This is a genomic window from Aurantibacter sp. UH7 (assembly GCF_056839165.1).
This window is the reverse complement of record NZ_CM166388.1, coordinates 2,638,187-3,560,932: the sequence shown is the minus strand read 5'-3', so window position 1 is coordinate 3,560,932 and position 922,746 is coordinate 2,638,187. Positions and strand designations below refer to the sequence as shown.

General features: G+C 34.1%; 799 protein-coding genes, 7 tRNA genes, 1 other RNA gene, 2 pseudogenes and 1 riboswitch (2 of these 810 only partly in view). Of the genes and pseudogenes, 337 read left to right on the top strand and 472 right to left on the bottom strand.

Going from position 1 to position 922,746, the window contains the following annotated elements:
• From thrS to rplT, 4 genes are all read left to right on the top strand, one after another.
• A protein-coding gene (gene thrS / locus UH7x_RS15130) for a threonine--tRNA ligase (protein WP_482360757.1) crosses the window boundary here: on the top strand, positions 1–1,764 show its 3' portion. 174 nt of this gene lie to the left of the window's left edge; only the last 1,764 of its 1,938 coding nucleotides appear in the window; the start codon falls outside the window, past its left edge; the stop codon is at positions 1,762–1,764.
• Positions 1,765–1,863: 99 nt separating this feature from the next.
• Positions 1,864–2,346, top strand: a complete 483-nt coding sequence (infC, locus tag UH7x_RS15125) for a translation initiation factor IF-3 (protein ID WP_482363617.1) — start codon at positions 1,864–1,866, stop codon at positions 2,344–2,346.
• A gap of 96 nt (positions 2,347–2,442) precedes the next feature.
• Positions 2,443–2,640, top strand: a complete 198-nt coding sequence (gene rpmI, locus UH7x_RS15120; protein WP_482360756.1) for a 50S ribosomal protein L35 — start codon at positions 2,443–2,445, stop codon at positions 2,638–2,640.
• A 92-nt stretch (positions 2,641–2,732) separates the two neighbouring features.
• Positions 2,733–3,077: a 50S ribosomal protein L20 gene (gene rplT / locus UH7x_RS15115; RefSeq protein WP_482360755.1), complete on the top strand. Its 345-nt coding sequence runs from the start codon at positions 2,733–2,735 to the stop codon at positions 3,075–3,077.
• A 52-nt stretch (positions 3,078–3,129) separates the two neighbouring features.
• Here the strand turns inward: rplT and UH7x_RS15110 are convergent, their stop codons facing one another.
• From UH7x_RS15110 to UH7x_RS15095, 4 genes are read right to left on the bottom strand one after another with little or no spacing between them, the layout of a single operon-like run.
• Positions 3,130–3,402 carry an EF-hand domain-containing protein gene (locus tag UH7x_RS15110; protein WP_482360754.1) on the bottom strand — a complete coding sequence of 91 codons (273 nt, stop codon included), beginning with the start codon at positions 3,400–3,402 and terminating at the stop codon, positions 3,130–3,132.
• A gap of 34 nt (positions 3,403–3,436) precedes the next feature.
• A complete protein-coding gene (locus UH7x_RS15105; RefSeq protein WP_482360753.1) occupies positions 3,437–3,859 on the bottom strand; it encodes a secondary thiamine-phosphate synthase enzyme YjbQ in 423 nt (140 codons plus the stop codon).
• A 49-nt stretch (positions 3,860–3,908) separates the two neighbouring features.
• Positions 3,909–6,602 (bottom strand): carboxypeptidase-like regulatory domain-containing protein, encoded by a 2,694-nt coding sequence (locus UH7x_RS15100; RefSeq protein ID WP_482360752.1) that lies wholly within the window; start codon positions 6,600–6,602, stop codon positions 3,909–3,911.
• A 38-nt stretch (positions 6,603–6,640) separates the two neighbouring features.
• Positions 6,641–7,537, bottom strand: coding sequence for a GLPGLI family protein (locus UH7x_RS15095; protein ID WP_482360751.1), 897 nt, complete (start codon positions 7,535–7,537; stop codon positions 6,641–6,643).
• A gap of 219 nt (positions 7,538–7,756) precedes the next feature.
• On the opposite strand from UH7x_RS15095, the gene UH7x_RS15090 reads away from it, so the two are divergent.
• On the top strand, positions 7,757–8,554 hold the full coding sequence (locus UH7x_RS15090) for an HAD family hydrolase (RefSeq protein ID WP_482360750.1): 798 nt from the start codon (positions 7,757–7,759) through the stop codon (positions 8,552–8,554).
• On the opposite strand, the gene UH7x_RS15085 is transcribed toward UH7x_RS15090, so the two are convergent.
• From UH7x_RS15085 to tgt, 6 genes are all read right to left on the bottom strand, one after another.
• On the bottom strand, positions 8,551–9,810 hold the full coding sequence (locus UH7x_RS15085) for an asparagine synthetase B (RefSeq protein ID WP_482360749.1): 1,260 nt from the start codon (positions 9,808–9,810) through the stop codon (positions 8,551–8,553). The two genes, UH7x_RS15090 and UH7x_RS15085, sit on opposite strands and share 4 nt — an antisense overlap.
• A gap of 121 nt (positions 9,811–9,931) precedes the next feature.
• Positions 9,932–11,476 carry a replicative DNA helicase gene (dnaB, locus tag UH7x_RS15080; protein ID WP_482360748.1) on the bottom strand — a complete coding sequence of 515 codons (1,545 nt, stop codon included), beginning with the start codon at positions 11,474–11,476 and terminating at the stop codon, positions 9,932–9,934.
• A gap of 156 nt (positions 11,477–11,632) precedes the next feature.
• The gene (locus UH7x_RS15075; RefSeq protein WP_482360747.1) at positions 11,633–12,586 is read right to left on the bottom strand and encodes an acetyl-CoA carboxylase carboxyltransferase subunit alpha; all 954 of its coding nucleotides are present in this window, start codon (positions 12,584–12,586) and stop codon (positions 11,633–11,635) included.
• A gap of 46 nt (positions 12,587–12,632) precedes the next feature.
• Positions 12,633–13,538 carry a DMT family transporter gene (locus tag UH7x_RS15070; RefSeq protein ID WP_482360746.1) on the bottom strand — a complete coding sequence of 302 codons (906 nt, stop codon included), beginning with the start codon at positions 13,536–13,538 and terminating at the stop codon, positions 12,633–12,635.
• Positions 13,539–13,541: 3 nt separating this feature from the next.
• Positions 13,542–14,621 carry an LptF/LptG family permease gene (locus tag UH7x_RS15065; RefSeq protein ID WP_482360745.1) on the bottom strand — a complete coding sequence of 360 codons (1,080 nt, stop codon included), beginning with the start codon at positions 14,619–14,621 and terminating at the stop codon, positions 13,542–13,544.
• 1 nt (position 14,622) lies between these two features.
• A complete protein-coding gene (gene tgt, locus UH7x_RS15060) occupies positions 14,623–15,753 on the bottom strand; it encodes a tRNA guanosine(34) transglycosylase Tgt (protein WP_482360744.1) in 1,131 nt (376 codons plus the stop codon).
• Between the two features lie 157 nt (positions 15,754–15,910).
• Between tgt and UH7x_RS15055 the strand changes: the two genes are divergently transcribed.
• The 3 genes from UH7x_RS15055 to UH7x_RS15045 all read left to right on the top strand — a co-directional run bounded on the left by UH7x_RS15055 (position 15,911) and on the right by UH7x_RS15045 (position 18,524).
• Complete coding sequence (locus UH7x_RS15055) at positions 15,911–16,756, top strand: transketolase (protein WP_482360743.1); 846 nt, start codon at positions 15,911–15,913, stop codon at positions 16,754–16,756.
• Positions 16,757–16,833: 77 nt separating this feature from the next.
• The gene (locus UH7x_RS15050; protein ID WP_482360742.1) at positions 16,834–17,787 is read left to right on the top strand and encodes a transketolase family protein; all 954 of its coding nucleotides are present in this window, start codon (positions 16,834–16,836) and stop codon (positions 17,785–17,787) included.
• A gap of 140 nt (positions 17,788–17,927) precedes the next feature.
• Positions 17,928–18,524: an outer membrane beta-barrel protein gene (locus UH7x_RS15045; protein ID WP_482360741.1), complete on the top strand. Its 597-nt coding sequence runs from the start codon at positions 17,928–17,930 to the stop codon at positions 18,522–18,524.
• Positions 18,525–18,597: 73 nt separating this feature from the next.
• Here the strand turns inward: UH7x_RS15045 and UH7x_RS15040 are convergent, their stop codons facing one another.
• Entirely contained in the window at positions 18,598–19,527 is a 930-nt protein-coding gene (locus tag UH7x_RS15040; RefSeq protein ID WP_482360740.1) for an FKBP-type peptidyl-prolyl cis-trans isomerase, read from the bottom strand.
• A gap of 78 nt (positions 19,528–19,605) precedes the next feature.
• On the opposite strand from UH7x_RS15040, the gene UH7x_RS15035 reads away from it, so the two are divergent.
• A complete protein-coding gene (locus UH7x_RS15035) occupies positions 19,606–19,992 on the top strand; it encodes an RNA-binding S4 domain-containing protein (RefSeq protein ID WP_482360739.1) in 387 nt (128 codons plus the stop codon).
• A 36-nt stretch (positions 19,993–20,028) separates the two neighbouring features.
• The gene (locus tag UH7x_RS15030) at positions 20,029–20,526 is read left to right on the top strand and encodes a phosphoribosyltransferase family protein (protein ID WP_482360738.1); all 498 of its coding nucleotides are present in this window, start codon (positions 20,029–20,031) and stop codon (positions 20,524–20,526) included.
• On the opposite strand, the gene UH7x_RS15025 is transcribed toward UH7x_RS15030, so the two are convergent.
• Positions 20,518–21,033 (bottom strand): shikimate kinase, encoded by a 516-nt coding sequence (locus UH7x_RS15025; RefSeq protein ID WP_482360737.1) that lies wholly within the window; start codon positions 21,031–21,033, stop codon positions 20,518–20,520. The two genes, UH7x_RS15030 and UH7x_RS15025, sit on opposite strands and share 9 nt — an antisense overlap.
• A 227-nt stretch (positions 21,034–21,260) precedes the next feature.
• Here UH7x_RS15025 and UH7x_RS15020 point away from each other — a divergent pair.
• Positions 21,261–21,336, top strand: a tRNA-Lys gene (locus UH7x_RS15020).
• Positions 21,337–21,496: 160 nt separating this feature from the next.
• On the opposite strand, the gene UH7x_RS15015 is transcribed toward UH7x_RS15020, so the two are convergent.
• From UH7x_RS15015 to UH7x_RS15000, 4 genes are all read right to left on the bottom strand, one after another.
• A complete protein-coding gene (locus UH7x_RS15015) occupies positions 21,497–21,790 on the bottom strand; it encodes a hypothetical protein (protein ID WP_482360736.1) in 294 nt (97 codons plus the stop codon).
• A 10-nt stretch (positions 21,791–21,800) separates the two neighbouring features.
• Positions 21,801–22,676, bottom strand: coding sequence for a universal stress protein (locus UH7x_RS15010; protein ID WP_482360735.1), 876 nt, complete (start codon positions 22,674–22,676; stop codon positions 21,801–21,803).
• 129 nt (positions 22,677–22,805) lie between these two features.
• Positions 22,806–23,342 (bottom strand): carboxymuconolactone decarboxylase family protein, encoded by a 537-nt coding sequence (locus UH7x_RS15005; RefSeq protein ID WP_482360734.1) that lies wholly within the window; start codon positions 23,340–23,342, stop codon positions 22,806–22,808.
• A 245-nt stretch (positions 23,343–23,587) separates the two neighbouring features.
• Complete coding sequence (locus UH7x_RS15000; RefSeq protein WP_482360733.1) at positions 23,588–24,244, bottom strand: WG repeat-containing protein; 657 nt, start codon at positions 24,242–24,244, stop codon at positions 23,588–23,590.
• 478 nt (positions 24,245–24,722) lie between these two features.
• On the opposite strand from UH7x_RS15000, the gene UH7x_RS14995 reads away from it, so the two are divergent.
• From UH7x_RS14995 to UH7x_RS14980, 4 genes are all read left to right on the top strand, one after another.
• A complete protein-coding gene (locus tag UH7x_RS14995; protein WP_482360732.1) occupies positions 24,723–27,866 on the top strand; it encodes a PKD domain-containing protein in 3,144 nt (1,047 codons plus the stop codon).
• Positions 27,867–28,059: 193 nt separating this feature from the next.
• On the top strand, positions 28,060–28,548 hold the full coding sequence (locus UH7x_RS14990; protein ID WP_482360731.1) for a P-loop nucleotide/nucleoside kinase family protein: 489 nt from the start codon (positions 28,060–28,062) through the stop codon (positions 28,546–28,548).
• Positions 28,538–29,554, top strand: coding sequence for a hypothetical protein (locus tag UH7x_RS14985; RefSeq protein ID WP_482360730.1), 1,017 nt, complete (start codon positions 28,538–28,540; stop codon positions 29,552–29,554). Before UH7x_RS14990 ends, UH7x_RS14985 begins: the two co-directional genes overlap by 11 nt.
• A 147-nt stretch (positions 29,555–29,701) precedes the next feature.
• The gene (locus UH7x_RS14980; protein ID WP_482360729.1) at positions 29,702–30,742 is read left to right on the top strand and encodes a peptidoglycan bridge formation glycyltransferase FemA/FemB family protein; all 1,041 of its coding nucleotides are present in this window, start codon (positions 29,702–29,704) and stop codon (positions 30,740–30,742) included.
• A gap of 63 nt (positions 30,743–30,805) precedes the next feature.
• On the opposite strand, the gene UH7x_RS14975 is transcribed toward UH7x_RS14980, so the two are convergent.
• The 7 genes from UH7x_RS14975 to UH7x_RS14945 all read right to left on the bottom strand — a co-directional run bounded on the left by UH7x_RS14975 (position 30,806) and on the right by UH7x_RS14945 (position 39,424).
• Positions 30,806–32,509 (bottom strand): carbamoyltransferase family protein, encoded by a 1,704-nt coding sequence (locus tag UH7x_RS14975; RefSeq protein ID WP_482360728.1) that lies wholly within the window; start codon positions 32,507–32,509, stop codon positions 30,806–30,808.
• Between the two features lie 183 nt (positions 32,510–32,692).
• A complete protein-coding gene (gene ppsA, locus UH7x_RS14970; protein WP_482360727.1) occupies positions 32,693–35,101 on the bottom strand; it encodes a phosphoenolpyruvate synthase in 2,409 nt (802 codons plus the stop codon).
• Positions 35,102–35,147: 46 nt separating this feature from the next.
• Positions 35,148–35,609, bottom strand: coding sequence for a pyridoxamine 5'-phosphate oxidase family protein (locus UH7x_RS14965; RefSeq protein WP_482360726.1), 462 nt, complete (start codon positions 35,607–35,609; stop codon positions 35,148–35,150).
• Between the two features lie 305 nt (positions 35,610–35,914).
• Positions 35,915–36,766, bottom strand: coding sequence for a universal stress protein (locus UH7x_RS14960; RefSeq protein WP_482360725.1), 852 nt, complete (start codon positions 36,764–36,766; stop codon positions 35,915–35,917).
• Between the two features lie 142 nt (positions 36,767–36,908).
• Positions 36,909–37,877 (bottom strand): MlaD family protein, encoded by a 969-nt coding sequence (locus tag UH7x_RS14955; protein WP_482360724.1) that lies wholly within the window; start codon positions 37,875–37,877, stop codon positions 36,909–36,911.
• Positions 37,878–37,880: 3 nt separating this feature from the next.
• On the bottom strand, positions 37,881–38,666 hold the full coding sequence (locus UH7x_RS14950) for an ABC transporter ATP-binding protein (protein WP_482360723.1): 786 nt from the start codon (positions 38,664–38,666) through the stop codon (positions 37,881–37,883).
• Complete coding sequence (locus UH7x_RS14945; protein ID WP_482360722.1) at positions 38,663–39,424, bottom strand: MlaE family ABC transporter permease; 762 nt, start codon at positions 39,422–39,424, stop codon at positions 38,663–38,665. The genes UH7x_RS14950 and UH7x_RS14945 overlap by 4 nt, the downstream gene beginning before the upstream one ends.
• A 303-nt stretch (positions 39,425–39,727) precedes the next feature.
• Between UH7x_RS14945 and UH7x_RS14940 the strand changes: the two genes are divergently transcribed.
• The 13 genes from UH7x_RS14940 (at position 39,728) to UH7x_RS14880 (ending at position 50,950) form a co-directional block, all read left to right on the top strand.
• Positions 39,728–40,237 carry a ferritin gene (locus UH7x_RS14940; RefSeq protein WP_482360721.1) on the top strand — a complete coding sequence of 170 codons (510 nt, stop codon included), beginning with the start codon at positions 39,728–39,730 and terminating at the stop codon, positions 40,235–40,237.
• A 56-nt stretch (positions 40,238–40,293) separates the two neighbouring features.
• Entirely contained in the window at positions 40,294–41,112 is an 819-nt protein-coding gene (locus UH7x_RS14935) for a DUF1269 domain-containing protein (RefSeq protein WP_482360720.1), read from the top strand.
• A 35-nt stretch (positions 41,113–41,147) separates the two neighbouring features.
• Positions 41,148–41,858, top strand: a complete 711-nt coding sequence (locus UH7x_RS14930) for a 2,3-bisphosphoglycerate-dependent phosphoglycerate mutase (protein WP_482360719.1) — start codon at positions 41,148–41,150, stop codon at positions 41,856–41,858.
• A gap of 50 nt (positions 41,859–41,908) precedes the next feature.
• Positions 41,909–42,370 carry a hypothetical protein gene (locus UH7x_RS14925; protein ID WP_482360718.1) on the top strand — a complete coding sequence of 154 codons (462 nt, stop codon included), beginning with the start codon at positions 41,909–41,911 and terminating at the stop codon, positions 42,368–42,370.
• Positions 42,371–42,390: 20 nt separating this feature from the next.
• A complete protein-coding gene (locus UH7x_RS14920) occupies positions 42,391–42,966 on the top strand; it encodes an HdeD family acid-resistance protein (protein ID WP_482360717.1) in 576 nt (191 codons plus the stop codon).
• 5 nt (positions 42,967–42,971) lie between these two features.
• Positions 42,972–43,607, top strand: a complete 636-nt coding sequence (locus tag UH7x_RS14915) for a DUF2238 domain-containing protein (protein ID WP_482360716.1) — start codon at positions 42,972–42,974, stop codon at positions 43,605–43,607.
• 233 nt (positions 43,608–43,840) lie between these two features.
• On the top strand, positions 43,841–43,930 hold the full coding sequence (locus UH7x_RS14910) for a hypothetical protein (protein WP_482363616.1): 90 nt from the start codon (positions 43,841–43,843) through the stop codon (positions 43,928–43,930).
• Positions 43,931–44,095: 165 nt separating this feature from the next.
• Complete coding sequence (locus UH7x_RS14905; RefSeq protein ID WP_482360715.1) at positions 44,096–44,251, top strand: hypothetical protein; 156 nt, start codon at positions 44,096–44,098, stop codon at positions 44,249–44,251.
• Positions 44,252–44,573: 322 nt separating this feature from the next.
• On the top strand, positions 44,574–45,227 hold the full coding sequence (locus tag UH7x_RS14900; protein ID WP_482360714.1) for a BON domain-containing protein: 654 nt from the start codon (positions 44,574–44,576) through the stop codon (positions 45,225–45,227).
• 270 nt (positions 45,228–45,497) lie between these two features.
• Positions 45,498–46,166: a BON domain-containing protein gene (locus tag UH7x_RS14895; protein WP_482360713.1), complete on the top strand. Its 669-nt coding sequence runs from the start codon at positions 45,498–45,500 to the stop codon at positions 46,164–46,166.
• An 83-nt stretch (positions 46,167–46,249) separates the two neighbouring features.
• Entirely contained in the window at positions 46,250–47,146 is an 897-nt protein-coding gene (locus UH7x_RS14890; RefSeq protein ID WP_482360712.1) for a 3-hydroxyacyl-CoA dehydrogenase, read from the top strand.
• A 376-nt stretch (positions 47,147–47,522) separates the two neighbouring features.
• Positions 47,523–50,027, top strand: a complete 2,505-nt coding sequence (locus tag UH7x_RS14885) for a cation-translocating P-type ATPase (RefSeq protein ID WP_482360711.1) — start codon at positions 47,523–47,525, stop codon at positions 50,025–50,027.
• Between the two features lie 158 nt (positions 50,028–50,185).
• The gene (locus UH7x_RS14880; RefSeq protein ID WP_482360710.1) at positions 50,186–50,950 is read left to right on the top strand and encodes an exodeoxyribonuclease III; all 765 of its coding nucleotides are present in this window, start codon (positions 50,186–50,188) and stop codon (positions 50,948–50,950) included.
• A gap of 120 nt (positions 50,951–51,070) precedes the next feature.
• On the opposite strand, the gene UH7x_RS14875 is transcribed toward UH7x_RS14880, so the two are convergent.
• The 3 genes from UH7x_RS14875 to UH7x_RS14865 all read right to left on the bottom strand — a co-directional run bounded on the left by UH7x_RS14875 (position 51,071) and on the right by UH7x_RS14865 (position 52,641).
• Positions 51,071–51,433 (bottom strand): hypothetical protein, encoded by a 363-nt coding sequence (locus tag UH7x_RS14875; RefSeq protein ID WP_482360709.1) that lies wholly within the window; start codon positions 51,431–51,433, stop codon positions 51,071–51,073.
• Positions 51,434–51,502: 69 nt separating this feature from the next.
• On the bottom strand, positions 51,503–51,910 hold the full coding sequence (locus tag UH7x_RS14870) for a hypothetical protein (RefSeq protein ID WP_482360708.1): 408 nt from the start codon (positions 51,908–51,910) through the stop codon (positions 51,503–51,505).
• 254 nt (positions 51,911–52,164) lie between these two features.
• On the bottom strand, positions 52,165–52,641 hold the full coding sequence (locus tag UH7x_RS14865; protein WP_482360707.1) for a hypothetical protein: 477 nt from the start codon (positions 52,639–52,641) through the stop codon (positions 52,165–52,167).
• 181 nt (positions 52,642–52,822) lie between these two features.
• On the opposite strand from UH7x_RS14865, the gene UH7x_RS14860 reads away from it, so the two are divergent.
• Entirely contained in the window at positions 52,823–53,152 is a 330-nt protein-coding gene (locus tag UH7x_RS14860) for a YtxH domain-containing protein (protein ID WP_482360706.1), read from the top strand.
• Positions 53,153–53,507: 355 nt separating this feature from the next.
• Positions 53,508–53,744 (top strand): DUF6327 family protein, encoded by a 237-nt coding sequence (locus UH7x_RS14855; protein WP_482360705.1) that lies wholly within the window; start codon positions 53,508–53,510, stop codon positions 53,742–53,744.
• Between the two features lie 15 nt (positions 53,745–53,759).
• Here UH7x_RS14855 and UH7x_RS14850 read toward each other — a convergent pair whose 3' ends face one another.
• The 4 genes from UH7x_RS14850 to UH7x_RS14835 all read right to left on the bottom strand — a co-directional run bounded on the left by UH7x_RS14850 (position 53,760) and on the right by UH7x_RS14835 (position 59,431).
• Complete coding sequence (locus UH7x_RS14850) at positions 53,760–54,830, bottom strand: response regulator (RefSeq protein ID WP_482360704.1); 1,071 nt, start codon at positions 54,828–54,830, stop codon at positions 53,760–53,762.
• On the bottom strand, positions 54,808–57,654 hold the full coding sequence (locus tag UH7x_RS14845) for a PAS domain-containing sensor histidine kinase (RefSeq protein WP_482360703.1): 2,847 nt from the start codon (positions 57,652–57,654) through the stop codon (positions 54,808–54,810). The genes UH7x_RS14850 and UH7x_RS14845 overlap by 23 nt, the downstream gene beginning before the upstream one ends.
• Before the next feature lie 86 nt (positions 57,655–57,740).
• Positions 57,741–58,787, bottom strand: a complete 1,047-nt coding sequence (locus UH7x_RS14840) for a mechanosensitive ion channel family protein (RefSeq protein ID WP_482360702.1) — start codon at positions 58,785–58,787, stop codon at positions 57,741–57,743.
• Between the two features lie 209 nt (positions 58,788–58,996).
• A complete protein-coding gene (locus UH7x_RS14835) occupies positions 58,997–59,431 on the bottom strand; it encodes an Hsp20/alpha crystallin family protein (protein ID WP_482360701.1) in 435 nt (144 codons plus the stop codon).
• Positions 59,432–59,820: 389 nt separating this feature from the next.
• On the opposite strand from UH7x_RS14835, the gene UH7x_RS14830 reads away from it, so the two are divergent.
• Positions 59,821–60,420 (top strand): porin family protein, encoded by a 600-nt coding sequence (locus tag UH7x_RS14830; protein ID WP_482360700.1) that lies wholly within the window; start codon positions 59,821–59,823, stop codon positions 60,418–60,420.
• A gap of 68 nt (positions 60,421–60,488) precedes the next feature.
• Here the strand turns inward: UH7x_RS14830 and UH7x_RS14825 are convergent, their stop codons facing one another.
• The 3 genes from UH7x_RS14825 to UH7x_RS14815 form a co-directional block, all read right to left on the bottom strand.
• Positions 60,489–61,643 (bottom strand): efflux RND transporter periplasmic adaptor subunit, encoded by a 1,155-nt coding sequence (locus tag UH7x_RS14825; protein ID WP_482360699.1) that lies wholly within the window; start codon positions 61,641–61,643, stop codon positions 60,489–60,491.
• 10 nt (positions 61,644–61,653) lie between these two features.
• Complete coding sequence (locus UH7x_RS14820) at positions 61,654–65,985, bottom strand: CusA/CzcA family heavy metal efflux RND transporter (RefSeq protein WP_482360698.1); 4,332 nt, start codon at positions 65,983–65,985, stop codon at positions 61,654–61,656.
• A 75-nt stretch (positions 65,986–66,060) separates the two neighbouring features.
• Positions 66,061–66,459, bottom strand: coding sequence for a hypothetical protein (locus UH7x_RS14815; RefSeq protein ID WP_482360697.1), 399 nt, complete (start codon positions 66,457–66,459; stop codon positions 66,061–66,063).
• A gap of 442 nt (positions 66,460–66,901) precedes the next feature.
• Here UH7x_RS14815 and UH7x_RS14810 point away from each other — a divergent pair, with 442 nt between their 5' ends.
• From UH7x_RS14810 to UH7x_RS14790, 5 genes and pseudogenes are all read left to right on the top strand, one after another.
• Positions 66,902–69,055 carry a DUF7133 domain-containing protein gene (locus UH7x_RS14810; RefSeq protein WP_482360696.1) on the top strand — a complete coding sequence of 718 codons (2,154 nt, stop codon included), beginning with the start codon at positions 66,902–66,904 and terminating at the stop codon, positions 69,053–69,055.
• 375 nt (positions 69,056–69,430) lie between these two features.
• Positions 69,431–70,621 carry a cytochrome-c peroxidase gene (locus UH7x_RS14805; RefSeq protein ID WP_482360695.1) on the top strand — a complete coding sequence of 397 codons (1,191 nt, stop codon included), beginning with the start codon at positions 69,431–69,433 and terminating at the stop codon, positions 70,619–70,621.
• A gap of 15 nt (positions 70,622–70,636) precedes the next feature.
• Entirely contained in the window at positions 70,637–72,139 is a 1,503-nt protein-coding gene (locus UH7x_RS14800; protein ID WP_482360694.1) for a parallel beta-helix domain-containing protein, read from the top strand.
• Positions 72,140–72,222: 83 nt separating this feature from the next.
• Positions 72,223–73,587 carry an aldehyde dehydrogenase gene (locus UH7x_RS14795; RefSeq protein ID WP_482360693.1) on the top strand — a complete coding sequence of 455 codons (1,365 nt, stop codon included), beginning with the start codon at positions 72,223–72,225 and terminating at the stop codon, positions 73,585–73,587.
• Between the two features lie 142 nt (positions 73,588–73,729).
• Positions 73,730–74,016: pseudogene (locus UH7x_RS14790) on the top strand (GIY-YIG nuclease family protein).
• A gap of 126 nt (positions 74,017–74,142) precedes the next feature.
• Here the strand turns inward: UH7x_RS14790 and UH7x_RS14785 are convergent.
• From UH7x_RS14785 to UH7x_RS14750, 8 genes are all read right to left on the bottom strand, one after another.
• On the bottom strand, positions 74,143–75,453 hold the full coding sequence (locus tag UH7x_RS14785) for a TRAP transporter large permease (RefSeq protein ID WP_482360692.1): 1,311 nt from the start codon (positions 75,451–75,453) through the stop codon (positions 74,143–74,145).
• A gap of 2 nt (positions 75,454–75,455) precedes the next feature.
• Positions 75,456–75,926, bottom strand: coding sequence for a TRAP transporter small permease (locus tag UH7x_RS14780; RefSeq protein WP_482360691.1), 471 nt, complete (start codon positions 75,924–75,926; stop codon positions 75,456–75,458).
• Complete coding sequence (locus tag UH7x_RS14775) at positions 75,926–76,930, bottom strand: TRAP transporter substrate-binding protein (protein WP_482360690.1); 1,005 nt, start codon at positions 76,928–76,930, stop codon at positions 75,926–75,928. The genes UH7x_RS14780 and UH7x_RS14775 overlap by 1 nt, the downstream gene beginning before the upstream one ends.
• Before the next feature lie 3 nt (positions 76,931–76,933).
• Entirely contained in the window at positions 76,934–77,605 is a 672-nt protein-coding gene (locus tag UH7x_RS14770; protein WP_482360689.1) for a bifunctional 4-hydroxy-2-oxoglutarate aldolase/2-dehydro-3-deoxy-phosphogluconate aldolase, read from the bottom strand.
• An 18-nt stretch (positions 77,606–77,623) separates the two neighbouring features.
• Positions 77,624–78,799: a mannonate dehydratase gene (gene uxuA / locus UH7x_RS14765; RefSeq protein WP_482363615.1), complete on the bottom strand. Its 1,176-nt coding sequence runs from the start codon at positions 78,797–78,799 to the stop codon at positions 77,624–77,626.
• A gap of 24 nt (positions 78,800–78,823) precedes the next feature.
• Entirely contained in the window at positions 78,824–79,645 is an 822-nt protein-coding gene (locus UH7x_RS14760; protein WP_482360688.1) for an SDR family oxidoreductase, read from the bottom strand.
• 276 nt (positions 79,646–79,921) lie between these two features.
• Positions 79,922–81,271 carry a sensor histidine kinase gene (locus UH7x_RS14755; RefSeq protein WP_482360687.1) on the bottom strand — a complete coding sequence of 450 codons (1,350 nt, stop codon included), beginning with the start codon at positions 81,269–81,271 and terminating at the stop codon, positions 79,922–79,924.
• 53 nt (positions 81,272–81,324) lie between these two features.
• Positions 81,325–82,686, bottom strand: coding sequence for a sigma-54-dependent transcriptional regulator (locus UH7x_RS14750; RefSeq protein WP_482360686.1), 1,362 nt, complete (start codon positions 82,684–82,686; stop codon positions 81,325–81,327).
• Between the two features lie 283 nt (positions 82,687–82,969).
• On the opposite strand from UH7x_RS14750, the gene UH7x_RS14745 reads away from it, so the two are divergent.
• The 14 genes from UH7x_RS14745 (at position 82,970) to UH7x_RS14680 (ending at position 112,446) form a co-directional block, all read left to right on the top strand.
• On the top strand, positions 82,970–84,316 hold the full coding sequence (locus tag UH7x_RS14745; RefSeq protein ID WP_482360685.1) for a TolC family protein: 1,347 nt from the start codon (positions 82,970–82,972) through the stop codon (positions 84,314–84,316).
• 43 nt (positions 84,317–84,359) lie between these two features.
• Positions 84,360–85,610, top strand: a complete 1,251-nt coding sequence (locus tag UH7x_RS14740; RefSeq protein WP_482360684.1) for an efflux RND transporter periplasmic adaptor subunit — start codon at positions 84,360–84,362, stop codon at positions 85,608–85,610.
• Between the two features lie 61 nt (positions 85,611–85,671).
• Complete coding sequence (locus tag UH7x_RS14735) at positions 85,672–86,367, top strand: ABC transporter ATP-binding protein (protein WP_348146920.1); 696 nt, start codon at positions 85,672–85,674, stop codon at positions 86,365–86,367.
• A gap of 97 nt (positions 86,368–86,464) precedes the next feature.
• Positions 86,465–88,894: an ABC transporter permease gene (locus UH7x_RS14730; protein ID WP_482360683.1), complete on the top strand. Its 2,430-nt coding sequence runs from the start codon at positions 86,465–86,467 to the stop codon at positions 88,892–88,894.
• Positions 88,895–88,933: 39 nt separating this feature from the next.
• On the top strand, positions 88,934–91,366 hold the full coding sequence (locus UH7x_RS14725) for an FtsX-like permease family protein (protein WP_482360682.1): 2,433 nt from the start codon (positions 88,934–88,936) through the stop codon (positions 91,364–91,366).
• Positions 91,367–91,476: 110 nt separating this feature from the next.
• The gene (locus tag UH7x_RS14720; protein ID WP_482360681.1) at positions 91,477–93,894 is read left to right on the top strand and encodes an ABC transporter permease; all 2,418 of its coding nucleotides are present in this window, start codon (positions 91,477–91,479) and stop codon (positions 93,892–93,894) included.
• Between the two features lie 223 nt (positions 93,895–94,117).
• A complete protein-coding gene (locus UH7x_RS14715) occupies positions 94,118–96,514 on the top strand; it encodes an ABC transporter permease (RefSeq protein WP_482360680.1) in 2,397 nt (798 codons plus the stop codon).
• An 8-nt stretch (positions 96,515–96,522) separates the two neighbouring features.
• Positions 96,523–98,910, top strand: coding sequence for an ABC transporter permease (locus tag UH7x_RS14710; protein ID WP_482360679.1), 2,388 nt, complete (start codon positions 96,523–96,525; stop codon positions 98,908–98,910).
• Positions 98,911–98,936: 26 nt separating this feature from the next.
• On the top strand, positions 98,937–101,420 hold the full coding sequence (locus UH7x_RS14705) for an ABC transporter permease (RefSeq protein WP_482360678.1): 2,484 nt from the start codon (positions 98,937–98,939) through the stop codon (positions 101,418–101,420).
• A 223-nt stretch (positions 101,421–101,643) separates the two neighbouring features.
• A complete protein-coding gene (locus UH7x_RS14700; protein ID WP_482360677.1) occupies positions 101,644–104,070 on the top strand; it encodes an ABC transporter permease in 2,427 nt (808 codons plus the stop codon).
• A gap of 65 nt (positions 104,071–104,135) precedes the next feature.
• On the top strand, positions 104,136–106,487 hold the full coding sequence (locus UH7x_RS14695) for an ABC transporter permease (protein WP_482360676.1): 2,352 nt from the start codon (positions 104,136–104,138) through the stop codon (positions 106,485–106,487).
• Positions 106,488–106,538: 51 nt separating this feature from the next.
• Positions 106,539–107,201: an ABC transporter ATP-binding protein gene (locus UH7x_RS14690; RefSeq protein ID WP_482360675.1), complete on the top strand. Its 663-nt coding sequence runs from the start codon at positions 106,539–106,541 to the stop codon at positions 107,199–107,201.
• Between the two features lie 470 nt (positions 107,202–107,671).
• A complete protein-coding gene (locus UH7x_RS14685; protein ID WP_482360674.1) occupies positions 107,672–110,776 on the top strand; it encodes a SusC/RagA family TonB-linked outer membrane protein in 3,105 nt (1,034 codons plus the stop codon).
• A 35-nt stretch (positions 110,777–110,811) separates the two neighbouring features.
• Positions 110,812–112,446, top strand: a complete 1,635-nt coding sequence (locus UH7x_RS14680; RefSeq protein WP_482360673.1) for a RagB/SusD family nutrient uptake outer membrane protein — start codon at positions 110,812–110,814, stop codon at positions 112,444–112,446.
• A gap of 223 nt (positions 112,447–112,669) precedes the next feature.
• Here UH7x_RS14680 and UH7x_RS14675 read toward each other — a convergent pair whose 3' ends face one another.
• The 4 genes from UH7x_RS14675 to UH7x_RS14660 all read right to left on the bottom strand — a co-directional run bounded on the left by UH7x_RS14675 (position 112,670) and on the right by UH7x_RS14660 (position 116,888).
• Positions 112,670–113,701, bottom strand: a complete 1,032-nt coding sequence (locus UH7x_RS14675; protein ID WP_482360672.1) for a substrate-binding domain-containing protein — start codon at positions 113,699–113,701, stop codon at positions 112,670–112,672.
• Positions 113,702–113,782: 81 nt separating this feature from the next.
• Positions 113,783–114,391, bottom strand: coding sequence for a 3-keto-disaccharide hydrolase (locus tag UH7x_RS14670; RefSeq protein ID WP_482360671.1), 609 nt, complete (start codon positions 114,389–114,391; stop codon positions 113,783–113,785).
• 19 nt (positions 114,392–114,410) lie between these two features.
• Complete coding sequence (locus UH7x_RS14665) at positions 114,411–115,499, bottom strand: DUF6807 domain-containing protein (RefSeq protein ID WP_482360670.1); 1,089 nt, start codon at positions 115,497–115,499, stop codon at positions 114,411–114,413.
• A 12-nt stretch (positions 115,500–115,511) separates the two neighbouring features.
• Positions 115,512–116,888, bottom strand: a complete 1,377-nt coding sequence (locus UH7x_RS14660; protein ID WP_482360669.1) for a 3-keto-disaccharide hydrolase — start codon at positions 116,886–116,888, stop codon at positions 115,512–115,514.
• Positions 116,889–117,133: 245 nt separating this feature from the next.
• On the opposite strand from UH7x_RS14660, the gene uxaC reads away from it, so the two are divergent.
• Together uxaC and UH7x_RS14650 are read left to right on the top strand one after the other, a co-directional pair.
• Complete coding sequence (uxaC, locus tag UH7x_RS14655) at positions 117,134–118,522, top strand: glucuronate isomerase (protein ID WP_482360668.1); 1,389 nt, start codon at positions 117,134–117,136, stop codon at positions 118,520–118,522.
• A gap of 47 nt (positions 118,523–118,569) precedes the next feature.
• A tRNA-Leu gene (locus UH7x_RS14650) sits at positions 118,570–118,653 on the top strand.
• Positions 118,654–119,529: 876 nt separating this feature from the next.
• Here the strand turns inward: UH7x_RS14650 and UH7x_RS14645 are convergent.
• The 5 genes from UH7x_RS14645 to UH7x_RS14625 form a co-directional block, all read right to left on the bottom strand.
• Positions 119,530–120,087 carry a TlpA family protein disulfide reductase gene (locus tag UH7x_RS14645; RefSeq protein WP_482360667.1) on the bottom strand — a complete coding sequence of 186 codons (558 nt, stop codon included), beginning with the start codon at positions 120,085–120,087 and terminating at the stop codon, positions 119,530–119,532.
• Positions 120,088–120,161: 74 nt separating this feature from the next.
• Positions 120,162–122,435, bottom strand: coding sequence for an aconitate hydratase (locus tag UH7x_RS14640; RefSeq protein WP_482360666.1), 2,274 nt, complete (start codon positions 122,433–122,435; stop codon positions 120,162–120,164).
• Between the two features lie 157 nt (positions 122,436–122,592).
• Positions 122,593–123,546: an AAA family ATPase gene (locus UH7x_RS14635; RefSeq protein ID WP_482360665.1), complete on the bottom strand. Its 954-nt coding sequence runs from the start codon at positions 123,544–123,546 to the stop codon at positions 122,593–122,595.
• A 2-nt stretch (positions 123,547–123,548) separates the two neighbouring features.
• Positions 123,549–125,009, bottom strand: coding sequence for a peptidylprolyl isomerase (locus UH7x_RS14630; protein ID WP_482360664.1), 1,461 nt, complete (start codon positions 125,007–125,009; stop codon positions 123,549–123,551).
• Entirely contained in the window at positions 124,993–125,880 is an 888-nt protein-coding gene (locus tag UH7x_RS14625; RefSeq protein WP_482360663.1) for a peptidyl-prolyl cis-trans isomerase, read from the bottom strand. The genes UH7x_RS14630 and UH7x_RS14625 overlap by 17 nt, the downstream gene beginning before the upstream one ends.
• Positions 125,881–126,050: 170 nt before the next feature.
• On the opposite strand from UH7x_RS14625, the gene UH7x_RS14620 reads away from it, so the two are divergent.
• The 7 genes from UH7x_RS14620 (at position 126,051) to UH7x_RS14590 (ending at position 132,862) form a co-directional block, all read left to right on the top strand.
• The gene (locus tag UH7x_RS14620; RefSeq protein WP_482363614.1) at positions 126,051–126,251 is read left to right on the top strand and encodes a hypothetical protein; all 201 of its coding nucleotides are present in this window, start codon (positions 126,051–126,053) and stop codon (positions 126,249–126,251) included.
• 2 nt (positions 126,252–126,253) lie between these two features.
• Positions 126,254–127,411: a serine hydrolase gene (locus UH7x_RS14615; RefSeq protein WP_482360662.1), complete on the top strand. Its 1,158-nt coding sequence runs from the start codon at positions 126,254–126,256 to the stop codon at positions 127,409–127,411.
• 54 nt (positions 127,412–127,465) lie between these two features.
• Positions 127,466–127,840, top strand: coding sequence for a VOC family protein (locus UH7x_RS14610; RefSeq protein WP_482360661.1), 375 nt, complete (start codon positions 127,466–127,468; stop codon positions 127,838–127,840).
• Positions 127,841–127,962: 122 nt separating this feature from the next.
• Complete coding sequence (gene rluF, locus UH7x_RS14605) at positions 127,963–128,697, top strand: 23S rRNA pseudouridine(2604) synthase RluF (protein ID WP_482360660.1); 735 nt, start codon at positions 127,963–127,965, stop codon at positions 128,695–128,697.
• A gap of 222 nt (positions 128,698–128,919) precedes the next feature.
• The gene (locus UH7x_RS14600) at positions 128,920–130,194 is read left to right on the top strand and encodes a carboxypeptidase-like regulatory domain-containing protein (protein WP_482363613.1); all 1,275 of its coding nucleotides are present in this window, start codon (positions 128,920–128,922) and stop codon (positions 130,192–130,194) included.
• 408 nt (positions 130,195–130,602) lie between these two features.
• Positions 130,603–131,766: a type III secretion system chaperone family protein gene (locus tag UH7x_RS14595; protein ID WP_482360659.1), complete on the top strand. Its 1,164-nt coding sequence runs from the start codon at positions 130,603–130,605 to the stop codon at positions 131,764–131,766.
• 25 nt (positions 131,767–131,791) lie between these two features.
• Entirely contained in the window at positions 131,792–132,862 is a 1,071-nt protein-coding gene (locus UH7x_RS14590) for a trypsin-like peptidase domain-containing protein (protein WP_482360658.1), read from the top strand.
• Positions 132,863–132,936: 74 nt separating this feature from the next.
• Here the strand turns inward: UH7x_RS14590 and UH7x_RS14585 are convergent, their stop codons facing one another.
• The gene (locus tag UH7x_RS14585) at positions 132,937–135,129 is read right to left on the bottom strand and encodes a RecQ family ATP-dependent DNA helicase (protein ID WP_482360657.1); all 2,193 of its coding nucleotides are present in this window, start codon (positions 135,127–135,129) and stop codon (positions 132,937–132,939) included.
• Between the two features lie 241 nt (positions 135,130–135,370).
• Here UH7x_RS14585 and UH7x_RS14580 point away from each other — a divergent pair, with 241 nt between their 5' ends.
• The 3 genes from UH7x_RS14580 (at position 135,371) to lptB (ending at position 138,044) form a co-directional block, all read left to right on the top strand.
• Positions 135,371–136,336, top strand: a complete 966-nt coding sequence (locus UH7x_RS14580; protein ID WP_482360656.1) for a KpsF/GutQ family sugar-phosphate isomerase — start codon at positions 135,371–135,373, stop codon at positions 136,334–136,336.
• The gene (gene tatC, locus UH7x_RS14575; protein WP_482360655.1) at positions 136,336–137,190 is read left to right on the top strand and encodes a twin-arginine translocase subunit TatC; all 855 of its coding nucleotides are present in this window, start codon (positions 136,336–136,338) and stop codon (positions 137,188–137,190) included. The genes UH7x_RS14580 and tatC overlap by 1 nt, the downstream gene beginning before the upstream one ends.
• Positions 137,191–137,303: 113 nt before the next feature.
• On the top strand, positions 137,304–138,044 hold the full coding sequence (gene lptB, locus UH7x_RS14570) for an LPS export ABC transporter ATP-binding protein (RefSeq protein WP_482360654.1): 741 nt from the start codon (positions 137,304–137,306) through the stop codon (positions 138,042–138,044).
• A gap of 13 nt (positions 138,045–138,057) precedes the next feature.
• Here lptB and UH7x_RS14565 read toward each other — a convergent pair whose 3' ends face one another.
• A complete protein-coding gene (locus UH7x_RS14565; protein WP_482360653.1) occupies positions 138,058–138,399 on the bottom strand; it encodes a DUF1801 domain-containing protein in 342 nt (113 codons plus the stop codon).
• 166 nt (positions 138,400–138,565) lie between these two features.
• Entirely contained in the window at positions 138,566–139,291 is a 726-nt protein-coding gene (locus tag UH7x_RS14560) for a CDP-alcohol phosphatidyltransferase family protein (protein ID WP_482360652.1), read from the bottom strand.
• Between the two features lie 99 nt (positions 139,292–139,390).
• On the opposite strand from UH7x_RS14560, the gene UH7x_RS14555 reads away from it, so the two are divergent.
• The 10 genes from UH7x_RS14555 to UH7x_RS14510 all read left to right on the top strand — a co-directional run bounded on the left by UH7x_RS14555 (position 139,391) and on the right by UH7x_RS14510 (position 153,066).
• Entirely contained in the window at positions 139,391–140,560 is a 1,170-nt protein-coding gene (locus UH7x_RS14555; protein WP_482360651.1) for a lipoprotein N-acyltransferase Lnb domain-containing protein, read from the top strand.
• A gap of 5 nt (positions 140,561–140,565) precedes the next feature.
• A complete protein-coding gene (locus UH7x_RS14550) occupies positions 140,566–142,446 on the top strand; it encodes an ABC-F family ATP-binding cassette domain-containing protein (protein ID WP_482360650.1) in 1,881 nt (626 codons plus the stop codon).
• Between the two features lie 8 nt (positions 142,447–142,454).
• A complete protein-coding gene (locus tag UH7x_RS14545) occupies positions 142,455–142,952 on the top strand; it encodes a hypothetical protein (RefSeq protein ID WP_482360649.1) in 498 nt (165 codons plus the stop codon).
• A 205-nt stretch (positions 142,953–143,157) separates the two neighbouring features.
• On the top strand, positions 143,158–143,733 hold the full coding sequence (locus UH7x_RS14540) for a cob(I)yrinic acid a,c-diamide adenosyltransferase (protein WP_482360648.1): 576 nt from the start codon (positions 143,158–143,160) through the stop codon (positions 143,731–143,733).
• A 135-nt stretch (positions 143,734–143,868) separates the two neighbouring features.
• Complete coding sequence (locus UH7x_RS14535) at positions 143,869–144,093, top strand: DUF2795 domain-containing protein (protein WP_013994285.1); 225 nt, start codon at positions 143,869–143,871, stop codon at positions 144,091–144,093.
• A gap of 183 nt (positions 144,094–144,276) precedes the next feature.
• Positions 144,277–147,642, top strand: a complete 3,366-nt coding sequence (secA, locus tag UH7x_RS14530) for a preprotein translocase subunit SecA (protein WP_482360647.1) — start codon at positions 144,277–144,279, stop codon at positions 147,640–147,642.
• Positions 147,643–147,734: 92 nt separating this feature from the next.
• On the top strand, positions 147,735–149,132 hold the full coding sequence (locus tag UH7x_RS14525; RefSeq protein WP_482360646.1) for a Gfo/Idh/MocA family oxidoreductase: 1,398 nt from the start codon (positions 147,735–147,737) through the stop codon (positions 149,130–149,132).
• Positions 149,129–150,088 carry a DUF1593 domain-containing protein gene (locus tag UH7x_RS14520; protein ID WP_482360645.1) on the top strand — a complete coding sequence of 320 codons (960 nt, stop codon included), beginning with the start codon at positions 149,129–149,131 and terminating at the stop codon, positions 150,086–150,088. The genes UH7x_RS14525 and UH7x_RS14520 overlap by 4 nt, the downstream gene beginning before the upstream one ends.
• 147 nt (positions 150,089–150,235) lie before the next feature.
• A complete protein-coding gene (locus UH7x_RS14515) occupies positions 150,236–151,453 on the top strand; it encodes a sensor histidine kinase (RefSeq protein WP_482360644.1) in 1,218 nt (405 codons plus the stop codon).
• A 1,028-nt stretch (positions 151,454–152,481) separates the two neighbouring features.
• A complete protein-coding gene (locus UH7x_RS14510; protein WP_482360643.1) occupies positions 152,482–153,066 on the top strand; it encodes a hypothetical protein in 585 nt (194 codons plus the stop codon).
• A 67-nt stretch (positions 153,067–153,133) separates the two neighbouring features.
• Here UH7x_RS14510 and UH7x_RS14505 read toward each other — a convergent pair whose 3' ends face one another.
• The 4 genes from UH7x_RS14505 to UH7x_RS14490 form a co-directional block, all read right to left on the bottom strand.
• Positions 153,134–153,373, bottom strand: a complete 240-nt coding sequence (locus UH7x_RS14505; protein ID WP_482360642.1) for a hypothetical protein — start codon at positions 153,371–153,373, stop codon at positions 153,134–153,136.
• Positions 153,374–153,580: 207 nt separating this feature from the next.
• Positions 153,581–154,381 (bottom strand): PepSY-associated TM helix domain-containing protein, encoded by an 801-nt coding sequence (locus tag UH7x_RS14500; RefSeq protein ID WP_482360641.1) that lies wholly within the window; start codon positions 154,379–154,381, stop codon positions 153,581–153,583.
• Positions 154,378–154,671, bottom strand: coding sequence for a PepSY domain-containing protein (locus tag UH7x_RS14495; protein ID WP_482360640.1), 294 nt, complete (start codon positions 154,669–154,671; stop codon positions 154,378–154,380). Before UH7x_RS14495 ends, UH7x_RS14500 begins: the two co-directional genes overlap by 4 nt.
• A gap of 135 nt (positions 154,672–154,806) precedes the next feature.
• The gene (locus UH7x_RS14490; protein WP_482360639.1) at positions 154,807–155,046 is read right to left on the bottom strand and encodes a hypothetical protein; all 240 of its coding nucleotides are present in this window, start codon (positions 155,044–155,046) and stop codon (positions 154,807–154,809) included.
• Between the two features lie 279 nt (positions 155,047–155,325).
• Between UH7x_RS14490 and UH7x_RS14485 the strand changes: the two genes are divergently transcribed.
• Entirely contained in the window at positions 155,326–155,736 is a 411-nt protein-coding gene (locus tag UH7x_RS14485) for a VOC family protein (RefSeq protein WP_482360638.1), read from the top strand.
• Here UH7x_RS14485 and UH7x_RS14480 read toward each other — a convergent pair whose 3' ends face one another.
• The 4 genes from UH7x_RS14480 to UH7x_RS14465 form a co-directional block, all read right to left on the bottom strand.
• Entirely contained in the window at positions 155,737–155,976 is a 240-nt protein-coding gene (locus tag UH7x_RS14480) for a hypothetical protein (protein ID WP_482360637.1), read from the bottom strand.
• 213 nt (positions 155,977–156,189) lie between these two features.
• A complete protein-coding gene (locus UH7x_RS14475) occupies positions 156,190–157,143 on the bottom strand; it encodes an aldo/keto reductase (RefSeq protein WP_482360636.1) in 954 nt (317 codons plus the stop codon).
• Positions 157,144–157,175: 32 nt separating this feature from the next.
• Complete coding sequence (locus tag UH7x_RS14470; RefSeq protein WP_482360635.1) at positions 157,176–159,731, bottom strand: ABC transporter permease; 2,556 nt, start codon at positions 159,729–159,731, stop codon at positions 157,176–157,178.
• The gene (locus UH7x_RS14465; protein WP_482360634.1) at positions 159,728–160,417 is read right to left on the bottom strand and encodes an ABC transporter ATP-binding protein; all 690 of its coding nucleotides are present in this window, start codon (positions 160,415–160,417) and stop codon (positions 159,728–159,730) included. Before UH7x_RS14465 ends, UH7x_RS14470 begins: the two co-directional genes overlap by 4 nt.
• A 74-nt stretch (positions 160,418–160,491) precedes the next feature.
• Here UH7x_RS14465 and UH7x_RS14460 point away from each other — a divergent pair, with 74 nt between their 5' ends.
• The 5 genes from UH7x_RS14460 to UH7x_RS14440 all read left to right on the top strand — a co-directional run bounded on the left by UH7x_RS14460 (position 160,492) and on the right by UH7x_RS14440 (position 166,190).
• Positions 160,492–161,181 carry an arylesterase gene (locus UH7x_RS14460; protein WP_482360633.1) on the top strand — a complete coding sequence of 230 codons (690 nt, stop codon included), beginning with the start codon at positions 160,492–160,494 and terminating at the stop codon, positions 161,179–161,181.
• Positions 161,182–161,551: 370 nt separating this feature from the next.
• Positions 161,552–162,838 carry an invasin domain 3-containing protein gene (locus UH7x_RS14455; protein ID WP_482360632.1) on the top strand — a complete coding sequence of 429 codons (1,287 nt, stop codon included), beginning with the start codon at positions 161,552–161,554 and terminating at the stop codon, positions 162,836–162,838.
• Positions 162,839–162,946: 108 nt separating this feature from the next.
• Positions 162,947–163,633, top strand: coding sequence for a peptide-methionine (S)-S-oxide reductase MsrA (gene msrA, locus UH7x_RS14450; RefSeq protein ID WP_482360631.1), 687 nt, complete (start codon positions 162,947–162,949; stop codon positions 163,631–163,633).
• Positions 163,634–163,736: 103 nt separating this feature from the next.
• Entirely contained in the window at positions 163,737–165,065 is a 1,329-nt protein-coding gene (locus UH7x_RS14445) for a Gfo/Idh/MocA family protein (RefSeq protein ID WP_482360630.1), read from the top strand.
• A gap of 3 nt (positions 165,066–165,068) precedes the next feature.
• Positions 165,069–166,190, top strand: a complete 1,122-nt coding sequence (locus UH7x_RS14440) for a Gfo/Idh/MocA family protein (RefSeq protein WP_482360629.1) — start codon at positions 165,069–165,071, stop codon at positions 166,188–166,190.
• Between the two features lie 7 nt (positions 166,191–166,197).
• On the opposite strand, the gene UH7x_RS14435 is transcribed toward UH7x_RS14440, so the two are convergent.
• The 3 genes from UH7x_RS14435 to UH7x_RS14425 are packed head-to-tail and all read right to left on the bottom strand — an operon-like array spanning position 166,198 to position 168,728.
• Positions 166,198–167,646 (bottom strand): hypothetical protein, encoded by a 1,449-nt coding sequence (locus UH7x_RS14435; protein WP_482360628.1) that lies wholly within the window; start codon positions 167,644–167,646, stop codon positions 166,198–166,200.
• Positions 167,624–168,202, bottom strand: coding sequence for a hypothetical protein (locus UH7x_RS14430; RefSeq protein ID WP_482360627.1), 579 nt, complete (start codon positions 168,200–168,202; stop codon positions 167,624–167,626). The genes UH7x_RS14435 and UH7x_RS14430 overlap by 23 nt, the downstream gene beginning before the upstream one ends.
• Before the next feature lie 4 nt (positions 168,203–168,206).
• Positions 168,207–168,728 carry an RNA polymerase sigma factor gene (locus UH7x_RS14425; RefSeq protein ID WP_482360626.1) on the bottom strand — a complete coding sequence of 174 codons (522 nt, stop codon included), beginning with the start codon at positions 168,726–168,728 and terminating at the stop codon, positions 168,207–168,209.
• 108 nt (positions 168,729–168,836) lie between these two features.
• Between UH7x_RS14425 and UH7x_RS14420 the strand changes: the two genes are divergently transcribed.
• Positions 168,837–169,742, top strand: coding sequence for an aldose epimerase family protein (locus UH7x_RS14420; protein WP_482360625.1), 906 nt, complete (start codon positions 168,837–168,839; stop codon positions 169,740–169,742).
• A gap of 49 nt (positions 169,743–169,791) precedes the next feature.
• Here UH7x_RS14420 and UH7x_RS14415 read toward each other — a convergent pair whose 3' ends face one another.
• Positions 169,792–170,217, bottom strand: coding sequence for an Ohr family peroxiredoxin (locus tag UH7x_RS14415; protein ID WP_482360624.1), 426 nt, complete (start codon positions 170,215–170,217; stop codon positions 169,792–169,794).
• A gap of 148 nt (positions 170,218–170,365) precedes the next feature.
• Between UH7x_RS14415 and UH7x_RS14410 the strand changes: the two genes are divergently transcribed.
• A complete protein-coding gene (locus UH7x_RS14410) occupies positions 170,366–170,923 on the top strand; it encodes a DUF2911 domain-containing protein (protein WP_482360623.1) in 558 nt (185 codons plus the stop codon).
• A gap of 2 nt (positions 170,924–170,925) precedes the next feature.
• Complete coding sequence (gene meaB, locus UH7x_RS14405; protein ID WP_482360622.1) at positions 170,926–171,972, top strand: methylmalonyl Co-A mutase-associated GTPase MeaB; 1,047 nt, start codon at positions 170,926–170,928, stop codon at positions 171,970–171,972.
• Positions 171,973–172,025: 53 nt separating this feature from the next.
• Here the strand turns inward: meaB and UH7x_RS14400 are convergent, their stop codons facing one another.
• Genes UH7x_RS14400 through UH7x_RS14390 form a run of 3 tightly spaced genes read right to left on the bottom strand, consistent with a single transcriptional unit; the run spans position 172,026 to position 174,248 of the window.
• Positions 172,026–172,598: a phosphatase PAP2 family protein gene (locus UH7x_RS14400; RefSeq protein ID WP_482360621.1), complete on the bottom strand. Its 573-nt coding sequence runs from the start codon at positions 172,596–172,598 to the stop codon at positions 172,026–172,028.
• An 8-nt stretch (positions 172,599–172,606) separates the two neighbouring features.
• On the bottom strand, positions 172,607–172,834 hold the full coding sequence (locus tag UH7x_RS14395) for a hypothetical protein (protein WP_482360620.1): 228 nt from the start codon (positions 172,832–172,834) through the stop codon (positions 172,607–172,609).
• 49 nt (positions 172,835–172,883) lie between these two features.
• The gene (locus UH7x_RS14390) at positions 172,884–174,248 is read right to left on the bottom strand and encodes an MATE family efflux transporter (protein ID WP_482360619.1); all 1,365 of its coding nucleotides are present in this window, start codon (positions 174,246–174,248) and stop codon (positions 172,884–172,886) included.
• A gap of 227 nt (positions 174,249–174,475) precedes the next feature.
• Between UH7x_RS14390 and UH7x_RS14385 the strand changes: the two genes are divergently transcribed.
• Both UH7x_RS14385 and UH7x_RS14380 read left to right on the top strand, forming a co-directional pair.
• A complete protein-coding gene (locus UH7x_RS14385; protein WP_482360618.1) occupies positions 174,476–175,759 on the top strand; it encodes an ATP-binding protein in 1,284 nt (427 codons plus the stop codon).
• Between the two features lie 9 nt (positions 175,760–175,768).
• Positions 175,769–176,167 (top strand): response regulator, encoded by a 399-nt coding sequence (locus UH7x_RS14380; protein ID WP_482360617.1) that lies wholly within the window; start codon positions 175,769–175,771, stop codon positions 176,165–176,167.
• Here the strand turns inward: UH7x_RS14380 and mazG are convergent.
• Positions 176,164–176,940, bottom strand: coding sequence for a nucleoside triphosphate pyrophosphohydrolase (gene mazG, locus UH7x_RS14375; RefSeq protein WP_482360616.1), 777 nt, complete (start codon positions 176,938–176,940; stop codon positions 176,164–176,166). The genes UH7x_RS14380 and mazG overlap by 4 nt on opposite strands.
• A gap of 124 nt (positions 176,941–177,064) precedes the next feature.
• Between mazG and UH7x_RS14370 the strand changes: the two genes are divergently transcribed.
• The 5 genes from UH7x_RS14370 to UH7x_RS14350 all read left to right on the top strand — a co-directional run bounded on the left by UH7x_RS14370 (position 177,065) and on the right by UH7x_RS14350 (position 181,384).
• On the top strand, positions 177,065–178,096 hold the full coding sequence (locus UH7x_RS14370; protein ID WP_482360615.1) for a DUF3500 domain-containing protein: 1,032 nt from the start codon (positions 177,065–177,067) through the stop codon (positions 178,094–178,096).
• Positions 178,097–178,107: 11 nt separating this feature from the next.
• Positions 178,108–179,079 (top strand): aldo/keto reductase, encoded by a 972-nt coding sequence (locus UH7x_RS14365; RefSeq protein WP_482360614.1) that lies wholly within the window; start codon positions 178,108–178,110, stop codon positions 179,077–179,079.
• 8 nt (positions 179,080–179,087) lie between these two features.
• On the top strand, positions 179,088–179,918 hold the full coding sequence (locus UH7x_RS14360) for a sugar phosphate isomerase/epimerase family protein (RefSeq protein ID WP_482360613.1): 831 nt from the start codon (positions 179,088–179,090) through the stop codon (positions 179,916–179,918).
• 9 nt (positions 179,919–179,927) lie between these two features.
• Positions 179,928–180,815 carry an SMP-30/gluconolactonase/LRE family protein gene (locus tag UH7x_RS14355; protein WP_482360612.1) on the top strand — a complete coding sequence of 296 codons (888 nt, stop codon included), beginning with the start codon at positions 179,928–179,930 and terminating at the stop codon, positions 180,813–180,815.
• 110 nt (positions 180,816–180,925) lie between these two features.
• Entirely contained in the window at positions 180,926–181,384 is a 459-nt protein-coding gene (locus UH7x_RS14350; RefSeq protein ID WP_482360611.1) for a DUF1569 domain-containing protein, read from the top strand.
• 84 nt (positions 181,385–181,468) lie between these two features.
• On the opposite strand, the gene UH7x_RS14345 is transcribed toward UH7x_RS14350, so the two are convergent.
• A complete protein-coding gene (locus UH7x_RS14345) occupies positions 181,469–181,801 on the bottom strand; it encodes a DUF2853 family protein (RefSeq protein WP_482360610.1) in 333 nt (110 codons plus the stop codon).
• 280 nt (positions 181,802–182,081) lie between these two features.
• Between UH7x_RS14345 and UH7x_RS14340 the strand changes: the two genes are divergently transcribed.
• From UH7x_RS14340 to UH7x_RS14330, 3 genes are all read left to right on the top strand, one after another.
• On the top strand, positions 182,082–182,807 hold the full coding sequence (locus tag UH7x_RS14340) for an MIP/aquaporin family protein (protein WP_482360609.1): 726 nt from the start codon (positions 182,082–182,084) through the stop codon (positions 182,805–182,807).
• Between the two features lie 69 nt (positions 182,808–182,876).
• Positions 182,877–183,521, top strand: coding sequence for a GDSL-type esterase/lipase family protein (locus UH7x_RS14335; protein WP_482360608.1), 645 nt, complete (start codon positions 182,877–182,879; stop codon positions 183,519–183,521).
• A 30-nt stretch (positions 183,522–183,551) separates the two neighbouring features.
• Positions 183,552–185,168, top strand: a complete 1,617-nt coding sequence (locus UH7x_RS14330) for a family 20 glycosylhydrolase (RefSeq protein WP_482360607.1) — start codon at positions 183,552–183,554, stop codon at positions 185,166–185,168.
• A gap of 80 nt (positions 185,169–185,248) precedes the next feature.
• Here the strand turns inward: UH7x_RS14330 and UH7x_RS14325 are convergent, their stop codons facing one another.
• The 3 genes from UH7x_RS14325 to ruvX all read right to left on the bottom strand — a co-directional run bounded on the left by UH7x_RS14325 (position 185,249) and on the right by ruvX (position 186,752).
• Positions 185,249–185,671, bottom strand: coding sequence for a DUF5606 family protein (locus UH7x_RS14325; protein ID WP_482360606.1), 423 nt, complete (start codon positions 185,669–185,671; stop codon positions 185,249–185,251).
• Between the two features lie 79 nt (positions 185,672–185,750).
• Positions 185,751–186,341 carry a peptide deformylase gene (gene def / locus UH7x_RS14320; RefSeq protein ID WP_482360605.1) on the bottom strand — a complete coding sequence of 197 codons (591 nt, stop codon included), beginning with the start codon at positions 186,339–186,341 and terminating at the stop codon, positions 185,751–185,753.
• Positions 186,342–186,752, bottom strand: coding sequence for a Holliday junction resolvase RuvX (gene ruvX, locus UH7x_RS14315; protein ID WP_482363612.1), 411 nt, complete (start codon positions 186,750–186,752; stop codon positions 186,342–186,344).
• Between the two features lie 233 nt (positions 186,753–186,985).
• Between ruvX and UH7x_RS14310 the strand changes: the two genes are divergently transcribed.
• Both UH7x_RS14310 and UH7x_RS14305 read left to right on the top strand, forming a co-directional pair.
• Complete coding sequence (locus tag UH7x_RS14310; RefSeq protein WP_482363611.1) at positions 186,986–187,801, top strand: 2,3,4,5-tetrahydropyridine-2,6-dicarboxylate N-succinyltransferase; 816 nt, start codon at positions 186,986–186,988, stop codon at positions 187,799–187,801.
• Positions 187,802–187,818: 17 nt separating this feature from the next.
• The gene (locus UH7x_RS14305) at positions 187,819–188,874 is read left to right on the top strand and encodes a glycosyltransferase family 9 protein (RefSeq protein ID WP_482360604.1); all 1,056 of its coding nucleotides are present in this window, start codon (positions 187,819–187,821) and stop codon (positions 188,872–188,874) included.
• Positions 188,875–188,932: 58 nt separating this feature from the next.
• Here UH7x_RS14305 and UH7x_RS14300 read toward each other — a convergent pair whose 3' ends face one another.
• Positions 188,933–189,598 (bottom strand): class I SAM-dependent methyltransferase, encoded by a 666-nt coding sequence (locus UH7x_RS14300; protein WP_482360603.1) that lies wholly within the window; start codon positions 189,596–189,598, stop codon positions 188,933–188,935.
• Positions 189,599–189,740: 142 nt separating this feature from the next.
• Here UH7x_RS14300 and UH7x_RS14295 point away from each other — a divergent pair, with 142 nt between their 5' ends.
• The 11 genes from UH7x_RS14295 to UH7x_RS14245 all read left to right on the top strand — a co-directional run bounded on the left by UH7x_RS14295 (position 189,741) and on the right by UH7x_RS14245 (position 206,854).
• Entirely contained in the window at positions 189,741–191,633 is a 1,893-nt protein-coding gene (locus UH7x_RS14295) for a glycosyltransferase (protein WP_482360602.1), read from the top strand.
• A gap of 122 nt (positions 191,634–191,755) precedes the next feature.
• The gene (locus tag UH7x_RS14290; protein ID WP_482360601.1) at positions 191,756–192,565 is read left to right on the top strand and encodes a glycosyltransferase family 2 protein; all 810 of its coding nucleotides are present in this window, start codon (positions 191,756–191,758) and stop codon (positions 192,563–192,565) included.
• A 115-nt stretch (positions 192,566–192,680) separates the two neighbouring features.
• On the top strand, positions 192,681–193,613 hold the full coding sequence (locus UH7x_RS14285; protein ID WP_482360600.1) for a glycosyltransferase family 2 protein: 933 nt from the start codon (positions 192,681–192,683) through the stop codon (positions 193,611–193,613).
• Positions 193,613–194,173, top strand: coding sequence for an L-threonylcarbamoyladenylate synthase (locus UH7x_RS14280; protein WP_482360599.1), 561 nt, complete (start codon positions 193,613–193,615; stop codon positions 194,171–194,173). The genes UH7x_RS14285 and UH7x_RS14280 overlap by 1 nt, the downstream gene beginning before the upstream one ends.
• 57 nt (positions 194,174–194,230) lie before the next feature.
• Entirely contained in the window at positions 194,231–195,652 is a 1,422-nt protein-coding gene (locus UH7x_RS14275) for a CCA tRNA nucleotidyltransferase (protein ID WP_482360598.1), read from the top strand.
• A gap of 588 nt (positions 195,653–196,240) precedes the next feature.
• Complete coding sequence (locus UH7x_RS14270; protein ID WP_482360597.1) at positions 196,241–201,100, top strand: T9SS type B sorting domain-containing protein; 4,860 nt, start codon at positions 196,241–196,243, stop codon at positions 201,098–201,100.
• Between the two features lie 34 nt (positions 201,101–201,134).
• On the top strand, positions 201,135–202,064 hold the full coding sequence (locus tag UH7x_RS14265) for a PorP/SprF family type IX secretion system membrane protein (protein ID WP_482360596.1): 930 nt from the start codon (positions 201,135–201,137) through the stop codon (positions 202,062–202,064).
• An 11-nt stretch (positions 202,065–202,075) separates the two neighbouring features.
• Positions 202,076–204,016: an OmpA family protein gene (locus tag UH7x_RS14260; RefSeq protein WP_482360595.1), complete on the top strand. Its 1,941-nt coding sequence runs from the start codon at positions 202,076–202,078 to the stop codon at positions 204,014–204,016.
• 156 nt (positions 204,017–204,172) lie between these two features.
• Positions 204,173–205,207 (top strand): COX15/CtaA family protein, encoded by a 1,035-nt coding sequence (locus tag UH7x_RS14255; RefSeq protein WP_482360594.1) that lies wholly within the window; start codon positions 204,173–204,175, stop codon positions 205,205–205,207.
• Between the two features lie 27 nt (positions 205,208–205,234).
• Positions 205,235–205,747, top strand: coding sequence for an IS1096 element passenger TnpR family protein (locus UH7x_RS14250; protein WP_482360593.1), 513 nt, complete (start codon positions 205,235–205,237; stop codon positions 205,745–205,747).
• 51 nt (positions 205,748–205,798) lie between these two features.
• Positions 205,799–206,854 carry a nucleoid-associated protein gene (locus tag UH7x_RS14245; protein ID WP_482360592.1) on the top strand — a complete coding sequence of 352 codons (1,056 nt, stop codon included), beginning with the start codon at positions 205,799–205,801 and terminating at the stop codon, positions 206,852–206,854.
• Between the two features lie 36 nt (positions 206,855–206,890).
• Here UH7x_RS14245 and UH7x_RS14240 read toward each other — a convergent pair whose 3' ends face one another.
• Positions 206,891–207,430, bottom strand: coding sequence for a hypothetical protein (locus UH7x_RS14240; protein WP_482360591.1), 540 nt, complete (start codon positions 207,428–207,430; stop codon positions 206,891–206,893).
• 57 nt (positions 207,431–207,487) lie between these two features.
• Positions 207,488–208,570 carry a hypothetical protein gene (locus UH7x_RS14235; RefSeq protein ID WP_482360590.1) on the bottom strand — a complete coding sequence of 361 codons (1,083 nt, stop codon included), beginning with the start codon at positions 208,568–208,570 and terminating at the stop codon, positions 207,488–207,490.
• Between the two features lie 76 nt (positions 208,571–208,646).
• On the opposite strand from UH7x_RS14235, the gene UH7x_RS14230 reads away from it, so the two are divergent.
• The 8 genes from UH7x_RS14230 to uvrB all read left to right on the top strand — a co-directional run bounded on the left by UH7x_RS14230 (position 208,647) and on the right by uvrB (position 223,204).
• Positions 208,647–209,549 carry an ABC transporter ATP-binding protein gene (locus tag UH7x_RS14230; RefSeq protein WP_482360589.1) on the top strand — a complete coding sequence of 301 codons (903 nt, stop codon included), beginning with the start codon at positions 208,647–208,649 and terminating at the stop codon, positions 209,547–209,549.
• A gap of 6 nt (positions 209,550–209,555) precedes the next feature.
• Entirely contained in the window at positions 209,556–210,389 is an 834-nt protein-coding gene (locus UH7x_RS14225) for an ABC transporter permease (protein WP_482360588.1), read from the top strand.
• A gap of 6 nt (positions 210,390–210,395) precedes the next feature.
• Positions 210,396–213,146, top strand: a complete 2,751-nt coding sequence (locus UH7x_RS14220; RefSeq protein ID WP_482360587.1) for a T9SS type B sorting domain-containing protein — start codon at positions 210,396–210,398, stop codon at positions 213,144–213,146.
• 23 nt (positions 213,147–213,169) lie between these two features.
• Positions 213,170–214,618, top strand: coding sequence for a T9SS type B sorting domain-containing protein (locus tag UH7x_RS14215; RefSeq protein ID WP_482360586.1), 1,449 nt, complete (start codon positions 213,170–213,172; stop codon positions 214,616–214,618).
• A 19-nt stretch (positions 214,619–214,637) separates the two neighbouring features.
• Positions 214,638–216,092: a T9SS type B sorting domain-containing protein gene (locus UH7x_RS14210; protein ID WP_482360585.1), complete on the top strand. Its 1,455-nt coding sequence runs from the start codon at positions 214,638–214,640 to the stop codon at positions 216,090–216,092.
• A 121-nt stretch (positions 216,093–216,213) separates the two neighbouring features.
• The gene (locus UH7x_RS14205) at positions 216,214–218,592 is read left to right on the top strand and encodes a T9SS type B sorting domain-containing protein (RefSeq protein WP_482360584.1); all 2,379 of its coding nucleotides are present in this window, start codon (positions 216,214–216,216) and stop codon (positions 218,590–218,592) included.
• Positions 218,593–219,030: 438 nt separating this feature from the next.
• On the top strand, positions 219,031–221,160 hold the full coding sequence (locus tag UH7x_RS14200; RefSeq protein WP_482360583.1) for a T9SS type B sorting domain-containing protein: 2,130 nt from the start codon (positions 219,031–219,033) through the stop codon (positions 221,158–221,160).
• Between the two features lie 58 nt (positions 221,161–221,218).
• Positions 221,219–223,204, top strand: a complete 1,986-nt coding sequence (gene uvrB / locus UH7x_RS14195; RefSeq protein ID WP_482360582.1) for an excinuclease ABC subunit UvrB — start codon at positions 221,219–221,221, stop codon at positions 223,202–223,204.
• A 234-nt stretch (positions 223,205–223,438) separates the two neighbouring features.
• Here the strand turns inward: uvrB and UH7x_RS14190 are convergent, their stop codons facing one another.
• Both UH7x_RS14190 and UH7x_RS14185 read right to left on the bottom strand, forming a co-directional pair.
• Positions 223,439–223,864, bottom strand: coding sequence for an Hsp20/alpha crystallin family protein (locus tag UH7x_RS14190; RefSeq protein WP_482360581.1), 426 nt, complete (start codon positions 223,862–223,864; stop codon positions 223,439–223,441).
• Between the two features lie 133 nt (positions 223,865–223,997).
• A complete protein-coding gene (locus tag UH7x_RS14185; protein ID WP_482360580.1) occupies positions 223,998–224,399 on the bottom strand; it encodes a TerB family tellurite resistance protein in 402 nt (133 codons plus the stop codon).
• Between the two features lie 131 nt (positions 224,400–224,530).
• Between UH7x_RS14185 and UH7x_RS14180 the strand changes: the two genes are divergently transcribed.
• Positions 224,531–224,890: a DUF1456 family protein gene (locus tag UH7x_RS14180; protein ID WP_482360579.1), complete on the top strand. Its 360-nt coding sequence runs from the start codon at positions 224,531–224,533 to the stop codon at positions 224,888–224,890.
• Between the two features lie 51 nt (positions 224,891–224,941).
• Here the strand turns inward: UH7x_RS14180 and UH7x_RS14175 are convergent, their stop codons facing one another.
• From UH7x_RS14175 to UH7x_RS14165, 3 genes are all read right to left on the bottom strand, one after another.
• Positions 224,942–225,277, bottom strand: coding sequence for a hypothetical protein (locus UH7x_RS14175; RefSeq protein ID WP_482360578.1), 336 nt, complete (start codon positions 225,275–225,277; stop codon positions 224,942–224,944).
• 308 nt (positions 225,278–225,585) lie between these two features.
• The gene (gene sucC / locus UH7x_RS14170; RefSeq protein ID WP_482360577.1) at positions 225,586–226,779 is read right to left on the bottom strand and encodes an ADP-forming succinate--CoA ligase subunit beta; all 1,194 of its coding nucleotides are present in this window, start codon (positions 226,777–226,779) and stop codon (positions 225,586–225,588) included.
• Between the two features lie 94 nt (positions 226,780–226,873).
• Entirely contained in the window at positions 226,874–227,506 is a 633-nt protein-coding gene (locus UH7x_RS14165) for an LON peptidase substrate-binding domain-containing protein (protein WP_482360576.1), read from the bottom strand.
• A gap of 167 nt (positions 227,507–227,673) precedes the next feature.
• On the opposite strand from UH7x_RS14165, the gene lysA reads away from it, so the two are divergent.
• Together lysA and UH7x_RS14155 are read left to right on the top strand one after the other, a co-directional pair.
• The gene (gene lysA, locus UH7x_RS14160; protein ID WP_482360575.1) at positions 227,674–228,912 is read left to right on the top strand and encodes a diaminopimelate decarboxylase; all 1,239 of its coding nucleotides are present in this window, start codon (positions 227,674–227,676) and stop codon (positions 228,910–228,912) included.
• Between the two features lie 192 nt (positions 228,913–229,104).
• Entirely contained in the window at positions 229,105–229,635 is a 531-nt protein-coding gene (locus tag UH7x_RS14155; RefSeq protein WP_482360574.1) for a thioredoxin family protein, read from the top strand.
• A 989-nt stretch (positions 229,636–230,624) separates the two neighbouring features.
• On the opposite strand, the gene UH7x_RS14150 is transcribed toward UH7x_RS14155, so the two are convergent.
• From UH7x_RS14150 to UH7x_RS14115, 8 genes are all read right to left on the bottom strand, one after another.
• Positions 230,625–231,269 carry a class I SAM-dependent methyltransferase gene (locus UH7x_RS14150; RefSeq protein ID WP_482360573.1) on the bottom strand — a complete coding sequence of 215 codons (645 nt, stop codon included), beginning with the start codon at positions 231,267–231,269 and terminating at the stop codon, positions 230,625–230,627.
• 110 nt (positions 231,270–231,379) lie between these two features.
• Positions 231,380–232,930, bottom strand: a complete 1,551-nt coding sequence (locus tag UH7x_RS14145; RefSeq protein ID WP_482360572.1) for a hypothetical protein — start codon at positions 232,928–232,930, stop codon at positions 231,380–231,382.
• A 49-nt stretch (positions 232,931–232,979) separates the two neighbouring features.
• Positions 232,980–234,452: an IMP dehydrogenase gene (guaB, locus tag UH7x_RS14140; protein WP_482360571.1), complete on the bottom strand. Its 1,473-nt coding sequence runs from the start codon at positions 234,450–234,452 to the stop codon at positions 232,980–232,982.
• A gap of 74 nt (positions 234,453–234,526) precedes the next feature.
• A complete protein-coding gene (locus tag UH7x_RS14135; RefSeq protein ID WP_482360570.1) occupies positions 234,527–235,018 on the bottom strand; it encodes a hypothetical protein in 492 nt (163 codons plus the stop codon).
• Positions 235,018–235,554, bottom strand: coding sequence for an FMN-binding protein (locus tag UH7x_RS14130; protein WP_482360569.1), 537 nt, complete (start codon positions 235,552–235,554; stop codon positions 235,018–235,020). Before UH7x_RS14130 ends, UH7x_RS14135 begins: the two co-directional genes overlap by 1 nt.
• A 93-nt stretch (positions 235,555–235,647) precedes the next feature.
• Positions 235,648–236,826: a hypothetical protein gene (locus tag UH7x_RS14125; RefSeq protein ID WP_482360568.1), complete on the bottom strand. Its 1,179-nt coding sequence runs from the start codon at positions 236,824–236,826 to the stop codon at positions 235,648–235,650.
• A gap of 173 nt (positions 236,827–236,999) precedes the next feature.
• Complete coding sequence (locus UH7x_RS14120; protein WP_482360567.1) at positions 237,000–238,787, bottom strand: ribonucleoside-diphosphate reductase subunit alpha; 1,788 nt, start codon at positions 238,785–238,787, stop codon at positions 237,000–237,002.
• Positions 238,788–240,062, bottom strand: a complete 1,275-nt coding sequence (locus tag UH7x_RS14115) for a ribonucleotide-diphosphate reductase subunit beta (protein WP_482360566.1) — start codon at positions 240,060–240,062, stop codon at positions 238,788–238,790.
• 504 nt (positions 240,063–240,566) lie between these two features.
• Between UH7x_RS14115 and UH7x_RS14110 the strand changes: the two genes are divergently transcribed.
• Entirely contained in the window at positions 240,567–241,076 is a 510-nt protein-coding gene (locus UH7x_RS14110) for a DinB family protein (protein WP_482360565.1), read from the top strand.
• Between the two features lie 239 nt (positions 241,077–241,315).
• Here UH7x_RS14110 and UH7x_RS14105 read toward each other — a convergent pair whose 3' ends face one another.
• The 4 genes from UH7x_RS14105 to UH7x_RS14090 all read right to left on the bottom strand — a co-directional run bounded on the left by UH7x_RS14105 (position 241,316) and on the right by UH7x_RS14090 (position 245,873).
• Positions 241,316–241,822 carry a ferritin gene (locus UH7x_RS14105; RefSeq protein WP_482360564.1) on the bottom strand — a complete coding sequence of 169 codons (507 nt, stop codon included), beginning with the start codon at positions 241,820–241,822 and terminating at the stop codon, positions 241,316–241,318.
• Positions 241,823–241,887: 65 nt separating this feature from the next.
• The gene (locus UH7x_RS14100) at positions 241,888–242,229 is read right to left on the bottom strand and encodes a hypothetical protein (RefSeq protein WP_482360563.1); all 342 of its coding nucleotides are present in this window, start codon (positions 242,227–242,229) and stop codon (positions 241,888–241,890) included.
• An 84-nt stretch (positions 242,230–242,313) separates the two neighbouring features.
• Positions 242,314–243,735, bottom strand: coding sequence for an HmuY family protein (locus UH7x_RS14095; RefSeq protein ID WP_482360562.1), 1,422 nt, complete (start codon positions 243,733–243,735; stop codon positions 242,314–242,316).
• 11 nt (positions 243,736–243,746) lie between these two features.
• Entirely contained in the window at positions 243,747–245,873 is a 2,127-nt protein-coding gene (locus UH7x_RS14090; RefSeq protein ID WP_482360561.1) for a TonB-dependent receptor plug domain-containing protein, read from the bottom strand.
• A 120-nt stretch (positions 245,874–245,993) separates the two neighbouring features.
• Here UH7x_RS14090 and UH7x_RS14085 point away from each other — a divergent pair, with 120 nt between their 5' ends.
• The 3 genes from UH7x_RS14085 to UH7x_RS14075 are packed head-to-tail and all read left to right on the top strand — an operon-like array spanning position 245,994 to position 247,822.
• Positions 245,994–246,920 carry a DUF6607 family protein gene (locus UH7x_RS14085; RefSeq protein WP_482360560.1) on the top strand — a complete coding sequence of 309 codons (927 nt, stop codon included), beginning with the start codon at positions 245,994–245,996 and terminating at the stop codon, positions 246,918–246,920.
• On the top strand, positions 246,904–247,464 hold the full coding sequence (locus UH7x_RS14080; protein WP_482360559.1) for an FMN-binding protein: 561 nt from the start codon (positions 246,904–246,906) through the stop codon (positions 247,462–247,464). The genes UH7x_RS14085 and UH7x_RS14080 overlap by 17 nt, the downstream gene beginning before the upstream one ends.
• 1 nt (position 247,465) lies before the next feature.
• Complete coding sequence (locus UH7x_RS14075; RefSeq protein ID WP_482360558.1) at positions 247,466–247,822, top strand: hypothetical protein; 357 nt, start codon at positions 247,466–247,468, stop codon at positions 247,820–247,822.
• A 1-nt stretch (position 247,823) separates the two neighbouring features.
• Here UH7x_RS14075 and UH7x_RS14070 read toward each other — a convergent pair whose 3' ends face one another.
• From UH7x_RS14070 to UH7x_RS14060, 3 genes are all read right to left on the bottom strand, one after another.
• Positions 247,824–248,999 (bottom strand): FG-GAP repeat domain-containing protein, encoded by a 1,176-nt coding sequence (locus tag UH7x_RS14070; RefSeq protein WP_482360557.1) that lies wholly within the window; start codon positions 248,997–248,999, stop codon positions 247,824–247,826.
• Positions 249,000–249,182: 183 nt separating this feature from the next.
• Positions 249,183–250,052 (bottom strand): hydroxymethylglutaryl-CoA lyase, encoded by an 870-nt coding sequence (locus UH7x_RS14065; protein WP_482360556.1) that lies wholly within the window; start codon positions 250,050–250,052, stop codon positions 249,183–249,185.
• A 56-nt stretch (positions 250,053–250,108) separates the two neighbouring features.
• Positions 250,109–250,732 carry a LysE family translocator gene (locus UH7x_RS14060; RefSeq protein WP_482360555.1) on the bottom strand — a complete coding sequence of 208 codons (624 nt, stop codon included), beginning with the start codon at positions 250,730–250,732 and terminating at the stop codon, positions 250,109–250,111.
• A gap of 80 nt (positions 250,733–250,812) precedes the next feature.
• On the opposite strand from UH7x_RS14060, the gene UH7x_RS14055 reads away from it, so the two are divergent.
• Positions 250,813–251,244 carry a Dabb family protein gene (locus UH7x_RS14055; RefSeq protein WP_482360554.1) on the top strand — a complete coding sequence of 144 codons (432 nt, stop codon included), beginning with the start codon at positions 250,813–250,815 and terminating at the stop codon, positions 251,242–251,244.
• Positions 251,245–251,277: 33 nt separating this feature from the next.
• On the opposite strand, the gene UH7x_RS14050 is transcribed toward UH7x_RS14055, so the two are convergent.
• On the bottom strand, positions 251,278–252,315 hold the full coding sequence (locus tag UH7x_RS14050) for a quinone-dependent dihydroorotate dehydrogenase (RefSeq protein WP_482360553.1): 1,038 nt from the start codon (positions 252,313–252,315) through the stop codon (positions 251,278–251,280).
• Between the two features lie 73 nt (positions 252,316–252,388).
• Positions 252,389–252,841, bottom strand: coding sequence for a hypothetical protein (locus tag UH7x_RS14045; RefSeq protein ID WP_482360552.1), 453 nt, complete (start codon positions 252,839–252,841; stop codon positions 252,389–252,391).
• Positions 252,842–252,908: 67 nt separating this feature from the next.
• On the opposite strand from UH7x_RS14045, the gene pepT reads away from it, so the two are divergent.
• Both pepT and UH7x_RS14035 read left to right on the top strand, forming a co-directional pair.
• A complete protein-coding gene (pepT, locus tag UH7x_RS14040) occupies positions 252,909–254,141 on the top strand; it encodes a peptidase T (RefSeq protein ID WP_482360551.1) in 1,233 nt (410 codons plus the stop codon).
• A gap of 11 nt (positions 254,142–254,152) precedes the next feature.
• A complete protein-coding gene (locus tag UH7x_RS14035; RefSeq protein WP_482360550.1) occupies positions 254,153–254,749 on the top strand; it encodes a YdeI/OmpD-associated family protein in 597 nt (198 codons plus the stop codon).
• Positions 254,750–254,871: 122 nt separating this feature from the next.
• On the opposite strand, the gene UH7x_RS14030 is transcribed toward UH7x_RS14035, so the two are convergent.
• The 5 genes from UH7x_RS14030 to nusB all read right to left on the bottom strand — a co-directional run bounded on the left by UH7x_RS14030 (position 254,872) and on the right by nusB (position 259,852).
• On the bottom strand, positions 254,872–255,855 hold the full coding sequence (locus tag UH7x_RS14030) for a metallophosphoesterase family protein (RefSeq protein ID WP_482360549.1): 984 nt from the start codon (positions 255,853–255,855) through the stop codon (positions 254,872–254,874).
• Between the two features lie 510 nt (positions 255,856–256,365).
• Entirely contained in the window at positions 256,366–257,715 is a 1,350-nt protein-coding gene (locus tag UH7x_RS14025) for a Gfo/Idh/MocA family protein (protein ID WP_482360548.1), read from the bottom strand.
• A gap of 296 nt (positions 257,716–258,011) precedes the next feature.
• The gene (gene yajC / locus UH7x_RS14020) at positions 258,012–258,305 is read right to left on the bottom strand and encodes a preprotein translocase subunit YajC (RefSeq protein WP_482360547.1); all 294 of its coding nucleotides are present in this window, start codon (positions 258,303–258,305) and stop codon (positions 258,012–258,014) included.
• A 26-nt stretch (positions 258,306–258,331) separates the two neighbouring features.
• Positions 258,332–258,805 (bottom strand): DUF1573 domain-containing protein, encoded by a 474-nt coding sequence (locus tag UH7x_RS14015; protein ID WP_482360546.1) that lies wholly within the window; start codon positions 258,803–258,805, stop codon positions 258,332–258,334.
• A 99-nt stretch (positions 258,806–258,904) separates the two neighbouring features.
• Entirely contained in the window at positions 258,905–259,852 is a 948-nt protein-coding gene (gene nusB / locus UH7x_RS14010; RefSeq protein ID WP_482360545.1) for a transcription antitermination factor NusB, read from the bottom strand.
• Positions 259,853–260,021: 169 nt separating this feature from the next.
• Between nusB and UH7x_RS14005 the strand changes: the two genes are divergently transcribed.
• Positions 260,022–261,773: an ABC transporter ATP-binding protein gene (locus UH7x_RS14005; protein ID WP_482360544.1), complete on the top strand. Its 1,752-nt coding sequence runs from the start codon at positions 260,022–260,024 to the stop codon at positions 261,771–261,773.
• A gap of 68 nt (positions 261,774–261,841) precedes the next feature.
• Entirely contained in the window at positions 261,842–262,231 is a 390-nt protein-coding gene (locus UH7x_RS14000; RefSeq protein WP_482360543.1) for a PUR family DNA/RNA-binding protein, read from the top strand.
• Positions 262,232–262,305: 74 nt separating this feature from the next.
• On the opposite strand, the gene UH7x_RS13995 is transcribed toward UH7x_RS14000, so the two are convergent.
• Positions 262,306–263,334, bottom strand: a complete 1,029-nt coding sequence (locus UH7x_RS13995) for a lysophospholipid acyltransferase family protein (protein WP_482363610.1) — start codon at positions 263,332–263,334, stop codon at positions 262,306–262,308.
• A gap of 8 nt (positions 263,335–263,342) precedes the next feature.
• The gene (locus UH7x_RS13990; protein ID WP_482360542.1) at positions 263,343–264,263 is read right to left on the bottom strand and encodes a bile acid:sodium symporter family protein; all 921 of its coding nucleotides are present in this window, start codon (positions 264,261–264,263) and stop codon (positions 263,343–263,345) included.
• A gap of 467 nt (positions 264,264–264,730) precedes the next feature.
• Between UH7x_RS13990 and UH7x_RS13985 the strand changes: the two genes are divergently transcribed.
• Together UH7x_RS13985 and UH7x_RS13980 are read left to right on the top strand one after the other, a co-directional pair.
• Positions 264,731–265,291 carry a thioredoxin family protein gene (locus UH7x_RS13985; protein ID WP_482360541.1) on the top strand — a complete coding sequence of 187 codons (561 nt, stop codon included), beginning with the start codon at positions 264,731–264,733 and terminating at the stop codon, positions 265,289–265,291.
• A gap of 10 nt (positions 265,292–265,301) precedes the next feature.
• Entirely contained in the window at positions 265,302–265,622 is a 321-nt protein-coding gene (locus UH7x_RS13980; RefSeq protein WP_482360540.1) for a cupin domain-containing protein, read from the top strand.
• Positions 265,623–265,631: 9 nt separating this feature from the next.
• Here the strand turns inward: UH7x_RS13980 and UH7x_RS13975 are convergent, their stop codons facing one another.
• Positions 265,632–266,177, bottom strand: coding sequence for a YfiT family bacillithiol transferase (locus tag UH7x_RS13975; protein ID WP_482360539.1), 546 nt, complete (start codon positions 266,175–266,177; stop codon positions 265,632–265,634).
• 119 nt (positions 266,178–266,296) lie between these two features.
• On the opposite strand from UH7x_RS13975, the gene UH7x_RS13970 reads away from it, so the two are divergent.
• Positions 266,297–266,935 (top strand): peroxiredoxin, encoded by a 639-nt coding sequence (locus tag UH7x_RS13970; RefSeq protein ID WP_482360538.1) that lies wholly within the window; start codon positions 266,297–266,299, stop codon positions 266,933–266,935.
• 209 nt (positions 266,936–267,144) lie between these two features.
• Positions 267,145–267,339 carry a cold-shock protein gene (locus UH7x_RS13965; RefSeq protein ID WP_013994176.1) on the top strand — a complete coding sequence of 65 codons (195 nt, stop codon included), beginning with the start codon at positions 267,145–267,147 and terminating at the stop codon, positions 267,337–267,339.
• Between the two features lie 458 nt (positions 267,340–267,797).
• Here the strand turns inward: UH7x_RS13965 and UH7x_RS13960 are convergent, their stop codons facing one another.
• From UH7x_RS13960 to UH7x_RS13950, 3 genes are all read right to left on the bottom strand, one after another.
• Positions 267,798–268,733: a peptidylprolyl isomerase gene (locus tag UH7x_RS13960; protein WP_482360537.1), complete on the bottom strand. Its 936-nt coding sequence runs from the start codon at positions 268,731–268,733 to the stop codon at positions 267,798–267,800.
• A gap of 61 nt (positions 268,734–268,794) precedes the next feature.
• Positions 268,795–270,189, bottom strand: a complete 1,395-nt coding sequence (locus UH7x_RS13955; RefSeq protein WP_482360536.1) for a M20/M25/M40 family metallo-hydrolase — start codon at positions 270,187–270,189, stop codon at positions 268,795–268,797.
• Complete coding sequence (locus UH7x_RS13950) at positions 270,189–271,070, bottom strand: PPK2 family polyphosphate kinase (protein ID WP_482360535.1); 882 nt, start codon at positions 271,068–271,070, stop codon at positions 270,189–270,191. Before UH7x_RS13950 ends, UH7x_RS13955 begins: the two co-directional genes overlap by 1 nt.
• A 197-nt stretch (positions 271,071–271,267) precedes the next feature.
• Between UH7x_RS13950 and UH7x_RS13945 the strand changes: the two genes are divergently transcribed.
• Entirely contained in the window at positions 271,268–271,963 is a 696-nt protein-coding gene (locus UH7x_RS13945) for a hypothetical protein (protein ID WP_482360534.1), read from the top strand.
• A 1-nt stretch (position 271,964) separates the two neighbouring features.
• Here UH7x_RS13945 and UH7x_RS13940 read toward each other — a convergent pair whose 3' ends face one another.
• The 10 genes from UH7x_RS13940 to UH7x_RS13895 all read right to left on the bottom strand — a co-directional run bounded on the left by UH7x_RS13940 (position 271,965) and on the right by UH7x_RS13895 (position 281,499).
• Positions 271,965–273,128 (bottom strand): sigma-54-dependent transcriptional regulator, encoded by a 1,164-nt coding sequence (locus tag UH7x_RS13940; RefSeq protein WP_482360533.1) that lies wholly within the window; start codon positions 273,126–273,128, stop codon positions 271,965–271,967.
• An 11-nt stretch (positions 273,129–273,139) separates the two neighbouring features.
• Complete coding sequence (locus tag UH7x_RS13935) at positions 273,140–274,033, bottom strand: DUF6268 family outer membrane beta-barrel protein (protein ID WP_482360532.1); 894 nt, start codon at positions 274,031–274,033, stop codon at positions 273,140–273,142.
• Between the two features lie 29 nt (positions 274,034–274,062).
• The gene (locus tag UH7x_RS13930) at positions 274,063–274,908 is read right to left on the bottom strand and encodes a mechanosensitive ion channel family protein (protein ID WP_482360531.1); all 846 of its coding nucleotides are present in this window, start codon (positions 274,906–274,908) and stop codon (positions 274,063–274,065) included.
• A gap of 1 nt (position 274,909) precedes the next feature.
• Positions 274,910–276,250 (bottom strand): ABC transporter permease, encoded by a 1,341-nt coding sequence (locus UH7x_RS13925; protein ID WP_482360530.1) that lies wholly within the window; start codon positions 276,248–276,250, stop codon positions 274,910–274,912.
• Positions 276,243–277,178 carry an ABC transporter ATP-binding protein gene (locus UH7x_RS13920; protein ID WP_482360529.1) on the bottom strand — a complete coding sequence of 312 codons (936 nt, stop codon included), beginning with the start codon at positions 277,176–277,178 and terminating at the stop codon, positions 276,243–276,245. The genes UH7x_RS13925 and UH7x_RS13920 overlap by 8 nt, the downstream gene beginning before the upstream one ends.
• 244 nt (positions 277,179–277,422) lie before the next feature.
• Complete coding sequence (dnaJ, locus tag UH7x_RS13915) at positions 277,423–278,553, bottom strand: molecular chaperone DnaJ (protein ID WP_482360528.1); 1,131 nt, start codon at positions 278,551–278,553, stop codon at positions 277,423–277,425.
• A 33-nt stretch (positions 278,554–278,586) separates the two neighbouring features.
• Positions 278,587–279,135: a nucleotide exchange factor GrpE gene (locus UH7x_RS13910; protein WP_482360527.1), complete on the bottom strand. Its 549-nt coding sequence runs from the start codon at positions 279,133–279,135 to the stop codon at positions 278,587–278,589.
• Positions 279,136–279,296: 161 nt separating this feature from the next.
• Positions 279,297–280,244: a TIGR01777 family oxidoreductase gene (locus UH7x_RS13905; protein ID WP_482360526.1), complete on the bottom strand. Its 948-nt coding sequence runs from the start codon at positions 280,242–280,244 to the stop codon at positions 279,297–279,299.
• A gap of 78 nt (positions 280,245–280,322) precedes the next feature.
• Positions 280,323–280,988, bottom strand: a complete 666-nt coding sequence (mnmC2, locus tag UH7x_RS13900) for a tRNA (5-methylaminomethyl-2-thiouridine)(34)-methyltransferase MnmC2 (protein ID WP_482360525.1) — start codon at positions 280,986–280,988, stop codon at positions 280,323–280,325.
• Positions 280,989–280,995: 7 nt separating this feature from the next.
• The gene (locus UH7x_RS13895) at positions 280,996–281,499 is read right to left on the bottom strand and encodes a DUF4920 domain-containing protein (protein WP_482360524.1); all 504 of its coding nucleotides are present in this window, start codon (positions 281,497–281,499) and stop codon (positions 280,996–280,998) included.
• Positions 281,500–281,605: 106 nt separating this feature from the next.
• Between UH7x_RS13895 and UH7x_RS13890 the strand changes: the two genes are divergently transcribed.
• Entirely contained in the window at positions 281,606–282,676 is a 1,071-nt protein-coding gene (locus UH7x_RS13890) for a branched-chain amino acid aminotransferase (protein WP_482360523.1), read from the top strand.
• A 222-nt stretch (positions 282,677–282,898) separates the two neighbouring features.
• Positions 282,899–283,258, top strand: a complete 360-nt coding sequence (locus tag UH7x_RS13885) for a CoA-binding protein (protein ID WP_482360522.1) — start codon at positions 282,899–282,901, stop codon at positions 283,256–283,258.
• Positions 283,259–283,359: 101 nt separating this feature from the next.
• Here the strand turns inward: UH7x_RS13885 and UH7x_RS13880 are convergent, their stop codons facing one another.
• Positions 283,360–284,829, bottom strand: a complete 1,470-nt coding sequence (locus UH7x_RS13880) for a sodium:solute symporter (protein WP_482360521.1) — start codon at positions 284,827–284,829, stop codon at positions 283,360–283,362.
• An 86-nt stretch (positions 284,830–284,915) separates the two neighbouring features.
• On the opposite strand from UH7x_RS13880, the gene recR reads away from it, so the two are divergent.
• From recR to UH7x_RS13810, 14 genes are all read left to right on the top strand, one after another.
• Positions 284,916–285,536, top strand: coding sequence for a recombination mediator RecR (gene recR / locus UH7x_RS13875; RefSeq protein WP_482360520.1), 621 nt, complete (start codon positions 284,916–284,918; stop codon positions 285,534–285,536).
• 93 nt (positions 285,537–285,629) lie between these two features.
• The gene (locus tag UH7x_RS13870) at positions 285,630–287,048 is read left to right on the top strand and encodes a dihydrolipoamide acetyltransferase family protein (RefSeq protein WP_482360519.1); all 1,419 of its coding nucleotides are present in this window, start codon (positions 285,630–285,632) and stop codon (positions 287,046–287,048) included.
• Positions 287,049–287,214: 166 nt separating this feature from the next.
• Positions 287,215–288,465, top strand: coding sequence for a DUF481 domain-containing protein (locus UH7x_RS13865; RefSeq protein ID WP_482360518.1), 1,251 nt, complete (start codon positions 287,215–287,217; stop codon positions 288,463–288,465).
• Between the two features lie 101 nt (positions 288,466–288,566).
• Positions 288,567–289,289, top strand: coding sequence for a class I SAM-dependent methyltransferase (locus UH7x_RS13860; protein WP_482360517.1), 723 nt, complete (start codon positions 288,567–288,569; stop codon positions 289,287–289,289).
• An 80-nt stretch (positions 289,290–289,369) separates the two neighbouring features.
• Entirely contained in the window at positions 289,370–290,146 is a 777-nt protein-coding gene (locus tag UH7x_RS13855) for an exonuclease domain-containing protein (protein WP_482360516.1), read from the top strand.
• Positions 290,147–291,058, top strand: coding sequence for a carboxypeptidase-like regulatory domain-containing protein (locus tag UH7x_RS13850; RefSeq protein WP_482360515.1), 912 nt, complete (start codon positions 290,147–290,149; stop codon positions 291,056–291,058). It abuts the gene before it with no gap.
• Positions 291,059–291,094: 36 nt separating this feature from the next.
• Positions 291,095–291,706, top strand: coding sequence for a fumarylacetoacetate hydrolase family protein (locus UH7x_RS13845; RefSeq protein ID WP_482360514.1), 612 nt, complete (start codon positions 291,095–291,097; stop codon positions 291,704–291,706).
• Positions 291,706–292,044: an Hpt domain-containing protein gene (locus UH7x_RS13840; RefSeq protein ID WP_482360513.1), complete on the top strand. Its 339-nt coding sequence runs from the start codon at positions 291,706–291,708 to the stop codon at positions 292,042–292,044. The genes UH7x_RS13845 and UH7x_RS13840 overlap by 1 nt, the downstream gene beginning before the upstream one ends.
• A gap of 3 nt (positions 292,045–292,047) precedes the next feature.
• A complete protein-coding gene (locus tag UH7x_RS13835) occupies positions 292,048–293,295 on the top strand; it encodes a competence/damage-inducible protein A (protein WP_482360512.1) in 1,248 nt (415 codons plus the stop codon).
• Positions 293,296–293,362: 67 nt separating this feature from the next.
• Positions 293,363–293,599 carry a 50S ribosomal protein L28 gene (rpmB, locus tag UH7x_RS13830; protein ID WP_482360511.1) on the top strand — a complete coding sequence of 79 codons (237 nt, stop codon included), beginning with the start codon at positions 293,363–293,365 and terminating at the stop codon, positions 293,597–293,599.
• Between the two features lie 21 nt (positions 293,600–293,620).
• Positions 293,621–293,803, top strand: a complete 183-nt coding sequence (gene rpmG / locus UH7x_RS13825; RefSeq protein ID WP_153757163.1) for a 50S ribosomal protein L33 — start codon at positions 293,621–293,623, stop codon at positions 293,801–293,803.
• Positions 293,804–293,848: 45 nt separating this feature from the next.
• Positions 293,849–294,001: a DUF4295 domain-containing protein gene (locus tag UH7x_RS13820; protein ID WP_482360510.1), complete on the top strand. Its 153-nt coding sequence runs from the start codon at positions 293,849–293,851 to the stop codon at positions 293,999–294,001.
• 166 nt (positions 294,002–294,167) lie between these two features.
• Positions 294,168–295,124: a signal recognition particle-docking protein FtsY gene (gene ftsY, locus UH7x_RS13815; RefSeq protein WP_482360509.1), complete on the top strand. Its 957-nt coding sequence runs from the start codon at positions 294,168–294,170 to the stop codon at positions 295,122–295,124.
• A gap of 13 nt (positions 295,125–295,137) precedes the next feature.
• On the top strand, positions 295,138–295,482 hold the full coding sequence (locus tag UH7x_RS13810; protein WP_482360508.1) for a hypothetical protein: 345 nt from the start codon (positions 295,138–295,140) through the stop codon (positions 295,480–295,482).
• A gap of 55 nt (positions 295,483–295,537) precedes the next feature.
• On the opposite strand, the gene UH7x_RS13805 is transcribed toward UH7x_RS13810, so the two are convergent.
• A complete protein-coding gene (locus UH7x_RS13805; RefSeq protein ID WP_482360507.1) occupies positions 295,538–296,629 on the bottom strand; it encodes a serine hydrolase domain-containing protein in 1,092 nt (363 codons plus the stop codon).
• Positions 296,630–296,775: 146 nt separating this feature from the next.
• On the opposite strand from UH7x_RS13805, the gene rimO reads away from it, so the two are divergent.
• Positions 296,776–298,080: a 30S ribosomal protein S12 methylthiotransferase RimO gene (rimO, locus tag UH7x_RS13800; RefSeq protein WP_482360506.1), complete on the top strand. Its 1,305-nt coding sequence runs from the start codon at positions 296,776–296,778 to the stop codon at positions 298,078–298,080.
• 134 nt (positions 298,081–298,214) lie between these two features.
• Positions 298,215–299,213: an SMP-30/gluconolactonase/LRE family protein gene (locus UH7x_RS13795; RefSeq protein ID WP_482360505.1), complete on the top strand. Its 999-nt coding sequence runs from the start codon at positions 298,215–298,217 to the stop codon at positions 299,211–299,213.
• 18 nt (positions 299,214–299,231) lie between these two features.
• Here UH7x_RS13795 and UH7x_RS13790 read toward each other — a convergent pair whose 3' ends face one another.
• The 3 genes from UH7x_RS13790 to UH7x_RS13780 form a co-directional block, all read right to left on the bottom strand.
• Complete coding sequence (locus UH7x_RS13790) at positions 299,232–302,192, bottom strand: PVC-type heme-binding CxxCH protein (RefSeq protein WP_482360504.1); 2,961 nt, start codon at positions 302,190–302,192, stop codon at positions 299,232–299,234.
• Positions 302,192–302,983, bottom strand: a complete 792-nt coding sequence (locus tag UH7x_RS13785) for a polysaccharide deacetylase family protein (RefSeq protein WP_482360503.1) — start codon at positions 302,981–302,983, stop codon at positions 302,192–302,194. Before UH7x_RS13785 ends, UH7x_RS13790 begins: the two co-directional genes overlap by 1 nt.
• A 254-nt stretch (positions 302,984–303,237) precedes the next feature.
• Positions 303,238–303,570: a single-stranded DNA-binding protein gene (locus UH7x_RS13780; RefSeq protein ID WP_153757171.1), complete on the bottom strand. Its 333-nt coding sequence runs from the start codon at positions 303,568–303,570 to the stop codon at positions 303,238–303,240.
• A gap of 230 nt (positions 303,571–303,800) precedes the next feature.
• Here UH7x_RS13780 and UH7x_RS13775 point away from each other — a divergent pair, with 230 nt between their 5' ends.
• The 4 genes from UH7x_RS13775 to UH7x_RS13760 all read left to right on the top strand — a co-directional run bounded on the left by UH7x_RS13775 (position 303,801) and on the right by UH7x_RS13760 (position 307,218).
• Positions 303,801–305,006, top strand: a complete 1,206-nt coding sequence (locus tag UH7x_RS13775; RefSeq protein ID WP_482360502.1) for an FG-GAP repeat domain-containing protein — start codon at positions 303,801–303,803, stop codon at positions 305,004–305,006.
• Positions 305,007–305,117: 111 nt separating this feature from the next.
• Positions 305,118–306,422: an MFS transporter gene (locus tag UH7x_RS13770; protein WP_482363609.1), complete on the top strand. Its 1,305-nt coding sequence runs from the start codon at positions 305,118–305,120 to the stop codon at positions 306,420–306,422.
• A gap of 93 nt (positions 306,423–306,515) precedes the next feature.
• Positions 306,516–306,935 carry a DUF1801 domain-containing protein gene (locus tag UH7x_RS13765; protein WP_482360501.1) on the top strand — a complete coding sequence of 140 codons (420 nt, stop codon included), beginning with the start codon at positions 306,516–306,518 and terminating at the stop codon, positions 306,933–306,935.
• 55 nt (positions 306,936–306,990) lie between these two features.
• The gene (locus tag UH7x_RS13760; protein WP_482360500.1) at positions 306,991–307,218 is read left to right on the top strand and encodes a DUF1059 domain-containing protein; all 228 of its coding nucleotides are present in this window, start codon (positions 306,991–306,993) and stop codon (positions 307,216–307,218) included.
• A gap of 16 nt (positions 307,219–307,234) precedes the next feature.
• Here the strand turns inward: UH7x_RS13760 and UH7x_RS13755 are convergent, their stop codons facing one another.
• Complete coding sequence (locus UH7x_RS13755; protein ID WP_482360499.1) at positions 307,235–307,621, bottom strand: pyrophosphohydrolase domain-containing protein; 387 nt, start codon at positions 307,619–307,621, stop codon at positions 307,235–307,237.
• A 351-nt stretch (positions 307,622–307,972) separates the two neighbouring features.
• Here UH7x_RS13755 and UH7x_RS13750 point away from each other — a divergent pair, with 351 nt between their 5' ends.
• From UH7x_RS13750 to UH7x_RS13730, 5 genes are all read left to right on the top strand, one after another.
• Positions 307,973–308,143 (top strand): hypothetical protein, encoded by a 171-nt coding sequence (locus UH7x_RS13750; protein ID WP_482360498.1) that lies wholly within the window; start codon positions 307,973–307,975, stop codon positions 308,141–308,143.
• Positions 308,144–308,236: 93 nt separating this feature from the next.
• A complete protein-coding gene (gene crcB / locus UH7x_RS13745) occupies positions 308,237–308,608 on the top strand; it encodes a fluoride efflux transporter CrcB (RefSeq protein WP_482360497.1) in 372 nt (123 codons plus the stop codon).
• A 322-nt stretch (positions 308,609–308,930) separates the two neighbouring features.
• Complete coding sequence (locus UH7x_RS13740) at positions 308,931–309,269, top strand: P-II family nitrogen regulator (RefSeq protein ID WP_482360496.1); 339 nt, start codon at positions 308,931–308,933, stop codon at positions 309,267–309,269.
• A 28-nt stretch (positions 309,270–309,297) separates the two neighbouring features.
• Positions 309,298–310,530 (top strand): ammonium transporter, encoded by a 1,233-nt coding sequence (locus tag UH7x_RS13735; RefSeq protein WP_482360495.1) that lies wholly within the window; start codon positions 309,298–309,300, stop codon positions 310,528–310,530.
• A gap of 146 nt (positions 310,531–310,676) precedes the next feature.
• On the top strand, positions 310,677–311,762 hold the full coding sequence (locus UH7x_RS13730) for an outer membrane beta-barrel protein (protein ID WP_482360494.1): 1,086 nt from the start codon (positions 310,677–310,679) through the stop codon (positions 311,760–311,762).
• Between the two features lie 72 nt (positions 311,763–311,834).
• On the opposite strand, the gene UH7x_RS13725 is transcribed toward UH7x_RS13730, so the two are convergent.
• The 4 genes from UH7x_RS13725 to UH7x_RS13710 all read right to left on the bottom strand — a co-directional run bounded on the left by UH7x_RS13725 (position 311,835) and on the right by UH7x_RS13710 (position 315,455).
• Positions 311,835–312,497: a DUF1684 domain-containing protein gene (locus UH7x_RS13725; protein WP_482360493.1), complete on the bottom strand. Its 663-nt coding sequence runs from the start codon at positions 312,495–312,497 to the stop codon at positions 311,835–311,837.
• A 113-nt stretch (positions 312,498–312,610) separates the two neighbouring features.
• Positions 312,611–314,023, bottom strand: a complete 1,413-nt coding sequence (locus tag UH7x_RS13720; protein WP_482360492.1) for an alpha/beta hydrolase — start codon at positions 314,021–314,023, stop codon at positions 312,611–312,613.
• A 90-nt stretch (positions 314,024–314,113) separates the two neighbouring features.
• Positions 314,114–314,941 (bottom strand): mechanosensitive ion channel family protein, encoded by an 828-nt coding sequence (locus tag UH7x_RS13715; protein WP_482360491.1) that lies wholly within the window; start codon positions 314,939–314,941, stop codon positions 314,114–314,116.
• Between the two features lie 67 nt (positions 314,942–315,008).
• Entirely contained in the window at positions 315,009–315,455 is a 447-nt protein-coding gene (locus UH7x_RS13710) for an Lrp/AsnC family transcriptional regulator (RefSeq protein WP_482360490.1), read from the bottom strand.
• Between the two features lie 219 nt (positions 315,456–315,674).
• Here UH7x_RS13710 and UH7x_RS13705 point away from each other — a divergent pair, with 219 nt between their 5' ends.
• The 3 genes from UH7x_RS13705 to UH7x_RS13695 all read left to right on the top strand — a co-directional run bounded on the left by UH7x_RS13705 (position 315,675) and on the right by UH7x_RS13695 (position 317,660).
• On the top strand, positions 315,675–315,974 hold the full coding sequence (locus tag UH7x_RS13705; RefSeq protein WP_482360489.1) for a hypothetical protein: 300 nt from the start codon (positions 315,675–315,677) through the stop codon (positions 315,972–315,974).
• A 98-nt stretch (positions 315,975–316,072) separates the two neighbouring features.
• On the top strand, positions 316,073–316,921 hold the full coding sequence (gene purU / locus UH7x_RS13700) for a formyltetrahydrofolate deformylase (protein WP_482360488.1): 849 nt from the start codon (positions 316,073–316,075) through the stop codon (positions 316,919–316,921).
• Positions 316,922–316,955: 34 nt separating this feature from the next.
• On the top strand, positions 316,956–317,660 hold the full coding sequence (locus UH7x_RS13695; protein WP_482360487.1) for a DUF4197 domain-containing protein: 705 nt from the start codon (positions 316,956–316,958) through the stop codon (positions 317,658–317,660).
• Between the two features lie 238 nt (positions 317,661–317,898).
• Here the strand turns inward: UH7x_RS13695 and UH7x_RS13690 are convergent, their stop codons facing one another.
• Positions 317,899–318,681 carry an alpha/beta fold hydrolase gene (locus UH7x_RS13690; RefSeq protein ID WP_482360486.1) on the bottom strand — a complete coding sequence of 261 codons (783 nt, stop codon included), beginning with the start codon at positions 318,679–318,681 and terminating at the stop codon, positions 317,899–317,901.
• Between the two features lie 173 nt (positions 318,682–318,854).
• Here UH7x_RS13690 and UH7x_RS13685 point away from each other — a divergent pair, with 173 nt between their 5' ends.
• Positions 318,855–319,091 carry a group II intron reverse transcriptase/maturase gene (locus UH7x_RS13685; RefSeq protein ID WP_482363608.1) on the top strand — a complete coding sequence of 79 codons (237 nt, stop codon included), beginning with the start codon at positions 318,855–318,857 and terminating at the stop codon, positions 319,089–319,091.
• Between the two features lies 1 nt (position 319,092).
• Here UH7x_RS13685 and pyrF read toward each other — a convergent pair whose 3' ends face one another.
• The 14 genes from pyrF to UH7x_RS13615 all read right to left on the bottom strand — a co-directional run bounded on the left by pyrF (position 319,093) and on the right by UH7x_RS13615 (position 335,091).
• Positions 319,093–319,917, bottom strand: coding sequence for an orotidine-5'-phosphate decarboxylase (gene pyrF / locus UH7x_RS13680; RefSeq protein WP_482360485.1), 825 nt, complete (start codon positions 319,915–319,917; stop codon positions 319,093–319,095).
• A 43-nt stretch (positions 319,918–319,960) separates the two neighbouring features.
• A complete protein-coding gene (gene prfA / locus UH7x_RS13675; RefSeq protein WP_482360484.1) occupies positions 319,961–321,037 on the bottom strand; it encodes a peptide chain release factor 1 in 1,077 nt (358 codons plus the stop codon).
• A gap of 201 nt (positions 321,038–321,238) precedes the next feature.
• The gene (locus UH7x_RS13670; protein WP_482363607.1) at positions 321,239–322,213 is read right to left on the bottom strand and encodes an FAD:protein FMN transferase; all 975 of its coding nucleotides are present in this window, start codon (positions 322,211–322,213) and stop codon (positions 321,239–321,241) included.
• A gap of 17 nt (positions 322,214–322,230) precedes the next feature.
• Positions 322,231–322,671 (bottom strand): thioredoxin family protein, encoded by a 441-nt coding sequence (locus tag UH7x_RS13665; RefSeq protein ID WP_482360483.1) that lies wholly within the window; start codon positions 322,669–322,671, stop codon positions 322,231–322,233.
• A gap of 30 nt (positions 322,672–322,701) precedes the next feature.
• Positions 322,702–323,148: a QcrA and Rieske domain-containing protein gene (locus tag UH7x_RS13660; RefSeq protein WP_482360482.1), complete on the bottom strand. Its 447-nt coding sequence runs from the start codon at positions 323,146–323,148 to the stop codon at positions 322,702–322,704.
• 51 nt (positions 323,149–323,199) lie between these two features.
• Positions 323,200–324,378, bottom strand: a complete 1,179-nt coding sequence (locus UH7x_RS13655) for an AIR synthase related protein (RefSeq protein ID WP_482360481.1) — start codon at positions 324,376–324,378, stop codon at positions 323,200–323,202.
• A 169-nt stretch (positions 324,379–324,547) separates the two neighbouring features.
• Complete coding sequence (locus UH7x_RS13650) at positions 324,548–326,068, bottom strand: carboxypeptidase-like regulatory domain-containing protein (RefSeq protein ID WP_482360480.1); 1,521 nt, start codon at positions 326,066–326,068, stop codon at positions 324,548–324,550.
• 21 nt (positions 326,069–326,089) lie between these two features.
• Positions 326,090–327,556 carry a CsgG/HfaB family protein gene (locus UH7x_RS13645; protein WP_482360479.1) on the bottom strand — a complete coding sequence of 489 codons (1,467 nt, stop codon included), beginning with the start codon at positions 327,554–327,556 and terminating at the stop codon, positions 326,090–326,092.
• Positions 327,557–327,570: 14 nt separating this feature from the next.
• A complete protein-coding gene (locus UH7x_RS13640) occupies positions 327,571–327,966 on the bottom strand; it encodes a curli assembly protein CsgF (RefSeq protein ID WP_482360478.1) in 396 nt (131 codons plus the stop codon).
• Between the two features lie 10 nt (positions 327,967–327,976).
• Positions 327,977–328,735: a CsgE family curli-type amyloid fiber assembly protein gene (locus tag UH7x_RS13635; protein WP_482360477.1), complete on the bottom strand. Its 759-nt coding sequence runs from the start codon at positions 328,733–328,735 to the stop codon at positions 327,977–327,979.
• Positions 328,736–328,751: 16 nt separating this feature from the next.
• Positions 328,752–329,270, bottom strand: a complete 519-nt coding sequence (locus tag UH7x_RS13630) for a hypothetical protein (protein WP_482360476.1) — start codon at positions 329,268–329,270, stop codon at positions 328,752–328,754.
• Between the two features lie 210 nt (positions 329,271–329,480).
• Positions 329,481–331,394 (bottom strand): hypothetical protein, encoded by a 1,914-nt coding sequence (locus UH7x_RS13625; protein ID WP_482360475.1) that lies wholly within the window; start codon positions 331,392–331,394, stop codon positions 329,481–329,483.
• A 579-nt stretch (positions 331,395–331,973) separates the two neighbouring features.
• Positions 331,974–332,807 carry a transporter gene (locus tag UH7x_RS13620; protein ID WP_482360474.1) on the bottom strand — a complete coding sequence of 278 codons (834 nt, stop codon included), beginning with the start codon at positions 332,805–332,807 and terminating at the stop codon, positions 331,974–331,976.
• 97 nt (positions 332,808–332,904) lie between these two features.
• Positions 332,905–335,091: a glutamine synthetase III family protein gene (locus UH7x_RS13615; RefSeq protein WP_482360473.1), complete on the bottom strand. Its 2,187-nt coding sequence runs from the start codon at positions 335,089–335,091 to the stop codon at positions 332,905–332,907.
• Positions 335,092–335,300: 209 nt separating this feature from the next.
• Here UH7x_RS13615 and UH7x_RS13610 point away from each other — a divergent pair, with 209 nt between their 5' ends.
• Positions 335,301–336,323: a glutamine synthetase beta-grasp domain-containing protein gene (locus UH7x_RS13610; RefSeq protein WP_482360472.1), complete on the top strand. Its 1,023-nt coding sequence runs from the start codon at positions 335,301–335,303 to the stop codon at positions 336,321–336,323.
• Between the two features lie 151 nt (positions 336,324–336,474).
• Here UH7x_RS13610 and UH7x_RS13605 read toward each other — a convergent pair whose 3' ends face one another.
• Positions 336,475–337,413 carry a calcium/sodium antiporter gene (locus tag UH7x_RS13605; protein WP_482360471.1) on the bottom strand — a complete coding sequence of 313 codons (939 nt, stop codon included), beginning with the start codon at positions 337,411–337,413 and terminating at the stop codon, positions 336,475–336,477.
• Positions 337,414–338,033: 620 nt separating this feature from the next.
• Here UH7x_RS13605 and UH7x_RS13600 point away from each other — a divergent pair.
• Positions 338,034–338,186: an SsrA-binding protein gene (locus tag UH7x_RS13600; protein ID WP_482360470.1), complete on the top strand. Its 153-nt coding sequence runs from the start codon at positions 338,034–338,036 to the stop codon at positions 338,184–338,186.
• On the opposite strand, the gene UH7x_RS13595 is transcribed toward UH7x_RS13600, so the two are convergent.
• Positions 338,183–338,695, bottom strand: coding sequence for an adenine phosphoribosyltransferase (locus tag UH7x_RS13595; protein WP_482360469.1), 513 nt, complete (start codon positions 338,693–338,695; stop codon positions 338,183–338,185). The genes UH7x_RS13600 and UH7x_RS13595 overlap by 4 nt on opposite strands.
• 72 nt (positions 338,696–338,767) lie before the next feature.
• On the opposite strand from UH7x_RS13595, the gene UH7x_RS13590 reads away from it, so the two are divergent.
• Positions 338,768–338,841 (top strand) — tRNA-Arg (locus tag UH7x_RS13590).
• A gap of 234 nt (positions 338,842–339,075) precedes the next feature.
• Positions 339,076–340,335 carry a site-specific integrase gene (locus UH7x_RS13585; RefSeq protein WP_482360468.1) on the top strand — a complete coding sequence of 420 codons (1,260 nt, stop codon included), beginning with the start codon at positions 339,076–339,078 and terminating at the stop codon, positions 340,333–340,335.
• Positions 340,336–340,387: 52 nt separating this feature from the next.
• Here the strand turns inward: UH7x_RS13585 and UH7x_RS13580 are convergent, their stop codons facing one another.
• Genes UH7x_RS13580 through UH7x_RS13555 form a run of 6 tightly spaced genes read right to left on the bottom strand, consistent with a single transcriptional unit; the run spans position 340,388 to position 346,611 of the window.
• A complete protein-coding gene (locus tag UH7x_RS13580; protein ID WP_482360467.1) occupies positions 340,388–341,176 on the bottom strand; it encodes a DUF4138 domain-containing protein in 789 nt (262 codons plus the stop codon).
• Positions 341,173–342,102, bottom strand: a complete 930-nt coding sequence (traM, locus tag UH7x_RS13575) for a conjugative transposon protein TraM (RefSeq protein WP_482360466.1) — start codon at positions 342,100–342,102, stop codon at positions 341,173–341,175. The genes UH7x_RS13580 and traM overlap by 4 nt, the downstream gene beginning before the upstream one ends.
• Before the next feature lie 12 nt (positions 342,103–342,114).
• Positions 342,115–342,744 carry a conjugal transfer protein TraK gene (locus tag UH7x_RS13570; RefSeq protein ID WP_482360465.1) on the bottom strand — a complete coding sequence of 210 codons (630 nt, stop codon included), beginning with the start codon at positions 342,742–342,744 and terminating at the stop codon, positions 342,115–342,117.
• Between the two features lie 6 nt (positions 342,745–342,750).
• On the bottom strand, positions 342,751–343,590 hold the full coding sequence (locus UH7x_RS13565) for a hypothetical protein (RefSeq protein ID WP_482360464.1): 840 nt from the start codon (positions 343,588–343,590) through the stop codon (positions 342,751–342,753).
• The gene (locus UH7x_RS13560) at positions 343,590–344,171 is read right to left on the bottom strand and encodes a TrbJ/VirB5 family protein (RefSeq protein WP_482360463.1); all 582 of its coding nucleotides are present in this window, start codon (positions 344,169–344,171) and stop codon (positions 343,590–343,592) included. Before UH7x_RS13560 ends, UH7x_RS13565 begins: the two co-directional genes overlap by 1 nt.
• A gap of 34 nt (positions 344,172–344,205) precedes the next feature.
• Entirely contained in the window at positions 344,206–346,611 is a 2,406-nt protein-coding gene (locus UH7x_RS13555) for a TraG family conjugative transposon ATPase (protein ID WP_482360462.1), read from the bottom strand.
• A 113-nt stretch (positions 346,612–346,724) separates the two neighbouring features.
• On the opposite strand from UH7x_RS13555, the gene UH7x_RS13550 reads away from it, so the two are divergent.
• Positions 346,725–346,865 carry a hypothetical protein gene (locus UH7x_RS13550; RefSeq protein WP_482360461.1) on the top strand — a complete coding sequence of 47 codons (141 nt, stop codon included), beginning with the start codon at positions 346,725–346,727 and terminating at the stop codon, positions 346,863–346,865.
• 18 nt (positions 346,866–346,883) lie between these two features.
• On the opposite strand, the gene UH7x_RS13545 is transcribed toward UH7x_RS13550, so the two are convergent.
• Positions 346,884–347,171 carry a hypothetical protein gene (locus UH7x_RS13545; protein ID WP_344926955.1) on the bottom strand — a complete coding sequence of 96 codons (288 nt, stop codon included), beginning with the start codon at positions 347,169–347,171 and terminating at the stop codon, positions 346,884–346,886.
• A 177-nt stretch (positions 347,172–347,348) separates the two neighbouring features.
• On the opposite strand from UH7x_RS13545, the gene UH7x_RS13540 reads away from it, so the two are divergent.
• Positions 347,349–347,996, top strand: coding sequence for an N-acetylmuramoyl-L-alanine amidase family protein (locus UH7x_RS13540; RefSeq protein WP_482360460.1), 648 nt, complete (start codon positions 347,349–347,351; stop codon positions 347,994–347,996).
• 90 nt (positions 347,997–348,086) lie between these two features.
• Here the strand turns inward: UH7x_RS13540 and UH7x_RS13535 are convergent, their stop codons facing one another.
• The 14 genes from UH7x_RS13535 to UH7x_RS13470 all read right to left on the bottom strand — a co-directional run bounded on the left by UH7x_RS13535 (position 348,087) and on the right by UH7x_RS13470 (position 361,909).
• Positions 348,087–351,842, bottom strand: coding sequence for an nSTAND3 domain-containing NTPase (locus tag UH7x_RS13535; RefSeq protein ID WP_482360459.1), 3,756 nt, complete (start codon positions 351,840–351,842; stop codon positions 348,087–348,089).
• An 8-nt stretch (positions 351,843–351,850) separates the two neighbouring features.
• Positions 351,851–352,816, bottom strand: coding sequence for a hypothetical protein (locus tag UH7x_RS13530; RefSeq protein ID WP_482360458.1), 966 nt, complete (start codon positions 352,814–352,816; stop codon positions 351,851–351,853).
• Complete coding sequence (locus UH7x_RS13525) at positions 352,813–353,991, bottom strand: toll/interleukin-1 receptor domain-containing protein (RefSeq protein ID WP_482360457.1); 1,179 nt, start codon at positions 353,989–353,991, stop codon at positions 352,813–352,815. Before UH7x_RS13525 ends, UH7x_RS13530 begins: the two co-directional genes overlap by 4 nt.
• Positions 353,988–354,770, bottom strand: a complete 783-nt coding sequence (locus tag UH7x_RS13520) for a TIR domain-containing protein (RefSeq protein WP_482360456.1) — start codon at positions 354,768–354,770, stop codon at positions 353,988–353,990. Before UH7x_RS13520 ends, UH7x_RS13525 begins: the two co-directional genes overlap by 4 nt.
• A gap of 17 nt (positions 354,771–354,787) precedes the next feature.
• Complete coding sequence (locus UH7x_RS13515) at positions 354,788–355,336, bottom strand: toll/interleukin-1 receptor domain-containing protein (RefSeq protein WP_482360455.1); 549 nt, start codon at positions 355,334–355,336, stop codon at positions 354,788–354,790.
• Positions 355,337–355,338: 2 nt separating this feature from the next.
• A complete protein-coding gene (locus UH7x_RS13510) occupies positions 355,339–355,875 on the bottom strand; it encodes a TIR domain-containing protein (protein ID WP_482360454.1) in 537 nt (178 codons plus the stop codon).
• A 145-nt stretch (positions 355,876–356,020) separates the two neighbouring features.
• Positions 356,021–356,683: a P-loop NTPase family protein gene (locus UH7x_RS13505; protein ID WP_482360453.1), complete on the bottom strand. Its 663-nt coding sequence runs from the start codon at positions 356,681–356,683 to the stop codon at positions 356,021–356,023.
• Complete coding sequence (locus UH7x_RS13500; RefSeq protein WP_482360452.1) at positions 356,680–357,057, bottom strand: hypothetical protein; 378 nt, start codon at positions 357,055–357,057, stop codon at positions 356,680–356,682. Before UH7x_RS13500 ends, UH7x_RS13505 begins: the two co-directional genes overlap by 4 nt.
• Before the next feature lie 168 nt (positions 357,058–357,225).
• On the bottom strand, positions 357,226–357,504 hold the full coding sequence (locus tag UH7x_RS13495) for a helix-turn-helix domain-containing protein (protein ID WP_482360451.1): 279 nt from the start codon (positions 357,502–357,504) through the stop codon (positions 357,226–357,228).
• 287 nt (positions 357,505–357,791) lie between these two features.
• On the bottom strand, positions 357,792–358,538 hold the full coding sequence (locus UH7x_RS13490; RefSeq protein ID WP_482360450.1) for an amidohydrolase family protein: 747 nt from the start codon (positions 358,536–358,538) through the stop codon (positions 357,792–357,794).
• Positions 358,539–358,555: 17 nt separating this feature from the next.
• Positions 358,556–359,392, bottom strand: a complete 837-nt coding sequence (gene blaOXA, locus UH7x_RS13485) for a class D beta-lactamase (RefSeq protein WP_482360449.1) — start codon at positions 359,390–359,392, stop codon at positions 358,556–358,558.
• 28 nt (positions 359,393–359,420) lie between these two features.
• Positions 359,421–360,236: an RteC domain-containing protein gene (locus UH7x_RS13480; RefSeq protein WP_482360448.1), complete on the bottom strand. Its 816-nt coding sequence runs from the start codon at positions 360,234–360,236 to the stop codon at positions 359,421–359,423.
• Positions 360,237–360,329: 93 nt separating this feature from the next.
• Complete coding sequence (locus UH7x_RS13475) at positions 360,330–360,911, bottom strand: LOG family protein (RefSeq protein ID WP_482360447.1); 582 nt, start codon at positions 360,909–360,911, stop codon at positions 360,330–360,332.
• Between the two features lie 65 nt (positions 360,912–360,976).
• Positions 360,977–361,909, bottom strand: a complete 933-nt coding sequence (locus tag UH7x_RS13470; RefSeq protein ID WP_482360446.1) for a nitrilase family protein — start codon at positions 361,907–361,909, stop codon at positions 360,977–360,979.
• Positions 361,910–362,058: 149 nt separating this feature from the next.
• Here UH7x_RS13470 and UH7x_RS13465 point away from each other — a divergent pair, with 149 nt between their 5' ends.
• The 10 genes from UH7x_RS13465 (at position 362,059) to UH7x_RS13420 (ending at position 371,820) form a co-directional block, all read left to right on the top strand.
• Entirely contained in the window at positions 362,059–362,490 is a 432-nt protein-coding gene (locus UH7x_RS13465; RefSeq protein ID WP_482360445.1) for a MarR family winged helix-turn-helix transcriptional regulator, read from the top strand.
• A gap of 50 nt (positions 362,491–362,540) precedes the next feature.
• Entirely contained in the window at positions 362,541–363,890 is a 1,350-nt protein-coding gene (locus UH7x_RS13460; protein ID WP_482360444.1) for a TolC family protein, read from the top strand.
• Positions 363,891–363,897: 7 nt separating this feature from the next.
• On the top strand, positions 363,898–364,932 hold the full coding sequence (locus tag UH7x_RS13455) for an HlyD family secretion protein (protein ID WP_482360443.1): 1,035 nt from the start codon (positions 363,898–363,900) through the stop codon (positions 364,930–364,932).
• Between the two features lie 6 nt (positions 364,933–364,938).
• Positions 364,939–366,561 carry a DHA2 family efflux MFS transporter permease subunit gene (locus UH7x_RS13450; protein ID WP_482360442.1) on the top strand — a complete coding sequence of 541 codons (1,623 nt, stop codon included), beginning with the start codon at positions 364,939–364,941 and terminating at the stop codon, positions 366,559–366,561.
• Entirely contained in the window at positions 366,561–367,652 is a 1,092-nt protein-coding gene (locus UH7x_RS13445) for an alkene reductase (RefSeq protein ID WP_482360441.1), read from the top strand. Before UH7x_RS13450 ends, UH7x_RS13445 begins: the two co-directional genes overlap by 1 nt.
• 356 nt (positions 367,653–368,008) lie before the next feature.
• Positions 368,009–368,398 (top strand): DUF983 domain-containing protein, encoded by a 390-nt coding sequence (locus tag UH7x_RS13440; protein WP_482360440.1) that lies wholly within the window; start codon positions 368,009–368,011, stop codon positions 368,396–368,398.
• A 26-nt stretch (positions 368,399–368,424) separates the two neighbouring features.
• Entirely contained in the window at positions 368,425–368,880 is a 456-nt protein-coding gene (locus UH7x_RS13435; RefSeq protein ID WP_482360439.1) for a DinB family protein, read from the top strand.
• A gap of 74 nt (positions 368,881–368,954) precedes the next feature.
• The gene (locus UH7x_RS13430) at positions 368,955–370,037 is read left to right on the top strand and encodes an adenylate/guanylate cyclase domain-containing protein (protein WP_482360438.1); all 1,083 of its coding nucleotides are present in this window, start codon (positions 368,955–368,957) and stop codon (positions 370,035–370,037) included.
• 40 nt (positions 370,038–370,077) lie between these two features.
• Positions 370,078–371,463, top strand: coding sequence for a hypothetical protein (locus UH7x_RS13425; RefSeq protein WP_482360437.1), 1,386 nt, complete (start codon positions 370,078–370,080; stop codon positions 371,461–371,463).
• Between the two features lie 60 nt (positions 371,464–371,523).
• Complete coding sequence (locus tag UH7x_RS13420; RefSeq protein ID WP_482360436.1) at positions 371,524–371,820, top strand: hypothetical protein; 297 nt, start codon at positions 371,524–371,526, stop codon at positions 371,818–371,820.
• A gap of 2 nt (positions 371,821–371,822) precedes the next feature.
• Here the strand turns inward: UH7x_RS13420 and UH7x_RS13415 are convergent, their stop codons facing one another.
• The 7 genes from UH7x_RS13415 to UH7x_RS13385 all read right to left on the bottom strand — a co-directional run bounded on the left by UH7x_RS13415 (position 371,823) and on the right by UH7x_RS13385 (position 379,697).
• A complete protein-coding gene (locus tag UH7x_RS13415; RefSeq protein ID WP_482360435.1) occupies positions 371,823–372,215 on the bottom strand; it encodes a cupin domain-containing protein in 393 nt (130 codons plus the stop codon).
• Between the two features lie 351 nt (positions 372,216–372,566).
• Positions 372,567–373,481 carry a DUF6268 family outer membrane beta-barrel protein gene (locus UH7x_RS13410; protein WP_482360434.1) on the bottom strand — a complete coding sequence of 305 codons (915 nt, stop codon included), beginning with the start codon at positions 373,479–373,481 and terminating at the stop codon, positions 372,567–372,569.
• Positions 373,482–374,143: 662 nt separating this feature from the next.
• The gene (locus UH7x_RS13405; protein WP_482360433.1) at positions 374,144–374,737 is read right to left on the bottom strand and encodes a Crp/Fnr family transcriptional regulator; all 594 of its coding nucleotides are present in this window, start codon (positions 374,735–374,737) and stop codon (positions 374,144–374,146) included.
• Positions 374,738–374,748: 11 nt separating this feature from the next.
• Positions 374,749–377,130 (bottom strand): TonB-dependent receptor, encoded by a 2,382-nt coding sequence (locus UH7x_RS13400; protein WP_482360432.1) that lies wholly within the window; start codon positions 377,128–377,130, stop codon positions 374,749–374,751.
• 158 nt (positions 377,131–377,288) lie between these two features.
• Positions 377,289–377,798: a DUF6653 family protein gene (locus UH7x_RS13395; RefSeq protein WP_482360431.1), complete on the bottom strand. Its 510-nt coding sequence runs from the start codon at positions 377,796–377,798 to the stop codon at positions 377,289–377,291.
• Between the two features lie 11 nt (positions 377,799–377,809).
• Positions 377,810–379,057: a beta-ketoacyl-ACP synthase II gene (gene fabF / locus UH7x_RS13390; protein WP_482360430.1), complete on the bottom strand. Its 1,248-nt coding sequence runs from the start codon at positions 379,055–379,057 to the stop codon at positions 377,810–377,812.
• 49 nt (positions 379,058–379,106) lie between these two features.
• Entirely contained in the window at positions 379,107–379,697 is a 591-nt protein-coding gene (locus UH7x_RS13385; RefSeq protein ID WP_482360429.1) for a TetR/AcrR family transcriptional regulator, read from the bottom strand.
• Between the two features lie 357 nt (positions 379,698–380,054).
• Between UH7x_RS13385 and UH7x_RS13380 the strand changes: the two genes are divergently transcribed.
• From UH7x_RS13380 to UH7x_RS13365, 4 genes are all read left to right on the top strand, one after another.
• Positions 380,055–381,179 (top strand): helix-turn-helix domain-containing protein, encoded by a 1,125-nt coding sequence (locus UH7x_RS13380; RefSeq protein ID WP_482360428.1) that lies wholly within the window; start codon positions 380,055–380,057, stop codon positions 381,177–381,179.
• A 124-nt stretch (positions 381,180–381,303) separates the two neighbouring features.
• Complete coding sequence (locus tag UH7x_RS13375) at positions 381,304–381,897, top strand: hypothetical protein (protein ID WP_482360427.1); 594 nt, start codon at positions 381,304–381,306, stop codon at positions 381,895–381,897.
• A gap of 286 nt (positions 381,898–382,183) precedes the next feature.
• Positions 382,184–383,299: an alpha/beta hydrolase gene (locus UH7x_RS13370; RefSeq protein WP_482360426.1), complete on the top strand. Its 1,116-nt coding sequence runs from the start codon at positions 382,184–382,186 to the stop codon at positions 383,297–383,299.
• Between the two features lie 54 nt (positions 383,300–383,353).
• Positions 383,354–384,280, top strand: coding sequence for a polysaccharide deacetylase family protein (locus tag UH7x_RS13365; protein ID WP_482360425.1), 927 nt, complete (start codon positions 383,354–383,356; stop codon positions 384,278–384,280).
• 78 nt (positions 384,281–384,358) lie between these two features.
• Here UH7x_RS13365 and UH7x_RS13360 read toward each other — a convergent pair whose 3' ends face one another.
• From UH7x_RS13360 to UH7x_RS13350, 3 genes are read right to left on the bottom strand one after another with little or no spacing between them, the layout of a single operon-like run.
• A complete protein-coding gene (locus UH7x_RS13360; protein WP_482360424.1) occupies positions 384,359–385,798 on the bottom strand; it encodes a type IV secretory system conjugative DNA transfer family protein in 1,440 nt (479 codons plus the stop codon).
• Complete coding sequence (gene mobB / locus UH7x_RS13355; RefSeq protein ID WP_482363606.1) at positions 385,795–386,823, bottom strand: MobB family relaxase; 1,029 nt, start codon at positions 386,821–386,823, stop codon at positions 385,795–385,797. The genes UH7x_RS13360 and mobB overlap by 4 nt, the downstream gene beginning before the upstream one ends.
• Positions 386,824–386,842: 19 nt before the next feature.
• Entirely contained in the window at positions 386,843–387,226 is a 384-nt protein-coding gene (locus UH7x_RS13350) for a BfmA/BtgA family mobilization protein (protein WP_482360423.1), read from the bottom strand.
• Positions 387,227–387,740: 514 nt separating this feature from the next.
• Between UH7x_RS13350 and UH7x_RS13345 the strand changes: the two genes are divergently transcribed.
• Together UH7x_RS13345 and UH7x_RS13340 are read left to right on the top strand one after the other, a co-directional pair.
• Positions 387,741–388,277: a Crp/Fnr family transcriptional regulator gene (locus UH7x_RS13345; RefSeq protein ID WP_482360422.1), complete on the top strand. Its 537-nt coding sequence runs from the start codon at positions 387,741–387,743 to the stop codon at positions 388,275–388,277.
• A 168-nt stretch (positions 388,278–388,445) separates the two neighbouring features.
• Entirely contained in the window at positions 388,446–388,751 is a 306-nt protein-coding gene (locus tag UH7x_RS13340; protein WP_482360421.1) for a hypothetical protein, read from the top strand.
• Positions 388,752–388,858: 107 nt separating this feature from the next.
• On the opposite strand, the gene UH7x_RS13335 is transcribed toward UH7x_RS13340, so the two are convergent.
• The 20 genes from UH7x_RS13335 to UH7x_RS13240 form a co-directional block, all read right to left on the bottom strand.
• A complete protein-coding gene (locus tag UH7x_RS13335) occupies positions 388,859–389,056 on the bottom strand; it encodes a hypothetical protein (protein ID WP_482360420.1) in 198 nt (65 codons plus the stop codon).
• 3 nt (positions 389,057–389,059) lie between these two features.
• On the bottom strand, positions 389,060–389,509 hold the full coding sequence (locus tag UH7x_RS13330; protein ID WP_482360419.1) for a JAB domain-containing protein: 450 nt from the start codon (positions 389,507–389,509) through the stop codon (positions 389,060–389,062).
• A 76-nt stretch (positions 389,510–389,585) separates the two neighbouring features.
• The gene (locus tag UH7x_RS13325) at positions 389,586–389,921 is read right to left on the bottom strand and encodes a single-stranded DNA-binding protein (RefSeq protein WP_482360418.1); all 336 of its coding nucleotides are present in this window, start codon (positions 389,919–389,921) and stop codon (positions 389,586–389,588) included.
• A gap of 676 nt (positions 389,922–390,597) precedes the next feature.
• Positions 390,598–391,236: a hexitol phosphatase HxpB gene (gene hxpB / locus UH7x_RS13320; protein ID WP_482360417.1), complete on the bottom strand. Its 639-nt coding sequence runs from the start codon at positions 391,234–391,236 to the stop codon at positions 390,598–390,600.
• 22 nt (positions 391,237–391,258) lie between these two features.
• Positions 391,259–391,906, bottom strand: coding sequence for a thiaminase II (gene tenA / locus UH7x_RS13315; RefSeq protein ID WP_482360416.1), 648 nt, complete (start codon positions 391,904–391,906; stop codon positions 391,259–391,261).
• A complete protein-coding gene (gene thiD / locus UH7x_RS13310) occupies positions 391,890–392,726 on the bottom strand; it encodes a bifunctional hydroxymethylpyrimidine kinase/phosphomethylpyrimidine kinase (protein WP_482360415.1) in 837 nt (278 codons plus the stop codon). Before thiD ends, tenA begins: the two co-directional genes overlap by 17 nt.
• Positions 392,723–393,361 (bottom strand): thiamine phosphate synthase, encoded by a 639-nt coding sequence (gene thiE / locus UH7x_RS13305; protein ID WP_482360414.1) that lies wholly within the window; start codon positions 393,359–393,361, stop codon positions 392,723–392,725. The genes thiD and thiE overlap by 4 nt, the downstream gene beginning before the upstream one ends.
• Positions 393,358–394,155 carry a hydroxyethylthiazole kinase gene (thiM, locus tag UH7x_RS13300; RefSeq protein ID WP_482360413.1) on the bottom strand — a complete coding sequence of 266 codons (798 nt, stop codon included), beginning with the start codon at positions 394,153–394,155 and terminating at the stop codon, positions 393,358–393,360. The genes thiE and thiM overlap by 4 nt, the downstream gene beginning before the upstream one ends.
• Positions 394,156–394,229: 74 nt before the next feature.
• Positions 394,230–394,322: riboswitch (TPP riboswitch) on the bottom strand.
• A 604-nt stretch (positions 394,323–394,926) separates the two neighbouring features.
• A complete protein-coding gene (locus UH7x_RS13295) occupies positions 394,927–395,838 on the bottom strand; it encodes a DMT family transporter (RefSeq protein ID WP_482360412.1) in 912 nt (303 codons plus the stop codon).
• A gap of 5 nt (positions 395,839–395,843) precedes the next feature.
• Positions 395,844–396,476: a LysE family translocator gene (locus UH7x_RS13290; RefSeq protein WP_482360411.1), complete on the bottom strand. Its 633-nt coding sequence runs from the start codon at positions 396,474–396,476 to the stop codon at positions 395,844–395,846.
• A 190-nt stretch (positions 396,477–396,666) separates the two neighbouring features.
• Positions 396,667–397,776: an adenylate/guanylate cyclase domain-containing protein gene (locus tag UH7x_RS13285; RefSeq protein ID WP_482360410.1), complete on the bottom strand. Its 1,110-nt coding sequence runs from the start codon at positions 397,774–397,776 to the stop codon at positions 396,667–396,669.
• A gap of 71 nt (positions 397,777–397,847) precedes the next feature.
• Complete coding sequence (locus UH7x_RS13280; protein ID WP_482360409.1) at positions 397,848–398,966, bottom strand: ABC transporter permease; 1,119 nt, start codon at positions 398,964–398,966, stop codon at positions 397,848–397,850.
• Entirely contained in the window at positions 398,966–400,078 is a 1,113-nt protein-coding gene (locus tag UH7x_RS13275) for an ABC transporter permease (protein ID WP_482360408.1), read from the bottom strand. The genes UH7x_RS13280 and UH7x_RS13275 overlap by 1 nt, the downstream gene beginning before the upstream one ends.
• Positions 400,078–400,803 carry an ABC transporter ATP-binding protein gene (locus tag UH7x_RS13270; protein ID WP_482360407.1) on the bottom strand — a complete coding sequence of 242 codons (726 nt, stop codon included), beginning with the start codon at positions 400,801–400,803 and terminating at the stop codon, positions 400,078–400,080. The genes UH7x_RS13275 and UH7x_RS13270 overlap by 1 nt, the downstream gene beginning before the upstream one ends.
• 5 nt (positions 400,804–400,808) lie before the next feature.
• Positions 400,809–401,720 (bottom strand): ABC transporter ATP-binding protein, encoded by a 912-nt coding sequence (locus UH7x_RS13265; protein WP_482360406.1) that lies wholly within the window; start codon positions 401,718–401,720, stop codon positions 400,809–400,811.
• Positions 401,720–402,628 carry an HlyD family secretion protein gene (locus UH7x_RS13260; protein ID WP_482360405.1) on the bottom strand — a complete coding sequence of 303 codons (909 nt, stop codon included), beginning with the start codon at positions 402,626–402,628 and terminating at the stop codon, positions 401,720–401,722. The genes UH7x_RS13265 and UH7x_RS13260 overlap by 1 nt, the downstream gene beginning before the upstream one ends.
• A gap of 4 nt (positions 402,629–402,632) precedes the next feature.
• Positions 402,633–403,907: a TolC family protein gene (locus UH7x_RS13255; protein WP_482360404.1), complete on the bottom strand. Its 1,275-nt coding sequence runs from the start codon at positions 403,905–403,907 to the stop codon at positions 402,633–402,635.
• Between the two features lies 1 nt (position 403,908).
• Complete coding sequence (locus UH7x_RS13250) at positions 403,909–404,520, bottom strand: TetR/AcrR family transcriptional regulator (RefSeq protein WP_482360403.1); 612 nt, start codon at positions 404,518–404,520, stop codon at positions 403,909–403,911.
• Positions 404,521–404,729: 209 nt separating this feature from the next.
• Positions 404,730–405,095 (bottom strand): DUF4180 domain-containing protein, encoded by a 366-nt coding sequence (locus UH7x_RS13245; protein WP_482360402.1) that lies wholly within the window; start codon positions 405,093–405,095, stop codon positions 404,730–404,732.
• Between the two features lie 301 nt (positions 405,096–405,396).
• On the bottom strand, positions 405,397–406,992 hold the full coding sequence (locus UH7x_RS13240; RefSeq protein WP_482360401.1) for a leucine-rich repeat domain-containing protein: 1,596 nt from the start codon (positions 406,990–406,992) through the stop codon (positions 405,397–405,399).
• Positions 406,993–407,284: 292 nt separating this feature from the next.
• Between UH7x_RS13240 and UH7x_RS13235 the strand changes: the two genes are divergently transcribed.
• Positions 407,285–408,013: an alpha/beta fold hydrolase gene (locus UH7x_RS13235; protein WP_482360400.1), complete on the top strand. Its 729-nt coding sequence runs from the start codon at positions 407,285–407,287 to the stop codon at positions 408,011–408,013.
• A gap of 1,577 nt (positions 408,014–409,590) precedes the next feature.
• Here UH7x_RS13235 and UH7x_RS13230 read toward each other — a convergent pair.
• The 8 genes from UH7x_RS13230 to UH7x_RS13195 all read right to left on the bottom strand — a co-directional run bounded on the left by UH7x_RS13230 (position 409,591) and on the right by UH7x_RS13195 (position 415,970).
• A complete protein-coding gene (locus UH7x_RS13230) occupies positions 409,591–409,719 on the bottom strand; it encodes a hypothetical protein (RefSeq protein WP_482360399.1) in 129 nt (42 codons plus the stop codon).
• A 338-nt stretch (positions 409,720–410,057) separates the two neighbouring features.
• Positions 410,058–410,477, bottom strand: coding sequence for a hypothetical protein (locus UH7x_RS13225; protein ID WP_482360398.1), 420 nt, complete (start codon positions 410,475–410,477; stop codon positions 410,058–410,060).
• A gap of 14 nt (positions 410,478–410,491) precedes the next feature.
• The gene (locus tag UH7x_RS13220) at positions 410,492–411,073 is read right to left on the bottom strand and encodes a DUF4386 domain-containing protein (protein ID WP_482360397.1); all 582 of its coding nucleotides are present in this window, start codon (positions 411,071–411,073) and stop codon (positions 410,492–410,494) included.
• A gap of 9 nt (positions 411,074–411,082) precedes the next feature.
• Entirely contained in the window at positions 411,083–411,646 is a 564-nt protein-coding gene (locus UH7x_RS13215; protein WP_482360396.1) for a DinB family protein, read from the bottom strand.
• Positions 411,647–411,881: 235 nt separating this feature from the next.
• Positions 411,882–412,673: an alpha/beta fold hydrolase gene (locus UH7x_RS13210; protein WP_482360395.1), complete on the bottom strand. Its 792-nt coding sequence runs from the start codon at positions 412,671–412,673 to the stop codon at positions 411,882–411,884.
• Between the two features lie 97 nt (positions 412,674–412,770).
• Positions 412,771–413,475: a DUF6090 family protein gene (locus UH7x_RS13205; RefSeq protein ID WP_482360394.1), complete on the bottom strand. Its 705-nt coding sequence runs from the start codon at positions 413,473–413,475 to the stop codon at positions 412,771–412,773.
• A gap of 27 nt (positions 413,476–413,502) precedes the next feature.
• Entirely contained in the window at positions 413,503–414,693 is a 1,191-nt protein-coding gene (locus UH7x_RS13200; protein WP_482360393.1) for an acyltransferase family protein, read from the bottom strand.
• Between the two features lie 122 nt (positions 414,694–414,815).
• Positions 414,816–415,970, bottom strand: a complete 1,155-nt coding sequence (locus UH7x_RS13195) for a helix-turn-helix domain-containing protein (protein ID WP_482360392.1) — start codon at positions 415,968–415,970, stop codon at positions 414,816–414,818.
• Between the two features lie 533 nt (positions 415,971–416,503).
• Between UH7x_RS13195 and UH7x_RS13190 the strand changes: the two genes are divergently transcribed.
• From UH7x_RS13190 to UH7x_RS13100, 19 genes are all read left to right on the top strand, one after another.
• Positions 416,504–417,085: a MiaE family protein gene (locus UH7x_RS13190; RefSeq protein WP_482360391.1), complete on the top strand. Its 582-nt coding sequence runs from the start codon at positions 416,504–416,506 to the stop codon at positions 417,083–417,085.
• 439 nt (positions 417,086–417,524) lie between these two features.
• A complete protein-coding gene (locus tag UH7x_RS13185) occupies positions 417,525–418,886 on the top strand; it encodes an undecaprenyl-phosphate glucose phosphotransferase (RefSeq protein ID WP_482360390.1) in 1,362 nt (453 codons plus the stop codon).
• 45 nt (positions 418,887–418,931) lie between these two features.
• Positions 418,932–419,405, top strand: coding sequence for a UpxY family transcription antiterminator (locus UH7x_RS13180; RefSeq protein WP_482360389.1), 474 nt, complete (start codon positions 418,932–418,934; stop codon positions 419,403–419,405).
• A gap of 541 nt (positions 419,406–419,946) precedes the next feature.
• Entirely contained in the window at positions 419,947–420,720 is a 774-nt protein-coding gene (locus UH7x_RS13175; RefSeq protein WP_482360388.1) for a polysaccharide biosynthesis/export family protein, read from the top strand.
• A 12-nt stretch (positions 420,721–420,732) separates the two neighbouring features.
• Positions 420,733–423,033, top strand: a complete 2,301-nt coding sequence (locus UH7x_RS13170; protein WP_482360387.1) for a GumC family protein — start codon at positions 420,733–420,735, stop codon at positions 423,031–423,033.
• A 67-nt stretch (positions 423,034–423,100) separates the two neighbouring features.
• Positions 423,101–424,399: an MATE family efflux transporter gene (locus UH7x_RS13165; RefSeq protein WP_482360386.1), complete on the top strand. Its 1,299-nt coding sequence runs from the start codon at positions 423,101–423,103 to the stop codon at positions 424,397–424,399.
• Between the two features lie 148 nt (positions 424,400–424,547).
• Positions 424,548–424,982 (top strand): acyltransferase, encoded by a 435-nt coding sequence (locus tag UH7x_RS13160; RefSeq protein WP_482360385.1) that lies wholly within the window; start codon positions 424,548–424,550, stop codon positions 424,980–424,982.
• A 41-nt stretch (positions 424,983–425,023) separates the two neighbouring features.
• Complete coding sequence (locus UH7x_RS13155; protein ID WP_482360384.1) at positions 425,024–425,962, top strand: glycosyltransferase family 2 protein; 939 nt, start codon at positions 425,024–425,026, stop codon at positions 425,960–425,962.
• Positions 425,963–426,160: 198 nt separating this feature from the next.
• A complete protein-coding gene (locus UH7x_RS13150; RefSeq protein ID WP_482360383.1) occupies positions 426,161–427,825 on the top strand; it encodes a carbamoyltransferase family protein in 1,665 nt (554 codons plus the stop codon).
• Positions 427,826–427,877: 52 nt separating this feature from the next.
• A complete protein-coding gene (locus UH7x_RS13145; RefSeq protein WP_482360382.1) occupies positions 427,878–428,987 on the top strand; it encodes a glycosyltransferase family protein in 1,110 nt (369 codons plus the stop codon).
• Positions 428,988–429,037: 50 nt separating this feature from the next.
• Positions 429,038–430,060 (top strand): glycosyltransferase family 4 protein, encoded by a 1,023-nt coding sequence (locus UH7x_RS13140; RefSeq protein WP_482360381.1) that lies wholly within the window; start codon positions 429,038–429,040, stop codon positions 430,058–430,060.
• A gap of 68 nt (positions 430,061–430,128) precedes the next feature.
• Positions 430,129–431,373, top strand: a complete 1,245-nt coding sequence (locus UH7x_RS13135; protein ID WP_482360380.1) for a glycosyltransferase family 4 protein — start codon at positions 430,129–430,131, stop codon at positions 431,371–431,373.
• Positions 431,374–431,438: 65 nt separating this feature from the next.
• Complete coding sequence (locus UH7x_RS13130) at positions 431,439–433,016, top strand: GMC oxidoreductase (RefSeq protein WP_482360379.1); 1,578 nt, start codon at positions 431,439–431,441, stop codon at positions 433,014–433,016.
• Positions 433,017–433,035: 19 nt separating this feature from the next.
• Positions 433,036–434,202, top strand: a complete 1,167-nt coding sequence (locus UH7x_RS13125) for a glycosyltransferase (RefSeq protein ID WP_482360378.1) — start codon at positions 433,036–433,038, stop codon at positions 434,200–434,202.
• Between the two features lie 37 nt (positions 434,203–434,239).
• Positions 434,240–435,559, top strand: coding sequence for a hypothetical protein (locus tag UH7x_RS13120; RefSeq protein ID WP_482360377.1), 1,320 nt, complete (start codon positions 434,240–434,242; stop codon positions 435,557–435,559).
• A 42-nt stretch (positions 435,560–435,601) separates the two neighbouring features.
• Positions 435,602–436,765 (top strand): glycosyltransferase, encoded by a 1,164-nt coding sequence (locus UH7x_RS13115; protein WP_482360376.1) that lies wholly within the window; start codon positions 435,602–435,604, stop codon positions 436,763–436,765.
• 2 nt (positions 436,766–436,767) lie between these two features.
• Complete coding sequence (locus UH7x_RS13110; protein ID WP_482360375.1) at positions 436,768–437,976, top strand: glycosyltransferase; 1,209 nt, start codon at positions 436,768–436,770, stop codon at positions 437,974–437,976.
• A gap of 4 nt (positions 437,977–437,980) precedes the next feature.
• Entirely contained in the window at positions 437,981–438,553 is a 573-nt protein-coding gene (locus tag UH7x_RS13105; protein ID WP_482360374.1) for a WcaF family extracellular polysaccharide biosynthesis acetyltransferase, read from the top strand.
• A gap of 74 nt (positions 438,554–438,627) precedes the next feature.
• Complete coding sequence (locus UH7x_RS13100; RefSeq protein ID WP_482360373.1) at positions 438,628–439,872, top strand: WcaI family glycosyltransferase; 1,245 nt, start codon at positions 438,628–438,630, stop codon at positions 439,870–439,872.
• A 51-nt stretch (positions 439,873–439,923) separates the two neighbouring features.
• Here the strand turns inward: UH7x_RS13100 and UH7x_RS13095 are convergent, their stop codons facing one another.
• Genes UH7x_RS13095 through UH7x_RS13085 form a run of 3 tightly spaced genes read right to left on the bottom strand, consistent with a single transcriptional unit; the run spans position 439,924 to position 443,524 of the window.
• Positions 439,924–442,275 (bottom strand): FlgD immunoglobulin-like domain containing protein, encoded by a 2,352-nt coding sequence (locus tag UH7x_RS13095; protein ID WP_482360372.1) that lies wholly within the window; start codon positions 442,273–442,275, stop codon positions 439,924–439,926.
• Positions 442,272–443,003, bottom strand: a complete 732-nt coding sequence (locus tag UH7x_RS13090; protein ID WP_482360371.1) for a hypothetical protein — start codon at positions 443,001–443,003, stop codon at positions 442,272–442,274. Before UH7x_RS13090 ends, UH7x_RS13095 begins: the two co-directional genes overlap by 4 nt.
• Before the next feature lie 5 nt (positions 443,004–443,008).
• Positions 443,009–443,524, bottom strand: a complete 516-nt coding sequence (locus UH7x_RS13085; RefSeq protein WP_482360370.1) for a T9SS type A sorting domain-containing protein — start codon at positions 443,522–443,524, stop codon at positions 443,009–443,011.
• Between the two features lie 473 nt (positions 443,525–443,997).
• Here UH7x_RS13085 and UH7x_RS13080 point away from each other — a divergent pair, with 473 nt between their 5' ends.
• Positions 443,998–445,239, top strand: a complete 1,242-nt coding sequence (locus tag UH7x_RS13080) for a WcaI family glycosyltransferase (protein ID WP_482360369.1) — start codon at positions 443,998–444,000, stop codon at positions 445,237–445,239.
• Positions 445,240–445,242: 3 nt separating this feature from the next.
• Here UH7x_RS13080 and UH7x_RS13075 read toward each other — a convergent pair whose 3' ends face one another.
• A complete protein-coding gene (locus tag UH7x_RS13075; RefSeq protein ID WP_482360368.1) occupies positions 445,243–446,304 on the bottom strand; it encodes a carbohydrate-binding family 9-like protein in 1,062 nt (353 codons plus the stop codon).
• A gap of 85 nt (positions 446,305–446,389) precedes the next feature.
• Here UH7x_RS13075 and UH7x_RS13070 point away from each other — a divergent pair, with 85 nt between their 5' ends.
• Both UH7x_RS13070 and UH7x_RS13065 read left to right on the top strand, forming a co-directional pair.
• Complete coding sequence (locus tag UH7x_RS13070) at positions 446,390–446,947, top strand: YeeE/YedE family protein (RefSeq protein ID WP_482360367.1); 558 nt, start codon at positions 446,390–446,392, stop codon at positions 446,945–446,947.
• A gap of 2 nt (positions 446,948–446,949) precedes the next feature.
• A complete protein-coding gene (locus UH7x_RS13065) occupies positions 446,950–447,363 on the top strand; it encodes a DUF6691 family protein (protein ID WP_482360366.1) in 414 nt (137 codons plus the stop codon).
• Between the two features lie 41 nt (positions 447,364–447,404).
• On the opposite strand, the gene UH7x_RS13060 is transcribed toward UH7x_RS13065, so the two are convergent.
• The 6 genes from UH7x_RS13060 to UH7x_RS13035 form a co-directional block, all read right to left on the bottom strand.
• Positions 447,405–449,498: a glycoside hydrolase family 16 protein gene (locus UH7x_RS13060; protein WP_482360365.1), complete on the bottom strand. Its 2,094-nt coding sequence runs from the start codon at positions 449,496–449,498 to the stop codon at positions 447,405–447,407.
• A gap of 149 nt (positions 449,499–449,647) precedes the next feature.
• Positions 449,648–449,923: an ATP-dependent Clp protease adaptor ClpS gene (locus tag UH7x_RS13055; RefSeq protein WP_482360364.1), complete on the bottom strand. Its 276-nt coding sequence runs from the start codon at positions 449,921–449,923 to the stop codon at positions 449,648–449,650.
• A 94-nt stretch (positions 449,924–450,017) separates the two neighbouring features.
• Positions 450,018–450,860, bottom strand: coding sequence for a 50S ribosomal protein L11 methyltransferase (gene prmA / locus UH7x_RS13050; protein WP_482360363.1), 843 nt, complete (start codon positions 450,858–450,860; stop codon positions 450,018–450,020).
• Between the two features lie 87 nt (positions 450,861–450,947).
• The gene (gene tpiA, locus UH7x_RS13045) at positions 450,948–451,697 is read right to left on the bottom strand and encodes a triose-phosphate isomerase (RefSeq protein ID WP_482360362.1); all 750 of its coding nucleotides are present in this window, start codon (positions 451,695–451,697) and stop codon (positions 450,948–450,950) included.
• A 66-nt stretch (positions 451,698–451,763) separates the two neighbouring features.
• Positions 451,764–452,861 (bottom strand): BT_3928 family protein, encoded by a 1,098-nt coding sequence (locus tag UH7x_RS13040; RefSeq protein WP_482360361.1) that lies wholly within the window; start codon positions 452,859–452,861, stop codon positions 451,764–451,766.
• Positions 452,858–453,409 carry a DUF1599 domain-containing protein gene (locus UH7x_RS13035; RefSeq protein WP_482360360.1) on the bottom strand — a complete coding sequence of 184 codons (552 nt, stop codon included), beginning with the start codon at positions 453,407–453,409 and terminating at the stop codon, positions 452,858–452,860. Before UH7x_RS13035 ends, UH7x_RS13040 begins: the two co-directional genes overlap by 4 nt.
• A gap of 105 nt (positions 453,410–453,514) precedes the next feature.
• Between UH7x_RS13035 and folP the strand changes: the two genes are divergently transcribed.
• The 3 genes from folP to UH7x_RS13020 are packed head-to-tail and all read left to right on the top strand — an operon-like array spanning position 453,515 to position 455,947.
• On the top strand, positions 453,515–454,348 hold the full coding sequence (gene folP / locus UH7x_RS13030; protein WP_482363605.1) for a dihydropteroate synthase: 834 nt from the start codon (positions 453,515–453,517) through the stop codon (positions 454,346–454,348).
• A 36-nt stretch (positions 454,349–454,384) separates the two neighbouring features.
• Complete coding sequence (locus UH7x_RS13025; protein WP_482360359.1) at positions 454,385–455,173, top strand: diadenylate cyclase; 789 nt, start codon at positions 454,385–454,387, stop codon at positions 455,171–455,173.
• Positions 455,174–455,182: 9 nt separating this feature from the next.
• Positions 455,183–455,947: a DUF3667 domain-containing protein gene (locus tag UH7x_RS13020; protein WP_482360358.1), complete on the top strand. Its 765-nt coding sequence runs from the start codon at positions 455,183–455,185 to the stop codon at positions 455,945–455,947.
• Positions 455,948–455,952: 5 nt separating this feature from the next.
• On the opposite strand, the gene UH7x_RS13015 is transcribed toward UH7x_RS13020, so the two are convergent.
• Together UH7x_RS13015 and truA are read right to left on the bottom strand one after the other, a co-directional pair.
• Positions 455,953–457,722 carry an ABC transporter ATP-binding protein gene (locus UH7x_RS13015; protein ID WP_482360357.1) on the bottom strand — a complete coding sequence of 590 codons (1,770 nt, stop codon included), beginning with the start codon at positions 457,720–457,722 and terminating at the stop codon, positions 455,953–455,955.
• Positions 457,723–457,728: 6 nt separating this feature from the next.
• Complete coding sequence (truA, locus tag UH7x_RS13010) at positions 457,729–458,475, bottom strand: tRNA pseudouridine(38-40) synthase TruA (protein WP_482360356.1); 747 nt, start codon at positions 458,473–458,475, stop codon at positions 457,729–457,731.
• Between the two features lie 50 nt (positions 458,476–458,525).
• Between truA and UH7x_RS13005 the strand changes: the two genes are divergently transcribed.
• Positions 458,526–459,023: a metallophosphoesterase family protein gene (locus UH7x_RS13005; RefSeq protein WP_482360355.1), complete on the top strand. Its 498-nt coding sequence runs from the start codon at positions 458,526–458,528 to the stop codon at positions 459,021–459,023.
• A 78-nt stretch (positions 459,024–459,101) separates the two neighbouring features.
• On the opposite strand, the gene UH7x_RS13000 is transcribed toward UH7x_RS13005, so the two are convergent.
• Both UH7x_RS13000 and UH7x_RS12995 read right to left on the bottom strand, forming a co-directional pair.
• Entirely contained in the window at positions 459,102–460,151 is a 1,050-nt protein-coding gene (locus UH7x_RS13000; protein ID WP_482360354.1) for a DUF6340 family protein, read from the bottom strand.
• Positions 460,152–460,318: 167 nt separating this feature from the next.
• Positions 460,319–460,729, bottom strand: a complete 411-nt coding sequence (locus UH7x_RS12995; protein ID WP_482360353.1) for a DUF4293 domain-containing protein — start codon at positions 460,727–460,729, stop codon at positions 460,319–460,321.
• A gap of 192 nt (positions 460,730–460,921) precedes the next feature.
• Between UH7x_RS12995 and rho the strand changes: the two genes are divergently transcribed.
• The 3 genes from rho (at position 460,922) to UH7x_RS12980 (ending at position 464,170) form a co-directional block, all read left to right on the top strand.
• Positions 460,922–462,538, top strand: a complete 1,617-nt coding sequence (rho, locus tag UH7x_RS12990) for a transcription termination factor Rho (RefSeq protein ID WP_482360352.1) — start codon at positions 460,922–460,924, stop codon at positions 462,536–462,538.
• Positions 462,539–462,718: 180 nt separating this feature from the next.
• Positions 462,719–463,471, top strand: a complete 753-nt coding sequence (locus UH7x_RS12985) for a hypothetical protein (protein WP_482360351.1) — start codon at positions 462,719–462,721, stop codon at positions 463,469–463,471.
• 12 nt (positions 463,472–463,483) lie between these two features.
• Positions 463,484–464,170, top strand: coding sequence for a hypothetical protein (locus tag UH7x_RS12980; RefSeq protein ID WP_482360350.1), 687 nt, complete (start codon positions 463,484–463,486; stop codon positions 464,168–464,170).
• 63 nt (positions 464,171–464,233) lie between these two features.
• Here UH7x_RS12980 and rpsT read toward each other — a convergent pair whose 3' ends face one another.
• The 3 genes from rpsT to proS form a co-directional block, all read right to left on the bottom strand.
• Positions 464,234–464,485 (bottom strand): 30S ribosomal protein S20, encoded by a 252-nt coding sequence (rpsT, locus tag UH7x_RS12975; protein ID WP_348153578.1) that lies wholly within the window; start codon positions 464,483–464,485, stop codon positions 464,234–464,236.
• Positions 464,486–464,526: 41 nt separating this feature from the next.
• Positions 464,527–464,598: transfer RNA gene (locus UH7x_RS12970), tRNA-Glu, on the bottom strand.
• Positions 464,599–464,666: 68 nt separating this feature from the next.
• Positions 464,667–466,142 carry a proline--tRNA ligase gene (proS, locus tag UH7x_RS12965; RefSeq protein WP_482360349.1) on the bottom strand — a complete coding sequence of 492 codons (1,476 nt, stop codon included), beginning with the start codon at positions 466,140–466,142 and terminating at the stop codon, positions 464,667–464,669.
• Between the two features lie 94 nt (positions 466,143–466,236).
• On the opposite strand from proS, the gene UH7x_RS12960 reads away from it, so the two are divergent.
• Together UH7x_RS12960 and UH7x_RS12955 are read left to right on the top strand one after the other, a co-directional pair.
• A complete protein-coding gene (locus tag UH7x_RS12960) occupies positions 466,237–467,460 on the top strand; it encodes a hypothetical protein (RefSeq protein ID WP_482360348.1) in 1,224 nt (407 codons plus the stop codon).
• 43 nt (positions 467,461–467,503) lie between these two features.
• Positions 467,504–469,006 carry an OmpP1/FadL family transporter gene (locus UH7x_RS12955; RefSeq protein ID WP_482360347.1) on the top strand — a complete coding sequence of 501 codons (1,503 nt, stop codon included), beginning with the start codon at positions 467,504–467,506 and terminating at the stop codon, positions 469,004–469,006.
• A gap of 52 nt (positions 469,007–469,058) precedes the next feature.
• Here the strand turns inward: UH7x_RS12955 and UH7x_RS12950 are convergent, their stop codons facing one another.
• Positions 469,059–470,456 (bottom strand): T9SS type B sorting domain-containing protein, encoded by a 1,398-nt coding sequence (locus UH7x_RS12950; protein WP_482360346.1) that lies wholly within the window; start codon positions 470,454–470,456, stop codon positions 469,059–469,061.
• 559 nt (positions 470,457–471,015) lie between these two features.
• On the opposite strand from UH7x_RS12950, the gene folE reads away from it, so the two are divergent.
• The 7 genes from folE to UH7x_RS12915 all read left to right on the top strand — a co-directional run bounded on the left by folE (position 471,016) and on the right by UH7x_RS12915 (position 476,425).
• Complete coding sequence (gene folE / locus UH7x_RS12945; RefSeq protein ID WP_482360345.1) at positions 471,016–471,696, top strand: GTP cyclohydrolase I FolE; 681 nt, start codon at positions 471,016–471,018, stop codon at positions 471,694–471,696.
• Between the two features lie 16 nt (positions 471,697–471,712).
• Positions 471,713–473,194, top strand: coding sequence for a cysteine--tRNA ligase (gene cysS, locus UH7x_RS12940; RefSeq protein WP_482360344.1), 1,482 nt, complete (start codon positions 471,713–471,715; stop codon positions 473,192–473,194).
• 78 nt (positions 473,195–473,272) lie between these two features.
• Positions 473,273–473,494 (top strand): membrane protein insertion efficiency factor YidD, encoded by a 222-nt coding sequence (yidD, locus tag UH7x_RS12935; RefSeq protein ID WP_482360343.1) that lies wholly within the window; start codon positions 473,273–473,275, stop codon positions 473,492–473,494.
• 90 nt (positions 473,495–473,584) lie between these two features.
• On the top strand, positions 473,585–474,520 hold the full coding sequence (lgt, locus tag UH7x_RS12930; protein ID WP_482360342.1) for a prolipoprotein diacylglyceryl transferase: 936 nt from the start codon (positions 473,585–473,587) through the stop codon (positions 474,518–474,520).
• An 11-nt stretch (positions 474,521–474,531) separates the two neighbouring features.
• Complete coding sequence (locus UH7x_RS12925) at positions 474,532–475,032, top strand: DUF192 domain-containing protein (protein ID WP_482360341.1); 501 nt, start codon at positions 474,532–474,534, stop codon at positions 475,030–475,032.
• Between the two features lie 3 nt (positions 475,033–475,035).
• A complete protein-coding gene (locus UH7x_RS12920; protein WP_482360340.1) occupies positions 475,036–475,911 on the top strand; it encodes an alpha/beta hydrolase family protein in 876 nt (291 codons plus the stop codon).
• On the top strand, positions 475,904–476,425 hold the full coding sequence (locus tag UH7x_RS12915; protein WP_482360339.1) for a GNAT family N-acetyltransferase: 522 nt from the start codon (positions 475,904–475,906) through the stop codon (positions 476,423–476,425). Before UH7x_RS12920 ends, UH7x_RS12915 begins: the two co-directional genes overlap by 8 nt.
• 91 nt (positions 476,426–476,516) lie before the next feature.
• Here UH7x_RS12915 and UH7x_RS12910 read toward each other — a convergent pair whose 3' ends face one another.
• Positions 476,517–477,044 carry a sigma-70 family RNA polymerase sigma factor gene (locus tag UH7x_RS12910; protein WP_482360338.1) on the bottom strand — a complete coding sequence of 176 codons (528 nt, stop codon included), beginning with the start codon at positions 477,042–477,044 and terminating at the stop codon, positions 476,517–476,519.
• Positions 477,045–477,312: 268 nt separating this feature from the next.
• On the bottom strand, positions 477,313–478,221 hold the full coding sequence (locus UH7x_RS12905) for an NAD(P)/FAD-dependent oxidoreductase (RefSeq protein WP_482360337.1): 909 nt from the start codon (positions 478,219–478,221) through the stop codon (positions 477,313–477,315).
• A 110-nt stretch (positions 478,222–478,331) separates the two neighbouring features.
• Here UH7x_RS12905 and UH7x_RS12900 point away from each other — a divergent pair, with 110 nt between their 5' ends.
• Positions 478,332–478,706, top strand: a complete 375-nt coding sequence (locus UH7x_RS12900) for a Fur family transcriptional regulator (RefSeq protein ID WP_482360336.1) — start codon at positions 478,332–478,334, stop codon at positions 478,704–478,706.
• 31 nt (positions 478,707–478,737) lie between these two features.
• Here UH7x_RS12900 and UH7x_RS12895 read toward each other — a convergent pair whose 3' ends face one another.
• The 6 genes from UH7x_RS12895 to UH7x_RS12870 form a co-directional block, all read right to left on the bottom strand.
• Complete coding sequence (locus UH7x_RS12895) at positions 478,738–479,460, bottom strand: formylglycine-generating enzyme family protein (protein ID WP_482360335.1); 723 nt, start codon at positions 479,458–479,460, stop codon at positions 478,738–478,740.
• An 18-nt stretch (positions 479,461–479,478) separates the two neighbouring features.
• Complete coding sequence (locus UH7x_RS12890) at positions 479,479–480,702, bottom strand: hypothetical protein (protein WP_482360334.1); 1,224 nt, start codon at positions 480,700–480,702, stop codon at positions 479,479–479,481.
• A 226-nt stretch (positions 480,703–480,928) separates the two neighbouring features.
• On the bottom strand, positions 480,929–481,702 hold the full coding sequence (locus UH7x_RS12885; RefSeq protein WP_482360333.1) for a GDSL-type esterase/lipase family protein: 774 nt from the start codon (positions 481,700–481,702) through the stop codon (positions 480,929–480,931).
• A 144-nt stretch (positions 481,703–481,846) separates the two neighbouring features.
• Positions 481,847–483,223, bottom strand: coding sequence for an NAD(P)(+) transhydrogenase (Re/Si-specific) subunit beta (locus UH7x_RS12880; RefSeq protein ID WP_482360332.1), 1,377 nt, complete (start codon positions 483,221–483,223; stop codon positions 481,847–481,849).
• Positions 483,224–483,230: 7 nt separating this feature from the next.
• Positions 483,231–483,551, bottom strand: a complete 321-nt coding sequence (locus tag UH7x_RS12875; RefSeq protein ID WP_482360331.1) for an NAD(P) transhydrogenase subunit alpha part 2 — start codon at positions 483,549–483,551, stop codon at positions 483,231–483,233.
• Between the two features lie 3 nt (positions 483,552–483,554).
• The gene (locus UH7x_RS12870; RefSeq protein WP_482360330.1) at positions 483,555–484,649 is read right to left on the bottom strand and encodes an NAD(P) transhydrogenase subunit alpha; all 1,095 of its coding nucleotides are present in this window, start codon (positions 484,647–484,649) and stop codon (positions 483,555–483,557) included.
• Positions 484,650–484,834: 185 nt separating this feature from the next.
• On the opposite strand from UH7x_RS12870, the gene UH7x_RS12865 reads away from it, so the two are divergent.
• Complete coding sequence (locus tag UH7x_RS12865) at positions 484,835–486,079, top strand: ABC transporter ATP-binding protein (RefSeq protein WP_482360329.1); 1,245 nt, start codon at positions 484,835–484,837, stop codon at positions 486,077–486,079.
• A gap of 35 nt (positions 486,080–486,114) precedes the next feature.
• Here the strand turns inward: UH7x_RS12865 and secDF are convergent, their stop codons facing one another.
• From secDF to mdh, 3 genes are all read right to left on the bottom strand, one after another.
• Positions 486,115–489,096: a protein translocase subunit SecDF gene (gene secDF, locus UH7x_RS12860; RefSeq protein ID WP_482360328.1), complete on the bottom strand. Its 2,982-nt coding sequence runs from the start codon at positions 489,094–489,096 to the stop codon at positions 486,115–486,117.
• Between the two features lie 205 nt (positions 489,097–489,301).
• Positions 489,302–489,925: a hypothetical protein gene (locus UH7x_RS12855; RefSeq protein ID WP_482360327.1), complete on the bottom strand. Its 624-nt coding sequence runs from the start codon at positions 489,923–489,925 to the stop codon at positions 489,302–489,304.
• A 140-nt stretch (positions 489,926–490,065) separates the two neighbouring features.
• Positions 490,066–490,992, bottom strand: coding sequence for a malate dehydrogenase (gene mdh / locus UH7x_RS12850; protein ID WP_482360326.1), 927 nt, complete (start codon positions 490,990–490,992; stop codon positions 490,066–490,068).
• Positions 490,993–491,246: 254 nt separating this feature from the next.
• Between mdh and UH7x_RS12845 the strand changes: the two genes are divergently transcribed.
• Together UH7x_RS12845 and UH7x_RS12840 are read left to right on the top strand one after the other, a co-directional pair.
• Entirely contained in the window at positions 491,247–491,615 is a 369-nt protein-coding gene (locus UH7x_RS12845) for a hypothetical protein (protein ID WP_482360325.1), read from the top strand.
• Between the two features lie 571 nt (positions 491,616–492,186).
• The gene (locus UH7x_RS12840; RefSeq protein WP_482360324.1) at positions 492,187–492,555 is read left to right on the top strand and encodes a hypothetical protein; all 369 of its coding nucleotides are present in this window, start codon (positions 492,187–492,189) and stop codon (positions 492,553–492,555) included.
• A gap of 155 nt (positions 492,556–492,710) precedes the next feature.
• On the opposite strand, the gene gyrB is transcribed toward UH7x_RS12840, so the two are convergent.
• Positions 492,711–494,639 carry a DNA topoisomerase (ATP-hydrolyzing) subunit B gene (gyrB, locus tag UH7x_RS12835; RefSeq protein WP_482363604.1) on the bottom strand — a complete coding sequence of 643 codons (1,929 nt, stop codon included), beginning with the start codon at positions 494,637–494,639 and terminating at the stop codon, positions 492,711–492,713.
• Between the two features lie 313 nt (positions 494,640–494,952).
• Entirely contained in the window at positions 494,953–496,623 is a 1,671-nt protein-coding gene (gene asnB, locus UH7x_RS12830; protein WP_482360323.1) for an asparagine synthase B, read from the bottom strand.
• Positions 496,624–496,885: 262 nt separating this feature from the next.
• Between asnB and UH7x_RS12825 the strand changes: the two genes are divergently transcribed.
• Entirely contained in the window at positions 496,886–497,425 is a 540-nt protein-coding gene (locus UH7x_RS12825) for a DUF2911 domain-containing protein (RefSeq protein ID WP_482360322.1), read from the top strand.
• Between the two features lie 97 nt (positions 497,426–497,522).
• Here the strand turns inward: UH7x_RS12825 and UH7x_RS12820 are convergent, their stop codons facing one another.
• Positions 497,523–497,924, bottom strand: a complete 402-nt coding sequence (locus UH7x_RS12820) for a hypothetical protein (RefSeq protein WP_482360321.1) — start codon at positions 497,922–497,924, stop codon at positions 497,523–497,525.
• A 141-nt stretch (positions 497,925–498,065) separates the two neighbouring features.
• Here UH7x_RS12820 and UH7x_RS12815 point away from each other — a divergent pair, with 141 nt between their 5' ends.
• Positions 498,066–498,845, top strand: a complete 780-nt coding sequence (locus tag UH7x_RS12815; RefSeq protein ID WP_482360320.1) for an NIPSNAP family protein — start codon at positions 498,066–498,068, stop codon at positions 498,843–498,845.
• A 22-nt stretch (positions 498,846–498,867) separates the two neighbouring features.
• Here UH7x_RS12815 and UH7x_RS12810 read toward each other — a convergent pair whose 3' ends face one another.
• The 4 genes from UH7x_RS12810 to UH7x_RS12795 form a co-directional block, all read right to left on the bottom strand.
• Entirely contained in the window at positions 498,868–499,989 is a 1,122-nt protein-coding gene (locus UH7x_RS12810; RefSeq protein ID WP_482360319.1) for an OmpA family protein, read from the bottom strand.
• Between the two features lie 125 nt (positions 499,990–500,114).
• A complete protein-coding gene (locus UH7x_RS12805) occupies positions 500,115–501,539 on the bottom strand; it encodes a hypothetical protein (protein WP_482360318.1) in 1,425 nt (474 codons plus the stop codon).
• Positions 501,540–501,659: 120 nt separating this feature from the next.
• On the bottom strand, positions 501,660–503,438 hold the full coding sequence (locus UH7x_RS12800; protein WP_482360317.1) for a TonB-dependent receptor: 1,779 nt from the start codon (positions 503,436–503,438) through the stop codon (positions 501,660–501,662).
• Positions 503,439–503,444: 6 nt separating this feature from the next.
• Positions 503,445–506,468, bottom strand: coding sequence for a tetratricopeptide repeat protein (locus UH7x_RS12795; RefSeq protein ID WP_482360316.1), 3,024 nt, complete (start codon positions 506,466–506,468; stop codon positions 503,445–503,447).
• 268 nt (positions 506,469–506,736) lie between these two features.
• On the opposite strand from UH7x_RS12795, the gene UH7x_RS12790 reads away from it, so the two are divergent.
• Positions 506,737–507,420 carry a cell division ATP-binding protein FtsE gene (locus UH7x_RS12790; RefSeq protein ID WP_482360315.1) on the top strand — a complete coding sequence of 228 codons (684 nt, stop codon included), beginning with the start codon at positions 506,737–506,739 and terminating at the stop codon, positions 507,418–507,420.
• 42 nt (positions 507,421–507,462) lie between these two features.
• Here UH7x_RS12790 and UH7x_RS12785 read toward each other — a convergent pair whose 3' ends face one another.
• From UH7x_RS12785 to UH7x_RS12775, 3 genes are all read right to left on the bottom strand, one after another.
• On the bottom strand, positions 507,463–509,721 hold the full coding sequence (locus UH7x_RS12785) for a xanthine dehydrogenase family protein molybdopterin-binding subunit (protein ID WP_482360314.1): 2,259 nt from the start codon (positions 509,719–509,721) through the stop codon (positions 507,463–507,465).
• A 10-nt stretch (positions 509,722–509,731) separates the two neighbouring features.
• Complete coding sequence (locus tag UH7x_RS12780; RefSeq protein ID WP_482360313.1) at positions 509,732–510,199, bottom strand: (2Fe-2S)-binding protein; 468 nt, start codon at positions 510,197–510,199, stop codon at positions 509,732–509,734.
• Between the two features lie 99 nt (positions 510,200–510,298).
• On the bottom strand, positions 510,299–510,793 hold the full coding sequence (locus UH7x_RS12775) for a cupin domain-containing protein (protein ID WP_482360312.1): 495 nt from the start codon (positions 510,791–510,793) through the stop codon (positions 510,299–510,301).
• A 180-nt stretch (positions 510,794–510,973) separates the two neighbouring features.
• Between UH7x_RS12775 and UH7x_RS12770 the strand changes: the two genes are divergently transcribed.
• Both UH7x_RS12770 and UH7x_RS12765 read left to right on the top strand, forming a co-directional pair.
• Positions 510,974–511,807: a helix-turn-helix domain-containing protein gene (locus UH7x_RS12770; RefSeq protein WP_482360311.1), complete on the top strand. Its 834-nt coding sequence runs from the start codon at positions 510,974–510,976 to the stop codon at positions 511,805–511,807.
• A 66-nt stretch (positions 511,808–511,873) separates the two neighbouring features.
• The gene (locus UH7x_RS12765) at positions 511,874–512,020 is read left to right on the top strand and encodes a hypothetical protein (RefSeq protein WP_482360310.1); all 147 of its coding nucleotides are present in this window, start codon (positions 511,874–511,876) and stop codon (positions 512,018–512,020) included.
• Positions 512,021–512,236: 216 nt separating this feature from the next.
• Here the strand turns inward: UH7x_RS12765 and UH7x_RS12760 are convergent.
• The 3 genes and pseudogenes from UH7x_RS12760 to UH7x_RS12750 all read right to left on the bottom strand — a co-directional run bounded on the left by UH7x_RS12760 (position 512,237) and on the right by UH7x_RS12750 (position 516,383).
• Positions 512,237–512,761 (bottom strand): annotated as a pseudogene (locus UH7x_RS12760) (SDR family NAD(P)-dependent oxidoreductase).
• Between the two features lie 56 nt (positions 512,762–512,817).
• Positions 512,818–513,924, bottom strand: a complete 1,107-nt coding sequence (locus tag UH7x_RS12755) for an acyltransferase family protein (RefSeq protein ID WP_482360309.1) — start codon at positions 513,922–513,924, stop codon at positions 512,818–512,820.
• A gap of 77 nt (positions 513,925–514,001) precedes the next feature.
• The gene (locus UH7x_RS12750) at positions 514,002–516,383 is read right to left on the bottom strand and encodes a TonB-dependent receptor (RefSeq protein ID WP_482360308.1); all 2,382 of its coding nucleotides are present in this window, start codon (positions 516,381–516,383) and stop codon (positions 514,002–514,004) included.
• A gap of 187 nt (positions 516,384–516,570) precedes the next feature.
• Here UH7x_RS12750 and UH7x_RS12745 point away from each other — a divergent pair, with 187 nt between their 5' ends.
• The 3 genes from UH7x_RS12745 to UH7x_RS12735 are packed head-to-tail and all read left to right on the top strand — an operon-like array spanning position 516,571 to position 519,202.
• A complete protein-coding gene (locus UH7x_RS12745; protein WP_482360307.1) occupies positions 516,571–517,593 on the top strand; it encodes a sensor histidine kinase in 1,023 nt (340 codons plus the stop codon).
• 1 nt (position 517,594) lies between these two features.
• A complete protein-coding gene (locus UH7x_RS12740; protein ID WP_482360306.1) occupies positions 517,595–518,299 on the top strand; it encodes a LytR/AlgR family response regulator transcription factor in 705 nt (234 codons plus the stop codon).
• 18 nt (positions 518,300–518,317) lie between these two features.
• Positions 518,318–519,202, top strand: coding sequence for a dienelactone hydrolase family protein (locus UH7x_RS12735; RefSeq protein WP_482360305.1), 885 nt, complete (start codon positions 518,318–518,320; stop codon positions 519,200–519,202).
• 20 nt (positions 519,203–519,222) lie between these two features.
• On the opposite strand, the gene UH7x_RS12730 is transcribed toward UH7x_RS12735, so the two are convergent.
• From UH7x_RS12730 to UH7x_RS12715, 4 genes are all read right to left on the bottom strand, one after another.
• On the bottom strand, positions 519,223–520,554 hold the full coding sequence (locus tag UH7x_RS12730; RefSeq protein WP_482360304.1) for an HTTM domain-containing protein: 1,332 nt from the start codon (positions 520,552–520,554) through the stop codon (positions 519,223–519,225).
• Positions 520,547–521,656 carry an imelysin family protein gene (locus UH7x_RS12725; protein ID WP_482360303.1) on the bottom strand — a complete coding sequence of 370 codons (1,110 nt, stop codon included), beginning with the start codon at positions 521,654–521,656 and terminating at the stop codon, positions 520,547–520,549. The genes UH7x_RS12730 and UH7x_RS12725 overlap by 8 nt, the downstream gene beginning before the upstream one ends.
• 52 nt (positions 521,657–521,708) lie before the next feature.
• Complete coding sequence (locus UH7x_RS12720; protein WP_482360302.1) at positions 521,709–523,103, bottom strand: di-heme oxidoreductase family protein; 1,395 nt, start codon at positions 523,101–523,103, stop codon at positions 521,709–521,711.
• 92 nt (positions 523,104–523,195) lie between these two features.
• Entirely contained in the window at positions 523,196–524,386 is a 1,191-nt protein-coding gene (locus UH7x_RS12715) for an imelysin family protein (protein WP_482360301.1), read from the bottom strand.
• 249 nt (positions 524,387–524,635) lie between these two features.
• On the opposite strand from UH7x_RS12715, the gene UH7x_RS12710 reads away from it, so the two are divergent.
• The 3 genes from UH7x_RS12710 to ppgK all read left to right on the top strand — a co-directional run bounded on the left by UH7x_RS12710 (position 524,636) and on the right by ppgK (position 527,641).
• Complete coding sequence (locus tag UH7x_RS12710) at positions 524,636–525,328, top strand: hypothetical protein (RefSeq protein WP_482360300.1); 693 nt, start codon at positions 524,636–524,638, stop codon at positions 525,326–525,328.
• 76 nt (positions 525,329–525,404) lie between these two features.
• Positions 525,405–526,820 carry a sulfatase gene (locus UH7x_RS12705; protein ID WP_482360299.1) on the top strand — a complete coding sequence of 472 codons (1,416 nt, stop codon included), beginning with the start codon at positions 525,405–525,407 and terminating at the stop codon, positions 526,818–526,820.
• 71 nt (positions 526,821–526,891) lie between these two features.
• On the top strand, positions 526,892–527,641 hold the full coding sequence (gene ppgK / locus UH7x_RS12700) for a polyphosphate--glucose phosphotransferase (protein WP_482360298.1): 750 nt from the start codon (positions 526,892–526,894) through the stop codon (positions 527,639–527,641).
• A 115-nt stretch (positions 527,642–527,756) separates the two neighbouring features.
• On the opposite strand, the gene UH7x_RS12695 is transcribed toward ppgK, so the two are convergent.
• Together UH7x_RS12695 and typA are read right to left on the bottom strand one after the other, a co-directional pair.
• Positions 527,757–528,659 carry a hypothetical protein gene (locus UH7x_RS12695; RefSeq protein ID WP_482360297.1) on the bottom strand — a complete coding sequence of 301 codons (903 nt, stop codon included), beginning with the start codon at positions 528,657–528,659 and terminating at the stop codon, positions 527,757–527,759.
• A 97-nt stretch (positions 528,660–528,756) separates the two neighbouring features.
• Entirely contained in the window at positions 528,757–530,556 is a 1,800-nt protein-coding gene (gene typA / locus UH7x_RS12690; protein ID WP_482360296.1) for a translational GTPase TypA, read from the bottom strand.
• 209 nt (positions 530,557–530,765) lie between these two features.
• On the opposite strand from typA, the gene UH7x_RS12685 reads away from it, so the two are divergent.
• Positions 530,766–531,707, top strand: a complete 942-nt coding sequence (locus UH7x_RS12685; protein ID WP_482360295.1) for a hypothetical protein — start codon at positions 530,766–530,768, stop codon at positions 531,705–531,707.
• Positions 531,708–531,712: 5 nt separating this feature from the next.
• On the opposite strand, the gene UH7x_RS12680 is transcribed toward UH7x_RS12685, so the two are convergent.
• On the bottom strand, positions 531,713–532,297 hold the full coding sequence (locus tag UH7x_RS12680; protein ID WP_482360294.1) for a hypothetical protein: 585 nt from the start codon (positions 532,295–532,297) through the stop codon (positions 531,713–531,715).
• Between the two features lie 154 nt (positions 532,298–532,451).
• Positions 532,452–533,009, bottom strand: a complete 558-nt coding sequence (locus UH7x_RS12675) for a hypothetical protein (protein ID WP_482360293.1) — start codon at positions 533,007–533,009, stop codon at positions 532,452–532,454.
• A 133-nt stretch (positions 533,010–533,142) separates the two neighbouring features.
• On the opposite strand from UH7x_RS12675, the gene kdsA reads away from it, so the two are divergent.
• Complete coding sequence (gene kdsA, locus UH7x_RS12670; protein ID WP_482360292.1) at positions 533,143–533,964, top strand: 3-deoxy-8-phosphooctulonate synthase; 822 nt, start codon at positions 533,143–533,145, stop codon at positions 533,962–533,964.
• Positions 533,964–535,571 carry a sulfatase family protein gene (locus UH7x_RS12665; protein WP_482360291.1) on the top strand — a complete coding sequence of 536 codons (1,608 nt, stop codon included), beginning with the start codon at positions 533,964–533,966 and terminating at the stop codon, positions 535,569–535,571. The genes kdsA and UH7x_RS12665 overlap by 1 nt, the downstream gene beginning before the upstream one ends.
• Before the next feature lie 20 nt (positions 535,572–535,591).
• Here UH7x_RS12665 and UH7x_RS12660 read toward each other — a convergent pair whose 3' ends face one another.
• Positions 535,592–536,338 carry a GNAT family N-acetyltransferase gene (locus tag UH7x_RS12660; RefSeq protein WP_482360290.1) on the bottom strand — a complete coding sequence of 249 codons (747 nt, stop codon included), beginning with the start codon at positions 536,336–536,338 and terminating at the stop codon, positions 535,592–535,594.
• Between the two features lie 125 nt (positions 536,339–536,463).
• Positions 536,464–536,823, bottom strand: coding sequence for a DUF1801 domain-containing protein (locus UH7x_RS12655; protein ID WP_482360289.1), 360 nt, complete (start codon positions 536,821–536,823; stop codon positions 536,464–536,466).
• A 91-nt stretch (positions 536,824–536,914) separates the two neighbouring features.
• On the opposite strand from UH7x_RS12655, the gene UH7x_RS12650 reads away from it, so the two are divergent.
• Positions 536,915–538,033: an Sb-PDE family phosphodiesterase gene (locus tag UH7x_RS12650; RefSeq protein WP_482360288.1), complete on the top strand. Its 1,119-nt coding sequence runs from the start codon at positions 536,915–536,917 to the stop codon at positions 538,031–538,033.
• Between the two features lie 26 nt (positions 538,034–538,059).
• On the opposite strand, the gene UH7x_RS12645 is transcribed toward UH7x_RS12650, so the two are convergent.
• On the bottom strand, positions 538,060–539,271 hold the full coding sequence (locus tag UH7x_RS12645) for an NAD(P)-dependent oxidoreductase (RefSeq protein WP_482360287.1): 1,212 nt from the start codon (positions 539,269–539,271) through the stop codon (positions 538,060–538,062).
• A gap of 247 nt (positions 539,272–539,518) precedes the next feature.
• Between UH7x_RS12645 and ssrA the strand changes: the two genes are divergently transcribed.
• From ssrA to UH7x_RS12610, 7 genes are all read left to right on the top strand, one after another.
• Positions 539,519–539,916, top strand: a transfer-messenger RNA (tmRNA) gene (gene ssrA, locus UH7x_RS12640).
• 255 nt (positions 539,917–540,171) lie between these two features.
• The gene (locus tag UH7x_RS12635) at positions 540,172–542,331 is read left to right on the top strand and encodes a PVC-type heme-binding CxxCH protein (RefSeq protein ID WP_482360286.1); all 2,160 of its coding nucleotides are present in this window, start codon (positions 540,172–540,174) and stop codon (positions 542,329–542,331) included.
• 91 nt (positions 542,332–542,422) lie between these two features.
• Positions 542,423–542,794, top strand: a complete 372-nt coding sequence (locus UH7x_RS12630; protein WP_482360285.1) for a high-potential iron-sulfur protein — start codon at positions 542,423–542,425, stop codon at positions 542,792–542,794.
• A 61-nt stretch (positions 542,795–542,855) separates the two neighbouring features.
• Positions 542,856–543,821 (top strand): amidohydrolase family protein, encoded by a 966-nt coding sequence (locus UH7x_RS12625; protein ID WP_482360284.1) that lies wholly within the window; start codon positions 542,856–542,858, stop codon positions 543,819–543,821.
• Between the two features lie 171 nt (positions 543,822–543,992).
• The gene (locus UH7x_RS12620) at positions 543,993–544,157 is read left to right on the top strand and encodes a Lacal_2735 family protein (RefSeq protein ID WP_482360283.1); all 165 of its coding nucleotides are present in this window, start codon (positions 543,993–543,995) and stop codon (positions 544,155–544,157) included.
• Between the two features lie 136 nt (positions 544,158–544,293).
• A complete protein-coding gene (locus tag UH7x_RS12615; RefSeq protein WP_482360282.1) occupies positions 544,294–544,575 on the top strand; it encodes a DUF2452 domain-containing protein in 282 nt (93 codons plus the stop codon).
• A gap of 6 nt (positions 544,576–544,581) precedes the next feature.
• Positions 544,582–544,869, top strand: coding sequence for a TIGR03643 family protein (locus UH7x_RS12610; RefSeq protein ID WP_482360281.1), 288 nt, complete (start codon positions 544,582–544,584; stop codon positions 544,867–544,869).
• Between the two features lie 6 nt (positions 544,870–544,875).
• Here the strand turns inward: UH7x_RS12610 and UH7x_RS12605 are convergent, their stop codons facing one another.
• The 15 genes from UH7x_RS12605 to UH7x_RS12535 all read right to left on the bottom strand — a co-directional run bounded on the left by UH7x_RS12605 (position 544,876) and on the right by UH7x_RS12535 (position 568,308).
• A complete protein-coding gene (locus tag UH7x_RS12605) occupies positions 544,876–546,759 on the bottom strand; it encodes a cytochrome-c peroxidase (protein WP_482360280.1) in 1,884 nt (627 codons plus the stop codon).
• A gap of 81 nt (positions 546,760–546,840) precedes the next feature.
• Positions 546,841–548,529: a metallophosphoesterase gene (locus tag UH7x_RS12600; RefSeq protein WP_482360279.1), complete on the bottom strand. Its 1,689-nt coding sequence runs from the start codon at positions 548,527–548,529 to the stop codon at positions 546,841–546,843.
• 5 nt (positions 548,530–548,534) lie between these two features.
• Entirely contained in the window at positions 548,535–549,311 is a 777-nt protein-coding gene (locus UH7x_RS12595; protein WP_482360278.1) for a tetratricopeptide repeat protein, read from the bottom strand.
• Positions 549,312–549,514: 203 nt separating this feature from the next.
• Positions 549,515–549,658 carry a hypothetical protein gene (locus tag UH7x_RS12590; protein WP_482360277.1) on the bottom strand — a complete coding sequence of 48 codons (144 nt, stop codon included), beginning with the start codon at positions 549,656–549,658 and terminating at the stop codon, positions 549,515–549,517.
• 67 nt (positions 549,659–549,725) lie between these two features.
• Entirely contained in the window at positions 549,726–551,168 is a 1,443-nt protein-coding gene (locus UH7x_RS12585) for a carbon starvation CstA family protein (RefSeq protein WP_482360276.1), read from the bottom strand.
• Positions 551,169–551,179: 11 nt separating this feature from the next.
• The gene (locus UH7x_RS12580; RefSeq protein WP_482360275.1) at positions 551,180–552,847 is read right to left on the bottom strand and encodes an FAD-dependent oxidoreductase; all 1,668 of its coding nucleotides are present in this window, start codon (positions 552,845–552,847) and stop codon (positions 551,180–551,182) included.
• A gap of 67 nt (positions 552,848–552,914) precedes the next feature.
• Positions 552,915–554,387, bottom strand: a complete 1,473-nt coding sequence (locus tag UH7x_RS12575; protein ID WP_482360274.1) for a sulfatase family protein — start codon at positions 554,385–554,387, stop codon at positions 552,915–552,917.
• Positions 554,388–554,506: 119 nt separating this feature from the next.
• Positions 554,507–556,192, bottom strand: coding sequence for an FAD-dependent oxidoreductase (locus UH7x_RS12570; RefSeq protein ID WP_482360273.1), 1,686 nt, complete (start codon positions 556,190–556,192; stop codon positions 554,507–554,509).
• Between the two features lie 18 nt (positions 556,193–556,210).
• Positions 556,211–557,824: an arylsulfatase gene (locus UH7x_RS12565; RefSeq protein ID WP_482360272.1), complete on the bottom strand. Its 1,614-nt coding sequence runs from the start codon at positions 557,822–557,824 to the stop codon at positions 556,211–556,213.
• Between the two features lie 95 nt (positions 557,825–557,919).
• Positions 557,920–559,371, bottom strand: a complete 1,452-nt coding sequence (locus tag UH7x_RS12560) for a RagB/SusD family nutrient uptake outer membrane protein (protein ID WP_482360271.1) — start codon at positions 559,369–559,371, stop codon at positions 557,920–557,922.
• A gap of 16 nt (positions 559,372–559,387) precedes the next feature.
• Positions 559,388–562,687, bottom strand: coding sequence for a TonB-dependent receptor (locus UH7x_RS12555; RefSeq protein WP_482360270.1), 3,300 nt, complete (start codon positions 562,685–562,687; stop codon positions 559,388–559,390).
• A gap of 151 nt (positions 562,688–562,838) precedes the next feature.
• The gene (locus UH7x_RS12550; protein ID WP_482360269.1) at positions 562,839–563,969 is read right to left on the bottom strand and encodes a FecR family protein; all 1,131 of its coding nucleotides are present in this window, start codon (positions 563,967–563,969) and stop codon (positions 562,839–562,841) included.
• Positions 563,970–564,227: 258 nt separating this feature from the next.
• Complete coding sequence (locus tag UH7x_RS12545) at positions 564,228–564,803, bottom strand: RNA polymerase sigma-70 factor (RefSeq protein ID WP_482360268.1); 576 nt, start codon at positions 564,801–564,803, stop codon at positions 564,228–564,230.
• A 241-nt stretch (positions 564,804–565,044) separates the two neighbouring features.
• Complete coding sequence (locus UH7x_RS12540) at positions 565,045–567,414, bottom strand: right-handed parallel beta-helix repeat-containing protein (protein ID WP_482360267.1); 2,370 nt, start codon at positions 567,412–567,414, stop codon at positions 565,045–565,047.
• A gap of 159 nt (positions 567,415–567,573) precedes the next feature.
• A complete protein-coding gene (locus UH7x_RS12535; RefSeq protein ID WP_482360266.1) occupies positions 567,574–568,308 on the bottom strand; it encodes a DUF2490 domain-containing protein in 735 nt (244 codons plus the stop codon).
• A gap of 226 nt (positions 568,309–568,534) precedes the next feature.
• Here UH7x_RS12535 and UH7x_RS12530 point away from each other — a divergent pair, with 226 nt between their 5' ends.
• The 5 genes from UH7x_RS12530 (at position 568,535) to UH7x_RS12510 (ending at position 575,405) form a co-directional block, all read left to right on the top strand.
• On the top strand, positions 568,535–569,314 hold the full coding sequence (locus UH7x_RS12530; protein WP_482360265.1) for a universal stress protein: 780 nt from the start codon (positions 568,535–568,537) through the stop codon (positions 569,312–569,314).
• Positions 569,315–569,334: 20 nt separating this feature from the next.
• Positions 569,335–571,170, top strand: coding sequence for an SLC13 family permease (locus tag UH7x_RS12525; RefSeq protein WP_482360264.1), 1,836 nt, complete (start codon positions 569,335–569,337; stop codon positions 571,168–571,170).
• A gap of 24 nt (positions 571,171–571,194) precedes the next feature.
• Entirely contained in the window at positions 571,195–572,826 is a 1,632-nt protein-coding gene (pckA, locus tag UH7x_RS12520; RefSeq protein ID WP_482360263.1) for a phosphoenolpyruvate carboxykinase (ATP), read from the top strand.
• Between the two features lie 190 nt (positions 572,827–573,016).
• Complete coding sequence (locus UH7x_RS12515) at positions 573,017–574,336, top strand: ATP-dependent 6-phosphofructokinase (protein ID WP_482360262.1); 1,320 nt, start codon at positions 573,017–573,019, stop codon at positions 574,334–574,336.
• Between the two features lie 199 nt (positions 574,337–574,535).
• A complete protein-coding gene (locus UH7x_RS12510) occupies positions 574,536–575,405 on the top strand; it encodes a DUF808 domain-containing protein (protein WP_482360261.1) in 870 nt (289 codons plus the stop codon).
• 34 nt (positions 575,406–575,439) lie between these two features.
• Here UH7x_RS12510 and UH7x_RS12505 read toward each other — a convergent pair whose 3' ends face one another.
• The 7 genes from UH7x_RS12505 to UH7x_RS12475 all read right to left on the bottom strand — a co-directional run bounded on the left by UH7x_RS12505 (position 575,440) and on the right by UH7x_RS12475 (position 583,480).
• Positions 575,440–577,434, bottom strand: coding sequence for a beta-galactosidase (locus UH7x_RS12505; RefSeq protein ID WP_482360260.1), 1,995 nt, complete (start codon positions 577,432–577,434; stop codon positions 575,440–575,442).
• A gap of 301 nt (positions 577,435–577,735) precedes the next feature.
• Entirely contained in the window at positions 577,736–578,713 is a 978-nt protein-coding gene (locus UH7x_RS12500; RefSeq protein WP_482360259.1) for an NAD(P)-dependent alcohol dehydrogenase, read from the bottom strand.
• A 110-nt stretch (positions 578,714–578,823) separates the two neighbouring features.
• The gene (locus UH7x_RS12495) at positions 578,824–579,861 is read right to left on the bottom strand and encodes a serine hydrolase domain-containing protein (protein ID WP_482360258.1); all 1,038 of its coding nucleotides are present in this window, start codon (positions 579,859–579,861) and stop codon (positions 578,824–578,826) included.
• Positions 579,862–579,912: 51 nt separating this feature from the next.
• On the bottom strand, positions 579,913–580,785 hold the full coding sequence (locus tag UH7x_RS12490; protein ID WP_482360257.1) for an alpha/beta fold hydrolase: 873 nt from the start codon (positions 580,783–580,785) through the stop codon (positions 579,913–579,915).
• A 42-nt stretch (positions 580,786–580,827) separates the two neighbouring features.
• A complete protein-coding gene (locus UH7x_RS12485; RefSeq protein WP_482360256.1) occupies positions 580,828–581,610 on the bottom strand; it encodes a CPBP family intramembrane glutamic endopeptidase in 783 nt (260 codons plus the stop codon).
• Positions 581,611–581,707: 97 nt separating this feature from the next.
• On the bottom strand, positions 581,708–582,802 hold the full coding sequence (locus tag UH7x_RS12480; protein WP_482360255.1) for an acyltransferase family protein: 1,095 nt from the start codon (positions 582,800–582,802) through the stop codon (positions 581,708–581,710).
• Between the two features lie 78 nt (positions 582,803–582,880).
• Positions 582,881–583,480, bottom strand: a complete 600-nt coding sequence (locus UH7x_RS12475) for an ankyrin repeat domain-containing protein (protein WP_482360254.1) — start codon at positions 583,478–583,480, stop codon at positions 582,881–582,883.
• A gap of 233 nt (positions 583,481–583,713) precedes the next feature.
• Between UH7x_RS12475 and UH7x_RS12470 the strand changes: the two genes are divergently transcribed.
• A complete protein-coding gene (locus UH7x_RS12470; RefSeq protein WP_482360253.1) occupies positions 583,714–585,762 on the top strand; it encodes a helix-turn-helix domain-containing protein in 2,049 nt (682 codons plus the stop codon).
• A 38-nt stretch (positions 585,763–585,800) separates the two neighbouring features.
• On the opposite strand, the gene UH7x_RS12465 is transcribed toward UH7x_RS12470, so the two are convergent.
• Positions 585,801–588,137 (bottom strand): adenylate/guanylate cyclase domain-containing protein, encoded by a 2,337-nt coding sequence (locus tag UH7x_RS12465; protein ID WP_482360252.1) that lies wholly within the window; start codon positions 588,135–588,137, stop codon positions 585,801–585,803.
• A 436-nt stretch (positions 588,138–588,573) separates the two neighbouring features.
• On the opposite strand from UH7x_RS12465, the gene UH7x_RS12460 reads away from it, so the two are divergent.
• Both UH7x_RS12460 and UH7x_RS12455 read left to right on the top strand, forming a co-directional pair.
• Entirely contained in the window at positions 588,574–588,795 is a 222-nt protein-coding gene (locus UH7x_RS12460) for a hypothetical protein (protein WP_153757364.1), read from the top strand.
• A 226-nt stretch (positions 588,796–589,021) separates the two neighbouring features.
• The gene (locus UH7x_RS12455) at positions 589,022–589,201 is read left to right on the top strand and encodes a hypothetical protein (protein ID WP_482360251.1); all 180 of its coding nucleotides are present in this window, start codon (positions 589,022–589,024) and stop codon (positions 589,199–589,201) included.
• Between the two features lie 415 nt (positions 589,202–589,616).
• Here UH7x_RS12455 and UH7x_RS12450 read toward each other — a convergent pair whose 3' ends face one another.
• The 6 genes from UH7x_RS12450 to UH7x_RS12425 form a co-directional block, all read right to left on the bottom strand.
• Positions 589,617–589,952, bottom strand: coding sequence for an L-rhamnose mutarotase (locus UH7x_RS12450; RefSeq protein WP_482360250.1), 336 nt, complete (start codon positions 589,950–589,952; stop codon positions 589,617–589,619).
• Positions 589,953–589,971: 19 nt separating this feature from the next.
• Complete coding sequence (locus tag UH7x_RS12445; RefSeq protein ID WP_482360249.1) at positions 589,972–592,095, bottom strand: alpha-L-fucosidase; 2,124 nt, start codon at positions 592,093–592,095, stop codon at positions 589,972–589,974.
• Positions 592,096–592,111: 16 nt separating this feature from the next.
• Positions 592,112–594,256: an alpha-galactosidase gene (locus UH7x_RS12440; RefSeq protein ID WP_482360248.1), complete on the bottom strand. Its 2,145-nt coding sequence runs from the start codon at positions 594,254–594,256 to the stop codon at positions 592,112–592,114.
• Positions 594,256–595,839: a sulfatase gene (locus UH7x_RS12435; RefSeq protein ID WP_482360247.1), complete on the bottom strand. Its 1,584-nt coding sequence runs from the start codon at positions 595,837–595,839 to the stop codon at positions 594,256–594,258. Before UH7x_RS12435 ends, UH7x_RS12440 begins: the two co-directional genes overlap by 1 nt.
• A 54-nt stretch (positions 595,840–595,893) precedes the next feature.
• Positions 595,894–597,291 (bottom strand): sialate O-acetylesterase, encoded by a 1,398-nt coding sequence (locus UH7x_RS12430; protein ID WP_482360246.1) that lies wholly within the window; start codon positions 597,289–597,291, stop codon positions 595,894–595,896.
• 69 nt (positions 597,292–597,360) lie between these two features.
• On the bottom strand, positions 597,361–598,989 hold the full coding sequence (locus UH7x_RS12425; protein ID WP_482360245.1) for a sulfatase family protein: 1,629 nt from the start codon (positions 598,987–598,989) through the stop codon (positions 597,361–597,363).
• 104 nt (positions 598,990–599,093) lie between these two features.
• On the opposite strand from UH7x_RS12425, the gene UH7x_RS12420 reads away from it, so the two are divergent.
• On the top strand, positions 599,094–600,476 hold the full coding sequence (locus tag UH7x_RS12420) for an exonuclease domain-containing protein (RefSeq protein ID WP_482360244.1): 1,383 nt from the start codon (positions 599,094–599,096) through the stop codon (positions 600,474–600,476).
• A 69-nt stretch (positions 600,477–600,545) separates the two neighbouring features.
• Here the strand turns inward: UH7x_RS12420 and UH7x_RS12415 are convergent, their stop codons facing one another.
• The 8 genes from UH7x_RS12415 to UH7x_RS12380 form a co-directional block, all read right to left on the bottom strand.
• Positions 600,546–601,952 carry an MBL fold metallo-hydrolase gene (locus UH7x_RS12415; RefSeq protein ID WP_482360243.1) on the bottom strand — a complete coding sequence of 469 codons (1,407 nt, stop codon included), beginning with the start codon at positions 601,950–601,952 and terminating at the stop codon, positions 600,546–600,548.
• A gap of 64 nt (positions 601,953–602,016) precedes the next feature.
• Positions 602,017–603,741, bottom strand: a complete 1,725-nt coding sequence (locus tag UH7x_RS12410) for a SulP family inorganic anion transporter (protein WP_482360242.1) — start codon at positions 603,739–603,741, stop codon at positions 602,017–602,019.
• An 835-nt stretch (positions 603,742–604,576) separates the two neighbouring features.
• Positions 604,577–605,026 (bottom strand): GNAT family N-acetyltransferase, encoded by a 450-nt coding sequence (locus UH7x_RS12405; protein ID WP_482360241.1) that lies wholly within the window; start codon positions 605,024–605,026, stop codon positions 604,577–604,579.
• A 147-nt stretch (positions 605,027–605,173) separates the two neighbouring features.
• Positions 605,174–605,953: an aldose epimerase family protein gene (locus UH7x_RS12400; protein ID WP_482360240.1), complete on the bottom strand. Its 780-nt coding sequence runs from the start codon at positions 605,951–605,953 to the stop codon at positions 605,174–605,176.
• Positions 605,954–605,959: 6 nt separating this feature from the next.
• Positions 605,960–607,150, bottom strand: coding sequence for a cytochrome-c peroxidase (locus tag UH7x_RS12395; RefSeq protein ID WP_482360239.1), 1,191 nt, complete (start codon positions 607,148–607,150; stop codon positions 605,960–605,962).
• A gap of 78 nt (positions 607,151–607,228) precedes the next feature.
• Positions 607,229–608,650 carry a CotH kinase family protein gene (locus tag UH7x_RS12390; protein ID WP_482360238.1) on the bottom strand — a complete coding sequence of 474 codons (1,422 nt, stop codon included), beginning with the start codon at positions 608,648–608,650 and terminating at the stop codon, positions 607,229–607,231.
• Positions 608,651–608,681: 31 nt separating this feature from the next.
• Positions 608,682–609,662, bottom strand: coding sequence for a PLP-dependent cysteine synthase family protein (locus UH7x_RS12385; RefSeq protein WP_482360237.1), 981 nt, complete (start codon positions 609,660–609,662; stop codon positions 608,682–608,684).
• A 41-nt stretch (positions 609,663–609,703) separates the two neighbouring features.
• Positions 609,704–610,942, bottom strand: coding sequence for an ABC transporter permease (locus UH7x_RS12380; RefSeq protein WP_482360236.1), 1,239 nt, complete (start codon positions 610,940–610,942; stop codon positions 609,704–609,706).
• Between the two features lie 3 nt (positions 610,943–610,945).
• Between UH7x_RS12380 and UH7x_RS12375 the strand changes: the two genes are divergently transcribed.
• Complete coding sequence (locus tag UH7x_RS12375) at positions 610,946–612,193, top strand: exo-beta-N-acetylmuramidase NamZ family protein (RefSeq protein WP_482360235.1); 1,248 nt, start codon at positions 610,946–610,948, stop codon at positions 612,191–612,193.
• Positions 612,194–612,209: 16 nt separating this feature from the next.
• Here the strand turns inward: UH7x_RS12375 and UH7x_RS12370 are convergent, their stop codons facing one another.
• The 3 genes from UH7x_RS12370 to UH7x_RS12360 are packed head-to-tail and all read right to left on the bottom strand — an operon-like array spanning position 612,210 to position 614,098.
• The gene (locus UH7x_RS12370) at positions 612,210–613,049 is read right to left on the bottom strand and encodes a sterol desaturase family protein (RefSeq protein WP_482360234.1); all 840 of its coding nucleotides are present in this window, start codon (positions 613,047–613,049) and stop codon (positions 612,210–612,212) included.
• A gap of 37 nt (positions 613,050–613,086) precedes the next feature.
• The gene (locus UH7x_RS12365; RefSeq protein ID WP_482360233.1) at positions 613,087–613,581 is read right to left on the bottom strand and encodes a YkgJ family cysteine cluster protein; all 495 of its coding nucleotides are present in this window, start codon (positions 613,579–613,581) and stop codon (positions 613,087–613,089) included.
• A complete protein-coding gene (locus tag UH7x_RS12360; RefSeq protein ID WP_482360232.1) occupies positions 613,574–614,098 on the bottom strand; it encodes a DUF2059 domain-containing protein in 525 nt (174 codons plus the stop codon). Before UH7x_RS12360 ends, UH7x_RS12365 begins: the two co-directional genes overlap by 8 nt.
• A 50-nt stretch (positions 614,099–614,148) precedes the next feature.
• Here UH7x_RS12360 and UH7x_RS12355 point away from each other — a divergent pair, with 50 nt between their 5' ends.
• Positions 614,149–614,877, top strand: coding sequence for a class I SAM-dependent methyltransferase (locus UH7x_RS12355; RefSeq protein ID WP_482360231.1), 729 nt, complete (start codon positions 614,149–614,151; stop codon positions 614,875–614,877).
• A gap of 37 nt (positions 614,878–614,914) precedes the next feature.
• On the top strand, positions 614,915–615,793 hold the full coding sequence (locus UH7x_RS12350) for a hypothetical protein (RefSeq protein WP_482360230.1): 879 nt from the start codon (positions 614,915–614,917) through the stop codon (positions 615,791–615,793).
• Between the two features lie 23 nt (positions 615,794–615,816).
• Here the strand turns inward: UH7x_RS12350 and UH7x_RS12345 are convergent, their stop codons facing one another.
• A complete protein-coding gene (locus tag UH7x_RS12345; protein WP_482360229.1) occupies positions 615,817–616,449 on the bottom strand; it encodes a 7-carboxy-7-deazaguanine synthase QueE in 633 nt (210 codons plus the stop codon).
• A 166-nt stretch (positions 616,450–616,615) separates the two neighbouring features.
• On the opposite strand from UH7x_RS12345, the gene UH7x_RS12340 reads away from it, so the two are divergent.
• Positions 616,616–618,118, top strand: coding sequence for a helicase HerA-like domain-containing protein (locus UH7x_RS12340; RefSeq protein WP_482360228.1), 1,503 nt, complete (start codon positions 616,616–616,618; stop codon positions 618,116–618,118).
• A 35-nt stretch (positions 618,119–618,153) separates the two neighbouring features.
• Positions 618,154–618,708, top strand: a complete 555-nt coding sequence (locus UH7x_RS12335) for a hypothetical protein (RefSeq protein ID WP_482360227.1) — start codon at positions 618,154–618,156, stop codon at positions 618,706–618,708.
• A gap of 11 nt (positions 618,709–618,719) precedes the next feature.
• Here the strand turns inward: UH7x_RS12335 and UH7x_RS12330 are convergent, their stop codons facing one another.
• A complete protein-coding gene (locus UH7x_RS12330; RefSeq protein WP_482360226.1) occupies positions 618,720–619,181 on the bottom strand; it encodes a winged helix-turn-helix transcriptional regulator in 462 nt (153 codons plus the stop codon).
• Positions 619,182–619,243: 62 nt separating this feature from the next.
• Here UH7x_RS12330 and UH7x_RS12325 point away from each other — a divergent pair, with 62 nt between their 5' ends.
• Complete coding sequence (locus UH7x_RS12325) at positions 619,244–620,083, top strand: alpha/beta fold hydrolase (protein WP_482360225.1); 840 nt, start codon at positions 619,244–619,246, stop codon at positions 620,081–620,083.
• Positions 620,084–620,117: 34 nt separating this feature from the next.
• Positions 620,118–620,543: a VOC family protein gene (locus UH7x_RS12320; protein ID WP_482360224.1), complete on the top strand. Its 426-nt coding sequence runs from the start codon at positions 620,118–620,120 to the stop codon at positions 620,541–620,543.
• Positions 620,544–620,576: 33 nt separating this feature from the next.
• Here UH7x_RS12320 and UH7x_RS12315 read toward each other — a convergent pair whose 3' ends face one another.
• From UH7x_RS12315 to UH7x_RS12285, 7 genes are all read right to left on the bottom strand, one after another.
• Positions 620,577–621,677: a Gfo/Idh/MocA family protein gene (locus UH7x_RS12315; protein WP_482360223.1), complete on the bottom strand. Its 1,101-nt coding sequence runs from the start codon at positions 621,675–621,677 to the stop codon at positions 620,577–620,579.
• A 20-nt stretch (positions 621,678–621,697) separates the two neighbouring features.
• Complete coding sequence (locus UH7x_RS12310; RefSeq protein WP_482360222.1) at positions 621,698–622,750, bottom strand: glycoside hydrolase family 43 protein; 1,053 nt, start codon at positions 622,748–622,750, stop codon at positions 621,698–621,700.
• A gap of 13 nt (positions 622,751–622,763) precedes the next feature.
• Positions 622,764–623,615 (bottom strand): alpha/beta hydrolase, encoded by an 852-nt coding sequence (locus UH7x_RS12305; RefSeq protein WP_482360221.1) that lies wholly within the window; start codon positions 623,613–623,615, stop codon positions 622,764–622,766.
• A gap of 105 nt (positions 623,616–623,720) precedes the next feature.
• The gene (locus tag UH7x_RS12300; protein WP_482360220.1) at positions 623,721–624,092 is read right to left on the bottom strand and encodes a VOC family protein; all 372 of its coding nucleotides are present in this window, start codon (positions 624,090–624,092) and stop codon (positions 623,721–623,723) included.
• 112 nt (positions 624,093–624,204) lie between these two features.
• Positions 624,205–625,677 (bottom strand): vanadium-dependent haloperoxidase, encoded by a 1,473-nt coding sequence (locus tag UH7x_RS12295; RefSeq protein WP_482360219.1) that lies wholly within the window; start codon positions 625,675–625,677, stop codon positions 624,205–624,207.
• 240 nt (positions 625,678–625,917) lie between these two features.
• On the bottom strand, positions 625,918–626,349 hold the full coding sequence (locus UH7x_RS12290; RefSeq protein WP_482360218.1) for a putative quinol monooxygenase: 432 nt from the start codon (positions 626,347–626,349) through the stop codon (positions 625,918–625,920).
• Between the two features lie 24 nt (positions 626,350–626,373).
• Entirely contained in the window at positions 626,374–627,102 is a 729-nt protein-coding gene (locus UH7x_RS12285) for an SDR family oxidoreductase (protein ID WP_482360217.1), read from the bottom strand.
• A 195-nt stretch (positions 627,103–627,297) separates the two neighbouring features.
• Between UH7x_RS12285 and UH7x_RS12280 the strand changes: the two genes are divergently transcribed.
• From UH7x_RS12280 to UH7x_RS12245, 8 genes are all read left to right on the top strand, one after another.
• Complete coding sequence (locus tag UH7x_RS12280; RefSeq protein WP_482360216.1) at positions 627,298–627,861, top strand: TetR/AcrR family transcriptional regulator; 564 nt, start codon at positions 627,298–627,300, stop codon at positions 627,859–627,861.
• A 54-nt stretch (positions 627,862–627,915) separates the two neighbouring features.
• Positions 627,916–628,479, top strand: a complete 564-nt coding sequence (locus UH7x_RS12275; RefSeq protein ID WP_482360215.1) for a carboxymuconolactone decarboxylase family protein — start codon at positions 627,916–627,918, stop codon at positions 628,477–628,479.
• Positions 628,480–628,566: 87 nt separating this feature from the next.
• A complete protein-coding gene (locus tag UH7x_RS12270; RefSeq protein WP_482360214.1) occupies positions 628,567–628,875 on the top strand; it encodes an EthD family reductase in 309 nt (102 codons plus the stop codon).
• A 10-nt stretch (positions 628,876–628,885) separates the two neighbouring features.
• Positions 628,886–629,530, top strand: a complete 645-nt coding sequence (locus UH7x_RS12265) for a DsbA family oxidoreductase (protein ID WP_482360213.1) — start codon at positions 628,886–628,888, stop codon at positions 629,528–629,530.
• Between the two features lie 5 nt (positions 629,531–629,535).
• Positions 629,536–629,955 carry a hypothetical protein gene (locus tag UH7x_RS12260; RefSeq protein WP_482360212.1) on the top strand — a complete coding sequence of 140 codons (420 nt, stop codon included), beginning with the start codon at positions 629,536–629,538 and terminating at the stop codon, positions 629,953–629,955.
• 33 nt (positions 629,956–629,988) lie between these two features.
• A complete protein-coding gene (locus UH7x_RS12255; protein ID WP_482360211.1) occupies positions 629,989–630,339 on the top strand; it encodes a DoxX family protein in 351 nt (116 codons plus the stop codon).
• 23 nt (positions 630,340–630,362) lie between these two features.
• Positions 630,363–631,067 (top strand): haloacid dehalogenase type II, encoded by a 705-nt coding sequence (locus UH7x_RS12250; protein WP_482360210.1) that lies wholly within the window; start codon positions 630,363–630,365, stop codon positions 631,065–631,067.
• 146 nt (positions 631,068–631,213) lie between these two features.
• A complete protein-coding gene (locus tag UH7x_RS12245) occupies positions 631,214–631,351 on the top strand; it encodes a hypothetical protein (protein WP_482360209.1) in 138 nt (45 codons plus the stop codon).
• 82 nt (positions 631,352–631,433) lie between these two features.
• Here UH7x_RS12245 and UH7x_RS12240 read toward each other — a convergent pair whose 3' ends face one another.
• The 4 genes from UH7x_RS12240 to UH7x_RS12225 all read right to left on the bottom strand — a co-directional run bounded on the left by UH7x_RS12240 (position 631,434) and on the right by UH7x_RS12225 (position 636,116).
• Positions 631,434–632,315 (bottom strand): bifunctional 5,10-methylenetetrahydrofolate dehydrogenase/5,10-methenyltetrahydrofolate cyclohydrolase, encoded by an 882-nt coding sequence (locus tag UH7x_RS12240; RefSeq protein ID WP_482360208.1) that lies wholly within the window; start codon positions 632,313–632,315, stop codon positions 631,434–631,436.
• 74 nt (positions 632,316–632,389) lie between these two features.
• The gene (ffh, locus tag UH7x_RS12235) at positions 632,390–633,727 is read right to left on the bottom strand and encodes a signal recognition particle protein (protein WP_482360207.1); all 1,338 of its coding nucleotides are present in this window, start codon (positions 633,725–633,727) and stop codon (positions 632,390–632,392) included.
• Between the two features lie 134 nt (positions 633,728–633,861).
• On the bottom strand, positions 633,862–634,320 hold the full coding sequence (locus UH7x_RS12230; RefSeq protein WP_482360206.1) for a hypothetical protein: 459 nt from the start codon (positions 634,318–634,320) through the stop codon (positions 633,862–633,864).
• Positions 634,321–634,355: 35 nt separating this feature from the next.
• Positions 634,356–636,116: a hypothetical protein gene (locus UH7x_RS12225; RefSeq protein ID WP_482360205.1), complete on the bottom strand. Its 1,761-nt coding sequence runs from the start codon at positions 636,114–636,116 to the stop codon at positions 634,356–634,358.
• A gap of 44 nt (positions 636,117–636,160) precedes the next feature.
• On the opposite strand from UH7x_RS12225, the gene UH7x_RS12220 reads away from it, so the two are divergent.
• The 3 genes from UH7x_RS12220 (at position 636,161) to UH7x_RS12210 (ending at position 640,281) form a co-directional block, all read left to right on the top strand.
• Complete coding sequence (locus UH7x_RS12220) at positions 636,161–636,733, top strand: RNA polymerase sigma factor (RefSeq protein WP_482360204.1); 573 nt, start codon at positions 636,161–636,163, stop codon at positions 636,731–636,733.
• 118 nt (positions 636,734–636,851) lie between these two features.
• Positions 636,852–637,766, top strand: a complete 915-nt coding sequence (locus tag UH7x_RS12215; protein ID WP_482360203.1) for a FecR family protein — start codon at positions 636,852–636,854, stop codon at positions 637,764–637,766.
• Entirely contained in the window at positions 637,747–640,281 is a 2,535-nt protein-coding gene (locus UH7x_RS12210) for a TonB-dependent receptor (protein WP_482360202.1), read from the top strand. The genes UH7x_RS12215 and UH7x_RS12210 overlap by 20 nt, the downstream gene beginning before the upstream one ends.
• Here the strand turns inward: UH7x_RS12210 and UH7x_RS12205 are convergent.
• From UH7x_RS12205 to argS, 3 genes are all read right to left on the bottom strand, one after another.
• Complete coding sequence (locus UH7x_RS12205; RefSeq protein ID WP_482360201.1) at positions 640,265–641,089, bottom strand: zinc-dependent peptidase; 825 nt, start codon at positions 641,087–641,089, stop codon at positions 640,265–640,267. The two genes, UH7x_RS12210 and UH7x_RS12205, sit on opposite strands and share 17 nt — an antisense overlap.
• 58 nt (positions 641,090–641,147) lie before the next feature.
• A complete protein-coding gene (locus tag UH7x_RS12200; RefSeq protein WP_482360200.1) occupies positions 641,148–642,776 on the bottom strand; it encodes an FAD-dependent oxidoreductase in 1,629 nt (542 codons plus the stop codon).
• A 138-nt stretch (positions 642,777–642,914) separates the two neighbouring features.
• Entirely contained in the window at positions 642,915–644,702 is a 1,788-nt protein-coding gene (argS, locus tag UH7x_RS12195) for an arginine--tRNA ligase (protein WP_482360199.1), read from the bottom strand.
• A 114-nt stretch (positions 644,703–644,816) separates the two neighbouring features.
• Between argS and UH7x_RS12190 the strand changes: the two genes are divergently transcribed.
• A complete protein-coding gene (locus UH7x_RS12190; protein ID WP_482360198.1) occupies positions 644,817–645,242 on the top strand; it encodes a hypothetical protein in 426 nt (141 codons plus the stop codon).
• The gene (locus UH7x_RS12185; RefSeq protein WP_482360197.1) at positions 645,239–646,681 is read left to right on the top strand and encodes an SDR family oxidoreductase; all 1,443 of its coding nucleotides are present in this window, start codon (positions 645,239–645,241) and stop codon (positions 646,679–646,681) included. The genes UH7x_RS12190 and UH7x_RS12185 overlap by 4 nt, the downstream gene beginning before the upstream one ends.
• Here the strand turns inward: UH7x_RS12185 and ctlX are convergent.
• The 38 genes from ctlX to rpsL all read right to left on the bottom strand — a co-directional run bounded on the left by ctlX (position 646,678) and on the right by rpsL (position 671,707).
• Complete coding sequence (gene ctlX / locus UH7x_RS12180; RefSeq protein ID WP_482360196.1) at positions 646,678–647,613, bottom strand: citrulline utilization hydrolase CtlX; 936 nt, start codon at positions 647,611–647,613, stop codon at positions 646,678–646,680. The two genes, UH7x_RS12185 and ctlX, sit on opposite strands and share 4 nt — an antisense overlap.
• 8 nt (positions 647,614–647,621) lie before the next feature.
• Positions 647,622–648,533 (bottom strand): dimethylarginine dimethylaminohydrolase family protein, encoded by a 912-nt coding sequence (locus UH7x_RS12175; protein WP_482360195.1) that lies wholly within the window; start codon positions 648,531–648,533, stop codon positions 647,622–647,624.
• 91 nt (positions 648,534–648,624) lie between these two features.
• Positions 648,625–649,911 carry a citrate synthase gene (locus UH7x_RS12170; protein WP_482360194.1) on the bottom strand — a complete coding sequence of 429 codons (1,287 nt, stop codon included), beginning with the start codon at positions 649,909–649,911 and terminating at the stop codon, positions 648,625–648,627.
• A 136-nt stretch (positions 649,912–650,047) separates the two neighbouring features.
• Positions 650,048–651,592, bottom strand: a complete 1,545-nt coding sequence (locus UH7x_RS12165; RefSeq protein WP_482360193.1) for a glycogen synthase — start codon at positions 651,590–651,592, stop codon at positions 650,048–650,050.
• 143 nt (positions 651,593–651,735) lie between these two features.
• The gene (gene eno, locus UH7x_RS12160) at positions 651,736–653,028 is read right to left on the bottom strand and encodes a phosphopyruvate hydratase (protein ID WP_482360192.1); all 1,293 of its coding nucleotides are present in this window, start codon (positions 653,026–653,028) and stop codon (positions 651,736–651,738) included.
• A 103-nt stretch (positions 653,029–653,131) separates the two neighbouring features.
• Positions 653,132–654,256 (bottom strand): glutamine-hydrolyzing carbamoyl-phosphate synthase small subunit, encoded by a 1,125-nt coding sequence (gene carA / locus UH7x_RS12155; RefSeq protein ID WP_482360191.1) that lies wholly within the window; start codon positions 654,254–654,256, stop codon positions 653,132–653,134.
• Positions 654,257–654,413: 157 nt separating this feature from the next.
• Positions 654,414–654,914: a 50S ribosomal protein L17 gene (gene rplQ / locus UH7x_RS12150; RefSeq protein WP_482360190.1), complete on the bottom strand. Its 501-nt coding sequence runs from the start codon at positions 654,912–654,914 to the stop codon at positions 654,414–654,416.
• A 59-nt stretch (positions 654,915–654,973) separates the two neighbouring features.
• Positions 654,974–655,966 (bottom strand): DNA-directed RNA polymerase subunit alpha, encoded by a 993-nt coding sequence (locus tag UH7x_RS12145; protein ID WP_153757419.1) that lies wholly within the window; start codon positions 655,964–655,966, stop codon positions 654,974–654,976.
• Positions 655,967–655,987: 21 nt separating this feature from the next.
• On the bottom strand, positions 655,988–656,593 hold the full coding sequence (rpsD, locus tag UH7x_RS12140) for a 30S ribosomal protein S4 (RefSeq protein WP_482360189.1): 606 nt from the start codon (positions 656,591–656,593) through the stop codon (positions 655,988–655,990).
• 91 nt (positions 656,594–656,684) lie between these two features.
• Positions 656,685–657,077: a 30S ribosomal protein S11 gene (rpsK, locus tag UH7x_RS12135; RefSeq protein WP_348148234.1), complete on the bottom strand. Its 393-nt coding sequence runs from the start codon at positions 657,075–657,077 to the stop codon at positions 656,685–656,687.
• 96 nt (positions 657,078–657,173) lie between these two features.
• Positions 657,174–657,548, bottom strand: coding sequence for a 30S ribosomal protein S13 (rpsM, locus tag UH7x_RS12130; RefSeq protein ID WP_482360188.1), 375 nt, complete (start codon positions 657,546–657,548; stop codon positions 657,174–657,176).
• A 2-nt stretch (positions 657,549–657,550) separates the two neighbouring features.
• Positions 657,551–657,667, bottom strand: a complete 117-nt coding sequence (gene ykgO / locus UH7x_RS12125; RefSeq protein WP_013621733.1) for a type B 50S ribosomal protein L36 — start codon at positions 657,665–657,667, stop codon at positions 657,551–657,553.
• Between the two features lie 12 nt (positions 657,668–657,679).
• The gene (gene infA / locus UH7x_RS12120) at positions 657,680–657,895 is read right to left on the bottom strand and encodes a translation initiation factor IF-1 (RefSeq protein ID WP_013305172.1); all 216 of its coding nucleotides are present in this window, start codon (positions 657,893–657,895) and stop codon (positions 657,680–657,682) included.
• A 7-nt stretch (positions 657,896–657,902) separates the two neighbouring features.
• A complete protein-coding gene (gene secY, locus UH7x_RS12115) occupies positions 657,903–659,249 on the bottom strand; it encodes a preprotein translocase subunit SecY (RefSeq protein ID WP_482360187.1) in 1,347 nt (448 codons plus the stop codon).
• 13 nt (positions 659,250–659,262) lie between these two features.
• On the bottom strand, positions 659,263–659,715 hold the full coding sequence (gene rplO / locus UH7x_RS12110; protein ID WP_482360186.1) for a 50S ribosomal protein L15: 453 nt from the start codon (positions 659,713–659,715) through the stop codon (positions 659,263–659,265).
• 13 nt (positions 659,716–659,728) lie between these two features.
• Positions 659,729–659,908, bottom strand: a complete 180-nt coding sequence (gene rpmD, locus UH7x_RS12105; RefSeq protein WP_482360185.1) for a 50S ribosomal protein L30 — start codon at positions 659,906–659,908, stop codon at positions 659,729–659,731.
• A gap of 89 nt (positions 659,909–659,997) precedes the next feature.
• Entirely contained in the window at positions 659,998–660,522 is a 525-nt protein-coding gene (gene rpsE / locus UH7x_RS12100; RefSeq protein WP_348148245.1) for a 30S ribosomal protein S5, read from the bottom strand.
• 7 nt (positions 660,523–660,529) lie between these two features.
• Entirely contained in the window at positions 660,530–660,886 is a 357-nt protein-coding gene (rplR, locus tag UH7x_RS12095; RefSeq protein WP_482360184.1) for a 50S ribosomal protein L18, read from the bottom strand.
• A 12-nt stretch (positions 660,887–660,898) separates the two neighbouring features.
• Positions 660,899–661,441 carry a 50S ribosomal protein L6 gene (rplF, locus tag UH7x_RS12090; RefSeq protein ID WP_482360183.1) on the bottom strand — a complete coding sequence of 181 codons (543 nt, stop codon included), beginning with the start codon at positions 661,439–661,441 and terminating at the stop codon, positions 660,899–660,901.
• Positions 661,442–661,461: 20 nt separating this feature from the next.
• Positions 661,462–661,860: a 30S ribosomal protein S8 gene (gene rpsH, locus UH7x_RS12085; protein WP_482360182.1), complete on the bottom strand. Its 399-nt coding sequence runs from the start codon at positions 661,858–661,860 to the stop codon at positions 661,462–661,464.
• Between the two features lie 66 nt (positions 661,861–661,926).
• The gene (gene rpsN, locus UH7x_RS12080) at positions 661,927–662,196 is read right to left on the bottom strand and encodes a 30S ribosomal protein S14 (protein WP_482360181.1); all 270 of its coding nucleotides are present in this window, start codon (positions 662,194–662,196) and stop codon (positions 661,927–661,929) included.
• 1 nt (position 662,197) lies between these two features.
• Positions 662,198–662,749 (bottom strand): 50S ribosomal protein L5, encoded by a 552-nt coding sequence (gene rplE, locus UH7x_RS12075; protein WP_482360180.1) that lies wholly within the window; start codon positions 662,747–662,749, stop codon positions 662,198–662,200.
• A gap of 2 nt (positions 662,750–662,751) precedes the next feature.
• A complete protein-coding gene (gene rplX, locus UH7x_RS12070; RefSeq protein WP_482360179.1) occupies positions 662,752–663,060 on the bottom strand; it encodes a 50S ribosomal protein L24 in 309 nt (102 codons plus the stop codon).
• Positions 663,061–663,072: 12 nt separating this feature from the next.
• The gene (gene rplN / locus UH7x_RS12065) at positions 663,073–663,441 is read right to left on the bottom strand and encodes a 50S ribosomal protein L14 (RefSeq protein WP_013993867.1); all 369 of its coding nucleotides are present in this window, start codon (positions 663,439–663,441) and stop codon (positions 663,073–663,075) included.
• A gap of 2 nt (positions 663,442–663,443) precedes the next feature.
• Positions 663,444–663,701 carry a 30S ribosomal protein S17 gene (gene rpsQ, locus UH7x_RS12060; protein WP_153757432.1) on the bottom strand — a complete coding sequence of 86 codons (258 nt, stop codon included), beginning with the start codon at positions 663,699–663,701 and terminating at the stop codon, positions 663,444–663,446.
• A gap of 13 nt (positions 663,702–663,714) precedes the next feature.
• Positions 663,715–663,906 (bottom strand): 50S ribosomal protein L29, encoded by a 192-nt coding sequence (gene rpmC, locus UH7x_RS12055; RefSeq protein WP_153757433.1) that lies wholly within the window; start codon positions 663,904–663,906, stop codon positions 663,715–663,717.
• Between the two features lie 12 nt (positions 663,907–663,918).
• A complete protein-coding gene (gene rplP / locus UH7x_RS12050) occupies positions 663,919–664,344 on the bottom strand; it encodes a 50S ribosomal protein L16 (RefSeq protein WP_482360178.1) in 426 nt (141 codons plus the stop codon).
• Between the two features lie 19 nt (positions 664,345–664,363).
• Positions 664,364–665,086, bottom strand: coding sequence for a 30S ribosomal protein S3 (gene rpsC, locus UH7x_RS12045; RefSeq protein WP_153757435.1), 723 nt, complete (start codon positions 665,084–665,086; stop codon positions 664,364–664,366).
• 1 nt (position 665,087) lies between these two features.
• The gene (gene rplV / locus UH7x_RS12040; RefSeq protein ID WP_482360177.1) at positions 665,088–665,495 is read right to left on the bottom strand and encodes a 50S ribosomal protein L22; all 408 of its coding nucleotides are present in this window, start codon (positions 665,493–665,495) and stop codon (positions 665,088–665,090) included.
• Positions 665,496–665,498: 3 nt separating this feature from the next.
• Complete coding sequence (gene rpsS / locus UH7x_RS12035; protein ID WP_348151101.1) at positions 665,499–665,777, bottom strand: 30S ribosomal protein S19; 279 nt, start codon at positions 665,775–665,777, stop codon at positions 665,499–665,501.
• Positions 665,778–665,789: 12 nt separating this feature from the next.
• Positions 665,790–666,614: a 50S ribosomal protein L2 gene (gene rplB / locus UH7x_RS12030; RefSeq protein ID WP_482360176.1), complete on the bottom strand. Its 825-nt coding sequence runs from the start codon at positions 666,612–666,614 to the stop codon at positions 665,790–665,792.
• A gap of 9 nt (positions 666,615–666,623) precedes the next feature.
• The gene (rplW, locus tag UH7x_RS12025; RefSeq protein ID WP_348151107.1) at positions 666,624–666,914 is read right to left on the bottom strand and encodes a 50S ribosomal protein L23; all 291 of its coding nucleotides are present in this window, start codon (positions 666,912–666,914) and stop codon (positions 666,624–666,626) included.
• A gap of 6 nt (positions 666,915–666,920) precedes the next feature.
• The gene (gene rplD / locus UH7x_RS12020) at positions 666,921–667,550 is read right to left on the bottom strand and encodes a 50S ribosomal protein L4 (RefSeq protein WP_482360175.1); all 630 of its coding nucleotides are present in this window, start codon (positions 667,548–667,550) and stop codon (positions 666,921–666,923) included.
• Positions 667,550–668,167, bottom strand: a complete 618-nt coding sequence (rplC, locus tag UH7x_RS12015; RefSeq protein ID WP_482360174.1) for a 50S ribosomal protein L3 — start codon at positions 668,165–668,167, stop codon at positions 667,550–667,552. The genes rplD and rplC overlap by 1 nt, the downstream gene beginning before the upstream one ends.
• A gap of 186 nt (positions 668,168–668,353) precedes the next feature.
• Positions 668,354–668,659, bottom strand: a complete 306-nt coding sequence (rpsJ, locus tag UH7x_RS12010) for a 30S ribosomal protein S10 (RefSeq protein ID WP_008613600.1) — start codon at positions 668,657–668,659, stop codon at positions 668,354–668,356.
• 10 nt (positions 668,660–668,669) lie between these two features.
• Positions 668,670–670,802, bottom strand: coding sequence for an elongation factor G (gene fusA, locus UH7x_RS12005; RefSeq protein ID WP_482360173.1), 2,133 nt, complete (start codon positions 670,800–670,802; stop codon positions 668,670–668,672).
• Positions 670,803–670,808: 6 nt separating this feature from the next.
• On the bottom strand, positions 670,809–671,285 hold the full coding sequence (gene rpsG / locus UH7x_RS12000) for a 30S ribosomal protein S7 (protein ID WP_153757443.1): 477 nt from the start codon (positions 671,283–671,285) through the stop codon (positions 670,809–670,811).
• A 47-nt stretch (positions 671,286–671,332) separates the two neighbouring features.
• Entirely contained in the window at positions 671,333–671,707 is a 375-nt protein-coding gene (gene rpsL, locus UH7x_RS11995; protein ID WP_153757444.1) for a 30S ribosomal protein S12, read from the bottom strand.
• A gap of 403 nt (positions 671,708–672,110) precedes the next feature.
• Between rpsL and UH7x_RS11990 the strand changes: the two genes are divergently transcribed.
• The 4 genes from UH7x_RS11990 (at position 672,111) to UH7x_RS11975 (ending at position 678,853) form a co-directional block, all read left to right on the top strand.
• Complete coding sequence (locus tag UH7x_RS11990; RefSeq protein ID WP_482360172.1) at positions 672,111–675,386, top strand: SusC/RagA family TonB-linked outer membrane protein; 3,276 nt, start codon at positions 672,111–672,113, stop codon at positions 675,384–675,386.
• Between the two features lie 10 nt (positions 675,387–675,396).
• Positions 675,397–676,833, top strand: a complete 1,437-nt coding sequence (locus UH7x_RS11985; protein WP_482360171.1) for a SusD/RagB family nutrient-binding outer membrane lipoprotein — start codon at positions 675,397–675,399, stop codon at positions 676,831–676,833.
• A 144-nt stretch (positions 676,834–676,977) separates the two neighbouring features.
• On the top strand, positions 676,978–678,003 hold the full coding sequence (locus UH7x_RS11980; protein WP_482360170.1) for a DUF3179 domain-containing (seleno)protein: 1,026 nt from the start codon (positions 676,978–676,980) through the stop codon (positions 678,001–678,003).
• Between the two features lie 25 nt (positions 678,004–678,028).
• A complete protein-coding gene (locus tag UH7x_RS11975) occupies positions 678,029–678,853 on the top strand; it encodes a dienelactone hydrolase family protein (RefSeq protein ID WP_482360169.1) in 825 nt (274 codons plus the stop codon).
• A gap of 7 nt (positions 678,854–678,860) precedes the next feature.
• Here UH7x_RS11975 and UH7x_RS11970 read toward each other — a convergent pair whose 3' ends face one another.
• The gene (locus UH7x_RS11970) at positions 678,861–681,611 is read right to left on the bottom strand and encodes a T9SS type B sorting domain-containing protein (RefSeq protein WP_482360168.1); all 2,751 of its coding nucleotides are present in this window, start codon (positions 681,609–681,611) and stop codon (positions 678,861–678,863) included.
• A gap of 313 nt (positions 681,612–681,924) precedes the next feature.
• On the opposite strand from UH7x_RS11970, the gene rlmB reads away from it, so the two are divergent.
• Complete coding sequence (gene rlmB, locus UH7x_RS11965; RefSeq protein WP_482360167.1) at positions 681,925–682,662, top strand: 23S rRNA (guanosine(2251)-2'-O)-methyltransferase RlmB; 738 nt, start codon at positions 681,925–681,927, stop codon at positions 682,660–682,662.
• Between the two features lie 46 nt (positions 682,663–682,708).
• Here the strand turns inward: rlmB and UH7x_RS11960 are convergent, their stop codons facing one another.
• Positions 682,709–683,458, bottom strand: a complete 750-nt coding sequence (locus UH7x_RS11960) for a rhomboid family intramembrane serine protease (protein ID WP_482360166.1) — start codon at positions 683,456–683,458, stop codon at positions 682,709–682,711.
• Positions 683,459–683,593: 135 nt separating this feature from the next.
• Between UH7x_RS11960 and UH7x_RS11955 the strand changes: the two genes are divergently transcribed.
• Positions 683,594–684,871 carry a replication-associated recombination protein A gene (locus UH7x_RS11955; RefSeq protein ID WP_482360165.1) on the top strand — a complete coding sequence of 426 codons (1,278 nt, stop codon included), beginning with the start codon at positions 683,594–683,596 and terminating at the stop codon, positions 684,869–684,871.
• On the opposite strand, the gene UH7x_RS11950 is transcribed toward UH7x_RS11955, so the two are convergent.
• The 7 genes from UH7x_RS11950 to UH7x_RS11920 all read right to left on the bottom strand — a co-directional run bounded on the left by UH7x_RS11950 (position 684,868) and on the right by UH7x_RS11920 (position 692,107).
• Entirely contained in the window at positions 684,868–685,767 is a 900-nt protein-coding gene (locus tag UH7x_RS11950; RefSeq protein ID WP_482360164.1) for a hypothetical protein, read from the bottom strand. The two genes, UH7x_RS11955 and UH7x_RS11950, sit on opposite strands and share 4 nt — an antisense overlap.
• Positions 685,768–685,882: 115 nt before the next feature.
• The gene (locus UH7x_RS11945; protein WP_482360163.1) at positions 685,883–687,310 is read right to left on the bottom strand and encodes a DUF5723 family protein; all 1,428 of its coding nucleotides are present in this window, start codon (positions 687,308–687,310) and stop codon (positions 685,883–685,885) included.
• Positions 687,307–687,858, bottom strand: a complete 552-nt coding sequence (locus UH7x_RS11940; RefSeq protein ID WP_482360162.1) for a hypothetical protein — start codon at positions 687,856–687,858, stop codon at positions 687,307–687,309. The genes UH7x_RS11945 and UH7x_RS11940 overlap by 4 nt, the downstream gene beginning before the upstream one ends.
• Before the next feature lie 55 nt (positions 687,859–687,913).
• Positions 687,914–688,603 carry a YjjG family noncanonical pyrimidine nucleotidase gene (locus UH7x_RS11935; RefSeq protein ID WP_482360161.1) on the bottom strand — a complete coding sequence of 230 codons (690 nt, stop codon included), beginning with the start codon at positions 688,601–688,603 and terminating at the stop codon, positions 687,914–687,916.
• The gene (locus UH7x_RS11930; protein WP_482360160.1) at positions 688,596–689,888 is read right to left on the bottom strand and encodes a polysaccharide deacetylase family protein; all 1,293 of its coding nucleotides are present in this window, start codon (positions 689,886–689,888) and stop codon (positions 688,596–688,598) included. The genes UH7x_RS11935 and UH7x_RS11930 overlap by 8 nt, the downstream gene beginning before the upstream one ends.
• A gap of 86 nt (positions 689,889–689,974) precedes the next feature.
• Positions 689,975–690,673 (bottom strand): RadC family protein, encoded by a 699-nt coding sequence (gene radC, locus UH7x_RS11925; RefSeq protein ID WP_482360159.1) that lies wholly within the window; start codon positions 690,671–690,673, stop codon positions 689,975–689,977.
• A gap of 75 nt (positions 690,674–690,748) precedes the next feature.
• Entirely contained in the window at positions 690,749–692,107 is a 1,359-nt protein-coding gene (locus UH7x_RS11920) for a UDP-N-acetylmuramate--L-alanine ligase (RefSeq protein WP_482360158.1), read from the bottom strand.
• Positions 692,108–692,360: 253 nt separating this feature from the next.
• On the opposite strand from UH7x_RS11920, the gene UH7x_RS11915 reads away from it, so the two are divergent.
• The 8 genes from UH7x_RS11915 to UH7x_RS11880 all read left to right on the top strand — a co-directional run bounded on the left by UH7x_RS11915 (position 692,361) and on the right by UH7x_RS11880 (position 707,193).
• Entirely contained in the window at positions 692,361–694,616 is a 2,256-nt protein-coding gene (locus tag UH7x_RS11915) for an Ig-like domain-containing protein (protein ID WP_482360157.1), read from the top strand.
• Between the two features lie 27 nt (positions 694,617–694,643).
• Positions 694,644–695,582, top strand: coding sequence for a PorP/SprF family type IX secretion system membrane protein (locus tag UH7x_RS11910; RefSeq protein ID WP_482360156.1), 939 nt, complete (start codon positions 694,644–694,646; stop codon positions 695,580–695,582).
• Positions 695,583–695,592: 10 nt separating this feature from the next.
• Positions 695,593–697,722 carry an OmpA family protein gene (locus UH7x_RS11905; protein WP_482360155.1) on the top strand — a complete coding sequence of 710 codons (2,130 nt, stop codon included), beginning with the start codon at positions 695,593–695,595 and terminating at the stop codon, positions 697,720–697,722.
• A gap of 152 nt (positions 697,723–697,874) precedes the next feature.
• Positions 697,875–698,660: an SDR family oxidoreductase gene (locus UH7x_RS11900; protein ID WP_482360154.1), complete on the top strand. Its 786-nt coding sequence runs from the start codon at positions 697,875–697,877 to the stop codon at positions 698,658–698,660.
• A gap of 158 nt (positions 698,661–698,818) precedes the next feature.
• Positions 698,819–704,887 (top strand): alpha-2-macroglobulin family protein, encoded by a 6,069-nt coding sequence (locus UH7x_RS11895; protein WP_482360153.1) that lies wholly within the window; start codon positions 698,819–698,821, stop codon positions 704,885–704,887.
• Between the two features lie 108 nt (positions 704,888–704,995).
• Entirely contained in the window at positions 704,996–705,724 is a 729-nt protein-coding gene (locus tag UH7x_RS11890) for a carboxypeptidase-like regulatory domain-containing protein (RefSeq protein ID WP_482360152.1), read from the top strand.
• The gene (locus UH7x_RS11885; protein WP_482360151.1) at positions 705,721–706,734 is read left to right on the top strand and encodes a transglutaminase domain-containing protein; all 1,014 of its coding nucleotides are present in this window, start codon (positions 705,721–705,723) and stop codon (positions 706,732–706,734) included. The genes UH7x_RS11890 and UH7x_RS11885 overlap by 4 nt, the downstream gene beginning before the upstream one ends.
• 81 nt (positions 706,735–706,815) lie before the next feature.
• Positions 706,816–707,193, top strand: a complete 378-nt coding sequence (locus UH7x_RS11880) for a DoxX family membrane protein (protein WP_482360150.1) — start codon at positions 706,816–706,818, stop codon at positions 707,191–707,193.
• 28 nt (positions 707,194–707,221) lie between these two features.
• On the opposite strand, the gene UH7x_RS11875 is transcribed toward UH7x_RS11880, so the two are convergent.
• Together UH7x_RS11875 and obgE are read right to left on the bottom strand one after the other, a co-directional pair.
• Positions 707,222–707,698, bottom strand: a complete 477-nt coding sequence (locus tag UH7x_RS11875) for a DUF4136 domain-containing protein (protein ID WP_482360149.1) — start codon at positions 707,696–707,698, stop codon at positions 707,222–707,224.
• Positions 707,699–707,802: 104 nt separating this feature from the next.
• Positions 707,803–708,813: a GTPase ObgE gene (gene obgE / locus UH7x_RS11870; RefSeq protein ID WP_482360148.1), complete on the bottom strand. Its 1,011-nt coding sequence runs from the start codon at positions 708,811–708,813 to the stop codon at positions 707,803–707,805.
• Between the two features lie 226 nt (positions 708,814–709,039).
• On the opposite strand from obgE, the gene UH7x_RS11865 reads away from it, so the two are divergent.
• A complete protein-coding gene (locus UH7x_RS11865) occupies positions 709,040–709,615 on the top strand; it encodes a hypothetical protein (protein ID WP_482360147.1) in 576 nt (191 codons plus the stop codon).
• A gap of 74 nt (positions 709,616–709,689) precedes the next feature.
• Here UH7x_RS11865 and UH7x_RS11860 read toward each other — a convergent pair whose 3' ends face one another.
• Positions 709,690–710,796 (bottom strand): adenylate kinase, encoded by a 1,107-nt coding sequence (locus UH7x_RS11860; RefSeq protein WP_482360146.1) that lies wholly within the window; start codon positions 710,794–710,796, stop codon positions 709,690–709,692.
• A 165-nt stretch (positions 710,797–710,961) separates the two neighbouring features.
• Between UH7x_RS11860 and UH7x_RS11855 the strand changes: the two genes are divergently transcribed.
• From UH7x_RS11855 to UH7x_RS11835, 5 genes are all read left to right on the top strand, one after another.
• Complete coding sequence (locus UH7x_RS11855) at positions 710,962–712,116, top strand: 5-(carboxyamino)imidazole ribonucleotide synthase (RefSeq protein WP_482360145.1); 1,155 nt, start codon at positions 710,962–710,964, stop codon at positions 712,114–712,116.
• Position 712,117: 1 nt separating this feature from the next.
• On the top strand, positions 712,118–712,606 hold the full coding sequence (gene purE, locus UH7x_RS11850; protein WP_482360144.1) for a 5-(carboxyamino)imidazole ribonucleotide mutase: 489 nt from the start codon (positions 712,118–712,120) through the stop codon (positions 712,604–712,606).
• A gap of 73 nt (positions 712,607–712,679) precedes the next feature.
• Positions 712,680–714,695 carry a M3 family metallopeptidase gene (locus tag UH7x_RS11845; RefSeq protein ID WP_482360143.1) on the top strand — a complete coding sequence of 672 codons (2,016 nt, stop codon included), beginning with the start codon at positions 712,680–712,682 and terminating at the stop codon, positions 714,693–714,695.
• 377 nt (positions 714,696–715,072) lie between these two features.
• A complete protein-coding gene (locus tag UH7x_RS11840) occupies positions 715,073–719,995 on the top strand; it encodes a PAS domain-containing sensor histidine kinase (RefSeq protein WP_482360142.1) in 4,923 nt (1,640 codons plus the stop codon).
• A gap of 5 nt (positions 719,996–720,000) precedes the next feature.
• Positions 720,001–720,414 (top strand): response regulator, encoded by a 414-nt coding sequence (locus UH7x_RS11835; RefSeq protein WP_482360141.1) that lies wholly within the window; start codon positions 720,001–720,003, stop codon positions 720,412–720,414.
• 35 nt (positions 720,415–720,449) lie between these two features.
• Here the strand turns inward: UH7x_RS11835 and UH7x_RS11830 are convergent, their stop codons facing one another.
• The gene (locus tag UH7x_RS11830; RefSeq protein ID WP_482360140.1) at positions 720,450–720,803 is read right to left on the bottom strand and encodes a rhodanese-like domain-containing protein; all 354 of its coding nucleotides are present in this window, start codon (positions 720,801–720,803) and stop codon (positions 720,450–720,452) included.
• A gap of 117 nt (positions 720,804–720,920) precedes the next feature.
• On the opposite strand from UH7x_RS11830, the gene UH7x_RS11825 reads away from it, so the two are divergent.
• Positions 720,921–721,481: a sigma-70 family RNA polymerase sigma factor gene (locus UH7x_RS11825; RefSeq protein ID WP_482363603.1), complete on the top strand. Its 561-nt coding sequence runs from the start codon at positions 720,921–720,923 to the stop codon at positions 721,479–721,481.
• Positions 721,478–721,705, top strand: a complete 228-nt coding sequence (locus UH7x_RS11820) for a hypothetical protein (RefSeq protein WP_482360139.1) — start codon at positions 721,478–721,480, stop codon at positions 721,703–721,705. Before UH7x_RS11825 ends, UH7x_RS11820 begins: the two co-directional genes overlap by 4 nt.
• Here the strand turns inward: UH7x_RS11820 and UH7x_RS11815 are convergent.
• Positions 721,702–722,526, bottom strand: a complete 825-nt coding sequence (locus UH7x_RS11815) for a UbiA prenyltransferase family protein (protein WP_482360138.1) — start codon at positions 722,524–722,526, stop codon at positions 721,702–721,704. The two genes, UH7x_RS11820 and UH7x_RS11815, sit on opposite strands and share 4 nt — an antisense overlap.
• A 131-nt stretch (positions 722,527–722,657) precedes the next feature.
• Here UH7x_RS11815 and gcvP point away from each other — a divergent pair, with 131 nt between their 5' ends.
• The 4 genes from gcvP to UH7x_RS11795 all read left to right on the top strand — a co-directional run bounded on the left by gcvP (position 722,658) and on the right by UH7x_RS11795 (position 728,179).
• Positions 722,658–725,498: an aminomethyl-transferring glycine dehydrogenase gene (gcvP, locus tag UH7x_RS11810; RefSeq protein ID WP_482360137.1), complete on the top strand. Its 2,841-nt coding sequence runs from the start codon at positions 722,658–722,660 to the stop codon at positions 725,496–725,498.
• Positions 725,499–725,670: 172 nt separating this feature from the next.
• Positions 725,671–726,729 carry a 3-oxoacyl-ACP synthase III family protein gene (locus tag UH7x_RS11805; protein WP_482360136.1) on the top strand — a complete coding sequence of 353 codons (1,059 nt, stop codon included), beginning with the start codon at positions 725,671–725,673 and terminating at the stop codon, positions 726,727–726,729.
• 13 nt (positions 726,730–726,742) lie between these two features.
• Positions 726,743–727,267 carry a methyltransferase gene (locus UH7x_RS11800; protein WP_482360135.1) on the top strand — a complete coding sequence of 175 codons (525 nt, stop codon included), beginning with the start codon at positions 726,743–726,745 and terminating at the stop codon, positions 727,265–727,267.
• Between the two features lie 60 nt (positions 727,268–727,327).
• Positions 727,328–728,179: a glycosyltransferase family 2 protein gene (locus UH7x_RS11795; protein ID WP_482360134.1), complete on the top strand. Its 852-nt coding sequence runs from the start codon at positions 727,328–727,330 to the stop codon at positions 728,177–728,179.
• Positions 728,180–728,230: 51 nt separating this feature from the next.
• Here the strand turns inward: UH7x_RS11795 and UH7x_RS11790 are convergent, their stop codons facing one another.
• The 7 genes from UH7x_RS11790 to UH7x_RS11760 form a co-directional block, all read right to left on the bottom strand.
• Positions 728,231–728,740, bottom strand: coding sequence for an OmpH/Skp family outer membrane protein (locus tag UH7x_RS11790; protein ID WP_482360133.1), 510 nt, complete (start codon positions 728,738–728,740; stop codon positions 728,231–728,233).
• A gap of 49 nt (positions 728,741–728,789) precedes the next feature.
• Positions 728,790–729,632 (bottom strand): OmpH/Skp family outer membrane protein, encoded by an 843-nt coding sequence (locus UH7x_RS11785; protein ID WP_482360132.1) that lies wholly within the window; start codon positions 729,630–729,632, stop codon positions 728,790–728,792.
• 108 nt (positions 729,633–729,740) lie between these two features.
• Positions 729,741–732,392, bottom strand: a complete 2,652-nt coding sequence (locus tag UH7x_RS11780) for a BamA/OMP85 family outer membrane protein (protein ID WP_482360131.1) — start codon at positions 732,390–732,392, stop codon at positions 729,741–729,743.
• Positions 732,364–733,104: an isoprenyl transferase gene (locus UH7x_RS11775; protein ID WP_482360130.1), complete on the bottom strand. Its 741-nt coding sequence runs from the start codon at positions 733,102–733,104 to the stop codon at positions 732,364–732,366. The genes UH7x_RS11780 and UH7x_RS11775 overlap by 29 nt, the downstream gene beginning before the upstream one ends.
• 14 nt (positions 733,105–733,118) lie before the next feature.
• The gene (gene porG / locus UH7x_RS11770) at positions 733,119–733,817 is read right to left on the bottom strand and encodes a type IX secretion system protein PorG (RefSeq protein ID WP_482360129.1); all 699 of its coding nucleotides are present in this window, start codon (positions 733,815–733,817) and stop codon (positions 733,119–733,121) included.
• 112 nt (positions 733,818–733,929) lie between these two features.
• Positions 733,930–734,811 carry an NAD kinase gene (locus UH7x_RS11765; protein ID WP_482360128.1) on the bottom strand — a complete coding sequence of 294 codons (882 nt, stop codon included), beginning with the start codon at positions 734,809–734,811 and terminating at the stop codon, positions 733,930–733,932.
• A gap of 11 nt (positions 734,812–734,822) precedes the next feature.
• Positions 734,823–735,479, bottom strand: a complete 657-nt coding sequence (locus tag UH7x_RS11760) for a CBS domain-containing protein (RefSeq protein ID WP_482360127.1) — start codon at positions 735,477–735,479, stop codon at positions 734,823–734,825.
• A gap of 92 nt (positions 735,480–735,571) precedes the next feature.
• On the opposite strand from UH7x_RS11760, the gene UH7x_RS11755 reads away from it, so the two are divergent.
• From UH7x_RS11755 to clpX, 6 genes are all read left to right on the top strand, one after another.
• Positions 735,572–736,285, top strand: coding sequence for a pyridoxine 5'-phosphate synthase (locus UH7x_RS11755; protein ID WP_482360126.1), 714 nt, complete (start codon positions 735,572–735,574; stop codon positions 736,283–736,285).
• Positions 736,285–737,055: an alpha/beta fold hydrolase gene (locus tag UH7x_RS11750; RefSeq protein ID WP_482360125.1), complete on the top strand. Its 771-nt coding sequence runs from the start codon at positions 736,285–736,287 to the stop codon at positions 737,053–737,055. Before UH7x_RS11755 ends, UH7x_RS11750 begins: the two co-directional genes overlap by 1 nt.
• Positions 737,056–737,095: 40 nt before the next feature.
• Positions 737,096–737,446 (top strand): phage holin family protein, encoded by a 351-nt coding sequence (locus UH7x_RS11745; RefSeq protein WP_482360124.1) that lies wholly within the window; start codon positions 737,096–737,098, stop codon positions 737,444–737,446.
• A gap of 104 nt (positions 737,447–737,550) precedes the next feature.
• Positions 737,551–738,876, top strand: coding sequence for a trigger factor (gene tig, locus UH7x_RS11740; RefSeq protein WP_482363602.1), 1,326 nt, complete (start codon positions 737,551–737,553; stop codon positions 738,874–738,876).
• Between the two features lie 150 nt (positions 738,877–739,026).
• Positions 739,027–739,707 (top strand): ATP-dependent Clp endopeptidase proteolytic subunit ClpP, encoded by a 681-nt coding sequence (gene clpP / locus UH7x_RS11735; RefSeq protein ID WP_482360123.1) that lies wholly within the window; start codon positions 739,027–739,029, stop codon positions 739,705–739,707.
• 16 nt (positions 739,708–739,723) lie between these two features.
• Positions 739,724–740,959, top strand: coding sequence for an ATP-dependent Clp protease ATP-binding subunit ClpX (gene clpX / locus UH7x_RS11730; RefSeq protein WP_482360122.1), 1,236 nt, complete (start codon positions 739,724–739,726; stop codon positions 740,957–740,959).
• A gap of 81 nt (positions 740,960–741,040) precedes the next feature.
• Here the strand turns inward: clpX and UH7x_RS11725 are convergent, their stop codons facing one another.
• Both UH7x_RS11725 and UH7x_RS11720 read right to left on the bottom strand, forming a co-directional pair.
• Positions 741,041–741,598: a dienelactone hydrolase family protein gene (locus tag UH7x_RS11725; protein WP_482360121.1), complete on the bottom strand. Its 558-nt coding sequence runs from the start codon at positions 741,596–741,598 to the stop codon at positions 741,041–741,043.
• Positions 741,599–741,754: 156 nt separating this feature from the next.
• The gene (locus UH7x_RS11720; protein WP_482360120.1) at positions 741,755–743,269 is read right to left on the bottom strand and encodes a GH3 auxin-responsive promoter family protein; all 1,515 of its coding nucleotides are present in this window, start codon (positions 743,267–743,269) and stop codon (positions 741,755–741,757) included.
• A gap of 66 nt (positions 743,270–743,335) precedes the next feature.
• On the opposite strand from UH7x_RS11720, the gene UH7x_RS11715 reads away from it, so the two are divergent.
• Positions 743,336–744,130: a DUF2797 domain-containing protein gene (locus UH7x_RS11715; RefSeq protein ID WP_482360119.1), complete on the top strand. Its 795-nt coding sequence runs from the start codon at positions 743,336–743,338 to the stop codon at positions 744,128–744,130.
• Here the strand turns inward: UH7x_RS11715 and UH7x_RS11710 are convergent.
• The 3 genes from UH7x_RS11710 to sppA all read right to left on the bottom strand — a co-directional run bounded on the left by UH7x_RS11710 (position 744,123) and on the right by sppA (position 749,477).
• Positions 744,123–746,837 (bottom strand): AsmA family protein, encoded by a 2,715-nt coding sequence (locus UH7x_RS11710; protein WP_482360118.1) that lies wholly within the window; start codon positions 746,835–746,837, stop codon positions 744,123–744,125. The two genes, UH7x_RS11715 and UH7x_RS11710, sit on opposite strands and share 8 nt — an antisense overlap.
• A gap of 149 nt (positions 746,838–746,986) precedes the next feature.
• Complete coding sequence (locus UH7x_RS11705; RefSeq protein WP_482363601.1) at positions 746,987–747,697, bottom strand: queuosine precursor transporter; 711 nt, start codon at positions 747,695–747,697, stop codon at positions 746,987–746,989.
• A 19-nt stretch (positions 747,698–747,716) separates the two neighbouring features.
• Positions 747,717–749,477: a signal peptide peptidase SppA gene (gene sppA, locus UH7x_RS11700; RefSeq protein WP_482360117.1), complete on the bottom strand. Its 1,761-nt coding sequence runs from the start codon at positions 749,475–749,477 to the stop codon at positions 747,717–747,719.
• A 69-nt stretch (positions 749,478–749,546) separates the two neighbouring features.
• Between sppA and folK the strand changes: the two genes are divergently transcribed.
• A complete protein-coding gene (gene folK / locus UH7x_RS11695) occupies positions 749,547–750,692 on the top strand; it encodes a 2-amino-4-hydroxy-6-hydroxymethyldihydropteridine diphosphokinase (protein ID WP_482360116.1) in 1,146 nt (381 codons plus the stop codon).
• Here the strand turns inward: folK and UH7x_RS11690 are convergent.
• Positions 750,689–751,219, bottom strand: coding sequence for an RNA methyltransferase (locus UH7x_RS11690; RefSeq protein ID WP_482360115.1), 531 nt, complete (start codon positions 751,217–751,219; stop codon positions 750,689–750,691). The two genes, folK and UH7x_RS11690, sit on opposite strands and share 4 nt — an antisense overlap.
• Before the next feature lie 182 nt (positions 751,220–751,401).
• Between UH7x_RS11690 and mutS the strand changes: the two genes are divergently transcribed.
• From mutS to UH7x_RS11675, 3 genes are all read left to right on the top strand, one after another.
• A complete protein-coding gene (gene mutS / locus UH7x_RS11685) occupies positions 751,402–753,984 on the top strand; it encodes a DNA mismatch repair protein MutS (protein ID WP_482363600.1) in 2,583 nt (860 codons plus the stop codon).
• A 135-nt stretch (positions 753,985–754,119) separates the two neighbouring features.
• A tRNA-Gly gene (locus UH7x_RS11680) sits at positions 754,120–754,191 on the top strand.
• A gap of 57 nt (positions 754,192–754,248) precedes the next feature.
• Positions 754,249–754,333 (top strand) — tRNA-Leu (locus UH7x_RS11675).
• 53 nt (positions 754,334–754,386) lie between these two features.
• Here UH7x_RS11675 and UH7x_RS11670 read toward each other — a convergent pair.
• A complete protein-coding gene (locus UH7x_RS11670) occupies positions 754,387–755,829 on the bottom strand; it encodes a sulfatase-like hydrolase/transferase (RefSeq protein WP_482360114.1) in 1,443 nt (480 codons plus the stop codon).
• 445 nt (positions 755,830–756,274) lie between these two features.
• Here UH7x_RS11670 and UH7x_RS11665 point away from each other — a divergent pair, with 445 nt between their 5' ends.
• Positions 756,275–757,594: an MGH1-like glycoside hydrolase domain-containing protein gene (locus UH7x_RS11665; RefSeq protein ID WP_482360113.1), complete on the top strand. Its 1,320-nt coding sequence runs from the start codon at positions 756,275–756,277 to the stop codon at positions 757,592–757,594.
• Positions 757,595–757,752: 158 nt separating this feature from the next.
• On the opposite strand, the gene UH7x_RS11660 is transcribed toward UH7x_RS11665, so the two are convergent.
• From UH7x_RS11660 to UH7x_RS11545, 24 genes are all read right to left on the bottom strand, one after another.
• Positions 757,753–758,676, bottom strand: coding sequence for a PorP/SprF family type IX secretion system membrane protein (locus tag UH7x_RS11660; protein WP_482360112.1), 924 nt, complete (start codon positions 758,674–758,676; stop codon positions 757,753–757,755).
• A gap of 79 nt (positions 758,677–758,755) precedes the next feature.
• Positions 758,756–763,180: a BspA family leucine-rich repeat surface protein gene (locus UH7x_RS11655; protein WP_482360111.1), complete on the bottom strand. Its 4,425-nt coding sequence runs from the start codon at positions 763,178–763,180 to the stop codon at positions 758,756–758,758.
• Between the two features lie 496 nt (positions 763,181–763,676).
• Entirely contained in the window at positions 763,677–764,828 is a 1,152-nt protein-coding gene (locus tag UH7x_RS11650) for a helix-turn-helix domain-containing protein (protein WP_482360110.1), read from the bottom strand.
• A gap of 319 nt (positions 764,829–765,147) precedes the next feature.
• Entirely contained in the window at positions 765,148–766,875 is a 1,728-nt protein-coding gene (locus UH7x_RS11645) for a sulfatase family protein (protein WP_482360109.1), read from the bottom strand.
• A gap of 248 nt (positions 766,876–767,123) precedes the next feature.
• Entirely contained in the window at positions 767,124–767,693 is a 570-nt protein-coding gene (locus UH7x_RS11640; protein WP_482360108.1) for a peroxiredoxin-like family protein, read from the bottom strand.
• Positions 767,694–767,888: 195 nt separating this feature from the next.
• Complete coding sequence (locus tag UH7x_RS11635) at positions 767,889–768,083, bottom strand: YgaP family membrane protein (RefSeq protein ID WP_482360107.1); 195 nt, start codon at positions 768,081–768,083, stop codon at positions 767,889–767,891.
• Positions 768,084–768,100: 17 nt separating this feature from the next.
• Entirely contained in the window at positions 768,101–768,406 is a 306-nt protein-coding gene (locus UH7x_RS11630) for a hypothetical protein (RefSeq protein WP_482360106.1), read from the bottom strand.
• A 10-nt stretch (positions 768,407–768,416) separates the two neighbouring features.
• Entirely contained in the window at positions 768,417–771,650 is a 3,234-nt protein-coding gene (locus UH7x_RS11625) for an efflux RND transporter permease subunit (RefSeq protein WP_482360105.1), read from the bottom strand.
• A 105-nt stretch (positions 771,651–771,755) separates the two neighbouring features.
• The gene (locus tag UH7x_RS11620; RefSeq protein ID WP_482360104.1) at positions 771,756–772,838 is read right to left on the bottom strand and encodes an efflux RND transporter periplasmic adaptor subunit; all 1,083 of its coding nucleotides are present in this window, start codon (positions 772,836–772,838) and stop codon (positions 771,756–771,758) included.
• 95 nt (positions 772,839–772,933) lie between these two features.
• Positions 772,934–774,235 (bottom strand): TolC family protein, encoded by a 1,302-nt coding sequence (locus UH7x_RS11615; protein ID WP_482360103.1) that lies wholly within the window; start codon positions 774,233–774,235, stop codon positions 772,934–772,936.
• Positions 774,236–774,461: 226 nt separating this feature from the next.
• Positions 774,462–774,602, bottom strand: coding sequence for a hypothetical protein (locus tag UH7x_RS11610; RefSeq protein ID WP_482360102.1), 141 nt, complete (start codon positions 774,600–774,602; stop codon positions 774,462–774,464).
• Between the two features lie 54 nt (positions 774,603–774,656).
• Complete coding sequence (locus UH7x_RS11605) at positions 774,657–776,111, bottom strand: NAD(P)/FAD-dependent oxidoreductase (RefSeq protein WP_482360101.1); 1,455 nt, start codon at positions 776,109–776,111, stop codon at positions 774,657–774,659.
• A 158-nt stretch (positions 776,112–776,269) separates the two neighbouring features.
• Positions 776,270–776,938 carry a hypothetical protein gene (locus UH7x_RS11600; RefSeq protein ID WP_482360100.1) on the bottom strand — a complete coding sequence of 223 codons (669 nt, stop codon included), beginning with the start codon at positions 776,936–776,938 and terminating at the stop codon, positions 776,270–776,272.
• A 228-nt stretch (positions 776,939–777,166) separates the two neighbouring features.
• Positions 777,167–777,904 (bottom strand): LOG family protein, encoded by a 738-nt coding sequence (locus UH7x_RS11595; RefSeq protein WP_482360099.1) that lies wholly within the window; start codon positions 777,902–777,904, stop codon positions 777,167–777,169.
• Positions 777,904–779,025, bottom strand: a complete 1,122-nt coding sequence (locus UH7x_RS11590) for an ABC transporter permease (protein WP_482360098.1) — start codon at positions 779,023–779,025, stop codon at positions 777,904–777,906. The genes UH7x_RS11595 and UH7x_RS11590 overlap by 1 nt, the downstream gene beginning before the upstream one ends.
• Positions 779,025–780,131, bottom strand: a complete 1,107-nt coding sequence (locus UH7x_RS11585) for an ABC transporter permease (protein ID WP_482360097.1) — start codon at positions 780,129–780,131, stop codon at positions 779,025–779,027. The genes UH7x_RS11590 and UH7x_RS11585 overlap by 1 nt, the downstream gene beginning before the upstream one ends.
• A gap of 9 nt (positions 780,132–780,140) precedes the next feature.
• Positions 780,141–780,875, bottom strand: coding sequence for an ABC transporter ATP-binding protein (locus tag UH7x_RS11580; protein ID WP_482360096.1), 735 nt, complete (start codon positions 780,873–780,875; stop codon positions 780,141–780,143).
• The gene (locus tag UH7x_RS11575) at positions 780,872–781,774 is read right to left on the bottom strand and encodes an ABC transporter ATP-binding protein (protein WP_482360095.1); all 903 of its coding nucleotides are present in this window, start codon (positions 781,772–781,774) and stop codon (positions 780,872–780,874) included. The genes UH7x_RS11580 and UH7x_RS11575 overlap by 4 nt, the downstream gene beginning before the upstream one ends.
• A gap of 2 nt (positions 781,775–781,776) precedes the next feature.
• Positions 781,777–782,679 carry an HlyD family secretion protein gene (locus UH7x_RS11570; RefSeq protein WP_482360094.1) on the bottom strand — a complete coding sequence of 301 codons (903 nt, stop codon included), beginning with the start codon at positions 782,677–782,679 and terminating at the stop codon, positions 781,777–781,779.
• Between the two features lie 18 nt (positions 782,680–782,697).
• Positions 782,698–783,972, bottom strand: coding sequence for a TolC family protein (locus tag UH7x_RS11565; protein ID WP_482360093.1), 1,275 nt, complete (start codon positions 783,970–783,972; stop codon positions 782,698–782,700).
• Between the two features lie 62 nt (positions 783,973–784,034).
• A complete protein-coding gene (locus UH7x_RS11560; protein WP_482360092.1) occupies positions 784,035–784,646 on the bottom strand; it encodes a TetR/AcrR family transcriptional regulator in 612 nt (203 codons plus the stop codon).
• A gap of 471 nt (positions 784,647–785,117) precedes the next feature.
• Positions 785,118–785,414, bottom strand: coding sequence for a hypothetical protein (locus UH7x_RS11555; RefSeq protein WP_482360091.1), 297 nt, complete (start codon positions 785,412–785,414; stop codon positions 785,118–785,120).
• A 17-nt stretch (positions 785,415–785,431) separates the two neighbouring features.
• Positions 785,432–786,508, bottom strand: a complete 1,077-nt coding sequence (gene cydB, locus UH7x_RS11550) for a cytochrome d ubiquinol oxidase subunit II (RefSeq protein WP_482360090.1) — start codon at positions 786,506–786,508, stop codon at positions 785,432–785,434.
• Between the two features lie 2 nt (positions 786,509–786,510).
• Positions 786,511–787,842, bottom strand: coding sequence for a cytochrome ubiquinol oxidase subunit I (locus UH7x_RS11545; protein ID WP_482360089.1), 1,332 nt, complete (start codon positions 787,840–787,842; stop codon positions 786,511–786,513).
• Positions 787,843–787,996: 154 nt separating this feature from the next.
• On the opposite strand from UH7x_RS11545, the gene UH7x_RS11540 reads away from it, so the two are divergent.
• On the top strand, positions 787,997–788,374 hold the full coding sequence (locus UH7x_RS11540) for a hypothetical protein (RefSeq protein ID WP_482360088.1): 378 nt from the start codon (positions 787,997–787,999) through the stop codon (positions 788,372–788,374).
• An 84-nt stretch (positions 788,375–788,458) separates the two neighbouring features.
• The gene (locus tag UH7x_RS11535; RefSeq protein ID WP_482360087.1) at positions 788,459–790,756 is read left to right on the top strand and encodes a TonB-dependent receptor domain-containing protein; all 2,298 of its coding nucleotides are present in this window, start codon (positions 788,459–788,461) and stop codon (positions 790,754–790,756) included.
• Positions 790,757–790,786: 30 nt separating this feature from the next.
• Here the strand turns inward: UH7x_RS11535 and UH7x_RS11530 are convergent, their stop codons facing one another.
• The 13 genes from UH7x_RS11530 to UH7x_RS11470 form a co-directional block, all read right to left on the bottom strand.
• Positions 790,787–791,380, bottom strand: coding sequence for a class I SAM-dependent methyltransferase (locus tag UH7x_RS11530; RefSeq protein ID WP_482360086.1), 594 nt, complete (start codon positions 791,378–791,380; stop codon positions 790,787–790,789).
• A 38-nt stretch (positions 791,381–791,418) separates the two neighbouring features.
• On the bottom strand, positions 791,419–792,729 hold the full coding sequence (locus tag UH7x_RS11525) for an NAD(P)/FAD-dependent oxidoreductase (RefSeq protein ID WP_482360085.1): 1,311 nt from the start codon (positions 792,727–792,729) through the stop codon (positions 791,419–791,421).
• A gap of 183 nt (positions 792,730–792,912) precedes the next feature.
• The gene (locus UH7x_RS11520) at positions 792,913–793,908 is read right to left on the bottom strand and encodes a c-type heme family protein (RefSeq protein WP_482360084.1); all 996 of its coding nucleotides are present in this window, start codon (positions 793,906–793,908) and stop codon (positions 792,913–792,915) included.
• Positions 793,908–794,177 (bottom strand): heavy-metal-associated domain-containing protein, encoded by a 270-nt coding sequence (locus UH7x_RS11515; RefSeq protein WP_482360083.1) that lies wholly within the window; start codon positions 794,175–794,177, stop codon positions 793,908–793,910. The genes UH7x_RS11520 and UH7x_RS11515 overlap by 1 nt, the downstream gene beginning before the upstream one ends.
• 107 nt (positions 794,178–794,284) lie before the next feature.
• Entirely contained in the window at positions 794,285–794,629 is a 345-nt protein-coding gene (locus UH7x_RS11510; protein ID WP_482360082.1) for a rhodanese-like domain-containing protein, read from the bottom strand.
• Positions 794,630–794,720: 91 nt separating this feature from the next.
• Entirely contained in the window at positions 794,721–795,380 is a 660-nt protein-coding gene (locus UH7x_RS11505) for a peroxiredoxin (protein ID WP_482360081.1), read from the bottom strand.
• Positions 795,381–795,516: 136 nt separating this feature from the next.
• Entirely contained in the window at positions 795,517–796,926 is a 1,410-nt protein-coding gene (locus tag UH7x_RS11500) for an MBL fold metallo-hydrolase (protein ID WP_482360080.1), read from the bottom strand.
• 131 nt (positions 796,927–797,057) lie between these two features.
• Positions 797,058–798,473, bottom strand: coding sequence for an MBL fold metallo-hydrolase (locus UH7x_RS11495; RefSeq protein ID WP_482360079.1), 1,416 nt, complete (start codon positions 798,471–798,473; stop codon positions 797,058–797,060).
• 66 nt (positions 798,474–798,539) lie between these two features.
• Complete coding sequence (locus UH7x_RS11490; protein WP_482360078.1) at positions 798,540–800,276, bottom strand: SulP family inorganic anion transporter; 1,737 nt, start codon at positions 800,274–800,276, stop codon at positions 798,540–798,542.
• A 69-nt stretch (positions 800,277–800,345) separates the two neighbouring features.
• Entirely contained in the window at positions 800,346–800,978 is a 633-nt protein-coding gene (locus UH7x_RS11485) for a Crp/Fnr family transcriptional regulator (RefSeq protein WP_482360077.1), read from the bottom strand.
• Between the two features lie 7 nt (positions 800,979–800,985).
• Entirely contained in the window at positions 800,986–801,396 is a 411-nt protein-coding gene (locus UH7x_RS11480) for a DUF983 domain-containing protein (protein WP_482360076.1), read from the bottom strand.
• A gap of 114 nt (positions 801,397–801,510) precedes the next feature.
• Complete coding sequence (locus UH7x_RS11475) at positions 801,511–802,380, bottom strand: DMT family transporter (RefSeq protein ID WP_482360075.1); 870 nt, start codon at positions 802,378–802,380, stop codon at positions 801,511–801,513.
• A 311-nt stretch (positions 802,381–802,691) separates the two neighbouring features.
• Entirely contained in the window at positions 802,692–824,783 is a 22,092-nt protein-coding gene (locus UH7x_RS11470; protein ID WP_482360074.1) for a PKD domain-containing protein, read from the bottom strand.
• Between the two features lie 644 nt (positions 824,784–825,427).
• Between UH7x_RS11470 and UH7x_RS11465 the strand changes: the two genes are divergently transcribed.
• From UH7x_RS11465 to UH7x_RS11455, 3 genes are all read left to right on the top strand, one after another.
• Positions 825,428–826,063: a SanA/YdcF family protein gene (locus UH7x_RS11465; RefSeq protein ID WP_482360073.1), complete on the top strand. Its 636-nt coding sequence runs from the start codon at positions 825,428–825,430 to the stop codon at positions 826,061–826,063.
• 37 nt (positions 826,064–826,100) lie between these two features.
• Positions 826,101–827,354, top strand: a complete 1,254-nt coding sequence (locus tag UH7x_RS11460; RefSeq protein ID WP_482360072.1) for an NRAMP family divalent metal transporter — start codon at positions 826,101–826,103, stop codon at positions 827,352–827,354.
• Positions 827,355–827,558: 204 nt separating this feature from the next.
• Positions 827,559–828,896: a hypothetical protein gene (locus UH7x_RS11455; RefSeq protein WP_482360071.1), complete on the top strand. Its 1,338-nt coding sequence runs from the start codon at positions 827,559–827,561 to the stop codon at positions 828,894–828,896.
• A 54-nt stretch (positions 828,897–828,950) separates the two neighbouring features.
• Here UH7x_RS11455 and UH7x_RS11450 read toward each other — a convergent pair whose 3' ends face one another.
• The 7 genes from UH7x_RS11450 to UH7x_RS11420 form a co-directional block, all read right to left on the bottom strand.
• On the bottom strand, positions 828,951–830,891 hold the full coding sequence (locus UH7x_RS11450; RefSeq protein WP_482360070.1) for an OmpA family protein: 1,941 nt from the start codon (positions 830,889–830,891) through the stop codon (positions 828,951–828,953).
• A gap of 13 nt (positions 830,892–830,904) precedes the next feature.
• Positions 830,905–831,900 (bottom strand): PorP/SprF family type IX secretion system membrane protein, encoded by a 996-nt coding sequence (locus UH7x_RS11445; protein WP_482360069.1) that lies wholly within the window; start codon positions 831,898–831,900, stop codon positions 830,905–830,907.
• Positions 831,901–831,910: 10 nt separating this feature from the next.
• A complete protein-coding gene (locus UH7x_RS11440) occupies positions 831,911–835,570 on the bottom strand; it encodes a T9SS type B sorting domain-containing protein (RefSeq protein ID WP_482360068.1) in 3,660 nt (1,219 codons plus the stop codon).
• Positions 835,571–835,816: 246 nt separating this feature from the next.
• A complete protein-coding gene (gene fabD, locus UH7x_RS11435) occupies positions 835,817–836,701 on the bottom strand; it encodes an ACP S-malonyltransferase (RefSeq protein WP_482360067.1) in 885 nt (294 codons plus the stop codon).
• 38 nt (positions 836,702–836,739) lie between these two features.
• Positions 836,740–837,249, bottom strand: a complete 510-nt coding sequence (locus tag UH7x_RS11430; protein WP_482360066.1) for a gamma carbonic anhydrase family protein — start codon at positions 837,247–837,249, stop codon at positions 836,740–836,742.
• Positions 837,250–837,267: 18 nt separating this feature from the next.
• Positions 837,268–837,996: a LytR/AlgR family response regulator transcription factor gene (locus UH7x_RS11425; RefSeq protein ID WP_482360065.1), complete on the bottom strand. Its 729-nt coding sequence runs from the start codon at positions 837,994–837,996 to the stop codon at positions 837,268–837,270.
• Positions 837,996–840,200 carry a histidine kinase gene (locus UH7x_RS11420; protein WP_482360064.1) on the bottom strand — a complete coding sequence of 735 codons (2,205 nt, stop codon included), beginning with the start codon at positions 840,198–840,200 and terminating at the stop codon, positions 837,996–837,998. The genes UH7x_RS11425 and UH7x_RS11420 overlap by 1 nt, the downstream gene beginning before the upstream one ends.
• A 208-nt stretch (positions 840,201–840,408) precedes the next feature.
• Between UH7x_RS11420 and UH7x_RS11415 the strand changes: the two genes are divergently transcribed.
• A complete protein-coding gene (locus UH7x_RS11415; RefSeq protein WP_482360063.1) occupies positions 840,409–841,587 on the top strand; it encodes a vWA domain-containing protein in 1,179 nt (392 codons plus the stop codon).
• Between the two features lie 88 nt (positions 841,588–841,675).
• Here UH7x_RS11415 and UH7x_RS11410 read toward each other — a convergent pair whose 3' ends face one another.
• Positions 841,676–842,686: a PorP/SprF family type IX secretion system membrane protein gene (locus UH7x_RS11410; protein WP_482360062.1), complete on the bottom strand. Its 1,011-nt coding sequence runs from the start codon at positions 842,684–842,686 to the stop codon at positions 841,676–841,678.
• 282 nt (positions 842,687–842,968) lie between these two features.
• Here UH7x_RS11410 and UH7x_RS11405 point away from each other — a divergent pair, with 282 nt between their 5' ends.
• The 3 genes from UH7x_RS11405 (at position 842,969) to UH7x_RS11395 (ending at position 845,308) form a co-directional block, all read left to right on the top strand.
• Entirely contained in the window at positions 842,969–843,871 is a 903-nt protein-coding gene (locus UH7x_RS11405) for a NifU family protein (RefSeq protein ID WP_482360061.1), read from the top strand.
• A 69-nt stretch (positions 843,872–843,940) separates the two neighbouring features.
• Positions 843,941–844,141: a dodecin family protein gene (locus UH7x_RS11400; protein ID WP_482360060.1), complete on the top strand. Its 201-nt coding sequence runs from the start codon at positions 843,941–843,943 to the stop codon at positions 844,139–844,141.
• Positions 844,142–844,486: 345 nt separating this feature from the next.
• A complete protein-coding gene (locus tag UH7x_RS11395; protein WP_482360059.1) occupies positions 844,487–845,308 on the top strand; it encodes a mechanosensitive ion channel family protein in 822 nt (273 codons plus the stop codon).
• Here the strand turns inward: UH7x_RS11395 and tsaB are convergent.
• From tsaB to ruvB, 29 genes are all read right to left on the bottom strand, one after another.
• The gene (gene tsaB, locus UH7x_RS11390; RefSeq protein ID WP_482360058.1) at positions 845,305–845,985 is read right to left on the bottom strand and encodes a tRNA (adenosine(37)-N6)-threonylcarbamoyltransferase complex dimerization subunit type 1 TsaB; all 681 of its coding nucleotides are present in this window, start codon (positions 845,983–845,985) and stop codon (positions 845,305–845,307) included. The genes UH7x_RS11395 and tsaB overlap by 4 nt on opposite strands.
• An 81-nt stretch (positions 845,986–846,066) precedes the next feature.
• On the bottom strand, positions 846,067–847,416 hold the full coding sequence (locus tag UH7x_RS11385) for a TolC family protein (RefSeq protein WP_482360057.1): 1,350 nt from the start codon (positions 847,414–847,416) through the stop codon (positions 846,067–846,069).
• A 31-nt stretch (positions 847,417–847,447) separates the two neighbouring features.
• On the bottom strand, positions 847,448–848,566 hold the full coding sequence (locus UH7x_RS11380; RefSeq protein ID WP_482360056.1) for an efflux RND transporter periplasmic adaptor subunit: 1,119 nt from the start codon (positions 848,564–848,566) through the stop codon (positions 847,448–847,450).
• A gap of 18 nt (positions 848,567–848,584) precedes the next feature.
• Complete coding sequence (locus tag UH7x_RS11375; RefSeq protein WP_482360055.1) at positions 848,585–849,841, bottom strand: ABC transporter permease; 1,257 nt, start codon at positions 849,839–849,841, stop codon at positions 848,585–848,587.
• Position 849,842: 1 nt separating this feature from the next.
• Complete coding sequence (locus tag UH7x_RS11370; protein ID WP_482360054.1) at positions 849,843–851,072, bottom strand: ABC transporter permease; 1,230 nt, start codon at positions 851,070–851,072, stop codon at positions 849,843–849,845.
• The gene (locus UH7x_RS11365) at positions 851,065–851,766 is read right to left on the bottom strand and encodes an ABC transporter ATP-binding protein (protein WP_482360053.1); all 702 of its coding nucleotides are present in this window, start codon (positions 851,764–851,766) and stop codon (positions 851,065–851,067) included. The genes UH7x_RS11370 and UH7x_RS11365 overlap by 8 nt, the downstream gene beginning before the upstream one ends.
• Positions 851,767–851,865: 99 nt before the next feature.
• Positions 851,866–852,978: an efflux RND transporter periplasmic adaptor subunit gene (locus UH7x_RS11360; protein WP_482360052.1), complete on the bottom strand. Its 1,113-nt coding sequence runs from the start codon at positions 852,976–852,978 to the stop codon at positions 851,866–851,868.
• A 30-nt stretch (positions 852,979–853,008) separates the two neighbouring features.
• Complete coding sequence (locus UH7x_RS11355) at positions 853,009–854,265, bottom strand: ABC transporter permease (protein WP_482360051.1); 1,257 nt, start codon at positions 854,263–854,265, stop codon at positions 853,009–853,011.
• A 9-nt stretch (positions 854,266–854,274) separates the two neighbouring features.
• Entirely contained in the window at positions 854,275–855,522 is a 1,248-nt protein-coding gene (locus UH7x_RS11350; RefSeq protein ID WP_482360050.1) for an ABC transporter permease, read from the bottom strand.
• Positions 855,523–855,637: 115 nt separating this feature from the next.
• Positions 855,638–855,820 carry a hypothetical protein gene (locus tag UH7x_RS11345; protein WP_482363599.1) on the bottom strand — a complete coding sequence of 61 codons (183 nt, stop codon included), beginning with the start codon at positions 855,818–855,820 and terminating at the stop codon, positions 855,638–855,640.
• Between the two features lie 106 nt (positions 855,821–855,926).
• On the bottom strand, positions 855,927–856,457 hold the full coding sequence (locus UH7x_RS11340; RefSeq protein WP_482360049.1) for a DUF420 domain-containing protein: 531 nt from the start codon (positions 856,455–856,457) through the stop codon (positions 855,927–855,929).
• 1 nt (position 856,458) lies between these two features.
• Entirely contained in the window at positions 856,459–857,187 is a 729-nt protein-coding gene (locus tag UH7x_RS11335; RefSeq protein ID WP_482360048.1) for an SCO family protein, read from the bottom strand.
• Complete coding sequence (locus tag UH7x_RS11330) at positions 857,184–857,816, bottom strand: hypothetical protein (RefSeq protein ID WP_482360047.1); 633 nt, start codon at positions 857,814–857,816, stop codon at positions 857,184–857,186. The genes UH7x_RS11335 and UH7x_RS11330 overlap by 4 nt, the downstream gene beginning before the upstream one ends.
• Positions 857,817–857,903: 87 nt before the next feature.
• The gene (locus UH7x_RS11325; RefSeq protein WP_482360046.1) at positions 857,904–858,287 is read right to left on the bottom strand and encodes a cytochrome C oxidase subunit IV family protein; all 384 of its coding nucleotides are present in this window, start codon (positions 858,285–858,287) and stop codon (positions 857,904–857,906) included.
• A gap of 50 nt (positions 858,288–858,337) precedes the next feature.
• Positions 858,338–859,324 carry a cytochrome c oxidase subunit 3 gene (locus tag UH7x_RS11320; protein WP_482360045.1) on the bottom strand — a complete coding sequence of 329 codons (987 nt, stop codon included), beginning with the start codon at positions 859,322–859,324 and terminating at the stop codon, positions 858,338–858,340.
• Positions 859,325–859,541: 217 nt separating this feature from the next.
• On the bottom strand, positions 859,542–860,129 hold the full coding sequence (locus UH7x_RS11315) for a cytochrome c oxidase subunit 3 (protein WP_482360044.1): 588 nt from the start codon (positions 860,127–860,129) through the stop codon (positions 859,542–859,544).
• 10 nt (positions 860,130–860,139) lie between these two features.
• Positions 860,140–861,051, bottom strand: a complete 912-nt coding sequence (gene cyoE, locus UH7x_RS11310) for a heme o synthase (RefSeq protein ID WP_482360043.1) — start codon at positions 861,049–861,051, stop codon at positions 860,140–860,142.
• 196 nt (positions 861,052–861,247) lie between these two features.
• Positions 861,248–861,952 carry an energy transducer TonB gene (locus UH7x_RS11305; protein WP_482360042.1) on the bottom strand — a complete coding sequence of 235 codons (705 nt, stop codon included), beginning with the start codon at positions 861,950–861,952 and terminating at the stop codon, positions 861,248–861,250.
• A gap of 68 nt (positions 861,953–862,020) precedes the next feature.
• Positions 862,021–862,437: a VanZ family protein gene (locus UH7x_RS11300; RefSeq protein WP_482360041.1), complete on the bottom strand. Its 417-nt coding sequence runs from the start codon at positions 862,435–862,437 to the stop codon at positions 862,021–862,023.
• The gene (gene gcvH, locus UH7x_RS11295; protein ID WP_482360040.1) at positions 862,430–862,810 is read right to left on the bottom strand and encodes a glycine cleavage system protein GcvH; all 381 of its coding nucleotides are present in this window, start codon (positions 862,808–862,810) and stop codon (positions 862,430–862,432) included. Before gcvH ends, UH7x_RS11300 begins: the two co-directional genes overlap by 8 nt.
• 142 nt (positions 862,811–862,952) lie before the next feature.
• The gene (sov, locus tag UH7x_RS11290; RefSeq protein ID WP_482360039.1) at positions 862,953–870,116 is read right to left on the bottom strand and encodes a T9SS outer membrane translocon Sov/SprA; all 7,164 of its coding nucleotides are present in this window, start codon (positions 870,114–870,116) and stop codon (positions 862,953–862,955) included.
• Positions 870,117–870,121: 5 nt separating this feature from the next.
• Positions 870,122–870,703 carry a Holliday junction branch migration protein RuvA gene (gene ruvA, locus UH7x_RS11285; RefSeq protein ID WP_482360038.1) on the bottom strand — a complete coding sequence of 194 codons (582 nt, stop codon included), beginning with the start codon at positions 870,701–870,703 and terminating at the stop codon, positions 870,122–870,124.
• 82 nt (positions 870,704–870,785) lie between these two features.
• Positions 870,786–873,083, bottom strand: a complete 2,298-nt coding sequence (locus UH7x_RS11280; RefSeq protein ID WP_482360037.1) for an NADP-dependent malic enzyme — start codon at positions 873,081–873,083, stop codon at positions 870,786–870,788.
• Between the two features lie 136 nt (positions 873,084–873,219).
• A complete protein-coding gene (locus tag UH7x_RS11275) occupies positions 873,220–874,533 on the bottom strand; it encodes an MFS transporter (protein ID WP_482360036.1) in 1,314 nt (437 codons plus the stop codon).
• 102 nt (positions 874,534–874,635) lie between these two features.
• Entirely contained in the window at positions 874,636–876,099 is a 1,464-nt protein-coding gene (gtfA, locus tag UH7x_RS11270) for a sucrose phosphorylase (protein ID WP_482360035.1), read from the bottom strand.
• Between the two features lie 165 nt (positions 876,100–876,264).
• Positions 876,265–877,185 carry a tRNA epoxyqueuosine(34) reductase QueG gene (queG, locus tag UH7x_RS11265; protein WP_482360034.1) on the bottom strand — a complete coding sequence of 307 codons (921 nt, stop codon included), beginning with the start codon at positions 877,183–877,185 and terminating at the stop codon, positions 876,265–876,267.
• Positions 877,186–877,268: 83 nt separating this feature from the next.
• Positions 877,269–877,802, bottom strand: coding sequence for a dihydrofolate reductase family protein (locus UH7x_RS11260; protein ID WP_482360033.1), 534 nt, complete (start codon positions 877,800–877,802; stop codon positions 877,269–877,271).
• A gap of 81 nt (positions 877,803–877,883) precedes the next feature.
• Entirely contained in the window at positions 877,884–879,209 is a 1,326-nt protein-coding gene (locus UH7x_RS11255; RefSeq protein ID WP_482360032.1) for a cytochrome P450, read from the bottom strand.
• Positions 879,209–880,231: a Holliday junction branch migration DNA helicase RuvB gene (gene ruvB / locus UH7x_RS11250; protein ID WP_482360031.1), complete on the bottom strand. Its 1,023-nt coding sequence runs from the start codon at positions 880,229–880,231 to the stop codon at positions 879,209–879,211. The genes UH7x_RS11255 and ruvB overlap by 1 nt, the downstream gene beginning before the upstream one ends.
• 88 nt (positions 880,232–880,319) lie before the next feature.
• Between ruvB and UH7x_RS11245 the strand changes: the two genes are divergently transcribed.
• On the top strand, positions 880,320–882,584 hold the full coding sequence (locus tag UH7x_RS11245) for an acyl-CoA dehydrogenase family protein (RefSeq protein WP_482360030.1): 2,265 nt from the start codon (positions 880,320–880,322) through the stop codon (positions 882,582–882,584).
• A gap of 18 nt (positions 882,585–882,602) precedes the next feature.
• On the opposite strand, the gene UH7x_RS11240 is transcribed toward UH7x_RS11245, so the two are convergent.
• The 9 genes from UH7x_RS11240 to UH7x_RS11200 all read right to left on the bottom strand — a co-directional run bounded on the left by UH7x_RS11240 (position 882,603) and on the right by UH7x_RS11200 (position 895,241).
• On the bottom strand, positions 882,603–883,427 hold the full coding sequence (locus UH7x_RS11240; protein WP_482360029.1) for a GIN domain-containing protein: 825 nt from the start codon (positions 883,425–883,427) through the stop codon (positions 882,603–882,605).
• 126 nt (positions 883,428–883,553) lie between these two features.
• Entirely contained in the window at positions 883,554–885,377 is a 1,824-nt protein-coding gene (locus UH7x_RS11235; protein WP_482360028.1) for a cytochrome c oxidase subunit I, read from the bottom strand.
• Positions 885,378–885,411: 34 nt separating this feature from the next.
• Entirely contained in the window at positions 885,412–886,470 is a 1,059-nt protein-coding gene (locus UH7x_RS11230; RefSeq protein ID WP_482360027.1) for a cytochrome c oxidase subunit II, read from the bottom strand.
• A gap of 25 nt (positions 886,471–886,495) precedes the next feature.
• Positions 886,496–887,812, bottom strand: coding sequence for a quinol:cytochrome C oxidoreductase (locus UH7x_RS11225; RefSeq protein ID WP_482360026.1), 1,317 nt, complete (start codon positions 887,810–887,812; stop codon positions 886,496–886,498).
• Between the two features lie 18 nt (positions 887,813–887,830).
• Positions 887,831–888,391 (bottom strand): c-type cytochrome, encoded by a 561-nt coding sequence (locus UH7x_RS11220; protein ID WP_482360025.1) that lies wholly within the window; start codon positions 888,389–888,391, stop codon positions 887,831–887,833.
• Position 888,392: 1 nt separating this feature from the next.
• On the bottom strand, positions 888,393–888,923 hold the full coding sequence (locus tag UH7x_RS11215; RefSeq protein WP_482360024.1) for a DUF3341 domain-containing protein: 531 nt from the start codon (positions 888,921–888,923) through the stop codon (positions 888,393–888,395).
• Between the two features lie 2 nt (positions 888,924–888,925).
• Positions 888,926–890,677 (bottom strand): NrfD/PsrC family molybdoenzyme membrane anchor subunit, encoded by a 1,752-nt coding sequence (gene nrfD, locus UH7x_RS11210; protein ID WP_482360023.1) that lies wholly within the window; start codon positions 890,675–890,677, stop codon positions 888,926–888,928.
• A 34-nt stretch (positions 890,678–890,711) separates the two neighbouring features.
• Positions 890,712–893,873, bottom strand: coding sequence for a TAT-variant-translocated molybdopterin oxidoreductase (locus UH7x_RS11205; protein ID WP_482360022.1), 3,162 nt, complete (start codon positions 893,871–893,873; stop codon positions 890,712–890,714).
• Between the two features lie 33 nt (positions 893,874–893,906).
• Positions 893,907–895,241, bottom strand: coding sequence for a cytochrome c3 family protein (locus UH7x_RS11200; RefSeq protein ID WP_482360021.1), 1,335 nt, complete (start codon positions 895,239–895,241; stop codon positions 893,907–893,909).
• 240 nt (positions 895,242–895,481) lie between these two features.
• Here UH7x_RS11200 and UH7x_RS11195 point away from each other — a divergent pair, with 240 nt between their 5' ends.
• Positions 895,482–895,853 (top strand): SPOR domain-containing protein, encoded by a 372-nt coding sequence (locus UH7x_RS11195; RefSeq protein WP_482360020.1) that lies wholly within the window; start codon positions 895,482–895,484, stop codon positions 895,851–895,853.
• Between the two features lie 38 nt (positions 895,854–895,891).
• Here the strand turns inward: UH7x_RS11195 and infB are convergent, their stop codons facing one another.
• Genes infB through rimP form a run of 3 tightly spaced genes read right to left on the bottom strand, consistent with a single transcriptional unit; the run spans position 895,892 to position 900,434 of the window.
• A complete protein-coding gene (gene infB / locus UH7x_RS11190; protein WP_482360019.1) occupies positions 895,892–898,687 on the bottom strand; it encodes a translation initiation factor IF-2 in 2,796 nt (931 codons plus the stop codon).
• A gap of 40 nt (positions 898,688–898,727) precedes the next feature.
• On the bottom strand, positions 898,728–899,960 hold the full coding sequence (gene nusA / locus UH7x_RS11185) for a transcription termination factor NusA (RefSeq protein WP_482360018.1): 1,233 nt from the start codon (positions 899,958–899,960) through the stop codon (positions 898,728–898,730).
• Positions 899,961–899,972: 12 nt separating this feature from the next.
• Positions 899,973–900,434 (bottom strand): ribosome assembly cofactor RimP, encoded by a 462-nt coding sequence (rimP, locus tag UH7x_RS11180; RefSeq protein WP_482360017.1) that lies wholly within the window; start codon positions 900,432–900,434, stop codon positions 899,973–899,975.
• Positions 900,435–900,661: 227 nt separating this feature from the next.
• Here rimP and UH7x_RS11175 point away from each other — a divergent pair, with 227 nt between their 5' ends.
• A complete protein-coding gene (locus UH7x_RS11175; RefSeq protein WP_482360016.1) occupies positions 900,662–902,029 on the top strand; it encodes a cation:proton antiporter domain-containing protein in 1,368 nt (455 codons plus the stop codon).
• 50 nt (positions 902,030–902,079) lie between these two features.
• On the opposite strand, the gene UH7x_RS11170 is transcribed toward UH7x_RS11175, so the two are convergent.
• Positions 902,080–902,151 (bottom strand) — tRNA-Gln (locus UH7x_RS11170).
• Positions 902,152–902,341: 190 nt separating this feature from the next.
• On the opposite strand from UH7x_RS11170, the gene UH7x_RS11165 reads away from it, so the two are divergent.
• Complete coding sequence (locus UH7x_RS11165; RefSeq protein ID WP_482360015.1) at positions 902,342–905,692, top strand: glycosyltransferase family 117 protein; 3,351 nt, start codon at positions 902,342–902,344, stop codon at positions 905,690–905,692.
• A 268-nt stretch (positions 905,693–905,960) separates the two neighbouring features.
• Here the strand turns inward: UH7x_RS11165 and UH7x_RS11160 are convergent, their stop codons facing one another.
• From UH7x_RS11160 to UH7x_RS11150, 3 genes are all read right to left on the bottom strand, one after another.
• Positions 905,961–906,257 (bottom strand): thioredoxin domain-containing protein, encoded by a 297-nt coding sequence (locus UH7x_RS11160; protein ID WP_153757627.1) that lies wholly within the window; start codon positions 906,255–906,257, stop codon positions 905,961–905,963.
• A gap of 93 nt (positions 906,258–906,350) precedes the next feature.
• Positions 906,351–907,580: a metallophosphoesterase gene (locus tag UH7x_RS11155; protein ID WP_482360014.1), complete on the bottom strand. Its 1,230-nt coding sequence runs from the start codon at positions 907,578–907,580 to the stop codon at positions 906,351–906,353.
• 57 nt (positions 907,581–907,637) lie between these two features.
• Positions 907,638–908,357 (bottom strand): copper homeostasis protein CutC, encoded by a 720-nt coding sequence (locus tag UH7x_RS11150; protein ID WP_482360013.1) that lies wholly within the window; start codon positions 908,355–908,357, stop codon positions 907,638–907,640.
• Positions 908,358–908,400: 43 nt separating this feature from the next.
• Between UH7x_RS11150 and UH7x_RS11145 the strand changes: the two genes are divergently transcribed.
• From UH7x_RS11145 to UH7x_RS11135, 3 genes are all read left to right on the top strand, one after another.
• Entirely contained in the window at positions 908,401–909,396 is a 996-nt protein-coding gene (locus tag UH7x_RS11145) for a glycosylasparaginase (protein ID WP_482360012.1), read from the top strand.
• A gap of 16 nt (positions 909,397–909,412) precedes the next feature.
• A complete protein-coding gene (gene polA, locus UH7x_RS11140; protein ID WP_482360011.1) occupies positions 909,413–912,247 on the top strand; it encodes a DNA polymerase I in 2,835 nt (944 codons plus the stop codon).
• A 126-nt stretch (positions 912,248–912,373) separates the two neighbouring features.
• On the top strand, positions 912,374–912,703 hold the full coding sequence (locus UH7x_RS11135) for a T9SS type A sorting domain-containing protein (protein WP_482360010.1): 330 nt from the start codon (positions 912,374–912,376) through the stop codon (positions 912,701–912,703).
• A 49-nt stretch (positions 912,704–912,752) separates the two neighbouring features.
• Here the strand turns inward: UH7x_RS11135 and UH7x_RS11130 are convergent, their stop codons facing one another.
• Entirely contained in the window at positions 912,753–913,259 is a 507-nt protein-coding gene (locus tag UH7x_RS11130) for a hypothetical protein (RefSeq protein ID WP_482360009.1), read from the bottom strand.
• A gap of 487 nt (positions 913,260–913,746) precedes the next feature.
• Between UH7x_RS11130 and rplM the strand changes: the two genes are divergently transcribed.
• The 4 genes from rplM to tsf all read left to right on the top strand — a co-directional run bounded on the left by rplM (position 913,747) and on the right by tsf (position 916,994).
• Positions 913,747–914,202 (top strand): 50S ribosomal protein L13, encoded by a 456-nt coding sequence (gene rplM / locus UH7x_RS11125; RefSeq protein ID WP_482360008.1) that lies wholly within the window; start codon positions 913,747–913,749, stop codon positions 914,200–914,202.
• On the top strand, positions 914,203–914,589 hold the full coding sequence (gene rpsI / locus UH7x_RS11120; RefSeq protein ID WP_482360007.1) for a 30S ribosomal protein S9: 387 nt from the start codon (positions 914,203–914,205) through the stop codon (positions 914,587–914,589).
• Between the two features lie 277 nt (positions 914,590–914,866).
• Positions 914,867–915,967 carry a 30S ribosomal protein S2 gene (gene rpsB, locus UH7x_RS11115; protein WP_482360006.1) on the top strand — a complete coding sequence of 367 codons (1,101 nt, stop codon included), beginning with the start codon at positions 914,867–914,869 and terminating at the stop codon, positions 915,965–915,967.
• Positions 915,968–916,025: 58 nt separating this feature from the next.
• Entirely contained in the window at positions 916,026–916,994 is a 969-nt protein-coding gene (tsf, locus tag UH7x_RS11110) for a translation elongation factor Ts (RefSeq protein WP_482360005.1), read from the top strand.
• Positions 916,995–917,152: 158 nt separating this feature from the next.
• On the opposite strand, the gene UH7x_RS11105 is transcribed toward tsf, so the two are convergent.
• The gene (locus tag UH7x_RS11105) at positions 917,153–919,024 is read right to left on the bottom strand and encodes a M61 family metallopeptidase (RefSeq protein ID WP_482360004.1); all 1,872 of its coding nucleotides are present in this window, start codon (positions 919,022–919,024) and stop codon (positions 917,153–917,155) included.
• Between the two features lie 236 nt (positions 919,025–919,260).
• Between UH7x_RS11105 and pyrH the strand changes: the two genes are divergently transcribed.
• From pyrH to UH7x_RS11090, 3 genes are all read left to right on the top strand, one after another.
• Positions 919,261–919,968: a UMP kinase gene (pyrH, locus tag UH7x_RS11100; RefSeq protein WP_482360003.1), complete on the top strand. Its 708-nt coding sequence runs from the start codon at positions 919,261–919,263 to the stop codon at positions 919,966–919,968.
• Positions 919,969–920,023: 55 nt separating this feature from the next.
• Positions 920,024–920,578 carry a ribosome recycling factor gene (gene frr, locus UH7x_RS11095; RefSeq protein ID WP_482360002.1) on the top strand — a complete coding sequence of 185 codons (555 nt, stop codon included), beginning with the start codon at positions 920,024–920,026 and terminating at the stop codon, positions 920,576–920,578.
• A gap of 176 nt (positions 920,579–920,754) precedes the next feature.
• Positions 920,755–922,746 carry the 5' portion of an efflux RND transporter permease subunit gene (locus UH7x_RS11090; RefSeq protein WP_482360001.1) on the top strand. Its footprint extends 411 nt past the window's final position, so only the first 1,992 of its 2,403 coding nucleotides appear in the window; its start codon is at positions 920,755–920,757; the stop codon falls past the right edge of the window.

Here is a 922,746-nt window from a genome sequence, read left to right as displayed (position 1 = left end):
CTTTATACCTGGAGTTCTAATGAAGGTAAGAAAGCTTTTTGGCACTCATCTGCACATATTTTAGCTCAGGCTTTAGAAGAACTTTATCCAAATGTAAAATTATGGGTAGGCCCGGCTATAGAAAATGGATTTTATTACGATGTAGACCTTGGTGATGAAACACTTTCTGAAAAAGATTTTAAGTCCATAGAGGATAAAATGTTGCAGATTGCTCGCGAAAAACATGATTTTAAAATGCGCGAAGTAAGCAAACAAGAAGCATTGTCTTACTATGCTGGGAAAAACCAATATAAGGTTGATTTAATAAGTAACCTTGAAGATGGTACTATTACATTTTGTGACCATAGTACTTTTACTGATTTATGTAGAGGTGGACATATTCCTAATACCGGAATTGTTAAGGCTGTTAAAATTTTAAGTGTTGCTGGAGCCTATTACAAAGGCGATGAGAATGAAAAACAGTTAACTCGTGTTTATGGCATTTCTTTTCCTAAACAAAAAGAGCTTACCGAATACCTTCACCTTCTTGAAGAGGCCAAAAAGCGAGATCATAGAAAACTAGGAAAAGAATTAGAACTTTTTACTTTTTCGCAGAAAGTAGGTCAAGGTTTACCACTTTGGCTACCTAAGGGAGCAGCTTTGAGAGAAAGATTAGAGGATTTCTTAAAAAAAGCTCAGAAAAAGGCAGGATATGAAATGGTGGTTACACCTCATATAGGCCAAAAAGAACTTTACGTTACATCAGGTCATTATGCGAAATATGGTGAAGATAGTTTTCAGCCAATAAAAACTCCGAAAATGGATGAGGAATTTTTGTTGAAACCTATGAATTGCCCTCACCACTGTGAAGTATATAATTTCAAACCCCATTCCTATAAAGATTTACCTAAAAGATTTGCTGAATTTGGCACCGTTTATAGATATGAGCAAAGTGGTGAATTACATGGTTTAACTAGAGTTCGTGGGTTTACTCAAGATGATGCGCATATTTTTTGTACCGCAGATCAATTAGACCAAGAATTTAAAAATGTAATTGATTTATCACTTTATGTTTTAGGTTCATTAGGTTTTGAAAACTTTACTGCTCAAGTGTCAATTAGAGATTTAAATACCCCAGAAAAATATATTGGATCTGTTGAAAATTGGGAAAAAGCGGAAAATGCGATAATAAATGCGGCTAAAGAGAAAGGCCTGGATTATGTTATTGAAACTGGCGAAGCTGCCTTTTATGGCCCTAAATTAGATTTTATGGTGAAAGATGCACTAGGTCGAAAATGGCAATTAGGTACAATTCAAGTGGATTACAACCTACCTGAACGCTTCGATTTAACATACAAAGGGTCTGATAATGAATTACATAGGCCTGTAATGATACATCGTGCACCTTTTGGAAGTATGGAGCGTTTTATCGCTCTTTTACTAGAACATACAGGTGGTAATTTCCCGCTGTGGTTAATCCCTGAACAAGCAATTGTTCTGCCTGTAAGTGAGAAACATGAAAAATATGCCGAAAAAGTTTTAAAATCCTTAGAAAATAGCGAAATTCGCGCCCTCATAGATAGTAGAAATGAGACCGTTGGTAAAAAAATTCGGGAAGCCGAAATGCAAAAGGTTCCATTTATGCTAATCGTCGGGGAGAATGAAGAGGCTGAAAATACTATATCTGTGCGAAAACACGGAGGTGAAGATTTAGGCTCCATAACACTTAACGAGTTTGAGGACTTGGTAACTAGCGAAATAAATAGTACCTTAAAGTCGTTTTAAATTAAGTTTAACTAAAAAGTATAAGTCATAGCAATACGTAGGAGATTTAGGCCCCAACCTAGGCGGGAAAATAAAAACCCGCATAACATTAATGAGAAAATATTGTCACCAGAAGTTCGCTTGGTAGGTGACAATGTAGAAGTAGGCGTTTACCCTATTCGCAAAGCCCTTGACCTTTCAATAGAAATGGAATTGGACTTAGTTGAGATTTCGCCTAAGGCGAAGCCTCCTGTTTGTAAGATAATTGATTACAAAAAATTTCTTTACGAACAGAAGAAACGCGAAAAGGTGATGAAGGCTAAAGCTAGTAAAGTAGTGGTCAAAGAAATTCGGTTTGGTCCGAATACTGACGATCATGATTACGAGTTTAAAAAGAAACATGCTGAGAAGTTCTTAAAAGATGGTGCTAAATTAAAAGCATATGTCTTTTTCAAAGGACGATCAATAGTTTATAAAGATCAAGGTGAAATTTTGTTATTACGTCTGGCTTCAGAATTAGAAGAGCTTGGAAAAGTAGAGCAAATGCCGAAGTTAGAAGGTAAGAGAATGACAATGTTCATTGCACCTAAAACAAAGAAATAAGACGAACTTAGTTCGTACTACAATATACTAAACGCTGCTTACTTTGGTGAGCAGCGTTTAGCATGATAAGTGAGATTAATAATTAAATAGGAGAAAATGCCTAAACAGAAAACAAAATCTAGTGCCAAAAAGCGTTTTAAGCTAACAGGTTCTGGTAAAATTAAAAGAAAGCACGCCTTTAAGAGTCACATTTTGACAAAGAAATCTAAAAAGCGTAAGCTTGCGTTAACACACTCCGCACTTGTGCACGATTCAGATGTTAACAGTATTAAAGAACAATTACGTTTAAAGTAATTTTTCGAACCGGTAAATAAATATAAACCCTGGAGTTGGGCAATTAAAAGTGTACATTTAAATGTACCGCCTACTACAAAAAATTAAAAATTATGCCAAGATCAGTAAATGCAGTAGCTTCAAGAGCCAGAAGAAAAAAGGTAATGAAGCAAGCCAAAGGTTATTTCGGAAGACGTAAAAACGTATGGACGGTAGCCAAAAACGCAGTAGAAAAAGCAATGCTTTATGCTTACCGCGATAGAAGAAATAAAAAACGTACTTTCCGTGCTTTATGGATTACTCGTATTAATGCGGGTGCCAGATTACATGGAATGTCTTACTCACAATTTATGGGAAAAGTAAAAGCTAACGGAATTGAATTGAACAGAAAAGTTCTTGCCGATTTAGCTATGAATCACCCAGAAGCCTTTAAGGCAGTTGTAGAAAAAGTAAAATAAATACAAATTATCTCACTTATAAGAAAGGCTCTGTAAATACAGAGCCTTTTTTTTATGCAACATCTATTTTATCAATAGCAGATTTAAATTCTTGCCAATCAATTAATTCATCACCTGTATTATCATAGCCTTCAATAAGTTTTGAACCTACTAAACCGCGTATAAATCCATTTATTTCTGCTTCTTTTAATAATTGTACTATCTCACCTTTTTTCAATTTACCATCACTATCGGCATCAAAAAAAGCAAAAGCCTCTTCAGAAGTGTCAAATTTATTTGTAATTAAAATTTGTATTTTATTTAAAATCGATTCCTTTGTTGCCATTTTGTTGTTTATTATTTTGATTAAGATTAAGAATTTATAAGCCGAATGCTGATATAACTATGTTCCGACCGGAAGCATTATCTCTATGCTCACACAAATAAATTCCTTGCCAAATGCCTAAATTTAATTTACCATTGGTAATCGGTATTTGAACAGAAGCTCCCATTAGCGATGATTTTATATGCGCCGGCATATCATCAGAACCCTCATAGTTATGTAAGTAATAGGGCGCATTTTCTGGAACCATAACATTCATATGACTTTCAAAGTCTGCTCGCACTGTGGAATCCGCATTTTCATTTATTGTTAAACTTGCAGAAGTATGTTTTATAAAAACTTGGAACATTCCTAAACTAATACCCTTTAATTCTGGGAGTTCTTTTAAAACTAGGTGCGTAATTAAATGAAAACCTCGCTTATATGCCGGTAGTCTTATTTCATTTTGATAAAATTTCATATTGAAAAATTACAAAATATATTCTGCTACAGAAAGGGAATGTATAAATCTAAAGGTTGTATTTAACTTTTAACATAACATACCTGGGCTGAACAACATAGCTAGATGTGCTAAAAAACAACTCGTTAAAACTATCTTGGTTAAGTTCATTCGTATTTAAAAGATTAGTAAGCTCTATTGCATACTCCCACTTGCTATCCTTTTTTTGATACGTTAAACTAGAATTTAAAAATGCATATTCATTATCAACAGTATCAGCTTTATCTTGATAATGGTAATAATTAAAATCTGCTAAAAATATAAAACTCTTCAAAAAAGCAGCATCAAACTCTGCATAAGGTGTATTAGTATAAAATGTAGAAGCCACTCCCCCATTACCATAGTCGTTTATGGCATATTTATATCCTATTTCTAAATTCGGTGCATTTTTAAAACTACTTCCTAGTGAGGCTCTATAATTCTGAGTAAATGATTCAGAAATTCTAGCATCACTATTTACAATATTGTTTAATTTAGAATACGATAGGGCCGCCCTTGTGCTCACTTTTATCTTACCAAAAGTTCGTTGAAAATTACCGCTACCACTCAATATTTCATCTTCAAGATTGGAATTAATTGTACTTCCTACTTGATTAATTCCTGTTATAGTACTATTATTTTTGAAGGCATCCACACGTTTGTTGTAGGTGATATTTGCAAAAATATTTTGCATACTAAACATATTAAAGCTGTAAAAATTTAAAGACAAATTGTGAAACAAAGCACTTTCTAAATCTCTATTTCCTTGATATAAAGAGTTGTAATTGTTGAAAATATAAGCACTTGCGAATTTATCTATATCAGAAAATTGCCGTGTTACATTATAATTAAATCGTAAATTCTCGGATTGTTTAAATTGATAATTTATAAATAAATCCGGCACAATATTTACCATATCGTCAGTAATTTCGGTACCCAATTGTGTATTGATAGCTTTATAACTATGAGCCAATATACCAGGGTTTATTGTAAACTTTCCAGCTATAACTTTGTAGTGTACTCCAGCGTATACATCAGAAAATGTATAATCAACATCATTCACCAAATCGGTATCCGAAAAGGCCAATTCTGAAGTATCATTTAATATCTGAAATATGGAAGAATTAAATTGTTGATTGCTTTGAGTAGTTCCTAAGGTAAAATTTAGATTACTCTTTGGACCTGTTATATAATAGTAATCCCCTTTTAAAACCAATAAATTGGTTTTAATTTTACGATTTTGATTTATATTAAATGCTGATACCGATGTATCTAAAGGCAATACACTTGTAAAAGGCTGAATTTCACGAATAGCATTATAAAATGGATCCTCGTTTTGATATAAATATTCGGCTTCTAACGCTAAAATATTCTTCTCATCAACCGTATAATAGAAGTTTGCATTTTGCTTTATGCTCGAAGGCGTTTGCTCTTTATTCTGAAATATTTGATCCGTAACATCTGCAACGGATAGTGTATTTACGTCTTCGTCTTCGTCAGAAAACTTTGCCAAAATATCATATTCTGCATGTAATTTTTCATTGGGATTATATCCCGCACTAAGCTTTAACAAACCTAAACTAGATGTTTGATTAGTATTTGTTGTTGTAACTTCATTCTGGTTTGTGCTGATAAACGTCCTGCTCGTTAGCGTTTCTAAAGTAGTGTTGTTATATGAATAGATTGCGAAACCACTTAAATCTAAAGAAGGACTCGGTGCATAACTAAAACTTACTGCTCCAAACTTAGAACTAATTTCTTCCGCTTTATTATTTTGCAGTTGAGACAGCCCTAAGCCACCATCCCCTACAGAAAAATTAGTGCCAGTATTCCCCGTTCTACTTCTAAAACCTCCTGTAAAATTTCGATAATCGCGAGAAGTAAATGGAAGCTCTCCTATATTATTAAAATCGGTAAGTATATTAATGCTATATTTTGGACTGTAATAAAAAAGCTTAGGGTGTGCTAAGTATCGTTCATCTAATCCGACACCACCCGTTATTTCACCAAACCAAAAACGTTCTTTCCCTTCCTTTAATTTAATATTTAGGGCTACATTATCTTGATTATTGGTAACTCCTTTAAGTTGAGAAACATCATTAAAATTTCGTAAAACCTCTACCTTATCTAATGCGTTAGCCGGAATATTTTTTGCAGCAAGTTTAGAGTCACCATCGAAAAAATCTTTCCCGTTAACCATAACTTTAGAGACAGTTTTACCCTCTACTTCTATCTCACCATCATCATTAATCTCCACTCCCGGTAAATTCTTTAAAACATCTTCTAGTTTTTTCTCGGTTCCTGTTGAAAAAGCATCCGTATCATAAACAATAGTATCTCCTTTTATTGTAACTGGCATTTCGTAAACTACCTCAACCTCATCTAAACTTTCAGTTTGTTCAAATAAAACAACATTGCGCTGTAAATCAGCTCCACCTACTTCAAGTAATAATTCCTTTGGTTGAAACCCCAAAAAACTAAACTTTAAGTTATAACTTGAATTCTCTTTTACATTAATTTTGTACTCACCATTCTGATTGGTAATTCCAAAACCATCAAGTCCTTTAGTTTCAGAATTTACAGCCACCACATTAGCCATTTCCAATGCAGTTCCAAGACTATCTTTAACAGTGCCTGTTATTGTTATATTTTGAGCCGAAGCAAGTGTATATAGAGCTAAAAACACAGGCAACACCAAGATTCTTAATCGATGAATATTTCTCATTTAAATTGAAATTATAAATTCTGGATAATATTGAATACTCAATTTCCGCGCCCACCTGGTCTACCACCACGATTACCTCCTCTAAATCGCTCAGACATTTCATCCATTTTCTTTAACAGTAGCGCATCATAATCAGATTGGTTTATTTCCTTGCCCTTTTTTGGTGCTGTAATAGCCGTTTTATCATCTGAGTTAAGAACTATTTTTGTACAAAGAATAGCTGTTTTTTCAGAGGTAACTTCTAAAATAAGTCCTGGTAACCCCCAATACTCTCCTGGCCCATTACTAATGGGTATTTCTGGCGTAAACCAAGCGGTAATTATTTCCTCCTTAGCTTCGACAGCATTTAATATATTGTCGTCTGACTTTTCTGCTTTATCCGTTCCTCTTTCCTTATTTCGTTCCCTATCTCGTTCTTTTCTTCTTTTTTCAAACTGACTTTCAATACTTGCAGTATCTTTCGCAATTACTGTGGTTGCCTGATAACATGTGTAATTGCCAATTTTTTTCGTTTCTGTACCCATTACCCAATTAAAGGTCGGAAGTTCATCTTTTATCAAAAACATCTTCCCAAACATTTCAGCTTCTTTGGCATAGGTTTTATCTTGAATGCTCTTATATAACTTGCCATCTCCAGCCGAACCAAAACGAAACCGCCCGCCACGACCACCACCATCTGTGCTAGGAGTTTCTAGTACTTCTTCTTTAATATATGTCGCAGTAGATTTATCGAAAGTAAGTTCAAAAGTTTTCTCTGAAGCTTTTTTCATACGCTCCATAATTCGCTTTCGCTGTGCTTCAGGCATATCTGGTGGACCTCTGAATTCACCTAATGAAGTTTTAGTTTGATATATTGCTTTTCCCTGAAAATCTTGTGCATGTGTAGTTGTAACAATAAGCAGAACAGTGAGTATTGAAAGTATAAGTTTTCTCATTTCTAATGGAAGTTTATATTTAATTATTAGACCTTCAGGAACTCATTTGGTTTAATGCTACTCCCATTCTTTTTTGTTAATATTTAATTAAAGTCAGTTTTTTAGTATTTAAATCTTTAAAAAGAAGAACAACCTTCACATTCCTTAAAACATTATATCTGATACAGTACTACTTTTAAAGCTTTATAAAATACCTTTGCAACTTTAAAAATACATTGTATGGATTTATCGAAAGTAAAGTTGGTTGTTACGGATATGGATGGCACCTTATTGAATTCTAATCACGAAGTTAGCGACCGATTCTTTGAACTTTACCAGGGCCTTAAGCAAAAGGACATTCTTTTTATTGCGGCAAGCGGAAGGCAATACAATAGCATCGTAGACAAACTGTACTCTATAAAAAATGAGATTATTGTTATTGCAGAAAATGGCGGTTTCGCAATGAAGAATAACATCGAGATTTTGTCAACTCCTATGACTAATACTTCCAAAAATAAAATTCTTAAAGTTTTAGAAAACGTCCCCAATGTACATCCCGTACTATGCAGTAAAACCAGTGCATATCTAACAAATTCATCTCCTGAATTTGTTAACAAACTAAAGGAGTATTACACCGAATTCACCATTTTAGAAGACCTAAAAGAACATGATGGTGAGATAATTAAAATCGCAATTTATCATTTCGAAAGCTCCGAAAAACATATTTATCCATCTGTAAAACATTTAGAAGGTGCTTTAAAAGTAAAGGTGTCTGGCGAAAATTGGGTCGATATTTCTAGTCCAAATGCTAATAAAGGTTTTGCATTGGATTTAATTCAAAAGCAATACAATATTACGCCAGCTGAAACAATGGTTTTTGGAGATTTTAATAACGATCTTGAAATGTTGGCGCTAGCAGACTTCAGTTTTGCTATGGAAAATGCACATCCGAATGTTAAAAAAGCGGCTAATTATGCTACCAGCAATAATGATGATTTTGGTGTTGAACGCATTTTGGAGAAATTACTAAAAGCCTAGGTCTTCTGTTTTTTCTTACGCGCTGCTGGAAACAAAACGTTATTTAGAATAAGTCGATATCCTGGTGATGTTGGATGCAGTTCTAACTCTGTTTTGGGATCCCCTACTCTATGTTGGTAATCTTCTGGATCGTGTCCACCATAAAATGTAAAAAAGCCCTTTCCTTTTATACCATGAATATAACGCGCTTCACCGTTTAATTTATTTTCTCCTAAAACCAAAACTGTGGGCTTTACTTCATCTCTTGTAAAAGCTGTTGTTTGGCCCATAAATGCTTTTACCAATGATGTGTGATTTTGACATAGCATGGTAGGTACCGGATCCCACTTTGCTGAGAAATCCATCAATGTAAAATAATCAGATTCTTTTGGAATACCTCCTCTTTTGGATGTCATATCTATACTCGAGAATTCATATTTAACAGGATTTCGTTCTAAAGTAAAATTGGTGAATGCAAAAGTATTCGTAAAATCAAGCTTACTTTGGTAATTTGCATCTGAGGGGTCACCGTCAAACATTGGTTCACAAATATCAACTCCTGCTGCAGCTAATGCAATATCAAAACTATCTGTTGCAGAACACATTGCAAACATAAAACCGCCACCTATAACATAATTCCTAATCTTTAATGCCACGGCTCTCTTTTCCTCGGAAACCTTTTCATAGCCTAATTCTTTTGCAAGTTTCTCAGCATTTTGCTTGCCCTCAATATACCAAGGAGCAGCTCTATAGGCACCGTAAAACTTACCGTATTGCCCTGTAAAATCTTCATGATGCAGATGTAACCAATCGTAAATAGCTAGATTATCATCTAAAACTTCTTTGTCATATATAGTCTCATAAGGAATCTCTGCATAAGTCAAAACCATGGTAACGGCATCATCCCAAGGTTGATTACCATCAGGAGAATACACAGCTATTTTTGGTGCTTTCTCTAATATAACAGCCTCTTTATTTTGTGAAGGACTTGCAATTTCATTTAAAATATTTTGAGCCTGTCCATCAGAAATTATTTCGAAAGAAACGCCCCTAATTTTACATTCTTTTCGAATGTTATCTCCATCTGGCAATAAGAAAGAACCACCTCTATAATTTAATAACCATTGTACCTTTTGTTGTTTGGTTAATACCCAATAGGTTATACCGTATGCTTTTAGATGGTCTTTTTGACTTTCAGCATCCATTGGAATTAAAATATTGGATGCCATTACATTTGTAGTAACAAGTAAAACAAAAACGAAAAGTAATTTCTTCATAGACTAAAAAACAAAATAGAAATTGTTTCTACCATAAAGTTACAACTAATGTTTTAAAGCCTTAAAAACGATAAGATAATCTAAGATAGTTTTAACTAGAAAAATATTCGATTTTGTAGTTTTAAAAAGGAACCTCGCCTACATCTTCGTCAGGTCCATCATTCATACTGCTTCCAAAAACATCATCAGCCGACGGAAGTTGTCTCGCATTAAAAGGGTTTTCATCGCCATCATTCATTTTAGATTGAAACTCAAAAGGTGAATCAAAATCATCGAGGTTATCGAATTTACCGAGGTTACCAATAAACTTCAAACGTATATTTTCTAAACCACCATTACGATGTTTGGCAACAATAAACTCCGCCTGACCTTGCGTTGGTGTACGTTCTTCATCATCCCACTCATCAATTTTGTAGTATTCTGGTCTATAAATAAAAGATACAATATCTGCATCTTGTTCAATCGCACCAGATTCCCTAAGGTCAGAAAGCAAAGGTCTTTTACTACCCCCACGTGTCTCCACAGCACGCGATAACTGCGATAAAGCAATTACAGGGACATTCAATTCTTTAGCTAAGGCTTTTAAGTTCCTCGAAATTGTAGAAATTTCTTGTTCACGGTTACCGCCATGGCTACCACCCGCTGTCATTAATTGTAAGTAATCAATAATTATCAATTTAATACCATGTTGCGAAGCCAAACGTCGTGCTTTCGCTCTAAGGTCAAAAATTGATAATGATGGTGTGTCATCAATAAATAATGGCGCTTTTTCTAAAGATTTTACCTTTACATTTAATTGCTCCCACTCATGTTTCTCTAATTTACCAGTTCTTAGTTTTTCTGAAGACAAACCTGTTTCTGATGAAATTAAACGTGTTATTAATTGTACAGATGACATCTCGCAAGAGAAAAATGCAACAGGAATATTATTGTTAACAGCCATGTTACGAGCCATGGAAAGTGTTAATGCTGTTTTACCCATACCAGGTCGAGCAGCAACAATAATTAAATCACTTGGCTGCCAACCAGAAGTTAACTTATCTACTTTATCAAAACCTGTAGGTATACCACTTAAACCTTCCTTATTTGCAATCTCCTCAATACGTTTCTTAGCTTGTATTACCAAGTTTTGAGCAGTTTCAGCTGGTTGCTTTAAGTTACCTTGAGTAACATCGTATAACTTAGATTCTGCATTATCTAATAAATCAAAAACATCGGTGCTTTCATCATAAGCTTCCTGAATAATTTCGTTAGATATTTTTATCAGTTGTCTTTGAATATATTTCTGTAGAATTATACGCGCATGAAACTCTATATGCGCTGAAGAAGCTACTTTCTGCGTTAGTTTTATTAGATAAAAATCCCCTCCAGAAACATCTAGAAGCCCATCTTTCTTTAACTGACTAGAAACCGTTAATAAGTCGACAGGTTGCGATTCTTGAAATAATTTAAAGATTGCTTCAAAGATATGGCTATGTGCTTCTTTATAAAAAGCATCTTTATGTAGGATATCTATTACTTCATCTACCCCTTTCTTATCAATCATCATAGCACCTAACACAACCTCCTCTAAATCAACTGATTGAGGTGGTATTTTACCTCTTTCGAGGCTTATGATTGTAGACTTGTCAATCTTACGACCGATAAGGGGGTTTGTTTTCTCCATAGTTGCGAAAGTATAGAATTAACCTTTAGTTAACTTTTAGTCTTGTTAACCATTGATCAACATTTCGTTGTTAATAAGTTAGTATTTTATGTTGATATCCAAAAAAAAACCGAAGAAAAAATTCTTCGGTTTTTTTAAGCTTGATAGATTCGAAGATTAGCCGTTAAAAACGCCCATCTCACTGTACTTTTTCATTCGTTGGTCAACCAGCTCTTTTGGTGATAACTTTTTTAAGACTTCAAAAGTTGATGTAATTTTATTTTTCACCGTATCAAAAGTTTTTTCACGATTGCTATGTGCGCCACCTACTGGCTCTTTAATAATCTCATCGATTACTTTAAGTTTTTTACTATCGTTAGCCGTAAGTTTAAGTGCCTCTGCTGCCTGTTCTTTATACTCCCAACTTCTCCATAATATAGAAGAACAATTCTCAGGAGAGATAACAGAATACCATGCATTCTCTAACATTAATATTCTATCACCAACACCAATTCCTAACGCGCCACCAGAAGCTCCTTCACCAATTACAATACAAATAATAGGCACTTTTAGGCGTGTCATTTCTAAAATGTTTCTTGCAATTGCTTCTCCTTGTCCGCGTTCTTCAGCTTCTATACCAGGATAAGCACCAGGTGTATCAATGAAAGCAACTACAGGTACACCAAATTTTTCAGCAGAACGCATTAATCGTAAAGCTTTTCTATATCCTTCAGGATTGGCCATACCGAAATTTCGGTATTGTCTGGTCTTTGTGTTATACCCTTTTTGTTGACCAATAAACATAAAACTTTGATCGCCAATTTTACCAAGACCACCAATCATCGCTTTGTCATCTTTAACAGTACGGTCGCCAAACATTTCTAAAAATGAGTCCCCACAAATAGCATTAATATAATCTAAAGTGTAAGGTCTGTTTGGGTGTCTAGATAATTGAACCCTTTGCCAAGCCGTTAGATTCTTGTAAATATCTTTACGGGTATCATGTAGCTTTTTTTCTATCTGCTTGCAAGTCTCAGTAACATCAACGTCACTTTCTTCGCCAATAATTGCGCATTTCTCTAACTGCTCTTCAAGTTCCTTAATTGGTAACTCAAAATCCAAATATTCCATATTGCTTTAATCGGTTTGTTCGTGATGACAAAGATAGAATTTTAGTTTAATTGACCTTGCCGCTCTTAATCTTTATATTATTTCGATTCTTAAGTACGCCATTTACTACTATAATACCTAAAATAATTATCGCTCCTATATAAAATGTAGGACGCATATGCTCGCTTTCGCCAAATATAATTAAAGCTAAAATAATACCATAAACAGGTTCTAGATTAAGGCTTAATAGAATTGTATACGGACTTATAAAACGCATTGTTTTAACTAATGCGATAAAAGCATAAGCTGTACAAACGGAAGCTAAAATCACCAAATATACAGCATCATTAAAAGATACATTAAAGAAATTAGATGTAAAACTACCATCGTAAAAAAGGTAGCATGTTAAAAACAAGGTTCCTATTCCCATCTCATAAAAACCAATGATTGAAGGTTTTTGTTCTTGAATTAATTTACCATTAATCATCGTAAAAATCACATTCAAAAAAGAAGACAACAATCCCATTAAAATACCTTGGTAATATTGGGTCTCCATATTAAATATGATATAAAGTCCCATAATTATAATTAATCCGAATACTACTTCATACCAAATAATTTTTCGTCTATACCATAAAGGTTCTATTAAAGAACCTAAAAAGGCACCGGTAGACATTGTAATAAGTGCAATGGATATATTGGATATTTTAATCGCTTCAAAAAAAGTTACCCAATGTAAACTTAGGGCTATACCTGCTAAAAGTAATGTTGGTATTCTATTCTTATTTACCTTGAATTTGATTTTACTTAAAAAAATAAAAATACTCACAAATATTGTTGCCAGTAACATTCGGTACCAAACTAAAGGGAGTGCATCTATAGAAATTAATTTTCCTAAAATTGCTGTAAAACCAAAAATGAAAATTAAGAGGTGTAATTGTACGAAGTATTTTGCTTTGGAGCCAGTCTGCATAAATTATCGTTTCGCTCTTTGTAGCAAATAGAAAGCAAGAATTCCAAAGAAAGCATTTGGAACGACAACAGCTACAATGGGCGCAAGCCCCGATTGTTCGGCCAGCGTCCCAAAAACCCGATCGAAGAATATAAATATAAAAGCCACAAAAATACCAAAGGCTAAATTTATTCCCATACCACCACGTCGTTTAACAGATGAAACCGCAACTGCAATTACGGTTAGAATAAAAGCGGAGATTGGCAACGCCCATCGTTTGTACTTCACCAATACATATCTGTTAATATTTGATGCTCCTTTTTCTCTTTGATCTTTAATAAACTTATTTAGTTCAACAAGGTTCTTAGTTTCGGCAACATATGAAACTGGTGTAAGGTCATTAATCTTAAATGGGAAAATGGTATCCAATCTTCTTTTAGATTCTAAAATTTCGACACCATCAACTATAGTTCGTTGTTTAAATGATGTTAGTCGGTATACACTATCTTTTTCTACCCATCTAATATTGGCGGCCGCCATTTTAAATTTTAAATTATTTTCTTCATCAAAGCGTTCAAATGTAAAATTATAACCAATTTGCCTAGCTGGGTCAAAACTACTTACGTAGATAAAATCACTCTTATTCAGTTGATTAAAAATGTTGTCAGTGACTCTGTCTGCACCACCTCGCTTTAGATATTTATATTTAAATTCATTAAAACCAAGACTGGCTTTAGGTACTAAATACATACTCATTACAAACATTAGCGAAGCTACAATAGAAGCTCCCATTAAGTACGGTCTTAAGAACCTGCCATAAGAAACACCTGAACTAAGAATAGCCACAATTTCTGTATTGGATGCTAATTTAGAAGTAAAGAAAATTATAGAAAGAAATAAGAATATTGGTAATAATTGACTACCTATATATATAGTAAAGTTTCCGAAGTACTCAATAATCTCATTTAACGGTGCTTCATTATCTTGCATTTTACCAATTTGCTCGGCTAAATGCGCCATAATACTAATTGGAATGAATAGCAAAATCATCACCGCAAAGGTGAGTAAGTAACGTTTTAATATGTACTTATCAAGAATTGTCAAATTAGAGTCGTTTGTCCATTTGTTTGACCATTTTGTTTTTCCATTCGGCAAAATCTCCCACTAAAATATGTTTTCTAGCTTCACGAACCAACCACATATAAAATCCTAGGTTGTGAACGGTTGCTATTTGCCCTCCTAAATATTCATTGGCGGCAAACAAATGTCGTAAATATGCTTTGGAATAATCTGTATCTACATATGTAATGCCCATTTCATCAATAGGAGAAAAATCATCTTCCCACTTTTTGTTCTTTATATTGATGGTTCCATGTGCGGTAAACAACATTCCGTTACGCGCATTTCTTGTTGGCATAACACAATCGAACATATCTATTCCCAACGCAATATTTTCTAATATATTTATAGGCGTACCTACACCCATCAAATATCTCGGCTTATCTTCAGGTAAAATTTCGCAAACAACTTCAGTCATTGCATACATTTCATCCGCTGGCTCCCCTACTGACAATCCGCCAATGGCGTTACCTTCTGCTCCAGCATTTGCAATATACTCCGCAGATTGTCTACGTAAGTCTTTATAAGTTGAGCCCTGAACTATTGGAAAAAATGTTTGCTCATAATCATATTCAAAAGGTGTCTTTTGTAAATGATTTATACAACGATCCAACCACCTATGGGTCATATGCATCGAGCGCTTAGCATAATTATAATCGCATGGATAAGGTGTACACTCATCAAAAGCCATAATAATATCAGCACCAATAACACGCTGAATTTCCATAACATTTTCTGGAGTGAATGTGTGTAAAGAACCATCAATATGTGATTTAAACTTTACACCTTCTTCCTTTATCTTTCTATTGGCTGAAAGCGAATATACTTGATAGCCACCACTATCTGTTAGAATATTTCGGTCCCAACCCATAAATTTATGCAAGCCTCCAGCTTGTTTAATAATATCAATTTTGGGTCTGAGAAATAAATGATAGGTATTACCCAATATAATATCAGGATTAATATCTTCACGTAATTCACGTTGGTGTACCCCTTTAACAGTAGCTACTGTGCCAACCGGCATAAAAATTGGAGTTTCAATTTTTCCGTGGTCTGTAATAAGAGTTGTAGCTCTCGCTTTACTCTTTGGATCTGTATGTTCTAAAGTAAATTTCAAAAGTTCAGTTTCAATCGGCAAAGATAATCAACTGTACTGCACAAAATCCTTAAGAAAAAAATAAAGTTATTTTCGAAAATAACTGTTAATAAATTGCATTTTTCATGGGGTGTAACCACTAAAGATTACCTATTTTTGATGTCGAAAAAATATTGAAATGGCAGCAGTGCAAGAATTACAAGATTTAGTAGTGCAAGTAAGAAGAGATATTCTTCGGATGGTACATAAGGTAAATTCAGGTCATCCTGGGGGTTCATTAGGTTGTACAGAGTTTATGGTGGCGCTCTACAATGAAGTTATGGAGCTTAAAGAAGGTTTTGATATGGATGGAATAGGCGAAGACCTTTTCTTTTTATCAAACGGACATATATCACCCGTTTTTTACAGTGTATTGGCTAGAAGAGGATATTTTCCTGTAGAAGAACTTAGCACATTTAGATTGATAAATTCTAGACTGCAAGGGCACCCAACTACGCACGAAGGATTGCCTGGCGTACGTATTGCATCTGGATCATTAGGTCAGGGTATGTCTGTTGCTATCGGTGCTGCTCAAGCTAAAAAGCTGAACAACGATTCAAATTTGGTGTATAGTCTACATGGTGATGGAGAATTGCAAGAAGGTCAGAACTGGGAAGCAATTATGTATGCCGCAGGAAAAAAGGTAGATAATCTTATCGCTACTATCGACTTAAACGGCCAACAAATAGACGGCTCTACGGACGATGTATTGCCAATGGGAGATATAAGAGCAAAGTTTGAAGCTTTTGGTTGGGATGTTTTAGATATAGAAGAAGGAAACAATTTAGAAGCAATTCTAAAAGGTATGCAAGAAGCAAAAAGTAGAACTGGTAAAGGAAAACCAGTTTGTGTGTTATTACATACAATAATGGGTAATGGTGTAGATTTTATGATGTACACGCATGCCTGGCATGGTAAAGCACCTAGCGATGAACAGTTAGAAAATGCTTTAGGCCAAAACCCAGCTACCTTAGGAGACTATTAGGCCTAAGTCCAAAAGCTGTAATTAAAAAGATTAAGATTAAAAGATTCTTGTTTACACAAGAATGAAACAAAACTATAATGACAAAATACGTAGACCAAGGCAAAAACGACACAAGAAGCGGATATGGTGCAGCTATGACCGAATTAGGAAGAACGAACCCTAATGTGGTGGCTCTTTGTGCCGATTTGGTAGGATCATTAAAAATTCAACCTTTTATTGATGAAAACCCAGAGCGTTTTTTTCAAATCGGAATTGCTGAAGCTAATATGATGGGAATTGCGGCCGGACTTACTATCGGTGGGAAAATACCATTTACAGGTACTTTTGCAAATTTCTCTACAGGTCGAGTTTATGACCAAATACGTCAATCGATTGCTTATTCGGGTAAAAATGTGAAAATCTGTGCATCACATGCAGGTATAACTTTAGGTGAAGATGGTGCTACACACCAGATTCTTGAAGATATCGGAATGATGAAAATGTTACCAGGCATGGTGGTTATTAATCCTTGTGATTTTAACCAAACAAAAGCAGCTACTTTAGCAATTGCTGAATACGAAGGGCCTGTGTATTTGAGATTTGGTAGACCAAAAGTTGCCAATTTTACTCCTGTAGATCAAAAATTTGAAATCGGTAAAGCACTCATGCTAAGCGAAGGTAGCGATGTTACAATTATTGCTACAGGTCATTTAGTATGGGAATCTTTAATTGCTGCGGAAAACTTAGAGAAACAAGGAATTTCTGCGGAGGTAATTAACATCCATACTATTAAACCACTCGATAAAGAAGCCGTGTTAAAGTCTGTTAAAAAAACTGGTTGTGTTGTTACTGCCGAAGAACATAATTATCTGGGAGGCCTTGGAGAAAGTATTGCAAGAGTGCTTGCTACTCAGCATCCTACACCGCAAGAATTTGTTGCTACACAAGATACTTTTGGTGAAAGTGGTACTCCTGCGCAACTTATGGAGAAATATGGTCTCAACAATAAAGCAATTGAGAAAGCCGTTTTAAAAGTATTGAAAAGAAAATAACAATGGTATCGTTTTTGATACTGTTGTAGTATTAAAAACGAGATCATTATGCAATGGGCTAATTAGAAGTTTTTAAATCTAAGCTTATTTTTGGCGAGTTACATTTGACCGTTTTAAGTGGAACATTAAAAATGGAACAAATGAAAGTACTACGAACAACCCTACTAGTAGCTGTTTTTGCGTTTTTAAGCACAACAGTATTTGCACAAAGCGGTTCTGGATTTGGAATTACTGGTGGCCTTAATTATGGCGGCAATGGTAATTACTTTGAATCTGCAGAAGCAGCCGCGAAAGACCCAGACAAGAATATTGGATACCATGTAGGTGTCTTTGGTAAAATTGGAAACCGATTCTTTTTTAGACCTGAATTAGTGTATACCAAAACACAATCTGATTACGGCGATGAGGCATTAGACATCACTAGATTGGATGCACCCATGTTAGTTGGCGTAAAAGTTATTGGCCCGTTAAATGTTTTTGCTGGTCCTGCTTTTCAATACATCTTAGATTCAGAATTTGAAGGTATTAGTATCGAAGAAATTGATAGTGACTTCAGTGTTGGTCTACAAATTGGCGCCGGAGTAAATCTTGGAAAATTAGGTATAGACCTTCGGTACGAACGAGGTTTTAGTGAAAATGAAGCTAAATTCATCAATACAAATATTGCTGCATTACCGAATAGTCGCGTAGACACACGACCCGACCAATTGGTTCTAAGTGCATCAATTAAATTCTAAAGTTTTACCCCATAAAAAAAGCCCTCATAAATTTAAATTATGTGGGCTTTTTTTATGTTCTATTTTCAATAGCCTAACTATCAGCATCTAGATAGTCTGGTGTACCATCACCATCAGTATCAGGATATGGCTTAATAATATTACCATTTTCATCTGAAATCTCTTCTAAAGTAGAATCACCATCTCCATCGTCATCTGCATCATTATAATTAGCAATAAAAAAGGAAACTTCTAAATCAGCATCAGTGTTGTCATTATTTAAGTTACCATCACCATCCAAATCTTCTTCAATGTTGGGTATTCCATCTTCATCAGAATCTGTATCAGGTAAAAATGACAATAAATCAATTTTAAATATTAACGGACTATATGAAGGAATTAACGCAGACGTTGAAGAACTATAGTATCCTAATGCAGATGGCATAATAACCATTCCAATACCATAATCTTCATAACTAACGGTACCATCTCCATTTTCTATCGGTCCTGTACCAGATTTTAATTTAGTAACCCCATTACCAAAACCGCGAACAACTCCCGAAAGGTTAAATACTGTAGGTGTAGTACCTGAATCGAAAACAGTGTTATCTAACAACGAACCCTCATAGGTTACAAATGCGTTATCTCCAATAGTAGGATTCTCTCCTACCCCTTCTCTAGCAACTAAAAAATACAATGTATGATCAATTAAACCTTCTTCTTCAGTAACTTCTACAGCTATGGTTGTAGTTTCTACAAAATCGGCTAAAGGTGTTTTGGATGCATTATCACCCACAATTGTATCAATTACTATTTTATAATTAAAATCCTCAGTCGGATTAGCAAATTCTTCATAATTATAAAAATGAGTATTTAAATATGCTTGTATGGCTGCTTCATCGGTAACAATGGTTTCAGACAGGGTTTGCACAGGTATAGTAGTAACTGTCTCGTCGTCGTCATTATTACAGGATACTATGCTTATTAATAGTATTAAAAGATAAAAGATTCTTTTCAATTGCATGCTTTTCTTTTTTACAGGGCGCAAGATACAATTTTCCACTATTTTCGTTGAACCCTTAACAAAGAATTGTAACAACTTATGCGCATTGATAAATACTTATGGTGTACTCGCTATTTTAAAACGCGAAATCAAGCTACTGAGGCCTGTAAAAAAGGACATATAAAAATCAAAGGGCAGATTGTAAAACCTGCACGAGAAGTGTATCCTATGGATGAAGTTATTGTTCGCAAAAATCAAATTGACTATCAATTGGTAGTTGTAGACATTCCAAAAAGTCGTGTTGGTGCCAAATTGGTTGATATCTATCGAAAAGACACTACCCCTATAGAAGCATTTGAGCATGCAGAACTTTTAAGACATGCTAAGGAACATTATCGTAAACAAGGAGCCGGTAGACCCACTAAAAAAGATCGTAGAGATATAGACAACTATACCAATACAGAAGATGAAAACAGTGAAGAATAAACTGGCTTTGATTATATTTGAATAGATTTTTTGAATATGGACAATCAGATTCTTTCGCATCAGCAAATTCAGCATAAGGTAAAACGTATTGCCTATCAAATTTATGAGGCTAATGTTGAGGAAAAGACAATTATTATAGCTGGTATAGAAGGTGGTGGACTTAAACTAGCTCAGAAATTGGGTGCTATACTTAAAAAAATTACTGAAGCTGAAATAATCATCTGTAAAGTATCTATGGATAAAAAGAATCCGCTTAAAAGTGGGGTTCAGACATCTATTTCCGAAGATGAATATATAAACAAGTCGGTGGTAATTGTTGACGATGTACTTAATTCAGGTACTACGCTCATTTATGGCGTCCATCATTTTTTAGAAACACCCTTACGCCAATTAAAAACAGCTGTTCTTGTAAATAGAAATCATAAAAAATACCCTGTAAAGGCCGACTACAAAGGCATCTCTCTATCTACTTCTTTACATGTACATGTACATGTAAGATTTGAAGCTAAGAATGATAGTGTTTATTTAGATTAGTATTTCCTCAATTTCAAATACTATTTCTTGAACTAATTTAGCATCGCATTCAATGGTGTAATTCGCTTTTTGATAAAACATACTTCGCTCAAAAAGATGTTTCCCTACAAATTCTGGCAAATCATCATCCGGAATATTCTTTATCAACGGGCGTTCACTTTTTTCTTTCTGAAGTCTTTGTGCTAAACCAATTACAGATACTTTTAAATAAATAACATTCTCGGTTAATGCTAATATATCTTCCATATTATTGCCATAACATGGCGTACCACCACCTAACGACAAAATAACGTCATCACCTGTTTCTAACGCTTTAACAACATATTCCGATTCTTTTTTTCGAAAATAGATCTCTCCTTTTTTTTTAAACAACTGTGGAATAGTCATTTCTTCTTTTTCTTCTATAAATGTGTCAAGATCTAGAAAAGTAAACTTCAACTTTTCTGCCAATTGCTTACCAACAGTACTCTTACCACTGCCCATATATCCAAGTAAGACGATTTTCATGTTCTCAATTTTTCGTAAAAATGAATTATTTTATATTGATATCAAAGTAAAGTGGACTCAAATTATTTTAAGTTTTATTGCCTTATAAATACTGCTATAACAGGCACTTACAACTATTATCAAAATCTATTGATTATTTTTTCTAAATAAAGTTTCATTAATTAATTAATGATCTTATATTTGCAGCCGCTAATCGAGGAAACTTAGTTAGTTATTTTTGACAATATGACCTGGTAGCTCAGTTGGTAGAGCATCTCCCTTTTAAGGAGAGGGTCCTGGGTTCGAGCCCCAGCCAGGTCACCATTCGAAACCAAAACCTTGTTAATCTTATGATTAGCAAGGTTTTTTTTTGCACGTTATTTTGACTTTCATCTTAAGTATAATTGAAGACGTCAACTATGCTACTATTCTTAATTCTTCTTTGGATTCATGCACAACAATTCGTGTTATAATCGTAAAAAGATTAAGGCTGTAGCAAAAAATCGGGACAGAACAAAGGCAGAATGAAAAACACGAACAAAAAGAACATGAAGGCCCATAGTGCTCCCATTAAAAGCGGATACAATAAAATACCTCCCTTTGCTTTCGGGTTCAACGAATGTGCAATCAAGCCATGTATGCCCATACTCAAAAAAGTAAAAATAAACCCTGCTGTTACTATCAAGAATAACTTTGAATGCGTCTCTTTAATGGAATACAGATAAATACCCAATCCTAATGCAAATGCTATTACGATACTATAAATTCTTCTAGCCATAATTAATGTATTAAAGTGCTGCTTTAAAATAAAAGAGTTGATGGTTGGCTCCCCTAAAACTTAAGAGTGGAATCCTACCGTATGATTCCATCTTTTTTACAAGATCTCGATGGAACCATTTTTTTAAGATGCTTTTGTGTTCTCTTTCCAACATAACCATCAAATCTGCATTCATATCTCCCAGATAGATTCTAAGAGCGTCAAAAACATTCTCTGTGAATATTAGCTCAAATTCCATTTTCTTATAAGTAACTTTCTCATGCAGCATCCCTTTGAACCATTCCATTTGCATCTCTCCCTTGTATTCTTCTTTGGTGGAGATATGAACGACTTTTATTTCTGCATCTAATTGCTCGGCTATTTCTGCTAATTTTCGAATAGCGTATACATCCTCTTCCTCAAAATCGGTAGCGTAAACGATAGTTTTAATCAGCATATGGCTGGCGTCCGAAGGAACCGACAAAATAGGGCAAGGAGCTTTCTCGATGAGATGTTTGGTCGTGCTTCCCATTAGCATTTCGCGAAGTGCACTTCCACCTTTCATTCCAATAACGATTAAATAGGCATGCCATTCGTCTGCTACCGAGATAATTCCTTTTACAACGGACTTGTTCTCAATAGCTTCCAATTGTATGTTCGGAGCTTTCCAAACTTTACTCAAATGCTCTTCGCAGAAACGCTCTAATTTCGCTCGATGCGATTTAAAGGCACTTTCCTCCAAATGTGGAAAGGGTTCATCAAGCCCTTCCGTTCCTAAAACGGTAGGGTAATCGAACACATGGGTAATTACTAAACGTGTTTCCATCTGTTCTGACATCTTGTAGGCATACTTTAATGCTGCTACAGAATTTTCTGAATAATCGGTGGCATATAGAATTGTTTTCACTTGAATGTGATTTTAAATTTATTTATCAAAGCTATAACTCATATAAGAAAAAACAAATGACCTAAGTCATACTAGTATTAAATCTATCCTGAAATTGGATTTATTAAACACCTTTAAAAGCATGTATTTTTATTTATGCTCCTTCATCACTACTAAAGAGTCGGTTTCACGCTCTATGCTTTTATCAAGTCTTTTGTTCGACAAACCGATTAAGCTTCTTAAAAACCCATGAACAAGTGCAATCGGTATTAATAGAATACCCACTATCAACATTCCTAATTCATAGCATAAGGAACTATCTTTGTAAGGTTTTCCTTTAAGTCTAGATTGGAACGCACTATATGGAATTCCGTACATATTGCCTACAATCATAATTTGTACAGCGGAGAGCATAATACGTGCCTCTTTTTCACCATATTCCATTACTATGGAATCGTAAGCATATTTCTTAGGATACCCCCTTGAGTCAGCAAAATGTTGAGCGAACATAATCGCTTTTGCTTCTTCAGGCTTGATAAATTCCGCTCCTCCGCTTAAAAAACTACTTATTTCTTCACCACTCATACCTTGCTGCAAGGCCATTTTTGTATGTTGGTATGAGCAGACTGGGCAGCCATTTACTTCGGTTACGGCTAATTGTAAGCGCCTCAAAAAATCAGCGTCCACCAATTTATTTTTATGGTTCTTGATTAACGTTGTAACTGCTATGGGAAGGTAAATAAAGGCACGGTACATTTCCCATAAACTGAACTTATTTTTAAATTCACTCCTTGCGCTTATCGCTTCAGATATACTAAAATCCGCTTTCATAAATAGTCATTTTAGTTTCATTTCCATCCTTAGTTTTCATGTAGGATTCTTTAAGGTGAAAATCTGTAGAAACGAAAAATAAACTTCGATTTCACTTTTTATTATTGCAGTTTTGGTTTAATAATTTTCCAATGTTGATTCTTATCTTTAATTGCCAACAAGGAGTCTGAAATCATTTTAGCTTCCAATTCAGGTAGCTTAAATAATTTTTTTGACATTACAATATTATTACGTTCCTGGATAGGCCATAGAAGCTCCCCTGAAGTATTAACGATTACTTCGGTAAAAGCATAATCATAAATATTAAGTTGAAACGGGTTTTTTCCGCGCAGCGATTTACTTTCATAAATACCGATAGCAATACCATTATTAAAATGGCTAACATTTATAAATTCAGGCTCAATAGCAACCTTGCCTGACGTATCAATAAATCCATATTTCGGAATTCCTTCATCATTATATCCTTTAATAATGCAAAGGCCATCGCTAAATTTAGGATATGTAAGACTTTCTATTCCCAAACTTGATTTATTAGCTTCTTTGTTCCAAACTAAGTCATCTCTAAACCCTATAACCAATATACCCGTGGCATCAATAAACCCCCATTGATTTCCTTTTCTAACAGCCGCTAGTCCTTCGTGAAATGGAGCCACTTCATTGAGATCGTCAATTATCGGTTTATTTAACTCATCTAAAGATTGACCGAAACTAAAAAGAGATACTGTCATACATAATGTAATAATATAAAATCGTTTCATTTTAATAAGTTTTATTGTTCAAAAATAAAGGTACATCTTACCTTCTTTTTGAATAATGACATAGGTCATATCTATGGTTTTCTAAAATTATTTTGTTCCTAATTTTTAGTGTATACTTACCAAATCTTTTTACTACTATGATTAAACTAACTTTTTAAACAATTTCGGCAATAGAACAAAAAAAGTAGTGTTCATAAGATCAATCTCCAGTTTACAATTGTAATTCCCACACCTTGGCAAACTGTTATTTAATTTATTAAGATAATTTAAATTTCTTGCATGTTTTTTTGGTAATTATTATATACGGATAATAACAAAATAAACAAGGAAGGCCGTAAAATCTAATCGAATTTTCATCGTAAATATTTAATAATCTTTAATAAATAGACCCGAATTATAATTAGATTAAAATGACTAAAATCATATTTTGGAATAAACCCTAGAGTTACATTTGGTAAAAATAACTACCATTATGGCGATGAAAAATAAGATTAAAAGATTACATCTTTTTTTGATTTGCATAACTTCGTTATTACTTTTAAGTACTACACCTTACTTTTTCGGATCCGGTTTAAATGCACCCGAAGCTATCGGGAAATATTTAGATGGGGCTTTCCCAGAAGTACAAGCTACACAACACCCTTATAAGGTAGCATTTGATCAATTGAAATTTGATAATCCCATAACTCTCAACACAATCCCTAACCTAAACAAAATTATATTAGGGCAACTTGATGGCAAAATATTTTGGTTCGACAATGATAAAAATACAAAGACAAAGAATCTATTATTGGATATTTCTAATGAAGTAGGAATGGTGTCAGATGGGGGGTTTTTGGGTTTGACTATACATCCTAATTTTGGCAATAATGGCAACAATTTCTTCTATATATATTATGCAACAAAAGATAGTGAAGGCAATGATTTTCCAGATTCTTATACTACTCAAAATTGTGATTCAGAAGAATATTGGGGTAACTTTTTAAAACTAGAAAGGTTTGAGGTAGACCCGCAAACTTTGACTTTTAAAACTGGGTCAAGGGTAGAATTAATAAAAATACGTATGTATGGTACTAGCCATAGAGGTGGTGGCCTAAATTTTGGTGATGATGGATTTCTATACCTTAGTATGGGAGATCAAACAGCGTGGAAAAAGGCACAAGATATTGTAAACAATATTGACGGCGGTGTTTTACGAATAGATGTTGATAAAGACCCTACAAAAAGTCATAAACCAATTCGAACAATACCTGAAGACCTTGGGTTTTCTGATGAGGTTACAGGAAAAGAATATTGGATTCCTAATGACAACCCTTTCCCTAGCCCAGAGGGCTTAAATTTTGAAGAATATTATGGTCTTGGTTTGAGAAACCCGCATCGAATGACCAAAGATATGGCAACAGGTATTTTTTATTTAGGAGATGTTGGGCTTAATACTCATGAAGAAATTAATGTACTATCTAAAGGAAAAAATTATGGATGGCCAGTTTATGAAGGTGATATTTCTGGACCGCGTAACTGTTTAACTGAGCTGTATAATAATATGCCCCATGAAAAAGCTCTTACTGTTTTCAAATCGGAAGATGCCAACTCCATTATTGGTGGATATGTTTATAGAGGTACCGATATTCCCACACTTTATGGCAAATATATATGTGCCGATTATGGATCTGGAGAAGAGATTTGGTCCGTAGATACGGTAACTGGTGATTATACACTTTTAGGAAATTTTTTACCAAAAAACGTTATTTCCTTTGGACAGAATAAAGATGGTGAAATCTATATTTTAAAGTTAGGAAACAATGTAAATATATATCAATTAAGTACACCTAAAATAAGTTATGAGAACATTCCACAAAAGCTGTCCGAAACAGGTGCTTTTGAAAATCTATCTACACTTCAAGCATCTAGTGGTATGATACCATACGAATTGATTGAATCTTTTTGGTCAGATGGAGCTTTGAAAAAAAGATGGATGGCTATACCGAATGATGGCACCCATGACACAACAGATGAAATGATTGATTTTTCAGAAAATGAAGAGTGGAAATTTCCAGATGGCACCGTCCTAATTAAACATTTCGACCTTCAGGTCGACGACAATAACCCGAACAAAACAAAAAAAATAGAAACCCGTTTTTCGATAAAAGGTAACGATGGGAATTTTTATTTCCTAACCTATAATTGGAATGACGCTGAAACCGATGCCATATTACAAAAAGTCGGTATTGATGAACCAGTTGCTATTACAGCTGTAAATGGTGATACTCGCTATCAAAACTGGCGTTACCCATCAAATTCAGAATGCATTACCTGCCATAACAATGCTTCTAAAGACGGTTTAGGTCTTAGAACAAGATATCTTAATTCCGAGTATACATATGACAAAACTAATAAAAGAGCAAATCAATTAGTAACACTTAGTCATTTAGGCATATTAAACCAAACCATTTTAGACAGTGACACTTCAGGGTTTCTTACCTACAAGGCTTTGGATGATTCCAATGCAAGTCTTGACGCAAAGGCGAGATCTTATCTTGACTTAAACTGTGCATATTGCCATAGACCGGGTACAGGTAACAGAGCTGATTTTGATTTACGTTTGATTAATAACCTTGAGGAAACAGGACTTTTAATAGCTGGTAATATTGTATCTGTTGGTATCGAAGGTGAAGAAATACTTGTACCCGGTAATGCATCAAAATCCATATTATATCACAGATTCAACAATCGAGACAAAAGTATTATGATGCCTCCATTGGCAAAAGATGTAATTGATGATAAGGGTGTCACCTTAATAAAGGAATGGATCAATCAAATGTATGTGCCAATAAATTTACCTCCAGATGCAGTAGTTTTAGCTACTCCAATTACAGACAATCCATTCGCAATTAATTTTACTGCAAGCAACTCTACCGATGATCAAGGAATAGTAAGCTATCTCTGGGATTTCGGAGATGGGAACAGTTCAACTGAAACAAACCTAACATATACTTATGCGGAGCCAGGCACATATTTAATAGAACTTAAAGTAATAGATAGTGAAGGCCTTTTCAATATTAATAGAACAAACATAACTATTAACAAACCGAATGAATCACCAGTTGCCATTGCTTTAGCACAAACTATTACCAACGACCCACTTACTATAGATTTTACTGGACAAGGTTCAACTGATGATTATGGTATAACAGGTTATTTCTGGGATTTTGGAGATGGTAACAGCTCTAATGAAATTAACCCTACTCATACTTTTGAGGCCGCTGGTTCTTATAGTATTGAACTCGCCGTTATGGACGCTGATGGGCTAACACATTCTTCAACCGTATCAATCACAATAGATGAAGTTTCTAAGCCAATGGTGGTTATACTCCAAGAAAACCCTTCTAAAGAAGGAAAAGCAAATATTCAATTGTTAAACAAACCTGTAGATTTAAATGTAGAATCAATTTTCTTACATGATATTACGGGAAGATTAATAGCAACTATTGAAACACCAGAACCATCGGCTACTGACACGTATAGCTTTGCAATTTCTACGCTGCGAAATGAACTTTATTTTATAACTACTAAGCTTAACCAAGGAGACCCAATAGTATTAAAATTGTTGGTGAATAATTAAAATATTTTAGATTGAATCTGAAATATAATTTTGAATATTAAACGCTACAATATCTATTAAATCGAGTTCCTTTTCAAGGCGTTTTTTTAACAATTTTTGCCTTTTTGCAGATTTATAAAAACTGTTATTTTTTGTGTTTTTTTCATTCTGAATATTATTAGAGTTTTAATGCCCGTAAAAAAATAAGTAATAAATGATAACTATTGTTATAGGTCTTCCAGGTTCGGGTAAAAGCTATTTCGCAGAAAGACTAGCCAAAATGATTAATGCCGAATATGTAAATAGTGACCAAATAAGAAGATCCTTGTTTCTGAAACGCATCTATTCCGATTCAGAAAAACTTAAGGTCTATAAAGTCATGCTACAAAAAATGCATTCAGCCATTGTTAAAAAAAAGAATTTGTTGCTAGATGCTACTTTTTATAAAAAAGAAATTCGTGAACTGTTTACTAAGAATACTAAAGAAAAAATATATGTTATCGAAGTTTGGGCCAAAGAACGTTTAATCAAAGAACGATTAAAGAAAAACAGACCTTTTAGTGAAGCAGACTTTGAAGTATACCAATTAATCAAGCAAAAATGGGAACCTCTTGATGATGAATATTTACGGTTAGAATCTACCAATGAAAACATAAAAGACATGTTACAAAAAGCTATTCAATATCTTACGGATGAGAAGTGAAGAAATCGACATTTTATTTTCCCAAGGGATATTCCCAGAGCAAGCCCATCCTCAGAAACTGGTCGAAACTCATATTTCATGGGTAATTTTATGTGACCAATTTGTCTACAAAATCAAAAAACCTATCAAATATTCTTTTCTTGATTTTTCGACAATAGCATTGCGTAAACATTTTTGCGAAAGAGAATTAGAATTGAATAAACGATTTTCTAAAGATATATATCAGGCAGTATTACCAATAAATAAATTTCAAGGGAATTATTCCATTGATGGAAAAGCGGGATTGCTAATCGATTATGCCTTAAAAATGCGAAAATTAGACCCAAAGAAACAAATGGACGTATTGCTTTTACAAAATAAAGTAAGCAAATTAGACATCAAACATTTAGCACAAAACATAGCGAATTTCCACCAAATAGCAACCCCTACCTATAATAAAAAATATATTGATTTAAACGAAAAATTCAAAGATCTAGCTTTAGAAAAAGAATTTCTTTCAGAAAACCTTAATCCGGAAAGTGCTCGACGTATAGACCATGCTTTATTGACATCGAATACCTTTCTAAATAAAAACAAAAAATTGCTTATTGAAAGGTTAGGCAATGGATTTTTTAGGGATTGCCATGGCGACCTACATACCCGAAATATTTTCTTATTACCTAAACCGCAACTCTTCGACTGTATTGAATTTAATGATGATTTCCGCCAGATTGATGTGCTAAATGAGGTAGCTTTTCTTTGTATGGATTTAGATGCATTGGGCAGAAAAGGTTTATCAGATTTATTTATAGAATATTACAACCGTATTTTTCCTACAATGAAAAAAAACATCGAGTACGATCTTTTTATTTATTATAAAAGTTACCGTGCTAATGTACGGGCAAAAGTGAACAGTCTACGGGCAAAAAACGCATCAAATAGTGTTACTAAAAGTAAAGCCCTAGTTGAGACGGAGAAATATATTTCGTTGATGGACACCTATATAAAAATACTTGATAAGAACTAGTATAAATACCTTCAAATGCCTAGTGTTTTTATTCTCTAAGCGTACTTATTTAATTATGATACCGTGCATGATATATGTCATTTTTAATCAATGCATATTCATATAGCTTTGTTTTAATCGAAGTATTGTATATCCAAATCTAAATTGATGATTGATATTATCGAATCTAAAAGCGAATGGTGTGCCCTATTGGAGCAACTAGACTTTGTAGACTTCTATCACACCTATGATTATCATCAATTAGATAATAATAAAGGGGATAGACCTATACTGATAAAATATACGGAAGATAATATTATAATAGCTTTTCCTTTATTAATAAGAAAAATTGAAGGCACGTCTTACTATGATGCGACATCTGTATATGGTTATCCCGGACCGATATCAAAAAATTTAAACAATCAATTTGATAATACTCTTTTTCTTAAGCAACTTAAAACATTAATGAATGAAAATAATATTATATCTATTTTCACGAGACTTAACCCCTTTATATCCAACCAAAATGTCTGTCTTAAAAATGTAGGCAAAATATTAACTCTGGGCAATGTCGTAAATATAAATCTTACCGCAGATTTAGAAGACCAATATCAACAATATCAAAAAAGGTTGAAGACCTATATAAACAAATCTAAACGACTTTGCAGTGTTAAAAAAGTATCTACAAAAGAAGATTTAAACACCTTTATTACCATTTATCATGAAACTATGCAACGTGTACATGCAAAACCAGGATATTTCTTTTCTAAAAAGTACTTCGAAGGTTTAATGAATAGTAAAGAATTTAAAACTGAAATTTTGTTAGCCATAGATAATGAATCTGGTGAAGTGGTTGCTGGTGTATTATTCATAAAAAAAGGTGAGATTGTTCAATATCATTTATCAGGTGCAAAAAAAGAATTTATGCATTTGAACGCGGTGAAATTACTTATAGACACAATTAGAATTCAAGCATATAAAGAGAACTACAAATATTTAAACCTTGGTGGAGGAGTTGGTAGCGAGGAAGATTCATTATTTCGTTTTAAGAATAGTTTTTCTAAAGATTTGAAGCCTTTTCAAGTTTGGAATTTTATTGCTAACGAAAGTGTTTATGATATTTTAGTTAACGAAAGACAAAAAAGACCTTGTGCAGCGCTACATAATAATTGTACTATTTATTTTCCGTGCTATCGCTGCGCTGTTTAAATTAATTCAATCTTTGTAGTAACATCTAAAATACCTTTAAAAAGAATAATATTAAAGATATTTCTAATGCAAAGCAGTATTCTTTTTCAATAAATAATTACCAATTACTAAACAATCTAATCCAGTTGAATAAAAACAACGAAGCGCATCTTTAGGTGATTCTACAACCGGTTCTCCTTGAATGTTGAAACTTGTATTTAATACAACAGGAATTCCTGTAATTTTTCCTAATTTTTGAATCACTTCATGGTACCTAGGGTGTAATTCTTTATTTACTGTTTGTAACCTCGCACTGCCATCAACATGTGTTATGGCGGGAATTAAATGTTGCTTATCTTCCAAAACATTACAAACTTTAAGCATAAAAGGAGCTTCTACTTCAAGGTCGAAAAAGTCTTTATATGCTTCAACTAGAGATGAGGGCGCAAAGGGTCTATATGCCTCCCTAAACTTTACTTCAGCATTAATTTTATCCTTCATTTGTGGAAAGGCAGGATTGGCCAAAATACTTCTACTGCCTAGAGCCCTCGGACCAATTTCCATGGCACCTTGAAACCATCCAATAATATTACCTTCGGCTAACAAATTTGCTGCTTTTTGGCAAATATCTTCCACATATTCAGCTTCCAGTTTAGCACCGTCTATAGCCTTCTTTATTTCCTCATTGGTATAACTTGTACCCACATACGGATTATCATGCACATAATTACGTTTATTTCCTAAAATACCATTGTACAAGTAATACGCGGCTCCTATGGCAGTGCCATTATCTCCCGCTGCAGGCATTATATAGACATCCTCGAAAGGACTTTCCCTTACAATTCTTCCATTTACAACGCTATTTAAAGAAACACCACCAGAAAGCACCAAATATTTGGCCTTCGTTTTTTTGTAGAGAAATTCACATATTTCCAAAATTCGCTCTTCTAAGACTTTTTGGAAAGCTGCTGCTACGTCCATATGATGTTGCTCAAAATCTTCTTCATGAATACGCGGATTACCAAAGGTTTTATAAAATTTATCTGAGCATCTTTTACCAACTATGTTTTGATAATTAAAATAGCTCAAGTCTATCTTAATTTTCCCATTTTCATCTACGGTAACAAGTTCTCTTACTTCTTTAATGAATGTATTTGGATTACCCATAGGGGCTAAACCCATTGTCTTTCCTTCATCGTAATTTGGTCTAAACCCACAAAATTCGGTTACAGCCTCATAAAAAGAACCTAGGGAATGGGGAAAGTAACTTTGCTCATAACAAGTAACAGTATTACCTTCTCCATATCCAAGCCAAGAAGTTGCCCATTCACCTGAACCATCGATGCCTAACAAAGCCGCATCCTTGTATGGAGAAACAAAAAATGAACCAGCCACATGTGTAAGATGATGTTCAATAAAATGAACTTCTGGACCCTCCTCTTTCGAATTATATTGTTGTTTGTACCAAATCCAAAAACGACGCTGCTTAGCATACGCACTTACTAAGTAATGGCCTACAAAAGGCATGAAACTACCGAGGTGTTTGAAGAGGTAAACTAATTTCTGCCACCAATTGGTTGTTGGTTTTATGGAAACAGCAATATGGTCAATTTCTTTAATTGATATATCAGCCAACTTTAAACAACGTTCAATGGCCAATTTAGGAAAAGCTTGTGTATGTTTATCTCGATTTAATCGCTCTTCTTCAATTGCAGCTATTAATTTACCATCTTTTATGATGCAAGCTGTAGAATCATGAAAGTAATAGTTTAGGCCTAGTATAATCATTAGTAATTATGTTGAGTATAAGGAAAAAAATAATTTATCAAATATAAGTTTATTATAGTTTGAGTAAATCACATAGCACGAGAAGAATATCTTGTCTCTCACTTTATTATATAGGCAGTGCACCACAATTAAATAAAGAATATTTAATGTAGACGATATGCAATTTTACAATTCGAATTAACTTCAATTGCCACTCTCCGCCATTCCGAAAGTCACAAAACTTTCTTCAGCTTTATTGATGTTATCAATACCCTGTAATAGTGCATCGGGGTTGAAGGAAATTGAATTGATGCCTTCTTCCACCAGAAACTGTGCAAATTGAGGATAATCGCTAGGTGCCTGTCCGCATAGTCCAATCTTTGTGTTTGTTTTGCGTGCCGAAGCAATGGCCAGGGCAATCATTTTTTTGACCCCAGGATCATTAATATCAAAAATTTCACTTAACAGTTCAGAATCTCTATCCACGCCTAATGTTAATTGGGTTAAGTCATTGGAACCGATAGAAAAACCATCAAAAAATTCGGCGAACTCTTCCGCTAAAATTACATTGTTCGGTATTTCAGTCATCATATACAATTGCAGTCCATTTTGTCCACGTTTCAATCCATAACTTTCCATAAGACCCACAACTTTCTTAGCTTCTTTTAAAGTACGACAAAATGGAATCATAAGCTTCACATTTTCCAAACCCATGTCTTCCCTAACCATTTTCATTGTTTTGCATTCCAGTTCAAATGCGTCTTGATACTTAGGGTGATAATACCGTGATGTTCCTCTGAAACCAATCATAGGATTTGACTCTACCGGCTCGAATTCTGTGCCTCCTATTAGGTTGGCATACTCATTAGATTTGAAATCGCTCATGCGCACAATCACGTCTTTAGGATAAAAAGCTGCAGCTATGGTAGCAACACCTTCTGCTAATTTATGAATGAAATAATCAGATTTATCAGGATAGTGATGAGTCAGTTTTTCAATTTTATTTTTGACGGATACATTTTTTAAAGTATTAAAATGCTTTAGAGCCATGGGATGTATCTGAATAGAATTGTTTATCACAAACTCCAAACGCATTAATCCAATACCAGCAGCAGGATAAAATGAAAATTTAAAAGCCTGATCAGGATCTGCCAAAATTAACATGGGTTGCGTATGGGGTTTTCTAAGTGATTTTACATCTATTTCTTTCTCGTCCCATTCTAAATGACCTTCGTAAACAATGCCAGTATTACCTTCGGCACAAGATATTGTAATTTCTTCTCCGTCGGTGATTCGTTTGGTAGCGTTGATACTTCCCACGATAGCAGCCACACCTACTTCACGGGCAACTATAGCAGCATGGCTAGTGCGCCCGCCTTGGTCCGTAATAATACCAGCAGCTTTTTTAAGGATAGGATCCCAATCCGGATTTGTCTTTTCAGTAACTAGAATTTCGCCTTTTTGTAATTTATCTGATTCTTGCGGATTATGCAAAACTCTGGCTCTACCAGTGGCTATTTTATTTCCTAGACCTATTCCCGTGGTAATTACTTTTCCTTTTCTTTTTAGCTTGTAGGTTACAATTTTCAACTTATCCTCTATATTGCTTTGTACTGTTTCAGGGCGTGCTTGCACAATGAAAAGCTCATTGGTCTGCCCATCTTTGGCCCATTCTAGGTCCATAGGTCGACCGTAGTGCTTTTCAATAATCAAAGACCACTGAGCAAGTTTTACAACCTCTTCATCACTCAATACATATTGCTCTTGCTTTTCTACAGGAGTATCCAGATTTACGATACCGCTACCCAAAGTATCATAAATCATAGTTTTTTCTTTACTTCCCATTTTTCTGGAGATAATTGGTTGTTTTACTCCAGTTTCTAAGCTCGGTTTAAAAACATAGAATTCGTCTGGGTTTATACTACCCTGCACGATATTTTCGCCAAGACCCCATACCCCAGAAACTAAAACCACTTTGTCAAAACCAGTATTTGGGTCAAGCGTAAAGTTTACACCGGAACAGGCTAAATCGGAGCGCACCATTAATTGAACACCAATAGATAGTGCCACCTTAGTATGATCAAAACCATTATCCTCTCTATATTTTATAGCCCTATCGGTAAACAACGAAGCATAGCATTTATGACAGGCAGTAATTAAATCATCCGTTCCCTTAACATTTAAATAGGTTTCTTGTTGACCAGCAAAACTAGCATTCGGTAAGTCTTCGGCGGTAGCGCTGCTGCGTACAGCAAGAGAAAGGTCTCCTTTATATTTTTCAGCTAAAGCATTATATCCTTCGATTATCGCCTTTTTAATTGCAGTCGGAAACGAGGCCTTAATAATGATATTCCGTGCTTTTGCACCCACAGTACGTAGGTTAGAAAATTCTTTTTTATCTAATTTCGCAAGCTCCTCAAAAAGTTTGTCCTTAATATTAGTTTGTTCTAAAAAATGCCAATATGCCGAAGCAGTGGTCGCAAATCCATCCGGCACTTGTACGCCTTTTGAAGTTAACTTTTGAAACATTTCACCTAATGAAGCATTTTTACCCCCAACTGTAGGTACATCATTAATGTCTATTTCGTTAAAGTGTTTAATGTAATTTTTCATTTTTGATATTTTTAAACAACAAGTCTTTTATAGAAGCATCACAACCTTACTCTTCTCTATATTTTCCGGTTATTTCAATTATGTTAATCCGATAAACTATAGGAGAAGCTCCTTTAGCATCAAGTTTGCTTGAAAATTCATTAATAAACTTAAGTTCTTTCTCTTCTATGTTATTTATAACCCCACGTACTCCTTTTGAAAATTTATGAAGTAGATTTTTTGCATCACTACCACTTAACTCTTCAAATTCGCCATGTACTAAAATTGATTTCCACTTGCTAACCGATTTTATTTCTTCAACCTGTAAAGACACAGAAGGTTTTTTGCGCATAGAGGTGATTTTATGACCTTCCAAAGAATAACTAATAATGCTATTATTATCTTCATTATAGAAGTAATAAGTTATGGGTATTACAAAAGGCTCTTCTTCTGCTATATAAGCTAGGCGCCCTATATAATTGTTTCGAAGTATTTCTTTACAATCTTGTGGTTCTAAATCTTTTATCATGATATCATTTATAAAAAATTATTTAATTTCTCTCACTATCAATGTCTAACTAAATTTGTTTTCATTCTAAGCCTATACTGCCATAAAAGATAGTACTGGAGTAGCATCATCTGAAAAATAATAAAGCGGACATAGTAAAATTATGCGATTACATCAACTTGAAGTATGACACAAATCAGTTTACTGATATAATTTTGTGCAATGAAATAATTTTAGAATAATCAAAAGCAAATAGTGTTTTTCATTAATCTAAAATTGGTGTTTTGCAATAGTATTTACCTTTAAATAAAGTACTTTCAAATCAATCAGGCATGAACTTTATTTTTATGATAACAAAGCAGTGGTACTTTTACATCGCTATTCATTCGTTTGACAAGGTCTTGATGTCTCAATTTTTTGATAATCCCATTGCCTTCTCGTTCCAACATGGCAACCATATCTGGTTCGATTTCGTCGATATATTTTTGTAAGGTTGTAAATACATCCTCTCCAAAACGCAATTCGGACTTTATGTTCTTGTAGTCTATCTTTTGGTGCAATAGATCCTTGAACCATTCCATTTGATTTTTATTGGCATCTGTTTCTACTGATGTCACATGTACCAAATGAAGGTCTGCTTCAAAAGGTTGGACAAGTTTTACTATTTTTTCGATGGTAAAAATATCATCACTTTCAAAGTCTGTTGCATAGACCATTTTTTTAATTCCTCGAAAATCTGCATCTACGGGCACAGCCAATACTGGGCAAGGCGCTTCTTTAATTAGAGAATTAGTATTGCTGCCCAAAAGCACTTCTTGAATAGGACTTCCGCCCTTTTTACCTACAATAATAAAATCGACTTTTGACTCCTTTGCATTTTTAATGATAATATCAGAGACAGGCTTGCCCTCATCAATTTTCCATGTGATTTTCAAAGGTTCCTGCTCGTTCTGTAAATGTTCGTTGCAGAAAGCAATTAGTTTGCTACGATATTCACTAAACAAACGTATTTCTTTATGTGAATAGGAATATGAAACAGTGCCCGCGAGTGCAATTGGCAATTCAAATACATGTAATGCTATTAATTCGCAATTAAATTCTTTGCGCAACGCATATGCAAAATGTAATGCTGCTACAGAATTTTCTGAAAAATCGGTAGCATAAATAATAGTCTTCATTATATTAAATTTTTAAATCTTACATAAATCTAATGAAAGTGAAGAATGTTTTAAATGACGTTTATCAGTATGTACTAAAATGTTTGATAATTCTTGTTTTTTAGAATAAGTTTCTTGATATACGATTCGGTTTATACTTCTGCTACTTTTCCTGTTCTTTCTCCTTTTTCTTAAAATATCCCCGAGTTAAAAAATTATGTTTTAAAGCCTCCATATTTTCATTAAATCGTTCAACACCTTGATCAACATTTTTCATAGTATTTTGTAATCGTTTAACTAAAGTCGTGTCTGTTGCCAAATAATTAATAGCACCATTACCTTCTTTAATATTACCAACAACATAATTTAAATCTTTAACCATTTTTTCAATTTCCATAGATGAAATTTCCAAATGAGAAATTACGTTACGCATTTTTTTTCCGGATATGGAATCGCTTAATAAAGTACCAACCACACTTTCATTTGAATCGAATTGTTTCACTAATTTATTTAATTCAAGCATTGCTTCATTCGCTTCACTACTTGCGTATTTTAAATTTACAAGAGACTTTTGCAAATCATTGGCCATTAAAGTATCATTCAGTAACCTTCCCAAAATACCTTTGCCATTATTAAGTGAAGACGTTACTTTTAATAAATCTTTAGTAAGCAAAGCAGCATTTTCATTAGTTACGTTTAGTGTACTCATCATATCTGCAGTTGCAATTTTACGTAACGAATTAATATTGTCTCCAGGTTTTACCAGGGGTGCATTTTCACTTCCGGGAACTATATTAATAATCATACTACCTACCAAACCATCGGAGCCAATAGCGGCAATAGCATTATTTTTTATGTGGTTTCGCATGTTATCTTGAATAATCATCAAAACCAGAATAGTAGTATCATTTTCCATTTCTATATCTCCCACTGTGCCCACATTAATACCCGAATAGCGCACGTTGTTCCCTTTTTTAAGCCCATTCACATTTTTAAAGGTGGTGTTCAAAGTAAAAGTTTTACTAAACAAATTTTGTTGATTTCCAATCAAATAAGCTGCAACCAATAAAAGAACCGTTCCCGTTACGACAAATATTCCAAGTCTTATTTTTTGTGATGTTGTTCGTTCCATAATTTATTTTTTAAAAAATGCGTCGACTTTGGGGTCAGTTGATTTTATAAGTTCTTGATAGGTGCCTTCAATATAATTAGTACCATCGACCAGTAATATCATCCGATCTGAAATGACACGGGCGCAGTCTACATCATGAGTAATAATTAAAGATGAAGTACCGTATTGTTTTTGTATGTTCCCCATTAGTTCTATTATTTCTTTAGAAGTAATTGGATCCAAACCACTAGTAGGTTCATCATATAAAATTATTTTTGGTTTTAAAATCAATGTTCGAGCTAATGCAATTCTACGCTTCATTCCCCCCGAAAGTTCGTTTGGCATTAAATCAATGGTATTTTCAAGTCCGACACTTTCCAGTGCCTTAAGCACCAAAGGTGTTGTATCAGTAATCTTACCTAGTTTTTCTTTATGCCGCCGCATTGGAAATTCCAAATTCTCACGTACGGTCATTGAATCGTATAGCGCACTACCTTGAAATAAAAAACCTATTTCTGATCGTAGAGCATCTAAAGTTTCTCGGTTTAGGGTTTTGATTTCTTTTCCCATAACCGCTATATAACCACTATCAGGTTGTATTAAACCTACCAAACATTTAATCATGACTGATTTACCAGAACCTGATTTCCCCATTACCACCAAATTCTCTCCTTTATAAAGTTTCATGTTGAAACCATTGAGCACATGATTATTGCCAAAGCTTTTATTTAGATTTTTGATTTCTAATATTACCTCTCTGGCATTAGATTTCTGTTCTTCCGTGGTTATGTTCTTTTTAGCTTCTATCATAACTCATAAAATATATCTGATATAAAAACAGCGATAAAATCGATGACAAATAATAGCATTGATGCAAAAACAACTGCTGTATTTGCTGCTACACCAACACCAGCCGTTCCTTTTTTACTATAATAACCTTTAAAACAACCGACAAGACCTATAGCAAAACCAAAGAAAAAAGATTTAATAGTTGCTGGGATCAAATCGCTATAGGACAACGCTTCAAAAACTGTATTGAAATAAAGTTGGAATGCTACATCCCCTTTGAAATATTCGACCAACGCGGAGCCATACAATGCAACTGCATCACCCAAAACAACCAATAGCGGAAGCATTAAAGTAGCCGCTAGAATTCGGGTCACTACCAAATATTTAAAAGGGTTGGTGCCAGAGACCTCCATTGCATCAATTTGTTCTGTAACCCTCATAGAACCCAGTTCTGCGCCAATACCTGAAGCAATTCTACCTGCACAGACTAATGCTGTTATAACTGGTCCCAGTTCACGTACAATTGAAATCCCAATCATATTCGGCATCCAAGATTCCGCTCCAAACTGTATCATAGTGGGCCGAGATTGTAAATCCATAACAAGTCCAATAATAAAACCGGTTACCATAACCAGTAGTAAAGACCTATTGCCCAATTGATAACATTGTCTCAAAAGTTCTTTGTACTCAAAAGGTGGTTTAATTGATTCTTTAAAAAAACGTGCAGCAAAAAAAGAAAGCTCCCCGATTTCGATAAAGAATGTTTTGACCTTATCCATTATTTGTAATGAAATTACCATAGTACGCATACTGCTTTCACCAAAAATAGAGTATTGCCTATTTTCTAATTATGACCTATATCATAATTAACCAAGAGTTTTCCAATAAATAAATTGATGCATTATACCTTATATCCTTTTTGATTTAAATAAGAAGGTTGTCCGATGTGAACAAGCAAAATTTAATTTTTCAATCATTTTTCGTTCTACTGACTTAGGTCAGGGTTTACTCAAAAGTCTACCCATAATTTTGAAAACCCAATAACCATTTAAGTGTTTAACGGAAAAAATAAAGTCAGAAAAATGAAAACACAATCAGAATTTTTAAGCGAATCCATGGTCAAATTACTCAACTACCGAGTAGAACAGGAAGAATATTCTTCAAGATTATATCTAGCCATGTCCATGTGGTTAGATGATAAGGGGTATACAGGCGCTGCAAAACTATTTAAAGAATATAGCGACGAAGAACTTATACATGCCGAAAAGGCAGAAGTAATGTTGTCCGCCAACGGCATACAGCCAACTACACCTGCTTTGGATAAACCAAAACAAGAATTTATTAGCTTACCTGATGTGATACTTTCAGCAATGGCCCATGAAAAAGAAATAACTGAACAATGTTATGCTCTTACCAAAGCTGCACACGACGAAGAAAATTATATGGTTGTAGAATTAGGATTATGGTATTCAAAGGAACAAGCAGAGGAGTTAAGTAAAGTACAATATTTAATAGATAGATTAGAAGCGTTTGGTGAAGACCCAAGCATGCTTCGAAAACTCGATGAAGAAATGTATGAATTGGCCAGCTAAATGGTTCAAATTATAATTAAATAAATAATCATTAATAACATTTAAACATTAAAAAAATGGCAAATATTATAGTCGTTTCTTTTAAGGAAGAAACAAAAGCAATAGAAGCTTTGCACAAAATTAAAGAATTAGACTTTTATGGAGATATCACGCTCTATGAGCATATGATGATTCGAAAAAAAGAGAATGATCAATTCGAAGTATTAGACGACACCACAGACGGTGCAGGTTGGATCACCTTTACAGGAATGGCACTAGGCGGACTTGTAGGAGCTCTGGCAGGTCCAATAGGTTTGATTATCGGTTTGTATAGTGGTACTGCAGTAGGTGCCCTTATAGATATTAGTCGTTATGATTTCGAAGATGATTTTATTCACAAGGTCAATAATAAAATGAAGACCGGAACTATAGCTTTAATCGCAGAAGTAAGTGAAGATAGTTCGATCTTTATTGATAACTATTTAAAACCTTTTGATGCTGAAATTATTAGAACCGAAGCAGGAGTGGAATTTGATAATTATATAGATGAACAAGTAGATGAGCTTGAAGAGGAAATTGAAGATGAACGTGAAAAGCTTTCTAAAGCGACCGCAGAAGAGAAGAAAAAAATTAATTCTAAAATTGCTAATCTAAAAGCAAAGCGAAAAGCTAGAATGAACGAGTTAGAAGAAAAAAGGAAATCTACTATAAAGCACATTACTGATGATACTCATGCTCGAATTAAAAAATTAGAAATGCGCCTTAAAGGTTATGAAAATTCTATTACTGATTCATATCGCAAGGCTAGAAAAAATAGGCTTAAAAAGCGAATCAAAAAAGAAGAGGAGAAATTGTACCAATTACATAATGCCTTGGGTGAAGATATTATTGATTAAATCAAAAAGCTAATTCAGCTTAAAAAATAACAGCTATGGGTAAGTTAATATTAGTAAGACACGGTAAGAGTATTTGGAATATGAAAAACATCTTTACTGGATGGACTGATGTTGAACTTGCCCCAGAAGGAATAAAAGAAGCCCAACAAGCCGGCCAGCTTGTTAAAGATCAGAATATTGTTGTTGACATTTGCTTTACTTCCTATTTAAAAAGAGCTATTAAAACAGCAACAATTATGCTCGAAACTGCCGATATGACCTATATAGATATTATCAAAAGTTGGAAGTTAAACGAGCGAAATTATGGAGATTGGCAGGGCAAAAATAAAGATGATGTAAAAACCGAAGTTGGTGATGAACTTTTTTGGAAAGTTAGGAGGGGGTTCAAAACGCCCCCACCTAGCCTATCCTTTGATGATAAAAGACATCCAAGATATGATTCTAAATACATTAACATTGCGATAGAAAAGCTGCCTTCTGGTGAATCTTTAGCAGACACAAAACAGCGAACAGTGCAATATTATTTTGAGAATATCGTACCCGAATTGGTTAATGACAAGACCGTACTGGTATGTGCCCACGGCAATTCTCTCCGAGCACTAATAGGACAAATTGAAAATATATCTGAATCAGAAATTCCAACAGTAGAAGTAAAAACAGGAATTCCAAAAGTATATGAGTTTGATACAATAATGAATCTAAAAAACAAATACTTGTTAACTCAAAAAAGTGAAGTGTTAATTTAAAAATTATAAATATGAAAACTAAAATTTTAAATCTTGCCTTAATAGCAATTATGGCAGGAACAATAGCTATAAGTTGCGGAGAAGCCTCTAAAAAAGATATGAAGGCCGCTAAAGAAGACACAAAAGAGGTCGGCAAAGACTTGCATGAAGCGGGTAAAGATGCCCAGGCCGAAGTAAAGACTGCCGTTAAAGCCAACTGGGAAAACTTTAAATCGGAAGCAGATATCGCTATTACAGAAACAGAAAATGACATTAAGGATTTACGTGCAAAGATTAGCAAAACTGCCAAAAATGAACGTGAAAAATTGAATTCGGATTTAGACATTCTTGAAGAGAAGAATGAAGCATTAAAACAAAAGCTGGAACAGCGAGGAGAAGATTTTAAGCAAGATATCATTGAGTTTAATGATGATGCTAAAGAAAAAGAACAAAGTTTCGAACGTGAATTTAATCATGATATGGACGAACTTGGTACTGCACTTAAAGATATTTTCAAGAACAACATAGAATAATAATTTAAAAATAAGAAACTATGGCAACTACAATTTTAAGTTCGGCACAAAGTGCCGTCAAGAACTGGTGGATTTCAATTTTAGTGGGCATCCTGTATATTTTTGCGGGTGTTTGGGTAATTCGAACACCTTTGGAAAGTTATGTTTCGCTAAGTATAATTTTTAGTGTGTTTATATTTGTCTCTGGTATATTTCAAATTGCCTTTTCTGTTTCTAGCAGAAAGGAAATGAAAGGTTGGGGATGGTATTTAGCAGGAGGTATTTTAGATCTAATTATCGGTATGTTACTCATGATGCACCCACTGATGACCATGGCTATTCTTCCTTTATATGTTGGCTTCTGGTTATTATTTCAAAGTATTTTATCCATTGGATTATCTATTCAGCTAAAATCTGCCGGAACGCCACGTTGGGGCATGCTATTATTTTGGAGTATTGTAACCTTGTTATTTTCCTTTTTGTTATTAGCAAATCCATTTTTTGCAGGTCTAAGTATTGTTTTTATGACCGCTTTTGCTTTTATTACAGCTGGCGTATTTAGAGTATTTTTGGGTATTGATCTTAAAAGAATGGGTAAAACCTTTCAAAACCTATAGCTTAAATGAAAATAAAAAGCAGCGAAAAAAAAAGAGAGAAAAATTGGTTGGTATTTTTTATCCTCTTGTTTATCACTGTTTGGGTAAACTCATTAATCGGTACGACCGATATGGCCAATTGGCTGATTGAAAATACCTTGACAGTCATTTCGCTGCTCTTTTTAATTTTGACTTTTAAGAAATACAGATTCAGCAACTTCAGCTATTTATTAATCTGTATTTTTTTATGCCTACATGTTTATGGTTCAAAATATACTTATGCCGATAATACCTTTGGTTTCTGGTTGCAGGATATTCTAAATTCTCCTCGAAACCAGTATGATAGGTTGGTGCATTTTAGCTTCGGTTTTTTGCTTTACTACCCTATGCAGGAATGTTTTTTAAAATGGCTCAAGTACCCAAAACATATTGCTTTTTTTTTACCGATTAGCGCTACACTTTCGGTTAGCTGTATCTATGAAATTATTGAATGGCTGGTTGCCGATATATTCTTTGTAGAACAAGGTATATCCTATTTGGGAACACAAGGCGATATTTGGGATGCTCAAAAAGACATGGCTATAGCATTTCTGGGAGTAGTTCTAGCTGCTTCCATATGGCATCTAGTGCGCCAATATAAAAGGTCATTTATTTCCAGTTAAAACGTTTAGAAGTATTTGAAATTCGCTTTTCCATTTCCATCTTAGGTTCTAAAATCATAGAAGATTCCGTTATATTTTTTAAAATTAATACAGTCTCCTGATTTAGGTCAGGGTTAACCTGTTCAAACCAAAATACCTTTGTACAATAAATATTAAAACTTATAAAAATGAAAATACCTAACATTGGAATTTTAGCAGAAAACAGACAAGATATCACAAATTAGTTAGCAAAAATATTAGCAGATGAATTTGTACTCTATTCAAAAACTCTAAACTTCCATTGGAACATAGAAGGCCCTGATTTTCATTCTGTACACTTTTAACTAGAGACGTTGTATGAAGAGCAACAAGTGGTAGTTTATACCATAGTAGAAAAAATACAGGCATTAGGGCATTATGTTCCTGCAACATTAATGGATTATTCTTAATTAACACATCTAACAGAAAAAACAAAAGGCAAAAATGATAGCCAGAGCATATTTGCAGAATTGCTAGAAGACCATGAAAGCATTATAATCTTTATACGAGAAGAAATTACACCTATTGCCGACAAATGGAGGGCTGAAGGTATCAGCGATTATATTACAGGACTTATGGAACAACATGAAAAAACTGCTTGGATGTTAAGATCACACTTAAAGTAATTATAAAATCCGAGTGAAATATGAATCATATTTCACCTCTATATATATTTTGGTTGGTTGAAAACAGGTAACAGTAGAATAAATTGTTACCTGTTTTTTATTATTGAATTTGAAGATTGGCTAAGCAGTTTGATTCTAATTTTCTTTTATTCCTTCCTATATGAAAGAACTGATAAAAGAATAAGTTTAAGTCGCCATTTAAAAACAAATTCCATGTTAAATTTTCCTAAAAAAACAGCCCCCTGACCTGTATCAGTATTATCCCTTTACGCCCCCTATATCTTTGATATATTATTAATTGTTTAATTTAAATCATAATATTATGAGAACAGATTTAAGTATTAAAGAAGATGTATTGGAAGAACTACTATGGAAACCAAACATAGATGAAAGCGAAATTGGTGTCGTTGTTAACAATGGTATTGTAACTCTTACTGGTACAGTAGACAGCTACTTAAAAAAGATGGAAGCTGAAAAAGCTGCTAAAAGTGTAGCTGGAGTGAAAGCTGTAGCAGAAGAAATTGTGGTGAAATACGGATCCTCATCTCACAAGTCTGATACGGAAATCGCAACTGCAGCAGTAAGCGCTCTAAAATGGAATATTTCTGTACCGCTAGACAAAGTTAAAGTTAAGGTCGAAGATGGGTGGATTTATTTAACAGGTGAAGTAATGTGGGCTTTTCAAAGAGATGCAGCAAAAAGAGCTGTGGAGCATTTAAAAGATGTAAAATACGTTGTAAATAATATCACATTAAAAAACACTGTAGATGCTGGTGATATTAAAACTAAAATAAAAAAAGCGTTTGAACGCTCTGCTGATATTGATGCAAAAAACATTACTGTAAAAACCGATGGTCATACGGTAAAGCTGACTGGTAGAGTGCATTCTTTAAAAGAAAAAGAAGATGCTAGAAAAACAGCATATTACTCACCAGGAGTTTGGACTGTTGAAAATGATTTAGTTGTTGAATACTAATATTTTTTCTAGAACTTCATAAGAATCGATGCCCGCTTCTTGTAAAAAATTGCCCTAATCTAAAACTATGGATTAGGGCAATTTTTTTTTAATTTATTAATAAGCACTACTAAATTATATTATCCTGATTTATATCAGTTATAGTTTACTTCTGCTATAATAAATTTACAATGCTTGTTCCTATTAAATAATTTCAGATTACGGCATATAGTAAAATGTAATTGCTATTTGACAACACAAGCTTGGAAATTAATATAATAATTGAAGATTATGAAAACAGATTTAGAACTAAAAGAAGATGTATTAGCAGAACTCAATTGGCTACCCCAAATAGATGAAAGTAAAATTGGTGTTGATGTAAACGAAGGCATTGTTATATTGACAGGTATGGTGAGTGATTATTCAAAAAAAAGCTTAATTGATAAAGCTGTAAAAAGTATAGCAGGAGTAATTGGTATTGCGGAAGATATAAAGGTTAAACGTACAGAAAGAAATAAACATTCAAATGAAGAAATTGAAAAAAGAATCTTTCATATTTTAGACTGGACCGATTCAATACCTCATGAAAATATTACTATTCAAGTTAAAGATGGTCTAGTCTTCCTAAAGGGCACATTGGAATGGGAGTATCAAAAAGAAGCTACCAAAAGAATAATTGAAAATCTAGAAGGTGTAGAAGAGGTCGTCAGCTCAATACAATTACACCCAAAAACTACACCAGACAATGTTGTACAGCTCATTGAAGATGCATTTGAACGCTCTGCCGATATTGATGCCAATAATATAAAGGTTTCCATAGACGGCTATACCGCCACCTTAACAGGTACAGTAAAATCTCTCAAAGAAAAAGACGATGCAAAAAGAGCAGTTTATGCTGCTCCAGGTATTTCTGAAGTGAAAAATGAATTAAAAGTGGAATACTATCCTATTTATATGTGATTATTAAAGCTAAACGTATAAAGTAATTAGATTTTTACAGGTTGATATTAAATATGACTAAAGAACATATATAAAACACAAAAATGAATTATAAAAATATTACCATCGCTGGAAGTGGTGTTTTGGGCTACCAAATTGCATTTCAAAGTGCCTTTTATGGATTTCACGTAACAGTTTATGACATTAACGATGACGTTTTAAAAAAAGCTAAAACAAAATTCAACTCTATGAGTGACGCCTTTAAGAAAGATTTAAATGCTTCACAGCAGCAACTAGATAAAACGTATCAAAACCTAAGTTATACCTCAGATTTATCTATTGCAGTTAAAGATGCTGATTTATTAATTGAGGCCATACCCGAAAATCCAACTATAAAAATTGATTTTTATAAAAAATTGGCAAAAGTAGCACCACAAAAAACAATTTTTGCTACCAACTCTTCCACCTTATTGCCAAGTGATTTTGCAGAAGTTACAGGACGACCATCTAAATTTATAGCATTACATTTTGCCAATACCATTTGGATTCATAACACCGCAGAAATTATGGGTCATGCCACTACAGACCCAATAGTTTTTAAAGATGTAGTAGCGTTTGCTAAAGCCATTGGCATGTTGGCATTGCCATTACATAAAGAGCAACCAGGTTACATTCTAAATTCATTATTGGTGCCATTGCTAAGTGCAGCTACTGACTTATTAGTTAATGAAGTTGCAGACCATGAAACCATTGACAAAACTTGGATAAAAGCTACAGGAGCGCCTATAGGCCCTTTTGGAATTCTTGATGTTGTTGGTATTACAACCGCGTATAATATTGATAAAATAGCAGCAGAGAAAACCAATGACGAACTAAAAATAAGGACAGTAAAATACTTAAAAGAAAATTATATAGCTAAAAACAAGTTGGGAGTTTCTACAGGAGAGGGGTTTTATAAATATCCTAATCCTGCTTATAATAATCCAAATTTTTTAAAATAGATTGTTGTGACTTTAAGCTATTTGAAAAATAGCAAACTAGTTTTTAAAGCTTGTTTAAACTTAGATAAGCGTAGTTTATTCTCCCATAAACTATCAACGATAAAAAACAAAACTAGAGATTAAAAATGACCTTTGTCAAAATAGGCATTACAACTGAATCTAAATGTCACCTAGATAAACGTAGTGATTAAGAATTATAAGAAATCATAAAAAGAAAAATTAGAAAAAGCACCGAAGGTTTTTTGATTAGTATAAGCCAATTATCAGTTTTTTGAATGGTGTTGTGTGGTATTAGTACGGGACAAATACAAGCTTTATCGCTAACTTTAGATTAAATTGACGTTATTATTAACCCAAACACAACCCCTTCGCTATAATGCCTATAGAAAATTTCAATATTAAGGGTTTAACTTCTGAAGAGGTCTTGGAAGCTAGAACAGCTTATGGAAAGAACGTCATAGATGGTAAGAAAGCTTTCGGCCTTATTGATGGTCTTTTAGGTATTATAAAAGAACCAATGGTAATACTTCTATTGGTTGCATCTGTCATTTATTTTATTAATGGTGACGCAGATGACGGTATTTTTCTTGTGGCAGCTATTATTATAATTTCTACCATTTCATTATATCAAGATGGAAGGAGTCGCAATGCACTTGAGAAACTTCAAAACTTCACACAACCCAAATGTAAAGTCATTCGCAATGGTGAAGTTGTCGAAATCAAAAGCGAAGAAGTCGTTATAGGCGATAGCCTAATGGTTGAGGAAGGCATAACTATTTCCGCAGATGGAAAAATTGTGCATTCAAATGACTTTTCGGTAAATGAATCAATACTTACAGGTGAATCACTTTCCGTTTATAAAGATTCTGAAAAAGAAGATTTTAGAATCTTTAAAGGAACCACTGTAGTTAGTGGACTCGCCATCGCCACCGTTACTGCAATTGGAAACGAGACTCGACTGGGAAAAATAGGGAAGAGTCTAGATGACATACAAGAGGATAAGACCCCATTAGAGCGCCAAATAAACAATTTTGTTACGAAAATGGTTATCGCTGGTGCAATCGTTTTTATTCTTATTTGGGGTATTAATTTTTATAACTCCCATAATGTTTTAGACAGTTTATTAAAGGCACTTACACTTGCAATGTCTATTCTCCCAGAAGAAATTCCAGTTGCTTTCACCACTTTTATTGCACTGGGTTCGTATAGACTGATGAAAAAAGGGGTAATAGTAAAACAAATAAAAACTGTCGAGACCTTGGGTAGTGCCACTGTTATCTGTTCTGATAAAACTGGAACAATAACAGAAAACAAAATGTCGCTTACAAAAGTTTTTACTTTTGCCACCAAAAAAATAGTTGATACAAAGCTTATATTGGGTGAAGCCGATAAAGATTTGATACGATTGGCAATGTGGGCGAGCGAACCCATTCCTTTTGATCCGATGGAAATTGCGTTGCATGAAGCATATAAAAAGAATACTTTAAAAGACGAGCGGCCTCAATATAAAATGATACATGAATATCCCTTGGGAGGTAAACCCCCCATGATGACCCATCTATTCGAAAATAATCAAGGGAAACGAATCATTTCGGCAAAAGGTGCCCCTGAAGCGCTTATCGCAGTATCTAATCTATCAGAAAACGAAAAGCAACATATTAATAAAGCTATAGAAGAACTTACTAGAGAGGGCTATCGGGTATTAGGTGTTGGAGAAGCTCATTTTAAAGGCGTCAATTATCCAAAAAAACAACAAGATTTTAAGTTCGACTTTAAGGGTATCATTGCTTTTTATGACCCGCCTAAAAGGAATATCAAATCAGTTTTCGATACGTTTTATAAAGCTGGAATAAAAGTCAAAATTGTTACTGGTGATAATGCTGCAACTACAACTGCAATTGCGAAAGAAATTGGTTTTCGAGGCTATGATAAAAGTATTTCAGGTGATGAACTAATGGCGCTAAGTGAAACTGAACTTAAAGATAGGGTGCAAACAACTAACGTTTTTACGCGAATGTTTCCCGAGGCAAAATTAAAAATTATAAATGCTCTTAAAGCAAATCAAGAAATCGTTGCAATGACCGGAGATGGAGTAAACGATGCACCCGCACTTAAAGCTTCGCATATCGGTATTGCTATGGGAAAAAAAGGAACGGAAATTGCCAAAGAAGCAGCTTCATTAATATTATTAAAAGACGATTTATCAGGAATGGTTGATGCAGTAGCCATGGGCAGGCGTATTTATACCAATTTAAAAAAGGCCATACAATATATTATTTCAATACATATTCCCATTATCCTTACAGTATCTATTCCACTAATCTTAGGGTGGGCTTTTCCGAATATCTTTTCACCTTTACATATTATCTTTTTAGAATTAATTATGGGACCTACTTGTAGTATTATCTACGAAAACGAACCTATGGAGAAGGATACAATGACTCAAAAGCCACGTCCTTTAAGTACCACTTTTTTTAATTGGAAAGAATTAACAACAAGTGTAATTCAAGGTTTAGTAATTACTATAGGCACATTAGCCGTTTATCAATATGCAGTGTATAATAATTTTGATGAAGAGACTACCCGTACAATGGTTTTTTTAACACTGGTTTCCGCCAATATATTTCTCACACTTGTAAACCGATCATTTCATTATTCTATATTAACCACTTTAAAATACAAGAACAACTTAGTGCCATTGATAATTTTAGTTACCGTAGTGTTAACTGCATTAATGCTTTTTGTACCAGTATTAAGTAAATTTTTCGATTTTAAAACCTTGGATATTTTTCAAATTCTAGTTGCAACTGGAATGGGTTTTTTATCCGTAATTTGGTTCGAACTCGTTAAATGGAAGAAACGTAGCCGAGACAAAACATAACAATTTCTTTATGTAGTGCTATTAATGTATTTAAATCGGAAACATCCTAAATGAAAAAAACTGGTGCTTCGTTGCTTTCACATGTATTATTCGTGCCTTAATTCTTTATTAATATATTGACCTCAAATTACTTTTAGATATTAATTAAAGTTTTACTTATGAACATAATTTCTTGGAATGTAAATGGCATACGTGCAATTGTAAAAAAGGATTTTTTTGATTCTATCGAAAAATTGAATCCTGATATTCTTTGTCTGCAGGAAACCAAAGCACAGGTTGATGAAACAGAAAAAGCACTGGACTCCTTAATAGGTTACCACGAACATTACAATTCAGCTGACAAAAAAGGGTATTCTGGAACAGGCATTTTAAGTAAGCCGAAACCTTTACGAATTCAAATGGATATGGGAATTGATGAACATGACACAGAAGGAAGGATAATATGTTCGGAATATGAAAAGTTCTATCTTATAAATGTTTATGTTCCTAATTCAGGACAAAAGCTAGACCGACTTGATTATCGTCAAAAATGGGATGCTGATTTTCTGAAATACATTCAGAATCTTGAACAAAAAAAACCGGTAATAGTCTGTGGCGATCTTAATGTGGCCCACCGAGCTATTGACTTAAAAAATGACAAATCAAATTACAATAAAACAGCTGGTTATACACAAGTAGAAATCGATGGATTGGATAATATTTTAAATGCAGGTTTTGTTGATTCATGGCGAAAACTGCATCCAGATGATGTAGCATATACCTATTGGAGTTACCGCTTTAAGGCTCGCGAACGTAACACAGGTTGGCGTATCGATTATTTTCTTGTTAGTGAAGTGTTAATGAAAAAAGTGAAAGCGGTTACTATTTATTCAGACGTTCTCGGTTCTGACCATTGCCCTATTGGAATAGAAATAGATATTTAGCTCAAGCTATTTAGCTAGAAGATAAAAAAACAGAACAGTTTTATTTGTAAACATAGCCTAATTCAACCTAGTTCTCTAGATTAAAAACTAGGTTGAATTAGGCTAATATTTTATTGTCCTTTATATGATATATGCGTTATCTAAAAATTTCTCTAATACTTTTCGTTGCCATTTACCCACAGCTGAAAGGTTTGATTCTGCATTCATAAGCACAAGCCCATATCCCAAACGAGAGAGCTTGCAATCATTAATGACCTGAGTATTCAAACAGCTAAATACTGGTTTAAAATGTTTTTTGATGTCCATTCCCGAAGACCTAGCAATAGTCATAGCCTTTACAACAGCATTACTAATTTGTTTTGGTGACAGCCCCTGATTCAAAAGGTCACTAGCGAAATAACGCATTTGCAGACTGTAATAGAAATCCATAAAATTATCGATACTATTGGGTCTATCTGTATTGGTGAAAATTGCTATTTCCATAATTCTATTTTTATTACTGCTAATCTTCTCGCATCTCCAAAATTCAATAACTGGAAAAATTCTTAGTGATCAAAGTTTTTTTGCATAGTTAAAAACCATTTTTTTGAATTCACGAAAATTACTAGTGAAAGTATCTAAACGTTGCTTTAATAACTTGTGTTTATCTCTATAATCCGAATCTGACAATCCCTTTTCACCTTCCTCTAAACGAGACAATTCTCTTTCATGTTCCAAAATATCATTTGCTAAATCGTCAAAAAGTTCGACATGTACTTCATCTAAATTATTCAATATTTTTCCATAGGCTGATTGCGCTGCATCATCCGAATTTTTCTTCTTTAATAAGTCGACAAAAAATCTAGTTTCATCTTTATAAAAAGCAATATCGCTTAACCATTCTTTGCTTTCAAAATGCAGTTCATTTAGCCCCGCTCCTATTAATACTTCTTTTTTTTGATTTTTTGAAATTGTGTTCATAACTATGAATTTTAAATTATTATATCTATTCTTTTTCCTTTAAGCTCTTTAATTTTTGAAATAATTCCTCATTATCTTTTGAAAGCTTTTATGGCTATTCGACATTCAATTGAATCAACAAATCACCAACGGAAGTATGTTTACTATATTTGGTTTTTCCTTTCACCCTTCTGTATTTATTTAATATCAAATTTGCGTTTTAACATATAAAAAAGCTATGACCTAAGTCAGGGTTCATAAATTCTTTTAAAAATTTACTTTTTCAACCTATTAAGTATATCTTCCAGCTTTTCTATTTCTAAATAATCACCTCTAGCCAAAAGCAAATACTCGCCATTATTAAGTTTTTTAACATAGGTATTTGTTCTTGCTTCGCTAATACCCATACCTCTTAAGATACCATATGGTCCGCCTGACAAAGCGCCCAATTTTTTATCTCCTACTTGCTGTAAAAACATTGGAACTAAAAATCCTGTAACGAAAACACGACCTACATCAGGATTATAAAAAGAATCCAATTCATATTTTTCACCAAATAACGACTCAAAGAAAGTTGCTAAGTAATTTCTTTTATTAACAACGCCTTTTGTACTGTCAGCATATTTCTCTACAAAATTGCCTAGAACAGATACCTTTATTTTTTCCATACTATTTTTACGAATCATTTTAACAGCTTTCTCAAGTGTAGAAAAATGATTATAAGACTTTAATAGAACTTGCTTAGTTTCCATTTTTGGGACATTCATTCAATACATAATTCAGAGATTCCACTTGCATGGATTGTAATGTTCTCTATATGCTAAATTAGTATCATAGATTTTTTGACATCCTGACTTAAGTCATGATGTTAAAATAAATTCAGCATTACATTTGTTTACGTATTAATTATTCATTTAAAACACAATAGAAATCATGACAAATAATAGCGGAAACATTTTATTAGCGTTAGTAACAGGAGCAGCAATTGGAGCGGTATTTGGAATTTTATATGCCCCTGATAAGGGTTCAGAAACTCGACACAAAATTAAAGACACAACCTTAGATGCCAAGCATGATCTTTCGGAACGCATTTCACATGCAAAAGAAGAACTTACTAAAACAGCAAATGATAAAAAAGAAGAATTCGAGCAAAAATTAGACGATACTATTAATAATATGAGCTATAAAGCAGACGATATAATCGCTTCATTAGAACATAAACTACAAGAATTAAAAAAGAAGAATATCCAATTACAAAAATAGATTTAGATGGTTTTTGAAACTTTAAAAAAAGGCCTCATAGATGCTGATGCTGATATGAGGTCTTATATAGACACTAGTGAAGATTACTATAAGCTTAAGATTTTTAAGGTAATAGTTAAATCTATAACCAGCATAGCACAAGTATTTTTAATAGCATTTTTTTTAATGCTAGCGCTGTTTCTTCTTTCATTCGGAATATCAATTGCTTTGAATAAAGCTTTAAATAGCTACTATATCGGTTTTATAATAGTCGGACTGTTTTACTTAATTACTGTCGTTCTATGTTATGTTTTTAGAGATTACCTACATAAACCCGTAATCCGAAATTTTTCGAAGCACTATTTTAATTGAAATCATGAAAAAAAAATATAGTTCTTTTACAGAAATAGATAAACATTTAAAGATTTTACAACTTCAAAGAGAAATTTATAAAGAAAGTTTTAAGCTTGATTTGAAGAATGCAAAAACTAATTTTATACCTACTCAATTACTAAGCGGTAATAATTTAAACATAAAACAACTGTTGATAGACTTTGCCCTAAAAAAAGGACTGGAGGGTTTAAATAGGTTTAAACACAAAGACCGTAAATAGTAATATTTATATTTTTCAACCAAAATCTGCAACAAAACGCAATTGTTTCTTATCTTTTAATATTATTCTACGTGACTCACCTAATTGAATAATTCCCTCATCCTTAAAATTAGAAAGAGCCCTAATCGCTGTTTCTGTTGCCGTACCAATAAGTCCTGCAAAATCTTCTCTTGAAACACTTAAACCACAATCTAAATTATCTTTGATTAGACCTTTATCATATAAATTTAGAAGTGCTGCGGCCGCTCTTTTACGAACAGAATCAAATGCCATACCCATCATCTGGTTTTGTAGATGTACCATGTCATTCGATATGATATTAATAAATTTGTGGGATACGTCTTTGTTACCGAATAATAAATGTGTGAAATCTTCTTTTGGAATGCTACAAATTTCAGTCTTTTCAAGTGCAACAGCAGTTTCTGTATATACGCCCAATGGACTTAATATAGAAAGCTGTCCGATAAAATCGCCCGCATTGAACATACCACTAACATACTCTTTTCCATTTTCTGCATATTTATAGGTCTTAACTACTCCACTTTGAATAAAAAACAAATTATGAGCAGCATTACCCTCAGAATAAATTTCATCTTTTACTTTATAAGAGACTACTTCTCTATCTTTTGAAAGATCTTCAAGATTTTGATATTGACCGGCTTCTTTTATAAAAGCATTTAAACCATCAACATTTCTTGAGAATTCTTTACGCAAAAAATCATGCTTTGTTATTCTAACCTGTATGGCTTCTAACAGTTCATTTGCTTCAAAAGGTTTAGTGAGATAATCATCAGCTCCCAAGCACATTCCTTTTCTTAAATCAGATTTTTCAGATTTAGCAGTTAGAAAAATAAATGGAATACCAGCCGTTTTATGGTTTTTATTTAAACGTTTAAACACCCCATATCCATCAACTTCTGGCATCATAATATCACAGAGGATAAGGTCTGGTAAAAATTCTTCCACCATTTTTATACCTATCTGACCATTTTCAGCTGTGATTACCTCAAAATTTTCTAACTCCAATATTTCGGCGGTCATTTCACGCACATCTCGGTTATCTTCAATTAATACTATTTTTTTCATTTTCGTTCAGATTTAAGGGTAAGTCAACTATAAACGTGGCGCCCTCATTTACAAAGCTTTTAAAACTGATGACACCTCCCATTAACTCGGTATATTGTTTAACAATATTCAATCCTAGGCCTGTGCCATCGATATTTAAACTATTCTTAGCGCGATAAAATCGTTGAAATAAATTTGCATGTTCATCTACCGGAATTCCAATTCCATTATCGGTTACCTTAATAAATAATCGAGAATTACGGGTACTAATCTCATATTCGATAATAGTATTCTCACCAGAATATTTAATCGCATTTGATAATAAGTTATGTGTTATATGCTGTAATAATTTGGGGTCAAGAACCACTAAAATATCATCTCGATTATGTATAAACCGAATGACTTGCCCCTTCTTTTTAATTCCATCAAATTCGTCTATTACAGCCCTAGAAAAAGCAACCAAATCTATAGGTGTGGGTTGCGCTATTACCTTGCCTTCTTCGAGTTTGCTTAACGATAGAAAATCATTTAATATAACTACCAAACCTTTAACACTTGATTTTATTCGTTCTATATACTTAATCCGTTTAACTTCCTGTCCAACTTCATTTTGCCTTTCAATTAGATTTGCTGAAGAAAGTATAGTGCTTAATGGAGTTCTAAACTCATGTGAAGCCATTGAAACAAACCGCGATTTTAATTCACTTAATTCTCTTTCTCTTTTTAATGAGTTTAAGATTTTAAGCTCTGATTGTTTTTGTAGCGTAATATTATTATACACTAATAAAACTTGTTCTGTTTTGTTATCACCGTTGGAAATGGGAGTCGTATTGACCAGAAAACACCTGTCTAAAAATTCTAATTCGAAAGTGCAGTGTTCACCTTTTAATGTTCTGTGAATATATTTTAAAGTTTCTACTCTAACATCGTAAGAAATCATACTAAAATCATCTAATCTAGGCCTTAACTTCGCAAGACCTTTAAAACCTAAATCTTCCAATTCTTCACCAGCTAAAAATTCGACACGACTATCAGAATCGATAACGGCCACAAAGCCTCTAGGGAAATTTTGAGAAATATTTTCAATTAAAAATTTTCTTTTTAAGGCTTTTTCTTCTGCTATATTAGTTTCTTGTATTTGATCTTCAAGCGATAGGTTTGACTCTGTCAGTTTTTGAACCATATTTCTAAGTTCAGTGGTACGCTCCTCTACTCTGTTTTCTAATTTATTAGCATAAATACGTAATTTCTCGTCACTTGCTTTTAGTTTTTCTTGCGCTCGTTTCTGCTCTGTTATATCGTGAGTTATTCCAATAACACGAATTGATTCTCCTCTTGAGTTTTTGAAAATGTTTGCTTTTTCATAAAGCCAATGAATTGTTTTATCAGAATGTAATATTCTAAATTCTAAAGTATAGCTAGTATCATTTTTTAAAGCTTTTTTAACCTCAAATTCTACTTGTTCTTTATCTTCAAAATACACTTTTTCAAGAAATGAATGATAAGTACCATTCGACCTTTTATCTTCTAAATCTAATAGTCCAATTTGATATTCATCTCTCACGATTTGATTAGTTAGTAAATTCCAATCCCAAGAACCAAATTCTCCAGTTTCTAAACTAAGTCGTAGTCTTTGTTCGTTTTCTTTAATACTTTTTTCGACTTCTTTATTTGCGGTGATATCTCTTATTATTGTCAAAAAGTTACCTTCATCAGTCTCAATGACCCTAGATTCTAAGTGCCTCAACTTATTTTTAATGAGAAGTGAATACTCAACTATTTGGGTCTTTTTTGTTTTGTGACAATTGACAAATCCCTTGCGTATAGATTCACAAACATCTTTAGGAAGAATAGCATCAATGTTTCGACCAATATGTTGAGAATAAGGGGCGGCAAGTTGAAAATCATCTGGTGCGTGCATTTCAAGATGATTGCCATGTTTATCATAAACTATCATTAAGTCTGGTAATGCCCGTAACATGGCTCTAGTCTTAGCTTCATTACTTATAATATGCCGTTCTGATTCTCTTTTTTCTGTAATATTTCTGGCAATAGTCAATATTCCATGGCTATTCAAATGTACTACCCGCGCTTCAAAAAACTGTTCACCTTCTTTATCCTTTGTATCATACTCTACGACTTGTAGTTGCCCACTTTCAATAGCTCGTTCTTGAGCTTTCTTAATTACGGCAAAAACATTCGGCGGTAGTATCTCTTTCATATTCTTGCCGATTAATTTTTCGGGTGGAATAAACAATTGTTTAGAATCAACTGCATAACAGTCTAAATAAACCCCGTCTAAATCTTGAATGAAAATCATATCTGGCATTGCTTCTAATAGTGCCTTATTTCTAGCTTCATTCTCAAACGATAATCGGTCTGTTTCTTTCTCCTTAGTAATATCCCGTATGAACCCTTCGAAAGCTAGAAGCCTATTATTTCCATCATAAATTCCTTGCCCTTTTTCCTCTAAAACTCTAATTGTTCCATCTTTATGTTTGATGCGGTATTCAATAGTAAATTCTTCTTTATTGATAATGGCCTTTTGAATTTCAGCTTTTATAGCGCTGAGATCTTCTGTTAGCATAATATTAGGCAGTGAAACGCACCCTTCAATAAATTCGTTTCTTGTATAACCAGTTATTCGAAAACAAACCTTACTTATATATTCTAAAGACCAATTACTATCGTTCTTTCTACGATATGCAATACCTGGCATATTATCTATTAATTCATTTAAATCAAGATGACTTTGGTGCAAAGCAGCTTTCTGTTCTTGTTCATTAACCAGATTTTTCGAATATTTATTAGATAAAAATTCGCTGTCCTTACCAAGATTATTCATATTCAATATTTAGTTAGGCTTTGTTTCCTATTAAAACTTAAGAACTATAATTTAAAATTGACCTATACAGTGGTCTTTGAAAATGGCTATAATCCCATATTTCTATATTTTGGTAGGGAATCTTTATGAAATTGCTGAATATAGTTTATTAGGTTTTCGCGAACATGGCATCTCAGGTTCCATACATCAGAAGCGTTTTTTGCACTGAAGGTAGCCCGGAGCTCCATTGTCTTTGCATCTATATTTGTAACTAACAAATTAACTTCTTTATGATCCCATAACTCATTTTCATCCAATACTTCGTACAACTTTGCACGCATTTCGGGAACAGGAAAAATATAGTCAACATAAAAAAATACTGTGCCAATAATCTCTTTAGATTTAAAACTCCAATTAATAAATGAATTTTCATTGAAATAACTTAGCGGTAATACTAATCTTCTCCAATCCCAAAGCTTAATTATTACATAGGTTAGTGTAATGTCTTCCACCGTTCCAAACTCGCCCTCAATTACTACTTCATCGTCTATTTTTATTGGCTGCGTAAAGGCAATTTGAAAACCTGTAATCAAATTAGCGATTGATTTTTGCGCAGCTACCCCTACAATAATACCAATAACTCCAGCAGATGTTAAAATAGTAGTACCCAGCTTTTTAACCATAGGTATATTCCACAGTATAGCTGCGATGGCTAGGGTAATTATTACTACAAATGTGATGCTTTTAATAAAACGCAATTGGGTAAGAACCTTTCTATCTTTTGCCTTATTTACACCGCTAACTGAAAATCTTTCTTTTATCACTTCTTCCAATGCATTCATTAGTGAAATTAAAATCCAAGCAATGTTTATGATAATAAGTGCCTCTACCACCTTATGCCAAAAAGTAGTTGCCTCAAAATATCTGAGTGAACCATACATGAATAAAACAGGTAGGAAAAATTTTGTAGGTAATTTTAATTGTTTTAACAACTGCTCTTTTAAAACTGTTGGTCTTTTAGCTTGTAAAATTTTGAGCAGAATAAATAAAAGCCACTGTAATAGGAGACCCAACAGTAAACAAACTGCAAACGTAATAAGATAAGTAGACCATGGTCCTAAGTTAAAGAGGTCTATATTTAAATTGAAGTGCACGAATATTTTTTTTTAAAAGTATTACGTGTTTTGTTTAGTAATTATGACCAAAATCATATTTACCAAAAAATTAAGATAATCTTTCGAGTTAGGTTATTGCAGAAAATATAATTTTAGAAAATACAAGAAAAAACGCCCCCAATCTACCCCTGTCAACTTGGACGCATTCAGGGTTTAGAACGAGGGCATTTAAAGGTTAGCGCTCTAATTTAGGAAATTTCAATCACCTTTGGTTGATGCTTTTTAGTCTCTTCTTTTTTCTCAAGATTGAAACTTAATACACCGTCTTTGTACGTTGCTTTAATCTCCTCTTCTTTTACACCTTCTGGTAAACGTAAAGATTTTTGAAAAGAATTATAACTAAACTCCTTACGGGTATAATTCTCTTCCTCTTCTTCTTTTGAACTTGAATGCTCTGCAGAAATGTTCAAACATCCTTGGTCGATGTTAACTTCAAAATCCTTTTTAGCAAAACCCGGAGCTGCAAGTTCTACCTCGTAGGCATCATCAGTTTCTTTAATGTTCAAAGCAGGTTCATTCATTTTTTTACGCAACAACTTATTGTTGAAAAAATCATCGTTGTCGAAAAATTCAGAGGTAATTAAATTACCCCATGGCCGTCCTGTAAATTTTACTAGTGACATAGTTTTATAATTTTAGGTTAAACAATATTTTGGATAAAATTACATACTGAAAGAGGTAATAAGCCTGACATAGATCAGGGTAGTGAATTATTTATTTAATATAAGTGATAATTAATTTTTTGTTAATCAGAATGCCTATGATAGTCAATCTATCATTAAATAAATTCTAGATAATTATTAAGTATACACCTTTAATATGCAGCGCATCTTTGACTATATTTAAATAAGCACCAGCCAGGTCAAAATAACCTCTAGATAGTTAAAACTATTTGAAGGTTTTTTTATACTTCTAATTCATTTAAAATATATCATTCAAATTACTTGTAGTATTGTGTCTCTCAAACCATAGTTTTCTATCTTTGACCATTGAAACTAAACACTTATTTAAAATGAAAAAAAGACTTTATTTAGCACTTGCCATTTTCAGTTTTGCGCTTATAAACTTGCAAGCACAAGACGGACGAAATAGTTCATCAGGAATGAGATTCGGAGGTAAGGCAGGCATTAACATGGCCACACTTGGCGGTACAACATCGTATTCTTCCTATTCAGTGAAACCCGGATTACATCTTGGAGCAGTATTAGAAATACCGTTTGATGATAATATTTTAATACAACCCGAGTTTTTAATCTCACAACAAGGTAGTGGTGGCTATTTAAATGATAATTTAAATTTATGGTACGCTTCTGTTCCGCTTATGGCTAAATATAATGTTTGGGACGCACTATTTATTGAGGCCGGCCCTCAAATAAGCGTTTTATTTGCGGAAAATACGAATGAAGCTTATTTGGATGACAATTTAACTGTGCAACAAAATCCTAATTTTGATACAAACACCCTAGATATTGGCATAGGTCTAGGGGCTGGTTATGAATTAAATGATAATTTATATTTCCAAGCAAGATTAAATATCGGATTCATAAATGCTATTAAAGATGTGAATTCAAAAAATAGAGTTTTTCAAATTTCTGCAATTTACTTTTTATAAAATTTAATACAATCATAAAAAAGAGGCTGCCAAAATTTGCAGCCTCTTTTTTATCCAAATGAATTTAATTAATGATCATGAGCACCTACTTCACCCAATAATTCAAAAGCTCCTTTAGTTAGAAATTGTGTATTAGGTTTAAACTGATCCAGGTTTCCGATTGCTATATAATTATTCGAAGTTGAATTTATCATAACTTCGTGCTGTGTAAAATAATAGTTGCCGGCTTCTTTTCTATCTAATACCAGAACATAGTTTTCATCATTAATTTCTTTTACAGCTTCTGCAGGCAAAGCATTTACGTTAGTAGTGTCTGTCAGCAATACTGCTTCAACAAACATTCCTGTTAAAAAATCCTGACTTTGATCTTCATCTATATGGCCATGTACTTTTATAGTTCTATTTTCTTCTATTGCGGTACCAACTAAATGTACTTCGGCTGTAAAATTCAATTCAGATGCTTCGGGAATTTTAAATTCAATAACCTGACCTTTTTTTACATTCAAAATGTCTTTTTCAAAAACAGACAGTTCAAGATGCATATGATCATTATCAATAATTTCCATAATTGTAGTAGCAGGTGAAACATAAGACCCCTTCGATACATTAACTTTTGTTACACTACCCGAAATTGGTGCGTAAATTGTAGCCACTGAACTAAACGCTCCATTTAAGACATTACTTGTTGAAATATTCAGCATTGCCAATTGTTTGGCCAATCCCTTATGCTTAGCTACTGACACTTTGTACTCGCTTTCGGCCTTAAGAAAATTCTTTTGCGAAGTGATATTTTCTTTCTTCATTATACTTTGGCGTTCATATTCCGCCTTTAGATAAGTGAGTTGTTCATGTATTTCTAAATATTCTTGTTGTAAGCTAACAAATTCAGGATTTTCTATAGTAACCAACACTTGACCTTTGCGCACCTTGTCTCCTATTAGTAACGGTGTTTTTTTTATGTAGCCACCCATAGTTGCATTCACCTCTGCACGGTTCTCAGGTGGCACATCTATCATTCCGTTTACTGTTATACCAGAAGAAAACACCCTCCATTTTAGGCTATCTAAAACCATATTAGCTTGATTGAATTGGGCTTCTGATACAATTATAAAATCGCTATGATCCGCCTCATTAGAAGTTACTTTTTTCGATTCAGTTTTATTTCCACAACTGATTATTACAAAACAAATATTCAGTAAGAGTAATTTATATATCGTTTTCATAATTATATCATTATAGTGTTAGGTAATTAAGTGTTATAACTGTGGTGTTAAATTGTTGTAGTTTTTCAAAATAATCGAGCTCCATTTCGTAAACACTTTCTAAACTTTGCAAGTATTGGTAAAAATCTATTTCTCCATTATTAAAACTACCATTCGCCGTTTTTAAAATCTCATTCGAAAGTGCTTTCCCTTCGTTTTCATAATACTCCAAAGATTCATTTAATTGCTCCATTTCAGTTTTAAGCAAATGTTTTTTTGCTTTCAGTTGAATCTTGTATTCATTGAAGTCTGCCGTAGCTGATTTTTCTGCAATGTTTGCCGCTTTAATTCTTGATGATTGTCCGCTAAAAAGCAAAGGTATTTTTATGCCAAATTGATAACCATATAAACTTTCTTTCAACTGAGAATTAGTCCCTTGAAAATATTCAAAACCTAGGTCTGGCATTAGCTTCTGCCTTTCAAAACGTTTTTCAACTTCATGTAAGGAAATCTTATTCTGATAATAATTTATTTCAGGACTTTCATTTAAATCAACATCAATTAAACTAACTTTTAATTGCAACTCATCAGCAATTAATAGACTATCGTTCGTCTGAATTATCTTCATCAAATTAGTATGCGATTTAACTAAATCACTTTCTATTTGGTTGTATTTTAAGTGGATTTGCTTTTGTTTTGAAGCAGCTGTAATTTTCTCTAAGTAATTAGTTTCACCTAACTCAAAACGCCTTGCAGCTATTTTAGAAAAGCTGGTATACAAACTATCTAATTTTTGATAACTCATTGCCTTTTCTCTTGCAATTTGATAGTCGTAATAAGCCAAATGCACTAACTTCTCAAGGCTCTTTTTTTCAATATCAAATGAACTACTTGTTAAGTCGAATCGAGCTTTATTAATTTTTCTCTTTGCAAAATAAACTGTTGGAAAACTAAAGTCTTGCTGAATTCCAAAAACCTTTAATGGAAGATTATTTGTCGCTAAATTACTTTCATTATAATTATAATACACTTCAGTTTTGTCAAAATCAAAAGCACTATTAATAAAAGCATCCGATTGTTCTACTAGCAAACTACTTGACCTTAACCCAGCATTATTTTCAATTGATAATGAAACCAACGCCTCTAAATTCTTTGATTGCTCTTGTGCATTCATCGGTACAGAAATTAATACTAAAAAGAGCATCACCCCGCCGAGAGTAACTTTACTTTTATTCTTCTTTTTATCTTTCTCAGAATTTAAATACGCATATAAAACGGGTAATACAACTAGCGTTAAAATAGTTGCTGATATTAGTCCACCAATAACTACGGTCGCCAGCGGTCGCTGTACTTCGGCACCTGCATTAGTTGAAATCGCCATTGGTAAAAAGCCTAATGCTGCCGCAGATGCAGTCAGCAAAACAGCTCTTAAACGGTCTTTGGCCCCTTGAATAATTAGCGCCTCAATACTATCAAATGTTTGATTTTTTAGTTCTTTAAAATGCTCTATTAAAACAATTCCATTTAACACCGCAATACCAAAAAGGGCTATAAATCCAACTCCTGCAGATATACTAAAAGGTAAATCTCGCAGCCATAACAATAATACCCCACCAACCGCAGCTAAGGGAATAGCAGTATAAATCATTAATGCTTCTTTCACCGATTTAAATGCAAAATAAAGAAGTATAAATATTAAAACTAATGCAATAGGTACTGCAATTAACAAACGAGACTTGGCGCTCTGTAAATTTTCAAACTGACCACCATAAGTAATAGAATAACCAACCGGTAATTTTACGTTTGCATTTATTAATTGTTGAATATCATCTACTACCGATTGTAAATCTCGATTTCTTACATTTATACCAACAACAATCCTACGTCTAGTATCATCTCTAGATATTTTTGCCGCACCTTTTTTATAAGTTATACTAGCTAACTCACTTAAAGGTATTTTTCCTCCTTGAGGTAAATCGACATATAAGTTCTTAAGATTGTCAATATCTTTTCGTTTTTCTTTGTTTAAACGCACTACTAAATCGAACCGTTTCTCTCCTTCAAAAACATTTCCTACCGTTTTCCCAGCAAACCCCATAGAAATCATATCATTTAAATCTTGAATATTTAAACCGAAGCGTGCAATTTTCGCACGGTTGTAATTCACATTCATTTCAGGTAATCCAGCTATTTTCTCCACAGAGATATCGGCCGCTCCTGCTACATTTTTAATAAGCTCGCCAATTTCATTTCCTTTTTTAGCCAAAACATCCAAGTTCTCACCAAATATTTTAATTGCAATGTCTGCACGTACACCAGTTATTAGTTCATTAAATCGCATTTCTATAGGCTGGGTAAATTCTACTTCCATACCTGGGATTATAGTAAGAGCCTCTTTAAATTTATCTGCCAGTTCATCTTTTGTAGCAGCTGATGTCCATTCACTTTTAGGTGCTAACACAATAATAACATCACTTTCTTCCATAGACATGGGGTCTGTAGGTACTTCTGCTGCTCCTATTCTTGTAACTACTTGCTTAACTTCTGGGAATTTCTTTAAAAGAATTTTTTCGATTTCCGTGGTAGTTGCAATCGTTTTACTCAATGAAGTACCTGTTTTTAATACTGGTTGAATTACAAAATCACCTTCATCTAATGTGGGAACAAATTCGCTTCCCATGGTCGTATATATATAAATCGCAATCGCTAAAATTACCATTGCAAGACTTATTACAATCTTTTTACTTTCTAATGCCCATTTAATTATTGGTTCATATTTGCTTACAAACCATTCCATTAGCCGAACAGAAATATTTTTTTTAGTCTTATTAGTGGGTTTCAGAAATAAAGAAGCTGCTACTGGCACATAAGTAAAACAGAGTATCATCGCGCCAATTAGCGCAAAACTAAAAGTTAAGGCCATTGGTTTAAACATCTTCCCTTCAACGCCACTTAAAGAAAGTATTGGTATAAAAACTATTAAGATTATTAGTTGACCAAAAATTGCTGAGTTCATCATTTTTGTTGCACCATCAAAAGTTATTTTATCCTTTACTTCTTGCTGTGCCACATGACTAATTGTTAAAATTTCATCTTTTTTCCTTGTTATTTCAAATGCTATAAACTCTACTATGATTACCGCTCCATCGATAATAATTCCAAAATCAATAGCACCCAAACTCATTAAATTAGCATCCACACCAAAAATATACATTAAAGAAAGTGCAAAAAGCAAACACAACGGAATTACAGAAGCAACTACAAGGCCTGATCTAAAATTACCTAAGAGCAATACCACAACAAAAATGACTATTAAACAACCTAATATAAGGTTCTCTGCAACTGTAAAAGTAGTCTTAGCTATGAGTTCACTTCGTTCTAAAAAAGCATTTATGAATACTCCTTCTGGTAAAGATTTAGAAATTTCTGAAACTCTATCTTTAACTGCCTCAATTACTTTTTTAGAATTGGCATCCTTCAACATCATTACTTGCCCTAGTACTTTTTCTCCTTCCCCATTACCCGTAATTGCACCAAATCTAATGGCACTGCCAAAACCTACATCGGCAACATCTTTTATATAAATTGGAATACCCCCATCGTTTTTAACCACTATGTTTTTTATATCATCCAGAGATTCAACTAGCCCCTGACCTCGAATGAAATAAGCTTGATTCACTTTCTCAATATATCCACCTCCCGTTACACTATTATTCATTTCCAAGGCAGTAAAGACTTCATGGGCAGAAATGTTCATCGCAGTTAGCTTTTCGCTATTAATCGCAACTTCATATTGCTTTAATAAACCACCCCAAGTATTAACTTCCACCACCCCAGGAATGCCAGAAAGTTGTCGCTTTACTACCCAATCTTGTATGGTACGTAATTCTTCAGCTGAATACTTGTCTTTAAATTCTGGCTTTACGTCCAATATATATTGATAAATCTCTCCCAAGCCCGTGGTTATTGGACCCATTTCTGGAGACCCAAAGCCTTCTGGAATTTTCTCGGATGCAGACTTAATTTTTTCAGCAATTAGCTGTCGGGGTAAAAAAGTGCCCATTTCGTCTTCAAAAACTATGGTGACAACAGAGAGTCCAAATTTAGAAACGGAGCGAATTTCAATAACTCCAGGCAAATTTGCCATTTCTAGCTCCACAGGATACGTGATAAACTTCTCCATGTCTTGCGTAGACAAATTGCGCGAGGTAGTGATAACTTGCACCTGGTTATTGGTGACATCAGGTACCGCACCAATCGGAATTTGGGATAAGGAATACAAGCCAAATCCGATTATGAAACAGGTAAATAGTAGAACAACAAATTTGTTCTTTATACTAAAATTAATAAGGAATGATAACATATCTTCATAATATAATCAACATAATAAACTCTTAATCAATGACTTGATTAAGGACCTAATAAAAAAAAGATTGTACTATGATTGCCGAGGCGGTTGTAGTAACCCTTTAATCTCAAATGAGGATGAGGGTTCTTGGTAATGAAAATTAGCCGTTGCTATTTCGGTAAAATTCATTGTATTTGTTAATGTCACTACATAATTAAGTGTAAATGCAGAAATAGAAGAAAGATGGCAATGATGTTTAAAAGGAAGGTTTTCATGATCCTTCTTCTCTTCTTGATGTTCAATTTCATGAGCTGCTTTTAATTCGCCATAATGTTTAGAGATAAAAACAAATACATTATCGCCATACTGTTCACTATGAAACTGAGCGTGCTCAATAAATTCATCAATCTGTACGATGTCATCAAAATGCAAACCAAAACTTTGCAGTATAATAACTATAGATACCGATATGGAAAGTAATTTACTCACGTTCACAAAGTTACTAAAATATAACATTGCATATAAAACTTCACTAAATTTTAATTTAATTACTTGTATTTGGTGGCTTGTTTGTAAGTTTATTAGGTTAGAAGATTAACCAATTTACTACGTATTGTTAATGATTAAAACATGTTAACCATAATTAGTTAATTTAAACTAAAAAATGCCTTAAAAAGTTATTTTCATTCTATTTTTGAGGATGTAAGTAGCTTCACAATATTAGTATGGTTTTATACCCATTCTATATTAATTTTAGATATTCGTGTTTGCTGATAACTTAAGAAATATTAAATTAATGATTCATAGTTTTCCCGTGTCAAATTTTCGACTTTCCATTTTAAAATATCGAATATTAACTTTTTTACTTTTATCATTTGTAATTGTTATAACGTCTTGTACTAACAATTCTTTTGAAGAACCAAATGTAAGTTTGGAGAACTATCAAATAGAAGAAGGTTTTAATTTACAAGTAATAGCATCTGAGCCTTTTTTAGAGGCGCCAGTTGCGATGGATTTTGATAATTCTGGTCGAATATGGGCGGTGGAGTTAAAAGGCTACATGCCAAACCTTGAAGGTACTGGAGACCATTTGCCAAGTGGTAGTATTACTATTTTGGAAGATTTAGATAATGATGGTGTTACGGATCATTCAAAAGTGTTTATAGACAGCCTTGTTTTACCACGAGCAATTGCTCATGTTTATGACGGATTACTTTATGCAGTGCCACCAAATCTATGGTTCGTTGATATTAAAGATGATAAACCTGAAAATAGAATTTTAGTGGATTCCCTTTACTCTGAAGGTGGAAATGTAGAACATCAACCTAACGGATTGATGATGCATACGGATAATTGGATCTATAGTGCTAAATCTAATTATAGATATCAACGTAAAAACGGAAAATGGTTAAAAGAGTCTACTACTTTGCGCGGCCAATGGGGAATTACTAAGGACAATTTTGGAAGATTATATTACAACAACAATTCTACACAATTAATTGGCGATTATGTTTTACCGAATACGGTAATCCAAAATGAATTTTTTAAACCTAAAGCAGCTTTAAACCATTCACTAACTCCCAATCAAAGAATTTATCCCTTACATCCAACTTCTGTGAATAGAGGATACCAAAAGGGTATTTTAGATAAAGACAGTATCCTAATAAATGTTACCTCTGCATGTGGCCCCCTTATTTATAGAGGTGGCCTATTTGGAGATGCTTATAATGAAAATGCTTTTGTTCCTGTTCCTGAAGGGAATCTTATAAAACGACTTAAACTTTCTTTTGACTCGTTAAAAACAACAGCTACGCCAGTATGGGAGAACAAAGAATTTATAGCCTCTACTGATGAAGGGTTTCGTCCGGTTAACATGTTTAACGGCCCAGATGGTAATATGTATATTGTTGATATGCATAGAGGTATTATTCAAGACAAGGCTTTTTTAACACCTTATCTTCATGATCATATGGCTGCTAAGAAATTGGACACCATAGTAGGCATGGGTCGTATATTAAAAGTTACAAGCAAAAACAATCCTACCAAAAAAACAAAATCGATTAATGAATTATCAATATCAGAATTAGTTGACTTATTAGAAGGTTCAAATGGGTGGTTGCGTGATAGATCTCAACAATTATTAGTATTAAAAAACCAAAAAGAAGCTATTCCTCTTTTAGAAAAATTACTGAAGAATAATGAAAATTCAATAGCACAAATACACGCCATGTATACTTTGGTAGGTATGGATGCACTAGATTTTAATTCTTTAAATAGAATACTTAACGCTAATAACGATAGTTCAGTCATTAGCCATGCCTTAGTTTTAGCCGAGAATTATGCAGCTGTAGATGATGTCAATACTATGATTAAAACGGTTGATGCATTACGTCAAAAAAATGACCCAGAAATTGATTTATACATTGCATTAACTATTGGAAAATGGATTCAGTTTGATGAAGAACAATTATTTTCAACCCTTTTAGATTTAACAAATGAATATGAAGAAAATGCTATTTATCAAGAAGCTATTGTAAGTAGTTTAGGTACTACTGAAAGTAAATTTTTAGCCTATTCTAAAACGAATAAAATTAATGATTCTTCAGCCTTAATTAACTTATTAAATGGCACTTTAAACAATATTAGTAATAAGAAAAAGAATTCTATTTACACGAATACTTCTGTAGGAACTGATGCTAGAACTGCCGGTTATAAAATATTTAGAAATTACTGTGCTACTTGTCATGGTGTTGATGGGGAAGGCATTGACGGTCTTGCACCTCCATTAAAAAACTCAGAATATGTTACCGAGTCTTCTAAAAAATTAGCATTAATTATTCTTCATGGCTTGGCTGGTCCAATACATGTAAATGGCAAATTATACGAACTTAATAATACAATGCCTGGTTTAGCCAATAACCGTGACTTTACAGATAAAGATATTCGGAATATTATTAGTTATATGAATAATGCCTTCCCTAGTACATCTAAAAGAATAAAGGTTGAAGACATAAAAGAACTTCGAAATCAAAAACCAGAAAACGGAGTTTTTAGCGAGAAAGAATTGCTAGAAATTCAAAATTAAAATCGAAACTATAAATTTCCAGTGTTTTAATATTCCAATCATTTCCACTTTTTGATTAGCCACTTTATACTGTCTTAAGTAAAAGGCGATTTCTTATGGATAATAATCGACTGAGATTTTAATTGAAAATTAATACTTTCTGAATCTTATTTGGTCTAGTATGGAGCACATTAATCTATTAGTATGATGTTATTATACCCTTTCACTACACTATTAGAAAACCATTAGGAAATACAGTTGTTTAGCACAAAACTTTTGATCTTGCTGTGCTCCAACTCATTAAATATATTTCTGACCACTTATAGATATTATTGGTAACTTATAAAATAAAATAAGTGTCTTGTTTGCACCAATAAATATGTACTAAAAACATTAATGAGTAAAAAGAACCTCATTTTAAAATCTAGTATTTCAGGGCTTCTAGCAGCTTTACTGATGGTGTTTTTTACGTCTAATAATAAAACAGAAACTTACGAAGTACTATCAAAACTTAATAGCAATTGCCCCCCAGGTTTTAAAAAAAATGTAAATAATGAATGTATTGCTCAGAATTTATATATGCAATACAATTCTCCAAATAACAAAGGTGTCGGAGGATTACAAACTGGACTACCAGAAATACGAGATGGATTTACACCACAAGAAATTGATTTAGGGCGTTACTTATTTTTTGACCCTATTCTTTCTGGTGACGGCACTATGTCTTGTGCCACTTGTCATAATCCAGCTAAAGGGTTTAGTGATGGGCAAAAAACGAGCACAGGAAATAACAACCAAAAATTAAAGCGCGCAGCGCCCTCATTATGGAATGTAGCCTATTTGAAAAAATTATTTTGGGATGGCAGAGCAACTACCTTAGAAGAACAAATGCAAGAGCCTTTATTTTCTAATATTGAAATGAATAATACTCCTGAAAACCTCTTACAGACCCTAAATTCTATAGCTGGATATAGGTCTTTATTTGCAGAGGCTTTTCCTAATCGGTATAAAAATACCAACATCACGCTTTATGAAATTTACAAATCGATTGCGGCTTTTCAATCTTCATTAATTTCTTTAAATAGCAAATACGACCGCTATGCACATGGTTATCATCAAGCATTAAACGACAATGAAATAGAAGGTATGAATGTTTTTCGATCATTTGTTGCAAGATGTGCAGAGTGCCACACTCCCCCATTATTCACTAACCAACAATTTGCTGTTATTGGCTCTCCTGAACCTGACGGAATTCGGTTAGATTCCGGTGCGCAAATTCCATTTAAAGACAGCACGTTAAGAGGAGCTTTTAAAGTTCCCAGCTTGCGGAATATAGAAAAAACCGCACCATATATGCATTCAGGTAATTTCGCAACACTAAGAGAGACTGTCGAATTTTATACACAAGGTCGCGGACATGCCGTGCCCAAAAACGAAAATCTAATTATTCATTGGCATATTTGGGAACCCAATTTAAGTTCGTATGAATTAGATCGGCTTGTAGATTTTCTAAAAACGCTAACAGACGAAACTTTTACCCCTAAAATTCCTGATGAATTACCATCAGGCCTTCAACCTTCCGTTTAATTAATATTATAAAAAATGAAATCAACAGTTTTAAAATTTATCGGAGCAATTGTCTTATTAGCGATTGGTATCTTTTTAGGTAAATCATTTTTCTCCTCACCCTCAGTAGCTACCGTTCCTATACCATCAAGAATGACCTATAGAAATACAGGTATTTCAAATGATACCACACAAGTAACAAAATCTAAAACTTTTAGCGGGGTAATTATAGAGGTGAAAAAAGGTAATTCTATTCAAGAAGCTGTAATAAAAGCGAACCCTGGTGATTTAATAAGAGTTTACCCTGGTAACTATTCCGAAAATGTATTCATTGATAAAGATGATATTAGTTTACAAGGTGTGGTAATCAATGGCGAGTGGCCCACCTTAGACGGAAAAAAAGAAATCAACGATGCTTTTCTATATTCAGGAAACGGAATTTTAATTGAAAATTTTAAAATTATTAATTACAAAGGCAACGCTATAATGGGTCAAGCTGGAAATAATTTTATCATAAGAAATAACTGGATAATTGATACTGGCGTCTATGGTATTTTTCCGCAGTATGGTAAAAATGGTTTAATAGAACATAATGTTTTAAGCCTAATAGCTGATGCTGCAATTTATGTAGGTATGTGTGATAATGTAGATGTTCGGCATAATGAAGTATTTGATAATGTTGCTGGTATCGAAATTGAAAATTCAAGACATTGCCTGGTTGAAAATAATTATGCACATAACAATACCGGTGGTCTACTAGCTTTTGTAACGCCAGGACTACCAATAAAAACAACCTTTGATGTAATTTTAAGAAATAATTTTGTGGTAAATAATAATCACGAAAACTTTGGAGCACCAGGTTCAACTGTTGCTGGTATTCCAGCTGGAACTGGTATTTTAATTATGGCCGCTGATGATGTAATAGTCGAAAATAATATTATCACCGGAAATAATAATACAGGCATCACTATTGTTGATTTGGCAACTGGTGACCCTAAAGCAAATGACCCCAATTCAGAAGGAAACCCAGACCGCGTAACTATTCTTGATAATATTATGTTCAATAATGGCAATGACCCTACCGGGGAAATAAAAACCATAATGCTGAGTCAACTAGATTCTAAAGGACCTGATATTTTTGCTTATGGTGGAGGAACAGGAAGTACTATTAGAGACAAAAATAAGTATAGAACTTTTGGTTTGGGAGATTATGGAATTTCACAAATTACTGACACAAAAGATATACCGACTATGATGACCCCCGAACCGGTGCCACCAAGATCTGTTTCTAAAGAAGAACTTGGTGAACTAACTTATTATGGTGTTTGTGCTGGTTGCCATGCTTTTGGAACTAGACTTATAGGGCCTCCTACAGAAATTATACAAGCTATACATAATGATAACCCACAAGGAATAGTTGACTATATTACAAAGCCAAAGAACCTTCGCGAGGATTACCCCGAAATGCCTCCGCAAGATTATTTATCAGATGACGCCAAAATGGCCGTAGCAGAATATATTTTGTCAGTGAAACATTAATCAAAAAATATTATTTGCTTTAGATACAACAACTATCTTTAGCTAAAACAGTGCTAATTTTAATTTAAAGTGTTTTTAAGTCAATGGAAATATTACAGAAACAACGTGATTTTTTTGCAACACAGAAAACCAAAAATGTTGCCTATCGCAAAAAAACTTTGAAACTTTTACAGAAGGAAATTATCTCTCGTGAAGATGATATTGCGGCAGCTATTTACAAAGATTTTAAAAAACCAAAATTTGAAACATTTGCTGCTGAAACTCAATTCGTGTTAGCAGAATTAAAAATGCTAATTCGTAAAATTAACTATTGGGCAAGTCCAGAAAGAAAGTCCGCCACATTAATGAATTGGCCTTCTTCTGATTGGATTTATAAAGAACCATATGGAACTGTTCTTATTATTGCACCGTGGAATTATCCATTTCAATTAGCCTTTGCTCCACTTATTAGTGCAATAGCCGCAGGGAATACAGTGGTTGTAAAACCTTCTGAAGCCACTCCAAATACATCTACTATTATTGCGGAAATTATAAATGCTGTTTTTGAACCAGAATATGTATCCGTAGTTGAAGGTGGAGTTGAAACTTCGCAAAAACTTTTAAATGAACAATGGGACTATATTTTTTTTACAGGAAGTTCTAGGGTTGGAAAGATTGTTTACCAAAGTGCTTCTAAACATTTAACGCCTGTTACTCTAGAATTGGGTGGGAAAAACCCAACCATTATAGATGACTCTGCCGCCATTAATTTAGCTGCTAAACGTATTGTTTGGGGTAAGTTTTTAAATGCTGGACAAACATGTATTGCTACTGATTATATTTTAGTGCATAAAAGTGTAAAAGAAAAACTGATTGCTGCATTAAAACAAAATATAACAAAATGCTATGGTGAGAATATTGAAGATTCTCCCGATTATGCGCGCACTGTAAATCAAGCACATTTTAATGGTTTGAAAGAAATGTTAGAAGGTCAGGAAATAATATTTGGAGGAGATTATAATGATGAAGATAACTTCCTCGCTCCTACACTAATTAATGAACCTAAACTCGATAGTAAATTAATGCTAGGCGAAATCTTCGGACCTATTCTTCCTATAATCGCATACGAAACAGAGAATGATATTGCTAAACATATTATGAATTATGGGAAGCCGTTGGCAACCTATGTATTTTCGAAAAGGAAGAAGTTTCAAGAGAAAATATTGAAAACATACAGTTTTGGCGGTGGGGCTATCAATGATACTGTAATTCAAATAACAAACGAAAAGTTGCCATTTGGAGGAGTTGGTGCTAGTGGAATTGGTGCTTATCACGGTAGAATGTCTTTTGATCTATTCTCTCACCAAAAGGCAATCATTAAAAAAGCTAATTGGTTTGATGCTCCGTTGCGTTACCCCCCTTACAAGCTACCTATGAACATAGTAAAGAAAATTAAGCATTTGTTCTAGCAAAAAAAGTTCTCGATACTATTTTATTTGTTCGCTGTACTGCAAAATAAAATCACTCGAACTAACTAAATAAAAGCCTTCTAGTTATTTCGAGTGAATTTGAGGAACGAGAATTTGTATCGAGAAGTTAGTAACTTTAGATATAAAAATATTCTATGTTTATATTCTTAAATGTTCGGATAATACATTTTATACAGGAATAACTTCTAATCTTAGCAAGAGATTCGAATCACACCAGAATGGTGTTATAAAGGAAGCTATACAAGCTCTAGAAGACAAGTTGAATTAAAATTTTATTGTGAGTTTACCAATGTAAATATGGCAATTGAAAAAGAAAAGCAAATAAAAAAGTAGTCAAAAGCAAAGAAGTTATCGTTGATAGCCGGAGATTTTGAAAACCTACCTAATCTAGCGAAAAAGAAATTCTAAATAAGTTCTCGATACTATTTTATTTGTTCGTTACACTTCAAAATAAAATCACTCGAACTGACTAAAAATGTGAATCAAAGTCACTTCGAGTGGCCGCTTCTTCAGTGGTTGTATCGAGAAGAAAAATTAATCAATCAATCCAAAAGTTCTAGGCAACCAAAGTGATACTTCCGGGAAATATGTGATAATCATCAGTACCAACACCATTACTCCTAATAAAGGCAATAATGGTTTGATAACCTTAGTGACCGGCACCTTGGCCACACCACTACCCACAAAGAGTAACGTACCAACGGGTGGGGTACATACTCCTATACATAAATTCAATACGATTATCATTCCAAATTGTACGGGATGCATCCCTAACGCCATCGCTACAGGTAAAAATATTGGAGTGAAAATTAATACTGCTGGAGTCATATCCATAAATGTACCCACCAATAACAGTATAACATTAATCATCAGAAAGATAAGTATTGGATTACTTACATTATCTAAGATTGCCGAGGTCAACATTTGCGGAATTCCTTCAAATGAAAATAACCATGACATCGCCATTGAAGTAGCTATTAAAAACATTACAATGGCTGTTGTTCGTGCACTGCGCAACAACAAAGGTTTAAAATCGCTAAACTTTAACTCTCTATTTATAAAACCTAATAGCATAGCATAAACTACTGCAATTGCTGCTGCTTCGGTAGCTGTAAATACTCCTACTACTATTCCACCTACTACGATTACCAATAGTGTTAAACTTAATAGTGCTCTTCTAAAATCTAAAAACAATTGCTTAAAACTTACTCTTGCTGCCCTTGGTAGTCCTTTTTTTATTGCATAGATGTACACCATTATCATCAGTGCCAGACCTACCAATAATCCGGGTAAATAACCTGCAATAAAAAGTGCTGCTACCGATGCGGTACCTCCACTGGCTAACGCAAATATGATAAGTACATTACTCGGTGGAATTAATAAACCGGTAGTTGATGAGCTTATATTTACCGCTGCACTAAATTCTCTCGGGTAGCCTTCGCTCTCCATCTTTTCGGTTAACGTACTTCCGATGGCCGATGCGGCGGCTACGGCCGATCCAGAAATCGCTCCAAAGAGCATCGCCGCTATAATATTTACAAAAGCCAATCCGCCGGGTAAACTCCCTATTAGCGATTTTGCAAAATCGATGAGGCGCTTTGCAATACCTCCTGTATTCATTAATTCTCCTGCCAATATGAAAAATGGTATCGCCAGTAATGCAAAGTTATCAATACCCGTAGTCATTCGTTGGGCTGCTGTAGTTGTAGCTGGTAAGAATGCAATGTTCAATACCAAAGTTAGTGTTGTTGATATTCCGATAGCATACGCTACAGGTACCCCATAAGCTAACAAACCAATAAAACTTAGAAAAAGAACAAGTATGCTTATAGTCTCTATGCTCATATTTAAAAGTTTAGTTTTTTGATATTATAAATTGAAAAAAATAAAATCATCATCCCTGAAATTGGTACTATCGCATACACAAATCCTAAAGGCACTTGTAATGCTGAGGATACCTGACCTAAAGTTAAAGTAGTGTACACCAAATTTCCTCCGCCTATTATCATGATGATCAAAGCAAAAATTGCCATTAAAATCTGAATGATTTTCTTGCGCTTGTTTCGCTTTTCTTCGGTGAGTTTAGAAAGTAGAAAATCCATAGATAGGTGACCTTCTTTTTGACCGTTGATATAAGCTGCTCCCAATACCGTTAACCAGATTAACGAAAAACGAGCGAACTCTTCGGTAAATGAACTCGACTGGCCCACTACATAACGTGAAACTACTTGCCAAACTACATCTACTACCAGTAACCCGAAGATTACTACCAATAGGTTTTCTATTATTTTGTTTAACAACTGATAGGCTTTCTCCATTAGTTGGAATTTATTTTATCTATGATTGGTTTTAGTCTTGGGTCTTTCATCAAACTCTCCATTACTGGTTTTGATTTTTCTACAAAAGGAGCCTTATCCGGATAGATAAACTCTACTCCTGCCTCTTTCAACATTTTCATGTTTTCTTCTACCGTCTCTGCCCAGTATTGCTTCTGTTTTACTACACTTTCTTTTGCTGCGGCTTCTAACCATCCTTTTTCTTGGTCTGATAATAAATCCCAAAACTTTGTCCCTATTATCACCACATCGGGTACCATGGTATGTTCATCAAAAATGTAATATTTACACACTTCAAAATGATTGGAACTTACAAAAGATGGAATGTTATTCTCTGCACCATCAACAACGTTTTGTTGCAATGCCGTATACAATTCTCCAAATGACATGGGTGTGGCTGAGGCACCCAACGAATTTGCCATGTTTACAGACATCTGATCGTTCTGTACTCTTACTTTTAATCCATCTAAATCTTCAGGGGAATGTACTGGCCTATCCTTGGTATAAAAACTTCGTGCTCCTGCATCGTAAAAACAAATTCCTCGTAACAAATATTCTGTGCCGCCTTCTAACAACTGCTTGCCTACTTCCCCTTCTAAATTGTTAAACAAATGTTCACTATCTCGAAATAAATAAGGTATTACAGCTATCTGATATTCTGGCGCGAAATTAGACAAGGCCGATGCACTTACCTTGGTCATTGCAATACTGCCAATTTGTAATAGCTCTAAAGCCTCGCGCTCTGACCCCAACTGTCCATCTGGGAATATCTTTATCTGTAACTTACCTTCAGACTTCGCATTTAACGATTCTTGCATTGCCACAATCCCCTTATGTACCGGATGAGATGTAGGTAACGAATGAGCGAAATAAAGTATCTTCTGATTCCCAACAGTAGCGCAGGATTGTATAGTCATAATTATGGTTGCAATAACCAAAAGAGACCATAGCTTTCTAAAATTATATTGCTTTAATAACTTAATCACGAATTATTTATTTTGAAGACTTTTGATTAACGTAAGTGTATTTCTAACTGTTTCCTCAAGCTTTTTAAAATCACCTGAAGCAAGTACATCCTTACTAATTAGTTGTGACCCCATTCCAACACAAGTTACTCCGGCATCAAACCAACCTTTTAAGTTCGATTCTTCTGTCGAAACTCCTCCCGTAGGCATCACACTTGTCCATGGTTGTGGTCCTTTAATTGCTTTTACAAAACCTGGTCCATATGTTGAACCTGGAAATAACTTCACAATTTCACACCCTAATTCTTCAGCATTATTTATTTCTGTAAGTGATCCACAACCCGGTGACCACAATACTTTTCTTCGGTTACATACTTTGGCTATATCTTCTCTTAAAGAAGGAGTAACAATAAAGTTTGCACCCATTTGCATATAAAAAGATGCAGCACCAGCATCCGTAATAGAACCAACACCCATTATCATTCCTGGGAGTTCTTTTACTGCATATTTATTTAATTCGAGAAATACTTCGAAAGCAAAATCTCCTCTAGCCGTAAATTCTAAAAGTCGAGCTCCTCCATCATAACATGCTTTAAGTACTTTCTTTCCGAGTTCAATATCGGGGTGGTAGAACAATGGCACCATGCCCGTTTCCTTCATCACCCTTGCTACTTCTATTCTTGAATATTGCGCCATTATTAAACTATTTTTTCCTTAAAGTGAATTATAAATTCCATGTTCCAATCCCCTTAATTCTGCCAAGCCTCTTAACCTTCCAATACCAGAATAACCTGGATTGGTTTTCTTTTTAAGATCATCTAACATTTGATGTCCATGATCAGGTCGCATTGGAATTGAAGCATCTGATCGTCCTTCTGCAACTCTTCGTTTCTGCTCAATTAAGACCGCTTTAATCACGCCAAACATATCTACATCTCCTTCCAAATGATTGGCTTCATAGAAGTTTCCTTGTGCGTCACGTTTTGTACTTCTTAAATGTAAAAAGTGTACTCGATCGGCAAATCTTTTTACTATTTGTACTAGGTTATTATCTGCTCGTACTCCTAAAGATCCTGTACAAAATGTAATACCATTGGAGATATTTGGAACTTGCTCAAAAAGATATGCGTAATCCTCTTCGGTACTTACCACTCTTGGCAATCCTAAGATAGGATATGGTGGGTCATCTGGGTGAATGCACATCAACACTTCATTTTCAGAAGCTATTGGCACTATTTCTTTTAAAAACGAGACTAAATTTTCTCTTAACTGTTGTGCATCAATTTCTGAATATGTATCTAATATTTGTTGAAATTGATCCAGTGTATAACCTTCTTCGGCTCCTGGTAAACCTGCTATAATATTATTAACTAAAACTTTTTTATCAGCGTCAGTCAACGCTTCGAAATACGCTTTTGCTTCTTGTTTTTGTGCATCTGTGTAATCATTTTCTGCACCTGGTCTTTTTAAAAGATGTAACTCAAAAGCTGCAAATGCAATTACTTCAAAAAGTAATGCTTTTGAACCGTCCTCAACTTCAAAATCTAATGAAGTTCTCGTCCAATCTAAAACGGGCATAAAATTATAACAAACAATATTAATTCCGCAACTCGCCAAATTTTGAATACTGGTTTTATAGGTTTCAATATACTTCTGAAAATCTCCTGAACGTGTTTTGATGTTCTCGTGTACAGGAATACTTTCAACAACACTCCATTCCAATCCGGCTGCTTCAATAATGCTTTTACGTTCTTTAATTGCCTCAACAGTCCATACTTCCCCATTCGGAATTTGATGTAATGCAGAAACAACACCTGTAGCTCCAGCTTGTACAATATCATTTAAAGAGACTGGGTCATTAGGACCATACCATCTCCAAGTTTGTTGCATTTTCATTTTGATCTTCCTATTAATTTATACTCCGCTAAATGCACTAAATCCTCCATCAATTGGTACAATTGTACCGGTAACAAAAGACGCCGCGTCACTCATTAACCAGTGAATAGCACCATTTAATTCATCAGCATCACCAAAACGTTTCATTGGTGTATTCGCAATAATAGTATTCCCTCTATCGGTATAACTACCATCCTCATTTGTTAATAAAGCACGATTTTGATTCCCAATAAAAAACCCTGGAGCAATTGCATTTACCCGAACACTACCTTCAAATTTAATAGCCATTTCTGTAGCCATCCATTTGGTGAAAATATCAATGGCCGCTTTAGATGCTGAATATCCCACTACTCTAGTTACTGCTTGTGTAGCCGTCATTGAAGAAATATTGATAATACTTCCCGAACGTTGATCGGCCATTACTTTACCAAAAACCATAGATGGTAATACAGAACCATTTAGATTTAATTCTGAAACTTTCTTAAAATCGTCCATTTTAAGGTCGAAAATAGTTTGATCTACACCAATTGTTGCTCCAGGCATATTTCCACCGGCCGCATTTATAAGTACATCAATCTGACCCCATTTAGCAAGAATTTCTGTTTTGGCTTTTTCTAAGTGCTCTTGATCTAAAACACTACCAGAAATACCAATTACATCTGCCCCTATTTCTTTTAATTCACTAACTCTTTTAGTTACGCTTTCTGGAAACAAATCGAGAATTACAATTTTTGCGCCTTGTGTTAATAAGTAAGAAGCCATGCTGCCTCCTAAGGCACCTGCCCCACCTGTAACAACAATCACTTTTCCAGAAATATCAAATAAGTTAGTTTTTTTCATTCTATATATTTTAGTATATCACTTTATTATTTAATCACCTTTTACAAACGTTACTACAGACATTTATAGTTGTAAATTGTTATATCGATGCTATTAGCTTAGCTAAACAGAGTGTTATTTGCATATTAATTAAAAAACATCAATTTATTAAATGATGTAATTCTCGTTAACGTTAACGCAAATATAGAATTCTTTTCCACATTCGGAAATAAAACTGGGCTTTTCTGCGAAAAATATTATGTATAAATCAACATTTTAATAAAATAAAAGAAAGCCTTAAAATACTAACAAAAATGAAGTCTGCTTATTTGGAATAGAGTGCGCCTTAATGGTTCCCCCATGTAAATGCATAATCTGTTTGGACAAACTTAGTCCAATGCCTGTACCTGTATCTTTTGTTGTGAAAAACGGCACAAAAATCTCATCAATTAAATCTTCTGATATACCCGGTCCGTTATCTAATACTTGAATATACTTCTCACCACTTGTCGCTAGTGCTGCTATTATTTTTATTTTACCATTTTCTTGTCCTTTTAACGATTGTAATGCATTCTTAGTAAGATTTATCAATATTTGAGAAATCTGCTTTTCATCTATATAAAGTTCCAAATCCAATGGATTTACTATTATTTCAAATTTCACGCGATGGTCACCATTTTCTTGATCCATTAATACTTTCACCTTATCCAATAGCCGATCTGCTTTTATTAGACCTTTATCAGGTTTTGGCATACTAAGTATACTTCTGTACGACTGAACAAATTCCATTAAATCACTACCCTGCTCCCGAATAACTTCCAACCCTTTTGCTGTATTCTGAATGTGACTTTCCTCAATATCGTTAATAGTTAAAAGTCCCTTATTAGTTTTATAATACTTTAAAATAGATTCCGAAATTGAGGTTATCGGTGTGATTGTATTCATTATTTCATGGGTTAAAACCCGAATAAGTTTCACCCAAGAATCCGTTTCTTTTTCATCTAATTCCTTATCTATATCTTGAACAACGACCAGTAATAAGTCTTGATTTTCAAAAATAATTGAAGTGGACTTTAATGCCAATTGCTTTCGCTCACGTTCGTTGGTTATTTGGACTAATTTTCTTTCAAATGGTTTTAATTCTTCGAAGAGTTCGTACAAATTCTGATCCACTTTAGACAATTGTTTAATGTGGTTTAAAGGCGAATGGTTAAATAACTTTTCAATTGTAGCATTAGCGAAAAATATATGACCTTTATCATTTATTGTTAAAATACCAATATCCGCTTGCTTAATAATTTCTTGATAATACTGTTCTTGAGCCTGTTTTTTAATATGAATTTCTTGAATCATTTCATTCAACATATTTAGGCTATGATTCAATTCTTCAAGAGATTTCACACTTAATTTCTCGGGAAATCGCAAAGTAAAATCCTCGTTTTTTATGGCATCAAAAAAATAGGCAATCTTTCTATTGGTCTGATTTACATAATGTATTAATGATGTGGTTAGTACAATCAAGAATATTAAAAACAGTATTGCCAAAATGTACTTTTTTCCAAAAAAGAAAAACCCCACACCTAGCCCAGCTACTGCTATCAATATAATACGAACTACTAACTGGAAATAAATACTTCTACTTACCATTTTCAATATTCAAATTAAACTATTAAAACAAGAAATATTTTCAACTTTTGGTATCACTTAATTTTCTTCATTTTATTGTAGAGTGTCTGTCTAGAAATACCTAATTGCTCAGCAGCCGCACTATAATTACCGTCATTTTTTGCAAGTGCATTCATTATCATTTGCGCTTCCATCTCTTCTAACGTTTTTAATCCTATTTCTGAAGTTAGATTGGATTTTACACTCAACAAAAAGTCCTCTGATTTTAACACATTTCCTTCTGAAAGTATAACAGCTCTTTCAACCGTATGCAATAGTTCGCGAACATTCCCTGGCCATGGATACGATAATAACTTTTCTTGCGCATCTTGATTTATTCGAAGTCCTTGCTTACCATATTTTGCAGCAAACTTCTTCAAATAAAAATCAGCTAAAACTAAAATATCGTTATCACGTTCTCGAAGCGCTGGTACTTCAACAGAAATGGTATTGATTCTATACAATAAATCTTCTCTAAAAAGTCCGTCTGCAACCATTTTATCCAAATTCTCATTGGTAGCACAAACTAATCTAATATCCACAGAAATCGCCTTATTAGAACCAACACGAACCACCTTCTTATTCTGTATGGCAGACAATAATTTAGCTTGGGTCTGTAGCGATAAATTTCCTATTTCATCTAAAAATAAAGTGCCACCATTTGCTGCCTCAAATTTACCGGCACGGTCTTCTTTCGCATCTGTAAAAGAACCTTTAGTATGACCAAATAACTCACTCTCAAATAAATTTTCTGATATAGACCCCATATCAACCGCAATAAAGACTTCATTCTTTCGCATTGACAAATTATGTAACTCCCTGGCAATTAATTCTTTTCCAGTTCCATTTTCACCAGTAACCAAAACATTAACATCCGTTTTTGCAACCTTACTTACTAATTTAAGAACCGCATTTAAAGCTCTTGAGTTGCCAATTATATAATTCTTATTCTGGTTGATTACTTGCTTAAGGTTATCTTCTTTTTGCTTTAATTGTTTTATCTCTTTACGTGATTTCCGTAACTCAAAAGCAGATTTTACTGTTGCTAAAAGCTTATCATTATTCCAGGGTTTTAGTACAAAATCTGAAGCTCCTTCTTTAAGGGCTTTTACAGCTAAATCTACCGCACCGTAGGCGGTCATCATAATTACAGATATTTGAGGTGCTCTTTTTCTAATCTCTCGCAACCAATACAATCCTTCGTTACCTGAATTTACACCCGCCGAAAAATTCATATCCAATAATACAATATCAAAATCAGTTAAATTTTTAAAAGAAGGTAACTGATTGGGATTCGAAATAGTTTCCACTGTTTTATATTCAAACTGTAGCAAAATCTCAAGTGCACTGAGTACACTTTTATTATCATCTACAACCAAAATTTTAGCCTCTATCATAATTCACGTTTGTATTTGAAAGTCACCCCAAAAAACATTCCATATAAATTGAAAGGACAACAATCTCTCAATTAACTACTATACCTACAAGGATTATTGCTTTTTTAAAACTACAATTAGTAATTTACTTTTTTTACAATGTGTCCAATTATTTTACAATAGCTGTCAAACTATTTTACAACATTTACATTGAACAAATACAGAATTTATTGTAAATTACTGATTATCAGTAGTATAACTTTTTGGCACAAGAGTAGCATACACTTTGGCATACTAATATATTATGAATCCGAAATTTTCAATATTTATTCTCTTTTTACTGCTTTTAAGCACACCAGTTTCTGCTCAAGAAAAATGGACCTTAGCCAACTGCGTGGAATATGCATTGCAACACAATTTATCTATAAAAGATTTTAATTATACAGAGCAATCTGGTAAAGAAACATACAGACAATCTATTCGAGATTTGTTACCAAATGTAAATGCTTCTTCTAGTTACGCTATTAACTTTGGTAGAAGTACCGACCCATTTACCAATGATGTGGTAACATCGGATTTCTTTTCTAACAACTACTCTTTAGAATCTACAATTGACATTTTCCAAGGTTTTCAAAAATTGAATTCTATTAAAGCTTCTAAGTTTTTATATAAGGCTACACAACAAGAGGCTTTACAGCAAAAATATTTACTGGCTTTTAGAATAATGCAAGCATTTTATGATATTCAATTTTATGAAGGTCTGGTTGCTATAGCTAATGAACAATTAAACGTATCGCAAACGAACTTTAATTTAGTAGAGAAACAAATAGAACTAGGACTTAAAGCTGGTGCCGACCATTATGAAGCACAGTCGCTTTTACTTACAGACAAACTTAACCTTAAACAAAGTGAGAATCAATTGAAGGCAGCCAAATTACTATTGATTCAAGAAATGAATTTAGAAAATGTTGGTGATATTAATATTCTAACATCAATAGCGAGGCAAGAAAGTGAAACATTTATTTATGAAACAAAATCAGATTCTGTTTATGCCATGGCTCGAGAATTTATTCCATTGATAAAGGCTCAAGAGTTACGAGCAAAGGCGGCTAAAAAACAAGTAGCAGTAGCTCGTGGCAGGCTTTATCCTTCATTAACTTTATTCGCGGGTACTGGCACCGGGTATTTTGAAACAACAAGAGATACAATAGGTAATACTCTACCCTTTCGTGAACAATTTAGAGATAACACTTCTAGATATGTTGGTATAAATTTAAGTGTGCCCATTAGCAATGGTTGGTATGCGAGATCTCGCGTAAAACAAGCAAAAATTGAACATTTAAGAAATGAGAATAATTTAAAAATACAAGAACAAGAGTTGTTTAAAACCATTCAACAATTGGTGCAAGAATACGATGCCTTACTGGTTGAAGTTAATTTAAGTACAAAAAAAATGGAGGCACAAAGTTTAGCTTTTACTATAGCTCAAAAACGATATGAAAAAGGAATGATAAATGGTATTGAACTGTTTACCGCAAAAAATCTTTTTGCTAGTGCACAAAACGAAAATTTACAAGTTAAACTAAAATCAGAAATCAATAAAAGCACTTTAGATTTTTATAAAGGATTACCTGTTTTTGATATCAATTAATAAAAAATAAAAGCTGACAACAGTCAACGAACAAAAAAATAAAATGGACATACAATTAGAAAAGAAAAAAGGATTACGCCCAAAACACTACGGTTATATTGCCCTTGGATTACTAGTGCTTTTTGTTGGGTATCAACTAATATTTTCGACATCAGTTTCTACGTTTAGAACCGAAAAAGATAAGTTATCTATTGGCGATGTAACTCAAGGAAAATTTGATGATTACATAACTATTAATGGTAATGTAGCACCTATAGCAACTATTTATATGGATGCTTATGAAGGTGGCCGTGTAGAAGAAAAATTAATAGAAGAAGGTGCCATGGTTAAAAAAGGAGATATTATTTTAAAGCTTGATAACATTAACTTGTATGAACAAATTTTGCAAAGTGAAAGCGGATTAGCTCTAAAACAAAACGATTTGCGATCTACCAAATTAACGTTTGATTCAAGACAAGTTGAAGGTAGAAAATCTTTAGCAACTGCGAGTACTGAGTTACAACGATTGAAGAGAAACTTTGAACAAAACCAAGCACTTTTTGAAGAAGAATTAATATCAAAGGAAGAATATCAATTGTCAAAAGAGAATTATGAATTATCTCAAAAGCAATACGAAATTGTAAAAGTACAGACTGAGAATGATAATCAAGTTCGAAGTAAGTCACTACCTGTTTTAGAAGCAGATTTAAATCGGATGCAGAAAACTTTAGGCATGGTTTATCAAAGACTAGATCACCTCAACGTTCGTGCCCCAGCCGATGGACAATTAGGTTTTCTCGATGCTGAAATTGGTCAGAATATAACACAAGGACAGCGAATAGGGCAAGTGAATGTACTTACTGATTATAAAATTGAAGCGAGTATCGATGAACATTATATCGATCGGGTACAGCGTGATTTAATAGCAACAATTGAAAGAAATGGAACTGAATTTCCACTTCGTGTTCGCAAAGTGTATCCTGAAGTTAGAAATGGAAAATTTAAAGTTGATTTAGTTTTTACTGCTGATAAACCTGAAACCATTAGAACCGGACAGAGTTACAATATTAAATTACAATTAGGAGAATCTAGTGATGCATTACTACTTCCTAAAGGAAGCTTTTTTCAAAGCACTGGCGGCCAATGGATTTTTGTGGTTACCACAGATGGCGATGAAGCTCTAAAAAGAAATATACGAATTGGAAAACAGAACTCAAGATATTACGAAGTATTAGAAGGTTTACAAGCGGGTGAAAAAGTAATTACAAGTAATTATGATTCATTCGGTGAAGCCGAAAAAATAGTTTTAAAATAAAACTGTCACTAACTTAAAAAACGAAAGTCTTTAATAACAACAATCAATTACAAATCAAGATATGATACAGATACAAAACTTAAAGAAAAGCTTTAGAACTGAGGAGGTAGAAACCTTGGCACTAAACAATGTGAACTTCAAAGTTGACGATGGCGAGTTTGCTGCAATTATGGGGCCATCCGGTTGTGGTAAATCCACTTTATTAAACATCATTGGTATGTTAGACAACCCTACCGAAGGCAGTTATAAATTTGCAGGACATGAAGTAGGCGGACTAAAAGAACGCCAACGTACCGAATTGCGAAAAGGAAACTTAGGATTCGTTTTTCAAAGTTTTAACCTCATCGATGAACTTACTGTTTTCGAAAATGTAGAGCTTCCATTAATCTATTTAAAAATGGGCAAAAGTGAACGACGTGAAAAGGTTATGAAAGTACTTGAGCGTATGAAAATTGCACATAGAGAAAAACATTTTCCGCATCAATTATCTGGTGGTCAGCAACAACGTGTTGCTATCGCCAGAGCTGTTGTTACAAATCCAAAATTAATTCTTGCAGATGAACCAACAGGTAATTTAGATTCTAAAAATGGAATTGAAGTTATGAACCTATTGACCGAATTAAATCAAGAAGGTACAACCATAGTGATGGTTACACACTCTGATCGCGACTCGCATTACGCGCACAGAGTAATCAATTTATTCGATGGACAAGTAGTTACCGAAAATCAAAATAGAGCTATTGGCGCAACCATTTAAAAATAAATTTTCGAATTTATAGGAGTTTATTCATCAATCAATCATCGTCCCTTAATCACGGACAATTAGTGTTTTCATCAATCAAAAAACGAGAATTATGTTAAAGAATAACATCAAAATAGCTTGGCGGAATTTATCCAAGAATAAGCAACAAACCATTATTAACCTGTTGGGATTAACATTAGGTACGGTTAGTTGCCTTACTATTTTACTTTATGTTTTTGCACAGTTTGGTTTTGATGTTCACTTCACTGATGCGGAATCTATTTATAGAGTAGAAACTATAATTGAACGTGATGGGCAAGAAAGTTTTAATTCTGCTACCACTTCACCTCCCATTGCTTTTGCCATGAAAGAAGATTTTGGCGAAGTAGAAGAAGTTACCAGAATTGTACTTACTGATGTTTTCTACAGCAATTTAATAAGAGCATCTGAAAGTAAAGATGCTTTTTATGAGCCTAGAAGTTACATGGCAGATTCAACATTTTTTAAAATGTTTGATTATAAATTTATAGAAGGCAATAGTAAAACTGCACTTAACGGACCGAATGCTTTGGTACTTTCATCGCAATTGGCAAATAAAATGTATGGCAATTATGATGTATTGGATAAAACGGTGGTTTGGGGTACCGGTGAAGACGCACAAATACTAACCGTAAAAGGAGTTTTTGATGAGAAATCTGACAAAACTCACCTTAACCCAAATTACATTGTGAGCATGAGTACGCCAGGTATGGGAACATTTGTACAAACCTTTGACGATTTTGCTACCAACAATTTTGTATACAGTTACGTAAAGCTTTCTAATAATAGTAATGCGGCCAATTTGCAAAGTAAGCTACCTGAATTTATTCAAAAAAGAGGAAGTAAAAATCTTAGCGATGCTGGCATGGACAACAAGATACTTACACTTAAAAAAGTGACAGATATTCACTTATATTCCGACGGTCGTAAGAACCAAATAGATAGTGTTTCAAATATTAAATACTTATACTTTCTATTAACCCTTGCCTTTTTCATACAACTTGTTGCTTGTATTAATTTCATAAACCTAAGTACCGCAAGAGCCAGTAAACGCGCTAAAGAAATTGGTGTTCGAAAAGTAGTGGGTGCTGGCAAAAATGCCCTAATGCGACAGTTCTTAGGGGAATCACTTTTATTATCATTATTTGCAATGCTAATAAGTATACCAATTGCTATCTTTTTGCTGTCCTTCGTTAATGATCTCACTCAAGAATCTTTGAGTTATCTTGATATATTAAATTGGGAAATTGGTTTCATTTTATTGGGATTAGGAATTTTTACGGGACTTGTTGCCGGGATTTATCCTGCAATTATTTTATCATCAATAAAACCAGTAAAAGCACTAAAAGGTGCTAATTTATTAAACTCCGGAAATGGTAATTTTAGAAAAGGATTGGTGGTTTTTCAGTTTGTGGTATCAATAGGTTTAGTTGCAACAGTTATTGTTATTACACAACAATTCCAATATACCCAGAGTAAAAATTTAGGCTTTCAAAAAAATAATTTATTAGCCTTACGGATAGGTACCAATGAAGCTTCAAGTAAATTTGAATCTATAAAATCTGCTTTTTTAAATGTCCCAGGCGTACTTAATGTATCTAGCGGAAACTATGCGCCGTCAGAAATTGTATTAGCGGATAACGGACTATATCTTCCTGGGGGTAGCAGAGAGAAAAATACAATAGTAAAACGTAATGGTGTTAGCGATGGATATTTTAAAACTATGGGTATTCCCTTTTTAGAGGGAAGAGATTTCCGTGAAGGAGATACCACCAACCAAATTATTGTAAATGAAGCTACTATTAATGCTTTTAATATTAAAAGAGAAGAAGCGATAAATTCAAAACTTGTACAAAGTTTTGGAGATGAAACTTTTGAAATGGAAATTATTGGCCTCGTATCCGATTTTCATTATGCCACTTTAAAAGATGCAATTGAACCCTTGTTTCTGCATAAAGAAAATGAACCCAACTGGTTATTTATAAAAACTGAAAGTGAAAATTATGACCAGCTGCTTTCTAGTTTAGAAAATAAATGGAATGCCGTTGTGAATAACGTTCCGTTTGATTACAGGTTCGTTGACAAAGAGGTTGAGAAATTGTATGATGAAGAAAAAAGATTGGGGCAAATATCTGTGGTCTTTACCCTACTAGCAATATTAATAAGTTGCCTCGGACTCTTTGGTCTTATTTCTTATGTTGCTGAACAAAAGAAAAAGGAAATTGGCATACGAAAAGTATTAGGTGCTAGTATAAATTCTGTAGTTCAATTACTTACTAAAGATTTTATAAAACTAGTTTGCATTGCATTTTTAATTGCAACTCCAATTGCCTATTTCTTTATAGAACGATGGCTTGAAGATTTCACCTATCGTATCGATATTCAATGGTGGGTATTTGCGTTGGCAGGTGGCTTTGCCATAGTTATCACATTGCTTACTGTAGGATTTCAATCATTAAAATCAGCTTTGGTAAACCCTGTAAAAAGCCTACGCACAGAATGAAATAAAAACATCAATCAAATCAATCAAAAAACGAGAATCATGTTTAAAAACTATATAAAAATCGCTTGGAGGAGTTTAAAAAAACAGCCCTTTTTTACCTTCTTAAATACCTTTGGACTTGCAGTTGGAATGGCAGGAGGTTTGCTTATTTCGTTATACATATATGATGAATTTAGTTTCGATAAAATGTTTGCAGATGCAGATAGAATTTATCGTGTAAATGCTGACATAAAGTTTGGCGGTGAAATTTCAAATTCTGCAGAAGTATCTGCTCCAATGGCAGAAGCAATTCTAAACGACATTTCGCAAGTTGAGATGACCACGCGAATTCGCAATCGCGGTGGTGCCTTAATTCGTAAAAGTAATGCAACTGCCAATACTAAGGAAGCTAGAATTGCATTTGCCGATGCCAGTATATTTGAAATGTTTGATATAGAATTCCTTTCTGGTGACCCTAAAACCGCACTAAAAAATCCCAATACTTTAGTGATGACCCGCTCAGCGGCAGAAAAACATTTTGGAATAAACAATGCACTTAATCAAACACTTTTACTAAATAATGAAAACACCTATACGGTAACAGGAATTATCGAAGACCTGCCTAAAAATTCATTTTTAAGAGAGCATACCATTTTTATGGCTATGGCTGGTCATGAAGATGCGCAAGAAGGTGAATGGGGAAGTCACAATTACTACACCTATATAAAATTATTACCTACTGCGTCCATAGAAGATGTAACTCCTATTATTCAAGATATGGTGGGTAAATATTTAATTCCGTGGATACAACATATTTACCCAGGAATGACTCAAGAAGACTTTGAAGCTTCAGGTAATTATCTCATATATAGCACAATTCCATTCTTAGATATACATCTACATTCTAATAGAGATACTGAACTAAGTGCTAACAGTAGCATGGAAAATGTATACATTCTCTCTTTTATTGGCATTTTCTTGATTGTATTAGCCAGTGTTAATTTTATGAATTTATCCACAGCACACTCCTTAAAAAGAGCGAAGGAAGTTGGAGTTCGAAAAACATTAGGCTCAAATAAAGGTGACTTAATAAAACAATTTCTTACCGAATCTGGACTCATATCATTCATATCATTACTGTTAGCAATTGTAATTGCATTAATTGCATTGCCATTTTTTAATGAGCTATCTGGAAGGTTAATAACATTACCTTTTAGCAATCCTTTTTTCTGGCTTATATTAGTGGTAGCTACACTTTTACTTGGCCTGCTTTCTGGTAGTTACCCTGCATTTTTCATGTCGAAATTTATGCCTGTAAAAGTTTTAAAGGGTTCTGGCACAACAGGAATTGGCGGAGGGAAAGTTAGAAACTCCCTTGTTATTTTTCAATTTGCTATTTCAGTTTTTTTAATTGTAAGCACCTTAGTCGTATTCCAGCAATTGCAATTTATTCAAAGTAAAGATGTAGGATTTGCAAAAGATCAAATTTTAGTAGTTGACGATGTGTATACCTTAGACAACAAAAGGCATGCTTTTAAAGCAGAAGTTGAAAAACTTTCACAGGTTAAAACTTCAACCTTAAGTAGCTACCTTCCTACTCCTTCTTCAAGAAATAATACAACCTTCTTTAAAGATGGCTCTCCCAACCAAGAAGATGCCTTAAACATGCAAACATGGGCCGTTGATCACGATTACATGTCAACGCTAGATATTGACATAATTGCGGGAAGAGATTTTGATCCTACAATTCCAACCGATTCAACAGCCATATTATTGAATGAATCAGCTATTAAAATTTTAGGGTTATCGCCTGAAGAAGCATTAGGAATTCGACTTTCGCGCGATGCCGGCGTAGAAAATCCATTTTTTTATAAGGTAATTGGTGTTGTTAAGAATTTTCATTTTGAATCACTTCGCGAAAACGTTGGTGCATTAAGTCTTTATATAGGTGACTTCTCTAGCATGCTATCCATAAAAATAAACGAAGCAGATATGGCAAGTGCCATTAGTGGCATTGAAACTTCATGGAATAAAATAGCACCAGGACAACCTTTTAATTATTTCTTTTTGGATGAGTCTTTCAATAATACCTATGAATCCGAACGACGGCTCGGTAGCATATTCATGGTATTTACAATTCTATCAATTTTTATTGCTTGCTTAGGTCTTTTTGGATTGGCTGCCTTTAATGCCGAGAAACGAACCAAAGAAATCGGAGTTCGAAAAGTATTGGGAGCGACTGTCGGCCAAATTTCATATCGCCTTACTATGGACTTTCTAAAATTGGTGGCGATTGGTATTTGTATTTCACTACCATTAGGTTGGTATGCCATGAACAAATGGCTCGAGGATTTTTCATATCGAATACATATTGGCTGGGAGATTTTTGCTATTGCAGCATTATTAGCAATTGTAGTGGCAGTGGTTACCGTTAGTTTTCAAAGCATAAAAGCAGCTATAGTTAACCCCGTAAAGAGTTTACGGTCTGAATAATTAGCAATTAGCAATTAGCAATTAGCAATTAGCAATTAGCAATTAGCAAAAAATTACAAAATGAAAAACGAATAACTGACAACGAGCAACGAACAACTAAAATAAGAAGCATGTTTAAAAACTATTTTAAAATCGCCTGGCGAAATATCAAAAAAGATAGACTTTTCACTATCATTAAAGTTGGAGGTTTTTCACTGGGTATAGCTGCATGTCTTCTAATTACTTTGTTTATACAAAATGAAGTTAGCTATGATGAACATTACGCTAAAAAACACCAACTCTATAGAGTAATTATGCAAGGGCAGATGAATGGTGAAACCTTAAAGAGCACACATTTTCAATTGCCTTTTGCAGCTACTTTAGAATCCGATTTTCCAGAAATTATTAAGGCAGGTAAAATAAATACCATTGAAATTTTTGGTGCTGGTAAACACGGCATTCGTCTAGAAAATGAAGTGCAGAATAATTTTGAAGATGGGTTTATTCTCGCAGACCAAGAAGCATTCGATATTCTAGAAATAGAATTGATTGAAGGTACTACAGAAACTGCCCTTACTGCTCCAAAAAGTGTTGTCATATCAAAAACCAAGGCTGATAAATATTTTCAAAATAAAAAAGCAATTGGGAAAACTATTATTTTAGATAATGAAACCGCTACCCCTTATGTAGTTACCGGTGTCATGAAAGATATACCAACAAATTCACACTTACAGTTCGACTTTATATTACCTATTGAGGATAAAAATGCGAGTTGGACCAATACAAATTACTTTACTTATGTTTTGCTCGACCCTAAAGCGAATGTGCCGCAGTTGGAAAATAAAATGGTCTCAATTCTTGAAAATTACATAATCCCGGCACAACTAGAACGTGGGCGCGCACCTGATTTTATTGAAGTTCTTAAAACTATTGAATATAAGTTACAGCCCATATCAGATATTCATTTGCATTCCGATTTGAAAATGCAAGACGGACTAAAACATGGTGACATCCGATTTGTTTGGTTATTCGCAGCTATCGCTGGGTTTGTTCTATTATTGGCTGTTATAAATTTCATTAATCTATCTACGGCAAAATCTGCAAATAGAGCAAAAGAAGTTGGACTAAGAAAAACTATTGGTGCTTATAAAAGTAATCTAGTGTATCAATTTCTTACAGAATCAATACTTTTTAGCCTTTTTTCATTTTTACTAGGTACGCTTTTGGCTTGGTCACTACTTCCCACTTTTAACACCATCGCTTCAAAAACAATCGTCATGCCTTGGACAGAAATTTGGTTTATTCCAACGCTATTAATTTCATCATTAGTTGTTGGTGCTTTAGCTGGATTATATCCCGCATTTTACTTGTCTGCTTTTAAACCAGTGAATGTCTTAAAGGGAAGTTTAAGTCTTGGTGGAAAAAGTGGCAAACTACGCAGTGGCTTGGTAGTATTTCAATTTACAACTTCGGTCATACTAATTATTGGAACCTTGATTATTTACCAACAAATGGATTTTATCCTTAAAAAAGAACTAGGCTATAACAAAGAACAAGTGGTTATTTTAGAAGGTACCAAAATTCTAGGGAAAAGCTCTGATGCATTTAAAGAACAGTTATTGCAATTACCACAAGTAAAAAACGTAACAACTACTAATTACTTGCCCATAGATGGCGGTAGTAGAAATGGTAATACATTTCGATTAGCAAATCAGGGTAACGAAAGTAGAGGTGTTTCTGCCCAAATTTGGAAAGTAGATTATGATTATATCAAAACCTTGGGTATTACACTTAAAGAAGGACGAGACTTTTCTAAAGAATATGCCACGGATGCCACTACCTCAATTATTGTTAATTCTAAAATGGTTGAAGAGCTTGGGCTTACCCAACCTATAGGTGAAGAAATTAATAACAATGATCGAACATTTACTATTACAGGAGTTATAGATAACTTTCATTTTAAATCTTTAAAGGAGGATATTTCATCGTTATCGCTAGTAATTGGAAATGATATTGGAGCTATGACTATAAAACTTGAAAAGGGAAATATTAATGAAGCATTAACCTCTATTACCACTATTTGGGATAAAAACATTCCCAACCAATCTATGAATCATAACTTTTTAGATCAGGAGTTTACACAAATGCATGACGATGTACAGCGGATGGGGCAACTCTTTAACAGCTTTGCACTCTTTGCAATTTTTGTAGCTTGTTTGGGTCTCTTTGCACTTTCTGCATTTATGGTTGAACAGCGAAAAAAAGAAATAAGTATTCGCTTGGTTTTAGGTGCTCCATTTAAAAGTATTTATCAACTACTAACGCTAGATTTTATGAAGTTGATTCTAATTTCCATCGCAATAGCAATTCCAATAGGGTGGTATTTAATGAACCGTTGGTTACAAGACTTTGCTTATCATATTACTATTGGGTGGCAAATATTTTTATTGGCGGGTTTCATTGCGTTAACTATTGCTTTATTTACTATAAGTTATCAGTCCGTCAGTGCAGCATTAATACAACCATTAAAAAGTCTAAGAAAAGAATAACAAACATTTTCTTAGCTTTAACTATCGGATAATTATAACACTGTAACAGTTTGTAAATAAAATAGTCTTTGTAAATATATTGTACAGGTACTGTCAAAATATTTTACACTATTAAAATTAAACTCCCCCTTAACACCTTGTTAAACAAACACATAGCACTATGGCATGAAATTAGTCCATAATTAAATAGTATTCATCATCATCAATCAAAAAACGAACAATCATGCTTAAGAACTATTTAAAAATTGCCTGGCGAAATCTCTGGAAAAATAAAGGTTATTCCGTTATAAATATTGGAGGTCTTGCTTTGGGAATGGCCGTAACTTTAATAATTGGTCTTTGGATTGAAGATGAATTAACGCACAATGATTACTTCAGCAATCATAATCAAATTGCTCAGGTTTTTCAATCGCAAACCTTTAACGGAGAAGTTAATACGAACCCGGCGATACCACGACCATTAGAAATGGTTCTCCGAGAAGGTTATCAAGATAATTTCAAACATTTGGTGATGTCGTCTTGGAATATTTCTAGGTATCTGGGATATAAAGAAAAAAGCATTTCTAAGGTTGGTAATTATATGCAACGCCCAGCACCAGAAATGCTAGATCTTAAAATTATAAAAGGTGAAAAGGATGGTTTGCGAGATATCAATTCCGTAATGCTTTCACAATCTGTTGCAAATGCTCTCTTTGGAAATGAAGATCCAATTGGCAAATCGGTAGAAGTAAATAATCAATATGATGTTGCCGTAACAGCTGTTTATGAAGATATTCCTAGCAATAATTCTTTTCATGATTTAGAATTTATTATGCCTTGGGATAAATTATTAGCCACTCAAGAATGGATGAAAAATGCAGTTGACCAATGGGGAAATAATTCGTTTCAGATGTTTGTCCAAATCGAGGACAATACTACCATGGATGGCATTACACAAACAATATTAAATGTAAAGAAAGAAGCGGATAAAGATAATGCGGAATTCAATCCGCAAATTTTTCTATTACCAATGAATGATTGGTATTTACGCAACAATTTTGAAAACGGCAAGCAGACTGGTGGTCGAATTAAATACGTGTGGCTTTTCGGAATTATTGGTGCTTTTGTATTGCTTTTGGCTTGCATCAACTTTATGAATTTGAGTACTGCACGTTCCGAGAAACGATCAAAAGAAGTGGGTATTCGCAAATCCATCGGTTCGCAAAGAAATCAATTAATCTATCAGTTTTTAATTGAATCTTTTTTAGTGGTCTTATTTGCTTTTTTTATTGCAGTGATCATCGTTTTAATTTCCATGGATGGCTTTAATGATTTATCTAAGAAAGTAATTAGTTTTCCATGGGACAATAGTATTTTCTGGTTGATTTCAATTGTATTTATACTCTTAACTGCATTGGCTGCTGGAAGCTATCCTGCATTATATTTATCATCGTTTAAACCCGTTGATGTTTTAAAGGGAACCTTTAAAGCTGGAAAATATGCAGGCTTACCACGTAAGATTTTAGTGGTTGTTCAATTTACAGTTTCCGTTGCCTTTATTATCGGGACCGTAATTGTGATGCAACAAATTAATCATGCTAAAAATAGACCCGTAGGATATGACAAAGAAGGTTTAGTTCAGATTCCTACCCTAAGTAACGATTTTGCCGGAAAGTATGATTTAATGCGCGATGAATTTTTAAAGTCAAATGCTATCATAGAAATGTCCGCATCTAGTAGCCCTACAACTCAAATATGGTCGAACAGAAGTGGCTTTATTTGGGATGGAAAACCAGAAGGATTTCAAGAAGATCTTGCGTGGACAGAAGTCACGCATGAATATGCGAAATCATTGAATATGAAAATTATTGAAGGAAGAGATTTCTCCAGAGAGTTTGCATCTGACTCCAATGCCGTATTACTCAATGAAACTGCAGTAAAATATATGGGCATAAAAAACCCAGTTGGTAAATTTTTAAGAGATGATGACGAAGAAGATCCAAATCCACCTTTAAAAATAATAGGCGTTGTGCAGGATATGATAACACAGTCCCCTTATCAACCTGTAAAACAAGGCGTATACGTTTATGCAAAAAATGGATCTAGTTATTACAACCTACGGTTAAACCCTCAGCAAAGTGCTACCCAAAATATTTCTACAATCGAAAACGTATTTAAACAACATTTTCCAGACTTGCCTTTTGAGTATGACTTTATTGATGATGAATATGGTGACAAGTTTGCAGCCGAAGAACGAATTGGAACATTATCTGGTGTTTTTACAGCCTTAGCTATTTTAATTAGTTGTCTTGGTTTATTTGGACTAACATCTTTTGTGGCAGAGCAACGTACTAAAGAAATAGGAGTACGAAAAGTATTAGGCGCCTCTGTTTTTAATGTTTGGAATATGCTTTCAAAAGACTTTTTAAAATTGGTAATTATATCCTGTTTTATAGCAATTCCTATTTCTTATTATGTGATGAATGGATGGCTACAAGACTACCCCTATCATGTGTTATTGGAATGGTGGATATTTGCCTTAGCAGTTATCGGTGCAATGGCAATAACCATACTTACTGTAAGTTTCCAAGCAATTAAAGCTGCCAATGCAAACCCTGTAAAAAGTTTGAGAACGGAATAAAAAATATTATGCTCTTAAAATACGCCTTAAGAAACATCAAAAAAAGACCCGTTTTAAACGGAATAAAAATTGTTGGACTATCGCTGGGCTTATGTGGAATTTTATTTATCGCGCTTTTTATAAAAAATGAACTGACTTACGATAAACAATTTACAAAAGCAGAAAACATATATCGATTAACGGTTACTAGTCGAGCATTTTTAGAGAATAATCATTTTGCTCGTTTTTTTTCGTCACAGGATTTACCTGTAATAACAGAAGCAATTCCTGAAGTTGAAGATTTCTTGCGTATGGCTCCCATTCGCGGAAAGCTGATAAAACATGACGAGCAATTTTATAGTATTGATCAAGGCTTTTTGGTTGATGATACTTTTTTTAAACTTTTTGATATTCCATTATTAAAAGGGACTGTAAATACTGTTTTTCAAAATACAAATTCTGCTGTTGTATCCAGATCACTGGCTGAAAATATTTTTGGCAGTATTAATCCTATCGGAAAAGTAATCTCCTTACCAAAAGGGCATTTTAATTCAAAAAAAGAAGATTTTCAAATAACAGGTGTAATGGAAGACTCTAAGCAGCAAAGTCACCTACATCCTGATATTCTATTTATGCCAGGGAAAGATAAAATTCAAGGTTGGGCTTACCAATATTTACTTTTTAAAGAAAATGCTAATCACAATTTAGTAGAACGTAAATTGTCTCTAGCACTAACAGAATTATTTACAGATGAAAATGCAATAAGTAATTCTGAGGTGAAAGCATACTTGATGAATATAAGAGATATTCATTTGCAGTCTGATTTATTTCGTGAAATGGAACCAAATAGTTCCATGACTAATATTTGGATTTTAGTTATTGCAGGTATTATTCTTTTATTAATAGCACTAAGCAACTTTGCAAGTTTAAATATAGGAATGATGGGTTATCTATCTACCTTTTTAGCGATGAACCAAATACTAGGTTCTTCCAAACGCTTTATTATTAGCTACTTTTTAATTGAAAGTATATTGATTGTAATGTTTTCTATAATCGTAACACTTGTTTTAATGTACCCCGTGAATACGTTGATTTATGAAAATTATCAACTTAACCTCTTAGAAAACAATGAGTTTTTTATTGTATTGACTATTGTAACCGTAGCCTTATTAATGATTGTTGCAGGTTTACAACCAGTACTTAAAAAGCGTTTTGAGAAAGCATCACTGCAAAAAAGATTGCAAAATGAAAGGAAGACAAAAGTGCATAAAGCCTTACTTATAACCCAGTTTAGTCTCGCTATCGTTTTACTGATTATGGTGGTAGTTATTTCTGAACAGACAAATTTTGCAATGGACAAGGCTATGGGAGCTAAAGAAAACATAATTTGCTTGCCTTTGGTGCATTCCGAAATTCAAAAAGATTTTGGACTCTTTAAATCGGAGTTGCTAAAAGAAAGTAGTATTTCATCAGTCTCGGCTATGATGGACACACCCGGAAGTGAAACTCATGACATGTTTTCTTATACCCTCCAAGATACGCCTGAATCTGAACCTGGCACTAATGCAATTGGAGTCTTTGCAGCTGACTATTCTTTTGCAGAAGTATTTGGACTCTCCTTTTTAGGAGGTAAAAATTTTACCGATTCTAATATTGATGAACCTGGCAATGGAGAATACGTAATCAATGAAAGTGCGTTACATCAATTGGGTTTTCAGGATCCACAGGCTATTATTAACAAGCAATTTTCTTTACTTTCTCCTGTACCGGGGGTAACGCTTCCTGATGGGAAAATTATTGGCGTAGTTCAAGATTTTCATTTGTCAGGATTACAAAATAAAGTAGAACCACTTGTGCTTTTTAAAAGAGATAATAGTTGGTTAAATAGCATCGTAATTTCTTATAGTGCTACATCTAAAAGGGAAGCTCTTTTAAGTATAAAAAATAATTGGAGCAACCTATTTCCGGAGTACCCCATAGATTATATTGAAGTAGATTCAATTTATAAAAATGTATATAAAATGGAACTCCTTCAGAAAAGATTAATTTTATTATTTGCCCTTATATCCATATTTGTGTGTACGATGGGAGTATTAGGTCTAGCGCTTATGATTACCCAGAGCAGGTATAAAGAGATAGGAATCCGAAAAGTTAATGGCGCTAGTAGAACCGAAATTTTAGCATTGCTTAATCGTGACTTTATTAAATGGCTAGTGGTATCATTTATTGTAGCTATACCACTTGCATATTTCGCCGTAAATAAATGGTTGGAGGGTTTTGCTTATAAAATTACCCTAAGCCCTTGGATGTTTCTATTTTCTGGAGGAGTAGTTATTTTAATGACACTCTTAACCGTTAGCTGGCAAAGTTATCGAGCAGCAACAATAAACCCCGTAAAAAGCCTACGAACAGAATGAAAAACTAGTAACCAAATACATACGATATGTTCAGAAATCATCTAAAAATCGCGTTACGATTCTTTTTAAAGAACAAGCTTTTTACTGCAATAAATGTCTTTGGACTTTCAATAGGTATTACTGCCTTTATTTTACTGATGCGATATATTGCTTTTGAAAAAAGCTATGACGATTTTATTACAGGTGTCGATGATTTGTACCGAGTAACCTTAACTACTAATTTGGGTGATAATGGTTTTGTAACCTCCGCTACAAACCACCCTACTGTTGGAGCTGCAATGTTAGCAGATTTTCCAGAAGTGGAAAGTTTTGCTAGATTGGCAGACAAACCAATGGCACTTGGAGGTTCGGTTAATCTGTCCTATACTAATGCTCTTGGTGATGAGATAAAGACTGATGCTAAAGATGATCATATCTATTTTGCCAACAATTCTATTATAGATCTTTTTAATATTCAATTCATCCAAGGGGATCCTGCAACAGCACTAGATGAAACGAATTCATTAATCATTACCGAGAAAATAGCACATCGTTTTTTCGGGAACGAAGACCCTATTGGGAAGCTGTTAGAGATTAATGACAATTTTGCACTAAAGGTATCTGGTGTATTTAAGGAACGACCTCAAAATACACACCTACCCATGGGTATGATTATCTCCTATAACATTTTTGGCAAAGAGGGAGATTTTGCAAATAGTTGGGTATGGCCAGAATTTTACAATTATGTTAAACTAAAGCCTGGAGTAAATCCGAATGCTATCAATTCTAAGTTTCCAGATTTTGTGAAAAAATATTTGGGCGATATTATGAATGAGCATGGTTTTGAAGCTAGATTCGCGTTACAGCCTGTAAAAGACATCCATCTAAAATCTAATTTATTAAAAGAAATTTCTGCTAATGGTAGTGCGAACACCCTATACTTTTTACTTTTAGTTGCCGGTTTTATTATTGCAATTGCCATGATAAATTTTATCAATTTATCGACTGCAAAATCCTTGGAACGTGCCAAAGAAGTTGGTCTTAAAAAAGTGGTTGGCGCCCACAGATCTGTGTTGATAAATCAATTTTTATTTGAATCGCTTATCATCAATTTCTTCGCCATCTTAATTTCATTTGTTCTTATCAATCTTATACTCTCACCTTTTAATTCTTTAATAGGAATTGAAGTTTTAAATTTTGGCATGTGGGGCCAATGGCAAGTTTGGTTAGCCATGATAGGTATCTTTTTAATGGGCGGAATTTTAGCTGGCCTCTACCCTGCTTTTGTATTATCACGTTTTGAACCCATTGAAGTATTACGCGGACAATTTCATAAAACCTCAAAGGGTAATGCATTGCAAAAAGGCTTAGTAATTGCCCAATTTTCAATTTCTATTGCTCTAATTGCTGGTACCTATATCGTATACAATCAATTCTCTTTTATGCAAAACCAAGACCTTGGTTTCAACTCTAATCAAAATTTAGTCCTTGGTGCACCAACTTATAAAGATTCTACCTCCTTTCATAAAATTGAAACATTTAAAAGGGAATTAATTCAAGATCCAAAAATTAACAACGTAGCACTATCCGATGAAGTGCCAGGTAGCGCTATTGTAAAAGGCAATACTATACGACAAGTTCATGAACCTTTAGAACAAGGGGTTAACGGAAATTTTGTGATTATAGATGAAGACTTTATTAAAACATATGAAATCAACCTTTTGGCCGGTAGAGATTTTGTAAAAGAAGATGCAACCGCTATGTATTCGCGTACTGGACCTGTGGCAACAGGGCACCGCGTACTTATTAATCGTTCCGCAGCAAAATCATTAGGTTTTAGTGAGCCTGAAAATGCTATTAACCAAAAAATGATTTTTAAGTATGGTCCAGTAGATCGGATATCAGAAATTATAGGTGTTGTTGAAGATCACCATCAACAATCATTACAAAAAGCATATGACCCTATTGTCTTTATGAGTTTTGAAGGCTTCGGAGCGTCTTATGTTACAGTTAACATTGCTAGCGGAAATGTTCGCGAGACTTCAAATCAAATTGAACAAAAATTCAAAGAGTTCTTTCCAGATGATGTTTACAATTCATTTTTTATTAATGATTATTTCAATCGACAGTACCAAGCCGATTCCAAATTTGGTACTATCTGCTTAATATTTTCCATACTAGCGATTTTTATTGCGGCATTAGGTCTATTTGGATTGGGCTCGCATATGGCAGTGCAAAAAACCAAAGAAATTAGCGTTCGTAAAGTTATGGGTGCAAGTGTTGTACAAGCGCTTTCCATAATTCCTAAAAAACTATTGAGATTGGTACTAATATCAGGACTGATTGCTTTGCCGATTATATACCTAATCACCAATAGCTGGTTAGACAATTACGCCTTTAAAATTGATTTAAATGTTTGGATGTTTCTAATGCCCTTACTTATTGTATTAGTTGTTGCTGCAATTGCAATACTATCGCAATCGTTAAAATCGGCTTTAATAAATCCGGCAGAAGCGTTACGAAATGAATAATTTAAGACTTAGAGATAATTAAAAAATTATGTAAAATTATTGTACACTATCTGTCAATATTTTTTACAGCCATGTGTGTTTACTCTACAATCAATTAGACTAACACAATGATTTACAGAATCTTAAATTCTTGGCATGAATATCGTTTCATATAAATTGAAATGCTTACTTACTAAAATTTATCATATACATTTTAGTATCAGAACACTATTAAAAATACAATATGTATAGCCTATTCTTAAAAATTGCGACTCGGTATTTACTCAAGAATAAGCTGTATTCGTTTATCAATATTTTCGGACTCGCGATTGGTGTCGCTTCGTTCATTTTAATAATGCTGTATGTAAACTACGAAAATAGCTACGACAAATTCGAAGGTTCTGAAAATGTACATCGTGTGTATATGGATTATTTGGAGGGTGACACTTTTATTGCCGGAGATGCACAAACTTATAACCTTTCTGGTCCTACACTAAAAAGAGAATTTCCTGAGATACAGGAGTATGTTCGCCTTTTTTATCTTGAAAAGGCAACCTTCGTATTGGGAGATAGGATTTTCGAACAGCCCACAGGTTCTATGGCTGATGCTTCTTATTTTGATATCTTTAATTACCCCTTACTTGATGGTAATAAAAAAACTGCATTAGTCGGTCCTGATAAAATTGTACTCTCAGAATGTCTGGCTAAAAAGTTATTTGGGAATGAAAACCCGATGCAAAAAACATTATCAGTTTTTTGGGATGGTCAAGAAGCTGTGTTGACCGTAACCGGCGTAATGGAAGATATTCCTCAGAATACACATTTTAGAAACAACTATCTTATTTCTTATGAAACCGAGAAGACATGGGGTGTTTTTGGAGAAAACCAAATAGCCCTTAACTTCAACATGAACAATTACTACACCTATATTAAGGTCGATAAGAATACTGATATAGATCTTTTAAGAGAAAAAGTCATAAATAACGATGCTGATGGTGATGAGGAAGAAAGGCATAATATTGAAGCATTAGAAGATATTCATTTGTATTCCGATAAGCCTTACGAAGTAACTGCGAACGGAAGCGTTACCCGTATAAAATTTTTATCGGCCATCGCCTTCATTATTTTAATTCTTTCATGGCTAAACTATATTAACTTATCGACTACAAAATCTTTAGAAAGAGCAAAAGAAACAGGAATTAGAAAAGTCGTAGGGGCGCATCGTTCACAACTGATAGTTCAATCTTTAATAGAATCAATTTTACTCAATGGTATTGCGATAATTATTGCTATCATCTTCACTTTGATACTCCTGCCAATTTACAATAGTATTACTGAGAAAGCACTTGTACTAAGCCTTGTAAATTTATCGGAAATTGGACCTATTTTAGGTTTTATTCTTTTAGGAATGCTGCTCGCCGGGCTTTATCCAGCATTACTATTAAGTGGGTATTCCCCATCCAAAGCGCTTAAAGGCGAAGTAAAGACTTCTACAAATGGTGTTGCAATTCGAAAAGGTTTAATTATCACTCAATTTTTAGCAACCATAATTCTACTTATCGGCACTTTTATAGTTACCAAGCAGATTAATTTCTTAAAAGACCAACCTATTGGGGCTAATTTAAATCAAATTATAGCTTTAAAAGGGGAGGTAGTAACTGATAAATCTGATTCGCTTTTAATCAACGATTTCAAAGTGTTATCATCAGAGTTAAAAGAACTGCCATTCGTAGAAAAAATGTCGATAGCACAAACGTATCCTGGTGATAGTTTTGATAACCTTTCTTCAACAAGAGGAATTGTTCTTCCGAATGGAATTACAAACGAAAATAAAATATTTTACACCTACCATGTACAACCTGATTATTTTGATTTGGTAGATATTTCTTTTGTAGCCGGCCAAACTTTTTTACCCTCAACTAATGGCAGTAGTCGCCAAGTTGTGGTCAATGAAACTTTTATTAAGGAAATGAAATTAGCATCAGCTGAAGAGGTAATCGGTAAAACATTAGAATTTTGGGGAAATAACGAATGGACAATAACAGGAGTCATTAAAGACTATCACCATTTTGGACTAAAAGATAAAGTACAACCAATGTTAATACGACATCAAAAAGAGGTAAACAACCTTTTAGTTAAACTTGATGCCTCTGCTGTTACAGCAACCGGGTTTACAACTGCGATTGAGCAGATTCAAGAAAAGTGGAATCGTATTTTTCCAAAAAGCACCTTTAATTTCACCTTCTTAGATAAGAAATTCGAAAAGCAATATAAAGCGGACAAAACCTTTGGTCAAGCTTTTCAAATATTTACAATTCTTGCAATACTCATTGCTGCAATGGGACTATTCGGATTAACTTCCTATACCTGCATCCAAAGAAAAAAAGAAATCGGAATACGAAAAGTAAATGGTGCTACTATTGGTCAAATTCTGTCCCTCCTAAATAAAGATTTTATTAAATGGGTAGCTATAGCGTTTATAATGGCCGTCCCAATTTCATGGTTTGCAATGGGTAAATGGTTAGAAGGCTTCGCTTATAAAACCACTATGAGTTGGTGGATATTTGTATTGGCAGGTGTAATTGCATTAACAATTGCAATGATTACGGTTAGTTGGCAAAGTTTAAATGCCGCAGTTGCAAACCCTATTGATTCACTTAAAGATGAATAAAGCACCATAGACCCAATAGGGTAATGCCAACTAAAGTTAGAAAAACTTAAAAATATAAAAATTTCATGCTGAAAAGTCACTTTAAAATTGCACTTAGAAACCTTGGTAAAAGAAAGAGTTTTGCAATAATTAATATTGTGGGACTTTCATTAGGTCTTTGGTGTACCTTATTAATTGGTTTATGGATTGTTGATGAATTTGACAAAGATTCTTTCCATAAAAATGGAGATAGAATTAGCCTTGTAATGAGCACTTTTGTTTCTGAAGATGGTATTGGTGATTCATGGAATGGTACTGGGTACCCGGTGGGTGAAGCGCTATCTGAAAATATCCCTGAAATTGAAATGGTTGTACGTAAGGCTGGTCCGCGTGATGCGGTTACTAGTGTGGGAGAAAAAACTATAAGCACAAAGGTAGTTGGTGCAGATGTTGATTTTTTTAAATTGTTTTCTTTTCCGTTGCTTAAAGGAAGTTCTGAAACCTGTCTAGAAAGTTTAAAAAATGTAGTGCTATCAGAAGAGAAAGCAAAACTCCTTTTTCCGAACGAAAACGCCATTGGTAAAACGGTAAACTTAATGTTAGGTGAAACCGAAGAACCTTTCTTAGTTTCTGCAATATTCAGTCCCCTACCCCAACAATCTACTATCCAATTTGATGCTGTTGTGCCGCTTGATAATTTTTTACCAATGAACAATAAAAGTTGGGGGAATACTTGGGTACAAACTTATATTTTAAGTGATAAAAATGTAAGCCTTAATGAGCTCAGTCAAAAAATAAAAAATATTCCAGAAAAAGTTGGTGGCGATACCTACAGAACGCTATCCTTACAATCAATAGAAGACCGCTACCTTTATTCTAAGTTTGAAAATGGTGTTGCTACTGGCGGTCGTATTGATACTGTAATTCTCTTTGGTATCATCGCTATTTTCACTTTGCTCATCGCATGTTTTAATTTTATAAACTTAACAACAGCATGGGCTATAAAACGATCCAAAGAAGTTGGTATTAAAAAAGTGTTGGGTGCTGGTAAAGCTTCTTTATTAGGTCAGTTCTTTGTAGAGTCTGTTGTACTAGTTTTATTTTCAGTTCTTGTAGCCGTAATCCTTGCTTATTTGTCAATGCCGCTTTTTAATTCAATCACAGAAAAGACACTTTCTTTAGACCTTTCTGACCCTAGTTTTTACGGCATTTTAGGTATCATAGCACTTGCTACAGTTCTGCTTTCCGGTATCTACCCTGCCTATTCTACAGCCTCATTGAAAAGCACAAATGCCCTACATCAGAAATTACAAGGTAACAACGGTGAAAATGTATTGCGCAAAGGCCTGGTTATTTTTCAATTCGTTTTATGTATGGTAATGATTACAGGTACGCTTGTAGTGTATCTACAACTCGACTTTATTCAGAACAAAAACTTAGGCCTCGATAAAGAGAATATTATTTATATGCCTATGGACGGGCAAACATACTTACAATCAAAAGCAATAAAAGCTGAACTCGCTAAGTTCGCAGGTATAAAAAGTGTAAGCGCAGGAAGCAATATTGATATGGAAGGAGCAACAGGAGACCCCACATGGGAAGGTCGTGTTGCTGGTGATGGCTCAAAATCTTTCACTATAATTAATTTTGATTTTGGACTTTTAGAAATGCTAAATATTAACCTTGTCGAAGGTCGTAGTTTTTCAAAAGAATTTGCAACTGACACCCTTAATTATATAGTAAACGAGGCTGCTGTAAAATTAATGGAGATTGATAACCCCGTTGGTAAAAAAATGAGTTTTTGGGGTGATGAAGGTAAAATAATTGGTGTTGTAAAGGATTTCAATTTCAACTCCTTACATAATCCCATTTCCCCAATGATACTAAGAAGCCAACCTAGTTATTCGTGGTTGTTTTATGTAAAAACCACTCCCGGTAATGCACAAGATGCTATTGCCTATATGCAGAAAGTACATGAGCAGTTTAGTGCCTTGCCTTTCTCGTATCATTTTTTAGACGAAGCCATAGAAAATGGATATAAAGAAGAACAAAAAATACAGCAACTGTCAAGTATTTTTGCGACACTCGCCATTATCATTTCTTGTTTGGGGCTATTCGGACTAGCCATGTTTATGGCCAATCAGCGTATAAAAGAAATTGCAGTGCGCAAAATATTAGGGGCGAATGCATCTGGCTTATTCAAGTTGTTATCTAAGGACTTTATAAAATTAGTAGGCTTTGCATTACTAGTTGCTGTTCCTATTTCATGGTTTGTAATGAATAATTGGATTCAAACTTTTGCTTTTCATATCACCATAAAATGGTGGATTTTTGCTTTGAGTGGTGGATTTTTATTGCTTATCTCACTGCTAACTGTGAGTTATCAAACCTTAAAAGTGGCAAATACAAATCCATCTAAAAGTTTACGAACGGAATAAAATAGGATTTAAGAAAAAACAAACAATCGACAACACATTAAATAAAAAACTATGCTTTTACAGTTAAACAACATATTCAAATGGGTACAACAAGGCGGACAACGTGTTTTCCTTTTAAAAGATATTAACCTTGAAGTTGAAGAAGGTGAATTTATTTCTATTATGGGGCCATCTGGTTCAGGTAAATCTACTTTACTTAATGTAATTGGTATGCTTGACAATTTTAATGAGGGTGAATACGAATTTCTAGATGAGCCCGTACATCAACTAAAAGAAAAGCATCGTGCTAATCTTTATAAGCAATATATAGGATTCGTCTTTCAGGCCTATCATTTAATAGATGAATTAACCGTATATGAAAATTTAGAAATGCCCCTGCTTTATAAAAAGCATTCTGGCTCGGAGCGAAAAGCTATGGTTGCCGATATGTTAGACCGCTTTAATATTGTTGGTAAAAAAGATTTATTCCCAAGTCAGCTAAGTGGTGGTCAACAACAACTTGTTGGAGTTGCAAGAGCTCTTATATCAAAACCTAAATTAATTCTAGCCGATGAGCCTACTGGCAATTTAAATTCACAACAAGGGTTTGAAATCATGGAGCTATTTAAAGAATTAAATAACGAGGGGGTAACTATTATTCAAGTTACCCATTCTGAAAAGAACGCCCAATACGGAAAACGCATTCTCAATTTACTCGATGGAAGAAAAATATAACTTAGAACTGTTAGGTTTAATTATAGAAAAAATACAAAATCATAGTTTTTATTAAAAACTCAAATAAAAAGATTGAAATTATAAATCAGTAATTTTTTCCCTCACTTTTTTAGCACTTTCTGTTATTTTTTAACTTTTTTTGATATTAACATTTTTTTATGACTCAATGATCTCCTATCTTCGGTAACGTTAACGGTAGAATCGTGTACGTTAACGAGTGATTTAGTTTTCATTTTATAAGATTAAAAACATCGATTCAACTGAAAATGAGATCATAACATTTAGATGAAACATTTATTAACCCTCAAACAAATTAAAATGATAAACCCAAAAAGAGAATCGTAATTAAAACCAAAATTAGGTAAGATTTATGGCTTCCTAATTCAACTATTTAAAGTTGTTGATTTCTTTGTCAACTGAAGAAATCAACAAATATTTTTTTGAAACAACTCACTTAACAATTATTAAATATGAAAAAATTATTTCTGAAAAAGCAATTGCTTATGGCAAGATGTTTTTCACTTTTATTCATATGCTGTATTGTAGGCATTAACTCAGCCTACGCAGATATAGGAATAAATACAAACGTTTCTTCGATAGAAGAATTACAATCGACAATTACAGGTAATGTAACCGATGAGAACAACGCTCCGTTACCTGGTGCAAGTATTGTAGTTAAAGGTACAACTACCGGTGCAGTAACCGATTTTGATGGGAACTACTCGATTAGTGCCAGCGCTGATGCAGTATTACTCATTAGTTATGTTGGTTATCAAACCGCTCAAGTTTCTGTTAATGGAAAGTCAGTAGTGAATATAGGCCTAGAGGTTGATGCAAGTCAACTGGATGAAGTAGTAGTGGTTGGTTATGGTACCCAGAAAAAAGGTGAAGTAACTGGTTCTATTGCTACAATTGGTGCTTCAGCTATTGAAAAAATTGCAACATCTAGTAGTGTTGACGCAATTAAAGGACAAGTTGCTGGTGTGGATATTCAAGCAAATGGCGGTAGACCTGGTGAAAATTCTACAGTACGTATTCGTGGTAGACGTTCTATCTCTGCATCTAACGATCCACTATACGTAATTGACGGAATTCCACAAATTAGTGGTACTGCTTCTGTTGCAGATATTAACCCACAGGATATTGAATCTATGAACGTGTTAAAAGATGCTGCCGCTACGGCCATTTACGGTTCTAGAGGTTCTAATGGTGTTATCTTAATTACCACTAAAAGAGGTCGTGTTGGTGATACACAAGTAAAATATAGTTCTCATTACGGAGTGACTTCTGCTTCTCGTTTAGTAGATATGATGAACGGTGCAGAATTTGCTAATTTAAAACGTGAATCTAGAAGAAGAGGTGCAAATGATGGAGATCCAAATTGGAATGGAACAATTCCCGGGGATGACATTGTTTTTGATGATCCAATAGAATTAGAGTCTTTAGCATTGGGTCGTTCTACGGATTATTTAGATTTAGTACTTAATAATGGTTGGCAAACTAACCACCAAGTAAGTGTAAGTGGAGGTTCTGAAAAAACTAATTTTAATAGTTCAGTTGGTTATTTTAACGAACAAGGTATTATTAGTAATATGGACTTTGAACGATTTACTGGTAGATTAAACTTAGATCATAAGATCAATGACATCTTTAAAGTAGGTATGTCATTTACAATTTCGCATTCAGTTCAAAATTACGGATCAAACGCAGTAATGGGAGAATCACTATCAAACAACCCATTAGGTGTTCCTTATGACGATGCTGGTGACCCAATATTTTTACCTACAAATGATGGTATTCGTACCAACCCATTAAGTGAATTGGTTGATGGTGCATTTGCAGATGAACGTAAAGTGACTCGGATTTTTGCTCCGGTTTATTTGAATATTAATATTGCGAAAGGATTAAAATGGACTACTAATTTTGGTCCAGATATTCGGTACTATAGACGAGGAGAATTCAGAGGGAGTCTTACAAATGATAACAGAGGCGGACCAGGTGATGCTGAAATTGAAAACATTCAGAACTTTGGATACACGTTGGAAAATATTTTAAATTACAACACATCAATTAAAGACAAGCATAATTTAGGTGTTACTTTACTTCAAAGTATTCAAAGTTCTAGAGAAGAACGTTCTAAATCGGAAGTTTCTAATCTACCCTATGAAGAACAACAATTCTATAATTTAGGAACTGCATCTGTAAAAGGGCCTATCACTTCAAGATTAGAAGAGTCTACTTTGGCTTCTTTTATGGGAAGAGTAAACTATGATTTTGATGGTAAGTATTTATTTCAAGCTTCATTAAGAGCAGATGGGTCTTCAAGATTGGCAGAAGGGTCTCAATGGGATTATTTCCCAGGTGTATCTGCTGGTTGGAGAGTTTCTCAAGAAGATTTTTTAGTTGATTCCAACTTTGTTTCCGATTTAAAACTAAGAGTATCTTATGGTGAGGTAGGTAACCAAGCAATTGACCCATATAAAACACAGGGTGCTTTAGGTTCTTCCGATTACGCGTATGGCGAAGAAACAGCTTTAGGTTTCTACTTAAGAGATATTCCTAATGATGCTTTAAAATGGGAAGTTTCTAAAACCATTGATTATGGTTTAGACTATGGATTCTTAAACAATAGAATATCAGGTTCTTTAGATTACTTTTCAACTAAAACAAGTGATTTATTGTTAAGCGCGGGTATTCCATCTACTTCAGGTTATGAAAGTGCCTTACTAAATGTAGGTAATACGGCTACGCAGGGTATTGAATTCAGTATTAATGGTGATGTTGTTCAAACGGATAATTTTAATTGGAATGTTGGTTTCAACATTGCTGGTTACAATGAAGAAATCGTTGAATTAAACCAATTAGATGAAAATGGAAACCCAACAGACGATATTGGTAATAGATGGTTTATTGGTGAGCCTTTGAATGTTTTCTATGATTATGAAAAAATAGGAATTTATCAAACAGACGAAGCTGCCTTAGCTGCAAGTGCAGAAAGCAAGGTGCCTGGTGAAATAAAGTTACAAGATCAGAATGGAGATGGTGTAATTACAGATGAGGATAGAATTATTTTAGGTACAGATACTCCAGATTATTACGGGGGTATTACAAATACCTTTAACTATAAAGGATGGGATTTAAGTTTCTTTTTCTATTTCCGTCAAGGACAAATGATTCGTTCTCGATTTCATGATAGTAACAATGGTCTATTTGGAAGATATAACAATTTAGATGTTGATTATTGGACACCTGATAATCCAACTAATGCATATCCAAGACCAAATCAGAATCAAGAAAGTCCAACGAATGCTTCTACACTTTCTTATTTTGATGGCAGTTATATAAAACTTAGAAACATGCAACTGGGGTATAATTTTCCAAAAAAGTTAACTGAAAAATTGAATATTTCTAATTTACGACTATATGTAGCTGGTCAGAACCTATGGTTCATTTCGGACTACGAAACATTTGACCCAGAAGTATCTGAAGAGGATGATGATGGTGGTAATGGAGTATCCAGTAGTACCGTACCGAGTACCAAAATGTTCTCTGTTGGTCTTAATGTTACTTTTTAAAAAATAGGTTTGTTGAACAAGATAAAATTATAATTATGAACATAAAAAAATATACATTCTTGCTGTTGGCACTGCTATTTATTACGCAGTCTTGTGAGAAATTTTTAGAAGAAGAATTGGTTTCTGATGTTTCATCAGGCACCTATTTCACAACTGCAGCTGGTTTAGAAGATGCAGTAGATGCAACCTATGCTTGGTTAAAAGGTTTTTATGGACCAGAAAGAGGATTTACAATGACTGTTTTTGGAACTGATATTTTCACCAATGGATCAGATGGTAGTCATAAACGTGTAAATCTCTATGATGGCTCTTTTAACGCAACCGAAGGTTATGTAATTGAATCATGGAGAGATTGGTACAGAGGTATCAATCAAGCCAATGCCGTTATAAACCGATCTGCGGAAGTAGAAATGGATGAGGCCACTAAAACCTTACGATTAGCGGAAGTACGTTGGCTACGAGCTTTCTATTATTTTGATATTATTAGAACCTATGGTGATGCTCATTTAACCTTAGAAGAAACAGTTGGTGTAGAAACTGAAGCCAACAAGACTTCTGTGGCTGAAATTTATACGCAAGCTATCGTACCAGATTTAGAATTTGCAATTGCTAATCTACCTGCCGAAGCAGAACAATATGGTAGAGCTACCAAAGCAGCTGCAGAATTTTTATTGGGTAAAGCACTTTTAAGACGTAGTTATACTTCGTATGCGGCGGCTGATGACGCCTCTAGAGCTGAAACACTTTTTAGTAATGTTATTAATAACTATGGTTTTGCATTATTACCTAATTATGGTGATTTGTGGGATATAACCAATCAAGAAAACTCAGAGATTGTTTGGAACCTTACAATTTCTAAGGCAGCGGTTGATGATGGAACGGATGACGAAGGCCATAGAGGTCACTTGTATTTCTTATTTGAATATGATAAGGAAAGAGGAATGTCTAGAGATATTGCAAATGGTAGACCATGGAAGCGTTTTAGACCAACACCGTTTTTATTAGGCCTATGGGATCGAACTATTGACACTCGTTATGACCAAGGATTTAAACATGTTTGGTATGCAAATAACGAAGTAAGTGATGATCGTGGTAATTTAATTGTTGGTGATACCGCCGTTTATATACCTGGACCAGGTCTAGAAAATGATTGGACACAACCACTTAAGGATGCTTCTCCTTATTTAGTCTATACTAGCGAGGATTATACAGAACGTATTTTTCCTTCAGTTAACAAGTGGATTGATGATACCAGACCGGATCGTCAAAAAACTCAAGGACAACGTGATGTTGTGCTTATGCGATTAGCAGATGCTTATTTATTTAGAGCTGAAGCGCGACTAAAACAAAGTAATACTACCGATGCTGCAACCGACATTAATATGGTAAGATCAAGAGCAGCAGTACCAGGACAAGAAGCTGCTATGCAGATTACTGCTGCCGATGTTACTTTAGATTTTCTATTAGATGAACGTGCTAGAGAAATGTATGGTGAGCACGCCCGTTGGTGGGATCTTACAAGAACTGGAAAATTGGTGGAACGTGTGAGATTACACAATCCGCAAGCTGCACCGAATATTCAAGATTATCATAATTTGAGACCAATAGGTCAAGATCAAATTGACAGAACTCTTGGGGGTTACCCACAAAACCCGGGTTATCCTCAATAAACAATCATTTGTTTGAGTTAGTTTTTTTAACCCTCTCAGGTATTTATACTTGAGAGGGTTTTTCTTTATTTATGCCGTGTACAAAAAGTGATAATACCTAGCGTTAAGGAACATGAATATATTTTCATGTCTCGTGTGTGTTTAAAAAGCAAATATTCGAAACTAGTATTAAAAGGAAGTAATTGGGTAATTTAAATTAGGAAGGAATTAAAAATATCATCGTCTAGTTTTCAGGAACATTCTCCTTAACAACTATTTCAATAGGAATATCAATATTTAATTCAGCCGTTTCTCCCTTTGCCAAAAAATTAAACAATCCTTTTATGGCTGCATAACCTTGATACCTGGGTTGTTGATGAATTAAGAAATTAATCTTTTCCTTTTTTAAATATTTTAAATTAGACTTGTTCACATCGAAACCTACTATGGAAGTATCGGTAACATTATATTTATCGAAAATTTCTGGCAGTAAATGCGACTTAGAATTAGTAACAAAAACTCCTTTAGGCCCTTTAAAATTAAACCATTCTTTCATTTCTTCGGTGACTTCAAAATCATCAGTCATAGAATAGTTAATAGTTTTTATAGGCACATCTATTTTACGCTTTTTAAAAAAATCTCGAAAACCTGACTCTCTTTGCTCATTATTGGCATGAATACCACGATCATTTAGCATATTAACAACAAAATATTGGCCTTCCATACCAACTAATCCATGTAATAATCTTCCAGCTACCATTCCAGCCTTATGAGAATCTTGACGTATAAAATTAGCTGGACTATCTAATTCTAATTTTGTATCAATAAATACTAATGGTATTTTCTTTACACCTGCCTGTTTTAATAATGCATTGCTTTCCTTTCTAAAAAAAGGTACCGTTACAATTGCATCATAATCATCAAGTAGAATCTTATCCGCAAGATTTTTAAAGGTTGTAGAGTCCAAAAATAAAAAGTTATCTACGACTACACCTAGTTCACTTAATTCATTTATAGCTTTAGTAATTCCTTTCTTAGGGAGTTTCCAATAATTCCAATTGTGCTTCGCTTCAGGAATTAGTACAGCAATTTTCAGTTTACGTAAAGAGGCAAGTTTTAACCGACTAGCGTATGTATTTCTAGTATAGCCAGTCTCCTTGATAATCTTCAGAACTTTCTCTTCAGTTTCTTTAGATACACCAGGTCTGTTATGCAAAACCCGATCAACAGTACCTATTGAAACATTTGCAAGTTTGGCTATTCTTTTAATTCCCATACTCCTGTAGGGTTAAATTTCTATCGGTTTAGGCAAAAATAGTATACTTTATCGCTAAGTATACTATTTTGCCTTATAAATTTATTCGATGATTACTGATGTTATATTTTTAAATTGAATACTCATATCTCTATTTGGATGTAACTGTAGGCCTATTGGTCCTTCAAGATTTGCGTCCTTTAATGTATATGTCATTACTTTTTCACCATTTAGCCAAGCCGTATACGTATTACCAACAACCATCGCTTTCATAGTATTCCAATCATCCATTTTCAGTAACTCCTTTACCCCTTCTGCCTCTACTGGGTAACTTAGTTTTGGAATATAAGGCGAGCCCGTCATATCTCTTTTTAAAGATCCAGATTCTCCTATTTGGATCTGAGCATTTTTTTCATCAGAGCCGCGCATAAAAATACCCGAATCTACTGTTCCATGTCCAAATTTGAAATCTAATTGTACAATAAAATCCTTGTAACTATTTTTTGACCATAATATTGAACCGGTCTTTTTAGAATCGCTTTTTGCCCAAAGACTTCCATCTTTAACTGACCAAAACACATTGTTATCTGGCAGCACCCAATGACTTAAATCTTTACCATCAAAAAGATTTTCTTCTTTAGGTTCACTTTCTTGTGCAAGAATATTGATACTAATTAATAATGCAAAAACAAAAGTTAAAATATGTTTCATATATAAATATTTATTAATATTAATTATTAAAATCTGAGAATGACTTATCTATACTCTCCTTTGAAAGTTCCGTGCCACTATGAATTAAAATGCGATAATTAAAAGTAGTAGATTCACCTTTTGCTAATTTGAATTTTAAGACTTCTTTACCTTCAGAAAAAACTTCTTGCCCTAAAGGATTCGCAGCAAAAAGACCATAATCACGAGCATGCCAATAGGTAGGATAACCAACATTTTTCTTATTATCAATTATAGTAACCGATACATTATCGCCATCTATATTGCTTTCTAACTTTACCCATTTGTTACGTGTTCCCCAAACATCATTTCCAGTAAGACCTTCACTTGCAAAATAATTTCCATTAACGCCTTCATTGTTTAAGGCTTTAACTTCTGTAAGATTTCCCTCAGCATCTGTATATACTGCAGGCTTATCAGTTGGCATTTCTAATTCACGAGTAACGCGAATTGCTATCATCCCTTCTTTATTATCATCGAAAGAAACATCTTCTAATGCTTTTAAAGTGGAAGAACGATCTATGATTCTTGTATCTCCATCTTCAGAAAATTTAAATTCAGTTATCTCTTCTAACAAATCTACATCTTTAGGTGAGCGCCACAGCGCTCTTATTTTTAAAACACCAGAATCGTCATTACTTTCCAAAATTTCTTGATGAATAATACTTCCGTATTTTCCTTTTTCTGCCTCCGGAATTGCATAAGAATTATTCCAAAAATCCAACCCATTAACATCTCCATAATTAAACCACAATCCTGCGTGATGCGGATGATCTACACGTTCGTTTGGTCTAGGTGCATACGGAAAACCCCTAGTAACTGTTTTACCACTTTTCGTGATTACAGGATAAAGTATCGGCTTTGGTGTTTGTCCATCATATACATAACTAGTAAACAAATCACCATCTATTTTTACATTTACTTTCTTTTTGGAATCGTCCTTAACAAAACTCACTTTTGAGGATTCTTGCATAACTTCAGTAGCTTCTTCTGCTCCTTCATTATTATTTTCTTTTTTCTCTTTACACGAGATTACCAGAAACGAAATTGCAAAACATTTAACTAAAATATTATTTGAAACTTTCAACATTACTTATTTTTTTTAAAATTCTCTAATTTTTATATTCTTGAAAGAAACCTCATCACCATGATCTTGAATTAAAATCAAACCTTCAGGAATACGTCCAAAATTTTCCCATTTCTCATACTTGCTTTTTTCTACAAGCATTTTAAACATTTGACTAAAACGGTCGAACTCAACTACTTTAGTTTGATTTAACCAATGTTCAACGTGGCCACCTCTAACAACAATACGTGCATTGTTCCAGTTACCAATTCCTTTAAAATTCTTACCACGAGAACTATCAGTATTTTCTGCTCGGATTAAATCATAAAGTGAACCTACAGTTCTGTTACCGTTATGTCCTTTTTTTGCATCAGGATGTACTTTATCATCAAGCACTTGAAATTCTAATCCTATTGCCGAACCTTCTCCTTTATTTAATTCAGAATCTACAAAATACTTTATACCGCTATTTGCTCCAGTAGTCATTTTAAAATCCACACTTAATTCAAAGTCACTATAAGCATCAGTGGTAACAATATCACCACCATTTCTAGACTCTGCTCCTCCTGAAGAAAGCACAGTAAGAATTCCATCTTTCATTACCCAGCCTTTTTCTGGAAACTTAGTCAGCTTCGCTCCTCTCCAACCATTTGTTGTTTTACCATCCCAAAGAAAACGCCATCCTTTTCTCTTTTCACTTTCAGTAAGTTGGTTATCTATATAACTAAATTCAGGAACATCTGAATCAACACTTTTTCTCGAGTTTTCAAGGTCTGTGGTTTTAATCTTAATGTTTTTCCATTTTACAATCTTACCTTCTAAATCTTTATGTTTACCTATACCATGTACCTGAAAAGCTATAATTCCTTCAGCAGTTGTATCGTCAACTAAATTCGCACACTGTATATCATTAACCCAAGTACGTATTTTATTGCCTATAGCTTCAATGCGATAATGATTCCATTGCCCAGGAACAAATGCTTGTTGTCCTTTAGGATTTCTAGAAAGTGGATATAACCAACCGTTTCTTGCTTCATCATATATACCTCCAGCCCATTTTCTAGCACTTGTTTCTATCTCACATTGATAACCATGAACACGTCCATTATTTATATCAGGAGAACTTATACTTCTAAATTGAACACCTGAATTGAGACCATTTTCTACAAAGACATCAAACTCTAAAATAAAATCTGAATATTTCTTTTTAGTGGCCATAAAACTATTTGGAGTACCCATTATTGAGGTTCCAATTAATTCTTGATTCTTAATTTTATAGGGTGCATTACCATTCAATTGTTCAAAGTTTTTTAGGTCTTTTCCGTTGAATAACATTTCCCAATTGTCCTGAGCAGAGCTAGAAAATCCGATTAGTAGTGCAAAAACCAACTTTAATGTTGCATTTTTAATCATAAGTACTTCTATTTTAATGAGTTAATTGATATTTTAATAAGTTAAAGTGTAAAATAAGTTAATCAAAAAAAAACTTCGTTAACGTTAACGAATGTAAAAAATATTTTTAACTTGTACCCACATTATTCCAGTTTATTTAAATCGTACTAGCGAAGACAAAACTAAGACTAGACTCTCACTAATATAATTGAACATCACAATTATATGTAGATTGTTTTTACCAAAAACCTTTAAACACGACCAATTTGATACACGACAACTTTATTTTAGAGAACAAGTATTCTGAAGAACTCTATCACGACTTTGCAAAAAAAATGCCCATAATAGATTATCACAATCATCTTTCACCAGAATTGTTGGCAAAAAATCATGCTTTTGAAAATATCACACAAGCTTGGATTGATGGAGATCATTATAAATGGCGTGCAATGCGCACCTTAGGAATTAATGAAAAATACATTACTGGAACTGCCTCTGATGCTGAAAAGTTCGAAAAATGGTCATATGCGGTTCCATACACTATGAGAAACCCCTTGTATCATTGGACGCATTTAGAACTATCTCGTTATTTTGGTATTAATGATTTGTTATCACCAAAGAGTTCTAGTAAAATTTTTCAACAAACTCAAGAAAAATTAAGCACTCCCGATTTTACTGCTCGTGGACTAATTACCAAAATGAATGTGGAATTGCTATGTACTACAGAAGATCCTATAGACAAGCTTGAACATCACCAAAGTCTTTTTAAGAGTGATTTCACCACTAAAGTGTCTACTGCGTTCAGACCTGATAAATCGATCATTATTCAAAACGATGGTTATAACGATTACATAGATAGCCTAGGGCAGGTTGCTGATGTTGATATTACAACATATAACGATTTATGTACTGCTTTAAAAAGTCGCATTGCGTATTTTCATGAGAATGGATGCAGACTATGTGATCATGGTTTAAATCAACTATTTAAAGTAGACTATACCGAAGCTGAAGTTGCTGCTATTTTTAAAAAGAAACGAGAGGGTAATGAAGTTACCTTTGAAGAAGCAAAGAAATTTCAAATGGCTTTATTGCAATTTCTTTCTGAACTTTATCATGAACATGGTTGGGTGCAACAATTTCACTTAGGAGCCTTAAGAAACAACAACAGTAGAATGCACAAAATTTTGGGTCCTGATACTGGGTGGGATTCTATGGGAGATTTTAAACAAGCAGAAGGTCTTTCTTCATTCTTTGACCGTTTGGATGCCAAAGACAAGTTAACAAAGACTATAATTTACAATCTAAACCCTACGGATAATGAGGTTATGGCTACCATGATTGGAAATTATAACGATGGTAGTGTAAAAGGCAAAGTACAATGGGGATCTGGCTGGTGGTTTCTTGATCAGAAGGACGGTATGATTGACCAAATGAATGTACTTTCTAATATGGGAATATTGAGCACTTTTGTTGGTATGCTTACAGATTCTAGAAGCTTTTTATCATTTCCGAGACATGAATATTTTAGAAGAATCTTATGCAACCTCTTCGGCAAGGAAATAGAAAGTGGTGAATTGCCGAATGACATGGAATGGATTGGCAAAATTGTACAAGACATCTGCTATAATAATGCCAAAGAATATTTCAATTTCTAAAGTATAAATCAAAAAGGATATTATATTTGCCTTCTCTATCAAATAATGCGCACGTGGCGGAATTGGTAGACGCGCCAGCTTGAGGGGCTGGTGGCCACTAGGCCGTGGAAGTTCGAGTCTTCTCGTGCGCACAAAAGACCACTTGAAAAGGTGGTCTTTTTTATGCTTTAATTTGAATCAAAATAAATATGTAGGCCGTGGAGTTCCCCCGACGCTTCGGGGTTCTCGTGCGCACAAAAGACCACTTGAAAAGGTGGTCTTTTTTATGCTCTAATTTTAAATAAAATAAATGTGTAGGCCGTGGAGTTCCCCCGACGCTTCGGGGTTCTCGTGCGCACAAAAGACCACTTGAAAAGGTGGTCTTTTTTATGCTCTAATTTTAAATAAAATAAATGTGTAGGCCGTGGAGTTCCCCCGACGCTTCGGGGTTCTCGTGCGCACAAAAGACCACTTGAAAAGGTGGTCTTTTTTATGCTCTAATTTTAAATAAAATAAATGTGTAGGCCGTGGAGTTCCCCCGACGCTTCGGGGTTCTCGTGCGCACAAAAGACCACTTGAAAAGGTGGTCTTTTTTATGCTCTTATTTTAAGCAAAATAAATGTGTAGGCCGTGGAGTTCCCCCGACGCTTCGGGGTTCTCGTGCGCACAAAAGACCACTTGAAAAGGTGGTCTTTTTTATGCTCTAATTTTAAATAAAATAAATGTGTAGGCCGTGGAGTTCCCCGGACGCTTCGGGGTTCTCCTGCGCACAAAAGACCACTTGAAAAGGTGGTCTTTTTTATGCTCTAATTTTAAATAAAATAAATATATAGGCCGTGAAGTTACCCCGACGCTTCGGGGTTCTCGTGCGCACAAAAGACCACTTGAAAAGGTGGTCTTTTTTATGCTTTAATTTGAATCAAAATAAATATGTAGGTCATGGAGTTCCCCCGACGCTTCGAGGTTCTTCTGCGAACATATAAAAATAGTTAAAGTTAAAAGCTTGTAGTGACACTTAAAATAGTATACTACTTTGCTAAAAGGGAATTTATTAAGTCGAAGACTTTACTATTGTCCCAGTCTGCGATGGCAGTTTGATGAATTACTATATTACCTTCTTTGTCGAGTAGATAACTGCCTGAAGGCTTTAACAATTTAATAGGACTAGGTTCGTCTATTATTTGATGCGTAATTGGGAACGTATACCCCTTTTTAGCTATAAATTCAGCTGGTACAGATTGCTCTTCATCTGTAATAATATAAAAGTCAACTTGACCTTTGTATCGATTATAAAGCATTTGAATATCATCTAACTGAGCGCGAGAAGGCAAATGCCAAGTCGCCCAGAAATTAATAAATACAACTTTACCCGAAGATTTATTGAAATTAATCATATTCCAATCGGCATCTTTTAACTGCCAATTGTAGTTATCAATTTTACCTTGTTTCTCGGAACTTATAATTGTTGGCGAAGTAGCGAACCATTTATTTAATAGCTCCTTGCTAAAATCACCTAAAGGAGTTACAAAGAAGGATAATATTAGGCCTATCAATAGAACATTTAATACTGTCTTTTTCTTTATCATTAAAATTGGAGGATTTCCTCAAAACTAAAAAACTCCTGATTAATATCAGGAGTTTTTTTTAATATTTATAAGAATTATACTGCGTTCTCACGTTTTATAACATTAAGAGCAGAACCTTCTCGGTACCATTCGATTTGCGCATCGTTGTAGGTATGATTTGCTATAATCGTATCAGTGCTACCATCGGCATGAGTAACCTCAAGAGTTAATGGTTTTCCTGGTGCAAAATCTGCTATATCAACGAAATCGAAAGTATCATCTTCTTGAATTAAATCATAATCACTTTCAGTAGCAAAAGTCAAACCGAGCATACCTTGCTTTTTTAAGTTTGTCTCATGAATACGAGCAAAAGATTTAACTAATACTGCTGCAACTCCTAAATGTCTTGGTTCCATTGCTGCATGTTCACGAGATGAACCTTCACCATAGTTGTGATCACCAACAACAATAGTCTTGATTCCCGCTGCCTTATAAGCACGTTGTGTATCTGGCACGCCACCATACTCACCATCAATTTGACTTTTTACAAAATTGGTTTTTTGGTTGTATGCATTTACAGCACCAATCAAACAGTTGTTCGAAATGTTATCTAAATGTCCTCTAAAACGCAACCATGGTCCAGCCATAGAAATGTGATCCGTCGTACATTTACCAAATGCTTTTATCAATAACTTAACACCTTTTAACTCTGAATCTTTAATAGGTGTAAACGGTTCTAATAATTGGAGACGTTCTGAAGTCTCAGAAACAACCACCTCAACACCTGAACCATCCTCATCTGGAGCTAAAAAACCAGCGTCTTCTACTTCAAAACCTTTTGGAGGCAATTCCCATCCTGTTGGTTCATCAAATTTAACCTCTTCACCGTTCTCATTTATTAAAGTATCGGTCATCGGATTAAAGTCTAAACGACCTGCAACGGCAATTGCAGCCGTCAATTCTGGTGAAGCAACAAAAGCGTGCGTATTTGGATTACCATCAGCTCTTTTTGCAAAGTTTCTATTAAACGAATGAACAATACTATTTTTAGGCGCATTTTTTGGATCACTGTAACGTGCCCATTGCCCGATACATGGTCCACATGCATTGGTAAATATTTTAGCGTCTAATTTTTCGAAAACTCCTAAAATACCATCGCGCTCAGCTGTATAACGTACTTGTTCTGAACCAGGATTAATTCCTAATTCAGCTTTCATCTTTATTCCTTTATCAAGCGCTTGCTGTGCAATTGATGACGCACGAGACAAATCTTCATAAGAAGAGTTTGTACAAGAACCTATTAACCCCCACTCTACTTGTAATGGCCATTCATTAGCAGTAGCTTTCTCTGTCATATCCGAACCGGCAGCCGTTGATAAATCTGGCGTAAACGGACCATTCAATAATGGAGTTAACTTAGAAAGGTCAATATCTATAATTTGATCAAAATAATTTTCTGGGTTTTCATAAACTTCAGCATCCGCAGTTAAATATTCTTTAACTCCATTTGCTGCATCTGCTACATCTGCTCTATCTGTTGCACGTAAATAGCGCTCCATAGACTCATCATAACCAAAGGTAGAAGTGGTCGCACCTATTTCAGCACCCATATTACAAATAGTGCCTTTACCTGTACACGAAAGTGATTTGGCTCCAGAACCAAAATATTCTACAATTGCTCCAGTACCACCTTTTGCTGTAAGTATTTCAGCAACTTTTAGAATTACATCTTTAGGGGCTGTCCAACCTGATATTGTACCTGTTAAACGAACACCAATTAGTTTAGGGAATTTCAATTCCCATGCCATTCCTGCCATTACATCAACAGCATCAGCTCCTCCTACTCCAATTGCTACCATTCCTAATCCGCCTGCATTAACAGTATGTGAATCGGTACCAATCATCATTCCTCCAGGAAAAGCATAATTCTCTAGCACCACTTGGTGTATAATACCAGCTCCTGGTTTCCAAAATCCAATTCCATATTTATTAGAAACTGATTCTAAAAAATCGAAAACTTCAGCACTAGTACTGTTGGCCATTTTTAAATCTGCTGCAGCTCCGCTTTTCGCTTGAATCAAGTGATCGCAATGAACTGTTGTTGGAACAGCCACCTTAGGTTTACCAGCTTGCATAAATTGCAACAAAGCCATTTGTGCAGTCGCATCTTGACAGGCAATTCGATCGGGCGCAAAATCAACGTAATCCTTACCTCTAGTGAAGGCCTTTGTAGGGTTACCGTCCCATAAATGAGAGTATAAAATCTTTTCTGAAAGGGTTAAAGGTTTGCCAACGATTTCGCGAGCTTTATCAACGCGCTCCGCCATATTAGCATACACCCCTTTAATCATGTCGATATCGAATGCCATTATCTTGTTATTTTGAAATTGAGTAATTCTGTAAATTTAAGAAAATCTACAAGGTTTGAGAAATTTTTAGCTATTGTAAATTTCAGTTTGCAATAAACGGAAAAAATAGAATAAAATTCTATGAATTCTATTTTTTAGCAAAGAAATATTATCAAACTTACATTAATTTATTAATAATATTCTCCTCAGATATACCTTCCGCCTCTGCTTTGTAATTTTTAATTATTCTATGTCTTAGAATACCATGAGCTACAGCTTGAACATCTTCAATATCTGGTGAAAATTTACCAGATATGGCAGCATGAGCTTTGGCCGCTAAAATTAAATTTTGTGAAGCTCGTGGTCCTGCACCCCAATCGAGATACTGCTTTACAAAATCTGAAGCACCTTCTTCTTTTGGGCGAGTAGCACTAGCCAATGAAACGGCATAGTCAATAACATTATCAGGCACAGGAATTCTACGCACTAATTGTTGTACTTGGATAATTTCTTCAGCATTAAAGAGTGCATTCACCTCTGTTGACAAATCTGTTGTAGTATTCTTTACAACCTGTATTTCTTCAGATTTAGAAGGATATTTTAATTCAATTGCAAACATAAAACGATCTAATTGAGCTTCTGGAAGCGGATACGTTCCTTCTTGTTCAATAGGGTTTTGAGTTGCTAAAACGAAATAAGGTAAATCTAATTGATGCCGTTGGCCTGCAATTGTCACAGAGCGTTCTTGCATGGCTTCTAAAAGTGCAGCCTGCGTTTTTGGTGGTGTACGATTAATTTCATCCGCCAAAATAATATTAGCAAATACTGGTCCTTTAATAAATTTAAAGTTTCGATTCTGATCCAGTACCTCACTACCTAAAATATCACTTGGCATTAAATCTGGCGTAAACTGAATTCTTTTAAAATTTAAGCCTAAGGTTTTGGCTATAGTATTTACCATTAAGGTTTTTGCTAAACCCGGCACACCTATTAATAACGAGTGGCCTCCTGTATAAATAGATAATAGAATTTGATCGACAACCTTATCCTGGCCAACTATAACTTTTGCAATCTCTTGCTTGAGTGATACATGTTTCTTAACCAAGTTTTGAACCGCAGTTACATCTGACATGCTTACTCTGCTTTTAGCCAATTATTCTCAAACTCACACTCTCTGCTTGTACCATTAACACTTATGTAAGTGTCTTCAATATGCTCATCCATCCATTTTTTAATGGCCTCGTATTGTTTTTCAGTTTTTGCTAATTGTTGAATTTTCATGTAATCTTTAGAAAAATCAGCAGTATGCTCATCATATCTATTAGTTACCTGCAACAATTTTAATTTGGATGCACCTCCTCTTGGATCTTTTTCCAAAATAGGATAAGAAACTTCATTATCCTTTAAGTTTCGCACCTGATTATATAAAGCTGGATCCATTTTGGTAAGCTCGAAACGAGAGCTAAAATCTTGTGGATTTCTTAAAAGTCCACCATCAAACTTGGTTTCCTTCTCATCAGAAAAATTCCGTGCAGCTTGGGCAAATGTATACTTACCTTCGTTAATGTGTTTTCTTATTGTATCTAGCTCTTCTTTTGCCTTGTCCATGGCTTCTTGCGATATCTCTGGTTGCATTATAATATGCCTTACATCACGTTCTTGCCCCCTAATCTTCTCAACAAGTACTATATGAAATCCAAACTGGGTTTCAAAAGGTTCAGAAATTTCACCTTCTCTTAAACTAAAAACTACATCTTTAAAATCTTTATCATAACCAGACTCTTTCGTAATAACTCCGAGAAGACCACCACTTGATTTAGAAGGACCTTGAGAGTATAAAATAGCCTTTACGTTAAAGCTGGCATCATTATCTTCAATATCTTCCTTTATGGTATTTAGTTTATCAATAACACGTTGCTTATCTTCTTTAGTAGCTTCAGGTTGCTTAACAATTTGAGATATTTCCATCTCAGCACCAAATACTGGACGTTCATCTTCAGGTATTTTATTAAAAAACTGACGTACCTCTTCTGGAGTAATCTCTATGCCCTCAACAATGCTCTGTTGCATTTTACCTGAAAGCATTTGAAGCTTATTTATTTTTTGAATTTCTTGACGCAAACTAGCTTCATCTTCTTTTCTATAAAACTTCAGCACCTTTTCCATTGACCCAATTTGTTGCACTAAACCCTGTAATTGACGATCACTCTGAGAAGCAACTTCATCATCAGAAACTAATAAGCTATCTTGTACAGCTTGGTGTGCGTACAAACGGTCTTCCATCAATTTACCTAAAAGCCCACATTTTGTAATGTCGGCCGTAGATACGCCTTGTGTTTTAAGATCAATTAATGCTTTTTCTACATCAGACTCCAATATAACGTAATCGCCAATTACTGCCGATATACCATCTATTTTAGTGCGTTTGTATGGTTTAGATTTAACTTCTGCGGTATTTATTGCAGCTGAGTCCGTTGCAATTGTAACAATATCAGTTGTAGTTTCAGGTATACTGTCATTTGTTTCTTGTGCTACAATCAACCCTGTTGAAAGTATAGTAAATGCCATTAATATATACTTATTCACTTTTCCCATAAATTTCAAATTCTTTATCCTTAATAGCCTCATCAATGATTTCGGTGTTAAGTTTTCTAGCATACTCTAGTTTGCGTCTATTTAATAGAACCTGCCTTAAGGTAGGCTCAACATAAGATAGCGGTGCCACATCATTTACATTGCGAACCTCTAAAATCATTGCCAAATATAGCCCCTTTGCGTCCTCCAGTTCGAAAAATTGTGATTTATTTAGGTATTTATTCTCGTTGTCATGATTCAATGGTGGTATCTCCTTAATCACTTTTGAAGCACTTATCCATAGTGAATCGTTAAAATTCATTTTGCTAAACTGTACCGCAATCGAATCTAAATAAATTCTATCTTTTGCATCAAAACTCTTTAAACTACTGCTAACTTTCTTTTTATTTAAAAACTGTTTTGGTAACTGAATAAATCTCAATTTAACAATACGCTCTTTTAGTTTGTAATTTTCTTTCTCCTTTTCATAAAAGCTTCGTAACTGATTTCGGGTTATTGTAGAGTCCGTACCTTTCCAAACCAAGGCATCTTTATATGCCCTAGTATACAGATCAGCTTTATAATCATTTACAAGGGCATCAAACTCCGATAACTTCTCTTCTGAAAGATTGATTCTAGCCTTGTCTAATAATAGTTGTTTTGCAGCCCAATTATTTATAAAGTTAGATACTATGGTAGCACTATCTTGATCGGAAAGATTTTTACCAAGAAGTGGTGCAACATCTTCAACATATAAATAGTTCTGACCAACACGTGCCAAAACGCCACCTGCTTCTTTATTTTTTAGTCCACACGCTGAGGGAAACACTAATAGTAGGCCAAAAAACAATACTAAAAATGTAATTCTTATATAAGCCACTTTAATTTGCATTCCGCAAAAATAACAAATACATTTTGGCGAACAACCAATATTATGCTACTTAAAAGAATTTTAGTGCCTTAACTCGTTGTTTTAAAAGACTTATTTATTACATTGATTGCTTATAAACACAGATAAATAAACATTTGAAAAAGATTAAACTCATTTGGGATTTTAGAGGTATGGTCGCTTTGAAGACTGCAGAACACCATGAAATTCATTTAAAAGATTATATAACTGCTAAAAAATTAAAACTGAATATATCTGGTTTTCAACAATTAAATGACATGCACAGTATTGCATTTATGGTCGTTGAAGAAAAAGATATGTTGACAGTTCGCGATGCCTTAAAACCGCATCGTGGTGAAATATACACCGAGTAAGGATGAGATCTAAACTACACTCAACAATTATATTAATTCTATTTTCTGCAATAGTTCTGATAAGCTATTCTTGCAAAGAAAAAGTTGTAATTACTGACCCCTTAAGTTTTGTATTAAAATCTAAAAATGAGAATATAAAAAGAGTACTGGATAGTATTGAACAATACGAAGTTCAAATTTTGTTCACCCAAATTGAACACAAAAATGATAGTGTAATATTTAAAGATTATAGTTTCCAAGTTGATAGTCTTAATTATTTCTATCCTGCAAGTACAGTGAAATTTCCAGCAGTAGTGGCTACGCTAGAGAAACTAAATGAAAATGATTCCATAGATAGAAATACGCGATTTTATGTGGAGGGCGATTCTATTATAACCACATTTACTGAGGCTATAACTGAAATTTTTGCTGTTAGTAATAATGCAGCAAACAACAGACTAATCGAATATTTAGGGCAAGAAGACCTCAACAGAAGAATGAGAAGACGCGGTGTATCTCCTATTCGAATTTCACATCGCTTAGGCTCCCATTCAGACGATGCTGCCACGACACCCCTGGTATTGTACTTAAACGATAGTACCACAATCAATTACAAAGGAACCATTAACGCTTTTCCTAAAGAATTATCGCTAAACAAAATAAATAAGGGGATTGGTTTTATTAAAGATGACTCCCTAATTATGGAATCATTCGATTTTAGTTTAAAGAACTACTATCCAATTCAATCGCAACATGCATTATTAAAGCGAATAATATTTCCTGAAAATTTCAACATAAATCAACTTTTTAATTTAACTGAAATACAACGTGATTTTTTACTAGATGTCATGCATAAATTACCGAGAGAAGTTGGTTACGACCCTTCTACTTTTGTTGATGGCTATGGGAAGTTCTTCATGTATGGCGATTCCAAAGAAAGTATTCCTGATTATATAAATATTTACAATAAAATAGGCGGCGCTTACGGCACTTTAACCGATTGCGCCTATATTTTAGATTCTAAAAACAACATCGAATTCATGCTTACCGCAACCATTCACACAAATAAAAATAAAATATTTAATGATAATGAGTATGAATATGACACCATAGGATTGCCTTTTCTAGCCGAAATCGGAAGACAGTTTTATGCCTATGAGTTAAATAGAAAAATACGCTAATTTTCAATTTACTTAATGATATACTAAACCAATTAAGTCTATAAAATTCGTAAGATGATAAATTACAAGTCCAAAAGTATTCGTTCTTTCATAGGTGCAAAAAACTACGCCTTGTCCAGAGAATTCTATCGTGATCTTGGTTTTAAAGAAATTATAGTGAGTCACAATATGTGCCTTTTTAGAATAAATGAGGAACTAAGTTTTTATCTTCAAGATGCCTATGTTAAAGATTGGATAAATAATACAATGCTTTTCTTGGAAGTAGAAGATGTAGAAAAGTGTAAAACAGATTTATTAGCTAGAAGCCTAACTGATAAATACAGTACAGTACGTTTTTCTGAAATTAAAAATGAAGTTTGGGGCAAAGAACTTTTCATGCACGACCCATCTGGTGTTTTATGGCACTTCGGCGAATTCTACCCAAAATAATTCTCAAACAAAAAATTCTACTTAGCATACTATTATATCAATAGAATGTAGTCTGACAATTCATAATCTGAAATTCGTTTATCTATCTTTGCCATTCATCAAGAACTGATACGTCAACTTTTATGAGTGAACCCAAACTAACCCGAATTAACAAATACCTTAGCGAGGTTGGTTATTGTTCGAGACGCGCGGCAGATAAATTAATTGATCAAGGTCGCGTCACAATTAATGGAAAAGTGCCAGAAATGGGAACCAAGATTTCTGATGGTGATGAGGTACATGTTGATGGCGAGTTAATTTCAGAACCAACTGAAAAGCCTGTATATATTGCTTTTAACAAACCTATTGGAATTGTTTGCACCACCGATACCCGAGTTGAAAAGGACAACATTATTGATTTTATTAATTATCCGAAACGTATTTTCCCTATTGGCAGGCTTGACAAGCCCAGCGAAGGACTCATTTTTTTAACTAATGATGGTGATATTGTAAACAAGATTTTAAGAGCTAGAAATCATCATGAAAAAGAATACATTGTTCAGGTTGACAAACCTGTAAACGAACATTTTCTGCGCAAAATGAGGAGTGGCGTTCCAATTTTAGATACAGTTACGCGAAAATGTGAAGTTAAAAAAATTGATAATAACACTTTCAAAATCATATTAACACAAGGTCTTAATAGGCAAATTAGACGAATGTGTGAATTTTTAGATTACCGCGTTAAGAAATTACAACGCGTGCGCATTATGAATGTTAAATTAGATATTCCTGTTGGTAAATACCGTGATCTTACTAAAGCTGAACTAGATGAAATTAAAAGTTTAGTTTCCGATTCTCATAAAACACACGATGCATAATTAAAAGGGCTTTCAAGTTTTTTAACCCCAACAATCTACTCTACGAGATATATTCAGTTGAAATTTAACAGTAATTCATCCTAATATTCACTAACTTAGAGACATAGGCAATATTTTCACTACTAAAATGAGATTTTTATTGCCCAAAAATTTAAATCATAAATGATGGAACATTTTCAAAAAAAAATAGTGTTCAAAAAATCAATATTTAGCACAATTTTAATGGTTACAGTGCTATTGATTCTTGGTGGTTTAAACACCTATGCCTTTCAATCAGGGATAGAAAAAGACGATACATCTTTCAAAGAATATAAGGGTAAAGTTTTAGATGAGAGTACTAAAAAGCCTTTAGTATTTGCAACTTTAGCACTAGAAAATACTAACATTAGTACTATAAGTAATACCGAAGGTGAATTTTCTCTTAAAATACCTTTAGCGGTAAAGAATGGCAACATATTGGTATCCTTTTTAGGATATGGATCTAAAACAATTCCGCTTACCCAATTAAAAGTAGATGGAAATAAGATATTTCTTGGCGTAACTATTACAAAACTTTCTGAAGTAAATATTGCAGTACCAAAAGATGCAGAAAAATTAGTTAGAGAAACGTTCATTAGAAAAGGTGAAAATTATTTTGATGACCCAACACTGATGACAGCTTTTTACAGAGAAACGATTAAAAAACGTAAAAAGAATGTATCATTATCCGAAGCAGTGGTCAACATTTACAAAACCCCATATACTACTAAAAAACGGGATGCAGTGCAACTGTACAAGGCTCGAAAAAGTACTGATTACGACAAATTAGATACCGTTGCACTCAAATTACAGGGAGGGCCTTTTAATGCCTTGTTTGTTGATTTAATGAAATACCCTGATTATATTTTTGCAGAAGAGTCAATCGCTAATTATAATTATTCGTTTGATGGGTCTACGCGTGTAAATGGTAAGTTAATTTATATTGTAAATTTTATGCAAAGAGAGGATCTTACTAATCCATTGTATCAAGGTAAATTATATATAGATGCGGAGCGCAAAATTCTCACAAGCGCTATTTACACCTTAAATATTACTGATAAAGATGAAGCTTCACGGATGTTTGTTCGTAGAAAACCTAGAAACGCTAAAGTATGGCCAACTGAAGTGGCATATCGCGTAGACTATCGCGAAAAAAACAACAAATGGTATTACGGATATAGTAATGTATTATTAGAATTTAAAATTGATTGGGATAAAAAACTTTTCAATTCAGTATATAGTATGACCTGTGAAATGGCGGTTACCGATTGGAAAAAGAACGAAAATGATGAATTCCCTAAAATGAAAGACCGAATTAAATCGTCCATTATATTAAGTGATGAGGCTATTGGCTTTGCTGATCCAGATTTTTGGGGTGCCCACAATATTATTGAGCCTGAAAAATCTATTGAGACTGCTATCAAAAAGATAAAAAGACAACTTAAAAGAGCGAAACCAAGTGGAGGTACAGGACAATAAGTACTTCTTATACCCTTATTTACCTTATATAGAATACTGAGTTTATTTAATCCAAGGTTCAAACTACATTACTTATTCTAATTTCGAGCATTGCTGATATTAGTACAAATCTTCTTGTTTTAGCATCATGAAGATTATCTACATTAATAAAATATTTCTTCTTAAAAACATTTCTTGCTTCCCTTACCCCTGCAAAACATTACATATACTATAATTTTTTAACTTATTCGACGAACGACACTCTAGTATCCCAGAATTAAAAAATAAATGAAGTCCTCTCCCGTTGTTGTATAGCATTTTATTATACCCGAGCTAAATATTTATATAAACTGAAGGATAAAAAATTCTCTAATAATAGTAAGTATTCAAGCTTAACCAAATCGAACTACAAACCATAAATATCTTCTTATGAAAAACGTACTACCCAGATTTCAAAGGCCAATTCAAGGCATTAATGAGCCCAAAACTGACGTCTCTCATTGGGACAAAGCGATGGATGCGTATGAGGCAAAAGATTTTAGGAATGCTTTACTAGAAACAATAAACTATATAAATCCTGAAATATTAGCAAATAAAGATACTAGCGATACTGTAAACATTGCTCAAGGTCAAGGTTCTGCGGAGATTCTAGTAACAATTAGTGAAGATAAATTCGTGGTAAAAGCTCCATTTTTAAGGGTTACCGAAAACACAAATAAGGTTGCATTATACCGTAAAATTGCTGAAGTAAACTTTCATCCATTAACACTAACACAAATTCAACTGAGCAACAAAGAATTATGGTTTGAATATGAAATGCCTATCGCATTAAGTCAGCCTAATAAAGTTTATGATATACTTCGTGAAATTTGTGTTTATGCAGATGATTATGATGATGAATTCGTAGACAAATACAAAGCTGCCTTTTATAAGGAAGCCAATGTACAACCATTAGCCGGTAGCGAAGTAGATCAAGTATGGCAGCAAATTTCAAACATAGTAGAAGATTACAAGAATTATAGTGATTTCTTTAAAGAGAAAAGATTAGATGCTTTTCAATGGGATATCACTGTAATATCGATTCTTAAATTAGTAAACATGCCTTATGTCCATGGTAACTTAAGAACCAAACTTCAAGAGTATGTTAATAACATGTTCAATGGTCAAATAGACTTTCAATATCGAATTGATAAAGGCAAGAAGTTCATGCAAGAACTTTGTGAGAAATCTAAAGAAGAGTTTTTGAATGATATTTATCATGCAGATTCATTTATCTCCTTAAAATGGAGAAGCTCAACTCAAATTTTGCAAGATGAAGTTAAAAATTGGGAAAACACCGTAAATAAATATCTTAAGGATAACGACAATTTTGCACTTTCCTATTTCCTTCAATACAACTACCAATACTTACTTTATAATTATAATTTAGAAGAGAATCAAAAGAATGCTATTTATGATGTGCTTGAAAGCGTTTCAGGATTAGAACCACATGTAGCAGTTCCTAAATTACTAGAAACTTACAACGGCTTATTATTAGGTAAGACAAACATGAAATCTGGTAAAAAAGGTTTATTCTCAAAACTGTTCGGATAAAATAATTATTGTAAAAAGAAAAAACATGGAAAATATTCAAAAATCTATATTTAAAATAATTACTGCTTCTGGTACAGGTAGTGGTTTCACAGTTAGTGGTAATAACTTTGTTATTACAAACTACCATGTAGTTGCCGGTAACAAAGTAGTAGCAGTAGAGGATCATAAAAAAGATAGACATGTAGCAAATGTGGTAATGGTTAATCCTGAGGTTGATCTTGCATTTTTACATATTGATGGTTTCGAGAACAGCTTTGATGATTTAACGCTAGAGGCCGATATTGCTATTGATAATATGAGCAAGACCTACATTCATGGTTTCCCATTTGGAATGCCATATACTGTTACCGAAGGTATTGTATCAGCCGTAAATCAACCGATGGGATCAAGAGCTTATTTGCAAACCGATGCAGCTGTAAACCCAGGAAATTCCGGCGGCCCGATGTTAAATGAAGCAGGCAATCTCGTTGGTGTTACAACTTCGAAATTTACAAATGCTGATAATGTTGGTTTCGGTATAAAGCATACCGACTTAATAAAAGAATTAACCGATTTCACTTATGCTGATAATGCATATCGATTAAAATGTAATAGTTGCGATACGTACTCAGATAAAGAATCTGAATTCTGCGCAAACTGTGGCAATGACGTTGATATTACTGTTTTCGAAGAATTTGAAAAAGGTCACTTTGCAAATTTTGTAGAAGAATCTTTGACTGAATTGGGAATGAACCCGGTTCTCGGTAGAGCGGGTAAAGACTTTTGGGAGTTTCATCAAGGTAGCGCACTAATTCGAATTTTCGTTTACAGACGAGATTATCTTGTTGCTACATCCCCATTAAATAATTTACCAAAACAAAATCTTGAGCAATTAATGGAGTACCTATTGCAAAGAAATGTTGACCCTTACTATTTAGGAGTTAGCGATAACAAAATTTACATTTCTTATCGTGTACACCTTTCAGATATCTTTACTGATGGTGCCGATATTGTAAAAGAAAATCTTAAGAACTTAGCACTAAAAGCTGATGATTTAGACAATTTCTTTATGGATACCTACGGTTGCGAAATGGCTATTGAGGCTAAGGAGGTATAGCCTAAAAAAAATTAATAAAAAATCCCTGAACAAAAATTTATGTTCGGGGATTTTACTTTTATAGATTTAACAAATTAATTCGCTACTTCACTAATGAATTTTAAACGATACAGCCGTAGCTCTTCATCCTCATAGTCGCCATCAAATTCTTCCATAGCTTCATCTAAGTCATCAGATTCAGCTTCTAAAAAATAATCATGAATTTCTTCTTGCTGATCTTCATCTAATACCTCATCAACCCAATAGTTTAAATTAAGTTTTGTGCCACTAAAGACAATTTGCTCCATCTCTTTAATCAGCTCAGGAATTTCTAATCCTTTAGCAGAAGCTATATCATTTAAAGGCAATTTGCGGTCAACATTCTGAATAATGTACAACTTAAGTGCCGAATTAGCACCAGTACTTTTTACAACTAAATCATCTGGTCGCAATATGTCATTTTCCTCAACGTAATCTGCAATTAACTTCACGAATGGTTTGCCATACTTTCTAGCCTTACCCTCACCTACTCCATATATATTTAAAAGTTCTTCTGTTGAAATAGGGTATTTTAAAGCCATGTCATCTAAAGACGGATCCTGAAATACAACAAAAGGAGGAACGCCTAATTTATCTGCTTGTGCTTTTCGCAATGATTTTAATTGTTTCAACAATTTCTCATCTGTTACACCGCCACTTTTTTCAACACCTACAATATCTTTAGTATCAGTTTCTTCATAGGCATGGTCATGCGTCATCATAAATGATTCGGGGTGCTCTAAAAACTTTCTTCCTAAATCAGTAACATGCAAAATACCGTATTGCTCAATTTCCTTCTTCAATAATTTAGCTACAAGTACTTGACGTATAAGCGCCATCCAAAAGCCTTTATCTTTGTCTGCACCTGAACCAAATACCTCTTTCTCGTTAGCTTTATGCGAAGTTATTAAGGCATTTACATTACCTAAAAGCGTATTTACAACCTCTTTAGATTTAAACTTTTCATTAGTTTCTTGAACGGCCGTAATTAATTGTACGACTTCATTTTTAGCTTCTTGAGTTGGCTTTGGATTCCTAGCATTATCATCCATATTAGCACCATCACCATTAACAGCATCAAATTCTTCCCCAAAATAATGTAGCATAAACTGTCTGCGAGACATCGAAGTCTCGGCATAAGCTACCACCTCTTGCAATAACGCATTACCAATTTCTTGCTCCGCAACAGGTTTGTTAGACATAAATTTTTCTAACTTTTCAATATCCTTATAAGCATAAAACGCCAAACAATGCCCCTCACCATCATCTCTACCTGCTCTACCCGTTTCTTGGTAATAACTTTCTATACTCTTTGGAATATCATGATGAATAACAAAACGAACATCAGGCTTGTCTATACCCATGCCAAATGCAATGGTTGCTACTACCACATCTACATCTTGCATCAAGAACATATCTTGATACTTTGATCTTGTTTTTGCATCAAAACCTGCATGATAAGGAACAGCACTAACTCCATTTACTTGAAGTACTTGCGCCAATTCTTCTACACGCTTTCTGCTTAAACAATAAACAATACCAGATTTACCAGCATTCTTTTTTACAAAACGAATAATATCTGAATCTACCTGTGATGTTTTCGGCCGCACTTCATAATAAAGATTTGGCCTATTAAAGGAAGCCTTAAAAACTTTAGCATCCGTAATACCAAGGTTTTTAATTATATCTTCTTGTACTTTCGGAGTTGCAGTAGCCGTTAAACCAATAATTGGAATATTTTCTCCTAAGCGACTTACTATCGACCTTAAATTTCTATACTCAGGTCTAAAATCATGACCCCATTCAGAAATACAATGGGCTTCATCTACGGCAACAAATGATAGTTTTACAGACTGTAGAAATTCAACATTCTCGTCTTTTGTTAAAGATTCTGGTGCTACATATAATAATTTAGTAATACCGTTTACAATGTCTTCTTTAACCTGCTTTACTTCTGTTTTGTTGAGTGAAGAGTTTAGAACATGGGCAATACCAAACTCAGAAGATATACCACGAATGGCATCTACTTGGTTTTTCATTAATGCTATTAAAGGCGAAACAACAATAGCCGTGCCTTCATGCATTAAAGCTGGTAATTGGTAACAGAGTGATTTTCCGCCACCTGTAGGCATAATAACAAAGGTGTTATTACCTTGTACAATGTTTTGGATTACGCTTTCTTGTAGTCCTTTAAACTTATTGAAGCCAAAGAACTTTTTTAATGGTGAATGTATATCGATTTCCTTCAAAACGGGGTTTTATTTTTACAATTTAGTAATAAAATTCTTACGAATTGGAAAATATAGTTTGAGAGGTTTTGTATCATTTTATTACAGCTAGTGCGAAGACAATCAGTTGGTTATAACAATTATCTTGGTATACGCATAGAATACTTAATTTTGCATTCTTATAAATATAAAACATTCTTTTAAAAATGTTCGCATATTTTTATAGTTTTATTAATTCGCGAATCGAACACAATTAAAATACTTGAGTAATTCAAAACAAATTTTAAGCCTAGCTAAGAAAACGATTTTAGAAGAATCGGCAGCAATTCAAAACCTATCTACCCTACTAGACGAGGATTTTACAAATATTGTAGAATGTATAATTTCATCTAACGGTCGTGTTATTGTAACTGGAATAGGCAAAAGTGCAATTGTTGCAAATAAAATTGTAGCAACTTTAAATTCTACCGGTACGCCAGCAATTTTTATGCATGCCGCAGATGCCATACATGGTGATCTTGGCACCATACAAAAAGATGATGTAGTAATATGTATATCCAATAGTGGAAATACTCCGGAAATTAAAATGCTTATACCACTTATCAAACGTGCCAATAATAAATTGGTTGCTATGACAGGAAAGAAAGATTCCTTTCTAGGCAATCATGCAGATTTTGTACTCAACACTTTTGTTGAAAAAGAAGCTTGTCCTAATAATTTAGCACCAACCACAAGTACCACAGCACAAATGGTAATGGGAGATGCCTTGGCAATATGTTTATTAGATTTAAAAGGATTTAATAGCCAAGATTTTGCCAAATACCATCCTGGTGGAGCACTTGGTAAAAAATTATACTTAAGGGTAGCTGATATTTCTGAAAAAAATCTAAAACCGCAAATAGCTCATGATGCAGACATTAGGGAGGTTATTGTTGAAATTTCTGAAAAAATGCTCGGTGCCGCAGCAGTAATAAAAGAGAATAAAGTTGTGGGAATAATTACAGATGGCGATATTAGACGAATGCTAAATAACTATGAAAACATAAATGGTTTGAAAGCAAAAGATATAATGACGAAAAAACCAAAAACTATCTCGGCAGACGCCTTAGCTGTTAAGGCATTAAAAGTGATGCAAGAAAAAGGAATCTCACAATTATTGGCTGTAGATGGTGAAAAATATTCAGGGGTTGTACATTTGCACAACCTAATCCACGAAGGCATCATATAATGGCAAAAAAGAATACAAAATCTCCAGATGAAATGTCATTTTTAGACCATCTAGAGGAATTAAGATGGCACCTTATACGCTCTACTTTAGCTATAGTAATTATCGCATGTATTGCATTATTACTAAGCGACTTCATCTTCGACATTATTATTTTTGGGCCTAAAAGCATGGATTTCCCAACCTACAGATTCTTTTGTAAAGTAGGTACATTCTTGGGTATTGACTCTAATTTTTGTGCTGATGAATTGCCAATTATTATTCAAAGTCGTGAAATGTCAGGACAGTTTTCTGCTTTCATATGGACATCAATTTGGGCAGGATTCATTTTAGGTTTTCCATATATACTTTATGAGATGTGGAAATTTATTAGTCCTGGACTGCATCCGAACGAGAGAAAACATTCTAGAGGATTCATTCTTAGTGCTTCTCTTCTATTTTTTAGTGGTGCTTTGTTTGGCTATTATTTAGTTGCACCTCTTTCAATTAATTATCTTGCAACATTTACCGTAAGCTCAGAGGTAACTAATAACATTGATTTATCCTCTTTTATTGGAACGGTTAGAACTTCGGTGATTGCTTGTGGTTTAATTTTTGAACTTCCAATTATTGTTTATTTTTTAACTAAAGTAGGATTAGTTACCCCTGAGATATTAAAAAAATATCGAAAAATATCGTTGGTTGTCGTTTTAATTCTTGCTGCTGTTGTTACTCCTCCAGATGTTGTTAGTCAGATTTTGGTAGCACTACCAATTTTGCTTTTATATCAAGTAAGTATTTTTATCTCTAAGCGAGTTTTAAAAAGACAAGCAAAGCAAGAAGCTAAATTAAAAGCGCAACGTGCCAAAAAAAGTTAAAAAATAAGGCATTTTCTTTCAACTGTGATTATATGTTTTAGATTTGAAAAAGAATTCATAAGGCTTATTTAAGACAATACTTCTTAATTATTAAATTGTACTTGGTACATCAAATGAAGCTAAGAGCAGAAAATATCATGAAAACCTATAGCGGCCGTCGGGTTGTTAAAGGTATTTCCTTGGAAGTTAATCAGGGTGAAATTGTTGGATTATTAGGTCCTAATGGCGCTGGAAAGACTACTTCTTTTTATATGATTGTTGGCTTAATTAAACCGAATGGTGGTAAAATATTCTTAGATGACATGGATATCACCAATTTTGCAATGTATAAACGTGCGCAAAACGGTATTGGGTATTTAGCACAAGAAGCTTCTGTATTCCGAAAGTTGAGTATAGAAAAAAACATTTTAAGTGTTTTACAGTTAACCAAAATGAGCAAAAAAGAACAGCTCATGAAAATGGAAGCCTTAATTGAAGAATTTAGTCTTGGCCATATTCGAAAGAGTCGTGGTGATTTGCTTTCTGGTGGCGAACGCCGTAGAACAGAGATAGCAAGAGCGCTAGCCACTGATCCTAAATTTATTTTGTTAGATGAACCTTTCGCTGGTGTTGACCCTGTGGCTGTTGAAGACATTCAAACTATTGTTGCTCACTTGAAAGACAAGAACATTGGCATTCTCATTACTGATCATAACGTACAAGAAACCCTTGCCATTACTGAACGTTCTTATCTTATGTTTGAGGGTGGTATTTTAAAATCTGGGGTGCCAGAAGACCTCGCTGCAGATGAAATGGTGCGAAAAGTGTACTTAGGTAAAAACTTTGAACTACGTAAAAAGAAAGTTACTCCTTAATAAAGTTCGGATTTTAAGACTTTGAAGCTTGCTTTATCATTTTGTAAAGCACAGGTGGATTTAATTTAGAACCGTCTTCTATTTTTATATGACGCATCTCTTTACCAGTTCCTTCAAGTAAATTGTTAGGATCATCAATATTCTCAAACTCAAAAAAGCCTAAGTTAACATGCTTTTTATTGAACTGTAGATAACAAAAATCCTTTTCCGTTGCATAAACGGGACGACTCCATTTAAAGTTCTCTGCTACTTCGGGATTAGCTTTACCTATTAACTCCCTCAGCGTACTTAGCATCTCTTTTTGTTCTCTTGAAGCACCAGCAATATAATCGGTAACTTCTTTAATTTTATTCATAGCATTAACATTGTAAGCATTAAAGCTACGAAAATTAGCGCAACTAGGCTAATTAACACCGTATTTTGGAGGTTTAAGAAACTCTATCAAAACATATTATTTGGATAAATTTCCAACTTTTACCTATTCCTAACAGTCAACATGTTTGCTATTAACATATTAGCAATTATGCTTTCATATTCGATATAACCGAACTTAAAATGTAAAAAATAATAATTAATGGTACCGCTATAAACTTCATTGTAACCAAAAGTACAATGCTAATTATTATAAAAATATACCGCAATGCATTTTCTTTAAAGCCCCATTTTTTAAATTTCAATGCAAATAATTCAATATTCGAATTTAATAGATACGCACTTAAGATGGTTAGCGCTAGCAAAAACCATTCATTAAGAATAATGTCATTTAAAAATTCGTTGTTATGATATATCATAATTAATGGTAACGAAATAATTAACAATGCATTTGCCGGTGTTGGCAATCCAACAAAACTATCTTGTTGATTTTCATCAATATTAAATTTGGCTAAACGGTATGCCGAACCCATAGTTATAAGAAAACCGAAAAAAGGTAATATTGAAATTTCTAAATTTTGCATTTGTGTCGTAACATTCCACCCTCCAGTTTCAGACATCAGCAATAACTGATACATTACAATACCTGGCACTAAGCCGCTAGTTATCATATCCGCAAGCGAATCTAACTGTACTCCCAATTCGCTTCTAACATCCAAAATTCTCGCTGCTAATCCATCGAAGAAATCAAAGAAAATACCTAATAAAACAAAAACTGCAGCAACCTCAAGCTGATTCTTAACTGCAAAAACAGTGGCAACACATCCACAAAAAACATTAAGTAGTGTAATAAAATTAGGAATATGTCTTTTCATTTGTCAAATGATTTTGGTAAAAATAATACAAATTACATTGCTTTTGTCTAGTGCCATATTTTATTCGGATATTTGCGCCTAGACCCAGATAAAATAGTAATGCGGAGATTTTTTCTACTTATTTTTCTATTAATTTTCGTATCCAATGCATATTCGCAACAGGTACAACTATCTCCCACCTCTAAAATTAGTGTACTTACTTGTGGTCCTGGAGATATACTTTACACTGCCTTCGGCCATAGCGCTTTTAGAATAGAAGATCAGGCTCAAAATATCGATGTTGTCTATAATTATGGTGTTTTTGATGCCAGAGGAATGGAATTCTATTATGAATTCTCTCAAGGCAGAATGGACTATTTATTGGCACGTAGTTATTTTTTAGATTTTCTATATGAATATAAATTAGAAAATAGATGGGTAAAAGAACAAGTTCTAAATCTTAATTTGAAACAGCGTAATGAGCTATTTCAGTTTTTAGAGAACAATGCCAGGCCAGAAAATCGAGTATATAAATATGATTATTTACTTAATAATTGCGCAACTAAAATATGGGATGTTCAAAAAAATGTTTTTGGAGACCAACTTATTTTTGATACCGATTATATTGATACCACGTACACCTTTAGGACTTTAATGCAGCAGAATTTGAAAACTAATACTTGGGGTCAATTTGGCATTGACCTAGCTTTAGGTTCGGCAATAGATAGAAAAGCCACCCCGCAAGAACATATGTTTTTACCAGAATATGTTAGTAAACAACTGGCTAAATCAAAACTGGGTCAACAACCTCTAAGCCTTAACGAAACAGAAATAGTAGCTTCTATTAAACAAGAATCAAATAGCAACTTTTTTCTTTCGCCACTTTTCTGTTTTCTTTTGTTTCTTATTATAACGGCCTTAATAACCTCAAAAGATTATAAGAAAAATAAACGCAGTCGTTGGTTTGATTTTATCTTATTCTTTATAACTGGTTTACATGGCTTACTTATTTTCTATTTATGGTTTTTAACAGATCATATTTGGACTGTCTACAACTATAACATCCTTTGGTTGTTTCCTTTAAATACATTTGTAGCATTCTTTTTACTTAAGAAAACGCCACCTTTATGGATTAATAAATACTTAGTTCTGGTGGTAGTACTTATACTAATAACATGTTTGTTATGGTTATTTAAAGTACAATCGTTCTCTGTTTTAATCATCCCAATACAGCTTTTATTAATCATACGTTATCTGTTTTTATACAACAGATTTTCTTCTAAACAATAAACCAAATGAATCTTGCCACAATAGAACGTATTAAAAAATCATATGGTGAATTGGTCTTATTTGAAGACTTATCTTTCGGTATAAATAAAGATCAAAAAATTGCCTTGATTGCCAAAAATGGTACGGGCAAAACTTCTATTTTAAAAATTTTAGCGGGATTAGATACAGCCGATGCTGGACAGGTGAATTTTAGAAAAGATATTAGAGTCTCTTTTCTCCAACAAGAGCCAGACCTTGACCCCAACTTAACTGTTGAACAAACTATTTTCGCTTCAGATAATGAAGTATTAAAGGTTATTGAACGTTATGAAAAGGCGCTGAAAAACCCAGAAAATGAAGACCTATACCAAGCAGCATTTGAAGACATGGAGCGCTACCAAGCTTGGGATTTTGAAACTTTATATAAGCAGATTTTATTTAAATTAAAGCTAGATGATTTATCTGCGAAAGTTGGAAAACTATCCGGCGGACAAAAGAAAAGGTTAGCGCTGGCCAATGCTCTAATAAATAAGCCAGACCTATTAATTCTAGATGAGCCTACCAACCACCTAGATCTTGAAATGATTGAATGGTTAGAAGAATATTTTGCTAAAGAAAACTTGTCGCTATTTATGGTTACGCACGACCGTTATTTCCTAGAACGTGTCTGTAATGAAATATTAGAATTAGATAACGGGCAGTTATATTCGTATAAAGGAAATTACAGCTACTACCTCGAAAAAAAGGAAGCGCGCATAGAACAAGAAGATGTTGAATTGCATAAATCTAAGCGACTTTTCAAAAAGGAACTAGATTGGATGCGCCGCCAACCAAAAGCACGAACCACAAAATCTAAATCGCGTATTGATGATTTTTCAGAAATAAAAGCACGTGCAAGTAAAAGACGAGATGACCATGAAGTTCAGTTAGAGATAAACATGGACAGAATGGGAAACAAAATATTGGAATTACATAAAATTTCAAAATCCTATCCTGGAAAAACTATTCTGAATCAATTTGAATACAACTTTCAAAGAAAAGATCGTATTGGGATTATTGGAAAAAATGGAACAGGGAAATCGACTTTCCTTAATTTAATTACGGGTATTGATAAGCCAGATGCTGGAAAAATTGTTACTGGCGATACTTTAAAATTTGGCTACTATACTCAAAGTGGAATTGAAATAAAAGAAGGCCAAAAAGTAATTGATGTAATTAAAGAATTTGGCGATTATATTCCGCTTAAAAAAGGAAGGCAAATTTCTGCGCAACAACTTTTAGAACGCTTTCTTTTTGATAGAAAAAAACAATATGATTTTGTTTCCAAACTAAGTGGTGGCGAGAGAAAACGACTGTATTTATGTACGGTTCTTATTCAAAATCCAAATTTTCTAATATTAGATGAACCTACGAACGACTTAGACATTGTTACCCTAAACATTCTCGAAAATTTCTTATTAGATTTTCCCGGTTGTTTAATTGTAGTATCGCATGATCGTTATTTTATGGATAAAATTGTGGATCATTTATTTGTTTTTAAAGGTGAAGGTGAAATCTTAGATTTTCCTGGTAATTACTCCGATTATCGCGATTATGAAACCAGTTTAGTCTTAGCAGAAAGAGCAAAAAAAGACGCAGACAAACAAGATGCAAAAACAAAAAAATCTTGGAAAAACGACGGCCAAAACAACAAACTCACATATACGCAACAAAAAGAGTATAATAAGCTGGAAAAAGAGATTCAACAACTTGAAGAACAAAAGGAAAAAATTCAACTGCGCTTTTCAACCGAATCTTTAGAGGGCGATGAAATAGACACACTTTCAATGCAATTAAAACAGGCAATTGATTCTATTGAAAGAAAAACAGAACGCTGGTTCGAGCTTTCTGCAATTGTGGAAGGATAAAATTGAAAATGTCTAAATTTCTAAAACATCTAAAATTTCTCTCATCAGCCACTAACCATCATGGGGTGCACTCCCCTTTTGTTTTTAATTATATTACAAAATGTTTATATCTTAATAAAATTTATAAAAAATCTAAAACACTTGATGTTCTACTGAAGAGCATTACATATTTCGATTATAAATCTTTGCAGATTATCGATAATAAAATGGTGACAGCTCTGATAAACGAAAAGTTTGTAGATTGTACATTCAATGAAAATTCGATTGACCTAATTTATACAGATATTGTTACTCCTGAATTAGTAAACTTGTTTTTTTCTAAAGAAAAAACACATAATAATTCAATGCTCTTAATTAATGATATTAATAAAAACAAAGAATCAATACTGCAATGGCATCAAATTATCAAGTCTGAAGCAGCAACAGTAACAATAGATTTCTTTTATTGCGGAGTTGTATTTTTAAGAAAAGAACAAGTAAAAGAACATTTTAAGATTCGACTGTAAACAAGTAATTTTAAATCATGGACAAATCAATATATATCATAGCAGGAGTTCTATTTGCGATTTATCTTATTATTTCAATGCGTAATAGAAGTCGGTCGAGACAACGAAAGTCTAAAAAATTCATGGAAGGCAATACCAGAAAAGAGAGAAAAAAACAATAATTAAAACTGTATTAGATTTTAGTATTTAAACTTGAATATTAATTATGAAAATATATACTAAAACTGGTGACAAAGGAGAAACATCATTGTATGGTGGAACTCGTGTTTCAAAACATCACCTCAGAATTGATGCTCTAGGCAGTGTTGATGAGCTAAATTCCTGGGTTGGTTTATTAAAAGACCAAGAAATTAACGATTCTAGCAAAGAATTACTTTTACTAATACAGCACAAACTTTTTACTTTAGGTGCCATTTTGGCAACTGACCCGGAAAAAGCTATCTTAAAATCTGGAAAAGAACGCCTGAATATTAATAAAATTAATACAACGGATATTAGTCTGTTAGAAGATGAAATTGATCATATGAATAAAATGCTTCCGGAAATGACACATTTTATTTTACCAGGAGGGCACACAACTATTTCATACTGCCATATTGCACGTACAGTTTGTAGGCGTGCAGAGCGATCTGCTTCAATACTAAATGAACAGCAGGCCATTGAAATTAATGTACTTGCCTATTTAAATAGATTATCGGACTACTTATTCGTGTTGGCACGGAAATTGACATTAGATTTAAACGTGGATGAAATAAAATGGATGCCTGCTAAAAACGGCTAATAAATCCGTAATTTATCCGTTATCAAATTATTAAGGTTGAAATAATTGCTTATTCTGAAGAAAATAAGTCCAAAAAGCTTGGCAGTGTCAGTAATAAAATTATTTTTGCAAAAAATTAAAAATCAAACTACTGCGATGTATTGGACATTAGAATTAGCATCTTATTTAAGTGATGCACCTTGGCCGGCCACAAAAGATGAACTAATAGATTACTCTATTAGAACAGGAGCACCTCTAGAAGTTGTAGAAAATCTACAATCAATGGAAGAAGAAGGTGGCGAAATTTATGAATCTATAGAAGAGATTTGGCCCGACTACCCAACGGAAGAAGACTACCTCTGGAACGAGGATGAATATTAAAATATAGACCTAAATGTGTCTTAAAAGTCTCTTCGGAGGCTTTTTTTTTATGTAATTTTGTCAGCAATTGAAGATCTTTTCTAAGAAAATCATAACTGGAATACCTTTTGCTTTACTGTTGACAATAATTTTCAGAAGCATTCCTAAGGTTTTCAGGTGATTCAGAAATAACAAATACCGATTATGAGTTTACTCAATTCTATATTAAAAACGTTCGTTGGCGATAAGTCTAAGAAAGATGTCAAAGAACTACAACCACTACTCAATAAAATTAAATCTTTCGAACAAGCTCTTGAAGCCCTGAGCATTGACGAACTTCGAGCGAAGACTGAAGAGTTTAAATCTAAAATAAGAGATAGTTATTCGAAAGAAACAAGTAAAATTGAAGCCCTTCAAGCAGAAGTTCAAGCATCAAATGATATTGATAAAAATGAAGATATCTATGCGGAAATTGATAAGCTAAAAGATGAAATATATACTATTTCAGAAAAGACCTTAAACGATATTCTACCAGAAGCTTTTGGCGTTGTTAAAGAAACGGCGAAACGCTTTGTCGCTAATAAAACCTTAACTGTTGAGGCTAGCGAAAGAGATAGAGAATTATCGGGCTCCAAAGAATATGTGTCCTTAGATGGTGATAATGCTATTTGGCAAAATTCATGGAACGCCGCAGGTAAAGAAGTTACTTGGGATATGGTGCATTACGATGTACAGCTCATCGGAGGTATTGCTATGCACCAAGGAAAAATTGCTGAAATGCATACTGGTGAAGGTAAAACCTTAGTGGCAACATTACCACTTTATTTAAATGCCTTGACAGGAAATGGAACGCATTTAGTTACCGTTAATGATTATTTAGCGAAGCGAGATAGTGCATGGATGGCTCCTATATTTGAATTTCATGGACTAACGGTGGACTGTATTGATTATCATAAACCAAACTCGGACGGCAGACGCGCCGCATATAATGCTGACATCACTTACGGTACCAATAATGAATTCGGTTTTGATTACCTACGTGACAATATGGCTCATACACCAAAAGATTTGGTGCAAAGACCACACAATTTCGCAATTGTAGATGAGGTGGATTCAGTTTTAGTTGATGATGCTCGTACGCCTTTAATTATCTCTGGTCCTGTACCAGAAGGTGAGCGTCATGAATTTAACGAGTTGAAACCAAAAATTGCCGATATAGTTCAAAAACAAAGACAGTATTTAACAGGTGTTCTTGCTGAAGCTAAAAAGAAAATTGCTGAAGGCGACACCAAAGAAGGTGGTTTTCTTTTACTTCGTGTGCATAGAGGTTTACCTAAGAATAAGGCACTTATAAAGTATTTAAGTGAAGAAGGTATAAAACAGTTATTACAAAAAACTGAAAATTACTACATGCAAGATAACAACCGCGAAATGCCGATTGTTGATGAAGAATTGTTATTTGTAATTGAAGAGAAAAACAATCAAATTGAATTAACCGATAAAGGAATTGAACATATATCTGGTAGCAGTGACAATAAAGATTTCTTTATTATGCCCGATATTGGTGGTGAAATCGCTAAAATCGAAAATCAAAATCTTGATATTGAAGAGGAAGCTGAATTAAAAGATAAATTATTCAAAGAATTTGGCGTTAAAAGCGAACGTATTCATACCATGCGTCAATTATTAAAGGCCTATACCTTATTCGAAAAAGATGTTGAATATGTGGTTATGGAAAATAAGGTGATGATAGTTGATGAGCAAACCGGTCGTATTATGGATGGCCGTCGCTACTCAGACGGACTTCACCAAGCTATTGAAGCAAAAGAAAATGTAAAAATTGAGGCGCTAACTCAAACATTTGCAACTGTTACATTACAGAACTATTTTAGAATGTATCGCAAACTGTCAGGTATGACGGGTACTGCGATTACTGAAGCTGGAGAATTTTGGGAAATCTATAAGTTAGATGTAATGGAGATTCCTACCAATAGACCCATTGCCCGTGACGATAGACACGATTTAATTTATAAGACAAAGCGTGAAAAATACAATGCAATAATTGATGAAGTCACTAAACTGTCTCAACAAGGGCGACCTGTATTAATAGGTACAACATCGGTTGAAATTTCCGAACTACTTTCTCGTATGTTACATATTAGAAAAGTGGAGCACAATGTATTGAATGCAAAATTACATAAGAAAGAAGCAGATGTTGTCGCAGAAGCAGGTAACGCAGGTATTGTTACTATTGCTACGAACATGGCAGGTAGAGGTACCGATATTAAATTATCACAGCAGGTAAAAGATGCTGGCGGATTGGCAATTGTAGGTACAGAAAGGCATGACTCTAGACGTGTTGATAGGCAGTTAAGAGGTCGTTCTGGTCGACAAGGTGATCCGGGTAGTTCGCAATTCTATGTTTCATTAGAAGATAATCTAATGCGATTATTTGGCTCGGAACGCGTAGCTAAAATGATGGATAAAATGGGGCTTGAAGATGGTGAAGTTATTCAGCATTCAATGATGACCAAGTCTATTGAACGTGCACAGAAAAAAGTAGAAGAGAATAACTTTGGGGTTCGTAAGCGTTTACTTGAATATGATGATGTTATGAATGCTCAACGTGAAGTTGTGTATAAAAGAAGACGACATGCATTACAAGGTGAACGTTTAAAAGTAGATATTGCTAATATGGTTTATGATACCTGTGAGGTAATTGCAGAGACCAATAAAAATGCAAATGACTTTAAGAATTTTGAGTTTGAATTAATCAAATTTTTCTCAATAACTTCTCCGGTTTCTGAAGCTGATTTTTCAAAAATGAGCTTTCAAGAATTGGCAAATGCCATTTATAAGACAGCATACGACCATTATCAGGTTAAAATTGAACGAAATGCTGCCACTGCTTTTCCTGTTATTAAAAAAGTATATGAAGATAGTGCCAACAAGTTTGAACGTATAGTTGTTCCATTTACTGATGGTATTAAAACATTAAATGTTGTTACAAATCTTCAAGATGCATATGACAGTAATGGTAAACAATTGGTAACCGATTTTGAGAAGAATATTACGTTAGCAATAATTGATGATTCGTGGAAAACACACCTTCGCAAAATGGATGAATTAAAACAGTCTGTTCAATTGGCGGTACATGAACAAAAAGACCCTTTATTGATTTACAAATTTGAAGCTTTTGAATTGTTTAAATCAATGATTGAAAAGGTAAACAAAGAAGTTGTTTCTTTCTTGTTTAAAGGTGAGTTGCCTAGTGGTAATCCTAACGAAATTCAAGAGGCTCGTCAAACGCAAAGACCTAAGGAAAATATACAAACTTCGAAAGAAGATATTCCTAATAGTGATGAATTAGCTGCTTTAAATAGAGCAGCGGGTCAAAGCCAAGGTCAACGACAACAGGTTACAGAAACGATTGTACGAGATACTCGTAAAATTGGTAGAAACGAACGCGTTACTATTAAGAATATAATGTCTGGAGAAAGTAAAACGTTAAAATACAAACAGGCCGAGGTCTTAATAAGCAAAGGTGAATGGGTATTAACCGATGACTAAAATATTTCAAAACAAAAAAAAGGCGATTTAATTAATCGCCTTTTTTTTGTTCAAAATTCAATATATTTAAGTGAAACTTAAAATAATTGAAAATGACAAACTCCCGTAGAAAATTTATAACCTCAATTAGTATGTTGGCAGCTAGTTCTGCTATACCAATACATGCCTTTGACTTTGGAAAAAACAAAAAACTAAAGGTAGTATTAGTAGGCACTGGTGTTAGAGGTTCTAGTTTCTGGGGAAAAAGACTGGTTGATGAATATTCTGATATTCTAGAATTCGTAGGCTTGTGTGATATTAATCCTGGTCGGCTAGAATATGCTAAAGGCTATATAGGAGTGAAATGTAAAACGTTTACCGATTTTGAAGACATGGTTAACAAATCAAAACCAGATCTTATTATAGTAACTACTAAAGATTCTAGCCACCACGAGTTTATTATAAAAGGATTAGAAATGGGTTGCGACGTACTCACTGAAAAACCCTTAACAACGGATGAAATTAAGTGTCAGGCAATTTTAGATGCCGAGAAGAAATCTCACAAAAAACTAATTGTAGGATTCAATTACCGTTGGAACCCGTACGTAACCAAAGTAAAAGAGTTACTGCAAAACAATAGTATAGGCAAATTAACCTCTGTAGATTTTCATTGGTATTTAAACACTTATCATGGGGCATCTTATTTTCGACGTTGGCACGGCTTAAAAGAACACGGAGGATCACTTTGGGTGCATAAATCTACGCATCATTTTGATTTGTTAAATTGGTGGATAGATTCTGATCCAGAGGAGGTATTCGCTTACGGTGATTTAGAACATTACGGAAAAAACGGACCTTTTAGAGGAGATAATTGCAGAACATGCAACCATAAAAAAGACTGTAATTATTACTGGGACATTACCCAAGACAAGCGTGCTATGGACCTATATGTAAATAACGAAGAACATGATGGGTATATACGTGACAATTGTCTTTTTAGGAAAGAAATTGATATCTATGATAAAATGTCTGCCCAAGTAAAATACAAGAATAATACAGTGCTTAACTATTCACTAACCACCTACTCTCCTATCGAAGGCTGGCGTGTTGCATTTAATGGCACAGAAGGGCGTATAGAGGCATGGTTAGATATTCCGTATACAAAAGCAACTGTAGTCGATCAAGAGGCCTTACATAAAGCTGAAATGGACCAATCGAATAAAGAATTGTTTGATTTAGAGCCTATAATTGTACATAAACTCTGGAAGGACTATGAAACTGTAGATGTTAAAACCACCAAAGCCGGCCATGGCGGTGGTGACAAAAAACTGCAAGATTCAATGTTTAAAAATTCAGAAGGAGAAGATCCATACCAAAGACCTGCAGGTATACGTGATGGGGCTATGTCTGTTTTAATTGGCATTGCGGCCCGACGAAGCATCGAAAATGGTAAACCTATAAGTATCGGAGATCTTACCGACCTTGTACCACAAGAGAAACGGAAAGTATGAAGAAAAATTTAGTAGTATTTTTTATTTGCTTCATCTTTTCAGTCTCGAATATAATTGGACAATCGGAACTACCAAGAATTATTGTAAGCACAGACATTGGTGGTGATGATCCAGATGACTTTCAATCACTAGTACATTTATTAGTTTATGCTGATAAATTTGATATTGAAGGTTTAATAAGTTCTCCTCCGAGTTCAGGTAGAAAGAAAGATATTCTTGAAGCCATTAGAGCCTATGAAAAAGATTATGAGCAACTTAAAAAGCATTCATCAAATTATATTGAACCTGAAATTCTCAGAAATCGCACAAAACAAGGAGCTTTAGAGCCACAAGTAGAAGAGATTCCGCAAGATGTATCTGAAGGGGCTAACTATATTATCGAAAAGGCTATGGAAGATGAAACAAGCCCACTTTGGATTCTAGTCTGGGGCTCAATTACAGATGTTGCACAAGCTGTACATCACAACCCAGAGATTAAAAAGAAAATACGTGTTTATTCTATAGGATCTTGGAACACTTGGCAAGATCCAAAAGCAAGAGAGTATCTTTTTAATAATCATAGTGATTTATGGTGGATTGAAAATGACCACACTTTTAGGGGGATGTACCAAGGCGGATATCAGGAAAATGAATACGGTAATATTTCATTTGTATCAAGTTTTATAAAAAATTATGGTGCCTTAGGGCAACTTTTTTATCAACAGAAAAAAGATATAAAAATGGGAGACACTCCTTCGGTTCTATATTTTTTATCTGGTAATATTGATGACCCAACAGATTCTAGCTGGGGTGGTGCATTTATTAAAAGTTCTCATGGAGATAATTATTGGGTGGATAATCCCATCGATTCACTTAAAACTTCAAAACATATTGGTGCGAAAACCGTAAGTATACATAGAAAAATGTACCTCGATGATTGGAGAAAAAGGATGGCTTTTCTAACTAAAAACCCTTAGAAAGTACTTGTTAATCAATATAATTAAGTGTGATAAGTCTTGAAAATAATAGAAAACATAGTTAGTTTTACTTATTCAAACATCCCATTAAATGATAACTAGCGTATTTCTCTGACTACTATTATCCAAAAGGAAAACATTTCTACTATGGAAGAAAAAGATATAATCAGGCACGATCGCCTTGCAAATCAAGCCAGATTAGTTAAACGGGTTTGTTATTTTACCTCGTTTTTTGCACTTGTTTTCGGTACGCTTTGTTTTTATGCACTTAATATTACCGAAGTTATTCCATATATATTTTGGACATTCGGTGTTATAAACCTGATAAATATAATTTTATATCAATATCATAAAAACTTAGTACTCACCTATAATATTGTGTCAATTATGACACTTGCTGGAGCCATAATAATTACCTTATACAGTGGGGGTATTAACAGTCCTTTTATTTTTGTTTTAGCCCTTATAGTGGTAGCAGGCTATGTTTCAACAAAATCGTATGGTAGCCTTTATTTAAACCTGAATTTACTAATAATCTTATTAATTTATTCCCAGAGCATTACCGATTTTAGTTTTTCAACAAACGTAATACCAGAACAATCAAGGGATTTGTTTGCACTAGTTAGTGTTTTGTTTTCTGTATATCTAATAGGTGGGGTATTTGGTAAAAACTTACTTCGTGCACACCACAATCTCTATAAGAGTAAAGAAGAAATAGAAAAGCGAATTCATGAAAAAGAGACTCTTCTAAAAGAAATACACCATAGAGTAAAAAATAATTTACAAACAGTATCCAGCCTATTGAGTCTGCAATCGAGAAATCTAGAAGACCCAAATATGAAAAGTTTAATTAAGAGTAGTCAAAACCGCGTTATTTCAATGGCTATGGTTCATGAAATGCTGTATATGCGTGATGATTTATCGAAAATTGAATACAAATCATACGTAAAAGAACTCAGCGAATATTTAATTCGCTCATTAAAAGGCTCTGAGAATAATGTGAAATTGAAGTTGAATATTGAAGATGTAAAATTAGGTATCGATACTGCTATTCCATTGGGATTGTTGATTAACGAAGCTATTACCAACGCCCTAAAATATGGCATTAAAGATGATTTAGAAGGTGAAATTAATATTGAACTGAAGAAAGAAAGCTTAGAAGATTTTGTTTTAAATATAGGTGATGATGGAGTTGGCATGCCTGAGGAGGTAACCTATAAAAACACAAAATCACTTGGTTTAAAACTAATTAACAATCTTACTCGGCAATTAAGAGGTACAATTACTCGAGATCTTTCTAAAAAAGGCACAAATTATATTATTAGATTTAGAGATGTTGGTCAAAATTTGCACTCTGTTGCCTAAGAACAAATTTTTACCAAAAAAAACTCTGCTTTTTTAGAAAGCAGAGTTTTTTTTTACTTGTTGTTATTCTCGTTTATTTTTTAACTCGAACTTTGATAGGACGCATTTGACGTTTCTTTTTAAAAGAAATTGCTATCGTTCCTAAAACTAAAGCTATTGTAGTAATAAGTGCTATTAGTATCATTATCATATTTTAGATTAGTGCTTCACCCCCATTCTGGACGGCCCAGCCAATTTTTTAGATTCAATTATTATGCCAACTTTGAACAATTTCCTCTTAGGCTAAAAACCAAAGCTTTTTTAATTCTTGTGTTCTTAAACCTATACAACCTTACAAGGTCCGATTTATTGTTGTTTATTATCTTAATCTTTTCACAATTGTTATCACTAAAAGTGCTATAATCCAAAAGAATGCCCACTTTACTATGTTGAATTTTACTTTCATGGATTTCCTTTTTTTGGGTCAATGCCAAAACACCAACCAAGATTATAAGAATTAAAGTTAAAATTACCTTCATGATTAAGTTTTAATATCTGAAACTTAGAACTATATAAATATAACTTTGATATTCGATTTACTTACTTAAAAAACGTTCAAAGCCTTTTAATATCGGTAATTAGAGAAATGTTAGTTGAAATGTGATGTATTATCGATATTTCCAATTCAACTACTCTCTATAAAACGTCTTTTAAGACATTTCGACGAAGACTTTTAACCTAAATATGGTCGTTTATCCTTATTATTTGCAGATTTTCGAATAGATATTGTAATGCGTATATTTTGTGCCTAATTTGTAGTAGACCACTTCTTACCTAGACCTCCCTTTTTATAGAGCCCAATCCTCCGATGGGCGAAATTTAAGTGTTGCTTTTTGATTATCATTTCAACTAGTATGAACTAGACATTTTCGTAAAATGAACTAGTAAAATGCAATAGTGCAACAGAAAAAATATATGCTCATGCTCTGGTATTACAGGATATTGAAAGACATAAACAACATATAAACACAACCATTAACTACACTTAAATGAGCAAAGTGCCTATTCCTGAAATAGTAACAAAAAAGAAAAGTGGAACAGAAAAGTTTCAATTTAATAATGAAATACTAAATATTAGCCTGTCAAAATTTTGGAGTTGGAATCAATCTAACTTAATTGAAAACAGAACTAGAGGTCTTTTAGCTGAATTTATAGTCAAAAATGCACTCGAGTTAAAATCTGATTACCGCATTGAATTTGCAAACTTTGACTTAATAACAACACAAGGCCTTAAAATTGAAATAATTTCGGCTGCCTATATACAAAGCTGGTCACAGCAAAAGCACTCCGAAATTAAATTCGGAATTGCACCAACCATAGGAAATAAAGAAAACCCCAATTTTGATGGTAAGAAAAGACGATGGTCTGATTATTATATATTCTGTGTTTTAAATAACAAAGATCAAAACACGATTAATCCATTAGATTTGAGCCAATGGACGTTCTATGTTCTAAAAACAGAGGTGCTGAATATATTCAAACAAGATCAAAAAACTATTGGGTTGAACTCACTTCTAGAGTTAAGACCCATAAAATGCGATTATTTTGGACTTAAAAAAGTAGTTAAACCTTAAGAATTAACGAATTCTTGAGAAGTCTTTTAAATTGCTATAAGCTTAAAAAGATGAGTAAGATTAATTATTAAGCTTTTTTACTTTTGTTTCTTTTAGTAGTAAAAGATAAAGCCTTCTTAACTCTACTGTTTGTTCTTCTGTATAAACGAGCTACTTCAGTGTTCTTTTCAGCAGTAACTTCCTTTACTGTAGTTTCTGTAGTAATTGTCATTTCAACTGTGTCGATATTAACTTCTTCTGTTGCAGTTTGTGCTTGTGCAGCTACTCCGATAAAAAGAACAAAAATTAAAGTTGCGATAGTTTTCATGACTGTTTGCTTTATATATATAAAACCCACAGACCCCATTTTACGGGGGATTGGTTCGTTCAACGAGAACAAATACTCGTTAACTAACAAAAACTCTGTTTAACTGTAAAAAAGCCTCGATAACGGTAATCAACCCCTAAAACACCTTATCGAAAGAAGTTGTTTTTAATCGGAATTAAATCAATATAAAATGAAGAAAAACAATAATTAATAGGGAAATTTGCGCTTGCTAAACCAAATTACAAACCCTGTTATAGGCAAAGAGGCCATAACTAATGAAGTTAGACAAACCAGAAAACGACCGAAGAATCCGCCTATATTACCCAAATGAATATCATAAGCAAGTCCGTTTATCATTTTAAAGGCACTAGACTCGTTATATAAGCCATTTTCAAATCTTCCTGGAATTAACTGTCCTGTATATTGATCGAAATAATAATTATTTGTTCGATGAATTCTACGCAGAACATCGGATAATGCAACTGTAATAGGGTCTGAAGCTTCATGCGGATAAATAATTCGTATTGATGTATTCTGATTATTATCTAGAAAGCTATAGGCCAGGCTATCTACTTTTAAAGCTAGATCATGCTTATTCGAAATACCATTTACATTCGATTCTGGAGAAGTATATAAAATGTCATTATCTGCGGTAGTCTTCTTTATTATGTTTCGAAGGGGTTCAAATCCCCAAAAGACCCCTGTAAGTATTATACAGACTCCAACCCAAGAGGCATAGAACCCAAGAACATTGTGTAAATCAAAATAAAACTTTAAGGACTTTGACTTCCATTTAATTATAAAATGATTCTTTCTCTTAAACTTCTTATTTGGCCACCACAATATTATGCCGGTAATTACCATAATTAGTGCTAGAAGTGTGACCCAATGAACTATTGTTTTTCCAAAATCGCCCAAAAGCAGGTTCCTGTGCAGTAATTTCAATTTATTTAGTCCGCCCTGCTTCATATCCTGTAAATGAATAAGTTCACCCGTATATGGGTTCATAAAGGCATAATAATAAGTTCCGGGGACATATAAGAGTACGTTTGCTGTCCTTGACTTCCCTTGGAAGAGTACCCCTCGAAAATCTCCATCAGGAAATTCTTTAGACTAATGTCTTTCAAAGTCGAGACTTTAACGAAAGTCTGATTTTTAGGGCTTACTTTTTGCTTATAAATAATAGCAGCTATTTCTGGCACCCAAGTATATATAGCTCCAGATAAGGCAATAATAAAAAATAGGATTCCTACAGTTAGACCAATATACAAATGAACCTTGTATAGAATTTTATTCAAAGTGAAGCTGTTTGATATCGACTTTTACCTAATCAAATATAACTTTTTTGAAATCGTAAATTTATAAGCTAGTACTTTGAAAGCTACTTGTAGTCCTATTAAAATATGCATACTCTTAAATGAAGAGTATTTGAATTAAGCTTTTTTACTTTTGTTTCTTTTAGTTGTAAAAGATAATGCCTTCTTAACTCTACTGTTTGTTCTTCTGTATAAACGAGCTACTTCAGTGTTCTTTTCAACAGTAACTTCTTTTACTATAGTTTCTGTAATTATTGTCATTTCAACTGTGTCGATATTAACTTCTTCTGTTGCAGTTTGTGCTTGTGCAGCTACTCCGATAAAAAGAACAAAAATTAAAGTTGCGATAGTTTTCATGACTGTTTGCTTTATATATATAAAACCCACAGACCCCATTTTACGGGGGTTTGGTTCGTTCAACGAGAACAAATACTCGTTAACCAACAAAAACTCTGTTTAACTGTAAAAAAGCACCGATAACGGTAATCTACCCCTAAAACACCTTATCGAAAGAAGGTGTTCTTAATCGGGTTTATTACCCTGTAAATTTTCTTCAACTAGCATTTATTGATGGTTTTCATAAAAAGAATGGAAATCAATAATTAGATATACTACTTATACCTTATTTTTAATGAGATGGAGAAGATATTTGATATTGATAGGCTGGACCATGTTGCGATTACTGTAAAAGATATGGAAGCTTCTATAAAGTGGTATGAAAAAGTATTAGGTCTAAAATCGTATAAACTACCCAGATGGGGAGAGTATCCAGTGTTTTTATTATCCGGTAAGGCCGGAATAGCCCTTTTTCCTGCAGAACCCGAACATCATGAATTACCAATTAATGCTACAACTATAAAGATTGATCATTTTGCCTTTCATGTGAACCAGCAAAATCTTAAAAAGGCAATAGATCACTATGAATCTTTGAATCTTGAGTATCGCTTTAAAGATCATTACTATTATCATTCTGTTTACACTAATGATTTAGATGGACATACTGTTGAACTTACGTCGCTAATTGAAGAATATTCCTTTTTTAAGTAATTATGCTTTTTTACTTCTGTTTCTTTTAGTTGTAAAAGATAATGCCTTCTTAACTCTACTGTTTGTTCTTCTGTATAAACGAGCTACTTCAGTGTACTTTTCAGCAGTAACTTCTTTTACTGTAGTTTCTGTAATAATTGTCATTTCAACTGTGTCGATATTAACTTCTTCTGTTGCAGTTTGTGCTTGTGCAGCTACTCCGATAAAAAGAACAAAAATTAAAGTTGCGATAGTTTTCATGACTGTAGGTTTTATATATATAAAACCCTCAGACCCCGTTTTATAGGGGTTTGGTTCGTTCAACGAGAACAAATACTCGTTAACCAACAAAAACTCTGTTTAACTGTAAAAAAGCACCGATAACGGTAATCTACGCCTAAAACACCTTATCGAAAGAAGATGCACTTTATCCCAATATGCCTCTTCGGTTTTTAAAGATAAAGGCTATTTATGCTAAAAAATAACTTCTTTTAGATGTTGTTTTAAATAACCATCAATTTTATTACAATCAGAATTTGACAATTGTATTTTAGCGGCTGTAGCATTTGCCAGCGCTTGGTTCTCGTTCTTAGCTCCCGCTAATACTGATGTAATTCCTTTTTGCTGAATTGTCCAAGCTATGGCAGTTTGAGCCACCGTACAGTTATGTTTTGTTGATATTTGGTCTAAACACGATAAAAGCCCTTGAATATTTGGCCATATGTCTTGGTGGTAATAATCGTAGAAACGCCCTCGATTATCTCCTTCTTCAAATTTAGGAAGGTCTCTAAACTTACCCGTTAATAAGCCTCCAGCTAGCGTACCATATGAAATCACACCCAAATTTTCATCTTTACAAAAAGGTATAATATCCTTCTCTATTTTACGATTAAGCATGGAGTAATTAGGCTGTAAACAAACGATATCAGTCATTTTCTGTGCTTGTTGCATCAATTCTACTGAGAAATTTGAAACCGCCAGATATCTAAATTTACCCTGTTGTTTAAATTTCATTAAAGTATTTATAGAATCTTCTAAGGGCGTGGTAGTATCTGGCCAATGGATATAATACAAATCAATACAATCAGTTTCTAAGCGACGTAGCGAATCTTCCATATCTTTTTGCAGATGAGCAGGACTCAGATCTCTCCTATATTCGGTTTTAGTGCGAATAACTCCAGCCTTAGTAGCAACTATAACTTTATCCCTTCTATCCTTAATAGCTTTTGCCACAACAGTCTCGGCATGGCCCGCACCGTAAACAGGTGCAGTATCTATAAAATTGATTCCTGCATCCAAAGAAGCATGAATAGCCTTAATAGAATCCTTATCATTAACATTGCCCCAAAAATCATTTCCCATGGCCCATGTACCAATTGCAATTGATGAAACTTCTAAATCTGTATTCGGAATAATATTATATTTCATTTCTTAAATAATTAAATAGGAAGTTAGATGGTTTAAACTCCTTCTTTACGAAGAACTTCTAATGGCGGACTCTTTATTACACTATTGCTGTTAGACAGTCCTATAAATAACACTAGAAGTGCAATAGCCGGTAATACAACTAAAAATGGAATTATTGATGGAATAAACGGAGTATCGAAGACGAAATAAGCTAGGAGCTGACTACTTATTAATGACAAAAAGATACCTATACTAGCTCCAAGAACCCCTAAATAGAGATATTCTAATGCCGTAATTCTTAGGATTTGCTTATTTTTCGCTCCAAGCGTTCTAAGCAAAACGTTTTCCCTAATACGTTGATACTTACTAGTTCGTACAGCTCCTATTAAAACAATAATACCGGTTAGAATACTGAAAAATGCCATGAAATTAATAACCCACGAAATCTTATCTAAAATACCTTCTATTAAAACAATCATCTGGCGTAAATCAAGAATAGAAACTGTTGGGAATTTTCTAACCAATTCTTGCTGTAATTCGGCTGATTTTGCCTCATCCGAAACCTTAGTAGACAGCACATGAAACTGGGGTGCATTCTCGAGGACCTTCGTCGGAAAAACAATTGAAAAGTTTAATTGCATTCTACCCCAATCTACTGCTCTTATATTTGCTACAACTGTTTTCATAATAACGCCTTGAACATTAAATGTCATCTTATCACCCACTTCTACCAGAGCGTCTCTTGCTACATTATTAGCTAATGAGATTGGTATGAAACCATTTATTTCACTTTTATTAGACCATTCACCACTCTCAAGTGTTTCTGAACCTATAAGCGAATCTCTATAGGTAACTCGAAACTCATGGTTTAAAATCCAGTGGTTAACTTTCGACAAAGTATCTTTTCGAATATCATTAACAGATCTCCCATTAATATCGTGTACGCGCATTGTTACTATAGGTATTTTATCAATTACTGGAAGCCCCTGTTCAGTAATACTTTGCGCTATAGTCTCCTTTTCGTCAGATTGAATATCTAATAGAATAATATTTGGAGCCTTAGAACCGGCCTCCATATTCGTTTTCGCAAGGAGAAAATCTTTGGTGAAATACAAATTACTAATAAGAAATGTTCCCACACCGATAGCCAGAATTAGAACCATTGTTTGGTTATTGGGCCTAAAAAGATTTAAAAGACTTTGTCTTGCAGTAAAACTCCAATTAGATGGAAAATACTTTTTTATAACCCACATAAATAAATTGGCGATTCCCGCCAAAATTGCAAAAGTTACTGCAACTCCTAGAACAAAACCTATCGCTAGTTTAAAACTTCCTAAAAGCCAATGTGAAAAAAGATAAACAAAACACACAATTGCTATAACAATTAAAATATTTACAATTCGTGATTTATCGGTAGTATCAGCCTGTGCTCTTAATACTTGTAAAGGAGAAACATACCACGTGCTCATTAAAGGAATTAAAGCAAATAATACAGCCATAAATAGTCCTAATAAAAGCCCTATAAATATCGGCTGAAAAACCCATGTTAATTCTACTTCGAAAGGTAAGAAACCTTGTAATAATAGTGGAAATGACCACTGTAAAGCTAATCCCAATAGCGTACCTAATACCCCTCCTAGAATTCCTATTCCTGCTATTTGAATCAAATAAATTAGAAATGTTTGCTTTCTAGTCGCCCCAATACATTTTAAGACTGCAACAGATTGCAACTTTTCTTTAATATAAATATGTACAGAACTAGCAATACCAACACAACCTAATAAAAGTGCTATAAAGGCAACTAAATTTAAAAACTTTGCGACATTATCGTATCTGCGGCCTAACTGGCTAGCAGTAGAGGTATGCGTGTCAAGATCAGCATTTTCAGCATCTAAAATTGGGTCTAGATCCTCATCAAATTTTTTTAAATCTAAATTTGGGTCGGCTACGAAATAATAGTTGTAACGAATTCGACTACCTTTTTGAATTAGGCCAGTTTTCTCGATAAATTTATATGGTATAATAACAGGTGGTGCTATAGAAGTTGTTACACCAGTACTTCCAGGAGCTGAAGATAAACTCCCGGTTATAGGTAATTTTAAGTTTCCGACTTTAATAGAGTCACCAACCTTAAGTTTAAATTGCAACATTAATGTTGCATCTACGAGAGCTCCACCAATTTTCTGGTATTTATTTCTAGAATTTAAAGGATTTGTCAGCAACTCACCATAAAATGGAAAATCACCTTCTATTCCCCTTACTAAAACCAATTTTGTGGATTCCGTATTTGAAAATGTTGCCATTGAAGGAAAGTTAATTTCCTTACCATCTGCGCCGCCTAGAGAATCGATAATTCCCAAAACCCTTTCATTTGGCTCACTATTACTATCAATTTTATAATCTGCCCCCATTAGGGCCTTCGATTGGAGCGCTATATTATGTTTAAGGTTTTCACTAAATGATTGAATCGAAACCACTGCCGCAATACCAAGAACTATAGAAGCCATGAATAGAAACAAGCGTTTACTGCTTGCTTTTCCATCTCTCCATGCCATTTTAAACAACCACGAAGTACCTGCCAGCTCATTTTTTATGGGACGGTCACTCATAATTGAACTTTACTTTCATTAGAAACAATTTTACCGCCCTTTAACTTAAGTATATGTTGGGTTCGTTCCGCCAAATCCAAATCATGTGTAACTATTACCAATGTTGTTCCGGCTTCTTTGTTTAAATCGAATATTAACTGAGCAACTGTTGCTCCTGTTTCTTCATCTAGATTACCAGTTGGTTCATCTGCGAATAAAATGGATGGCTTGTTTGAAAAAGCTCGTGCAAGAGCAACACGCTGTTGTTCTCCACCTGATAGTTGCGTTGGATAATGATGATACCGGTCTGCTAGTCCTACTTTACCCAATAACTCCATTCCAATTTTAGCTGCATTTTTTGCTCCTTGTAACTCCAAAGGAACACTCACATTTTCTAAGGCTGTAAGGGTTGGAAGCAATTGAAAATTCTGAAAGATAAAACCAACCTCCTTATTTCGAAGCATTGCCCGTTCATCCTCGTTTAAAGTGGTCAACGCAGTGCCACACAATTCAACTTCACCGGAACTAGGACTATCAAGACCTGCACATAAGCCAAGAAGGGTTGTTTTTCCACTACCAGAAGGTCCAACTATTGAGAAAGTTTCACCAGCTTCAATTGAAAAAGAAATATCATCTAATACAGTTAAATCTTTAGCACCACTTGTATACGTTTTTTTCAGGTTATTTACGTTTAATATCTTTGTCATAAAGTTTTCAGGGATTTTTCTTTTTCAAAGGAAACAAAATAAGCAAATCATTTCCATTTATCACTGCAATTGCTATGTATAAACTATTAAAGTTTCGTTATTTTTTATCATTTATCATTTTATTTTCTTGTGGAGAATCGTCTCAAAAAAAAGTTGACAACGATACTGAAACAGAAAATACCGATCAAACCGAAATTTCGAACATCACAAATAATAAAATTATTTTGTTTTTTGGGGATAGCTTGACCGCTGGAATGGGACTAGACCCTGAAAACGCGTTTCCTGCATTAATTCAAGCAAAAATTGATTCCTTAGGTCTTGATTATACAGTGGTAAATTCTGGTTTAAGTGGCGAAACTACTGCGAGTGGAAAAAACCGACTAAACTGGGTGTTAAATCAAAATGCTGAAATTTTTATTCTCGAATTAGGTGCAAATGATGGTTTAAGGGGAATTCCACTTTCAGAGACCAAGAAAAATTTACAAATAATAATTGATGCAGTTCATGAAAAAAATTCCTCGACTAAGATTATTCTTGCGGGAATGCAAATTCCTCCAAACATGGGACCTGATTATACCGAAGAATTTAAATCTATTTTCCCCGACTTAGCCAAAGAGAATAATTTAGAATTAATTCCGTTTCTACTTAATGGGGTGGCAGGTGAACCTGAGTTAAATCAGGCAGACGGAATTCACCCAACAATTGAAGGTCATAAAATAGTCTCAGAAAATGCCTGGGCTGTTTTAAAGAATTTTATTGAGTAAACATTTAGAATCGAATTCATTTAAAATATTGACAATATGAAAGTACTTTTTTTCCAAAGTATGATTCAATAGTCACAGAAAGGATTTATTTGCATTTTATCTTAAAATTCTATAGTTAGAACGGTGGCTTGAAAATGAGTGATTTAAATCATTCCGTTTAAATCAATAATAATCAAAAAATCAATATTAAATACTGTAAATCAACATGTTAAATAAAAACAAATAAGAATAGCACGTACTATTTTAGCACATTATTTGAAGAAAATACTTAAAGTGATTTGTCGAAAATTTTAGTTTAAAGTTGTTAAATGGGGAATTCTTCGATAATTTTGATTAAAAATTTTTAAATACTATATTAAAAACAAAGACTATGAAAATTAACTTTATTACTAGAATTCTGGCTTTAGTTCTGCTTGGTTCGTTAGTGGCGGTGCCAATAGCATGTAGCAGTGATGATGGTGGTGGAGACACTCCAAAGATGGAAAATCCTGTTCCTGATCCTACAAATGCAAATTCTACGATTGTTGCGACTACATCTGCTGTTGCCGATGGTACAACTACAGCAATGATTACAGTTACAATAGCTGATACTGATGGAACCAAATTAACAGGTAGTGGTGGAACTGTAGCATTAAGTAGCACAGGTTCAGCAACCGTATCTTCTGTTACAGATAATGCAGACGGCACGTATTCAGCAACAGTTACTAATACCGTTGTTGAAACAGTTACTATTTCAGGTACTCTAGGAGGAACTGCAATTACTAAAACTGCTGAAGTTGAATTTACAACACCACCTGCGGTTGACCCAACGAATGAGAATACTATTATTGAAGCAACTGGAACAACAATTGTAGAAGGCGTTTCAACTTCTATAGTAACTGTTCAATTGGCTGATGAAAATGGCGATAACTTTAATTCTAGTGGTGGTACAGTTATTTTAGCTGTAACCGGATCAGCAGACATTTCTGCTGTTACTGATAATGAAGATGGCACCTATACAGCAACTGTAACAAATACTGTAGAACAGACAATAACTGTTTCTGGTACTTTAGATGATGTTGCTATTACCAATACAACTGATATTACTTTTAATCCAGATGATTCGAATCCAGCACAAGAAGCTACACAATCTACGGTGGCTTTAGGACCTTCACAAATACGCATTAATTGTGGTGGACCAGAGGTGACATTTGATGGAATAACCTTTTTAGCGGATCAATATTTTAGTACGGGGACTATATCGTATAAGAATGATTTACTTACCGAAATTTCAGATACGGAAATGGATGAACTTTTCTTTACCGAAAGAGTACCAGCCAATGGACCAATGCAAAAAGGACCAATGGTATATAACATACCTGTTACGAATGGCTCGTATACGGTAAAACTATATTTTGCTGAGATTTTTTGGGGAGTTGATAACCCTCAAGGAAATCAAGGAGGTAACGGCAGTAGAATATTTAATGCAACATTAGAAGACACTCCTGTATTTACAGGATATGATTTATATAAAGATATAGGGGCCGCTAAACCAGATACACGTATGTACGATGTTGAGGTTACGGATGGTGTTTTAACTATCTCTTTAGAAGCTACTGTAGATAAACCAAAAATTTCAGCTATTGAAGTTCTAGGTAATGGAACTGTTGGTTCATAATCCTAATTTGATTATAATTAAAGCCTGTCAATGCTATTGACGGGCTTTTTTATTTATAATAAGTAAGTTAAATTAATAGTTAAAGACTAAGAAATTAAAACGATTGCTATGAAATACATTAATATATTTATTCTCTTACCGTTTTTAACTATAAGTACAAGTTGTCAATCCATTACTAAAAAGAAGGTCGTAGAAGTTGACAATGGTAACATAGTGGAACTTAATCAGATAAAAAAACAAGACTTAAGCAAATACGAAACTGCATATTTTGCCAGTGGTTGCTTTTGGTGTGTTGAGGCAATTTTTGAAAGCGTAAAAGGTGTAGAAGAAGTGATTTCTGGATACTCTGGTGGCACGGAAAAAAATCCGACCTACCAGCAGGTTGGCGGTGGTATGACCTCTCATGCAGAAGTTGTAGAAGTTTATTACGACCCAAAAATAATATCTTTCACCGCATTGGTTCAGGTATTTTTTGGTTCACATGACCCCACCTCCTTAAACCGGCAAGGACCCGATCGAGGAAGACAATACAGATCGGTTGCTTTCTATAAAAATGAATCTGAACAAAAGATTATTACAGATTATATTGAGCTATTAACTAAAGAAAATGTTTATGACGGAGCACAAATTACGACCGAGGTAACACCTTTAAAAAAATTCTACAAAGCCGAAGATTACCATCAAGACTACGAGCGTAAAAACCCGAATAATTCATATATCAGAAATGTTTCGGTGCCTAGATTAAATCGTTTCAAAGAAAATTTTGGAGACTATTTAAAAGAAGATGCCCATTAAACATCCTTATTATTAAAACAAATTATCACAAAGCGACTTCTATATGGTCGCTTTTTTCTTTGTAAATTAGTTGCTTACCAAATTAAAATCTCAAAAGAATATTATGACCACTAGAAGAAATTTTATCAAAAAAACCTCTGCTGGAACAGCTGCCGTAACTCTCGGTGGACTAATTTTTCCGAAAAATAGTTATGCAAATATCCTTGGTGCAAACGACCATATTAATTGTGCTATTATTGGCGTTCGAAGTCGTGCAAAAGCACATGTAATTGCAATTAATGCAGATCCAAATGCAAAAATAATTTACAGTTGTGATGTTGATGATGTTATATTGGAAGAACATAATGCATGGTGCCAAAAAAATATAGGCTATATACCTAAAGTTGAAAAAGATTTTCGTAAAGTTTTAGAAGATAAAGATGTTGATGCTGTTTTTATTGCAACTCCAGAACATTGGCATGCGCCAATGGCTATTATGGCAATGCAGGCCGGTAAACATGTTTACGTAGAGAAACCATGTAGCCATAATCCTCATGAAAATGATTTATTGGTTGCTGCTCAAAAAAAATATGGAAAGAAAGTACAAATGGGTAACCAACAACGTTCTGCTAAAACTTCAATATCTGCCGTAAGTGATATTCGTAAAGGAATAATTGGAAATGTTTATAAAGGTGAAGCGTATTATTCTAGCAATCGCGGATCTATTGGAACGGGCAAAAAAATAGATGTACCAAAAACATTAGATTGGGAACTATGGCAAGGTCCGGCACCAAGAAAAGATTACAAAGACAATATTCACCCATATAACTGGCATTGGTTCCGTAACTGGGGAACTGGAGAGATGCACAACAATGGTACGCACGAGGTAGATATTTGTAGATGGGCTCTTGGCGTTGACCTTCCTGAAAGTGTTACTTCATTCGGAGGAAAATATACTTTTGATGATGATTGGGAATTTGTTGATAATCAACAGGTGACTTTTAAATTTGCTGATGATAAATTTATAACCTGGACAGGCCATAGTAGAGGACTTATAAAACCGAAACAACCAGGAAGAGGAATTACATTATACGGTAGTAAGGGAACTATAATGTTGGATAGAAATTTCTACAAACTTTTTGGTTTGGATGGAGAACTAATAAAAGAAGAAAAAGAAGGAGCGGCTAGCGCAACGACAAACACTCAAGGTATTGGTGGATTAGATGTAAACCATGTAGGTAACTTCTTTGCAGGTATTCGTTCTGATGTTTCGTTACATGCAGAAATTAAAGATGCAAGTATTTCCACAATGCTATGTCATTTGGGCAATATGGCTCAAGACGCTGGTGATACATTAAAAATTGACACTGCTACCGGTAAAGTCTTGAATAATGAAAAAGCTATGCAAAGCTGGAAGCGTGAATATGCAGCTGGTTGGGAGCCCAAACTTTAAAAAATGAAAAGAAGGCATTTTGTAATTAGAAGTGGTTTAGCTACTGTAGCTCTTACCACTTCTAATTTATCTTTAGCAAATATTCCTAAAACAAATTCTAACCAAAATTGTAATATTGGTATAATCGGTATTGGAAAACGTGGAACAGAATTAATTTCATTTATCGCTAAAATTCCTAATTTAAATATCGTTTCTTATTGTGATATTATACCTTCTAGATTAGAAAATGTCACTAATTTAATTGATAGCTCAGCAACTTACCACAGTGATTATCGTAAACTTCTAGAGCAAGACGATATCGATGCTATACTTATTGCGACGCCATACAATTCTCATGCTCAAATAACCATGGATGCCTTAAATGCAGGTAAGCATGTTTATTGTGAAAGTACTTTGGCAAAAGGTTATGATGGTATTTCAAATGCAATAAACAGCAGTAAAACCGCGAAAACTACAGTACAAGTAGGTCATCAATTCAGAAGCTCAAATTTATTTTATGAAGTTAGAGAATTGGTTAGAAATGGCACCTTAGGTAAGATTCATAGTTTTGAATGCACTTGGAATGTTAACGGTGATTGGCGGAACTCATTAACAAATCAAAACTTAGAAAGATTAATAAATTGGCGTATGTATCGTGAATTTTCAGGAGGACTTACGGCCGAACTATGTTCACATCAAATCGATTTTGTTAATTGGATTCTTGATGCAGTTCCAGAAAAAGTGACTGGAAAAGGCGGTAATGATTACATCTCTGATAATAGAGAAATTTTCGACAACATTCAATTACAATATACCTATCCAGGTAACATTCCTGCTAGTTTTTCTTGTAAAACCAGTAAAGAACCTAAGTCCTTTGAAATCAAAATCAACGGAAATAATGGTACGATAATACTAGATTTAGAAAATGCATGGATATTTAAAAACGGACAAAGAACTACAGTTCAAGTCGATTATCAAAATCCAAGCAAACAAGCGCTAATAGATTTCAAGGATTGCATTCTAGAACAAAAACCTCCATTTTCAAATATTGTAGCTGGAGCTAAAACCGCTATTGCGGTTCAAATGGGAATTGATGCATTAATAACTAAGAAAACTATATATTGGCCATCCAAACTAGGAGTATAATTTATACTTAGTGTAAGACCACTTCACTAAAAACTGACTTAAGACTAATGTTTTTCTTAATATTTTTATTTAAATAAAATCCATTATAAGTTACAACACCTGCAGTCTCAGATTTATTTAAATTTATAGTTTCAGGTACATTAATTTTCGAATCAACACTTTCAATATTTATTGTACTTGCTGAATTCGGCAGCTTTAAAATAAGCTCTGCATTTTTTAAATTTACATCTATTTTAGTAAAATTCTCTGCAATTGAATTAATATGAATTGGACCAAAACTATTTTCCGCAACCAACGTATTTATCAAATTCGTTATAATAATTTCTGATGAATTCGATTGTAAAATTAAGTTTCGAACTTCATTCAATTCAACATAATCAGAATAATTAGCAAGCAGTTGTCCATAATTCCAATTTAAAACGCTTACAGGCGTATAAGAAGCATTAATGATAGTTTCATCACCATCAATAGTCGTAGCTACTAGACTGGCGTGTGATAGCGTTGCATTTAAATTTTTTGTGTTTTCAGCCAATGTTACCTCACCATGCTTCACATTCATCTTTAGTTTTACTGATTTTGGCATTCTAACCTTAATTGTTTTCTTTATCTTGATAGTGCCCTCTCCTCCATCATTCGAATCATAATAAAACATGCTTGAATTACCAGATCTAATACTATCATTATGTGTTAATAAAAAGCGAGTTGAATCCCTATGTTTAAGAATTTGGGCTCTATGTATGGCAAGATCACTTCTACGCTCTTGTAATTCTTGTTGTCGCTCTGCTCGTTCTAAAGCTCTCTCTGCCATTCGCTCTGCCCGATCTTCCATTCTTTGTTCACGCTCCTTGTTTCGTTCTTCAAATCGCATGGCCCGCTCTTCCATTCGTTTTCCCCACTCCTCTATTTTTTGTTCATAATCCTTATCAAAACCCTTTGAGAATTCTTTTTGCCATTTTTTCATGTATGCTTCACCATCTTTTTTATATGATTTATGATCAAATTCATGAAAATGTACTTTTGGCAAAACAGGCATTTCTGCTAACTCAATTAGCTCATCTTTTCGAGGCATGTTAAGACCTAATGGATTATCATCATCCCCTTGATAAACATAATTAAATATTGACGATGTAGTTGGAATAAAAGTCCTATTACCTTCACTTGTAGAAACTTTAATTTTTTTGCTATTTCCTAAAATTTCGAATGAGTTATTCTCAAAATAGTTTGCTGCATCTTCTTCAGAAATATCGGCTATTTCTATTGTAGCCTCTATGAACACTTCATTTTTATTCCAGGTTTCAAATTCAATATCGGTATGACTGGTATTGATTTCTAATACAGCTTCATCACTAACATTAAATGATTCCTCGAATGTTTTACTTTGATTCTGAGCAATTACACTAAAACTGATTAAGCCCAAAAGTAAAACTGACTTTTTATATAATTTGATCTTGTTCATTTTTTGATGATTTTAATTCGCTTAATTTTATTTTTAACTTTTGAAGTAATTTCAATCGTAATTGTAAATTTTCTATTAATGCACTTATAGTTTGATCGTTAGGGCCCAATTCATTCAATTCAATATTCAATCGTTTATACTCTTTGCCCAGTGCCTCCAATTGCTCTAAATAGCTATCAGCCAGGCTCTTATTTGTTTCATTAAGTTCAAGTTTAGAAAGCTCAAAATTGATAGTTGACACATAATAATTTTCTATCTTTTTTAGATCTGGAGATAAATCACCTAATGAAAATGTTTTATTATTCTTCGTAGGTAGGCTTTTTTTAACCACTGAATCTTCAGAAACAACCATATCTTCTCTATTAATATAAAAAAGAGAAATTCCTACTAATACAATTATTGTAGCAGCCACTTTCCAGATTACAAAACTTGATTTTTTCGAAGCTGGTAATTCTGTTTCCAAACGTTCTAAAAATCGTTCAGTGTGCCCTTTAGGAATTAAATTTCCACCACTAGAGTTATCCTCTTTCAATATTTCTCTAAGATCTTTTGACATCCATTTAATTTTTTAATAATGCTCTTAAATACCCCTTACCACGCAATAAACGAGTTCTACAAGCCGATTCAGATAAATTCAATATTTCTGATATTTCTGAATGATCATAACCTTCCACTAAAAAAAGACGAACTACATATTTATACTTTTCAGGTAACTTGTCCATTGTTAATTTCACCTCCTGTACAGATATAGAATCTGCTACCGACCAATCATCATTCTCTGTTATTTTCAGGTGCGATTCGTTCATTTCTACTCGTTCCAACTTCTTATTCTTAAGAAAATCCAGACTACCATTAATCACAATTCTTTTAAGCCAAGCACCGAATGTTACTTCACCGCTATATTGTTCAATCTTCTGAAAAGCTTTAATAAAAGATTCTTGTACAACATCTTCAGCATCGTCACAATTTTTTAAAAAACCAAAGGCGACACAATACATAGCATCACAATATTGTTGATACAATTTTAATTGTGCTTTGCGGTCGTTGGCCTTACACCTTTCTACCAAATTAATTTGAAACATTTAGGTGGTTTCGAGTGATGATTAATGTTATTGTTTTCCTAAAGACGACGAAAAAATTAAGATGTTGCAAAAAACAATTATTTTTATGTAGCCTTAAATTAATTGAGATTGAAACAAGTTACAATAAGTACTCCTTTTATTACATTAATAGTTATTGATTATGGAGCTCGTATACAAAAGCTATTAGTAAAGGATAAATTTGGTAAATCGACCAATGTTGTAGTCGGCTATGACTTCGCATCTAAATATTTAAATGACACCGTATGTCTTGGTGCATCGGTAGGAAGGTACGCCGGTAGAATATCAAATGGTAGTTTTGAATTAGATCGCGAAACTTTTAATCTTTACGAAAAATCAGGTGTTCATTTACATGGAGGCAAAGAGGGTTTTCATAAAAAATATTGGAAATTCGAATCTGTTGATTATGGAAAAGAACCTCAAGTTACATTGTCTTATTTTAGTAAGCACTTAGAAGAAGGGTACCCCGGAAATTTAAAAACAACGGTGACTTATAAGCTTAAGAATAACGCACTTTACATTTCGTATCACGCGGTAACAGATAGAACAACAGTTGTAAATCTTACAAACCATTCTTATTTTAAACTTGATGACAATAACAGTATTTCTGAACATCAACTACAATTAAATTGTCCAGATTATTTAGAAACCTTTGAAAATTTACTACCAACAGGTAAATTACTTCCTGTTCGCGGAACTTCTAATAATTTTTTAGAATCAAAACCTATAGCTAATAAAAGACTAGATACTACTTTTGCAGTAGGTCTTAATAGTGAAGTAATCGCTAAACTGGTATCGAAAAAAACAGGAATTAGTATGGAGGTTACTACCAATCAGCGTGGTGTAGTGGTTTATACACCATTACACTTTCCGGGTATTTGTTTTGAAACCCAGAATTTCCCTGACGCACCAAATCACAGTAGTTTTCCCAGTAGTATTTTAAGACCGGATCAAAATTATTCGAATCAAAGTAAATTCGAATTTGATTTGATTTAAAAACCCCGTATAAAATATACAGGGCTTTTTATATGTGATTTTTAAACTACTATTCGTCGAGTAACAAATTTAATTTAACAGTTATATTATCTCTTGTTGCTTTACTATATGGACAGATTTCATGCGCTGCATTTACTAAGTCTTCTCCTTTATCCATATCAACAGTAGGTAAATATGCATCTAATACGGCACCTAGAAAAAAACCTTCCTCTTCCTTGTTGAAAGAAATCGTAGCCGTTACACTAAAATCTCCTAGATCTTTTACACCATGACTTGGAGCTATGGCTTGTATGGCGCCTGCAAAACATGTAGCATAAGCCGCAGCAAACAATTCTTCAGGGTTTGTTTTGTCTACACTAGAGTCACCATTATTATCTGGCATTTCAATATCAAAATCAATAGGCCCATCTTCCGATTTCACATGACCTGACCTACCGCCCTTATTTGTTGCTTTCGTTTTAAAAATAGTTTTCATATAATCTTAATTATTATTTATCTTATAATACTACATACTTTATTAATTCACTAAAAATGATTATTAAAATTATGTGAAATATAACGTATTAAAAAATAAATGTCCTTTATTAAAATGGTTTAGTAATTTTATAAAAAAAAGAAAAGATATGAAGTTTTTAAAGTGGTTTGGAGTAATTGCTGTTGTAGCGCTTTTAATTGTGTTTGTAGGAATGCCATTTATGCAACAACAAACCAAGAAACACAGTCCCGAAAAAATAAGTACATATGCACAAGATGGATTAGATTTAGCAGTACATTATTCAAGCCCTTCTAAGAAAGGACGTGCTATTTTTGGGGAACTAGTCCCTTATAATCTTGTGTGGAGAACGGGTGCTAACGAGCCCACTACATTTACAACAAAAACTGATATTAAAATTATTGACAAAAAATTAAAGGCAGGCACCTATTCCTTGTGGACAATACCTGGCAAAGATTCTTGGAAAGTAATGTTCAATGAAGAAATTCCTGATTGGGGAGTTACAGTTTTGAGTGGTGGTAAAGAAACTACTCGTGATGAAGAAGCTGATTTTATTAATGTAGAAATTCCGGTTAAAAAACTGTCTAAAACTGTTGAGAATTTTACAATTGATTTTGAAAATACTACTCAATTGAGCTTAAACCTTTCATGGGATGACACCGAAATTATTGTACCTATAAACAATTGATTTTGAGTTCAAAAAACAATAAAAATATTTTAAGAATTTCTGAAATTAAAGCAATTCGTAAGGTTGAAATTTCTGTAGATGAAATTTTTGAAGGATTAAAATCTAAAGATAAAACTTCGCTGGGTCGGGCTATTACGCTTATAGAAAGCACTAATTCTAACCATCATAATGCTGCTCAAGATTTAATTGAAAGGTGTTTGGCCATCAAAGCAACAAGTATACGAATAGGCATCACGGGGGTACCAGGAGTTGGTAAAAGTACTTTTATAGAAACTCTAGGTACAAACCTTACCACTTTAAAAAAGAAAATTGCCGTTTTAGCAGTTGACCCAACTAGCATTAAGAATAAAGGAAGTATTCTTGGTGATAAAACCAGAATGCAACAGTTGTCTCAAAACTCCAATGCATTTATACGACCATCGCCCGCTGGAGAATCTTTGGGTGGTGTTGCTCAAAAAACGAGAGAAGCTATTATTATCTGTGAGGCCGCTGGCTTTGACATTATTTTAATAGAAACAGTTGGTGTAGGTCAGAGTGAAGTTGCTGTACATAGTATGGTAGATTTCTTTCTTGTATTAAAACTAAGTGGTGCCGGCGATGAATTACAGGGAATTAAAAGAGGCATTCTTGAATTGGCGGATGCTGTGGTAATAAACAAGGCAGATGGTGACAATAAAAATGCCACCAATATAGCTGTAAAAGAATTTACGCGAGCATTGCATTTGTATCCACCAAAAGATAATGGTTGGATTGCAAAAGTAGCGGCATGCTCCGCAATTGAAAATTCTGGAGTTAAAGAAGTATGGTCAATTATTACTTCATATATAAATGAAAATACCCAATCCGGATTTTTAAGTAAAAAAAGAAATCAACAAAATAAATACTGGCTTTTGCAAACTATTGAAAATCGCCTATTAGATGATTTTTATAAAAATAAAAAAGTAGAAAAAGAATTAGAAAAAGAATTAGAAAAAGTTACCAAAGGCAATATTTCTCCATTTAAAGCTGCGGAAAAACTCTTATCCTTGGCTAAAAACCATGATGATTAAAATTCTTTAAATTTAATTTAAATAAGTCTTCCTAGAGCTATTAATTGGAAAATTTAGTTCAGTGTTCTGGTAAAAAATGTCTGCAATAATTTTGCAAATATCCATCCGAATAAAATACCCAAAAACATACCAGTAAATACATCTAATGGAAAATGCACTCCAATATAAATTCTACTATAAGCAACCAAGCTAGCCCAGATTAGAATAAAACTTATAATCACTAACCTATTGGACTTTAATATAGAACTAAAGAAAATAGCAACGGCAAAAGAGTTGGCCGCATGTGCTGAAAAATAACCAAATTGCCCTCTATTCTGACATGAATCTAAGACTTGGCGCATGAGTATATTTACATCGTTATCGAAACAGGGTCTAAGTCTTCTAAATCCATATTTAAAAAAATTAGCAAGTTGATCAACACAGAGAATCATTAAGGCCACGGCTACCAATACAAACACTGTTTTTTTAATACCAAATTGGCGATATGTTAAAAATAGCAGTATCAAATAAATTGGAATTGAATGCAATTTATTAGTAACAAAAACCCAAAAACCATCCCAATTAGAATTGCCTAAGCTATTCAGAAAAAGAAAAAAATCTTTATCAAACTGAAGAATGGTTTCCATACAAGTAATTAATCTTCGTACCTAGCTACTTCTCTATCGTAAAAATCAGTTGCTCCATTAATTAAGGATTGCATTTCTTCTTTTAAATCATTTTCATCTTCTTTTGAAAACTCCTCAAACCATTCAACCTCATCATTCTCAAGATTAATAATAAATCGCGGGTATTCCGTATGAATGATATAAATCGCATCAGGATGATCTGTATTATCACCTAAGATATATTTTGGTAAATCCATTGAAAACATTTTTAACTAATAACTATTACCGAACAACAAATAAATAAAGCTATTGTGCAATTAATTTTTTGGTTAAATAATTAAATCGAATATACAACATAATGGCAGATGCAGTAAGTCCGGACAAAAGACCTATCCAGATACCAACACTTTTTAGTTCTGTATGTAATCCTAAATAATAACATAGCGGAAAACCAATTACCCAATAGGCAAATAGCGTTATCCATGTAGGTATTTTTACGTCTTGCAAACCACGTAATGCTCCAAGTACAACTACCTGAATACCGTCTGATATTTGAAAAACTGCGGCAACAATCAATAATCTTGCAGTTAATTCAATAACTTCTGTATTATCAGCCAAGTTTTCCAAATCTTTTACATCCAGATACAATGTTGGAAACCAATTTTTGCCTAATAAAAATAAAATGGCAAAAACAATTTCAAGCATTAAAGTTAAAATAAAGATAGATAAGGCGATGCGTCTCAATTCTTTATAATTACCCAAGCCCTTCTGATTTCCCACGCGAATCATTGCTGCAACACTTAATCCCATGCCCACCATAAAAGTCATACTCGCCAAATTCAAAGCAATCTGATTTGCAGCCTGCGGATTCTTACCTAAAACACCGCTTAACCATATTGCCGCAGTGAAAATTACCACCTCAAAAAACATTTGTAATGCAGATGGGAATCCTAAACTTATAATTTTACGCATGACTTTCTTTTCAATTTTCTTAAAATTAAATGCCGTAACATAATCGTGAAACTTCTTTTTATTTTTCAGCATTAACCAAATGAATAAAATCATTACAACTCGCGAAACTAGAGTACCTATAGCGGCTCCGATTATACCCAACTGAGGAAATCCGAAGTTTCCAAAAATCAACAAATAGTTCAGTAAAATGTTTAAGACATTTGCAATGACGGCAGCATACATTGGGTATTTGGTCTGGGATAGTCCCTCCGAAAATTGTTTAAATGCTTGAAATATCACCAATGGAACAAGTGATAGGGCAACCAAATCTAAATACGGCATTGCTAATTCTACAACCTCCGCAGGTTGGTTCATATAATACAATACAGGTTTACATAACGTAATGACCCCAAAAAGGGTTAAACCTATTAATGTGCATAAAATTAGGCCATGTTTAAATGCACCTTTTGCATCTGCCTTTTTACCCGCGCCATCTGCTTCCGCCACTAATGGGGTAATTGCGGTAGAAAAGCCAATGCCAAAAGACATTCCTATAAAAACAAAACTACTACCCAAAGAAACGGCAGCTAGCTCTGCAGTGCCCAACTGCCCTACCATAACATTATCTGCAAACTGCACTAATGTATGTCCTATTAAACCTAAAATAACTGGTGAAGCAAGCTTTAGATTGTACCGAAATTCTTTAAAATATTGTTGCAAGAAATCTAATTTAGAAAGGCAAAGTTAAATCATATAAGACAGTTAAAAGAATAGAAATAAACCTAGTTTTTTACAAATAAGTAGGTATTTTCTGACTATATATGGTATTTTTGTGGTTTATATGTGTATTAACTATTTCGCTAACAACTTTTCATTTACAATTATACCCTAGTGGGTATTCTAAGCAAAAACAATTGACCGACCCATTTTAATTAAATACTCCACTTTTGACAAAATCCCCTAAATTAAGATATATCATATTTATTGTAACGGTAATTGTTTTAATTTTTGCTGACCAATATATGCTATCTAGTCGACTTGATAATCAAAAGTTAGATGCTGAATTAATTAATTTATCTGGCCGTCAGCGCATGTATAGTCAGAAAATAGCTAATGAGCTGCTTTTTATTGCTCAGAAAACGGACGACGACTCTTATAATACCGAAAGTCTAAAAGCACTAACCAACGAATGGAAATCAGCACATCGAAAATTATATCAGACAAATATAGAGCTCAATGATAACCCATTACTTGATTCACTTTTTTTAATTAGTTCTAATCAATTAGAAAATATGTCTGAGGCTAGTCTTCTTTTTCAACAAAATCAAAGTGATAGTGTTTTACAATTTTCGATAAAAACTATTTCAAAACTTAAAACACCTTTTCTATTGAACATGGAAGCCATTGTTTCTGAATATCAAAGTCTAGCAGAACAAAACTTGGTGAAAACAAAAAATGCGCTATTTTGGTTCTCTTGGTTCTCATTGATAGTATTAATTGCTGAATTTACCTTTATAATTATTCCCTTTTTAAATAAATTACAAATTAAAAATGTTGCCTTAGAAAAAGCCAATATTCAGCTGGAGTCATTTGCAGATATTGCATCTCATAATTTGAGAGCGCCTGTTAGCAACCTAAATTCATTACTTCAAATCTATAACTCATCGGATAACATTCAAGATAAAGAAACAATATTTACAAAAATTGAAACCGTTATACACAACTTAACTAACACACTTGGTAATTTATTAGAGTTTTTAAAAATTAAGAATGATACCGATATAGAAATTGAAACTATAAAACTTCAAGATGTTTTTGACACAACTAAAGACTCATTGTCTGATGTTATTTTTCAAACTTCAGCATCAATAAAGGCTGACTTCAGCTCTGCACCAAATGTAAAATTCAATACGGTTTATTTAGAGAGTATTTTTCTAAATATAATTGGAAATTCTATAAAATTTAGAGCTAACAACAGAATACCAAAAATTATTATACAATCTGAAACTTACAAAAAGAAGACCAAAATCACCTTTCAAGACAACAGTTTAGGTATAGACTTACAACGGCATGGCAAAAAGCTTTTTGGGTTAAATAAAACTTTTCACAGACATCCTGAAGCTAACGGTATTGGACTCTATATGACAAAAATAAAAGTTGAATCTCTAGGTGGTATAATTTATGCAGAAAGCGAAGTTGACAAGGGGTCAACATTTACAATACTAATTTAATTGGAACAAATGATAAGGCCTTTACATGTATGTATAATTGACGATGACGAAATTCACCAATACGCTTTAAAAAGAGCATTAAAAGATATAGAAATACCTCAAGAAATTTCGACTTTTTCTGATGGTGAAGAGGCTATTAAATTTATAGTAGATAATATTAACGATATAAATAATCTGCCAGATGTACTTCTACTTGATATAAACATGCCTATTATGGATGGTTTTGATTTTATGGAAGCCTACGTAAAATTAAACATAACTAAGAATATAACCATTTATATGGTTTCTTCTTCGGTAAACCCCAACGATATCGAACGTGCAAAACAATTCACTCAAATATCCGATTATATTATTAAACCAGTAGCTGCTGAATTACTCAAAAATATTCTTACAAAAGCTGATAGCTAATCGTTATTTTTAGACTCTTCCCAAAAAACATCCATTTCTTGAAGGCTCATTTCACTTAATGATTTATCTAATCCTTTAGCTTTCTCTTCCAAAAACTGAAATCGTTTAATAAACTTTTTATTGGTTCGCTCTAATGCATTTTCAGGGTTTATTTTTAAAAATCTTGCATAATTAACCATAGAGAACATAACATCACCAAACTCTGCTTCCATTTTATCCAAATCAGCAGATTTAACCTCATCTGTAAATTCTTGGAGCTCTTCTTGTAGTTTTTCAAAAACTTGTTCAGGCTTTTCCCAATCGAAACCAACACCAGCAACTTTATCTTGAATGCGATTTGCTTTTACCAATGCAGGCAAACCATTCGGCACTCCTTCTAATACACTTTTCTTTCCTTCCTTTAACTTTATTTGCTCCCAATTACGTTTTACATCTTCTTCATTCGCAACCTCAACATCTCCATAAATATGTGGATGCCTATTTATCAATTTTTCACATATGTTATTTGCTACGTCTGCTATATCAAAATCAGCCCTTTCAGAGCCGATTTTGGCATAAAAAACGATGTGTAAAAGCACATCACCAAGTTCTTTCATAACTTCCTCCAAATCATTATTGAGAATAGCATCACCCAATTCATAGGTTTCTTCTATTGTTAAATGACGTAAACTTTGCATAGTTTGTTTTTTATCCCAAGGGCATTGTTCACGCAGCTCATCCATTATAGTTAGCAAACGATCAAATGCTTCTAACTGTTCTTTTCTATTGTTCATCGAAAGGTGTTTCCGCAAAAGTACAAATACAGACACAGACAGTGTGCTTAATATTTACTACTTTAGAAGTCGTTTTATATTGAAATTTATTTATTCAATTAGATTAACAAACCTTAATTAACTAATGAAAACCAAACTATCTAAATTATTTTTTGTTCTTTTTTTTATTACCATTAATATATCAGCCCAGAATATTACCGAAAAAGCAAACCTGTTTATAGCTTCGCTTTCTGATGACTTAAAATCAGAAGCAATTTTTTCTTTAGATGATGAGGAACGTTATAACATGAAATATATACCCATATCTAGAAAAGGGCCCCGTTTTCATGATTTTAATGAAACACAAAAAGCAGCTGCAATCGATTTACTAAAATCTTCATTGAGTGAAGAAGGTTTTCGAAAATCGAAAGATATAATGTCGCTTGAAAAAGTGCTTCGCGTTATTGAAGATGACGACAATGATTTAATGCCTGATGGAAGGCCACGAAGAGATCCTTTAAATTATCACTTCTTAATTTTTGGCAATCCTGCATCGGGCAACCCATGGGGATGGAAATTTGAAGGCCATCATCTTTCCCTAAATTTCACTTCTTCAGATGGTAAAATATCATCAGCCACTCCAATATTCTTCGGCACTAATCCAGGTCTAATTAAAATAACAGGTCACAAAGAAAAAGAAGTGCTTAAAAAGGAAACCGAATTAAGTTTCAAATTAGTAAATTCACTATCGTCAGCACAATTAAAAAAAGCAAAATTCGCAGATATTGCACCCGAAGAAATAATTACTACAACTATTAGAAAGGTTGAAAATTTTGAACAAAAAGGAATTTTTTATAACGACTTCACCGCAACTCAAAAAGGTATTTTTAATGAATTGCTCGATTTGTACATGAACAATTATGAGAAGAATTTCTCTGACGAATATCGTGCGAAAATCAAAGAGGCCGGAATTGAAAATCTTTCATTTTCTTGGGCAGGAAGTTTAGTTCCTGGCACTCCGAATTACTGGTGCATTCAGGGTCCTGTTTTAATAATCGAATATGACAATACACAAACAGATTCCAACCATGTGCATACAGTTGTTCGCGATCCAACAAACGATTACGGAGAAAACACTTTAAAGAAACATTACGAAGAAGGACATCATAAAAATTAGAATTAAATTATATGAAATATAGAAGGTTCGGAAGAACAAATTGGCAGGTAAGTGAAATTGGATACGGAATGTGGGGAATGGCCGGATGGACAGAATCAGACGATGCACAATCTGCAAAATCACTTGACTTAGCAGTTGAAAATGGTGTCAATTTTTTTGATACCGCATGGGGTTATGGCGAAGGACATAGTGAAGAATTATTAGGTGAACTAGTAAAAAGACATCCGAATAAAAAAATATATACTGCTAGTAAAATTCCACCTAAAAACTTTCAATGGCCAGCTAGATCAGAATATACTTTTGATGACTCCTACCCTACTTCGCATATAACAGAATACACCGAAAAAACGCTTAAAAATTTAAAACTTGAACAAATTGATTTAATGCAATTTCATACCTGGGATGACGGATGGAGCAACCGTGAAGAATGGCAAAGAGCTATAGAAGATTTAAAAACTTCAGGTAAAATTGTGGCCATGGGTATTAGTGTAAATCGCTGGGAACCTACAAACGGAATTAAAGCGCTAAAAACTGGACTAATTGATGCTGTTCAGGTTATTTATAACATTTTTGATCAGGCACCGGAAGATGAACTTTTTCCACTTTGCGAAGAATTGGATATCGCCACAATAGCTCGGGTTCCTTTTGATGAGGGTACATTAACTGGAAACATAACAAAAGAAAGTACGTGGCCCGAAGGAGATTGGAGGGGTACTTATTTTGTACCCGAAAATTTAATTCCTAGTGTTGAGCATGCTGATAAATTAAGACCACTTATTCCTGATAATATGACTATGGCCGAAATGGCTTTGCGGTTCATTACCATGAATAAAAATGTAGGCACTATTATTCCAGGAATGCGAAAAGAACGAAATGTTTTGGCCAATACAGCAACCAGTGATGGCAAAGGATTAAATGAGAGTTTATACAACGAATTAAAATCACATCGTTGGGACCGCGTTCCAACTTCGTGGTCGCAATAAAATAGAAAATGAAAACACGTAGAAATTTTTTAAAACAAGCAAGCATTGCCTCTGCAGGTGCTTTAATACTGCCTTCTTGCGGATTTACAGAGAGCGCACAAAAATACGGAGTGCAATTATATTCTTTTAGAGATGCAATGGCTAAAGACGCACTAGCTACTTTAAAACAAATTGCAGCTATCGGAATTAAAGAAATAGAATCGGCACGCAGCCCTAAAGGCCATTATTATGGTCTTTCACCAGTGGATATGAAAAAGGCTTGTGAAGATTTAGGCATGAGCTTAAAAAGCGGCCATGTGGCTTTAGATGATAATTTTCAAAAAACTATGGAAGAGGCTGTAGCCTCAGGTCAGCCTTATTTAATTTGTTCTTCACTACCAAGTAAGGGGCAAACTATTGACAATTATAAAAAAGTTGCTGATGCTTTTAATAAAGCTGGTGAACAATGCAAAAAATTAGGATTAAAATTCGGTTACCATAATCACGAATATGAATTTGAATCTGATAAAGGCAAAGTACTTTACGATGTTTTAATGGACAATACAGATGCAGATTTAGTGCATATGGAATTAGACCTCGGTTGGATAATTGTTGCGGAAAAAGATCCTTTAGACTATTTTAAAAAATATCCTGGACGTTTTCCACTTTGGCATTTAAAAGATATGAATATGACCGAAAAAGAAAGTACCGAATTCGGTAAAGGCGGTTTGGATATTAAGACGATGCTTCAAAATAAAAAAGCCTCTGGCGTAAAACATATTTTTATAGAGCAAGAAGAATACGCAAGTAAACCGCTTGAAAGCATGAAAGAAAACATGGCATATTTGGCAAACCTTTAAAACGTTAAAATGAAACAGATATATTTATTTGCACTAGTATTAACTTTTTTCGGCTCGTGCAAAGCTCAAAATATTATCGCTAATAATGCTGAACTGACGTTGGTTTCGGATGAATTCAATTTCACAGAAGGGCCCGCAGTTGCAAGAAATGGCGATGTTTATTTTACAGATCAACCTAACGATCGTATTGTAAAATGGAGCGCCGCCGATAATACTGTTACGGAATGGATGAAACCTTCTGGCCGTTCAAACGGACTTTATTTTGATGCTGATGAAAATCTAATTGCATGTGCAGATAACAAAAACGAGTTGTGGCAAATAGATGCTAAAAAAAATGTAACTGTTTTAGTCGATAATTTTGAAGGAAAAAAATTGGGAGGCCCTAATGATTTATGGATTGATGCAAAAGGAGGTATTTATATTACTGACCCTTTTTACAAAAGACCGTGGTGGGATTACACAGAGCCTGAAATAAATGCACGTAGAGTGTATTATGTAACTCCAGAAGAACACAAAGTAATTATTGTTGCAGAGGACTTTGTTATGCCAAATGGCATAATTGGTTCCGCTGATGGCAAAACTTTATATATTGCTGACATTGGAGATAAAAAAACCTATTCGTATAGTATTAATGATAACGGAAGTTTAACCAACAGAAAATTATTTACAGAATTAGGTTCGGACGGAATGACCATTGATAATTTAGGAAATGTTTACATGACCGGTGATGGAGTTACCGTTTTTGATAAAAATGGAAAACAAATTAAGCATATTGATATCCCTGAAAAATGGACGGCCAATGTAACCTTCGGAGGACTAAGCCAGAATATTCTATTCATCACTGCAATGGATTCTATTTACACATTAGAAATGGCGGTAAATGGTATAGGCAAATAGTATTTGCTATATGTTTTAAAATAATCTTATAAAATGTCCTTTTACTTACATTGAATACGTCATTATAATTAGTAATGCTTTTTTAATAACCATATTAAAATAATTTAATCATGAGCTGGAAAAATTTATTTGACGAAAAAGAAACACAAGAAACCATTGTACGGATTAATAACCTAAGCCCTGAGACTAAAGGACAATGGGGCAAAATGAGTGTCGCCCAAATGATGGCTCACTGTAATGTGGCCTATGAAATAGTTTATACAGATAAACATCCTAAACCAAATGCATTTGCAAAATTAATGGTGAAAATTTTTGTCAAAAATATTGTAGTTGGTGACAAACCATACAAGAAAAATTCTCCTACTTCACCTATTTTTAAAATGACGACAGAAAAAGATTTTGAGGTAGAGAAAAAACGTTTAATAGACCATTTAATCAAAACGCAAGAATTAGGGCCAAAACATTACAATGGACTAAATAATCCTGCATTTGGTGATTTGACCGATATACAATGGAACACGCTTTTTTCGAAACATTTAGAACATCACCTTAAACAGTTTGGTGTATAACTTCTTTCGTTTGAACTAAATACAATAAAAAAACGTCTACTTATTTAGTAGACGTTTTTCTTTATTAGGATAAACTCTGTAGTACTATCCTAATTCTTCTTTTAATAAATAATAAAATGCAGGACGACTTTTCATTCGAATACCAGACATTTTATCAGCAACACTTTTGATTGCACTCATAGCTTTGTCCTTATCTGTCACCCCCAATTTTTTCTCTACAAAATTTCTACGAACCGTTTCAAGCTCAGATTCGTCTGTACCAGAAACCAATGTAGCATCTTTATTATTTACCATAGATTTTAAACTATTAACATAGCCATCCAAAGTATCGTTATCGATATTAGAAATACCACATTCAGTTAATTGGCTTGCAGCAGTTGCCTTCAATTTTGCTAATTTTTCGCTTAAATCACTCATTGTAATTGATTTTTATTTATTAATTGAGTTCGTGATTATGCAAGTATTAGACACAAAACATAATCTACCCTAAGTTATTGATTTCTTATAAAAATAATAGAACCCTGGGCTAAAAATTATATTGTTATCACTGTATTTCACAATGATTTAACTAAAATATAGGTATATTGAGTTTTATAGATTGACATTTTTAATTTAGCAATATCTAAATCATTTAAAATACCTTAAATAATTACAATCAAAAGAAAAAACCTCTCTTCAACTTAAACCAACTAAAATTATGACACCTTATCTTTTTGAGTTTATCGGTACTGCATTATTAATCCTTTTGGGTAATGGTATAGTAGCCAATGCTAATTTAAAAAACACCTTTGGCAGTTCAGCTGGTTGGGTAGGAATTACTATTGGTTGGGCCATGGCAGTTTTTGTTGGTGTTTTTGTTGCCGCTGATGCTAGTGGCGCTCATTTAAATCCAGCTGTAACTATTGCTCTTGCAACTGCAGGTAAATTTGCATGGAGTTTAGCACCAGGTTATATTTTCGCTCAAATTTTAGGTGCAATGACCGGGACCACATTAGTATGGTTGAGTTATAAAAAACAATATGAAACAAGTGAAGACCCAGGTGCAATACTAAGTACATTCGCAACAACACCGGCCATAAAAAATACATTTTGGAACTTCTTAAGTGAATTCATTGCAACTTTTGCTTTCATTTTAGCAATATTTTATATCGCTGGCGGTTCGGTTGGCGAAGACACAGTTAAATTGGGTTCTTTAGACGCACTTCCAGTCGCACTATTGGTTTTAGCAATTGGAATGAGTCTTGGTGGAACCACGGGGTATGCAATTAACCCAGCACGAGATCTTGGGCCGAGAATAATGCATGCTATCTTACCTATTGCAAATAAAGGTGAAAGCGCATGGTGGTATGCCTGGATACCCGTAGCTGGTCCAATTTGTGGAGGTGTTTTAGCTGCCATTACATACATGGCTATTGGAATTTAAAGTAATCATATTTTAAGTTCATAGTATCAAAAGATTTATCTTTAAATTTCAAATAACAAATTAGTATTCATGAAACATTTTATTTTAGTATTCCTATTAATAGGGTTTATTTCTAATGCTCAAGACCCAGCACGTTTTTCTGAACAAGTTGAAGCTATTCAACAAAAATATGACACCTTAATAGATACAAGTAAAAAAACAATTGTATTTACAGGAAGTTCAAGTATACGGATGTGGAAAGATGTTCAGAATAGATTTCCTGACAATCAAATAGTAAATTCTGGTTTTGGCGGATCACAGGCCAGTGATTTACTTGCCCATCTTAATCAATTGGTTTTAAACTTTAAACCTGAAAAGGTTTTTATTTATGAAGGTGACAATGATATTTCAGCCAAAAAAAAATCTAAAGATATCATCAAGACTACACATCAAATCATTGAAAAAATAAGGCAGAATAATGCTAATACCGAGGTGATTTTAATTGCAGCGAAACCTAGTATTTCTCGATGGAATTTGAAAAGACGCTATAAAAAATTAAATAGAAAGTTTAAAAAGCTAAGTAAAAAAGATCCACTAACTAATTATGCAGATGTTTGGACACCGATGATTTATAATAAGAATGTTCTGCAAGATATATTCATTGAAGATGGTCTACATATGAATGCAAAAGGATATGATATATGGTATAATGTCATGAAAAACTATATACCTTAGCATTTTAAAACCAAAATCAGCATATATTTTATGAAGTCTTTTTTCACCAAAACGTTATTTACTATTGGATTTTTACTGACCATAGTCTCCTGTACACAAGAAAAGAAAAAACGAGTTTTAAACTTTCCGGAAACTAATTTAGCTACCGAAAATTTAATCCCTAAACCTTTAAAAATGATTCCTACTAATGGGGGGTTTGCTTTAGATGAGTTTACCGCCATTTATACTTCAAAAAATGCTAATGGCTATGAGGAAGTAGGAGAGTTTTTAGCAAAGAAGATAAAAGCCAAAACAAATATTGATGTTCAAGTAAATGTAGATGAAATACCAGGCAGAGAAGGTGTTATTTATATTAATCAAAGTGATAGTCTAGAATTAGATACTCCAGAAGCATATCAAATTTATATAACTTCTGATTCTGTTATTCTTAATTCGAATACCGCTGCAGGTGCTTTTAGAGGCATACAGACATTAAGACAACTTATTCCTGAAGTTAGTTCAGACACTTTAGCTGAATATCCAGTATGGACAATTCCTACTGGTAAGATATTAGATAGTCCAAATTTTGGATATAGAGGAAGTATGTTAGATGTGGCCCGTCATTTTTTTAGTGTGGAAGATGTTAAGAAATACATCGACCTTTTAGCCTATTACAAATACAACGTATTGCATTTACATCTAACGGATGATCAAGGTTGGCGAATTGAAATTAAATCTTGGCCAAAATTAACAGAAGTAGGTGGTAGTACAGAAGTAGGTGGTGAAAGTGGTGGATTTTACACCCAAGAAGATTATAAAGAAATTGTTGCCTATGCAGCAGAACATTTTATGACTATTGTACCTGAAGTAGATATGCCTGGTCACACAAATGCTGCATCTGTTTCATATCCATTTTTAAATGGAAATGGAAAAACTCCAAAATTATATGAAGGAATGCATGTCGGTTTTAGCACTTTTGATACTAGAAAGGATACTGTTTACGCCTTTATTAATGATGTAGTTCGTGAAATTTCTGAACTAAGCCCTGGCCCGTATTTTCATGTTGGCGGTGATGAAAGTCATGTAACAAAGAAAAATGATTACATCTATTTTATGGATAAGGTTGTGGAAATTGTTAAGCAACATAATAAGATTCCAGTTGGATGGGATGAATTAGCTACGGCCAATGTAGATTCAACTTCAGTAGCACAATATTGGGGTTCTAAAGAGAATGCTGAGATTGCTGTTAAAAAAGGAATGAAAATAATAATGTCACCTGCAAAAAAGGCTTATTTAGATATGGAATATGATACCGAATCTAAATTCGGATTGCATTGGGCTGCTTATATCCCAACGGATTCTGCCTACGTATGGTCTCCAGAAGCATACGACGGTATTCCTCTAGAGAATATTTTAGGTGTTGAAGCACCATTATGGTCAGAAACTATTAGTGATATCAGCGAAGCAGAATACTTGGCATTTCCTCGGGCAATTGGCTATTCTGAATTAAGTTGGTCTACAGAAGAAAATCGCAATTGGGAAAACTACAAAGTGCGTTTGGCAAATCAAGCTCCATATTTAGAACGTATGGATGTTCAATATTACCCTTCACCTTTAATTGATTGGAAAAAAAGTAAAAATACTTTTGAAGAAATAAAAAAGGATTAAGAAAAAGAAGGAGAATAAAGTATAACATAAAAAAGCCTAACATTACTGTTAGGCTTTTTTATGCTTTCAACTTTTATAAACTACTCTTCTTCGGAACCTTCTTCTTCTCCATTTTCAGAGAAATCGTTAATTCCATTTTCATGTAGTATGTTATACCACTGAATTACCTTTTTAATATCGCTAGAATAAACACGATCTTCATCATAATTCGGTAATACTTCAAAAAAGTATTCTTCTAATTTTAACTTATCAGATTTATGTGGAATTGCTGTTTTCTCTCCTTTTTCCTTTACTTGAATTTTAAGAAAAACATCACGTAACGGCAACTCTTCTTCTAATGTGTAGATAGCAATCTCAGAAAGTACGCTTACATTATTGCGAAGTCCAACTGTAATTCTTTTACCGTCTATTAAAGACTCTGCTACAAAACCAGCACGGGTTTGTGTAATCAACTTAAACAATCCGGGTTTACCGGCAATCGATAATATTTTATCTAAACTCATTTATTATTTATTTCGGGCCAAACCTTAATTTTTTTAAGGCTGACAAATATGTAATATAAATTGCGATTTAAAAACTCTTTTAACGTCCTTTTTTCATAGCAGGAAATTTCATGCGATATTCTATCTTTATATTTCCCTTAGAAATGTTTGTCAAACGTTTTTTCAATAAGCGTTTTTTCAATGATGATAATTTATCCGTAAAAAGAATTCCTTCTATATGATCATATTCATGCTGGATAACGCGAGCACGTAATCCATCAAAAGTTTCTCTTTTCTCTTTAAAATTCTCATCCAAATAAGAAATAGTTATTGTGTCTTTACGAGTTACATCTTCACGAACATCTGGTATACTTAAACAACCTTCATTAAATGTAAAATCTTCTCCAACTTCTTCTTCTATAATAGCATTAATAAATACCTTTTTAAAATTAGATAATTCATTTTGCTCATCTTTACTAAGACTATCATCGTCTGCAAAAGCACTGGTATCAATAATAAACAAACGAATCGCTAAGCCAATTTGCGGAGCTGCTAAGCCAACACCACTTGCATTATACATGGTTTCCCACATATTGGCAAGTAGCTCATCCAATTTGGAGTAATTACTATCAATATCTTCACACTCTTTTTTCAAGACTGGATCGCCATAAGCTACAATAGGTAATATCATTTACTTTCTATTTAAATATGCCTGTAAAATAAGTGTTGCACTTATCTCGTCTACTAGGGCTTTATTTTGTCTCTTTTTTTTTCCCATTCCTCCAACTATCATAGACGACATAGCCATTTTTGAAGTAAATCGTTCATCTTGTCGTACTATTGGAATTTCGGGTAATATCTCTTTTAACTTCTTTATAAATACTATAATATCAGCCTCCGATTCAGAAGGTTCATTATTCATTTGCTTTGGCTCACCTATGACTATCTGGTCAACTTTTTCGTCTTTAATGTACGTTACCAAAAAAGGTAATAGTTCTTTTGTACCAACCGTGGTTAAGCCCGATGCAATTAACTGCAATTCGTCAGTTACTGCAATACCTGTTCTTTTTCTACCGTAATCCAAGGCCAAAATTCTTCCCAAACGATTTTTATAAAGGTGTTGTGCTGAAATATTCAGCAAAAATAACCCATATTATGTTATATGTATAAATTTGGTCGATGAATTCATAAATGAGCGTGTATATTTGCCAACTTCAACATTAATAAATTTGCAAATAATAACGATATTCGCTGATGCCATGTTGAATGAGCAGGTAAATTCGGTTAATTTAAAATGCCTGTTTGAAATATAAAATAATTGAATACTACTTAAAAATGACAGAACTACAACAAACAATAGAAAAAGCTTGGGACAATAGAGAGCTTTTAAAAGAAGATGCAACTCAAGACGCTATAAGAAAAGTAATAAACCTTCTGGACGCAGGTGAATTACGTTGCGCAGAACCTACAGCAGACGGGTGGCAAATAAACGAGTGGGTAAAAAAAGGAGTTGTTCTATATTTCCCAATTCAAAAAATGGAAACACTAGAAGTAGGCATTTTTGAATACCACGATAAAATTCCATTGAAACGTGGATATAAAGAAAAAGGAATACGCGTTGTACCACATGCAGTAGCCAGACACGGTGCTTACATTTCAGCTGGTACAATTCTAATGCCTAGTTATGTAAACATTGGAGCATACGTTGATGAGGGCACAATGGTAGACACTTGGGCAACGGTTGGTAGTTGCGCTCAAATTGGTAAAAATGTTCACCTAAGTGGTGGAGTTGGAATTGGTGGAGTTTTAGAGCCTTTACAAGCAGCACCTGTAATCATAGAAGACAATGCCTTTATCGGTAGTCGTTGTATTGTTGTTGAAGGGGTCCGTGTAGAAAGTGAAGCTGTGTTAGGAGCCAATGTTGTACTAACAGCATCTACAAAGATTATTGATGTTACTGGCGATTCTCCTGTTGAGATGAAAGGTAGAGTTCCAGCAAGATCTGTAGTTATTCCTGGAAGCTATACTAAAAAATTTCCAGCTGGGGACTTTCAAGTACCATGTGCGTTAATTATTGGTACTAGAAAAGAAAGCACCAATAAGAAAACATCGCTTAATGATGCTTTACGTGAATACGATGTAGCGGTGTAAAACCTTATTTAAGATTAATGAAAATATTGCTCGTACAGCAAAAAATGATTGGTGACGTATTAGTCAGTTCATTGCTGTGCGAGCATATTAAAGAACACTTACCCCATGCTGTTGTACATTATGTAGTTGAAGAGCATACAACTGCTGTAATAGAGCAAAATCCATTTATTGATAAAGTTGTACTTTTTCGAAGAGAATATAAGAGTAGCAAATCCGAGTTCTATACTTTTCTAAAAGCTATTGGGAATGAAAATTATGATGTGGTAATTGATGTTTACGGGAAAATTGAAGGCAATCTAATTTCATTCTTTTCTAAAGCGCCAATTAAAATCTCATACCCAAAATGGCGTTCCAAATTTATCTACAACCATCGTATTCCTATTAAATCTAGACAACCTAAAAGTACTTTTACCACTATTGATGATCGTTTAGCACTACTCGCTCCTATTATTAAAAGTGAATTAGATTTGAATAAAAAACCTAAAATATATTTGAATCAGGATGAGATTAATGACGCTGAAAATTTCTTAATTACGAATAAAATTAATATAGAAAAATCGATTATAATGTTAGGGGTTTTAGGCAGTGGAGATAGTAAAACGTACCCTTTAAATTACATGGCTCAACTTATTGATCTTATTGCAGATCAGACTGATGCAACCCTTTTGTTTAATTATATTCCTTTACAATTAGAAGACGCTCGAAATGTATATGAATTGTGTAATGAAGCAACGAAAAAGCGTATTGCATTTGATACTTTTGCACCTAGTCTAAGAAAATTTTTAGGCCTACTAAATTGTTGTGATTATTATATTGGCAATGAAGGCGGAAGCACCAATATGGCCAAAGCACTAGGCGTTCCCACTTTTTCTATTTTCGCCCCATGGATTGATAAAATTGGCTGGAGTACTTTTCCAGATGAAAAAAATATTGGGGTACACGCTTCTGATTATTTTAATGAGGAATTTGAAAATGTTTCTAAAAAAGAAATCAAAAAGAAATCTCAAAAATTATATAAACTTCTTGACCCTACTCTTTTTCAAGATAAATTGACCGCTTTCTTAGATGCTTAATTTAAAATGCAACCTTTCCTTTAACGCACTCTTTGAATCTTGTTGATCTTAAAATAGATCAATTAAAACTAAAATTGTTTTTCACTAATAATACCTGGTAGGCATCTATTAGAATTTTCCAATCGTTTTTAAGCATATAAGCAATTACAGTTTTTCCTTTACCTCCATTTGGTAACCTACAGTCATCAATTAATACAATCGTATTATCATGAAGTTGGTTTTCAATAGCTATAAATTCTTTTAAATGATGTTCTTGACTAAGTCTTTGTACTTCTAAATCTTTACTATAATCGTAACTATCTAGATACAAAAAATCTACCTTTTCATTAAAGTTCTTTAAAAATTCTAAAGAATCTGATAGATGCACCTTTACAAAATCATTTAAGTTTTGTGCATCTACTTCAGCTTGAGAACCTTTTACTGAATCTTCACTTATATCTACAGAATGCATAAATGCATTATTTTCTTTCGCCCACTTGCCAAATACAATAGTCGCAGCTCCATCACCTTTTGCGCCATTTAACCCGGATCTAGAAGTTCCAGTCTCAACTATCATTTTTGCATTTGTTTTTTCTAAAAGATCTAGCACTTTTTTAAAAGTTATTCTGCGTTTACCGAAATTATATTTAAACGGCATAAAGGGTGTTAGTGGTCGATGTTTTAAGAATTTAACTATAGCATATATCACTACAATTAGAAAAACTATCCAAAGAAAAATATACATGCTTTGCTAACTTTTAGGTTGATTAGAAGAAAAAATAAACTTGGCTAAAAATAAATGATTGGACTCTCGTATCCTAAATTCAGTTAAAATATGTGTAATAAAGTTTATAACTATCTTTGATTCTTAAAAGGATACCTTAAGTATGAGAGTCGGTTTTGATGCCAAAAGAATATTTCATAACAACACCGGACTTGGTAATTACGGTAGGGATGTAATTAGAATACTCCATAAATATACCCCTGTTGATAAATTTATACTATACAATACAAAACCCTCTAAAACAGAACGCCTTAAGATTTTAAATCGTGTTGTGGTGCGTTACCCAAATAGTTGGTTTTGGAGAAAATTCTCATCCTTATGGCGACTTGGTGCCGTTAGTGATCAAATAGCTGCGGATGGAGTGCAAATATACCACGGCCTTTCTGGTGAAACACCCGTTGGACTAAAAGAAAGAGGCATTGCTTCAATTGTTACTATACATGATCTTATTTTCTTGAGTCACCCACACTATTATTTTTGGATTGATAGATTGGTTTACAAAAGAAAATTTAAACATGCAGCTAGAACTGCCGAAAAGGTCATCGCAATAAGTGAACAAACAAAACGAGATATCGTTAAATATCTTAAAATTGACTCCGAAAAAATTAGTGTAGTTTACCAAGGCTGTAACGATGCCTATAAAACAGAGTATAGCAATATTCAAAAAAAAGAAATACTTAAAAAATATAATTTACCCGAACAATTTATTTTAAATGTCGGCACTTTACAAGAGCGAAAAAATGCGTTGGCAATTGTAAAAGCTATAAAAGATAGCAACTACACATTAGTTTTAGTAGGTGGTGAAAAGAAGTATGCATCAAAAATCAGAGATTACATAAAAGAACATAAGCTAACGGAACAAGTAATCTTTTTAAAAAATGTTCCGGTTTTAGACCTTGCCATAATATATCAATTAGCTACTGTTTTCTGTTACCCTTCTATTTGTGAAGGCTTCGGAATACCGATTATTGAAGCTCTTTTTAGTAAAACCCCAGTAATTACATCAAAGGGCAGCTGTTTTCCTGAAGCTGGCGGTTCTTCATCATTATATATAGACCCCTTAGATCATGTTATGTTGCGTGAGAAGATTGATCTTTTATTTAATGACATTCCGTTGAGGAATGAAATTATAGAAGGCGGTTATACCTTTGTTCAGAAATTTACTGATGAACTAGTTGCCAATAATGTTTACAATGTTTACAAAGAAGTTTTATCAGAACCTAATGCAATCGATACTGAAAGAAAAAAACTTTCTGCAGTAATGATTACCTATAATGAAATTGAACATATAGCAGACGTTTTAGAAAATTTAAGTTTCGCTGATGAAATAATAATTGTTGATTCATTTAGTACAGATGGCACCATTGAGTGTATTGAGAAGTGCAAAAATGTTAAACTAATAAAACGACCATTTAAAAATTTTACGGATCAAAAGTCCTTTGCTTTAGAACAGGCGTCTAATGATTGGGTACTTTTTATGGATGCTGACGAAAGAGTAACTAATAATCTAAAACATGAAATATTAGATACTATTAATAACAAACATAAAACTGCAAGTGCTTATTTCTTTTATAGAACTTTTATGTTTAAAGACGAAGTATTGAATTATAGTGGTTGGCAAACAGATAAAAATTATCGGCTTTTTAGAAAGAGTAAAGCAGAATTTACCCAAGATAGAATTGTACATGAAACCTTAATTGTTGATGGAGAATCTGACACGCTAAAACATAAACTCATTCATTATTCTTATAAAAATTACGATGATTATAAAGGGAAAATGGTTAAATATGGCCGGATGAAGGCACAAGAAGAAGCCTCAAAAAGCTACTCTCCTAATATTTATCATTTTGCGTTTAGACCCTTTTATAAATTTATGTATCATTATATTTTCAGATTAGGTATTCTAGATGGTAAAAAAGGGCTAATTATCTGTTACTTAAACGCATACGGAGTGCATGCTCGTTATAAAGAGTTAAGGCGTTTAAAAAGTCAGTAATAGACAGTACCGCTCAATTTTATAGTCTTTTCTTCAGAATATTTTATGGCCTTGCTCCATAAAAGGTTTACAAATTATAATAAGAACATAATTTTTTATTCTTTTTTTAGTTATAGATACGTATGTATTCAACTCAAAATAATAGGAAAAACCTTACAGCACTAATAATTACCTATAACGAAATAGGTTATATTGAAAAGTGTATCGATTCGATTTCATTTGCTGATGAGATAATAGTTGTCGATTCATATAGTACCGATGGCACCTACGAGTATTTAGTGAACCACCCAAAGGTTAAGGTAATTCAAAAGACATTTGAAAATTTCACCAAACAAAAAACCTTTGCACTTGCACAGGCTTCAAACGATTGGATTCTTTTTAATGATGCCGATGAAATAGTTACTAACCCATTACGTAAAGAAATAGAAAATGTACTTTATTCTAAAAATACTGCTAGTGCATATTGGTTCTACAAAAAGTTCATGTTCAAAGATAAACCCTTGAATTTCTGCGCATGGCGCAGTGATAAAAATTATAGACTTTTTAAAAAATCAAAAGTTAATTTTACAACATCTAGAATTGTACATGAAACACTAGAGGTAGAAGGTAAAACTGCAATTTTCAAAGAAAAACTAATTCATTATTCTTATAAAAATTATAAAGGTTATAAGGGTAAAATGCTCTCTTACGGTAGATTTAAGGCCAAAGAAGATTATTTAAATGAAAAACAATTTTCTTACCTGTGCTTACTAATAAAACCAATTTGGAAATTTTCTTATAACTTCTTTATACGACTTGGCTTTCTTGATACTAAAAAAGGCTTAATAGTAAGCTATCTTGCAGCCCTTGGAGAAAATGAGCGCTATATACAATTAAGAAAATTACAAACCGCACCAACTCCTGTTTTCAATTATAAGCACATAGAAGCGTAAATCTCATATTACCTTTATCATTTACCATTTTCCACATCCCTTTCACCCTGTTTAAATAAACTCGGGTATCTTTGTCGCAGTATAACTCACTATTTCTATTAGTTTCGTTAACGACATGCTGAATAACCCTTGTGAAATTTCGATAATTATTATCAACTACAATTCTTCAGAATACACATTAAAATGTGTTGAAAAAGTACTGGAGAAAACTACCAAAGAAATAACTTTTGAAATTATCGTTGTAGATAATGCTTCTGAAAAAGCAGATTTTGAAGTTTTAAAATCTTCACTTTTACAATTAAATTCAGAAAAAACTAATCTTTTAAGGAGCAGAATAAATACTGGTTTTGGTGGAGGTAACATGCATGGTGTTCAACATGCCAAAGGCAATTATTATTTGTTTTTAAATAACGACACCCTGCTCATAAATGACTGTTTATCCATATGTTATGATTTTTTAAGAAATACATCAGATGCTGCAGTTTGTGGAGCTCAAATATTTAATGAAAAGCAAGAAAAACAGGTGAGTTTCGATCACTTTACATCTTTTTGGCGTGAAGTTTTTGGAAAGCAATTTGTTGAAAAATTATTCTCAAAACCTAATAGAAGAAAAGAATACACAAATCCCATTGCCGTAGATTATGTAAATGGAAGTTTTATGTTTTTTAAAGCCGAAGACTTTAATGATGTAGGAGGCTTTGACACCAATCTATTTTTGTATTATGAAGAAAGTGATATTTGTTATCGTCTAAAACAAAAAAATAGAAAAACTTATTTCATTCCAAATGCTGCCTATTTACATTATCAAGGAAAAAGCATTGGTAAAGCTGTGATGCCCTTAGCTACCAAAATAGAGCTAAAAACATCACTATTTTATGTGATTCGCAAAAACTATGGTTATTTCCATTATCAAATGTTACGCTTAGTTTTTATTCTCAGATATGGTCTAACTGCTATCATTAAACCCAAATATATTAAACTTTTTACTCGAATTTTAATCGGACTCCCGTTAGGAAAATCAATAAAACATAATCAGAAAATTTACTAATGATTGACGAAATTAATAAGGCCGTTGATGTTCTCAAAAACGGGGGACTCATACTCTACCCCACTGATACCGTATGGGGCATCGGTTGTGATGCTACAAATGAAGAAGCTGTAAAAAAGGTCTACAAATTAAAAAAAAGAAACGATTCTAAAGCTTTAATTTGTTTAGTTGCTAACGATTTTATGTTGGAAAAACATATAACCAAGGTACCCGAAGTTGCTTGGGACATAATAGATATCGCCGATAAACCAACCACGATAATTTTCGACAATCCCAGGGGTATCGCAAAAAACCTAGTTGCCGATGATAATTCGTTAGCAGTACGCATTGCTTCCGATAAATTCTGCCAATATTTAATAAATAAGTTTAAAAAACCTATTGTATCTACATCAGCTAATGTATCACAATCTCCCACTCCTAAATCTTTTACTGAAATAAGTGAGGATATTTTAAAAGGCGTAGACTATGTGGTAAATTTGAACCGCGATAAACAGAACGGCGTTCCATCAGCCATTATCAAATTGGCAAATGACGGTACGGTTAAAATAATTCGCACATAAATATTTTTTCTAAAAACGGTAAAACTATAAAACACCGGTTTAGTACTATTAAAACTTATGAGTGTACCACATTATAAAGAAGCATTACAAAATCCAATTTTTAAGATTATTGCCGATGCTGCAAAAGAACTTAATATAGACAGCTATGTAATCGGTGGTTTTGTTCGCGATTATATTTTACAACGAGATAGTCCAAAAGATATTGATATAGTGGCTGTGGGTAGTGGAATAGAACTTGCTCAAAAAGTTGCTTCAAAATTAAGTGACAAACCACATGTTTCTGTTTTTAAAAATTTCGGTACAGCGATGGTAAAACATCAAGATATAGAAATCGAATTTGTAGGCGCAAGAAAAGAAAGCTATCATAGAGATAGCCGTAAACCTATTGTGGAAGATGGGACCTTAGAAGATGATCAAAAAAGAAGAGATTTTACGATTAACGCTCTTGCTATTTCATTAAATGAAAATAATTTTGGTGAATTATTAGACCCTTTTAATGGTGTATCAGATTTAGAAAAAGGAATTATCAAAACCCCACTAGAACCAGGAATTACGTATTCTGATGACCCTTTACGAATGATGCGTGCCATTCGATTTGCTACGCAATTAAATTTTACAATTGAAGCCCAATCGCTAAAAGCCATTACAGAAAATAAGGAGCGAATTAAAATAATATCTAATGAACGTATTGTTGATGAAGTTCATAAAATAATGATGAGTAATAAACCATCTAAAGGCTTTGGTTTATTACATAAAACAGAATTATTAGCATATATCTTTCCCGAATTGGTCGCATTGCAAGGTATAGAAGAAATTGAAGGTCAACGACATAAGGATAATTTTTGGCACACACTTGAAGTGGTAGATAACATAGCTGAAACTACAGACAATCTATGGCTGCGATGGGCAGCTTTATTACACGATATTGGCAAGGCTCCCACCAAAAAATTCCATAAAAAAATTGGTTGGACCTTTCATGGTCATGAATTTGTTGGTTCAAAAATGGTTTATAAGTTGTTTAAACGTTTGCGAATGCCATTAAATGATAAAATGAAATTTGTTCAAAAAATGGTGCGTATGAGTTCACGACCCATTGTACTTGCCGAAGATTATGCCACAGATTCTGCTGTTCGTAGATTGGTGTTTGATGCTGGCGATAATGTTGAAGATTTAATGACGCTTTGTGTAGCCGATATCACTACAAAAAATACGAGAAAACAGGAAAAATATAAAAGTAATTTTGAGCTAGTACGTAAAAAAATAATTGAAGTTGAAAATCGCGATCAAGTTAGAAATTTTCAACCACCAGTATCTGGAGAAGAAATAATGAAAACATTTAATTTAAAACCTTCAAAAGAAATTGGTATTATTAAAGAAGCGATAAAAGAAGCTATTCTTGAAGGTGAAATTCCTAATGAATACGAAGCTGCCAAAAAGTTTATGTTGCTGAAAGGCAAAGAACTAGGACTTAAAAAATAGTGCTTTTCTTGTTTATCAAATCAAGCTTTAAAAATATAAGATACAGCAAATAATTTATTCAGTATATTCAGCTATTCCATTCAGCGAATCCCAATTAACAAACCATTGCAAAAACGGTATGCCCTGTTCAGATAAAGATCATCAACTTAATAGAAGATCTGAGTTTATTGTTATTGAAAAATAAGTGATGGCCTACATTTTAATCTCCATTTTTCATCCACTTATTTTCCTTCAATTTAAATATTCCTAAAACCCATAATAAGGTCTAAATATTTCTGTATTGCAAGATTATTGATTGAAATATCAATTATAAGCTTTTTCTTACAATATGTATTTCATCGATGAACCCCCATGACTACTGGTCTAATTGCTAACCACATTTTTCTGGCTTTTCACAACAAATACAATAGAAACCGCCAACAAAAATAAATTTCTTCATAAGCTCCCATATTATATTTGTTAAAACCATTAACACATTAAGTTACGCTTAATGATAAAACATAAATGAATTTTCTAAAATAATTCATTTACTATATAAAAAAACCCCGTATTGAATTCTGATTTCAATATTAATTTCACTTTCAAAATATGAAAATTTCTAATCTATTATTGTTAAGAAAAAACTCATTTTTTATCATCGCTATAGGTGCTTTTCTATTCTCACAACATGCGGCAGCGCAATGCAATGGTCCTGCTAATGATTGTGATAATGATGGAGTCTTAACCTTAAATGACCAAGATGATGATAACGATGGAATATTAGATATTGTTGAGACCGATGGAAATGAACTTAACGGTGATGAAGATGGAGACGGTATTCTTAACTGGATGGACAATACTGATAATGGAAATGCTGGTGACGGCTCTACAACCGACTATACAGATACTAATAGTGATGGCATTCCTGATGTATATGATTTTGACAGTGACGGAATTGCAAATCATTTAGACTTAGATAGTGATAACGACGGCATTACTGATACTGTAGAAGCTCAACCTTCTATAAGTTATGTAACACCAGGAATTATAGACCCCATAACAGGTATACCTGCTATAGGATCCGATTCTGATGGAATAGACCCTATTAATAGCGATTTCGATACTCGACCAGACTATTTAGATATCGATAGTGACGATGATGGTATTTCGGATAGTGTAGAATATGGTGTTGAATTTAGTTCAGTTGATTTTACAGTAGATACAGATTCAGATAGTATTCCTGATGAAATGGATGCTTCTTTTGGTGGTACCGATACCAATAGTAATGGCATTGTTGATAGTTTTGAACCGATTGATACAGATGGCGACTTAGTTGTGGATTATCAAGATATCGATAGTGATAACGATGGTATTTACGATACTGTAGAAGCGGGGCTAGGTGCTTTTGATGGCAATAGAAATGGTCGATTTTCTTCAAATGCCACTACAGATACAGACGATAACGGAATGGCAGATGCCACAGAAAGTAATGTGCCTACAAGTACTGATAGCGATGGTATTCCAGACTATCTAGATTTAGATAGCGATAATGATGGTATTCCAGATAATATCGAAAGCCAAACAACATTAGGTTATATCCCTCCTAACAAAGATGCAACTACTGTAAATGCTGGTCTCGATTCAGCATATCCATTAGGAATTTTACCAGTTAATACTGATAATTTAGATAATCCTGATTATTTAGATCTCGATTCTGATAATGAGGCTGGTGATGATACAACTGAATCCGGACTTACCCTAAGTGGTTCCGTAGGCACGAATGGATTGGATAGTAATAGTGAAAACACAGATGATTATTCTGATGTAAACGGTTCTTTTGATAATACTCAAAATGATAATTTCCCTGATACAGATGCTGATATCCAAAATACAGGAGATGTAGATTTTCGGGATGCCATCGATGATGATTTAGACAATGATGGAATTCCAAATTATGTGGATTTAGATGATGATAATGACGGAATTCCAGATGTAGACGAATGTGGACCGGGAGCTTCTATTTCAATACTTAATGATGGAGATTTTGGAGTAGCAAATGTCGGAACAGATACTTTTTTTAATGGTACTGGGAATGGCACCGGTAACCCTGACAACTATAACACATACACAAAATCAATGCCAGCTGGTATTACTACAACCTATGGGTATGAAGCCCCTAGGCCGTCAGATGGTAATTACGCTATTGTTACTAATTCTGTAGGTTTCTCATATGTCGGTACAGAACCAATTCCAGATTTTTGGTTAGATATTGAAGACTTTACAAATGACGCCACTGGTGATTTAGGATACTTTGCCTTGTTCAACGCCGATGGTAACCCCGGTAGATTTTATGAACAAAATGTGAGCAGCTTATCAATTGGCGAGCAATATGAATTTAAAACAGCAATTATAAACCTATTCAATCCAGGGTATTTAAATAATGGCACCAACCAATTTCAAAATAATACTCCCCTTCCACCAAATGTATCTATGATTATTTTAGATAGTGGTGGAGGTATAATTGCTCAATACGATTCTGGAGATATTGCCAATGATGGAACATGGAAACAAATTTCCGTAGTATTTACAGCTACCGATACTGATATAACTGTAGTAATTGAAAATAATTCAGCAGGAGGTATTGGAAATGATTTTGGAATTGATGGCATTTCACTTCAATTAATGTGTGATTTCGATGGAGACGGTATACCTAACCTCCAAGACTTGGATAGTGATAATGATGGTATTCTAGATATTTATGAAGGTGGTGGTATCGACACTAATGGTGATGGAATTGTAGACAATTTTACAGATACTGATAATGATGGATTAAACGATGCCCAAGACAATATTGATAATGGGTCCGGTTCTGGTGAAATCAGTAATGGCACCCCTTATGCTTATCCAAATACAGATAATAACGGTAGCGTTGACTTTTTAGATATCGATGCTGATGACGATGGAATTGTAGATAATATTGAAGGTCAATCAACTATTGGATATAATGCTCCACTAAATGCAGATGATGATAAGGATGGTATTGACAATCAATACGATATTGATTTCATAGGCAATAATGCGTTCACCCCTGTAAATACTGATGGTGATACATTGGAGGACTTTAGAGATTTAGATTCAGATAATGATACAATTCCCGATTTAATTGAAGGATGGGATACAAATGCCGATGGTACTGCAGAAACAAACCCTATTCTTGTTGATGCTGATGGGGATGGTTTAGATGATGGTTTTGATGCTGATATTTTGACTGTTAATCCTACAAACGGGCAAGTGCCAACCGATTTCCCTAATGTGCAGCAACCTGGAGGTGATAGAGATTGGAGACAAGGAATAGATAACGATAATGATGGAATTCCCGACACAGTAGATTTAGATGATGATAATGACGGGATACCTGATACTTTAGAAGGAGATATTGATACTGATGGTGACGGTATTAAAGATAGTTTTGACTTAGACTCAGACAACGACGGAATTCCAGATATTATAGAAGCTGGAGGTACTGATGAAAATGGCGACGGTCAAGTAGATAATTTTACCGACACCGACAATGATGGTCTCAATGATGAACAAGATAATATTAATGGTGGACAATCCGGTACTGAGCTTACTAATGGAACACCTTTACCAAATCCAGATTCTGATGATGATGGTATTGATGATAGAATTGATTTAGATGCTGATAACGACGGTTTACCTGATGTTTTAGAAGCCGGAGGTAGCGATATAGACGGAGATGGGATAATTGATGGATTTACAGATAACGATTTTGATGGCTTCTCGGATAATGTAGATACCGATGATGATAATGTACCAGGAGAACTTGATGGTGGGCAAGCCTTGCCAATACCAGATAGCGATTTAGATGGTGTTGATGATTATTTAGACGTAGATTCAGATAATGATGGCATAACAGACGTTACAGAAGCTGGTGGCGATGACTTAGATGGTAATGGCCGAATTGACAATTTCATTGATGCCGACAACGATGGCTTTGCTGACAGTGTTGATACTGAAGACAGTACAACGCTTGTAGCTCTTGATGGAACTGGAACTCAACTTCCTCGAGATGATTTCGATAATGATGGAACACCAAATTATTTAGACATTGATTCTGATAATGATGGTATTACTGATGCTACCGAGAATAGTGGTGGTGACGATAATGCTGATGGTGAAATCAATGGTTTTACAGATTCTGATGGTGATGGACTTAATGATGCCACTGCTGCTTCACCACTAACACCTCCTAATACCGATGGCAATTTAAATGATGGAGTAGATTATTTAGATATTGATGCTGATGATGATGGTTTACCTGATAATATTGAGGCTCAACCAACCATAGGTTATGTCGTGCCGAATGGAACTTCTGCTACAAATGGATTAGATACTGCATACACTATTGGATTTATTCCTGAGGATACCGACGGAGATTTAATTCCTGATTATATCGACCTAGATTCTGATAATGATGGTATTGATGACCTTACTGAAGGTGGTAGAGGTACTTTTACCGATGTAGATACCGATAACGATGGTTTAGATGATGGTTTTGAAGGAGTAAATGTGAATGACCCATATGATACTAATGACGAAATAGAAGATCCAACAACATTACCGGACACTCAATTACCTGGTGACGATGTAGATTATCGACAAGGCTTAGATTCAGATGGTGATGGCGTATTAGATACTCAAGAAATTACGGATGGCACTAATCCTAACGACCCATGTGATTATGTAATAGCTAGTATTACAGAAACTCAAGGTGGAGATTGGTTGTTATCTGATTGCGATGGTGACGGAGTTACTAACGAACAAGAAGTAATAGACGGCACTAACCCAGAAGATTCATGTGATTATGTTTCAGGGAGTATCACAGTTGCTCAATCTGGAGATTATTTAATTGGTGATTGTGACGGGGATGGAATTATAAATGGAGATGAACTTACCGATGGTACTGATCCTTTAAATCCATGTGATCCAGTTCAATTAGCAAGTTATAGTGGTTACGATGCTACAAACGCTATTTGGAGTGCTTCCGATTGTGATGGTGATCAAATATCAAACGGTCAAGAAGTTGTTGATCAAACTGATCCTTATAATCCATGTAGTTCTATTGGTGGCACACCTCCTTCAGGTGAAAATTGCGATATAGAAATTGAAAGTGATCTGGTACAACCAAATCTTAATGATGGCATTTTCCAAATTAACAATATTGAATCTTTTCCAAACAATACGGTTAGAATATATAACCGATGGGGTATACTAGTTTTCGAAACCATAGGGTACACCAGAATTAACTCTTTCCGTGGAATATCCAATGGGCGAGCTACAGTTAAAATGGATGAAGAACTACCAGTAGGTGTTTACTTCTACCTCATAGAATATGAAAAAGATGGAGCCTCTAACACCAAATCAGGTTATTTATATGTTAACCGATAATATCCCCCAACAGTTAAAAAGACAAAATAAAATCATGAAAAAATTCATTATAATAGTTGTATTTCTTACTGGGTCGGTCTGGGGCATTCATGCACAACAAGATGCTCAGTATACACAATACATGTACAATACAGTTGCGGTTAATCCTGCTTATGCGGGGTCTCGAGGCGTTCTAAGTATCAATGCCTTACATAGATCACAGTGGGTTGGATTAGATGGTGCACCAACAACCCAAACATTAAACGTTAATACTCCAGTAGGAAAAAGAGTTGGAGTCGGATTATCAATCGTTAACGATAGAATTGGTAATGGAACAAATCAAGATACATATTTCGATGCTGTCTTTTCGTACACCATTCCAACCTCAGAAACAGGTAAACTTTCATTTGGTTTAAAGGCTGGTGGACATTCCTTAAACTTAGATTTTAATCAGCTTAAGAATTATAATAACGAAGCCTCCTCTTTAGGGGTTAGTGATATAGATAAAAAGTTTTCGCCCAATTTTGGTGCTGGTGTTTATTACCATACAGATCATTTTTATGCGGGTCTTTCTGTTCCGAATTTCTTAAAAACAGAACATTTTGACACATCAAGTACATCTATCGCGCAAGAACGAATGAACCTATATTTAATAACAGGCTACGTTTTTGATCTTAACCCAAACCTAAAGTTTAAACCTGCTGCTTTATTAAAAGCCGTAAATGGTGCGCCTTTACAAATTGATATTTCGGCAAATTTTATGTTAAACGAAAAATTTATTCTTGGTGCTGCATATAGATGGGATGCTGCTTTAAGTGGATTGTTTGGTTTTCAAATAACTGATCAATTTATGTTAGGATTAGCATATGACAAAGAAACTACTGAATTAGGTAATACTGCTTTTAATGATGGTTCGTTTGAAGTGCTTTTGAGGTATGAATTATTTACAAGATATAAAAGGGTAATTGCACCTAGATTCTTCTAAAAAAATTTAAAATGAATAAAAAAATAAACTATCTGCTTATTGTGGCTGTATTTACTTGCACCATTATAACCGCACAGGATAAAAAAGCTAATAAGGCTCTTGAAGAATTTGAAAGCTTATCATATGAATCAGCTATAGGTTCTTATGAAGATCTAATAGAAGAAGGATACTCGCAAGAGCAGATTTATAAAAATCTCGGACAAGCTAACTATAAAAATGCAAAATATACCGAAGCTGCGAATTGGTTAAGTAGACTTTTTAAACTTCAAAATAGTGAAGTAGAGTCTAACTATGTTTATATGTATGCGCAATCGCTTAAATCATCTAAAGAATACGAAGCTTCTAACGTTTGGATGGAAAAATATGAAGCTGCAAAAAATACGGAAATTAGAGCTGAAAAAATTGCTGCAAACCCTGATTATTTATTAGAAATTGAAAAACAATCTGGAAGATATGACATAAAGAATCTAAGTATTAATTCTGCTGCTTCTGATTTTTCACCTTCATTTAAAAATGAGCAATTAGTATTTTCAACAGCAAGAGATAGTGGTACTGCTGCTAAATATATACATAGTTGGAATAATAAACCTTTCACTAATTTATACATAGCCTCGCCAACATCAGGTGATGATTACGGAACACCACAAAAACTATCTACTTTAAACAAAAAGACACACGAAACCTCAACCGTTTTCACTAAAGATGGCACTACGGTTTATTTCACTCGAAACAATTCAAAAAACGGCAATTTCTCTCGCGATGATGAAGGAGTGAGTCGTCTTAAAATATATCGCGCAAAATTGCAAGAAGGAGTATGGAGAAATATTTCTGAGCTGCCCTTTAATGGTGACGATTTTTCAACGGCACACCCTGCATTGAGTGCTGATGAAAATAAATTATATTTTGCATCTGACATGGAAGGTACAATAGGTGCTTCCGATATTTTTGTAGTAAACATTAATGATGATGGAAGTTTTAGTACGCCGAAAAACCTTGGAAATAGCATTAATACTGAAGGGCGTGAAACCTTTCCGTTTGTAACAGTTGATAATGTCCTTTACTTTGCTTCTGATGGTCACCCAGGTCTTGGCGGACTAGATGTTTTCGCAACTCAACTAGAAGATTCTGAAAATTTAAATATAGTAAATACAGGAAAACCTATTAATAGCGAACAAGATGATTTCTCATTCATTATAAATAGTGAAACCCGTAAAGGTTACTTCGCTTCTAACAGAGAAGGTGGACAAGGTAATGATGACATTTATGGTTTTACCGAAAACGAACGTATTAACCTTCACACAAACACTATATTATCTGGCATTGTTCGCGATGAAGAAACCGGAAAACTTCTTCCGGGTGCTCAAGTTATTATGGTTGATACGAACGGACAAACTGTTGCAGAAACAATATCTGATGAAAATGGTTCATTCTTATTAGGCGACGATTTTAAAGATGGAGTTTATAAAATTATTGGACAAGGAGAAGGTTATAATCGCTTAGAAACAAATGTTGATGTAATACGTGGTCAAGATAAAACTGCTTTAGAAATTAAGCTTAACAAAGTAATTAGAAAAGCATCAGCAGGAACCGATTTAGTAAAATTCTTAAACTTGAACCCTGTATATTTTGATTTAGATAAATCTAACATTCGCCCAGATGCTGCCACTACCCTAACTGCTGTTCTTAAATATTTAGAATATTATCCGAATCTGAAAGTTCAAGTACAATCACATACAGATGTAAAGGCTAGTAAATCATACAACAACAAATTATCTGACAGAAGAGCCAAAAGCACTGCTTCTTACTTAATTGAAAACGGAATTAGTAAAGAAAGATTAACGAGTAAAGGTTTTGGTGAGTCTCAATTAATAAATGATTGTACCACCTTAGAAAAGTGTACTGATCAAAAACATGAAGAAAATAGACGATCCGAATTCATTGTCATAGAATAAATATAATTAACCAACTTAAATAAGGGCTGTTCGCAAGAATGGCCTTTTTTTGTTTTCATCTTGAGCGTAGCTACTGAAATCTAAAAAATGATTTGAAATCAAACTCTTTTCTCTTTAAAGTGTAGTAATTTTGCAATTGAATAGTTGTATGAGAAAATGAAAGAAAACTTTCGGAAAACTGCAAAAATTACTTTAATACTTGTTTACCTAGTCATCATTGCTGGTGCTGTGGTACGTATGACTGGCAGTGGAATGGGGTGCCCAGATTGGCCAAAATGTTTTGGTCACTATATTCCGCCTACCGATATCTCTGAGTTACAATGGGAACCCGAAATGGAAGTTAAAAAAGGGCAAATTATTATTGTAAATGAAGCCCTCAAAGTTTCAAAAGAAAATTTTACAACAGGTATTTCTTATGTCGAAAACAATTGGTCGCCATACACAAAACATAAATATGCTGAGTTCAATGCTACTCATACTTGGATTGAATATGTAAATAGATTATTCGGTGCTTTAGCTGGTATTGCCACATTTATATTAGCAATCTTATCAATAAGATTCTGGAAAACTGATAAAAGTATAACCTTAATTTCTTGGCTAACGGTATTTGCCATGGGTTTCCAAGGATGGCTCGGTGCAACTGTAGTTTATTCGGTTTTAGAACCTGCTAAAATCACAATTCATATGATTATGGCCTTGGTCATAGTTGCATTATTAATTTATCTAGTTTATAAATCTGAAAGAAGAAGTACAATTTTCACTTATAAAAATAAATTGGGAACGCTATTAGGTTTAGCGCTACTGCTGACTTTAGTGCAGATAGTATTGGGTACTCAGGTAAGACAATTTGTAGATGAACAAATTGATATTGTCGGGTATTCTGCTAAAAATTTATGGTTACAAGATGCAATAGTTCAATTTTATATACATCGTACATTCTCTGTAATAGTAGTGCTTTTAAACGTTTTTCTATTATATAGCATTCGAAAAGAGCGTCTCGGATTCGATAAATTTAATTGGGTCATATTTTTAATAGGATTAGAGATATTAACAGGTATTCTAATGTATTACATGGATTTCCCCTTCGCTACACAAGCAATACACCTGGTTTTAGCATCATTACTATTTGGTGTTCAATATTATTTACTCTTGGAAGCCTTAAATGCTAAAAAAAGTAATAAAACTTTGTAACTTTGCCAACTGCCCAAAATAGAGCATATGATTTACAAAATCAGGATAATTTTAGATGCCGATGAAGATATCTTTAGAGATATTGAAATCGATGCCAGCAATACTCTTGAAGAATTGCACAATGCCATAACACAAGCTTTTGGCTTTTTAGGTAATGAGATGGCCTCATTTTATACTTGCGATGAAAGTTGGAACCAAGACGAAGAAATTGCTCTTTTTGATATGAGTGACAGTGGTTCTGATGTTCGATTAATGAACGAGACGTTTTTAGAAGACCTATTAAGTGTTAGAAACCCAAAGCTCATATATGTGTATGATTTCATGAGCATGTGGACTTTCTTTGTAGAATTGGCTGATATTGTTAAAAAAGAAGATGGCCGTGCATACCCCAACCTTTTGTTTACTTTTGGAGAAGTACCAGATTCTCCTCCAGAAAAGAACTTTAAGTCGGACCGGGCTGATGGTGAAGAGGACGATGATGATATTGAAGAACATCTAGGAAATTATGACGACCTAGATTTTGATGAGAATTGGAATTAATTAATTGCCAATTGTTACTATTTATTCCTAACCTATAATTCTGTTTAAGAAATGATTAACCTGTACTCTACCCAAATTGAAAGTCTATCATTGCATCGAGTGGGTAATAAAAATAAAAGTGAAAGTTTATTTCTATCTGATGAAGCCTTTTCACTTAATGACGAAATTTCGGGTTTATTAAAAGAATATTTCTTCAAACCATTTCGAGAAAAGGAAGAAAACTATTTCAAATTAGCAAATGAAGTAGATGTGGAATTTAACGAAGTATACAAATTGGCTGTTGAAATTTTCGAAGACCCTGATAATATTCATGAAGCTTCAAAGAAAATTGCTAAATTCTTATACGATCAAGGTGATCATCCACATATTAAAAGTGGAGAATTATATATAAGTTTTTTACATGATGTTGTTCTGGACAATAAGAAAACAGATGCTATTGGCATCTTCAAGAGTGAATTAAAACAAGACTTTCTTCAGTTCGATGAGAAAGGTAGCAATTTAGATTTATTAATAGAACAGGGTATAAACATTAATAAATTAGATAAAGGTTGTATTATATTTAATGTTGAAAAAGAAGAAGGATACAAAGTTTTATCTGTTGATAGTAACCGATATGACACCAAATATTGGTTAGAGAATTTCTTAGGATTAGAACCATTAACCGATGATAATTTCTTAACCAAAAACTACCTTAAATTTTGTCAGAATTTTGCTAAAGATGTGGTTCTACCTGCAGAAGATAAACAACAAGAAGTAATGTTTATGAACAAAGCAGTAAACCATTTTGCTAAAAATGATGCTTTCGAAGAAACAAACTTCTTAAACGAAGTAATGGACAATCCGGAATTAATACCGGAATTTAAAAATTACAAAGTTGAAAAGGGACCTAAATATAGTATTGAAGATGTTTCTAACTTCGACATTGCGAACAAAGCGGTTTCTGTAGCGCGTAAAAAAATAAAAAGTGTTATTAATTTAGACACCAACATCCAAATAAAATTAGACTTTGTGAACCCCGAATCAGCAGAGAAATTTGTTGAAAAAGGTTGGGATGAAGAACGTCAGATGTACTACTATCTTGTATATTTCAATAAAGAAAATAATTAGATAATAAATTTAAATTCTTAAGGGAATTTAGAAATGTTAGTCTTCAATTAAGTTAATTTTATTTATTAGTAACTCTAAATCTGCGATTTTCATTTTGCTTATTTCATATTCGTGAAGTAAATCTGGATAATCTTTGAATTTCAATCTAATCCAACGGGTGAAGGATTTAATTTCATAATCTTTCTTACCCAAATTATTAGTATCAAAAAATCTATAACCTTTTTCCATTTTAATTACATATTCGGTAAAGAGCTGTTTATCTATTGTAGTAGTTCTATGAAAATATAATTCTATATATCCACTTATTTTCTTGTTAAATAATATCCACCTTCCATAAGGATGTTTGATAGGATAATATAATTCCTCGTTATCGACCTGAACCACCAATATTTCTTTAAATGGTACTTTTACAGTCTTATTGGATTTATTTAATTTTAGCTTAATAAAGTTATTTGAAGTATCATTTTTAATTCTTTTAACTTTACCATAAAAAATGTCATTCCTAGTTGAAACAATATATTCTTGTGAAAGAACAATGTTAAAAGTAAATAGAAATAGTATTAAGAATATTTTCATTTAGTTATTTAAATTCGGTTGTGATTAAAACCTACGAATTAAACATTCTCACCAACACTACATCTTAATATTATGCTCAATTATCTGCTTAACACTAACATCTTCATAGTTTCTACGTACAAAATTTAACGCCAAATCTAAGACCTCACCCATAGTCTTGCATTTGCCAAAATTAGAATCGGAAGTAAGCTCTTCTATTTGTGCCTTAAGCAATGTAATATTCTCGTCTGTAGAAATATTATCTTTTTTACAGATAGCTCTTAGTTTTTTAATCCGGTTTCCAGAACTTAAAATACGCTTGGCAACCATAGAACGTTCTTCCAGCTTATATTGATCTACAGAATCTCGTAAAAGCTTCTCTCTTACCAATTCTACCATTTGAAAATTTTCCTTAAAAAACTGTGGTCGATAGACCTTTAACTTCCCTTCGTAACATTGTTGATCAAAATCAATGGCTCTAATTTTATACACCACATGATCAAAATCGTGCGTCGGTACAATTACATAATTATAAGAGCGCATATCACCCAACAAACGTATCATACAACGTTCATTGAACTTTACAAACTCTTTGGCTAATTGTGATTTTTCAGGCTCAGAACATGTTGGCAACATATTCTTAATAAACTCATCGCCAGGTATCCCTGCAATATGTTCTTCAATAAGCGTATCCTTATAAACCAGAAAATTTAAGTTGTAAGGTGAAAGCATATGTTCTAATTCCAACCCATATATTCGGGAAGCATCTGTCTTTTTTATATAGAAATAAGTGAAATTATCATTTAGAATATTTCTAACTTTAATACGGAATGGTTTAGAATTTCCGAACGTACAGAAGTCAACAGCATCAACATTTAAATATTGATTGATATTCGTACTACCATCGGAAAGAAAAATAGAATACACCTTTTTTAAACTATCATCAATTTCTTTTCTTTCAAACTCAGAATAATAGACACGCACCCATAAGGTATCTACATCATTTTTGTCATATAAAACCACAGAACCGGAAAAGCGTAATAGGTCATCATAGAAAATAGGTATCTCACTTTTTCTATTGTAATTCGCTAAATATTCGTCTAAGCCTTCACTTACTGGGTAAGCTGGCTTCTTTTTCGACATTAATCTTTCTTCCGACATTCTTTTTCTGTATCAATTGTAACAAATGTATGCTTTCTTCGTCAACTATAAAGAACGCCTTTAAAGCCATTATATTTTGGAAAAAATTCTCACTGTAAAAAATCTGACAAAAAAATTTGGTTCCCTTACCGCAGTAAACGACTTGTCCTTTACTATTGAAAAAGGCAATGTTTACGGAATTTTAGGCCCTAATGGAAGTGGAAAATCTACAACTTTAGGAATAGTACTAAATGTAGTTAATAGAACAAAAGGAGATTTCTCGTGGTTCGATGGTAATACCTCAACCCATGAAGCCTTAAAAAAAGTTGGAGCTATTATAGAACGCCCAAACTTTTACCCGTACATGACGGCCAAGCAAAATTTAAAACTGGTTTGTAAAATAAAAGAAGTGTCCTCCGATAAAATTGAAGAAAAACTAGAATTAGTGGGTTTACTAGAGCGGCAAAATAGCAAGTTTAAAACCTATTCATTGGGTATGAAACAACGTTTAGCTATTGCCTCTGCTCTTTTAAATGATCCTGAAATTCTAATTCTAGATGAACCAACGAATGGACTAGATCCTCAAGGCATTCATCAAATTAGAGAAATAATCAAAAAAATTGCGAGTCAAGGTACTACCATATTACTAGCCTCTCACCTTCTCGATGAAGTTGAAAAAGTGTGTAGCCACGTAGTAATTTTACGCAAAGGTGTGAAATTATATTCTGGCCGTGTTGATGGAATGCTATCTAGTCATGGATTTTTCGAATTAAAAACAAATGATAATGAAGGCTTAGCCAACTTCTTAAAAACCAATGATAGCTTCGGTGAAATAAAAATTGAAAATGGTTTGTTAACAGCATTTCTAACTCAAGAATTAGATGCGGGAACTTTAAATAAAATATTACTGGAGAAAGGAATAATACTTTCACATTTAGTCAAAAGAAAAGAAAGTCTTGAAGAACAATTTTTAACATTAACCCAAAACCAAGCAAATTAACTAGATATGTTGCGATTATTAGAAATAGAGTTCATAAAACTGTGGAACAATAGAGCTAGCAAAATATTGGTTATTTCCTATTTTGTATTACTTACATCAATAGCACTTGTTGCAGCTATTAAATTCGATATTGGCCCTATTAAATTTCACCTAGCCGACCAAGGAATCTTTAATTTTCCATACATATGGCACTTTAATACATTTATAACCGCCTTTTTTAAACTATTTCTAGCTATTGTAATCGTTTCTATGATGGCGAATGAATACAGTAACAAAACAATTAAACAAAACCTTATTGATGGACTTTCTAAAAAGGAGTTTATATTATCTAAGTTTTTAACTGTAGTCTCATTTTCACTTATATCAACAGTATTTGTTTTTGTGGTTTCATTAATCCTTGGATTAACTTATTCTGATTTTAATGAGATTTCTATAATTTTTTCTGACTTAGAATTTCTATTGGCATTCTTTGTAAAACTAATGGGCTTTTTCGCTTTCTGTATGTTTGCCGGCATATTGGTAAAACGTTCAGCATTCGCCTTAGGTTTCTTAATACTTTGGCAAATTTTTGAAGGTTTTGTTCGAGGAATGCTCCGATGGAAACTTTTTGACACAAATACCACGGATGCTATTATGGGCTTCTTTCCATTAAATGCCATGTGGAACCTTATAGATGAACCTTTTAGTAGATTAGGCGCCGTACAATCATTAGGAGATCAAATAGGAGAAAACTTCAGATTCGACTATGCTGTACATTGGTACGAAATTGTAATTGTATTAGTTTGGACGGCTATTTTTGTCTATCTATCTTACGTATTATTAAAAAAGCGTGATTTATAGTACCTTATGCGTTCGAGAGAACGCGAAATGAAAAACTACTGCTTACTTATTATGCTGCTTGTTTTCGCCATAAATTATGGCCAGGACGAGACTGCTAATTGGTATTTTGGTAACGGAGCTGGACTTCATTTTAATAATGATGGTAGTGTTACGGCTCTAGAAAATAGCAGAATAAGCACCGAAGAGGGCTGTGCTACTATTTCAGATAAGAACGGAGCCTTACTTTTCTATACAGATGGCATTACCGTTTACAATCGAAATCATACAGTTATGCAAAATGGCAACGGACTCTATGGTGACCCATCAAGCACACAATCTGCATTAATTGTACCTGCACCTGCTAGTGATGTTATATTTTTCATCTTTACGGTAGATACCTCAATCGAAGAACACGATACAGATTTTGGACTAAATTATTCTATCGTCGACCTTTCTGAGGATAATGGAAACGGAGCAGTTACCGTTAAAAACATTAATTTACTACAATCTTGTTCCGAAAAAATTGCAGCTGTTGTTAAAGATTGTTCGAAAGAATCGGTTTGGATAATGACCTTATCGACGGAAGATGGGCGCGATGGCTTACCTGATACTTTCCATGCTTTTGAAATAAATGAAGATGGTGTTAATGCAAGTGCTGTAAAAAGTCAATTCACCACAACTTTTGGAGATCAAAGAGGTTATCTTAAGTTTTCATCAGATGGTAAAAAAATGGCCAGTGCAAATGAATTTGATGGTCTTTTTTTATACGACTTTAATGCAGAAACAGGAAAGGTTACTAATCCGGAGAGAATACGGATTTCAGCACTAAATAAGAACCCATACAGTGTTGAATTCTCACCGAATAATCAATATTTATATGTACATACCCATTCTGATGCACCAGCATTAGAAATAAATCATAATTCTAATTTAGTGCAATATGATTTGGCGAGTGCTGATATACCGCAATCAGAAATAGTACTTGATCAAAGTAATAATTATAGGGGTGCGTTACAACTTGGTGCTAATGGTAAAATTTACAGAACTATTACCAAATCATATTTAGAAGGAACATCCTATTTAGGTGTAATAAATAATCCTAATGCAAAGGGTATTACAGCAAATTATCAACACAATGCAGTGTATTTAAATAGTGGTATTGCCATGCAAGGCCTACCTCCTTTTATACAATCATTTTTCGCAAAAACAGGCCTCATAAAAACAGCAGACGGCACCACAAGTACTAGTGCTACTTTTTGTTCAGGCCAAGAATTACTTCTGGAGACTGAAGAAATTGATGGTGCAACTTACATTTGGGAACATGATGGCACACAAATATTAGAGGCTACTTCTAATGTTTTGCAAGTTGACGATATAGACGAAAATAATGCGGGTCAATATCGCCTTACTATAGTCCACGCTGATGCAACGCAGTGCGATATTATTGGCAATGCACTAATAAATATTACCGAACCGCCGATAGCAAACAGTTTTAAGTTAGTTCAATGTGATATTGAAAATGAAGACTCGAATGCTAGCTCAGACGGCTTTACGTATTTTAACCTAGATCAGGCAAAAAATGAAATTAGTCCGAACCTAGATAATTTGGTTACTTTTTATAGAACATTAGCTGACCAAGAAAATAATTTTCCGATAGAATTAACTTTTGAGTATAGAAATGAAAGTGCTACTAACCAAACTATTTTTGTGAAAGTTACCGATGAGAATGGCTGTACGAATGAAACTCAATTAACACTTGAAGTGCTTCCGACGACCTCCGGAATAGAAGCAACGAAGGCATACTATACTTGTGAAACGGATTCGCAATCTACTGAACTAACCGGAATTTTTAATCTACAATTAATTAGGGAAAGTGATTATGATGGTTTTGATGTAACTTTTTACACTTCTACTCAAGATGCAACTTTAGAAACTAATGCTATTAGTGAAAATAGCTACAGTACAGCTGCTACTAAAATTTATGCACGGATAGAAGCTATGAATCAATGTTTAGGTGTTGAATTATTAGAATTTATTGTAAACCCTTCTCCACATGTAAATATAGATTCCGAATTTTTGATTTGCACAAATAACCCTGATTTAAGTATTCAAGCTGAACAAGGTTTTGATAGTTATGCGTGGTATAAAGTTGAAAGCGAAAACATTGAAAATTTGATTACTAATGAAGAGAATATTACAATCTTAGAGCCTGGTGAATATCGATTAGAACTTGGTTTATCTTATAACAATGGTGCACAAAATTGCAATTCCAGTAAAAACTTTAAGGTACTTCCCTCCAATAATGCGCAAATTTCGAATATTGAAATAGAAGACTTTCAAGAGAATAATAGAATAAACATTATTGCGCTTGGAGAGGGCGATTATGAATACGCATTAGAAAGTGAAAACGGCCCATATCAAGATAGTCCTATTTTTGAGAATATAACTCCGGGTTCAATTACAATTTATGTGAGAGATAAAAATGGTTGTGGAGTTACGAATGAGGAAATCTCCGTACTTGGATTTCCTAAATTTTTCACTCCTAATGGTGATGGCATTAATGAATCATGGAATTTAATCGGAGTACCCGATAATAAATCTGTTGAGTTATATATTTATGACCGTTATGGAAAATTGATACATCAAATAAATCAAGTAGAAAGTGAAGGTTGGAATGGAACGTACAATGGTGAATTTTTACCAGCTTCCGATTACTGGTTCAAAGTAAAATTGGAGGAGGATAGGATTTATAATGGACATTTTACTTTAAAGAGGTGATTGTAGCACTAAACAAATATTCTTTGAAAAAATTATTTATTATAATAGCTTTTATATTTAGCAACTTAGCGATAAGTCAAGAATGCCCTGTAATTACAGTTCCTGTGGATGGTGCCGAAAACGTACCTGTAAATACAGAAGTTACTTGGGAGGAAGTTAATGGTGTAATTGGCTATATAGTTTCATTGGGTTTAACACCCGGTGGTGGTGAAATTGTAAATCGACGCTCCTCGGGCCAGAATAATTTTTATATTCCAGAAGTAGGTCTGCCAGAAAGTACACGAATTTATGTTACCATTCAATTATTTCTTTTTGGGCAACCAGTTAAAACTTGTCAAGTAGAAAGTTTTGTAACCGAAGATGTAACAACACCTCCGCCGTGTACGAACATATCTTTTCCTGAGCATCTTGAAAAAGGAGTAAAAACTTCAACAGTGGTACGATGGAATTATGCGCCCACGGCAACAGGTTATCGCATTACAATGGGTACTTCTTTAGATAAGGGTAATATATTATCAAACTTTGATGTGGGTAACAAACTCTTTTATAAAAGCCCATCGGATTTTCCTTTAGATGAAGATATTTTCATTTCAATAACTCCATACAATGAAAACGGGGATTTAAGTCCATGTTCTGAAGAGCAATTTAGTACCAGCGCGGCAGCTGAAGTATGCGACCCTCGATTTGATAGTACCATAGGTGCAGTTGTAACAAATAAACCTAAATTAAACTTTCCAGAAAGAATTGGCATTTGTCGTAATAATTTACCTAGTGTTTTTTCTAGTAAAGATATTGCAGATGGCTATCGTTGGTATAAAATAAATCCTGATAACTCTGAAACGTTAATTTCTCAAACTGAAGATGTTTCCTTAAATGAAATTGGCCGTTATAAGTATGAAGCTTACAATAATATTAATCAGGCTGTAGGATCTATTGAATGTAGCGCAGCTAGTGAGTTTGAAGTTGTAATGTCTGAGCAACCCATTATTACCGAAATTGTAGTAGAAAAACTAAAAGATAGTAGAATACTCACAGTTTTAACCGATGGAATTGGAAGCCACGAATTTGCCATCGACAATATAGATGGCCCTTATCAATCAGGTAATATATTTAATAAAGTTATTGGCGATAAACACACTATTTATGTACGAGATTTACATAGTTGCGGAATATCACAAAGAAATATTCCTCGAGATTTAAGCCGTGATAATTTTCCTATGTTTTTTACGCCCAATGGTGATAGTATAAATGATCATTGGCAATTTATTCTAGTTGATGATTCACAACAAATAAGTTTAAACACTATTTTTATTTACGATAGATATGGTAATATGTTAGCCCAATTAGATCCTAAATCTAAAGGGTGGGATGGCAACTTTAGAGGAAAACAAATTCCTTCTTCCACATACTGGTATAGGGCTATTGCTAAAAATGGAGATGAAATTAATGGACATTTCGCCTTAAAAAGGTAATAATTAAAGCTTGTTTTTTATGAAAAGAAATATGCTAAACTTAATACTCTTATTAGCTGTCTTCTTTTCGCATGCCCAAAATTGTACTAAAGTTAATTTTCCATCAGATGGCTCAACAAATATTCCTGTAGATGCTACTATTACATGGCCTGAAGTAAGTGGTATTAATGGGTATTTAATTTCGTTAGGCACTTCTGTTAATGGCACTGATATAGTTAGCCGAGAGGCTACTGGAATAAATAATTTTTATAAAGCCCCTGTTGGATTACCGGAGAATACCCTTATTTATGTTACAATAAGTGTCCTTTTATTTAATGCTACACCTACAGATTGTGAATCATCTAGTTTCAGAACAATGGATGTAACCCAAGCCCCAACATGTACACAATTAAGTGCACCTGATAACAACGCTGCAAATGTAACGGTAGTTACAGATATTATTTGGCAATATTCATCTGGAGCAACGAGTTACAATATAACTATGGGGACTTCTATTGGTGGTGACGATATTTTAGATAATTACAATGTCGGTAATGTTCTTTCGTATGACCCACCTATTGACTTTCCGCAAGATGTTCGCATTTATGTTACTATTAGACCTGAGAATGAAAACGGTTCTTCATTTACTTGTTCAGAAGAAAGTTTTTTTACTGGTCATGTTGACAATCCATGTGAAGAAATAGATTTAATTACTGGGGATGTAAAATTTTTAGCACCAGAAATTGAATTCCCAACGCTTTTTATTAAATGTAAAAATAGTAGTCCTATACCCGTAATTGCTGAAGGGGAGGCAGATGGATTTCGCTGGATACAAATTATTGAAGGTGAAGAAATTTTACTATCCGAAAATAGAAATTATCAGTTAAACCAGACAGGGAATTTCTTACTTGAAGCCTATAATTTAATCGACCGATCCGGAGTTCAAATAGAATGTGTTAGTACCAATAATTTTAATGTAATACCTTCAGAAGTAGCGGTTATTGAATCAATTAAAATTAGACCACTTTATCTAGGCAAACAAGTAACTATAAATACCATTGGATCCGGTAATTATGAATATGCTATGGATAGTGAAAATGGTCCTTACCAAGACGATGCAATCTTCAATGCGGTATCGGAGGGTTCACATATAGTTTTTATTCGAGATAAAAATGGGTGTGGTATAGTATCTCAACTCATTGAAAGGGGTTTAAAAACAGAAGATTTTCCAAACTTTTTCACACCAAATGGTGATGGTATTAATGATCATTGGCAACTTATACATCCTCCAGAAATAAAAGAGATTAATGAAATTGTAAAAGGTAAAATTTCAATATTTGACAGATACGGAAGCCTTATTGCAGAAATAGACCCGAACTCCCATGGATGGGATGGTAATTTTAACGGAAACCCTGTTCCGTCTACAGATTATTGGTTTAAAGCAATGTCATTTAACCAACAAGAAATTAATGGTCACTTTACTTTAAAGAGATAATTACTTCAAAAGTTCTACTGGTATTCCAGTAGAAAACAATCACTATTTCCTTGTATTTTTTTGCCTATAAATGCGGGTAAATCTCCATTGTTCTATATTGTTGATAGAACAAAATTGCACAATGAAAAAACTAGTTTTTACCTTTCTAATTTTTAGTATATCATATTCCTATTCCCAACAAGCTAATGACTGTATAGATGCCATTATAGTTTGCGGAAATACAAACATTTCAAGTAACGCAACAGGATTTGGAATTCAAGAATTAGATGGTTCTAATGACTGCTTGTATTACGAAGAAAACAGTTTATGGCTTAGTCTAACCATAGGTACTGGTGGAAATTTAGCTTTCAATATAATTCCAAATAGTACAGATTTAGTTGTGGATTATGATTTTTATATTTTCGGACCAAATAATACTTGCGGAAATCTTGATGATCCAATTCGATGCAACACAACAAATCCATTACAAGCAGGTTTAAGTTACAATCAAACTGGATTAAGAGATTCTGAAACAAATTTTTCTGGAGGACCAGCTGAGCTAGGAAACGGATATGTTTCTTCAATTCCTGTAAGTGCTGGCGAACATTATTATATATTAATTGACAGACCTGTTGGCACTGGTGGATTCACACTAGAATGGACTGGCACTTCAGGATTTCTACCAATGCCCAATGTTACCAAACCTGATAATATTCAAACGTGTATAGTCGGATCTTCTGGCTCAATTGACCTTACTATTAATGAATCTCAAATTACCACGAGTACTACAGATAGACTGGATTACTTTTCTACATATGAAGATGCCTTTGATAACGAAAATGATATTAATAATCCAGGTCAATATTATTCTACAGGGGGTTCCGAAACTATTTATGTGAGAGCTACAAACGCCAATGGATGTTTTGAAATAATAGATTTCCAGATTGAACCAGTACAATTTGATAACTCACCAAATTTGAGCTACACTGCATGTGATAATGATCGTAATAATATTGAACCTTTTTCTATTGCAGAAATTAAGAACGATATTGAAAATGGCATTAGTAATGCATCTCAATTTGATATTTCTCTACATATAAATGAGTCTAATGCTAATAACAATACAGCACCCATAGAAAGTCCCTTTTTAAATGCTGCAACAAGTGAAATTTACGCTAGAATAAGCCTAATTAATAATATATCATGTTACCAAACATTTCCTATAGATTTACAATTAATTACAAGCAACTTCCCAAAAGTAATAACTTTTAGTCAATGTGATTTAGATGAAAATAATTCAACTGACGGTATAACGGCACTTAATCTTAATCAGACTTTTACCGCACTACCAGAAGGTACTGCAATATTCTACGAATCTAATGATGACCTCATAAATAATATCCCAATTTCAAATCCAAAAAACTATAGTAATACTACACCTTTTAATTACACTATTTATTATAAATCAATTTCAGAAACTTGTAATGGCACAGGAGAAATTTCGATTGAAATAAAGCCTACGACTATAGGTTTCCATGAAGCGAATCCGATTATCACTTGTGATGACGATTTTAATGATAATCAATTGTTAGGCACCTTTGATATTAATAACATAAAAAATACTTATTTTACTAATACTGAAGTTTCTTTTTTTGAAAATTTTAATGATGCTAGTTTAGAATCAAACCCAATTCTGGGTAGTTTTAGAACTTCATCAACCACAGTTTACATCCGTTTTGAGCATGCAGATGAATGTCAAAATATTCGAAAAATTGACTTCGTGGTAAATACTATACCGATAACAGATGCTATTGAAGATTATCAAATTTGCTCAAATGGACCTCCCCTTTTAATCAATGGACCAAACGGTTTTGATTCTTATGTATGGTATAAAATAAATGATGATGCATTTCAGGAAATAAGTACGACCAATCAAGTATCAATTTCTGAAGAAGGAGATTATTTTTTAGAGATAGGCAACTATTTTGACACCAACGAAAACGCCATAATTTGCACGAACACTTTTGACTTTAAGGTTTCAGTTTTACACCCTCCAATTATTGAGAAAATAAATATTAATAACGATTTAAATAATAACAGTATAGAAATATTAATTTCTGGAGAAAGTGATTATGAATTTTCAATTGATAATGAAAATTACCAAAAGGAACCTGACTTTTATGGACTCGAATCTGGACTATATACAGTTTTCGTACAAGATATAAATGGCTGTGGAATTACCGAAAAACAAATTTCAATACTTGGATTTCCCAATTTCTTCACACCAAATGGAGATGGAGTTAATGATACGTGGCAAGTAACGGGTTTGGATAATAATATGGCTGATACTTCAATAAATATTTATGATCGTTACGGCAAACTGGTTAAACAAATAAATACGAATGATATTGGATGGGACGGTTCAATGGGGGGAGCACTTTTGCCATCTTCAGATTATTGGTTTCGAGTGAGCTTAAACAATGGTCAAATCTATCAAGGACATTTTACACTAAAAAGATAAAACCTTAGATTGTTAAAGGAACTGACTTATTCTTTTAAGTCCTCTATTCTATTTCTGAAATTAGCTTTTGTTCCTAATTATAGAAATTTACTATTTCTTAAAACAATTATCTTCAATTCCTTGATTAACAGCTATTTTATTTATTTAATGATTTATGAAATTAATTTAAATATCAAAAAACTAATTGCACCATTGTTACTATCCCTGAATTTTTCTAAGACTTTTCAGCGAGCTTTTTCGTTAAAACAAGAAACTATTAGATGAAGTGAAGTGCCTGAAATGAATTACTTCGTTAATTTTGTTAAGTATCAAAATTGAAACAGAAAAAATTCAACTGGTGTAGTTTCTTAGAGAAAATCTAATGAATATCACTTTTTGCGAATTACATAAATGGTCCCCATCAAAATAGCTACTGAAAAAAATGTTTATTATAATCAAATGAAAAAGATTAAACTTTTTTTCTTGTTACTTCTTTTTTCTCAATTTATAATTTCTCAGGTAACGCCTCCTGAAAAAGCAGCGCTTTTAGCATTTTACAATGCTACCGATGGACCAAATTGGGCTAGTGAAAATGATGCGGACCTTACAAATAATTGGGATTTTACTGGTCCAGTAACAGATGATTGGTATGGCTTAACAATTAATGGTGGCCATGTAACCGGGCTTGACCTTAATCTAACCAACGATCTTGCGGGCAGCAATAATCTAGCTGGAATAATTCCTGACGAAGTAGGAGACTTACAATGGTTAACAATTCTTGATTTGGCTATTGGTGAACTAAATGGACCTATACCTTTAAGCATCACTACTCTAACCGATTTACGTACACTTAACCTTTTTAGTAATGATTTAACAGGAACAATTCCCGCTGCTCTCAGTAATTTAACGCAACTGCAAATTCTCCATTTAGCACAAAACGAGCTGACAGGCGGAATTCCGTTATCATTAACAACTTTTGCTAATTTACAATGGTTAACCTTACGAAATAATAATCTAACTGGTGAAATTCCGATTGAGATTACAAACTTGTTAACCCTAACAGTTTTACAATTGGATGACAACCAATTTACGGGTTATATATACCCAGAATATGGTAATTTAATAAACCTTACAATTCTTGGTTTAGAGCACAATATGTTAACTGGTACTATTCCTACCGAACTTGGCAATCTTATAAACATAGAGGATTTCAGAATTGGAAATCAAGACCTAACAGGAACACTACCGGTCTCTTTGCGAAATTTAGTAAAGGCAATAAATATTCATATCAATTATACTAATGTAAGTGGGGAGATACCTCCAGAATATGGTGAGCTTCTTAACGTAGAATTACTTTTACTCTCTGAAAATAATTTAACGGGGCCAATTCCAGATTCCTTTAGCAATCTAACTTCCGTAAAATGGTTGGATTTAAGAAATAATCAACTTTCCGGGGCTATACCAGATATTTTTTCAAATCTTACACAATTAGAACACTTAGCTTTGGACTATAATGAATTTACAGATAGTATTCCAAATAGTATTTCTTCCCTAATTAGTTTAATTAGTTTCTCAGTTTCCAATAATCAATTAACAGGTAATATACCATCTGACATTACCTCATTAATGAATTTCCGTTCTTTTTATTTAGAAAACAATCAACTGGAAGGAACAATACCCGATTTCACATCATTGCCGGATTTCAGAACGCTAGTTTTCAGTAATAACCTTTATCAATTTGGTGATTTTGAAAATCAATTCGACCAGTATAGTGTGAACCTCCCAATATTTAGTGATAATCCCCAAGGAAAAGTTAATGATATTGAAATTTTAAACCATAATAACGGCGAGGACATCACTTTCACAACAACAGTTAGCGGCACTCAAAACCACTATACATGGTATAAAGATGGGGTTCTAATTGAGGGAGCTCCAGATAGTGCTACATTAACTTTAAATAATATTCAGACAAGTGATGCGGGGATATACCACGCAGAAATTACGAGTGATATTGTAACCGATTTAACTTTAGTTCGAAACGATATTACTTTAAATATCGGTTGTACCACTCCAACAGCAGATAATCTTGAAGATGTAAATTCCTGTGAGGGTTATATATTGCCAACCCTTTCTGCAGACAATAATTATTATACTGAAACGAACGCTGGTGGAATGCGGTTAAATGCAGGAGATGAAATAACTACCTCTCAATTTATTTACGTGTATACCGGAATAAGCGATTGTTTTGACGAAAGCAGTTTCTCAATAACCATAAATCCTTTATCGTGCGAAGAAACACCAATGCCTGAGTCAGAAGACCCCTGCGCGATTGTTTTTCCTAATTTCTTTACCCCAAATAATGATGGAATACATGACAACTATGTTCCAATTACTAAAGCCTGCTCCCCAAACGGAACATTTAGCATTTTTGACCGCTATGCTAAATTAGTATTTCAAACAAACACAATAGATCAAACCTGGAACGGCACCTATAATGGCAAACTTTTGCCATCGTCTGATTATTGGTACAAATTCGAGAATACTGAAAATAAAGAAGTAGTCACTGGTCATTTTTCTTTAAAACGTTAGTTTGAAATTATTGAAATCCTCTTAGGCCTAAACCGTTCGTCTTTCGTAATTTTAAGGCATGAAATTTAAGATTGTTTCAGAATTCGAACCAACAGGTGATCAACCACAAGCCATAAAACAATTAGTTGATGGCATAAATACAAAAGAACGTTATCAAACACTCTTAGGTGTTACGGGCTCCGGTAAAACTTTTACGGTGGCTAACGTTATTAAAGAAGTTCAGCGACCAACTTTAATCTTAGCACATAATAAGACTTTAGCTGCACAATTATATTCAGAATTCAAACAGTTTTTTCCTGAAAACGCAGTTGAATATTTTGTTTCGTATTACGACTATTACCAACCTGAAGCATTTATTCCAACAACAGGAACATATATTGAGAAGGATCTTTCTATAAATGAAGATATTGAGAAATTACGTTTGAGTACTACCTCTTCCCTACTCTCGGGTAGACGCGATGTATTGGTTGTTGCCTCGGTTTCATGTTTATATGGTATTGGGAATCCTATTGAATTTCAAAAAAATGTAATCAGCATTGAAAAAGACCAGGTAATTGCACGAACTAAATTTTTACATCAGTTGGTACAGGGATTATATTCCAGAACTACAGCTGACTTCAGAAATGGAAATTTTAGAGTTAAAGGTGATGTTGTTGATGTTTTTCCTGGTTACGCAGATCATGCCTTTCGAATCCATTTTTTTGGTGACGAAGTTGAAGAAATTGAGGCATTTGACCCCTTTAACAATAACATCATTGAGACCTATGAGACTTTAAATATATATCCTGCGAACATGTTTGTTACCTCTCAAGATGTACTGCAGAATGCCATTCATAAAATTCAAGATGATATGGTTGCACAAGTAGAATACTTCAAAGAAATTGGCAAGCATTTAGAAGCAAAGAGATTAGAAGAAAGAACAAGTTTTGATTTAGAGATGATTCGTGAATTAGGATATTGTTCAGGAATTGAAAATTACTCGAGATATTTGGATGGTCGCGAAGCAGGTACAAGACCTTTTTGCTTAATTGATTATTTTCCAGATGATTATTTAATGGTTATTGATGAAAGTCATGTTACCATACCACAAGTACATGCTATGTATGGTGGTGACCGTTCTCGAAAAGAAAACCTGGTTGATTACGGCTTCCGATTACCAGCAGCTATGGATAACAGACCATTGAAATTTGAAGAGTTTGAGGCCTTGCAAAATCAAATAATCTATGTAAGTGCCACACCGGCAGATTATGAATTACAGCTAAGCCAAGGAATTATCGCCGAACAGATAATACGACCCACAGGCTTATTAGATCCAATTATAGAGGTACGACCAAGTCTTAATCAAATTGATGATTTAGTTGAGGAAATACAACAAAGAGTAGAGAAAGACGAACGAACTTTAGTAACAACACTAACTAAAAGAATGGCTGAAGAGCTTGCAAAATACCTAACACGTATTGATGTGCGTTGTCGTTATATACATAGTGATGTAGATACACTTGAGCGTGTTGAGATAATGCAAGATTTACGAAAAGGTATTTTTGATGTATTAATTGGTGTAAACCTTTTGCGAGAAGGATTGGACTTACCAGAAGTTTCGCTGGTGGCTATTTTAGATGCAGATAAAGAAGGATTTCTTAGAAGCAATCGTTCACTAACACAAACTGTAGGAAGAGCTGCGAGAAACCTTAACGGTCGTGCTATAATGTATGCTGATAAAATTACCGCTAGTATGCAAAAGACTATTGACGAAACCAATTATAGAAGAGAAAAACAAATTGCTTACAACACCAAAAACAATCTTGTACCGAAAGCACTAAATAAAAGTCTCGATAGCGTATTATCTAAAAATTCTGTTTCAACATATCATTTTGAAAAAGAGGAAATGCGTGCTGCAGAACCAGATATGGATTATTTGACAAAAGATCAAATTGAAAAAATGATTCGATCGAAAAGAAAGGAAATGGAAAAGGCGGCTAAAGATTTAGATTTTATGAACGCTGCAAAACTTCGCGATGAAATAAAAATGCTTCAAGAAAAATAAAATAAATCGTATAAATTTGAATTTTTTATAACTCTATTAATTTAGTGTCAAGAGCATTCTATCTGAAGTTTTCACGGGTTAAATAGCCAAATATTCGAATATATTTTTATATCTTTTAATACCTTTTATTACTTATAATTTAAATAAAAAAAGCACCCCTACAAGAGAGGTGCTTTAATAAACAACCAACCAACTCTGCATTATCACAACCAATGAAAATGCAATTTTATCATCCTAATCTAATAAGATATTTCTTTTAGGTTTCGGTAATGCTTCTTCTTTCTTTGGAAGATTAAACTTTAAAATTCCGTTTACGTAATCAGCCTTTATTTTTTCCTCATCAATTGACTCTGGTAAGGTAAATGCTCTTTTAAATGATGTGAATCCAAACTCTTTTCTAGAATAATTTTCATTAGACTCTTCTGTTTCTGTTTTAACTTCTGAAGAAACTGTGAGTATATTATTATCAACTTCTATCTTAAAGTCTTCTTTTTTTCCACCAGGCACCGACAACTCAAGATCAAAATCCTTTTCATTTTCTTTGATGTTTACCGGTGGTACTTTTGCATTTAAATTTTCTATTCCCCCAAACCAATCAGGCTTTAAAATTTCATTCATTAATTCAGGAAATAACATATGACTTCTTTTTACTATGCTCATGATATATTTTTTATTTGTTAAACTTCAATTGCGATATTGAAAAGTCAAATTATATACCAAAACAATAATTACGTCATTTTGTCATTTTTCATTCACTAGAGTATGACATATTGTCATTTTTATGTAATGGATGTTAATTGTAATGTGCCTTGAAGATATTTATAAGCACTTTTGGCGGTACAATTTTATTTGGATATTCATGCATTATAGTTAAGACCTGCTGTATTGCAGACGGCGGTAAACCCATTCCTAAGCCAACATTATGTATTCTACCTACTTCTACTTCACCCTGTTCTTCATCTACATTCATTAGAAGTACCAACCGATGGAACTGAAGTATTCGTTCTGCCTGAGATTTAGGAATGATATGCTTACTACTTTCTTTGAGTAATGAATCGAAAGTATCACGGTTAACCCCTAATTGCCCAGCAACACTTATAAGAAAATTATATTCAGATTCTTTAATGGTGTTGTCAACTCGAGCAAACGAAATCATTTCTGACAAAATACTAAGCTTTTCTTCGTAGGTGCTCATATTATAGGGCTTGATATTTACAATCACTAGTATAATAACAGAAAAAAAAAGGCTTTCGTATAAATAATTCACTTAAAACAAGGTAATTAGTACTGCTATGTTTTACTTTGCAATATCAATAAAAAAGGACTATGACAAACAACGATGTATTGAAAAAATTACGAGTTGCATTGCGATTGCGAGATGATGAAATTGTTCAAATTTTAGCGTTGGTAGATTTTAAAATTTCCAAAAGCGAATTGGGGGCTCTTTTTAGAAATGAAGATCACCCTAATTATCGCGAATGTGGTGATCAGATTTTACGTAATTTCTTAAATGGTTTAGTCTTGCATCTGCGTGGCACAAAAGAAAACCCTTTAATTCCAGGCGAAGTATTACTTAAAATGAAAACCAAAAGTAAACCCCTACCGACACCAATGAAAAACAAACCGAAGCCTAAAAAACAATCAGACCTCAGTTATGTTAAGTATAAAAACAAGAAAAAATCCTAATTGAGATTTGCTTCTCAATTAGGATTCTTATATAATTTAAGTATCGAATTACTATTCTTGTACGCGAATAGCTATGGTATACAATTTACCCTCCTTTACTTCACTTACTTCAACTTTCTTGTAGTTTAAACGCGCTTTAACAAATGATTCAAGCTTTTCGTTTTTAGTATCAACTGACATTACAACTATTTCACCTTCGTTATTTAAAGTGAAACGTACTTGAGCAGATTGATTAATAATATACTCGTTCAACTCGTTGTCTTTTAAAATTTCAGAAATTTGTTCTGATAAACTTTTTGTTGGATCGTTGCTATTTACTTCGTTTGCAAAAATACTACCTGTGAAAAGTAACATTGCAGCTACCATAACTAAACTAAATTTTCTCATGACTTTTGTTTTTTACCCCGACGATTATCGAGTGATTAATAATTGATTGATGAAATGATGAATAAAAGCCCTTTAAAAGGCTTCTATAAAAAAGACGTTTCTGGAATGAAATTGTTACAGGAAAATTTTATTTTAACACTATTTTAAAGAACATTTTGTAGAAATATACATTTAAAATTAAGTATTAAAATAGCGCCAACAATCTAATTTTATTGATGTTAAACAAAATATTATACACCTAAAATATTGAACATAAAAAAGGCTGTGAATTAACACAGCCTTGACTCACTTTATAATTTTCTGAAGTATTATGCCAATACCTCTTTAACCTTATCGGCAGCTTCTTGAAACTGTACTGCCGAATGAACGGCTAGTCCAGAATTGTCAATTATCTCTTTCGCTAACTCTGCATTTGTACCTTGCAATCTAACGATAATTGGAACCTGAATAGCATCACCCATATTTTTATAAGCATCAACTACACCTTGCGCTACTCGATCACAACGAACAATACCACCAAAGATATTGATTAGAATTGCTTTTACATTAGGATCCTTTAAAATGATTCTAAAAGCCTCTTCAACTCTTTTAGCATCAGCTGTTCCACCAACATCTAAAAAGTTTGCTGGCTCTCCTCCTGCCATTTTAATTAAATCCATAGTCGCCATTGCTAAACCAGCTCCATTAACCATACAGCCAACATTACCATCTAAATCAACATAGCTCAATCCAACTTCACCAGCCTCAACCTCTATTGGGTTTTCTTCACGTAAATCACGCATCTCAGCATATTTCTTTCTGCGAAATAAAGCATTATCATCTATCGTTACTTTGGCATCAACTGCCATTATCTTGTCATCAGATGTTTTTAAAACCGGATTAATTTCAAACATACTAGAATCACTTTCTACATATGCTTTATATAAACTTGAAACGAATTTTGTCATTTCCTTAAAAGCCATTCCCGATAGGCCTAAGTTAAAAGCAATCTTTCTAGCTTGAAAAGGTAAAATTCCCGTTGCAGGATCAATTTCCTCAGTAAATATTAAATGAGGTGTACTTTCAGCAACCTCTTCAATATCCATTCCTCCTTCGGTAGAATACATAATCATATTACGACCCGTACCACGATTTAATAAAACTGACATATAAAATTCGCTAGTTTCACTATCACCAGGATAATAAACATCTTCAGCCACTAATACTTGATGTACTTTTTTACCTTCAGCAGAAGTCTGCGGTGTAATTAAGTTCATTCCAATAATTTGGCCTGCAATTTCTTCAACTTCTTTCAAGTTTTTGGCGAGTTTTACACCACCACCTTTACCACGACCACCTGCATGTACTTGAGCTTTAATTACGTGCCAGCCTGTACCGGTTTCCTCAGTTAATTTTTTTGCAGCCTCAACTGCTTCATTAGCGCTTTGAGCAACTATACCGCGTTGTATGCGGACTCCAAAACTTGCTAAAATCTCTTTTCCTTGATATTCGTGAAGATTCATTGATTAAAGGTATATATGTTTACGTGCAAAAATAGGAAACGAAGGCCGAATTACAAGCATGTTGTTCTAAAAAGGGTTGGGAGACTAATAAATTTTACAAATTTTTGAAATCGAGTGGGTCAAAATTCTTAAAATGACCATTCAATTCTATAGTCTTTTTGGTGCGACCTACTTCTTTAAGCACTGCAATTGTCGATAATAAGTGCGCCTTTATAAAAGAAAGTCGTTCACTCTCTTTAGCTAATTGAAGTAATTGAAACTCTTGCTCAAAAGAAAGCCCCATTTTATGTGCTAAAATGTAACTATTAAATTTGTCTAGTGGAATAGGCGTAAAGGGAACATCCATTAAATCATAAAGTTGCTCAATTTTATTTAGCACTCTTCGGCGCATAACATCGTTAGCATCATTTACAGTATCTAAAAACTGCACTTCTCCTCCGGAATATAATTTATTCGGCATTTGTCTTTCAAAAGATATTATTTTAAATGCTTGGCGCGCAACACAGGTAACATCCATTGCACCGTTTTCATATGTTGTTACTACTTCAACCAACTGTACTTCGGTGCCATAAGCTACACTGTCGTATATATACACAGGTATACCAAAGGTTATAGCCTCTTTACGACAATCGTGAATTAAATCTTTATAGCGATCTTCAAAAATATGCAACGGCACAGTTTCACCAGGATAAAAAACCGATTGCAATGGAAATAAGGGTAGTTTCATTTATTAAATTTCAGATTTTAAAAATACAATTCAATGCGCAACCCTACAAGTACAAAATAATATAAATGTTATAAATATAACTTTTTGTTGTATTTTTTATATAGTTGATATTATTTTTTGCGGAATAACGTTTAACAACCTAGATTTGCTATAAATACTACCACAATATGAAGAATGCCGATTTATTAAAAATTGCAAAAACATTTGGAGACCCAGTTTATGTTTATGACTCTGGAAAAATTATAAGTCAGTTTAATAGACTTACCAATGCATTTGGCAACGTAAAACAATTACGCTTAAATTATGCTGCTAAAGCTTTATCAAATTTGAGCATTCTCAAATTAATGAATTCTTTAGGAAGTGGATTAGATACAGTTTCAATTCAGGAGGTTAAATTAGGACTTTTAGCAGGATTCAAACCCGAATCAATAATATTTACACCTAACGGAGTTTCACTTGAAGAGATTGAAGATGCCTCTGCCCTTGGTGTTCAAATTAATATTGACAACCTTTCAATATTAGAGCAGTTTGGAAATAAACATCCGGATGTTCCTGTTTGTGTGCGTATAAATCCGCATGTAATGGCCGGTGGAAATTCAAATATTTCTGTAGGACATATCGATTCTAAATTTGGAATTAGTATTCATCAAATTCCGCATTTACTACGCATAGTTGAAGTAACCAAAATGAATATCAATGGAATTCACATGCACACCGGTAGCGATATTCTTGATATTGATGTTTTCTTATATGCCTCTGAAATTCTTTTTGAAACAGCTAAGAATTTCAAAAACCTAGATTTTATAGATTTCGGTAGCGGCTTTAAAGTTCCCTACAAATCAGGTGATATCGAAACCAATATTGAAGAATTTGGAAAAAAATTAAGCAAACGTTTTAATGAATTCTGTACTGAATATGGGAAAGATTTGACATTAGCGTTTGAGCCAGGTAAATTTCTTGTTAGTGAAGCAGGTCATTTTTTAGCAAAAGTTAATGTTGTAAAACAAACTACATCAACTGTTTTTGCGAGTATCGATTCTGGATTCAATCATTTAATACGCCCCATGTTATATGGCGCCAACCACTCTATTTTAAATATTTCTAATTCAAATGGTCGCGAGCGTTATTATTCTGTAGTAGGTTATATCTGCGAAACCGACACATTTGGCAATAATGTTAGAATAAATGAAATATCAGAAGGTGATATACTTTGTTTTAAAAATGCGGGCGCCTACTGCTTTACAATGGCGAGTAACTACAATTCTAGATTTCGTCCGCCAGAAGTATTGTGGCACGAAGGAAAAGCGCATCTTATAAGAGAGCGAGAAACCTTTGATGATTTAATTAAAAACCAAGTAGACATCAAAAATCTCTTTGAAAAGAAAACGGAAAAAGCAGGAGTTTAAAAACTATAAAGCGATCAATTAAATTGGTCGCTTTTTTTATGCGAGAACCCTTAGGATAAATTAAAAAGTTGATTTAAAAAATATATTAACTGAAATAAGTACCGCTACCAAAACCCATTTAAAATAAACATGACGAAAAATCGTTAGTTTTGGTATAGAATTTGGACTAAGCTCAAGTATAAATAAAAGTTTATGAATATTTTACCCCAAAACACAAATAAGATATTAGCTGTTATTGCTTGCGCTCTATTTGCATTCAACGTAAATGCCCAAGAAGTTGAATGGTTATCTTGGAATGAAGCCGCCGAATTAGCTGCTACTGACAAAAAGCCAAAGAAAATATTTGTAGACATTTACACAGATTGGTGCGGTTGGTGTAAAAAAATGGATAAGGATACCTTCCAAAACGAAGAAGTAGCTTCTTATATGGCGGACAATTATTATATGGTGAAATTAGATGGCGAAGGAAAAGAGGTTATTGAATACAAAGGAAAGACTTTTAAGTTTGTGCCTTCTGGTAGAAATGGTTATCATGAATTTGCTGCAGCCTTAATGCAAGGTAAAATGAGTTACCCCACTACTGTTTTCTTAGACGAAGAAATGAATATGCTTTCGCCAGTGCCCGGTTATCAAAAGCCAAAACCCTTCTTAGATATCGCTAAGTACTTCGGGGAGAATATTTACAAAAATAAGGACTGGAAAGAATACACACAAAGCAAATAACAACTACTTACTAATCAGTATTTTACACGATTAAATTGATGTTGATCTTTGATCTAATCTACGGAATATTTTAAGCATTTTTAAGTACTATAATTATCTTAACCCTAGCTGAAATATTTATTAAAACATTGGTCTTATTTTCATACCAATACTTTGTTTTCGATAGAATCCAAAATTTTTAAAAGATTTATACTTACCAATAACTACTAGTACTAGCTAATCTTGAAGACTATTAATACATTCATATACTACATACTAGCTCTTTTTTATAAATAAGTATTTCATTTTCATTTAGTTACCTTATTTGTTTTAATACCGATCTTTAACCCGGCGTAATACATATCTTACAAAAGAGAAAAAACATGTAATGCCTCCTAAATTTTGACTATAAATTAGACTGTTATAGATCTAAAGATCATACCTATTTAGGTAAGACAGTACATTGCAAATCACGCCTATTAATATTGCATAAATAAATAACTAGCAACCTGACCCTAACACCTTCATTCTCATTAAATTATGAATATTTTAGCAAAAATTCATTGTAAAATGAAATTTTCACCTAGAAGTAGTTGATCTCTATAAAATTAGAATGCTTGTGTTAAAGTTGATCTTTAATGTCGTAGTAAAATACTGCTCTTTATAGTTCATAAAAGCATGCTATTTTTCCAAAATAAATTGCGAATTTTAGTTTTGGAAATCAAAGATCTGATCTTTATGGTTTTAGTGATTGTTACTTCATGTAGATCTATAAGTGCAAAAAAATTCCTGACTAAATGAATTAATTGGTAAACTTATATGCAATGCTATTAAAACATAACTAATTACTCATTCAACTATCCAAAAAATGTAAGCGAAATGGAGTCTAATTATTCTAAAACAAGAATGAAAATCAAACTCAAATTGCCTAAACTACCAATGGTATACCTACAAGTTATTTTATTGTAAAGTTGACGATATTTTAGAGTTTCAAGAATAGAATAACAAATCTAAACTCGCTTAGCAACAGTTGCATATTGCAAATAGAACATGTCCATGGCTGTGAAGAAAAATGGAATGTTGTATAGGTATGGTTTTAGAGATCTTGTTCTATTAACGCCTTCGTGTTTTACAATTTGATAGCCCAAATCTTTATACATTTTAGTAATGCTGCTTTTGGTAAAAAATCGCAAATGTGTTTTATCGAAAATACCGTGCCCCTCGTATTCGAACTTTTTTTGTAGGATTATTTTCTTAAAAGCATCGTGATAACGAATATTAGGAATTGAACTTATAATTACTCCGTTAGCTGATAATTTCTTTCTAAGAATTGTTAATACAGTATATGGGTCTACCAAATGCTCTAGAACATCATTACAGTAAATGGCATCGAAATAGTTGTCAGGTAGTGCATCTATATGATTTTCACAGGGACCGATAAATACTTTATCTAACTTTTTACCAGCTTCTTTCCCTGGGCCTTCCATTAACTCAATTCCCCAAGCTTCAAGGTTTTCTTTACTCTTTATATAAGCAGCGAAAGAGCCTTCACCACAACCTATATCTAAAAGTGTTTTGCATCCCTTTGGCAGGTACGCCAACATCTCTGGCCTTCCATGTTTGTAATAATCGTCAGCCTTATTGTCGTAGTCCATATGGTTTTTTAACATGTAAAAAAGCCATAAATGCAGACTAATCAACCGTTTCACCCAAAAATACTATTATTATCCTCAGATGCAATTTTTGGAATAAAAACTTTAGTACACTATTTTTCTAAAAGACCATCAAAACTAAAAATGTATTTATACCCCTTTTCATTAGATGAATAACCGTGACTAAAAATTATATTCTCAAGAATAATTGCATCTTCATGATCAACTAAATCTACCTTTAACTTCTTACCACTATCGATTGAAAATGAGGGGCTTAGACTAGTAGAATTCATTAACGTTAGAACCTCATCTGGATGTTCTAAGGTATAGATTGGCAAACTAATTTCTTGATTGTAGTTTTGAAAAATTCTCCAACTAAAATTCGAATAATCATCTTGTAAGTTTTCAGTCTCATCTATATACCTTAGAACGGAATAATCAAATTCTCTCTCTCCTGTAAAGGATAATGAATTATTAAGCTTCGTTACATTCATTATAGGAATATTGATTTCCGTTTGATTCTCGGCAATATGTTGATGAACTTCTACTGTAGAATTATTTTCTAATTTAGTAGCGAACTTAACCTGATAAAGATTGAATTCATCTATTAAAGGAATCCTAATTTTATAATCTGTTTCTTCAGATAAGTAGTCGGAATTTACCATGTTAAATTTATAATTAAGGTAATCCTCATAATTTTTATAACCTTCTACTCTATAATTGAAATAGGGAGTATTGACCAATGATACCGTAACTTCCTTAAAATTTTCAACCGGAAGAAAATCTTCTTCGGTATAAACATTAGTGGCTAATTCTTGAATATTGGCTTTTAAATATTTGTTCTTAAATACAGGTTCTTTTTCATAAATCGAAAACAAATAGAAATCTTCTTCTAAATCAATATTATATAAAAAATCATATTCTCCGCTTAACTGAGGTAAATAACTAAGGTTGCCATTCGCCGTTTGTATTACACCATTATAACTTCCTACTAAATGCTTGCCTAATGAAGAAAACGCGATCTGTTTTTTATCAGTTACTCCTAAACGCAAACCATTAATTTCTTCTTCCTGTTCTTCAAAAGTTAGATTACTGGCTCCGGGTTCTAAATTTAAAAATGAAGTAATATAGGTGGTATTATTAAAACTGTTCAATTGATATGCTGTAACTGTAAAATTTTGCCGCTCAAAATTATCATTGGAATATAATTTTAAAGGTTCTCCTTCATATTGTTCGTAGGTTATTAATGACCCGTCAGCTGCCTGTACCGCAACAAAATCTGCTATTGGTGTTATGTAATTAAGTGTGATTAATAATTTTTTATTTACAAAACTATGTGTTACTTCCTTTATATCTCCATCTATAGATTTAACAACTACCTTTATTGTCCTATTACCAACAGGATAATCAAATGGATCTATACTTATTGAAAAAGATTTATCGGCAACCGTTGTAACCAATTCTTCGTCAATAAAAATTGTAGTCATAGCGATATCAATATCACTTTGAATAGTAATATTTAAATCAATTGTTTCCTCCAAAATATCTGGAATATCCGAAAGACTTATCCCAATGGATTCAGAAATAATTTTATCGTTTGCAACATCATCTTCACAAGAAAAGAAAGATACTGACAAGATTAATGCAATAAGTATGATTCGCATAAGAAATGTTTAGAGGAATTAACATATTAACGAATCACAAGAGACTTTATTACCTGCTATAGTTTGGAGACTCTTTGGTTATGGTAACATCATGTGGGTGACTTTCATTGATACCGCTAGCAGTGATTTTTACAAATCGACCGGTCTCTTTTAGAGTTTCGATATCCTTAGCACCACAATATCCCATACCTGCTCGCAATCCACCTACAAACTGATGTATACTTTCATATAACTCACCTTTGTAGGGTACGCGACCTACTATTCCTTCCGGTACTAACTTTTTAATATCGTCTTCTACGTCTTGGAAGTAACGATCCTTACTACCTTTCTTCATGGCTTCAACGGAACCCATACCACGATAGGTTTTAAACTTTCGTCCTTCGTAAATAATAGTTTCACCAGGAGATTCTTGGGTACCTGCCAATAACGAACCTAACATTACAGTATCTGCTCCGGCAGCAATCGCTTTTGGGATATCACCAGTGTAACGAATTCCACCATCTGCAATTACGGGAACGCCAGTACCTTTTAGTGCTGCAGCTACCTCTAAAACAGCCGAGAATTGAGGGAAACCTACTCCAGCTACAACGCGAGTTGTACAAATAGACCCTGGACCAATACCAACTTTTACGGCATCTGCTCCGGCATCTGCCAAATATTTTGCCGCATCGCCGGTTGCTATATTACCGACAACAACATCAAGCTCTGGAAATTTCTTTTTTACTTCTTTTAATACATCAACTACTCCTTTGGTATGACCATGCGCAGTATCAATAATAACAGCATCAACACCCGCATTCACTAATGCTTCTGCTCTTAAAACAGCATCTCCAGTAACACCTATAGCCGCTGCAACACGTAGCCTACCAAAGCTATCTTTATTGGCAATTGGCTTTTGTGTGAGCTTGGTTATATCTCTAAATGTAATTAAACCAATTAGCTTATAATTATCATCAACGACAGGTAATTTTTCAATTTTACTCTCTTGTAAAATATCTTCTGCTTGCGTTAAAGAAGTGCCTTCACTTGTAGTTACCAAATTCTCAGAAGTCATTACCTCAGATATAGGTCGCTCATTATTCTTTTCGAATCGTAAATCACGATTGGTAACAATACCAAGTAATTTACCAGCTGCATCAACTATAGGAATACCCCCGATACTAAATTCTTTCATTGCAGCCTTAGCATCTTTCACCTTCGACTCGAGCGGTAAAGTTACCGGGTCGATTATCATACCACTTTCAGCGCGTTTTACTTTTCGAACTTTCATCGCTTGTTGCGCAATAGTCATGTTTTTATGCAAAACACCAATACCGCCTTCTTGTGCCATAGCAATAGCCATTCGAGATTCGGTAACGGTATCCATAGCTGCCGAAACAACAGGAACGTTGATTGTAATGTTACGTGAAAATTTTGTTTTGATATCTACTTCTCTAGGAAGTATTTCTGAATAGGCAGGTACTAATAACACATCGTCGTATGTAAGACCTTCTCCTAAAATTTTATGTTGGTGGGCGTTCATTGCAATTACAGATTAATTGCGTGCAAATATAGGGATTTTTATGGCTGTTTTTACACAGTACGGCAATCTATTAACTATTGACTTTTTCTTAACGTTTGTGATAAAACTAAGAGTGCTGAGACCGCAAATGTGACAGTCATTAAAATACCCGAACAAACTACTACATATTTCATCCATAGCACTCCTGTCCATATAAGATAAATTCCGCCGAAAGTTAGAATTACAGAAAGAAATGGCTCTATGGTTAAAAATAATTTTAGTTTTTTAGATGCCTTAGTGAGCCAAACCAATCCGCCTAGAAGAAAGAAAATTAAAGACATTGACAGTATATGAGTATGTACAATAGTAAGCATCTGTCGGTCGCTTTTTTTGAATTTCATTTCTTCAGCTTCCTCATCATCTTCGTTACCCAAATAATTCTCTTCAATTCCTGCTGGATTGTTGCTGTCAGTTTCGGAAATAAATAAAAGACCCGTAAAAAACCCTACAGAAAGCACTATAACAAAACAAGCTATAAATAATTTTATTTCCTTCGGAAAAGTGAGCAGCAAACCGTTATACTGCATTATAGAATATTCTTTTCTTGTAATTTACCAACAGTCTGAAGTAGATTATCTATTGCTGTTGTCATTGAGCGCACAGAGATTGTGGCTCCTGAAATTCCATCGATGTTAGTTTCAAAATTAACACGATCTTTTCCTGATTTACCGAAAAATTGTTTCAACCATCTTTTGCTTCCAATTTCACCACCATACTCCTCACGATAAATTAAAACCTTAGAATTAACAATTTCAAGATTATTATTAAACAACACTAAGTAGTCGAATTTTGCTGTCTTACTCGATGCTTTATCCACAAAAACATAACCTAACAACGCCTCGTTTTTATACACTGCATTAAAGTTGTTTTCAGTGATTTTTGATGGGAGTTCTGCATTTAACTCACCAGCTACAACAATGGATTTAAAGGAAATATCGGTAACCTCAAATGTTCTTTCTACCTCCTTTACCACTCTTTTTTCAATTTTCTTAGGAAGACCGAAACCAAGCAATAAAAAAATTGTCAATAAAAAAACACCATATGTTGCTTTGGACAATTGCATGAGGCAAATATAGTTATTTGGAATTAATCTTAATAAAGATGAAATCGTTTTTTATAAAAAATATGAACTATAGCTCCTTTTCTGATTTGGCTTTTAGAACCAAACTCCAATACCAAAATTCAATTGATTATCCACATCGCTGCCATTAAGCGCGTTGCTTTTAAATTGATAATCCCCTTTTAGTACTACCCCTGGCGCTATATGGTACGAAAGACCCGTAGTAACATCTGTTCTATCATATAATGGGTTTTGCTCTAAATCACCTGCTGTATCGGCATGTGTATCGTAATTTTCATATCTGGCAAAAACAAACAGTTTTTGTTTTTTATCTGTTGACAAAAGATTGTAACCTCCTTCAACATAGTATCCCATTAGCGAGCTACCCAAATCTTTGCCTGTTAAAACATTATATGCTTCAGTATCTGAAAGTGAGTTGTAAATAAACTGACCTCTAGCGGTGAATCTATTGTAAGCATATCTGGCATCTAATCCAAACATAGACACCCCAATACTTGACCCTTCTAATACTTCGAATTCATCAGAAGCCTGCGTTTGACCCAAATAAGTTGAAAGTCCCAATCTCAAGCCTGATATTCCATAATAATCCAATTTCGCTGAAAATGTCGGACTATCCATAGTTGACAGTGCTCCACTTTGTCGTCCAGAACGTAGTCCATCAGAACCCTGTAACAATCCAGAAATTCCACCTAAACCATCAGCTTCAATAGTTTTAAACCCGTTGAAAATATAAGCTTGATAACCTAAAGACAAATCATTAAACTTACCACTTACCCCTACTCCTATTTCACGCCAAGTAGTTGGAACTATAAATCTATCAACAGATGGCCTATTTGTACCGTTGAAAGTTGTTGGTTCATGAAATTCATTTACGATACCCATAGGTACTAGCATTAATCCACCTCGTAAGTTTACATTATTCGCAATATTGTAATTAATAAATGCCTGCTCAATTACCAATAATCTTATATGTTCCATTTCAACCTCAGTTACAAACTGAGCTTTTTCATTAAAGCGATATCCAAAAAGCAAAACCATTCTCGGTATATCCAAAACAGCATTATCACCTTCAGGCTGGTTGTATACAATTTCGGCATAAGCACTAACGGTAACCGCTGATGCATAATTACCAGAAAGTAAACGCTGAGCACTGTTGAGTTGACTTTGCGGATTTAAAGCGATAGAATCGGTCTTTGTCTGTGCAATTATTACTGAGGAAATAAACAAAAATGAAAGAAATAGAACTTGCCGCATTTTGGTTGATATTTTAAAATAGGCTGCAAATATAAATCAGTTTTAAGATTCACAAAAGTTTATTTAAATTAAATCTAAATAAAAGTAAAGATTTAACTTATAACTCCCCGAAACCAAAAAAATCGACCTCTGTTAAGAGGCCGATTTTTTAAATATATGTGATTTAATATGTTTTAAGCTTCGCAGCTTGCGCAATCTTTTTTCTGCTTAAATTTCTGTGCAGCATTCATACTATGTTGATAGTACAGCGACTTTAAACCTAATTTCCATGCAGTAACATGAATTTTATTTATTTCTTTCACTGGCATATCTGGGTGCACGATAATATTCACAGATTGCCCTTGATCAATATGATTTTGACGGTTTGCAGCTTGATAAATTATATCCATCTGGTCAATTTCAGAATACGTTTTAAAAACCTCTTTTTCTAAGTCAGATAAAAATTCTAAATGTTGTACAGAACCATCGCGCTCACGAATACTGCGCCATACCTCAGTAACATTCTGTCCTTTTTCTTCTAACAAATCAACCAAAAATGGATTCTTAATTGTCGTCTTTATTTTAGCAATATCTTTTACATAAATATTTGACCATATTGGCTCTATACCCTGTGAGACTTGACCTAATATAAAAGCTGAAGATGTTGTTGGCGCCACAGCATTTAATGTAGCGTTACGTCTTCCGTAACCTTTAAGAACAGAAGTTTCTCCAAATTTATCGGCTAATTCTTCTGAAGCCTTATATGACTTTTCCTTTATTTTTCTAAATATTTCACTATTTAAATTAAAAGCTTCTTGGCTATTAAAAGGTAACATTCTAGATTGTAATAATGAGTGCCATCCTAAAACACCTAAACCTAACGAACGGTTTTCCTTTGCAAAATTATAAGCGCGTTCCATAAAAAGGAAAGTCTGACGATCCTCTCTACTATCAGAATCACGGTATGCTTCAAGCTTTTCTAAGAATTCTGTAATAACAGCATCTAAGAAATAAACCATAGTTTCAACAGCATCGGTATCTTTCCATTTATCGTAATGCAAAACATTAACTGAAGATAAGACACACACAAAAGACCAATCGTCGTTTGAAGGTAACATTATCTCTGTACATAGATTACTAGCATAAATTGGCATTTGCTTGTCCTTGTAAACATCTGCAGCACCATTATTTGCATTATCCTTAAAGAAGATATACGGATAACCCATCTCGCCTCTTCGTTGTAATACTTTTGCCCAAATTGAACGCTTAGCCGTATCACCAGCAATCATTTCTTCCATCCATTTATTGGTCACGGTGACACCATGAGTCAATTCTTGAATTGGATTTCCTTCTGTACCTATTTCTAAAAACTCTTCAATATCTGGATGCTCAACTGGTAAGTAAGGTGAGAAACGTCCACGACGCACAGAACCTTGACTTACAACATCTACCATAGATTCAAAAAGCTGCATAATGTGCACAGCTCCTGAAGCCTGACCGTTATTTTTAACGTCAGCACCACGATGTCTTATTTTACCGAAGTAACCAGAAGTACCACCTCCTAATTTAGACATCATTCCTACTTCAGATTGGGTATATAAAATATTACCCATATCATCATCAATATGTGATCCAAAACAACTTATTGGTAAGCCCCTTTCTTTACCAAAGTTAGACCAAACTGGTGATGCCAATGAGAAAAAACCTTCTGACATGTAACCGAAAAACTTATCTGAAAAGCCCGGCATATCTAAAAGATGCTCTGCTCTATCAGCAATTTCACGAATGCGCTGCTCCGCAGTAACGCCTTCAGTTAAATATCCTGAATTTAAAAAGTTGCGACTGTGTTCGGTTAACCATTGAAAACCTGAGTCATTATTTTCTTTGTGTTTTTGTAAAGCTTCTTTTCTCGCATTAACAAGATGATCAGTGTCTGAAATATTGGTTGTTTGTGTTTCCTGGGTAGTGTTTAATTCATTCATTTAAAAAAGATCGTCGCTAGTTATACTTTGTGTTCTTTTGCTATAGTTAATAGACCGTTTTACGAAGAAGTCGCCATGTTTAGTGCCGATAATTTCATCATCAAACCATTCGGTTTGTGCTAATAATGTTTCGTCTACTTCGAATATTTTTTCAATTCCAATGCTCTCTAAAGAACTATTGAAACGGTTCTTAATAAATTCATTTACCACTGCTTTTGGTAAAAATTCTAATTCTCCTTTTTCAAAAATCCAATCTACAATTGAACTCTCAGATGTGAATGCTTCTTTACACATTTTCTGAATTGTTTCTTCATGTGCTGCATCGAACCATTCCGGATTTTCATCTTTAATTATCTTAATGATATCAATACCAAAATCCCCATGAATTTGCTCTTCTTTAGAAGTAGCCTCAACTACATTAGATATACCTTTAAGCATATTTTTATGTTTATTGAATGCCATAATAATTAAAAACTGTGAGAACAATGATACATGCTCAATAAAAAGTGAGAACAATAAAATAGACTCTGCATACTCTTTATTATCGTCACTTTTTGCATTCTTTAGTGCAGTTTCTAAATACTGCACACGTTTCATTATTACAGGTTTTTTCTTAAGCTTTTTAAATTCTGCATTTAATCCTAAAATTTCAAGTAAATGAGAATACGCATCTGCATGTCGCACTTCACTTTCTGCAAAAGTTGCACCAACCGAACCTATTTCTGGTTTTGGCATTTTATGATATATGTCGCCCCAAAAACTTTTCACCGCTACTTCAATTTGCGAAATGGCTAACATGGTATTTTTTATTGCACTTCGCTCAGTTTCATTTAAACGAGTTTTAAAATCCTGTATGTCACTTGTAAAATTAAATTCTGAGTGAATCCAATACGAATGACGAATTGCTGGAACATATTCGTACAATTCCGGATACTCATACGGTTTTAAATTTATACGCTTCTCAAAAATATTTGTTTTCCTTTTTAAAGCTTGTTCATTTCTGTAAAGAATGTAACCCTTAGCCACATCAAAAAAGCCACCTTCCATCAGTTTATTCTCAACAAAATCTTGGACCTCTTCTACAGTAGGCACATAGCTTTCATCTAATACTTTTCGCTCTAAAAGCGATGCATATACATTGTCTGAAATACGAGTTGCATCTGCAAATCCGCCATGTTCTACAGCTGTCATAGCTTTTAAAACGGCGTCAGTAATCTTGTGCAACTGAAAGGGTTTCTTTGTGAAATCCCTTTTGATGAGGTGGGTAATTTCCATGGAATTAAATCGGATTATTAATGGTGTTCTTAGTGTGTTGTAAAGTTCAATTTTTATTCCCTTTACTTTTCCTTAACATACATTGGGTTTTCCACATGTTTATTAACATAATAAAGTTTAACAAGAGATGATTTATTTTTAAATGCTGATAACCAATATTTTACAAAAAAAATAAAAGACGAAAAAAAATAAATATAATTTTTGATTAAATAAAAATTAAAAAGCGACCCATTTTTTTTCTTTCATTTTAAAGAACAAATATTTGATTTTCAATGGAGTAAAAAAAACAAAATATTTATCTATTTTTATTCTAAAAATCGAATGGAAAATCTTAAGGAAGATTTATAAAACCGCTCGGTTAACACCTCAGTTAAATAATTATGAGCAACAAAAGCAATTTTCATTCACTCAAAAATTCGGATTAAGAAATGTGTTTTAAAACCTATTTATAATCGTTGAAATAAATACAGTAATTTTAATAATTAGAATGGCCAGAACAAACATATGAAAACTACATTTTTATTATTACTAATACTATTAACCCTACCCTGTCAAAGTCAGAAAAATAAACCATCGGTGAAATCCATTCTGCTTGAACAATTAGAAAATACGCACAAAAAGGAAGGTTGGTTTGTTCCCACAAGTAAGGCATTACAAAACATAACCGTAAGACAAGCTAATTGGAAAGACAAAAACGCAAACCATTCTATTTCAGAATTAGTTTCACATTTAATTTTTTGGAACGAAAGAGAATTATTAGCTTTTAAAGGTGAACCATTACCAAGTTTTGATAATGATAACGATGTCACTTTTAAAAAACTTAATATGAATGAGTGGACGGATGCTGTTAAAAGATTAGATAGTATTCAATCCGTTTGGGTTAATACAATTAAAACAGCAACAGAAAGTGAGCTTAATGAATGGAGTTCGGATATCGCTAACATGTGTTCACATAATGCCTATCACACTGGTCAAATCGTATATATTAGAAAGCAAAAGGGATGGTGGAAATAGTTATAAAAACTACAATTTAGGGCAACGACTACAGTTCGATTTCCCCTTTTTCTTGTACTTTTTACAGCATTTTTTCTTTTTATCGCCCGTACAACCTCCACAATCAGCGGAAACCATTACACAAGGACTCATTAGAATTACTGGGCTCATTATTTTTATTAAATCTAAATAATAACAAACCTACAAAAAAAAAGATTCCGACAAACGGAATCTTTTACATTTTTAGAACATCTTATATATTATTCTGGTACATCAACGGAACTAACAATAGTATTAATATCTCTGTCAAACATATAATGTCCAGATTTATCATCTCCAATAATATTTAATTTATCTAATAGTGTGCGTGCAACAGCCTCTTCTTCTAACTGCTCAGTAACATACCATTGCATAAAATTATGTACGTTGTAATCTTTTTTATCTAAACATTCAAAGATTACATGGTTAATTTGTTCGGTAACAAACATTTCACTTTTTAGAAATACTTCAAAAAGCTCATTAAGTGATTTATATTCTGGGGTTGGTTGATCAAGCGCAGGCACAAGTACTTTACCACTTCGTTCATTTATAAACTTCACCAACTTAATCATATGAACTCTTTCTTCTTCAGATTGACTGTAAAAGAATTCTGCAACACCATTGTATCCGTTGGCATCTGCCCAAGACGCCATTGCCAAGTAATGCATTGATGCACTTGCTTCAAATTTTACTTGATCGTTTAATAACTTTTCTATTGATGAATTCATGGTTTTAAAATTTTTAACGAAGTTAATCAGCTTTAAGGTCTATTCAAATAATAGGTTTATAAATTTTATGTGTTTAAGCGAAATTCATTTAATGTATCGTCCATATTAAGCATAAACTGAGTTCCTTTTATTAAATCTTCCATTAAATGCAGTACAGGTTCATTTACTTTTAAGCAAATATCTACTAACGGATTAGAACACCAAATTTTATTGCAAGAACCACCTTCACAATCTTCGCAATTACATGGCTCATTTGTTTTTAAAACAATAATCATTAAATAATCTAGGTCACTCTTAGACATATAAATTCCTACCGAATCGACAATTAATTGCACGACGCAATCTGGGTTAGCACTATTTGTAACCTTAAATGTTGCACCATAGTCGTTTCTATATAGTAATTCCATTATCTATTTTTAGAAAAAAACCGAACACCTAGAAGTGTGTTCGGTTTTAAAATTAACTCAAAATCAAAATCATTGTAATCCTTATTATTCTAATAAAGTATACTCAAAAGCAGGATAACCTCTTACACCACTTTCATTAACTAATGCTGTAAATTTTAATTTATAATTATTCCCATCAAAATCTTTTAATATAAAATACACATCTTCCTTTAATGAAGGTAAAGTTCCTGGTCCGCCACCATTTCTCCAATTACTACCTATTACACGTTGGTCATTTTCAAAAGATGATTCATCAATATCTGTAACGGAGAAATCAGCATAAGCTAAGGTTGCCACTTCAACCATATAAGCTACTGTGCCTGCTTTAGAATTAGTTGTTACAAAATCGGAATATCCATAAGACCCATAACCTTCAATTTCATTTGTAAAAACTGTAAAATTGATATCCCATTTGTCTTTTGTTGGTTCTACAATTACTTCATTTTCTGATACCAGGCTAAAAAATTGAAAATTATAAGCAGCATTTTTAATTATACTTAGCTCAGTGTGAGACGCATCATCTAAGCCTGCATATTGTAATGTATAATCTGCTCCATTTCTCAATACTCGAATTTTCATCCAACCACGAGATTCACCAGAAACAGCTACACTTCCATTTTCGGGCGTTTCGGCACCTATTTCAGAACCTAAATTCACTAAATAAACTTTGTTTTCCGAATCGGTTTCAGATACTTCGGTAATAGCCGTACCAGTAATTACCCCATTTGGAGCATCAACAAAAGTAGTATTTGCTGCATCAAAAGTACCAACGGCAACAGTAGGTTGTAATTCAGCAACACTAGCTGCATCCACTGCATCTATATCAATCGCTTCTAATTCTGATACTGCCATAAAAACAGAACCATTAATAGCGACTCTAAAAGCATCTCCACTGTAAAAAGCAAGATCCCAGCTTTCACGATTAACTGAAGTTTGATTTTGCCCACTTAGATCAACATAAACTTGATTGGGTTGGTTTGGCCCACCTACTTCAAAATCTATAGTTCCACCTAGCGCAGCGGTCTCCTCAAAAGCAACTTGCATTGTGGTGTTTCCATTAGCTATACCATTACTAATATCTACAGAAGCAATGCTGAAATCAATGCTTTTTTCTTCACCTTCTATAGCATCTTTCAATTTTGAAAAACTAAATGATGCGCTCGTAGCACCGCTTGGTATTGACACTAAAATAACTCCGTTTTCAGCAGCCGGAACTGTTACGAAATCTTCACTTGAACCATAAATAGCATTTAATCCCGTAAACGAAATACTTATTGTACCAGCTTCTGTTGCGGCCGTTGAAAGTACTAAATTGATTTCTTTATCGCTTTCCGTTGCCTTAAAACTAACAGACGGGTTCTCAAAAGCCACCACAAGTTCTTCAGGTACAACATTGTTATCATCTGAACTGCATGATGCCAGTACTAGTAAAAATAAAATAGATATTAGTTTGATTGTGTTTTTCATTGGAATCGGTTTTAAAAATTAAGGTTATATAATAGTTTTAGAAAAAATGAACGGCCGTAGCCTAGTAATACAGTATTAGACGGACCAGAATGAACTGCACCGCCTGTAGTTGCAGTATTTACCCGGGTAACATCTAACAAGTTTCTTGCGCCAAGAGCGGCTTGAAATTTATTTTTAAAGAATGACTTCTTTACAGTGGCATCTAACCAACTGTATTGATCTTGCTCGCCTCTGATGAAAATTACATCACCCGCCGAATCTTGTGTTTGCAAAAATTGATATTGCTTGCCTGTGTATTTATAAAAGGCAGAAAAAACAGTATTCCACTTTGGAATCTTATACGATAAATTGCTGTTTACTTGAAGTGAATACAGATAATCATCATTGAAATCTATTTGACTTTCTAATGTTTTGGACTGACCGGAAAATGATATTCCTGCACTTAATTGAAGATTTTTATATGAAGTTACATTCGTAAAAGAAAGCCCCCAAGTGTTATAAGTATCAATATTATTAAATTGATAAGCAAGCGGACTCGTATTGACAATCGTTAATTCAATTCGATCATCTACTGACATATACCAAGCGGAAAGTTTATTCTTTAGTAACCAGTTATTATCTGGAGTCCAGAATTCTTTTTTTAAATGTAAAAAACCAGAATAACCACGTTCTGGATTTACCAAGTCATTACCGCGTACATCGTGATTTACATCTACAAAATAGGTAAATAATTCATCGTAATTTGGGTTCCTAGGTGATGACCCCAATACAGCCCTTAACTGATATCCATTATTAAAAAGATACCTAGAACTTAAAGAAAGGGCCGTTTGCACATCAAATTTTGAAGAGAACATAACCCGTACCCCCGGTCGTAACGCAAACTTTTCTGTAACTGAATATTCTGCTGACGTAAAAACGTCATAAGATTCTAATCGTCTCTCAATATTTTCAGTTTCAAAATCACCAGCTAATGATGAAGAGTAGCCATCTATACTACTAATCTCATATCCAAATTGATAATTAGACCAATTATTAGTAAATAAATTATTTAGAGTGCCGCGAGAATACAGTCCTTTGCGAGACTCATATTCGAACGCTTTATTATCAAATTCTTCTTTAGTTTTTATTCGATAATTATAAGTCTCTACATTTCTTTTTTGCTGCTGATACGAAAACGATGCATCGTAATTCGCGCTTTTAAACAAATTACCAGAAAAGTTAAGATGATGGTTGAATCTTTCGGATGTGAAAATCTCATCTGAAGCTGTAGGATTAGTGGTCTGTGTTGCCGAATTTAAATTCGTACGCACTACGGAATCGTATCTTGATACTGTTTCATCAAAATATTCGAACCTGTAAAAAGCATTTGTATTATTCGAATTGTACCGAATTAGTGCCTTGGCATTATTTTGCAATTTTGGCAACCATTCGTAACCGCGATTTCCGTCATTAAACTCATAATTCTGACCTTCACGATTGCCAAAATGACCCGCAAAATCATTACGCGTATATGTACCATTTACGTACCACTTTTCAGAAATATTATGCCCAACTTTAATCGATTGTATATGTCTACCTTGATCAAAAAAACCATACTCGTTACTAATGGTTTCTTCTTGTATATATGGTGTTATTTGCCATTTGTATTTTGATGATTTCTTGGTAATAATGTTTATAATTCCAGAAACAGCATTCGAACCATACTGCACCCCCATTGACCCCTCTACAATTTCAACTTTTTCAACATCATCCAGATTTAATTGTGTTAAGTCAGTGTTATTTCCGAGACCCTCGTCATTAATTACAGGAATGTTATCAATTAATATTTTAAAGTATTGCGAATCAAGACCAAATAACTGCACTCCACTTTTTCCGCTTGAGGCATTGGGTATAATATTTATGTTTAATGTTTGATTTAATACGTCGGCCAAATTATTTGCCGCCAAATTATCAATCACCGTTCTAGGAATCACTTTAACCTGAAATACTGCTTTATCTACACTTTGTTTATTGTATTGCCCTGTAACCACAACTTCATTTAAATTGGTTGTCTTAACCGAATCAATGGACTCTTGCTGCGCATTTATATCTGTTAAAAAAATGAAAGCAAATAACACAATTGAAATTCTAATTAACATGAATATTGTTTAGACTGATTCTTAATAATGCTCAAATATATATCTTATTTTTATTCAATCTAAATAAAAATACTATTTTTGTTGAAGAAATAATTTGTTCAAACTTTTAAACTATTAGTAATGAGAAAATTGACGCTATTAGGAATGTTGTTCCTTTCAATTACAACATTCGGTCAAGTCGAGACCAACAAAAAACAACAGGATATTGATGCTATAAAAGCAATGTGCGGTTGTTATGAAGTAACTTTTAAATACACCGAAACGTTCGCTCCCGAAATAGATTATGAGAAACATTTAGACTACACCTCTGGAGCACTAGAGTGGGCCGAATTAATAGAGGATGGAGAAAACAAACTATCAATCCAACATCTATTATTAGTGCGTGATTCTATGGTAATAAAGCATTGGCGCCAAGATTGGGAATATGAAAATCAAGAAGTATTTTATTACGATAAAGATAACAATTGGAAATTCTCAACCTTACCTAAAGAAAGTGTAAAAGGACAGTGGACTCAGAAAGTTTTTCAGGTAGATGATAGCCCTAGATATTCTGGTTCTGCTACTTGGATTCACGCTGATGGTAAAAATTACTGGGAAAACACTACCTATTCACCATTACCAAGACGTGAATATTCAAAACGAAAAGATTACAATGTTATGCTACGTGGTAATCGACAAGAAATTACTGCTACAGGTTGGATACATGAACAAGATAATGACAAAATTATACGTGAAGATAATCAAGAAGACGTGCTTTTAGCTCAAGAAAAAGGATACAATGTTTACACAAAAGTAAACGATGAAAAATGTAAGCCAGCAAAAGATTGGTGGGTTAACAATTACAAATTCTGGAATAAGGTTAGAAATTCTTGGGATAAAGTTTACAATAGGTCTGGAGACTTAACATTACTAAAATCGGTTGACGAAGAACCTTTGTTTATGCATTTTTATAAACTTGAAAAGCAAGATGCAAAACCACGTGAGATAAACAAATTAATTAAAAATTTCGTTACTGATAAATCCGTTTCTAGTGTTGAAGGTAAATAGAAATCTATCTAGTTTAGGGTTGCTAATTATAGCAACCCTTTTAATCTCATTTTCAAAAAATGAAATTGACCCAAGATTGCAAAAAAAGATTAACACAGCTATTCTATCTACCTACGAAGTAGAAACGAAGGTTTTAAAAAAAGTCATTATTCCAGAAACTATTAATAATGAAACGCCTGCAACTTTAGTTGAAAATAGCTTCTTTGAAATCTATAGTGAAGAAAATAAAATTGGCTACCTATATTTAGGTGAAGCCCCTAGTATGAAGAGAAAATTTGACTATATCGTTCTTTTTAATATTGATTTAACCATTAAAAAATCGAAGGTGCTAATCTATAGAGAAGACCATGGAAAACAAATTGGAAGTCAACGTTGGCTTAAACAATTTATTGGTTTATCTACTGAAGATGAACCAACATACGGCGAATCTATTGATGCTATTTCAGGTGCAACTATTTCTGCATCAAGTATGACAAAAGCCATGAATGACGTTCTAAAAAGCATTAAAATTTTAAAGGAAAAAAAAGTGATTAAAATCGAATAATATGCCTGATATAGACACCATTTACCACAATAAGTTAGGCGTAGCCTTTCAATGGAAAAATAACCATACTAAAGATTGTAATAAGGTACAGATAGTTTTTCGGGATAACGGACTATTACTAACCCGAGAGGAATTATCTAAATTCTCTAAAAACATTAAATATACAAAAGACAATAACTTTCTTTGTAAGGATTGTGCGGAAAAAGAAACTTGTAGAACACTGCTTGTAGAATCTCCACTACCTCAAGTCACTTTTGCGCTAAATGCAAAAGAATTAATTGAAATTCAAGATTTAATTGATGGCACTTTATTTCAACTAGATCTCGGTATTTATTTAAACAAAATGTGTAATCCATAAATCAGTTTGGAATATTATTTTCAAGAATAAAAACACCATTCTTGTTGGCAATAACAATGTCTGGTTTTTCATCTTTGTTTATATCTGCAATGGCGATATTTAAACCTGCTCCAGAATCAGAGTCAATTAAATGTTCTTTATAATATGGAGCAGTCTTAGGTGTAAATTCAATCCAGAATAATAAAGGCACATCATCATCACCGGCATCATTCCCATTATGTGCTAAGAAGCGTTTACCGGTTACAAAATCTTCACTTCCATCTCCATTTAAATCAACCATTATTGAAGAATGCGTCTGAGCGGTAGTTGTACTTATTAAATGTGTTTTAAACTCATCGCCTTTTTTTTCATACCACCAAACTCCAAGTTTATGTGCCGATGCGGTTAAAACATCATTATTTCCATCACCGTTTACATCTAATACTTGCATATGCGAACATGGTTCACTTATCCTTGTCGAATGAAATTTCCAATCACCAGATTTATTATCCTCAGTTCCTTCAAACCAACCTTCCGCTATAACAACATCATTATTTCCATCATTGTTAATATCACCATAACCAATACCATGAGAAAACCGTTCTGTTCCAGGAACGTTCTCAGTACTAATTGCGAATCGCCTCCATTCAGTTTCACCTTGCTTCAATGGTGCCTGCAACCAAACTATTTGATTTTTATCTACATCTCCACATAAAATTTCAAGTCTACCATCTCCATCAATATCTATAAATCCTGGTGATTCATTTGCTATCCCCATCGAATCTGCAATAATGTGTTTCCGCCAGACACTAGGTTTGTTTTTAGGATTCTCAAACCAAAAGGCATGCTTACCAGGATAATCAATAATGATTACATCTTCCCATCCATCTAAATTGACGTCCATAGCCATATTTAAAAAAGATTCGCAATACTCTTCACGTGGATTGTAAGTGCGTGAAGGTGCCATCTCACGACGTTCCCAATTAGGAGCTTCAAACCAATAATATCCAGCAACAATATCAATAGCGCCGTCTTTATTTAAATCGGCTGCTGCTACGCCTTCCGAAATAAAGTCTCTAGTGATAACCGTTTTTTTAAAATCAGAGGAAGTCTCGGATTGCGCAAAAGAAAACGATAGACAAAAACACAATACGAAGGCGACAACTAATAAGTTATTTGTGGCACTGTATAGTTTCATTTTTAAACATATTATAAATTCTCAATTCTAAAATTGAAATTGATTCGTATTTGAATATCATAAGAAGCCTTATACTTCTCATAAACCTGTGAACTAAAAATAAAGAATAATGTGTTGGAAGATATTAAATACTACCTAATCTTTTTAATAAAACTAATTGGCAAGATTTATTGGTGCAACTTCTTAGTCATGATATTGAGAAAAAAGCTCTGTAGCCTTATTAAAAGCTGCTTCAAAAACCATCCAATTAACACCAGTATCCACCTTATGCGTGGTAAAATAAGAAAGCAAGTTTTCGGTGGGCATGTTACCTGTTAACTCATCTGTAGCCATTGGACAGCCCCCAAAACCTTGAATAGCTCCATCAAACCGTCGGCATCCTGAATTATAAGCTGCATCCACTTTTTCCATCCATTTAGACGGTGTTGTATGTAAGTGTGCTCCAAATTCTACTTCAGGATATTTAGGAATCAAATTCGAAAAAAGATATTCAATATTCTCGGGTGATGAAGAACCAATCGTATCTGACAAAGACAAAATCTTAGTCCCCATTGATGCTAACTTTTCAGTCCACTTCCCTACTATATCTACATTCCATGGGTCACCATATGGATTACCGAAGCCCATAGAAATATATGTGATTACCTTTTTATTTGCAGCATCGGCTATGTTTAAAATTTCTTGTAAAGTAGCTACCGATTGTGCTATTGTTTTATGCGTATTACGCATTTGAAAATTCTCTGAAATAGAAAATGGGAATCCTAAATAGTCAACTTGTTCATGTTTAACAGCATCTTTTGCTCCTCTAACATTTGCAACAATTACAGACATTTTACTATTTGTTTCCGAAAAATCTAACTTTGAAAGGACCTCAGATGTATCTACCATTTGAGGAATTGCTTTTGGGGAAACAAAACTACCAATATCAATAGTATCGAAACCACACTTTAATAACGATTGTAGATAAACTACCTTCGCATCTGTGGGCATAAATGTCTTTATACCTTGCATGGCATCTCGTGGACATTCTATGATTTTAACTTTATTCGACATTCTTAATTAGGCAATTTTTAAAATCTTTTTATTACTACTATCCAACAAAATTAGCACTATTTATCTGATAATAATATGTAAACGCCAATCGCAATAAATACGTATACCTGTAACCATTTTAATATCTTACCAAGATTAGCATTCTCTTTAATATACTTCGCTATAGCGGCCGATAAAATTGCAATACAACTAAAAATAATGGCTGATACAAACATAAAGAGTAACCCTAAAATATAAAACTGTATTACAGTACTCATCGTACTACTAAATAAGAATCCTGGGAAAAAGGCCAAAAAGAAAATGGCAACTTTTGGATTCAACACATTCATTATAAAGCCTTGTTTGAATAATTGAAGCACTCCTTTTTCAGAAACAACATTATTTAAATCAATTGCGGCGCTATTTTGATATACCTGATATGCCAAATAAAACAAGTATAATGCACCTAATAATTTAATTATAAAAAATAGTGTATCATTTGTTTTAATTATTGCCGAAACACCAAAAGCTAACAAAGTAGTATGCACCAAACAGCCCGTAATTAAACCCGCTACGGTCGCTAAACCAAACTTCTTTCCATTAGCAATACTTTGCATAAGCACATAAATATTATCGGGGCCAGGTGAAATAGCCAAAGCTGTTGTGGCCAGAACAAAACCTAATAATATTTCATAATTCATACTCTTATTTGTTCCACGAAAAATACGAATAACTTTTTCGAAATTTTATTTTCTTTATCTTTCAAGGAAAATAAATACAAATGAAAAAATATGGATTATCAGTTGTCTTCATGTTAGCAATTTTGGCATGTGGCTTTACACCTAAAGACGATGCAAAAACCGAAGAAAAAGAAGTAATAATGGAAACAACTAAAACTGAAGATAGCGTTTTAAGACACGTTGTTCTTTTTAAATTTAAAGATGGCACATCTCCTGAAAGTATTAAAGAGGTAGTAGATGCCTTTTCAGCATTACCATCGAAAATATCTGAAATTGCGGATTACGAATGGGGAATTAACAATAGCCCTGAAGGCTTAAACAAGGGATTAACTCATGGTTTTTTATTGACTTTTAAATCTGAGGCTGATAGAGATATCTATTTACCGCATCCAGCGCATAAAGCGTTTGGTGCTGTATTGGGTCCGCATTTAGATGATGTAACAGTTTTTGATTACTGGAGCAAAACTAACTAAAGTATGAGCGGTGATAATTTAAATTGTTGCCGCTTATTTTTTTTCAAGAATCGCCTTATTAATTTGCTTAATTAAGGCAGGACCTTCGTAAACGAAGCCTGTCCATATTTGAATAAGTGCAGCACCAGCATCCAATTTTTCGATAGCATCTTCTGCAGAATGAATTCCCCCAACACCAATAATCGGAAAAGCTTTATTGCTTTTTTCAGATAAAAAACGAATAACCTCGGTACTTCTATTCTTCAAAGGTTTTCCACTTAATCCACCTTTTTGTTCTGTAGAAATTAAATCAGACTTCAAACCTTCTCTAGAAATAGTTGTATTAGTTGCAATTACTCCTTCTATCTTAGTTTCTTTAACAATCTCAATTATATCCAATAATTGGTCTTCTGTTAAGTCTGGAGCTATTTTTAATAATATTGATTTTCCCTTACCATTATTTTTATTTGCACGTTTTTCATTCGCTGTCTTTAACTCCTTTAACAAAGCTGTTAATGGTTCTTTATCTTGTAAAGCTCTAAGACCTGGAGTATTTGGAGAACTTACGTTCACAACAAAATAATCAACATAATCAAATAATGAATCAAAGCAAATTAAGTAATCTTTAGTAGCTTCCTCATTTGGGGTAATTTTGTTCTTTCCAATATTTCCACCGATTAAAACCTTATGCTTTTTCTTAAGCTTTTCAACAGCTTCCATAACTCCATCATTATTAAAGCCCATTCTATTTATTATAGCCTGATCAGCTTTTAATCTAAAAAGCCGCTGTTTGGGATTACCGGATTGTGCTTTTGGAGTTAATGTCCCAATTTCAACAAAGCCAAAACCAAAATTAGAAAGCTCGTTATATAACACAGCATTCTTATCAAAACCAGCAGCTAAACCAACCGGATTCTTAAATTTCAATCCAAATACTTCGCGTTCTAAACGTTTATCTGAAACTGAATAAAGTGCTTTAAAAATTCCACCGAAACCTAAAGATGATAATACCTTTACAAGGTTAAATGTAATATGATGTACACGTTCAGGATCTAGAAGAAATAATAAGGGTCGAACAAGTGATTTGTACATAGTTTAATAAAATATTTGACACAAAAGTACAAACTAAAAAGTTCTTTTATTAACAGTTGAGATAGAATTAAATCTATTTTTCTTCAACCGCAGTTGCCTCATAAATAACAGGGGTTACTTCTATAGGATTACGCACTGCTTCATGGCAAAGGGTAAGGTAAAAATCGTATTGTTGTTGATTAAAAGTTGCAATTAATTCTTCATCAATATCTCGTGAAGTTTGCATCAGTTTCAACTGTAATACTCTATATTTTCTAGCTAACGTCAATAATTCTTCTGGAGTACTTTGTGGGTGTTCAGCCAAAAGTTTGGCTATTTCATCATCAATACTTTTAGATGAAAGCGAATATTTAGCTTTTAATTCTTCAAGTTTTTGTATTTGAGTTTCATTAAGTTGAAAAATCTCAACTACGGGATTAGAAGCTTCTCCTCCAATATCTAACGTACAATCAGGCGATTGCGCATAGGAATAAGCAATTGAGAGAAAAAAAACAATAATTACATTTAAATGCTTGAAATAAACCATACAGATTTGGGCTTAGTAGGTTATACAACTTACTAATAAACAGTATTTTTACTAAAAAATTATATCAATGAAGCAGATTATTGACCGCTTTTTGCGTTATGCTATGATTGACTCGCAAAGCAACCCCAATTCAAAAACTACGCCAAGCACTGAAAAACAGTGGAATATAGCCGAAGAAATAGTGTTCGACCTACAAGAAATTGGCCTTACAGATGTAACTATAGATAATAACGCCTATATCATGGCTACATTGCCAAGTAATGTTGATTATGATGTGCCTACGATAGGTTTTATATCTCATTTCGATACATCACCAGATTTTTCTGGAACCGACGTAAATCCAAAAATTATTGAGAATTATGATGGGAAGGACATTGTTTTAAATGCAGAGAAGAATATTATTCTATCGCCTGATTATTTCGAAGATTTATTGCAATACAAAGGACAAACTTTAATAACTACTGATGGTACTACTCTTTTAGGCGCCGATGATAAAGCCGGAATTACTGAAATAATTACTGCAATGCATTACCTTGTTAGACATCCTGAAGTAAAGCACGGAAAAATTAGAATTGGTTTTACGCCTGACGAAGAAATTGGCCGTGGAGCACATAAGTTTGATGTGGAAAAATTTGGGGCTAAGTGGGCATACACGATGGATGGAAGTCAAATTGGTGAACTTGAATATGAAAATTTTAATGCCGCAAGTGCTAAAATTACCATAGAAGGCAGAAGTGTACACCCAGGTTATGCTAAAGGCAAAATGGTTAATGCCATTAGTATCGCCAACGAATTCATGTCGATACTTCCTCCTGAAGAAACACCGCAAAATACTACCGGTAGAGAAGGCTTTTTTCATGTACATTCTTTAAAAGGTGAAATTGAAAATGCAGAATTTCAATTAATTATTCGAGATCATGATAAAGCTAAGTTTGAAGAAAGAAAACAATTATTACAAGCAATTACAGATAGTTTAAATTCGATACACAACAACTGTATCACAATAGAAATGAACGATCAGTATTATAATATGCGTGAAAAAATTGAACCTGTTTTGCATATTGTAGAAACTGCTAAAGAAGCAATGGAGGCTGTTGGAGTTACTCCAATTATTAAACCTATTCGCGGAGGTACTGATGGTTCGCAATTGAGCTATATGGGATTACCATGTCCTAATATTTTTGCAGGCGGGCATAATTTTCATGGTAAATTCGAATATGTACCCGTACATAGTATGGTAAAAGCTACAGAAGTAATTGTTAGAATTTGTGAATTTACTGCACGAAAGCCAATGGAATAAAATTCAATGAAATGGATTATTCAGAAAAAGTTGAAGCCTATTATAGCGAAGAACATCAGTTTAAAAAAGGAATACAAAAACTTCGAGAATTAGCACTAAAAGCTAATGCAGAAGAATTTTTTAAATGGCAAGCTCCTGTTTATGGTATTGATGGTAAAAATGTATTCTGGATTGCACGATTTAAAAATCATTTTGGAATAGGATTTTTTAACGGTGTGTTCTTATCAGACCCTAAGAATGTACTTATAAATGTTCAAGAAGAAAAAACAATGGCTATGCGTCATTGGCATTTTAAATCTGACATTGATATTGACGAGATAAATGTACTTAACTATATAAAGGAAGCTTTAGAAAATCAAAATAAAGGATTAAGCCTAGCTCCTGTCAAGAAAAAGAAAGCAAGAATACCGTTGCCAGAATTACTAAATAAAGCACTTGCTAAAAATAGTCTAGCCAAGAAAAATTTTAAAGCACTATCAGCTTACAAACAAAAAGAATATATAGCGTATATCGCAACTGCTAAACAAGAAAAAACAAAACTTTCTAGACTTGTAAAAATTTTACCTATGCTCGAAGAAGGCAAAGGATTAAATGATATGTATCGGTGATATTGCCTGTGCTAATAATTAGTAATTTTACTTATTCATTATTTTCATTTAAAAGCTCATTTTCAAAAGAACGCCGTTGAAGTTGTTACGGGATAAAAGTCCTTAAAAACTAATCCAAAAAATTATAACTTCAAAAAGGAACTCGGCCAGCTACATGCATCTACCTTTTTTCCTTTTACATCGCGTATCCAAGTGTTGAAGATGCGTTCTCCTTCTTTTAAAACAATAATTCTAGCACCTTCTAATGGAGCTTTATTATAAGTTTTTGTTTTTGTAACTCTACCATAAGCCAATGCAATATCGTAGTAAGTTCCTATGTAATCGTTGTTGTGGTCATGACCTACAAAAGTTCCCATAACATCTTTACACTCTAACATAGCCGCAAACATCCCGGTATTGATTTCAGGGCCACATTCTTCCTCTTTTCTTTGTCCAAATGTTTTACTCTTCTTATTCTTCCAAGCTTGATAATATTCGGGTAATGGAATATGAAAAAATGCAATAGCTGGCAATGGCTTTCCGCTGTTCATTTCCGTAAATTCTCTGCTTTTTTTCTTATACCAAGTTACCTGCGAACTATCAAACCAACCCCAACCATCGACTTTAGGTTTTAACGTACTATATGCATTTGAATCCATTATGTAAATAAGTGCTTCACTCATATTCTCTTTGCTTTGAATCGGTAATACAAAATTAGAGTTGCCATAAGTTTCGCCCTTGTCATCATTTAAACAATAGGATAAACCCTCAAGAAACTTAGCTACTTCTTTTCGAGATAAATCTGCTTGAGAATCATGATTTCCTAAGGTAACAATCCACGGAATTTTTGCATTAGCAAAAATTTTCTCAAACTCCTTATACGTTTTTTCTGGATTTCCATCTGTGGCCACGTCGCCAGTTAACACAACTAAATCTGGGGTTTCTATTTTAAGTACTTTTGTAATAGTAGCAAATACCTCTAAATTTTTACCTTGTTCAACATTTACATGTGTATCTGTAAATTGAACAACTTTGAATTCTTTCTGATTATTAAAATGTAAAGTTGAGTATTCCTGAGACTGAAGTGATAAAGTCAGAAAAAAAAATAAAATACATGTTGCTTTCATTGACACTTTTTATTGAGATTTAGTTGTTTAAATTTTCATTAAAATAAATGAAAAAGCAAGTTCAGCAAAATCTAAAAAAACTGCAACTTTACGCAATTCAAATAAATTACATTTAACATTAAATCTCTTATAAATTAAACAAGAGGTTTAACAACTTCTTTATTAATTAATCTTGTTTTGGTTAGTACAACATGAGTTCCTGGTACCTGCCCAAATAGGTATGAAATTCCATCAAACGGGTTTAAATGCAATATGATTCTCATAAGCACCTTTTCCAATTGTAGGCTTCGAATTATGTAAATCAACAACAACAGTTTTGATTCCTATTTTTCCAATTATTTGATCCTTGTAAAATTTAAAAAGCACTGAAAATTAAGCTGACACATATAATATCAGCAGTAAAGTTTATAATTCTTATGCCTTTGTTAATTTCCTTCATTTAAATTGAAAACTACTTGTGAATAAAAGTTAACTGAACAACCACATTTATATCAGACTATATATTCTTTTCTAAAGCATTGGCAACTTATATCCGTTCTGATAATTTGCTTTTAAAAACTGATTGGCATTTTCTTCTTTAAACTGATTGGCTTCTGTATCCCAATAAATTCGATTACCAGTTTTAAATGCAACATTACCCATATGCGAAACTAAAGCGGCATCGTAACCTACCTTAATTGGTGCAGTTAACTTTGCTGAATCTCTAGACTTCACAGCATCAATAAAATTAATAGTGTGTAAATCTAGTCCACTAAAATTTCCGGTGCCTTTTTTAATAGCTTCCATTTTTGGGGTTTTGTCTTTTCCCCAGCCATTAAACTTCCCTTCAGGAATAACTTCCCAACCATGCCTATCAACTACTAATGTTCCATTATTACCAATAAAAGAAATACCGTGATCTCTACCATAATTTCCACCATCTATTCCTGTAGCATGCTCCCATAAAATAGAAAAATCATCATACTCAAAAACGGTCTGCAAAGTATCTGGTGTTTCTGCAGCGTCATCCGGATACGCAAATTTGCCACCCAATGCCATCACCGATTTAGGTCTACCTGCTTTCATTCCATAAAGTGCATAATCAATTAGGTGTACGCCCCAGTCTGTCATTAAACCGCCTGCATAATCCCAAAACCACCTGAAATTAAAATGAAATCGATTTTCATTGAATGCTCTTTTTGGTGCTGGCCCTAACCACATATCATAATCTACTCCTTTCGGAACAGCAGAATCTGGCACATTGGGTACAGGTTCCATCCATCCTTGATACGCCCAAGCTTTGGACAAACGGATATTACCTAACTTACCGGAATGAACATATTCTATGGCATCTACAAAATGTGGCTGACTTCTTTGCCACTGCCCTATTTGAACCATACGGTCACTAGAATTCACATACTTTAACATAATATCTGCTTCTTGTACAGAATTAGCAATAGGCTTTTCGCAATAAGCATCTTTACCTGCTTGTAGCGCATCGGTAAGCATTAAACAGTGCCAATGATCGGGTGTGCCGATTATTACTGCATGTACATCTTTATCTTCTAAAAGCTTACGATAGTCTTTATACCATTTTGGTTTTTTAACTCCTGCTTTTTCTAAATCAGTAGTTCTAGCCTGAAGTACATTTTCATCAACATCACAAAGTGCAACAACTTCCACTTCGCTTATTTTTAGCATTGAAGTTAAATCTGAAAAGCCCATGCCTTTACAACCAATTAGTCCAACTTGAATTTTATCATTAGGACTTACTTTCTTCCGAATTGTTGCCAAAAGTTCCATTGGAAACATAAAAGCAGCGCCAGTACCGGCAAGTGCGAGTGAACTTTTCTTTAAAAATTTTCTTCTATTGCTATTCATCATGATGTATTTAAATCTGATTGAAGATAACAATTTTAAGAGATTATTTTGGAATATTTTATTAGCCCCGTTACTTCGGGGGGGTATGGCATATTTTTCATGCAGTATGAGACAACCCCAACAGTTCGGGGTTAAGTAAAACATCGCCACGTTTCAATTCCGAAATTTCGGGATGAAGAAATAATGCGGAAAAAGTGGTTATAAGAAAATAATTGAGATATTTCAAAACAGTCTTTAGGCATAAAAAAAGGCGTCAACCTTTTGGTTGACGCCTTTATAAAATAATTATTTTACAACTACTTTTTCTCAGTTGGTGTTGTATTCAACTTCTTGCTCATTTCCATTGAAATAGCAGTACGGTCAAACTTTAATTTTCCCGCCATAGTTTCTAAAACGCAAGAGTAATCTTTTTCATTTAATTCTAAAATTTTACCATGAAGGCCACTTTTAGTAATGACGCGATCACCACGTTTTAATTCTGCTGCAAACTTTTTTTCATCTTTTTGACGCTTCATTTGCGGTCGTATCATAAAAAAATATGCAACGGCAAAAATTAGAATCATTGGCAAAAACTGCCCTAAATTCTCCATAATATAGTGTTCTCGTGTTGGTTAATTTATTTTGTTGGCCCTACTGCTGCTGCAGTTTTAGGGGTAACAAATGCTTTTATTCTCAATAACTCTGAACCTTTTTCAGTGTTAGCTTTTACGGTAATAGTTTTAGTTACTTGATTCTGACCAGAACCATTAAACTTTACAACTAACTCACCTGTTTCACCTGGTGCAATAGGATCTTTTGGTGGGTTAGGCACTGTACAACCACAACTACTTGTAGCGTCTGTTATTATCAATGGTGCATTACCTGTATTCTTAAAAACAAAAGCTGTCTCTTGTGCTGCGCCCTGATCTATTGTTCCAAAATCGTGTTCAGATTCTACAAACTCCATTACTGGAACTTGCTTAGCTGCTTGATCGCGTTCCGCGGCAACAGCTACATTTTCAGTGTTGATTTTCGCAGTAGCATTGCTGTCTTTACAAGAAACAATTGCTAAAGCCCCCACTAAACCAAATACTAGAAAAACTCTTTTCATCACTTTACTTTTTTTGACTTACCCTAACGGTAAGTTGGTTGTTAATTAATTATAATATCATACGATAATATATATAAAACGTAAAATTACAGAAATATTTTATAAAAGGCCTCTACCCATCTTTTTAAGTTTACCATCAGCCTTGTATTCCTTTACAAGTTTATCTAAAATTCCATTAATAAATATGCTACTTTTTGGAGTGGAATACTCTTTAGCTATTTCTAAGAATTCGTTAATGGTTACTTTTTCTGGAATGGAAGAAAAATTTAATAATTCGCAAATTGCCATCTTTAATAAAATTGAATCAATTTCAGCAATTCTATCTTTATCCCAATTGGGTGTTTTACCTTCAATTTCTTTTTCTAATTCTGCATCGGTTAAAAGTGTTTTGCTTAAAAGTTTTAAAGCAAAATCCATATCTGCATCATCCTTTAAAAGTGCAGGTAAAAAGAAAGATTCTGGTTGTTCTTCTTTTGCCTTTTTCAATTGCTTAACAATAAAAGTATTTACAATAGGAATATCGTCTACCCAAGTAAGTTTATCATCTTCGAAATAATCGTAAATTTTTTCGTTAGGGGCAATTACATTCTTGTAGAGGTCTAATATTAAATCGCGATCTAATGCATAAGAATCTTTAGTTGAATTCATGTAAGCATCATAACTTTTACTTTCAACAATTTCCTTATAAAGAAGCTTTACATACTCTTCATTTAGATACCAATTTTTTAATTTACGATGTTCCAACTCCTCTTGCAAAGTTTTGTTACTTGCTATTTGTTGTAACAACCGATTATTTACAAATTTGCTTTTGTTCGGATAGTTATTGGAAGTATTCTCTAGGTAACTTTTATTAGCAAGCTTAACTTGATTATCAGCCATATGCTGAATTTCTGCCAACAAACTTAAAAGTAACAAGTATAAATTATACATGTTCTCAATACTAGTCTTGAGAAATTTTTGTTGTTTCTCAAGTGATTCGTCTTTTGATTGTATCAAGGCGTAGATACACTGCATTACCTTCACCCTAATATGTCTTCTTGTTAGCATTTAAAAGAACTTTTGCGATTTGGTATTAATTCTTGGCAAAAATAGGAATCTAATTTTATCTATCTACTATATATTCGTGGATCTTATGTATTTAATAACATTTGTTTAATCCCCAAACCGCTATCTTTGCCCCTTTAAAATCTGAACTTCCAGATTTACAGGCCAACAAATGAAAGAACTCAAACACTTAAACAAATACTTTCGCAAATACTGGTTAAAGCTCTTGATAGGTATAATAATCACTATTATAGCTAGAATCTTCTCTTTGGTATTACCTTCATATGTCAACAAATCTTTTGAGGTAATAGACAATCTTATATCTGAAACTATTAACAAAGCAGAGGCGACAGATTTATTAACCCAGTATATTTTAATAATAATCGGCACTGCCATTTTATCGGGAATTTTTACATTTTTAATGCGACAAACCATTATTAATGTTTCTCGGTATATAGAATATGACTTAAAAAATGAAATTTTTGACCATTACCAATACCTAAATCTAGATTTTTATAAAAAAAATAGGACTGGTGATTTAATGAATCGGATAAGTGAGGATGTTGGACAAGTCCGTATGTATGCAGGTCCAGCTGTGATGTACGGCATTAATGCGTTAACGCTATTTGGCTGCCTAATCCCTTTAATGTTCATTAAGGCACCAACATTAGCACTCTACACTGTACTACCATTTCCTATATTATCTTTTTTGATTTATAAAATCAGTAAAATAATACATAAGAGAAGTACTAAGGTTCAAGCATTTTTATCAACACTTTCTACTTTTACGCAAGAGTCTTTTTCAGGGATTTCTGTAATAAAGGCCTATGGTTTAGAACCTCAAACACATGAAGAAGTGGTTTCTTTAGCTAATGAAGGAAAAGACAAAAGCATGAATCTTGCAAAAGTAAATGCATGGTTTTTTCCGTTAATGGTTTTATTAATTGGCGTAAGTAATCTTTTCGTAATTTATATCGGTGGAAAACAATATATAGCTGGTGAAATTGGATTTGGATTAATTGCAGAATTTATTCTCTATGTAAACATGCTTACTTGGCCTGTTGCAATAGTTGGGTGGTTAACATCCATTGTTCAAAGAGCTGGTGCTTCACAGACTAGAATCAATGAATTCTTAAAGGAAGAACCAAAAATTAAAAATGAAGTTTCAACCGAAAATATAATTAGTGGTAAAATAGAGTTTAAGAATGTTTCTTTCACCTATGATGACACCAATATTAATGCGCTGAAAAATATTTCTTTTACAATTGATAAAGGTGACACCGTAGCAATTCTTGGAAAAACAGGTTCTGGAAAATCTACAATTCTAGATCTTATTGCTAGATTATATGATGTTACTGATGGTGAAATTTTAGTTGATGACATTCCTATAAAAAAATTAAATCTAAAAAGTCTGAGGCAATCTATAGGGGCTGTACCACAAGATGCCTTTTTGTTTTCTGATAGTATTAAAGAGAACATAAAATTTGGAAAAGAAAATGCTACTGATGAAGAAGTAATTACCGTTGCAAAAAATGCAGTTGTACATAAAAATATTATGGGCTTCTCAAAACAGTACGAAACTGTTTTAGGTGAACGTGGTATAACTTTAAGTGGTGGACAAAAACAACGTGTTTCTATCGCAAGAGCTTTGCTTAAAAATCCTGAAATTTATTTGTTTGATGACTGTCTTTCCGCTGTAGATACGGAAACGGAAGAAGAAATATTGAACAATTTGGAGAAGGCATCAAGTAACCGAACCACCCTGATAGTGAGCCATAGAGTATCTTCAGCAAAAAATGCAGATAAGGTATTAGTACTTGACGACGGAAAATTATTACAAGAAGGAACGCATGATCAATTGAATACGTCAGAAGGTTACTACAAGGAACTATACCTTACCCAGCTATCCGATAAAGAAAACTAACAATATAGTTGCCGTATCGACATTTTTTCTTCATTTTTGGTAGTACAAACACTATAATACCATAAATAATGAGCGAGAAAGACATGTTGGATCAGGAAGAGATTCATTCAAAAGTTTTGCGCGCCGGAAGACGAACATACTTCTTTGATGTTAGAAGTACAAAGGCGGGTGATTATTATCTTACAATTACTGAGAGTAAAAAATTTACACACGACGATGGAACTTTTCATTACAAAAAACACAAAATCTATCTTTATAAAGAAGACTTCGCAGCATTTAGAGAAAATGTAGAAGAAATGATGGATTTTATAATTGAAGAAAAAGGCACCGAAGTCATATCTGAGCGACATAAGAAAGACTTTAAAAAAGACGAAGATATTGCAAACGTTGAAATCTCTGAAAATGGAGAAACACAAACAGCAGAAAATTTTACTGATGTTAATTTCGATGACATTTAAAATCTTAATTCACAATTATTAAACGACCCTTTTGGGTCGTTTTTTTGTTTTAAACTAATATGAAGAAACATCTCTCAATTCAATTTCACGTATAACCAATTAAATAAAAGAAGACCTATTATTGTAAGTGCTCCAATACTCCAGCTCAGATAAAAAGTAAATAGAATAAAAAGCAATGCATAATATAAAGGAAACACCAATAAAGAAAGTGCAAAACGCAAGGTATCTGTAAATTCGCGTTCCCAAACTTTAGGTTTTAACCATAATCGCCATAGCAGAATTACGGGTGAATTCAAAATCCAAAAAAGCGGATAAATCATTTTTTTTAAACCACTATTTTTAGATTTTAACTTAGCGTTTTCTTGAAGGTGTTTTTCATCTCCAATAAATTTATTAGTCTTAATGGGATTGAGATAATCTACATTAGCGGTATCTAATTTCTGAACTAATTCGATATAATTTTCTTGTGGTATATGTGTGGTTAGCCCTTGAAGTACTTGCGTAACTTTTTTCTTAATATTATCAATCGAAGCCTTTTCGTCATCTGCAATAATCAACTCTTGTAGTGCAAGAGGTTCTCCATAATAAATGGCAACCTCATCTGTAAATTTAGTAGCATTCAAATAGTTTAATCCTACTGGTACTAGCTGAATATCTAATTTTGGATTCTCATTTAATGCACGAAACAGTATTCGAGTAAACCCTTTAGACAAAGGCCGAACACGTCTTTCTAGGTTATGATTTGCCTCCGGAAACATTAAAAGCGCCTCACTTTCTTTCAAGAGCGCTGCACACCTTTCAAAAACTGCTTCATTATGTTTTAAAGTATCCCTCCCGTCCCTAATTCGGTATATAGGAATCATCCTAACCAGCTCAAATAACTTGTTAAAAATTGGACTCTTAAACACATCAGATCGAGTAAGAAAATAAGGTTTTCTATTGCAGTCAACTGCAATTAATAAGGGATCAAGAAGTGCATTTTGGTGGTTTGGCAAGAACATCAAAGGCTTCTTTAATGGTACGTTTTCAAGCCCATTAATTTTAATCTTCGCAAAGTAAAGATTTAAACTTATTCGTATCCAAAATTTTATAAAGTTATACACTATATTTTTCAAGCCAATGTTTCCTTTTTAATGGGTTTATAACCCCAAATAGCTGCAAGTAATAATCCTGAAATTAAATGCCAAATCCCCCAAAAAGCAGCCAACAAAGCCATTCCTCCTAATCCTTCAAAAAAAGTAAAAATCAATAATAATCCTAAACCCGAATTTTGTATCCCAGTTTCTATAGTTATTGTGCGCACATTTACATTGGATAAACCCATTATTTTCGCAAATGAAAAACCTGTGAAAAAAGCAATTAAATTATGTAAGAGTACAATCCAGAAAACATAAAAAATGTACTTTGAAAAAATGTCAAGATTCTTATAAAAAGCAATAAATATTAGCGCCACAAAAATAATCACAGACACAATTTTTAGCACTTTAGCCATTTTTTGTGCTAGTTCTTTTTTAAAATAATTAATTAACATACCAAGCAACAAGGGTACCCCTAGCAATAAGGAAACTAGTTTAAACATTTCGAAAGGTGAAACAGAGATATCTTTCAATATTAAAGCCGTTGGCGCATATAACCCTCCCCAGAACTGAAGATTTAGCGGCGTCATAACTATCGCTAATAATGTGGCTATAGCTGTAAGACTAATAGATAGTGCAGTATTGCCTTTAGCCAAATGCGTAATGAAATTTGAAATATTTCCTCCGGGGCATGCCGCTACCATAAACATACCTAATGCTATGCTAGGTGTGGGAGAAATAAAATAAACTATTAAAAAGGTTACTGCTGGCAATATTAGAAACTGACTAATAACTCCGGTAACAACGGGTCGAGGATTTTTTAATAAATCTTCAAAGTCTTTAACTGAAATCTCGAGTGCTATTCCGAACATAACCAAAGCCAAAGCACTATTCAATAACCAAATGGTTTCTGCGTTAAAATTAATGCGTACAGTATCTATAAGTGTATCGGTCAAAAACGGTTATTCAATGTTTGTTACAACAATCTTAGTTGTATTCAATTCTAAACGAAAGATAATATATTATTATCAAAGGTATTCTGAACGCAATACGAGAATGTAACTATAGCTCTGGAATAATTGTAAGAAACTAAATTTTAAGCTAGTCCCATTGCGCTTGAAGAATAGACAATGAGGCTAAAATTACTTTATCTTTTATATTTGTTTATAACTAGATAAAAATTAATAGTAATATCAATAAGCTAAAGCTGAATATACATTTTTTCATAATGTTGGTTAGATTGGTTTCTATACTATAAACAATCGATTCACCGAAAACCCTACTTCTATATTTTTAATTTCGTTCAGATCAGTTTACTTTTATTCACCTAATTAGCTCATTGAGCAAATGAAAACAGTAATCTAATTTACTATAAAGCTTTATCATTGTGGTCGAAATATGAGTTAATTCTTAAAAATAAATAATGTCTGATACGCCGAGTAATATGCTCCCATTAGGTACAGTCGCAACCGATTTCAATTTATGGGATACGGTAAGTGACCAGCACCTACAACTGAATAATTTAAAGGGTAAAAATGGGACAGTTATCATGTTTATTTGCAATCATTGTCCTTTTGTAATACATGTTAACCCAGCTATCATAAAATTAGCAAAAACGTACCAAGAAAAAGGATTTGGCTTTATTGCTATCTCTAGTAACGATGTTAAAAATTACCCTCAAGATGCCCCTGATCTAATGAAACAAGTAGCACAGAGAAATGGATACACCTTTCCTTATTTGTACGACGAAACCCAAGCTGTAGCAAAAGCATATCGCGCAGCATGTACGCCCGATTTTTATTTATTTGATAAGAATCTAAAGTTGGTGTATCGCGGGCAATTAGATGATTCTCGCCCTGGTAACGGTAAACCACTTACAGGAAAAGATTTGAGTAATGCTATTGAAGCCATTTTAAACGATGAGGATATCAACCAAATCCAAAAACCTAGTATTGGCTGCAACATAAAGTGGGCCACTAAATAAAAATTATATTATGAAGGTTGAAACTAAAGAAGCTTTACTGCAACTTTCGAAAATAGATTCTAAATTTCTAACAGTTTTTGAACATGGTACATTGGCTGTAGAAGTTTATAAACCAGAAAATATAGACCATCAAAAACCGCATACAAGGGATGAAGTTTATGTGATAATTTCTGGTAGTGGTACTTTTTTAAATAATGGCGTTAGAACCAGTTTCGCTAAAGGTGATTTTTTATTTGTAAAAGCTGGATTTGAACATCGGTTTGAAAACTTTACAGATGATTTTTCTACTTGGGTGATTTTTTATGGACCTGAAGGTGGGGAACAAGAATAAAATCATAAACTACGCCCAACCTTCTCTTAGTAATAAATTTTGGATATGGGCGTAATGATGCCTTCCATGCCATGCGTATTTACAAATATTTTCAGCAACCGTCACCACACATTTATCTTCTGGATGAGTGTAGCAATTTTGCATATCTTTGTCAGACAATCCCCGAAGTAAATAAACAATCTTTGCATGCAAAGCGTTTAAATAAGTCAATGAAAGTTGAATTGGCGCAGTTTTAGCATCAAATAATTTACTCCATTCTTTCTCTTCATAAGCTTTTATTAAAGCTTTATTTTCTGTCAATGCCCATTTAAAACGCGTATAACTATGATGGTGGCTATCGGCAATATGGTGAATAAGCTGCCTTACCGTCCAACCTTCTGGTCTGTAAGCAGTATTTAATTGCTCTTCATTTAAAATGGATACCAATGCAGATAATTTTATAGGAAATTCATCAAGCTCGTCAATGCTCTGTTGAATTAATTCTGATGTTATTTCTGCAGGTGATTCAAATTTACCAATTGGGTATTTTAGTTTTTCTATTTCTACTGTATCCATTTCATAAAAGTAACAAACTTTAATACATTTTTAACCCAAATGAAATTAGTTTTATTCTTTAATCTAGTAAATTTGTAGACTTATTATTTTAAACTGATTTTTAACTTAAACTTTACAATATGGCAGTTATAAGATTAGGCGATAAAGCCCCAGATTTTACAGCAGATAGTTCCGAGGGAACAATTAACTTATATGACTATTTAGGCGACAGTTGGGGAATTCTTTTTTCGCATCCTGCAGATTTCACACCTGTATGTACTACCGAATTAGGTACGGCAGCACAATTTAAAGGTGAATTTGATAAAAGAAATGTAAAAATGCTTGCATTAAGCGTTGACGGAGCAGCTTCGCACAAAGAATGGATAAAGGATATTAATGAAGTGCAAAATACTACTGTAAACTTTCCTATTCTAGCCGATGAGGATAAAAAGGTAGCTACGCTTTATGATATGATTCATCCAAATGCCGATAATAATCTTACCGTTCGTTCAGTGTTTATTATTGCACCAGACAAAACAGTAAAGCTAACGTTAACTTACCCAGCTTCAACGGGTAGAAATTTTTATGAGCTATTGAGAGTTATTGATTCATTACAGCTTACTGCGAACCATAAAGTTGCTACTCCAGCAAATTGGAAAAACGGTGAAGATGTGGTTGTAAGTCCTGCAATAGCGACTGAAGATGCTAAGAAAATTTTCTCAAAAGGTGTAGAAGAAATTAAGCCTTATTTAAGAATGACACCAGACCCTACAGCTTAAATTACACATTTTAAAACACAAGATTAGGTGTAAATTACGCGGATACCATTTATTGTAAGTAGATACAACATAAGAAAGTCTGAATAAATTACTTAGGGTGCTATTATTACGTAATTCTAACTTTACGAAAATATAACCCTAAAACCCTTTCTTTTAATTATTTAACACTATATTTGCGCTTTAATTTAATTATTTAATTTTTTTGTATTATGAGTAAAGGAACAGTAAAATTCTTCAATGATTCCAAAGGTTATGGTTTTATCACTGAAGATGGTTCAAGCGAAGATCACTTTGTACACATTTCTGGTTTAATCGATGAAATTCGTGAAGGTGACGTTGTAGAATTTGAACTACAACAAGGTAAAAAAGGATTAAACGCCGTAAATGTGAAGGTTGTTGACTAGGTACGAATAAACTTTTTTATAATAAGCCCCAACTGCTGTTGGGGCTTTTTTTACACCATATTTATAATAATTTCTACTTCACGAAAACTTTTTTACAATTTCTCACGTAAGTAAAGCAACCTTTTTAAGATTTCGTTATCTAAAGGTTAAACTAGTAGTAAGTAGAACACACTATTATTAATAGAACACGTTATGATTACATTTTTTGGCATCCTTTTTTTACTTTTAGCAGTAAACCTAGTTTTACTTTTTTTGAGTACTGGTCGCGCTAAGTCGAAATAGAGTTCGATAAGTAGTATTTTTCTTCAATAATATGCTTGCCTGGGCAAGAACTCCCTAAATTGAACCAAAAAAATATAAATAAAACATCAACTATTGGTGTTTTATTAAGTACTAATAAAAAAACTTCCACCCTTTTAGTAAGAATGGAAGTCCTTTATTATTTATGTGGATGTAATTTAGCTAACACCCATAAGCTCTACATCAAATATTAATGTGGCATTTGGTGGAATTACTCCGCCAGCACCCGCAGCTCCATATCCTAAATTTGATGGAATAACAAAACGTGCTTTATCACCAATTTGCAGTAAACTAATACCTTCATCCCAACCTGCTATAACCTGTCCAACACCTAATTGAAAATCTATTGGTTGGTTTCTTTTATAAGATGAGTCGAAAACCTGACCATCTAATAATGAACCTTCGTAATGCACTGAAACTTTCTTACCTTTCTCAGCTTTAGCACCACTACCCTTCTGAATTATCTTATAACGTAGACCGCTTTCAGTTTCATCAAAACCAGCAGCAACTTTATCTAGTTCTGCAGACTGCGCTTCTTTTTCTTTTTTAAGGCGTTCTTCTTTAGATTTTTCAAAATTTTGAAATGCAGCAAGTCCGTCAAAATTTTCAGCCTCATCACCAACTCTTATTATTTCAAGTGTATCAATTGTATCACCTTGTGCAATTGCATCAACAACAGCTTGACCACCATCTATAACATGTCCGAAAACAGTATGTTTGTTATCTAACCATGGTGTTGGTACGTGCGTAATAAAAAATTGACTTCCGTTAGTGCCAGGACCAGCATTGGCCATTGATAGTACTCCAGGTTCAGAGTGCTTTAATTCTGGATGAAATTCATCATCAAATTGAAACCCTGGATTACCAGTACCTGTACCTTGAGGACAACCACCTTGCACCATAAAATCTGGAATTACCCTATGAAAACTAAGTCCGTCATAATAAGGTGTTCCTTCTGCTTTTGCTGAGTTTTTTTGTTTTCCTTCTGCCAAAGCAACAAAATTACCAACTGTACCAGGTGTTTTATCGTGGGTCAATTTTACTAAAATCTCGCCTTTCGAAGTATTAAACTTCGCATAGATTCCGTCTTGCATTTTACTTGTTTTAAATGAGCGGCAAAGATACTAAATAGTGAAGGAATTTATTGAATATGAATTAGCCTTTGATTTTCTTACTAGGTTCTACTCCATACTTATCTACTAAATAAACTAAACTAGCCATTGTAGCTGCCCCCATTTGCAATTCCCGTTTATTTACATGTTCAAAAGTATCGTTGGCGGCATGATGATGGTCGAAGTACCGCTGTAAGTCTGGTCGTAAACCAGCTAGTAGCATTTCTGAGTTCTTTAATGGGTCAATATCTGCTCCACTTTCTCCTCGTACAAACATGTGAATTAAATACGGTTCGAAAAGAGATTTCCAGCTTTGTACTTTTTCAAAATTAGCATCAGAACAATCTAAAGAAAATCCACGTGGGGTAAATCCACCAGCATCACTTTCCAATGCAAATACATGGTTTTCCTTTTTTTCTTTTGCAACTTTGGCATATTCATTTCCACCACGCAAACCATTCTCTTCATTCATAAAAAGAACAACTCTAATGGTACGTTTCGGTTTATAACCTGTTTCTTTTAGAAGCCGCAGTACTTCCATACTTTGCACACAACCGGCACCATCATCATGAGAACCATCACCTAAATCCCAAGAATCTAAATGGCCACCTACTATCATTATTTCATTGGGGTGGGTACTCCCTTTAATCTCACCAACAACATTATATGACTTTACATCCTCTAATTGTTCACAATTTTGCTTGAAATAAAATTTAGTTTCAGAATTTAATTTCAACGTAGTGCTTAATAGATCCGCACCTTTAGTACTAATTGCGGCGGCAGGTATTCTATCTTTAACCGGAATATCACCATAACTCATCGAACCTGTATGTGGCAGGTCATCTAATCGAGAGCTCATAGACCGCACAACTATTCCAACTGCTCCATACTTACTAGCTTCAGCCGCTCCCATATAACGTTGATCCACACAACCCGCATATGCAGCAAAAGTGCTAATTAATTTTTGATCAAATGGGCGATTAAAGAATACAATTTTTCCTTCAATCTTTTCGCGACCGAGTTTTTCTAGCTCCTCTATACCTTGCACCTCTATTACATTTGCCTTTAAACCACCAGGTTTAGTAGCAACCGACCCACCTAATGCGCAAATAGGCACATTTGTACTTGTACCAGGTGTGCTCTCATAATAAGCAAACTCTGGTGTACCTCTTACCCATTTAGGCACTATTACTGGCTGCAGCCAGACGCGGTCTAAGCCAAGCTTTTCTAATTGGCTTTTTGTATAATCTACAGCTTGTTGCGCTTGCATGGACCCTGACAGTCTTCCACCAATTTGATTAGATAAGTGATTCAACCAATCGTAACCTTTAGCATTCATCAACGATACATCGTATATTTTTCTTAATTGTGCTTCATCTGCTGTTTGCGCATATGTGAACATCCCAAGCAAAAAAATTAACAGGCATACTTTCTTCATCAATTCTCGTTTTCTAATTCGTTTTTATAAATCTCTAAATTCTTTTTTACTTTATCTTCCAATTCAGGCTCGGCAATATCTGTATATGTTTTAAGTACTTCTAATAAAATAGTAGCCACAATCACTCTTGCGGATTTCTTGTTATCGGCAGGAATTACATACCAAGGTGCATGTGGTTTCGAAGTTCTATCAATAGCATCTTGATAATACTTTTGATAAACATTCCACAGTTTTCGTTCTTTTAAATCACCAGGAGAAAATTTCCAGTTCTTCTTTTTCAAATGTAATCTTCTTAACAATCTCTGTCTTTGTTCTTCCTTAGAAAGATTTAAAAAGAATTTAAAAATTAAAGTACCGTTATCAGCTAAGTGCTGTTCAAAATTATTTATTTGCTCAAAACGTTTGTTCCAAAAGGCATCATCAATATCTTCAATTGAATTAATTCCGGGTAGTTTTTCACCTAAAATATATTCCGGATGCACTCTTGTAACTAATACATTTTCATAATGTGTTCTATTAAATACGCCAAATTTGCCGCGAGCAGGTAAAGCGATGTAATGTCTCCAAAGATAGTCGTGTTTTAACTCATTTTCGGTTGGCACCTTAAAGCTATACACTTCTACGCCTCGAGCATTAAAATCTTTGAACACCTCACGAATAAGACTATCTTTTCCGGCAGTATCCATTCCTTGTAAACAAACCAAGACATTATACTTGCCATGAGCATACATAGTGTCTTGAAATTCACCTAGTTCTCGACGAACGACTTTTAACTCTTTCTTAAGTTCTTTCTCACTTGCCCCCAAATCAGTATTTGTTGGAGAATCCTGTATACTTACCGTTTTTGCTGCCAAATAGTTAGCAATATTAACCTTTTTCATGGGTGGAATATAAAATATTTAATCGATGAAGTGTAATTTATGTTAAAGAAATTGGTAGTTAAACTTTATTAAAATCCACTTTATCCAATATTCAGGTTTTGCTATGTTGACCATCGAAAAAAATAGGTCACTACCCTACTCTATGCCTAACTTTGTAACGTAAAACGTCCCAAATTTTACAGTATAAACTTTGTATTATGAAAGCACATTACTTAGTGTTTTATAGCCTACTTCTAGTACTTTTCTCATCATTTGAGATAAGTGAAGAATGCGAATACGCAGGGTCCAACATGGGTTATATAAAAACCCAAACACAAAAGGCTATTACAGCATCAAATGTAAACCAATCTCATTTTTTGGCGTATAAGGCCCTCAATGCGATGGAAAAATCACAAAAATTATTTGATGATTGTGGTTGTTCAGATGCTTATGATTATATGAAAGCGGCGTTAGACCAACTAAAATCGGCAACTAGAGCTACTACTTTAAATGAGACTAGACTCCTTTTGAATAAATCTTTAGAAAATACGATAGCAACTATAGAGGCTATTGAAGATCATGAGAATCATAAAGGTTCTTACGGTACTGGTGTTTTAGCTTTAAATACTGTTGGAAGTGAGAATGTTACTACAACATATAGTACTCCCAAAAAAGAGTACGATTATAAGCAAAAAATTGACATTTCACTTATAAGTTACGAAGCTTCCTTACAAACTGTAGTTGAAACAGTAGATTGCACGGAAGCATATGCCTTTGCCATGCGTATATATAATCATTGTGAAGCACAATTATTAAAGGAAAACTTATCTGAAGGTAAAAAATATTACAACCTAAGAACAAAGGAAATTACAAAAGAGGCCCTCGATCAAATAGGTGATTGTGCTGCGAAATAAATTATTTGCTCGCAAACAATTTAACATCTGCATCAGAAACCTCAGCACCACCTAATATTATTAGTCTTTCAACAACATTGCGTAATTCACGAATATTGCCTGTCCAATCATAACCCTTTAGCATTTTAACTGCTTTATCAGAGAATTTTTTAGGCGAGACACCTTGTTCGGATGCTATTTTCTTTGAAAAATGTTCAATTAGAATAGGAATATCATCTCTTCTATCGTTTAAAGATGGTACTTTGATTAGGATAACCGCTAATCTGTGATACAAATCTTCTCGAAACTTTCCGTCTTCAATTTCCTTTTTCAAATTTTTATTTGTCGCAGCAACCACACGAACATCAACTTTAATGTCTTTATCTGTACCTACCCTAGATATTTTATTTTCCTGTAAGGCACGTAGCACTTTTGCTTGCGCCGATAGGCTCATATCTCCAATTTCATCTAAAAAAATAGTACCCTTATTTGCAGCTTCAAACTTACCGGCCCTATCTTTTACTGCAGAAGTAAATGCACCTTTTACGTGACCAAATAACTCACTTTCTATTAATTCTGATGGTATTGCCGCACAATTTACCTCAATAAATGGCGAACGACTACGTTGACTTTTCTCGTGGACCCAGTGTGCCACTAATTCTTTCCCAGTACCATTAGAACCTGTTATTAAAACCCGAGCATCTGTTGGTGCTACTTTTTCTATAATATCTTTTATAGCAGATATTTCATCACTATTACCAACCATTTCATAATTTTTACTAACCTTCTTTTTTAAAATCTTGTTAGCAACAACCAATTCTTTGCGGTCTAATGCATTTCGTACAGCTGTTAAAAGTCTGTTTAAATCTGGTGGTTTCGAAATATAATCAAAGGCACCTGCTCGCATTGTACCTACTGCCGTGTCTAAATCTCCATGACCTGATATCATTATAAATGGAATTTCAGGCTTAATTTTCTTCGCAGCTTCTAATACTTCAACACCGTCCATTTTTGGCATTTTAATATCACATAACACCAAATCATAATCGTTATTTTTAATGGTTTCTATACCTCTTAAACCATCTTCTGCCTCTTCAACAATATAAGACTCATTTTCTTCTGAAAGTATTTTAACTAAAACTCTACGAATCGCTGATTCATCTTCAATTACCAGTATTCTTGACATATCTATATTATTTAAAGTCCTATTCTAAACCCTGCTCTAAAATAAAAGCTAGGATCATCGTTTATTGTAAAAATATCATTTCTTTCCTCATCTCTCAAAACTCCTGTCTGAAATAAAGTGTGTCCCACGTAACCATAGACCGACATTACTTTTGATAAATTATATTGATAACCTATCGTGGCTAAAGCTGCCGAAGACGATATGCTTGAAGCAAAACCAGCATCTGGCAATATGGTACTATTTTGAAGGTTTACAAAATATCCATCTAAAATAAACTCCAATTGTATCAATTGCATATCATTTAAATGAAATTTCATACCTGTTTTTGGCACACCTATAACATAGGTCCATTTTGGGTGAAAACGCTTCTCGTAATAAACGAAAGGTAACGGAATTCGTGGTGTTACCGTTGAATTATATGAAACACCTAAAACCAAACGCGTAGGTTTATCAATATTTTGTCTTTCTCTAAAACCGCCTATCGTAGCATTTATAGAGAAATCTCCGTTCTCTAATGGATTAGTTAAAGTTGATGCTAAACGCGGTGTTACCACACCAATTAAACGCCAATCATCATTATATCGATGTACATATGCCAAATTGAAATCTATAATATGAAAGTAGTTTAATCCTTCAGCACTTAATTGCACATCTGTTCTATCTAAATCATATGCTAGTCTATTGTATTCACCACCAATAACAAGGTTATGAGAATCTTTTAATTTTATGGGCACATTGGTTACTAGTTTTATACGTGACAATTTTGCCCCAGCATCATTCCTAGGCATTAGCATATATTCTACTCGAAAAACATCGGGAGTTTGCGCAGCACAAACAGTAGAAATTAAAAATAAACCAATAATATATATTGATTTTAACCTATACCCAACTTCTATTTTTTGCATGTATTCTACAACTATATTATTAAGATGCATTAATGCTGATAAATATGCACATCTCTTTGCGGGAAAGGAATAGAAATATTATTTGCTCTAAACTTTTCATCTATAGAAAAGCGTATGGCGCTCTTTATTTTTGGATCACCAAAACTATCATTTATATAGAAGTTAATTGTGAACATTAAAGCAGAATCACCAAAGTCTTCAAAGATTACAAATGGTTTCGGATTTTTTAAAACACCGTGTTGGTTTTTCACAACTTCTTCAAGCAGTCTTGCCACCAACTTTACATCACTACCATATGCCACTCCTACTCTAACGTACTCCCTAGTAGTTTTATGATTTTGGGTGTAATTATAAATACTATCTGTTAAAAATATATGGTTCGGTATTACCACTACTTTGTCATCTCTTGTAAGGGCTCTAGTGGTTCGCAAACGTATTTCAAAAACACGACCGACCTTTCCATCTACTTCAATGATATCTCCAACATGCAGCGACTGATCCATAATCATCATAATACCAGAAATAATATCCTGAAAGAGATACTGTAGTGCAAAACCAAGACCAACAAATAAAGCGGCAGAAGCTGTTAATAGGACTGTAAGATTTACACCTGAAGAATGTAAAACAGTCCCAACTACAAGAATATATAATAAGTATCTTAGAAAGTTGAAAATACTAACAAACTTGTTTTTATCTTCTATTGGAAGCTTTTTGGTTACAAGTTTATTTATCAGCTTTAGAAGAACGGATACAAGAATAAGTATAACTACAATAGCAATTATTGTACCTATACTAATATCTATAGCATAAGTATTAATAATGGGGTATGATAAAAAATTCTTCAATATAGAAGAAATACCATCTAAACTATCCATTTCAATATTTTAACCATTTCCACAATTCTCTATAGGTAGGTTTTTTGCCATACATTAAAATACCTACACGATAGATTTTTGCTGCTAACCAAACAATACCAACAAAGGTAACAATTAACAAGATGATCGAAGTAATTACTTGCCAAATAGGAACACCACCTTCTCCTATTCCTCCTGGTAAACGCATTAGCATAACTATTGGTGATGTTAACGGAAATAGTGAAAACCCAACAGCAATGGGTCCATGTGGGTTACTAAATACAGAAAAGAAACCTACATATATTGCTAACATTAAGGGTAATATAATCGGAAAAATAAATTGTTGCGTATCAGTTTCACTGTCTACAGCCGCGCCAATTGCCGCATAAATAGAACTGTATATTAAATATCCTAATACAAAATATATAATAAAAAAACTGATTAACATTACCCAAGGAATATCAAACAACTCTTGAGCATATAGCTGCATCGTTTTATCTATAGTTGGTACTTGGGGTGCCATATCACCTGTCATACCATTAGTAATGTCGGCAGTAGCATCTAACGCTGAAGGATTAATGTCGAAAATGGAAAAAGTAACAAGCATTAATATCGAAGCAGAAACTATCCATATTGCAAATTGGGTGACCCCTGCTAATGAAGTTCCAATAATTTTGCCCAACATTAATTGAAAGGGTTTTACTGATGAAATAATAACTTCTATTATTCTACTTGTTTTTTCTTCAATAACACTTCTCATTACAAATCCACCATAAATAATAATAAACATCATTATAAGATATCCAAAACCTCCACCAATAAAAGCCTTAATTTCATTGATGCCTTTTAAGTTTTTTTGTCCACCAAAAGTTGCTGTTTTAAGTTCGAAACGATTTTCCATCGCTGCGAAATCTTGAACGGAAACTCCTAATTCTTGTAACCTATTTAATCGAAGTCTATCTTGAAAAACTCCTTCTATCTTATCCAATATTGCTGTGCTCGGTGTATCTTTTGTATAGAAAAATGATTGCTTTGCCAGTTCTTCTAAATTATCTTTATCAGGAATATGAAGGAGCCCAATATAGCCCAAACTAGCCGCTGAATCCTTTGCAGCTTCTAAAGAAATATTATAAAAATGTAAATAAGAAGTACCCTCTTCTCCAACAAAGTCATTAGTAAAAAAGTCGCTCTCGTTTAAGACGCCAACAACCTGTCTTTCATTATCGTTTATCTTAGTTAGATATGCAATTAGCACTACCATACCGACCATCAGAATAGGACTCAAAAATGTCATTACAACAAATGACTTGTTTCTAACCTTGGCTAGATATTCTCGCTTGATAATTAATCCTAGTTTACTCATGTACTCCTTTGTCTTGAATGTTTTTTATAAATATTTCATTGGCTGAAGGAATAGTCTCCACAAAGCGATTAATATTTGCTTTTGTCGACAAATAAGCAAGCATTTCTTTTGAATCACTATTGGGTAATTGCACTCTAAAATCTAGTTGCCTTTCTTCTGGATTATAATTGGATAAACTAATATCAAATTTACTCGAAAGCTCCTTTATCAATTCATCTCCTTGTTCTACCTCTAAGCCAATTTGAAACATATTATTTTTATATGCTTTCTTTATATCAGCCAACTTACCATCTAATATCATCTCAGATTGATGTAGTAACGCTATATATTCACACAATTCTTCTACAGATTCCATTCTATGAGTAGAGAAAATTATAGATGCTCCCTTCTCCTTTAATGTTAGAATTTCATCTTTAATAATATTTGCATTAATAGGATCAAAGCCACTAAAAGGTTCATCAAAAATTAGCAATTTAGGCTCGTGTAAAACAGTAACTATAAATTGTATTTTTTGCGCCATCCCCTTAGAAAGCTCTTGAACTTTTTTATTCCACCAATCACCAATATCCAGTCGGTCAAACCAATACTTGAGGCGTAATTTTGCATCTACTTTACTTAAACCCTTTAACTGGGCAAGATATAATGCTTGTTCACCAACTTTCATTTTCTTATACAAACCTCGTTCCTCTGGCAAATAGCCAATATTTGCTATGTGCTCAGGTTTTAATGGTTCGCCATCAAAAAACACCTCTCCAGAATCTGGAAAGGTAATCTGATTAATTATTCTAATTAATGTGGTTTTACCAGCACCATTTGGTCCAAGAAGACCATAAATACTGTTTTTAGGTATTTCGAGAGAAACTTTGTTTAAGGCAAGATGTTCACCATATTGTTTGGTAACCTCTTTAGTAACCAAAATGTTCTTCATGCAGGCATTTTGTTCAAAGATATGGAAATGAATCAAAAACCAAATCGGAATTTAACTACGATTTCAACGCCAAATACTAACTATTTACTGTTGTTACTAATGAGAATGTCATAAAAAACAAAACCCATCCTTAAATAAAATTCAAGGATGGGAAAAAAATTGCTATGAAAAAGAAAATTATACCGGTTTAACCGATATAGTCTCAAATATACGTTTTTTATTTAAACTGCAACTTACTTTTCGATTAAGAGAACATATCTTTGACCTTCTCAAAGAAGGACTTATCTGATTTCTCGGGCTTTGGCTCAAAATTCTCGTTGTTCTGCATGCGTTCAAAAAAGTCTTTTTGCTCCTTATTTAACTCTTTTGGAGTCCAAACGTTCACATGAACCAACAAATCGCCACTTCCGTAACCATTTAAATTTGACACACCTTTACCTCTCAATCTTAATATTTTACCGGACTGAATACCAGATTCAAGTTTAATTCTAACTTTACCTCCTACAGAATCAATTTCTTTTGAAGTTCCCAATACGGCCTCAGAAATACTAATATAAAGGTCATAGTGTAAATTATCACCTTCCCGCTTTAGTGTTTCATGATCTAATGTTTCAATAGCAACTAATAAATCACCCGAAACACCATTACCTGGTGCTTCATTACCTTTACCAGGCACTTTTAGTTGCATTCCTTCTTCTACACCAGCAGGAATTTTTATTGTAACCGTTTCTTCATCAACAACTAAACCTTGGGCGTCTGCCCCACTTGGCTTCTTATCTATTTGTTGTCCACTACCGCCACAGACAGTACATGTAGCCGCAGTCTGCATTCTACCAAGTATAGTATTGGTAATCTTAGTCACTTGACCATTTCCATTACAAGTACTACAAGTTTTATAAGTTACTCCGGCTGCTTGCTTCTTACGGCGAACTTTAACCTTTTTCTCAACGCCATTAGCAACTTCTTCTAAGGTAAGTTTAACGCGAATGCGTAAATTACTTCCTTTAACTCTTCTTTGGCCGCCACCTCCGAAACCACCGAAGCCACTAAAACCACCGCCGCCGCCGCTAAAAGCACCGCCAAATATATCACCGAATTGGCTAAATATGTCATCCATATTCATACTGCCACCTCCGCCAAATCCGCCGCCACCTTCAAATGCCGAATGACCAAACTGGTCATAACGTGCTTTTTTATCTGGATCACTTAACACCTCGTAAGCCTCTGCAGCCTTTTTAAACATTTCTTCAGCTTTAGGATCACCTTGATTTTTGTCAGGGTGGTATTCTATAGCTTTTTTTCGATATGCTTTCTTAATCTCTGTAGCCGATGCTCCTTTGCTAATGCCTAATATTTCGTAATAATCCTCTTTCACTTTATTTTTTTAAATAAAAATCTGTACTCAGTTTTATTTACCGACTACTACTTTTGGATGTCTAATAATTTTATCGCCTAGTTTAAATCCTTTTTCAACTACATCAATAATTTTACCTTTCAATTTTGGATTGGGTGCAGGAATTTGCGTAATCGCATCATGAATTTCAGCATCAAAAACATCACCTTGCTTAGCTTTAACCTCTTCAAGACCCTTGGATTTAAGAGTTTCACGGAGTTTATTACTGATTAACTCCACACCCTTAAAGGATTCTTTATCTTCTGATTTCTTAAGTTCTGGTAAGGCACGATCAAAATCGTCTAATACAGGTAACATAGCTACAATTACTTCTTGACCAGCCGTCTTAAAAAGATCCATTCGTTCTTTAGAAGTACGTTTCTTATAATTTTCAAATTCCGCAAAAAGTCTTAAAAACTTCTCTTTTTCTTTTGCTAAATCACTGCGAAGTTCATCTTCAACAGAAACTTCTTCCTCTTCAATTTCAGTTTCTTGTTGTTCACCAGTAACTTCGGTTTCGTGAAGTATTTCGTCTAATTCTTCAGTGCTATCTTTTTCACTCATGGTGTGTGTAATTTTTTATCCATTCAAGGGATGGCAAAAGTACTGCCAATTCTTAAAAAATGTCAAAATGTCACTAACTTTATTATGAAATCAGTCAAATAGTAGAATTAAGAAATGAAATTATTGCGCTATTAAAGAAGATTTATGGTAAAAGGGAGATTTTAGAAAAGATTAATTCTATTTGATTCTTTAGGTTTTATTTCTCCATAAAGAGACCCAAGAGCTGAAGAAATATTTGGGTGTTCGAAAATAAAACCATCTTCTTCAATTTTTTTGGAACTAACTCTTTGACTAGAAAGAATTAAATAAGACATTTCTCCCAATACCAATTTTATTAAAAAGCTAGGAATATTTGGCAGCAATAATGGCATTTCTAATGCCTGTGCTATTTCTTTAATTAATTTATTTTGTGATATCGGATTTGGTGCAACAGCATTATATATACCATTCAAATTATTCTTTGCAGTGAACATAAAAACACGTGCTAAATCGGTAATATAAATCCAAGATTGCCATTGTTTTCCTGATCCAAATGCAGCTCCAATATACATTTTAACAGGTTTTGCCATCTGAGGTAAAGCTCCACCATCCGGTGCTAAAACAAGGCCGATACGTATTTTTGCTACTGGTATTTTAAACGTTTTGAATTTACTCGCTTCATTTTCCCATAAATGAACCACCTCTCCCAAAAAACTTTTATCAATTTCTTTCTCACGCTCATCATAATACTTTTCAATAGAACTAGGATATATACCTATTGCTGAAGCTGACACAAAAGATTTTATTTCATGCGAATCTAATTCACTCATCGCCTTATGCAAAGTCTGCAATGAGCTAATACGACTAGAAATAATTTTCTTTTTATAGACTTTAGTCCATCTTTTTGATATTGAAGCACCAGCAAGATTTATAATAACAGAAACACCTTTAAAACAATTTGAATCTATTTCACCTGCCGTGGGATTCCAATAATAACCCTTGTAATTTTCTTGAGATACAATCTTTTTGCGACTTGTAGTAAGATAATTAACAGCAATATTATTAGCATGACAAAGTCGTACTATTTCTTTGCCTACCAAACCAGTTGCGCCTGTTATTAAATACCTCATACTACAAAGGTATTAGTAATAATGTTTGTCACCTTGAACTTTAATTATGATTTAACATCTTTTACACTTGATTAGGTGTTAAACCAGTTTTCTAGCACGTAACATCTCCCGTTTACCAGGCGGACCGGGTAGTCTTTCAACCTCAAAACCAACAGCTTGCATAGCTCTTCTAACACTTCCTTTTGCTGAATAGGTGACCAATACACCATCTGTTTTCATAGCTGAAAACATTTTTTTGAATACCTCTTCAGTCCAAAGTTCTGGTTGAACGCGTGCACCAAAAGCATCGAAATAAATAAGATCAAAAGCATTAACATCGTCAATTTCTAAAAAATTCTGCTGCCTTTTTCTCAATATAAAATCATTGGATAATAGCACATTGGTTTCCCATGAACTTTCATGCATTTTATTAAATTCTGAAACGAAATCTTCCGCATCCAAAGAAGTAATATAATTTAATTGGTCTAACTCATTTTTTGTTACAGGATAAGCCTCAACGCCCGTATAATTTATATTTAAACTCATTTCACTACTACACATCAAAGTAATCAATGCATTTAAACCCGTACCAAAACCTATTTCTAATATTGAAATCTTTTGATTTCTAAAGAGTGAAAGACCATTTTTGATAAAGACATGCTTTGCCTCTTGCACTGCGCCATGAATAGAATGGTATTGTTCATTCAAATCTTCTATTTGAATGGTCTTAGATCCATCTGAAGTCGTAATTATTTTTCTATTCAATGTTCTATTATTTCTTTAACAAAACCCCATCGGCTATAAAACCATAAGTCATTTTAGGCGCTACAATTTTCTTAATTCCCTCTTCCGATTGGCCACTGTCTTTTGCATAATGCCTTTGCTCTGCAACACTTACTGCATTAACAAATGCGCTACCATTAACCACAACTTCTTTCCCAGTAATATTTAGTGGCATAAAAAAACCATAATCTTTAAATTTTATCATAGCCTCTTCTCCATTATCCAACTCTAATCTCATCCAACAACCCTTTGCCTTACATACATCTAACACTCTGGCAGTAAACTTTGTTTTCAAAGAGTCCAATGCCCTTAGATTTAAGTACTTTTTATGCATCGCTTTACTAGAAATACTATTTAAAGCATCAGTTTTTTCGCCAAAAACTTCATAAGCCAATTTGGATTTCTCAATAGATGGTACTTCTGTCTTAACTTCCTGCGCTCTAGACAAGTTAACAACAATCAATAATGTAACTAAAAGGTGAAATCGATACATAATTCATAAAAAATTGATTCAACCAACAAAATTCATCAAATTTATTTGAAAATGCTGGGGTAGATGTCAGAATTAGTTAATTTTATTCATTAAAACATAATTCAGCATGAACCCAAGTACATTTGACATTCAAATAGAGAAGGCCAAAAATTCTAAAATTAGCCAAGTTGATTTCAACAACCTTGCTTTCGGTAGCATTTTTTCTGACCATATGCTAGTCTGTGACTATAAAAATGGAGCTTGGGAAACACCAAAGATAGTACCCTACGGACCTATCACATTACAACCATCTGCCAAGATTTTCCATTATGGCCAATCTATCTTTGAAGGTATGAAGGCTTATAAAGATACGGCAGGTGCGATGTGGTTGTTTAGACCGAAAGACAACCATTCGAGATTTAATATTTCTGCAAGTAGAATGGCAATGCCTGAAATTCCAGAAGAATATTTTATGCAAGGCTTGGAAGCACTTTTACGTTTAGAAGAAAAATGGGTTCCAACAACAGCTGGTAGTGCCATGTACATTAGACCATTTATGTTTGCTTCTGGGGAAGGCTTTCATGCTTCACCTGCTGATGAATATAAATTTATTATTTGTTTAGCACCTTCAGGTGCCTATTTTTCTGGAAAAGTGAAAGTGCTTATTGAAGAGAAATATTCTAGATCAGCAAATGGTGGCGTTGGATATGCAAAAACTGGTGGGAATTATGCCGGACAATTTCATCCAACACAATTAGCTAAGGAAAAAGGGTACCAACAGGTTGTATGGACTGACGACCATAGTCATGAAAATATTGAGGAAGCTGGGGCAATGAATATATTTGTTCGCATTGGTGACACTCTAATTACTGGTCCTACAAGTGATCGAATTTTAGATGGTATAACACGTAAAAGTATACTACAGATTGCTGAAGCAAATAACATTAAAACAGAAGTAAGAACTTTAACCGTGACTGAAGTGGTTACCGCTGCGAAGAACGGAACACTAAAAGAAATGTTTGGCGCAGGTACCGCAGCTGTGGTTTCACCAATATCAGGTTTTGGATATAAAGGTGAAGATTATGAATTGCCTGAAATTGAAAATGGTTATGCTGATTTAATGAAAAAAACAATAACTGACATTCAATATAATAGAGCTGAAGACAATTATGGCTGGCGCTATCGCGTTTCGTATTAGACAATCAATAAAATATTTAAAACACAAAACCCTGATGTCTCCATCAGGGTTTCTGTCATTGATTCAACTATACTAAACACTAACCATTAACTATAAACATATAGTCTTATCAACGACCAATTTTTTTAAACATAAGCATTTGTGTAATGTAAACTCTACTATAGACGACTATAATCTTGAAAAGTTACATTTTTCAACACTATTTAACACCAATTTTAACAAATGAAGAAAACACTTGTCCTTGGAGCCTCTTTAAAACCTGATCGCTATAGTAATATGGCAGTAAACAAATTAATAAACCATAACATTGATACTGAAGCTTTCGGATTAAAAGCAGGTAAAATAGGGCGTGTACAAATAAAGACCAATTTTAACGATTTTCAAAATATTCACACCGTAACATTGTATGTCGGTCCAAGCCGTCAACCAGAATACTACACGTCTTTACTGAAATTGGCCCCTAAAAGAGTCATATTCAATCCAGGTACTGAAAATACCGACTTTTATAAAATACTAAAAAACAATAACATAGAAATAGAAGTTGCTTGCACATTAGTTCTTTTATCTACAAATCAATACTGAATTTTCCTACAAGAAAAGTATTAGACGAAATACACTAAATTTTAACATTTGTGTTAACATTTATATCGGCATATTGTAGCTTTTCATCGTTTTTTCTATCCTTAAATAGTACTTGTTTTCTCTCGAATTAACCAAAGACCAATGAATGTTATAAGACCATTTATTGGTAACAGTTCATAACCAAAAACATATCCACCTAAACTTTCAGTTGGTATTTTACCAAGTGTAAAAGTTATAAGCACAGATAGTAAAGCAATCAGCCAAACATATTTATCTTTCACCTTGTATTTGGTAAGAATCCCAAATGAAAACAAGCCCAGTAATGGACCATAAGTGTACCCCGCTGCCTTTAATAAACCATCAATTACATTAGTATCTAGAACATATTTAAAAATAATCACCACCACTACTAGTAATACACTCATAGCGATATGAATTCTTTTTCGTACACCTTTTTGTAGCGCTTCTGGCTTCTTATCTATTGCTAAAAAATCAACACAAAATGAAGTAGTTAACGAAGTCAATGCACTGTCTGCACTACTATATGCTGCTGCAATAAGTCCGAGCATAAATGTTGTTCCCACCATGATGCCAAGGTTACTTTTTAAAGCAATTTCTGGAAACAGCAAGTCAGTTTTTGCCTGGCCGTCCATCATAGGTATAGCTATATTAAATTTATCTGCATATATAAATAGCAATGCACCCAAAAGCATAAATATAAAAGTGACAACACCCAATGTTAAACTAAAAGAAACCATATTCTTTTTGGCATCTCCGAGGTTTTTACAGGTAAGGTTTTTTTGCATCATATCTTGATCCAATCCTGTCATACATATGGTAACGAACATGCCACCAAAAAACGACTTGAAAAAATAGTTCGGAGCAAAGAAATCATCAGTAAAAAAAGTTTTACTGTATTGTTTTAGTTCATTTGAATAAAGAAATTCACTAACCGTCCAATTCAATTCATTTAAAATGAAATAGATTGAAAACCCTACGGAAAGCAACATAAATAATGTTTGCAAAGTATCTGTCCAAACAATAGTTTTTATTCCACCCCTAAATGTATATACCCAAATGAGTAAAATTGAAATTGTTACGGTCAATTCAAAAGGCACGCCTAAATCATCAAAAACAAATTGTTGCAGTACAATTGCAACAAGAAATAAACGAAATGCTGCCCCAAGAACTCTGGACACGAAAAATGAAATGGCACCTACTTTATGACTCACCACTCCAAACCTTCTTGCCAGGTATTCATAAATTGATGTAAGATTCCATTTATAATAAATGGGCAAGAGTACATAAGCTACCACAAAATAACCGACCATATAGCCCAACACCACCTGCATATAACTAAACTGCGAATCTGCAACCCAACCAGGTACAGAAATAAAAGTGACCCCAGAAAGCGATGCGCCTACCATACCAAAAGCAACCAGATACCATGGTGAAGATTTGCCTGCCTTAAAAAAATCTTCATTACTATCGTTTTTTCCTGTCAAATAAGAAATTAAAATGAGCAATAGAAAATATCCTGCAATAAGTAATAAAATACTAGTTGGTGTCATATAGGCCAATTTGGAATTGCAAAATACAAATTAAAACCTGATTTTATTACCGCGTGTCATCAATCTAAAAGTGTAAATTTGCAGCTATGGATTTCTCATCAAAACTTCTAGAAAATGCAGTGTACGAAATATCGCAATTACCTGGTATTGGTAAGCGAACAGCACTTCGTCTTGTGCTACATCTACTAAAGCAACCAGAAGAACAAACTACTAGTTTATCAACAGCCCTGGTGAGCTTAAGAAATCAAATAAAGTTCTGTAAATCGTGTCATAATATTTCTGATGTAGAACTTTGTGAGATTTGTGCTAGCCCAAAAAGAGATGAAAGTGTAGTCTGTGTTGTTGAAGATATCCGCGATGTAATGGCTATAGAAAATACGGGCCAATTTAGAGGTTTATATCATGTTCTCGGTGGTAAAATATCGCCAATGGAAGGTATAGGACCACAAGACCTTACAATTAGCTCATTAATTACTAAAGCCAAAAAAGGTATAATTAAAGAATTAATATTTGCCTTAAGTTCAACTATGGAAGGTGACACCACTAATTTCTACATTTATAAGCAAATTGAAGGTCTTAAAATTAATACATCTACAATTGCACGTGGCGTAGCTGTTGGCGATGAACTAGAATATGCAGATGAGATAACTTTGGGTAGAAGTATTATCAATAGAATTCCATTTGAAGGTTCGTTAAAAGCAAATTAAAACGCTTTCAATTATTGCAATAAATTAAACGTTTCGCACGTTTTTTCTTTACTTTTGTATAACATTTATCAAGATTATTAGGTAATAAAAAATATGTCAAAATTCGAATTAAAATTACCGAGAATGGGTGAAAGTGTTGCTGAGGCAACCTTAACCACATGGTTAAAAGAAATAGGTGAATCTATTGAAATGGATGAGGCTATTTTCGAAATTGCTACTGATAAAGTAGATTCTGAAGTACCTAGTGAAGTAGACGGAATTCTTGTAGAAAAAAGATTTGAAATAGATGATGTAGTAAAAGTTGGTGATGTTGTTGCCATTATAGAAGTAGATGGTGATGTACCAGATGAAACGGAAGCATCAAATAATTCGGAGGAAATAATCCCGCATGAAGCTGTAGCAGCGTTAGAAAATGACATGGAAAGTGTGACAGCAACCACTACAAACGCTAGTCAAGATTTTGATACAAATCGCTCGAACGATTCAGACAGATTTTATTCACCTTTAGTAAAGAACATTGCTAAACAAGAAGGTGTTACTATTGCTGAATTAGATAAAATTAGTGGCTCTGGTCTTGAAGGTAGAGTAACGAAAAATGATATTTTAACCTTTGTAAACTACAAGAAGAAAAATACAATAGAGGATAAGACTACAGCTCCTATTCAACAGGAAACTCCTATTCAAAAGGAAACTCCCATTCAAAAAGTTGAAATTAAAGAAGTAACCAAAGTTGAAGAACCAAAAACTACCACCCCTAAACAACCGCAGGAGACACATCAAATTAGTACAGTTAAAACGGTTGGTGGTGATGAAGTAATAGAAATGACTCGTATGGGCAAAATGATTGCCAAGCATATGACAGATAGTGTTTCAACTTCGGCTCATGTACAAAGTTTTATTGAGGTAGATGTTACGAATATTGTTACTTGGCGAAATAATGTAAAAGATGCCTTTGAAAAACGCGAAGACGAAAAGTTAACCTTCACACCTATCTTCATGGAAGCCATAGCCAAAGCCTTAAAGAAATATCCAATGATGAATATTTCGGTGGATGGAGATAAGGTTATCAAGAAAAAGAATATTAATATAGGTATGGCAGCGGCACTCGCAGACGGAAACTTAATCGTACCCGTTATTAAAAATGCAGATCAATTGAATATGGTTGGCATGGCTAAAGTTGTAAACGATTTAGCAAATAGATCGAGAAGCAATGCCCTAAAACCAGATGAAGTACAAGATGGTACTTATACAGTTACCAATGTTGGCACATTTGGCAGTGTTTTCGGAACTCCAATTATTAATCAACCACAAGTTGGTATTATTGCACTAGGTGCTATCCGTAAAATTCCTTCTGTAATAGAAACTGAAGAGGGTGATTTTATTGGAATTCGTCATAAAATGTATCTCTCACATAGTTATGACCATCGCGTAGTTAACGGAGCTTTAGGCAGTATGTTTGCCAAAGCGGTTGCAGATTATTTAGAAGCTTGGGACGTTAATCGAGAGATATAAATTGAGAATTTGTTAATTTATTTAGCCATAAACTTTATTCATTTATCGAATCGGTAGTTTTTGAGCATTTAGGCTTCAATTTTCACTATTAACATTATTCTAACATTCAAACGTCTTCGTAGCGCTTAACTTTAGCGCACCAAACCAGCTTTACCAAAAACCAAGAATGAAATTATGTACTCTTCGATGGAGCACTATTATTAATATGCTCATCCTTTTAGTTCCCTCCATAATATTGGCTCAAGAAACAGCTAGTAAAGAAACCATTAAACTGTATACAGATTGTAATTGCGAAAAAAGTTATATCCGGCAAGAAATCTCATTTGTAAATCATGTTAGGGATCAAGCTCAAGCGAACGTTACACTCTTTATTTATGATATTGCAAATGGCAGCGGTGGACGCACCTATAAATTAGAATTTGATGGTAGCGAAGATTATGATGGAATAATTACTAAACTTTCTTACGATTCAAATGCTAATATGACGGCAGATGATGTTAGAAAAGGATTAGTAAAAAAAGTGAAAATTGGACTACTAAGATTCGTAATTGAGTCCGATATGGGCGAACATATCAACTATTCTATAAATCAAAAAGGAATGGATGGCATTCAAGATATTGATTTTAAAGATCCTTGGAACAATTGGATATTTGAAATTTTTGGTAGAGCCAGATTAAATAAAGAATCAAGTAGGAAATCATTTTCATATGCCCTTGGTTTTGAAAGTGATCACGTAACCGAAAAATGGCGTATTCGTACAGATTTGCAATTAACCCAAGCGAACAGTGAATACGAACAGGACGATGAAATTTACACCAGTGAACGATTCCGGTATTCGGGAGATGGAAGCATTGTTAGAAGTTTGTCCGACCATTGGTCAATGGGGATTTTTAGTGGTGCAAGACATGACACTTTTACAAATTTAGATTTCAGATACTATTTCTCACCTGCAATCGAATTCAATATATTCCCGTACAATGAAGTGCTTCGAAGAGAAATAGTATTCGCCTATAAAATTGGTTATTTCCATAGTGATTATATTGACCCAACAATCTATGATAAATTAGAAGAGGGTATTTTTAATCACTCATTAGATGTACAAGTTCGCTATAGACAACCATGGGGTAATATTTATGCTAGACTTGTCGGGTCTACTTTCTTAAATGATTTTACTAAAAATCGTATTCAGTTATCGGGTAGCACTTCGCTCAGAGTTTTAAAAGGTTTAGCGATTAGCTTTTCTGGAAACTTTCAGATAATTAGAGATCAAATAAATTTACCTGCGGGTGATGCTTCACTAGAAGATGTTTTATTACAACAAAAACAAATTGCTACAGATTATCAACTAGGCGCTAGTGTTGGCCTTAGCTACACCTTTGGATCTGCTTATAACAATATTATTAATACAAGACTCTAATAAGTTCTATATCTTTATTAGGTTTTAACTAGCAAACTTACATTTGCTTTGATAAAAATATCTACTACTAAAATCTAACTATTTATCAATCTCTAGAACTATTGTCTTCCGATTACGATTTATTAATAGCTAAACATTACGCAGCATACCGCCCTGCATTACACAAGATTATTCTAGAAAAATGTTTCGAAAATAACACCACATATAATTCAGGCTTAGATGTCGGTTGTGGCACCGGTAATTCGGCAATTGCGTTAACCTATTTTTGTAAGCACGTTTTAGGAATTGATCCTAGCGAAAATATGATTGCTAAAGCCAAAATTCATTCGAATATTAGTTATCAATATTTTGATGGCCAAAACATCAGTATTAATTCAAATTCTTTTGATGTTATAACATTTTCCGGTTCATTATTTTATGCAAAATCACAAACTTTACTCAATGAAATAATTCGTGTTGCAAAAAACAATTCTTTAATAATAGTTTATGATTTTGATATTTTATTAAATGATGTGCTGCAGCCATTTGAATTTGCCCCCACCATTGAAGAAAATTATAATCATCAGGTCGATTTCTCCGGACTTCAACAAAATTCCATTTCAATTATTGTTAATAAGAAAGAAATTATTCCCCTTTCTGTAGCACCTAATAATTTAGCTCACCTTTTGTTATCAGTTAAATCTCAACAACAATTTTTTCAGAAGCTATACCAAAAAGAAAAGCTACACCAAATACTTAGCGATAAATTAAAGTCAATTTCTGATAATAAAGATTTCAAAATTGACGCCGAGGTTTTTTATAAAGTATATACTGTTTCAAAATAATAATAGTTGTTCTAATAAATTCGAACCATAGATTTCACTTAACTTATCTAAAACCTATCTTTGCAAAAATAAAATTTTAGATGGACTTAAATCTAACCAGACCTATTTGCTTTTTCGACCTAGAAACCACTGGCACGAATGTTGCAAAAGATCGTATTGTCGAGATATCAATTCTAAAAATATTTCCTAACGGAAATAAAGAGAGTAAAACATGGCTAATCAACCCCGAAATGGAGATTCCTGCAGAGGTTACTGCTATTCATGGTATTTCTAATGAAAAAGTAGTTAATGAGCCAACTTTTAAAGAATTGTCTAAAGAAATTTATAAAATGATTAAAGATTGTGATTTGGGTGGTTTTAACTCGGATCGCTTTGACATTCCGTTATTGGCTGAAGAAATGTTGCGAGCGGAAGTAGATTTCGATATGAAAAATATGTCCGCTATTGACGTACAAACTATTTTCCATAAAATGGAAAAACGCACCTTGGTAGCAGCATACAAATTTTATTGTGACAAAGACCTTACTGATGCGCATAGTGCAGAAGCAGATACTTTAGCCACCTATGAGGTTTTGCTATCGCAATTAGATCGTTACCCTGATCTAGAAAACAATGTTAAGAAACTTGCTGAATTCTCAAAACACAAGCGTTTTGCAGATTTTGCTGGTTTCATTAGTTATGATGAAAATGATGTTGAAATATTTTCGTTTGGCAAACATAAAGGCAAAAAAGTCTTAGATGTTCTTGAAAAAGAACCCGGTTATTTCGGATGGATTCAAAATGCAGACTTTCCGTTGTACACAAAAAAAGTACTAACCCAAATAAAACTTAGCCAGTTCAATAATAAATTAGGTTAAATGCGATTTCTATTATTCCCCCTATTATTTGTCGCTCAATTAAGTGCCCAAGAAGTTTTATTTGAAGGCAAAGTTTTCGACTCAAAAACTAAAGACCCCATACCCTATGTGAATCTTAGTTTTTTAAATACTTTAAAAGGAACTTCTACAGATGAAGATGGACACTTTTATTTAGACATACCAAATGAGCTACTAGAGAACCAAGTACATATTTCTTCACTAGGCTATAAAGACACTATTATAGTTGCACAGACTTTATATAAATCTAAAATTTTTAATCTAGTCGAAGAATCGTTTGAATTGGAAGAAGTGGTTGTTTCAAAATCATTAGGAGACTCCTATGTTCTTAATCCAATTAGCAGTTATAGTTTAACCGGGGGGTTCGCTTCTTCGTCTACACCTTGGGTTCTAGCGCTATATTTTCCTAATATTGGCGCACAAAAAAAATATATTGAGAACATAACTGTATTTTTTCAAAAAGATGCGAAATTTAATCAACGCTCATCTAAATTTAGAGTGCGAGTTTATGATGTAGATCCTATAACAAAAAACCCTAATAAAGATTTAGTTCGAAAAAGTTTAGTGCTAGAATCTGATATTGAAAAGGATTATGTTTCACTAGACCTTTCTAGTTTAAATATTGAAATTCCAGAAAATGGCGTCTATATTGGCTTAGAATGGTTGTTTATTTCCAACAATTGGTTTCGTAATGTTGTAACTGACCCAATCACCAAGGAAAAATCTGTAGTAGACAGATTCGCCCCAACTTTTAGCGGAGTTTATGTGAAAAATCAAAATTATCGAGCTATGGTTTACGGAATGGGAAATTGGACGGATTTTACGGTAAAATCTAGAAATGGAACTGAAAATTTCGTTCCTGCAATTAGCTTAAAACTAAAAAAGAGTAATTAATTTAGTCTTAGTTATAATTACACTAATTTTCTTAATATGAAAATAATTTGCATTGGCAGAAATTACACTGATCATATAAATGAATTGGCTAATGAACGACCTACCGAACCGGTGGTGTTTATAAAACCAGATTCTGCAGTTTTACCGAAAGACCAGGATTTCTATATACCCGAATTTACCAATGATTTACATTACGAAGTAGAAGTTTTACTAAAGATTAAAAAGGTTGGTAAGCATATTGATGCAAAATTCGCAGCTTCTTATTACGACGAAATTGGCTTAGGAATCGATTTTACTGCCCGAGATTTACAATCTTCTTTAAAAAGTAAAGGCCTTCCATGGGAAAAGGCAAAAGGCTTCGATGGATCAGCGGTAATAGGCAATTGGGTAGATAAATCACAGTTTAAAGACTTAAATAATATTGAGTTTACGCTTTCTAAAAACGATAAAATAGTTCAAAAAGGAAATACTAATTTAATGCTCTGGAAGATGGATGAGCTCATTGCTCACGTTTCTACCTATTTCATGCTTAAAAAAGGCGATATTATCTTTACTGGAACACCTGCCGGTGTTGGTAAGGTTGCGCCAAATGACTATCTTGCAGGCAAATTACAGGGGCAAGAACTATTTTCTGTAAAAATAAAATAATGATCTACAGCTTAGACAAAATTAACGAGATGGCCGAGGGCGATCAAGATTTTATTAATTCGGTAGTAACCGTTTTTTTAGAGGAGGTACCGCATGACCTTGATGAATTAGAGAAAGCTTTAGCGGGCCAAGACCACGAAAAGGTATACCAACTAGCGCATAAAATTAAACCTAATGTAGATTTATTAGGAATGGAGCAAACTCGCGCGGCAGCCCTTGAGATTGAAACAATGGGAAAAAACAAAGCAAGTATTGCCGATATCGAAAAAGTATTTCCTGCTCTTAAAACTGACATTGTACAAGTAATGTCAGAGCTTAAGAACGATTTCAACTTATAATTTATGTTTGCAGAGATTATCACGATTGGCGATGAGATACTCATCGGCCAAATTGTAGATACTAATTCAGCATTTATAGGTAAAGAACTCAATAAAATAGGAGTTTCAGTCTATCAAATAACTTCAATTCAAGACGATAGAACGCATATTTTAAATGCACTAAGTGAGGCAAAAAAACGCGCTCAAATTATTATTGTTACGGGGGGTTTAGGTCCAACAAAAGACGATATTACCAAGCATACATTTTGCGAATACTTTAACGATAAATTGGTTGAAAACAAGTCTGTTTTAAAACATGTCGAAGAATTATTCGCTAAATATATCGCCACACCTATTTCCGATGTAAACCGACAACAAGCACTCGTTCCTTCTAAAGCTACTGTTTTGCACAATGCTAACGGAACAGCACCAGGAATGTGGTTTTATGAAGATAATACGGTGTATGTATCTCTACCCGGCGTTCCATTCGAAATGAAACATCTTATAACGAATGCTGTTATTCCGAAGATTGCAAGCCAATTTGAACGACCTTACATTTTACATAGAACCATTGTTACATACGGCCTTGGAGAAAGTGCACTTGCGGCAAGAATTGAAGATTGGGAGGATAATTTACCAAATTTCATAAAATTAGCCTACCTACCCAATTTAGGTAAGGTTCGCTTGCGTTTAAGCGCTAAAGGACCTGACAAAGAACAAGTGAAAATTGCGATTGAGGACGAAATACTAAAACTCACCAAACTTATAGGTGATTTAATCTACGGAACCGAAAGTGAGGAAACTTTAGAACAAGTGGTTGGTCAATTATTAACCAAAAAAAATCTAACACTTGCTACCGCAGAAAGTTTTACTGGTGGCCGAATTGCCGAAAGAATTACTTCAATTCCTGGAGCATCAGCTTATTTTAACGGTACAATAGTAAGTTATGCCACAGCAATTAAAATTGATGTTCTTAAGGTTGATTCAGCACTAATAAACAAGTACTCTGTAGTAAGCGCACCTGTTGCGCAAGCGATGGCTGAAAATGTTAAAAAATTAATGAAAAGTGACTATGCAATAGCAACAACTGGTAATGCCGGCCCCACTAAGGGTGATTCCGACGCTGATGTTGGTGCCGTTTTTATAGCCATTGCCACTCCGCAAAAAACTGTAGTTGAAGGTTTTACAATGGGTAGTCAGCGTGAAAGAATCGTTGAAAAGTCCGTAAACAAGGCTTTTGAGCTATTGCAAAAAGAAATATTAAAATTCTAGATAAGAATTTTGCCATCCCGTAAAATTGGTATAAATTTGCAGCCTGTTTAAAGAAAAAGTAAGCATAATGTCTAAAGTTTGTGAAATTACTGGGAAAAGAGCGATGTTCGGAAACAACGTATCATTCTCAATCAACAAAACTCGAAGAAGATTCAACGTTAATCTATCTAAGAAACGTTTTTATATCCCTGAAGAAGACCGTTGGGTAACCCTAAAGGTTTCTGCTAAGGCATTAAAGACCATCAATAAAAAAGGTATTTCTGCAGTCATGAAAGAGGCTCGCGCACAAGGAATACTTAAATAGTCCTTTATTAATTAAGAAGCAATGGCAAAGAAAGGAAACCGAGTTCAAGTTATATTGGAATGTACAGAGCATAAAACCTCTGGACAACCTGGAACTTCTCGTTACATTACAACAAAGAACAAAAAGAACACTCCGGAAAGAATTGAGTTGAAAAAATACAACCCTATTCTAAGAAAGATGACTGTTCATAAAGAAATAAAATAATTTAAATTTCTGTTGAAACAGAAATGACAATAAAAGATATTAGTCATGGCAAAGAAGACCGTAGCAAGTTTACAAACTAGTTCAAAAAGATTAACCAAAGCTATTAAAATGGTTAAATCTCCAAAATCAGGCGCCTACACATTTGTAGAATCTGTAATGACTCCTGAAAGTGTAAACGAATGGCTTTCAAAGAAATAATTAACTAACTCAAAGAGTACCTACCGCCTTAACTTTTAGTTATGGCGGTTTTTTTATTATATTATTTACCATATAATAATAAAAAATACACCCACACTAGTACTTCTGCAGCCTTTAGATTTATCTTCCATTGCTTATCTTTGGGTTATCAACCTTTAAAGAACTAATGAGCTTATTTAAAAACATATTCTCTTCAAAGAAAAAAGAGTCACTAGATAAAGGCCTTGAGAAATCGAAAACGTCATTTTTTTCAAAATTAGGTAAGGCTGTAGCAGGGAAATCTAAGGTAGATGATGACGTGCTCGATAATTTAGAAGAAGTATTAGTTTCTTCTGATGTAGGTGTTGACACCACATTAAAAATTATTAACCGTATTGAAGCTCGAGTAGCTAAAGATAAATACATGAGCACCGATGAATTAAACGGTATTCTACGTGAAGAAATAGCCAATTTACTATCTGAAACCAATTCGGGCAACGAAACTGAATTTGTTGTGCCAGCAGATAAAAGACCTTATGTTATTATGGTTGTTGGCGTTAATGGTGTGGGTAAAACAACGACAATCGGCAAGCTAGCTAATCAATTTAAAAATCAGGGCTTGAAAGTAGTTCTAGGTGCAGCAGATACTTTTCGGGCTGCAGCTATTGACCAATTACAGGTTTGGGCAGACCGGGTAGATGTGCCCATTATTAAACAAAAGATGGGTAGTGACCCTGCATCCGTTGCCTTTGACACCCTAAGTTCAGCTGTTACTCAAAATGCTGATGTTGTAATTATTGATACTGCGGGGCGCCTACACAATAAAATCAACTTAATGAATGAGTTGACCAAAGTAAAAAGAGTAATGCAGAAAGTTATTGATAACACACCGCACGAAGTATTACTAGTTTTAGACGGTTCTACAGGTCAGAATGCATTTGAACAAGCCAAACAATTCACCAAGGCTACCGAAGTGACTTCCTTAGCGGTTACCAAATTAGATGGAACTGCAAAAGGAGGAGTGGTTATAGGAATATCTGACCAATTTCAAATTCCTGTTAAATATATCGGCGTAGGAGAAGGTATAGATGACTTGCAGGTGTTTAATAAAATGGAGTTTGTTGATTCTTTTTTTAAAGTTTAAAAATTGAAAGCGAATGAAACAATTAATAATAACTGCCTCTGTATTTTTCTTAACGCTCGGAATACATGCTCAAAAACAGCTTGCATTAGACATAGACACGACTAATAATGCAATTCTAGGTTTCAATAAAAAAACGAAACGGTTGTCGTTTGCTTCTAAAAAATCTGCAGATTTAAAATATCACACTTTGGCATTTCAAGTACCGAAAAATATCAAAAACGCAACTGGAAATAACGCTTCCACTTGGAATATTCCGGTGTACAAGCCTAAAAGCAATCACACGATGCCAGCACATATACCAGATAGTACCATCATTTATTCGTTGGAAATTGTTCAGCCCAAGAATGTTTATAATTAAACTTTGTTGATTTCTTTAATAGTACCTAAAGTGGCCTTGATTAATCTAAGCTGTACTAATTAATAACCTCATTTATTTTCGCCCACAATTCTTCATCGAATGAAGACAATGCAAAATTAACACCATCAGCTGCATTACCCAAACGCACTACAACCAATTTTTTGCTCGGTACAATGTATATTTTTTGGTCATTTTTGCCTAATGCCGTATAAGTTTCATCAGGAGCAGTAGGTATTAACGAACCATTGAATTCTTGCTGAGAACCCGGTAGATGATACGTAAGCTTCCCATTCAACCACCACAAATAACCATACGCTTCATTAATATCTTGAGACGTATTATGCGAAGCCAAAATATAATCTTTCGACACCAATTGTTGGTCTTCCCATTTTCCATCAGCTAAAACAAAGAGTCCGAATCTTGCCATACTACGCGTTGTACTCCAATAAACGTTTAGACCATTGTTGGCAATCCAACTTCCAGTCATTCCAATTTTATCTTTTAATTTTGTGTCAAAATAAGTAGACCAATCTTCATTACTTGCCGCAGCAATAATATCCTGCAATTTCACATATACGTTATGATACGCCCATCTATCGCCCGCATCAGCTAAATACTGAAGATTATCAGATGTAACATCATCACCTAGACTATCATCCAACCCAGAAGTCATCGAAAGTAAATGTTTAGATGTTATTAAATCCTCCTTTGCTAGAGTTGCACTGGTCCAGCCTTCGCCTAAATATTCAGATACTTTATTATCTATATTTATTAAACCTTCATCTTGTGCCATTCCTGTTACTGTTGCAGTGAGTGTTTTACCTGCACTTGCCCAATACCAAGGTTTAGAAGCTGAATGATCGTTTAAATAACGTTCTACAACAATTTTACCATTATGCAGAATAATAAAGCCTTTGGTGTTTTTTTCTTCTAAAAAGTCGATTAAGGTTTCTAATTTACTTTGATTCCATTCTAATTCAGATGGCTCAATAGTTTCCCATTGACCTGAAACAATTGGTGGAAAGTACAATTCATCAACTTCTGGCGTCTCTTCGATTTCTATTTCATCAATTTGCTCTTCCTGATCCTGCGAGCAAGCTAAAAACATCAATAGTAATACAGCAAATAACAAATTTTGAAGTCTCATAATATTACTCATTTTAGCTTTGACTAAACTTTTACTTTTTGGTTTAACGCATAAAATGAAGAAATATGATTGAAAACCACCCAATTGCATAGGCTTATTGTATTTTTGCGCTTGCTTAGCATAAAAGCACGATTTCATTTATAATTATGAGAACAAAAACGCTTAAAAAGAACAAAATCAATGTAGTAACCTTAGGTTGCTCTAAAAATGTGTACGACTCTGAAGTACTCATGGGGCAATTGAAAGCGAATGACAAAGAGGTTGTTCACGAGGAGGAGGGCAATGTAGTCGTTATTAACACATGTGGATTTATAGCGAATGCAAAGGAAGAAAGTGTTAATACCATTCTCGAATATGTACAGAAAAAAGAAGCTGGCGAGGTTGATAAGGTTTTTGTTACCGGATGCTTAAGCGAAAGATACAAACCCGACTTGCAAAAAGAGATTCCGAATGTTGACGAGTATTTCGGAACTAGTGAATTGCCTAATTTACTAAAAGCTTTAGGCGCAGATTATAAACATGAGCTTATTGGTGAGCGTTTAACAACAACTCCTAAGAATTACGCCTATTTAAAAATTGCTGAAGGTTGTGATCGCCCCTGCTCTTTTTGTGCTATACCAATAATGCGCGGTAAACACAAAAGCACCCCGATAGAGGCTTTAGTAACTGAAGCCGAAAAATTGGCTGCGAAAGGCGTAAAAGAACTAATATTAATTGCTCAAGATTTAACGTACTACGGGCTCGATTTATACAAAAAAAGAAATCTTGCTGAATTACTCGAAAACCTTGTAAAGGTTGATGGTATTGAATGGATTCGTTTGCATTACGCATTTCCAACAGGTTTTCCTATGGAGGTGCTAGATGTAATGAAACGAGAATCTAAAGTGTGTAATTACATAGATATTCCATTGCAACATATTTCAGATGCTATTTTAAAAAGTATGCGTCGTGGTACTACACATGAAAAAACAACTAAACTCCTAAAAGACTTTAGAGTGGCCGTTCCAAACATGGCGATAAGAACCACTTTGATTGTTGGTTATCCGGGTGAAACCGAAGAAGATTTTCAAACCTTGAAAAATTGGGTGGCAGAAATGCGCTTCGAAAGACTAGGTTGCTTTACATATAGTCATGAAGAAAATACACATGCTTACACTTTAGATGATGATGTCCCCGAAGACGTAAAACAAGAACGCGCCAATGAAATTATGGAACTTCAGTCACAAATTTCATGGGAACTTAATCAAGAAAAAATCGGTAAAACGTTTAAATGCATTATCGATCGTAAAGAAGGTAATCATTTTGTTGGACGTACAGAATTTGACTCTCCAGATGTTGATAACGAAGTTTTAATTGATGCGACAAAACATTATTTAAAACATGGCGAATTCTACGACATTGAGATTACAGAAGCTGCGGATTTTGATTTATACGGTACACCAATTATATAAGTACTAGGCAGTTTTATTAAAATAAACTTTTATGGAGGTTGACTATCTGTACTTTTACGGACAGCTTGTTTGTATAGTATATGGTACTTATTAATTTATTATTTTAGAAGAGTTCAACTAAACTCTAAAATAACATGGCAATCGCTAAAAAATTTTATTACCTCGCCCTACCCTACTTTTTTATTTTGAGTTGTCAGGCGCAACATAATTTTAGAATTGAAATTCTTGATGATACAGCTCTCAATTTAATAGAACCTAATGCTGAAATTAAAGTAATAGGTGAAGGTTTTAAGTGGACAGAAGGCACCCTTTATATTGAAGATGGAGATTACCTTTTGTTTTCAGACATTCCTAACAATACCGTATTTAAAATTGATTCCAAAGGAAATAAATCCACATATTTAAAACCAGCCGGATATTTAGGTGATGGTGATTATGGTGGTGAGCCAGGTTCTAATGGACTACTACTAAATGAGAATAATGAATTAGTATTATTACAACATGGTGAACGTAGTGTTGTAAAAATGAAAAGCGGCTTAAATAACCCGAAAGCCGAATATGAGGTTTTAGTTAATAAGTATGAAGGCAACAGATTTAATAGTCCCAATGACGGAGTTTATGACAAAGCTGGAAATTTGTATTTCACCGACCCTCCATATGGCCTTCCAAAAAGAATGGATGATCCAAGAAAAGAGTTAGATTTTCAAGGTGTTTATTGTTTGCTTAATTCTGGAAAACTAGTTTTATTGGATAAATTAACTAGACCGAATGGAATTGCATTGTCACCAGATGAATCAAAATTATATGTGGCAGTATCTGACCCGGAGCATGCTGTATGGTACCAATATGATTTAACTTCAGCCGGTACGGTAGAAAATAAAAAAGTTATTTACGATGTTACTCACCTCGTAGGCAAAGCAGGACAACAAGGCCTCCCTGATGGCATGAAAACGCATAGTTCAGGTCACCTATTTGCGACTGGCCCAGGTGGTCTATTTATTTTGAATCCTAAAGGCAAACCAATTGCAAGAATACATACCGGCCAAGCAACTGCTAACTGCGCTTTTTCTGCTGATGAAAAACGTCTCTTTTTAGCTGCTGATGATTATGTAATGGAAGTAGCACTTAAATAATCTTTCTAATCCTCTCTTTTATTGTTGCAAAAATACCAGCAAATCTGCCATTTCTTTGTGACTCATACCAGCTTCTAAACCTTCAAACATCATGGAAGTGCCTAAAGATGAAAAGTCTTTTATATTTTCTTTTAAAATAATCTTTTCCGTACCACCAATCATTTTTAAACCTATCTCGGTGTCTGATTCTAAATAAACCAATCCCGTCATAATTGCGCCATCTTTAGTTACAATTTTATGATTTAAATATTTAGTATCAACCCCGGCATTTGGGTCTAAAATATCATAAAGCAGTGATTCTTTACTTTTTCGACTAACCTCTGTAAGTACTGGCCCTACTTCATTACCAACCTCACCAAACTTGTGGCATTGTGCGCATAAATTCGCAAATACTGTGGCTCCATTCTTTTTATCTCCAGACAATTCTAGTGCCGGGCGCATCTTATCTATTGCATCTTTTCTATTTACGACACCAGCATCAGAAAATAATTTTTTAGCTCGTATTTGTATTGATTCTTCAGACCACATTAATAATGTTCTTCTTCGTTCTAAATCGAGATTAAACTCACCTAAATTCACCTCTTTATTCTCCATTGCTGTTAAAAGCACATCGTGATTATACGACTTATATAAGAGAATATCCGTAGCTTTTTTTCGAGCTTTAGGACCGAGTTCTGACCACATTTCAAGTAATCGCTTACCAATAGTCTTATTGTCAGAATTTGACAATTGCAACATGGCTTCATCTTGTAATATAATCGGATTCCTATTATCAATTAAATCAAATAAAATATCTTTTCTATCTGCAATAGCGTTCAGGTTCAATAATTTTAACTGTTCCAGTCGATTCTCAATCGTTAAATTCTCATCAACAACCGCCTCACTTGAATTTACAAGCATTCTTTGAATTTTGACTGAAAGTGGAATACCCACAGCTTTTCTAAGATATCCAGAAGCTCTTAAAAGCGTTACTTCATTATTAGACTCAATTTTATCTAATGCTATTGATAGATTTTTAGCATCAGACGCATTAATATTTTTATGTACTCTGCCTTTAAAGCCTTGCGTAAAGGCATCAATTATATCCGACAATCTTAAAATTGAAACATCCTTAGTATCAATAGTATTGAGAAGTCTTACCATTGCTTCGACTTTCTGCTCTTTAGCTATTTTCTCCAGTAATATTTTTAACAACTGCATATAATACTCAGAAGAATTCCTCCCATTTTCAACGATTAGTTTTTCTGCAAAATCTATTGATTGAGATTTGACCGCTGTAGCTTTGGCATAGACAGACCATTGGTCATCAGAAGAATATGACATTGACTCAAAAACTATTTCGGAAATCTGATCTGCAAATTCACTATACACATCTTCATTTAAAGTACCTAAACATAAGGCAGCTTGCAAACTAACTCGTTTATTTTCATCATTTAAAAGATTCAATATTTCATTGATTAAGGCGGCATCACTATTTACTTTTCGTTCGGCAATTTTAATTGCATTTTCACGTACACCTGGCGAACTGTCTTTAAGTGCACTTTTTAAAATAGCTAAAGTGAGCTTATCTAACCCTTCTAATGCCCAAAGTGAATGTAATCGTGCAAATTGATTTTCAGAATTTTTGAATTGTGCTTCTAAATGCGAAAAGGCTTCCACTTTATTATTTGTTACTATTTTTTGTTGTGCCATTAAACGCCTCCACTGATTTTCACTACCCAAAGCTTTTACTAAACCTTCCACATTGTCTGTATTAACTTTATCGTTTACAGAAACCCAATTCTCACGAGGTGTAATTTTATAAATTCTACCCTGATCTTTACCCGCTTCTAAATCCATATGAGATTCTAGCTCATCTGGTATCCATTCAGGATGTTCTATTACCGCTCTATGAATATCTATTACGAACAGCGATCCGTTCGGCCCTACTGTCATATTTACTGGTCTAAAAGACCGATCTGAGGAAGCTAGAAACTCTACTCCTGCTCTATTTCTCGAAGCTTTATGCGTACTTCCATTAGGCGAAAGAATATCTAAATGAATTAAATTCAAAACACAATCTGCAACCAATAAATTGTTATTAAACTGTTTTGGAAATACCCCACCGCCATAAAAAGTAATGCCGCAAGAACCTGAAAAATAACCAGATTGTTCGGGATGGTTTACACGAGTTTCTTGTTCTCCGATTGGATAAATTCGGGAAGAACCATTTTCTTCATGATCAGAAATATTATCCAATGTTCTTGACGAGGGCATCGAAAATTCATCCAAATAATAATCCTCAAATACTAAACCGGACGTATGGGTTAAATTATGGGTTTCAAACATATGTCCCCAATTATCGAATGTCAATTTATAACCTCCTGAAGAGCGTCCTACTTTAGATATTTTCTTAGAGTCAATATCAAACTTTACATCCATGCCCCGGATGTCAATTGCATCCTCTGGGTGATCTATAAAAAAAGGTTTGCCAGAATTTCCGCCATTCGCAGCATAAATCCAATTATCTAATCCATAATAAAGTCCATTAAAATTATGCTGTAAATTATCGTTACTAAATCCACCCATTAATTTTTTACTGAAATCTATCTTACCATCGCCACTGGCGTCCTTTATAAAAAGTAGATTTGGCGGGGCGGCAACAAGGAATCCATTTTTATACGGCATAAACGAAGTAGCAACACCTAAATCATCTGCCATAACTATTCGTTCATCAAATACACCATCAGCGTCTACATCGAGTAATTCAACAAGACGACTTTCCACATCACTTAATGGATAGCCTGGCATTTCTAAAACAAAAGCTCGATTATTTTCATCATACCGCATCTCAACGGGATCAAAAACCAACGGTTCTTGCGCAACTAGTTCGAGTTTAAATTCTGGATGAATTTGAAAGCCCTCTGGTGTCTCATTAATATTAGAGTTACAACCTAAAAAGTATGCGATTAAAGGTATTAGTAAAAATAATTTTTTCATTACTCTCTCTGCCCTTGTATATACGATGTAATTTCACCAACAGGGGCGGTCCATATATTATTTTTTGGGTCTTTTAAATATGGTAATAATTTCTCAAGCATAGCAACTTCTGTAGTTTGAATATTCTTATCACCTATATCATGACCGGCCAGTACAAGCCATAGTCCATTGGATTTAGCCTGGTTTATAAGTTCCATAATCTCTTCAAAGGTCTTTCCATCCATTTCAACGCCTGTAAGTTGAGACAAATCACAGAAAGCAGGATCATTCGGCACCTCATCTAACCAAGTTCTTCCCGAACGAAATTGCTCAGCTATAACAGGTACATAACTCATAGTTTTTTCTCCTCTCCCTACAAAAGTCTGCCCACATGGATAAGCAAAAACACTTGGGGCTACTCCCAGCATTTCTTCAACCTTTTTGTTTGCTTCTTTTAGTTCCTCCTGCATTTGAACTATTGAATATTCTTCTAAAGCCTCATCCCTAGCCCACAAAAAATTACCTGAGCATGGGTGATTAAGTGAATGATTTCCTATTTCATGACCATTTTTAGCAGCTTCTTTCCATTTATCAATTTCCTCAACCATTAAAGAAGGCACCACATAAAAAGTAGCTTTTATATCATAAGCATCTAAAATAGGGGTACCAGTAACTACCTGACTACTTCGACCATCATCCCAAGTTAAGCTAATAGCCATTTTTTTTCCTTCTGGCCATTCGAACGAATTGCTTTTTTGTGCAAAGAAAATATTTGAAGACAGTAGAAAGATAAAAAGTATGTAAGTTTTCATATTCATTTTGGTTTATAATAGTGTTTTATTATCAATCTTTTAAATAATTAAGACAGCAGATTAACTAGTTTCAATCTAATCATTAACTTAACTAATATAAATTATTATTTAGATTAAAACGAATGAAAAGCTATTATCAATTTATTGGTAACATTAATCTATTGGATACTTATTTCTATTATCTGCATAAAAAAGCCCCGCTTACAAATCACATTTAAGATGCAGACGAGGCTCTAAAAAATAAATATATTATGCTATTTCCCTAACATTAAAAGCTCATTACATTTTATTTCAGTAATGTATCTTTTTTCACCTTCCTTAGTTTCATATGACCGATGCGTCAATTTTCCCTCAACAGCGACTTGCTTACCTTTTACCAAATAATTTTCTACAATCTCTGCAGTTTTACCCCATGCTACAACATTGTGCCATTGTGTATCCTCAACCTTTTCACCTTGCGCGTTCTTATAAGAATCGCTCGTAGCTACTGAAAATTTAGCGAGTTTTGTACCGCTCGTTAAGTTTACAATTTCTGGGTCTTGCCCAAGATGTCCAATCAACTGTACTGAATTTTTAAGTGCGTTCATAATAATAGATTTAATGTTTAACAGTTAATACTACCAAGCCTCCTTGACTTGACACTGCAAACATAAAGCGACACTAAACATTTATTCGGTTGAGAAATAATTACTTTCGTTTGTAAACGCTTACAAACATTTGCATTAATTTTTTATATTGATTTACAACCATTTAAAAACAAATATTCTTTTAATAAATTCAATGTACATTTATTACAAGAAACGTTTAATTCGGAAAAATGAATAATACTATTGTTTTAACTCTAACCTTACTATTCAATTTAACTGGTATTAATTCGGCAAAAAGTCAGTCAATTTCTTTCTCCCAAGCCATTGATATTAGCCATGGAACGGTCTCTGGAGTGAGTGCCTTAGATGTTGCCGATTTTAATAACGATGGCCTTATTGATGTAGCAGTACTTGAAGGAGGTGTTCATGCGAAAGGTCGTTTTACATTAGCATGGTTCGAACAAACCAAATCCGACAATTGGATAAGACATGACTTTAATATACTTAGCGAGTTTGATGATTTTATCGGCTCAGCTAAATGTGGTGATGTTGATAATGATGGTGATATCGATTTAATTTTCAGTAATGACGGTCATGCTACAGGACCGATAAATATCTATTTATTGATAAACCCCGGGAAGCTTCATATAAATGAAGCTTGGGAATTCAAATTAATTTCAAGCATTAAGGGTTACCACGCAAATGATATGCGATTAGCCGATATGGATGGTGATGGCAAACTAGATGTAATTGTGCGACATAAAAATCCTGAATCAGTAAAAATCATATTTCAAAATAACAATGATAGTTGGAATACGAAAACAGCTTATGAAGGTCAAGCAGGCGAAGGTTTAGCAGTTGGTGATATTAATAACGACGCTATTATTGATATCTCAATGACCGGACATTGGTTTCTGGCACCAAAAAATCCAAGAAATGAAGAATATTCAAAATATGATATAGAATCAAATTTTAAGAATATAAATAAGGCAACTAAAGAAGAAATTGGTGATATAAATAATGATGGTAGATTAGATGTATTACTTTCTCCGGCAGAACATTTTAAAAAATATGGCGGTGATAATTATGATCTTGCGTGGTATGAAGGTCCAAAAAAACCAAAGAGCAGAAACGAATGGAAAAAACATATTATCAAAAGCGATTATAACAAAGCACATTGTGCTAAACTAGCAGATTTTGATAACGATGGCGATTTAGATGTTTTAACAGCAGTGGCATGGGACGATAGAGAAATAAGAATCTACTTAAACGAAAATGGAGTATTTAAAAATTCTATTCAGATTGCAGTTGGGAAAGGAATATATTCTGGCGCAGTAGCAGATATGGATGGAGACGGTGATTTAGATATTGTAGGTGAAGACAAATATTCTAGTGATTCTAAACCTTGGTATTTTGAAAATAGACTTATCAAATAATTTATACCTCAATTATACTTGGTCGTTAGGCTTCTTAAAAAAGTCTTGCCAATTACAAGAATAGATTTTAACGTAAATTAGCGCACTTCTAACCCGCTAAACAAACGAACAATTCCACAGTTAAAGCGCTTCACCCTTATAAATCCAGCTAATAGTCCTATTTTCTACGGTTATGTTATACTATTAATCGGCACAATAGGCATTTACTGTAGTATTCCAGGTCAAACTATTGGAGTATCTGTATTTACAGATCCTGTAAAAGATGCCTTAGGCTTAACAAGAAATCAATTTAGCAATGCCTATATGATTGGTACCATAGTAAGTTCTTTAATTATAGGCAGAGCTGGAGTTTGGTTTGATAAATACGGAGCAAGGTTGGTTGCTTTTTTTGCTGCCATAGTTTTAGCAATTGCACTTTTCCTATGTTCTTGGTCGGTACATATGAGCACTTTTGTTCAAGAATTATTGAACAAAGATACGTGGCTAATTCCTTTTACAATAATGACCTTACTTTTCTTTTTATTACGCTTCGCTGGACAAGGAGTATTAACAATGGCATCGCGAAATTTAATTATGATATGGTTTGATAAAAACAGAGGAAAGGTAAATTCGTTTAGTAGTGTTGCTATATCATTTGGCTTTTCTTCTTCTCCACTCTGGATTAATTATCTCATAGAGAATAATAGTTGGCAAAGTGCTTGGCAATTTCTTGGATATGGCTTGCTCGTAGCGAGTATACTCATATTTATTTTCTACAAAAACAATCCTGAAGAATTCGGGCTTTTTCCAGATGGTGTAAAGGAGATTTCTAAATCTGATATTAAAACTGCAATTGCCCACAAACAATTTACTTTAAAAGAGGCAACAGCAACTCGAGCGTTTTGGATGTATGCCCTTATGCTATCGTTTAATAGTTTTTTTATTACTGGCTTAACCTTTCATATCGTATCAATTTTCAAAAGCGAAGGATTCCCAAAAGAAGATGCAATTGCTATTTTTTTACCTGCCTCAGTAGTTGCTGTTTCTATTTCGACAATTGCCAACTTTTTAAGTGATTACCTGCAATTACGTTTGTACCTTTATTTAATGATTAGTGGTGGCATAATTGCTTCTATCGGATTTTTATATTTACCTACCACACTAGGCATTCCATTATTAATTATAGGTTTTGGTATGATGAGTGGATTTTTTGCTGTACTAAATACAATTGTTTGGCCAAGATTCTATGGGCGAAATAATTTAGGAGCCATTACTGGCAAGGTTATGTCATTCTTAATACTAGCAAGTGCACTAGCTCCAAGTATTTTTAGCCTTTGCTTTACTACTTTTGGATCTTACCAATTACTAGGGTGGTTAGGATTGGTATTTTTGATTTTCTTGATTATAGGCTCCTTAAATGCTCGAAATCCCCAGTAGTTATATCAATAATTCTTGCCGAATATTAAGTTTGAAGTATATTGAGGAATAATAGCAATCTTTTACTGAAGTACATATTATAATTTGATACTTATGAAATTAGTTATCGACCCAAAAGTAAAATCTGTTTTTAAAAGCTATCCAGATTTTGTTCACTCTAAAATGAATCAAATCCGTGAATTAATCCTTTCGACCGCATCAGAAATTGAAAACCTTCAATCTTTAGAAGAAACATTAAAGTGGGGTGAACCGAGTTACTTAACAAAACACGGCAGCACTGTACGTATGGACTGGAAAGCTAAAAACCCCGATCAATATGCGATTTATTTTAAATGTACCTCTAAACTAGTTCCAACTTTTAAATCAGTATATAAGGACACCTTTGCATATGAAGGAAACAGAGCTATTGTTTTTAAATTGAACGATGAGATTCCAGAGAAAGAATTAAAGCATTGCATAGCAATGGCTTTAACATATCATAAAATAAAACAACTACCATTACTAGGAGCGTAGAAAACAACCAAATTTAAATCTTGTATTTTTAATTAAACTAAAACACTATTAAATTATGAAAACAATGACCTGTAAACAATTAGGAGGAGCTTGTGAAATGGAATTTAAAGCAAATACCTTTGAAGAAATTGCTGAATTAAGTAAAAATCATGGCACCGAAATGTTTCAAGCTGGGGACACTGATCATTTAGCCGCTATGGGAGCCATGAAAGATTTAATGCAAAAACCTGGCGCTATGCAAGCTTGGTTTGCCGAAAAAAAAGCAGAATTCGAAGCACTTTAAACAGGACTTCTAATTATTACTTTTCCAAAATCTCTTGAATGTTAGGCTTAAAATAATTTGGTCCTTTAAGCACTTTTCCATCTTCGCGGTAAATAGGTCTTCCATCAGCGCCTAGCTTACTCATATTACTTCGCTGAATTTCTTCAAAGACTTCTTCTATTTTATGTTGCATACCATGCTCTAGAATTGTACCACATAAAATATATAGCATATCGCCTAATGCATCGGCTACCTCAACCATATCATCATTCTGGGCTGCCTCTAGATATTCTTTATTCTCTTCATCCATCAAATTAAAACGAAGCATAGTCTTGGCTTCACCTAAATCCGCCCTTTGTTCTTGTGATACTCCCAAACCAAAAGAGGTATGAAACAATTCAACTGCGGCTATTTTACTTTTCATATTCTTCTTATTTGAATTAGCTTTGCGTAAAAATATGGAATATGTTCAGCACAGGACAAATCATTTTTACAATACTTTTTATAATTGTTTTTGCTGTAGCACTTGGTTTTGCCTATAGCGGTGATAGTAAGCTACACAGCAAAAACTACAAAGGTGTTAAATGGATTGCAATCACTTTTATTCTGTTTATTTGCATATTATATGCTCTAAAACATGTGTTACGTTAATATCAGACATCGTCTCTTTATTCCTACACCACAAAAATAGGCTGTTTCACAACAAAACCATTTTATATCCCTATTTCCATACGAAAACCCTTTAGTTTTACGTTAAATTAGTAAAGGGCGAACAATGATTACTTTCTTTAGCATATTATTAGTTTTAATTGCAATTAACGCAGTTTTAATGATTTTTAGTTTGAACAGCGTTGATTCTGCTGACAAAAAACCTGAAAAAGATATAATAAACGACGTTATCTCTAAGGCGTATCGTGTAAATTTCACTTCTTCAAACGAAGCATAAAGAGTAATAAAATTATTTATTACTTTTTTCAGAACTCCATTTCAGACTACTGATCACCAAAATATTTCTATTAAATTATTGTACTTTTCGCATATGAAACAATTACTACTTGTTTTTATAGGTGGAGGTTTGGGTAGTGCATTGCGTTATGCAATAGCGAAATCTTTTAATGATTATTTTCAACATTTCTTCTTAGGTACATTTTTAGTAAATATAATAGGCTGTCTTATTATTGGCTTTATACTGGGGCTTTCAGCTAAAAACAATTATATCAATGAAAATTACACCTTATTATTAGCCACTGGCTTTTGTGGTGGTTTTACAACATTCTCTTCATTCGCTTTTGAAAAGCATACGCTTTTAAGCGCTGGTGAATATTTAAACTTCTCTATATATACCATATCTAGCATTGTTGTTGGTATTCTCGCTGTTGTCTTAGGTTTATGGTTATCTAAATTAACATAACCATTTGATCTTAAATTATTTGTACTTATAGGTAGCTAAGGCTATTTATAGCCACATATCTCTACGCTACATTCAAAAATTCGATTTTACTACTCATGTTTTGCATTTCTTCACCAACCCCAATTTCGGTATTTGGAATATTATTAATTATTTCGACAATACCCCTAAATTTTTAGGGTGTATTGTGAGATTATCATAAAAATGAACTCAATACCCTTCATTTTTTAGGGTATATTATACAAAACATACATATTTGCGTCAAAATAACTGTTTATTTAACCAATGTGATCTTAATAGATCTCTTAAAAACCTTTACTAGAAAATGAAACAGATTGAAGCAATTATTAGAAAATCCAAATTTGATGATGTCAAAAAGGCATTACACCAAATTGAGGTAAACTTTTTCAGCTACTGGGATGTAACTGGAGTTGGAAACGAAAAGCAAGGTCATGTATATCGTGGCATTTCTTACAGCACATCAGATATTCAACGTCGATATTTATCGATTGTAGTTTCTGATGAATTTTTTCAGAAAACAATAGACACACTTTTAGAATCTGCTTATACAGGTAATGTTGGTGATGGTAAGATATTTGTTTCTGAAATAGTAGAAGCTTATAGAATAAGAACAAAAGAAAGCGGCCATGCCGGTATTAACTAAATTTTAAACTGACTAAACTTTTATAATTATGGACGCAGGATTATTTACAGCGAATAATGTTTGGATGATGCTAGCAACGGCGCTAGTTTTTTTCATGCACACTGGCTTTGCCTTTTTAGAGATTGGCCTAACCAGACAAAAGAATACTATTAATATTTTATTTAAAAACATCTTTATTATTACAGGTGGTCTATTACTTTATTATGCATGGGGGTTCAACATGATGTACCCAGGCTTTGAAGATGGTGACCCAGGAATATTCGGATTCGCAGGTTTCGGTATTGCAGCTCCTGAAGGAGGAATGACTCCGGAATATGCTGATGGCGGCTACACTTGGTGGACAGACTTCTTATTTCAAGGTATGTTCGCAGCAACAGCAGCAACAATTGTTTCTGGAGCAGTTGCAGAGCGTATTAAAATTGGATCATTTATGATTTTCACCGTAATCTATGTAGGATTGGTTTACCCAATCGTTGGAGCATGGAAATGGGGTGGTGGATTTTTAGATTCATGGGGATTCTATGATTTTGCAGGTTCTACTTTGGTACATTCAGTTGGTGGATGGGCTGCTTTAGTTGCTGTGGCATTATTAGGTTCACGAATTGGAAAATTCGGAGAAAACGGAGAATCTAAGGCAATACCTGGTCACAATATACCTTTAGCTACAGCTGGTGTATTAATACTATGGTTAGGCTGGTTTGGCTTTAACGGTGGATCAGTACTTTCTGCAGATCCAGAATTAACTTCATTAGTTCTTGTTACTACAAGTTTAGCAGCAGCAGCTGGTGGTTTTGGATCAATGATTTTATCTACAGTATTGTACAAAAATTTAGATTTAACAATGTTCTTAAACGGAATATTAGGTGGACTAGTAGGTATTACAGCTGGCGCAGATTTAATGTCACCAAACGAAGCTATTGTAATCGGGTTTATTGCCGGTTTAATTATCGTTGGTGCAGTTGCTTTAGTTGATAAAGTAAAATTAGATGATCCAGTTGGTGCAATTGCAGTACACTTAGTATGTGGTATCTGGGGTACATTAGCAGTTGGTATCTTCGGCGCTAAAGCTGGTGGTGAACAATTCATGACACAATTATATGGCGTATTAATAGTAGGTGCATTTTGTGTAGTTACCTCATTAATTATCCTTGGGTCACTTAAAGCAATTCTTGGACTTCGCGTTTCTAAAGAAGAAGAAATTGAAGGACTTGATATTCACGAACATGGTATGGATGCATACCCTGATTTCACAAACGACTAACAATCAAATCATTTAACTCAAATTAAAAACGGAGCGTTTTGCAGAACGCTCCGTTAAATTAAAACTTTCAAAAATTAAACATCCTACATTATTGTAGGCTCAATCAAACAATCGTCCTATAACACGGACAACTTAAATTTAAAAATATGAAAGCTATTACAAATATAAAATTCTTAAAAAATATTTTTACCATTACACTCGCACTTTGCGTTTCAACAGTAGCCTTTGCTCAAGATGATGAAGTTAAGAAACCAGCATTAGAATTTAGCGGTAGTGTTGATGCTTATTACAGAACTACTTTTGCCGATGCAGGTGTAGCTACTACAGATCCAGGAACTGCATTTGCAAATCAAACTGGTTTTGCTTTAGGTATGGGTAACTTAATTGCTAGTTATGGTACTGATAAAGTTGGTGCTGTACTAGATTTAGTTGTAGGCCCAAGAGGTGCTGGCGCAACTTTTAACACTGACATTATGGATGGTATTGTTAACCAAGCATATGTTTACTGGAATGTTTCTGAAAAAACTACTTTAACAATGGGTCGTTTTAATACGTTCTTAGGGTACGAAGTAATTGCACCACAAGCAAACTTTAACTACAGTACTTCTTATTTATTTTCTAACGGACCATTCTCTCATATGGGTCTTAAAGCTGATTTTGCTTTATCTGATGATTTTAGCTTAATGGTCGGCATAATGAACCCTTGGGATACTAATGATATCAGCGCATCTGGTGAATATTCTTTCGGAACTCAGTTAGGTTTCTATGGTCAATATTTAAATTTTTACTATGATAGTGGCAAAGATGGTGGTTTAGGTACTGAGATTGATTTTACAGGTGGGTTTGATATAACTGACTCTTTCTTCTTAGGGATAAACGCTGCTTACGACACAAATTCTAATGGTATAGTAGATGTTGAGGGTACTGAACTTGGAGCTACCACAGGATTCTACGGTGTTGCTCTTTACCCACAAATAGCTACTTCTGATTCTTTCTCTATAGGTTTAAGAGGGGAATATTTCCAATCTGTTGTAGATGATGTTGATGGAATAGGTGATTTAGATATAGATGGTATTACTGCTATTACACTTACAGGTAGCTACTCCCTTGAAAATTTCATTTTAAAACCAGAATTTAGATTAGATAGTCTTAAAGATGGTTTTACTGATAGCGATGGTGCTGCATCTGATAGTGTAGCTGCATTCACTTTAGCTGCGATATACTCTTTCTAAAATAGTTGGTTGATTGTCTAGTTTGAGTTTTTAAGTAACCCCGATGTTTTTAGAGGTATTTACATCGGGGTTTTACTTTTTACCTTTTTTAAAATCCTTAACTCCTGCCAAAATTCTAGTATCCAAAGCGTTTATACCTGGCACAATCGGACAAGAATATTTTTTATTATAAGCGCAATACGGATTGTAAGCTCTATTAAAATCTATAATCATTTCAGTTGAAGAAGGTAATCGCAAATCGATATAACGACCACCTCCATAGGTTTCTTTAGTATTAGTTTGGTCGGTAAAAGGCAAAAACAAATAATCTTCGAAACCTTCTTTTTTCATCAATTCTTTATTTTGATAGATTTCTAATTGATGGTTTTTTCCATTTAACGCAAACGAAATTATTCCATAAACTACTTCTTCAGAATTATCCCCAGTAGTTCTTGGCATTAAAAAAGGAATAGCCTCAGGCGTACGTGTAAATTTTGCATGGACAATATAATTAGTATCTGGCTCAAAGAAATCTAAGCCCTCGAAATTCTTGCGAAACCTATCTGGTAAAGGTGATGTGTCTGGATCTCTAAACTCAGCATTTAATTCTCTTTGGAATTCTAAAATAGCTCCCAGCGCATCGGTCTGAGGTTCTACCATTTGTTCTTCTGCAATATCGTGGTATTTTTTATCCTGTTTGCAGCTAAGTAAGAATATAGAAGCGAATACTACTAAATAAATCTTTGAAAAATTCATATGTAAAATCTTATCTATCAAAAATACAATTAATAGCGTATTATTTCTTTATTCCCAAATCCATGACAAGCCAACAACGACTTAAACTGTAGCTTAAAATAAAACTTAAGTTGTTATTCTTGTAGAATATCGTAACGAGCTTCTTTTAGATATTGCGCTATTATCTCATTAAACTCTGGCGTTATCCTTAACAATGTAGTATTCTCTATTGTATACAGTCGTTCTTTATTCGTATACCCTTGCTTCAACAATTCTTCTAAGTAAAAAAGCGCCGTATCGTAATCATTGATTTTAGAATTATATGAAATAACATTTATATAACTCTCATATTCCTTTGGAGCTAAAATCGTTTTAAGCATCCATAAAAAATTCAGCGCTTCTTCATCCACTACTTTATCTTGTTGAATTAAATAAACATTATCATCTACCAGCGCATTAATATAACTTTCTAGTCGAGCACCCATGTTTTTCTGAAAAACATTTGTGCTTTTTTCGTACTTAGCAAGTTCTTCTTTTTGATATGCCCACCATCCTAAATTATTATAATTATAAGTTTGAATGTCTAACTCTAGATAATAATCATAATCATCTTTAATAAGGTTCTCCTTAAATAAAGTGGCGTTGTATACTCGCTTATTAACTTTGTAATCTTTACTCCTTCTTAAAGATTTTTGAGTAGTCTTTATAGTATCTATTTGGCCTTTCTCTTTAAAAACACGAAGCATTTGGTTTAATCTATTGTCCGCCATTAATATTCTTCCTTCTGTTACGAGACCACTTACTTCACCTAGATTTTCATAGAAAATATTACTTACAAATTCCGTATCCTTTTTTGTAGTTCCTTTTGTCATTGATGCCAAAGTAAAGTACTCTAGCGCCATAGATAAATACTCAGAGGTTGGCCAATTATGCCCCCCTTCGAAAACCAATAATTGGTTCGGAAATTTTAATTGATTCAATAGCTTTTCAGAAGCTATCATATTCGCATAGTTAAAATCTTGATTGCCCACAATACCGATAAAATGAAATTGATTTTTATTAGACAACACCTCAGTATTTGCAATTGGAGAACCACACGATAAAACTCCTTCAATATCTTTAACAAACGTTGGAATTACGGAGGCCAGACGAGCACCCTGCGAAAAACCAGCAGTATAACTTCTATCGCGCCTAATTGGTAGTATATCAAAAACAGAATTGAACATCCTATTGGCTATGATTACATTTTGTGTAATTGAAAGACTATCTTTTATATTATTTGATGCCGCCAAAATATAGCCGTTTTTCTCAGCCGCAGGTGCCAATAATTTCAGTGCTCTTTTTCCATTACCTTCTATATCAAAGACAAAAATAACTGGCCATGATTCGCTTGCTTTAAATTTTCTTGGTAAGTATAACGAATAGCTATCGGGTATAGAATCATTAATTGGAATTGAATCTAATACAACACCTTTTTTTAAAACAAGTTGCTGTCCAATTGAAGTAAATGTAATAGCAAAAACCAGTAAGAATAAAATTTTCTTCATATATATTTTTACATCAAAAATCTAGCCAAAATATTTAATATAATAAAACAGACTTAAAAATTAGAATAGCAATAAAAATTCTATCCAATACTACATTCCTATTTTACCTATTTCTACACCTTCAGAATAAGCTACTTTTACATCATTTTTATTAAATGCCTTTTTTATTGCTCTATTACTCGCAAAAGTAACATCCCAGAAATTATCAGGTAATGCATACGGTCGTACTGTAAGCTGTATGTTATGAGAATCGAAATTTTTAATTCCAATTTCTGGTTTTGGTTCTTTTAAAATATTCGGAACATCAACCAATGATTCCTGGATAATTTGCTGCACCCGTGGAAAACTTTCTTCATACGGCATGGTTACTTCTAGCTCTAGTCGAATCATTCCTTTTTCCGAAAAATTAGTTACCACAGAATCGGTAATTTTAGAATTAGGAATAATAAGTATCTTATTTCCTGGGGTTAATACATCTGTACTAAATATACCTATCTCCTCTACTCTTCCGAATTTGTCTTCTACTTCAATCCAATCACCAACCTTGTATGGTTTTAATGTTAGAATTAAAATACCTGATGCAAAATTACCTAGACTACCCTGTAGCGCCATACCTACAGCAAAACCAGCTGCTGCTAAAATTGCAACCAGACCAGTAAGGTCTGCTCCTAATACGGTTGCAATCGCAAAAAGCACCGCACCTTTTAGTATAATTCCAACAGTAGAAGATAAAAATGGACGTAAAGTTTCAGAAAATCCAGTGCGCTCAAGTGCAGTACCAAGCATTTGAACTAACTTTTTTACAATCCTAAATCCAATCCATAAAATTAAACCCGCAATGATTATTCTTGGTAAATAAAAAATTGCTTTTTCTATTCCAATTTGTAAATATTCGTTTGCCTTTTCTAACCAATCCATACTTTAAATTAAATGATAATATAGCGCTATTACAAATAATCAGTTATTTTTTCTAAACTGCAACAGATTACCCCTTTTGAATTGGAGCCCTTGAAACAACATCCGACAATACAATATGAGTACGAGTTTCACCATATTGAATAAGCTTATCGATAAATTTTTCAAGGTGAAACTGATCTACAAAAACAACTTCCATTATAATATTCTCATTCCCCGTTATTCGGTAGCAATTAATTACTTCTTTTAAAGAATCTACCATGGCTAAAAATGGTTTTAATTTTCCCATAAATGCGCGAACCGTTATTATCGCTCTTAAGGCATGACCAGTTTTAGAATGAGATACCGTTGCGTGGTAACCCGTTATTATTTCAAGATCTTCCAATTTCTTCACTCTTTCAGCAACTGCTGGCGGTGTTAAACCAATTTTTCGGCCAATATTGGCAAAAGATTCTCTTGCATTTTTTTGAAGGCAATCTAAGATTTTCCAATTCAAATCATCTATCTTATTATTCAAAGCTATAGTTGTTAAATAATTAATAATCAAAAGCTAAATTAAGCAATTGCCTTTTAATCTAAACATAACATATTGTTTTTGGCCGTAACTTTATAGTTGAAATTGCTATTCACTATGTCCTCACAAAATCTTAGAACCGTACCGGTTTATAGGAAATCTCTAGCTCTATGCGAAATTAGCAGAGAGATTGCATCATATGTTTCACTCAATAAAGATTTATTGAAGCTGTACAAGTCCAATAATTTAAGAGATATCATCGCTGATGCTATCTTAACCGATGCTATTTTAATTCCTCAAAAAATTGAAATCGCAGAAAATACAAATTGTCGTACCGAGCGCATGAGAACTGCTAGCTACATTAGCATTATGTTGCGCAATATCAATTCGTACTGCAACGGTTTGGAACATGATGGCGTAAAAGAAAAGGAATATCTTAACTTACTTCGCGGTGAAGTTGCTACCTTTCGTAGGTCATTTAAAAAGTGGCGCAAGTCCTTATTAAGTGATGACCGGCATTAAACTCTGACTTCACAATAATATCTTCATTTATCATATAAGTACAATTTCTTCGTTAGCTATTAATTATGTCCTAATTTTGACAAGTAATTGATATCTTAATGAAAACAACTATTCTTATTAATTGTCCGGATCAATCTGGAATAATTTGCGCTGTTACAGGTTTTATACATGCTCATGGTGGAAACATTATTTATTTAGACCAACATGTAGACAAGAAATCTAATGTATTTTTTATGCGCTTAGAAAGTGATTTTTCAGACTCGACTTCTTTAACCGACTTTGAAAAGGCATTCAATCAAGGTTTGGCGAAAACCTACGCAATGGAATGGAATCTTTATTCCGATGATGTCAAACCCAAAATGGCAATTTTTGTTTCAAAATACAATCACTGCCTTTACGATTTACTCAGTAGGTATAAATCTGGAGAGCTCAATGTTGAGATTCCATTTATTATAAGCAACCATACTGAATTAGATGATATCGCTGCACAATTTGGAATTGATTTTCATCACATACCAGTTACTGCTAAAACAAAAGCTAACGCCGAACAAGAACAATTAAGACTTCTAAAAGAAAATAATGTGGACTTTGTGGTACTTGCACGTTACATGCAAATAGTAACAAAAACGCTAATTGATGAATATCCCAACAAAATAATAAACATTCACCACTCATTTTTACCAGCATTCGCAGGAGCTAAACCGTATCATGCAGCTTTTGACAGAGGTGTTAAAATTATTGGAGCTACAAGTCATTATGTTACCGAAGATTTGGATGCAGGCCCAATTATAGAACAAGATGTTACTACAGTATCTCACACTCATAGTATCCAAGATTTTATTGCTAAAGGACGAGATTTGGAGAAAATTGTGCTATCTAGGGCAATTAAATTACATTTAAAGAGAAAGACAATGGTTTACAACAATAAAACTGTAATTTTTGCGTAACCTAAATACAAACCCCCATATAATTTAGGTTGTTATGAAGAGAATTATAGTATTATTTGTTATATCATTTCAGTTGGTCTCATGTGGAGAATTACAACAAGTAATTAATCAATTACCACAAGAAGGCTTAGGCAATACAGAAATTGCTAGTGGATTAAAACAAGCTCTAGATTTTGGAATCGACAAACAAGTTAGTAAACTAACCAAAACAGATGGTTTTTTTAAAAATGAACTTGTAAAAATAATGTTACCTGATGAATTGCAAAAAGTTGATAAAACTCTTCGAGATATTGGGTTGAGCAACTTAGCAGATGAAGGCTTAAAAGTATTAAATCGTGCTGCAGAGGATGCAGTCGGTGAAGCAACACCAATTTTTGTTAGCGCAGTAAAAGGCATAAACTTTAATGACGCAAAGAACATTCTACTGGGTGGAGATGGCGCCGCAACGCAATATCTAACAAACGCTACACAAACCGATCTTTATAATAAGTTCAATCCTGTTATTAAATCTTCTTTTGATAAGGTTGGTGCAGATGATATTTGGGCAAACCTGATAACAAAATACAATAGCATTCCCTTAGTAAAAAAGGTAAATCCAAATCTTACAGATTATGTAACACAAGAGGCTCTAAACGGGGTTTACAAAATGATTGCTGTAGAGGAAAAGGAAATTAGAACAAAGGCATCTTCAAGAACTACAGCCTTACTTCAGAAGGTTTTCGCCCTGCAAGACAAATAGAATTATAATATAAAAATGCTAACGGGATTAATTCGTATAAGAATTAACTAAAACTGCAATAATTAAGTAGTTCGTCCGTTATTTATTTAAGAACATTGGCCAAGTTGGCCTACTAAAAAATTATTTGAGTTAGTATTTTTTGAGTTAGTTAGTTAAAACCGGTGGGAGCACCGGTTTTTTTTTATTTTAGAGTATTTGAGTACTCCGAGTTAAAAAACCAATTCTTTATCTGGAATGTTTATTGCGAATCCGAAACATAACCAATTACCAAATTATTAAAAATCTGAGATTCTTCTACATTTACCACATGTCCGCAATGTTCTATAAGTAGTAAGCTAGCAGAAGCCGACTTTTGAACTAGTTTTTTAACAGCTGGCAAAAAAAGATAATCCTCACCCCCCATCACATAAAGCGTGGGTATCTTAACCTCTTTGTTTCTAAAAAAAGACAACAATGGATTCACTTCTGAGGATAGTTTAAACCAACGCAAAAATTCATTCTGATATAATTTTCGTGCTTCCTTAAGTAATAAAGATCTAGACTCTTTATGATTACTATAGGGCATAATGGCAAAAAAGAACATTCTATATAACCATAAATGCGGCACAATCGACTTAAAAGTTTTACCAACGCCCATCAAAATTTTCCAACGGAAATTAAGATTCATAACTGCGCCCCCTAAAACCATACTTTGAACACGATTAGGAAATTGTTCGGCTATATTACGAATCAAAATAGTACCCAATGAAATTCCAATAAAATGAGATTTTTCAATTTTCTCATAATCGATTACCTCAATAATATCATTGGTTAATGAATCAAAAGTATATGCGTCAATTATAGTATCATCAAAATCTGGTTTTGATTCTCCATGACCACGCAAATCCAAAAGCAACACGTTAAAGTGCTCTTTAAAAGCTCGTAATTGTTTGAACCAAACTGAAGAACTGCCACCAGCTCCATGAACAAATGTCACCCAAGTATCGGCAGTTTTATGTCTATATGTTGTATAATTAAGCATAGTGTTCTAGTCTATGAATCAAAATGATAGCTTTGCAATGTATTAAATCTTTTAACATCATCGACGAAATGCATTATTTTTAATCAACAATACTTGTGGTTATTGCATATACCATTAAGTAAAGGTTAAAAAAATGTCAAATGAGCTAGTTTTAGCGCCTATATATCGATTAAATACATCCAAAATCTTGTTTCGCCCGTATATTTACAAAGTATAATATCACGACTATGGAAAAGCAGTATTGTAAAGTAGGAACAATCACCCCAATGACGACTGGAGAACAAGCAATCGCATTATTAGAGTATCAATATCAATCTTTTAAAGAAAGAGCTTCGTCTAATACAAACCTTAGCGATTACTTTGAGCAAAAGGCCGTTAAGATTCAAAAAGTTCTAGAAAAATTGGTTTAACCTATTTGGTAAGACTCTGTAATTCTGTTGCCATTTCTAGCTGTAATTTTTCAGCATTTCTGGCTGCTGCTTCAGCAAAATCAAGGCCTTTAGATGCGTAAATAATTCCCCTTGAGGAATTTACCAGTAGACCTACGTCTTTATTCATACCATAACGACAAACTTCAAAGAGATTCCCGCCCTGAGCTCCCACACCAGGAACTAATAAAAAACTGTCAGGAATAATTTTTCGTATGTCGGCAAGATAACTTGCTTTGGTCGCTCCCACCACATACATCAAGTTTTCACAATTTTGATATGTTCTAGAGACTTCTAAAACATTCTTGTACAACTCGGTTCCATTAACAATTTTGGTCTGGAAATCAAAAGCACCATCATTAGATGTAAGTGCCAATAATATCGTATGTTTATCCTTAAAAGCTAAAAAAGGCTCCACAGAATCTCTGCCCATATATGGCGCTATTGTTAACGAATCGAATCCCAATTCCTCGAAAAATGCTTTAGCGTATCTTGTTGATGTATTACCAATATCCCCTCTTTTTGCATCTGCAATAGTGAATATTTCGGGATGCTTGTCATTTAAATATTCAATGGTTTTCTGCAAAGCTACCCAACCCTTTAGGCCATACGCCTCATAAAATGCAATATTAGGTTTATAAGCCACACTAAGGTGATGCGTAGCATCGATAATAGCTTTATTGAAAGCAAAAATCGGATCTTCATCTTGAAGTAAATGTTCTGGAATCTTTTCTAAGTCAGTATCGAGACCGATACATAGAAAAGATTTCTTAGCGTGTATTTGCTGTACTAATTGCTTGGTTGTCATTAACCTACTATTGTATGGAATAGACTTATTTAATTACTAATTCTTAGAAAATCTCTGAAGCCTCTTTTAATTTCTCTGTATTTTCAACAAGACTAAGTTCATCTATAATCTTTTGAACATCACCATCTATAATATTCTGCAAATCATATAGTGTTAAGCCAATTCTATGATCAGTAACTCTACCTTGTGGATAATTATATGTTCTAATTTTAGCAGAACGGTCACCACTACTTACCTGTGAATTTCTTTTCGCTGCATCTTCTTCTTGCTTTTTTGCTAATTCTAAATCGTACAATCTAGAGCGCAAAACACGAAATGCTTTGTCCTTATTTTTATGCTGTGATTTTTGATCTTGACACTGTGCTACTAATCCCGTAGGAATGTGCGTTAAGCGTACTGCTGAATATGTAGTGTTTACCGATTGCCCACCAGGACCTGAAGAACAGAAAAAGTCTATTCTAACATCTTTTGGATCTATCTGCACATCAAAATCTTCGGCTTCTGGCAACACCATTACCGTTGCTGCACTTGTGTGAACTCTACCTTGTGTTTCGGTTTGTGGCACACGTTGTACGCGGTGTACTCCAGCCTCAAATTTTAAAGTACCGTACACATCTGTTCCTGAAACTTCAAATTGAATTTCTTTAAAACCGCCACTTGTACCTTCACTTAAATCAATAACGTTTGTTTTCCAACCTTTTGATTCACAGTACTTTGTATACATTCTAAATAAATCACCAGCAAAAATACTAGCTTCATCACCACCCGTTCCGGCTCTAATTTCAACGACCACATCTTTAGCATCTTCAGGGTCTTTGGGAATCAACATCAATTTGATTTCCTCTTCGAGATTCGGAATACTAGCCTTTGCTTCTTCTAATTGCATCTTGGCCATTTCTACCATTTCGGCATCACTGCCATCTGAAATAATTTCTTCTGCCTCGGCAATATTATTTGTCAGTTCAATGTATACCTCTCGCTTGTCCATAAGATCTTTAAGATCTTTGTACTCTTTTGTTAATTGCACATAGCGTTTTTGATCCGATATTACATCGGGTTGAATGATAAGATCAGAAACCTCATCAAAACGCTGTTTTACTACATTTAATTTATCTATCATCTAGGGTGAACTGTTGGATTGCGAATTTACGATTTTTAGAAGTATTTCTAGGGCACGTAATTTAGAATATTTAATCTACAATAAAAGTTGCAGTTATACTAACAATAAGAGTGCTGAGCACAAGATTTTATAAAAGTCATTAATTGCTAACGGTCTACTTTCTAAAACATTAATGTTATCGAAATTTAGAATATAAAAACTTTAGTCTCTGGCATTTTCAAACAAAATACCATCACTTTTAAACATTTTATTTTTGTCGTCAACAATAATAACTTCCGTTTCAGCAAGTTGATTGATTAAGGCGAGACCTGTTTCCACACCCATTATATAAACTGCGGTTGCTAGCGCATCGCAAAGTTCTGCCTCTTTTGCAAAAATAGAAACACTATTAATTCCGCTGGTCGGATAACCCGTTCTTGGATCTATTATATGAGAATAGCGTTTCCCTTTAAATGTCACATATCGCTCATAGTTTCCCGAAGTAGCTACAGAAGATTCTACAACTGGCAACCAAGAAAATATGCGATTTTTACTTAATGGATTTGCAATTCCTATTAACCATTTATCTCCACTAGCTTTAGTTCCCCAAGTAGTTAAATCCCCACCTGCATTTATCAATCCAGCAATTACTTGTTTAGACATTAACAGACTTTTGGCCTTATCTGCCGCATAGCCTTTACCCATAGCGCCAAATGAAATTTTCATTCCCTTCAATTGTAAGAAAACAGTTTGCGCCTCATTATCTAAAATGATTTTGTCATAGCCTATTTTTGATATCGACTTTTTAATTTCTTCTGGAGAAGGTATTTCTTGCATACTCCCATCAAACTTCCATACCTCATCTAACGATGAATACGAAATATCAAAAGCCCCATCGGTAAGGTTAGAAACTTGCTTGGCACGTTCTATTAAATTGAAAAGTTCCGAACTTACTTTTACTGGCTTTATTCCAGCGTTCTTATTAATAAGTGATGTTTCAGAATCAGGATTCCAAGCAGATATTAGTTTTTCAATACGTGTTATTTCAGCTACAGCCTCTTCAATATTAATATGACCCAACTCCTCATTGGTAGATACAACAGTAATCTCAAATCGGCTACCCATTAATTTTAGCGTCTTATGAGAAGAAACATATTTTTGTTGGCTCTGCGCACCTAAACAAAAAAAACAAAGCATGATTGTTGCTAAATATCTCACTTTAGAAAAGTATTTAAATGTGAGATATATTCAGTTGGGGTACTCTTTTTATATCCTGTTTTTCCTAGAACTGTTTCTTCTTTATTTAGTACTACAACTAAAGGAAAATGTCCGTTAGGGTTAAATGAGTCGGCCAATTTTTTATTCTGTGCTTCTAAATCTTTTGGAAGTTTATTACTTTTTTTTCTAGGAAAATCTGCGCGATATAATACATAATTCTCGGAAGCATAACTATCGAATTCTTTCGATTGCCATATTTCTCTATCTAATTTAATACAAGGCGCACACCAATCTGAACCTGAAAAAACCAGAATAATTGGTTTATTTTCATCCTTAGCACAAGTAACTGCAGCGGCATAATTATTTTTCCATTCTTGTGAAAAGCTGTTTACAGTAAACAGGACAAAAGCAAAAATTGCTAGATATTTAGTTTTCATAAAGTGTTTGTCTCTATAGTCAACATGGACTTACTCAAAAATTCGAAGTATACCATCGGATTCTTCAACCATATATACTTTTAATGCTTTAGCTGCATTACCATCTACTTTGTTTAGCGGTGTACCGTCTTGTTCAAATTTAGAACCGTGAACATCACAATAAAAAATACCGCCATCAACATTTTGAAAACGCACTTGATCGTATCCTTGGTGGCTACATATTTGACTTGCAGCAACATAATTGCCTTCTAGATTTTTTGCTATTACCACATCATTTTTTAAAATATAGCCGCCATTGCTACCTAAACTTGCAGCCTCAGATGCATCTAAATCTACCGTAAAATCAACATTGTTCGGAACTTCTTTAATTTCTCCTGAAACAGGATCATCGCTTTTAGAGCATCCTTGAACACAAGGAAAAGTAAGTGCAAAAGCCGCACCAGCGCCAATACTTCTTAAAAATTCTTTTCTTTTCATAGCTATGGGGTATATACTAAGAAAACGTTCGAAACACCGTAATCGTATGCTTTAATACGTAAACGTACCGTATTCACTAGTGATAGTGAGTTTTTTCGTCGCAGATGCTGCGACCTTGCCAATAATTTGGGCATCTACGCCAAAACTTTTAGATATTTGAATTAAGTCTTCAGCTGCATCCGGACTTACATATAACTCCATACGATGTCCACAATTAAATACTTGATACATTTCTTTCCAATCGGTATTCGATTGTTCTTGTATCAGCTTAAATAAAGGAGGAACCGGAAATAGATTATCCTTAATGATATGAAGGTTATCTACAAAATGTAAAATTTTTGTTTGTGCACCTCCACTGCAATGTACCATTCCATGAATTTCTTTGGACGAATACTTCTCGAGGATATTTTTAATTATGGGCGCATACGTTCTAGTTGGTGAGAGTACTAACTTACCAGCGTCTATCGGCGAATTTTGCACTGCATCTGTCAGTTTCACACCTCCCGAATACACTAAATCTTCCGGAACCGAAGCATCAAAACTTTCGGGATACTTCTCGGCTAAATATTTTGAAAAAACATCGTGGCGAGCAGAAGTAAGGCCGTTACTACCCATACCTCCATTGTATTCTTTTTCATATTTGGCTTGACCAAAAGAAGCTAAGCCAACAATTACATCACCCGCTTTTATATTTGCGTTATTAATTACATCTTTACGTTTTAGACGAGCAGTAACCGTAGAATCCACAATTATTGTACGTACCAAATCTCCCACATCAGCAGTTTCGCCGCCTGTAGAATGTATGGTCATGCCATGCTCAGCAAGATCAGCAATCAATTCTTCGGTACCATTAATTATAGCTGATAGCACCTCACCTGGTATTTTATTTTTATTTCTCCCTATGGTAGATGAAAGCATAATATTATCAACTGCACCAACACAAATTAAATCATCAATATTCATTATTAATGCGTCTTGCGCTATACCCTTCCACACAGAAACATCACCTGTTTCTTTCCAATACATATATGCAAGAGAAGATTTAGTACCTGCACCATCTGCGTGCATTACCAAACAATAGTCTTCATCATTCGTTAAATAATCGGGTACAATTTTACAGAAAGCTTTAGGAAATAACCCTTTGTCAATATTCTTAATGGCATTATGCACATCTTCTTTGGAGGCAGAAACCCCTCTTTGATTATACCTTTCGCTAGTTGAAGAACTCATTTATTCGTATTTGAGGCAAAAATAGTGGAAACCTATAAATAATAGATTCGTTAAAAAGCGAATAATTTAAAAAGTTGTTATCAATTAATAGTCCAACTCAATATAAAAAAATAGAGCCACCTACTTTCTTAAGAAAGCGGTGACTCATCATCAAGGTTGGTTGATAATATTATTCCCAATTAGGCATAATGGCTGCAGTAAATAACGGTTTCTTTTTATCCACCCCATTATCTTCTTCAGTTTTATAAATTTTTCTTTCAGAAATACCATCGTTAGAGGTATTCACAAAAATAATTGATCCATCATCTGGTGAATATTTCGCATCTAAATCATTCGTGCCAGAAGCTTTATCCGTTTCAATTTCTGTAGCTGTATTACTCGTAAGATTATATTCAAAAATTCTCGAATCTAATTGTCGATATGCGGTATTTTCTGCTGCTGACATATCCCTGGTATAAAGCACTTTGTTGCCATCCGCAGAGAAATCTAATCCTCCTAAAGCTCCTGACTCCCCAGAGATGACCACCTCAACTTCGGTATCTGTCGTTACATTTACAACCGCAATTTTTGCATTGTATCCGTCAATATTGTTTGTTTTGATCACTACCAATTCGTTTGTTGGATTCACCGCAACCTCAGATATAAAGACACTACCGGCGTGATATACTTCTTCGATACCAGAACCATCTAGATTGATAGAATATAATTTATTAAAATTTGTGTAATATAATTTTGCCCCATTATTGTACCAAGTAAATTCTAGCTCATCTTGTCTAAATCCTGCTACAGGCACGGTACTTGTAACTTGTTTTAAATCGGTTCCGTTTATATTCATAGTGAATAAGTGGGTCTCGGCCCCAACTGTTCTTAAAAAGGCAATTTTATTTACTGTAGTGTTTTTTATTGGTCGATAGCTGTTTAAACTAGAACTTGTTAATTGTACTTCATTTTGATTTAGCTCGGCATCAGTTTCACCTATTGGGTTCGTTCCTGAAAATATAACATTATTACCATCTATTTCTCTCACATATAAAAAACGATTTGCATCTAAACCTGAGGTAACAAAACCGCCTAAATCACTTTTTACAGCCTCATTAACACCATCGTTAGCTGAAATTTGCCAAATATAATTATTACCAACAGCCAAATTCTCTACTAGAAAGGTGGTATCCTTAATTTCATTATATGTGGTCACTTCACTGGTAGACCCATTTCTTAATTCTAAGGTATAATTAATTTCATCATCATCGTTTTTAGAAGATGACCAAGTAAATTGTACTTGTGTACTAATATCCTCAGCCCCATCTTCCGGAAACTTTAAAGTAGAAACTAATGGCGCTATATTATTTGCATCATCGGTGTTGAGCTCAAAAACAACATTTGTTGTCTTGCCTTCCAAAATACTCACTGCCTCAAATCCAGTTTGATATTCAGTTAATTCTGCTTGAAAAGAGTATTCTCCTATTTGAATATTTTCTATTATAAAATTTCCTTGCTCATCTGTAAATACCGTTGTAGAAACAGGTGATGAAGAAATCTTCACATTTGTCAATGGCATATTTTCGCCATTGGTAACTACCTTACCCGTTAAGGTGCCAAATACGTTTTCGTCTATAGGCTCTTCGGAACAAGATGTTATTACGAACACCATGCTTATAGCCAAAAAACAGTTTAGAATATAATTTTTCATTTTTAATTTTTTAGCGATGAATTAACGTTTGTTTGGTATCATAAATTCTGAAGGTGCTCGATTGTCAATATTTTCAATTTCTTCCACTTCTTCTTTCTTTAGCTTTTTTTTGCCGCCAATTTTATATTTAAGTCCTAAGCCAAAATTGTAATAATAGTCATCGCGTTTACCACTAATAACACCATCTAATTCATCTGAGAAGGTGAAATTACTCTCCGCAAAAACACGAATATCTATATGTTTTGATGCTTTATAATTTAACCCTGCACCTGCCTGCACTTTGGGCGCTGTAATTTGTGTTGGTTTGGTTTCATCAATATGCCTAATATCAAAGATTACTCCCCCACCACCATATATATAGGGCGACAAATTATCATAAGGCAATACATTCAATTCAAGATTTAATTGAGCAGCCATATGCTCTCTTTCAAAAGAACTGCCCCCTTTAAAGTTTAAATAATCTACATTTAGGGCGAGACCAAATTTCGGACTTAATGTTCTCAGATATCCAAAATTATAGCCTGCCGCAAATGTTTTATTTCCTAAATCTCCATTTAATACAGATGCAGTACCATTAACAGTAATCGCATTTTTCGATTCTTCAGTTTCCTGTACCCGATCATATAACAATTGAGATTCTTCAAACTCTTTTTGAGCATAATAAGCATCCATCAATCTTTTATTGGTCAAGCCTCCATCTTTTGATGTCCAAAGACCAGCTTCTATCCCCTCAACAATTAATGCTTCTAATGCTTTTTCAATGGCATCTTTCATTGCCAATTGTACAGGCTCATTTTTGGTAAAACCTGTTTCTGCTTCTAACAGCCTTTGGAAACTTACATACCGAAACAAACTCGCATCTACAGATTGTGATAAAATAGTTTTAGACACATATACCGTTTTTAAAATTTTCCCATTACTGGTGGACACTGCTCGTAAGTAAATTGAAATTCTATCTTGACGATATTTTGTAGAGGCACCTGCTCCAAAATAACGTGCACCTGCTCCACCAGTTATAATATTGGTGTCGTACGAAACGATGCCGCCTTCTAAAAGAATACCAGCATATAATAATGGTGGTAAATTAGGTTGAGGCGAATTGGTACTGCGACCAAACTCTTCTCTTGTGGAGCGAATAATGTTTCGTTCGTTTAATAAATTTCCAAGATTTTCACGCTCTATTGGCGTAAACCATTTAGAATCTTCTAAGGCCTGAATCAACATTGTTGTAGCACCTTGCGAAACAGCTGTACTAAATGTACTTCCTCCTTCTTGTGCTTTATATTGACCCGTTTGATCTTTAAAATTATAAACACCAACAACAAGCTCTTGATATGGTTCTGGCAAATCTCTTAAGACCTGTGTCTTAGAGGTCAACTCCCCTATTCTAGCATCTTGAGGTGTGTATGGCTGATTAAAATAAGCACCACACCCTGTTAAAAACAGCGCAAGAAAAGGTATTAAAATACTTGAAATTCTTCGAAACATGGGGCGGATTTAAATTAGTTTGGGACGATTATTTGAGTCTGTTCTCCAGTGATTGTATCTAGAATATTTATAACGAGACCCTCGCCCGATTCAAAAATTTCTAAGGCTAAATCACCTACATTAAAAGAACCTTCTTCAAGTTCTTCTCCAAGTTGCGAACTAAATACATTGCGCGAAAGACTACTTAATAACTGACTATTTAAATTTTCTTGAAAACGTTCTAATTCTGTTTGTTCCTCATTAGCGTTAGCAGGATCCGTAAAAGAATTTTGCGACTCCGCAGAACTTAGCAACCATTGATAATTAAAGGTATTACCACCAAATGCTGGATTCACTGGTGTATAAACCATCTGTTGTCCAAAACTATAACCGCTAGTAAGTATTGCTAACACAAAGAAAAATTGTTTCATAGCTCTATATTTAATATCGTGTAATCTGTTCTTTATTTGCTTTTAATCTCTGAAAATAGGCGTTCACGCGATAAATAGAATTATCTGCCATTGCCTTTAAATACTGCGTTCTCGGATTGACAAAAAACTGCACGACTACCTTATCTTCAACCAACACAAGTATCTGTGTATTACTACCAATTGCCAAACGTTCCTCAATTTTTACAATCTTATTTGCGTTAATATTGTTACTTAAATACAGTGAATAGAACATGTCGTAAAAATCATTTCCGGCCTTTGTTTTGGTATCTTCAATTACCACACCTCTTAAAACAAAACCGTCTTCTTTAGAAGCTTTTACATCAATATTTTCTTCTGATCTTCCAAAATTTTTCACTGCATCTTCTTCTCCTTCAATTCCGTTGAGCACTTTACGATCTTTACCAACAACATTATCATTTTCGTAGACGAGTAAAAGAATAATAGTCCGATCATTCTCATTTACATTAATACTCGAATTCGAAAGGTTTTTTTTAACTCCAGGTTCCAGAACAAAGCGACCCTCTTGCTTATTTGTATTGCTATTATTACCTGTTTTTATAACTGACAGAACATAGCGTAAACTTTTATTTATTTCTGTTTTGTTATGAGCCGATCCTGTAATATTTAAAATGCTATTATCTTGAATTTCAAGATTTATAGCCGCTGAAACCTCTGTATTATAGATTTGCGAATACGACACCATTGGTCGGCATAAAAGGCAAATAAAAACTATAAAAGAGAATTTCATTTTATATTTTTTTTAATCAATTGAAATTGCGAATGGTTATTGATTTCGCGTTTCCTTGAAGGTTCAATTGTATTTTTTCTGTCAATGAGTTACTACCGAAAATCACTACATTTTGTTCATTTCCATTTTGAATAATGTTTCGCTCCAGATTTAAACTAGGGGATTTTCCATATTCTAATAAGAAATTATTGTTTCCATTTTGCAATACATTAGTGCTGAATGTTTTTGCATTTACATTAATATCTGTAGTATTCGCATTGCCATTTTGCACTAAACTAATGGTGCTATAATCTGTTTGTGTTTGAACTGCTGAATTATTATTCGACCCTATTTGCTGAATATAAACCGCATTTGAAGTCGCTTGTGGTATATTTGACTGTATTTGTGAAACCGATTGCAAATTTTCAAGTCCTACATCACTGACTAATGTAGCCCCAGTATCTTCTGCAACTTCTATTTGTGCATATAGCGTATTAAAGCCCACAAAAAGCAGGGCCACAAGAATAATTTTTATTTTGATTTGATGAACACGCATAATTTTGGTTCGTTTGATGTGATTAAATTTCGTAAACAATCTGACCTTTTTAAAAAATAATGGTTCAACGTGCCAGTTAATCGCTTACTTGCTATTTGTCAACACTTTAACCGCTGAGTTAAAGTGATAATCTAATAAATGGGATGGCGATTTTATCGCCATCCCATTAAAACTTCAAAGTTTAGGGGGAAATCTATTAATCTTTAATAATTAGTTACTCTGGCTGACATTCATTGAATTACTATTACCGTTCTGCATAAGATCAGATGTATGACCATTTCCTGTTTGCATTAAAGTAAAGTTATTACCGTTACCATTTTGCGAAAATGTACTCACGTGAAAATCCCCAGTTTGCATTATACCAGATGTATTATTGCTGCCATTTTGCGTTAACACACTACTGTTACCCAGTCCATCTTGAGAAACCTCGGCAATATTTCCAGTACCATTCACTTGCACTAAATTACTCACATTACCAACCCCTAATTGATCTACCGTAGCTTCACCATTATTAGCTAATTGTAATATAGTACTTGTATTTAAGCCGCCATCTTGGTTAACTGTTGCAGTGTTTCCGCTACCAATTTGGTATATATCACTGATACCTTGAATAGCTTGGGTGACCGATGCAGTATTATCATTACCCAATTGATCAATATTACTTAAGTTTAATAAACCTGTTTGGTCTACCGTAGCCCCATTACCATTACCTGATTGTAAAATATCACTTCCGTTACCTCCATTTTGAGTAACCATTGCAGTATTATCGTGACCTGACTGTAAAATATCACTTTTATTAGATCCTGTCTGGTCTACATTTGCGTCATTATCATCACCAGTTTGAATAATAAAACTACCTCTATCTAAATTTAAAATACCATCATCATTACGTTCTACTTGTGTAACAATTGCAGTATTCGCACTACCAGATTGCGTAATTTCACTTAGATTACCTTTAGCAACAAAGAAAGGTCCACTAGCGGTTCCATCTTGTGTTACAGTAGCTGTGTTTTTATTACCAGTTTGATTTATATAACTTCTATCAGAATCACCCGCTGTTTGTGTTACTGAGGCAGTATTTTCAATACCAATTTGATCAATATCACTATAGTTTCTATTACCGGCTTGATCTACATTAGCTGTATTTGTATCACCTCCTTGGTCGATATCGCTATAAGCACGATTACCTGCTTGCATTACCTTTGCTGTTCCTGACACTCCTGTCTGATCAATATCACTATCCGCTCGGTTACCAGATTGATCTACTGTTGCATCATTATCATCACCAATTTGGTTAATATTACTATCTGCATTAGTACCCGCTTGATTTACATCTGCAAAGTTGCCATCACCACTTTGGTTGATAATACTATACGAACTACTGCCATCTTGAAAAACCTTTGCATCGTTATTATCACCACTTTGGTCAATGATAATTTCTCCAGTAACATTACTATTCCATTGTTCTGCTTCTGCATCATTGTTATCTCCTGACTGTGTAATTCTAGTATCGTCGTTATCACCATCTTGGTCTACTTTTGCCCAGTTATCATCACCACTTACCTCTATAGTCGCATAATTGCCATTGCCACCAGGTGTATGTTGTCTTATTTCGGCATAGTTTCCATCCGCTTCGGCATTACTACCTCTATCACCAATTTTAATAAAACCTTGGTTATCGTTTCCATTTTGTTCTACCCAAGTTTCATTATTATCGCCATAAATATCAATACCGCGAGGCGTAGCAAAATACTCAGCATTTGGATGTAAATTGTTATTATTGGTTCCTCTTTGCTCTATTTTAGCTTTATTGTCGTCTCCACCGATACGTACTGTAGCATTATTATTATCGCTTGCAGATTTTTGTCGGATTAGCACTTTATTATCATCTGACCCTCCTGCTCCAGCAATTTCAATTACAGTATTTTGATTAGCATCTTTTTGTCTAACCTTAGTTTCATTATTATCACCCCATACTCTTATCACTGAGCGGTTGTTATCTTCTGTTTGTTCAACGTCACCGTCATTGTTGTTGCCATTTTGGCTAATGGTATTCGAATTTTGAGCTTGTACGTAGACACCCATTGTAAGCGCAAGCGCGCCTAAAATCATTTTTTTGTTCATAATACTAATGGTTTAAAGGTTATAAATTAATTGTTTACATTATTCTAATTAATTGATATACAGCATCTAACAAATAGCTAAATGTTGTTTAAACCAAGGCATACGAAAGCTTCATTCTTAAGATATGTGGGGTATCAAAGAAAATTAATTACTACAAAAAATGTCGGGGGAGTGAAATGTGAAATTCATTTCAGGAAATTGCATTACGAGGAAATTATTAATGCACTAAATTGAATCACTAAACTAGAATTATTTTAACATTTGAAATTTAAATACTCGTTGAAATGCACATTGTTTTCGTCAAACGGTAATATTTACCGATTAAAAATGTTAAATCGATATTTTAAAGGTGTCATATTTATCATATCATCAGTTGTTACCCTACAAGAAAAGTCAGAAAACTAATAAGGTATTGATTATCAATCATTTTAGCTTAAAGCTGTATGGCTTAAATACCATAACCTTTATAACAACCCACAAGCTATTTTTAGGTGCATTTTTTTTATAAAAACTGAAACTAAACGCTGATATATGCTACCGGTTAAACCAATAATAGTTTACTTCTTGATATAAAGTAGACTAAAACTTACCATAAATTCCCGCACCTAGAACAGCTCTCCGAGGTACATTATTACCAGATAAGGCACCGGTGTAATTCGCGAGAATACCAAAGCTATCCGTTGCTTCGAAAATCAACTTTAGTCCATAGGCTACATATTCCTGGTCATTCACGTAAAAACCAGTAACCAAATTAGAAGCTGGTAAACTTACCTCGCCATTATTAAAAGAAGAAGATGCATTTAAAAATCCGATAGTCCACAATCCTTTTAATGGTTGTGCACCTAATTCCGCATCAAAAACAAAGCTAGAACTATAATCGTTAAAACGGATATCTACACCTGTAGATCCCTGCGCATAAAACGGACCAAAACTTCTGCCTACATTAATTTTCGGCGATACTGTATAGGTGTCATACCCAGTACGTAAACCTGAATCTTCAAAGAATTTTCCTGTATTTAAACCAAGGTTTACTTGTGCTGCAATCGCCCATGTACCTTTATGAAGTTGTTGCTTCACACCCAATGTAATATTCCCTAAAGCTGTTTCTGAACCTTCTGTGGTAAGCGGTGTACTATTCGTATCAACTAATCCTTCAGCTTTAATCATTCGTATGGGTAGACTTAAAACAAAGGTTGTTTTATCACTTGCGCCATACTCTGAATATAATTGAATTGTATTATCGGTTAACTTACGTTCCGACTGATACCCTGGGTCACCATAAATACCAGAATAACCACTTATACTATAATAAGACAACTGGGTATAAACTTCGTTTTTAGGTTTCGTCCATGCGCCCTGCGAAAAAAGAGAAGCACTAAAAAGGAATGCAACTACTACGGTCAACTTTTTCATACAATCAATATTTATAGCTTGTTTAGTGCACTAAACAACATAAAACTTACATGTGCTTCGAAGAAAACAATTAATAATCGATGAACGTATGACCGATTTAGTTAACAAATAACAACTCTTGGTATTTTGCTAATGGCCATAAACGATCATCCATTAAACGTTCTAAACGATCTGAATGATATCTTATTTTTTCGAAATATGGCTTTACCGTCCCACAATATGCTATTGCCTTTTTATTTGAATCTGTAATACTATTAGCACTTTTTCTAGCTTCGGTCATGGCATCACATTCCTTCTTTAAACCTGAAATATGCTCTACAAGGCCTTCTAATATAATGTGTTGCGCTTCAGTCATTTTTTTATAACCCGCACCGTAAATATTTTTTAATCCAGAAATATTTGCCACAACCTTACTTTGATATTCCAAACACGATGGTAAAACATGATTATTTACCATCTCATTAAGCACCCTACCTTCTATTTGATTATTAAGAATATAATCTTCTAAATCAACTTCTTGTCGCGCTCGTAATTCCACCTCACTCAACACCTGCATGCTACCAAAAAGTTCAATACTTTCTTTAGAAGTCATTACTGCCAATGCATCTGGTGTATTCTTGTTGTTACTTAACTTTCTTTTTTTAGCTTCTTTTTCCCAATCAATACTATAGCCATCACCGTCGAAACGAATTCTTTTCGATGTTTTTATATATTCTCGAAGCACATTAAATACAGCTTCATCCTTTTTTAGGTTCTTCTTATTTACCAATTCATCAACTTCCTTCTTAAAATCTCTAAGTTGTTTGGCAACAATCGTATTTAAAACAGTCATTGGTTTGGCGCAATTGGTTGTTGCCCCTACTCCGCGCATTTCAAATTTATTACCGGTGAAAGCAAATGCTGAAGTTCGATTGCGATCTGTATTGTCTAAAAGTATTTCAGGGATTTTACCGACTACGTTTAATTTTAATTCTGTTTTTTCTTCTGGAGACAATTTTCCTTTGGACACGCCTTCCAATTCATCTAAAACATTACTTAACTGCTCACCAATGAAAATTGATATGATAGTAGGCGGAGCTTCTCCTCCACCTAAACGATGATCATTACTCGCAGAGGCTATGGAAGAACGCAGTAATTCTTCGTAGCTATCCACAGCTTTTATAGTGTTTACAAAAAATGTGAGAAACTGTAAATTCTTCATAGGTGTAGAACCCGGACTCAATAAATTTACTCCAGTGTCGGTAGCCAAGGACCAATTGTTATGCTTACCAGAACCATTGACACCTGCAAAAGGTTTCTCATGGAAAAGCACTTTAAAATTATGACGATCAGCAATTTTTTCCATAACATCCATCAACAACAGATTGTGATCCACCGCTAAATTTGCCTCCTCAAAAACAGGAGCCAACTCAAATTGATTGGGTGCAACTTCATTATGGCGCGTTTTTACAGGAATACCAAATTTGGTACATTCCATTTCTAAATCCATCATAAAATTCAAAGCCCGCGACGGAATCACACCAAAATAGTGATCATCTAACTGCTGCCCTTTTGCTGCCTGATTACCCAACAGGGTTCTTCCTGTTAACATTAAATCGGGTCTGGAGTTTGCCAAAGCCTTATCTATTAAAAAATACTCCTGTTCCCAGCCCAAAGTTGCATTTACTTTAACGACCGTCTTATCAAAATATTTAGCCACCGCAGTAGCAGCATCATCTATTGCATTTAGTGCACGTAGCAATGGTGCTTTATTGTCTAAAGCCTCACCGGTATACGAAACAAATATTGTGGGTATACATAAAGTAGTACCATATATAAATGCTGGTGAAGTAGGATCCCATGCAGTATATCCACGAGCTTCAAAAGTATTACGAATGCCTCCATTCGGAAAACTCGAAGCATCAGGTTCTTGTTGCACCAATTGTCCTCCTCCAAATTTTTCTATTGCCCTACCATCGGCTAACAAATCAAAAAATGCATCATGCTTTTCTGCAGTAGCCCCAGTTAAGGGTTGAAACCAATGTGTGTAGTGTGTAGCTCCTTTACCTATTGCCCAACCTTTCATTGCTTCAGCTACCTGGTCTGCAATCTTTCTATCAATTTTAGATCCCGAAAAAATTGCACCCTTTACACTTTCTAAAGCGTCTTTTGTAAGGTGTTGCAACATCCGTTCTTCATTAAAAACGTTTTGTGCGTAAAGTTCTGAGCGTCTGCCAGTTTCTTCAATCGGTACCGGTTTTCTATTTCTACTTTTAGATACGGCCTGAAATCTCAATTTCGACATATGATAATAATTTGAACCGATAAAAATACCCATTATACATATTATAAAAAAAAGTTGTTCTAATTATTATACCCATAAAAATATAGGGGGTTATTAATAAAATATCAATTTTTTTAAAATTTACCCCCATACTTCTAGGCTCATTCACAAAAAATCATATTTTTGTTTGTCTTAAAAATTTATTTATTTAAATCAAACTATCAATAATTATGAGCAAGATTAAACTCGAATATATTTGGCTGGATGGTTACTTTCCTACCCAAAATTTAAGAAGTAAAACAAAAGTTGAAGAGCATGAAGACTTCAAAGGCACTTTAGAAGAAATAGGAAACTGGTCTTTTGATGGATCTTCCACGCGACAAGCTGAAGGTGGTTCTTCTGACTGCTTGCTTGTACCTGTTGCAATTTACCCAGACCCAGATCGTATTAACGGTTACTTAGTAATGACTGAGGTAATGAATGCTGATGGTACTGCTCACGTTTCAAATGGTAGAGCAACTATTGATGATGATGACAACGATTTCTGGTTCGGTTTCGAACAAGAATACTTTATAATGGATACCAAAACACAACTTCCATTAGGTTTTCCTATTGGTGGTTACCCAGCTCCACAGGGTATGTACTACTGTTCAGTAGGTGGTAAAAACACACATGGTAGAGGTTTAGTAGAAGAACATGCTAATTTGTGTATTGACGCTGGCTTAAACTTTGAAGGTATTAATCAAGAAGTTGCTTCTGGACAATGGGAATTTCAATTGTTTGCAAAGGGTGCTAAAAAAGCAGGTGATGAAATCTGGATTGCTAGATATCTTTTGGATCGTTTAACTGAAAAGTATGGTTACTATATTGATTATCACCCAAAGCCATTAGGTAAGGATATGGACTGGAATGGTTCCGGTATGCATGCTAACTTCTCTAACGAGATTTTAAGAACATGTGGTGATAAAGAAGTTTACGCAAAAATTTGTGAAGCTTTCAGACCAGTGGTTAAAGAACATATTGCAGTATACGGCGAATTTAATGATCAGCGTTTAACAGGTTTACATGAAACTGCTGCTATTACAGATTTCTCTTGGGGAGTTTCAGATAGAGGTGCATCTATTCGTATTCCAATTATTGCAGTTGAAAAAGGATGGAAAGGTTGGTTAGAAGATCGTAGACCGGCTTCTAATGGTGATCCTTATAAGATTGCAGCAAGAATTATTAAGACAGTTAAAACGGCTGACGTTTAAAATAAAATTAATTGTTGATTATAGAAAAACGCTTTGGGCTCGCCTAAGGCGTTTTTTGTTTATATCCACTACTATTTCAAAAATATTAGCTTCAATTACAATTAAAATAGTGCGCTAAATTTGATGTAAATAAACATATAAAACGCACATGCTACTGAATTGTCAAGTAAACAAAAGCAACATAAACGCCAAGTAAAATTATTCCATCGCGCCATCCTAAGCGTAGTCCTTTGGGAATAAAAACGAGTGGGAGAATAAGAAAAGAAATACCCAACATCCAGAATATATCGTTACTCAACAAAGTATCATCTACCACTTTTATAGGTGTGATAATGGAGGTTATACCTAATACCGCAAGAAGATTAAAAATATTAGAACCTATTAAATTCCCTAAAGAAATCGCTTTCTCTTTTTTGATAACTGCAATTACAGAAGCTGCCAATTCCGGAATACTCGTGCCAATAGAAACTACGGTAACAGCAATTACACGTTCGCTAACGCCATATAAAGTTGCTAAACCTACAGCACCATTAATTAATAATTCTGAACCTCCCCAAAGTGCTGTGCCACCAAGTCCTAAAAATAAAACTAACTTATACAAAGGCAATGGCATATCGTCTTCAGGCGCCTCATCTTCCACGGCTTGTTTTTGATAACGGAGTAGGTATACTAAAAACAAAAACAAAACGCCAACCATAATAATGCCCTCGTATTGTTGCAATTCGCCATCGAAGAAAATAAACCCAAAGAAGAGTAACGATGCTGCCATCATAACTGGCCAATCGGTGGTGTAAAAAGTTTTACGCACATCAATACTTCCCAACAGCACAGTTATTGCCAAAACCAAACCCAGGTTTGCAATATTCGATCCAACTACATTACCCAAAGCCAAATCTGGAAAACTATCTAAAGCTGCCTTTATACTTACAATAAGTTCTGGTGCCGAAGTCGCAAAAGAAACCACAGTCATACCGATAACTATTTTAGGAATGCTTAATCGCAATGATAAGGCTACTGCAGCTTTCAAAAGCCAATTACCGCCTGCGATTAAAAGAACAAGACCAAGAACGACAAAAAGAAGATTCTGCATTAATTAGTTTTTTTGTAAAGATAAAGTAGAACATTGAATTGCATCAATTGTTCATTTCATTTTTAGGAAATAGAACTGTAAACAACAGGTGCTAATTTTTACTTTCAAAATGATGAAATCCCTAAAAACAAACATTTTTATGACCGTAAGCCCCTTGGTCACATGAAAAGCACTAAAAACAACCCTACAATTATTTCATATTGTAATAAAAATTACTTTTTTAATTTTATTTTAGAACTATAATGAAATAAGGCTGTTTTATTTTGTAACTAAAACTATTTATTTAATTACAAAATCGTATTCAAACTCACAACTTTAACAGATTTTACTTGCAAAATTCATAACCCTTGTAGTATATTATTTAGATAATCAAACAACGAACTGTATTCCTCTTTTTTTAATGGCCATTAAATGCAAAACAGTTCACGAGTACTATTTACTCAAGCCCGACAACGGGTGCAACCTTAAAACCATTTCATATGTTCGTACTTGCCAAATTTCTTTTTTATTTGCTCATATCACTAATCATGATATTTGTCTAAGTAGTTACATTTAGGCCTAAACAAATTGAGCTGCCAATTGGCGGCTCTTTCTACTTATATTTGTATAAATCGTTCGAAATGAAAAAGTCATTCTTTCAATTCTTAGCAAAAGTGAATAAACTACTTCTCCCCTCTTTATCTAAAAAAAGGGTAGACCTTGCAAAGGCATCAAAATTTCAGATGGCTATTATTGGGTGGCGTTATTTTGTTACGACCAATGCACTAGACTAATAGTGTAGTATTGACTTAACATCGAAAGATTGTAATTTTTCTCTTCCATTAAGAAAGTCTAATTCGATTAAAAAATTACATTGTATTACTTTACCTCCCAAACGTTCTACTAATTTACAAGTGGCTTCAGCGGTGCCTCCGGTAGCAAGCACATCATCGTGTACCAAAACCACATCACCTTTTTGTATAGCATCTGCATGAATCTCCAAAGTATCTTTTCCATACTCTAAACCATAGGTCTCACTAATGGAAGCACTCGGTAGTTTCCCAGCCTTACGAACAGGAACAAAACCAGCATTTAATTTCAGTGCCAACATGGGTGCAAAGAAGAAACCACGACTTTCCATCCCTACAACTTTATCAATTTTTTGATCACCTAAGAAATTCTCTAGTTCGGTTAGCGCATATTTAAATGCTTGCGGATTATTTAACAACGGGGTAATGTCTTTAAAAACAATACCTTCTGTCGGAAAATCATTAATATCTCGAATGTAGTCTTTTAGATTCATTATTATGTGCTGCTTATTTTGCAGTAAATGTAAAAAGAAATATATTTGCACCCCTTTAAAACGGGAATTATCGGCCTCGTGGCGCAACTGAATAGCGCACTTGATTACGGCTCAAGAGGTTACAGGTTTGAATCCTGTCGAGGTCACTAAAAAGCCATGCAATTGGCAACAAAACCATGTAAGTCTTATGATTTACATGGTTTTCAAGTTTTTAGGAGTACATAAGATTTGAATTGATTTGATTTTAAATGTGTGCTTAAAAGGTACCTTTTTTAAAAGTGTGTGCTTAGCACACACTTTAATCGAATTGATTCATTGAATTAGAATAGTTGATTTGACTTTCGTCTCGATAAATGTTTAACAATTTAAAGACGACAACTATGCGTACACAAAACACCTTTTCGACACTATTTTTAGTGCAGAGCTCTAAAGCTATTAATGATGAAGCACTACTCTATGTGAGAATCACAGTAAATGGCAAACGAGTAGACATTAGCCTTAAAAAGAAGATTCCCTTGCTCATTTGGGATGCCAAAAGAAAAAAAGCTAAAGGTACTTCGAACGAAACTCGACAAATAAACGAGTATTTAACACAAGTCCAAACACAACTTTTTCAATGCTACCAAGATTTGAAATTCAAGGGAGAACTTATTACTGCAAAATTGATTAAGGCTGCTTACTTGGGTGAAAGCGATAGTTGCAAGACACTCCAAAACCTTCTTGAATATCATAATAAGAAAACTGAAAAGACATTAGCCAAAGGCACTTTAAGAAATTTTGAAGTAACAGAAGGCTATGTCAACAGGTATTTAGATACTATTTTGAATACTTCCGATATCTATTTAAAAGATTTGAATTACAAATTCATTTGTGACTTTGCGCACTTTCTTCATACATATTGGCCAAAAGAACATCCTAAAGCGTTGAGCAATAATACTGTAATGAAACATATACAAAGGTTTCGAAAAATTGTCACTCTAGGGTATCATATCGAATGGATAGATAGAGACCCTTTTGTTAGATGGAAGCCTACCTATGAAAAAAGAGAGCGACCTTTCTTAACGGATAATGAACTATCAAACATTGAAACCTATTACTTTCCAATTGCACGACTAGAAAGAGTGAGAGATTTGTTCATTTTCAGTTGCTATACTGGAATTGCATACATAGATATAATGAATCTTACCAACAATAATATCCTTAAGGGCATTGACGGTAATGATTGGATATTTACAAACCGTCAAAAAACTAAATCTCCAGTAAAAGTTCCTCTTTTGGTAAAAGCACAGGAATTAATTTATAAATATCAGAATCATCCAATGACTGAGATAACTGGAACTTTGTTTCCTGTTATTACCAATGAAAAAGTGAATTTATATCTAAAAGAAATTGCTGAAGCTTGTGGGCTAAAAAAGAATCTCACATTTCATATGGCACGCCATACATTTGCAACTACAGTCACCTTGAGCAATGGTGTTCCCATTGAGACTGTCTCTAAGCTCCTAGGGCATTCAAAAATTGCCTCTACACAGGTTTATGCAAGAGTAGTTGAACGAAAAGTTAGTGAGGATATGCAGATATTAAAAAATAAGATAGAGACACCTATTAAAAACAAATTTCAAATAAAACGTAACATGTAATTAATAGCTCTATAAAAAATGCTTTTGAGTTGGTCAAAAGCATTTTTTATTTCTAATTTTTCAGTGTGATTTTCCTACTACCTTTCAATTCCTTCAATTCAGCCATCAACTTTTCATCATCTCCAAGAACAAATTTAGGCAAGACGTAGACAAATCGTCTGTAATCTCCAGTCTTCACTATAATTGGCATCTTGTGTTTGTAAATTACTAATCGAGATAAACGTTGGAAAGAAGCTTTTCGCTTTTTATTTCCATTAGTTCTGTAAATATTAAGATAATCAATCTCAAAATCGATTCCAGAGCTATTCTTAATTTCAAAGACTAAGTATACCTCTAAAGAATTATATACTCTTTTTTGCAACTGCAATTTGATACCTTTCTTAAGCTTGGTAGCAATTGGTTTGTATGTTGATTTTAAAAGATAATCACTAAATTTCTGAAAGTATATATTTCGGTTTTCATTTGTAGGTTTAACAATGGATTCTTGCTTGATTTCTCCAGGCTTTTCATTCCCAATACTTTCATATTCAGGAATAAAATAATTTAACTTTGAAAGCTGCTCTTTATAATTTAAGATAAAAGAATAGACTTTGCCGTTATTGGTAATAGTCAAGAGGTTACTTTCAGTTCCAGGTGTTGCTTGTAACAATCCAAAGTATTGTTGTTTTTCTCGGTTATAGGTGAATACAAAATTATTAGTACCTGTTATGCCCTGGCGAATTGGGTCAGGAAAAAATAACGCTACATTCTTTTTATCATTGGCGTAAATGGTATCTAGTGATTGTTGTGCTGTAATCCAGTTTGAGGATAAAACTAGCAAGGTTATAATGTACGTTTTCATAGTTCTGGTTTTAAAATAAGTTGATAATTATCAGTTACGGTAACTTTTACAGTTCGATTATTGCGTTGGAATATTGTTTTGATACCGCTTACTTGTGGAACGCCTACTATATTGATATCATCTACTAAATCACCCACAACTTCCTGTCTGGCTTCAGCTTGGAAACTATTTTCGATATAAATACCTTCACTACCATCTTGTAGGTCAAAGGCTTTTAGTTTAACTGGTTTGTGATTTATGTTTTCAATGGTGAGTATTGTTCGATTGGTTTTGAAACTTACAAAGCCATAAATCGGGGTGTTTTTAGGAACGGATATATCATTGATGATGGCATTTTTAGTAAGGCGCATTTGTAGGCGATAATCCTTTTTTACAGTTTGTGTTCCATCTACTCGAACATAAATGGTTTCATCCGTATTTTGATGTTCTAGTGTTTCATTTTTAATGGGATTTGAAGCGAAAAACAATTGATGTTCTAATCCCAATTCTTTGGCCATAACAATGGTTTCTATTTCCTCGATATGAGGAATAGTATCTTTTATGATTTGTTTTGGGGAAGCTTCGGTTTCCAATTTTCTAAAACCTCTATCGGAATAACTGATACGCCCTTCATTGTATATGCTATCTACAATCCGCATCTTTTGTTTGTCCAATAAATCGGAGTCAAAGACTCCCGTGGAATCCAATAAGCGTTCATCATAAATACTGGGTGCATTTGTCTGTCTTACTTCTTTTAGGTCGTCTATAGCCTCTAATTTAGATTCGTATTCTTTCTGGTTGCCTTCCAATTCAGGAACAGGGATTTGGTTACTTTCAAAGGTCGGTTCTTCGTCTTCGCCAAGCATAATTACTGAGTACGACCCAATAAAAAGCACCACACATATTAGGACTGCTGCAAAGACAATTTTATTCTTCTCTATTTTCATAATCTTGTTATTTTAATGCCCATTATGGGCTTCATAATTTTCTATTTTTTTAAGGGTGTTTTCAAAAAAGTTGGTCATCAACAATCCGTGGGTGTTTTTTGGGAAGTTTCTGTCTACATGGATAAGGTTTCCTGTAGTGTTTAATTCATAAGTATCTGTTATTGAACCTCTATTAATTTCAAAAACGGTTGTAGTTTCAAAGCGATACGGTTCTTGTTGTATATCGATTCTAGATTCAATCTTCAGCACCTTTTGAACCAATGAATATTGTAATAACCGATTGTAAACCCCATCTGCTTTTTTCTGTCTGTACAAAGCATCCACAGAACTATTTCCTAACCATAAAGCTTTCTCTAGATTCTTTTCATAATTACTGGCATCTATGTTATAGAAATAAGTATGAAAAAGCTCTAAATGCGCCAGTATTTCTACTTCTAAATTTTCCTTTTGAGAAACGAGTTTTAATGGAATTACATGTCCATCGGTATTGACTACAAAAGCGTTGTTAACTGTTTCTTTATGGAGTTTTACAACGAGTACCACAGAAATGACACAAGTAAGAGCAGCTGTGGTAATGACGGCTAATACAATGAAACGATTTAGCTTCAGTACGTTGTAAATATTTTTATAAGGTGTTTTCATAATTGATTAGGCACTAAAGAGTTTAAATACAAAAGATGTAGCTCTGCGATAGAGTTTGAATTTGAGTAAGACGATGAATCCTATTGAACCAAATTGCAGTAAGGGTGCAAAAAAGTCGCTCCCCCAATCTGTTCCGAATAAATCGGACCAGAAATTGGTATTGATTTCTGTGTAGAGATTATTTACAAAGACATTCACCAGGAAAAAAGCAGGCACTAGCATATAAACTCCTGCATAGAGTTTAAAGAAGTTGTAGGCTAGTGTTCTGAACTTTTCGAATACGGCTAGACTGATTACCAAAGGGAAAAAAGCTTGCATGATTCCTAATAAGAAATAACGTTCTGCTAGAAATAAAGGATAGATGAATAAATCTAGTAACCAGAGGAACATTCCAATAATAAAGGACAGTACTTTGAGTCCGTATAAAGGCGTAACCAAAGCTTCGTATAACATAGCTAAGGCTTTTTTGGCGGCTTCCAATGCGCCCACATCCTGTTCCAAATCGATGTCTTGCATTTGCAATGGGAGGAGCGCAGGAGCCGTGTCCCGATATTGAGCTTCAATAGCAACTAAAACACTATCAAAAACACCCAATACCTGTGTGGAAAAAATGACTAGAATAATGACTGCAAAATTCTTTGCTAATTCGGAAGGTGTTAGTCCCCAAGTATAACCCTCATTATTGGCAACACCTTCATTGTATTTTTTTAGAATATTAATAAGAAAGAATAAGATGGCAAGCGTTTTCATTCCAGTAATGGTATACTGAGAAAAATCACTATTCTTGATGGTGGTAAAAACTGCATCAATATATTCTAGCCCTATGCCTAAAAAAAAGCCTGCCATTAGTAATTAGTTTCTCTGTTGTTGATTTTATCCTGCATTCTTCTAAAGGCAATAATCTCTCGATAACGTCTGGTTTTAGCTTCAATTTCTGCTACCATTTCTTTGGATTCTAGTTCTTTTGCTTTTAGTACTTCGGCACGTTCGGCATCTGTCATTTTTAGATTATCGCTTGAAAGTACCTGGTCAATAAATTCCAAACCTTCTAAAGAACTTTCGATAATGGAATTAAAGGATTCCGATACCCGATTAACTTCATCTGGCTTGATGTATGGTGAATTGAGAATCTCTCGTAAATCGTCTTGAACAATATCAAATAACTTTTGATTATTCCTTGCTAATTCACGCACCGCCTTTAATTGCTTGATGACATTGTTTACCTTCTCGATATTCTCTTTCTGTTTTTTTAAAAATTCAACTGATTTTAATAACTGTGAGGTCTGTTTTGCAGATTCAATCAAAGATTTTGCAAAACTGATAAAGTTGGTATTATCATATACTGGCATTCCCTGGCAGGCAGCGCCTGCTGGCATTAAAAGGGCAAAGGTCAACGCTATCCCTAAGATTTTGATTTTTTTCTTCATGAGTATTTATTTTAAAGATTAATATTAAATCAGCCTATGGCTGTTGTTTTATGAATGTATTTATGGCTTTTTCCATATCATTTGTTTTTTCATAAATCCGCATTATGCGGTCGCTTTCTTTACCGTCTGTGAGGTATGCTGCGTAAACCTCCTTTGGAACTTCTAATCGGAAAATGTTACTTTCCTTTCCAATTTTGATAAACATTTCGGTGTACTTTCTTGCTCCAGTAAGATTGTTTCTAATGGATTTTAATTGGTTTAAATCATGGCTAGAAAGGTTCAATCGTTTTTGAAGTTCTTCGTACCCTTTTTCGTTATTAAGACTATACACGACTTGGGTGTTTTCCAGAATACTTGCTGATGTTGAATTATTAGGTAACTGATTTATGGACTGAAGGATAATGCCAATGGCTCCATTCTGTTTTCTAATGGCTTGATAGTAGAATTCTACACTTTCTAGCACGTTTCCGAATTTGAGTTGCTTCGCAAACTCATCAAACATAATGATGCCCTTTTCGGCTCTGTTTCTCCAGATTGTACGTTGTATTGCCGATTTAATAAGCTTCAACATAACTGAAAGGATTTCCTTGTTGTCCTTGACTTCATCGAGTTCAAAAACAATCAACCGTTTGTCTTCAATCTTGTAGGTTTGGTCTTCGCTTACGTTAAAAAGGAAACTGTACAAACCACCGTCTACATATTCAGATAGGATGTGTAAAAAGTTATAGATATTGAAGTAGTCTTCTTGAATTTTAAGTTCAGATATGAGTGTATCTTTTTTATCATCAATAAATTGATATAACGAAGCTAAAGAATGTCCTTTTCGGACGTGTTTATAGTAATGTAATAACACTTTCTTGATAGCGACTTCCTCTGCTTTTGTAGCTACTTTTCCTGAAGCCATCAACTCCAATAGGAAAACACCTAAATCTTCTAGTCGTTCTGGTGTAAGGTCACTTTCCCGAGAAATATAAAAAGGATTGATACCAAGGTTCTTTCCTTGTTCGTAACGAAGAATAATATGCTTATCTGGATACAATTTTGCGAACTTAGAATACGAGCCACCCAAATCAATAATCACTAGCCGGACGCCGGCCTCGAAATATTGTCGAAGTATATTATTTGCTAAAAAGGATTTGCCTTCTCCTGTAGGTGCGAAAATGGCAAAGTTTCTTGCTTTGATACGTTTCTTCCGCTCATCCCAAACATCTTTTAAAACAGGAATGTTATGTTGCCTGTCATTAAAGATGATACCTGTTGCATCTGACTTGTAATTACTATTATTGATGTACAAACACAAAGCGTGTTTTAAATCGGTGACATATAAATCTTCATTAGAAAAATTGGATGTAAAACAACAATAGGAATTCAAGAAATAATGCTTTCGTTCTTCTCCTTTTGGGTAGTAAGGAACAATATCAAGCTCCTTAAACTCCGTCTTTATCTTTGAAGCAATAGTACTTAGCTGTTCGGCTTCCCGACACCAGAAAACGATATTTAGATGTCCGCGGATGATACGTGAACTATCATCTTCATTGATTTTAGAAACGATATCCTCAATCTTCTTTAAGATGACTTTGTTCTGTGTTCCGAAATTGGAACTTTTGTTGAGTTCTTCAATTTTCTTATCGAGTAGCTTGCGCCATTTCTGTTTATCATCCAAATAGATAATTTGATTGACGATATGGTTTTCATTGAGATTTAATCCTAATCCGTCAACAAAACCTTGATGAAACACAAAGTCATCTGAAGTAAATTTATCATTGGTTTTACTGCTCTGTACCACATCCCCAAAACACAGTTCGCTATTTACCGCTAATACATCAAAATGATTTTCTCCTATTTCTATGTTAGATTTTTTGAGTTGTATATCAGTATCAAAACCTTCATTAAAGCCATTGAAATAGTTGTTGGTAAGTGCTATTATTTCATTTTGATTTAATGGTTTTAAAGATACCTTTCGGCTGTTATTAATAAAGGAAATGGCATCGTTCACCGAAGCGATAAACTCGATTACATTATGGTCTAGTTTCTTATGGATTCCCTTTTCAACCTTGCGAAACGGATTCGTGAACTTGGAAGCATTCAAAGCCTTATTGATAGGTAGTGTAAAGAACAGATAAGAGGTGTGTTCAATATATTCTCGTCCTTTAAAATAGGTGTTGGTAGCCTTCGCTAGGAAACTATCATTTGGAATAGTCTTGGCATCATAAGCCGTCTTTTGATAAATATCCTGCTTATGAATAATCGTGCTTACGGGCAACGATTTAAAGGCTTGAAACCAAGCCCCATGCATATCTTCAAAGTCGTTTTCCGATAAGGAATATATTTCGGGAAAATCAACTTTATAACCCAATACTACATTCCCATTGTTGGAGAAAATAGTATGGTCTTTGATATCTAAAATAGGATGAAATGCGGACAGATTAATCTTATTCATAATATAATTGCGTTTCCTTTTTGTTACTGATAGTTTGTGGAAATACTTTTTTAAAGTGTAAGAGTGCTGGATTTTTAGTGAGGTGCGTTAACGCCACATATAAAGTTGCATTGATGACAAATACGGAGATGATTACCAAAAAACTAAAAGAAAAAATGATGAGTAATAATGAGCCAATAACGGATGTCATCATTAGCGCGAACAGTGAAATAGGTAAGCCCATAATCACCGCTCGCTTTCTAATATTTTTATAGACCTCGAAGCGTTTCATATTACACTACGATACCGATTAGGTAGGTAAAGATGCCGACTACAGCTCCAGCGATGAGTACAAATACCAATACTCTGGTAATTCCTTTTTTGAGGTCTGCATTTTCACCGAAAAAATGACCTGCATTAAATAAGAAACCTATTAGAAAGATGACACCCAATATGATTGGGAAAATGGTTCTGATGGTATCGGAAACATCGTTAACGGAATCTTCAATACCTCCAATTTGTGCAAATAAGGCGTTTGAAATAAAAAGTAACAAGGCGGTTAAAAAGAGTGATTTTTTCATACTAAAATGGTTTAAATTTTGCTTCATTTTTATAGTATGAAAAATACATTATATTTGAATTCAAATAACTGATAATCAATATTTTATGAAAATAATATTATTTGAATTCGTTTGTTTTCAATTGAAAACAAAGAGGTTTAAATCTTATGAAAATTGATAGAAAAAATCCACTCGATTATGAAAATAAAATTCAAAAAGATGCTCCAAAACGTCAGTTTTGTGATTTTACTACTGAAAATGTGCTTCATTTTTGGTCAGAAAAAAGTAGTTGTAATTGACCCTGGACATGGCGGAAAAGATACTGGTGCAATTGGTGTAAATAATATTCAAGAAAAAGATGTGGTTTTTAATGTTGCCAAGGAAATTTTAAGCCTGAATAAAACGATTTTGAATAGTGAGTTTGACATTTATCTAACTCGGTATAAAGACACCTTAATTTCTTTATCAGATAGAACTCGATTGGCTAAACGTTTGAAAGCGGATGTGTTTGTGTCTTTGCATTGCAATGCATCTCAAACTTATTCTAAGGGAATAGAAGTGTATGTACATAATTCTGATAATTTAAATATCGAAGAATCTATAGTACTTGGTTTATCAGTACTGAATGAAAGTACTCAAAAACTAGGGTTTAAAGAACGAGGTGTGAAGTTTGCTAATTTTCAAGTGTTACGTAAAACCGTAATATTTTGTCCAGCGGTTATTGTAGAATTGGGATTTGTAACCAATACCGATGAAGCAGATTATTTTTTGAAGCCTAAAAATGTTAGGGCTATGGCGCTGACTGTTTTGATAGGTATTATTAATTATTTAAACACTGGATTATGAAAGAATTTTTTGTTGAGATTGTGAAGAATTTAAAGAATATAGCTATCAGCATATTGAAAGAATTTAAAAATAGTGCAAAATAGAATGAAGCTATCTTCTATCTGGTCTAATAAATTTTCTCATCCTTTCGGACTCAGCACTATTATACTCCGATTGTATTCGCTTTTTTAAAAAGCTCTTAATTGGTATGTAGCGTAATTGGTCTTTAGAAGTATTCAAAATACCTAGTACCTTTTCCCATCTTTTAGCGTTTAATTCCCCCCAAATGACTTCGCCCATTTGCACTCCTGCATTACCAATCCAATCTATTGTCCGGAAAAATTCAACATCATTGTTTATACTTAAAAAATATAAGAACAACTCATCGTGTTTCACTTGTAAATTTGTTCTAATAGTATCAAAAATAACTTCAATATAAGTGCTATTTTTATGATTCTTTTGAATACTTTTTTTCAAAAAGTTGAAAGCGGCACTTAATCGTGTTTCATCTAAATCATTAAAAAGAATCGAAACAGAATGACCACCAAGACCAATGTAATAATCTTTATCCAATAGGAAAGTAATTACTTTCTCTATTTCATTTTCTCTTTCAGGATAATCCCAGATAAATGAAATGTCAATATTTTTATTATCACCGTGTGATTTATAACTTGAAAAGAAATGTGAGAAAAAATCGAATAAGAATTCTTTATGGTTTTTGTAAATGTTTGCGAATCCTTTCATTTGATAATCAAAGGAAACTGTAGATGCAGCTAATCCTGACTGCTGAAAATAGGATTCTTTAATAAGAGTATAGTCATCTTCAAATACCTTCAAGGCATCTTTAAAGGGATACTCAGATAATCTTATGGTCCGTGATTCATTTTTAATTTTAGCATGAACAATTCTCAGAACTTCATTTGCAGCGTTTCGATTTTCTGTTGAAAATTTAATGTATTGTTTGATGTATAAGTAGGCAAAACCTTTAATGGAATTGATAGTTTCTATAAGCCTATCATAGTAATCGTCACTTACAAATTCACTCGGTAATCGGTCTAAAAAAGCAAGCTTCCAATTTGTAGAATCGACGTTGTCCCAATTCTCTAATAGTTCCCATAGCTTTAAGGCGCTATTTTCAGAGTCAGTTACAATTGTTGAAATGGTTCTATATAAACATCGAATGTCATAATTTCTGTTTAAATATGCCTCTAAAAAAATAAGCCCACGTTCATTATTTTGAATAAAGTTTTCTGATATAACTACTTCTAACGAGTTTTCAATTTGGGAATGAGAACTATCTTTTATGCTTTGGAAATTATCAACAGCACTTAGAAAAACATCAAACCCTTCCTTAGAATTGCAGGTAAAATTATCTTTTAAATCCGCACTCTTTATTTCTTCATACTCTTGCCAATTCTCAAACTCGTACTCTTCCTTATCTCTAAATCGATTCCAATCTAGTTTTTTATAATCCCTATACTCTTTGGTGTCAAAGATTGGTTTCAACTCTAAATAGGTCATATTTGATATCTTCTTTTCTCTACTAAGAGAAGCAATCAGTCCATTGACTACATAGGTCTCCTTAAAAGAATCAGGAGAAAATTTTTCATTTATAAATGATATTAATAAAGTCAAGTCAAAATCAAGAATTTCAGGATTACGCTCTCTATAATCAGGCTTGTAATTCCTTATGGTATTTATGACTTCGTTTCTGTAATCAGAAAATAATGAAAATAGTGTTTTCCATATATTAGTTCGTATTTTTTTTACTTCATCGGTAGTTGGCAATGGATAATCATAAAAGGAAATTGTATGCTTTCTACCTCCATGGGTAATATGATGAGAATGCTTTAAAAAGCTCCTCGCGATTGCGAAAAAAGCAATTTCATAATGCTCTTTTTTATTATCTATATTACCTTTCAAATGCTCAATAAAACCAGCTTGTCTTTGAAAACCATATCTTTCATCAGGTTCATCAAAAAGTAGAGTTTCTCTAATTCTTCGAATAAACTCAGGCAGATGTTCAGGTCTTTTTCGAATGTATTCAAAACCAAGTTGTATAGCTGGAATAAATGACTCTGTTTGTTGTCTAAAAAACCTCGATATATAATCTATAGTTTGCTCTTTATTATAGACAAAATCATTGGTTTCATAATGAGTATTGTAAATTGGGTCTTGTGGTTCAGGAACAGCATCTACTTTGGAAAGGAAATATGAAAGTGTTTCCTCTGATTTACTGAACCAAAACAAGTCTAAAAATCCAAGTAATTTTTTGTCGTTATTCCTAACCGCATCAATATATTTGTCAAATGAAGGGCTGATTTTTGAAAATACATTTTCATATCCAAATGATTGGCTAGATGGGTAAAGAGCTTCTTTAAATGAAAATCTATGGTCGTCAAAATAGTTAAACAAAAGTTTTTCAAAGGACAAACGATTATCTCTTATGAAAACCACATAAAAAAAATAAGTAGCCATTACTTGTTCGGAAATACGTATATGATTATACTGGACTTCCACTAATTCTCTTTTGTGCAGCTCCTCTATAGCCTCATTGAATGTATAGTAATCTATTTGAAAAATTGACAGTAGTTTTTGTACTGCTTCTTTATTTTCTCTTTCTATTGTAAAGAAAAATGAGACTAAACCTAAAGCCTTCAGTAGTTCAGGTTTCTCAAATAAATTAAAATCCATTGAGAAACTTGAAAAATAAGCTTCAAATAAATCAGAAACATCGCCAAATAAAAAATCAGATTGCTTTTCTAAAGCCACACGAGCACCCATAATTGCTAATCTTGGGTTACCATCGGCTATTTCTACAATTTTCTTTTGATAGTTATGGTTTAGAATACCAAATGAATCACTTTTAAGTATTTCAGTAATTTCTTCATCAGTAAACTTTGGTAAGTCTATTGTTTCTGACACAAATTCAATGCTGCAACTTCTTATGTCAACTAAGGCATAGTTCCTAACTGTAATAACCAGTTTTAATTTACCTGTTCTAGTTTCTTTGAAGATTCCAAATATTTGTCTTAAGTTAGGAAGCTGTCTGTTTGCATCATCAATAAGTAATATATAGTTCTTGTCTGGTCTTAATTGAATCTTTAAATCTTCGAAGATATCCACATCTTTTTTTGCAATTACGTAGGAGCTAAATGATGGATTTTTTCTTGTGAAATCCTGAATAGCTTGGATGCCTATTTTTGTTTTTCCAACTCCTGGGGCTCCAGAAAGAATAAGTAAATCTTTGTTTGTTAGAATATTATCAATTTGTTCCAATTCATCATTGCGATGAAAGAAAATATTGTCAATTGGAGTTGACAATTGATTTGCCTTATTATTATACTCTTCTATGAATCTATCGAATGGTAAGATTTGTCCAGTATCTAATGCAATACCTAAATATTCCCTAGCTAATAATAAATATTTGGACATTATCTCCAAAGCAAGAGTATCAATCCCTATAAGTTCTATCGAAATTCTTTTATCTTGAACATATTCTTGAATCTTGGTTTCCTCCTCAACCGAAAGTCTACTATTAAAGCAAATAATTATTTTATGAATCAGTTTAGGATTAACACCCGTTTTTGACTCATCCAAACACTTGTTTATATCATCTATTACTTTTGAAACTATTGCGGTTGCTTGCGTAGTAAATTCAACATAGGCTAGTTTATTTTCTGTCAATCTTAGGAAAGTATCAGGGGTACCTACAATTGTTTTTTGTTTGCCCAATTGACTACCACTCCGATTAAGACTTGAATATTCATCTTCCCTAAGTGATAAGTAGTTATCACACAGATTTTGAAATGCCGCGCCATCTATTGCTAATAACTTTTGTTCTATTAATTGTAATCTTCCTGACATAAATAATATTAAGAGCCCAGTTTTATTTTTAAACCTTTCATTATTAGAAAAATAATCTCTGATGAGTGAATAGTTTGAAAAAGACGTTTATTTTCATCAACTGTCAAACCATTATTTTCACTCAAACGTTCTAATGTATATTCATTTAAGAATTGAGTACTTAACTTATAATCAATTTTATCTTCACTCTTTTTAGAATTATAGTAATCTACAAATTCTTTGTAACTTTCGTTTTGAGATGATTGCCATTCAAAAGTTAGTTCTTGAGGTTTTTTTCCTTTAAGACCTTCTATTATTTTAGATGTTACACCTCCAAATATTCCCATAAAATAAACAGGTGTATCACTTTGTAATGCAAAGATTGATTCTTCTAAAAGCCCAGGGTATTTACCTTTAAAATTTGACATACTTCCGCCTGTGAAAATTCTTGCATCTGTACTACTTTGCATCTCTTGTCTCATCTTTGTTAGACTTTCAGCCCATATAAATAGGTTCTCTTTTCCTTCAGGAATATAGAATTTTGACTCATCTATACCTAAACCAGATGGTGGCTTCACAGTAACGGGTAAAACGCCATTTTTTTTAAACTCTAAAACATCTGTAGTTTTAAGATTAAGATGAATGGGAAAACTGAAGTAATTTTTGAAAAATAATTCCCCTGCTTCTTTACTAGGCCTATATTGATGCACTAAGTTTGAGAATAATCTCGTATATCCATTTTGACGTAAATCACCACCATAGACTAGATTACTACCATGAATTATTAAAAACCGTGTTATCTCTGTTATTAAGTTTGTTTGATGCTCTAAAGAGAAACCCAAATTTTCTATTTCAGAACTATCACTTATAGAAATTGCTATATTCTGACCATCAAAAAGATGAATTTCTTTTTCTTTGGATGTATCCTTTATTTCACTAGCGACGAACTTATCTAAGTCTTTGTTAGTTACTTTCTTTTTATTTTCTTTTTTCATAGCTCTGGAATATAAGTTGGTAACAGTAGCGGTGTTAAGAATTTGATTTTTTTATCCACATCATTTAATAAACTAAGTTCTTCTATTCCTATCGGTGGATCTGGATACAAAACAATAAGAGATTTAACTTCTTCTTTTTCTTCTTTGAAATTCTCTATGTCTATGTAATTAAATAATTCTGGTGCCTTTGGGAGTACTAAACAACTGTACTCTTTTTCAAGGTCATACATCTTAACTATTGATTTTAAGTAAAGCTCATTGTATTTATCACTTATAACTTGAGATAAAATTAGATTTATGATTTCTTCAAAATTGTTATTCCATATGATGGTAGGAAAGTTTCCACTATACGGAAAACTCCTTCTTTCTCCTTTCTTAATATCCATCACACCAATTATTGGGCATCTGTAGCGCTTTGCAATAATTACTTCTTTTCTACACCATTCTCTGTTTGCATATTCATCTGTGTTGAATATCACAAATGCAGAATAGTCAATATGCTTCTTTATTTCCTGTTCAAATTGGTGGCCATCTGCAATATCATTAGCATCAAAAAATGCTTTAAGCTTTGTGTTACTATATATGTGATTTCTAAACTGAATTGCTAAATCTTCCCCATCATGTTTGGCATGGGAAATAAAAAGCTTGATAGGTGGATCACTATGCTCGTTTGTATCATAATCATCTTTTACATTAAATAAAAACTTAGCAATACTCTCTAGTAATCTGTATTTAATTATTTTATTATTACTTTCTATATCATTACCTGTATTTGGATTTTTTTGAGCCGTTTTAATAAATTGAATTGGACTTAAATACACTTCATTAATACTAAAAGCATAATCGCTAAAAGACACAGGAAATACTCTAGTATTAGCTGGTTTTGATTTTAATACCTCATTTATAGCTATTGTCCAATTAGAATCATTAAACATATGCTCATCTACCAAAACGATAAGTGCATTTTTAACAGATTCTGAAAATGGTATTTTAGCAAATGTTTCCTTATTATGAGAGTGTGTTCTATAATGAACTGGTATATCATATTTTGCGTGGGTAACATTACCGTTTTCACCGCTGTAAGTATTGTATATACTTTTTGCATATTCTTTGCCTTCTTTAAAATCCGGATGCCATAAGACATATATTGATAGTGGGCTTTTAAACTTTTTCATTCGCATAAATTTTCGGTTAATCTTGGTATTGCTATATTTACAATTTTATCAGAATCATTGTTCTTTCTGTAAAATGCTAATTCCATCGCATTTTGAAACTTTAGCCTATTTTCAGTCCAATCAATCACAACTGCATAACCTGATTCTACGTTCGCATAAAATCTCTCAGAGTAATTAGCTTCGTTGTATGTTTCACCTAAACCATAATCAGGGTGAGATGGAAGTCTAATCCCTAATAAGCCAGCATATCTATCTCCAACTTTTTTATTAAGCGCTCCACCAATTTCCCAATCAACGTGTTTACGGCATTTTGTATTTGGACCAAGAAGAACAGCCAAAACCGTTGCATCTTTCATAAAACCTTCATTAATGAGTCTATGGATATAATCATCACTATTTTCATCATCAATATCATCTAATTTTACTGACTGGTCAATAATAAGGTCATTAAAAATTTTTTCAAACTCATCTCTTTTATCTTGGTCGTCATTGTGATAATAACTCACGAATACATTACGTTTAGATATGTTTTTAGGAAGGCCATAGCCCCATTTAAAATAGCCATTTTCCATTCTGAAACTTTCTTTTTTAAACCAATTACCATTTGAACTTTTAAATATGCCTCCTATTGTATGACCCACATTATATGCGTTAACTAACCAATTACGATCCTTAGTTTCAAAGTCATTAACTGATTTACCATCTGTTGGACTAATTAGTACATCTTCAATAAGATTTCCATCAGCTCTAAAAGATAATTTTGATATTAAATACTCCATGATTCTTGCTTTTTATTTTAAAGTTGCCAATCCAAAATTTCGTCTAGTGAGTGACTCATTGTACTGTTTTTATTTATATAATTATATCTCTCAAGATAGTCTTCACTATACCCCGTTATATCTGAAATGTATTGATTTAAAGATTTTGTGCCTCTTACAATCGGTACAGTTTTAATATAATCTGGTAATGCAGTTGCCGTAATTCCTTTTAATGTTAAAGCTCCTAACTTTGTTTTATCATATCCATAACCTATTTCCCAAGGGACCCATTTAGAATAAATTGTACTAGGTGAAATAACACAGAGCATATGCGAGCTATTGTTGATACCTTTTTTAATACAACGAACAACACCAGCTGGATTGTTAGTTTGTACTTGGTGTTTTAAATCGTAATCATACTCATCCAAATAAACATCAATGCCAGCTTTCATAATATATGCAGCCACTTTTTTACAATATTCTAAATCACTTTTGTGATGACTTATAAAAACGCATTTCACACTACTCGCTAAATTTTTTCTAGCTTGTGACTCATTTAAACTAAGTGCTCTATTAATGCCTGCCATAATTATAATCTAAAGCCTAAAAAGTTAAAGGCGTTTCTTTCGAAGCGTTCTAAATTGTTTTTTATCTCGTGGCTAGCATTATCTCGTTTCCATATTGCGTAATTGATTTTGCTTTCTAAATCGCGGTCAATATTCTTCCACCTCATTGAGACTGCATAGCCAGAATCAATATTAGCTTGTAAACGTTCAGGTACAGAGTGACTAGCTGTTGGTAAATAAATAGCTAACAACCCTTTAGGTCTAAAAGACCGTTTAGGGTTCCTACTATTTTTATAACCTCTAAGAGATGCCCATAACTCCCAATCTATCCATTTCCTATGTCCTGTGCGCTCACCTATAAGCACTATTGTAACAGAACAAGCTCTCATCTTATTCCTTATTACCTTATAAATTTCCTCATCTGTATACTCAGATATATCCTCTTTTAGTGAATAATCTGCCACTTTCATTCCTTGCTTGAGTTGACGTAGCTTCTTTACATAGACTTGGTTATAATCATGATGATAACTCAAGAAACAATTTCTAATTTTCCTTACCATACTTTAGTTTTTATATAACAAAAAAGCCAATGAATACTCATTAGCTTTGTCAAACTTTATTCTCTTTGTAATCGTCTATAAATATATTAAAAAATTTAACATAATTTCTTACGGATTTCCGTAATTAACTACTCTTTTTATAAGATTATACTCTCTTATCCAAACTTCCCTTATCAAAAGCAACCAAATTAAACAATTGCCGCATCCGACTACGTACTCGATTACCGTATCGTTCCTCTAACTCTTTAGCATTTAGGTTTGTGGTGCAATGCGTTTTTACTTTATGCTCAACGAATAAATCATAACGAGATAAAATTATTTCCCCCATCACATTACAATCTTTACCATAATGTCGCCCCATAGGTTCTACACCTAAATCATCAAAACAAAAGTATTGGCCATCACCATAATCTTCTATTGTTTTGAAACCGATATGATTAAAAGCAAAAGCAATATTCCGAGTGGGAACAATTTTATAGGGCTTTTGGTGCGGTACAATATGCCGTAATAATTTCATTAAACTGGTCTTGCCACAACCAACAGGACCAGAAAGTAAAATACCTTTGTTAGTGTCGATGTTTAGCTTTTTGCAATTCGCTTCGTCTTTGATAAAGTAATTACACAGCTTAAAAAGTATCTCTCGGTCTTCTTCATAAATTTTAAAGTTTTTGCCAAATAAAAGCTTCCCTTTTGCATTGAGATAGATGAGTATTTTATCAAAATCGTAAAGCACATTCCTTCCATCAAACTTCCCAAGTGAATATTGTACACTTCCTTCAACAATGATATGTGGTTTAATGTTGTTCATAAAGGCTCGTTGTAATCTTTATCCGAACAGGTCTTTAGGTTGTCCTGATATGGAACAGTTGCAGCTTGTTTCTCAATAGTTTTAGAATTCTGAGAATTTGAATTTTTAAAATTTTGCCGTTTGTTTAAGTTTTTATTGTTTTCTATAGTTTGTATATGTTTGTTTATAGATACCAATGCTTGTCCATTACTTGTCTCGATATTGGTACGACTTGGGTACAGAGCTTGTTCAGTACTTGTCCCAAAATCGAACATCTTGATTCTGCTGCCTTTAAAAGGATTATAAGATGGTGTGTACAGCAAGTATTTCCAATGGCTTAATTCCTTAATGCAACGATGATAGGTAGACTTAGAACCAATCTTTGAAAACTCCATGACTTCTGCTCGGTTGATATAGAACTCTTCTTTAAAAAAGTGGGTATTCCAAATTTGAAACAACGCCACGTATAAACTTATATGCGTTGGATTTAAGCGCGTGTCTTTAGAGAATTGCGCAAACACCCCATTGAGGTGTTTGATGTAGTTAATGTCTTCCAAAGTGGATTAAAACTTATTGTGAATCCTGTTCTTTTCCAACACTTGCATGATTTCCTGATAATCATAATACAATACACCTCCAACTTTAGTGTAGGGGAGTGTACCGTTAATTCGTAGATTCTGCAATGTACCTGGAGAGATTCCTAAAAGGTCTCTAACTTCTGGTGATTTTAGCCATTTTTTAGAAGAATGACCTGATTGATTGTTGAGTAGTTGTTTAATGTCATCGAGTAGTTCCATTTTGAATTCTCGAAGGTCTTCCGTAGTAATAATTGTTGCTGCCATATTTGTAGAACTGTTTTTAGAAAACAAAGCCGCCAATTGTTATAATTTTTAAATGACGACTTTGAATTGATTTGACTTTCGTCCTACAAATTTGGTAAGTATAATTCTACTTTATTCAATAGACAAACCCACTATGGGTTTCTTTTAACATTTCATTTTCAATAGATTACATTGATGTAATTTACTTATTCAAGGGAAAATCGAATTAACAATTTTGAGCAAATTTTATGAATAGCTTCTTTATGCCATGATTCCCCAAGGTGGGTTTGTAGTGGGAGATATTGAGGCTAGGTATTTATATACCAGTCGAATGCATTTTGGTATAAAATGCGTTCTTGTTCATAATCTGAAAAATTATCAATAATACTTTTTAAATGATTAAATGTAAACGGTGTTTTTGCTCTTGTAGATGGTAAGTCTGTTCCAAACATTAATGACTCTGGGTTGATTGAATAAATCTTTTTCATTGTAGTAATTGGGTCAAAATCTAACCTTCCGAATCCTGTAGCCTTAATTTTCACCCCCTTTTCTGCCCAATAATATAAATCCTTTAATCCTGTTTTAGAAAGTCCTAAGTGGTCTATCGAGAATTTTGGAATTTGCTCAAGGGTGGATTTCAGCTCCTTTAAGTTTTTGCTGTCAACATAAAGTTCTGTATGCCAATTATAAGCATCATATAATTTGTTTGCTAATTCAACCATATTTTCTAATTTTTCAGAACCTCCTCTTTTTAAATTAAACCTGACCGCACGAATGTTAGATTCATTTAAGTTGTTTAATTCATCATCTGTCATTTCCATTGGAATATTTGCTACTCCAAAATAGTTTTTTCCAAAAGTATTAAGTGCATCAAATAAATAATCTTGATCAAATTTTTGAAATGATCCTGAAACTATTGCACCCCCTTCAATTCCATAACTTTTGACTTGCTCAACATAGTTTTTAACAGTAAATTCAGGAGGTAAATAACCATTATTTTCTACTAAAGGAAATTTTGGATTTATAATATGGAAATGAGAATCGAAAATTTTCATACTTTTTTAGGTATTTATTAAAGAACATTCATCGCAGTAAAAGCTTCTAGCGTTAAATCCAATCTTTTCTTAATGAACAAATCAGTTTTAAATTCTTTTTTGGGCTCTAAGTTTGTAGCAAAAATATAAGTGTTGTTTTCTAATTCAATATACCCAACAAACCACCCATTGTAGTACTCTCCATCATTTGACAAACCAGATTTACCACTAAGTTTAAATTGTTCCGATTCTTCAATAAGCATAATATCTTTTATTATTTTATATGTTCTTTTGGAAATAGGAAGTTCAAAGGTGTAGAGTCTTTTCAAAAAATTAATTTGCTGTATTTGACTAATTCGAGATCTTCCTTCCAACCAAAAATTATCGATATTAGTAGAATCGATTTTTAAATTTCCGTAATTTAATTTTTGAACATAATCATTCATCCTTTTAGCCCCAATTCTTCTTGCAACTTCTTGATAGCAAGGAACACATGAAAATTGAAAAGCTTTTCTGAGCACTAAATCTTGCTCCCAATTTTTTAACCACTTCTTTTTTCCATCCCACTTAAAGACAGTACTGTCACTTTCAATAACACCGGTTTCTAGTCCAATTATAGAGTTCGCTATTTTAAAAGTTGAAGCTGGTAAATTGCCATTCTTGGACCATTCAAAATCATTAGAATAATACATGTCTTTTTTTAGGTCATAAATTAAAATTGCCCCGTTAACATCAGAAGAATCAATAATAACTTGAAATTCTGGCATTTGAACTTCATTACTAATCGATTTTACTATTTCAGTGTTTTTCGATTCTTTCTGCTTTTTGCAAGAAAAGCAAAGAATTAGGAGAATTACAGTTAAAGTTGTTTTCATTTATAATAATATTAATTTAAAAGTTTCATTAGCCATCTGAATCTCTCATTCTATTGATTAAAGCATCTTTTAGACTATCCAAAAATTTTGTATTGTTTGATTTACGAGACCTAAGTTCTATAAAAGTATGATAATAATTCCCCAATTCCACATTAAATAGCTGTTCACAAGCTGTCGCCAATTCCTTTATATCAGCAGTTCCATTGTTAACTGCTCCGGTGCTATGTAGGGCATAAATTAATTCAATCAAATCGGTTTTACTACCGGTCCAAAAGAGCCTTGACTGCTTTTGAATTGAAGCGTTTTCTGTTTCCATACCATTACTATTATCTAATTTATCTGTTTCTTTTTTTAGATGGATTATAAGCATATCATAAGCTAAAATTGTTGCTACAGCACTGTCATGACTGGTTGAGAATTCTTTATCAGTAAAAAAATGAAACGTTTCAGGATTTAGCCGTATATCCGCCTTATCTCTTAAAAAATATAAATCATCTAAAAGTGTTGCCCCTCTTCGGTAATAATGATAAAATTCAAGGTTATCATTAAAATATACTTGTAATTTGTCGATATGGTTATTTAAGTATTCTATCTGGGACTTTTTACTGCTTCTCGGCCTTTTTGTTTCAATATTAAATAGCTTAACATAATAAATGAGTTTACTAAAAACTTGTGGCTTATAATTTTTAAAGAAGTTTATTTCAGAAAAATCATTTTCAAAAGTTTTTTTTATGACTAAATCCCTTAATTTTTCTAATGTATACTTAGACAATTTTATTCCTTGCTCAGCTTTATAAAGAATATCACTTGAATCAGCTTCTAAGGATTCAAGTTTGTATTCCAAATTCTTTATTAGTTCTAAGTGCGATTTCATTATTAGACACCATTTTTATTTTTTTAGCACCTGAATAAATATTATTTAATGTAAATAATAGAATTATATATTATCCTTGGTTACCCACTTTGCTGTAATAGATGGGACATAATTTTTCATTCTTTCAAGCAATTTTTCAGTATCATTATCAACAATTAACATATTGTGATATGTATTTTTAGTAAATCCTTCAGATACTGTTTTTTTGGAAAAATTTATTAATTCATCATAGTAACCATTAACATTTAAAATACTAATTGGTTTACAGTGAAGTCCTAATTGAGCCAATGTTGATATTTCGAAAAATTCCTCCATAGACCCATGTCCACCAGGTAAAACAATAAACCCATCTGAAATTTTTTCAATCTTACGTTTTCGTTGATGCATTGTATCCACTTGAATCAATTGAGTTAATCCTTTGTGAGCTATTTCTTTCTCTATTAGAAACTTTGGCATTACACCAATTACAATTCCATTAGAATTTAACGCACCATCGGCAAGCTTACCCATTAAACCTACAGAACCACCCCCGTAAACAATTGTAATAGATTTTTTTGCTAATAGTGCACCTAATTTAAAGGCTTCTTTTCCATAATTCTCATTCACGCCAATACTTGACCCACAAAATACAGCAATACTCTTCATTTTCTTTATCAAATTATACTATTCCTAGTTTTAAAAAACTCTACCATTTTACCTTTTTAAACTTTTTATTTCATCCAAGTTGGCATTGTTTTAGAATCATGGTTGGCTCCAACAATATCACGATACAGATCTGGTCTTCTGGCTTGTTTGTATCTCCAACCTCCAGAAAGTGATATTTTACCCTTAGTAAGTTTTGAAATTGAAATTTCATCTTCAAAAGACTTAATTTCAGACAACACCTCTCCAAACGGGTCAATTATCATAGAATTACCATTCTTCAAGTGCTCTCCATCATAACCGATTGGGTTAGTAAATGCATAATACACACCATTATCATAAGCCCTTGCAGGCAACCAACGCATTAACCATCTCCTTCCTTTAGGGCCATCAAACTCCAACCTCAAAGATACGGGGTCGGTTTCTCTGTTCTCCCAATACTTCTTTTCGACGTAGCCCCTTAATGGCATTGCTGATGGAGTACAACCTGTAACATGAGGAGCAAAAATTATTTCTGCCCCCAAAAGGCTAGTGGCTCTGACATTTTCGATAACATTGTTATCATAACAAATTAATATTCCACATTTCCAACCAAGAAGATCAAATACACAATATTCATTTCCGGATGACATATACTTATTTATAAAAGGATGTAATTTTCTGTATTTTGCAATTACTCCCTGTTTAGTTACGCATATATAAGTATTGAAAATTTTATTATTTTCTTTTTCAATTAATCCAGCCAAAATGGGTATGTCAAATTCCTTAGCAATTTCTATTAAAGCCTGAGTACTTTCTCCATTTGGCACTTCCTCTGCCAAATTAAATATCTGTTCTTTATTTAAGTCCTTAGTAAACGTATAGGCAGTAATACACATTTCATGAAAACTTATAACGTTTGCCCCCATAGATTTTGCTTTCTCTGCGAGACTTTTAATTACAGAAAGGTTGTACTTCTTATCCCCGTCTTTGGGTTGAAATTGGGCTACAGCTAAATTCATATACATTACTTTAAATTATGGTTACAATTTTTACTAAATAAGTCAAAATATTCATTAATAATATGTATTAGTCAAAAATATTAAAATTTAGTACACTATACTACTAAATTATACTATATTTGCTTAAAATAAATTAAACCCGTTTAATTATGATAAAAAATTTACACGAAACAAGTGGTTACAAAATACGTAATGTGTCTTTGCTTTTGGTAAATAAGATAAATCAGAATTTTATAAAAGAAGGTTTTGATATCACTGCAGAACAACTTAAAATGTTAGTTGTTTTATGGGAGAGTGATGGTAAGACACAAAATGAACTAGGAGAAAGTGTTGGTAAATTTAAAACAAGTGTAACTAAACTTGTAGATGGTCTTGAAAAGCGAAAGTTAATTCAAAGAGCTCCACATCCTACAGATCGTAGAGCAAATGTTATTTATTTAACTGAAGTTGGCAAAAACATTAAAAAACAACTCATGCCAATTATTGAAAATACGTTAAGCGAAGCCCATAGTAATATATCTAATGAAAAATTAACAGTCTTTCATGAAGTCTTAAATCAAATAGAAAAGAATTTAAAATAAAAAAATTTAACCATATAGTACACTATGCTACTAAATACTATTTAACTAAAATGAAAAATAACATTAAAACTTTAAAAAAAACACAAGCTAAAATACTTATAGGGATTTTGTTCTTTTTTGGAACATCCATAATGCATGGACAAAATACTTCTGATTCTCTCTCTTTACAAAATGTATTGAAGATTATATTAGAGCATAATCCAATATTGAAACAATCTGAAGGCAAAATTGAAATAGCTCAATCCAACATAGGTGTCGCTAAAAGCTATAAATATCCTAAAATGATTTTAGAAGGGTCTTTTACTTACGTAGATCCTGTCTCAGAGGTAACCTTACCCATAGGAGATAACCCCATAGTCCTTCCTTTGTTTCCTAACGACAATTATAATGTATATGCCGGAGTACAGTATGTACTCTATGATTTCGGAAGAACAAAAGAGGTTATCAATATATCTAAAATTGAAAAGTTAATTTCAGAAGAAGGGTTAGAAGCTGCACAAAAGCAGCTTACATATGCGGCAACAGAACTATTCACAACAATTTTATTTACAGAGAACGCAATTAATGTTCAAAACCAACTTATTTCTTCTTTACAGCGAAATTTAAAACGGATTAATGGTTTTGTAGACAATGGGCTGGCAACAAGTTTTGACCAAGTGAATACTAATGTTAGAATAACAACTGCACAAAATAAAAAAGTAAGTCTTCAAAATTCTTTAAACAATCTAAAGTATCATTTAGGAGAATTAATGGGGAGGTCTCCTAATGCAAAAGAATTAGCAATAAAAGGAGTTCTAAATATTGAAAAACAACGTTCTGAAAAAACCCTTGAAACAAACGAAATTCGAAGTGAACTAGCTATTGCAAAACACGTAGACTCCATATTAGTTAGTGGTCAAAATTTGGCAAATAAGGGAAATCTACCTTTTATAACTATAGGAGGCACTACAGGTTTTCACAATGGATACTTACCTGACCTGGATGAATTCAGATTTAATTATGCTGCATTTGCTAAAGTGACGGTTCCCCTATTTCAAGGTTTTAAGGTAAAACATGAACAGCAAATTGCCAAAATAAAAAAGGAGAACAGTAAATGGCATCTAAATGAAGTAAATACAAAAATTAATACAGAATTAACTTCTGCCTTAGAAACTTTAGAGAACGCCTATATACAATATGAAAACAATAAAATATTAATTCATCAAGCCGAAATAGCAGTAAAACAGGCTCGAAAAAAGTATGACAATCAATTAATTACCAATTTGGATTTATTGGATACTGAGGTAGTATTATCTGGTGCACAATTATCCTTATTAGAATCTGAATACAAATGCATAATAGCTCAGTATAAAGTAAAACAAGCAAAAGGAATAAAAATTTGGCAATCAACTTTTAAGTAATAAAGAAATGAAAAACACAAAAGATTCAAAAAACACGAAGAAAACAATCATTATATCTATCTTTTTAATTGCGTTAGTATACTGCTGTTATCTTTTTATTGGGCATTTAAGATATGAGAAAACTGATAATGCCCAAGTTGAAGGTCACATTTATCAAGTTAACCCCAAAATTGGTGGGCAAGTATTAGAAGTCTTAGTAGACGACAACGAGTTCGTTGAAAAAGGTCAGGTTTTAGCACGTATAGATAAAAGTGATATAGAGTTAATGTACGCACAAGCCAAAGCAGGTTTAGCACAAATACAAGCAGAAAAAGCTGCTGCTTTAGCAGCTGTAGAAGCTTCTAAATCTGCATCCCGAGCTGCATTTACCAATATAGCTGTAGTAAAAGCAAAGAAAAAAAGACTAAGCACAGATTTAGTACGCTTTACAAATCTTCGTAATGAAGACATCATACCGCAATCTAAAATCGATGATATCAACACCAGTTTTGATGTCGTTACCTCACAAGTTGCGGCTGCGCAGCAACAATATAATGCCTCCAATGGCCAGTATAATGCTTCCTTTCAAAAGATAAGTAGTATAGATGCGGCTATTGAAGCCGCCGAGGTTCAAGTTCAAAACACAGAGTTAAAACTATCTTATACAGAGATTAAAGCCCCAGCGTCTGGTGTAGTATCCAGAAAAATGATTGAAGCTGGGCAAGTAATTGGTCCTGGACAGCCACTTATGGCCATAACAGATTTTTCAGAATTATGGATTGTAGCAAATTTTAAAGAAGGTCAAGTTTCCAAAATGGTAGAAGGTCAAGACGTCGAAATTAAAATCGATGCATTTTCTAACAAGCATTTTACAGGAAAAATAGAATCTATTGCGGCAGCTACTGGAGCTAAATTTTCACTTTTTCCAGCGGATAATGCAACAGGAAACTTTACAAAAGTTACGCAAAGGATTCCTGTGAAAATTCTTTTTAATGAAAATGAAATAAAAGATGAAAAATTACGAGCAGGTATGAGTGCTGTTATAAAAGTAATTAACAAATAGTTTTATATGCGTACACCTGCTATGACAAAAAATATAAGTGAGACCGTTAATCTAAGGAGTCCTCTTTCTATAGCTGCAAAAAAAAAGTGGCTTATACTTTTAGGACTCACACTTTGTGCTGCATTGGATATATTAGTTGCTACTTCTTCATCTGTGGCTATTGATGAAATTGCTGGTTTTTTAAGTGCAACGGCAGACGAAATAATTTGGATGAATATAGGATATTTTATATCCAAGTTAATTTTCCTAATTCTCTCCATTCAGTTAACTAAAATCATAGGAGGAAAAAGATTATTACTATACTCACTTATCATATTTATTATTGGAGCTTTTTTGTGCGGCACTACTGCTTCTTTTGGTCTTTTTATGGTTGGACGAGTGTTTTTAGGAGCAGGTAGTGCTGCTTTTTACACCGTTGCCCAAACAGTTCTATTCACCATATTTCCAATTAAAAAACAAGGAACTATACAAGCTATTTTTAGCTTAGCCATTGTTTTGGGTCCTAATGTTATTCCTGCTTTTAGTGGTTGGCTTACGTATCACTATATGTGGCAGCTAATATTTTTATTTACGGTAATCGTAGGGATATGTGTAATGCCATTAATTAATAAAATACCAAAATCCGTTTTACCTAAGAATTCTGACAATCAAGCAAAAATTAATTGGCTAAATGTTATTTGGTTATCGATAGGACTGGGTGCTTTTCAATTCGTAATGGAGGAAGGATCTCGATACGATTGGTTTGAAGAACAAAAAATAACACTATTATCAATTACAGCACTAATTGGATTTATTTTATTTTTCATTCAAAATAAAAGAGATGATCAAAACTATAAATTAATTGACTTTTCTGTATTTAGAAATTCGTCTTTCTCACTAGCTTTTTTAATAAGTTTTGTGTCTGGATTTGCCTTATTTGGAAGTGGAGCAGTTATACCTGGCTTTGTCCAGAATGTACTTCGGTATCAAAGTGCTGCGGTCGGGTTTACATTGTTTCCGAGTGGCATTGCAATATTATTGGGATTAATTACTAGTGCCATCATTGTAGATACCAAAAAAATACCTCCTTTTGCTAGTGCAGCTTTAGGTGTTGTCTGTGTTATAACTTCTATGATTTTAGTATCAGATGTTACCGTAATATCTGGTTTTCCAGATATGATTCCTGCAATGATGCTTAGAGGCCTTGGTCTTGGGCTGCTATTTGTACCTATAATCTTTATTGCTTTTAACGAATTAAAAGGCAATGAACTATTAACTGGTACTGGGCTGTTCAATTTTGGGAGACAGTGTGGAGGTTCGTTTGCTATGGCTTTTCTGCCCACTTATCTATCACATCAAATGGCATTCCATAGGAAAAACTTACTACAACACACCAATCCGTATAACACTCTTTTTAGTGAAAGGGTACAAGGTGCAACACAGGCACTTATTTCTAGAGGATATAATCCAATAGAAGCTAAAAGTGCAGCACTAGGAACAGTTGATATTGCATTAAATGTACAATCCGCAGTTTTAGCTTTTCAAAACACTTTTTTTGCTATTTCCATGGTGTTTTTATGTGCGGCACCAGTAATTATTGCTACAAAAATTTATTTAACCAAAAGAGATTTAAACCAAATACAATTATAATGAAATTAGAAAGCATACTTTTTGAATCCACTGAGTTAGGAGCATTAAAATTAAAAAACCGCATAGTGATGGCTTCCATGACAAGAAGTCGAGCTACCGCAGATGGTGTGCCTACTCCTATAATGGCAACCTACTATGCCCAAAGAGCAAGTGCAGGTTTAATTATATCAGAAGCGTCACAAATATCATTGCAAGGAACAAGTTACCCAAATACACCAGGAATTTACAACAAAGAGCAAGTAATTGGTTGGAATAAAGTAACCGAAGCTGTACATGAATCGGGAAGTAAAATATTTATTCAGTTATTTCATGGAGGACGAATATCTCACCCTGAGATTACAAGAGAAGATGAACCTATAGCACCTTCCGCAATAGAACCACAAAGACTTATATACAAATCATCTTTAAACGAAAAAGATGATTTCATCGCCCCAAGAGCAATAGATATCCAAGAAATTGAGGATATTGTATCTCAGTTTGGTAATGCTGCTAAAAATGCCTTTGAGGCAGGCTTTGATGGTATTGAAATTCATGCTGCGAATGGATATTTAATTGATCAGTTTTTAAGAGATAAAACTAATAAGAGAACTGATAATTATGGTGGCTCATTCCAAAATAGAACCCGTTTATTAATAGAAATACTTAAAGAAGTACGTAAGTACTTTAGTTTACAAAAAGTTGGAGTGCGATTATCTCCATTAAGCACTTTTAATGATATAAGCGATAGTAATCCGTTAGGCTTGTATTCCTATATATTAAAAGAGTTGAGCAGCTTTAATTTGGCTTATGTACATTTAATTGAAGATGCTACCGCCTATAAAAATCTTGATTTTGAAAATGGTATAAGTGCAACTTTAGGTAAATATTATGATGGAAAAATCATGGGTAATGGTGCATATAATCTAGAAAAAGCAGATTTTGAAATATTTAATGGTATTGTAGATGTTGTTGCTTTTGGTAAATTATTTATTTCCAATCCAGACCTACCAAAACGGTTTATGATAGAAGCCGATTTTAATGTCCCTGATGAAAGCACATATTATGCTGGAGGTGAAGAAGGTTATATTGACTATGAAACATTAGATCTATAGGGTTTTTAATTCATGACAGTAATTGTAATATATAGTTTTAATAGCTGTGAAAATTCTAAAACTCTAAAGGAAGTTCTTAATTATTCCCCGGGAACCGTATTATTTCAAAATGATAAGACTTTTTGTTACCAATGCGAGTTTGCACATATTTATACGTTATGCGTTGAGATTCATAAGGTTTTCAATAGTTGTAAAACATTAAAAAAAGAGGATATTATTGAGTTACTCCATATAAACGAAATTGGAACAGAAGCAAAAGTTATCAGAATAAAAGAACAAGGAAACAAGAAGGTTAACAAACATGTTTTTGAACATTTATCAAAAAACAATTTGACATATATAAGTTTAAAAAAAGTATGATAAAAAAAAACATCTTACATACCCTTTTGAAGGGCAGATGTCCAAAATGTCGAAAAGGAAGAATGTTCAAAAATTCAAACCCTTTTATTTTGGCTGAACTTTTTAAAATGCATGAAAGATGTTCCTCTTGTAATATAAAATTTAAAATAGAACCTTCTTTCTTCTTTGGAGCAATGTATATAAGCTACGGTTTGAGTGTTTTAATAGCTGTATTAACTTTTATTTTAAGTTATTTAGTATTCAACTTATTATTAGTTAATTGTTTCAAAGTAATTGTATGCCTGCTGGTAATTAGTTCCCCAATTATCGGTAGGCTATCAAGGAATATTTGGATTATATTTTTTATTAAGTATGACCCTAATTTTAAAGAAAAACAATTAAGTTAATCTAACAATTATATATAATTATAACAATGGAATCAACATTTAAAACTTGGAGAACAAGTAGGAACTTATTCTTAGAATACTTTGACAAATACACGTTGGAACAACTGAATAAAATCCCTGAAGGATTTAGTAATAATCTAATATGGAATATTGGGCATATAATAGTTGCACAACAGGCATTAATATATAAATCGTCTAATGTCAAAGAAAATATCTCTGAAGAATTATTTGAACTTTATAAGCCAGGAACAAAGCCAACTGAACAAACTACTGCAGATGAGATTAAGGAACTAAAAGAGCTTTTGATATCCTTAATTGAAAAAACAGAACAAGATTTTTATAACAAAAAATTTGTTTCTTTTAATGAAAGAATGACAGGAACAGGATTTCATTTAAGCTCATTAAAAGATGCTTTTGAATTTAATAATTATCATGAGGGCTTACATTTAGGGTGTATGTTGAATATTCGAAAGTTTCTTTAAAAAGATGAAACACGAATTATTTCTTTAACTGATTCAAAATTAGAACTTATCCGCAAAACTTATTAAGATATAACATGATTAGTACAAGATATGTGAGATACCTTTTTTTAACTGTGACGGTATGGCTATCCTTTTTTATAACATTTCAGATTTCTCTTTCTTATGTCTTAAATGATTTTCAAAACCCGATAGATTCACTTTTATTTTTAATAATTGTAAGCTTCCCAGTAGCATTAATATCGGGAATTGTTACTGAAACTATGGATTATGTCATGTTCGATTATAACTTGTTACGTGATTCTTACTTTTTAAAGATATTTTTAAAAAGTGTTTTACATGTTATTGTATTTTTAATAGTAATATACAAAGTTGCAATTTTCTTTTCCAATCAAGCCGTTGAACTCGGTATTAAAACTACAAATGCATTTAAATTTGTCACCACTGAAAATGGCTTTTTATTACTATTACTGTACTCATATTTAATTAGCTTTTTAGTAAATTTTCTACGTCAAATCAACCAACACCTTGGGCGAAAAACGTTATTAAATTTTTTAATTGGGAAATACCGAAAACCTAAAGAAGATAATCGTATTTTCTTATTTTTAGATTTAGATAACTCAACGACGTTAGCTGAACATATGGGACATTATAATTATAGTTCTTTAGTGCAAGATTGCTTTAAAGATTTGACACAAGTAATTTATAAGTATGATGCAGAAGTATATCAATATGTAGGGGATCAAGTTGTTTTACATTGGGAAAATACACCTAAAAATAAATCATATTTAGTTGAGTTGTTTTTTAATTATGAGTCGGTTCTTCTAAAAAGAAAGGAGTATTATCAAAATAAATATGATACTCTTCCATCATTTAAGGCTGGTGCAGATGTAGGACCTGTTATGGTTAGTGAAGTAGGTGAAATAAAGAAAATGATTGCCTATCACGGGGATGTTTTAAATGTTGCAGCAAGAATTGAAGGTTTATGCAAAACACTTGACAAAAAATTTCTAGTATCTCACAACTTTTTTGAGAGTGAATTCTCCACATCAATCAATATAGATATAGAATATGTAGATACAAGAATATTAAAAGGGAAAACAAAAAAAATTCATATCTATGACATTTCCAAACAGAATAATCAATCAATATTAATTTGAGATTTTGCTATAGTAAAAGAGCAATTAAAAATAAAAACACATGAAAAACTATTTAATCATCCTATGTTTCTTTTTATCTACTTTTAGCTGTTTTTCACAAAAAATGACCTTCAATGTAGAGTTTTCAAAAAATTACGCAACGCTTGATTTTTTAAACAACCTTTCGTCCAATTATTCATCTAATCCATACAAAGAGGTGTTTAAAAATTCAAAGTATGACACAGAAAAATACAAAGAACTTATAATTGATTTTGAGAAAATCAATATTTTTTATCAATATGAATACCCTCAATACCCTTATGGAAACAAGATAGGAGGCAATACTTATTTTATTTTAGGAAGAAATCTTATTGAAAGTAATAATCTGAAAGAATTTAAAAGAAAGTCCTTTGGTATAATTCCTAATCATGATTTAAATAAGCTATATGAAATTTTGCTTGCGTTTCAACCAGTTTATGACGAATTAGTTTTTAAACCTTGTAGATTAAAGTTCAATCAACAGATAAAGAAAACCCGTGAGTTAATTTCAAAAGTAGACATTGACAAGCTATTTAAACAAACAGTAAACTTTCACGAATCCAACTGGGATTTCTCTATTCCTTTTAAACTTTCCATGTACCCCATACCTAATCCACGGAAAAGAGGTTTTAGTGCTACAGCTTTTTATAATATTGCAATCGCCGGAATCCCTCAGGGGTTTGAAGATTTTGAAGAACTTTTAGCAGTACTATTTCATGAGTCCTCACATATTGTATATGATGAACAATCACTTCTTGTAAAAAAGGATATAGAAACTTGGTTTAAAAATAATAATTCAAAATCATCAAATTATGCTCAGCTTCTGTTTAATGAAGCTATCACCACTTCTATTGCTAATGGGTATCTATATCAAAAATTAAGCGGAGAACTCCCTGAGGGAAATTGGTATAGAAACAAATTCATTTCAAATATGGCTCAGAAAATATATCCGTTAATTGAAAAATATTTTAATGAAAATAAAACAATTGACCAAGAATTCATAAACGATTATATCTCTGTTTTGGATGAAGAATTTCCAAGCTGGATTCAAGATATTGACTTTATATTTATGCAACGATTCGTGATTTCTGAAAATAAAGAAGTTTATAAAAATTTGATGAAGAATCATAGATTCTCGAATATCAATGAATATGAAGCCAAATTAGATGCTCTTACCATTGAAAAAATGAAGACCCATCCAATAACCAAGATTATCCTTGTTTCAGATAAAAACCAGCATAAGTTAGATTTGATAAAAGAAAGTTTTGAAGAGTTGAAAGAATGGAAACCGGACGTAAACTCTGAATTTACTTATATAAAATTCTTGAAGGATAAAACATATTTGATTATCATTAATTCTCATTCAGAAGACATTTCCATATTAATGGAGAGTTTATCTTTTCAATAAATCGACAAAATCGTAGAGCTAGCATAAAACTATTTTATAATCTTTTATTCCAAATTTATAATGATAAGAGTAGTATATACTTGGCATGTAGAGCCAGAAAACTTAAAATTATTTATTGAAACTTGGAAAGTAACTACAAACAAAATTCACAAAACTGTTCTAGGGGCTAGAGGAAGCTTTATGCTAAAAAACTATGAAAATCAGAAGGAAATAAAAACTATTGCGCGATGGAACGCTATGAAAGATTGGAGAGCTTTTTGGGGTTCAAAAAATCCTAAGCAGATGCAGTTTATGCATCAATTGGGAAAAAGAGTATCTGTAGAAACATATGAGGAAATTAATGATTATACTCAATAATTTTAATTTTCCAACATTCTAATATTTACTTCATTGCCTTCTTTCAAATAAAAAACAACAAAGGTCAATGCCTCTTCTTTGGAAGCATTATCAAAATGCAAAATTGTTTTATTTTTTGGCTCGTAAAAAGCATCTCCCTCGTGTAATGTTTTCTGTTCCTCTCCTTCAATTTGAAAAATAACGCTACCAGAAATAACATATCCCACTACAGGGCATGGGTGCATATGTTTTGGCGCTCTAACTCCTGCGGCCAATGTTATCTCTTGTGTTTCAACTGATGATAAATTTTGATCAACTATTTCTTTCAGTAGTTCCTTTCTGCTCACATTTTGTGCAAGGCTTGAGAAACAGCAAATGGTTATGCATACTAGAGTGATAAAATTTAGTTTTTTCATTATTATTATTATGAAACTTTAATTTGCTAATTATCATTTATTTGATCAAAAACTATTGTAATGTATGTTACTAAAACATTACATCTAATCTTTTATTTGAATCACTTAAAAATATATTATAGTAATAAAATTACAATAATAAATCTTCTTTTTTTATTGACGTTTTCTCAATTTCAATTTTGAAATAAAAAATATTTCTAGATACAATTTTACTTGTATACTAGATAGAAAAACATACTTAAAAATATTTAAAAACACTTTACTTTCACAAAACATATATATGGTTTCTAGGTTAAAAATTCTTGATAATAAAATCTTATAAAATTGAAATAGATGATATCTTTAATTATATTAATCATGTGGTATTTTAACCGTAACACCAAATCCAAAAGTTGGCACTATTTTTTTAGCTTCATATCCTACACTTTCTATTTCATTGAAATCACCATCTGTTAAACTATGCTCTGATATTAAATTTATTCCAGCTCTGGCATAGGCGGTAATATTGTTTGTTAAATAATAATTTATTTGTGGAGTAAAAGTTAGGTTTGTTGTTGTTTGATACTCAGGAGTCACATCCATACCTATCAATAGGTCTTTATTAAATTCGACGTCAAATGCTCCAATATCATAATTCACCATAAAACCTAATTCAAGTTTTTTTGATAATTTCCGAAAAACGTTTAATCGAGGATACATTAAATCAATAAGCCAATTATCTGTTTTATAATAAAGAAACGCAACGGGAAGTATGAGAGCATCTCCCATTTCCTGAGAATACGTTATTCCTAAACCAAGCCTGAAATTATCTTCGCCTTTTGGATGAAATCCTACCGTAAATGCGTTAATTCCTTTGTAAGCATTAGAAAAATTGAAATTTTTGAAATCAGATTTAACTGTTGAAAAATTAACATAATTCAAAGCCCATTTCCTATTGAGCCTATAATTAAAAATAGAGGTTAAACGAACATCGTGTAAATCTTCAGCAAATAAGAGTTCTTCACCATTTTTACTAGTGAAATCATTTTGGTACCATTTATATTCTGCATTGTATATAACTCTCAACTTCCCTAATTCTATAGGAGGTCCTGCTAAATAAAATTTGGTCAAGGATGCTTTATTTGATTTTATATTACTGTTTTCTATGTCATTATCTATTTCTGAAAATATATTATGACTAGCATTAAATATTTCGTCAAAGGACTGTGCACTGACATATAAAGAGGTAAAAAGTGCTATACTTGTTATAAATATTAGATTCTTCATTCTCGTTTACTTCTTTTAAATAATATTTTCTAAAAAAACCTTTAGTAATAAAGCCTAGAGTATTACTTACTTGTCCAGATCTTAAAAATAGATCCCCCTTTATTATAATTCTTTATGGTAATTTTTTCCTTAATTTTCTCCCAATCATTATCAGGAAAAGAAATGAATTGTTGAAATGCTTTTTTAAAAGCTAGTGTTTCTGTTGCTTCCAAGAATAATTTTAAAGGTTTTTAAATTAATTTCTGAGTTTTCTATAGTCTCGACTTTCTTATATGGTAATAATTATTGAACTTTAAGAAGTGTGATAGTATCCAATTTAAATACAACTTTTTAATTAAATAGGTTTGTATTATTTCTTAATTTATTACCATATACAATAAGTCAAATAGCCACTGTAATATTAAAAGAATAAGCAATATTTCAAACTTAAGTTTTAATATTATTAATACTATTTAGATTAACTCTTTCACCCAAATTAAGGTATTGGAGAACATCTTTTTATCATATTAAGTTTAGAAATGAAAACTGAATTAATGAATATCTATAGCATTAATAAAATGAGTCTTGTATGTTCAAAAGTTATAATTTTGAAATACAATCTTGATTATAATTAAAAGTAATTGCAATACTTTAATTTAGTCTAATTTTATTTTTCTTCGCCTTTATCTATTACTATAATTATGAGTTTTACCTAAACGCTTTCGTATCCTACTAAGAGCTTCTGGTGTAACGCCAAGATATGATGCTAACATGTATTGTGGCACTCTTTGTATAACCCGAGGGCGGTCTTTTGCTAAGTGTGAATATCGCTCCTCTGGTGTATTTAGAATAAAAGAAGCTTTTATGTCACATACCTTTATATATAAGCTTTCTGCTAATAACTTACCAAATTCTACAAAATTTGGTATTGTTTTATACATATGTTCTACATCTTTTTTTTCAAAAATAATTACTGTACTATCTTCAATAGCTTGTAAATAAGTTAAAGATTTTTTACCTGTTAAAAAACTTGAATAGTCTGTACAAAAACCATCTTCAAAGAAAAATTGCTTACTATATTCTTGACCATCTACAGAATAAAACCCTCTAAAAGCCCCACTATTTATAAAAGCAACAAAAGAACACACCTTACCTTGTGTTAGAATAAATTCATTCTTTGAAAATTTCTTTACCGTTGTCAATTCCTCAATTCTAAGAATATCCTTTTCTTCTAATTGTATAAATTTTTTAAAAAATGCTATAACCTGTTCATGCATAATTATTTTATTTAAAATTGAAACCGGTAACCAAAATCAGGAAAGAAACCTGCTTGATTTATTTGATTAACATTATTAGTAATTCTGTTATATTGTCTTACAAAAACATTATCTCTATTGGTAATGTTCTGTAGGTCAATGTAAAATTTGTGAGATGATTTCTTTTTATTACTATTTAATGTAAAACCTAGTTTTAAATCTAGTCTCATGTAATCATCGTACTGTTGACTAAACGCCAAATCATCCTGCAAAATTTCATAGCCAGCATTTTGAGATGCTTCTAAATCAACAGGAGTATAATATTTTCCTCCAGAGGATACAAAACGAGCATCTATTGAAAAAATATTTTTCTTTTGTTTTCCGATTTTATATTCCTTACCTGCTAAAAAATTAACAATATAACCATTATCAAAAGGAGTACTCCTTTTTATTCCATCACTACCTTCATACTTACTTTCAAATATAGAACTCGTTATTAAAGCATGAAAACCTTTACTAAATGATTTTTCTAAAGTTAATTCTAATCCCTTATTTTCTCCTGTTCCGGAACTTACCAAGTTCGTATTATCAGACGAGAACGTAAAATCAGCTCCTTCAGTCAAAGAAGAATAACTAGATGGAGTTTCATCAATTGCAGCATTGTCTATCTTTTGATAATAAGCTTCTATTTTGGCTCTCCAACTTCTTGTTAGCTTAAAATCATATCCCAAAACATAATGCTGACTTCTTACAAAATCTAAATCTTCATTAGGGTTTAAGGTCTCTCCATTTACTTCCTCACTTAAAAATAGCAAGGGTGTGGGTACATTTTGATGGTGAATACCATACCCTATATTAATCGTATGCTGTGGTTTTATCTGCCATGACATTGATGCTCTAGGTTCTACAACAAACTGCTCATTTAGGTCACTAAACATAGTATGTATTCCCGTATTTAACGTCAAGGTTTCAGTTAATCTATATTTTGTCTGTACATAAGGTTGAAATACATTATAACTTCCATTAATATTCCTAATAGTAACTAAATCTGGATCACCATCATTATTTCCATCCTCTTGCTCATCTCTCTCTTTTCTGTTCAAATCTGTTGAAAAATTCTCAAATAAAAGCCCCGTTCTTAAAGTGAATTTATTATTAATTTTGGTGTTAAATAAGGTTGAAAATGTTAATCTGGATTCCTCATTATTGCTTTCAGCATATCTTATAATTCTTTCATTATCAGTATCTAAATCAATGATTCGATCTTCCTCGTAATCACTATTGTTAAAAGCACCCGCTATAACCGTTTTTAAATACGAACTTTCACCTATACTTAGTAAGTGTTTAGCACCTAAAACACCAATAGTGGAGGAAACATAGGAGTTTTCGTCTTCTGCCGAAAAAAGGTCATCTTCATCATAATCTTCACCAATTAAATCGATACTTGAAGTGCCCATTATTCCAAATAGAGAAAAGCTACCTAATTTACTTTTTCCTAAATTGATATTATAGGAGATATCAGCATAATTTGGTGTGTCGCTTGTACCTGCTCCTCCTATAAGTCCAATAAGGGAGTATCTCGCAGCTACTAAAAATGAACCGTTATTCTTTTTATTCAATGGCCCTTCTGCGGTTCCTTCTAAGCCTGAAAATGCTCCCATTTGGAACGAGTACTCATATTCATCTTTATTTCCATTTCTAAAACCTAAATCAAAGACACCTCCAATAGCGTTACCGTATTCAGCAGGAAATGCAGAGGTTATGAAGTCTGAATTTTTAAGAAGATTAGGATTTAAAGCAGATACAGGGCTACCAGTTGTACCCAAAGCCGAAAAATGGTTAGGGCTTGGAATAGGAATACCTTCTACACGCCATAATAATCCAGTTGGAGAATTTCCTCTAACTACAATATCATTTCGACTATCATCAGGGGATGCAACTCCAGCAAAATTACTTGCTAATCTAGCAACGTCATTTCTTCCTCCAGCATATCGCCCAACTTCTTTAACACCAAATTGACGTGCGGAAACTGCTGAGAATTTGTTTAAAGATTTAACTTTGTTTGTACTACTTGTGAGAACCACTTCGTCCAATTTAGCAAAAGATTCTGTTAGTGTAATTGTAATATTTATATCTTTCCCTGTACTCACTTCAATATTAGAAATTGTATTGGTTTCATAGCCTATATAACTAATTCTAATTTCTTGTCTTCCAATGGGAACATTATCTAGTGTAAAATAACCATCAAAGTCAGTTATAACACCTACTAGTTTATCCGGCAATAATAGTTCTACACTCGCCCCTAAAAGAGGAAGTTCTGATTGTTTGTCTATAACTTTCCCCTTTATTGTTCCTTTTTGACTGTATGAACTTATAGTCTGTAAAATAATAAGTATAAATAGGATTTTCTTCATGATTCTAAAATATTTATTTGATTTTCAGCAAAGAAACATTCTTTAAATCCCTAAATTCATTGATCAAAATCAATAAAGGTTTTTTTTAACAAATCATAAAGTTTTCATCCATATTAGTTATTTAAATAATAATAATATCACTAATTTTTAAAAGATACCTAGTAATCCCAACTTTTGTATTTTTTATTATTGTTTTTCATGTCTTCAAAGAGCCAAACCATTCTATCCAAATACCAACTCTTACCTAAATATGCAAGGGCTACACCAAGTATTGCACCCCATATTGAGTAATTTACAGTAGCCCAAATAGATAGTATCATCCCAATAGAAGAAATTGTATTTAGAATTTTATAAATAGGACTATTGTGAATTTCGGGTATGGAAACTTGATCTCTATTTAAATAAACACGTTCACCCATTACTGCTTTTGACGCCCAATTTTTTGTTGATGTTGGTTTTTTAAAAAAAATAGGATTAAAAAACATCCAAAGCAGAGAAATAGAGCCTGGGAATACACACCACCAACCAATCCATAACCTACTCCAAAATGCAAAAATTATAATTGGTAAAACCGAATATCTAGTCCAGACACTCCATGGATTAGAATGTTTTAACCAATTTTCGTCAGTCAAATTAAATATCTTGGCAACTTTTCTTTCTAATGTCATTATCTATATTTTTATGAAGTATATTTCTTTAAAACCATGGCTGCGCAATGGCCACCAAAACCAAAACTATTAGTAAGTGCAAAGTTGACACTTTTATCGGTTTTCTTTTTCAAAGAAAAATTTAGATTAGTAGGAATACTCTCATCTATACTTACTGTGTTTATAGTTGGCGGTATCACATTTGATGATAGTGTTAAACATGTTGCAATTGCTTCAATTGCCCCGGTAGCTCCTAATAAATGACCAGTCATAGACTTTGTTGCACTGATAACAATCTTATCCAGGTTTTTTGCAAAAAGCTTTTTTATTGCCATAATTTCGGATATATCTCCTAAACCTGTAGAAGTAGCATGAGCATTAATATAATCGATTTTATCTACTGATATTTCACTCTCTTCTATTGCTTGTTTCATTGCCAAGTACGCTCCTTGACCTTCAGGGTGAGTTCCAGTAATATGATAAGCATCTGCAGTTTCTGCTCCTCCAATAATTTCCGCATATATTTTAGCACCTCTTTTCTTTGCACTTTCTAAACTTTCTACGACTAAAGTTCCAGCACCTTCGCCAATTACAAATCCATCTCTACTTGTATCAAATGGTCTCGAAGCTGTTTTATAATTTTCATTGTTCGTAGATAAGGCTTTCATAGCATTAAAACCACCGATAGAAGATTTTGTAATCGGAGCTTCAGATCCTCCTGTGATAATAATATCAGCTTTTCCCCATTTGATATAATTGTACGCCTGAATCAATCCATTTGTTGATGAAGCACAAGCTGTAACCGGACACGAATTTACTCCTCTTAAACCATGTCGTATTGATATAAGACCAGCAACACCATTTGCTATTAGTTTAGTAATAAAAAAAGGATTAAATCTTGGAAGACTTGCATTTTCAAAGAAATTTAATATTTCGTTTTCAAAAGTTTCAAAACCACCAATTCCACTAGAGAAAATCACACCAATTCTGTCTTTATTTAAATTTTCAAATTGCAAATCCGCATCAATAATTGCTTCTTCACAAGCTATGAGCCCATATTGGTTAAATCTATCCAATTTTCTAGATTCCTTTCTATCAAAGTAATCTAATGGGTTATAGTTTTTGACTTCACAAGCAAAATTCGTTTTAAAATTAGTGGTATCAAAACGAGTGATTTTATCTGCTCCAGAAATACCCTTCAACAAGTTTTTCCAATAGCTTTCCACTTTATTTCCAATAGGTGTTATGGCGCCTAATCCAGTTATCACTACTCTTTTCATTTTTTTAAAGTTATCATATACCGTAAAGTATATGGGTTTGTAAATTTTTTTATTTAACAATTAGACTATTAATTTCTCCCTCTATATATTCAATATTTTTTAATAATATACTGGACTGATTTAGTGTTTTGGATAACATGATACTTCCTTCAATTAATGCAACCATTCTTGTTGCGAATTCCATAGTATTAACTTTTTTTAACTCCTTTTTTTGGATACCGTCATCTAAAATATCAGCAATTCTCGTAATCCAATTTTTTATAGATTTTATAACTTCATCTTTCAATATATGATTTCCATCATCAGCATCTATTGCCGTATTTAAAATGGCACAACCACCATTTTCAAAAATAATTTTATATTCTACTTTGTAATGGTTTAGAAATGCGAAAAGTTTGTCAGCAGATCGTTGCTCTCTTTTAATTTTATCATTAATACCCTCACTTTGAAAGGCGTAATTATATCTGAACGCTTCTAAAGCAACTTCATTTTTATCTTTGAAATTTCCATAAATACTACCTTTAGTTAGGCCAGTAGCATTTGTAATATCCGACAAATATGTGCCTACATATCCCTTCTTGTTAAATATACTTGCTGTTTTTTCAATGATAAATTGTCTGGTCTTATCTGATCTTATCATTCGGCTAATATACTCTACGGTATATGAAAAAACAAGCTTTATATAAAATTACTATTACATTATTCTATTTGGAAAACACAAAATATGTTTACTAGGTAGATTTAATTGTTTCAAAATTTAAAGATTGAATAAGATATTATAACTTTGCGACTTTGTTCAGTATCACATTATCTGCAAAGTAAACAAGGAACATTATCCTGAGTATATTCAAATTATTTAAAACTTGAAAAGCTAATAGAAATATTTTAATATATTTTTATTTTGTAAACTCCATTACTAGGAAAACGGAGAAGGTTATTGTAATGAAAAGTTCATTCCTAAAATGAAAGTGTTATACAAATAATAAAATCAGCCGTTATGTTAGTAGTTTCTGGAATTAGTCTATCATTATTCTTAAGTGTACTTATTTTTTTTAAAAAAAACAGAAAAAATGTTGATACAATTTTGTCTTTTTGGTTATTCATCGTATTCATTCATTTGATTTTATTTCATTTATCCAATAATGGTACAATTGAAGAATATCCTTTTTTAGCTGGTATCCAGATACCATTTCCTCTATTGCATGGTCCTTTTCTTTTTCTTTATGTTTCTGAACTGACCAAGACACATAAAAGAATTAAGATTCCATCTTGGCTTCATTTCATTCCTTTTATTTTAGTCATTATTTATCTTATAAACTTCTTCATTCTACCTGGAAAACAAAAAATAGATATTCTTAAAAATGATGGATATGGATTTGAAAATTTTATAGTTTTTAAACACATTCTTAATATAATTTCTGGTCTAGCTTATATAATTTGGAGTTTGTTTTTGATAAAGGCTTACAAAAAAGCGCTTCAAAACCAATTTTCTACACTTCCATATATCAATTTAAAATGGCTTGAATTTTTATCTGGGGGATTAGCTATTGTTTGGTTTGTAATAATATTTGCTAATGAAAGCTTAATCTTTACCACAGTTTCCATATATATTATATTAGTGGGGTATTTTGGTATTAAAAAAGGTGAAATAAATTCCCATACTAAAATTGATGTATTAGAAAGTCACAATGAGTTAAAACAAAGTGAAATAGTGCCACGTACGGATTCTTCTAAACAAACTACAACTCGGTATTCTACTTCTGGCTTTAATAAAGAAAAAACAGAATTAATAAAATCTGGTCTTGAAGAATATTCGAAAAAAGAAAAAGCCTATTTAGATCCAGATTTATCATTAAATATTTTAGCAAATAAAATTGGTGTTCATCCAAATTATTTATCCCAGTACATTAATGAAATTTTAGAAACTTCATTTTTCGATTATATTAATTCACTACGTATTGAAGAATTTAAAAATAAAATAGCCATGGAGGAACATGAAATATATAATGTTTCTTCATTAGCATATGATTGTGGCTTTAACTCCAAGTCTTCTTTTAATAGAAATTTTAAAAAAATAACTGGTAAAACTCCAACTGAGTTTATAAAATCATCGAGTAAATAAAATTCTCTCTATTCAATTTTTAAGCTTCATTATTTATTCTAACAAAGGTGTGTCATATTTCAATATGGGTCGTTTAGAGTATGAATATAAAGCACCTTTGCCGAAAATTTAATAGATAACTTTTATGAAAAAACTTAATTTTATTTCTGCTCTAATATTTTTTATGGGCAGTACAATTATTTCAAATGCACAAGAAAATCAAACAAAAAAATTCTTTGTGGGTTATGAACTATTAGAAATGTCAATGAATGAGTTCAAATACTTTGCTGGTGAAGTTGGTTATAGGTTTAACCCAAAGCACCAATTAAGCTTAAGTATTGGAGAAATTGATATGACAGAGAGGCACTTATCTAGTAATGAAGCCGCAGCTGTAGATGGCGATAATGTAGAGGGCTACTTTAGAATTTATGAACTTACATACAGTAGATTTTTTGGCAAACGAAAACTCTGGCACTATGGCGCAAATGTTGGCTATGTATACGATGAGTATGATCATTTAATCTCGGATAATGAAATTAAAAACCATACCCTTACAGCTGGAGTTAATTTCGGTTTTCAAAAAATGGATATTTTTAAAATTAAGCATCTTTATTTGAGAGTCTTAATACCGATCAGGTATAATTTTAATTCAATACCAGAGCAAGAATGGGGAGAAACTACAATAAGAGAGCATAAATTTGTGCCCAACACATGGCTCTTCTTAGGATACAGGTTCTAAAATTAAAACGCCATAATAGATAATAGAGTTCAAAGGTTTTGTAGATTACTATTTTGTATCAATGGTTAAGTTGAGTAAATAATAATGAGAATACATTCGAATTTATAATATTCAATATATACTTGGGAGGTACCGTAATCTAAAAAAAAAAACAATATATAAGCTTTGAAACTTGTAATTTCGAACCATTTAAAAAATCATGATATAAAAACCAAAATCCGTAACCTATAATTAACTAAAAAAAAGTAACGTTTATTAGCTCAGAACTCGGAATTACAAATCTTATATGAAAATACTATTTAGTTTAACAATCGTTCTATTCCTCTTCTCTTGCAAATCTGAATCTAAGGATAAAGACCAAGTAAATAAGGAAAAAATTGAAATAGGAGAACGATTTAGTGTATCATCCCATATCTTAAAGGAAGATAGAGATATTTACATTTCTCTTCCATCTAATTATGATAATAGCATACACAGTTATCCCATTATTGTGGTTATGGATGCTGAATATTTATTTGAAATAACAAGCGCTATTGTAAAGATAAAAGCATCAAGAAATGAAATGCCAGAGAGTATTATTGTAGGCATCCCGAACAATACAGATAAGCGTTATGATATGGCATTTGAGTTAAGTAATAGCCAAGGAGAATATTTTTTTGGGAAAGGTCATAGTAATGCTAAGGATTATCTAAAGTTTTTTAGAGAAGAACTTTTCCCAAATCTTAATAGTAAATACCGAATTAATTCTGGTAAAACAATTATTGGAATGTCTCCGACATTTAGTCCTGTTTTCGAGTCTTTTTGGAATGAGCCTGACTTATTTAATGGTTACATTGTTCTTGCTGCCGAGTTATCTTTACGCACTATCTCTGGGGAAACGATAGCTCAAAAGGTTCTTAAATCCGTTAAAGATAGTCTTCATCCGAAAGCGGCAATTTATATAGGTAAGGCCGATGACGATTTAAAAAGAAGACCCGAAGAAGAAGCTAAAGCATTTATTGAACTAAATCAACAACTGGTATCGGATTCAAATCCAAGAATTAAATACAAATTTGAGGTAATTGAAAATCAAAATCATTATGGAATGTCAATAACCGGAATTCAAAATGGCCTCCAAACAATCTATCCTTCAAAAAAATGGAATGTACCTTATAGAGACTTTTGGAATTCAAAAAATCCCTCAAGAGAAATCAAATTATTTTATGAAAATCTTTCTGTCGATTATGGATTTGAAATCGCACCAATTGAGAATTCATTCTATGCGGCTCAAACATTATCAGGGACTATAAAAAGGTTAGAGAAACAAGGTCGTAGAAAGGAATCTAAAGAGGTTTTGAATTTAGCGTTAAAATATTATCCAAAATCCAAAGAATTACAAGACTTAAAATCTATTGTAAAATAAAAAGGCTATAATTTATTTATTAATAATAAGAACTTAACAACTAAAATAATTTTCATGAAAAAGGCTTTTTTTTTAATCACATATCTTTTTTGTATTAGTGTAACCTGTCAAGAAAAAACAATGTGTATTACAGTTGATGATTTACCTACCGTTAACTACGGATTAAATAACCTAGATGTGGAAATCACTTCAAAATTGATTAAATCTTTTAAAAAATATAACATACCGGCTATAGGCTATGTAAATGCAGGAAAACTTTACAGTAATAATCAATTGGATTCTAGTAGAGTAAAAAATCTTGTTAAATGGCTTGAAAATGGGTATGACTTAGGGAACCATACATTTTCTCATCTTGATTATAATAAAGTTCCAGATTCTGTTTTTTTCAATGATATTTTAAAAGGAGAAAAAATAATTAAACCATTAATGCAAAAATTCAAAAAACAGCTTAAATATTTTCGTCATCCCTATCTGCATGCTGGATATGACTCACTGTCTCATAAAAATCTTGAGAGGTTTTTAAAAGTTAACAATTATGTAAGCGCACCAGTAACTATTGATAATGACGATTATTTATTTGCAAAATCTTATCATAATGCGTTCGTAGCAAAAGATAAGGTTTTAATGAAAGAAATAGGGGTTGAATATATAAAGTATATGGAAAAGAAACTTTTATATTTTGAATCCAAATCGATAGAATTGTTCAATCATAATATCCCTCAAACATTACTAATCCATGCGAGTTTGTTGAATGCAGATTACCTAAAGGAATTAGCTAAAATGATTCAAAAACACGGCTACACTTTTATTTCTCAAGAAGAAGTATTAAAATCGACAGAATACAATACAATAATTAACACATATAGTAAAAGAGGGTTTTCATGGATTTTTAGATGGGGAATTAGTGAAGGTCGTGGAAATGATTTTATGGAAAGGGATGTGACAACGCCAAAAAAAATCATTGAATTAGCAAAACAATAACTAAATTAATTTCATCAGCTTGATCTATATCATCTGGTATTATTAATCGTAGGGAATAACATAACAACTAATTTTTTACTATTTAAAAATAGACTTCACATCGCAATATGTTTTCTCAAAATTAGATTCAAGCTCCTTTTGAGAAAAAGATACACTTTTTTGTGGTAATGTCTTTTCAATTTTCGGAAGTATCATTTGTACTTTCTTGTCCTTACCATCTGCAAAAGTTATAAATTCACCTTGTTTCAATCTAAAAAACACATCTGCTCTTTGCTTAGAAACCTCTTTTTCTCCTTTAGTTACTCTAGTATCAAAGTTGAGATTAAAACCCTTGTTAATACTTGTAGTTTTCATTTTTACAATTTCAAAAAAGCGTTCGTAATATTTAGCGGTATCAGGGTCGTTCACTTTGCCAAAAAACTGATATGATAAATTACTTAGAATGGCTTTACTTGCCTTGTCACCATACATCATATCATTCTGAATCTTGTCTTGCATTACGTAAACTGTAGCAATATTGTAACTTCGTAATGTAGCAGGAATACGATGCATATTCAATAATCGAATGGTGGGTGCTTCTTCCATCATTAAGAAGGAAGAGTTGGCATTTCTCACGCTCATTTGTTTGGTAATGGTGTGGATAATAGTTGCTATAATTGGAGAATAAGCGGTTTCATATTTTGGATTATTAACTACAGATATTACACCTGATTTTTCTGTGTTATTAATATCTAATGGGACTTCATCTGCGGATAAAGTCATAAAAATACGTTGTGTACTTATTTTTTTAAAGGCATTGGCTAAAGTGCTTTTTACTCCTGCGGTTTGCCTATCAGAATCTTTTCCGCTTATAAAAGCATCTGCCATAGCTCTAGAAGTCGTATTACTTTCTAAAAACACAATAAGGCTATCTGTATCTAAAAATTGGTAAATAGCTATTAAATGAGGTAATGTGCAGAACTGCGGATAAGCCGTTTTTAGTTTCCAAATTAGCCCTCCAATTAAACCTTCTGCGGCATCATTAAAAAACCTTGTTGTACCTGAGCTACCAGATTCTTTTTGTTCCAATAAGTTTTCAATCAACACTCTGGAAACCTCGTTGACACTTTCTTCGTTTTCCATATAACGAGGTGCAATAGGATTTACTCGGTCATAAATTGTATCAAAAGAAATAATATAAAAAGGAATTTCAGCAGCCTTAAAAAGAGGATACGCCATTTCGGTCAATTCAAAGTTTTTATAATCATGAATGACACCACTAAAAGCATGTTTGCTAAAATGTCGCAAAAAATTGAAGACAACACTTTCTGTTTTTCCACTTCCCGCAGAACCGATTACGGAAGCTCCACGTTTGATGTTGTCAATTTTAAATCTACCAGATTTGACTTTAAATTGGATTTGATATTTTTTATCCAAAGTTTTATTTCCTTCCTTATGAAAGAATACATACAGAACAATAATTAAAATTAGCGCAGGAACTATGATATAGAGTATGATATATGGCATAGACAAATTCATATCCCTATAGAACTTGATTTAATAGCTATATCAACACCGCGTTTCAATTGTTTAATGGCTTTTATTGCCAATTGCACTTTGTTTGTTGGGATATTCATCATTGGAAGACCAGACTTTCCTAACATTTTAAAAGCAATAGCTTTTTCATTTTTTGGTAAACCCATTAATACAGAAAAATATAGCTTCGGATTCTTAACAAAATCCTTTTTTGCTTGATAGGTTTCCGCATAGTTTCGTTTGTAGCCAAATTGTCTGTCAAATGTGTTTTCAGCTTTATCAAAAAACGCATCTCTATCAAAACCACGTTTTACCTTTTTACCGTTCATCACCACATCCGAAGCTTTGTATTTACTTCCTGGTGACAAACTCGCCGAATTAGAAGCATCTTTTCGGCTCACTATAATATGAATATGGCTTTGGTTGCCATCTTTTTGCAAGCCTTGAATAATCCGTTTTCCATTTTGTTGATGTGGAGCTTGTTTTTCTAATTGATTTATCTTTTGCATTAACATTCCAATATTTCCTGTTAATTCTCCACGTTCTATCTTTCGAATTTTTTGTTTGTTCTGAAGTATTTTTGTGGCAAAATATTGGTTCTCTTTTACCTGCTTATCTGTTCCTTTATAACTTCGTTGATGTTCTATTTTGGCAAAGTATTTTATATCATTAATAGTAATCGGCTTGCCATTGATTTCTCTATTAAAAGACGTAACATAATCTTTCATTACTTCACGAGTATATGCTTTTAAATCTTTACTGCTATTTTGTAATTGCTTTAATTCATATGTACTTGGACTTACTGTTATGGAATAAAATTTTGGTTCTGTCTTTTTTAGTTTCGCTCCATTTCCATCAATCTCCTTTATTACATCTTTGGTATTTATTTCATCTCCATATTGATTGAAAAAGTGTTCCATATCTTGTTGTTCCAAACCTTGATTTTCCTTTTCTAAATACGCCACAAAATCGGCAACACTTTGTGAATAAGCGCCTCCTAATATCTGTGGTGTAATGGTAATATACATATGGAATAATCCTATAATTTTACTTTTCACGAAAACGAATTTTCTCTACTTTTTTAATACTCTTCCTCTCCACTAAAAGCGGTTTGCTTTTAGGTTCTGGTGTTACTTCCTCAAAAAGCGACTGCATCATTGCAGCGGTAGGTTTCGTTTGACTCTTTTCCATATCTCGTAAAATGGCAATAACGGCACTTACTCTTTTTTTTATCAAGTTTTCTAATGTGTGAACTGTTGGACCAATAGATTCTTTTGGCGACAGATTATTGGTTTCAAAAAAGTCTAGCACCATTAATAAAGTCATAGAATTGGACGCTCCCATTTTCTTGCTAAAAATTCTGAATTTTTTAGCAACGGAGTCTTTAAAACTAATGGTGGTAAACTGTTCTTTTTCGTATCCGTTATCCATTTTACTCTAAAAATTGATTGATTTTACTTGGCTAAACGTCTTTTTACTCTAAAAACTAATATCGATTTATTAAATTTCATCTTTTAAAATTTTCAAACAACTGATTTTTAGATATTTAAAAACAAGAGCGTCATTGAAACATCGCATTGCGTGTTACCCTCTTGCTTTTCGATTTCGTTCGCCTCAAGCGAACAAAATTTTCAAACAACCTGACTAAAAAGTCAGTTGCTTTTTTCCTTAAAATCGAGTCTTATAAATGTATCTAATTGCGGTACAAAATTGAAACGGGTATTGTTGTCAAATGCTCTGTTTTTATAGCATTGTGTATGATTTTAAAAAGACGAATGAAATCGTACGTCAGATTTTAGAGAATCTTATAAAATAATTACCCAAAGTAAAGTAATTTAATAATTGAAATTTTTAATTTGGCAACATATAATATCTTTACTGAAAAAACAGATGATTACAGATGAAAGGTACTCCTATTATAAAAAGTTTTTCAAATTTTTGGGCTTTGGATAAGAAAGCTATTGAAATTCTTAATAATCGAATAATTGAAAAAAAAACAAAAAGAAAGCAACTTATATTAAACCAAGGAGAAGAGTGTAATCATTTTACTTTTGTTGTAAAGGGTTGTCTAAAGATGTATAAAATTGATAAAAAGGGAAACCAACATAATCTTCAATTTGCTACTGAAAACAGTTGGATAACAGATTATGGTAGTTTTTACAACCATGAACCTAGTGATTTATATATAGAAACTCTAGAGCCTTCACATATCTTACAAATTAGTAAAAATGATGTTTTCCATTTATATGACCATTCCCCATTATTCGACAGAAATATCAGAATTGTAATAGAAAATACATTTATTGAGCAACAAAAAAGAATACTTCAGACCATTAGTTCCACCGCGGAAGAACGGTATTTATACTTCTTGAAAAAATACCCTAACCTACACAACAGAATCTCTAATGTTCAAATTGCATCATATATAGGAGTTACACCCGAATTTTTGAGCATGGTACGTAAAAAAATAGCCAGTAAGTAATCCTTTTTCTTAAACTATCTTATTGTTGGTTCAAAACATCTGATTGTATGTTTGTACTCATAATAATATGAAGTAAAATTTAGTACCATAAAGAATGTATTACGATTAATACTCTTAGTCATCCTTAATAGTAATTTTTCTTGTAATACGTATAAAAAAAACAATATTATGATTGTAGAAATCACAAAGTTTAAGCTCAAAGATGGAATAACCGAAGAAATGTTTAATCAAGGTTCCTTAGAATTTAATGAAAACTATTGTTCTCGTTGCAAAGGGCTTTTAAATAGGCATTTAGTTAAAACTGATGATGGGTATATGGACATATTTCTATGGAGGAGTAAAAATGATGTTGAAAAAGTTCAAGAAACATTTATGCAAGACAAAGATGCTATGAAGTTTGCAAACTTGCTTGATTCTGAAAGTTTTGAAATGAAAAATTATGAAACCATAGGAACTTACAATTTTAAAAATTAACCTTTTTGAAATGACCTTTTCTCACTGCTGTCATAGGGATAAAACCTATTTAATATACCTAAAATATAAAAGACCTTTGAAATCGCAAAAGGTCTTTTATGAATTATTCAAATGTTAAAAACATATTGATAGCTGTATAAGTTTTTTATAGCTTCTTCATATAAGATAGTTTCATATTCTATATGATTCTCTTTGGCATATTCTTTTAAACTTTCTCCAATTTTGCTTTCCAAATCTTTCTTAGAAGCGGAAAGTAAATATTGTTGAGTTTTTTCATCCAGATTGTTATAATTCAAATAGACCATAAGTTAAAGAATTGAATTATCTGCAAAACTGTAGTAATCTCCATTTGGTACAATAATCAAATGGTCTAATACTTTCACATCAAAAAGTTCTGCAGCTTTTTTAATCTTTTCCGTTATTCTTTTATCAGCTTCACTAGGAACTAATTTTCCCGATGGGTGATTATGTGTTAATATAATAGCCACAGATACGGTTTTTAAAACCACAGCAAACAATATCCGTAGGTCAATCATAGTTCCCGTAATTCCACCTTGTGAAAGTTGGTAAATACCTTTTACCTTGTTACTATTATTTAATAGAACAACCTTAAAGGATTCATGTAATTCAATAGTGTTTTTGTTCCAATGCTCATATAATAATTCACTAGCATCCTGCGATGAACTTATCTTTTTCCAAAAAGGTGATTTTACACGCTCCTTGTAACTAATCTGTATTTCATTAACTTTGTCTTTCATTGTTCTTTTCTTAAGAGATTAATAATGAAAAAGAGGATAGAACTTTTGCGGGTGATGTCCTCTTTATTTTTTTGATTTATTTACTACCTAATAACAAAATTTCGTTTGCTTCTACTTCCGTAACATACCGTTGATTTCCGTCCTCGGTTTCATAGGTTCGGGTCTTTAGTTTTCCACCAATTCCAACCTCTTTACCTTTTGTTACATACTTTTCAATGATTTCGGCAACTTTGCCCCAAGCAACAACGGTATGCCAATTGGTGTCTGTTTGTTTTTCGCCTTTGCTATCTTTGTAATTCTCATTGGTAGCCAAAGAAAAGCGAGCTACTTTTTTACCGTTTTCAAGGTTTGTAATAGTTGGTTCTTGTCCAACGTTTCCGATTAACTGTACATGATTTTTAATAGTACTCATAACTATAGATTTAAAGATTAATATTCATTTGTTTTAAAAGTGATTTACTTATTATATCCAGAGTGTTTTTCTTTTTTTGATTTTTAGTTCCACTTCCTTTTTGGATATTTTGAGATGATTTCATAGTTCGATATTTTGATTTACTTCCCATAGAGCCTTCGTTGTTACCTTTTTTTGATGCCCTGTGTGATTCAATATTCAGATTTGATAAGACGTATAAAAAAGAGGGCGTATGCGCCCCTGGTTTATGCCGTAGTTCAAATCTTAATGTTGTTGTTTTGCTGACAAAAAAAGGTGATGATGGAGGCTCAGTAAGTGGATTAAAAAACTATGTGAAGCTTAAAATGGAAGGAAGTGGAAGTAAATGCGTTAATGATTTTTATTAAGCGAACAGGCTCTATCTAATTTTTCATTAGGAATGAACTCTCTTTTTAGTAAAGTAGGAAGTGCGGGCATAATAGAAAGAAGAAATCAGGTATAGTACTCAAGACTTTTATATGGAAACCATACTAAAAGCCTTAATCACTATTACACGTAATTTTAAGAGCAATAAATTATACGAATTGTACATTTTAAATTGTTTGAAAACTACTTCTGTTTGTCACATTGAAAAACTTTTCCAATGAACAACAAATTTAGAAGGAATTTAAATGCTAAATATCATATAGATACAATACTATTGGAACATACTGAGGTCTAAGTTTTGAAACTTATCTATTTTGTTATCAACAAGTGGTAGATAGGTATTTTTATTTTCGTTGGTAAAAGCTATCACATTCATACCAGCCGCTTTTGCTGCTTGCATACCTGAACAAGAATCTTCTATGGCATAACAATCTTTAGGTTGTATGTTTAACTTTTGAGATGCAGTTAGATAAACTGCAGGGTCAGGTTTTCCTTTAATTTCAAATTCAGCGGAAACAATGACATCAAAAGTATTCTCTAATCTGATTTTTTCAAGCACTACCGGAATAATATTGTAAGGAGAATTAGTAGCCAATCCTAATGTGAAATTTTCTTTTTTGAGAAAGGCTATGAAATTCTGAATTCCTGAGATTTCACAACCTTCCTTTTTTATATATTCTATTACTTTAGAAACTACCATTTGTTCAACTTCTTCAAAGTCAATTTTGTCCCAAGGATATTTTTCAAACCAAAACCTCGTTACTTCTATTGTTGTCATATATTTCGTGATTTTAGTAAGCTCATCGGTTACTTGAACACCTAAAGATGTAAAAACCTCTTTTTCTGCCTGCTTCCAAAAAGGTTCGGAATCTATAAGTACTCCGTCCATATCAAAAATAACTGCTTTCATTATTTCAACATCAATTAATTTATTACCATGTCTTTAAATTATAAGCTCCATCCCAAAATTGAAATTCCAAGTGACTTGAAGTAATAAAAGCATTTGTCATTAAGTTTTGCTGAGATTTAGTACAATGTGATGCCAACCTATCTGCAATGGCAATTGCCTGTTGAGCCAAAATATCAAAGTCTTCTCCTGCATAAGTGTCTATCCATCTTTGATACGGGTTATTTAAAGGTGTTTGATTTATATATATAAAATTCCCTACCTCTCTATAAATCCAAAAACAAGGTAACACAGCTGCAACCGCTACTTCTATATTTTCTATAGAGGCCGTACTCTTTAAGGTGTTCACATAGTGATGACAGGTAGGTTGCATAATGCCTTTACCTTTTAGATTAAACTCTTTAAAGTAAGATTCATGGAGCGCATTTTCTACAACAATTGCACCCTCTGCAAAATTTATAAAAGCAAGGGTATCTGTTATATTTTGAATTCTGCTGGCAATTATGGACAGGCTTCTACCAAAATGTTCTAAGTAGTGAGAGTCTTGTGCCATATAGAATTTAAATTTTTCTATGGCTAACGTACCATCTGATAATTCTGTAATAAATGGCATTTTCAAAATAGAGTTATAAATGGGTTGTATTTGCTCCCAAGCATTAGTTGACCAATTCATTTTTTATAAGTTTTTGTGGGTTGAAAAAATGATTTAACGGACCATTACCTTTTCCAATAATAACATCCTTACCGCAATAGATGGCTTCTTTTATATAATTCTGGCCTAGGGTAACAGCATCCAACATTGATTTCCCTTGTGCCAAGTAACTTGCAATTGCAGAAGATAAACTACATCCTGAACCGTGGGTATTCTTTGTATAATATTTTTCAAAATGAAATTCATGAATTTCATCATTTTCACTAAAAAATAAAGAAGTAAGTTGAGCTGTTTTTAAATGACCTCCCTTTAGAAGTATATTTTTGGCCCCCATTTTTTTTATTCTTTTTCCAGCCAGATACATATCTTCCACAGTTTCAATACTCATTTTAGCTAGTATTCCAGCTTCATCAAGATTAGGTGTTATAATATCTGCTATAGGAAAAAGTGTGCTAACTATACTTTGTATGGTCTCATCCTCTATTAATTTATGACCACTAGTAGCCACCATAACAGGGTCAAAAACTATAGGTATTTTAGGATAAATACTCAAAGTTTCAACTATTGTAGCAACCAGTTCGCAGGTATGCACCATTCCTATTTTTAGAGCATCCGGAAAAATATCCTCCATTATGGTCTCTATTTGTTCTTTTACAGCTTGATAGGAAATAGGGTAAATTGTGCCAACGCCCATTGTGTTCTGAACTGGCAATGCTGTTAATACTGAAGTAGCAAAACACCCCAGAGCTGACATCGTTTTAATATCCGCTTGAATACCAGCGCCTCCACTAGGGTCGAATCCTGCAATGGTCAGAGTTGATGTGTACCGATATTTTTTCATAGCATTTTTTCAATTTGATTTCTAATTTCTGATGCTGCTTTCATAGGATTTTTTGCTAAACAGATTGCTGAAGCTACAGCGATACAATCGGCACCTGATTTTATGACTTTAGATATATTCTCTTTATTCATGTTACCTATTGCTATAAGTGGTTTATCTGTTAATTTTCTGATTTTAGAAACTCCTTCTAATCCCCATTCGGTTAATGTGTCCTTTTTTGTTGAAGTCCTAAAAACAGGACTTACAGCCAAGCAGTCGGAAACCTCCGCTTCTTTATTGTTCATCTGTTCTAAAAATTCAATGGAGTAACCTATAGACCTGCATTCTTGCCACTCAGAGCGAATAAAAGTTGGTGCTAAGTCATTATTCCCAACGTGAATTCCATAAGCATTAACTTTTCGAGCTACCTTTAAATTATCGTTTATGATGAGCGGTGTGCCCGTTTTAACAAGAGCATCCTGTAAACGAAATGCTTTTTCAGTAAACACTATATCCGAAGCTTTTTTCTCTCGCAATTGCACGATATCTACACCTCCCAAAATAGCTTGTTCAGCTACTTGTAAAAAATCTCGTCCCTTACAACTTTCTTCTGAAATAACTAAATACAATCTAAAAGGAAACTTTTCTTTCATCATAATTTTTCTAAACGAATATGATGCATAAATTCCTCTTCTGTGATGTTATACAGCTTATCGAGCAATAACATTTGTAAGCTGCCTGGCCCCTTTGCGGTTTTAGCAGCAATTTCACCACAAACACCAATTAAGGCAGTTGCAGCGGTTACGGCTTCTGTTTTATCTTCAATTACCCCTATAAATGCCCCGATAATTGCGGTTGCTGAACAGCCTAGCCCTGTTACTTTTGTCATTAGGATGTTTCCATTCTTGACCCGTATTTGTTGTCCCTTTGAGATAACAATATCCGTTTCACCCGAAATGCAAACTACCGAACCAAAAGTTCGATTAAGAATCTTAGCAGCTTCAATTGCTTCTGAGCTTTGAGCGGTACTATCGGCTCCTTTTGTTTTAGTTTTATTAAATTTTGCGAGTGCAAGTATTTCGGATGCATTCCCTCTAATTACCGTGGGCTTCAAAGCTATTAATTTCGTCAAAGCACTGTCTCTATAATGGGTTGCTCCAGCTCCTACTGGGTCTATAATGAAAGGTTTGTTTAACTGATTTGATTTCTTAGCAGCATAAAACATTGATTCTACCCAGTATTCGTCTAAAGTTCCTATATTAATTACTAAAGACGCACATAAGCTAGTCATTTCATCGATTTCCGGATGTGCATGAGCCATAATCGGAGAAGCTCCAATAGCCAATAATGCATTGGCCGTATTGTTCATTACCACATAGTTGGTAATATTATGAACCAAAGGAGATTTTTCACGAACAAGAAGAATATTGTTCCAAAGAGATATTGCCATAAATCTATTTTTATTAAAAATATATACAGCTAAAAGGACCTCTTAAATAAAGAAGTAATGAAATGAAAGGAAGAAATGTCATTCTAACTTTTCCCTACGCCAGTCTTAACTGAATCAGGTTCAAAGGGACTGTCTCAATTCTTTGCAGAATACCCCTAAAGCTAAAACAAAAGTAATTAAAAAAACAACTGTTCTTCACTTTTATTTGAAGTATTTATCAATAAAGTATTTAATTCAAAGTCAGAGGCTTATAAAAATATTATATGGATATAAGAACATCTTACGAGTTTCCCTTTTGGGAGAATTGTTTAAATAACATTTTACCTAGACAAGAAGTCTCTATAAAATGAGAATGGAATTATTAAGCCCGTAAAGCGTTTGGAACCAATAAATTTATTTCGTAAAATATAAAGAAAGATGACTACCATTTAAGAATTCTATGATAATTTAAAGAAAAGAATTTGGGATTTTGATGGTAAATTTGGTTATATTAACCAATCTAAATTCAAATAACCATAAAAATGATGGAACATTGAACAATGGAGTCCTTAAAGTTACTTTCAAGTCTAATTCAATAAATTGAAATCTGACTAAAACGTACTAAATTTGATTAAAAATGTTTAAAATATAGTTAAAAATAGGCTAATTCGGGTTCAGTAGATTTTTGAATCTCTCAAAACACCTTTAAAAACTAACAAGGAGAGATTTTTGGATAGTTCCTCATTGTTTCCATCCATATCAAATATTACTGCGTTTTCAATTTTCATAATTCTAACTTTTATTGGCAGGTTTTTGTAGGTTTGTTTTGGCTGCAAAATACAGGGCCACAAATAGCAATCCGACACTTAGCCATATCCAAATACTAAGACTTTCATTAAATATGATTACTCCCCAAACAATACCGGTTACAATAGCAACATAACTTGATTGAGAAACAAAAACGGCACCTGCCAATCGTACAATTTCAAAATACAGATAGATTTCGACTACAGAAAGACAAATCAATATTAGAATTGACCATTCTCCATTTCCCCAAGTGCCATTAAGTAGAATAAAATCTCCTGACCACATGTAAATGGGAAGTAACATAATTAATGCCCCTAAAGATTCTCCTGTAGCTACTTGCCAAGAGTCAGATTTTGATGGCCATGCAATGGCAACATAATTATGATAGATACCATATGTGATAGGTAGAATAAGTGCTATTGCCACCCATTTAATCATTTCAGCTTCTGGTAAAGCATTTTCAGGCAGTACTATAACCGCTGCGGATGCTACACCAAAAAGAATACCTATTAGCCGTTTTCGCCCAATTTGTTCCGTTCCTTTAAAATGAGCAATAGCAAAAACGAATAAAGGTGTTGTTGATACGACTAGAGATAGCAAGCCAGCAGGTATATAACTTGCAACGTAGAGCTCCGTAAAAAGTGGAATAACATAACCCAATACCCCACAAAAAACATAAAATTTGATGGAAGTTTTATTGAATACGGGCAATCGTTTTCTAAAAACACAAATGGTTATAAATGCTATGGCAACGCCAAGTGTAGTTAGTACTGCAATGCCTTCATAAGGTAAGTTTGATTCTGATGCTATTTTTATTATTGAGAAATGAAGCCCCCAGGTGACACCCAAAATAAATATTAGTAAAACAGGAAGCCATTTGATAGATTTAGAATTCAAAGGATTTACTTCGCTTTTGTTAATGCCATTTTTACAGCAAGTCCTGTTAAAACAGAGGCCATAAACCATTTCTGAATTCTTAACCAAATTGGTTTTTTCGAGAACCACTTTGCCATTCTAGCTGCAGATATGACAACCAAAAAATCAATTGGAAAACTGATTAATATTTGAATTAAACCGAGTTGAAGACCTTGACTTAGAACAGAACCATATTCAGGTTTTATAAATTGAGGAAAAAATGAAAGATAAAATATTGCCATTTTAGGATTCAGAATATTTGTTAGAAGTCCAATATTAAAGAGTTTAAGGGCTGTGTCCGATTTCAGGTTTTGGTCAGCATCAAAAATTTTATTTTTTGATTTAACGGTATTATATGCCAAATAGAGCAAGTATCCGACTCCAAGAAATTTAATAACTATAAACGCATAAGGAACTGCAAATAATATTGCGGTAAGCCCAAAGGATACTAAGAGTATATGGAATAAAAATCCACACATTACCCCCATAAGAGAGATGATTCCTGCTTTTTTTCCTTGAGATATAGACCTTGAAATCAAATAAATCATATTTGGACCAGGAGAAAGCACTATAATTAATGAAGCTAGTCCAAATAGTAATAAGTCGTTAATTGGTATCATATTTCTGTTTTTTTAATTGTTGTTATTTAATTGAATAATGTTTTAAACCAGTCCGTAACACAAATAAACATTTTAGGGTATTTCAACCCAAGTTCTCTGACAATCGATTTCCAATCATTGCCTCCGTGACTGTTAAGAATCATTAATTTGTATACTCCTTGATTATTTAAGACTTCGATAATAATGCATATTATACTTTGCTAATGGTATGAATACTAACTTCATTATGTTTTCCTTTTAATAATACCGTTCCCAAGAATTTGGAGGATAAATACTTTTCAATTTTTAGATTTTTTAGTAATTTTTCAGATATCAGTAAGGGGACTTTATACGTGTTACATTCACTCTGTATACGGGCAGATGTATTGATGACATCGCCATGGTATGCCAATTCTTTTTTTACGACACCTACCTCTGCTACCATTAAGGTTCCACCATGCAATCCTGCTTTGAAAACTGGTGTAACACCATATCTATTAAGGTAGTATTCTTTCTTGTCGTGTAGTTTATGTGTAAATGCAAAAAATAACTCTACACAATTATTGTTCGTCAACCCCTTTTTGTATGGCCAACTTATCACGGCTTCATCACCTACATATTGATATATTTCGGCATCGTATTTTAGAACTACTCCATTTAAATCTAAAAAGCAATCTTGAATAAGTTGACTATATTTTAAATGTCCTAGCTCTTCTGCATAGGAAGTCGAAGATTTTAAATCGAGAAACATAAAAATGCGTTTCTCCTCTTTAGGTTCCCTATATTTTCCGAATAGCATTTTTAAAAAAACACCTTTACCAAATTTATCATTGGCTATCTTAATAAATGAAAAAACTACAGATGCAATGAACATGTATATAATAGCGGCTCTAAAAATTAAACTTTTACGCCACCACCCAGGCTCAATGTTAAGCTCTAGGTCTGAAACTGTATTGGCGATACTTCTTATAAAAGTGGAAATAATGATTACAGATAAGAAATAAAAGAAGATGCTTAAAACGATATTAAACCCCATAGAAAACCTTTTTGAAAAATACTTTCTCAAACCAAATTCTATATTGGCATAGATGATTCCCATTAAAAAGCCAGAGAGAGCAAACAAAATTACCTTTATCCTTAAATCAGAGTTTATATTCAATCCGTTTGCTTCTTTTATTGAACTCCCCTCAAAAATGCCATAGTACCTAAAAACAGCAAAAAAAGCCATGGCAATGGTCCAGAATAAAACGGATTGCCAAAGGTTTCTTACGTACTGTTTCATGATTTTAATCCAATCATTTATTTTGAGTTGATTAATCATTCTTAATAGTTGTATTTTACTTTATGCTTCATAGTCTATATTAAGTTTTTTAGTCTTCGATATGTAAATCGTTACACTTGTTTTTTATAACTCCAAACCGCCAACCCATTAAAAATAATAGCTAAAATGAATGTATAAAGGAATTCAAATCGGATGTTCCAAAAGCCGCTACCTTTCATTAATACTTTCCTGCTGACAGAAATAAAATGTGATAAAGGATTTCCAATAGTTAATTGCTGCGCCCATTTTGGCATACTATCTATAGGTGTGAAAAGCCCCGACATTAATACGAAAATGATAATAAAAAAGAAGGCAACAAAAATGGCTTGTTGTTGCGTATCTGCAAAGTTAGAAATGAGCAAACCTAGTCCTAGTACAGCAATGATATTAAGCGTTGTATAGCCAAAAAGCAAGGGTAAATTTCCTAGCATAGGAATATTAAAAATTAATTTACTGGCAATAATTCCTACCGTAAAAAGTACCAATCCAATACATAAAAATGGAATTAATTTACCTAAAATAAATTGCCATTTTTTAAGTGGGGTTACGTTAATCTGTTCTATAGTACCTACTTCTCGTTCTCGTACTACATTCATCGCCGAAAGTATAATGGTCAATAATGCGGTAAGCTGAGCTAGAATACCTGGAGCCATAAAATGGGTGTATTTTAACTCAGGATTATACCAGTATCTCGAGGAGATGGTAGTGTTACTTTTCTTTGATAAAGAAATATCTGGTTTTACTTTCTGAATCAATTTTGCATTGAACGAAGCAACAATAGCTTTTAAGTAACCCGAACCTACTATAGCCTGTTGCCCATTAGTAGCATTAACTAACAACTGTATCTTGGGTTGCTTACCATTTATATAGTCTTTTTCAAAATCAGGTGGAATCTCTATGACAATATCACTCTTGTTTTCTTGTAAATAATAGTAGGCTTCATCCGTATTAAAAGAAGCAGCAATAAGTGTTATTCTATCATTTGCTATTATTTTATCGTTGAGTGTTCTTGAACTCGCACTCTGGTCCATATCCACAACTACTACGTTTACATTTTTCACTTCATTGGAAGCTGCATTAGATAATACGATGAGTTGAACAATTGGTAATACGGTCATCATTGGCAAAATAGCCTTGTTACGTATAATCTGTATAAATTCTTTTTGTATGATAAATGCTAAAATGTTCATTATTCTAGTCGTATTTTAAAATTCTTTAATGCCAATGCTAGTAATACAATGGTCATTCCTAGTAAAATTGTTATTTCGATTACAACGGATTGAAAACCAACACCACGTAGCATTACAGCTTTTAATATTTCAATAAAATATGTAGCTGGAACTACAATACTTCCGATTACTTGTAAAGCTTGAGGCATGCTTGAAAAAGGAAAAATGAACCCTGATAGTATCATTGTAGGTAGCATTAATCCCATCATAGAAGCAAGCATAGCTTGTTGCTGTGTTTTTGCCTTGGTAGAAATAAATATGCCTAGGGACAAGGCCAGAATTACATATAATAAGCAACAAAGCAATAATAAGGTGAGACTTCCTAGTATGGGTACTTTAAAAACAAAATGACCAATAATAAGTACCAGAATAGCATCTATAAAAGAGAGTAAGGCATAAGGTGTTACTTTACCTAAAATGATAAGTAAAGGCGGTAAGGGTGAGACCAATAATATCTCCATGGTACCCAATTCTTTTTCTCGAGTTATGGCAAGAGATGTAAGCATTGCCGAAATAATTAGCAAAATAAAGGCTATGGTTCCTGGAATAAAATTATAAGCACTTATCAACTGAGGGTTATATAACATTCTATCCTCCACAGTAATCAGAAAAGGATTTTCTATTTGTTGTAATTTGTTTTTCTGAAAGCTTTGAATCAACCTTGTAGTATATTGAACCAAAGTATTTGCTTTATTGGGGTCTGACCCATCTGCAATCAATTGAATAGTTAGCGGATTGTTTCCATAAAAATCTGAAGAAAAATCTTTAGGAATTACCATAACCATAGCTACATTTCCTTCTTTAAAACCGTTTTCTATATCAGCTTCAGACGTTAATACTTTGTTGAGTGTAAAATGCCCTGAGCTCTGTATGTGTTGTATGAGTTGTATACTGGTTTCATCTTTGGCATAATCTAATACATCTATAGAGGCGTCTTTAAATTCTGTGCTAACAGCATACCCAAAGAGTAGCACTTGTACAATGGGTATTCCAAAAAGAATAATTAGGGTACGTTTATCACGAATGATGTGATATAATTCTTTTTTTACAAATGCTTTGAATATTTTGAACATTAGCGTGCCAGTTTTAAAAATACTTCGTCCATAGACGTTGCTTCGAATTGTTGTTTTAAATTATGTGGTGTGTCCAATGCCTTTATTTTTCCTGCGACCATAATAGAAACCCTATCACAATATTCTGCTTCGTCCATATAATGCGTAGTCACAAAAACGGTACGCCCCTTTTCGGCTACCTGATAAATGGTCTCCCAAAACTGTCTACGCACTCTAGGGTCTACACCACCTGTGGGTTCATCAAGAAAAACAATCTCTGGGTCGTGTACCATAGATATGGCAAATGCTAAACGTTGTTTCCACCCCAATGGCAAAGACACCACTAATGATTTTGACACTTCGGTTAGCTCTAATTCTTCCAGTATTTCTATGGTTTTCTCTTTTATTTTATTTCTTGAAAGCCCATAAATGCCACCATAAAACCGAATATTCTCAATTACGGTCAAGTCATCATATAGACTAAATTTTTGTGACATATACCCAATGCTTTTTTTGATTTTTTCAGGCTCAGTATCTACATTAAGCCCTGTAACCTTGCCCATACCCTCTGTGGGTTTACTTAAACCAATTAGCATTTTAATAGCTGTGGTCTTACCAGCACCATTGGCACCTAAAAACCCAAATATCTCCCCTTTTTTCACTTTAAAAGAAATAGCATCAACAGCAGTAAAATCGCCAAAACGCTTGGTTAGTTTGTCTACTTCTATAGCAAAAGATGTATTCATAATATTTAATTAACAGGTTGGCTTACATCTAAAAATATATCTTCAATCGTAGGCTGAATTGTTGCTACTGTGCTATCCAGAAACCCTGCAACTTTTATATGATGCTCTACTTGTGATGCTTCATACGATTCTTTAGTAATTAGATGTAAATTTTCTCCAAAAGGCAATACACTTTCAGTAAAATTCTGCACTCGTAGGTAGTTTAATAACTTATATGTTTCTGTAGAATTTATGGAGAACAGCGGTTTGTTAAAATTGGCAATCATTTGTTGTGGCGAATCAATTTTTAGAATTTCTCCATTTTGGATAAGGGCAATTCTATCACACAACGTGGCTTCGTCCATATAGGGTGTGCTCACCAAAATGGCAATACCTTTGGTTTTTAGTTTTTTAAGCATGTCCCAAAATTCAACACGACTCACGGCATCTACTCCTGTAGTGGGTTCATCTAAAAACAATACCTCGGGTTTATGGATTAAAGCACAGCATAACGCCAATTTTTGTTTCATGCCTCCCGAAAGTTTACCTGCCAATCTCTCTTTAAAGGGTTCTATCTGAACATATATATCTTTTATCAAGTCATAATTTTCTTCTACTGTTGTGCCGAATATGGTGGCAAAAAAGGATAGGTTTTCTTCGATACTTAAATCTTGATACAAAGAAAAACGCCCTGGCATATAACCTACTTTTTTGCGAATTTCTTTGTACTCGCTTGCTATTGGATGTCCAGCAACGGTTCCTTCTCCTTTATCGGCAAGTAAAAGTGTTGTTAATATTCTGAAAAGTGTTGATTTTCCTGCACCATCAGGACCAATAAGGCCAAATAATTCGCCTTTACCCACGGTAAAGGATACATCATCCAAAGCTAGAATGTCTCCATATTTTTTTGTGATATGTTCAATAGTGATTGCATCCATTAGTCTTTATTTTTAATAGGAAAAACAACTTCAGCTGGCATTCCTATTTTAAGCAATCCATCGTTTTTTACTTCTACATCTAGCGCATAAACTAAGTTTACTCGCTCCTCTTTGGTTTCAATGCTTTTAGGCGTAAATTCGGCTTCATCTGCAATCCATGTAACGATACCTTCCAGTTCTGTATAGCTATCTTTATCACTATCTATTAATACAGTTACCTTATCATTCAATTTTATTTTTTGAAGTAACAAAGCGCTCGTATATGCTTTTAATTTTAAAGTGTTTAGATTGGCAATTTTATATAATGGTCTACCTTGATTTACCAGTTCGGCAGCTTCAACAAAAGTGGATAATACGGTACCTTCTATAGAATTATTAATCTCATGGTCATTTATTTTATTTCTCAGAATAGCAATTTGTGCTTCCAAAGGTTTTCGCTCTGATAAAATGCTGCGATTGGCAATATTTATCTGTCTGGTAGTTGAATTTATTTGTTGGTTGACGACATCTATTTCGCCATTATAATCATCGAGTTGTTTTTGGGTTGCCGCCTTTTTAGCAACTAGATTTTGGGTTCTGTTCCGTTCTCTATCCAAGTTGCTTTTTCGTTTTAATAAAACAGCAATTTCTGGAGCTGCTTCTTGTAATTTAAAGTCTAAAGCTTCTAATTTTGCAATAACTTGTAATTTTTCTAGATGCAATTGTGTGGTATCTATTAGACCCACTTTAATTCCTTTTTGAAGTTTCATTCCTTCTTTAATATTGAATTGTAGCAACTCGCCATTTCCTTTGGCGCTAATGGTTACGGTAGTGGCTTCAAAATTTCCATAAGCATCCGATTTTTCTGAATTTCCGCAAGAAAACAGCAATGCGACAATGAAGATGGCGGCTATTGATTTTATTTGCATAATATTATAATTTTCCAAATAGGGTTAAATAATTTACTTGTAATTGTTGTATTTGTATTTGATGTAATTCCAGTTGTTGGCGTGCCGATAGTTCGGCATTGATTTGAATGAGGTAATCGTTGGTTTTTATAACACCTTCTTGTAACTGCACTTCTGTCTGCGCTAAAATATCTTTTTGAAGTGCTGCTATTTGATTATCCTTTTTTACTTGTTCTTCTAAAGCAGCTATTTTTTCTTGGTATTCCTTTTGCTGTGAAACAATATTAAATTCGAAAGTCTCTTTATTTACTTGTACTTGTTGTACTTGTATATCTATTTTTTCGCGCTCTTTTTTGGCCTTACCCCAATCTAGAATGTTCCAGTTTAAACGAACACCTCCCAAGGCATAGGTCGCATTAGAAATATCAGAAAAATTAACAGGGTTAGGATATCCAACACCTCCTTGGGCAAATAACGAAACTTTAGGTTTTCTTTTAACATCTATGGTTTTTCCCTGTGCTTGCAACAGCCTTTTTTTGGAATCATAATAGACTTGCTCTGGTCTTGAAATGATAGGGAGATTATCCATTAAGACCATTTCGGGAATCTGCAGTATTGTATCTTCTGAAAGGTTTGTTCCCAATAGTGTATTAAGTACTCCTAAATAGGCTTTTATATCTCCTGTAAGCCTACCGTCTTCCGATTCTAATTCCAGCTTACGTACTTTTAATTTTGAAAGCTCACTTTCTAAAATTGTTCCATTATCAAAACCAACTTGCAATGATTCTATATTGGTACTAATATCATGTATAGAGGTATGTAGTAATGATTGGTGTTGACGTGATAATTTAATTACAAAAAACAATGCATTCACTCTATCTTTTAGATTACGAAGTGAAACATTAAGTTCTTGTTGGTGCACTTCCAACGATGCAACTTCAATATCCTGTTGAGCCTTGGTTAAGCCTCCATCATAAATATTATAATTAACATCTAGATACCCTTTGTAGCTCTCTAAAGGAAGGTCTATATTTACAGGACTCCCAGCCGTTCCAATAGTTAAATTCTCAGATTGTATTTGTCCTATACCGTTAAGGCTAATGGTAGGTGATTTTCCTTTTTTAATAATGTCTGTATTGGTTTTAGAGACTTTATTTAGGAGCCCTTTATTTAAAAGAAGTGGGTAATTTGCCTCCACTTTTATATAGGCTTCCTTCAAGGTTAAGACAGACGTGTTTTGCGCTACTGTTTTCATACAGGAAGTGAGTATCACAAAGGCTATGACTATTTTTTGAAACATTTTATGCTTTTATTGAATTGATAATAAAATTTGCTACTTCGATTTTACGTTCCTCCAACAGCTTTTCAAATGCAGTATCGTCAATATTTATTACGGCTTTAAGCAAAGGGGCTCCAAGAAACGGAAAAGCATTTAGTGCAATTATATTGATAAATAATTGCTCGCTATTAATGGGTTTTAGATGTCCATTTTTTATCTCATCATCTACTTGTTTTTTGAATTTTTCAAAGTTAGGAAACCCTATTTCTTCTTCTATTTTTAAGATAAATTCTGGATTTCTGTTAAGTTCTTGAAAAATAAAACTTGGCAAATATGGATGCTCCATAATAAATGCAATATAGTTAGATGTAAAACTTCTAACCTTATCTTCAATAGACACATCTTTATTTAAAATTTCACCAAGTTGTGTTATTAACATTTTAAACGCGTTTTTAAATACTGCTTCAAATAAGAGTTGTTTACTCCTATAATAATAATGAAGCATTGACTTATTGATTCCTGCTTTATCGGCAATTTCTTGCATTCTAGCGCCATCCATTCCTTTGCTTTGAAATACACTTTTAGCTGCTTCTAATATGAGATTCTCAGTGGTTGTCTCTTTTGTTTTTGCCATTACAAACTATTTAGTTTAACTATTTGGTTAACAATATATAAAAAAATGACTGCTTTATATTTAACGTAAATAAAAAAGGCTCTGTAATATTCATAGATTACCACCTCATAAACTATCAATCTTAATTAATAATAACGGTGCTGATGAATCTCTTGATAGCGCCTACTTCTCTTGGTTAAATTACAGTAATGAAAAATATTTTAACTTTATCAATACGCATTAGATAAATTTTCTATTGCTTCTTTGGTTGAAGAAACAAAGTTTACTTGTTTACTATTATTGCTCTCGCGAATAAAATCTTTTAAGCTTTTACTAGTATACATTGAAAAATCACCAACAATAGCCAATCGAACACGATAAGTCGAGAACTTTTGAAGGATTTCACCTGCCATACGATTTTTGAGTTTGAAAAAGTCTGGAGTAATATTTTCTTGATGGATAACAACTTTATCAAAACTTTGATAATATAAATTACCTAATAAGTTTACTCCTTCTTCAATATTATTTATAATGTTTTGCTCTGAAGTTACTTCTGCAATTTTTGAATTATTTATTTCGTGTATATTGATGTTCATTTTAAATTATTTTTAAATTCTGACTAACGTCTCAGCTATATTTAGTGAGAGTTTGCGAAGTTTTTAAATTTGCATATAGCCGAGAGTCTATTTTTGTTTTATTTTTTCATTTCTAAAAGCCAAATTTTTAATTTGACGGTCTTTGCAAATGGGCATAAATCTTTCAATTTAGCACTTATCGCAATCCATTATTTACGTCTTTGTTGGGCATAGTATTTCTATATTCAGTTTTTAAAATCAGACATTCTTATATTGTTTACAGTTATCTTATTTTTTGAACACCTACAAAATAAAAATCATTCTAATTACAAGTAACATCGCTATCTACTACAAGATTTGTACCTCCATCTCTTAAATCACAAACCTTTTGTGGTATAGTAGTTAACGGGTTATTTACTAAGTGTAAAGCTACAAGGCCTGTTAAATTCCCTATTTCTTCTGGAATATTAGTAAGTCCATTTTGGGATAAATACAATCCAACCAAGGTGTTTAAATTTCCTAGAGAAACTGGGATACAAGTTATTTTATTATCCAATAATCCTAAACTTGTAATAGAGGTTAAATTTCCAAAACTATCTGGAATAGTTTCTAATTGATTCTCTGATAAATCGACGCCTACTAATTGGGATAAATTCCCCATTTGTTCTGGTAGCGTAATTAATTGATTCTTTTGCATTTCTAAATATTTTAATTTAGATAATAATCCAAAAGAGTTTGGTATTAGATTAATGTTATTGTTATCTATTTTCAAATATGAAAGTTCCGATAAATTTCCAAATGAATCTGGCAATAATGTAAGTTCATTAAACTCTATATATAGTTGTTCTAATTTTGATAAATTTCCAAATGAATCTGGTAAGTTTCTAATATCGTTATATTCTAAATTCAAAACTTCTAAAGCACTCATATTACCAATATGTACAGGAAGATTTATTAAATTATTACCTGCCAAATTCATGGTCCATACTAAGTTCAAATTGCCTATCTCGTTTGGCAAGCTACTTAATAGATTATTACTTATACTTAGGTTTAAGAGTGACGTAAGCTCCCCAATTTCTTTAGGTATACTAACTAATTTATTTCTATCCAAATTAAGCACTATCAGATTGCTACTTAAATTTTTAATGCTCGAAGGAAGGCTTCTTATCTCATTTTGACCTATAGCCAAAACCTCTAACATCCCCAATTCTTCTAGTGCTGTAGGATATTCTCCCAGTAAATTATTTTGTATATTTAAAATCTTAATTTTTGATAAATTATAAAAAGAGTCCGGCAAATGTTTTATACCGTTATTGTAAAGGAATAATTCTTGCAACTCAGTAAGTCCTCCAAATTCTGTAGGGATTACAGGTATCTCCTTATTATGTATTACTAAACGAGTTACTCTACCTTCATTATTGGTTTCTACACCTTCCCATGTTGACATAGAATTGGTCGTTATATCCCAATCTAAAGTATTATCTGGGTTTGAATTATAGAGTAATGTTAATATATCTTTATCGGTCAAAGAGGTAGGTTCTTCAATAATAACTTCAACGGTATATACAGTTGTCGACTCATCTTCTGCGGTTACGGTATAAGTTACAGTATTGGTGAAATCTACCTCTTCTTCTGAACTTGGGCTTACTGTAGCATTTTCTGAAATTGTAAGTGCAGGTTTTAAATTGGTAACGACAGTATTCGCAAGAAAAGTAACGGTAATTTTGTTGCTGTCTTGATCTACTGTTGCTTCTATTACAGTATTTAAATCAGTATTCAAATCTGTATTAAAAATAAAAATTTCAATGCTCTTTTCTGCACTTAATACAGGAGGAACTTCTGAATTGTCATCATCGGAACTACAGCCAATAAATAAAGTTGTAAACAATATTAGTGTTGTTTTTAAAATTTTTTTCATGAATATTGTGTTTGTTTTTTATTCAAATTCTTTTTTTTACTTATTTAACATTTCCTTTTTTATGCAAGCGTATTTTAAACTTCTTCTATTATGAGAAGGTCAGCAAATATATTTTCGTTTAATCAACCATAAAGTTCAACCATTTGGTTGACAAATATACAAAAAATGATTAATGGCTATTATTTTAGTTCAAAAAAATTATATTAAAAAAAATCAAATGTCAATAAATAAATTGCTTTTTTATTTTTATTAGAGTTTCTAAATCCTGTTTCAAAATCTTTTCAATTCCACCTTGGCTGTAACATTACGTGGATTAGGAGGAAAATTTTCTTTACATGAAAACTGGGAAAAAGAAACACTCTCAGAAGAAGTCATAAAGTTGATTGATATTTTAAAAATTAAAGAATTTGCTATAATTGGGCATGATTGGGGTGGTACAATAGCATATCTCATTTCAATGGATTACTCTACTCGAATTTGGGGATTAATAATAGAGGAAGAGATTTTACCGGGAGTTAATCAAAACATTCCGGAACCAGGAAAAAAATATTACCCCAACTGGCATGGAACTTTTAATCGCCAATTAGGACTTGCTGAAAGCCTAGTCCCAAATAGAGAATCTCATTATTATGGGATATTTTTAGATGCTAGTGCAGGGCCAAAAGGTATTGATAACGATGCCAGAGAAATATATCTAAAAACGTATAAAAAACCAGAATTTTTATCGGCAACACTAGGTTATTACCGAACTCAAGAAGAGGATATTAGGGCAATAAGTTCAAGAAATTTTAAAATTGTTTCATTTCCTGTTTTAGCAATTGGAGGGGAAAATGCAATGGGAATTGCTGTGAAAGAAGGATTAGATAAAATAATGAATAACCCTGTACAGTTTTTGGTCACAAAACAAGCAGGACATTATCCTGCCGAACAAACTCCAGATATCGTGAATAAAAAAATTATAGAATTCCTAATAGCGGCTTACAATTCTTTCAAAGAAAAAAGGGAAGAAAGAAAGAGTTAATATTTTCTATTTCATTTGAATACCATAAAATATATTCATCCTAATGTTTATTACAGAGCTCCCCATAGATAGAGTTTAAGAATATGGATTAAAAACCTAGATGAAGTTTAAGATGGAAGGGAGCAGGCTAAATACAGATATTATTTCGCCGAATTTGAGCGTATTTGTTATACCTTTATCATAGATTGAAATTCATTTCACAACAATCTAATTCAATCAAAAAGGTAGTTATTTAACTACCTCTTAATTTTTGATGTTCTTAAACACTTGAAAACACTACAACTTACAAGACAGGTTTGAATCCTGTCGAGGTCACTTAAAGCAGAAAGTCCATTCTAATTACAGAATGGACTTTTTTGTTCTTCAGAAAGACAGAAAACACCAGTTTTCTAAGATTGATGAAAAGCAAAAAAGATAATGGCGTAGCCATGGACTTTCTATTTTCACTCGGGAGCTCAATAGGATATGTAATCCTGTGGCTATAAAAATCAAAGGATATAGAAAGACAGAAAACACCAGTTTTCTAAGATTGATGAAAAGCAAAAAAGATAATGGCGTAGCCATGAACTTTCTATTTTCAGCCGGGAGCTCAATAGGATATGTAATCCTGTGGCTATAAAAATCAAAGGATATAGAAAGACAGAAAACACCAGTTTTCTAGGATTGATGAAAACAAAAAAAGAAAATGGCGTAGCCATGGACTTTCTATTTTCACTCGGGAGCTCAATGGGATATGCAATCCTGTGATGATAAAAATTATTAGTAGCAGAAAGTCCATTCTAATTACAGAATGGACTTTTTTGTTTTTCAGAAAGACAGAAAACACCAGTTTTCTAAGATTGATGAAAAGCAAAAAAGATAATGGCGTAGCCATGGACTTTCTATTTTCAGCCGGGAGCTCAATGGGATATACAATCCTGTCGAGGTCACTTAAAGCAGAAAGTCCATTCTAATTACAGAATGGACTTTTTTGTTTTTCAGAAAGACAGAAAACACCAGTTTTCTAGGATTGATGAAAACAAAAAAAGAAAATGGCGTAGCCATGGACTTTCTATTTTCACTCGGGAGCTCAATGAGATATGCAATCCTGCCGAGGTCACGAATACATAAAACAATGACACGGCAATCAAGCTCGCTTGAAATTGTAAGTGGATTTGTTTTATTTTCAAAGCGGAGCTTTGTCAGGAAAGACGCAGTCACTCCTGCCGAGGTCACGAATACATAAAACAATGACACGGCAATCAAGCTCGCTTGAAATTGTAAGTGGATTTGTTTTATTTTCAAAGCGGAGCTTTGTCAGGAAAGACGCAGTCACTCCTGCCGAGGTCACGAATAAATAAAACAATGACACGGCAATCAAGCTCGCTTGAAATTGTAAGTGGATTTGCTTTATTTTCAAAGCGGAGCTTTGTCAGGAAAGACGTAGTCACTCCTGCCGAGGTCACGAATAAATAAAACAATGACACGGCAATCAAGCTCGCTTGAAATTGTAAGTGGATTTGTTTTATTTTCAAAGCGGAGCTTTGTCAGGAAAGACGCAGTCACCCCTGCCGAGGTCACGAATAAATAAAACATTATCACGTGCTGGCCGTATCTGGAAAGCCATGTAAAAGGAAGATTGTATCACCAGTTCCTTTGGAAATATAGTGATGGTCGAGATTGTTAGCCTTTATAGAACCAATAGGATGCCTACTTAAACTTTTCATAGCCCATAATAAATGGGCAATCAAAAAGCTTCAATTTTATTCTCATGATAGAATTCATAAAAGATTCACTTATTGTTCTTCTTGGGGTGCATTTATTTTTAGATAAATAGAAACAAACCAAAAGACACCAAAACTGATAAGTAAGGTTCCTATGCCAGTACAAAAAGCGCCTATATTAGCCAAATGTTCCATATTGTTATTAAATAAAGATTAATGATAGCGTTACCTATTAAAATTTTCTTGTTGATGTATTAGTAAATAACTAGCTACAATATTATTCAACAAAGGTGTCTAGATATGGGCAGAAGAAGAGTCGGGTATACAGGGGGAGAGCTACTTTAATCCGTATTGATACGCTCTCCTTTCAAAATTATCCAAAGTAAAATGCACATTGTTAGCGTTAGTAATGTAAATAATTTTTCAAAATTTGATTCGGCAAAAACGTTTCCAATGGTATTCAACCCAAAAAGGATAAGAAATATCCATAGCGTTATTGTCACGAATTTTAAAGAAACAAGTTGTTTTATATAGCGGCCTTTAATTAATAATGCAAAACCTAAAATCAGATTAAGTAGTATCGAAATTGATTCAAAAACATACATTTCGGAGTCTGTTGTAAGTCTCCCGCCCCAAGTTATCTCATAAGGAATTATTTTTAAAATTATACTCGAATGAAAGAGCAATATTGCCACTACTAAACATAACATTATTTTAATCGCAGTTTTCGAATTCATTTTTTGTGGTATATGAGTTTTCATGATTTTGATGACTTTTATTTTTGTCGAGATTCGCTATTTTTATTAATTATCTCAAAATTAAACCCTTTTATTAGTAACCAAATCGCTAAAAACAATTCATTCAATACAATTGGTAGTACTAATGCGTTTAGTATTTCTAATTCAATGCCAAACAGCTTAATAATTGTTACTATAAGAAGTGTTAGCGTTGCAATAATTCCCCATATTGAGATAAACTTTGGAATAATTCGGGTGCGAAATAATAAAATATAAAAAAACAATGCTCCAAAAATGAAAAAATAAATTTGAACATCACTGTATATAATATCTCGATAGGATTCTATTGAAGGATTCAAAAGAATTATTCCGCCAATAATCATTAAAAAACCTTCAATAACTCTACAAACCAAATATGCGTAATTCAGTTTTTTATTTTCATCTGATTTAAAAACAGGAAACAGTAATAAAGATATTCCGATTACAGCTAGTCCACTTACCATATCGGTAATAAACCCTAATGTTATATTTTTTGTGATAGTGTATGTTAGCATACTATAAGCAGCCAAAATTAACACCCCTATTATTGAAGCTCTTTGTTTACTTAAACTACGATTCATCATTTTTATTTACGTTATTGCCTGCTTGCTTTTTTTGAAAATATTTTCGGCCTGTAACAGATGCCTTTCGTTATGAGCGGAAATAAACCTAAAAGTATCGCCTAATCTTAGTTTTATTAGTCTTGTAATGCTAATTGCTGTTTTCGTTTTAGTAAGGTTTACGTTTTTTGATTGTTCAATTAATTCAAGGCATTCCTTTTGTTGGTTAATAAATCGATCAATAACATTTTTATCTAAACAACTTCCTAAAGGATTGTTTTCCTTTAAGGTCTTCATTTTATTCAATTTCTCTTTCGGAGCTATAAGGTTGACAAAGTAATTTCCTAGCACTCCACTTTTGAATGTTTTGCTTGCTGATGTAGTTGTTTTTTGAATACTTTCTGTAATCTTTGAGTTATAAAAATCCCCGTATCTATTTAAATGTTCAATACATTCTAAAATGCTCCATTCATCGCTACTTTCCTTATAATTTAATTCATAATTGGATAGTTGTTTAAAACCTTCTGCCTTATGGATGGTCATTCTTGTTTTTTCTAGTAACTCCGTTATCAATTCTTTCGTTAATATTTTCATTTGCATGTTTTTAAATGAGACTACAGTGCATATCATTTATAGCTTCAATAATAGAAATACCATATCCTCTAACGATTTCATATTCTGACAAATCATTGAGAGTTACAATATAGATTCCATTATCTACCTCAAACTTTAGATATTTGAGATGGCTAGATTTGTCAATAATCTCTTGTGCTGTTATATTTAGCTTATTCATTTTGCTATTATTTAATTGATATTTCATTTTGAGTACCTAGTCTAATAAAGTTTCTATAGCCTTTAACACTAATTGTGGTTCGTCAATTTGAATATAGTGACCGCTATTTTCTGTAGTAATATGCGTAAAATCGGTTACGTTATCTCCAAGCGTAGCGTGCGCATTTATCCAACGTTCCTCATTTTCTCCTTCACGGTCTCTTATACTTGTAAGTACTACTGTTGGCACATCTGGCAAAGTGGCTAATGCACTAAGTATTTCGAAATTCTCGATGAATTGTTCAGCTTCATTTGCTATCTGTAAAAGGCCTTCTCCGTTGAAAAATTCAACCATCTCATCTTCTTGAACTTGAGTCATGACCTCGAAATCTTCATGACTAGGGTCAACAAATACAATCCCTTCTACCATTTCTGGATGTTGAACGGCATAATATCGAACAACAGCACCACCTAAAGAATGTCCTATTAGAATCACTTTATTGTTTTTTGATTTACTCAAGATTACTTGATGAAGATCTTCGGCTAATTGAACAATACTTCTTTCATTTTTAGCGGTTTCTGAAGGCTCATATCCAGCTCTATTATAAGCTATTACCTGGTTCGTTTCTGAAAGCCCTAGAAGCTTATACCAACTTTCATAATTGTCTCCAAGCCCTGATTCGAATACTAGGGAATACTCTCCATCACCGGCAGTTTCTGTAAAGAGATTGTAGTTACCTACATCGACCAAGTTTGTTGGTGTCAAAATTTGTTCATCGTCATTGTTGCATGAAATTGCAAATAAGCCCACTATGGCTAATAAAATTGATACTTGTTTTGATGTTTTCATTTTATTTGTTTTTAATTGATAAATAAACTCATTGAAATTTTAATTTTATAAATAGTGAAAAGTGTAAGGCTACAGATCCTTTGCTGTTTTTAAAGTCTTAATTCATAAGCTCTACATCTATTAAACCAGTAATCACTTCAATCTCGTGTAAGGCCTCGTGATACACTTTATCCTTTTCTTCCATGATTTTTAGCAGTGATAGCACTAGATTTTGAAACTCGTAAGTGTATACTAAATCTGGTTCTTGAATCTTCCCGTCTGAAAACTTTAGAGCAGGGTTTACAGCAGTTATTACATGTGATATCATGGCGTCGTAATGAATGTTCTCCATTCTGTTCATGTAGAGGTATTTTTCTTCCAAGACCCGAATTCCATTTATGACATCATGATTGTGCAGGAGTTTGACTTCTCCGCTGTTTACCATGGTTTCATAAATATTACCCTGACGATCGAAATCAGAATATTCCATTAGATTACGAACTATTAGGCCCAAGGTGTCCATTCGGGTACGGTCATCAGATTCCAAAATCACATTGGCGTATTGAAATTCGGCCATATACCCTTTGTTGAAATCTATTTGCGAGAGGATTAAACTTCCATCACCTGCTATCTGATCTCGAATATTTTCATAGTATCGAATTTCAGAATTACCTTTTATTCGATTATCGTTCCAGTTATTCACTTGAAAGGCAAGGCTTATCCCAATCATGACCAATAGAATTTCTCCTAAGGCATAAAGCACATACCGTTTTAAGTTTCCATCTTTGATAAGGGTCTGTCGTATCTTTCTGAATAGTTTCATCTTGTGTATTTTTTAAGATTGCAGTAATTATTTGTCAAATACGGGGGATTTAAGCGCTTGCACTTCATTGGTGACTTGCTTCTTTGGTTTTACTTTCATACCAAAGGCAACTCTTAAGAAATTGAACTTTCTAATAATAAACCAATAGAACCCTATACTAGAAACCAATGACAAAAGGGTAATTAAGAGAGCTTGTAAACCATAAGATATATCCCATTGCAATACCACATAGCCCACAAAAATCAAAGCGGGTTGATGCAATAGATAGAAGGGGTAGATGGCTTCATTCAACACTTTTCTAGAGCTATGGTCTTTGTTGAAATAGTGCTTGAAATAACCTATGGCGGTCAATCCGCAGGACAGTGAAATAATCATTTCAGTTATTCCGCGAGAATAACCCTGAACTATTGATGACGCTCCAAAAATGGTAGGCAATGAAAAGAGGAGAATTGTAAAAACAACGGTTTGGTACAGATATAACCTTCTGTTATTGCTAAGTGTTTGAATTACTTTATCACTGGTAAATAGTACAAATCCACTTAAAAAGAATAGCAAGTAAAACGTGAAGTAGGCCCAATCATTATACAAGGCGTGTGTGCTATTCGGAAAGTATTGTCTTAAAATGAATTGAGATAAAATGATGATTGGCAACAACCAATTCAATCCCATTTTTCTTGTTGCAATGTTGATTAGTTTACCTCTAACCATATTGTAATGTCCACTTTTGGTATAGTTTAAAAAAGGGGTTATCAATAAAGAAATGACAAACAAATACAGAATAAACCATAGGTGGTGCCATGAAAGATTCCCTATTGGGTATGCACCTCCATCGAACATGTGCGGAATGAAATCCAAGAATGAACTGTAAAGGTCAATTCGTTCTACGTAAACCATTAAGGGTACTAGCGTGAAGAAACCAATCGCAAATGGAATGAATAGCCTTGTAAAACGCTCTTTCAAATACTGCCAGCTGGTTCTGTGACCAATGGCATAATAGGTACCTACACCGGAAACCAAGAATAATAAGGGCATTCGCCATAAATGCAACCACCACATTATAGGGTCTAGAAATGCAAAAGATTCTGCACTATTTACATGCCATTGTTCTGGTCGAAAAATCATTCCGACATGAAAGAAGAAGACACTTATAATAAGTCCGATTCTAAGCCAATCAATAAAGTACTTTCTTGTTTTTTTTGATGTAGTGCTTTTGTCCATAATACTTTGCTTTTCGATTATGAAACAAATCTATTACACGACCTGTGCTTGTAACGACTTAGCCTATAAGCACGTTGTTCGTGCTTATAGGGAAGCACGAAATAGTATTGAATATCAGATAGTTACGAATCTCTAAAGGAAGAGGGAGTTTCGGAGGTAAATTTTTTAAAAGCAGAATTAAATGCTGATTTAGAGTTATAACCTACTTGTTCAGCAACTTCTTCAATGGTCAGTTTTTTGCCTAAATCCGTTTTTAGAATGGCTTTAGCTTCCTTAACTCTATAGGTTGCTAAAAGCTCGAAAAAAGACTGACCCATTTTCTCATTGATTACTTGTGAAACATGATGCGGTGTTTTATGTATCGCTTTTGATAATCCAGATAAAGAAGCCGTACTATTCATAAAATATTTCTCATTTTCCATCTGGGAAACGATGCTATCAAGAATGGTGCTTTTTTCAACCTCCTCTAGAGAGGACTTTTTATATTTTAGGGACGGGACTTCCAAAAAAGTTGAAACTTCATCGTAATAGTTGGACTGGTTCATTATCTGAACAGCGGTCATAAAAATCATAATGGACAAATAGAGATGAATGAAGTGGTCGCCCACATCGTCATGAAAAATATTCTTTACCAGAATAAAAATGACCGTCACGATTATGATATGCAACGAAATATTCCGTATCGATATAAGGGTCTTATTGGTAGTCGTAAAAATGGGTTCCCCCAGAGTTTTAGCCTTGAGCAACAATTTTCTTGCACCTAAAAAAATGTAGATTATAAAATATATGCCCGTCAGTAGGTTGGTATAATTGCGAATTCCCAACGGGTCATCTGAAAAGGTTTGGTTTTCATCCAATAACGGATAAGCCAAATTCATTACCTGAAGACTGTCGTTGTGTTTAACCGCATCTGGTTGTAAGAAGTAAAAAATACAGTAACCCAGCCAAAACATAAAGGGCAGAAAATGCAACCAATATCGTTTTTTTCCATTGCCATCAAGTTGAGAATCGATAAATAAATAGAGCAATCCGGCCATTAGAAAATTCAAGGGTTCGGCAAAATTTGACAACCATAAAAATTTGAAGATGTAACCCGTATAGTTCAACCATCCTTCGAACATTGTAAGCGATATGGCGAGAATAAAAAGCCCCATAAAAAGGTTAGGCGTATTCTTCCCTAATGATTTTTTTATAATGAAATAGGAGATAAAAAGCCCTAAAAAGACACCGATACTAATAATTAGTGCTATAAAATCTATATGTACAGGAATATCCATGCTACATTAAAAGTAGCGATAATTTTATGAGTGGATTTATCAGCAATTTCGAAAAAAATAGTTTTTAATAGAATTCTATATATATAACTGAATATCATTAGATTACCTTTATACTTTATGAGAATTCTAAGTCACTCCTGCCGAGGTCACGAATACATAAAACAATGACACGGCAATCAAGCTCGCTTGAGATTGTAAGTGGATTTGTTTTATTTTCAAAGCGGAGCTTTGTCAGGAAAGACGAAGTCACCCCTGCCGAGGTCACGAATACATAAAACAATGACACGGCAATCAAGCTCGCTTGAAATTGTAAGTGGATTTGTTTTATTTTTAAAGCGGAGCTTTATTATAAAACTTTAATTCCTTGAAACCCTTTTATTATTTTCCGCTTGCCATCAATTGGACTAATTATCTGTAGTTAAAGATATTTCCACTACTACATAGAACTATTATTTCCATGATAAACTTGTTAAGTGTTACCATTTAATGCTTTCGTATACTACTGTTACCTATTTTTACAAAAACAATAGCGCATGCTTCATTTAAAATTAGCAACGGACCCACGTTGGGTTAATATAGTTGAAAAAAACCTAGAAGAAATACTAACAGATCATGCATGGTGCGAACAAAAGGCAGCTACTAACGCTATTACAATAATTACCCTTAATTCTGAATACCCCGATTTGGTTACCGATTTACTTCTTTTAGCCCAAGAAGAATTAGAGCATTTTCAAATGGTCCATGATATTATTAAAAAGCGCGGATACACTTTGGGCAGAGAGCGCAGAGACAGCTATGTCAACGAGCTATACAAGTTTATGAACAAAGGCGGCAATAGACTGCAATCAATGGTAGATAGACTCTTGTTTTCCGCGATGATCGAAGCAAGAAGCTGCGAACGTTTTAAACTACTTTCAAAAGAAATAAAAGACCCAGAACTTTCTAAATTCTACCACGATTTAATGATTAGCGAAGCAGGCCACTATACTACCTTTATAAGCTTTGCCCGTAAATACGGCAAAAATATAGATGTAGACAAACGCTGGCAAGAGTTGGTTACATTTGAAGCTGAAGTGATTAAAAATTACGGTAAAGAAGAAACCATACACGGATAAAAACACGTGAGCTAAGGTTGCAATTTTCTAGCAACTAGTTCATTGTTGTTTTAACCCATTTTAGGTTAATAAACTTCGTTTTTTTAATTCCTAGTCCTGTACTATTAAAACTGATTGATACGCTATTTCCTGAGTAGGAATAGACAATAATATCCTGAATACTAGGCAACCCTTGCATAGAAAACCCCTAATTATTATGTAAAAATTTAAATGAAAACAAAATATCAATGATGATTATGCAAATTAATTGACCTTCTAAAGCGGATTCAATAATTTGAGCGCTTAAAAATGGCTTTTAAAGATTATTTTACCTCCTTTTAAAATTGTAACATATCTTTGAAAATTGAAGTAAGTATTTAGAGTAATTCCCCCAAATAATTAAAATAAATGAGTTCTAAATGCAGGCAATTTATTGCCAGCGTATAAAATTATAGTGCCAATGTCAATTATGAAATTTAAAAGGTCAAGTATCGTTATGCCGCTGTCGCTTCTAGTTCATTTGACTATAATTAATTGCGCCTTATTCTATTTTACTCCAGAAACGTATTTGCATTTAAAAAGCATCTTGTTTTATAATATTAGTTGGCTACTAGTTAGCGTCGAATTCGAATTCTACACTATTTTAAGAAAAGAGAAATTTCAATCTAATATTCGTAAAATACTTCATGTTTACATCAGTTTTGGATTACTCTATTTTGTGTTTTTCGTTTTTAATCCAGAATTTAAGATTGATATAGCATATCAATTAAAAATATATCTTCTTATCTGTTTAGCATTAGCAGTATATCGCTGGTTATTCTTTTGGTTGCGTGGCAAATATCGTTTTGAAGGGGGTAACTCTGTACAAGTAGTTGGCATCGGTAGAGATAAAAATTTAAAAAAAATACGTCGGGTTTTTGACGACCCTAACCTTGGGTATCGCTACAAAGGATTTTTCGACGATGGTAAATCGAAAAGCCCAACCTACTTAGGTAAAGTGGCGGATTGTTTTCTGTATATTTTGGAAAATGATATCGATGAAATTTACTGTATCGCATCAAAATTCTCGAATAAAGAATTGCAGAACCTCATCAATTTTGCTGACAACAACCTTATCAAAATAAAAATCATACCGGACAACAAGGACATCTTTACACGAGCGATGACCATTGAAATGTACGATGATGTTCCGGTACTTAATATTCGGAAGGTACCCTTAGAAACGGCTTATGCAAAAGTCACCAAACGCATATTCGATATTATTTTCTCGTCGCTTGTAATACTCTTTTTACTCTCGTGGCTCACACCTATTCTTTATATTTTAATAAAATTAGAGTCTCCAGGCCCACTATTCTTTAGACAAAAAAGACATGGTTTAAAGCGCAAAGTGTTCTGGTGTTATAAATTTCGATCCATGACAAGTTTTATGGATGCTAACACCCACATGACTACTAAAAACGACCTTCGGGTCACCAAAATCGGTCGTATTCTTCGTAAAACCAGTATTGACGAACTACCACAGTTTTTCAATGTATTTATGGGTAGTATGAGTGTTGTTGGTCCGAGACCACATATGGAGTATCATACCATGGGTTACGAAACCAGTGTCGATAAATATTTGGTGCGCCATTTTGTAAAACCGGGCATTACAGGCTTAGCTCAGGTTAGAGGATATCGCGGGGAAATTACTGTACCTTCAGACATTGTCAATAGAATTCGACTCGACATATTTTATGTTGAAAAATGGTCATTATTTTTAGATATAAAAATAATTTTCTACACGGTCTACAACACCCTAGTCGGTGATGACAATGCCTATTAAACAGAAATTGATTCACTAAATTTAAACTCGAATTAAATAGCTACGATGAATTGGTTTGTACTGCAGGTAAAAACAAATAACGAAATAAAAATTGCTGCTGCACTTGAAAAAGAAGGCATCAATACATTTTGTCCTGTACAAACCGAAGTACGCCAATGGAGCGATCGTAAAAAGAAAATAGAAGTCCCCCTTTTTAAATCGTATGTATTTGTACAACTTTCCGAAGCTGATAGAAACAACGTATTTGTAGTTAATGGGGTATTACGCTATTTGTTTTGGCTAAACAAACCAGCTGTTGTGCGCGATTCCGAAATTAAAACAATTAGCGGTTGGCTTGCCGATGAGACTATCCAAAAAGTAGTTTTAGAAAATTACAAACCTGGGGACGAAGTAACTCTAAAAAGCGGACCCTTGAAAGACCGAAAAGGCGTACTACAACAAATAGATTCCAAGTATTCTAAAATCATTCTAAAAGACATTGGCATTATTGTTACGGCAAAGAATAAATACTTTCATTAATCCAATCTCCTTTTACTTCTATTATGATCTCAAAATTTTTGCGAAATATCTAATTTCAGCATTAATTATTGCAATTATTTCACAATACCCTTTATATAAAAAGGTAATCTTTAGTCTATAACTTACTGTACTGATAATTTGATAATTACCTTGCTGTATAGGTTTTTACAAAGCCTTCTTTGATGCCCATTTTATTAATAAAAAACTGTTTCTTTGCAGCTTTTACAAGGCATTGGTGAATGCGAATAAAATTGAATTGAACAATACCTAATTTCCCCCGTAGCTTGTTCAATGTTCACCTTTGTGATTAATAAGGCATTACCGAGGGATTACAACCTGTGACCCCATGCGGCGGAGCCGTGTAAAAAAGGAGGGATATTCCATACTAATTGGATGAAATTCCGATTGAAAAACCGATTAAATCGCTTACAACTTTTAGCTATATTTGCGGCTAAATAAGGCTTACTTAACCCACTTTGTATCGCTATTAGTATATAGCAATTATTTATTTTTAGTTTTTTATAAATTTAAAGTACTTACAATGTTTCGAAAAGTATTGCTTATCAGCATCTGTTCTGTGTTCCTTTTCTCTTGTTCGAATAGAAGTTTAAGTTATTTTAACGACTATGACCAGAGCCAAGTATTAAAAGAATCTATTTTAACAAAGGCTAAGAACCCAATTATTCAACCGGGCGATTTACTAGAAATTATAGTCACCGATTTAAACCCAGATGCAGCAGCTCCTTTTAATAGAATTAGCAATTCATCTGCAGATAGTGGAGGTGGACAAGGTGGTACCGGATCTTCAGATGGTTATTTGGTAGATGACAACGGTATTATCGATTTTCCGGTGTTAGGTCGTGTAAAGGTTGGCGGTGTTTCTAAATACGATGCCAAATTAAACCTCACGAACCTACTCACTAATTATTTAGGCAAACCTAATGTAAGTATTCGCTATTTAAATTATAGAATTACGGTGGTTGGCGAAGTTAAGAACCCGAATACTTTTGTAGTACCTTCTGAACGTATTAGCTTAATAGAAGCATTAGGTATGGCTGGGGATTTAACCATTTATGGCAAGCGTGAAAACATCATGATTATTAATGAAACCAATTCGGAACGGACTATAGTACATCTCGATTTAAATAAAAAGGAGACCTTAAATTCGCCTTATTTTTATTTACAACCAAACGATGTGGTATATGTAGAGCCAATAAAAACAAGGAAAGACCAGGCTGGTCTTGCAAGAAGTAATGTAGCTCTTTTACTTTCAGTAGTTACCGCGGCCTCATTGGTATATTTGAATTTTAAATAATCTCTTAGTACAATGTTTGAACTCAATCAAATGCCGAACACTCCTGTAAAAGCAGTCAATATTAAAAAAATTGTGGCGCGCTATTTAAAGTATTGGTACTTGTTTGCCGCCAGCGTATTTCTTTGCTTGCTCGCTGCGTTTCTATACTTGCGCTATAAAGCTATACCGCAATTTCGTGTTTCGAGTACTGTATTGGTGCGTGACAAAGATAAAGGGGCAACGTTTAATGGTGATGAAGCATTGGGAGATTTGGGTCTATTAAAACCTTCAGGAAACATTGAGGATCAAATCGGCATTCTTTCTTCTAGTAGTTTAATGGAAAAAGTACTGCGCGAATTAGATTTATATGTCCAGTACCGTGTGGATGGCAAAATAAAGGATATTGAAGTTTATGGCAAAGGGCTTTTTTTCAATGTATTACTAACGGATCAAAATCAAAATCCAAATTATCCCGAGCCTGTTGAAGTAATCGTGAAAGATTCGACTCATTTTATATTAAAAGATTTTGATTTTAAAGGTGGGGCAAGAACTACAACGCATCAATTTGGCGACACACTTATAACACCCGGCGGTAGTTTTCAATTGGTACGAAACTGGAGTGAAACTGCAGCAGGATTTAACCAAAAACCTGTCTATATCAGTTTTGTTGATGTAGAACAAAGTGCGGTTGATTATAGCAGTGGTCTTAGTATTGAACCAGCCAATGATACTGGAAGTCTACTTGCTATTAGTTTATTAGATGCGATACCTGCACGTGGCAAAGATATTGTTCGTACACTTATTGAAATTTATGCAGAGGAATCGGTAAAATATCAAAACCAAATGGCTATTGGTACTATTGAGATAATTGATGAACGTTTAAAAACCCTTACCGGAGAAATTTCTGATGTAGAACGGGACATTGCTACTTACAAACGCCAAAACGACCTTACCAATGTAAGTTCCGATGCCGCTGTGTATTTACAAAGTGCACAGCAATCGAATAGAGAATTGGAAGAATATCAAGTACAAATAGACATTCTTAATTCATTGGACAGTTATTTAAACAGGACAGGCACAAACGAATTGGTGCCGAGTTCCCTAAATATTCAAGACCCTACCTTATCGGGACTTATTTCGCAATTCAATCAAAAGCAGTTGGAGAAAAAAACGCTATTGCGAACGACGCCTTCTGATAACCCACTCGTTGTAAATCTAGATCGTAGCCTTAGCGATATTCGGGTAAATATTTTGGAGAACCTTAAGAATGTTAAAAATGGTTTGGTAATTGCACAAAATAATGTGCGTAAAAATATTGGTCGCTCTAGAGCACAAATTGCAAAAGTGCCTACAGCGGAAAGTGCTTTATTATCTATCAATAGAGATCAAGGCATTAAACAAGAACTGTATTTATATCTTTTACAAAAACGGGAAGAAGAAGCACTTTCTTTAGAAGCTCCCATTTCCAATACGCGTATTGTAGATGCACCGAAAGCTAGTCGTTTTCCAGAGAGCCCTAACAAAATGGCAGTTTATTTAGGTTCTCTAATTTTTGGCTTATTTATACCTTTTGCCTTTGTATTTACGAAAAACCTTCTAGGGAATAAAATTCAAGATCGTGAGGATATCGAAGCCTTAACAAAAACACCTTTTCTTGGTGAAATTGCACATAGCAAAGCGGAACAAACTTTGGTGGTATCTAAAAACAATACCGAAGCCGTTGCCGAATTATTTCGCCTGATGCGTTTTAATTTAAAATACCTGGCTGCGGGCAGATCTGATAAGGTTATCTTAGTTACTTCAGGTAATAAAGGCGAGGGTAAAACTTTTTTCACCATTAATTTGGCTGCAAGTCTGGCGCTATCAGGTAAAAAAGTAATTGCACTTGGTTTTGATTTACGTGCTCCTAAACTATTGAGTAAATTAAACCTTAAAAATCAGACTGGTATTACCGATTATATCGTCGATAAAAAAATTACGGTTAAAGACATGTTGGTTGAAGTTCCCGAAATTCGCGATTTTCATGTAATTGGCGCTGGGCCTGTTCCGCCGAATACAGGGGAGTTAATGCTACACGAACGTATTGGTTCGTTAATAGAAGAATTGAAAAGAACTTATGATTATATTCTAATTGATAGCGCTCCAGTAGGCAAGGTTTCTGATGCCTATGCTTTGGCCCCTTATATAGATGCTTCTATTTATATTGTTCGAAAAAATGTTTCCGGTAAGGAAGAGCTCGAAGTTTTAAATAACATTTTTGAAGAGCAAAAATTAAACCTACCCATGGTGGTATTGAATGATACGCCAGCAGCAAATAATTATGGGTATCAGTAGAGAACTTGGTGTACAAACTCAAACTTCGTATTCAGGTTGCAATTACTGTTAAATTTACTATGCTAAATTGTTAGAAAAGTATAAGCAACATCCGATTATAAATAAGGCATTTGACTGGGTAAAACTTATAAGCATTACAGGTGGAGCTCAAGTTGGCGTGCAAGCGATTGGCCTTATCTCAGGAATTTTGGTAATTCGTTTACTCCCTACCTCGGAATATGCATTATACACTTTAGCGAATACAATGTTAGGCACCATGGTTATGTTGGCCAATGCAGGTATTCCTATTGCCGTACTATCTGAAGGGGGTAAAGTTTGGCAAGACAAAGAAAAATTAGGCCAAGTATTAGTAACGGGCTTTAATTTTAGACAAAAATTTGCCTTGGGTAGTCTTATTGTTGGGTTACCAATTTTAATTTATTTATTGCATCACAACAATGCAAGTTGGTTGATGATATCACTCATTACAGTATGTATTATACCCGTATTTTACGCACAACTATCTGATGTTTTATTACAAATTGCGCCGAAACTGAAGCAAGATATTGTTCCCCTTCAAAAAAATCTAGTAGGTGTTAATCTGGGTAGACTTCTATTATTAGGAATAAGCATTTTCGCTTTCCCATTTGCATACATTGCCATTCTATCTGCTAGCATCCCACAGGTTATTGGTAACATACGGCTTCGAAAAATTACAGCGAACTACGCAGATTGGAACCAAAAACCTTCCTTAGCGCTCCAAGCTAAAATGAAGGGTACCGTAAGAAGAGTACTCCCGGAGGCCATTTATTATAGTATTTCCGGACAAATAACTATTTGGCTATTATCTATATTCGGGTCCACAACGGCTATTGCCGAAATAGGTGCCTTAGGTCGAATAGCAATGGTAATAAATTTAGTTTCCATCTTATTCGCCACTTTAGTTATACCACGTTTTGCACGCTTACCCGAAATATTTAGTCTAATTCTCAGGCGCTACTTACAAGTACAATTTCTGTTACTACTAATATTTGGTATGATTGTTTGCTTGGTTTATCTATTTCCAAACCAGGTTTTATGGATATTAGGACCCAATTATGCGGACTTACAAAATGAGATTATTTTGGCCGTAATTGGCAGTTGCCTCAATGTTTTTTCTGGGGTTGTTTTTGCACTATACTCCAGTAGAGGCTGGGTTTTAAACCCTTTAATTTCTATCCCGTTAAGTATTGTCATACTAATAATTACTATTTTATTTACCGATGTAAGTACTTTACAAGGAGTACTTATATTGAATATAATTGTTGGTATTAGTCAATTATTATTGCATGTTTTCTACGGTTTATTTAAAATAAGAGGACTTTTAACAAAAAAAACTTTTTCATAAACCGTTACAACCTTTTTAATTATGATTTTAAACTTTAAGATTAAGAATGATTAAAACTCTTTTAAGCGAATTAAGACTATATATCTGCAACAATTTAGTTTGTAAGATACCAAGTCATACATTTAGAGGTTGGTTTTATAAAAATATAATGAAGTTCAAAATGGGTGCAGATTGTTATATTTATCTAAACTGCAAATTTGACGCAACATTAGGACTATCTCTTAAAAATAATGTCGTAATAAATCCGGGTTGTAGACTAGATACCCGTGGCACTATCACTATTGGTGAACATGTTGGAATTGCTGAAGATGTAATTATACTAACCGCAGATCATAATGTGAATTCTAAAAAGTTTGAAGGTAGAAACAAAGCAGTTCTGATTGAAGATTATGCTTGGATTGGCACACGAGCTATGATTCTTGCAGGAGTCACATTAAATAAAGGATGTGTGGTAGCTGCTGGATCTGTTGTAACTAAATCGATACCTCCTTTTGAAATATGGGCTGGAGTGCCTGCAAAAAAAATAGGGGTTAGGGATAAAGACTTATTATATAAGATAGACTATAAAAGAGTTTTTCATTAAACATTAATGAATTCTAGAATTGATTGATTAAAAAATTCAAAATGAAAGTATCCATTTGCATACCTACCTACAATAGACCTGATTTATTAAAAGAAACATTAAATTCATGTTTAACACAAACAATTCTTCCTTACGAAATCGTAATTGGTGACGACTCTAAAAATGATGAAACTGAAAAACTTATCAAAACTTATGACAACCCTACTGGGGTTTTAATTAATTATCACCATCATAAGCCTTCATTAAAACAAGCGGAGAACACTAACTTTATATTTCAACATGCTAAAGGTGATAAAATTGTTTTACTTCATGACGATGATCTTTTAGTAGATGATGCCATTGAAACTTTAATTAACGTGTTTTTAAAAGATCATACTATTGAAATAGCATTTGGTAAATCTTATGTGATGTCCGACGATGGTATTATTAATGAATCTGAGTCAAAATTGGCTAATGATTATTTCTATAAAAAAGCGGAATTTGAAGGTTCTGTCTTATCTCCTTTAGAGGCCGGAATAATACAACAATTCCCTAATAATGGTTATATGATAAATTCTAAAATTGCAAAAAAAAATAAATGGCGCACTCAAACACCATACGCAAAATTAGGTGCTGGATGTGAATTTGATTTTGGAGTAAGAATAGGCCAACAAGGTTATAAAATGTATTTTATAAATAAGTATTTGGTTAAATATAGAATTACAGCAATTTCCAGTACAACTTCTTCCACAGATTCAGCATATAAAGCTTATATAATACTCGAGAATACAAAAGTAGAAAAAGAGTATCAAAAAATTAAAAATATTGCGTTACAACGCAAAGCTCCAAAAGCTATTATGGAAGCAATAGAACAAAATCAACCTAAAGATGCTCATCGTATATATTTAAGCAAAAATCATTTAATGCATTCTAATTTTTTAGGATTATTAAAAAGGACATTAATTCTTGCTAAGAACTTAATATCGACTAAAACTAACTAATTTCCTTATTCTTTCTACTATTTCCTAATTCAAAGCATAAATGAAATTGTTCATAATTCGAATAAAAATTAAAATGTTTGTTTTTATAAAAGTCATTTTACAATCAAAAGTTGAATCTCCTTGTTTTAAATATGCAATATAATAGCAAGACTAACGCTCAATGAATAATTTTCAATCAACTAACCACAATTAAAAACAATGATAACAATTGGAATCAGCTTTATTGGAGATTTGGGTCACGATTCGGCCGCTGCATTGGCTATTGACGGTAAAGTAGTTTTTGCTATTGCCGAAGAAAGATTATCTCGAATTAAACAAGATAATTCATTTCCGATACAGGCAATTCAGGCTTGTCTAGACTTCAAAAACCTAAAAATAGAAGATATAGATGAAGTAGTTTTCGGTTGGCCCCAATTTAAAGAACATCACAAATCAACTTTGAGATTAAAATTAGGCGGTAAAATACAAGCTGACCTTTCGCATCTTGCATTTGGGTATTTTAGAAGTATTACTACCAGAAGTATCCCGAACATTCTAAAGAAGTTCAATTTCCACCCTAAAAAGGTCTATCATATTAATCACCATTTGGCTCATGCCTATAGTGTCGTTCCCTATCTTAAAAAAGAGGATTCTTTAATTTTTGTAGTTGACGGTAGAGGTATAAAGGAATCGACCACGGTTTACCTAAAAAAAGGAATGCAACTTGAACTACTCAAGCGCATTAATTTTCCAAATTCCTTAGGTGTTTATTATGCTGAAATGACCTCAATGTGTGGTTTTCGTAAATACTCGGATGAATGGAAAGTCATGGGTCTTGCTCCATTCGGTGCAAAATCGTTTGATTTAGAACATTTGATTTCTAGTAAAAATGGTGACCACCAGGTGGATTATAAAACATTAATGGGTGTTGAAAAATTAAACCTTAATGGTAAGGAAATTGTCCGCCCCGATAATGATGAGGTTGCTATTAATGATACCAATTTAAAAGATTTGGCACATTCTGCGCAATACCATTATGAGCAAACTATTTTAAACTTTATTAAATACTATACAGACAAATACCAAATTAAATCCATTGGTATGGCTGGTGGGGTTGGTTTAAACTGTAAAGCGAATGGTTATGTAATGCGAGAACTGCAGTTGGATGAATTCTTTATTCAACCAGCCGCAACAGACGATGGTACCGCAATCGGTGCGGCATTATACCCCTTTGTAAAAAACAATAGTCTAAAAAAAGACACTTTTTTTCCGTATTTAGGAAATGAATATTCGGATGAAGAAATACAGGAGGTTTTAGAAAAATACCACCTTTCGTATTCAAAAATAGCTAATGTTGCCGCAGACGCCGCGCAAGAATTGGCCAATCAAAAATTGGTAGGATGGTTTCAAGGGAGAGATGAATTTGGTCCTAGAGCCTTGGGCAATCGTTCGATAATTTCAGACCCTAGAACTGCAGAAATGAAGGATAAGGTCAATGAAGTGGTAAAATATCGCGAAAATTGGCGCCCTTTTGCACCTTCCCTACTAGAAGAAGAAGCTGAAAATGTCCTAAAAAATATTAAGTCTTCCCCGTACATGATTTTAACCGATTATGCCAATCCGGAATATGAAGACAAAATACCAGCCGTAATTCATGTAGATGGTACCATGCGACCACAAACGGTAAACAAAGAAATGAATCCAAGATATTGGAACCTCATCAACGAATTTAAGAAAATTACAGGTGTACCTGTGGTTATGAATACTTCTTTTAATCTAAAAGGAGAACCGAATGTTAGTCACCCCACCGATGCAGTTCGTACCTTTTTCACTTCTGGTTTAGATGTGCTGTATTTAGGAAATTATAAAGTTTCTAAAAAATAATATTTCGTTTAATATTAGTCATTTGATTAACTTTTCTAAGCTCAATTATTAGATGAAAATTCTTTTTTTCTGCGGAAGTCTAGAGCCCGGCAAAGACGGGGTTGGTGATTATACAAGGTGCTTAGCAAGTGAACTTATTAAACAAAATCATGAGGCATCGATTATCGCGTTAAATGATAGTTTTATTTTATCAAACGATAGTGGTTTACAGACTTTCGAAAATATTGAAATTAAAACCCTACGCTTAGCGTCAAATTCACATTTGAAAAATCGTAAAAATTTAGCCAAAAATTGGATAAATAAACAGGATCCAGAGTTTTTAAGTCTTCAATTTGTTCCCTTTTCATTTCACCCTAAAGGATTACCATTTAGCTTAATAAGTTTATTAAAAAATATAGCTCCTGGAAGAAAATGGCATATCATGTTTCATGAAATATGGTTAGGAATGAATATAGAGTCATCAGCTAAGCATAGATTTATAGGGGAAATTCAACAACGCATAATAAAAAAGCTATTAAAGAGGATAAAACCAGAAAAAGTACATACACATTCTCAACTATACAAGAGCCTATTACAAAATAATGGCATTTCGGCAGACATTTTACCACTATACTCTAATATACCTGTTTACAAAAAAATCCAGAGAAAGAGTATTGAAAATTCCATTCAATTTGTGGTCTTTGGCGGAATAGCACCGAGCTCCAATTTCGAGAGCTTTGCAATAGAAATTGAAAATTTTTCAAAGACACATAATAAAAGGATACACCTAACATTTATGGGTAGAAACGGGTTTCATCAAGAACAATGGGTGGAAATTTGGAAAAAATTAAACTTAGACCTTACCATCTTAGGTGAATTATCATCTAAAGAAATCTCCATTGCTCTAAATACGATGGATATTGCTATTACAACAACACCTTTAGCATTAATAGAAAAAAGTGGTGCCGCAGCAGCAATGGCAAGCCATAAAATACCAGTAATCAGCATTTCCAACAATTGGACTGAAACCATTCCATATGAAACAAATAATTCTAATGGATTTTTTGAATATAATAAAGGGCAACTTGAAAAAACAATTGCGGATTGTAATTTAAGTAATATCAACTCCTATACAGCAACAGCTATTGCCCAAAAAATGATTGAGGATATATTCCCAGAATAGTATACTGTATTAAAGTCCATTCTAACGAAGCATGTACAAAAAATAAAGATTTGAAAATTTTATTAATATCCCATTATTTTGACCCCTCAATTGGAGGTATAGAACTTGTTTCTAAAATTTTAACAAAAGCTTTTGTCGATGCTGGGCATTCAGTACATGTCTTAACCTGGACAATTAGTGAAAACGACGCAAAACATCCCTATAAAGTAATACGAAACCCTAGTCTTTGGGTGCTATTGAAAGAACATGCTTGGGCAGATGTAATTTTTGAAAACAATATTTCGATTCGTCTTGGTTGGCCAAGAATATTATTTGGAAAACCAACTCTAATTGCTTTACATACTTGGTTAACTACTATTAGTGGAGAAAATAGTTTTCAGTGGAAAATGAAGAAATTTTGGCTCAGAAGTGCAAAAAACGTTGTTGCCTGCAGTCAAATTATTAAAGAAAAATGTTGGCCGGAAGGGCAAGTTATCCGAAACCCCTATCAAGATGAAATTTTCAAAAACACGAATACCTATAAACGAACCAATGATTTTGTTTTTCTAGGTCGTTTAGTTTCCGATAAGGGTGCAGATTTAGCAATAGAAGCACTGCATATATTATCAAAAGAAAATATTAGGAAGGCAATTTCCTTAACGATAATTGGTGATGGTCCAGAAATGGAAAATTTAAAAAAAATGACAACTGATTATAATTTAACAGATCAGATTACTTTTACTGGTGCCATGCAAGGCACAGAACTTGCAGAAAATTTAAATAAACATAAATCTTTGATAGTACCTTCAAGATGGCTAGAACCATTTGGCATAGTTGCATTAGAGGGTATGGCATGCGGTTGCGTACCAATTGTTTCGGATGGAGGCGGATTACCCTTTGCGATTGGTAAAGCAGGTTTAACTTTTTCAAGAAACAATGCGGAGGACTTATCAAATAAAATGAGAGAATTACTCGATAATACAACGTTAGTTGAACAACTAAAAAAAGAAATTCCAACGCACTTAGAAATTCATAGTTCAAAAAATATTTCAAAACAATATTTATCTGTTATTGAAAACTTAAAGAAAACTTAGATTTCTTAAAACTTACATTTTACCCAAACTAACCAAATTTTACAAAATATTTAAACCTTATTATTGATATGAATGAGAAAAAAATATTAATTACAAACCCTTTTGGGAACACCTTTGTTAGAGGTTTATTACCCTCGCTAGAAAAAGCCGGAGTTTTAGGTAAATACTTAACTCTAATGGCCACTAAAAGTGATTCAAAAATAATTCAATTATTACCCAAAGGAATAAGGTCAGAACTTCTAAGAAGGACATTCCCTATTAATTCTTCTAAAATAGAAACTTCAAGTCTACAAATTTTCGATGTTTTTAGGAAAATTCTAAATAAGATGGGTCTTCATAATAAAAATTATGAACTTGTAGAATATATTAACCAAAACTTTGACAAACATGTTTCTAAAAGACTAAAAGATGTTTCTACGAAGGAGAATATTAGCGCTGTTTATGCTTATGAAGATACTGCGTATAACACCTTTATAAAAGCGAAAGCACTTGGCTTAAAATGTGTTTACGATTTACCTATTGCATATTGGGCCCATGGTCGTAAATTATTAACAGAAGAAGCTGAGCGATATCCAAAATGGGCTATTACTATGAAAGGAGGCATTGACGATTCGCAGGAAAAATTGGATCGCAAAGTTAAAGAAATTGAACTTGCGGACTTAACAATAGTACCCTCAACATTTGTTAAAGACTCGATTCCTGATTCGATACCTAGAGATAAGATTTTAATCAGCCCTTTTGGAACACCAGAAAACTTACCCATCTTAAACAAGAACCCATCAATTAAGAAAAAGGGGAAATTGCGTGTACTTTTTGTAGGATCAATGGGCCAAAGAAAAGGTCTTGCCGATTTATTTACAGCAATGAAATTATTAAATAATACTAATGTCGAGCTTGTAGTTTTGGGCTCCTTGTTAGCACCAATGAAATTTTATAGAAATGAATATGCCGATTTCACCTACGAACACGGCAGACCGCACCATGAAGTTTTAGAACTTATGCGTACATGTGATGTATTTTGTTTGCCCTCTATTATTGAAGGTCGTGCCCTAGTAATGCAAGAAGCAATGAGTCAAGGACTCCCTTTAATAATTACTCCAAATACGGGAGGATCAGATTTAATTCAGGAGGGTGAAACTGGATTTTTAGTTCCTATAAGAACACCGGAAAATATTGCCAATAAAATAAAATGGTTTTTTGACAACCAAGAGAAGATTCCGGAAATGGGAAAAAAAGCACAACAACATGCAATGAGCTACACATGGAAATCTTATGGAGAAAAAATTATTAATGAAATAAATAATTTAAGTTAAAGCTTAATTCTTCAATCTTTTTGATACCAATAACATCAAATAGATTGTTCCCCTGAAGAAACACAATGCATACAGATTTTAAAAAGAGCAAGGAGGTTTCCTTTGAATGTGATATTTGTATTATAGGCTCGGGAGCTGCCGGATTTGCGAGCGCTCTAAGTTTATTACAAAGTAAGCACCATGTACTAATTTTAGAAGGTGGTTTACACGAATACAACGCACAAGCTGCGGATATACATCAAGGAGAAAATTCGGGAATACATCATGGCGGATTACACGAAGCAAGAGAACGTATAGTTGGTGGTACTACTACTACATGGGGTGGTCAAGCATTGCCTTTTATGAAAGAAGATTTTGAAAAAAGAACTTTCGTACCCCAAAGTGACTGGCCAATTAATTTGGAGGACCTTGCTCCCTATTACAAAAAAGCAGAAGAAATTCTTGGCACAGATCACTCAGTCCCATTTTCGTATAAACCTTGGAAAAATTGGGGGCTAAAAAATATGGACTTAGATACGTCCATTTTGGAGCCTATAATTACAAAGTGGTGCAAAACTCCAAATTTTCAAACACAACACGGTGAAAAAATAAAAAATTCGAAACACGTACATCTATTAACCAACGCTAACGTTACTGAGATTTTACCCAGTACAAATAATGCTGTAGCCTCATTAACAATAAAATCTTTAAATGGTAAAATGGGCTCTGTAAAAGCTAAATATTATATCGCAGCTGGAGGTGCTTTTGAAACAGTTCGGCTATTTCTAAACTCGAAGCAATTTAATGCTAAGGGAATTGGAAACCAAAATGATTTAGTTGGGCGTTATATTCTTGATCATGTGGCAGCAAAAGTAGGGCAGATACAACCAAAGTCTGGAAGTCAATTTCGTAACATGTTTGATACTTTTTATAAAAAGGGATTTAAATATTTACCACGTATCAAATTAAACCCGAAATTCGCCATAAAAAACAAACTGTTATTTGCTTCTGTGCAAATCCTCTTCACATTAGACCCCGAAGGAGATTTAGAAAAATCTAAAGAACTATTATCTCAATTACAGCAGAGAGATTTTCAAATAAAACTTCTTACTTCTATAATTAAGAAGCCCTCCATATTAATTACTCTTTTATCTACTTTATATCGATGGAAGATAAGTAAGAGAGGGACATCTCCAAAAAATGGACCGATATGGTTGGAAGTCCACAGTGAGCAAGCACCAAATGCAGAAAGCAGGATAATACTAAATGATAAAAAAGATAAACTTGGCATGCAGCGCATCAATCTGAATTGGAAAATATCAGATGAAACCATTAGAACTATCCGGGAAATGGCGTTACAAACTAAAAAAGAGTTTGAAAAAAATAATTTTGCAGCAGTAAAACTTGAAGAATGGGTTAACGATACCGCTATCGAATGTACTCCCCATCTTACAGATACTTATCATCAGGCTGGAGGCCTAAAAATGGGTGCAAATCGAGAAAATGGTGTAGTAGATTCAAATTGTATGGTTTATGGTGTTGAAAATCTGTATATTGCAAGCTCCGCGGTATTCCCTTCCTCAAGTTTTTCGAACCCTACAATGACCATAATCGCAATGGCAATTCGTATATCTGAAAAGATAGACCGTAAGTTAAATTGCTAGCACAAATTGTAATTTAAAGGTGAAAAAAATCATTTTTATCAACTCGCACCCCATTCAATATTTCGCACCCATGTATGCTTATATGAATTCCCATGGACTTAAAACACACGCATGGTATTGTTCCAAAGATTCATTAAAGGGTAATTTAGACAAAGAATTTGGAATTAATATCAAATGGGATATACCACTATTACAAGGTTATGATTATCGCTTTTTTAAAAACTATTCTTGGAAACCTTCAATTTTCAAAGGCTTTTTTGGTTTAATAAACTTAGGATTAATTCGACAACTTTTTCGTGAAGAAAAGTCCGTTTTTGTAGTACATGGTTGGAACTATTGCACGCATTTTCTGGTATTAATACTTGGTAGATTTCGAGGGCATACAATTTGTCTACGAAATGATATGCCTTTTAAGCAGGAAGGGTTTAAAAAAGGTTGGAAACAACCCATTAAAAAATTTGGATTAAAATATATCGTTTTTCCTTGCATTGATTATTTTTTATTTGTTGGTAACCAAAACAAATTGTTCTATAAAAGTTATGGTATAGAAGATTCCCGGCTAGTCTCCAGCCCTTACGCTGTAGACAATGACCGATTCACAAAAGAAAATGTAAGACTGCTAAATGACATTTGTATTTTAAAAAAATCTATGAACATTCCTGTATCAGATAAAGTAATTGTGTTTACAGGAAAATATATCGATAAAAAACGTCCTTTAGATTTAATACAAGCTTATAAAGAACTAAATCAACCTGATTGTTGGCTGATTCTAGTTGGGGAAGGGCAACTGCGATATGAAATGGAAGAATTAATTCGAAAAAATAATTTGAATAAGGTAATCCTTACTGGTTTTGTTAATCAATCAAAAATTTCAGAATTTTATGCCATAGCCGATGTTTTTGTAATGTGCTCCTATTTAAGTGAAAATTGGGGACTTTCGGTAAACGAGGCAATGAATTTTGATTTACCTATAATTCTATCAGATTTAACAGGTTGTTCTGACGATTTGGTAATAGAGGGCGAAAATGGCTATGTATTTGAAACAGGAAATGTAGTTGCCCTAACAGAAAGGCTAAAACGAGTATTGGTAGATAAACAATTAAATTATGCGACTACATCAAAGCAGTTAGTTGCAGATTATAGTTATCAAGCCGTTTTAGATAATTTGAAACCAATTACTAATTGAAGAGTATTCTAATTCTAAATTTAGACAATACAAAAAAGTGGTAACGGCTATAGTAGAACAAGAAGTAGTACAGGCAGCGCATTATAAAAAATTGCTAAAGCAAGGTATATGGCTTTACCTAATTTTATTATTATTTGAAGGCGCACTTCGGAAATGGTTTTTACCCGCACTTTCAGGCCCCTTAGTATTGGTTCGTGATCCTTTAGTTATAGTTTTATTATACTTGGCTTTCAAAAGAGGCTTTCTAAAACTAAATTTTTATTTAGTGGCTATGTTTTTTGTAGGTGTATTGGCCGTTGGCACTACATTTATTTCGGGCCATGGGAATTTAGGTGTTTGTATTTATGGGGCTCGCATCATACTCTTATATTTTCCATTTATTTTCGTAATTGGTAATGTGTTAGATCATGAAGACGTACTTAAAATGGGGCATGCACTACTTTATTTAGCTGTTCCCATGTCTATTTTAATGTTCTTACAATTCTATAGTCCCCAATCGGCTTGGGTAAATAGAGGTTTAGGAGGTGACATTGAAGGCGCTGGTTTTGATGGTGCTTTGGGCTATTATAGACCGCCGGGTACTTTTTCTTTTATTACTGGACTGACCCAGTTTTATGGGCTTTTAACAACTTTTGTATTTTATTTTTGGATAAAACCAAAACTAGTGAATCGAACCGTATTAATTCTTGCAACTTTAGGTCTAATTGCTGCAATACCCTATTCCATTAGTCGTACTTTATTATACCAAACTATAATAGCTGTATTATTTATGTTATTTGCAGTAGGTAGAAATTCTAAATACCTTCCTAAGATAATTCTAGGAGGTATCGCTGCGATTTTTCTCTTTTTAGCTTTAAGTAGTACTAGCTTACTTAAAGCACCTATTGAAGCCTTTTCCTCTAGATTTGAAGGTGCTACTAAAGTTGAAGGTGGGGTAAGTGGTTCGTTAATAGATCGTTATTTAGGGGGTATGGTAAACTCCATTTCAGATTCCGCAGAAACTCCGTTTTTTGGATATGGACTCGGAATTGGTACTAACGCAGGAGGTAAATTATTGACTGGTGAGAAAATCATGTTGATTTATGCTGAAGATGAATGGTCTAGACTTATAGGTGAATCCGGACTTATATTAGGTTTAATCCTTATTTTTATTCGTGTTTCTTTAGGATTGCACTTAGCATATTCATCACTACGAGCCTTAAAGCAGAATAACCTATTACCTTGGTTATTATTAAGTTTTTGTCTTTTATTGCTACCGAATGGACAATGGGGTCAACCGACTACCTTAGGTTTTAGTATTTTGGTTACAGGTTTATTAATAAGTGCTTTTAAAGTAAATAAAAAAGATACAATCTAGTATCTATATGTAACCTTTTACAAAAAGGTGGATACCACTATAATGAAAATTATCTTTTTTACACATCCCGATTTTTTAAGTCATCAAAGTATGCCGCGTTTTGCTAAAATGCTTTCCGATGGAATGCAACAACGTGGGCATGAAGTTGCAATTTGGTCACCGGTAGCCAAATTTTCAAAATTGCCAGCTCCTGCCTTTTTAAAAAAATGGTTGGGTTATATCGACCAATTCGTCGTTTTCCCGAGAACGGTAAAAAAAATGCTTAATAATAGCGATCAAAACAGTCTGTTTGTTTTCACCGATCATGCTTTGGGGCCATGGGTGCCATTAGTTGCCGATAAACCTCACGCAATACATTGTCATGATTTTTTAGCACAACGATCGGCCAACAATGAAATTGAAGAAAACCCTACGAGTTCTACTGGTAAAATCTATCAAAAAATGATACGCAGGGGTTATTCAAAAGGGAATAATTTTATTTCAGTATCAAAAAGAACAAAAGAAGACTTACATCGTTTTTTAGAAAATAGACCAGCTATTTCCGAAGTGGTTTATAATGGAATGAATCGAAATTTTACGCCACAGAATGTTACCGAAGTTCGCGAAAAATTATCACAAACCACTAACATCGAACTCGCTGCGGGTTATATATTGCACGTAGGCGGGAATCAATGGTATAAAAATAGAATTGGGATTATTGAAATTTACAATGCACTTCGTTCTAGTTATAAAACAAACCTACCATTGCTTTTAGTAGGTGAAAAACCTGATTACAACTTACAGCATTCACAAAAAGAATCGCCTTATCACAAAGACATACATTTTCTTGTCGGTGCTAATGATGCAACCGTGAAAAATGCTTTTGCAGGGGCAACTTTACTTTTATACCCCTCGTATGATGAAGGTTTCGGTTGGCCAATAGCAGAAGCTATGGCATCTGGCTGCCCGGTAATAACTACGAATGAACCACCGATGACTGAAGTAGCAGCTACTGCAGCTATTTTAATTCCAAAGCGAACCACTGCCAATAAAAATCACTGGGCAGCTGACGCTGCGGAAAAAGTCAATCAACTTCTTTCTTTAACACCAACTGAACGAACCTCTGTGATAATGGATGGCTTAGAAAATGTAAAGCGCTTTGACCAAAAGAAGGCTTTAGATGCTATTGAAAAAATCTACTTAACTATTCTAGACAAAGCCAAATAGCAATGAAGGTTCTACATGTTATTGATAAGATGGATCCGAAACGAGGGGGTGTGTGTCAAGCAGTACGTACAATTATAAAAGGTTTGGCACTACTTGAAGTCGAAAGTGAAGTGGTAAGCACAGATATGCCAACAGAAACTTTTTTACAACAAGATCAATTTATTACCCATGCATTGGGGCCGGCCAACAACCCGCTATGTTATACTAAAGAACTGAAGCCTTGGTTAGTGAATAACCTCAATCGTTTTTCAGTTGTTATCATTCACGGCTTATGGCAATATCCTAGCTATGCCGTTTATAAAGCGAAAAAGTATTTAAACAAAAAGAATAATGGTGTAATAACACCACGAATATATACCATGCCACATGGTATGCTAGACCCTTATTTTCAAAAAGCTCATGAAAGAAAATTAAAGGCTATTCGAAATGTGTTGTATTGGGGATTTATTGAAAAAAATGTAGTGAATACTGTAGTTGGTTTATTATTTACTTGTGAAGAAGAGAAACAATTAGCGCGCATTCCATTTAATCCGTATGAGCCAAAAAGTGAGCTAGTAGTAGGACTTGGCGTTGAACAACCTCCGAGTTATCATACTAATATGACTACTGCATTTGTAGAAAAATGTCCCGAAACAAAAGGGAGTTCCTATTTTCTATTTCTTAGTAGGATTCATGAAAAAAAAGGTGTGGACATTTTATTAAAAGCCTATTCCGAATTTAGTAAGCAGCAGTTAGCACTAGATGCTACAGTTGTACTTCCAAAATTGGTTGTTGCCGGCCCAGGTTTGGAGAGTAACTATGGCAAACAAATTGAAAAGATAATTTTAGAAGACGCACTTCTGCAAAAAAATGTCTTGCTGCCTGGTATGCTTTCAGGCAATGCTAAATGGGGAGCCTTTTATGGTTGCAAAGCTTTTGTTTTACCAAGTCATCAAGAAAATTTTGGCATTGCAATTGTTGAAGCGCTGGCCTGTGGTAGACCCGTATTAATTTCGAATAAAATAAATATTTGGCGTGAGATTAAAAGCGGTGGTGGCGGCTATGTTGCAACTGATACTACAGTTGGCACAATTGAGTTATTTGAAGCGTATTCTAAACTTAATTTGGAACAATGGCAGCATATGTCTGAAAATGCAGTTGCAACCTATCAGCATTATTTCGCGGTTGAAAGTGCGGCAAAAAGCTTCTTAAAAGCAATAGCACCTAAGTAGTACTATGAAAGATAACAACGAAAAACCCACTTCAAAAGTAAACCTTCAAGATTTTAAACCTTCCATGGGTTTAGATAGAGGTGTACCACGATGGAAAGAGGGGCTCTGGTATTTGTTAAAAGTATTTCTCTTTAGATCTACATTACCCTACCCTAGCAATTTGAAAGTATTTCTATTACGCGCTTTCGGTGCTAAAATTGGCAAAAGAACTGTAATAAAACCAAACATAAATATTCATTTTCCTTGGAAATTAGAAATTGGAGATAATGTCTGGATTGGCGAAGAGGTATTTATTTTAAATTTTAAAAAAGTTATAATAGGTGATAATGTATGTATTTCGCAACGTGCATTTTTATGTGGTGGAAATCACAATTATAAATCACCAGCTATGGACTATAGAAATGGTCCAATAACTTTAGAAGATGGTTGTTGGGTGGGTGCTTGTTGTTTTGTAGGGCCTAATGTAACTGTTGGTGTTGATACGGTATTAGTAGCAGGCTCCATTGTAACTAGTGATGTACAACCCAATCTGGTCTGTAGAATAAACCCTGTAGCATTTGAAAAACCACGATGGTAATTATTTTAATTATCAATTCTTTTATGCGTAACCAATTCACTTCTAACCTAACTAGTTAAGCAATTTAAAGTATTGTGAAAAACAAAATACTCCTAATAGGGTACAATTTTTACCCCGAACTTACTGGTATTGGTAAGTACAGTGGCGAAATGATAGAATGGCTTGCCAAGGAAGGCTACGACTGTACGGTCATTACCACCTACCCTTATTACCCCTACTGGAAAGTTCAAGAGCCCTATCGTAAAAATCGCTTTTGGTATAAAAAGGAAAAAAGCTCCTTTAAGTCTGGTGGTTCAATTACTATTTATCGGTGCCCAATGTATGTACCTAATGTGCCTAGTGGAAAAAAAAGAATGCTCTTAGATTTGTCTTTTTTCGCTTCTGTAACATTTCAATTAGCAAAGCTTGCATTCTTTAATAAATTCGATTTTATTTTTACCGTAGCTCCTTCATTTCAACTGGGTTTACTCGGTAACTTTTTCAAAAAATTTAGAAACGGAAAACATATTTATCATGTGCAAGATTTACAGATTGAAGTAGCGCAAGATCTTGAAATGATAAAATCTAAAAAGCTTCTAAAAACGCTATTTCGATTAGAAAATCGCATACTGAATAAATCTGATGTTGTAAGTAGTATATCCGAAAACATGGTCGCCAAGATTGAAGATAAAACAGAGAGTGAAGTGATATTGTTTCCAAATTGGGTAGATAATAAAATATTTCATCCGTTGGAGAATCAAAATCAATTGAAAGTGAATTATGGCTACCAACCCAAGGATAAGGTTGTTTTATACTCTGGCGCTATTGGCGAAAAACAAGGATTAATTGCTATACTTAAAACTGCCAAAAAATTTGAAACCCACCCAAACATCAAATTTGCAATTTGTGGGACAGGGCCTTATAAAAAGGAATTGCAACGCGCAGCAAAAGAAATGAATTTAAAAAACCTTGGTTTTTTTCCGCTACAACCCAAAGAAAAATTTAATGCTTTTTTAAATATGGCTACCGTACATCTAGTCATGCAAAAGACCAAAGCGAGTGACTTGGTGCTGCCATCCAAACTTACCGCTATTTTAGCCGTTGGTGGGCTTAGTTTAATTACTGCCGACAAAGGTTCCAACCTTTATAATCTAGTGGACAAATATCAAATGGGAATTTTGGTTCCTACAGAAAATCAACAAGCCTTAGATAATGGTTTGGAAAGGGCCTTAAATGAAGAAGACGGAAAGCTACTAAAACAAAATGCCAGATTGTATTCCGAAAAAAACTTAAACATAGACAATGTTATGCGGACTTTTAGAGATGCAGTCTTGAACTAGTTATTCTTAATTATGCCAGCCAACTATAAATTAACGCTAGTAATTCAATAGTTAATTTAAAATAGGAGTCGTGTATTCCCTAATACTTTTCAAATTTGAAATTTTCCAGCGATGGATGCCGCCATGCCACGATTCATCAGGATGAAATAAATAGCCTATATCCTCATTTGTAGGATGTGCAACTGCATAAGGCGAAATAGCATTACCTGCCATTCCCTTAAATGGGATGTGTTTTTTAGTGTTATCCCAAGAATCATTTGGATTTAAATATTGGTTAGTTCCAAAAACACTAAGTAATAAACCATTCTTGTTATAATGTGCATATTGGTTTGTTTGGAAGCCTCCTTTCCAAAATTCGCCATAGTAACCCCATAGAATATTATCTCGAAAAATCATTACCCTACTCCCCGCATTGTGTACCTCATTACCAGTGTCAAAACGTCCATCTAACGGATAATCCCCGGAGTAATTATTTCCTGTGGCCATAGAAGTTTTAAACAACCATTCATTGGTGCTAGTATCAAGCAGACCTAAATGATAACCATTACCCATTCCATATTCTTCAGGCCGATTATCAAAGGTGACTAACTTATCGTCATCAATAAATCCTAAACTTAAGATGCCTCCCATTCGATACAACGGATCTGTACTTTTTATATTCGAACGTGAGGTAATACTCGTCCCATTACCATATTGCGGATTGCCTTCAACAGTAAATCCATTCAATTTATAAGCAGACCAAATTACTTTACCACCAAGTTTCGCAATATCTACATAGACTAAAGTACCATCTGCCAACCAAACCCAATCAAGTCCATCCAAAACTATATCAGTAATTCTAACCCCTAATGAACCTAGTTCTGCAACTGTAAAGTTCTGGTCTTGCCTTAAAAGAAAATATGTTTTTCCATTGGACAAAGTAACAGGTTCTCTAATTCGTCCGAAAGCATTATTGTATTCATCAGTAATAGTATAGCCCCAATTATTTTTTAGCGTCCAGCTTTTGGCAACATCAACTTGTGCGTAATCAATTTCATATTCTAAAAAGTCTACAAATAATTTGCTAGAATTGTTTTTGTCAATCGACATCGTTAGCCAATCTGGCGTGTACTGAATTTTTTCAATGAAATTTCTGTTTTGATTGTAATGCATCATGCGATTATTACCAACATCTAACACCCAAAATGAGCCATCGTTCTGAAAGCTTAATGCCGCATGATTGTATTGCGGTGTATAGATATCAGCATCAAATTTCTTGCTTTTAGAATCTGAAAAATAGAATTTATCATTCGCAACAGCTGGGCTATTTTTGTAACCTCCCAACTGCCCAAAGGCATTCGCTTCTACCCCATTTACGGCATTAAAAAAACGCACCTGTTGTCGCGTGCCGCCGTCACAAATTGCTATTTCATTTTCATTTGTATTAAACGCTAAGGTTAAAGGTTCTTCAATTCCCTGTAGTATTTGCGTTGGAGACCCTAAAATGCCATTGGCGCCAATTTGGTATTTCGCAACCTGATTGGCATCAGAGATAATCCATAAATTTCCATTCCCATCTGCTGTAAGTTCTCTTGGGGCACTAATTGACTTTATTGTTTGCACTAAAGTGCCACCATTAGCAATGTCTAAAACATGAATGGTATGCTGCAACTGCCGTGCGATAAACAAATAGTTTCCGCCGCGGGCTAAACCCGTAATATAGGAGTCCTTGCCTTTTATTGTATTTAGGGTAGAGTTATGCGTTCTGCCATAAGTAACCTCATAATTACTGGCCTTGGAAAATTGGTATTCTTCATTTTCTGTGCGCGTTGTAACAAACACAAATGAGGTATCGCTGTGTACATCGTGGGCACTCCAAAACACATAATTGTCGTCAGCACTAATATATTTTATAATAGCTCCTTTATCTAAAACAGGCGTAGTAACTTGCGGATTATGAATTGAAGATCGATTGGCTGCACTCCGTTGTTCGTTATAACCGTTCGTCCAATAAATATCATCGTCCGCTACGATAAACTTAAAAAATCCACTTAGACCATGGTACCGATTACCCCCCGTTAAATCTTTAGAAGTGTTTCCTATTTTTGCACCTTCCCATTCATATTGTACATTATTAGCTAAAACCTTAGCATTATATGCCCCTTTTGCTACTGCAATGCCTTCATCATCTAAACCATCCCACTTCGCCGAATGAGATCCTTTATTTTTATATTCATTACTCCATAATGTCCGCAGTAAGACACCATCTTTAGTATAAATACCAGCACTTGTAGTTGCAGCTTCAACTAAGGTATAGGTAAAGCTATTTTCTTGCGCATCTGTATCAGGAGTATCAACCGCGTAATGATAATTCTGCCCCATTAACTGCGTAGCACAAAGCAATAAAAAAAGTAAATATCTCATTGCCCAGAGATTATAAAAGCATTGGTATCACTTTTTCGTAACAAGCCAAATCGCACTTGTTTTTGATTACTAGAAAAAGTTGCTGTGCCTCCTGCTTGGTAATTAAGTTGCACCCCAGCAGCTGCTTTTACCGTTAAAACAGCTCCATTATGCGCTTCTAAATTGATAACATCGCCGATGGCCATATTAAAATTTTCAGGTAATGTTAATTCTGCAGTACTCGTACATGCTATAGTATTACCAATATCACTATTCGTTACTATTCTAGAAAGCGTAAAAGAAACAATTGCTGCTTTTTTGGCATAATCCCCATCAAAACCAACTAAGGTTTCAGCCGATTTGGAATGTAAAGCATACGGCACGCTTAAAAGTTCAGTAACACCTACAATCGAATAATCGGTTCCTCCTGTTGGGTCTATTTGGGTTTCAATAAAATAAGGGCCTTTCGCCCATGTTACACTTTCGAAATCTTGATTTTTACTTAGTCCTGCACCTATCTGAATGGTGACTAAGCCACCACTATTTGTAACGGGTGTATGTGATTCTGAATACACTACAGTGCCGTCTATCGAATTTTGAAGTATGGAAATCTTTAAACCTACGGGTTTGTTAATTACTAAATTCTGGTCTGCATCGCGAACCATTGCTTGGTAACTAATTTTTTGAGGCGTTTGACTCTGAACAAATACACCTACCAAAAAAATAACTATAAAAATAACCTGCCTCATTCTACTTAACGCTTAATAATTTTTAGGGATTTTAAAAGCACATTGCCTTCTAAAACACTAATAATATAAATTCCTTGATGTAAGAAAGTAGAGGTTATTTTGGTTTTGAAATCTTGAATTAGATTCTTTGTCAAAATCTTTCCTTGCAAATTTACAAGCTGGTAATTTAAATTCCTACTTTTAAATTCATCAACTTCAACAAAAAAATAATCGGTTGTCGGATTCGGATATGCTGCTATGGCTATCGTATTTGTATCTACCGATAAAGAATTGTCTTTTTGTTGTAAAACCCCCTCGGTAATAGTATGTGCCGGTGAATTCATATCACCAACAAATAATTGACCAATTGCATAGCTTCCAGATCCATTTTCTCCACTAACAGATCCGCCAGCAGTATTTATTGAATGCAATAGCTTTGGGCTTTCAAATGTTGAACTAACAGTATCTACGTTTACAATATCTTGCGCAAAACATCCAATCGAACAAAAAAATAATAAAATAACAGGAAATAACAATCTCATTTGGGAAACACTAATCATCATTAATGGCCATTAAAACACAGCCCTTCTACACACTATACTATACAACGAAAGAATATCAAAAAAGTACTTCGGAATTTGAGAAAATCGACAAACTGAAAGAATACGAATAAATTTTAACCATATCTTAACTTTTTTATACCACTCATCGATGAAACCCAAGCAATTAGGCGCATTAAAGGATTGCATTATTGGCATTATTACAATTGAAAATTCTAAGATATGTAGCCAATATGACCAATATTTTAAGACTATGTTAATTAAGTGCTAAAGCTGACTATTTCTAGGTCTGTTACTTCTTTTAACCCCAAACATTTAGTACTATTGTTTATCGACTAAATTTACTTTTAATCGATAATACGCTTTTAACTGTTCCCCCAACGAAAGCCTCAATTGTACAGCTAAAAATTGTATGATTTATAATCTTATTAGTGAAAAATCTTAACCTAGAACACATGGGAAAGAACCTATTATTGGTGGGCTACAATTATTACCCAGAACTTACAGGTATTGGCAAGTACAGTAGCGAAATGATAAATTGGTTGGCAGAACACGACTACGACTGCGAAGTAATAACAACCTATCCATACTACCCTTATTGGAGCGTTCAAGAACCCTATCGTAAAAAAAGATTTTGGTATAGTACCGAGATTCAAAAAGTTGGTGATAAAAAAATAAAAGTACATCGTTGCCCCATGTATGTGCCTAAAAAACCCTCGGGGCTCAAAAGAATGCTGTTAGATATATCCTTCTTTATTTCGGCTTTTTTAATGATTCTCGTTTTACTACCCAAAAGAAAATTCGACTATATACTTACTGTAGCACCTTCTTTTCAAGTAGGACTACTGGGTTATTTTTATAAGAAAGTAAGGAAGGCTAAACATATTTACCATATTCAAGATTTACAAATTGAAATGGCTAAGGATTTAAAAATGATTAAATCTCCAAAAGTGTTAAATGCGCTTTTTAAATTGGAGAATTTTATTATGAAAAATTCCGATACCGTAAGTAGTATCTCGAAAAAAATGGTGGATAAGGTTCAAAAAAAATCTCAGAAAGATGTGGTATTATTTCCGAACTGGAGCGATACTACAAACTTCTACCCTTTACCCGACCGCAACAAACTAAAAGAAGATTTTGGCTTTAACCCAGAAGACAAAATTATTTTATACTCCGGTGGTATGGGTGAAAAACAAGGTTTGGATGCCATTTTGTTTGCCGCGCAAGAACATGGGCAGTATCAATTTATCTTCTGTGGAACTGGGCCATATAAAATACAATTACAGAAAATTGCGAAGAAAATGGAATTGGAAAATGTTCATTTCTTTCCGTTACAACCGCATGAAAGTTTTAATTCGTTTTTGAACATGGCCGACCTGCACTTGGTGGTACAGAAAAATGTTGCTAGCGATTTGGTAATGCCTTCGAAATTAAACACTATTCTCTCCGTTGGCGGACTTGCTTTGGTTACTGCCAATAAATCTACAGGACTGCATAATCTTGTAAAGCAAAACAAAATGGGAATTCTAGTAGATGCAGAAAACCAAAATGCTTTAAATCAAGGAATTAATCGTGCTTTCTCTAAGAACGGTGAAGAAACTAGAATGACAAGAAATGCTAGAATTTATGCAGAAACACATTTATCACTTAACAAAGTGATGAAGAATTTTGAGGACTCTGCATTAAAAAATAGTTAGAAACTATTTAGCACTAAACTTACCGTTGTCACTTAACAACAATACCATATTTGTAAAAGGACTTTCTACAGTAATGTTCCATCCGAATTTATGCTGCTCAAATACCGGTGTTAGCTGCTTCCCATCAATTTCGAATTCAGTTTCTATTTGTTGTTTTAATTCCGCACCAATAACCGACTCTTTATTTGACCAAAGCTTTCGTGCCAATGCATACAAATGCCTTTTAATTTTGTCATCCTCAGGAATTTCAAAAGTCTCCGTAGCACCTTCTGCAAAAAACACATAACCCCAATGTTCCGGTTCGTGCATATTTATTACTCCTTGTGGCGACCATACCCAATTGTATTCGCGCTCGAATTTGCCCGCCGCATTTTTCTTTCTCGAATAACGCCCATCGACTAAATCGAAATCCCAATTCACTCGTGAAAAATTAATACGCCAAAACTCATTTACAGGCACTTCGTTCTTATCACTTGCTTCTAAAAGTGCTTTCCAAGGCATTGCAATTTCTACTTGCCACCCTTTATCGGTATCTCCCGAATTATTTAAAGTACCATTAATATGTACTGCAGATTTTAATCCGGCGATATCCCAACCATCAATAACCTTAGGACCATTGCGATAGGGCTTTGTCAACCATAAATCCCACACCGTATTTAGGGCATTCATTTCAAATTCCATATAATTATGGGTATCCCCATTGGGGTCTAAAAACACCTCGAAATCGTTATTATAGAATATTACCGTATCGCGTTCTTTTAATGTTCCCCATACATGCGGTTCTTCCATTTCCACATAAAAATAAAGGTTGGCATCATCCCAAGACATTTTCATGCGTGTGTCGTATTTTGGTTGCTTCTCCCCTTCTATATCGGTAAAATTCATGGTCCAGGCAGCTGCTTTCCAAGTCGTTTCCGTTGCTTTTCCATCGATAACAATTTCATCATTCGCCTTTTGCGCACGATAACTTCTTGGCAAATCTTGTGCTTTAATTTCAGCGCTACCTAATTGTAAGGTTATGACCAGTAAAAAGACAAAGCAACTTGAAAATCTCGTTTTATGCATGCTAATATTTTAGATAAATATAGATAGAAATGCTATAAAGGTTGAGACAAATAATTACGTTTATCTTTGCGCCAAATAAAAATCTATGGAGTTCCTCTTAAAACCATGGCCCTGGTATGTTTCTGGTCCATTAATATCTTTAGTAATGCTATTGCTTATCTACTTTGGTAAGACTTTTGGCATGTCATCTAATCTTAGAACATTATGCACCATCGGAGGTGCTGGAAAATATTCCGATTTTTTTCGCTTCGATTGGAAAGCTCAAAAATGGAACTTAACGGTTGTTTTAGGTGCTATAATTGGTGGGTATATCGCCGTAACTTTTCTTTCTGATGGTAGTGCCATTGATTTGAGTTCAGCTACGATAACCGATTTACAAGCACTCGGATTTTCGAATATTGGTGAAACTATTTTACCGCAAGAGATATACGGACTCGATAATGTATTTACCTTAAAAGGAATTTCAATTCTAATAATTGCTGGATTTTTGGTTGGATTTGGAACGCGCTATGCCGGTGGTTGTACCTCTGGACACGCTATTACTGGATTAAGTAATTTACAGCTACCTTCTTTAATTGCCGTAATCGGATTTTTTATCGGTGGTTTACTAATGACACACCTTCTTTTACCCCTTATCTTTTAATTATGAAGTTTTTAAAATTTTTACTCGTTGGTATCTTCTTCGGAATAGTACTCGTTAAATCGGAAGCTGTTTCGTGGTACCGGATTTTTGAAATGTTTAAATTTCAATCGTTTCACATGTATGGTATTATCGGTTCTGCCGTAGTACTAGGTATTATTTTTATCTGGGCACTTAAAAAATTCAATATCAAAAGCATTGAAGGAAACACTATTAATGTTCCTCCTAAAGCCAAAAGTGTTGCTCGTTACATTATTGGAGGAACCATTTTTGGATTGGGTTGGGCCTTAGCTGGTGCTTGCCCTGGACCTATGTATATACTTTTAGGAACAGGAGTTTATAGCATGATAATAGTTATTGCTGCAGCAACTTTAGGCACATTTGTGTACGGACTTATCCGAAACAAGCTGCCGCATTAAATAGGGCCTTGTAATTAGCGTATTTCCAAGATTCGTAAGTACTATTGATATACACGTATATAGTCGACTTCCATAGTGTCTTCTGTAAATGCGCCATCTACTACACCACCCAATGTGCCGCCCATAGCAATATTCATAATGAAGAAAAAGTCCTCATTAAAAGGTGTGCCCGCTGTATTCATTAAACTGTTGTGAATAACCATATCGTCTACAACGAACTTAATACTCTCAGGAGTCCACTCAACCGTATAGTTATGAAACTCTGTAGTTGCTGTACTAGTTGTAGTGGTGCCTACTACCGCAGTACCACCAAAGTTTCCTGGGTAATGTAGCGCACTTGAAACAACATTATTATTATTTCCTACGTGTTCCATAATATCTATTTCACCACAAGCAGGCCATCCAACGGTATCGAAATTAGCACCCAAGGCCCATAGAGCTGGCCATGTACCTCCTGCAGAAGGCAGTTTTGCGCGTACCTCAACACGACCATAGGTAAACTCATATAGATTTTCAGATTTTATTCGGGCAGAAGTATAACTTCCCGCTGGTGATTTACCAAAGTCGAAGAAAATTACAAACCTATCGTAAGTAAAGGCCGGAGCACCACTAAAATCAAAGGTTAATTCTTCCCACGCCCCTGCAACTGAAGTTGTTGCATCTACCTCATGACTTTCATCACTATTAGCCGAATTTTCTAATTTCACTTTTACGATAACATCCGCTTCTGGAGACCAAGCCTTAAGTTTTATATCTGAAAAAGTATTTAAATCTACAGGTGCTGACAAATCGAAATAAGATCCTGCCCAAGTTTCTGCTCCAATAGGTTTTGTAAATTCTGCCACCATTGTGGAAGTATTCATTCCAGAGGCATCTGGGTTATTCGCAGTAATCGTTGCTGCACCACCAAAATCTGAAAAAGTCTGAGAAGCACCTTCAAAGTCCTGTAAAGACTCTGATGTAGTAGTGCCTTCTAGTGAAACATCATCGAAATAATATACACTAGGCTCACCACCTTCTGATATTGCTGTTATTTTTAATACACCCTCTTCTACCCTAACATTTTCAGCATTATCGGTATAGGTCTGCGACTCGCTATTACCCCATCCTCCAGCACCGAGATCATAACCCCAATTTGCTGGATTTGGTGCACCATCAACATCAAATTCATCAGACCAAACGAGATTTGTATAGCTTGTTTCGAGTACTTCATCCCCGCCATTTATAGCCGGTTCTGAAGAAAACCGTAAGTACCACGCAAAATCGGCATTGGCACTATCATAAGTTCTTACGTACAACATATCTTCACTAATTGAAAGTATTTCATACGTTGAAGAGCCTACATAATAACTCATAAAACCTGAATCTGAAAAATCTAGTTGCATTCCTGTAGTTTCCGCAGTTGGAACATTACCCGAAACCGAAGACAAAGTAACCTCCTTAACTCCGGTAGCATCAAAATCGTAGCAGAAATCATCAGTTACCGTACCACCAACAACTTCTTTATGAGCTCCATTAAAAAATGTTTGCCCTTTATTATCTAACTCATACGATAGTGCACCATTACTTGCTACAGTGAACGTTAATTCATCATCACAAAAGCAATCGGAATCTCCACTTGCACATTTTTCAAAGGCTTGTGCAGAATACCATTTTGGATACCACCAGTCGCCATCTATTCCTTCTCTTGCAGGTCCAAGCCCTAAGTGTCCTGGTTGCGATGCTGCTAAATACCATGTTTTGGTAGTACCACTAGTTAGTAAGTTTATTACCTCCATGTCTTCAGCAGACAAAGTACTTACATTCACTACAATATCAAAAGTTTCTGAGATACTCGTATCACCAGTACCAAACGCTGTAATTTTTATGGTAAAAGTATTTTCACCTTCTTGACTGTAGACTTTAGCTACCTTACCATTAAGTGACTCTTTAGAAGTGCCATCACCAAAATCGAATACATAAGAAAAAGCATTTGTAGCAGTCGCCGTAAATGATACACTACCCGAACCATCATCACTAACATCTGTAGTAATGGCAAGATTAGATGGACCTACACTAGCGGTAGTTTTGTCATCGTCTGAACAACTAAAACTTATTAAAATTAAAGATAGAACTAGGGGGAAAAATTTGTTCATAATTGTAGCTTTGATATATTTTTTCATTTACATTATCAAAAATAAAATGTAAATGATTTCTAATGGAATCAAGCCAATATAAACAATATTGCAAAAAATTAACTACTTAATATGAATTTTCTCAGTATTTAAAAAAAATAATAATAAACTCACATTATCTCAGCACTTAAGCCAGCTTGAAGTAAGCGGCTGCAACGTGGTTTTAAGTCGTCGTATTCACCCGTCTTTACGGTGCATTTTCCTTTGTAATGTACAATTAGTGAGCACTGCTCTGCTTGTTCTGGTGAATGTTCACAAACATCTACCAGAGTATCTATGACGTGATCAAAAGTATTTACATCATCATTAAAGAGAACTATTTCGTTCTGTTTTACGGTTTCCTCTTCTACTAGAACTTCTTCTAGTATTCTTTCATTCGTGTCCATAAACATATTTTCAACTAATATATAAAATTCTAAAAAATAGTCTCTAAAATTTATATGAAATTACAAACTACCTGAAATTTAACACATTATAACATTATTTCTTCTTAAAAGAAGCTGCCACCCAATCGCCGTTTTTAATACTATTCTGAAAAACCATTCCCGATTCGATACATCTCTCTGTAAGCATTGGAATATCTTCAGCATAAAAACCACTTAGAAAGAGAGATCCTTCCGATTTAAGAACATTGGCGTAGGTTGGAATATCTTGTAGTAATATATTTCTATTGATATTAGCTAAAACAGTATCATACTTATCTACTGTAACTAACAAACTCGCATCGCCTTCGAATACTTTTATGTGCTTGCAATTATTGCGCTCTACATTTTCCAAGGCATTTAAATAACACCAATTATCAATATCAATTGCATCTACAACTGCAGCACCACGCATTTCTGCTAATATGGCCAAAACACCCGTACCACTGCCCATATCTAAAACAGACTTTTTACTAAAATCATTTTCCAGCACATAACGCAACATCATCTGCGTGGTTTCGTGATGCCCCGTTCCAAAACTCATTTTAGGTTCAATAACAATATCGTATTCAAAGTCTAATTTTTCGTGAAACGGTGCGCGAACCCTACATCTATTCTCCACTTGAATAGGCTCGAAATTTGATTCCCACGTTACATTCCAATTCTCTTGTTCTATTTCTTTTGATTCAAATAAAATTTGAAATTCTGGGTTTTCAAGAATGTCCACGCCTTCTAAAATATCTTCTGACCAGTCACTTTTCTGAATGTATGCCAGGAGTCCGTCTTCTTGCTCTACGAAACTTTCAAAGTTACGTTCACCAAGTTCAGCCATTAATATTTCTGCCCCAGGTTGCACTGGATTTATTCGAAAAGAATATTCTACGTAGTTAGAATTGGACACAGTTCGTTTTTATAAATTAAATAAGAAAAGTATTAACCAAAAAAAAACACCTTCTCAATACTTTAAGAAGGTGCTTTTTTTGGTTAATTATATTGCTTTTACGATAGCTATAAAGTCATCTGCATTTAAAGAAGCCCCGCCAATTAAACCACCATCAACATCAGGCTTTGAAAAAATTTCAGCTGCATTTGCTGGCTTTACACTACCACCATATAAAATGGTAACGTTATCAGCAATAGCCTCATCGTACTCGTTAGATATTGTCTTTCTGATGAAAGCGTGCATTTCTTGCGCTTGCTCTGGAGAAGCCGTTTCACCCGTACCTATTGCCCATACAGGCTCATAAGCCAATACAATATTTTTCCAAGCATCTGCCTTTAAATTAAAAAGGCCTTTTGTCAATTGATCCGCAACTATATTAAAATGATTTTCAGATTTTCTATCTTCCAATTCTTCACCAAAACAGAAAACTACACGAAGGTCTTTCTCTAAAGCAGCAATAACTTTTTTAGCCAACAGCTCATCCGTTTCTCCAAAAATAGATCTACGTTCTGAATGGCCTAAGATTACCGTATCTACGCCGATAGCTTTAAGCATATCTGCCGATACCTCACCAGTATAAGCTCCACTTTCTGCAAAATGCATGTTTTGTGCAATAGGCTCTATAACTGAAGATTCAAGCATTTTAAATGCTCTTGGTAGATTTACAAAACTCGGTGAAACCATTATCTCGGCATCTGTATCTGGTACTTTTGCTTCCAATTCTCCCAATAAGGTCTCCATCTCATGATAGGTCTTGTTCATCTTCCAATTACCTGCTACTATTTTACTTCTCATCTTTTTATATTTATTGTTCTCTGAAAACTCTTTTTTGCAAATAAACCAATTATTTATGAATTCGGATTATTCGAAAATTAATTCGTCTAAATCGTTATAATGTACTTTTTGTTTGATTGTTCCTTTTTCCAGAACCAATATCCCTGGATTACTTCTAACTATAGTTTTTAAAGTAGTTTCATCGGTATAATAAAAATCGAAATTTAATTGATATTGTTTCTTTACATCTAGTGTTTGCTCTGCATTAGAAGCCGACATCCCAATTACTTTATATCCATTTTTAATGGCCAAATCGGCTACCGCTTTTACTTCTGCGAATTCTTTTAAGGTGCTCTTTCTTAAATCGTATGCAATGACCATTACCAATTTTGGCTCTTGCAATAAGGTAGCTGCAAAGTCTTCGCCATTCTGTTCAACAGTAAAATCGTGAACGGGTGGCTCATAGCCTTTTTGAACTTCTGTAGTTTCTACATCAATAAACTCGCCATCTACCGATGGATAATCACCCTGCGTAACTATTATTTGCTCTTCTCCATTTACCTTAAATCGCCATGCATAATCAAAAATGGACTTTGGTGCATCCTCTGGCACGGTCATTCCTTCAGTAATATTCGCTCCTATTTTATACGGTCGAAAATCGATTACCGGTAAATGCTTAAGCACATAATTCGCATAGAGCGCACAAGCCAATATGGATACCACCATTACTATTCGTTCTAAATTGAAAGACAAAATTGGCTTTATATATTTCTTTCCGACAAATAATATTATAATTAATACTAATAGAATAACATCTTTACTAAAAGACTCCCATGGAGTTAATTTGATTGCATCACCAAAACAGCCACAATCGGTTACTTTATTAAAATAAGCTGAGTAAAAAGTAAGAAACGTAAAGAAGATTATCATTAATAATAAGCTCCATAAAGTAAATTTCGCACGATAACCTATCAATAGCATTACACCAAGCAATACCTCTACAATTACAACAATTATAGATAGGATTAAGGCATAGTCCATAAAAAATGGAAGATCCAATACACCCTGACTAAAATATTCTTCTAACTTAAATGAAAAACCAACAGGGTCGTTTAACTTAATGTACCCACTAATAATGAATAGAATGCCAACAACAATTCTAGAAAATGATACTATATATTTCATGCTTGTATTGAATTTTCCTCGAGATGAATCATCGCAAAAATAGCATAATTCACCATGTCTTGGTAATTGGCATCAATACCTTCACTAACTAGCGTTTTACCCTTGTTATCTTCTATTTGTTTTACGCGAAGTAATTTTTGAATAATTAAATCTGTAAGTGAACTCACACGCATATCACGCCAAGCCTCACCATAATCATGATTTTTATTTTGCATTAATTCTTTTGTAGCAGCAGCATGTTTATCGAATAAGGCTACCGCTTTTTCTGTAGTTAAATCTGGTTCTTCGGCCACACCCAATTCAATTTGGATAAGTGCCATTAAAGAATAATTAATAATTCCGATAAATTCCGATTGTTGGCCTTCATCAACCTTGTGAACTTCATTTTCCTGAAGTCCTCGTATTCTTTTTGCCTTTATAAAAATTTGATCGGTAAGCGAAGGAAGGCGTAAAATTCGCCATGCACTACCGTAATCTTTCATCTTTTTTTGGAACAGGTCTCTACAAGTCTTTATAACCAGATCATATTGTTCCGAAGTGTACTGCATCTACTATATAATTTTGCGTAAATTTCGCTTAAAATATTGGAAACATCAAGGCCACATGCCGATATAGCTGAAATGAGGTCTCAAAAGTCCAAATATAATTATTCAATGACCATTAATTGCAAGCAAAAACTCATTAATCTTAGTTCTCCTAAAGTAATGGGTATTTTAAACCTAACGCCAGATTCTTTTTATGATGGCGGCAAACACAATAATCAGAAGTCCGTATTGTTACATTGTGAAAAAATGATTACCGAAGGGGCTACCTTTTTAGATCTAGGTGCTTATAGTTCTAGGCCTGGTGCAGATGATATCTCTACAGATGAGGAATTAAAAAGGATGCTGCCTATTGTTGAACTGTTATGCAAAGAATTTCCAGAAACGCTTTTATCTATAGATACATTTAGAAGTAAAGTAGCTGAACAATGCTTAGAAATAGGTGCCGCACTTATTAATGATATATCTGCAGGATATTTGGATAATGATATGTTGAATATGGTGGCGAAATATCAAGTCCCCTATATTATGATGCACATGCGAGGAAACCCTAAAACCATGCGCGATCTTACCGATTACAAGGATATTATTATTGAAATGCGTAAATATTTTGCCGAGCGAATTAATGCTGCGCGAAACTTAGGAATTAATGATATTATCATTGATATGGGCTTTGGATTTTCAAAAACTAGAGCTCAGAATTTCGAAATATTAAATAATTTAGAACTATTTAATACTTTCGAGTTGCCTATTCTAGCTGGACTAAGCCGTAAATCGATGATTTTTAAAGCGCTACATACAAATGCTGCAGCTGCCCTTAATGGCACGACAGCTCTAAATATGTTAGCTTTAGATAAAGGTGCCAAAATTTTGCGTGTACACGATGTAAAAGAGGCAATGGAATGTGTTCATTTATATGAAGAGCTAAATGGTATAACAGAATAAGCCCTTTTTTTTCTAATTTTACAAAAACACTACGGATTGGATTTTCTGAATTTTATCGATTTTAAGATAACCGACTTCATCGACATTATTCTGGTCGCTATCTTACTTTACTACATCTACAAATTGGTTCGCGGTTCGGTTGCAATCAATATTTTTATTGGAATTGTTATCGTTTGGGGTTTCTGGAAATTGACAGAATTATTAGGCATGCAAATGATTAGTAGCCTTGTTGGTCAATTTATGCAGGTAGGACTTATTGCACTAATCATTGTTTTTCAACAAGAAATAAGAAAGTTCTTATTGATGATTGGCTCAACAAACTTTTCTAACAAACGCAACTTCGTAAAACACTTTAAATTCTTAAGACCAGAAGAAGGCTTAGCTAGTAATCTAAATTTAAGTGGATTATTAAACGCATGTGAACGCATGAGTGAATCTAGAACAGGGGCTTTACTTGTTATAGAGCGTGCTAATTCACTTGAATTCGTAAAAACCTCAGGTGATCAAATGAATATTGAAGTTACGCAACCAATTATCGAAAGTATTTTTTATAAAAATAGTCCGTTACACGACGGTGCAGCTATTATTGAAGATAATTACATTGTTGCAACGCGAGTGGTACTACCAGTAGGTAATGATCGTAAAATTCCATTAAAATATGGTTTACGCCATAGAGCAGCCTTAAGTATAACTGAAAAAACGGATGCCCTGGCTATTGTGGTTAGCGAAGAAACTGGGAAAATATCTTACGTTAAAAATGGTGAATTTGTACACTACAAAGACATGGAAAATTTAGAGGAAATCATAAAAGAAGATTTAGTATAAGATTGTACAATGAACTGTAAAAATTGCCAAAATTCATTGGAAGCAACTAATAATTTCTGTCCTATTTGTGGAGCGAAAGTAATTCGCAATCGATTGTCTTTTAAAAATCTTACCACAGATTTCACTAGTCGATTTCTGAATGTAAACAATACAATCTTTCAGACTTTTTTACATCTATTTACAAAACCTGATGTGGTTATTAAGGGATATATAGATGGCGTTCGAAAGAAATACGTTAATCCTATTAGTTACTTTGCTTTTTCGATTATTCTATCTGGATTAATGTTCTTTGTTTTAAAAAAAGTTTACAAATTAACATTAATGGATTCGTACCTTATTAGTGGCGGATCTAAAGCAGATGTTATTTTCGATTATCAAGGACTAATGACTTACGTAAGTCTTCCCATTTTTGCATTTATTTCATGGCTCATATTTATTGACAAAAGGAAATACAACTTTACGGAACATGTAGTTATAAATATGTATATCGTTGCGCACTACGCAATAGTACAATTTGTAATTTATCTAGTCGTATTGGGGTTGTTTAATGTTGGATTTACCACTTTTACTAATTTTGCGGCTGCGGTAATTTTGTTTTATACACTTTACGTATTTAAAAAATTACACCAATTAAATTTTAAACAAATTGCATTACGTGGATTACTGTACATTCCCTTATATTTTACTGGAACTACGATTGCCACTATACCTTTTATAATCTACTTATTTTATACAGGCCAGTTGGAATTGCCAGATTTAGCTCCAAAACCATAGCACTATTAAGCTACTTCATCAGCCAAAAATTGAGCTTCGTATAGGTTTCTGTAGTAACCACCTTTATCTAATAACTCTTGATGTGTTCCAGTTTCAACAACCAAACCAGCATCCATCACCAAGATTTTATCTGCCTTTTTAATCGTTGCCAAACGGTGTGCAATAATTATTGACGTACGTCCTTCTGTAATTTTTTCGGTAGCACTTTGTATCAGTTGTTCCGAATAGGTATCTACAGAAGATGTTGCTTCATCCAATACCAGTATACTTGGATTACTAACATATGCACGCAGAAAAGCAATTAACTGACGCTGACCACTACTTAACATAGTACCCCTTTCCTTTACATTGTATTGATAACCGCCTGGTAAACTAGAAATAAACTCGTGCACCCCAATTTGTTTTGCAGCAGCTTCTATTTCAGCTAAACTTATATTCTTATTCTTTAATGAAATATTATTAGCAATGGTATCCGCAAAAAGAAAAACATCTTGTAAAACAACTGCAATTCGCCCTCGTAAAGAGGCTAAACGATAATCATCTATATCCACATCATCAACTAGAATACTTCCTGAATCAATTTCATAAAAACGATTTAACAAGTTGATAATTGTTGATTTTCCAGCACCTGTTGCACCAACAATTGCAACAGTTTCACCAGCTTTTACCTCAAATGAAATTCCATGAAGTACTTCTTCATTTTCAACATAACTAAAATGAACATCAGTGAATTTAATATCACCTTTTACCTCCTCTTTCGTTACCGTACCTATATCATCGATACGGCTTTCTGTATCTAAAATATCAAACACTCTATTTGCTGCTACCATTCCCATTTGCAACGTATTAAACTTATCTGCAATCTGGCGCAGCGGTCTAAACAACATATTTATCAAAAAGAAAAAAGTAATTATAGTACCTGCATATTCCTTATTTAACTCATCAACACTTTGCAGAATGCCAAACCATACAACAAGTCCAATAGCCAAAGCATTTACAATCTCAGCAATCGGAAAAAATATAGAGTTATACCAAACTGTTTTAAGCCATGCATTTTGATGTTTCTCATTGATTTCTCTAAACTTCTCTTTTTCAATTTCTTCGCGTGTAAATAGCTGTACTATTTTCATACCAGTAATTCTTTCTTGTACAAAAGAATTTAAATTAGAAACCTGAGCGCGAACTTCTTTAAAAGCTACCTTCATTGCTTTTTGAAAAACTCGGGTGGCATATAAAATTACTGGAAGCAATCCGAAAACGATAAGTGCCAAGCGCCAATTCAACCACAACATAACACCCGCAGCTGCTAGCATTTTCAATAAATCGGCTGCAATCACAAAGAAACCCTGACTAAAAATTTCACCAATGCGTTGCATATCTGCTACCGCCCTAGTAACTAAAACTCCTAAAGATGAAGAATCAAAATATTTCATTTTAAAACCAAGCATCTTCTTAAAAAGTGAAATACGAACATCCTTAATTACCGATTCACCCAACCAATTGGCGTAGTAGTTAAATCCCAATTGCGCTATTACCTCAGCCAATAAAAAACCGAACATCATCAAGGTTAATTTTAATAACATTGATGCATCTTTTGTTTTAATTCCTTGATTGACAATATCACCTGCAAAAACAGCCGTTAAAATGGCAAATACAGAAATTAATACTGCGGCAATTGCCACAAACCAAAACGTTAATCTATACTGTTTTGTAAGTGCTACTAGCCTTTTAAAAAGTCCAAAATCAAATGCATTACCCGTTTTATCGTTACTCATTAAACGTTAGCTCTTTATTATTTCGTGAGGATATTTTATTGCCAACAAATATAAGCCTTTTGCAGGCACTGAAACGCCAGCTTTAGACCTGTCTTTACTTTCTAAGATAGTTTTAACATCTTCTAATGTCCATTTCGCCATACCTACTTCTATTAGGGTACCGACAATTGCGCGCACCATATTTCTTAAAAAACGATTTGCTGTAATTGTAAAGACCAATCGATCATCTATTAGTTGCCATTCCGCTTTTTTAATAGCACATAAAAAAGTGTGCACTTCTGTTTTAGATTTTGAAAAACACTCAAAATCGGAATAAGTTATTAAAAGTGCTGCAGCAGCATTCATCTTGTCAACATCAAGTGTTCTATTTAAATAATATGCAGTGTCTAAATAAAACGGATTTTTCTTTTGAATCAACCAATACTCATAGGTTCTTTCGGTAGCATTAAAACGCGCATGTGCTTCTGCAGGGACTTCAAAAATGCTTTTTACCGCGATATCTTCAGGTAAAAAAGAATTTAATCGAAATACTAAATCTTCTGTATTTTCTAATTGTTCGTTATCAAAATGTGCATACATCTGCTTGGCATGTACACCGGCATCTGTTCTACCCGCTGCTACTAAAGCTATTTCATTACCCATTATTGTATTCAGCGCTTTTTCCAACATCTGTTGCACCGTAATGGCATTGGGTTGAATTTGCCAGCCGTGATAGGCTTTTCCGAAGTATGAAAACTCAATAAAATATCTCAAATCGATTCTTTAGCTTTGTACCACAAAGATAATCAAGTTATGAGTTAAGAATGACCAAAATACTACTACTCTCAGATACACACAGCCATATTGACGAAAAGATTTTAAAGTATGCCGCGCAAGCAGATGAAATTTGGCATGCTGGTGATATTGGTTCACTAAAAGTTACCGATGCTTTACAAAAAATTAAGCCCCTTAGAGCCGTGCATGGTAATATAGACGACCATATTATTCAAAAAGAGTTCCCACTAAACAATCGATTCTATTGTGAAAAGGTCGATGTTCTACTAACGCATATTGGTGGCTACCCTCCAAAATACAACGAAAGAACGCGAAATGAAATTAAAGAGAATCCACCTAAATTATTCATCTGTGGGCATTCGCATATTCTAAAAGTAATGCGTGATAAAAAACTAGATGTTTTACACATGAACCCCGGAGCATGTGGTAAACATGGGTTTCACCAAGTACGTACTATGCTACGTTTCGAAATTGACGGTGCCAACATTAAGAATTTAGAAGTTATAGAACTTGGCAAACGCGGATAAAAAAAATCCGATAAAATAACGTTGTTATTTTATCGGATTTTCGTCCCCACAATTTCACTAACAATAGTGAAAACTGTATTATTTACTAAGCTGACTGTTTAATCTTCGCGTTTGACTTTGACGATAACGTAAAATGTCTAAATAACGAAGTGCTTCACTATTTCTATAGTCAGAATATGATTTAGAAGCAAACTCTACAGCTTTATCTAAATCTCCATTAATTTCATTACTTATTGCCATATTGTAATAAGCTCTACCAGCTACTTTCTCGTCAGAATTATCTAATTCACTTTCCCATAACTGAGCAGCCCCATCCCAATCTCCTGTTTGAGCTCTTCTTTTGGCCACAACAAAATTATCAGTTCCTTTCACAAAATAATTACGTGTTACCCTTCTCTTATAAGGTCTTATTCTTCTAGCATATGCATTACCAATATTCTTACTATGCTCAACTACTGCCTCTTTTCTATTGATAACCGTTTTTACTGCTTCTATTGGATTTATTCCTTTACCAACTCCAACAACATATTCATTAAAATTATACTCATCTAAAATAAGTTTACTCTGCGGATCGTAAACCCTCCAGCCATTTTTAATATGCGTTCTTAAAGTTACCTCGTGTCCTGGAATTGGAAGTTTAACACCAAGACTGTTAGGGTACTGAATAGTAGTTTGCTTATAATCTACCTTTGTATCTGTATCGTAATAAGCCAAAGAGAATATTACATCAACTGCATACTTTTCACAAAGCGCTTCTACCTGAGTCCATGTTAAAGTAGCTGGTAATACTCCAAGTCCTTTTTGCAATTCAGGTTCATTTTCAATTTGAACAATATTTGAAAATCTACCTTCTGCAATTAACTCTTCTTGTAAAGCAATGGCTGCGGCTTCTGCACCATGTTTATCCAAATTTTTCCCTTCAACAGATAATATTTTATCTATTTGATCAATAGTCTTATGCCCTTCTGAGGGTAGACTCCGATTAATAATACCAATATTTTGAACATCACCAGCAATGGTTACAGGTGCGGGCTCAATAGCATTCATTGTTAATTGATTGGTTGACACACATGATCCTAAAAAAGATAAGGAACACACAGTAACGACTAAATAAAGTAGGTTTTTCATTGTTAAGTTTGGTTAAACCTATAATTCAAAAATTATAGATAAGATTATGGGTGAATATTAAAACTCAAAAATTGGTAAGATATTGTACTTCAGACACTTCAATACATGCAAAAACCCTGATGTTTCCATCAGGGTTTCTTCGCACTAATACTACTAAGATGTTTGGTTTAACGTAAACGATCAACGGATTTTACAAGATCCTCATCCTTTTTGATGGCTCTATTGGCTAGAACCAGAAAAACGATAGAAACAATAGGAATAAGCATCCCAATACCCTTCTCAGAAATGTTACTTTCTCCGGATAAATTTAGCGACCGGTAAACGAAAAATCCCAGTAAAAAAAGATTCAATATCATATTCAACCTGTTAACCACAAATTGATTTTTTCTGTTTTTATAAAGTACAATGGCAATAATAGCCAATATGGAAGAAATAATAAATGCGATTAATATATAAAGTTCATTTTGTGCAAATACTTCATTTCCATTCACATCTGTCCAAAGACTAATCAACAAGGGCAATACTGCACCTAAAAGGCACACTATTATTAAAAATACCGTCTGAATTCTTTGAATCATCGTCTTAAAACTGTTTCGAATGGCAAAAATACGTGTCTTTTTAAAAAATATCGACTAATTATTTAAAATAATTCGTATCATTGTGTCGTTATTAGTTGTAGTACTTACCTATCGGGAGTTCAATCCCAATCGTTACCCAAATAACAAAAAACTTCATAACTTCTTATTTAGTATAATTTATTTACCAACTTCATGTTTGAAATTTCAGATTTAAAAGCTAAAAAGCTGCCTGAATTACAGGAAATAGCAAAAGGGCTGAATGTTCCAAAATTCAAAACCTTAAAAAAATTAGATTTAGTTTATCAAATTCTAGATCTACAAGCCGCCAACCCTAAAGCTGCTGCAGAAATATTGCCAGCAGAGAAAAAGGAGGAGCAAAAACCTCGTCCTAGACGAGTTGTTAAACCGGCACAAAACAAAAAACCTAGAGTGGTTAAAGAAACTCCAGAGGTTAAAAAACCAGAAAGTACTGCTACCGGAAAAGAAAAAGTAGACAATATAAGTACCCCAACCGAAACTACAGAAAGTAAAAGGCAACAGCCAAATAGGCCAAACCCAAGGAAGGATACTCAGAAAAACAATCAGCACCAAAAAAATAACAAGAATCAAAGACACCAAAATCAAAAACAACCTCACGACAAGAGTAATTTTGACAAGGAGCTGAAAAATAGATATAAACAGCCTGAATTTGAATTCGATAGTATTATTGAAAGCGAAGGTGTTTTAGATATTATGCAAGACGGCTACGGCTTTCTTAGATCATCTGATTATAACTATTTATCTTCTCCTGATGATATCTATGTTTCGCAATCTCAAATTCGACTTTTCGGATTAAAAAATGGAGACACTGTATTAGGTAATGTTCGCCCACCAAAAGAAGGTGAGAAATATTTTCCACTTATTAAAGTGAATAAGATAAACGGAATTGACCCTCAGATTGTCCGTGATCGTGTTGCTTTCGAGCATTTGACTCCATTATTTCCTGATGAGAAATTCAAACTAGCAGAACGCCAAAGTTCTATTTCTACAAGAATTATCGATTTGTTTTCTCCGATTGGAAAAGGACAAAGAGGTATGATTGTTTCGCAACCTAAGACGGGTAAAACAATGCTCTTGAAAGACATTGCAAATGGTATTGCTGCTAACCACCCTGAAGTTTATCAAATTATACTTTTAATAGATGAACGCCCTGAAGAGGTTACTGATATGCAACGTAATGTGCAAGGTGAAGTAATTGCTTCTACTTTTGACAAAGAACCATCCGAACATGTACGTATTGCAAATATTGTTTTAGAAAAAGCAAAACGCTTGGTTGAATGTGGTCATGATGTTGTGATTTTACTAGATTCAATTACTCGTTTAGCAAGAGCTTATAATACTGTACAACCAGCTTCTGGTAAAGTTTTAAGTGGTGGTGTAGATGCTAACGCTTTAAACAAACCTAAACGTTTCTTTGGAGCTGCTCGTAATATAGAAGGTGGTGGATCACTTTCGATTATCGCAACAGCACTTACTGAAACTGGTTCTAAAATGGACGAAGTAATATTTGAAGAATTCAAAGGTACAGGTAACATGGAACTACAATTGGATCGTAAGATATCTAACCGTAGAATCTTCCCTGCAATTGATCTTACTTCTTCTAGTACACGTAGAGACGATTTACTTTTAGATAAAGACACTATACAACGTATGTGGATTATGCGCAAGTATCTTGCAGATATGAACCCTGTGGAAGCCATGGAGTTTATAGAACAACGTTTCAAACAAACGAAAAACAATGAAGAGTTTTTATTGACAATGAATCAATAAACTTTTCTGATTTAAATATTAAAAATCCAATGATTAATTTCATTGGATTTTTTTATACTCGAAACCCTATTCATCGATTATCATTAAAATAATTACCCTTTACATGGATTAAATACTATTTTAGTAAACAAACTTGTTCCCCTCTAGCGTATAAGCTTACTAACACATAAAACTTACACTATGGTGAACACAAAAAGTACCCGCTCCTCATTACTCTTACTACTCGCTATTTGTTTTTTATTTTTCAATTGTAAGGACAAAAATGTCAAAGCTCCTATTGACGAAAATGCTCTTGAAGAGGTAACCGTTAAAAGGCCCGATGAAATTATTGAAATAGGTCAAGCCCATAAACAATATCTTTCCTATGAAAAACGTAGGGTAGATTTAATTCAGCGCTACGAAGACTCTGTAGATGGCCAACGTAAAGGATTTAAACATGAAGCACCCACGAATAATGAAAAGGATCCCAATGGAAATCGTTTTGATGTTGCCAGATATGTTTATTGGGATTATGAAACCATAAAAAATTACCTTAACTATATAGAAAAAGAAGCTGCTGCTGCCAATGTGGATATTTCAACACTACGATTTTGTTTTACTAATAATCCACCAGAAAATAAATCGGCTATACATCCGAGACAAAATTCTATAATAATTACGCCTACTATAAATGAAAATAATAGAGAGTACATTTTCGCAATAGATGATAGTGATATTAAGAATATTAAACCACAATTGCTTACCGATGATTTTGTTCCATTAGATGGCACTATAAAGGGCAATGGTCAAACTAATAATAATCTGGATAAAAAGTCATATGCATCGTTTTTGCCAAATGCTAGTACAAACAACGCCTCAGTGAACCCTGCGCCTGTTTTTGCCGCTAGAAGTGTTTCTATGAACAAAGGAAATAGTGCTCCACCACCTTATTAAAACATAGTCATATTGGAGGTAATAGATATTTTAAAAAGCAACTTTTTCATAGTATTGTATGCCATTACGTGGGTATTGTCTATTCTAAAATTACCAAAGTATTTTGATTCCACATTAAAGTATTTTTCAATTATTATAGGCTATACAATGTGTACTGAAATTTTAGGGGCATTAATATATAACATACCTGATTTCACCTTATTTTCTGAAGAAAAATATGCCTCGTATACCGTTCTAATTTACAATATATATGATCTAATTTTCTTTTCGTTTTTCTTCTATGTGTATTGGAAATCAATTAATAAAAACAACTTAAAAAGAATAATTAAGTATGGCGCTTTTGTATTTCTAATTTGCCTAGTGCTAAATGCTTTACTTATTAATCCAACGGTATTTGAGCTATGGTATGCCTATGTAGTTGGATCACTTGTTTTAATCTTTTCATGTACAGCGTATTTGTATATGATATGGCAGCAAAATAGATTTAAAGATTCTCCGACAAATTTACTTTTCTGGATAAGTATTGGCCTAATAGTTTTTCATTTAGGATACACTCCAATTACTGTTTTTAAGAACACAAACTTATCCATCACTATTGGCGAATATGAAATGCTTAGAACAATGCATATCGGCTTAATAGTTTTAATGTATGTTAGTTTTATTGTAGGATTTTTAAAAATGAAACGATACAAACTCTAATGATATACAACAAAAAAGCCTCAACGAAAACGTTGAGGCTTTTTTTAAATAGTTTTAGTAAGCTTATAAAGCAGCAATATGCTTAGATAATTTACTTTTTAAGTTAGCAGCTTTATTAGCATGAATCACATTGCGTTTTGCAAGTCTATCTATCATACTAGAAACTTCAGGAAACATTTTCTCTGCATCCTCTTTCTTCTCAGTACCACGTAATTTCTTAATAGCATTACGTGTAGTTTTGTGCTGATATCTATTACGTAAACGCACAGTTTCGTTTCTACGAATTCTCTTTAATGCTGATTTGTGATTTGCCATTCTGCTTTAACTAAATTTATTATACTCTTTTCGAGTGTTTGTAGTCCGTAGGGGAATCGAACCCCTGTTACCAGGATGAAAACCTGGCGTCCTAACCCCTAGACGAACGGACCATTATTTGCGCAATTGCGGATGCAAAAATACAATTATTTTTTACTATCACAACTACTTCGCAAAAAAATTAATAAGCTTTTGCAAAAAAGACTCTTTTACTCGATGGTTTACCCGTCACCATACACACTCCTTCTTCCTCTTTAACATCTAAAGGAATGCAGCGTATAGTGGCTTTTGTCTCTGTTTGTATGCGATCTTCGGTCTCATTTGTACCATCCCAATGAGCAGAAATAAATCCACCTTTTTCTTCTAAAACTTTTTTAAATTCTTCATAAGAATTTACTTCAGTAATATTTTCTGTTCGAAAATCGAAAGCTTTTTTATAAATATTCTTCTGAATATCGTCTAGTAAAAACTCTATTTTATTAATAACCTCATCGGCAGCTACTGTTTCTTTTTCTAAGGTATCTCTTCGAGCAACCTCAAAGGTTCCATTATCCATGTCACGCTGCCCTATGGCTAGCCTTACCGGCACTCCCTTTAATTCATATTCATTGAATTTAAATCCAGGTTTGTGAGTATCTCGATTATCAAATTTTACAGAAATACCTTTCGCTCGCAATTCCTTTACAAGTGGTGCCACTTTATCAGAAATAGCATCCAACTGTTCTAAACCTCTATAAATTGGAACAATTACGACTTGTATAGGTGCCAACTTAGGAGGTAATACAAGTCCGTTATCATCACTATGTGTCATGATTAAGGCCCCCATAAGTCTGGTAGAGACTCCCCATGAAGTAGCCCAAACATGTTCTTTTTTCCCTTCTTTATTAGCGAATTTCACATCAAAAGCTTTGGCAAAATTTTGACCTAAGAAATGTGAGGTACCTGCTTGTAGTGCCTTACCATCTTGCATCAATGCTTCTATACAATAGGTTTCAACTGCACCAGCAAAACGCTCACTCTCCGTCTTAACACCTTGTATAACAGGCATTGCCATGTGATTTTCTGCGAAATCTGCGTAGATTCCTAACATCAATTCAGCTTCTTCAATAGCTTCCTTTTCAGTTGCATGAGCCGTATGACCTTCTTGCCATAAAAACTCAGCTGTTCTTAAAAACAGTCGCGTTCGCATTTCCCAACGTACAACATTGGCCCACTGATTAATTAAAAGTGGCAAATCTCGATACGATTGTATCCATCTACGATAGGTATCCCAAATAATAGTCTCCGAAGTTGGTCTAACAATTAGCTCTTCTTCTAGTTTCGCCTCTGGATCTACAATTATGCCGTCTCCATTTTCATCGTTTTTTAGTCGATAATGTGTAACTACAGCACATTCTTTAGCGAATCCTTCTACATGACTTGCTTCTTTGCTTAAATATGATTTCGGGATAAAAAGCGGGAAATAGGCATTTTCATGTCCCGTTTCCTTAAACATTTTATCTAATGCAGCTTGCATTTTTTCCCAAATAGCAAACCCGTAAGGCTTAATGACCATACAGCCACGAACCCCCGAATTTTCGGCTAAATCAGCTTTTACAACTAATTCATTATACCATTTGGAATAGTCTTCTTCTCGTTTGGTTAAATTTTTACTCATTAACAGTACTTTGGCACAAAACTTGTGCTATTGATAGAAAATAGTTGGGTAAAACTAGTTATTTTTAGTATGTTCAACAATAAATTCTACAGCTATGATTAATTCTCTACCCCTGAAAAAATTTCGTGCTATCACCCTTATGGGTTTAGTGGGCGTTTTATTTGCATCCTGTGGGTCATACCAACAAGCTACGTATTATGATAATGATGGTATTTACGCAGATAACGCTGACCGACCTGTTAGAACTGAAAAGCAACCACAAAATCAACAAAAACCAGTAGAAGAAAATAATGTTTATTCGGATTATTTTGCCTTGCAATCTAGTCAGTATGAAGATGTTAATGACGGTGAGATTTTTACGGATATAGATTCTTACTCAAGTATAGAAAACGATAGTATTTCGGGAGGTGATTTAACCGACTACTACAATAATGAAAACGATTATGCATCTTACGGTGGTTGGGGAGATAACACAACTAGCGTAAATGTTAATATATATGATAATAGTTGGGGTTACGGTTGGAGCTCACCTTGGTTATGGAATGGCTTCGGATATGGTGGATATGGCTGGGGAGGCTATGGATATGGCTGGAACCGTTGGAATAGATGGAACAATTTTGGCTGGGGTGGATATTACGGCTACGGCGGCTATGGTTATGGTTGGGCTGGTACATGGTGCCCTCCTTTTGGTTATTACAACGGTTACAACAATTACTATTACGGAAGAAATAGATACAACAATAGTTATGGCAGAGCTTATGCCTATAATAATAGTAGACGAGGAATTTATAGAAATACAAATTCTATAGTTGGAAAATCGACGGCACTTCGTGGACGTTCTAACGCCACTACCGCTAGAGGAAACACATCTAGATACAGAACGTCTTCACGTTCAACGGCTGGAAGAAATGTGGCAACTAGAAGCTCTAGAACTAGTAGTGCTACGAGAAGGAATGTAGGTGTGGATCAAAATCGCAACTACAGAACTAGTAGAACTACACGAGCAACACCACGTTATAATTCAAGCTCTAGAAGCAGTCGAACGTATAATAGAAGTTCTAGCCCTAGAAGCACAACGTCTAGAAGTTCTACTGCAACACGTAGTAGAAGCACTACACCGAGAAGTTCTACGTATAGAAGCTCTGGAACTAGAAGCAGCGGAAGCTATAATAGATCAAGTGGTAGCAGCAGCAGAAGTTCTGGAAGCTACAGAAGTTCTGGTAGCTCAAGCAGGTCTTCATCAGCAACTAGGTCTTCTTCATCGTCTGGTACAAGCAGATCCTCAGGCTCTAGAAGTAGCAGCAGCAGAAGAAATTAAACTTGATTTAAACTAATTCTAGAACGATTTTAAATATTTCCCAATGAAAAGATATTTAACTTTCATCACAATATTTATATGTGCAATTGGTAGTGCCCAGAATATTTCTGATGTATTACGATATAGCAATGAAAACCTACAAGGATCAGCTCGCTTTCAAGCTATGGGTGGCGCGTTTGGAGCATTAGGAGGCGATTTATCTGCCTTAAATGTAAACCCGGCTGGATCTGCAGTTTTTAATAACAGCCTGTTTGGTATATCTGCCACCAATTACAACAGAAAAAATGATGCTTCATATTTTGATGGTAAAACCAACTCCAAACTAAATTCGCTAGAATTTAATCAGATTGGTGGGGTTTTAGTTTTTAAATCAAAAAATGAATCTCCATGGAAAAAATTAACGCTTGCCATTAATTATGACCTTGCTGAGAATTATGATAATGAAACCTTTGTAAGAGGCAACAGCTCAGAAGGTATAGATAATTATTTCTTAGATTATGCACAGGGAGCTCCATTTTCATCAATTCTATTGCAAGATGGTGAATACCTAGAAGATGCTTATTTAGATATTGGTGCGCAGCAAGGTTTTGCTGACCAGCAAGCTTTTTTAGGATATTATGGTGGTATAATTAATCCTGTGGATGAGGATGACAATAATACAGCTTATACAAGTAATTCAGACTATAGCACAGTAAATCAAGAGTTTACTAGAAGCACAAGTGGTTACAATAGTAAATTTGTAGTGAACGGTGCAACCCAATTTGGTGAAAACCTATATTTTGGGGCTTCTTTAAACTTTCATACGATTGTTTATACCCAATACGATGAATTTACAGAAAGAGGTTATAGCGCCGGCTCACCCAACGATTTCACAACCTTCGACAACTACTTAAGCACGGAAGGCAATGGATTTTCATTTAGTTTAGGAGCGATTGGTAAAGTTAATGACCTTATTCGTTTAGGTGCGAGCTACCAGTCACCGACATGGTACCGCTTAACAGATGATTTCTCTCAACGTATAAATTCAACAGATGCAGATGATGAGATTGATTATATCAATTTTGATATTGTAAACCTTTTTGAAGCTTATAAAATTAAAACACCTGGTAAATTAACTGGAAGCTTAGCATTCGTATTTGGTAAAAATGGTCTATTAAGCTTAGATTATGGATATCAAGATATGTCTAGTGCTATTTTAAAACCTGATTCAGATCCTGCATTTGCTACGGTTAATAATGATATTGCAAATACTCTTGGTACTGTTTCTACAATTAAACTAGGAGGAGAATATAGAATACAGAGATTTAGTTTACGTGCTGGTTACCGATATGAGCAAAGTCCTTTTGAAAATGGAAACACAATTGGTGATTTAAATGGATATTCGGGCGGTCTTGGTATCAATTTTAGAAAAAGTAGACTTGATATCGCTTTGAATCGCACAGAACAAGAAGTGAATGAAAGCTTGTTTAATACTGGAATAACTACCCCTGCAACAATAGATAGAATAAATACAAATGTTTCTTTAGGATATACTATAAACTTCTAGAAGCAAAAAAATATACAATAAAAAAGGGCTAGTTTTCACTAGCCCTTTTTTATTATCGTTTTAAGGTAAAATGTGTTTGAACTGTTCTCGCAACCACCACTGTATCATCGGTACGTTCGTATTCCAGTCGAAACCAATAATCTGTTGAAGGCATACGCGCTCCATTATAAGTACCGTCCCAATCAGCATTTACAGCTAATTGCTCTAAGAGTTTGCCGTAGCGATCAAAAATATATACTGATGGATTAATTAGCTCCTCTATACCTTTTACATTCCAGGTATCATTTGCTCCATCACCATTAGGTGTAAAGAATTTTGGATACCCGACAACCAAAAACTCAATAGGCTCGGTAATACCACATCCATTTTTATCATTTATAACAACTGTATTTACTCCAGGAGGAATATCATTAAATATTGGATTATCTTGAAATTCACCATCATTAATAGCATATTCATAATCGCTATTACCATCAACAATAATTTCAACACTATAAACATCGTGAATATCACTAGCAATTAAATCATCTATAACCCGAACTTCATCTAAAATTGGTTCTCCATGAAAAGTTATTAAAATCCCGCCATCATCCGCTACCGTTGGTGGCGTACCTGATGCTGTTGTAATCTCCGCAAAATATCTTCCTGTATTCGGACTAGCAACTACGTATTCTGCTCCAAAAGTACCGGTACCCGCCAAAGTGGCATCAACAGTACCGTCATCATCATAATCTACTGTCCATTCTACAGTAGCAATATCTGCTCCGGCAGGTGAATTTAAAGCACTTAAGGTAATATCTGGATCTCCTTCGCAAGCAACAATATCCAATCCTAAAAACTCATCACGCAGCGTACAATCTAACGCAGTATCTTGATCCGAATCAACAGAGCTACCTGTAAATGTCAACATAAAAGGTTCTGCCTCGTCATCAAAATTGGTATTGAAATTATTGATTAGGATATAATATATTTCGCCCGGCTCAACCTCTAAAAACTCATCGTAGGTATTTTGACTCTGTGTAACATTAGGTGCACCTTCTTGTCCATTTTCTGGGTTTATACCCAGCCCAGTGAAATTTGTATTGTTTACTTCATAATTACATCGAATAGGAATTGCTGTACCGTTACTAATATCACCACAATCTACATCTGGCCCATAAACAGCAAAATCCCATTCAGCTGTAGGAGTGCTACCACTAATTGGAATTGATTCGATATCGAAACCTACTTGCCCACCTGTTCCTGCTCTAAAAACGTACCATGAAGTATTATGCTCTATGTTCGCATTAACGAGACTTCCTTTTTCTAAACAACCGGTTTCGGTAATAACCTCAGGGTCAAAATCATCAATATCGCCACCACCATCTGCCATACCCATAATTGGAGCATCAGCACAAACAGGGATTGCACTTCTACAATCTGGCGAATTTGGAGCGGTTTGCCCTCTCATGTCCAATGAAAATAATAGACACGCGCACAAGGCACTAAGTAGGATACGCATAAATGTGGGGCTATTAATGAATCGAAAGCCATGAACGATTGCAATCTTTGTTATTATTTTTAGATTTTAGCAACATTCAAATACGACTCAAAAAAATTAAAACACTCATAACCCGTAGGTTGTGTTGAGTACTCTTTTCAAAACATACTTTACAGTTGCCAAAGCCTTTTTTCAAAGCTTTCTTATTTGCAATCATAATTAATAACTCATATGAGCGGCATTTAGTATGCATTAGACGGAAAAATATTACAGTTAATCGATTAGCCCGTACCCTGTAATACACAGGACTGTATAATTTTTTTGTTAATCATTTTAACAGATTTTTAGCTCCTGCGCATAATAATGAATGTTCGCACAATTTTAAGATACTGTAATGGCGTACTGAATTGAAAATTTCAAAGAATTAACATAATTTTTCTTAACATCAATTTATGTCCGCTTATGCACAAAACAGGAGATAAAGTTGCTTTTTATCCATATCTTTGCCTTTCGTTTAAGCCATATTTGAATGAAAATTGACAATACTTTGGAAGAGCAATTTGATGAGCTAGGAAATGACCACGTTTCTTCAGCGCAAGACACACCAATGCGTGAAGATGCATTTGTTTTAACAGATGAAGAAAAGATAGCGCGTATTCGTGAAAATATACGGGAAGTTATGCTCACACTAGGTTTAGACCTAGATGATGATAGTTTACAAGGTACGCCTAACAGGGTTGCAAAAATGTTCGTTAATGAAATATTTGGTGGGTTGAATCCTAAAAGGAAACCTAAATCTTCAACTTTCGACAACAAGTACAAGTACGGTGAGATGCTCGTAGAAAAGAATATCACATTATATTCTACCTGCGAACACCATTTACTACCCATTGTAGGTAAGGCTCATATTGCTTATATCTCAAATGGTACTGTAGTTGGACTTTCTAAAATGAATCGTATTGTAGATTATTTTGCCAAAAGACCGCAAGTACAAGAGCGCTTGAATATTCAAATTGTAAAAGAATTGCAAAAAGTATTGAATACAGAAGATGTTGCTTGTGTTATAGATGCAAAGCACCTTTGCGTAAATTCTAGAGGCATTAGAGATATTGATAGCAGTACTGTTACAGCAGAATATGGTGGCAAATTTAAAGAAGAAGCTACACGTCGCGAATTTTTGGACTATATCAACTTAGAAACAAACTACTAATTGTGTTCCATACAGCATGAACTTGTACGAAGAGCAATCATTAAAAATTTACAATTCACTTTCTGGTAAAAAAGAAGTTTTCAAACCCATAAACGAAGGTCATATTGGCATGTATGTTTGTGGTCCCACGGTATACAGCAATGTACATTTAGGTAACTGCAGAACTTTTATGTCCTTTGATATGATATTCCGATATTTCAAACACTTGGGATATAAAGTTCGTTATGTACGTAATATTACAGATGCTGGGCATTTAGTTGATGATGCAGAAGATGGAGAAGACAAAATAGCTAAAAAGGCAAGACTCGAGAAAATTGAACCGATGGAAGTTGTACAACGCTACACAGTTGATTTTCACAATATATTAGAACAGTTCAACTTCTTACCACCGAGTATAGAACCGACGGCCACCGGTCATATAATTGAGCAAATAGAGATTATTAAAGATATTCTTGAAAAAGGATATGCTTATGAAACAAATGGCTCTGTTTATTTTGATGTTAAAAAGTTTAATGAAACTCATGAATACGGTAAGCTAAGCGGACGGAAATTAGAAGACATGGTTTCCAATACGCGTGAACTTACAGCGCAAGATGACAAGCATAGTCCACAAGATTTTGCACTATGGAAGAAAGCCGAACCACAACATATTATGCGCTGGCCTTCGCCTTGGGGTGATGGTTTTCCGGGTTGGCACCTTGAATGTACAGCAATGAGTACTAAATATTTAGGTGAAACATTTGATATACATGGGGGCGGAATGGATTTAAAATTCCCCCATCACGAATGTGAAATCGCTCAAGCTGAAGCCTGTAATGGTCAATCACCTGTTAACTATTGGCTGCATGCCAATATGCTAACTATGAATGGCAAAAAGATGGCAAAATCTACCGGTAATAATATTTTACCAGGTGAGATTTTTACAGGTGAAAATGATATTTTAAGTAAAGCTTTCGCTCCTTCTGTTGTCCGATTTTTTATGATGCAAGCACATTACACAAGTATTCTCGATTTGAGTAATGATGCCCTTTTAGCGTCTGAGAAAGGTTACTTAAAATTGATGGAGGCATTAGAAGCAATTAAAAATTTACCCGAAGGAAATAAAACCGATTTTGACATTAATTCTTGGCAGCAAAAATGCTATAATGCCATGAATGATGATTTTAATACTCCAATATTAATTGCACAATTATTTGATGCTGTAAAGCACATTAATTTAATTAAAGAAGGTAGCGAAACTATTTCCTCTGATGATAAGAAGCTTTTAGAAAAAAACATCAATGCCTTTGTTTTTGATATTCTTGGATTAGAAAATACTCAAAATGCCAATGCTAATTCAGATAAATTATCTGGCGTAGTATCGTTATTAATTGAACTTAGAGATGAGGCGAGGGCAAATAAAGATTTTGCCACTTCAGATAAAATTCGAGATCAATTAACTGCACTTGGCATTCAATTAAAAGATAGCAAAGAAGGCACTTCTTTTAGTGTCTCTTAATTCCAAATTAGGGATTAAAAATTATTTTTATCGTACTTATAATTTAGACCAGTATTGATATTATAAATTTTAGCACAAATGAAAAAGATACTGATAGCGCCTTTTGTTTTCCTAGTAAAGTTCTATCAGAATGTTATATCTCCATTCACTCCAGCAACTTGTCGCTACTCCCCTACTTGCTCACAATACTCTTTAGAAGCATTACAAAAACATGGGCTTTTTAAAGGAGGTTGGTTGGCTATAAAACGGATATTTAGTTGCAATCCTTGGGGAGGTAAAGGTTACGACCCAGTACCTTGATTCAGCAGCTATTTCTAGGCTATATTCTGTAGCTTAAAAACAAAGCGTTCTAGTATCTATTTTCTATCTTAGCCTTTCAAAATAATTACTATGCATTTTTTAGGTATTACTTGGAACCCTAGTGACACACTTTTCACGCTCGGACCACTTCAAATAAAATATTACAATCTGCTTTGGATTACTGCTTTTGCACTTGGGTGGGCTATAATGAAAAAGATTTTTCAGAGTGAGAATAAGTCGATGGAAAAACTCGATTCACTTTTCATTCATACGGTAATAGCCACTATGCTCGGAGCTCGTCTAGGTCATGTTTTCTTTTATGATTGGCCCTATTATAAAAATCATTTATTAGAAATATTACTACCTATTAGAGAAGGTGCAGACGGATTTGAATTCACAGGATTTACTGGTTTAGCGAGTCACGGTGCTGCTATTGGTATAATTATCGGTATGATGCTTTTTATTCGAAAATGGCCAGAATTCACGTTACTTGGCATTTTAGATCGCGTAGTTATTCCTGTATCAATTGGTGCAGTGTGTATTCGAATTGGGAATTTTTTCAATTCTGAAATTAACGGAAAACCTGTTGACGAATCTTTTGTATTTGCAACAAAATTTATTCGTGACTCAGATGATATGCATCCGTCAAAAGTATTGAGTATTACAAAACAAGATAACCTAAATGCTGCTTACGATGCATTAGCAACAAATCCACAGTTTTCAGAATTTGTAGCAGCTATACCGTATCGACACCCAGCACAATTATACGAAGCATTTTGTTACATATTTGTATTTATCATTCTGTGGTATTTATTTTGGAAAACGGATAAAAAAGAAAAAGCAGGATATCTGTTCGGGACTTTTCTTGTGCTGCTTTGGACCATTCGCTTTTTTGCTGAATACCTTAAAAAAAGTCAAGGAGGCTTCGAAGAATCTCTCGGACTTTTATCAACTGGGCAGTGGCTGAGTATACCTTTTATCATTATAGGTTTATACTTCATGTTTAGACCTAAAAAAACCGCCTAAATATATTTGTCATGCTTGTAATAAAACGTTTTCAGCATATATTTTTCGGACTAACTTTAATGCTGTTTGTACAATCATCATGTAAAGACAAACCAAAAAATATAATTAAAACAGAAGAAGTTACTTTTACAAAAGAAGGTGAATTACAAATTTTTAAAAAAGATAAAGATTCATTATTAGCGGTGCTAAACATTGAATTTGCAGAAAGTGAATATGAAACCCAAACGGGATTGATGTATCGCCATAGTATGGAAGACAATCAAGGTATGTTATTCATATTCCCCAATGAGGCTGTGCACTCCTTCTATATGAAAAACACCGAATTTCCGATTGACATTATTTTTATTAAAGCAGATTCTACTATAGGTAGCTTTCAAGAAAATGCAGAACCCTTTAATGAAAGCGGACTTTCTTCACAAGTGCCTATAAAATATGTACTCGAAGTTAATGCTGGCTTAGCAGAAAAATGGATGCTTGAAGTCGGAGATAAAATAGAATTTCAAAAAAAATAAAGTTTGAAAGTCAGGGTAAATGAATTGAATATTGCTACAACTAACGGCTATTCAATAGCTGCCTGCCAATTCTTACCAGAAAAAGATAATAATAGAGTTTTAGTAATTTCTTCTGCTACGGGTGTTTTGCAAAAGTATTACTCAAGATTTGCTGATTACTTTGCAGAACAAGGATTTACAGTTTACACATTTGATTATTATGGTATTGGCAAGTCTGACGCTATCCCCAATAAGCTCAAAAATAATAACTGTGATTTAAAAAGCTGGGGACAAAATGACCAAGCTGCTGTGGTCGCTTACGCTAAAGACCTAAACAAAAATGCTGAGATTACCTTAATAACACACAGCATTGGAGGACAAATAGTAGGATTTAATCCAAATCATTATTACATAGACAAAATAATAATGGTGGCTTCTCAAAGTGGTTATTGGAAATACTTTAACGGTATTCATTATATAAAAATGTGGCTCTTATGGTATATTATAATTCCGTATTTAACTCCATTGTTCGGGTATTTTCCATCTAAGAAATTCGGACTCTTCGAAAATCTTCCTAAAAACATGGTCTATGAGTGGGCTAAATGGGGCAAGCAAAAAGATTACTTCATGCACTTTTACAATAAAAAAGAATACTATTTTCATCAAATTGAAATACCTATTCTTTCCTTAAGTTTTAAGAATGACAACTTTGCACCACAGGAAACAGTAGAATGGCTTGCGCATCAATATAAAAATGCAAAAGTCGAGCGCGTACATTTTAATAAAGCCATTAATTCAGATTTAGTGAAACATTTTGGGTTTTTCAAGCAAAAGTTTAAATACCCACTTTGGAACATGACATTAGAATGGATACTTACCGGAAAAAAGCCCCATGAATGATTTGTTGCTTTTTGGCGAAACGTCCGAACGCCTAAGCTTTCGAAGGTTTGAACAATCAGATTTTAAAGCATGGCTCCCTTTTCACCAGGACCCAAGGTCTTCCGAATATTGGAATGGATTACCACAAGAGCCTATTCAGGCCTGCACCGAACAATTTAAGAGGATTTTCGAACGCTATGAGAATAACTTAGGAGGAATGAATGCTCTTGTTCACAAACCTACAGGAAAACTTATTGGAATGGCCGGACTTTTATTGCAAACTGTGGATAACGCGCAAGAATTGGAAATTGGATACTCAATTCTTCCTGAATTTTGGAAAAAAGGATATGCTACAGAAGCTGCAAAAAAGTGCAAGACTTTTGCTAAGAAACATAAATTGTCAAAATCGTTAATTTCAATAATCCATATTAACAACATTCCTTCACAGAAAGTAGCTATTAATAATGGAATGAGTTTAAACAAAACAACTACCTATAAAAATAACCCCGTGCATATTTTCAGGGTATCTTTTTAATAGCGAAATCGCTTTTTACGAAAACTTTAAATTCATTTAAAACCAATATGGTATTTGTTGTTCTTATTTAAAAGTAAATTCCTGGCAAAACTTAACAGTGATTACAAACCGAACAATTTGCCTCCCCCACTAACTTCCCTCCTTTATCAAATTCATATTTACAACAGGCTCTAAACCTATCTTTAAGAATATCTTTTGCTCTTCGTATTCTTACTTTTACATTTTCAATGCTAATTTCTAATATTCTAGACACATCTTTTTGTTTTTTTCCTTCCAGATATACTAGCTCAATTACATTCTTATACTTCTCAGGCAACTCATTAATGAATTCATCAAAACAACAAATCTGTTCGTATTCCTCTGAAGCAACATTATCATCTCGGTCAAACTTCTCAACATAATTAGACTCCGTATTAAAATGATTTGCAATTTCATTACGTGCTATTTGATACACCCATGCCTTCACCTTAATCTCGTCCTTTAGTTTTGAAAGATTCTTATGTATCTTGAAGAATGTATTTTGAAAAATATCATTCGTAACTTCTTTATTTTTCACCCTTTTCAGGATAAATAAGTAGAGCTGATCACTGAATTTATTCCAAATATTTTGAGTCTCCATATTCAAAAATAAATAACAAGGTTGGTAATTAAACCAACCTTTATTAATTTAACAACAATTACACTTAACGCATTCACATACAGTACAAGGACAACCATTTTCTAAACAATTATTACAATTACACTTAGCGCACTCACAATGAGTGCAATTACAATTATTCATATCTAATTATTTTATAGTTCAATAAGTAGACCAAAAAGAACTAAAAAAGATACATTTAATTTAGTTTTATTATCCAATATTTCAATTAACTATGACTGTATGTATGTTAAAAATACTCATTTATCAATTCCATATTCGCAACTACACCTGCAACATTACCTGTGGCAACAGCATTAGCTATAGACCGCATTCTCGAACTATTATCTCCGCAAGCAAAAACACCTTCAACAGTTGTTTTCTGCATCATATTCACTGAAATATAACCTTGCTCATTTAATTCACAGCCTAAAAAATTTGGCAACGTAGAATGCTGCAAAAATTCAAGAGAAGCATAAGTGGCATCAAATTCTTCATTACTACCATCATTAAAAACCACATTCTTCAACATGCCATTTTTGTGATTGAATTGTACAATTTCCTTTTCGATAATTTTGATGTTGTTCATTTCTAATTTTAGCAGCTGCTCTTTGTCAAAATCTGTAACATTTTGAGTTAATATAGTAAGATCATCAGTTAAATTATTTACCAATGAAGCTAAATGAATGGCTGTTTCCCCATTTGCTATGATTCCCGTTTTTTTACTTCGAATCTCATATCCATGACAATAAGGACAATGCATGATTGATATTCCCCAACATTCGGAGAAACCCTGTATATCCGGAAATACATCTTTTATTCCAGTAGCGAAAATTATTTTTTTAGCAGTAAATGTTTTTTCTGATGTTGTTACAACTTCAAAATATTGATTTACTTTTTTCGCACTTGTTGCTATATCTTTCAAAAATTCAACGGTTTCATATTTCAAAACTTGAGCTTTAGCATTAGTAGCAATGTCCATAGGTTTTTCTCCGTCTTGTGTAATAAAATTATGAGCATATGGTGTTTGAATATTACAAGGAGAACCGCCGTCAATTAATAATACTTTTCGTAAGGAACGCCCTAAGGACATTGCTGCAGATAGACCAGCGTAACTACCACCAATTATGATAACATCAAAACTATTTCTATTTTCCATTCTATAATTTTTATAATTATTGCAACTAAGTCGCATTAATAGTGCCTCAAATATATAATTTTTTGTACTATTGCAACTTAGTCGCAATTATCTTTATTTAATATTTTTTAATGAATAGAAGAAACACCCCAACAAAAGAAGCTGTACTTTCTGTTTTGTCTTCATCTACCAAAGCAATGAGTCAAACTGCTATAGAAAATAAAATAGGAGTTAAAATTAATAGAGCTACTATTTATAGGGTTTTAAATAGATTCTGTGACGATGGTGTTTTACATAGAATCGTGGCTGACGACGGTAAACAATATTTTGCATTGTGTGTAAAATGTGATGACAATCAAAAACAACAATATCATTTTCATTTTCGCTGTACACAGTGTGAAACAATTGAATGTATGCCAGTACCTGTGCATTTTTCAATACCGAAAGACTATGTTGTAAATAGCGTTAATTGTGTACTTACTGGTATTTGTACATCTTGTTCATAAAGTTTTCAATCAACTTACAAATTAGTAAAACCTATTCAATATCCTTAACCAATCTCATTCCAATAGGGTAGGCTCTGGTGTCAATGGGATGTACATAATAGCGATGAAAAGTAGTGAGGCATGCAAAATTATTAAAAGTAGAACCGCCTCGAATAACTTTATAAGTTTCGCCGTATTCTTCCATTTGGTGGGTATTTCCGGGGTATTGTTGATACCAATCTGCCGTCCACTCCCATACACTGCCTGCCATATCAAAACATCCATAAGGACTAGCAGGTTTTGCAATGGATTGCCCTCTTGTGTTCTTCCCAGAATAAATAACAAAGCTATCATCATAAAAATTTCCCCAAGGCAACATTCGACCATCGGTGCCGCGCGCCGCTTTCTCCCATTCTATCTCGGTTGGTAGTCTTTTCCCAAGTGATTTTGCATATGCATGTGCTTGCTCCCAATTTACTTTCGCTGCTCTTTCTTCATCTCCTTTGTTATATTTGTATTCAGCATCGAACAATGCATAAGCAGCATTACTTACTTCGTATTTGTCGATGTAATAAGCGTTAGTTTCTGCAATATGTTGCGGACTAGCATCGGGATCATCAATATCGCTACCCATTATAAAAGTACCTGCTGGAACATAAACCATACCTTCAGGGGTTGTTATTTTTTTATCTGACGTGTTATCTGCAGCAATAATTATGAAGGCCACTAAACATAAAAGTGTCAATATCCCAATTTTCTTTATCCAATTTCTCATTTCCAAATTTTATATGTTTTACCAAGATGGGTCTATAAATCCAAAATATCTACCAAACCAATAGTTTCTAATAAAAGCGGTAGACGCATGGTCATATTCCGTTTTTATCTCCTTTTTTGTTCCATCTTTATTAGGAACCTTAAAAGTTCTCATTTTTCGGGCATGGCCATTCATATTTTTTAAGACCTCAATTCTAGCTGGATCTTTCATCTTTTCTTCCTCAGTTATTAAATCATAGAGCATTATGTAAAAAATAGTGCTTTCCGATTCAAATGTAATATCCTTCCATACATGCCATTGCCGATTTAAGGTCATCCGATACTTATTTAGCAAATCTGGGTCAGTTTCATATTTCATCACCATATACAGACTTCGTACCGCATGATAATCGTCCCATATATGCCTCATGCTCTTTGGGTATAAATGATTGCTTAATAACTGTCTGTCATCATAATGATACGTATCAATCAATAATTTATATGCAGCCCCAAACTTTGCCTCACCGGTTATTTGATGCGCCACCTTTACAGCCGCCAATGCTACCAGTGAATTCAATTTATTGTGCGGTAAATCGGGACACATATTTCCCCATAAAGTTAGCTTACCATCTAAATCCATTATTCTGAAATTGTCATCGACAATTTTACCAATAAAGCGACTGAGTAAACCCGATACTTTTTCTTTCTGTTCCTTATCTGCGCAAAGTTCATAATACATTCCCAATGAATGAAAAACTGAAACCAATTTATCAATACTCTGATCACCAAGCCAACGATAACCTGGCATAGAAGAAGACGAATGCCATTCGTCATACCACATTTTTTCAAACCATTGGGGCTCGTCTGTTTTATAGAAACCTCTTGATAATAATCCCGGAACACCAGTTACTCTTTCCGCTTTTAAGATACCATCAAATACTTGGTCTGCTATTTTTTTATCAGACTGTTTTTTAGTGATAGCAAATTTGCAGGAATAGGCAACCAGCATCTCACCAGTAGCATCTATTAAATCCGAGTGACTACCAAATCCAGCCATATCTTTTCCTCCAGGAGGATGATACACTTGAAACATGATTGTTCCTTCATTCCAATGGTTATCTAAAGTTAACGCTTCATACTTTTTAACCTTGACATGAAGAGGATCATCTGCTTTCGGATATATATTATTTTTTTGAGAGCTACAAACAAAAGATCCAAGTAAAGTATATAAGAGAATCCAATGCCTCGAAATTTTAGTTGGCATGATTTAATATAAAAGAATTGATATAATAATTTAATGATTGGTTTGGTAAAATAATAGATTGCTTTACCCCACTAATTTAATTAATCTGAAGAATAATTTAGGTATTAAAACACTGTTATTAGTAGTGTTTTCAGCTATCAATTCCGCTATTATGTTTAAAATGTAACAAAGCGATAGAATAAATATTTTCTTTTAGACATTACTACAAAACGTTAATTGAGAAGTTTTACTTTTTGGATTTAATACTCAGTTCCTTAATTTTCTCATCTAGCGCTTTAAATAGTAGCATGTGACCTTCAACGTTAGGATGCAGATAGTCTGGCATTAAATCTGACCGAACCGCTCCACTTTCATCATAATAAGTATGACCAATATCCACATAGTGGATTCTCTGATTCTCTTCTGGGAATTTTGAAATTATTTTATTGGTAGCTTTATTTATATTGTCTCGATGGTTTGGTTTATTCCCATAAGGTAAAATGCCCATTAATAGAATTTCTGTATTCGGAAGTTTTTCAATTAATATAGAACAGATTTTAGCTATCCCTGCTGCTAATTCTTCTGGAGTACTAATATTTAGATAATGATTTCCGTCCGTATTGTTTGTACCAATTAAGACCACAGCAACTTCCGGATTTATATTTGCTATCGATCCATTTTCAAGTCGCCATATCAAATTCTCTGTTCTATCTCCAGAGATACCCATATTAATGGTATTGTAATTATCCAAGTACTTTTCCCATACCTCGGTGCGGTCTTCATTATCTAAAGAATGAAAAATTGAATTGCCAACAAGTATTAATTTAGAATTCGGGTCGAGTTTACTAATTATTAACTCATGTCTTTTAAGCCACCATTCCCCTTGTATTTTTGAAGCTATTGCTGCGATGTTTTCAGTAACTACTGAAACATCTTCCTTTTTAGGTTTAATCTCGTTTTCGTTAGACCTGCACCCGCATAGCACCACTGTTAGAATGAAGTAAACAACTATTTTATTCATGATCTTTTTTACTTTTTTAGTACCATCATATATAGACATCTCTTTTTAGATGCGCTACCCATTTTTACAAAATAATAATAATAATAATAGGATAAATACATTCACTAATTCATTATCGTAAAAAGATAAATTAGAATAGTGTTACTATACCTCTTTTAACTCTCGCAGTATAATCTCAATACTTTTTTTCGCATCACCAAAAAGCATCTTAGTATTATCTTTAAAAAATAGTGGATTTTGAATTCCTGCATATCCAGGATTCATACTCCTTTTCAGCACTACAACATTCTTAGTTTTTGCCAAGTTCAGAATTGGCATCCCATAAATTTTACTAGACGGATCATCTAATGCAGATGGATTAACAACATCATTGGCACCCACAATTATGGCAACATCGGTAGTGTCTAAATAATTATTTGCATCATCTAAGTCTAACAGTTTATCATACGAAACATTAGCCTCTGCCAACAACACATTCATGTGCCCGGGCATTCTACCAGCTACAGGGTGAATTGCGTATTTAAATTCGACATCTTTTAAATCTAAAACTTCCTCCACTTCTTTTACTATTTTCTGCGCTTGCGCTACTGCCATTCCATAGCCTGGCACTACACAAACTCGCTGCGAATATGCTAATTGAACTGCCAAGTCGGCCGGAGATATTTCTTTTGCATTTCCGTGCACTTGATTTTCCGAACTTTGAGCTGATGAGAAGTTTCCGAATATCACACTTAACAGTGGTCTATTCATTGCCTTACACATTAACAAAGTTAGGATGATACCAGACGAACCTACTAACACCCCTCCTAAAAGCATTAGTTTATTATCTGTAATTATCCCTGATACAGCTGCCGTAATACCTGTTAATGAGTTTAAAGAAGAAATTACCACTGGCATATCTGCGCCACCAATAGGTGCTACAAATACAACACCATATAAAAGTGAGAATGCTAAAAACAATGACAACTGTGCAGTGGAAAGAATTCCTAAATATGAAAAATAAAAAATGGCTCCAATGGTGACTAACAATAAAACAATATTCACCGCTGTGCTAAAAGGAATTCTTAAGTGTTCATCTTTTAATTTTCCACTTAATTTACCATAGGCTATCATACTACCACTAAATGCTACTAACCCAAGAAATAGATTAAACAAAACTACTCCCAAATCGGAACCTGTTCCTGAAGACCCATTATTTATTAACCAAACCAATGAAATTAAACCAGCGGACAAACCTCCAAAACCATTGAATAAAGAAACCATCTCTGGCATTTCTGTCATCGCTACTTTCTTGGCCGAAACAATACCAATAATGGCTCCAATTAATATACCCAATCCAATATAGGCGTAATTATTATTTTGAGTTTCCAACGGATAAAAAATAGCTACAACCACACCCATTGCTAGTGCGATAGCTGCCAATGTATTACCCCCACTTGCAGAATCTGGATGCGATAATTTACGCAGACCAATTATTAATAAAACTGCTGCTACAAATAATACTATATCAAATACTACCATGATTATCTTACTTTTTCTTATTCTTTTTCTTGTTGAACATTTCCAACATTCTACCCGTCACAGCAAAACCACCTACTAAGTTTATCGTTCCTAAAATGATTCCCAAGGTTGCCATTATCAAGGCCAAATAATTTGTTGGCTCTGTAACGCGAATAAGTAAAATTGCCCCTATTAGCACCACACCACTAATTGCATTAGAGCCTGACATTAAGGGAGTATGTAAAACCGTTGGTATTTTTGAAATTACTTCAAAACCAAGAAAAATTGCAAAAGTCAGAAGATATATTATCTCCATATTTTGCTCTATAAATGTGATAATCGAATTCATACTTTAATTTTTAGTTTGTCTAGCAATACATGAAGACGTAAAAATTTCATCTTCTTCAAGATCTGTTCTCAATTGTAATTCACTAGAGGTGATATACTTTAAAAAGTTAAAAACGTTGTTTGCAAAAAGTGTACTTGCATCAACCACAGCGGCATCAGATAGATTAGAATCACCAACAATTTGCACGTAATTAGCCGTTACAATAGTTTTATTATTCTGTGAATATTCGCAGTTTCCACCCGCATCCGCAGCTAAGTCGACAATTACAGAACCTCTACGCATAGTATCAACCATTTCTTTAGTTACAATTACCGGAGCTTTATTTCCCCTTACCGTTGCTGTACATATTACAATATCTGAATTGGAAATTGCATCGAACATCATTTGCCGTTGTTTATCAATATATTCCTGACTTTGTGCTGCACCATATCCTTGATCAGTAGCTTGATTTGCACCTTCTACTTTTAAAAATTTTCCACCAAGACTCTTTACTTCATCTTCGGTTTCTAACCTTGTGTCCACAGCCTCTACAATCGCCCCCAATCTTTTAGCAGTTGCTATAGCCTGAAGCCCTGCAACCCCTGCACCAATAACAAATACTTTAGCTGGTTTAATACTACCTGCAGATGTAATCATCATTTGTAAATATCGTGGTAATAAATCAGCTGCACGTAACACTGCTTTGTAACCCGCTATGGACGACATTGAAGACAATACATCCATCGATTGTGCAATTGAAGAACGTGGTATCATATCAAGGCTAAATGCCCAAATATTTTGCTCCTTCAATTTATCAGCAACATCTTTATAAATAAATGGTTTAAAGTGAGAAATATAAATCTGACCATTTCTAAGTAGTTTAATTTCTTCATCAGATAAGACTGTATATGAAATTAAAATATTGGCCTTATCAAATAATTCGGTCCTACTACAAATTATTGCTCCAGCTTCTTCAAAATCTGCATTTGCAATAAAAGAATTTCGTCCTGCCTTGTGCTCGACTAACACATCGTAACCACTGGCAATTAACTTTTTAACCACAACTGGTACGAGTCCTACTTTGTCACCTATCGTTTCTTTAAAAACTCCAATTGTCATATTATCATTATTATTTGAGCAAAAGCAAAATAACTTAAACTTTATGAGGCAACAATTGAATATCCTGTAATATATTAACCTTCTACCTTATTTTTTGTGATATAATTTTGGCTTCATCTTTTTAAACTAAATTTGAAAAGTAACTAGTACCACTTCGATTGCACATTACATTACCGAAACTTGAAATGAACAAAAAAAATCACTGGGCTGTATTTATAGATAATAATTCTAACAAAGGTCATTTTATAACCTCTATTTTAAATCAAAATCCTCCAGAAGATTTTGAAGACCTAAGAAATTTAAAGGGTGCACTATTTTCAAAATTAGCTTTGGCAAAATTTATTGAACTTGAAGATCGCCATGGAAATAAAATAATTACAGATACTACACCACAAGCTTTAAAAACGATGTCTAGTGGAGAGCAGAAAAAAGCATTGCTCCTGCATATAATAAATAGCAAGCCTGATTATATAATATTAGATAATCCTTTTGATAATCTTGATGTAGAATCACAGGCTAACTTAAAAGATAAGCTACGCGAAATTTGCGATACAGTTTCTCTGGTACAAATTATTAGTAGAAAGTCTGATGTTTTACCGTTTATAAAATCTTTTTATAAACTGAATGTAGAAAAGATTGTAAAACTAGTTTCTTTAAAAACTGAGGAAAACCTAACCAAAAATTTATTCTCAGATAACATTCCCCCTCCGATTGAAAAGTTGAAATATTCTGAAAAAGTATTAATCGAATTAAAAGATGTAAATGTTTCTTACTTAGAAAAACCAGTTCTAAAAGATATAAATTTAACTATACAGAAAGGCGATTTTTGGGAATTAAAAGGGAATAATGGCACGGGTAAGACTACTATTCTTTCTATGATTACTGGTGAAAATCCTAAAGGCTATGGCCAGGAACTTTACATTTTCGGAACCAAAAAAGGAAGTGGAGAAAGTGTATGGGACATAAAAAAGAAAATCGGTTATTTCACCCCTTCAATGACTGATAAATTTACTGGGTATCATTCTGTTGAAAATATGATAATAAGTGGCCTAAACGATTCTATTGGACTTTACACCAAACCAACAGAGATACAACTAAGAACTGCTAAAACATGGCTTCAATTAATTGACATGTGGGAATTAAGAAGCAAACTTTTTCACGATTTAAGTATGGGCCAAAAGCGATTAATTATGTGTGCTAGAGCCATGATAAAACATCCAATCCTTCTTATTTTTGATGAACCAACCGCTGGGCTCGATGATAATAGCGCATCACTATTTGTACAACTAGTAAACAAATTTTCTAGTGAAAGTGAGACGGCAATAATTTTTGTTTCCCATCGAACAGAACCAGATCTTAAACCCGATTTTATCTACGAACTAAAAAAGACGGACCAAGGTTCGATTGGAAGCATAAAAAAAGGCCACTAAACAGTGGCCTTTTATATTTTAAATAAAATATTTGTTTATTCTTCACTACCGTCTTGAATCTTCTTTTTTAAAGTATCAAACATTGTAGGTGTAGCAATAAATACAGACGAATATGTACCAATAACAACTCCTATAATCATTGCGAACATAAATCCTCTTAAAGATTCACCACCAAAAGTAAAGATGGCTAATAATACCACCAATGTAGTTAAAGAAGTATTTAAAGTACGACTTAAAGTGCTGTTTAAAGCCAAATTAATATTAGCGCCAGATTTCCATCCTTTTTCTTCAACTATTTCACGAATACGGTCAAACACTACAACGGTATCATTCAATGAATAACCAATTACGGTTAAGATTGCAGCAATGAATGCTTGATCAATCTCCATATTAAAAGGCATGATTTTTCCAAAGAGTGAGAAAACACCTAATACAATCATAACATCATGGAATACTGCAACAACAGCACCCAATGAAAATTGCCATTTTCTAAATCTAAACAAGATGTATAAAAAGACTACCGCTAGCGAACCGATTATTGCTAAGAATGCATTCTTCTTAATATCATCTGCAATAGTCGGACCTACTTTCATAGATTGCATTATACCTATTGCTTTATCTTCTGTACCAAGCACAAAACTATCATACGACATTCCGTCTGGTAAATACTTTTGTAAAGAAGTGAATAATTTATTCTGAATCTCATCATCAACTTCTATACCTTCAACATCTACCTTATAAGGTGTTGTTACTTTTATCTGATTAGATTCACCAAAAGTCTTCACATTTGTACCACTACCAAACACAGTGTTCAGCTCCGAAGCAATTTCAGATGGATTAACAACTTTCTCGAAACGTATTTGATACGACCGTCCACCAATAAAATCTACACCTTGCTGTAAACCATTTGTCATTAATGAAAAGATACCAACGCCAACTAAAATAGCCGAAAAGATATAAGCGATTTTTCTTTTAGATAAGAAATCAATATTGATATTATTAAACAAGTTTTTAGTTAAACCTGTACTAAAATCTAATCTTCTTTCTCTGCCACTTAAATACCAATCTACTAATAATCTAGTGATAAAGATTGCAGTAAACAATGAAGTAAGTATACCTATTAATAAGGTAGTTGCGAAACCTTTAATTGGTCCTGTTCCAAAAATGAATAGAATTACAGCTGTAAGACCAGTGGTAATATTCGCATCTAAAATTGATGACAAGGCGTTACTAAAACCATCTTGAACGGCCTCGCGCTTACCTTTACCTTTAGCCAACTCTTCTTTAATCCTTTCAAAAATAAGTACGTTCGCATCAACAGACATACCTATAGTTAATACAATACCAGCAATACCTGGCAATGTTAAGACAGCTCCTAGACTGGTTAGCACACCAAAAATTAATAATATATTGAACAGCAAAGCTATATCAGCAAAAATTCCGGCTTTACCATAATAGAACACCATCCATAGTAATACGATGGCCATGGCAATCATAAACGACATAAAACCACTACTAATCGCTTCTTGACCTAAAGAAGGACCAACTATCTCCGATTGAATAATTTCTGCAGAAGCGGGAAGTTTACCAGCACGTAGAACGTTGGCAATATCCTTTGTTTCTGTAATTGTAAAATTAGGACCAGTAATACGCGTACTACCACCTGAAATTGGACCTGATGAAACACCCGGCGCAGTATACACCTTATTATCTAAAACAATTGCGATACCAGTTTGATTATTAAAAGCATCACCTGTAAGCTTTTCCCATTCTTTAGCTCCTCTAACATTCATGTTAACGCTAATAGCTGGCTTGTTATATTCATCAAAAATATCACTAGCATCAGAAACTACATCACCACTCATTCTTGGCACACCATCTCTACTTGCCTTAACAGCAAAAAGACGTACACGCTCTGCATTTTCATCAGCCGGTCTTTCCCAGAAGAATTTTGTAAACTGAATCTCAGTTGGTAATAACCTTCTAATTTCTGGCATTCTTAAATACGACCCTACTTCTGCAGTATCTTTAACGGCAGCAGAACCAACTGCATAACCTAACGGTGCTGGTTCAAATTTGCTTAAAAGAGGATTAAACTCACTCGCTAAATCCAAAGAGTCTTGAGCTACATCTGACAATAACGAATCAATTTCCGATTCAGCTTTATTTATAGTCTCATCGGCTTGTACAGTTGTAGGCTCCAAAATATCCTTCAACTTCATGTTCGCATCATAGAAGAATTTTAAAATATTTTGATTTCCTGTTTCATAAGTTTCCCAAAACTCTAATTGAGCAGTACTAGATAAAAGATCTTGTGCACGAGCTATATCTCGAGCCCCTGGCAGTTCAACCAAAATACGACCTGAGTTACCCTCACGTTGAATGTTTGGTTGTGTAACACCAAAACCATCAATACGTTCACGTAAAACTTCAAAAGCAGACTCAACAGACTCATCAACCTTAGTTCTTAAGATTCTTTTTACTGCATCATCCGTAGCATCATCCATACTACCAATCTCTTCACTAAGACCTTTTGTAAAAAAGATATCTGGTGAAGCCAATTTTGAATCTCCTTTTATATTATCCCAAGCATCAAAAAATAAATCGAGATAGGTATCATCACTATTTTTAGATGCTGTATCAGCATCAGCTAGAGCTTTATTAAATACCGGATTTTTGGTATTATTCGCCAGACCTTTTAAAATGTCTTTCACTGAAATCTGAAGCGTAACGTTAATTCCCCCTTTAAGGTCAAGACCTTTATTAAGTTCTTTTTTCTTAGCGTCATTATAATCAGTATAACCAAAAACTGAAACGTCTCCAATAGAATCGAGATAGCGAACTTGAAGTTCTTCTCTTTTGGTTGTAAAATTGTCTTCGCTCTCTGAAATGCGACTATTGGCAAAAACTGTTGCCTCTTTTTCTACTTTGTTTGTAACAAACGTATAGGATAGTTGGTAAATACTAACTAATCCGAACAAGAAAGCAAAAAGCTTTATAAGTCCTTTATTTTGCATTGTATTATTATTTAAGTTAACAATATTCTACAGTCGTTATACTATAAAATATCATTATGGATTACATTAAATTAATTATGATGTTGTTTGATTAGAAAAACTAAAGACTACTTGACGTGAAGTATATGTACTCTTTAGCGGTGCTATTTATATTAAAATAATCTTAGAATAATTCTAGGTCTATTAATTATTAATCAATAAACACTTAACTATTCATATGAACATAAGGCCCTGCCCTTACTTCTGGAATAGTCTGTGAAGTATTATCTATGGTAATAGCAATAACGTTATTAGTTTTGAATGCTACTTGTACATAGGCATCCTGACCAAAAACTATAGAATTATTACGCTGTAAGACAACCGGAACAAAAAGTACTTTATAATCTTGATTTAATTCATAAGCAAATTTTCCATTCAAACCCAACCCATCTTCAGTTTGTTGCTGAATATTAGAAACAACTAGACTATAAGTTTTAGGAAGTTGATCTTTTGGAAAATCAAAAGGAGTTTGGTCTATATCACTATATATTATTGACAGTTCACTATCTTGAGAAAGAAATTCTTCTACACTAACAGCATCAATATCACTGTAATAACGTATACTTAGTTGCGTACCTTTATTTTCTATTATTTCAAGATTAGCAATACCTAGTTCTTGTAACTTTATGGTAATTGCCGCCAAAGCTTCATCATGTGAGCCTTCCGAAGTCATTTCTGCATCCGCAAAATGTAATACAATTTGCTGATTAGCGACTCTAGTTTGTTCATGATTTAGACCTATTAAGGCTAAAATAATAAGTAAAGTACTTATATACCATTTTGTATTCATGCGACAAATATAAAAATAAAGAAGTATTGCGTAATCTATTTTTTACAATATAAATATTTATGGAACTTATCCTTGTAAAAAGAAAGTCTTCATAGCTTAACTATGAAGACTCTTTATTTATTGCATGTAGCATTTAAAGCCTATAATTCTAAAAGACCATTTGTCTTAGAAACTCCTGCTGCACTTTCTTGCATTTTAGCCTTCTCAGCATCAGTTAATGGAATATCTACAATCTGTTCGATACCATTTTTACCTAATATTACAGGCACTCCAATACAAATATCACTTAATCCGTATTCTCCTTCTAAATATGTAGAACAAGGAAACATTTTTTTCTGATCACAAGCTATAGCCTGAACTAAACCTGAAACCGCAGCACCTGGCGCGTACCAAGCACTCGTACCTAAAAGACCTGTTAGTGTTGCACCACCAACTTTAGTATCTTCAGCAACTTGCGTTAAGCGTTCTTCTGATAAAAACTCAGATACCCTGATACTATTTCTAGTTGCATGTGATGTTAAGGGTACCATACCTTTATCACTATGCCCACCGATTACCATACCATCAACATCTGATATTGGCGACCCTAAAGCTTCAGCCAAACGATATTTAAAACGAGCGCTATCTAATGCACCACCCATACCAATAATTCTATTCTTAGGTAAATCAGTTGTCTTATGCACCAAGTATGTCATTGTATCCATAGGATTACTTACTACTATAAGGATAACATTAGGTGAATGCTTAATCAAGTTCTCAGATACAGTCTTAACAATTCCTGCATTAATACCAATTAACTCTTCACGAGTCATCCCTGGTTTTCTTGGAATACCAGATGTAATAACAGCAATATCACTATCCGCAGATTTTGAATAATCTGATGTAGTTCCCGTTATTTTGGTATCAAAACCATTTAAAGAAGCCGTTTGCATAAGGTCCATAGCTTTACCTTCTGCGTAACCTTCCTTAATATCTAACAATACTACTTCAGAGGCAAAGTTCTTAATAGCAATATATTCTGCACAACTTGCGCCAACTGCTCCAGCGCCAACAACGGTAACTTTCATACTTTTTTATGTTTTAAAATGATTTTTTCTTCTTTTCGGATTTCAAAAATACTGATTTTAAAGCAACCCTGCATTTTATCGAATCATTAATCGGAAAAAATAGTCATTACAACGATCGTCAAAATGCACTCTTGTTAAAAAATGAAGACTTACGTCGAAGTAAACGATAAAACTGTACCGTACATCGAAATACACAAATAATAAATATAGCATAAGCGTTTTAATAAAGGTCCCAAACCCGAAACCTACTTATTATGAAACGCTTATACTCATTTTTAGCCATCCTAGCTATCATTTTTGCAGCCAACTGTACAAGAATAGAAGATAACAATGATCCCATAATTGGAATATGGAATGATAAGAGTATCACTGAAGCCGAAAAAAGCACTGAGGCGAAAAATCAAGAATGGATTTTTAACGATGCCTACCTTGGAAGATACCAAAGTTATAACAACAATAAAATAGATTTTAAAACAGATTTTAAATGGTCAGAAGAAGACGGCGTATATACGATAACATATCCTGGAACTGATTTACCTTCCACTAAGGTTAGTATGAAAGGTTCGCAAGATGGTGACATGTTAGCATTTACGAACGGAAGCCTTCTAGCCATTAGAGAATAATTGTAACCTACAATTCGAAACCCCTTTTACCTTAATTAAAAAACGCCCTGAAACTTTGCACCCGCGAAATCTCAGGGCTTTTTTCTATCACTAACACGCAGTGCACAATACTATATTTCTCTTTCCGGCTTAACGTTAATTTTTCATCCCCAATATTTTGCTCTTTTAGTTAGGACAGACGCTACATAAATTAAAATTCAACAACATATTGCTTGGTATTACATTTAGAAAATTACTAATAAGGTTGATCATTAACTGATCTCATTTATAGAACAATGTAGAATCTGAATAACTTAAATTTTAAAAATGATTTATACTGCTAGATGTATTTTTCAGAACGCTCAGTTTTAATTTTCTGTTTATAATATTGACTTCAAATTCACCATGCATTTCATCGGATCTTTAATCGATGAAAACAACCCTTACACCGATCGACAAAATGCACTCTTGTTAAAAATTAAATACGTTCATCGAAGAATGCCTTAAAGGCGTGTCAGTCGTCGAAACGCACTAATAATAGTCTTTCCAATCCCGTTTTAATAATGTCCCCTAACCTAAAAATTTTAAAATCATGAAAAATGTATCTACCCTTCTAACCGTCGTGTTTATCATTTTTTTATCAAGTTGTTCACAGATAGAAGAAAACGATGATCCAATTATTGGTATATGGAATGATAAGACTATTTCATCTGCTAGTAAGAGCAATGAAAACATATCTCATGAATGGACTTTTAATGATGCATATCTTGGAAGATATCATCAATACAATAATAATGTAATAGATTATAAAACAGATTTTAGATGGACTGAAGAAGATGGTGTTTACACTATAACATACCCAGGAACTGATTTACCTGTTAATAAAGTTAGCATGAAAGGTTCGTTAGATGGTGATATGTTAGAATTTGTAAACGGAAGTCTATTAGCCATAAGAGAATAATTGTAACCTACAATTCGAAACCCCTATTTACCCTAATTAAAAAATGCCCTGAATTATATTTCAAAGATTCGGGGCTCTTTGATTTGTGCAAAGAAAAAACCCAGCGAATAGCTGGGTTTTTTTATAAACTAAATTGAGTTAGAAGCTATTAACATTTAAACATCAATGTTGGCGTAAACTGCATTTTTCTCAATAAACTCTCTTCTTGGTGGCACCTCATCACCCATTAACATAGAAAATACACGATCTGCCTCTGTAGCATTATCAATTGTAATTTGACGTAAAGTTCTAAATTCAGGATTCATTGTAGTATCCCACAATTGTTCTGCATTCATTTCACCCAAACCTTTGTAACGCTGTATGCTTACACCTCCACTATAACTATCTGCTATTTCATCACGCTCTTCGTCACTCCAAGCATATCGTTTTTTCTGACCTTTCTTCACTAAATATAAAGGCGGTGTTGCAATATAAACATGACCACTATCGATTAGTTCACGCATATATCTAAAGAAAAAGGTTAATATTAAAGTTTCAATGTGACTACCATCGACATCGGCATCACACATAATTACAACTTTATGATAACGTAACTTTTCAATATTCAAAGCCTTACTATCTTCTTCAGTACCGATAGAAACACCTAATGCTGTGTAGATATTTTTTATTTCTTCATTATCAAAAACACGGTGCGGCATTGCTTTTTCAACATTTAATATCTTACCACGTAAAGGAAGTATCGCTTGGAAAAATCTATCGCGCCCTTGTTTGGCCGTTCCACCCGCCGAGTCACCCTCAACTAAGAATACCTCACAATTTACAGGGTCTTGATCTGAACAGTCTGAGAGTTTACCTGGTAAGCCACCAATACTCATTACTGTCTTACGCTGTACCATTTCTCTTGCTTTGGTAGCAGCATGTCTTGCTTGCGCGGCAAGGATTACTTTTTGCACAATTATCTTAGCATCATCTGGATGCTCTTCTAAATAATTCGTCAGCATTTCAGACACAGCCTGACTAACAGCAGAAGATACTTCTCTGTTTCCTAATTTTGTTTTTGTTTGACCTTCAAACTGAGGTTCGGCAACTTTTACAGAAACGATAGCCGTTAAACCTTCTCGGAAATCATCACCCTGAATCTCGAATTTCAATTTATCGAGCATTCCTGAAGCATCTGCATACTTTTTAAGCGTACTTGTTAATCCTCTTCTAAATCCGGATAAATGAGTACCTCCTTCGTGCGTGTTGATATTATTTACATACGAATGTAAGTTCTCGGTGTATGATGTATTGTAAGTCATTGCAACTTCAACAGGAATGTCATTCTTCTCACCTTCCATGGCGATAACATTCTGAATTAAAGCTTCTCGAGAACCATCTAAAAACTTAACAAATTCTTTTAACCCTTCATCAGAATAAAAAGTCTCACCAACATAACCTGTTTCGCTTTCTTTATCCTTCTGGCGCTTATCCATTATACTAATGGTTACACCTTTATTTAAAAAGGAAAGTTCACGCATACGATTAGCAAGTGTCTCGTAGCTATATTCTATTGTTTGCTTGAATATGGTTGTATCTGGTGTAAAGGTAACAATGGTACCACGGATGTCTGTTTCACCAATACTTTTTACAGGATATAATGCTTTACCTCTTTCATACTCTTGTTCCCATATCTTCCCATCTTTATGAACGGTAGCTCTCAAATGACTTGATAAGGCATTAACACATGAAACACCCACACCATGCAAACCACCAGAAACTTTATAAGAATCTTTATCGAACTTACCACCTGCTCCAATCTTGGTCATTACAACTTGAAGTGCCGAAACACCTTCTTTCTTGTGTAAACCTACAGGTATACCCCTACCGTTATCTTGTGTAGTAACAGAATTATCTTCATTTATTATGACACTTATAGTATCACAATGGCCACCCATTGCCTCATCAATAGAGTTATCTACTACTTCGTAAACTAAATGGTGTAATCCTCTCACTCCAACGTCACCGATATACATGGAAGGACGCATACGAACATGCTCCATACCTTCTAAGGCCTGAATACTGTCTGCTGAATAATCCTTCATAGGTGCGCTTTCATTCTTTTTGGCGTCCTGCGGTTTTTCGTTTTCTTGACCTTCGTTTTTAGCTTCTTCGCTCATAAATTATTGAGTTGTTTTCAATTCAAATTTTGCAATCTTACAAATATACGCAATAGCCTATAAAACATAGCTTCATAAGACCTCAGATACCCCTAAGTTATTAACAACTATTGTGGAAAATTTAAAGTGTAAAAATGTTCTATTTAAGGAGACATAAAAAAGCTTTTAAACAACATCCTTATTACACAAAAAACCCTGCCAATTGGCAGGGTTATATTTATTTAATTGATAGAAATTACTATTTATCGTATGCTTTATCATGAACTTTAGCAATTGCTCTTCCCGAAGGCTCATTCATATTTTTAAAGGCCGCATCCCATTCTAACGCAATGGCAGTACTACAAGCAACACTTGCTTCTTGAGGTACACTTAACGCAGCTGCATCGGATGGAAAATGCTCTTCGAAAATAGATCGATAATAAAACTCTTCTTTGTTTTGCGGAGTTTGAATTGGAAATCTAAATTTTGCATTCGCTAATTGCTCATCAGAAACAGCTTCGTTAACTACTTCTTTTAAGGTATCAATCCAACTATATCCAACTCCGTCAGAAAATTGTTCTTTCTGTCTCCACGCAACACTTTCTGGTAGCATATCTTCAAAAGCTTTTCTTATAATCCACTTTTCCATACGTTCACCATTAATCATTTTATCTTTAGGGTTTAAACGCATTGCTACATCTATAAATTCTTTATCTAAAAACGGCACTCGCCCTTCGATACCCCAAGCCATCAAACTTTTATTTGCTCTTAAACAATCATACATGTGTAACTTGTCTAATTTTCGTACTGTTTCTTCATGGAATTCTTGGGCATTTGGAGCTTTATGAAAGTATAAATAACCTCCAAATATCTCATCTGCACCCTCACCAGAAAGCACCATTTTTATTCCCATAGACTTAATAACTCTTGCCATTAAATACATAGGAGTCGAAGAACGAATTGTAGTAATATCATAAGTTTCTATATTATAGATAACATCTTTTATTGCATCTAATCCCTCTTGAATTGTAAACTTAATTTCATGGTGTACCGTACCTATATAATCAGCTACTTTTTGTGCCGCCGCTAAATCTGGAGAACCCTCTAACCCTACTGAAAAAGAATGCAATTGTGGATACCATGCTTCTGATGTATCGTCTGACTCAATTCTTTTTTGAGCATATTTTTTTGCAATGGCAGACGTTACTGAAGAATCTAAACCTCCCGATAATAATACTCCGTAAGGCACATCAGACATTAACTGTCTGTGTACTGCTGCCTCTAAAGCTTCCTTAACTTCTGCAATACTCGTTTCATTTTCTTTTACAGCATCGTATTCGCGCCATTCACGATTCCACCATTTCACAAACTTACCATCACTACTGGACATGTAATGTCCGGGAGGGAAAAGCTCTATTTTAGTACAAACTCCTTCTAAGGCTTTTAATTCTGAAGCTACATAAAAAGTTCCGTTTTGATCCCATCCAATATATAAAGGAATAATTCCCATATGGTCTCTAGCTATAAAATACTCGTCTTTTTCAACGTCGTATAAAGCAAAACCAAATATGCCATTCATTTCATCAATAAAGTCGACACCTTTTTCTTTATATAATGCTAATATTATTTCACAATCAGAAGCAGTTTGAAAATTATATTTTCCGTCAAATTGTTTTCTTAATTCACGATGATTATATATTTCACCATTTGCAGCTAAAATCAAATTCTTGTCTTCGCTAAATAATGGTTGCTGCCCAGATGCTGGATCTACAATAGCCAATCTTTCATGAGCCATGATTACTTTATCATCACTATAAATACCACTCCAATCTGGACCTCTATGTCTAATTTTCTTAGACATTTCTAATACTTGAGGTCTTAAATCTTCTGCCTCTTGCTTTAAATCAAAAGCACATACAATTCCGCACATAATCTAAATATTAACTAATTGAAAGGCAAAGATGCATTCATTTATTATATATTGAAACACAAAAACATATTTAAGTTACAAATTGCAATCATTAAATGGTTTTTTAATATTAATTATTATTTTTAACCATAAACTATTAGTGATTTATAGCATTCTGTAAGTTGTATAAATTTTAACGACTGCTTTGTTACTATTTATAGTTATATGAATTAGTTTTAACTTTTCTAAATTTGGAATAAATCCAATAATACACAGACACATTATGAAAAACTTACTTACCATCGCTTTTATGGCGATAGCAATGACTTTCGCAACGCAAGCGAATGCTCAAAATTTTAGTGGACTTGATAAAAGCCCAGCCGATATTGAAACTTTTCCATCAGGACATAAAAGCTCTGAAAAATCTATAAAAGTTGTATACAGTAGACCCCAGCTTAAAGGACGTTCGGTTTCGGAATTAGCGAAAGCTGGCGAAGTATGGCGTACAGGTGCTAATGAAGCAGTAGAAATTACTTTTTACAAAGATGCTACAATTGGTGATTCTGCAGTTAAAGCCGGAACCTATTCTTTATTCTCAATTCCAGGTAGCGGAGAATGGACTATTATTTTAAATAAAAATTTAAACCAATGGGGTGCTTATAGTTATAATAAATCTGCTGATGTTGCTCGAGCTAAGGCTAGCGAAAGTACTAGTGATGAATCAATAGAAGCTTTTTCTATAATTTTTGATAAAACTGACGATGGTGCTAATATGATAATGGGTTGGGGCACGACTAGAGTTAGTTTACCTATTAAAATTTAAATTGGAAAAAATTTAAACTAAAAAACCGTCAATGTAAAGTTGACGGTTTTTTTTACGTATAAATTCGTACGCTAATTCTAGCAACGTAATCATTATATTATTTTCGACTACCTGTCATTGTAAAAGCTCCTTGATTAGTATTTCCTGAGCCAGTTAGTGCATCACCATCAATTACAATATTTACATTTACAAGCATACTTTCTACATACAAAGCGAATGAAATTTCATTCTCCTTAACTACAACATCTTCAGTTGGTATTGTTCCTCCAGGTAATTCTAGATTTACAACATAATCCCCATTAGATTTAGTAACATGCATAATGCCCTTTGAGTAAGCTGGTTCAACTCCTGGCACATAATAATCCCATGATCCTAAAACCGCATCTTTAGCTTCAACCATAGTATGCGATGTTTTTATTTCATGATTTGCCTGTAAAATACTAGTGCAAAACAATAAAGTAAATGTCAGTAACAACGAAATTAATTTAAAAAAATTCATGTCTTAATTATTAGATTATACTCAAGCAACTACCTGAGCCTAACAAAAATAACCTTTTTGTGATATTGACCAAACTTCAATGCATTAATAGGAAATTCCAATTCACTTTCATAAGTTTATCGAAACTAAAATTAAAAAAACATGAAAATAATATTTCAACATATCGTCTTTTTACTGTGTTTCGCACTTTTTAGTACTTCTACTTCTCATGCACAAGACCAACAACAAGAATTTTATCAGCTTAAAATATATTCTTTCGACAACGCACAACAAATTGAAACAACTGATAACTATTTAAAAGATGCCTACTTACCGGCATTAAAAGAATTAGGTGTTCCAACAATTGGTGTATTTAAAGACCGAGATTCTGTTATTGGCAAAACATATGTGTTAGTTCCGTTTTCGACTTTGGATGATTTTCTTGCAACAAACGAAAAGTTAGCGAACAACAAACTTCACAATTCTAAAGGTGCCTCTTACTTAGATGCCGCTTATGACAATGCTCCCTACAAAAGAATTCAGACTATTTTAATAAAAGCCTTTATCGATATGCCCAAAATGGCATTGCCGAAACTAGAAGGACCAAGAAAGGAACGAGTGTATGAACTTAGAAGCTATGAATCATCGACAGAAAAGCAACATTTGAATAAAGTAGATATGTTTAATGCTGGCGGTGAAGTACCGTTATTTGATGATCTTGGTTTTAATGCTGTTTTTTATGGCACTGTTATTTCTGGTGCTAATATGCCTAATCTAGTTTACATGACAACACACGAAAACGTAGAGGCTCAAACGGCCAATTGGAAATCTTTTTCTGACTCGCCTATTTGGGCTAAACTTAAGGTTAGACCAGAATACCAGAACAATGTGTCGCATATTGATAAATATAACTTATACCCAACTGACTATTCCGATTACTAGATAATTGAATTTTATCTCTTTGCTATTTTTTTGAAATTACAAATTCGACTCGTCGGTTTTGTTTACGACTAGATTCATCTATATTATCTAACAAAGGTGCAGTACTGCCATACCCGTTGCTCGAAATACGATTTTCACTTATTCCGGATTGCTGCAGGTAATCTGCTACCGCAGCGGCCCTTTCATTTGACAACTGTAAATTATATTTTATTGAACCTACATTGTCCGTATGTCCATTAATTGTAACCTGAAGCATTGCATTGGACTGTAAATGATGCACTAACTTTTCCAATTCTTTTTTCGAATAAGGTAATAGCACCGAATTGTCAAATTCGAAAAGGACATTTTTAAAAACATAACTTTTATCTAATTCAATATTCTTTGTTTCCTTTCCATCGGCTATGGCTACGAGTTGTTCTTCATGCTTGGGTGGGTCTTCCAAGATAACAGAAACCATGTCTACATAATAATAGGCACCTTGGTTTGCATTACGTTTCGTTTTGAACATTCGTGTTCTCTTGTTACTTTTAAAATTACCTATAACAATGAATCTCTCGTTTCCTTTTGCACGAAATTGAGTATGTACTAATATCCAGTCTTTTGTATCCGAATAAAAATTGCTATATCCTATTTCTAAATAATGATATTTGTAACCCTCTTGTTTGTACAAATGCATTTTAGAAAGTTCTTTCTTTATTGCTACATCTAATTTATTGTTGGAAAATAATACGCCAAATTCTTTTATAGCAAAATCTGAACGTTCGGCTAGACTTACATAAAATGAAACTCGATAATTTTTTCCTTTTACCAAAGAATGTTCTAATTCTACTTGCAAATATTCTCTATAATCATCGGGAGCATATAAATAAAGTCCAGCATAGCCTTTACCAAAATTTGATGGTTGAGACCCATTAAAATTCTCAGGCGTTCCCATGGCAACACTACAAGAATTAAAATAATCTGTAGAACCTAAAGTTGGAGCAGACCAATCTTGTAAATCGTGTTTTAAATTTCCAAGTCGAGTAGGACAATTGTTGTACGTTTCAAAACTGGCATTTTTCACCAAGTTTTGTCCAACACCAGAAAGAGAAATGAATAGACAAAATGTCTGGAAGAAATTGTAGAATGTAGTTCTATTTAGCATCAAAGACCTTCTTCTGGTTCAAAAAAACAACGATTCAGATACTCCATAATACTTATAAATATCGATTTACGCCCTTTAACCCAATAAGTATCTTTAGCAACTCGCTACTAATCTAATTACACATATTACAGACTATTTATGTAGTCCTCAATTAGTTGAACACCTTCTGCATGTTTAATGGTAGTACCCGTATATGGCATCGCGTAATTAGGAAATCCACTATTTATACGTTGTATAATATCTACCTTTTTATCTGAAATGTTCGTATCAGCAAATGGAGTTTCAAATCTAAAGTCAAGCGTTTCTACTACTGGGTTTCCATTAAAACCACCCTGCTGATGACAATGGGCACAATTAACCTCCATATAAGCTCTAGCTCTATTTTCTAAAGTTTCTGAAGTATCATCCCAATCTGGCAATACCACAATTTGAGAAATATCTGTAAGTCCACTTAACATATTTTTGTCTGCAAAACTCTCTAGTTGATTCTTCCCATTAACCTCTAGATTCATATTTCGAGCTTTTGGACCAATTGGAAAACTCGTACCGTTGTTATTATGACATTGTATACAGGCGGTCATATTAGGCACTTCATAAGCTATAGACTCCCAATCTCCATTATCATCTTTATAATCTACAATCACAACTTTCACATCATCAGTCTCTTCTAATACAGCTTCAGTTTGAGCGTCATTCCAAATGTATTCCCCCATTTCCCAACTACCATTCTTTTTTATTAAAACTCGTGTCTCAATTATCTTTTTACCTAATGATTCATCTCTGACATCATTTAAATAGTAAAAGGTTTTCGTTATTACAGAATTATCTGGAAACTCTAATAAACCTTCACCACTATAGGTCATTTCAGCATTCTTAGGAAGAGATATTGAACGTAACTTATAGGCATAATCGGTATACAATGGTGTTATTAAATTATACTCGTGTGAAGTTCTATTGAATTTTAAATCTGAAAGTGCTCCATCAAATATTTTTAACTCAGACAGATTTGGCAACAATTCTGCAACTGCAAAAACACGATCATCAACATATGGATCTGTTGCATTTGTTACTTCGTCTCCATTTAGTACACCATCAGCATCACAATCTGCAGCAGACCAAGCGGCATTACTAGTATTGTATTCGTCATAATTAGCATTATGCATTGGATCACATGGGTCATTTTTATCAGTACCATCTAGTATCTCTTCTGAATCTAACAAACCATCTCCATCGGTATCTAAATCATCTACATACGGGTCTGTACCATTAGTAGCCTCCACAGCATTAGTAATACCATCATTATCACAATCTGCGGCCGCCCAGATAGCATTTGAAGAGTTATAGGCCGTATAACCAGAAGCATGTATTGGATCACATGCATCATTTTTGTCTGTACCGTCTGTAGTTTCTTTACTATCAAAAATACCATCACCATCCGTATCAACTTCTGGCGTAGGTGTAGGTGTTGGAGCTGGTGAATCTGATGAACAAGATAAAAGCCCAATAAATACAAAAATCAGTAAGATTTTAAAATTCTTAATAGAGAACATGTACAAAAATTTTCGTTTAAATAGCGTAACAAAAATACTGAAACCTGCATAATAAAAGAATTATAACAGGTTAATCTGCTTTGTTTTAACGATTAATGCCAATCGATAAAGGATAACTTCTTAAAAATCGAATTTATACGTTGCACCAGCTAATATTTGAAGTCCTTGCACCTGATAATTAGACCAGCGTTGGTAGTTGTTATTAGCAATATTAGCAGCCTTTGCAAAAATTGATAATTGTTTATTTAAACGATATCCAATATGGGCATTCGCGTCAAAATAACCATCCAATTCAATTATTTCAGAAGCAAATAAATTAGCTGGAGTACTTGGCACTGCTGTAGATGAAAAATCATTCCGTTTTCCTACGTAAAATAAATTGGCTCCCATATACCATTTTTCACCAATTTGATAATCCATAAAAAAGTTCCCGGTTAAATCAGGAAGGTTCCATGCTGGGTTGTCTGTTTCGGTATTGTACGAATAATATTCAGCATTAACTCCTAGTGTAAAGTTTCGATTTACATCTACACTTAACTCACCAAAAACACCAAAGGTTTTTACATCATCATAAAAAACATCAAATGAATTACCAAAAACATATGGCCCTTCACCTCTATATGTATTTATAGGGTTCAATTTATATAAAGGTAATCTGTTTTCTGCCTTATATGAACCCTTTATATTATAGCTTAAATTAGTTAACAATTGTCCTTTTAATCCCACATAAGCATCGTATTGTTGATCAGTTGGTTGCATAGATAAAGTTGGCGAAACAAACGGATTCTCTTCAACAAATTCGTAATATGAATTTTGTCGCAAATCTCCAACTACTCCAGCATATGCAATTGCTACATCATCTAACAAACGATAAGATGCCGTTACATCTGGATAAATATGAAAACTACCATCACTATTTTCCAAATCCATTCCATATATAAATTTCGCTCCCAATCGTAACGTTAAATCATCCCGCAAAATTTTTAAATTAGGATTCAGTCCAACTTGCAAATTATTGTATTTTATCTCTCCAGTATTATCCGTATTATTTAAACTTCCGTTGGCAAACTTGCCGTTTACCCAATCAACTTTTGCTCCTAAAGACAATTCTTCATCTGTAATTGGAAAATCAAATACTGGTTCGAAAACAACTCGATTCTCTCCCGATTTATATTTATCCCAAAAACGACGATATAATATCTCACCACTTTTAAAAAACGAATCTGACATATTAAGTTTTGAACCAACCTCAGCCATAAAATAATTCTGACGTGCATCTTTCTCGTCAACGGTTGCAAATTCTAAAGCCCCTTCTGGCGTACCATACCAATTGTACAATTGGTGCTGAAAACCAACATTAGCAACCCAATCAAAATCTCTATCACGTTGCGAAAATGAAGCATCTAATTTCGAATCTGAAAATATGTTATCAAAAGTAACGTCATCAAAATCGCCACGAGAAGAATTATGTGTTAGTCCTAAATCTAATCGGTCTTCACGACCTATAGATCTACTGGTATAAAAATCGGCTAATATATTTCCTGGGTTTCCAGCTCCAACTGAAGCATACGAATTAAACAAAACAGGAGGCGGCGTTCTCTTTACTGTTGCCGCTTTACCCTTAGAAGGCGTAAACGTTGACGCAACTGGTACCGAAAAAATATTGTATTCAATATTTTTCTTTTGCAGCACAATAGAATCGTTCATTTCTGGTAACGATTTTATCTTAAATGCATCTGATATTGTTGGCGTGTAAGCTTTCGTAACCGTCACCGTTTCCGTACCCAAACCATCTTCGTCGTCACCTTCATCTTCTTGTGCCGATACATTTACACCCCATAGAAAAACGGGAATAAAAATTATAAATATATGCTTGTACATTGCTGTTCTCAATTTCATTTTGTTCTAGTTACCATTAGGATTAACTGAAGAATTACTTTTTGATTCATTGGCCTTAATCATAGCCAATTCACTTCTTGCTTCAGAAACAATTTCTGGGTATTGCGTAAAATTAGAGGTGACGTTTTCAAGAATATAAGTAGCTTGATAAGCATCGCCTAAAGCATAGAAATTTTTAGCCATTAACACTAATCCTTTTCCACCCCATTCTTTATAACTGGCATAATCTTTTGCGAGTTTCTGAACTGATATATTCGAACCTTCATGGTCTTGCGATTTGAATTTAAAATACGCATCATAATACAATGCTTCAGCGGCTAAACTACCACTAGCAATTTTCATTACATCTTGATAAGCTATTTCTGCTCTCGCTTCGTCATTAGTTGCTATTGCGGAACGCGCTATAAAAATTTGTGCATCACTTTTAATACGATTATCAATAGATGGCGTTGCCAAAACCTTTTCTGCATAAGCTATGGTCTGGTCATAATTTTTCTGTTCATAATAACCCTTCATCAAATTACTTTGTGCAAAAATCTTATTTTGTTGAATGTTTGCCTGACTTTCTAAACGCTGTAAATATGGTAATGCTGCAGCATAATTATCTGCACCAATATATATTTCGCAGACCCTTGTTAAAGCCTGTTCGGTATACTCCCCTACTCCATTATCGGCTACAAATTTGTAGTGTGGCAACGCAGTTTCTTTTTGTGATTTACCAAAGTATAATTGTGCTAAATTAAAATTAGCATTTACACTATGTGATCCATTGGGAAACTCTTTTAAATACTTTTCATAGGCCCTAATTGCAGCATCATTATTACCATCTCTCAACTGTTTTTCAGCAGATTCATAAGTAGCATTATCTAGTTCAGAATCGGTTACCTCAACAAAATCCAAGTCACGTACCCATGCGGCATACTCATCTACTCTACCAGTATCAACATAAATTAACTTGGCAGTGGCTACAGCCTGTATTGCTTCTTGTGTTTTAGGAAATTTATTTACTACAGTTTTAAATCGCTCCAGAGCTCTTTCATTATTTCCAGAATTGTAATACACTAACCCTTGACGCATCATCGCCTGTGGCACCAAAGAACTTCCACTATACTCATTAATTAATCTATCGTAAGACTGCAATCCTTTACTTTCTTGTCCGGCTGTGATATATGTATTTCCTAATTCATAAAACGCATCATCTTTTAATGTGGAATTGGAATACTTCGAAACAAAACTAGTTAGCTCTTGTATTTTGGTATCTTGTTTACCAACAAAACCATAACTAATAGCTTTATGATAAGCAGCATAATCTTTTTCTGGACCTGATAATGCAAGTGCCTTATTATAGGTTTCAATTGCTGGCCAATACTTACTGGTAACAAAATAACTATCACCCATTCGTAAATAGGTATCGTATAATTTATGCGTATCATTTGTACCGGAACCTGCATAACTGTTATAGCTGGCTATTGCCTGTCCATAATCTTTTAGTTTAAAATATGTGTACGCTAGATTATAATCCAATTCTTTTTGTTCGCTAGTTCTAGATGCTTGAGGATTACTCTGAAAACGTTTAAAACCTGCAAGAGCTTCATCATAACGATTCAACATATAATCAGATTCGGCCTTCCAATAATTCGTTCTAGCAGTAAACAACGCATCTTCTGCACTATCTAAAGATTTCTGAAATGTTTCTGAAGCCCCATCATAATCGGCAGCCACAAAAAGCTCTACCCCTCTATAAAAAGCCACACGCTGATATGTTGCTTTACTAGCATAGTTTCTATTTTTTTCAAGTAAGTCCATCGCTCCTTGAAAGTTCTTTGATGTGATATATGAATCAACCAAAAGACCTTGCATTTCTTGTGTATTTTTCCCGTTCGGATATTTCTCTAAATAATTTGAAATAACCTGAGGCACAGGCTCGTATGCATTTCCAATTTCATAACTTAAACGAGCATAGTTTAAATAAGCATCTTGTTGAATCTCTACACTAAAATCCATTTGAGAAGCATTGCGAAAAGCATTTAACGCTTCCTGCTTTTTACCCAATTTTAAATAACATTCTGCCAAATGGTAATATGCATTTTGCGACACACTATTTGTACCACCTATAATTTTATTGAATTGTTGTTCGGCAGCGGTATAATCACCTTGCTTATAATGTGCATAACCCAATAAATAATAATCCGTATTACTCCATTTACCGCGCTTGCCTTTATATTCTTCTAAATAAGGAATTGCATTATCATATTGATTTAGATTGAAATAACTCTCACCAATAATTTTATTCAATTCAGAAACTTCCTTACGGTCTGCTTTTGGAAGATATTTTTTCGCTAGCCCAATTGCTTCTTCGAATTTGCCAAGCTTAAAATTCATATCAGCTTGGTAATAGCTCATCTTTTCTTCTAAAATTTCTGGATCCGTGATTTCATCAAAACGTTGATTAGCACCTTCGTAATCATCTTCTTGATACGATATATAACCTAAATAGTATTGTGCTTGAGATCCGTAAACTGGAGAGTCTACAACTTTATTTAAATATTTTTCAGCTTCCTTAGTTTTCTTTGAAGAATACAATGAATAACCATAATTAAAATTAAAGCGCTCCATTTCCCCTCTAGAAAGTGCTCCTTGATCCACGCGGTTATACCACTTTAAAGCATATGGATATTTGCCGGTTTCAAAATAATATTCTGCCACATCGGCAAATGCATTATTTCTTTTTGTAGAAGTCGGATATTGTTCTACAAAATCTTCCATTAAGCGATCGGCCCCTAATTGATTTAAGCGAACAGCGGCGTTAGCCTCGTAATAAGCACTATTAGATTTTGTTTCACCATCTTGTGCATTGTTTTTTACTTTTTGAAATAAAGTTTGCGCAGCTTGGTATTGTTCATTGTTGTACAATGCTAAAGCATCTTGGTACATCTTCTGATCGTGCGTGTAGATTTTAGTTTCCTGGGCATTCCCAATAAAAACCATCCCCGAGAAAACGAGGATTAAAACGGTGATTCTTTTTAGCATAGCGTTCTGACTAACCTTATATTAATTTTAATAACGTCAAATATTGTACCTAAGTATATTTTAATACGCTTTTCACTGTTATTTATTGACTTCTTATTATTTTAAGTAGACATAGAGCCTATAATATTACAAAGGAAAAATATTTATGAATCGAATGGAAGTGCATTCGGTTATAACTTATTACTTTTATATCAACAAAGCTGTAAGTAGTTTTATTAATAATTTAGATTATTAATACGAAACCTACAATAAAATACAAGCATAGCTAATGTCAGAAGCAATACTAGAACTTAAGGATGTAGCGGTTTTTCAAAAAGAAAGTCTGGTACTAAACAATATTAGTCTTCAGGTAAATAAAGGTGATTTCGTATACCTCATTGGTAAAACTGGTAGCGGTAAAAGCAGTTTTATGAAAACACTTTATGGTGATTTACCGTTACGCCAGGGTACTGGCCAAATTGTGGATTTTGATTTGACTAAACTTCAGGAAAAAGACATTCCTTTTCTTCGTAGAAAATTAGGAATCGTTTTTCAAGATTTTAAATTACTACCAGACCGAAATATTTACAACAACCTCCTTTTTGTTTTAAAAGCTACTGGTTGGAAAGACAGTAATAAAATAGACAAGAAAATTCAAGAAGTTCTTGAAAAAGTTGGCATGAAAACCAAAGGTTTTAAATTCCCACACCAAGTATCGGGTGGTGAACAACAACGTGTTGCAATTGCAAGAGCTTTACTAAATGACCCAGAATTAATAATTGCTGATGAGCCTACTGGAAATTTGGACCCACAAACCAGTGTTGAAGTCATGAAAGTATTGCAAGACATTAACAAAGCAGGACGCACCATTTTAATGGCAACACATGATTACGCCTTGATTCTAAAATTCCCTTCTAAAACCTTAAAATTAGATGGCAACCGTGTATTTGAAGTTATACAGCGTGCTGGATAAAAGCTTTAAGATTCTACCATAACAATAATTAATTAAAAGTGTTTATCCTTTTATTACTTTCTCTGAAATAAATGGCTGATTATAATGCCTTGTTCCTGTAGCTTTATACAATGCATTGGCCACCGCACCGAAAACAGGTGGAAATGGAGGTTCTCCCATACCTGTTGGGTCGATTTCATTCTGCACGAAATGCACGTCGATTTTTTTTGGCGTTTCTTTCATCCGAATCATTTGATATTGGTGGAAATTATTTTTCTGAGGTACCCCGTCCTTAAAGGGCAATTCTCCAAAAAGGGCATTTCCTACACCATCGGTTATAGCACCTTCTGCCATATTCGTAGCCGCATCAGGATTTACCACAACGCCGCAATCAATGGCACAACAAACTTTTTCCACCACAGGCTTGCCATTTTCTATCTTTAAATCTAGCACATGTGCGGCATAAGAGTTATGACAAAAATAGGCAGCAACGCCACGATGTTTCGTAGTGTCATTTGTCTTCCAACCCGATTTTTCCCGAACCAGTTCCAAAACTTCGGCATAGCGATTGGCGTCGTATTCATTATTTTCACCGACCGGATTTTCCTTTGCTCGTTTTAATAGATTCAATCGAAATTGTATGGCGTCTTTGCCCATGGTTTCGGCAACTTCGTCTAAAAATGCCTGTTCGGCACCAGCCATAAAATTGGATCTTGGGGCTCTAAAAGCACCTATGGTAATATTAGAATCAATGCTCCACTCTTCGGCCATATAATTATCAATGGCACCAGCAGGAAAGCGATTAGCGAATAACGGACTTTCTGGTATTCCGCCAGCCTTCACATGTAAAGCTGTTAGATTATTTTTTTCGTCAAATGCAGCGCGGTAGGTCGCGTGATAAGTAGGACGATAAATTCCTGTCGTCATATCATCTTCGCGACTATATATTAATTTTATAGGAGCACTTACCTTTTGGGATATAAGGGCTGCTTCAACCACGAAGTGCGCATAGCCCTTTCGACCAAAACCGCCACCCATTCTAGGCAATTCCATTTCAATATTCTCTTTCGGAATACCCAAACTACTAGCAAGGGTAGGAATAATAAAGGCTGGAATTTGAATAGGCGCAGCAATTTTCACGGTATCACCTTCCACATGTGCAAAAGCATTTATAGGCTCCATACTATTATGCGCAAGAAAAGGAGCCGAATAGCTTCTTTCCAAAACCTTTGTTGCTTTACGGAATGCATCCTCAGGATTCCCATCCTTACGAACAACATTTCCAGGTATAGCCGCAAGGGCTGCCATTTGTGTCTTATGGGTGTCACTAGATTCTAATGCTGCAGGGGTATTTCTTGTTTCCATTCCAAAAAAACCATTGAAAATTTCAGTACTTGCAGTAATGGGCTTCCAGTCCACATTTAATTTCTTTTTGGCCTGCATGACTTCCCATGTAGAGTTACCTACTATCGCAACTAGTTCAGGAAAAGCGTTGGTATCAAAACCGTGTTTTTGAAATCCCTCTTTGTAGCTTTTTATAGTAACTATATCTTTGATGCCCTTCATGGCTTTTGCCGCTTCACTATCAACTGATTTTAAGGTCATGCCAAAAGCGGGTGGATGTACAATCATGGCGATTAACATTCCTTCCTTTTGGTAATCCATTCCAAACATGGGTTCGCCAGTAACGATACTTTTTGCATCTACATTTTTTTGTGAGCGGCTGATTAGTTTAAAATCTTTTACTTCTTTTAATTGTACTACTTCTGGCACGGCAAGCGTTGCTGCTACCGAAGCCATTTCACCGTACCCAGCAGATTTTTTCGTAGGTGCGTGTTGCAATACCCCAGCCTCTGTGGTAATTTCATCTACAGGCACCTGCCATTTTTGCGCAGCTGCTTCTTTCAACATGTGCCTAGCAGTAGCTCCAGCCATTCTAAGGGGTTGCCATCTAGCACTTATTCCTCTGCTACCTCCGGTGAATTGAAAACCATATTTTTCTTCATGATAAGGTGCTTGTTTTACTAGTACGTTTTTCCAGTCCACATCTAACTCTTCCGCCACCAACATAGGCATTGAAGTTCTGATATTTTGACCGAATTCAGGATTGGGGGTGTAAATGGTAACGAGACCGTTATCGCCAATCTTAAGATAAGAGTTCATGTCGAACCATTCTTCGGGCATTTCAATAGCCGCCATTTCTGCCACTTTTTCTGGCTTACAAGAATTCAACCAACTAAAACCTAAAACGAGTCCGCCCCCAGCGAGGCTAGTATTTTTTATAAAAGAACGTCTTCCTATGTTTGTTTTTAAAAGTGTCATAAATTCAGTTTTAGGAATTAGATGGGGCTTCAGCAGCAATTTTTATTGCTTTTTTGATTCTTGTATAGGTACCACAACGGCAAATATTTCCATTCATAGTATCTTCAATTTCTGTATCTGTAGGGTTAGGATTTCGTTTTAAAAATGCACTCGCATTCATAATTTGACCGGCTTGGCAATAACCACATTGGTAGACATCTACTTCCAACCAAGCCTTTTGAACAGGATGATCTCCGTTTACAGAAAGCCCCTCAATGGTCGTTATCGATTGCTCACCAACGGCAGAAACTGGTAGCTGGCAAGAACGAACCGCATTATCACCTAAGTGAATAGTACATGCCCCACATTGTGCTATACCACAACCAAATTTTGTTCCTACCAATTTTAGATGATCTCGTAGCACCCAAAGCATTGGGGTAGTTGGGTCTACATCTATTTCTTTTGTTTGTCCATTAACTTTTAAACTGAAATTTGCCATAGTAGATGCTTTTAATTGAGTTCCTTTAAATTAAGATATTTTTTCAATTCTATATCAGGTTTAGTACTATTAACCTTACGTAAATCAATTATTTTTGGGCTATTTAGCGTTATAGACTTCATCTGTTACCGGTTCCATCCATTCTACAATCCCCTGTTCCGTATTGGGAATAATATAAAGTTGTTGTAAACCTACGTCAGGGCTTGCCCCGTGCCAGTGTTTTACATTAGGCGGACATTTTACCACATCCCCTTTTTTGATGATTTCAATTTCTTGCCCTTCGACTTGGTGATAGCCGACCCCATCGGTAATAATCAGTATTTGACCTGAGGGGTGGGTATGCCAATGGCTTCTTGCCATTGGTTCAAAATGAACATTACCAGCAAGTGTTGTGAGTGTTGAATCTGGTGCAACCAATCGAATAGCATAGGCATTCCCGGTAAACCATTCATCCGAACCTTTTTTGCCCTTTGGAAAAATGGCATTCAATTCGGTCTTGTCCGATTCCGTATTTTCTTGTTTATCATTTTTTGTGTTGCAGGCTTGACCTAACAATAGTAGGATGGCAATTGCGAGTGTTATTGTTATTTTCATTTTATCTATTTTAAATTTTATTGATTATTTCTTTTGCAAAAGCACCTCCTACCATAACATCATCAGGAACATCTTTGGAAACAACCTTAGACAAAAATAAAAATCTCTAATCTACATTTGTTACACCAATTACGTACATAATGTCAAATATCACTTATTTTTATAAAAATAATAACTCAATTGAAAGAACTAGGTCAAAATAAGCCTCGCATTGTGCTTTTGGAATTATCGAAGGAAACAGGATTTCCGATAGATTTTAATACGCACTACCATACGCATTTGCTTTGCCATCAAGGAAGTATTTCTTTTCTGTTCAATAACATTGAGATGACTTGCAAAGGCAATGAATTTTTGTTCTGGTTTGCTGAAAGCCAATTGAAGAATTTGGTGTTTTCCAAAGCCTTTAAGGCAACGGTTTTGTTGGTAGAAAAACGTTTTTTAGATGATAATATCCCCAACCAAAGTTGGAGTATAGATTCCATACTGCATTCCCGTCAATACCCTATCAAACAATTGAAAGAAAAGAATGATAGGCAAAGGGTTTTATCAAATTTTACAATGATACACGAAAGATTCCAAAATAGGGAACATCGTTTTTATGATGAGATTTTGAAACTACAATTGAGAGTATTCATTCTTGAAATGTGGCACACGTTTGCCAAGGAGTACGAGCGAAGAAAACGCACCTTGCAAAGCGGGTCATTGTACGAACGGTTCGTTCATTTAATTCAAGAGCATTGTATATTAGAAAGAGAAGTACAGTATTATGCAAATAAACTTAATGTCACTCCCAAATATTTGAATTTTGTATGCAAACAGAACTCAGGTGTAACAGCTTCTGAATGGATCCAACGTTACGTAAAAGAACGTATTATTCTTTATTTGCAGAATAAAAATCTTAGTATAGCAGAAATTGCCGATACCATGATGTTTTCAAGTCGCTCGTTTTTCACGAGGTATGTGAAAAAAGTTTTAGGCACAACTCCAACCCAATACAGAAATCGATTAGAATAATGCCATTTATAACTGTCAGTTTTTGACCTCTAGAGGTAGTTCATCAAAGTTCTTTATAAAGGTTTGATGTTTTTAGTTCAGAAATACCTAAACCCAGTTAAACCCAAAACATTAGGACTCCCATCGGTTGGGTATTTTGCTGAAAAATTACATTTATCCTCAAACTATTTTGGTGACTTGGTAAAAAAAGAAACAGGTAAATCTGTTTTATAACTAATCTGGATAATCTAACTGAAGAGGCTAAAGATAGAGCATTCCAATTTAGCAAAACAGCAAGTGAAATAGCTTACGATTTAGGTTTTAGATATCCCAATCATTTTAGTTGACAGTTTAAGAAAAAAGTGGGTTACTCGCCAAATAAAAATAGGATGCTCTATTGAAAATTTAGGATTAGTATTTCAACAACTAGTTTATCTAGAAATTCCGCCATCAATTGTAAGACATTCTCGATACATTACTTGCCTCATCTGAAGCAAGATAAAGATTACCGTACCCAATATCTATAGGTTGGGCTGCAGATTGTAAAGGGCCACTTTTTTTAATACATTCTATTCTACCATACTTATTTTTTTTCATATAAGGCACTACTGCTTGTGCACATATAAAGACTCCTTTTAAGTTTACATCAATTAAAGCATCCAAAGCCTCTTCAGACATTTTTTCGAGTGTTTTATCTCGAGCAATTCCCGCATTATTTATTAAGATATCTATTTTTTCATATATGGAATATACAGCTTCAAACAGCTTTTCAATAGCCTTTTTGTCCGTTACCGAAACAGCATGATATTCCGCTTTACCACTATTCAAATTTATCTAATCTGCTACTTATCGCCCTTCTTGTAAAAGATCTATGATAATTACAGTAGCTCCCTCTTTGGCGAAGAGTTCTGCGATAGCTTTTCCTATTCCTCTTGCTCCACCAATTACAGTAACTACTTTACCCTCAAGTCTCATTGTAACTTTTTGAATCGCTCCCATCATTACAGTGCTATTCTTAAAATTTGAACATCTCAAATCTTGACAAAGATTTTCTTTTTATAAAGTATGTAAAGTAATAACCAAACCAATGCTAAAGCCCCTAAAGCATTAATTACTTCATGCCACTTTTCTGGTAACGGTGAATAAATACCGCCTAGCAATTGTTCTGATGTGTATGAGAATTCTATAAATCGGTAGGCATAGTAAATAACTAAGGAGTTCATCCCAATTACTTTAAAGAAGAAAGTCCACTTTTGATAGCCTTTCACATCAATAACCCAATAAAACAATGCCATTATCAAAAAGCCCAAGCCGCTAGTTAGCGTCACAAAAGAACTTGACCAAAGTCGCTTATTTATAGGGAAATGCAAGTTCCAAATTAAGGCAATAACAACACATATCACACCTACAATAATTAGGGTTTTCGTTTTTTTATTTTCCGTTGATTTACTATTAAGAATATCCCCGGCAATGCTTCCAAAAATAGCAATACAAACTGCCGAAAAAGTGGTTAATATGCCAAGCTCATCGAATGTTACTTGATGAAGTCTACCTGGCAAAAAAGTTCGGTCGAACCAACCTACTAAATTGCCTTCAAAAGATAAATCACCAGCTCCGTAACCCGGAACGGGCACCAAAAACATAGCAGCGTAATATGCTATAAGAATTCCTGCAATCCAATATGCTCGTTTAATTGTTGAATAATTCAAGTACAACAAACAGGTAATAAAACTAGCAATACCAATACGACCCAAAACGCTACCCAATCTAATTTTAGAAGGTTCGAAATATGGAAATGGGCTATTCTTATACAGTAACCCTAATAGAATAAGAATTACCATTCTAGTGAAAACCTTTTTATATAATTTCTTTTTGGGAATGCCCTTAGATATCCCATTACGTAATGAGAATGTTAATGACACACCTGTCATAAATAGAAATAAAGGAAAAATAAAATCATAAAAAACGAAGCCATTCCATGGAACATGTTCTAATTGATTTGCAATTGTGTCTACCCATGACATTCCTGTTTTACCATGTAATAAGGTGATGAAAGTCCCACCTCCTGCAATAAAAAACATATCGAAGCCACGTAATGTATCTAAGGAGAGTAAACGTCCTTTTCTCTTTTCTGACATTAGTTTGGTTGGTTTGGTTATAAATTTTTGTCAGATGCAATTTACACAAACTTGCAAATTTATGATCATTCTAAACTTTAAAACCTTCTCTTCTGACCAGAATATTGCATTGCTTCTCCTTTACCAAAACCGTAACTAAAACCTAATGCAACAAAAGTACCACGTAACCCACGACTGTATACTTCATAATCGTTTTGTGCAATTAGACTTTCATTAATTCGGGAAGCAAACAAATCGCGTACACTTAAATTCAATACAGCCTTACCTTTCATTATATTTTTACGAACACCCATATCCATAAATAAATAATCACTTTGAATACCTTGAACAGTTTTAACCTCAGATTTATAACTTCCAGTAGTTTCTACTTCAAAATCAGCAGGAAGTTTAAATTTGGCCATTAATTTAGAAGTCCATTGGTTGCCATTAAAATCGAAAACAGTATTCTCAAAAGTACCTACACGATCAAATTGGCTCCAATTGAAATCACCATTCAGGGTCATCCATTTCAATGGACTATATTTTCCATTAAACTCAATTCCTGTAGTGTTGTTTTCCCCAATATTTTCTGGTCGCACGGTGTTTACTTGATTTTCAAAAATTGAAACACGTTCGATTACATCTGTTGTATATCGGTGGTATACTCCAAAATTTAAGGATGCTCTTCCTAAAATGTAAATACTATTTATTTCATACGAATCGGTGAATTCTGGTTGTAAATCGGGATTTCCCTGTCGTATGCTAAAATTGTTTCTGATATTAAAAAACGGATTTAAGTCCCACATTCTTGGGCGGTAAACTCGTTTTGAATATCCTGCCTGAATTGAGATTTTATCTGAAAATTTATACGAAGTATGAGCACTTGGAAAGAAATTTGTATAATCGTGTTCATTCTCTTGGTTTGTATTAGCCAGTAAAGTATTTAAGCTTGTTTGCTCCAATCGCAGACCGGCCATTACACCCCATTTTTCACCTTCGTATGAACCAGTACCATAGAGACCAAGTACATTTTGTTGAAATTCAAAAACATTAGTTAAACCAGGATCTAACACAAAACTGATACCATCAAAATTACTTACCTCAAAATCATTGGCAACATCATTTAAAACATATTGCGCTCCTGTCTCTACTTTCCAGTGTTCTAAAAATGGTTTCGTGTAATCTAATTTAAAAGTATAAACTGCCTCTTTAAAATCGGTTCGAGTATTTTGTTGCGAATCAACATAGTCACCACTAATTCTAGTATTAAAAAATTCAGAAGATTGATCCTTAGCAAAAAAGCTTCCCAACGAACTGAAAACTAAATTATGATCTTCATCTCCTTCAAAATCTTTTTTATACTGTAATTCAAATTGCAATTTAGGATTCGTTGCTTCCGTTACTTCTGTTCGTTGCCATTCAGAAACGATTTCATTTGCACCAGCAATTTCACTGAAATTTGTACTCGATGGTTGATCTTCAATCTCCATCGCAAAATTACCGGATAGGGTTAATACATTAGAATCGTTGATGTAATAATCCGTTCCCAAAACAATATTATAATAGGTTTCATTTCTATATTCTGTTCCCGATGAAACTATAGTAGTATCGCTTACCAAGTCAACATTTCTATTAATTTTATCTTGTGGCAATTCACGTACGCCAAAACCTATTTGTGTAAAGAGATTAAACTTTTCACTTCTACGATTTAAACTTACTCCAATACTATGCGCATCCGGCGCACCAGTATTTACTGATACTGATCCATTTAAACCTTTTCGCTGTTCTTTTTTGATTACAATATTGATTATACCTGATGTTCCTTCGGCGTCATACTTGGCAGACGGGTTAGTTATTACCTCTACCCTATCAATCATGTCCGCAGTAATTGTACCTAATGTATTTCCTTGTTCACTAGCAATTACTGAGGGTTTTCCATTCACAAGAATTTGTACACCTTGACTACCACGTAAACTTATTTCTCCTTCTATATTTACATTTACAGAAGGCACATTATTTAGTATCTCCAATGCACTAGCACCTGTTGAACTTAAATCTTTACCTACATTAAAAACTCGCTTATCTAGTTTAAACTCTGTACGAGAAATTTCACCTTGCACCACGACTTCTTCAAGTTGTTCAGCATCTTCAACTAAGACTACTTCACCTAAATCTATGGTTTTATTTTGTGCAGGGGGCTGGGCATACGATTTCGTTTGAAAACCTAAAAAGCTAACTTCTATATAAAAATTAACTGCATCTGTTTCTAATGTAAAACTACCGTCTTCAAGAGTTGTGGTACCCTCAATTGGTTTCTTGGTTTCAGAATCCGCCACCAATACAGTAGCGAAACCAATCGGCTCATTGTTACTTTCTACAACTTTACCAACAATAGTTGTTGTATTCGTTTGCCCAAAAACAATCCCTAAATTTAAAAGCAAGAATACTAACATAAATAGATACTTCATGTTGCTCTTCATAATCCCAATTAAAATTTTGTATAGTAAAATATAGAATTTTATTTCAATAAATCAATTCATTTTCTTTGAACGACAGCGATAGTCATGTAAACGACATTTAAAATAAACATATGGCGTTTAACTACATAAATCTGTCGTTGGCAGTATTTTAAAATATCACCTAAAACTAAAATACTATTTTTATAATATGAGCACCAAAAAACATTTTTTAAACAATACTTCGAAAGAAGTGATTTTTCAAGTGGTGTTGAATATTGTTTTATTTTTATTCTTTTCTTTTGATAGAAACGAACCGCAAATACCCGAATTTAAAATAGTAGCTTATTTAAATTATGCTCTAGGTGCCTTGGTGATAAACTTTGTGCTTTTGCCTCGTTTTTTCTATCGAAAAAAATATCTACTTTTCTTTTTATATGTTTCTATAATGATAGCAGTGATTATTGCTATAGAAGAACTTGTACTTGAACAAATATATTATCCAGACACAAGAGGTAAACATTTTCAAGGTGTAATCTATTGCCTCTTAGATGTTATGCCTGTAATTACAATTTTAGCAGGTTTTAAATTTGCATGGGATGCATCAAAAAAGCAAATGGAAGTAGACGAATTAAGAGTATCTGTTCGCGATAGTGAACTGCAATTTTTGAAATCTCAAATTAACCCCCACTTCTTATTTAACAATCTAAACAACCTTTATTCGTATGCAATAATGCAATCGCCAAAAACACCGTCTATAATACTTGAACTCTCATCGGTACTTCGATATATGCTTTACGATTGTAAAGAAAAATTTGTGTTGCTTACTAAAGAAATTGAACATCTGAAAAATTTCACCAAACTTAATGAGCTTCAAATTGAAGAACGTGGTACAGTTGATATTTCTACTACAATGGCTAAATCTGGATTTAAAATTGCCCCGTTAATCCTAAATGTTTTTATTGAGAATGCTTTTAAACACAGTACCGCTAGTCAATCAAAAGATATTAGCATAAAAATTAACCTAGTTGTTGATGACGATGGAATATTAAATTTTAATTGTTCTAATACATTTCACCCTCTTGGAAATACCGAAAGCTTATCAAAAGGTATAGGCTTGAAAAATGTAAAAAAACGCTTGCAACTTTTATACCCAAATGCACATACTTTACAGATTGATGAAAGTGAAAATAATTACAACGTATCTTTAAAAATGGAATTAAAACCAGTTTAAAATGATTAGCTGCATTATCGTTGAAGATCAACCACCTGCACAAAGAGTGTTGCAGAAGTACATAGGTGAAATGGATAATTTAAATCTTAGAGCAACCTATGCTGATGCTATTCAATGCATGGCCTTTTTGAAAACTGAACCTGTAGATTTAATTTTTCTGGATATTCACTTACCCAGAATATCCGGAATCGATTTTTTAAAAAGTCTTAAATCTAAACCCCAAATAATTTTAACCACTGCGTTTTCAGAATATGCTTTAGAAAGCTATGAATATAATGTACTTGATTATTTATTAAAACCTTTTTCGTTTGAGCGATTTACTCAGGCAATTTCTAAAGTGACTTTATCTAGTGAAAGAAATTCAGATATACCAATTGAAAAAATCGTAAATACAAATGACATACTATTTATTAAATCTGGATACGAACATATAAAAATTAATATCGACGAAATTCTTTATATTAAGTCAGATGCTGACTATACCGAAATTTTTACCATCAAAAAAAAACACCTCACCCAAGAATCGCTTCGCTATTGGGAAAGTAATTTAGATATTAAAAAATTCATTCGTATTCATAAATCGTTTATTATTAACATATCGAAAATTGAAAAAATTTCGGGGAATCAAGTTCAAATTAATGAGAATACTTCGCTACCAATAGGTCGTGCTTTTAAAGAAGAATTCATGAAACTTGTTTTACATTAACACTTTAATTTCTACACCATGAAAGAGATAAAAAAAGAAGACATTAAACAGGAAGTATTTGACCTTTACGACGATTATGCACACAATAGAGTAAGTAGAAGATTATTCTTAGACAAACTATCTACATATGCAGTTGGCGGACTAACAGTTTCTTCATTACTCGGATTTATTTCGCCAGATTATGTAAAGAAAATTCAAATAACCCAAGATGATTCTCGCCTAAAATCTGAGTTTATTAATTACAAATCGGAGAAAGGTGGTGGTACTATAAAAGGTTTACTTTCACGACCAATTAACGCAGATAAAAAACTACCTGGCATTATTGTAGTGCATGAAAACAGAGGTTTAAATCCGCATATAGAAGATGTAGGTAGACGTGCTGGATTAGCAGGATTTATCTCTTTAGCTCCCGATGCTTTAACTCCACTTGGTGGTTATCCAGGCACCGATGATGAAGGCCGTGAATTACAACGTAAAAGAGACCGTGATGAAATGTTAGAAGATTTTATTGCCGCATTTGAATATTTAAAAAACCACCCAGAATGTTCCGGTAAAGTTGGTGTTGTTGGATTTTGCTTTGGCGGATGGATTTCAAATATGATGGCAGTTAAAGTTTCTGATTTAGGTGCAGCTGTTCCGTTTTACGGTGGTCAACCAAAAGAAAATATTGAAAAAATAAATGCGCCATTAATGCTTCATTTTGGCGAATTAGACAAACGTGTAAACGAAGGATGGCCAGCTTATGAAAGTGCGCTTAAAGCTAATGGAAAAGAATATGAAGCTTATATTTATGAAAATGCCAATCACGGTTTTCACAATGATACAACGCCAAGATATGATCGTGAAGCTGCGGAATTAGCGTGGACCAGAACAATAGAATTCTTTGAGAAAAATTTAGAATAAATTAGCTTAACCACAGCTCGTTATTCTTCTAACTTTGTAACATATTGATATATATTATCTGCAGAAGACACTTGCAATAAATCTGTTGATGGGGCTATAAATGTTTGCGAGCTTCTACCGTTAAGCGATACCTTTGAATTTACAAAGATTGATAAATTCTTATTACCATCAGAATCAAAAAGCAGTTTTAGATGTTGCGCAAATTGCCAAATCATGTCTGGTTGAAAACTCATTTGCTTTTCTTGAATAACTGATAAATATTGCGATGGATATACTGTGAATTTTCTATCCGTATCATTATCTACAACAGTAAATTCGGCGAAGCCGTTTTTCTCCATAACCATTACATGCCAAGCAAAACGAAGTCCGTTTTCAGTCCACAAAACATTATTTGATAATAAATAATGACGGAGCGGAAACGTAACTTGAAAGAAAATATAGAGCGACAATAATGGTAGTGTTATTCGGTTTGTTTTAAAACTCCTCGCATTACTAGACAATTCTTTTAATTGGACACCAATAAAACTTAACAGCCTTTTCCATTCATCAGCGGATATAAAAATAAGACTGGCCGCAATCATCATCCAAGGAAACATTCCAATATTGAAAAGCACATACGTTAATACATGAAAAACCACTACCAAAATATAGGCCCATGGTCTTGTACGTTTACAAAAAAGCAAACAAGGTATTGTTAAATCGTACAATACACCTGTATAACTAAATATATATGCAGCAATATCATGTTCAAAAAGACCACCTATAATTGGCGTATCTGTTCGAGCTTTCAACCAAATTCTTAACGGTTGGGCTTCAAATAACCAGTCAGATTTCAACTTGGCAATTCCACCAAAAAAATAGACAGTAGCTATTTGCAATTGTAAAATAAGAATTGTCCATAGCGGCACTTTAGCTAATCGAATATTCTTAAAAATTAAACTATCAAAACTATAGTTTCTATGCGCCGGAATCCATATTAATAAAAAAGCTACTAAGGAAGCAAAATAGTAGTGATTTAAATACCAGGATTTTTCTATGAGCTCCAAATACGTAAACGAAAGAAAAAATAGTACCGTTGCTATTCTATAGAAAAAACCGAGTGCAATGCATAAGGCAAATACAGCAGAAGCAACCACGATAATGTACATTGTTGATATATCGAAAGGTTTTATCCAATCGAAATATTGATATGTAAAATGAAAATCTGTTGATGTATAACAGGCTTCAACCCAGCCTTTATACATAAATCGTATTTGAGAAAAACAAAGCAATAATCCAAACGCAATTCTAAAAACCACCAAAGGGAGTATAGACTTTGGAGTTATTAGTTTAGTGCCTAATTCACTAATCACCGTCGTTATCGTTGAATGTTATTGTAGAACCTAAGATATTGGCCATATCAACTTTAACCAAAACCAACAAATCTCTGAAAGCGTTTTTTAAATCTAATACTGCATCCGGATTTGTCTCTATTTCTGTAACCAAGGAACCGTTAATAGCATCCAATTTTTCTTGACACACTGTAAACTGAACATGAATTTTATTAGAAAACTCTTCACTACCAATTAGCACTAAGAAATCATCAAAACCAATTCTAAATGGTGTCTCAGCGAAATCACCTTCATAAACACGTTTAAGAGCAATTAAATGTTGTTGAATAATCTCTTTAGAAGTTTCGCTTCTATACGCTTCTAATCTATCCGACTCAATAAATCCACCATTAGTATCACCTAAAGGATTCCCTAATTTTGAAATAATTATTTCTTCAATCAACGTGACCATAGCATTAATAACCTGGTTTTGAGTTCCGCTAATTCCGTTTTCTAATCCGCCAGTAAAAACATCTTTATTGGTTTCCCATAAACCCTCAAGTTGCATTGATTTAACAACCAAATTTTCTGTCATTGCAACTAAATAAGACAACCTTCTATCTGCGTTTTCTAGAGTTGTAAATACAGTTAAATCTTGTTTATTCTCAGCACCAAAAAGCAAATACTCGAGCCCCGAAATACCTTTTGATGAGGAACCTATAGAAGCAATAAAATCTGCATTAATAATATCTTCACCCGCAATATTTTCTTCAATACGTTCAGAATCTGTTGGCCAACGGTTAATTTCAAATGCTACAAAGCTATTTGCTACCTCACCTAAATCGTACAACTCTAATTGCTTCCAAACCCTTTGAACAACTTTCCATTGCTCTTGTAGTGCATTTAAATTAGCGATAGTAACTTCAGTCTTAAATACTGCTGCTAAAGATTCCAATTTTTCGGTTTCAGCAATAAAACTAATATTTAAGGGTGCAATTTCGTTATTATAAATATTTGCCAATTGGTTATATTTATAATATTCAACTTCAGATGAGTACTCCGCATCCTCCTCCTTATTACAGCTTATAAAAACCGTAAGTGAGGTTAAACAAAATACTAGTCCGAAAATGTAAATTCTTTTCATTTATTAGCTCTTATAATCCTTTACATATTATTCAAAAAAAGAAGTTTCTATTTTATAATGAATTTACAAAATCAATTAGTTTGGTTCTATCCGTACTAGACAATTTCATAAATGCTTCTTTTGAATTTGTTGCTTCTCCCCCATGCCATAAAATAGCTTCTTCAATATTTCTAGCACGACCATCATGTAAAAGATTGGTATGACCATTTACTGTTTCTATTAACCCTATTCCCCATAAAGGCGGTGTGCGCCATTCGGTACCAGTTGCATCAAAATCGGGTGTGTGATCTGCCAAATCTTCACCCATGTCATGCAATAATAAATCTGTATAAGGCCGAATCGTTTGATTTTCTAAGGCTTCAATATTATACGTTCCTGTTTGCATTTTTGGAATATGACATGCAACACAATTTATACTTTCAAAAAGTTGTTTTCCCTCTAATATATTTGGTTCATCAAAATCGCGCCTAGCAGGCACAGCTAAGGTTGCCGAATACAAAGTTACTTTATCCAAGTTTTCATCTTCTACTTCTGGACTTCCACCATTTGCCAATGTACCACAATCGACGCCTGGAGGACAATTCTCATCAGGGAACAAAGAAGAAGTAATTCCTAAATCTCCAGCAAATGCACCAGCTATTTGTTGTCTTAAATTTGGCTGATTACTTTTCCATCCAAACCTTCCTAATTTTTTAGTTCCGCTAGCTATATCATAAACATAATTCGGTTTTCCCGATACACCATCACCATCGCTATCACTTTCATCTGCATAACTTAAAATAGTATTTTCTGGCACAGCATCTAATAAACCTAAACCTATCATCTGATTGGCAACTCTTGGTGACACTTGCACATTAGCTGCCATGTCTCCATAATTTAAATCTGTAAAATAATAATCTGGTTTTTGGAGACTAACAGTAGAACCATCTGCATAAGAAACAACCATTGGTTCATAGGTGATTCTAATATTACCTTCTACTACTACGGTCTGGATAACATCGTCTTGAAATTGGCCTCCATAAATTGGATCTGGTAGATTTCCCCCATAAATATCTTTTCCAGGAATACTTAAGCGAAATAATAATCCAGTTGATTTTTCATCATCGTATTCAGGTGCTCTACCCCTACCGTCTTTAAAGTGACAACCGGAACAAGAACGCGCATTGAATAAAGGACCCAATCCATCACGCGCTGTTGTCGAAGCTGGAGCTGTAACCCAATTTTGATTAAAAAGTGAATTCCCGGTAAAGAAAAACAAACCATTTTCTTCATCTAGATTGGGTGCTTGAAAACCAAAAGCATTCTGTGAAAAATCGAAACTGGTAGTTTCACCTCCTGATAATTCTTCATTTTCTTCAGCCATCAATGGCACGTAACTTTCATCATCATTTTGACAACTAAAAAGTAATGAGAATAGCACTACAATCGTAATTTTCTTTACTAACAACTTACTAATCTTTGGTTCCTATATCAACAATAAAATCAGAACCGCTCATATCGAGTTGTTCTGATTTATAATTCTTTCTGCAAAAATAATACTTAGTCTGGTAATTCCGATGATACTGAAATACCTAATTCTGAAGCACCTTCAACAAATTTATCTCCTAAAGCACGTAAAGCATTTACTGCTTCTAAAACTTTTGGTCGTTCATCGGTATTTGAAATTGCAAAATCGAAAGGAACAGCTGTTGCATCTACCGCTGTTTCAGCTGCTACTAGTTGCGCTGTGATTTCCGCTCCTAATGTAGCATTAGCCTCAGTAATTAAATCTTCTAAAGAATTTCCACTTACCGAAGAATAACTTCCTCTAAAAACATTTGCTATTCCAGCCAAATTCAAGCGTAAATCTCTGTGCGTATTATCACTAAAACAAGAATGTTCATCTTCTTGATCTTGGTTATCATATGCAACAAATACACGTTCACCAGCCAATTCTGATTTCGATAAAGTTGAAATACCTGTAAAAATATTTTTCAAAGCTATATCCTCATCTAAGGCTAAAAATGTAGTTCTGTACGCACCACTTGGCTCCCATTCATCTAACATTAATTGTAAGTGATCTAAAAGCAATTCGGCAGTTGCAGCTAAATAAGCTCTTCTTCTATCTTGATTTGCCGCTGTTCCTTCATCAACAAAATCAGTATATGGTCGTTGTCCTGCTAATTTATCTGAAGGATCAGTATTGTCTTGACCCCACAATAAAAACTCAATAGCATGATAACCTACACTTATATTAGACTCTCCGCCTGCTTCATTTAAACTTTCTAATGTTGCTTTATCGATAGTTGGGTATGTGGTTAAATCATTAATAATACCTGAAGTCTCTGCTCCCGCTACATAATCAACATAGTTTTCATCAAGTGGCCATGCATTTAACAAACCTTCTGGACCATCGTTATCATCTATAGGTCCACTTGCAAAACGAAATGCTTCTGTTTGACCATAAGGCTCTCTAGCTGCTTTCCATGCAGTTTTTGCTGCTTCAAAATTATCATCTGTTGGCGTTGCAATGAATGTGTTAATTGCGGTTTGAAGAGACGCTGCTGCGTCATACGAATCTTGATAATTTTTATAAACTAAATCTGCATAATTCACAATGATAGTTAATTTTTCAATACCAGATTCCTCTTGATCTTTAGGTACTTCAACACTATTATCATCACTTGAACAAGCACCAATGATTAGGGCAAAAAGGCTGAAAAGGTAAAATTTAATTAAACGGTTTGTCATAGTATTTTTATTTAGACTGCTTTTAAATAGAAGCGCAAATATATTTTCATCCCACGAATTAAACAAGTTTATTTAGATTAAATTTAAATAATAATTATGTTAATTTTTTAAGGAAACGCTATCTACTATCCTTATCTGCAATAATCAATTTCGTAACTTTAATACATACAATACTTTTTGTTTAAAGGTTTAATTCTATTTGTTGTAATAATAAATACGAATTACCCATTAAAAAACACAACAAAACCAATGCCCGCTCAAGATTTACAGAATTCAGACTATCGTATTCGGAAGCTAATTGGTATTCTGGGTTTAGCCTTGCCCTTTTTACTACCATTGACAGAAAGTCAATTTCTTTCATCTATAAGTCACTATTATTACTTACCATTTTCATCATTATTATTTACCATTATCCTCTCGAGCTTTGGGTTGTTTTTAATATCTTATAGAGGATATAAATTGGATGATTCCGAAAAAATAAGTGATGATATGCTCACAAATATTGGTGGTCTAGCAGCACTAATTGTAGTATTTTTTCCAACCTATTGTTTTGGCAGTGAGAGTGTTATTATTGAAAAAATTTGTATTACCGAAAATTATCCGTTATTAGGACATAATGATAAAACGACTAATACCATACACCTCATAAGTGCAGGGATATTTATTTTTATCATGGGATGGATGTCTAAATACAAATTCACAAGAGGTAATGACATCACTAATAATAAAATCTATAGAATTTGTGGAAACATTGTTTGGGGCGCTATTGCCTTATTATTTGTATTATTTGTAGCAGACTTAATAGATGATGGATTTAAAATCACAAAGTACGATGTATATATACTTGAAACGATTGCAGTAATACCCTTTGCATTTTCATGGTTAATTAAAGGTAAAGCCATGGAAGACATTAAAGAACTTTTTGTTAAACCGACTAAATAACATCAGCTTGAAAAGCAATTTATTTAAAATTCAAATATTAGTAATTTCAATCTTCTTTGTCAGCTGCACTCAGGAGATGGAAAAAACGAAACAGCCTAATGTTTTATTTATCGCCATCGACGACCTTCGCCCAGAATTAGGGGCATACGGAAACGATTATGTTATTTCTCCGAATATTGATGCTATAGCAAATGAGGGTTCAATCTTTATGAATCATTATGTGCAAGTGCCCACTTGTGGTGCCTCTAGACACTCTTTATTAACAGGATACCGTCCGTGGAAACCAATTCATCTATCTAACCGAGCTATTGAACAAGAATTATCTAATAAGGCTGAAGATTCTGTACCAGAAACATTTATTCATCGTTTTAAACAAGAAGGATATCACACTATTGGAATCGGAAAAATTAGCCATTCTGCTGATGGATATCTTTATGAATATGAAGAAGAACCTACTCAAAAACGAGAATTACCACACAGTTGGAGCGAGTTACTTTTCAATTCAGGAAAATGGAAAACGGGATGGAACTCGTTTTTCGCTTATGCTAATGGAGAAAATCGGCAGAGCTTAAAAAAACAAGTGAAACCATATGAAGCTGGTGAAGTTGATGATGACGGATATCCAGATGGACTTACTACAGAAATAGCACTAACAAAAATTAAAGAACTCAAAAACCAGAACAAACCCTTTTTTTTGGGCGTTGGTTTTTTTAAACCCCACCTACCCTTTAATGCTCCAAAAAAGTATTGGGATTTATATAATCGTGATTCATTGCCGATTTCTAATAATCCATATATTCCTGAACATATTAATTTAAAAAGCTTGCATGAAAGTGGTGAATTCAACCAATATGCCTTAGGCGAAGAAAAAGCAAGTCTTTCTAAAGCTGTATCAGATGATTATTCCAGAAAATTAAAGCATGCCTACCTCGCTGCTATTAGCTATATAGATGTTCAAGTTGGACAAATTATGCAGGAATTAAAAGTATCGGGACTTGACAAAAACACCATCGTCGTTATATGGGGTGATCATGGCTGGCATTTAGGAGATCAGCGTGTTTGGGGCAAACATACGTTGTTCGAAAAAGCATTAAAAAGTACGCTTATAATCAAATCACCATTTATAAATCATCAAAATAAAAAAGTAGAAAACATTGTTGAATCTGTTGATATTTATCCAACGTTACTCGAATTAACTAATTTACCTATAAAACAAGTTTTAGATGGAGAAAGCTTTGTAAAAGCTATGACTACATCAGAGACAACATCAACTGAAGTTGCCTATAGCTACTATAAAAATGGAATTTCAATGCGAACGCCCAAATACCGCCTAACCAAATATTTTCGCGAAGACGAACCTAAGATAGAATTATATAATCATACGCTAAATATTGAGGAAAACCGAAACGTAGCTCCTGAACATCCTGAAATTGTAGCCGAATTAATGCCGCTATTAGAAGAAGGTAATTCCGGACTTTATAACAAAAATTAAGGACTTGACATCTTTACTTTAATTCTCCCAAAAGTTTTTCTTATTTTGCGGCTCTTAACAAAAAAATAACAATGGTTGTACTAGGTATTGATATTGGTGGTTCTGGCATGAAAGGAGCCTTAGTGAACTCTATTACGGGTGAAATGTTGACGAAACGTCACAGAATACCTACTCCAGAAGGACGCAAACCAAAAGATATGGCCAAAGTAGTAGCGCAACTCGTGGAGCACTTTGATCATAAAGGCCCTATAGGTATAGGATTTCCAACCAAAATAAAACATGGCATTTGTAAATCTCCTGGTAATCTTCACAGAAAATGGACAGGAATTGACGTAAAAGCACTTTTTAGTGAAGCCACCGGCTTACCTGTTGTAGTTGTAAACGATGCTGATGCTGCTGGATATGCCACAATGAATTATGGAATAGGTAAAGACAAGAAAGGTTTGGTAGTTATGATTACTATCGGCACAGGCCTGGGTAGTGGTGCATTTTTTGATGGAGAACTTATTCCAAACTTCGAATTAGGGCAGATACCATACAAAAAATTTAAAAAAATTGAACTTTGGGCTGCCGATTCTGCCAAAACTCGAGAAGAACTTACTTATAAGCAATGGGGTAAACGTTTTAATAAATTCTTGACTCTTGTTGAATTGATTGTGGCTCCTGATTTAATTATTTTAGGGGGAGGTGCTTCAAAGGATTTTGCTCAGTTTAAAAATTGTATTAAAATTGAAACACCAGTAGTACCTGCTGAATTAAGAAACTCCGCAGGAATTGTAGGTGCAGCCGCAGCGGCCTTACACGAGGCTCCACGAGATTAATTCCATTTAAGAATAAATACAAAAAAGCCCAAAGTTAACTTTGGGCTTTTTTGTATTAGACTATAACGTATCGTACTTATATTAAAGTATAAATGCACTTTAATATAAAAGCTAATTAGTCAATTATTTTAGCGCCCACTGGAGCAGAAAAATAACCATCTTCTAAGTTTTTAATATACTTAATATCTGATATTTCAATTTTGGTAATATATTCACCTTGTTGTTGGTTTTCTAACGTCCAATGCGTTTTTAGTCCGTTAGGCAATAGAATTCCATTCACATTAACTAATTCACCTACTTCCATGAATTTCTCCGGATTGTGACCTCCATCTTTAAAATACTTTGGATATGAAACTATATATCTCGTTGCTGTCAACAAATGACTTTCCTTATCGAATTGCAAAATATAATAATCATCAGGTGCATCACCAGTTCCCGCCTCAAAGGTTACTTTTACTACGTCATTAGATTTACCTTTAAACTTAGCTTCCGGTAGCAATTCTAAATTAACACCTTCTCCATCAAGAATAAAGGGGTGACCAAATAGATATAATGGAGTTAGTGCCCAAAATTTAGTATCGTATGCAAATGCCGTAGAATCTTTTGCTTGTACCCAAGCAGTAGCGCCATCCCATCCAAATTTAGCTTCCTCATCTGTTGTACTCGTATGCAAAGCTCTGTTATGCCATACATCTACAACTTGATAACTATCGCGAACAGTACTACCATCTAATGGTTGGTAGTTAAAGCGAAAAGATAAAGCTCCATTACTGTACCATTTTTCAAGTCCTCCATGAGCCTCCATAGCTTGCCAAACAACTTTACCAGCTTCACTACGCTCTAATCTTTCTTTTGCTTTTGCAACCCTATTCTTGACCCAAGAATTAGGAATCATCCCAGTTTTTTCTGTGGATTCATTAACAATTTCGGACTTCGAAATTTTGGTTTTTGTTTCTTCTTTACAACTAAAAACCAAAAATATTATGGCAAAGCTGAGGGTTCTTAATATTATGTTCATAAGCAATTTTTAAATTAAAAAAAGTAGTCGTTCCCATTTTACGGACATTACAAAAAGTTCAAAAAAAAACCCTGAACAAATGTTCAGGGTTTTCATATTAAGCTATTTTATTTCGCTTTCGTTCATTTTCTGTTAAGTAAATTTTACGAAGTCTTAAGTGCTTTGGAGTTACTTCTACATATTCATCTTTCTGTATATATTCTAAAGCTTCTTCCAAAGAGAATTTAATTGCAGGAACAATTTTTGCTTTGTCATCTGCACCTGAAGAACGTACGTTAGAAAGCTTCTTGGTTTTAGTGATATTGATTGTCATATCATCGCCACGAGAATTCTCTCCAATAACTTGACCCTCATAAATATCTTCACCTGGATCAACAAAAAACTTACCACGATCTTGTAGTTTATCAATAGAATAAGGAATTGCTTTACCTCTTTCCATTGAAACTAACGAACCATTCTGACGTTGAGGAATTTCACCCTTCATTGGTTGGTATTCTAAAAAGCGGTGTGCCATAATTGCCTCACCTGCAGTTGCTGTCAATAACTGGTTACGTAAACCAATAATACCACGAGAAGGAATTAAAAATTCGCATACCATACGGTCACCTTTAGCTTCCATACTAGTCATCTCACCTTTACGCATAGAAACCATTTCTACTGCTTTACCAGAAACTGTTTCCGGCAAATCGATAGTTAATGATTCAATTGGCTCACATTTAACACCATCAACCTCTTTAATAATTACTTGTGGCTGACCAATCTGCAATTCGTATCCTTCACGACGCATAGTTTCAATTAAAACCGATAAGTGTAATACACCACGACCAAAAACTAAAAATTTATCGGCACTATCTGTTTCATTAACACGTAATGCCAAATTCTTTTCAAGCTCACGCTCTAAACGTTCCTTGATATGTCTTGATGTTACAAATTTACCATCTTGACCAAAAAACGGACTATCGTTAATGGTGAACAACATACTCATTGTAGGCTCATCAATAGCAATAGTTTTCAATCCTTCAGGAGCTTCAATATCAGCAACTGTATCACCAATTTCAAATCCTTCCAAACCAACTATCGCACAAATATCACCTGTTTCTACTTCTTTTACTTTTAGACGACCTAAGCCTTCAAAAGTAAATAACTCCTTAATTTTTGTCTTAACAATACTACCATCGCGCTTTACCAAAGAAACCTGCTGTCCCTCTTTTAAGCTACCACGTTGTAAACGACCGATAGCAATTCTACCTGTAAACGAAGAGAAATCCAAAGAAGTAATCAACATTTGAGTATTTCCTTCTTCAGTCTCAAAAGTAGGAATATGCTCAATAACCATATCTAATAATGGTTCTATGTTTTCTGTTTCATTTTGCCAATCGTCACTCATCCAGTTATTCTTAGCTGAACCGTAAACAGTCGGGAAATCTAACTGCCATTCTTCGGCACCTAATTCGAACATTAAATCGAAAACTTTTTCATGCACCTCTTCTGGTGTACAGTTTTCTTTATCTACCTTATTAATTACCACACAAGGCTTTAAACCTAAATCAATAGCTTTTTGAAGTACAAAACGCGTTTGAGGCATTGGTCCTTCAAAAGCATCAACAAGTAACAAAACACCATCTGCCATGTTTAAAACACGTTCTACTTCACCACCAAAATCGGCGTGACCAGGGGTGTCAATAATATTGATTTTAGTGTCTTTATACACTACAGAAACATTCTTAGAGGTAATAGTAATTCCTCTTTCACGTTCTAAATCGTTATTATCTAATATTAAGTCTCCTGTGTTTTCGTTATCACGAAACAACTGACAGTGATACATAATTTTATCAACCAATGTAGTTTTACCGTGGTCAACGTGGGCAATGATGGCAATATTCTTTGTTACAGACATAAGTTCTAATTTCAGCGGGCAAAGATACTGCTAATTTTAAAGCAGTACCAATAAGTTACATTAATTTTATATCATTGATTTTGAGCAGGTTTGAGTGTATAATTAATACTTTTATGATAAATTAATTTCATTAAACTGAAAAACTTTCAATACAGTTTCTAAAACTGCTTTTTATTTTACCTTTAATGTTATAACCTTAAGTGTAATTTATGTCTCGAATTCATTGCTTTCTGGCACTTCTTATTATTCTTTCATTTTCTAGTTGTTCCGACAATAATGAAGAAAAAGTGACAGAGCAAACCAGCCCAAAAGATGAGGGCATTGGTGAATTTTTAGATGACTGGACATTTCAAGTATATCCAAAAGCACCATATTATAGTATTGATGTTGCTCAATTTCGTCTGTGGGTTCCCGAAAATATTACCGATTTTAAGGCTATAGTAATCTTAGCACATAGTTTTAATAGTAATGCATTGGGCCTAGCTAGCAAAGATGAATGGCAAGAATTTGCTAAAAAAGAAAAACTAGTATTATGTGGGGTTCACCTTAAAGGAAATAACTACGCAAATGCTCATGATGGTAGTGGACAAGCCCTAGTTGATGCTATTGAACAAATTGCTATTAAAAATAATATTCCTGAAATCACCGAATTACCATATTTAATGCGCGGATATTCTGCTGGAGGTAATTTTAGTTATCATTTTTCAAATTTCAAGCCTAACAAAGTAGTGAGCATTGTTTCTATTAGAGGTGGATTCATAAGTCAGTCAACAGAGAATATTAATGTTCCGGGATTAATTTTAACAGGAGAAATGGAGGGCGAGGAAAGAAATAATTTTCTAAAAAGTATAATGTTGTATAAACGAAAAGTAGCTGGACTTTGGAGTTTTGCTATCGAACCTGGTGCCGACCATTATGCAAACTTAAATGAATCTGACGATTTGGCCAGATTATTTTTCTCTAACACATTAGCGAAAAGAATTCAATCAAACTCTTATGAATTAAAAAGTATTCCTGAAGATTCTGGATGGCTTGGCAACGATAATGAAACGTCCATTTATTCTTTTGACGAGTTCACAGGAAATAGAGAAAGTGCATCATGGTTAATAAACGAAGAATTCGCAAATGCTTGGTTGGAATTTCAACGCTAATTAAGTTAGTTAAATGTTGGTTTTCTTGATTTTCGTTTGGTAGCAACCCATCCAAAACTAAAATTCAACAATCCACCGTATCCGTTTAACACCCCATCGCCCCTATAATAACCAGCACCTAATTCAATATTAAAATTAAAGCCCCTTGGATAAGTACGTTGCACTCCATAAACACCACCATAAAAAGCCATGGCATAATCGTCTGCACCTTCTAGATTATTGGAAATTTGCAAAGGAGCCCAAAAAACACTTCGAGCAGCCGAAATATAATTAGCCGAATTCCCAACTACATTTTTACGCATATCTACTCTTCTTGTTAAATTATGATAATACCGCAAACGTGTATGCCAGGCATAACCAAATGAATAACCCTCAGTATAATAAGCAAGTGCCGGGCCAAAACTAGTTGAGGCTGTTACATTTTTAAAAAGGCCTAATTCATAACTAATACCTGGTCCAACAAGGTTTAACTTAAACTGATGACGTTCTAAATTTATAAGCCCAGATCCCTTTTCATTAAGTTTCCCTAATTGAGCGAAAACAAAAATAGGAGATAAAATAAGTAAATATAGGAGTAGCTTTTTAGTCATATTTTTCAATTTATTGCTCTAAATCTAAAAAGTATGCTTGTGTTTTAAACTATGTTTATGTAAAATTTAAGATATAGATTTAAGAATGTCGCCCAAATAAATACGAAATTTTAAAATACTCAATTTCAAATATTTAGATAAACCATTTTAATGTTTACTTCCCTACACACCACCTTTTCTCACTAATAATCCAACCTATACTAATATTTGCTATAGGATAAATTCCATCATTTGAAGTGCCAAAATAGTATGCAGCTCCTGCATCAATTGAGAAATTAAAACCGGAGTCGTAGCTACGTTGCAAACCTGTTACTGCACCCGCATAACTAATAACTTCCTTTACAACTACGTTTTCAATTGTTCTCGAACCAGGAATAAAAACTGCTGCAGCAGGTGCAATATAATTAGCTGAGTTCCCATAAATTTGTCGTCTATTCCGTTGTCGTTGATCAAAATTATAGTAGTATCTATATTGACCAGCTATAGCAGGAAAAAAACCTAACTCCTTATAAATATAGGGTTCCGCTGGATCTATAGCCAACTGTAAACCGACTTTTAAATCAAATGTAGTATTAACACCTAAAGCCATTTCATATTCAATACCTGGATTAAGGATATTAATTTTAAACTGTCGTAGTTCACAATTTTTACCAAATTGAGCAGTAACATGCATACTGCCAAATAGCATCGCTATTAGTATAATTCTTTGCATAGTAGATTGATTTGGGACCAACACTTTTCACAAGTTAACATACTATTTGTCTTGTATGCAGTGCATAACTTACAATAGTTCTAGTTATAACAAATACTATCTCAAAATAGTATCTTTACATAAAATATTATTTATGCAATTAAGCCATATACCGCAACTAAAATATTCAGACGGAGACAACTTTTTTCTACTATCGGGCCCTTGCGCCATTGAGGGAGAAGATATGGCGCTACGCATTGCAGAAAAAATAGTTACTGTAACTGACAAACTTGAAATCCCTTATATTTTTAAAGGAAGTTTTAAAAAAGCAAACCGGAGTAGAGTTGATTCCTTTACTGGAATTGGTGATGAGAAAGCTTTAAAAATATTACGAAAAGTTTCGGAGACTTTCAACGTTCCTACCGTTACTGATATTCACAAAGAATCGGATGCTGCGATGGCCGCCGAATATGTTGATGTCCTACAGATTCCAGCTTTTTTGGTTCGCCAAACAGATTTAGTTGTGGCCGCAGCCAAAACTGGTAAAGTGGTAAACCTTAAAAAAGGACAATTTATGAGTCCGGAAAGCATGAAACATGCGGTAACGAAAGTGACTGATTCCGACAACCAACAAGTTTGGATAACAGATCGCGGTACGATGTTCGGTTATCAAGATATGGTAGTTGATTTTAGAGGTATACCAAAAATGCAACAATATGCACCTGTAGTCTTAGATGTTACGCATTCGTTACAACAACCTAATCAAACTTCAGGGGTTACTGGAGGTAGACCAGCACTTATAAACACGATGGCCCGCGCAGGAATTGCCGCGGGTGTAGATGGTATTTTTATGGAAACTCATTTCGATCCGGCTAATGCCAAGAGTGATGGTGCTAACATGCTTCCGCTAGACCAATTAGAAAAACTATTGACCAACTTAACCATGCTTCGCAAAACTGTAAACAAACTTGCCTAATGAAAATTAAAATTTCACTATTTACTATTATTCTAGTATTATTCTCTGCCTGTAACTCCAAAAAAGATACACTTAAAAAGGAAAACAAAAAGCCTAATATAGTTTTTATAATGTCTGATGATCATGCCTATCAAGCAATTAGTGCTTATAGCGATAAGCTTATAAAGACCCCAAATATAGATCGCATCGCAAAGGAAGGTATGCTATTTACCAATGCCACGGTTACCAATTCCATTTGTGCGCCATCAAGAGCTGTTATTCTTACTGGAAAACACAGTCATATAAATGGTAAGATTGATAACCGAATGCCGTTTGATACTACCAATGTTACTTTTCCGCAACTGCTACAAAAAGCAGGTTATCAAACTGCAATGTTTGGTAAGTTACATTTTGGAAATAATCCAAAAGGATTTGATGAGTTTAAAATTCTACCGGGACAAGGTGATTATTATAATCCAGTATTTAATACCGCGACAGGCGACACAACTATTACTGGTTATGTAACGGATATAATTACCGACCTCGCAATCGATTGGTTCGACAATCGCAGAGATACTGAAAAACCTTTTATGCTAATGTACCTACACAAAGCACCACACAGAACGTGGATGCCAGCAGAACGACACTACAAAGATTTTACAAAAAAAACATTTCCGCTGCCCGAAACTCTTTTTGAAAATTATGTGACTCGAGAAACTACAGCTGCACCAGCAGAAATGAATCTTTTAAAACACATGCAATTAAGTTACGACCTAAAATTAACGGATAGCATTGCCGAACAACTAGACATCAAGAATTGGAATACTATTGGCAACCGAATTGGCAGACTAAATCCAGAACAAAAAGAAGCTTGGGATGCCATTTACGACCCTATTAACGAAGATTTTGCAAAGCGTTTTCCTCAAATGAACGATAGTACATTAATGGTTTGGAAATATCAACGATACATGCAAGATTATCTTGGAACTATTGCCGCTGTTGACGAAAACGTTGGTCGGTTACTAGATTATTTAGATGAAAATAAACTAAGCGAAAACACACTTATTGTTTACACTTCTGACCAAGGCTTTTACTTGGGAGAACACGGTTGGTTCGATAAACGTTTTATGTATGACGAGTCTTTTAAGACACCTTTATTGATTAAATGGCCAAACGTTATAACCGCTGGTACCACGGAGCAAGAGATGGTGCAAAATCTCGATTTCGCACAAACGTTTTTAGAGGTTGCAGGAGTTACAGCCCCTAATGATATGCAAGGTGAAAGTCTTATACCGCTATTAAGAGGTGAAAAAGAGAAGTGGGAAAGAGAGGGAGTGTATTATCACTATTACGAATATCCAGGAGAACATGCTGTAAAACGCCATTATGGCCTTGCTACGAAAGAATATAAATTAATCCATTTTTACTATGATGTTGATGTCTGGGAACTTTACGATCGTAAAAAAGATGGTTCGGAATTAAATAATGTTTATAGTGATCCAGCATATGCTGATGTAGTAAAATCGATGAAAACAAAACTTAATCAGGTTAGAGAAAAGTATAAAGATTCAGATTCATTAAGCAATCAATACATAGAATTATATAAAGAAAATGGGTGGATTAAGTGATTAGTTGATGTAGTCGATTTTTAATCAATTAATTTATCTAAATGTCGCTCAACTTTCATTTCTAAACTAACTAATTCGCCCTTATAAAAAACACTATTTATAATCCACGGAATTGGCATATTTCGTCCATCTTTTTGTGTACTTATGTGATTTATTTCAATAGGAACATTTTTCTTTATGGCGTATTCTCGTAATAATTTATTTGTATAATATTCTGTAAATGGACATGTATTTGAATAATATGCTGTAATTCCTTCTTTATTGGGGCAATTACCAGATTTAGAAGTTTCGCTAAATTTTGGGTATTCAGCCTTTGAATTGGTTTTTAGTCCCCATAATTTAAAATAAGGTTCTGCTGAATCAATAATTTCAAAGCCGTGGTATTTTAAGAATTTTGGATCAGACATAAAAGGTCTTTTTTTATCACTGGAAACAGCGACAATTCCGTCCAAATTTTTAGCGTCTTCCATACATTGATTGAGTAATCTTTTCCCATTGCCTTTTCCTTTAAATTGTCCGGATACCCAAAAGCAATTTATAACCATAAAATTCTTTCCAATCAACGGAAGCCATGAACTTTCTATGGGCACATATTCTATAAAAACTTTTCCACGAACGTTAACTTTTTGGAAACTATAGCCATTTTTAAATTCTTTTTTTAGCCACTTTTTTTTCTTTTCATATCCATTCCGACATTTCTTATCACTTATCGCGCAACAAATATGCTCATCTTGAATATTTTCATCCGTCAAGTTTAGAATTTCCATTATCTCGGTTTTATCCAAAAATATTAAAGGCACTATCCATTTTATATGACAGTTATCAAGTTTTCGTATTGATTTTCGATATTAATTCTTAAATCAATAATTTTTTATACAGATTGAATTTACTGCTACTTATAGAATTTTCCACTTCGTACCGAAAATGCTTCCTGTAATACTGAAATTAAGATGGCATCGTCTATTTCTTCTAACGAAGTGTATCGTAACGACTTCATCATTTTTCTGCCATCTGAAATCAAATACTCCAAATTATTAGACAAATGTGATGCACGCCAAAAACCGACATCAACATAATTTTTTGATTGATTCAGATAACAAAAGGGTTTTCCATCTATATAATAAAAAGGTATCCGATACTTATACTTTAGGTCAACCACTACAATTGTCAATTCAATTATCGATTGCAAATGCAATAGAATTGCCCTGTACGGTTCTGGTTGATTTAAAATATATTCTTCTGAAGGATTCATATTCTTAAAATTACTATTAATTAACTTTAAGACAGCATTTATGACTAAATTGAAGGTGCTTTTTTAAATACATTTGAAAAAACCAATCACCATGAAAAAATCAATTCTACTTTACTTCTCATTATTCACTTTTTGTTTTCTTTCTGCCCAGAAACATTCGCATGCTGGTGCACAACCAATGCATTATCCGGATATAGAAAATTATAAAACATTAAAAACGGATTTACATATGCATACCGTTTTTTCAGATGGAAATGTATGGCCTACAATTCGCGTGCAAGAAGCATTGCGCGAAAATTTAGATGCGATCTCGCTTACCGAGCATTTAGAATACCAACCGCATGCTACAGATATTCCCCACCCTAATCGTAATCGTGCTCATGAAATTGCCCTTGAAGAAGCTAAAGAACATGATTTATTAATTGTACAAGGATCAGAAATAACAAGATCAGAACCAGTTGGGCATAATAATGCTGTTTTTATTACGGATGCAAATAAGGTATTGAAAGATAAACCTGAACAATCTTTTAGTGAGGCGAAAAAACAAGGTGCATTTGTATTTTGGAATCACCCGGCATGGCACAGGCAAAGTCCGACAGGGAATCCAATCTTAAGTGATTTTCAAAAAAAAAGAATTAAGGATGGCGAATTACATGGAATTGAGGTTATTAATACTACTGATTATTCTAAAGAATCATTAGCCATAGCTTTAGAACAAAACCTAACAATAATGGGTACCAGTGATATTCATGGACTTATTGATTGGGATTATACCGAAAAAGGGAATCACCGACCTATTACATTGGTTTTTGCAAAAGAAAAAAGCTTAGAAAGTTTAAAGGAAGCACTTTTTGCTGGTCGAACTGTTGCCGTTTACAACTCACTTTTGGTAGGAAAACCTGAATATTTAAAGCCACTGATAAAAGCAAGTATTAAAATAAATTCAGCTAAATATGAAGAGGACACACAGGTTCTAATTATCGAAATTGAAAATACTTCTAGTAGTGATTTACTTTTCGAAAACGCCATGCCCTTTTCATTTTACAGTAAGCCTCCTATTTTCACAATAGCTGCGGGCAAAAAAGAAACAGTACAGGTTAAGACCTTAACAGCGCTAAAATATTTTAAATTACAACTTACTGCATTGGGTGCATATACGGCGCCAGATGTACACCCTGTTTTAGCATGGGATATACCTGTTGAAAAATAGGGTATATAAATAATAGTTTGAAACTATTATTCTTTCCCGTCTACATAGTTCTGAAGATAATTATAACGCTTGGTCAGCTTACCATTTTTAGTCATTCGAGCGCGCTCTAAAATTCCATCTTTATCGTTATTAAAAAAAGCAGGAATAACATTTTTCACAAATGCATCGCCAAAACCGTTACTTGCATCACGCGGCAATTCAGCCGGTAAATTGTCTACCGCCATAACGGCAATAGAAGATTTATTTCTATAATTAGCTTCCTCTTCTTTCTGTGGATTATAACCGTAAATTGGTTTCTCTATCGTACTCGCACGAATGGTTGTTGCCACTGGTCCATCAATATCACAACTAATATCTGCTATTACCTGTATTTTAAAATCAGGATGCTTTGCATCTTCTCTAGTAAATAAATAGGGTGCACCATCACCATAAAAATGACCTGCAATATAAAAATCGGTTACCCTAGCAAAACGGAAAAAAGTAGATTCATATTTTTTTGGATTTTCGAAAAAGTCAGACATAGTTCCTCGCGTACCATCTATACGTTTGTTATAATCAGAAACATCTATTTGACAGTATACAGGCTCTTTAAAATCAATGTCTAAAAATTCCTTTACAGATACTTGTTGCAAACCCATGGCGTCCAACATTTCTTTAGCGCCATTACCTACCCTACCTTTTCCTGTCAACAGTATTTTTATGTTAGGTAGCTTTATATTTTTAAGCTCAGCAATTAATGCTTGTTGGTCGGTTAAAGATTGTGCCTTAGGTAGTTTATATAATTTGAATTTGAGTCCGTATGCGCGAAAACCATTGTAGGCGCCTACAATACCTGCATATCTACCAAAAGCAACCAAACGTTGTTCTTTTTGATTAGTAATAACCTCATGATCGTACATTTCGATATTCTTTTTTAGAATAGCCTGTAACAACTTTCGATTGTACGGTTGTTTTTTAATAGTATGCGAAAAGAAGAAATATTTTTTATTCGGAATTAAAGATTTAATCGGCACTTCTTTAACGCCTAAAAGCACATCGCATTCTTTCATTTTTGATGCTACTTTTATATCTTTTTCTACATATTCCTCATTGGAGAACGTTCGAATATCCGATGGCTCTACAATAATCTCAGCATCTTCAAAAGTTGATATGATTTTTTGACATGCCAGAGGTGACAAAACTACACGTCTGTCTGGCGGTGTTTTGCGTTCTTTAATGATTCCGAATTTGACTTTCATCTTTGGTACGGCTTTTGTTCAAAAATACTATGAATAGTGAGGGTACACAAGCTTTTAAGCTTGACAAAAGATTGTGGGGTCTTTTAGTGCTTGAATTGTGTACCTTTGCTATCCTTTTTTAAATGAAGGTTGCGTTAGGGATAGCAGCGGCATCTTTTTTAATAGTCCTCGAGTCCGCTCGAGATGTTATTAAAAAAATACAGCGAATAGCCCGCTCGAACGCCATAAAAAAGTTCTTTAACATAATGGGGCCGACTGGTTTTGACAGCGAGACCAATGGTAATGTAAGCATGTCGAGCGCTGAGAAACAGCTCGTTAATATCATTTTTCACACTTTTAATTGGCGATAATAACTACGCTCTTGCCGCTTAATCTGAATTATAGTAAGATTAGCCTCGTCTCTACTAGGTAGAGAAGCGAGATGTTCGTGAATAGCCTCTGTCGACGGCGATTCAATTACGAGCACCATAAATGTCGATATAAGGCTACTAGCGCTTCGATAGTAGCACCAAAATCTTAAGAAGATAAGTGTACAATAGGCGGTCTTTGGTCGGTTGTGCATCGAAAATTGAATAAAGACTACACATGTAGAAAGCTTTAACGTTGCTTGTTTGGACGGGAGTTCGATTCTCCCCGGCTCCACAATTTTATAATTAAGATGCCTATTGTTCTCACAATGGGCATCTTAATTTATTTTCCACATTATTCACAGTAACACCTTACCCCTCACTTCAAAACTATTACACAACTGCATCAACAATTTATCATACATTTTCACCAAAACGCCACCAAAGAATATTTGTTATACATTTTTTTAGTAAAAATGGGCAGTTTTTAGTTTGCATATAGTAAATTCATTGTACCAACAAACCAACTTTAAACTGTGTGAACCACCAAACTATGCACATTAAAAACCACTATAGTACCCTAAAAAAACATTTGATTCTTTCAATTCAGCTTCTAATTTTATTTACCCTAATCTTAAGCTCCTGTAATGAAGAGTCTCTTTACGAAGGTCCGCTTAGCCCAGAAGAGTCTTTAAGGACTTTTCAATTTGCCGAGAACTTTAATGCTGAAATATTTGCGGCGGAACCATTAGTAGTTGACCCAGTAGCCATGCAATTTGATGCTGACGGAAATGCATATGTAGTCGGCATGCTGGATGCATACAAGCCAGATGCTACAAAGGGAAAAGGTAACATAGTTTTACTAAAAGACACCGATGGCGATGGACAAGCTGATACCTCTACAATTTTTGTAGACAGTTTAAGAGAAGCTACTAGTATTTTACCTTGGAAAGGTGGTTTACTGGTATGTGCTGCACCAAATATCACCTATTACAAAGATACAGATGGTGATGGCCGTTCAGATTCTAAGGAGGTATTATTTACTGGTTTCTTTAATAAAAACGAAGAAGCACAAATTACGAATCTCCGTTATGGAATTGATAATTGGATCTATGCAAATAATGCCGGACAAGCAGGTGAAATAAGTTTTAGCCGTAATCCAGAAATAGCTCCAATAAAAGTACAAGGTGCCGATTTTCGTTTTCGACTCGACAAAAATTTATTTGAACGTAGTACCGGGCCTGGACAATTTGGACTTGCAGTAGACGATTGGGGACACCGGTTTTTTACCGCAAACTCATTGCATATTCGCCAGGTTGTTATTCCGATAAGATATCTCGAAAGAAACCTATACTTACCCCCTTCTGCAAAAATTGCAATTCAAAATATTTCCGACCACGATCCACTTATGAACCAAATAAGTGCAACGCCCTATTGGCGACAAGCACGTACTAATCGTCGCAATAAAAATTATAAGGAAAACAACCTAGATCGAGTAGAATATGCCAGAGGTCATTTTACAGGAGCTTCTGGGGGAACATATTTCGGAGGCGACAAGTTCAACAATGAATATTATGGGAATATTTTTACCGCAGATGTTGCAGGCAATCTTATACATAGAGATATTTTAACCGTAAGTGATAGTGTTCCTTTTTTGACAGCCCAACAAGGTACGAATGAAATGGAAAAAGAATTTATGGCTACAACAGATACATGGTTTCGTCCTGCAAATTTTTCGGTTGGTCCCGATGGATATTTATATCTCATGGATATGTATCGACAACATATAGAAACTCCGATGTCTATTCCTGAAGACTTGCAAAAAACTATGGACTTCGATGCTGGCAATACTTATGGGCGCATATATAGAATTACACCAAAAACTGATGGTTCATATAAGGCAGTCAGCCCGAACCTTGCCAATGCAAGCTCGTCAGATTTGGTAATAGCTTTACAACACGAAAACCGTTGGTGGAGGCTTACCGCACAACGATTACTTTTAGAACGCCAAGATAAAAGCGTGTTATCAGAAGTAACTGATTTGTTTAAGCAAAATGAAGATCCTAGATTCCGATTACATGCTTTATATGTTTTAGAGGGCATAGCTGCCTTGGATGCAACCCTAGTAAAAACCGCTATGAAAGACCCTTCACCTGGAGTCCGAGAAAATGCGGCCATTCTTGCCGAACAATTTCCAAGTTGTTTATCACTCTTAGAAGAAATGGTTAATGATTCGTCGGCGCGAGTTGCTTTCCAAGCAACTTTGAGTTTAGGGCAATTTAAAAATGATAATGTAACCTTGGCATTAGCAAAAGCTCTAGAATTACATGGACAAAGTTCATGGTTTAGAACTGCAGTCTTAAGCTCAGAAAAAGGGTCGAGCATAGCCCTATTAAAAACACTAGAAAAGAATACATTTTTTAAAGAAAATTCAACTTGGAAAAATAAATTTTTCGAAAATTGTACTATTATTATTGGCGCTAGGAATGATAAAGAAGAAGTCTTAGATTTATTAAATATGCTAAGTCGATTTAAAGAGTCAAATAAAGAAGAATTGCAGTCGTCAGGTTTAAAAGGACTAATTAAAGGATTAGAAAAAACAGTGGAACTTGAAAATTCATCAAAAGAAAAATTAAAAGGTATTTCGTCCGAAGCAGAAAGCAATACCGATAATGCAATACAACACCTAAAAGAATTGTACTCGAAAATATAATAATTAGTACAGTCCTATTACTAGAATTAATAGAAGAAATAAATCGATAAAACTTACACTTAGCATACCTATCAAATAAACAGTTTTTAAAATGACCGACAAAGATTATTCCAGAAGAAAATTTATTAATAGATGTTTAAGTTCATGTGGATTATTTTTCGGGGGACTTTTACTACTGAACTGCAGTGAAAAAAATAAATCATCTAAAATTACAAATGATAACGCCAAACAAAACTCTTCTGAAGACCCTTGCAATGATTTAACTAAAATAAGTGATGGAGAAATTAAAAAAAGACAAGGTTTAGGCTATGTAAAGCAATCTGCAGTTCCTGAGAATTCCTGTAGTAATTGTGCGCTATTTATTCCCGCTAAAGCTGACGAAAAGTGTGGGGGCTGCATTCTATTTAAGGGACCAGTTTATGCCGAAGGTCATTGTGTTCAGTGGGCTGGTGTTACCACATAAATTAAAAATTATAACTCATAATAAATAAATTTAAAACCATTCCCCCAACAAACTAGTATTTATGTCACATTCGAAAAAAGGTTTTTCTAGAAGAGAGTTTATAGCAGGTACTAGTTTACTAGCATTAGGAACTTCACTTAAGTTAAATGCATTTACTGAAATTTCAAGTTTAAAAAAAGAACCCATTATTGATATTCATCAACACACCCATTATGTGCAACGAAGAGATAATCAATTGCTCGAACACCAAAAAGCAATGGGAATTACAACTACTATTCTTTTACCTTCTGGGCGACCGGTAAATTCGCCAGCTACCCATCAAGGCAAAGCAAATGGTCTTCAAGCAGAAGCTGGTGGAAATGCTGAATGTTATTTATTTGCGAGCAAGCACAAAAAGGAATTCCGTTTTGGAGCATGTGCTGTACCAGATATGAAAGATGGACTGTATGAAATTGAAAAATATTTAAAATTGGGCGCAGTAGTTATAGGTGAATTAAAATTTGGCGTTGCATGTGATTCGCCAGAAATGCAAAAAATTTACCAATTAGCACAAAATTATAATGTACCGGTTCTAATGCATTGGCAACATGAAATGTTTAATTATGGCTTTGATCGATTTTATAAAATGTTGGAAAAATATCCGAAAGTAAATTTCATTGGTCATGCACAAACCTGGTGGGCTAATATCGACAAAAATCACAAAGACCAATCAATTCTCTATCCTAAAACTTCTGTTGAAGAAGGTGGAATTACAGACAGATATCTTAGCAATTATTCAAATATGTATGGCGATCTTTCCGCTGGCTCAGGACTGAATGCCCTTAAACGCGACGAAGAGCATGCGAAAATGTTCTTAAAAAAACACCAAGACAAGTTATTGTATGGTAGTGATTGCGCGGACCCAACAGGCTCTGACCCTGAAAGTTGTTCCGGCACATTAGATATCGCTGAGATTCGAAAATTAGTTTCTAAGCCAATCGAGCGAAAAATACTATTTGAAAACTCGAAAAAATTATTCCGATTGTAATTATTACACACTCAAATTACTTCACTAAATAAACCATAATAAAGCCCCAAAAAATTATCTATTATAGCTAAAAGTATATTTTGTCTAATTTATTTAATAAATAGTTAGACAAATTGTATATTTGTTTTAATTTTTCTAGAAAGATTCTTCTAGAACACAAAATCAAAAGTTATGTTTAAATTTTTTAAAAAGAAATCAACCAAAGAAAAATTGCAAGCGCAATATGAACAACTTTTAAAAGAAGCACACGCATTATCTACTACGAATAGAAAAATGAGCGATCAAAAAACCTTTGAGGCAGAAGCTGTAATGAATCAAATTTTAAAATTAAGCTAGTATTTATTCATTACCCATGACTAAAGAAAAAAAACCAGATGCTATCGTTTTTAACTCTGACACCCAAAAATAGGATGCTGCTCTTAAACCCTATGCTACTTCAGTTGGTGCACCTTTTATAACCACCACCGATACATTGGCTTGGAAGAATAGGAGTATTACTAAAATAAATCATCAGGTTAAAACAAAGTACCTAACTCTAAAGGCGGAATACGAAAAAATGATGCGCGAGTTTGAATATAACAAACTCATTTTTGAATCGAAATTTAGTTTTGAACCCATCATTGGAGAAGTATATCATCTATATAAAAGAGAAAACGATGAAACTTTTCTTTCAATTATAGCACCAGAACAATGCAATTTTAACGCGTTAGGCAGTTTTTACCTAAATTCAGATCAAATCTTGGAAAAAATTTAATACACTATGGCTACTAGAAAAGCCTTAACGGATCGAGAGTTGGACCGTGTTATTGAAATGGCATGGGAAGACCGCACTCCGTTTGAGGCAATCTTGTTTCAGTTTGGACTATCAGAAAAGGACGTTATTAAAACAATGCGCAACGAACTAAAGGAATCAAGTTTTAAGCGATGGCGTAAACGTGTGAATAGTGGTGTGAGTCAAAAACATTTAAAAAAAAGGAATTCAGCTATTACCCGATTTAAATGCTCAAGACAAAAGGCTATTTCAAATAATAAAATTAGTAAACGCTAGTTGGAGTTAATCAATTTTAGCAGCATATTCTGAAACATCAGTGAGGGTTTTCATAAACGCTATGATATCTTTAATCTCTTGTTTCGATAAGTCTAAAGGTGCTTCAGACAAAGTTTGATTCTGTACTTCTAAACCCATTCCTGCCCCGCCACCGAGATTATAAAATTCTAATACTTCTTCTAAGGTTGCAAACAAACCATTGTGCATATACGGCGCTGTTAATTCTATATTTCTGACTGATACCGTTTTAAAAGAATTTTTAAAATAAGGATGATGATCCAATCGCAATCCATTTGCAAAACGTCCTAAATCAGTGTCTAACTTTGGATTAATGGAATCAAAACCAATTGTAACCCCTAAAACTTCCGATTCTGATTCCAAATAAAAAGGTGGAATCGTACCATTAAACATTGGTACAAAGTGACAACTACCACAAGCCCCTTTCCCCATAAATAAATTAAAACCACGTTTGGCATCGGCGGGATAGTTCCTTATTTCGTTTCGAACATATTTATCAAAAGGACTATTTATAGATTTCAAAGAGTTTACATATGCAGCAATAGCATTACTTATAGCACGTTGATTAATATCCTCCTTTTGAATACCACCATAAGCTTCATTAAATAATTTTATGTAATTAGAATTGCTTTTCAGCTTTTTAATAATAGCATCAAAATTCGTATTAAACTCTAGGTCATCATCTATAACATGTGTCACTTGTTTTTCTAGATTAAACTCACGCATATCCCAAAAATAACGGGTAGAATAACCTGCATTTATTATTGTTGGAGAGTTTCGCGCCGTAAAGAATCCTTTTTTATTTGACAAGCTTTTAGGAAGGCCATCCGTAAAACCTTTACTTGGATTATGACAACTTAAACAAGACATTTCATTATCGTTAGAAAGTTGAGGATCCTCAAATAACCGCTTCCCTAATTGGATGGTCTTGGGATTATCTAATGGTAAATAAACTAATTCCGAATAAAATCCAGAATTGAGAAAGTTGATATCAAATATATTTTTTGCTTGATAGTTTTGCGCATGCTTTTTATAGGGTTCTAGTTTGATGTTATTTAAATTCTGAAATTCTAACAACCCTTTGTATAAAGGATTGATTATTTCTTTCAAGAATTCCATGCGATCAAAATCATTAAAATCGGTGTTGGATTTTAAGGATGCTTTTCCTTTTACAAATAGCTGTTTAATTGATAAAAAAGTGGAATTCGCCTCTGATATTAAACCATTTTCAAAATAACAAAAAGCAGTTTCCATACTTTGCAGACTCACAAAACTCTCCTCCAAAGCATTAACAGAACCAGGAGTATCATAACCTGTAACACCCAATGCAAAAATACGTACCATTCCCGAACGAATACATTCAATAATCTGACTAGATTTTAACTGTATGGGTAAATGAATTTTTGATATAAAATCTACACGATTTTTTAATTCATTTGCCAACATTTTAATGTGTTGGAAATTCTCTTTTGATACGTCATCATAAACAGCTTCATCTAAGGCTTGCAAACCACAGGGTTCGATTATTTTTCCCGCTTGAAAATACTCGCTCACCTTCGGCAAAGGTGCTCCGTTTATATAAGTTCCACTGTAAGAGGTTTGGTAATAGTCGAATATAAACTCAACCTTTTTATAAGATAATCTGGTTTTTTCAACTTGTTCCTTTAGTTTTAAAACATCCGAAAAATTAGAATTCTCAGCAAGGTCCGCCAACACTTCTACTTCATTTTGAAACTTGCGAAAATTAGCCTCATATAATTCGGCTACTTTCTCAGGAATAGTTTTATTTTTTTGGGGTACAACTTTACTCTTGCTTGACAATATCAAAAAGCATAGTAGTACTGACCCCAATAAAATGCTTACTTTTTTCATTTAAAACAAAAATGCACTAAAGCTTTTCAACCCTAGATTTTCTCAACACATATGATATATGCTTGTTGAAATAACAACTACTTATTCTATAGTAATTGTTTCGGTGTTCGTGCTTTTATCGGTTTTAACTTCAACCACATACATTCCTTTTTGTAAACCGCTTACATCGATATTTGATTTTTTACTTTTTATCACCCGCTTTCCAAGGTTATTATAAATCTTAACCTTCTTTAGTCGTTCGCCAGGGTTTACTTTTATGTCGACCACATCTTTGTCTGTATCGTAAAGTGCAATAGTGTTTTTTTCAATGACTATTACTTTTTCTGTTTTTGATATACTTTCTACTTTTTGCGAAATGCCTTTTTTATTGATGGTAAAATAATCATCTACCTCATCATTATCTCGGATAAATTTAACCGTCAGGTTTTGACCACCTGCACCATCATCCTCAATTTCCATAACACAAGAACCTAATTCGTTTAATGATATAGACATGGCCTTGTGATTTAAATCACCTCCAGATTTTTTACCAGCAGACCCCGTAGTTATATAAACAGCACCTGCAGTAGCTTCATCTGTTTTCTGGTAGATTCCATCACCATCAGTTTTACCATTGCCTTTACCTGTTATCCCTACTGTATGCCCACCATTTTTAATCTCATCTGGATTGAAAGTATTTGAAAATCCATAATGACCATTTAAAAAATAAGAACGCTCATAAGAATGACTATGTCCATTTAATATAAGATCAACGCCATTGTCTTCCATCATAGGCATAAAATTTTCTCTCATTTCAATAAGCCGATCTTCAGTATCCGAGTCATGAGATCCTTTAGTATATACTGGGTGATGAAATAAGGTTACTATCCAATCTTGTGTTGTGCTCTGTATATCATTTTGTGCCCAATTGTACATAGCACCCCCTACCTCACGGCCTGAATGGTGCGAGTCTAGAATTATAAAGTGAATATTAGCATAATCATAAGAATAATAAGCCTCGGTTCCGGAAGGAGTACCTCCAGCTTGGCCTCCAGTCGGAAAAGAAAAAATATCATAATATGGTCCAGATTGAGTTGCAGAATCTGCTGAATAACCATCATGATTACCTAAACAAGACCAAGCCACGGATTTTTTAAGCATGTTGTGATATATATCAAAAAAAGCATTTTGATATTCTACATCCGTTCCAGTACGATACGCATTATCCCCTAAAAACAACATCATATCTGTCTTTCCAGTATTGGTAGATTCTGTATCAACATACTTGTAATATGCATCACGTACATTTCTCTGATTATTATTTGCAGTACCAGCATCCCCTAAAATCCATGCACGCACAAATTGTTTGGTTCCAACTTTCGGTGCTGTAATAACATACATATCACCAGAAGTACTTTCAGACAATACTTCCTTTTCATTTCCAATATTGAAATAATATTTTGTGTTCGGTTTTAACCCTATTAATGAAACTTCGTGTTCTTTCATTTCATTAGAGTTTGTAACTTTTTTTGATAATAACCCAAGTTTTGTACCATAATTCACTACAGACTCTGTAGCGACATCTGTTCTCCATTTTACAACAACGCTAGTTGGTGTACCGCTTTGCAAATAAGGACCTCTTTCTACTACTATAGCAGCAGTATCATTTTCAATGACTATACTTTCAATTTTAGTTGAACTTGTAATATCTGGAATAACCGCTATTGCTGTTTGCGAAAATGAATACACTGTAAAAAGTAGTATTACGAATTGAGCACTTCTTCTAATCATAATTTCTAGTTGTTGGTTGTACTTTCTAAACTTTTAATTTGTTCTTTTAACTTAATTATAGACGGCATATTTTTAAATCTAGGAGCTAATTCAGCAATACTACTAGCGGCTAGCTTTAAAGTTATATTTGCTTCTTTAGTCCGGTTTATTTCAGTTAAATACTTTGCTTTTTTATAATACCAGAACTCCTTTCTTTTGAATTGAAGAAGAAAATAATTATACTGCTCTAGCGTCTTTTCAACTTGTTCAGATTCTTTGAAATATTCTAATTTTTTAAGTTGAAGCGATAAGGTATTATTGCCAAGTTTTTGCAATCCAAATTCGATTGTATCTAAAGCACCTTTATAATTTGTATTATCCGCTACTAGAATAATATTCGTGTATTCTATGATATCCTCTGGCCGGATGTCAACCATGTTCTGCATTACATAACGGTAAGATTCTAGAGACTTTTCATATTCCTTTAGTTTAAAGAATATTTGAGCTTCTAACTTTTTAGCTTTTACATCAATACTATCAACAAGTAAATAAGTATTAATATTCACCAATGCACTATTGTATTCATTAGTTAAATAATGTACTTCAGCCATTCTATAGTGTAAAACCTTATCAGTATTGCCTAAAGATTTGGATTTAAGATAATCATCTAATGCTTCATCATAATCAACATGTTGCTGATACAAGAAACCTCTTTCGTAGTATAATTTATAATTGTCCGGGTTCTCTATTATCTCAATTGTTTTTAATAAAATTCGTTCAGATAAATCTCCATGCGCAAACATTTCAATCGTTAAAAACAAAGATGAAAAAACAAGAAGTTTTCTATTCAATAAAAAACTAAATAAGTTATTAAGCTGTCGCTTTATTAACATTGAAAATTAGAATTATGAGATTAAAACAAATGTACCCAAACTTACAGTAAAAGACAGTCTTACCAAGATTTTAGAATCTTAAAAAAAGAATAAAAAATTGTTAATTATTTAAGTCATTGCCTATCTTTTCGCAATACTTCTTTTAGTACTGGATATGCTACCCTTTGAACATTAATATTTTCATCAATCGCAAGTGACGCTGCAGCTGCTGTTGACTGTATTGCAATTAGATATAAACTTTTAGCTAAAATCGGCATAAGATTGAAAAGGAGCACTAAAAAGTATAGTACCCCTTTAAACTCAACTCACTCAATTGTAATATCTTTAAATAGCGCTTATTTTTATTTGTCTTTTTCGATGCATGTACAACGAAAATAATATGATAACAAAAAGTGTAATAAGAGCTCCACCTAAATATGACATATCGTTTTCTAGTTCAAAACCTTCAGGGGCAATTAAAATATAAGTGCTGCATACCATAGTCATAAATACCGCTGGTATCAAGGTTAACCAATACTCTTTTTTCTCTAACAACAAATAAGCCGTAATAGTCCAAAGTACAACAGTGGCTAAAGTTTGATTACTCCATGCAAAATATCGCCATATGATTCCAAAATCAATTTGTGTAAGTGCAAAGGCAATAATAAATAATGGAATGCTTATATAAAGCCTATTCATAATCTTTTTTTGGTCCGACTTAAAAATATCAGATAGTATTAATCTAGCTGATCGAAATGCTGTATCACCAGATGTAATCGGTGCAGCCACAATTCCTAATAATGCAAGAACTCCTCCTACCTTACCTAACATATTTAACGATATCTCATTTGCCGCCCAAGCTGCATTATTATTGTTGGCCAACATAGCATCATTCAATTCAGTCACGTTACCAAAAAAAGTCATTGCAGCCGCTGCCCAAATCAAAGCAACTATTCCCTCGGTTATCATTGTACCAAAAAATATTTTCCTGCCTGATTTCTCATTTTTCATACAGCGAGCCATCAATGGCGACTGCGTTGCATGAAAACCAGAAATTGCACCACAAGCTATAGTAACGAACAAAATAGGAAATAAAGGGGTTTCTTCTGGGTTGGTAGTCATGTTACGAATATTTGAAGGAACAAGCTCTGGTATTTGATAATCTCCTAAAAATAAAGCTATTATTAAACCAAGGGCCATCAACAACATCGCTGCACCAAAAATTGGATAAAGTTTACTTATTAACTTATCAATTGGCAGTAGGGTCGACAATATATAATACAATAGAATAATACCAACCCATACCCATAGGTTCAACATATTACCTGTCATGCCATCAATGATTTTTGCAGGACCCATTAAAAAAACTGTTCCTACGAAAATCAAGAGTACAATCGTAAAAAACCGCATTACGTGTTTCATGGGTACACCCAAATAAATACCGACAAACTCACTGATACTTAGACCATCATGTCGAATGGAAAGCATTCCAGAAAGGTAATCATGTACAGCTCCTGCAAAAATACTTCCTAATACTATCCATAGAAAAGCCGCAGGGCCAAACATTGCCCCTGCTATAGCTCCAAAAATGGGACCAAGTCCTGCTATATTCAAAAATTGAATTAAGAATATTTTCCAAGTCGGTAAGGGCACGTAATCAATATCATCCTTCAATCGAACAGCGGGTGTTTCCCGACTCTCATCAACCCCGAAAACCTTTTCCACGAACTTGCCATATGTAAAATAGCCTAAGATTAATACCAAAATGGAAATTAAAAATGAAATCATAATATAAATTTCTATTCTAACACCTGTTCTTTTTCTAAAAGAGCTGCCTTTAGCTTCGTATAATCGACATCTTGAACCGCCAAATCTTCATCAATAGCCATTACCGCTGCCACCGCTGCCGATTGACCTAAAATCATAAATACAGGTTCCATTCTAATTGAACCGAAAGCTATATGGCTTGATGAAACACATACCGGTACCAAAAGGTTTTTACATTCCTCCTTTTTCGGTACTAGCGAACCATACGATATGGCATACGGACCTTTAGTACTCACACCAATATCGCCTTCATTTTGTACAAAACCATCTTCTTTAATGTAACGCTGAACATTATGGGAATCCATAGTATACGAACCCATGCCTACAGATTTTGGTGTGGGTCTTTTCTTTAATAATTCATTCTCAGTCATAACATATTCACCAATCATACGCCGTGCTTCACGCACATAAATTTGATGTGGCCAATTGTCATTATCAGTAAACTCGTCCTTGGCCAATCCCCATTTTTGCATTTTAGACTGAATATCTTCTGGAACCCTAGGATCGTTCGCTACAAACCACAATAGTCCTTTTTGGTATTGTTCGTGTTGCTTAATTATTTCTTTTCTTCGTTCATAGGATGCCTCTGGGTAGTCGTAGTTCATTCCGATGTTATCACTACTAAAAGGACCGTGATTATTTGTATCAGTCTTATGATTGGGAATCGCGTCGAACTTATTGAACCAATCCTTCCAACCTGCGTCAAATACACGGGCCAACAATTCATATTGAATGGGGTCGTAACCTTCAGGCTTGGGAAAGGGCACCCTATTCGGCTCATGATTGGTCATACACGTTCTAAAACAATAAGCCTGTATTTTATCATCACCACTATGTTTTTCCCCAGGATGATTACCTGAAATCAAAGGCAACAAACCACTTGATGGGTCACCTGGAACTACATAGGGAGAAATATCGGACTCAAACCAATGGTTGTGATGCAAAACACCGGTCTGTACCCCGTTCCATTCTTCACCATAGACGTCTTGAGCTTCCCGACCAACATGATAACTTACTCCTGAACTGGCCATTAAATCACCTTCATATGTTGCATCAAGAAACATTTTACCAGTATATGTTTTGCCAGATAACATGGTAATCGATTGGATACTGCCATCGTTCAATATCACACCGTTTTCCCTATTTAGCCATTCATCACGGTCGACACGTATTTTTTCCTCTTTGACTAAATCTTCGAATACATTTTCGGCAACGTGCGGTTCAAAAATCCACATGGTTCTATTCTCGCCATCCATTGCAGGCGTACCCTGTCCGGTATTTCCATATTCGCTATGGGGCTGCCACCGCCAAGCCTCATCTGTATTATAATGATTGTATACTCGATGATAAAACTCCCTTGCGAGTCCGCCAATTACGCTTTTATTTCCGGTATCAGTCCACCCTAGACCTCCAGAGGTCAAACCGCCCAAATGGATATCAGGAGACACTACAATTACGGATTTTCCGGATCGCTTTGCTTCTACGGCAGCGGAAATCGCTGCCGAGGTACCTCCGTAAATTATAATATCGGCCGCGTTAGGGTCTTTTGTAACAGCTGCCTTATCATTGCAGCTCAACAAGCACGTTGCCGCAAATAATACGACAACTATTGAGAATACAGTTCGTTTATTTTTTTTCATTTGTCCTTTTTTAAATTTAAGATTGGTTGCTTCTATTTTTTACAAAGTTTTTATGTGTGCTCGAATGTTATTCTGAAATTATTTCCTCCAATTCCTTTTTCATCAATTGAACCAATTCAGGATGCTCATTGTATCGATTAACCGATTCGGATATATCTTCTTCGAGATTGTACAATTGCCCTTCTTGACTTTCATTCTCAGGTGCAATGTATTTCCAATCGCCTTTCCTAATACCTATTCCATCTTTAGAAGATTGAACAACTACCGATTGCCTAATATCTTCATTCTTTCCCATTAAAACCGAACGTTGGTCATAACTATCAATTGCCGAATCGTTTGGAAGTTCAATATTTAAAATACCAGCAATGGTAGCAATTACGTCATTCAGGGCGAAAAGTTCATCCGATGTACCACCTGAAGGAAACTTCTCTGGCCATCTGGCTATAAAAGGAGTGCGCACTCCTCCTTCATATATCGTCCATTTTGTTCCTCTTAAATCGCCATTCGGATGATGTCCATTAGAATTTACTCCTTTTTTTACGACATTTTTCGGACTATTGCTAGCATTTGCAAGATCCAAGTGGTTACCCGTCATTTCAAATTGTGATCCGTTGTCACTGGCGAAAAGAACTATCGTATTCTGCAACTGCTGTAAACTATCTAATGTATTCAAAAGTTCACCAATATATGTATCTAATTCATAGACATAATCTCCGTATAAACCCGCATTGGTAGTACCTTTAAATTTGTTACTTACCGACAATGGAATATGGGGTACATAAGGCGCAAAGTACAGAAAAAATGGACTATTGGTTTTCGCCGAAACACGTTCTTCTAAAAAGCGCGTACTTTTCTCAGTTATCATATTGAGATATGTATCGGATGGAATACTCTCAATATGGCCTTTTTGAGGGGCTGATTCGATATTATAAAAGTCGTGCTGTAAAGCGGCAACGATTTTATTCCCGTCCATAACCCAACATTCACTTGCGCAGCTAAAACCGAACCAATGATCAAATCCATAGTCAACAGGACCATCAGTAATAGGTTTTTTTAAATCGATATTCGCACCATTGTCTTCAGCTTTAAACTTTCCATAGCCCGCAGGTTTCTCCCCATCTATTGTTGGAAATGTCGCGCCCAAATGCCATTTTCCGAAGCCTGCCGTCGTATACCCAGATTGTTGCAACATTTTTGGTAGCGTCAATTGACCACTAGCCATCATCGATGGTTCATAATTCGATAACACCCCTGATTTTTTCCAGCTTCTAAAAGGATAGGTTCCAGTCATCAGGGCATATCGAGAGGGGGAGCATACCGAAACAGGGCAATAGGCATTGGTCAATCGCATTCCTTCGGATGCCAGGCGGTCTAGATTTGGTGTGGGTATCAAAGAGTGCGGATTGTACGATCCCAAGTCTCCATACCCTAGATCATCAGCTAGAATCAATACAATGTTCGGCAATTCGGGCGGTGCCTTTTCCTTTATTTTACAAGACTCAGCAAACAGCACCCCTATCAAAAGGGTAGCTCCGAACAAGAATGGACGCCATTTGGAATAATTATAAATATACATAATACTTTCGGAAAGGAATTTTAAAAATTTTATTACTGTTTGTTTTTCTTAATAACTGACACTGATTACCAGTCTATCGCCTATTATTTCAACCGCTGTCCGTCTTTCAACAAAGCAGCTTTTAAACTTTCATAGGGAATATCTTGAACGGTTGTACCCGCATCGATAGCCAAGGCCGCTGCCGTAGCCGCGGATTGCCCCAAAACCATAAATACGGGTTCCATTCGAATAGAACCGAATGCAATATGCGTTGCACTTACACATACGGGAACAACTAAGTTTTCACATTCTTCTTTTTTGGGAACCAAAGATTTATAGCTGATCGGATAAGGTTTGAATCCGTGTGCTTCAACATTCCCTTCATTTTGCACATATCCATTGGCGTCAACATAGCGTTGCACATTATGGGAGTCCATTCCATATGCGGCCAAACCGATGGCGTCCTTGGCGACCGTTAGCGCTTCACAATTTTGCTGTGTCATTACATAATCACTGATCATGCGCCGCGCTTCACGAACATAAAGTTGCTGTTGCCAACCATCGGCCCTTTCGAACTCATCCTTTGAAGTACCCCATCTCGAGGCCTCGTCACGTACTTCCTTTGGTATTCTGGGGTGATTGGCCAAAGTCCACATCAAACCCATTTGATAGTTTCGATGGTCTTCGATAATTTTTTCCCGATCGGCATAGGATGCATCCGGGTAGTCGTAATTTTTTCCTATATAATCTGTTGAAAAACCAAATTTGTTGTTCGTATCAGTTTTGCGGTTTGGCATACTGGAGTTGATCCATGGTAAAAGCGAATTACCATAACTGTACATATCACGTATGGGTCCTTTTCTAGCTTCATAATTCCGAAACAGCAATTCATAATTGATCTCGTCATAATTCTCAGGTTTTGCAAACGCAATACGGTTCTCTGGATGATCGGTCAGGCACATTCTAAAACAATAGGCCTGTATTTTATCATCACCAGCTCCCTCAAGACCAGGTTTTTCATTGACATTCGGCAAAAGTCCACTCTTGGGATTACCTTTTTCAATATAAGGATCGACTCCCTGAACAAAATTATGGTTAAAAGCGTTTCTAGACACGAACCCGGTCAAAGAACGATTAATAATGTTGGCCTGCACCCCGTTCAACGTTTCCCCATATTCGTCATTGCTCTCACGACCTACCGCATAGGATACTCCGGCTGCGGCCATGAGGTCTCCTTCATAGGTAGCATCAAGAAATACCTTGGCGGTAAACTTTTTTCCACTTTCCATAGTAATTGACTGAATTTTCCCTTCGGACTTGATTACACCCGAAGATCTATTCAATCGTTCCCCATAAATTAGTTTTACTTTTTCATTATCCAACATATCATGATAAACGTTTAGTGCCACAGAAGGTTCAAAAGTCCACATCGATGACTCTCCCTCTTCTGTACGGGTCTGCCCGCCATCAAAATACTCAGCTCTATTCTCCCACTTCCAATTTTGAGAATCGTCATAATACTTTTTGATGTTTTCATAAAACTCCCGAGAAATTCCACCAATGGCCTGTTTATTACCAATATCGGTTTGCCCCAGTCCACCAGTGGTCAATCCCCCTATTCTATTGGTCGGCTCTATGAGTACCACGGACTTGCCCATTCTACTACTTTGAATGGCAGCAGCCACCCCTGCTGAAGTTCCGCCGTATATAACGATATCGTACTTCTTGGTTTGACCGTTCGATAATTGAACAATCAATAACAACAAAAACAAGCTTATTATTTTTTTCATCTTCTACTTAATTAGTGGTTAGTTAATAATTTCTTTTGGATAATATTCCTTCGGATAATTTGGGCTAAACAATATGTTTTCTTGACTTATTACAAGTTTACCGTCTTTGACCCATTTATCACCCCGTTCAGATAAATGATTGACCATTTTTTGTCTCCATCGTCCAAGGATATTTTTGAACTGTTCAAGATTGGCCAGATTATTTTTTTCTCCAGGATCTTTTACCAAGTCGAACAATTGTTCTTCCCCGGTAACTGAATAATAGATATACTTATATCTTTCATCCGTTAACCCTATCCAACTGTTTTCTTTCCAATAGCATTGACCATGCTCCATGTCCAGGACCATTCGCCAACCCTTTTTCTTCCCTTCGATTAACCGCATCATACTCTTTCCATCCATTTCAGATGGTATGGCAATCCCAGCTACATCAAGAAACGTTGGAAGTATATCCCTAAGTTCAACCAGTTCGTTGATTACCTGCCCTCGATTAGCCTTAACTCCAAGACTCTCAGGCCATCTTATAATCATTGGCACACCGGCTGACCCCTCATAAGGATAGGATTTCCTCCATAAATGATGATCACCCATCATATCCCCATGATCGGATGATATTATTATTAAAGTATTTTCCAACTCTCCTTTTTCTTTCAAAGTAGTTAGGATATGCCCTATCTGTTCATCCAAAAAACTAATGGCGGCTAAATAACCTTCCCTTGAATCGCGAATAATACTATCATTGTAATTCCCCCTTGGAGCGTTTAACTGTTCTTTTGGTGAAGGCACTTCATTAAATCCTCCGTATTTCTCTTCGGACCATTCACCCACAATGGCTTTTGGAATTTCCCTGTTTTTATAAAAATCCAACCATCTTTTTGGCGGGTCAAAAGGTGGATGAGGCCTATGAAAAGCAACTTTAAGAAAGAATGCGTCATTGCCGGATTGATTATTTATGAATTCAATAGCCTGATTTGCAGTCCAGGCCGTTGGATGAAATTCATCACTATAAGGATATATACCAGTACGATGATCTGTGGGTCCCAATCCCGTACCATCCATTGTTGAATTAGGTGCATTCTCTTTAAACCATATGTTATACGCATTTTGAGGATGCCCCCAACCTTCGCATAATTTTATTTCATGAAAGCCATGCATGAATTCTCTATTATCCAGCTCGCCCAATTTCACATTTAGCTCAACACTTCCAATAGGCTTAAAATGCAGTTTCCCAGAAGCAAAAGTGACATAACCAGCTTCCCTCAACATTTGGGGCATTTCATACTTGTATTTAGTTGCAATGGGTGCATATGACAATAAACCATTTTTCCATGGACCCATTCCGGTAAGCAAAGCGGCCCTCGCAGGCAAACAAGTTGGAGAAGCGCTATAGGCTCTAGAAAACAAAGCTCCTTCATTTGCAATAAGGTCCATATTGGGCGTATAGGCTATATTATTGCCCTCTGCTCCAATATAATCCGACCTTAATTGATCTGGAAAAATAAAAATTATATTGGGCAACTTCTTTTCAATCTTTTGAGAGTATCCATTAATGGAAAAAACGGATAATTCCAAAATTAAAAGCACAGCGAACCTTATGGGCAACACCCTCAAAATTATTAAGTACTTAGTCATGTCCTTAGTGTAATTAACGATTGGAAAAAGACCTATTAAGGGCTATTACAGGCCCGACAAAAAGCCTGTAATACTCTCCTTAATTAAAATATCTATTAATACCCTGGATTTTGATCTTGCTGGTTAACAGCAGGGTTATTGTTGATTTCATCTTCAGGAATTGGCCATAATAATCTTTCATCTAATATATCTTTCCCCGCTGCCGCAAACGCTTCTTTTACAGTACCAGTTCGCTTTAAATCAAACCAACGTCTACGTTCTGTAATAAACTCATATGCCCTTTCTTGAATTACAGCATCCCTAAATTCATCACCACTCATTCCTGAAGGGTAATCTACAGCAGATGCTACATTGGGGTCAAAACCATAAGCTCTTCTCTTAATAATGTTAAGTCTTTCTAGCGCTAATGCAGATGGATTGCCGCTGGCCATAGCCGAGGCTTCAGCATAAAATAGAAAAGCCTCTGTGAATCTATATATCGGAACACTGTAAACACTCTGCCCGGATGTATTAGTAATAAATTTTTTAAATAAAATTGGTGTTGTGTCAGGCAAAGGTTCCCATTTGCCATCTGAATTTTGAATTTCAGTATATAAATTAAAATCCTTTCTTAAATCATTATCATCCCAACTATCACCAATGAATGAGTTTGAATCTGGAAGCCATGCATAAACTCCACCTGAAGAATAATTATAAGGTATATTTGCAGCACGATGTAAGTAACCTGGTATTGTAGAACCTTTTGTTTCTGAATGATGCATCGACATTATGTCTTCAGTACTTGTATCGACAGCAAAAATCTTGTAAAAATCATCTGGTTCCTCAACTGTTATTAGTGCAAAAGGACCATTACTTAGTACATCTTCTGCTTTTGATGCAGCCAATTCCCAATTTTCCATAGTTAAATAAACATGAGACAACAACATTTTTGCGGCCCATTTTGAGGCTCTACCCGTTTCACTCCCGACTTCACCTAAACCATTTTCAGCTATTTGAAGATCTTGAATAATTAACTCATAAACTTTACTTTCAGATTCTCTCGGTGCTTCGATAGCACTGAGATCAATACTTTCCATAGTTTTAATAGGTACAGCACCCCAACCTCTTACCAATTCAAAATAGCATAAGGCTCTAAGGAAATGTGCCTCAGCTAAAATTTGTTGTTGAACGCCATCATCAATATTCTCAATAATTGATACATTGTCTATAATAGCATTTGCTCTATTAATAGTATTATAAAATGAGGACCAATTCGTAGCACACCTACCTATATTTCGTTGATCTAATATTTGATTCCATATAGTAATGGGTGCTTGCGAGCCTCTTCCGAACAAATAATCACCATGTAATTCAGTCATGAGGTAATTCGTAATACCAAAAAAGTCATTTTGCATTCCTGCGTATGCACCTGCTATTGCAGCTTGAGCATCCTCTTCGTTCATATAGAAGTTAGCTTTTGAAACGAAATCTTTTGGAACTTCCTCCAATGTTTTTTCACATGCGGTTAAACACCCAAATATGATTATTACTAATATTATATTTTTCATTTTTTTTTCTTTTCTATTAAAATCTAAATTTTAAACCTATGGCATAAATCTTTGCAGCAGGATAGCTACTTTGATCATGACCAAATCTTAACCTGTCTCCTACATCACTTGAATCTGTTCCTCTGGTATTAGCTTCAGGATCTAGTCCGGTGTAGTTTGTAAATGTGAAAAGATTGGTTCCAGACACGTATAGTTGAGCCATATCAAATCCTTTTAAGCCTATTTCAGAAACTGGTAAATTATATGCCAACCTCATTGACTTTATTCGCAAATAACTGGCATCTTCAATAAATCGTTCCGACACAGTAATTTGTGTGGCACTACTTAATTTAGGATATTTAGCATCTGGATTCGGATTCTCTTCAGTCCAATAATTTCCAATTATATCTTTAAATTGGTTATTTCCACGTTGGAAAGAATTTAAATGAGTTCCATTGGTTGCATTGAACAATTCATTGCCATGCACACCTTCCACTACAACATTTAATTCTAAGCCTTTATAACTAAAATTTGAAGTTAAACCATAAATAAAATCGGGATGATAACTACCCAAAATTACTCGATCAAGTGCATTAATAGTACCGTCAGGAATTCCATCCGGACCACTCACGTCTTGATATTTAATAAAACCATCTTCATCCAAGCCATCTTCTAAAAGACCATAAAATGCTCCCAAAGGTTCACCGACTCTAGCAATATTAGCACTTGGCCATACAGCACCTTGATCTGCTCCAAATATATCGCTATCACCAGCTAAGGATATTACTTTATTTCTATTAGCAGAAATCTGGGCCGACGCGTTCCATTTAAAATCATTTCTCAAGATATCTGTATCTACACTAAACTCTAAACCACTATTTTGAATTTCCCCCAAATTTCTCAAAATAGAACCAAAACCTACTGTTGGCGGAAGTGGTACTGATGCAAGTAAATCTTTAGTATTCTTTTTATAATAATCAAAGACAAACCTTATCCTATCATTAAATAAATTAAGATCAAGCCCTATATCAAGTTGACCTGTTGTTTCCCACTTTAAATCACTGTTGGAAATTCCAGTAGGATAAAACCCTATTACATCAGTTGAATTTCCATAAATATATTTGACTGAATTTAAGCGATCCAAAGATTGATAAGGATTAAGTGCAGTGTTACCGGTAATACCATAACTAGCTCTTAGTTTCAAATTTGTAATTGTATTACTATTTTCTAGAAAATCTTCATCCGATACACGCCAAGCCAAAGCACCAGATGGAAAATAACCCCATTTATGATTTGCACCAAACCTGGATGAACCATCAGCTCTAACACTAGCAGTTAACATATACTTACCATCAAAAGAATAATTTACTCTCGAAAGAAAAGAAGCCAGCGTCCAATCTGAATATCCTGAATAAGGATTACCTACTGTTTCAGCTGCAGCCAAATTAAAATTCTCAGTAATATTATTTGCAAAACCACTAACTCCTATACCTGAATATCGGCTCATATTTGTTTGATATGTCCCTCCACCTATTACATTTAAACTATGTTTATCATTAAAAACCTTTGAATATGTTAGTACGTTTTCTGTTAAAAAAGAATTAGAATATGAATTACTTTCAGAAGCAGAACCTCTATCATTGGCATAAATAATTGGAGCAAAATATTCACTTCGTGAATTTTTATATTGCAAGCCTAACAAGGTTCTAAAAGTTAAATTTGAAGCTAATTCAATATCAAAAGTTGTATTTGCAAGAACACTATTCGAAAAAGATAAATCTTTCCTACTTGTATTTATTAATGGATTTCGCATATCAGCAGATCCAAAATTATAAACTTGTTCTATTTGTGTAGGCAAACCATCTTCGTTATATAATGGAAGTGTTGGTGGAGCTGAGGCCGCTGCAGAAAGCATTGAATTACCACGATTTCCATTATCAACAGGTACTGAATTTCGATCATTCCTTGATAATTGCACATTAACCCCCATTTTCAACCAACTTTTCAATTCTTGATCAAGATTAACCCTAACAGATCCCCGTGAAACGCCAGAATTTTCAATAATCCCCTCTTGGTCATAATAGTTTCCAGAAATGGAATATCGACCTTTATCTGAACTACCTGAAAATGTAACGGTATGATTGTGAACTGGGGCTGTTCTAAAAATAGCATCCCACCAATCAGTACCAGGGTTTTGCACTTCATTAATATTAAAAAAAGGATCCAACCCTTCATTCTTCAACCATTCATTAGCTACAATAGCATATTCTTGGGCATCAAGTAATTCATATTTATTAATTGATTGTTGCATACCGAAAAAACTATTAATCTCAACTTTACTTTCTTGTCCCTTTACACCTCTTTTGGAGGTAATAATTATGACACCATTTGCTCCTCTAGACCCATAAATTGCAGTAGCAGAAGCATCCTTTAATATATCAACAGACTCTATATCTGCTGGATTTAAAAAATCGATACCACCTGTTACTGGGAAACCATCAACTACATAAAGCGGTTGATTATCACCAATCATTGAGTTACCCCCTCTGATTCTTACTTCAATACGTGATCCGGGAGTACCTGAATTTTGCGAAACTCTTACTCCTGAAGCTCCTACTTTCAAAGCTTGTTCCATATTATATACAGGCACAGCTTCAAGATTCTCACTTTTAACCTGTGAAACGGCCCCTGTTAAATCAGCTTTTTTCATAGTACCATATCCAACAACAACAACCTCTTCTAACCCTGCGGCACTCTCGGCAAGTGTTATGCTTATTTGAGATTGTGAATTAACTAGCACCTCCTTCATAGCAAAACCAATATAAGAAACTACAAGCGTGGCATTTTCATCTTCAACAGAAATTAAAAAATTGCCATCAAAATCAGCCGTGACACCATTAGTGGTGCCCTTTTCAACAATATTCGCACCAGAAAGTGGGAGTCCTTGAGTATCCGTAATTGTACCTGAAACACTAAATTGTAGCATGGTTTCATTCAACAAATCAACACGATCAAGATTAGATGATTGTTTTATTTTGGTAATTTTCTTTAAAACTATTTGTTTGTTTACAACCTTATATGAAACATTTTGATTATCAAAAAGAATGTTCAATATTTCCTTAATTGAAGTATCTAATACTTTTATTGAAATTTTTCTTTTGACATCTATTTCATTCGTTTTATAGAAAAAATTAAACTTACTTTGAGATTCAATTTTTACTAAAACATTTTCAATAGTTCCTTCATGTATATCCAATGAAATCTTTTTGTTTTGCGCATACGAATTGGCATGTAGATTAAAAAGTGCCAAGGCAAACAAAAGAAATGAAAGCTTCATTGTTCGGTTTTTGTTTAATATGTTCCTCATAAATATGAGAAACCCATGCTTTTTTTGCATAATTTTGAATGGTTTTGATTAGTTATTTGTATCTGGTTAAAATCTATATTGGTCGGGAAACGTTGCCGCGTTTCTCGACTTTTTTTATTGGTTACTTATCTTTCATACGGTCTATTATTATTTTGTTATTAACTATTTTATATTCGAAACCTGCGCTTTCTTGAAATGTATTTAATATATCCGTTATTGTTTCTTCTTGTTTAAATTCACCTCTAAATTTAACTTCGTTTATATCTGTATGATTATTCTCAATCGATACTCCGAAATGCCGTTCTATTTTGCTGACAATATTCACAAAAGATTCATTAGTAAAAGTCAATCGGCCTTCACGCCAACTTAAATAATCATTGATATTGACCTCATTAACAGCTATGGTATTCTGATCTAAAGTTGCTATTTCTCCTGGATGTAAGATTGTTCGATTCTCTTTTACATCATTCTGTTTATGAACTGCTACACTTCCTTCCGCTAATAGCGCATATGGTTTAGCTCCATCATAAGAACTTACACTAAAATGTGTACCCAATACTTCAATTTCAATTTCATCAGTAGTGACAAGAAAACGTGCCAACGTATCTTTTGTAACTTCAAAATATGCTTCACCTTTTAAGAAAACTTGCCTTTCCTTACCTGCAATAAAGTTCACTGGATATTTAAGGGTAGATCCCGAATTCATATGTACCAATGTGCCATCAGAAAGTGTAATTTCAAATTTTTTACCATCAGGAACAATTAACTCATTAAATACTAATTCCTGTATTTGTTCATTCTCACTATATATTATTTGATTTCCTTTTTGCTTACCGATAACTTTACCTTCTTTATCAAATAAATCTTGTTCAGCATTCGAACTTATGTTTTTTACAGCGTTATTCGATGTTTTTAATATCACTTCAGTTTCAGAAATAGTATTGAGATTAGGTACATCTACTTTAGTACTGGATTGATACCATAAAAAACTTCCAACTAATCCAATAAAAACTGCAGCATATTTTAAATAATGTTTTATCGAAAATCTATTTTCTTGACCTTTGGAATCAATGTCGGACTTAATTTTCATCCATAATTGATCTTTAATTTCTTCATCATACTTTAACTCAGACCATAGCCTTTCTTTATCTTGATATGATTGCAAATACTTATCAAGCATTTCAATTTCTTGAACTGAACACTCATTTTTTAAATACTTATCGAAAAGCTGTTTTGCTTGTTTTTTGTTCATCAAATAGTTAATTACAATTATGGCCGTGAATATCGTCGTTATAAATAAGTACCCAAAAATTAAAAAAGGTACACGTCCAATGTTAACTTTTTTTAAACAATTAGTAATTTATAGTGCATTATATTGATATTATAGCATATAATTTACAATTAAATGTCAATTTAATAATACACATGTACTAACCTAAAATCTCCCTAAAATGCTATTAGCGAACATTTTAAATTTAATATAGATAAATGTTTATAAGAAAATAGTAGGCTAAAAAGTAGTTGCGAAAAAAATAAGAAATAAAACTCCCTCTTCTAAAACGATGTTCTTTCTTAAAAAGGAAAGTGCTTTTGATATTTGATTTTTTACAGCCTGTACAGAAATGCCTAGTTCGGATGCTATTTCTTTATTTGACATGTGCTGAAATCGACTGAGCACAAAAATCTGTTGACACCTTGGTGGAAGTTTATTTACTTGAATGTTTATTAACTCCTGCAATTCGTCAAATTCCAATTTTTGTGTAATGCTCATGGAAATATCTACAATGGTAAGTCTTGTTAAATCTTCATCTGAAATTTTTCGATTTCTAAGCTGATTAAAAATTTGATATTTTACGGCTTGAAAAAGATAAGGCTTCAATTGTTTAACTTCTACCTCTTTCCTTTTTGTCCAAAAATCAATAAATACATTTTGAACAATATCTTCACAAACTTCTTTCTTTTTAAAAATATTGATTGCAAAAAGAAACATGCTTTTGGAATACCGCTCATATATCTCTTCAAATGCCGAAACATTATCTTGAGAAATCAGTTTTAATAAATCACAATCAGTAAGCTTGGCCTTCATGAAGTTGGTTGAAAAGTTGAGTTTAATATGTTAATTTGGCAAGATAAACATACAAATAATATTAATACAACAATTATGAATTCTAAAACTGTAATTCATAAAGAGCAGAAAAAAATTGCGATAACCTTAAACTTTTACATTTATTCCCACTTTATTTTATGCACTCAAACTTCACTTAAAACACTATAAATAATAAGATTGCTAAACTTATAGTAAATAAATACCCTGATATCAAAAACTACTACTTCTTAGTCTTCACTTTTATGTCCTTACTTTTCTGATTTCTAAAAATAGTTAAGCCAATCACTCCTTTCCATTGATGTTCTTGAACCACTTTTAACAAATCGAAAATTGTATCAACTGCTTGTCCTTCTGCTGCAATAATTACATCGCCAATTTCCAATTTTGAACTAGACAAAATACTTTTCTCTTCAATCTCTGTTAGTAAAACTCCCGCCGTTTTACTTAAACCAAATGCAGATCTATCGGCCATCGATTCAATATTTTTAAAATTACCGCCCAACCAGTTTACAGTACTAGTTTCCTTATTAGCTGTACTATTAAGTGACCATAATTTCGGCAATATTGGTTGCTTTGCTAATTTACGCAGACTAGTCTTCTTCACTCCAAAACTATCCATAGAAAAATTCTTAAATCCGATTGAAAGTGCAGGTGAATCTTCGGTAACTGTATAATCTCCGTTTATAGGATTTACAAAATTTGGATTTCCAAATGTACTGTGTAAATCTGTTCCATTTTGCTGCGCTTCAATAAGTGCTTTTTCATCAGGGAAAAGATTAAAATCTACTTCTTTTCCCCAGGCTTGCAGCCGTATATCTTTATGATCTGTCATAACAATATTTCTCCTAAAAATATCACCACTATTCTTAAACCAAACATGCGGATGAAAACCATTGTTAATTATGATGTTATTCTCAACTGTTCTATGGAAACCTTCTCTCAGTTTTAACCCTCCATTTAAGCAAACATTATTGTAGATTTTATAATTACTAGACCCATCATCCAAATCAATATCCCAGCCATGTTCGCATTTAAATCGATTATTTCGGATGATAGTCGTATGTACAGCATCCCATAAAGGCATTTCCGGATTCTCTTGTGCCAATTTATCCATAGTTGGTCTATCCGGGTGCCAAAAACGATCCCTACCCCATGAATTAAATGACCCATGATCACCAGACTCCAATACAGTATTAAAAACATCATTATACTCAATTATGTGACCACCCCATGTTCCTTCGCTTATATTAATTCCTGCCCTCGGAACTTCGTATATACTATTATTGCTAACAGTTATATCCATTGCAATCGAAATTTCGACACCTGCCGTTTGTTTTTCTATTCTTCCAATACGATATATCAAGTTATTATCTACGATACAATTACTAGGATATTTATTGTTCAGTGGACCTTTAATGGTATCTAGTTTTGAAAATTCTACAAACTCACGATATTGAAATGATGGCGACCGAACGGCAGCAGGACTCCCTACAAAACTAACACCAGTTGCACCACAATTGTATATGTGGTTGTCGACAATATTTGTATTCCGGTTATAATTGCTAACAAAAATTGCGTTCCCTCCTAAATTTGTAAACTCACAATTCCTTATTTCAACTTGCTCTGTACCTTCTATAAAAACTGCACCTCCTCTAAAAACTGTCCAGTCACTTCTTAATAGCGGTTCATATTTCTGATCTATAGTTCGTTGAGCATGTTCAAACTTTATACCCGTTATTACAACTTTCCTTACCGGACTTTCTTCACTTCCTTGTACAGTGATTAAATTCTTTAATTGAACACCTTCAATAACACTATTTTCCAAGTTTTCTTCAGTTCTTGGCCAATAATATAAAATGCGATTATCGCTATTTAAAAACCATTCGCCAGGACTATCAAGTTCTTCGTAAACATTTTCAACCATTCGATATGTTTCGTGTATTCCAGCACTTTTACGATTGTTTTGATGACCGCCTTTTAAAATAGCTTCCCCATTTTCATCTACACCAGATACCTCAAAATGAAAACCTCCCCATTCTCCGGCATGCATTACATGAAAAATAGCACCAATAGGATTTGACCAATTTTTTATACGTTCTGGTGAAATAGCATCGGCAGCATGACCTTGCCAATGGCCGCCGTCTTCATTGTAATTTGGATACCGAGCTAAAATCTGCTTCTCCTTATTTACAAATAACTGGTCGAATTCTATGTTCTCTGGCACTTTAGCCTGCCAAATATTTCCCTCTTTCTTAGTCCATGTTAAGTTCAGTTGTTGCGATCCTTTTATCGAAACTTTACTATTCGCGGTTGCCCTCAATTGAAGTCCGCTTAACTCTGGAGTAATTATTAAAGGGGACTTTAAATGATAATCTCCTTCAGAAATATTAATTAGTATTGGGCTGATTTTATCTTTTTTACGAACGTCTTTCGCCATATTCAAGGCCTCTTCTATCGTCTTAAAAGAATTTTTTACCGAATTAACATCAGTCTGATTAACATGAATTTGGATTACCTCTTCTTGAGTCTCACAACTTTGAAATAGGCAAATTACTGACACATAAAAAAAATGCTTTAAACTAAATTTCATTTTTAAAACTTTACCTTAATATAAATTGAAAAATAATTGAGAGTTTATAATGGTCTCGCAAAGGGGAAGATATTCAATTTAAAAGAAATTTAAGATATTAAATGAAAACTGAACAAAACATAGTTTTTATTGTAAAATAATTTATTAAGTAGCGTAATTTTATTTCTGATTATTTTTAAGTTTTGTAAAATCAGTTTTAAAATAAACAGCCATTCGTAGCCGGTCGTAATTGCCACTATCGAAATGGTTATTAAGGTAACCCACATCAAATTGTAAATTTTTCGAGAAACGATAACCTAGGCCAATAAAAAATCTATTCTGATTAAAATGTGGCGCTTTTAGATTTATAAAATATTCGTTGTATGATTTTAAATAATACTTTTCACTTAAAGGAAATTTACCTTGTATTCTATATCTGATACGATTATTAACAATTGTACTTTCGGAATTAGAAATCCATCTAGATTCTAATCGTACTCGATTAGAAATAGCTACTTTATTAATTTTTGATAAAAAGGTAATTGCCTCATAAATCCATATTTGCCTATTTGGAATAGCCGTTTCACTTTCAATATAAGGCTCCCAATCTAAATACGCGGCCCCGCCAGTAACAAAAATCTTATTATTAACCTTATATGTGAGGCCTGTTCTAAAAAATGAAAATTCATAATTATCGAACATCTTATAATGCCTCAAAATTCCGACTGTAGGAATACTAAGTCTGTTTGAAATTTTATTATTTCCTGCTAACACAACCCACGAACCTAATAAACCCTCGCGTTCTTTTTGACCATAATTTAATCCTGAATACAAAATAAATAAAATCAAAAGGGACACTCTAATAATGTTTTTTAGCTCATGAAAACTTCCGTTCGGTATGGTAAATTTTATCATTTGAAAATCTATGCCTTAAATACCCCGCAAGTTTTTAAAAAATAAATAGCATAAAACATGATAAAAAACAGCTCTTGAAAAATCTTTCATAGAAACTAGTTTACTATAAGGTTAAATGATGCGCTCAATTGCCTGTAAATTACCAAACATGACCGTTGTCATATTATAAAATCGAATGCGCATATACTTTTGAAAAAATAATTGAAACCTTAACACCTAATTTCTTATGAATACGATTTCTAAAATATTGGTTCCTTACGATTTTTCGGATAGTGCTAAACGAGCTCTAGATTACGCAGTTGATTTTATCGGAAACGCTGAAATAAAAATTGACCTTATACATGTATCTGACAATCCAGATGAAGGAAAAATGCGTGCTACTTATGAGGCATTGTGCGAAGAATATAAAAGTAAGCTTAAAGTACCAATGCGGTGGACTTTAGGATGGGATGGTGCTGTAACTAATATTATTATTGAAGCACAACAGGAAAAGAAAGCTGATTTAATAATTATGGGGACCTCAGGATCTTCAGATGACAAAGAGGTTTCTCAAACCGCCAAATTAGTCAAAGACGCAAGTTGTCCCGTTTTAGTAATCCCTGAAAATTCAGAAAAAGAAACTGTTAAGAATATTAGTTTAGTGTTGGGTAAAAATGAAATTGATAAACCTAATTCACTAAACACACTATTAGGTATTTGTCAAAAATTTAATGCTAAAGTTCATGTATTAACAATACAAAATACTCCTGGAACATTTGGATATTCTAAAAATGATGAGAAGAATGAAAATACACTCATGTATTATTTAGAAAACTTTTATAGTGAGCACACCTTTATTGAAAATGACGATGTTGTTGATGGTATCTTCTCATATGTTGAAAAACATGATATTGATATGATAGCTATCCTACCAATAAATCATGCAAAAAATGTTGCACCATCAGACGGATTACTTACAAAAGAATTAGTGTTAAAAGCTAATGTTCCTGTATTAACTATCGAATAATTAATTCTAATTCTAGCGTATTGTTAACCGTATCTATAATCCTAACTATTACTATTGTTCTTTTTATCTGGGGTAAATATCCACCAGATGTAGTGGCAATTTTATCAATGTTAACCCTATTTTTAATGGGTATACTCGATTTAAAAGAAACTTTAAGTGGTTTTAGCAACCCAACAGTTATAATGATTGCCGCACTCTTTATCATTGGCGAAGGTTTATCAAGAACTGGGTGGACTGCATTAGCAGGTAAAAAGTTTGTAGAGTGGGCTGGAAATAGTGTTCCAAGATTATTAATTATTGTAACTCTTGGTTCTAGCGTACTATCTGGTTTTGTAAGTAATACAGGGACAGTAGCTTCGTTGCTACCAGTAACTGTTTCAGCAGCATGGAATGCAGGTACATTACCTTCTAAATTATTAATGCCAATTGCCTTTGGGTCAAATACAGGAGGATTATTAACGCTCACGGGTACTCCGCCAAATATTATAGCAAGCAATGTTTTAGTCGAGTCCGGAATGGAAGGGTTTACATTTTTCGAGTTTGGGTTGATAGGGTTGCCTTTATTAATTATAGCGCTACTATACTTTAGATATGTTGGCTACAAACTGCTACCATCTAATAAAACTAAAGATCGTCCTATTAACATCGATTCCGAAATGCACAAATGGATTGAAAACTATAGTATTGGAGATAATATGTACCGTTTTCGTATTCGTTCGATGTCACCATTTGTCAATACAACTATAGGGGAATGGAATTTTGAAGAAGATGCAAAAGTTACCATTCTTCGTCTCCGTCGAAGACATCCAAACAAGCTAAAACGGATACCTGAATTTGTTGAGTTTCCAAAGCCAAATACAGAAATGCGTTATCACGACATTATAACTGTAAAAGGCGAACCAGATGAAGTAGATTCTTTAATGTTGAAATACAAATTAGGTATTATTCCTTTTAAACACACAGATGCTGAACTAAAAGATGAACTAATTAATCAAGAAGTTGGGTTATCTCAAATGCTGATTACACCTAACTCCGCTTTTGTTGGTCGGAAAATGCTTCTAGGTAGCTACTTAAATAGTAAGATTCAACTTTTAGGGTTATCGCGAGATAATGGACCTCTTGTAGCAAAAGAAGTAACTATAAAACCTGGTGATGCTTTTATCATTCGCGGACCGTGGGATGCCATAGAAGATTTACAACAAGAATATGAACATGTTGTTATTTCTGGTAGTCCAGAGGCGATGGCTAAAAATGTAGATCAGCTAACTGCAAAATCATATATAGCATTAGGAACACTACTACTAATGATTGTGCTTTTGGTTTTTAAATTATTACCCGGTGCCATTGCTGCCCTGGTTTGTGCTGGAATATTAATGCTTACCGGTTGCGTACCAATTTCCAAAGCTTATAAAGGTATTAGTTGGACCAGCGTGGTAATGATAGCTGCCATGATTCCTATGGGTACCGCTTTACAAAAAACGGGTATTGCACAATGGGCTGCAAACAGCCTTGTTGACTATTTGGGTTCTATTAGTCCGATCATGCTTTTGGGAGGTATCTTTTTATTAACTACTGCTTTTAGTCAAACAATTAACAATTCGGCTACCGCAGTTCTCATGGCTCCCATTGCTTTAATTGCAGCGTCGTCGTTAGGGGTTTCTCCTAAACCATTTATGATTGTTGTTGCAGTCTCAGCATCTACTGCTTTTTTAACTCCAGTAGGTACTACTACCAACGCAATGGTAATGGCCGCAGGCGGATACAAATTTATGGACTATGTAAGAGTTGGAGGACCATTACTCTTATTATTTTTTATTACAACAGTGCTTTTAGTGCCATTGATTTGGCCATTTTAAATATTAACTCAAAAATTAAAAATTATGGAAATTCTATCGAGAAAACCCAATATTACCAATCTTGAAAAATATGGTATAAAAGATGCTAATGCACACTGGAATCTGGATGCGGAAACATTGCAAAAAATCACTCTAGAAAAAGGAATGGGGACAGTAACAGAAAACGGAACCCTTTGCGTAAACACTGGAAAATTTACCGGTAGATCTCCTCAAGACCGCTTTTTGGTTAAAGATGACTATACAAAAGATAAAGTTTTTTGGAATCGTACAAATAAAGCCATAGCCCCAGAAAATTTTGAAAAATTATACAACGAAGTGGTTAACTATCTTTCTAAAAAAGAAATTTATGTACACGATGGCTACGTTGGAGCTGCACCTGAGTATCGTTTAAATGTACGTACAGTAACAGAATATCCATGGTCTAGTTATTTCGTAAATAATATGTTTTTACGACTTGAAGATTCGGAGATAGCTGAATTTTCTGAAGATTGGCTAGTGCTATGTGCTCCAGGATATGAGGCTCCAAACCCTAGTGAATTTGGAATACGACAAGGTAATTTTTCCATATTAGATTTCACTAAAAAGGTAGCTTTAATTGGTGGTTCTGCTTATACCGGTGAAATGAAAAAAGGTATATTTAGTGCTCTTAATCTTATTCTTCCAATAGAAAGAAATGTACTACCAATGCACTGTTCTGCTAATGTCGGTGAAGATGGCGAAACAGCAATTTTCTTCGGATTATCAGGTACTGGTAAAACTACATTATCTGCAGATCCTCATAGAAAATTAATCGGTGATGATGAACACGGTTGGACTGCAGAAAATATAATTTTTAATTTTGAAGGTGGTTGCTATGCTAAAGTGATTGATTTAACGGAAGAAAAAGAACCCGATATCTTTCGTGCTATTCGTCCAGGAGCAATGTTAGAAAACGTAGTTTTCAAAGAAGGCACCAAAGAAGTTGATTATGCAGATACTTCAATAACACAAAATACTAGAGTAAGTTATCCAATTCATCATATTGATAACATAGCTCAACCATCATATGCAGGTAATCCAAAGAATATTTTCTTTTTAACTTGTGATGCTTTTGGTGTGCTGCCTCCAATATCTAAACTTACACCCGGCCAAGCAGCATATCACTTTATATCCGGCTACACCGCAAAAGTTGCTGGTACAGAAGCAGGCATAACAGAACCAGTACCTTCATTTTCTGCTTGTTTTGGAGAGCCATTTATGCCATTGCATCCAACAGCATATGCAGAGATGTTGAGTAAAAAAATGACAGAATCTGGGGTTAATGTTTGGTTGATTAATACTGGTTGGAGTGGCGGCCCTTATGGAGTAGGTTCAAGAATAAAATTGAAATATACCAGAGCAATGATTTCTCAAGCTATGAATGGAGGGTTGAACGATGTAGATTATAGTGAGCATCCTATTTTCGGACTTCATATGCCTAAGTATTGTCATGATGTTCCAACAGAAATGCTAGACCCTATGAACACCTGGTTACAAAAAGGTGCATACATAAGTAAAGCAATTCAATTGGCGCATTCATTTCATTTAAACTTTGATAAATTTATTGATCAAGCATCCAATGAAATTATGCATGGTGGACCGCTTATCGATTCACATCAGGTATTAGACCACATGTAATGACAAAGAAGCGCATTTAACTTTTCTATAGAAAAATTGCGTTTGTTTTCACTTCTTTTTTAAGAGGATGAACTTTATTTATTGGCCTCAAGTATTTTAATTTTTAATAACTAAATTTAGTTAAGTAAAGAGAAATATTTGAGGCTTGTAAATTGGCTATTATCCAAATAACTGAATTTTAAAATTAACTATGGAAAAGAATTTCACGATTACATCTCATGGGGAAGCATTAAATAAATCACCACTTGGACTTAGCACAAAACATGGTGATAATATTTTTAATTTTATTCCGGATGAAGAACGAGTTTTATATGACCTCTCTTTAAATGGATTTATTAAACATGTTGAAGAAAATAGTACACCCGTATGTTTTGAAAAAGCTGGTCCACGAGAAAATATTTATTTTGACCCCAAAAATACTAAAGCTGCCATTGTTACTTGCGGTGGCCTTTGTCCAGGAATAAACAATGTAATTAGAAGTATTGTAATGGCCTCACATTACTTCTACGGCATTGATGATATAATTGGTATACCCTATGGATATGAAGGCTTAAACCCAGAAAAAAAGAGAGGGTTTATAAAATTAACTCCAGATAAAGTAAAAGATATACATGAATTTGGCGGTACAATTTTAGGCTCCTCTAGAGGCGCCCAAAGTGTTGAAGTTATGGTGGACACCTTAGTCGAAAACAATATAAATATATTATTTACTATTGGTGGTGACGGAACCTTAAAAGGAACAGATGCCATAGGATCAGAAATAGCAAAAAGAGGATTAAAAATTAGTGTTGTTGGAATTCCTAAAACCATTGACAATGATATAGACCTTATTGATAAATCTTTTGGCTTTGAAACATCTTTTGACGTTGCCACGCCAATATTACGCGATGCGCACAACGAAGCAATGGGTGCCTATAATGGAATTGCAATTGTAAAATTAATGGGCAGAGATAGTGGATTTATCGCAGCATCAGCAGCACTTTCTAAACCTGTGGTAAATTTTGTACTTATACCCGAAATGGATTTCGCTTTAGAAGGAAAAAATGGACTATTCGAGCTGTTAAAAAAACGCTTAGACCAAAAACACCATGCGGTAATTGTAGTTGCAGAAGGTGCAGGGCAATCTTTAATAAACAATCAGAATGATATTCTAAAAGATGCCTCAGGAAATATTAAACATAATGATATAGGCATTTTCTTAAAAGATAATATTTCAGCATATTTCAAAGGCATTAATCAAGAAGTAACTATAAAATATATTGACCCTAGTTATATAATTAGAAGTGCTGCTGCTAATGCAAGCGACAGTGTTTTCTGTAGTAGGTTAGCTTATCATGCGGTTCATGGAGCCATGGCAGGGAAAACAAGATTTGTGGTAGGTATGGTTAATGGCAAGTTTGTTTATCTACCAATTCCTGCAGTCGTTAATCGACGAAAAAAAATAGATTTGGAAAGTGAATTTTGGTTTGCCGTTATACAAAGTACTGGACAATCTTTTACAATGAAATAGTAGTGCGAAGTATCACCTAATTTCTTTAAAAAATCTAATTCATCCTCAAATGCATATCTCTGTTTGTCTTTTAAACAAAGAACCTCAGCCATTTTAGATCTATTTAAGATAGGTTCTTTTTATAGCTTTGGCCATTTATATCAAATAGCTAGTCATTAGTTCAATTTCATTATTTATTTTTGAGGATTAAAACTAAAAAATGGCTTCAGGATTTTTCGCTATTCTAGATGATGTAGCAACTTTATTAGATGATGTCGCTGCGATGAGCAAAATCGCGACAAAAAAAACTGCTGGAATTCTTGGTGATGATTTAGCCGTTAATGCTGAAAAAGCATCTGGATTTGTGTCAAAAAGAGAACTTCCAGTATTGTGGGCTATTACTAAAGGTTCACTTTTAAATAAAATAATAATATTACCAATTGCTTTTTTATTAAGTGCATTTTTACCTTGGGCTGTTACTGTAGCACTTATTCTTGGAGGTCTGTATTTAGCTTTTGAAGGCGCAGAAAAAATTTATGAATTTTTCGTACCTCATGAAGTAGAGCATGCCATAACGGAAGCCATGGTAAAAAGCGAAGAAGATATTCTTGAAATGGAGAAGGCAAAAATAAAATCGGCAATTGTGACAGATTTTATATTGTCTGTAGAAATTGTAATCATCGCATTGGGCGCTGTTATTGAAGAACCTTTAATTAATCAAATTGCAGTGGTCTCCGTTGTCGCTCTCCTCGCTACAATTGGTGTGTATGGAATAGTGGCACTAATTGTGCGAATGGACGATTTTGGCCTCCGTCTAATAAATTTGAATGAACAGGATAATAGTATTTCAGATAAAATTGGTCGGTTTTTTGTAAACGCTCTTCCGAAGGTTATTAAATCTTTATCTGTAATCGGTACAATTGCATTACTCCTAGTTTCTGGTGGAATCTTTGTTCACAACATATCTTTTTTACATCATATTATACCAAGTGTTCCCGATATTATTATAGAATTTTTTGTGGGATTAATTATTGGGTTTATGGTTTTTCTAATATACAAGGGAGTAAAAAAATTACTCCCAAAACATTGAGTACAGATTGCTTAATTCATTTACTATAATTAACCTAATCTTTTAGCGGAGTTACACGCAATAATACCGTAGATTTCGGTTTTATTTTTAACTCTAATTGTTTGGTTGAATCTGATAACACTTTGTTGCTAATTGGATCTATTATTTCTGCATAATATGGAAAATCTACTTTTCGCTTCCCTCCTGCAATACTATGTATACTCATCCAATTTCTGCCGATGTAAAAAACATCTTCTGTTTTTATATATCGGTGTATTCCGGCTTTACCCCATAATTCCCCTAACTCAACAGCCGACCATTTAAACTTATTTTCCATAAATATTTGCTCGCCATTTGGTTGATATATCTCGGTTCCACTTCCATTTGTCCAAAGCACAGTTATATCTAAGTTATTCCATTCTTGTATTTTTTGTATTTCACCTTTTTCTAACTTCAAAACACCCATTAACCAAATCACTTTATACTGTGCGATTGGCATATCATTTATATCCGTTCGTAGAAATAAATCATAAGAGTTCCCTGTCTTGGCAAGCTGATATCGATTTGACAAAATATTCTCTGTTAGACTACCGTAGGTTGGGTCCCAAAAACAAAGTTCTTCATCAACCACTACACCTACTTGAGCTTTCATTTTCGAATCAATTTTTAAGTTCGAAAATGCACTCAATTTTTGTGTTTCCTCTATTACACTTAAAAGTTGAGGGTCACTAAACCATCCACCCCACATGTCGAACCACCAGCCACCATATCCATAAGCAAGCATTCTAGCTGTGTTTTTCCATAATAACGACACTGAAGTTTCCATATCTTCAGGCCCTAACCAAACACCCGATTCATATTGTCCAGGAGGCGCGATACCTTCCGATTGATCTTTTAGTAAGGTTGTAATTGAAGTGCGAGTATCATTTTCAGCAAGCCATAATTTTCCATGTAGCTGTACAGAATTAATTGCCAACATCGGCGCCCAGTCTTCGCCCAAAACACGATTATAGACATTCGGACTTGACAAATAATCTATATAAGGTGATTTTAACAATTTGGCTAATGCACCATGACCTCTTCTAGCATCACCTACAAAATAATGATATCCAGAAAAAGCACCTGTTAACAAATCGCCATCACTGGCATCCTTAACAATTTTACTAAAATAAATAATGTTATTAACCAATACCTCTGCTAGATAGCGATAGGTATCTATATAATTCATGTCATTATTTGGATCTCGCCATGTTTTACTTTTGGTAGGTTCATCGACATTTGACAATTCAGCATTTTCAAATGTAACTTTAGAGTTGTTCCATGCTTTCCGTAACACGCTAGTGTTATTATATTTTTCCTTTAACCATTGTCTAAAGCCATCTACTTTTGCGCTATTCTGATCTCGGTATTGTTTTGGATGATAAAACCATTCTTCAGTAAAACCACTTGCAACATGAATCCCAGCCAAATAGTTAGCATACTTAGAATTTAGTAACCAGTTCAAACAGTCTTTTAAAACTTCACCTGTATTATTCCTCCATATTTCTGAAGAAAAACACTGACGAAAGTTACTGCCATCTGGTAGCAGTGCAGAAGCTTCCGGGTTCTTTACTATCCACCAATCAGGCGGGTCGAGATAAAATCGAATTACTACTTTGGCCTTGGTGTCAGCTTTAATTATTTTTTCAAAATCTACTTTCAAACTAGAAAAATCATAATCGTCTTCTCCAATCCATATCGGAGATCGAAAAGCACCAATACCAGAAACACTATTAATTCCGCCATCGGCCAAATAAGCTGGAATATTATAAATATGAACACCAGAATCCGCGATTTCTTTATAATATTTCTCTTCTCCCAAATAAGACATGTAAGCAAAAGGTGGATATGTTTTACCATCAATTTGTAGTGAAGGGCCACTATCCTTAAAACTTATCTTGGCCTTTGACTGTGCAAAAAGGGAACACTGTAGTATAAAAAATCCTAGAATAAATAAATGATAGTGCTTATTCTGAAATTGCATGTTGTAAAAACATTCTATTTTAGTCATTGTAATTTTCAGAATTGTTCGATTGATAATCAGATTTGATTCGAAAGTTCTAGTTTAAATCTTAGAGAACAAATTAATTAAATCTATTAGAACATAGAAATTATATAATCAACTAAAAAACAGATAAAAGACTTTTAGCAAAAAAAAGTTTTAAAATCTAATTAAAATTCAAAAATGCTGCTTCAATTATTTTATGAATACGAATTAATACCATTAAAAAAAGATAGGCTTGATGAAGGCCTACCCTTTTTTGGATTGAATTTATTTGATTGATGAATTCACTATTAAAATTTGGTTTTATTTATTGCATAATTGACATAACGACATTACCTTTTTTACGCCCTGTTTCTATATATCTATGTGCCTCACCTATTTGTTCCATTGCATAACGTTTGTCAATTATAGATTTAAGTTTTCCGGCTTCCATAAGTTCTTTTATTTCATTCAGAAATGCTCGATGTGCTGTAATAGGCAGTGTTCCCGTTGCAGAAAACAATGCTTTTTTACTCCCAAACATAGCGGTTCTCAAAACCTGATAAAGTAATGATAGTCCGAGTACAGGAGAAATATAGGCGCCTCTTTCAGTTAATGACTTTTTGCATATTGCGAATGAGCTTTTGCCTATTGTGTCATAAATAATATCATAGGTGACCCCGTTTTTAGTAAAATCTTCTTTAGTGTAGTCAATTACATTCCCTGCGCCTAGAGATTTTACTAAATCTATGTTTCTAGTACTGCAAACTCCAGTAACTATTCCTCCGAAATGTTTTGCAAGTTGCACCGCCGAAGTTCCCAAACTTCCAGACGCACCAATAATCAAAATACGCTGACCGGTTTTAATTTTCGCCACTATCTTAAGAAAATTTAATGAAGTTATATGTCCGTCGCCAACTACAGCCGCTTCTTCGTGTTTTATATTATTAGGCTTTATAGCAATTGTTCCCATTTGATTGACACATACATATTCTGCTTGGGTTCCGAAATGAGAAAGTGATTCCCCGAAAACTGAATCCCCTATCTTAAATAAGTTTACATCTTTACCGATAGCTTCTATTACTCCCGAAAAACCAGTTCCAGAAACGCTATGTTTAGGTTTTGTTAGACCCATAAAAAGTCTACCAATAAGTGGATATCCAGTACGCATCATTGTTTCGGCTGTAGTAATGGTCGCTGCATGAACCTTTATAAGTACTTCGTTAACTTTTGGGATAGGCTTTTCAATTTCTCTTAACTCTAATACATCGGGTGAACCGTATTTCGTTGTTATAATCGCTTTCATCTTTTCATTTTTAATATACCCCAAAAGTAGGGGTAGGATGACAGTAAGTCGTTCGGGTTTGGAAATCGGCACCAATTAATAGAATCGCGTATTCGTATTAGAATTATTTGTTATGAGTCTTTAGATTTTTTCAAAATTTTCACGATACGATTAATTAAAATTTCTGATAAATTCCATTCGTAACCTTCAAAATCAGTAGTATTAATAAATTGTACAACCACAGTGTCAATGTCTTCATGGTATTCTGCAAGACTTTGATAGCCTGGTACGAGACCACCATGTTCATATTCATATATAGTAGCATATATTTCTTGCTCCCCTTCTGCAAACACTGAACCATCATTTAATGCTCTTAAGAAAATACCGACATCTTCAGCAGTTGCCAACATTCCATTTTCATTCTTCTTTAAATCTTCTTCATAGCCTACATAATAGCCACTCATTACATCATTGATACTTACTTCTCGAAGGGAAAAAAATGTATTGTTTAACTCAAGTGGAATCAAAATTTCTTCCTTAATATATTGCTCATGACTATAACCGACAATCTTATCAATTATCCGCCGAAGCAATAAATAATTCGTGTTCGAATATTCATAATCTTTATCTGGTTTAAAACTAGCGGGTAAATCAAGTGCGAAGTCAAGTGCCCTTTTCCCATTTTCCTGTTCGTCTTCCCAATATGCCGGATTACTCGTAAAATTTGGAATTCCACTTCTATGTTGCACCATCATTCTTACCGTTATTTCATCTGCATTTTCAACTCTACCCACAAGTTCTGGAAAGTATTCATCTAATGTATCGTCCAAAGACATACGGTTGTTGTTCACTAATTTAGTAATTGCAACGGCAGCATATAACTTACTAATACTGGCAATTTTGAATAATGATTTATGGTCTGCAGGAATTTTTTCTTCTCTATTTTTCCATCCTCCAGTATAATAAGCAGGTGACTTTCCTCCTTCATCTACGTAAACTATCATTCCATCAAACCCATGACCTATTGCTTCATATACTTGTTCTTGTACTGTATCTGGCAGTGGCAATATCCATGCTTTTACTAAAATCCAAGGAACAAACCACAATGAGCTTATACTTACAATAATGAATACTATTCTAAGTATTCTTTTCGTTTGTTTGTTCTTCATAATATCATATTTATTGCAGAGTTTTTTCGCCTACATAGCCCAATAGATTTGCTAAACTTTAATTTTTACATCGTTCAGTATCTGATTTGAAATTATAAGATTGTCTTTCTGGTTTTGAACATGTTTTGAACTATTTAATAATAAGGTGTTTTTAAGCGAAGGAAAAATTCTCTTAGCGCGTTTTATCATTTTATTACCGGGAAAAATAATGTCATCCTCAGCAGCAAATATGGTTATGGGCGTTTTAATAGAATTTGCCTTAGCATTGCTAATTACCGGCACGGGGGAGAAATCCATATTAAAATACAAAAATACTTTTGATAAATACTTAATGGCAAAATCATCAGGTTCTGTAAAGACTTCGGCTAAAAACTTTAAGACATATTTTGTTTTTTTCGTTTTTATAAAGCGCTTCATTGGAATAAAAAACTTGAATAAGGCTTTTATTGGATTTCCATTTACAATGTACGCAGGGGCAGATAAATAAACTTCTTTAATTTTACTTTCATCAAATTCAAGCGTTTTAAGAATGATTAATCCACCAAAAGAAAAACCTGCCAATGTAACATCTTCAATCTTAAGTGTGTTTAAAATCTCATTCATCCATTTACCATATGAATCATCTTTCATGCTTAATCTTGTTTCAGCACTTTTGTTCGGTTGCGCTAAAACATCAACTGCATAAACTCTGAATTTTGAACTTAAATCAGCATATGTCTCAAGAGCAATTGGTGCGCAACCATTTGAACCATGGATTAGGATGATTGGCGGATTTGAAGATAAGCCAGTTGTAATAATATTGGTTACTCCAAAACTAGTATCAACATTTAGGTATTCATAATGTATATTAAGTTCTTCCAGTTTTTGGTCATATAAACTTAAAATTTCCTTCTTACCTTGCTCTGTTTTAAAAAGTGATATCATCGATTTATTATAATTTTATAAAAAAATAGTCTTCGTTATTATCTACCCGAAAGGGGAACCTATAACATGAAAGGTTAAATCAAAAGCTATATGTGACACTATAGCGACTAACAATCCTCGTTTCCAAAAAATCCAACCGAAAGTTGTTCCTGTAATGAAATTTCCTAACATGGTTATAGTAATTGTAAAGGGGGAAAGTTCAAAGAAATTACTAGTTATCGGAAAGTGCATCACCCCGAAAATTAATGCGGTAATAAAAATACTAGACCAAACCATTTTATTTGTTGGCTTATCTACTTTTTTCAAAGATTGTAATGCAGTAACAAATAATGACATCAACCCAAGGCGATACAATATCTCTTCATTAGTACCCATTACAAAAGAAACAAGAATATAATAGAGTTTTGAAGGACGTTCTTGCAAAGATTCTACAGGATATAAAAGTTTTTGTAATTCAAATAGCCACAATAAAACAAGGGCTACACTTATAGCCAATGCAACGCTCGATAGAACCGACTTCCAATTTATCAATTCACTATCTCTTTTTTTAGCATATAAACGAGCAATAACTGGTGCGCCCAAATTTGATTTTTCCGAGACCCATAGACCTATAAAAATAATTAAAGCACCAATGATTACATTAATAGCAAAGGTATATGCATAAACAGATAAGGCTTCAGGTTGAATCTTACCAGGACCCAATGCTAACCGCTGCATCTCCCTGATAAAGGGTACGTTAGCCAATCCACATAATATATAAAGACTGAAAATACTAAGAGCCACCTTCCAGCGATATTCTTTTTTTTCACTTTTATTCTGACTCATTGATCTTTGAATTGTGTTTTCAATTTATATCAAAATTAGTAGTTGTTTAAAAGCATTTCGTTCCGATTTGGAAATCAGTACTAATTTGAATAATCTTTTAATTTTGATTGTATAAATTAATATTGGTTTTTTGCATTTTGCGGAATTTCCATTTCAATCCAAACAAAGGTTTTAAGAAACCAATCCTTCTAATAATGAATTCATAAATGAGATAGCATGTTAATCCGGTAAAAACTACAATACCTACAAATTTTAACTCGATTGACATATCTAACGGTAAAACGAACATGGCAATAGTATATAATACGAACATGTGAATAATGTAAACGGGATACGCTGCTTGACTCAAGTAACTTAGGATTTTACTTGGTTTATTTAAGTATTTAAAACCAAATCCGAAAACTCCAAAAATCCAGCAATTAGATTCAATTGCCATAAGATACCCAGGCGCTTCAGTTTCAAATAGCATGAATCTTATACCATATAGAAAGATAGCAAGACCAATATATAACCATCTCCATTTCAAAACAGTTCGCCAAAACGATTTACCACTGTAAACCAAAAGGAAACCGAAAAAGAAGGCAAAAAAACCATTAAAAAAACCATGCCATGTCTGGGCATACATCGCAAACAGCTGAGGCTTTACCAATAAAACCTCAATTATAAAAAACAGTGATATCAACAACGGACCACCTGGGTGACTCATTAGAACAGATAACATTCTTTTTATTTTGCCGTCCTCATGCTTTTTTAGGTAGTTACAAAACGGTAAAAGTAAGAGTACGTATACAAAAATATTACCCAAAAACCATAAATGTCCTTGGTGCGGATAATAACCTAATGGCATATTATAGTACTTCTGAAAAATAAACATATGCAATGGAGTTATGGCTACTATTCCAAAAACGAATGGTAATAAAATTCGCTTTGTTCGCTCTAAAAGCAATTGTTTCCAGTTCCGTTTGCGCATTGCGAAATAAAATCCAATTCCCGATACAAAGAATAAAAGTGGAATTCGCCATACATTTAACATGGTCATCGGAGTCCATATTGCTTCAACCGATTCGTCACTTTTTATAAAGCCAATGAACATTGCCCAAGGCTGAAAAATAATGGCTATATGATAGATAAGTAACAAACCAATAGCAATTACTCGTAGCCAATCGATATCATATCTTCTTTCCGTTGTCATAATGAATTTATTTTTAATTTAATTGGAGTCCGTCTTTATAAAGTTAAATTCGAATTCGATATTATTATAGATAGGTTCTTACTGTAGCATCATGGCGATTACAGGGCGTGTTTTTTCTATCTCATTTAAATCAATTTGTAAACCCAGTGGACTTAACTGCTGCTGAAGCATTTCATAGATGGGCTTAATATCTGTAAATGAGCCCATAACACTTTCCCGTGGTGTAGCCCCAAAATTATTTTTTATCGTCTTTTTCGCTTTAGCATCAATAAGCAGCTGTACGATTTCAACCTGACAAAAGAATGCGGCGTTGTGCAAGGCAGTAGCCCCATCATTATTTATGAGATTCAAATCTGCTTTAGCATCAATTAGTGCTTTAACAATAGTGGTTTTACCGAAAGTAGCCGCGGTCATTAAAGGAGTTGAACTGCTCATTGCTTCTTTTTTGTTAAGATTGGTCCCTGCTTTAATGTGAAGTTTGACCGCTTCGATGTTGTCGGACAATATTGCAGTATGAATGTCCATTTTTGGTGCCGCAACTCCTGACTTCGAATCGGTGCTATTAGTTATCTCTCCTTTTGACTTATAATCAATCTGACCGCATGCGGATGTAATTAATAGGATTATAAGTGACATATTTACTAATGTTCTCTTTGAATTAATTTTAAATGTTTTCATTTTTTTTAAGTTTAAAATTGTTATTACTTTTTGTTTCTACAAAGATGCGATGACCATTGTTGCGGGGCCTATGAGCTATACGTCAAATTGTATAAAGTTTCAGGAAGGCATAAAAACTATGGCGCAAGAGTATCAATTATGGCGCAAGCAGACCCTTTTGTCCCAATCTTGGAATTGTTTAGCGGTATGGGTTTACCATAATTTTTATCTAATTTTGAGTAGCAAGAAACACCATGTCTGACCAATCTTTTATTGGAGAAAACTTTATTGACAAGGCAGAATCCCTAATTGTGGAGAATCTCTCTAACGAACAATTTGGAGTTTCTGAACTGGCGGAGGCTATGAACATGAGTCGTTCTAGCTTATTAAGAAAAATAAAAAAAGAGACGAGTCTTTCAGCAAGTCAATTTATTAGACAAGTCCGTTTGCAAAAAGGAATGGAGTTGTTAAAACAGAAGTCACTGACCGTTTCCGAAATCGCCTATCAAGTGGGTTTTGGAAGTACTTCTTATTTTATTAAATGCTTTCGTGAACACTATGGTCATCCCCCAGGCGAGGTAGGAAAAAAATCTTTAGAAACAGAAACCGTAATAACACCTTTCTGGAAGCGTTACCAATGGCAAATTATCACCTTTGCTTCATTACTAATTATAGCCACATCGTTTTTGGTTTTCAATAAAACAAACGTAATTTCTGAAGTAAAACTTGAAAAATCTATTGCATTCTTACCCTTTAAGAATGAAAGCAACGATTCTACCAACCTATATTTCGTAAATGGAATTATGGAATCAGCACTGGGCAATCTTCAGAAAATCGAAGACCTGAGGGTGATTAGTAGAACTTCCGTAGAAAAGTATAGGAATGCAAAAAAGGGAATTCCCGAGATAGCCAACGAACTAAATGTTAATTATCTGGTAGAGGGCAGTGGACAGCGCGTTGGAGATCAGGTATTACTTAACATTAAATTAATTGAAGCATCTAGCGACCAACCTATCTGGATTGAGCAATATAGTCGTGAAGTAGGCGATGTTTTTGCACTTCAAAATGAAGTAGCCAAGAAAATTGCAGTTGCGATAGAAGCTATTGTGACTCCTTCTGAATTGGAACAAATAGAAAAAAAACCTACTGATAACTTAGTAGCTTATGATTATTATCTCCAAGCTCTTGAGCCATTTCTATCTAGATCTAATGAAGGACTTCAACAAGCCATAGGTTTATTTGAACAAGCCATTGAATTGGATCCTGAGTTTGCATTAGCCTATGCCAATATCGCTATATCCTACTATCTTCTCGAAATGTCTCAAAGCCAGAAACAGTACACCGAAAAAATCAATAACTACGCTGATAAGGCATTGCTCTACGATTCAAAATCCGATGCAAGTCTAATCGCCAAGGCTTTTTACTACGTACAAACAGAGGAGTATAAACTAGCCTTACCACATCTAGAAAAGGCCCTGGATTACAATCCTAATTCTTCATTGGCAGTGCAAATGCTTGCGGATTTCTATTTTCGTTTGATTCCCAATACTGGTAAATACTTAGAATATGCATTGAAAGGAGTTCAGTTAAATATTGCTAGTGATTCCATCACTCAGAGCTATACCTATTTAGGGCTGAGCAATGCCTTCATCGAAAATGGTTTTGTTGATGAAGCTATAAAATACATCAATAAAGCTACTAACTACAATCCAGATAATTACTTTGCGCCCCATTTGAAATTACTTATTTTATTTGCAAAAGAAAACGATATCAAAAACACCACAAAATTATTTGAACGCGAATGGCAAAAGGATACTACGCGCTTAGACATATTGGTGGAGGTAGCTAATTTTCATTATTACCAAGAAGATTATGATAGGGCCTTTTTTTACTTTGAGAAATTTATCGAAGCAAAAGAAAAATATGGATTAAATATTCGTCCGGATGAAGATATAAAAATCGGAATAGTCTATGAAAAGAAGGGGTTGAATGAACAAGCAAGTGATTTTTTCAAATCATACACCGAATTTTGCGAAACAGATCAATCCATCTATAAAAGTGCAAGTATGGCTGCAAAGTTCATCCAAGAAGGTAAACATGATTTAGCAATAGAGCAGCTTAAGGTATTTGCAACACAAAATAATTACAAGTATTGGATTCTGTTATTCTATAAAATAGATCCGCTTATGAAATCTTTAAAAAACCATCCTGAATTTGACGAGACTATACAAAAAATTGAAAATCGATTTTGGGAAAATCAGAATCAACTGAAAAAATCACTTAAAAATAAGGGACTTATTTAATATTTTAAAAATCCCGCTTTATTATCAAAAAACGGCTGTTAATTCTCGACTACAGACTTCCAATAGGTTCTTGGAGTTATGCCCATTGCTTTTTTAAAATATGTATTAAAAACTGTTTTGGAATTAAAACCACTATCATAGGCTAATGCTAGAATAGTTAGATGCTGCTGTGAAGCGTCTGCAACTTTTGATTTAAAGGTTTTTAAACGATATGAATTAACAAATTCAGAAAAATTCTTATCAAATCCTTCATTAAGTAATTGCGATAAATGGTTCGGAGGAATTTCTAGCATTTCAGCCAAGTCGCGAAGTGTCAGGTTAGGGTCAAGATATGGTTCTTCTTCAGATATCAAATATTCTAATTGCCGTCGATACTGTTGCAATATTTCTTTCTCGAATAAAGGCTTTTGATATTTTCTTTCAACCACGTCAACAGTATTCTCCTTTTCAAAAATTTGCTGCATCAACTCCTGAAAGCGAGCATTTGTACGAAGTGGTTTTAAGATAGGCTCTGTGTTGAACAATAAAACTCTCGGCAATCTATATTCGATTCCTTTTTCAATCAAATTAATTGCGTCTTCATGATTACCATTCATTGTATAGCAAAGAATTAGAAAGAAAATAGCATTTCCCATATTATCGGTTTCTAGCTCCTCTTTTAATTTAGACAGACCCTCTTCTACTTTGCTTGTGTCACCAAGAGTTATATACGCCATGGTAGCCCCAGCTAATTTTGTCAAATTACCTTCGCCCAAAACAGGAAGGTTCTCGAAAAAAGATAGTGCTTGTTTTCCATGACCCTTTATAACGAGTATGCTACCAATATAAAACGGAGGAAAAACAAGGTCAGGATTAAGTACAAGTGCTTTTTCAAACATAGAAATGGCTTTATCGTAGTCTTCCATTAAGTAAAACAGAAAGCCTTTATAGTGATTGTTCATTGCCGAGAACGGATCCAATTCAAGCGCTTTTTCTATATAATTTAAGGCAGCTTTTAATTTTCCTTCAACGGTGAGGGTATTTGAAAAAGTTAAGTATATATCATCAGTCGGTTGAATTTCTAAAGCGTTATTGAGATGCCGATACGCTCCGACAAAATCCCAGTTTTGCCAGCAACTTATCCAGGCAAGGTTGAGTTGTGATTTTGACAAGTTCTTATCCAATGCAAGGGCCTTATCTAAATAAAGTTTAGCCTTTTCAAAAGCGATAGGAGCAGGTAACATTCCCATCGTACCCAAATATGCATACCCTTGGTTAACATCTAGGTATGGCAGAGGAAAATCAGGTTCTTCTTTAATTACTTCATTAAATATAGCAATCGCTTTTTCAGTTTCTGGTAAGCTTAATTTCATTAAATGATATCGACCCAATAGATACTTTTTATAAACACTGACAGAAACATCGGGCGCATTTATTAACTTATCATTCATATTAAAATGACCAATATGCTCACGTAATTTATCTGCAATAAGAAGGCTAACCTCATCTTGTACTGCAAAAATATCTTCTAAATCATGGTCAAAAGTTTCTGACCAAAAATGAAAATCATCAACCACATCAATTAATTGAGCAGTTATTCTCATTTTCTTACCAGAAAGACGAACACTACCTTCTAGAATTGTTGATACATTTAAAGCTTGACCGATTTTTTCAATTGGGATGTTTTTATTTTTAAAATAAAAAGAGGATGTTCTAGATGTTACTTTAAGACCTTTTATTTTAGCAAGGGCATTGATAATTTCCTCAGTCATTCCATCAGAAAAATATTCATTCTCAACATCAGAACTCATATTTACAAAAGGTAATACGGCAATTGTCTTATTTTCTTTTTTCGAAACTTCTTTGAGCGCTAATCGATCAGGCACTTTTATACCCGTATGCTTCACAGCAAAAATCTCTATTGGTTTTATGATATTCTTTAACTCAAAATGGCCTAGTGATTTTGTATAAATCTGAGGTTTATTTTTAAGTTCATCGTTCAATTTCCCTGATAAGAGAATAGATCCAGCAACACCTAACCCTTCAATTCGAGAAGCTAGATTTACACCGTCACCATAAACTTCGGTTCCATCAAAAACTATATCCCCCACATGAAGACCAATACGTATTGGTACAGGATTCTCTTGTTGTAAACTTTGTTGAATAGCAATGGCACATTCTACCGCTTTTACTGCACTCTTGAATATACTTAATGTTCCGTCTCCGTAATACTGTACTATTTCACCATAATGCTCCTTGTGACTTTTTTGAAACTCAAGACGATGCCGCTTTCGCATATGAGTTGCTGCCATCTCATCTTTTTGCATCAAAGCGGTATAACCAACAATGTCGGTAAACATTATAGCTACAATACTTCGATTTTTCTTATTACTCATAAAAAAGGTGTACTACGTGCTGAGAGAAGAATCCCTTAAAATTAAATGTATTTCAAAAACTAAAATACAACAATTATATACTTTGGTAAATTTTCAGTTTAAACAGTCCTAATTATGACTCACAGGTATGAACAAATATTTGAGTTTTAAGAAATTTTGCTATACTGAAACGAGATTATTGATAATATTTGCTGCTTCTTTGATGAAAAAGAGTCCTTTATTTGTTGAAAATGAATTTTTAGAAAGTAAGAAAATGCTCTCAAAAATCTATTTGACTAGTTCAAAAAGTAAAAAAAATAACGTTTTTTTTACTCAAATGGTCATAAAACATGCTTAAAGTGGTTAATGTTAACATAAATTTTCACTATATACCAATAATTAATTTCTATTTGTTATATTCCGCCAGTAAACGCAATAGCATTAATTTTAAATAAAAATGGAATTACTTAAAGAAGCACTTGAGCTCGAAAATATGAAAATGAGCAATATGTCAACCAGTGATAGAGTTGTAGCATCAAGATTGGCCAAAAGACTGATTCTTGAAATCAACGAAATTTATAAGGAAACGAAAGATCCTGAACTTATGGATGTCATGAAAAGGCTCACTGAGAAAAAGAAAAAAATTGAAAAAAGGTTAAAAGGAAGACCAGCAGCTTAGATTTCTTAAATCAGACTGCAAAAAGCTCTCAAGTTTTGTTAATAACAAAACTTGAGAGCTTTTTCTTTTTATAAATCTAAAAAATAATTTTCTCAAACCACTATCAAATAACTATCTTATTTCATGCAGAGAAACTCCATCATTAAGTGTATAAGAAAAATACCCAACATTGGGTATTGATTTTAAAAAAATAGCTTAGTATTTTTATTACATAATTTACCAAACCATGCTAACAATTTATAATTCTACCTTAAGATCAGTATTGGATAGTATAAATGCAAAAGAATTAAAACGTATTAAAAAGGAATTTGGTTTAACAGAAAAAGAATTATCTCATTTGTTAAGTTTAAGTGTACGTTATAGACAAAACTCTAGTACTATTCTTAAAAAGCTTATTTTAAAATAATTTATATAAAAACCTCTTAAATGAGTATAACTGTAGGTCGGGGGAAATACAGTTTTATGAATTGAGAGGTTTTATTTTAGATAACTTTTCTAAATATTTCGACTTTATAACGAAAAAATCGACGTAATGCTTAATTAAAGTCATTTACCCATACTACACAACGTTTATCGCATTTATTCCTCAAAATGGATAAAACAGCTGAATTTTGTACAAAATAATGTAGTATGAAAACAATGCTGATTAAGATTAAGAAAGAAATTAATAAAACCGATACACTAGCAGCCATCAGTTGCTTAGTTATATCAATTACCATATTTTTTATAATTAAAGTACTAGGAAATACATATGGTTTCTAATAGAAAATAAACCAAGCTTTTTCAAAAGTGTCGACAAGAAACCTTGCCGGCACTTTTTTTTACCACTCTGTCTGAAATACCTTTTTCATTGGCAACCATTTTTCACCAGGTTTTGCAAAAGGCAAAGCTTGTTGATAATTCCACATTAATTCTTCCCATTTTTCATTTTCAGGATAATTGGCATCTACCGCTGCTTTTTTATCAAAAGTAAAATCGTCGTCTACGTCTATAATCATAAACATTCGATTACCGACTCTATATATCTGCATCTCTAGAATACCAGATTCTTTTATACTTGCTAAAATTTCAGGCCATACCGCGTTGTGGTATTCCTCATACTTTTCTATTAAGGCTGGGTCATCTTTTAAATCTAAAGCCAAACAATGTCTTTCCATAATATTAATTTATAATATTCTATTTTTCTGTTATTATATCTATCTCTGCGAATGAGGCTCTAAAATCTACATCTTTCAACTCACCTTCATGGCTAGCACCAGAATTAACCTTAATACCTCTTAATTTAATAAACCTCGCTTCAGTTCTATTAAAATCTATAGTTTGTTGCAATCGACTATTTACAATATTGGAAAACTCGCCTGATGCAACTTTGTTCCAATTTCTACCATTTATACTGGTTAAAAATTCATAATTCGTTATTATACCCACTGGGTATCTATCTTGATTGGGCCAATATGTAAAGCCTTTAACAAAATAAGAATCCCCTAAATCAATTACCACTTCTTGTGGACGTTTTAAATCTGAATCGGTAACCCAAAATGTATTCGGGTCTTCATCAATTATTAAATTTGTTTTAGTCGGGTCACCCGAGGTTGTATTTACAATGCTCCAATTTTCTTTTGCGATATCAAAATATTTCGTAACAGGCTCCGTATTTGCCTCATTGACTGGATCTACAGCAATTACTTTTAAAGTTGTCGGCGAATTAATTAAGAAGGGGGCTTTGTATTTAATTGAATTTACTGATGGAATACTTCCGTCCAATGTATAATAAAGTATAACTTCATTATCAGGTACAGTAATGCTAACCATGCCATTTAAGTTTCTTGAAATCTTCGGAGCAACTAAGAAGTTTGGCGCTCGATATATTTCAAGATTAGAGATTACAATAGGGGCTTTAGCTTTTTTAAAATCAACTTTTAGTTTAGTAGCCTTTACAGTTTTAAATTGCAAAATACGACGATTCCCAATTGTGGTCTGCCCATCTATTTCAACCCATTCACCATCTACCTCAGCCTCAACTATAAAATTTTGAACACGCTGCCCTAAGGGAATATACTCTTGCAGCAGTAATCGATTAATTTCTGTTGGTGCTCCAAACTCCACAATTAATTCAGCACTAGAAACTCCATCATCAGTTGCCCAATAAGTCTCTGGATTTCCATCAATGGTATTTTCTGGTTTAAAAGTTGATTTATTGCCTCGATAATTTGAAGCTACGATATCTTTTCCACTAGCTAGTTCATATTCAAAATCTTTATCTATTTGTGCTCTTAGGGCATTCAATTGTTCAAGGTCTTTTTCATGTACTAGTCCGCGTTTATCAACCGGAAGATTTAATAAAAAATTTCCGTTGCGACCGATAGACTCGTAATAAGTTCTGACTAGGCGTTCTAAAGATTTCACCTGATGGTCTTCTCGGGCATGATAATACCATCCTGGCCGTATGGATGTATTTACTTCTGCAGGAAGCCAATGTGTTCCATCTTCATGACCAGACCGTAGTTCGACGTATCTAGGCCATCCGGGATAGATTTCGTCCCTGCGCATTATACTCCAATTCGTTTCATTTGCCCATCCTTCTTCTGTTCCTACCCAGCGAATATCTGGGCCACCATCACTAAAAATAACAGCTTTGGGCTGAAGCTCTCTTACAATCTGATGTGTTTTATCCCATTGATAATATGTTTTATTATCAATTTTTCGTGTTTCATTTGCTCCTCCATAATAACCAGAACCACCATTTGCTCCATCGAACCACACCTCAAATACATCACCATAATTGGTAAGCAATTCTCTTAATTGTTCATGAAAATCATCCACATATTCAGGCGACCCATAATTAGCTGCATTACGATCCCAAGGCGATAAGTATATACCAAATTTGAGTCCATATTCTTTACATGCTTCAGACAAATCTTTTATCAAATCACCTTTCCCATCTTTCCAAGGAGAATTCTTCACAGAATGTTCGGTTGTTTTTGTAGGCCAAAGACAAAAACCGTCATGGTGTTTGGCGGTAATAATAATTCCGGTCATGCCAGCATCCTTAGCTACTTTAGCCCATTGTCTTGTATCCAATTCTGTAGGGTTAAACTGTTTTGGCGATTCACTACCAGTTCCCCATTCCATATCGGTAAATGTGTTCATATTAAAATGAACAAATGCATAATATTTCATATCATGCCAAGCCAATTGTCTTTCTGAAGGTATTGGCCCAATTGGCTTCGGGGGTTCAACTTGATTACAAGAAATCAAAAACAACCCTAAAATTAAAGAAACAAATAAATTCAACTTCATCTTCATAATACACTTTTTAGCGAATCAAATACCAAGTATGTGATTTTGCTGGAATATTAACATTAATATCAATTTCAAAATCTCGATTAAACTGACGAGGCATCAGCAACCCTCCCTCTTTAGACATTAAGACTTCATTTTCTGTACCCGTATAATATACGGGCACTTTAATCTGCTCCTTAATAACCTTATCAGTTGGATTAAAAAGCATAATTAACCCTTTATCTTTACCGTTAGAATCAACATGCATAAACCCGTCCCAACTTCGCCCATTAGGTCTACGCAAATGAATGATATCTGCATTAAGTATTGCTCTGTACTTTTTATAATGTTCTATCTGCTGAATTACTAGCGCTTTAGTTTCTTGGGTATCATAAAGTCTTGGTCCTCGATAACAAGCTTGTACTCCAGAGCCATAATTTTGAATCATATGTGCTTCATAGGAATCTAAATGTTCTGAAAGCGGCTCTAAAGTTGCCTCTGCCCCACCTCCGTGGTATTCGGTAAGCGGCACGAATGTCCATGCCATTGAAGGTGTTTTCTCCCAAGTACCATCATAAATGTTTTGTCTTCCTAAAATAATCTGTTGTTCTCTGGGTAACGACCAATTTACCTCTCGATATCCTATTCCGCATTTATTAGATCCTTGAAGAAAATAAAAATCAGGGGCATTTAAATAAACATCTTTTTCTTTTAGCCAATGATAAAAATCTTTTGTCATCGTCCATTGGACCCATTGCGAATCTTCATAACCTTTATGGTATTTATGACTTGTTGAAGCACAAAAATCTCCAGGATACGGACCGTCGTGTTCTAACAAATCAAAACCTGTTTTTACAAAAAATACTTTTAGTTTCTTAAGGTAATCATAACCCCATTGGCTTGCTAAACAAGGGGCATTATTAAATTTAGTGCCACCTGGTTCTCCTGTTTCATTATTAATTACATCTACTTCTTCGCTTATTGTTCTACTTGAAAAAAGTGAATATCCACCCAATTCTATACCTTTTCTATGTGCATAATCTGCAAGTTTTTTAAACTTTTTAATATTTGTCGCCGTGGTATCTTCCATGTTCAAACCGCTACCAAAACTTAAAATAACCATTTCATAACCGGTAGCTACGCATTGATCAATCGCTCTTTTCACTACTTTAGGCTCGGTAGAAGTAAGATGCATAAAAATGGGGTTCTCAGAGGACCAAGGCGCTAATGTTCGATACATTTTTCGAATTCCTAAAGCATTTCGCTCGCGATCAAATCCGTTTTGCAGTAATTCATATGTGCGGAAACTTTCAAAACGCCCACCACTTGCAATAGTCATATTTGGCCCAAGAAGTAATTTAGACTCCAAAAGACATTCGGTTTCCATTTTCCAGTTTACTTGTGATGTATATTCTGGATCTGGCTCCCAAAAAGTTGTTTGATTTGCTTGATCTGCCGTAAATCCACCAAAAGCAAAATCGCTTTCTACATGAATATTTGGTCGTAACCATCTACTTGGGGCTTCAGTGGGGTTTTGAGATTCAGGAAAGGCAAGAATTTCACTTTTAAAACTATTTAATATGATAGATTTCTCACCTCTATTTTCTAAAGTAATTCTTTTAGAAATTAGTGGCATGCCATCATAGATTTCATAGTGTACGTATACTATAACGTCTTTTTGTTCTTCTGAAGGGTGCACAAACTTTAAACGAAGTTCTTTGCCCTTGGCTATTTCAGAATCAGCAGTATTCCACCTTTTCTTTGAATTCCATTTCACTAATTGCTTAATATCGCTAATCTCATACGAATCGAAGCGAAATGCATTTGAATCCACTTTTAAATTTGGAATCCATTTGTTTAATAAATAACCATGCTCCTTAAGACCAACTAAACCACCAACCGGATATACTTCTTTATTTATAGTAACCTCAGCTTCAGGTTTTATACTGCGTAAAAAGGTTTCACCAGTAATTAAATTTTTATACTCTGTGGTAGCAGCATTAGGCTGTATCGTAATTTGCCGTAATGTTAGTCCATTGGAAAGAATTAAATTATCACCTTCTACAATAATATTAGCAACATAATCCTTGTTACTTATTAACCAATCTTTTTGACCTGCCGATTGTGCAAATATTGATAGACAGAAAAATAAATTTAAATAGATAAAAAGACTTCGCATTAGTTCTCTTGAATTTCATCAACAACTAAAATAGTGTCAATTTTTATTGAGTCTAGTACTTCATCAGGATATGGAACAACCAAGCCTGTATCTTTTTTTAATGGCATCTGTGCTTCAACCTCTCTTAGATAATCGGACAAAATTTTAGCCAACTCTTTTGTCTTCTCTGGTTGTTCTCTAATCAAATTTTTTGACTCTCCAATATCTTCGTTTAAATCAAATAGTTCTATTTTAGAATCTGCATGATAGTAAACAAGTTTCATCATTCCATTTCTAATAGCACTACTTGCCCCTATTCCTGGTCCAGATGGTCCCCATTCATTTGGAAAATGCCAAAACAACGATCTACCGTTATCTTTTAATTCTCCTTCTAAAACAGACACAAAACTTTTACCATCAATTTTTTGTACAGTTTCTGCACTATCAATTTGAGCCATTTCTAAAATTGTAGGGTAAAAATCTTCAATAATCACTCGCGCATCACTCATGGAATTAGGAGCTGTAATTTCGGGCCACTTGACTATCATAGGCTCTCTAATTCCGCCTTCGTAAACTGAGCCTTTACCACTATTTAAAGGTGAATTATGAGTATGTAATTCCCCTGCTCGAGTATGAGCACTTAGTCCTCCATTATCCGACATAAATAGAATGATTGTATTATCTACAATATCCTTTTCTTCTAAATAATCCATGATATCGCCAAGACTCTTATCCATTCCCTCTACCATACTGGCGTACTTTGCCTCTACGGTATCTAAACCTTTTTCAAGATATTTTTGGTAAAATCTCGCATCCTCCATAAGGGGCGTATGAACAGCATAATGAGACATATACATAAAGAAAGGTCGTTGCGTTACTACCGCAGAATCCATCGCCACTAAAGCTTCCCTGGTAATTGCTTCTGTAAGATAAATATCCTCACCGTAGTATTTTTCTAGTCCGGGTACGGCCCATATTTCTTTTCCTTCTTTGCCATTTCCAAAATTTTCAGTTCCTAAATAACTTTCAGGTGCACCCGCTGCATGACCAGCAATATTAACATCAAAACCTAAATTAGTAGGGTCTGCCCCTGGCGTTCCAATTGCTCCTAAATGTGCTTTACCCGCATGTATGGTATAATACCCAACATCATGAAGTATTTGAGGTAACGGACTCGCATGCACTGCATTTGAAATTCCAGTTACAGGACTTAAACCATTAACATTCCATCTCGGAAAACTTAGAGTTTTATGATTGGATTCCATTGGCTTTATGGAATCTTTAATCAGCGTCCAATTCGTAACTCTATGTCTAGCAGCATTCATTCCAGTCATTAAACTCACCCTGCTAGGTGAACATACTGGCGTTGCATAGGCTTGTGTAAATTTCATTCCCTCAAGAGCTAAGCGCTCCATATTCGGTGTTTCATAAATATCATTAAAACTTGTTCGTTCTTTATAAAATGGCACCGAAGTATCTTGCCAACCCATATCATCTACCAAAAACAAAACTATATTCGGAGGTGTTTCAGTAATTTCTTCAGGTTCACAAGAACCAAAAAAAACAACTAAGAATACTATTAAAACGGCTTGGTAAAATTTCATTTAATTAGGCTAGGGTCTGTTTGTAATTGTTAGGGAACTTTCTTTTAAGTTATATCATTCCAATTGAATTTCCCAATCATCTGTTCTAAATGCACTAGCTGGGAGTCCTTCTTTATTCGATAAATTTGGTAGCGCAGTATCAGTAAAAGCAAATCTAACGGCTAAAGGTTTTTTAACCTTTGAAGACATTACCTGTAATTTATCATCTACTATTTTTGCTTTAGCAGGATAAAACTTCTTGTCTTCGCCAGCTATAAAAAATTCGGTAAGTATTTTTCCATTTTTCACTAGTCCAGATTCAGCATTATTAAAAGCTACCATTATCTTATTATTTTTTATCGTCATTGACTTATAAACTGGTCCACTATAAACAATGTCCTTGTTATACGTTTTAGCCAATGCCCAAAGTGCTAATCGTTTTCCAACATCCTGTTTATTAGTAGGATGAATATTTTCTACATTTCCAATATCATTAGTCACTGCCATTCCAGTATTAGGAATACTTAACATTGTTTGCAGTTGCGCATCTCGTACTACCGCCGCCGCTACATTTTTAACCGAATCATATCGATAAGGAGCAATTTGTACAAAATAAAAAGGCAATTCCTTTTCCCATTTTTCTCGCCAGCTATTAATTAGCAAAGGAAAAGATTTGTAGTATGAAAATGGATTAGCTCTATTGGATTCGCCTTGATACCATAAAAATCCGGCTATATTGAATTTTGTAATAGGATTTATCATGGCATTAAAGTTTACACCTGCAGTAGTCGGCCAGTTTCCATTGTCATTTAACTTATTCGCCGCAATTTTTAATTCATCATCTTGAAAAAGAACTTCTTTCTCAATCCACACTTCCACCGGTGTACCTCCCCAACTCGAATTAATTAATCCAATAGGAACATGTAAATCTTTAAATAATTTTCTACCAAAGAAATAAGCTACCGAACTAAATTTTTGCATAGTTTCTGGCGTGCAAACTACCCACTCTCCTTCTAAATCATCTTGAGGATTTTTCGATTTTTTACGTAAAACACTAAAAAATCGAATATTTGGATAATCGGCATTTGAAATTTCTTCCTCAGCGTTTTCGAGACCATTTTCAGGTGTCCATTGCATATTTGATTGGCCTGACCCCAACCAAACTTCACCTATTAAAATATTATTTATAACTATTTCTTCATGACCACTTACAGTTAATGTATAAGTACCTCCTCCTTCTGGAGTAGCTATTTTCGTAGACCATATACCTTGATGTGCTTTAACCGTTACCGGAGTATTATTCCATGAGCCCGTAATTGTAATTGTTTCGTTGGTTGCTGTTGTCCATCCCCATATATTAACTTCAGAGTTTTGTTGTAACACCATATTATCCGATAATATGGAAGGCATCCATATTTTACCGAAACAAAATTGTATTGTAAATAAGAGAATTAGGGTAAGAAAATTTTTCATTGTATTCGTTTGGTTTAGATATATTTTTGGTCTGGTATCTGGTATGTTTTAATTCATAAAATTCAAAAATTAATTGTGGTTCTGAGTCTCAAAGACTACTAATTGTTTCCATTCTGCATCTTTAAAATTAGCATCATTCATTTGCTTTTCTCCTTCATTGCTTCTTCCATTATCAATAGTATTTTTTAATAACAATTTTAATTCTTCGACTACTTCTGGTTTTTCTGCATACAAATTATTCTCTTCTGCGGGATCTTCATTTAAATCAAAAAGCTGTATTGGCGGCAATTTGTCGATGTCTTTATCATTCGGCTTTGGATAACTCCACCCTCCAGAACCTGCAGACATAACTAATTTATAATTACCTTTTCTAATTGCAAAACTTCCGTTTATAGAACTATGAATTGTTGCTTCACGTTTAAAAGCAGCTTTAGAATCGTCAGAAAACAATGGCAACATGGAATAACTATCTTCGCCTTCATTAGCATTTAAATCTACATTTGCAATTTCCGCACAAGTTGCTAAAAAATCAGTCGTACAAATTGTAGCGTTAGAAATACTACCCGCTTCAATTTTCTTTGGCCAACTTACAATAAAAGGTACCCTGTGGCCACCTTCATAAATATCTGCCTTATGACCTCTATAAATTGAGCTTGGATCATGATTTTTTTCACCGAGCACTTCGAAATCTGCTTGTGGAGAACATCCATTATCACTCGTAAAAACTATAATGGTATTCTCATCTAAGCCATTCTCTTTAAGTAAGGCTTTTAACTTTCCCATATAATCATCTATTTGCATAACAAAATCTGCATATGGGTTTAAATTACTTTTACCCAACCAATCTTCTGTTGGTAAAATAGGGGTATGTGGGGAAGGCAAAGCCAAATAGAGAAAAAATGGTTGATTAGTTTTAGTTTGATTTTCTATATAGGCAAAAGACTTTCTGAAAAAATTTGGTGTTACATCATCATGCTTAAAATCATCTCCGGTTGGGCCTTCTCGCCACCATGTATATTTGCCCTTATCAACTGTAACTTTTTGAGGAATTGATGTTGGCATGCCATTCTCAACATAAACATAAGGCGCCATATCTAATGAGCCCGAATGTCCATAGGAATAATCGAAGCCTAAATCTTTGGGGCCATTTGTTATGGGCTTAGAAAAATCTATATTTTTATAATCTGTGGCATTCCAACCTGTTCCATAAACACTATCTCCTTCTGATAATGCCCAGTCCCAGCCCAAATGCCATTTACCAATAAAGCTCGTACTATAACCTGCCTTTTTTAATAAAGAAGCTGCTGTAGTTCTATTGTTTGGAATTAATGCTTTTGAAATACCCGTTAGTACTCCTTGCTTTAAAGGACTGCGCCAGTTATATCTGCCTGTTAAAATACCATAACGTGTTGGTGTGCAAACTGCAGATGAAGTATGGGCATCTGTAAATTTCATTCCAGATGCAGCCAAAGCGTCTATATATGGTGTTTTTATTTTACCATTTTCATTAAATGCATTTATATCACCATAACCCAAATCATCTGCTAAGACATAAATTATATTAGGTAATTTATCTTGTTCCGTTGTTTTAGTGGTTTCCACTTTATCTTTACACCCTATAATTAAAATCAAACAAACAGCACTAAGCAAGCTTAAAAAAACAAAACTATTCGTATTCATCATCTTATTTTCCTCCATCCATTAAAAATAAACATTCTCAATTATTCAGAAGAGTTATCTGAGGAAAAACTATTGAATAAAAGCTGAATTAATATCATAACTTTATTGCTTCAAAGAAGAACATGTACACAATAATTGATATCGAAACCACTGGCAACGGAATTGAAGGAAATCGAATTACCGAAATTTCGATTTTTAAATACGATGGTCATGACATTATAGACGAGTTTACGTCCCTTGTAAACCCTGAAATGCCAATTCCCTATTTCATCACTGGTTTAACAGGAATTGATGATGACATGGTGCGGAATGCACCTAAACTAATTGAGCTTATTCCAAAAATTATTGAAATAACAAACGACACAATATTTGTAGCGCATAGCGTCAATTTTGATTACAACGTAATAAAAAATGAATTCAAAAATTTAGGATACGAATTTGTAAAAAAGAAACTCTGTACCGTACGACTTTCTCGTAAATTATTTCCTGGTTACAAATCGTACAGCTTAGGGAAATTATGTACAGCTTTAAATATACCACTCAAAGATAGGCACCGCGCTAGAGGTGATGCACATGCTACAGTACTTTTGTTTGAAAAACTATTGCGAGCCGAGAGTGCGGACAAAGTCTTTAAGACCTTTTTAAATTCTCGTTCTCAAGAAGCTACTTTACCCCCATTACTTTCTAGAAAAGTATATGACGAATTACCAACCAAGCCTGGTGTTTATTATTTTAAAGACACCAATGGTAAGATAATTTATGTTGGAAAAGCAATTAATATTAAAAAACGAATTACAGGACACTTCTACGATAAATCTGAAAAAGAAGTAAAACTTTGTAGAGAAACTGCTCATATAGATTTTGAACTTTCAGGTAGTGAAGTACTTGCGTTATTGATGGAATCTGCAGCTATTAAACATCACTTTCCAAAATATAATTCTGCACAAAAAAGGAAGTCGCAACAGTATGGTATTTTTTCTTATCAAGATCAAAACGATATTATGCATTTAGCCCCAAACAAATTAAAAGCTATGCCCAACGCCTTAGCTACTTTTAATAGTATTTCTGAATGTAGAACCTATCTAGAAAACGTTTGTAGAGACTTTAAACTTTGTCCAAAATATTGTCATTTACAAGAAAATGTTTCTAAATGTTCGCATTATAGCATCGTAAATTGTGAGGGTATTTGTAGTGGTAGTGAAAATATTTCAGACTATAATTTAAAAGTTGAAAATGCTATTGCATTTATGCGTTCGAAAAAAGAAAATTATTTTATTAAAGAAAAAGGAAGAACACTCAAAGAAGAAGCCATTATTTTAGTTAAAGATGGCACCTATAACGGTTATGCTTTTATTGAAAAAGAAAGTAGCATCACAAATTTTAATGACCTCGAAGCTTATATCACACTACAAAATAGTACGATAGAAACACAACAAATAATAGATTCATACTTAATTAAGAATATTATGAATGTATTTTCCTTTGAAAAAGAATCCAATATTTAATTTACAATTGGGTGGTTACAATTTAAGGTTCTAAACATTCATAGTTTATTCTTTCTATTTAATAAATTTTTACAACGTTGTCGGGCAAACAAAATCTGTTACAGAGGCCCCTGCTTCTTTTAAGGCACCAAAACCACCTTCAATATTTATTAAATTATGATAACCTCGACTCTTTAGTATAGAGGCAGCGATAACGGAACGATAGCCACCTGCACAGTGAACGAAAAAGGTTTCATCCGGTAACTCGCTAAGGTGAGCATTTAAATTGCTTAATGGCGCATTGTGCGCATCTGTTAAATGCTCCGATCCAAACTCAGTTTCCTTTCGAACATCAAAAACTTGATTTTTAACCGTATTAATTTTTTCTGTTGCCTCAATAGCAGATACAGAATTTATGACATCAATATCCTTTCCTGATTTTTGCCAGGCGGCAAGTCCACCTTCTAGATATCCAATAGTGCCATCAAAGCCTACGCGCGACAATCTGGTAACTGCTTCTTTTTCCTTCCCTTCTGGAGTGATTAACAATAAAGGTTGCGCAACGTCACCAATCAACGCCCCAACCCAAGGTGCAAAATCACCATTCAGTCCAATAAAAATTGAACGTGGAACGTGGCCTTTTACAAAATCATCTTGATGACGAACATCAAGAATTAAAGCTCCCGTTTCGTTAGCCGCAGTTTCAAAGGCTTCTGGTGACAAGGCAGTAGTACCTCTATCCAAGACTTCGGCTATATCCTCATAACCTTCTTTGTTCATTTTTACATTCAATGGGAAATATTGTGGTGGTGGCAATAAACCATCTGTTACTTCTTTTACGAATTCTTCTTTGGTCATATCTGCTCTCAAGGCATAGTTCATCTTCTTCTGATTACCTAAAGAATCTACCGTTTTTTTCATCATGTTCTTACCGCAGGCAGAACCTGCACCATGAGCTGGGTAAACAATTACATCATCGGCTAGTGGCATTATTTTTTTACGAAGACTTTCAAACAGAATTCCTGCTAAATCTTCTTTGGTCATATCGGCAGCTTTTTGTGCCAAATCTGGTCTTCCAACATCGCCTAAAAATAAGGTGTCACCAGAAAAAATTGCATGGTCTTTTCCATTTTCATCTTTTAGCAAATATGTTGTACTCTCCATTGTATGACCTGGAGTATGGAGTGCTGTTATACTAATTTTTCCCAATTTAAACTCCTGACCATCTTTTGCTATTATCGCTTCAAATGACGGATTCGCATTAGGCCCATATATAATTGGAGCCCCAGTTTCTTTTGAAAGCGTTACATGACCACTTACAAAATCGGCATGAAAGTGTGTTTCAAAAATATATTTGATTTTAGCGTCGCTCTCCTTTGCCTTCTTTACATAATTTGTAACCTCGCGCAATGGATCTATAATAGCTACTTCCCCATCACTCTCTATATAATATGCACCTTGTGCCAAACAACCTGTATAAATCTGCTCAATTATCATAAAACTATTATTTGCTATTACTCGTAAAGTTAACTTGAATTAATTTTTAAAAAAATGATAAAAATCAACAATGATTTTTTTGATATGCCACCTTATCTCGTAATAAATTTACCTTCTCGGGGTTATCAAAATAGTCGACGGCCTCTTTGGTTTTCACAAAAAGAAAATCTTTCTCTAGGGCATTAATTATGCCACTACTAAAAATAATATCTCTAGTAGGGCCAATAGCACCCGCTATAATAAACTGTAAATCTCTATCATGTAATTCATTAATAATTTGAACTAGCATCGCAGCTGCGCTAGAATCTATATAATTAATTGCCTCCGCATTTAAAATAACACCCTTTAAACTTTTGCCTTTAGCTGCAATATATTTATACAATTCTTCTCTAAAATATTTCTTATTCCCGAAATATAGTTGTGAATCGAAACGCACTATTAACAAATCGTCTCGTACAATTATCTCATCTTCAAAACGATCTACGTTTTTGTAATAGTCGGAATCTTTAATATTACCTAACTCTGCAAAATGTGGCTTTGATGTTCGATAAACCATTACCAAAAGGGAGATTAATACCCCGGTTAAAATTCCTTGTGGGATACCAATGAACAACGTAATAAAAAAGGTTAGTAATAAAACTACAAATTCATCTTTTCGGTTTTTCCATAATTTTCTAGGATAGCTGATATCTAGTAATCCAAAAACCGAAACCATAATTATGGCTCCTAAAACAGCATTAGGCAGGTAATAAAATAATGGTGCCAAAAAGAATAAAGTAATTACTACCAAAATCATTGTAAAAAAACCAGCCAAATTTGTTTTACCACCAGCTTCACCACTTATTGCTGATCGCGAAAAACTCCCCGTTATAGGATAGGATTGAAAAAAAGAACCTACCAAATTAGATGCCCCAATTGCCACCAATTCTTGATTCGCATCCAAATTGTTTTCATTATTTTTTTCTTCTAAAGCTGTTCCTATTGAAATGGCTTCCAAATAACCAACAAGTGCAATTGTTAGGGCTATCGGCCACATGGTAATAATGTTTTTAAAACTTATTTGGGGAATTTCAAATGATGGTAAGCCAGTAGGTATTTCACCAACTATTTTAATTCCATTCACATCTAAATGCAATGCATACACCATTAAAATTCCAACTATAACGGCTAAGAGTATAGCCGGAATTCTTTTATTCCATTTTTTTATTAATACTATTAAAGCAATTGCTGACAATCCAATCATCAAATCATACATATTTGTTTCGCCAATGTTTACAAAAACATTGCTTACCAGTTGTAAAAACTGAGGGCTATTTTCGACATCCGTTCCTAATATGTGCTTGATTTGACTAAAAATGATAATCAATGCCGCACCCGATGTAAATCCATTTATAACTGGCTTAGAAAGAAAATTCACCAAAAACCCCATGCGAAATATTCCCAATAACAATTGTATTGCCCCAACCAAAAAAGCCAAGAAAATTGCCATGGCAATATAGTTTTCGATGCCAGTAATGGCTAAAGCGCCTAGACTCGCGGCCACTAACAAAGAATCCATAGCAACAGGACCAATAGCCAATTGCCTAGATGTACCCAAAAAAGTGTACATGAATAACGGAAACAAAGAAGCATAAAGTCCGTAAACTGGAGGCAAACCTGCAATCATAGCATAGGCCATAGCCTGAGGTATCAAAATAATTGCCACAGTTAAACCAGCAAAGATGTCTTTTTTTAAAAATGTCCAATTATAATTTGGAACCCATTTCAGAAATGGAAGGAATTTTTGCATTATTCAAATTTAACAATTATCTGCGGAAAGTATTCTTTCTAGTGGCCTTACATTAAGTTTTGAAAGAATGATTACACGATCTCAATATCATACTATTATTTGTTCTATAGGGTCCTACTTAAATATGGATTAAAAGCAGCAAATAGTGTCGGATATTTTATTATTAAACCATCAATTTAACTACTATTAAATTGAAAATATAAACTAGATCTTTGAGTGACTCTTCTTAACGACCTAGGCCCCAAGTAATAGCTGAAATTAAAAAGCTAAACGAAAAAATAAATTGCTTTGCATGTCTTTAAAAGATTAATTCACAGATGCCAAATAACCCATAATTTCATGAATTAGATCTTTTAATAAAACCTTACAAAGAATTATATATCAACTTGTAAACTATCTTAAAAAGATATTAAATCATCACCTGTACTAATTAGTTATCACCCAAATTTCCGGATCTATAGTATTATGCTTTTAAATAATTCAATTCAACAGTGGATTTCTTTAAACTATACAACTACTAATTAACTAAGGTTCATGTAATGTAGTCTGAAGAAAGATAATTAGATCAACAAGATCTTTGAATAGCCCTAAATAACGATCTAGTATTCAAGTTTTAAAAAGCAATAAAAACAAAAATAAGTATTTGGTGTTTTCGAATAAATAACACCTGATTTTCAACATAAAAGAAACAACAATAGAAAGTTAAATTGGCCTAATAATTTCATATTTATCGCCATTCAAAAAATATTCATCAGAACTCAATTACAACCATAAATGATGTAGTTTAAAAACAAAAAAAACTCTCAAATAACCTATTTTTAAATTAATAGTATGATTACAATACCTTCTCAAAACAAACACTGTTTTCTACTCCAGAATATTGGCCATAATTTTCAATAACTACATACTTGTTTTTTTTATACAAGGCAATTGCATCTTGTTGACGTTTACCTGTTTCTAATATACATTTAGCAAACCCTAATTCATGAGCCCAACTTTCTAATTCAATTAAAGTTTTAGAGGCTAAACCTAAACCGCGAAATTTAGGAATTGTATACATACGTTTAACCTCCATTGCATCATTACCGTATTGTTTAATTGCACCACAGGCTACAGCTGTTTGGTCTTGATAAAAAACAACAGCATATTTTATGGCATCCAATCCATTGTACTGATTGTAGAAAGAATGATCTTCTCCATCAATTTCTGCTAACTCTTTATCAAGCATAGCTACGAGCTTTATAAAAGTTTTATCAGATGAATCTGATCTTTGAATAGTTTCCATTAATGATCTAATTTTCAGGCAACAAGTTAATTTTAAAAAGCATGAGAATAAAATAAAAATTTCTAGCCATTACATTTAAACCATTGGCGATAAAAGCATAAGAGCATGGTAGATCAATTTGATCTTTGAGTAGATAATATTAAGGATCTAATTATCAGGAATTAGATAAACTTTAAAAACCATTGAATCATTTTCAAGTGCCATAAAACCTTTATATAAATCACTAGCTTCTAGGGCATATGGGTAAAAGGTAATTGGTTCTATACATATCATATTTGGTACTTCTGTCCACAGCATAAAATTGCCAAAACCTTCTGTTTTAATTTTTAAATTTCTCTTATCTTTCAATATGATTTCTTTAGAATCTACCACTTGATACGCACGACTACCGACAGCCAAAACCTCTTTTAATAAAATACTTTTTCTGTTGGATTCTATAATAGGATTCTCAGTGATTAAATTAAATGCCGGATGATAGCCCAACATAAAAGGCATTCCTTTTTCTCCTTCTATGACAAAAGAAATTATTAATCCATTTTCAGTAAGATTAAATACTTTTTTAAAAGTGAAATTATAAGGCCATGAGAGATTTTCAGCGGTTGATTTATTCGGAAATTTTGAATTTGAAACCTCCGTATTTGCTGCATATGTTTTTACATAATTTGCTTTAGAATCAGTTTGTCCATTTAACTCATACTTTAGTTCACGCAACAAACCATGCTGATCTTGAATGGCATATCCCCTATCTGTTTTAACTCTAAAATCAGCCTCACTAGTGGGGCCTATAATTGGAAACATTTCTGTATCAGCATTTCTCCAACCTGGACTACCTTTCTGATGAATAAATTCGTGTGCATCAATCTTGTAGCTAATTAATTCTCCATTATCAATATAGACGATTGCATTATTTAATACTAACTTTTCCATGAAACCCTAATTTATATTTCCTCCAACTGCTAGTCCACTAGGCACCGCATTCGGAATTTCTCTATCAAACTCTTCGTCGTTCAAGGTATTTAAAAAAGATATTATTAACGACATTTCCTTAACTGATAATTTCAACTCTCGAACAAATGGATCAAATTGTTCTGCGGTCACATCTGCATTTCGCTCTTTACCGTTTGAGATATCCTCATAAAATTCTAAAACTCTTTTTAAAGACACCAAACTACCGTTGTGCATATATGGGGCCGTAAATCTTAGATTGCGTAAACTGGGAGTTCTAAAGGCAAACGTATCTCGAATACCTTTGTCTATTTCTACAAGCTTATTGTTTTTTGGTACTCCTAGCACATGTGGTAGGTAATCGGAAAACATAGGACCATTATGACAATTGATACAACCCACCGATTTAAAAAGTTCAAAACCATCTTTTTCAGAAATATGAATTGCATCCTTATCGCCACGCATATACTGATCAAATCGAGAATTGTTCGCTACTAATGTACGTTCGAATGATGCAATTGCTTTAGACAAATTTGAAATAGTAATTGCATTTGTACTATCGAAAGCTTTATCAAAAAGCTCTTGGTACGCTGGGATGGCTTTGAGACGTTGTATGACAACATCTAATATTTCGTCTTCTGCAAAATTATTCCCGCGCATCTCCTCTAAAGCTTTTATGGGCTCTAAGGCTTGTTTCTCTAAGCTCCTTGCTCTTTCATCCCAAAACATAGTTGCTTGCTCCGGATCGTACCTATTATTAGCGTCGATACCATTAAAAGCAGCATTTAATATTGTTTGAGCATTTCTTTTTACAAAGGGAATATCATTGGGACTTTTAAATCTTCGTTTAGAACCCAAACCACTAGCATTAGGGCCAATTGATATATCTAAAAACTCTGAATACCCCGTATTTGGATGATGACAGGTTACACAAGCTAAATCTTTATTACCAGAAAGAATAGGGTCATAAAAAAGTAACTTCCCTAATGCAATTTTATCTATTGATTGTTGATTATTGGCCGGAGATTTTACCTTATTTGGTAAAGCCGAAACACGATTCAATAATGCCGTTTTTCTTGTAGACCGCTCTTCTGAATTAGATTTCCTATTATTCGAATTATTGCATCCAAATAGCACGGTAACCGATAAAAACAATAAGAAATATTGAAACTTAAACATCTGAAAAACGTGAATTTCTAATCAATTTATAAATCTTTAATTAGAATTAAGGGACTGTAAAGCAAAAATTAAATAACTCTAAAGGTCATTTATAGCTCCATCGAGCCAATTTAGTCGATTTTCTAACCAATCTGACAGAAAGTCTAATTCCTCATCATAACTGGCACCAACAAAAGAATTTGGCCAGATATACTCATTAAAAACGGGCCATTTACCAAAATTCGCGTCAATGGCGCCAGCCTTTAAAAGTGTAGCTTCGTAAGAGTCGATTTTTGCTTGCACAGTAGCATTTGACAATAATCCTCCACGTAAAGCATTATAGCGCGTTTGAAGTTGTGCAACAAAAGCCGGATCTTTCATAAATTGATCCCACCAAAAAGGTGTTAACGAATTGTCTTCTGAACAACGTTCATTGTATTTGTAAGCCCAAATATTATAGGCATCATTACCACAATAATCAACATTACCAAAGGCTATATTAAAATCCCATACCGGACCCATTTTTAACTTCTCGTTTTTTTCTTTATGCATAAAAGTGCTTAAACGATAGCCGTCAATATTATTAGAAATTTCATTAAGAATAAAAAAATCGATAAAACTATCTACATCTATATAAGCAGTATATCCATTTACCGAATCTTCAAAGTCCTCAGAAACTAATGCATTTTCAAATTGATACACATAATCTGATATATAAGCTCTTTGTTCTGTTGTAATATCATCTACATCAGGATATTCATACTGAAAATATATCTTTTGCCCTGTGGAGGCAAATAAAGGATCAAAATCAGATACAAATGAATTACGACTATTAAGGTCATCGTCTACATTGCCTGTAGTTTTATCAATTTTTAAGATATATCCGCCGGTTAAATCTTCACCAGAATTCTCATCATCCTTTAATTTGTTAATGTCTATTCTGTTCGAATCTCGTTTAAGTTTTTCCATAAAAACATAAACCCCTTGATATTCCTCATTAATTTCGAGTTCCACAAATTTTGTTCGACTTGCATATTGTCCAATATCGCGAGACAAATCATACACCAACATATTCCTGACCAAAGATTTATCACTATAAGGCCCATGTAAGACCCAATCTTCTTCTTCAGGAAATCCTAATAACTCTACTTTAAAATCTTCTCCATTTTCATCCCTAGTTTCTATACCATAGCCCTTTTTAGGAAACATCTGAGAAGAAGAACCCCTGTATTCTATGCCTAGAAAACCTTGAAGAGTTGCTTCGCCAGCTTCTACTACAGTATAATTTGCATCAATTTTGGGTTCATCAACAATTTCAGAACCGTTTGTATTTATTTGAATTAATGGCAGTTTATCTTCCGGTGCAATTACAATCTCTTCAGGCTCTTCTTCTTCACTCTTTTGCGCCTGAATAACTGGTTCTATGGTATTATCACTACTACATGAGCTACCGAAAATTAATAGTATTCCGACAACAATTGAAGAAAAACTTATGCGGTATATGCGGGGTATACTTTTCATAATTAGAATTAAAAAATCAATATACCAAAAACTATTCTAAAAACCCTTTTTCACGCATCCAATCGTCATTATACATTTTACCAACATAGCGACTACCATGGTCATGAAAAAGCACAACTACAACATCATCTTTCTTAAAATGTTCTTTCAATTGTAATAATCCCTTAATTGCTGCCCCTGCAGAATTACCTAAAAACATACCCTCTTCTTTCGCCAAGCGCTGTGTATAAATCGCCGCATCTTTATCGGTAACTTTAGTAAAACCATCTATGACTTTAAAATCTACATTTTTAGGGAGTATATCTTCACCAATACCTTCTGTAATATATGGGTAGATTTCATTTTCATCAAAAATACCGGTCTCATGATATTTTTTAAAAACAGAACCATAAGTATCAACACCCCAAATTTTAATATCAGGATTTTTGCTTTTTAAAAATTTCCCCACTCCAGATATGGTACCACCCGTACCAACACCAACAATGAAATGAGTGATTTTTCCATCTGTTTGCTGCCAAATTTCCGGACCCGTGCTTATAAAATGGGCCTTTGTATTAGATGGATTATCATATTGATTTACATACCACGAATTCGGAATTTCTGTTGCTAATCTTTTTGCAGTAGAATAATAGCTACGAGGATCATCGGGTGCTACATCAGTTGGACATACATGTACTTCACTACCCATAGCGCGGAGTATATCCATCTTCTCTTTGGACTGCTTGTCACTCAATACACAAATTAGTTTATAGCCTTTTATTATCGCGACAAGTGCTAACCCCATACCGGTGTTTCCTGATGTTCCTTCAATTATCGTACCTCCCTGTTTTAGTAATCCAGATTCTTCTGCATCCTCCACTAACTGCAATGCCATGCGGTCTTTAACCGAATTTCCAGGATTAAATGTTTCGTATTTAGCTAACACTAAACAAGGCAACTCAGAAACTAATTTATTTAGTTTTACCATTGGTGTATTTCCAATAGTTTCTAAAATGTTTTTTGCGTACTCCATTTGCTGAAATAATAATTCTTAATTAAATACTAATCTTAAAACTATTCGAATTTAATGGCCTTTACAGGTGAAATTTTGGAAATAATTAATGATGGAATTAGTAGCATTAAAAAGCAAAGCAACAATACTCCCAGATTTAATAATACTATAGAAGCTACGTCAATATGAACTGGTATGTAGTCAATATAATATTGTTCTGGATTTGGAAACTTAAACCATTTAAATTTTTGCTGTAATAATAAAAGACCCAACCCAATTAGATTTCCCCAAAAAAGTCCGATACCGATTAAGTATGTCGCATTGTATAAAAAAACCTTTCTCACCATCAAATCGGAAGCCCCCATTGCTTTTAAAACCCCTATCATTTGTGTGCGTTCTAAAATCAAAACTAGTAGTGCTGTAATCATATTTATACCGCCTACAATTATCATAATTCCAATAATCATGGCGATGTTAAAGTCGAATAGACTCATCCATTCAAACGTGTCGTAATATTTAGTTTTTATATTTTGCGCATCTAAGTTAGACACTGTTTGCCCATAAATTTCTTTGCTTTTCTCATCTATTTCATCAAAATTTTCAAGGAACACCTCAAAATTTCCAACTTCATCCGCCGTCCATTTATTCATGCGCTGAATATGTCGAATGTCAGTAAAAAAATAAGTGCCGTCAAATTCTTCAAACCTACTATCATATAAACCTACAATGGTAAATTTTCGCTGATTAGGACTTTTTAAATCATCTTCTTTCGGGAAAAAAGTAAAGAATGAATCCCCAACCTTTAACTTTAAACGATTCGCCATCAATTTAGACAACAGTACTTCATCATTTAATTTTCCTGAATAATCTGGCAAACGACCAGCTACAATATATTCTTCGAGCAAACTCCAATCATAATCCGTACCTACGCCTTTGGCTATTGTTCCTTCAAAAGTTTCTTCAGTACGTATAACGCCTCCCTTGGTAGCGACGGCCTGAACATGTGTTATACCATCTATGCTTTTAAATTCTGGGTAAAAATCTTGATTTAAAGAAACTGGTGAAACCGAAATATCAGAATTATTATTGTCGTAATTTTGTATTTGGATATGGCCATTAAACGCAGTGAGTTTTTCCCTTATTTTATGCTTAAGACCCACGCCTGTAGCAATAGCCATTAACATCATAATAATACTAACCGCAATAGCGACTATTGCAATTTTTATTATTGTTGCGGATATACTAATTTTATGCTCCGCCCCTTTAATTAACCTTTTAGCGATAAAGAATTCTAAATTCAAAAGATGCCCATTTTTTCCAATTTCAAAAATACAGTTTTATTATGGGTTTTAATTCCCATAATCATAGTCAGCTCTTGTGGCAATCAAAGTAAAACCGCGAATAAAAAAAACGATACAGCTTATGATAAAAGTGAGCTATCTCAATCGCGCATAATAGTTGGAGCCAATAACATGAACGCTTATCTACCGCAATTAAAAGGACAAAGAGTAGCTATAGTCGCTAACCAAACTAGTGTTATTTTTAAAGAGCAAAACCAACATACGCACCTAGTAGACTCTTTACTAGCCTTAAATGTGAATATTAAAAAGGTTTTCGCACCCGAACATGGTTTTAGAGGTGAAGCTGATGCTGGAGAACATGTAAAAGATGGGTTTGATGCAAAAACTGGACTTCCCTTAATTTCTCTATATGGTAAAAACAGAAAACCAACTCCTTCGCAACTAGCAAATGTTGATGTGGTTATTTTTGACATTCAAGATGTAGGTGTGCGTTTCTACACTTATATCGCAACATTGCAATTGGTGATGGAGGCCTGTGCGGAAAGTAAAAGAAAAATTATCGTTTTAGATCGACCAAACCCAAACGGACATTATATTGATGGTCCAACAATGAAGACGGAAAATCAAGGATTCTTGGGCATGACCAATATTCCTTTGGTTTACGGCATGACCATAGGTGAATATGCCAATATGGTAAATGGAGAAGGTTGGCTAAGTGGCAATAAGCATGTAAATCTCACAATTGTACCCTTAGACAAATATTCTCATGATTCTGAATATAAATTACCCATACGGCCTTCTCCAAACTTACCAAACGCCGAATCTATAAACCTCTACCCTAGTCTTGGTTTATTCGAAGGGACAAATATTAACGCCGGCCGTGGCACTGAATTTCAATTTCAACGGTATGGAGCTTCGTTTTTAGACTCAACACAATACAGTTTTAAATATTTCCCAAGGCCAAATTTTGGATCTAAAAGCCCTAAGGAAAATGGAAAAAAATGTTATGGCAAAGATTTATCGGCCATACCAAAACTCAATGAAGTTTCTTTAAAATGGATTATTGATGCCTATGCTAATTGCACCGACAAAACTTTGTTTTTTAACACCTCTGGGTTTACAAAACATGCGGGCACAGAGTTACTTCAACAGCAAATTGAAAAAGGGCTTTCTGAAGATGTAATAAAAGAGTCGTGGCAAGAAGATATTGCCGCTTTTAAACTAATTCGCGAGAAATATTTGTTGTATTAGAAATATCTGCAGCTTATTATTTTTTCTCAGGATTATTTGTAGGCTTCCGATATTTATGAAAGGGTTGTTTTAAAAGAACAGATAACTTTGCGTTTTCTTCTTCATTAAAAAAAGTATCCACACCATAAACAATTTTATCAGTATCTAACTTCATAAAAGTACCGAGTAAACGATCCCATATTGAAAAAATATTACCATAATTAGAATCAGTATAGGGTAACATATGGTGATGATGTACTTTATGCATATCTGGAGAAACGATAACCCAACTCAAAATTTCATCGATTTTTTTCGGTAAGCCAATATTCGCATGTCCAAATTGTGTAGCTACCAATGACAACGACTGGTACAGCATAATCACCCCCATTGGGGCACCAACTAAATAAACACCGAAAAGTGTGAATGCGTAACGAATCATACTTTCAAGAGGATGATGTCTGTTTGCTGTAGTTGTATCTACATTATGGTCTGTATGATGCACCAAATGAACCATCCATAATGGTTTAACATTATGTTCTACAAAATGTGCTAAATAGGCTCCAATGAAATCGAGCAACATAACACCTAAAAGCACGTATAGCCATAGTGGCATTTCAGGTAACCAGTTAATAATTCCGAAATCGTTTGCTACTGCCCAATCACTTGTTTTTAATAACAAAAAAGCCAAAAAGAAATTAATAATAATGGTGGTAATTGTAAAAAACAGATTCGGCCAGGCATGTTCCCATTTTTTATAATTGAATTTGTAAAGCGGCACTAAACCTTCAAGAATCCAAAAAAAAGTAAGCCCTCCTACCAATATTAAACTACGATGGGCAGGAGGTATATTTTCAAAATAATTTAATAATGATTCCATATCCTAAATATAACAAACTTCCTTTTTAATTATAAAATCAATGTTTGATAGCCTTTTTCATAGCCTCTACAATATTATATGCGGCTGGGCAAATGGCGACATTTTTCATCGTAAGATTACTAATTTGCTGAAACTTCTTTCTATCTGTATGCGGAAATTCACGACACGCCTTTGGACGAACATCATAGATTGAACAATAGTTTTGATCATCTAAAAAAGTACAAGGCACACTTTGTAAAACATGATCATTCTCTTCATCTACTCTTAAATATGTTTCAATAAACCGCTGTGGTTTTAATCGTAAATATTTGGCAATACGCTCAATATCAGCATTCGTAAAAAGTGGTCCTGTGGTTTTACAACAATTGGCACAATTTAGACAATCAGTATTTTCAAATTCAGTTTCATGTAATTCTTGCATTACATAATATAAATTTTTCGGCGGCTTCTTTTTTAGTTTAGCAAAGAACTTTTTATTTTCAGTATGCTTCTCCTTAGCCTTTTGTGCAAGGTCTTCTAACTGGCTATTCACTTTTTAATAAACTTACAGCAGTTTCATACAAATCACGACTCCAGTTCTCAGAGGCAATGGCAATTTCTGCCGATAATGATTGTTGTTTTTCTACTATTTTCTGTCCTACTGCAGTATTGTAATACGAATTCAATTCTTGCTTCTGTGTATCACTCATTTTTGTGCGATCTAACATTAACTGTTTTCCTGTATCTGTTTGATAAAAATCAATCATTTGCCCTAAATCTTCCTTCGTGAAATTAGAATTATAAATTGGCACCAATAGCGCTTTCATATCGGCTATAGCCTTATCCTTATTATCATTAAGAAATTGCCACCCTTGAGCGTTTTCTTCAGATTTAGGATATTGTTTATCCAACATTAAAAGCAATTGACCATAGGCATAATCGTATTGCTGAAGACTACCATTTGATTCTAAATATGTTGAAGCTAATGAATCTTCAGTTGTATCTTGAGCAATTACAAATGCTGTAATGAACATGAATAGTCCGATAAATAAGCGTGTGAGCTTTTTCATAATGTGCGGGGTTTATGCTTCTTCAATTAAATCAAAAGTGCCACATTTGCATGCAAAGTACAAATAATATGACTACCGATGTTTTTGGCAAGGCGCTACTTGATTATCAAAATGGAAATTATTCTGAAGATATCGTTACAAATTCTTCGTTAGAAGAGGAAGATATTATTCCCCTGCCCCATCTATTTAGAAATTTCCAACAAATGCCTAAAATAGAGCAAATTGCACTAGAAAATTGCACTGGAAAGGTACTAGACATTGGTTGTGGCGCGGGTAGTCACAGTTTACATTTACAACAAAAAGGACTATCAGCAACTGCCTTAGATATTAGTGAAGGGGCAATTTCGGTTAGTAAAGCAAGAGGCGTGGAACATGCAATTTGTTTGGATATCATGAATTATTCTGCTAAAAAATATGATACACTTTTACTTTTAATGAATGGAATTGGTATTGTTGGTAAATTATCCAATTTAGATGATTTTTTAAATCATGCTAAGAAATTATTGACTTCTGAAGGTTACATTTTACTTGATTCTAGTGATATAATATACATGTATGAAACAGAAAATGGTTATTATGATATTTCAGATATAGAAAATTATTACGGGGAAGTTGAATTTAAAATGACCTATAAAAATGAAGTAAGCAGCCCTTTTGACTGGTTATATATAGATTTTGAGACCTTGGAAGCTGTAGCACTTAAAAATGGTTTTGAATGTGACATGTTATTTACAGGAAGTCATTTCGACTATTTAGCAAAGTTATACCCCATAACATAATAGTAGGCATGGAAATTGCGTTCTTAAACTAAAGCAAATGATGAATATTCGCAAAATTGGATTTTACACCCTACTGCTATGTTTTATAATACTTACCAACTGTTCTAAAAATTCTGATGATGAAACGGAACAAAAAATTGACAAAACATTAAATCTACAAGCAACTGGTGATTCTGCCAATGATATACTTTCAAACACAAAATACACCAAATTACTTATTGAAATAGGCTATGTTACTGGTTTTAAACCAACATCAGCTTCTATAACGAGTTTTACCGATTTTTTAAGAGCGCATACTTTTAAAGACGATATTGAAGTAATCTATAATGAGCTTGCTTCCCCAGAAAAAGACTCCTTGTCGCTCAATGAAATTGCCGAGCTCGAAACTGAAAATCGCACCAAATATAACAGTGGTGAAACTTTGGCTATTTACATTTATTTTAGCGATGCCTCTGCTGAAGATGACGACGAAGACGAAGGCTTAGTAACACTTGGAGCAGTTTACAGAAATACTTCGATGATTATTCACGAAGCTACTGTTAGAAGCCTAGCTGCACAAAGTTTTTTTATCACCAATACAGATATTGAAGCTGCTACATTGAATCATGAATTTGGTCATTTATTTGGATTAGTTGATTTAGGAACTCCTGAAGTTAACCCGCATGAAGATCCCGATGCTGAAAATCATTGTGATATTGAAGGTTGTTTAATGCGCGCTGAATTACAATTTGGCGGACCTTCTAATAAAGGACAGGTAAACAATACTACTGAAAGTACAGGCGGTTTAAAAGCAGGATGTTCTTTAAGCGGCAAAACTGTTTTAAGTATGCTATCGAATAAAACATCGAAAGGTGCAGCTACAGTGTCCTTAGATGATGAATGTATACTTGACTTACAAGCTAATGGTGGGCGCTAGACTTACTACGCACCACAAATAAACTACGGTATATTCAAGTATTTGTGTGTTTGCAACGAAACTTTCCATTTCGGATTTTTCATCACATAATCTACAATTAGTGGCACTACTTTGTCTCGCACACTCCATTCTGGTTGTAGATATAAAATGCATTCATCATTCACCAAGGCTGCTTGTTCTTCTGCAAAAATCAAATCGTGTTTATTATAGACTATTGCTTTAAGTTCGTGTGCTGCAGCATGTACTGCTGGAGTAGGCAGTTTATTTTTTTTTGGTGAAAGACAAATCCAATCCCAAATACCCGTTAATTCATAAGCACCTGAAGTCTCAATATGCGTTTGCAAACCCTTTTCTTTTAGCGATTGCGTTAAGGGAAGCATATTCCACATTAAAGGCTCACCACCCGTTACAACTATAGTATCAGAATATTTTGCAGCATTTTCTACGATGCTCGCTATTGCTGTTGGAGGATGCGACTCCGCATTCCAGCTTTCTTTAACATCGCACCAATGACAGCCTACATCACAACCACCAATTCGTATAAAATACGCTGCAGTACCTTTATGATATCCCTCACCTTGAATTGTATAAAACTCCTCCATTAGGGGTAACATACATCCTTTTTCTACTTCCAGTAAAACATCTTCCTTAAGCATTCGGCAAAGATACATTTTAGCTGGCAGTAACTATAAGCAGTCTGCAAAAATCATAGTACAGATTGCTTTTAAAAACTGTAATATGGCCGCTGAAAAACCATCATCAACCATGATGTCGGCGGCTATTCTTTCAAAATGATCTATTTTTATGGTCAAATTTGTCCAAATGTCTAAAGAAGAAGATTTTTACGCACATATTGAAAAAGGATACACCACTAAGGGTGACTATATTACAATGGGTGCTGCAATGTTAAACGGAGTAGCAGTTAACAAAGCTTTTGTCAAAATACCATTAAAGACTTTAAACCGTCATGGATTAATAGCTGGTGCAACGGGTACCGGTAAAACAAAAACGCTTCAAGTATTGGCTGAGAATTTATCTGAAAAAGGAATTCCAGTACTTTTAATGGACCTTAAAGGTGATTTAAGTGGTTTAGCACAACCGAGCCCTGGTCATGCGAAAATAGATGAAAGGCATAATCTAATTGGATTACCATTTGATGCAAAAAGTTTTCCTATCGAAATTTTATCCTTGTCTGAACAAGACGGTGTAAAACTAAGAGCAACTGTTTCTGAGTTTGGTCCTACACTTTTATCACGAATTTTAGACCTTACCGAAACGCAAGAAGGAATTGTAGCTGTCGTCTTTAAATATTGTGACGATAACAAGTTACCGCTTCTAGATTTAAAAGATTTTAAAAAAGTACTACAATATGCTACGGGCGCTGGAAAAGCAGAATTCACTAAAGATTACGGAAGAATATCAACAGCATCAACCGGTACAATTCTTAGAAAAATAATTGAACTTGAACAACAAGGCGCCGATTTATTCTTTGGTGAAAAATCTTTTGAAGTAGATGATTTAACACGTCTTGATGAAAATGGTAACGGCTATATAAATATTCTTCGACTTACTGATATTCAAGATAGACCTAAACTATTTTCAACTTTTATGCTAAGTTTATTAGCTGAAATATATGCAAGTTTTCCAGAACAAGGAGATAGTGACAAACCTGAATTGGTATTGTTTATAGATGAAGCCCATTTAATTTTTAAAGAAGCTTCAAAAGCGTTGCTTGATCAAATTGAAAGTATCGTAAAATTAATTCGTTCGAAAGGCATCGGTTTATACTTTGTTACTCAAAACCCAACAGATGTGCCTAATGAAGTACTTGCTCAGCTAGGCTTAAAAGTTCAACATGCCTTACGAGCATTTACTGCAAGAGATCGTAAAGCAATTAAATTAACTGCTGAAAACTACCCAGAATCGGAATTTTATAACACAAAAGAAGTACTTACTTCTTTGGGTATTGGTGAAGCATTAATATCGGCATTAGATGAAAAAGGTCGCCCAACTCCATTAGCAGCAACTTTATTACGGGCGCCAATGAGTCGAATGGATGTATTGACAGATAAAGAGTTGAAAACGGTTATTAAAAAATCGCAACTAATTCCGAAATACAATGATGTTATCGATCGTGAAAGTGCTTATGAAATATTAAATGAAAAGATAGAAAAAGCTGAAGCAACCGCAGCTAAAGAGAAAACCAAAACATCTAGTAGAAGTACAAAAAGAGCAAGTACTAGACAAAACCCGGTAATTAAAGTATTAACAAGTGCAACTTTCATTAGAGGAGTTCTTGGTGTACTTAAAAAAGTTATGCGATAACACATAGTTAAGAATTTGCAAAAAACAATGATTGCATGAAAAAAATTAAATTTCTACCACTATTTGTAATTCTACTTGTAATTATTAACTGCAAGGAAGAAAAAGACAATACTTTTTTAATTGGTCACGATAGTATTGGCAAACTGAACAGAAGTAGCCTTGCCCGAGATATTGAAATTATATTTGACAAAGATTCTGTGGTAAAAGATACGGTTGCACTAAAATTTGGAAGTGGAGCTCAAAAAATTAAAATTTTCGAAAAAGGTGGTAATCATTTATTAACCCTTACACCGACTCGTGATTCCATACCAATGATTGAAAATATCCGAGTTGAAGACCCCCGTTATACAACTAATAACGGTGTGGGCTTGTTAAGTACTTTTAAGGATATAAAAGACAATTTTACGGTTAAAAAAGTTATTACGTCAAGAAAAAATGTACTGATATTACTTAAAGATAGTGATGCTTATTTTACCATTGATAAAGAGGAATTACCTTCTAGTCTGCGCTATGCTACTAGCACGAATATTGAAGCAGTACAAATACCTGACAAAGCCAAAATCAAATATTTAATGATTGGCTGGAATTAGTTTTAGCCAATTCATGAGGTTTTAACCTTTTTCCTTCTTTCAATTACAAGATCGCTATATTGGGTTATCCACTCTGTGAGTTCTATTAATTTTTGAAGGTATGAAAATCCGAAATCTGTTAATTTGTACTCAACCCTTATTGGCACTTCTGGATACATTTTTCTTTCTAGATAACCATCTGTCTCTAATGTTTTAAGCCTTTCACTCAACACTTTATTAGAAATTCCAGAAACATATTTTTTTAATTTATTAAAACGTAAAACCTGTGAATATCCTAAGTTTAAAATTATAAGAATACTCCATTTATCTGAAGCCAAAGCCATTACATCACGAATAGGACAATATTCGGCAGTTTTTAAATCTATATGACCAAACATTTTTTTTATCTTTTTTTTTGATGCAACCTTCTGATTTTCAGTAATAGTTTCCATATGCTTACCTTGTGCGTTTTTTGTAACTAATAAATATGTCAAAAAAGAATATTAATTTAGTATCTATTAAAGAGTAAGTTACATAAAGTAACCTATATATCAAAATGAAGAAAACCCTCAATCGAATTCTACCAAAAGCCTATGGGTTTTATTTTAACTCTTTAGCTATTTTCTCAAAAAAAAAGGCTGCTGAGAAGGCATTTCATTTATTTTGCACTCCTAGAAAGGGTAAAGTTCAACCACATCAAAAAAGCTTTTTAGATGCTGCAAAATCTGAAACAATAGAATCGGAAGGAGTACATTTTCAAACCTATAAATGGAAAGGAAATAAAGACACTGTTCTATTACTTCACGGATGGGAAAGCAATTCCTTTCGTTGGAAGAATTTAATTTCTTACCTAACAAAGGAAGGTTTTAATGTTATCGCTTTAGATGCTCCCGCACACGGATATTCAAGTAGTAAAACCTTTACCGCAGTATTATATTCACAAGGCATAAAATCTGTTGTAGATAAATATAAACCAAAACATATTTTAGCACACTCCATTGGTGGAATGAGCGCAATCTACTATAATTATCATAGTATAAATAATGGTGTGAAAAAAATAATTACACTTGGTAGTCCATCTGAATTTTTACCCTTTATAAATGGTTATAAAGACATTTTAGGTTTGAATAAAAAGGTAATGAATGCGATGGGAGAATACTTCTTCGGTATGTTCGGATTTCAAATGCATGAATTTTCTACAGTAAATTTTGTAAAAGACTTCGAATCAAAAGGACTGTTAATACATGATGTTTATGACAAAGTTACTCCAGTAAGTGGTTCAGAAAAAGTACATGCAAAATGGAAAAACAGTAAACTTCTTAAAACGGAGGGCCTAGGTCATTCACTTCACCAAGATGAAGTAAGCGAAAAAGTTATTGCATTTCTGAAGTCATAAGAATTAGCTAATTTTATTATAAATTATTTTTCTTATGCAAAACATTACTCCTTTTCATATCGCAATACCTGTTCATAATTTAGATGCATGTAGAAAATTTTATCGTGATATTCTTAATTGCGAAGAAGGCAGAAGTAGCGACCAATGGGTTGATTTTAATTTATTCGGACATCAATTGGTTATCCATTACAAACCAAAAATTGAAACTAAAAACCTTCATCACAATCCTGTTGATGGACATGCAGTACCCGTACCACATTATGGAGTTGTATTACCATGGGAAACTTTTCAAAATTTCGCTGAAGAATTAAAATCCAAAGGAATCGAATTTATTATTGAACCCTATATTCGTTTTGAAGGGCAGGTTGGTGAACAAGCAACGATGTTTTTTTTAGACCCTGCTGGAAATGCTTTAGAGTTTAAATCATTTAAAGATATTGGGCAATTGTTTGCTAAATAATGTGAGCGCACTTTTATCAGAAATATAGCTTTACTATTTCAGGTAAACTGTTTCACCAGACTTTGCACTTATACGCGCAGCTTCTAATATTTCCATCGTTACTATATTATTTTCTAAAGAATATAAATTGTCTTTCGGCAAAACAATCTCTTTACGAATTACTCCTGCTAATACCGAAAAAGGGTCTGCATATGGCGCAGTACGTTCTTCTAAAACTTTACGCTGTTCTTTTACTTTCTGACTTAATCGAAAGCGCATGTTGTGTCGGTCTTCACTAATTATATAACCCGTTTTACCATAAACTTCCATGTCTTTTCTCCCCATTGGCCAGTTCCAAGAAGCTTGAATCACACCTTGCATTTCTGGGTAGGTAACAATTATTGTTGCCTCATCATCAACTTTTGGATAAATATCAGGTTTTATTGTTTGTGTAACAGCGGTAACACTAATTGGTCTTTCATTTTTCATTAACCATGTAATTAAATTAGCACCATAACAACCAAAATCCATTAATGCTCCTCCTCCATTTAAAACTGGATCGGTAAGCCATTCTAAAAATTCTTTGTTTACACCAATTTCCTGTGGCCCCTCATGTCCATCATGTACCACTATTTTTCTTAAAGGACCAATAGCACCATTGTTAACCATTTCAAAAGCCTTATGATTTGTTGGATACCATGTTGTCTCATAATTAGTAAGTAAATGAATTTTATGTTTTTCTGCTAAGTCCTTCATTTTTTGAGCATGCTCAAAGCTTACCGCTAATGGTTTTTCTACCATGACATGAATGCCAAGTGGCGCAAAGAATTCTACTACAGCTAAGTGCTCGTATATTGAACCAAACGCTGTAACTGCTTCCGGTTTTGTAGCTGCAACAAATTCCGCCAGAGAATCGTAAACCAAATCCATAGAAAAACCTTTATTCTCCGAAAAACGTTTTGCTAATTCTTTATTTGGCTCAACAATACCTACAATCTCCACATCTTTTAAATGCGGCCTACTCCACAGCCAATTTACATGCGAATGTGACAACCCAATTACCCCAATTTTTAAAGGTTCAGTTGACTGGCCAATCAATGTATTTGTTGAGAAAAATGAAATCACAATTAAGAAATAACAATAAATATTTTTCATGATATTATTATTTTTTTGTCCTATTGAACGCCTTCAAATGTCATTATTACTGGTTGAATGGTTCCATCAGTATTGAATTCCATTTTATCAATACAGGTAACACGATGATCACGATCTTGGTTAGGTATTGGCCTTCTATGATACACCATTAACCATTCATCTGTTCCTGGTTTATTAATTACGGAGTGATGCCCAGCACCATTTGCAATATCACCTGGTTTAGATTCTAAAACTGTACCTATTCTTTTGTATGGACCTGTAACTTTATCAGACATAGAATAAGCTACTTTATATGAACCGTCTCCCCAACTACCCTCAGACCACATAAAATAGTAAATACCCTTTCTTAGAAACATAAATGGACCTTCCACATATCCTTCTGGTGTAATTTCTTTAAATAACTGACCATTTTCCCAAGGAATAAAACCTGTAAAATCTGAATTCAGTTTTCCAAGATTACAATGACTCCAACCTCCATAGAAAAAATAATAAGTACCATCTTCATCTTTAAATGCAAATTGATCTATTGGTTGCGCATCATTGTAAAAATCAGATATTAATGGTTTACCTAAATAATCTGAAAAAGGACCACCGGGTGTATCAGCCACTGCAACCCCAATACCACCATAGTGGTTGATATCGTTAGTAGGGTCGTACGAATTTCTACCTGGTCTCTGTATATCATTTGCGCCAAAAAATAGAAAATATTTATCATCCTTTTCAATTATTGATGGCGCCCATAATGCTTGCCGCAACCATTTAACTTTGGTAGTATCAAGTATATTTTTATGTTTTTTCCAAGTGACCAAATCTTTAGATGAAAATGCATCGAAATGCAATTGCTTATCATAAGCATCTGAATAGGTAGGATATACCCAATATGTATCATCAAAAACGGCACCTTCGGGATCGGCATACCAACCGCTAAAAATAGGGTTTCCGTTCTCTACTTTTTCTTTAACAACGGACTCCTGTATATTTTTCTTTGGTGATTCTTTACATGAAAACAATAAGACGAAAGATAAAAGCAGAACGAAACTCCGTTGTTTAAAAAGATCACCAACACAACTCATAGCACCAATCAATTTAATTCTGATGAAAAGCTTGTGATACAAATTCTAAAACTTTCGGTAGTGAGGCTCGCCAATAAACCCAACTGTGCCGACCATCTCTAACCCGATATTCGTGCGGAATTTTCTTTTTGGTCATCGCAATATGCACCAGACTATTTCCTTCGTACAGAAAATCATCATCACCACAATCAATATACCATCGAACAGACTTTATATCTTCTACCGGAACAGTCTCAATTAAATTGATGGCATTGTGTTTGTTAAAATACTCTTTAAGTTCTGCATTTGAGCGTTTCTCATTATTTCTAGCAAGGCGTTCTTTAAGATTTTCAATAGTTAATGGCCCAACATAAGCACTTAAAGGGCAGGCAGATGAGAAAAGTTCTGGATGATGCAAAGCATACATAAACGAGCCACCGCCACCCATTGAAAGTCCGGCCACTGCCCTATACTTCTTTTCACTTCGAATTCTATATTTTTGTTCAACGTGAGGCATCAATTCTTTAAAAAAGAAATCTTCATACAACCAATCTCCTTGATTAAAATAACCCATTTTACCAGTATCTGCATCTGGCATTATGATTATCATAGGTGTTGCTGAACCATCTTTAATAGCCGCATCTGTAATACGGGACACTTCTCCAAATTGAACCCATCCGGTATGGTCATCAGTTGCTCCATGCAATAAGTATAATACGGGATAGCTGCGTTCAGATGTTTCATAGTCTGGTGGTAAATAAACTGCGTAATTCCGTTCCATATCTAATATTTTACTAGACATGCTAAGGTTATCAAATACTTTTCCGGTTTGTGCTATTGCTACATACGAAAAACAAAATGCAATTAAATAAATGATTTTTTTCATGTTGGTCTATTGGTTCTAAATAAAATATGTAAATAAATATTGACATTCTTAAGAATCAAAATGCCAACTTAATTAGTGCAAAAAAAATGGTAAATCATAAAACAACTAAATATGCTGATCTATTAAAATGGCATTCCCATCTGGATCCTTTAAAACGATACTTGCTGCTCCTTTTGAATTTTCATCAGCTTCTGTCTCCAACTTAATACCATGATTTTTTAGGTCTTTTTGGATATCGCGAACATCATCGAAATTTGATAATGCATTTGCATTTTGATCCCAACCAGGGTTAAACGTGAGAATATTATTCTCAAACATTCCTTGAAAAAGTCCAATTAATGAATCTTCATTTTTCATGATTAGATAATTTTTATCCATACCACCTGCGAAAACAGCAAAACCTAACTTCTCGTAAAAATCGCGTGATATTTTCAAATCTTTAACCGCGAGACTAATTGAAAATGCACCTAGTTTCATAATCGTGTTTTTAAAAATTTATACTCAATTCAAAATATTTTAAATTCGTTCAAATTAACTAGTAATAAATATTTAACATCTGGCTTTACCTGTACAAGGTGATTTTTGTATACTATTTCTCTCCAATATGCATCTTATAAAAATCCCATGCCTCATGTGCCACTTTTCTTCCCAATTCTAAACCTGCAACATTATCTGCCTGTATATGATACCCTCCTAAAACTCTTGACACACCTGCCATTTCAGCGGTTTCAGTAAATGTTGGGAATTTTAATGTAATGGTATCACCCACCATATCTGGTTCAGTCATGGCCCCTGCAACCAAAACTGCTTCCGAACCAAATTTTTCGCTACCTGTCCATAATTTTAAGGCCTCAGCACAACCACCACTAATTGTACTATGCCCTGACGTATAGCTTGGAAAAGGTGGACATAAGAATATTTCAGGAGAATAAGGTCGCCATTGCGATCCATCCATTTCAATCATTCCCTTACCTTCTCCACCCCATCCTTTTATTTTTTTACCTGAGTAATATTCATGCACTAAAGCATAAGGTCTTGCGTAATCATAAAACATTTTTGAATCCCAAGAGGCTATAAACGCATCCATTGCAACTACTTGATTGTAGAAATACATTTTCACATCTTGATCAAGGGTATGAGAATCTCTACGAGAAACATCTTGCGCGAATTTTAGCCAGTGGCCTGCTTGTTGAACAGATTGTGGTCCGTCTCTCATAAATTCTACCAAAGCTTTTTGGTAATCGGTTAAGTTTGCCTGCATTTCAACAACTTCTTTCACCTCTTGTTCTAATTGTTCCGATCCTACTAAAGGTGGTGGACCTGGTCGAAATTGGTCACCTGTTTTTAATGCAATAGGAGTTACCTTATCCCAAAAAGGAGTTAAACACCCAGGCGCATATTGTCCACCCATACCATCTGAAAAATACTTTGGTTGCCAACGATTTATATCTACGTTTTTATCCGCAGAATTTACTGGCTCATACCCTACATAATTAAAATAGAATTCTCCATTAGAACCTTCTTCTTCAGCATACTGATTTGCCCCATCACCTTTTCTAGCTTCAATTACTGCCTTTGCTGCTAGGTTTCCAATACCTTCTGGCGTCTTTGGGTCCAACGATTTGTTATTTGGATCTAAACCCATTTCTTTCATAAAATTGGCAAACAATTCCTTATCCGAAAAATAATATTCAGACATGGCACCATATGCCGCATAACTAATTGCAATTTCTTTATTTTTAAGTGAATGCTCGTCCATAGGTCTACGGTCGGTATTTTTTAAATAAACGGGAATAGCATTCTCATCATATCTAGACCAGGCATCAAAAATTGAAACAAAAATTAATCCTAAAAACCGCGAAGTAATGGTCGGTCTAGGTTTAAATTTTTCAGTATCATTTGCGGTAGCCGTTAAAGCCATTTTACCCCATTTATAGGCAACGTTTTCTACACCAATAGGTTCTGTTAATTCGGTTGTATTGGACTCTGATTTTTTATTCGGATTTTGCTTACACCCAAACAACAACAATGTGAATAAACACAGTATTATAGTACTCTTCATGATTTTTAAAAGAATTTAAATAGTAATGTCAGTTAAGTTTAGTTATATAATATTCTGCAAATACTTCATTTGGAGGAGAATGAATATTTGCTTTGCATACAAAATAGATTTTGTAATAATTTTAAATGTACAGAAACTTATAAGCAACAAGCAAATTTTTAGCCATAGATTGGATAAAAATAATATCACAACTACAATTTAATAAAAATTAATCGTAAGAGAACGTTTTACTTATAGTGACTAAAGCTCTCGTAATTTACTGAAAATTTTAGGCATATTATCAGAATCAAGAGCATTCAAATCTATTAATTTCAAGCCTTTTACCATTTTTTTAGTTGATGTTTTATATTTAATAAAATGAGGTGTTTTTAAATGCGTTTCATAGGCTGCTTCATCCACATAAATCTCTAAAATTCGAATCGACGTTCTATTTTCCTTTAGATACATTGGAAAAATAGAAATCACCCCTGGCTCTAATCGCACTGATGCTTCGGATTCTTCTTTTAAAATTTCGATATATTCTTCTAAAAATTCTGGTGCAATCTCGAGTTCTGCTATGCGAACCATCATATTTTTCTGTATCATATTTGGTTCTTCTTGTATTTTTTCAGTGCAAGAAGCTGGAAGTAAGGTCATGAATAATGTTGCAAGCATAAGTTTAAAAAGTTTCATAATTTGTGTTTGACAATTTCAATTTTAGGCAAAACCTCCATTAGCACCCATGATTTGACCCGTAATCCAACCAGATTCATCGCTAACTAAAAACATAATTATCTTAGCAATATCTTCTGGCTCACCTATTCTATTAAATGCTGACATTGATGCTAATCTACTAATAAATTCGTCACTTTTCCCTTGATTAAAGAGTTCTGTATTTACAGGCCCCGGAGCTATACAATTTACGCTAATTCTTCTATCCCCTACTTCTTTTGCAAAAACTCTCGTTAACTGATCAACGGCTGCCTTTGTTGCAGAATAAGCACCATATGTAGGTAACATCACACGTGTAGTTGTACTTGAAAAGTTAACTATTTTACCGCCCTCTGATAGTACTGTTGCGGCCTCACGCATCGTATTGAAAACACCCTTCACATTAATATCAAAAATTCTATTATAATCATCGTCTGTAGTGTCCTTCAGAAGTTTATAAATTGCTATCCCTGCGTTATTAATTAATACATCTACATGACCATAAGTATCAATAGTTTTTGCAAATAACCTTTTTACATCTGCCGTATTACTAACATCTGCTTGAACTACTATTGCCTCACCACCATTATTTACTATTTGACTTACAACAGAATCTGCCGCAATTTTATTTCCGGCATAATTAACCACAATCTTTGCGCCTTTCGCAGCTAGGGTTTTCGCCAATTCTGCTCCAATCCCTCGTGAAGAACCTGTTATTATAATTACTTTGTTCATTTCGCTTTTATTGATGATATTGATATTACAAACTTAAAGACAGTTTTAATACAACAAGTAATAAATACAACCTTTTATTTAACTAAAAGAGACATTTACAATTCATACCAAAGAAATCCTAAATACGATAAAAAAAGGTTAAACTTTTTTTTATTTCAAAGCACTTGCTTAGTTTTGCTTTATTATTTCTAATAAATGGCACGTAAAAAACAATATATAGAAGCAGAGGTTATAGCAAAGGCAATGCGCTTATTTTGGCGTAATGGATATGAGAATACTTCTGTTCGAATGTTGGAAAAGGAAATGGGTATTAATCAGTTTTCTATTTATGCCAGCTTTAAGAACAAAGAAGGTGTTTTCTTAGAAAGTTTAAAGTATTATAATTCTCAAATTAAAACTATCACCGACAAATTAGAAAGCTCTAATAACGGAATTGAAGGCATTAAAGAATATTTTCATGACTTTTTAGAATTCTCAAGAGAAGGTGCAATTTTTAAAGGATGCCTGGTTACCAATACAGTAAACGAAATTAAAGAAGTTACGGAACCGACTATTATGGCAGCGCTGAAGAAATTTTCTTCAAACATTAAAAATATGTTTGTAAGGAATCTCAAACAAGGCGACTTAGGGGATGAAAAAGTAATTAACCAACAGGCTGATTATTTAATGAATAGTATTTTAGGGTTATCGATATCCTCAAAAGTATTTGATGAGAAACAACTCAAAGGAATAATTGAAATTACATTTTTAAACATATAACATTTTTTTTAATCTTTATCTAAGCATTTGCTTAGATATAAACAAATTATAATTATGACATCTTTAAAAGTACACAACATTGAAACTGCACCAGAAGGTAGCAAAGCATTATTAGAAAATTCTCAAAAGGCATATGGAATGATTCCTGGTTTGCACGGTGTTTTAGCTGGATCTCCACAAATTTTACAGGCTTATCAAACACTACACGAGTTATTTACGCAATCTTCACTTAACGAAGAAGAATTGACTGTGGTATGGCAAACAATTAATGTTGAGCACGCTTGTCATTACTGTGTACCAGCACATACCGGAATAGCAAAAATGATGAAAGTAGACGACACTATCACTGAAGCTTTACGAAATGAAACACCACTTGCAGATGTAAAGTTAGAAGCATTACGTACTATGACTTTAACAATTGTGCGTAAGAGAGGTAATGTTACACAAGAAGATTTAGATGCTTTTTACGCAGCTGGATATGGAGAGGCACATGTATTAGACATTATTTTAGGATTGTCTCAAAAGACAATTAGTAACTACACAAACCACATTGCGCATACCCCGGTAGACGACGCTTTCAAAAAATTTGAATGGTCTAAAGAAAATATGGTTTCATAATTCCCCCGAAACCATTGGTTGATTGATTGTTGTAAACCTTCCACTTAACTGTGGAAGGTTTAATATTAAAACTAATAACAAAGAGATATGATTAAGTTGACAGTGATGTACCCAAATAGTAAAGATTTAGAATTCAATAAAGAGTACTATATTAAAACGCATGGAAGTTTATTAAATGAATTATTAGGTGATGCAATAGTATCTTCTGATGTGAATTTCGGAATTTCAGGGGGCAGTCCAGATGAAGCTGCACCTTATGTAGTTATCGCCAATTTAATATTTGAATCTATAGTTACTTTCCAAAACTCTTTTGGTGTAAATGCTCAGAAAATATTGGCCGACTTACCAAATTTTACCAATGTAAAACCTGTAGTGCAGATTAGTGAAGTAATATAAAACAGACAACATGAATGAGAAATTGAAAATAGATATCGTATCTGATGTAGTTTGCCCTTGGTGTGCCATTGGGTATAAGCGTTTAGAGAAAGCGATTACGGAACTTGGTATTGAAGATCAAGTAGAAATAGAATGGCAACCTTTTGAATTGAATCCGCAAATGCCACCAGAAGGTCAGAATGTAACCGAGCATATTACCGAGAAATATGGTTCAACCATAGCGCAACAGCAAGCATCGCAACAGAATATGACCGATATTGGTGAAGAGCTAGGCTTTAAATTCGATTATTTTGATGACATGCGTATGGCAAACACTTTTGATGCCCATGTACTTTTAGAATACGCTAAAGATTTTGGAAAACAGACTGAACTCAAATTACGCTTAATGACTTCGTTTTTTGGTGAAAGAAAAGATGTATCTGACAGAGAAATATTAAAAGAAGCTTTGGTAACTGTAGGTTTAAATGCCGATGAAGCATTAGCTAAGTTGGATAATGAAGAAGCAAGATACGAGGTAAGAATCAAACAAGGCGAATGGAAAAATATGGGTGTAAATTCTGTGCCTACTATTGTGTTTAATATGAAAAGTGCAGTTACAGGAGCACAGCCTGTAGAAACATTTAAGCAAATACTTGGAGAGCTAATTGCGGAATAATACAGATGAAGAATTCAGTAAAAATACTAACAGGAATATTAGGTTTTATTATGCTAGTGCCCGGTTTGGCAAAGTTCAAAGAACCTTTTAAAACATTTATTTATAAGCATCTGACCTTAATCGGTTTTCCGTTGCCAGACCTTATGCAATACGTTGTTAAGTTCAGTGAAGTTGGGGTAGGTTTGGTACTATTGTTTTTAGCATTTAAAGGGAATAGCTTAAATCAAAAGCTTAGAGAAAAGATATTTTACCTGGGCAACCTAACTATTGTACTTATGATGATCGTTGCGGTATACACGCACTTGCATCCGGCGGTGCCTGCAGAGATATTACCAATGGAGCACAAACCACCCGTAATGCCTATAGCTTATATAATTTTGGTGATTGCAAATGTGTTCTTATTTAGAAAATCTGCTAACGCTTAATAAATATAAATAATTCATTTAACCACCTTGAGCATGAATACCAATAAGATTATTTATTACGTAACCACAGGAATATTTACATTGGTAATACTTTTTTCTGCTGGTATGTATTTTTTTAATCATGAATATATTAAAACGGCTTTTGTAAGCCTGGGCTATCCAACTTATTTAATTTACCCATATGCTACGGCTAAGTTGTTCGGTTTATTTGCCATTTGGAACCCTAAGTATTATTTGATTAAAGAATGGGCATACTCTGCATTTTTCTTTGCAATAACATTAGCATTTTTTGCGCATATCATGGTCAGTGATGGTGAACAAATGGCAGCCGTAATTGCTTGGGTGGCATTGGTAGTTTCTTATATTTATAGTAAAAGGATTTAATCACATTAAACGAAGATTGTAATATGGATACTATTATAGCGCATAAAAATATACGTCCAAAAGTATTGTTCTTTGATGTCAACGAAACACTTTTAGATCTTACAAAAGTTCAAAAGAAAGTAGGTGAAGCTTTGGGCGGAAGAGAAGATTTACTCACCCTTTGGTTTACGACGATGTTGCAGTATTCATTAGTGACTTCGGCTAGTGGTCAATACAAACCCTTTGGACATATTGGTGCTGCCGCATTACAAATGGTAGCGGCAAATCATGATATTAATTTGTCTGAAGAGGAGGCTCGTACAACTATTTCTGAGTCTATGGGTAACTTACCCGCGCACCCAGAGGTAATAGATGCACTTACACAATTAAAAAATGCCGGATACAAATTAGTAGCCTTCACCAATTCATCTAAAGACGGATTAAAAAAGCAATTTGAATATGCCGGATTAACCGAGTATTTTGATGAAATGCTAAGTGTAGAACCAACCGGAAAATTCAAACCTTTTACGGAAACCTACGCATGGGGAGCAAAACAAATGGGTGTAGAACTAGAGGAATGTATGCTCATTGCAGCTCACGGCTGGGATGTTGCCGGAGCCCTTTGGGCGGGATGGCGAGCAACTTTTATTAGTAGACCTGGTCAACAGATTTTTCCCTTAGCGCCAAAAACAGAAATAGTAGCGCAGGACTTATTAAAAGCTGCCGACAAATTGGCAAGCTATGATTGAAGCAGGTGCAATTTATAATTTCACTATTGTTTTATGATTAATCGCACATTGTAATTGCCTAGGGTCGTATTCGAGAATAAGAAAAGATTGTTTTTTTCGTTATCTAAGAACAATTTGATTATCTCAAAGCACTAAACCTCACCAGTATGAAAAAAATTCTAGCAATCTGTTTGATTTTCACATCAATAGTTGCCATGAGTAGTTGCGATTATGATGATAGCAATGATATCGATGTATTAACGCCACACGATAGTATTGTAGATAACACAGAAGAATCTACCTGAATTTATTTAATAGCGTTATCTATTCATCCAATAATAGTTGAAGGACGTTTAATATCATTTTAAAACATCTAATGAAATACTCCTATTTACTACGATGACGTTCTCTTGCTAACAGTGTGTTTTTTAACAACATTGCAATAGTCATTGGTCCTACACCACCAGGAACTGGAGTTATATATGAGGCCTTTTTACTAACATTTTCAAAATCTACATCACCGGTAATATAATACCCACGCTCTCTAGATTCATCTGGCACTCTGGTAATACCCACATCAATAATTACAACATCATCCTTCACCATTTCAGCTTTAAGGAAACCAGGAACTCCCAAGGCAGAAATAATGATATCTGCTTGTGTAGTAATCTGACTAATATTCTTAGTTCTACTATGTGTTAAAGTAACTGTTGAATTTCCTGGAAAACTTTTACGACCCATTAAAATACTCATCGGCCTACCTACAATATGACTACGACCAATTACAACGGTGTGCTTGCCTTGTGTTTCTACTTGGTACCGCTCTAAAAGTTCTAAAATTCCGAAAGGCGTTGCTGGAATAAATGTACTCATATCAAGCGCCATTTTACCAAAATTCATCGGATGAAAGCCATCCACATCTTTATCTGGATCTACAGCCATTAATACACGTTGCGTATCTATTTGTGGTGGTAACGGAAGCTGTACAATAAAACCATCAATATTAGGGTCAGCATTAAGCTCGTGAATCTTTTTTAATAGTTCTTGTTCTGAGGTTGTATTCGGCAAACGAACCATGGTAGATTCAAAGCCAACACGCTCACAAGAACGCACCTTACTACCCACATAGGTTAAACTAGCTCCATCATTACCAACAATTACAGCTGCTAAATGCGGTACTTTTTCACCACGTTCCTTCATCTGAGCTACCTCAGCAGCAATTTCCTCCTTAATTTGATTTGATATTTTCTTACCGTCTAAGATTTCCATAAAAACGCTATTGGTCCACTATATTATTATCTAACTCTGATTTTGGCTCTTCATTAATTATCTTGAACATGAATCTATCGCATACCATTCATGCCACCCATCATTTGCATCATCTTTTTACCGCCACCGCCTTGCATCATTTTCATCATCTTACTCATTTGATCAAATTGCTTCAACAATTGATTTACATCTTGTACTTGGCGACCACTACCCTTTGCAATTCGCTTTTTACGACTTACATCTAATTTTGAAGGATTAGCTCGTTCATCGGGGGTCATGGAATGGATTATTGCCTCAATATGTTTAAAGGCATCGTCATCTATATCTAATCCCTTTAAGGCTTTACCGGCTCCTGGAATCATACCCATTAAGTCTTTAAGGTTACCCATTTTCTTAATCTGCTGAATCTGACTCAAGAAATCGTCGAAACCGAACTTATTTTTGGCGATTTTTTTCTGAATTTTACGCGCTTCCTCTTCATCAAATTGATCTTGAGCTCTTTCCACAAGTGAAATAACATCACCCATACCCAAAATTCTATCAGCCATACGGTCGGGATGAAAAACATCAATTGCCTCCATCTTTTCACCAGTACCAATAAATTTAATTGGCTTATCTACTACTGATTTAATCGAAATAGCTGCACCACCGCGAGTATCACCATCTAACTTAGTTAATATAACGCCGTCAAAATTTAAAATATCATTGAAGGCTTTTGCCGTATTTACAGCATCTTGCCCTGTCATAGAATCAACAACAAAAAGAGTTTCTTGCGGTTCGATAGATTTATGAATGTCTGAAATTTCATTCATCATCTTTTCGTCAACAGCCAAACGACCTGCTGTATCTACAATTACCACATTAAAACCTTCTGCCTTTGCTTTAGCTATACCTGCCTTAGCAATTGAAACTGGGTCGTTATTATCGCGATCAGAATATACCTCTACACTAATTTGCTCACCTACAACATGTAACTGATCAATAGCCGCTGGTCTGTATACATCACAAGCTACTAATAAAGGTTTCTTAGATTTTTTAGTTTTTAAATAATTAGCCAATTTACCTGAAAAGGTGGTTTTACCAGAACCTTGAAGACCAGACATTAATATTACCGATGGATTTCCAGAAAGGTTAATACCTTCAGTTTCACCGCCCATTAATTCTGTTAGTTCATCTTTAACGATTTTCACCATTAATTGACCTGGCTGTAATGTAGTAAGTACATCTTGGCCCAATGCCTTCTCCTTTACCCTATTGGTAAATTCTTTGGCAATTTTAAAATTAACATCGGCATCAAGTAAGGCTCTACGTACCTCTTTAGTTGTTTCTGCTACATTTATCTCGGTAATTTGGCCATGTCCCTTTAGTACATGCAAGGCTTTATCGAGTTTCTCACTTAAATTGTCGAACATAGTCTTATTGCTTTTTGAAGAAAGGCAAATTTAACAATAACTATGGGAAACTCGAGAAAATATCAACTAAAAAAGCACCCATCTAAGACGAGTGCTTTTTATGATTGTGGGGCATTATGTGGGACTTCTAAATATTATTTTTCAAAAGTGAGTAATGATATACCGTCATCTTCACTATCTGTATACTTTAATTCGATTTGTGAATCTGTATATTTCTTAACCTGCCAATCTTGGCTTAATTTTTTAAACTTATCTGGAGATGAAAAATGAACATCAAAATCGACAGCACTTGTTTCATCATCACTTCCACTTTTTACCAACCAAGCTCCTGAAAGCGAACTATTTCCATCAGTAGTAGCTAAAGTTCCATTTTCATTAAAAATGAATGTAAAGTCAGCGTAGTCCGTTGTTAAATCGTTTTGAGCATCAAAATAGTGGGTTATTTGCCAATTGCCAGACATTACAATCGCTTTTATTTCAGTTACATCTGCAGCAGTAATCATGACATCGACTGTATTTTCATTTTTTTCGCAAGAACTAGTAACAAACATTAATACTGTAATTGCAATTAGGTTAAGGATTCTTTTTTTCATCTGTAGTTTATTTGGGGTTAAACGAAAAATGATATTTATTTCTGAAATGTTAAGGTTCTTGATGTTCCATCTTCATTATGTATAGTTAACAATAAATGATTGGCGGTATATTCTACAACCTCCCATATCGCATTTAATTCTGTTCGTTCACTCGTTTGATCAAAATTTAGATAAACCACTAATTTGTTTTCTTTATTTCTTGAAACACGCCACAAACCTAAATTAGTATCTGCTGATTGATATAACTCCACTGAAACTTTATCATTAGCTAAAAAGCTATATAAATCACCTTCATAATCTTGTGTAAGTTCTCGTTCATTATCGACATAACCGTATATATGCCATGACTCACCTAACATATAGTTTCTAACCGTTACCACATTCGTATCATCATTATTATCATCACAAACTCTTTGCAAATTCAATTGATTTGTAGCATCTGAAGTATTAAATATTAAGTAGGTGTCTTGAAGACTCTCTAATGACCAATCGTAATGAATTCTTGGTTCATTGTACATATCAATGGAAAGTATTGTTCTATCTTGCTCATTTAAGTTTATGCTCCATGTTCCTTCAGAAACCATTTGCCCACCACTCATTACAACAGTTTCATCTTCATTAAAAACAAACTTATAGCCCTGAAGCATATCTGAGGTTTCACCAATAACAACATTACTATTTACTACCCATTCACATTGCAATAGTACATTGCGAAGTGGGTTTTTCTCAGGAACAACTATCTGACAATCGGTAACTATTATAATTTCACTCTGTTCTTCTGTATAAAATTTGACTTTCCCTTGTTTAATTTCATAGACATACCATTGTTTATTGAAATCTGCCAAATCATCAAAATGAATCTCTACTAATAAATCATAATCAACCATTCGAGTATTCCATTCGCCTATGACTGTATTCCCAGCTTTATCAACCGCCTTTACAGCATTGTCACTATCAAATTCTAACACATACTTTTTGTAATGTTCAATTTGACTAATAGCATTCTTTTTAAATTCAATAATTGACCAAGGACAATCAACTAATAATGCATCAAGACTTTCTTTTGTATAATCATCATCATTATGATTATCATCATCATCTTCATCACATTGATCAATAGCAGCTGTAATGGTATTTGAAATTTCATCTAAAGAGTTAACAACCAATTCTGTGCTATTATTCATTTTAAATGTCATAGGAAATTGTACAGTCAATTTATCACTTTCATTTAAACTTGCAATAAACCGCCTGAGCTCAAAATCACTTTTAAAGGTATAGTTGTCAAGAATTTGAATATTAGAATCAAATGTGAAGACCTTTATTGGATAAACGATATCAATACATTCAATATCATCATCAATACCCCCTTCTAAACATAGTTTTGCAGCAGCTACTAATTCCTCTTTATTACTAAGTACTACTTCTGTATAATCTCCTAAAACTATGGTAATAGGAAAATTGATAGTTAACAAATCTTCATCAGTATCAATAGCATCAAAAATCTCTTCAACTAATATGAGACCTTCTATAGATTCTATTTCTATTTGTTGCTCATTTGCCCAAACGGTATATGGGAAATTAATATCAAAGCAACTGGATCCATCTATTATGTTATCCCATGAACCATCATTGGAAGTAGTTCGGGCTAATAAATTTACAGTTGATGAAGAAGCAGATAACGATTCTTGTTGATCCTCATCTTGTATTACAACATGCTTTTCTTTTTGACATGAGATAAATGCAAGTACTAGAACCATTAAGCCCACATACAATACACTCTTTAAAACCTCTCTCATAATCTATATATTAACAAGCTAATACCATCTTAAAACAATACCAAATGAAAATACCCTACCCTTTTTTCAAATATTTTAAAATATCTTTGGTAAAAACCATTCCATTGAAACCTGAAATAAGTAACAATATTTGCGATGAATCTGTATTTGATACGGTATTCAAAAGTAATTCTAAAACGGTTTTTAACTTCATATATTATAAATTCGGAAACGAAGAAAAGGCTTATGATGCCGTACAAGAAGCTTTTGTAAAGTTATGGGAAAACTGTGCAAAAGTTACCCCCGAAAAGGCAAAATCATATTTATATACCGTTTCCAACAACTTATACCTAAATGTTATTAAAGCAGAAAAGGTACGTTTGAAGTATGCCGACAAGAAGTTAAAAACAACGAATGAAACCCCAGAATTTATAATGGAGGAAAATGAATTCAGAGCAAAACTAGAAAAAGCACTTAACGATTTACCAGAAATTCAACGAACCACTTTTCTATTAAACAGAATTGATGGTAAAAAATATGCCGAAATAGCTGAAATGGAAGGTGTTAGCGTAAAAGCAATAGAAAAACGCATACATTTAGCATTGAAGTCTCTACGAGAAAAAATAGATGGTATTTAGCAGTTTACAGCTGTAATTGAAGACTATTTCATAAAATAAACCGCATAATTACTTAAATCAGATTCCAAAAGGTAGGGTTTTTCCTGAATTAGTTGTTAATAACATATAAAGCTCCAAAATGATACAAGAAAATCACTTGGCAAAATGGCTTAATAATGAGCTTTCTGAAGAAGAATTGAATACTTTCAGTAAAACTGAAGAATTTAAATCATATCAGAAAATTGTTGCCGCTACCGATAACTTGAAATCCCCTGATTTTGATGCAGAAAAATCATTACTCGATTTTAAGAGTAAAACTAACGGTATAGCACCTAAGGTAATAGCCATGAGGCCTTACAAGAAATTCTTCAAAATTGCTGCTGCAATAGCAGTACTTTTAGTTTGTTCTTATTTTTATCTGAATACACTTGGTGAAAATGTAGCCACTCAATTTGCCGAACAAAAAGAAATAACATTACCAGATAATTCTGAAATTGTTTTAAATGCCGATTCTAAGATTTCTTATGACAAAAAGAATTGGGCTACAAAAAGGAATATTAAACTGGATGGTGAGGCCTTTTTTAAGGTTGCAAAAGGAGAAAAATTTACGGTAATAACCGAAAATGGTACTGTTTCTGTTCTTGGTACACAATTTAATGTAGAAAATAGAAATGACTATTTTGAAGTTAGTTGTTACGAAGGATTGGTAAGTGTAATTCATGATGGTAAAGAAACTAAACTGCACGCAGGTAATTCTTTTCTTGTAATAAACGGGAAAATTGCTAACCTTGATGCCCCTAAAAATGGTCATCCATCATGGATTGACAACGAAAGTACTTTTAAAAGCATACCTCTAAAATTTGTTTTAGCCGAATTTGAAAGACAGCATAATGTTACCACAACTACTGATAACATTAATGTTGACCAATTATTTACTGGTGCGTTTAGCAATACAGATATAAATCTAGCGTTAAAAAGCATAAGTGTACCTTCACAATTAAAGTTTAAATTAGAAGGGACAAAAGTGCTCTTCTATGCCGAAAACATGCCGTAATTTTATTATCGGAAGACTACTTGTTCTACTGGTATTTATGTTTTTACAAACGACCATAGGGCAAGAAGAAAGAACACCAAGAATATACCTTACCTCCTATTTACAAGATTTAGAGCATAATTTTGATATCAAATTCTCTTATACCGATGCCGCTATAAATTCTGTAGAAATCGCGCTTCCCTCAGAAGAAACACTTGCAGCTATTATTCAGAATATCCAACTTCAAACTCAAATTTCTATTCAGAAATTAGACGAGAGATATTACGCTCTAATTAAAAATACTTCTATTGACATCTGTGCTACAGTACTAGATAATTTTGAACAGAATACAGTGCCAGGTGCGACCATTCAAGTTCTAGAAAGCGAACATGCTACAACAACCGACTTGGTAGGTAAGTTTACACTAAAAAATATTCCCAGATCTGCGGTAATTCAAATAAAACACATTGGATATAAGACGCTATTTGTTACTGCGGAAGAATTAGCGAATCAGCTAAATTGTGCTACCTTATTACTTACAGTTAACTATCAACAATTAGAGGAGGTTGTGGTATATAAATTTCTAACTACAGGCATTAGCAAGCAATCAGACGCAAGTTTTAATCTTAATCCCGCCAAATTTGGAATACTACCCGGACAAATAGAACCCGATGTATTACAATCTATTCAGTCACTACCCGGAATTAAAAGTATTGACGAAACTGTTTCAGATATTAATATTCGTGGCGGAACGAATGACCAAAATCTAATTTTGTGGAACGGCATAAAAATGTATCAATCCGGACATTTCTTTGGATTAATTTCGGCTTTTAATCCCTATTTAACGGATAATGTCACCCTAGTAAAAAACGGAACCAGTGCTGTTTATGGTGGTGGAGTTAGTGGCATTATTGATATGCATACCAAGAATACTATAGCAGAAGAATTTACAGGTGGAGCAGGCGTAAACTTAATAAACGCTGATGTTTTTACGCAGTTGCCATTAACAGATAAACTGGCATTTCAATTTTCTGCCCGCCGATCATTGACTGATTTTTTTGATACTGGCACTTATGGGCGTTTTCGTGATCGTGTTTTTCAAGATAGTGATGCCATCGAAAGTGATGAAAGTTTTTACTTCTACGATTTTACTGCCAAAGTGATTTACAATATTAATGAAAATCAAAAATTGAGATTTAGCCTAATTAACACCATTAATAGACTTGATTATTCAGAAGTTAATACCATGAGTTCTTCAAACACGAATAGCGTTTTAGACCAATACAATCTATCGTTTGGTGCAAATCTAGAAAGCAAATGGTCAAAGAAATTCACATCTAATTTAAATATATACCAAACCCAGTATAGATTAAACGCTAGAAATACTGAAATAAACAATGGAGTTCAACAGCTATTTCAAAATAACAAAGTACTTGAAAACGCTGTTAAACTTACCACTAACTTTAGTCTTAATTCCAATCTCAATTGGATAAATGGTTATGAATTAAATGAGACAGGCATCCTAAATGAAACCTTTGTGAATCAACCTCGATTTGAAAGTAATATTCTCGATGTCCTCATAAAACATGCTGTTTTTAGCGAAATAAAACTTAATAGTGAAGATGAAAAATGGTTTGCTAGTATTGGCGGAAGACTAACTCATTTTAACAACATAGACACTTTTAAAGAGTTTATTATAGAACCAAGAATAAATTTAAATTATAGTTTTGCTAATAAGTTTAAGGTAGAAATACAAGGTGAATTTAAGAGTCAAGCTATCAATCAAATCATTGATTTAGAACAGAACTTTTTTGGTGTAGAAAAAAGAAGATGGATTATTTCTGATGGTACAAAATTACCACTTACTAAAAGTAAGCAAGGTTCTATCGGAATTAATTATGATGAAGAAAATCTTTACGTAGGATTAGATGCATTTTATAAGTACGTTGATGGAATAAGTACCGCAACCCAGGGCTTTCAAAACCAGGATCAATTTAATGGCCAACTTGGCAACTATGATATTAAGGGTGCAGAATTTTTAATCAACAAAAGAGCTAAAGATTACAGTGCATGGTTGAGCTACACCTTCACTTTAAACAATTACAATTTTGAAGGTGTTGTACCACCAAATTTTCCAAATAACTTAGATGTAACACACAATTTAACCCTTGCTGGCTCATACACGGTTAATAACCTTAAATTGAGTGCAGGCATCAATTATAGAAGTGGTAAGCCTTTTACCGAACCTGATGCCGACAACCCAATTGATAATACTTTTTTTCCCGTAAGTATTAATTATAACCCTGCCAATAGTAGTCGACTACCCTTCTACTTCAGAGCAGATGCTTCAGCTATTTATAATTTTAAAACCAATGGAAAGTTGAAAACGTCCATAGGTATTTCGGTATTAAATTTTACGGATCGAATTAATCTTCTCGACTCCTATTACAGGATAGACACTAATGGTGAAATTGAAACTATTGAAAGTATGTCTCTTGGGTTAACCCCGAACATTAACTTTAGAGTAGCCTTTTAGGAGGAATTGCTATCGGTGCTTGAAGAAAATCAAAATTTAACATGCGTTGTATAATCGTATATAACTCAGGAAAATCATTTAAAAAAGTACTAGGCGTTTCAACATAATTTTCTACTGCAACAGAGAAAAACTCCTGTAAATTTGTTAGTCCATATTCACGAAAGTATACCGACGCCGCCAATTTTACTTGAAAATCTTTATTGGTAAAAAGTTCTTTTATTTTTATAAGCCCAACTCTAAACTTTCGCGCCTCCCAAGTATTCTTTTTTACCATTTCAAAACTTAAGGCATGTCCAAATTCATGCATGGCTAAGTTTATATTATCATCTGGAATTTTAAACCCTTTGAATATAGTATCAGCAGAAAAAATAACTGCTTTAAGCCTAGGATTGTATTCCCCTAAATGATGTCTTTTATTAATTCTAGAATAATATTTAGAAGGATAAATGATAATTCTCAATACAGAACGAGTCATTCTATAATCTTTCAATCCCAAAGTCATTAATATGGCTGAAGCACTTAATAGTAATTTTAGTTCTTCCTTTTTCTCCATATCCCCATAAAACACAATTTTCTTTCTGCTCCGAAACCAACTTATCCTTCGGTCGCATTTTTCTTTTATTTGTAGTGGCAGTTTAAGGTATATCGGAAAAGTATTGCCGAGAAATGCTTTTTCTGCAGGAGTCAGCGGCTTTAATCTTATAAAAGGGTTGATTTGATATATGCCCAAGGCATAATAAATAAAATAGCATATACAGCCAATAACATAGACATAAAAAAATATACGCGCATTTAGAGTAACTAGCATTAACTTATAACTAAAGTGCTGTATATAAATTGCACCCTTATCTTGGAGACTTTACTTCTCACTTCGTTAAAATCTGTCCTTTTTTCTCTAAGTCCGTTTTTAGTGTTGCATAATCCACTTCTTGTACTGGTATATTTTTATCTATTGCTAAAACTGCCGCAGCCGCAGCAGATTGACCTAAAATCATAAATACAGGTTCCATTCGCATAGACCCAAAGGCAATATGACTTGAGGACACACAAACAGGGACTAATAAATTTGTGCACTCTTCTTTTTTAGGTACTAAAGAACCGTATGAAATTTCGTAAGGCCCACTTGTATTAACCCCAATATCACCTTCATTTTGAACAAAACCATCTTCTTTAATATATCGTTGTACATTATGAGAATCCATCGTATAAGACCCCATACCAACAGGATTTGGAGTTGGTCGCTTTTTTAATAATTCGTTTTCTGTCATTACATGATGTCCAATCATTCTTCGCGCTTCTCTCACATAAATCTGATGCGGCCAATTACCATTATCTGTAAATTCATCTTTGGCCAAGCCCCATTTTTGCATTTCGGACTGAATGTCTTTTGGCACTCTTGGATCATTTGCTACAAACCAATAAAACCCTTTTTGATAATCCTCATGTTCCTTTATAATCTCTTTTCTGCGTTCATAAGTCGCTTCGGGATAATCGTAATTCATACCTATATTATCACTGCTTAATGGACCATGATTATTAGTATCTGTTTTATAATTAGGGATAGCATCAAATTTTTCAAAAAAATCTTTCCTACCTGTAGTTAAGGATCGAGCCAACAATTCATAATCCATCGGGTCGTAATTAGTAGGTTTTGGAAACGGTAATCTATTTGCTTCATTATGGGTCATACAAGTTCTAAAACAGTACGCTTGTATTTTATCATCACCACTATGTTTTTCTCCCGGAGCCTCTGCAGAAACACGGGGTAATATACCACTTGATGGGTCTCCCGGAACTACATATGGTGAAACATCCGACATAAACCAATGTTTATGATGCAATACACCAGTTTGAACACCGTTCCATTCTTCGCCGTAAATATCTCTACCTTCACGACCAACATGATAACTCACTCCAGATGCTGCCATTAAATCACCTTCGTAGGTTGCATCTAAAAACATTTTACCCGAATAAGTTTTACCACTTAATGTTGTGATGGTTATAATTTCACCATTTTTAACAGCAACGCCATTTTGGCGATTAAGCCATTCATTTCGATCAACTCGAATTTTATTTTCTTTTATAAAATCTTCAAAAATATTCTCAGCCACATGTGGTTCAAATATCCACATAGTTCGACTTTCACCATCCATTGCTCGCGTACCCTGTCCTTTATTACCATATGCCTCTTTTGGTTGCCAGTTCCATGCTTCTTTTGTATTATAATGCATAAAAACTCTATGATAAAATTCTCTAGACAAACCACCAATCACACTTTTATCACCGGTATCTGTCCAACCAAGTCCGCCAGAAGTTAAACCCCCTAAATGTATATCTGGAGAAACTATAATTACCGATTTGCCAGATTTTTTGGCCTCTACCGCTGCAATAACTGCAGCTGATGTTCCGCCATAAATAATAATATCTGCAGTGGATGTAGCAGATTTATTTTGACCATTAGATACAATAGAAACAGCTAACGTAAGGGTTAGCATTAGGACGAATGTTAGTTTGGATATTTTCATCCTTAAATATAATAATTAACAACAATATACATGCGTCTAAAAAAAACGCATACTGTTATTTTTGTTATAGAATAATTAAAGAATTTATGACACTTGTAAGGGATAATATTACATTCTTTCTGGAACTTCGATGCCTAATAATTTAAAGGCAGATTCAATTACCTCACTAACTTTTTTAGAGAGTTGTACTCGTAATACCTTTTTCTGTTCATCACTCTCTCCTAATATTGACACCTGCTGATAAAAAGAATTAAATTCCTTTACCAAATCATAGGTGTAGTTTGCTATTAAGGCTGGACTATAATTTTCTGCAGCTAGTTGAATTATTTCTGGGAATAACTGAATTTGCTTAATTAGTTCTTTCTCTTTTTCATGCAACTGCAAAGTCTCATCTAACTCTGTTGTAGAAGCAACATTTGTTTTAGCTGCCTTTCTAAGAATCGATTGAATTCTTGCATAGGTATATTGAATAAAAGGACCGGTATTACCTTGGAAATCTACTGATTCTTCCGGATCAAAAAGAATTCTCTTTTTAGGGTCCACTTTTAAAATATAATATTTCAAGGCCCCTAAACCAATCATTTTGTATAAGGCCGATTTCTCATCTTCTGAATAGCCTTCTAGTTTACCTAAATCTTCAGATATCTTAGCAGCAGTAGCCGTCATATCAACCATTAAATCATCTGCATCAACCACAGTGCCTTCTCTACTTTTCATTTTACCACTTGGCAAATCTACCATACCATAGCTTAAATGATGTAAGTTTTCTGACCATGAAAAGCCTAACTTCTTCAGAATTAAAAACAAAACTTTAAAATGGTAATCTTGTTCATTACCAACGGTATAAACCATACCTTCTACATCAGGATAATCCTTTACACGTTGTATTGCTGTACCAATATCTTGAGTCATGTAAACCGCCGTACCATCTGAACGTAATACTATTTTTTCATCTAGACCTTCATCAGTAAGGTCTATCCAAACACTTCCATCATCTTTAGTAAAAAACACGCCATTTTCTAGACCTTCAGCAACAAAATCTTTTCCTAATAAATAAGTATTACTTTCATAATATAAAGTGTCAAAATCTACACCTAATTCTTTATAAGTCTTTTCGAATCCATCATAAACCCAGCCATTCATTTTCGACCATAAAGCAACCACCTCTTCATTTCCAGCCTCCCATTTACGAAGCATTTCTTGAGCCTCAACTAACAAAGGCGCTTCTTTTTCGGCAACTTCTTTTTGAATACCACTTTCAACAAGTTTTGCAACTTCAGCCTTATATGCTTTATCGAAAGCCACATAGTAATTACCAACTAACTTATCACCTTTTAATCCTGTGCTTTCAGGGGTTTCTCTATTTCCAAACTTTTGCCATGCCAACATACTTTTGCAAATATGAATACCACGATCATTAATAATCTGAGTTTTATATACTTTTTTACCAGATGCTTTTAGTATTTCAGAAACAGAATATCCCAATAGGTTATTTCTAATATGCCCTAAGTGGAGCGGTTTATTTGTATTAGGTGAAGAATACTCGACCATAACAGCACCAGTATCACTACCATTTACAAACCCATAATCAGTCTTATCTTTTATCGAATTAAAAAAGTTTAGATACAAAGCCGGACTAATTACTAAATTTAAAAAACCTTTTATGACATTAAAACTAGTAACATGATCAAGTTCTGATACAAGGTATTCTCCTATTTGATTTCCAATCTGTACCGGATTACCCTTTAAAACCCGTAACATCGGAAAAACCACAATAGTAATATCACCTTCAAAATCTTTACGAGTAGGTTGAAATTCAACAGATGGCAACTCCGTATTAAAAATAGTAGAAATCGCCTCTTTAACTTTGGACTCTAAAACAGCTTGAATGCTCATTAAATATAGTTTTATCGGCTGCAAAACTAATCATTTTTTACGCTTTTATTGGTAATACCACACTCAATAACCAAAGATTGATTAACTTAAGAATGCTTATGTAAAAGAAACGCTATGTTGGTAAATGTGTCATACAACAATAAAAATATAACTAATAAAGTAGAAAACACCGTTGGCAAACCCTTTACCATAAAAGAACGATGGCAAATGAATGGAATCGGGTCCCCAAAATTATTCATTATTAAAACTAGTTTTGAAATCAATAATCTATTGATCTTAGATAACAATACTAATTCGTGCAACATAGAACTAAGACCAAAGGGTATTATTCTTCGTTTTCGTTCGTTATTAGAGACTTTCGCTTTGGTTATACCCTATTACAAATTAAGCGTGTATAAAGGTGATTTAGCTACTTACACCATTTACCGCGACAATTACTTTATTAAGATTAAAGCAGATACAAAAGCAATTCAAAAGTTTCTTCGTAAAATGCTAGATTATAAAGCTGATAATTTACCACCCTCAATTCACGATTTATGAATATATTACTCACAGGTGCCAATGGTTATATCGGCATGCGATTATTGCCTCAACTATTAGATTTAGGACATCATGTTATTTGTGCAGTTCGTGATGCTGGACGTTTATCGGTTGACAATGAGATTAAAAAAAGAATAGAAATAGTAGAGATTGACTTTCTAAAAGAGGTTGATGAAGATATTCTTCCGAAGAATATTGATGCCGCTTATTTTCTTATTCATTCTATGAATTCATCGGCCAAAGATTTTGATGAGAAAGAAGCAAATACAGCTAGAAACTTCAACGCTTATTTAAAAAATACGAATGTAAAACAAGTGATATACCTTAGTGGTATCGTAAATGACGATACACTTTCTAAACACTTATCTTCAAGAAAAAACGTCGAAAATATTCTTTACAAGGGTACATTTAATTTAACTGTTCTTCGAGCTGGCATCATCGTTGGCTCGGGAAGCTCTTCATTTGAAATCATACGTGACCTCAGTGAAAAGTTACCAATAATGATAACCCCCAAGTGGGTTAAAACAAAAACACAGCCCATTGCTATTCGTGATATAATTCACTTTTTAACTGGAGTTCTAGGCAATGAAAAAACATACAACGATTCTTTCGATATTGCCGGACCAGATGTTTTAACCTATAAAGAAATGTTACATCAATATGCCAAGGTAAGAGGCTTTAAAAATTGGATTTATACTGTACCGGTAATGACCCCAAAACTATCGAGCTACTGGTTGTATTTTGTCACCTCTACATCGTATCGATTGGCCTTAAATTTAGTAGATAGCATGAAAATAGAGGTAGTGGCTAACGATAATCGATTAGAAAAAATTTTAGGAATAAAAACACATTCTTATACGGAGGCTATAAACATGGCTTTTAATAAAATAGAGCAGAATCTTGTTGTAAGTAGTTGGAAAGACAGCATGGTAAGCGGCAGATTTACCAAAAACTTAGAAAAGTTTATTCAAGTACCCAAATATGGAATTTTAAAAGACGAAAAAAAACTTAAAATAAATAACCCTGATGTCGTATTAGAAAACATCTGGAAAATTGGTGGCGATAATGGTTGGTATTATGGAAATTGGCTATGGAAAATAAGGGGATTTCTTGATAAAATTTTAGGTGGAGTAGGTTTACGAAGAGGAAGAACACATCCCGATAAAATTTTTGCAGGTGATGCACTAGATTTCTGGCGTGTTCTTTTGGCTGATAAAAAAGGAAAACGATTATTGCTTTTTGCTGAAATGAAATTGCCAGGTGAAGCCTGGTTGGAATTTAAAATTGATGAAAACAATATACTTCATCAAACTGCAACCTTTCGTCCTCGTGGCCTAAAAGGTCGCCTCTATTGGTATTCCATCGTACCATTTCATTATTTTATATTTGGTGGCATGATTCGTAATATTGCTAAAAAACAAAAGTTAAATTATAACTAGCTTTTAGCTTTTGGTAAAAAAACTTCTGCCATCATACAACGTGCACTACCTCCACCGCAAGTTTCTATGGTGTTCAAAGAACTATGCAGAATTGTGTTATGTTTTTCTAATGCGGTAATTTGTAATTCATTTAAACTATGAAAAGCAGCAGAACTCATTACCATGAATCTCTGACCTTCGGCACCTAATACCTGCAACATATTGCCTGCAAAATTATGCATCTGTTTTTCACTAATAGCTATTATTTCTTTTCCATCACCTTTAAGATGATTAATTATACTTTTACGCTCTTGCTTATCATCTATTGCATCTAAGCAAATAACTACAAATGATTCACCCATTGCCATCATAACATTTGTGTGATAAATCGGTAAACGCTTGTCGGCTACAGTTTGATTTGCCGTGAATATTACTGGAAAGCAGTCAAAATCCTCGCAAAATTCAATAAACAATTCTTCATTAGCACGTTCAGAAAGTGCACAATAAGCTTTTTTGTTTTCTCTATCCAATAGTATACTTCCTGTTCCTTCCAAAAACAAACCTTCCTCCTCCGCAGAAGTGTAGTCTATTATATCATTTATTACAAAACCCTGCTCTTCCAATACAGTAAAAACATCATCTCTACGTTCTTTTCGTCTATTTTCGGCAAACATAGGGTATACTCCAACCGTACCATTTTCATGAAAAGAAATCCAATTATTAGGAAAAATTGAATCTGGAGTATCTGGCTCTGTAATGTCTTCTATAACAATCACTTTAACACTATTCTTACGAAGGACGTTTACAAAATCATCAAACTCAGTTTGTGCCTTTTTATTAATTTCTGAATTCTTAAAATCAAGATCTTCTTGAAAATAATTATTCACAGCAGTCTGTTCGTTCATGCGAAAACTAACTGGCCGAATCATTAGTATTGTATTGGTTATCTGCATATTTAAATTTATTTTCTTATCAATGGTAATGTACTGCAACGTAATAAACCTTCTTGTTTAGATATTTCGGAATATGGAATTTCTTCAACTATAAAGCCTTGGTCTCGTAACCAATTGTTCAGTCTCGTAAAACTTTTCTCAGAAACAACCACTTCCGGTGATATAGAAAAAACATTACTAAACATTTGATACATTTCGTCATTACTTATTTCAAAGATGTTTTGTTTACCAAAGAAATCTACCAACCATTGATACTCTTCTTCAATTAAAAACCCATTTTCATGAATTATCGCTTTCCCTTTTCCTAAGGGTTGAAAACAACAATCTAAATGAAGCGCATTTTCACGAGCATTTTTTGATTTACGCAATTCGAAAGATTTTATTTTTTTATCTGGAAAGAGTTCTGCAATAAAAGCTACGGCCTCTTTATTAGTTCTTGCTGTTATCCAATCTGAGTAATCATCTCCTGAATATGTACCAATAAATATATATTCATTCCATGGCATAACATCTCCTCCTTCTACATGAACTTCCTCTGGTAGTCGAATAATATTCTCTGGGGCAATTCTATCTAACACGTGTAATATAGCTTCGATCTCTTTTTCTCGATTAGGAAGGATATTCGCTAAAATTAATTTTTGTCCAATAACAAAAGCAATATCTCGCGAAAATATCTGATTACAATTTTCTATTACTTCTGGTCGATGGACTAGCACGCCATATTTCTCAAACACATTGGCAAATGCATCCATTTCCAAAATCATATCTTCTTCTTGCGGATAAGTACCAGCTAGGATATGTTCTAATGATTTTGGGTCATAGGCCTCTTCTGGTTTTGGTGTAGGTCCACAACTATTGGCTGTACCTAACAGAACAGCCTTTAAATTTGAAATTTCATCATTAACATTTAAGTGCAACATATAAATATCTTTTTTATCAATCGTAATACTATATAAAAAAGGCCCTTTTAATTAAAAAAGAGCCTTTTTTGTTTTTTATTAAGGTAGCAATCTACCGCGATTCGAGATTTACAAACGGACGATGTTTTTCACCAATATATACTTGTCTTGGTCTTCCAATCGGCTCATTTCTTAGTCTCATTTCACGCCATTGCGCTATCCAACCTGGCAAACGACCCAATGCAAACATTACAGTAAACATCTCTGTTGGAATACCTAATGCTCTATAAATTACACCAGAGTAGAAATCTACATTTGGATATAATTTTCTATCAACAAAATATTGATCTTCTAAAGCTTCTTTTTCCAATCCCTTAGCGACTTCTAGAATAGGATCTTCTATACCTAAATCTGCTAAAATTTCATCAGCAGCTTTTTTAATAATTTTTGCTCGTGGATCGAAGTTTTTATAAACTCTATGCCCAAAGCCCATTAGACGAAATGGATCCGATTTATCTTTAGCTTTAGCCATATACTTTTTTGTATCGCCACCATCAGCAACAATGGCTTCAAGCATTTCTAATACCGCTTGATTAGCACCACCATGTAATGGTCCCCAAAGTGCAGAGATACCTGCAGAAAGTGATGCAAAAAGTCCTGCATGCGAAGAACCTACGATTCTTACTGTAGAAGTTGAACAGTTTTGTTCATGATCAGCATGCAATATTAGCAATTGATCTAAAGCATTAATAACAACCTCATTTCTAGTATAATCTTTAGATGGTTTTTTAAACATCATCTTATGGATATTCTCAACATAACCAAGAGAATCATCTCCATAATCTAAAGGTAGTCCCTTTTTCTTTCTTAACGTCCATGCCACTAAAACAGGAAATTTTGCCAAAATCCTTACAATTGCACCATACATTTCATCTGCAGAAGTAACATTTACTGAAACAGGATTAAAAGCTATTAATGCACTTGTTAAAGATGTAAGTACGCCCATTGGGTGTGCCGATTTCGGAAATGCATCTAATATCTTTTTCATTTCCTCATCAACATGCGATTCATTTTTAATATCCAAATGAAAAGCATCAAGTTGCTCTTTATTTGGTAATTCACCAAAAATTAGCAAATAACATGTTTCTAGAAAATCTGCTTTTTCTGCAAGTTCCTCAATAGAATATCCACGATATCTTAAAATACCTTTTTCCCCATCTAAGAACGTAATTTCACTCTCACAACTTCCGGTGTTTTTGTACCCCGGATCAATAGTAATCATCCCTCCTGTAGCACCTCTCAAGGTTTTAATATCTATAGCAAGTTCATCTTCGGTCCCCTTAATTACTGGAAACTCATACTTATTACCATTGTATTCTAATGTAGCTTTATCTGACATTCTTTGTGTTTTCTATTAAATTAAATCGATTGTAAAGTTACGTAAAAGGTACTATTTTGACAATTATCATTTCCATTTTTAGATATATTAACAACACTGCTAAAAATAGTCTAATTGTTTAGACCATTATGCTGAATTAATTGCTCATATGATATAAATGCTCATAGTACTGATCAACTGATTTTTTCCATGTAAAACGCATGGCTTTAGCATTTTTTTGTATTTTTTTCCACTGCGGTTTATCATTTGTATAAATATCAATTGCTAAACCAAAAGTATCTACCATACTCCTTATTTTATCGTCATAAGAATCACCATCAAAACTAAAACCTGTTTCCAGATGCTTAACTGTATCTTTTAGACCCCCAGTATTATGAACTAAACAAGGATTACCATTACGCATTGCTAACATTTGGCTAATTCCACAGGGCTCAAAAAGGCTTGGCATAAAATACAAATCGGATTCTAGATAGATAGAATCTATAAGATCTTCCGATTGTCCATTGGTAAAAATAAAATTCTTATGTTTATAGCTTAACTCCCGAAAGGTTTCTTCATAATCCGGCGCACCAGTTCCTAAAAGCATAAAAACGCCATCAATTTCTTCTAGTTTTTTCAGAATTTCAACAAAAGCTTCTGGCGACCGTTTTACAAAGTAAAATTTTTGTTCTGTTAGCCGCGCCACACTCGAAGCAATAAATTTAGGACGATTACCTTTCACATACTCCATCACCTTCTCGCCAGTATGTGCTAAAAAATCTGATTTATATTTTTTATCCTCTTCTTGTAACCATTTGAATAGCGCAGAAACCGTATTCCTATACAATAGACCTTTTTCAGCAGCTCTTATATTTGCGTAATTAGAACCATTTAATATTCCGAATAATCGACCTTCATCATTCGCTTTTCGCAAATCGTTTTCTAATCCTTCACCACCAATGAATTCTGGCGGTGCACTAGGTTGGAGTATATCATCTTTATATGACGGCGAAACTGTTTGTACCGCATCAGACAATCGTATGCCTACAGCCATTAAATTGATACAATCAGTATAACGGTAATCCATTAATCTTTCCTTATCCAACACTATTTCAGGAAACCAATTTAGCATGGAAGCATAGTTATTTTCGAAAGGTCGTATACCTTGAATCGCCAAATTATGAATGGAATAAATATATCTGTATTGCTGAAGCGATTTATATGCAGGTACATATTCTTTTAAAAATAACAACAGACTAGAATGCCAATCATGCATATGAACAATATCTAATTCTCCAAAAGCATTTTTTTTCATTGCTTCTGCTACGGCCGTACAAAAAATAGTAAACTTTAAAAAATCTGTGTAAAAAGGCTCTTCAGGATCATCATGATAAATATGTCCAATCTCACCAGCTTCAATTTCCGGATGATGAATGACATAATGTTTTAAATTTTCAAATTCCTTTTTAGGCGCTACTTCATAAAGTTCAGCAAAATAAGTTGTACCTCTTAGTTCAAATTTAAGAGCAGATAACAATACACCTCCTTGGTGCAATCTAGAATATGAAGGCACAACCACATGAACCTGATCTCCTCTACTAACAATTTCTCTTGGCACATCTCTAACAACATCTCCCATACCTCCAGCTTTACATTTATCAAGAGCATCATTTTCAGCGGCGACAAAAAGAAATTTATTCATATAGTACGTTATTTGCGAGTTAGTGTTTGCGTTTTTAAAGAATTAATAAAAAGGTAAGTAAACTTTTAAGACCTCACAAAAAAAAAGCCTTTCTAACCTAGAAAGTATAGGAAGAAAGGCTCTTTTATTATCAATTAGATAAATTATTTGATTTTAAATGCTTTTTCTTGTGGATAATATGCCATGCTACCTAACTCTTCTTCAATACGCAAAAGTTGGTTGTATTTTGCCATACGATCAGAACGAGAAGCTGAACCAGTCTTTATCTGACCAGTATTTAAGGCAACTGCTAAATCAGCAATCGTATTATCTTCTGTTTCTCCAGAACGGTGACTCATTACTGAAGTATAACCAGCATTTTTAGCCATATTAACTGCGGCGATAGTTTCAGTTAAAGTACCAATCTGGTTAACTTTAATTAAAATTGAATTGGCAATACCATTCTCAATTCCTTTCGAAAGTCGCTCTACATTAGTAACAAAAAGATCATCACCAACGAGCTGCACCTTATCACCGATTTTTTCTGTTAGTGCTTTCCAACCATCCCAATCATTTTCATCCATACCATCTTCAATTGATATGATTGGATATTTAGCACTCAATTCCGCTAAATATTGAGCTTGTTCTTCAGATGTTCTAATTACTCCTTTATCACCTTCAAATTTGGTATAATCGTATTTTCCATCAACGAAAAATTCTGCAGCAGCACAATCTAATGCAATCATTACGTCATCACCTAATTTGTACCCTGCTTTATCAACAGCTTTAGCTATTGTATCTAGAGCATCTTCAGTACCACCAGCCAAATTTGGTGCAAAACCACCCTCATCACCAACGGCAGTACTTAAACCTCTGTCATGAAGTACTTTTTTAAGATTATGAAAAATCTCAGTTCCCATTTGCATAGCGTGACTGAAATTTTTTGCCTTTACAGGCATTACCATAAATTCTTGAAATGCAATTGGTGCATCTGAGTGCGAACCACCATTTATAATATTCATCATAGGAACGGGTAAAGTATTTGCACTTACACCACCTACGTACTTATATAAAGATTGACCCAATTCATTAGCTGCAGCTTTAGCCACTGCTAAAGAAACGCCTAATATTGCATTAGCTCCTAATTTTGACTTATTTGGAGTACCATCTAAATCAACCATTGTTTGATCAATTAAATTTTGATCAAATACCAACATGCCTAAAATTTCTTCAGCTATTAATGTATTAACATTATTTACGGCTTTCATCACAGCTTTACCCATAAAGGTATCGCCACCATCTCTAAGTTCAACAGCTTCGTGCTCACCTGTTGAAGCCCCAGAAGGCACGGCAGCACGACCCATTACGCCATTTTCAGTTACTACATCTACCTCTACCGTAGGGTTACCTCTTGAATCTAAGATTTGTCTTGCATGTACGCTAAGAATGATACTCATATACTATGTTTTAAATTGTTTTTTTCTAATATCAAATATACAAAAGACCCGCCTCATAATATGCTGTCCTTTAGGTATATTAAAAGGAATAATGATTTCTTAACTATGACACCGTTTCTTTTGCGGTTTTCTTAATTAAATCATGAAATTGATCAAAAAGATATTCTGCATCATGAGGACCTGGACTTGCTTCTGGATGATACTGTACAGAAAAAACATTTTTATCCTTCATTCGAATACCGGCAACTGTTTGATCGTTTAAATGAACATGGGTAATCTCTAAAGCATTATTAGCTTCAGTTTCTTCTTTATTGATGGCAAAACCGTGATTTTGAGATGTGATTTCCCCTTTACCAGTTAGTAAATTCTTAACTGGATGATTTATACCCCTATGCCCGTTATGCATTTTATACGTTGATACCCCATTGGCTAATGCTATTACCTGATGACCTAAACAAATTCCAAAAAGTGGGCTATCACTTGCTATTATTTTTTTAGCAGTATCAATTGCTGCTGACAAAGGTTCAGGATCCCCCGGACCATTAGAAATAAAATAACCATTGGGTTGCCATGCTTTCATTTCTTCAAAAGTAGCATCGTAAGGAAATACCTTTATATAGGCATCTCTTTTAGAAATATTTCTAAGTATATTCTTCTTTATACCAATATCTAATGCTGAAATTCTATACGTGGCGTTTTCATCACCATAATAATAAGGTTCTTTTGTCGAAACCTTAGAAGCCAACTCAAGACCTTCCATACTAGGCACTTCAGCTAATTTCCCCTTTAATGATTTAATATTATCCACGTCTGTCGAAATCACAGCATTCATAGCTCCATTATCTCTAATGTAACTAACTAGTGCTCTAGTATCGACATCTGAAATACTAAATAAATTATTCTTATCTAAAAACTCTTCAAGGCTACTATCTGCATCTGGCCTTGAATAATTATAACTGAAATTTTTACAGATTAAACCTGCAATTTTCACTCCTTCAGATTCTACTTCGTCAACATTGGTTCCATAATTACCAATATGTGCATTAGTAGTTACCATCAGTTGTCCAAAATAAGAAGGGTCAGTAAAAATCTCCTGATACCCTGTCATGCCTGTATTGAAACACACTTCGCCAAAGGCAGTTCCTTCTTTATCTCCTACCGATTTACCATGGAAAATTGTTCCATCGGCCAACAATAAAATCGCTCTTCTTTTAGACTTATATTTCATTTGATATATTTTTAATCCTAGTTTAAATTATTTCGTAGCAATATATACTGCATTCCTAATACAAAACAAATTGAACCCAATTACTTCACAAAATAATATAAAAAAAGGATAAACTATTAAGTTTATCCTTTTCCAATTATTATAAGTAATTAACATACTATTCTTCTGAATCATCTGTTTTAGTCTCAACCGCTACTGGTGGAGTTTCAGTTTTAGCACCGCTACCTCTTCTACTTCTTCTAGTAGTTTTCTTCTTAGGCTTACCTGCATTGTAAAGTTCATTGAAATCTACAAGTTCAATCATTGCCATATCGGCATTATCACCCAAACGATTTCCTAACTTGATTATACGTGTATACCCTCCTGGTCTATCACCTACTTTTTCTGAAACAACTCCGAACAACTCACCTACAGCATACTTATCTCTAAGATATTTAAAAACGATACGTCTATTATGTGTACCCTTATCTGCAGACTGATTATTCTCAGCTTTCGATTTCGTAATTAAAGGCTCAATAAATTGTTTTAAAGCTTTTGCTTTAGCTACAGTTGTATTGATACGCTTGTGTTCAATTAAGGAACAGGCCATATTTGCTAACATAGCTTTTCTATGCGCCGTCTGTCTTCCTAAATGATTTACTTTTTTACCGTGTCTCATTATTTTATTCTATGTATTTCTCCAACTGAGGGAATATCCCTTCCTGTAAGAAATATCAGTTAATCTTTATCTAATTTATATTTTGCTAAGTCCATTCCGAAATTAAGTCCCTTGTTAATAACAAGCTCTTCTAATTCGGTTAATGATTTTTTACCGAAATTTCTAAATTTCATTAAATCATTTTTATTGAAGGAAACTAAATCACCTAATGTATCTACTTCAGCAGCTTTTAAGCAATTTAATGCTCTAACTGAAAGGTCCATATCAACCAATTTCGTTTTCAATAATTGACGCATATGTAATGATTCTTCATCATATGTTTCTGTCTGAGCAATTTCATCCGCTTCAAGCGTAATACGCTCATCAGAAAACAACATAAAGTGATGTATCAAAACTTTAGCACCTTCGGTCAACGCATCTTTTGGATGAATAGAACCATCTGTTACAATTTCAAAAACTAATTTCTCATAATCAGTTTTTTGCTCTACTCTAAAGTTTTCAATGCTATACTTAACATTTTTTATTGGAGTAAAGATTGAATCAATTGCTATAGTACCAAGTGGCGCTCCAGATTTTTTATTCTCTTCTGCTGGTACGTAACCTCTTCCTTTTTCAATAATTATTTCCATATTGATGCTAACTTTTGCATCCATATTACAAATAACAAGGTCTGGGTTTAATACCTGGTAACCAGAAATGAATTTTTGAAAATCACCCGCTGTTAACTGCTCTTTTCCACTTACAGAAATAGCAACAGTTTCAGCCTCTGAATCTTCAATTTGTTTCTTGAAACGAACTTGCTTTAAGTTCAAAATAATTTCGGTAACATCTTCAACAACACCAGGAATAACAGAGAACTCGTGTTCTACATTGTCAATTCTAACAGATGTTATGGCGTGGCCTTCTAAAGATGAAAGCAATACCCTTCTTAATGCGTTACCGACGGTCAATCCATAACCAGGCTCTAATGGACGAAACTCAAATTTCCCTTCGAAATCTGAAGAATCGATCATTATTACTTTATCGGGTTTCTGAAAATTAAATAATGCCATGTGAATCAGTGTTCTTATTAATTATTTAGAGTAAAGCTCGACGATTAATTGTTCTTTGATATTCTCTGGAATTTGCATTCTTTCTGGAATAGTAACAAAAGTACCCTCCATTTTTTCTGAATTCCAAGTTATCCATTCATATACACTACTATTTGCAGAAAGTGCATCTTGAATTGATTGTACAGATTTTGATTTCTCGCGAACACCAACAACATCACCAGCTTTTAAAGAGTAAGATGGTATATTAACCAACTCACCATTAACTGTAATATGCCTGTGAGAAACCAATTGTCTAGCACCTCTTCTTGAGTTTGAAATACCCATACGATAAACAACATTATCTAATCTTGCTTCGCATAATTGAAGTAGTACTTCACCAGTTACACCTTCTTTTCTTTTTGCTGCAGCAAAAATATTTCTAAACTGCTTCTCAAGAATACCGTAGGTATACTTTGCTTTTTGCTTTTCCATCAACTGGACAGCGTATTCTGATTTTTTACCTCTTCTACGGTTATTACCGTGTTGTCCCGGAGGATAATTTTTCTTTTCAAAGGACTTATCGTCCCCAAAAATTGCTTCGCCGAATTTACGTGCAATTTTACTTTTTGGTCCTGTATATCTTGCCATCTTCTTTTTATTTGAGGTATGATTATGAATTAAGGCTTATCCTTCGATAATCGTCATTACACCTCGTGAATGAATAAATTAAAATACGTACTTAAACTCTTCTTCTTTTTGGAGGTCTACATCCATTATGAGGCATTGGAGTAACATCGATAATCTCTGTTACTTCAATTCCAGAATTATGAAGTGTGCGAATTGCAGACTCACGACCATTTCCTGGACCTTTAACGTAAACTTTTACCTTTTTTAAACCTGCCTCTTGTGCTACTTTAGCACAATCTTCTGCAGCAACTTGAGCAGCATAAGGAGTATTCTTTTTAGAACCTCTAAAGCCCATTTTACCTGCTGAAGACCATGAAATAACATCCCCCTTTTTATTGGTCAATGATATTATAATATTATTGAATGAAGCTGTTACATGTGCTTCACCAACGCTATCAACTATAACTTTACGTTTCTTTGCTGATTTTGTACTTGCTTTTGCCATATCTTTTAGTTTCTAGTTGTTAGTTGTTAGTATTAGAATCCTAAACTTTTACATTTCAAACAGATTCAATCCAACTACTAAATACTAATGACTTAATTATTTAGTTGCCTTCTTCTTGTTAGCAACAGTTTTTCTTTTACCTTTTCTTGTTCTAGAGTTGTTCTTTGTACGTTGACCTCTTAACGGAAGACTTGATCTATGACGTATACCACGATAACAACCAATATCCATCAATCGCTTGATGTTTATTTGTGTTTCAGAACGTAGTTCACCTTCTATAGTAAAATTAGAAACGGCTTCACGAATTCTACCGATTTCATCATCATTCCAATCAGACACCTTCGTATCTTCATCTACTTTAGCGATGCTTAAAACTTCTTTAGCTCTACTGTTACCAATACCGAAAATATAGGTAAGGGCGATTACGCCACGCTTTTGTTTTGGTATATCTATACCTGCAATTCTTGCCATAATTATCCTTGTCTTTGTTTAAATCTAGGATTCTTTTTGTTTATCACGTACAATCTGCCTTTTCTGCGCACTATTTTGCACTCGGCACTTCTCTTTTTTATGGATGCTCTTACTTTCATTGTAAATCCTTTCTAATATCTATAAGTAATTCTTGCCTTTGTTAAATCATAAGGGCTCATCTCAAGCTTAACCTTATCACCCGGTAGTAATTTTATGTAGTGCATACGCATCTTACCTGAAATGTGAGCTGTCACTACATGACCGTTCTCCAATTCAACTCGAAACATTGCATTTGATAATGCTTCAATTATACTTCCATCTTGCTCTATTGCTGCTTGTTTAGCCATCCTATAACTATGCTACTTTTCTATTTTTCCCTGTTTTCATCAAGCCATCATAATGCCTATTTAATAAATAAGCATTTACTTGCTGTACTGTGTCTATTGCTACACCAACCAAAATTAATAGTGATGTTCCACCGTAAAATAATGCCCATCCTGCCTGTACATCCAACACTTTAACTATTACCGCTGGTAATACTGCTAATAGTGCTAAGAAAATTGACCCCGGCAATGTAATTAACGACATTATTTTATCCAAATAATCTCCTGTTTCTTTTCCGGGACGAATACCAGGAATAAAACCACCACTTCTCTTTAAATCATCTGCCATCTTATTCGTAGGAACAGTAATTGCTGTATAGAAAAAAGTGAAAACGATAATTAAGAACGCAAATAACAAATTATAAGCCCATCCGAATATATCGGCAAATTGAACTTCTATCCACTGACCAACAGTAGTATCATTAAACATGCCACCCAACATACTTGGCACAAACATAATAGCTTGGGCAAATATAATAGGCATTACACCAGATGCATTCAATTTTAATGGAATATATTGTCTTGATCCAATTGCATTTTTCTCATAACCACCTGAGGCTGTTCTTCTAGCGTATTGTACCGGTATTTGACGCATAGCCATCACCAATAGCACACATGCTAAAATCACTAAGAACCAAATAATTATTTCAACCAAAACCATCATAGGTCCACCGACACCATTCCATCTAGTAACTGCTTCTTGAACAAATGACTGTGGCATTGATGCTATAATACCTATCATTATCAATAATGATATACCATTACCAATACCCTTGTCTGTAATTTTTTCACCAAGCCACATTGCAAAAACACAACCGGTTACTAAAATAATTACTGCAGGAATCATGAAATCTAAACCACGACCCATTAAAAAAGCTGAATCTGGAACACCAAATGCAGATAGGCCAAACAAATACGTTGGTGCCTGTACAATACAGATACCAATTGTTAACCATCTTGTAATTTGATTTTTAGTTTTTCTTCCACTTTCACCCTCTTTATCTAACTTTTGCAAATAAGGAATTGCTATACTCATTAATTGTACAACAATTGATGCAGATATATATGGCATAATACCTAATGCAAATACTGATGCATTAGCAAATGCACCACCAGTAAAAGCATTTAACAAACCAAATATTCCTTGATCTGTTCCGGTACCATCGACTAATCCCCCTAATTGACTTGAATCAATACCAGGAAGTACGATTTGGCAACCAAAGCGATATACCAAAAGAAGTGCAAGAGTCATAAGAATTCTATTTCTTAATTCCTCAATCTTCCACATGTTAGATATAGTCTCGAAAAATTTCTTCATGGTTTGGGTATCCTTATAAATTTATTGCTTCTCCGCCTGCCTTTTCAATTGCAGCTTTTGCAGTAGCAGTAAACTTATGTACTGAAACTTTTAGGCTAGCTTTCAATTCACCACCTCCTAATATTTTCACTAAGTCGTTCTTACGTGCTAACCTGTTTTCAATTAAGGTTTCGAAAGTAATAGTATCTTTTACTTTCTTAGCATCAACAAGCTCTTGCAATTTTTCAAGGTTGATTCCTATATATTCCTTACGGTTTATGTTTGTAAAACCAAACTTAGGAACACGTCTTTGTAATGGCATTTGACCACCTTCAAATCCGATTTTCTTAGAATAACCAGATCTAGACTTTGCACCTTTGTGCCCTCTTGCGGCTGTACCACCTTTACCAGAACCTTGTCCTCTTCCTAATCGCTTACCTGCTCTATTGGTAGATCCCTCTGCGGGTTGTAGATTATTTAAATCCATTGACTTATATATCTTAAGCTTCCTCTGTGGAAACCAAATGTTTAACTGTGTTTATCATTCCAAGTACACTAGCACTATCATCATGCTCCACTACTTGGCCTATTCTATGTAACCCTAATGCCTCTAATGTCCGTTTCTGGTTTTGAGGTCTCTTAATGCTACTCTTAATTTGCTTTACTTTAATCTTAGCCATTTTCTATAGTAATAAGTAATAAGTCGTAAGTAATATTATATCGCAAGCTTTAAAAAAGCTTATTACTTTCTACTTTTTACTATTAATTATTATCCTTTAAATACTTTTTCTAAAGAAACATTTCTCTGTTTTGCAACAGTACCTGCATCTCTCAATTGCAGTAAAGCATCAAATGTAGCCTTAACAACATTATGTGGATTCGAAGAACCCTGTGACTTTGAAAGTACATCTTGCACACCAACTGCTTCCAATACCGCTCTTACAGCTCCACCAGCAATTACACCAGTACCATGAGAAGCTGGTTTAAAGAAAACTCTTGCTCCGCCAAATTTACCTTTTTGTTCGTGAGGTACAGTTCCTTTATTCAAAGGAATTCTAATTAAGTTTTTCTTAGCATCTTCAATTGCCTTTGCAATAGCAGTAGCAACCTCTTTTGATTTACCAAGTCCGTGACCTACTACACCATTCTCATCACCGACAACTACAATTGCCGAAAATCCGAAGGCACGTCCACCTTTTGTAACTTTAGTAACCCTTTGTACACCAACTAAACGATCTTTTAAATCAAGACCTCCTGGTTTAACGGTTTCTACGTTTTTGTATTTCTGGTACATATATTCTTTAAAATTTAAGTCCTGCTTCTCTTGCTCCTTCAGCCAATGATTTCACTCTACCATGATATAGATTTCCACCTCTATCAAAAGCTACTTTCTCTACACCCGCTTTAGTTGCTTTATCAGCTATTGCCTTTCCAACCATAGCTGCTATTTCTATCTTTGTGCCCTTAGCCTTAACTAATTCTTTATCTCTAGAAGATGCCGCAGCAATAGTAACACCATTGTTATCGTCGATAACTTGAGCATAAATCGCACTGTTACTTCTAAATATAGACAGACGTGGTCTCTCTGCATTTCCAACAGAAACTTTTCTAATTCTTCTTCGTATTCTGAGTTTTCTTTCAGACGTTGATAATCCCATAACTCTTAATTATTAGGCTGATTTACCAGCTTTTCTTCTTAATTCTTCTCCAACGAACTTAATACCTTTTCCTTTGTATGGTTCTGGCTTACGGAATGATCTTATCTTAGCAGCAACCTGACCAACTAATTGTTTGTCATGTGATGTTAACTTAACAATAGGATTCTTTCCTTTTTCAGATATAGTCTCTATTTTAACCTCAGGTGCTATATCTAAAACTATATTATGTGAGAAGCCCAATGCAAGGTCTAACTTCTGTCCTTGATTACTAGCTCTATAACCTACACCTACTAATTCTAATTCTTTGCTCCACCCTTTGGAAACACCATCTAACATATTAGAAACCAAAGAACGATATAAACCGTGCTTTGCTTTGCTTTCTTTAGAATCAGAAGGACGAGTTACTAAAACTTGAGCGTCTTCTACTTTAACTTCTACCGCTGAATATTCCTGCGTAAGTTCTCCTAATTTTCCTTTTACAGAAATAACACCATCTTTTACATCGACGGTAACTCCCTCGGGAATTGCAACTGGATTATTACCTATTCTAGACATTTTCTATTACTTCTTAATTATTAATAAATGTAACAAAGTACTTCACCACCAACATTGTCAGCCTTAGCTTGTTTACTTGTCATTACTCCATGAGAAGTAGAAACAATAGCTACACCTAGTCCGTTTAACACTCGTGGTAAGTCTTCAGATCCAGCATATTTACGTAAACCTGGCTTACTTACACGTTGTAATTTTTTAATTACAGGCTCTTTAGTGAACTTGTCATATTTCAAAGCAATTTTAATTGAACCTTGAACTTTATCCTCTTCAAATTTATAACTTAAGATATAACCTTGATCAAATAAAATCTTAGTAATCTCTTTCTTTAAATTAGAAGCAGGAATTTCAACAACTCTATGACCTGCTCGGCTAGCGTTGCGCACTCTTGTTAAATAATCTGCAATAGTATCTGTAACCATCTTTATTAAATTCGGTAACGGTTTTTAGCAATATTACTAAACCTGAAACCAGTTAAAACTTTTCTACTACCAGCTAGCCTTTTTGACACCTGGTATTAAACCTTGATTTGCCATCTCTCTAAATGTAACCCTAGAAATACCAAAATTTCTCATATACCCTCTTGGTCTTCCTGTCAATTTACATCTGTTACGCATGCGTACTGGTGATGCATTTTTTGGTAGCTTTTGTAGGCCTTCATAATCTCCAGCTTCCTTTAAAGCCTTCCTTTTTTCAGCGTATTTTGCTACCGTTTTTGCCCTTTTTCTTTCACGGGCTTTCATTGACTCCTTAGCCATATTAATTCTTTTTAAAAGGTAATCCCAATTCGGTTAATAATGATTTTGCTTCTTTATCGGTATTAGCCGAAGTCACAAAAGTGATATCCATTCCATTTATTCGATTAATCTTATCAATATTAATCTCTGGAAATATTATTTGCTCAGTAACACCAAGACTATAGTTTCCACGACCATCAAAACCACTTGCTTTGATGCCTTGAAAATCTCTTACTCTAGGTAATGCACTTGTAACCAATCTATCCAAGAATTCATACATGCGTTCCCCTCTTAAAGTAACTTTTGCCCCAATCGGCATACCCTTACGAAGTTTAAACGCTGCAACATCTTTCTTTGAAACTGTTGGTACTGCACGCTGACCTGTAATGTTAGTCAACTCTTCAACAGCTTGATCAATTAATTTTTTATCTGCAACTGCAGCACCTATACCACGGCTAACTACAATTTTCTGCAATTTTGGCACTTGCATAACATTGTTATAGCCAAATTCTTGCTTTAACGAACCAACGATTCGTTCGGTATATTCTGTTTTTAATCTTGCTACGTACGACATAATTAAATTACTTCTTTCGATTTCTTAGAAACACGTACTTTTTTACCATCCTTCACTTCATAACCAACTCTAGTAATATTACCTTCTTTATCAAGTAATGCTATGTTAGAAATATGAATTGGAGCTTCCTTTTTTACAATTCCACCCTGAGGATTTTTAGCACTTGGCTTTTCATGTTTAGATACCATATTAGCACCTTCAACAATAGCCTTGTTTTTTACTTTATCAACGCTCATCACCTTGCCCTCAGTTCCCTTATGGTCACCAGCAACAATTCTTACAACGTCTCCTGTTTTAATCTTTAATTTCATCACTTTCAAATTTTAAAGTACCTCAGGTGCTAATGAAACAATTTTCATGAATTGCTTATCGCGCAACTCTCTAGCTACCGGTCCGAAAACACGAGTACCTCTCATTTCTCCTGTAGGATTCAACAATACACAAGCATTGTCATCGAATCTAATATAAGAGCCATCTGGTCTTCTTACTTCCTTTTTGGTTCTTACAACGACTGCAGTAGAAACTGCGCCCTTTTTGATACCACCGTTCGGAGTCGCCTCCTTTACAGTAACAACAATTTTATCACCAATTGAAGCATACCTTCTTTTAGTTCCTCCCAGAACACGAATGGTTAAAACCTCTTTCGCTCCTGTATTGTCCGCTACCTTTAATCTCGATTCTTGCTGTAACATAATTATTTAGCTCTTTCCAAAATTTCAACTAACCTCCAGCACTTATTCTTGCTAATAGGTCTTGTCTCCATAATTTTTACGGTATCACCTTCTTTACAATCGTTTAGTTCATCATGCGCAACATACTTTTTTGTGCGCAATACAAACTTACCGTACATTGGGTGCTTTACTCTCTTTACTTCGCTAACAACAATAGATTTCTCCATTTTGTCACTTGTAACGACACCAATTCTTTCTTTTCTTAAGTTTCTTTTTTCCATAAAGCAGAACCAATTATTGGTTATCCCTTTTAGTTAATTCCGTTGCCAATCTAGCCACAGTTTTTCTTACCTGTTTAATCTGAAGTGGATTTTCTAATGGTGTAACCGAATGGGCTAACTTTAAATCCGCATGTTGTTTCTTGAACTCGGCTATCTTTTCAGACAGTGCTTCGACCGACATTTCTTTTATCTCTGATTGTTTCATCTCAATTAAAAATTAATCTTGGATCGAATAATCCCTAGCTACAATAAATTTCGTTTTTACAGGTAGTTTTTGTGCAGCCAACCTTAAGGCTTCTTTTGCAACATCTATTGGAACACCAGCAATTTCAAAAACTACTCTTCCTGGCTTCACAACAGCTACAAAATATTCAGGAGCACCCTTACCTTTACCCATACGTACTTCCAAGGGCTTTTTAGTAATAGGCTTGTCTGGAAATACCTTAATCCATAACTGACCTTCCCTTTTCATAAATCTTGTCGCTGCGATACGAGCTGCTTCAATTTGACGTGAAGTCAAAAAAGCACCCTCCAAAGACTTCATGCCGAACATACCATTCGAAAGTTGATGACCCCTACCGGAGTTACCTTTCATACGGCCCTTCTGCATTTTTCTGAACTTCGTTCTCTTCGGTTGTAACATTACTCTGTTGCTTTAAAAATTACTTTCTACGACGTGGTTGTTTTCTACCACCGTCTTGTTTTCCTCCTTTACCTGACTGACCCTTTTGCATGCCAACCAACGGAGATAATTCTCTCTTTCCATATACCTCACCTTTCATAATCCAAACCTTAATACCAAGGCGACCATAAGTAGTGTGAGCTTCATGAAGGGCATAATCAATATCAGCTCTAAAAGTAGATAATGGAATACGACCATCTTTATATGATTCTGAACGTGCCATTTCTGCACCATTCAATCGACCTGAAATTTGAATTTTTATTCCCTCAGCATTCATACGCATTGCAGCTGCAATTGCCATTTTTATTGCTCTACGGAAAGAAATTCTGCTTTCTATTTGCCTTGCAACACTTGCTGCAACCAAATTAGCATCAACCTCTGGTCTTTTAATTTCGTAAATATTAATCTGTACTTCCTTATTAGTAATCTTCTTAAGCTCCTCTTTAAGCTTATCCACCTCTTGACCACCTTTACCTATAATAATTCCTGGTCTAGCTGTAGTTACGGTTACCGTAATTAACTTAAGAGTTCTTTCTATGATTACCCTAGAAACACTTGCCTTGGCAAGTCTTACATGAATATACTTTCTAATCTTGTCATCTTCAGCAAGCTTGTCACCATAATCATCACCTCCGTACCAGTTGGATTCCCAACCTCTTATAATACCTAGACGGTTTCCTATCGGATTTGTTTTCTGTCCCATTCTAACTTGCTGTGTTATTATTTGAACCTAATACCAAAGTAACATGGTTCGAACGTTTTCTAATTCTATGTGCCCTTCCTTGAGGTGCAGGTCGTAATCTTTTCAACATACTACCACTATCTACACGTATCTCTTTTACAAATAAATCTGCATCCTCAACATTTGCATCTTCATTTTTAGCTTGCCAATTTGCAATAGCTGAAAGCAATAGTTTTTCCAATTTTCTAGAAGCTTCTTTAGAATTAAATCTTAAGATAGCTAATGCTTTTTCAACTTGTACACCTCTAACTAAATCTGCTACCAATCGCATTTTTCTTGGCGATGTTGGACAGTTATTCAATTTAGCAAAAGCTACTTGTTTTTTCTCAGCCTTAATTCTTTCGGCCATTTCTCTTTTTCGAACTCCCATAGCTTACTTCTTTCCTTTATTCTTAGCTCCCGCATGCCCTCTAAAAGAACGTGTAGGTGAAAATTCTCCCAATTTATGACCTACCATGTTCTCTGTAACATAAACCGGAACAAATTGTCTTCCGTTATGAACTGCAATAGTCAACCCAACAAAATCAGGTGTAATCATTGAAGCTCTAGACCAAGTTTTGATTACTGATTTTTTACCAGAACTCGCTGCTTGCTGTATCTTCTTTTCTAAACTATAGTGAACGTAAGGTCCTTTCTTTAATGAACGTGCCATTTCTTTCTAATTTTATTTCTTTCTACGTTCTACGATATACTTATTTGTACTCTTAGTCTTAGATCTTGTACGATATCCTTTTGCAGGAATACCATTTCTAGATCTCGGGTGACCACCTGAAGCTCTACCTTCACCACCACCCATTGGGTGATCGACAGGATTCATTGCTACCGGTCTTGTTCTAGGTCTTCTACCCAACCATCTACTTCTACCAGCTTTACCAGAAACAAGTAATTGATGATCCGAATTACTAACAGCCCCTATTGTCGCCAAACAATTAACAAGCACCAATCTAGTTTCACCTGATGGCATTTTTACCGTAGCAAATTTACCATCTCTTGCCATTAATTGAGCAAAAGTACCAGCACTTCTAGCCATAATAGCTCCTTGACCCGGTCGCAATTCTATACAAGATATAATAGTACCTAATGGGATAGCACTTAATGGTAATGCATTTCCAATCTCTGGAGCAGCAGTGTTACCAGATTTTACTTCCTGACCTACTTGTAGACCATTCTGTGCAATCACATAGCGCTTTTCACCATCTTTATATTCCAACAATGCAATAAATGCAGTTCTGTTAGGATCATATTGTATTGACTTCACAGTCGCAACAACATCTTGTTTTTCTCTCTTGAAATCGATTACACGATATCTTCTCTTATGCCCACCACCTCTATGGCGCATGGTCATTTTTCCTTGACTATTCCTACCACCAGACTTTTTTAACGGAGCAAGTAAACTTTTCTCCGGCTTATCAGCAGTAATGGCGTCAAAACCATTTACTACTCTAAAACGCTGTCCTGGGGTTATCGGTTTTAATTTTCTAACTGACATTTTCTAATGCTATAGATTACTGTAAAAATCGATTATATCACCTTCAGCTACATCAACGATTGCCTTTTTATAGCCATTCGTCTTGCCATGCTGAACTCCTGATCGAGTAAAACGTGTTTTACGTTTTGGTCCGTAAATCATGGTTCTTACTTTCTGAACAGAAACACCATATGTTGCCTCTACCTCTTCCTTGATTTGTATTTTGTTAGCCTTAAGCTCAACAACGAAACCATAACGATTGAACAACTCGCTATCAGCGGTCATTTTTTCAGTTATAATTGGTTTTATTAATACACTCATGATTTACTATTTATTTAAATTCGCGATAAGACCTTCGACTGCTCCTTCACAAAGGATTACATTATTCGCGTTCATTATCTTGTAAGTACTTATTTCTGAGCTAGTTACAACCTCTGAACGGGTAAAATTACGCGAAGACAAATATACACTATTATTTGAATCACCCAACACCACTAGAGATTTTTTATTTTCTAATCCCAAAGACTTTAAAACTTGTACGAAATCTTTAGTTTTTGGAGCCTCAAAATTGAAATCCTCAACTACCAATATCGCTTTGTTTTTTGACTTTATACTTAAAGCTGATTTACGCGCTAAACGCTTTACGTTTTTATTCAACTTTTGAGTATAATCTTTAGGTCTAGGGCCAAAAATACGACCACCACCTCTAAAAATTGGAGACTTAATACTACCAGCTCTAGCTGTACCCGTACCTTTTTGTTTTTTAATCTTGCGAGTACTACCTGCAATCTCAGCACGTTCTTTAGCCTTGTGAGTTCCTTGTCTTTGATGTGCCAAATATTGTTTCACATCTAAATAAACTGCATGCTCATTTGGTTCTATAGCGAAAACATCGTCAGAAAGGTCTGCCTTTCTACCTGTTTCTTTTCCTTTAATATCTAAAACAGCTACCTTCATTATTTCTCAATGGTTACGTAAGCATTCTTATGACCGGGAACACAACCTTTAACTACTATAAGGTTTTTCTCTGGCACTACTTTTAAAACTCTAAGGTTTTGAACAGTAACTCTATCGCCACCCATTCTACCTGCCATCTTCATTCCTTTAAAAACTCTTGCAGGATATGATGCAGCACCAATAGAACCTGGAGCTCTAAGTCTATTATGTTGACCGTGTGTTGCTTGACCTACACCGCCGAAACCGTGACGCTTTACAACACCCTGAAAACCTTTACCTTTTGATGTACCTATAACATCAACAAATTCTCCTTCAACAAAAAGGTCTACATTTATTGTATCACCTAATTTGTGTTCCCCATCAAAACCTTGGAATTCAACGACTTTTTTCTTAGGAGATGCACCAGCTTTCTTATAATGACCCAACTCGGCCTTATTAGCTCGTTTCTCTGCCTTGTCATCGAAACCAAGTTGAAGCGCTTTATAGCCATCAACTTCTTCGGTTCTGACTTGGGTAACTACACATGGCCCCGCTTCAATGACAGTACATGGAATGTTTTTTCCATTTTCGTCGAAGATGCTGGTCATGCCCACTTTTTTTCCTATTAACCCAGACATTTGATTTAAATTTTAGAAGTTCAATTTCTTTTTAGAAACCTACCCTCTGTTTATATTAATTTTTATTTCACTTTTTGACAAAAAAACAGGGTCAAAAATTATTCAACCCCGAATATATTTTTTTCCGTTTTTCCTCAGCACGCAGCTCAGGACATGTCTATTCCCGCATTCACGGAAATATTTAACTTATACTTTTATCTCAACTTCAACACCACTTGGAAGCTCTAACTTCATAAGCGCATCAATAGTCTTTGATGAAGAGCTATAAATATCAAGAAGTCTTTTATAAGAACTTAATTGAAATTGCTCTCTAGATTTTTTATTCACGTGAGGTGAACGCAAAACTGTAAATATTTTTTTATGTGTTGGCAACGGAATCGGACCTGTTACAACAGCACCAGTTGTCTTAACCGTTTTTACGATTTTCTCAGCAGATTTATCTACCAAATTGTAATCGTAAGATTTTAATTTTATTCTAATTTTCTGACTCATCTTGTAAAAATTAAGCGGTTATTCCTTTTGCTGCTTTAATAACTTCTTCTGAAATATTTGACGGAGTTTCAGCATAATGTGAAAACTCCATAGTTGATGTAGCTCTACCAGAAGATAAAGTTCTTAATGAAGTTACATAACCAAACATTTCTGAAAGTGGAACAGTACCTTTTACAACTTTAGCACCTGCTCTATCACTCATATCACTAATAGTACCTCGTCTTCGGTTTAAATCTCCAACGATATCACCCATGTTTTCTTCAGGTGTAATCACTTCTAATTTCATGATTGGCTCCATTATAACAGCACCAGCAGCCTTACCCGCAGCTTTATAACCCATTTTTGCTGCTAATTCGAAAGAAAGTGCATCCGAATCCACTGGGTGGAAAGAACCATCTTTCAATACCACTTTCATAGTATCCATTTCAAATCCAGCTAATGGACCATTCATCATTGCAGAAGCAAATCCCTTCTGTACTGAAGGAATAAATTCCTTAGGAATACGACCACCTTTTATCTCATCTACAAACTGTAACCCTTCTCCTTCAAAATCATCATCGGCAGGACTCATTTCAAAAACAATATCACCAAATTTACCACGACCACCAGATTGCTTTTTATAAGTTTCTCTGTGAGCAGCCAATTTAGTTAAAGCCTCTTTGTATTCTACTTGAGGTTCACCTTGGTTTACTTCAACTTTGAATTCACGTCTTAAACGATCTACAATAATATCTAAGTGAAGCTCACCCATACCAGAAATAATAGTCTGACCTGAAGCCTCATCTGTTTTTACTTGAAAAGTAGGATCCTCTTCAGCCAATTTAGCCAAAGCCATTCCTAATTTATCTACATCAGCCTTTGTTTTTGGCTCAACAGCAATACCAATTACTGGATCTGGAAAGTCCATACTCTCCAAAACAATTGGATGCTTTTCAGCAGACATTGTATCTCCAGTCTTGATATCTTTAAATCCTACTGCAGCACCAATATCACCAGCCTCGATATAATCGATTGCATTTTGTTTATTAGAGTGCATTTGATAAATACGTGAGATACGTTCTTTTTTACCAGAACGGTTATTCAATATATAAGAACCAGCATCTAAACGACCCGAATATGTTCTAAAGAATGCCAAACGACCAACGAAAGGATCTGTAGCAATTTTAAATGCTAAAGCTGAAAAAGGCTCCTTCACACTTGGCTTACGTGATTCCTGCTCACCAGTATCTGGATTTGTTCCTACAATCGCATCCTTATCTACAGGAGAAGGCAAATACCTACAAACTGCATCTAATAAAAACTGAACACCTTTATTTTTGAATGAAGAACCACATATCATAGGTATGATTGCTCTATCCATCACAGCCGCTCTTAACGCAGCATGCACTTCTTCTTCAGTAATAGAATCTTCATCTTCGAAGAATTTCTCCATTAACTCCTCATCATACTCCGCAACCGCTTCAATCAAAGCTGCTCTGTACTCATGTACTTCAGCTTTCATTTCTTCAGGAATATCAATAACGTCAAAAGTAGCACCAAAACCTTCTTCATGCCATACAATAGCTCTGTTTTTAGCCAAATCAACGATGCCTCTAAAATCAGCTTCATCACCAATTGGTAAAACAATAGGAACTGCATTAGAACCTAACATCTCTTTGACTTGCTTACAAACCATTAAGAAATTAGAACCCTGACGGTCCATTTTATTTACAAAACCAATTCTTGGCACTTTATAATTATCAGCTAGTCTCCAGTTAGTTTCCGATTGTGGCTCAACACCATCTACAGCACTAAATAAGAAAACCAAACCATCAAGTACACGTAAAGAACGATTTACTTCAACAGTAAAATCAACGTGACCTGGAGTATCAATAATATTAAAATGATAGCCTTTAGCATCTGCAGTAGGCTGACCATTTTCCATTGGAAATTGCCACTCACAAGTAGTTGCCGCAGAAGTAATAGTAATTCCACGCTCTTGCTCTTGCTCCATCCAGTCCATAGTAGCAGCACCATCATGAACCTCACCAATTTTATGACTTACACCCGTATAAAATAAAATACGTTCGGTAGTTGTGGTTTTACCAGCATCAATATGCGCCGCAATACCTATATTTCGTGTAAATTTTAAATCTCTTGCCATTTCTGATTAAAATCTAAAGTGAGAAAATGCTTTATTTGCTTCAGCCATCTTATGCGTATCAACTCTTTTCTTAACAGCTGCGCCTTCTTCTTTTGAAGCCGCTAAAACTTCTGCCGCCAATTTTTGAGCCATTCCTTTTTCATTACGCTTTCTCGAAAAACTAATCAACCACTTCATTGCTGTTGAAATTTTACGATCTGGACGAATTTGCATTGGAATTTGAAAAGTAGCACCACCAACTCTACGACTTCGCACTTCAACATGCGGCATAACGTTAGAAAGCGCATCTTTCCAAAGTTCTAATGAAGATTTTTCTTCATCAGTCTTCTTTTCTTCTACAATATCCATTGCATCATAGAACACATTGAAAGCCACGGATTTCTTTCCATCCCACATCATCATATTCACGAAACGTGTAACCAGCTGATCATCAAATCTTGGATCTGGTAAAATTGGTCTCTTTTTTGCCTGCTTTTTTCTCATGGTATATATATAAGGTATAAGATGATTTTATTCACCTCTAACTTTCTCTATTTTTTTGGACGTTTAGCACCGTATTTTGATCTACGCTGTGTTCTTCCAGCAACACCTGCTGTATCTAACGCACCTCTAACAATGTGATATCTCACACCTGGTAAATCTTTTACCCTACCACCACGCACTAAAACTATAGAGTGCTCTTGAAGGTTATGACCTTCACCTGGTATATATGCATTAACTTCTTTTCCGTTTGTCAACCTAACCCTTGCTACTTTACGCATAGCTGAATTTGGTTTTTTCGGCGTAGTTGTGTACACACGTGTACATACTCCTCTACGTTGAGGACATGATTCCAAGGCTGCCGACTTACTTTTCTTCGTAATTGTCGACCTTCCTTTTCTTACTAATTGTGATATCGTTGGCATACTATATTGTATATGTATAAAACTTACCCCTGATTAAGGGTCGGCAAATGTAATACTATTTCATAATATTTCAAATCCTAGACCATTAAATTTATTTTTTTTTTGATAATCGTGTTTTTGAGACCACAAACAACCTAAAATAAAATGCATGCATAACAAATATGATTCTCTAAAAAATAACTACCTAAATGAGTGTTAAAATTAATTTTATTTAAGCAAATTGTCAGATTTTTGCCACATTCATATTTTATACTATATTTTATTGCATTATTTATATTCTATAACAAAAAAGATCAAGAAAGTTGTATTAACGTTACTGTATCTTAAAGTTTTATTAATATTAGTTTGGTTTATTAACATGAAAATGTGATTTTTGCGCTTAGCTAATTCAAATAATTATAAAATGAGAACAAAAATTAAAGGAATTTTAACGCTGCTTTTGGCGTTTGTTGTGCACATTTCCTTTGCACAGGACAAAGCGATCTCTGGTACGGTCACTGACCAAGATGGTTTACCATTACCAGGCGTAAACATCGTTGTAGAAGGTACCACTGATGGTACTCAGACTGACTTTGATGGCAATTATACCATTAATGGTACAGCTGGTCAAGTAATCTTGTTCACCTATATTGGTCAGAAATCTGAGCAACGTACTATAGGAGCAAGTAATTCTATCAACGTACAAATGGCCGAAGATGCCGAAGCTCTTGATGAGGTAGTTGTTACCGCTCTTGGTATTAAAAGAGAAAAGAAGAGTTTAGGTTATGCTACCCAAGAAGTAAAGGGTGATGCAGTTTCTGCTGTAAAGAGTAATAACTTTGTTAACTCTCTTTCTGGTAAGGTTGCAGGTTTAAGCATTAAAAACTCTGGTAACCTTGGTGGTTCTACTCAAGTTATTATTAGAGGTAACAACTCTATTGCTGGCAACAACCAAGCTTTATTTGTTATCGATGGTATACCAGTAGACAACAGTAACTCTAATACTAGAAATGGTAAAGTTGCTGAACAAACTATTGGTCGTGGTGGATTTGATTACGGTAACGCGGCATCTGATATTAACCCAGATGACATTGAAACAATCAACGTTTTAAAAGGTGCAGCTGCAACCGCTTTATACGGTTCTAGAGCATCTAATGGTGTTGTAATGATTACCACTAAAAAAGGTAAAAGAAACAAAGGTATTGGGGTTACTATCACCTCAAGTTTATCTTTAGGTACTGCTGACAGTTCTACTTTACCTAAATATCAAAACAAATACGGAGCTGGTTACGGTCCTTACTATGATTCTGCAGATGGATACTTTAATTTATATGATGTAGATGGAGATGGTAACGATGATTTAACAACTCCTTTTACAGAAGATGCTTCTTATGGTGCAGCTTTCAATCCTAACTTATTGGTTTATCAATGGAATTCTATTTATCCATCCCTAACTGATACGTACCAAGTAGCTACACCTTATGTAGCAGGTGCTAACAATCCTAACTACGTTTGGGGTACTAGTGCTACTTCAGTAAACTCTGTTTCATTGGACGGTGGTACTGAAACAAGTTCTTTTAGATTAGGTGTTACAAATCTTTACCAAGATGGTAACTTACCAAATCAGAACATTACAAGAAATACTATTTCATTTAGTGGTTCTCATGATTTATCAGAAAAATTAACTGTAAGCGCATACTTTAACTTTGTTAAGACTGATGGTCAAGGTAGAAACGGTACTGGTTATAGTTCTGGAAATATTATGCAACAATTTAGACAGTGGAATCAAATGAATGTTGATTTTGCAGAACAAAAAGAAGCATATTTTGCTACTGGTGAGAACATTACTTGGAACCCAAATGGTCCTGATAATTTATCTCCAATTTATTCAGACAACCCTTGGTGGACTTTCTATGAAAATTATGAGACAGATACTAGAAATAGATACTTCGGTAATTTTGCATTAGATTATGAAATAAACGATTGGTTAACTGCAGTAGGTAGATTTACTTTTGATACGTATTCTGCTTTACAAGAAGAACGTATTAATGTTGGTAGTGCTGATGTTTCTTCATACATCAGGTATAACGACAATGTAGCGGAATACAACTACGATGCAATGTTAAACTTCAACAAATATCTTACTGAAAAATTAAGTTTCGAAGGTACGTTAGGTGTGAATCTTAGAAGAAACCAAAACAACAGTATTTTTGCTGAAACTAATGGTGGCTTAAACTTAGCTGGACTTTACTCTTTATCTAACAGTGTTAGTCCAATTGAAGCTCCAGTTGAATATGACGCTACTAAAATGGTGGATGGTCAATACATAAGAGCTAGCTTAGGTTACAACAATTTAGTTTACTTAGAAGGTTCATATAGAACAGACCGCTCTTCAACTTTACCTAAAGCAGATAACCGATATGGCTACTACTCTGTTTCTGGTAACGTTATCTTCTCAGAACTAATTGATGCCGAATGGTTAACTTTTGGTAAATTAAGAGCAAACTACGCGGAAGTTGGTAATGACACCAATCCTTATAGAGTTTTTAATACTTACACTATTAATACTCCTTTTAATGGTAACGGTAGTGCTACAAACCCAACATCTCAAGCGAACTTAAATCTATTACCAGAAAGACAAGAAAGTACAGAATTTGGTATAGAAATGGCTATGTTCAAAAGACGTTTAGGTTTGGATGTTTCGCATTATAACACGCAAAACATTAACCAGATTACAAGAATACCTTTATCAACTGCAACTGGATATGGTACTGCAGTGCTAAATGCAGGTACTATTGAAAATAAAGGTTGGGAAGCACAGATAACTGCTACTCCTATTAAATCTGAAGATTTCCAATGGGATGTTACTTTAAACTGGGCTAAAAACGAAAGTTTAGTTGTTGAACTACTAAATGGTATTGAAAACTTAGAATTAGCATCTTTACAAGGTGGTGTTTCTATTAATGCAACACCAGGACAACCTTATGGTACAATTAGAGGTTCTGATTATATTTACCATGAAAACGGACAACCAATTGTAAACCAAACGGGTTCTGCTAGTAGAATCGGTACTTGGCAACGAACTGATACTAGCAACGAAGTTATTGGTGATATTAACCCAGATTGGACCGGTGGTGTTTACAACACTATTAAATATAAAAACTTAAGTTTAGGTTTCCTAATTGATATTCAAAAAGGTGGTGATGTATTCTCATTAGATACGTGGTATGGCTATGCAACTGGTATGTTAGATTGGTCAGCTGCTGATAATGACTTAGGCAATCCAATTAGGAACCCTGTTACTGGTGACCCAGGAAACTACGGTGCTGATTCAGGTGGTTTAATCTTAGAAGGTGTTGATGAGAATGGTAACACAAATGCAGTTAGAGGTAATTTCGACATCTATGCAAACCCTTACGGTTATGCTAGAGCTCCTAATAAGTTTCACGTACACGATGCTAGTTATGTAAAGTTACGTGAAGCCAACTTAACGTATAACTTAAGTTCCAAGGTAATTGACAGAACACCTTTCACATCTGCTTCAATATCGTTTATCGGTAGAAACTTATGGATAATATCTAAAAACGTTCCTTACGCTGATCCAGAAGCTGGTTTAAGCTCAGGTAATGTTCAAGGGTATCAATCAGGTGCATTCCCTTCAATTAGAGAAATTGGCGCAAGTCTTAAATTACAGTTTTAAAAAAAAAATTATGAAAAAAATATTAATAACAGCTATAACTATTATAGCCCTAGTATCATGTCAATCGGATGATGCTTACGAGAATTTAAACAGGGATCCAAAAAATCCTACTGCTGTTGAAGCTAGCTTCTTGTATAACGGAGCTGTTAACAGCTTAATTGATCAGTTAACTAGCACTAATGTAAACCTCAATGTTTATAAAATGTTGGCGCAACATTGGACAGAGACTACATATACAGATGAAGCGAATTATGACTTTAATACAAGAACAATTACAGATAGTCATTGGTCTGAAATTTACAGAGATGTATTATTAGACTTAAAAACAGCGAGAGAAGTAACTGAAGCTGATGTTGAATTGACTTCCGCTGAGAAAACTTCTAGAATTGCACAAATTGAAGTGATGACTATTTACACGTATGCGCAAATGGTAGAGACTTTTGGCAATATACCTTATAGCCAAGCTTTAAATACTAGCGAATATATATTACCTGCTTATGATGATGCAGCGACTATTTATAGTGATTTACTTGCTAGGTTAACTGCTGTAATTCCCACTATTTCAGGAACTGGATTTGGTTCAGCAGATGCTATCTACGAAGGTAATGCTGCATCTTGGAAAAAGTTTGCAAATTCTTTATTACTAAGAATGGGCTTAAGAGTAATTGATGCACCTGGTATGACAGCTGAAGCTACTGCTGCAATTAATTCTGCAATTAGTGGTGGTGTTTTCACATCTAATGCTGACAATGCTGAGATAAACTTTTCTAGTTCTACTCCTAATACTAACCCACTTTGGGAAGATTTAGTTGAATCTGGTCGTTCAGATTTTATCCCTGCTAATACTTTAGTAGACTTTATGAACAATTTAGATGACCCTAGAAGAGCTATTTATTTTGACCAAAATCTAGGTGAGGACACTTATGAAGGTGGACCTTACGCCCAGAACAATAGTTACCCTTCTTATACCCATATTGGGGAAGTTTTACTTGACCCTACTAAAGCTGCTAGCTTTCTTGATTTTGCTGAAGTATCTTTTTACTTAGCAGATGTTGCTGAACGTGGAATTTCTGGAACTCCTGCTGATGCAGAAGCTTTCTATAATGCAGGTATCACAGCCTCTTTTGATTATTGGGGTGTTGAAGGTGTTGATGCTTATTTAGCTAACGCTGATGTGGCTTATGCGACTGCTCCTGGTACATGGAAAGAAAAAATTGGTAATCAATTATGGTTAGCTATGTATAATAGAGGATTTGAAGCTTGGACTTCATGGAGAGTTTATGACACACCAACATTAAATGTTGCTGCTGTTAGTGAATTACCTGTTCCAACAAGATATACATATCCAGTAGCAGAACAGAACTTGAATCAAACAAATTATGAGGCTGCTTCAACAGCTATTGGTGGAGACAACCAAACGACTAAATTGTTTTTCGATGTTGAATAAATAATGTAAATTAATTTTACATTCTTCAAAAGGCTGGTTTCTATGAAACCAGCCTTTTTTTTTATCCTTTTCTTAAGTTCATTCATAGTGCAAAACCTTGTAAGTAATTGATTGAATTATCGACTCAAGTATAACACTATCGGCATGAAACTAAAATCAACTTTACCTATCCTTGTTTTAATTTTTATTTTCAGTTGTACTTCTGACAATAATATTGTTGCAGATAGTGAAGAAATTGAAGAAAGTTATACGTCATTGTGGTGTGTTCCAGAATCAAATATAGGCGGAGGAACGTCTTTTTTTCCATTACTGGAAAAACCAATCTTCAAGAATATTACTGACATAAATTCATTAAACTATTTAGCAGAGAACTCCAAAGTAGCAATTTTACCATACAATGATAACATCTATGTTTTCCCATATGATTTCACCAATTACTATGAAGTTGTTGACACCCCTATTGAGAACGATAATTTTATTTTCAGCTATTGCCCTTTAACACAAAGCGCACTCTGTTTCGACAATAACTCCGAATCCATCTCATCGCTAACAATGAAAGCTTCAGGTTTTCTGTATAATGATAATTTGGTATTAACTGATACCATTCAAGAAGAATATTGGTCTCAAATGGACTCTAAAGTTATTAGAGGTGTTAATAAAACCGAAAGAATACCAACTTTCAACCTTATTGAAACCACTTGGTCAGTGGCCAAAACAAAATTTCCCGACGCAAAAGTGTTTTATCATGAAAACACAAATTTTTGTTCAGGCTGCGAGATACATGAAATTTCAATAAATTATACTAATTTATTTGGTGTAATAAATGAACATGTTAAAGAAGATACCGTCCATTTATTTAGTTACGATGCACTAACAAATAATGCAGAAATTCAAACAATTACTGTGAACGGCAAAAAGACAATAGTTGTAGGTAATAAAAGCTTACCCTATTTTAATGCTTTCTATGTTCCATCTACTTTAGAGTTTACGATTTTAGATGACACTGAATTTCCATTAATATTATTAGATAACCAAAATACTAAATGGGATGTTTTCGGGCGTGCAATTGAAGGACCGGATAAGGGAAACCAATTAAAAAGTCCCAAATGTTTTATTGCTGGTGAATGGGCTTGGAATGATTTTTATGCCAAAAGGATTTTGTACTTTTAAACATCTACATAAAACTATTTGACATATGCGTTGTTTTAAAAATTATACCCGATTTTTTCTATTAATTACAACCTTTGTATTCTTAATTTCTTGTTCTAGTGATAATGAACCTTCTGACGAACCAATAGAGCCAGAAGTGACCGAGCGCACTGCAGAAAATGTAAAGGAAGATTTTCAGGCTATTGATTTTAAACCTGGCATTAACGACGTTACGCTAGAATCTACAACAAAAGGTGTTTTCTGGAAATTTCGTGTTATGGCTCCTACCAACACAGAGTCAAGTCAACTTCCTTTATTGTTTAATTTACATGGTGGAGCACAAAATATTGATGACAACTTACACAAATCAACTGATTGCTTAACGTCGCCTGGCATTGAGGGTATTCTTGAAGCTTATGTTATAAGTCCTAATAGCAATGGTGAATTATGGTATTCACAAAATAATCAAATACAAATTGTAGCCTTACATGATTTAATGACTACGTATTTGCCGATAGACAAGGAAAGAGTGGCTGTCACTGGCTATAGTGATGGCGGCAATGGTAGTTGGTTTTATGCTCAATTTTATGACACTTTATTTTCGGCAGCAATACCATTAGCTACCTCGTACAATACTATCTCAAACGATGGTGAGTATAAAGCATTTAAAACACCCTTATATGTTATACATGGCGAACTTGATGAATTATTTCCAGTGGAAACTACTCAAGGATTTGTTGATGAATCTGTTGCTGTTGGGTCCGACATACAATTTGTCGTTGCACCTGAATTAAATCACTATCAAATTTGTGACTACTTACCCTATTTCAAAGAGGGGATTAATTGGTTAACTTCTGAAGTTTGGCAATAAATATGTCTTATCGCTTTAACGTAAAATGCCCTTGATTAACTTCACCTGAAGGCAATTTCATAAAATACCAGTAATCATCTGATGTTAACCGTGCATCATTATATGTACCATTCCAGCCCGTGGATTTTAAAGGATTAAATGAATATAGTAGTTTCCCGTAACGATCATAAATACTTAATATCAAATTTCCGTTTTCAGCCAAACTTGAATCAAGTCCATGAACGTTCCACATATCATTTACATTATCATTATTCGGAGTAAAAAACTTAGGAAAGTATAATATATTAAAACCTCTAGAAGCTATTGCACAACCTAAGCCATCTTTTACATATACGTCATGTGTACCCTCAGAAACTTCATTAAAAATATTACTTTCTTGGTATAGTCCAAATTCATCATCTAAAGCATAAAGAAATTCCTGATCAGTATTATTTACAACTTGTACAATTACCTGCTGCTCATCTATTAGCAATTCTTGAATTATAGGCTCTATACTTTCTACAATTGTAATCTGCACTATATCTGAACAGCTTGAATATCGGTCACTAATTTTCACCTCATATTCTCCTGGTTGTGTTACTGAAATTTCGTTAGTAATTTCTGTAGTACTCCATGTAAAATTATAATCTCCTATCTGATTTGTTTCAATTCCGGCACTAATGTTAATTGGAAAATCTTCTTTACAAACACTAACCATTTGGTCTTCTAATTGTATAAATTCTTTCAGTTGTAAATTTAGCACACCATTGCCGTAACAAGTATTATCAGTTTCTGCTCTAATAAATAAAGTTGAATTTTTAGAGATATAATTTCCGGGTAAAGCATTTACTCCAATCGCTGCATCTCGCTCTGTTTCATAAAAAGTTATTTCAACTTCAGTTGATAAGCCTAATCCATTAGCAATCTCTTCTGCTTTGGCAGCTAAATCGAAAATTACATCTTCATTTCTACCTAAGTCACAAGTTACCATAACATGTTCGCCAACATCTAGTGGCGTAGTGGTAGATAATTGTACGGTGGCCATAGCATAACATTCCGTATTCGTGCGATAAACCTTAGCATAAAGAATCTCATCTACTACCTGATTACGATAAACATTATTTAAGGCGTTAATATTTAATGTGTCATTTTCAGCCTCTAGTAAAGAATGATAAAAATAGACTTGTATAGCGTCCGAGTCGTCTAAACTTAAAGATTCGTTGGCTTGCTGAAGATTAAACATAGCTCTACCATCGGTACTGTCATTATCGAAACTATCACATTGTATCAATTCATACGTATCGGGTCTAACATTTGGAGATTCAGATATAATTATTTCCTTTACTATTGGTTCTCTTGTTATACCATTCAATGTAAATGAAATCCCAACTGTATACGAACCAGGTTGGGTAAAATTATGATATGCATCCTCATCTGTTGATGTTTGTCCATCACCAAAATCCCACAAAATACTATCATAAGGTTCATCTGTTGTTATAAAAAAATGAGTCTGCTCACCCAAGCAAGTAAATTCGTAATCAAAATTATATATAAAAATAGATTGCACAAACGGTGGCAACCCTAATTTAGCAGCCTTTCCGCCCAGGTTAATTGAATTCTCAGAATAATCGCAACCAACTCCCGTAATATTTGGTTCTTTTATTACGGATATATCCAAACCTTCGGCAAACACTTTGTAACCAGCTCTATAAATTCGACCGTCAATGGCCAGTTGTAAAGCACCAGCAACATTTTGAGAGGAATCAATTAGTAATTTAGAACCTGGAACATTACCACTTTCCACATTGTATTGTAGTAACTCACCATTTACAAAAATATCAGTTGCATCAAAAATGGAATTTGTTACATACAAAAGTTTAGAATCTGGTGAGAACTCCACACCATATGGATAAGCATTGTTTAATAATTCTGTTTGATTAGACACCACACCAGTAGCATTATTAAAATCGTATAATAAAACTTTACCTGATTTCTTTCTTCCAGTTCTAGGACTACCAGCAGCCGTAGAACTATGTGCTATTGCTATTTTTTTTCCATTCGGTGAAATTTTTAAATAGCCAATTGCAGATACATTTGCACCTTCATCATTAATAATTGGCCGCACGGTTTGTTGAACTTGTGAAACAGTTGCTGTAGTATTTACCCCGTTCCTATCCACTAAAAAAGAATAAAAACGATTCATGAAATAGGTCGTCACCCAAATTGAACTTCCATTACTATGGGTAACTGCGGTAATTTTTTCAGTAGATTTATACTCATTCTCTTCAGCATCACCTGGATTATATGTAATCAAGTGAATATTTTTAACATCAGCTACTACATCACCAAAACCACCGTTTAGTGACAAATCTACTTCTGAAAAATTTACACCGTTAATTGGTTTGCCATCTTTTAAAAAATAGCTCGGAATGTCTATTGTAAAAATATAGTACCTAGATTTACTTCCTGGTTTCGGAATTATTATAGCTGATTCTGTACTAGAACTGTGCCCCAACAAACCCTCGCCATTCGGCATTATATTATGCCTTCTATCCCAAACGGTGACCCCATCAGAATAAAACAACAATTTACCAGTAGTATCAGAAATTGTTGCACAACCTTCACTCGTATCTAATTTACCATCGAGTAGTGGAACAGGTGCTCCTGTATTAAAACTAATACCCGCATATTCTCCAAAATACCAATTAGCAGATTCCTTTTGCGCAACCACAAAACAACCTTGTAATAACACCACTAAAAGGATAATAAAACGTTTCAATTCTAATTAATTTGATTAGTAAATATAGCATAATTAATCTAAGATAAACACAATAAAACTCCTATTTAACAAGGCTTACGTAGAATTTATAATGACATAAAAATCTTAGATAATTTTTATCATTTTGATAATAAGTAATATTCTATTGTTTTGCCCAAATAATTAGGTTTAAATCGCTATAAACATCGATGAACGAAACTTTTTATCGTCCAGGAACACAATAATTTGTAAAGTATTCAAAACCGTTCTACTTTACTACTTTAATAGCTTACTTCTTTATACTAATTGAATAGTATTTATCTATCTTTAACCCATGCAAAAAACGGATCAAATCTATGGTATAAGAGCCATAATAGAAGCAATTAATGCCGAGAAATCTATTGACAAGGTATTTCTTCAGAGGGGACTTAGCGGAGATCTAATTAAAGAACTGGAAAATTTAGTCCGAAAAAGCGGGATTAACACTTCTTATGTTCCTGTTGAAAAATTGAATCGTCTTACAAAAAACAATCACCAAGGTGCAGTAGCTAATATTTCTCCAATCAATTTTTATGATTTTGAGGAATTAATGGAACAAATTTCAAGCACAAAAGAAGCTCCACTCCTATTATTACTCGATCAAGTTTCAGATGTTCGTAATTTTGGGGCTATCATTAGGACTGCTGAATGTACTGGTGTAGATGCAATCATAATTCCTAAACACGGTGCAGCTCCTGTAACAGCAGATACCGTTAAAACTTCAGCGGGAGCAGTTTTTAAAGTTCCCATTACCAAAGTTGACCATATTAAAGATGCTGTATACTATTTGCAAGCATCGGGTATAAAAGTAATTGCAGCTACAGAAAAAACTAATAAAACTATTTACGAATTGCATTTAAAAGAATCTTGTGCAATAGTTATGGGTGCCGAAGGAAAAGGAATTTCACCTTCTACCCTAAAAGCAGTAGATGAAAAAGCAAAACTTCCGCTTTTAGGTGAAATTGAGTCCTTAAATGTATCGGTTGCTTGTGCAGTTTTTTTATATGAGACCGTGAGACAACGCTTGCTATAGTCGAGAATTACTACTACCACTAAAATATTTGCGGTAAAAAACATTCTTATTCTTTCTTGATATTACTCGCATCTTTTTTTAGATGATATGTTATTTTTATTGTTTCTACTTCATCTATAATAACTTCATCTGAGGCCCTCTCTATAAAATTTCCATCTTCGTCAAAATGTTGTAGAAAAACATCTTCTTCTTCGTTGTAATCATCCTTTTCCCAAGCGTATTTCTTCGCAGTCGGAATTTTAGTTTTTATAACCATTGCGAACAGCAGACCAACCAAAAAGCCTCCTAAATGACCTTCCCACGAGATTCCATCTTTAATTGGAAATATGTACCACAATAGACTTCCATAAATAAAAACAACCACTAAAGAAAGTGCCACTAATCGATAATATTTCGTAAAAATTCCTTTAAAAAAAATAAAGCTAACTAATAAGTAAATTATTCCACTTGCCCCAATATGAAAAGAAGGTCTACCAATAGCCCATGTAAATAAACCTGAAAATAAAACACCTAAAAACAATACTTTAAAAGCATGTTCGCGATAAAAATAAAATAAGGAAGCTAACAGTACTGCTAATGGTATTGTATTATTATATAAGTGTTTTATGGAGCCATGAATAAACGGACTAAACAATACACCTTGTAAACCACTAGCCCTTCTTGGGTAAATCCCATGACTATTAAGGTTCATATTAAACTGAATTTCAACCCAATACACAAACCAAATAGCCAATACCGCCAGCATTGGCACAAAGATTACAGAATTGGTATATTTAAAATAATGCTGTTCAGACATAATTGGTAATTAGCAAAAAGTCAGCCAATTTAATTGAAACTGATAAATTGTCATTTATTCGTACTTTATTACAATGCGCTTAAGTTTCCTTTTAAGCTAGAACGTAATTTTCTGCAATTATCTTACTTTTATCAAATGAATCAACCGTTAGCGGAGCGGGTAAGACCCAAAACTTTAGAAGAATATATAAGTCAAAATCACTTAGTAGGTGCAAAAGGCTCACTAACCTCACAAATTAAAAAAGGATTAATCCCTTCTTTAATACTATGGGGACCACCTGGCACTGGAAAGACAACACTAGCAAATATTATCGCGAATGAAAGTGATCGCCCATTTTATATTCTTAGTGCCATCAGTAGCGGAGTTAAAGATGTGAGAGAAGTTATTGAAAAAGCGAAGCAAAGTGGCGGCCTTTTCACTACAAAAAATCCGATATTATTTATTGATGAAATACATAGGTTTAGCAAATCGCAACAAGATTCGCTTTTAGGTGCTGTAGAAAAAGGTTGGGTTACATTGATAGGTGCTACTACAGAAAATCCTAGTTTCGAAGTTATTCCTGCCTTATTATCGCGCTGTCAAGTATACATTTTAAATCCATTTGGCAAAGAAGATTTAGAAGCTTTAATTCATAGAGCGATAAAAGAAGATGACTTTCTCAAATCAAAAAAGATTAATCTAAAAGAAACTGAAGCACTTTTAAGACTTTCTGGTGGTGATGGCAGAAAGCTGCTTAATATTTTTGAACTTGTTGTTTCTTCTGAAGACAAAAAAACTATTAATATTACCGATAAACTTGTTCTTAGTAAAGTTCAACAAAATACGGTGCTTTATGATAAAACTGGAGAACAACATTATGATATTATTTCTGCTTTTATAAAGTCTATAAGAGGCAGTGACCCCAATGGTGCAGTATATTGGTTGGCAAGGATGATTGAAGGGGGTGAAGATGTGAAATTCATAGCTCGTAGGATGTTGATTTCCGCTTCAGAAGATATTGGCCTAGCAAACCCTACAGCCTTAATTATGGCGAATACAACATTTCAAGCAGTAAGCACAATTGGCTATCCGGAAGCACGTATAATTTTAAGCCAGTGTGCGATATACTTGGCTACGTCAGCAAAAAGTAATGCTAGTTATATGGCTGTTGGAAAAGCCCAACAAGTTGTTAAACAAACTGGTGACTTATCAGTACCGCTGCACCTTAGAAATGCGCCAACTAAATTAATGAAGGACTTGGGTTATGGTAAAGAATACCAGTATGCTCATGACTATACCAACAATTTTGTTGAAAGTGAATTTTTACCAGATGAAATTACTGGCACTTCATTTTATAATCCCGGTAAAAACCAAAGAGAGAATGCAATTAAAGAATTTCTCAAAAACAGATGGAAAGACAAGTATGGTAATTAGAACTTGATATTCAATTCCTCCCTAATCAAATTATCTCCTGCATATCGTTCAAAATACCATTTACCATTTTCAGAATAAACCATACCATTACCAATTTCACCACTAGCTAGAAAATAATCAGCTTTCGAAGTTTTTAAAATTTTCATTAGAATTTTCGGTGTACTATCAACCAACTGATAACCATTAGTTATCTCTTGTGCATACAGTACATCTGTTTTCTGTTCTTTTGCTACTACAGGAATCGCTTTAGAAACTTTAGGGGCTTTTGGAGTTTTCGCCATTTTAACATCTGATTCAACTGGCTCCACACTTTTATACGTTTGTTTTGTTCTTGTAGCTTCTTCAATAAGCACTGCATCTTGTTTTTTAGAATTTACTTTAAGCTTTTTCGGCTCTTTTAATTCTTTAACATCGTTTTTAAAACTAACTGTAATTGGTTCATTTACCTCACCATCATATTTATAGTTGATTATATCAAAAGATTTCATAGCATTTGTAATTGACTCTGTATAAGCATCCTTGTAGTCTTTACTTTTACTTTTCCCTTCTTCAGTTACAAATACTTCTTGTCTGTTACAGTCACTTAAAACAACCTTAGTTTTAGTACTAAATAAAGAAGAATCTTCTTTTAGGCTAGCAAATAAAGCTTTACATTGATTGTTGGCTAAATCCTCTGGTAATGCATCCTCCCATACAGCTGTATATCCCTTCTTAGTAAAAAGATATTTCACTAGCGTGTTGGTGGAATACTGATTTTCCTTTTTAAATTCTTCGAATTTTTTTGGAACAACAATATATTTATACTTGTTTAAATTCGTTTGTGCCAGAGCTAAATTGCTACTTCCAAAAAGAATAATTACCAATACTATATAAACTGATTTTGTGGATTTAAACATCTATCTATTTTAATTAAATAAATCGCAACACAATCCTAGCGGTAATTTGCGAAATCTATTGCTGTCTTAATTTAAGTATGCAAAAGATATACCAAGATGATAGGTTGAAGAAAATCTATTTCTTCCCCCAAGATATAATATTTAATCCGAATTGAAAAGATTGATATTGGCTACTAGCTAAATTCTGATACCCAAGTAGGTTATCTGCCAAAACAAAAAAGTTAACTGGCCCTACTTGTAAATTAAGCCCTAAACCGATATTAGTAAATGAAAATTTATCAACCGTGTAGGAAGTCTTCAATGCCAATATGCTACCTATTCGTCGCTGATAGAAAACAGAAAGTGCCGTTTGTGGCCCACGTGGTCTATTAATGGCATATAAGTGGCCTCCAACACTATTCGCATATCTTGTTCCTCTATCACTACCTGATGCATATGGGCCACAATCACAATTTGCTCCAGTAAGAGTTTGTTCTCCCCAATTATACCTCAGTGAAGCATTTAATTTTGTTGGTCTAAACATAATGTAGCTGTCATTGTTCTCTTCAAACGGAATTAATTCTTCTACATCATCAATTAAATCATTCCAAAAATCTTGATCAGGATCTGCTAGAGCATCAGGTAAAATAACCTCAACACCCTCAATCGTTGTTTTACCTTTTAGCGTATAATTTTTAACATCATTAGAATGATTAATGAAACCAAGATCTAAAAGACTTGCCGTAAAAACTGTTTGCTCATTAAGTTTATAAGTAAAACCTAAATCAACTCCAACACCTAAATTACCTCCGAAAAATGCTCGCTTTGTAATAGTGCTAGCTATATCGCCTTCTTTTTCTGCATCTCTAAGCGAGGGTATGCCCGACATTCGGTATTCCATATCCGCATCTAAAGTATTGGCGTAGAAATTATTTATACCTTCTGTGGTAACAAAATATCCTTTATTATGCGTCGAATTAAAATCAAAAATACTAGAATATACTTTTGCGCGAACTCCGATAGTCAGCTTATTGCTAATGCGTTTATTGAGACCTATATGGTATACATTTAGTAATTCACCCCTAGTTTTAAAATCGCTTAAATTAAAACGTTGATTTAAATTATCTGCATTACCCTCAAAGCCTAAGATTGCTAAATCGCTAAACCAATAACCTATTGCGTCACCTTCTGTATAAACCCCTAAAGAATAGAAGTTATCTTCGTTTTTACCACGAAAGCCAATATTAAGTAACTCAAGTTGAAAATTACCACTCAATTCATCTGCCGTGGTCATTCCATAAATAACTTCATTAGCAAATTTGTCTGTAAAATCTAGGCCATCATCTGCGAATATATCGTTTACTGCCACTCCACTTGAGCCGGCCTGAAAAGAAATGTTCGTTGCAGGGATACCAGCATACCAATTAAAATCGACTTCAACCCCAGGGTTTACCATCAACGATTGCGGTATTTCGTTAAAATCATAAAGTAATTGGCTATTTTGACCGTGCCCAATAGCGCCAATCAACAACATAGCAAATATTAAAATTTTCGTATTTCTCATTTAACGGAGAGTCTAAATTTACCGCTTGATTTTATTACTACCTTGGCGTCAGGAATATCTGAAGTGCTTGTGTTATCACCATTGTTTTCAGCGGTAACACGAATGGCAGAAGTATTTATAAGTATATCTAAACTGTGCCCCGTACCTCCATAAGGTATCTCACGTAGTACTGGCACTACAGGAGGTGCCGCTGGAATATTAAAAAACTCTACATCCAAAACATTACCACCATCATCAACAAATTCTACGGTAATATTCAAATCTTTACTAGTCGTATTCTCCACTAAATAGGTAACCACACCATCAATAACCCGATCTGCAAAAAAGGCATCTGAGAAACCATCAAAATTAAAGTCTTGCGAATAGAAATTTGAAGCAATCGCCCTATTTATAATATCTTCCGGGGCTTCTACATACAAAATACTGCCTTCGATAACAGGTTCAATTTGTAAATCATCGAATTGATCAAAATCTAATTCTTCGACACATGATTGTAACGATGTTAGCGCTAATAATAAACATAAAAAATAGCCAATCTTTTTCCCCATCTAACACGAATACTTCTAAAAATCACTGCGATTTTTAGTTACAACTAGTATAACTCTATAAATAAGATTTTATTTCATGTAGATGGTCGATGATTGGGCATACATTATGAGCTTCGTGTTTATGAGAATTAAAATGCAACGTATGAAAACCAGCTTCTTGGGCACCCATTATATCTGCTTCAAGACTATCACCTACCATTAAAGCATTCGTTGAAGTTACGTTGGCGCGCTTTAAAGCCAAATCGAAAATTATAGGATTCGGTTTCTTTACTCCTGCCATTTCAGAATCTATAATCTCGTTAAAATAAGCATGAATATTCGAGTTACGCATTTTTTTATGCTGCACTTCATGAAAGCCATTTGTAATAATATGCAAGCGATAATTGGGCTGAAGGTATTCTAATATTTCTATAGCACCTGGAAATAGATGATCAAATGATGATAAATGTTCTATATACGATTCTGATAATTTGTTGATATCACTATCGGAAACTTTAATACCTAGTTTATCAAATACAGTTTTCAGTCTTTGATATCTCAAATCTGTTTTACTAATCTTTTCTTCTCTAAATAATTTCCAAAAAGCCAGATTTTGCGGAATATAAACGGCTAGAAAATCATCCAAATTAATATGCAACCCATTTTCGACAAGAATTTTATCAAAGGTTAATGCAGAGTTTTTTTCAAAATCCCATAAGGTATGGTCTAAATCGAAAAATATATCAGTGACAAAATTTTTAAACATGTTGAGATTTTATAACAGATTCATAAAATTCAAGCCAATTAACTTTATGTTCACCACCCAATAATTCATTTGAAAAAATAGTAATTAAATTGCCATTTACTTTTTTTACTTCGTTAGCTAACTCAGATAAAACATTCATCATTTCATCATTGTGCTTTAAATTAACCAATGCATAATCATGCATTGCAAAGGAATGTACACGTATAGGCTGCTGAATTTCTAAATTGATATCATAAAAGTAAAAAGGTGTGCAGGTTCCTGCTCTAAAACCAACTTCATGGGTATAACCCATGGTATAATCATCACTAAATTCTGCTTCAACAAGTTTGCGATATGTTATAGGAATATCTACGCGATTATATCGCATTCTCGAAGAATGTACGGGTCTGTTAATAACAGATTCTAGGCGTGATTTTTCTCGTTTTAATAATTCAGTATTTTCAAACGAACTATAGGATGCGGCCAATGAAACCGTACTATAATCGGCCATTGATTTTATTAGAAACCGAAATTTATTATTGGTAGGCGATACATTTTTATCAAAGGTAGAATAGTCGGCAAATTGAAAGAAAAACATACTCTTTGTCTTGTACTTTTTATGCATTTCTACCAGAGCCTGAAAATTATTGTAAGGATCATTTTTACCGAAAATAACACCAAACCTTTGAACAAGACGGCGTATTTTAAAAGTTCCTAAATCCATAAAAAAACCGGCAAGACCACGTACAAATCCCCGATAAGCATAGCTATGAGAAGTTGTTACATCTATAATAGAAGTATAGGAAAACGCTCTAGTCTTATACTGAAAATCTGGAAAACGTTCTTTAAGACTCTTCAACAGTCTTGCAACCCAAATATCTACTATAGGTAGACTAAGAAACTCATTCTTATATGCAATGCTTTCTTTTGGTGAAAAGCGGCCATGAATATCTTTAACATGTGGCAAGTATTCTTCATAACGACTTACTAAATAGAAACTGGCTGAAAAAATATCAAATGGTAATTCGCTCCGTTCACCAGCTCTAAAAAAACATGGAATTCCATCCCAATCTAATACATTAATCTCTATATCATTAATACCTTGCTGAAATAACAAATCGTTACTTCGAACAAAAAATTCATTCTGTAAAGGTTGTTTTGTATAGGTTATTTTTGGGCCTGTATGTTTTATAAAATCCTCTACCTTCACGGTAAACGACACCTCAACACCAATCATACGACTAAATATATGCTTCATTATGTAGGTAAAGCGAGGTGTAATTTTATGGGTATATACTAAAAGCATATTTTAAAGCTAGCTGTATTGTATTAGTAAATTATTCACGAAGTTATTTATTTTAAGGTCATTTACTTTAAATAACAGTATCCTTTTTATAATAGTCCATCATCTGCAAAGCTATAGTAGCTTTTCTGTGTTACGATTAAATGATCAAGAACTTTTATATCTAAGGCTATAGCTGCTGCCTGTAATTTCTGTGTTACTGCCTTATCTGCTTGACTTGGCTTTAAAGTACCTGATGGATGATTGTGCGACAGAATTAATGCGACCGCACCTAACTCTAAAGCTTTTTTCATAACAATTCGCACATCAACCAAAGTACCCGTTAAACCTCCTTTGCTAAGTTGTGCTTTATGCAATACTTTGTTTGCATTGTTTAGGTATAAAATCCAAAATTCTTCGTGTTCTAGTTCGCCTATTATCGGTTGTAAAATTTCAAAAGCATCTTTACTGCTAGTTATTTTAGAAATTTCAAGAATTGCCTCTCCCCTTCTGCGGCGTCCCATTTCTAATGCTGCGGTAATTGTTACTGCCTTTGCCTCACCTATACCTTTAAACTTCATTAACTGTTTCGGGGAAAGTTTACCGAGTTCATTTAAATTATTATTTACTGATGCTAAGATACGTTTGGAGAGCTCTACTGCACTTTCATTCCTACTGCCCGATCCAATTAAAATTGCGATTAACTCAGCATCCGAAAGTACAGAACGTCCTTTTCTTATTAGCTTTTCCCTAGGTTTGTCATCATCAGACCAGTTTTTTATTGAAAAAGATGTTGACTTTTCTTGCATTCTTAAAAATAGTAAATAATAAATAGCATAAGTCAGCATATTGATATTAACCTAACTTTAAGTCACTTAAAAAAACTAAGCTTCAATTAAATCTTTAACTTCTTGTAAATCTAAACCTCCATAGTTCCCAGAACTCATTAAAAGTAGTACCGCATCTTTATAATCTTGTTGAAATACAAAATCTTTAAAAGCAGAAGATTCCGTAAAAATATTTAAATCACCTCTTTGAAATGCCTCCGAAATTTGAGTGGGAGTAACTTCTTTCAACTTTTTAATTTTTACGGATTCCGGCAAATAAAATACTGAAGCTATGTCTGCAGGGTCCAGAGCTCCTTTATAATCTTTTAAAAATTCAGGATTAAAACTACTATAAGTATGTAATTCTAAACAAGCTATTACTTTTCGATTCGGGTATTGTTCTTTTACAGCCTTTGTTGTTGCCGCTACTTTACTAGGAGAATGTGCAAAATCTTTATAAACAACACAGGTTGAATTTTCAGCTATTTTTTCCAAGCGTTTAGATGCTCCTGTAAACGTTGCAATCGCTTCATAAAAATCATTTTCGTCAACGCCCATGTTCTGGCAAATCCATTTAGCACCCGCAAGATTACTTAGATTATGTTTTCCAAATACTTCAATAGGCATTGGACCTTCTGGAGTTTCCAAAAGTGTATGCCCATTTTCAACTATGTATGCCGGAGTTTCGTAAGGTAATTTACGAATTGCGTTTTCAGAAGCTTCAACAACTTTCTTTACTAAAGGATCTTCTACGTTATATGTAATGCTTCCGCCTTTTATAATGCTATCTGTAAAAATTGAAAACTGTTCAACATAATTATCAAATGTTGGAAATACATTAATATGATCCCAAGCAATTCCACTTAACAACGCAATATTCGGTTTGTATAAATGAAACTTTGGACGTCTATCTATTGGTGATGATAAATATTCGTCTCCTTCTAAAACTATAAAATCGTTCTCTTCTGTTAGATGTACCATACGGTCAAAACCATCTAATTGAGCACCAACCATAAAATCTACTGTTCTATTATGATAGTTTAAAACATGTAATATCATAGAAGTTATGGTTGTCTTACCGTGACTACCACCAATTACAACCCTTGTCTTATCTTTTGATTGTTCGTATAAAAATTCGGGATAGGAGTAAATAGTAACACCCAATTCTTGTGCCTTCAATAATTCAGGATTGTCGGCTTTGGCATGCATACCCAAAATTACTGCATCTAGGTTCTCACTAATTTTATCAGGAAACCAACCAAACTCTTTTGGCAATAGTCCTTTATCTGCTAATCTACTTTTCGAAGGTTCAAAAATAACATCATCACTTCCAGTAATTGTATAACCTTTATGCTCTAGCGCTAAAGCCAAGTTGTGCATTGCGCTGCCTCCAATTGCAATAAAATGAATAGTCATTATAGAAATTTAGTCCGTAAAGATAAACATTGAAAAAAAACTAGGTAGAAGATTACAATTTTCAATTGTAAGAAAAATCCGATAAAATGATGGATAATATCGATATAATACACTTTTTTTCATGTTTTTAACAATTTTCGTAGGATTCACCTCTCTTTTAATGCGTTTCACAACATTCTTTACTTTATCGAATACAAGCCGCATACTTTTGTTCGTTCGTAAGCTGTAATAGATTGCTTTAAACTAAAAAACAATGACCTACCAGAATTTCAACAAATCAATACTTGTTCTGTCGGTATTTATATTTCTCTTGAGTTTTACACAAGTAAATGCTCAATGTGCTGGTTCCGACAATACAGTTACTGTATGTAATAAAGAACAAGACACGGGTAATAGAACATACGATCTTTATACCGCACTTGGTGGCACTCCGTTAGCTGGTGGTACTTGGACAGCACTCGCTGGATCCAACTCCACAGCGTTAGATGAAGCTACTGGTGAATTAGACTTATGGCAAATATATGTTGCTGGCAGTCATGAATTTCAATATGACAACCCATTATGTGGCGACTCTGCTATTGTAACCATAGTATTAGGAGGATATCCCGGACAAGATAATATTGATGGTGGTGCAAATGCATGTAATAACGAAAATGATGTAAACCTTTATAGCTTCTTAGGAAGTAATCAAGATGGGCAGGTTCAAGATATAAACGGTGTGTGGTCTGAAGATGCTCCAACTGGTGCATTAACCGACAATACTTTTGACGCAACAATAGTAACACCTGGCGAATATACCTTTAGATATACAAGTGCAGCGGTTGGATCCTGTCCAGCACGTGAAGCTGTTGTAATTCTAGAAGTACACAGAGTACCTGTTGTAGGTACTCCTGAAACACTAATTCTTTGTTCTGAAGATGACTTTTCTGGACTTACAAATTTCAATCTTAATAATCTATTGGATGGTGAAGATATGAATGGAACTTGGAGTCAAAATGATGTTGATCTTCCAAATCAATTTGTTGATATTCAAGATATCTACAACAATTCGGGAGCTGGCTCTTATACTTTTGATTACGAGATAATACCTACGAATCTTGTTTGTGATATTGCAACCGTATCCGCAACCATAAGAATTCGAAATACTTTCAGAGCTTCTATTTCTGGAGCTGATTATTGTATTGGTTCACCATATATTCTTAATGTGAGTTATGATGAACTTCTTTTACCAAATAGCACATACGATATTGATTACACTGTTACTGGCAGCACCGGTAATTACATGTTAACATCAAGTGCCGTTGACTTAAGTAATGGTTCTGGTAGCTTTACTATGACATTACCTAGTGATGTACCAACAAATGAAACATTAGATGTAGTAGTTACTGGAATAATAGATTCTGGAGGTGCTGAAATTTGCGATTTAGTTAATACTCCACAAACTACCTTTAGTATTATCGATATTAATGGACCAGCATCAATAACTGCCGAAGCCAGCCAAACTTTTTGTACAAATGATTTTGCTGCACCTGGACCTACACTAGCTGATATTGCATATACAACTACAGGAAATGTTGCTTTTTTCGATACCGAAACTAGTTCAGCACAATTACCTGATACAACCGAAATTGTTGACGGTGAAGATTACTATCTAAGTAGTACCGATAGTTCAAACAGTTGTATTGTTGCGACTAGAGTTGGAGTTACTGTAGCATTAATAATGCCAACAGATCCAACAACATCAGAATCTGCACCAGTATTTTGTGGATCTGATAATCCAACAATTGCCGATTTACAAGTTGATGCTCCTAATGGCGAAACAGTAGTTTGGTTTGATGCTGCAACTGGTGGAACAGAATTAGCTACTACTACTGCTTTAGCAGATGCAACTAGTTACTTTGCTACATATACGTATGCTGGCGGATGTGAAAGTTCTAGTCGTGTAGAAATTACTCCTACAGTAGTTGCAGTTGAATCAGCTTCTTTACAATTTACATCATTAGAATTATGTGCGCTTGATGAACCAACTGTTGCTGAATTAAGAGCACTAGAAAATACATCAGATTTTGATGTAGAATGGTACGACCAACCACAAGACGGAACACCTTTAGCTGATTCTGCTCTTTTAATATCTCAAACTACGTATTACGCTGAGACTTCTGACCCTGATACGGGTTGTAGTTTACCAGATAGAGTTGCGGTAACAGTTGACTTATCTAATTGCGACCCTGTAACGTATGACTTCTTTATACCAGACGGGTTCTCACCAAATGGTGATGGAAGAAATGACACTTATTTCATTCCTAACATAGAAACTATTTTCCCTGAATTCACTTATGAAATACTTAATAGATATGGTACTTCATTATTTAAAGGAGATATTAACAACCCATCGTGGGATGGCGATCAAGGTAGTGGTGAAGCCCCTAATGGAATTTACTTCTACATCGTAAACTATAATAAAGATGGCTTCGAACCTATTCAAGGCCGACTATTCCTAAACCGCTAACCACACGAATCATTTATTTCAGATAAGATGAAAAAAACAATATATATAAGTATTTTCTTGTTCTGCGTTCAGTTTGCGCTTCGTGCTCAGCAAGATCCACAATATACGCAGTACCAGTACAACATGAGTGTTGTAAACCCTGCATATACCACAAATGATTTGGGCCGAATCAATTTCGGAACGCTATATCGTTCTCAATGGGTTAGTGCTATTGGTGGACCAACAACCTTAAACTTTTTTGCTCACGTACCAGTAAGCGAGAAAATTGAAACAGGAATTTCAATTGTTTCTGATAAAATTGGTGACGGAGCTGTTAAAGAAAATAACCTTTACATTGATTTCGCCTATATTTTAAAGTTGGATGATGTTAGCAACCTTTCATTAGGTCTTAAGGCTGGGGTTACAAATTATGAAACCGATTTTAGTGGCTTCAGACTACCAGAACTTCAAAATGACCCTAATTTTAATGAAAACATAAACACTAGTTTACCAAATATAGGTATCGGTGCTTTTTATAATAGACAGAACTTTTATGCTGGCTTATCTATTCCAAACTTGTTATCTACAAAATATTTAGACTCTCAAAACGGAGTAAGTACTCAAGGCTCTGAAGTTATGCACGTATTTGCAACAGCAGGTTATGTATTTGAAGTTAGTGACAACTTTAAAGTAAAGCCATCTGTAATGTCTAAAATAGTACAAGGTTCACCGCTTACTATAGACGGTTCTTTAAATGTATTATTCAACAATCGTTTCGAAGTTGGTGCATCGTACAGATTAGAAGATTCGGTTAGTGCCATGTTTAACATGAAAGTATTACCATCGCTTCGCATTGGTTATGCATATGATTACACCCTATCGAACTTAAGCGACTTTAGCTCAGGTTCACATGAAATATTTGTTCTTTTCGACCTTGATTTATTAGGTCTTAACAAAGGTTATGATAAATCACCAAGATTCTACTAGAAAACAAGCTATGAAAAAAATTATATATACATTATTGTTTCTTATCTGTGCACAGACAACTTTTGCACAAGACGATTTGAAACGTGCTAACACCTATTTTGATCGTGCTTTTTACACAGATGCAATTCCGCTTTATGAGGATATTGCAAAAACAAACAAGAGCTCTGTCGTAGTTAAAAACTTGGCAGATAGTTATTACAATACGTATCAATTGCCAAATGCAGCAAAATGGTATTCATACTTAACTTCTGTTTATGGAGAAAATTTAGATGAAAGCTATTACTTTAAGTATAGTCAAACCTTAAAAGCAATTGGCGAGTACGAAGAAGCTACGGAGGTTCTTATGGACTATTATGCTTCAATTAATAATACAGATCAGGTAGAAATATTGCAAGCCCAATTAAAACATTTAGAAAATGTTGATGCTATTGGTGATCGTTTTAGTTTAACAAATGTTGCGCTCAACACTCCAAATTCTGAATTTGGTGCTTTAAGAGTAGACGATAATGTAGTTTATGCTGCAGCCAAAAAAACTAAAATCCCTTTAAATGCGAAGAAATATCGTTGGAATAATCAGAATTATTTAGACATGTATTCACACCCTATTAGCGAATTAGCACAGGGTGATAGTATTAGTAAAGATTTCTCATCTAGCATTAATACTAAAATGCACGAGGCTACATTTGCAATTACTAAAGATAGAAGTACACTTTATTTTACACGTAACAACTTCTTAAAGGGTAAAAGAGGAACTGATGGTGATAAAATTTCTAGACTGAAAATTTACCGAGCTACTTGGAAAGATGATAAGTGGCAAGATATAACTGAATTACCATTTAATGGTAATGATTTCTCTACTGAACACCCTGCATTAGATGCTTCGGAAAGCACATTGTATTTTGCTTCAGATAGACCAGGAGGCCACGGCTCATTAGATTTATATTCAGTATCAATTAATGATGTAGGTGAATATGGTGAACCTCAAAACCTTGGTAAAGAAATTAATACTGCACGTAAAGAACAATTTCCGTTCATAGATGAATCTAATAATCTTTATTTCTCATCTAACGGTCATGCTGGTTTTGGTTTATTAGACGTATTCGTATCAAAAAATGAAAATGGAAGATATCAAAAACCTAATAATATTGGCAAGCCTTTAAATACTGGTTATGATGATTTCTCATTTAGTATGGATCAACATGCAAAAGAAGGATTTTTCGCATCAAATAGACCAGATGGAAAAGGTAGCGATGATATTTACCGATTCTTAGAAACCAAACCATTGGTTATTGAAGACTGCAAACAATTTATTGCCGGTATTATTACTGATAAAACTACAAAAGAAATTATTCCTTTTGCTGAATTAAACCTTTTAGATAGTGAAGGTACAGTTATCCAAACTCAAACAGCATCTGAAAATGCTGAGTTTAAATTTACAGTTACCTGCGAAACACAATATACAGTTGTTGGTAGAAAAACAAATTATAAAGAAAACTCAAAAAAGGTTGCTACTGACAAAGAGCGTAGCAGTATTAAAGATGGTTCTTTAGAATTAGTAACATTTGCTGAATTAGATAGACAAGAAGCTATCAATATTGGTAAAGCAAAAGAAGAAGAAAAAAGAATTGCTGCTTTAGCTGAAGAAGAAAAAATTAGAGAAGCCGAAGTTAAAAAGCAAGAAGAAATCAAAGCTAAAGCTAGAGCTGAGGAAGAACGAAAAAATCGTATTGAACAAGCTATTGCCAACGAACCTCTAATCGAAAGAGATGGTGACAGAATTATTATCAAAGCAGAACCAAAGATTTATTTCGATTACGACTTATGGTACATTCGTTTAAAATCTAAAGAAACACTCGATAAGATTGTAACCATATTACAAAACCATAAAGGCATACAGTTAGAAATTGGTACGCATACTGATATTCGTGGAAATAATAAGTATAACCAAGAACTTTCGCAAAAACGTTCAAATTCAGTTTATGAATATTTAGTTGAAAGTGGTATCGATAAAAAACGATTGAAAGCCAAAGGTTATGGCGAAACTCAAACTATTGTTAAATGTGCTACTGAAGAAGCATGTATTGAAGAACAACACGAAATTAATAGACGTTGCGAATTTGTAATTGTTGATTGGAAATAAAATTTAAATACGCCCAAACCACACCATTTTATATATAGTTATAATTGTAAAAACCCAATGATTTAAAAATCATTGGGTTTTTTCTTTGCGCATTATTCTGATTACCTTGTGACTGTTTTACAAACCTCGTATTATAAAAAAATCTCATTCGAATGAACATATCTTTAAAAGGAAAAAAAGCTTTAGTAGGTGGTAGTAGTGGGGGTATTGGAAAAGCTATTGCAATTCAATTAGCCGAATGTGGCGCCAGCGTTACACTCATGTCACGTAGTACAGATAAGCTGCAGAAAATAGTTGCATATTTACCTACAGATAAAGGACAAAGTCACAACTATTTAGTTGTTGATTTCTCTAACTATGATGATTATAAAAAAACGATTACCAATTTTTTTGAGACAAATTCAATAGATATTTTAATCAATAATACACAAGGTCCTGCCGCAGGAAATGCCTTAGAAAAAAATGTTGACGATTACCAACAAGCATTTGATTTACTATTTAAAACGGTAGTTTTAACCACAGAATTGGCATTAAAACAAATGCAAAAAAACAAATGGGGAAGAATAATAAATGTAGCTTCCGTATCTGTCAAAGAACCACTGTCGTATTTGGCATTATCAAATTCTATCCGTGCTGCCGTAGTTACTTGGGCGAAATCTTTAGCAACCGATGTTGGCAAAGACCAAATTACTGTAAATAGTATTCTAACAGGTTATTTCGATACCGAACGAATTTCGCAATTAAATGCAAAAAAAGCGAAACAATTGGGTATTTCTGAGCATGAAGTACGCTCAGAAATGGAATCCAAAGTTCCTGTACAACGTATAGGAAACCCTAATGAATATGGTTATTTAGCAGCTTTCTTAGCTTCAGATAAAGCTGCATATATTACAGGAACACAAATTCCTATTGATGGCGGATTACTAAAGTCACTTTAAAAACTAATACAGCGGCTTTACTAAGTCAAAAATGTATTTCACTAATTATTCATTGCTTAAGATGAAGTATGGAATCATCTTTGCCAATACCTTTGTAACAAAATATAGTATGCTCACCGCAATTTCGCGACTGAAAATTTTATTCGAAAAAAAATAAGATGAAAAAAGCTTTATTAATATTAACTCTAGTTTTCTATTCTCAAATGACACAGAGTCAAGAAAAAGGTGATTCGTACAATAAACTTTGGCAACAAGTGCAAAAATTAGAAAATGAAGCCTTAAATACTTCTGCTCTAAAAATAGTTGAAACAATTTCTGCTAAAGCAAAGAAAGAAAACAATAGTCCGCAAATAGTTAAAGCCATGCTGTATCAATCTAAATACGCCATGACGTTGGAGGAAGATGCGCAACTTGCTATTACAAATGACTTTAAATCTGAAATAGCGAAAGCAGAATTTCCGACAAAAAATATACTCCATGGTTATTTGGCGAATATGTATTGGCAGTATTTTCAAAATAACCGTTATCAATTTTACAACAGGACTAAAACAGAAACTAAAGTTGATGAAATAGATTTTAGGACTTGGGATTTAAATACCCTTTTTCAAGAAATAAACATTCATTTTGATGCTTCGCTAACAAATGCAAAAAAACTCCGTTCATTACCAATTGAAGATTACAACACGCTCTTACATAAACAAAAAGGTTCAGAATTATATCGTCCATCGCTATTTGATGTATTGGCACATACAGCATTACTATTTTATAAGGCCAGTGAAAATAATATTACCAGACCTGCAGATAAATTCGAAATAGATGATCCACAATTTCTTTGTGAATCGCTACAGTATAAAGATATAGAAATAGATCAAACAGATAAAACTTCGTCACAAGCAAAGGCTTTAAAAATTTACCAAGAATTGCTTCAACTACATATTGCAGATGCTACCATTGATGCACAAGTAAGAATAGATATAGAGCGCTTGAAGTTTATTTATACCAATGCGGTTTTTGACAATAAAGACGAAATCTATATTGAAGTGCTAAACAACACAATTTCAAGTTTTAAGAATAATGAAAATATTGCACTTTATCAATATGAAAAAGCCAAAGTTTTTCAGCAATTAGGCCATACGTATCAACCTAAAGAAAGCGTAGAAAATAGATGGAAACTAAAAGAAGCATTGGAAATTTGTGATTTGGCAATTAAAAATTACCCAAATAGTATTGGTTCTGAAAAATGCAAAGTACTAAAATCGCAATTACAGGCTCAGACTTTGACTATTAAAAGCGAAAAGCATATTCCAATAAATAAACCATCACGATTACTAGTAAATTACAAAAACCATAATGAATTAGAGCTTTCAGCTAGAAGAATATCGTCTTCGCAAATAGTATTATTAAATAAATTATGGGAGCAGCCAAAGAAGTTAGCATTCTTAAAAAAACTGCCTATACTAAAAGAATGGAAAGCCAGTTTAAAAGATGAAAACGATTATCAAAATCATAGTACCGAAATAATTATTCCAACATTACCCAACAACCAATATGTACTATTTGCTGAGCCTTCATTAAATAAACATGCAACATTTGCCTACAGCATTGTTCAGGTTACCGATTTTGTATTGGTAGAAACAAGAACTCCTTCTACTATTAATTTTCAGGTAATTGATAGAAATAATGGCAGCCCAATAACGGGTGCAACAGTTAAATTTGACTACAAAACAGGATACAATGGGCCCAGAAAAATAAAATCCAAGACCACGGATAAATTGGGCATGGTTTCTATTGCACTTACTGAACAAAACTGGCGCGATGTTTCAATTCTAATTAAGTATGAAAAAGAGACTGCTTTTTACAAGGATTTCTATCTTAATGCAGCTTATACTGCAGAAAAATTTAAAGGAGACAATGTTGCTTTTATATTTACTGACCGCAGTATTTACAGACCGGGACAACCGTTATATTTTAAAGGAATTGCGTTAAAAAGAACACTTAATAAATCGAGTGTTTTAGAAAATGTAAAAGTAGATGTAGTTTTAAAAGACGTCAACAATCAGGAAGTAACAACACAACAGTTTATCACAAATGAATATGGTTCATTTTCGGGTGAATTTATTGTACCATCCAGCGGCTTAACAGGTAATTTTACTCTAGAAGCATATGCAGAAACACCTTATTTTGATGGTTATGCTAGTATTTCAGTTGAAGAATATAAGCGACCAAAATTTGAAACTTCTTTTAAACCTGTTACCGAAACATTTAAAGTTAATGATAGCATTTCTGTAAATGGAATTGCCAATGCTTATTCAGGTAGTACTATAACTGATGCTAAAGTTAACTATCGTGTAAAACGTGTTGTGTATTACCCGAGATGGTACTATTGGTACCGCCCACATTTTAATACTTCACCGCAAGAAATTGCCCATGGCGAAACCAAAACAGATGCTTCTGGAGCGTATAGAATTAATTTTAAAGCGATTCCTGAGAAGAATACAAATGCAAAAGACCTACCTACCTTCAGTTATGAGATTACTGCAGATGTCACCGATATTAATGGTGAAACACACAGTGCAACTACAATAGTAAAAGTTGGGTACCATACATTAAACGCCGACATTTCTATACCCGACATTTTAGATAAAAATAAAGCAAACCACAAAGCCAATATTGCAACAAGAAACCTCAACGGACAATTTGTACCTGCAAAAGGAACTTTAAAAATGTACAAGTTAATAGCACCAGAAAATGTATTGCGCAAAAGACCATGGGATGCTCCAGATTATGATGGGTTTACCAAAACAGAATTTAAAAAATTGTTTCCCCATGAAGCATATGATAATGAAGCCGATTATACAAACTGGGACAAAGGAGAATTAGTATGGCAAAGCAATTTTAATACCGGGACATCTGAAGAAGTGTCCTTAGAAAATTTAAAGAAATACATTTCCGGGAAATATGTTCTTGAACTTGAAACCAAAGATAAATTTGGTCAAGAAGTAAAAGATATTGTGCACACATCACTTTATAGTGACAAAGACAAACGGCTAGCAGACAATCAACTTTTTCAAATTAATACAGATAAGACATCATATGAAATTGGAGATACCGTAGATCTTACTTTATCTAGTGCTGCCAAAAATATGACGGTGACTTTATTTATTGAAAAAGACCAACACATTGTAGATACAAAAATCATCCGTCTAAACAACAATTGTACATCTATAAATATACCTGTTACGCAATCAGATTTAGGAGGTTTTGCCATTAGCTACAGTTTTTCAGCGTTTAATTCTTTTCAATATAGCAACCAAAATATAAGCGTTCCTTATTCAGAAAAAGATCTAGAAATTGAAACCTTAACATTTAGAGACAAAATAAAACCTGGTACAGATGAAACATGGTCTTTCAAAATAAAAGGCACAAAAGGCGAAAAAGTTAGTTCCGAACTTCTAGCAAGTATGTATGACGCATCCTTAGATGCTTTTAGAGGACATTCGTGGAGTTTTAACCCTATTTATCGCCCATCATATTATAGCGCCATTTACTCAAATGCTCAACAAAGTTATGGCCTAAATTCATTTCGTGTATTCGCTTCTACAGACGGAATTTATAATTATTCCGATCAGAACTTTGACACTTTTAATTGGTTTGGGTTTTACTTTGGAAATGGTGGCCGTCTAAGATTGTTTAATGAACATTCAATGGTAAGAAAATCGCCAAGTGCGCCGGAATCAGAAATGATGATGGATGCTGGCGAATCACTTGATGAAGTGGTTATTGTTGGATATGGAGTGCAAAAAGAGAAAAATATAACTGGCACATTTACAGTGGACACTGAAGAATCTTTAAATATAGAAAATGATAATATTGAAGACACAGAAGCAGTTCAAATACGAAAGAATTTACAAGAAACTGCCTTTTTCTTTCCGCAATTACGAACTGACAGTGAAGGTAACGTATCATTTAATTTTACAACCCCGGAAGCACTTACCAAATGGAATCTGCAACTATTAGCACATAGTAGAGATTTACAAAGTGCATATACTACCAAACAAACAGTTACCCAAAAAGAACTGATGATTACGCCTAATGCACCACGCTTTTTACGCGAAGGAGATGCGCTTGTTATTAGTTCGAAAATTGCAAATCTGTCTAACAAAAATCTTTCTGGCACTGCGCAAATTGAATTTATAGATGCCGTTACAGGGAAAAGCATTTCTGCGGAACTTATAGATTCTTTGGATGATGCTTCAAAAAAATTTCAAGTAGACTCGTTAAACAATACACAAGTCTCTTGGCGCTTAAATATTCCGGAAGAAATTCAAGCGATACAATACAAAATAATTGCTAAAGCTGGTGATTTTAGTGATGGCGAACAAAATCTACTACCTGTATTAACCAATAGAATCTTGGTAACAGAAACTTTACCAATGTGGGTACGTAGCAATCAATCGAAGACTTTCACTTTAGACAAACTAAAAAACAATTCTTCAACTACGCTTAAAAACCATAAGCTAACTTTAGAAATAACTAGTAATCCTGCATGGTATGCCGTACAGGCGCTCCCCTATTTAATGGAATATCCGTACGAATGTAATGAGCAACTATTTTCTAAATACTACGCAAATACTCTGGCCAGCCACATTGTTAATGCTAATGAACGAATTCAGGAAGTGTTTAAGCAATGGCGAAATTCAGATGCCTTATTAAGTAATCTTGAAAAAAATCAAGAATTGAAATTACTCTTAATTCAAGAAACCCCTTGGCTACGAGATGCCCAGACTGAAAGTGAACAGAAAAAACGCATTGCACTTTTGTTCAATTTAGATAAAATGAAAAATGAGCAAGCCAATGCTTTGCAAAAATTACAAATAAACCAGCAATCTTCTGGCGCATGGTCATGGTTTAAAGGCGGTCGTGATAATCGATTTATTACGCAACATATAATAACCGGTTTTGGTCATTTAAAACAATTAAATGTTAGCTCAACAGCATTGGGCAAACAAGATCAGATGATTTTAAATGCAATCAACTATTTAGATGCTGAATTCGTGAAGGAGTATGAGCAGATGAAACGCTATACTGATAATCTTGATGGTGATCATTTAAGTAATACGCAAATTCACTATTTATATATGCGTAGTTTCTTTAAGAATATACCACTTTCTAATAAGGTTGAAGCGATTACCAAATATTATCATGAGCAAGCAAGTAACTACTGGGTGGATCGCAATTTATACTCCAAAGGAATGTTGGCATTAATTACGCACCGAAATAATGATGCTAAAACCGCAAACAAAATATTAAAATCTTTAAAAGAGAATAGTATTACTTCAGATGAGTTAGGCATGTATTGGAAAGAAAATGCCGCTTCTTGGTATTGGCATAAAGCTCCCATTGAAACCCAGTCACTAATAATTGAAGCCTTTGGTGAAATTCGAAATGACACCAAAACAATTGACAATCTTAAAATTTGGTTATTAAAAAACAAACAAACTAATCAATGGAGTACAACAAAGGCTACAACAGAAGCCGTTTACGCTTTATTATTACAAGGTAGCGATTGGCTTTCTGTAACGGATGCAGTTTCCGTATTGGTAGGTAAAAAAGAAATTACGCCTACTAAACTTGACAATGTAAAAGTTGAAGCCGGTACCGGTTATTATAAAACTTCATGGACCGGTTCTGAAATCAATTCAGCAATGGCCGAAGTTAAGATGGACAAAAAAGGAGAAGGTATCGCATGGGGTGCATTGTATTGGCAATATTTTGAAGACCTTGATAAAATCACCTCCGCTAAAACTCCATTACAATTAAAGAAAAAATTATTCCTTAAAAAGAATACGGATACCGGTGAAGAAATTTCCGAGATAACCCCCAAGACCAATTTAAAGGTTGGAGACTTGGTGCGGGTACGGATAGAATTACGTTCTGATCGTGACATGGAATTTTTACACATGAAAGACATGCGTGCTGCAGGTTTTGAGCCTATTAATGTGATTTCTAGCTACAAATGGCAAGATGGCTTGGGTTATTACGAGAGTACCAAAGACGCCAGCACTAATTTCTTTTTTGATTATTTACCAAAAGGAGTTTATGTTTTCGAATATGATTTACGAGTGAATAATGCAGGTGAATTTAGTAATGGCATTACAACGATACAAAGCATGTACGCCCCTGAATTTTCAAGCCATTCCGAAGGGCTACGCGTAAATGTGAATTAATAATATTTTTTTAGCGATTTCACTCAATGAAAGTGACCATTCACTAATTAGACGTTTTTTCTAATCTTATATCACTATAGATTGCGGTATAATAATAAACCAAAGATTATGAAAAACAACATAAGTATAAATGTAAAGAAGCCTTGTTTAGAAAAATTTGATAATTTTAATACTACTAAAAAAGGTGGATTCTGTGGATTCTGCCAAAAAGAGGTAATTGATTTTACCAATATGTCTGATACGGACTTAATTGAACAGTTGCATTCGAATACAAATAAAATTTGCGGTAGATTTAAATCTTCTCAATTGAAAAGCTATGAAACAAATACACAAAATATGACGAACAAAAATTTTATATCCGGATTTGGTATTTTAGGATTCTCATTATTGGCGCTATGTATTTCTAACGATATAAATGCACAAGAATTGGCAAGTTTAAATACAACTACAGAAGTGTGCATTAGTCACCCTCAGTCTACGATTGAAAACAAAATAATTGCTCAGCATACTATAACTGGAACTGTTTTAGACGAAGCTAATTTACCACTGCCCGGCGTGAATGTTGTTTTAAAAGGAACAACAATAGGTGTTATAACCGATCTTGATGGCAAATTTGAATTTCCTAATTCTTTGGAAACTGGTGACGTTTTAATTTTTAGTTATATCGGTTACGAAACAAAACAATACAAAATTCCCAGTAGTAACTTAGACATTATCGATATTACTATCACGTTCGATGCATATGATGTTGAACTTATGGGTGAAGTAGTACTAGATGGCCCCTACAAGAGCAAAAGAGGGGTATTCAATAAGTTGGCTTCAATTTTCAAAAAATGAGAATTGTACTAATACTAGTATTTTTTGTTAGTGCGTTTTCGTTTGGTCAGCGCACTGAATTTAAAGATGCTAATTTTAATAAAGCCGATAGTATTGCGCTTATTCACAAAGATGAAAGTCTAAAAAACCTTCCTATTCTTAGCCATAAATTAACTAAAGACTTAGAGCTTGATGTTGAAAAATTTAGAGCTATTTATACCTGGGTTTGCACCAATATTGAAAACGATTACAGTTCCTATTTACGTACGAGTAAAAAACGTAAAAAGCTAGCCGACGATAGAGAAGCACTACTCGAATGGAATAATGATTATCTTCCAAAAGTATTTCACAAATTGGTTAAAGAGCACAAAACTGCTTGTACAGGTTACGCTTTTTTATTACGAGAATTAGCAAGATTAGCTAATCTTAATTGTATGATAATTGATGGTTATGGGCGTACGGCAACCCTAATTTTAAATGAAAATAGCTTGCCCAACCATTCGTGGAATGCAATTAAATTGAACGACATATGGTATTTATGTGATCCTACTTGGTCTGCCGGTAGAATTTTATTGGAAGAAGATGGTCCACGATTTGAAAGTGATTATTACGACGGATACTTTTTAGCTGACCCGCAGTTATTTATTAAAAATCATTATCCCATAGACCAGAAATGGGCTCTTATGCCAAACCCTCCTTCATTTGAAGATTATATTGAAGGACCAATAGTTTATAAGGAAGCTTTTAAGCCAAATATAATTCCTTTGACACCAGAGAAAATGAAATTATCATCGGCCAAAAATCAAAAAATTAGCTTTTCTCTTAAGCATGATGGTGATATTCAAACTGATACTATTAAGTTGCTAATAGACCGAGGAAGCGGAAATAAAAGTATAACGCCTAAAATTTCTTCAAATGAGCAGGTTTTAACGCTAGAACACATCTTTACTAAAACCGGTATCCACGATGTTCACATAGTGCTTGACGAAACTATTGTAGCGACCTATGTTGTAGCGGTCAAAAGAAAATAAATATCTTTTTTAATAGTATAAATTAAGCACAATAATTTTCTTAGTACATTGTAGCATACAATCAACTAAACACATATTATTATGAATTCTAAAGTCTTCATGGTTTTAAGAATTATTTTCGGAATCTTATTAGTCATTTTTGGTGCCGAGAAATTTTTTCATTTTATGCCACAACCAGAAATGGTTTTACCAGATTCAGTATTAAATTACATGAATGCATTAATGAGTTCTAAAACAATGGATTTAGTAGGCTTTGTAGAAGTAGTCGCCGGTCTATCATTAATCTTTAATAAATTTGGTGCACTTCTCATGATTATTCTTATGAGTATTTCTATAAATGCGGTTCTTTTTCATGCTACACTCTCTCCTGGTGATATTCCCGGTGCTGTTGTATTATTAATTTTAAACATTGTGATGCTATACGGATACAAAGACCAGTATAAAGATTTACTACATTAAATCAAGAAAAACAACTGAAGTAGTTAAGTTATTTTTTATGTGACTTTGGAGGGTATTTGGAAAGCATTTTATCAACTAATTCGGCTAATTGATGCTCCTTAATTGCTGGAGATGCATTTTCTTTAAATGTAGTTTGAGAAGCTGCTGTCCAAAAAATGTGATTTTTTCTGATATCCAAAAATTCAAATCGAATTGGGTTTTGATCCGAAGTTAATGTTTCAGTCGATATTTGGCCCGAATTACCAATCTGTGCTTCCCTATTCTCAATTTTGATTAAAAAATCGGGCTCTTCTGAATACACCATACCTTTTATTTGTAAGGTAATGTCCATAATATTTAACAATCGTTTTTCGTCAATTTCACTTAAACCTGTATTCAATTTTGAATAAAACTTATAGGTGTTAAAATTTGAAAAATCGGTACTCATATCGTAATCATAATTCACTTTAACAGCCCCACAAGAAGTGAATAAAACTGAAAATAAAAGAATAAATAAAGGTCGCATTTATATCTAATTAGCCACTTTTCCCCTTTAAATATGGGGAAAAACTGAATTATGTTAGTTAGTAAAAATAATGAAAAAAGGCACCTGAACAGGTAAATACACCTTTATTTCGATGAATTGTTCAACATAGCCCAAAGTCTATCTTTCAATTCTGTAATACCTTGCTGTGCTACCGACGATATAAACATATAAGGCACACCTTTTAAATCTTTGTCTAGTTCAACCCTCATTTCTTGCTTTAATTCATCATCTAGCATATCACTTTTAGAGATGACTATCAGACGTTCTTTATCCAATAATTCAGCGTTGTACCGCTTTAATTCGTTCAATAAAATATTGTATTCCTTCCCAATATCATCGCTATCGGCGGGCACCATAAATAATAGGGTGGCATTGCGTTCTATATGTCGTAGAAAATAGTGTCCAAGGCCTTTACCTTCGGCAGCACCTTCTATAATTCCTGGAATATCAGCCATTACAAAACTTTGAAAATCGCGATGTTCAACAATCCCTAAATTTGGTTTCAAAGTAGTAAACTCATAGTCCGCAATCTTAGGTTTTGCAGAAGTAATAACTGAAAGTAAAGTAGATTTACCAGCATTCGGAAAACCAACTAAACCCACATCTGCCAAAACCTTAAGTTCTAAGATAACTTCAGTTTCTTGCCCAGGAACACCTGGTTGCGCATAACGTGGTGTTTGATTGGTTGAAGTTTTAAAATGCCAGTTTCCACGGCCTCCTAATCCACCTTCTATCAATATCCGCTCTTCGTTTGGTTCCGTAATCTCAAAAAGGACTTCTTGCGTTTCACTGTCTTTAAAAACAGTACCTAAAGGAACGTCCATATAAACATCTTCACCATCTTCACCAGAACTACGCTGTTTAGAACCATGACCGCCATGACCAGCTTTAAAATGCCTTTTGAATTTAAAGCCAACCAAAGTCCATAGATTGGGGTTTCCACGAATAATCACATGACCACCTCTTCCGCCATCTCCACCATCAGGACCTCCTTTGGTAATATATTTTTCGCGATGTAAATGCACAGAGCCTTTACCCCCGTTACCAGATTCGGCACGAATTTTAACGTAATCAACAAAATTGCCCTCCGTCATTTTCTAAATATCTAAATGCATTAAAATCTTGTTTAAAGCACTTTGCAAAAATACTTATTTTAATTCCTTTTATAAGCATTGGCACTATGTAATACTAGCTTAATAGATATCTAGCTTAATTAATATTATATCACTTATCAAAAGTTTAAAGCCATTTAAATTAAACAATATTGATTTTGGCATAGTTTTAGGTCTTTGTTTTTTACTAATTTCATCTAAAAAAACTATGAAACACATAACCCTTGTTATTGCTCTATTACTAACATTTAATTTTTATGGGCAAGACAGCAACACTAAAGAAGATAAATTCGAAATAAAGGGCAATGCCTTTAATTTATTGGTATTTAAAGCTCCAGAGGCGTCTTTCGAATACCTAATAAATGAGGATTCTTCTGTGGGAGCATCAATTCTTGTAAATCTTGAAGATGCTAATGAAAATTATTATAACAGTAGTCCATATTATGTTGAACAATTTGCATTTACTCCATATTACCGTCGCTTTTTCTCAGGTAAATACGCCGAGCGTTTCTTCCTAGAAACTTTCGCAATGTTTAATAAACAAGAAGATACAATTTTCGACTATAATTATGACTATGAAAATGATACAAGCACTACAACTAGTACAGATGAAACCAGTACTAATTTAGCTTTCGGAATCGCAATTGGCAGTAAATTCACTAGCCCCGGAGGTTTTATGTTCGAGTTTTATGGTGGAGTGGGAAGAAACATTATAACATCTAATGAAGTTGATTCATTCGAATTTGTTCCACGTTTAGGAATTTCTTTGGGATATCGCCTTTAACTACAAGCGGCAGAATTACTTAGATTTTAGTAGCTAGAATTAAATGTCTAGCTACTAAAACCAACTATTATTTTCTAAAGTTCTTCAATTACTTTACCTAAACGCATGGTAATTTCATCAATGGCGCCAATACCATTTACACTGTGAAATTTACCTTGAGCTTCATAAAAATCTTTTAATGGAGCAGTTTTCTGATTGTATTCATCAAAACGATTGCGAATCTTACTTTCATCTTGATCATCACTACGGCCACTTACTTTACCGCGTTCTAAAAGACGTTGAATTAAGATTTCATCATTAGCCTCTAGTGCTATTGTAGCATCTATTTTCATGTCTTTGGTCACCAAAAACTTATCTAATGCCTCTGCTTGGCCTGTTGTTCTAGGAAAGCCATCAAAAATAAATCCACTAGCATCCGGATTACTATCAACAGCATCCTCAAGCATTTTAATAGTCACCTCATCTGGCACTAAATCACCTTTATCAATATATGATTTGGCCAACTTTCCCAAATCGGTATCATTCTTCATGTTATAACGAAACAAATCTCCTGTAGAAATATGTTTCAAATTATACTTTTCCTTCAAAAATTCGGCTTGTGTGCCTTTACCTGCACCTGGTTTACCGAATAGCACTAAATTAATCATATGTTTTTGGTTTAGCTGGTACACTTCTTTTAAGTTGCGGCCCAACTCGTTATAATCAAGTCCGTAGCCTACAATAAATTTATCAGGTATTTCAATACCAACATAATCAATTGTATACTCTCCGTTGTAAATCTCTGATTTATAAAAAAGGCTAGCAATTTTAAATTCTTTCACATTAATATCAGAAAACATGTGAATTAACTCTTTAAGTGTGCGTCCTGTATCTATTATATCCTCAAGAATTATTACACTTCTACCTTCTATATCTTCAGAAACGTCTAATAAAGTTTCAACAATACCTGTAGAAGTTAGGCCTCCATATGAGCTCATCTTAACAAAAGAAACTTCACATGGATGTTGATAAGCCTTTAAAAAATCGGACACGAACATAAAAGCACCATTAAGCACCCCAACAAAAATTGGAGTCTCATTCTTATAATCTAGCGCAATTTTATTCGCAAGTTCTTGAACGGCAGACAAGATTTGAGCTTCGCTTAAATAAGGTTTAAAATATTGATCGTGGAGCTTTATCACAGCATTTTTTATAGGATGGCTAATATACTGAAGTGATTTAAACTTTTCACCTTCTAGCCTAAATAAAATTGTGTTTTAAGTTGCTTTTTTAATAAGATACCTATGGTTTTGCGAATTCGGTGTATTTTTGTGTTATAGCCTTCAAACAAAGCAAAGCATATAGTAATGGAATACTTTTCTTCAGATTTTACATTGGGAATTTTAGGGGGCGGACAGCTCGGTAAAATGATGTTGTATGAAACCAGAAAATGGGACATTCGCACTAAGGTTATGGAGGCTTCTGATGAGGCACCCTGTAAAATTTCTTGCAATCAATTTGTAAAAGGAAGCCTTTTAAACTTTGATGATGTATACAATTTTGGACAAGATGTAGATGTACTTACTATTGAAATAGAAAATGTAAATCTCGATGCTTTAGAAAAATTAGAATCGGAAGGCAAGAAAATATATCCACCAACGAAAGCTTTGCGAATAATACAAAACAAGGCAAAACAGAAATTGTTTTACGTAGATAATGAAATACCCACTGCCGATTTTCAACGATTTGCTTACCGAAGTGAAATAGAAGACAGCATTAGTAACGGTGCTCAAAAGCTACCTTTTATATGGAAAGTTGCTCAATTTGGATATGATGGACAGGGCGTAAAAGTAATTCGTAAAATTGAGGATTTAGAAAATTTACCTTCAGGCGAGTGTATTGCTGAAGAAATGATAAACTTTAAAAATGAACTAGCAGTAATCGTTTCGAGAAGTGCAAGTGGTGAAGTAAAAACATATCCTGTTGTGGAAATGGAATTTCACCCAGAAGCCAATCAAGTAGAATATGTAATTTGTCCGGCTCGTATTTCTGATGAGGTTGCGAAAAAAGCGCAAGAAATTGCCTTAAAAGTTGCTTATAAGATTAAGCATGTGGGTTTGTTGGCAGTTGAAATGTTTCAAACTCAGGACGATAAAATATTGATTAATGAAGTAGCTCCAAGACCCCACAACAGTGGTCATTATAGCATCGAAGCTAGTTACACCAATCAATTTGAGCAACATATAAGAGCTATTTTAGATTTACCCTTAGGTAACACCGCTAGTAAAGTAGCCGGAATTATGGTAAATCTTGTAGGTGCCGAAGGCTATACTGGCGATGTAGTTTATGAAAACATTGATGCTATTCTAAAAATGGATGGTGTTACACCACATATTTATGGTAAAAAACAAACAAGACCTTTTCGTAAAATGGGCCATGTTACCATTGTTAATGAAGATATTGAAAAAGCACGTGCTGTTGCACAAGAAGTTAAAGAACTTATTAAAGTAATTAGTAAATAATATGAGTAAAGTAGCCGTAGTAATGGGAAGCACAAGCGACCTACCCGTAATGCAAGATGCCATTGATATTTTAAAAGGTTTTGATATTGAAGTTGATGTTGATATCGTTTCAGCACATCGTACACCTGAGAAACTTTTCGATTTTAGTAAAAATGCACATACCAACGGTTATTCAGTGATAATCGCTGGTGCTGGCGGAGCCGCCCATTTACCTGGCATGGTTGCCTCATTGTCTCCATTACCAGTAATTGGTGTTCCTGTAAAAAGCAGCAATTCTATTGACGGTTGGGATTCAGTATTATCTATTCTACAAATGCCAGGTGGTGTTCCTGTTGCTACTGTAGCCCTTAATGGCGCAAAAAATGCTGGAATTCTTGCCGCTCAAATTATTGGTAGCGGCGATAAATGCGTACTCGACAAAATAATACTTTACAAAGAAGGATTAAAACAGAAAGTTATTGAAGGTGCTAAATCTGTAAATAAAAAATAATTATTCGATAATTTGTTTATTTATTAATGCGTTCGAATAAGCAAATAAATCTATCTACAAATCAACATTACAAATGAATCCACTTTTATCCTCATTCGATACCGCTCCATTTTCTAAAATAAAGAACGAACATTTTAAGCCTGCTTTTTTACAAGCAATGGAAGATGCAAGAGCTGAAATAGACGCAATTACATCAAATAAAGAAGCACCGACTTTTAATAATACTATTGTCGCATTAGAATTTTCCGGGCAAAAATTAGACAGAATATCTAGTGTTTTCTTTAATCTCAACTCCGCTGAGACTAATGAAGAAATTCAAAAAATAGCACAAGAAGTATCACCACTACTCTCTGATTTTAGTAATGATATTACTCTAAATGAGGCCTTGTTTACAAGAATAAAAAGTGTTTATGAGCAAAAGGACGCTTTAGATTTAACTGTAGAACAAGACACGTTGTTAGATAAGAAATACAAAAGTTTTAGTAGAAATGGCGCAAACCTATCTGATGACAAGAAGAAACGATTGCGAGAAATAGATGCTGAACTTTCCAAGCTTAAGTTAAAATTTGGTGAAAATATACTTGCTGAAACCAACAAGTATGAAATGCATCTAACCGCTGAAAAAGATGTTGAAGGGTTACCTGAAAGTGCCAAAGAAGCAGCTGCGCAACTAGCTAAATCTAAAGAGAAAGAAGGTTGGCTGATTACCTTAGATTACCCTAGTTATATTCCTTTTATGAAATATGCTAAAAATAGAAAATTACGAAAAGAACTTTCTTTAGCTTTTGGCAGCAAAGCATTTAAAGGGGACGAATTAGATAATCAAGAAACGGTGTTACGCCTAGCAAAGTTACGTTTTGAAAGAGCCAATTTATTAGGGTACAAAACGCATGCGCATTTTGTTTTAGAAGAGCGGATGGCAGAAACACCTGAGAAAGTTCATTCATTTTTAAATGAGTTACTTGAAAAAGCAAAACCTGCTGCCGTAAAAGAATACGAGCAACTTGAAGATTTTGCTAAAGAACTAGATGCTATTGATAAACTTCAAAAATGGGATGGTAGTTATTATTCTGAGAAACTAAAACAGAAATTATTTAATCTTGACGACGAACAATTAAAACCGTATTTCAAACTTGAAAACGTAATCTCTGGAGTATTTACGGTAGCCGAAAAGTTATTTGACCTTCAATTCGAGGAAGTTTTTGATGTAGATAAATACCACGAAGAAGTAAAAACGTACAAAGTTTACGATGCAGACAAAAATTTTGTCTCTCTGTTTTATGCAGATTTTCACCCACGTAAGGGTAAACGTGGTGGTGCATGGATGACTTCTTTCAAATCACAATGGATAAAAGATGGAGAAAACAGTAGACCACATATTTCTAATGTGTGCAACTTTACCCCTTCCACAGAAACCAAACCGTCGCTCTTAACTTTTAACGAGGTAACGACATTGTTTCATGAATTTGGTCATGGCCTTCATGGCATGCTAGCAAACACTACCTACCCTAGCCTTTCTGGCACTTCTGTTTATTGGGATTTTGTTGAACTACCAAGTCAGGTAATGGAAAACTGGTGTTATGAAAAAGATGCGCTAGAACTTTTTGCTACACACTATGAAACTGGTGAAGTAATACCGATGGATTTAGTTGAAAAAATTAAAGAATCGGCAACTTTTCAAGAAGGCATGGCAACCCTGCGCCAAATTAGTTTCGGGCTATTAGATATGGCATGGCATGGAACAGACCCAACAAACATCACCAATGTTAAAAGCTATGAAACAGAAGCTTTTGCGGGCACAAAATTATTTCCCGAAACACCTGAAACCTGTATGAGTACAGCATTTGCGCATATTTTTCAAGGCGGATATTCTTCTGGGTACTACAGTTATAAATGGGCCGAGGTATTGGATGCAGATGCCTTTGCTTACTTTAAAGAAAAAGGTATTTTCAATAAAGAGGTAGCTACTAAATTTAAAGACAATGTACTCTCAAAAGGTGGCACAGAAAACCCAATGGTATTGTACAAACGTTTTAGAGGGGCAGAACCTAAAGTTGAAGCTTTATTAGAAAGAGCCGGTTTAATTTAAAACGTACTAGTATACTTACATACAAACTAAATCACATGGTGATAATTTGTCTTGTTGAATCTAAAAAAAGTAGTGTAATTTTTCAGAGTTGTATTTTCAAAATTTAAGGAAATTGAATTTCTAAAATAGTATTGAAAATTTTACTGGTAATTACACTTTTTTCAACATTAAAATATGAAAAGTAGAAGTTCCTAATAAAAAACTGCAGTTTATTACAACAACCATATAAATGGAGCAAAACGGATTTGTTTTGTTCCATTTCTTTCATTAAATGCTTATATTGTAGCATAATACGTACAATTTTGTACGATTTTCTCCCAATGCACAGTATCATTTTAGCACTCCAAAAGTAAATTTAAAAATATTTGAAAGTAAGTATGGCCAAAATAGGATTTGATATTTCTCAAACATTAGAGCTACTCGAAAACGTAAATAAAGCAGCTAACATTGGCATCTTTCAATTTGAAGTTGAAACCAAAAAAATTTATTGGAATGACGTTTTAAAATCGATTTATGAGGTTTCTGAACATTTTGAACCAAACTTAGATAATGTTTTCGAATTCATACATGAAGCAGGCCTTCAAGAACAAATAGAAAAAGCACATATTGATGCAATAGAACTTGGAAAATCATTTAAAATTGAACATGCTATTGTAACTAATAATGGAAATAAACGCTATACTTCAACAATAGGACAACCCGTATTTGAAGATGGTCGCTGTATCTATATTCATGGATCTGTAATGGATATTTCTAAACAGAAAGAGGCCGAAATTGAATTAGCAAAACAAAATCAACAATTAGTTCTTTCAGGTCAAATGAATGAAATTGGCTATTGGCGTTGGGACACTGTAACAAACAAAGAAGTATGGTCTGATTATCAATATCAAATTTTTGGAAGAAAGAAAGGTGAAAAACCATCATATGACACTTACTTGAGCCATATTCACCCAGATGATTTCGATTTTGTTTCTGATAAAATCGAAAAGGCTTTTGTTGACAAAATTCTTCCAGTATATTCTCATCGTATCGTTTTAGAAAACGGCACAATCAAAGTAGTATTAGTATCGGGGCAAGTTATAACCAATAAAAAAGGAGAAGTTATAGAAATGCTTGGCACCTGTCAAGACATTACAAATAAACAGCAGGCCGAGCTAAAATATTATCAAACACACAAGCAACTAAATCTTACCGAAAAAATTAACATGTCTGGCTCTTGGAAATTGAACCTCGATAAAAATGAGTTTAAATGGACTGATAATTTATATAAAATTTTAGACTTTGAGATTGGCACTCCAATGAGTTTTAAATTGCTTACTAAACGTTTTCATCCCGATGACATAGATTTTGTTACTAAAGAAATACAAAAGGTAATTAAGACTAAACAAGGACAAACATTTTCGCATCGTATTATCACCAAAAATGGAAGTATTAAAACTTTGGAGATTTTCGCCGAGCCGCTATCTAAATTGGATAATGAAATAACAGAATTAATTGGAACTATTCGTGATATTTCAAACAACCTAAGTGTTGAAAAAGAACTAAAAGACAAAAATAGATTCCTTGATTTTTCCGAAAAACTTACCACCATTGGTTACTGGAAATACATACCTGAAACCAATTTTGTTTCTTGGTCAGATAATCACTATCAAATATTTGAGGTATCGAAAGAGGAGCAGCTATCTTTTGAAACTTATTTCAACCGCATTCACCCAGAAGACCAAGAATTGGTTTACGAAAGAATTAATCAATCTATAAAGGAATTAAAATTTTATGATTTTACCCATAGAATTGTATTAGACAATGGGGCAATTAAAATAATACAGGTAATAGGTAAAGTTTATAAAAATAAAACTAATAATCACATTGAATTGTTAGGCACATGTTTAGATATAACCGAAAGTGAATCAATAGAGCACGAGTTGTCTAAAAAAAATCAGCAATTGCGTATTGCTGAGAAAATGACCATGATTGGGAATTGGCAATTTAATCCTATTACGAAAAAGGTATTGTGGTCAGACAATCTGTATAACATATATGGGCATGACAAAAGTGACCCTGTTACCTTTGATACTTATGTGAATTATATTCATGAAGAAGATAAAAGCGACGTAGTTGCAAAACTTATGGCCGGAATGGAAGATGGCAAATTTCGTTCTTCAACATATAGAATACGGCTTAAAGATGGAACAATTAAAAATATTAAAACGGTTGGAAAAGTTATTACCAATAAAAATGGTGATGTTATACAAATGTTTGGCACCTGCCAAGATATTACAGAAAGTATACAGAAAGAGATAGCATTAACACAAAAAAATAAAGAATTAAATTTTGCTGAAAAATTAGCGAAATCTGGCTCGTGGAGTTATGACCTAATTACCGGTGAGTTAATTTGGTCCGATAATCAATACGAAATTTTTGGACTTAAAATAGATAGTGAAATATCTTATAAAAATTTTACAGATTTTATTCATGTGGATGATAAAGAATTAACTATTGCTAAATTTCAATCTTCCATTAATTTTAAACAACCTTATAAAGCCATTTATCGTATTCAATTGCAAGATGGTTCCCTTAAAACGCTCAAAACTGCGGCAAAAATAGTTACCAATAAAAAAGGGGAAGTGGTAAAAATGCTAGGTTCATGCCAAGACATTACAGATAGTATTAAAGTTCAAAAAGAATTAAAAGATAAAAATCAACAACTTAATCGTGCTGAACAAATGGCATCGCTAGGTTCTTGGGAATACAATCCGAGTACTGAAGACTTTATTTGGTCAGACAATTTATACCGTATCTATGGTTTTGAACCTGGAATAGAAATGAGCTTAGAATTAGGAACTTCTAGAGTACACCCAGACGATGTAGAAGCAATTAAAAATATTGTACGTGAAATTTTGAACGGAGTACCACATGAGTCGTTTACCCAAAGAATAGTACTAGACGATGGTACCATTAAAACTGTAGAAGCTAGAGCGCATACAATAACAGACAAAGAAGGCAACTTAAAACTAGTTGGTACAACCCAAGACATTACAGAATCTAGGAAAAAAGAAAATGAGATTTTACTAAAAAACCTGCAACTTAATATTGCAGAACAAACAGCCATGTTAGGTTCCTGGGAATGGCAACCACAAAAAAACATCTATAAATGGTCTGAGAATCTGTATAGAATTTATGGTTGGGAACCTGGGGTAGAAATAAGTCATGAATTAACTTTAACCAGGGTTCACCCAGAAGATATGGCTGAAGTAAGGCAATATGTTCAAGGTATTCTTAATGGAGCTGTTCCTAAACAATTCACTCACCGTATAATTTTAGACAATGGTGACACAAAAACCTTAGAAATAAGAGGTAATTCCGCTAAAGATGAAGATGGCAATTTAGTCCTCATTGGTACTACACAAGACATTACAGAGGCTAAGAAAAATGAACTAATAATACTACAAAAGAACCAGCAACTAAATGATGCCGAACAATTGGCTATGACCGGTTCATTTAACTTTAAACCAAAATCTAAGGAGTTAATCTGGTCTAATAATTCTTATAGATTACACGGTTTGGAAATTGGAACTCCAATGAATTGGGACACCTATCTTTCTTGTATACACCCAGATGATGTAGAATATTTTAAAAAGAGTCTAAACGAAGTAATGACTTCCAAAAAATTCGAAGACCTAACCTACCGGATAAAACATAAAGATGGCGCAACCAGAAACGTGATATCTACAGCTAAAGTAATTACCAATAAAAAAGGAGAAGTAGTTGAAATTGTAGGTACAGGTAGAGATATTACAGAGTCTAAAAAAACAGAACTAGAGATGCTTCAGAAGAACCAACAGCTAAACGAAGCTGAACAATTGGCGAAGTCGGGTTCTTGGACTTGGCATGCAAGTACCAATACTTATAAATGGTCTGACAATCTTTACAGACTGTATGATATAGAAGCTGGCAGTCCTATAGACTTTAATACATTTCTTACATGCGTACACCCTGATGACCAAGAATATGTATCAAAAATTCAAAAAGAACTTATACATACCAAAAAATTTGACAACACCCATCGTGCAAAACACAAAGACGGAACGATTAGAACCATTGAAGCAGTAGGTAAAATAATTACAAACAATAAAGGTGAAATTGTTGAAATTCTTGGTTCAAGCCAAGATATAACAGAACGCTTACAAAAAGAACAAGAATTGCAACAAATGAACCAGCAATTAAAAACTGCTGAAAATTTGGCAAAAATAGGTTCATTTCTTTACAAACCCAATATCGATGTTTTTCAATGGTCTGATAACTCCTACAGAATTTACGGATTTGAAATTGGTATTCCTATGAGTTTTGACACTTTTCTAACTTGTATACATCCAGAGGATTATCAAAATGTTTTAGATCATTTTGATGATATTTTTAATTCTAAAGAATTTAAGAATTTAGTTTATAGGATTAAACATAATAATGGTACGATTAAGACTATAGAAGCTATTGGAAAAGTAATCATTAACGATAGTGGTGAAATTGTTGAAATAATAGGGACTAGTAGGGATATTACTGAGCAAAAAAAGGCAGAGAACAAAATTTTAGAAACCAATACAAGGTTAGAAAAAATCACCACTGAATTAATGGCGAGAAATAGGCAATTGGCAGATTTCAATCAAATCACCTCTCATAATCTAAGAGCCCCTGTAAGTAATTTAAGCACCTTACTCGAACTTTATAATGATGATGCTACGGACGAAGAATTAAAAGCAGTACTCTTTAGCAAATTTGGTATTGTAATTGACCATCTCAACCTTACTTTAAATACATTAATAGATTCGTTGAAAATTAAAAACATCGACAATCTGGTTAAACAAGAGTTATCATTTGATGATACATTAGTTAAAACAAAAGAAATTCTGGTAGCCGAGATCTTAAAAACAGAAGCAATAATTAAAAGTGATTTTTCTGCAAAACCCACAATATTATACAATGAAATTTATTTAGAAAGCATTTTTTTAAACCTAATAAGCAATGCTATAAAATATAAATTTCCCGACCGTACCCCCGAAATACACATTGCTTCAGCAAATAAAAACGGAAAAATTGTATTGTCTATCAAAGACAATGGCCTTGGAATTGATTTGGAAAGACATGGTCACAAATTATTTGGTTTAAACAAGGTATTTCACAAACACCCAGATGCTCTTGGCATTGGTTTGTTTTTAACAAAAGCACAAATTGAAGCAATGGGAGGGTCTATTTATGCTGAAAGTGAGGTAAATGTTGGCACCACGTTTTTTATTACTTTAAACTAAGTTTTATGATGGATTATGATGGAAATATTTATATTATTGATGATGACGACATTTACCAATTCACGTTATCTATAAAAATTAAAGCTATTTGCCCGTCTATTACTATTCATACATTTAAAAATGGATTAGAAGGCATTAATTATATATTAGATAACCTTAATAACCATAAGGAGTTACCAGATATCATATTTTTAGACATTAATATGCCAGTTATGGATGGATTTCAATTTTTAGAAGAGTATGTAAAATTGAAATCAAAAGTAAATAAAGAAATAACCATTTACATGGTTTCATCATCGGTAGACCCTATAGACACTGATAAGTCGAAAATTAATAGTGAAATCTCGGACTATATAGTGAAACCATTTAAAAAGCCGCAATTGAAAGAAATCTTTGATCTTTTCGCAAAAAAAAATTAGAATTAAGTGCATCAAAAAGTCTAAAATGAATATAGCTATTCATTTTCTTCGTAAGCATCATAACCTCCTGTTAAGTTTATGACATTCTTATAACCAAGCGAATCAAGCAATTTTGCTGCTTTTGCACTCCTTCCACCCATTTTACAATATACATATACTGTTTTATCTTTGGATATAGCACTGAATTGATCCTTGAAACCTTCATCAAACCAATTAATATTCAATGCATTATCTAAATGACCAGCAGTATACTCGTCTGGAGTTCGAACATCTACTAATATCCCGTTATCAATATCATTCTGTGAAAGTTCTGTGATAGGTTTTTCTTTACTTTGAGCACAGCTCGAAATCAATAAAAAGAAAAAAGCACACGTAAAAAGAGATTTCATAAAAACAGATTTAATCAAAGATAAAAAATTATGCCAGCATTAAAATATGAATACAAAAACGATAGCATGAAGCTGATTAAAACTAATTCCCTTATTTTTGGCAACGACGAAAAACGAATGCCTTTAAATAAACTACATCCTAATACTTGGGTAGATGCATATGCAGATTACCTTTTCAACTACGCTGTTGGCAGGGTAAGTGATGCCGAAATTGCACGAGACCTTGTTCAAGACACATTTTTTGCAGGCTTAAAATCTGCTAAAAATTATAAAGGTGATGCTAGTGAACGCACTTGGCTAATTGCTATTCTAAAAAGAAAAGTAATTGACCACTACCGTAAGATTAACTCAAAAAAAGGTAAGGCAGAAGTTCGCATGAATTATAGTGCTAGCTCAGATTCTGAAGGAGATTGGCTAGAAGAACAAGTTGCAGACCCATTTAGTTCTTTTGAGAATGATGTAATTGAAAATGAAGAATTAGGCCTTGCTATTCATGATTGTATTTCCAAATTACCTAATAAACAGTCTTTGGTTTTTAAAATGAAAACCATACAAGGAATGAGCACTGAAGATATTTGTAATGAACTTGACATTAATCCGTCTAACTTGTGGGTAATGATACACAGGGCACGTACTGCTCTTGTGGGTTGCCTAAATCAAAATTGGTTTGAATTATGACATCTTGCGAAAAAGCAGCAATAATTTGCAATAAAGCACAGTACAAAGAGGCATCTTTTATAGAAATATTAAAATTAAAGTTTCATTTAATTACCTGTAAAGCATGTTCGAAATTCACAAAAAACAATGCGCAGTTGACTTCCATTTGTGATAAAGCTAATTTACATAGCTTATCGGAAACTGAAAAAAAAGCGATGAAAACCGAATTAAATAAAGAAATCTAAAAAACTTTATATACAAGCCAAGCTATAGCAAACCATAGTATAGGCAAAGCTTCAACCCAAAACGAAGCGTAGTATTTGCTTTTATTTTCATTTGAATTTAAAAGTGCCAAAATTAAGGTTAGACTTATAACCGTTTTTACTGTTATTTCAGACACCTTAAGAGTATCTTTTAAAAAGGTTAGAAGTAAAATTACGATAACCAAAACAACCCCTATTATCTTAGTATTACCTATACCAAAACGTTGCGGTATTGTATTTAGTTCTGGTGGATCATAACGTAAATCTCTAATTTCAAAGGGCAGCATTAAAACTAAAACAATTAGAAATCGTTGAATTGTTTCAATATCTGTATCCCAATTAGCCATTTCATCATTTTGCAATAATGGCAAGACTACAGTTGCTCCGGCCCAAACTACCGCAACAATAATAATTTTAAAACCACTTAAATTTCTTAAATTTTTGGTATGAGGCAAAACTGGTATTGCATATAGGCCTGTAATAATTGTGAGGATAACTAGTGCTTCCCATGTTTTATAGTTCAAACAAAAAGCAAAATACCCTAAAAAAATAAGGGCTATAAAACTAAAAAACTGAATGTTTTTGTGATATCGATTTGCGACCAAAATATACTTCTCTGCTTCTAGTCCGTATTTCACAAAATTGTAGCTCGCAATAGTTCCAAAAAACAAAAACAGTGCAAGGTTACTATCAACAGAAATACTTAACATATAGGCTGTTAACCAAACCAAACAATATACAGACAAAGCCACATGTATACTGGCATCTAAATAAAAATTAAAAATGCGTTTTAAAACCTTCACAGTATAAAAGTAACCAAACTGTTAATAAGCTATGATTTTAGTTAAAAACTTTACATCAAGAGCCTGCCAAAACCTCCACTTTTATTAGGATTAATACCTACTTTTGAAGACTTTATTTTTTTTATATATCTATGAAAACAGATTCGTTTGCGCTACGCCATATCGGAATTGGTAAAAATGATTACCAAAAAATGCTTGACACTATTGGTGTCAATAATTTAGATCAGTTAATATCCGAAACTATTCCTACTGATATTAGACTGAAAAACAAATTAGAATTGGATACTGCACTAAGTGAGAATGAGTACTTAGTTCATTTACAAAACTTAGCTAAAAAAAATAAGGTTTTTAAAAGTTACATTGGTCTAGGATACAATGAAAGCTTAACACCTTCTGTTATTAAAAGAAACATTTTAGAAAACCCGGGATGGTATACAGCGTATACGCCATACCAAGCGGAAATAGCCCAAGGTAGATTAGAAGCGCTTCTTAATTATCAAACCATGGTTTGCGACCTTACAGGAATGGAATTAGCAAACGCTTCACTTTTAGATGAAAGTACAGCTGCTGCCGAAGCAATGGCTTTGCTTTTCGATGTACGTTCTCGCGATCAAAAGAAAAGTAATGTGATGAAATTCTTTGTATCAGAAGAAATATTACCACAAACACTTTCGCTACTCGAAACAAGGTCTAAGCCTTTACATATAGAACTAGTAGTTGGTAATCATGAAGAATTTGATTTCTCAACCGACTATTTTGGAACGCTATTACAATACCCAGGTAAATATGGTGAAGTTCATGATTACACGGATTTTGTAAACAAAGCAAAAGAACAAAATATTAAAGTAGCTGTTGCAGCAGATATCTTGAGTTTGGCATTGCTAAAAGCTCCGGGAGAATTTGGTGTAGATGTTGTTGTAGGTACCACCCAAAGATTTGGCATTCCATTAGGTTATGGCGGACCGCATGCTGCATTTTTCGCAACTAAAGAAGCATACAAAAGAAGCATACCAGGTCGTATTATTGGCTTAACCAAAGATGTTGATGGTAAACCAGCGCTTCGTATGGCATTGCAGACACGTGAACAACATATAAAACGAGATAAAGCCACTTCTAATATCTGTACAGCCCAAGTCTTATTAGCGGTTATGGCGGCAATGTATGCCGTTTATCACGGACCTAAAGGGCTAAAATATATTGCCAAGCAAGTACACAAAAAAACTGCATATTTAAGTCAGATTTTAACCGATGCTGGAATAAAACAAAGCAATTTAAATTATTTCGACACCCTTAAAATTCAAGTTGAAAATGCAAATGAATTAATACGTAATGCGCAAAAATTAGGTATTAATTTAAATTTTATAAATAATAGTGAAGTTTCTATTTCTATTAATGAGGCTACGACTACAGAGGACATTAAAACGCTTGCGAAGCTTTTTGGTATAGCCGGTGAAAATATTCCTGATGCTTACCCCCAAGAAATAATTGATTCGAATTTAAAAAGAAACACGCCATATCTCGAAGATTCTGTTTTCAACTCGTATCATTCAGAAACTGAATTGATGCGATACATAAAAAGATTAGAGCGTAAAGATCTAGCTTTAAATCATTCAATGATTTCACTCGGTAGCTGTACAATGAAATTGAATGCTGCTTCAGAAATGCTTCCGTTAAGTTGGGCAGAATGGGGAAACATTCATCCGTTTGCTCCGGTTGATCAAGCAGAAGGTTATCAAATTATGCTTAAAGCGTTAGAACATCAATTAAGTATTATTACTGGTTTTGCCGCAACATCTTTACAACCTAATTCTGGTGCACAAGGTGAGTATGCCGGTCTAATGACAATTAGAGCATATCATGAATCAAACGGCGAAGACCACAGAAATATCTGTTTAATACCAGCTTCTGCGCACGGTACTAATCCCGCTTCTGCTGTAATGGCAGGAATGAAAGTTGTTGTTACCAAAACCGATGAGAAAGGGAATATAGATGTAAATGACTTAGAAGAAAAAGCTGTTTTACACAAAGATAATTTAGCAGCCTTGATGGTTACCTACCCCTCAACTCATGGTGTATTCGAATCTTCAATAAAACAAATTACACAAATTATTCATGACCACGGTGGTCAAGTTTATATGGATGGCGCCAACATGAATGCTCAGGTTGGCTTAACAAACCCTGCAACTATTGGAGCCGATGTTTGCCATCTTAATTTACATAAAACATTTGCTATACCACATGGTGGTGGTGGCCCAGGGGTTGGTCCTATTTGCGTTGCAAAACAATTAGCTCCTTTTTTACCAGGAAACCCTATAATAAAAACTGGAGGAGATAAAGCAATTACTGCTATTTCTGCTGCTCCTTGGGGTAGCTCATTAGTTTGCTTAATATCTTACGGATATATAAAAATGCTAGGAGAGGCAGGTTTAACGCAGTCCACCAAAATAGCCATTTTAAATGCGAACTATATCAAAGAAAGATTGAATGGGAAATTTGATGTGCTTTATGCTGGCGAAAAAGGTAGAGCTGCACATGAAATGATTGTAGACTGCAGGCCTTTTAAAAAGAATGGTATTGAAGTAACTGATATTGCCAAAAGATTAATGGATTATGGTTTTCACGCACCTACAGTATCTTTTCCTGTTGCCGGTACACTTATGATTGAACCAACTGAAAGTGAAAGTCTAGCTGAACTTGATCGTTTTTGTGATGCTATACTTTCAATTAGAGCTGAAATAGACGAGGCAACTACTGATAATCCAAATAACGTTTTAAAGAATGCCCCGCATACACTTAAAATGCTTACCGATGATGAATGGCAATTTCCGTACAGCAGGCAAAAAGCTGCATATCCATTAGAATACATCGCTGCAAACAAGTTTTGGCCTTCTGTCAGACGCGTTGATGATGCCTATGGCGACCGTAATCTCATCTGTATTTGTACTCCTATTGAAGCTTACGCAGAAGTTTAAAAAATACATCAAACCCTCAATAAATAAAGGCTCTTGACAAACTCAAGAGCCTTTTCGATTTGAATTTTACAAGAATAACATCTTGCTGAACATCATAAGAAATGCATGATTTTAAATATTAAAAATTAGGATTGTACTATCTTGACAATACTAGACCAAAAATTAGTTCCTCATGAAAATCGGTATCTCAGGTACAGGTTGTTATATTCCTGGCCAGATTACAGAAAATGCACATTTTTCGGAAAATGAATTTCTAAATTCTGATGGCACTCCGTTAAAATACTCCAATGAAGTAATCATTCAAAAATTTAAGTCGATTACCGGCATTGGAAAAAGACGCTATGTCGATAATAATTTAAACACTTCTGATATTGCTTATTTAGCAGCTGAAAAAGCTATTGAAGATTCAGGGATAGACAAAGAAGAACTCGATTATATCATTTTTGCACATAATTTTGGTGATGTTTCACATGGCAAAACACAAGGTGACACCCTCCCAAGTTTAGCTACCAGAGTTAAACATCATTTAAAAATTAAAAACCCAAGATGTGTCGCTTATGACATGCTCTTTGGTTGCCCTGGCTGGATTGAAGGCGTTATACAAGCAAACGCTTTTATAAAAAGTGGTATCGCAAAAAAGTGTTTGGTAATTGGTGCCGAAACACTTTCTAGAGTAGTTGATGACTATGATCGTGATTCTATGATATATTCCGATGGTGCTGGTGCTACAATTATTGAAGCCACTGAAGATGGTGGTCAAATTCTAGCCCATGCTTCTGAAACACATGCAAATGGCGAAGCGTATTATTTATTCTTTGGCAAATCTTACAATACCGAATTGGAAGAAGACCGCAGGTATATAAAAATGTATGGTAGAAAGATTTATGAATTCGCCCTAACTTGTGTACCTGAAGCAATGAAAAATTGTCTTCTAGAAAGCGGACAAGACATATCTTCGGTTAAGAAGATATTCATACATCAGGCTAATGAAAAAATGGACGAAGCTATTGTTAAACGCTTCTACGAACTCTTCGACATGCGAATGCCAGATGGCATTATGCCGATGAATATTCATGAAATGGGAAATAGCTCGGTGGCTACAATTCCTACCTTATTTGATATGGTGCGTAATGGAAAAATAGCGAATCAATCGATAGAAAAAGGAGATGTTGTTATCTTTGCAAGTGTTGGCGCAGGCATGAATGTAAACGCCATCGTTTACCAAGTTTGATAGCATTAAATTTATGTACGAAAAAACATTTCCGAATAAGCGTTTTCAGCATACCTTAACTTTCCTTCAAAAACATATATCGACCAATGAGTCTATTATAGACCTAGGTGTTGAGAATCCGTTTTCGAAAATAATGGTCGAGCAGGGTTATTCTGTAGAAAACACTAAAGGAGAAGATTTAGACCTGAACTTCGAAAGCGTACTTAACTCAAATGCAGAAGTAGCTACTGCATTTGAAATTTTTGAGCACCTAATTGCGCCTTTCAATGTTTTAAAAGAAATAAAAGCTGACAAATTGGTAGCTAGCATCCCCTTAAAATTATGGTTTTCGCCTGCATATAGAAGTAAGACTGATCCTTGGGACAGACATTATCATGAATTTGAAGATTGGCAATTCGATTGGTTACTTGAAAAATCGGGTTGGGATATTAAGGATCGTGCTAAATGGACTAATCCTGTAAAAAAAATAGGATTAAGACCATTGCTTCGTAGTTTTACACCACGATATTATATTGTTTATGCTGAAAGAATCTCATAGTAGCATTCAGACTAAACAATAGGCTACATCAATTTAATTTTTGTTTTTGAAATAATAGCAATGAACTATTACATAATAATTCCTGCACATAACGAGGAAGCCTTTTTGGCCGATACATTGAATTCTGTATTACGTCAAACGTTATTACCAAAAAAGGTAATTGTTGTAAATGACAATTCTACGGATGACACAGAAACAATACTAGATCAATTTAGCACTAAAAATGACGTATTCACGAAATTAAACACGCAGTCTTCCACAGAACATATGCCCGGCAGTAAAGTGATTAATGCTTTTAAAAAAGGTTTAGACTTAATAGACAACGACTATGATTTTTTGGTGAAATTAGATGCGGACATTATATTACCGAATAATTATTTTGAGAAGATTGCATATATTTTGCAGGGAAACCCAAGAGTTGGAATTGCCGGTGGGTTTGTATATGAAAAGGACTCTAATAAGGAATGGAAATTAAACCACCCGATGAATAAAAATCATGTGCGCGGTGCTTTTAAAGCATATACAAAAAATTGTTTTGGTGCAATAGGTGGATTAAAAAATGCAATGGGCTGGGACACTTTAGACGAACTTTTAGCACAATATCATGGCTTCGAAATATATACTGATGACTCTTTAAAAGTAAAGCACCTAAGACCTACAGGAAAAGCTTATAATGCAAAAGCTAAACTACTTCAGGGCGAAGCAATGTATACTATGGGCTATGGTTATTGGATCACTTTTATAGCTTCGCTAAAGATGGCATGGAAACAAAAAAAACGCAATGCTTTTTTTGATAATATGGCAGGTTTTTATAATGCGAGGACTGAAAAAAAACCATTGCTGGTTACAAAAGAAGAAGCTGAATTTATTCGAAAGTATCGCTGGCAAAATATAAAACGAAAACTTTTTTAAACAAAAAAAATACCGCTCTTTAGGCGGTATTTTTTTTATTCTAATTGTAAATTATATTCCTAATTCAGCTTTAACGTCAGCTAAAAGGTTTTTACCCTTAGCAACTATTAGTCCGCCACCAGCTTGTGCATCAATTACATAATCGAAACCTTGTGCTGCTGCAACTTTTTCAATTGCCGCTTTTGCTTTATCTGAGATAGGAGCAAAAAGTTCACCTTGTTTTTTCTGAAGCTCTCTAGAAGCCGCTTGTTCAGCTTCTTGGATGTTTTTTTGAACGCCTTGAAGTTCTAAAGCTCTTTTTTCATTTTCTTCTTTAGATTTAGCTGCCGCCTCATTTTGATATAAAGTAGCTTTATTTTGGAATTCAGCCATTGAACTTTCTATATCTGCTCTGTACGTTTCAGATAACTTCTTTAATTCTGCTTCTGCTGTTTTCATTTCTGGCATTGATGTTAACAATTGTGTTACATCAATATGGGCAACTTTGCTCTGTGCATTTACAAATCCGGTTGCTGCAATAAATAATACTAAAGCTACCGCTATTTTCTTTACTTGTTTCATTTGAGTATACTATTTGAGTGTTAATTACTTTTGGTTAATTATTATAAATTTAACTATCGTCTCTACTTTCAGAATCAGAATCGTCTTTGTCTTTATTACGATCTGCTTCTTTAGCATCTTTCTCTGCTTGTCGCTCTTCTAAGAGCTTCTTTCTTCTTGCTTCGTACGCTTTCTTACGTTCTTCACGCAATTTTATTTGTTCAGCTCTCTTTTCATCTGCCGTTTTCGCTCTTGCTTCTTGTGCTTGTTTCGCTTTTTCTTGTCGTTCAATTAAAGCTTCACTTATCCTTTCTTCTTCACCTTCTACATCAAATTCCTCTACACGGCTCTTATTTGCTTTCTTCTTAGGTTTGCTCACTTTTCTAGTTCTTGCAATACCTCTTAGGATTAAATCGCTAATATCGTGCCTTTTTTCGGAATACAACATTACAACATCCGCAGATTTATCAAAAATAAAATCGTACTTTTTATTAGCACCTATCTTCTGAACCTCATTGAATACCTGATCTTGTATCGGTTGAATCAACATTCTCTTCTGTACCACCAAGTCTCCTTGTGGTCCAAAACGATCCTGTTGGTACTCCACCATTTCCTTTTCAGCAATCGCAATTTCCTCTTCACGTTCAGAAATTAGCTCATCAGTTAAAAGTACGCGCTCAGACATTAGATCTTTCTTCATCTGCTCTACTGCACTCTGTTTCTGCTCAACTTCAATTTTCCACTTCTGAACTTTATTTTCCAATTGCTCAGTTGCATCTCGATACTCTTCTACATTCTCTAAAATGTATTCCATATCTACATATGCCATTCGAACTCCACGTGCTTGCGCTATAGCATTCGATGAAAACAGCACTATTGCCAAAAGTAAAAGAACGTTCGATTTTGTCTTCATTTCTTAATCGGTTTAAACTATAGAAAATATCGTGCCAAATTTACTAAAACTTTTAAAATGAAGCATTTAGCATATGACAAGATTAATTTTCTGAACTAATTTTTATGTTTAGAACTGTTGACCAATAATGAAGTGCGTTTGTAATCCACTTGGGCCGCTAGCACCAGGAGCAAGACTTTCATCGAACCCGTAGCCAAAATCAATACCCAATAGACCAAACGCTGGCATAAAAATGCGAAGCCCCACACCAGCCGACCGTTTTAGTTCAAACGGATTAAATTCCTGAAAATTGTTGAAACCGCGCCCTCCTTCTAAAAAAGCTAGTCCATAAATTGAAGCTGAAGGTTTTAATGTAAGCGGATATCGTAATTCCAGTGAAAATTTATTGTATACAATTGCACCCTCTTGACTACCTGTAATTTCATCTACAGGGGTAAGTGCTTGATTTTCATAACCTCTTAATTGTACTACATCCCTACCATCTAACGTAAAGTTTCCAAGTCCATCACCTCCAACAAAGAAACGCTCAAATGGCACATCGCCAATATCATGATTATACGCCCCTAGAAAGCCAAACTCTGCATTAGTACGTAATACTAAATCGCCGACAAGTGTTGTATACCAATCGCCTTTAAATTTAATCTTATAGTATTCTAACCAATTAAAACGTTCTTCTTCTAAAGCTTCTCTTTGTGTATTTAATTCAGCAATTTGTGGATTGGTTGAATCTTCTACGCTAAGTGCAGTAATCTCACTCAATAAATCTGTACTCTCTTGAGTAATTGCAGCAAAATCTTTATTACTGAATAATGAATATGGCGGTGTTAATTTCGCAGTAAATTCAAAATTTGAACCACCTCTAGGGAAGATTCGCCCACCTGTTTGTGAGTTTCTTGAAAGTCCGAAAGTGTATGTAAATGAATTTGATTTACCATTACCGAAACTAAATAGACCAATATTGTAATCGTTAAAATCATACAATTGATATCCAATAGAGTGCGAAATAGTAAAGAAATCATCAGGCCATTGTACACGTTTTGCTAACCCTAAAGTAATACCCGTTATCGAGAATCCGCGGTCTGGATCTCTTACGATATTACCACTAGTATCATATGACGCAGCAAACTGTTTTGTCTGTGAAGCATTTACACTAAAACGAACCGGTTTCTTACCTCCAAGCCAAGGTTCTGCAAAATTCAAACTATAAATACGATAGGTTCTACTTGCTTGAAGTCGTAAAGCAAAAGTTTGACCATCACCCATTGGCACTGGCTTATATTCCTCTCCTTTAAACAAGTTCTTCATAGAAAAGTTACTAAAGGAAAGTCCAAGCGTTCCTATAAAACCACCACCACCGTAGCCACCTTGTAATTCTATTTGACTAGATCCTGCTTCAACCAAACCATAATTAATATCTACAGTTCCTTCATTAGGATTAGGATTTAAAACATCTGGTTTTATTTGTTCTGCATCGAAATAACCCAATTGTCCCAATTCTCGAATACTACGTATGATATTCGATTTATTATATTTTTGACCAGGTCTCGTGCGTAACTCTCTAAATATTACGTGGTCATTAGTTCTATCATTTCCTGCAACGGTAACATGATTTAAAAAGGTTTCTTTACCTTCTATAATTCTAATTTCAAAGTTAATGGTATCATTAGCTGCAGAGATTTCTACCGGATTAATACTTGAAAACAAATACCCATTATTCTGATAAAGGTTTGTAATATCTGCCGCATCGGGATCAGAATCATCAGCAATACGCTTTCTTAATTCAACCCCATTATACGTTTCCCCCTTCTTTATACCAAGTACTTGACTCAATTGGCGATCAGTGTACACACTATTGCCTACAAAGTTGATATCTCCAAAGTAATATTTGTTACCCTCTTCTACTTTTATCTTTAATGCAATGTTATTCTCATCTACAGGAAGTATTGAATCGTAGATTACGCGAGCATCTCTATAACCGTTTTCTGCATATTTATCAATAAGTAGACCTAAATCGTTTTGATAATCTTCGTCAATATATTTCGACTTTTTCCAAACACGCCAAAACCTTTTTTCTTTGGTTTTTTTCATTGCTCCGCGTAATTTTTTCGCAGCAAGTTTTTCATTACCAACAAAATCGATGCTCTTAATTTTTACTTTATCGCCCCTATCAATGTTTACAACCATCTTCTGGGTATTAGAGTCAACCGTGTCTTTAGCAGTAATAATACTAACCTTTGTATTTAGGTAGCCTTCCTTTTTATATTTGTTTTGAAGATAATTTTTTGTGTTTGCTATAAGACTTTCTGTAATTTTCTTCCCTTTTTTAAGGTCGGTATCTTCTAAAATTTTCTCAACCTTTCTGGGTTTTACACCATTTACTTTAATTGAGGAAAGTGTTGGACGTTCTTTAATAACCAACTCTAAGAAGATTTTATCATCTTCAATATTTGTAGTATAGAAATCAATAGCACTAAAGAGCTCAAGACCCCATAATTTACTAATAATAGCGCTTATTTGATCACCAGGAACCGTTATTGGTTGTCCTTCTCGGAGTCCTGTATAAGTTTTCACCGTTTGCTCGTTGTAACTTTGCAATCCAGTGACCTCGAGACCCCCTAGAATATACCTTTTACCTTCGTCGTAAGAGGTTTCTTGAGCCTCTATACCGGAAACGGCAAAAAACATTAAAATTGTGAATAAAAGTTCAAAAGGATTGAACTTTGTTGAGTAGTTAATTGAGTTGTTCGCTAGTTTTTCCAAATCTTCGTTCTCTATTCTGGTAATTCTTAATGGCTTCCGCTAAATGATGCTCATTAAAATTGGGCCAAAATACATCAATAAAATATAATTCTGCGTAGGCTATCTGCCAAAGTAAAAAATTGCTTATCCTTTGTTCCCCACTGGTACGGATAAGCAAGTCTACGTCAGGCAAATTTTGCGTGTAAAGATGAGTATTAATAATGGTTTCATCAATATTTTCAGGTGAAATTATATTATTTTTAACTTTGACAGCTATCTCTTTCATAGCTGTTGTTAGTTCTTCTCGTGAACCATAACTAAGCGCCAAAGTAAGCGTGAGACCTGTGTTTTTCTGTGTTTTCGATATAGTCTCTTCTAATTCTTTACGAGCTTTTTTAGGTAAAGATGCAATGTTGCCGATAGTATTTAATCGCACATTGTTTTTGTTAAAAGTTTTAAGTTCTTTTCTTAATGAAGAAACCAAAAGTCGCATCAAAGTATCAACTTCTAACTTAGGTCTGTTCCAGTTTTCTGTAGAAAAAGTATATAAAGTAAGGTATTCTAACCCGAGTTTTACGCAATTCTCAACTGTAACCCGTACAGTTTTTACTCCATGTTCATGGCCAAATACGCGTAATTTCCCTCTTTCTTTGGCCCAACGACCATTTCCATCCATAATAATGGCTAAATGACGTGGTAACTTTGTCTTATCAACATCTTCGATAGTAATCATACCTTCTGGACTTCTTACTGAAAACAGTCTTGGCAGGGTTTTCTGCCGAAGGTGTAAGTTAAGGTTAATCCAGAGAAAACATACCAGTCATCACTAAAAATATTACCAAAAGCTACATCAAGTTGATTGCTAATTAGTTTTGATTTTTCAGGATTACTAGCATCTAAATTATCGGTAAAAGTATATCGAGCTCCTATTTCTGCACCTAATATTAAGAATTGATTTAATCTATACTTAGCACCAATGGTCATTGGAATAGCCATAGAACCATCTGTTTGATTGAAATTAATAAATTGGCCGGCATCAAAATAATTATAGTCGTATCTAAAATACGTAACACCAGTATATAAATAAGGAGTAAAGGCTGGTCCTAACTTATGTAAGTTATACTCAACAAAGTTAAACTCTAGCCCAATTGATGCTTCGGTCATTCTATTCTTTACAACATAACCACGTTGTTGACGAGAAGAAATACTAGACTTAGTATCATCTGCTTTGAACTTACCATGAAAAACGCTAGCTCTCCAGGCATATCTTTTACTTTTATTCCATTTGAATAAACCACCGTATGCTATACCTGATGGTAAAACAAAATTTGTTCGCCCTACATCTCCAATATTATTAGCACCACCAGCAAAAACACCTACTTCATAGGTCTGAGCCGAAATCTGACTAACAAGCAAAACAAAGACTATAACGATTAATCGTTTCATGAAACTTAAAAATTTGAAAATATAACGATTGCCCTCACCTTAGAAATAATCGTTTCATTCAGGTTCTCAAATGATAAACAGGTTTTGTACTTATTTATTGTTTTAGTGTAGTTCAATTACGGCGATCCTCACCCCATAATAATTTGTTACGAAGTGTTTTTAAGAAACTCTCAGAAGTATATTCAATCATCTTTATTGTGAAGTCGGCTCGTTTAACCGTTATTTCTTGTTCATTTTCGATAGAAGCCAACCTAGAATCTAAAGAAACCAAATGATTTTCTTCCCTGCCATATACTTTCAAACGAATTACCGTATCATCTGAAATCACTAATGGTCTGGCGTTTAAATTATGTGGCGCAATCGGAGTTAAGACTAAAGATTTTGCTGAAGGAACTATTACTGGACCTCCACAACTTAAAGAATACCCTGTTGAACCCGTTGGAGTAGAAATTATTAATCCATCGGCCCAATAAGAGGTTAAATACTCATCGTTTAAATAAGTCTCAATAGTAATCATCGAAGTTGTATCTTTTCTACTAACACTTACTTCGTTGAGGGCAAAATTCATTATTTCGAATTCCGGAATTTCGAATCCTGCAGATACTTCGACCAGACTTCTTTCAACAACCCTGTAAGATCCACTCAAAAACTCTGTAACTACCTTTCGAACTTCTTCTTTCTTAAAAGTAGATAAAAAACCTAGCCTACCAGTGTTTACACCAACTATTGGAATACCTAAATCTCTAACAAAAGTTGTCGCCCTTAATATAGTACCATCCCCACCAAAACTTACAAACATATCAAAAGACCCATCTAAGCCGGATGAAGTAGTAAATGTACTATGCTGAATTGCTGAATTTCTTAAGGCTAAAACCGAATGAAAATCTTCCTCTATCCAAACCTCTGCATTTTCTTTTTGAAGTTCTTGCAAAAGCTCTTCGACTGCGTCTAGCGCATCATCTTGATTGTTCAATCCATAAATGGCAACTTTCACTAGCAGAAATTTTATACGTTAAGATATTTTTCTAAGTAATCTGATCGTTGTTTTAGATCCTCTAAAAATTGATCATCATTGTTACCAAAAAGCACATTATAGTTATAACGCCTAAATGTTTGGAGTACTTCATTTAAATCTGTAGTGCCAATTTTTAAGGTAATTTGAATAACATCATTGCGAATATCAGTTATAAATGCTCCAATTACTCTGGTATTATTACTTTCAACAATTTGCGCTATTTCACTAAATGAATAATCTTTTATACCCCTTGCTAAAACTATAATACCACCTGGTTCTGTAAAGAATGGCGTGTTAATAAAGAATGCGCATATATCGGTTAAATCATAATAACCAAGTACTTCAGAATTATCATTAAGAACAGGAATAAGATTAGCTTCATTACGAGCAAAGGTCTCTAAAACATCAAGCCAATTAGTTTCTTTTTTTACGAAAAAAGACTCCAAACTATATCTGTAATCTGCTACCTTTTTACCTTCTTCTAATTCATGAACGTCATCTTCGCTAATAATTCCCACAAATTGTCCTTTATCAATAATAGCTACATGTGAAAATGTACTATCATGAAAAAAATCAACGATTTTGGTAATCGAATCTTCTACCGTAAACACAGCGATATCATCAATAATGTGATTTCTTAAAGGCATATCTAATTTTATTGGCGCAAATTACTAATTAAAATATCAAAAGGTGTGCCTAATTCGTAATTTTGCATCCATAATAAAAGTATAACGTATTTATGACAAAGCTTAGTGTTAACGTAAATAAAATAGCTACCCTACGAAATTCACGTGGAGGCAATGTTCCTGATTTACTAAAGGTAGCCGCAGACATTGAATCTTTTGGCGCTCAAGGCATCACAATTCATCCACGCCCAGATGAAAGACATATTCGATACCAAGATGCTAGAGACTTAAAAAAAATAGTAACTACGGAATTTAATATTGAAGGAAATCCGAATAAAAAATTTATTGATTTAGTATTAGAGGTTAAACCAACACAGGTTACTTTAGTACCAGATGCTGTTGATGCTATCACATCTAATGCAGGCTGGGACACTAGAAAACATATTGATTTTCTCACGGATGTAATTACTACTTTTCGTAAAAACGGAATTCGGACTTCAATTTTTGTGGATGCTGACACCAAAATGGTGGAAGGTGCTGCTAAAACTGGCACGGACAGAATAGAACTTTATACAGAAAGTTTTGCTGAAGAATTCTCTAAAGGCAACAAAGACGAGATTATTTCTTTTGTAAAAGCCGCGAAAACTGCTGACAAATTAGGGGTTGGAATAAATGCAGGACACGATTTAAGCTTGGATAATATTAAATTCTTTAAAGACAATATTCCCAATCTATTAGAAGTATCCATAGGACACGCACTTATTTCAGAAGCCTTATATTTAGGTCTAGACAACGTAATAAACATGTACTTAAATCGCTTAAAATAATGGAACTTCTGCATTCTAAAATTATTGGAGAGGGTGAACCATTACTAATATTACATGGTTTTCTTGGGATGTCTGACAACTGGAAAACTCTTGCGAACAAATATGCTAAAGAAGGTTTTCAGGTGCATTTAATTGATCAACGAAATCATGGCAAGAGTTTTTGGTCCGAAGAATTTAATTATGATGTTTTAGCTTCGGACATAGTAAATTACTTAAACCACTATAAAATAGATAAATGCAATATGATTGGGCATTCTATGGGTGGTAAAGCTGCAATGCAATTTGCTTGCACCTACCCCAATTATCTTAATAAGCTTATAATAGCCGACATAGCCCCTAAATATTACCCGCCTCATCATCAAAATATAATTGATGCTCTAAACATGTTGAATTTATCGGAAATTGATTCAAGATCAGAAGCAGAAGCGGAATTAGAGAAGTATTTAAGTGAATTTGGAATACGTCAATTTTTATTAAAAAACCTTTATTGGGTTTCTAAAGGAGAATTGGGCTGGCGGTTTAACTTAAAGGTACTTTCTGAAAGAATGGAAGAAATTGGCGAAAACATAGCATCAAGCTCCATTTTTGAAGGACCTACATTATTTCTTAAAGGCGATAGATCGGAATATGTTATAGCTACAGACGAGGTGACCATTAAAAATCATTTTCCTAAAGCCAAAATACAAACCATAGACAATGCTGGCCATTGGTTACATGCAGAGAACCCAGCTCAATTTTTTGAAAAATCATTGCGTTTTCTAAAATCCTAATACAAACAAATTATTATTAACACTATAAAATCATAATATTATGAATCTATTATTAAGAGTATTGCTTAGTGCAATTGCCGTAGTCATTTTATCAAAAATATTACCAGGTGTTGGTGTCGACAGTTATTTAACCGCTGTAATTGTTGCTGTTGTGCTTGGTTTATTAAATTTTATCGTTAAACCAATTCTGGTTATTTTAACCCTACCGGTTACTATAATTACCCTAGGTCTCTTCTTATTAATCGTAAATGCCTGTATCATTTTACTCGCCGATTATTTTGTGGATGGTTTTAGCGTTTCTAATATTTGGTGGGCTTTAATTTTTAGTTTGCTTTTGAGCCTTTTCCAATCGATTCTTTTTTCTTTCCTTAAAAAGGATAAAAAGCAATAGAAACCATGCAAAGACATTGGCAACTAGCCAATTAAAAAGTTGCTGTACTTGAGAAAATATATTAATTTTGCATCCCGCTAAAAATGGGAATTAGGAAAAGATATATGAATATTACGAAAGAACAAGTCGACGAGTTGAATGCCATCGTAAAAGTGGCTATTACAAAAGACGATTATAAAGATAATGTCGAGAAAATTTTAAAAGACTACAGAAAGCAGGCGAATATCCCTGGTTTTAGAAAAGGTCAAGTACCTATTGGTCTTATCAAAAAACAATACGGAAAGGCTGTTTTAGTAGATGAGGTTAATAAATTACTACAAGACAACTTGAACAAATATCTTACTGAAGAAAAACTTGATGTTTTAGGTAATCCTTTACCAAAACAACAAGAAAACTTTGATTGGGATAAAGAAGAGTTTGATTTTGAATTTGAATTAGGACTTGCTCCAAGTTTTGAAGTTCCTTTGAAAACAAAAAAACCAATTACGCACTATAAGATTGTTGCTGATCAAAAAATGATTGATGAACAAATTGAGCGTATTCAAAAGCAATATGGCAAATTGGTCAGCAAAAAAGAAGTTGGCAAAGTAGACGAAATCAACGGTGTTTTTAAGAATGAAGCCGAAGAAATCGAAAACAAATTTGTTATCGAACTTGATAAAGTTAAGAGCAAAAAAGCTAGCGATGCGTTATTAGGAAAAAAGGTCGGAGACGTTGTTACGCTTAAAACTAAAGGTCTTTTTAAGGAAGATCATTTACTAACGCACGCTTTAGGTCTTACCGCTGAAAAAGGTGAAGGCTTAAACATTGATGTTGATTTTGAAATACAAGAAATTAACGAGCGTGAACCTGCAAAACTTGACCAAGAATTATTTGATAAGCTTTTCGGTAAAGATGAAGTGAAGTCTGAAGACGAATTGAAAGCTAAAATAAAAGAAGATTCAGAAAAGCAATTTGAGCAACAAGCTGATCAAAAGCTTTTGAATGACATTACTGAATACTTTATTGAAAACACAAAGTTTGACTTACCTGTAGAATTCTTAACCAAATGGATTAAGATGACTGGTGAAAACCCTTTAACAGAAGATCAGGCAAGTGAAGAGTTCGAAAAATCTGAAAAAGGATTGCGTTACCAATTAATTGAAGGTAAAATAATTCAAGAAAATGAAATTCAGGTTCAGTTCGAAGAACTTAAGGATTTTGCAAAAGGATTTATTAAGTCGCAAATGGCGCAATACGGACAAATGAATCCAGAAGAAGCTGAGCTTGATGCAATTGCAGCTAGAGTTATGGGCAACCAAGATGAGGTTAAACGACTTTCTGAGCAATTAATGAGTCAAAAACTTCTTACTTTATATAAAGAGAAGGTTAATTTAAAGACGAAAGAACTTACATATGATAAGTTTGTAACTGAAGTTTACGGCTCGTAAATTCAGTTTATCGAATTAATCAGTGCTTCGCCTTTTTATATGCACTTTTGAGCACATCAAAAAAGGCGATCTTATATAAATTAGTATCTTTAACGTGCCGAACATTATGCTTCGGCACCTTTTTTTATTAAAATATCACTCAAATATTACATGGACTACGGAAAAGAATTTAAAAATTTTGCCATAAATCACCAAGGTATTAATAGCACTTATTACGATAAAATAATGAGTAGCATGTATCCGGTGAATATGACACCAAATATTATTGAAGAAAGGCAAATGAACGTTATTGCTATGGACGTTTATTCAAGATTAATGATGGATCGCATTATTTTTCTTGGCACTGGTATTAATGACCAAGTTGCCAACATTGTTCAAGCACAGTTATTGTTTTTAGCAAGTGTAGACGCTACTAAAGACATACAAATTTATATTAATTCACCAGGCGGCAGTGTTTATGCTGGATTAGGCATTTATGACACTATGCAATTTATCACTCCTGATGTAGCTACAATCTGTACAGGTATGGCAGCATCAATGGGAGCCGTATTACTTTGCGCAGGTGAAAAAGGTAAGCGTAGTGGATTAAAACATTCGCGTGTTATGATTCACCAACCTATGGGTGGCGCTCAAGGTCAGGCTAGTGATATAGAAATTACCGCAAGGGAAATTCTAAAGTTGAAAGATGAATTATATGAAATCATCGCGGAACATTCTGGCCAGACTGTTAAAAAAGTACACGAAGATAGTGATCGTGATTACTGGATGAAAGCTGAAGAAGCTAAGAAATACGGTATGATTGACGAATTATTAGTAAGGGAGAAGGAATAAGGTAGACCAAGGTAGTATGGCAAAAGAAAATTTAGAATGTTCGTTCTGTGGAAGAAAGAAACCAGAGACTAATCTATTAATAGCTGGTCTGGATGCGCACATCTGTGACAGATGTATAGAACAGGCGCATGGTATAGTGGCGGAAGAATCGAAGCAATCGAAAACAAACGATTTGTCTTCTGAATTGATTCTAAAGAAACCGATTGAGATTAAAGAATTTTTAGACACTTTTATCATTGGACAAGAACGTACCAAAAAAGTAATGTCTGTAGCTGTATACAATCATTATAAAAGATTGTTACAACCTAGCTCCAACGAAGATGATGTAGAGATTCAAAAAAGTAACATTATCATGGTTGGGCAAACGGGTACGGGTAAAACCTTAATGGCTAAAACCATTGCACGCATGTTAAATGTGCCATTGGCAATCGTTGATGCTACTGTATTAACTGAGGCTGGTTATGTAGGTGAAGATGTAGAAAGCATCTTAACGCGTCTTTTACAAGCTGCAGATTACAATCTTGAAAAAACGGAAAGAGGTATCGTATTTATTGATGAAATTGATAAGATTGCACGTAAAAGCGATAATCCTTCTATTACTAGAGATGTTTCTGGTGAAGGTGTTCAACAAGGTCTTCTTAAATTATTGGAAGGTACTGTAGTAAATGTTCCACCAAAAGGAGGCAGAAAACATCCCGATCAAAAATTTATTGAAGTAAATACTGAAAATATATTATTTATTGCCGGAGGTGCTTTCGATGGCATTGAGCGTGCTATTTCTAAAAGATTGAATTTACAATCAATAGGTTATAGTGCTTCAAAAGCTGAAGACAACTTAGACGAAGCTAATATCTTGCAATATATTATCCCTAAGGATTTAAAAGACTTTGGATTGATTCCTGAAATAATAGGGAGACTTCCTGTTTTAACTCACATGAATCCTTTAGATGAGAAAACATTGAGAGCAATTTTAACTGAGCCTAAAAATGCAATTATTAAACAATATGAAAAGCTTTTCGCTATGGATGGTATTGTGTTCACCATTACCGACCAGGCCTTAGATTATATTGTTAAGAAAGCAATTGAGTATAAATTAGGTGCTAGAGGACTTCGTTCTTTATGTGAGGCTATATTTACAGACGCCATGTTTGAGATGCCTACCAGTGGAGAAAAAGAATTTAAAGTAAGTAAACCATATGCTGAAAGCAAATTAAATTATGAAACGATTAAGAAATTAAAGGCGGTTTCATAATTCGTTTAAAAGTAAGCACATAAAAAAACCTCGTCCGCTTTTTAGCAGACGAGGTTTTTTATATTATATAGGTAATCACTCTTAGACTACTTTTCTTTCTTTAAATTTCACTTTAGTTACATTAGCCAACAAATCTTGACAAACCTTACCAATAATTTTTTCATCAGTATAAAGTTCATGTCCAAAGTTTGGTATAATTTCTAATTCAGCATCTACTTTTTGCGCCCATTCTTTTTTAGGCATAAAAGAATCATTACCACCATAAATTAAATTCATTGGGCAATCTGGCTTCTGATTTTCTTCACGAATTCTAGTTGCAGAAACAGTATATAAAGATTTTACCGGAAGACCCTTTAAAGCAGCTTTCCAAGCAATTGTTCCACCTGTACTAAAAGCCAAGTAATGCGAAGCTGTTTTTTCTTTACGAATTAAATGTGCTACTGCTGTATCAATTCCACCTTCTACGAAGGCCTTGTGTAAATTCTCTTCATCATTTACGGTTAAGTCAATATGAGCCAATTGCTGCATATCATAGAAAACAATATCATAATACTGTTGAAGATACCCCAAGTACGAAGTAATCCATAATCCTTTTTTAACTCCCCACATATCCGATAAGACGACTAGTCTCTCTGCCATAATTTTGTATTTGTTTGTGTGTATAATAAGATTTAGATTGGCAAATTGAACATTAAACGCTTGAAAACCGCATTTATTTGTTTATCGGAAGTAAAAATTCGACATAGGAAGCTATTGTACCTGAATAGCCTAGTTAAAAACCCCCTAAAAGACAGGCTAAGCGTTCATAGAAAGTAATTCTTCGATATAATCTCTTTGGTTAGATAGGCGTGGAATCTTGTGCTGCCCTCCTAATTTATTATTAAACTTTAGCCAATCATAAAAAAGATTCTCTCGTGCGACATGCACATTAGGCAAATTGAGGGTAATACTATTATAACGTTTTGCCTCGTAATCGGAATTCAAAGATTTAAGGGCATTATCTAAAAGTTCGGTAAAATAATTGAGATCTTCTGGTGGCTTTCTAAATTCAATAATCCATTCATGTGCTCCTTTTTCTTTACCCGCCATAAAAACGGGACCTGCCGTATAATCTTTAATTTCAGAACCAGTTTTTTTACAAACACTTTTTAACGCCTCTTCGGCATTTTCAATTATTAACTCTTCACCAAATACATTAATATGATGTTTGGTTCTACCTGTTACCTTAATACGATAAGGATTTGTAGATGTAAAGCGTATTGTATCACCAATTTTATAGCGCCATAAACCAGAATTGGTCGTAATAATTATGGCATAATTTCTACCAATCCTAACTTCCCATAACGGAATCGCCTGTTGTGCTTCGGTCCCATATTGATCCATTGGAATAAACTCATAGAATATTCCGTAATCCAACATCAACAATAGATCGTTGGCACCATTTCGATCTTGAATTGCAAAAAAGCCTTCGGATGCATTGTAGATTTCGTAGTACTTGAAACTTTTTCGTGGTAGCAGCTTCTTATACTGTTCTTTGTAGGGGTTAAAACTAACACCACCATGAAAATAAACTTCCAAATTTTCCCAAACTTGGAACAAATGATCTTTTCCTGTTTCTTCAATTACATTATTAAGCAACACCAACATCCAAGATGGAACTCCTGCCAAACTGGTTACGTTCTCCTGCGTACTTTCTTTAATGATAGCTTTTAGCTTATACTCCCATTCACTCATTAAAGAAACCTTATTACTAGGCGTACTACTAAATTCTGCCCAAAGCGGCATATTATCAATTAAAATGGCTGATAAATCACCAAACAACGAACCATTATCTTCATAAAGCTCTTTACTCCCACCCAAACGTAAACTTTTACCGGTAAATAATTGAGAGTTTTCATTATTGTTTAGATAGAGACACAACAAATCTTTACCTGATTTATAATGACAATCTTCTAAAGCTTCTGCACTAACAGGAATAAACTTACTTTTAGCATTAGTTGTTCCACTACTTTTAGCAAACCATCTTATTGAAGTAGGCCAAAAGATATTTTGTTCTCCGCGACGAGTACGCTCAATTATAGGTTCAATTTCTTCATAAGATTGTATAGGCACACGTTCGCGAAAGGTTTGATAATTACTAATCGATTCAAATTCATATTTTTTACCAACCTCTGTTTCCTCCGCTATTTCAAGCAATTGCCGTAATACCTCTTCTTGAACTTCTTCAGGGTATTTTAGAAAAAGTTCTATTTGGTGATAGCGCTTTTTCAATAACCAAGAAGCAATTGAATTGAATAATGGTATTGACATTTTTAGGTATATTTAGCCTTCTAAAATAATGTATTAAACTATCATTTTCAAATAACAATTTAAAGCATGCAATACGAAGGTGTTCTACGAAAAATGCAAACTGAATTCGGTAGTCCGATTCAATATTATATGGTATTTGAGAATGATTTTTTAAATGTAAATCAAATACTTGATAAGCAACTAAGTATAGACTTTATTAAGTACCAATGCCTAAATTGTGGAAAAGATAAACCCATTTACCGCCAAGGTTTCTGCCAAAGTTGCTTTTTTGAAACTCCCGCTGCGGGCGACTGGATAATGCGGCCCGAATTGAGTACCGCGCATTTAGGTAAAGAAGATCGTAATCTCGAATATGAAAAAAGAGCCCAACTACAACCCCATATAGTATATTTAGCAAATTCTAGTAATGTAAAAGTTGGCGTAACTAGAAAGGCGCAAGTGCCTACACGATGGATTGATCAAGGCGCACATGAGGCGATAGAAATTGTAGAAGTTCCGAATCGATATTTAGCTGGCATTACCGAAGTTGCCTTAAAAGACCATGTTGGTGATAAAACGAATTGGCGTAAAATGTTAACCAATACGGTTGATGATGAGAATCTAGTAGAATGGCGAGCAAAACTTAAAAAATATATACCTGAAGAAGCTCAAGAATATTTTATTGAAAATAATACCGAGACCAATCTCGATTTTCCTGTACTACAATATCCAGAAAAAGTAAAGAGCCTTAACCTTACTAAAAATCCACACTACATAGGTGTATTAAAAGGCATAAAAGGCCAATATTTTATCTTTGAAGACAATACTGTTTTTAATGTTCGTGGTAGCGAAGGTTATTATGTAGGCCTAACTATTAGTTAGCATCACCCTTCTTTTTACCTAAAATACTACCTAGGATACTTTTGGCCTTTTCTTTTACAGCTTCTTCAGTTTTCACCTCTGGAACGCTATCCTTATCTACTTCAGTGGCTTCCTCTTTTTTACCACCTAATATTCCGGTTAGAATCTCCTTAGCTCCTTCTTTGGTCTTATCTTCCGTTGTGGCAGAATCACTTTCAGTGGTTTTACCACCTAAAACACCGGTTAATAAATCTTTGGCTTTGTCTTTTCCTTTATTAATTAATTTTTGCTTTTCTATTTCAACCAGTTTGGTAGTTAGGCTTTTTACACCACCCGTTAAATCAGTAGATACAGCAGGGTTTGCGTAATTACCTCCAATGTTAGCAGTAACTGGTATTGTTAAATCTTTTAAAGAACTATCATCAATTTTAGCAATTAGACTATTTACTTCACTTCCCAAATATTTTGCAGGTACGTCTATGGTCGCCGCGTAATTTAATTTTTGATCAAAAGTGTGACTACCGGAAATATTCATGTCAATATCTTGATATTTTATCTTAAAAGGCTTCACCTTAACTTCTCCATTTTCAAAAGTTAACGCTGTCTTTAATCCCTTTAAATCTAAATTCTCTGGTTTCAAAAAACTCAACTTCTCCCCTACCTTATTTAGTATTGCTGTCTTTTTAGGATCAAGTTCCGTTTGCATTAATTCCGCCAACACGTCTCCTGAGATTGTCGCCATGTCTGGCGTAAAATCATCATTCAACTTACCTGAAATCTTAATTTCAGAATCAAGAACACCACGTAAGGCACCTGCAACAGGAGCTAAAGTTTTAAAAAGCTCAAAAGACTCAAAGGTTTCACTGATATTAAAATTCTTCATATCTAGTTTCATACCGAAATCTGGAATATCATTCTTTGTAGAAACCTCACCATTGAAAGCCATTTTTCCATCAAAAATAGAAGTTGTCATATTTTGTAAAGTTGCTTTTTCATCTTTAATTAATAGCGTACCCTTTACATCTTTTAAAGTCAGATTATCATATAATACAGTTGCTGCATAGGCATTTATAGTACAATCTAAAAAAGAAGGAATTTTTAAAGACTCTTCGCCTGTTGGTACAGGTTCAGATTTAGAATCACCTGCGGGGGCTACCTTGTCTGCGGTCATAAAATCATTCAAAGAAAAAGTATTTGATTTTAGATTAAAATCACCTTTCACATTCTCATCATTAAACATATAACCTAACAAGTTATCAATAGTACCAGAAGCATTAAAATCTGTTTTACCAGTACTACCTTGTAATTCATTCAGACTAACCTTATTGGGATTGAAGGTTAATTTAGTAGTCGAGATCTTTACAGGATTTGCCATTTCATCTGAATTGTATTCAAAATCTTTTAGGCTAAAATCGCCATCTATCTTAGTATTTTCATACTTTTTGTTTTCAACTGATGCCATATCAAAATTAGCAGAAATATCAGCATCCAATAAACCTTTTAAATTTAAATCGGCTGGTACTGGGTATGCTTTTGAAATATTTGCCAAGTTCATTTTACCATCAACTTTAGCATCAATCTTCATATTACCCATTAAATCTCTAATATTAGATACCATATTAAATCTATCTTCATCAATCATAAAAGATAGCTTATTGATATCAACATAAGTATCTTCAGTAATACCAGTTGTATTATTTACAGCTACATCTATAAATATATTACGTACCGTTTTTGGCAAGTCTGGATATTTAAAAGAGGCATTATTCGAATTTAATTTAATATTAAATTTAGGAATATGGGTTTCATCAACAACACCATTAAATTCACCAGCCACAGTAAAATCTCCTGTTGTTTTAATATTATCGAGACTCTTAGAATATTCTTCCGGTATTACCGCTAAAAAATTCTTAAACTCTGAAGAAGATGTTTTAAAGTTGATATCGATTTCTTGATTCGTATCATTTAACTGTACAAAACCATCAAAAACCAATGGCAGTTGATTAATAAGTGCTTCATTTTTTAGAAATGAGAATTTCATCTTTTCTAAATCTACCCCTATAAGGGCGTCTAAAGCTAACTTATGATTTTTTAAATAATAGGTGCTATCCATTCCAAATGAAACTAGCGCTGTAGTTTTAGTATCTAACTCAGAAGTTGCTAATGATAGGTCTCCAGTACCCGAATGATTAAAATTTGTAATCATTAAGTTCATATCTGAACTTCTATCATCATAAACGATTTTGGAATTTTGAATGCTATATTCATCCATTGCTAAGTTAAAACTAGCGTCATTGGATGAGCTTTCTGTTTCTGCGACACCTGAGTCTTTAGAAATATCATAATTAGCACGCTCTTCAGCATCTACCTTGACATTTACATTGGCACCATCAACAAAGAATCGGTCTATTTTTATAGGCTCATCAGATTCTTTAAAAAATTGACTTATTCCTAATTTCAATTCAACCTCATTTGCTGCGAATAGCGTATCACCCTCAAATGGTGCTTTATTAACTAAAGAAACCTTTTCTAGTGTTACTGTGGCATTCGGAAAATTACTAAACAAACTTAAATCTGCATCGACAAAGTCTAAAGTAGCATTTACATTCTCGTTGACTTTATTCTTGATAATATCATCGATTTTCCCTTTTAAGAAAAATGGAGTAGCTATTAATAGTACTACCAACAACAATACTACAACACCTAATATCTTAAAAACCTTCTTCATGCAATTAATTTTTTTGAGTAGCAAATAATTTAAAACTCCTTAGTTGATTATAAAGCAGAGCTTTTACAATACAATCAAAAAAGCTTAAATCACTTCATTATATAACTTAAAACGGGAGACAATATTTTAACAGAAAGGTTAAGAATTTTCTAAATCTCTAGGTTAATTTCTTCTCCGATTTTTAGACCGAATCTTTTTCTTAAAAGATATACGAAGAAATAGAGTAAAGGGGTGTCGAGAAATGCTATAAATATCTTAAAAAGGAAGCCAGATACGACTAATCCAAAGAACAAATGCCATGGAAGCACCTTAAAAATACATAACAACCCTACGACGACGAAGGTGTCTAAAAATTGAGATAAAAAGGTTGAAAAGTTATTTCGAAGCCAAAGATGATTACCATTGGTCTTCTTTTTCCAGAAATGATAGATTGCAATATCAATATATTGAGCCGACAAATATGCCATCATAGAGGCCAAAACAGCCAACGGAGATAGTGAAAAAACCTGACTAAAAACCTCATTATTTAATGGCGAAGAAGGGATAGCTGGAGCCAAATCTGCAACCAAAATAATACTCATTGAAAAGAAGGAGGCAAAAATACCAGCTGTAACAATCTCATTGGCCTTTTTCTTACCAAAGATTTCTGATATTAAATCAGTAATTAAAAAAGTAATAGGATATGGCAATACACCTACAGAAATCTCAAATAACGAAACACCAAATACTTGTACATCACCAAAGGGATTCCAGTAAAAGAATTTTTGAAAAATTAAATTTGAAACAACCAATGAAGTAATAAAAAGCGCACCTAGATACAAATAGATGCGATAGGCCAATTTTTTATCTTTCAGAGTCATTTTCTCAATCATTCAATGACTATTTAATTTCTAGCACGAATGGCATTCTAGCTTGAACACCTTTTTGCTCCATCGCTGTTTTAAATTGTTTTAATACAGCATAAGCTTCAACACCCACTTCTTCTTCAATAAATTCTTGCTTAGCTTTTAAACTTACTCCTCCAAAATCTTCCATAAAACGCTCCAAACCTGTTTTATACTTTGGATACTTCCTAATTCCGTATTCTTTTAAATCACTCATTTTAGCAGCTTCGGCTATGGCATCTTCTAAATTTCCAAGTTCATCAATAAGGCCTAATCGTTTTGCATCTACCCCACTCCATACTCTACCTTGCGCCATACTATCTGCTTGGGCTATGGTAATTTTTCGACCTTTAGCTACCCGCGATAAAAACGTTTCATAGGTTTCTTCTACACCATCTTGTAACGTTTTTCTAAATTTATCTGACATCGGCTCGAATAAAGAATAATCAACAGAGTTTTTATTTGTACCTACTTGCTCTGCATTAATACCTATATCTTCTGCCAACTCTTTAATATTAGGCACTGTACCAAAAACACCAATAGAACCAGTTATCGTTGTTGGTTCTGCAAATATTTTATCTGCACCGGCAGCAATATAATACCCGCCAGAAGCAGCTACATCTCCCATGGATACAATTACCGGCTTTTTCTCTTTCGCCAATTCTATTTCGCGCCAAATAATATCTGAAGTTAGAGCACTACCCCCCGGAGAATTCACACGTAGAACAATCGCTTTAATTTTGTCATCTTCTCGCGCTTTTATAATGGCCTCATTAATAATTCCTTGTCCAATAACATCAGGACCACCTTCACCATACATAATTTCACCCTGAGCAAAAATTACAGCAATCTTACTTTCGCCAACATGACTTTTCTTCGCATTAGAACGAACAACATAATCTTCCAAAAGAACTGAATTCAGATCTTCATCATCTTTTAATTCTAATGTTTCACGTAGTTTCGCTTCATATTCATCATAAAACAAGGTATCATCAATAAGTCCAGAAGTCTTTGCATATGCTGTAGTTCTTCCCCCTAAAGTATCAGCAATAATATTCAGGTTCTCCGGACTAATATTTCGTCCTTCCGAAATATCTGCAATCATAGAATTCCATAAAGAACCTATTAGTTCTTTGATTTGAGTTCTATTCGCATCACTCATTTCATTTGATAAAAAAGGTTCAACAGCACTTTTGTATTTACCGTGCCTAATAACCTCCATTTTAATACCTGTCTTTTCCTGTAAATCTTTGTAAAAAAGAACTTCCGAAGACAAGCCCTTAAAATCTAATACTCCTACTGGATTTAAATAAACCTTATCCGCAACACTTGCCAAATAGTAATCTTTTTGCATATAAAAATCGGCATAGGCATAAATAAACTTACCACTTTCTTTAAAATCCAACAATGCCTTACGAATAGCTTGTGTTTGAGCTAAACCCGCTAAAAGGAAATTATTTTTAATGCTAATTCCTTTTATATCCTTATCATCTTTCGCGATTTCTATGGCATGTAAAATCTCATCTAACCCTTGAGATTCCTCAAAAATTCCAGCAAATGGATCAACATCATTAGTACCTGTATAATCACTAATAGGTCTATTTAGTTGCAATTCTAATATCGAATTACTCTTTATTGAAACATTTGGCTCTGTGCTACCCAAAACAGTTGCAAAAATGAAAAACATGACAAAGACTATTCCGAATGCAATAAGACAGCCGAAAATAGCCGCCAATAGATTTCTCAGAAAATTCATAGTTTCTATATTATTAGCTGGCAAAGATAACTATTGTGAAATTCTTTTTAATTAATTTGGTTTCCTATTATGAATGATAAAAATACCGTTTACCTCTCTTTAGGCAGCAATCTCGGCGACAAACTAAGTATGTTACAAGAAGCTATTTATAATATTGATAAACTTACAGGTAAAGTAAAATTAGTCTCACCAGTATATCAGAGTGCAGCATGGGGCTTTGAAAGTGATGATTTTTTTAATATTTGTCTGGAACTTACTACGCAACTTACTGCACCTAGACTTCTTAAACAATTAATGGAAATTGAAACTTCTATTGGTCGAAGACGTTCTGGCGAAAATGGTTATGCAGCCAGGTGTATTGACATAGACATACTGTATTATAACAGAATGATTTTAAAAAGTGAACAACTAATTATTCCACACCCTAGATTAGAAGAAAGACGTTTTGTTCTAAGACCACTAGCAGATATTGCTCCACAATTTTACCATCCATTATTAAAAAAAGATTCACGTAATTTATTGCAAGAATGTAAGGATGAAATTCTACCGAAGAAGACAAATTTGGTACTTTACAAAAACAGGTCTGAATTATTTTCACAATTGCAATTCCTTGCCATTGAAGGAAATATTGGTGCAGGCAAAACAACATTAGCAAAGCGAATTGCTAAAGACTTTGATGCCAAACTTATTCTGGAGCGATTTGCAGACAACCCATTTTTACCAAAATTTTATGAAGACCAAAGCAGGTTTGCCTTTCCTTTAGAAATGTCTTTTTTAGCAGATCGGTATCAGCAATTTATTGATGACACCAACCAATTAGATTTATTTAAAAAATTTATGGTTAGTGATTATGACATCTACAAATCTTTAATTTTTGCTAAAATCACTTTACAAGATGTTGAATTTTCACTGTATAGAAAGATATTCGACTTTATGTACCGAGAAGTAAAAAAACCTGATGTTTATGTTTTCCTTTATCAGAATACAGATAGACTTTTAGATAATATTAAAAAGAGAGGACGCGATTACGAACAAGAAATTTCGTTTGAATATCTAGATAAAATCAACAAGGGATACCTCGAGTATATTAAAAGTCAATCAACTGAAAACAGTTTAATTATTGATGTTACGGAATTGGATTTTGTGGAAAATGAGAACGACTATGAAACCGTAATGAATCAAATACAGCAATATGTAATGAATTGGTCTTTTTAAGAATTCAATTTCGACCAAACATCCCATATAGTTACCCCAACGCTAACCGAAATATTTAAAGAGTGCTTTGTACCAAATTGAGGAATCTCAATCACCTCATCGCTAGCATCCACTACTTCTTGTTGTACACCTTTAACTTCATTGCCGAAAATAAGTGCATACTTCTTGCCTTTATCAATTTCGAGATTATTCAAAAAAGTAGCATTTTCTGCTTGTTCAACAGCTAAAACACGGTAGCCCTTATTTTGTAATGCGTTTACAACATCAATTGTATTTTCAGCATATTCCCATGCTACACTATCTGTCGCTCCAAGTGCAGTTTTTCTTATATCTTTATGCGGTGGGGTAGCTGTAATTCCACACAAATAAATTTTTTCTATCAAAAAAGCATCAGCTGTACGAAATACAGAACCGATATTGTTTAGACTTCTAATGTTATCAAGAATAATTACTATCGGCGACTTTGCTACTTCCTTAAACTCATCAGTTGTAAGTCTATCTAATTCTTCGTTTTTAAGCTTTCGCATTCTTTAATTTGAATTTATTTTAGTGATTGTAATAACGACTGATTTTGAACATTAAAAGTTATTCCAAAATATCAACGATCTCCGATTACACCAATCAAAAATGGTATTTTCGTTTGCAACAAAAATAAACGAAATCTACCGGTTTGGCTAGCACAAAAAAAATCAAGAAGGTTACTCCTTTAATGAAACAGTACAATACCATCAAGACTAAATATCCTGATGCTTTATTACTATTTCGTGTAGGAGATTTTTACGAAACCTTTGGTGAAGATGCTGTAAAAGCCTCGAAAATACTTGGCATTATTTGCACGCATAGAAACAATGGTGGTGATCGCACTGAATTAGCGGGTTTTCCACACCATTCACTAAACACTTATCTTCCTAAATTGGTAAAAGCAGGGCAACGTGTCGCAATTTGCGACCAATTGGAAGACCCTAAACTAACCAAAACTATAGTTAAAAGAGGTGTAACAGAATTGGTAACTCCCGGAGTAGCACTTAATGATGATATACTTTCAGCTAAATCGAATAACTTTTTATGTGCCGTTCATTTTGGTAGAAAACTATTGGGCATCTCCTTTTTAGATATTTCAACCGGAGAATTTTTAACCACACAAGGTAATTCAGAGCAAATAGATAAACTATTACAGAATTTCTCTCCTAACGAAATTCTAGTTTCAAAAGCACATCGTAATGAATTTCAAGATTTATTTGGATCAAACTACCATACCTTTTTTGTAGAAGATTGGGTGTATCAAGAAGATTACGCCAATGAAACATTAAATAGTCATTTTAAAACTGCTAGTTTAAAAGGTTTCGGAATAGACCATTTGGCTGAAGGAATTGTTGCATCAGCTGTTGTATTACATTATTTATCCGAAACGCAACACCGGCAATTACAACATATAAATACACTACAAAGGATTGCTGAAGAGGATTATGTTTGGATGGATCGCTTTACCATTAAAAACTTAGAGCTTTATCATTCAACGAATGCCAATGCAGTAACACTTATTGATATTATTGACCGCACCTTATCACCAATGGGTGGTCGGTTAATGAAAAGATGGCTTGCATTGCCCTTAAAAAATGTTGAAAAAATAAAACGAAGACATCAAGTTGTTTCGCATCTTTTTAATGATGCCATTGGTCATGAAAAACTCAAAGGTTGGATAAAACCCATGGGCGACATTGAACGTTTAATTTCAAAAGTAGCAACTGGCAAAATTAACCCGCGGGAAGTTGTTCAGCTTAAAAACTCGTTGGTTTCAATTACTCCAATCAAACAATTTTGTGAAGATAGCGAAAATGAAGCGCTACAATTAATAGGTACTTCTTTAGATACTTGTAAAGCATTACAAGATAAAATAATAGGCATGCTTAGTGAAGAAGCTCCGGTAAATATTCTTAAAGGCAATGCTATAGCCAAAGGATATTCAGAGGAGCTAGACGAACTGCGGGGCTTGGCCTTTTCGGGTAAAGACTACCTTAATAAAATGTTAGCTCGCGAAACGGAGCGTACCGGAATAACATCACTTAAAATAGCCTCAAATAATGTCTTTGGATATTACATAGAAGTCCGAAATACGCATAAAGACAAAGTCCCTGAAGAATGGATTCGCAAACAAACTTTGGTCAATGCTGAGCGCTATATTACGGAAGAACTTAAAGAATATGAGGCTAAAATTTTAGGTGCAGAAGAGCGAATCTTAAGCTTAGAGCAACAACTTTTTGCACAGTTAATAGTCTGGATGCAAGAATACATTGTAGTTGTTCAGCAAAATGCACAGCAAATAGCTAACCTCGATTGCCTTTGCAGTTTTGCACAATTGGCAAAAGACAATAATTATGTAGCACCTGAATTGGATGATTCAACTGCATTAGATATTAAAAATGGGCGACACCCTGTTATTGAAAAACAATTACCTCCGGGAGACACCTATATTCCTAATGATGTTTCGCTTAATCGTGACGACCAACAAATAATAATGATTACGGGACCAAATATGAGTGGTAAATCTGCTATTTTAAGGCAAACAGCACTTATCGTTCTATTGGCGCAAATGGGTAGTTTTGTTCCTGCAGAATCTGCAAAAATTGGCTATGTAGATAAGATTTTTACACGAGTTGGCGCTAGTGACAACATTTCTATGGGTGAATCTACCTTTATGGTGGAAATGAATGAAACAGCCTCTATTTTGAACAACTTATCGGAACGTAGTTTAGTACTTCTTGATGAAATTGGGCGCGGTACAAGTACGTATGACGGCATTTCAATAGCTTGGGCTATATCAGAATACCTTCATGAACACCCGGCCAGAGCAAAAACACTTTTTGCTACTCATTATCATGAGTTAAATGAAATGGCAGAAACTTTTGACCGCATCAAAAATTATAATGTTTCCATTAAAGAGCTTAAAGACAAAGTACTTTTTTTACGAAAATTGGTCGCAGGTGGCAGCGAACATAGTTTTGGTATACATGTGGCTAAAATGGCAGGTATGCCACAGCAAGTAATACATAAGGCTAATAAAATTCTCAAAAAACTTGAGAAATCGCATTCTAGCGAAGAATTAACAGATAAGCTACAAAGCGCACAAGACGAAATGCAACTCAGTTTTTTTAATCTTGATGACCCTTTATTAGAACAGATTAAAGAAGAAATTACCCATTTAGACATCAATACACTCACTCCTGTTGAAGCACTTATGAAGCTAAATGAAATTAAACGATTGCTCACTAAAAATAAGAAGGCAACGAGTTAATTTTTAATCTATTTATTTTTAATACGAAATTCCTTTGCGTTTTATAGAATTGTATTAAATTTGCATCCGCATTACGAAAGAAATGCACGTTCTTTTAAATCCTGTCTATAGGCAGGCAAGTTAAAAATATCACACGCGAAAGTAGCTCAGGGGTAGAGCATCACCTTGCCAAGGTGGAGGTCGAGGGTTCGAATCCCTTTTTTCGCTCTGAGAAAACGCTGCTGGTCAGCGTTTTTTTATTCATGTACTAGCGAGTACATTGAAGCTCGAGTGGTGGAATTGGTAGACACGTTGGACTTAAAATCCAATGGCCGTAACGGCCGTATGGGTTCAAGTCCCATCTCGAGTACAAGTAGTAAAAAAGCCGAGCATATGCTCGGCTTTTTTTATGCATTATACTTTCTAATGAAAATAAGGCACCGTGCCGGTTTCATCCACAGGATAACCCCATTTTTCAATATAATCTAAGCCCGGGAGAAATTCATCTCCTGTTTCAATTAATCGATTAGAAAGCTGATTTTCTAAATCTTGTTGCAATGAAGCATAGGTTTCATTTCCAACAAGATTATTTAATTGATAAGGGTCTTTGTCATTATCAAACAACAACCAAGGTCCGTTTAAATCACGAGCATAAGTATATTTCAAAGTTTTAAGTGCCCTATACTCCCTTCCTCCATATTTTATTCTATTCCATTGGCCAAAAGGTTGTACGCAGGTTAATAAAGTGGAATTCCCCATTTCTACTTTTCCTTCTAAATAAGGTCTATAATCTAACCCTTCCATTGTATTGGGAACTGGTATTTCACATAAGCCTAAAAGAGTTGGCATTATATCTTCAGAATTTATTAATGCATTGCGTATGCCCTTTTTAATCTTTAAATTATTAGGAAGATAATACAACATAGGTACACGGGCAGATTCTTCGTAAGGCTGTTGCTTTTTATATGCCCCATGAGAACCTAATAAATCCCCATGATCCGAAGTGAACAAAACAATCGTATGCTCTAATTGTCCCGAATCCTTTAAGTTTTTCATCACTTTGCCTATCATATCATCAAGTGCAGCAATATGAGCGTAATAGCCGGCCAAATCCTTTTTAGCTTTTTCCTTTAAATTATCAGGTACATTATCTCTAAGTTCAATGTTTTCAGCATTAAATCGATTTCGATATTCTTTAGGTGCTGTATGATAGGGTGCATGCGGTGTTCCATAGGACAAAATCATCAAAAATGGATTTTTAGAATTCCTTTTTCCTTTCATATAATCGATTACAGCATCGGTTTGTTCAAAGGTATCATAGCCCTCCCATACTTGGCTTTCAGGATTGTCATTATCATAATACACCGATTCATTATAGTTGTGTGTGCACTCATTCCCCTTCCAAAATTGAAAACCTTGTCTTCTTTTTCCCGGAGCTACATTCTGTAAACGTCCATGGCCATCTAAATGCCATTTACCTATATATCCTGTATCGTAACCTGCTTTAGCAAAAACCTTAGCCATAGTTACAGCATTGGTATCTAATTGCACATCATTCATAAAAACTCCATGTGTTAAAGGTCTTTGTCCTGTTAATAGGGAAGCCCGAAATGGGGAACAAACGGGCATACCTGAAACCGCATTTTTAAAATTAACACTCATAGATGCTAAACTATCTAAATTCGGAGTTCTAGCATTTACATCGCCAGCATAGCCTGTTGCTTGGGCACGCCATTGATCGGTTAATATAATTAGCACATTAGGCTGTTTTTCGATAACCACATCTTGATTTCCTTTTTTTGAATTGCAAGCCACCATTAAAATAAACGACCCAACGATAATTAGACTTCCCCTTACTATTTTCATTTCCTTTTAATTTCTGTTTTACTTTAATAATAGTGCTTAGCAAGCTATGCCATACAACTAACATTACCCATTTAACTTTTGTTCAATTTATACACCAAATGAGCAATTAAAATTACTGTACAATTAATCAATAATTGCGCTAAAAATAATTGAAGTTCTGATCTTTTAAATTTAATCCAATTTTATTATAAAATAAGTATAGCATAGCTCTCAATACGTTCGATTTTTATTTATTACTCATTATATATCACCTCATAATTCACATATAAGTTTGAATAAATAATTCAACAATTGAGAAAAGATAATTTCAGCTCATTTATAATTCAATTAATCGTAATAATTTGTTTCAAAATGTATTTTCGACGGTTTTAGCCAAAAAATATTTGCATATTTACTTCTCTAAGTTTAATTAGAAAAACTAAAAAAAACACAAAGTCTAATCCGAATGAAAAGTATCCTCCTACTATTACTTATTAGTGTAACACTTTTTAGCTGCACAAATACTTCTAATCAAAAACAAAACAATACTACCGAAACACGTTCTAAAAAAATAACCTCCGGATGGGAAGAACTTGTTACCGAAGCTAATTCCATTGGAAAACCCGAATGGAGACCGATGTTAGCATATGTTGCAGAATTGCACAAAAAAAGTACGCATCCTGCAAAATGGCCTTTTGATTATGAATGGGAAGAAATAGGACCTGGTTATATTTACGGGCCAGCGTTTGGACATTGGGATATTGTAAATCAAGCTATTGACGTTGTAAATTCGCATCCCGAGCATGCGATTAAACAAATGTTTAACAATATTAAAAACCAAGAAGCAGACGGTTTAATTCCTGGTTCAATTTGGATGCCAAATGCAGAATCTGACACCGTTACATGGGATAAAGAAATAGGACATCCACCGTTCTGGCCTTTTGCAATTGAAGATTATAGAACTGTAACTGGAAATGATTCTATTATAAACCAGTTCTATTCGCCATTAATTAGACAGATTACCTGGTTCGAAAATAACAGAAAAGCAGAAGGTGAAGGATTTTTTTATAATGACATCTTATTAAAAGAATGGGAAAGTGGCATTGATGAAGGAATTCGCTTTGACGACACTAAAGATGGGAAATTTGCATGTATCGATGCTACTTGCCATGTATACTTCATGTACGAAATGGCCAGCAAATGGTCTAAAGAATTAAAGTTAGACAATACCTATTTTGACAAACGTGCTAGCGATTTAAAGAAGTTTATTCAAACTGAATTATATTCTGAAAAAGAAGGTCTATTTTATGATTCTTGGGCTATGGAAGACCCAAAGCTTAGAAGTTTAGCTTTCGAAACTTTATTTCCCTTGGTTTTCGGTGTGGCAACACAACAACAGGCAGATCGGCTAATAGATGACTACTTATTGAATACAGAATATTTTAATACCACCCACCCTCTTGCTACTGTTGGTAAAAAAGATCCAAAATTTGAACTAAGAATGTGGCGTGGCCCTTCATGGAATAGTATGACGTATTGGATTGCTCGTGGTTGTGCAACATACGGGAGAGAGGATGCTACTAAAATACTGTTGGAAAAAGCATTAAATGAAAGCTCTAAACAATTTAAAGAGACAGGAACCATTTGGGAATTTTATAATCCTTTAGGGGGGAGCCCAAAAGATGTTTTAAGAAAACCACAAACTGAGAAAAATGAACCCTGTATTGATTACCTTGGACATAACCCTCTAATAGAAATGTCTAGACTTTATGATAAAGTGAAATAGACAAAAGCTAATAGACACCTAACTTTTTTTTCTTCTATTGATAACCAATGACCTTGTAAATAAAATTACAAGGTCATTGAGGACCAAATTTAAAGATTAAAAAATTAGGTGCCTTAACCATTATTAATTTCAACTGGCAATTAATAATATTATAAACTCTACATTATTAATTTTATAAATACTTCGTGCGTACCCTGTGAATTTGTAACAATTTCATTGTTAAATGCTGTTTCATAGGCGTAGCCCATATTTATCCAATTAGCAGCGTTAAACATAAGTAAGCCTCCAAAACCTTCGTTAATTCTGTACGAGGGACCTATTTCTACTTTATCATTAAAACTAAAAGCAGCTGTAAAATCAACAGACAATGGTGTCGATGCTACATATCTTAATAATGAAGATGGTTTAAATTTGAGGTTATCCGAAAGTTTAAAATCATAGCCACCAGCCATATAAACGTGAGCTCTTCCAGCAGCATAAGAGGCAACGCCATTTTCTTGTTCCAAACGATCATTACTCAAAATTCCAGGAATAGAAAGTGATGCAAAAAAACGTTCTCCTTTAATTAATGCACCAGCACCGACATTAGGCTTAAAGCCGCCGTCTATATTAGTTAAACTTTGATCAGAACCTATACCAAAGGTCCGCAGTCCAGATAAATTAGCATCATATGAATTGCCTCCTGCTTTTACCCCTAAATATAAGTTGGTAACTTCAGATAACATTAATTTATACGATACATCTACATTTATGGAAGCACTACTTTCAATGAATGTTTTGTCATTAACAATAGAGACTCCCAAGCCTATATTATCTCCCAAGCCCGTACTAAAAAAAGCACTTTGACTTTCTGGAGCGCCTTCTACACTTACCCATTCACTTCTTATATTTATCCCAATTTCACTTCCTTGAACAGCACTTTTTCCTTCAACACTTTGTGAAACACCAGCATATGAAGGATTAACCAAATTCATAGCATATCGGTAAAAAGAACGATTTGGGTCTTGTTGGCCAGAAGCTGCATATAGCGCAAAGAAACTAATGCAACAAAGTATATTTTTAATAATTGATTTTTTTCTCATGGTATATTTTTTGGTTGTGTTGAGAAGGTCAATAATTTATCTTGACCCTGCTCAACACAACGGTTTTAATTATTTTGATTTAATAGTTTATAAAGAGCCAACCATCTTGTGGGGCCTCTCCATTGGCAAGATTAATTACGAAATAGTAGGACCCTGCTGGTACCTTTTTACTATTATTCTGATAGTTAGCACCCCAGTTGTTCTGGTAACCTACAGCGGCAAATACCTCATGCCCCCATCTGTTGTATACCTTTACAATTGATGACGGATAATTTTCGATTCCTTGAATAACCCAACTATCATTTATTCCATCTCCGTTCGGGGTAAAGGCCTGTGCCGAAACAACAGTCGCAGGTAACTCAACACTATCGTCATCTTTCTGACTTTCGGAACAACCCTCGGCATCAACCGTTTCACCAGCTGGAGTATCCGGACACATATCAAGGGTATCGTTGATACCATCTCCATCACTATCGGCCTCTTTTTGGCTATCGGAACAACCATTCGCATCTGCAGTTTCACCGGTCGGTGTATTTGCACAGGTATCGTTTTCATCTAAAACATCATCGTCATCGTCATCGGTATCGGCATTATCGCCCGTTCTGTCACCATCGGTATCGGTATCCTCGTTTGCATCCAATGGGAAAGCATCTTCGGCATCCAATACTCCGTCTTCGTCGTCATCGGTATCGGCGTTGTCACCCGTTCCGTCACCATCTGTGTCGGTATCCTCATCCGCATCCAACGGAAACGCATCTTCCGTATCAGGAGTACCATCACCATCGGTATCTTTCTGACTGTCCGAACAGCCATTGGCATCCACGGTTTCGCCAGCTGGGGTGTCTGCACAGTTATCCATATCGTCCGATACACCATCTTCGTCAGAATCAACAATGTCACAATTTAGACCGGCATCGGTAATGGTCCATCTATAGCTATCAATTAGATCTTGCCTTGAAGCCTCTCCTGTACAATACACACTATTACCGCCATCGAAATTAAGATCTGTTGGTATTTTTGTTTCCCCGGCATCTGTATCCAAGGTGTTCCAACCCATTAAGGTGTTGTCGTAATTTTTTAAGGATAATGTTGCTCCTTGAAGCATTATTGTCATGTCCCTTACTTTACTTATATCCCAACTACCTAAATCTTGATCAAAAGCTGTTGCATCTAGAAACATAGCTGCCATAATGGTAACACTACTAACATCCCATGTACCGATAGGCCGATTAAAAGCAGTTGCCCCTAGAAACATCTCACGCATAGAGGTTACATTGCCCACATCCCAATTGTCTATATTTTGGTTAAAAGCTGTTGCTTTGTAAAACATACCCTGCATAGTGGTAACATTGCTCACATTCCAACTACTAAGATCTTGGTTAAAAGCGGTTGCACGCGCAAACATCGAATGCATTGTTGTTACATTGCTTACGTCCCATTTCCCGATATTTTGGTTAAAAGCTATTGCGTCAGGAAACATACCTTCCATACTGGTTACATTGCTAACATTCCAATCAGTGATATCTTGGTTAAAAGCATCTGCATGATAAAACGTAAAAGCCATATTAGTGACATTGCTTACATCCCAATCACCGATATCTCCATTGAATTTTGTTGCATGGGCAAACATACTAGACATATTGGTCACCAAAGAAAGGTCAGGAACATCAATCGCATTGATCTGAACATTAGAGCAGTAGTAAAAACTTTGTTCCATAGATTGCCATACTTGGCCTCCCCATTGTTCTACTGTAAGTAACTTGTCATAATCTGTATAATAAGCAAACTTTAAATGCGGAAAATCTCCACTGATACTTACGGTATATGTTCCTTCAGTCGCAAACGTATGGGTTGCATCGCCCGTATACACTGTGGTGTCGGTAGTACCATCGCCCCAATCTACTGTATAAGCAAAAGTGCCATCACCTGTAGGAATGGTTATTTGTTTGTCACCTGATGTACCTTCATTATCGGTTTTCCAAGTTGTTACAAAAGGAGACGGACAATCCTCACCGGCATCCGTAATGGTCCACCCATAGGTATCGATTAAACTTTGTCTCGCTGTTGCTCCTTCACAGTAGATACTATTACCGCCTTCGAATATGATTCCTGTTGGTATTTGTGTCTCTCCAGCAGCTGTATCCAAGGTGTTCCAGCCAATTAGGATGTTGTCGTAATTCTCCTGTGATAAGCTAGCTGCATCGAACATTTCTTCCATATTCGTTACATTACTTATATCCCAACTACCCAAATCATAATCGAAAGCTGTTGCCCCAGAAAACATATATTCCATATCGGTTACATTACTGACATTCCAACTCCCAATATCTTGATTAAAATCAGTAACACGGTAAAACATAGTTCTCATGTCGGTTACACTGCTTACATTCCAATTACCTATATCTTGATTAAAGGCGGTTGCATCAGCAAACATAGCGTACATACTAATAACATTACCTACATCCCATCCACCAAGGTCTTGATTAAAAGCCGTAGCACGGTTAAACATTTGAGCCATATTGGTTACACTACTTACATTCCAACTTCCTAAATCTTGATTGAAAGCAGTTGCCCCATAAAACATATTACTCATATTGTTAACATTACTAACATCCCAACCACTAATATCTCCGTTAAATATGGTTGCAAGTGTAAAAGCCCTAGTCATATCCGTAACCAAGGAAAAATCTGGCTCATCGGTAGCATTATATTCTAAATTTGAACATCCAAAAAAACTATTGGCCATACTGGCCCATACTTGATTTCCCCATTGCTCTATGGAAAGAATCATGTCTTTATCCCCACTATCGTCAAATAATATTTGTGGAAAATTCCCAATAATACTAACGGTATAAATATCTTGGTCATCATAAGTATGGCTTGCATTACCAGTGTAAACGGTAGTATCTGTGGAACCATCACCCCAGTCTACTGTATAACTATAGGTAAATGATGAATTTGTAGGAATCGTAATTGATTGGTTTGGGTTATCCGTTTGCCATTTGGTAATGAAAGGTAACGCACAATCTTCACCACCATCGGTAATGGTCCAGCCATATGTATCTTCTAAATTTTGTTTCGCAGTGGCTCCTGAACAATAGGTGCTATTACCGCCGTTGAATGTAATACCTGTTGGTATTTGGGTTTCCCCTGAGGAAGCATCCAGGGTGTTCCAGCCAATTAGGGTATTATCGTAATTTGTTGTGGAAAGTCCTGCACTATTGAACATATCATACATTCCAGTAACGCTGCTTAAATCCCAAGTACTTAAGTCTTGATTAAAAGCTGTTGCTCCTTGGAACATACCTTGACCTATTCGAAACCCGGGTGGCATCATAGATTCCTCTACAGATCCCATATTTGTTACGTTACTAACATCCCAATCACTTAAGTCTTGATTAAAAGCTGTTGCGTCTGCAAACATGCCCCCCATACCTAAAACATTGCTTACATCCCAATTTCCAATGTTTTGGTTAAAAGAAGTTGCTCCTTCAAACATTCCCATATAAGCCATTGCCCTCCCCATGTATGGATCTAAATAAGTCCCCATAGCTATTACATTGCTTACATCCCAATTACCGATATCTTGGTTAAATGAAATAGCGTCTGCAAACATTCCCGACATCTTCTGCACTTGATTTACATTCCAACCTCCAATGTCTTGGTTAAAACTCGTAGCATCTTCAAACATGCTTGTCATATCCTCTACTTTCGAGACATTCCAATTCCCAATATCTTGATTAAAACTGTTTGCACCATTAAACATATCCTCCATATCCTCAACATTAGCTACATTCCAACCGCTAATATCTTGATTGAAAGCTGTATTCAAAAACATGTTAGCCATTGATGTCACTTTACCTACATCCCAATTAGAGATATTTCCATTAAAAGCATAAGCGTTAAGAAACAAGCCTTCCATATCGGTAACATTAGAAACATCCCAATCGTTTAAATCTCGGTTAAAGGCATCAGCACCGACGAACATTCTAGAGATGTCGGTTACGTTACTAACGTCCCAATTATTTATATCGGAATTAAATAAACTTGCTTGTCCAAACATAGTCTGCATATTGGTTACTTGTGTAAGATTGGGTGCGTCTGACGCATTGATAACCAAATTAGAGCAATAGTAAAAGCTCTTTTCCATAGACCTCCACACTTGGTCTCCCCATTGCTCTACTGAAAGAAGTTTATCACTATCTGTATTATAATCATTTCTTAAATGCGGAAAATTGCCACTGATACTTACCGTATAGGTACCTGCAGCCGCATACGAATGGGTGGCATCGCCCGTATACACTGTAGTGTCGGTAGTTCCATCGCCCCAATCTACAGTATACGCAAAAGTGCCATCACCTGTGGGAATGGTAATTTGATTGTCGTTGGATTCGCCTTCATTATCCGTTTTCCATTTAGTAATAAATGGATCTTGTGCTTGTAGAAAGCCAAAACTGAATAAAGCTAACAGGATAAGTAAGGGGTTTGTAAATTGCTTTTTCATAAAAAAATTAATTGGTTTTGATTTTGGTTTAAACTTTATAAATAGCGTAACCCAATTAAATTAATTGTAAGAAAAGGCTCACGATATTCACAGAGAATTTAGAACGAGAATTTCAAGTCTTTGATATACCTGTTTATGAGGGATTAAGTGCTTAAATCTGATTTAGACATAGTATTTAAGCGTAAAGTGAAAATTGGCCTACAATCAATTATAACATAACTTATTGATATATAAACACTAACATTTTAAACCCTAGTGAAAAGTGATAAAATACAGTTGAAGGTAATTTAAGATACTTTTGAAGCATAAGCATGTGTCCAAATACGATTTGGACACACAAAAACTTATTTCAACGATAAATAGCTACGATTAAACCTATTTTTTTTCAAAGAAGTACACCATTTACATTTTAATTAAAGAGTCCTAGACTAACTCTTAAAACAGTAAACAATAGTTTAATCAATATACAATTTTACTACTAAATTTGGCTTTATAATCATGACCTTTCAGAAGCAAATTGAGTGACATTTTTATTGGTTATTTTCTTAAATATTTTACTAAAAGAACTTCTATTTGCAAAACCACACTGCTGTGCAAGGGCCTCTATTGTGTTTTTATCTAAATAACCTAATCTAATGAGTGATTTTGCTTTTTCGATTCGAACCGTATTTCTATATGCTGCAAAACTTACACCTCGGTGCTGATTTAAAAAATGTGATAAATGATGGGGAGGAATTTCTAGGGCCTTCGCACAACTGTTTAAACTAAAATCATGTTCATAAAACGAGCCTTTTTCCCTTAAGACTTCTAGCCCATTTTTAATTGCGGTTATATCTAATCCAAATTTTAATTCCACCTCCTTTTGTTCTGATTGATGTAAAGCTACTTTTGATTTAACCATTCTTGGATATCCAAGTAAAATGGATGGGAAATAAATGGGCATAATACCTATAGCGAAAAGAACTACATAAAAAACAAAATTGACTATTCGTAATATGGGCCCAGTAGATCGTAAAAAATCTACATCCCACAATTTTTCAAAAGCAAAAATTGTAGCCAATAGTGATAATAGTATAAAAAGAAGGTATAACGCAATTACCCATATTAGTAACTTTCTGTCTTTTTCTTTATATAAATTACGCAGGAAATTAATCAACATGGGCAGAAGACTAAGTAACGCTAAAAATTGCCACAAAAAGCGCATGGCATAATGCTCGTTTATATTTAAAATCCCATATCTAACCTTAAGTCGCTCTGCAGGTTTTAAATAAGCATTCGAAACTATAGTATCGTACAATTCTTGAGGTTTGGAATAAACATTGATAACATCAATTAATCCAATGATGAAAGGGATAAAAACAATTACATAAATCCAACGCCAATCAAATTTATCTTTAATTAAGGTTATAAAATAAAAAAATATTGGAACCGCCAATAAGTTATATAGTGGAAGTGGCCATACGTAAAACCATGTATATTTTAAAAGCAAACCAGATTCAATAACATAGGTCTGAAGCGTATAAATAGAGAATATCGTGTAAAACAACCCTAAGAAAAATGCTGCAGTTCTATTAACCGATTTTCGAGTAAATAATGAAATCGCCAACACCAACCCAAATACGGAAACTATTAAGAAAAAATTCTGCAAATTGTGAGATATTTACTTCGATTTAGAAGCTGTAAATTTACTAGAATTTAGCAGCACACAAAAAATCATTTACGATTAGTTTGTTAATACTTACTATTATTAACACCGATTTTGCATCAAATATAACCTAGTTAAAAACTCAAATTCAATAACAATTTGTCTCTGAGATAATTAAGAAAAAAGCTGTTTAATATCTAATAAGTTTATGGTTTCAATTATAAAATAATAAACAGGTTTGCTAAGCAATTAAAATAAACGCGAAAAACCTATGAATTTGTAATTGTACGCTACGACTTAAAAAGTAGATATAATTACTAAATTAAAAACTTGGCATTGAAAATGAATGACTATTGGAATAGCTAGATAGTCTATTATCTTCATCCCAAACACGAACTTTCCAAAAATAAGTTGCGCCGCTTTTCAAATCAACTACCTCTTGAATAACAGGTAAATCATTTATTATCTCCACCTTCTTACTATCCCATACATCACCAATATTGTTGCTAGCATTTTCTTTAGAAGAAGACACTAATAATTGATAAGCAGTCTGTAAAATAATTTTACCTGGTTTGTTCCATTTAAAATTTGGTTGCAAAGATTCTTTATTATTAAGTTCTTTAAAGACCGTAGTTAAGTTGTTTGGGCCATGAGAATATTCATCAGACAGTTTACTAATAAGACTATTGGTTTTGATTCTGAAACCTTTTAATTTTTCTGCGTATTTTGGTTCCTTAGCAAGATTATGAATCTCTTTTGGATCATTCTTTAAATCGTACAATTCTTCAAAAGACTGGTCATTAACATATCTAAAATACTTCCAATCTTTTGTTCGTACACCTTCACTTGGCGGTATATGTTCAAACTCCCACAGGTGTTCTATTAATACCGTATCTCTTTCAAATTTTTTAGTATTCTTTGCAGTAGCAGGCATTAAGCTTTTGCCTTGCCAAGAAATGGGTTTTTGTAGACCTGCCAAATCTAAAATTGTAGCAGGAACATCAATATTTAAAGCTAAAATATCGCTATCTTTTTGATTCTTAAGTCTAGGGTCAAAAACAATTAAAGGTACTCTAATAGAGTTATCATATAACAACCACTTTCCCGCTAATTGACGTTCTCCTAAAAAATAACCGTTATCACCCATAACAATAATTACAGTATTCTTATCTAAACCTTTCTTCTTAAGTTCTGCTCTTATCTTCGTTATTTCACGATCAACACCAGAAATCATTCGGTAATACCCTTTTATACTGTGTTGATATTTTTCGGGAGTATCATATCGCCATGTCCATCGTAAACGATTAAATCCATCGCGTATAAATTTGGGTTGCGCTTCAAAATATTTGTCATCACTAATTTCAGCGGCTGGTATTTTTATATTCTTGAGAAGCACATCAGATTCTTGTTGCCAAAAATATTGGTCTTTTGCGCCATCGTGCGCATGTGGAGCACTAAAACTAAGTGATAGACAAAAAGGCTCATCAAGCTTTGTTTTTGCAATATAATCTATACCTTGTTGTCCTGTGTACCTTGTAAGATGCACTGTATCCCTTCCTATAGTTTTATAATAATAACCCCGCCTATCTGTAAAAGAGGTCTTCCGATCATAAGATTCAAATTCATCAAACTGTTTTTCGAGGCCGTCATATTTAACCCCATATTTTCCAAAAAAGGCAGTTTTATATCCATTTTCTTTTAAGATTCTTGGATAAGAATTCGTCATATAAGACTCACGAATATTTCCTGTCTGAAAATTAAAACTATGTGTTCTTTCATACAATCCAGTTAAAATACTAGCTCTACTTGCTGCACAAATTGGAGTCGTAACCATAGCTTTTTTAAAGTAGGTACCTTCCCTTGCCAAATTATCCATTTCCGGAGTTGAAATGAGTTTATTCCCTGCATAACCTATTGCATCAAAGCGCTGATCGTCTGTAAGGATAAAAATAATATTTGGTCTCTTGTTTTTTAATTTCTTATTTATTTTTTGCGCATTCATCGGTAGTATGCACAAGAGAATAATAAGACAAGAAAATTTAACACTCATAAAATTGTTATTAATAAAGTTGGTAGCAATTATATATTTACTGTTAATCTTAAGCACTTAGCCAAGTGAAAAATATTGGGACTAAAACCTTCTAAATAACAAATACCTAATACATATTACTAAGGATACAATCTATTTCGGCTACTATAAAATTCGTACCCATAATAGAATTGCACTGTAATTTAAACAATTTTTAAAAATGTAGAATTATCTTTCTATCGACTTGAAGAATTGCAACTAATTTATAACTACTTGTTTAGATTTCGAAGGGATTTTAGAACCTCTAATGCTCCCAATCGCTCTGTATAATTTGCTTCTACATGAGCAACTTCTATTATACCTTGAGAATTAATAATAAAGGTGGCAGGAACAGGAAGTGTTTTTGAACCATTCCCATTTAACAATGTTAAATCACGACGACCGTGGTAATCTTCGCCTGGATCAAACTGTAAGTTAAAAGCCTTTATAACCTCTTGATTAGTGTCGCTTAAAACTTCAAATTCGAGTTCATTTTTTTCTTTAGCAGTTAGGGCATTATCAGGATTTTGTGGACTAATTGCTATAACGGTAGCTCCGTAAGACTTTATTTCTGATAAGTTCTTTTGAATATCGCGTAAATCCAAATTACAAATAGGACACCATTCCCCACGGTAAAATTTAATAATTATAAATCCCTTTTTTAATTCTTCAGAAAGCGACACGTCTTTTCCGAGTGCATTAGGCAAAGTAAAGTCTGGTGCTTTCTCTCCCACTTCCATACCTTTTACTTCTATTGCATTTGCAATTACTAATTTTTGAAAATCCTTTAACTCACTCATTATTTTATACGGCTATTTATTATATTTTAAACTGATACAACTTTGCTATTTCCAAAACATCACTCACTAAGAAAGAAGAAGAAATAACATTGGTTATTTAACTACTTAGTCGTTTCTTACTATTTAGAAATCAAATTTACCAAATCTGTATTAGCAACTATTATAATAATATCATATAATTAAATGATTGTTTATCTAAACAACATCTTTTTTCACCCCTAGCTTTACCAGAATCGTCTCTAACAAACACCATTTAGTAAATGCTGATTGTATTAAATTAATACCTATAAAAACGGTAAACCATAACCAGTTTATATTTACATATACCGCCATTACCACACTAAACAAAACGAATGTGCCGACTAAAACTCTAAAATATTTATTTAACATTTTTATTCTTTTTAAGATTAAATCGATTTTTCAATGGGAACAACAACTGCCTTTATAGGGTTATTAGTTTCAATATTTTGATTGAATGTTTTGATAAGCTCGAAAAGTGTACTAATATTTTCTTCTTCAGTAAAAGAGAAAAACATACTGGATTCCACACCGCTTTTTTTAGCTGGAAACCAGCTAGCTGTCCGTACTAACGCGGTTGAATTTCTATATCCGTCAATATCAGACCCACTATAGCTCTCAATCTTTGCCTCTTTAAAGAGTTGAAGAATTTCTTTTTCATACTCTTCTACGACCGTTACAATTAGTAGTTTCATATTTTTTATTTTAGTCCTGAATATTTTCTTCTATTTTTTCAACTCCTCCATCTGGATAATTCTTGCGCTCTATCATATAATACACCAATGGCACTACTAATAGCGTCAATACAGTTGACACGATAGTACCACCCATTAATGAAATTGCTAATCCTTGAAAAATTGGGTCAAAAAGAATAACGAATGCTCCAATAACAACAGTTCCGGCCGTCAATAAAATAGGCGTCGTTCGCACTGCACCAGCCTCAATGGCTGCTTGTTTTAGCGGCACACCTTCCTCTAAACGTAGATTGATAAAATCAATGAGGAGTACGGAATTTCGAACCATGATACCTGCTAAAGCAATCATTCCTATAAAAGAAGTTGCTGTGAAAAAGGCACCCATAATCCAATGTCCTAGAATAATTCCTATTAATGACAAGGGTATAGCAACCATCATTACAATTGGTGCTTTGAAGTTCTGAAACCATCCTACAATCAAGATGTAGATTAAGATAATCGCTCCTAAAAATGCAATTCCTAAATCTCTAAAAACCTCTAAAGTAATTTGCCATTCGCCATCCCACTTCACCGTATAATCATCTTCAAATTCTGGTTGACCCAAATACATTTCATTAATATCATAACCCAGAGGCAATGGAATCTCTTTTAGCTTTTCTTCCATACCCAAAATCGCGTATGCAGGACTCTCTAATTCACCTGCCATATCAGCCATTACATACACCACACGTTTTTGATTTTTATGGTAGATACTTTTCGCGCTTATAGTTTCTTTAATGTTTACCAAATCAGCAATAGGTACCATGTTACCTAGCTTAGATTTCACTTTCAATTGTGCAATATCAGTAATTGTCGATTTTTCTTTTTCATCCAAAGCCAATACTAAACCAACTTGGTTGCTGGCATCTTCATCATATAAATTGGTAATAGCTCTATTTGATAAAGCCATATTCATGGTATAAGCAATTTGCTGTGGCGCAACGCCGTATAACATCGCTTTTTCTTTATCAATTTCGAATTGGTACTCAGTTTGATCAGCTTCTACCAACCAATCGATATCAACCACATCATCTGTATTTTTCAAGATATCTTGAACACTATTGGCAACTTTTATCTGCTCATCATAATCAGGACCATAAATCTCTGCTACGATAGTAGATAAAACTGGAGGTCCTGGTGGAACTTCTACCAATTTTACATTCGCATTATACTTAGCCCCAATTTTCTGAATGTCGGGCCGAAGTAATCGTGCAATATCATGACTCTGAGCAGAACGCTCGCCTTTATCAACAAGATTGACTTGAATATCTGCCATGTTGCTACCACCACGTAAATCATAATGACGCACCAAACCGTTAAAAGTTATAGGTGCCGAAGTACCCACATAATTCTGATAATTTACCACCTCAGGACGTGTAGATAGGTATTGAGAAATTTCTTGAGCAACAACGCCTGTACGTTCAAGTGTTGTGCCTTCGGGCATATCAATCACCACTTGAAATTCATTTTTATTATCAAAAGGCAACATTTTTACGGCTACCGATTTGGTAAAAAATAGCACCATTGACCCCATCAACATTAAAAAAGTAAACCCTAAAAACAACCAACGTTTTTTACTGTTTTCAATTAAAGGGCGTTCAAATTTGTCATAAATTTTATAAATATATGTATCCTCTAAAGGCTTCTCTTTCTTCTCAACTTTTCCTTTTTTATCTTTTTCTCTCAAGAAAATATAACCCAAATATGGCGTAATTGTCAAAGCAACAAATAAGGATAAAATCATCGCAATAGATGCGCCAATAGGCATCGGTGCCATATAAGGCCCCATTAACCCAGATACGAACGCCATTGGTAACACGGATGCAATTACTGTAAAAGTTGCCAAGATAGTTGGGTTACCAACCTCGTTTATGGCATACAATGCAGCTTGTTTAAAAGGCAGCCGTTTCATCTTAAAATGCCTATGCATATTCTCCGCGATAATTATGGAGTCATCAACCACAATACCAGTAACAAATACTAAAGCGAAAAGGGTAATTCTATTCAAGGTATAATCGAGCATATAGTAGCTCAATAGCGTCAACGCAAATGTTATGGGAACAGACAAGAAGACCACCAAACCACCACGCCAACCCATAGCCAACATCACCACAAGTGTCACAGCAATTATAGACCCTATAAGGTGTAATAATAATTCTGATACTTTATGTGAAGCAGTTTCTCCATAGTTTCTAGTTATTTCTACATTAACATCATCAGGAATTAAACTTGTTCGTAAATGGTCTACTTTATCAATAACAATATCAGCTATTTTCATAGCATCGGCACCCTTTCTTTTAGCAACTGATATGGTAACTGCTGGATATTCAGATTTATAATCTGTACTTTTTTCACTGGCTTGTCCAAATCCCAAAGACACATAACTTTGTGGTATCTCTGGTCCATCAATAATACTTGCTATTTGTTTTAGGTAAATTGGCTTATTCTGCTGCACACCAACAACTAAATTTTCAACATCGGTTACCGAGGCTAAAAAGTTACCTGTATTTACTAAAAATTCAATATCATTTTTGTCGAAACTACCGGAACTTAACTGTGCATTATTTGCCTTTATCATTTCAGAGACAGTCAAAAAATCCAGTCCGCTTGCAGCTAACTTGTCCTTATCTAAAACTACGCGTAATTGACGATTTTGATTTCCAATTTTATGTGTTATCGCAACATCATTAACCTTTTTAATCTCGCTCTCCAATTCTTGTGCCATTTGGCTTAATTGGTACCCATCATAGTTTTCGTTCCATAATGTTAGTCCCAACATCGGCACATCATCAATAGCTCGCGTTTTCACCAACGGAAATGTTACGCCTTGCGGCATTATATCCATATGCTTATTAATTTCATTATATAACTTCACAAAAGAACGTTCGATATCTTCACCTACATAAAACTGTACGATTACCATACCTTGTTCCTTCATCGCAGTTGAATACACGTATTCTACGCCTTTAATGTTTGAGATTAATTTCTCTAATGGTTTTATTACACGTGATTCTACTTCAGTAGGACTCGCACCAGGATATCCTACAAAAATATCTGCCATTGGCACGTCAATTTGAGGTTCTTCTTCCCTCGGAATCAAAAATGAGCTCCATACCCCAATGACCATAAAAACAATCATTAGAAGCACCGTTAACTTACTGCCTATAAACATCTTGGCAATCTTGCCTGCTAAACCTTCCTTCATTCTTTCTTGTTATTTAATTTGGGCGTATCGCCGGGCTTTTTACTTTTACTCCTCGTTGCCCATTGGCAGATGCGGAGTAACCGTTTAATCCCTAACGCAGACTTTTTATTGATTAGCTATTTTAGCACCATTGAATAATTTTCCTTCTGACGAAACTATATATTGCTCATCGGCAGAAAGACCAGACAGCACTTCTACTTTATCACCATAAGTTCTCCCCAAGCGCAACCAACGTAACAAAGCTGTATTGCTTTGACTGACAGTATATATCCCTGTTAACTGTCCATTATTCACAACCGCTTCAATCGGTATCATAACCGCTGAACTTTTAGTTTTGCTTGTAATCGGAAATTGTACCGTAGCATACATACCCGATAATATTTGAGCATCTGTCTTTTCTAAAACTACTTTTACCAAATATTGTCCACCAGTATTTTTAGATGAAGTACTCACTTCGGTTACCTTTCCTTTGACATCCTGCTTTAAAGCCTTTAATTGTACTGTAACTTCTGTGTTGTTTTTTATGTCAAGTATTTCTGATTCCGGAACAAGTGCCAAAACCTGATATTGTCCAGGAGATTCAACTTCCAATAATGGCATACCAGGGTTGGCCATATCACCAGCATTAATAAATTTATTAGTTACAACTCCTGTAAAAGGCGCGCGTATGTTAGCATAACCCATTTGTGCATTAGCTCCATTTTTCATCTGTTTCGCTGACTCTAAACGAGCTTTTGCCATATTATAATTAGCTGTAATGTCATCCAACTCTTTTTGAGAAGCACTATTTTCTTGAAATAATATCGTAAATCGATTGAAGTCTTTTTCAGCATTTGTGAAAGCTGCCTCTGCCTCTACTATACCAGCATTTACTTGGGCTAATTTGGCAGAAACATCTGCATTATTAACACTCATTAATAACTGTCCGTTTTGCACTTTATCACCTACCCTAACATAAATCTTATCTACATAACCCATCATCCGCGTACTAATATTGGCGCTTTTTGTTGCCTCTATTTTACCACTAACTGATAAATTAAAACCGCCATTATCCTGAGTAACAGTTTTAACAACAACGGTAACTGCGGGGGAATTATCAGTTACCGTTTTCTTTTCTTTACTTCCACAACTAGTTATAATTAACGTGGCACCTAGTATTGCTGTTATTATGTATTTTCTATTTTTCATTGTTACCTACTTTTTATTCCTAATTCGGTGAATATGGAAATCTTATCTTTTATTTTTTTTATCTTTTGGCGCTAAATAATTACCGTCATTCTATTTTATTCCTTAGTTAAAAATTGCACATAAGCCAAGGCATAATTGTATTGAAAAACAGTGGCAAAATACTCTAATTGCTTTTCAGAAAATTGTGTTTCAGACATTAATAAATCCGTAGTTTTTTCTAATCCTTGTTCAAATCTGTTAGTGCGAATTCGCAACGCCTCTTTAGATTGTTCTAGTGCTAATCTTGTGAGTTTTAGTTTATTTTCAGCATCTTGAAAACCTCTATTTGCTTTACTAAGCTCTAACTGACTTTCAGATTTATATTGTTCTAATTGTAATTTAGATTTGTTGTATTCTGCTTTACTTTTTTGCGATTTTCCAAAACGTTTACTGCCTTCGAAAAGATTCCATTTCAATTCTGCTCCAAATAGATAACCATTCGCATTGCCCTGAAAAATTTCATCATCATGCATTTCATAAGTCCCAAAAGCATTTAGGCGCGGTAAAAAAGACATTTGGTCTGCTTTGTGCATATGACGATATGCTTCGGTAGCAGAATTCATAGCCAAGATATCTTTACGATTTTCGGATAACTTTACTTCTGTAACCGATTTGTTATTGACAATTAATGAATCTGTAGGTTTTAATATGTAGTTTCTATCATCATTCATTAAAACCGATAAATAGTTACTAGCATTTAAAATATTACTTTTAGCGTATTGTAATTTATTGTCGATTTCGGTTACACGTACCGCTATAGCTAAAATATCTGACTTTTGTAAATATCCTTGTTTGAAACTATTTTCCGCTATACGCTTATTTTCTTGAGCCGTTACCATTGCTTTTTCTAAAACCTCAACCGTCTTATATGCCAGTTGCAATTGCATATAGGACTTATCAACTTCAAGGGACAAGTAATCTTGTGTACGTTCAGACTGCAATTCGGTGGCATTCCACTTTGCTTTTGCTGCTTTACGCTGAAAAATACCATCGAAATTTACTAGTGGTTGTTGTACCTCAACGCGAGTGGCGTAGTCTTCAATTTGTCGTGGATCGTTTAATAAATCTGGATTAAAATCTGCAGCAGTTAAAATCTCTTGGTTAAGCTTAGAACCAAAAGCCATTAACGGATTCGTTGTAGCCATACCCGTATGAGAAACGCTAATATTAGGCAACAACACAGCATTCGTTTGATTATAATCTCCTTTAGCTGCTAACACATCTTCATGTGCCATCTTCAGCGTATTATTGCCCTCTTTTGCTTTGATTAGAACTTCTTCTTTTGTTATTGATTTAACTTCTTGAGCTAATCCTAAAAAACATACAAAAGATGCTAACCACATTAATATGTACTTCATCGCATTAATTTATTTACGACAAAATTAAAGTGGTAAAACATCCTACACAGTAACCAATGTTACCGAAGGAAGAAATAAGAGTTAATTGTATTTTTGAAGAAAAGAAAAAGGCACCCCCCATCACAAAGGTGCCTTATCAAACAACCAAATAAAGCTGAAGTCAGCTTATTCTTATATATTTTCGCTATAGTTAAAATAGATGAAAAAGAACTATTTCTAATTATGGTTAGTTTCTTGCATCACGCGTACCACCATGTCCGCCAGCTACAATGATTAATATTTTTATGCTTAACCAAATAAATTTAAAAAACTGTATGATGGGGTTCATCATATAAAAACGTTTCGATTTTGATATTCTCTGTGTCATCATGTGGTATTTTTATGATTCTATTTTTTATTTAAATTTTATTTCAATCTTTACCTATTCAGGAATGAGCCACCAAAAAGGCTTCATCTTTGCTTTATAAATAAAAGCATAGTGCAGTGCCAATTTTAACCAATGGCCTGCCAAACCTATTTCTCCGAATGTCTTCCCTAATTTTCGACCTTGAGTATCTGGGTATTTATTGTAATCTGGTACGATAGGAAAAGTAGTAATACTTACACCGCTACCCTTTGTCATACCATAGCCAGCTGAAGCAATACATGCAGCTCCCATATTACCCATAGAGCCCTTGTGATGTAAATCTTTTTTACCGTTGATAATATCGATTATATTATCCGCGACTAATTTTGCAGTAATACCCGATGGCATTCCTGTACGCGGTGGAGCTGGTGATATTGAAGTGCCATTTTTGCTAACTCTAGGTTTTGATATTGCATGCGGTGGGGCAAATGCTATACCTGGTGCAAATATGTTTTTATAAGAAGGGTTTTGATACGTTTCTGGCCAATCTTGCACACTCCATTCTTCATAAGGTTTAGGCGTATAGTCTGCATCGACCAACATAAAACCTTTGAACAACTTTTCGGTAATGTCACCATTATTTTTATCATACGCTTTAAAACCATGACCTGAGAAAGCTGGAATCAACATCGCAAAATCATAGGTTTCCGATTTATACTCACCATCCAATGTTTCATAATGCGCGACACCATCTTCAATTTTATTTACTCCCGCACCTATAATCCATTTTATTCCACGGTCTTCAAAAACCATTTCAACCATTTCGCTAGATTTCATAATGTTGTTACCATAACTTAACAACATACCATCCATTCCGAAATCGCCTAATTGATGCTCGTTAGCAATCCAAACAACTTCTGCTTTATCACGTACATTATGTCGTCGCAATTCTTGCTCTACATTTAAAATATATTCAAAAGCTGCACCCTGACAAGTAGATTTTGCATGACCAGTACCAATCAAAATTTTTGCTTTATTACCTTGCTTCATTTGCTGAATCAACTCATCCAAAGCATGCCATGCATGTTCGGCATGAGAATAGGTACAAACAGAATAGGCTTTATTAGTTCCCGGATTTAAACCCTCGGTCATATCAAATGCCAATTTCGGACCAGTTGCATTTATAAGATAGTCGTAGGTCACCTTTTCACTAACACCCTTTTTCTCACCAACTACGTATTCAACATTAACAAAAGGCTCCGTAGTTTCTATATCTCCTTCAGGATAAAATGAAGTCACTTTTGCTTGCTTGTAACTAATGCCTTTTTTCTTGTACAGTGGTGGTAATGGAAATAAAATCTCTTTAGACTTCATTCTCCCGATTCCAACCCAAATATTAGATGGAATCCATTGGTAATTACTGTTAGGAGAAACAACTAAAACCTCATGTTGCTTTGATAACTTTCGACGCAAATGTGCAGCAGCTACATGACCTGAAACTCCTGCTCCGAGTATGACTATTTTTGACATTTTTTGGTTTTTATGTGAACCTAGTACATTTTAAAGATGTGCAAAATGATATTCGTTAAATGAATTTTCGCATCTTCTATTGGATTATGATAAAGTTCATACATTTCAATGCATCTTACTGCAACTTTTGTTACACAAGAAATTTCAATTCAAGAATTTTAAAACCGTAACAGTTCAGTCATTATTCCAAAGCGAACGACGTCTAAGCGATGTTCAAAATAGATATTATAGTAATCTACCCCGTGATATAGTTGCACGAAAAAGCCAATTTCTTCTAAAAATTTTGGATGGTAATAAAACGTAAGCTTTGCATTGAACCTTTTAAAATTAAAATTATCCCAATCATTAACGTTGTCGATTAACCAAGTGGTTTCAAGTTTAACCGATAAATCGGCTCTTAATGAACCACCATGCCCCATTCTTGTAGGAAGTTTATAGGCTAAAAAATCATTGTGCCAACGGAATCCACTATAGCGCCCATGCATCTTATCCAACATCCACCTTCGGGGATGCACTTCTAAAGAACTTTTGAAAAATTTTGAAGCATTCAACGATTTACTGAACGATGTTTTTAACACGCCAAGTTCAAAAAAATTTGTAGCAAAATTGCCATCCTGTAAATTGATATTACCATTATCGTCATAAAAATCACCATCCTGCCCATTGGAATGGTGTGCTAATTTTCCAAAGAGCGTGTAGCCGTTCGCGGGGTTTTTATCCCCGGTTAAATAGTAAAAAGTGATCTGGGGTATGTAACTGGGCGTTTTGACGGGGTAGGAATCCTCATTGTACATTCGGATTCTAATCTGTGCGGTAAGTACCGCCATCAAGTTGGATTCTTTTCGCTCGCGGATGATAAAGCTGGGATTCACATTGGCCTCGAACATCAATGGCTCCAGATTGCCAATATCTGTGGGAAATGTAATATAACTGTCACTCTGGTTGACCTAAGCTATTTTAGCCAAATCAATACTTGGGGTTATAATGCTATCTTGCGCGTATATCGTTCTAAAAAATAGAAATAAAACAATTAATAAGTATGTCGTTTGTTTCATCTATCTTTCTCCCATCCACCATTTAGGCTTTTGTGCTTTTTTAACTAAGTTGAACTTTTTAATAGCATGTGTCTTTATATGTTCAGCCATTTCTTCAACGGAATCGGTGACGAAAAGTAGTTCCATATCATTAGCACTTATACTTTCGTTTTCGGCCATTATTTTTATATGTTGACATAGTTCTTTATGGTATTCCGAACCAAAAATAACAACGGGAAAATTTTCAATCATTTTGGTTTGTATCAGCGTAATGGATTCGAAAAGCTCATCTAAAGTACCCATACCACCAGGCATAACTACAAAGGCGTAAGAGTATTTTATTAAAAGAAACTTCCGTACAAAAAAATAGCGGATATCAATCCATTTATGCAGAAATGGATTAGGTTTTTGTTCAAAAGGAAGTATTATATTACAGCCTACGGAATAGCCTCCAGCTTCAAAAGCACCTTTATTGGCCGCCTCCATAATACCTGGCCCACCACCTGTCATAACCGCAAATCCTAATTTCGCAATGGCTGCCCCAACTTTTTCTGCTTGTTGATAATATGGATTGTCTGACCCAAACCGTGCGGATCCGAATACTGTTACACAAGGTCCTATAAAGTGCATTTTCCGAAAAGCTTTGATAAAGCTGAACTGTACTTTAAATGAAAAGAATAACTCCTTGAACCTCGACAAAGGCCCTTCTAAAAATCTGGATTCCTCGGTCTGCAAACGATTTTTTTTGTTGTTTTCCATTAGGTAACCTTTTTATAACTCCAAACTGCTAGGGCATTCATTATTATGGCGTAAGCAAATGTTTTTAAAAATTGTGGATATATATCTGTAAAACTCGAACCCTTTAACATTACCATTCGCATAACCTGGACAAAATATTTGATAGGATTAAATTCAGTCAGAATTTGTGCCCATTGCGGCATACTCTCAATCGGGGTAAAAAGTCCACTCATTAAAATAAAAATGACTATAAAAAACCATGCAATGAACATGGCTTGTTGTTGTGTATCGGTAAAATTAGAGATGAATAAGCCCATACCTAAAATTACCAATATATAAATAACCGTATAGCCATACATGAGCGGAATACTTCCCACGACTGGAATATGAAAAAGCAATTTTGCAATTATTAATCCAACTGTAAATAGTACTAAACCTAAAATCAAAAATGGAAATAACTTACCGATGATAAATTGATGCTTTTTAATTGGGGTTACATTGATTTGCTCTAACGTACCTATTTCTTTTTCCCGGACAATATTCATTCCTGATAGAAAAAGCGTAATCATCGTGACCAATAATACTAAAATACCCGGCACCATAAAGGTCTTGTAATTCAAGCTTTCATTATACCAAAAAGAGGGGATTGTGGCGATATTTTCAAGTTTGTCAGTATTGCCGCTAACCAGCATCAATTTGACTCGAGCGTTCTTATTAAACTGTTGAACAATCTGATTTACATACACATTTTCTACTCCTGCTGCTGCACCATCAATCGCATTAATACGAATAGATAGATTGGTGCTCTTTTCTTTCACTAGTTCTTTTTCAAAATTGGAAGGTATTTCCATTATAACATCAACTTTACCTTCTAACATATCTGCATTGGCCAATTTTGTTGATGGAAAGTTTGAAATGACATTAAAATACATGGATGCATTAAATCTTTCAATCAGTTCTCTTGAAAAGGAAGTTTTATCATTATCGATATAACCAAACTTGATATTCTTGACCTCAAAAGTAGCCGCGTTTGATAATATAATCAGCTGAATTAGGGGCAGAATAAAAATAATAGGGAGCATTGCCTTATTTCTAAAAATCTGCTTGAATTCTTTTTGTATTATGTAGAGAATCGTGTTCATTATTCGAGTCTGATTTTATACTTCTTCACGCTCAATACAATAAAGAACAAGGTCATTCCTACTAGAATTAAAGTTTCTTTCCAGAGATAGGCCAAGCCCACACCTTTCAACATAATCCCTTTTAAAATAATGATGAACCATTTTGCAGGAATGATGTTACTAATCACCTGCAGCGGAATTGGCATGCTATTGATAGGAAATATAAAGCCCGATAATAAAATTACGGGTAACATCAGCCCCATAAGGGAAATCATCATTGCGGTTTGTTGTGATGCTGAAACTGTAGATATCAAAATACCCAATGATAAGGCATTGATAATAAATAGAATACTTTCAACTCCCAATAAAAAAAGGCTTCCTTCAACCGGCATATTAAAAACAAAAATGCTGAGTAATATAATAATGATGGCGTTAATAACCGATAGAAGAATATACGGTACCACCTTGCCTACAATCACTTGAAAAGGTTTTAGTGGTGAAACCAAGAGAATCTCCATAGTACCCAATTCTTTTTCCTTTGTTATAGAAATTGAGGTCATCATTGCAGATACCAACATTAAGATTATTGTCATAACACCTGGCACAAACATAAAAACACTTTTCAGTTCGGGGTTATAAAACATTCTTGTTTGAATTCCAATTTGATATGGTGTTACTACATCTTTATTCAGAATAGCTTGATAATCACGTAAAATAGAACTGGTGAAATTACTGATAGTATTAGCGGTATTTGGATCAGTAGCGTCAGTTACTATTTGAATGGTCGCCTTTTGTTCAGTTTTTAATTTTTTGCCGAAATCTTTTTCAAAATTCAATACGGCTTTAATTTTACCTTTTTTGAATGCAGTTTCAATTGCCTTTTCATTTGTTAAAACATCTTTGACACTAAAATATTTAGATGCCGATATTTTATTTATAATTTCTTCAGTATTTGCATCTTTTGAATGATCCAGAATGGCAATATCTACATTATTGATTTCATTGGTGATAGCAAAACCAAACAGCATAACTTGAACAATCGGCATGCCGAAAAGGATAAACAAGGAGCGCTTGTCACGAAAAATGTGATAAAACTCTTTTTTTATAAATCCTATAAATCTTTTCATTTCAATTGCTTATTCAATATTCCTTGCTAATTTTAGGAAAACCTGATTCATAGAATCGACCTCATAGTAATCCTTAAGATTTTTAGGAGTATCTAATGCTTCTATTTTTCCTGCTACCATAATGGATACCCGATCACAGTATTCAGCTTCATCCATATAATGCGTGGTTACAAAAATGGTCTTGCCTCTATCGGCCTCTCGATAAATCATTTCCCAAAACTGACGACGAGTAATAGGATCAACACCTCCTGTGGGTTCATCCAAAAATATGATTTTAGGATTGTGCAACAAGGATACAGAAAAAGCTACCTTCTGCTTCCATCCTAACGGTAGTGAACCTACCAATTTATCAGCTTCATCATGCAAATTGAGTTCATCAATGAGGTTTTGAGATTTTGTTTTTATCTCTGCTTTCTTAAGACCGTAAATACCACCAAAAAAAGTGATATTTTCTCGTATCGTTAAATCATCATAAAGTGAAAAGCGTTGACTCATATAGCCAATATTTTTCTTAACATCTTCTGCCTGTGTTTTCACATCGAAACCTGCAACCATTGCCTCTCCTGAAGTAGGTTTTGAAATACCAATTAGCATTTTCATAGCTGTAGTTTTACCCGCACCATTCGCGCCTAAAAAACCAAATACCTCTCCCTTACCTACTTGAAAGGAAATGTTATCGACAGCCGTAAAATCGCCAAACATTTTGGTCAAGCTCTCTACTTGTATAACGTTTTCATTTTTCATTTCGACAATTCCATAAAGCTATCTTCAATTGTGGGCTCGGTCTGAAACACCTCGATATCATTATGTTGTTTTTCTTTTAAAAAATGAGTTAAATCTTCTACTTTAAAATCAGATGCTGTACTGGTAAAATGCATGAATTCACCAAAAGGATAGGCACTATGGGTCTGAGGAAAAACCTTTAAATCTTGAATTAAGCGAAAAGTTTCAGCAGTTCTGACTTTAAATATTTTCTTCGGGAATGATGCGATAACAGCATTCGGCGTGCTTAATTGTAAAATTTTTCCGTCGGTTATCAATGCGATACGATCACAAAGGGCAGCCTCATCCATATAAGGTGTGGACACCAAAATCGTAATAGCTTTTTGTTGCAAACGTTTGAGCATTTCCCAAAATTCTTTTCTCGATACCGGATCTACACCGGTAGTTGGTTCATCTAAAAACAATACTTTTGGTTTATGTATCAAAGCGCAACACAAGGCGAGTTTCTGCTTCATTCCTCCTGAAAGTTTTCCCGCCCTTCTATTTTTGAATGGCTCAATCTGAATGTAAATATCTTTTATGAGATTGTAATTCTCTTCAATAGTTGTTCCGAAGATAGTGGCGAAGAAATTTAGATTTTCTTCAACAGTCAAGTCTTGATATAAAGAAAAGCGTCCAGGCATATAACCCACATGGTTTCTAATAGACTTGTATTCTTCCGCCACATCATATCCAGCAACGGTCGCCTTACCATTATCTGCAATCAATAAAGTGGTTAAAATGCGGAACAAGGTAGTTTTACCTGCTCCATCAGGACCTATTAATCCGAACAATTCGCCTGAATTAACTTCAAAGGAAATATCATCCAAGGCTTTTACATTGTTGTAAGATTTGCTGATATTTTTTATTGATATAGACATACTTATTCTTGCTTGTTGTTAGCAATCCACAGCTCCGCAGGCATTCCTATTTTCAAGCTACCATCATTTTTCACCCTCATTTTAACGGCATATACCAAGTTCACACGTTCCTCTTTGGTCTGTATAATTTTAGGCGTAAATTCAGCGGTATCAGAAATCCAAGCTACTGTAGCTTGGTACGATTTCATACCACCTGCACCATCTATTTTCACAGTAACTTCTTGCCCCACTGCTATGCTGGCTAATTGTGTTTCGGCAATGTAAACCCGGAGTTCCATTACTTCAAGATTTGCAATTTTATAAAGTGGTTTTCCAAAAGCTGTAATCTCGTATGGTTCAGCGTATTTTACTAAAACGGTGCCCTTAATAGGGTTTTTAATATTGCTTTTTTCAATCTGTTCTTCAATTTGTTGAATTTGAACCTCTATACTTTTCACCTCGTTCACGATGGGTGCGTTTTGCGTTTCTACGCTTTTGACCTGTTGCTTGAGAATGTTCATTTGTCCATTGATGTCGTCCAATTGTTTTTGAGTGGCGGCATTTTCTTTTATCAGATTTTCGATTCGAGTCTGATCGTTTTGGGCTAATTTTATTTGTTGTTTGAGTACTTCTCTTTGTGAAAGAACGTTCCGTGATTTTGAAAAAATTGTGTTCTTAGCTGCGATTAGTTGATCTCGTTTTAGAGAAAGTTGAATGGTATCTATAACACCAACCACTTTATTTTCTTCGAGAATATTACCTTCTTCTACATTAAAGAATAACAATTTGCCATTGGCCTCCGCCGAAATTGTGGTTTCAGTAGCTTCAAAATTTCCGTATCCATCTGCTTTATCCCCAATATTATTGCAGGATAGCAGAAAAGACACTATGATAAAGATTAGAATTGTGTTTGTAGTTTTCATCATTTTAATCCAATATTAAATTCAATTATTGATAGCTGCATAGGTTCCTTTAGTAATCTGATACTGTATTTGCTTTAAAAGCAGTTGTGTTTTGTGTAAGGCCAAATTATTTTTAGCTTCATAAAGATTAGTAAATTCTGTAATGAAAGCTGAAGAAGTAATGACGCCGTTTTTAAGTTGTGATTCTGCAGATTTAACCATTTTATCTTGTAGCAAAATAATGACATCGTCGTAGGTTATTAGTTCCTCAATCTTTTTTATTTCTGACTTTAGATTAGTAAGTTCAAGGTTGGTATTAAGATCGAAAATTTCCTTTTGAGTGTTTATAATATCCTCGTTAATTTGAAGAGATTGTTTTTGAATCTTGTTTTTTTTCCAATCTAAAACATTCCAGTTTAGTCGCACTCCTGTCATATAAAATGTGGTGAATGAATTCTCAAGCATATTTAATCCTGGATTACCATAACCACCTTGTGCAAAGGCATTCAATTTTGGAAATTTTGACTTAGCGAGAAGTTCTGTTGAAAATTCAACCTGTTGTTTTTGAAGGTCGAAAAGCATCAGTTCTGGCCTTTTTGATTTGGTATCGGCTGCCATAAATATTTCAGGACGTGCCAAATGCACATTGCTAATAAGGTTTCTACCAATTAGTAATGAAAGTCTTTCAATTAAGCCTGATTTTGAAAAATCTAATTCTGCATAGTTCTGTTTTATCTTGAGCATTTCTACTTCAAGTGCATCGGCCGAAGCAGGTAACAACATTCCGAACCTTACACCAGCTTTCACCTCGTCAATCCGCGTTTGTAATTGTTTTTCTTTGGCCTCTAATAAAATGCGATTTTCTTGTAAAAGTAAAATCGACAAGTAGAGTTGATTAACTTGGTTTTTAAGTCTGTAAAGATTTACTTCAACTTCTTGTTGGCTTATTTTTCCATTGGCTTCCTTAACTTTTGATGAAGCTTTTATTACCCCCCCATTATAAACCAATTGGTTCACGTCGATTGTGGCTCGATATTGATCTTTGTTTGGAGCTTCAATATTTAAATTTGGAATTTGTATTGGCAAACTAGTGACATCTGATTGGTAAGTTGCTTGGGCATTAACATCCAATTTAGGAAGTTTCCCTTTATTAATAGCCTTAATATCCAAACGGTTCTGCTCATTAAATAAAACAGATTGTTTGTTAAGAGGGTAGTTCTTAGACACTAAGTCCAAACATTCGTTCAGCGTTATAGTTTGCTGCGCCATAGTGAGCAACGGTAATATTAATGCCAGAAAAATTGAAATGTTTCTCATTTTAAGAACTTTATTTAAATTATGAAATTCCATATTTTCGATATGTATTCCTATGATATGCATCATGCTTTTATTGAGTTGACAATAAAACTGCTCACCTCTTTTTTACGGTCTTCCATAATCCGTCTAAAGGCTTTTTCATTGGTGTTTGTAAATGCCATTATTAAAGGTTTCGCAACAAAAGGAAAAATATTAAGTGCCAAAATATTGATAAATAATTGTTCGGCGCTTATAGCTTTTATAGTGCCTTTTTTAACCTCATTAGCCACTTGTATCTTGAATTTATCAAGATTTGGGAATCCTTTATTTTCTTTTAGCTTTAAAATAAAATCTTGGTTTCTATTTAATTCTTGAATAATAAAATTTGGCAAATACGGATGCTTAATTATGAATGTAATATAGTTTGAAGTGAAATTCTTCACTTTATCTTCAATAGTGGAATCATCATTTAAAATGGAGTTTAATTGCGGCGCTAATAATGAAAATGCATTTTTAAAGACAGCTTCAAAAAGTAATTGCTTACTTCTATAGTAATAATGAAGCATTGCTTTGTTAATACCTGCTCTATCAGCTATTTCTTGCATTCGAGCACCATCCATTCCTTTGGATTGAAATACATCTTTTGCAGCATCTAATATTTGACTTTCGGTGTTCTCGTCTTTTGCCTTTTTCATATTAACTATACAGTTTAACCATTTGGTTAATAAATGTACGAAAATCAGATAAACCAACATTCATTTCTGCATAATTATATATTAAACATAATAAACCCGAAGAAATATTGTACTAGAAATGAGGCAAATGCAATAAAAACAATAATTAGTAAGTACCGTTATTATTTTCAAAACACACTAACTTATAATTTTACGGCTTAAGGTAACAATTGTCATATTTTAACTTTAAATATACACCTACTTTTGAAGCTATTCTTAAACATAAAATAATAATGAGAGGTGATTCAAATACCATTATCTATATAATCGCTGGCATAGTGGTTTTACACTTTGTTGTTGGCTTTATTTGGCTTATATATAAATTGAATGATAAAAAATAAAAGAAGATAACTTACTTTAAAAAACCAATTTAAATATTACTTGTATTTAATAAGTACATGTATATAAATAACTGTAATATTAAAATTTACATTACTTATTAAATTTGGCATACAATTTCTTTACTAAAACAAGACCTAAAGCGCCACCTATAGCAGACACTACTAAATTAATAGTTAAAAGAAAACCATCTAAATCACCATTATTGATAATAGACCAAGCGTTAAAGCCTAATCTTCCAAAGGTCTTAATAAACAAGATGCTTCCAAAAACACCAACTAGTGTGTTTCCTGTAAAGCCAAAAGAATAGTTATTTTTAAAATAACCCAATACATTGGCAGCAATAATTCCGATTAAAATACTTACTAATGAAATTAATGAACCTGTCATAATATTGTAGTTTTCAACTAGTGCTCACCATAACCCACATCATCCATTTTCCCTTTAAAAATGGTGTACTGTATTATCATATAAACGGCAACTAAAACTGCTGCAATCGCAAACCAATATACACCAACCGAAAGACCATATTCATGTGCCGCCACATTGTATAAGGTTAAATCAGGATTTACATTATTTGTTGATGGCAATACTTTCGGAAAGATTGATGCTACCGTTGTTGTTAAACCTCCAAATAAAAATAAAGTGGAAAACAAAAATCCCATACCATGCTTTTTAAAAGTTCTTACTTTGAAAAGCCCAAACAAGCCTGTTATTGTGGTAATAGGAAAAATCCATAGCCAAGGTTTGTCTAAGAAATTATGAAATGGCTTTGGTTCAATTACATGCCAAACTAGAAGCGATATAACTACCAATGCAAGTAATACCATTGATAAATTAAATATTACTTTCTTTAATTTTTCATTTAAATCTGAATTGGTTTTAAAAATTATCCAATTGGCTCCATGAATGGTTAAAGCTACTACCCCAACTACTCCCAGTAAAACTGTGAACCAATCTAAAATTCCTAATTGTTCTGCTTGTGGGCTAAAAGTTGGATTCCAAAGTGGTAGAAAAAAATAATGAGCTTCATGTGTGGATACTCCATCAACTACACCTCCTAAGTTTACTCCTCTTACTATATTACCCAAAGCAACTCCAAAAAATAAGGCCAATAATAAACTCGAAATTCCAAAAGCCTTATCCCAAATTAGCTCCCACATTTTATTGTGCACCTGCCCTCTTAATTCTAAACCAATAGCTCTAAAAATAAGTAGCCACAAAATCATAATTAACGGTAAATAAAATCCACTAAAGGAAGAAGCATATAATGTTGGAAAAGCAAAAAACAAAACACCTCCTGAGGCAATTAGCCATACTTCGTTAGCATCCCAAAAAGGACCAATGGCATTGGTTATTGCTTTTTTATCTTTTTCAGTTTTTGCAAAAAACAAATGTATTATCCCTGCACCAAAATCGTAACCATCTAAAATCACATAAATGGCCAGCATTGTCATTAAAACGATATACCAAAATAATTCCATAATTAATGTTTTTCTAGTAGTGGTCCTTTATTAATAATTTTTCCAGCAAGCATTAAAAACAACATACCTAACAGTAAGTACAAACCTATAAAGCCAAGTAAAGTAAATAATGTATTTCCGGCAGATACTGTTGGAGAAGCTCCCTCTGAAGTTCGTAACAAATTGTAAACCAACCACGGCTGTCTCCCTAGTTCGGCGGTATACCAGCCTGTAGTATTTCCGATATACGGAAATGGTAGCATAAACATAATGCACCACAACACCCATTTGCTTTCATATAATTTTTTTCGCCAAAGTTGAAAAGCTGCGAGAGCCATTAAAGCTATAAAAATAGTACCAAGACCTACCATAATATGATAGGCATAATAAAGCCCTGGTATATTAGTTGGATAATCTTTTTCATCAAATTCGTTTAACCCTTTTATTTCTGCATCCCAACTTTGATAGGTTAAAAAACTTAGTATGTTGGGAACGGCAATTTTATTATCCAACTTTTTATTTTCCATATCTGGTTGCCCTATCAATACAATTTCCGAACCGCCATCTTCTGTTTCGAAAATTCCTTCCATTGCAGCAAAGGTTACTGGTTGATGTTTCACAACATTTTTAGCAGCCCAATCACCTGTTGGAAAAGCCACTAGCACCGATGAGATTAATCCGAAAATGACACCTGTTTTAACAAATAGTTTTCCAAATGCATTGTGCTTATTATTCAACAAATAAAAGGCACCAATGCTGGCAACTACAAATGATGCTGTTATTACAGACGCTAATTGATTATGTAAATAAGAAGGTAAAAGCCATGGATTACTAAAAAGCGCAGAAAAATTATTCAGAACAAACTTTCCGTTTTCAAGTATTTCAAATCCTACCGGATGTTGCATCCAAGAGTGAGTTGCAATTATTAAATATCCACTTGCCCAAGACCCAAGGAATACCAAAAATCCAGTTAAAAAATGTAGTTTTTGCCCCATCAATTTTTCTCCAAAAAGAAAAAGCCCCAAAAATGAGGACTCTAAAAAAAATGAAAACATACCTTCCATTGCAAGTGTCTGCCCTATTATACCTCCTGTTAACTCAGAGAATTTGGCCCAGTTCGTTCCAAACTGAAATTCCATAGGTATACCGGTAACCACTCCCATCGCGAAATTCAGAGCGAATATTTTCATCCAAAACTTAGCAGCTTCGTTATAATTTACCTCTTGTGTTCTCAGAAACTTCCACTTAAAATACACAATCATTAGTGAGAGTCCCATTGTTAATTGAGGGAACAAATAATGGAACGTAATTGTGAACGCAAATTGCATACGATCATAGAAAAGCATGTCTTCCATAGTCTAATTTCTTTTCGATGTTTTTGAACGACACAAAAATAGGCAACGTGTGATTTCTATACGTAACACTAGTTACATATTTTAAAAACATCTACAAGACACTTATGTGACAAAAGTCACATTTTATACCATTTTTGAGCACTAAATTTACAAGATGAAATTTTCAAGAAATACTATATCGACTTTTCTTGTTCTACTCACTTTAGCGAGCACCTTAAAAACTGTTAGTACATTTGGTTATTACACCCTATTTACGGAAGATTTTATAGAAGAGCTTTGTGAAAATAAAAACCGCCCTGAACTTAATTGCGATGGTAAATGCGCATTAGCCAAAATACTTTTACAAGAATCAAATAATGACCCCAATCCTATTAGTTTAGACTGGTTAAAAATTGAAACAGTATTATTTTTTACTTCACTATTTTCGATAAATTTTTTGCAACTATCTACAGAGCATTTAGATATAGAACATTACGCTAATTTATACGACTACCGTTATGTAGCGCATATAACTCACCCTCCAAAATTTTAATAATTCACTGATATTTCTATTAAACTAAATACACTATTTAAAGTGTATTGGCTGTATTACAATGTATTATTAAAAGACTTACATATGAAACTTAAAAATCTATGGGTGTTGTCGATATTTCTTTTGGGACACCTTATTAACGCTCAGAACTTTACAGGACAAATTGTTTCCAATGATAATCAAGACCCTTTAATGGGCGCACATATTCTAGCCAAAAATGGTTCCGCTACTTTTAGCAATACTAATGGAATTTTCAAACTGGAAATACCAAATGAAGGAACTACATTAATAATCTCCTTTGTAGGCTATGAGACATTTGAACTATATGCAACACCAACTATAGAATTAGTACTAATCTCAATGGAAGAATCTCCCATTGCAATAAATGGGATTATGGTAACTGGCAATATAAAAACAGATCCTGTTTTAACTCTAGAAACCAACGATTATATAAAGAAAATTGTACAACCTAGAAATGTTGCGGACTTATTTACCGATGTTAACGGATTTGCCTTAATTAAGCGTGGCAACTACGCAATCGACCCTAGCTTTAGAGCCACGCAGTATGAACAATTAAATGTACAATTTGATGGTGGAACCAAGGCAATGCATGCATGTCCAAACCGAATGGACCCCATAACCACGCATGTAATACCGGAAGAAATTGAAAAAATTGAAATCATTAAAGGTCCTTATACAGTGCGGTATGGAGCAACTTTTGGCGGTATTATTAATATGGTGACAAAAAAACCTACTACCGAATCTTATGGACTTCATGGAAGCGTAGATGCTGGTTATGAAAGCAATGGTGGATCTATTGTTTCTATGGCTCGTATTCAACAAGCAACCGACAAATATGATATTGCAGGTAATATAGGTTTTCGTGATTTTGGCAACTATGATGATGGAAATGGTATTGAAATTCCATCTTCATTCAGAAGTTTGGACTATGGATTGAAAGCTGGATACAACTTTAAAGAAAATGAACGTTTACAAGCTCATTGGCGACAATCTTACGGTAGAGATGTTTTGCATGCTGGGCTTCCTATGGATACTGAATCAGATAATAGTAGTATTCTCTCTTTGGATTACAAATTAGGTAGTCTGTCTGGTCTCGTTGAAAGTATAGATTCTAAAATTTATTATAGTTATGTTGACCATGTAATGACTAATTACAATAGACCAAGTTTTATGATGACATCTGCGGTTTCTGCAATTGATGCTACCACGGCAGGAGGTAAAGTAGAATTAAAATTAAAACCAACCGACAATCTCGCTCTATTCACAGGTATTGATGTTTTGCATATTGCACGAGATGGTAATAGAACACGTTTAGTGAAAAGAAATGCTATGGGAATTTTAGATACACCCTTATTATTTGAAGATAAGGTGTGGCAAGATTCATATATAAATGATATTGGTTTATTTGCAGAAGGCAAATACCCCTTAACAGAGAAAACAATGTTAACTGCGGGTATACGTTATGATAATGTTACTTCTGAAACTAAAGATCCTGAATCTGATTTTGCTACTTTATACACTAACCTAGATAAAAGAACCGAAAATAATTTTAGTGGTACAACTTCAATTAAATATGTGTATTCTCCACAATTTATCATGGAAGTAGCGTATGGCCGTGGTGTTAGGTCTGCAAATATGATTGAACGTTTTATTAATCATTTCAGCGTAGGTCAAGACTCGTATGAATATGTGGGTAATCCTAATTTACAGGCAGAGGTAAATAATCAATTTGAGGTAGGCTTTAAAGGGAAAATGTCTATTTCAGAAAATACTTCAGATATGTTCAGTTATAGTACTTCTTTTTATTACTCCCTTTATGAAAATTATATTGTGGCTATAATAGATGAAACGCAAACAAGAAAATTCATGCCAATGAACGAACCATCTAACGCAAAAGTTTTTAGAAATTTAAATGATGCTTACAAGACAGGTTTTGAAATTATGGCAGGTGTAGACTTTTGGAATAATTTTAATTTTACCACAGAACTTGCTTATGTATATGCTAAGAATAAAGACTTAAATGAGTCTTTACCTTTGGTACCACCTTTAGTTACAAGATTTAAATTGAACTATGAAAAAGAAAAGTTTTGGGTGAATGCAGAATATAGGCTTACTGCCGAGCAAGATAATATTGCGTATTCTTTTGGTGAACAAACTACATCAGGTTATGAAATAATGGATTTACGTTTAGGTGTAATACCAATGAAGAACTTAACGTTAGGCGTTGCGGCATTAAATGTATTTGACACAACCTATAGCAATCATCTTAATTTCGCTTTTAATAATCAGGCAGATTTTGGCAGTGTTCCAATCAATGACCCAGGACGTAATATATCAGCATTTATTCAATACGATTTTTAATAATTGTAAAAGGGGACCTTTCGGTCCCCTTTATCTTTTTAAGCCAACAAATCGGATAACGGAAGCTATTCCCTGATGGTAGTTACCTTCTTTTAATTGAATATTTGTTTCTTCGAGTTTTGTAAAATTTAACCCATAAAATTCTTTTTGTACTTCAGCTATAGAAAAAAGCATTTTCTTATTCTTTGGTCCACCTGAGGTTTTACCCACTTGGTTTTTGGAGAAAGCTTCGAAAATTACTACGCCATTTGGTTTTAGAAAAGTAAGTAAATGTTGAATCGCTTTTTCACGAATTGTTATTGGCAAATGAACGTAACAAAACACCAATACATCAAATTTTTTATCACTATGAAAATCTAAAACATCTAAGACTTTATAATTCAAATGCAAGTCTAAACTTCTAGCAAGTTTAACTGCCTTATTTTTAGCTGCTACGCTATAATCAAATGCCTCTACATTCCATCCATTTTGCAACGCGTAAACTGCGTTTCTCCCTTCACCCTCTGCAGCAAACAAAACCGAACCTTGAGACAATTTATCTAATTCCGATTTAATAAATACATTAGGCTGAACTCCATATGCATAAGCCTCTTCTTCATATCTTTCGTTCCAAAAATCTGTCATGTACTTCTAATATTAACCTTTTAACAAAATTAAGCGTGTTATACATTTTCACCCTTCATCATTTTATTCCAATACAAATAAGGAAGTCCATATTTTTTTAACATCCAAAGTCTCCAATGTTCTTTTGAAGAATCGGAAATTAGCATTCGTTTTAATTTTGGATCAGGGGTGAAATTATTATTATAATCGAATTCAGCTAAAACCATTTTGCCGTAATCTGTAACTAAAGGACAAGAAGAATATCCGTTATAGGCTTTATTCCCAAGCTTATCATATTTAATTAACAAATCAAGATTATCTACAACAATAGGGACTTGCTTACGAATTGCAGCACCAGTTTTTGCCGTAGGCAAAGCTGCTACATCACCTAGCCCAAAAATATTTGCATACTTGTTATGTTGCATGGTTTGATGATTTACATCTAACCAACCAGCATCATTAACCAATGTAGAATCTTTCACAAATTTTGGTGCAACAGAGGGAGGGGCAGTATGCAACATATCATAATGGATACCATATCGGTTTCCATCTCTTGTCATTTCAACATCTTTATAGTTGTACTGAAATGATTCATCGAGCTTTAAATCATCAGTCTGGTCACTAGAAATTACAACACAACCTCCTGCAGTAATTTCTTTACCCATTTCATACCAGGCAATTTGCTTATCACCATCTACTGCTACTAATTTATGGTGAAAACGAAGGTTTATATTTTTTCTATCAACAACTTCCATTAATGTTTTAGCAATTTTCTTCACGCCAAAAATTACAGTACCACCTGTTGCAAAAACAATATCAGTTTTTTTATCTATTCCCTTTTTACGGAAATAGTTTTCAGCCAAATACATTATTTTTTGGGGAGCGCCACCACATTTAATTGGAGTGGTAGGTTGGGTAAATAATGCCGTACCACCTTTAAAGTTTTGTATAACATTCCATGTGTGATTGGGGTTCGTGTAATTACTACAAACCACACCTTTATCCATGGCTTCACCTAGGCCAGGTACTAAATCAAAATCATATGCTAAGCCAGGTGCTACCACTAGATAATCATAAGTTATTTCGCCTTTTGAAGCAGTGCTAACCGCATTATTTTCTGGCTCAAACCCTGTTGCATAATCTTTTATCCAAGTAACACCTTTGGGTATAACAGAAGACATAGGTCTTGCTGTTTTATTAAAATCATATGTTCCAGCACCTACTAATGTCCATGCAGGTTGATAGTAATGCGTATCTGCTGGTTCAATAATCGCAACGTCTTTTGCGTTTTTCTGTTTTAGCAATTGTGCCGCAACCATGATACCTGCTGTTCCTCCGCCAATAATTAACACTTGATGATGTGAGCTCATTTTAACTATAATTTTATGAATTTCATAAATATAGCCATCATAAACGCATATTTATGTAACATTTGTTACACAGATGAATAAAAACAGTAGTAGACCTTAAGTATAACCCAGTAAACCTCTAGCTGATATAAGATTTATTATAGAGAACATCTATAAAAACTCAACACGACAAACTATTTTAAGTTATCTGCTTTTATCTTCTTCAAAATTTATAGCCCATACGCCACGCACTTCATTTAAACTATAGCCTATTGCCTTATCCGATGGGTATAATTTTTTTAGCGTTTCTAGAGTTTCAGGTTTAATTTGTTCGTTTGGCTTTCCATGGCATTGTAAACACATTGAATTAGTGGTGATTGGGTAGTAGAAATTAATTTCACCATCTGCAGGTTGAACAATTGGTTTAATTTCAGTGCCTGAAGCTACTGCTTTTTTAAAGTAATTAATATATCCAAGTTCTTCATCATTCGCCTTATTTTCAGGATTCCTTGGTTTATCAGACACTCTCTTAATTATGGCATTTTTCATTACAGACATACTATCGGTCAACTTTATTGCTTTTGTATTACAAAACTCAATAGCTGCTACAGTTCCATTCTCATTAATAGCCTTCATAAGGTTTTTACCTAAAGTAGCTTTAGTTGCAAGTGCATAGCCAAGGCCCACATCGGCATTATCAATATCAGAATTTTCTATTTCTTTATAATCAAGTTCCACTGTTCCATTACCATGCTCTTTTTCATAATGAGCATCAAACCATTTCGGCTTTTCAATTTCATAATCATACATATACTCCGCAATCAATTTTACAGTTTCCTCTGAATAAGGCAAATAAGGCATCTTGCCAAACTTTTCTTGCGCCATAGGCATTTTCGAAGGTGCCTCAGGATCATTAATCCACAACATAATGGCATCTGTAAATTCTTCTTTTGTTGCACTCGAATTTTTATAAAACTTTTTTATAGCAATCATAGGTGGTGCTATCATACTAGACTCAGATGCCTTCGGATTATGACACATATAACATTCTGTTTCCATTATCTTTTTACCAGGATGTTGCTGATTTGCCTGTCCTTTTTCGATTGTAATTGAGTCCTCAATTGGAAGCGATTCCGATTTTTTTGCATCTTTACAGTTTACAAATATCAGCAATACTGCTACTAGTATAATATTCTTCATTACTTTGAAATTTTACCGGTTGCACAACTTACATATGATTTAGCTTTTGATAAAACAGTATTTTTAGCCTCAATTGATGGATAACCAATAGCCTTTAATTTCTGTTTTACAAGAATAGCATCGTTAACATCAGCAGAATTAAAAGATACTGATGAATCTTCAGAATCAACATGAACCTTTGAAATTGAATCTATTTCTGCCAATTTAGAGGTGATAGTTTTTGCACATCCTCCGCATTTTAAATTTTGAACTATTATTGTGGTTTTCATGTAGGGAAGCTTTCTTATGGTTTTGTTAGTTTAAATTACTACTAAATAAATTAAATCTGATTTATTATTTTATTTAATCCATTCACAATCAAAATACAATGAGCACTTTATCCCCATTGCATATACCCTCCTCTAAGGTCGTACACCTTAGAAAAACCTAAGTTAATTAATTTTTTGGCTGCTTTTCTACTTCTAGCACCAGACCTACAATACAAGTATATTGGCTCTTCTTTATCATATTTTTTAAAAGAATTTTCAAAGCTTGAAGCATTGAAAAAATCTATATTTTTTGCATTTTTTATATGACCTCCACTATATTCACTAGCAGTTCGAACATCTACTAATTGAACGTTCTTAAGCATTATTGCGTCAGCAAATACCTCTCGATCTAATACTTCAATTTTATCAGCATCTTCTTTTTTAGTTCCAAATAGGGTACTTAATAATGACATATTTATTTATTTTAAAAGATTTATAATGATTTAAAAAAAGGAAACGATCTGATTGAAAACGACCGTTCCCTTAAAACAACCAACCAATAATTTAATTAAGACTCTTTTTGGCTAAATACCAATCAACTTTTTCTAGACTATCATCTGCCAATCTAGCATTTAAATCATCCAAAGTTTTTGGTGGTGATACAATTACCTTATCACCCTTTTTCCAATCTAAGGGCATAGCCACTTTATACTTATCTGATGTTTGCAATGCTTCTAATGCCCGCAAAATTTCATTCATATTTCTACCTACGTTTAACGGGTAATACATGACTAGACGAATCTTTTTTGCCGGATCAATAAAAAATACCGCACGTACTGCAGATGTTTCACTTTCATTAGGTTGCAACATTCCATACAACTTGGATACCTTCATGTCAATATCAGCAATAATTGGAAAATCGAAATACACTCCTGTATTCTCTCGAACGTTTTGTACCCAGCCCAAATGTGCATGAACACTGTCGATACTCAAGCCTAACAACTCTGTGTCCAAAGCATCAAATTCTGGCTTACGAATGGCAAAACCACTCATTTCTGTTGTACACACTGGTGTAAAATCGGCAGGATGTGAGAACATTACAATCCATTTATTCTTTGCGAATTCAGATAATTTTATTTTACCTTTTGTAGTAACTGCTTCGAAATCGGGCGCTATGTCGCCAATTCTAGGCATATTTATTACTTCTTCTTTTATAGTTTCCATTGTCTTATTATTTACAATAAAAGTACTCCAGAAACAAGGAATAGAAAGTAACCTTAGTTACACATAACGTTAAAAATTCCACAAAAAAAAAGCGGTCATATAGTGACCGCTATTTAACTAAAAATGCATACTTATTTTATAGTGTTGAGGGACAAACATATTCCGAAACTGGAGCACCCGTCTCCTTTAATTCTTTAAACCCACCAACTACATCTACCAAATTATGTATACCGCGACTCTTTAATATTGAAGAAGCTATCATACTGCGATAACCACCAGCACAATGAACATAAAATATTTTATTATCAGGGAACTCAGCTAAATGATTGTTTAAATAATCTAGTGGTGTATTTACTGCTGAAAGTAAATGTTCAGATAAGTATTCGCTTTTTTTCCGTACATCAAAAACAGGAACTTCATCAATTTTCAATAAATCACTTAAAGCTTTAGCACTTACTTGACTTACAGTATCGTATTCCATTGCACTATTTTTCCAAGCTTCAAATCCACCTTCTAAAAAACCAAGTGTATTATCAAAACCAACCCTAGAGAGCCTAGTAACAGCTTCTTCTTCTCCTCCTTTTGGCGTAACTAATAATATTGGCTGTTCAACATCGGCTATTAAAGCTCCTACCCAAGGAGCAAAATCTCCATTTAAACCTATAAAAATTGAGCGAGGTACATGACCTTTAGCAAATTCATCCTGATGTCTTACATCTAAAACTATTGCACCCGTTTCATTTGCTGCAGCTTCAAATGCTCTTGGCGAAAGTGATTTAGTACCTCGCTTTAAAACCTCTTTAAAATCTTCATACCCCTCTTTATTTAATTTTACATTTAATGGAAAATATTGAGGCGGAGGAAGCAATCCTTCCGTTACCTCTTCAACGAACTCTTCTTTTGTCATATTCTCACGCAAGGCATAATTCATTTTTTTCTGATTTCCCAGCGTATCAACAGTTTCTTTCATCATATTCTTACCACAAGCTGAACCAGCACCGTGAGCTGGATAAACCAATATATCGTCGGCTAATGGCATAATTTTATCTCGTAAACTATCATATAACATTTTCGCTAAATCCTTTTCGGTTAATTCACCCATCTTTTGTGCCAAATCTGGTCTACCTACATCACCTAAGAATAATGTATCACCACTAAAAATCGCGTAATCTTTACCATTTTCATCTTTTAGAAGATATGTAGTACTTTCTAAGGTATGACCAGGTGTATGTAGCACGGTAATAGTAAGTTTTCCTAATTTGAATTCTTGATTATCTTGAGCAATAATTGCTTCAAACGAAGGGTTAGCACTAGGACCATAAATAATTGGAGCTCCTGTCTCTTTTGCCAAAGTTACATGACCGCTAACAAAATCGGCATGAAAATGCGTTTCAAAAATATATTTAATTTTAGCATCATCTAGCTTAGCCCTATTCATATATGGCTTAACCTCTCTTAACGGATCAATAATAGCAACTTCACCATCACTCTCTATATAATATGCTCCTTGAGCAAGACAGCCCGTGTATATTTGTTCAACTTTCATACTTGTACTTTTAGTAGTTACAAGCGTAAAATTACAATGAAGCGTTAAACTACACAGTAACTTTGGTTACATTGTTAAACAAAAAAACCCACCAACAATATGGTAGGCTTTTTTTAATGGTTAGTGTTACTTTATAATAATGTAGTGGGACATACATAATCTGATTTAGGAATTTTAGTTTTTGACAAATCATCAAAACCACCAATTACATCAACAAAATCATCCCAACCTCTTTGCTTTAATATTGATGCAGCAATCATGCTTCTATAACCCCCTGCACAATGAAGTACAAATGGTTTATCCTTTGGAAATTGTGCCAAGTGCTGATTAATCTCATTTAAAGGAATATTTAAGGCTCCGGAAATATGCTCAGCATCAAATTCACTTTTTTTACGAACATCAATTAATAATGGTCTTTCACCATAAAATGCTTTTTCATAATCTTTTGCAGTAATTCTTCTAATAGTTTCAAAATCCTTTCCAGAATTTTTCCAAGATTTAAAGCCACCTTCTAAATAACCAATGGTATTGTCATATCCAACCCTTGATAAGCGCGTAATAGCTTCTTCTTCTTTACCTGAATATGTGATTAGTAAAATTTGCTGTTTCACATCTGGAATCATTTCACCTACCCACTGCGCAAAACTACCTTCTAAACCAATATTTATGCTATTTGGAATAAAGCCATTAGCAAAATCTTTGGCATCTCTTGTATCAAGTAATAGTGCCGCAGTTTCGTTTGCCACAGCTTCGAAAGCCTCTGGTGTAAAAGCTGTTTTAGCTTTATCCATGACCTTATCTAAACTTTCATATCCTTTTATATTCATTAAGACATTTTGCGGAAAGTAACTTGGAGGTGCTGTAAGACCTGTCAAAACTTCTTTTATAAATTCCTCTTTTGTCATATCTGCCCTGAGCGCATAATTAACCTCCTTTTGATGGCCTAGCGTATCTGTTGTTTCCGCACTCATTTTCTTACCACAAGCAGAACCTGCGCCATGATTAGGGTATATAATTAAATCATCATTTAGAGGCATAATTTTATTTCTTAGCGAATCATATAAATGACCTGCCAGCTTTTCTTCTGTCAGTTCAGATACTACATGTTGGGCCAAATCTGGTCTACCAACATCACCTATAAAGAGAGTATCTCCAGTTATAAGCCCGTGCTCCTTACCTTTTTCATCAATTAGAAGATAAGTTGTACTCTCCATTGTATGGCCTGGCGTGTGTATTACTTTTACTTTATATGCTCCAATTTCAAAAACTTGACCATCTTTAGCTGTAGTAGCTTCATATGCTGGTTTTGCACCGGGGCCAAAAATTATCTCGGCGCCAGCTTTATCTCTCAAATCCAAATGGCCACTAACAAAATCAGCATGAAAATGAGTCTCAAATACATACTTGATTCTTGCATTATCTTTTTTAGCTCTATCGAGGTATGGTTGCACCTCTCTTAATGGATCAAAAACTGCGGCTTCTCCATTACTTTCTATATAATAGGCAGCGTGTGCCAAACATCCTGTATAAATCTGTTCTATTTTCATGCCAGTCTATTTTAAATTATAAAACTCAAAATTATGATTCTAAAATGATGTAAAAAGTGACTTTTGTCACATAACATCACTTTTTTTTGACTCTAAAGAAATCTTTTCTTCTATTGCCGATTTTCGACTCAAAGATTTACAATGGTCAAAAGCTTCACTTGTTTTAACAAATAAATTTTCCTTTCCTATATCATTTATTAATCCACTTGAATACAGAATATCGCGAGTAGGACCTATAGCACCCGCAATTACAAAAATCACATCTTTACTTTTTAATTCATTAATAATTTGCCTTAAGACATGTACAGCACTACTATCTATATAATTAATAGCTTCTGCATTTAGTATTAAGTATTTAACTTCTTTACCCTTTCTCTCGAGTTCCTTAAATAATTCTTGCTTAAAATATTCTCTATTCCCAAAATATAATTGCGCATCGAAACGTACTATCAGAAAATCCTTGAAGATTTCTGTCTCCTCAGGAAAGCGGTCTACATTTTTAAAGTAGTTTGTGTTTTTAATTCGCCCGAGTACAGCTATATGTGGCCTAGAAGTTCTATACACTAATAGCAACAATGAAATTAATACTCCTAACAATATCCCTTCTTTTATTCCTACTGTTAGGGTAATTAAAAATGTGGCTAACAAAAGATAAAATTCATCTCTTCTATTTTTAAACAATTGAATAGGATACTTAAAATCAATTAATCCAAACACCGCAACCATAATTATTGCCGCCAAAATCGCATTAGGCAAATAATAAAACAAAGGTGTTAGAAACAGCAAAGTTAGACCAACTACCAAGGCACTTACCATAGGTGCGACTCCGGTTCTAGCTCCTGCTTGGTCATTAACAGCAGTTCTAGAGAATCCTCCTGTTGTAGGATATGATTGAAAAAAAGCACCTATTATATTTGAAGTACCTAAGGCGATTAATTCTTGATTGGAATCTAATTCGTAATCTGTATGCTTCTCCTCAACTGCTTTGGCAACAGAAATTGCTTCCATAAATGCAATAAGTGCTAGCGTCATAGCTATTGGAAATAAATCAGCTATTCTTGAAAAATCTACTGTTGGCATTTTAAGAGATGGCAATCCACTTGGCACTTCGCCAACAATTTTTACACCTGATTCATTAAGTCCAAAGAAATAAATTAAGACTATTCCTATTAGCACCACTAATAAAGCAGATGGTATATTTTTATTCACCTTTTTTATTATGCTAATAATAACAATCGCAAGAATACCAATACTTAGGGTAATTAAATTTGTTTCTGATATTGAAACAAAAGCATTCTTCAACAAAATATGTACTTGGTTGCTTCGCTCAATACTCGTTCCTAATAAATGTTTTAACTGACTCAATCCAATAATGATTGCTGCAGCCGAAGTGAAACCACTTATAACCGGTTTGGATAAAAAATTAACAAAAAAACCCATTCGTAATAATCCAAGGGTTAGCTGTATTAACCCCATAAACAAAGCCAAAAATATGGCCATACTTATGTATTCATCTAATCCTGAAAGCGCAAGTGCTCCTAAACCTGAAGCAACCAGAAGAGAATCCATTGCTACTGGCCCCACTGCTAGCTGACGAGAGGTACCTAACAGTGCATAAATAACTTGTGGAATTAATGATGCATACAAACCAAAAACAGGAGGCAAACCAGCTATCATAGCATAAGCCATACCTTGAGGAACCAGCATAACTCCAACCGTTAGCCCAGCGCTAATATCACCTGATAAATACGATTTTTTATATGTAGGAAGCCATTGTAGAATTGGCAAATAACGCTTTAACATGAAATTAAATTTGAATTCAAATTTAATTAGTCAATGAAATTCTTGCAGTAACTTAGGTTACACAAACAATTAGAGTGCTATAATCTCTATATAATTTCGATGTAATTCAATTTTACCCATCTGCTCCAATTTTTTTAAAAGTCTAGAAATTACAACTCTAGAACTATGTAAATCGTACGCTATTTCTTGATGTGTATTTTTAATAATATTACCCTCATTGATTCTAGCCTTTTCTTTAAGGTAACCAACTAGCCGCATGTCCATTTTATCAAAGGCTATACTATCTAATGTATTTAATAGTTCGTTGAGGCGATTATGATAACTCTCGAAAATAAAATTTCTCCAAGATTTGTACTTCGCTGTCCACTCATCCATTTTTTGAACTGGCACCATTATCAATTTTGTATCGGTTTCTGCAATTGCCCGTATTTCGCTTTTTGAATCTCCCATACAACAAGTTAACGTCATAGAACAGGTATCACCCTTTTCTAAGTAATACAACAAAAGTTCATCACCTTCTTTATCTTCGCGTAATACTTTTATAGCCCCGGATATTAGTAAAGGCATTCCTCTTACATACTCTCCAATGTCCATTAATTTATAACCTTCAGGCACTTCCTTAAACGTGCCAACCTGAGCTATTTCATTAATTAATGCTTCTTCAAATATATGTCCGTAGCCTTCTTTTAATTCTTGAATCATGTGAACATTATTTAATTTTACTAGCTATTATTTTATCGTATTTGAAAAAAATATTAGCCCAAATTGACTTAGATACCGCTCCTATATAAGGCATTGACAAAATAAGACCAACTACTATAGCAACGAAAAGTCCGAGTGGACTTAAATTTAAATTGAACACTAAAGTTAATGCAAATATTGCAACCGCTACTGCAATTCCTACAGCATATGAAACATACATAGAACCATAATAGAAACTAGGTTCAATACTATATTTTAATTCACATTTATCACAACGCTCTTTAACCCTATTAAACTTATTTAATTTATAAGGATTAGCTTCAAGAAAATCTCCTTCATGACACCTCGGGCACTTTAAAAATAGAATACTGTATAGTTTTGATCCTTTACCTAACATTAATTTTTTTGCAACAAACATAAACCACCAATAAGGTCTGAACAGTAACAAAGGTTACACAGTAATTCTTTAATAGACTAAAAAACTTAAAGGAATAAAAACGGAAATATGATTAAAAAATACTATCAGTAGAAACTAGTCTTTCTTAACCATGGTATTTAAAACGAGTGCAGTGATTATCATGGCTAGGCCTAAGAAACTATAAAAAGTGTAAACCTCGTTAAACCATATTACCCCAATAGTCATTGTAAAAATTACTTCAACATACTTTAAAGGCGCAACCAAATTTGTTTGAGCAATTTGAAAGGCTCGTGTCATGTAAAGCTGCCCCATGAATCCAAAAACACCTAAAAGAAGTAAGAACAACCATTCAGTTCCTTTGGGCTGAAGCCAAACCGTAATAGATAGTAAACCCCCTATTACAGTACCAACAAACATAAAATAATTAACGACTACTGCAGGGTGATCGGATTTACCAATCTTACGTAGCACAACGTAAACCATTCCACTAAAAACCGATGCAATCAAAATTAAGGTCAACCCCGTAGAATTAATATTTCCATCAAACCCTTTCAATACTAAAACTCCAGCGAAAGCCACTATAAAAAACAACCATTGAATATTTTTTATTTTTTCTCTTAAAATAAAAATGGCGAAGATCGTAGCAAAAATAGGCGCTATATAACGCAGTGATACTGCTGTACCTACCGGCAAATGTTTTAATGACAAAAAGTAGAGCGTCATAGCTGTTAAACCTATTACAGCTCTCAAAAGCATTAACTTACGTTTATTTCCAAGTATCGGAATTCGTTTTATCGATATATAGCTTGTTGCTAATATGAAAGAACCCAAACATCTAAAAAATACAATCTGAAATGAAGGAATCCTTTCTAAGTACTTTACCGAAACATTCATCAGCGCAAAGGAAAAAGTACTAATAATCATAAAAAGCAAGGCCTTTTTAAAATCTATACCCGAATGTTTTGCTATTTTAAAAGTTGACAACTTTAATCTATTTTACAGATAAAAAATGGCAATCATTTTACTTCTATTCATCACCATTATAATTACGCTCGACAAGGTAGAACTAAATCAACTGAATGACTAGTTTTTTAATACATTGCTGAAGTGCATTGAAATCAATTCACCTAAATCATAAAAAAAAGACCAGCCTTTTTTAAGTGGATGGTCTTCTTATTCAAATCTGTTTTTTGAATGCTATAATAAATCCAATTTAAACTCTTAAAAATTAGAGAATAAAAACAACACATCAACTATCAATTTAGTAATTGAAAGCTGATGTGATTTTCATTTTATTATTTCCTAATCATTAATTTATGTTTAGATGTGTTATTATCACTTGTAGTAATAGTCATATAATACAAACCACTTTCAAAACTTGAGACATTAAATATAAACTCACCATCACTAACCTTATGAGAATAACCATCATAAGTTCTAATTAAACGACCACTTACATCATAAATCATAAGTTCAGATATATCTAATACCGCATTACTAAGTGAAACTTTAATATCAATAATAGCTGGATTTGGCAATATTTGAATTTTGTTTGGCACTACTTTTAATGCAGTATCACCATTAACAGAATTCTCGAATACACCTTCAGCAATTGTAGATAAATTATCTTCAATGATTCCTTTATTACTATTATTACAGCTAAAGTCAGTTCCACCTAAACCACTTGGAGTGGCACCAGTTTTAGTAACATATAACTTATCTAGACCAACACCTTCCTCGCGATGTGCAAAATCAATTGTATTGGCTCCATCCTGTAAATTTAATGTTACAAAAACATCTCTTCGTTCCCCATCATGTAATTGTCTCCAACTAAAATCCCCATCACTTAAAATGTAATTCCATTTAAGCCAAGAACCACCATTAATACGAACCCAGAAACTATCATTATTTCCTGTAGGAGTATCAGTCAATGCATAAAGCCTATACGTACCAGCCTCTACAGATAAGTCAAATCTTAACCATGAATCCTCATCCGTAGGAGCACCGCTAAAATTATTGCCAGATGGTGACATTACATATTGCCCACCGGATCTAGAATTATCTTTAATAACGGTCCAATTAGAACCTACATTTGCGCATTCTGCTTCTAACCAAACTTCATCTTTAATTGCTGGGTTAACAGTTACAACAACATCATCAGTACCTACTTCATTTTCATCATCGGTAACCGTTAACCTGAAAATATAATTACCCTGCACAAGGTTACTAATTGCAGTGTTAGCACTAGTAACATTTGTAATTCCAGCATTTGTTGGACCATCTAGTTGTGACCACGCGTAAGTAACAACACCTCCATCAGGATCACTACCAGAACCAATTAAAGTTGTAGTATTGTTAGGTAACGTAACTATCACCTCAGTGCCTGCATTGGCTATAGGCGCAATTGTTGGAATACCGCCTGTACCAATAATTTCAATTGCGTTAATTATTGGATGTCTTGTACCGCCCACTGCAGCTAAAGACGAGAAGTCGATATCTAAATTACCACCAGTAACGGTTACCACATGTGTTTTAACTAACATTGTTTGTGCTCCACCAGCTTGTGCAAATACATCTAGATTATCCTCAACTAAGGCACCTTCAACATTTACATCAAATACTCTGCTACCTATTCCACCAGTTCCACCGCCTGTGGCACCGAACCATACTTCAGCAAAATGAAGTCTAACCGTATATTCACCATCAGTTAACGGAATGTCATATGACATCGTTTGAGAACGGCTATAACGAATTGTACTATACGGCTGTGGAAGACCTGTTTGTGGTCGACTCAAACTATTACCCGTATTAAAGTACTGATCAGCAACAAATTCATTACCCTGATAGGTAGTTGTTGGACCACCTGCATTAATTCGCAATGCAAAGTCATTCACAACTTCTTCTGGTAATACTGTTATAGATATATCATCTGAAGCCGAAGCATCATTATTATCAGTTACCGTTAATCTGAATACATAAGAACCTTCAACTAAATTTCCAACTGTTAGTGTTGAAGAATTTGCTCCGTTTAATAAATCACCGTTTGGACCACTTACTTTTGTCCATGCATACGAATCAATGGTTCCATCTGAATCACTACCAGAACCTACTAACTCAATACTATTGGTAGGCAACGTAATTGTTTCATCACCGCCTGCATTTGCAATTGGATTCTGATTTGGAATCACTTCTGCATCTACTTGAACAACCACATCATCAAACGCAGTGGCATCATCAGAATCAGTTACCGTAAGTCTGAATACATACGTACCTTCCACTAAATTCCCAACTGTTAATGTTGAAGAATTTGCTCCGTTCAATGATTCACCATTTGGACCACTTACTTTTGTCCATGCATACGAATCAATTGTGCCATCTGAATCTGTTCCAGAACCAATTAATTCAACACTATTGGTAGGTAGTGTGATTGTTTTGTCATCGCCCGCATCTGCAATTGGAAGCTCATTAGTATCTGTTACTGAACCAAGAATTTCAATAGCCGATAGTTTAGGTTGGTTAACTCCATCACTTCCTGTAGCATCAAATACTAAATTCAGCTCACCATCGGTAATGGTTACATCAAAAGTTTTAGTCACAGCTGTTTGCGAACCTACTTCTGCGTTAATATCATAATCATCGATTATGGTATTACCCTCCATAGTCACATCAAATACACGTTGATTTACTCCACCTGAACCTCCGCCATTGGCTCCCCAATAAATTTCCGCAAAATGAAGTACTACACTATATTCACCGTCCGCTAATGGAATATCATACTCAAATGCAGCCTGATTAGAGCTTCGCTCAGTTTGATATAAAGAAGTAACCGTTGCACTGGTATTTTCATATGCTTTACCGCCAACAAAATTCTGATCCGCTGCAAATACCTCACCATTATGTGTTAACTCTGGACCACCTGCATTAATACGCAATGCAAAATCATTCACAACTTCTTCTGGCAGTACTGTTACAGATACATCATCTGAAGCCGAAGCATCATTATTATCTGTTACCGTTAATCTGAAGACATAAGAACCTTCAACTAAATTCCCAATTGTTAGTGTTGAAGAATTTACACCGTTCAATGACTCACCATTCGGACCACTTACTTTTGTCCATATATACGAATCAATGGTTCCATCTGAATCACTACCAGAACCTAATAACTCAATACTATTGGTAGGCAACGTAATTGTTTCATCACCGCCTGCATTTGCAATTGGATTCTGATTTGGAATCACTTCTGCATCTACTTGAACAACCACATCATCAAACGCAGTTGCATTATCAGAATCAGTTACCGTAAGTCTGAATACATATGAACCTTCCACTAAATTCCCAACTGTGAGTGTTGAAGAATTTGCTCCGTTCAATGACTCACCATTCGGACCACTTACTTTTGTCCATGCATACGAATCAATTATGCCATCTGAATCTGTTCCAGAACCAATTAATTCAACACTATTAGTTGGTAGCGTAATTGTTTTGTCATCGCCCGCATCTGCAATTGGAAGCTCATTAGTTACACCTAAACCTATAACCTCTATAGCTGATAACTTAGGCTGATTAACACCATCACTACCTGCTGCGTCGAATATTAAATTCAATGTACCATCGGACATCGTTACATCAAATGTTTTAGTTACCGCTGTTTGCGAACCGACATCTGCATTAATATCATAATTATCAAGTATGATATTACCTTCCATTGTGACATCAAATACACGTTGGTTTGCACCAGCTGCTCCGCCACCATTAGCTCCCCAATAGATTTCGGCAAAATGAAGCACTACTTTATATTCACCGTCCGCTAATGGAATATCATAACTGAAAGTTGGTGGTGATGCACTACGTTCTGTTTGATACAAACTAGAAACTGTAGCACTCGTATTCTCATACACCTTACCGCCAACAAAATTCTGATCAGCAGCAAATACCTCACCATTATATGTTAACTCTGGACCACCTGCATTAATACGCAATGCAAATTCATTCACAACTTCTTCTGGTAATACTGTTACAGATACATCATCTGAAGCCGAAGCATCATTATTATCTGTTACCGTTAATCTGAAGACATAAGAACCTTCAACTAAATTCCCAACTGTTAATGTTGAAGAATTTACACCGTTCAATGACTCACCATTCGGACCACTTACTTTTGTCCATGCATACGAATCAATGGTGCCATCTGAATCTGTTCCAGCTCCTACTAACTCAATACTATTGGTAGGCAACGTAATTGTTTTGTCATCACCAGCATTTGCAATTGGATTCTGATTTGGAATCACTTCTGCATCTACTTGAACAACCACATCATCAAACGCAGTTGCATTATCAGAATCAGTTACCGTAAGTCTGAATACATATGAACCTTCCACTAAATTCCCAACTGTGAGTGTTGAAGAATTTGCTCCGTTCAATGACTCACCATTCGGACCACTTACTTTTGTCCATGCATACGAATCAATTATGCCATCTGAATCTGTTCCAGAACCAATTAATTCAACACTATTAGTTGGTAGCGTAATTGTTTTGTCATCGCCCGCATCTGCAATTGGAAGCTCATTAGTATCGATCTCTGAACCAATAATTTCAATTGCGTTAATTATTGGATGTCTTGTACCGCCCACTGCAGCTAAAGACGAGAAGTCGATATCTAAATTACCACCAGTAACGGTTACCACATGTGTTTTAACTAACATTGTTTGTGCTCCACCAGCTTGTGCAAATACATCTAGATTATCCTCAACTAAGGCACCTTCAACATTTACATCAAATACTCTGCTACCTATTCCACCAGTTCCACCGCCTGTGGCACCGAACCATACTTCAGCAAAATGAAGTCTAACCGTATATTCACCATCAGTTAACGGAATGTCATATGACATCGTTTGAGAACGGCTATAACGAATTGTACTATACGGCTGTGGAAGACCTGTTTGTGGTCGACTCAAACTATTACCCGTATTAAAGTACTGATCAGCAACAAATTCATTACCCTGATAGGTAGTTGTTGGACCACCTGCATTAATTCGCAATGCAAAGTCATTCACAACTTCTTCTGGTAATACTGTTATAGATATATCATCTGAAGCCGAAGCATCATTATTATCAGTTACCGTTAATCTGAATACATAAGAACCTTCAACTAAATTTCCAACTGTTAGTGTTGAAGAATTTGCTCCGTTTAATAAATCACCGTTTGGACCACTTACTTTTGTCCATGCATACGAATCAATGGTTCCATCTGAATCACTACCAGAACCTACTAACTCAATACTATTGGTAGGCAACGTAATTGTTTCATCACCGCCTGCATTTGCAATTGGATTCTGATTTGGAATCACTTCTGCATCTACTTGAACAACCACATCATCAAACGCAGTGGCATCATCAGAATCAGTTACCGTAAGTCTGAATACATACGTACCTTCCACTAAATTCCCAACTGTTAATGTTGAAGAATTTGCTCCGTTCAATGATTCACCATTTGGACCACTTACTTTTGTCCATGCATACGAATCAATTGTGCCATCTGAATCTGTTCCAGAACCAATTAATTCAACACTATTGGTAGGTAGTGTGATTGTTTTGTCATCGCCCGCATCTGCAATTGGAAGCTCATTAGTATCTGTTACTGAACCAAGAATTTCAATAGCCGATAGTTTAGGTTGGTTAACTCCATCACTTCCTGTAGCATCAAATACTAAATTCAGCTCACCATCGGTAATGGTTACATCAAAAGTTTTAGTCACAGCTGTTTGCGAACCTACTTCTGCGTTAATATCATAATCATCGATTATGGTATTACCCTCCATAGTCACATCAAATACACGTTGATTTACTCCACCTGAACCTCCGCCATTGGCTCCCCAATAAATTTCCGCAAAATGAAGTACTACACTATATTCACCGTCCGCTAATGGAATATCATACTCAAATGCAGCCTGATTAGAGCTTCGCTCAGTTTGATATAAAGAAGTAACCGTTGCACTGGTATTTTCATATGCTTTACCGCCAACAAAATTCTGATCCGCTGCAAATACCTCACCATTATGTGTTAACTCTGGACCACCTGCATTAATACGCAATGCAAAATCATTCACAACTTGATCTTTAGCTTCTACATCTACAGTAAAAGTATCCGTAAGATTCCCTGCATCAGTAACTATTAATGTCACTGAATAAACACCAGCCAAATCATAAGTATGTTGCGTTTGTTCATTCGTAGAAACCGGAGTTCCATCACCAAAATTCCATTCGAAAGTCAGTCCACTTTCTGCATCATTAGATGCACTTCCATCAAAATTAAATTGAAGTGTATTTAACCCTCCTATTGGTGAAATTTCGGCTATTGCATTTGGAGCAGAATTACCAACTCCAGTAACTGTAATAGTTACATTATCAGTATGCGACAAGCTGAAATTATCTGTTACTGTTAAACTTGCTTGATAAACACCCGCAGCGTTATAAGTATAATTCGTAACAGCATCTGTAGATGTTCCAATTCCATCACCAAAATCCCAAAGATATGACACGATATTATTGTTATCATCGGTAGAGCTACTTCCATCAAAATCTACATAAAGCGCAGCAGCACCTTCGATAGTATTCGTAGTTATTACAGCCACAGGTGCTTGATTCACTTCATTAATAGTTATAGACACATTTGCTGTTGCCTGTAATCCTGTTTCATCTTCAATTGTATAACTGAAAGAGTCAGAACCTATATAATCAATTGTTGGAGTATATAACACTTCAGTACCAGCTTCATTCAAATCTGCTGATCCGTTTAATGGATTCTCTACGGAAACAATAGTTATCACATGTTCATTTGGATCAGAATCATTTTCTAATAATTCTAAATTGACAGCTACATTTTGTTCTGTTTCATAACTATCATCAGTCGCAACTGGGGGTTCACTAATACTAATTTCAAAACTAGTCGAAGCAGTTAAACCGTTTGTATCTTCTGCAACAAGTTCTACCGTATAATTTCCAGTAGTCCCTACCGGAGGAGTACCTTCTAAAACACCTGTTGTTGGATCAAAACTCATCCAAGTTGGTAGTGACTCACCATTTGCAGTAACATTAATTTCTAGAATATTTCCAGGGTATCCTTTATCAAAATATTCATTACTATCTACTGTAAACAATTCATCTATTGAAACAAACAAATCTGCTATTGGTTGCGCTGTCGGCACAGCCTCCGGTCTAATATTGATAAAATAAAAGGAGTTATCATTCCAATCGCAATTTGCAGAACCTGCTCCACAACCATTCGCTATAAAGTCCATTAAGCCGATATACTCATTAGGTATAACATTACCATTATGATCAATTACTTTGTACATCCTAAGACCTAATAATTCTTGTCCTGCAGAATTGGTTTTTCCAGACGAAACTTCACCTGAAATATTAATTCTGAATGGCTCATTAATAGTAGTAGCTGTATCAAAATTGATATCACTTCCCTTTTTAGGTAATAAGGTTTGGTACCATGTGTTATCGTGACTAAAGTTAATTCCACCTACTGTATTATTGTTACTAGCTCCAATAAACTTGGCTCCATTGGAACCTGGACCACCATGCAACGCAGATATCTGCATACCTATTACTGGTTGATTAGAATCAGCTTGTACAAAAGTAGATGCTAATACTAAATCACCTTCATAGCCAGCATCAATATTTGCCGGATCAGGGTAGTTAGAACTTGGCCTATAAGGAAGGTTATTTGCAGGTGAAATAGTTCCTTGATCATTGACAACACTCAACATACTTGATTCAAAACCAAAGGCATCAAAAACTTCTTGAGCGTTTATTTCATCGCCACCTTCAGGTTGAGGTGAATAAGCACCATGAAGTGAAGCCTTATTTTCTAAAGCATTATCTGCATTAGAAATAACTTCAACAGATTCTAAAAACATTCCATTACTAACAGTACTGGTACCACCAACAAAAGTAATATCTACTTCAGCATAACTACCAGTGGCTATTGTAATCGGTAATGTTGCTGCAACACCTGTGTTATCTATTAATTCAAATGTAAAATCATTTGCATCTGAAATGTTTACTGCAGTCACCACCAACGGACCAGTACCTGAATTATTCAATCGCATTACGTTTGAATCATGAACCTCTGCTTGACCAGGATTACCTAGTCTATGAAAAGTATAATAGTCATCTGCAGGGAAACCTCTATCAGTACCCGGTATCTTAGTCATATTTTCTAGTGCTAATAAAGCGCCGGAAGGAGTTTCAATAATAAAATTATAGGTCTCCTCAGAAATATTACCATTTGCATCTTCTGCAGTAACCACTAAAGCATGGCCGCCTACTTCTACTACACTAATTGGCGCAGTATATGATTCCAAAGCATTACCATCTAATGTGTATTCTAAACGAACAATACTGCCGCTTTCACTTTCATCTATAGCACTTAATGCAATTGAAACATCACCTCTGTAAGTATCAGCAGCACTGCTATTTCCATCGAAATCAGCTACAATTGTAGGCAACAATAATGATGTATCTATTGGCGCTAATCGTATATAATTTGGTTTTGCATTTGCGCCTCCGGCACCTAATGATAAGCGTAAAGTTCCATCGGTAACTTCTACCATGCTTGTTTGTTCAAAATTTCCAAAATCGTCAGGCGCAGTACTTTCTTGATCATAATTAATAATAGTTATACCATTAACTTCTAAGACATGATTACTATCAGAATAGTCAGGGTCTCCGACACTAATATTAACCGAATATGAACCGTTAGGAACATTTAATAACCAGTCTCTTTGAGGATATGTCGCCGTACTGTTATGTCCAATAATAGTGAACGTACTCAACAATGCATCACCATTTCGGTTTCTACCATTAACGGCAGCATCGGCTGGAGTTAACGTACCTGGCTCAACCCAACCATAAGTCAAATCACCTAAAGTCGTATTCTGTATACCATAAGGTACGCCTAGGTCATCGATATAACCTTGCGGTGAGCTTGCTATATCTTCAGCATCTTGGAAATTAAATTGATATACATATACCAATTCATTTGTTACACTTAGATTTATCGTTATGGTGGCATCTTGATAATTAGGAGCTGAAGCTGTAATGATTGACTGATAAGAACCTACTGAGAGTCCTGAAACATCAACACCAATTTCAAATGAAGTATTTAAATCATAACTGCTTGGTAAAACAACCCAATCTTCTGTAGCTGATAAATTAATTTCACCAGATGTAACCCCTCCATTTCCAGAAAGCACTATTTCTTGAGTAGCTATATTTTCCTGATTTACTGATGCAACAAAGTTTAATTCATCTTCGTTAAAATCTAAAACTAAAGTACCATCTTCATAAGGCAATACATTATCAATAACGAACATATAATCTTGATAATCCCCATTAGATGCATCTTCAAATGCAATTAAATAACTATTTTCTATTGGATTTCCTTCTCGATCTGCCATTGGATAAATTCGGGTACGATGAGTTACCCCTGTTGGCTGAAGAGCATTGAGTGCATCTTCCGTATAATTAACTCTAGAGAAGGTATTGGAATCAACATAGAACCCAAATACTGCTCCTTGAGGATCAAAGCTATTATCTCCTGAAACAATTGGAGGAAACAATGTTTGCGCATTAGCTATTTCGCCTTCTAGAACTCCAATCTCATTAGGAGTAACTACACCTTCTATATTAGTATACCATCCGAATGGCAATTCTTCTGCAGGTGAATATCTTCCAACAGGTGTTACGTTAATTGGTGCATCTGATGCTTTAACCCACAACTCGACTTCCGCTTCTTCGCCACTTGGATCAGGATTAGTACCATTCGAAAGGGAAGTCCAACCTACACTAACTCCAATTCCTAAAGCATCGACAACATCTTGTAACGCCGGTTCCTCACCACCTTCAAAGCCAGCTTTCTTCAACGCATGTAATCCTACTTCGAAATTTGGATTTACTTCATCATTACTAGTAATAACAAGACTTGCTTCTTGATAACCAAGATCAGAACCATTTAAGTCGGGTGCGTATGTAATAGTATAAACCTGAGATTCACCTGGTGCAAGCGTAATAGCACCTGAAGGAGTAATAGCGTCAAACTGACTAGCATATACTCCTGAAATAGTAGCTCCAGAAATATTTAATGCTGCAGTACCATCATTGGTAACAGCAACGGTTTTAGTATCAGAATTATCACCTTCATTATTTACTGTTATCTCAAAAATTAATTCATCAGGAGTTGAAGCAATTTCAGGTCCTACTGTTGCAGGCACTGTAGCTCTTAACAACGTTAATTTAGGCGTTCCATTGTTATCTCTATCGTACTCAGAAATATAAATATTACCCGTTTTAGGATCTTCAATAACATCTAATGGATCATCAAATCCACCTAAGCCTGGCACATCACCATTTACATTTGCAATATCGCCATTCGACTTTGGTTGCATTACAATTAAATCATCTTGACCGCTAAAACGCACAACCATTAATAATCCTTGAAGTTTACCTCCAAAGGCATTACTTTGATATTCTATTGCTCCATTTGGAGATTTATTTTTACCAAAATCAAATGCTGGTTGTCGATAATTTGGATCAGGTAATAAGTCATTAGGATATTTACCCACATCGGTATAAGACGCTTCTTCTTGTCCTGGCAATCCACTATATGGAGCTCCACCATGGTTCAATACAAATTCACCTCTATAAGGATTTGGGTGACCATGGTATGACCCACCTTGAGTTTTAAATAACCAATCCTTTTGTGTTTCACCACCATTTAATGCAGGTGCATCTGGAATTGTAGTTAAACCGTCTATTCTTCTTGCTAAAGGATAATCATCGGTAGAAGGAGAATTCGGTGAATTATTATTATTACCCGCCGTACCATTCGTTGGAATATACAGCCAGCCATTAGAGTGCCATACCAAATCATATGCATTACGAACTCCTGTTGCAAATATTGTTACTGGAGCATTGGTAGCAAATGGATTATAAGTACCATCGCTCATTGTAGAACTACCAGATGTTGCACTGTTTATTACAGCAATATTATCCGTAGTATATGCGCTTAAAGGTAATGTAGTAGGTAATTTATCTAGCTCTACTTTTAAAATAGCACCTGCTAATAATCTTTCTGGTCTATTTACCCAATTCGGATCAGGCTCCCCACCCGCAGTATTACTTCCTTGACTGATAAACATATCACCCTGTGAATCAAATTCTATACTATTTGTTAAGTGATCTTTTCCAGAACGTGGTAAGTGTATTATTAAATCTTCAACTGTTGATAGTGTTGGACCTGTAAGTTTACTTAATACACCATCCCATTCAGGACCATCAGTTACTGATGCCGCACTATGGGTTACATATGCAATTAAATTTTCTGGAGTTGAAGCAGGATCAAAAGCAAGACCGATTATTAATCTATCATTGTTATTTCGAGCTCCATCTTCTGGATGAATTGCTCCTTGCAATTCTGGTGAAAGAATTTCTAAATTCTCTAATGTGCCATCAATGGCCATGTCCCAACGATAAATCTTACCATCAGAATTAAAGTTACCAATTGTACTTGCATATAATTTTCCATCAGGACCAATAACCAAACTTGAAAAACGTTGATTAGTAGTTCCATCACCTAAGGCTACCCCGCCCGGCACTTTTGTAAATTCTACACCCGTTAAATCCAATTCAGCGACTGTATCTTCATCGCCAGTTGTGAATTGAGATTCAAACTCAGCAAATGCCAAACGATTAGAAGTATCACCAACTAGATTTGCTTCAATATTACTTGAAAGCCTAAAAATATACGTAGTGAAGGTTTTTAATGGATTTAATGGTGTTAGTGTAATTGCATCTCCCCCACCCGTATCATTAGAATTTGATGGAACTAAAACTTCTCCAGCTCCAGTTACTTCATACAGATTTACGTTACCAGCATAGGTAGTTTTATCCAGCTCATAACCAACTGGCGTAACAACTTCTACATTTATCTGGAAGTCATTTATAGCTACATTGGTTGCATTATTACTTGGTGTAACATTTGTAAAGTATGGTTCTGTAATTACACCGCCTTCAGTTATTGTTAAGGAGTTAATTTTTGTATTGTGCCCTCCCGTAGCATCAATGGTTAATCTACCATCCGAAACTGTAACGTTAGTAGTACCAGTGGTAAACCTAGTGGCTGAACCTTCAGTTCCTATCGGTATGTAACCATCTATAATATTTATTCCTTCTACATTAATTGTGTGGTTAGGAATGTCATTAGAATTTGAATCCACATCTGGATCCCCTACCCCTACTGAAACTGTGTAATTTCCATTTGGCACAGCAATTTCCCATATCCCTTCTGTAAGAACACCATTAGTTCCCGCACCATTATTTACATCGCCATATTGCATATGTATTAATGTGTTTTGAAGTATATCAACACCCCCAACATCTCTATTTCGTGCGTTATCAGATAAATTTAAAGCAGTTTGCCCATTGGTTGTTAACCAACCATAAGAATATGTATTACCTCTATCTGCGAAGCCTAATCCTGAATCTACTATATAACCTGTCGGAGGCACATCTTCAGGTAATGAGAAATTAATTTTAACTGGTTGAAACGTTACTAGATTTTCTGGGGTAATAGAGAAATCCTCAAATGCGTATTCAACATCAGCAATAAACTCCGTCCGTTTAGTTGCGTAAACCCCCGCAAAACTTTGATTGCTATAATCCGTATTTCCATTTAAATAGACATCAGGTAGTGGTAGCGATCCAACTTCTATTTCTGCACCATTATTTAAAGTATAATAAGCAGTTAGCAAATCATTATTAACATCAACATAAAGTCTAAGCCTAACATCACTCGTATGAAGCCCTGAAACATCGTTAGCAGACACTTTATCAGCATTACTTGAAACACCACCAACCTCAGACCTCAATTCTACTTGACCGCCATTAGTTGCATTTAATTTAACAAAATTGTCTTCATCTAAACCAAACCATAAACCACCTTGTTCGGAGTTATTACTGTCATCCGAATACGGATTTATTACTGTAGTTTGAATACTAAAATTACCGACTGTACTTGCATCAAATGCAACGCCCAAAGTATTTATTTGAGAATTAACGTTGGTACTAGTGCCTGAACCAGACCCATTAATTATATACGCTATACCATTATTTGCATTTATTTTTAAATTATCATCTGAAATACTAAGTTTTGAAGGTTCATAACCGGGTACATTTGGATTAGAAATAGCGCCATCTGCGGTAATTCTAGCCGATGGATTATCCACCATTGTAAATCCAGTGTCATTTAAGCCACCTTCTGTACCATCAAAATCTAGTGTAAATGGAAGTGACACGGAAAGTTCTGTACAATCTAATATACTAATTGGCGAACATGCCACTACTGGCGTATCATCAAAAGGTTGGATATTTCTGGCAATTACAACGATATCTTGGTAATCAAATCCTGAAATATGTTCTTCTGTTGCAATAATATATGCATTGTCTTCACCTGGAAGTTCATAAACTCGAACATGATGTGGTATTGCATTGCTAAAAGTATTTAAAACATCTTCACTAAATAACTGTCTATCACTAAAGAAAGGCCATCTACTAACAAATCCGAAGCTTTGTATTCCTGGATCAAAACTTAAAGCTCCGTTTACAACAGGATTTAAAGTTTGTCCATTTCCAGAAGTAGTATTTTCTACATTAAACACTTCCGTAACACTATTTGCATCGCCAGATTCATACCATCCAAATGCTACAATTGGGTTATCTGCTTCCGGACCGTATACACTTAAAACCTCTAAGGTTACCGGCGCGTCACTTGCTCTTTCAAATTTTTGAATAGCAACCTCATCTCCTAATATATCATTGTATGTTAATCCACTTTCAAAATCAATTAAATTAGTAGTTGCGTTAGTATCGCCAACATTAACAACTCCTTCTCCTAGTTGTGTATTTAAAATCCACTGTAATGAAGGCTCATTAGAACCACCCGTACCTGCTTTTCCTAAACCATTTAAAGAAATAATTACTGGGTCAGCATCTGTTCCAGAAAGTACTAATTCAGCATACTTAGGACCATTAGATGTTGGATCAAAAGAAATTGTAAATGACCCAGAATTCTGAGCGGCTATACTTGAAGGCAATCCAGAAAAACTAAATTGACTAGCATCGTCCCCATTAATTTGAGCAGAAATATTATTTAAAGTTGCATTACCTAAATTAGATAATGTAATCTCCTCAGAATAACTATTTGTACCACTAGTAACAGCATCACCTGTAAAATCTTCAGTATTAACAACAATCACTGCTTTTGGTGTGGATTGATTACTTGGCTTCAGTAAAATTATGGCACTACTGCCATAATCAGAAACATAAATATTTCCAGTATTCACATCTTCTGTAAGGTCTAAGGGATCATTAAACCCAGTAAATCCTGGAATACCTTCTTTGTAAGTAGAAATATCACCATTGGAACCATCAGGAACAAGAGCAATTATATCACTACCTCCACTATACCTAACAACCAAAATAGCACCTTGAAGATTGCCATTTTCAGCATTGCTTCGATATTCTATCACTCCATTAGGTGATTTATTAAATTCAAAATCAAAAGCCGCTCCTCTATAATTTACATCAGATTGAACTCCATCATAAGCCGATTTATCAACATCAGCATCACCCCTGTTTAAAACAAATTCCCCTCGTAACGGGTTCGGGTGGCCATAAAAACCTGTTGAACTATTTGGGTCTATTCTAAAGAGCCAATCACGTTGAACCTTATTTCCATTTGAAGCAGGAATAACTGGATAAAGAGGATTTGAATGATCATAAAATGTTCCATCTGGTCTACGAGTGCCATTTATTGAGGCTGGTGCATTACTGCCACCTGCTGTTCCATTGGTTGGCACATATAATTGACCATTAGTGTGCCAAACTAAATCATAAGCATTACGAATACCGGTTGCAAAAAGAGTTAATGGTGCATTCGTATAATAAGGATTATACGTACCATCATCTGTAAACGTTTGACCTGCCTCCGTATACGTTGAAACCGTAGAAGTTAAAGTTGGCGAACCCGTATTAACACTATTAACAGCAACAGGATCCATAGTTGTTTTGGCATTTAATGGCCATTGACTTTCAGGAAGCTTATCTAAATCTAGTCTTAAAGCAGAAGCTGATAATAATCTTTCTTTGCGATTACCCCAAGCATTATCTGGAGCCCCTGCAGCACTATTACTACCTTGATTAAAATATATTACATTAGGCTCACCAGGTTTAAAAGCAATACTATTTGTTAAATGATCTTTCTTAGATCTTGGTAAATTAGTTACGATTAAATCTTCATTTTCTAAATTTGCTCCCGCAAGTCTGGAAATCTTACCATCCCATGCTGGAGCATTGTTTAATGCACCCGATTGATGCGTGATATAAGCAATTAAATTTGTTGCTGTAGCATCTGGATCAAATGTAAAACCAATAGCAGCGCGAGAACCGTAAGTGGACTTCCATGAATTTAACAATTCTTCATTAGCAAGAGTACCGTCTGCATTCAAATCCCAACGATGAATATCACCATCTATTTCTAAACCATATAATTTACCATCGGGGCCTACTGTTAAGGTAGAATATTTAGCACCAGAAGCAACTGCTCCAGCATTCTCAAAAGACACATTATCTAAATCTGTGGTTGGGCCACCTCCACCACCTCCAGTTGTAAAACTAGAAGTAAAGAATGCGAAAGGCTCTCCAGTGACATCAAGAACACCATCAATTTCTACAACATAAGTTGTATTAGCTTCTAAGGGTTGCGATGGCACTAAACTAATAGCATCTCCTCCTCCAGTACCATTTGCAGTAGAGGCAATTGGCGTGGTATTTCCTTCTTTATAAATTTTAACCGTTGTACTGCTAATAGTACTATTATCAACTCCTGTGTTTCCTATTTCATCGAAATTTGGTAAAAACAGATTATTAGCTGAAATACTTGCGTTAACAGAAACATCAGTTGCTCCATCTGTAGGTGAGATTCCTAAGACAAGTGGTGTTTGAATTTCTCTTACTTCTAAATTGATAGTTATAGATGCATTTTCATAACCTAATTCAGGCTCATCGATTGCAAAAACAGTAGTACTGTATGTACCCGCTGGAACATTGTTTTTTATTGTAAAAGTAACTTCACCTACTTCAGTTTCTGATGGTAAAATCAACCATTGAATGGCGTCAGGATCATCTGAGAAGATTACCGTCGGACTCCCTGAGGTAGAAGAAAGTTGTGTAGTTTGTACTGGTATACTTGTCCCTACATTTCCAATAAAGTTAAGCTCAGAAGCATCAAAAGCAAGTTCTAAAGCAACTTCTTCTGCAATTATTTCGAAATCTTTAAATACAGTAGTAAACGACTGATCTGCCGCAGCATTTCTATGTGTTGTAAAAATTCCCGCGAAATTTAATTCATTAGCTGGATTTGCAGAATCATAAGATATACCAGCAAAATAAGAACTCGGCACAGGTAAGAAATCTGTACTATCAACTACTTGAATTTCAGCAGCACCATCTAAAGAATAATAACCTTTAACCGTATTATTTATTGGATCCAACTCCAATCTAAGTTCAATTTCACCTGTATTCGATGCTATATTTCCAGTATTCAATTCTAAGAAAGCCGCTGCAGACGTAGTTTCGTCCATGTTCTCAACTTGCAATTGTACTTTTCTTGTCGTATTGCCTGTTTTAAGAATCGCTAATTTCACATAGTGATCTTCATCTAAACCAAACCAAATACCAGATTGCTGAGAGCTATTTCCAGTACTTACTGAAAAATCAGGATTATCTAGGGTTGAAGAAATATTAAAAACACTTGTAGGAACGGTTATTCCTGTACCAAGAGCATTTATTTGTGAATTTGTATTATTACTTCTTGGTGACCCCACTGGTTGATTATAAAAAATACCTTTTGTGCTTACTATTGCTAATCCAGATGCATTTTGCGTAATTAAACTCGGTGCATAACCTGGAACATTTAAATCTGCAATACCATCGTCGGTGGCCAAACGTGTACTTGGTTCTAACACCATTGTTAACCCAGATTCTGACATATTACCATTCGCTACTGTAAAGTCGAGAGATAATGGCAATGAAGCTTCAATTTCATTACAAGCTAATGTACTTATTGGTGAACAAGGAATTGAATCTTCGGTTACCGTTATAGTCCAATTTTCACTAGTTATTCCATCTTCAGCTGTTATTGTATATATAAATGGAGAACTAAAATCTTGTGGAGTGTTAGAAAGTGGATTTATAGTTGCCCCTGATGATAACTCAATTACAGGAGTTAATGCTGTTAGTGTAGTTCCGTTTATTACTTCAATTGCAATTGTATTGTTTACCTCATCAATTGTAGCAATACCAGTTTCCTCCACAAAACTAAATGCTGTTATTTCCGTTGCCGTACTTACATTTGCCGACTGAATACTAAAATCATCAAAACTAGCAGTGAATTGTGCACCAGCTCTGTGCGTCGCAAAAACACCGGCAAAACTCATATTATCTTGAGCTCCAGAATCATTAATATCTCGCCCTGTGAAATAATCTGCTGGTATTGTAATAGTACCAAGTAACACTTTATTACCAGAACCAATAGTATAGAAAGCTTGAGCTGTTAAAGTAACTGGATTCACACTTAATTCGAGGGTTACATCATTCCCAGATGCTCCAACATTGTTATCCTGTATTTGTTGCGATGTGTTCGACTGTCCAGCAGTTTCAGCACGGATTTCAACGTTATCATCGTTAACATCAAGCTTAACAAAGTTATCCTCGTCATAGCCGAACCAGATCCCTGCTTGTGCTGAATTTGCTCCCGTTATTATATTTAGTAATGTTGATTTAATTGTAATAGCTTCATTCAAGCCATCAAAACCAACTCCCAAAGTATTTATTTGGTTGTTGTTATTATTACTTGCTGGAGGATTTAAATATGCAATCCCACCTTGTGATTGTATTTCTAACACACCCGAACTCAGAGATAACAGTGAAGGTTCATATCCATTTAAATTTGGATTGGATACTGAAATATCACCAGCTCGTCGCGCTTCAGAATTTTCAAGAACCATGGTAAAACCAGTACCTTGATCTGAACTCTCGAATATTGAATTTTCAACCGCCGTAGAAAAATCCAAAATAAGCGGTAGAGAAACTTCAATATCATCACAATCTAATGTACTTATCGGCGAACAATAATCTAATGTTATTACCTCAGTAACATCAACTGTAATGTCAGCAGCAACAGTATTGACTCCGTCGCCAACTTCAATGGTCAACACATATTGAGGGGTTGTATCAAAATCCAATTCTTCTGCTAAAGTTATCTTACCAGTAACATTATCAATATCAAACGTACTACCAACATTTCCTGCAGTGATTGTATAATTAAGACTTGCAGAATCGGAGTCGGTAGCTACAATAGTACCTATTGAAGAATTTATTGCAAGATCTTCGGCTGCTGTAAAAGTTTGTGCATTTACAACTGGCACATTATTTATTTCTTCAGTAACAATTAATGCATAATCTGTAGCTATACGCACAGGACCTAATTTTGCATCATTGGTATTTGAAGAACTAATAAATAAACGTCCTATTTCAGGTGTACCCTGCACTGTATGTGTACCCGCTGTTGTCCAAATCGTTTCATTGATATTTAATTTTGGTTGGGTTGTCCAAGAATAAGTTATTGTATCAACACCATCCCATTCACCTTTAACAACAAACTGGAATACCTCATCAGAATCAACTGCCAAGTTACCGTTATCCGAACCAGCACCAGCCAAACCAATTCTAGCAATTAATCCTCCAGACCCATCGGTAGAAACTTGTTCGCGAATCCATTGGTCACCTCCAATTTCATCATCAATTCGCAGTGCAGTTCGAACTCTTGCATTTGCACTCGTCACCTTAAAATAAGTACCAAAGTAAAAAGGCTCATTGGCAACTAAAGTTATTGATGAATTATCTAAAGGAATATAATCGTGTGTTTGTCCCCCTAAAGAAAAATCAAGTGAATTCGTTGTATTTGGTGTTAAGCCTTCAGCGATTACTGGAATTACGGCCCCTGTTCCATTTTCTCTTAACCAATCTGAAGACGCCACTACATGTAGATTACCTACTCCGTATGAATCAAAATCTTCAATTAAAGCAAAACCAGTTGTTTCATTAACATCCGTTACAGTTATAGCGATATCTTGTACAGCAGTCAATGACCCTGAATCTGTAAGAGTTACTTGAATATTATAGACATTATCCGCTCCAACATCTAGTGGAGTCTCGAAATCCGGCGCAGCTATAAAAGTTACAACACCTGTTACGAGGTCAATATCAAAAAGTGAATCATCAACTAAACCGCTAAGTGAATAAATTAATCCCGGTCCTTCGACATCAATATCATCAGTAGCTTCAACGTCTATTGCTGCAGTTTGATTTTCCTCAACATTTACTGTGGCAGCACTTGTAATTAAAGGTGCAGTATTTGCAGATGCAGCTTCGGTTACTGTTACCTGCCATACTTGCGTAGTAGTACCATCTTCAGCAGTAACTGTATAATCTACAGCATTTGTAAAATCTTGTGCAACTCCACTTTCAGGACTTATTGTTGCATCATCAGAAATGGTAATTGTCGGTTCTAATCCAGTTACTAATGTGCCATTAGAAACTTCAATTACAATTGTATGTGCTATTTCATCAATAGTAGCTTCAGCAGTTTGTTCGGCAAACGTAAATGCTAGAATATTGTTTTCCGTACTCGGTGCTTCTGTTACCGTTACGGTCCAAACTTGCTCCGATGCATCTTCGGCCGTCACTGTATAATTTATAGGATTCGTAAAATCTTGTTCTACTCCACTTGCAGGGCTAATGGCGGCATCATCTGAAAGCGTAATTGTCGGCACTAAATTGGTAAGCAAAGTACCATTACTTACTTCAATTGCAACTGTTTTTGCTGTGTCGTCAATCGTAGCAGCACCTGTTTCATTCGCTAAAGCAAATGTGAGGATTTCTTTTTCATCATTTAAAGCAACAGGTAAAATTTCTATTGCTTGTACAATTGCATTATTCGTTGAAGCTGTGAAATCTATATTAAGTTCTCCATCAGTTACTATTACATCATAACTTTGTAAAGCCAAAACACCTTTCCCATATGTAGCAAAAAGGTCTAAATCATCTATTACGGTATTACCTTCTATTGTAACGTCAAAAATTCTAGCAGCCGCTGCTGTTTGGAAATTTTCGACCATATGCAATGCTATGGTATAAGTACCATTAGCAATTGGAAAATTATAACTGAATTCTGGTCCATATCTTCTTGGTTCATACAAATTTTCATGACCATCAATTAAGTAAGGTGTATATGCTGTATTAGAAGTAGAAGTTACTTGAGTTTCTTCAAGATATCCTGAAGCTTCGGCAACAAACAAATCAGCATCTTTGGTATAATCTGATCCAAAAACATTCATTCGATAAGGAGCGGTGACAGTTGAAACAACGACTGCTTCAATTGTAACATCTGCAATTAACTCTGCAGGTTTAAATCCTTTTGCAGTTGCAATTATTTTGTTATTACGAGTATCATTTACAGCCAATGCAGTTGCATCCGTAGTAAAATCAAATTGTCCTAAAGAACTTGTTATTGGCAGTGTTAACCAATCATTTTCACCAGTAAGTGTTTTATCTTCGGCATTAATATTATCATTAATTACCAACCCAATATTTGTAGCTCCTGCACCAGATAGTGAACTTGAAAAAGTATCTGTAGCTCCAATTGCTAAAGTTTCACTTATTGTGTTTGGTGAGAATGCAAGAGTACCATTGACAGGGGTTCCTGAGCTTTCTACTACATCAATATAATTGATTTTTGAATTGAAACCACCCAAACCATTAAGTGTCAGCAAACCATCAGTTACATCAACAGTAATCGTACCACTTCTATTTTCATTTGGCGACGGCACAAATGCAGAAACTACGGTATATCCTTCAACCGTTGCACTATGTCTACTATCAACATCATCACCTTGATCACCTAAACCAACGGTTACGTCGTACGTTCCATTGGGAATTTCTAATTCCCAAAAAAGTTCATTTCCTCTGGGTTGTCCTCCCCAAGAAGCAACTCCATTATTTCCACGAATATTATCACCTTGAAAATGAACTAATGTACCTTCTAATTTTTCTTGGTCCGTAGCTGCTAAATAAGCAGTGTTTCCTAATCGGTTTCGCCCAACTCCATTACTATTTGAAGTTGCTTCATTAGAAGCATCTATTGCAATTCCGTCAGAAGCATTTTTCCATCCATAATTGTAATCATTGGAACCAATACTTACCGAAGAAAAGCCAAATTGTTTTCCATAATCTGCTAAATATCCACTTGGTGGAATGACCGCATTATCCTGAAAGTTCACATGTGCTTCAAAAGGTGTCGATTCTTCTGTCACTGAAAAACTATCATAAGAAATCACTAAAGAACCGCCGGTAGAATTTCTAGTACTGGTCATTATTCCAGCAAAAGAAATTGCATCTGTAGCTATATTATTATCATGATCTACACCAGCTAAGAATGAAGAAGGTACGCTTAATGAATTACCAGGACCTACCACTTGAACTTCAGGAGCGCCGTCTAAAGAATAATAACCAGTTACCGTATTTGTAGTGGGATTAATAGAAATCCGTAAGGTTATATTTGCAACGCCATTAGTTGACACATTAGCAGTATTCAACTCATCAATTGTCATCGTAGTACCAGAACCAGTTGCTCCACCAACATTTTGTTCTAGTGCCAATTGAAATTTCTGAGCACTTGTACCAGGTCTATCAACTGCAACTAATTTGACAAAGTTGTTTTCATTTAATCCAAACCAAATACCTGCTTGTTGTGATTTATTATCTGGAGTTGAAGAACTAAAATCTGGCTGTGTAAATGTTGCTTCAATATTTATAACATCAGAACCAAGACCTAAACCAACACCTAAAGCATTCATTTGAGAATTGGTGTTCCCACTGTCAGAAGGTTGATTATAATTTATCCCTTTTGTGGCTGTAACATTAAGCTGTCCAGATGACAATGTTAAGTTACTACTTTTTAGTCCTGGAACATCTGGGTCTGATCCAACATCATCAGATGCTAATCTAGAAGATGGAGCATCTACCATTGTAAAACCAGTAGCTAAAATACCACCTTGACCTCCATTAAAGTCTAAATTTAGCGGCAATCCAACTTCCACTTGACTACAGTCCAGTGTACTTATATTGGAACAAGGTGTTTGGCCAAAAGATAAGGCCGAATAGAAAAATAGAATTGAGAGTAGGGTAATTTTTTTCATATAGTGGAGATTGTTGTTGGTTTATTGGTTTGGTTATAAATAAATAATGGCCTAAATAGACTTCCAATGTGAAATCTAATTGGCCAAAAAAATAAATGAAGTGTAATACCAAAGCTTCGAGTAAAAACATATACAAATATGCTCTGCTCGAAGGCGTTGTTTAAAATAAATATAATACTATTCAATACACCCCGATGATGCATAGGGAACCTTTGGAAGTTATCCATTAGTTTGGTCAATTTAGATGGTTTACCGGGGGAAGCACAACCTAAGCTGGGACCTAATTCAAAATTAAGATTTGGGAAAAATCCTTAATATAAGATGAAATATATATAAATATTATCGATGAAGTACACTGTAATAGCATCTTACCCGATGAACGGTATCATAAATTAGTTGAAATACACTTTTCTAACAAAAACATTTTGCTTAAAAAAAGACTTAGACTCAAATCAAATTTGCAAAAATATACAGTGAAACTTATTTGACGAGTCGACATAAATCATCATTTATAAAATGATAAATTATCTTCAACATTAGAATTCATTTGCTAAGATTTCAACTATTATTCCGGCTATTTCTTCGAATCAATAAACTTGGACTTATCTGTAATTACTATCTTTAATATCCAGACCACTTTTTAAATGAAAAGAAAGCTATTAAAATTAACAACAACCTTTATAGTTCTACCTTTGTTAATTTTATTCATTTGTGACATTACCATTAGTAGTTCGGCCAATGGCAAGACCTTCGACAGCACCGATGATATTCCAAAAAATAAAGTAGGACTAGTTTTAGGCACTTCCAAAAAATTAAGTTCAGGCCATTCTAATCCCTACTATGAATATAGAATTACCGCAACTGTTAGATTATACAATGCAAATAAAATTGAATTCGTTTTAGTTAGTGGCGACAATGGTAGTCGATATTATAATGAGCCAACTACTTTTAAAAAAGACCTCGTAAAAGCAGGTATCCCTGCAAATAAAATATTTCTAGATTATGCTGGTTTTCGAACTTTAGATTCCATGGTCAGAGCAAAAGTAGTTTTTGGCTTGGAAAATGTAACTGTTATTTCTCAGGAATTCCATAATGAACGTGCTATTTATCTTGCAAAACAAAAAGGTTTAAATGCAATCGGATTTAATGCTAAGGATGTATCTGGACAAAATGGACTAAAAGTACACGTACGGGAATATTTTGCTAGAGTAAAAGTCTTTTTAGACATGTTTATGAATACGCAACCAAAATTCTTTGGCGATAAAATTGAAATTAAATAGATGCTATAAAAAACGCTAATTAAGGAGCTAAAATCTTATGTCAAATTTTAAAACGCTACTAAACAACTTAGGTCCAGGTCTTCTATTCGCTAGTATGGCGATTGGAACTTCGCATCTCGTTCTGTCCACAAAAGCTGGTGCGCAATACGGGTGGATAATGGTAATACCAATCGTGTTGGCTAATATATTTAAGTATCCCTTCTTTGAATTTGGTGTTCGCTATACCAATGTCACCAACAAAACATTAATCGAAGGGTATCGTAATCGTGGGAAAGGGTATCTATGGTTTTATGCTATTATTACTTCTGTAACTACTTTTACTATCCTTGCAGCGCTCTATACCGTTACTGCAGGTTTATTTATTAATCTTTTTAAAATTTCAAACGTACCTCTTTCAATAGTAGCCTTAGGACTTTTTATTTTCATAAGTGCTTTATTAATTGTAGGCAAATATCGTTTTCTAGAAGTATCCTTAAAATATGTTATAAGTATTTTATTTGTGGCTTTAATTGTTACCACCGCACTGGTTATTTTTCGTGGACAAGCTACCGAAGCAGAAGGATTTATTCCCACACCAATTTTTAATGAAGCAGGTATTTTGTTTTTAATTGGTTTAATGGGTTGGATGCCTACTACTGTAGAAGCATCTAGCTGGGTTAGCCTATGGAGTATTGAAAAATGGAAAACTCAAAAACAAAAACCATCGCTTAGAGAATCTCTTCAAGAGTTTAATGTTGGTTATATAATGACAGGTGTTTTGGCAATCTTCTTTTTAACCATTGGATGCATGACCCTTTATGGAACCAATACGGTATTAAGTAATAAATCGGTTGCTTTTGCTAATCAGATTGTGCAATTATTTACCACACACATCGGATCTTGGGCTTATGTATTTATTGCAGTTTCTGCTTTCGCTACTATGTTTAGTACATGCATGACTGCCCATGATGCTACAGCCAGAGTATCATTAGATATACTAGGATTGCTATTCAAAAATCCTAAAGATTTAAAAAACAAAACAAATTTTGCTATAGCCGTGTTGGTTTTGGCTATTGTTAATTTTATAGTGGCAGCTGCATTTGGCGCCAACATGTTACAATTAGTTGCCTTAGCAACTTTTGTTTCCTTTGTCGTAGCACCTATTATTGGTTTTATGAATCTTAAAAATGTTTTAAGTGATGAATTACCAATTGAAAAAAAACCTGATAAATGGTTGCAATTTCTGGCATATTCAGGCATTATATTTTTAGGATTTTTCTCAATATATTATTTTATTCTCGTTCTATTTTAAGCATTTTATTCAACTTACAGAACCTAATTAAATATTCAAAATAGCAACCTAATTACAATCATTTCTACCACAGATAAGTTAAATTATTATCATATTTACTAAATGTTAAACGACTGTTAAATTGAAATTGAGGTCAACTTTTTAGTCTTACACCTTCGTAACTAATAAGAACCCCATAATTAATTTGCTGTGAAAACTCCCCAAATGTTTGCGCTATCCCTATTACTTTTTTTTGTTATTAACTGTTCTGAAGATGACGTTGTTACCCCCCCTCCAGAAGACCAAGAACAGATGACACCTGACCCAGATGATGAAGAAAATGAAGATGAAGAAGATGAAGATAACACCGAAGATAATACTATTGAAGAACCGGTGAACTCTATTGATATAAGTGAAGGTTTACCAGTAAATGATCTTGAAAATCACCCAATGAAAGACATTGGAAAACCTGATTATTTAAAAACGATTATTGACCCTTCTTTTGGTACAACTATACGCCGAATATCAAATGCCGCAGAAGGCCAAGTTATTAAGCCTATGTACAGCACTATACAGGCTTGGAACGCTGATGAGAGTTATATGATATTATATGACCAAGGCAACGGTTTACATCAACTTCTTGACGGAATGAACTATAGATTTATTCGGAACTTAGATGATATTTATCCAGATGATTTGGAACAGATTTTTTGGGATTTTAATGACCCAGATATCTTTTTTTATGTCGACAGACTCACAAGCGACTTTACAAAATATAGTGTTAGTACAAAATCAAAGGAAATCATTGTAAACTTAGGTGAACTCTCGGGTTGCTCTGGGAATATTGGCTCTGGAAATGATGTACAAATGATGTCTTGGAATTCAGATATAATCGGATTCAGATGTGAAAATACGGGTGCTTTCGCATATCGCATATCGACAAATGAACTAATTTCTTTTAATCTAAGTGATGTTGAATATACTGCTCCAATGCCATTACCTAGTGGAAATGGTTTCTATCATGGTACGCAAATCTATAACGCCACCGGAAGTGTTGTCAAAGCCCTTAATGAAGCGGGTACAGAACACTCATGTCTTGGCAAACTTGTTGGTGGTGCCGACGCTCATTATGCCATTGCCTTTTCAGAAGGCCCACAAGGTGGTTGCCTAGGCAATATTATAGCACATGATATTGCTACTGGTGATTGTTTTCCGGTAATAAGTGAAAGTCAAGGATATCCTTATCCTTTAAGTGGTACACATATCTCAGCAGTATCTCATAAAAACCCAGGATGGGTAGCAGCTTCAATGGTAGGCTATGACCAGGATGGTCAATCGCTACTAGATCAAGAACTCGTATTGGCAAGAGTTGAAAAAGGAAATGTGAAAATTTATAGAATAGGCCATCATAGGGCCGATGAAGATGAATTCGATTATTGGGGCGAACCACATGCCGTAATCAGTCCTACTGGTACGCGAGTAATCTTTGGTTCGGATTGGAGCGGTGCTGATGATGGAAAATCGGTTGACACATATGTAGTCGAACTACCCTTTTTTAAATAGGATTATATAGCTAAATTTCGAACTTGTTTAAACTAAATGGTTTAAGCAAGTTCTTTAATTGGAAATTGCATCAATATTTGAAACAACAATTAAGGTTCTATCATTTTGTTGATGTAAAAAATCTAAACAATAAACTCCATTTTTACAGTTATTAACTAGCTGTGTTTCTCCAAAACCCGTAGCACTAATAATATTTGAAGTTGGCACTCCGTTGGCAGCTAAATATCCTCTAATAGCATCTGCTCTACTTTGCGAAAGCTTTTTATTGGCACTTGTACTCCCTCTACTATCTGTGTATGTTTCTATTTTAAACTTCATATTTGGAAAATACTTAGCAGCATCCACTACTTTATCTAATTCTACAGCTATATCTGAAGTTACTAAACTCTTTCCTTTAGCAAAGAAAAAATCTTTCATCTTCACTACAGTCTTATCTTCTTTTGTGCCAACAACATCATCTACATGAGCAAGTTTCACATTCAATGGTTCTTTGCCCAATGCATCCATTTCAGCTTTACCAAACTTTTTATAAAAAGTACCAAACTTCTCTTTGTGAATCTTTAACGATGTATTTGCACGCCACGGAACTTCTAATTGATAAGTGCCATTTTCTTTAGTTTTCACTTCTCTAATTAACTTTCCTTCTTCATCAATTAAACTAACAATTGCATCGGCTATAAAATCTTCATTTTTAGCTCTTACTACACGACCATGGTAGGACAATGTTTTTAAACCTGGGGCTCCAGATACTTTAAAGCCATATAAATCATCTTTACCTTTACCTCCTGGTTTATTTGATGCAAAATAACCCATAAGACCTTCATCTCCATTTTCCTTGATTATAAAACCAAAATCATCTGAACTAGAATTAATACCAGCTCCTAAATTTACTGGCACACCATAAGTATTATCTGAATTGACGTTAGATTTATAGATATCCATTCCTCCTAAACCATAGAAAACATCGGAAGAAAAATAAATGCTACCGTCGAAAATATAAGGTGCTATTTCGTTACCAGGAGAATTAATTCGGGGACCCAAATTAATGGGTTCCGACATAATTTGCCCATTATTCGTGTTTACAACATAGATGTCTGTTCCACCATATCCATCCTCAAAGTTCGCGGAGAAATAAAGTTTCTCAGATTCAACATCATAAAAAGGATAGTAAAATGAGGTGCTTAAATCTTTAAGTAAATATCTAAACATTCCATTCTCATAAATCATGCCTATTGCCAAAGAATTTTTTCCTTTATCATTAAAAGAAAGATTATCGCCGTCCGCATTAGACAGCACATAAAATATTCGCTTTAAATCTTCAGAATAATAAGGTGTCGACTTATGATATTTAGTCTCTGGCATACCTTCATACCGATTTGGATTAGTAATATTGCCATTTTTAGAAATTCTAGCTACAAAAATATCCAGATAAGATTCTCCTGATGGTCCGTATACTTTTTTAGATTTTGCACCTCTACTTGAGCTAAATAATAATTTGTCTTTAAAAAATGTTGGTGAAAAATCAGCTTGCTGACTATTGCCATCCAAGTTGAAAACAAAAAAACCTGAACCATCACCCAGATTAGAATCTAAAATTTCATAATTAAAATCAGCATTCTCAATCCATTCACTAGTAAAAGAACCACGTTTTGTTTCTAAAAATGCTCGCACTCTTTCTCGCTCCGAAGTCTTAGCCATGCTTTGTAGCATATTGTTGAAACGATAATTTGACATAATAGTATCATTCTTATTAATGTCTAAGTATATTTTAGAGGCATTTGTATAATCTGATGTGCGGAAATACGCATCAGCTAAATTTAATAACTGCTTATTATTGATTAAATCACCATCAGACATTTGCTTTTTATAAGCTCGTATTGCTGCTTCATAATCGTAACTATAGAAATAAGCATCACCTTTTGACATCTTCTCTTCTTGTCCGAAAGAAGTGAAGGTGATCAATGATAAAATTAAAAAGACGCCTAATTTGTACATATTATATCTCTGTTTAGAAGAACCTCGGTGTATCAATTTGTTTTGGTTTGCCCTTTAATTTTGGATCCTTACTAGTTCCGCTTCCACCAGAACCTTTACCTAGATAAAATTTCAAAATTACCTCATGAGAGCCACTATTAAATTGCCCTAATGGATTGGTATTATAATCATAAGAATAACCCATAAACAAACTGCTACTAATTTGAAAACCTGCCAATCCACTTACTGCATTATCTAATCGGTACGAAGCACCAGCAGTAAAGCGATCATTAATCAGAAAATTAGCAGACAAATTTAAATTAATAGGAGCTCCCCCAATTACATTGGCCAGAACAGCCGGTTTAAACTTTAATGATTCTGATAAATCAAAAACATAACCAGCAATAAAGTTAAACTGTACCTTGTCTTCAATTATAGTGGCAACGTCATCATTATAAAGTCCGTCTGTTAAAAAATTTGGAATAGATACACCCGCATACCAAATATCATCTTCGTACAAAAACAAACCTGCTCCTATGGTTGGATAAAACTTACTAATATTCTCACGGTCCAAAATAGGTTCACCTGGATTTTTAAACGACCCTTTAGCAAAGTCTACACCTAAGAAAGAACCTCCTAAATCCATACCAAAAGACAATTTAGCACTCTCCGTAACATTTATTTGATACGAATAAGCTGCCTCAACATATGTTTGAGTCGCCGGACCTAATTGATCACTAATTACATTAAATCCAATACCCATCTTTTCATTAGATAATGGTAGGTTTAAACCAAAACGCATGGTTCTCGGGGCACCAGGTATGTCTAACCATTGAGCTCTATACAAACCTGAAATTTCAGGAGTCTCTGTAGTTCCCACATAAGCAGGGTTGAAACTACCAATATTGTACATGTACTGGGTGTACTGTGGTTCTTTTTGCGCTTGGGCGTTTTGAATAGCACCAATTGCCATCACCATTGCCAAAAAAATACATTTATATATAAACTCTCGCTTTTTGCTATAAGTCATTCGTATCGTATCATCTTATGAGCTGTATCCAGCCCTTTTTGGTTTGTGATATATTATTTTCTTCATTATCCTTTTCACCAAGGAGAACATTCATAGTGTAAAAATAAGTGCCATCTGGGGATTCTTTTCCTTTCCAAGAACCGTCCCAAACTTCCGCAGTTGTCATATTACTACCATCAAAAACCATATTGCCATAGCGATTGAAAATTTGAACATTGTATATCTTAACCTCTAAGTCTGGGGTCTCAATAGCTTCCAAATTGATTTCAAGAAAATCATTGGTTCCATCGGCATTCGGGGAAAATTGATTGAACAAGAATCCAACTTCGGCAGGGGTAGGCAAACTTACATTCACCGTAACTGTCACTTCATTATTATCGGGATTAGCATCTATAGGTGATGAACGCAAAATTCTTGCCGTATTTGTAAAAGTACCTTCTAACGGCACATTTACCGTAATCGTTAATTCAATTGACTGACCAATAGTTAACGATTCAATACTCCAAATACCAGTGGCTGGATCGTATTGTGACCCCGGTGCCTCGTAAGAAAGATTTGTAAACGGACTATCTACACCACTTGGAATTATTTCTTCAACTTGAATATTATTAATAGTATCTCCATTAGCAGATTGATTGGTTACCTTAATGGTGAAAACAACCGTTTCATTTATTAATGGATTCTGACTTAAGGCTGTTTTTTCCAACAACAAGTCAATTCCTTCTGGTAGATCTATATTTACTTGAACTGTCGCTTCATTATTAGCTAAACTCTCATCTTCTGGTAAGGAAGATAATAATGTTGCTGTATTGGTATATGGGCCACCTTCTATAATTAGCACTTCTACAGATAATGTTGCGCTGGAAGAAGCTTCTAATTCTAAAATATTCCATTCTGAAGTTGATACATCATACGTACCAGTAGATTCGGTGTGCGAAACGTATTCAAAGCCCATTTCGATTAAATCACCAATAATAATTGAACGAGCCGTTCTATCTGAATCAAGATTACTTACAGAAACCGTAAATGTAACAGTGTCTCCGATAACCGCAAATTCGTTATCTACTGTTTTCAGTACCTCTAAGTCAATTGGACTACAATTCTCGTTATCAGGATTAGGACTACATGCATCATCAGGGTCAGAACCATCTGTCTGCTCGTCTAAATCTGAAATTCCATCCCCATCCGTATCACAATTCCCATTAAATCGATTCGGTATACACGCATTTGTATTGGCAGGATCTAATTGATCAACAACACCATCGTTATCTGTATCTGCAATATTGGAATCAAGGGCATCAATTATACCATCTCCATCTTCATCTAACGGATTCTCTATATCAGCACCAACTTCCACTCCATCGTCAATTCCATCTTCATCAGTATCGGCATTATTTGGATCTGTACCTAATATAGATTCCGTACCTCCAAATAAACCATCGCCATCATCATCGGTATCACAACTACTAACAGAAACAGTTACTTCTGAAGTTTCACTAGTACAAGGAGCAACCGCACCTGTAGTTGTATATGTAAAAACATAAGTACCTGACGGTTGACCTGCAAAATCAATTAAACTTGCACCACCAGTCATTGTACCACCGCCTGGTTGACCAGTCACTGTCCACTGGCCAGCATCGGCACCTGTAAGTTGACCATCCAAATCTAATGTTGTAATACCGAATGTTGTATCGTTACAAGAAGATGCATCTGTTGGTGTACCAGCAGAAGGTTGCGATATAACCGTTGCCTTAACTTCGATACGTGGTGTAGTCTTACAATCGTTTTCAGTTGCTTCTACCCAATATGAACGCGATTGTGTGACATTCGGCGTAAAACTTGCGCCACTATCCAATATAGTTGCGCTTGTAGCTGATGTATACCAATTTATGGTTGGCGTACCACTTGTTACGGTCGTTGTAAACGTCACTGGTCCAGGACCACATCGTGTTTGATCAGCAGGATCCGTGATAACGGGAGTATCATTTTTTTGTAACGATATAATTAAAGAAGGACCGGGACAACTATCCGCTGCATTCCAATAGAATGCATAGTAGGTACCAGCACTTGGACTAGTAAGTTGACCAGCATTCTGACCAGAATAAATATGTGCGCTTTCAACTGAAGTATCTGGGTTAGGACTCCATCTTAAATCTACTAATGACCCCGAAATGAAATCATTTAAACCTACAGTTACATCATCACAAAATTTTGTAGGTGTTGCATTGTTTAATGTTGGTTGACTTACACCAGCACATGGATCACAATCTTCCACCACAATGGTAGCATCAACGGTTGCATTCGAACAAGCTCCTGCACCTGTTAATGTATATCTATATTTATATGTACCAACCGGATCATTATTAAAATTAACAACATTATTAGCATTAAAAGCAACATTTGCAGGCCCCGAAAGAAACGACCAAACTCCGCCAGTATCTTGTCCTGTAATAGCATTATCCAAATCTATAGAACTGCCACCAAAGGCATTATCACTACATCTTGATAAACTAGCCACTGGAGCACCAGCAACTGGCGAATCATTAAAAGTTACCACAATACCCGTTGATGGACTAGCACAGACATTTACATTATCCCAATAAACAGCATAATAAGTTCCTGCATCATTTGGTGTAATTGAAGAACCAGTTATTAATTGAGTTCCTACTGTTGGATTCTGTACCGTACTCCAACGCAATGCAGCCCCCGTTGGTGCACTACCAGCACCCCCCGTTATAAGTGTGTTTAAATTTAAATTGGTCGCTCTATCACAAAAATCAGACGTTGCCGTATTTCTTGGCGGAGCAGTAACTCCAGCTGTACAATCATCATCTATTATGGTAACAGTAGCAGTTTTATTGGCCTGATCAATGGTAAAAAGATCAGGACGACTAGTGCTAACCAAAGTCATTATTACAGTTTCATTAGTCTCCGGCAATAAATCATCCAATGGGTCAACATTAACATTTATAAATTGAGTCTCAAAGCCCGAAACATAATTTATAGCGGTACCAGAAGCATTAATTGCTGTTCCAGTTAAATTATAATCTGTGCCTGCTCCAGGACCATTGGCAGTTCCAGACATGGCCACTGTAACATCAAAAACAACATTTAAACCCTTAGGCAAAGTTGATCTTATTCTAAATTGACCTGTTGGACCACTACCTTCATTAGTAGTTGGTCTATATTGGCTTGCCACCAAATCCATTGAAATAACTCCGGTGTCATTATCATTTATATTTACCGTCGCTGATGTACTAGGAGAGCCAAAGAGTGTATATCCACCGCTAGCTATTAATGTCAATATTACCGTTTCAGCACCCTCAACTAGGTTATCATCTATAATTCCGGTCACATCAATATCAGCATTACCGGTATTTCCAGCACCTACTGGTATAATAATTTCGCCAGGTAACGTAGCATAATCACCTGCACCTGCAGAACCACTTATTAGGTATTTTACAGTTACTTGACCTGCAGCTGTCAAACCAACCAACGAAACCTTAAATTGCCCCCCTAAGCTACCAGCTTCTGTCGCATTATTCGTGGCAACAACGTTCGCAACTAATTGAGCATGCGTATTAAAGCCTAGCAAAAGGACAAACACTACTAAAATCCCCTTAAAAAGGTTTAAATCAACCTTAGGGAAGCAATTTTTTTTTCTTTTCATTTTCATCTGTGCAATACTATTTCTTTAAATAGGTCAGATGTAATTCACCATAATCATATATAACTCATACAATTAAAGTTCATTTCATAGACTGTTCTTCGAATGTTCTCAATTCAATTCACAGCGAGTATGTTGGTTTCAGCAAAATTTGGGTTCAATAATACTAAAAAAATCGCCCAACGCCTTATATAAAGGTTTAAATCAGGCTTTTATAGTTCAACTACATAATATACGGATAAAACAGCGCTATGGTTTGATTATGGACGTAGTTTCTGGGGTAGGATCTATCTTTCTTACAAGACCTTGAAGCACCTTCCCCGGTCCAACCTCTGTAAATACAGTAGCCCCGTCTTTAATCATGTTTTGTACACTTTGTGTCCATTTCACTGGGGCCGTTAATTGTGAAATAAGATTCTGTTTAATTTCATCAGAATTTTTAACAGCCGTTGTAGGAACATTTTGATAAATTGGACAACTCGGATTTTTAAATTCAGTCATTTCGATAGCTGCAGCCAATTCTTCTCTAGCTGGCTCCATTAATGGCGAGTGAAAAGCTCCACCTACTGGTAGCACTAAAGCTCTACGCGCACCAGCCTCTTTCATTTTTTCACAAGCTTCATTAATTGCTTCAACCTCGCCAGAAATAACCAATTGCCCTGGACAATTATAATTTGCTGCAACAACAACTCCGTCTATCTCAGCACATACCTTTTCAACTATTCCATCCTTAAGTCCTAAAACAGCCGCCATAGTACTGGGTTGAATTTTACAAGCTTTCTGCATAGCATCTGCTCGTTTTGCGACTAATTTGAGTCCATCTTCAAAACTCAAACAGCCATTAGCCACTAAAGCTGAAAATTCACCTAATGAATGACCTGCAACCATATCCGGTTTAAAACTTTCACCACATATTTTTCCCAATATAACGGAATGTAAGAATATAGCAGGCTGTGTTACATTAGTCTGCTTTAATTCTTCAGCAGTACCTTCAAACATGATATCGGTAATAGAAAAACCTAAAATATCATTGGCATCTTCAAATAGCTCTTGCGCTAAAGGATACTCTTCAAATAAATCGAGCCCCATTCCAACAAATTGAGCTCCTTGTCCAGGAAAAATATATGCGTTCATTTCTGTAAATTTTGATTGGCAAACATAGGCAATAAATACTATTTAAACCAACTCGAATATGTTACATAATTGTTTGCAATACGATCAATTTCACCTGAACTTAATTCCGGACTTATATCTTTTATTTTTTTTGCAGGCATTCCTGCAAAAATAGTACCTGAAGGCACATGAGTACCCTTGGTAAGTACTGCACCAGCAGCTATTATACTATTACTTTCAACTATACAATCATCCATAACAATACTCCCCATACCTACCAAAACATTATCTGCTATAGTACAACCATGAACAATAGCATTATGGCCTATTGAAACATTATTTCCAATTGTTGTAGGCGACTTTTGATACGTACAATGCACTACTGCACCATCTTGTACATTTACCTTATTTCCCATTTTAATAAAATGAACATCGCCACGCAATACAGCATTAAACCACACGCTACATTGTTCACCCATTATAACCTCTCCAACTATTGTAGCATTTTCTGCAATAAAACAATCTTTGCCAATTTCAGGAGTTTTTCCCCGTACGGACTTTAGTATCATAATTTTACGATTTAGACACTAAAAATAACCCAAAAATTCCTTCTTACGCGAAGCGGAAACAAGAAGTTCTTTTCCATTAGAAACTACAACACTTCCGCCTTTTCCTTTTCGATATTTCACCACTTCATTTACATTTACCAAATATGACTTATGAATACGTGCAAAGGCAAACTCAGTAAGTGCTTCTTCAAAATATTTTAAAGTTTTACTAACCAATATTTTCTTGTTTTCGAGATAAATTTCTGTGTAATTATCGTCCGCTTTACAATATAAAATATCACTTACATCAAGTACTTGAAAACCATCTTGTTGCGGAATTGTAATTTTACCGACAACACTATTTAATTTTGGCGTTAGCACTTTATCCTCTAATGCATTTTCCTTTGATAGGATATCAGTAACATATTCTACAGACTTTATTAGTTCGTCTATATTTATAGGTTTCATTAAATAATATGCAGCATGATTATTAAGTGCATCTACAGCATATTGATTATAAGCAGTTACAAAAACAGTTTCGAAAGTCCTTTCCGGTACTTGATCCAACAAATCAAAAGCATTTCCAAAAGGCATTTCAACATCTAAAAAAACTAAATCGAGTGTGTTATTTTGAATCAATGAAAGACCTTCCTGTATACTGGAAGCCTCACCCAGCATAGAAACGTTAGGACAATATTTTCCCAAATAATTTTTAAGGATTTCACGGCTATTAGCCTCGTCTTCAACTATTATCGCATTTAATTTCATTAGTCTTTTTTTAGGGTGAGAATCACTTTAGTACCGCTGCCATCCGTTTCTAAATCGGTTATTGACACATCTACCCGATCTTTATACATGTCGTTTAAAATTGCGACACGCTTTTTAATATTACCCATGCCTTTGGATTTTTGCTTTTTCTGATTTTGAGTTTTAATACTAGCAGATTTTTTTCGACCAATTCCATTATCAGAAATAACTATTTGAATACAGACTTTCTCGTTTGAAATGACAGCTATTTTTAAATCACCCTTTTGCTCTTTATAACGAAGCCCATGCCATATGGCATTTTCGATATAAGGCTGCAATAACATAGGGGGAATTTCAAATGCGGCAATATCAATATGCTCATCTATTTCTAAGGAATAATCAAACTTATCCGGAAACCTCGAATGCTCTAGCTTCACATATAATTCCAGTAATTCTAACTCCTTGGAAAGCGGAATAAAATCTTCTTCAGAATTTTCCAACACAGAGCGCATTAATGTAGAAAACTCGCTTAAAAATCTATTAGCACTTCGCTCATCACTTTTTGCGATATAATTATTTACAGAATTTAAAGCATTGAATATAAAATGCGGATTCATCTGCGACCGCAGTGATTTTAAAGCCAATAAATTGTTTGCTAACTTTTGCTGCTGATTACTTCTGTAAAAGAAAAAGGCTGCTACACCCATTAAAATAAGTCCGGCTATTAGTGAATAAATAACCCATTGCTGCCTTTTGAAACTCTCTTGTACTAATTGCTGCTCTGTAACTGCCAATGCATATTTACTTTGCGACAGTTCACGTTCTTGTTCCAAACCACTTATTCGACTTTGCTTCGATGAAATTTCCCTATTAAACCGAGCCGCTTGCGATATCTCTTGTTCTTTACGCACATAGAGCGTATCTACAACTGCTACATAATCTTGATATGTTTTATAAGCTTTGGTAAAATCTCCTGTAGATTCGTAAAGTTCTGATAATTTTCTGGTAGCATCTTTTTGCACTACTAAATCGTCTTCTAGTCCTGCTTCTACAATACTTTTCTCTAGATAAGGAATTGCTTCTTCATATTTATCTTGTGCTATATACGCTCTACCTATCTTATAATTAATGCGCTGTGATGAGATAGAATCTAATCCCTTACTATCTGACTTTTGCTCAACAATTGGTGCGGGCAAGCTTTTCAATTCTGTCAAGGTATTCTTTCGCAATTTTATTTCTTCGTCATATCTACTCTTATCATTGTAAAAATCCGCAACTTTTTCTTTCTCCTGAATCGCACGTTGTGGCGCTTCTTTACTAGCCAATTTAAGAGAATTATTAAAGTAGCCCTCCGCTTCAATAGTTCTTCCCACCTTAGCATAAGCATCGGCAATCTTAGAATTTAAATCGGTTACTTTAGGGGTAATTTGATTTTTATCAGCAACCTTTAACCCTTCTTGGTAATAAGAAACGGACTTATTAATATCATTTTTACCTTTAAACACATCACCCAATGCCTCATAGAGTTCGGTTCGTTGATATGGAATCATATTTTTGATTTCCAATAAAGGATTTAGGGTGATTTCAGCACTATCGTAATCTTTATTTAAAATATACACTCTACCTAGAAGTAGTGCCGTTCGTATTGTTTTATTAGCAATTTGCGCATCTTTAAAACTAGAAATTGCCAAGTCGTATTGCTGATAATACTGGTATACTTCACCCAGTGTGCTTAATGATTTCGCCAATTGTTTCTTATCAGCATTTCTGCCTAGTTCAGAAATTGATTGCGAAATAAAATCGATGCTTTTCTCAATATCTACTCTTTTATATTGATTTGCAGAATCTAAAAATGATTGATGTGTAGAAATTGTAGGCTGTGAGGCACTCCTTTTACTTACACCTGATTCGGAATCGCTATCATAACCGGCCACTAAGACCTTAATATCTTCATCATTCCTAATAATGTAGCGCAAAGTTTCTATATCGGGGTTTCTAAAAATAAGCTCATCACCAATCGCTACCCTAATTCTAAATTCACCTTGATTATTTGTTTCTGTATACGCACCGCTATTTGTAGAAACCTCAACACCTGAAATAGGCGCATAACTCTCCTTTGCTAGTACCGAGCCTTTAATCTCTATTCTAGATAGACCTTGCTGCTGTGCTAGACAAACATTTCCGCTTAAAAGCAAGATAAAAATTATGTTTAAAATTATTTTCATAGACCTATTACTACAACGTAAACTTAGAAGTTTTATGCGGTTCAAAAAAATGCCCCTCACCATAAAACAGGGAGTTTACAGGCTAAAATGAGCGTTTTACACAATCACCAGTATACTTTACTCATTCAAATGGGTATTTTACTCATTGCTCGTTTTTTAGGGACTGGTTTGGTTTTAGTTTAGCCCGAGATAAATACAATTAATTACTATGAAAAATACAAAACGATTTTTAGCAATTGGCCTATTAGCGGCAACAATAACAAGCGCTTATAGTTGCGAATTAACAACTAAAAAAGCTTCATCCGAACCATTAATCGCCCAAGCAGTGGTTAACGATATAAAAGAAGTAAACAACACAGTGAAAATTGCCTTACTACTAGATACAAGCAACAGCATGGACGGCCTAATAAATCAGGCTAAAGCTCAATTATGGGATATTGTAAATGAATTTACACATGCAAAATGTGGCAATGAAACAAGACCAAACCTCCAAATTGCTCTGTACCAATACGGCAATGACAATCTTTCTTCTCGAGAGGGTTATATTCAGCAGGTTCTTAATTTTAGTAGTGATCTCGATGAAATTTCAGAAAAACTTTTCTCACTAACTACCAATGGCGGTGAAGAATACTGCGGAGCGGTAATAAACACTTCATTAAAACAATTAGAATGGGGTAAAAATGCTGATAACTTAAAGATGATTTTCATTGCAGGAAACGAACCCTTTACACAAGGCAAACTAAACTATAAAGATGCGGTTACCGATGCAAAAGAAAAAGACATTGTAGTGAACACCATTTTCTGCGGAAATTACGAACAAGGCATAAATACAGAATGGAAACAAGGTGCAATGCTAACAGGAGGTGAGTACATTGCAATAGATCACAATAGAAAAGTAGTACATATTGACACGCCTTATGATGATATCATAATTAAGTTGAATTCAAAATTGAATAAGACTTATGTTTCCTATGGCTATTTAGGTGCTCAAAAAAGCAAAATGCAAGTTACACAGGACAATAACGCAGCTGAAATGGAAGAAGCTATTGCAGTAAAAAGAGCTGTAAGCAAGAGTTCACGACTTTATTCAAATTCGAGTTGGGATATGGTGGATGCAGTAGAAGATGACAAATTTAGCATCGCTGATCTTCAAGAAGATGAGTTACCAGACAATTTAAAGGGTAAATCTACCAAAGAAATCGAGAATTATTTATCAGCAAAGAAGTCTGAACGAAAGCAAATTCAGAATGAAATTCAAGAACTGAATAAAAAACGAGAGCTATTCATCTCAAAAAATCAACAGGAAGATTCAAAGGGCGAACTAGAAAATGCCATGTTGGGAGCTATAAAAAAACAGGCAGCAAGAAAGGACTATAAATTCGATTAAAATTTATCTATAATCCTGCAAAAATAGTAGATTGGTGTAGTGTAGAATGGGTCTATGTTGAACATACAATAGGCCCATTTTTTTAATATTAGTTGGCCGCAGGGCAGTAACAATCATACTTTTTCTCTGCTTGGCCAAAGTCATAGCCTACTGTAATTTGATGAAAACCGCCATTATCAAAACGAACATCACCTGCCTGATACGAATAATTATAGGAAACCATAAAATTCTTTATGTTGGCTCCTACAATAGGTGTAAACAATTGTAATCTTTGCTCACCAAAATCTGCTCCATTTTGAAATTGAGCTCCATCAAAGCTTCTTCTATAAGAAACTCCACCCCAAATTCTTCCAAAATCAACATCTTTATACACTTTAGCATTTATATCTAAAGCTTTTTCCTTTGTAAAATCTGTCATTTGAAACAAAACGGAAGGCTCAAATTGCCATTCGCTCCTACCAAATACATATCCCGCTGAGACCAAATATCTTCTTAAGTTATCAATTACCGGCACATCACCTAACCTTCCAAAACGGTATAAACTACGCTCCGTAGCTAAAAGGTTCATTACTGCAAAATGCGCATAAAACTCCATTTTACTGTACGAAATACCCAAATCTAAATTAAAATAGCCTTGACTTATCTTACTACCAACTATTGCTGGGTCGAATTCAACCGAACGAAATTCACTCTCATCCAAACTACTTTGCAAATATGTCGGACTTAATCCAAAAGACAACTGATCTAAATATCGTGCATCACCACCTAATTTTAAATGATGAGCATACGTAAGTTTAAAACCTGTTTGTGCATGATATCCATTAGCATCATTATAAAAAATAGCGCCAACACCACTGTTGGTTTCCCCTATTCTAAAATTAGCATTTAAGGTTTGTAAATTTGGAGCATCTTCTACGCTAAACCATTGTTTACGTACCGTACCACGTATTTTACCACCCTGACTTATACCTGCCATTGAAGGGTACACTAAATAGTAGTTATCCGCTAAATAATCAAAGTAAACCGGGATACCCTCTTGGGCCTTCGAAGAAAAGACAAAGGCTAACAATGCAAACAAAAGCAACAATCGCTGTTTCATACAATATAGATGTGGGGATGTTAAAGCTGGCTGAATATACATTTATAACGATTGAATTGTAAGATTATTATTCACAAAAACACCTTGATTACTGTCTATTATTAGTAATTCTAACCATTTACTCAATAACTTCTGAAATATCTTAGTTAAGCGTACAATTTAACAACAAAAAAGGATTCATTGGTTTAAAACAATACTTTTTCGATAAAACATAGAAAGCTACCCAATGATGCTATCATTTAATAATAGGAATGACGTATTTTTGTAGAAAATAGAAGACTTATGAAGGAGTTTAATATAACAGTTACCGAAACAAACAACCCTACTATTCTCAAATTTGAGACTAATCATATGCTCACACAGGGTAAAAACTATGAGTTCAAGAATATTGATGATGCTCAAAAGTCACCTTTAGCACAACAATTATTCTACCTTCCCTTTATAAAAACGGTCTATATATCTGGTAATTTTATTGGTTTAGAACGTTATGACATAGTAGAGTGGAATGACGTTAAGGATGAAGTTGCGCAGCAGTTGGTTGAATATTTAAATGCTGGCGAACCCATTATAAACGATGAAGATTCTTCTAAAAATATAGCAGCTACTGTCTATGCAGAAGTTACCCCAAATCCGGCGGTAATGAAATTTGTTTGTAACAGAAAAATAGTTCCTGAAACTTTCGAATTCAAAAATATTGATGAAGCTAAAGATTCGGAATTGGCAAAGAAATTATTTCATTTCCCATATGTGAAACAAGTCTTTTTTGATGAAAACTATGTTTCAGTTACAAAATATGATGTTGCAGAATGGGAAGAAATTAATATGGAACTCCGTGAATTTATTCGCACTTATTTAAGTGAAGGTAATGAAGTAGTTTCTACTAATGCAATTGCCATTAAACAAACCGAAGCCGAAGAAGTTAAAGCTATTGTACCAGACCTTGATGATACTTCTCAGCAAATTGTTGCAATTTTAGACGAGTATGTAAAACCAGCTGTAGCAAGTGATGGTGGTAATATTCTTTTTCAATCGTATGAAGAAGACACTAAAACTGTTAATGTTATTTTACAAGGTGCTTGTAGTGGCTGCCCTTCTTCAACATTTACATTAAAGAACGGAATTGAAACCATGTTGAAAAATATGATGGGTGATAAAGTAAATGAGGTAGTAGCTCTAAATGGCTGATAGTTAGTTAAAATCTTCGCTTTTAGCTGATATTTTAGTAACTTACTAATTCACTTAAAAACATTACACATGTCAGTATTAAAAGTAATTGAAGTATTAGCAAATTCAGACAAAAGTTGGGAAGATGCTGCAAACAATGCAGTAGCTCATGCCTCTAAATCTGTAAAAAATATAAAATCGGTTTATATTAACGAGCAGAGTGCAACTGTAAAAGATGGCAAAATGTATAATTTTCGTGTAAACGTTAAGATTACTTTTGAAGTAAAATAACTTAGCATTATTCCATAAAAATATAAAGGCGCCGCTTAGGCGCTTTTTTTATGCATTCATAAATACAAACAGATTGTTCAATCGGTTTCTGAAATAAATATCACTTCTGAAATTTACAGGTTTTAGTTATTGAGCTAAAAGTTTTCTTCTTCCTTTTGAATTGAAAACTAGAGTTAATTTACCTTTGCATCGATGGCATATTCAAGCCTCCTTTAACTCATACGAAAGAAGTTTTAACCCAATTGATTTAATACTACCCATATTAACAATAGTTTAATTGTAAGTGCTTGAACTAAGGACTTAATTTTGCTATGTTGCCCCGAAACATAAATTTTACACATTTAAATGGAAGAATTAACAGACTATCAAAAACATATTGACAACGCCATTAATTGGTTATGGCAGGCTTTACCAAATTTAATTTTGGCACTCGTAATTTTATTTGTTGGTATATGGCTTACGCGCTTCATCAATAAACTAGTGGCTAAATTCTTTGAAAAAGCAGATTACGACCAAACGCTTGAAACTTTCCTACAAAGCTTTATTCGAATAGCTTTAAAAGCAATACTGTTTGTTTTGGTTATTACACAGCTTGGCGTAAAGTCTACTTCATTAGTAGCAATCATCGGTGCAGCAGGCTTGGCTATTGGCTTAGCATTACAGGGCTCCCTAGCTAACTTCGCAGGAGGAGTGCTTATTTTACTTTTTAAACCCTTTAAAGTAGGTGATTTTATTTCTGCGCAAGGTGTGGATGGCACCGTCAAAGAAATTACCATTTTTACCACCAAATTAAACACCTTTGGCAACCAAGTAGCCATACTCCCAAATGGGCAATTGAGTAATAATAATATTGTGAACTACAATGCTGAAAATACCCGTAGAGATAAAATAGATGTTGGTATAGGATATAGTTCAAACATTAAGAAGGCTAAAGACATATTACTTCAAATTTGTGCTGATAATGAAAATATTTTAGAATTACCAATACCTGAGGTTTATGTTGGCGAATTAGGTGATAGCTCAGTTAATTTAACTTTACGGTTTTGGGCGAAAAACGAAGTATTTTGGGCAGCGCATTTTCATGTACTTGAAGAATTAAAATATCGTTTTGATGCAGAGGGTATTGAAATACCTTTTCCACAACGCGTTGTTCACACAAACAACTAGTTTTTTGGCTTCGGCTTTTGAATGATAAAATCTTTTAAATAAAAAGGTTCGAAATAGGCCACATTTTCAAAGGCTGAAATAATAAATTTCTCGTAGGCCAACATGCACATTTGTTTGGCACTAGGCACCACATTTAGCTCATAGGAGAAATTGGAATTTACTAGCACTTCTTTACATTTTTGTGCACCGCTACCTACCAGTAAAACCTTGCCATTAGACGCATATTCATTAAAACTATCTGTGTCAATAATTTCGGCTTTTGTTTTACGCAGTAGTTTTAAATATTTGTCATATACTTCGGAATAAACTTCCATTCGTCTAGCATCTAAAAGTGGAATAACATAATCAGCTTCAGCTACTTTAGATTGATGCGCCATACTTTCTAGAGTAGGTATACTAATTAATGGAACATCTAGAGCAAAACATAATCCTTTAGCAGCAGAAACTCCAATTCGCAAGCCCGTATACGAGCCTGGACCTTTACTAACGGCTATAGCATCAATATCATTTAAAGAAAGTTTTGCCTCCTTAATTATTTCATCAATAAATAAATGCAGTTGTTCTGAATGAGAATAATTAGGAGTATCGTGTTCTTTTATGGCAATTAATTTACCCATATGAGAAACACTAACCGAACAGTTTGTTGTTGCGGTTTCAATATTTAATATTGTGGCCATATTCCGCAAAGATACTACCTAATAAAAAAACCTACTAGTTCTCATTTGGAACTAGTAGGCAAATACTTAAGATTTCTAATTTTAGTTTAAGCCTATAGGTATTCCAAAGTAGAATTCTAAAACTTTAAGTCTGAAAATATAATCATATTTTGTCCGAACCACATCGGCTTCGGCATTATCTACTCGAGATTGTGCCTGACTAAAATCAAATGCATTCATTAAACCCACGTCAAATTTTTCCTTCGAATAATTATAAGCTAATCGTGTTGCATCTAAAGTCTTCTGCGCCGCCTCATAAGCCTTAGCAAAACTTTTGACGTCAACGTAAGCCTGATTAATACTAGTTTCTAAATCCAATTTATCTTGCTCTAATTGTAATTGTGCCTTTTGCACATTAATTTCAGATCGCCTTATATTATTCTTATTTAAAAACCGATTAAATATAGGAACGTTTAATTGTATACCATAAGAAATACCATCGTTCAACCATAGCTGATCTTTAAAACTATCTCGCTGAAGTAAACCAGTTATATTATTAAAATTTTCTTGATCAGAATAACGAGTATTGTAATTAAAAAAAGCTCCTAATGTTGGCAATAATGCTCCCTTAGATATTTTTAAATCTTGTTCTGCTAGCGAAACTCCACTCTCTGAAAATTTTATTTCATTTCGAAAAGTGAGTGCCGTTGCAAATATCTCTTTAGGTGTTCTGTTTATTACTTCTGAAGGCGGTATTTCTATTTCAACTTCTGCCACATCAAAATTCTCATAATCTGTTATTTGTAATAATTGTGCCAAATTAATACGTGAGATTAGAACTAAGTTTTCGGTATTTACAATTTGCTGCTCTAGTCCTGCTGCTGTAGCTTCAATTTCCAACAAATCACCCCTTGGCACTACCCCCGCTTCTACCAGTTCTGCGCTTCTTTTTAAATCCTGTTCGGTTACTGCATATTGTGCTTTTTGTGTAATTAGCACTTCTTTATTTGAAATTATGTTAAGATAAGCATTAGCTACTCCTAAACGTATGTCATCTTTTAAACCGTCTAAACGATATTGATTCGCTAACGAATTCATTTTAGCTCTTCGAAGCCTATTAATATTTCTCATACCATTAAAAATACTTACGGTGGAAGTCACTCCACCACTAGCTGTTAATATAGTAGTAGTTACGGGCTGGTTGTTTGTTGGATCAAATGAGAGACCTGTGTTTGCAGAAGAACTAAGTTGTGCATTTGCATCAGGTAGAAAGTTACCAAAAGCATCAGATTCGTCAATATAAACACTTTCTAAATCCAACTCATATTGTGCGATTGAAATGTTGTTTTCTTCAGCGTATTGTATACATTCTTCAAGTGTCCATTTCTTTTCCTGGGCAAATATTACGCCTATTGAAAACACCATAAGTATGGTTGATAGTTTAAATTTCATTTTTTTGATTTTATATTCTTGATTGATGATGTTAATTACGATTAGGTCCTTTTTCTACTTTTGCGACCTCATTCCATATTTTAATTTTGTCCTTATCTGTTACTCCTGAAAGCACCTCCACATTTATTCCATCACTTACTCCTAATTCCAGTTCTCTTTTTTCGTATTCGTTCTCACCCGTTTCAATCTCCACAAAGGGTTGTTCCGAATCTTTTTCAAACTGAAGCAATGCTTCCTTAATAGCCAGGACACTATCTTTCTGCTCAATAACAATAGATGCATTTGCACTATAACCAGCTCTGATATACGTATCCTCATCAACCTTTAAATCTCCTTCAATTTTAAATTGAACGGCACCATCTACCTCCGTACCTTTTGGAGCTACAAAGCGTAAATCGGCATCAAAATTAGAATCTTCCATTGCGCCTAAGGCTATCTTCAACGGCATACCAACTTTTAATTTAGCTACTTCAGCCTCATCAACTTCACCTTCAAAAATCATTTTAGACATATCAGCAATTGTCGCAATTGTGGTTCCTTCATTAAAGTTGTTTGTTTCTATAACTTGATACCCTTCCTCAACTGGAATCTCCAAAATAGTTCCTGTAACCGTCGCTCTAATATTTGTGTTGGCCGACGCCGCACCACCAGCAGAACCTTTTCGAATAATCTGATAATCTGATTGGGCGTTTTGCAATTCTTGATTCGCCTGGTCGAATTGCAATTGAAGTGTATTAAAATCTTGACTAGAGATTACTCCCTTATCAAATAGGGTTTTATTTCTATTGTATTCAATAGTCGTATTTTTTAAATTAATCTCTGCATTTTTTACACGACCTCTAGCCTGATTTAATGATTGCTCATTTGGCACAACCTTAATTTTTGCAATAAGATCACCAGCATTAACATGAACACCTTCTTCTAAATAAATTTTTTCAATAATTCCAGAGATCTGCGGTTTAATATTAATCTCATCCTCTGGCACTACTTTACCCGTTACCACCACTTTATTGATGATATTTTCTTTTGACAAAGTAGCTGTTTCAAAAAGTTGAGCTGGAGTACTATTCTGCTTAATAAAATAGGCAGTAGCCCACAAAACCGCTATGACCAAAAGGCCGATTAACGAGTATTTTACATATTTGTTCATTGGTCGATAATTATTTATTTATTCTTCTCTTAATGCGTCAATCGGTTTTATTTTAACCGCTCGGTTAGCTGGTATTAAACCGATTAAAATACTCAGCACTACTAATAATGTAAATGAAATTAAAAATTGAGGTATAGAAAAAATAGCGTTCCGAATTGGAACCGCTTCCATACCTTCGAAAGCCATATTAGCTATTGCTAAAATTCCTGTTGACAACGTAAAACCCAGAAGCCCAGCAAATACTGTAATTAAGATAGCTTCCAATACAATTTGTCTTTTAACCACTTTAGGCGTTGCACCTAATGCTCTTCGAATTCCTATTTCTTTGGTGCGTTCTTTTACCGTAATAAGTAAAATGTTACTAACCGCGATTATACCTGCCAACAATGTGAATATGCCAACAAAGAATGAAAAACCATTTAACACACCGGTAAACGCCGCGACACTGTTAAAAATTCTAGACATATCAAAAGTCCCTATGGCTCGTTCATCATCTGGGTGAATACTATATTTATTTTTCAGTAATTTTTTAATTTTAGCCTCAATCGGTGGCACTGTATATTCTGGATAAACAGTCATTGCCATGAAACCAATCTCATTTCCGCCACCAAAAGTTTTCTTACAGGTGGTAAAGGGAATAAAAACGGCGTTATCTCCATCTATATCTACGTTTTCATTCTTTTTATATACACCTACTACAGAGAAAAAGACTCCATTTATACGAATACTATGCCCAATTGCATCTTCGCCTTTATCAAAAAGTTGTTCGTAGGTTTCCTGCCCAATAACACATATTTTTTTACTGTATTCAATATCCTTGTTATTCAAAAATCTACCGGAAACGATATTCTTTTTCATTACATCATCGATTAAAGGATAATCACCCAATACCGATGAACCACTTGTACGACCGTTTCTGTATACCGACACTGGAGTATTATATCCTCCAAGTTGTATTCTAGGAGATATTATATCAATTTCTGGAACTTGCTTTTTAATAAGGTCTACGTCATCTGTTGTGAATTTTATACGCCGGCCCCTTTCGAATCCTTTATAGGGTTCAGAAGTTGATTGACTCCACATAAATAGACTATTACCAGAAGTGCCTTTAAATATATCATCAAAACTATTGCTCATACCATTAGTTGCTCCCAATAGCAGTAATAGAATTATCATAGCAAAAAATACACCCAACATTGTCAAGAATGTGCGAAACATATTCTGACTCAATGTATTGAGTATCTCTGTCCATAAATCTCTATCGAATAACCACATATTATTTATCGCTTAAAGCTACAATCGGCTTAACTCTAGCTGCTTTAATTGCCGGAATTAATCCTGCTAACATACCTGCTACAACTAAGACTATTGTTGCAATTATTACAGTTGACATATCTACCGACGGATTTTTAAAAGCAGGCGCATCCATTAATGGTCCAACTAAAGCTAATAGACCAGTTGCGAATAATAAACCTATCAATCCGGATAAAGCGGTAATAAAAACTGACTCTAATAAAACCAACATTATTATTTGCTTCGGCTTCGCTCCTAGTGCTTTTCTTATCCCTATTTCCTTAGTTCTCTCTTTTATGATAAAGACCATTATGTTGCCAATACCAACAATACCGGCTATCAAAATTAATAAGCCAATAACAACACTCATTATTTGAAGAACACCGGTAAACTTCGCAATATTATTAAAAGCCTCTGCTGTATTCCATATTCTTAAACCTGCTTGATCATCAGGTGATATTCTATGCCTCCTTTTTAGTAGTACTGCAACTTTATTAGAAAAATCTAGTGCTTTGTCCAGATTAAAATCTGGATTATACGTGAGCATAATTTGATCTATATCTTTTGTATTACTGTAGATTCTTTGATAAGTTGTGATGGGCGTATAAATCATACTTTCTGCACCTTCATCTTTATCATTTACGAAAACACCTACAATCACGAATGGCAGACCATTTATCTCAATAAATTTACCAAGTGGATCTTCTTTTTTATATAAATCCGCAGCTACTTTTTTCCCTATAACTGCAACTTTAGCACCTCCAACTACATCACTTTTATTAATATAGCGACCTTGCGAAATATTGATCTTTTGAATATAACCGTGATCACTATTTATAGCCATAACACGGTATGATCCTGTTTCTTTTTTATATCGTGCAGTGGTGCCTCTTTCAAAGACAGGTGTAATATATTCATATTTACCTTTAAAGCTCCCTTTTATATAATCAACATCATCGTTTGTAAATTGAATTCTTCTACCTTTTTCAAAACCAGCATATGCCTTAGAAGTTGTACGAGACATTATGTAAATTGCGTTGCTCGCATTATTATTAAACTGGTCGTAGAAACCATTCTGCATGCCGTTTACAGATGCCAGTAATAATACCAATATGAAGATACCCCAAGCGACCGAAAAACCAGTGAGAAAAGTTCTCAGCTTATTATTTCGGATACTGTGAAAAATTTCTTGCCATATATCGCGATCAAACATATTGAGAAGCTCTTACTTGGTCTACTTTTTTATCTTCTACGATAACACCATCTTTTAAATGAACTATACGCTTACACATGTTAGCAATATCGGGTTCGTGTGTTACTACCAAAATGGTATTACCGTTATCATTTATCTTTTGAATAAGATCCATTACTTCGTACGAAGTAGTACTATCTAAAGCTCCTGTAGGTTCATCAGCCATTAAAACTTTTGGCTCAGCTGCTAAAGCTCTAGCTATTGCTACTCTTTGTTTTTGACCACCAGACAATTCACTTGGCAAATGACCAGCCCATTCTTTAAGGCCTACTTGTTCGAGATATTTTAATGCTTTTTCTTGACGCTCTTTTCTTCCAACGCCTTGGTAATATAATGGGAGTGCTACATTCTCAACAGCAGTCTTGTAATTAATTAGATTGAAGGATTGAAAGATAAAGCCTAAGAATTTATTCCGGTATTGCGCAGCTTTTGTCTCGTTAAGGTTCTTTATTGGAACACCGTCTAAGGTATAGCTACCTTCATCAAGCTCATCTAACATGCCTAAGATGTTCAAAAGGGTTGATTTACCTGATCCAGAAGAGCCCATAATAGCTACAAGTTCTCCTTCATCTATATTAAAATTTAATCCTTTTAAAACATGAAGCGAGTTACTTCCCATTTTATAAGATTTGTGAAGATCTTTAATTTCAATCATTTTGGTAGTGTTAGTTGTTTTGGATTGATAACCTGTAAATAAGACATTTAAGTTCCAAAATTGTTACAAGAACTTGTACAAATTTTATGTTAAAAAAAATTATCCGCCGAATTCTTCCTTTTTTAAGGCATTCCAAACCTTAATTTCGTCTTCTAAGTTTATTCCTGATTTTACTTCCACATGTATTCCGTCACTAATACCAAGTACAACATCACGTCTTTCGAATTCTTGATCACCGGTAGCGACTTCAACAAATGGTGCTTTTGTAGTAGAGTCAAATTGCACCAGCGCTTCCTTTACTGCGAGCACGCTATCTACCTTGCCTAAAATAATGGATGCATTTGCACTTAAACCAGCACGTATGAAAGTAGTATCACTTTTTTTCAATGTACCTTTAATTTCAAATTGAATAGCTCCATTTTCTACATTACCCTTCGGCGCTATATAATCCAAAACAGCGTCAAAAACAGTATTTTCAATAGCCCCAACTGTAATTTCTAATGGTAAATCTTCTTTTATTTTACCCACCTCAGATTCATCAACCTTACCTTCAAAAATCATTTTTTCTACATCTGCAATAGCGGCAATTGTAGTACCCTCATTAAATGTATTACTCTCAATTACTTGGTTGCCAACTTCTACTGGCACTTCTAAAACCATACCTGTTACCGTTGATTTAATTAGCGTGTTAGCTGAGCCACTTAAACCAGACGTAGTTCCTGTTTTTACAATATCAAAGCGTTTTCGAGCAGCCCCATACGATTGTTTAGACTGATTAAATCCAACTTCAGCCTGCTCCATATCTACTTTTGAAATAACACCTTTATTAAATAAAGTCTTTTGACGATCTAAATTTCTCTTTTGATCATCTAAAGCTATTTTAGCTGCATCAATATTGTTTCTTGCATCGTTCAATGCACTTAAATTAGGCACAACTTTAATCTTAGCTAATAAATCACCAGATTTCACATAATCACCTCCTTCAACATAAATTTCTTCAATAACTCCAGAAATATTAGGTTTAATTAACACTTCTTCTAATGGCAATATACTTCCTGTTGCGACTGTTTTTCTAACAATAGTTTCCTTTGATGCTTGTTCGGTTTCGTAAACTACAGGGTCTTCAGCATTCTTTTGATATAAATAATACATAGCTGCTCCAAAGGCTATTATTATGGTCAATAAAATGATTACTGTTATTCTCTTTTTCATTTTTTGTTAGTTTGATTGATTGATGAATTTTTATTCTGTCCGTAAAGCCTCTATCGGCCTTACTTTTATCGCACTATTTGCAGGAATAAAACCTGCAAATAAGCCCGTAACTATTAATATTAATAATGCTACTGTTACTACTCCAAGGTTCACACTTGGATTTACAAACATCGGCACCGGCCCGTTTGAATCTAAAATGTAATTGACTCCATAAATAGTTAAGGCACCCATTACTATACCTGCCATGCCAGAAATTATAGTCAAGAAAATAGATTCCATTAAAATCTGTTTTTTAATAGACCATGGACTTTCACCTAAGGCCCTACGAATACCAATTTCCTTGGTTCTTTCTTTAACAACGATTAGCATAATGTTACTTACCCCAATTACCCCAGAAAGGAGTACCAGAATACCAACAAAGTATCCAATAAATCGTAAAGCCCCGAACAGACGTTGAACACGACTAAACTCTTCGAATAAATCGAAATGTCCAATAGCCCTAGCGTCATCAGGATGAATACGGTGTCGTTCTTTTAAAAGTGCAAATATTTGTTCTTTAATGTCTGTAATTGGTGTTCCGTCAACAGCTGTAATAGCCATCCATCCAATATCATTACCACGATTAAAAACCTGCGAGAAAGTGGTGAAGGGCGTATAAATTTCCTTTTGAGCTTGGCCTCCGCCATTATTTTCACTCTTTTTATATGTGCCAATAACCATAAAATTGACATTATTAATTTTAATGTATGTACCTAAAACCTCTTCATCTTTCTCATATAAACTATTGCGAACATCAACACCTATAATAGCCACTTTTCGCTTTTGTTCAATATCTAATTGATTGATAAACCTACCAGAAGTAATATCCATAGGTTGTTGCTTAATAATCTCAGGATAATCACCATAAATGCTGAATGCCCCAGTTTTTAAACCTCGCACTACATTACCACCATCATTAAAACCACCAGATTGATTTCTTGGAGACACAAAACGCAAACCATCAATATTATTCCATAAGGCCGGGACATCGTCTGTCTTATAATAATAAATTCTATCTTTAGGCAACCCTTTATAAGCCTTAGTTGCTTTCTGTGTCCATGTAAACATTGTATTTGTTGCAATGTCACCAAAATTAGAACGTATGCCATTCTCAAGCCCTTTTCCTGCAGACAACAAAAGTATGAGTATGAAGATTCCCCAGAAAACTCCAAACGCAGTTAAGATAGTTCTAAACCAGTTTGTGGTTAGTACTTGCAATATCTCCTTCCAACGATCTTGATTAAACATAATTTTTTTTTATTCGTCTCTTAGTGCTTCAATTGGTTTAATACTAGCAGCACGCCATGCAGGAAAAAAACCTGCTACAGCACCAGCCACAATTAAAAGGAAAACTGTTGTTATGGCTACACTAAAATTTATTGAAGGATTTAATATGTAATCGACTTTTACATTCGGACCTACAATTTCTAACAAGCCCATACTCAATATTAATCCCGCAAAACCAGAAACTGCAGTTACGAATACAGCTTCATGTAGAATCATAACAATTATTGACCATGGCTTTGCACCTAAAGCTTTCCGTATTCCAATCTCTCTGGTTCGTTCTTTTACGATAATCAACATAATGTTACTTACACCTACTATACCGGCGATAATTGTACAAATACCCACAAACCAGAAAAACATTTTTATCCCATAATTTAAATTATGAAAACGCTGTACGCGTTCTAATGTATTGAATGTATTAATTGCACTTGCATCATCTGGGGCAACAGTATGCGCTTGTTGAAGGTAACTTTTCATCTCTGCAGAAAACTTCTCTGAATCTGCCAAAGATTGCTCAAAAGTTTCTGCTGGCTTTAAAGTAAAAAACACCATGTTTATACTATCTCCCCCATTAAAAACAACCTGAGAAGTAGTTACTGGCATAAAAATCTTTTCTTCTTCTCGTTCTCCGCCAGCATCACTATAAACACCGATTACTTTAAAACTTAAATCATCTATTTCTAATTGTTTGCCTATTGGGTTTTCAACACTATTCATCAGTTCGCGATGAATCTTATTACTGATGACTACAACTTTAGATTTTTGTTGCTCATCATAATAATTTAAGAAACGACCATATGACATGGATGCATTTTCTATTTGTTGAAAATCTGGTGATGTACCCCATACCATATAGGCGCCTGATTCTTTACCATAATTTACGGATGTATTGAAAACTCTGTATTGCGGCGATTTATACTCTAACTTATCATCATATAGCTTTTCAAGCATGTCGTAGTTTTCACGACGCAATTGAATTCGTCTTCCTGGGTTTAAGCCTTTATATTCTTTTGTGGTAACCTGTGTCCAAACACCAATTAAATTACCAGCGTCGCCTTCAAATTCTTTCGCAATACCATTCTGCATGCCTTGACCAAACCCGAGAAGAATTACTAAAATGAAGATTCCTGAAGCAACTGAAATACCTGTAAGAAATGTACGTAGTTTGTTTTTACGTATGGTATCAAAAATCTCTTGCCAGCGTTCGATATCGAACATAAGTTAATTTTAGGTTGGTTGAAATGAAATACAGTTGTATTACATTAAGACTACCACAAAAGAACTTTGTTACAGTTTGAAATATAAAATAATGTTAAAGTACAAATCAAGGATGTTAAGATGTCATCTTTCGATATACGAAGTAAAAAAGAATACCTACTAATATATAAGGAATGGCCATTAAATAAACTATTCCATTATTAACTCCTTCAGCAATTGCAATATTCTCCTCACTCTCCAATACCGCCCTACACATTGCACATTGGGCTTGAGACATCTGTGAAAACATTAAGAGCATAATTGATAATAAATAAGCTAACCTTTTACCTTGAAACATTTGTTCCATTTTTAATGGTCCATCATCTTTAAAAATTGATGCGAATTTATTTCTATTTACTTTTTGCCTAAACATAATAAGGAGATATCATAATGTAAACGATTACACCTGTTACTGCTACATACAACCAAATAGGAAACGTAATTCTTGCTAATTTTCTATGTTGCTCAAATTTCTTTAAATATGCTCTTGCATAGGTTTTAAGTACAAGAGGGATTATTACTATTGAAAGGATGATATGCGAAATCAAAATAAACAAATAGAGATATTTAATTGCACCTGCACCTCCAAAAGAGGTAGACTCTGACGTCATATGATATGCAATATACATCACTAAAAATGCAAGTGATAATGCGATACAAGTTGTCATCAATTTTTGATGTAATTCTCTTTTTCCGTTTTTAATTGCCCATACTGCTATAACTAATAATACAGCAGTAATTCCATTTACAGTGGCATATATCGGTGGAAGAAAATTTAAAGGAGCAACATTAGGTATTTTTACTTTAAATAAAAGAGCAACTACAACAGGTACTACAATAGAGATTATAGTAATTAACCTATTAAATTTCTTTTCTTTTTGCGCTAATGAATCCATTTTACTCTTCTAGTAACTTCTTAATATCGGTTCGTAATATTGAAATTTGCTCGGTTTCCCCCGCTAGGTTTTCACCATTTTCTTCAGCAATCATTCCTCGGTAATAGATAATTGGATTTCCAAACTTATCCATTCTAGAGCGTAAATAACCTCTTTTATCGACCAAAGCAAACAAACCAGAATGTTCAAAACCACCAGGTGCATTAGAAGCCTCGGCTGCAAAAATGTTAAAACCCGAATTTGCTAAATCATAAATAGCATTGTGCTCACCAGTCATTAAATGCCAATCTAAATCGGTGATACCATATTTTTCGGCATATGCTTTTAGAACGGTTGGTGTATCGTATCTAGGGTTAATGCTAAAGGAAGCAACTCCAAAATTTTCTTCGTCTTTAAATTCGTCTTGTAAGGCCACTAGATTCTTGGTCATAACAGGACAAATAGAAGGGCAAGTAGTAAAAAAGAACTCTACCAAATAAACTTTGCCTAAATAATCTTTATCGGTTACTATTAAACTATCTTGATTTAAAAATGTGAATTCAGGAACACGGCGCTTTTGACCATTTAAAGTAATATATGCTAGTTCTTCATCGCCACTTTTGACATTCATTCGGTCCGATTTCACAACAGTACCTTCTTTTACACGGTCTACTATTCTTGGAATAAAAATGATACCAAACACTAATACCACTAACGAAACCCAAACGTAACTATACTTGTTCTGTTTCATTTGTTTCTTTCAGCGTTATTTTTCTTTAAAGCCATTCTGTATTCTGCTAAAATAATTTTAACATCATCTTCCATCTTATTATTCAAATCTGCTACAGAAGTAGTGTTAAAACCGTATTTAGTCCCTTCGTCTTCGTCATCATCTCTACCTCGAAGATTACCATCTTTATCAATTATAAAAACAAATGGTGAACCCAAATCATCTTCCAATTCAAGATTTGTTTTAAGACTATTGAATAGCTTTTTTATTTCTTCTTCTTCAGAAAAAACAAAATTCCATTTTTTTATATCTACGAGATTGCCTAATTCTTTTTTTAATGCTTCAACCTTTTCTTCAGAACCATTCGGAACTACCATCACAAATTGAAAATCATTGAATTTATAAAACCGCTTATAAATTTTCTGATTTAAATTAAACGCATTCCCTTTTTTGTTCGCTATAGTATTACCTAAAAAACCAAGAATAGTAATTTTATCGTCAAAACTTACTTCCTTATTGATATTGTGTATAGCAGCAACATCTTCTGTTAAAACAGGCAATTTACCAAAGTTGTATACCCCAGAGGCGAAGAATAAATAAATAACCACAGGCAGCACAAATAAGCTAACTAAAACGAAAGTCTTTTTCATAATAAATGGATTAGACAAAGATACGACATCGCAAAAAAAAGACGGCTTATAGCCGTCTTAAAATACTCTGAAATATTATGTTATTTCTTAGAAATTCCAAGTTATAAATCCATCGTGGTACACCTCATAAATATAATTTGCTTCTACCAAAAGAATAAATAATAAGTAAGCAACTAAAAATATTGGTGTCCACACTACTGATCTTCGCAACGAAGCTTTTTCATCGCGCATGTGCATGAAATCCCAAGTAATGTAATATGCCTTTACTAATGTAAGTATGATAAAAATCCAATTCAGAACTTTCATACCCAAAACATAGTTATGAGTTAAAAATTCTGGCTTAGCTATACCCAATGCTACTTCTATCGCTGTAATAATTGATAAAAATACAAGTACACCCCAAATCTTTTGTGTATTAGATTTGAACTTAACTAAACCTCTAAAAATTTCTAATTTATGTGCGTGTGCCATGTTTCAATACTATTAAATAATGTTCCACAGATTTGGAACGATGATAAAAATTATACCAGATAAAAGAATGTAAATACAAACACCCATACTAAATCTACAAAGTGCCAGTATAGACCAACTTTCTCTACCATTTCATAATGACCTCTTTTCTCGTAAGTTCCTAAAATCACATTAAAGAATATGATTAAATTAAAAATAACCCCCGAGAATACGTGGAAACCATGAAAACCTGTTATAAAGAAAAAGAAATCGGCAAACAATCTATTACCGTATTCGTTGTGAATAAGATTAGCTCCTTCAACAACATATTTACCATCTTTTATTTTTTCTAAAGATGCTTCACGTGAAAGCACTGTTTTGTGCCCCATATGCTCACCTTCTTGATGAATGTCTTCGGTGCGAATAACAATGTTCGAATGTTCCTTTAAACCAGCCTCAACTTCAGCTAAACTATAGCTAGGCATATAACCTTCATCTGTAAACCACAATCCGTTTTTATTCTCGTGTTGCGCTCTAGAAGATGGCAATGTTTTCGCGAAATCATCTAAAGATGCTCGCTCACCAGTATCAGCATTTACAAATTGCAAAATACGGCCGCTTCTTGTTTCAACGGCTCCATGATCACCGTTAATAAAAGTAGCCCATTCCCAAGCTTGAGAACCAACAAATATTGCACCTCCAATAACTGTTAAAAACAAATACCAGATTACTGAATTCTTTTTCATTTTATGACCCGCATCAACAGCCAATACCATTGTTACAGAAGACATAATCAATATAAACGTCATAAAAGCAACGTAGTACATTGGGAAATTTCCATGGAAAAATGGAATATGCGTAAAAACTTCATCGGCAATTGGCCAACTTTCAATAAACTTAAACCTTGAAAAGCCGTATGCTGCTAAAAATCCTGAAAATGTAAGGGCATCAGAAACGAGAAAAAACCACATCATCAATTTACCATAGCTGGCATTGAGAGGTTGGTTTCCGCCTCCCCAAACTTTTTCATTCGTACCCGTTGTTACCGTAGAATCCATATAAAACGTATCTGGTCAATTATTTGTTCGCAAATTTACATCTTTTTCATTTATTTGAAATTTTAATTCCCATTTAAACTCAAATAAATAGTATTTTTTTTGATGTGTTTGCTACTCTTTTGTTTTAATTATTTGTTTTTATTGAAATATTAGCCATTAAACACCTTGTAGCATAAACTATTGAACTCCTCATTTATTATTCGAGATGCGCTATAATTTACTTTACAAAAGTCATAAATACCACTAAATAAATCCATAGTAAATCTAAAAAATGCCAAAACGTAGCACCCAAAGACAATCCTAAATATTCAGAAGCAGTGTATTTGCCTTTCACATGATTATACAAAACCACTAAAAGTGAAATAATACCCGCTACAACATGTACAATGTGAGCACCTGCCAACACATATATATATGATGATTTTATTGTACTTGAAGGCCCTGTGAAATAATCACCATGAGAAACCAATTGTGCAAAACCATTAAACTGCATTATGATAAAAAGAATTCCCAAGCCCAATGTTAATAACAACCAATACAAACTCGCCTTAGGTTTATTTACCTCAATTGCTTTTTTCGCCATTATATAGGTAACGCTACTTACAACAATAACGATTGCACTTATATAAAACATTGTAGGCAATTCTAGTTCTGCAGACCAATCATCTCGTGAACTACTAACAATATAGGCACTTGTAAGCCCAGCAAAAACCATTAAAAGACTCGCCAACCCAAACCAGAGCATCATTTTTTTAGCTCTATTGTTTTTCTCTTTTAAACTCAACAATGTTACATCTTTTCCCACTTCTATTATTTTAAAATAATGGACTCATATATTTATCAGCCACATACACTATTTGCATTAAGGTTATATAACTAACACTTGCTAACATTAATTTTCGTGCTGATATATTATCACGTTTATTATATAATTGCAAAGCAAAAAACAACATAACCAAGCCCATTACGAATATAATTACTGCAGCAACAATAGACAATTGCAACCTACCCGTAATACCTAAAACAGGTACAATTGAAATAATAATCATCCAAATGGTATACATTACTATCTGCAAAGCTGTTCCTGTATCCTTTTTACCTGTCGGCAACATTTTAAAGCCACCTTTTTTATAATCATCATCTAGCATCCAAGCTAATGCCCAAAAATGTGGGAATTGCCAAAAAAACTGAATCATGAACAGCGTGCCTGGCTCTATTCCGAATTCGTTGGTAGCTGCTACCCAACCTAGCATAAATGGAATTGCCCCAGGAAAAGCGCCAACAAAAACAGACAATGGTGTCTTAGTTTTTAGAGGCGTATACAAACTGGTGTATAGAAAAATTGAAATCGCACCAAACATCGCAGTTTTCGGATTCAATATATATAATGAAACAATGCCAATTGCCGTAAGTAATACAGCAATCACTAGGGCTTTATTAACTGACATCCGGCCTGCAGGTATGGGTCGATTTTTAGTCCGACTCATTAAAGCATCTAGATCTTTTTCAATAATTTGATTATAAGCATTTGAAGCCCCAACCATACAATAACCGCCAAAAGCTAAGAGCAAAATCGAATTAATTTCAATTACTTCAGCTCCTAAAAAATATCCTGCAATAGATGAAAAGACAACACTAACAGCTAGTCGCGCTTTGGTAATCTCTTTAAAATCGGAAAAAACCAACGATATTGAGTTCGTTTTTGCCGTTTTGACCGCAGTCTTCATCTTCATTTTTTAGTAGACGCAAAGATACGGCCCTATTGAATTTTTTGCAACCAATTACAAATGTTTATCGCTAACTATTTGATTAAGAAAATAAACCCCTTAAAAACATAATAAGTATTTTAAAAAATAAACCCCGATGAATTAACATCAGGGTTTATAAATATTATTTAGTTATATCTGCCTTAGGCCCTATAATCTACTGTAATTTAAAGGTAATTGGAATACTAAATGGAACACGTACTGCACGCCCTCTCTGCTTACCAGGGGTCATTTTAGGAAGCTTACCAATAATTCTAGCTGCTTCTTTCTCTAAATTTTTATCTGGTCCACGCATTCTAACATTACCAATGCTACCATCTTTTTGTATTGTAAACATTACACTTACTCTACCTTGAACACCCATTTCTTGAGCAATTTCTGGGTAACGGAAGTTTTTTCCAATATGCTTCTGCATCATTTTTTGAAAACAAGCTCTTTTATCTGACTCACCTTCACAACCTGGAAAAATTGGAACATCTTCAATTACTGCAAAAGGAACATCTACATCTTCCTCGATTTCTTCAACTTCTACATCTTCTACTTCAACAATTTCTTCTTCCTGACTAGTTTCTGTAGACTCAATAACTGTTTCTTCAACCTCAACCTCATCTTCGACAACCTCAATAATTTCGGGTGCTGCTGGTGGTGGTGGTGGTGGTGGAGTTTTAATTTGCTCAGTCATTGGAACCTCTTCATCCAAATCATCATCAACATTCATAGAAATGTCATACTCATTTGTTTCTTCATAAGTCTTCCATTCCAAAGCTCTCCATGTAATCAACATTACAACGGCTAAGCCTATAACAAAATACAAACTACTATTTCTAGTCAAGTCTGCTTGCGGGTTCTTTTTTGGTTCCATTTCTATTGAATTTAGTATTCGCTAATTTAATTAATAATTCGATTTATGCAAAAATTAATAAGAGCTATTTAAATTTGTTTATCTCTCCATTGCATAAAACCACTATTCGAAAACATGTATTTACATGCTAAAACACCGATAAAACCACCAAAACTATTGGCTAATCCATCTAACACATCACCTTCTCTATTCTCTGTAAAACTGTATTGTATTACCTCAATAATTATACCATAAATTACTGCAAAACAAAACATTAACATAAGTGCGTATTTCAACTTTATGTCCCATTTTTTATGCTCTCTCAGAAAAAAAACACCCAAAAAAGCTACATTAAAGTAAAATATAAAATGTACTATTTTATCGGCATTCGGAATATTAAAGCTAAAAGAACTAGTATCAACACCAGAAAATGAAGATAAGCTAGAATAGGTTACAAAGACTAACCAGCTTAAAAAAGCAATAGTAAAAAATGGCTTTTTAGGCACCAATTAATTCTTTGTATGCTTCAGCGCTCATCAAATCTTCTACTTCAGAAGGATTGCTGATCTTAATTTTAACCATCCATCCTTCTCCATATGGGTCAGAATTTACTTTTTCTGGCTCATCTTCTAAAGACTCATTGAAAGCAACAATTTCACCACTTAAAGGTTGAAATAAATCAGAAACAGTTTTCACAGCCTCTACTGTACCAAAAACTTCTTCGCGATCTAAGGTTTCATCTAAAGTCTCAACTTCTACATATACAATATCACCTAATTCGCTTTGTGCAAAATCGGTAATACCAACCGTTGCCACATCGCCGTCTATTTTGACCCATTCGTGGTCTTTTGTATACTTTAGTTCAGAGGGTATATTCATCGTAATTTTTGTTTGAAACAAATGTAAAGGATTCTACATAGGTATTCAACAAAAAAGTACGTTAGTAGTTATTCGAATTCAACTTTATTGAACTTGATTTTTAAATCAGCCCCTACCAATTATAGGTTAAGCTTCAAATTTATTAGTTACCAAAGTTATATCGTAATGTAAAGCCGGTATTGATTGTAGTTTGAGGAAAAGCTGTTGAAACGGCAAACTTTGAAAAAGAATGATCGTAGAAAAACAATGCATTTAAGTTCTTACTTAAAGCATAATCAGCGGTAAACTTTATTGAAAATAAGTTCTGACCCGATGTTATCTGATTATTATCAATATCAAAATTTCTAATAATGGTGATATTGTTTCGCATGGTCATATCAGCCTTTAAATTTAAATCTCCTTTAAGACGTGTCTTATTGCCACCAATATTAGTAACCATTTGCACATCTTTAATTCTATATCCAAGCCCTAAAGTATATTCCTTACCTGTGTTTTCTGTCAATAAATTATTATCAAAACTCAAAGACAACATTCTATCTGAACGTACCTCAGCTAATACACTAACCGAATTTTGCATTTCGAAATCTAAACGTACTAGTGGATTAAACATATCCATCATGGTAACATTACCTATTATATTATCAGGTAAGACATCACCAGTTTCTACATCAATATCTCCATTTTGCTTTTCTAAGTTTGACTGAAAAGATGTTATACTGTAAACAGCTTTATAACCATGACTTAAAGAAAAACGCTTGAATTTCTTTTTAAACCATTTATTCTTCATTAATCCGGTATACTTCACATTCCAATTCGGTATCGGAATTTGTTTAAAAGAATCCATATTAACACCACTCGCATCTTGACCCGAATATGCAGCAAAGAATGCTGGCAATAATACCTCTTGTTGTGTTTTACCAAAACGCTCTGGATAACCATCATCATCAACAATTCCACCACTTGGATTTCCTCTTTCAGATTCTATTCTGTTTGCAATGATGATTCTATTTTCTTTGAACTTCTCAAAATTTTCAGAGGTAAATTCATCACTTTTTGAGAAGAAAGTACCAATCATCATGGTTGATATACTAAAATTCCCTAACTCATTTATTAAAGAATTCTCACCACGGCTCCAAGCATCAACATCATAAGTTTCTTGATAACTATTAGAATATTGACGATTCGCAGTAATATCTATAGTTAAATCTTTCATTGGCTGAGCAGTTGCCGTAACATCCAATTGCTTGTTTGTATTTTCTAAATACTGTTGATTAAACTCACCAAAACCTGTTAACCATCCTCTTCGTGCAGCTTCAAATCGAACATCAGCCTGACTACCAAATACGAAACCTGTAGAAGGTCTTAAAGTACCCAAAAAGCCAACAGACTGTGTATACCCCGGTAGCACTTTACCACTATTTTGGCTATAATTAATATTCAATCGCTTCACCATTGTTAAAACATCAACAGCTGTATTAAATAAGCCACTGGTTTTACTTTTGGATTTTTCTTTGGACTTATCAGCATTCGCCTTGCCAGCTGGAGCTCTTTTAGTAGTTGATTTACCACTTTGCTTTTTCAAGCCCAACAAATCGTAAAACTTCTGCATGGTTAGAGCGGCGGTTAAATTATGCGTGCTTGCATTTTGCACCGTATTAATATTCTCACCTGCAACTTCTAACAATGCATCTCCACCGCGTTGCCAATCAAAATTACTCGTATACGTATACTGCGCATTAATAAAATCTAAGGCTGGTATTTTAGCAAACGGCAGCTCATAATTTAATTGCATTTGCTGTGCGTGCCTATTCGGTTCACCTACATCAAAGAAACCATCCCAAAGACCAAGTGTTTGATCAATTTCTGAATTTGGGTTGCCAGGCTCTGTGAAATAATTTCTAATAATATTATTATTAGACCCTGTTAATTGCAAACGTAGCGATTTGGTTAAGGTGTAATTCACATTGTACTGCCAATCGAACATATAATTCCGTTGTTGTAAAAATGGAAGATCCAACGTTTCTACACCTGGTTCAAAAACCTCTCTAAACTGCTGTTGATTAAATTGTCGATTAATATTTGAGTTCAAAGAAATACTTGCCGGCAATAAATTTAGATTTATATCCTTCAACCACTGCCAGTATGCACCAGTCAACATAGAATCTTTTTTAGCAAAAGGGGCTATTTCTACCGGTTTAAAATTATGGCTGTAAACAAAACCGGTTACCACATTTTGATCTCTTAAATCTGCAATTTCAAAATCGCGATGTTCAATTTCGTTATACGAATAATTAAAAGTGAAATTTTCAACATCATAAAAATTAGCATCAGCTTCTTCACCTCTATCTTTACGAACACCTATTAAATTAATACTTGTTCTTTTAGTATAATCTTCTGCCTGCTCCCGAACTCTTTCCGCATCTTCTGCTGTTTCAGCAGTCGCTATTAAATCATCTAATTTTAAATCATCGTACACTGGGTCAAATTCCGGAGTAATAACTTCTTCTGAGATCCCATAATTAAAAGGTAATTGTATTCCCCATTTCGGTGGAAGCAATTGCCCAACGTTTACATTAGTAACCAAATCATACGAAGTAGCATCTTCTCGTGCACGCTCATTAGGCATTTGGTCTATTGACCCAAAACCTGAAGTACTTTTTGAGCCGGTAGCAGTGAAATTTGCAAAATCCGCAATATTACCATCTACAGCTAAAATAGCCGCCCAGCCGCCATTGTTATCCAATCCCGCTAAACGAAGTTCATTAAACCATACCTCACCTCTGGCAGGTAAATCATCGGTATTCTTAACACCAACCATCATACTTCTTATACTTCCTAAAGACGGATTACCTTTTAATCCAATACGTATACTACCTTCTGGTCGCGCATCAAACTCTCCTACTGGTACTATTTCACCATTCACAACATCAAAAAACTCAACATCTGTTAGCGGCGAATTTTGTCTATTATTAATTCTAGACGATTTCACCTTATTTAAGTGCGCCAACTCAATATTTAACTCATTGGCTTCTGGCCATATATCACGTTCCGTTAAAGTTCCATTGTGATCCGTAAATTCTAATGGCAATTCTATTTGATAATAGTTTTGTGAAAAGTCAGTACCTATTCGAAGAAAACCAACAATTGGTTTTTCACCATCAGGAAAATCTGTATCAACAATTTCTTCAGCGTGAATAAACATTTTTAATTTTTCGTACTGTCGAATATCTATATCTAAGTTTTTAAATACACCTCTTGAATCTTGAGACTCTAAATTGCTAAAATTGAATGAAAGCGATTGTTCGTTCTGGCGAATTATAGTATTGTTATTATTCAGTTGCTCACGAATTACACCAGGAGGCAATACATAAGGTACTGGACTACGATCACTATTCTCTTCAATATTTACTGTATTAACATCTACTATAGTACCGTCATCCGTTGGATCAGCATCAATAGTATCTTCTTGTAAGTTTTTAGTATAGGTTCTCCAATCGCCACGAACTAAATCTAAAGTTGCAAAACGTAAAACAACATCACTATTAAACCCTGTCAGGTACATACGCATAAAGCTCATAGACCTAAAATCTGTAATACCCCCTACAGCATCAGAAAAATCGCTTAATGGAATTTTGTACTGTATCCATCTACGTCTTACTGTAGTTTCATTAGGTAATGTTGGTGTATCTCTTTCATCTAAAATATCAGTTACATATTTATCATTCTCGGTAGTACCAGGCTTAATCGGAATGCGATATTCATAATAACTATTAACTGTATTCATTGTTAAATCGCGATCTAAATCTTCTACATCTGGCAAAGTTGTTGATCCACGATTTGTATTGCTCACCGCTACTGGAGAGTTTCCATCTGGGTTATTAAAATCTAAATATCGCTCTAAAATGCTACCTTCTCTATTTAGGTAATATTGATAGTTATCTAATGCAGGATCATCACCAGGATTGCTGTACACAGCCGCCTCAGCAATATCGTCCATTCCGTCGTAGCCAACATCTTGTAAAGCTCTATTTGCTTCATCAGCATCAAAGGCATAAACTAGTGCTTGTGTTTGTGGCACTTGTCCCCAAGAGGTAGGCGCAGAAGCTTCAGTTGCATCACCATCTGGCAATCCATTTTCATATTGCTTCTTACCATCTTTAAGGATATCTTCAGAAATATTACCAAGGTTTAGAACGAGCTCACCAGGACTTGTAGAAATACCATCTACATAAGGATCTAACACCCAAAATTGAATAAACTCTACATTCGACTGTTCAAAATCGGTACTACTTAACGAGCGCATAATACCACCCCATTTAGCATCAGAACCTTTTGCCTCAAAACTATTTATAGTATTGTCTGTAGGGGATGCATTATAAGGCCCCCTTTGATTTGGATAATACGCTAAATCTAAAGTACTCTGCACAGTGGTTTGCCCTTGAGCAATATCACTCTGCGGGAATACTTCGTCTATATAAATACGACGCGTTTCGTTTGTAGAAATATCATTATCACTTATTTCATCGGGACGTTGATTTGTATAGAAAATAGGATCTATAGTATACCAAGCCATTTTTGCTCTACCAAAACCGTTTTCAAGATTTTGTACTGAGGTCGGTGAATCTCCCTTTAACCTGCCATCAACAAACTCCAGCGGTGTACTTGCTAAACTCCACCCTAAAGAAGCACGAATATCAATAAGTGCTTGCGCTCCTTCAAAATCATCGAGATAGGTTGTTGTTTCTCCTTGAAAATCAGCGTTTTTAGGCGAATTTGGTTTTAATGCCGCAATCTCACCACGAATAGAAATATTAGATGGTACGTCGGTATCTATATTTGGCAGTTTGTTTACCAAACGCGTTAAGAAAGGAACTTCGGTTGAGAAGTTACCATTCATTCCATATATCGTATTATTAACTGGCTCTACTCCAAAATTAGATTTTTGAGTAAGTGGTCGTTCATTTAAGTTCAATAAAGTAGCGCCTAAAACAAAATTCTTACTGAATTGATGTTCAACATTCACACCTGTAAATCGACGTGTTTGCTGGCCGAAGACCGCATTATTTTCTACCGAAATATTAATTGGAGTATTGGAAGCTTCTAAACTAGGGTCCAATATCTGAACTGTACCAGCTTGATAATTTACAGTATAGTCGATACCTTCTTGTAATTGACGACCACCAGCTGTAACTCGCACTGAACCTCGCGGTACATTAAAAGCACCAATTGGAATACCATTATTACCTTCCGATTTATATCGACCCTTTAATTGAAATTTATTTTTTTCTTGTTCTTGTTGAGCAGCAGCCTTTGTAAGCTCATACATTTCTCTAAATACGTACTTTGCTTGGTTTTCATTATATGTGGTTTCATTATCATAGCTACCACCGCCGCCAAGCTTATCATATAAATACTCACCAAATGGCTCTACCGTCGTAAATATAATTTCGCCACCATCACTATTAATTGTTAAACCTTCTACAAAATCGAAGAAACCATCACCACCTGGTTGTATGTCATTATATACATTAAGTCGATCTAGATTGAATACGTCTAATAAAATATCCTCTTCTAAACCAGCTGGCCAAGAAGCTTCTGCTACTGGCGTAATATAGTTACGAGGCGTTGGATCTTCATATAAAATATTTAACTTAAAATCTTCCTGGCTCAAACGAAATGCACCAGTAGCATAAATATTTTTCATCATCAAATCCCAAATAGGATCTGTAATATTGGTGATATTACTTTTTAAAAGTTTTAAAACCAATGTATTATTTTCTATTATAGGGTTTGCATCTTGCGAAAGCGTTGTTGCATCAATACCACCATTGGCAAATTCACCAACTTGAAATACTTCGCCATTATAAGTATACTGAAAAGCAACACCTAAAACCTCATCGTTACTCAATCGCTGATTCAACGATATGTACCCCAATTGCGAATTAAATGTATAATCACGATTCTGATCTAACTTTCTAGCATTTTCTAAGATGGCATAATCAAACCCTTGATTCGCAACAAAACCACCCGTAAAATTGAAACCACTTTCTACAGTAGCAATATCTCTAATCTTATCATTTAAAATACCACCAGCTCCAATTTTAGTTGGATCAAAATCATTACTGGCATTACGAGGCAAAGCTGTGGGCAAATCATTAAAAAAGCCTGCAGGATCACCATTTGCAAGACCAATTCTGGTTTTATTAGGATTCGGTTCACCTAAATCTTGAATCGCAACAATGTTTCGAACATTTAATGTTTGCTGACTTCTATTTGTTATCCAAACTTCTAAACGAGTTATTTGTACTTGACTACGAATAAAAGGGTAACTCTCTAAAGCACCATCATAGGCATCGCGGAAATATTGCGATAAAAAGAAGTGTTTATTCTCATCGTAATCGGCAGCATATAAAGAAAAATCATTTAATGTACCTCCACCTTGCGCAACAACCGTATTATTCTGTGACCGTTGTTCTGAAAATACCGCGGTAACTTTTGTTCTACCAAATTGCAACTGTGTTTTAACTCCAAATAAACTTTGCGCCCCTTGAATTAAAGAACTGTTCAATGGCATATTTACGTTACCAACTTCAATACTTTGAATAATATCATCTTCGGTTGGTGTATAATCTAACTTTACAATATTTTGAAAATCGAAAGTTGCTTCGGTATCGTAGTTTGCCGTTACCTGTAGGCGCTCACCAATTTTACCTAGCATACTTAAACTAATACGTTGATCAAAATCAAAAGAAAGATTTGTTCTGTTTCTCGGAGATAATGATGGGTTATCGTTTTTCTGCCAAATTACTCCAAGATCCATTGCAACCGAACCTTGTGGAATAACCTCTATTGTATTTCCTCCGAATACAGATTCAAAGAAACTATTATTTACATAAAAATTTGGAAGTAAGTTTTTTCTAGCTTCTTCACTGCCTTCTTTCTTACCTGAAAAAGCATCAGATTTTTCTTTGAAATAATCTTTTATCCCCTCTTCACGCATCATTTCATAATACTGATCCGGAGTTAAGATTATAGGATAGCCAATATCAAAATCACCTACTTTTTCTGAGTAGATATACGCATCTAGTCTAGGATCATAGATATACTTAGAAACGATACTTTCGGGGTTGCCCAATTTTAGATGCCCGAGTGCGAATCCTGTTTTTACAGAATCTATTTCTTCCTCAACCTCATCTTTACCTTCGGTTTCTTGTGAATAAGAAATACCGTTAACCATTAAAAAAATGGTAGATAGTAAGATAAGCTTAAATGTAAATTTAAGTTGGTTTTTTGCCCCTTTTTTCAAACTTGCTACAAATTTTTGAGCGCCTGTTTAATTGTTTCTTCAACACTTAGCGCAGGATCTTGACCTAATACTTTGTCTACAGCCTTTTCAGCCTGCTTTCTTACAAAGCCGAGAACCTCTAAAGCAGATAACGCTTCATCTCTATTTGTATTGTTCGATGAAAGGGAAACTTCATCGATGTTGTAGATTTTTAAAATCTTGTCTTTAAGATCCAAGATTACCCTTTGTGCAGTCTTTGCTCCTATACCTTTGATACTTTGTATCGTAGGAACTTCACCAGTTGCAATGGCATCTCGAATTTGTATTGGCGTTAATGAAGATAACATAGTACGGGCCGTACTAGAGCCAATTCCTGATACTGATAAGAGTAATCGAAAAATTTCACGTTCACTTTTTTCTGCAAAACCGAATAAGGAATGTGAATCTTCTTTTACTTGTAAATGTGTATAAATCTGAATGCTCTCAGAATCTAAAACCTTAGAAAAGGTGTTCAAAGAAATATTAACGAAATAACCTACACCTGCACATTCTACAATTAAATGTGTGGGATTTTTCTCAATTAATTTTCCTTTAAGATGATGGATCATTTTCTAAATGTTGACTTTTGGTTTTGACTTAAAATATTCTACTCTAAAATTAAAAACATTCTTACAAAATACTAATCACTAACTACTTCGTATTGCTTCGTGCTTTTTTTCTTTTTTCTCTTTCTTGCGAATCGATTACAGCTATTGCCGCCATATTCACAATTTCGTCTACGCTAGCACCCATTTGCATAACATGCACTGCTTTTTTAAGACCAACCATTATAGGTCCTATAGAAGCAGAACCATTAAGTTCTTTTAATAATTTGTAGGTAATATTCGCAGATTCTAAATTAGGAAAAACCAAAGTATTAACGCGCTTACCTGCCAATTTCGAGAAAGGAAAACGACTTTTGTGTAAGTCTTGATTTAAAGCAAAATCTATTTGCACTTCACCATCTACAACTAAATCTGGATTCTTTTCGTGTAAAATACGAACCGCTTCTCTCACCTTCTTCGCATTCGGATGTGATGACGAACCAAAATTAGCATAAGAAGCCAATGCCATTACTGGATCAAAGCCAAAAGTGGAAGCAACATTTGCCGTCATTTGAGCAATCTCTGCTATTTCTTCAGCATTTGGATCTATATTAATAGAAGTATCCGCTAAAAACAACGGACCTCTTTGCGTGTTCATGATATTTACAGTAGCTACTCTTTTCACTCCAGCGGCACGACCAATAACTTCAAAAACAGGTGTTACCACTTTAGGATAAGCTTTTGAATATCCTGATATCATTCCATCAGCATCTCCTTCAGCCACCATCATTGCTCCAAAATAATTGCGATCACGCATTTGAGATTTAGCACTATACAAAGTTACCCCTTGGCGCTTTCTTGCCTGCCAATGTTTTTGAGCGTATTGATTGCGCTTTTCTAAAGAATCATTTAATTGTAAATCTATTATCTCAATATCTGCGTTAAATTCAAGATCTTCTTTTAAGTCAATTATCGTTTCACTATTTCCTAATAGTATTGGAATTGCGATACCTTCTTCATGAACAATTTGTGCCGCTCTAAGAACATCCATCTGATCTGCCTCAGCAAAAACAATTTTCTTTGGATTCGATTTTGCTCTGCTATGCAACATGCGCACAACTTTATTATCGTTACCTGAACGCAACCACAATTCTTCTTTATACTTTTCCCAATCTTCAATTGGATTTTTTGCCACTCCACTTTCTATGGCTGCTTTTGCAACTGCAGGTGGAATTTCTATTATGAGTCGTGGGTCAAATGGTTTTGGTATAATATACTCTTGACCAAAAGACAAACGTGTTTCACCGTAGGCTATATTCACTTGTTCAGGAACCGATTCTTTTGCTAGTTTTGCTATTGCTACTACAGCAGCCTTTTTCATTTCCTCATTTATGGAGGTCGCTCTAACATCTAATGCTCCTCTAAAAATATATGGAAACCCTAAAACATTATTTACCTGATTAGGATGATCAGACCTACCAGTTGCCATTATAATATCTGGTCTGGTTGTAACCGCCAATTCATATTCAACCTCTGGGTCTGGATTCGCCATTGCAAACACAATAGGTTTCTTTGCCATCGATTTCAACATTTCTGGCGAAACAACATTTGCAATTGATAGTCCGATAAAAACATCAGCATCTTTCATGGCCTCATCCAACGTATCAATTTTTCTATCCGTGCTAAATTCTGCCTTTTCAACAGAAAGACTTTCACGGTCACTTCGAATAACACCCTTGCTATCGAGCATGACAATATTCTCACTGCTAGCACCAAAACTTTTATAAAGCCTGGTACATGAAACAGCGGCAGCCCCTGCCCCGCTAACTACTATTTTAACTTCGCCAATGTTCTTACCAGCAATTTCTAGTGCATTTAAAAGTGCAGCCGCAGAAATAATTGCAGTACCATGCTGATCGTCATGCATTACTGGAATATCCAATTCAGCTTTTAATCTTCGTTCAATTTCAAAGGCTTCAGGAGCACTAATATCTTCTAAATTAATTCCACCAAAAGTCGGTGCAATCATCTTTACTGTTTCAATAAATTTATCAGGATCTTTTGTATCAACTTCAATATCAATTCCATCGATATCGGAAAAAATTTTAAACAGCAAAGCTTTACCTTCCATTACCGGCTTAGATGCCTCTGGACCAATATCACCCAAACCTAAAACAGCAGTACCATTAGAAATAATAGCCACCATATTGCCTTTTGAGGTATATCTATAAGCAAGTTCCTTATCTTTTTGTATCTCTAAACAAGGTTCTGCAACACCAGGTGAATAAGCTAAGGCAAGATCTCTTTGCGTAGCATACGGTTTTGTAGGTACTACTTTTATTTTGCCTGGTTGCGGTTTTGCGTGATAAACTAATGCTTCTCTACGCAGCTTTTGATTCGCCATGATTCTAGAATTTGATTGACAAAGTTAGGATAATACATTCAATAATAAATGCGCCAATTGAATCTATAATGAATCTTTATGAACACTATAAAACAAAATGAAAACCACAAAAAATCCTATTTATATGGGTATAAGTCTAAGCTTCTGCATCGAGAGCAGATTCATTTATATTTAATCGCATTGCTAACACTGAAGCAATAATAAAAAACACCCCACCGAAAAGCATAGCATTAATAGCATTAGCTCCAAGAATTGATTTAAAAATAGGACCGAAAGTCAAAGTTTCAATACCCATAGGAATTACAATCATCATATTTAATATTCCCATATACACACCACGCCTATCTTGCGGAATTATCTTTGAAACCATAGTATAAGGTATACCCATAATAGCTGCCCAACCAATACCAAATAGCACCATTGGTATTAGTGCTAATATTGGATCTGAAATAAAAGGAATACTCAACATAGTTAAACCAGAACCAAAGAGACTTAAGGCATACACTTTTTTACTTCCAAATTTTATAGACAACGGCACTAACGCAAGCGCAACAACTACAGTAGCAATATTATATGTAGTACTCATTTTTGCTGCTTGCGCCACAGCCGAAGACAATTCAAAATTCATAGTTTTCTGTATCATCGGGGTAATATATTGCCAATACACAAATAATGCATACCACTGAAAAAGATATACCCCTGCTAGTTTCCACATAAAAATGGGCATCTCTTTTACCGCATTAGCAATTTCTACAAAGGGCATTTTAAACCGATCTAAAAAAGGCAAATTCTTATGCACACTAATATCTTCGAGTTCTTCTTCGGAAGGTGGAATTTCAGGAGTTTTTAAAACCGACCACAGAATAGTTGCGATTGACAAAACTGAGCCAATAAAAAAGGAATAATACAACCATTTTGGTACAGTGCCAGCTACTTCAGCACCTCCCCCAAACCAATCTTGAAACAAAAAGATAGATGCATTTGCAATAACAATACCTGCACCTACAAATAGGCTTTGCATTTGAAAACCCATGCTTAATTGCTTCTTAGGCAATTTATCACCAACAAAAGCGCGATATGGTTCCATTGCTATATTATTGCCAACATCTAATATCCAGAGTAAACCAACAGCAAACCATAAAGTAGGACTTTGCGGAAAGGCAAATAAACACAAACTACCAAGAATTGCCCCAATTAAAAAAAATGGTTTTCTTCTACCCCATTTTGGCAACCAGGTTTTATCAGAAATAGCCCCTATAATTGGTTGAACTATTAAACCTGTTATGGGGCCAGCAATATTTAATATAGGCAACAACTCTTCTTCTGCACCTAAAAACAAAAATATGGGATTAATAGCACTTTGCTGTAAACCAAAACTAAATTGAATGCCAAGAAAGCCAACATTCATATTAAAAATTTGCCAAAAACTTAAATTGGGCTTTTTAATCATTTTAATTTTTTGACTAGTTCGGTTTATTCCTGGAACCTCAACAAGATAGTTATTTTAACTACCACCTTACAATATTTTCATTCAAGTGTATTACTTTAAAGATTATAACTCGAAAAGTTGGGTTACTGAATTATCGATATTAGAATAGCTAATCTTTAACTGTGAAGAAATGAGATTGATATCCAGTGCCGCCCATGTATTGTTATTTTCCCACTTTAACTGCAGAACATCTAATGCGGTATCAATAATTTCGAATTCACCATTGAAGGCTTCATGCGAGTTTCTGAATATCATTAATTTTTTCAATTTTAAAAACAAATCTGTTTTCAAAATCGAATTTATTTCATCTTTCGAAAAATAGTGTCGATTGATATCGCGACCCACATTTGTTTCAGATAACAATTGCAAATCATTTTTTCCCGCTAACAAGCCTACATAATAAACTTGAGGAACACCTGGAACAAAAAACTGGATAGCGCGAGCAATCAAATATTGATTTACATCTTGTCCTAAAGCATCAAAATATGTACAGTTAACTTGATACAAATCTAAATTACTGGCTGCAGCGCCAGTGGCCTTCTTACTCGTATCTTTACTATTACTATGAATTCTTTCTACAATTTCAATTAAATCTTCATCATTTATTAATCCGGCAACACCATTTTCTGATGCAACATCAACAATACCAATTCCATCATGTGTATCTAAAACAGTGATTACATTTCTTGGTGCGATAGCCAGCCATTTCTTTAGGTTATTGGCATTCTTATTAAAAAGACAATCCAGAACCAAAACTGGCAATGCAAAGTCATAGACAAAATCTACGCGCTTGGCAATTTCAATTTGGGTTTTGTAAAATGAATGTATTTCAACTAAAACTTCTATTCCTTTTGACTTTGCTTTCCGAGTAAGATTTGCAATAAATTCATACGTCTCTTCAATCATAAAACACGAAGTGCCAGGCTTTTTAATTGCATAACCTGCAGCATCTAACCGTATCATTGTAATACCTGCCTTATGAAAAGTATCTAATATATTTTCAAGATATCTCTCGCCCATTTTCGATAGTACATCAATATCAATTTGATTTGCTGTAAAAGTTGTCCAAACAGATTTTTTTGAACCATCACTTAGTCTAAATTCTGTAAAAGGAAGTCCCGGCCGAGGTCTATATATTTTAGCAATTTCAGAACGGTCTACCCCAGTTGAGAAAACTTTGTCTTTTGTTAAAATCAATTCAGCAAATTCAGATTGCTTACCCTTTACAAGAAAGTCATTAAATTGTTTTGATTCTGCCGAAATATGATTAACAATTAAATCAGACATTACATCCACATTACCTGTCAATGCTTTCATGTCTTCCCATTCACCAATACGCGGATCTATTTGTGTGTGATCTATGGGATCAAAACCAGCGTCCGCACCATCAATTGGATTAAAAAAAGGCAGTATATGTATACCTCCAAATAGACCATTAAACTCATTATTTACCAACGAATTTAACTCACTAATATTAGCACAACCTATGCGATTTACATAGGTGATTAATTGTATTTGATTTTTCATTAGGCTTGATTGAATCTTCCATATTAAGAAAAATAATGGGGTTAATTTTCTTATTATTCAAAAAAGACAAACTACAACCTTATAGTACTGAAGAATAAATTTCAGTTAATCAAATTAGACCTAAAAAGTATTCATTTTTGAATTTTGAAAGCAGAAAAACTGGGCCTATTTCAAGAAATTAATGTTCCGTTTTAGCCCAGAAAATTTTGTTCTTTTTACCGCAGATTTCTGAAAAACCTTTCGAAATACATCTTCTGTAATTTCTTCCCAATCTTTTTTTGTCATAGGCAACAATTCTGGATGCGGATTAAAAAGTGGCTCCCTATGTGGTTTCGAAAAACGATTCCAAGGACATACATCTTGACAGACATCACATCCAAAAATCCAGTCATCAAACTGACCTTGAACTGAAGTTGGTATTTCATTTTTTAATTCAATTGTAAAATAAGAAATACATTTACTTCCGTCGACGACATAGGGTTCAACTATTGCCTCCGTCGGACAAGCATCTATACACGCGGTACAGGTACCGCAATGATCCGTCACGGGTGTGTCGTATTCTAATTCCAAATCAACAATTAACTCGGCGATAAAATAGAATGAACCTACTTGTTGTGTTAACAAATTACTGTGCTTACCAATCCAACCAAGTCCACTTTTTGCAGCCCAAGCCTTATCTAATACCGGTGCAGAATCTACAAACGCACGACCCCCAACTTCACCAATTTCATTTGTGATAAACTCTTGTAATTCCCTTAATTTGGATTTTATTATATGGTGATAATCATGCCCATAAGCATATTTAGATATTTTAAACGAATTCTCCACTTGTTCTTCTTGTGGATAGTAATTAAGAATCAACGAAATAACTGACTTTGCATCGTTTACTAATTTCGTGGGATCCAATCTTTTGTCGAAATGGTTTTGCATATAGCCCATTTCGCCATTCATATTTTTATTTAACCAGCGCTCTAAACGTGGTGCTTCTTCTTCTAAAAATTCTGCTTTTGAAATTCCACAAGATAAAAAACCGAGGCGTTTGGCTTCGGTTTTAATCAATTCGGAATAGTTCACTTTAGAATTCATTCGTTAAAAATAAGATAATATCAACTCACTCGTGCTAAAATAACATTGACTTAGTTTGTTTGCAGCTTAATAGAAAGAAACTCTCAATACTTAACTCGAAAAGAAATAATGGACAACCCATCATCAAAAGCTTCATTAGTAATAAGTTCTAATTGATATTGTTTTTTTGATGTTCCAAACAATCTAATTCCATCACCTAAAACAAGTGGATTCAATTTTACTTTTACAATATCAATCATTTCGTTTTCTAAAAGCCAGCCTGCAAAAACACCCCCACCACATAAATATATATCTGTACTAGACTTTTCTTTTAAGTCCTTTATTATATCTAAATCTAAGTTACAAACATGTACTTGCTCACTTTTATTTTCCAAAAGCATATCTTTTGAAAATATATAGTGTTGCATGTGTGGATAAGCTGGCTGACCTGGAACCAAACCATATTTATAACCAAACTCATAGGTTTTACGACCCATGATTACTGTTTCAAAATCTTTTAAATCTTCTAAATATTTGTTCACGCCATCACCAGCAGCTGTAAAACCACTGATATCTTCATTAGTACCAGAAATAAAACCATCGATGGAAGTTGCAACGTAATAGATAATTTTTTTCATCTTAATTTCTATGAAATGACTTTTCATTAAAAATACATAAATGTAAGAATTAAGCTAAACAACATACACAAAATCAACCCTTTAACGGTACAAAAATTTAATAGGGGCAGTTTTAGGTCTTAAAGTGATTAATGGATTTACTGCAATCTCTTTTAGTGATGTTGTAATTTGATATCTTTTAACTAAGGTAGCAATTGTAATCATCATTTCGTACATCGCAAAATTGTTGCCGATACACATTCTTGGCCCAGCTCCAAAAGGGTAATAATGGGCAGACAAATCTTTTTTTCGTTCTTGACCAAAACGATCTGGATTAAACTCATTCGGATTATCCCAAAAAGATTCCGACCGATGCAATTCATAGATACTTAGCAACCATACTGTACTTTCTGGATAACTATTGCCTTCAACAACATCTGCTCCAATACTAGCCCTGTCAAAAAAATATGCAGGAGGGTAAAGCCGAAGCGACTCTTCTACACATTGTTTCGTATAAACCAGTAGCGTCAATTGCTCCATAAAATTGCCTTTAGAAAAATCAATTTTATCAACTTCAGCAAAAAGTCTATCCTGAATTTCAGGATGCTGAGCTAATAGAAGCAAGGTGAAGCTTAATGCGTTTGCCGTAGTTTCATGGCCAGCAACAAATAAAATTAAAACTTCATCTATTAACTGTTCACGAGGCATCGAAGTACCATCTTCATACGTTGCATTTAGCAACATATCTAACAAATCGCTTTTTTCAACATTCGAATCTACACGTTCTTGAATTATTTTGTTCAACAACTCTTTAGACTCCTCACTTAAAGACAAATGCTTTTTAATCTCTCCATTTAAATGAAACCACCATTTAAGATAAGGCAGCCGCATTTCTTTAATAATCATTTCTTGATTAATAGAGGTTATCTCCTTTAATCGCCGCATGGGCTCACGAATATCGGTTGCACTAAACAATGATTTAGCAACAACTTGAAAAGCTAAATCACCCATCTTAGCTACAATTTCTCGCTCTTCTCCTACTTGAATTGTTTCTAGCTCTTCTTCGATAGCTTTGAACATAATCTCAAATAAGCCTAGCAACTTTTTTTTATGAAAAGTAGGTTGCACCATTCGACGATGTTTACGCCAAAAATCTCCATTTGAAGTTAATAAACCGTGGCCAACATACTTACCTAAATCTTGTGTTTGAATGCTCGATTTTTCGTAATTCTTGTGATTTGTTTGTAGCAAATATTTAATTGCCTCCGGACTTCTTGTAAATACCCATTTATTTTTTGAGCCCAGATTAATTTTAAAAGAATTACCGTGCTTTTCGAAATATTTGTGATGAAATGGCAAAGGATTTTCTAATATTTCCTTTCTGTTTTTTAAAACCTCATATCGTGAAATTGTAGCAATTGATTTCATTAGAACAAACCAGGTTGCGAACCACCTTTTACTCTACCTAAATGTTTGTAAGCCAATTCGGTTACTTCTCTACCACGTGGTGTACGCATTATAAAACCTTGTTGTATCAAAAAAGGTTCATACACTTCTTCAATTGTTTCTGCACTTTCAGATACTGCTGTTGCCAAAGTAGTAATACCAACAGGCCCCCCTTTAAACTTATCAATAATAGTAGTTAATATTTTATTATCCATCTCATCCAATCCATGTGCATCTACATTCAATGCTTTTAGACTGTATTTGGATATTTCCATATCAATATCACCATTACCTTTAATTTGAGCAAAATCTCTGACCCGCCTTAATAGCGCATTACAAATTCTAGGAGTACCTCTACTGCGACCAGCAATCTCTATAGACGCATCGTTGGTAATAGGCACATTTAAAATTTCCGAACTTCGCTGCACTATAGTAGACAACAACTCTGTATCATAATATTGTAGTCTACTTTGTATGCCGAATCTAGCACGCATAGGTGCTGTTAAGAGTCCGGACCGTGTTGTTGCACCAATTAAAGTAAAGGGATTTAAGTTTATTTGAACAGAACGAGCATTAGGCCCTGTCTCTATCATAATATCTATTTTATAATCTTCCATGGCTGAATACAAATACTCTTCAACTATGGGGCTTAAACGATGAATCTCATCAATAAAAAGCACATCTCTATCATCAAGATTTGTTAGTAAGCCAGCTAAATCACCAGGTTTATCTAATACGGGACCTGAAGTTACTTTAATACCAACACCAAGTTCGTTGGCAAGTATATGAGCTAAAGTAGTTTTACCTAACCCTGGAGGACCATGAAACAAAGTATGATCTAGAGCTTCATTTCTTTGATTTGCTGCTTCTACAAACACCTTAAGATTCTCAAGAACCTGTGCTTGACCCGTAAAATCATCAAACGAAATTGGCCGTAATGCTCTTTCGACATCAAGTTCGGCTTGGGAAAAATTATCGCTCGAAGGATCTAAATTCTCGTTCATATTCTCAAAGATAATTAAACGCTCTTTAACTCGTTTCAATCTTATTATACTTCCGTTAATTTTCAATAGAAATTCGTAATTTCAGCTTATGCAAAATACTAACTATACCTCTGGAGTTCTTCAATACATTCCTTTCTTTTATGTTATTTGGTCTGATAATTTAATTACCACATCAGAACTAAACGTTGTTCAAAAATCTATTTCAGAAGATCAAAGTCTTTCAAAAGAAGATAAAATCCAACTTAAATCTTGGTTGAACACTAAGAACCCTCCTGCAGATAACGAATTAAAAAACTGGAATCATATTGTCTCTAATTCTAATGTCAATCTCATTGAAAGTGAAACATATCCGTTAGCAGCATTTAGTCAAAAGGTGGTTTGTAAATATCATGATAGTTGTCCATTTAATGATAGCTTAAAAGACATTGAAATTAATTTAGGTATTCAACCTAACCATTATAATCATCTTTTTGATGTTGAAGTAATCCATGAAAGTACTTCTGATTTTTACAACGCTAACGAAATTGACACGATTTTAAAAGGAAAACATGCTAAAGTGGTTGATGATTTCAGGGCTGTTTTAAAAGATGATATTTTTAAATGGGATGTACATCGAAACAAAGAAGAATTTAGAGAAGTTGTTTTGAATCAGGTTAAATTTTTAGCACTTAAAGGTTATGGTGCAATGGCTTATCCTAAAGAATATGGCGGAAGTGGCGACATGGAAGGTTACGCGTACATGTTCGAAAATATGATGTATGTAGACGGTAGTCTTACCATAAAATTCGGCGTACAAGTTGGATTATTTGGTGGTAGCATTCAGAAATTAGGAACCAAAACGCATCACGACTTATATCTTTCAGATGCCGGAACAGCCGATTTATTGGGTTGTTTTGCAATGACAGAGACCGGACACGGTTCTAATGTTCGTGGTATAAAAACTACCGCTACTTATGACAAGGCCACAGATAGTATTATAATTCATACTCCAGGTAAAAATGATAACAAGGAATATATTGGTAATGCCTTGCACTCCAAAATGGCTTCTGTTTTTGCGCAACTTATCGTTGATGGCAAAAACGAAGGTGTACATGCAATTTTGGTTCCGCTTAGAGATGAAAACCATATGGAGTTGCCCGGAATTACTGTAGAAGACAATGGTTATAAACTTGGATTAAATGGTGTAGATAATGGTAAAATTTGGTTTAACCAAGTTGTAGTGCCTCGTGAAAACCTTTTAAATAAATATGGAACTATAAATTCCGACGGAACCTATTTTTCAGATATTAAAAATCCGAATAAGCGATTTTTCACGATGCTAGGAACATTAGTAGGTGGACGTATTTGTGTAGCTAGAGCAGGATTAGGTGGAGCTAAAATGGCATTAGCTGTAGCAGTTAAACACGCTCTTAAAAGAAGACAGTTTAATGATAGTGTGAAAATACAAGAAGATTTATTGATGGACTATCCATCACATCAATTACGATTAACACCATTAATTGCGAGTGCTTATGTCTATCATTTTAGCTTAGATAAAATGATGGCTATTTATTGCGACGAAACTCAACCAGATAAACGAAAAGTAGAAACTCAGGTAGCCGGACTTAAATCTATAATTACGTGGTATGCTAACGAGACCATACAGGAATGCAGGGAAGCTTGTGGCGGCAAAGGCTATTTGATTGAAAACAGAATTGCAGACCTAAAAGGCGATGTGGATATTTTTACAACCTTTGAGGGTGACAATACAGTTCTCTTACAGCTAGCTGCTAAAGGTGTACTCTCTGATTTTAAATCTGAGTTTAATAGTGCCGGATTTAGTTCAGTTTTGAAAATATTAGGAATTCAAATTGCCGATAAATTAACTACTGTTAACCCGGTTTATACCAATAAAATAGACAAGGATCATTTATACAATTCTAAATTCCATAAGCATGCTTTTAATTACAGGACTCGTAGACTAACCTATACTTTAGCAATGCGAATTAGAGGATATATTAAAAAAGGAGTGCCTTCTTATCAAGCTTTTATGAAGGTTCAAACACATGTAATTACCTTAGGAAAAGCCTATAGTATAGAACTTGCTTACAATACTTATTGCGAGTATGTTGATACTATTGAAGATGATAAAAATAAAACACTGTTTATGAAATTAGGAACCCTCTTTGCTTTACAAGAAATACGTAAAGACTCTGAATGGTATTTAGAACAAGGGTATCTGGGGGGTACGAAGTCTAAAGCAATCCGACAAAGAGTTGAACGCTTGTGTACAGAATTAAGACCACATATTGGAGTATTAGTTGATGGATTTGGCATTCCAGACCATTGTATGAGTGCACCAATTGCTCAATAATTAACTAACTCTTAAATTCTAATTCTCTTTATGTAGTTGTGATTTGTCTAAAAATTTCACAATGGATATAGTTGCATTACCGTATAGATGAGTCTTTGCAGTTCCGCGTGAGGTAAGTTCAAAACTAGATAAGGCATTTACGTCGGCATTTGTAGAACTCTCAAGATTTAATACAACTTCGGAAGCTTCCAGACGTGAACCTTTAAAATTTGAATTATCATATAGATTCACATTCAAGATATCTGACGAGCCCTCCATGCGAACTGACGCATTTTTACGCATCTCTATCGCATTGGTTTCGGTTACAGCATATATGCGCGCATCTATACGATCTTTTAGGTATATATTGACTGAATCGGCCTCTATATTTAAATCAGCAGAACTGTTTCCCTCCATATTAATATCGACTATAGCTGCACTAGCTAACATTTCCAATTTGGAAGCATTATAAGTATTTATTTGTAAATCGTCTGGGACGGTAATTTTTTCTTTTATTACAAGTTTGCCTTCACGCAAAGTAATACCGTTCAAATCTCGAAAACGTATAACTATATTAAACTTCTTACTTGAGGTGACCTTATAAAAACAACTTATCTCTAAGGTATTTCCTGTAACCTTAAACTTTAATATATCAATTAGGTTATCATCAGCCTCAATAAAATAACCAGGCTCGTCTGATTGCTCTAAAGATATATCCAAATCATCTTTTAATTCTACAGAACTAAAATCGGGTAACACATCTTCTACAATGACAACATTTCGATTGCCTTTAATTTTCGGCTTTCGTTGTGAAAATCCTTGGAAACAAAAAACTAGGGAAACTATTAATACGAGATTTTTCATCTTAGTGTTCTTTCTTTTTTAAAGATATCATAAAAACTGACATAACACCAAACTGCTAAAATTATGCCACAAAAAAAACCCTGACTCTTTTTTAAGACTCAGGGTTCAAAAATATTCTATTATTTCTTAATGATGAAGCTCTTCTTCGCCGTCTTTCATAGGCACCGTTTGCGGTACAAAATCTTGACCTGGAATAATATATTCACCATTATCATCTGTTTTACTATAGTCATAAGACCAACGGTGTACATGAGGAATTGCACCTTCCCAGTTACCATGTATATGTTTTAATTCAGTTGTCCACTCCAATGTAGTCGCTTTCCATGGGTTTTTAGGACCAACTTTTCCGTAGAAAATACTCCGTATAAAGTTAAAAGCAAATATTAATTGTGCACCTGCCGTAATTAAAGCAAAGACTGTCATTAACACTTGTACATCAGTTAATTCGTCAAACATTGGAAAAGCTGTATTCTCATAATATCTACGAGGAACACCTGCCATACCAACAAAATGCATTGGGAAAAATATTCCATAAGAACCTACAGCTGTTATCCAAAAGTGTACATACCCCAAATTTTTATTCATCATCTTACCTTCAAACATTTTTGGAAACCAGTGGTAAACACCTGCAAATAACCCGTAAAGTGCTGAAATACCCATCACCAAGTGAAAGTGAGCCACAACAAAATAGGTGTCATGAACATTAATATCTAATGTACTATCCCCAAGGATAATACCTGTAAGACCACCAGTTATAAACGTTGAAACCATTCCTATTGAAAACAACATCGCTGTATTCAGTTGCAAGTTACCTTTCCATAAAGTTGTAATCCAGTTAAACGATTTTACAGCCGATGGAATTGCAATCAATAAAGTTGTAAATGTAAATACAGAACCTAAAAATGGATTCATACCTGAAAGGAACATATGGTGACCCCATACAATAGTTGATAAGAAAGCAATTGCAATAATAGATGCAATCATCGCACGGTAACCAAAAATAGGTTTCCTAGCGTTAACAGCCATAACTTCAGACACTATACCCATTGCAGGTAAAATAACGATATATACCTCAGGGTGACCTAAAAACCAGAATAAGTGCTCATACAATACAGGAGAACCACCTTGATAATGTAATACCTCGCCTTGTATAAATATATCTGACAAGAAAAATGAAGTTCCAAAACTTCTATCCATCAGTAACAATAAACCTGCTGAAAGTAATACTGGGAATGATATAACACCAATAATTGCAGTTACAAAAAATGCCCAAATTGTTAATGGCATTCTTGTCATTGACATACCCTTTGTACGCAAATTCAAAACAGTTACTATGTAGTTTAATGAACCTAGCAAAGAAGATGCTATAAAAATAGTCATCGCTACTAACCATAATGTCATTCCTAATCCAGAACCTGATTGCGCCATAGGCAATGCACTCAGTGGTGGATAAACTGTCCAACCAGCAGCTGCAGGTCCCGATTCGATAAACAAAGAACTTAACATAATCACACTAGACAAAAAGAAAAGCCAATATGAAACCATGTTCAAAAATCCTGAAGCCATATCTCGTGCTCCAACTTGCAATGGAATTAGTAGATTACTAAACGTACCACTTAAGCCAGCAGTTAATACAAAGAATACCATTATAGTACCATGTATAGTCACCAAAGCCAAATAAACATCAGCGTCCATAACACCGTCAGGAGCCCATTTACCTAATACTGACTCAAAAATACCGAAAGACTCACCTGGCCATGCCAATTGCATTCTAAACAAAAGCGACATGCTAATACCAATAAAGCCCATTATAAGGCCAGTAATCAAATACTGTTTAGAGATCATCTTATGATCCTGACTAAATATGTATTTGGTTATGAAGGTCTGTTTATGGTGATGTCCGTGATCATCTCCATGTTCGTCCTCGTGTCCGTGTCCTAATTCTGACATAATCAGTTATTTATAAAATTTTTGTCTTAATCTATTATTCTGTAGTTGCCATACTTTGACCAAAAGTCTTTTGATCGGCTATCCATTTATTGAAATCTTCTTCAGACTCAACAATAATTTTCATTTGCATATTGTAATGTGATTTACCACAAATCTTGTTACAAATCAAAAGAAAATCATACTCCCAAGGATCAGAATTGGGTTCACCATTAGCAGCTTTCTCAGCTCTAATTTTATTGGTTCTTTTTACCTTTTCAACAACATCAGGATTTTGTCTCATCTCTGCTGTAGTTGTAATTGGTGTAAACGAAAACTCAGTTATCATGCCTGGAACACAATTCATCTGTGCTCTAAAGTGTGGCATATAAGCTGAATGCAACACATCTTGTGAACGCATTTTAAAATTAACCTTACGACCAACAGGTAAATGCAATTCTTTAACAATTACATCATCACTACCATAAGTATCTCCTTCATCAATTCCTAATATGTTCGCTTTATTAATGTCAATTAATCTAACATTTGAATCTCCTAAAACATTATCATTTCCGGCATATCTCGCTGTCCAATTAAACTGCTGTGCATATAATTCTACAACAATTGGATCATCATCATCATTTATATCTGTAATAACAGTCCAAGTATAAAGTCCCCAAATAATTAATGCCGCTAAAACAATTGTTGGAATAATTGTCCAAATAAATTCTAATTTATCATTGTCCGCAAAATACACTGCTTTTTTGCCTTTTTCACCTCTGTATTTATAAGCAAAATAATGTAGTAAAGCTTGTGTAATTGTTTGTACAACAAAAATTAACACCATAGAAACCAACATCAACATGTCATATTCCCCACCATGCGCAGAAGCTGCCTCTGGTAACAACATTTTGGTATATTTCCAAAAGCTGAAAATTGTGATACCATAAATGAATATCAAAAAGGCAAACATCAAATAGCCATTGTATTTGTTGTCGCTATCAGTAGCAACCTGACCAGCATTTGAATTGGTTTGCGAAAGCTCAAATATTTTGGCCATTTGCCAAACAGCAATAGCTACTAAAACCAAAACAATTAAAATCAAAAATGTATTCATCGTATGACTTAATTATACTTTAAAACTAATAATGAAAATGTCTACTTTCTTCTATGAACGGATTGCGTTTGGGCTGCAATGGAGCAGTAGTAAGAGCTCTAAATACCCAAAACAAAAACAATCCAGCAAAGAATAATATACCTCCTAATTCCGGAATACCAATACCCCAGTGTGTACCTACAGTTGCTGGCATAATGGCATTAAAAATATCCATGTAGTGACCTGCTAAAATAACAATACCGGTCATAATTACAAACCAACTCATTCGTTTGAAATCACTATTCATAAGTAACAACACAGGAAATAAGAAGTTCATTGCGACCATTCCGAAAAATGGTAAATTATAATTTTCTATTCGAGTAACGTAATAAGTTACCTCTTCTGGAATATTAGCGTACCAGATTAACATAAACTGCGAAAACCACAGGTATGTCCAAAATATACTAATACCAAACATAAATTTTGCTAAATCATGAATATGGCTATCATTAACATCCGGCAAATACCCTTTAGACTTTAAGTAAATTGTTACCATAGCTATTGTAGTAATACCTGATACGAACATACTTGCAAAAATATACCATCCGAATAATGTGCTAAACCAATGTGGATCAACACTCATAATCCAATCCCATGACATCATAGATTCTGATACCAAATAGAAAACCAAAAAGCCAGCTGACCATCTAAAGTTTAATATAAAATTTGAATTATCATCAGATTCATCTTGGCGCAAAGACAATTTTCTAGAATACTCACGATAAAAAATCCAGCCACCTAAAAATATAGCCGCTCTTAGTAAAAAGAAATATGGATTTAAAAACCCTGCTTTTCCTTGTAATAATTCGTCATGTGCAACAACCTCTGGATCCATCCAAACAAATAGATGATTCATATGAGCAACAGACATAGCCAATATCACAAATACAATTATACCACCAGGCACAATATATGAAGTAATACCTTCCATTACCCTAAATAATAATGGAGACCAACCTGCTTGCGCTGCCCGTTGTATTGCATAAAATGCCAATGCACCTAATGCAATCATAAAGAAAAAGAAAGCTGCCACATATAATGCTGACCAAGGTCTATTTCTTAATTGTGCTAATGTGTGTTCATCATGAGCCGAATCGTGATGTGCAGCTTCACCATGGCCTTCAGCAGCATGTGCCACTTCTTCACCATGAGAGTCTCCATGACCATCACCATGACTTGCAACAATAGCTTTAGCTTCTTCAACTGTACTAGGCGCAGAAAGAAAACCTGTTACTATGAATAAAGCTCCTACAGCCATCATAATAAAAGAACCTATTTTTAATCGATTTGAAAATGTGTACATATCTTGTATGCTAATGTATTATTTTGTTAAATCTTGTTTCAGTTTCACAACATATTCTGAAACTTGCCACATTTCTTTGGTATTCATTTGAGCGGCATAAGAACCCATTGAGTTCAATCCGTAATGAATAGTATGATAACTTGTGCCTACTGTAATGTTTCTAGCTGCATCTGCATAACTAGGTACACCCAATATCTTTTCGCGTTTTACAAGATTACCCTGTCCGTCGCCTTTATTACCATGACAAATAGCACAATATATAGCATAAAGCTTTTGACCTTCCGCTAAATTCTCGTCCATTTTTAAAGAATCTAAAGGACTCTCCATCAATCTTGCGATTTCTTTACCTTCCATAGTGTTTTCATTACCATATGGCAACCAACCTCTAGATATTGTATTTGCAGGAGGCACCATTGCTTCTTGTCCGTTTGGTAAAATACCAGCCTCACCGTATGCTTCATAACCTACGGGAACATACATATTCGGGAAATACTGATAGTTAGGAGCATTATCGCTTTTACACGAAGACACCATCCAAATCAGTGCAAATACGCTTACTATTTTGCTAAAACTGTTCATATTAATGAAGGTTTTTCTCAGTCATATTGATTTCTACAGCACCTGTATCAAGCAATAAATCTTTTAACTCTTGTTCATTGTCATGTACTTCTATTTCCATTACAAAATGGTCATCAGTCGTACGTACATCTGGATTCTCCGCTTTTTTAAATGGCCATAATTTACTTCTCATATAAAAAGTAATAACCATTAAGTGTGCAGCAAAAAATACCGTTAATTCAAACATAATAGGCACAAAAGCCGGCATGTTCTCTATATAACTAAAACTTGGCTTACCCCCAATATCTTGAGGCCAATCAACAATCATAATATTGTTCATCATCCAAATTGCAACACTAAGACCTAAACAGCCGTACATGAAAGATGTAATTGCTATTCTAGTCGGAGCAAGTCCCATTGCTTTATCTAGTCCATGCACTGGGAATGGACAATAGACTTCTTCTATATGATGTTTGGCAGCCTTTACTTTTTTGACCGCATGCATTAAAACATCGTCATCATTGTAATATGCCTGAATAACTTTAGACGCCATATCTATTTATTGTTATTTAGAATTCTTGCTTGGCCAGCCCAATCATCACGCTGTGCCCTTCCTGGGAATGATTCAGTAATAGAATCTAATAAATTATATTCTTTTTCTGTCATTCTACCAACTTGTGCAAATGTATAAATGCCAATTTGGTTTAATGTTTTTTCCATCTGCGGTCCAATACCTTTAACTTTTTTCAAGTCATCGGCAGTTTCTCTAGTTGCATCAAATGTTCCTATAGAACTCAACAAGTCAGAAACTCCAGTTTTATCATCTTTAGCTGGCAATACTTCACCCATTAAAACGTCATCAGTTATAACTTCTGATTTGGTTTCGATAACTTTTCCACCTTTTTCAATTTGATATAATGGCTGACCAGCATCACGTAATTTTTTATACTTCTCACCCGAAGATTTCAAAATAGATTTTACTTCTGCTTGTGCAATTACTGGGAATGTTCTAGAGTATAACAAGAATAATACAAAGAAGAAGCCGATAGTTCCTATAAATATACCAATATCAACAAAGGTTGGAGAGAACATAGTCCATGAAGATGGCAAGTAATCTCTATGTAACGAGGTTACGATGATTACAAAACGTTCGAACCACATTCCTATGTTCACCACAATAGAAATAAAGAATGAGAACATTATACTGGTACGCAATTTCTTAAACCACATAAATTGAGGTGAAAATACGTTACAAGTCATCATTGACCAATACGCCCACCAGTAAGGTCCGGTTGCTCTATTCAAGAATGCATATTGTTCATATTCTACACCTGAATACCAAGCCATAAACAACTCTGTAATATATGCACAACCCACAATGGATCCAGTTAGCATTATTACAATATTCATTAGTTCAATATGCTGTACCGTTATATAAGCCTCCAAACTACATACCTTACGCATGATTATTAATAGTGTATTTACCATGGCAAAGCCAGAGAAAATTGCACCTGCAACAAAATAAGGAGGGAATATAGTGGTATGCCAACCTGGAATAACCGAAGTAGCAAAATCAAAAGATACAATGGTATGTACAGAAAGTACAAGTGGTGTTGCAAGACCTGCTAAAACCAAAGACACCTCTTCAAATCGTTGCCAATCTTTAGCACGACCTGTCCATCCAAAACTTAATAAACCATATATCTTCTTTTGGAAAGGCTTAACTGCTCTATCTCGAATCATTGCGAAATCTGGAAGTAAACCTGTCCACCAGAAAACTAATGAAACAGATAAGTACGTAGATATTGCAAATACATCCCAAAGTAAAGGCGAGTTAAAGTTCACCCACAATGATCCAAATTGGTTTGGAATTGGTAACACCCAATATCCCAACCATGGTCTACCCATGTGTATCACAGGAAATAAACCTGCCTGTATTACTGAGAATATTGTCATTGCTTCTGCAGAACGGTTAATTGCCATTCTCCACTTCTGTCTAAACAAAAGTAATACTGCAGAAATTAAGGTTCCGGCGTGGCCGATACCTACCCACCAAACGAAGTTGGTAATATCCCAGGCCCAACCAACAGTCTTATTCAGACCCCATGTTCCTATACCCGTTGAAACTGTATAAACAATACATCCAACTCCCCATAGAAAAGCTACTAACGCAATGGAAAAAACTATCCACCAATGTTTGTTAGCCTTACCTTCTACCGGCCTTGATATATCTACAGATACATCATGGTAGCCCTTGTCTCCAAGAACTAGCGGTTTACGTATTGGTGCTTCGTAATGCGACGCCATAATTTAATTTATTATTACTATGCTTATTCTTTAATTATGCTTCGTTTGTATTTCTCACTTTTACATGATAAAACACATTTGGTTTTGTACCAACATGTTCTAACAAGTGATACATACGGTCACTCTCTTTTAATTTCGACACTTCACTATCATGATCATTAACATCTCCAAACACCATTGCCCCACTACTACAAGCAGCCGAACATGCGGTCTGGAATTCATCATCTTTCACAGGACGACCATCTCTTTTAGCATAAAGAATTGATTTCTGTGTCATTTGAATACACATAGAACATTTCTCCATTACACCTCTAGAACGTACGTTAACATCTGGATTAATAACCATCTTACCAAGGTCATTATTCATATGATAATCAAACTCATCGTTATTATTATACAGGAACCAGTTAAAACGTCTTACTTTATAAGGACAGTTATTTGCACAATATCTTGTACCAACACATCTGTTATACGCCATATGGTTTTGACCTTGTCTACTATGTGATGTTGCAGCAACTGGACAAACAGTCTCACAAGGAGCATGATTACAATGCTGACACATTACAGGTTGAAAAGCTACTTGTGGATTAGCTGTTGGATGCTCCAATTCACCAAATCCACCTAATGAACCCTTATCCCCTGAAAGACCATCAAATTCTTCTTTCTTAATGTTATCCTCTTCAAAAGTCTCTTCTGATGAGTAATATCTATCAATACGCAACCAGTGCATATCTCTAGATTTTCTAATTTCTTCTTTACCAACTACAGGAACATTGTTCTCTGCATGACAAGCAATAACACAAGCACCACATCCAGTACAAGCATTAAGATCTATTGAAAGATTAAAATGATGTCCGATTGAACGATCAAAGCTATCCCATAAATCTACACTTGTAGCGGGCACTTCATTATGATCTAAAGATACTTGAGGAACATGATTCCATTCCGCATGATCTTTAGTATTAAATATCTCTAAAGTAGTTTCTTTTATAATATCACCACGACCCATTAGCGTGTTGTGCAACTGCACACAAGCAAACTCATGATTACCGGCCGATTTCTCAATCGTTACTGATTGAACATTCTTTAAATCTTGATATAATGGATACGCATTAACACCAGTTTGCATTTCTGATTTTAATCCTACCTTTTTTCCATATCCAAACGAAAGACCAACTGAACCAGCAGCCTGACCAGGCTGAATAATTACTGGCACATTATTTACTGAAACTCCATTTACAGTTAGTTTGGCATAACTACCATCTAAACCACCATTCGCAACATTTTCATTTACGAATCCTAATTTAGCAGCATCAGCTTTAGAAACTGTAACATAATTATCCCAAGAAACCCTAGTTATCGGATCAGGAAACTCTTGCAACCATGGGTTACCCGCTTGCTGTCCATCTCCCATACCAGTTTTAGTATACAACTGCAACTCCATTCCAGCCATGTTGGCACTTGCCAAACTCTGAACTGCAGCAGCAATAGAAACAGAAGCAACCTCCTCTTCACCTTCTAAACCTTCAACTCCAACTTCTTTATCAGCAACAGCAACAACCGAAATCACAGGATCACCTTCTTCAGTCACAACCTCACTAACAGCATCAGCAGGTACAAAAACTCCAGCTTGTAATGCCCTACCCCAATCACTACCGCCTAAAACAGAAGCACTCCAAGTTTCTTTTATAAAATCGTAATAGCTTATATCGCTACCCATCCAATTTAAAAGTGCAGATTGAAATTGTCTGGTATCAAACAATTCAGTAATTGTAGGCTGCATTAAACTATAATGTCCTTTTTTCAACTGAGCATCACCCCAAGATTCTAAATAATGGTTAGAAGCCGCAGTATATTGAGCCACTTCTGTGGTTTCATTCCAACTTGTTGAAAAAGCAACTGAAAGATCAACATTTTCAAGACCCTCTTTAAAGTCTGCAGCATTCGGCAATGTATACATTGGGTTAACCCCATCAATAAACAGAGCACCAACACTACCCGATTTCATAGCAGAAATCAAAGCACTTAATGCCGCACTATTTCCTTGACGAGTATATCTAGGTGATTTTGCATCGAATGCTTTACTACCCAACATCTCATTAATTGCAAGAACAACTGTTTGTACATTAATATCATCAATACCAGAAACAACAACAGAACCGCTCATATCCTTTCGGATTAATTTAGCAGTATCATCAATTGCTTTTTCTACATTTTCAGGTAATTCACCACCAGCAGAAGTACCATTTAATTTAGCATATAATTTCGCTAGAGCAATCATCTGTTGCGATGGCGTTAAAGGAACACGCTTATCTGCATTAGCACCAGCTAAAGACATATTTGCTTCAAACTGCACATGTTTAGACATCTTTCCATTCTTTGGCACTCGACCTTTAGAATATCCAGTATCATAACCACCTCCCTGCCAATCTCCTAAGATATCAGCACCAAATGAAACAATAACATTTGCCTTCTCGAAATCATAATCCGCTAAAGCACGCTCACCATACTTAGCTTCAAATGCTGAAAGAGCAGCATCTTCAGAAACCGCATCATATGTTACATGATTAACATTTCCATAAACAGCTTTAAACTCTTCTATCAATCTAGCAGTAGAAGGACTAGCATAAGTTTGTGTTAGTAACGCAATTTGCTTTCCTGAACTTTTTAAAGAACCCAACTTAGCTTTTACAGCCGCATCTAGCGTAGCCCATTCTGCTGGCTCACCATTTGTAACTGGTCCTTGTAATCTTTTACTATCATATAAAGACAATACTGATGCCTGCACTCTAGCATTACCAGAACCAGCAATTTTTGCCTCATTATTATTTTCAATTTTTATCGGCCTACCTTCTCTAGTCTTGACCAAAATACTAGCAAAATCAAATCCATCAGCTATAGTAGTCGCATAATAATTAGCAACACCTGGAACAATATTTTCCGGCTGAACAACATAGGGAATTGATTTAATAACCGGTCCTTCACAGGCAGCTAAAGATGCTGCTGCAGTACTGAAACCAACATATTTCAAGAAATCACGTCTATTAGTTGAAGTTTCAGACAAAGTCTCCTTGTCACCTAAAAATTCATCAACAGGTATTTCTTGAACAAATTCGTTCTGTTTTAGCGTCTCAACAATGGAATCGTTCGGATTTAATTCCGCTTCGTTTTTCCAATATTTTTTGTTTGATGCCATACGTATATCTGTAATTAGCTACTTAATTCTTGTTTAATAATGACATTTTCCACATTCCAAACCACCCATTTGAGCAGCAGTCAATTTCTCAACCCCATACTTTTTAGAAAGTTCTTCGTGAATTTTAGCGTAATACTCATTACCCTCAACCTTAACATTAGTCTCACGGTGACAGTTAATACACCAACCCATAGTTAATGGTGAAAATTGCTCAACAATCTCCATTTCCTCAATAGGTCCATGACATGTTTGACACTCAACACCTGCAACAGTAACGTGTTGCGAGTGATTGAAATATGCAAAATCTGGAAGATTATGAACTCGAACCCATTTTACTGGTTCACTTTCTCCAGTGTATTTTTGATTTTCCTCATCCCAACCTACAGCCTTATAAAGCTTTTTAATTTCGCCGGTATAAAAATCATTAGTATAACCATTTGCTAAATCATCCTTACTTGGCCCTTCTGGGTTTCCTTTATACTCATAAATAGATTTATGACAATTCATACACACATTTAATGATGGAATACCAGAAGTTTTAGAAACTCTAGCAGAAGAGTGACAATATTTACACTCCACTTTATTGTCACCAGCATGAATCTTATGAGAAAAATGAATTGGTTGAATGGGTGCGTATCCTTGATCAACACCAACCTGCATTACATAACCATATGCAAAATAAGCTCCAGACAATAGTAATAGTATTACGGTGACAAGAATTAAAAATTGATTTTTAGCAAAAGCTTTCCACAATGGCAAGCGCTTTTCTTTTTCTTCAACCAAATCAACCCCGTTAGCTGTTGCAATTCGCTGCAAAGTCTTATTTACTAAAAGAAGCATTACAACCAACAAACCAAATACCAATGCGAGAGCACCTAATATTACTTCATTTGATATACCACCAGTACCACCTTGCGAAACAACTTCACCGTCGGCAGCTGCAGCCGCTGGAGGAGTTGCTGGTTCAGCAGCAGTATACGCCAAGATATTATCTATATCTTCATTACTGAGTGTTGGAAAAGCAGTCATTGCTGCCTCATTATATTCAGCATAAACTTTATTAGCATATGCATCTCCAGAAGCTATTAAACCTGGACTATTCTTAATCCAACTATATAACCACTCTTTATCTAAACCTTCATCTTCTGCTAATCTAGACTCTACTTTAGCCAACGCAGGACCAGTCATTTTTCTATCCAAAGAGTGACATGCCGCACAATTTTGATTAAATAATTGCTTTCCTTTTGCAGCATCACCTCCAGTAGCGCCCTCTTCTTGAGCAAAAAGCGATAGCGAAAAAAGTAGGAAAAATACTGCAGTAATACTGAAAACTCTAGAAAACTGATTTCGGTAATGAACCTTTTTCATATTAATTAAATTGCTTTCGGAATCTTGGCATGATATTTTCGTTAAGTACATTCTTTGGAGCTTAGTTTAAATATCTACCCTTAAATTGAAGGCAAAAATACAACATAGACTTTATTTTGAAAATGTTAAGTTATTTATAATTTACAATTTATAACTATTCTAAATAATATAAATTCACATGGATTAAATTCGAAAAAATTACCTTTGTTCAAGCGATTAAAAATCAACATTATAGCGCAAATGAAAACACTTATATACACAGCAATCATAATTGGGTCTCTCAACTTAGCTCAAGCCCAGACAGGCAAAGTGAACATAGTACAAGATCAAAAGTTAGACAAATTACTAGCTCAATACAAAACTGCAAACTCAAGTTCGGAATATTATAGAATACAAGTTGGATTTGGCTCACACGCCAAAGCCACTCGCATTAAATCTGAAGTGGAAGTTGATTTTCCTAATTTATACTCAAAAATAGATTTTGATTCACCTACCTACAGAGTAAGAGTTGGTAGGTTTAAAAACAAATTAGATGCTGAACGGAAATTCATAGAGGTACGAGCAAAATACCCTGATGCCATGTTATTAAAACCAAAAAAATCGTCTAATTAAGACGATTTTTTTTATTCCTTAAAAATATATTCTATTTATTATTTCAATTTCTTTTTTACTGAAACTTCTTGGAAACACTCTACAATATCTCCTTCTTTAATATCATTGTAGTTTTTAATTTGTAATCCACAATCATAGCCTTTAGCAACTTCCTTGGCATCATCTTTAAATCGTTTCAAGGATGCTAATTCACCTGTATAAACCACTACACCATCACGTATTAATCGTATACCCCCATTTCTGAAAATCTTACCCGAGGTAACCATACAACCTGCAATTGTTCCAACTTTAGAGATCTTAAAGGTTTCACGGATTTCAGCATTACCAGTAATTTCTTCTTTAATTTCTGGTGAAAGCATACCTTCCATCGCATCTTTCAAGTCATTTATTGCATCATAAATAATGGAGTACATTCTGATATCAATTTCTTCTTTATCAGCAATATCTCTAGCATTACCCATCGGTCTTACATTAAACCCGATAACAATTGCATCTGAAGCAGAAGCCAATAAGACATCTGATTCTGTAATTGCACCCACGCCTTTATGAATAATATTTACTTGTATCTCTGCAGTAGATAATTTTTGGAATGAATCCGTCAATGCTTCAACTGAACCATCAACATCACCTTTCAAGATAATATTAAGTTCTTTAAAGTCACCTAAAGCAATTCTACGTCCAATTTCATCCAATGTTATATGACGTTGCGTACGAACAGATTGCTCACGTTGTAATTGAGAACGTTTGGTTGCAATTTGCTTAGCTTCTCTCTCATCATCCATTACATTAAAACGGTCACCCGCTTGTGGCGCACCATCTAAACCTAATATAGATATCGGAGTTGCAGGACCAGCTGTCTGAACTTCATGACCACGTTCATCATGCATAGCTTTAACTTTACCACTATGGGTACCAGCTAAAACATAATCGCCAATTTTTAAAGTACCATTTTGCACTAAAATTGTAGATACGTAACCACGACCTTTATCTAAAAATGCCTCCACAACTGTACCAGATGACATTCTATCCGGATTTGCTTTAAGCTCTAACAATTCAGCTTCTAATAAAACTTTTTCTAGTAGCTCTTTAACACCATCTCCAGTTTTTGCTGAAATATCATGAGACTGAATTTTTCCACCCCAATCTTCAACTAAAAGATTCATTTGAGCTAAACCTTCTTTAATCTTATCAGGATTTGCAGCAGGTCTATCAATTTTATTTATCGCAAACACAATCGGCACTCCAGCCGCTTGTGCATGACTAATAGCTTCTTTTGTTTGTGGCATTATATCATCATCCGCAGCAATTACAATAACTGCAATATCGGTAACTTGTGCCCCTCTTGCACGCATTGCAGTAAAGGCTTCGTGACCAGGAGTATCTAAAAAGGTAATCTTCTGACCCCCTTCCAACTGCACTCCGTACGCCCCAATATGCTGTGTAATACCACCACTTTCACCTGCAATTACATTCGCTTCACGAACGTAATCCAGTAAAGAAGTTTTACCATGATCAACATGCCCCATTACCGTAACTATAGGAGCACGAGGTTTTAGATCCTCTTCCGCATCAACTTCTTCTACAATAGCTTCTTCTATATCTGAGGTTACAAATTCAACCTCATAGCCAAATTCTTCAGCCACTATAGACAATGTTTCAGCATCTAATCTTTGGTTCATGGTAACCATAATACCTAAAGACATACAAGCAGAAATTATCTGCGTGGTAGAAACATCCATCATTGTAGCAACTTCACTTGCAGTTACAAATTCAGTTACTTTTAATATTTTACTTTCTAATTCTTGTTGTTCTAGATCCTTCTCCGTTTGCTCACGGTGTTGATCTCTTTTGCTTCTTCTATATTTAGCGCCTTTACCTTTTTTAGACTTTCCTTGAAGTTTTTCAAGCGTCTCACGTACTTGTTTCTGCACATCTTCTTCAGTAGGCTCTACCTTAGGTGCATTAAAACGTTTATTTCCTGCAGCTGCTTTTCTAGCTGCAAAAGAACTTCCTCCTCTTGCACCACCGCCGCCGCTTCCAGGCTTACTAACTATACGCTTTCTACGTTTCTTACGATCATTATTATCTGATGCTTTTGTGGCTGGCTTTTTCTTTTCAGGCTTCTTAAATTGATCTAGATTAATTTTATCGCCCGTAATTTTTGGACCTGTTAATTTCTTATACTGAGTCTTAATCTTTTCAGCATTTCTAGGATCAACTTCAGCTGGTGTTTCAGGCTTTTCCTCCTCCTTCTTTTCTTCCTTTACAGGTGCCTCTGCTTCAATTTCTTCCTTTTTAACCTCAGGCACTTTAACTTCAGGAGTCTCAATTTTTTGGGCTACAATTTTTGGACCTTTTAATTTTGGCGCTTCGATTTTAACCTCTTCTATCTTAGCCTTTTCAACAGGCTTAGGAGCCTCAACTACAGGCTCTTCAACTTTTTCAGGCTCAGATTTCTTAGCTTTTTTACCATCAAGGTCAATTTTACCAACAGTCTTAGGGCCAGCCAATTCAACCTTAGCTTTGACAACATCATTTGAAGAAGACCTTCTCTCACGAGCTACTCTTCGCTCTTCTTGCTCTTGCTCAGCACGAACACGGATTGCCTCTTTCTCTTTACGCTTCTCTTCCCCAACCTCTTTAGACGCAACTTTCTTGCTCATATCGGTCTGGAACTCATCTTGGAGCACTTGATATACCTCATCGGATATTTTTGTGGTAGGCCTTGCCTCCACATCATGACCTTTAGAGGCTAAATAATCTACCGCCCGGTCCAATGAAATATTAAGCTCCCTAAGGACCTTATTAAGTCTTATCGTTGCATTTCCTGCCATAAATGATATTACTTTTCTGCAATTTTTCGCTAATATATAGCTATTCTTCCAATTCTTCTTTTAGTATTCTTACAACTTCTGAAATTGTCTCTTCTTCTAAATCGGTACGTTTTACCAAATCAGCAACGTCTTGTTCTAAGACACTTCTAGCGGTATCCATACCAATCTTCTTGAATTCTTCAATAATCCAAGCATCGATTTCATCAGAGAATTCTGTTAATTCAACATCTTCCTCAACGCCTTCTCTAAACACATCTATCTCATAACCAGTAAGTTTGCCAGCCAAACGAATATTATGGCCGCCTCTACCTATTGCTTTAGAAACTTCTTCAGGTTTTAAATATACTTGTGCCGTCATTTTCTCATCATTCAACTTAACAGATGATACTCTTGCCGGACTTAATGCTCTAGTTACTAATAACTGTGGATTACTAGTCCAGTTAATAACATCGATATTTTCATTTCCTAATTCACGAACAATACCGTGAATACGAGATCCCTTCATACCAACACAAGCTCCTACTGGATCAATACGATCATCATAAGAATCAACAGCTACTTTTGCTTTTTCACCTGGAATACGCACCGCTTTCTTAATAGTGATTAAACCATCGAAAACTTCTGGAATTTCCTGAAAAAACAACTGCTCTAAAAATTTAGGAGATGCTCTTGACATGATAATTGATGGCTTACTACCCTTCAATTCAACACTTTCAATTATACCTCTAACGTTATCACCTTTTCTAAAAAAGTCTGAAGGTATTTGTCTATCCTTTGGAAGGATAATTTCATTCCCTTCATCATCTAACAAAATAATAGCTTTATGCCTAATATGATGTACTTCAGCAGTATATATCTCTCCTTCAAGATCTTTAAACTGCTTGTATATGGTAGTATTGTCGTGCTCGTGAATTTTAGAAATCAAATTTTGACGTAATGCCAAAATAGCTCTTCTTCCTAAATCAATTAATTTAACCTCTTCAGATACATCTTCACCAACTTCAAAATCGGGTTCAATTTTCTGAGCTTCGGCTAATGAAATTTCCTCGTTAGGATCTTCCACTTCACCGTTTTCAACAACAATTCTATTTCTCCAAATCTCTAAATCTCCCTTATCAGGGTTTATAATGATATCAAAATTGTCATCAGAACCAAACTTACGTTTAAGGGCACCTCTAAAGACTTCCTCTAAAATAGCCATTAACGTTACTCTATCAATGAATTTATCATCTTTGAATTCGGAGAACGATTCAATTAATGCAATATTTTCCATCAGTAATTACAATTAAAATTTTAATACAACTTTTGCTTCTTTAATTTCAGAAAACTCAATACTCTGTTTTTTCTGAACTGTCACTTTACCCTTTCCAATTGGTTTCGGTTCTCTAGCTTTCCACTCGAGTACTATACCATTTTCAGTGGTTTCTGTTAGATTTCCTTCGAAAGATTCTTCACTAGTTCTAACCTTCACCTTTCTTCCGATATTTTTTCTAAACTGTCTTGGCAATACAAGCGGTGATGCCGCCCCAGCCGAAGTCACCTCTAGAGAAAAATCAGTTTCTTCACGATCAAGATTATGCTCAATAGCCCTGCTCACTCGCATACAATCTTTCAAAGCAATGCCGTTATCACCATCTAGAACTATCTTAATAGAATTGTCGGCAGAGATTGAAAAATCGATTAAAAACAACGATTCATCTTCTTTTAATGCCCCATCTAAAAGTGCTTTAACTTGTTCTTTCAGCATAAAATTTAGCAATAAAAAAGAGGACTTATTGTCCCCTCATGAATACTTCGATATCCTTTCAGTGGCACAAATATACATAAAATTTTGATTTTACTTACAACCTTAGTTTTAAGTTTCAATACATAATTATTTTACACAAAACACTTAGGATTAAATAACATACCATAACTTACGTTATATTAACACTCACCATAAGTCTTTTTTACAAAGACCCTAAAAACCCGACCATGGAAATTTTCTCTTCTTATAATATGATTATTGGCGCAGCAGCCATAGTAATTATCTCTTTTTGGTTTAACGGTATTTCGAAAAAGACAAATATACCATCGGTATTAATGCTTATTGTTTTAGGTATTATTTTACAATTTGGCCTAAAATATTTTATGGGTGATGCTATAGATTTTGAACAAAGCCTACGAGGAACACTTGAAATAATTGGCACTGTTGGACTAATAATGATTGTGCTTGAGGCTGCTCTAGAATTGGAGCTAAAACGAGAAAAGCTTGTACCTATTTTAAAATCGATGGCTATCGCACTCATAGGTCTTATCGGTTCTGCCTGGGTGGCAGCATTAATACTTTATCAATTCATAGACGGCATGACCATGCAAGCTGCTTGGCTCTATGCCACACCGCTTTCAATACTTTCTTCCGCTATAATAATACCAAGTGTAAGCAGTCTTAGCCCTGAGAAAAAAGAATTTCACATTTACGAAAGCACCTTCTCAGACATCATGGGAATAATGATGTTTTATTTTTTATCGGGCGGACTAAATCCTGAAACTGATTCTGGAGCAGCCGGTTTTGCAGGAAACATTGTCCTTACCATAGTAATAGCTATAATTGCTAGTTATGCTTTGATATTAATCTTTCAACGCATAAAAAGTCAAGCAAAACAATTCTTATTAATAGCTGTATTACTTTTATTATATGCCATAGGAAAGAAAATGCATCTTTCTTCTCTTATTATAATATTGATTTTCGGTCTCGTTATTGCTAATGTAAAATTATTCTTCCCTGGAAAAACTGCGATTTTTTTAGAGAAAGAGAAAATGCATCAGATCTATCACGAACTCCACATCATTACTTTAGAAACCGCCTTTGTTGTTCGGACATTTTTTTTCGTAATATTCGGTATTACTATTGTTCTTTCATCACTACTAAGTTTAAATGTGGCTATTGTTAGTATTTTAATAATTGCATCTATTTACGCCATTCGTTTTGTTCTATTACGTGTTTTTATAGGTTCTGACATTCTACCTCAAGTCTTTATAGCACCTAGAGGACTTATAACCATCTTATTGTTTTATGCAATTCCAGTAGAAGCAGAAGTTGCAGGTTTCGAATCCGGAATCCTACTATTTGTAATTATTGCAACAAGCTTAATAATGACTTGGGCTATGATTAAAGACAAAAAGAAAATGGGCACTATGCTTGATGAAATTGATGAAGAACATTTAGAAAGAAACGAAGCTGAAGATGAACTTCGTGAACACAACGAGAAAATTGAAGAAAGTGAATCTGTTGAAATTGATAATGATTCTTCTTCCGAAAATCTTGACCCGAAAGAAGGTGATAGCTTTCAAAACCATTAGAAAACAAAAAATCCCAATGTTAAAAAACATTGGGATTTTTTTTAATCCTGTTGGCCCACAAGGACTCGAACCTTGAATGTCGGTACCAAAAACCGGTGTGTTACCAATTACACCATGGGCCAATCAATATATTCTTACTGATATTTTAGTAAGAGCGTGCAAATTTAAAACAAAGTTTGGTTTGCGCAAACATTTTTTTACACAATACTTAAAAATAATAACAAGCACTTCTTGTTAAACCTTTATAAAATATAGCTACGCATATTTATATTTATCACTAAATTCGTGCCGACGATAAACCTTTTTTATAGTATGTTTTCAAAAGATTTTGAAAAGTGGGACCGCATCTTAGGGTGGGTCGTTTTTTTTATAGCCCTTATAGTATATGCCATAACAGTTGAACCTACCAACAGTTTTTGGGATGCTGGCGAATATATTGCCACCTCAGCAAAACTACAAGTAGGGCATCCACCAGGGGCACCTTTATTACAAATGATAGGTGCTTTTTTCTCAATGTTTGCTTTCGAACCAAGCCAAGTAGCAAGAATGGTTAATTATGTTTCTGGAGTCTCCAGCGCCTTTACCATTCTTTTTATGTTTTGGACAATCACAAACCTTACACGTAAATTAATATCTAAAAGCGAAACTATCACTAATGCCAAAGCCATAGCTATTTTAGGCAGTGGTATAGTAGGGTCTCTAGCTTTTACATTTTCAGATAGTTTTTGGTTTAATGCTGTTGAAACTGAGGTTTATGCCAGTGCAAGCCTTATAATGGCATTATTATTATGGCTAGGCTTAAAATGGGTAGATAATATAGATGACCCACGTGGTAACAAATGGCTCATACTTATTTCCTTTGTTGTCGGCTTAACCTTTGGAGTTCAATTCATGGGCTTCTTAGCAATACCGTCAATCGGTCTATTGTATTACTTTAAAAAATACAAAACCACTACAGTAAAAAACTTTTTATTGGCCAATATTGCGGTTATTGCCGTGTTAATGTTGGTATACAAATTCTCTTTAACATATGTACTTCAACTTTTTGGTTGGGGCGAATTATTTTTCGTTAATAGTATTGGCCTTCCATTTAACTCGGGGTCAATAATTATTGGAATATTATTTATTGCTGCATTCTACTTTGGCCTTAATTATACTCGTAAAAACAATTATAGAACAGCAAACACCATTGTTCTTTGTCTAATGTTCTTATTTCTTGGATTCTCTTCTTGGATAATGCTACCGATACGAGCAAACGCTAAAGTAGTTATCAATGAAAATAATCCTGAAGATGCTAGAGCGCTTCTTGCTTATTATAATCGCGATCAATATCCTGGAGTTGATAGTCCCGTTTATGGAACCTACTACTCTAACATGTTTGCACCTGCAGGCAAAAATCAAGATGTAAAACCTAAGTACGAGAAAGATGAAATACAAGGGAAATATGTAATTGTTAACGATTACATTAATGCGGATCAAGGACCAGACCCAAAGCATGTGGGCATACTTCCTCGTTTATGGAGTAGTCAGCATGCGAAAAATTACATGCAGTATTTTGGTCCGTTGGATTTTAAAATGACACAATCTAATGAAGAATTAGCTCGTGCGGTAAGACAAGTAAAAGAAGGTTTTGCTAATGGCGAATTAGATGCAGAACAATACATTGGTTTTTTAAATAGATTTAGTGATTACATAGAAGTGCAACCACCTTCTGTTTGGGATAATATAAAATACATGGTTCAATTTCAGTGGGGCTATATGTATTGGAGGTATTTTATGTGGAATTTTACTGGAAAACAAAATGACATTCAGGGTAGATATAATGGAAATGGCGAATGGCTAAGCGGATTTAATTTTATTGATAGTCCAAGATTAGGAAGTCAAGAAAATTTACCAACAGAAGTAGAAAACAATAAAGGCAGAAATACATATTTCTTTTTACCCTTATTATTGGGTATCTATGGTCTCATATTTCAGATATCTAAAAACCCGAAACAATTCTGGGTATTATTAATATTCTTCTTATTTACAGGATTAGCAATTCAGTTTTATACGAATCCATATATATTTCAACCGCGTGAACGCGATTACTCTTTAGTTGGTTCATTTTACGTATTTGCACTATGGATTGGGATTGGAGTGTATGGCATATTTCACGATTTTAAAAAATGGATATCCCCAAAAATATTGGCGCCATCAGCAACAATTTTATGCCTTTTAGCAGTACCTCTTTTAATGGCGTTTCAAAACTGGGATGATCATGATCGATCTAATCGATTTACTGCAAACGCTTCTGCTAAAGCATATTTAGACTCTTGCAAAGAAGATGCGGGAGCAATTCTTTTTACCATTGGTGACAACGATACCTTCCCTACTTGGTACGTGCAGGAAGTTGAAGGCTACCGAACCGATGTACGCATTGTTTGCACTAGCCTTTTCGAAACAGATTGGTATATAGACCAAATGAAACAAAAGGCTTACGAAAGTCCTGCTATACCTTCGCAGATAGAACATGTAAAATATCGTTATGGAAACCGCGATGTTCTTTACCATCAGAAAGCAACAGATAACAGATGGCCAATTCAAGATTTTATTAATTGGGTAGACAGCGATAAACCTCAAACTAAATTGAGACACATATTAACGCAAAGAAATGCTGATTTAACCGATTACCCAGAAAGCTTTTTAAACACCGTTTACTATCCAACTTATAAAATTAGGATACCGGTAAACAAAAAGAATGTTTTAGAAAGTGGACTTGTTAAAGAGAAAGATTCAGCTCTAATAGTTGACTATATAGATATTGATATTTCGCAAAGCGCCATCACAAAGAAAAGCATGATGATGCTAGACATTGTAGCGAATAATGACTGGAAAAGACCGCTGTATTTTTCTGGTGGAAGTTTTGATGATGCAGAATACATTTGGATGAAAGACTATCTACAGCTAGATGGCTTAACCTACAAATTAGTACCCATTAAAACAGAGCGTAAAAACGCTTTTGACATGGGACGTATTGATACAGATTTAATGTACGATATTGTTAAAAAATGGGATTGGGGAAATTCTGGTAGTGATAAAATATACCACGACACGCAAACAAGAATACAAGGCATCTCATACCGCAGCAATCTAGCTCGCTTGACAGAAGCACTAATTAAAGAAGAAAAAATAGATAAGGCCAAGGAAATTATAGACATGTCTATAATTAATATGCCCGTTGAGCATTTTGCATACTATACATTTGTCGAACCATTTGTAGACGGCTATTTTAAAGTGGGCGAAACTACCAAAGCAAGAGCACTTTTCGATAAATTAAAAACGATCTATCAAGAACGTCTTGAATATTATGACGGCATGACTATTGACGAGCAATATGAAAATATTGATGAAATAATTGATGATATGTCTGCCTACCGCAGAGTAATTGATATTTTAATTAATAACAATGACCGTGAGATGGCCGAGAAAGAAACCTTGATTTTCAATGAATATATCGACAAATTCGAGCACTTCTATAAAGACAATATTTTAGAAGAAGAAGAATTGCAACCAACAGGCAGCACTAACCCAGACATGTCGGACACCATGCCCGTTACAGACACAATGGCCAACGATGGTTCTCAAACAAAAGATACCGTTTTAGCGACTGGAGGAAATTAGAAAGAAGTAAAATTAATACTATAAAATTGCCAAGAAATTAGACTCCTTATTTCTTGGCAATTTTACTTTTAAGAACTCTGAAAATTACTCTATTCTAAAATTCAAAAATCTATATTGAAGCATACATTTTATCAATTAAAATTGGCGCAAACTTCATTTTAATAAAATAATACTCACAAACACACCATTGTATTTATTAATTATAGCAAATACGCAATCTAATAAGTGTTGAAAATATTTTTTGAAATGTACTAGTGTAGAATCTAATTTAAACGTACTCGTTTAAAATCCCGATTAAGGTATTCGCATCTTGTTCACCGCTTTGGCGCCAGACCATTTCACCTTTCTTATAAATCATCAAGGTAGGCAAACCTTTCACACGTAGCGCCTGTGAAAGCTCTTTGTTTTTATCAACATCTATTTTGATGACTTTACCTTTGTCACCCAAAGCAGCAGCCACATCCTTTAGCACAGGGTGCATTGAAGTAGATTGTTCATTCCATTCTGCGTAAAAATCCAACAAAACTGGAACCTTTAAATCAATAAGTTCACCGAATTTTGACATAATTTAAAACATTGAGTTACTATTCAAAAGTAATGAAAAATGTTAAAAGAGTATATTTGTTAAGGTTTTTGTAGTGCTTTATTGTAGTTAAAATCATGTTAATGATTTTCTTTTCAATGTTATCACGGTAATTTCAGGCCAAATACCCACTCTACCCGGGTATCCCAGAAAACCAAAACCACGATTAACATTAATGTATTGCCCCATTTGCTCATAAATACCAGCCCAATACTTATAACGCCATTTTACGGGACTCCATTTTATCCAACCAGGTATTTCTATACCAAACTGCATTCCATGTGTATGCCCACTTAAAGTTAGATGATAATGCAAATCATCATCTACAACAACATCCTCCCAGTGTGAAGGATCATGGCTTAATAGAATTTTAAAATCATTAGCATTAATGTTACTTACTGCTTTCTTTAAGTCACCTGCTTTTTTAAATCCACCTCTACCCCAATTCTCAACACCAACTAAAGCTATTTTCTCTCCATTCTTTTCGAGGTATCTACTATCATTTAATATTAAATCGAATCCTATTTCTTTCTGAAGGTTTTTTAAATCTTCCAAGTTTTGAGCTTTTTCTTGAGGTGAAGGCCAATCGACATAATCTCCATAATCATGATTTCCCAAAATGGAATACTTCCCATCCTTAGCTTCAAGTTTAGAAAAAAGTTCCGCCCATGGTTTCATTTCAGAAGCTTTGTTATTTACCATATCCCCAGTGAAAAACAACACATCACTTTTTTGCTGATTAATTAAATCTATAGCATATGCTATTTTTCCACGATTATCGAAACTTCCACTATGCACATCTGATATTTGGGTAATTTGATACCCATCAAATGCACTAGGCAAATCTTCAAAAGCTAAATCATACTTCAAGACTTTAAAATTATACTTTCCCTTATACATTCCATAAAGCAGTGCACCGAAGGGCAAAGCAGCAATACTTAAACCCATTATACTCAAGAACCTTCTTCGCGAGGGAAGGCTAAATTCTTTTGAAGCACCTGCGAATTTCTGATAGGTAGCAGATAAGAATCGGAATATATCTTCCGAAAAAAGAAAAATAATACTAACTAATTTGAATGTAATTACAGCCAACAACAATCCTGCTGCATAACTCATAGGCCTACTAAGCACCCGACCTTCAGAAACTCCAAAAGTCCATTGATAAATAAAATTTACAAGCACAAGTATAGAAACAGCTGCAACCAAATAATATACCCATTGAAATTTAGTCGCTGTTTTCAATGCCTGAAGCACATAAAAACCCAACAAGAAATAAACCGCAATAAAAAAAATCCATCTAAGCATAATCTTATTTTTTACAAAGGTATTTTATTAAACTTCCCTATTTAAGGCCTTTGGGTATTATTTAACTGACTTTACAATCTCCTGTATGGTTTCAAAATGAGAAATTGGTAAGGAGGTGTCTGATAATAAATGTGAAGAATTCATTCCAACTTTCGGATTATCATTCAACCTTTTATTCATTTTAACAGCCGACAAATGAATTGCTTTAAATCCTCGTTCTTTAAAAAGATGAGCATTATCTGCATTTATTCCTGACCCAGGCATAATAACGGTTTGCGTTGCTATTTCATTCAATTGGGCAAGCAATTCTATACCTTGTACAGCTTTCGTTTCTTGTCCAGAAGTGAGCACAGCATCCACATTACCATCTAACCTTTGTAATGTTTTAACTGGATTACTCACCCAATCAAAAGCTCTGTGAAAAGTAGTCTTCATGGCACCACATAAGACAGCCACCTCTTCATGCTTTTTTTCATCCAAACGAAAACCTGCACTCAACATACCTAAAACAATACCATCAAAACCCAAATCACAACAAAGCATTATATTTTTTTTCATAATACTAAACTCATCATCAGAATATGTGAAATCACCACTGCGTGGTCGTATTAATACACGAACTGGAATCGATATTTTTTCACTTACCGCTTTCAACAACCCATATGAAGGTGTTATTCCACCCACAGCAAGCTCAGAACAAAGTTCAATTCGGTCTGCCCCGGCTTTTTCGGCACTCAAGGCAGATTCCAACGAATTGGCACAAACTTCTACAATCATATTCATTATATTTAGCGGTCTTAAATGTAACCAGTAAAAGGTCATGAAAAGAAGAAAATTTTTAAAAAAATCATCTATAGGTACCGCTGGTGTTTTCTCAACTCCTTTAACAGCCTCCTACCAAAATAAAACTATAGCTAGTTCTTCTTTAAATGACGAATCCAATATAATAAAACCTATTGTAGTATGCACATGGAACTTCCACAACGCAACAGCTAAAGCATGGGAAATTCTAAATGCAGATGGCAGCGCTTTAGATGCGATTGAACAAGGTGTTATGATAGAGGAAGCCGATGTCAAAAACCAAACTGTGGGTATAGGTGGCAGACCTGATCGTGATGGTAGCGTAACATTAGATGCTTGCATAATGGACAAAGAAAGTAATTGCGGAGCTGTACTCTGTATGCGAAACATAGTACACCCAATTTCAGTAGCACGAAAAGTTATGGAGAATACCCCTCACGTAATGCTTGCTGGTAAAGGCGCAGAGCAATTCGCTTATGAACAGGGGTTTAAAAAAACAAATCTACTAACAGCGGCATCAAAACAAGAATGGCTCGAATGGAAAAAGACTTCTAAATACGAAACCATTATCAATATTGAAAACCACGACACCATTGGTATGTTAGCAATTGACAAAAACGGAGACATTGCAGGTGGCTGCACCACTAGCGGTATGGGATACAAATATGCAGGCCGTGTTGGAGATTCTCCAATTATTGGCGCAGGTTTATTTGTAGACAATGAAATTGGCGGTGCTACTGCTACAGGTGTTGGCGAAGAGGTTGTGCGTACTGTAGGTAGTTTTTTAATTGTTGAATTAATGCGCCAGGGTAAATCACCACAAGAAGCCTGCGAAGAGGGTGTTAAAAGAATTATGCAAAAAAATAAAGGCCGAAAAGATTTTCAAATAGGCTTTTTAGCAATCAACAAAAAGGGAGAAACTGGCGGCTATTGTGTGCACCCAGGGTTCTCTTACAGTCAGTATACCGATGAAGGACAAATAAATCATCCGGCTGAATCATTTATCAAAAGCTAAAAATTAAAACATTACAATGTCAGATCAAAAAAGACTTTTTTTATTAGATGCCTATGCACTTATATTTCGTGGTTATTACGCATTTATAAAGAACCCACGTATCAATTCAAAAGGCATGGACACCTCTGCTATTTTAGGTTTTACTAATTCGTTACTCGATGTAATAAAGAGAGAAAGACCAGACCACCTTGCCGTTTGTTTTGACAAAGGTGGGAGCGTTGCAAGGGTTGAAATGTTTGAAGCCTATAAAGCCAACAGAGATGAAACACCTGATGGTATTAAAATAGCCATACCTTACATAGAGAATATTTTGAAAGCAATGAATATTCCTGTGATTGTAAAAGCTGGCTTTGAGGCAGATGATATTATTGGTACGCTCGCCAAGAAAGCAGAGAAAGAAGGTTACAAAACTTTTATGGTTACACCAGACAAAGATTTTGCTCAATTGGTAAGTGAGAATATATTTATGTACCGACCAATGTTTGGTGGCGGTTATGAAACATGGGGTATACCCGAAGTACAGAAAAAATTTGAAGTAGAACGTCCTGAACAAGTAATTGACTTTTTAGGCATGATGGGAGATTCTGTAGATAATATTCCTGGACTACCTGGGGTTGGAGAAAAAACAGCTAAGAAATTCTTAGCTGCTTACGGTAGTATGGAAGGTCTTTTAGCAAATACCCATGAGCTAAAAGGTAAGATGAAAGAAAAAGTAGAAGCCAATGCTGAATTGGGTATGTTATCAAAAGAACTTGCAAAAATTTTATTGGATGTTCCAGTGGAGTTTGATGAAAAAGATTTTGAAATGTGCGACCCAGATATTTCTGCTGTTACCGAAATATTTCAAGAACTTGAGTTTAGAAGACTACAAGACAACTTCATAAAAACATTTACATCAGGTCAAGAAGCAGCACAGACACCAAATCAAAGCAAATCAAAAACCACAACAACTGCTAAAACTAGTTCTGCAGGCGCAGGACAATTTTCACTTTTTGGTAGTGACCCTGAGAACACAACACCAACAATTGAAAATAGCAGAAAAACAATAACGGACACAAATCATCTATACCAAAGTGTTTCTCCCGGTATGGCAATGAAATTATTTGTTCAAAATCTAATGAAGCAATCCTCAGTTTGTTTTGACACTGAGACCACGGGCCTAAACCCTATTACTGCGGAATTAGTAGGAATTGCATTTTCATGGGAAATAGGTAAAGGGTTTTATGTTCCTTTTCCTGAAGATAAAAATGAAGCACAAGAATTAATTGAAGTATTGCGTCCTTTTTTCGAGTCTGAAGAAATTGAAAAAGTAGGACAAAACCTAAAATATGATATTAAAGTACTTAAAAAGTATACTATTGAAGTAAAGGGAAAACTTTTTGACACGATGTTAGCGCACTATCTTATTAATGCTGATATGCGGCACAATATGGATGTTTTAGCTGAGACATATCTGAATTATACTCCCGTGTCTATAACAGAATTGATTGGCAAAAAAGGCAAAAACCAATTATCAATGCGCGCTGTTCCGTTAGAAAAAATAACAGAATATGCCGTAGAAGACGCTGACATTACCTACCAATTAGCACAACATTTTAAACCTGAATTAGCTGAAGCTAAAAATGAAAAATTATTTAATGAAATAGAAATTCCATTATTACGAGTGCTTTCTGATATGGAATTAGAAGGAATCAATTTAGATATTTCATTTCTAAATTCGCTTGCCAAGGACCTAGAGAAAGACATTAAAGCTCTAGAAGGTAAAATTTATGAAGCGGCTGACGAAGAGTTTAACATTGCATCACCGAAGCAATTAGGAGAAATACTTTTCAATAAATTAAAATTAGTAGACAAACCAAAAAAGACTAAAACAGGTCAGTTTTCAACCGCTGAAGATGTGCTTTCTTATTTGGCCAAAGATCATGAAATTATTCGGAATGTATTAGAGTACAGAGGTCTTGCTAAACTAAAAAGCACGTATGTTGATGCGCTACCATTACAAGTTGAACCTAGTACTGGTCGTGTGCACACTAATTATATGCAAACTGTTGCAGCTACTGGGCGTTTAGCTAGCAACGACCCTAACTTGCAAAATATTCCAATTCGCACGGAAAGAGGCAGACAAGTGCGTAAAGCTTTTATTCCAAGAGATGAAAATCATGTTTTATTGGCTGCAGATTATTCTCAAATAGAACTTAGAATTATAGCTGCCTTAAGCGAAGAGACCACCATGATAGATGCTTTTAAAAACGGAGAAGATATTCATGCTTCTACCGCTGCCAAAGTTTTTAACGTTCCTCTTTCAGAAGTTACTCGCGAACAAAGAAGCAATGCTAAAACAGTGAATTTTGGAATCATATATGGTGTTTCTGCATTTGGATTGAGTAATCAAACTGATTTATCTCGTTCAGAAGCCAAAGAATTGATTGACACCTATTATCAAACTTATCCGAAGCTTCGTAATTATATGAGTGAACTTGTAGATTATGCTCGAGAAAATGGATATGTACAAACAGTATTAGGCAGAAGACGTTATTTGAAAGATATTAATTCTAGAAATGCTGTGGTAAGAGGTGCTGCAGAACGAAATGCGGTTAATGCTCCTATACAAGGTAGTGCAGCTGATATTATTAAAATTGCAATGATTAACATTCACAAAAAGCTAACGGAAGGCGATTTTAAAACCAAAATGCTTTTGCAAGTACATGATGAACTCGTTTTCGATGTTCCAAAAACAGAGCTTACAACAATGAAAGGTTTAATCAAACTTGAAATGGAAAATGCTTTTACGATGGCCGTACCATTAGATGTAGAGCTAGGTGAAGGCAAAGATTGGTTGACAGCACATTAACAAAGAAATAATATTAATATCATTTAGTTAAAACTAAGCTAAAGTTGTATTTCTATTATACGAATCAACTATACACTTCCGTTGAAGTAGAGCAATAATCCCAATTACGGGTTTAAGCTCGCTTAGATGAAAAAGGTATTTTTCTTATTATTATTCGTTTTCACACTGTCGTTTTCGATGAGTGCACAAAGTGATGCTGAATCTAATTTTCCGACACATAAGATTAAGGTCTTTCCTAATCCCGCTGTTAACGTAGTAAACATTCTTGGTTTAAAGAATAGCACAAAAGCTGAAATTACTATCTCCGACGCTTATGGAAATAAGGTATTAGAACATAATTGGGGCATTAAAAACAATGCGTTAAACATTCCGATAAACTCTTTAAATTCAGGAATATTCATCGTTACAATTCGTTCTCTAGAACAACAAGTACAAACGAAATTCTACAAAAAATAAAGCCCTTCTATACAGAAGAGCTTAGATTTTATAACCTAATTCTAAATATCTACCTTTTTGTAAATACCAATTCTCCTTCTGCATCCAAATTAGAATATCCCAAATCCGCAGCAGTTATTGTCATTAAATTTCCATTAATAATAGGAGTAATACTCACTTTTTGATTTTCAGCATCAACATAAGTCAATGTTTCACCATCATAGGTATATACACTTGTTTCCGTATCCATTTCAGTTGGACAAGGAATATCAAGTCCGGAACCAGTTGAATTAACACCTACATTTAGATAATTAGTAGCATTACTAGCTTCTAACGTCATGTCAGCATTAAATGTAAAAGACACTATTGTGCAATTCTTGTTGGTTAAATGGGTTAAAATAGCACTCCCAAACTTAGCATCATCACTTGCGGTTTGATCATCTATATTAAGTTTAGTAGCATCCCAAGTACCATAAATCTTACTTTGATTCATTTCAGCGCTTATATCTTCTTTATCATCCGAACAAGAAAAACTGAGTATAGAAATACTTACTAATAAAATAAATTTTGATTTCATAATTATGTGTATTGTAGTTCGCTACGGTTATTAACGCAAATTTATTATCAATATTTCAATTACTCAAACACCTGTAAATCACAGAAGTAATTGATTATCATTACAATACAATAATATACAACAAAACTATAACGTGTAAAACGTAAAAAAAGAGGGCTAAATTCCCAACAATCAACTATAAGTATAAGCTAAAGTATCGCAAAGATTTTATTGATTACTCAACATTTACAGCATGGAAATAGGCTACAACAATACTCACTAAGAGGATAATCATTTTTAAAAACATAATATTTTTAAGTTACGTATATCAATTTAGCCTATATTTGGCCTCCTTTTATTAAGGAAATAGAAGAAAATAAAGGTCAAATGGCTTCTGAAAAGATTTCAAGAAATAATTCAGAAACAACCATTTGTTATTCAACTTAATAGTTGTACATTTGCAGCCCGTTTAACGGGATTGAAGTGTTTAATACAAAAAATATAAGTAGTGGATACATTGAGCTACAAGACGATTTCGGCCAATAGAAAAACAGTTGATAAGCAATGGTTGCTTGTTGATGCCGAAGGAGAAACTTTAGGACGTTTAGCGTCTAAAGTTGCAAAATTACTAAGAGGTAAGCATAAGCCTAACTTTACACCGCACGTTGACTGTGGTGATAATGTGGTTATTATCAATGCCGAAAAAATCACCTTATCAGGTAATAAGTGGGATGCCAAATCTTACTCTAGATATACCGGATACCCAGGTGGACAACGTACTACTTCGGTTAAAGAATTATTAGCCAAAAATCCAGAACGTATTGTTGAAAAAGCCGTAAAAGGAATGCTACCTAAAAATAGATTAGGTGCAGATCTTTTCAGAAACTTAAAAGTATACGTTGGTACTGAGCACGGACAAGAAGCACAAAAGCCAAAGGCATTCAACCTTAAAGATTTTAAATAGATGGAGACGATTCACAAAATTGGAAGAAGAAAAAAAGCCGTTGCTCGTGTTTACGTTTCTAGCGGAAAAGGTGCAATCACTGTAAATAACAGAGATTTAAACGATTATTTTAGCACTGCTACATTACAATATAAAGTAAAGCAACCTTTTGCTTTAACAGAAAATGTAGATAACTACGATGTAAATGTAAATGTATTTGGAGGTGGTATCACTGGTCAAGCAGAAGCAGTAAGATTAGCTATTTCTAGAGCTTTATGTGCAATAGATGAAGAATACCGTGGTGTCTTAAAACCAGAAGGTTTACTAACAAGAGACCCCAGAATGGTTGAACGTAAGAAATTCGGTCAGAAGAAAGCTAGAAAGAAATTCCAGTTCTCTAAACGTTAATATAATATTTATACTAAAACCTTGAGCAGTCAAGGTTTTAGTACTTTTTATATCATTACAATTAAAACCTTCTCATAGTGGGAAGATTATTTCAAGATTAATCAAGTTCATTGAAAGTTTTTGCTTAATGCAGAAACAATTAAAAATCCTTTAAAAGCTTTCCAAAAGCTAAAAAGGTAAATTAGTTTAGCATCTAAATGTTGAAGGCTTCTTTCGCACAAGCGTTTGATACCACTTCAATATTGCTAATTCAAAAGAACGTAAACTAAATTTAAAAATGGCTCAAAAAGTCGAAGTAAAAGATTTATTGGAAGCAGGTGTGCATTTTGGACACCTAACACGTAAGTGGAACCCGAACATGGCACCCTACATCTACATGGAGCGCAACGGGATTCACGTTATCAACCTTTACAAAACAACAGCAAAGTTAGACGAAGCAAATGAAGCGTTAGCAAAAATTGCAGCTTCTGGTCGTAAAATTTTATTCGTTGCAACAAAAAAACAAGCAAAAGATATTGTAGCTGAAAAAGTTGCTAATGTAAACATGCCTTACATCACAGAAAGATGGCCAGGTGGAATGTTAACTAACTTTGTTACTATCCGTAAAGCTGTTAAGAAAATGGCTATGATTGACCGAATGAAAAAAGACGGTACTTTCAATACATTATCTAAAAAAGAAAGACTTCAAGTTAGTCGTTTACGTGCTAAATTAGAAAAGAACTTAGGTTCTATTTCTGACATGACACGTTTACCTGGTGCTTTATTCATAGTTGATACTATGCGTGAGCACATTGCTGTTAAAGAAGCACAAAAATTAAATATTCCAATTTTTGCAATGGTAGATACAAACTGTGATCCTAAAGAAGTGGATTACATTGTACCTGCAAATGACGATGCATCAAAATCTATTGATATCATCATGACTTCTGTAACTAATGCAGTTGCTGAAGGTTTAGCTGAACGTAAATCTGAAAAAGCTGCTGAAGCATCTTCTAAAGAAGAAAAAGCACAAGCTAAAGAAGCAAAACCTGCAAAAAAAGAAGAAGCTCCTAAAGCCGAAGTTGCAAAACCTGTAGCTGAGAAAAAAGAAGCTAAGAAAGAAGAGCCAAAGAAAAAAGCTGCAAAAGCTGACGATTTGACTAAAGTAGAAGGTGTTGGACCAAAAGCTGCTGAGGCTTTAGTAAATGCTGGAATTGATACTTACGCTAGAATGTCTGAAGCTGATGCTGATAAGATGAAAGAAATCTTAACTGAAGCTAGCTCTAGAATGGCTCATTTAGATCCGACCTCTTGGCCAAAGCAAGCTAAAATGGCTGCCGATGGTAATTGGGATGAGTTAAAAGTTTGGCAGGATAACGCCAAAGGTGGAAAAGAGTAATTAACTAGATTATAATATTAATTTCCGTTACTACGGAAATGACAATAAATAAAAGATTATGGCAAAGATTACCGCCGCAGAAGTAAATAAATTAAGAAAGGCAACTGGCGCTGGAATGATGGATTGCAAAAACGCTTTAGTTGAAGCTGAAGGCGATTTTGACAAAGCAATTGAAGTTCTTCGTAAGAAAGGACAAAAAGTTGCTGCAAAAAGAGCAGATAGAGATTCTTCCGAAGGTGCAGCAATTTCAAAAGTAAATGCTGACCAAACTGTTGGTGTTGCAATTGTATTAGGTTGTGAAACTGATTTCGTTGGAAAGAATGAAAACTTCGTTGCACTTGCTAACCAATTAGCCGAATTAGCACTTAATTACGATTCAAAAGAAGCATTTTTAGCTGCTGATTTTGGAGGAATGACTGTTGCTGATAAATTAGTTGAGCAAACTGGTGTTATTGGTGAAAAATTAGAAATTACTGCTTTTGAAAAATTAGAAGCACCATATGTTGGTACATATGTTCATATAAACAAAATTGCTGCATTAGTTGGTCTTTCTTCTAAAGTAGACACAGCAGAAGTGTTAGCGAAAGATGTTTCTATGCAAGTTGCTTCAATGGGAGCAACTACGTTGTCTTATAAAGATTTTGACCCAGCATTTGTTGCTGCTGAAACTGAAGCTAGAATTGCTGTTATCGAAAAGGATAATGAAGAACTTGGGCGCTTGGGCAAAACCCTTAAGAATGTACCGCAGTACATTTCTATGGCGCAACTTACTGATGAGGTTCTTGCACAGGCTGAAGAAGATGCAAAAGCACAACTAAAAGCCGAAGGTAAACCAGAGCAAATTTGGGATAAAATTCTTCCAGGTAAAATGGAAAGATTTATTTCTGACAATACTACTTTGGACCAAGAACAATGTTTATTGGACCAGAATTTCATTAAAGATGAGAAAATCAATGTTGCAACATACGTTGGTTCTCATGGTGATGTTCATGTTACAGGCTTTAAGCGTGCAACAGTAGGAGAATAACATTCTGGATAAAACCTAATAAAAACCGCTGGAGCATTTCTCTAGCGGTTTTTTGCTTTTGTATACATTCCTAATTAAAATACAACTCTGATATTGCTTTCAAATGAAAACGCTACCAAATTTGGTAGCGTTTTCATTTGAAATTACATTTTGTTTATTTATTTTTTCAACCAAGCTTCTCTTATTGCTGCTTCATTACCAGTCAACCCATCAATTGGAGCAATTGTTTCAACCTGTAATGTAGCAACACCTGCTTTTCCTTCTAATACTTTTTCTTCACCATCACGATCCACTATTATTTTAATATCAGTTTCTGGCGTCCAAGAAAAACTTTGCCCTATAATTGCTCGAATAGCTTCAAGGTTAATAGGAGTATCATTAATACTTTTTAAAACATCACCACCCTGGGCCCCAAGACTAGTAAAAAAACTATTTAAGGTGATTCCATTTCTAATAAATATTATGTTTTGATCCGAAGGGTCTGCATCAATAAACGGAACCTCTCCATCTAAGAAGTACCCAGTTTGCTTCTCAATATTACCACTCGTTAATCCTACCTTGGCTAAAAATTCATTGTAATCGATAGGAGTTGTACCAATTACATGTGTATTAAAAAAATTACGGATTTCTGGATATGTCATAGCCACAATTTCATCAATTAAGTCAGCATCTTTGAAAGGCGTATTATTTCCATATTTCTTTGACAATTCTTTCATTAACCATAATACTCCCTTCTCTCCCCCACTTAATTCGCGCAACTGTATATCAAGAGCCATATTAATCAACGCTCCTTTTTCATATACATTAGCATAGTTTTTCTCATAGGGTTGTTTCAAAATATTCTTGCTCATTTCAGTAAACGACATGGTATCATCATAAGCTTTTGCGTTATTAACCTTCTCCATTAATCTAGAATAGAATTCATCTTCATCTATCAGACCTTGTTGTATCTGAAAAAGGTTTGCAAAATATTCAGTGGTGCCTTCATACATCCATAGATGTTGTGACATTTTTGGATTATTAAAATCAAAATATTGCACTTCTTCTGAATGTACATTTAAAGGAGTAACAATATGAAAAAATTCATGCGACACCACATCTTTCATCGCTTCATCCAATGCAGGTTTTGGCATTTTCTCTGGCAAGACCACTACTGTAGATGTATGATGTTCTAAAGCTCCAAAACCAGCGGCATCTGTATTCTCTAAGGTTGACAAATACAACAAAATATTATACTCTTTTGTCCCATCAATTTCTCCTAAAAAGTTTTTTTGAGCCCGCATCATTTCTTCCATTTGCGGTTTTAAACTAGTTGCTGAGTAAATACCCGTTGGTGAATACACACTTAAAGTAACTGTAATATCATTTACTGTAAATGACTCTGTGTTTGGTTTAGCATACAATATCGGGTTATCAATTACCTCGAAATACCTACCCGCTAAAAATGTATCAGAAGCATTCATCTCATCTTCCACTACCTTCTTTTTTAATGAAGTTGTCGAAACCAAGTCAGTCGGCTTCTTTATAAACAATTCGTAAGGCAGCTCTTTAAAACCCTTAAAATAACCTACAAATCCGTGGAGGTTCAACATAAAATTCTCTCCTTCTAGAATATTTGTTCCTGCGGGAGAAAAAACCGCATCCTTCACATCAGACTCTGTGTCATAAGTATCGTTCACATAATAAGAAACCTTATCAAGTGCTTTTGCATTTGTAATATTCCAAGTATTATCATCAGCCTTAGTATAAGGCAATTCTTTTCCTTTATCATCGAATGCCTTAAAACCTTCTATATATTGTCCGTAGTTATCCGTACTATAGGTGCCCGGCACCGTTTTAGGAATATAAAATGTTACCGTTTGCTGATTTAGAGCACCGGGATCCATTGTTACCATAACTTTATCATCAACTACATTAACTAAATCTATAGTAGTATGAATATTAGATATTCCTTTTGATACTAAGTTTTTTGAAGCACCACAGCCATAAAGTAATACTATAAGAGAAGCTAAAATTGAAACTTTTTTCATATAAAAAAATGTTTATTGTATTTATCTTGAGTTAGATATTTAGATTTTAAACTGGTAGTTTCTGTTAAACTATAATATAACTAGAACCAGCACCTTGAATTACAGGGGGCAAGATTATTAAAATAAATTAACCTAGTAACACATTTTAAGAAATAATTAGTCCTTAAAATCGAATAAGAAACTGGATTTAAGCCTAACTTTTTTTGATTATTTTTGTCTGACTATAAAAAAGCAAAATGCCATACAAAAGAATCCTCCTCAAATTAAGTGGTGAGGCACTAATGGGAGAACGTCAATACGGTATAGACCCAAAGAGACTTGCCGAATACGCCCAAGAAATTAAAGAAGTTGTTGCAAAAGGAATTGAAATTGCCATCGTAATCGGTGGAGGTAACATCTTTAGAGGTTTATCTGGAGCTAGCCAAGGTATGGATCGCGTACAAGGTGACCACATGGGAATGCTCGCTACTGTTATTAATGGATTAGCTCTACAAAGCGCTTTAGAAGTACAAGGGGTACAAACGAGACTACAATCTGCTATACAAATTAATGAAGTTGCCGAACCTTTTATTCGAAGACGCGCTATGCGCCATTTAGAAAAAGGACGTGTAGTAATCTTTGGTGGTGGAACTGGAAACCCATATTTCACAACAGATTCAGCGGCCGTTTTAAGAGCAATTGAAATAGAAGCCGATGTTATTTTAAAAGGCACAAGAGTAGATGGTATTTATTCTTCTGATCCAGAGAAAGATAAAACCGCTACCAAATTTGATACTATTTCATTTAAAGATGTACTTACAAAAGGTCTGAAAGTAATGGACACAACTGCCTTTACCTTAAGTCAAGAAAATGAGTTGCCAATTGTAGTTTTTGATATGAACACAAAAGGTAACTTAATGAAATTGATATCTGGTGAAAATATAGGCACCGTTGTAGATATCTAAAATATTTTACGGTTTGGCATAATATGTGCCAACTTATTTTTGAAATGTATTTATTATGAACGAAGAAATTAAATTTTTACTAGACGCTACTAAAGAAAGTATGGATGGGGCTATTACACACCTAGAAAGAGCCTTTATGAAAATACGTGCTGGTAAAGCTAGTCCAGCTATGTTATCTTCTGTAAAAGTTGATTATTATGGCTCTCCAACTCCATTAGCTCAAGTTGCTAACGTAAACACCCCAGATGGGCGTACAATTTCTGTACAACCATGGGAAAAAAATATGTTACAAGAAATTGAGAAAGCCATTATGAATTCTAATCTTGGTTTCAACCCAATGAATAATGGTGATTTTATTATCATTAATGTTCCGCCTTTAACTGAAGAGCGAAGACGCGATTTAGCCAAACAAGCAAAAGCTGAAGCTGAAGACGCTAAAGTAAGCGTACGTACTGCTAGACAAGATGCGAATAAAGAAATTCGTGATTTGGATGCTTCAGAAGACTTACAGAAAAATGCCGAAGTTGATATTCAAAACCTAACTGATGTATACACTAAAAAAATAGACGCTTTCTTATTAGTTAAAGAAGCTGAAATAATGAAGGTTTAAACATTTTAAACTTGATACGTATCAGTTATCAAAATAATATCTTTAGGAGTTACACCTTCTAGGTAGATGAATTTAAATCCACTTACGATTAATATTAAAGCGACTTTGGCAGTCGCTTTTTAATTTAGGAACACTCCGCACCATTCTTTACCTTTGCGGCGGACAACTACTTACTTATGGCAGGCAGAATAATGCAGGGTTTTTGGGCCAAGACGGCCAATATCATTCTTCGAAATAGAATATTAATGCTTCTGATAGTTGGAGGCATTACACTCTTTTTGGCTTTGCAATGGGATAATATGCGCTTTAGCAACTCACAAGCAAATCTATTACCCGATGATCACCCAGTAAATGTTGCATACCGCAATTTCTTAAATCAATTTGGTGAAGAAGGCAATGCTATTGTTCTAGGTATAAACGATAGCGCATTATTTAATCCGGAAAATTTCAATCGTTGGAACAAGCTTAGTAAACAATTACAAGCATTTCCTGAGATTGACTTTGTAATTTCAATCGACAATCTTCAAGAACTTGTCAAGGAAAAAGATGCTTTTACAATGAAGCCTCTGATAACATCCGAGATAAAGTCGCAATATGAACTCGACAGCATTACCGACCACCTATTTAATGACTTACCTTTTTACGAGGATTTACTTTACAACAAAGAATCGAGAACCATACGAACTGTTGCGAACCTCGACAAAGACATTGTAAACACATCGGTACGCAAAGACTTTATTCTCAAAGACCTAAACAATTTAGTAAAGAATTTTGAGGACGAAACAGGCCTTAATGTTCGCGTATCAGGCATGCCCTATATACGCACAATGAACTCGCAAAATATTATTGATGAAATTTACAAGTTCATACTAGCTGCACTTTTAGTAACTTCTTTAATTTTCTTTTTCTTTTTTAGAAGTATTCGAGCCACATTAATTTCAATGAGCGTTGTTATTGTTGGTGTAATGTGGGCCTTTGGTATATTAGGTTTACTTCAATATGAAATCACTGTACTTACGGCTTTAATTCCTCCATTAATTATTGTAATCGGCATTCCGAACTGTGTCTTTTTAATTAATAAGTACCAACAAGAAGTAAAAAAACATGGAAATCAGGCACTTTCATTACAACGCGTAATATCAAAAATTGGTAATGCAACCTTAATGACCAATGTTACAACAGCTTCTGGTTTTGCTACTTTTATAATTACCGATAGTAAGTTGCTAGCAGAATTTGGCATCGTTGCATCTATAAATATTCTTTGCATCTTTCTTTTATCGCTATTAATTATTCCAATTATCTATAGTTATATGTCTTTGCCGAAGACTAAACACCTAAAACATTTAAACAAAAAATGGATTGACACTTTTGTTAGTTGGATGGAAGATATTGTTCGCAACAAACGAATTGCCGTTTATATAACATCTATAGCGTTATTAGTACTCAGCATCATCGGCATTTATCAAATTGACATATCGGGAAGTATTATTGAAGACATGCCTAAGAAAACGGAGTTTTTTGAAGACATCCGCTTTTTTGAAAAAGAATTTGATGGTATTATGCCGGTTGAAATAGTGATTGATACGAAGCGACCTAATGGTGTTATGAAACCTGCTACCTTAAAAAGGATTGACCGATTGGGTAACGTTATTGAAGAAATTCCTGAGCTCTCAAAGCCCGTTTCTATAGTAAATCTTGTGAAGTATTCTAAGCAAGCTTTCTACAATGGAATCCCTAAGTACTATCAACTACCGACTTCTCAAGAGAATAATTTTATCATGGATGCTGCTCGAAAGTCCACCGGTAATGGGAATTTACTAAAGAATTTTGTAGATAGTACAGGACAAACTGCCCGAATGACAACTTTTATGCGCGATGTTAAAACGGAGCGCATGGAAGATATTGAAGCTCGCTTACAAGAAAATATTGAAAAAATATTTCCTTCAGAACGTTATTCAGTTTATATGACTGGGGGAGCCTTACTGTTTTTAAAAGGCACAAAATATTTAGTTAAAAACCTAGTATTATCATTAGCCCTAGCCATAGCTCTTATTGCATTGTTCATGGCATACCTCTTTCGTTCTTTTAGAATGATTATCATCTCATTAATACCAAATTTGTTGCCATTAATTATAACCGCAGGCATAATGGGCTTTGTCGGCGTACCT

Bases quoted from the DNA above. Each gene is read 5' to 3' on its own strand.
- rpmI (WP_482360756.1), top strand. From the start codon at position 2,443: ATGCCTAAACAGAAAACAAAATCTAGTGCCAAAAAGCGTTTTAAGCTA.
- rplT (WP_482360755.1), top strand. From the start codon at position 2,733: ATGCCAAGATCAGTAAATGCAGTAGCTTCAAGAGCCAGAAGAAAAAAG.
- UH7x_RS15110 (WP_482360754.1), bottom strand. From the start codon at position 3,402: ATGGCAACAAAGGAATCGATTTTAAATAAAATACAAATTTTAATTACA.
- UH7x_RS15105 (WP_482360753.1), bottom strand. From the start codon at position 3,859: ATGAAATTTTATCAAAATGAAATAAGACTACCGGCATATAAGCGAGGT.
- UH7x_RS15100 (WP_482360752.1), bottom strand. From the start codon at position 6,602: ATGAGAAATATTCATCGATTAAGAATCTTGGTGTTGCCTGTGTTTTTA.
- UH7x_RS15095 (WP_482360751.1), bottom strand. From the start codon at position 7,537: ATGAGAAAACTTATACTTTCAATACTCACTGTTCTGCTTATTGTTACA.
- UH7x_RS15090 (WP_482360750.1), top strand. From the start codon at position 7,757: ATGGATTTATCGAAAGTAAAGTTGGTTGTTACGGATATGGATGGCACC.
- UH7x_RS15085 (WP_482360749.1), bottom strand. From the start codon at position 9,810: ATGAAGAAATTACTTTTCGTTTTTGTTTTACTTGTTACTACAAATGTA.
- dnaB (WP_482360748.1), bottom strand. From the start codon at position 11,476: ATGGAGAAAACAAACCCCCTTATCGGTCGTAAGATTGACAAGTCTACA.
- UH7x_RS15075 (WP_482360747.1), bottom strand. From the start codon at position 12,586: ATGGAATATTTGGATTTTGAGTTACCAATTAAGGAACTTGAAGAGCAG.
- UH7x_RS15070 (WP_482360746.1), bottom strand. From the start codon at position 13,538: ATGCAGACTGGCTCCAAAGCAAAATACTTCGTACAATTACACCTCTTA.
- UH7x_RS15055 (WP_482360743.1), top strand. From the start codon at position 15,911: ATGGCAGCAGTGCAAGAATTACAAGATTTAGTAGTGCAAGTAAGAAGA.
- UH7x_RS15050 (WP_482360742.1), top strand. From the start codon at position 16,834: ATGACAAAATACGTAGACCAAGGCAAAAACGACACAAGAAGCGGATAT.
- UH7x_RS15045 (WP_482360741.1), top strand. From the start codon at position 17,928: ATGAAAGTACTACGAACAACCCTACTAGTAGCTGTTTTTGCGTTTTTA.
- UH7x_RS15040 (WP_482360740.1), bottom strand. From the start codon at position 19,527: ATGCAATTGAAAAGAATCTTTTATCTTTTAATACTATTAATAAGCATA.
- UH7x_RS15035 (WP_482360739.1), top strand. From the start codon at position 19,606: ATGCGCATTGATAAATACTTATGGTGTACTCGCTATTTTAAAACGCGA.
- UH7x_RS15030 (WP_482360738.1), top strand. From the start codon at position 20,029: ATGGACAATCAGATTCTTTCGCATCAGCAAATTCAGCATAAGGTAAAA.
- UH7x_RS15025 (WP_482360737.1), bottom strand. From the start codon at position 21,033: ATGAAAATCGTCTTACTTGGATATATGGGCAGTGGTAAGAGTACTGTT.
- UH7x_RS15015 (WP_482360736.1), bottom strand. From the start codon at position 21,790: ATGGCTAGAAGAATTTATAGTATCGTAATAGCATTTGCATTAGGATTG.
- UH7x_RS15000 (WP_482360733.1), bottom strand. From the start codon at position 24,244: ATGAAACGATTTTATATTATTACATTATGTATGACAGTATCTCTTTTT.
- UH7x_RS14995 (WP_482360732.1), top strand. From the start codon at position 24,723: ATGAAAAATAAGATTAAAAGATTACATCTTTTTTTGATTTGCATAACT.
- UH7x_RS14990 (WP_482360731.1), top strand. From the start codon at position 28,060: ATGATAACTATTGTTATAGGTCTTCCAGGTTCGGGTAAAAGCTATTTC.
- UH7x_RS14985 (WP_482360730.1), top strand. From the start codon at position 28,538: ATGAGAAGTGAAGAAATCGACATTTTATTTTCCCAAGGGATATTCCCA.
- UH7x_RS14980 (WP_482360729.1), top strand. From the start codon at position 29,702: ATGATTGATATTATCGAATCTAAAAGCGAATGGTGTGCCCTATTGGAG.
- UH7x_RS14975 (WP_482360728.1), bottom strand. From the start codon at position 32,509: ATGATTATACTAGGCCTAAACTATTACTTTCATGATTCTACAGCTTGC.
- ppsA (WP_482360727.1), bottom strand. From the start codon at position 35,101: ATGAAAAATTACATTAAACACTTTAACGAAATAGACATTAATGATGTA.
- UH7x_RS14965 (WP_482360726.1), bottom strand. From the start codon at position 35,609: ATGATAAAAGATTTAGAACCACAAGATTGTAAAGAAATACTTCGAAAC.
- UH7x_RS14960 (WP_482360725.1), bottom strand. From the start codon at position 36,766: ATGAAGACTATTATTTATGCTACCGATTTTTCAGAAAATTCTGTAGCA.
- UH7x_RS14955 (WP_482360724.1), bottom strand. From the start codon at position 37,877: ATGGAACGAACAACATCACAAAAAATAAGACTTGGAATATTTGTCGTA.
- UH7x_RS14950 (WP_482360723.1), bottom strand. From the start codon at position 38,666: ATGATAGAAGCTAAAAAGAACATAACCACGGAAGAACAGAAATCTAAT.
- UH7x_RS14945 (WP_482360722.1), bottom strand. From the start codon at position 39,424: ATGGATAAGGTCAAAACATTCTTTATCGAAATCGGGGAGCTTTCTTTT.
- UH7x_RS14940 (WP_482360721.1), top strand. From the start codon at position 39,728: ATGAAAACACAATCAGAATTTTTAAGCGAATCCATGGTCAAATTACTC.
- UH7x_RS14935 (WP_482360720.1), top strand. From the start codon at position 40,294: ATGGCAAATATTATAGTCGTTTCTTTTAAGGAAGAAACAAAAGCAATA.
- UH7x_RS14930 (WP_482360719.1), top strand. From the start codon at position 41,148: ATGGGTAAGTTAATATTAGTAAGACACGGTAAGAGTATTTGGAATATG.
- UH7x_RS14925 (WP_482360718.1), top strand. From the start codon at position 41,909: ATGGCAGGAACAATAGCTATAAGTTGCGGAGAAGCCTCTAAAAAAGAT.
- UH7x_RS14920 (WP_482360717.1), top strand. From the start codon at position 42,391: ATGGCAACTACAATTTTAAGTTCGGCACAAAGTGCCGTCAAGAACTGG.
- UH7x_RS14915 (WP_482360716.1), top strand. From the start codon at position 42,972: ATGAAAATAAAAAGCAGCGAAAAAAAAAGAGAGAAAAATTGGTTGGTA.
- UH7x_RS14900 (WP_482360714.1), top strand. From the start codon at position 44,574: ATGAGAACAGATTTAAGTATTAAAGAAGATGTATTGGAAGAACTACTA.
- UH7x_RS14895 (WP_482360713.1), top strand. From the start codon at position 45,498: ATGAAAACAGATTTAGAACTAAAAGAAGATGTATTAGCAGAACTCAAT.
- UH7x_RS14890 (WP_482360712.1), top strand. From the start codon at position 46,250: ATGAATTATAAAAATATTACCATCGCTGGAAGTGGTGTTTTGGGCTAC.
- UH7x_RS14885 (WP_482360711.1), top strand. From the start codon at position 47,523: ATGCCTATAGAAAATTTCAATATTAAGGGTTTAACTTCTGAAGAGGTC.
- UH7x_RS14880 (WP_482360710.1), top strand. From the start codon at position 50,186: ATGAACATAATTTCTTGGAATGTAAATGGCATACGTGCAATTGTAAAA.
- UH7x_RS14875 (WP_482360709.1), bottom strand. From the start codon at position 51,433: ATGGAAATAGCAATTTTCACCAATACAGATAGACCCAATAGTATCGAT.
- UH7x_RS14870 (WP_482360708.1), bottom strand. From the start codon at position 51,910: ATGAACACAATTTCAAAAAATCAAAAAAAAGAAGTATTAATAGGAGCG.
- UH7x_RS14865 (WP_482360707.1), bottom strand. From the start codon at position 52,641: ATGGAAACTAAGCAAGTTCTATTAAAGTCTTATAATCATTTTTCTACA.
- UH7x_RS14860 (WP_482360706.1), top strand. From the start codon at position 52,823: ATGACAAATAATAGCGGAAACATTTTATTAGCGTTAGTAACAGGAGCA.
- UH7x_RS14855 (WP_482360705.1), top strand. From the start codon at position 53,508: ATGAAAAAAAAATATAGTTCTTTTACAGAAATAGATAAACATTTAAAG.
- UH7x_RS14850 (WP_482360704.1), bottom strand. From the start codon at position 54,830: ATGAAAAAAATAGTATTAATTGAAGATAACCGAGATGTGCGTGAAATG.
- UH7x_RS14845 (WP_482360703.1), bottom strand. From the start codon at position 57,654: ATGAATAATCTTGGTAAGGACAGCGAATTTTTATCTAATAAATATTCG.
- UH7x_RS14835 (WP_482360701.1), bottom strand. From the start codon at position 59,431: ATGTCACTAGTAAAATTTACAGGACGGCCATGGGGTAATTTAATTACC.
- UH7x_RS14830 (WP_482360700.1), top strand. From the start codon at position 59,821: ATGAAAAAAAGACTTTATTTAGCACTTGCCATTTTCAGTTTTGCGCTT.
- UH7x_RS14825 (WP_482360699.1), bottom strand. From the start codon at position 61,643: ATGAAAACGATATATAAATTACTCTTACTGAATATTTGTTTTGTAATA.
- UH7x_RS14820 (WP_482360698.1), bottom strand. From the start codon at position 65,985: ATGTTATCATTCCTTATTAATTTTAGTATAAAGAACAAATTTGTTGTT.
- UH7x_RS14805 (WP_482360695.1), top strand. From the start codon at position 69,431: ATGAGTAAAAAGAACCTCATTTTAAAATCTAGTATTTCAGGGCTTCTA.
- UH7x_RS14800 (WP_482360694.1), top strand. From the start codon at position 70,637: ATGAAATCAACAGTTTTAAAATTTATCGGAGCAATTGTCTTATTAGCG.
- UH7x_RS14795 (WP_482360693.1), top strand. From the start codon at position 72,223: ATGGAAATATTACAGAAACAACGTGATTTTTTTGCAACACAGAAAACC.
- UH7x_RS14785 (WP_482360692.1), bottom strand. From the start codon at position 75,453: ATGAGCATAGAGACTATAAGCATACTTGTTCTTTTTCTAAGTTTTATT.
- UH7x_RS14780 (WP_482360691.1), bottom strand. From the start codon at position 75,926: ATGGAGAAAGCCTATCAGTTGTTAAACAAAATAATAGAAAACCTATTG.
- UH7x_RS14770 (WP_482360689.1), bottom strand. From the start codon at position 77,605: ATGGCGCAATATTCAAGAATAGAAGTAGCAAGGGTGATGAAGGAAACG.
- uxuA (WP_482363615.1), bottom strand. From the start codon at position 78,799: ATGCAACAAACTTGGAGATGGTATGGTCCTAATGACCCAGTCTCTTTA.
- UH7x_RS14760 (WP_482360688.1), bottom strand. From the start codon at position 79,645: ATGAAAAAAACTAACTTATTTGATATTTCTGGAAAAGTGATTGTTGTT.
- UH7x_RS14755 (WP_482360687.1), bottom strand. From the start codon at position 81,271: ATGGTAAGTAGAAGTATTTATTTCCAGTTAGTAGTTCGTATTATATTG.
- UH7x_RS14750 (WP_482360686.1), bottom strand. From the start codon at position 82,686: ATGATAGAGGCTAAAATTTTGGTTGTAGATGATAATAAAAGTGTACTC.
- UH7x_RS14745 (WP_482360685.1), top strand. From the start codon at position 82,970: ATGAATCCGAAATTTTCAATATTTATTCTCTTTTTACTGCTTTTAAGC.
- UH7x_RS14740 (WP_482360684.1), top strand. From the start codon at position 84,360: ATGGACATACAATTAGAAAAGAAAAAAGGATTACGCCCAAAACACTAC.
- UH7x_RS14735 (WP_348146920.1), top strand. From the start codon at position 85,672: ATGATACAGATACAAAACTTAAAGAAAAGCTTTAGAACTGAGGAGGTA.
- UH7x_RS14730 (WP_482360683.1), top strand. From the start codon at position 86,465: ATGTTAAAGAATAACATCAAAATAGCTTGGCGGAATTTATCCAAGAAT.
- UH7x_RS14725 (WP_482360682.1), top strand. From the start codon at position 88,934: ATGTTTAAAAACTATATAAAAATCGCTTGGAGGAGTTTAAAAAAACAG.
- UH7x_RS14720 (WP_482360681.1), top strand. From the start codon at position 91,477: ATGTTTAAAAACTATTTTAAAATCGCCTGGCGAAATATCAAAAAAGAT.
- UH7x_RS14715 (WP_482360680.1), top strand. From the start codon at position 94,118: ATGCTTAAGAACTATTTAAAAATTGCCTGGCGAAATCTCTGGAAAAAT.
- UH7x_RS14710 (WP_482360679.1), top strand. From the start codon at position 96,523: ATGCTCTTAAAATACGCCTTAAGAAACATCAAAAAAAGACCCGTTTTA.
- UH7x_RS14705 (WP_482360678.1), top strand. From the start codon at position 98,937: ATGTTCAGAAATCATCTAAAAATCGCGTTACGATTCTTTTTAAAGAAC.
- UH7x_RS14700 (WP_482360677.1), top strand. From the start codon at position 101,644: ATGTATAGCCTATTCTTAAAAATTGCGACTCGGTATTTACTCAAGAAT.
- UH7x_RS14695 (WP_482360676.1), top strand. From the start codon at position 104,136: ATGCTGAAAAGTCACTTTAAAATTGCACTTAGAAACCTTGGTAAAAGA.
- UH7x_RS14690 (WP_482360675.1), top strand. From the start codon at position 106,539: ATGCTTTTACAGTTAAACAACATATTCAAATGGGTACAACAAGGCGGA.
- UH7x_RS14685 (WP_482360674.1), top strand. From the start codon at position 107,672: ATGAAAAAATTATTTCTGAAAAAGCAATTGCTTATGGCAAGATGTTTT.
- UH7x_RS14680 (WP_482360673.1), top strand. From the start codon at position 110,812: ATGAACATAAAAAAATATACATTCTTGCTGTTGGCACTGCTATTTATT.
- UH7x_RS14675 (WP_482360672.1), bottom strand. From the start codon at position 113,701: ATGGGAATTAAAAGAATAGCCAAACTTGCAAATGTTTCAATAGGTACT.
- UH7x_RS14670 (WP_482360671.1), bottom strand. From the start codon at position 114,391: ATGAAACATATTTTAACTTTTGTTTTTGCATTATTAATTAGTATCAAT.
- UH7x_RS14665 (WP_482360670.1), bottom strand. From the start codon at position 115,499: ATGTTGAAAGTTTCAAATAATATTTTAGTTAAATGTTTTGCAATTTCG.
- UH7x_RS14660 (WP_482360669.1), bottom strand. From the start codon at position 116,888: ATGATTAAAAATGCAACATTAAAGTTGGTTTTTGCACTACTAATCGGA.
- UH7x_RS14645 (WP_482360667.1), bottom strand. From the start codon at position 120,087: ATGATAAAGAAAAAGACAGTATTAAATGTTCTATTGATAGGCCTAATA.
- UH7x_RS14640 (WP_482360666.1), bottom strand. From the start codon at position 122,435: ATGGCATTCGATATCGACATGATTAAAGGGGTGTATGCTAATATGGCG.
- UH7x_RS14635 (WP_482360665.1), bottom strand. From the start codon at position 123,546: ATGTCAGATGTAACTGCGGTTCAAAACTTGGTTAAGAAACATGTATCA.
- UH7x_RS14630 (WP_482360664.1), bottom strand. From the start codon at position 125,009: ATGGGAAAAGTGAATAAGTATATATTAATGGCATTTACTATACTTTCA.
- UH7x_RS14625 (WP_482360663.1), bottom strand. From the start codon at position 125,880: ATGCAAATTAAAGTGGCTTATATAAGAATTACATTTTTAGTATTGTTT.
- UH7x_RS14620 (WP_482363614.1), top strand. From the start codon at position 126,051: ATGGTCGCTTTGAAGACTGCAGAACACCATGAAATTCATTTAAAAGAT.
- UH7x_RS14615 (WP_482360662.1), top strand. From the start codon at position 126,254: ATGAGATCTAAACTACACTCAACAATTATATTAATTCTATTTTCTGCA.
- UH7x_RS14610 (WP_482360661.1), top strand. From the start codon at position 127,466: ATGATAAATTACAAGTCCAAAAGTATTCGTTCTTTCATAGGTGCAAAA.
- rluF (WP_482360660.1), top strand. From the start codon at position 127,963: ATGAGTGAACCCAAACTAACCCGAATTAACAAATACCTTAGCGAGGTT.
- UH7x_RS14600 (WP_482363613.1), top strand. From the start codon at position 128,920: ATGGTTACAGTGCTATTGATTCTTGGTGGTTTAAACACCTATGCCTTT.
- UH7x_RS14595 (WP_482360659.1), top strand. From the start codon at position 130,603: ATGAAAAACGTACTACCCAGATTTCAAAGGCCAATTCAAGGCATTAAT.
- UH7x_RS14590 (WP_482360658.1), top strand. From the start codon at position 131,792: ATGGAAAATATTCAAAAATCTATATTTAAAATAATTACTGCTTCTGGT.
- tatC (WP_482360655.1), top strand. From the start codon at position 136,336: ATGGCAAAAAAGAATACAAAATCTCCAGATGAAATGTCATTTTTAGAC.
- lptB (WP_482360654.1), top strand. From the start codon at position 137,304: ATGAAGCTAAGAGCAGAAAATATCATGAAAACCTATAGCGGCCGTCGG.
- UH7x_RS14565 (WP_482360653.1), bottom strand. From the start codon at position 138,399: ATGAATAAAATTAAAGAAGTTACCGATTATATTGCTGGTGCTTCAAGA.
- UH7x_RS14560 (WP_482360652.1), bottom strand. From the start codon at position 139,291: ATGAAAAGACATATTCCTAATTTTATTACACTACTTAATGTTTTTTGT.
- UH7x_RS14555 (WP_482360651.1), top strand. From the start codon at position 139,391: ATGCGGAGATTTTTTCTACTTATTTTTCTATTAATTTTCGTATCCAAT.
- UH7x_RS14550 (WP_482360650.1), top strand. From the start codon at position 140,566: ATGAATCTTGCCACAATAGAACGTATTAAAAAATCATATGGTGAATTG.
- UH7x_RS14545 (WP_482360649.1), top strand. From the start codon at position 142,455: ATGTCTAAATTTCTAAAACATCTAAAATTTCTCTCATCAGCCACTAAC.
- UH7x_RS14540 (WP_482360648.1), top strand. From the start codon at position 143,158: ATGAAAATATATACTAAAACTGGTGACAAAGGAGAAACATCATTGTAT.
- UH7x_RS14535 (WP_013994285.1), top strand. From the start codon at position 143,869: ATGTATTGGACATTAGAATTAGCATCTTATTTAAGTGATGCACCTTGG.
- secA (WP_482360647.1), top strand. From the start codon at position 144,277: ATGAGTTTACTCAATTCTATATTAAAAACGTTCGTTGGCGATAAGTCT.
- UH7x_RS14525 (WP_482360646.1), top strand. From the start codon at position 147,735: ATGACAAACTCCCGTAGAAAATTTATAACCTCAATTAGTATGTTGGCA.
- UH7x_RS14520 (WP_482360645.1), top strand. From the start codon at position 149,129: ATGAAGAAAAATTTAGTAGTATTTTTTATTTGCTTCATCTTTTCAGTC.
- UH7x_RS14515 (WP_482360644.1), top strand. From the start codon at position 150,236: ATGGAAGAAAAAGATATAATCAGGCACGATCGCCTTGCAAATCAAGCC.
- UH7x_RS14510 (WP_482360643.1), top strand. From the start codon at position 152,482: ATGAGCAAAGTGCCTATTCCTGAAATAGTAACAAAAAAGAAAAGTGGA.
- UH7x_RS14505 (WP_482360642.1), bottom strand. From the start codon at position 153,373: ATGAAAACTATCGCAACTTTAATTTTTGTTCTTTTTATCGGAGTAGCT.
- UH7x_RS14500 (WP_482360641.1), bottom strand. From the start codon at position 154,381: ATGAACCCATATACGGGTGAACTTATTCATTTACAGGATATGAAGCAG.
- UH7x_RS14490 (WP_482360639.1), bottom strand. From the start codon at position 155,046: ATGAAAACTATCGCAACTTTAATTTTTGTTCTTTTTATCGGAGTAGCT.
- UH7x_RS14485 (WP_482360638.1), top strand. From the start codon at position 155,326: ATGGAGAAGATATTTGATATTGATAGGCTGGACCATGTTGCGATTACT.
- UH7x_RS14480 (WP_482360637.1), bottom strand. From the start codon at position 155,976: ATGAAAACTATCGCAACTTTAATTTTTGTTCTTTTTATCGGAGTAGCT.
- UH7x_RS14475 (WP_482360636.1), bottom strand. From the start codon at position 157,143: ATGAAATATAATATTATTCCGAATACAGATTTAGAAGTTTCATCAATT.
- UH7x_RS14470 (WP_482360635.1), bottom strand. From the start codon at position 159,731: ATGAGTGACCGTCCCATAAAAAATGAGCTGGCAGGTACTTCGTGGTTG.
- UH7x_RS14465 (WP_482360634.1), bottom strand. From the start codon at position 160,417: ATGACAAAGATATTAAACGTAAATAACCTGAAAAAAACGTATACAAGT.
- UH7x_RS14460 (WP_482360633.1), top strand. From the start codon at position 160,492: ATGTATAAACTATTAAAGTTTCGTTATTTTTTATCATTTATCATTTTA.
- UH7x_RS14455 (WP_482360632.1), top strand. From the start codon at position 161,552: ATGAAAATTAACTTTATTACTAGAATTCTGGCTTTAGTTCTGCTTGGT.
- msrA (WP_482360631.1), top strand. From the start codon at position 162,947: ATGAAATACATTAATATATTTATTCTCTTACCGTTTTTAACTATAAGT.
- UH7x_RS14445 (WP_482360630.1), top strand. From the start codon at position 163,737: ATGACCACTAGAAGAAATTTTATCAAAAAAACCTCTGCTGGAACAGCT.
- UH7x_RS14440 (WP_482360629.1), top strand. From the start codon at position 165,069: ATGAAAAGAAGGCATTTTGTAATTAGAAGTGGTTTAGCTACTGTAGCT.
- UH7x_RS14435 (WP_482360628.1), bottom strand. From the start codon at position 167,646: ATGAACAAGATCAAATTATATAAAAAGTCAGTTTTACTTTTGGGCTTA.
- UH7x_RS14430 (WP_482360627.1), bottom strand. From the start codon at position 168,202: ATGTCAAAAGATCTTAGAGAAATATTGAAAGAGGATAACTCTAGTGGT.
- UH7x_RS14425 (WP_482360626.1), bottom strand. From the start codon at position 168,728: ATGTTTCAAATTAATTTGGTAGAAAGGTGTAAGGCCAACGACCGCAAA.
- UH7x_RS14415 (WP_482360624.1), bottom strand. From the start codon at position 170,217: ATGAAAACTATTTTTAAAACGAAAGCAACAAATAAGGGCGGTAGGTCA.
- UH7x_RS14410 (WP_482360623.1), top strand. From the start codon at position 170,366: ATGAAGTTTTTAAAGTGGTTTGGAGTAATTGCTGTTGTAGCGCTTTTA.
- UH7x_RS14400 (WP_482360621.1), bottom strand. From the start codon at position 172,598: ATGGAAACCATTCTTCAGTTTGATAAAGATTTTTTTCTTTTTCTGAAT.
- UH7x_RS14395 (WP_482360620.1), bottom strand. From the start codon at position 172,834: ATGGATTTACCAAAATATATCTTAGGTGATAATACAGATCATCCTGAT.
- UH7x_RS14380 (WP_482360617.1), top strand. From the start codon at position 175,769: ATGATAAGGCCTTTACATGTATGTATAATTGACGATGACGAAATTCAC.
- mazG (WP_482360616.1), bottom strand. From the start codon at position 176,940: ATGAACAATAGAAAAGAACAGTTAGAAGCATTTGATCGTTTGCTAACT.
- UH7x_RS14370 (WP_482360615.1), top strand. From the start codon at position 177,065: ATGAAAACCAAACTATCTAAATTATTTTTTGTTCTTTTTTTTATTACC.
- UH7x_RS14365 (WP_482360614.1), top strand. From the start codon at position 178,108: ATGAAATATAGAAGGTTCGGAAGAACAAATTGGCAGGTAAGTGAAATT.
- UH7x_RS14360 (WP_482360613.1), top strand. From the start codon at position 179,088: ATGAAAACACGTAGAAATTTTTTAAAACAAGCAAGCATTGCCTCTGCA.
- UH7x_RS14355 (WP_482360612.1), top strand. From the start codon at position 179,928: ATGAAACAGATATATTTATTTGCACTAGTATTAACTTTTTTCGGCTCG.
- UH7x_RS14350 (WP_482360611.1), top strand. From the start codon at position 180,926: ATGAGCTGGAAAAATTTATTTGACGAAAAAGAAACACAAGAAACCATT.
- UH7x_RS14345 (WP_482360610.1), bottom strand. From the start codon at position 181,801: ATGAGTGATTTAAGCGAAAAATTAGCAAAATTGAAGGCAACTGCTGCA.
- UH7x_RS14340 (WP_482360609.1), top strand. From the start codon at position 182,082: ATGACACCTTATCTTTTTGAGTTTATCGGTACTGCATTATTAATCCTT.
- UH7x_RS14335 (WP_482360608.1), top strand. From the start codon at position 182,877: ATGAAACATTTTATTTTAGTATTCCTATTAATAGGGTTTATTTCTAAT.
- UH7x_RS14330 (WP_482360607.1), top strand. From the start codon at position 183,552: ATGAAGTCTTTTTTCACCAAAACGTTATTTACTATTGGATTTTTACTG.
- UH7x_RS14325 (WP_482360606.1), bottom strand. From the start codon at position 185,671: ATGAGTTTAGATAAAATATTATCGATTGCCGGTAAACCCGGATTGTTT.
- def (WP_482360605.1), bottom strand. From the start codon at position 186,341: ATGATATTACCTATTGTAGCTTATGGCGATCCAGTCTTGAAAAAAGAG.
- UH7x_RS14310 (WP_482363611.1), top strand. From the start codon at position 186,986: ATGACAGAACTACAACAAACAATAGAAAAAGCTTGGGACAATAGAGAG.
- UH7x_RS14305 (WP_482360604.1), top strand. From the start codon at position 187,819: ATGAAAATATTGCTCGTACAGCAAAAAATGATTGGTGACGTATTAGTC.
- UH7x_RS14300 (WP_482360603.1), bottom strand. From the start codon at position 189,598: ATGTATATTTTTCTTTGGATAGTTTTTCTAATTGTAGTGATATATGCT.
- UH7x_RS14295 (WP_482360602.1), top strand. From the start codon at position 189,741: ATGAGAGTCGGTTTTGATGCCAAAAGAATATTTCATAACAACACCGGA.
- UH7x_RS14290 (WP_482360601.1), top strand. From the start codon at position 191,756: ATGTATTCAACTCAAAATAATAGGAAAAACCTTACAGCACTAATAATT.
- UH7x_RS14285 (WP_482360600.1), top strand. From the start codon at position 192,681: ATGCTGAATAACCCTTGTGAAATTTCGATAATTATTATCAACTACAAT.
- UH7x_RS14280 (WP_482360599.1), top strand. From the start codon at position 193,613: ATGATTGACGAAATTAATAAGGCCGTTGATGTTCTCAAAAACGGGGGA.
- UH7x_RS14275 (WP_482360598.1), top strand. From the start codon at position 194,231: ATGAGTGTACCACATTATAAAGAAGCATTACAAAATCCAATTTTTAAG.
- UH7x_RS14270 (WP_482360597.1), top strand. From the start codon at position 196,241: ATGAAAATTTCTAATCTATTATTGTTAAGAAAAAACTCATTTTTTATC.
- UH7x_RS14265 (WP_482360596.1), top strand. From the start codon at position 201,135: ATGAAAAAATTCATTATAATAGTTGTATTTCTTACTGGGTCGGTCTGG.
- UH7x_RS14260 (WP_482360595.1), top strand. From the start codon at position 202,076: ATGAATAAAAAAATAAACTATCTGCTTATTGTGGCTGTATTTACTTGC.
- UH7x_RS14255 (WP_482360594.1), top strand. From the start codon at position 204,173: ATGAAAGAAAACTTTCGGAAAACTGCAAAAATTACTTTAATACTTGTT.
- UH7x_RS14250 (WP_482360593.1), top strand. From the start codon at position 205,235: ATGATTTACAAAATCAGGATAATTTTAGATGCCGATGAAGATATCTTT.
- UH7x_RS14245 (WP_482360592.1), top strand. From the start codon at position 205,799: ATGATTAACCTGTACTCTACCCAAATTGAAAGTCTATCATTGCATCGA.
- UH7x_RS14240 (WP_482360591.1), bottom strand. From the start codon at position 207,430: ATGAAAATATTCTTAATACTATTTCTATTTACTTTTAACATTGTTCTT.
- UH7x_RS14235 (WP_482360590.1), bottom strand. From the start codon at position 208,570: ATGTCGGAAGAAAGATTAATGTCGAAAAAGAAGCCAGCTTACCCAGTA.
- UH7x_RS14225 (WP_482360588.1), top strand. From the start codon at position 209,556: ATGTTGCGATTATTAGAAATAGAGTTCATAAAACTGTGGAACAATAGA.
- UH7x_RS14220 (WP_482360587.1), top strand. From the start codon at position 210,396: ATGCGTTCGAGAGAACGCGAAATGAAAAACTACTGCTTACTTATTATG.
- UH7x_RS14210 (WP_482360585.1), top strand. From the start codon at position 214,638: ATGAAAAGAAATATGCTAAACTTAATACTCTTATTAGCTGTCTTCTTT.
- UH7x_RS14205 (WP_482360584.1), top strand. From the start codon at position 216,214: ATGAAAAAACTAGTTTTTACCTTTCTAATTTTTAGTATATCATATTCC.
- UH7x_RS14200 (WP_482360583.1), top strand. From the start codon at position 219,031: ATGAAAAAGATTAAACTTTTTTTCTTGTTACTTCTTTTTTCTCAATTT.
- uvrB (WP_482360582.1), top strand. From the start codon at position 221,219: ATGAAATTTAAGATTGTTTCAGAATTCGAACCAACAGGTGATCAACCA.
- UH7x_RS14190 (WP_482360581.1), bottom strand. From the start codon at position 223,864: ATGAGCATAGTAAAAAGAAGTCATATGTTATTTCCTGAATTAATGAAT.
- UH7x_RS14185 (WP_482360580.1), bottom strand. From the start codon at position 224,399: ATGAGCACCTACGAAGAAAAGCTTAGTATTTTGTCAGAAATGATTTCG.
- UH7x_RS14180 (WP_482360579.1), top strand. From the start codon at position 224,531: ATGACAAACAACGATGTATTGAAAAAATTACGAGTTGCATTGCGATTG.
- UH7x_RS14175 (WP_482360578.1), bottom strand. From the start codon at position 225,277: ATGAGAAAATTTAGTTTAGTTATGGTAGCTGCAATGTTACTTTTCACA.
- sucC (WP_482360577.1), bottom strand. From the start codon at position 226,779: ATGAATCTTCACGAATATCAAGGAAAAGAGATTTTAGCAAGTTTTGGA.
- UH7x_RS14165 (WP_482360576.1), bottom strand. From the start codon at position 227,506: ATGAAACTACCCTTATTTCCATTGCAATCGGTTTTTTATCCTGGTGAA.
- lysA (WP_482360575.1), top strand. From the start codon at position 227,674: ATGAAGAATGCCGATTTATTAAAAATTGCAAAAACATTTGGAGACCCA.
- UH7x_RS14155 (WP_482360574.1), top strand. From the start codon at position 229,105: ATGAATATTTTACCCCAAAACACAAATAAGATATTAGCTGTTATTGCT.
- UH7x_RS14150 (WP_482360573.1), bottom strand. From the start codon at position 231,269: ATGGACTACGACAATAAGGCTGACGATTATTACAAACATGGAAGGCCA.
- UH7x_RS14145 (WP_482360572.1), bottom strand. From the start codon at position 232,930: ATGCGAATCATACTTATTGCATTAATCTTGTCAGTATCTTTCTTTTCT.
- guaB (WP_482360571.1), bottom strand. From the start codon at position 234,452: ATGAACGCCCACCAACATAAAATTTTAGGAGAAGGTCTTACATACGAC.
- UH7x_RS14135 (WP_482360570.1), bottom strand. From the start codon at position 235,018: ATGCAGTATAACGGTTTGCTGCTCACTTTTCCGAAGGAAATAAAATTA.
- UH7x_RS14130 (WP_482360569.1), bottom strand. From the start codon at position 235,554: ATGCAATTGTCCAAAGCAACATATGGTGTTTTTTTATTGACAATTTTT.
- UH7x_RS14125 (WP_482360568.1), bottom strand. From the start codon at position 236,826: ATGCGGCAAGTTCTATTTCTTTCATTTTTGTTTATTTCCTCAGTAATA.
- UH7x_RS14120 (WP_482360567.1), bottom strand. From the start codon at position 238,787: ATGAATGAATTAAACACTACCCAGGAAACACAAACAACCAATATTTCA.
- UH7x_RS14115 (WP_482360566.1), bottom strand. From the start codon at position 240,062: ATGGAAATTACCCACCTCATCAAAAGGGATTTCACAAAGAAACCCTTT.
- UH7x_RS14110 (WP_482360565.1), top strand. From the start codon at position 240,567: ATGAAAACTACATTTTTATTATTACTAATACTATTAACCCTACCCTGT.
- UH7x_RS14105 (WP_482360564.1), bottom strand. From the start codon at position 241,822: ATGAATTCATCAATAGAAAAGTTATTAAACGATCAAGTAAAATTTGAA.
- UH7x_RS14100 (WP_482360563.1), bottom strand. From the start codon at position 242,229: ATGGAATTACTATATAGAAACGACTATGGTGCAACATTTAAGGTTACA.
- UH7x_RS14095 (WP_482360562.1), bottom strand. From the start codon at position 243,735: ATGAAAAACACAATCAAACTAATATCTATTTTATTTTTACTAGTACTG.
- UH7x_RS14090 (WP_482360561.1), bottom strand. From the start codon at position 245,873: ATGTTAATTAGAATTTCAATTGTGTTATTTGCTTTCATTTTTTTAACA.
- UH7x_RS14085 (WP_482360560.1), top strand. From the start codon at position 245,994: ATGAGAAAATTGACGCTATTAGGAATGTTGTTCCTTTCAATTACAACA.
- UH7x_RS14075 (WP_482360558.1), top strand. From the start codon at position 247,466: ATGCCTGATATAGACACCATTTACCACAATAAGTTAGGCGTAGCCTTT.
- UH7x_RS14070 (WP_482360557.1), bottom strand. From the start codon at position 248,999: ATGAAACTATACAGTGCCACAAATAACTTATTAGTTGTCGCCTTCGTA.
- UH7x_RS14065 (WP_482360556.1), bottom strand. From the start codon at position 250,052: ATGTCGAATAAAGTTAAAATCATAGAATGTCCACGAGATGCCATGCAA.
- UH7x_RS14060 (WP_482360555.1), bottom strand. From the start codon at position 250,732: ATGAATTATGAAATATTATTAGGTTTTGTTCTGGCCACAACAGCTTTG.
- UH7x_RS14055 (WP_482360554.1), top strand. From the start codon at position 250,813: ATGAAAAAATATGGATTATCAGTTGTCTTCATGTTAGCAATTTTGGCA.
- UH7x_RS14050 (WP_482360553.1), bottom strand. From the start codon at position 252,315: ATGTACAAATCACTTGTTCGACCCTTATTATTTCTTCTAGATCCTGAA.
- UH7x_RS14045 (WP_482360552.1), bottom strand. From the start codon at position 252,841: ATGGTTTATTTCAAGCATTTAAATGTAATTATTGTTTTTTTTCTCTCA.
- pepT (WP_482360551.1), top strand. From the start codon at position 252,909: ATGAAGCAGATTATTGACCGCTTTTTGCGTTATGCTATGATTGACTCG.
- UH7x_RS14035 (WP_482360550.1), top strand. From the start codon at position 254,153: ATGGATTATTCAGAAAAAGTTGAAGCCTATTATAGCGAAGAACATCAG.
- UH7x_RS14030 (WP_482360549.1), bottom strand. From the start codon at position 255,855: ATGAAAGCAACATGTATTTTATTTTTTTTTCTGACTTTATCACTTCAG.
- UH7x_RS14025 (WP_482360548.1), bottom strand. From the start codon at position 257,715: ATGAATAGCAATAGAAGAAAATTTTTAAAGAAAAGTTCACTCGCACTT.
- yajC (WP_482360547.1), bottom strand. From the start codon at position 258,305: ATGGAGAATTTAGGGCAGTTTTTGCCAATGATTCTAATTTTTGCCGTT.
- UH7x_RS14015 (WP_482360546.1), bottom strand. From the start codon at position 258,805: ATGAAAAGAGTTTTTCTAGTATTTGGTTTAGTGGGGGCTTTAGCAATT.
- nusB (WP_482360545.1), bottom strand. From the start codon at position 259,852: ATGCTAACAAGAAGACATATTAGGGTGAAGGTAATGCAGTGTATCTAC.
- UH7x_RS14005 (WP_482360544.1), top strand. From the start codon at position 260,022: ATGAAAGAACTCAAACACTTAAACAAATACTTTCGCAAATACTGGTTA.
- UH7x_RS14000 (WP_482360543.1), top strand. From the start codon at position 261,842: ATGAGCGAGAAAGACATGTTGGATCAGGAAGAGATTCATTCAAAAGTT.
- UH7x_RS13985 (WP_482360541.1), top strand. From the start codon at position 264,731: ATGTCTGATACGCCGAGTAATATGCTCCCATTAGGTACAGTCGCAACC.
- UH7x_RS13980 (WP_482360540.1), top strand. From the start codon at position 265,302: ATGAAGGTTGAAACTAAAGAAGCTTTACTGCAACTTTCGAAAATAGAT.
- UH7x_RS13975 (WP_482360539.1), bottom strand. From the start codon at position 266,177: ATGGATACAGTAGAAATAGAAAAACTAAAATACCCAATTGGTAAATTT.
- UH7x_RS13970 (WP_482360538.1), top strand. From the start codon at position 266,297: ATGGCAGTTATAAGATTAGGCGATAAAGCCCCAGATTTTACAGCAGAT.
- UH7x_RS13965 (WP_013994176.1), top strand. From the start codon at position 267,145: ATGAGTAAAGGAACAGTAAAATTCTTCAATGATTCCAAAGGTTATGGT.
- UH7x_RS13960 (WP_482360537.1), bottom strand. From the start codon at position 268,733: ATGCAAGACGGAATCTATGCGAAGTTTAATACTTCGAAAGGCGAGATT.
- UH7x_RS13955 (WP_482360536.1), bottom strand. From the start codon at position 270,189: ATGAAGAAAGTATGCCTGTTAATTTTTTTGCTTGGGATGTTCACATAT.
- UH7x_RS13950 (WP_482360535.1), bottom strand. From the start codon at position 271,070: ATGAAAAAGGTTAATATTGCTAACTATTTGGCAGCAAAAACGGTAAGT.
- UH7x_RS13945 (WP_482360534.1), top strand. From the start codon at position 271,268: ATGAAAGCACATTACTTAGTGTTTTATAGCCTACTTCTAGTACTTTTC.
- UH7x_RS13940 (WP_482360533.1), bottom strand. From the start codon at position 273,128: ATGTCAAGAATACTGGTAATTGAAGATGAATCAGCGATTCGTAGAGTT.
- UH7x_RS13935 (WP_482360532.1), bottom strand. From the start codon at position 274,033: ATGCAAAAAATAGAAGTTGGGTATAGGTTAAAATCAATATATATTATT.
- UH7x_RS13930 (WP_482360531.1), bottom strand. From the start codon at position 274,908: ATGGATAGTTTAGATGGTATTTCTTCTATATTGAAGAATTTTTTATCA.
- UH7x_RS13925 (WP_482360530.1), bottom strand. From the start codon at position 276,250: ATGAGTAAACTAGGATTAATTATCAAGCGAGAATATCTAGCCAAGGTT.
- UH7x_RS13920 (WP_482360529.1), bottom strand. From the start codon at position 277,178: ATGAAGAACATTTTGGTTACTAAAGAGGTTACCAAACAATATGGTGAA.
- UH7x_RS13910 (WP_482360527.1), bottom strand. From the start codon at position 279,135: ATGAGTGAAAAAGATAGCACTGAAGAATTAGACGAAATACTTCACGAA.
- UH7x_RS13905 (WP_482360526.1), bottom strand. From the start codon at position 280,244: ATGAGGTATTTAATAACAGGCGCAACTGGTTTGGTAGGCAAAGAAATA.
- UH7x_RS13895 (WP_482360524.1), bottom strand. From the start codon at position 281,499: ATGTATCGATTTCACCTTTTAGTTACATTATTGATTGTTGTTAACTTG.
- UH7x_RS13890 (WP_482360523.1), top strand. From the start codon at position 281,606: ATGAACCCAAGTACATTTGACATTCAAATAGAGAAGGCCAAAAATTCT.
- UH7x_RS13885 (WP_482360522.1), top strand. From the start codon at position 282,899: ATGAAGAAAACACTTGTCCTTGGAGCCTCTTTAAAACCTGATCGCTAT.
- UH7x_RS13880 (WP_482360521.1), bottom strand. From the start codon at position 284,829: ATGACACCAACTAGTATTTTATTACTTATTGCAGGATATTTTCTATTG.
- recR (WP_482360520.1), top strand. From the start codon at position 284,916: ATGGATTTCTCATCAAAACTTCTAGAAAATGCAGTGTACGAAATATCG.
- UH7x_RS13870 (WP_482360519.1), top strand. From the start codon at position 285,630: ATGTCAAAATTCGAATTAAAATTACCGAGAATGGGTGAAAGTGTTGCT.
- UH7x_RS13865 (WP_482360518.1), top strand. From the start codon at position 287,215: ATGAAATTATGTACTCTTCGATGGAGCACTATTATTAATATGCTCATC.
- UH7x_RS13855 (WP_482360516.1), top strand. From the start codon at position 289,370: ATGGACTTAAATCTAACCAGACCTATTTGCTTTTTCGACCTAGAAACC.
- UH7x_RS13850 (WP_482360515.1), top strand. From the start codon at position 290,147: ATGCGATTTCTATTATTCCCCCTATTATTTGTCGCTCAATTAAGTGCC.
- UH7x_RS13845 (WP_482360514.1), top strand. From the start codon at position 291,095: ATGAAAATAATTTGCATTGGCAGAAATTACACTGATCATATAAATGAA.
- UH7x_RS13840 (WP_482360513.1), top strand. From the start codon at position 291,706: ATGATCTACAGCTTAGACAAAATTAACGAGATGGCCGAGGGCGATCAA.
- UH7x_RS13835 (WP_482360512.1), top strand. From the start codon at position 292,048: ATGTTTGCAGAGATTATCACGATTGGCGATGAGATACTCATCGGCCAA.
- rpmB (WP_482360511.1), top strand. From the start codon at position 293,363: ATGTCTAAAGTTTGTGAAATTACTGGGAAAAGAGCGATGTTCGGAAAC.
- rpmG (WP_153757163.1), top strand. From the start codon at position 293,621: ATGGCAAAGAAAGGAAACCGAGTTCAAGTTATATTGGAATGTACAGAG.
- UH7x_RS13820 (WP_482360510.1), top strand. From the start codon at position 293,849: ATGGCAAAGAAGACCGTAGCAAGTTTACAAACTAGTTCAAAAAGATTA.
- ftsY (WP_482360509.1), top strand. From the start codon at position 294,168: ATGAGCTTATTTAAAAACATATTCTCTTCAAAGAAAAAAGAGTCACTA.
- UH7x_RS13810 (WP_482360508.1), top strand. From the start codon at position 295,138: ATGAAACAATTAATAATAACTGCCTCTGTATTTTTCTTAACGCTCGGA.
- UH7x_RS13805 (WP_482360507.1), bottom strand. From the start codon at position 296,629: ATGAGACTTCAAAATTTGTTATTTGCTGTATTACTATTGATGTTTTTA.
- rimO (WP_482360506.1), top strand. From the start codon at position 296,776: ATGAGAACAAAAACGCTTAAAAAGAACAAAATCAATGTAGTAACCTTA.
- UH7x_RS13795 (WP_482360505.1), top strand. From the start codon at position 298,215: ATGGCAATCGCTAAAAAATTTTATTACCTCGCCCTACCCTACTTTTTT.
- UH7x_RS13790 (WP_482360504.1), bottom strand. From the start codon at position 302,192: ATGAAAAAATTATTTTTACTAATACCTTTAATCGCATACTTTTTAGGT.
- UH7x_RS13785 (WP_482360503.1), bottom strand. From the start codon at position 302,983: ATGAAAACTTACATACTTTTTATCTTTCTACTGTCTTCAAATATTTTC.
- UH7x_RS13780 (WP_153757171.1), bottom strand. From the start codon at position 303,570: ATGAACGCACTTAAAAATTCAGTACAGTTGATTGGACATCTTGGGCAA.
- UH7x_RS13775 (WP_482360502.1), top strand. From the start codon at position 303,801: ATGAATAATACTATTGTTTTAACTCTAACCTTACTATTCAATTTAACT.
- UH7x_RS13765 (WP_482360501.1), top strand. From the start codon at position 306,516: ATGAAATTAGTTATCGACCCAAAAGTAAAATCTGTTTTTAAAAGCTAT.
- UH7x_RS13760 (WP_482360500.1), top strand. From the start codon at position 306,991: ATGAAAACAATGACCTGTAAACAATTAGGAGGAGCTTGTGAAATGGAA.
- UH7x_RS13755 (WP_482360499.1), bottom strand. From the start codon at position 307,621: ATGAAAAGTAAAATAGCCGCAGTTGAATTGTTTCATACCTCTTTTGGT.
- UH7x_RS13750 (WP_482360498.1), top strand. From the start codon at position 307,973: ATGATTACTTTCTTTAGCATATTATTAGTTTTAATTGCAATTAACGCA.
- crcB (WP_482360497.1), top strand. From the start codon at position 308,237: ATGAAACAATTACTACTTGTTTTTATAGGTGGAGGTTTGGGTAGTGCA.
- UH7x_RS13740 (WP_482360496.1), top strand. From the start codon at position 308,931: ATGAAACAGATTGAAGCAATTATTAGAAAATCCAAATTTGATGATGTC.
- UH7x_RS13735 (WP_482360495.1), top strand. From the start codon at position 309,298: ATGGACGCAGGATTATTTACAGCGAATAATGTTTGGATGATGCTAGCA.
- UH7x_RS13730 (WP_482360494.1), top strand. From the start codon at position 310,677: ATGAAAGCTATTACAAATATAAAATTCTTAAAAAATATTTTTACCATT.
- UH7x_RS13725 (WP_482360493.1), bottom strand. From the start codon at position 312,497: ATGAATTTTTCAAAGATTTATTTAGTAGTATTCGCTTCTATATTCTTA.
- UH7x_RS13720 (WP_482360492.1), bottom strand. From the start codon at position 314,023: ATGAAGAAAATTTTATTCTTACTGGTTTTTGCTATTACATTTACTTCA.
- UH7x_RS13715 (WP_482360491.1), bottom strand. From the start codon at position 314,941: ATGGATTGGTTAGAAAAGGCAAACGAATATTTACAAATTGGAATAGAA.
- purU (WP_482360488.1), top strand. From the start codon at position 316,073: ATGAAAACAACTATTCTTATTAATTGTCCGGATCAATCTGGAATAATT.
- UH7x_RS13695 (WP_482360487.1), top strand. From the start codon at position 316,956: ATGAAGAGAATTATAGTATTATTTGTTATATCATTTCAGTTGGTCTCA.
- UH7x_RS13690 (WP_482360486.1), bottom strand. From the start codon at position 318,681: ATGCTTAATTATACAACATATAGACATAAAACTGCCGATACTTGGGTG.
- pyrF (WP_482360485.1), bottom strand. From the start codon at position 319,917: ATGACAACCAAGCAATTAGTACAGCAAATACACGCTAAGAAATCTTTT.
- prfA (WP_482360484.1), bottom strand. From the start codon at position 321,037: ATGATAGATAAATTAAATGTAGTAAAACAGCGTTTTGATGAGGTTTCT.
- UH7x_RS13670 (WP_482363607.1), bottom strand. From the start codon at position 322,213: ATGCTTTGTTTTTTTTGTTTAGGTGCGCAGAGCCAACAAAAATATGTT.
- UH7x_RS13665 (WP_482360483.1), bottom strand. From the start codon at position 322,671: ATGAAAACTAAATATCTAGCAATTTTTGCTTTTGTCCTGTTTACTGTA.
- UH7x_RS13660 (WP_482360482.1), bottom strand. From the start codon at position 323,148: ATGAAAAGAAAAGAATTTTTAAGAAGTATTGGCGCTGGTGCGGCTTTT.
- UH7x_RS13655 (WP_482360481.1), bottom strand. From the start codon at position 324,378: ATGAGTTCTTCAACTAGCGAAAGGTATAATCAAAGAGGGGTTTCTGCC.
- UH7x_RS13650 (WP_482360480.1), bottom strand. From the start codon at position 326,068: ATGAAAAATTATATTCTAAACTGTTTTTTGGCTATAAGCATGGTGTTC.
- UH7x_RS13645 (WP_482360479.1), bottom strand. From the start codon at position 327,556: ATGTTTCGAAGAATTTCAAGTATTTTAATACCTTTTCTTGCGCTGTTT.
- UH7x_RS13640 (WP_482360478.1), bottom strand. From the start codon at position 327,966: ATGAAACAATTTTTCTTTGTGTTAGCAATACTTACTAGCGGTTATAGT.
- UH7x_RS13635 (WP_482360477.1), bottom strand. From the start codon at position 328,735: ATGAAATTCTCTTTTATAGTTTTTATTTGCCTTTTATGCCGACCAATG.
- UH7x_RS13630 (WP_482360476.1), bottom strand. From the start codon at position 329,270: ATGCGTGTTCATCAAATCAAAATAAAAATTATTCTTGTGGCCCTGCTT.
- UH7x_RS13625 (WP_482360475.1), bottom strand. From the start codon at position 331,394: ATGAACAAAAAAATGATTTTAGGCGCGCTTGCGCTTACAATGGGTGTC.
- UH7x_RS13620 (WP_482360474.1), bottom strand. From the start codon at position 332,807: ATGAAAAAGTTGACCGTAGTAGTTGCATTCCTTTTTAGTGCTTCTCTT.
- UH7x_RS13615 (WP_482360473.1), bottom strand. From the start codon at position 335,091: ATGTCGAAATTGAGATTTCAGGCCGTATCTAAAAGTAGAAATAGAAAA.
- UH7x_RS13610 (WP_482360472.1), top strand. From the start codon at position 335,301: ATGAGCAAGATTAAACTCGAATATATTTGGCTGGATGGTTACTTTCCT.
- UH7x_RS13605 (WP_482360471.1), bottom strand. From the start codon at position 337,413: ATGCAGAATCTTCTTTTTGTCGTTCTTGGTCTTGTTCTTTTAATCGCA.
- UH7x_RS13600 (WP_482360470.1), top strand. From the start codon at position 338,034: ATGAAAAAGTCATTCTTTCAATTCTTAGCAAAAGTGAATAAACTACTT.
- UH7x_RS13595 (WP_482360469.1), bottom strand. From the start codon at position 338,695: ATGAATCTAAAAGACTACATTCGAGATATTAATGATTTTCCGACAGAA.
- UH7x_RS13585 (WP_482360468.1), top strand. From the start codon at position 339,076: ATGCGTACACAAAACACCTTTTCGACACTATTTTTAGTGCAGAGCTCT.
- UH7x_RS13580 (WP_482360467.1), bottom strand. From the start codon at position 341,176: ATGAAAACGTACATTATAACCTTGCTAGTTTTATCCTCAAACTGGATT.
- traM (WP_482360466.1), bottom strand. From the start codon at position 342,102: ATGAAAATAGAGAAGAATAAAATTGTCTTTGCAGCAGTCCTAATATGT.
- UH7x_RS13570 (WP_482360465.1), bottom strand. From the start codon at position 342,744: ATGAAAACACCTTATAAAAATATTTACAACGTACTGAAGCTAAATCGT.
- UH7x_RS13565 (WP_482360464.1), bottom strand. From the start codon at position 343,590: ATGGCAGGCTTTTTTTTAGGCATAGGGCTAGAATATATTGATGCAGTT.
- UH7x_RS13560 (WP_482360463.1), bottom strand. From the start codon at position 344,171: ATGAAGAAAAAAATCAAAATCTTAGGGATAGCGTTGACCTTTGCCCTT.
- UH7x_RS13555 (WP_482360462.1), bottom strand. From the start codon at position 346,611: ATGAATAAGATTAATCTGTCCGCATTTCATCCTATTTTAGATATCAAA.
- UH7x_RS13550 (WP_482360461.1), top strand. From the start codon at position 346,725: ATGACAAATACGGAGATGATTACCAAAAAACTAAAAGAAAAAATGATG.
- UH7x_RS13545 (WP_344926955.1), bottom strand. From the start codon at position 347,171: ATGAAAAAATCACTCTTTTTAACCGCCTTGTTACTTTTTATTTCAAAC.
- UH7x_RS13540 (WP_482360460.1), top strand. From the start codon at position 347,349: ATGAAAATAAAATTCAAAAAGATGCTCCAAAACGTCAGTTTTGTGATT.
- UH7x_RS13535 (WP_482360459.1), bottom strand. From the start codon at position 351,842: ATGTCAGGAAGATTACAATTAATAGAACAAAAGTTATTAGCAATAGAT.
- UH7x_RS13530 (WP_482360458.1), bottom strand. From the start codon at position 352,816: ATGAAAAAAGAAAATAAAAAGAAAGTAACTAACAAAGACTTAGATAAG.
- UH7x_RS13525 (WP_482360457.1), bottom strand. From the start codon at position 353,991: ATGAAAAAGTTTAAAAGCCCACTATCAATATATGTCTTATGGCATCCG.
- UH7x_RS13520 (WP_482360456.1), bottom strand. From the start codon at position 354,770: ATGGAGTATTTAATATCAAAATTATCTTTTAGAGCTGATGGAAATCTT.
- UH7x_RS13515 (WP_482360455.1), bottom strand. From the start codon at position 355,336: ATGGCAGGCATTAATAGAGCACTTAGTTTAAATGAGTCACAAGCTAGA.
- UH7x_RS13510 (WP_482360454.1), bottom strand. From the start codon at position 355,875: ATGGTAAGGAAAATTAGAAATTGTTTCTTGAGTTATCATCATGATTAT.
- UH7x_RS13505 (WP_482360453.1), bottom strand. From the start codon at position 356,683: ATGAACAACATTAAACCACATATCATTGTTGAAGGAAGTGTACAATAT.
- UH7x_RS13500 (WP_482360452.1), bottom strand. From the start codon at position 357,057: ATGGAGTTTTCAAAGATTGGTTCTAAGTCTACCTATCATCGTTGCATT.
- UH7x_RS13495 (WP_482360451.1), bottom strand. From the start codon at position 357,504: ATGGCAGCAACAATTATTACTACGGAAGACCTTCGAGAATTCAAAATG.
- UH7x_RS13490 (WP_482360450.1), bottom strand. From the start codon at position 358,538: ATGAAAATTTTCGATTCTCATTTCCATATTATAAATCCAAAATTTCCT.
- blaOXA (WP_482360449.1), bottom strand. From the start codon at position 359,392: ATGAAAACAACTTTAACTGTAATTCTCCTAATTCTTTGCTTTTCTTGC.
- UH7x_RS13475 (WP_482360447.1), bottom strand. From the start codon at position 360,911: ATGAAGAGTATTGCTGTATTTTGTGGGTCAAGTATTGGCGTGAATGAG.
- UH7x_RS13470 (WP_482360446.1), bottom strand. From the start codon at position 361,909: ATGAATTTAGCTGTAGCCCAATTTCAACCCAAAGACGGGGATAAGAAG.
- UH7x_RS13465 (WP_482360445.1), top strand. From the start codon at position 362,059: ATGATAAAAAATTTACACGAAACAAGTGGTTACAAAATACGTAATGTG.
- UH7x_RS13460 (WP_482360444.1), top strand. From the start codon at position 362,541: ATGAAAAATAACATTAAAACTTTAAAAAAAACACAAGCTAAAATACTT.
- UH7x_RS13455 (WP_482360443.1), top strand. From the start codon at position 363,898: ATGAAAAACACAAAAGATTCAAAAAACACGAAGAAAACAATCATTATA.
- UH7x_RS13450 (WP_482360442.1), top strand. From the start codon at position 364,939: ATGCGTACACCTGCTATGACAAAAAATATAAGTGAGACCGTTAATCTA.
- UH7x_RS13445 (WP_482360441.1), top strand. From the start codon at position 366,561: ATGAAATTAGAAAGCATACTTTTTGAATCCACTGAGTTAGGAGCATTA.
- UH7x_RS13440 (WP_482360440.1), top strand. From the start codon at position 368,009: ATGATAAAAAAAAACATCTTACATACCCTTTTGAAGGGCAGATGTCCA.
- UH7x_RS13435 (WP_482360439.1), top strand. From the start codon at position 368,425: ATGGAATCAACATTTAAAACTTGGAGAACAAGTAGGAACTTATTCTTA.
- UH7x_RS13430 (WP_482360438.1), top strand. From the start codon at position 368,955: ATGATTAGTACAAGATATGTGAGATACCTTTTTTTAACTGTGACGGTA.
- UH7x_RS13425 (WP_482360437.1), top strand. From the start codon at position 370,078: ATGAAAAACTATTTAATCATCCTATGTTTCTTTTTATCTACTTTTAGC.
- UH7x_RS13420 (WP_482360436.1), top strand. From the start codon at position 371,524: ATGATAAGAGTAGTATATACTTGGCATGTAGAGCCAGAAAACTTAAAA.
- UH7x_RS13415 (WP_482360435.1), bottom strand. From the start codon at position 372,215: ATGAAAAAACTAAATTTTATCACTCTAGTATGCATAACCATTTGCTGT.
- UH7x_RS13410 (WP_482360434.1), bottom strand. From the start codon at position 373,481: ATGAAGAATCTAATATTTATAACAAGTATAGCACTTTTTACCTCTTTA.
- UH7x_RS13405 (WP_482360433.1), bottom strand. From the start codon at position 374,737: ATGCATGAACAGGTTATAGCATTTTTTAAAAAATTTATACAATTAGAA.
- UH7x_RS13400 (WP_482360432.1), bottom strand. From the start codon at position 377,130: ATGAAGAAAATCCTATTTATACTTATTATTTTACAGACTATAAGTTCA.
- UH7x_RS13395 (WP_482360431.1), bottom strand. From the start codon at position 377,798: ATGACATTAGAAAGAAAAGTTGCCAAGATATTTAATTTGACTGACGAA.
- fabF (WP_482360430.1), bottom strand. From the start codon at position 379,057: ATGAAAAGAGTAGTGATAACTGGATTAGGCGCCATAACACCTATTGGA.
- UH7x_RS13385 (WP_482360429.1), bottom strand. From the start codon at position 379,697: ATGATAAGATCAGATAAGACCAGACAATTTATCATTGAAAAAACAGCA.
- UH7x_RS13380 (WP_482360428.1), top strand. From the start codon at position 380,055: ATGTTAGTAGTTTCTGGAATTAGTCTATCATTATTCTTAAGTGTACTT.
- UH7x_RS13375 (WP_482360427.1), top strand. From the start codon at position 381,304: ATGAAAAAACTTAATTTTATTTCTGCTCTAATATTTTTTATGGGCAGT.
- UH7x_RS13370 (WP_482360426.1), top strand. From the start codon at position 382,184: ATGAAAATACTATTTAGTTTAACAATCGTTCTATTCCTCTTCTCTTGC.
- UH7x_RS13365 (WP_482360425.1), top strand. From the start codon at position 383,354: ATGAAAAAGGCTTTTTTTTTAATCACATATCTTTTTTGTATTAGTGTA.
- UH7x_RS13360 (WP_482360424.1), bottom strand. From the start codon at position 385,798: ATGAATTTGTCTATGCCATATATCATACTCTATATCATAGTTCCTGCG.
- mobB (WP_482363606.1), bottom strand. From the start codon at position 386,823: ATGTATATTACCATTACACCACAGATATTAGGAGGCGCTTATTCACAA.
- UH7x_RS13350 (WP_482360423.1), bottom strand. From the start codon at position 387,226: ATGGATAACGGATACGAAAAAGAACAGTTTACCACCATTAGTTTTAAA.
- UH7x_RS13340 (WP_482360421.1), top strand. From the start codon at position 388,446: ATGATTGTAGAAATCACAAAGTTTAAGCTCAAAGATGGAATAACCGAA.
- UH7x_RS13335 (WP_482360420.1), bottom strand. From the start codon at position 389,056: ATGGTCTATTTGAATTATAACAATCTGGATGAAAAAACTCAACAATAT.
- UH7x_RS13330 (WP_482360419.1), bottom strand. From the start codon at position 389,509: ATGAAAGACAAAGTTAATGAAATACAGATTAGTTACAAGGAGCGTGTA.
- UH7x_RS13325 (WP_482360418.1), bottom strand. From the start codon at position 389,921: ATGAGTACTATTAAAAATCATGTACAGTTAATCGGAAACGTTGGACAA.
- hxpB (WP_482360417.1), bottom strand. From the start codon at position 391,236: ATGAAAGCAGTTATTTTTGATATGGACGGAGTACTTATAGATTCCGAA.
- tenA (WP_482360416.1), bottom strand. From the start codon at position 391,906: ATGAATTGGTCAACTAATGCTTGGGAGCAAATACAACCCATTTATAAC.
- thiD (WP_482360415.1), bottom strand. From the start codon at position 392,726: ATGAAAAAATATCGGTACACATCAACTCTGACCATTGCAGGATTCGAC.
- thiE (WP_482360414.1), bottom strand. From the start codon at position 393,361: ATGATGAAAGAAAAGTTTCCTTTTAGATTGTATTTAGTTATTTCAGAA.
- thiM (WP_482360413.1), bottom strand. From the start codon at position 394,155: ATGGCAATATCTCTTTGGAACAATATTCTTCTTGTTCGTGAAAAATCT.
- UH7x_RS13290 (WP_482360411.1), bottom strand. From the start codon at position 396,476: ATGATACCAATTAACGACTTATTACTATTTGGACTAGCTTCATTAATT.
- UH7x_RS13285 (WP_482360410.1), bottom strand. From the start codon at position 397,776: ATGATTAATCAACTCAAAATAAATGATTGGATTAAAATCATGAAACAG.
- UH7x_RS13280 (WP_482360409.1), bottom strand. From the start codon at position 398,966: ATGAACATTTTAGCATTTATCATACAAAAAGAATTTATACAGATTATA.
- UH7x_RS13275 (WP_482360408.1), bottom strand. From the start codon at position 400,078: ATGTTCAAAATATTCAAAGCATTTGTAAAAAAAGAATTATATCACATC.
- UH7x_RS13270 (WP_482360407.1), bottom strand. From the start codon at position 400,803: ATGAATACATCTTTTGCTATAGAAGTAGACAAACTAACCAAGCGTTTT.
- UH7x_RS13265 (WP_482360406.1), bottom strand. From the start codon at position 401,720: ATGGATGCAATCACTATTGAACATATCACAAAAAAATATGGAGACATT.
- UH7x_RS13260 (WP_482360405.1), bottom strand. From the start codon at position 402,628: ATGCAAATAAAATCAATAGCCGCCATCTTCATTGTCGCATTGCTGTTT.
- UH7x_RS13255 (WP_482360404.1), bottom strand. From the start codon at position 403,907: ATGTTTCAAAAAATAGTCATAGCCTTTGTGATACTCACTTCCTGTATG.
- UH7x_RS13250 (WP_482360403.1), bottom strand. From the start codon at position 404,520: ATGGCAAAAACAAAAGAGACAACCACTGAGAATCTCATATTAGAAGCA.
- UH7x_RS13245 (WP_482360402.1), bottom strand. From the start codon at position 405,095: ATGAACATCAATATACACGAAATAAATAATTCAAAAATTGCAGAAGTA.
- UH7x_RS13240 (WP_482360401.1), bottom strand. From the start codon at position 406,992: ATGAAAAAAATTTTAAAAACAACACTAATATTGTTTACAACTTTATTT.
- UH7x_RS13230 (WP_482360399.1), bottom strand. From the start codon at position 409,719: ATGAAAAGTTTAAGTAGGCATCCTATTGGTTCTATAAAGGCTAACAAT.
- UH7x_RS13225 (WP_482360398.1), bottom strand. From the start codon at position 410,477: ATGAAAACTCATATACCACAAAAAATGAATTCGAAAACTGCGATTAAA.
- UH7x_RS13220 (WP_482360397.1), bottom strand. From the start codon at position 411,073: ATGAATCGTAGTTTAAGTAAACAAAGAGCTTCAATAATAGGGGTGTTA.
- UH7x_RS13215 (WP_482360396.1), bottom strand. From the start codon at position 411,646: ATGAAAATATTAACGAAAGAATTGATAACGGAGTTACTAGAAAAAACA.
- UH7x_RS13210 (WP_482360395.1), bottom strand. From the start codon at position 412,673: ATGAAAACATCAAAACAAGTATCAATTTTATTAGCCATAGTGGGCTTA.
- UH7x_RS13205 (WP_482360394.1), bottom strand. From the start codon at position 413,475: ATGAAACTATTCAGAAAGATACGACAGACCCTTATCAAAGATGGAAAC.
- UH7x_RS13200 (WP_482360393.1), bottom strand. From the start codon at position 414,693: ATGGACAAAAGCACTACATCAAAAAAAACAAGAAAGTACTTTATTGAT.
- UH7x_RS13195 (WP_482360392.1), bottom strand. From the start codon at position 415,970: ATGGATATTCCTGTACATATAGATTTTATAGCACTAATTATTAGTATC.
- UH7x_RS13190 (WP_482360391.1), top strand. From the start codon at position 416,504: ATGCTTCATTTAAAATTAGCAACGGACCCACGTTGGGTTAATATAGTT.
- UH7x_RS13185 (WP_482360390.1), top strand. From the start codon at position 417,525: ATGTCAATTATGAAATTTAAAAGGTCAAGTATCGTTATGCCGCTGTCG.
- UH7x_RS13180 (WP_482360389.1), top strand. From the start codon at position 418,932: ATGAATTGGTTTGTACTGCAGGTAAAAACAAATAACGAAATAAAAATT.
- UH7x_RS13175 (WP_482360388.1), top strand. From the start codon at position 419,947: ATGTTTCGAAAAGTATTGCTTATCAGCATCTGTTCTGTGTTCCTTTTC.
- UH7x_RS13170 (WP_482360387.1), top strand. From the start codon at position 420,733: ATGTTTGAACTCAATCAAATGCCGAACACTCCTGTAAAAGCAGTCAAT.
- UH7x_RS13160 (WP_482360385.1), top strand. From the start codon at position 424,548: ATGAAGTTCAAAATGGGTGCAGATTGTTATATTTATCTAAACTGCAAA.
- UH7x_RS13155 (WP_482360384.1), top strand. From the start codon at position 425,024: ATGAAAGTATCCATTTGCATACCTACCTACAATAGACCTGATTTATTA.
- UH7x_RS13150 (WP_482360383.1), top strand. From the start codon at position 426,161: ATGATAACAATTGGAATCAGCTTTATTGGAGATTTGGGTCACGATTCG.
- UH7x_RS13145 (WP_482360382.1), top strand. From the start codon at position 427,878: ATGAAAATTCTTTTTTTCTGCGGAAGTCTAGAGCCCGGCAAAGACGGG.
- UH7x_RS13135 (WP_482360380.1), top strand. From the start codon at position 430,129: ATGAATGAGAAAAAAATATTAATTACAAACCCTTTTGGGAACACCTTT.
- UH7x_RS13130 (WP_482360379.1), top strand. From the start codon at position 431,439: ATGCATACAGATTTTAAAAAGAGCAAGGAGGTTTCCTTTGAATGTGAT.
- UH7x_RS13115 (WP_482360376.1), top strand. From the start codon at position 435,602: ATGAAAATTATCTTTTTTACACATCCCGATTTTTTAAGTCATCAAAGT.
- UH7x_RS13110 (WP_482360375.1), top strand. From the start codon at position 436,768: ATGAAGGTTCTACATGTTATTGATAAGATGGATCCGAAACGAGGGGGT.
- UH7x_RS13105 (WP_482360374.1), top strand. From the start codon at position 437,981: ATGAAAGATAACAACGAAAAACCCACTTCAAAAGTAAACCTTCAAGAT.
- UH7x_RS13095 (WP_482360372.1), bottom strand. From the start codon at position 442,275: ATGAGATATTTACTTTTTTTATTGCTTTGTGCTACGCAGTTAATGGGG.
- UH7x_RS13090 (WP_482360371.1), bottom strand. From the start codon at position 443,003: ATGAGGCAGGTTATTTTTATAGTTATTTTTTTGGTAGGTGTATTTGTT.
- UH7x_RS13085 (WP_482360370.1), bottom strand. From the start codon at position 443,524: ATGAGATTGTTATTTCCTGTTATTTTATTATTTTTTTGTTCGATTGGA.
- UH7x_RS13080 (WP_482360369.1), top strand. From the start codon at position 443,998: ATGGGAAAGAACCTATTATTGGTGGGCTACAATTATTACCCAGAACTT.
- UH7x_RS13075 (WP_482360368.1), bottom strand. From the start codon at position 446,304: ATGCATAAAACGAGATTTTCAAGTTGCTTTGTCTTTTTACTGGTCATA.
- UH7x_RS13070 (WP_482360367.1), top strand. From the start codon at position 446,390: ATGGAGTTCCTCTTAAAACCATGGCCCTGGTATGTTTCTGGTCCATTA.
- UH7x_RS13065 (WP_482360366.1), top strand. From the start codon at position 446,950: ATGAAGTTTTTAAAATTTTTACTCGTTGGTATCTTCTTCGGAATAGTA.
- UH7x_RS13060 (WP_482360365.1), bottom strand. From the start codon at position 449,498: ATGAACAAATTTTTCCCCCTAGTTCTATCTTTAATTTTAATAAGTTTT.
- UH7x_RS13055 (WP_482360364.1), bottom strand. From the start codon at position 449,923: ATGGACACGAATGAAAGAATACTAGAAGAAGTTCTAGTAGAAGAGGAA.
- tpiA (WP_482360362.1), bottom strand. From the start codon at position 451,697: ATGAGAAGTAAAATAGTAGCAGGTAATTGGAAGATGAACAAGACCTAT.
- UH7x_RS13040 (WP_482360361.1), bottom strand. From the start codon at position 452,861: ATGAAATATATAGTATCATTTTCTAGAATTGTTGTTGGCATTCTATTC.
- UH7x_RS13035 (WP_482360360.1), bottom strand. From the start codon at position 453,409: ATGCAGTACACTTCGGAACAATATGATCTGGTTATAAAGACTTGTAGA.
- folP (WP_482363605.1), top strand. From the start codon at position 453,515: ATGACCATTAATTGCAAGCAAAAACTCATTAATCTTAGTTCTCCTAAA.
- UH7x_RS13020 (WP_482360358.1), top strand. From the start codon at position 455,183: ATGAACTGTAAAAATTGCCAAAATTCATTGGAAGCAACTAATAATTTC.
- UH7x_RS13015 (WP_482360357.1), bottom strand. From the start codon at position 457,722: ATGAGTAACGATAAAACGGGTAATGCATTTGATTTTGGACTTTTTAAA.
- UH7x_RS13005 (WP_482360355.1), top strand. From the start codon at position 458,526: ATGACCAAAATACTACTACTCTCAGATACACACAGCCATATTGACGAA.
- UH7x_RS13000 (WP_482360354.1), bottom strand. From the start codon at position 460,151: ATGAAAAACCTACTTTATTTAGTCGTTACTGTGTGTTCCTTATCTTTT.
- UH7x_RS12995 (WP_482360353.1), bottom strand. From the start codon at position 460,729: ATGATTCAAAGAATTCAGACGGTATTTTTAATAATAGTGTGCCTTTTA.
- rho (WP_482360352.1), top strand. From the start codon at position 460,922: ATGTTTGAAATTTCAGATTTAAAAGCTAAAAAGCTGCCTGAATTACAG.
- UH7x_RS12985 (WP_482360351.1), top strand. From the start codon at position 462,719: ATGGTGAACACAAAAAGTACCCGCTCCTCATTACTCTTACTACTCGCT.
- rpsT (WP_348153578.1), bottom strand. From the start codon at position 464,485: ATGGCAAATCACAAATCAGCATTAAAGAGAATTCGTAGAAACGAAACT.
- proS (WP_482360349.1), bottom strand. From the start codon at position 466,142: ATGAGTAAAAATTTAACCAAACGAGAAGAAGACTATTCCAAATGGTAT.
- UH7x_RS12960 (WP_482360348.1), top strand. From the start codon at position 466,237: ATGATTAATTCTCTACCCCTGAAAAAATTTCGTGCTATCACCCTTATG.
- UH7x_RS12955 (WP_482360347.1), top strand. From the start codon at position 467,504: ATGAAAAGATATTTAACTTTCATCACAATATTTATATGTGCAATTGGT.
- UH7x_RS12950 (WP_482360346.1), bottom strand. From the start codon at position 470,456: ATGAGAGGGCAAACCGCTCCAAATTCGCCAGATTGTAGAAGTGCAATC.
- folE (WP_482360345.1), top strand. From the start codon at position 471,016: ATGAAAATTGACAATACTTTGGAAGAGCAATTTGATGAGCTAGGAAAT.
- cysS (WP_482360344.1), top strand. From the start codon at position 471,713: ATGAACTTGTACGAAGAGCAATCATTAAAAATTTACAATTCACTTTCT.
- yidD (WP_482360343.1), top strand. From the start codon at position 473,273: ATGAAAAAGATACTGATAGCGCCTTTTGTTTTCCTAGTAAAGTTCTAT.
- lgt (WP_482360342.1), top strand. From the start codon at position 473,585: ATGCATTTTTTAGGTATTACTTGGAACCCTAGTGACACACTTTTCACG.
- UH7x_RS12925 (WP_482360341.1), top strand. From the start codon at position 474,532: ATGCTTGTAATAAAACGTTTTCAGCATATATTTTTCGGACTAACTTTA.
- UH7x_RS12915 (WP_482360339.1), top strand. From the start codon at position 475,904: ATGAATGATTTGTTGCTTTTTGGCGAAACGTCCGAACGCCTAAGCTTT.
- UH7x_RS12910 (WP_482360338.1), bottom strand. From the start codon at position 477,044: ATGGAGACTCAAAATATTTGGAATAAATTCAGTGATCAGCTCTACTTA.
- UH7x_RS12905 (WP_482360337.1), bottom strand. From the start codon at position 478,221: ATGGAAAATAGAAATAGTTTTGATGTTATCATAATTGGTGGTAGTTAC.
- UH7x_RS12900 (WP_482360336.1), top strand. From the start codon at position 478,332: ATGAATAGAAGAAACACCCCAACAAAAGAAGCTGTACTTTCTGTTTTG.
- UH7x_RS12895 (WP_482360335.1), bottom strand. From the start codon at position 479,460: ATGAGAAATTGGATAAAGAAAATTGGGATATTGACACTTTTATGTTTA.
- UH7x_RS12890 (WP_482360334.1), bottom strand. From the start codon at position 480,702: ATGCCAACTAAAATTTCGAGGCATTGGATTCTCTTATATACTTTACTT.
- UH7x_RS12885 (WP_482360333.1), bottom strand. From the start codon at position 481,702: ATGAATAAAATAGTTGTTTACTTCATTCTAACAGTGGTGCTATGCGGG.
- UH7x_RS12880 (WP_482360332.1), bottom strand. From the start codon at position 483,223: ATGGTAGTATTTGATATAGTATTATTTGTAGCAGCAGTTTTATTAATA.
- UH7x_RS12875 (WP_482360331.1), bottom strand. From the start codon at position 483,551: ATGAATTCGATTATCACATTTATAGAGCAAAATATGGAGATAATATAT.
- UH7x_RS12870 (WP_482360330.1), bottom strand. From the start codon at position 484,649: ATGACAATTGGAGTTTTTAAAGAAACGATAGGTGACAAAGTAGGACTC.
- UH7x_RS12865 (WP_482360329.1), top strand. From the start codon at position 484,835: ATGAACAAAAAAAATCACTGGGCTGTATTTATAGATAATAATTCTAAC.
- secDF (WP_482360328.1), bottom strand. From the start codon at position 489,096: ATGCAAAATAAAGGACTTATAAAGCTTTTTGCTTTCTTGTTCGGATTA.
- UH7x_RS12855 (WP_482360327.1), bottom strand. From the start codon at position 489,925: ATGAATACAAAATGGTATATAAGTACTTTACTTATTATTTTAGCCTTA.
- mdh (WP_482360326.1), bottom strand. From the start codon at position 490,992: ATGAAAGTTACCGTTGTTGGCGCTGGAGCAGTTGGCGCAAGTTGTGCA.
- UH7x_RS12845 (WP_482360325.1), top strand. From the start codon at position 491,247: ATGAAACGCTTATACTCATTTTTAGCCATCCTAGCTATCATTTTTGCA.
- UH7x_RS12840 (WP_482360324.1), top strand. From the start codon at position 492,187: ATGAAAAATGTATCTACCCTTCTAACCGTCGTGTTTATCATTTTTTTA.
- gyrB (WP_482363604.1), bottom strand. From the start codon at position 494,639: ATGAAGGATTATTCAGCAGACAGTATTCAGGCCTTAGAAGGTATGGAG.
- asnB (WP_482360323.1), bottom strand. From the start codon at position 496,623: ATGTGCGGAATTGTATGTGCTTTTGATTTAAAGCAAGAGGCAGAAGAT.
- UH7x_RS12825 (WP_482360322.1), top strand. From the start codon at position 496,886: ATGAAAAACTTACTTACCATCGCTTTTATGGCGATAGCAATGACTTTC.
- UH7x_RS12820 (WP_482360321.1), bottom strand. From the start codon at position 497,924: ATGAATTTTTTTAAATTAATTTCGTTGTTACTGACATTTACTTTATTG.
- UH7x_RS12815 (WP_482360320.1), top strand. From the start codon at position 498,066: ATGAAAATAATATTTCAACATATCGTCTTTTTACTGTGTTTCGCACTT.
- UH7x_RS12810 (WP_482360319.1), bottom strand. From the start codon at position 499,989: ATGCTAAATAGAACTACATTCTACAATTTCTTCCAGACATTTTGTCTA.
- UH7x_RS12805 (WP_482360318.1), bottom strand. From the start codon at position 501,539: ATGTTCTCTATTAAGAATTTTAAAATCTTACTGATTTTTGTATTTATT.
- UH7x_RS12800 (WP_482360317.1), bottom strand. From the start codon at position 503,438: ATGAAATTGAGAACAGCAATGTACAAGCATATATTTATAATTTTTATT.
- UH7x_RS12795 (WP_482360316.1), bottom strand. From the start codon at position 506,468: ATGCTAAAAAGAATCACCGTTTTAATCCTCGTTTTCTCGGGGATGGTT.
- UH7x_RS12790 (WP_482360315.1), top strand. From the start codon at position 506,737: ATGTCAGAAGCAATACTAGAACTTAAGGATGTAGCGGTTTTTCAAAAA.
- UH7x_RS12785 (WP_482360314.1), bottom strand. From the start codon at position 509,721: ATGACACTTTTAAAAACAAACATAGGAAGACGTTCTTTTATAAAAAAT.
- UH7x_RS12780 (WP_482360313.1), bottom strand. From the start codon at position 510,199: ATGGCAAATTTCAGTTTAAAAGTTAATGGACAAACAAAAGAAATAGAT.
- UH7x_RS12775 (WP_482360312.1), bottom strand. From the start codon at position 510,793: ATGAAAATAACAATAACACTCGCAATTGCCATCCTACTATTGTTAGGT.
- UH7x_RS12765 (WP_482360310.1), top strand. From the start codon at position 511,874: ATGTTTTTAGTTCAGAAATACCTAAACCCAGTTAAACCCAAAACATTA.
- UH7x_RS12755 (WP_482360309.1), bottom strand. From the start codon at position 513,924: ATGTCAGAAAAGAGAAAAGGACGTTTACTCTCCTTAGATACATTACGT.
- UH7x_RS12750 (WP_482360308.1), bottom strand. From the start codon at position 516,383: ATGAAGAGCAACATGAAGTATCTATTTATGTTAGTATTCTTGCTTTTA.
- UH7x_RS12745 (WP_482360307.1), top strand. From the start codon at position 516,571: ATGAGCACCAAAAAACATTTTTTAAACAATACTTCGAAAGAAGTGATT.
- UH7x_RS12740 (WP_482360306.1), top strand. From the start codon at position 517,595: ATGATTAGCTGCATTATCGTTGAAGATCAACCACCTGCACAAAGAGTG.
- UH7x_RS12735 (WP_482360305.1), top strand. From the start codon at position 518,318: ATGAAAGAGATAAAAAAAGAAGACATTAAACAGGAAGTATTTGACCTT.
- UH7x_RS12725 (WP_482360303.1), bottom strand. From the start codon at position 521,656: ATGAAAAGAATTTACATTTTCGGACTAGTATTTTGTTTAACCTCACTT.
- UH7x_RS12715 (WP_482360301.1), bottom strand. From the start codon at position 524,386: ATGACAAACCGTTTAATTAAATTTTACCTTTTCAGCCTTTTTGCCCTA.
- UH7x_RS12710 (WP_482360300.1), top strand. From the start codon at position 524,636: ATGCCCGCTCAAGATTTACAGAATTCAGACTATCGTATTCGGAAGCTA.
- UH7x_RS12705 (WP_482360299.1), top strand. From the start codon at position 525,405: ATGGAAAAAACGAAACAGCCTAATGTTTTATTTATCGCCATCGACGAC.
- ppgK (WP_482360298.1), top strand. From the start codon at position 526,892: ATGGTTGTACTAGGTATTGATATTGGTGGTTCTGGCATGAAAGGAGCC.
- UH7x_RS12695 (WP_482360297.1), bottom strand. From the start codon at position 528,659: ATGAACATAATATTAAGAACCCTCAGCTTTGCCATAATATTTTTGGTT.
- typA (WP_482360296.1), bottom strand. From the start codon at position 530,556: ATGTCTGTAACAAAGAATATTGCCATCATTGCCCACGTTGACCACGGT.
- UH7x_RS12685 (WP_482360295.1), top strand. From the start codon at position 530,766: ATGTCTCGAATTCATTGCTTTCTGGCACTTCTTATTATTCTTTCATTT.
- UH7x_RS12680 (WP_482360294.1), bottom strand. From the start codon at position 532,297: ATGACTAAAAAGCTACTCCTATATTTACTTATTTTATCTCCTATTTTT.
- UH7x_RS12675 (WP_482360293.1), bottom strand. From the start codon at position 533,009: ATGCAAAGAATTATACTAATAGCGATGCTATTTGGCAGTATGCATGTT.
- kdsA (WP_482360292.1), top strand. From the start codon at position 533,143: ATGCAATTAAGCCATATACCGCAACTAAAATATTCAGACGGAGACAAC.
- UH7x_RS12665 (WP_482360291.1), top strand. From the start codon at position 533,964: ATGAAAATTAAAATTTCACTATTTACTATTATTCTAGTATTATTCTCT.
- UH7x_RS12660 (WP_482360290.1), bottom strand. From the start codon at position 536,338: ATGGAAATTCTAAACTTGACGGATGAAAATATTCAAGATGAGCATATT.
- UH7x_RS12655 (WP_482360289.1), bottom strand. From the start codon at position 536,823: ATGAATCCTTCAGAAGAATATATTTTAAATCAACCAGAACCGTACAGG.
- UH7x_RS12650 (WP_482360288.1), top strand. From the start codon at position 536,915: ATGAAAAAATCAATTCTACTTTACTTCTCATTATTCACTTTTTGTTTT.
- UH7x_RS12645 (WP_482360287.1), bottom strand. From the start codon at position 539,271: ATGAAAGTCAAATTCGGAATCATTAAAGAACGCAAAACACCGCCAGAC.
- UH7x_RS12635 (WP_482360286.1), top strand. From the start codon at position 540,172: ATGCACATTAAAAACCACTATAGTACCCTAAAAAAACATTTGATTCTT.
- UH7x_RS12630 (WP_482360285.1), top strand. From the start codon at position 542,423: ATGACCGACAAAGATTATTCCAGAAGAAAATTTATTAATAGATGTTTA.
- UH7x_RS12625 (WP_482360284.1), top strand. From the start codon at position 542,856: ATGTCACATTCGAAAAAAGGTTTTTCTAGAAGAGAGTTTATAGCAGGT.
- UH7x_RS12620 (WP_482360283.1), top strand. From the start codon at position 543,993: ATGTTTAAATTTTTTAAAAAGAAATCAACCAAAGAAAAATTGCAAGCG.
- UH7x_RS12610 (WP_482360281.1), top strand. From the start codon at position 544,582: ATGGCTACTAGAAAAGCCTTAACGGATCGAGAGTTGGACCGTGTTATT.
- UH7x_RS12605 (WP_482360280.1), bottom strand. From the start codon at position 546,759: ATGAAAAAAGTAAGCATTTTATTGGGGTCAGTACTACTATGCTTTTTG.
- UH7x_RS12600 (WP_482360279.1), bottom strand. From the start codon at position 548,529: ATGATTAGAAGAAGTGCTCAATTCGTAATACTACTTTTTACAGTGTAT.
- UH7x_RS12595 (WP_482360278.1), bottom strand. From the start codon at position 549,311: ATGTTTGCGCATGGAGATTTATCTGAACGAATTTTATTAAAAACAATT.
- UH7x_RS12590 (WP_482360277.1), bottom strand. From the start codon at position 549,658: ATGCCGATTTTAGCTAAAAGTTTATATCTAATTGCAATACAGTCAACA.
- UH7x_RS12585 (WP_482360276.1), bottom strand. From the start codon at position 551,168: ATGATTTCATTTTTAATTTCCATTTTGGTATTAATCTTAGGCTATTTT.
- UH7x_RS12580 (WP_482360275.1), bottom strand. From the start codon at position 552,847: ATGAAAAAAAATAAACGAACTGTATTCTCAATAGTTGTCGTATTATTT.
- UH7x_RS12570 (WP_482360273.1), bottom strand. From the start codon at position 556,192: ATGAAAAAAATAATAAGCTTGTTTTTGTTGTTATTGATTGTTCAATTA.
- UH7x_RS12565 (WP_482360272.1), bottom strand. From the start codon at position 557,824: ATGACTAAGTACTTAATAATTTTGAGGGTGTTGCCCATAAGGTTCGCT.
- UH7x_RS12560 (WP_482360271.1), bottom strand. From the start codon at position 559,371: ATGAAAAATATAATATTAGTAATAATCATATTTGGGTGTTTAACCGCA.
- UH7x_RS12555 (WP_482360270.1), bottom strand. From the start codon at position 562,687: ATGAAGCTTTCATTTCTTTTGTTTGCCTTGGCACTTTTTAATCTACAT.
- UH7x_RS12550 (WP_482360269.1), bottom strand. From the start codon at position 563,969: ATGAACAAAAAACAAGCAAAACAGCTTTTCGATAAGTATTTAAAAAAT.
- UH7x_RS12545 (WP_482360268.1), bottom strand. From the start codon at position 564,803: ATGAAGGCCAAGCTTACTGATTGTGATTTATTAAAACTGATTTCTCAA.
- UH7x_RS12540 (WP_482360267.1), bottom strand. From the start codon at position 567,414: ATGAAATTTAGTTTAAAGCATTTTTTTTATGTGTCAGTAATTTGCCTA.
- UH7x_RS12535 (WP_482360266.1), bottom strand. From the start codon at position 568,308: ATGATAAAATTTACCATACCGAACGGAAGTTTTCATGAGCTAAAAAAC.
- UH7x_RS12530 (WP_482360265.1), top strand. From the start codon at position 568,535: ATGAATACGATTTCTAAAATATTGGTTCCTTACGATTTTTCGGATAGT.
- pckA (WP_482360263.1), top strand. From the start codon at position 571,195: ATGGAAATTCTATCGAGAAAACCCAATATTACCAATCTTGAAAAATAT.
- UH7x_RS12515 (WP_482360262.1), top strand. From the start codon at position 573,017: ATGGAAAAGAATTTCACGATTACATCTCATGGGGAAGCATTAAATAAA.
- UH7x_RS12510 (WP_482360261.1), top strand. From the start codon at position 574,536: ATGGCTTCAGGATTTTTCGCTATTCTAGATGATGTAGCAACTTTATTA.
- UH7x_RS12505 (WP_482360260.1), bottom strand. From the start codon at position 577,434: ATGACTAAAATAGAATGTTTTTACAACATGCAATTTCAGAATAAGCAC.
- UH7x_RS12500 (WP_482360259.1), bottom strand. From the start codon at position 578,713: ATGAAAGCGATTATAACAACGAAATACGGTTCACCCGATGTATTAGAG.
- UH7x_RS12495 (WP_482360258.1), bottom strand. From the start codon at position 579,861: ATGAAGAACAAACAAACGAAAAGAATACTTAGAATAGTATTCATTATT.
- UH7x_RS12490 (WP_482360257.1), bottom strand. From the start codon at position 580,785: ATGATATCACTTTTTAAAACAGAGCAAGGTAAGAAGGAAATTTTAAGT.
- UH7x_RS12485 (WP_482360256.1), bottom strand. From the start codon at position 581,610: ATGAGTCAGAATAAAAGTGAAAAAAAAGAATATCGCTGGAAGGTGGCT.
- UH7x_RS12480 (WP_482360255.1), bottom strand. From the start codon at position 582,802: ATGACAACGGAAAGAAGATATGATATCGATTGGCTACGAGTAATTGCT.
- UH7x_RS12475 (WP_482360254.1), bottom strand. From the start codon at position 583,480: ATGAAAACATTTAAAATTAATTCAAAGAGAACATTAGTAAATATGTCA.
- UH7x_RS12470 (WP_482360253.1), top strand. From the start codon at position 583,714: ATGTCTGACCAATCTTTTATTGGAGAAAACTTTATTGACAAGGCAGAA.
- UH7x_RS12465 (WP_482360252.1), bottom strand. From the start codon at position 588,137: ATGAGTAATAAGAAAAATCGAAGTATTGTAGCTATAATGTTTACCGAC.
- UH7x_RS12460 (WP_153757364.1), top strand. From the start codon at position 588,574: ATGGAATTACTTAAAGAAGCACTTGAGCTCGAAAATATGAAAATGAGC.
- UH7x_RS12455 (WP_482360251.1), top strand. From the start codon at position 589,022: ATGCTAACAATTTATAATTCTACCTTAAGATCAGTATTGGATAGTATA.
- UH7x_RS12450 (WP_482360250.1), bottom strand. From the start codon at position 589,952: ATGGAAAGACATTGTTTGGCTTTAGATTTAAAAGATGACCCAGCCTTA.
- UH7x_RS12445 (WP_482360249.1), bottom strand. From the start codon at position 592,095: ATGAAGTTGAATTTATTTGTTTCTTTAATTTTAGGGTTGTTTTTGATT.
- UH7x_RS12440 (WP_482360248.1), bottom strand. From the start codon at position 594,256: ATGCGAAGTCTTTTTATCTATTTAAATTTATTTTTCTGTCTATCAATA.
- UH7x_RS12435 (WP_482360247.1), bottom strand. From the start codon at position 595,839: ATGAAATTTTACCAAGCCGTTTTAATAGTATTCTTAGTTGTTTTTTTT.
- UH7x_RS12430 (WP_482360246.1), bottom strand. From the start codon at position 597,291: ATGAAAAATTTTCTTACCCTAATTCTCTTATTTACAATACAATTTTGT.
- UH7x_RS12425 (WP_482360245.1), bottom strand. From the start codon at position 598,989: ATGGAGGAAAATAAGATGATGAATACGAATAGTTTTGTTTTTTTAAGC.
- UH7x_RS12420 (WP_482360244.1), top strand. From the start codon at position 599,094: ATGTACACAATAATTGATATCGAAACCACTGGCAACGGAATTGAAGGA.
- UH7x_RS12415 (WP_482360243.1), bottom strand. From the start codon at position 601,952: ATGATAATTGAGCAGATTTATACAGGTTGTTTGGCACAAGGTGCATAT.
- UH7x_RS12410 (WP_482360242.1), bottom strand. From the start codon at position 603,741: ATGCAAAAATTCCTTCCATTTCTGAAATGGGTTCCAAATTATAATTGG.
- UH7x_RS12405 (WP_482360241.1), bottom strand. From the start codon at position 605,026: ATGGAAACTATTCAAAGATCAGATTCATCTGATAAAACTTTTATAAAG.
- UH7x_RS12400 (WP_482360240.1), bottom strand. From the start codon at position 605,953: ATGGAAAAGTTAGTATTAAATAATGCAATCGTCTATATTGATAATGGA.
- UH7x_RS12395 (WP_482360239.1), bottom strand. From the start codon at position 607,150: ATGTTTAAGTTTCAATATTTCTTATTGTTTTTATCGGTTACCGTGCTA.
- UH7x_RS12390 (WP_482360238.1), bottom strand. From the start codon at position 608,650: ATGAAAAGTATACCCCGCATATACCGCATAAGTTTTTCTTCAATTGTT.
- UH7x_RS12385 (WP_482360237.1), bottom strand. From the start codon at position 609,662: ATGGAGTACGCAAAAAACATTTTAGAAACTATTGGAAATACACCAATG.
- UH7x_RS12375 (WP_482360235.1), top strand. From the start codon at position 610,946: ATGCCCATTTTTTCCAATTTCAAAAATACAGTTTTATTATGGGTTTTA.
- UH7x_RS12370 (WP_482360234.1), bottom strand. From the start codon at position 613,049: ATGGAATCATTATTAAATTATTTTGAAAATATACCTCCTGCCCATCGT.
- UH7x_RS12360 (WP_482360232.1), bottom strand. From the start codon at position 614,098: ATGAAAAAGCTCACACGCTTATTTATCGGACTATTCATGTTCATTACA.
- UH7x_RS12355 (WP_482360231.1), top strand. From the start codon at position 614,149: ATGCAAAGTACAAATAATATGACTACCGATGTTTTTGGCAAGGCGCTA.
- UH7x_RS12350 (WP_482360230.1), top strand. From the start codon at position 614,915: ATGATGAATATTCGCAAAATTGGATTTTACACCCTACTGCTATGTTTT.
- UH7x_RS12345 (WP_482360229.1), bottom strand. From the start codon at position 616,449: ATGCTTAAGGAAGATGTTTTACTGGAAGTAGAAAAAGGATGTATGTTA.
- UH7x_RS12340 (WP_482360228.1), top strand. From the start codon at position 616,616: ATGTCTAAAGAAGAAGATTTTTACGCACATATTGAAAAAGGATACACC.
- UH7x_RS12335 (WP_482360227.1), top strand. From the start codon at position 618,154: ATGAAAAAAATTAAATTTCTACCACTATTTGTAATTCTACTTGTAATT.
- UH7x_RS12325 (WP_482360225.1), top strand. From the start codon at position 619,244: ATGAAGAAAACCCTCAATCGAATTCTACCAAAAGCCTATGGGTTTTAT.
- UH7x_RS12320 (WP_482360224.1), top strand. From the start codon at position 620,118: ATGCAAAACATTACTCCTTTTCATATCGCAATACCTGTTCATAATTTA.
- UH7x_RS12315 (WP_482360223.1), bottom strand. From the start codon at position 621,677: ATGAAAAATATTTATTGTTATTTCTTAATTGTGATTTCATTTTTCTCA.
- UH7x_RS12310 (WP_482360222.1), bottom strand. From the start codon at position 622,750: ATGAGTTGTGTTGGTGATCTTTTTAAACAACGGAGTTTCGTTCTGCTT.
- UH7x_RS12305 (WP_482360221.1), bottom strand. From the start codon at position 623,615: ATGAAAAAAATCATTTATTTAATTGCATTTTGTTTTTCGTATGTAGCA.
- UH7x_RS12300 (WP_482360220.1), bottom strand. From the start codon at position 624,092: ATGAAACTAGGTGCATTTTCAATTAGTCTCGCGGTTAAAGATTTGAAA.
- UH7x_RS12295 (WP_482360219.1), bottom strand. From the start codon at position 625,677: ATGAAGAGTACTATAATACTGTGTTTATTCACATTGTTGTTGTTTGGG.
- UH7x_RS12290 (WP_482360218.1), bottom strand. From the start codon at position 626,349: ATGAAACTTTTTAAACTTATGCTTGCAACATTATTCATGACCTTACTT.
- UH7x_RS12285 (WP_482360217.1), bottom strand. From the start codon at position 627,102: ATGAACAAAGTAATTATAATAACAGGTTCTTCACGAGGGATTGGAGCA.
- UH7x_RS12280 (WP_482360216.1), top strand. From the start codon at position 627,298: ATGGCACGTAAAAAACAATATATAGAAGCAGAGGTTATAGCAAAGGCA.
- UH7x_RS12275 (WP_482360215.1), top strand. From the start codon at position 627,916: ATGACATCTTTAAAAGTACACAACATTGAAACTGCACCAGAAGGTAGC.
- UH7x_RS12270 (WP_482360214.1), top strand. From the start codon at position 628,567: ATGATTAAGTTGACAGTGATGTACCCAAATAGTAAAGATTTAGAATTC.
- UH7x_RS12265 (WP_482360213.1), top strand. From the start codon at position 628,886: ATGAATGAGAAATTGAAAATAGATATCGTATCTGATGTAGTTTGCCCT.
- UH7x_RS12260 (WP_482360212.1), top strand. From the start codon at position 629,536: ATGAAGAATTCAGTAAAAATACTAACAGGAATATTAGGTTTTATTATG.
- UH7x_RS12255 (WP_482360211.1), top strand. From the start codon at position 629,989: ATGAATACCAATAAGATTATTTATTACGTAACCACAGGAATATTTACA.
- UH7x_RS12250 (WP_482360210.1), top strand. From the start codon at position 630,363: ATGGATACTATTATAGCGCATAAAAATATACGTCCAAAAGTATTGTTC.
- UH7x_RS12245 (WP_482360209.1), top strand. From the start codon at position 631,214: ATGAAAAAAATTCTAGCAATCTGTTTGATTTTCACATCAATAGTTGCC.
- UH7x_RS12240 (WP_482360208.1), bottom strand. From the start codon at position 632,315: ATGGAAATCTTAGACGGTAAGAAAATATCAAATCAAATTAAGGAGGAA.
- ffh (WP_482360207.1), bottom strand. From the start codon at position 633,727: ATGTTCGACAATTTAAGTGAGAAACTCGATAAAGCCTTGCATGTACTA.
- UH7x_RS12230 (WP_482360206.1), bottom strand. From the start codon at position 634,320: ATGAAAAAAAGAATCCTTAACCTAATTGCAATTACAGTATTAATGTTT.
- UH7x_RS12225 (WP_482360205.1), bottom strand. From the start codon at position 636,116: ATGAGAGAGGTTTTAAAGAGTGTATTGTATGTGGGCTTAATGGTTCTA.
- UH7x_RS12220 (WP_482360204.1), top strand. From the start codon at position 636,161: ATGAAAATACCCTACCCTTTTTTCAAATATTTTAAAATATCTTTGGTA.
- UH7x_RS12215 (WP_482360203.1), top strand. From the start codon at position 636,852: ATGATACAAGAAAATCACTTGGCAAAATGGCTTAATAATGAGCTTTCT.
- UH7x_RS12210 (WP_482360202.1), top strand. From the start codon at position 637,747: ATGCCGAAAACATGCCGTAATTTTATTATCGGAAGACTACTTGTTCTA.
- UH7x_RS12205 (WP_482360201.1), bottom strand. From the start codon at position 641,089: ATGCTAGTTACTCTAAATGCGCGTATATTTTTTTATGTCTATGTTATT.
- UH7x_RS12200 (WP_482360200.1), bottom strand. From the start codon at position 642,776: ATGCTAACCCTTACGTTAGCTGTTTCTATTGTATCTAATGGTCAAAAT.
- argS (WP_482360199.1), bottom strand. From the start codon at position 644,702: ATGAGCATTCAAGCTGTTTTAGAGTCCAAAGTTAAAGAGGCGATTTCT.
- UH7x_RS12190 (WP_482360198.1), top strand. From the start codon at position 644,817: ATGTTGGTAAATGTGTCATACAACAATAAAAATATAACTAATAAAGTA.
- UH7x_RS12185 (WP_482360197.1), top strand. From the start codon at position 645,239: ATGAATATATTACTCACAGGTGCCAATGGTTATATCGGCATGCGATTA.
- ctlX (WP_482360196.1), bottom strand. From the start codon at position 647,613: ATGCAGATAACCAATACAATACTAATGATTCGGCCAGTTAGTTTTCGC.
- UH7x_RS12175 (WP_482360195.1), bottom strand. From the start codon at position 648,533: ATGTTGCACTTAAATGTTAATGATGAAATTTCAAATTTAAAGGCTGTT.
- UH7x_RS12170 (WP_482360194.1), bottom strand. From the start codon at position 649,911: ATGTCAGATAAAGCTACATTAGAATACAATGGTAATAAGTATGAGTTT.
- UH7x_RS12165 (WP_482360193.1), bottom strand. From the start codon at position 651,592: ATGAATAAATTTCTTTTTGTCGCCGCTGAAAATGATGCTCTTGATAAA.
- eno (WP_482360192.1), bottom strand. From the start codon at position 653,028: ATGAGTATCATTCTTAGCGTACATGCAAGACAAATCTTAGATTCAAGA.
- carA (WP_482360191.1), bottom strand. From the start codon at position 654,256: ATGAAATATAAGTCTAAAAGAAGAGCGATTTTATTGTTGGCCGATGGA.
- rplQ (WP_482360190.1), bottom strand. From the start codon at position 654,914: ATGAGACACGGTAAAAAAGTAAATCATTTAGGAAGACAGACGGCGCAT.
- UH7x_RS12145 (WP_153757419.1), bottom strand. From the start codon at position 655,966: ATGGCATTATTTAATTTTCAGAAACCCGATAAAGTAATAATGATCGAT.
- rpsD (WP_482360189.1), bottom strand. From the start codon at position 656,593: ATGGCAAGATATACAGGACCAAAAAGTAAAATTGCACGTAAATTCGGC.
- rpsK (WP_348148234.1), bottom strand. From the start codon at position 657,077: ATGGCAAAAGCAAGTACAAAATCAGCAAAGAAACGTAAAGTTATAGTT.
- rpsM (WP_482360188.1), bottom strand. From the start codon at position 657,548: ATGGCAAGAATTGCAGGTATAGATATACCAAAACAAAAGCGTGGCGTA.
- ykgO (WP_013621733.1), bottom strand. From the start codon at position 657,667: ATGAAAGTAAGAGCATCCATAAAAAAGAGAAGTGCCGAGTGCAAAATA.
- infA (WP_013305172.1), bottom strand. From the start codon at position 657,895: ATGGCTAAACAAGCAGCAATAGAGCAAGATGGAAGTATAATTGAAGCA.
- secY (WP_482360187.1), bottom strand. From the start codon at position 659,249: ATGAAGAAATTTTTCGAGACTATATCTAACATGTGGAAGATTGAGGAA.
- rplO (WP_482360186.1), bottom strand. From the start codon at position 659,715: ATGGATTTAAATAATCTACAACCCGCAGAGGGATCTACCAATAGAGCA.
- rpmD (WP_482360185.1), bottom strand. From the start codon at position 659,908: ATGGCTAAGATTAAAGTAAAGCAAATTAAGAGTAGCATTAAGAGACCT.
- rpsE (WP_348148245.1), bottom strand. From the start codon at position 660,522: ATGTACCAGAAATACAAAAACGTAGAAACCGTTAAACCAGGAGGTCTT.
- rplR (WP_482360184.1), bottom strand. From the start codon at position 660,886: ATGGGATTATCAACGTCTGAAAGAAAACTCAGAATACGAAGAAGAATT.
- rplF (WP_482360183.1), bottom strand. From the start codon at position 661,441: ATGTCTAGAATAGGTAATAATCCAGTTGCAATTCCCGAGGGAGTTACC.
- rpsH (WP_482360182.1), bottom strand. From the start codon at position 661,860: ATGGTTACAGATACTATTGCAGATTATTTAACAAGAGTGCGCAACGCT.
- rpsN (WP_482360181.1), bottom strand. From the start codon at position 662,196: ATGGCTAAGGAGTCAATGAAAGCCCGTGAAAGAAAAAGGGCAAAAACG.
- rplE (WP_482360180.1), bottom strand. From the start codon at position 662,749: ATGTCGTACGTAGCAAGATTAAAAACAGAATATACCGAACGAATCGTT.
- rplX (WP_482360179.1), bottom strand. From the start codon at position 663,060: ATGAAATTAAAGATTAAAACAGGAGACGTTGTAAGAATTGTTGCTGGT.
- rplN (WP_013993867.1), bottom strand. From the start codon at position 663,441: ATGTTACAGCAAGAATCGAGATTAAAGGTAGCGGACAATACAGGAGCG.
- rpsQ (WP_153757432.1), bottom strand. From the start codon at position 663,701: ATGGAAAAAAGAAACTTAAGAAAAGAAAGAATTGGTGTCGTTACAAGT.
- rpmC (WP_153757433.1), bottom strand. From the start codon at position 663,906: ATGAAACAATCAGAGATAAAAGAAATGTCGGTCGAAGCACTGTCTGAA.
- rplP (WP_482360178.1), bottom strand. From the start codon at position 664,344: ATGTTACAACCGAAGAGAACGAAGTTCAGAAAAATGCAGAAGGGCCGT.
- rpsC (WP_153757435.1), bottom strand. From the start codon at position 665,086: ATGGGACAGAAAACAAATCCGATAGGAAACCGTCTAGGTATTATAAGA.
- rplV (WP_482360177.1), bottom strand. From the start codon at position 665,495: ATGGGAGTTCGAAAAAGAGAAATGGCCGAAAGAATTAAGGCTGAGAAA.
- rpsS (WP_348151101.1), bottom strand. From the start codon at position 665,777: ATGGCACGTTCATTAAAGAAAGGACCTTACGTTCACTATAGTTTAGAA.
- rplB (WP_482360176.1), bottom strand. From the start codon at position 666,614: ATGTCAGTTAGAAAATTAAAACCGATAACCCCAGGACAGCGTTTTAGA.
- rplW (WP_348151107.1), bottom strand. From the start codon at position 666,914: ATGAGTGTATTAATAAAACCAATTATAACTGAAAAAATGACCGCTGAT.
- rplD (WP_482360175.1), bottom strand. From the start codon at position 667,550: ATGAAGGTAGCTGTTTTAGATATTAAAGGAAAAGAAACAGGTAGAAAG.
- rplC (WP_482360174.1), bottom strand. From the start codon at position 668,167: ATGTCTGGGTTAATAGGAAAAAAAGTGGGCATGACCAGCATCTTCGAC.
- rpsJ (WP_008613600.1), bottom strand. From the start codon at position 668,659: ATGAGTCAGAAAATTAGAATAAAATTAAAATCTTACGATTACAATTTG.
- fusA (WP_482360173.1), bottom strand. From the start codon at position 670,802: ATGGCAAGAGATTTAAAATTTACACGAAATATAGGTATTGCGGCGCAT.
- rpsG (WP_153757443.1), bottom strand. From the start codon at position 671,285: ATGAGAAAAAAGCAGGCAAAAAAGAGACCAATTTTACCAGATCCAAGA.
- rpsL (WP_153757444.1), bottom strand. From the start codon at position 671,707: ATGCCAACGATATCACAATTAGTAAGAAAAGGAAGGTCGACAATTACG.
- UH7x_RS11990 (WP_482360172.1), top strand. From the start codon at position 672,111: ATGAGAACAAAAATTAAAGGAATTTTAACGCTGCTTTTGGCGTTTGTT.
- UH7x_RS11985 (WP_482360171.1), top strand. From the start codon at position 675,397: ATGAAAAAAATATTAATAACAGCTATAACTATTATAGCCCTAGTATCA.
- UH7x_RS11980 (WP_482360170.1), top strand. From the start codon at position 676,978: ATGAAACTAAAATCAACTTTACCTATCCTTGTTTTAATTTTTATTTTC.
- UH7x_RS11975 (WP_482360169.1), top strand. From the start codon at position 678,029: ATGCGTTGTTTTAAAAATTATACCCGATTTTTTCTATTAATTACAACC.
- rlmB (WP_482360167.1), top strand. From the start codon at position 681,925: ATGCAAAAAACGGATCAAATCTATGGTATAAGAGCCATAATAGAAGCA.
- UH7x_RS11960 (WP_482360166.1), bottom strand. From the start codon at position 683,458: ATGTCTGAACAGCATTATTTTAAATATACCAATTCTGTAATCTTTGTG.
- UH7x_RS11955 (WP_482360165.1), top strand. From the start codon at position 683,594: ATGAATCAACCGTTAGCGGAGCGGGTAAGACCCAAAACTTTAGAAGAA.
- UH7x_RS11950 (WP_482360164.1), bottom strand. From the start codon at position 685,767: ATGTTTAAATCCACAAAATCAGTTTATATAGTATTGGTAATTATTCTT.
- UH7x_RS11945 (WP_482360163.1), bottom strand. From the start codon at position 687,310: ATGAGAAATACGAAAATTTTAATATTTGCTATGTTGTTGATTGGCGCT.
- UH7x_RS11940 (WP_482360162.1), bottom strand. From the start codon at position 687,858: ATGGGGAAAAAGATTGGCTATTTTTTATGTTTATTATTAGCGCTAACA.
- UH7x_RS11935 (WP_482360161.1), bottom strand. From the start codon at position 688,603: ATGTTTAAAAATTTTGTCACTGATATATTTTTCGATTTAGACCATACC.
- UH7x_RS11930 (WP_482360160.1), bottom strand. From the start codon at position 689,888: ATGCTTTTAGTATATACCCATAAAATTACACCTCGCTTTACCTACATA.
- radC (WP_482360159.1), bottom strand. From the start codon at position 690,673: ATGCAAGAAAAGTCAACATCTTTTTCAATAAAAAACTGGTCTGATGAT.
- UH7x_RS11920 (WP_482360158.1), bottom strand. From the start codon at position 692,107: ATGACTATTCATTTTATTGCAATTGGAGGCAGCGCAATGCACAACTTG.
- UH7x_RS11915 (WP_482360157.1), top strand. From the start codon at position 692,361: ATGACCTACCAGAATTTCAACAAATCAATACTTGTTCTGTCGGTATTT.
- UH7x_RS11910 (WP_482360156.1), top strand. From the start codon at position 694,644: ATGAAAAAAACAATATATATAAGTATTTTCTTGTTCTGCGTTCAGTTT.
- UH7x_RS11905 (WP_482360155.1), top strand. From the start codon at position 695,593: ATGAAAAAAATTATATATACATTATTGTTTCTTATCTGTGCACAGACA.
- UH7x_RS11900 (WP_482360154.1), top strand. From the start codon at position 697,875: ATGAACATATCTTTAAAAGGAAAAAAAGCTTTAGTAGGTGGTAGTAGT.
- UH7x_RS11895 (WP_482360153.1), top strand. From the start codon at position 698,819: ATGAAAAAAGCTTTATTAATATTAACTCTAGTTTTCTATTCTCAAATG.
- UH7x_RS11890 (WP_482360152.1), top strand. From the start codon at position 704,996: ATGAAAAACAACATAAGTATAAATGTAAAGAAGCCTTGTTTAGAAAAA.
- UH7x_RS11885 (WP_482360151.1), top strand. From the start codon at position 705,721: ATGAGAATTGTACTAATACTAGTATTTTTTGTTAGTGCGTTTTCGTTT.
- UH7x_RS11880 (WP_482360150.1), top strand. From the start codon at position 706,816: ATGAATTCTAAAGTCTTCATGGTTTTAAGAATTATTTTCGGAATCTTA.
- UH7x_RS11875 (WP_482360149.1), bottom strand. From the start codon at position 707,698: ATGCGACCTTTATTTATTCTTTTATTTTCAGTTTTATTCACTTCTTGT.
- obgE (WP_482360148.1), bottom strand. From the start codon at position 708,813: ATGACGGAGGGCAATTTTGTTGATTACGTTAAAATTCGTGCCGAATCT.
- UH7x_RS11865 (WP_482360147.1), top strand. From the start codon at position 709,040: ATGAAACACATAACCCTTGTTATTGCTCTATTACTAACATTTAATTTT.
- UH7x_RS11855 (WP_482360145.1), top strand. From the start codon at position 710,962: ATGGAATACTTTTCTTCAGATTTTACATTGGGAATTTTAGGGGGCGGA.
- purE (WP_482360144.1), top strand. From the start codon at position 712,118: ATGAGTAAAGTAGCCGTAGTAATGGGAAGCACAAGCGACCTACCCGTA.
- UH7x_RS11845 (WP_482360143.1), top strand. From the start codon at position 712,680: ATGAATCCACTTTTATCCTCATTCGATACCGCTCCATTTTCTAAAATA.
- UH7x_RS11840 (WP_482360142.1), top strand. From the start codon at position 715,073: ATGGCCAAAATAGGATTTGATATTTCTCAAACATTAGAGCTACTCGAA.
- UH7x_RS11835 (WP_482360141.1), top strand. From the start codon at position 720,001: ATGATGGATTATGATGGAAATATTTATATTATTGATGATGACGACATT.
- UH7x_RS11830 (WP_482360140.1), bottom strand. From the start codon at position 720,803: ATGAAATCTCTTTTTACGTGTGCTTTTTTCTTTTTATTGATTTCGAGC.
- UH7x_RS11825 (WP_482363603.1), top strand. From the start codon at position 720,921: ATGCCTTTAAATAAACTACATCCTAATACTTGGGTAGATGCATATGCA.
- UH7x_RS11820 (WP_482360139.1), top strand. From the start codon at position 721,478: ATGACATCTTGCGAAAAAGCAGCAATAATTTGCAATAAAGCACAGTAC.
- gcvP (WP_482360137.1), top strand. From the start codon at position 722,658: ATGAAAACAGATTCGTTTGCGCTACGCCATATCGGAATTGGTAAAAAT.
- UH7x_RS11805 (WP_482360136.1), top strand. From the start codon at position 725,671: ATGAAAATCGGTATCTCAGGTACAGGTTGTTATATTCCTGGCCAGATT.
- UH7x_RS11800 (WP_482360135.1), top strand. From the start codon at position 726,743: ATGTACGAAAAAACATTTCCGAATAAGCGTTTTCAGCATACCTTAACT.
- UH7x_RS11795 (WP_482360134.1), top strand. From the start codon at position 727,328: ATGAACTATTACATAATAATTCCTGCACATAACGAGGAAGCCTTTTTG.
- UH7x_RS11790 (WP_482360133.1), bottom strand. From the start codon at position 728,740: ATGAAACAAGTAAAGAAAATAGCGGTAGCTTTAGTATTATTTATTGCA.
- UH7x_RS11785 (WP_482360132.1), bottom strand. From the start codon at position 729,632: ATGAAGACAAAATCGAACGTTCTTTTACTTTTGGCAATAGTGCTGTTT.
- UH7x_RS11775 (WP_482360130.1), bottom strand. From the start codon at position 733,104: ATGATTACTATCGAAGATGTTGATAAGACAAAGTTACCACGTCATTTA.
- porG (WP_482360129.1), bottom strand. From the start codon at position 733,817: ATGAAACGATTAATCGTTATAGTCTTTGTTTTGCTTGTTAGTCAGATT.
- UH7x_RS11760 (WP_482360127.1), bottom strand. From the start codon at position 735,479: ATGCCTTTAAGAAATCACATTATTGATGATATCGCTGTGTTTACGGTA.
- UH7x_RS11755 (WP_482360126.1), top strand. From the start codon at position 735,572: ATGACAAAGCTTAGTGTTAACGTAAATAAAATAGCTACCCTACGAAAT.
- UH7x_RS11750 (WP_482360125.1), top strand. From the start codon at position 736,285: ATGGAACTTCTGCATTCTAAAATTATTGGAGAGGGTGAACCATTACTA.
- UH7x_RS11745 (WP_482360124.1), top strand. From the start codon at position 737,096: ATGAATCTATTATTAAGAGTATTGCTTAGTGCAATTGCCGTAGTCATT.
- tig (WP_482363602.1), top strand. From the start codon at position 737,551: ATGAATATTACGAAAGAACAAGTCGACGAGTTGAATGCCATCGTAAAA.
- clpP (WP_482360123.1), top strand. From the start codon at position 739,027: ATGGACTACGGAAAAGAATTTAAAAATTTTGCCATAAATCACCAAGGT.
- clpX (WP_482360122.1), top strand. From the start codon at position 739,724: ATGGCAAAAGAAAATTTAGAATGTTCGTTCTGTGGAAGAAAGAAACCA.
- UH7x_RS11725 (WP_482360121.1), bottom strand. From the start codon at position 741,598: ATGGCAGAGAGACTAGTCGTCTTATCGGATATGTGGGGAGTTAAAAAA.
- UH7x_RS11720 (WP_482360120.1), bottom strand. From the start codon at position 743,269: ATGTCAATACCATTATTCAATTCAATTGCTTCTTGGTTATTGAAAAAG.
- UH7x_RS11715 (WP_482360119.1), top strand. From the start codon at position 743,336: ATGCAATACGAAGGTGTTCTACGAAAAATGCAAACTGAATTCGGTAGT.
- UH7x_RS11710 (WP_482360118.1), bottom strand. From the start codon at position 746,837: ATGAAGAAGGTTTTTAAGATATTAGGTGTTGTAGTATTGTTGTTGGTA.
- UH7x_RS11705 (WP_482363601.1), bottom strand. From the start codon at position 747,697: ATGACTCTGAAAGATAAAAAATTGGCCTATCGCATCTATTTGTATCTA.
- sppA (WP_482360117.1), bottom strand. From the start codon at position 749,477: ATGAATTTTCTGAGAAATCTATTGGCGGCTATTTTCGGCTGTCTTATT.
- folK (WP_482360116.1), top strand. From the start codon at position 749,547: ATGAATGATAAAAATACCGTTTACCTCTCTTTAGGCAGCAATCTCGGC.
- UH7x_RS11690 (WP_482360115.1), bottom strand. From the start codon at position 751,219: ATGCGAAAGCTTAAAAACGAAGAATTAGATAGACTTACAACTGATGAG.
- mutS (WP_482363600.1), top strand. From the start codon at position 751,402: ATGAAACAGTACAATACCATCAAGACTAAATATCCTGATGCTTTATTA.
- UH7x_RS11670 (WP_482360114.1), bottom strand. From the start codon at position 755,829: ATGAAAATAGTAAGGGGAAGTCTAATTATCGTTGGGTCGTTTATTTTA.
- UH7x_RS11665 (WP_482360113.1), top strand. From the start codon at position 756,275: ATGAAAAGTATCCTCCTACTATTACTTATTAGTGTAACACTTTTTAGC.
- UH7x_RS11660 (WP_482360112.1), bottom strand. From the start codon at position 758,676: ATGAGAAAAAAATCAATTATTAAAAATATACTTTGTTGCATTAGTTTC.
- UH7x_RS11655 (WP_482360111.1), bottom strand. From the start codon at position 763,180: ATGAAAAAGCAATTTACAAACCCCTTACTTATCCTGTTAGCTTTATTC.
- UH7x_RS11645 (WP_482360109.1), bottom strand. From the start codon at position 766,875: ATGAGTGTTAAATTTTCTTGTCTTATTATTCTCTTGTGCATACTACCG.
- UH7x_RS11640 (WP_482360108.1), bottom strand. From the start codon at position 767,693: ATGAGTGAGTTAAAGGATTTTCAAAAATTAGTAATTGCAAATGCAATA.
- UH7x_RS11635 (WP_482360107.1), bottom strand. From the start codon at position 768,083: ATGTTAAATAAATATTTTAGAGTTTTAGTCGGCACATTCGTTTTGTTT.
- UH7x_RS11630 (WP_482360106.1), bottom strand. From the start codon at position 768,406: ATGAAACTACTAATTGTAACGGTCGTAGAAGAGTATGAAAAAGAAATT.
- UH7x_RS11625 (WP_482360105.1), bottom strand. From the start codon at position 771,650: ATGAAGGAAGGTTTAGCAGGCAAGATTGCCAAGATGTTTATAGGCAGT.
- UH7x_RS11620 (WP_482360104.1), bottom strand. From the start codon at position 772,838: ATGAAAAATAGAAAATACATAATAACAGCAATACTAGGTGCCACGTTA.
- UH7x_RS11615 (WP_482360103.1), bottom strand. From the start codon at position 774,235: ATGAAGTACATATTAATGTGGTTAGCATCTTTTGTATGTTTTTTAGGA.
- UH7x_RS11610 (WP_482360102.1), bottom strand. From the start codon at position 774,602: ATGACACAGAGAATATCAAAATCGAAACGTTTTTATATGATGAACCCC.
- UH7x_RS11605 (WP_482360101.1), bottom strand. From the start codon at position 776,111: ATGTCAAAAATAGTCATACTCGGAGCAGGAGTTTCAGGTCATGTAGCT.
- UH7x_RS11600 (WP_482360100.1), bottom strand. From the start codon at position 776,938: ATGGCGGTACTTACCGCACAGATTAGAATCCGAATGTACAATGAGGAT.
- UH7x_RS11595 (WP_482360099.1), bottom strand. From the start codon at position 777,904: ATGGAAAACAACAAAAAAAATCGTTTGCAGACCGAGGAATCCAGATTT.
- UH7x_RS11590 (WP_482360098.1), bottom strand. From the start codon at position 779,025: ATGAACACGATTCTCTACATAATACAAAAAGAATTCAAGCAGATTTTT.
- UH7x_RS11585 (WP_482360097.1), bottom strand. From the start codon at position 780,131: ATGAAAAGATTTATAGGATTTATAAAAAAAGAGTTTTATCACATTTTT.
- UH7x_RS11580 (WP_482360096.1), bottom strand. From the start codon at position 780,875: ATGAAAAATGAAAACGTTATACAAGTAGAGAGCTTGACCAAAATGTTT.
- UH7x_RS11575 (WP_482360095.1), bottom strand. From the start codon at position 781,774: ATGTCTATATCAATAAAAAATATCAGCAAATCTTACAACAATGTAAAA.
- UH7x_RS11570 (WP_482360094.1), bottom strand. From the start codon at position 782,679: ATGATGAAAACTACAAACACAATTCTAATCTTTATCATAGTGTCTTTT.
- UH7x_RS11565 (WP_482360093.1), bottom strand. From the start codon at position 783,972: ATGAGAAACATTTCAATTTTTCTGGCATTAATATTACCGTTGCTCACT.
- UH7x_RS11560 (WP_482360092.1), bottom strand. From the start codon at position 784,646: ATGAAAAAGGCAAAAGACGAGAACACCGAAAGTCAAATATTAGATGCT.
- UH7x_RS11555 (WP_482360091.1), bottom strand. From the start codon at position 785,414: ATGACAGGTTCATTAATTTCATTAGTAAGTATTTTAATCGGAATTATT.
- cydB (WP_482360090.1), bottom strand. From the start codon at position 786,508: ATGGAATTATTTTGGTATATCGTTTTAATGACAATGCTGGCCATTTAT.
- UH7x_RS11545 (WP_482360089.1), bottom strand. From the start codon at position 787,842: ATGGAAGACATGCTTTTCTATGATCGTATGCAATTTGCGTTCACAATT.
- UH7x_RS11540 (WP_482360088.1), top strand. From the start codon at position 787,997: ATGAAATTTTCAAGAAATACTATATCGACTTTTCTTGTTCTACTCACT.
- UH7x_RS11535 (WP_482360087.1), top strand. From the start codon at position 788,459: ATGAAACTTAAAAATCTATGGGTGTTGTCGATATTTCTTTTGGGACAC.
- UH7x_RS11530 (WP_482360086.1), bottom strand. From the start codon at position 791,380: ATGACAGATTTTTGGAACGAAAGATATGAAGAAGAGGCTTATGCATAT.
- UH7x_RS11525 (WP_482360085.1), bottom strand. From the start codon at position 792,729: ATGAGCTCACATCATCAAGTGTTAATTATTGGCGGAGGAACAGCAGGT.
- UH7x_RS11520 (WP_482360084.1), bottom strand. From the start codon at position 793,908: ATGAAGAATATTATACTAGTAGCAGTATTGCTGATATTTGTAAACTGT.
- UH7x_RS11515 (WP_482360083.1), bottom strand. From the start codon at position 794,177: ATGAAAACCACAATAATAGTTCAAAATTTAAAATGCGGAGGATGTGCA.
- UH7x_RS11510 (WP_482360082.1), bottom strand. From the start codon at position 794,629: ATGTCATTATTAAGTACCCTATTTGGAACTAAAAAAGAAGATGCTGAT.
- UH7x_RS11505 (WP_482360081.1), bottom strand. From the start codon at position 795,380: ATGGAAACTATAAAAGAAGAAGTAATAAATATGCCTAGAATTGGCGAC.
- UH7x_RS11500 (WP_482360080.1), bottom strand. From the start codon at position 796,926: ATGAAAGTTGAACAAATATACACGGGCTGTCTTGCTCAAGGAGCATAT.
- UH7x_RS11495 (WP_482360079.1), bottom strand. From the start codon at position 798,473: ATGAAAATAGAACAGATTTATACAGGATGTTTGGCACACGCTGCCTAT.
- UH7x_RS11490 (WP_482360078.1), bottom strand. From the start codon at position 800,276: ATGTTAAAGCGTTATTTGCCAATTCTACAATGGCTTCCTACATATAAA.
- UH7x_RS11485 (WP_482360077.1), bottom strand. From the start codon at position 800,978: ATGATTCAAGAATTAAAAGAAGGCTACGGACATATATTTGAAGAAGCA.
- UH7x_RS11480 (WP_482360076.1), bottom strand. From the start codon at position 801,396: ATGTTTGTTGCAAAAAAATTAATGTTAGGTAAAGGATCAAAACTATAC.
- UH7x_RS11470 (WP_482360074.1), bottom strand. From the start codon at position 824,783: ATGAAAAAAATTACCCTACTCTCAATTCTATTTTTCTATTCGGCCTTA.
- UH7x_RS11465 (WP_482360073.1), top strand. From the start codon at position 825,428: ATGAAAAGAAAGCTATTAAAATTAACAACAACCTTTATAGTTCTACCT.
- UH7x_RS11460 (WP_482360072.1), top strand. From the start codon at position 826,101: ATGTCAAATTTTAAAACGCTACTAAACAACTTAGGTCCAGGTCTTCTA.
- UH7x_RS11455 (WP_482360071.1), top strand. From the start codon at position 827,559: ATGTTTGCGCTATCCCTATTACTTTTTTTTGTTATTAACTGTTCTGAA.
- UH7x_RS11450 (WP_482360070.1), bottom strand. From the start codon at position 830,891: ATGTACAAATTAGGCGTCTTTTTAATTTTATCATTGATCACCTTCACT.
- UH7x_RS11445 (WP_482360069.1), bottom strand. From the start codon at position 831,900: ATGACTTATAGCAAAAAGCGAGAGTTTATATATAAATGTATTTTTTTG.
- UH7x_RS11440 (WP_482360068.1), bottom strand. From the start codon at position 835,570: ATGAAAAGAAAAAAAAATTGCTTCCCTAAGGTTGATTTAAACCTTTTT.
- fabD (WP_482360067.1), bottom strand. From the start codon at position 836,701: ATGAACGCATATATTTTTCCTGGACAAGGAGCTCAATTTGTTGGAATG.
- UH7x_RS11430 (WP_482360066.1), bottom strand. From the start codon at position 837,249: ATGATACTAAAGTCCGTACGGGGAAAAACTCCTGAAATTGGCAAAGAT.
- UH7x_RS11425 (WP_482360065.1), bottom strand. From the start codon at position 837,996: ATGAAATTAAATGCGATAATAGTTGAAGACGAGGCTAATAGCCGTGAA.
- UH7x_RS11420 (WP_482360064.1), bottom strand. From the start codon at position 840,200: ATGAAAATAATTTTAAACATAATTTTTATCTTGCTTTTAAGCGGAAAT.
- UH7x_RS11415 (WP_482360063.1), top strand. From the start codon at position 840,409: ATGAAAAATACAAAACGATTTTTAGCAATTGGCCTATTAGCGGCAACA.
- UH7x_RS11410 (WP_482360062.1), bottom strand. From the start codon at position 842,686: ATGAAACAGCGATTGTTGCTTTTGTTTGCATTGTTAGCCTTTGTCTTT.
- UH7x_RS11405 (WP_482360061.1), top strand. From the start codon at position 842,969: ATGAAGGAGTTTAATATAACAGTTACCGAAACAAACAACCCTACTATT.
- UH7x_RS11400 (WP_482360060.1), top strand. From the start codon at position 843,941: ATGTCAGTATTAAAAGTAATTGAAGTATTAGCAAATTCAGACAAAAGT.
- UH7x_RS11395 (WP_482360059.1), top strand. From the start codon at position 844,487: ATGGAAGAATTAACAGACTATCAAAAACATATTGACAACGCCATTAAT.
- tsaB (WP_482360058.1), bottom strand. From the start codon at position 845,985: ATGGCCACAATATTAAATATTGAAACCGCAACAACAAACTGTTCGGTT.
- UH7x_RS11385 (WP_482360057.1), bottom strand. From the start codon at position 847,416: ATGAAATTTAAACTATCAACCATACTTATGGTGTTTTCAATAGGCGTA.
- UH7x_RS11380 (WP_482360056.1), bottom strand. From the start codon at position 848,566: ATGAACAAATATGTAAAATACTCGTTAATCGGCCTTTTGGTCATAGCG.
- UH7x_RS11375 (WP_482360055.1), bottom strand. From the start codon at position 849,841: ATGTGGTTATTCGATAGAGATTTATGGACAGAGATACTCAATACATTG.
- UH7x_RS11370 (WP_482360054.1), bottom strand. From the start codon at position 851,072: ATGTTTGATCGCGATATATGGCAAGAAATTTTTCACAGTATCCGAAAT.
- UH7x_RS11365 (WP_482360053.1), bottom strand. From the start codon at position 851,766: ATGATTGAAATTAAAGATCTTCACAAATCTTATAAAATGGGAAGTAAC.
- UH7x_RS11360 (WP_482360052.1), bottom strand. From the start codon at position 852,978: ATGAAAAAGAGAATAACAGTAATCATTTTATTGACCATAATAATAGCC.
- UH7x_RS11355 (WP_482360051.1), bottom strand. From the start codon at position 854,265: ATGTTTAATCAAGATCGTTGGAAGGAGATATTGCAAGTACTAACCACA.
- UH7x_RS11350 (WP_482360050.1), bottom strand. From the start codon at position 855,522: ATGTTCGATATCGAACGCTGGCAAGAGATTTTTGATACCATACGTAAA.
- UH7x_RS11345 (WP_482363599.1), bottom strand. From the start codon at position 855,820: ATGCTCTTAATGTTTTCACAGATGTCTCAAGCCCAATGTGCAATGTGT.
- UH7x_RS11340 (WP_482360049.1), bottom strand. From the start codon at position 856,457: ATGGATTCATTAGCGCAAAAAGAAAAGAAATTTAATAGGTTAATTACT.
- UH7x_RS11335 (WP_482360048.1), bottom strand. From the start codon at position 857,187: ATGAAACAGAACAAGTATAGTTACGTTTGGGTTTCGTTAGTGGTATTA.
- UH7x_RS11330 (WP_482360047.1), bottom strand. From the start codon at position 857,816: ATGAAAAAGACTTTCGTTTTAGTTAGCTTATTTGTGCTGCCTGTGGTT.
- UH7x_RS11325 (WP_482360046.1), bottom strand. From the start codon at position 858,287: ATGGCACACGCACATAAATTAGAAATTTTTAGAGGTTTAGTTAAGTTC.
- UH7x_RS11320 (WP_482360045.1), bottom strand. From the start codon at position 859,324: ATGGATTCTACGGTAACAACGGGTACGAATGAAAAAGTTTGGGGAGGC.
- cyoE (WP_482360043.1), bottom strand. From the start codon at position 861,051: ATGAAGACTGCGGTCAAAACGGCAAAAACGAACTCAATATCGTTGGTT.
- UH7x_RS11305 (WP_482360042.1), bottom strand. From the start codon at position 861,952: ATGGAACCAAAAAAGAACCCGCAAGCAGACTTGACTAGAAATAGTAGT.
- gcvH (WP_482360040.1), bottom strand. From the start codon at position 862,810: ATGAATATACCCTCTGAACTAAAGTATACAAAAGACCACGAATGGGTC.
- ruvA (WP_482360038.1), bottom strand. From the start codon at position 870,703: ATGATCCATCATCTTAAAGGAAAATTAATTGAGAAAAATCCCACACAT.
- UH7x_RS11280 (WP_482360037.1), bottom strand. From the start codon at position 873,083: ATGGCGAATCAAAAGCTGCGTAGAGAAGCATTAGTTTATCACGCAAAA.
- UH7x_RS11275 (WP_482360036.1), bottom strand. From the start codon at position 874,533: ATGATTAAAAAGCCCAATTTAAGTTTTTGGCAAATTTTTAATATGAAT.
- gtfA (WP_482360035.1), bottom strand. From the start codon at position 876,099: ATGAAAAATCAAATACAATTAATCACCTATGTAAATCGCATAGGTTGT.
- queG (WP_482360034.1), bottom strand. From the start codon at position 877,185: ATGAATTCTAAAGTGAACTATTCCGAATTGATTAAAACCGAAGCCAAA.
- UH7x_RS11260 (WP_482360033.1), bottom strand. From the start codon at position 877,802: ATGAAAAAAATTATCTATTACGTTGCAACTTCCATCGATGGTTTTATT.
- UH7x_RS11255 (WP_482360032.1), bottom strand. From the start codon at position 879,209: ATGAAATCAATTGCTACAATTTCACGATATGAGGTTTTAAAAAACAGA.
- ruvB (WP_482360031.1), bottom strand. From the start codon at position 880,231: ATGAACGAGAATTTAGATCCTTCGAGCGATAATTTTTCCCAAGCCGAA.
- UH7x_RS11245 (WP_482360030.1), top strand. From the start codon at position 880,320: ATGCAAAATACTAACTATACCTCTGGAGTTCTTCAATACATTCCTTTC.
- UH7x_RS11240 (WP_482360029.1), bottom strand. From the start codon at position 883,427: ATGAAAAATCTCGTATTAATAGTTTCCCTAGTTTTTTGTTTCCAAGGA.
- UH7x_RS11235 (WP_482360028.1), bottom strand. From the start codon at position 885,377: ATGTCAGAATTAGGACACGGACACGAGGACGAACATGGAGATGATCAC.
- UH7x_RS11230 (WP_482360027.1), bottom strand. From the start codon at position 886,470: ATGAATACATTTTTGATTTTAATTGTTTTGGTTTTAGTAGCTATTGCT.
- UH7x_RS11225 (WP_482360026.1), bottom strand. From the start codon at position 887,812: ATGTACACATTTTCAAATCGATTAAAAATAGGTTCTTTTATTATGATG.
- UH7x_RS11220 (WP_482360025.1), bottom strand. From the start codon at position 888,391: ATGAACAGTTTTAGCAAAATAGTAAGCGTATTTGCACTGATTTGGATG.
- UH7x_RS11215 (WP_482360024.1), bottom strand. From the start codon at position 888,923: ATGGCGTCTAAAGTTATTCAGGCATATTACAATGATGACGATGTTTTA.
- nrfD (WP_482360023.1), bottom strand. From the start codon at position 890,677: ATGGCGTCGCATTACGAAGCACCAATACGTAAACCGCTAGTTCTTGGA.
- UH7x_RS11205 (WP_482360022.1), bottom strand. From the start codon at position 893,873: ATGGCATCAAACAAAAAATATTGGAAAAACGAAGCGGAATTAAATCCG.
- UH7x_RS11200 (WP_482360021.1), bottom strand. From the start codon at position 895,241: ATGAAAAAGGTTCATTACCGAAATCAGTTTTCTAGAGTTTTCAGTATT.
- UH7x_RS11195 (WP_482360020.1), top strand. From the start codon at position 895,482: ATGAAAACACTTATATACACAGCAATCATAATTGGGTCTCTCAACTTA.
- infB (WP_482360019.1), bottom strand. From the start codon at position 898,687: ATGGCAGGAAATGCAACGATAAGACTTAATAAGGTCCTTAGGGAGCTT.
- nusA (WP_482360018.1), bottom strand. From the start codon at position 899,960: ATGGAAAATATTGCATTAATTGAATCGTTCTCCGAATTCAAAGATGAT.
- rimP (WP_482360017.1), bottom strand. From the start codon at position 900,434: ATGCTGAAAGAACAAGTTAAAGCACTTTTAGATGGGGCATTAAAAGAA.
- UH7x_RS11175 (WP_482360016.1), top strand. From the start codon at position 900,662: ATGGAAATTTTCTCTTCTTATAATATGATTATTGGCGCAGCAGCCATA.
- UH7x_RS11165 (WP_482360015.1), top strand. From the start codon at position 902,342: ATGTTTTCAAAAGATTTTGAAAAGTGGGACCGCATCTTAGGGTGGGTC.
- UH7x_RS11160 (WP_153757627.1), bottom strand. From the start codon at position 906,257: ATGTCAAAATTCGGTGAACTTATTGATTTAAAGGTTCCAGTTTTGTTG.
- UH7x_RS11155 (WP_482360014.1), bottom strand. From the start codon at position 907,580: ATGCTTAGATGGATTTTTTTTATTGCGGTTTATTTCTTGTTGGGTTTT.
- UH7x_RS11150 (WP_482360013.1), bottom strand. From the start codon at position 908,357: ATGATTGTAGAAGTTTGTGCCAATTCGTTGGAATCTGCCTTGAGTGCC.
- UH7x_RS11145 (WP_482360012.1), top strand. From the start codon at position 908,401: ATGAAAAGAAGAAAATTTTTAAAAAAATCATCTATAGGTACCGCTGGT.
- polA (WP_482360011.1), top strand. From the start codon at position 909,413: ATGTCAGATCAAAAAAGACTTTTTTTATTAGATGCCTATGCACTTATA.
- UH7x_RS11135 (WP_482360010.1), top strand. From the start codon at position 912,374: ATGAAAAAGGTATTTTTCTTATTATTATTCGTTTTCACACTGTCGTTT.
- UH7x_RS11130 (WP_482360009.1), bottom strand. From the start codon at position 913,259: ATGAAATCAAAATTTATTTTATTAGTAAGTATTTCTATACTCAGTTTT.
- rpsI (WP_482360007.1), top strand. From the start codon at position 914,203: ATGGAGACGATTCACAAAATTGGAAGAAGAAAAAAAGCCGTTGCTCGT.
- rpsB (WP_482360006.1), top strand. From the start codon at position 914,867: ATGGCTCAAAAAGTCGAAGTAAAAGATTTATTGGAAGCAGGTGTGCAT.
- tsf (WP_482360005.1), top strand. From the start codon at position 916,026: ATGGCAAAGATTACCGCCGCAGAAGTAAATAAATTAAGAAAGGCAACT.
- UH7x_RS11105 (WP_482360004.1), bottom strand. From the start codon at position 919,024: ATGAAAAAAGTTTCAATTTTAGCTTCTCTTATAGTATTACTTTATGGC.
- pyrH (WP_482360003.1), top strand. From the start codon at position 919,261: ATGCCATACAAAAGAATCCTCCTCAAATTAAGTGGTGAGGCACTAATG.
- frr (WP_482360002.1), top strand. From the start codon at position 920,024: ATGAACGAAGAAATTAAATTTTTACTAGACGCTACTAAAGAAAGTATG.